We start from the raw sequence: 904630 nt of genomic DNA, 5'->3' as shown, positions 1-904630 counted from the left end.
TGGCTCCGCGAGCAAGCGCGATGTATGCGTCGAAGGCGGCCGCAATCGCTTGTCGTTTAGCGCTCGTGTAGCCGCCTTTGAAGTAGAGCGCCGCGCGTACTGTGAGCGCAGCCCCAATGCCATCGTGCGCGTATCGAGGTTCAAGCAACGCGTAAGGCAACATGCCCACCTTCGAAAGCTCCTGGGCGCGCTGTAAAAGCTCGTTCGTCATCGTCATATCTGGACCGCTGGTTATGGCACTGGAATCGGACTAGGTGGCATCGGAGGGGGAGTCCCATGCATATAACTGCCGAATCCCGAACCGAGTACATCGTCGAGGTCCGAAGTGGTTACGCGACTCGTAGACGGTGTTGGCTTTGTTGCGCCCCTATCTGAACAGCCGCAATCCGAGGGTTCCATCACCGCGACTTTGCTCGAATCTCCGGCGATTCTCGCATAAGCCTCCTGCTGCTTATTGTCGCGGCGATCCGGCGGAAATTTGATTTCGACGACGCTTTTAATGTTGTCTTGGGTTGGCGGTAACGATGGATCGTTGACAATCACAACATCGGGCCGTCGAATGCTTCCGACCCCAGGCGTGTATCCGCCTAGACCCCCAGGCCAGTATTTTTGAATCCAGCCCGGCAGGTAATCGTGTGCCTTTGTGGATATTCCTGAATCCATGATCGGCGCAGGCGGGTCACGGGACATGTCGTAATTAATTTCGGCCTTGTACGGGCTCTGATGGTCGCCGATTGCATCGGCTGCTTTCAGTCGGCCGCTAACACATTGCTGCTTCAACCTTTGTCCATCGACGCCAATCGTCGGCATAGCGTTGCATTTGCAGATAACCGCGCAAAGCGCTTGCCGATCCTGTGCGTCGAGCGCGTTGCGCCGCAAGCGCACCTGATTCGTCCGTCCGTCGCCTTGGCTCGTCGCGCCGGACCCGCCCCCTTGCGCATAGTCGGTCATGCAGAACTCGCGCCGGAACGCCCGAAGGTCAGCGATGCAGCCCGCCCTGTTTCAAGCCAGTTGGTATATCCGTTCTCGTCGGTCGTTCCCGTGATGGTGCTGCCGTCGCTGCCGGTAACGGTATACGGGTGGTTGGCGACAGGCTTCCCAGTGTCGTCGTCTAGAACCTGGAAACGCCCGCGGTGCGGGCCGGATTGGTCAGCGCTTGCCTGTTGGGCTACTACGCTGCGGCCGCCGCCGATCGGGTCTCCCGCACCGGAGGTTGGCGATGCCGTTGCGCTGCTCTGCGATGCGATGAGCGTCGCGCCGCACGCCGTCATGTCGCCGTCAGATGCTACCGGGCGGCCGTTGAACGTCATGTGCAAGTCAGCTTTGATCTTGACGATCGGATAGACGCCGCCGCAGCGTGGACATGAAACCATGTCGCCGAGCAACGCCAACGGTTTCCCGTCGTCGGTATTTGTGGGGTCACACGCGAGCACGCGGCCGCCGTGAGAGGTTGTGTCGCCTTCCCGAATGAACGCGAATCCCATGCAGAACTCCTCAGACGAAATCTGCGGCGACTGTAGCACGCGCTGTCGATGTGTAACTACCCTGTCAGAGTTGGCGGGACGAGGGGGAAAAGTAGTAACAGCGAATGAGAGGCGCGGCGCTGACGCGTTTCACTGCGTCTGAAAGAATTACAGTGAAATTACAGTTTGGATGAGCTTGGATAGCCCTGATTGACCTTGGTTAGCCTTGATTTTGCAGATTGCGAGTTGCGCAAGGCATTGATTTTTAAGGGGGCGCTGATAAAACTCCGAAGGCAGTGCTCGAGGGCGAGGGGCGGGAGGGCCTAAAGCAAGGTACCGGCATACAGCGGCATGCGTGACGCGCTGGGCGGTGGCCCAAAGAGCGTCTCGGCATCTCAACAGATACGCATGTGAGGGGCAGGATATTAGACGCTGTCTAATATCAACGCCGCGGCGGCAAAGAAAAAGGGCTTAGCATCGTTGCTAAGCCCTTGAATTTGTTGGTGGCGAATCAGGGACTCGAACCCCGGACCTGCGGATTATGATTCCGTCGCTCTAACCGACTGAGCTAATTCGCCAACAGAAAATAAATTATGGAGGTTGGCCCAGGGCGTGTCAAGCCCTTTTTGTCGACCTCCTCAAAAAAGTGGAGGGTGTCGCGGCGAGGGCGGGCGCGCTTCGTCATCGTCCGGCCGCGTCCCGCCACTTCACGACGGCACCACCCGCGCCGTGGCCCGCCCTTCCTCAATCCTGCGCGTAAATATTCGAATCCTTGGTTTCCTTCACGAACAGCAGCCCGATCACGAACGTGACGAGCGCGACGCCGATCGGATACCAGAGCCCCGAATAGATGTCGCCATTCGCCGCGACGATCGCGAACGCGGTCGCCGGCAGGAAGCCGCCGAACCAGCCGTTGCCGATGTGATACGGCAGCGACATCGACGTATAGCGGATTCGCGTCGGGAACATCTCGACCAGCATCGCCGCGATCGGCCCGTACACCATCGTCACGTAGATCACGAGAATCGCGAGGATCACCGTCGTCATCGGCCAGTTGAGCTGCGCCGGATCGGCCTTCGCCGGATAGCCCGCCGCCTTCAGCGTCGACGCGAGCGTTTTGTCGAACGCCTTCGCCTTGTCCTTCGCGTCGGCGGCCTTGCCGTCGTACGTGTCGATCGCCGAGTCGCCGATCTTGATCTTCGCGAGCGTGCCAGGCGGCGCGGTGACGTTTTCGTAGTTGAGGCCCGCCTTCGCGAGCGCGCTCTTCGCGATGTCGCACGACGACGTGAACTTCGCGGTGCCCACCGGGTTGAACTGGAACGAGCATTCGCCCGGATTCGCGATCACCGTGATCGGCGCTTTCTGCGTCGCCGCCTCCAGTGCCGGATTCGCGAAGTGCGTAAGCGCCTTGAAGAGCGGGAAGTAGGTGAGCGCGGCGATCAGGCAGCCGGCGAGGATGATCGGCTTGCGACCGATCCTGTCCGACAGCGAGCCGAAGAACACGAAGAACGGCGTGCCGATCAGGAGCGCGAGCGCAATCAGGATGTTCGCGCTCGCGCCGTCGACCTTCAGCGTCTGCGTGAGGAAGAAGAGCGCATAGAACTGACCCGTGTACCAGACGACCGCTTGGCCAGCCGTCAGCCCGACGAGCGCGAGAATCACGATCTTCAGGTTCTTCCACTGGCCGAACGCTTCCTTGATCGGCGCCTTCGACGTCTTGCCTTCGGCCTTGATCCGCAGGAACACCGGCGATTCGTTCAACTGCAGCCGGATCCACACGGACACGGCGAGCAGCAGGATCGACGCGACGAACGGCACGCGCCAACCCCAGGTGCCGAACGCTTCCTCGCCGATCGCGGTGCGCACGCCGAGGATCACGAGGAGCGACAGGAAGAGGCCGAGCGTCGCGGTCGTCTGGATCCACGCCGTGTAGAAGCCGCGGCGATGCCCGGGCGCGTGCTCGGCGACGTAGGTCGCCGCGCCGCCGTACTCGCCGCCGAGCGCGAGGCCTTGCAGCAGCCGCATCGCGATGAAGATCACGGGCGCGGCGATGCCGATCGACGTGTAGCCCGGCAGGAAGCCGACGACGAAGGTCGAGATCCCCATGATCACGATCGTGATGAGGAACGTGTGCTTGCGGCCGACGAGATCGCCGAGGCGGCCGAACACGATCGCGCCGAACGGCCGGACCGCGAAGCCCGCCGCGAAGCCGAGCAGCGTGAAGATGAACGCCGCGGTCGGATTGACGCCGGAAAAGAAGCTCTTGCTGATGTAGGCCGCGAGCGAGCCGGCCAGGTAGAAATCGTACCACTCGAACACGGTGCCGAGCGACGATGCGAAGATCACGCGCTTTTCGTCGCCCGTCATCGGCGCGTGCGCAATTTGTCCGCCAACCGTTGCCATGAATGTCTCCAATTTTGATATGGGGTCGCGCGTCCTCTCGGGAGGGCGGCTCCGAGTCGATTATTGGAGGGCAAACTTACGGCGCACTGACTCGCCGCGTCAAAATCGCGCGCCGGCAATTTGTGCATTACATCTTGGTTTGTCTTTCATCTTCTTTTAACTTGCTGTCAAGTTTCGATACTGTGCCTCTGGTGAGAGGCGGGCGGCGGCTTCGCTTAGGGTTATTCCGGGGCCTCGCGCCGTAAGCCGACGCTCACGCGCACGAGCGTGCCCGCGAGGCGCGGCGACGTCTGATACACGTTGTCGCCGATCGTCAGCGTGCCGCCGTGCTGCGCGACGATCTCGCGGACGATCGCAAGGCCGAGCCCGCTGCCGTCGCCTTCGCGGCCGAGTATCCGGTAGAAGCGCTCGACGACGCGTTCGCGCTCGCTTGCCGGAATGCCGGGGCCCGTATCCTCGACTTCGAGATGCACGACGCGCGCCGCGCGATCGGCGCGCACGCGCACGGTGATGCGGCCGCCCGCCGGCGTGTAGCGGATCGCGTTGTCGATCAGGTTGCCGAGCATCTCGCGCAGCATCACCGGATGCCCGTCGATGCGAAGCGGCTCCGAGTCGGCGTCCGGGCCTTCGTAGCCGAGGTCCATCTGCTTCGCGAGCGCGGCCTGCACCCAGTCGCGCACGGCCTGTCGCGCGAGCGTCGCGATCTCGACGGGCTCGAACGTGAGCCCCGTCGCGCGGTTTTCCGCGCGCGCGAGCGCGAGCAGTTGCGTGACGAGCCGCGCCGCCTGCTCGGAGCTCGTCGCGATCTGCTCGAGCGAGCGCGCGACGTCGTTCGGCACCTCGTGGCGCAGCGCGAATTCGGCCTGCGTGCGCAGGCCCGCGAGCGGCGTCTTCATCTGGTGCGCGGCATCGGCGATGAAGCGCTTTTGCAGCGTGATGTTCTGCTCGAGGCGCGCGAGCAGATCGTTGAACGACGTGACGAGCGGCTCGATCTCGGGCGGCGCGCGCCGCGCCTCGACGGGCGACAGGTCGTCCGGGCGCCGGCCGCGGATGTGCGCCTGCAGCGCGGTGAGCGGCGCGAGCCCGCGCGACAGCCCGAACCAGACGAGCAGGATCGCGAGCGGCAGGATCACGAATTGCGGCAGGATCACGCCCTTGATGATGTCGTTCGCAAGCGCGTTGCGCTTGTCGAGCGTTTCGCCGATCTGCACGAGCACGGGCTGCGAGCCCGTCGCGCCCGGCAGCGCGACGGTCGTGTACGCGACGCGCACGTCGTTGCCGCGCAGCAGATCGTCGCGGAACACGACGACGCCGGGCGGCGGCCGGTCGTCGTCGCGCGGCAGCGGCAGGTCGGCTTCGCCCGCGACGAGCTCGCCGCGCGTGCCGAGCACCTGGAAGTAGAGGCTGTCGACGTTGTCGGCGCGCAGGAAGTCGAGCGTCGCCTGCGGCAGCCTCAGCTCGGCGACGCCGTTGACCGGCGTGATCTGCCGCGCGAGTACGTATGCGTCGGTCTCGAGCGCGCGATCGAACGGGCCGTTCGCGATCGTTTTCGCGACGAGATAGGTGACGGCGATGCTCATCGGCCACAGCAGGAGGAGCGGCGCGAGCATCCAGTCGAGAATCTCGCCGAACAGCGAGCGGGGGCGGGGGCCTTCGGCGGCGTCGGTTTCGTCCGGCGGCGCGAACGGGTTCTCGTAACGCGCGTCGCGCGCGGCGTCCGTATCGGGCGCCGCGGCAGCCGCGCGTCGCGCGGCGTGGACGGAACGGACTGGCGTGGCCATCGGCCGCTCGCTCGTCGACGGCGCTAGCGCAGCGGCTGGCTCGCGGCGGTTTCGGCCGGTTGCGGCGCGGCGGCGTTCGGCGCGTCGCTCGCGGGCGCGGCTTTCTCGAGGCAGTAGCCGAGGCCGCGCACGGTCGTGATCCGCACGCCGCTCGGCTCGATCTTCTTGCGCAGCCGGTGGACGTAGACCTCGATCGCGTTGTTGCTGACTTCCTCGCCCCATTCGCACAGATGGTCGACGAGCTGCTCCTTCGACACGAGCCGGCCGATGCGCTGCAGCAGCACTTCGAGCAGGCCGAGCTCGCGCGCGGACAGGTCGAGCACGCGGCCGTTCGCATATGCGATCCGGCCGACCTGGTCGAACGACAGCGAGCCGTGCCGCACGACGGTCGGCCCGCCGCCCGCGCCGCGCCGCGTCAGCGCGCGCACGCGCGCTTCGAGCTCGTTGAGCGCGAACGGCTTCGCCATGTAGTCATCGGCGCCGAGGTCGAGCCCCTTCACGCGCTCGTCGACGCTGTCGGCGGCCGTCAGGATCAGCACGGGCAGGTTCGAATTGCGCGCGCGCAGGCGGCGCAGCACGTCGAGGCCGGACATCCTGGGCAGGCCGAGATCGAGGATCAGCAGGTCGAAAGTCTGCATCGACAAGGCCGTGTCGGCCTCGACGCCGTTCCTCACGTGGTCGACGGCATAGCCCGATTGGCGGAGCGACCGGGTGAGGCCGTCCGCGAGTATGCTGTCGTCTTCGGCGATGAGAATTCGCATGATGCGCAACCGATTGCCGCTCCGCGGCAATGACGCTGCGCGCGGCTGTCTCCGAAATATGCGGCGATGCCTGCCTGCAACGCGGGCTTGCATAAACCACTGTTTTTTTATACAGTGTCTGCATTCGCGCACCTAACGGCTTGCTGGCCGTGTCGAAGCCGGTGCGTCCGTATCAGACGCTGCTCATCATAGCAAAGGACGATTCATGGAAGAAAGCAAGAAAGGCTCCGGGCTGACTGCAGAGAAGAGCAAGGCGCTTGCTGCCGCGCTCGCGCAGATCGAGAAGCAGTTCGGCAAAGGGTCGATCATGCGGCTCGGCGACGGCGAGGCAGTCGAGGATATCCAGGTGGTGTCCACGGGCTCGCTCGGTCTCGATATCGCGCTCGGCGTCGGCGGCCTGCCGCGCGGCCGTGTGGTCGAAATCTACGGGCCGGAATCGTCCGGCAAGACGACGCTCACGCTGCAGGTGGTCGCCGAGATGCAGAAGCTGGGCGGCACTGCGGCGTTCATCGACGCGGAGCACGCACTCGACGTCCAGTATGCGTCGAAGCTCGGCGTGAACGTGCCGGAGCTGCTGATCTCGCAGCCGGACACGGGCGAGCAGGCGCTCGAAATCGTCGACGCGCTGGTCCGCTCGGGCTCGATCGACATGATCGTCATCGACTCGGTCGCGGCGCTCGTGCCGAAGGCCGAAATCGAAGGCGAGATGGGCGACGCGCTGCCCGGCCTGCAGGCCCGCCTGATGTCCCAGGCGCTGCGCAAGCTGACGGGCTCGATCAAGCGCACGAACTGCCTCGTGATCTTCATCAACCAGATCCGGATGAAGATCGGCGTGATGTTCGGCAACCCGGAAACCACGACGGGCGGCAACGCGCTCAAGTTCTATTCGTCGGTGCGTCTCGATATCCGCCGGATCGGCTCGATCAAGAAGAACGACGAGGTGATCGGCAACGAAACGCGCGTGAAGGTCGTCAAGAACAAGGTGTCGCCGCCGTTCCGCGAAGCGATCTTCGACATCCTGTACGGCGAAGGCATCTCGCGCCAGGGCGAGATCATCGATCTCGGCGTCCAGGCGAAGATCGTCGACAAGGCGGGCGCGTGGTACAGCTATAACGGCGAGAAGATCGGCCAGGGCAAGGACAACGCGCGCGAATTCCTGCGCGAGAATCCGGAAATCGCGCGCGATATCGAGAATCGCATTCGCGAGTCGCTCGGTGTCGCCGCGATGCCGCAGGGCGCCGATTCCGCAGCCGAGATCATGGACGAAGAGGGGTAATGCGCAAGAACCGGCAGGGCGCGGATTCGCAGCAGACAGCGCGCGGTGCGCGGGCGGTGTCCGCCGGCGAGCCTCACGCCGAATGCGAAACGCGCACGACGGTTTCGGGCGAAGGGCGGCCGTCTGGCCGCCCGGCAGCGAGGGCATCCGGCGATGCCCTCGTTTCGTTTCGGCGATCGGTTGCGTCCGAATCGGATGAGCCGTTCGATCCATATGAATCGTTCGATGCGCACGATGACGCGCGGCAGCGTGCGCCGGTGGGTGTTTCGTCCGCCGCGGCGCGGGGGGCGGTTGCCGGCGACGTCTATACGCGCACGAGCCAGGCCGGGCCCCGGTCGCGGCGGCGCGCATCGCCTTTCCATTCCGATGCGTCCACGTCGGATGTGAATGATGCGGAACGCTCGTCGGCATCGCAACGTCCGGCACGCACGCTGAAAGGGCGTGCGGTCGCCTATCTGTCGCGCCGCGAATACAGTCGCGCGGAGCTCGCGCGCAAGCTCGCGCCGTATGCCGACGAAAGCGACGATATCGAATCGCTGCTCGACGCGCTCGAGCGGGAAAACTGGCTGTCCGATTCGCGGTTCGCCGAAAGTCTCGTGCATCGGCGCGCGTCGCGCGTCGGTTCGGCGCGCATCGTCAGCGAACTGAAGCGCCACGCGGTGGGCGACGCGCTCGTCGAGTCCGTTGGCTCGCGGCTGCGCGAGAGCGAGTTCGAGCGCGCGCAGGCGGTCTGGCGCAAGAAGTTCGGCACGGCACCGCAAACGCCGGCGGAACGCGCGAAGCAGGCGCGTTTTCTCGCGATGCGCGGTTTTTCGAGTGCGACGATCGCGAAGCTGCTGAAAGGCGATGTCGACGAATTCGGTGGCGATTGAGCGGGGCGAGTCCACTTCGCTGATTCGTTTTCGCTGATTCGTTTTCGCGGGCTCTCGCGGGCTCTCGTCTCCGGCCTGACATCGAGCCGGTGTGGGAATTTCGCAAGAATGTCCTGCAACGGCCGGGCGAGCGGCCACGATGCCTTGCCGATTGCAGGCCCCGTCCAATCCCCCCAAAACCCTCGAAACCCCGCACGGGGCCAGACCGGGCCGGTGTGGACGATATGCTAGAATCGCCGAGTTTCCTCTTCGGCTTCACTTTCCGCATGCCGCTACCCGAGCCCGTCCCCCGACAGTTGCGCCATCGCCGCGCAATTCGAGCGGAAGCCTACGAGCGCGCCGACGGCTTGTGGGACATCGAAGCCTGCCTGACCGATCACAAGCCTCGCGACGTGACGCTTGCGTCGAGCGTCAGGCCGAACGGCCTGCCGATCCACGAACTCTGGCTGCGCGTGACGATCGATCGGGAGCTGAATATCGTCGACGCCGACACGTCGTCGGACTGGGTGCCCTATCCCGGTCAATGCGAAGCAGCCAAACCCGCCTACCGCGTCCTCATCGGACTCAATCTCTTCCGCCATTTCCGTCGCGACGTGTCCCGGCTGCTGTCCGGCGTCGCCGGCTGCTCGCATCTGACCGAGCTGTGCGCGGTGTTGCCGACGGCCGCGATTCAGGCGTTCGCGGGCGACGTATGGAACGTGCACGAGCTGTCGGGCGACGGCGCGACCGGGCGCGACTGCGCGGCCGACGAGCCGCCGTTCCAGCTCGGCCGCTGCCACGCGTTGCGGTTCGACGGGGAGGCGGTTCGGCAGTTCTATCCGCGCTGGTACGGCGCGAGCGGCTCCGCGCGCGAGGGCTCGGACAGTGCGAAGGAATGAGGGCGAGCGCTTGAATCGTCAGAAGAAGCGATCGTCAATCGACTTTTTTTAGCCAACTCACAGACTGAAGGAATCACGCATGAAGATTCACGAGTACCAGGGTAAGGAAATCCTGCGGAAATTCGGAGTCGCGGTCCCGCGCGGCAAGCCGGCGTTCTCGGTGGACGAGGCCGTCAAGGTGGCGGAAGAGCTGGGCGGCCCGGTCTGGGTCGTCAAGGCCCAGATTCATGCGGGCGGCCGCGGCAAGGGCGGCGGCGTGAAGGTCGCGAAGTCGCTCGAGCAAGTGCGCGAGTACGCGGACCAGATCCTCGGCATGCAACTGAAGACGCACCAGACGGGTCCGGAAGGCCAGAAGGTCAACCGTCTGCTGATCGAGGAAGGCGCGGACATCAGGAAGGAACTGTATGTCGGCATCGTGATCGATCGCGTGTCGCAGAAGGTCGTCGTGATGGCGTCGAGCGAAGGCGGCATGGACATCGAGGAAGTTGCGGAAAAGACGCCGGAAGCGATCCACAAGGTCGCCGTCGAGCCGTCGCTGGGGCTGCAGGACGCCGAAGCCGACGATCTCGCGAAGAAGATCGGCGTGCCGGATGCATCGATCCCGCAAGCGCGCGAAATCCTGAAGGGTCTGTACAAGTCGTTCTGGGAAACGGACGCGTCGCTCGCCGAAATCAACCCGCTCGTGCTGACGGGCGACGGCAAGGTGATCGCGCTCGACGCGAAGTTCAACTTCGATTCGAACGCGCTGTTCCGTCATCCGGAAATCGTCGCGTACCGCGATCTCGACGAAGAAGATCCGGCTGAAATCGAAGCGTCGAAGTTCGACCTCGCGTATATCTCGCTCGACGGCAACATCGGCTGCCTCGTGAACGGCGCGGGCCTCGCGATGGCGACGATGGACACGATCAAGCTGTTCGGCGGCGAGCCGGCGAACTTCCTCGACGTCGGCGGCGGCGCGACGACCGAGAAGGTCACCGAAGCGTTCAAGCTGATGCTGAAGAACCCGGGCCTGAAGGCGATCCTCGTGAACATCTTCGGCGGCATCATGCGCTGCGACGTGATCGCGGAAGGCGTGATCGCGGGCTCGAAGGCCGTGAACCTGAACGTGCCGCTCGTCGTGCGCATGAAGGGCACGAACGAAGACCTCGGCAAGAAGATGCTTGCGGAATCCGGCCTGCCGATCATCTCGGCGGACAGCATGGAAGAAGCCGCGCAGAAGGTCGTCGCGGCTGCTGCGGGCAAGTAACGAGCGCCCGCGACCTGGCGCTGCGCGCCAGGCCCCCGAAGCGGGGCGGGAGGACTCGGGGCAGCCCCGCGTTTTTCCGAGCGCAACATTGAACACGCATGGCGGCGCGGCTTTTCTCGCGACGCCGATCGAACAGAGGTCATTACATGTCGATTCTGATCAACAAAGACACGAAGGTCATCACGCAGGGCATCACCGGCAAGACCGGCCAGTTCCACACGCGCGCCTGCCGTGAGTACGCAAACGGCCGCGAAGCGTTTGTCGCGGGCGTGAACCCGAAGCGCGCCGGCGAAGATTTCGAAGGCATTCCGATCTACGCGAGCGTCAAGGAAGCGAAGGCGGAAACCGGCGCGACCGTGTCGGTCATCTACGTGCCGCCCGCGGGCGCCGCCGCGGCGATCTGGGAAGCGGTCGAGGCCGATCTCGATCTCGCGATCTGCATCACGGAAGGCATTCCCGTGCGCGACATGATCGAAGTGAAGGACCGCATGCGCCGCGAAGGCCGCAAGACGCTGCTGCTCGGGCCGAACTGCCCGGGCACGATCACGCCGGACGAGCTGAAGATCGGCATCATGCCGGGCCACATCCACCGCAAGGGCCGCATCGGCGTCGTGTCGCGCTCGGGCACGCTGACTTACGAAGCGGTCGCGCAACTGACGGCGCTTGGCCTTGGCCAATCGTCGGCGGTCGGCATCGGCGGCGACCCGATCAACGGTCTGAAGCACATCGACGTGATGAAGATGTTCAACGACGATCCGGATACGGACGCAGTCGTGATGATCGGCGAGATCGGCGGTCCGGACGAAGCAACGGCGGCTCAGTGGATCAAGGACAACATGAAGAAGCCTGTCGTCGGCTTCATCGCGGGCGTCACGGCGCCTCCGGGCAAGCGCATGGGCCACGCCGGCGCGCTGATCTCGGGCGGTGCGGACACGGCCGAAGCGAAGCTGGAAATCATGGACGCGTGCGGCATCAAGGTCACGCGCAATCCGTCGGAAATGGGCCGCCTGCTGAAGGCGGCGCTGTAAGCATCGCGCTGCAACGTCGGTTTCATCGCCACGAAAAACGCCGGTTCCGCCGGCGTTTTTTGTTATGCTCGCGCAAGCGTTTCGTCAGGCTCGCGCCGGGCGGTCCGGCGCGGGCGAACGCATGCCGACCCGTCGGTCTCACCCCCTTTGCTTCGCTCTCATGCTCGAATTCTTTGCCTCGCTCCATTGGGGCGCCGTTCTCCAGATCGTCATCATCGATATCCTGCTCGGCGGAGACAACGCGGTCGTGATCGCGCTCGCCTGCCGCAACCTGCCCGCGCAGCAGCGCGTGCGCGGCGTGCTGTGGGGGACGGCCGGCGCGATCGCGCTGCGCGTCGTGCTGATCGCGTTCGCGGTGCTGCTGCTCGACGTGCCGCTCCTCAAGTTTGCGGGCGGCGTGCTGCTGCTGTGGATCGGCGTGCGGCTGATGGCGCCCGCCGAGGACGCGCACGACAACGTCAAGCCCGCCGACAAGCTGTGGGACGCAGTGAAGACGATCGTGATCGCCGACGCGGTGATGAGCCTCGACAACGTGATCGCGATCGCGGGCGCGGCCGAGCAGGCGGACCCCGGCCATCGGATCGCGCTCGTGATCTTCGGCCTGCTCGTCAGCATTCCGATCATCGTCTGGGGCAGCACGCTCGTCCTCAAGCTGCTCGACCGCTTTCCGATCTTCATCACGTTCGGCGCGGCGCTGCTCGGCTGGATCGCAGGCGGGCTGATGGTCAACGATCCGGCGGGCGACCGCTGGCCGCTCCTCGACACGCCCGCCGCGATCTATGGCGCGAGCGCCGCGGGCGCGCTCTTCGTCGTGATCGCCGGCTATGCGCTGAAGAAGCGGCGCGCGGTATCGAGCGCGACGAATTCCCACTAACGGACGCGAACGCGCGGCGTCGGCCGTTCGGCCGACTGCCCGCGTTGCCGTCCGCTGGCTACGATCGACACGCCTGCCTGATCCGGCAGGCGTGTTTCGTTTTCGGAGCCTGTCATGAGCGAAGTTCTTTCCGTTTTACCGCCGGTTGCGTCGCTTTCGCCGCTCGTGTGGCGGCGAAGGGGCGTGACGCGCGGTCTGCGCCGCGCGCGGCGAGCGTCGATGCGCGCGATGCGCGGCCGCGGCTTCACGCTGATCGAATTGATGATCGTGCTCGCGATCGTGGGCGTCGTCGCCGCGTACGCGATCCCCGCGTATCAGGATTACCTCGCGCGCAGCCGGGTCGGCGAGGGGCTCGCGCTCGCCGCATCCGCGCGGCTCGCTGTCGCCGAGAATGCGGCGAGCGGCAATGGATTCTCGGGCGGCTATGTGTCGCCGCCCGCCACGCGCAACGTCGAATCGATCCGGATCGACGACGACTCCGGACAGATCGTCGTCGCCTTCACGACGCGCGTCGCGGCGGCGGGCGCGAATACGCTCGTGCTCGTGCCGTCGTCGCCGGATCAGCCGGACGCGCCGACGGCGCGTGTCGCGTTGTCGAAGGGCGTCGTTCAGGCGGGGGCGATCACGTGGGAGTGCTTTGCGGACGGCAAGGCGTCGTCGTCGCTGCCCGCGCCGGGCGCCGGACCGATGCCGACCGACGCGCCGACGCTGGCCGGCAAGCTCGCGCCGCCCGATTGCCGCGCGTGAAGGGGCGGCGACGCAGTGGCGCGATCGCCGGGCACGGGCCTTGCGCGAACTGGCGGCCGTCCGGCGACGGCCGCGCACCACGATGGTGCGTCGCATGATGTCCGTGCGTGTCGGGCGTCCGCGCCCGCACAGCGGGAGGTTTTTTTTGTATAGTGCGCCGGTTGCTGATACCCGGTTCGCTCATGCCTTCTTCTTTTCTGCGTTCTTTATCGCTGATCGCGCTCGCCGTCGCCCTGATCCTGCCGTATGCGGTCACGAACCACACGTACCCGATTCCGACCTTCTATTCCGAGTTTGCCGCGTTCGCCTTGTATTGGGTGCTCGGCGCGAGCGTCGTGCTGCTCGTGAAAGCCGAGCGCGCCGAGCAGTCGTTCGCCGCGCCGATGGCGCTCGTCGCGCCGCTCGGATTCGGCGCGGTATTGCTTGCGCAGATCGCGCTGCTGCCGCTGCGCCAGCCTTCGATGAACTGGCTCGCGATGGGCTACCTGCTGGGCGCGCTCGGCGCGATGCAGGCCGGTTATGCACTCGCGCGCGCGAACATGGTCGACATGGCCGCGCGGATGATCGCGGGGGCGACGATCGTCGGCGGCATCGTCGCAGTCGCCTGCCAGTTCGTGCAACTGTTCCATCTGGAGACGGCGTTCTCGCCGTTCGTCGTGTCGTACGGCGTGACCGTCGACCGCCGTCCATACGGCAACATGGCGCAGGCCAATCACCTCGCGACCTATATCGCGTTCGCGCTCGCGGGCGCGCTCTATCTCGTGCAGACGCGGCGGATGCCGGCGCTCGCGTGGGCGGCGCTGTCGGCGCTCCTGTCCGCCGGGCTTGCGCTCACCGTGTCGCGCGGGCCGTGGCTGCAGGTCGGCGTGATGGTCGTCGCCGGCTTCTGGATGGCGTTTACGCAGGCGCGGCGCGATCCGGCCGCGGGCCGCGCGCGCGCATGGGCGATTCCCGTCGTGCTGGGCGCGCTGTTCGTCGCGGTCAACGTCGCGGTGCGCTGGGCGAATGTCCACTACCATCTCGGTCTCGCGGAATCCGCCGCCGATCGCATGCGCGACGCCGGCCAGATCGCGCCGCGCCTCGCGCTCTGGAAGTACGGCCTCACGATGTTCCGCGAGCATCCGCTGCTCGGCGTCGGCTGGGGCGAATTCCCGATTCACCAGTTCGAGCTCGTGCGCAGGCTGGGCGGCGTCGAGATCGCGAACAACTCGCACGACATCTTCATCGATCTTCTTGCGAAATCCGGCCTGCTCGGCCTCGGCGTGCTGCTCGTCGCGCTCGTTGCGTGGTTCGTGCGCGCGCTGCGCGTGCCGCATACCGAGAGCCGCGTATTTGGCTTCGCGCTCGTCGGCATTGTGCTGATGCACGCGCTCGTCGAGTATCCGCAGCAGTACACGTTTTTCCTGCTGCCCGTGATGTTCGTGATCGGTCTGCTCGAGACGAAGCCGCTGCGCGTGTTGCGGGGCCGTGCGGCGTTCGCGCTGTTCGCGGTGCTGTCGGTGGCGGGGCTCGCGTCGCTGTACCCGGTGCTGCGCGACTACCAGCGCGCCGAAGTGCTGTATTACGGCACGAATCCGGCCGAGCAGTACCGCGAGCAGCCGTCGTTCCTGTTCGGTGCTTGGGGCGATTACGGTGCGGCGACGCTGCTCGCGATCTCGCGCGACAATTTGCAGGCGAAGCTGGCCGCGCACGAACGCGCGATCGCGCTGCTGCCGGGCGAGACGGTGCTGCGCCGCTATGCGGTGTTGCAGGCGCTCGACGGCCGCGAGGCCGACGCGCTCGATACGGTCGAGCGATTGCGCGTGTTCGCGGAAGAACTGCACGACTGGCCGGTGCAACTCGCCGCGCTGTACAAGCTGCTCGACGACCAGCCGTCGCTGAAACCCTTCAAGGCGGCGCTCGTCGTGAAGTACGGAACGCCTGCCTCGAACCTGTCGGCCGACGACGAGGAGGACGACAGCGACGATTGATCGCCGGCCGGCTCGAAACGCGTCGCTCGATCGAGAAACCGCCGCATGCGTCGGCACGGCCTTGCCGCTACGGACGACCGACGCGAGCAATCGCGGCAAGACCACGGCTGGAAATCGCCGCGAGCATCCCCCCTCGCCGCCGCCTCATGGCAGATGACGTTAACCAGTGTTAAATCTCGCCGCATTCGCGCCTCGCCAGCCGCCGCGAGCGGATGCGCGCGATGTCGTTCGGGTATGCTTGGGCGCGGTATCCATCGACCGGACCGATTTCCTGCCCTGAGAGAAAGCCCATGAAAACGCGTACTCATTGTATTGCCGCAGCAGGCATCCTGGTTGCCAGCATCCTGTCGTTTTCGACCGCGCATGCGCAACTCGGCGATTTTCTCAAGCAAGGCGCCGACGCCGGCAACGGCGCGGGCGGTATCGCCGGCGCGCTCGGCAATCTCGGCGGCGCCGGCGGCGCGGCGTCGGCCGGCGCGCTGCTGACGCCCGGCAGCACCGGTAACGTCGCGGGCCTGCTGCAGTTCTGCATCAAGAACAACTATCTCGGCGACGGCGGCGCATCGTCGGTCAAGGATGCGCTGATGAGCAAGCTGGGCGGCGGCGTCACGTCGGACAGCGCATATGCGAGCGGCGCGAACGGGATTCTCGATGCCGGCAACGGCCGTACGCTCGATCTGGCCGGCGGGCAAAGCTTCAAGCAGCAGTTGACGAAGCAGGTGTGCGACAAGGTGTTGTCGCAAGCGAAGTCGCTGTTGTAAGCGCTGTCGGCAGAACGCGGCGAACGCCTGGGACCGCGCGCGGCGCCCGACACCGGCGCTCCGCGCGGACGAAACATCCACGAGTAACGGGGTGCGGAATCGCACGGCGGCGCGTGACGCGCATGCTGTCGATTCGCGCGACGGACGCTGTAGACGGACCGCAACGAACATGAAGACCTACTCGACGTACCTGGCGCTTCCCCTTGCCGCGTCGCTGCTCGCCGGCTGTGCGGCGTTCGCGCCGCGCGATGCGGCGAAGCTCGAATGCACGATGCCCGTCGCGGCATATCCGGAGAATGCGAAGCCGCTCGAGCGCCGGGCGACCGTACTCGTGCGCGCGATGATCACGGCGTCGGGCAACGCGGAGAACGTCACGGTGACGACGAGCAGCCGGAACGCCGCGGCGGACCGTGCGGCGGTCGACGCGATGTCGAAGATCGCATGCTCGCAGACGCCCGCGCGCGGCGGCGAGCCGTATCCGTTCACGCTGACGCGGCCGTTCGTGTTCGAGCCGCAGGCGAGGGCGTCGCGGTGACGCATGTCGGAGCGCATTGAGCGCGCCGACGCAGGCGGTGACGGGCGAACGACATCCGGCGCTGTCCCGGCTTGGCGCGACCGTCGTTCGAAGCTTCGAGCGCGCTGAGCGCCGCGAGCGACGCGTGCGCCCGGACCAGACCAGGCGCGCGTGATCAGCGGCCGACCGGCCGCATCAAGCGCCGGCTTCGTCCGCCTTCCAGTCCCCCGACTTCCCGCCGCGCTTTTCCCGCACGCTCACGTCGGTGATCGTCATCCCGCGATCCACCGCCTTGCACATGTCGTAGACGGTCAGCAGCCCGACCTGCACCGCGGTCAGCGCTTCCATTTCGACGCCCGTGCGCCCGAGCGTCTCGACCTGCGCGCTGCAACGCACGCCGGGCAGCGCGTCGTCGAATTCGAAATCGACCGCGACGCGCGTGAGCGCGAGCGGATGGCAGAGCGGAATCAGATCGGCAGTGCGCTTTGCGCCCTGGATCGCCGCGATTCGCGCGACGCCGAGCACGTCGCCTTTCTTCGCGCGCCCCTCGCGGATCAGCGCGAGCGTGTCGGGCAGCATCCGGATCGCGCCGCGCGCCACCGCGATGCGCTTCGTTTCCTGCTTGCCGCCGACGTCGACCATGTGCGCATGGCCGGCGGCGTCGAAGTGGGTGAATCCTGATCCAGACATGACGTGCTCCGTTAGAGGGCGTCTATCATAGCAGCGCGGCTCGCCCGCCCGTCCGGCGCGCGTCGGCGTCGCGCGAGCGGAGGCCGGCGCGCCGTTACAATGACGCAGCCCCATCGAGCCATTACGCCACGGCCGCCCAGATCCTTGTCCATGCGCGTCAAATCGTCGTTTGCCGTTTTGTTGTCCGCGGCGCTCGCCCTGCCGCCCGGCGGCCACGCGCAGTCGCGCTGCGATGCGCCGCCGCTCGAGCCCGCGCGCTCCACCGGCGCAGCGGACGCCGCGCTGCTCACGCGAGACGCGCTGTCCACCATGCCGTCCGGCATCGCGGCCGGCGTGTTCGGCACGTATGGCGGCACGGACAGCCGGCTCGCCGATCCGGCGTCGGGCACGCCCAGTTTGCGCGCGCCGCTTCGCTCGCTGCAACTGCCGGATCTCGGCGACGGCTCGGGCGGCTCTCTGACGCCGCAGGCGGAGCGCCGTCTCGGCGAGCGCGTGATGCGCGAGGTGCGCCGCGACCCCGACTACCTCGACGACTGGCTCGTGCGCGACTACCTGAATTCGGTCGCGACGAAGCTTTCGGCGGCGGCCGCCGCGCAGTTCATCGGCGGCTACATGCCCGATTTCGATCTGTTCGCGATGCGCGATCCGCAGATCAACGCGTTCTCGCTGCCGGGCGGCTTCATCGGAATCAACAGCGGGCTCGTCGCGGCGACGCAGACGGAGTCCGAGCTCGCGTCGGTGATCGGCCACGAGATGGGGCACGTTCTGCAGCGGCACATCGCGCGGATGATCAGCGCAAGCGAGAAGAGCGGCTACGCGGCGCTCGCGACGATGCTGTTCGGCGTGCTCGCCGGCATTCTCGCGCGCAGCGGCGATCTTGGCAGCGCGATCGCGATGGGCGGCCAGGCGTTCGCGGTTGACAGCCAGCTTCGGTTCTCGCGCTCGGCCGAGCGCGAGGCGGATCGCGTCGGCTTTCAACTGCTCGCGGGCGCCGGCTACGATCCGTATGGCATGCCGGGCTTCTTCGAGCGGCTCGAGCGCGCGTCGATGGGCGACGCGGGCGTGCCCGCGTATGCGCGCACGCACCCGCTGACAGGCGAGCGGATCGCCGACATGGACGATCGCGCGCGGCGCGCGCCGTACCGGCAGCCGCGACAGTCGTCGGAATACGGCTTCGTGCGCGCGCGCCTGCGGATGCTGCAGAACCGCTCGCCGACCGATTACGCGAACGAGGTGCGGCGGATGCGCGCGGAGCTCGACGACAGGGTCGCGCCGAACGTCGCGGCGAACTGGTACGGGATCGCACTCGGCGAGATGCTGGGCGGCCGCTACGGCGACGCGGACCGCGCGCTCGCCGCGGCGCGCGACGCCCTCATGCGCACGGCCGCGCGCGAGGGCGAGGCGGCGCGCACTTCGCCGAGCCTCGACGTGCTCGCGGCGGAGATCGCGCGTCGCGCCGGCCGCGCGGACGACGCGGTGCGGCTCGCCGCCGCCGCGCAAGCGCGCTGGCCGGGCTCGCACGCGGCAATCGCCGCGCATCTGCAGGCGCTCCTCGCCGCGCGGCGCTACGGGCAGGCGCAGACGCTCGCGCAATCCGAAGCGCGCGCCGATTCCGGCCAGCCCGACTGGTGGAACTATCTCGCGCAGGCGAGCCGCGGCCAGGGCGACGCGGTCACGCAGCGCCGCGCGCTCGCGGAGAAGTTCGCGCTCGAAGGCGCGTGGCCGTCGGCGATCCGGCAGTTGCGCGAGGCGCGCGACCTCAAGTCGGCCAGCTTCTACGAGCAGTCGATCATCAGCGCGCGGCTGCACGAGTTCGAGGCGCGCTACAAGGAAGAGCGGGAAGAGGACAAGGATAACCGGCGCGGGTGACGCGCGGCGCGGAAGAGTCCGAGGAATCGGAAGAAGCCGAAGCGCCAGACGCATCGGCCGAAGCAGACGAAGCAGACGAAGCAGACGAAGCAGACGAAGCAGACGAAGCGCCGACGCAAAGCACGGCGCGCGGTTCACCCGCCATCCGCCACCGCGCGCCGCGTCAGCCCGCCGCCCGCCCTCCCGCGCGCGCGGCCGGGCTTGCGACGAACCCGAACCGCTGCGCAACGTCGTCGCGCCGGATCGGCTCGAGCGGCAGATCGACGCCGCCGCCGAGATGCAGCACGCCGTGCGCGCCGTCGTCATCGAGGTCGGCGCAATCGGCGAAGAGCGCCAGATCGTGATCGTGCAGCGCGGCGACGCGCGGCGGCGTTGCGCGGTCGGCGAACAGCACGCCGCCCGCGTCGTCGAGCCAGGCGCTCGCCGGCTCGAACGCGCGGCCCGTGTGGTCGGTCAGCGCGACGCGCGCCGGATCGTCATGATCGTGACGGCCGTCGCGATCGGCCGCGAGCCGGACGATCCACGGCGTATACGCCAGTTCGACGTACACGCGCTGCGGCCCGTTCTGGAAGAACCACTGGCCATCTTCGTCGCGCTCGTAATTGCGGGCGATGAAGTCGACGAGCGCCGGGTGCCGCACGGGCGAGCCGAGCGCGCCCGCTGCCTGCGCGGCGTCGTCGCGCATCCGCCAGCCGCCGCGCCGGTCGAGCAGCAGCCATCCGGTGCAGTGCGGAACGTTCGGCCACTTGGCGAGCGCCTGTTTGACGATGTCATCCATGATCGGTGAAGCGTGAGCAGAATTCGAAGATGCGCGCGGGCAGCCAGTCGATGCGCCCAGGGAACGGGCCCGTCATGAAGCCCGCGTGGCCGCCGTGCTCGGGCTGGTCGAGCACGACCGCGCGCGACACGTCGCGCGGGCCGGGCAGCGCCGACGCCGGCAGGAACGGATCGTTGCGCGCGTTGAGGATCAGCGTCGGCACGTCGATCGCCGCGAGGAGCGGGCGCGTGGTCGCCTGCGTCCAGTAATCGTTCGCGTCGACGAAGCCGTGCAGCGGCGCGGTGACGATATCGTCGAAGTCGTGCATCGTGCGCGCGGCGAGCATCGCGTGCCTGTCGAAGAGCCCCGGATACTGTTCGAGCTTCACGAGCGCCTTCAGCTTGAGCGTCTTCAGGAAGCTGCGCGTGTAGACCATCGAGAAGCCTTGCGACAGCGCGCGGCCGCCCGCGTGGACGTCGATCGGCGTCGACACCGCCGAGGCCGCCGCGACGATCGACGTATCGCTGCGCCGTTCGCCGAGCCAGCGCAGCAGCACGTTGCCGCCGAGCGACACGCCGACCGCGACGAGCGGCCCGCGATGGCTTTTCGCGAGCCGCCGCAGGATCCAGTCGACTTCGGCGCTGTCGGCGAGGTGATAGAAGCGCGGCATCCGGTTCATCTCGCCGCTGCAACTGCGGAAGTGCGGGACGACGCCGTGCCAGCCGCGCGCGCGGGCGGCCGCCATCAGCACGCGCGCGTAATGCGAATCGGAGCTGCCTTCGAGGCCGTGGAACAGCACGGCGAGCGGCGCGCCCGGCTCGGGCGCCGCGCCCGCCGCCGGCGCGAGCCAGTCGACGTCGATGAAGTCGCCGTCGGGCGTGTCCCAGCGCTCGCGCCGGTATTCGACGTCGGGCCGGCGCGCGAAGAGGGCGGGGACGATCGTCTGCGCGTGGCTCGTCGGCAGCCAGAGCGGCGCGCGGTAGAGGGACGAGGCTGCCGGGGGGGCGGTCTCGTCGGCAGCGGGAAGCGGGGGGAGTGCGGTGCTCATCGCTGCGAACGCCCGTTGCTCAGTGGAGCGGCCCCTGCGCGTGGCGGATCTTCGCGGCGAACTGCGTCGCCGTCTGCTCGGGGATCGGGCTCGCGTGGATGTGGGCGATCCGCCATTCGCCGCGCTCGTGGATCATCACGTAGGTCGTGAACACCATCTGCGGCTCGGCCGTGAGATCGGCCTGCTGGTGCGCTTCCGCGACCGTGTAGACGACGGTGCCGAGGCTGTCGTAGACGCGGATGTCGAGCGGCTCGATCGTGACGGGCTGTGTCGACAGCCGCGCGCCGAACCCGCTTCGGATCTGCTCGAGGCCGTGCAGGTGCGTGCCGTCCGACCAGATGCAACTGGCGAAGTCCTCGTCGATCCAGAGGACCATCAGCGCGTCGAGGTTGGCGTCGGCGATTGCCTGGTAGTACGCGTTCAGCGTATCGGCGGCGGCTTCGAAGAGGCGGGCAAAACGTGGCATCGGGTCTATCTCTCGCGCGCGGCGCGCGCCGTTTCATCGTGGCGGCCTCGTCGTCGACGGGGCCGCCCGCTCAAGCGGTGAGTCGGGTGCGGGTGCGCGGGCGCGCGACGGGCGGCCTCGCGGCCGCGGGCGTCAGCGCTGTCCGACGAGCATCCCGCGCAAATCGCCGAACACCTGCTCCGGGCTCAGCTCGCGCAGGCACTTCAGATGGCCGAGCGGGCATTCGCGTTCGAAGCAGGGACTGCATTCGAGATGCAGCCATTGTACCTTTGCCAGCTCCGACAGCGGCGGGGTATGACGCGGATCGGTCGAGCCGTAGAGCGCGACGAGCGGCCGGCGCAGCGCCGCCGCGACGTGCATCAGCCCGGAATCGTTGGTGACGACCGCGTTCGCGCGCGCGATCAGCGCGCACGCCTCGGTGAGCGAGGTCTGGCCGCAGAGGCTGCGCACGTTCGGCGCGCGCTCGGCGATCGCCTGCGCGGCCGCTGCGTCCTTCGGCGAGCCGAGCGCGACGATCTGCGTATACGGAAAGGACTGGCTCACGCTCTGCGCGAGCGCGGCGAAATGCTCGGGCGGCCAGCGCTTCGCCGGGCCGTACTCGGCGCCCGGGCAGAACACGACGAGCGGCTTGCGCGTGTCGAGGTTGAAGCGCGCGGAAACGCGCGCCGTCTCGTTCAGGTCCGCTTCGAGCCGCGGCGGCGGCAGCGTCTGGAGCGATTCGGGCAGCTTCGCGCCGGGCGCGTATGCAAGCGCCGCGTAATGTTGGGCCATCGGCGCGCGCGTGTCGCGCGCCTTGCCCGGATTCGCGTGCCGCACGTTCAGGAGCATGTAGCGATGCTCGCCCGTGTAGCCGACCCGAAGCGGGATGCCGGCGAGCCACGGGATCAGCGCGGATTTCAGCGAGTTCGGCAGCACGTACGCGGCGTCGTAGCCGAGCTCGCGCAGATCGCTCGCGAGCTGCCAGCGGTGCAGCATCTGCAGCTTGCCGTGCGCGAGCTCGGTCGCGTGGACGTCGTGGATCTCGGGCATCCGCTCCAGCACGGGCGCGACCCACGTGGGCGCCACGGCGTCGATGACGATGCGGGGATGCAGTTTCTTCAGCAGCGCGAAAAGCGGCTGCGCCATCAATGCGTCACCGATCCAGTTCGGTGCGATTACCAACGCGCGACGCATCAGGTCGATTTCCGATGTCGTAATGAAGCGCGACGCTCGTGCGCCGCGCTCGGGTTGCGGGGGAGGGGCGGCGGCGCGCGCCGGACGGCCGGTGCGCGCCGCGTCGGGCGGCGAAGCCGCCGCGCGCTCAATGGTGGCCGCGCAGCACTTCGCCGTCGCGCAGCTTGTAGCGCGTGCCGCAGTACGGGCAGCGCGCCTCGCCGTGCGAGACGTCGATGAACACGCGCGGGTGCGCGCTCCAGCGCGGCATCGCGGGATTCGGGCAGTAAGCGGGCAGATCCTTGGCCGTCAGTTCGATGAGCGGCATTTCCTTGATTTCACTCATGGGGCTTTCTCGTTATGGCGATGGCGAGCGGCGCGCGCCGGCGTTGCGCCGCGCGCCGCATTCTGGCTCAGATCTTCGTGAGCCAGTCCGCGTGCTTCGCGCTCTTGCCGTTGACGACGTCGAAGAACGCGCTTTGCAGCTTTTCGGTGATCGGGCCGCGCGCGCCGCTGCCGATCGTGCGGTTGTCGAGCTCGCGGATCGGCGTGACTTCGGCCGCGGTGCCGGTGAAGAACGCTTCGTCGGCCGTATAGACCTCGTCGCGCGTGATGCGCTTCTCGATCACTTCGATGCCGGCTTCCTTCGCGAGCGTGATGACCGTGTCGCGCGTGATGCCGTCGAGGCACGACGCGAGATCCGGCGTGTAGAGCTTGCCGCGGTTCACGAGGAAGAAGTTCTCGCCGGAGCCTTCGGACACGTAGCCGTCGACGTCGAGCAGGAGCGCCTCGTCGTAGCCGTCGGCCGTCGCTTCCTGGTTCGCGAGGATCGAGTTCACGTACCAGCCGGACGCCTTCGCGCGCACCATCGATACGTTCACGTGATGGCGCGTGAACGACGAGGTCTTCACGCGGATGCCCTTCGCGAGGCCTTCCTCGCCGAGGTACGCGCCCCACGGCCACGCGGCGATCGCGACGTGGATCGTGTTGCCCTTGGCCGACACGCCGAGCTTCTCCGAGCCGATCCAGATGATCGGGCGCAGGTAGCACGACTCGAGCTTGTTCTCGCGCACGACGTCGCGCTGCGCGGCCTCGAGCGTTTCCTGGTCGAACGGCACGTCCATCTGGAAGATCTTCGCCGAGTTCAGCAGGCGCTTCGTGTGCTCCTTCAGGCGGAAGATCGCCGTGCTGCCGTCGGCCGTCTTGTACGCGCGCACGCCCTCGAAGACGCCCATGCCGTAATGCAGCGTGTGGGTCAGCACGTGGATCTTGGCGTCGCGCCATTCGATCAGCTTGCCGTCCATCCAAATCTTGCCGTCGCGATCGGCCATTGACATAGGTCTTCTCCTGGTGGATGCGGGGATGCGCAGAAAGGGCGCGCGGCGGCTCGAAACCGCGCCGCGTCGCAAAGGGGCTCATTTTAGCGTTTTTGTACGCGCAACGGTCGGTACGGCAGAGTCCGGCGCTATAATCGACGCGCAATCTGCGTGAAAAATAACGGGCGGCGGCGCGCGATGCGCGCGAGCGGTCCGGCTTTTCGCCTTCGCGGCGCCTCCTCGATGCTCGCTCGCCTCTCCGCCACCGACCGTTTCGCCCTCGCCCAGGGCTTCCGCGACTTTTCCCCGACGCTGATGGCGATCCTGTCGTGGGGCCTCGTCACCGGCATCGCGATGAGCAAGTCGGTGCTGACGACGGGGCAGGCGCTCGGCATGTCGATCCTCGTCTACGCGGGCTCGTCGCAGCTCGCGGTGCTGCCGCTCTTCGCCGCGAAGCTGCCGGTCTGGACGATTCTCCTGACGGCCGCGATGGTCAACATGCGCTTCGTGATCTTCAGCGCGGGGCTCGCACCCCATTTCTCGTATCTGCCGCTGTGGCGGCGGCTCGCGATCGGCTATTTCAACGGCGACGTGATCTACCTGCTGTTCCAGAAGCAGGGCTTCGCGGCGGGCCACGTGCCCGGCAAGGAGGCGTACTTCTGGGGGATGGCGCTCACGAGCTGGCTTGCATGGCAGGCGTCGTCGCTCGTCGGCATCGCGCTCGCGAGCGCGTTTCCCGACAGTTGGGGGCTCGCGCTCGCCGGCACGCTCGCGCTGATTCCGATCATGGTGTCGGCGATCGCGAACCGCTCGACGCTCACGGCCGTCGCGGTGGCGGGGGGCGTGTCGCTCGTCGCGTTCGAGCTGCCGTACCGGCTCGCGCTGCCGCTCGCGGTGGTCGCGGCGCTTGCGGCGGGCAGCGTCGCCGACTGGTTCGTCGAGCGCGCCGACTGGCGGCGCATCCGGGCGGCGCGCACGGAGGACGCCGAATGAGCGACTGGCAAGTCTGGCTCGCGATCGCCGGGATGACGCTCGTCACCGCGATCACGCGCGCGTTCTTTCTCGCCGGCGGCGAGCGCACGGTGCTGCCCGAGCGCGTGCAGCGCTCGCTGCGCTACGCGCCCGCCGCGGCGCTCGTCGCGGTCGTGCTGCCCGACGTGCTGGAGACGCCCGAAGGCATCTCGTTCGCGCTGTCGAACCACGATTTCTACGCGGCGGCGGCGGGCCTCGCGTGGTTCCTGTGGCGGCGGAGCATGCTCGGCACGATCGTCGTCGGGATGCTCGTGTTCACCGCGCTGCGGGTCCTGTTCTGACCGGTTCCGGCACGGTCGCCCGGCATGCCGGGCGAGCTGCCGCGGCATGCGCGCCGCAACGGCGCGCAATGCTGCGAAATAACAGGAATTCGGCGGGAATTCAGCAGGATTTCGCCGCGCGGCGGGGCAGCGCGCCGGGCGGATCGGCTAGAATGACCCCTTCCGGAATTTTTTCGCGCGCGCCGCGCGGGCCCTGCCGCGCAAAGCCGGCGGGCCGCGCAAGGCCGGCGGGCCGCGCAAGGCGCCCGGCGCGGCGGCGCCGCGCGCGTCGAACCGCCTTCCTTCATCAACCTTCATCAGTCCCATGAGCCAAGTAAAGCGTCTTACCGACCTGATCGCCGAAGGCAAGCTCTCCGGCAAACGTGTGTTCATCCGCGCCGATCTGAACGTGCCGCAGGACGATCACGGCAACATCACCGAAGACACGCGCGTGCGCGCGTCGGTGCCCGCGATCGAGGCGGCGCTCGACGCGGGCGCGGCCGTGATGGTCACGTCGCACCTCGGCCGCCCGACGGAAGGCGAGTTCAAGCCCGAGGATTCGCTCGCGAGCGTCGCGAAGCGGCTGGCCGAGCTGCTCGGCCGCGACGTGCCGCTCGTCGCGAACTGGGTCGAGAACGGCGTCGAAGTCGCGCCGGGCCAGGTCGTGCTGCTCGAGAACTGCCGCGTGAACAAGGGCGAGAAGAAGAATTCGGACGAGCTCGCGCAGAAGATGGCGAAGCTCTGCGACGTCTACGTGAACGACGCGTTCGGCACCGCGCACCGCGCTGAGGCGACCACGCACGGCATCGCGAAGTACGCCCCCGTCGCGTGCGCGGGCCCGCTGCTCGCCGCCGAGCTCGACGCGCTCGGCAAGGCGCTCGGCAACCCGAAGCGTCCGCTGGTGGCGATCGTCGCGGGCTCGAAGGTGTCGACGAAGCTGACGATCCTGAAGTCGCTCGCGGAGAAGGTCGATCAACTGATCGTCGGCGGCGGCATCGCGAACACGTTCATGCTCGCGGCGGGCCTTGCGATCGGCAAGTCGCTCGCGGAAGTCGATCTCGCCGGCGAGGCGAAGGCGATCATCGACGAGGCGAGGAAGCGCGGCGCGTCCGTGCCGATCCCGACCGACGTCGTCGTCGCGAAAGAGTTCTCGCCGACGGCCGCCGCCACCGTGAAGAAGGTCGCCGACATCGAAGCCGACGACATGATCCTCGACATCGGGCCGGACACCGCGAAGGCGCTCGCCGGCCAGCTCGAGAAGGCGGGCACGATCGTCTGGAACGGCCCCGTCGGCGTGTTCGAGTTCGACCAGTTCGGCAACGGCACGAAGACGCTTGCCGACGCGATCGCGAACTCGGCCGCGTTCTCGATCGCGGGCGGCGGCGACACGCTCGCCGCGATCGCGAAGTACGGGATCCACGACAAGGTCAGCTACATCTCGACGGGCGGCGGCGCGTTCCTCGAATTCCTCGAGGGCAAGAAGCTGCCCGCCGTCGAAGTGCTGGAAACGCGCGCGTAAGCGCGCAGCGCGGGCGGCAGCCGCCCGCGTGACGCCGGCGGGCACGCGCGTTGCGCGCTCCGTCGGGCCGGCGGCTCTCGTCAGGCCGCCGGCGGCGCGCCCGGGGCGGGCGCGCCGGACCCGAACCGACGATGCGGCGCCGGCCGTCCACGCCGGCGCCCGCGGACAAAGCGACGCCGGGCGCACGCACCGGCGCGCGTTCCGAAGCGGCGGCGGCTGGGCCGCGCGGCTTCGGCTCTCGCGGCGGTACATCCAGCGCTTTCACTCAGTCAGACGAGGAGATTCATGCACCGCGCCACCAAGATAGTCGCCACGATCGGCCCGGCATCCAGCTCGCCGGAGGTCCTGTTGCAGATGATGCACGCGGGTCTCGACGTCGTGCGGCTCAATTTCTCGCACGGCTCGGCCGACGATCACCGCGAGCGCGCCGAGATGGTCCGCGAGGCCGCGCGCCGGGTCGGCCGGGAAATCGCGATCATGGCGGACCTGCAGGGGCCGAAGATCCGCGTCGGCAAGTTCGAGGCGGGCAAGACGACGCTCGCTCCCGGCCAGCCGTTCGTTCTCGATGCGACGTGCGAGCTCGGCAACGACGAGCGGGTCGGCCTCGACTACAAGGATCTGCCGCGCGACCTGAAGCCGGGCGACGTGCTGCTGCTGAACGATGGCCTGATCGTGCTGAAGGTCGATCGCGTGCTCGGCGACGAGATTCACACGACCGTCAAGGTGGGCGGCGATCTGTCGAACAACAAGGGGATCAACCGGCAGGGTGGCGGGCTGTCGGCGCCCGCGCTGACCGCGAAGGACATGGAGGACATCCGTACCGCGATGTCGCTCGGCGCGGATCTCGTCGCCGTGTCGTTCCCGAAGAACGCGACCGACATGGAGATGGCGCGCCAGCTCGCGAACATCGCGGGCGCGCCTTACGGCATCAAGCCGAAGATGATCGCGAAGATCGAGCGCGCGGAGGCGATTCCGGCGCTGCAGGAGATTCTCGACGCGTCGGACGGGATCATGGTCGCGCGCGGCGACCTGGCCGTCGAGGTCGGCAACGCGGCCGTGCCCGCGCTGCAGAAGCGGATGATCCGGATGGCGCGCGAGTCGAACAAGCTCGTGATCACCGCGACGCAGATGATGGAATCGATGATCCACGCGCCCGTGCCGACGCGCGCGGAGGTGTCGGACGTCGCGAACGCGGTGCTTGACGGCACCGACGCGGTGATGCTGTCCGCCGAGACGGCGACGGGCAAGTACCCGGCCGTGACGATCGAGGCGATGGCGGCCATCTGCGTCGAGGCGGAGAAATCCGAGCACGTCGAGCTCGACAAGGACTTCCTCGACCGCACGTTCACGCGGATCGACCAGTCGATCGCGATGGGCGCGCTCTTCACCGCGTATCACCTGGGCGCGAAGGCGATCGTCGCGCTGACCGAATCAGGCGCGACGGCGCTCTGGATGTCGCGCCACTACACGCACGTGCCGATCTTCGCGCTGACGCCGCGGGTCGGCAGCGAGCGCACGATGGCGCTCTTTCGCAACGTGACGCCGCTGCACGTCGACTTCGACAGCGACCGCGATTCCGCGCTGCAGCAGGCGCTCGAGCTGATCGTGCGGCGCGGCTACGTCGCGCACGGCGACATGGTCGTGCTGACGGTCGGCGAGCCGATGGGGCAGGCGGGCGGCACGAACACGCTGAAGATCGTGCGCGTCGGCGAGCATTACTGAAGCGGAACGGACGCCCGGCGAGCGCGAGCGCCTGCCGGGCATGCCGCTTGCGCGGGAACGAAGAAGCCGCGGGGGTCCGACGCCCCGCGGCTTTTTCGCTTGAAGGCGGCCTGAAAGACGTAACAAATTGCCAGCGAATCCGCCATTTGGCCTGAATCGGGGGCGCTTCGCGATAAAATGCGGCTATTCGACGCTCGGCCGCGCCGGTCCGCCCGCCTGTCATCCGGGGCGGGCCGTCAAGCGCCGCGTAGGGCGCAAGGTTTTCATTCAAGGAGTACCACAATGCCTCTCGTATCAATGCGTCAACTGCTGGATCACGCAGCGGAGAACGGCTACGGCCTGCCCGCGTTCAACGTGAACAACCTGGAGCAGGTGCAGGCGATCATGGCGGCCGCCGACGAAGTCGGCGCGCCCGTGATCATGCAGGCGTCGGCGGGCGCCCGGAAGTACGCGGGCGAGGCGTTCCTGCGCCACCTGATCGAAGCGGCGGTCGAGTCGTACCCGCACATTCCCGTCGTGATGCACCAGGATCACGGCCAGTCGCCCGCCGTGTGCATGACGGCAATTCGCAGCGGCTTCACGAGCGTGATGATGGACGGCTCGCTCGAGGCCGACGGCAAGACGGTCGCATCGTACGAGTACAACGTCGACGTATCCCGCAAGGTCGTCGAGATGGCGCACTCGATCGGCGTGACGGTCGAGGCCGAGCTCGGCGTGCTCGGCTCGCTCGAGACGATGAAGGGCGACAAGGAAGACGGCCACGGCGCCGAAGGCACGATGACGCGCGAGCAACTGCTGACGGACCCCGAGCAGGCCGCCGACTTCGTCAAGCTCACGCAGTGCGACGCGCTCGCGATCGCGATCGGCACGTCGCACGGCGCGTACAAGTTCACGAAGAAGCCGACGGGCGACATCCTGTCGATCCAGCGGATCAAGGAAATCCACGCGCGCATCCCGAACACGCACCTCGTGATGCACGGCTCGTCGTCGGTGCCGCAGGATCTGCTCGCGGAAATCCGCGAGTTCGGCGGCGACATGAAGGAAACCTACGGCGTGCCCGTCGAGGAAATCCAGGAAGGCATCAAGCATGGCGTGCGCAAGGTCAACATCGACACCGACCTGCGTCTCGCGATCACGGGCGCGATCCGCCGCTACATGTTCGAGAATCCGGGCAAGTTCGACCCGCGCGACTACCTGAAGCCCGCACGCGAAGCGGCGAAGAAGATCTGCGTCGCGCGCTATCTGGCGTTCGGCTGCGAAGGCCAGGCGGCGAAGATCAAGCCGGTGCCGCTCGAGAAGATCGCCGAGAAGTACAAGGCCGGCGCTCTCGCGCAAGTGGTGCGTTGAGTCTGTAGTACGATCTGGCCGGCCCGCGGGCGGGGCGGCCGGATACGCCCGGCCCGGCCCCGAAGCCGGCCGGCCCCGCCGGGCCAAGCCGCCCGGCCGGTTCGCCGAAGTATTGCAAGGCCGCCGTTCCCGCCAGCCGCGGGGAACGGCGTTTCCCTTTTTGTTTGGCTCCTTATCTGCGAAAAGACGATGTCTACTCTCTACGAATCCACGCTGCGCTCGCTGCCGCTTCTCGGTCGCGGCAAGGTCCGCGACAACTACGCGGTCGGCAACGACAAGCTCCTGATCGTCACGACCGATCGCCTGTCGGCGTTCGACGTCATCATGGGCGAGCCGATTCCGAACAAGGGCCGCGTGCTGAACCAGATGGCGAACTTCTGGTTCGACAAGCTCGCGCACATCGTCCCGAACCATCTGACGGGCGTCGCGCCCGAGACGGTCGTCGCCGCCGACGAAGTCGGGCAGGTGAAGGGGCGCGCGGTCGTCGTCAAGCGGCTCGAGCCGATCCTCGTCGAGGCGGTCGTGCGCGGCTATCTCGCGGGCAGCGGCTGGAAGGACTACCAGGCGACAGGCAAGGTGTGCGGCGTCGAGCTGCCGGCCGGCCTCTCGAACGCGCAGAAGCTCCCCGAGCCGATCTTCACGCCCGCCGCGAAGGCCGAGATGGGCCATCACGACGAGAACATCTCGTTCGAGGAAACCGAGCGCCGCATCGGCACCGAGCTCGCCGCGACGATCCGCGACATCTCGATCAAGCTGTACAAGGAAGCGGCCGACTACGCGGCGACGCGCGGCATCATCATCGCCGACACGAAGTTCGAGTTCGGCCTCGACGAGCACGGCAAGCTGTTCCTGATGGACGAGGCGCTGACGGCCGATTCGTCGCGCTTCTGGCCGGCGGACGAATACCGGGTCGGCACGAATCCGCCGTCGTTCGACAAGCAGTTCGTCCGCGACTGGCTAGAGGCGCAGAACTGGAGCAAGGAGCCGCCCGCGCCGAAGCTGCCCGACGACGTGGTCGCGAAGACGAGCGCGAAGTATCAGGAAGCGCTCGAGCGCATCACGGGCAAGACGCTCGACTGAGCATCGTCCGATTCACCGAAACGAGGAAGCGCACGATGAGCGAAGTCCAGACCGCCCACACGCACAGCGCGCCGCTCGTCGGCGTGCTGATGGGTTCCAGCTCCGACTGGGACGTGATGAAGCACGCCGTCGCGATCCTGCAGGAATTCGACGTGCCGTACGAGGCGAAGGTCGTGTCCGCGCACCGGATGCCCGACGAGATGTTCGACTACGCTCAGAAGGCGCGCGAGCGCGGCCTGCGCGCGATCATCGCGGGCGCGGGCGGCGCCGCGCACCTGCCCGGCATGCTCGCCGCGAAGACGACGGTGCCCGTGCTCGGCGTGCCCGTGGCGAGCAAGTACCTGAAGGGCGTCGATTCGCTGCATTCGATCGTGCAGATGCCGAAGGGCGTGCCGGTGGCGACGTTCGCGATCGGCGAGGCCGGCGCGGCGAACGCGGCGCTTTTCGCGGTGTCGATCCTGGCCGGCACGTCGGTCGACTACGCGAACCGGCTCGCCGCGTTCCGCGTGCGGCAGAACGAGGCCGCGCACGCGATGGCGCTGCCGCCGCTGTGAGGCCGCCGCGCGAGCCGCTTGCAACATCGATCGTCCTGACCGCGGCGGGCGCCGCCGCCCGCCGACACCGACCCCAGGGTCTGTTTTACATATCATGACTGCACTCCCCACCCCGAATTCCCCGATCCTGCCGGGCGCCTGGCTCGGCATGGTCGGCGGCGGCCAGCTCGGCCGCATGTTCTGCTTCGCCGCGCAGGCGATGGGCTACCGCGTCGCGGTGCTCGATCCCGATCCGACGAGCCCCGCGGGCGCCGTCGCGGACAAGCATCTGCGCGCCGCGTACGACGACGAGGCCGCGCTCGCCGAGCTCGCGCAATGGTGCGACGCCGTGTCGACCGAGTTCGAGAACGTGCCCGCCGCGAGCCTCGACTTTCTCGCGCAATCGACGTTCGTCGCGCCCGCCGGCCGATGCGTCGCGATCGCGCAGGACCGGATCGCCGAGAAGCGGTTCATCGCGGCGTCCGGCGTGTCCGTCGCGCCGCACGTCGTGATCGAGTCGCCCGCGCAGCTCGCGGCGCTCGCCGATGCGGATCTCGCCGCGGTGCTGCCCGGCATCCTGAAGACCGCGCGCCTCGGCTACGACGGCAAGGGGCAGGTGCGCGTCGCGACCGTGCGGGAAGCGAGAGACGGGTACGCGTCGCTCGGCGGCGTGCCGTGCGTGCTCGAGAAGCGCCTGCCGCTCAAATACGAAGTGTCGGCGCTGATCGTGCGTGGCGCGGATGGCGCGTCCGCGGTGTTTCCGCTCGCGCAGAACACGCATCACGGCGGCATCCTGTCGCTGACCGTCGTGCCCGCGCCCGCCGCGAACGACGCGCTCGTGCGCGACGCGCAGCAGGCGGCCGTGCGGATCGCCGATTCGCTCGAATACGTCGGCGTGCTGTGCGTCGAGTTCTTCGTGCTCGAGGACGGCTCGCTCGTCGCGAACGAAATGGCGCCGCGGCCGCACAATTCCGGCCACTACACGGTCGATGCGTGCGAGACGAGCCAGTTCGAGCAGCAGGTGCGCGCGATGACGCGGCTGCCACTCGGCAGCACGCGCCAGCATTCGCCCGCCGCGATGCTCAACGTGCTCGGCGACGTGTGGTTCGCGGACGGCGCGTCGGGCGAGCCCGTCACGCCGCCGTGGGACCAGGTCGCCGCGATGCCGACCGCGCGGCTGCATCTGTACGGCAAGGAAGACGCGCGCGCCGGCCGCAAGATGGGCCACGTGAACTTCACCGCGGCGACGCTCGACGGCGCGGTCGCGGGCGCGACCGCCTGCGCGCGGCTGCTGCGCATTCCGCTCGACTGACGGGGCGCGCGATGTCGAACGATCGACCGATTCCGACCGCCGAGCAGATCGACGAGGCCGCCGGGCTGCTCGATGCGGGCGAACTCGTCGCGTTTCCGACCGAGACCGTCTACGGGCTCGGCGGCGACGCGCAGAACCCGGCCGCCGTCGCGCGCATTTATGCGGCGAAAGGGCGGCCGGCGAACCATCCTGTGATCGTCCACCTCGCGCCGGGCAGCGACCCGGGCTACTGGGTCGATTCGTTGCCCGCCGACGCGCAAAAGTTGATCGACGCGTTCTGGCCCGGCCCGCTCACGCTGATCCTGAAGCGCGCCGCGCATATTCCGGACGCGGTGAGCGGCGGGCAGGACTCGGTCGGCCTGCGTTGCCCGTCGCATCCGGTCGCGCAGGCGCTGTTGCGCGCGTTCGACGCGCGTCGCGGCGGGCACGGCGGCGTCGCCGCGCCGTCGGCGAACCGCTTCGGCCACGTGAGCCCGACCACCGCGCAGCACGTGCGCGACGAGTTCGGCGATGCCGTCCACGTGCTCGACGGCGGCCCGTCCGACGTCGGGATCGAATCGACGATTCTCGATCTGTCGCGCGGCTTTCCGGCGCTGCTGCGCCCGGGCCAGGTGACGCCGCGGCAGATCGCCGACGTGCTCGGCGTCGCGCCGCGCCTGCCCGACGGCAGCGACGCGACCGCGCCGCGCGCGTCCGGCACGCTGAAGGCGCATTACGCGCCGCGCACGCCGCTCGCGCTTGCGCCGTTCGAGCGGATCGAGCCGCTGCTCGCGGCCGCGCGCGATGCCGGCGAGCGGGTCGCGCTCGTCGCGCGCGCATCGCGTGCCGGCGCGTGGGCGCACGCGCAGGGCGTGCATTTCGTTGCGGCGCCCGAGGACCCGCAAGTCTACGCGCGCGAGCTCTACGGGCTGTTGCGCGCGCTCGATCGTGCGCAGGTCGCGCGCATTCTCGTCGAGAAGCTGCCGGATACGGCCGAATGGATCGCGGTGAACGACCGGCTCGGCCGTGCGGCGGCTGCGTTCGACGCGCTGGAGTGAACGCCGGGCGGCGAGGCGGTTGATTCGGCGGGCCGGCGAAGCCGGGCGTGGCTTCGTTATGCTGCTCTTGTCGCCCAAGCGACGAAAAGCCCCGCAGGGCCGGCTCCTCCAATGGCAAACGCCCGGTTCGCATCACGCGAACCGGGCGTTTTCGCTTCACGACGCGGATCCGTCTCCGCGTCGCGACCGGGCGGGGCGTGCGAGACGCGCCGCCCGCCGCGCGCCGGCGCCTTACTTGCCGACGCCCGTCTTCGCGATCTGCTGCTCGACGTACTGCGCGAAGAGCGCGTGCAGGCGCGTCGTCGGGTGGACCGTGTCGGCGAACATATAGGTCTGGTCCGCGTTCGCGACCGTGTACATCTGCGGCGAGCAGAACAGCGACGAGCCGAACGCGGTCGGGTTCGAGACGCCCGCCTTCGTCGCGGCGGCGATCATCGACTGCAGGTTGCACGCAGTGCCCGTGTTCGCCACCGAGAAGCCGTTGCCCTGATAGTTCGCGGCGATGCCGTCCTGCCACGTGAACGCGTCGATCAGCACGGCCTTCGCGGGGTCGACGTTCAGCGCCTTCAGCGCCGCGGCGAGCGTGCTGTTGAAGACCGTCGACAACTGCGTGAGCGCGGCCTGCTGGCCCGTCGACACCGCGAGCGGCGTGCCGCCGATGTCCGGCACGTTCGACACGAACACGTGCGTCGCGCCCGCCGCGACGATCTGCTGGACGATGCCCGCGAGCTGCTGCGCGGCAAGGCCGATCTGCTGCGCGGCGGCGAGCTGCGCGGCGGGCGTATTGCCCTGAGCCTGCGCGACCTGCACCTGATAGAAGATGTCGTTCGCGCCGCCGTTGACGAGCACGATCTGATTCGCGTTGAAGCTGCCGTGCTGCTGCAGGTATTGCTGCACCTGCGTCGCGACGGGCACGGTCGTCGCCTGCGCGTAATCGGCGTTCGCGACGCTCGCGTCCGCGTGGCCGATACCCGGCTGCTGCGTGACACGCGAGCCGCCCTGCGCGTAGCCCAGGCCGCCTGCCGCCTGCAGCGGCACGCCGAAGCCGCCCTCGAACGCCGGCGTGAGCGTGCTGCCGTAGTAGGCGGCGACGTCCTGCGTCCACACCTGGCCCGGATTCGTCGTGAAGCGGCCGCCGCCGAAGCCGATCAGGATCTGCGGCGAGTAGGTGCCGGCGTCCGACAGGCTGTCGCCGAAAGACACGACCTGCATGTTCACGCCGGCGCTCGGCTGCGACGAGCCGTTGTCGTCGCCGCCGCCGCACGCGGCGAGGAGCGCGAACGCGGCGCTCGCGAGCGCGACCTGCGCGCCGCGCCAGAAGCGGCGGCGTGCGGTGCCGGCGGGTTGTTGTTGTCGTTGCTGCTGATTCATGCGGGTCTCTCCTCGTAGATATGCTTGTGCTGCATGGCCTGCGCCGTGCCGCGCCGCAACGTGTGGCGGCGACGCGGCCCGGCGCGATAGTGGTGAAGCCGTGTTTCGTTATCGTTCGCGGGGCGCGGCGGCGAGCGCGGGCGGCTCGTGCGGCTGCGCGCGCGCATGCGCAACCCGAGCATGATAAGCGCTCGCCCATTCGGGCGGGCCGAAAACGGCACGCAGCTTGTTGCGCCAGCCTTCGACGCCGAACGCGTCGGCCGCCATCGACCGCCATTCATGGAACGTCGCGACGAGCGGATTGTTCGACCGGAGCGGCTCGACGATCCCGTATTCGGGCGGATCGCGCGGGTCCTCGTCGACGTAGCTGCCGAACAGGCGATCCCAGATCACGAGCACGCCGGCGTAGTTGCGATCAATGTAGCGCGGGTTGCGCGCATGGTGCGCGCGGTGGATCGACGGCGTGTTCAGCACGTATTCGAGCCAGCCGAGCTTCGGAATCGTCTGCGTATGGACGAAGAACTGGAACGCGAGGTTAATGAGCACGATGCCGACGATCTGCTGCGGCGCGAAGCCGAGAAACGCGAGCGGCAGCCAGAACGCCCACATGCCGGCGATCGGATACATCAGGCTTTGCCGCATCGCGGTCGAGAAATTCAGGCGCTCGGACGAATGGTGGACGACGTGCGCGGCCCACAGCCAGCGCACGCGGTGGCTGCAGCGGTGGAACACGTAGTAGAGCAGGTCCTGCGCGACGAACAGCACGGCGAACGACACCCACGTGCTGTCCCACGTGAAGAGCCGGTAGTGCGTGTAGCAGTACGCATAGATCGGGATCACGAAGATCCACGCGATCTTGTCCGCGCCCTGGTGCATCAGCGCGAGCGCCGCGTTGCAGAGCGTATCGCGCAGGTTGTAGACGCGCTCGCCGGGGCGCGTGCGCGCGAGGTGCCACGCTTCCCAGCCGATGCAGAGCAGGAAGACGGGCGCGAGCGCGAGCAGAAGCAATTCGACGTTGAATTGCATGAGTGTCTCCCTCTTGTTGTGGTTCGCGCGATCCGGCGCATGCGGCTTGCGGCCCACGCGCGCGGTTCGGTGGCGTCAATTGCAGCCAAAAGGGTACGCAATCGGCGTACCGGACGCGAGAGTGTTTCGTAGAGGGAGTCTTCGACGGGCGCGCGGCATGGTGCGGCGCGCCGAGCCGCGGCGGCGGCCATCGGCGAAACCCACGGGGACGGACGTCCGCGTGGAACATGGCCGGAAAACAGCGAGGAAAACGGCGAGGAAAACGGCGGGGGCGGAATCGGTTCCGGTCCGCGCGCGGCCGCGCGAAGGCCGCGCCGCCGCCGTGCGTGCCGGACGCGAATCAGTGCGGCCCTTCGTACACCCATTCGAGCAGCGCGTCGTGCGCCGCGCGCGCGGCCGCCGCGCGGTCGTCGTTGATGAAGCTGACGACGACGTAGCTCGACCCGTCCGCCGACGCGACGTAGCCCGCGATCGCACGCACGTCGCGCAGCGTGCCCGTCTTGATGTGCGCGTTGCCGCCGACGGGCGCGTTCGTCAGCCGGTTCTTCATCGTGCCGTCGACGCCCGCGACCGGCAGCGAATCGACGAACGCCTGCGCGACGGGGCTCGCGTTCGCCGCCTGCAGCATGTCGGCAAGCGACAGCGCGCTCACGCGCTCGTCGCGCGAGAGCCCGGAGCCGTTCTCGAGCGCGAGCCCGTCGATCGGCAGCCCGCTTTTCGCGAGGAACGCGCGGATCGTGTCCGCCGACTGAGCGGGCGTCGCGGGCGGCTGGTGCTCGACCGCGCCGATCGTGAGGAACAGGTTGCGCGCCATCACGTTGTTGCTGAACTTGTTGATGTCGTGCACGACGCTCGACAGCACCGGGCCGTGGTGCGACGCCACCGGCCGCGCGCGGCCCGGCACCTTGCCCTCGGCGATCGTCCCCGAGAACAAGCCGCCCGTCTGGCGCCACAGCGCGAGGAAGCCGCGCGCGAAGAACGCGGAATGGTTCAGCACCGCGAGATTGGTCGTCGTCGGGCCGCAGCTCGGCGGATAGTCGCCCGTGAACGACGCGGTGAGCTCGCCGTTCGCGTCGGTCGCGAGCGTCGGTCGCGCCGAGCCGCACGAGCCTTGTCCTTCGACGAGCTGGTTGTCGACGCTCAGGTTCGCGAGCGGCGGCACGACGTCGACCGCGACCGCGCCGTTGTCGGTCGGCGTCACCGTGAACGACAGCGCCTTGAACGCGTAGAGAAGCGGATCGGGGCCGACGTTGTACGGCGCGCTCGCGTCGTCGTCGAGCGGCGGCAGGTCGCGCGTCTCGGGCGCGAAGAAGGTCTTGTCGAGCACGAGCGCGCCGTCCACGTTGACGATCCCCGCGCGGCGGATCTTGTTGACGAGGTCGATCAGTTCCTCGGGCACGAGCTTCGGATCGCCCGTGCCCTTCACGTACAGCGTGCCGTGCAGCGTGCCGTTCTCGTCGACGTCGCCGTCCGCATACGCGCTCGTGCGCCAGCGATAGTCGGCGCCGAGCAGCGACAGCCCCGCGTAGGTCGTCACGAGCTTCATCGTCGATGCGGGCTGCATTGGCCGGCTCGCGTTCCATGCGACGACGGGCGTGCGATCGCCGATCCGCTCGACGGCGACGCTCAGGCTCGACGCCGGCACGCGCGCGCGCTGCAGCGCGACGAGCACCGACGCGGGCAGCACGTTGCGCGCGGCCGACACCGCCGCCGGATAGCGCGGCGGCTTCGGCTTCCTGCGGGCGTCGGCGGGCGCGGCGAACGCGAGCGCGGCGCACGCCGCGGCGAGCATCGCGCCGCGCAGGAGCGCGCGCGGCGCGCGGGCGGCGGGACCGGTCGGACGTGGCGAGGCGGCGTAGCGGGAGGCGTTGTGATTCATCGACGAATACGGGAGCGGAAGGCGACGTGAGCAATGGGCGTGCGCGGGCGGCGCGCGGTGCCAAGCCGCACATTGTAGAGAAAACGGCGCGCGAGCAGCGCCGAAATCGGCCGAAGGTCCGTTCGCGCGCGCGGCGGCGCTACAATGTCCGCCATCTCGAACGCATGCGACGGACGTTTTTCAGGATGCGGATATTGCTGGTTGAAGACGATCGGATGATCGCCGAAGGGGTGCGCAAGGCGCTGAAGGCCGACGGCTGCGCGGTCGACTGGGTGCAGGACGGCGATGCGGCGCTCACCGCGCTCGGCGGCGAGGCGTACGATCTGCTGCTGCTCGATCTCGGGCTGCCCAAGCGCGACGGCATCGACGTGCTGCGCACGCTGCGCGCGCGCGGGCTCGCGCTGCCGGTGCTGATCCTGACCGCGCGCGACGCGGTGGCCGATCGCGTGAAGGGCCTCGACGCCGGCGCCGACGACTATCTCGTCAAGCCGTTCGATCTCGACGAGCTCGCCGCGCGGATGCGCGCGCTGATCCGCCGCCAGTCGGGGCGCAGCGAATCGCTGATCCGGCACGGCACGCTGACGCTCGATCCGGCGTCGCACCAGGTGACGCTCGGCGGTGCGCCCGTCGCGCTGTCGGCGCGCGAATTCGCGCTGCTGGAAGCGCTGCTCGCGCGACCGGGCGCGGTGCTGTCGAAGAGCCAGCTCGAAGAGAAGATGTACGGCTGGGGCGAGGAGATCGGCAGCAACACCGTCGAAGTCTATATCCACGCGCTGCGCAAGAAGCTCGGCTCGGACCTGATCCGCAACGTCCGCGGCCTCGGCTACATGGTCGTGAAGGAAGCGTAGCGCGTGAGGTCGATTCGCCATCAATTGCTGATCTGGCTGCTCGCGATCGTCGTGGCCGGGGTGGGGCTCGCCGGCTGGATGATCTATCGGCAGGCGCTCGCCGCCGCGAACGAGCTGTTCGACTACCAGTTGCAGCAGATCGCGGCCGCGCTGCCGTCCGAGCCGTTCTCGCAGGTGCTCGGCTCGCAGACGAACGGCGACGAAGGGATCGTGATCCAGATCTGGAACCGCAACGGCGTGCTGATGTATTTCTCGCATCCGCGCGCGCCGATCGCGCCGCGCGCGGAGCTCGGCTTCTCGACCGAGCGCACCGAGCGCGGCGCGTGGCGCGTGTACGGCGCGATCGTCGGCGACAACGTCGTGCAGCTCGCGCAGCCGCTGTCGGTGCGCAACCGGCTCGCCGCGAGCGTCGCGCTGCGCACGCTCTGGCCGCTCATCGTGCTGCTGCCGTTTCTCGGCGCGGCCGTCTGGATGATCGTCGGGCGCGGGCTCGCGCCGCTCTCGCGCATGACGCGCGCGGTCGAGGCGCGCCGGCCCGACGCGCTCGACCCGCTGCCCGATTCGCCGCTGCCGCTCGAAGTGCGCCCGCTCGTGCACGCGCTCAACGGGCTGCTCGCGCGGCTCTCGGCCGCGCTCGACACGCAAAAGGCGTTCGTCGCGGACGCCGCCCACGAGTTGCGCACGCCGCTTGCCGCCGTGCAGATCCAGGCGCAGCTCGTCGCGCGCGCGCAGGACGACGTGTCGCGCCGCGAGGCGATCGTCGATCTGCAAAGCGGCGTCACGCGCGCGACGCGTCTCGCCGAGCAACTGCTCGCGCTCGCGCGCGCGGAGCCCGGCGACGCGACGGTGCGCGAGCGCGTCGATCTGCGCGCGATCGTCGAGGAGTGCGTCGCCGCGCACGCGCCGCTCGCGCAGCGGCGCGACATCGACCTCGGCTTCGAGCAGCTCGAGGACGCGAGCGTGGACGCCGATCCCGCCGCGCTGCGCGTGATGTTCAACAACCTGCTCGACAACGCGGTGAAGTACACGCCGGCGGGCGGGCGCATCGACGTGTCGCTCGCGCGCGGCGGCGCGCGCGCATGCGTGCAGATCGGCGACAGCGGCCCCGGCATTCCGGCCGCCGAGCGCGAGCGCGTGTTCGACCGCTTCTACCGCGACACGTCCGCGCGGGCGCGCACCGACGTCGCGGGCAGCGGCCTCGGCCTCGCGATCGTCAAGCGGGTGGCCGCGCAGCAGCGCGCGACCGTGACGCTCGGCGAGGCGGCGGCGGGCGGGCTCCTCGTCAGCGTCTCGCTGCCGTGCTCGGGCGGCGCTTGACGGCACGCGTACGGCGGCATGCGGCCGCGTGCGCCCTGGCGCGGGCCCCTCGCTTGCTTCATTCGTTCAATGGTTCCCGAAGCCGATTAAGCCTGCTTTAAGTCAGGGTCGTTACGCTTCGAACCGTTAGACGAGGAGAACGATCGATGACTACCCGAATCCTTGCGCGTGGCGCAGTTGCCGTGGCCGTCGCCGCGGCGTTGTCGGCGGGGTATGTGGCGGGCACCCGCCATGCGGAGCCGCAGGTCATCACGCCGGCCGTCGCCGCGCTGATGCCGGCCGAGGCGGCCGCGAAGACTGGCATTCCCGACTTTTCCGGGCTGGTCGAGACCTACGGGCCGGCCGTCGTGAACATCAGCGCGAAGCACGTCGTGCAGCGCGCCGCGCAGCGTCGTGCGGCGCCGCAACAATTGCCGATCGACCCGGACGATCCGTTCTATCAGTTCTTCCGACATTTCTACGGGCAGATCCCCGGGATGGGCGGCGGCCGCCAGCCGCAGCCGGACGACCAGCCGAGCACGAGCCTGGGCTCCGGGTTCATCATCAGCGCGGACGGGTATATCCTGACCAACGCGCACGTGATCGACGGCGCGAACGTCGTCACCGTGAAGCTCACCGACAAGCGCGAGTACAAGGCGAAGGTCATCGGCACCGACAAGCAGTCCGACGTCGCGGTGCTGAAGATCGACGCGTCGGGCCTGCCGACCGTGAAGATCGGCGATCCGGCGCAGAGCAAGGTCGGCCAGTGGGTCGTCGCGATCGGCTCGCCTTACGGGTTCGACAACACGGTCACGTCGGGCATCATCAGCGCGAAGTCGCGCGCGTTGCCCGACGAGAACTACACGCCGTTCATTCAGACCGACGTGCCGGTGAACCCCGGCAACTCGGGCGGTCCGCTCTTCAACCTGAACGGCGAGGTGATCGGCATCAACTCGATGATCTACTCGCAGACGGGCGGCTTCCAGGGCCTGTCGTTCGCGATCCCGATCAACGAGGCGATGAAGGTGAAGGACGAGCTCGTGAAGACGGGCCACGTGAGCCGCGGCCGGCTCGGCGTCGCCGTGCAGGGGCTCAACCAGACGCTCGCGAGCTCGTTCGGCTTGCAGAAGCCCGACGGCGCGCTCGTCAGCTCGGTCGATCCGAAGGGGCCGGCCGCGAAGGCGGGGCTGCAGCCGGGCGACGTGATTCTCGGCGTCGACGGCGTGCCGGTTCAGGATTCGACGATGCTGCCCGCGCAGATCGCGGGCATGAAGCCGGGCACGAAGGCCGATCTGCAGATCTGGCGAGACAGGTCGAAGAAGACGGTGTCGGTGACGCTCGCGTCGCTGACCGACGACCAGGCGAAGGCAGGCGTCGACGGGCCCGTCGAGCAGGGGCGTCTCGGCGTCGCGGTGCGGCCGCTTTCGCCGCGCGAGCGCAACGGCTCGTCGCTCACGCACGGCCTTGTCGTCCAGCAGTCGACGGGCCCCGCCGCGAGCGCGGGCATCCAGCCGGGCGACGTGATCCTCGCGGTGAACGGGCGGCCCGTCACGAGCGCGGAACAATTGCGCGATGCGGTCAAGCGCGCGGGCAACAGCCTTGCGTTGCTGATCCAGCGCGACGACGCCCAGATTTTCGTGCCGGTCGATCTGGGCTGAGCCGGGTCGGGCCCGGCGCGACGGGCCGGCCGGCGCGGCGGCAAGGCGCGCAGGCGGCATGACGGCCGTCGTCTTCGCCGGCGGTCCTGCGGGGCCTCCGGCTTCGGCTGGCGGATTCAAGGAGCGAATCATGCGACAGCAAAGCGTTTCCAGATACCTGATCGCGGCGGCGCTGGCCTTCGGCCTCGCGGGCGTCGCGAGCGCGCAGCCCGGCCTGCCCGACGTGCAGCACCAAGGCGACGTCGGCTTCGTGTCGGGCGGCGTGGGGCTCGACGAGTCCACCGCGTTCCAGCGCAGCGAAGGCAGTTGGCCGCTCGCGCTGCGTTTCACGGGCGCGGGCGGCGAGTATCTGTCCGACGTGCACGTGTCCGTGCTCGACGCGCAAGGCGGCGAAGTGCTGAAGACCGATGCGCGCGGCCCCTACATGCTCGTCAGGCTGAAGCCGGGGCGCTACACCGTGCATGCGAGCTACAACGGCAGCGAGCAGACCCACGCGGTCACGGTGCCGGCGAAGGGCGGCACGAAGGCGGCGTTCTCGTGGAAGGCGCAGTGACCTGCTGCGGCGATGACGCCGCGCAATTTGCGGCGGTTTGGCCGATAATGCGATAACAAGCGGCGTTTCGCCGCGGCCATGCTTATTTTCGGCCGGCGCGTGCGCGCAGCGGCCGTAGGGGAAACCGATGTCCGACGCCGCAGGCCATCGCATCGAAATCGTGCCGAACCGCCATCGCGTTCGCGTGATCCATCGGGGGATCACCTATGCCGATTCGCTTGCCGCCTACACGCTGAAGGAATCGGGCGCGCCCGACGTCCAGTATCTGCCGCGCAACGACGTCAACATGTCGCGGCTCGTGCCGTCCGGCCGTGTCGCGCACTGCGCGCACAAGGGGCCGGCAACCTATTTCCATCTGCATACCGAAGACGGCGTGATCGAGAACGCCGCGTGGAGTTACGAGGAGCCGTCCGGGATCACGGACGCGATCCGGCAGTATGTCGCGTTCGATGCCGCGCGCGTCGACCGCATCGACGTGACGTCCTGACGCGGCGGTTCTTCGGGGGAGGCGATCATGGAACTGAACGACGCGTTGTACATTCCGCTCGCGCCGTCCGTCGTCTGGGATGCGCTGCAGGATCTCGCGCTCGTGCGCGCGAGCCTCGATCACTGCGAGTCGTTTTCGCGGCTCGCGCGCGGTGAATACGCGCTCGCGCTGACGGTGCCGCTCGGTCCGCTGCGTGCGCGCTACGACGTGCGCGCGCACGTCGTCAGCGAGCGCCGCGACGAGCCCGAGCACACGAGGCGCACACTGAACTTCCGGGCCCGAGCGGACGGCATCGGCGCGCTGCGCGGCCAGATCGACGTCGTGCTCGCGCCCGCCGACGACGAGCGGGGCGCAAGCCGCGGCGCACCGGCGACGCGGATCGAATACGCGGTGTGGGCGACGGCCTCCGGCCCGCTCGCCGAGCTGCCGGGGCGTCAGATCCGGAACGCGCTGCATGAGCTTGCCGACGATTTCTTCACCGAATTCTGCGCGGTCGTGCAGGCGAAGCACGGGCTCGCGCCGAACCGCGTGCGCGATGGCGCGCCGCAGCGGCAGCACGTGTTCCTGCGGCCCGCGGCGTTCGCCGCCGGCATCGCGCGCCGCGCGCACGCGCAGCACCTGGGCGGCGCGCTGACGGGGCGCGCGGCGAGCGCGCTGCATCATCGCGAATCGAACCCGGTGCCGCTCTGGGCGTGGGCCGCGATGATCTTTTTCGTCGCGCTGCTGCTGTACGCGGCGCGCTGGTTCAACGGCGGCTGAGCCGCGCGACTCCCGCCGCTGCGCCGCCCCGAACGGCGCGCGTCCGCCTTTTTCCTCGCATCCGTTCCCGCCTGATTGCCGCGAACGCGCGGGCTCTGCGCGCGCGGCCCCTTCGTCGCTCCGCGCTCAATCGTCCTTGCGCATCGCGGGGCTCGTGCGCAGCATGTCGAAGCAGCCGTCGACGAGCTTTTCCGCATGCCGCTCCGCGTCGATCTCGCCCGGCAGCATCAGCATGTCGCGCACGAAGCCGCTGACGAGCGTATGCAGCATCAGCGTCGCGCGCCACGTGTCGAGATCGGCCGGCAACTGGCCGTTCGCTACGCCCTGCGCGAGATCCGCCTCGATGTTGCGCAGCGCGTCGCGCATCCCTTCGCGGTTGCGCTGCAGGAGCGGCCCCATGTCCGCGACGTACTCGCACTTCATGAACAGGATGCTGAACACGCGCCGCAACTGCGGATCGCGCGCGGCGCCGAGCAGGCACCAGATCAGGATCTCGCGAATCCGTCCGAGCGGGTCCGCGTGCGGCTCGCCCGTGCCGGCCTTCAGTTCGTCGATCGGCAGCAGCACGCGGTCGAACATTGCGTCGAAGAGCTCGCTCTTGCTCGCGAAGTGCCAATAGATCGCGCCGCGCGTGACGCCCGCGTGCTGGGCGATGTCGGAGAGCGACGTGTGCGACACGCCTTTCTCGAAGAAGACGTGCTCGGCGGCGTCGAGAATGCGGTCGCGCGTCGCGAGCGCTTCCTCCTTCGTGCGTCTGGCCATTCAACAGCTCATTGTGTGCAAGATCGAGGTCATTGCGTGAATAACAGGGTTGCATCATAAGCGCCGCACCGGGGTCGCACGCTCGGCGTCACCGCTGTAAACCTTGGTAATGTGTAAGAAATTGTGCAGCGCACGAAGGACTTTTACATACATTCGTGAATGTATATACAATGCCAGCTTACGGCCGAATGGCCTTCGAGGCAATCAGTTAATATCCGTCTCTGCTGATTTCCCTCCTCATTGTTGTTCCGCGCGTGCTGCGCGCGGCGGCATCCCGGCACGGCAGTCGCGTGCCGCTGTTGTATTCGCAGTCAAGCAATCCAGTTGTCCGATCCGCGCCGCAAGGCGCGTTCGTGTTGTGTCCCCGAGGCCGGCACTTATTTCATCTAGTTACAAACGAGGTCGCTCCATGCGCGTCGAACGGGTTCCATACCGCTTAATCACTGTCGCGACGGCTGCCGTTTTCCTGGCCGCGTGCGGAAAAAAAGAATCGGCTCCGCCCCCTCAAACGCTCGAAGTCGGCGTGGTCACCGTCCAGCCGCAAGCCGTGCCGGTCGTCTCCGAACTGCCGGGCCGCACGAGCGCGTATCTGGTCGCGCAGGTGCGCGCGCGGGTCGACGGCATCGTGTTGCGGCGTGAGTTCACGGAAGGCAGCGACGTCAAGGCCGGCCAGCGTCTCTACAAGATCGATCCCGCGCCGTACGTCGCGCAACTGAACAGCGCGAAGGCGACGCTCGCGAAGGCGCAGGCGAACCTCGCGACGCAGAACGCGCTCGTCGCGCGCTACAAGGTGCTCGTCGCCGCGAACGCGGTCAGCAAGCAGCAGTACGACGACGCGGTCGCCGCGCAAGGGCAGGCGGCCGCCGACGTCGGCGCCGGCAGGGCCGCGGTCGAGACCGCGCAGATCAACCTCGGCTATACGGACGTGGTCTCGCCGATCACGGGCCGCGTCGGCATCTCGCAGGTCACGCCGGGCGCGTACGTGCAGGCGAGCCAGGCGACGCTGATGTCGACCGTCCAGCAGCTCGATCCGGTCTACGTCGACCTCACGCAGTCGAGCCTCGACGGCCTGAAGCTGCGCCAGGACATCCAGAGCGGGCGCATCAAGACGGAAGGCCCGGGCGCGGCGAAGGTCACGCTGATCCTCGAGGACGGCAAGCCGTACTCGGAGCCGGGCAAGCTGCAGTTCAGCGACGTCACCGTCGACCAGACGACGGGCTCGGTCACGATTCGCGCGATCTTCCCGAACAAGCAGCGCGTGCTGCTGCCGGGCATGTTCGTGCGCGCGCGCATCGAAGAGGGCGTCAACGACAACGCGTTCCTCGTCCCGCAGATCGGCGTCTCGCACGATCCGAAGGGCCAGGCGATCGCGATGATCGTCGACGGCAAGGGCAAGGTCGCGCCGCGCGTGCTCACCACGAGCGGCACGCAGGGCCAGAACTGGGTCGTCGAAGGCGGCCTGCAGGCGGGCGACCGCGTGATCGTGCAGGGCATCGACAAGGTGCGCCCGGGGATGAGCGTGAAGGCCGCCGAGGCGCAACTGCCGGCCGCGGCGGCCGGCGCGCCGGGCGCCGCGCCTGCGGGCACATCGCCTGCCCAGGCCGCGTCGGGCGCCGCGCCGTCGAGCGCCGCCGCCGCGTCGAGCGCGCAATAACAGGGGGCCTGCTTCATGGCAAAGTTTTTTATCGATCGCCCGATCTTCGCGTGGGTGATCGCCATCATCCTGATGCTGGCTGGCGTCGCGGCGATCTTCACGCTGCCGATCGCCCAGTATCCGACGATCGCGCCGCCGTCGATCCAGATCACCGCGAACTATCCGGGCGCTTCGGCGAAAACCGTCGAGGACACCGTCACGCAGGTGATCGAGCAGCAGATGAGCGGTCTCGACAACTTCCTGTACATGTCGTCGACGAGTGACGATTCGGGCAACGCGACGATCACGATCACGTTCGCGCCGGGTACGAACCCGGACATCGCGCAGGTCCAGGTGCAGAACAAGCTGTCGCTCGCGACGCCGATCCTGCCGCAGGTGGTGCAGCAGCTCGGCCTGTCGGTGACGAAGTCGAGCAGCAGCTTCCTGCTCGTGCTCGCCTTCAACTCCGAAGACGGCAGCATGAACAAGTACGACCTCGCGAACTACGTCGCGTCGCACGTGAAGGACCCGATCAGCCGGATCAACGGCGTCGGCACCGTCACGCTGTTCGGCTCGCAGTACGCGATGCGGATCTGGCTCGACCCGACGAAGCTCACGAACTACGGGCTCACGCCGGTCGACGTGACGACCGCGATCTCCGCGCAGAACGTGCAGATCGCGGGCGGCCAACTGGGCGGCACGCCGGCCGTGCCGGGCACCGTGCTGCAGGCGACGATCACCGAGGCGACGCTGCTGCAGACGCCCGAGCAGTTCGGCAACATCCTGCTGAAGGTGAACCAGGACGGCTCGCAGGTGCGGCTGAAGGACGTCGCGCAGATCGGCCTCGGCGGCGAGACGTACAACTTCGACACGAAGTACAACGGCCAGCCGACCGCGGCGCTCGGCATCCAGCTCGCGACCAACGCGAACGCGCTCGCGACCGCGAAGGCGGTGCGCGCGAAGATCGACGAGATGTCGACGTACTTCCCGCACGGCCTCGTCGTCAAGTACCCCTACGACACGACGCCGTTCGTGCGCCTGTCGATCGAGGAAGTGGTGAAGACGCTGCTCGAGGGTATCGTCCTCGTGTTCCTCGTGATGTATCTGTTCCTGCAGAACCTGCGGGCGACGATCATCCCGACGATCGCGGTGCCCGTCGTGCTGCTCGGCACGTTCGCGATCATGTCGATGGTCGGCTTCTCGATCAACGTGCTGTCGATGTTCGGTCTCGTGCTCGCGATCGGTCTGCTCGTCGACGACGCGATCGTCGTGGTCGAGAACGTCGAGCGGGTGATGGCGGAAGAGGGCCTGCCGCCGAAGGAAGCGACGCGCAAGGCGATGGGCCAGATCACGGGCGCGCTCGTCGGCGTCGCGCTCGTGCTGTCGGCGGTGTTCGTGCCGGTGGCGTTCTCCGGCGGCTCGGTCGGCGCGATCTATCGTCAGTTCTCGCTGACGATCGTGTCGGCGATGGTGCTCTCCGTGCTCGTCGCGTTGATTCTGACGCCGGCGCTGTGCGCGACGATCCTCAAGCCGATTCCGCAAGGGCATCACGAGGAGAAGAAGGGCTTCTTCGGCTGGTTCAACCGGACCTTCAACTCGAGCCGCGACAAGTACCACGTCGGCGTCCACCACGTGATCAAGCGCTCGGGCCGCTGGCTCATCATCTATCTCGCGGTGATCGTCGCGGTCGGCCTGCTGTTCGTGCGCCTGCCGAAGTCGTTCCTGCCCGACGAGGACCAGGGCCTGATGTTCGTGATCGTCCAGACGCCGTCGGGCTCGACGCAGGAGACGACCGCGCGCACGCTCGCGAACATTTCCGACTACCTGCTCAAGCAGGAAAAGGACATCGTCGAATCCGCGTTCACGGTGAACGGCTTCAGCTTCGCGGGCCGCGGCCAGAACTCGGGCCTCGTGTTCGTCAAGCTGAAGGACTACTCGCAGCGGCAGAGCGCGAACCAGAAGGTGCAGGCGCTGATCGGCCGGATGTTCGGACGCTACGCGGGCTACAAGGACGCGCTCGTGATTCCGTTCAACCCGCCGTCGATTCCCGAACTCGGCACGGCGGCCGGCTTCGACTTCGAGCTGACCGACAGCGCGGGTCTCGGCCACGACGCGCTGATGGCCGCGCGCAACCAGTTGCTCGGGATGGCCGCGAAGGACCCGACGCTGCAAGGCGTGCGTCCGAACGGGCTGAACGACACGCCGCAGTACAAGGTCGACATCGATCGCGAGAAGGCGAACGCGCTCGGCGTGACCGCGGATGCGATCGACCAGACGTTCTCGATCGCGTGGGCGTCGAAGTACGTGAACAACTTCCTCGACACCGACGGCCGGATCAAGAAGGTGTACGTGCAGTCCGACGCGCCGTTCCGGATGACGCCTGAGGACATGAACATCTGGTACGTGCGCAACGGCTCGGGCGGGATGGTGCCGTTCTCGGCGTTCGCGACCGGCCACTGGACCTACGGCTCGCCGAAGCTCGAGCGCTACAACGGCATCTCGGCGATGGAAATCCAGGGCCAGGCCGCGCCGGGCAAGTCGACCGGCCAGGCGATGACGGCGATGGAAGCGCTCGCGAAGAAGCTGCCGACGGGCATCGGCTATTCGTGGACGGGGCTGTCGTTCCAGGAAATCCAGTCGGGCTCGCAGGCGCCGATCCTGTACGCGATCTCGATCCTCGTCGTGTTCCTGTGTCTCGCCGCGCTGTATGAAAGCTGGTCGATCCCGTTCTCGGTGATCATGGTCGTGCCGCTCGGCGTGATCGGCGCGCTGCTCGCGGCGACGCTGCGCGGGCTCGAGAACGATGTGTTCTTCCAGGTCGGTCTGTTGACGACGGTGGGTCTGTCCGCGAAGAATGCGATTCTGATCGTCGAGTTCGCGCGCGAGCTGCAGCGGACGGAGAAGATGGGGCCGATCGAGGCGGCGCTCGAGGCGGCGCGGCTGCGGCTGCGTCCGATCCTGATGACGTCGCTCGCGTTCATTCTCGGCGTGCTGCCGCTCGCGATCAGCAACGGCGCCGGCTCGGCGAGCCAGCACGCGATCGGCACCGGCGTGATCGGCGGGATGATCACCGCGACGTTCCTCGCGATCTTCATGATCCCGATGTTCTTCGTGAAGGTGCGGGCCGTGTTCAGCGGCGAGAAGGAAGACGTCGACGAAGCGCTGCGCCTCGCGCACGAGCACATGCACCGTGACGAAAAGCCGGAGCACGGCGACGACGCCGGCAAGAAGGATTAACAGATGAAGCGAAAACATGCTTTGACTGCACTCGCAGTCGCCCTGCTCGCCGCGGGCTGCACGCTCGCGCCGCGCTACGAGCGTCCGGCCGCGCCGGTGTCGGGCGCGTTCCCGACCGACGGCGTCTACGCCGCGCAGCCGGGCGCCGCGTCCGGCGCGCGCAGCGCGAACGGCCAGTCGGCCGTCGACATCGGCTGGCGCGAGTTCTTCGTCGATCCGCGCCTGCAGCGGCTGATCGAGACCGCGCTGAAGAACAACCGCGATTTGCGCGTCTCGGTGCTGAACGTCGAGGCGTCCCGCGCGCAGTATCAGATCACGCGCGCGGGCCTGTTCCCGACGCTCGACGGCACCGGCACGGGCACGATCCAGCGCTATCCGGCCGGCGTGTCGACGACGGGCCAGCCGCTCATCACGCGGACCTACAACGTCGGCGTGTCCGCGTCGTGGGAGCTCGACCTGTTCGGCCGCGTGCAGAGCCTGAAGGACCAGGCGCTCGCGCAATACTTCGCGACCGCGCAGGCGCGCAAGGCGGCGGAGATCTCGCTCGTCGCGCAAGTCGCCGATCAGTATCTGACGCTGCTGTCGACCAACGACCTGCTGCAGATCACGCAGAACACGCTGAAGACGGCGCGCGCGTCGTACGACCTGACGAAGCTGCAGTTCGACAACGGCACCGGCTCGGAGCTCGATCTGCGGCAGGCGCAGACGGTCGTCGAGACGGCGCTCGCGAACCAGCAGGCGCAGGCGCGCGCGCGGGCGCAGGCGCTCAACGCGCTCGTGCTGCTGATCGGCGAGCCGCTGCCCGACGATCTGCCGGCCGGCCTGCCGCTGAACGCGCAGAACCTGCTGACGGACATCCCGGCCGGGCTGCCGTCCGATCTGCTGACGCGGCGCCCCGACATCATGCAGGCCGAGCAGACGCTGCGCGCGGCGAACGCGAACATCGGCGCGGCGCGCGCGGCGTTCTTCCCGAAGATCTCGCTCACGGGCGCGTTCGGCACCGCGAGCCCGACGCTCGGCGGCCTGTTCAAGGCGGGCACGGCGGCGTGGTCGTTCGCGCCGAGCATCGCGCTGCCGATCTTCGAAGGCGGGCAGAACATCGCGAACCTCGATCTCGCGCACGTGCAGAAGCGCATCGAGATCGCGAACTACGAGAAGGCGATCCAGAGCGCGTTCCGCGAGGTGTCGGACGGGCTCGCCGCGCGCGGCACGTACGATCAGCAGATCGCGGCGCTCGAGCGCAACGAGCATGCGCAGCAGCGCCGCTACGATCTGTCGGACCTGCGCTACAAGAACGGCGTCGACAGCTATCTGTCGGTGCTGACCGCGCAGACGGATCTGTACTCGGCGCAGCAGCAACTGATCAGCGCGCGGCTCGCGCGCTGGACGAACCTCGTCGATCTGTATCGCGCGCTGGGCGGCGGCTGGATCGAGCGCGCGGGCGAGACGCCGCGCCCGGCCGATGCGCCCGTCGACTACGGCAAGGCGGCCGCGCCGGCGTCGGCGACGCCGGCTGCGGCAGCCAGCGCGCCGGCGGCCGGCTGAGCGTTCGCCGGCGCCGCGCGCCGGACGAAGGCAGCCGATTCGTTCGTCGCGCGGCACGCGATCGGCCGCGGATTCGCCGCATCGCGACGCACCAACAAGAACCCCGCGTTCTTCGGAGCGCGGGGTTTTTGTTGGGGTGTGGCTGTCGGTTCCGGCCGGCGTCGTGTCGGTTCCATGATGCGATGCCGCTTCGGCCGCGCCGCGCGATGGCGGCTCAATGCAGATCGACCGGCCGCCCGTCGAAGTCGTGCCCCGCGCGGCGAATGTCGCAGCGTGCGTCCTTCTCGCCCTTCATGCCGTTGAACACCAGATTGAGCACGACGGCCGATACCGACGCGAGCAGGATCCCGCTATGGAGGATCGGCGCGAGCGCGGCGGGGAGCTTCGAGAAGAAGTTCGGCGACACGACGGGCACGAGCCCGAGGCCGATGCTCACCGCGACGATGAACAGGTTGTGGTGGTTGCGCACGAAGTCGACCTTCGACAGCACCTTCACGCCATTCGCGGCCACCATCCCGAACATCACGATGCCCGCGCCGCCGAGCACGAACGGAGGCACCGACGCGACGAGCTGCGCCATCTTCGGAAAGAGCCCGAGCAGCACGAGGATCATGCCGCCCGTCGCGCAGACGAAGCGGCTCTTCACGCCCGTCACGCCGATCAACCCGACGTTCTGCGAGAACGACGTGTGCGGAAACGAATTGAAGATGCCGCCGATCAGCGTGCCGAGCCCGTCGACGCGCAGCCCGCGCACGAGCGTCTCCTGATCGACCGGGCGCTCGACCATGTCGCCGACCGCGAGGAACATCCCGGTCGATTCGATGAACGTGACGAACATCACGATCACCATCGTCGCGATCGACAGCGGATCGAAATGCGGGAGTCCGAAATGGAAAGGCGCGACGAAGCCGACCCACGGCGCTGCCGCCACGCCGTCGGTGTTCACGCGGCCCGCGGCGAACGCGATCGCGAAGCCCGCGACCATGCCGAGCAGCACCGAGATGTTCGCGACGAAGCCGCGGCCGAACTTGTTGATGACGAGGATCAGCGCGAGCACGATGAACGACAGGCCGAGATAGACGGGGTCGCCGTAGTTCGGATTGCCGACGCCGCCCGCCGCCCAGTTGATGCCGACCTCCATCAGCGACAGCCCGATCACCGAGATCACGGTGCCGACGACGACGGGCGGAAAGAACCGCAACAGCCTGCCGATCATCGGCGCGAGCACGATGCCGATCGCGCCCGCGGCGATCGTCGAGCCGAAGATGTCGAGGATGCCGAGGCCGGGATTCGTGCCGATCGCGATCATCGGGCCGACGGCCGCGAACGTGCAGCCCATGATGACGGGCAGGCGGATGCCGAAGATCCACACGCCGAGCGTCTGGATCAGCGTCGCGATTCCGCACGCGAACAGGTCCGCGCTGATGAGGAATGCAATCTGGTCTTTCGGCAGCTTGAGCGCGCCGCCGACGATGAGCGGCACCGCGACGGCGCCCGCATACATGACGAGAACGTGCTGCAGCCCGAGCGTCAGCAGCTTGCCGGACGGCAATACCTCGTCGCACGGATGGACCGTGTTCGATTGCATTTGTCTCACTCCATGATCTTGTTTTGACGGTGGTTCAACGTTATGCGCATTGACGAATCGCAACAAGAGCGCGGGTTTCTATTCCGTGCTTCGCTGCGTCGATATGCGCGCCGGGCATGCTGGAGCGATGTGTTCATCTCGGGGGCCTGCGCGAGCGGGTGAGTGATGCCGTTTTATCGCCAGCCAAAATTGATCGGTCGACGCCGCCAAATATCGTCTGGTTTATGGTCTGTATCGTCGTATCGGCATAGTGGCCGTGCGCGATGCGCGAAAAGCGCAGCGGGTTTACCCCCTGTGCAGCCGCTTCGGCCAGGAATCAGGGCCATGCGCGCGGCGCGCGCGAGCATCGGCGGCCCGCACGGGTATCATCGGCGTCGGCTCATTCGAATCCATGTTCCGTTATGCGATTTCTCGGCATCGATCTGGGGACCGGGTCCCTCAAGCTCGCGATCGTCGACGGCGACGGCCGCGTGTGCGCGTCATCGGGCGCCGCGTATGCGGTGGCGACGCCGCAGCCCGGCTGGGCGGAGATCGACGTCGACATATGGTGGCGCGCGCTCGTCGACGCCGCGATGCGGCTGTCCGGGCAGGAACGCGCGCAGGTGCGCGCGATCGGCTTTTCGGGGCAGATGCATGGCGTCGTGCTGGCCGACGCGTCGGGACGCGCGCTGCGGCCCGCGATGCTGTGGCCCGATGCGCGCGCGACCGCGCTCGTCGCACGCTGGCCCGCGTCGCCGAATCCGGTGTCGCCCGGCATGGCGGGGCCGTTGCTCGCGTGGCTCGCCGCGCACGAGCCGCACACGCTGCGCGCCGCGCGCTGGGCGCTGCAGCCGAAGGACTGGCTGCGCGCGGCGTTGGGCGGCGACCTCGCGAGCGATCCGTCCGATGCGTGCGCGACCGCGCTCGCCGGCCCGGACGGCGACTGGGACGATGCGCTGATCGCCTCGCTCGGCTTGCCGCGTGCGCTGTTCGCGGCGCCGCGCGCGTCGGACGCGCGGTGCGGCGCGCTGTCGGCCGACGCGGCGCGCGCGCTCGGCCTGCCAGCCGGAATCGCGCTCGCGACGGGCGCGGGCGACACGCCGTGCGCGGCGCTCGGCAGCGGCCTCGCGCATGACGGCGACGCGCTTCTCACGACGGGCACGGGCGGGCAGATCGTCGTGCTGACCGCGCAGGGCGCTGCGCCGCGCGCGGGCCTGCACCGCTATCGCGCGGCGGGCGGCGCGCGCTATTACACGATGGCCGCGATGCAGAACGTCGGGATCGCGCTCGAATCGGCGCGCGGCTGGCTCGTCTATCCGGATTGGCGCGCCGCATACGACGACGCGTTCGGCGCGAGCGCATCGCCGCGGATCAGCTTCCTGCCGTACCTGACGGGCGAGCGCTCACCGTGGATGAATCCCGCCGCGCGCGGCGGCTGGCTCGGCCTGTCGCTCGGCGATTCGCGCGGCGCGCTGATGCGCGCGGCGTTCGAAGGCGTCGCGTTCGCGTTGCGCGCGGGGCTCGACGCGATTCGCGCGGACGGCTCGCCCGTGCGCACGCTGCGGCTCGCGGGCGGCGGCTCGGTCGAGCCGCGCTGGCGGCAACTGCTTGCCGATGCGCTCGATGTCGAGCTGCACGCGGTCGACGGCGCGGACGCCGCCGCGCGCGGCGCGGCGCTGCTCGGCGGCGTCGCGGCGGGGCGCTGGCGCGCGGCGGAGCTCGCCGCGCTCGCGCCGGGCGCGACGCGCGTCGCCGCGCCGACGCACGATGCGGCGCTCGCCGCGCGCCACGCGCGTTTCATCGACCTGTATCGGCGGACCGAAGGGTGGTTCGACGCAGGCGGGTGAGCCGGTCCGCCGCGCCGGCGGGATGCGCTTCGCATGAGTTGCATGGCCGCCGCGCCCAATGCGTCAGTCCGCGTCGCCGCTCACCGGCACGTCGCGCACGCCGGTGCCGGAGAACCGCTCGCGATACGCGCCGGGCGTCACGCCGAGGCGGCGCATGAATACGCGCCGCAACTGGTCGTCGGAATGAAACCCGCTGCGCACGGCGACCGTCTTCAGCGGCAGCGTTTCCTGCTCGAGCAGGCGGCGCGCTTTTTCGAGCCGCGCGATTTCGATGAATTCGGCCGGGCGATAGCCGGTCTCCCGCACGAACACGCGGACGAAGTTGCGCTCGCTCATCGCGGCGCGCTTCGCGAGCTGCGCGATGCCCAGACGCTCGTCGAGCGAGTTCAGGATCCAGTCCTGGACGTCGCGGATCGACGCGTGCGCGGTCATCTGGCTCGCCAGATACACGCTGAACTGCGACTGGCCGCCCGGCCGCCTCAGATAGATCACGAGATCGCGCGCGACGGCGAGCGCGATCTCGCGGCCGAGATCCTCCTCGACCATCGCGAGCGCGAGATCGAGACCGGCCGTGACGCCCGCCGACGTCCACACGTTGCCTTCCCGGACGAAGATCGCATCGGGCTCCACCTTCACCGCCGGATAGCGCGCCTGCAACATGGGGGCAACGCTCCAGTGCGTCGTCGCGCGGCAGCCGTCGAGCATGCCGGACTCGGCGAGAAAGAAGCAGCCCGAGCACAGCCCGACCATCCGGCCGATGCGGCGCGACACGTCGCGGCACCATCCGACGAGCATCGACGTGTCGCGCAGCGCGCGCTCGATGTCGCGCGCGCCGACGACGATCGCCGTGTCCGGCACGGCGAGCGTGTCGAGCGCCTTTGTCGCCTCGAGCACGATGAGGGTGTCGGACTTGACCGGGCCCTTCGCGGGCGCGGCGATCTGAAGATCGTAGACGGGCGCGAGCCCGGCGGCGGCGAGCCGCGCATTCGCGTAGTCGAACACGTTGATGACGCCGACGGCCTCGATTGCCTTGAATCCCGGATAGATCACGACGTCGACGGTCGTCGTCCGATGCCGGGGGGAAATTTCCGCTGCCATGCCGCTTCACCATCGACTTGCCGAGACCGCGCCGATCTTAACCCACTTGGCGCGGCGCGGCGCGAGCGGCCGCCGGCGCGGCCGCCCGAGCCTGACAACTTTCCGCCGAATCCTGCCAATTTCCGCGCCGCAGCCGCCGGGCCGGCCGCGCATGCGGCTACACTGGGCGATATTCCATCCTGTGACTTCTCCGGAGAACACGCATGAAGACGAAAGCCGCGATCGCCTGGAAGGCGGGCGAACCGCTGACGATCGAAGAGGTCGATCTCGAAGGACCGCGCGCGGGCGAGGTACTGATCGAAGTGAAGGCCACCGGCATCTGCCACACCGATTACTACACGCTGTCGGGTGCGGACCCCGAAGGCCTCTTCCCGGCGATCCTCGGGCACGAGGGCGCGGGCGTCGTCGTCGATGTCGGGCCGGGCGTCGGCACGCTGAAGAAGGGCGATCATGCGATTCCGCTCTACACGCCCGAATGCCGCGAGTGCAAGTTCTGCCTGTCTCGCAAGACGAACCTGTGCCAGAAGATCCGCGCGACGCAAGGGCGCGGCCTGATGCCGGACGCGACGTCGCGCTTCTCGATCGGCGGCAAGCCGATCTTCCACTACATGGGCACGTCGACGTTCTCGAACTACATCGTCGTCCCCGAGATCGCGGTGGCGAAGGTGCGCGAGGACGCGCCGTTCGACAAGATCTGCTACATCGGCTGCGGCGTGACGACGGGCGTGGGCGCGGTCGTCTACTCGGCGAAGGTCGAGGCGGGCGCGAACGTCGTCGTGTTCGGCCTGGGCGGCATCGGCCTGAACGTGATCCAGGGCGCGAAGATGGTGGGCGCGGACAAGATCATCGGCGTCGACATCAACCCGAAGCGCGTCGCGCTCGCGAAGAAGTTCGGCATGACGCACTTCATCGACCCGAACGAGGTCGAGAACGTCGTCGATCACATTGTGCAGCTCACCGACGGCGGCGCCGACTACTCGTTCGAATGCATCGGCAACGTGAAGGTGATGCGCCAGGCGCTCGAGTGCACGCACAAGGGCTGGGGCCAGTCGTTCATCATCGGCGTGGCGGCGGCGGGCGAGGAGATCAGCACGCGGCCGTTCCAGCTCGTGACGGGCCGCGAATGGAAGGGCTCCGCGTTCGGCGGCGCGCGCGGGCGCACCGACGTGCCGAAGATCGTCGACTGGTACATGGAAGGCAAGATCAACATCGACGACCTGATCACGCACACGCTGCCGCTCGAGAAGATCAACGACGGCTTCGACCTGATGAAGAAGGGCGAGTCGATCCGCTCGGTCGTGCTGTACTGATCAGGAGTCTTGCATGGGGACGACGATGCTCGAACTCGTTTCGTCGCACGCGTGTCACGGCGGCGAGCAGCGCTTCTATCGGCACGCGTCGAAGACGATCGGATTGCCGATGAAGTTCTCGGCGTACCTGCCGCCGCAGGCCGCGCACGGCCGCGTGCCGGCGCTGTTCTATCTCGCGGGGCTCACGTGCACCGAGGAGACGTTCGCGATCAAGGCGGGCGCGCAGCGCTTCGCCGCGCAGCACGGCATCGCGCTCGTCGCGCCCGATACGAGCCCGCGCGGCGCGCTCGTGCCGGGCGAGGCGGATGCGTGGGATTTCGGCGTCGGCGCGGGCTTCTACCTGAACGCGACCGAGGCGCCGTGGTCGCCGCACTGGCGGATGGAGTCATACGTCGCCGACGAGCTGCGCGGCGTGGCCGCGGCCGAGCTGCCGATCGACGGCGCGCGGCTCGGGATCTTCGGCCACTCGATGGGCGGCCACGGCGCGCTCGTGCTCGCGCTGCGCCATCCGGACCTGTATCGCTCGGTGTCGGCGTTCGCGCCGATCGCCGCGCCGTCGCGCTGCCCGTGGGGCGAGAAGGCGTTTTCGGGCTATCTCGGCGGCGATCGCGAAGCGTGGAAGCAGTACGACGCGAGCGAGCTCGTCGCGCGCGCCGACGCGAAGCGGTTCGCCGAAGGCATCCTGATCGATCAGGGGCTCGCCGACCCGTTCCTGCCGACGCAGCTCAACCCCGACGTGTTCGAGGCCGCGTGCCGCGCGGCGGGCCAGCCGCTCACGCTGCGCCGTCACGCGGGCTACGATCACGGCTACTACTTCATCTCGACGTTCATCGCCGATCACATCGAGCATCACGCGCGCGTGCTCGGCCGATGAGCCGGTGAGCGCGCGTGACGCGGCGCGTTGTGTCGCGTCGCGCCGAACATCGAGCGACTCGCTTCGCGAGCCGCCGCGCGTCATGCTTCACGCGTGATGCCGTTTCCCCATGAGGCTCGCGCCGTAGACGAGCGCCGACAGCGCGGTGATCCAGAAGCTCGTCGGCCAGTCGGTGTAGTACGCGAGCGCGATGCCGAGCCATGCTTCGCCGAGCGCGAACGCGGCCGCGAGCCAGACGCCCGCCGACAGCCGCGTCGCGAGATTCTGCGCGGCGGCGGCCGGCCCGACGAGCAGCGTGAACACGAGCAGCACGCCGACGATCTGCGTGCACGCGGCGACGGCGAGCGCGCAGATCGACAGGAACAGGATCGACACGAGCCGCAGCGACACGCCTTTCGCCTCCGCGAGCTCCGGCTGCAGCGACGCGAACAGGAGCGGCCGCGCGATCGCCGCCAGCGCGGCGAGGCTCACCGCGCCGATCGCGGCGAGCACGACGAGCGTGGCGTGGTTCACGCCGAGCACGTTGCCGAACAGCAGCGCCGTGACCTGCGTCGCGTAGCTCGTGTAGAAATGCAGGAACAGCAGCCCGCAGCCGAGCGCGACCGACAGGATCACGCCGATCGCGACGTCGCGGCCCGCGAGCCGCTCGCCGAGCGCGCCCATCCCGATGCCGGCGGCGAGCGTGAAGCCGAGCATCCCCCAGATCGGCGACAGCCCGAACAGCACCGCGCCCGTCGCGCCGGTGAAGCCAACGTGCGACAGTGCGTGGCCAGCGAACGTCTGCCCGCGCAGCACGAGGAAGTAGCCGACGATGCCCGCGAGCACGGCGACGATCCCCGCAGCCGCGAACGCGTTGATCATGAATTCGTATTCAAACATCGTGTGAGCGCCCGCCGCCGTGTGAATGCGCATGCCCGTGACCGTGCGCGTGGCCATGATCGTGTCCGTGACCGTGGTCGCGCTCGTCCTCGTGCCCGTGATCGTGCTTCTCGATTTCGACGCCGCCGGACATCACGAAGATGCGCCCGTTCACGCGCATCACGTCGATCGGCGAGCCGTACAGGCGCGACAGCACGGGCTTCGTGATCACTTCGTCGACGGTGCCGAGCGCCGCGACGCCGTTGCCGAGATACAGCACGCGGTCGAGCGCGTTCAGGAGCGGATTGAGCTCGTGCGCGGAGAACAGCACGGTGATGCCGAGCTCGCGCTGCACGCGCCGCACGAGCTCGACGACGCCGCGCTGATGGTTCGGATCGAGGCTGATGAGCGGCTCGTCGAGCAGCAGCAGCTTCGGCGTGCCGAGCAGGCACTGCGCGAGCAGGAGGCGCTGGCGCTCGCCGCCGGAGAGTTCGGACAGCGGCCGTTTCGCGAGCGAGCCAGCGTCGACGAGATCGAGCACGCGATCGACGTCGGCCGCGACCGCGGCGCTCGCGTGCGGCAGCCCCCAGCGGTGGCCGTCCGCCGCCATCGCGACGAAGTCGCGGCCGCGCACGCGCCGCCCGGCGAGCGCGCTGCGGATCTGCGGCATGTAGCCGATCGCCGGATTGCCGCGCGCCACGGGCTCGCCCGCGACGCGAATCGCGCCGGACTGCGCGGGCACGAGGCCGAGCACGGCGCGCATCAGCGTCGTCTTGCCCGCGCCGTTCGGCCCGAGCACGCCGACGAATTCGCCGGGCTCGACGGCGAAGCTCACGTCGCGCAGGATCGTGCGGCCGCCGAGCGCGAGCGTCACGCGATCGAGTTCGAGCGCATGCATGGGGTGGGTCATGTCGTTGCCATCGCGAACATCGTTACGGGCGCGCGCCGAGCGCGGCGGCGAGCGCGTCGAGCTGCGCGAGCATCCATTGCTGGAAGCTCTTGCCGGCGGGCTGTGTCTCCGTGACGCTCACGATCGGCACGCGCGCGTCCCGCGCGAGCCCGAGCATGCGCTTCGTCATCGGCTCGACCGCCTGGCTGTTGTAGATCAGCACGCGCACCTGGCGCTTCCTCAGGTCGTTCTCGAACGCGGCGATGTCGGCGGGGCTCGCCTCGGTGCTGTTCATCGTCGCGAGCTGGAAGCGCTGGTTGCGCATGTCGAGCCCGATCGCGTCGGCCATGTAGCCGAACACGGGCTCCGTCGCGGTCACGGGCGCGCCCTTGTAGCGCGCGCGCAGCTCGGCCACCTTCGCATCGATCGGCTTCAGCGACGCGATGAACTTCGAGAGATTCGCATCGTACTCGGCCTTGTGCGCGGGGTCCGCCGAGCCGAGCGCCGCGGCGAGCGCGCGCGCGGCGGCGGGCATCGTCGCCGGGTCGTACCACAGGTGCGGGTTGTCGCCCGCCTTCTTGCCGACGAGCTCGGCGACGACGACGGTCGCGCGCTTCGCGTTCTTCGACGCGGCGAGGAGCTTCGCCATCCACGGATCGTAGTCGGCGCCGTTGTAGATCACGAGATCCGCGCGCTGCAGCTCGCGCGCGACCTTCGGGCTCGCCTCGAACAGATGCGGGTCCTGATCGGGATTGCTGAGGATGTTCGACACGGCGACGCGCGCGCCGCCGATCTGCTTCGCGACGTCGCCGTAGAAGTTCTCGGCGGCGACGACCTTGAGCGTCGCGTTTTGCGCGAACGCGGCGCCCGTGAGCGCGAGCGCGGCGACGCCGGCGGCGAGCGTGCGCGCCGCGCGCAGCAGCGGCGACGCGCGCAGCTCGAGCGCCGGGCGCGCGGAGCGCGACGAGTGCGCCGGGCCCGGCGAAGAGGCAAACTTGCGCAGCGGCGCGCGCAACGTGGCGGCAAGGGACATGTGGTTGATCCTCGATTCGGTTGACGGAATGAAAGGCCGGAAAAAGCAAAAGCCGGGAAAAGCGGCCGGCCGCTCGGTCAGGCGGCCAGCCCGGTGACCAACCGGGCGAGCCGCCCCGCGGCCGGAAAGCGCGGCGGGCGGGTTCAGCCGTGGTGCGCGTGCTTCGTCTTGCACTGTCCGCACAGGCCGGTCAGCTCGACGACTTGCCGATGCACCTCGAAGCCGTGCGCGGGCGCGCTCGACGACAGTTGCTTCGCGAGATCGCCGCCGGGAATCTCGACGGTGTCGCCGCATTCCTCGCAGATCAGGAATTGCCCTTCGTGCGGCTTGCCGATCTCGCAGCACGCGATGAACGCGTTCTTCGATTCGATCCGGTGGATGAAGCCGTGCTCGACGAGAAATTCGAGCGCGCGGTAGACGGTCGTCGGCGGCACGCGGCCGCGCTGCGGCTCGAGTTCGGCGAGCAGATCGTACGCGCCGATCGGCCGGCCGGCGGCGAGCACGCGCTCGTAGACCTGGCGGCGCAGCGGCGTCCACGCGAGGCCGTGCTCGGCGGCGAACGCGTCGGCGCGGGAAAGGCGGGCGGCGAGGGAGTGGGTCGAGGCCATCGTGCGAACCGGTCGGCGGGGAGATGGCGTGATGATATAACGTATCTGGCCGCGCTGCATCCCCGTGCCGCCCGCCTTGCCCGTCGCCCTTGTCCCGCGCGCTCCGCCCGGGATCGCAATGCGGCGGCGCATCATCGAAACACCGATTTCCCGCCTTGACAGTGCCGGTTTCGTGGTCGATCATTCGTTCACGTATAGAGCAAATGATCGGACTGTGAGCGAACGCTCGATTCCACGGCCGGCGGCACAACGTATAACGAATCGGAGACACCAGTGAGACTGCAGCAGAAGGTCGCGATCCTGACGGGCGCGGCAAGCGGTATCGGCGAAGCGGTGGCGCGACGCTATCTGGAGGAGGGCGCGCGCTGCGTCCTCGTCGATCTGAAACCGGCCGACGGCGCGCTCGCGCGGCTCATCGGCGCGCATGCCGAGCGCGCGATCGCCGTGTCGGCGGACGTCACGCGCCGCGACGACATCGCGCGCATCGTCGCCACCGCCGTCGAGCGCTTCGGCGGCGTCGACATCCTGTTCAACAACGCGGCGCTCTTCGATATGCGCCCGCTCCTCGACGAATCGTGGGACGTGTTCGACCGCCTGTTCGCCGTCAACGTGAAGGGCATGTTCTTCCTGATGCAGGCGGTCGCGCAGCGGATGGTCGAGCAGGGGCGCGGCGGCAAGATCATCAACATGTCGTCGCAGGCGGGACGCCGCGGCGAGGCGCTCGTGTCGCACTACTGCGCGACGAAGGCCGCGGTGCTGAGCTATACGCAGTCGGCCGCGCTCGCGCTCGCCAAGCACGGGATCAACGTGAACGGCATCGCGCCGGGCGTCGTCGACACGCCGATGTGGGAGCAGGTCGATGCCCTCTTCGCCCGCTACGAGAACCGGCCGCTCGGCGAGAAGAAGCGGCTCGTCGGCGAAGCGGTGCCGCTCGGCCGGATGGGCGTGCCCGACGATCTGACGGGCGCCGCGCTCTTTCTCGCGTCGGCGGACGCCGACTACATCACCGCCCAGACGCTGAACGTCGACGGCGGCAACTGGATGAGCTGACATCATGGCCGCGATCGTCGCCGCGGGCGAGCTGCTCGCCGAATTCGTCGCCGCGAAGCGCGGCCAGGGCTTCGACGCGCCGGGCGAGTTCGCCGGCCCGTTCCCGAGCGGCGCGCCCGCGATCTTCGCCGATCAGGCGGCGCGCATGGGCGCGTCGGTCGCGTATGCGGGCTGCGTCGGCCGCGACGCGTTCGGCGACGCGATCGTCGCGCGACTCGCGGGCCACGGCGTCGACGTCGCGCGCATCCGCCGCGCCGCGCGGCCCACGGGCATCGCGTGCGTCGCGTATCGCGCGGACGGCGGCCGGCAATTCATGTTCAGCATCGAAGGCAGCGCGAGCGCGCTGCTCGAGCCGGCCGACGTCGATCCGTCGATGTTCGCGGGCTGCCGCTATTTCCACGTGATGGGCTCGTCGCTCACGAGCGAGAACGCGATCGCCGCGGTCAAGCGCGGCGTGATCGAGGCGGCGCGCGTCGGCGCAAAGATCTCGTTCGATCCGAACGTGCGCGCCGAGATGCTCGCGTTCGCGCCGATGCGCGCGGCGCTGCACGACATGCTCGACGCGTGCCACCTGTTCCTGCCGAGCGAGGCCGATCTGCCGTTCTTCTGCGGACCGCAGCCGGCCGAGCGCGCGATCGCGGGGCTGCTCGCGACGCATCCGCTTCTCGAGCGCGTCGTGCTCAAGCGCGGCGCGGCGGGCAGCGCCGCGTTCGACCGCACGGGCAGCGTCGCCGCGCCCGCCTACGAGACCGTCGAAATCGATCCGACGGGCGCGGGCGACTGTTTCGGCGGCACGTTCGTCGCGTGCACGATCGCGGGGCTGCCCGTCGCGACCGCGCTCGCGCGCGCGAATGCGGCGGGCGCGCTTGCGGTGTCGCGCGTCGGGCCGATGGAGGGCAACAGCATGCCGGACGACATCGACCGTTTTCTCGCCGAGCGGGGTGTGCGATGCGCAGCGTGAGCACGGTCGCCGAACGCCCGCGCGCGAGCGACCACGCGCAGTTGCTGCGCGAGATCTTCGACGCGAATCGCGCGGGCCGCGCGAGCGGCATCTATTCGGTATGCAGCGCGCATCGCCTCGTGCTCGAAGCGGCGTTCGAAGCGGCGCGCGCCGACGAATCGCCGCTGCTCGTCGAGGCGACCTGCAATCAGGTCAATCATCGCGGCGGCTATACCGGGATGACGCCCGCGGATTTCCGGCGCGACGTCGACGCGCTCGCGCGCGACGCGGGCTTTCCGGCGCAGGCGCTGATTCTCGGCGGCGATCATCTCGGCCCGAATCCGTGGCGGCATCTCGCCGCGCGCGATGCGATGCGCGAGGCGCGGGCGATGGTCGCCGCGTACGTCGGCGCGGGCTTCACGAAGATCCATCTCGACGCGAGCATGGCGTGCGCGGACGACGCCGCGCCGCTGTCCGACGAGACGATCGCCGAGCGCGCCGCGCAGTTGTGCGCGGCCGCCGAGGAAGCGGCGGCCGTGGCGGGCGTATCGCCCGTCTACGTGATCGGCACCGAGGTGCCGACGCCGGGCGGCGAGGTGAGCGCGGCGGCAACGGGCACGGCCAACGATGCGGACGACGAAGCGAATCGGCCGGCGTGCGATGCGCGCGATGTGCACGGCGAGGCGGCCGATGGCGGCGGCGCGTTTTCGCAGATCGAAGTCACGCGCGCCGACAGCGTGAGCGCGACGCTCGCCGCGCACCGCGACGCCTTCGCGCGGCGCGGCTTGCAGCATGCATGGTCGCGCGTGATCGCGATCGTCGCGCAGCCGGGCGTCGATTTCGACGATCGCCGCGTGCTCGACTACGATCCGGCGCGCGCGGCCGCGCTCGGCGCGAGCATCCTGCGCACGCCGCCGCTCGTGTTCGAAGCGCATTCGACCGACTATCAGACGGAAGGCGCGCTCGCCGCGCTCGTGCGCGATCACTTCGCGATCCTGAAGGTCGGGCCGGCGCTGACGTTCGCGCTGCGCGAGGCGCTGTTCGCGCTGACCTACATCGAGGACGCGCTCTTCGACGACGCGTCCAAGCGCTCGCAACTGCGCGACGTGATCGACGCGGCGATGCGCGAGCGCCCCGAATACTGGGCGCCGTATTACCGCGGCGACGCGCTCGCGCAGCGGATCGCGCGCCAGTTCAGCTACAGTGACCGGATTCGCTATTACTGGCTGCAGCCCGCGGTCGCGGCGGCGCTCGAGCGCCTTTTCGACAACCTCGCGCGCCGCGCGCCGCCCGAGACGCTCGTCGCGCAATGGCTGCCCGACGTGTACGCGGCATGCCGGCGCGGCGCGCTCGCGCGCGAGCCCGTCGCGTGGGTGCGCCACCGGGTCCGGGACGTGATCTCGCGCTACGCGCGCGCGTGCGGGATGCAGCAAAGCGCTTGAAGCAGTCCGCCCGCCGGGCGGCAACACGATATCAAAACAGGAGACATGCCATGCAACGAAAGACGCTCATCGCCGCCGCCGCACGCGTTGCCGCGCTCGTCGCGCTCGCGTCGCCGGCGCTCGCCGCGCAGGCGGCGACGCTGACGATCGCGACGCTCAACAACCCGGACATGATCGAGCTGAAGAAGCTGTCGTCCGCGTTCGAGAGGGCGAACCCGGACATCCGGCTCAACTGGGTGATCCTCGAGGAGAACGTGCTGCGCCAGCGCGCGACGACCGACATCACGACGGGCAGCGGCCAGTTCGACGTGATGGCGATCGGCACGTACGAGGCGCCGCAGTGGGGCAAGCGCGGCTGGCTCGCGCCGATGACGAACCTCTCCGCCGATTACGACCTGAACGACGTGATCAAGACGGCGCGGGATTCGCTGTCGTACAACGGCCAGCTTTACGCGCTGCCGTTCTACGTCGAGAGCTCGATGACGTTTTACCGGAAAGATCTGTTCGCGGCGAAGGGCCTGAAGATGCCCGAGCAGCCGACCTACGACCAGATCGCCGAATTCGCCGACAAGCTGACCGACCGCGCGAACGGCACCTACGGGATCTGCCTGCGCGGCAAGGCGGGCTGGGGCGAGAACATGGCGTACGTGTCGACGGTCGTCAACACGTTCGGCGGCCGCTGGTTCGACGAGAACTGGAACGCGCAGCTCACGTCGCCCGAGTGGAAGAAGGCGATCAACTTCTACGTGAACCTGCTGAAGAAGAACGGGCCGCCGGGCGCGAGCTCGAACGGCTTCAACGAGAACCTGACGCTCACCGCGTCGGGCAAGTGCGCGATGTGGATCGACGCGACGGTCGCCGCCGGCATGCTGTACAACAAGCAGCAGTCGCAGGTCGCGGACAGGATCGGCTTCGCGGCGGCGCCGGTGGCCGTCACGCCGAAGGGCTCGCATTGGCTGTGGGCGTGGGCGCTCGCGATTCCGAAGACATCGAAGCAGCAGGACGCGGCGAAGAAGTTCGTCACGTGGGCGACGTCGAAGCAGTACGTCGAGATGGTCGGCAAGGACGAGGGCTGGGCGTCGGTGCCGCCGGGCACGCGCCAGTCGACCTATCAGCGCGCCGAGTACAAGGCCGCCGCGCCGTTCTCCGATTTCGTGCTGAAGGCGATCCAGACCGCCGATCCGACCGATCCGTCGCTGAAGAAGGTGCCGTACACGGGCGTCCAGTACGTCGGGATTCCTGAATTCCAGTCGTTCGGCACGGTGGTCGGCCAGGCGATCGCGGGGGCGGTCGCGGGCCAGATGAGCGTCGATCAGGCGCTCGCCGCGGGGCAGGCGGCGGCCGACCGCGCGGTGCGCCAGGCCGGCTACCGGAAGTGAAGCGCCGCGCGCGCGGCGCCCGATGCGGGCGCGGCGCGCACGGCATCGCAGCAGCGCGGGCGGCAAGCGGGGTGCGCGCCCGCGCATCGAAAGAGGTGGTCCCGATCATGCGTCACTTACGTCTTCCTCTCGCTCACTCGGCGTCGCTCGGCGACGCGGGGCCCGTTGCCGACGAGCGCGCGCGCGGCAAGCCGGCGCGCTGGCTCGCCGCGCCGTCCGTCGCCGTGCTGTTCCTGTGGATGGCGATTCCGCTTGCGATGACGATCTGGTTCTCGCTCACGCGCTACAACTTGCTGAATCCCGACGTCAAGGGTTTCGCGGGCCTCGACAACTACCGCTTCCTCGCGACCGATCCGTCGTTTTTGCCCGCGATCTGGCATACGCTCGCGCTGATCGGCTCGGTGCTCGCGATCACGGTCGCGGGCGGCGTGCTGATGGCCGTGCTGTTCGACCGCAAGTTCTACGGGCAGGGCGTCGCGCGCCTCATCGCGATCGCGCCGTTCTTCGTGATGCCGACGGTGTCGGCGCTCATCTGGAAGAACATGATCCTGCATCCGGTGTACGGGCTCGTCGCGCGCGCGATGCGCGCGCTCGGCATGCAGCCGATCGACTGGTTCGCGCAGTATCCGCTCACGTCGATCGTGATGATCGTCGCATGGCAGTGGCTGCCGTTCGCGTTCCTGATTCTTTTCACCGCGATCCAGTCGCTCGACCAGGAGCAGAAGGAGGCCGCGCGGATCGACGGCGCGGGCCCCGTCGCGATGTTCTTCTACATCACGCTGCCGCACCTGAAGCGCGCGATCGCGGTCGTCGTGATGATGGAGACGATCTTCCTGCTGTCGATCTTCGCGGAAATCTATACGACCACGGGCGGCGGCCCGGGCGACGCGACGACGAACCTGTCGTACCTGATCTATGCGCTCGGGCTGCAGCAGTTCGACGTCGGGCTCGCGTCGGCGGGCGGCATTCTCGCCGTCGTGCTCGCGAACGTCGTGTCGTTCTTCCTCGTGAGAATGCTCGCGCGGAATCTGAAAGGGGAGTACGAAGCATGAGCGATCTGACCGCATCGACTTCACACGGCGCGCCGCGCGGCGCGGGCGGCGGGCTGCCCGCCGCGCTTGGCGCGGTGAGGCGCGCGCTGCCCGGCGTGCTCGCGTGGCTCGTCGCGCTCGCGCTGTTCTTCCCGATCTTCTGGATGGCGATCACCGCGTTCAAGACCGAGCAGCAGGCGTATTCGTCGGCGCTCTTCTTCGTGCCGACGCTCGACAGCTTCCGCGAGGTGTTCGCGCGCAGCAACTACTTCGCGTTCGCGTGGAACTCGGTGCTGATCTCGGCGGGCGTGACCGTGATCTGCCTGCTCTTCGCCGTGCCCGCCGCGTACGCGATGGCGTTCTTTCCGGGCAGGCGCACGCAGAAAGTGCTGCTGTGGATGCTGTCGACGAAGATGATGCCGTCCGTCGGCGTGCTCGTGCCGATCTATCTGATGTGGAAGAACGCGGGGCTGCTCGATACCGTCTCGGGGCTCGTGATCGTCTACACGCTGATCAACCTGCCGATCGCGGTGTGGATGACGTTCACGTACTTCAACGAGATTCCGAAGGACATCCTCGAGGCGGGGCGCATCGACGGCGCGTCGACGTGGCAGGAGATCGTCTATCTGCTGATGCCGATGGCGCTGCCGGGCCTCGCGTCGACCGCGCTGCTGCTCGTGATCCTGTCGTGGAACGAGGCGTTCTGGAGCATCAATCTGTCGAGCTCGAACGCCGCGCCGCTGACCGTGTTCATCGCGTCGTATTCGAGCCCGGAAGGGCTCTTCTGGGCGAAGCTGTCGGCGGCGTCGCTGCTCGCGGTCGCGCCGATCCTCGTCGTCGGCTGGCTGTCGCAGAAGCAGCTCGTGCGCGGCCTCACGTTCGGGGCGGTCAAATGACGACAGACGCGAACGACGCGCGCGTGCTCGTCTGCGATTGCGACGGCGTGCTGATCGACAGCGAGACGATCGCGGCCGACGTGCTCGTGCGCGAGCTCGAGGCGCGCTGGCCGGGCGTCGCGGCGCGGCCGATCGTGATGCCGCTCCTCGGCCTGCGCACCGAGCGCGTGCTCGGCTGCGCGAGCGAGCGCGCAGGCCGTGCGCTCGCCGATTCGGACGTCGAAGCGATTCGGCGCAGCGTTGAGGCGGCCGCGGTTCAGGCGCCGATCGTCGACGGCATCGATGCTGCGCTCGCGCAGATCGATCTGACGATCGCGTGCGCGAGCAACAGCCGCCGGCCTTACGTCGACGCCGCGCTGCGCCGCACGGGCCTCAAGCGCTTCTTCGGCGAGCGCCTGTTCTGCGCGGACGGCGTCGCGCGCCCGAAGCCCGCGCCCGATGTTTATCTGGCCGCCGCGCAAACGCTCGGTGTCGCGCCGCGGCAATGCCTCGTCGTCGAGGACAGCGCGACCGGCGTGACGGCCGCGTCGGCGGCGGGCATGACGGTGCTCGGCTTCGTCGGCGGCGGCCACGCGTCGCCGCGGCAGGTCGACGCGCTGCGCGGAATCGGCGCGCAGCGCGTGTTCGACGACATGCGCGAGCTGCCCGGCCTCGTCTCGCGATGGGTCGAGACGGGTGGGGTCGAGCCGCACTGAACGATTGCGCCGCGCGCGCCCGATGCGCCGCGCGGCCGCACAACTGAACGGAGACAAATCATGGCAAGCGTGCTCCTGCGCAATATCGGCAAGCGCTACGACGACAACGAAGTGCTGCGCAACGTGAATCTCGACATCGCCGACGGCGAGTTCGTCGTGTTCGTCGGGCCGAGCGGCTGTGGCAAATCCACGCTGATGCGGATGATCGCCGGGCTCGAGGACATCTCGGACGGCGACCTGCTGATCGACGGCGCGAAGGTCAACGACGTGCCGAGCGCGAAGCGCGGCATCGCAATGGTGTTCCAGTCGTATGCGCTCTATCCGCACATGACGCTCTACGACAACATGGCGTTCGGCCTGAAGCTCGCGGGCGCGAAGAAGCAGGAGATCGACGACGCGGTCAGGCAGGCGGCGAGGATCCTGCACATCGATCACCTGCTCGACAGGAAGCCGAAGCAACTGTCGGGCGGACAGCGGCAGCGCGTCGCGATCGGCCGCGCGATCACGAGGAAGCCGAAGGTGTTCCTGTTCGACGAGCCGCTGTCGAACCTCGACGCGGCGCTGCGCGTGAAGATGCGGCTCGAGTTCGCGCGGCTGCACGACGAGCTGAGGACGACGATGATCTACGTGACGCACGACCAGGTGGAGGCGATGACGCTCGCCGACAAGATCGTCGTGCTGTCGGCGGGCAGCGTGCAGCAGGTCGGCGCGCCGAACGAGCTGTATCACGCACCCGCGAACCAGTTCGTCGCGGGCTTCATCGGCTCGCCGAAGATGAATTTTCTCGCGGGCGTCGTCGAATCGGCGTCGGCCGACGGCGTGCTCGTGCGCTTCGAATCGGGCGAGACGCAGCGCGCCGCGGTCGACGCGCCGGCGCTGCGCGCGGGCGAGCGCGTGACGGTCGGTATCCGGCCCGAGCACCTGCACGTCGGCGTGACGGGCGGCGACGGCGTCGTCGCGCGGACGATGGCTGTCGAATCGCTCGGCGACGCCGCGTATCTGTATGCGGAATCGGCCGTCGCGCCGGACGGGCTGATCGCGCGCATTCCGCCGCTCGATACGCATCGGGCGGGCGAGCGGCTGCGCGTCGGCGCGCAGCCCGAGCACTGCCATCTGTTCGACGCCAACGGGCGCGCGTTCAAGCGCAAGCCGAAGCACGCGTTGGCGGCGTGACGCGGCGGCGGGCCGTGCGGTCCGCCCGATACGTATCGCGCGGCCCGCGCGCTGTCGCGATCACGCGAGCAGCTTGGGCTCGCGCTTGCCGTACTTGATCGAGCGCTCGTCGGCGACCATCAGCCCAGTGTTCTCGTCGCGCCCCTGCAGCACGAGACGCGCGTTCGCCGCGCCGATCTGCTCGGCCGCCATGCGGCTGTCGAGACCGATCTCGCCTTTCTTCATCCGGTTGACGATCACGCCGACCGCGGTGTCGGCGAAGTCGCGCAGCATCCACGCGTCGCCGTCGCTGTCGCCGAATACGAAGAGCGGCCCGTAGCCCTTCTTCGACTCCAGTTCGCGGCGGATGCCGACCGTCTTGCCCGGCCCGTAGTTGAAGTGCCAGTTCGGCAGGTATTCGTTGACGTACTTGCCGTCCGCCATGACGAGCCGCATGCCGATCACGTTCTCGGCGGGCACGCCGTAGCCGAACGCCGGATGGCCCGCGAACACGCGCACGACGTCGTCGAGCGACGCGGTGCTGATGTACACGTCGATGCCGTTCGAGCGCAGCGTGTCCATCACCGCGCGGATTTCCTCGTGGATGCGGATGCCATGGAAGTGCGTCGCGGCAATGACGCCCGCCTTGCCCGGCAGCGCGCGCGAGCTTTCGTAGGTGATCTTGCGCAGCGCGTCGCCGAGATTCGCGAGGTTGCTGTCGAACGCCATCGCCTGCAACTCGTCGCGCGTCATTCCCGCATACCAGTACATGATCCACTTGTAGCCTATCTCGACCGGGTACGTGTCGCAGATCGCGTCGTACATGAAGTAGAGCTTCGCGCGGAAATCCAGGAACCGCTCGCTGCGTCGGATCTCGTCGAGCGGCTTGTCGCCGGCGAGGCCCCGGTAGTTCGCGTGCAGCCACCGGTAATCGGCGTCGACGTCGGCCGCGATGTCCTCCATCCGCACGGGCTTGCCGTCGACGGTCGTATAGCCGAGCTTCGCGTCGAACGGGCCGTCGGGCACGCCCTGGCGCAGGATCGCGGCGAACTGCCCGGGCGTCAGCCGGTAGTGCAGCCCGTCGATCTGATGCATCAGCAACGCCTCTTCGCAGTCGTTCATGATGCTCGTGTTGTCCCAGTCGAACACTGCGTACGGGCGGCGCTCGGCGCGGTAGCGCGGGCTCGACGCGCCATGCTCGGCGAGCACCGCGCGCAGCCGCGCGACGTTGTTCGGCGACCAGCGGCCGGGCGTGAGCGACAGCGGGGCCGCGGGCGGGGCGGATGCGTCGGGCGCGCCGGATGCGGCGCGCGCCGGGGACCATGCGGCAGCCGCGAGCGCGGCCGAGGCGCTCGCGACCGAGCGCACGAAGTGTCGACGTCCTGTTTTCATCGAGTTCTCCGAAGGGGGATTCGCACGCCGAAGCCGGGCGGACCGCGCGGCCGCCCGCTGATCCGCCGGAACAGGCGGGTGCCGCCCAGCATCGTCGCCCATAAAACGGCGCGCCCGACGAAATCGGACATCCGGATGTCGAAATGCGACCGACGCGCGCGGCTTGCTCCGCGCGGCGCGGCCGCGAAGCCGCGCGCGTGCCTACGCGAACATGCGTCCGGCGATGAAATCGACGAACGCGCGCAGCTTCGGCGAAGCGTGCCGCCCCGACGGCCACAGCACGTGGAACGACTGCGAGCGCTCGACATATTCGTCGAGCGCCGTGCGCAGCCTGCCGCTCGCGAGCTCGTCGCGCACCGCGAAATCCGGCACGCACGCGAGCCCGCGGCCGCGAATCGCGAAGCACACGCGCGTCTCGACGTTGTTGCAGATCATCGATTTCGGCAGCTCGACGTCGGCGTCGCCCGGCGCGGGCCGCAGCGGCCAGCGCTCGAGCTTGCCGGTGGTCGGGAAGCGGTAGAGCAGGCACGCATGGCGCGCGAGATCGGCGGGCGTGCGCGGCGCGCCGTGGCGCGCGAAATAGTCGGGCGAGCCGACGACGACCTGCGAGAACGTGCCGAGCCGCCGCGCCGACAGCCGCGAATCGTGCGGCTCGCCGCCGCGCACGACCGCGTCGAAGCCTTCGTCGATCACGTCGACGAGCCGGTCGGTGAAATCGAGATCGAGCTGGATGTCCGGGTACGCCGCCATGAAGTCGGCCAGCACGGGCAGCACGGGCGAGCTGAGCGCGGGCAGGCTCACGCGCAGCCGGCCGCTCGGCGCGTGCGCGCTGCGCGACAGCTCCTGCTGCGCCTCCTCGATTTCCGCGAGCACGCGCCGGCATCGCTCGAGAAAGCGCGTGCCCTCCGCGGTCAACGCGATGCTGCGCGTGCTGCGATGGAACAGGCGCACGTTCAGGCGCGCCTCGAGCCGCGCGATCCGCTTGCCGACAGCCGATGCGGACACGCCGAGCGCGCGCGCGGCCGCGACGAAGCTGCGGGTCTCGGCGACCTGCACGAAGACGACGAACCCGCTCAGGCTTTCCATCCGGCCGCTCCCGATTACGGACACCAATGTCCGCAGTGTCAGGAACTCTATCCTAGTTTTTCTTCATTCGCCGGCTGCCTACCATGAGCGCTCCATCCATTTCACGGGGAAGCGCCATGACTCTTTCATCGTCGTCCGCGCTCGGCGAGCGCGTCGACGCGGCCATCGACGCCGCGCTTGCCGAGCGGCGTGTCGTCGGCGCGGTCGTGCTCGTCGCGCGGCGGGGCGAGCTTGCGTATCGGCGCGCGGCGGGGCTGGCCGATCGCGAGGCCGGCGCGCCGATGCGCGAAGACACGCTGTTCCGGTTCGCGTCGGTGTCGAAGCCGATCGTGTCGGCGGCGGCGATGCGCGCCGTCGCGGCGGGCAAGCTCGATCTCGACGCGAGCATCACGCGCTGGCTGCCCGAGTTCGCGCCGCGGCTGCCGGACGGCCGCCCGGCGCGCATCACGGCGCGGCATCTGCTGTCGCACACGGCGGGCCTCGGCTACCGCTTTCTCGAAGCCGACGAGCGCGGCCCGTATGCGCGCGCCGGCGTGTCGGACGGCATGGATCGCGCGGGCATCTCGCTCGCCGAGAACCTGCGCCGCATCGCGAGCGTGCCGCTGCAGTACGCGCCCGGCACATCATGGGCGTATTCGCTCGCGATCGACGTGCTCGGCGCGCTGCTTGAGGCCGTGTGCGACAAGCCGCTAGAAGACGCGGTGGCCGAGCTCGTGACGACGCCGCTCGGCATGGTCGACACGCGCTTTTACGCGCACGACGCGGCGCGGCTCGCGGCGGCGTGTGTGGACGCGGCGGGCGTCGCGGAGGCGGATGTCGGCGCGGCGGGCGTCGCCACGTCGGGCGTCGCCACGTCGGGCGAGCCGCGGCGCATGGCGGCGCTCGAGATCGCGGCGCCATTTCCCGATACGGTCGGCATCCGCTTCGAGCCCGCCCGCGCGCTCGATCCGCATGCGTTCGCATCGGGCGGCGCCGGGATGGCCGGCACGGCGCCTGATGTCCTCGCGCTGATCGAGGCGCTGCGCACCGGGGGCGACGGCTGGCTGCCCGCCGCGCGGATCGACGAGATGGCGCGCATCCAGCCGGGCGCGGCCGATCTGCCGACGGCGCCCGGCTACGGCTTCGGGCTCGGATTCTCGGTGCTGCGCGACCCGGCCGCCGCGCGATCGCCCGAATCCGTCGGCACGTGGCGCTGGGGCGGCGCGTATGGACACGCGTGGTTCGTCGACCGCGCGGCCGGCCTGAGCGTCGTCGCGCTCACCAATACCGCTTACGAGGGGATGTCGGGACGCTTCGTCGCCGACGTGCGCGACGCGGTGTACGGCGCGGTGTCCGCCGCGCGGGAGCGGGCGGCATGAGCGACTGCACGACGCCATCCGCCGGCTTCGCGCTGCCGTCGCGCGCGGCCGCGCGCCTGCCGCTCGCGGGCCTGCTCGCGCTCGCGACGGCGGGCTTCATCACGATCGTGACCGAGGCGCTGCCCGCCGGGCTGCTGCCGCTGATGGGCCGCGATCTGCGCGTGTCCGAGGCGCTCGTCGGCCAGCTCGTCACTGTCTATGCGATCGGCTCGATCGTCGCGGCGATTCCGCTCGTCGCGGTGACGCGCGGCATGCGCCGGCGGCCGCTCCTGCTCGTCGCGCTCGCGGGCTTCGTCGTCGCGAACACGGCGACGGCCGCGTCGGCGCATTACGCGCTCGTCCTCGCCGCGCGCTTCGTCGCGGGCATCGCGGCCGGGCTGCTGTGGGCGCTGCTCGCGGGCTACGCGAGCCGGATGGTCGATGAACGGCTGCGTGGCCGCGCGATCGCGATCGCGATGCTCGGCGCGCCGGTTGCGATGTCGATCGGCATTCCGCTCGGCACGACGCTTGGCGCGGCGCTCGGCTGGCGCGCGACGTTCGCCGGCGTGACGGCGCTCACGCTCGCGCTGATCGGGTGGGTGTGCGCGAGCCTGCCCGATGCGCCGGGGCAGCCGTCCGGCGAGCGGCTGCCGATCGGCCGCGTGCTGATGGTGCCGGGCGTGCGGCCCGTGCTGACGGTGATGTTCGCTTACGTGCTCGCGCACAACATCCTCTACACGTACATCGCGCCGTTTCTCGCGAGCGCGGGAATGGGCGCGCGGATCGACGCGGCGCTGTTCGCGTTCGGCGCGGCGTCGTTCGTCGGAATCGGGCTGACGGGCGCGTGGATCGGCAATGGGCTGCGGCGGCTCGCGCTCGCGAGCATCGCGCTCTTCGCGCTCGCGTCCGCGTTGCTCGGCGTGGCGAGCGCATCGCCCGTCATCGTCTACGCGAGCGTCGCCGCCTGGGGGCTCACGTTCGGCGGCGCGGCGACGATCTTCCAGACCGCGTCGGCGAACGCGGCGGGCGACGCGGCCGACGTCGCGCAATCGATGATCGTCACGGTCTGGAATCTCGCGATCGCGGGCGGGGGCGTCGCGGGCGGCGTGCTGCTCGAGCGGTTCGGCGCGGGCGTGATGCCGTGGGCGCTCGTCGCGCTTCTCGTGCCCGCGTGGTTCGGCGCGTGGCGCGCGCGCCGCCACGGGTTTCCGGCGGCGCGCGCGTCGTGACGGGCGCGATGCGCGCGGTTGGCCCGGCGGAATCGGTTGAATCGGTTGACGCGCCCGGCGCGATTACTCGGCGAGCGCGGCGCGCGCGCAGGTCTCGTCGGTCACGAGCCCCGACAGCCACCGGCCGCGCAGCGCGGCGAGCACCGCGGCGCGCTTGCGCGGCCCGCCCGCGAAGCCGATCGTGGGGCGCAACGGCGGCGCGTCGAGCGCGACGCTCGTCACGCGCGTGCTCGTCGACGCGACGATCGGCCGCCCCTGCGCGTCGATCGGCAGGCCGAGCATCTCGGCCACCGCGCCGAGTTCGACCATCTCGTTGAGCTCGCCCTCGGTGATGAAGCCGTCCTCGAACAGCGGGCAGTGCGCGCCGATGTTGCCGACGCCGACGAACGCGACGTCGGCCTGCGCCGACAGCTTCTCGACGATCCGGTACAGCCGGTGATTGCACCACTGCGCGCGCTCGGCCTCGCTGTCCGCGAAGAGCGGCGCGGGCAGCAGGAAGTGCTTGCCGCCCGTCTTCTCGGAGATGTGCTGCGCGACGTCGTATGGGTTCGACGAGCCGTCCTGCGCGATCGCGCCCACCATCGACACGAGCCGGTGCTGCGGCCGCTCGAGCTGCGCGATCTGCGCGACGGCGGCCTTCAGCGTGCGGCCGCTGCTGACCGCGACCACCATCGGCTTCTCTTCGTTCAGATAGCGCTCCATCACCTGCGCGCCCGCGACCGCGAGCTTGCGGTCGATCGCGTCGGGCGCGTCGCCGTCGATCGGCACGACTTCGCACATCGCGAGGCCGTAGCGCTTCGATAGCTGCGCGGCGAGATCGAGGCAATCGGCGACGCGATGGTCGACGCGCACGCGAATCAGGTTCTTCTCGACCGCGAACGCGACGAGGCGCTGCGCGACGGGGCGCGACACCTGCAGCTTCTCGGCGATTTCGTTCTGCGTGTCGCCCGCGACGTAGTAGAGCCAGGCGGCGCGCGTCGCGAGATCGAGTTTTTCGGAGGACTTGGACACGATGGCGGAATCTCAGGTCGGGCGCGCGCGACGGGCATCAGGCCGGCCCGATGCCCGCCACGCGCGGGGAAAACTCGCACTGTAGCGCACCGCGCTCACGCGAGCCGCGCGCGCGACGGCTCGAAGAGCGGCCGCACGTGCCGGTACAGCGCGCGCAACGTGTCGAGCCGCGCGCGCAGCGCCGCGTGACGGCCCGCGTTCGGCGCGAATTCGTCGCGCAGCGGCGGCTTCGCCAGCACGTCGTGCGCGTCGCCGCCAACCGCGAGCCAGCCGAGCCGCGCCGCGCCGAGCGCCGCGCCCGTCTCGCCGCCGCCGTGGCGGCGCGTGCGCACGCCGAGCGCGTCGGCGATCAGTTGCGCCCAGTACGCGCTTCGCGCGCCGCCGCCGATCAGCGACAGCGCGTCGGTCTGCGTGCCGCCCGCGATCAGCGCGTCGAAGCCGTCGGCGAGCGCGAGCGTCACGCCTTCGAGCACCGCGTAGCCGAGGAGCGCGCGATCGGTGCCGTGCGTCATCCCGAAGAACACGCCTTGCGCGTACGGATCGTTGTGCGGCGTGCGCTCGCCGGACAGATAGGGCAGGAAGATCGGCGCGTTCTCGCACGCGGCGGGATCGAGCGCGGCGATTTCGGCGAGGAGCGCCGGCTCGTCGGTCGACGTGAGCTTGCAGACCCAGCGCAGGCAGCTCGCCGCCGACAGCACGACGCTCATCTGCTGCCAGCGGTCGGGAATCGCATGGCAGAACGCGTGGACGGCCGACGCGGGGTTCGGCCGGAAGCGGTCGCCGACGACGCTCAGCACGCCCGACGTGCCGAGCGACACGAAGCCGTCGCCCGGCTGCGTCGCGCCGATGCCGAGCGCGCTCGTCGCGTTGTCGCCGCCGCCGCCCGCGACGACGACCGCTTCGGCGAGCCCGAGCGCGCGCGCGACGTCCGCGCGCAGCGTGCCGGACGGCGCGTTGCCTTCGACGATCCTCGGCATCTGCGCGCGCGTCATGCCGCCCGCGGCGAGGAGCGCGTCGGACCAGTCGCGCCGCGCGGCGTCGAGCCACAGCGTGCCCGCCGCGTCGGACGGATCGGACACCTTCGCGCCCGTGAGCTTCAGGCGCAGATAATCCTTCGGCATCAGCACGCAGGCGATCGCGCGGAACACGTCGGGCTCGTGCCGCGCGACCCACAGCAGCTTCGGCGCGGTGAAGCCCGGCATCGCGAGATTGCCGGCGATCGCGTGCAGGCCGGGCGCGCGCGCCTCGAATTCCGCGCATTCGTCGGCGCAGCGCATGTCGTTCCAGAGGATCGCGGGGCGCAGCACGCGATCGTCGCGATCGAGCAGCACCGCGCCGTGCATCTGGCCGGACAGTCCGATGCTCCGCACCGCGGCGAACGCCCGCGGATGTTGCGCGCGCAACGCGGCGAGCGCGGCGAGCGTGCCCGTCCACCAGTCGTCCGGATGCTGCTCGGCCCAGCGCGGATGCGCGCGCTCGACGGTAAACGGCGTGCCCGCCGTGCCGACGACGCCGCCGTCGGGCGAAAGCAGCAGCACCTTCACTTCAGAGGTGCCGAGATCGATGCCGAGATACATGGGGCGAAAAACGATGCGTCGACGGGAAGCCGCTACTTTAGCCGCGCGCCCGCCGCCGTGCCAATGGCGATTTGACCCGAGTGACGCGCGCGGCCGTTCAGCGGCGGGCGAGCCATGCGTCGACGCGCGCGGCGCCCGCGCGCAGCGCGCGCTCGAGCGCGGGCGCGCCGGCGAGCGTCCCCCAGAGCGGGCGCTGCCCGGCGAGCGCGGCGACGGGGTCGTCCGCGCGCGCGATCGCGCGAGCGACGTCCGCGTCCATCACGCCGTCCTGATACGCGTAGGGCAGCGCGCCCTGCGCCCAGCGCTGCAGGAAGCGCAGGAAGAGCGCGGGCAGCACCGCGGTCGACACCGGCTCGGCGCCGCGCGCGATCGATTCGGCGAGCGTCGGCGCGATGAAGCCGGGGATTTTCGAGAAGCCGTCTGCCGCGACGCGCTGGTTCGTGTCGCGGATGTGCGGATTGCCGAAGCGGTCGAGCACGACATCGCGGTAGCGCGCGAGATCGAGCGGGCTCGGCATGAGGCACGGAATCACGTCGTCCGTCACGTAAGCGTGCGCGAAGCGGCGAATTTCCGCGTCGTGCGTGCCTTCGTGGATGTACGAATGGCCCGCGAGCGTGCCCGCCCACGCGATGCAGCTATGCGTCGCGTTCAGAACCCGGATCTTCGCTTCCTCGTACGGATGGACGTCGCCGACGAGCTCCGCGCCCGCCTTCTCCCACGCGGGGCGGCCGGCCGCGAAGCGATCCTCGATCACCCACTGGATGAACGACTCGCCCATCACCGGGCACGCGTCGTCGAAGCCCGTGGCCGCGCGCACGCGCTCGCGCACGTCGGGCGTCGGGCGCGGCGTGATGCGGTCGACCATCGAGCTCGGGCACGCGACGTTCGCATCGAACCATGCGAGCAGCTCGACGAGGCCGCGCCGCGACAGGAACTCGCGCATGCCTGCCCGAAAGCGCGCGCCGTTGCTGCGCAGGTTGTCGCAGCTCTGCAGCGTGACCGGGCCCGCGCCGCGCGCGACGCGCTCGGCGAGGAGCGCCGCGAGCGCGCCGTAGATCGTGAGCCGCGCGCCTTGCAGATCGGCCGCGAGATCGGGATTCGCCGCGTCGAGCCGGTCGTGCTCGTCGAGGTAGTAGCCGCCTTCCGTCACCGTGAACGATACGATCCGGCACACCGGATCGGCGCCCGCGTCGATCAGCGCCGCCAGATCGATCGACCACGGCAGCACGCGCGTGATCGAGCGGATCGTCTCGTACGCGCGCTCGCCCTGCGGCGTGACCGTTTCGAGCGTGTAGACGCCGTGCTGCGCGGCGAGCGCGTCGCGGGTCGCGCGCATGTCGTCGCGAATGTCGCCGACGACGAGCGACCACCGTGCGCCGGCGGGCGACGCTTCGTTGACGCGATGCAGATACCACGCCTGATGCGCGCGATGGAACGAGCCGACGCCGATGTGCAAGATCGCCGGCGCGGCGGTGGATGGGCTGCTCATCCCGTGTCTCCTGACGGCCGGCTCGCGCCCGCCGAATTTTTCATAGATCATTTGCTCTTTGTGTGAGCGAATGATCGTATTCGGGGGCGCGAAAGTCAAGGCGATCGAGCGGGCTTTCGATGCTGCGGCGCGCCAATCGCCGCATGGGCGCGGGGTGTCGGGACGCGTCGCCGGTGAGCGTCAGAACGGCTCGCGGGTCAGCAGCGCGAGCTGTTCGAGCAGCCGCGCGGCCGGCCCGGGCAGGATGCCGTGGCGGCGGCGGAACGCGGTCAGCGTGCGGGTGGCGGCCACGCCTTCGACGGCGAGCGTGTCGATTGTGCGCGCGCGGCGTTCCGCGCGGTACATCGGCTCGGCCATCCAGCTCAGGAAGCCCGCGTGCGCGACGAGGCTCTTGAGCGCCGTCACCGAGCGGGTCTCGACCGCGATGTCGGGCGGCGCGAGCCCGTGCGCGTCGAACGCCGCGCGCATCTGCTCGAACGGCGCGGTGCCGCGCGGCGGGATCGCCCACCGCGCGGCGCGCGTGTCGGCGAGCGTGAGCGGCGCGCGCGCGGCGGCGCGCAGCGGATGATCGGGCGCGGCGACGACATGGCTCACGTCGTCCCACCGGCACTCGGCGATCGCGACGACATCGTCGGTGTCCGGCACGCGCGTGCTCAACGCGACGTCGATCTCGTGCGTGAGGAGCGCGTCGACGAGCCGGTCCCACACGCCTTCGACGATCACGACGCGCAGGTTCGGCCAGCGGTCGAGCACGCGCCCGATCGCCACCGGCAGCACGAGGCTCGCGATGCTGCCGACCGCGCCCACCTTGATCGTGCCTTTCGCGAGCCCGCGCAGCGCATCGATTTCCTCGCGCGCATGCTCGGCCTCGTGCTGCAGCAGCGCTGCGTGCGGCAGCAGCGCCTCGCCGATCGCGGTCAGTTGCACGCCCTTCGAATGGCGCTCGAAGAGCGGCGCGCCGACCTGGTCCTCGAGCCGTTTCAGGATGCGGCTCAACGCCGGCTGCGTGACGTGCAGCGCGTCGGCCGCGCGCCCGAGGCTGCCGCTCGCGGCGATCGTCGTGAAGGCGCGCAACTGGCGCAGGTCGAAAGTCATGCCGTTGTGTAATGACTTATTTCAGAAAATACAGTATCGAGGAATATGTGCGCCGCCGATACTGTGGAAACCGATGATGACGATGAGGAGACACGCCCGCATGACGCCCCCCGATCCTCGCGCCGACGCGCCTGCCCGAGCACCGTACACGGTGCGCGACGCCGTAATCGATCTGCTGCGCCGGTTCGGCATCCGCAAGGTGTTCGGCAATCCGGGCTCGACCGAGCTGCCGATGTTCCGCAATTTCCCCGACGATTTCGAATATGTGCTCGGCCTGCACGAGGCGGTGGCGGTCGGGATGGCGGACGGCTACGCGCAGGCGAGCGGCAACGCGGCCGTCGTGAATCTGCATTCGGCGGCGGGCGTCGGTAACGCGATGGGCGTGCTGTTCACCGCCTATCGGAACAAGACGCCGCTCGTCGTCACGGCCGGCCAGCAGGCGCGCTCGATCCTGCCGTTCGAGCCGTTTCTCGCGTCGGTGCAGGCGGCCGAATTGCCGAAGCCTTACGTGAAATGGAGCATCGAGCCCGCGCGCGCCGAGGACGTGCCCGCCGCGATCGCGCGCGCGTATCACGTCGCGATGCAGGAGCCGCGCGGGCCCGTGTTCGTGTCGATCCCGGCCGACGACTGGGATCGCCCCGCCGAGCCGATGCCCGCGCGCACGGTGAGCGGCGAAGTGCGGCCCGCGCCCGAGGCGCTCGCGCGGCTCGGCGACGCGCTCGACGCGAGCGAGCGCCCGGCGGTCGTGGTCGGCGCGGCGGTGGCGCGCGCGGGCGCGTGGGACGATGCGGTGCGGCTCGCCGAGCGGCACCGCGCGCGCGTGTATGCCGCGCCGATGTCGGGCCGCTGCAGCTTTCCCGAGGAACATCCGCTCTTCGCGGGCTTTCTGCCGCCGATTCGCGAGCGGATCGTCGAACAGCTCGCCGGCCACGATTTCATCCTCGCGTTCGGCGCGCCCGTCTTCACGTATCACATCGAAGGCTTCGGCCCGCACGTGCCCGCGGGCGCGACGCTCCATCAGCTCGTCGACGATCCGTCGGTGGCCGCATGGACGCCCGTCGGCGACGCGGTCGTCGGCAATCTGCGGCTTGCCGCGCGCGACCTGCTCGCGCGCGCCGCGCCGCGCGAGCGGCCGATGCCCGCGCCGCGCGCGCCGCGCGAGCGCGTCGGCCCGGGCGCGCCCGGCGAGCGGATGCCGGTTGCGTTCGCGTTGCAGACGCTCGCCGACGTGCGCGGCTCGCACGACGTTGTCGTCGAGGAAGCGCCGAGCGCGCGGCCGGCGATGCACGAGCACCTGCCGTTCTCGCGCGCCGACACGTTCTACACGATGGACAGCGGCGGCCTCGGCTACGGGATGCCGGCCGCGGTCGGCATCGCGCTCGGCTCGCCGGGGCGGCGCGTGATCGCGCTGATCGGCGACGGCTCGAGCCTCTATTCGATTCAGGCGCTCTGGAGCGCCGCGCATCTGAAGCTGCCGGTCACGTTCGTGATCCTGAACAACGCGCGCTACGCGGCGCTGCAGGATTTCGCGCCCGTGTTCGGCTTTCGCGACGACGAGCCGGTGCAGGGCACCGCGCTGCCCGATCTCGATTTCGTGTCGCTCGCGCGTGGGTTCGGTTGCGACGGCGTGCGCGTGAGCGATGCGGCGCGCCTGCGCGACGCGCTCGAACGGGCGCTTGCGTCGCCCGTGCCCGTCGTCGTCGACGTCGAGATCGCGTGATGCGCGGATCGCGTGATGCGCGCGAGGGCCCGGAGGACCGATAAGCCCGAAAAGCCCGCGCAACGGCGATCATGAGCATCACGAAGCATTGGAAGGCATTCAGAAGGAGAACACACGCATGCAGGACATCTCGATGCTGATCGGCGGCGAGCGCCGCCCGGCCACGGGCGGCGCGACGTTCGAGCGCCGCAATCCGCTCGACGGCGAGCTCGCGACGCGCGCGGCCGCCGCGACCGCCGGCGACGCGCGCGCGGCCGTGGACGCCGCGTCCGCCGCGTTTGCGCCGTGGGCCGCGCTCGGCCCGAGCGCGCGCCGCGCGCTGCTGCTGAAGGCGGCCGCCGCGCTCGAGGCGAAGCGCGACGCGTTCGTCGCCGCGATGGCGGCCGAGACGGGCGCATCGGCGATCTGGGCGCGGTTCAACGTCGAGCTCGCCGCGAACGGCCTCGTCGAGGCGGCCGCGCTGACGACGCAGATCGGCGGCGAGCTGATTCCGTCGGACGTGCCGGGCTCGCTCGCGATGGGCGTGCGGCAGCCGGCGGGCGTCGTGCTCGGCATCGCGCCGTGGAACGCGCCCGTGATCCTCGGCGTGCGCGCGCTCGCGCTGCCGCTCGCATGCGGCAACACGGTGGTGTTCAAGGGCTCGGAGCTGTGCCCGGCCACGCACGGCCTCATCGCCGACGCGCTGCACGAAGCGGGGCTGCCGCGCGGCGTCGTGAACTTCGTGACGAACGCGCCCGCCGACGCCGGCGCTGTCGTCGACGCGATGATCGCGCACCCGGCCGTGCGCCGCGTGAACTTCACGGGCTCGACGCGGGTCGGCCGGATCATCGCCGAACGCTGCGCGCGGCATCTGAAGCCCGCCGTGCTCGAGCTCGGCGGCAAGGCGCCGTTCGTCGTGCTCGACGATGCCGATCTCGACGCGGCCGTCGCGGCGGCCGCGTTCGGCGCGTTCGCGAATTCCGGGCAGATCTGCATGTCGACCGAGCGGATCGTCGTCGATGAGCGGATCGCCGACGCGTTCGTCGCGAAGCTCGCCGACAAGGCCGCGTCGCTGCCGTTGGGCGACCCGCGCAACGGGCCCGTCGTGCTCGGCTCGGTGATCGACGCGCAGACGGTCGAGCGCTGCAACGCGCTCATCGACGACGCGCTCGCGAAAGGCGCGGTGCTGCTCTGCGGCGGCAAGGCCGACAGCACGCTGATGCCCGCGACGCTCGTCGACCGCGTGACGCCCGCGATGCGCATCTACGCCGAGGAATCGTTCGGGCCGGTGAAGGGCATCGTGCGCGTCGCGGGCGAGGAGGCGGCGATCGCGTGTGCGAACGACAACGCGTTCGGCCTGTCGTCGGCCGTGTTCAGCCGCGACGTCGCGCGCGCGATGCGCGTTGCCGCGCGGATCGAATCGGGGATCTGCCACGTGAACGGGCCGACCGTTCACGACGAGGCGCAGATGCCGTTCGGCGGCGTGAAGGACAGCGGCTTCGGCCACTTCGGCGGCAAGGCGGGCATCGCCGAATTCACCGATCTGCGCTGGATCACCGTGCAGACGGCCCCGCGCCACTATCCGTTCTGAGCAATGACGACGATGAAGATCGCCATGCTCGGCGCGGGCGCGATGGGTTCGCTGTTCGGCGGATTGCTCGCCGAGGGCGGGCACGACGTGACGCTCGTCGATGCGAACGCCGCGCACGTCGACGCGCCGCCCGAACTGGTGATCGTGTTCACGAAGACGCTGCGCACGCGCGCGGCGCTCGCGGCCGCGCGCGAGCTTGGCGTGGCGGTGCCGCATGTGCGGACGCTGTTGCAGCTCGTCAGGCTGATCGACGCGCCGGGCGGGTGACGGCGGCAGGGCGGCGAAGCGGGCGCGCAGGAGGTCACGCGACGTCGTTCGCGCGGCTTCGGGGGCACTGTGAAGGCGTTGCGGCAACGTGACGACGCGGCGGCTCGACGGCCGACGGCCGCATGCCAGTCGCCGTAGGGGTTTCCAACAATTCAACTAATCGAAATTGGTTTTACCATGCGTAAATTCATAAGCTTGCGCTAGATCAATGCGCGCTCGCGCGGATGCTTGCCGACCCGCGCCGCGCGCGGCTCGTGCGAGGCGGATGAAGCCCTTGCGCCGCAGGGCATGCCCGCGACATCGCAAACGGTTTCGAAGAAGGCCGGGCGGGGCGGGTCAGCGCGACGCGCCGATCCAGAGGACATTCAGGAGAATGAAATGAACGCGTCCCATCCGCGCACGTGAGAGCAAGAGAGGGGTGGATCCTCACGGGCCAACGGCATCGATGTGCCCAGGTGGAAAATGCACGCATTTCCCGGCAACCGGAGGATCCACGATGAACAGTATGGCAGTGGGCGTCGATATCGCCAAGAACGTATTCCAGGTGCATTACGTTGATCAGGCAAGCGGCGAGATTGTGAACAAGGCGATCAAGCGAGCGAAGTTCCTGGAGCACTTCGTGAATCGTGATCGGTGCGTAATTGGGATGGAGGCGTGTGGCGGTGCGCACCACTGGGCCCGAGCGCTAAAGCAGATGGGTCATGAGGTCAGGCTGATGCCGGCGGAGTTCGTGAAGGCGTTCAACATCCGTAACAAGAACGATGCGGCAGACGCGAGAGCGATATGGCTGGCAGTGCAGCAGCCGGGCAAGCCGATAGCGGTGAAGACGGAAATGCAGCAGGCGATGTTGGCGCTGCATCGGATGCGCGAGCAGTTGGTGAAGTTCCGCACGATGCAGATCAACGGGCTGCGTGGATTGCTGACGGAATACGGCGAAGTGATGAGCAAGGGCCGGGCGGCACTGGACAAGGAGATACCGGCGGCGCTTAGCCGGATCGCGGAGCGTCTGCCAGCGGCACTGATCGAAACGCTGCGCGAGCAGTGGAGCGGGTTGGCGAGACTGGACGAGCAGGTTGCCGAGATCGAGCGTCGGATGCGCGAATGGAAGAAGGAAGACCGGGCGGTGCAGGCGATCAGCGAGATTCCTGGCGTGGGGTTGCTGACGGCGACCGCTGCAGTGGCCATGATGGGCGATCCGAAAGCGTTCAGATCGGGGCGGGAATTTGCGGCGTGGGCGGGTTTGGTGCCCAAGCAGACAGGTTCTGGCGGCAAGGTGAATCTGCATGGAATCAGCAAGAGAGGCGACACGTATCTGCGGACGTTGCTGATTCACGGCGCACGAAGCGTACTGACGCACGCGAAGGAGCCTGGGCCGTGGGTTGAGCAGATCAAGAAGCGACGGCCGACGAATGTCGTGATCGTCGCACTGGCCAACAAGACGGCGCGAACGATCTGGGCGGTACTCGCTCATGAGCGAGCGTATCGAAAGGACTACATCAGCGTGAAACCAGTCTAATCGGTTCCTGCGAGGTAGAAGATCAACATTTACACAGGGTGAACGTCGAAAGGTTGCGCAGCAATCGAGTGTGATGACGAGCCAGGTAGGACCTGGGCCCGCCAAGCCTGAATGTCACCAAGAGCTTTGAGCTCGTTAGGAGAGTGAGGCGCGGGCCAGCGGATTTCATAGGGGCCCGCAGCGGCAATATCGACTGCATCAAGGCCGAATATAGAGCTGCAGCCCATCCTGTCTGTCGGAACACACGAGAACTGTTGCAAACGGGACGCGTTCATATAGACGACATGAAGCACACCCCGACCCCGTGTTTCGCCGCGGCGCGCCGCCGCATCGCCGGTTCGAGCGCCGCGCGCCGGAGGCTCGCATGAGCGCCCGCCACGGCGGTGCGCCGCTTGCGGTCGACATCGGCGCGACGCTCGACCACGGCCCGTTCACCGTGATGCAGCGCGTCGCGGTGCTGCTCGCCGCGTTCGCGATCATGCTCGACGGCTTCGACAGCCAGTTGATCGGCTTCGCGATTCCGGTGCTGATCAAGGAGTGGGGGATCGCGCGCGACGCGTTCGCGCCCGCCGTCGCGGCGGGCTTGTTCGGGATGGGCGTCGGCAGCACGTGCGCGGGCCTGTTCGCGGACCGCTTCGGCCGGCGCTGGGCGGTCATCGGCAGCGTATTCGTGTTCGGCGCGGCCACCTGCGCGATCGGCTTCGCGCCGAACGTCGCGACCATCGCCGCGCTGCGCTTCGTCGCGGGCCTCGGGATCGGCGGCGCGCTGCCTACCGCGACGACGATGACGGCCGAGTACACGCCCGCGCGCCGCCGCACGATGATGGTGACGGCGACGATCGTCTGCGTGCCGGCGGGCGGAATGCTCGCGGGCCTGTTCGCGCACGAGGTGCTGCCCGCGTATGGCTGGCGCGGCCTGTTCTGGCTCGGCGGCGCGCTGCCGCTCGCGCTCGGCCTGCTGCTCGTGCGCGCGCTGCCCGAATCGCCGCGCTATCTCGCACGCGATCCCGCGCGCTGGCGCGAGCTCGGCGCGCTGCTCGCGCGCATGGGCCGGCCCGTCGCCGACGGCACCGCCTTCACCGATCTCGCCGAGGCGCGCGCGCACGAAGGGCAGCGGCGCGGCGTGCGCACGCTGTTCTCGGCGGTCTACGCGCGCGACACGATCGCGTTGTGGTGCGCGTTCTGCATGTGCCTGCTCGCCGTCTACAGCGCGTTCAGTTGGCTGCCGACGATGCTGACGTCGCAAGGCCTGAGCGTGTCGGTCGCGGGTTCCGGGCTCACCGCATACAACCTCGGCGGCGTCCTGGGCGCGCTCGGCTGCGCGCTCGCGATCGGGCGTTTCGGCTCGCGCTGGCCGCTCGCGTTCTGCTGCGCGGGCGGCGCGGCGAGCGCCGCGTGGCTGCTCGGCGTCGATGCCGGCGGCCACACCGGCTGGCTGATCGCCGGCCTCGCCGCGCACGGCTTCTTCGTGAACGCGGTGCAATCGACGATGTACGCGCTCTGCACGTTCATCTATCCGACGCCCGTGCGCGCGACGGGCACCGCCGGCGCTGTCGCGTTCGGCCGCGTCGGCGCGATCCTGAGCGCGTTCGCGGGCGCTTACGTGATCTCGGCGGGCGGCGCGAACGCGTACCTGGCGATGCTCGCCGCCGCGATGACGGCCGTGCTCGTCGCGTTGCTCGCGCTGCGCCGGCACATTCCGCGGCTGCGCCGCAGCGGGCTGCCGGCGGGCGACGAGCTCGCGCGCACCGCGCCCTGACGCGTCGCCGCGCGTGCGCGCGGCGCTACAGCGTCGTGCGCACGTGCCAGAGTTCGGGGAACAGCACGACGTCGAGCATCTTGCGCAGATACGGCGCGCCGCTCGTGCCGCCCGTGCCCTGCTTGAGGCCGATGATCCGCTCGACCGTCGTCACGTGGCGGAAGCGCCATTGGCGGAACGCGTCTTCGAGGTCGACGAGCTCTTCGGCCATTTCGTACAGCTCCCAGTGCGCGTTCGGCTCGCGGTACACGGCGAGCCACGCGGCCTCGACGGTCGGATCGTGGCGCGTCGGCTGCGTCCAGTCCGCGTCGAGCCGCTCGGGCGCGATCGGAAAGCCGCGGCGCGCGAGCAGGTGAATCACTTCGTCGTACAGCGACGGCGATTGCAGCGACGCCGCGAGATGCGCGTGGATCGCCGGCCGGTGCGCGTGCGGATGCAGCATCTGCGCGTTCTTGTTGCCGAGGATGAACTCGAGCTCGCGATACTGATACGACTGGAAGCCCGACGACGCGCCGAGATACGGCCGCATCGCCGAGTACTCGGACGGCGTCATCGTCGCGAGCACGCTCCACGCCTGCACGAGCTGCTCGAGCACGCGCGACACGCGCGCGAGCATCTTGAACGCGGGCGGCAGCGCGTCGTTGCGGATCGACGCGAGCGCCGCGCGCAGCTCGTAGAGCGCGAGCTTCATCCACAGCTCGCTCGTCTGATGCTGGATGATGAACAGCATCTCGTTGTGATCGGGCGAGAGCGGATGCTGCGCATCGAGGATCGGATCGAGCGACAGGTAGTCGCCATAGCTCATCGACTGCGAGAAGTCGAGCTGCGCGCGATGCCAGCCGGCCGGCGCGTCGTCGCCCTCGGCGATGGGCACGTGCGGCGCGTCGGGCGCGTGCGCGCCGGCGAACGGGCAGCGGGGGGCGTTGTCGTCGCCGGGCGGCTGCATGTGGCCTGAATTCACGATTGTCTCCATGGAACGGATGTGAGGATGCGGGCGGGCGGCCGACCGGCCGACTGCCGCACGGATCGCGTGGCGCTCGCGCGGGCTCAGGTCACCGCGGCGCGCGTCGCGAATTCGGGGGCGCGCCACGCTTCGGTTTCGAGGATGTCGCGCAGCGTCTCGACCGCGTCCCACACGTCGACGAAGCGCGTGTAGAGGGGCGTGAAGCCGAAGCGCAGGATGTGCGGCTCGCGGTAGTCGCCGATCACGCCGCGCGCGATCAGCGCCTGCATCACTTCGTAGCCGTGCGGATGCTCGAAGCTCGCCTGCGAGCCGCGCTGATGATGCGCGCGCGGCGTGACGAGCTTGAGCGGCTGGCCCGCGCAGCGCGATTCGGCGAGCGCGATGAACGCGTCGGTCAGCGCGAGCGACTTGCGGCGGATCGCGTGCATGTCGGTCTGCGCGAACACGTCGAGCCCGCACTCGATCATCGACATCGACACGATCGGCTGCGTGCCGCACAGAAAGCGCGCGATGCCCGCGTCGGGCTCGAACGCGGGCTGCATCGCGAACGGCGCGCGATGGCCCCACCAGCCGGACAGCGGCTGCTCGAACGCGCGCTGATGGCGCCTGGGCACCCAGACGAACGCGGGCGAGCCGGGGCCGCCGTTCAGATACTTGTACGTGCAGCCGACCGCGCCATCCGCGAGCGCGCCGTTCAGATCGACGGGCACGGCGCCCGCCGAGTGCGCGAGATCCCACAGCATCAGCGCGCCCGCCTGGCGGACCGTCTGCGTGACGGATGGCATGTCGTGCATGTAGCCCGTCCGGTAGTTCACGTGCGTGATCATCGCGACGGCGGTTTCGTCGTCGAGCGCGTCGGGCAGGTCGGCCGGGTCGTCGATGAGGCGCAGCTCGTAATCGCGGTCGAGCTGCGCGATGAGCCCCTGCGCGATGTACAGGTCGGTCGGGAAATTCGAGCGCTCCGACACGATCACGCGGCGCTTCGGCGCGTGCCGCGCCTGGTGCCGCAGCATCGCGGACAGCAGCTTGAACAGGTTGATCGAGATCGTGTCGGTGATCGCGACTTCGCCTTGCGCCGCGCCGATGATCGGCGCGAGCCTGTCGCCGAGCCGGCGCGGCAGCGCGAACCAGCCGGCCGCGTTCCAGCTTCGGATGAGGCCTTCGCCCCATTCGGCGCCGATCACCCGTTGCGCGCGGGCGGCCGCCGCGCGCGGCTGCGCGCCGAGCGAATTGCCGTCGAGATAGATCACGCCGGCGGGCAGCGCGAACTGGTCGCGCAACGACGCGAGCGGGTCGTCGCGGTCGAGCGCGAGCGCTTCTTCACGTGTTTTCATGATGTCGAACCTGGTTGGGGAAGGGGGCAGCGCGTCCGTTTTTCAGCGCGGCGCGTCGGGCAGCGCGCGCAGCACCGCGCGCACGGGGCTCGCGTCGAGCGTCGCGAACTTCAGCGGCGGCGCGATCAGCTCGTAGTCGCCGGCGGCGATTTCGTCGAGCACGAGGCCTTCGAGAATCGCCATCCGGTGCGCGCGGATGCGCCGGTGCGCGTCCATCGTCTTCGATTCCTGCGGGTCGAGCGACGGCGTGTCGATGCCGACGAGGCGCACGCCGTGCGCGGCGAGCAGATCGATCGTCTGCGGCGCGACCGCGCAGAACGCGCTGTCCCACGCGCGCTGCGGCGCCTGGCCGTACGTGCGCAGCAGCACGCGCGGCGGCGCGCCGGCGAGCGCCGCGCGCACGTCGTCGGGCGCGACGACGGGGCGCGCGCCGATGCAATGGATCACGCGGCAGCGGCCGAGATACGCGTCGAGCGGCACCGCGCCGATCGGCGCGCCGTCGGCGTCATAGTGCAGCGGCGCATCCGCGTGCGCGCCCGTGTGCGGCGACAGCGTGATGCGCGCGACGTTGACGGGCGAGCCCGCCTCGATGCGCCACACCTGCTCGATGCCGACGGGCGTGTCGCCCGGCCAGACGGGCGTTGCGGCGGAGATTGACGGGGAGATGTCCCAGATCGTGTCCATGCGTTGTCGAAGAACCTCGGATGATTCGCATGATAGGCAAAGCCGCGAAGCAGGTGCTTGCGAAATAAGCATGGACAATCCACCAATATGGCAGATAATTCGAAATAGCTCTAAAACGGAGACCAAAAATGCATGCGATTACGCTGGATGCAACCGATTGCCGTATTCTCGCGGTCCTTCAGGAAGAAGGCCGGATCAGCAACCTCGATCTGGCCGAGCGCATTTCGCTGTCGCCGTCCGCGTGCCTGCGGCGGATGCGGCTCCTCGAAGAGCAGGGGGTGATCGAACGCTATCGCGCGTGCCTGAGCCGCGAGAAGCTCGGGTTCGAGCTGGAGGCGTTCGTGCAGGTGTCGATGCGCAACGACCAGACGCAGTGGCACGAGCGTTTCGCGCAAGCGGTGCGCGAATGGCCGGAGGTGGTCGGCGCGTTCGTCGTGACGGGCGAGACGCACTATCTGCTGCGCGTGCTCGCGCACAACCTGAAGCACTACTCCGATTTCGTGCTGAATCAGCTATACAAGACGCCCGGCGTGCTCGACATCCGCTCGAACATCGTGCTGCAGACGCTGAAGGACGAAGCGGGGCCGCCCGTCGCGCTCGCGCGCACGGGCCCCGCGATCAAAGCCGTGTGAGGCCGTGGAAGCCGCCGCTCTGGAACACGAGCGGCGCGAGCGCGGCGGCGTTGGGGTGCACGCCGCAGCGCTCGACCTCGCCGACGAAGATCACGTGGTCGCCCTCGTCGTAGCGGCTGCGGTTGTGGCATTCGAACCACGCGAGCGCGCCGTCGAGCACGGGCATGCCGGAGTCGCCCTGCGCATGCGACACGCCTTCGAAGCGGTTGCCCTTCAGCGTCGCGAAGCGCATGCACAGATCATGCTGCGACGCGGACAGCACGTTGACGACATAATGGCTGTTCGTGCGGAACACCGGCATCGACGCCGATTTGTGCGCGAGGCTCCACAGCACGAGCGGCGGATCGAGCGACACCGAGTTGAACGAGCTCGCGGTGATGCCGATCAACTGGCCGGACGGCGCGCGCGTCGTGATCACCGTCACGCCGGTCGCGAACTGGCCGAGCGCTTGGCGGAACGCGGCGGCATCGAAATTCGGCGGGCTGGCCTGTCCATGTTTCATCGCGTGACGGCCTCGGGCGACGGGCGCGCGCGGCGGCGAGCGGAACGGGCGGCGGCGCCGCGGGTGAAATGGCGGGAAGTGAGCAGGACGGTCATCGGAAAATTCGTCTGGTTAGCGACGATTTTAGCGGCAATCGTGCACGGCTGCGACGGGCCGCCGCACCCGGCGACTGGCCGGCGCCACATTTTTCGCGGAACGCGGCGCGCGTCGCGTGCGGCGGCCGGGGCGGGCGCGGGCGTGGCGCGGGGGACGAACGTAACGAACGAAAGGAAACCGATATGAGTCAAGCAACGAACGAAGTCGCGACGCTGGGCGGCGGGTGCTTCTGGTGCCAGGAGGCGGTGTTTCTCGACGTCGACGGCGTGACGGCCGTCGAATCGGGCTACGCGGGCGGCCATACGCGCGATCCCGGCTACCGTGACGTGTGCGGCGGCGACACGGGCCACGCGGAAGTCGTCAACGTGACGTTCGATCCGGACCGGATCGGCTATCGCGAGATCCTCGAGATCTTTTTCGCGACGCACGATCCGACGCAACTGAACCGGCAGGGCAACGACGTCGGCACGCAATACCGGTCGGTGATCTTCACGCACTCGGACGCGCAGCGCGACACGGCGCTCGACGTGATCGGCACGCTCGAGCGCGACAAGCTGTACGACGAGCCGATCGTCACACAGGTCGAGCCGCTGAACGGCAACTACTGGCCCGCGGAGGAATATCACCGGAACTATTACGCGCGCAATCCGGGGCAGGGCTACTGCGCGGTCGTGATCGGGCCGAAGCTCGCGAAGTTTCGGCAGAAGTTCGCGCATCGGCTGAAGTCGCGCGGCGCGTGACGGGCGCATGACGCGATGGGGCGACGCCGGATGCGTCGCGTGTCGCATGACCGACCGCGCGGGGCGAGCGTTGACGGGGTGCGGATCGCCCGCCGGCGCGCGGTGCGCCCCCCGCGCTTTACGCCGCCTCGCCGCGCCAGCGCGCGCACGCGGCCGCGATTTCCTTCGCGAGCGCGATGCACGACAGCGGCGCCGATCCTTCCGCCTTGTTGTTCACCGTGATGAGCACCGGCTGGCCGGCGAGCACGTAGCGCGCCGCGAGCTCCGCGAGCGCCGTGCGGGTATGCGGGTCCTCGTCGACGAGCCGGTCGAACGGCTCGTACTTCGCCTTCGCCTGTTCGTACTTGAAGCCGCTGTGCAGGCTCCAGCGGACGATCAGCGGGCCCGACGGCTCGCCGTCGAGGAGCGCGAGCGCCGCCGCCTGACGCAGCGGGTCCGGCATCTTCGCGTGCAGCCCGACGCAGTAGCGCACCCCCGCCGCCGCGAGCGCGCGGATGAAGCGCGGCGTGAGAAGGCTCGCGTCGCGGATCTCGACCGCGTAGCGCGGGCCGTCCGGGCCGCCTATGCCATCTGAGCCATCCGGCGGCGGCAGCGGCGGCAGCGCGCAGAGGAACGCGCTCAGGCGGTCGACGAGCGCGGCCGGATCGGCGAGCAGCGTATCGGGCATCGGCGGGAACTGGAAGACGAGCGCGCCCGCCTTGTTGCCGAGCCCTTCGAGGCACGGGCGCACGAATTCGTCGGCGGCGAGCCGCGCGTTCAGGAACGCCGGGTTCGGGCCGGTCGGCTCGCCGCGCGCGCCGCGCAGCACCGCATCGGTGACGAGCGCCGGCGCCTTGACGACGAAGCGGAAGTCGTCCGGCACCTGCTGCGCGTAGCGCAGATAATCGGCGACGGTGAGCGGCGCGTAGAACGAGCGGTCGAGGCTCACGCTCTTGAGCAGCGGATGCGCGGCGTACGCTTCGAGGCCTTCGCGCGACAGCTTCGATTGCGCGTAGTCGTCGCCGTAGACGATGCCCTTCCAGCCGGGGAAATACCACGACGACGTGCCGAGCCGCACGTGCGGCGGCAGCGCGCGCGCGGCGGCGGCGATGTCGTCCGTGATCGCGGCGGGCGCGACGCCGCGCCGGCGCGCGCGCTTCCTGGGCGCGGCGGCGGGCGGCGGCGCGTCGAAACCGGGGAGCGTGGGTGTCGCGGCGGAGTCGGGCGGGGCGGCGGGCGCGTCGGCATCGCCTCCGCTTTTGTCGTTCGCGCCGCCGTTCGCACCCGGCGCGCGCTTCGCCGCGGTCGGCGGCGTTCCCGCCATGTCGTCCGACGGCGACGCGTCACCCGACGCCGCGACATCCCGCGACGCGTCGCCTGGCCGGCCGCGCGCCGCGCGCTTGCGCTTGCCGCCCGATCCGGACGACGACGCGGGTGAAGGCGGCTGCGACAGCGGCTGCGCCCCGAACAGGTCGAATTGATCGCTTCGCGCGTCGTCTTCTCGTGGCGGCGCAGGTTTGCGCCGCGTGCTGCCGTCACCCATCCGTCATCGCAAAAAGGCGCCGCCCGTCAGCGCGGCAGCGTGTGTTCGTACATGTAGCGCCGCGACCACGGCAGCGTTTTCGCGCTCTGCCCGGCCTTGCGGCACACGATCTGGAAGATCGACACGTCGTCGTGCTCGAATGCATACGCGCAGCCGGCCAGATACACGCGCCAGATGCGGAATTTTTCGTCGTCGACGAGCTTTCTGGCTTCCTCGGCCTTCGCCTCGAAGTTCTCGGTCCAGATGTCGAGCGTGCGCGCATAGTGCCGTCGCAGGCTCTCGACGTCAACCGCCTCGAGCCCGCCGCGCTGCGCCGCCTCGAGCGCGAGGCTGATGTGCGGCAGCTCGCCGTCCGGGAACACGTAGCGGTCGATGAATTCGCCGCCGCCGAGCGCCGTCTCGCCGCTTTCCGCGTCGGTCGACGTGATGCCGTGGTTCATCGCAATGCCGTCGTCGGCGAGCAGCTCGCGGATTCGCGAGAAGTAGAGCGGCAGGTTCTTGCGGCCGACGTGCTCGAACATCCCGACGCTCGTGATCCGGTCGAACTGGCCGTCGATCTCGCGATAGTCCTGCAGCCTGATCTCGATCCGGTCCTCGAGGCCCGCGCGCTTCACGCGCTCGGTCGCGAGCTCGAACTGGTTTTGCGACAGCGTGACGCCGACGCAGCGCGCGCCGAACTTGCCCGCCGCGCGCAGCACGAGCGCGCCCCAGCCGCAGCCGATGTCGAGCAGGCGCTGGCCGGGCTGCACGCCGATCTTCGTGAGGATGTGGTCGATCTTCTTGATCTGCGCGGTGCCGAGGTCTTCGTCGCCGTTCTCGAAGTACGCGCACGAATAGACCATGTTCTCGTCGAGCCACAGCGCGTAGAACTCGTTCGACACGTCGTAGTGATACTGGATCGCTTTCCGGTCGGAGCTCTTCGAGTGATTGAAGTAGCGCTTCACGCGCGCGAGCTTGCTCGCGCTCGTCACCGTGCTGCGCGCGAGCGAATAGCTGATGTTGATGATGTCGGCGAGCTTGCCTTCGATGTCGATCTTGCCCTTCACGTACGCCTCGCCGAGGTTGTCGAGGCTCGGCTCGAGCAGCAGCGGCAGCGCGGACGCGCTGTTGACCTTCAGCGTCACCTGCGGCGCCGCGAACGTGCCGAAGTCGAGTTGCTGTCCGTTCCAGAGGACGAGGCGCGCCGGTATGTTCGACTTCTCCCGTACTTCGTCCGCCCACTGTGCCAGTTTCTTTTCCCAGAACATTTGGAATCCCCTTTTGTTCGTTGAAACGAAATACCGCCAGGTTGTCGGGCGGGCGGCCGGCGTGCGGGGACGGCGGCCGCCCGCGAGCAAAAACGAAACGCGGGCAGGGCGGGTGCGGGCGCGCGGCGCGTTACGGCGCGAGGCGCGAGATCTTCCAGCCGCTCTCCGACGCGGGATCGCGCACGTACAGCAGGCGGTCGTGGAGCCGCGACGGGCGGCCCTGCCAGAATTCGATCGCGCTCGGCACGAGACGGTAGCCGCCCCAGTGCGGCGGGCGCGGCGGATTTTCGCCGAAGCGCGCGCTGATGTCCTTCTCGCGCGCCTCGAGCAGCGCGCGGCTCTCGATCACCGCGCTCTGCTCGGACGCCCATGCGCCGATCCGCGAGCCGAGCGGCCGCGACGCGAAATACCGGTCGCTTTCCTCTTCGCTCGTCTTTTCGATGCGCCCCTCGATGCGGACCTGCCGCTCGAGCTCGATCCAGTAGAAGAGCAGCGCCGCGTTCGGGTTGTGCGCGAGCTCGCGCCCCTTGCGGCTCTCGTAGTTCGTGAAGAACACGAAGCCGCGCTCGTCGACGCCCTTGATGAGCACGACCCGCGCGGACGGCCGGCCGGATTCGTCGACGGTCGCGAGCGTCATCGTGTTGGGCTCGGGCAACTGCGCGCTGAGCGCTTCCTTGAACCAGACGTCGAACTGGACGAACGGATTCGGGTTCACGTCCGCTGCGTCGAGCGACGCGCGGGAATAGTTGGTGCGGAGATCGGCAAGTGTCGTCATCGGTGTGCGGGCGCTCAATCGGGGCCAGTATAACGAAGGTGGAAAAAACCTGCGTTGCAGCGGTTCGGTGCGTGTTTGCCGTCGGCCGATCAGGCAAAATAGCGGGCTATCCGTTGCCTTTCGTTCAGCTTGTATGTCTCGTACCGACGCCATTGCGACGCATCACGATGTTACTCCGCAGCCATCCGGACAGCTTGACGCGGATCGCGCGCGACGCTTCGGCGGCGTCGCGCGGCTCTACGGCGCCGACGCACTCGCCGCGTTCGAGCGCGCGCGCGTCGCCGTGGTCGGCATCGGCGGCGTCGGCTCGTGGGCGGCCGAGGCGCTTGCGCGCAGCGCCGTCGGCGAACTGACCCTGATCGATCTCGACAACGTCGCCGAAAGCAACACGAACCGGCAGATCCACGCGCTCGACGGCAACTACGGCAAGCCGAAGGTCGACGCGATGGCCGAGCGGATCGCGCTCATCGATCCGGCGTGCCGCGTCGTGAAGATCGAGGATTTCGTCGAGCCGGACAATCTCGATGCACTGCTCGGCGGCGGCTTCGATTACATCGTCGACGCGATCGACAGCGCGCGCACGAAGGTCGCGCTGATCGCGTGGTGCGTCGCGCGCGGGCAGCCGCTCGTGACGGTCGGCGGCGCGGGCGGCCAGCTCGATCCGACCCGCATCCGGATCGACGACCTCGCGCAGACGATCCAGGACCCGCTGCTGTCGAAGGTGCGCGCGCAGTTGCGCAAGCAGCACGGCTTTCCGCGCGGGCCGAAAGCGAAATTCAAGGTGAGTGCCGTCTACTCGGACGAGCCGCTGATCTACCCGGAGGCGGCCGTGTGCGACGTCGACGACGTCGCGCTGCACACGGCAACCGACGCGCAGGCGCCGGGGCCCACCGGGCTCAATTGCGCGGGCTTCGGCTCGAGCGTGTGCGTGACCGCGAGCTTCGGGTTCGCGGCGGCCGCGCATGCTCTGCGCGCGCTCGCCGCGCGGGCGGGGCGGTAACGCCGGCGCGGCCGCCGTGCAATCGCGGCGAAAGAAAAAAGTGGCGCACGCGCCATGCGCGCGCCTGCCGCATGGCCGCTCCGGCCTGAGCCCGTCGTCGTCCGTTCGTCGGGCGTCGGGTCGTCAGTTCAGCGCCGCGCTCAGCTTGCGCCGCCACGCGGACACGAGCTCGGGCTGGTCCGCCGCGAGCTCGAACACCGAAATCATCGTCTTGCGGCCGACGTCGTCGCCGAACGTCCGGTCGCGCCGGACGATCTCCAGCAACTGCTCGAGCGCGCCTTCGTAAGCGCGTCGCGCGATCAGGCTCTGCGCGAGATCGAAGCGCGCGTCGAGATCGGCGGGGTCGCTTGCGATCCGCGCTTCGAGCGCGTCGGTCGGCGGCAGGTCGGCCGTTGCATCGAGTGCGTCGAAGCGCGTCTTGATCGCCTGGTAGCGCGCGTCGGCGCCGCCCGTCGTCTGCGGCGACAGGCGCGCGGCCTCCGCGCGGGCGTCGTCGATCCGGTTCAGCGCGAGCAGCAGCTCGACCAGATCGAGGCGCGCCTCGTCGTAGCCGGGGTTCAGCGCGAGCGCGTTCTCGAGGTGCGACAGCGCGTCGTCGATCCGCTCGTCGGCGAGCGCGGCCTGCGCGGCGTGCCGCTCGGCTTCGTCGGGCGCGGGCACGAGGCGGTCGAGGAACGCGCGCAGTTGTCCTTCGGGCAGCACGCCGACGAACTGGTCGACCGGCCGCCCGCCCGCGAATGCGATCACGTGCGGAATGCTGCGCGTCTGGAAGTGCGCGGCGAGCTCCTGATTCTCGTCGACGTTGACCTTCACGAGCTTCCAGCGGCCCTCGTACTCCTGCTCGAGCTTCTCGAGCAGCGGGCCGAGCGTCTTGCACGGGCCGCACCAGGGCGCCCAGAAGTCGACCAGCACGGGGGCGGCAAGCGATGCGTCGATGACGTCGCGTTCGAAAGTAGCGAGCGTGGTGTCCATGGCGTCCTCGTCGGTGTTGGATGAATGCACAATGAGGGTGCGCGGGCGGTTTTTCAATGCGCGCGGCGCTCCGGAAACGGAATCCAGTCGGTTTCGCCGGGTACCCTCCCCATCTGCTGCGCCGCCCAGGCGCGCTTCGCGCGCTCGATCGCGTCGCGCGCGCTCGCGACGAAATTCCATTCGATGAAGCGTTCGCCGTCGAGCTTGTCGCCGCCGAGCAGCATCGCGCGCGCGCCGCGCGCGCTCGCGAGCGCGACCTGCGCGCCCGGCGCGAGCACCGCCATCCGCGCGGCCTCGAGCGGCGCGCCGTCGATCGTCAGGTCGCCGTCGACGAGATAGACCGCGCGCTCTTCGTGATCGGCGTCGAGCGCGAGCGCGGCGCCCGCCGTGAACACGGCGGCGGCGTACAGCGTGCGCGAGAACGTCGTGACGGGCGAGCGCACGCCGAACGCGTCGCCCGCGATCACCGTCAGCGCGACGCCGTCGCGCTCGAGCTTCGGCAGCGTCGCGGCCGCGTGGTGCTCGAACGACGGCTCGCGCGCCTCGTCCGCGCGCGGCAGCGCGACCCAGGTCTGGATGCCGTGCACGGTCTGCCCGCTCGCGCGCGCGTCGTCCGGCGTGCGCTCCGAATGGACGATCCCGCGTCCGGCCGTCATCCAGTTGACGTCGCCCGGCACGATCTTCTGCACCGAGCCGAGGCTGTCGCGGTGCATGATCGCGCCGTCGAACAGATAGGTGACGGTCGCGAGGCCGATGTGCGGATGCGGACGCACGTCGAGGCCCACGCCCGCCGGCTGCACGGCGGGGCCCATGTGATCGAAGAAGATGAACGGGCCGACGGTGCGCTCGGCGAGCGCGGGCAGCGTGCGGCGCACGGTCAGGTTGCCGATGTCGCGCACGTGCGGCTTCAGGATGGCTTTGATCGAGTCGGTCATGGCTGGAGGCGTCCGGAACGCTCGACGCGTTCGCGTGACGGATGCGGGATATGCGGCCCATTGTAACGGCGTCCCGGCCGATGCGGCGGCGCGCGCTCGCGGCGCGCGGGGCGGGCTGCACGCTTCGCGAAACGCCGGTAGACTCGGCGGTTCGCGCGAAAAAGACCGAGGAGACGACGATGGCCCCGAAAGACCTGTTGCTGGCGCTGGTGGTGATCCTGGCGTGGGGCGTGAACTTCGTCGTGATCAAGGTCGGGCTGCACGGCGTGCCGCCGATGCTGCTCGGCGGGCTGCGCTTCCTGCTCGCGGCGGTGCCCGCGGTGTTCTTCGTGCGCCGCCCGCAGATTCCGTGGCGGCTGCTCGCGCTGTACGGCTCGACGATCCTGCTCGGCCAGTTCGTGTTCCTCTTTTCCGCGATGTATGTCGGCATGCCGGCCGGGCTCGCGTCGCTCGTGCTGCAGGCGCAGGCGTTCTTCACGCTCTTCTTCGCGATGCTCGTGCTCGGCGAGCGACTGCGCGCGCGCAATCTCGCGGGCCTCGCGATCGCCGCGGCCGGCCTTGTCGCGATCGCCGTGCAGGGCGGCCGCGGCATGACGCTCGCGGGCTTTCTGCTGACGATCGGCGCGGCGGCGCTCTGGGCGCTCGGCAACGTCGTGACGAAGAAGGTCGGCAAGGTCGATCTCGTGTCGCTCGTCGTGTGGGCGAGCCTCGTGCCCCCGGTGCCGTTCTTCACGCTGTCGTACTGGTTCGAGGGGCCGCGGCGGATCGAGGCCGCGCTGACGTCGCTCTCGGGCGCGTCGATCTTCGCCATCGTCTATCTCGCGTTCGTCGCGACGCTGCTCGGTTACGGGCTGTGGAGCCGGCTGCTGTCGCGCTATCCGGCCGGGCAGGTCGCGCCGTTCTCGCTGCTCGTGCCGATCGTCGGCCTGGCGTCCTCGGCGCTGCTGCTCGGCGAGCGGCTGACGCCCGCGCAGCTCGCGGGCGCCGCGCTCGTGATGGCGGGGCTCGCGGTCAACGTGTTCGGCGATCGCGTCGCGCGGCGGTTTTTCGCGGCCGCGTCGTGATGGCGGGGCGGGGTTCGGCTACGGCGAGCGCGCGAGCCGGAAGGCGGAAACTCGGGCGCGGCGGCCGCGCCGCGCTCGCGCGGTTACGTCATCCGGCTCTTCGCGAGCGGCGGATTCGCCGCGAAATAGCGCTTGATCCCGCGCAAGATCGCATCGGCCATCTGGTCGCGATACGCGTCGTCGTTCAGCCGGCGCTCTTCGTCCGGATTGCTGATGAACGCGGTCTCGACGAGGATCGACGGAATGTCGGGCGCCTTCAGCACCGCGAACCCCGCCTGCTCGACCGAGCCCTTGTGCAGCTTGTTGATGCCGCCGACTTCGCGCAGCACGTAGTTGCCGTAGCGCAGCGAATCGCGGATCTGCGCGGTCGTCGACATGTCGAAGAGCGCGCGATTCACCGCGACGTCCTGCGTCTTGATGTTGATCCCGCCGATCAGGTCCGACGAGTTCTCCTTGTTCGCGAGCCAGCGCGCGGCCGCGCTCGACGCGCCGTGGTCCGACAGCGCGAACACCGACGAGCCGCGAGCCGACGGCGTCGTGAACGCGTCCGCGTGGATCGACACGAACAGATCCGCGCCGACGCGCCGCGCCTTCTGCACGCGCACGTTCAGCGGCACGAAGAAATCGGCGTCGCGCGTCATCATCGCGCGCATGTTCGGCGCGGCGTCGATCTTCGCGCGCAGCTTCTTCGCGATGTCGAGCGCGATGTGCTTCTCGTACGTGCCGCCGCCGCCGATCGCGCCCGGGTCCTCGCCGCCGTGGCCCGGGTCGATCGCGACCGTCAAGAGGCGCACGGTGCCGCGGCCCGATTTCGGCGCGGTGAACGCGTAGGTGTCGGCGTCGCCCGAATCGTCGTCGTCGTTCCTGCGCGCGATGACGGGCGGCGGCTTGACCGCGGGCCGCGGCGGCGCGGCGGGCGGCGTCGCCTGAGCGACGGGCGGATTGGCGGGTGAGGCGGGCGCTGGCCGCGTCGAGTGCGCGGCCGGCGGGTTGTTCTGCGCGAAGCGCTGGAAGAACGCATCGCTGTTGTCGGCCGCGGCGGGCGGCGCGGCGGTCGGGCCGTTGAGCGCGGCCGTCGGCGGCTGCGCCTGCTGCGCGCGCAGCGTATCGTTCAACTGCTGTTCCTTGCGCTCCGTCTGCGCGATCAGGTCGGACAGCGGATCGGGCGCGACGGCCGGATACAGGTCGAACACGAGCCGGTACTTGTAGGTGCCGACGGGCGGCAGCGTGAACACCTGCGGCTTCACCGAGCCCTTCAGGTCGAATACCATCCGCACGACGTGCGGCTGATACTGGCCGACCCGCACCGACTGGATCTGCGGATCGTTCGGCGCGATCTTCGATACGAGGTCGCGCAGCGCCTGGTCGAGCTCGAGGCCGTTCAGGTCGACGACGAGCCGGTCCGGACCCTGCAGCAACTGCTGGGTGTTCTGCAGCGGCTGGTCCGATTCGATCGTCACGCGCGTGTAGTCGCGCGCGGGCCACACGCGCACGCCGAGCACCGAGCTCGCGTGCGCGAGGCGCGGCAGCGCGAGCCCGAGCACGAGCGTCGACGCGCCGGCGCGCAGGATCTGCCGGCGTCGCCAGTTATGGATCGCGGTGGCCGCCGATTCGATCGAGCGGAACGGTTTGATCAACATCTTTCGAGACATGCCTTTCCTGATGCGCTGTACGCCCGGGCGGTGAGGAGGCGGCCTTCGCCGTCCACGTCGAGCGAGAACACGAGATCCGGCACGCCAAGGAGCGCGCCCGCCCGTTGCGGCCATTCGACGACGCAGATCGCGCCGGAATTGAAATACTCGCGAAAGCCTGCGTCGGCCCATTCGGCCGGATCGCTAAAACGGTACAGATCGAAGTGATAGACCTCGAGTTCCCCATCGGAACGCGCGAGCGCATACGGCTCGACGAGCGTGTAGGTCGGGCTCTTCACGCGGCCCGCGTGGCCGAGGCCGCGCAGCATCGCGCGCACGAGCGTCGTCTTGCCCGCGCCGAGATCGCCGTATAGCTGGATCTGCAGGCCGCCGAACGCATGCGCGGCGGCGCGTTCGCCGCGCACCGCGTCGAGCGCGTGCGCGAAGCGTTCGGCGAACGCGATCGTCGCCGCTTCGTCGGCGAGCGCGAGCGTGTGCTCGGCGAGCGGAGCGGGCAGGGGGGGCGCGGCATGCGCGTGGCTAGGCTGCTCGGGCATTCTCGTAAAATAGAGCAATGGACCAAATTCCGGAACTCGCAGTCGCGGATGCGCGCTCCTCGCAGGACGGGCGCGCCGCGCCGTCTCGCCTCGACGGCGCCGAGCTCGCCGAGCTCGCGTCGCGCATCAAGTCCTGGGGGCGCGAATTGGGTTTCGGGGCGATCGGCATCAGCGATACCGATCTCTCGGATGCCGAAGCAGGGCTCGCCGCCTGGCTGGAAGCCGGATGCCACGGCGAGATGGATTATATGGCCAAACATGGGATGAAACGCGCGCGGCCGGCCGAACTTGTGGCCGGCACGCGACGCGTGATCTCCGCGCGGCTCGCGTATCTGCCCGCGGAAACGCTCGAAGACGCGCCCGATTCGGGGGCCGCGCGGCGCGACTGGCGCGCGCGCGAGGCGGCGCGCGTCGCCGATCCGCAGGCGGCCGTCGTGTCCGTCTACGCGCGCGGCCGCGATTATCACAAGGTATTGCGCAACCGCTTGCAGACGCTCGCCGAGCGGATCGAAGCCGAGATCGGCGCGTTCGGCCACCGCGTGTTCACCGATTCGGCGCCCGTGCTCGAGGTCGAGCTCGCGCAGAAGGCGGGCGCCGGCTGGCGCGGCAAGCACACGCTGCTGCTGCAGCGCGACGCAGGCTCGTTCTTCTTCCTCGGCGAGATTTACGTCGACGTGCCGCTGCCGACCGACGCGCAGACGTCGCCCGACGCCGCGCCCGAGACGCCCGGCGCGCATTGCGGCAGTTGCACGCGCTGCATCGGCGCATGCCCGACGGGCGCGATCGTCGCGCCGTACCGCGTCGACGCGCGGCGCTGCATCTCGTATCTGACGATCGAATTGCACGGCAGCATCCCCGAGCCGCTGCGGCCGCTCATCGGCAATCGCGTGTACGGCTGCGACGACTGCCAGCTCGTCTGCCCGTGGAACAAGTTTGCGCAGGCGGCGCCCGTCGCCGATTTCGACGTGCGGCACGGGCTCGATCGCGCGTCGCTCGTCGAGCTGTTCGAATGGACTGCCGAGCAATTCGGCGAGCGGATGCAAGGCAGCGCGATTCGCCGGATCGGCTACGAGCGCTGGCTGCGCAATCTCGCGGTCGGCCTCGGCAACGCGCTGCGCGCCGCGCCCGGCAGCATCGAGCCCGGCGCGCGCGCGGCGATCGTTGCGGCGCTGCGCGCGCGTTTGGGCGACCCGTCCGTGTCCGCGCTCGTGCGCGAGCACGTCGAATGGGCGCTGCGCGCCGCGTGAAGGCGGCGTAAAGTGACGGCTTGTGACGGTTTGGCGGGCGGCCGGCGCATCGCGTGGGCGCGCCCTTTCAGGAGAGAACGATGTTCAACGCAGTAATCGATGCGCCGTTCGGCAAGGTCGGCATCCGCACCGACGCGTCGGTCGTGCGAGAGATCGTCTATCTGCCTGATTCGATGAAGAGCGTCGCGCCGGACACGGCGCTCGCGAAGCGGGTGGCGCGTCAGATCGAGCGCTATTTCGAGCGCGCATCCGCGCGTTTCGACCTGCCGCTCGCCGAAGTCGGCACGCCGTTCCAGCATCGGGTGTGGAGCGCGATCAGCGCGATTCCGCCCGGCATCGTGCTGACCTACGGGCAGGTCGCCAAGCAGATCGGCAGCGCGCCGCGCGCGGTCGGCCAGGCCTGCGGGGCGAACTATTTTCCGCTCGTGATTCCGTGCCACCGCGTCGTCGCGTCGGGCGGGATCGGCGGATTCGCGAACCACGACGACGAAGGCTACTTCCTGAAGGTCAAGCGCTGGCTGCTTGCGCACGAGGGCGTGCGGTACTGATGGCGCGCGCAGTACGCATTCCCGCAACCGACCCGGCGGGCGGCGACGCCGGCCGCGCGCTCGCGCCGTCGGCCGACCGTCCGGCCGACGAGTCGGCCGCGTCGCCCGCGTGGCTCGACAGCCGCACGTCGATCGATCTGTTCTGCGATGCGATGTGGCTCGAGCACGGGCTGTCGCGCAACACGCTGGACGCGTATCGGCGCGACCTGCAATTGTTCGCGCAGTGGCTCGCCGCGCGGCACGCGGCGAGTCTCGATCGTGCCGAAAGGCCGATGCTCGAGGGCTACATCGCCGCACGCAGCGACGGCAAGGCGACGTCGTCGAATCGCCGGCTGTCGGTGTTTCGCCGCTACTACGGCTGGGCGGTGCGCGAGCACCGCACGGCCGTCGATCCGACGCTCAGGATCGCATCGGCGAAACAGGCGCCGCGGTTTCCGTCGACGCTGTCCGAGGCGCAGGTCGAGGCGCTCCTCGCCGCACCCGACGTCGACACGCCGCTCGGCCTGCGCGACCGCACGATGCTCGAACTGATGTATGCGAGCGGGCTGCGCGTGAGCGAGCTCGTCACGCTGAAGACGGTCGAGGTCGGATTGAACGAAGGCGTGGTGCGCGTGACGGGCAAGGGCTCGAAAGAGCGGCTCGTGCCGTTCGGAGAAGTCGCGCACGGCTGGATCGAGCGCTATCTGCGCGGCGCGCGGCCTGCGCTCCTCGGTGCACGCGCGGCGGACGCGCTGTTCGTCACAGCGCGCGGCGACGGCATGACGCGCCAACAGTTCTGGAACATCATCAAGCGCCATGCGCAGCAGGCGGACGTTCGCGTGCATCTGTCCCCGCACACGCTGCGGCACGCGTTCGCGACGCACCTGCTGAATCACGGCGCGGATTTGCGGGTCGTGCAACTGCTGCTCGGCCATAGCGATATCTCGACGACGCAGATCTACACGCACGTTGCCCGCGAGCGGTTGAAGATGCTGCATGCGGCGAATCATCCGCGCGGGTGACGCTCGCGCGTTGCGATCGGGAGCGCCGTCGCGCGCGCGTGATCGTCGGAGTCGATGCGCGCGGATCTCGGCGTGCGCCGGCATCCTCGTCTCGTTCGCGCGGCTGCGAGCTCGCCGACGAGCGGCGTGATCGCGGGCCGCGCCGAATCATCGCATCTCGCGCAACCGGTGCTTGAGCACCTTGCCCGTCGACGCGGCAGGCAGCGCGTCGAGCGCGCGGATTTGCGCGGGGCGCTTGTACGGCGCGAGCCTGTCCGCGCACCATTCCTTCAGATCGCCTTCGGTTGCGGCCGCGTTCGGCGCGAGCTCGACGAACGCGATCACTTCCTCGTCGCCTTCGACCGCGCGTCCGATCACCGCGGACTGCACGACGTCCGGATGTGCGTTCAGCGCCTGCTCGACTTCGGACGGATAGACGTTGAAGCCCGAACGGATGATGAGTTCCTTGCTGCGGCCGACAATCGTCACCGCGCCGTCGGCGCCGGCGCGTGCGAGGTCGCCCGTCTTCAGCCAGCCGTCCGCCGTGACCGCCGCGCGCGTGCCCTCCGGATTGCGGTAGTAGCCGAGCATCACGTTCGGCCCGCGCACCCACAGCTCGCCGACTTCGCCCGGCGCGACATCGGCTCCGTTCGCCGCGCAGAAGCGCACGGCGACGCCCGGGATCGGCACGCCGACCGAGCAATCGGCGCGCGGCGCGTCGATCGGCGTTTGTGCGATCGTCGGGCTGCTCTCGGTCATTCCGTAGCCGTTGTGCAGTGGCAGGCCGTAGACGCGTTCGATGCGCGCCTTCAGATCGGCGTCGAGCGGCGAGCCGCCCGAGTACGCGAAGCGCAGGTGCGGTGCGTGCCACGCATGCCCGTGCGTGCGCAGATGCTCGAGCAGTTTCGCGTGCATGGCGGGCACGCCCTGGAAGATCGTCACGCGCTCGTCGACGAGCGCGCGGCGCAGCGCCTGCGGCGAGAAGCGGGGCGCGAGCCTGAGCGTCGCACCCGCGTAGAGGCTGCCGAGGCAGACCGACGCGAGCCCGTACACGTGCGACACGGGCAGCACCGCGTAGACGATGTCGGCGGGCGCGACGCGCCGCAGTGCGCTCGACACCGCGGCGACGAACAGCAGATTGCGGTGCGACAGCATCACCCCCTTCGGCGTGCCGGTCGTGCCCGTCGTATAGACGAGCGCCGCGCACTGGCGTGCGCCGTCCGCCTCGACCGGCTCCGCGCGCGGGCGTGCATCGATCGTGTACGACCACGCGCCGATGTCGAGCTCGAACGGCGCGGCCGGCTGCGCGCCGCGTCGCTCGGCGTGGGCGTGCGCATCGGGCGACGTGCCGGTGACGAACGCGATCAGGCGCGGCTGCGCATGCGCGGCGATCGCGTCGAGCTCGGCCGCCGAGAGGCGCGCGTTCGACACGATCGCCCACGCGTCGAGTCGTGTCGCCGCGAACAGCAGCACGATCTGCGCGATGCTGTTCTCCGCGACGATCATCACGCGGTCGCCGCCTTGCACGCCGAGGCCGCGCAGCCGGTCCGCCGCCGCGTCGATTGCGCGCGCGAGCTGCGCATACGTGAGCCGACGGGCGTCCTCGATCAGTGCGACGTGATCGGGCGTGCGCTCGGCGACGCGCGCGGGCAGCGCCGCGATTCGCGACGGCAATGCGCCGATCAGCGCATCGACGTCGATCGCCGCGCCGGTGGAAAACTCGATGGTCATGGTTTCTCCGATGAATCGGCGCGAGCGCGGTGTCGCGCGCGTCGCCGATCGTGTGGCGACGATCGTGCCACGCAGCCGCCGCGCGGACAATCTGCCATTCGGACAATGGTCCCGCGCGCCGCGAGCAATTAAAATGCGCGCATGAGCAAATCCAAACACGTTTCCGAAACGCCCGCGACGCAGTTCCTGCGCCGCCACGGCGTTGCATTCGGCGAGCACGTCTACGAATACGTCGACCACGGCGGCACGTCCGAATCGGCGCGGCAACTGGGCGCCGACGAGCACGCGGTCGTGAAGACGCTCGTGATGGAAGACGAGCACGCGAAGCCGCTCATCATCCTGATGCACGGCGACCGCACGGTGTCGACGAAGAACCTTGCGCGGCAGATCGGCGCGAAGCGCGTCGAGCCGTGCAAGCCGGAGGTTGCGAACCGGCATTCGGGCTACCTCGTCGGCGGCACGTCGCCGTTCGGCACGAAGAAGGCGATGCCCGTCTATGTCGAATCGACGATCCTCGATCTGCCGTCGATCTACCTGAACGGCGGCCGGCGCGGCTATCTGGTGAGCCTCGCGCCGGCGGTGCTGACGGCGCTGCTGAACGCGCGGCCGGTGCAGTGCGCGAGCGTCGACTGAGGGTTTCACCCGCATGGCGCGCCGCGCCGCTTCGGTAGAATGAGCGCCGCCGCGGCTTCGCGATCGAGGCCGCCCATCCAACCCATACGTTGAAACAAGAGTCCTTCGCATGCAGATCCTGCTCGCTACCGTCGCCGCCTATCTGATCGGATCGGTGTCGTTTGCCGTCGTCGTCAGCGCCGCGATGGGGCTCGACGACCCCCGCTCGTACGGCTCGAGGAATCCCGGCGCGACCAACGTGCTGCGCAGCGGCAACAAGAAGGCGGCGATCCTCACGCTCGTCGGCGATGCATTCAAGGGCTGGCTCGCGGTCTGGCTCGTCAGGCGCTTCGGCATCGGCGGCGAGATCGGCGTCGCGCTCGCGGCGATCGCCGTATTCCTCGGCCACCTGTATCCGGTGTTCTTCCGCTTCCAGGGCGGCAAGGGCGTCGCGACCGCGGCGGGCGTGCTGCTAGCCGTGCATCCGGCGCTCGGCCTCGCGACCGCGCTCACGTGGCTCATCATCGCGTTCTTCTTCCGCTATTCGTCGCTTGCGGCACTGGTCGCGGCCGTGTTCGCGCCGGTTTTCGACGTGTTCCTGTTCGGCACGCGCAACAATCCGGTCGCGTGGGCCGTGCTCGCGATGAGCGTGCTGCTGATCTGGCGGCATCGGTCGAACATCTCGAAGCTGCTCGCCGGCGAGGAAAGCCGGATCGGGCGAAAGAAAACGGGCGCGTGATTCGCGCGCTCGCCCGCGGCGCGCGGATGAGCCGCCCACGCGCCGCCCGTCCGGGCGTCAGTCGCGGAAGTTGTTGAAGTCGAGCGGCGTATCGGTCACTTCCTTGCGCAGCAGCGCGATCACGCTTTGCAGATCGTCGCGCTTCGCGCCGGACACGCGCACCGCGTCGCCCTGGATGCTCGCCTGCACCTTGATCTTGCTGTCCTTCACGATGCGCACGACCTTCTTCGCGAGGTCGCCCGACACGCCTTTCTTGATCGTCACGATCTGCTTGACCTTGTCGCCGCCGATCTTCTCGATCTTGCCGTAGTCGAGGAAGCGCACGTCGACGTTGCGCTTCGCCATCTTGCCGATCAGCACGTCCTTGACCTGGCCGAGCTTGAAGTCGTCGTCGGCGTAGAGGGTGAGCTCGCGCTCCTTCTGCTCGACGCGCGCGTCGGAGCCCTTGAAGTCGAAGCGGGTCGAAATTTCCTTGTTCGATTGCTCGACTGCGTTTTTCACTTCAATCATGTTCGCTTCGGAAACGACGTCGAACGATGGCATGGCATTCTCCTGTAGAGCGTGCCGCACGCGGCCAGCGCACGGGCACTCGCTATAATTGCGGACGACCGCCATTTTACCGGCGCCCCTACATTTGCCCAAGGCCGCGGACTTGACCGCGCGCCGGCGCAACCGCGAATGCCGATGTTCCATCCCGATTCCTCCGTCCAGTTGCTTCCCGACTATCCGCTGCGCGCGCACAACACGTTCGGCTTCGATGTGCGCGCGCGCGTTGCGGCGCGGATCGGCTCGCCCGGGCAGTTCGCGTCGCTCGCGCGCGACCCGCGCGTCGCGGGGCTCGACACGCTCGTGCTCGGCGGCGGCAGCAACGTGGTGTTGACGGGCGACTTCGACGGCCTCGTGCTGCTCGACGAGATCCGCGGCCGCGCGCTCGCGCGCGAGGACGACGACGCGTGGTACGTCGAGGCGGGCGGCGGCGAGAACTGGCACGCGTTCGTCGAATGGACGCTTGCCGAAGGCATGCCGGGGCTCGAGAATCTCGCGCTGATTCCGGGCACGGTCGGCGCGGCGCCGATCCAGAACATCGGTGCGTACGGGGTCGAGATGAGGGAGCGTTTCGCGTCGTTGCGCGCGGTCGAGCTCGCGACGGGCGAGATCGCCGAATTCGACGCCACGCGCTGCGCGTTCGGTTATCGAGACAGTTTCTTCAAGCGGGAAGGGCGCGGCCGTTTCGCGATTGTGTCGGTGACGTTCCGGCTGCCGAAGGCATGGACGCCGCGCATCGGCTATGCGGACGTCGCGCGCGAACTCGCCGCGCGCGGCATCGACGCAAACGTCGCGCGCGCGCGCGACGTGTTCGACGCAGTCGTCGCGATCCGGCGCGCGAAGCTGCCCGATCCGCTCGAGCTCGGCAACGCGGGCAGCTTCTTCAAGAATCCGGTGATCGACGCGCAGGCGTTCGCCGCGCTGCGCGCGCGCGAGCCCGACGTCGTGTCGTATCCGCAGCCGGACGGGCGCGTGAAGCTCGCGGCCGGCTGGCTGATCGACCGCTGCGGATGGAAAGGGCGCGCGCTCGGCGCGGCGGCCGTCCACGAGCGGCAGGCGCTCGTGCTCGTCAATCGCGGCGGCGCGTCGGGCGCTGACGTCCTCGCGCTCGCGCGTGCGATTCAGCGCGACGTGCGCGAGCGCTTCGGCGTCGAGCTGGAGCTGGAGCCGGTATGCCTGTAGGCGGGGCGCGGCCGCGCGCATCGGCCGCATCGGCGGTAGACCGATAAAAAAACCTCGCTGTCGATCAGCGAGGTTTTTTGTCGCGCCCGTGCATCAGTGGTTCAGGCGCCCGAGCAGCAGGAACTCCATCAGCGCCTTTTGCACGTGCAGGCGGTTTTCCGCCTCGTCCCACACGACGCTTTGCGGGCCGTCGATCACGCTCGCCGCCACTTCCTCGCCGCGGTGCGCGGGCAGGCAGTGCATGAAGAGCGCGTCGGGATTCGCGTGCGACATCATCTCCCCGTCGACGCACCAGTCGGCGAACGCCTGCTTGCGCGCCTCGTTTTCCGCTTCGAAGCCCATGCTCGTCCACACGTCGGTCGTGACGAGGTCCGCGCCCTTGCACGCTTCGTTCGGATCGTCGAACACCTGATAGAACAGCGCGCTTTCCGCGTCGACGAGCTTCGCGTCGAGCGCGTAGCCGGGCGGCGTCGACAGCCGCAGCTTGAAGTCGAGGATGCGCGCGGCCTGTATCCACGTGTACAGCATGTTGTTCGCGTCGCCGACCCATGCGACCGTCTTGCCGCGAATCGGGCCGCGATGCTCGTAATACGTGAAGATGTCGGCGAGCACCTGGCACGGGTGGTACTCGTTCGTCAGACCATTGATCACGGGCACGCGCGAATTCTCGGCGAAGCGCTGGATGATGTCCTGCTCGAACGTGCGGATCATGATGATGTCGACCATTCGCGAGATCACCTGCGCCGAATCCTCGACGGGCTCGCCGCGGCCGAGCTGCGTGTCGCGCGTGCTCATGAACACGGCGTGGCCGCCTAGCTGGAAGATCCCGGCCTCGAACGACAGGCGCGTGCGCGTCGAGCTCTTCTCGAAGATCATCGCGAGCGTGCGGTCGTGCAGCGGGTGATAGGTCTCGTAGTTCTTGAATTTGCGCTTCAGGATACCCGTGCGTTCGAGCACGTACTCGTAGTCTTCCAGCGAGAAATCCTTGAACTGCAGGTAGTGACGAATGGTCTTGGCGGTCATGAAACGGAATACGGCGGACTCAAACCGGCGGCGAACGCGCCGGACGGCGCCGCCGTCGGATGTGATAACTCGAACCAGCATAAAGGATTTTTTATGCTTTGACGAGCCGCGCGGCGCGGCCGCCGGGCGCTCGCCGCGCCGCCGCGCCGCCGCGCCGATTTCCGGCATGCCTCGACACGACGCGCAATGGCGCGCTGCGGTATAATTTCAAGGTTTTCTCAAGCCCGGCGGGCAAGGTTCATGCCTGGTCTGCCGGACACAATCGGCCGACGTGACGGCTCGCCTGCGCGCGATGCGCCGCAAGCCGGAATGCACGGTCGGGTGCGCTCGTCGAGAGCCGCCGCGAAGCCGCTTCCATTGTGTTCGAAGTGTCCAGGCGCAACGGCGCCGGAGCACTGCTGGGCCGTCACTTGGGTACCCTCATGGCTGAAACTCTCCCGACCGAATATTTCATTCAGGGCATCACGAAAGATGGGAAGAAGTTTCGGCCGAGCGACTGGTCCGAGCGTCTCGCAGGCGTGATGTCGTGCTACGGTCCGGGGGCGAGCGGGCCCAATGCCCGCCTTCAATATTCGCGCTACGTGCGGCCGACGCTGCTCGGCGATCTCAAGTGCGTGATCGTCGATGCCCGGCTGCGCGATGTCGAGCCGATGGCGTTCGATTTCGTGATGAATTTCGCTAAGGACAACAACCTCGTTGTCACCGAGGCGTGCGAGCTGCCCGATTACAGCAAGACGCAAAAGTAGGCGAAACGGCTGCGCTTCGGCAATGAGGCGAGGGCGGGCGACGCAGGCGGGCGTGGATCGGGCCGCGGCGGCCGAGCGTCGTGAGAGCGGCGAAAATCCGAAGCAAAAAAGCCCGCGTGAAGCGGGCTTTTTTGTCGATCGCAGAGGAAACAGGGCGCCCGCCTTGCGGGCGCGCCGGATCTTTACTGCGCGGCTTGTGCCTGCAGGCCCTTGACGGCTGCGGAGAGGCGGCTCTTGTGGCGAGCGGCCTTGTTCTTGTGAACGATCTTCTTGTCGGCGATCGTGTCGATCGTCTTCGTCGCGGCCTTGAAGAGTTCGGCGGCCTTTGCCTGATCGCCGGCGTCGATCGCCTTGCGGACGGCCTTGATCGCGGTGCGGAATTTCGAACGCAGCGCCGAGTTGTGCGAGTTTGCCTTCGCTGCCTGGCGGGCGCGCTTGCGTGCTTGTGCGGAGTTAGCCATGACGGTTCCTTATCCTGTCCTGTTTCCAGAGCTTGGAGCCTGACGGCCAAGCGCTGCTTTTCGATCCGACTCCCGGGAGCGATTGCCCGGGAGCGCAAAAAAACGTCGGTTTTAACCGAGGCCGGCCGACGCGCTTGACCGCGAAACGACGCTTGGGCGACGCACGCAACGCACACGTATCGTATGACAGGCTCAGAAACCGGCAATTATAACAACAAAATCAAGCGAGTGGCAAGCGCAAGACGCATTCGCCGAAACGCCGGCGCGGGCGTCCGTGCCGATATGTCGACGGCGGCGCGCCCATGACCGGATGCCTCTCGCAGGTCCGCCCGCGCCGGTACGCCCGCGCCGGTACGCCCCTTTTGCTCGAACGTATCGGTCGCCGTCGCCCGAGGTCCGTATAATAAGCGCCCCATGAATCTATTCCGAGCCCTGCTGACGGTCAGCGGCTTCACGCTGCTGTCGCGCGTGACCGGACTGGCCCGTGAGACGCTGATCGCCCGCGCGTTCGGCGCCAGTCAATTCACCGACGCGTTCTACGTCGCCTTCCGCATTCCGAACCTGCTGCGCCGGCTGTCCGCCGAAGGCGCGTTCTCGCAGGCGTTCGTGCCGATTCTCGCCGAGTTCAAGAATCAAAAAGGGCATGATGTGACGAAAGCGCTCGTCGACGCGATGTCGACCGTGCTCGCGTGGGCGCTCGCATTCCTGTCGCTCGCCGGGATCGCCGGCGCGTCGTGGGTCGTGTTCGCGGTCGCGTCGGGGCTGCGCGCGGACGGGCAGGCGTTCCCGCTCGCCGTCGCGATGACGCAGATCATGTTCCCGTACATCGTGTTCATTTCGCTCACGACGCTCGCGTCGGGCGTGCTCAACACATACAAGAGCTTTTCGCTGCCGGCGTTCGCGCCCGTGCTGCTGAACGTCGCGTTCATCGTCGCGGCCGTGTTCGTCGCGCCGCATCTGAAGGTGCCCGTCTACGCGCTCGCGTGGGCGGTGATCGCGGGCGGCGTGCTGCAGTTCGCGGTGCAGTTGCCGGGGCTGAAGAAGATCGACATGGTGCCCGCGATCGGCGTCAATCCGATGCGCGCGCTCGCGCATCCGGGCGTGAAGCGCGTGCTCGCGAAGATGGTGCCCGCGACGTTCGCGGTGTCGGTCGCGCAGTTATCGCTGATCATCAATACGAACATTGCGTCGCGGCTCGGGCAGGGCGCCGTGTCGTGGATCAATTACGCCGACCGGCTGATGGAATTCCCGACCGCGCTCCTCGGCGTCGCGCTCGGCACGATCCTGTTGCCGAGCCTGTCGAAGGCGCATGTCGACGCCGATTCGACCGAGTATTCGGCGCTCCTCGACTGGGGACTGCGGGTCACGTTCTTGCTCGCGGCGCCGAGCGCGCTCGCGCTCTTCTTCTTCGCCAAGCCGTTGACGGCGACGCTCTTCAACTACGGCAAGTTCGACGCGCACACGGTCACGATGGTCGCGCGCGCGCTCGCGACATACGGGATCGGCCTCGTCGGCATCATCCTCATCAAGATCCTCGCGCCCGGCTTCTATGCGAAGCAGGACATCAAGACGCCCGTGAAGATCGCGGTCGGCGTGCTCGTCGTCACGCAGCTATCGAACTACGTGTTCGTGCCGATCATCGGTCATGCGGGGCTCACGCTCAGCATCGGCGTCGGCGCGTGCCTGAATTCGCTGCTCCTCTTCATCGGGTTGCGCCGCCGCGGCATCTACCAGCCGTCGCCCGGCTGGCTGCGTTTTTTCGCGCAGCTCGCGGGCGCGTCGCTCGTGCTCGCCGGCGTGATGCACTGGCTCGCGATCAACTTCGACTGGACCGCGATGCGCGCGGCGCCGCTCGAGCGGATCGCGCTGATGGCCGCCTGCCTCGTTCTGTTCGCTGCACTATATTTCGGTATGTTGTGGCTGATGGGTTTCAAATACGCGTACTTCAGACGGCGCGCCAAGTAACGGACCCCAATGACTCGCGTTCTCGACTATTTCAGTTCGCTCGTCGCCGAAGACGATGGCCTGCCGCTCACCGAGGCGGCGCTGTCGCTCGCGCAGGACGCCTATCCCGACGTGGACCTGCAAGGCGTGCTCGCTGAGCTCGACGCGCTCGCCGCGCGGCTCGCGAGGCGGCTGCCGGACGGCGCGGGCGCGAGCGAGAAGCTCGCGCTCCTGAACGACTTCTTCTTCCGCGAGCTCGGCTTCGCGTGCAACCATAACGACTACTACGATCCGGACAACAGCTATCTGAACATGGTGCTCAAGCGCCGCCGCGGGATTCCGATTACGCTCGCGGTGCTGTATCTGGAGCTTGCCGGGCAGGTTGGCGTGCCGGCGCGCGGCGTGTCGTTTCCCGGGCATTTCCTGCTACGCATCGCGCTGCCGGACGGCGATTCGATCCTCGATCCGACGACGGGGCGCTCGCTGTCGGAACCGGAGCTCGTCGAGATGCTCGAGCCGTACGTCGCGCACGCCGAGGGCGGCACGGCGAGCGTGCTGCGCGCGCTGCTGCAGCCGGCGACGGAACGCGAGATCGTCGCGCGGATGCTGAACAACCTGAAAGCCGTCTATTTGCAGACGGAGCGCTGGCAGCGGCTGCTCGGCGTGCAGGAACGGCTCGTGATCCTGCTGCCGGGGCAGCTCGACGAAGTGCGCGACCGCGGCTTCGCGTACGCGCGCCTCGACTACCTGCGTCCCGCGCTCGAGGATCTGCAGACGTATCTCGGCGAGCGGCCCGACGCGGTCGACGCGACGATCGTCGAAGCGCAGGTCAGCGAGTTGCGGCAGCGGATGCAGCGCGACGACGACGATTGAGCGGCGGGGCGGCCGGGCGGGGCGCCCGACGGCCGCGCGCGCCGCTTCGTTACTTCGGCTGCATCCGGATCGCGCCGTCGAGGCGGATCACCTCGCCGTTGAGCATCGGGTTCTCGACGATCTGCTTGACGAGCATCGCGTACTCGGCCGGCTTGCCGAGGCGAGGCGGGAACGGCACCATCGCGCCGAGCGCGTCCTGCACTTCCTTCGGCATGCCGAGCAGCATCGGCGTCTCGAAGATGCCGGGCGCGATCGTCATCACGCGAATCGCGTTGCGCGACAGGTCGCGCGCGATGGGCAGCGTCATGCCGGCGACGCCCGCCTTCGACGCCGCGTACGCGGCCTGGCCGATCTGGCCGTCGAACGCGGCGACCGACGCGGTGCTGACGATCACGCCGCGCTCGCCGGTTTGCGCCGGCTCGTTCGCGGCCATCGCGGCGGCTGCGACGCGAATCATGTTGAACGTGCCGATCAGGTTCACGGTGATCGTCTTCGCGAACAGCTCGAGCGGGTGCGGGCCGTCCTTGCCGACCGTCTTCGCCGCGGGCGCGATGCCCGCGCAGTTGACGAGCCCGCGCAGCGTGCCGAGCTTCGTCGCGGCGGCGACGGCCGCCTGCGCGTCTTCTTCGCGCGCGACGTCGCACTTGACGAACACGCCGCCCAGCTCGCGCGCGAGCGCTTCTCCCGCTTCCTGATTCAGGTCGGCGAGCACGACCTTGCCGCCCGCCTCGGTCAAGAGGCGCGCGGTGCCCGCGCCGAGCCCGGACGCGCCGCCCGTGATCAGGAAGACGTTGTCGCGAATCTCCATGTTTGCTCCTTCTCCTTGGATTGATTGGAATGAATGTCGATCGAATGTCGTGAAGCGACGCGCGCGCTGCGACGATTGTACGAGCGAGCGCCGAAGCCCGGCGCGAAGCGAACGACCGGACGAAAAAAAACCGCCCGGGGAGGGCGGTTCCTTCGTCATCGTCACGCGTGCGGCATGCGCGGCGCACGCCGCGGCGCGATTATTTCAGCACGTCGAACACGCGCGCGCGGATTTCGTCGACAGAGCCGAGGCCGGAGATCTTCCGGTACGCGGGCGCCTTCAGGCCGTTCTCCGCGCCGCGCGCCGCCCAGTCACCGTAGTACGCGATGAGCGGCTTCGTCTGCGCTTCGTACACGTCGAGGCGCTTCTTCACCGTCTCTTCCTTGTCGTCGTCGCGCTGGATCAGGGGCTCGCCCGTCACGTCGTCCTTGTCCTCGACCTTCGGCGGGTTGAACTTCACGTGGTACGTGCGGCCCGACGCCGGGTGCGTGCGGCGGCCGCTCATCCGTTCGATGATTTCCGGGAACGGCACGTCGATTTCGAGCACGTAGTCGATCGCGACGCCCGCTTCCTTCATCGCGTCGGCCTGCGCGATCGTGCGCGGGAAGCCGTCGAACAGGTAGCCGTTCGCGCAGTCCGCCTCCTTCAGGCGCTCCCTGACGAGGCCGATGATCAGCGAATCCGGCACGAGCCTGCCTTCATCCATGTACGTCTTCGCCTCGACGCCGAGCGGCGTGCCGGCCTTCACGGCGGCGCGCAGCATGTCGCCCGTCGAGATTTGCGGGATGCCGAACTTTTCCTTGATGAAGTTTGCCTGGGTGCCCTTTCCCGCGCCGGGCGCGCCCAACAGGATCAAACGCATGGTGATATCTCCGGTATGTGGATGCTTTGGCGCGAGACGCTACGGGAACCGCTGCGCGGCTCGGCGACCCTGCCGCAAGCGCGATCGGCCGGTCTGACTGCGGCGGGTCGAAAGCGACGCGCGGCGGCCGGCGAATGTCGGGCTTGGGGCGGAATCTCGGTGAGCGGCGCGGGCGGATCGCTCGCACAATCGCCCGATTATGCCATGGGTTATTTGGCGCGAGACCGAAAAAGGGCCTGCACGCGTTCGAGATCGGCCGGCGTGTCGATGCCGGCCTCGGGCGCGTGCTCGGTGACGAGCACCGCGATCCGCTCGCCGTGCCACATCGCGCGCAGTTGCTCGAGCTGCTCGGCCGCCTCGATCGGCGCCTGCGCGAGCGTCGGATACGTGCGCAGGAAACGCGCGCGATAGGCGTAGAGGCCGATGTGCCGATAGACGGGGCACGTCGGCGCGGGCATCGCCGCGACGTTTGGCCAGTGCGGCAGGTACGCGTCGCGCGACCACGGAATCGGCGCGCGCGAGAAGTACAGCGCGACGCCGTTCGCGTCGAGCACGACCTTCACGTAGTTCGGATTGAACACCTCGTGCGCTTCGTGAATCGGGTGCGCGGCCGTCGCGATCGCGCACGATGGATGCGCGGCGAGGTGCGACGCTACGTCGCACACGAGCTGCGGATCGATCAGTGGCTCGTCGCCCTGAACATTGACGACGATCGTGTCATCGCCGAAGCCGAGCTTCGCGGCGACCTCGGCGAGGCGGTCGGTGCCGGACGGGTGGTCGGCGCGCGTGAGCACCGCGTCGAAGCCGTGCTCGCGCACCGCGTCGAGCACGCTTTGCGCATCGGACGCGACGAGCACCTGCTGCGCGCCCGCTTCACGCGCGCGCTCGGCGACGCGCACGACCATCGGCTTGCCGCCGAGATCGGCGAGCGGCTTGTTCGGCAGGCGGGTCGACGCGAGACGGGCGGGGACGACGGCGACGAAAGGGAGCGGGGAGGTCATCGGACGGGCGCGAAGCGCAAAGGGTTCGAAAAATGCGCCCGCGTGACATGCGGGCAGCGGCGTTGGATCGGGCGGGCGCCGGCCTGGCGCGAGCGCCCGGACGGCACGACGGCGGCGGGCGCGCCGCGTGTGCGTCAGCGGCCCTGGGCCGGGCCGGCCGGATCGACCGGCGTGCCTTCGACGGTCTGCCGCGCTTCGTCGACGAGCATCACCGGAATGCCGTCGCGGATCGGATACGCGAGCTTGTCGGCGTTGCAGACGAGCTCCTGCGCGCCGCGGTCGTAGTGGAGCGGGCCCTTGCAAATCGGGCAGACGAGGATTTCAAGCAGACGTGCGTCCACGGAGTTTCTCCACAACGAGAGCGATAAGGCGGGGATCGAGCGCGGCTTCGACCGGGACGACCCAGATGCGAGTGTCGCGCCACGAAGTCCCCAATTTTACTGCATCCTTCTCGGTGATCAGGATCGCGTCGAAATGATCGTCGGCGAACGGGTTCGTGGCGAACGCGTAGTGGTCGGGCAGCGGGCGCGTCGCGGGCGTGACGCCCGCCGCGCGCAGCGTCGCGAAGAAGCGCTCCGGCGCGCCGATGCCCGCCGCCGCGAGCACGCGCTCGCCCGCGAACTGCGCGAGCGGCCTGCGGCGCGACGGCCGATCGAGATGCCATGCGTCGCCGGGCGCGAGCGCGAGCGCGAACGTGTCGGGCCACGGCGGCAGCGCGCGGCTGTATGGATCGTTGACGAGCGTTGCGTCGCGGCGGCGCGACAGCGGTTCGCGCAGCGGCCCGGCCGGCAGCAGGAAACCGTTGCCGCCGAGGCGATGATCGAACACGACGATCTCGACTGCGCGCGCGAGCCGGTAGTGCTGCAGGCCGTCGTCGCTCACGACGACGTCGACTTCGGGGTGCGCGGCCTTCAGCGCGCGCACGGCCGCGACGCGGTCCGGGCACACCCACACGGGCGCGAGCGTGCGGCGCGCGATCAGCAGCGGCTCGTCGCCCGCCCGCTGCGGCGGCGACTCGGGCGTGACCGCGGTCGGCGCGACGATCTTCGCGCCGTAGCCGCGCGACACGACGCCGGGCGTGAAGCCCGCGGCGCGCAGCGCGTCGACGAGCGCGATCACCGTCGGCGTCTTGCCGGTGCCGCCGACCGTCACGTTGCCGACGACGACGACGGGCACGCCGCAGTCGACGCGTTTCTTCCAGCCGCGCGCATAGGCGGCGCGGCGCAGCGCGGCGATCGCGCCGAACGCGCATGCGAAGGGCGCGAGCGCCCACGCGAGCGCGCCGCGGCGCTGCCATTCGCGAGTGAGGCGCGCTTCGGCGCGCGCGAGCAATCCCGGCCGAGCGCTCATGACGCGATGCGCGAGACGCCGCGCGGCGCGGCTGAGGACGGATTCGTCAACACGGTTTCTCCGGATGGCGGCGGGCGGCCGCGGGGTCTTCGAAAGGCGGCACTCTAGCGCGCCCGCCGCGCGGCCCGCAAGTCGCGCGGGCGCGGCATGCGGTGCGCGCCGCATGGCCGCGTGCGTGAACGGTCTGTGGATAACTCTGTGAAAAACTCCGCGTCGAAGCGTTCGGCAAGGCCGTGCGGCGGGCTTCCAGTCGGCGCAATGCGCGTTGGGATCGATAAAAAAACCATTGAAATCAAGCGTTTGATCGAAATCATCAGGGGTTTCGGGGCGATTGTTACAACCCCGTCCCCGTTTCGCGCGCCGTGTGGACACCTGGGCGGCCCGCACGCGCGGCTTGCCGCGCGCGCCGAGGCGGTCTATCGTTGGGCGCCTGAAATCTTCCGACCGTCCATGCATTCCGAAACCACCTTTGCCGGCTCCGGCGGCGCGCCCGCGGGCGACGGCGTCATTCCCGTGTCCGCGCTCAACCGCGCGATCGGCACGATGCTCGAGCGCACGTTCCCGCTGCTGTGGGTCGCGGGCGAAGTGTCGAACTTCACGCGCGCGGCGAGCGGCCACTGGTATTTCTCGATCAAGGATCAGCAGGCGCAGATGCGCTGCGTGATGTTCCGCGGCCGCGCGCAACACGCGGAGTTCATGCCGCGCGAAGGCGACAAGATCGAAGTGCGCGCGCTCGTCACGATGTACGAGCCGCGCGGCGAAGTGCAACTGAACGTCGAGGCGATCCGGCGCACCGGGCAGGGGCGGCTCTACGAAGCGTTCCTGCGGCTGAAGGCGCAGCTCGAGGCCGAAGGGCTCTTCGCGCCCGAGCGCAAGCGGCCGCTGCCGACGCATCCGCGCGCGATCGGCATCGTCACGTCGCTGCAGGCGGCCGCGCTGCGCGATGTGCTGACGACGCTCGCGCGCCGCGCGCCGCACGTGCCGGTGATCGTCTATCCGGCGCCCGTGCAGGGCGCGGGCGCGGCGGAGAAGCTCGCCGCGATGGTCGAGACCGCGAACGCGCGGCGCGAGGTCGACGTGCTGATCGTCTGCCGCGGCGGCGGCTCGATCGAGGACTTGTGGTCGTTCAACGACGAGGGGCTCGCGCGCGCGATTGCGGCGAGCGACGTGCCCGTCGTCTGCGGCGTCGGCCACGAGACCGATTTCACGATCGCCGATTTCGCGGCCGACGTGCGCGCGCCGACGCCGACCGGCGCGGCCGAGCTCGTGAGCCCGCAGCGCGCGCTGTTGCTGCGCGAGCTGGGCGACCGGCGCAACGCGCTCGCGCGCGGCTTGCGGCGCGGCCTCGACTCGCGCGCGCAGCAGCTCGACTGGCTCGCGCGCCGCCTGATCAGCCCGGCCGAGCGCCTGCAGCGCCAGTCCATGCACGTGGGGCAACTCGCCGCGCGGCTCGCGGCGGCGGGCGCGCGGCCCGTGCGCGACGCGCGCGCGCGTTTCGCGCTCGTGCAATTGCGCTGGCAGCGCGCGCGGCCCGACGTCACGCAGGCGCGGCAGGTGCTCGCGACGTTCGCGCAAAGGCTCGATGCGACGCTGCAGCGGCGTCTCGAACGCGACACCGCGCGCGTCGCCGCGTGCGCGGCGCGGCTCGAGGTGCTGAGCCCGCAACGCACGCTGGAGCGCGGCTACGCGGCGATCATCGACGCGCAGACGGGCCGCGCGGTGCGCGCGCCCGCGGCGCTCAAGCCGCAGCGCCGGTTGACCGTGCATCTCGCCGAGGGCTCGGCCGACGTGTCGCTCGCCGATGTGCAACCGCGTCTTTCGGATACGTTCTGACCCGTTCTGACCCGGCGACGCACGCGCGGCACGCGGACGTCGCGCGTCTTGCGCGTGCCGGTTCGCGCGTCGAGCATGCCGCGCGAGCGTCGATTTTTCGGATGAGACGGATAAAGGCCCGCGAGTTTGCGGGGTTATTCGGACTCGCCTACAATCGGGCGTTCCGCGGCACCCAACCCAACACTGTCCTCCCTACATACACTTCGAAGGAACCGATCATGGCTCATACGCTCCCGCCGTTGCCGTACGCTGAAGACGCCCTCGCTCCGCACATCTCGCAGGAGACGATCCAGTATCACTACGGCAAGCATCACCAGGCTTATGTGACGAACCTGAACAACCTGATCCCCGGCACGGAATTCGAGAGCCTGCCGCTGGAAGAGATCGTGAAGAAGTCGTCGGGCGGCATCTTCAACAACGCCGCGCAGATCTGGAATCACACGTTCTTCTGGAACAGCCTGTCGCCGAACGGCGGCGGCGCGCCGACGGGCGCGCTCGGCGACGCGATCAGCGCGAAGTGGGGCTCGTTCGACGCGTTCAAGGAAGCGTTCACGAAGGCGGCGGTCGGCACGTTCGGCTCGGGCTGGGCGTGGCTCGTGAAGAAGGCGGACGGTTCGCTCGACATCGTGTCGACGAGCAATGCGGCCACGCCGCTCACGACGGCCGACAAGCCGCTCCTCACGATCGACGTGTGGGAGCACGCTTACTACATCGATTACCGCAACGCGCGTCCGAAGTTCGTCGAAGCGTTCTGGAACATCGTGAACTGGGACTTCGCCGCGAAGAACTTCGCTTAAGGCGCGCCCGTCATCTGACGATTACAGTTCGGAAAAAATCGAGCGATACATAGTGACGAGATCTCGAATCAGTCTCGGCGAAGAAGCCCTCCATCGGAGGGCTTTTTTTTCGTCTTTAACGGGGGCCCACCCTACTTGCATCAGGTTGCCATTCCTTCAGCGGATTGGCCGGTAGCCGTGAATGTCGGCATCGACGAGCGAAGCGCATCCGCTCGTCGGGGGACGAATCGCGGCGGCCGGCGAGTTCGCTCGTTCAGCGCGCGCTTCGCGTGAGCGGGCGCGATCCCATCGTTGTTTTCGGGGCATGGCGTTGTGCTTGCCATGCCCGATTTCGCCGGGCGGCGGTGATCTCGCCGTCGCCCGGCATTCAGTGTGCCGTCGCGTCCGGGGGGGCGCGGTACTTTTCTTTGCTTGTAGAAAAGGTAGACAGACAATATGGCACTCTTACGAGGCACTCGTACCTTGATCGGCGCAACGCTTTGCGCGTCCGTGACGCTGATGACCGCCGCTTGCGGCGGCTCCGACGGCTCGGGCGGCGCACCCGGCGCCAGCGCCTTCAAATCGCCGCACGGCTCGGGCACATCGAGCGGTACCGGCACGTCGAGCACCACGGGCACGACCAGCACCACCAGCAGTACCACGAGCAGCACGAGTACCGGCACGCAGAGCACGATGGCGCTGCAGATCGCGGATTTCATCCTCGCTCAGCAGGACATCAACGGCGCGATTCCGGACGAGGCGGGCACGGACACCGCCAATACGGACTCCGACATGGAGTACGCGCTGATCGGCCTCGCGGCCGCATACGGCGCGACGCATGACGCGAAGTACCTGACCGGCCTCGAGAAGGGCATCGCGTGGCTCGCCGCGCGCGAGGAGATGACCGATCCGGCCTGGCGGGGCAGTTGGCGCTATGCCTACTCGATGACGCCGCCGTACGCTGCGATTGCGACGTCGCCGGGCACCGGGATCGCCGACGTGCGCGGCGTGGACGCGACGTCCGCGCTGTTCGTCTACCTGCTTTATCTCGACCGACAGTTGACGGGCAGCACGGCGCTCGTCACGCAGTACGGCGCCAATGCGCGCGCGGCGCTTGATTTCGTGCTCGCGAAGAACATCAATCCGAGCGGCTACTCGGGCAGCTCGTGGCAACTGCCCGTCGGCAGCACCACGTGGCAGTTCTGGCCGTACGAGTACGCGGCGGATCAGGGCGACGTCTATCTCGGCATGAACGCGGGCGCGCTGCTGTTTCCGGACAATCCGAACTACGCGGCAAAGGCGGCTTTCCTGAGGAACAACGTGCCGTCGCAGTTCTACATGGCGGACGCGCAGCGCTATTCGGTCGGCCGCGACACGGGCGCGCCGCTCGACGCGGATCTCGGCATCGATACGATCTTCCCGCAGGGCTACCTGCCGTGGGTGTTCGGCTCGAATTCGCAGAGCATCGGCTCGATCCAGTGGATGACCAACCAGACGGCCGCCGACGGCAGCATCCGCTCGCCGTCGACCGACCCCGCGTACGCGCTGTCCGACGTGATCCTGCTGCTCGGCGCGCCGACGCAGGGCATGCAGGCGCCGTCGACGACGCTGCCGTGGATCGTGAACAACGTGCTTGATCCGCGGACGCACGGCATCCACGACTACCCCGGCTCGCCGGATCAGGAGACGAACGTCTCCGGGTTCGCGGTCGCGGCGTTGCTCGGGATGAAGGCGTTCCCCTGATCGGCGCGTGAGTCCGGCAGGCGGCGGCGAGCGCCGGCCGGACTGCGTCCTTGCCGCCGGGCGCCCTTGACCGGGGGCCCGGCTTGTCCGCGCGGCCGGCGACGGCGGTGCGGGCGGGCCGCAGCGATTGCGCCTGCTCGTCTCGGATCGGATGCGCATCGCAAGGAACGTCCGCGCGATCCGCGTTCATGGCTTCTATATGAACGCGTCCCGTTTGCAACAGTTTTCGTGTGTTTTAACGGACAGGATGGGCTGCAGCTCTATATCCGGCCTTGTTGCAGCCGGTCCTGCCGCTGCGGGCCCCTATGAAATACGCTGACTCGCACCTCATTCTCCTGGCGAGCTTTCGGAGCTCTTCAAGCCATTCAGGTTTAGCGAGTCCCGGTCCTACCTGATTTGTCATCACACTCGATTGCTGCGCAACCTTTCGACGTTCACCCTGTGTTAAGCGTTGATCTTTCTACTCTTGCGTGAGCCACTCAAGCTGGCTTCACGCTCACGTAGTCCTTCCGGTACGGCCGGTCATGAGCGAGCACCGCCCAGATCGTCCGCGCCATCTTGTTGGCCAGCGCCACGATCACCACATTCGCTGGCCGCCGTTTCTTCATCTGCTCGACCCACGGGCCGGGCTCCTTCGCATGACTCAACACGCTTCGCGCGCCGTGAATCAGCAGTGTTCGCAGATAGGTGTCGCCGCGCCGGCTGATCCCGTGCAGGTTCACCTTGCCGCCCGAGCCGGTCTGCTTCGGTACCAGGCCGGCCCACGCCGCAAACTCGCGCCCCGAACTGAATGCCTTCGGATCGCCCATCATCGCCACCGCCGCTGTTGCCGTCAGCAGCCCCACGCCGGGAATCTCGCTGATCGCCGCAACCGCTCCATCCTCCTTCTTCCATTCACGCATCCGGCGTTCGATCTCGGCGATCTGCCCGTCCAGCCTCGCCAACCCGCTCCACTGCTCCCGCAACGTATCGATCAGCGCCGCCGGCAGGCGCTCCGCGAGCCGGTCAAGTGCCGCCGGGATGGCCTTGTCCAGTTTCGCTCGCCCCCGGCTCATCACCTCGCCGTATTCCGTCAGTAACCCGCGCAGTCCGTTGCTCTGCATCGTGCGGAACTTCACCAACTGCTCGCGCATCCGGTGCAGCGCCAGCATCGCCTGCTGCATTTCCGTCTTCATCGCCACCGGCTTGCACGGCTGCTGCACCGCCAGCCAGATCGCCCGCGCGTCCGCCGCATCATTCTTGTTGCGGATGTTGAATGCCTTCACGAACTCCGCTGGCATCAGCCTGACCTCATGACCCAGCCGCGTCAGTTCCCGCGCCCAGTGGTGTGCGCCGCCGCACGCCTCCATCCCAATCAGGCACCGCGCACGGTTCGCGAAGTGCTCCAGAAACTTCGCCCGCTTGATCGGCTTGTTGACGATCTCTCCGCTGCCCTGAGCGACGTAATGCACCTGGAACACGTTCTTGGCGATATCTACGCCCACTGCCATACTGTTCATCGTGGATCCTCCGGTTGCCGGGAAATGCGTGCATTTTCCACTTGGGCACTTCGATGCCGTTGGCCCGTGAGGATCCACCCACTTCCTCTGCTCTCACGGTTTCGGGTGGCACGCGTTCATTTCAATTCCCCGAATTTCGTTTCTTCGTCTCGTCATCCGCACGGCGACGCACGCGCGGCGACGCTGTGGCCGGATGCGCGGCCGCTGTCGCGCCTGCGATCGTCCGGCAGCGGCGGCGCGCGATCGACGGACCCGTCAAGCGCATCAAGCCGAAAAGACGACCCACCCCGCGACGCACGCGACGATCACCACGATCCACGGCGGCACGCGCCAGAACGTCAGCGCGACGAACGCGACGAGCGCCGCGACGAAGTCGCGCGGCGCGAGGATCGCGTCCGTCCACACCGGCTGATAAAGCGCGGCGAGCAAGAGGCCGACGACGGCCGCGTTGACGCCCGCGAGCGCCGCCTGCATCCGCGCGTTCGTTCGCCAGCGCTCCCAGAACGGGACCGCGCCCGCGACGAGCAGGAATGACGGCGCGAAGATCGCGGCGAGCGCGAGCGCGCCGCCGAGCCAGCCCGACGGCGCGCCTTTCATCGACGCGCCGAGAAACGCCGCGAACGTGAAGAGCGGGCCGGGCACGGCCTGCGCGGCGCCGTAGCCCGCGAGAAACGTCTGGCCGCCGACCCAGCCGGGCGCGACGACCGACGCCTGCAGCAGCGGCAGCACGACGTGTCCGCCGCCGAACACGAGCGCGCCCGCGCGGTAGAACGCGTCGACGATCGCGAGCGCGTGGCTGCCCGACGCGCGCGCGGCGAGCGGCAGGCCGGCCAGCAGCGCGGCGAACAGCACGAGGCAGCATGCGCCGGCGCGGCGGCCGAGCGAGATCGGCAGCGGATCATGCGCGCCGTCGCGCGCGGGGGCGACGTGCAGCAGCCCGATGCAGCCCGCGCTTGCGATGACGGCGAGCTGCGTCCATGTCGACGGCGCGATGAGCGCGACGCCCGTCGCGGCCGTCATGATCGTCACGCGCCGCGCGTCGGGGCACAGATTGCGCGCCATGCCCCAGACGGCCTGCGCGATGACGGCCGCCGACACGATCTTCAGCCCGTGCAGCGCGCCCGGCGCGAGCGCATGGCCCGCCGCGCCGGCGATCCCGTACGCGAACGCGGTCATCGCGAGCGCGGACGGCAGCGTGAAGCCTGCCCACGCGGCGAGCGCGCCCGCGTAGCCCGCGCGCGACAGGCCGATCGCGATGCCGACCTGGCTGCTCGCCGGGCCGGGCAGGAACTGGCAGAGGCCGACGAGGTCCGCGTAGCTGCGCTCGCTCAGCCAGCGCCGGCGGACGACGAATTCGTCGCGGAAATAGCCGAGGTGGGCGATCGGGCCGCCGAACGACGTGACGCCGAGGCGCAGGAACGCGACGAAGACCGGCCAGGCGCGGCCGATGGTGGAGCGGGAGGCGTGCATATGATGGCGGCCGCGCATGAAGGTGCGAGAGGAGCGAAGCGCGATGATAGCGGGCTCGCGTGTGCGTTGTGGGAAAATCGCCGACCGGATTGGCGGGCGCGTGGCGACGCGGCGACGGATAGGTCTGCGGCGCGCGCGCCGTTGCGTGCATCGGCGGACATGCATATTGCGCGACGAAGCGCGTTGGAGACGGCATTCGTTCTTGCCGGTGCTGGTCCCGATCTCGATCGATATCGATTCGGATTCCGAATCCGCCGTTGCCGCGGCCGCTTGCGCGATTACGATCGGCGGCGCGAAGCGCGCGACGCGTCTGTGCGGTTGGCGTCGCCGGCGGCGCTGTTTGCGTTGCCGTCCGCTCGTGCATCGCCCGCGCCGCTCGCCGCGCGCAGCGCATCCAGATCGACGATCTCGATTTCGCCGACGTGCAGCCTCACGACGCCGCGCGCCGCGAGATCCTTCAGCAACTGGTTCGCCGTTTGCCGCGACAGCGACAGCATCGCGCCGAGCCGTTCCTGCGACAGCCGGACCCGCCGATGCCGCGTGCCGATCCCGCCGTAGCCTTCCGCGATCATCAGCAGCCGTGCCGCGAGCCGCTGCGCGGCGGGCATCAGCGTCAGCGCCTCGACGTTCATGAACGACATGCGCAGCTTCTGCGCCATCAAAAGCGCAAAATATCGCCAGTAGCGCGGCGTTTCGTCGAGCAGTTGCTGCAGCGCAGCTTGTGGAATGTGCATCAGCAGCGCGTCTTCGAGCGCGATCGCGTCGTGCGTGCGCGGCAACTCGTCGAAGAGCGCGATTTCGCCGAACCACGTCGTCGGCTCGGCCACCGTGAGGAGCGCTTCCTTGCCGCTCGCGTCGACGGCGCCCACCGACAGCGCGCCGCTCAGCACCGCGTAGAGCCCGCATGGCGCGTCGCCGCGGCGGAACAGCACCTGGCCCGACGCGAGCCGGCGCGGCACCGCGGCCGCGACGAGCGCCTCGCGCAGCGCGGCGGGCAGCGCGCCGAACCACGGGTGCGTGTCGAGCTGGAGGCGATAGGGTTCGAAGAGCGGATGCATCGGCCGTCGCGGTGTCGGGTAGCTGACAGAGAAAACGTCGCGTGACGGGCATGATAGCGCTCACTCGCATCAGAAGCAGGAGGAGACACGATGAGAACCTTGGTCGATCAACTCGCGCAGTACGCGGCCTATCACCGCGACGCGCGCAACATCGCGACGCATCTCGTCGGCATTCCGATGATCGTCGTCGCGGTGACGGTGCTGCTGTCGCGGCCGGCGTTCGGCGCATGGGGCGCGCTCGCGCTCACGCCCGCGGCGCTCGTCGCGCTAGCGGCCGCGCTCTTCTACCTGCGGCTCGATCTGCGCTTCGGCGTCGCGATGGCCGCGCTGCTCGCGCTGAGTCTCTGGGCCGGCCGCGCGCTCGCCGCGCAGACGACCGCGCTCTGGCTCGGCGCGGGTCTCGGGCTCTTTTTCGCCGGCTGGGTGATCCAGTTCGTCGGCCATTACTTCGAGGGCCGCAAGCCCGCGTTCGTCGACGACCTGATCGGGCTCGTCGTCGGCCCGCTGTTCGTCGTCGCCGAAGTCGCGTTCTTCGCCGGGCTGCGCGGCGAAGTGCGCGACGAGGTCGAGCGGCGCGCCGGGCCGGTGCGCGTCGGCGCGCGCAACGCGCGCGTCTGAGCCGCGTCGATGGCGGCGATTTGCGTCTATGGCGCGGGCGCGGTCGGCTGCTATATCGGCGGCCGGCTGCTCGCGGGCGGCGCCGACGTCGCGCTGATCGGCCGCGAGCGGATCGGCCGCGAGTTGCGCGCGCATGGGCTCTCGCTGTCCGATTACCGTGGCCGCGACGCGCGCGTGCCGCCGTCCGCGATCGCGTTCTCGACGGCCGATGCGGCGGCCGCATCGGCCGAGCTCGTGCTCGTCACGGTGAAATCGGCCGCGACGCCCGCCGCCGGCGCCGCGCTCGCGCGCATCGCGCGGCCCGACGCGGTCGTCATCAGCTTTCAGAACGGCGTGCGCAACGCGCACGCGCTGCGCGCTGCGCTGCCCGACGCAACCGTACTCGCCGGCATGGTGCCGTTCAACGTGATCGCGCGCGGCGAGGGCGCGTTCCACCAGGGCACGGCGGGCGAGCTGCGGGTCGAGGCCGCGCCCGCGCTGCGGCGCTTCGCGGATGCGTTCGCGCGCGCGGGGCTGCCGCTCGTGCCGTGCGCGGACATGCGCGCGGTTCAGTGGGCGAAGCTGCTGCTCAATCTCAACAACGCGATCAACGCGCTCGCGAACCGGCCGCTGAAGGAAGAGCTCGCGGCGCGCAGCTATCGGCGCTGCTTCGCGCTGGCGCAAATCGAGGCGCTGCGCCTGCTGGCGGCGGCCGGGGTCCGCCCCGCGCGGCTCACGCCGCTGCCCGCCACATGGGTGCCGCGGGTGCTGGGCGTGCCGGACCCGCTGTTCGCGCGGCTCGGCCGGAAGATGCTCGAGATCGATCCGCTCGCGCGTTCGTCGATGTCGGACGATCTGGCGGCGGGGCGGACGACCGAGGTCGACTGGATCAACGGCGAGATCGTGCGTCTGGCCGGCCAGCTCGGACGCGCGGCGCCCGTCAACGCGCGCCTTTGCGCGCTCGTCCACGACGCGGAGCGCTCGCAGGCGCGGCCCGCGTGGGGCGGCGACGCGCTGCTCGCCGAATTGCGCGCGGCGGCGCGGGCGGGGTAGCGCCGGGAGGCGGTCGGATGCTTGGCGCGCATCGGCCGGCAGGCCCTCACGACGCGCACGCGCGGCCGTGTCGCCGTGCGGTTGTCGGCATGGGCGCGGCGGATCGCTCGTGGCCGCGGGAGACGGTCGTTCGGCGTGCGCGGTCCGCCCGGACGCGTCATTGCCGATCGTCGACGCTCGCCTGCGGATGACGTCGAACGTCGTTCGCGGATGGCAATCGATGCGGGCATCGAGCCGTCGACATCGACGCAATCGGTCGGCGCGACGGCGCGTCGGTCCTCGCCGACATCCCGGACGCGTGGCCGCCGCATCGCTTCGGCCGTCACCGCGACGCCGCGATGTCCGAAGCGTGAAGAGCCCATCCCGATTAATATGACGGCGGCGCGTGCCCGCCCCGGCGAGCCGGCGCGCGACCGCCAACCGAGGAGACGACGATGGATCGCACGACACTCGACGCATACGACCGCCACGCGGCCGATTACGCACGCGAATGGGACGAACAACCGGCGCCTGAGGACATGTATGCGCTGCTCGAACGTTACTTCGAGCCCGGGCCGACCGCGGACGTCGGCTGCGGCGCGGGGCGCGACGTCGCATGGCTCGCGAGCCGCGGCTTCGACGCTTGCGGCTACGACGGCAGCGCGTCGCTTGTCGCCGAAGCGCGGCGCAGCCATCCGGCACTGCGCTTCGAGCAGGCGCTGCTGCCGGCGCTCGCGGGCGTGCCGTCCGGCGCGTTTCGCAACGTGCTGTGCGAGACGGTGATCATGCATCTGCCGGCTTCGGACGTCGATGCGGCGGTTGCGCGGCTCGTCGAGCTGCTCGCGCCGGGCGGCACGCTGTATCTGAGCTGGCGGGTGACGACGGGCGACGCGCAGCGCGACGGGCGCGGGCGGCTCTACGAGGTGGTCGATGCCGAACGCGTGCACGCGGCACTCGGCGATGCGTGCGACGTGCTGTTCGAGCATGAGCGGACGAGCGAATCGTCCGGCAAGCGCGTGCATCGGCTCGTCGTGAGAAGGCGCGCGGCCGCGGCCGGCTAATGCGGCTAACGCGCATGACGCGCGTCAGCCGCGCGAACGCCCGGGCGACGGGCGCCCGGCGCTCGGCCGTGTCCCGCTAGTCGCGGTGCGCCGCGGCTTCCCAGTTGATGTCGACGCACAGCACCTGCATGCCTTGCGCGGCGGGCGTCGCGATCGACGCCGTCACGCACAGGTGCGCTTCGTTGATCGACAGATAGGGCGGCGTGAAATGCACGCGCCCCGGCACGCGCATCGCCTCGATGAAGTACGGCCGGCGCTCCCAGCTCGCGCCTTCCGAATGCAGCAGCGGGCTGAAGCGCTTCGCGCGCTGCGATGCATGCACGCGCGGCAGCACGTTGTCGCCGATCTGCCGGCCCGATGCGTCGAGCAGGAAGCAGCGCGCGGCCTCGGGCAGCTCGAGGAGTTCCTTCGACGCTTCGGTCAGGTCGCGGCCCTCGCGCAACAGCGCGCCCGCCCGCAGCAGCGCGGCGACATACGGCGCGAGGCGGGCTTCCTGCGCGCGCGAGCGCTCGGCGACGCGCAGCCGCAGCGCGGCCGACAGCGTATCCATGATGCCCGCCGCGACCTGCGGCTGCACCGGCTCGACGCTCGGCCCGGCGAAATACTGCCCCTGCACGAAATCGACGTCGCATTCGAGCGCGATCAGCGCTTCGCGCTCGGTCGTGATGCCGCCCATCAGCACGAGCTGCCCCGATTCGTGCAGCAGCGACACGAGGCCGGGCAGCACGCGCTCGAGATGCGAATGCTCGCTCGCCTGCGCGAGGATGCCGCGATCGAGCGTGACGATGTCCGGATGCAGGTGCCAGACGCGATCGATGTTCGAGTGCTTCGCGCCGAAGCCGCCGAGCGCGATCAGGAAGCCCGCCTTGCGCAGGCCGTCGACGATCGCCGCGAAGCGCGGCGTCTCGCCGCCCGCCTGCTCGGGCACCTCGAGCACGACGCGCTGCGGCGGCAGCCCGAGCGCCTTCAGGTTCGCGAGGAGCGCGTCGCCGTAGACCGTGTCCATCAGCGCGGCGGGATGCAGGCTCAGGAAGAGCCATTCGTCATGGCTGTCGAACGTGTGGAAGTTGCCGAGATGCAGCGATTCGGCGAGCCGCCCGAGTTCGAGCAGATCGCCGCGGCGCGCGGCCTGCGTGAACACCTCGTGCGACGGCACCTGGTTGCCGTGCGAATCATGCGCGCGCAGCGATGCGTGGTAGCCGATCGCACGGCGATGCGACACCGAGAAGACCGGCTGGAACACGCTGAATACGGTGTAGTCGCCGTACAGCACGGTGCGCCGGTTGCCGTCGTCGCCCGCGATCGGGCGCGGCGACTGGAAGCTGGGGGGATCGATGTCGATCATGCTCATGATTCGGCTGCTTGAGAACCGTCAGTTTACCTACAGAATAGGTGAGCAAGAACCATGCGCAAAAAGGCGCGCTGGCGCGCCGCCGCTTCGCGCGCAGCGCGGACATGGTGCACTCGCATGGTGCGCCGTGCGTCGCGGCGGCGCGGCGCGCGGCGTTCGGGCAGTTCGCCGGGATGCCGCGAGGCGCGTCCGGACATGCGCCGGACCGGCGCGCTGCGACAATCGGACGCTCGAAGGCGCCGCGCTCGGGTGTCGAAGCGCTCGGATGCCCGAACGGCCGGAGGCGAACAGAGCCGAGGGGCGTAGGGCCGGCCGCAGCGACGTCCGGGCAAGCGCGTGCGTTCGCGCGGGCCGGTCCGTCGCGCGCGCGCCGCAACCGCGCCGAAGCGGCCGCACACGGCCTCCTTCGACGGCGATGCGAAATCCCGCTCGCCCGCCAGCCATCTCGAGCGCGCCGTCGCGGCCATGCCGGCCGCGCGGCAGTCCCGCCCGCGTCACGCGCGCTCGGACGGATCGGTCTTGCGCCGCGCGGCGCCGCGCACGTCTGGCGACAACTGCGCGAAGATCCACGCGGACGCGGCGGTGATGAGGCCGACGCACACGAACGTCGCATGGAACGCGGGCAGCGTGTGCGTCGGCGTGACGCTTCGCATCATGCCAGTGAAGGTCGCGAGGAGCGCGCCCGCGACCGTCACGCCGAGACTCATCGACAGCATCTGCACGAGCGAGAACAGGCTGTTGCCGCCGCTCGCGCCGCCCGTGCCGAGGTCCTTCAGCGTGAGCGTGTTCATCGCGGTGAACTGCATCGAGTTGAAGCCGCCGAAGAGGGCGAGCTGCGCGATCTTGAGCCATGCCGGCATCGCGTCGCTCATCAGCGCGAAGCTCGCCATCATCAGCCCGACCATGATCGTGTTCGCGAGCAGCACTTGGCGGTAGCCGTGGCGCGTGATGAGCACCGTGATGATCCGCTTCGAGAACATCCCCGCGGCCGCGACGGGCAGCATCATCAGGCCCGCCTCGAACGCGTCGTAGCCGAGGCTCACCTGCAGCAGCAGCGGGATCAGATACGGCATCGCGCCGCTGCCGATCCGCGCGAACAGGTTGCCGAGCAGGCCGACGCTGAACGTGTGGATCCTGAAGAGCTCGAGCGAGAAGATCGGCTGCGGCGCGCGCACCGCGTACAGGCCGTACGCGACGAAGCACGCGAGGCTCAGGATCAGTAGCACGAGCACCATCGCGTGCTGCATGCCGAGATCGGCGAGGCCGTCGAGCGACAGCGAGATCGCGATCATCCCGATCGTGAGCAGCAGGTAGCCTTTCAGGTCGAAGCGGCCCGCGGCCGGGTTGCGCGCGTCGGGCATCGAATAGAACGTCGCGATGCAGCCCGCGATGCCGACGGGCACGTTGATCAGGAAGATCCAGTGCCACGATGCGATCTTCACGAGCCAGCCGCCGAGCGTCGGCCCGATCAGCGGGCCGATCAGGCCCGGAATCGCGACGAACGACAGCGCGGGCAGATAGCGCTCGGCGGGGAACGTGCGCAGCACCGCGAGCCGCCCGACGGGCAGCAGCATCGCGCCGCCGATGCCCTGGATCACACGGAACGCGACGAGGAGCGGCAGCGTGTGCGCGTTCGCGCACAGGAGCGAGCCGAGCGTGAAGACTAGGATCGCGCTGAAGAACACGCGGCGCGTGCCGAGCGTATCGGCGAGCCAGCCGGACACGGGGATCATCACGGCCATCGTCAGCGAGTACGCGATCACGACCGACTGCATCCTGAGCGGCGATTCGCCGAGGCTCGCGGCCATCGACGGCAGCGCGGTGTTGACGATCGTCGCATCGAGCGTCTGCATGAAGAAACCGGTGGCGACGAGCCACAGCATGACGGTCAGCGATTTCTCGCTCGGGGCGGCGGGCGGAGCTTGGAGCATGAAAGCGGGGCGCTGCGGGCGCGTTCGGGCGGGCAGCCGACATTGTAGGGAAAGCCGGCGATGCGTGCAGCGAGCGGCGCGCGCAGGCGTGCATGGGGCGAGGCGCGCGCATCGCGATGAATCATCGGGATATCGAAGGACTTTCACGAGCGGAGCAGGCCATGCGCGAAAACCGCACCTGCGTACCCGGCTATCCGGACCCGGCGGCCGTCTGGCGCGCTCAGGCCGCCTGGTCGACGCCGACGTAACGCGCGCGCGGCCGGATCAGCTTGCCGTCGGCGCGCTGCTCGAGCGCATGCGCGATCCAGCCGGCGACGCGCCCGGCGGCGAACAGCGCGAACGCGGCGCCCGGCGGCAGCGCGAGCGTGCGCTCGAGCGCGACGAGCGCGAAATCGATCGTCGGCTTGTCGCCGAGCGCGGCTTGCGCCGCGTCGACGAGCGACAGCGCGCCGTCGAGCGCGGCGTTCGGGTTCGCGCGGGCGGCGAGTGCGTCGACGAGCAGCGTCGCGCGCGGGTCGCCGTCCGGATACAGCGGATGGCCGAAGCCCGGCAGCCGCGTGCGCGCGTCCGGCTCGCGTTCGTACGCGGCGATCCGCGCGGCGACGTAGCGGTCGAGATCGCGCGCGTGCGCGGCGCCGTCGAGGAGCGCCGCGACGCGCCGCGTCTCGCCGCCGTGGCGCGGTCCGGACAGCGCGGCGAGGCCGCCCGCGATCGCGCCGAACAGCGGCGCGCCCGTCGACGCGATGCAGCGCACGGCGAACGTCGACGGATTGAGCTCGTGATCGGCACAGAGCACGAGCGCGATCCGCAGCAGCTCGGCGTCGCGCGGGTCCGTCAGTTGCCATGCGGCGGCGAACTGCCGATGCACGGGCTCGGCGCACGGCGCGCGCGCCGCGAGCGCGGCCGTCGCGACGCGCAGCAGCACGGCGGCTTCGTCGAGCTGGGCGTCGCGGCGTCGGACGTCGGCGTCGGCGGTGGCGTTGGCGTTGGCGGCGGGAGCAGCGGCGGGAGCCGGCATGTCGGGCGATGCGTCACGCGGCGGCGCATCGTCGGCCGACGGCGAAACGCAGGCGGCATCGGACAGCGTCGCGGGCGCGGCGACGGGCAGCAGCGCGAGCGCGCGCTCGAGCGGCGGCCGATCGCGCCACGGATCGAGCGCGCCGAGCCAGCGCGCCGTATCGAACGACGGGCCGACGCCGGGCGCCGCTTGCAAGCGCGCGGGCGGGCACTCCCACAGCAGCGCGGCGGTCTCTTCGAGCGTCGCCGCCGTCGCGAGCGCGATCGCATCGCGGCCGCGATACCGCAGCGTGCCGTTTGCGATCTGCGTGATGCGCGATTCGAGGACGGGCACGCCCCAATCGAGCGTGCGCTCCGCGACGTTCCCCGCGCGCTTCGCGTCCGCGCGGCGGCGCGCGAGCAGGCGAACCTCGTCGGCGTCGTAATAGCGGCGCCTGCTCGCGCCGTCGGCGCGCGAGCGCAGCAGGCCGCGGCTCACATACGCGTAGAGGGTCGGCACGCTGACGCCGAGCAGTTGCGCGGCTTCGTTCGCGCTCAAGCGGGACATGGCGGCGGTTCCTCGGTCGAAGGGCGGACGGACGATCGGGGCGATGCGCGCGCGACGCTCGCGCGGCGGCCGTTCGTCGAGCACGGAGGCTCGCAATCGGGATTGAATGCGTCCGCGCGCCATTCTAGACTCGTTTCAATGTTCACCACGGCGAGGCCGATGCGATGACTCCCCGGCACGCATTGACGCATCTGTGGCATCTCGCGGGCGGCGACCCGGCCGCGCTCGAACGCGTCGATCTCGACGGCGGCGATCCGTGCCTGCCGTCGGTTCATCGAATCGGCACGCTTGCTGCGGCGTCGATCGCGGCGGCGGGGCTCGCCGCCGCCGAATGCGATCGTGTGCGGACGGCTCGCGCGCAGCGGGTTCGCGTATCGGTGCGGCACGCGCTCGCGGCGTTTCGCAGCGAGCGGTATCTGCGCGTCGACGGTCGCGCGCCGCCCGAGCCGAGGCATCCCGTCACCGGCTTCTACGAGACGCGCGACGCGCGGTGGATTCAGTTGCATGCGAATTTCCCGCATCACCTGCGAGGCGCGCTCGACGTGCTCGGTTGCGGCGAAGAGCGCGCGCAGGTGGCGGCGGCGGTGCGCGGCTGGGACGGCGACGCGCTGGAAGCGGCGCTCGCCGATGCGGGCCTGTGTGCGGCACTGATTCGGTCTCCGGAAGAATGGCAGGCGCACGAGCACGCGCGCGCGCTCGCGCGCCGGCCGCTCGTCGAGATCGAGCGAACCGGCGATGCGCCGCCGCGGCCGATCGGGGCGGACGAGGGGGCGGACGAGGGCCCGCATGCGGCCGGGCAGCCGCTTTCCGGCGTGCGCGTGCTCGATCTGACGCGGATCATCGCGGGGCCGGTCGCGGCGCGCACGCTCGCCGCGCATGGTGCGCAGACGCTCGTCGTCACGAGCCCGCATCTGCCGAACATTCCCGCGTTCGCGATCGACAACGGCCGCGGCAAGCGTGCGGCGTTCGTCGATCTGCGCGACGCGCAGGGTAGCGCGACGCTCGATGCGCTTGCCTCGCAAGCCGACGTGTTCGTGCAGTCGTACCGGCCCGGCGCGCTGGACGCACGCGGCTTCGGCGCGCATGATCTCGCGCGGCGGCATCCGGGCATCGTCTGCGTATCGGTGTGCGCATACGGCTATGACGGGCCGTGGGCGTCGCGTCGCGGCTTCGACAGCCTCGTGCAGTCGGCGAGCGGCATCGCGTGGGTCGAGCGGCGGGCAGCGGGCGGGCGCGCGCCGCGGCATCTGCCGTGTCAGGCGCTCGATCACGCAACCGGCTATCTCGCCGCGTTCGGCGCGATGACGGCGCTCGCGCGTCGCGCGCGCGAAGGCGGAAGCTGGCACGTGCGCGTGTCGCTCGCGCAGACGGGGCGCTGGCTGCAATCGTTCGGCATTGTCGAAGGTGGCGAGCGCGTGCCCGACACGACGCTCGACGACGTGCGGGACTGCCTCGACGACGCGCTCGCGTCGCCGTTCGGCGCGGTGCGCGGCGTGCGGCATGCGGAGACGCTGTCGGCGACGCCGCCGCGCTTTTCGTGCGGCCCCGCGCCATTCGGCCGCGATGCGCCGCGCTGGCTGCCGTGACGCGCGCTTGCCGCCTACTTGCGCAGTTCGACGACGAAATCGTAGTAATCGTTTCGACAGTATGTGTCGGTCAGCTCGATCGCGCGCTGATCGTGCGTGAAGCCGATCCGCGTGATCAGAAGGAGCGCGTCGTGCGGCGCGATGCCCATCTGCCGCGCGATCTCGTCGGTCGCGTTGACCGCGCGGAAGTGCTGCAGCGCGCGCACGATCGGCGTGCCGCGCTGCTCGAGATAGCTGTACAGCGAATCGCCGATCGCCTGCGGATCGGGAACGATCGTTGCGGGAAACGTCGAGTTCTCGACGGCCATCACGATGCCGTCCGCGAGCCGCAGGCGCTTCAGGCGCGTGACCGACGCGGCGGGCGACAGCCCGAGCTGGATCACCTCGTCACGATTCGCGGGCTGGATGTCGCGCGACAGCCACGTCGAGCTCGGCGTGAAGCCGCGGCGCTTGAGCATCTCGCTGAAGCTCGACAGTCGCGACAGCGGATCCTCGTAGCGCGGCTGAATGAAGTTGCCCGCGCCTTGCGTGCGCCGGATGAGCCCTTGCTCGACGAGGAGCGCGATCGCCTTGCGCGCGGTGATTCGCGACACGCCGAGCGATTCCGCGAGCAGCCGTTCCGAAGGCAGCGCTTCGCCCGCGGCCCAGCGGTTGTCGTGGATCGCGTCGCCCAGCTTGCGGGCGAGTTGCAGATAGAGCGGCGTGTCGTTGTCGGGGTCGGGGCGCAGGTCGGACCAGCGGTCTTCCGTCGATGGCTTCATGGAGTGGATGTAGAAAACAGTGCGGCCATTCTAAGACATCGCGCGCCGCGGTTATAGCCGGGTTTTGCGCGCCATGCTGTCCGGCGCGCGTCGAATCGTTACACTGACGAAACACCCGCGGGCCGCACGCAGCGCGTGCCGCGCCCGCACACGTGACGAGGAGCGATATGACCAGCAGGCTCGAAACCGTCGCGCTGCCCGGCGGCGAACGCATACCGAAGCTCGGGCAGGGCACCTGGGAAATGGGCGAGTGGCCCGCGAAGCGCGCGGCCGAGATCGCCGCGCTGCGCGAGGGCGTCGATCTCGGCATGACGCTCATCGATACCGCGGAGATGTACGGCGACGGCGCGACCGAGACGCTCGTCGGCGAAGCGCTCGCCGGCGTGCGCGACCGGCTGTTCGTCGTGAGCAAGGTGCTGCCGCAGCATGCGAGCCGCGCTGGCGTCGCCGCCGCGTGCGAGGCGACGCTGAAGCGCTTGCGCACCGATCGCGTCGATCTGTATCTGCTGCACTGGCGCGGCCCGGTTCCGCTCGCGGAGACGGTCGCGGGCTTCGAGGCGCTGCGCGACGCGGGCAAGATTCGCCACTGGGGCGTCAGCAATTTCGACGTCGACGACATGGAGGAACTCGTCGCCGAAGCGGGCGGCGACGCCTGCGCGACGAACCAGATTCTCTACAATCTCGTGCGTCGCGGCCCGGAGTTCGATTTGCTGCCGTGGCTCGCGCAACGCGCGATGCCGGCGATGGCGTACAGCCCGATCGATCACATGCGGTTGCCGAAGCGCACGGCGCTCGATGAGATCGCACGCCAGCGCGGCGTGTCGCCGCCGCGCGTCGCGCTCGCATGGGTGCTCGGGCAGCCGAACGTGCTGGCTATTCCGAAGGCGGGCAGCGTCGAGCACGTGCGCGACAATCGCGCGGCGCTCGATCTCGTGCTCGACGAAGGCGAGCTCGCGCGGCTCGACGCGCAGTTCAAGCCGCCGCGCGGCAAGCGGCCGCTCGACATGCTGTAGCGCCGCGCGCGCTGCGGCAAGGCAAGGCGGCCGGTTCGGGCGAGCGGCTTGCTTGCGCGACCTGCGGGCGGCGCGTCGCGCGAATCGCAATTCGATCCGCTGCCATCGCTCGCCGCGCGCCGGATGCCGGCGATGCGCCATAGCTCTGTCGATCACACGCGCCTGCCGATGCGTTCGCCGCTCGATGAGGTTCCGCGATTGCGCGATGCGGCGTTGATGCGCGGCGCTTGGACAGAGCGTGTCGAGCTTGGCGCGGTTGTGGTGTGTTACGCGGCACGGATCGATCACGTGCACGAAAACCGCGCAGCGTTCGATCTTGTGTCGAGCGATGCGAGCGCGCGCAGCTCGACGCGTGCTTCCGTGCGCCGCGCAGCAGACGCGCTCGACATGCTGTGATTCGGCGATGCCGCTCGGCGCGCTGGGTCACCGACCGTTTCCGTGTCCGCCGCCGTTGCCATGGCCTCCGTTACCGCCGCCATTGCTGCCGCCGTTTCCGTTGCCGTGACCACCGCCATTGCCGCCACTGGTGCCGCCACCATTGCCGTTACCGTGGCCGCCGTTGCTGCCGCCATTGCCATTGCCAACACCGTTGGCGCCACCGTTGCCTCCGCCACCACTGCCGTTTCCGTTTCCGTGTCCGCCGCCGTTGCCATGGCCTCCGTTACCGTCGCCGTTGCTGCCGCCGCTTCCGTTGCCGTGACCACCGCCATTGCCGCCGCCATTACCGCCACTGGTGCCGCCACCATTTCCGCTACCGTTACCGTGGCCGCCGCTATTGCCACCGCCGTTGCCGCCACTGGTGCCGCCACTGGTGCCGCCGCCGGAATGCCCGCCACCGGAAGTACCGCCGCCGGAAGTGCCGCCGCCGGAAGTGCCGCCGCCGGAAGTGCCGCCGCCGGAAGTGCCGCCGCCGGAAGTGCCGCCGCCGGAAGTGCCGCCGCCGGAAGTGCCGCCGCCGGAAGTGCCGCCGCCGGAAGTGCCGCCGCCGGAAGTGCCGCCGCCGGAAGTACCGCCGCCGGAAGTACCGCCGCCGGAAGTGCCGCCACCGGAAGTACCGCCGCCGGAGGAAGTGCCGCCGCCGGAAGTACCGCCACCGGAAGTACCGCCACCGGAAGTACCGCCGCCGGAAGTGCCGCCGCCGGAAGTGCCGCCACCGGAAGTACCGCCGCCGGAAGTACCGCCGCCGGAAGTGCCGCCACCGGAAGTACCGCCGCCGGAAGTGCCGCCGCCCGAAGCACCGCCACCCGAAGCACCACCACCCGAAGCACCACCACCCGAAGCACCACCACCCGAAGCACCACCGCCCGAAGCACCACCGCCCGAAGCACCACCGCCCGAAGTGCCACCGCCCGAAGTGCCACCGCCCGAAGCACCGCCCCCCGAACTGCCGTGGCCCGACGTCCCGCCGCCGGAGCTCGCGCTGCCCGATGCATTGCCGGCGGAGTTGCCGTTGCCGCGACCCGTGCCGTTCGCGCCGCCAGAGGTCGAACCCGTCGTCCCGCCGGCGCCGATCCCCGCAGGCCCGACGGCGGCATTCCCGCCGTCTCCGCTGCCGCCGCTTCCATGGCCGCTGCCCGCGCTGCCGCCGCTTCCGATTCCGCTTTCTCCGTTGCCCCCCACGCCGCCGGCGAGATGGAACTCGGATCCGCACGGGAGCGGATCGGCAGAGCACGGCGACGCAACTTCCGCGAGCGGCATCGTGACGTCCGCATCGGCGGACCCGTCCGGCGTGCCGGCCGGCATCGCGTTCTGCGCGACTGGCAACGGCGCGGACGATGGCGCTTCGTCGCGCGACTGCACGGCGCTCGGCCCCGTGGGCGTGGTTTCTTGCGCGACAGCATACGAGCCGCAGCAGCACGCGAATGCGGCCGCAGCCAGCAAGGTCGCGCGATAGCATCGTCCCGCCGCGTGGAGCGGTTGTTTCATTTTGTGCATCATTGGCCTCCCAAAGCGCGCAGTTCCTATTGCCGTGCGGCTTTATGCGCGTGTTGCCCAGGGGCCAAACGATGCGTTGCCGTTTCAGTCGACGATCGTCTTCGAACTGGCGCGTGACCAGTCGGCAACGTCGATCGGTACGCGGGCCCGCCGTGCGAGCCCTTCTTTGCGATAACCGTGCCATTGGCCGCGCGCGCCCGTCGTGCAAGGCGTGAGTGCGTTGCTAGCGCAGCGCTGAAACATCGGTGAAGCGGTTTCGTTTCTGAAATGAAACGTCAGGAGGAAGGTCGGCACGTCGTCCATCGAGTCGATCAGCGTCAGCCGGCCGTGAACGGCGCGGGGAAACAGCCGGACCCTGATGCGCGGCTGCCCATGACTCGCCTGCTTGGCGAACATCGCAAGCGTGCCGATTTTGGTTTCAGTATTGAAACTCGGCCGGGCAGCCTGCCGACCGCAGACATGCGCCTGCTCGTCCTGACGAGCAGGAACGGCGGACGCAGCCGGCGTGCGACGAAGCCGTGAGGCGCGCATGCGCGCCGGCACGAGCGGCAACGCTGCGGACTCGGTGCGCCAAGCGTGCCGCCGATGTCGTGAAACGTGGCGAAACGCTCGCGCAGCGAGCACGCGGTCCGCGCGATGCCGAGCGTGACGGCGAAGCCGATCGTCATGACGCGGCGGCCGCGAACGCCTCGCCGTGGCTTCGCCGATGTCCGGGCGATGCGCACAGCAAAAAAGCCCGTCCGTTTCCGGACGGGCTCGCTTTCATCGATCGGGCGGCGCCGCGGGCCGCGCGGCATCGGATGCCGCGCCGTTCAGCCGCGCCCGACCTGCTTCGCGTTGATGACCGCTTCCGACACGTTCGACGGCGTTTCCGCGTAGTGCTTGAACTCCATCGTATAGGTCGCGCGGCCTTGCGTCGCTGAGCGCAGCGACGTCGAATAGCCGAACATCTCGGCAAGCGGCACTTCGGCGCGCACGAGCTTGCCGCCGCCGCCCGCGATGTCCTCCATCCCCTGCACGATGCCGCGCCGGCTCGACAGGTCGCCCATCACGTTGCCCATGAAGTCCTCGGGCGTCTCGACCTCGACCGCCATCATCGGCTCGAGCAGCACCGGCTTCGCGCGGCGCATCGCTTCCTTGAACGCCATCGAGCCGGCCATGCGGAACGCGTTTTCGTTCGAGTCGACGTCGTGATACGAGCCGAACGTCAGATGCACCTTCACGTCGACGACGGGGTAGCCCGCGAGCACGCCGCTCTTGAGCGTCTCCTCGATGCCCTTGTTGACCGCCGGGATGAACTCGCGCGGAATCACGCCGCCCTTGATCTCGTCGAGGAACTCGTAGCCCTTGCCGGGGTTCGGCTCGAGCTTGATCACCGCGTGGCCGTACTGGCCGCGGCCGCCCGACTGCTTGACGAACTTGCCCTCGACGTCGTCGGCCACCGTGCGCACCGTCTCGCGATACGCGACCTGCGGCTTGCCGACCGTCGCCTCGACGCCGAATTCGCGCTTCATCCGGTCGACGATGATTTCGAGGTGCAGCTCGCCCATCCCGGAGATGATCGTCTGGCCGGATTCCTCGTCGGTCTGCACGCGGAACGACGGGTCCTCCTGCGCGAGACGGTTCAGCGCGAGCCCCATCTTTTCCTGGTCGGCCTTCGTCTTCGGCTCGACCGCCTGCGAGATCACGGGCTCGGGGAATTCCATCTTCTCGAGGATGATCGGCTTCGCGGGATCGCACAGCGTGTCGCCCGTCGTCGCTTCCTTCAGACCGACCGCGGCCGCGATGTCGCCCGCGCGCACCTCCTTGATTTCCTTGCGCTCGTTCGCGTGCATCTGCAGGATCCGGCCGAGCCGCTCCTTCTTGTCCTTCGTCGCGTTGAGCAGCGTATCGCCCGATTCGACGACGCCCGAGTACACGCGGAAGAAGATCAACTGGCCGACGAACGGGTCGGTCATGATCTTGAACGCGAGCGCGGAGAACGGCTCGTCGTCGCTCGGATGACGTTCCGCCTGCTGGTCGTCGAGCGTGTGGCCGAGGATCGCGGGCACATCGGCGGGCGACGGCAGATAGTCGATCACCGCGTCGAGCATCGCCTGCACGCCCTTGTTCTTGAACGCGCTGCCGCAGAGCATCGGCACGATCTCGTTGGCGATCGTGCGCTTGCGCAGCGCGGCCTTGATCTCGTCCTCGGTGAGCGAGTTGTGATCGGTCAGGTACTTCTCGAGCAGTTCCTCGCTGGCTTCGGCGGCGGCCTCGACCATCTTCTCGCGCCACTCGTGCGCGATGTCGACGAGGTTCGCCGGGATGTCCTCGTACGTGAACTTCACGCCCTGGCTCTCGTCGTCCCAGACGATGGCCTTCATCTTCACGAGGTCGACGACGCCCTGGAAGTGCTCTTCCGCGCCGACCGGGATCTGGATCGGCACGGCAACCCCCTTCAGGCGCTCGCCGATCTGCCGCTGCACGCGGAAGAAATCGGCGCCGACGCGGTCCATCTTGTTGACGAACGCGATGCGCGGCACCTTGTACTTGTTCGCCTGGCGCCACACCGTTTCGGACTGCGGCTGCACGCCGCCCACCGAGTCGTAGACCATGCACGCGCCGTCGAGCACGCGCATCGAGCGTTCTACTTCAATCGTGAAGTCGACGTGGCCAGGGGTATCGATGATGTTGATCCGATGCTCCGGATAATTGCCGGCCATGCCTTTCCAGAACGCGGTCGTCGCCGCGGACGTGATCGTGATGCCGCGCTCCTGCTCCTGTTCCATCCAGTCCATCGTGGCCGCGCCGTCGTGAACCTCGCCGATCTTGTGGCTCACGCCGGTATAAAAGAGGATGCGCTCGGTCGTCGTGGTCTTGCCGGCGTCGATGTGAGCGCTGATCCCGATATTGCGATAGCGCTCGATGGGGGTTTTGCGGGGCACGTGAACCTCCTGATGGTTCTGGACGAAAACGGCCCGGCCGGTGCGGCCGGCGCCGTCGCTCTTTCGAGACTTAAAGGATAGCGCTTGCTCGAGGCTTTTGCAGATGCGGGCGATGGATCGGCAATCAAGTCCTGCACCGTGGCGGGCGTGTTCGGCTCGTTCCGTCGCGCCGGCCGCGCACGAAAACGGCGCGCAAAAAAAGCCGGCGCGCGGCCGGCTTGTCGGACGGAGGCGAGCGGGGCGGGCAGCGTGCATCGATCGCCCGCGCGGTGCGTCACTGCGGCTTCGGCAGCCCGTCGATCCTCATTCCGGGCTTGACGCCCTTCGCGGCGAACCAGCCTTTGCTCATCTCGAGCGCATAGACGCCGTTGTTGCGCGGACAGTGATTGTCGGTCGTCTCGGCCTTCATCTCGTCGATGTCGGTGATCGTGCCGTCCGCGCGGATGAACGCGATCGACAGCGGGATCAGCGTGTTCTTCATCCAGAAGCAATGGACGGCGTTCTCGTTGAACACGAACAGCATCCCTTCGTTCGGCGCGAGCTGCGAACGGTACATGAGACCCTGCTCGCGATCGGCGTCGTTCGCCGCGACGGCCGCATCGATCACGTACATGCCGGCGCGCAGCTTCACGCGCGGGAATTCGCCCGGCTGCTTCGCGCCGGGCGGCAACTGCGCGGTTTGCGCGGACGCGGCATGCATGCCGCCCGCGGCGAGCGCGAGCGCGACCGGAAGGACGGCGGCTCGCACGAGTCGGGCGAGTGAAGGGCGCGGGGAAAATCGCACGGCTAGGGCTCCTATCGGGAATTCGAGACCCGCATGGTACGCGAAGCGCGGCGTCGCGCGCACATCGGGCGCGGCGCGAGGCGGGCAAACGGCGACGCAAAGAAAAAGGCAGATCGCCTCGCGGTGATCTGCCTTGTAACGCCGTAAGAACGGCAACAGCTTGTTCTTGACTGCGTTTTACAAATTGCTTACTTAGTTCGAAGCGGCAGCCGGGGCTTCAGCGGCGCTGGCTTCCTTCGCCTTCTTCGCATGCTTCTTGGCGTGGTGCTTCTTGTGGGCCTTCTTAGCCGGTGCCGAAGCAGCTTCAGCCTTCTCAGCCGGAGCCGAAGCAGCGGCCGGAGCCGAAGCTTGCGCGAAAGCAGCCGTTGCGAAGAGACCAGCGACCAGAGCGGCGATCAGTTTGTTCATGTTGTGTTCCTCAGCTTTAGTTAATTAACCAAATGACCCGGCATAGGAGTCATGTCGTCTAACGTGCCATCCACCTTTCGGTTGACAGACGCATCGAGAAAAATCTCTTCGCGCTGCGGGCGGCCGGTTCGCGGGGTGTCGCTCGAGCGACGGGAGCGCGGTTCGGACGCCAATGCCGGATAGCTGGGAGTGGCATCTGCGTGGTTTAACGCGTCGGGTTCGCAGTCGGTTGACGTGTGATGAAACGCGCCACTGGATTGTCATCCGGGCCGCTTTGCGCGCTCCCACGGCGCGCGCGGCGGCAACTCGCGGGTCTCGCCGGGCGACAGGCCGAGCGCGAACACGTCGAGCGCGCCGATGCCGACGCGGATGAGACGCAGCGTCGGGAAACCGACGGCCGCGGTCATTCGCCGCACCTGGCGGTTCTTGCCCTCGGCGATCTCGAGCTCGATCCAGGTCGTCGGGATCGCCGCGCGGTAGCGGACCGGCGGGTTGCGCGGCCAGAGCGTCTCGGGCGGCGTGACGAAGCGCGCGCGGCACGGGCGGCTCACGTAGTCGCCGAGATCGACGCCGCGCTCGAGCGCCGCGAGCGCGGCCGCGTCCGGCGCGCCCTCGACCTGCGCCCAGTAGCGTTTGACGAGCTTGTGGCGCGGCTCGGCGATCTTCGCCTGCAGCGCGCCGTCGTCGGTGAGCAGAAGCAGCCCCTCGCTGTCGGCGTCGAGGCGGCCCGCCGGGTAGACATCGGGCGTCTTCACCCAGTCGCCGAGCGACGCGCGGGTTTCGTGCGGGGAGAACTGGCAGATCGTGCCGAACGGCTTGTTGAGGGCGATGAGGCGCATGAGGCAAGGCTCGCGAGGGGACGGGCGGCGCGACGCGGGCCGCGTTCTATGGCAAATGGCGGAATCTTAATGCATAATACGGAACGGCAAGTCTTTTGTCTTATATAAGACTTGCGCGAGTCCCGCGCACCGGATTCGCGCCGCCTTGCGCCGCGAGAGCGCTAGAATAGCGGCTCGCCGTCGCGGACGCAGGGCCGGCGCCGCGCGCGCCCGGCCGCGCACAACCAGATACCCACCAGCCCAGCCATATCACTGGAGTCGATCATGCCGTATCAGCACATCAAGGTCCCGGAAGGCGGTGACAAGATCACCGTCAACAAGGATTTCTCGCTCAACGTTTCCGATCAGCCGATCATCCCTTACATCGAGGGCGACGGCACGGGCTTCGACATCACGCCGGTGATGATCAAGGTCGTCGACGCGGCGGTCGAGAAGGCGTATGGCGGCAAGAAGAAGATCCACTGGATGGAGATCTACGCCGGCGAGAAGGCGACGAAGATCTACGGCCCGGACGTGTGGCTGCCGGAAGAGACGCTGCAGGTGCTGAAGGAATACGTCGTGTCGATCAAGGGGCCGCTCACGACCCCGGTCGGCGGCGGCATCCGCTCGCTGAACGTCGCGCTGCGCCAGGATCTCGACCTGTACGTCTGCCTGCGCCCGGTCCAGTACTTCAAGGGCGTGCCGTCGCCGGTGCGCGCGCCGGAAAAGACCGACATGGTGATCTTCCGCGAGAACTCGGAAGACATCTACGCCGGCATCGAATGGGCTGCCGAATCCGAGCAGGCGAAGAAGCTCATCAAGTTCCTGCAGGACGAGATGGGCGTGAAGAAGATCCGCTTCCCGGAAACGTCGGGCATCGGCATCAAGCCCGTGTCGACGGAAGGCACCGAGCGTCTCGTGCGCAAGGCGATCCAGTACGCGATCGACAACAACCGCAAGTCGGTCACGCTCGTGCACAAGGGCAACATCATGAAGTTCACGGAAGGCCTGTTCCGTGACGCCGGCTACGCGCTCGCGCAGAAGGAATTCGGCGCCGAGCTGATCGACGGCGGCCCGTGGATGCGCGTCAAGAACCCGAAGACGGGCGGCGAGATCGTGATCAAGGATTCGATCGCCGACGCGTTCCTGCAGCAGATCCTGCTGCGTCCGGCCGAGTACGACGTGATCGCGACGCTGAACCTGAACGGCGACTACATCTCGGATGCGCTCGCCGCGCAAGTCGGCGGCATCGGCATCGCGCCGGGCGCGAACCTGTCGGATTCGGTCGCGATGTTCGAAGCCACGCACGGCACGGCGCCGAAGTACGCGGGCAAGGATTACGTGAACCCGGGTTCGGAAATCCTGTCGGCCGAAATGATGCTGCGCCACCTCGGCTGGACCGAAGCGGCCGACGTCATCATTGCCGCGATGGAAAAGTCGATCCAGCAGAAGCGCGTCACGTACGACTTCGCGCGCCTGATGGAAGGCGCGACGCAAGTGTCGTGCTCGGGTTTCGGTCAGGTGCTGATCGAAAACATGCAGTAAGCGCGTCGGTGTAGCCGATGTCGAGCGACACCCCGGCGGGCCGCGTGCCCGCCGGGGTGTTTCGTTTTGGTGCGGCGCGTGCGCGTTGTCAGCAAAGCGGCGCGCAGTGCGCGCGCCGACTGGTGTATCGTCGGAATTTCCGTTTCGGCGACACAGGGATGAATCGATCGATGTTGCGCAGACACTTTCTCTCAAGCGCGCTCGCGGCCGCCGCGGCGTCGCTCTTTGCGCGCGGCGCGTTCGCCGCGGGCCACGCGATGGATGGCATGAAAGGCATGGAGGGGATGGACGACATGCCGGACATGTCGCCCGCGCCGGCTCGCGCGCGGCACGGCAAGCCGGCGGCGCCGGCCGCGCTCGCGGCCGCCGACGCGCTGCCCGCGGGCGCGCCGCTCGCCGCGCTGCGCGTGCTCGCGAACGAGAGCCGCGAGCCGGGCGCGTTCCGCGCGACGCTCGTCGCGCAGCCCGTTGCGCGCGCGCTCTTGCCGGGCGTCGCAGCGACGACGTTCTGGCAGTTCGGCGCGGGCGCGCACGGGCCCGCGGTCGGCCCGCTCATCGACGTGCGCGAAGGCGATACGGTCGAGATCCGCTTCGTCAACCGGCTGCCGCAGCCGTCGACGATCCACTGGCACGGTTTGCCCGTGCCGCCCGACCAGGACGGCAATCCGTCCGATCTCGTCGCGCCGGGCGCGACGCGCGTCTATCGCTTCACGCTGCCGAAGGGGAGCGCGGGCACGTACTGGTATCACCCGCATCCGCACATGGCGACAGCCGAGCAGGTATTTCGCGGGCTCGCGGGGCCGTTCGTCGTGCGCGCGGCCGACGACCCGCTCGCCGGCTGGCCCGAGCGGCATCTGTTCGTGTCCGACCTGAAGCTGGCGCGCGACGGCGCGATTGCGCCGAACGACATGATGGACTGGATGAACGGTCGCCAAGGTCAGTTCGTGCTCGTCAACGGTGCGCGGCGGCCGCGCATTTCGCTCACTGGCGACGAGCGCTGGCGCGTATGGAATGCATGCAGCGCGCGCTATCTGCGCATTGCGTTCGACGACGGGCGCGCGTTCGCGCACGTCGGCACCGACGGCGGCCTGTTCGACGCGCCGCGCGACGTGACGTCGCTGTTGCTCGCGCCGGGCGAGCGCGCCGAGCTCGTCGTGCGCGCGGGCGACCGTGCGTCGCGCGCGGCGCTGATGGCGCTCGAGTACGAGCGCGGCAAGATGGCGATGTCGGATGCCGCGCACGGCAGCCTGCCGCCCGATCCCGCGCTGCCGCTTGCCGACGTCGCATTCGAGCCCGCCGCTCCGCGCGCGTTGCCCGATCGGCTGCGCGCGGTGCCCGCGCTCGGCGAGCCGGTTGCGCGCAAGGAAGTCGTGTTCGGCGAGCAGATGGACATGGCCGCGATGATGCGCGCGGACGCGCGGGGCCGACCGGCCGGCATGCGCTTCATGGTGAACGGCACGACGTTCGAGCCGCATCGCGCGACGTTGACGAGCCGGCGCGGCGACGTCGAATCGTGGACGATTCGCAACGAAACCGACATGGACCATCCGTTCCATCTGCACGGCACGCAATTCCAGGTCGTCGAGCGCGAGCTCGACGGAAAGACGATGCCCGAGCCTTATCGCGCGTGGCGCGACACGGTGAACGTTCGGAAGGGCGAGCGTGTGCGGATTGTCACGACACAGACGGAGCGCGGCGAGCGGATGTTCCACTGCCACATCCTCGAGCACGAGGATCTCGGGATGATGGGAACGCTGAAAGTCGTTTGAAATGGGCGGCGGCCAAGGGAGGGCGAGCGCATGCGCGTGCTCGCTGCGACGCTCGGGCGCTGCGCGGGCGGGCGAAAAAAACCCGGCTGGAAGCCGGGTTTTCATTTCTGATCCAGACGGCCCTCAAGCAGCTTGGATGTTCGACGCTTGCTTACCCTTCGGGCCTTGCACTACCTCGAAGCTGACCTTTTGGCCTTCCTTCAGGGTCTTGAAGCCCTGCATGTTGATCGCCGAGAAATGTGCAAACAGATCTTCGCCGCCTTCGTCGGGCGTGATGAAACCGAAGCCCTTCGCGTCATTGAACCATTTGACAATACCAGTTGCCATACCTACTTCCCCTGTCACACAGTCGCTACTTACAACGAGCACGCTCGAAAAGCTAAACGACCTGCATACGCAGCCGTTCCCCCCTCACAAGCTCACCTCGGCCTCTTTCATTTGTCAAAGACAAATTGAAAAAAGTGCCAGCTTGATTGTTGGCGCTCTTTAATTGAGTGTCAAGAAAATTTTTAGACGTATACGGGGACGTTGTAAAGAACCCATTTTCAGGGTTTATCCCGCTTTGCTTTGCAGCATCGGAGCGAGCGAGGGGGCTTGAAAAGTCGCATAATCGTCGCACATACCAGGCTCGAGTGACGCGCGTTCGAGGTCGTGCGCGTTGTGGGATACTCGATCCATGCATGGTGCGCGGGTGGCATGCCGCATGCTTGCACATCGAACGGGAGCCGGCCCCGCAGCCGGCTCCCGTTCGATGTGAGAGGGACGCTGCCGCACGTCGGGAGCCGGGGAGGGCGCCGGCTGGTCAGTCGGTTAATGACAGGATTGCGGGCCTGTCCGAGTTGTTTAGAATGGGTGTATGGCGATTATCCCGGACAAGCAGGACAGCACCGTCCTGGAACGCAAGGAACAGAAGCTCAAGCCGCCTTCGATGTACAAGGTGGTGCTCCTGAACGACGACTTCACGCCAATGGAATTCGTGGTGATGATCGTGCAGGAGTATTTCAGGAAAGATCGCGAGACGGCCACACAGATTATGCTGAAGGTGCATCGCGAAGGGCGGGGGGTTTGTGGGGTCTATACGCGAGACATCGCGTCGACCAAAGTCGAGCAAGTCGTTACCCATGCGCGGCAGGCCGGGCATCCGCTGCAGTGCGTGATGGAGGAAGCATGATTGCCCAGGAATTGGAAGTCAGCCTGCACATGGCGTTCATGGAAGCGCGCCAGGCGCGGCATGAGTTCATTACGGTCGAGCATCTTTTGTTGGCCCTGCTGGATAATCCGACGGCAGCCGAGGTGTTGCGCGCGTGCGCGGCGAACATCGAGGATCTGCGGCAGAACCTGCGCAACTTCATCCACGACAACACGCCGACCGTTCCCGGCACCGACGACGTCGACACGCAGCCGACGCTCGGCTTTCAGCGCGTGATCCAGCGCGCGATCATGCACGTGCAGTCGACCTCGAACGGCAAGAAGGAAGTCACGGGCGCGAACGTGCTCGTCGCGATCTTCGGCGAGAAGGATTCGCACGCCGTCTACTATCTGCAACAGCAGGGCGTGACGCGCCTCGACGTCGTCAACTTCATTTCGCACGGCATCGCGAAGACGAGCAGCAGCGAATCCGCGAAGCCCGCCGACGCGAACGCGGAAGGCGAGGACGCGAGCACGCAGAAGGAAACGCCGCTCGCGCAGTTCACGCAGAACCTGAACCAGATGGCGAAGGACGGCCGCATCGATCCGCTCATCGGGCGCGAGTCCGAGGTCGAGCGCGTCGTGCAGGTGCTCTGCCGCCGCCGCAAGAACAATCCGCTGCTCGTCGGCGAGGCGGGCGTCGGCAAGACGGCGATCGCCGAGGGCCTCGCGTATCGCATCACGCGCGGCGAGGTGCCCGACATCCTCGCGAACGCGCAGGTGTATTCGCTCGACATGGGCGCGCTGCTCGCGGGCACGAAGTACCGTGGCGATTTCGAGCAGCGTCTGAAGACGGTGTTGAAGGAGCTGAAGGAGCGTCCGCACGCGATTCTCTTCATCGACGAGATCCACACGCTGATCGGCGCGGGCGCCGCGTCGGGCGGCACGCTCGACGCGTCGAACCTGCTGAAGCCGGCGCTGTCGTCGGGCACGCTCAAGTGCATTGGAGCGACGACGTTCACCGAATATCGCGGCATCTTCGAAAAGGATGCGGCGCTGTCGCGGCGCTTCCAGAAGATCGACGTGACCGAGCCGAGCGTCGAGCAGACGGTCGCGATCCTGCGCGGCCTGAAATCTCGCTTCGAGGAGCATCACGGCGTCAAGTATTCGTCGGGCGCGCTGTCGGCCGCGGCCGAACTGTCGGCGCGCTTCATCACCGATCGTCATCTGCCCGACAAGGCGATCGACGTGATCGACGAGGCGGGCGCCGCGCAGCGCGTGCTGCCGAAGTCGAAGCAGAAGAAGACGATCGGCAAGAGCGAGATCGAGGAAATCATCTCGAAGATCGCGCGCATCCCGCCGCAGAGCGTGTCGCAGGACGACCGCAGCAAGCTGCAGACGCTCGACCGCGACCTGAAGAGCGTCGTGTTCGGCCAGGACCCGGCGATCGACGCGCTCGCGTCCGCGATCAAGATGGCGCGCGCGGGACTCGGCAAGCTCGACAAGCCGATCGGCGCGTTCCTGTTCTCCGGCCCGACGGGCGTCGGCAAGACCGAAGTGGCGCGCCAGCTCGCGTTTACGCTCGGCATCGAGCTGATTCGCTTCGACATGTCGGAATACATGGAGCGTCACGCGGTGAGCCGCCTGATCGGCGCGCCGCCCGGATACGTCGGGTTCGACCAGGGCGGGTTGCTGACCGAGGCGGTCACGAAGAAGCCGCACTGCGTACTGCTGCTCGACGAGATCGAGAAGGCGCATCCGGACATCTTCAACGTGCTGCTGCAGGTGATGGATCACGGCACGCTGACGGACAACAACGGCCGCAAGGCGGATTTCCGCAACGTCATCATCATCATGACGACGAACGCGGGCGCGGAGTCGATGCAGAAGGCGACGATCGGCTTCACGACGCGGCGCGAAGTGGGCGACGAGATGGCGGACATCAAGCGCCTGTTCACGCCCGAGTTCCGCAACCGGCTCGATGCGACGATCAGCTTCCGTGCGCTCGATGAGGAAATCATCATGCGCGTGGTCGACAAGTTCCTGATCCAGCTCGAGGAGCAACTGCACGAGAAGAAGGTCGACGCGCTCTTCACCGACGCGTTGCGCAAGCATCTCGCGAAGCACGGCTTCGACCCGCTGATGGGCGCGCGGCCGATGCAGCGGCTGATCCAGGACACGATCCGGCGCGCGCTCGCCGACGAGCTGCTGTTCGGCAAGCTCGTGAACGGCGGCCACGTGACGGTCGACGTCGACGAGGACGACAAGGTGCTGCTGTCGTTCGACAAGACGGCGACGCCGCCCAGCAAGCCGAACGAAGAGGCGGTCGAAGTCGAATAATCGCAGGTTCAAAACGTTTCGCATGAACGGCGCGGGAAGTCTTCCGCGCCGTTTCGCTTTATTTGCGGCAGATAATAGGTACGGAAGCAGGAGTCTGGTTTGACACAACAACAACGGACGTTCGACTTGATCGTCGAACGCGAGAAGGGCCTGCGGCGCGGGCTCTCGTCGGCTCAGATGGCGATGATCGCGATCGGAGGCGCGATCGGAACAGGCCTCTTTCTGGGCAGCGGCTTCGCGATCGGGCTAGCGGGGCCGGGCGTGCTGGTGTCATATGCGATCGGCGCGCTGATCGCGCTGCTGCTGATGGGCGCGCTCGCGGAGATGACCGTCGCGCATCCGACGTCCGGGTCGTTCGGCGCGTATGCCGAGCACTACGTCGGCCCGCTCGCGGGATTTCTCGTCCGCTATGCATACTGGTCGGCCGTCGTGTTCGCGGTCGGCACCGAGGTGAGTGCGATCGCCGTCTTCATGAAGTACTGGTATCCGGGCGTGCCCGGCTGGTATTGGGTCGTCGGCTTTTCGGCCGCGCTGATCGTGGTCAACATGACGAGCGTCACGCTCTACGGCGTCGTCGAATACGTGTTCTCGATGCTGAAGATCGCCGCGATCGTCATGTTCATCGCGCTCGGCGCGTACTTTGTCGCAACGGCGCCCGCGTCGTCCGGCATCGGATTCGCGAATTATTCGGCGCACGGCGGCTTCTTCCCGAAAGGCTTCTCGGGCGCGTGGGTCGCGGTGATCGTCGCGATTTTCAGCTATATGAGCATCGAAACGGTCGCGATCGCGGCGGGCGAGGCGCGCGATCCGCAGCGCGCGGTGTCGCGCGCGTTTCGATCGACCGTGTTCCGCCTCGTGCTGTTCTATCTGCTCACGCTCGCGCTGATGCTCGCGATCGTGCCGTGGACGCAGGCCGGCACCGACGAAAGCCCGTTCGTCAAGGTGATGGCCGCGACACACGTGCCGTATGCGGCGGGCGTCATCAATTTCGTCGTGCTCGTCGCCGCGCTGTCCGCGATGAACAGCCAGTTGTACGTGACGACGCGGATGATGTTCAGCCTGTCGCGCGCGCGGCTCGCGCCCGCGATGTTCGGGCGCGTCGGCGCGAACGGCGTGCCGCTGGCGGCGCTCGTCGTGTCGTCGAGCGGCGTCGCGGTAGCGGCCGTGCTGGTCGCGCTGTATCCGGAGACCGCGTTCACGCTGCTGATGGCGATCGCGATGTTCGGCGCGTTGTTCACGTGGTTGATGATCTTCGTCACGCATCTGTGCTTTCGCGCACGCTATCGTGGCCCCGCACCCGCGTTTCGCATGTGGCTGCATCCGGCGGGCAGCCTGGCGGGCGTGGCGCTCGTCGGCGCGGTGCTCGTGACGACTGCGTTCACGCGCGAGTTCAGAATGACGATGATGGTCGGCGTTGCGTTCATCGTGCTGCTGACGCTCGCCTATCGGCTGCATTACCGCGCGCGGCACATCTGGCGAGAGACAGCATGACGACGAGAAAGACGAGCGACGCATCCGATGTCGCCCCCGCGACGGCCGCGCGGGCGAGCAGGCTCGTGCGCATGAAGAAGCGCACGGTGCTGGCTGCGCTGGGCGCGCTCGCCGGCCCGTTTGGCGCGGCGTTCGCGGCGTCGAGCAGCTCCGCTGTTCCGCCCCTCGACACGACACCCTGGCTCGCGAGCGTGCAGGCGCCGAAGACTCCGTTCTTCACGCGCGAGCCAGATGCGCAAGGCGCGTCGTTCCACTTCACGAACAGCGGCCATTACGTCGCGAAGGGGCGCGAGGTCGTCGTCAGCGAAACGGCGGAAGGCGATATGTGGCAGGGCGGGATGGTGCATGCGACGTACATCGACGGCGCGGGCGCCGAGACGTCCGGATGGCTCGTGCGCTCGCATCTGCGGCAGGCGACGAAACCCGCGCCGCCGTCCGCGTGGGACGGCCGCTGGCGCAGCAGCGCGGGCGCGCGTCGGCTCATCGTGCACGGCGATCGCATCAGCTATTCGTTTGCAGGCGGCGGCGCGGGCGGCGCGCAGTCGCGCGTCGAGATGCTGCTGCGGATGCGGCCCGTGTCGGGTGACGAAGCGAAGCTGTCGCGCATGCCGGCGTCGGACGGCGTGTGCGATCTCGACGTGCGGCGTCTCGGCGACTATCTTGTCGTGTCGGCGCGTGATTGTTTCATCCTGGGCGCGAATCCTGAGGGAATCCTGCGCAGGCAGCAATAACGCGCATGCTGGAACCGGCATGTTCGCGCACCGCGCATGCGGGTTAACACTCTCTTAAGCGACCGTTCTCTAGCATTCGGGTCTCGTGCCGCATTGCGGCGAATGAACTGTTCCGAATTCCTTCGAGAGGCTCGCATGAACAAACTCCCTGCGATCACGCTCGCATTCTGGGTAATGAAGATCTGCGCGACGACGCTCGGTGAAACCGGTGGCGATCTGCTGTCGATGACGCTCGACGTCGGCTACGCGTACAGCTCGCTGATCCTGTTCTCGTTCTTCATCGTCACGCTCGCCGCGCAGCTCGCGACGACGCGCTACCGCCCGGCGATCTACTGGGCGGTGATCGTCGCGACGAGCACGGCCGGCACGACGATGTCCGACTTCATGGACCGCTCGCTCGGCCTCGGCTATGCGGCGGGCTCGGGCATCCTCATCGCGATCCTGCTGACGATCTTCGCGGTGTGGCGCCTGCAGGGCGAATCGCTCGCCGTGACCGAGATTCGCACGCGCAAGGTCGAGGTGCTCTACTGGATCGCGATTCTGTTCTCGAACACGCTCGGCACTGCGCTCGGCGATTTTCTCGCCGACAGCTCGGGCCTCGGCTTCGCGGGCGGCGCGTTCCTGATCGGCGGCCTGCTCGCGGTGATCGTGCTTGCCGCGTACTTCACGAACGTGTCGAAGGTGTTCCTGTTCTGGGCGGCGTTCGTGCTCACGCGGCCGTTCGGCGCGACGGTCGGCGATCTGTTGACGAAGCCCGTCGCGAAGGGCGGACTCGGCTTCGGCACCGTCGGCTCGTCGGCGATTCTCGCGGGCGTGCTGATCGCGCTCGTGATTTATGCGAGCGCCGGCGAAGCGAAGCGGCAGAAGCGGGAGCGGGCGGCGAACGTGGCGCGGCAGCCGCGCGTCGGCTGGGAGGAACGCGCCGCGCTCGAGGATTGAGCGGCGGCCCGACGGAAACGGGAATGAGGCGGCGGGCGAGCGTGCGGGGCAGCCGGACCAGGCGAGGCCCCGCACGCGGCCGGTCAGTGGCGGCCGGTGCTGCCGAAGCCGCCCGCGCCGCGCTCGCTTTGCGCGAAGTCGTCGACGACGTTGAACGTCGCCTGCACGACCGGCACGATCACGAGCTGCGCGAGGCGCTCGAACGGGTTCAGCACGAACTCGGTCTGGCCGCGGTTCCACGTCGAGATCATCAGCTCGCCCTGGTAGTCCGAATCGATGAGGCCGACGAGGTTGCCGAGCACGATGCCGTGCTTGTGGCCGAGGCCCGAGCGCGGCAGGATCAGCGCCGCATGGCCGGGATCGGCGAGATGGATCGCGAGGCCCGTCGGCACGAGCGCCGTGTCGCCCGGCTTCAGCGTGACGGGCGCGTCGAGGCACGCGCGCAGGTCGAGGCCCGCGCTGCCCGTCGTCGCGTATTTCGGCAGGTAGTCGCGCATGCGCGCGTCGAGAATCTTCAGATCGAGTTTCATGCGGCGAAAGTCGGTGACGAGGGTTGAGAGTGGAGTGGCGCGGCGCGGCCGCGGCAATGCGTCAGATGAGGCTCGTGTCGGGCAGGCGCTTCGCGATCTCGGCGACGAGCGCGTGCGCGAGCGTCATCTTGTCGGCGCGCGGCAGCCGCGTCGTGCCGCCCGCTTCGAACAGCACGACTTCGTTGTCGTCGAGGCCGAACGTGAGCGGCCCGAGATTGCCGATCAGGAGCGGCACGTTCTTGCGCACGCGCTTTTCTTCGCCGTGCACGTCGAGATCGCCGCTTTCCGCCGCGAAGCCGACGCAGTAGGGCGCATCGGGCAGCGCGGCGACTGTCGCGAGGATGTCGGGGTTCTCGACGAACGTGAGCGCCGGCATCCTGTGGTCGGCGGTCTTCTTGATCTTGTGCTCGGCGGGCTGCGCGGCGCGCCAGTCGGCGACCGCGGCGACCGCGATGAACACGTCCGTGTCCGGCACCGCGTTCAGCACCGCATCGTACATCTGCTGCGCGGTCTGCACGTCCTCGCGGTACACGCCCCACGGCGTCGGCAGATGGACGGGGCCCGAGACGAGATGCACGTCGGCGCCCGCCTGCTGCGCGGCGCGCGCGAGCGCGAAGCCCATCTTGCCGCTCGAGCGGTTCGTCAGGCCGCGAACCGGATCGAGCGGTTCGAACGTCGGGCCGGCCGTGATCAGCACGCGGCGATGCGCGAACACCTTCGGCTGGAAATGCGTGACGATCGCTTCAAAGATCGCCTCCGGCTCGAGCATCCGGCCGTCGCCGACTTCGCCGCACGCCTGCGCGCCCGAATCGGGGCCGAGCACCGCGACGCCGTCGTGGCGCAGTTGCGCGACGTTGCGCTGCGTTGCCGGGTTCTGCCACATCTGGCGGTTCATCGCGGGCACGACGAGCAGCGGGCAGTCGCGCGCGATGCACAGCGTCGACAGCAGATCGTCGGCGAAGCCGTGCGCGAGCTTCGCGAGGACGTCGGTCGACGCGGGCGCGATCACGATCGCGTCGGCTTCGCGCGACAGATCGATGTGCGCCATGTTGTTCGGCATCCGCGCGTCCCACTGGCTCGTGTAGACGGGGCGGCCGGACAGCGCCTGCATCGTGACGGGGGTGATGAACTGCGTCGCGGCTTCCGTCATCACGACCTGCACGGTCGCGCCCGCCTTCGTCAGAAGACGCGTGAGCTCGGCGATCTTGTAGCAGGCGATGCCGCCCGAGAGGCCGAGGACGAGATGTTTTCCTGCGAGTTCTGCGTGTGCCAACTGAGGCCTCCGAAAGCACGTGGGGCCGGCGCGCGCCGGCCCCTGCGCGAAGTGTATGCGCTTAGCGCGCGCCGCGCACGCGACGCAGCTCGTCGTAGATGAGCAGCACCGCGCCCACCGTGATCGCGGAGTCGGCGAGGTTGAACGCGGGCCAGTGCCACGCGCCGACGTGGAAGTCGAGGAAGTCGATCACGTGGCCGTAGATCAGGCGGTCGATCACGTTGCCGAGCGCGCCGCCGAGAATCAGCGCGAGCGACAGGCTGAAGAGCCGCTGGTGGCCGTGGCGCTTGAGCAGATAGCAGATCGCGAGCGTCGCGCCGATGCCGAGCGCGGTGAATGCCCAGCGTTGCCAGCCGCCCGCCGTCGCGAGAAAGCCGAACGCGGCGCCGCGATTGTAGATCAGCGTCAGGTTGAAGAACGGCGTGAGCGCGTGCATCGCGCCGTACGCGAACGTCTTGAGCACGGCGATCTTCGTCAACTGATCGAACAGGATCACGATCAGCGAGATGCCGAGCCACGGCGCGAGCGCGCCGCCCGCGGATTTCGACTGGATCTTCGCCATTTACGCAGCGCTCCGGGTTTCGCCGTTTTCGAACAGGTTGGAGAAGCAGCGGCCGCAGAGCGTCGGATGATCGGCGTGCGAGCCGACGTCCTCGCGGTAGTGCCAGCAGCGCTCGCACTTCTGGTACGTCGACGCCGCGACTTCGACGCTTTCGTCGTCTTGCGCATCGACCTTCACGACCGTCGCCGCCGACGTGATCAGCACGAACTTCAGATCGTCGCCGAGGCTCGCGAGCGCGTCGTAGCGCTCGCCCGACGCGCGCACTTCGACTTGCGCCTGCAGCGACGAGCCGATCCGGTTCGCGGTGCGCGCTTCCTCGAGCGCCTTCGTCACGTTGCCGCGCACGTCGCGCAGCAGCGCCCACTTCGCGACGAGCGCGTCGGCGTCCGCGACTTCCGGATACGCATAATAGGTTTCGGTGAAGACCGTGTCGCTTTGCGGCTGGAACACGCGCCATGCTTCCTCCGCCGTGAACGACAGGAACGGCGCGAGCACGCGCAACAGGCCCTGCGTCACGTGGTAGAGCGCCGTCTGCGCGGAGCGGCGCGCGTTCGACGCGGGCGCGCTCGTGTACAGGCGGTCCTTCAGCACGTCGAGATAGAAGCCGCCCAAGTCTTCCGAGCAGAACGTCTGCAGTTTCGCGACGACCGGGTGGAACTCGTACTTCTCGTAATGCGCGAGAAGCTCGGTCTGCAACTGCGCGGCGAACGCAACCGCGTAGCGGTCGATCTCGAGCCATTGCCCGGCAGGCAGCGCGTCCTTCACGTAATCGAAATCCGACAGGTTCGCGAGCAGGAAGCGCAGCGTATTGCGGATCCGGCGATAGCCTTCCGTCACGCGCTTGAGAATTTCCTCGGAGATCGCGAGCTCGCCCGAATAGTCGGTCGACGCGATCCACAGGCGAATGATCTCCGCGCCGAGGCGGTTCGCGACTTCATGCGGATCGATCCCGTTGCCGAGCGACTTGCTCATCTTGCGGCCCTCGCCGTCGACCGTGAAGCCGTGCGTGAGGAGGCCCTTGTACGGCGCGCGGCCGTCGAGCATCGACGCGGTCAGCAGCGACGAATGGAACCAGCCGCGGTGCTGGTCCGAGCCTTCGAGATACAGATCGGCCGGGAACTGCAACTGATCCTTGTGCGAGCCGCGCAGCACGTGCCAGTGCGTCGTGCCCGAATCGAACCAGACGTCGAGCGTGTCGCGGTTCTTTTCGTACAGGTTCGCGTCGTCGCCGATCAGCTCGCGCGCGTCGAGCGTCTGCCACGCCTCGATGCCCTGCTTCTCGACGCGCTGCGCGACGGCTTCCAGCAGCTCGAGCGTGCGCGGATGCAGCTCGCCCGTTTCCTTGTGGACGAAGAACGCCATCGGCACGCCCCATTGGCGCTGGCGCGACAGCGTCCAGTCGGGGCGGTTCGCGATCATCGCGTGCAGGCGCTGCTTGCCCCACGACGGATAGAACGCGGTCGCGTCGACAGCGTCGAGCGCGGTTTCGCGCAGCGTCCGGCCGCCGGCGGCCGGCTGCGTGTCCATGCCGGCGAACCATTGCGACGTCGCGCGGTAGATGATCGGCGTCTTGTGGCGCCAGCAGTGCATGTAGCTGTGCGAGTAGTGCTCGTTGCGCAGCAGCGAGCCCGCTGCCTTCAGCGCGTCGACGATCTTCGGATTCGCGTCCCAGATCGTGAGCCCGCCGAACAGCGGCAGCGATTCGATGTAGCGGCCGTCGCCCATCACCGGGTTGATGATGTCGGAATCGGTCATCCCGTGCGACTTGCACGACGCGAAGTCCTCGACGCCGTATGCGGGCGACGAGTGGACGACGCCCGTGCCGGTGTCGGTCGTCACGTAGTCGCCGAGATAGACGGGCGACGTGCGCTTGTAGCCCGGGTGCGCGGAGGCGAGCGGGTGGTGGAAGCGCAGGTTCGCGAGCTTGTCGCCGCGCGCCGTCGCGACCACGCTGCCCGTGAGGCCGAAGTCCTTCATGCACGCTTCGACGCGCTCCTCGGCGAGGATGAGCAGGCCGCGCTCGGTGTCGACGAGCGCGTAGACGACGTCCGGATGCAGGTTGAGCGCCTGGTTCGCGGGGATGGTCCACGGCGTCGTGGTCCAGATCACGATCCCGCCTTCGGCGCGCGGCAGCGCGCTCAGCCCGAACGCATGCGCGGTCTTCGCGGGCTCGGCGAACGCGAACAGCACGTCGATCGTCGGATCGGTGCGGTCCTTGTATTCGACTTCCGCCTCGGCAAGCGCGGAGCCGCAGTCGAAGCACCAGTTCACGGGCTTCAGGCCGCGGTACACGTAGCCCTTCTCGATGATCTTGCCGAGCGCGCGGATTTCTTCCGCCTCGTTCTGGAAGTTCATCGTCTTGTACGGGTTGCTCCAGTCGCCGAGCACGCCGAGGCGCTTGAAGCCCGTCTTCTGCTTCTCGATCTGCTCGGTTGCGTACGCGCGCGCCTTTTCCATCACCTCGGCGGCGGGCAGCGACTTGCCGAACTGCTTCTCGATCTGGATCTCGATCGGCATCCCGTGGCAGTCCCAGCCGGGCACGTACGGCGCGTCGAAGCCTGCCATGTTGCGCGACTTCACGACCATGTCCTTCAGGATCTTGTTGACCGCGTGGCCGAGGTGAATGTCGCCGTTCGCGTACGGCGGGCCGTCGTGCAGGATGAACTTCGGGCGGCCCTGGCTCGCCGCGCGGATCTTCTCGTAGACGCCGCGCGCCTCCCAGTCCTTCACCCATTGCGGCTCGCGCTTCGGGAGGTCGCCGCGCATCGGGAACGGCGTGTCGAGCAGGTTGACCGGATACTTGGCCTGCGGTTTCGAATCGGCTTTCTTGTTGCTCATGTCGGGATCGCTGTGAAATCTGGGGGACGCTCGCGCGTCATGAAATCGGTGAGGCGGGCGCGGGTTTCGGCGGCGCGGCGCGGGCGGCGCCCGTGCGGGCGCGGCGCCGGTCAGCTAATTCGGTCGGTGGCCGACGTCGCGAAGCCGGTGGCGCGGCTGCCCGGCGCGCGGCCGTGCTCGGCGAAGTACGCGCGCGTGTCGACGACGTCCTGCGCGATCGCGCGCGCGAGCGTCTCGAGATCGACGAATTTCGCCTCGTCGCGCAGCTTCTTCAGGAATTCGACGCGAACGAGCTTGCCGTAGGCGTCGCCGTGCCAGTCGAGCAGGTGCACCTCGAGCAGCACGCGGCCGGAATCGTCGATGGTCGGCCGCACGCCGAGGCTCGCGACACCCGGCAGCGGCTCGGGCGCGATGCCGTGCACATGCACGACGAAGATGCCGGACAGCGCCGGGCGCTTGTGCGCGATCGGCAGGTTCAGCGTCGGGAAGCCGAGGTCGCGGCCGAGCTTCAGGCCGTGCGTGACGTGGCCGCTGATCGCGTAGCCGTGGCCGAGCGCGCGCGCGGCCGCGCCGAGGTCGCCCGCCGCGAGCGCGGCGCGCACGCCGGAGCTCGAGATCCGCGCGCCGTCGGCGTCGGCGAGCGTTTCCATCTGCTCGACCTCGAAGCCGAAGCGCTCGCCCGCCGCCTTCAGCGACGCGAAATTGCCCGCGCGCTTCGCGCCGTAGCAGAAGTCGTCGCCGACCATGATCCAGCGGGTGTGCAGCCCGTGGACGAGCGTGCGCTCGACGAACGCCTCGGGCGACTGGCTCGCGAACGTATGGTTGAAGTGCTCGACGACCACGCGGTCGACACCGTGCTCGCGCAGCGCCTCGAGCTTGTCGCGCAGCATCGCGATGCGCGGCGGCGCGCTCGCCGGATTGAAGAACTCGCGCGGGTGCGGCTCGAACGTCATCACGCACACGGGCAGCCCGCGCGCGTCCGCCGCCGCGCGCACGCGCGCGAGCAGGGCCTGGTGGCCGCGATGGACACCGTCGAAGTTGCCGATCGTCAGCGCGCACGGGGCGCGGCTCTCGGCGTTGGGCAGGCCGCGGAAGACTTTCACGATAGCGGGTGACAGCGTGGGGGAAAGCGCGGCCGGATGCCGCAAAGCAAAAGATTATAAACGTTCGGGCGGCCGGGCGGCTCAGGATGCCGGAAACGGCAGGGCCGAATGGTAAAATCCCGCGGATGAAAAAACTCGTCATCCTGATTTCCGGCCGCGGCAGCAACATGGAGGCCATCGTACGCGCTTGCGCGCGCGAGGGCTGGCCTGCCGAGGTCGCCGCCGTGATCTCCAACCGGCCGGACGCCGCCGGCCTCGAATTCGCGGCGTCGCACGGCATTGCGACGGCCGTCGTCGACCACCGCGCGTTCGACGGCCGCGACAGCTTCGACGCGGCGCTCGCCGTCGAGGTCGACCGCTTCGCCCCCGATCTCATCGTGCTCGCCGGCTTCATGCGCATCCTCACGCCGGCCTTCGTCGCCAAATATGAGGGACGGATGCTGAACATCCATCCGTCGCTGCTGCCGAGCTTCAAGGGCATCCACACGCACCAGCAGGCGCTCGACGCGGGCGTCGCGCTGCACGGCGCGTCCGTCCACTTCGTGATTCCGGAGCTCGACAGCGGCGCGATCGTCGCGCAGGCGGCGGTGCCCGTCGTCGCGGGCGACGACGCCGGCGCGCTCGCCGCGCGCGTGCTCGCCGCCGAGCACGTGCTGTATCCGCGCGCGGTGCGCTGGTTCGTCGAAGGGAAGCTGCGCCTCGACGCGGGGCGCGCGATCGTCGCGCCCGACGAGGCGCGCTGGCTGTTCGCGGATGCGATCGACACGTCGACGAGCGAGGGCGTATGAAGCTGCACGGTTTCCTGATTGGCCAGACCGAGGCGCTGCTCGCCGAGGTCCTGAAATTCGCCGGCCCGGCCGACGTGACGACGAGCCGCTTTTTCCGCGCGCATCCGAAGCTCGGCCACGCCGAGCGCGGCGTGATCGCCGAGGCGGTGTTCGCGGTGCTGCGGCGGAAGATGGAGTACGCGCACCTCGCCGAAAGCGGCGTCGGCGCGCCGGCGCGGCGCCTGGCGCTGCTCGGCCTGATGCAGACGGTCGGCCGCTCGGCGCTCAGGCCGTTCGTGTCGGACGCCGAATGGGCGTGGCTCGACCACGTCGCGAAGATCGATCCGGCGAGCCTGCCGCTGCGCGTGCGCACGAACCTGCCCGACTGGATTCATCAGGCGCTCGCCGAGCGCATGGGCGCCGACGAGCTCGCGCAGTTCGCCGCGGCCGTCAACTATCCGGCGCCGCTCGATCTGCGCGCGAACGCGCTGAAGGCGACGCGCGACCAGGTCGTCGACGGCCTGCGCGCGGCGGGCATCGACGCGGGCGCGACGCCGTTCGCGCCGTTCGGCGTGCGGGTCGTCGGCAAGCCGGCGCTCACGAAGCTCAAGCTGTTCGAAGAAGGGCAGATCGAGGTGCAGGACGAGGGCAGCCAACTGCTGTGCTCGCTCGTCGCGCCGCGGCGCGGCGAGATGGTCGTCGATTTCTGCGCGGGCGCGGGCGGCAAGACGCTCGCGCTCGGCGCGATGATGCGCTCGACGGGGCGCCTCTATGCGTTCGACGTGTCCGGGAAGCGCCTCGCGAAGCTCAAGCCGCGCCTCGCGAGGAGCGGCCTGTCGAACGTGAACCCGGTGCTGATCGACAGCGAGCACGACGCGAAGATCAAGCGGCTCGCGGGCAAGATCGACCGCGTGCTCGTCGACGCGCCGTGCAGCGGCCTCGGCACGCTGCGCCGCAATCCCGACCTGAAGTGGCGCCAGTCGCGCGAGACGCTCGACGAGCTCGCGCCGAAGCAGGCGTCGATTCTCGCGAGCGCCGCGCGCCTCGTGAAGAAGGGCGGCCGGCTCGTCTACGCGACCTGCAGCGTGCTCGAGGCGGAGAACGAGGCGATCGTGTCCGAATTTCTCGCCGCGCATCCGGAGTTCGCGCTCGTGCCGGCGAGCCGCGTGCTCGCCGAGCAGCGGATCGCGCTCGATACGGGCGACTATCTGTCGCTCTGGCCGCACCGTCACGCGACCGACGGCTTCTTCGCCGCGGTGCTCGAGCGGCGCGCGCAGTAACGGGCGGGCTCGCGCATGGTCACGAATCACCTGACGCGGCAGCTCGCGGCCGTCGCGCGCGACTTCGGCCAGCCGGCGATGATCTGGCAGGCGGTCGCGTTCCTCGGCTCGCTCGCGCTCGCGTGGCTCGTCGCGCGCTACCTGCGCGGGCGGATCGACGCGCGCCGGCGCGCGGCCGGCCGCTCGCCCGGCCCCGGCGCGCTGAGTCTGAACCGCGCGCTGTTCCCGCTCATCGGCGGTGCGTTCATGTGGCTCGCGGAAACCGTGTTCGACGAGCTGATGCCAACGTCGCTGCTGCAGCTCGCGCTCGTGCCGCTCTTCGGCATCGGCCTCATCTACATCCTGTTCTTCGTCGCGCGCCGCGTGTTCGCGCGCGACGGCCACACGCACGCGTGGCTGTCGATCGTCGAGAAGATCGTGTCGACTGTCGTGTGGATCGCGATGGCGCTCACGGTGCTCGGCATCCAGCGCGACGTGCTCGCGTGGCTCGACAGCGTCCAGTTCCGCGTCGCGAATGCGCGCCTCACGCTGCTGTCGATCGTGTCGGGCGCGCTGTGGATCTGCGTGACGCTCGTCGTCGCGATGTGGCTCGGCTCGGTGCTCGAAGAGCGGCTGATGCGCGCGCGCGCGCTCGACGCGAACCTGCGGGTCGTGCTCGCGCGCGTCGGACGCGCGCTTCTCATCTTCGCGGCGGTGCTGATCGGGCTGTCGCTCGTCGGCATCGACGTGACCGTGCTCGGCGTGTTCGGCGGCGCGCTCGGCGTCGGGCTCGGCTTCGGCCTGCAGAAGATCGCGAGCAACTACGTGTCGGGCTTCATCATCCTGCTCGACCGGTCGCTGCGGCTCGGCGACGCGATCAACGTCGGCGGCCTGCAGGGCGTCGTCACGCAGATCCGCACGCGCTACACGGTCGTGCGCGGCCTCGACGGCAACGAAACGCTGATCCCTAACGAGAAGCTCATCACCGACGTCGTGCAGAACCAGTCGTCGTACCTGACGCGCGGCTATGCGAAGGTCGCGGTTCAGGTCGCGTACACGTCGGACGTCGAGCAGGCGATGGCGCTGCTCGCCGACGCGGCGAAGGGCGTCGAGCGCGTGCTCGAGGAGCCGGCGCCGACGCCTTATCTCGTCGGCTTCGGCGCGGACGGCATCGATCTCGAGCTCGGCTTCTGGATCGCCGACGCGGCGAAGGGGACGGCGAGCGTGCGTTCGGCGGTCAATCGGAACATCTGGCGGCTTTTTGTCGCACACGGGATCTCGATCCCGTTCCCGCAGCGGGAAGTGCGCGTGATCGGGCTGCCGGACGGCATCGCGTCCGCGCCGGCCGCGGACGGCCTGGCGGCGGGGCGGCAGCCGCGGGACGCATAGCGCGGCGGGGCGCCGCCGCGCCCCCGCTCAACCCGAAAACCCGTGCGCGCGTATTGCGCCGCCACAAAAAATATTCATTTTTTACAAAGACTTGGAACGGATGAAGTAAAATTCGATCCTATCGTGCTGTATGCTTTCATTTTCTTGACGCGGGTCATTTGAGCCGGCGTCCTTACAACTTCCACAGGTAACTGCCTTGTTGAATTCCCTGCTCGATTTCCTTTCCAACGGGCTTCTGCGTTTCTCGTGGTGGCAGATCGTGCTGTTCACGCTCGCCGTCACGCACGTGACGATCGTCGGCGTGACGGTCTATCTGCATCGCTGCCAGGCGCACCGCGCGCTCGATCTGCATCCGGTCATGAGCCATTTCTTCCGCCTCTGGCTGTGGATGACGACGGGCATGCTGACGGGCCAGTGGGCGGCGATCCATCGCAAGCACCACGCGAAATGCGAGACCGAGGAGGACCCGCACAGCCCGCAGACGCGCGGCATCTGGAAGGTGCTGCTCGAAGGCGCCGAGCTGTATCGCGCGGAGGCGAAGAACGAAGAGACGATGCGCAAGTACGGCCACGGCACGCCGAACGACTGGCTCGAGCGCAATCTCTACTCGAAGTATCCGATTCTCGGCGTGAGCCTGATGATGGTGATCGACGTCGCGCTGTTCGGCGTGGTCGGCCTTACCGTGTGGGCGGTCCAGATGGTGTGGATTCCGTTCTGGGCGGCGGGCGTCGTCAACGGCCTCGGCCACTTCTGGGGCTATCGCAATTTCAACGCGGCCGACGCGAGCACGAACCTGTTTCCGTGGGGCATCGTGATCGGCGGCGAGGAACTGCACAACAACCATCATACGTTTGCGACGTCGGCGAAGCTGTCGAACAAGTGGTACGAGTTCGACATCGGCTGGATGTACATCCGCATCATGTCGGCGTTCGGGCTCGCGAAGGTGAAGAAGATCGCGCCGACGCCGCGTCTCGCCGCGCGCAAGACGGTGCTCGACCAGGAAACGCTGCAGGCCGTGCTGTCGAACCGTTACGAGGTGATGGCGCGCTATGCGAAGACGCTCAAGCGTGCGTACAAGCAGGAACTCGCGCATCTGAAGGAATTGGGCGCGCGCGAGAAGTATCAGTTGATGCGCGGCGCGCGCAAGTGGTTCCACAAGGACGAGGCGGGCCTCGACGAGCCGCAGAAGCGGATGCTGCCGGAGATCTTCGCGAACAGCCAGAAGCTGCACACGTTCTTCCAGTTGCGCGCCGAGCTCGCCGCGATCTGGGAGCGCTCGAACGCATCGCGCGAACAGTTGCTCGCGCAGTTGCAGGACTGGTGCCATCGCGCCGAGCAAAGCGGCATCAAGGCATTGCAGGAGTTCGCGACGCGCCTGCGCCGCTACGCGTGAGTCGTCCGCGCCGAAATCGATTAGAATTTCAGGACGTCACAAACCCCGCGCTGGCGGGGTTTTTTCTTTTGGGCCGGTGGTTTTGCGATGCTGGCCGATCAGCAGGGCTGTGCTTTGCATGGAACCGGAGCAAGCGCCGGTCGATAGGAGATGAGGATGCAATCGGCGATCAAACCCGTCGAGTACGACCGCCCGATCGCGGCAGGGGCGGCCTGCGGCGTTGGCGAGGCATGGGCGAAGGTGCCGGCGGCGCTCGCCCCCGACGAGCGCGACGCGCTGAAGGCGCGAATCAAGGCACTGCTCGAGCGTGAAAGGGCGGTGCTGGTTGCGCACTATTACGTCGATGCGGACCTGCAGGCGCTCGCGGACGAAACGGGCGGCTGCGTCGCCGATTCGCTCGAGATGGCCCGCTTCGGCCGCGATCACGACGCGCAGACGCTCGTGGTGGCCGGCGTGCGCTTCATGGGCGAGACCGCGAAGATCCTGAGCCCGGGCAAGCGCGTGCTGATGCCCGACCTCGACGCGACGTGCTCGCTCGATCTCGGCTGCCCGGTCGACGAGTTCTCGCAGTTCTGCGACGCGCATCCGGATCGCACGGTCGTCGTCTACGCGAATACGAGCGCCGCCGTGAAGGCGCGCGCCGACTGGATGGTCACGTCGTCGATCGGCCTCGAGATCGTCGCCGATCTGCACGCGCGCGGCGAGAAGATCATCTGGGCGCCGGACCGGCATCTCGGCGGCTACATCCGGAAGAAGACGGGCGCGGACATGCTGATGTGGCAGGGTTCGTGTCTTGTGCACGACGAATTCAAGGGCATCGAGCTGGATCTGCTGCGCCGCGAATACCCGGACGCGAAGATCCTCGTGCACCCCGAATCGCCCGAGAGCGTCGTCGCGCTGGCGGACGTCGTCGGCTCGACGACGCAACTGATCGATGCTGCCGTGAAGCTCGATGCGCGGCGTTTCATCGTCGCGACCGATCTCGGCATTCTGCACAAGATGCGGCTCGCGGCCCCCGGCAAGACCTTCATCGAGGCGCCGACGGCCGGCAACAGCGCGACGTGCAAGAGTTGCGCGCATTGCCCGTGGATGGCGATGAACGCACTGTCGAACCTCGCCGACGTGCTCGAGCGCGGTCACAACGAGATCTTCGTCGATACGGCGATCGCCGAGCGCGCGCGCGCGCCGATCGACCGGATGCTCGATTTCGCCGCGCGTCACCGGCAGCGCGTGCAGGCGAGCGGCGATCTGCAGCGCGACCAGTCGCTCTTTGCGAACGTGGGGGCCGCATGACGATCGACGCGGTGTCGCCGCTCTTCGCGGAAATCTCGCGCGAATACGGCGCCGCGTTCGACGCGGCGATCGTGCGCAATGTCGCCGATGCGCTCGCCGAGGACGTCGGCAGCGGCGATCAGACCGGGCGTCTCGTGCCGGACGACGGCGCGCCGCGCCGCGCGCGCGTGATCGTGCGCGAGGACGCGGTGCTGTGTGGCGTGCCGTGGTTCGACGCGGTGGTGCGCGTGGTCGATCCGTCGATCGAAGTCGACTGGCGCTATCGCGAAGGCGACAGGATGACGGCCGATTCGACCGTCTGCGAACTCCGCGGCCCTGCACGCTCGCTGCTGACGGCCGAGCGCAACGCGCTCAATTTCCTCCAACTGCTGTCGGGCGTCGCGACCGCGACGCGCCGCTACGTCGACCGGATTGCCGAGACGCGCACGCGGGTTCTCGATACGCGCAAGACGCTGCCGGGCCTGCGGCTCGCGCAGAAGTACGCGGTGCGCGTGGGCGGCGGCGCGAACCAGCGGCTCGCGCTCTACGCGGGCATCCTGATCAAGGAGAATCACATCGCGGCGGCGGGCGGCGTCGGCGAGGCGCTCGATGCGGCGTTCGCGCTGAACGCCGACGTGCCGGTGCAGATCGAGGTCGAAACGCTCGACCAGTTGCGCACGGCGCTCGCACACGGCGCGCAATCGGTGCTGCTCGACAATTTCACGCTCGACATGATGCGCGACGCGGTGCGCATCACCGAGGGCCGCGCGGTGCTCGAGGTGTCGGGCGGCGTGAACTTCGATACGGTGCGCGCGATCGCCGAGACGGGCGTCGATCGGATCTCGATCGGCGCGCTGACGAAAGACGTGCGCGCGACCGATTATTCGATGCGTATCGTCGAATGACATGATGGCTGCGCGCATCGCGGATGCGCGCAGCCGGGCTGAAGAAAAGGCCGCCGGCGCTCGATGCGCGGGCGGCCTTTTTTATCGCGCGCCGCCTGGCCGATGCGCGTCGTGCCGCGCGGCCGGCCGTCGTTATTTCGGCGCGCGCCGCGGCGGCGTGAGCACGGTCGGCAGCGCCTTCGGCAATGCGTGCGGCCAGTCGCGGCTGTAGTGCAGCCCGCGGCTTTCGTGGCGCGCCCGCGCGCTGTCGACGATCAGCGATGCGACGTCGACGAGATTGCGCAACTCGAGCAGATCGCGGCTCACGCGGAAGTTCGCGTAGTACTCGTGGATCTCGTCGCGCAGCAGCTTGAGCCGATGCTGCGCGCGCTCGAGGCGCTTGTCGGTGCGCACGATGCCGACGTAGTTCCACATCAGGCGGCGCAGTTCGTCCCAGTTGTGCGCGACGACCACTTCCTCGTCGGCGTCCGCGACGCGGCTCTCGTCCCACGCGGGCAGCGGGCCGTGCGTCGCCGAATCGTAACCGGCGGCCTCGATTGCCTCGGCGGCCGCGCGGCCGATCACGAGGCATTCGAGCAGCGAATTGCTCGCGAGACGGTTTGCGCCGTGCAGGCCCGTGTATGACGTCTCGCCGACCGCGTACAGGCCCGCGACGTCGGTGCGCCCGGCCAGATCGGTGACGGCGCCGCCGCATGTGTAGTGCGCGGCCGGCACGACCGGGATCGGCTCCTTCGAGATGTCGATGCCGAACTCGAGGCAGCGCGCGTGGATCGTCGGGAAATGCTCGCGCAGGAACGCTTCGGGCTGGTGGCTGATGTCGAGATACACGCAGTCGATCCCGCGCTTCTTGATCTCGAAGTCGATCGCGCGCGCGACGATGTCGCGCGGGGCGAGCTCCGCGCGCGGATCGTGCGCGGGCATGAAGCGGGTGCCGTCCGGCAGCTTGAGGAGGCCGCCTTCGCCGCGCACCGCCTCGGAAATGAGGAACGACTTCGCGTACGGATGGAAGAGGCACGTCGGATGGAATTGGATGAACTCCATGTTCGCGACGCGCGCGCCCGCGCGCCACGCCATCGCGATGCCGTCGCCCGTCGCCGTGTCCGGGTTCGTCGTGTACAGATAGACCTTGCCCGCGCCCCCCGTCGCGAGCACCGTGTGCGGCGCCTCGATCGTCACCGTGCGGCCCGTCTGCACGTCGAGCGCATAGAGGCCGACGCAGCGCCGGCCCGGCAGGCCGGGCAGCCCGAGGCGATCGGACGTGATCAGGTCGATCGCGTGGTGATCCTCGAAGAACGTGATGTTCGGATGCGTGCGCGCGCGCGCGGACAGCGTCGCGAGCACCGCGTGGCCCGTCGCGTCCGCCGCGTGGATGATGCGGCGATGGCTGTGGCCGCCTTCGCGCGTCAGGTGAAAGCCGAGCTCGGCGGCGTCGTCCTTCGTGAACGGCACGCCTTGCGAGATCAGCCATTCGATCGCCTCGCGGCCGTGCTCGACGATGTAGCGCGTCGCCGCTTCGTCGCACAGGCCGCCGCCCGCGATCAGCGTGTCGCTCACGTGATTCTCGACGCTGTCCGCCGAATCGAGCACCGCGGCGATGCCGCCTTGCGCGTAGCCGCTCGCGCCCTCCATCATCGACCGCTTCGCGATCAGCGCGACGCGTCGCGTTTGCGCGAGATTGAGCGCGACCGACAGACCGGCGAGGCCGCTGCCCACGATCGCCACATCGAAATTCATCTGCATCTCCGTTTCTTGCGCGTTTTGTCTTATCTTTCCCGCCATGCGCAATGCGGCGGAAAGGGCAGAGCATACCGCGTCGGAGAAACGCTTGCGTGCCCGCCAACGCAAAAAGCCCCGCGATTGCGGGGCTTTTCGTCGTCGTCAGGCTCGTTGAAACCGGAGAATTACTTGATCTTGGTTTCCTTGTACGCTACATGCTTGCGGGCGACGGGATCGAACTTCATGATCTCCATCTTTTCCGGCATGTTGCGCTTGTTCTTCGTGGTCGTATAGAAGTGACCCGTGCCCGCGGTGGACTCGAGCTTGATCTTGTCGCGTGCGCCTTTCGCCATGTTCGTGCTCCTTGGACTTAGGCTTCGCCGCGTGCGCGCAGGTCAGCGAGCACGGAATCGATGCCGTTCTTGTCGATCAGGCGCAGGCCGGCGTTCGAGACGCGCAGACGCACCCAACGGTTTTCGCTCTCCACCCAGAACCGGCGGTTTTGCAGATTCGGCAGGAAGCGACGCTTCGTCTTGTTGTTGGCGTGGGAAACATTGTTGCCGCTCATCGGCGCTTTCCCAGTTACTTGGCATACGCGTGCCATGAGAGCACTCCTAATACGCTGAATTCGGGTTCGATCGCCGGTGAAGGTTCTCTTCCTCGCATGGCCGCGTGAGCTTAGGCCTTGCCGGGAAAAGCGCCTCCGATCCGTGGTCGGCCTGACGACCTGCCACGAGACCGCTTCAGCGGCTTCAGAACTGGTTGGAAAAAAGACAGACGGCGATTCTAACAGAAAAACTTCAGGAAAATCAAACCCAATTTCGCATGCGGCTGTTGCGGGGCGCGGGGCCCGCGGCGAGCTAGATCCAGCCCGCCTGCGCGAACGAAAACGTATCGCTCGCGCCGACGACGAAATGATCGATCAACTTGACGTCGACGAGCGCGAGCGCGTCGCGCAGCACGCTCGTCAGGCGCCGGTCCGCGGCGCTCGGCCGCACCGCGCCCGACGGGTGATTATGCGCGACGATGAGCGCCGCCGCATTCAGCGCGAGCGCACGCCGCACGATTTCGCGCGGATAGACGGCCATCCGCGTAAGCGATCCGTGCGCGGTTTCCTCCGTCTGCACCAGCCGGTGCCGCGCGTCGAGAAAGAGGCAGACGAATACTTCGCGCGGCCGCGTGCCGATCAGGAGCCGCAGATAATCCTCGACCGCGCCGGGCGAATCGACGAGCGGCCGCTCGCGGGCCTTCTCGGCGAGCGCGCGGCGCGCGAGCTCGACGACCGCGACGAGGATCGCGGTGCGGGCGGGGCCGATTCCGCGCAGGCCCTTGAAATCGTCGGGCGCCGCGTCGAGCAGTGCGCGCAGCGAGCCGAAGCGCGCGAGCAGCGTGTGCGCGAGCGCAAACACGTCGTGGCCGGGCAGGCCCGAGCCGAGCAGAAGCGCGACGAGCTCCGCGTCGGACAGCGCGGCGGGGCCGCGCGCGAGCAGGCGCTCGCGCGGCAGATCGCGGCCGCGGCGCGCGGCCGCGCGGGCCGGCAGCGCGACGACGGGCGGCAGCGCGGCGGGCGGCAAGGCGGCGGGCGGCAAGGCGGCGGGCGGCAAGGCGGCGGGCGGTGCGGTGGGCCGCTCGCGCGCGGGCTCGTCGTCAACGTTTTCTCCAGCCGAGAGACTCTCGTGCCGCATGCTGCTGACCTCCAATATCCTGCGTGCTCGCAAGGCGAATCGCGCCGGCATTCCGCTTCGATCGCCGAGGTGACTTACAATATGGGCTTTGCGCTGCGCCGCCCGCCGTTTTTCGGGCGCCGATTGAACGAGTACCCCATGAGCCTCATCGACCTTGCAGAAGTGAAGCCCGGTTCGCACGTCACGCTTCATTACCGGCTCGCCCTTGCCGACGGCGCCGACATCGTCAACACGTTCTCCGACAAGCCCGCCACGCTCCTCCTCGGCGCGGGGCAGCTCGCGCCGTCGCTGGAGGAGATTCTGACCGGCCTCAAGGCGGGCGACCATTCGACCTTCCGGCTAGCGCCCGAGCAAGCGTTCGGGCCGCGCAATCCGGACATGATCCAGCGCGTGTCGCTTGCGACGCTGCGCGAAAACGGCATGGTCGGCGACGATTTCGCGCCGGGGGACCTGATCGAATTCAACGCGCCGGACGGCGGCCGCTACGCGGGCGTGCTCAAGGAGATCGGCGAGACCGCCGCGCTCTTCGATTTCAACCATCCGCTCGCGGGCCAGGCGCTCACGTTCGAAGTGAAAATCATCGGGATTCTGTAATCATGAGCTCCACCGATACGCTGTCCGGCCAGGTTGCCGCGGCCGACGCCGAGATTCTGCTCGCCCAGCCGCGCGGTTTCTGCGCGGGCGTCGACCGCGCGATCGAGATCGTCGAGCGTGCGATCGCGATGCACGGCGCGCCGATCTACGTGCGCCACGAGATCGTGCATAACAAGTACGTCGTCGAGGACCTGAAGAAGAAGGGCGCGATTTTCGTCGAGGAACTCGAGGAAGTGCCGTCCGGCAACACGGTGATCTTCAGCGCGCACGGCGTGTCGAAGGCGGTGCGCGACGAGGCGGCCGTGCGCGGGCTGCGCATTTACGACGCGACGTGTCCGCTCGTCACGAAGGTGCACGTCGAGGTCGCGAAGATGCGCCAGGAAGGCGTCGACATCGTGATGATCGGCCACAAGGGCCACCCGGAGGTCGAAGGCACGATGGGCCAGGTGGAGCGCGGCATGCATCTCGTCGAGAGCGTCGAGGACGTGCGCAAGCTCGAACTGCCCGATCCCGGGCGCGTCGCGCTCGTCACGCAGACGACGTTGTCCGTCGACGACGCGGCCGAGATCATCGGCGCGCTCAAGGCGAAATTTCCCGCGATTCGCGAGCCGAAGAAGCAGGACATCTGCTACGCAACGCAGAACCGCCAGGATGCGGTGAAGTTCATGACGCCGCAGTGCGACGTCGTGATCGTCGTCGGCAGCCCGAACAGCTCGAACTCGAGCCGCTTGCGCGAGGTCGCCGAGAAGCGCGGCGTCGCCGCCTACATGGTCGACGCGCCCGAGCAGATCGACCCGGCCTGGGTCGCCGGCAAGCGCCGGATCGGCGTGACCGCCGGCGCGTCAGCGCCCGAGGTGCTCGCGCAGGCCGTGATCGCGCGCTTGCGCGAGCTCGGCGTGACCAACGTGCGGGCGCTCGAAGGCATCGAGGAGAACGTGTCGTTCCCGTTGCCGCGCGGCCTGAATCTGTCTTCCGCCGTCTGATCGCCGGTTTCGTTTCCGTCGGAATGCAAAAAGCGCGCCTCGGGCGCGCTTTTGTTTTGGGCGCGTTTTCCCCGGGAGCAACCATTCGGCACTAAGACAGTGCAACCCGGTTGCAATATCGTCCCGAACTCCGCTCTCAAAAAAGGTTGCAATGCAGGAAAACCCTGTCGAATCAGGAATATTGGTCGTCCTATAAATAGAGTTACAATGCGCCCGTTTTCAGGCCTGATGGCCTCGGAACATGGTTTTGGCAAGGCGCTGGAGACCTTATTCGATGCATCTGGAGTTGGTTTACGCCGGGCCCGTCGACGCGGCGGTTGCGCTCTTCGCAGCGGCCGCCGACGGACGCGACGGCGGGGCGGCGGCGCGGGTCGCGACAGCCTCGGCCGCCTCCCCGGGCGACGTGATCGTCGCCGGGGCCGGGCGTCCTGCGGCGAATTTCGCCGCGAAGCCGACTCGGATCAAGCGCGCACGCATCGACGTCGTCGCATCCGTCGGCATCGGCGCGCCGGGCGAGCCGGTTGCGCGACGGACGGCCGTCCGTCGCGTGGCGGCGCCGTCCCGACGTGCGCCGATTACGAGCGACGCAGTGCGCGCGATCGCCGACACCACGAGGCGCGCCATCCCGAGCGAAGCATTCGACGTGCCGCAGCCGATGTCGGCGTCCGCCCGCGAGGCGGCCGGCGTCACGCGCGGCCGCGTCGGCTCCGCGAGGGCTGGCGCATGGACGCTCTACGACTTCAAGGAGGCCAAGCACACCGTCCTCGAGTCGTGAACTACAGACGGGACTCGCGACGGCACCGAGGCTTCAGTGCGGTGCCGTTTTCGTATCCGTCCCGGCAAGACGCGCGGTCGCACAGTCCGCATCGTCCGCGCCGGGCCGGCATCACCTTACCGGTATTGATCAAGTACCCGCAGTGTCGTTGAGATCGCGCGATTCCATCGCTTATCCGCATGGCTGAGCGCGCATCCGGTGGCACGGGCCAAGGAGCTTTAAATGGATATTTTCGTCCAGCAGATCCTCAACGGACTGGTGCTCGGCAGTGTCTACGCCATCATCGCGTTGGGCTACACGATGGTGTACGGCATTCTCGGCATCATCAACTTCGCGCACGGCGACGTGCTGATGGTGGGCGCGATGGTCGCGCTTTCCGCGATCACGGTGTTGCAGAACCACTTTCCCGGGCTCGGCCACGTCGCCACGCTGACGATCGGGCTCGGGATCGCCGCGGTGGTCTGCGCGTGCGTCGGCTTCACGATCGAGCGCGTCGCGTACCGGCCGCTGCGTCGCGCGCCGCGCCTCGCGCCGCTCATCACCGCGATCGGCGTGTCGATCCTGTTGCAGACGGCCGCGATGATGATCTGGTCGCGCAACCCGCTGCCGTTCCCGCAGTTGCTGCCGACCGATCCGATCAACGTGATCAGGGCGGGCGAGAACAATCCGGGCGCGGTGATTTCGATGACCGAGATCACGATCATCATCGTCGCGTTCCTCGTGATGGCGGGGCTGCTCCTCCTCGTGCACAAGACGAAGCTCGGCCGCGCCATGCGCGCGATCGCCGAGAACCCGAACACGGCGAGCCTGATGGGCGTGAACCCGAACTTCGTGATCTCCGCGACGTTCATGATCGGCTCCGCGCTCGCGGCGCTCGCAGGCGTGATGATTGCGTCCGAATACGGCAACGTCCACTTCTACATGGGTTTCATCCCCGGCATGAAGGCGTTCACGGCCGCGGTGCTGGGCGGGATCGGCAACCTCGGCGGCGCGATGGTGGGCGGCGTGCTGCTCGGCCTCATCGAGCAGTTGGGCGCGGGCTACATCGGCAATCTGACGGGCGGGGTGTTCGGCAGCAATTACCAAGACGTGTTCGCGTTCATCGTGCTCATCATCGTGCTCGTGTTCCGGCCGTCGGGCCTGTTGGGCGAACGTGTCGCCGATCGCGCGTAAGGAGAACAACATGACATCCATTCAACCGATCGAAACGTCGGCTTCGCTCGTCGAGGAGCGCCATCCCGCGAAGACCGCCACCATCGGCATCCTGATCGCGGCGTTCGTGATCGCCGCGCCGCTCGTCATCGGCGCGGCGGGCGGCAACTACTGGGTCCGCGTGCTCGATTTCGCGATGCTGTACGTGATGCTCGCGCTGGGCCTGAACGTGGTGGTCGGCTTCGCCGGCCTGCTCGACCTGGGCTACATCGCGTTCTACGCGGTGGGCGCTTATACCGCGGCGCTCCTGAGCTCGCCTCACCTGACGTCGCACTTCGACTGGATCGCGCAGATGGTGCCGGGCGGCCTGCACGTGCCATTCTTCCTGATCGTGCCGATCGCGATGGCGCTCGCGGCGATCTTCGGCATCCTGCTCGGCGCGCCGACGCTGCGCCTGCGCGGCGACTACCTCGCGATCGTCACGCTCGGCTTCGGCGAGATCGTCCGGATCTTCATGAACAATCTCGACCGTCCGGTCAACGTGACGAACGGGCCGCAGGGGATCACCGGCATCGATCCCGTCCAGGTCGCGGGCTTCAACCTGTCGCAGACGCACGAGATCTTCGGCTTCTCGCTGCCGTCCGTGTACATGTACTACTACCTGTTCGTGCTCTGCGCGCTGCTCGTCATCTGGGTCTGCACGCGCCTGCAGCACTCGCGTATCGGCCGCGCATGGGCCGCGATCCGCGAAGACGAGATCGCCGCGAAGGCGATGGGCATCAACACCCGCAACGTGAAGCTGCTCGCGTTCGCGATGGGCGCGTCGTTCGGCGGCCTGTCGGGCGCGATGTTCGGCGCGTTCCAGGGCTTCGTGTCGCCGGAATCGTTCACGTTCTGGGAATCGGTCGTCGTGCTCGCGTGCGTGGTGCTGGGCGGCATGGGCCACATCCCGGGCGTGATCCTCGGCGCAGTCCTGCTCGCCGTGTTCCCCGAATTCCTGCGCTCGACGATGAGCCCGCTGCAGCACATGCTGTTCGGCCACGACATCGTCGATACCGAAGTGATTCGCCAGGCACTCTATGGCCTTGCGATGGTGGTCATCATGCTGTATCGCTCGGAAGGCCTGTGGCCCGCGCCGAAGCATGAGGAAAGGATCGCGAAACTGGCGAAGCGCGGCGGCAAGAAGCCGGTGCGCGCGTAAAGGACGTGGGACCGGCGCAAGCGCTGAAGCGCCAGCGCCGGTCGACACTGGAGAAAAGGTAATGAGCGAACAAATTCGACTGTCCGTCAAAGGCGTGAACAAGCGCTTCGGCGGCCTGCAGGCGCTGTCCGACGTCGGCCTCGAGATCCGCGAGGGCCAGATCTACGGCCTGATCGGCCCGAACGGCGCGGGCAAGACCACCTTCTTCAACGTGATCACGGGGCTCTATACGCCGGATTCCGGCGAGTTCAAGCTCGACGGCGCGGATTACACGCCGACCGCCGTGCATCAGGTCGCAAAGGCGGGCATCGCGCGCACGTTCCAGAACATTCGCCTGTTCGGCGGAATGACCGCGCTCGAGAACGTGATGGTCGGGCGCCACGTGCGCACGAAGCACGGCCTGCTGGGCGCCGTGTTCCAGACGCCCGCCGAGCGCAAGGAAGAGCGCGAGATCAAGGAGCGCGCGATCGAACTGCTCGATTACGTCGGCGTGCTGCAGTACGCGGATTACACCGCGCGCAACCTGTCGTACGGCCACCAGCGGCGCCTGGAGATCGCGCGCGCGCTCGCGACCGATCCGAAGCTGCTCGCGCTCGACGAGCCGGCGGCCGGGATGAACGCGACCGAGAAGGTCGAGCTCACGCGTCTGCTCGACAAGATCCGGTCGGACGGGCGGACGATTCTCCTGATCGAGCACGACGTGAAGCTCGTCATGCACCTGTGCAACCGGATGACGGTGCTCGATTACGGCAAGGTGATCGCCGAGGGTCTGCCGCAGGACGTGCAGAAGAATCCGAAGGTGATTGAGGCATATCTCGGCGCAGGGGTGCACTGATGGCAGCGGCAATGTTGAAAATCAAGGGCTTGCAGGTCAACTACGGCGGCATCCAGGCCGTCAAGGGCGTTGACATGGAAGTCCGTCAGGGCGAGCTCGTCACGCTGATCGGCGCGAACGGCGCGGGCAAGACCACGACGATGAAGGCGATCACGGGCTTGAAGCCGTATTCGGCGGGCGACATCGAGTACGACGGCCAGTCGATCAAGGGCGTGCCGCCGCACGAACTGCTCAAGCGCGGCCTGGCGATGGTGCCGGAAGGCCGCGGGATCTTCGCGCGGATGTCGATCGTCGAGAACATGCAGATGGGCGCTTATCTGCGCAACGACAACGAGCAGATCAAGAAGGACGTCGACCGGATGTTCGGCTTCTTTCCGCGCCTGAAGGAGCGCGCGACGCAGCTCGCCGGCACGCTGTCGGGCGGCGAGCAGCAGATGCTCGCGATGGCGCGCGCGATTCTGTCCAAGCCGAAGCTGCTGCTGCTCGACGAGCCGTCGATGGGGCTGTCGCCGATCATGGTCGAGAAGATCTTCGAGGTGGTGCGCGAGATCTCGAAGGAGGGCATCACGGTGCTGCTCGTCGAGCAGAACGCGCGCCTCGCGCTGCAGGCGGCGGACCGCGGCTACGTGATGGACTCGGGCACGGTCACGATGGAAGGCGACGCGAAGCAGATGCTCGACGATCCGAAGGTGCGCGCCGCGTATCTGGGCGAGTAAACGCCGATCGATGCCGGCCGCGCGGTTTGCGCGGGGTGGCGTTCATGAGGCCGTCACGGCGCGCCGTGGCGGCTTTTTGTTTTTCGGCGGCCTCCCGTTCGTTTTGCCGGGGCGGCGAATGTGTCAGGGGGCGCGCCGAGCGCGGCAGCGTGCGCGCGGAGCAACTGTCGCCCGCGTTCGCCGATCGGCCTATCGAAAACCGACACGCAGCTCAGGCACAATGTGTACGCTACCCTCGAACGGAGACGCACATGAGCCTCGATTACGGTTTCGTGAAAGCGAAGATCAAAGCGGTTGCGGGTCTGAAAGCGGCGGCGCGCGCGAACGAGACGCAGTATCACGTCCATTTGACGCTCGCGCTGCCCGACGGCGACTGGGACGTTGCGATCAACGTCGGCACCAACGACGCGGACGACTTGCTCAAGTACAAGCTCGTCTATGATTTCCATCATCCGGTCACGCAGACGCTCGCCGCGGCGGCGGAAGGCTATACGGACCTGACGGGCGGCGCTGCGCTGCCGGCGCTCGACTTCGTGCGCAGCGACGTCCTGAGCGAGACAGGCGCGTGGCGCATGAGCGACGTAATGGACGGCACCGAGCATCCGGAGCCGATTCCGTCGATGCTGCGGCTCGTCGACGCCGCGCGTCAGCAGAACCTCGATCTGTATGTGTTCGGGCGCACGTACGTCGAAGGCAACGGCATACACGATACGCACATGAACCAGGGATCGTCCGGGCCGCACTTCCTGCATCGGCCGGGCAACGACGCGAACGATCACAACGACGTGTGGCAGGACGGCGCGCTTTTCGTCGATCTTGGCGGCGAGCAATGGGCCGCGTACTTCGCGGCATTCGAGCAGCAGGCGGTGCCGACCGACGGCCTGGGCAATCCGCTGCCGGTCGCGGGGCCGATTTCGTAGGCGGGCGCGGCGATGCGGGCGGCGGCGCATGCCGCGAAAAACGGCGGCGCGGTGCGCCGCGTTCACTGCAACGTCAATCCGTCGCGAGCCGCTTGCCGAACGAGATGCGCTCTTCCGCGCGGTAGCCGAGCGCTTCGTAGAAACGGCACGCGTCGTCGTTGCCCGGTAGCACCTGCAGGTTCACCTTGGGGCAGCCGCGCGCGGCGAGCGCCGCCTCCGCATGCGCGAGCAGCGCGCGGCCGATGCCGAGCCGCCGCGCGCCGCGTTCGACCGCGAGCGAATACAGCCAGCCGCGATGACCGTCGTAGCCGGCCATCACGGTCCCGACGACACGCCCGTCGGCGGTCGCGACGAAAAACAGCTCGGGCTGCGTCGCGAGCTTGAGCTCGATCGAGCGCCGCGGATCGCGGTGCGGCGCGCTCGCGTCCGAATACGACGGGAACGCGTCGCGCCACACGGCGAGCACGGCGTCGGTGTCGCCGAGCCCGAACGGGCGGATCGCGACGTCGTTCGTGACGATCTCGGTCGACATGCGCGATCAGAGCGAATCGAGCACCGAACGCAGCATCGCCATCATCTGGTCGATCTCGTCGTTCGTCACGTTCAGGGCCGGCATGAAGCGCAGCAGGTTCGGGCGCGCGGCGTTCAGCAGCAGGCCGTCCGGCTGCATGTCGCGCGCCTTCTCGACGATCTGCGGGCCGATGTCCTTGCCGAGCAGGAGCGCGCGCAGCAGGCCTTCGCCGCGCTCGCCCTCGAAGCCGCGCTCCTCCGACAGTTCGAGCAGCTTGCGCTTCAGGTATTCCCCGCGCGCGCGCACGCCTTCGAGGAAGCCCGGCGCGACGAGCTGCGAGATCACCGCGTGGCCCGCCGCGGTCATCAGCGGGTTGCCGTTGTAGGTGCCGCCCTGGTCGCCCGCCTCGAACACCGCGACGTCCGCCTTCGACAGCAGCGCCGCGAGCGGCACGCCGCCGCCGATGCCCTTGCCGAGCGTCATGATGTCCGGCTCGACGCCGGCGAGCTCGTACGCGAACAGCGTGCCGGCGCGGCCGCAGCCGCTTTGCACTTCGTCGACGATGAGCAGCAGGTCGTGCTGCTTCGTCAGCGCGCGCAGTTGCCGCATGAATTCGCGCGACGCCGGGATCACGCCGCCTTCGCCCTGGATCGGCTCGAGCATCACGGCGACGGTCTTGTCGTTGATCAGCCGCTCGACCGAGTTGATATCGTTGATCTCGGCCTTCGGAAAGCCCGGCACCTGCGGCGCGTAGATCGTGTCCCAGCCGGCCTTGCCGCTCGCCGACATCGTCGCGAGCGTGCGGCCGTGGAAGCCGTGGTCGAACGTGATGATCTCGTACGCACCCTTCCTGAACTTGCGGCCCCATTTGCGCGCGAGCTTGATCGCGCCTTCGTTCGCTTCGGCGCCGCTGTTCGCGAAGAACACCTTGTCGAACACGCTGTGCTGCGTGAGGAGGCCCGCGAGCTTCGCCATCGGCTCGTTGTAGAACGCGGGCGACGGGTTCAGCAGCTTCTCGGCCTGCGCCTGCAGCGCCTGGACGAGGCCGTCGTTGCAGTGGCCGAGGCAGTTGACCGCCCAGCCCTGGATGAAATCCAGGTAGCGCTTGCCGGTGTGGTCGTAGAGCCACGAGCCCTTGCCGTGCGTGAACACGATGTCGGGGCGGTTCGTGATGTACATCAGCGAGTCGATCGGGTAGTCGTTCAGCGGCATAGCGGCAGGCTCCAGCGGGCAGTCGGCGAAAAGACAATAAAAAAAGCCACGGGATGCCGTGGCTTGGTGGTTCGAACAGCTTGTGCGTAACGGGGAAGCGGTTACGCGCGAGTCCGTGGCGAGCCGGCGGCATCCGTGCGGAGCGGCGAGCGGCGACGTCGGAGAGCGGACTGGAAGCGGTTCATGTGCGCAAGCATAAGGCATCACGCGGCCTCAAGTAAACCGCTGCGACGCGACAATTCCGTGTCGCGGCGGTTTTCCCGGGCCGCGCGGCGCTCAGACCGGGTGTGCGAGGTCCGCGGCGCTCGTGAACGAGTCCGCGTAGAACTCGTCGGCGGGCAGGCCATGGTGCTGCGTGAAGTCGCGCTGCGCGGATTCGACCATCACGGGCGCGCCGCACGCATACACCTGGTGCCCGGACAGATCCGGCAGATCCTCGATCACCGCGCGGTGCACGAAGCCCGTGCGGCCCGCCCACGCGTCGCTCGCGTCGGGCTCGGAGAGCACCGGCACGAACTTGAAGTTCGGGATCTCCTTCGCCCATTGCTCGGCGGCGTCGAGCAGATACAGGTCCTTCTTGCGGCGCGCGCCCCAGTAGAGCGTCATCGGGCGCTCGAGCTTCGCGTGGTGCGCGTGCTCGATGATCGCCTTGATCGGCGCGAAGCCCGTGCCGGATGCGAGCAGCACGATCGGCTTGTCCGAATCCTCGCGCAGGAAGAACGTGCCGAGCGGGCCTTCGAGGCGCAGGATGTCGCGTTCCTTCATCGCGCCGAACACGTGGTCGGTGAACTTGCCGCCCGGCATGTGGCGGATGTGCAGCTCGATCGGCCCTTCCTCGTGCGGCGCGGTCGCCATCGAATAGCTGCGGCGCGCGCCGTCCTTCAGGATGAACTCGATGTACTGGCCGGCCAGATACTGCAGGCGCTCGTTCGCGGGCAACTGCAGCCTCAGCACGATCACGTCGTCCGCGCGGCGCTCGAGCGCCGCGACGCGGCACGGCAGCTTCTTCACCTGGACGCCGTCGACGCCCGCGATCTCGCGCACGTCGACTTCGAGGTCGCTCTGCGGCTTCGAGCAGCAGAGGAGCGCGAGGCCGCGCGTGCGCTCGTCGTTCGACAGCGCCGATGCGGAATGCGGCCCCTGCTCGAACTGGCCTTGCACGATCGTGCCCTTGCACGAGCCGCACGCGCCGTTCTTGCAGCCGTAGGGCAGATGGACGTTCTGGCGCAGCGCCGCCGCGAGCACGGTTTCGTCGGCCTCGACCTGGAACTGCCGGCCGCTTTGCTTGAGGGTTACGTTAAAAGCCATAAGTCGTTGAGAACAAAAAGTGGGGACCGTGCAAGGCGTGCACGGCAGCTACAATGCATTCCTGCGGATCAACCGATACACCATGATTGCGACACGAATCCTGCGCCGGCCGCGCGTATTGATCGTCGGCTGCGGCGACGTCGGCCTGCGCTGCGCCGCGCAACTGCGCGCGCGGCGCGAGAACCTGCGCGTCGTCGCGCTGACGAGCCGGCGCTCGCGCTGCGCCGAACTTCGGGCGGCGGGCGTCGTGCCCGTCGTCGGCGATCTGGACGCGCGCGCGACGCTCGAGCGGATCGCGCGCGTCGCGCACGTCGTGCTGCATCTCGCGCCGCCGCAGGCCACGGGCGACGTCGATCGCCGAACGCAGGCGCTCATCGCCGCGCTCGCGTCGCCGCGGCGGCCGTCGCGTCAGTTCGCGCCGGCATACGGCAGGCTGCGCGCCGGGCGGGCCACTGCCAGATCGGCTCGGCCACTTTTTCGAGCATCGGCTATTGTACCCGACGCCCCGTCGCGTCCCGTCGTCGTCTACGCGAGCACGAGCGGCGTCTACGGCGATTGCGGCGGCGCGCGGGTTGACGAAACGCGGCCGGTGCGGCCCGCGAATCTGCGCGCGCAGCGGCGCGTGTCGGCCGAGCGTCAGCTTCGCCGCGCGACCGCGCGCGGTGCGCTGTCCGCGCGCATCGTGCGGATCCCCGGCATCTACGCGGCGAACCGGTTGCCGCTCGCGCGGCTCGAGAAGGGGACGCCGGCCCTCGCCGAGGCCGACGACGTCTATACGAACCATATTCATGCCGACGATCTCGCGTCGATTCTGTTGCGCGCCGCCGCGCGCGGCAAGCCCGCGCGGGTCGTCCATGCGAGCGACGATACCGAGCTGAAGATGGGGGACTACTTCGAGCGGATCGCGCGCGCGTTCGGCATGCGCAGCCCGCCGCGCATCGCGCGCGCCGAAGCGGAGCGGCAGCTCGAGCCGATGCTGCTGTCGTTCATGCGCGAGTCGCGGCGGCTCGCGAACGCGAGAATGAAGCGCGAATTGCGCATCGCGCTGCGTTATCCGACTGTCGACGACTTTCTGCGCACCGTGCCCGCGCCGCGCCCGGTCAAGTGATTGCCGGCAACGCCTCGATCAACAGGAAGCACAGCAGCGCGCCGATCAGCGCGCCAATCAGATTCGGATGATATTTGCGCTTCAGATGCATCGCGGTGAGCAGCCCGCCGATGATGATCGCGCCGAGCGCCGCGAACGCCAGTATCACGGACGATATTTCGATCGGATTGTCGATGGTCATGATGTCCCCCCAAACCTGGAACGTATTGTGGTTTGTTTCGAGTATAGCGGGGCTTGATGACACTGCCATGCTGCGATGCGGCATGGCTCGGGCCGCCGGGCGGCGGCCGTTCGGGCTTACCCTGACAGGGTTTTCGCCGTGCCGCGCAATGCGGCGAGATCGTGCTCGTCGAGCCAGCGCCATGCGCCTTCGGCGAGATCCCCGGGCAACGCGAAGCCGCCGATGCGCGAGCGATGCAACGCGTCGACGCGGTTGCTCGCGGCGGCGACCATCCGCTTCACCTGGTGGTATTTCCCTTCGGCGATCGTCATTTCGAGGAGTCGTTCTCCTCGGGCGACGGCGGCGAGCGCCGCGACCGGCTTCGGCTCGCCGTGCAGCAGCACGCCCGCGCGCAGCGCGTCGAGCTGCGCGTCGTCGAGCGGGTGGCGCACCGTCGCGACGTAGGTCTTCGGCGTCTTGCGCTTCGGTGACGTGTACGCATGGACGAACTGGCCGTCGTCGGACAGGAGCAGCAGGCCCGTCGTGTCCTGGTCGAGGCGGCCGACGCACTGGACGCCGCGTTCGGCGAACTGCGGCGGCAGCAGGCTGAACACGCTCGCATGATGCTGCGGCTCGCGCGAGCACTCGTAGCCCGCCGGCTTGTTGAGCACGACGTACGCGCGCGCGCGGTACGGCCAAGCGACGCCGTCGACTTCGAACACGAGCTGCGTGGTGTCGAACGACGCGTGCGCGTCGGTGCACGTCGCGCCGACGGCGGCGACGCGTCCCGCTTCGACGAGCGCGCGGCACTGGCGGCGCGACCCGAAGCCTTGCGTAAACAGAATGCTTTCGAGATCCATGGCGCGCGCATTGTACCAAGCGCATCAAACGCGGATCGGGAGAACGGTCGCGGCGCGCTCGTGCGCAAGCGCGCGTGGCGGCTGTTAAGCTCGGGGCCCCGCGGTCGCGCTTGCGACCGCCATTCCTCGTTCAAACGAAGGTAACGATGACCATGACGATCACTTCCGTCGCGCGGCGCGGCCTTGCCGCCGCGCTCGCACTCGCGCTGTCGGGCGCCGCATTCGCGCACGCGAAACCCGAGAAGACCGATCCGCCCGCGAATGCCGCGGTCGCGGCGCCGCAGGCCGTGTCGATCGACTTCACCGAGACGCTCGAGCCCGCGTTCAGCTCGATCGTCGTCGTCGATGCAGCCGGCGCGCCGGCCCAGGCCGCGAAGGCGGTCGTCGACGCGAACGATCGCAAGCGCATGTCGGTCGCGCTCAAGCCGCTGCAGGCCGGCGCGTATACGGTCAAGTGGGTGGCGGTTGCAACCGACGGCCACCGCACGCAGGGCCGCTATACGTTCACCGTGAAATAGGCGCCGGGCGAGGGGCCGCCGCGGTGTTCCGATGCGCGGCAGCGTTCGACGAATCCACATCTCGTCGATTCGCTATTCGAGATCGTTCGTCGCCGCGCCGGTTGCGCGGAAGCCGCGAATGTGTCCGCCGGCGTTCGGCGCGCGTTTCGCCGTTTTCCCGCTTCCGGACGGAGTCAAACGCGGCTAGCCGCTGAAAGCGCATCGAGCACGCGTGCACGATGCACGCACATATGCATATGCACGCACCCGCTCGTGCGCGCGACGGCACGCCGAAGCGCATCGCCGGCGGCGCGCTCAGCGCAGCCGCGTGACGACGGCGCGCGCGCCGAGCGTCGGCGCCTCGCCGCGATCGCCGGCGGCGCGCGGCCCGATCCGTATCCGCTCTTTCAGGAAATCGAGCAGCGCGTGCACGCGCATCGGCAGATGCTCGCTCGGCCCGACGAACACCGCGTTGATCTCTTCTTCGTCGCCCGGATTGAATGCCTCGAGCACCGGCACGAGGCGTCCCGCGTCGAGGTCCGCGTCGACGTGAAAGCGCGCGAGCCGCGCGAGCCCGAGCCCGGAGACGGCCGCTTCGCGGATGCTTTCGTTGTCGCCGAGCAGCAGGTGGCCGCCCGACGGCAGCAGGCGCTGGCCTTCCGCCGCGACGAACGGCCATGCCTTCGCGTTGCCGCTGAGGCCGATGCAGTTGTGGCGATCGAGATCGTCGGGCGTCGCCGGCACGCCGTTGCGCTCGAAATACGCGGGCGAGCCGACGACGACCATCCGGCTGCCGCCGAGCCTGCGCATCACGAGCCGCGAATCGTCGAGTGCGCCGGAGCGGATCGCGATGTCGCTGCGGTTGTCGAGCGGATCGACGGCCGCGTCCGACAGCACGATGTCGAGCGTGATGTCCGGATAGCGGCGCTGGAACTCGGGCAAGAGCGGCATCAGATGATGCTTGCCGAACGGCACGTGCGAATTGATCCGCACGCGCCCCTGCGGAATCGCGCCGTGCATCGCCTCGCGCTCGGCGTCGGCGATGTCTTCGAGGATGCGCACGCAGCGCTCGTAGAACGCGGCGCCTTCGGGCGTGAGCTGCAGCTTGCGCGTCGTGCGATTCAAAAGGCGCACGCCGAGCCGCGTCTCGAGCCGTTGAACGAACTTGCTGATCGCCGATGGCGTCATGTCGAGCCGTCGTCCCGCCGCAGAGAATCCGCACGACTCGATCACCTGAACGAACACGGCCATCTCGGAGAAACGATTGACCTCGCGCATGGACGTTTTGACGAGATTTTGAATGGATGAATCCTAGTATATCCGCGACTTGTTTTCGAACTCGCGGGATTTTCTTATGCCCGCGTTCATCGATTCTCGTCGATTCATCGTCGACCGTTTATCTCGCTTCGGCTGCCGAGTATTGGCGATTCATTGTGAGACGAACGTCTCGAACGAGCGCGCGTTCGTTTGCGCCGGCGCGTTAATGCGCCGGTGCGAAACGGCGGCGGCGTCCGGTTTCGCGCACCGCGTCGATCAGCGCGTTGCTGGCGGGCGTCGGTCGATGCGAGAACGCGTAGAAGCGCGCGGCGGGCAGCGCGGGCAGTGCGTCGTTCGGCCCGCATTCGCGCAGGCCGTCGCGCAACTGGCTGCGCGCGACGACGGTGACGGCGAATCCCGCGAGCGCGGCCGCCACGCAGCCCGCCATGCTGCCGCTTTCGAACGCGATCCGAAATGGCCGCAGCGCGTCGCTCAGCGCGGCGAGCGCCGCTTCGCGGTACACGCAAGGCTCGGGAAAGAGCGCGAGCGGCAGCGCGTCGTTTGCGTCGAGCGCGGCGCCGGATGCGAACGCCCATACGAGCGGCTCTTCCCACAGCAGTTCGCCGGCGTTGTCGTCGATGCGGCGGCAATGCTTGCCGAGCACGACGTCGATGCGGCCCGACGCCTGGTGCCGCAGCAGATCCGCGGTGATGCCGACCTTCAGCTCGATCGTCGCGCGCGGATGCAGTCGGCCGAACGCGTGCAGCACCTGCGGCAGCCACGCGCCGGCGAAATCCTCCGACGCGCCCACGCGCAGCCGGCCGTGCAGCGGCGAGCCGCGCAGCCGCGCACGCGCTTCGCGCTCCATCTCGACGATGTTGCGTGCATATGCATAGAGCGTCTCGCCCGCGGGCGTGAGCTCAACTCGCCGCGTCGTGCGGGCGAGCAGCACGGCGCCCGTCGCCTGCTCGAGCCGCTTGATGTGCCCGCTGACGGCCGACGGCGTGAGCGCGAGCCGCTCGGCCGCGGGCGCGAAGCCGCGGCTGTCGGCGACTTCGAGAAAGGTGCGCAGCAGCACGATGTCGAGCGACATCGCTGCCGAGTCCGACGGCGCATTCATGCGGATCACCGATTCAACGAGATATTCGAATAATAGATGATGATTCTTTGAGAATCGTGACGAGAGCCCGGGCTACGATCGACGTCACCGACCTGACAACCGGCGGAGACCCCGATGCCCGACTATCTGTTTGCGACGACCCCGCTGCTGGACGTCGCGTATCTCGAATGGAATCCGGACGGCGCGCGCACGGCCGTGCTGCTGCACGGCTGGCCGGACAGCCCGGCGTGCTGGAACGCGGCCGCGCCCGTGCTCGCCGACGCCGGCTATCGCGTGCTTGCGCCCGCGCTGCGCGGTTTTGCGCCAACCCGCTTTCGCGACGCGGCGACGCCGCGCAGCGGGCAACTCGCGGCGCTCGGGCGCGATCTGCTCGATTTCGCCGACGCGCTGGGGCTCGAACGCCCGGTGCTCGTCGGACACGACTGGGGTGCGCGCGCCGCCGCGAACGCGTGCGGGTTGCGTGAGCGGGCGGCGTCGCATCTCGTGATGCTGTCGGTCGGCTACGGCACGAACGACCCGAATCAGCCGCTGTCGCTGCAGCAGGCGCGCCGTTACTGGTATCACTGGTTCATGGCGACGTCGCGCGGCGAGCGAGCGGTGCGCGACGATCGCCGCGCGTTCGCGCGGACGATGTGGGACACGTGGGCGCCGGCGGGCTGGTATGCGCCGGAGGACTTCGACGAAGCGGCCGACGCGTTCGATGGGCCCGACTGGGCAGACGTCGTGCTGCATTCGTACCGGCACCGCTGGGGCTTCGCGAACGGTTGCGCCGCGTATGCGCACGACGAAGCGCGTCTGAATCCCGCGCCCGTTCTGTCCGTGCCGACGCTCGTGCTGCACGGCGGCGCGGACACCTGCAACCATCCGGACAGCTCCGCATCGCGCGAGCGTTTCTTCGCCGGACGCTACGAGCGCGTCGTACTCGATGGCGTCGGTCACTTTCCGCAACGCGAGGCGGCGGCGCGCGTCGCCGATGCGATCGTCGCGTTCTGCGCCGGCGCGTGAGCGCGACAGGGCGGCGGGCGCCGGTCCCCGCCGCCCGTTGCGCGCTCATGTCATCCGTCGAGCCGCTTCGTCCAGTCCTCGACCGCGCCGGCCTTCAGCCGCCGCTCGAACAGTTGGCGCCATGACGGCGGCAGCGCGTCGATGCGCGACAGCGCTTCGAGCGCGCCGGCATCGAGCGTGCGCCGGTACAGCACATCGAGCACGCTCGACAGCGGCCATTCCGGATGCGGCCGCTCGCGCAGCGCGAGTTCGCCGCCGGGCTCGACCCAGCCCTCGTCGAGCACGCGGTATTACCAGCCGGTCCGTCCGCTCTGCTGGACGCGCGCGGACATCTTCCGGAATCCGAAGCGTGCATTGAGCTTCCAGCACGGCTGCCGGGACTGCGAGACCTGCAGCGTCGCGCCGCCGAGCGTGAAGACGTCGCCGATGCACACGTCGCGCTCGGCGATGCCGCGCGTCGACAGGTTCTCGCCGAATGCGCCCGGCCGCGCGAGCACGTCGCGCGGGCCGATCTCGGCCGCCCATAGCGCATAGTGGTCGAACGCATAGTGATGGACCGCCTTGTCCGGGCCGCCGTGATGCTTGCGGTCGGCCTGCTCGTCGCCGGCGAAGCCGGTGCGCGCGAGCCACAGGCGCTCGTGCACCGGTTGCTTGCCGATCGCGCTCGCGTGCGCCGTATCCGCGAGCGGCCGTATCGCGCCGATCAGCAGCGCATCGAGTTTCGCGTTCATCGAATGCATGCGCGCCGTTCCGTTCACGCGTGAGCAGCGTCGCGCAGCGCGTCGAGAATCGCGGCGAGCTCGCGCGTGCGCTCTTCGCCGAGCGGGCGCAGCGGCTTGCGCGGCTCGCCCGCGTCGAAGCCCGCGAGCCGCAGCCCCGCCTTCACCGTGACGGGCAGCCCGCCCGCGACGATGAACTGCAAGAGCGGCAGTTGCCGGTGGAAGACGGCGCGGGCCGTGCCGAGATCGCCCGCGCGCATCGCTTCGTACAGCGCGAGCGGCAGGCGCGCATTCAGGTTCGGCGCGGCGGTGCACCAGCCGGCCGCGCCCGCCGCGAGCGCGGCGAGCGCCATCGGATTGCTGCCGTTGTAGAACGGGATCGCGCCGTCGCCCAGTTGCGCGAGCCGGTGCATGCGCTTGATGTCGCCCGTGCTCTCCTTGACCATCGTCACGTTGTCGACCGTGCGGAAGATGCGTGCGATCAGCTCGGGCGACATGTCGATGCCGCTCGTCGCCGGGTTGTTGTACAGCATGATCGGAATGCCGATCGCGTCGCCGATCGCGCGATAGTGGCCGACGATCGCTTCGTCGTCCAGCTTCCAGTACGACACGGGCAGCACCATGACCGCGTCAGCGCCTGCCTGCTCGGCGAACTTCGCGCGGCGCACCGCGTTCGCGGTGGTGAGATCGGAGATGCCGACGACGGCCGGCACGCGGCGGTCGACGGCGCGAATCGAGGCCGACGCGGCGGCTTCCCATTCGGCGTCGGACAGATAGGCGCTCTCGCCTGTGCTGCCGAGCGGCGCAATGCCGTGCACGCCGCTTGCGATCAGGCGTTCGACGAGCGCGCCGAGGGCGGTCGTGTCGACCTGGCCGTCGGGCGAGAAGGGGGTGACGGGGTAGGCGATGATGCCTTGCAATGGGTTGGACATGAGTCGGGGGCTCCGGAGTGTTCGATGTCGTCGGGTCGTCGTCGGTTCGCTATCGATTCGACGCGCGGGCAATTCGGCGGATCAGCCGAGGCAGTCGGGGTGATGGCGCAGCGCGCGCCGCGCGTAGTACGCGAACGTCACGGCGTCGCGCTTCGGCGTCGAGATCCAGTCGTGTGCGTCGGTCGCGAGCGCGGGCGGGATCGGCTCGATCGCGCCGGCCGCCATCGCCAGCAGTTGCAGCCGCGCTGCGCGCTCGATCAGGATCGCAAGCATGCACGCCTCCTCGATCGTTTTGCCGACGACGAGCTGGCCGTGATGCGACAGCAGGATCGCGCGCTTGTCGCCAAGCGCGTTCGAGATGATCTCGCCTTCCTCGTTGCCGACGGGCACGCCTGGCCAATCCTTCAGGAACGCGCAATCGTCGTAGAGCGGACAGGTGTCCATGTGCGACACGACGAGCGGCGTCTCTAGCATCGACAGCGCGGCGACGTGCGCCGGATGCGTGTGGATGATGCAGTTGACGTCGGGGCGCGCGCGATAGATCCACGTGTGAAAGCGGTTGGCGGGATTCGGAATGCCTTCGCCGCCGATCACTTCGAGATCCTGATCGACCTGCAGCAGATTCGATTCGGTGATCTCGTCGAAACCGAGCCCGAGGCGCTGCGTGTAGTACGTGTGCGGCGTATCCGCGCGGCACGTGATCTGTCCGGCGAGGCTGCAGTCGTGCCCGTCGTCGAACAGGATCCGACACGTGAGCGCAAGCTTCTCGCGCGCGGTCCACCCGCTATCCTTGATTTCGTTGTCGAGCCGCCGCTGCGCGAGCGCGACGAGCTCGGCCTTGCCCATCTTCAATGTGTCGACCATACCGCCTCCAGGATGTGAACGAATATGCCGTGTTCCTGACGCGTCGTCGCGGCGCATCAAGAACACGAAGTAGATTATAGGACACAAAGTGTCATATGATACAATCAGTTTTTCAAAAGACATTTGCCGTCATGACGATTCGTCTGAAGCTGCTGAGAAAGCAGAAAGGATGGACGCTCGACGTGCTGGCCGAAGCGACCGGCCTCACGAAGAGCTATTTGTCGAAGGTCGAGCGCGGCCTCAGCGTGCCGTCGATCGCGGTCGCGCTGAAGCTGTCGAAGGCGCTGCAGGTCGACGTCGAGCAGTTGTTCTCGGAGAGCCGGGATCGCGAGCTGATCACGGTCACGCGGGCGTCGGAGCGCACGTCGATGGGCAGCGTATCGAGCGTGCGCGCACGCACGTACGAGAGCATCGCGGCGGGCGTCGCGCCGAAGAGGCTGTTGCCGTTCATCGTGTATCCGCCGCGCGATTACGTGAGCTCGGCGTTTCGCGAGCACGAAGGGGAGGAGATGCTGTTCGTCCACAAGGGGCGTGTCGAGATCGCGTTCCCGAACGAGACGATCAAGCTGAAGACGGGTGATTCGGTTTATTTCAATGCGCTGATTCCGCACCGGATGCGCAGCGTCGGCGCGACGCAGGCGGAGGTGCTCGTCGTCGTGAGCAACGACGAGGGCGTGCGCGACGACGCGCAGTAGCGGCGGCGGACGACCGGGAGGAGGAGATCGATACGTGACGGGCGGGTGGTGTCCGCCGGCGACGGACGCGCGCGACACGGAGGGCGGATTGGCGAACGTGTCGCGCCGGTCGGCACGAACGCGGATCGCCGGTCAGCAAGGACTCACTCGTCGTTGCCGATTTTCATGAAGAGCCGGATCGATCGGATCGCATACGCGAGGCCGCCGACCACGACAAGCGCACCCAATCCCAGCAGCACGTTCTCGAGCGACAACGCGTTTTGAAGAGATAAAACAATACCTTGCATCTATTGCATTCTTCATATATTTGGATGTGGATTGTAACAATTCCCACTGAATCATTTCCGGAAGTTTGCATGTGGCGAAATTTTTGGCGAGCGGACGGGCGGTTTCTTTAGGCGGGACGCAGGTTGGGGCTGCCGGCGGCCAGGCGAGCGGCGTCCGATGTTCGTCGCCACCTTGATTGGGCAGGAGTGTGCGCCGCACGGCATGGCCGACTGGCGGTCCGCACCGCGCCGCGCCGCGCCGCGCCGTGGCGGGCGCAAATGAAAAAGCTCCGCGTTGATAGTGTCAAGGCGGGGCTCGATTGCCGCGGCCGGCGGTGCGGGGCATGTCCGTCGGACGATGCCGCAGCGAGCGTAGGCGGTAGTGGCGCGATGCTTCGATGTCTGCTGGCGCGCATGGGGCCGCACACGCCAAATTTCGGACAGAGCTTTATGTGGCGGAAAATTAATTTGATTGCCGGAGGGCGTTGTCCTGCCCCAATCGTACCCCGCGCGTTTTCGATGGACGTCGTTCGGCAGTGCGCGCTGCCGAAAGCAAGAACGCTGGCGACATCAGTAACAAGCGCCCGAAATCCGCGTCGGGCTTGAGCTTGCCCGGGGTATGGGACGCTCCCGGACTGGTACAGGCTGCGCGAAAGATCGCCCGCGCTGCCCGCCAATGTGTGCGCGCCGAGCTTTGCTTTGTTTACCCGGTAACTTCGGCAGGGTATCCGCGCAGTCTGCGCGCGACGTTGGCTGAGCAACAGGCGGCACACGGGGCGCGCTTCAAGACTCCGGAGCATCCGCAGGATGGGACAGCCGGATTTTTCGTCATCGAGATTGAGGCACAAGAAGCGAGCGTTGAATATCGCAGCCCGCTCGCGCATCCCAAGCCGAACATGACCATCGAGCATGCGATCGTCGTGACGCAGCAAGGATCGGAAGCGTGGACGAACGAGCGAAATCAAGTCCGCGTGCATTTCGCGTGGGACCGCAAAAATCCGGATGGCACGTTTGCTTCGTCGCCGCTGCTATCGACCATGCAGGCCGATACCGGGAACGGCTACGGAGCGGTTCACGTGCCACGGGCCGGTGAATGGGTTTTAGTCGCCTATTGGGCAAACGATTGCGACAAGCCGTTCATTTTAGGGCGCGTCAACGGCGGAACGACGCCTTCGCAGTGGCATTCGAATGTCCTGCTGTCGGGTTTCCTGCATCAGCACGCAGCATGGATGTTTACGGCCGGTCAGTGGGTCGCCGACAAAGCGCATAGCGCTTGGGTTTGGGTTGACGAGAAAGGACACGAAATATTTCGCTACACGGCCGCGCAACTCAAGGCCGGATGGGAAGCGATCGTACGCATGACCGATTTGACGTGGGATGTGCTCACGCATATCGATTGGGCGCAGGTTGGCGTGACGCTGCTGAAGGGAGCCGCGATAGCGGTAGCTATTGTCGTCGGCGTCGCAATCGTGATCCTGTTGTTGCCTGAGTTGATCGCGATATTTGCTGCTCTGTGTGCGATTATCGCGGCTGGTGCAGAGGCCGCTGCTGCATTGGCTGCGACCCTTGGTGTAGTCGTCGGGGGTGGGAGTGCAGTTGCGGCACTCTCCGCAAGCTGACTGAATTCATGTGCGACTGATCAATTGACGATCCGATTATGACTTTGAGTGATTCGAAACCTGTCTTGACGCCGTTGCAGGCGCTTTCCCGCTATCAGGAAGATTTGAGCGTGCGCCTTGCCGACAACTCGATGGGCGTGTTGCCGGGTGTCATCGGTACGGTGTTCTTTGAGCGCGGCTCGCAGCCTGATGTGCGGCAGGCGATTCTTGACTGCTTTGACCGCTTCGCCGAAATGTTCGGCGAGCATCTGAAGGGCGGCAAGGACTCCGACCTTGGTAAATTCTCGAAGCGGAACGAGAAGGGCGTTGAGAAGATTCGACGGGCGATTATCGATACACCGTCTTATATGCAAGTCAGTGTGTTGCGTTCCAGCGTAACCGATCAAGACACAGCGGCGGAATACAACATTGGGGTGCTAACCGGAATGGCACTTCAAGACGATTATGTTTCACCTACCGGACGATTGAGAGTACCTAAGGGAAGGGAGACGGGTTTATCGCATCTGAAATTCAATGTGCCGATGAACTTGGTCACTACCGACGAGGGCATCGCGAAGTACGAGGAATTTCTGCGTTTTGTGTGTAAAAAACTCGTGGTTCGTGGCGGCTATGGTGGGTTTGCGCCGATTCTTGCGTTTAGTTACCACCGCTATATGCCCCAAGAATGGGCGCTTGCCGAACGTTTCAGTGGGTTAGACATTGACAGCACTGCGCACTTGCAGAAGCAAGAGTACGACCCGGTGTCTTATGAAGGCGAGTCTAGGGACGATCTAGCCGCGTCCTATGACCATCTACATCCGGGTGCCAAGGTTGGGCGATGGGGTTTCATCAAGGGCGTAAACTGGTACACGATCCTAGGCGAACTGTTCATCGAGCGCTTGGGCGGCGAGGCAGCGATTCGGGAAAAGCTTGACCGTCCCGATATTCATATCGAGCGCGCAAATGCATGTCTGATGATCCGCGCGGGCGACTTCCCGCGCCTTGGCGCTCCCGAAGAAGGGTTGCCCGAGCCGTACGTGTTCGTGAACAGTGTCTTGCGTGTGCTGCGCGATCCGAAGCCTGATGCGCTGCATACCTACATTCCCGATCTGCCGAGTGCAGACACGAAAAATGCGCGCAAATGGGTAGCACGTTTTGACTTGCCGGATGCACCGCCCATCGCTGAGCCGCCGACGATCGTTCCGCCGCCCGTGAATCGCGAACCGGCTCGCCAAAGCGTGCGAGGCGGCAACCCGTGTCCCGAAGCTGGTTGGTGGCATACGCCAGCCAAAGCTGGCAGCCGCCGTTATTTCGAAGTGGGTGAAATCATGCCGGTGATCGAAGGAAGTTCTTGGGGTACGACGAACTGGCACTGGTCGCCGAGTGAGAAACAAGACGGGTCACGTTGACCATGACGAGATACTTGATTTTCGACGGCGATCATACGACGGTCGCGGGAACAGTCCAAGCCAAGGCGACACCCTTCGCACTCGACGGCAGGCACGTCGCGCACGAGAACGACGATGTGTTTTGCCCGGTGTGTAAAACGATCGGCAAAATTCAATGCTCCGGTCCGCGAATTCCGATGACGGGGCCGGACGGCCGACGCGTGGCACTGAGCGATGATCTGTGCATTTGCAAGTGCCCGGTTCCGCCGTTGCTCATTGCGTCGCAACAGGTCATGTCGGTCGATGTCTGACTGTTTTCCGGAATGCCTAAACTGTTGGGCGGCTGCATGCGGGCCGCATTGCGAGCATCAACTATCGGACGGTCAAAATTGCGCGCCCGCGAGCCGCCAGTATTTTGGGCCGCTCGGCATGACTTGCAAGAACAGGCCGTTGCCGTCGTAGAGTTTTTGAATCTTCGGCCCGGGCTTGGCAGTCCGGATTGCCGTATCGGTCAAGGGCATCAGGGGTATTTCCGTTGCGGTGGAGCCTCGAAGTGAGGACATACCCCTAAAAGTACCCCGATGTACCCCCGGCTATCAACGAACCGAGCCGGACTCTTTAGGAACGAAATTCCCTTCCGTGCCTTTATTTATCAAGGTTTTTGCGACTTGCCGGGAATTTCGAGGAATAGTTGATGGTGCCCAGGGCCGGAATCGAACCGGCACGCCTTGCGGCGGGGGATTTTGAGTCCCCTGCGTCTACCAATTTCACCACCTGGGCCAACCTGCGCCGCACATGCGATTGTGCGCGGCGAAAACGCAAATTATCACCGAAATCCCTCATACGGGCAAGCATCCGCCGCCGCCGCGGCGCGACAGGGCGGTTCACCGGCTCATTCACTGACTCAGATAGACAAATGCGCCGTGCTTCACGATGCCCATCACGCTCGCCCGCTGGTCGAGCCCGACGTGGTCGGCGGCGCTCGTGTTGACGATGCCGTTCGGCACGATGAGCTCGTGCGCGCGCTCGAGCTCCGCGCGCAGCGCCGTGCGGAACGCCGGCGTGCCCGGCTGCGCGGTCTTCAGCGCGCGGCCGGCCGCGTCCGCGAGGCGCGGGTAGACGCCCGCCGCGTCGCCCGCGAACTGCGTGACCGTATCGAGTCCGTATTTCGCCTCGTATGCGTCGACGAACGCGAGCGCCGCACGCTTCGCAGGATGGCCGGCGGGCAGCGTGCGCGCGACGACGACAGGCTGCGTCGGGAACAGCGTGCCTTCGACATCCTTGCCGCCGAGCCGCAGGAACTCGGGCGTCGCGATCCCGTGCGTCTGGTAGATGGGCCCCCGGTAGCCGCGCTCGATCAGCGTGCGCTGCGGCAGCACGGTCGGCGTACCGGCGCCCGCGATCAGGATCGCGTCCGGCTTCGCCGCGATCAGTTTCAGCGTCTGGCCCGTCACGCTCGCGTCGGTTCGGTTGTAGCGCTCGGTCGCGACGATCCTCACCTTGCGCAGCGCCGCGAAGCGCGTGAACTCGTCGAGCCAGCTATCGCCGTAGCTGTCCGCGAAGCCGATGAAGCCGACCGTCTTCACGCCGTGGTTCGCCATGTAGCGGGTCAGCACGTCGGCCATCGCGCGGTCGCTCTGCGCCATCTTGAACGCCCATACGCGCTTGCCCTGCTGCGGCTCGACAATCGAGCCGGAGCCGATCAGCGTGATCATCGGCGTCTGCGCGGCGGCGACGGGTTCGAGCGCGGCGAGCGCCGCCGGCGTGATGTTCGGCCCGACGACGACGTCGACCTTGTCCTCCGTCACGAGTCTGCGGATGTTGCGCACGGCGAGGCCCGGATCGGACGCGTCGTCGAGCACGATCACGTTCAGCTTCTGTCCCGCGATCGTGTTCGGCCACATCAGGATCGCGTTCTTGCTCGTCAGGCCGATCGTCGCGGCGGGGCCGGTCGTCGACAGGTCGACGCCAACCGTCAGATCGGCGCGCGCCGCGGTGCAGGCGAGCGCGACCGCGGCGCAGGCGGCCGCGCGGCGCAGCAGGCAGGATGGCTTCATCCGGAGGTCTCCATGCCGGTTCGAGGCGGCGCGCGGGAACGGCGCGCCGTGCGTCACAGCTCGTAGGTCTCGGCCTCGCCCTTGAGCGCGGTCTCGACGAGCTTGCGGTTGAGCGTCGGCGACAGCAGCTCGACGAGCGTATAGATATAACCGCGCAGATACGCGCCCTGCTTGAGCGCGACGCGCGTCACGTTGCTGCCGAACAGGTGCCCGACCGGAATCGCGCGCAGATTGCGGTCGCGCTCCGGGTTGAACGCGATGTCGGCCATGATGCCGACGCCGAGCCCGAGCTCAACGTAGGTCTTGATCACGTCCGCGTCGATCGCCTCGAGCACGATGTCGGGCGTGAGGCGATGCAGCGCGAACGCCTGGTTGATCTTCTTGCGGCCGGCGAACGCGTCGTCGTACGTGATGAGCGGGAATTGCGCGAGATCGTCGAGCGACAGCGGCTTGCGCTCGAGGAGCGGGTGATCGGCCGGCACGACGGCCGCGTGGTGCCACTGGAAGCAGGGCAGCGACACGAGCTCCTTATAGTCGGCGATCGCCTCCGTCGCGATCGCGAGGTCAGCCTGATCGTGGATCACCATTTCGGCGACCTGCGTCGGGCTGCCTTGCAGGATCGACAGATGCACCTTCGGGAAGCGCTTCTTGAACTCGGCGATCGCGGCGGGCAGCGAGTAGCGGGCCTGCGTGTGCGTCGCGGCGATCGTCAGGTTGCCCTGGTCCTGCGCCGCGTAATCTTTTCCGACCCTTTTAAGGCTTTCGACCTCCTGGAGAATCCGCTCGACCGACGCGAGAATGATCCTTCCCGGCTCGGTCAGCGAGCGCACGCGCTTGCCGTGGCGCGTGAAGATCTCGACGCCGAGCTCGTCCTCGAGTTCGATGATGGCTTTCGACACCCCGGGCTGCGACGTGTACAGCGCCTTCGCGGCTTCCGTGAGGTTGAAATTCTGCCGGACGGCCTCGCGCACGAAGCGAAATTGGTGCAGGTTCATTTATAACCCTTCCGCATATCAACAGAATTTTTTAGTCGTTTGAAATATAAGGGGAGTTTATTACGATTGCCCCGTGTTTTTCAAATATGGATATCTGTAATCGTCATTTGCAAATGACCGGCCGGGCGGATGGCCGGCTTGGCGCGGACGGTGCAGGATTCGGGCGCGGCGTGGCTAGGACGCCGCGCGGTCATATTGAGCAAACCCTGGGGTCCCCGAATGTACCAGTACGACCAGTACGATCAGACGATCGTCGACGAGCGCGTCGCGCAGTACCGCGACCAGGTCCGCCGCCGCTTGTCCGGCGAATTGAGCGAGGACGAGTTCCGTCCGCTGCGGCTGCAGAACGGCCTGTACATGCAGCGCCACGCGTACATGCACCGCATCGCGATTCCCTACGGCAATCTCCGCAGCAGCCAGTTGCGCATGCTCGCCCGCATCGCGCGCGAGCACGACCGCGGCTACGGCCACTTCTCGACGCGCACGAACATCCAGTTCAACTGGGTGAAGCTCGAGGAAACGCCCGAGATTCTCGCGAAGCTCGCGTCCGTGCAGATGCACGCGATCCAGACGTCGGGCAACTGCATCCGCAACATCACCGCCGACCAGTTCGCGGGCGTGGCTCAGGACGAGGAGATCGATCCGCGCCCGTGGGCCGAGATCCTGCGCCAATGGTCGACGTTCCATCCCGAATTCGCGTGGCTGCCGCGCAAGTTCAAGATCGCCGTGTCCGGCTCGAAGGCCGATCGCGCGGCCGTGCAGATCCACGATCTCGGCGTCTACCTGAAGAAGAACGAGGCGGGCGAAGTGGTCGCGAGCATCCTCGCGGGCGGCGGCCTCGGCCGCACGCCGATCGTCGGCGCGATCATCCGCGAAAACCTGCCGTGGCAGCACCTCATCACGTATTGCGAGGCGGTGCTGCGCGTCTACAACCGTTACGGCCGCCGCGACAACCTGTACAAGGCGCGGATCAAGATCCTCGTGAAGGCGCTGTCGCCCGCGAAGTTCTCGCAGCAGGTCGAAGAGGAATGGCAGCACTTGAAGGACGGCCCGTCGACGCTCACGCAGGCCGAACTCGACCGCGTGTCCCAGTACTTCCTGCCGCCCGTCTACGAAAAGCTCGCCGACACCGACGCGCCGTTCGAACAGCATCTGCTCGAGAACCGCGCATTCGCGCGCTGGGTCGAGCGCAACGTCGCGCCGCACAAGGTGCCGGGGTACGCGGCCGTCACGCTGTCGCTGAAGAATCACCGCGTGGCGCCCGGCGACGCGAGCGCCGAGCAGATGGAGCAGGTCGCCGACTGGGCCGACGCGTACTCGTTCGGCGAGCTGCGCGTGTCGCACGAGCAGAACCTGATTCTCGCGAACGTGAAGAAGCGCGATCTGTTCGCCGTGTGGGAAAAGGCGAAGGCGGCCGGCTTCGCGACGCCGAACGTGGGCCTCCTGACCGACATCATCGCGTGCCCGGGCGGCGACTTCTGCTCGCTCGCGAACGCGAAGTCGATCCCGATCGCGCTCGCGATCCAGCAGCGCTTCGACGATCTCGACTACGTGCACGACCTGGGCGACGTGTCGCTCAACATCTCGGGCTGCATGAACTCGTGCGGACACCACCACGTCGGCAACATCGGCATTCTCGGCGTCGACAAGGACGGCGCCGAGTGGTATCAGGTGTCGCTCGGCGGCGAGCAGGGCACGGGCGCGGGCGGCGCGCGCCTCGGCCGCGTGATCGGCCCGTCGTTCTCCGCGGAGGAGGTGCCCGACGTGATCTCGAAGCTGATCGACACGTTCGTCGATGCGCGCATCGACGGCGAGCGCTTTATCGACACGTACGAGCGCATCGGCATCGCGCCGTTCAAGGCGCGCGTCTACGCGGCGCGCCAGACCGCGCACGCGTAACCCAGCGCAGAGGAATCAGCAGATGGCTTTGATTATCAAGAATCGCGAAGTGGTCGACGACGCATGGCAAGTCGTGCGCGCGGCCGAAGACGGCGCGCTGCCCGCACTCGACGCGCTGCCGGCCGGCAAGGTGCTCGTGCCGCTCGCGCTGTGGCTGGAGGCGCGCGACGCGCTCGTCGCCGCGAAGACGAAGGACGAACTCGGCGTGTGGCTCGCGCCCGACAGCGAACCCGCCGACCTCGTGGCCGATTTCGGCCGCATCGCGGTGATCGGCGTCGAATTCCCGCGCTTCGCGGATGGCCGCGGCTACAGCATCGCGCGCCTGCTGCGCGAGCGCCACGGCTGGACGGGCGAGCTGCGCGCGATCGGCGACGTGCTGCGCGACCAGATCCTTTACCTGTCGCGCTGCGGCTTCGATGCGTTCGCGGTGCGCGCGGACAAGGACATCCGCGACGCGCTGAACGCGTTCGGCGAGTTCTCGCAGCGCTACCAGGGCGCGTTCGACGAGCCGGCGCCGCTGTTCCGCCGCCGCGCGGCGGCGGCCGAAGCGAAGGTGAACGCATGAGCGCCGCCGACGCAACGACGCTGACCCCGGCGCTCGCCGGCAAGATCGGGCGGCTCGACGCGCTGCTCGCGCAAATCGCCGGCCGTCATCCGAAGGTCAAGCTCGCGAGCAGCCTCGCGGCGGAAGATATGCTGATTACGCATGCGATCCTGTCGAAGAGCGTCGCGATCGGCATCTTCTCGCTGAATACCGGCCGCTTGCATACGGAGACGCTCGGCATGATCGAGCGCGTGCGCGAGCGCTACGGCTACGAGATCGAGCAGTTCCACCCCCGGCAGGACGCGGTCGACGCGTACGTCGCCGAGCACGGCCTGAACGCGTTCTACGAGAGCGTCGAGCTGCGCAAGCGCTGCTGCGAGATCCGCAAGGTCGAGCCGCTGAACCGCGCGCTCGCGGGCGTCGACGCATGGGTGACGGGCCAGCGGCGCGAGCAGTCGGTCACGCGCGCGGAGCTCCACGAAGAGGAGCACGACGCCGCGCGCGGGATCGCGAAGTACAACCCGCTCGCCGACTGGACCGAACGCGACGTGTGGGCTTACCTGAAGGCGTTCGACGTGCCCGTCAATCCGCTGCACGCGCGCGGCTATCCGAGCATCGGCTGCGAGCCGTGCACGCGCGCGATCCGTCCCGGCGAGGACAGCCGCGCGGGCCGCTGGTGGTGGGAGTCGCGCGACACGAAGGAGTGCGGGCTGCACATCGCGATCACGCCGGTGCCGTCGGCCGGAGCCGAATCGGCTTCCGCCTGAGGCGGCCGCCGCATAATAAGATAGTCAGATTGCGCCGCCGGCCAGCCCGGCGGCACGAACCCAGACAAGGACCGTAATCATGAGCACGACGCTCGAACAATCCGCTTTTGCCCCGTCCGCCGGCGCGTCGACGAGCCGGATGGGCCATCTCGACTGGCTCGAGGCCGAGTCGATCCACATCCTGCGCGAGCTCGTCGCCGAGTGCAGCAAGCCGGCGCTGCTGTTCTCGGGCGGCAAGGATTCGGTCGTCGTGCTGCATCTCGCGCTCAAGGCGTTCGGGCTCGGCGCGAACCGCAAGACGGCGCTGCCGTTTCCGCTCGTGCACATCGACACGGGCCACAACTACGACGAGGTGATCGACTTCCGCGACCGCCGCGCGAAGGAGATCGGCGCGGAGCTCGTCGTCGGCCACGTCGAGGATTCGATTGCGCGCGGCACCGTGGTGCTGCGCCGCGAGACGGATTCGCGCAACGCCGCGCAGGCCGTCACGCTGCTCGAGACGATCGAGCAGCACGGCTATACCGCGATGATCGGCGGCGCGCGGCGCGACGAAGAGAAGGCGCGCGCGAAGGAGCGGATCTTCTCGTTTCGCGACGAATTCGGCCAGTGGGACCCGAAGGCGCAGCGCCCGGAGCTGTGGAGCCTGTACAACGCGCGGCTGCACCAGGGCGAGCACCTGCGCGTGTTCCCGATCTCGAACTGGACGGAGCTCGACGTGTGGCAGTACGTCGCGCGCGAGCAGCTCGAACTGCCGTCGATCTACTACGCGCACCGCCGCGAGATCGTGCGCCGCAACGGCCTGCTCGTGCCCGTCACGCCGCTCACGCCGATGCGCGAGGGCGAGACAAGCGAAGAGGCGCTCGTGCGGTTCCGCACGGTGGGCGACATCTCGTGCACATGCCCGGTCGAGAGCGACGCTGACGACGTGGAGAAGATCATCGCGGAGACGGCGGTGACGGAGATCACGGAGCGCGGCGCGACGCGGATGGACGACCAGGCGTCGGAGGCCGCGATGGAGCAGCGCAAGAAGCAGGGCTATTTCTGACGCACGCGAGGACACATCCATCATGAGCATCATCGAGAACAACGAAGACCTCGGCGTACTGCGGTTCATCACGGCGGGCAGCGTGGACGACGGCAAGAGCACGCTGATCGGGCGGCTGCTGTACGACAGCAAGGCGGTGCTGTCCGACCAGCTTTCCGCGCTGTCGCGCGCAAAGAACAAGCGCACGGTGGGCGACGAGCTCGACCTCGCGCTGCTCACCGACGGCCTCGAGGCCGAGCGCGAGCAGGGCATCACGATCGACGTCGCGTACCGCTACTTCGCGACCGCGAAGCGCAAGTTCATCATCGCCGACACGCCGGGCCACGAGCAGTACACGCGCAACATGGTGACGGGCGCGTCGACCGCGCACGCGGCGATCATCCTGATCGACGCGACGCGCGTGACGTTCGAAGACGGCGCCGCGCAACTGCTGCCGCAGACGAAGCGCCACAGCGCGATCGTCAAGCTGCTCGATCTGCAGCACGTGATCGTCGCGATCAACAAGATGGATCTCGTCGACTACAGCGAGGCCCGCTTCAACGAGATCCGCGACGCATACGTGAAGCTAGCGCAGCAGCTCGGCCTGGCCGACGTGCGCTTCGTGCCGGTGTCGGCGCTGAAGGGCGACAACATCGTCGCGGCGAGCGAGCGTATGCCGTGGTACGCGGGCGAGCCGCTCCTGAACGTGCTCGAGACGCTGCCCGTCGAGGTGCAGGCGCATGACGCGCTGCGCTTCCCGGTGCAATGGGTCGCGCGCCAGGACGGCAGCTCGGCCGACGATTTCCGCGGCTACATGGGTCGTATCGAGGCGGGCGAGGTGAAGATCGGCGACGAGATCGCCGTGCTGCCGTCGAACCGCGCGGCGACGGTCGCCGAGATCATCGCGCCGGTGCCCGGCGGCACGGCGGCAGTCGATCGCGCGTTCGCGGGGCAGGCGGTGACGATCCGTCTCGCCGAGGACGTCGACGTGTCGCGCGGCGACACGTTCGTGCCGCGCGCGCAGCCCGTCGAGCCGGCGAAGAAGCTCGAGGCGGACCTCTGCTGGTTCGACGAGACGCCGCTTTCGCCGCAGCGCAAGTATTTGCTCAAGCAAACGACGAACACCGTGTTCACGAAGATCGGCGCGCTCAAGCAGGTGCTTGACGTGCACACGCTGTCGCACGCGACCGATCGCCACGAGCTGAAGATGAACGACATCGGCCGCGTCGCGCTGACGCTGCAAAAGCCGATCGTCTGCGACACGTACGACGTGCATCCGGGCACGGGCGCGTTCGTGCTGATCGACGAGGCGACCCATCACACGGTCGCCGCGGGTATGATTCGTGCGTTTTCCGCGTGACGTCGCGCGCCGCATCGGCGGCGCCCGCGGGCACGCGCGCACGAAGGGGATCGATGCCAATGGGTAAGGTGTATCTGATCGGTGCAGGGCCGGGCGCGGCGGACCTCATCACGGTGCGCGGCGCGCGCCTGCTCGCCGATGCCGACGTCGTGCTGCACGACGCGCTCGTCGAGCCCGCGATGCTCGACTACGCGCCGCGCGCGCGCAGGATCGCGGTCGGCAAGCGCTGCGGGCAGCGCTCGACCGCGCAGCACTTCATCAACAAGCAGATCGTCGACGCGGCGCGCGAGCATGCGATCGTCGTGCGGCTGAAGGGCGGCGATCCGATGCTGTTCGGCCGTGCGGACGAGGAGATGCGCGCGCTCGAAGCAGCCGGCATCGATTACGAGGTCGTGCCGGGCATCACGGCGGCGCTCGCGGGCGCCGCGACGCTCAGGCGCTCGCTGACGCTGCGCGGCGTCGCGCGCAGCGTCGCGTTCGCGACGCACAGCCGCGCGCCCGGCAGCGACGAGATCCGCGAGCAGGTAAGGGCGGATTCGCTCGTCTACTACATGGGCCGCGACAGCGCGCCCGGCATCGCGCGGCAACTGATCGACGCGGGGCGGGCGGGCGCGACGCCTGTGGCGATCGTCGAGGCGTGCAGCACGCCGCGCGAGCGCACGCTGACGCTCACGCTCGCCGAGATGGCGGCGGGCGCCGCGCAGGCGTGGCTCGATCCGGCGCAGCCGAGCCTGCTGATGATCGGCGACGCGTTCGCCGAACGTGCGCAGCGGCTCGCGGACGAGCAGTCGGGCGACGAAAGGGACGAAAGGGGCAAGCGCGGGATGCGCAGCGCCGCGTGATGCGGTGCGAAACGAAGGAAAGACACGAACGAAAGACACGAACGAAAGAAGCGAACCGCGCGATAGACGCAAAGCGCGCGAGACACGCAAAACGAACGACACGCCGGCGATGAGCCGGCGTCTTTTATGTCGCCGCGCCGGCCGTCACGAGCGGAGCGGCCCGCGCAAGCGGCGAGCGATCAACGCGCGGGACCCTCGCTCGCCCGCACGCAATATGCGACGATCGCGTCGAGCACCGCATCGTCTTCGCCGACCGCGGTCGCGCAGCGGATGTCGATTCCCGGCTGCGCGGCGCGGCACGCATCGATCAGTTGCGGCAGGTCGCGCCGAACGTGGCCGCCCTCGCCGAAGAACACCGGAATCACGGTGATCGCGTCGCAGCCTCGTGCGGCGAGCGCGGCTGCCGCCGCGACGAGCGACGGCTCCATCAATTCGAGAAACGCGAGCACGACGGGCACATCGGCGCCGCGCGCCGCGCGCAGCTTCGCCGCGAGGCGCTCGAACGGCTCGGCCCAGCGCGCGTCGCGCGCGCCGTGGCCGAAAAGGACGATTCCGTGTCGATTCATCACGCCCTCCGATGACGTGCGCGCGCTCAGTGCCGATCGACCCACTTCAGCGCGAAGAGGCCGAGCGCGAGGTAGATGCAGCCGGGCAGCGCGGCGGTGAGCGGCGCGGGCCACGTGTTCAGCGTGCCGATGTGCGAGAACAGCGTGTTGAAGAGCTGGAAGCTCATGCCGAGCATGATCCCGCCGAACACCTTCACGCCGACGACGCCCGCGCGAGTATGCAGATACGCGAACGGCAGCGACAGCACGAGCATCACGAACACCGCGAACGGATACAGCAGCTTGCGCCACAGCGCGATGTCGTAGCGCTGCGTGTCCTGCTGGTTTTCCTTCAGGTGCTGGATGTAGCGGAACAGGTTGAAGAGCGACATCCGCTCGGGCGACACGAGCAGCACCGACAGGATCTGCGGCGTCAGGTCCGAGCGCAGCGAATACTGCGGCAGCGTGACCTGCTGCGCGCGATACACGGGGCTGAGCGTATCGGCGGGCGACGTCGCGCCGTTGCCCGCGAGGCTCGTGAGCTGCGTGTCGGTGACGTCCGTCAGCAGCCAGTGGCCGGGCGGCTGATAGCGGCCGCTCTTCGCGATCCGCACGTTCTGCAGGTTGAACCTCGAATCGAATTCGTAGATGCGCACGTCGCTGATCGTCGAGTCGGGCGACAGCTTGCCGACGTTGACGAAGCGCGTGACGGGCTCGCCGTTGTCGCGCGCGGTGAGCGTGTCCTTCACCCAGACGCCCGACGCGAAGTTCGTCGACACCGACGAGCCGAGCGCCTCGAGCCGCACGCGCTCGGACAACTGATCCGAGTACGGGCCGATGAATTCGCCGATCAGGTAGGTCGCGATGACGATCGGCACGCCGATCTTCACGAGCGAGCGCAGCGCCTGGTTCGTCGCGAGGCCGGACACGCGGAAGATCGTGAACTCCGAGTTCGCGGCCATCTGCGCGAACACGTAGATCGCGCTGATCAGCGCGGCGACCGGGATGATTTCATAGAAGCGCGACGGCGCCTGCAGCGCGACGCGCAGCACAGCGTAGCCGAACTTGTAGTTGCCGTGGCCGACCGAGTTCAGCTCGCTGATCAGGTCGAAGAAGAAGAACAGCCCTGAAAACGCGAACAGCACGAAGATGAACGTGACGTAGATCTGCCGCGCGAAGTATTTCTCGTAGAGGCGCATCGGTCAGGCCCCCTGCGAGCGGCCGGACGCGGCGCGCGAGAAGAGCGGCCGGTTGCGCACGCGCAGCCAGAACAGCAGCGCGACGACACCGGCGACGACCACGTGCAGCCCGACGAGCCCGAGCCCGAAGGCGATCTTGCCCCGCTCCATTTGCGACTGGACGACGTTCAGCAGATTCGAATAGGTGAGGTAGATCAGCACGGCCATCACGAGGTTCACGGTTCGCCCGCGGCGCGGGTTCTGATACGCGAGCGGGATCGCGAGGATCATCAGGTTGATCGCGATGAGCGGCAGCCCGGCGCGCCACGCGAATTCGGCGAGGTTCTGGTTGGTCGGGTTGCGCAGCAGATCGGGCGTCGACGTGCCCGTCGTCGTCGGCTGGCTCACGATCTGCTTGCTCTGGATCTTCACGCCGTAGCGCTCGAACTCCATGATCTTGAAGTTCGGCTGGCCGGGCACGCCGTCGTAGCGGCGGCCGTTCTCAAGCACGATGAAGCGGTCGCCGTTCTTCATCGTCTCGGTGTGGCCCGTCTGCGACACGACGACGTTCACCTTGCCTTGCTCGGTCGTCGTGACGAACACGTTCTGCACCTTCGCCTGGTCGGGCGACATCTTCTCGATGAAGAACACGCGGTGGTTCGCCGCGGATTCGCGGAACTGGCCGGGCGCGAGGAGCGACACCTCGTCGCGCTGCTGGAAGCGCGCCTTGATGAGCTTGCTCTGCTGGTTCGACCACGGCCAGCCGACGAACGCGAAGAAGGCGATGAGGATCACGATCGGCGTCGCGAACACGCCGATCGGCTTGATGAGCCGCGTGAGGCTCACGCCGGACGCGAGCCAGACGACCATTTCGGAATCCTTGTACCAGCGCGTGAGCACGAACAGGATCGACACGAACAGCGTGCCGACGAGGATCATCGCGAGATAGCCGATCACGGTGAGGCCGATCAGGACCAGCACGTCCTTCGGATTCACCTCGCCGGACGCGGCGTAGCCGACGATGCGAATCATCATCGACGTCAGCATGATCGTGAGCAGCACCATGAAAACGGCGCCGGCGGTGTACGCCAGCTCGCGCTGGAGGGAGCGTTCGAAGATCATTATTGATGCGAAGAGGGCGGGAAACAGCGCACGAGTGGGGGGCGCTCACGCCGCACGGGAAAAATAGCGGATAATTGCGGCTTTCATCCTTAGCCCAGATTTTATCCGAGGACAAGCGCGATGGACTTTAGCATAAAAGGCTGTGATTGGAGCAAAGGCGCGGCGAAGGGCTTCCTGACGGGGAAATCCGACTGCATCGTGCTGGGCGTGTTCGAGGCGCAAACCCTGTCCGGCGCGGCGCTCGACATCGACGAAGCGACGAAGGGCCTCGTCTCGCGCGTGATCAAGGCGGGCGACATCGACGGCAAGCTCGGCAAGACCTTGTTTTTGCACGAAGTTTCGGGTATCGGCGCGTCGCGTGTGCTGCTCGTCGGCCTGGGCAAGCAGGATGCTTTCAGCCAGAAAGCCTACAACGACGCGGCGAAGGCCGCATGGCGCGCGCTCATCGGCACGAAAGTGGTCCAGGTCACGTTCACGCTCGCGCAACTGCCCGTGCCCGAGCGCGCGTCCGACTGGGGCGTGCGCGCGGCGATTCTCGCGCTGCGCAATGAAACGTACAAGTTCACGCAGATGAAGAGCAAGCCGGACGTGGGCGCGCAGGCGCTCAAGCGCGTCGTGTTCAGCGTCGATCCGGCCGACGACAAGGCGGCGAAGGTCGCCGTGAAGCAGGCGGTCGCGCTCGCGAACGGAATGGACCTGACGCGCGACCTCGGCAACCTGCCGGGCAACGTCTGCACGCCGACCTACCTCGCGAACACCGCGAAGAAGCTCGCGAAGGACTGGGGCCTGAAAGCCGACGTGCTGGGGCTCAAGCAGATCCAGGCGCTCAAGATGGGCTCGTTCCTGTCGGTCGCGAAGGGCTCGATCGAGCCGCCGCAGTTCATCGTGCTGCAGTATCAGGGCGCGGCCGCGAAGGCGGCGCCCGTCGTGCTCGTCGGCAAGGGCATCACGTTCGATTCGGGCGGCGTTTCGCTGAAGCCGGGCGAGGGCATGGACGAGATGAAGTACGACATGTGCGGCGCGGGCTCGGTGCTCGGCACGATCCGCGCGATCGCCGAAATGGGCCTGAAGATCAACGTCGTCGCGATCGTGCCGACCTGCGAGAACATGCCGGCCGGCAACGCGAACAAGCCGGGCGACATCGTCACGAGCATGAAGGGCCTGACGATCGAGGTGCTCAACACCGACGCGGAAGGCCGCCTCATCCTGTGCGACGCGCTCACGTACGCGGAGCGCTTCAAGCCGGCCGCGGTGGTCGACGTCGCGACGCTGACGGGCGCGTGCATCATCGCGCTCGGCCATCACAACACCGGCCTCTTCTCGACGGACGACGCGCTCGCGGGCGAACTGCTCGACGCGTCGCGCGAGGCGGGCGACCCGGCATGGCGCCTGCCGCTCGACGACGAGTATCAGGATCAACTGAAGTCGAACTTCGCGGATCTCGCGAACATCGGCGGCCGGCCGGCCGGCAGCGTGACGGCTGCGTGCTTCCTGTCGCGCTTCGCGCAGAGCTATCCGTGGGCGCACCTCGACATCGCGGGCACCGCATGGAAGAGCGGCGCGGCGAAGGGCGCGACGGGCCGTCCCGTGCCGCTTCTCGCGCAATTCCTGATCGACCGCGCCGGCGCGTGATGGCGCAAGGTTCGACGAACCGCACGGCGGGGCGCGGCGAGCGATGACGCGGATCGATTTCCATACGAACGTCGGCGATTCGCTCGCGTACGCGTGCCGGCTGCTGCGCAAGGCGTATCAGGCGGGGCGGCCCGTCGTCGTGTGCGCGGAGCCCGCGCGGCTGCGCGCGCTCGACGAGCGTTTGTGGACGTTCTCGCCGCTCGATTTCATTCCGCATTGCGCGGTCGACAACGCGCACGCGGCGGGCACGCCGATCGTGCTGACCGCAGATCTCGACCGCGCGCCGCATCACGGTATCCTGCTGAACCTGGGCGCTCAGGTGCCGGCGCAATTCGCGCGCTTCGAGCGCCTGCTCGAAGTGGTCGGCAACACGCCCGACGAACTCGCGGCCGGCCGCGACCGGTACCGGTTCTACCGCGATCGCGGCTATGCGCTCAACAATCACAAGCAGGGCGGCTAGCCCGAGCGGATGGAGGATAACGTGGTCGAAGCCAACGAATCGTCGATCCCCGTGCTGACCGACGTGCTCGTGCCCGGCAATCCGGCGCTCGCGCGGCCGCCCGTCGCCGGGCGCGCGGAGGCGGGCGAGACGGCCGCCTCCGCGGCTCGGGCCGGCGACGCGCATGAAGCGCATGAAGCGCATGAAGCGCATGAAGCGCATGAGGCCCAGGAAGCTCATGAGGCCGACAAGTTCGATGCGGCCGCGCCCGTGGCGCGTGACGCGGCGCTCCCACCCGTTGGCGAGACGGGCGTGCCGCCGCGCGCGGAGCCGTCGTTCGTGTCCGCGCCCGATCCGCTTGCCGCCGAACTGCCGACCGCCTATGCGGCGAGCGCGACGTATGCGGACGAGCTGCCCGCCGCGCATCCGGCGCCGGATCTCGAACCGCTCGCTGCGTTGCCTTCGTCGGTGCCCGAGGTCGGGCAGGCCGCGCCGTCGTTCGCCGCGGACCTCGAAGCGCGGCAGATCGCCGAGCGGCTGAAGAGCCGCATGACCCACTATCTGGCGGGGGAAGGGCGCGGCCTCATCGAGGCGCGTTGCCGCGAGGCGCTGCACGACCATGCGGGCTGGCTCGTCGGCCAGATCGCACGCGAAGTCTCGCTTACGCTCGAGACCGAGGTCGCCGGCTGGGTGACGGAGGAAGTCGGCGCGGCGCTCGCGCGCCGCAACGCGCTCACGCAGCGCGATATCGCATAACGGCAAGCCGGCCGGCTTGCCTCATCATCTGTTGCGTCGCCCGTCACGGGCGGGGCGAGCGGCGAGGCGCTCGGGCATCGCGTTGCGCGCGCAATCATCGGCAACCCCGCGCAACAGAATGCCTCGCGCGATCGGCGGCGCGCGTCAATGCGGATGATTTATTTGCGCGACAGGATCCAGTGCGCGAGCGTGCCGGCCTCGGCGCTCGTCAATTGCGTGTTCGCGGGCATCGGCACGTTGCCCCACACGCCGACGCTGCCCTTAACGATCGTCTGCGCGAGATAGGCGGCGGCGTCGCCGCGCGCCGCGTATTTGTCGGCGATCGCGTGGAACGACGGTCCCATCAACGTCTTGTCGATCGCGTGGCAGGCCATGCAGTTCTTGCGTTGCGCGAGCGCGAGGCCGTCGGCCTGCTGCGCGTGCGCATGGGCGGCCGCGGCAACGAGCGCGATTGCCATCAGGCGCAAGGTCGTTTTCTTCATGCTGGTCTCCGCCGGCACAGCGTCCGGCTTGGCGGTGCGCGCATTATAAAAGGAAAGGGGGCGCGAGTACGTCGCGCCCCCTTCTTCGTCTTGTCGCTTTTTGTCGTCCCGCCGTGGCGCCATTGTGGCGCAGCCGTGCGTCAGCCCGTCACCGCGCCCTTGTTCGCCGGGCGGGCGAGCGCCGCGTACTTCGCGAGCACGCCGCGCGTGTAGCGCGGCGCCGGCTGCTTCCACGCGGCGCGGCGGCGCGCGAGCTCGGCGTCGTCGACGTTCAACTGCAGCAGCAGCTTGTGCGCGTCGATCGTGATCGAATCGCCTTCCTGCACGAGCGCGATCGCGCCGCCGACGAACGCTTCCGGCGCAACGTGGCCGACCACCATCCCCCACGTGCCGCCCGAGAAGCGGCCGTCCGTGATGAGGCCGACCGATTCGCCGAGGCCCTTGCCGATGATCGCCGACGTCGGCGCGAGCATCTCCGGCATCCCCGGGCCGCCTTGCGGGCCGAGGTAGCGCAGCACGACGACGTCGCCCGCGTGGATCCTGTCGTCGAGGATCGCGGCGAGCGCGCTCTGCTCGTCGTCGAATACGCGCGCCGGGCCGGTGATGACCGGGTTCTTCAGGCCGGTGATCTTCGCGACCGCGCCGTCCTCGGCGAGGTTGCCCTTCAGGATCGCGAGGTGGCCTTCCTTGTACAGCGCCTGGTCGATCGGGTAGATCACCTTCTGGTCGGCGCGCGGCGCGCTCGGCACGTCCTTCAGCTCCTCGGCGATCGTGCGGCCCGTGATCGTCACGCAGTCGCCGTGCAGCAGGCCCGCGTCGAGCAGGAGCTTCATCACCTGCGGAATGCCGCCCGCCGCGTGCAGATCGGTCGCGACGTACTGGCCCGACGGCTTCAGGTCGCAGATCACCGGCACGCGTTTGCGGATGCGCTCGAAGTCTTCGATCGACCAGTCGATCTCGGCCGCGTGCGCGATCGCCAGATAGTGGAGCACCGCATTCGTCGAGCCGCCCGTGGCCATGATCACCGACACCGCGTTCTCGATCGACTGCTTCGTGATGATGTCGCGCGGCTTCAGGTCCTGCTTCACCGCCTCGACGAGCACGCGCGCCGATTCCGCCGCCGAATCGACCTTCTCCTGATCGGGATTGGCCATCGTCGACGAGTACAGCAGCGACATGCCGAGCGCCTCGAACGACGAGCTCATCGTGTTCGCGGTGTACATGCCGCCGCACGAGCCTGTCGTCGGGCACGCGTTCTTTTCGACCCCTTCGAAATCCTCCTGCGACATGCGCCCCGCGGTGAACTCGCCGACCGCCTCGAACGACGACACGATCGTCAGATCCTTGCCCTTCCAGTGGCCGGGGCGGATCGTGCCGCCGTACACGTAGATGCCCGGCACGTTGCTGCGCGCGAGCGCGATCATGCCGCCCGGCATGTTCTTGTCGCAGCCGCCCACGACGACGACGCCGTCCATCCACTGGCCCTGCGCGCAGGTCTCGATGCAGTCGGCGATCACCTCGCGCGACACGAGCGAGTACTTCATCCCTTCGGTGCCCATCGACATGCCGTCCGAGATCGTCGGCGTGCCGAAGATCTGCGGATTCGCGCCGGCGTCCTTGACGGCCGCGACGGCGGCGTCCGACAGGCGCTGCAGGCCCGCGTTGCACGGCGTGATCGTCGAGTGGCCGTTCGCGATGCCGATCATCGGCTTGTCGAAATCTTCCTTCTGATAGCCGAGCGCGTAATACATCGAGCGGTTCGGCGAACGGGCCACGCCTTGCGTGATGTTCTTCGAGCGGCGGTTGTACGACATGGGGGACTCCATCATCGACTGGTTGACTGTGGGGTGGAGCGGCGCGCTGCATCGGCGCGGTCCGGCTCAGGTGGGCAAGAATGCAGTTTCTGTTGGAGAATGTCCAATATATTATTCATCGTCTATTAGGTCGATACGCATATCAATTGGCGTGTTGACGACGAGGCGGAGCCTGATTTGACCCCTGATCTGCGCCAATGGCGCTATTTCATCGCCGTCGCCGACGAGCGGCACTTCGGCCGCGCCGCCGAGCGGCTCTCGATGACGCAGCCGCCGCTGTCTCAGGCGATCCGCGCGCTCGAGGATGCGCTCGGCGTCGCGCTCTTCGCGCGCACGAAGCGCTCGGTCGAGCTGACCGCGGTCGGCGCGGCGCTGCTGCCCGACGTGCGGCGGCTGATCGCCGCGGCCGACGCGCTGCCGCCGCTCGCGCAGAGCCTTGCGCGCGGCGAGGCGGGCTCGCTCGCGCTCGCGTTCGTGTCGACGGCCGACTACGGGTTGCTGCCGCAACTGTTGCGCGAGTTCGGCGCGAGCCACCCGCACGTGCGGCTGCAACTGACAGAGGCGACGAGCGACGTGCAGATCGAGGAACTCGCTGCGGGCCGAATCGACGCGGGGCTCGTGATCCCGCCCGTGCCGCCGCGGCACGCGGCGTCGCTGTCGTATCTGCCGGTGTTGCGCGAGCCGCTCGTCGTCGCGATGCCGGCCGACGCCGCCGAGGCGGCGGGGGACGCGCCCGTGCGCATCGCCGACATCGCGTCGCTGCCGCTCGTCGTCTTCCCGCGTCGTCTGGCGCCCGGCTTTTATGACATCATTACGGGCTGCTACGGCGCGGCGGGCGTCGCGCCGCGCATCGGCCAGGAGGCGATCCAGATGCAGACGATCGTGAGCCTCGTGTCCGCGGGCATGGGTGTCGCGCTCGTGCCGCAATCGCTGCGTAACCTGCGGCGCACGGGGGTCGTCTACCGCGCGCTCGCCGATCCGGCGCCCGTCGTCGAGACGGGCCTCGTGTGGCGCACGGACGACGTGAGTCCGGTGCTCGTGGGCTTCATCGACGTCGTGCGAGGCGCCGCGCGGCGCGCTTCGCCTTCGCCGCCGGACGCGGCCGCCGGGGCGGACGTGAGCAGGCGCGCGACGCGGCCGTGAACGTTCGCGCGGCGCGGGCGTCGAATCGCGGTCGCGACGCGTTCGCGCGGCGGCGGTCGACGTGCCCGTGCATGCCGCATCGATTCAGAACCTTCAACGCTAACTCATGATCATTCATCCGAATTTCGATCCCGTCGCGATTCACCTCGGCCCGCTCGCCGTGCGCTGGTACGGGCTCATGTATCTCGTCGGCTTCATCCTCGCGATCGTCGTCGGGCGGCTGCGCCTGAAGCTGCCGCACGTCGCCGCGCAAGGCTGGAGCGCGAAGGACATCGACGACATGATGTTCTACGGCGTGCTCGGCGTCGTGCTGGGCGGCCGGCTCGGCTACGTGCTGTTCTACAAGGCGGGCTACTACTTCTCGCATCCGCTCGACATCTTCCGCGTGTGGGAGGGCGGGATGTCGTTCCACGGCGGCTTCCTCGGCGTCACGCTGGCGATGGCGCTGTTCGCGTGGCAGCGCAAGCGCCACTGGCTCGAAGTGACCGACTTCGTCGCGCCGATGGTGCCGACGGGGCTCGCGGCCGGAAGGCTCGGCAACTTCATCAACGGCGAGCTGTGGGGCCGCGTGACGAGCCCCGACGCGCCGTGGGCGATGCTGTTTCCGGGCGCGTCGCGCGACGACGCCGCGTGGCTCGCCGCGCACCAGGACATCGCCGCGAAGTGGAATCTGAACGAGGTGTTCCTGTCGCACCAGATGCTGCCGCGGCATCCGTCGCAACTGTACGAAATCGCGCTCGAAGGCATCGCGCTCTTTTTCGTGCTGTGGTTCTTCTCGCGCAAGCCGCGGCCGATGGGCGCGATCTCGGCGCTCTTCTTGATCGGCTACGGCGCCGCGCGCTTCACGGTGGAGTTCGCGCGCGAGCCGGACGATTTCCTCGGCCTGCTGACGTTCGGCCTGTCGATGGGGCAGTGGCTGTCGCTGCCGATGATCGTCGCGGGCGTGCTGATGATGATCTGGGCGTATCGGCGCGGCGGCGTCGCGAAGCCGGCCTGATCGTTCGGGGCGCGCGATGAAAAACGCCGGCTCGTCGCCGGCGTTTTCGTATCGACCGTCAACGGCGCGCCAACGCGCCGCTTCCAGTACGTCACTTCATCTGCACCGAGCCGTTCACGTTGACGGTCACGGTCGTCTTGCCGCCTTCGACGGCGATCGGCGCGCTCATCTTCGCGCTATCCATCGCGGGCGCGGCCATCGCGAACATCCGCGGATACGGCTGCACGTTGCGGCCGCTGCCGACGTTCACTTCGCGGATCGCGTAGTTGTTGTAGCCGAACGCGCGCGTCGCTTCCTCGGCGCGCGCGCGGAACGCCTTGATCGCTTCCGTCGTGAGCTTCTGCTCGGCCGCGCGCTGCGCTTCGGGCGACAGCGAGAACGCGACGTTGCCTACCTGCATCATCGGGCTCAACTGGCCCGCGAGCTTCGATGCGGCCGCGAAGTCGTGCGACTCGAGCACGACCTCGGTGCGGCCGCGCCACGCGGAGATCCTGCCGTCGCGGTCGACGCTCGGCGACACCGAGAATTCACCCGTGCGGGCCGTGACGCCCGTGACGCCGCGCGCCTGCGCGAGCGCCGCATCCGCGCGCTTGTTCAGCTCGGCGGTCAGCGTGCCGGGGTCCTTTGCCTGTTGCTCGTAGAACAGCGTGATGTCGACGACGTCCTGCGGGACGTCGGTGCTTGCCTGCGCGGACAGCGACAGCACGCCCGCGGGCGGCTGCATCTGGCCCATGCTTTGCGCGCGCGCGGCGGACGGGGCGAGCGCGAGGGCGATCGGCAGCGCCGCCGCAAGCGTGACGGCAATGGCTAGAGCGGATTTTTTCGTCATTGTTGACTCCTTGAGCGTAAGCGCGCACGCGTTCGGGGGCGTGCGATGCGCGGACGGACGCCGCGCTTCTCCAGAAACGCCCGGCGGACGCGGCACTGCATCCGTCGATGCGCCCATTAGGCCGTCGAAGGCGGGCGGAGGTTCCGGCCGGCGCGGATTCTTGCGCCGGCTCTGACAATGTTTGACGTGGCGGCCGCGTCACTTCATCAGGCGCGTCGTGATGAAGCGCCATTCGTCCGGCGTGACGGGCGTGATCGACAGCCGGTTGCCTTTCGCGAGCACGCGCATGTTCGCGAGCGCGTCGTGCCCGCGCAATGCGGCGAGGGGAACGAGCGGCGACTTCCTGACGAAGCGCACGTCAACGAGCACCCAGCGCGGCGATTCTCGCGTCGACTTCGGATCGTGGTACGGACTTTGCGAATCGAACTGCGTCGGATCGGGGTAGGGCGTCGACGAGACTTGCGCGAGCCCCGCGATGCCGGGCTCGGGGCAGCTCGAATGATAGAACAGCACGCCGTCGCCGATCTGCATCATGTCGCGCATGAAGTTGCGCGCCTGATAGTTGCGCACGCCGGTCCACGGCAAGGTCTGGTCGGGGGCGGCGGCGAGGTCGTCGATGCTCGCCTCGTTCGGTTCGGATTTCATCAGCCAGTAGCGCATGGATCGCAATGACTCGACGCAATGAAAAGGCTGCACAAAAGGAAACGGCATCGGGACTTGCCCGATGCCGTCGAATAGGCCCCCGCCTTAGCCGCTAGGCCGGCATCCTGAACCTGAGGTTCAGAATTGGTCGCAGTTAGCAGCACTTCGGGTACATCAGACAGAGTGACGCGCGCGCCCGTGCTACAAATTTCCGCAACCGTGCACATGGCATTGGTTCAAGGAATATATGACCTTGGCGAACCAGGCAGGGAAGCTGACTTGACTGTTCGAATCACCTTTGGATTCAGCGGCTTGAACGCGATAGATCAAGCATTGGCCGAACCCGGTGAAACTTGTTTACTGCACCTCGTGCTGTGCGAGCACCGCACCGAGTTGTTCATTCATTTGGCGCATTGTACGCCGGATTTCTTCCGCAGGGAACGCCTCGCCGTGACGCACGCTCTGTTGCAGCCTGAGCAACTCCGACGCGAGCGACAGCGCGGCCATCACCGCGATGCGATCCGTGCCGCGCACCGAACTGTTCGCGCGGATCTTCGACATTTCCGCGTCGACACGCGCGACCGCCTCGAGAAGCGCCGCCTCGGTTTCGGCCGAGCAGGCGAGACGATACGACTGGCCGAGAATCGATACTTCGATCTGCTTCGTGCTCATGCATGTTCTCCGTGGCCCGTCGCACTTTCGCCTTCGTCGTTCGCCTGCGGTGCGAGCAGGTCGAGCTGGTTTTCCGCATCCGGCACGCTTTTCGTGCGCGGCAGTTTCTCGAGGATCGCGTTGAGCTTCACTTGCGCGTCGTCGATTTTCGCCGACAGCGTGTCGCGCTCGGCCGCGAGTGCGTTGCGCTCGTCGCGCAACTGCTCGAGTTCCGCGTGCAGCGTCTGCGCTTCACTGCGCAATTGCGCGACCTGCTCCTCGAGCGCGAGCCGTTCCGTTTGATGGCGTTGATTCAGCGCGATCAGGCGGCCGATGTTTTGAGATAGGGTTTCGAGTTCGTTGAGCATGTGCTGCGTCCTCTAAAGACCCAGCATTTTAGCGCGGAATAGGCGAGTTTCCGATATCTGTAACGTTTCTAGACGTAACACCCCCGCTTCTCGCCGCGAAATATCTTCGTCGTTCGTTGATGCCGATCGTCTCGCCGATAGACGGCGCGACGTTTCTTGCGCCGCGTCGGCGCGGCGCCTTGACGCTGCGGCGCGCGCACTCCTAAACTGGCGCCGCCTCGGTGCTCGCGCGCTTCGCGCGCGGTTAAACGGGAAGCAGGGCGCGACGTCCGCCGGGACCGAGCCAACCTGCGCTGCCCCCGCAACGGTAAGCGATCGCATCGGTTTCGATGCAAGCCGCACTCTTGATGCGTCGGCACGGCCGCCGGCGACGTGCCACTGCGCATTGCGCGGGAAGGCGAGGCGGTGATGTCGCGAGCCCGGATACCGGCCGAGGCGGGGAGACGGGCGTGCCCGTCTCCGTGATGCGGAGCCTGCGGGGAAGCGGGCGCCGCAGTGACTCAACAGGATCTTCGTTCATGCGAACCCCTCTCGTCCGCGCAGCGCTCGCCGCTCTGTCCGGACTGCCTTGCATCGCGCTCGCGCAAGGCGATGCGTCGGCATCCGCCGCCTCCAGTGCGTCTTCGGCCGCGCCGACGCGCTCGACATCCTCGACATCCGCCGAGCCGCTCGCGCCGATCATCGTCACCGCGCAACGCGGGCCGCAGAAGCTCGCCGATGCGATCCCGCAGACGACGCTCTTCGATGCGCAGGACATCGCCGACAGCGGCGCGACCGATCTGCCCGGCCTGCTCGCGCTCGCGCCCGGCGCGCAGATCGTGCGCAACGGCGGGCCGGGCGCGAGCGCGAGCCTTTTCCTGCGCGGCGCGCAGCCGACGCAATCGCTCGTGCTGATCGACGGCGCGCGCGTCGATTCGGCGAGTCTCGGCCAGTCGCAGATCAGTCAGTTGCCGCTCGATCAGATCGATCGCGTCGAAGTGGTGAACGGCAACGTGTCGTCGCTGTACGGGTCCGGCGCGATCGGCGGCGTCGTGCAGGTGTTCACGAAGAACGGCGGCGATCATCCGCCGCGCTTCGATTTCTCCGCGGGCTACGGCAGCTATCACACGCAGACGCAAAGCGCGGGCGCGTCGGGCCGGCTCGACGAGGACGGCAAGACGACGTTCAGCGTGTCGCTCGCGCGGCTGAAGACCGACGGCTTCTCGGCGCTCGATCCCGCGCGCAAGCCGCAGGCGAATCCGAACGCGAACGGCTATCTGAACGAGAGCGCCTCCGCATCGCTTCGGCACCGGTTCAGCGACAAATGGGACGCGGGCGTCACATACTTCCAGGCGAACGGCCGCAACAGCTACGACGACGCCTACGGCTCGCCGACCGATCTGAACGACCTGTACAGCCGCGTCCAGCAACTGTCCGCGTTCGCGAACGGCAAGCTCGCCGACTGGTGGACGACGCGTGTGAACGTGTCGAGCGGCAAGGATCGCAACCAGTCGGCGCTGAACGGCGCGTACACCGATCACTTCAATACCGACGACCGCCAGTACACGTGGCAGAACGACTTCGCGATCGCGCGCGGCCACAAGATCCAGGCGGGGTACGAGCGGCTCGACCAGTCGTTCGAATCGAACAGGTATTCGGCGCCCGAGCGCCACGTGAATTCCGGCTGGCTCGGCTACACCGGCCGCCTCGGCGGCAGCCAGTTCCAGGCGAACGTGCGCCGCGACCAGTACTCCGATTTCGGCGGCGCGAACAGCTACTATCTCGGCTACGGGCTCGACGTCACCGAGCGCTGGAAGGTGTCGGCGAGCTATTCGAGCGCGTTTCGCGCGCCGAGCTTCAACGATCTGTACTATCCGAACGCGGGCAACCGGTCGATTCGGCCCGAGCGCAGCCATTCGGTCGAGGCGGCCGTGCAGTATGCGTCGGATGCGGTGGGCGTCGTGCGCGTCACCGCGTTCCAGACGCGCTACACGAACCTGATCGACTATCGTCCCGGCGCGAGCGGCCCGTACTATGTCGCGCAGAACGTCGGCCGCGCGAAGGTGCAGGGCGTCGAGGGATCGTGGCAGGGGCACGTCGGCAGGACCGACGTGCGCGTCGCCGCGACGCTGCAGAACCCGATCGACGAAACCGCCGGCCGGGATCTGAACCGGCGCGCGCGGCGCTTCGCGGCGATCTCGGCGAACCGCTCGTTCGGCGGCTGGCGCGTCGGCGGCGAATGGCTCGTGAGCGGCGCGCGCGACGATTTCGGCGATCATCTCGGCGGATACGGCGTCGTCAATCTGTCCGCACGCTACGACATCACGAAGTCGTGGTACGTGAGCGCGCGCCTCGACAATCTGTTCGACAAGGACTACGAGCTTGCCTATGCCTACAACACGCCGCGCCGCGGCGCCTATGTCACGCTCGGCTGGCAGCAGCGCTGACGGCCGGCCGCGCCGTCGGCGCGGTTCGCGCGGCCGCGCGCGGGTGGGCGCATGAGGTCCGATGCGCGCGGCGCCGGCATGCATGCGGCGCGCGCGGCCGCGATCTGGGCCGCGCTCGCGCTCGTCGCGTGCGCGACGTTCGTCGCGTCGCTCACGCTCGGCAGCGTGCCGATGACGCCCGTCGATGCGCTCGCGGCGCTCGTCCATCGCGCCAGCGCCGATCCGCTCGCGGCCGACATCGTCCGCACGCTCAGGCTGCCGCGCGCGCTCGCGGGCTTCGGCTGCGGCGCGCTCCTCGCGCTCGCCGGCGCGCTGCTGCAGGTGCTGCTGCGCAATCCGCTCGCCGAGCCTTACGTGCTCGGCGTGTCGGGCGGCGCGGCCGCGTTCGCGCTCGGCGCGATGATCGCGGGCGGCGCGTGGTGGATCGTCGATTTCGCATCGTTCGCCGGCGCGCTCGCATCGATCGCGTTCGTGCTCGGGCTCGCGCGCCGCGAGCTGTGGCGCGGCGAGCCGCGCGACGCGTCGCCGCGGTTGCTGCTCACGGGCGTCGTGATCTCGGCCGGCTGGTTCGCGCTCATCACGCTGATGCTCGCGATCGCGCCCGACGAGCGCCTGCGCGGCATCCTGTTCTGGCTGTCGGGCGACCTGAGCGGCGCGGCGTCGCCGTGGTTCGCGCTGGCGGCGCTCGCCGCGGCCGCGTGCGTCGCGCTGCCGGTCGCGCCGCAACTGAACGTGCTGCTGCGCGGCGACGCGGCGGCCGCCGCGCTCGGCGTGCCGGCCGCGCGGCTGCGGCTGCGCGTCTATCTGATCGCGTCGCTCGCGGCGGCCGCGGCCGTCACGACGGCGGGCACGATCGGCTTCGTCGGGCTCGTCGTGCCGCACGCGCTGCGGCTCGCGTTCGGCAACGATCAGCGGATGCTGCTGCCCGCCGCGATGCTCGCTGGCGGCGCGGGCGTGATGGCCGCGGACCTGCTCGCGCGCACGGCGATCGCGCCCGCGCAGTTGCCGGTCGGCGTGATGACGGCGCTGATCGGCGTGCCGCTTTTTCTGTGGATGCTGCTGCGGAGGACCGCGCGATGACGACGCACGGCGCGCCGACGCCGCGCTCGGCCCGCTACGGCATGCTGCGTCTCGTGCTGAAGGCGGGCGCGCGCACGCTGCTCGACGAATTCACGCATACGTTCTATCCGGGCGAGCTGTGGTGCGTCGCCGGGCCGAACGGCGCGGGCAAGACGACGTTGATCACGACGCTCGCCGGGCTCGCGAAGCCGGCGGCGGGCCACGTCGAGGCGGACGGCGTGCCGCTCGCCGACTGGCGGCCCGAAGCGCTCGCGCGGCGGCGCGCGTTGATGGCGCAGGCGCTGCACGATGCGTTCAGCGCGAGCGTGTTCGATACCGTGCTGCTCGCCCGCTTCCCGCATCTGACGGGCTGGGGCTGGGAGCGCCCCGATGACCGCGCGGCCGCGCACGCGGCGCTCGCGGCGCTCGGGCTCGAATCGTTCGCCGCGCGCGACGTGCTGTCGCTGTCGGGCGGCGAGCGGCAACGCGTCGCGCTCGCGGCCGCGCTGTGCCAGGACGCGCCGCTGCTGTTGCTCGACGAGCCGCTCGCGCATCTCGATCTGCATCACCAGATCGACTGTCTCGTCGCGCTCGCCGGCTGGCTGCGAGCGGGCGAGCGCACCGCGATCTTCTCGTGCCACGACCTGAATCTCGCGCGCCGCTTCGCGACGCACGCGCTGTTGCTCGACGGCCGCGGCGGCGCGCACGCGGGCCCGGTGCGCGACGTGCTCACGCCCGAGCGCGCGAGCCGCGCGTTCGGCTACCCGCTCGTGCTGATCGAGCGCGACGGCCGCGAGGCGCTCGTGCCCGCGTGGCCCGATGCGCATGATCGTCCCCGCAGCGCCTGATCGACGCGCATCGCGCGACCCATTTCATCCAGGAGACGAACCGATGACCTTCACCTTCTCCCTGCCGACCGTCGAGCCGCTCGACGACGCCGAACTGCGTGCGACGCTTGCGCGTGTCATCGATCACAAGACGAAGCCGCCCGGCAGCCTCGGCCGCATCGAAGCGCTCGCGCTGCAGCTCGGCATGATCCAGCGCACGACCGCGCCGAGCGTCGCGCGTCCCGTGATGATCGTGTTCGCCGGCGATCACGGGATCGCCGCCGAAGGCGTGAGCCCGTATCCGCAGGCGGTGACCGCGCAGATGGTCGCGAACTTCGTCGCGGGCGGCGCGGCGATCAATGCGTTCTCGGGCGTCGCGGGCCTCACGCTCGAGATCGTCGATGCGGGCGTCGCGTCGCCGTTGCCGGAATCGCCGCAGCTCGTCGGCGCCGCGATCGCGCGCGGCACGCGCAACTTCGCGCACGAGCGCGCGATGTCGCGCGACGAAGCGCTCGCCGCGCTCGCCGCGGGCGCCGCGCGCGTGCGGCATCACGCGGCGCTCGGCACCAACGTGATCGGCTTCGGCGAGATGGGGATCGCGAACACGTCGGCGGCCGCGTGCGTGATGAGCCGCCTGCTGAACGTGCCGATCGACGCGTGCGTCGGCCGCGGCACGGGCCTCGACGACGCGGGCCTCGCGCACAAGCGCGCGGTGCTCGGGCGCGCGCTCGAGCGGCACGCGGACGCGGTCGAGCCGCTCGACGTGCTCGCCGCGTTCGGCGGCTTCGAGATCGCGATGATCGCGGGCGCGTTCCTCGAAGCGGCGCGCGCGCGGATGGCGATCCTCGTCGACGGCTTCATCGCGACCTCGGCGCTCGTCGTCGCCGACGCGCTCGCGCCCGCGGTGCGCGAATACTGCGTGTTCTCGCACGTGTCGAACGAAGCGGGGCATCGGCGCATGCTCGAGCACTTCGGCGGCGAGCCGCTCCTCGCGCTCGACCTGCGTCTCGGCGAGGGCACGGGCGCCGCGCTCGCGCTGCCGCTCGTGCGCGCGGCGGCGGCGTTCGTCAACGAGATGGCGAGCTTCGAGTCGGCGGGCGTCGCGAACCGCGATGCGTGACGCGCGATGAATCCGCTCGCCGAACTGCGCTACTTCGTCGTCGCGCTCGGGTACTTCACGCGCGTGCCGGTGCCGCGCGCGATCAGCGGCGCGGCCGTCGATCTCGCGCATGCGGCGCGTTACTTTCCGCTCGTCGGCGTGTGCGTCGGCGCGCTCGCCGCGGCCGTGCATCTCGCCGCCTCGCGCGTGTGGCCGCCGGGCGTCGCGGCGCTCGTGTCGATCGCGGCGACGCTCGCTGCGACGGGCGCGCTGCACGAAGACGGCCTTGCCGACAGTTGCGATGCGTTCGGCGGCGGCTACACGCGCGATGACGTGCTGCGGATCATGCGCGATTCGCGGATCGGCACGTTCGGCGCGGCGGCCCTCGTCGTCGCGCTTGCGCTGAAGTGGCAGGCGCTCGCCGCGATGCCGCCCGCGCGCGCCGCGTGGACGATGATCGCCGCGCACGCGGGAAGCCGCACGCTCGCCGCGAGCCTGCTCGTCACGCTCGACTATGCGCGCGCCGAAGGCAAGGCGCAGCCGGTCGCGCACCGGATGCGCGCGGGCGCGTTCGCGTTCGCGGCCGTGCTCGGCCTGCCGTGGCTGTTCTGGCCGGACTGGCGCGCGGGCGCGCTCGCGCTCGCGGCGATGCTCGTGCTGCGCGCGGGCATCGCGCGTTATCTCGACGCGCGCATCGGCGGCTATACCGGCGATTGCCTCGGCTTCGCACAGCAGGTGTTCGAGCTGTCGATCTATCTGGCGATGCTCGGATGGATGTCGTCCTGATTCGCCATCCGGCCGTCGCCGTCGATGCGGGCCTCTGCTACGGCAGCAGCGACGTGCCGCTCGCGGCGGGTGCGGCGGCGGGCGCGGCCGGCATCCTGCGGCGGCTGCGCGCGCTCGGCGTCGCGCGCGCGTCGCGCGTGTGGGCGAGCCCGCTCGCGCGCTGCGCGGATGTCGCGCGCATGCTGGCCGACGACGTGTGCGCGCCGGTCGAGATCGATCCGCGCTTGCGCGAAATCGACTTCGGCGCGTGGGAGATGAAAAGCTGGGACGCGATCGGCCGCGACGCGCTCGATCGATGGAGCGCCGATCTGATGCATGCGCGCGAGCACGGCGGGGAGAGCGCCGCGCAGTTCGTCGCGCGCGTGCGGCCGGCGCTCGCGACGCTCGCTGCGTCGGCGCGCGCGAGCTGGGTCGTCACGCATGCGGGCGTGATGCGCGCGCTGGCGTCGCAGGCGCTCGATGCGCCGCTCGAGGCGATGCTTGCGCGGCCGATCGCGATGGGCGGCGTCGTGTGGTTGCGGCGCGATGACGATTGTGCCGGCGATCGCGCTGGCGCCTGGCGGCTCGAGCATTGGGACGCGTGACGCCCGCAATCGGCAAGCGAGCCCGCGCGCGAGCGTGATTTTCGTTCGAGTGAGTCAGTGAGCGCGCATCGCGCCGCGCTCACGGCTTCGGCCGCCGCGCGCGCGCGACGTCGAGATCCCGGCACAGTTGCTCGGCGCCTTGCGCGATGCGCGGCGCGGGCCGCGTCAGCAGGTCGCCGTCGATCGCGAACAGATTGTCTCGCGCGACCGCGGTCAGCCTGGGCCACGCGCGCCAGCGCGCGAAGTCGGGCAGCGCGTCGCGCGTCGGGGTCGCGCCGGCCGCCGTCGTCACGATCGCTTCCGGATTCGCCGCGAGCACCGCTTCGTCGGTGACGGACGGCGCGACCGGCTGCAGTTGCGCGAACACGTTGCGGCCGCCGCACAGCGCGATCACGTCGCTGACGATGTGATCGCCGTTCAGCGTGATGAGCGGCTTGTCCCACGCCTGAAAGAACACCGTCACGGGCGGCTTGCCCGCGTAGCGCGCGCGCAGTTGCGCGATCCGCCGCCGGTACGCGTCGGCCGCCGCCGACGCGGTCTCGCGCGTGCCGAGCAGCAGGCCGAGCTTGTCGAGCGACGCGGCGACGTCGTCGAGATGCCGCGGCTCGCTGAAGTAGAGCGGGATGCCGAGCGCGCGCAGCCGCTCGGTCTCGCGTCCGGCGTTGCCGTGACGCCAGACGACGATCAGGTCCGGCTTGAGCGCCGCGATCCGTTCGAGGTCGAGCGCCTGGTTCGAGCCGACGCGCGGGATCGCCTTCGCGGCGGGCGGGTAGTCGCTGTACGACACCGCGCCGACGAGCTTCGCGCCGCCGCCCGCCGCATAGATCAGCTCGGTCACGTGCGGCGCGAGGCTCACGACGCGCTGCGCGGGCGCGGCGAGCGTGATCGCGTGGCCGGCGTCGTCGGTGACGGCGATGTCCGCGTGCGCGGCGGCGGTTGGAAGCGCGCAGGCGCTTGCGGCGACGGTCGCCGCGAGGGCGGTGCGGGAGAGGGCGAGGCGCATGGGCGTCAATCTTGTTTCGTCGATCCGGACGGCTGCGTCGACGCGACGGGCAGCGTCGGCACGCATTCGGCGAGCGCGCATTCGAGCCGCCGCCATTCGTCTTCGCCGGCGGGCAGCCCGATGCGCATGCTCGGTGCGTGCGCGAAGTAGCGCGTCCAGATCCCGCGCGCCGCGAGCGCGTCGTGCAGCGCGTGCGCGCGCGGATCGGCGGTCCAACTGAAAAGCGGCGTCGCGTGCGTGACGAAGCCGTTCGCACGCAGCAGCGCGGCGAGGCGCGCGCTGTCGTGCGCGAGCCGCTCGCGCGTCGCGCGCTGCCACGCGGTGTCCGCGAACGCGGCGAGCACCGCGTGGCGCGCCGGGCCGCTGACGGTCCACGCGCCGAGCGCATCGCGCAGCCGCGCGAGCAGCGCGGGCGCGGCGAGCGCGAAGCCCGCGCGCACGCCCGCGAGCCCGAAGAACTTGCCGACCGAGCGCAGCACGACGAGGCCGTCGCGGTGCGTGTCCGCCGCAAGTGACGCGTTCGGGTGCGCGTGCGTGTCGGCATCCGCGAACGCCTCGTCGACGATGAGCGCGCCGCCGCGCGCGACGAGCTGCGCGTGCCAGCGCAGCAGCCGCGCGCGATCGACGCGCTCGGCGGTAGGGTTGTTCGGATTGGCGACGATCGCATACGTGAGCGCCGCGGGCAGCGTGTCGCTGCCGCAGTCGAGCGGCGCGCCGGGATGGCCGTGGCGCGCGAACGCGGGTGCGTATTCGCTGTATGCGAGCGGCGCGACGCCGACCGTGCCGCGCGCGAACAGCGCCGGCAGCGCGCGGATCGCCGCTTGGCTGCCCGCGACGGGCAGCACGTGCGCGGCGCCCGGCGCGCCGTAGTAGCGCGCCGCGTGCGCGGCGAGCGCGCCGTCGTCCTCGGGCAGCCGGCGCCAGGCGTCGGCGGGCACGGGCGGCACCGGATAGCCGTGCGGATTGATGCCCGTCGACAGATCGAGCCACGCGTCGCGCGGGATGCCGTGGCGAAGGGCGGCTTCGTGCAGATTGCCGCCGTGCGTGATCGGTGAGTCAGCCATGGTGCGTTGCGATCGACAGTGCCGCGCCCGCGATCAGCAGCGCGAGCCAGAGAATCATCGTGCGCGCGACGAGCGACAGCGCGGCCGCGATGTGCACGGGCGCTGCGGGCTCGCCCGCGCCGAGCACGGGACGGTCCTCGATCGCGCCGTGATAGACGGCGGGACCGCCGATCACGACGTTCAGGCTGCCCGCGCCCGCGGCCATCACGGGGCCCGCGTTCGGGCTGTCCCAGTGGCGCGCCTGCGCGCGCCAGCAGCGCCACGCGTTCGCGGTGTCGCCGAGGAGCGCGTAGCTCGCCGCGGTGAGGCGCGCGGGCGCCCAGTTGAGCGCGTCGTCGATGCGCGCGGCCGCCCAGCCGAAGCGCGAGAAGCGCGGCGTCCGATAGCCCCACATCGCGTCGAGCGTGTTCGCGAGCCTGAACAGCAGCGCGCCCGGGCCGCCCGCGAGCGCGAACCAGAAGAGCGCGCCGAAGATCGCGTCGTTGCCGTTCTCGAGCGCAGATTCGACCGCCGCGCGCGCGAGCGCGGCCTCGTCGGCGTCGCTCGTGTCGCGCGACACGATGCGCGAGCTCAGCATGCGCGCGGCCGCGAGGTCGCGGCGCAGCAGCGCTGCGGCGATCGGCGCGACGTGCTCGGCGAGGCTGCGCGCGCCGAGCGCGAACCACAGCAGCGCGACGTGCAGCGCGGCGGCGAGCGGCCACGGCAGCGTCGCGACGGGCCATGCGGCGAGCGCGACGGGCGGCGCGACGACCGCGAGCCACGCGGCGAGGCCCGCGAGCCGGCCGCGGCGTCCGGTATTGAGCGCGCGCTCGACGCGCGCGGCGAGCCGGCCGAACGCAACGAGCGGATGCGCGGTGCGCGGCTCGCCGACGAGCTTGTCGACGACGCAGCCGGCGACCGCGAGGAAGGCGACGGCGGGCAGCGACAGGATCAGCATCGCGGCGCGCCCTCGTGCTTGATCGTGACGGGCAGGCCGGCCACGCACAGCGTCACGCGCGTCGCGAGCGCCGCGATGCGCTGGTTGACGCGGCCGAGCGTATCGACGAAGCGGCGCGTTTCCTCGCCGAGCGGCACGACGCCGAAGCCGATCTCGTTGCTGACGACGATCACCTGCGCGCGGCTCGCGCGCAGCGCCGCTTCGAGCTCGGTGACGTGCGCGCCGCAGCGCGCGTCGTCCACGCCCGGGCCGTCGGCCGGGCAGAGCAGGTTCGTGAGCCAGAGCGTCAGGCAGTCGACGAGCACGCACGCGTTCGCGTCGTCGAGCCGGGCGATCGCGGCCGCGAGTTCGACGGGCGCCTCGACGAGCGCCCAGTCGGCCGGCCGGCGCGCGCGATGATGCGCGATGCGCTCGGCGAATTCGCGGTCGGCGACGCGGGCGGTGGCGATGTAGGTGACGGGCCGCCCGCCGGCGGCGGCGAGCCGTTCGGCGTGCGCGCTCTTGCCCGAGCGCGCGCCGCCGAGAACGAAGGTGAGGTCGCGCGGAGTCATCGCGTGATTGTAACGGGCCGCGCGATAATGCGGCTTTCGCCATTTGCCGCGCGCCGCGCGTCGCGCGATTCGTTCACGATGACTGCCAACGCCAACGCCAACGCCAACGCCAACGCCAACGCCAACGCCAACGCCAACGCCAACGCCAACGCCAACGCCAACGCCAACGCCGCCCGTGCGCGCGGCGCGCTGATGATTCAGGGCACGACGTCCGACGCGGGCAAGAGCACGCTCGTCGCGGGCTTGTGCCGGCTCGCGCGCCGCGCGGGCGTAAGCGTCGCGCCGTTCAAGCCGCAGAACATGGCGCTCAACAGCGCGGTGACGGCGGACGGCGGCGAGATCGGCCGCGCGCAGGCGCTGCAGGCGCTCGCGGCCGGCATCGATGCGCACACCGACCTGAATCCGGTGCTGCTGAAGCCGACGGGCGATCGCGGCGCGCAGGTGATCATCCACGGCAAGGCGCGCGCGAACCTGACCGCGCGCGCCTATCACGACTACAAGCCGACCGCGATGCGGGCGGTGCTCGAATCCTACGGCCGGCTGCGCGGCGCGTACGACGCGGTGATCGTCGAAGGCGCGGGCAGTCCCGCCGAGATCAACTTGCGCGAAGGCGACATCGCGAACATGGGATTCGCGGAAGCGGTCGACTGCCCGGTCGTGCTCGTCGCCGACATCGACCGAGGCGGCGTGTTCGCGCATCTCGTCGGCACGCTCGCGTGCCTGTCGGACAGCGAGCGCGCGCGCGTGCGCGGCTTCGTGATCAACCGCTTTCGCGGCGATCCCGCGCTGCTCGAGCCGGGGCTGCGCTGGCTCGAGGCGCGGACCGGCAAGCCCGTGCTCGGCGTGCTGCCCTATTTGCACGGCCTCACGCTCGATGCGGAGGACATGCTGCCCGCGAGCGCGCGCACGGCGGCGCCGCGGCGCGACGCGAGCGTGCTGCGGGTGGTCGTGCCCGCGCTGCCGCGAATCAGCAACCACACCGATTTCGACGCGCTGCGCGTGCATCCGCGCGTCGACTTCGCGTACTGGAAGAGCGGGCCCGCGCCCGACGCCGATCTGCTGATCCTGCCCGGCTCGAAGAACGTGCTCGCCGATCTCGCGTGGCTGCGCGACGCGGGCTGGGACGCGCTGGTCAAGCGCCATCTGCGCTACGGCGGCAAGGTGATCGGCATCTGCGGCGGCATGCAGATGCTCGGCCGCACGCTCGACGATCCGCACGGCGTCGAGGGCGTGGCGGGCGCGACGAGCGCGGGCCTCGGCCTCCTCGACTATGCGACGACGCTGACGCCGGAGAAGACGCTCGTCAACGCGACGGGGCGGCTCGCGTTCGGTGGCGATGCGCGCGTCTCCGGCTACGAGATCCACATGGGGCGGACGGAAGGGCCGGCGCTTGCGTCGCCAGCGCTCGCGCTCGCGGGGCCGGACGGCGAGCGGCCGGACGGCGCGGTGTCGGCGGACGGGCAGATTCTCGCGACCTATCTTCACGGGCTCTTCGACACGCCGCAGGCGTGCTCGGCGCTGCTCGAATGGGCGGGGCTCGGCGGCGCGGAGCCGGTCGACTATCCGGCGCTGCGCGAGGCGTCGCTCGAGCGGCTGGCCGACACGCTCGCCGAGCACCTCGATCTCGATCGCGTGTTTGCGGCGTTCGCGTGATGGGCGCGCGCGGGCGGGAGGCCAAGGCGCGAGGCGCGGCACGCAACCCGGACAGCCAAAGGGCGCGATCCCGTTGATTTTTCGCTCGCCCCTCGCTTGGCAATTCGTTCTCATTTGGAAATAAATTAGGCCAAACGAGCTATTTTTCATCAAAAGCGACTCGAATAAAGTTCGTTCCATTCAAACTTCGAACGAGGAACCCAACATGGATTCGAACCGCTTGAACGACGCCGGCGCCGCGTTGCTGCGCGTCGCGCTCGGCGTGCTGTACCTCGCGCACGTCGCGCAGAAGGTCTTCGTGTTCACGCTGCCCGGCACCGCGCAGTTTTTCGCATCGGTCGGCCTGCCGGGCTGGCTCGCTTATGTGACGACGCTCGTCGAGCTCGCCGGCGGCCTTGCGCTTCTTGCGGGCGTGCGGGTGCGGCTCGCGTCGCTCGCGCTGCTGCCGTTCATGCTCGGCGCGACGATGACGCACTTCCCGAACGGCTGGAGCTTCGCCGCGCCGCACGGCGGCTGGGAGTATCCGGCGTTCTGGGCGGTCACGCTCGTCGTCCAGGCGCTCGTCGGCGCCGGCGCGTTCGCGCTCGGCGGCGCGCGCGGCGTCGCCGGCCGGGCCGCGTAAGCGGCGTTCGGCCGCCGCCGCCCGTGCGCGGCGAGCCGCGGCGGCCGCAACGCCGGCCCTCGCCACGGCGCGGCGCTTGGCGCGCCGGCTACGCGCGGCGTCGATTTGCCGCCGTCCGTTCGGGCGCCGCCGGACAAACCCGTTTCGGTGCGGACGCATTTGCCGATATCATCGCTCCCTGTATCCGCATTTTTCGCGGCGCGGTGCCGGTGCCAGGCGTCGCGCCGCGTGGCTTCTTCGGGGGAATTCATGACGGTGATCGTGGTGGCGAATCCGAAGGGCGGCGTCGGCAAGAGCACGCTGTCCACCAATCTGGCTGGGTATTTCGCGGCGCAGGGCGCATGGGTTGCGCTCGCCGATCTCGACCGGCAGCAGTCGGCGCACGCATGGCTCGACCTGCGGCCGGCCGGGCTGCCCGCGATCGAGACCTGGGCGCTCGATCCCGATGCGCCGTCGAAGCCGCCGCGCGGCCTCGAATACGCGATCGTCGATACGCCGGCCGGCCTGCACGGCAATCGGATGAGCGTCGCGCTCGAGTTCGCCGACAAGGTGATCGTGCCGTTGCAGCCGTCGATGTTCGATATCCTGGCGACCCAGCAATTCCTCGAGCGCCTCGCGAGCGAGAAGGCGGTGAGGAAGGGCGCGATCAAGGTGGGGATCGTCGGGATGCGGGTCGACGCGCGCACGCGCTCGGCCGAGCAGTTGCACCGCTTCGTCGAGGGGCTCGATATGCCGGTGCTCGGCTATCTGCGCGATACGCAGAACTACGTGCAGCTCGCCGCGCACGGCCTCACCCTGTGGGATGTCGCGAAAAGCCGCGTCGACAAGGATCTCGAGCAGTGGGGACCGATCGTCGAGTGGGCGCAGAAGTAGGCGCTTTACGTCCAGTTCTGCGTCGGCACGTGATCGCGGCTGCCCTTGATCTTGTTGTCTTCGTCGACGAACACGAGATTCGGCTTCCAGCCCGCCTTCAGCTCCGCCTCGTCGATCATCGCGAACGCGGCGATGATCACGAGGTCGCCCAGTTGCGCGCGGCGCGCGGCCGAGCCGTTCAGCGAGATCATCCCGCTGCCGCGCTCGCCCTTGATCGCGTACGTCGAGAAGCGCTCGCCGTTGTTGATGTTCCAGATGTCGATCCGCTCGTTCTCGACGATGTTCGCGGCGTCGAGCAGATCCTCATCGATCGCGCATGAGCCCTCGTAATGCAGCTCGCAGTGCGTGACCGCCGCGCGGTGGATCTTCGATTTCAGCATGTGGCGCTGCATGATGGCTCCCTTGGTGCTACCAGACGAAAGGCGGGCGGCCGCGTGGCCGGCCGTCAGATTTCCAGATTGTCGATGAGGCGCGTCGCGCCGAGCTTCGCCGCCGTGAGCACGACGAGCGGCTCGCCCGCCTCGAGTTGCGCCGCGGTCGGCGCGACGAGGTTCGCGCGCCGGCGGATCGACACGTAGTCGGCCTTCCAGCCGCGCGCGGCGAGGCGGGCGAGCGCGCGCTGCTCGATTGCCGCGAGATCGCGCTCGCCGCCCAGCACCGCGTCGCGCACCTGCGCGAGCGTCTTCGCGAGCTCGGGCGCCTCCGTGCGCTCGGTTTCGCTCAGATAGCGGTTGCGCGACGACAGCGCGAGGCCGTCGGCGTCGCGCACGGTCTCGGCCGCGACGATGTCGACGGGCATCGCGAGCTGCTGGCACATCCGCCGCACGATCATCAACTGCTGGTAATCCTTCTTGCCGAACACGGCGACGCGCGGCTGCACGCACGCCATCAGCTTCGTGACGACCGTGCACACGCCGGTGAAGAAGCCGGGGCGGAACTCGCCTTCGAGGATGTCGCCGAGGTCGTGCGGCGGCTGCACACGATATTCCTGCGGCTCAGGGTACATGTCGCGCTCGGTCGGCGCGAACAGCACGTAGACGTTTTCCTTCTGCAGCTTCTCGATGTCTTCCTGCAGCGTGCGCGGGTATTTGTCGAAGTCCTCGTTCGGGCCGAACTGGAGCCGGTTCACGAAGATGCTCGCGACGACCGGATCGCCGTGCTGGCGCGCGAGCCGCATCAGCGACAGGTGCCCCTCGTGCAGGTTGCCCATCGTCGGCACGAACGCCGTGCGGTTCTGGCCGCGTAGCTGGTCGCGCAGTTCCTGGATCGAGCTGATGACTTTCATGAGTTGGCGGTTCCTCGCGCGGTGCGCGCGTTGGCCGCGCGAGGCGGCGTGGTCGGGATCGTCGTGGCCGGAACGCATGGGGCGTCGAGCGTCGGCGATTGTAGAGGATTTGCCGTTTTGGCGCATCGATAAAAGCACGATCGTTCACTTTGATCGGCGCAGGCGCGGCAACGCGGCGGCGAACAGATGGGGCGGGACCGAAAGGGCGGCCGCGATCGCGGTTTCGCCGAGGCCGACGGCGCGATCGGATTTCGCGCATCCGTGCGCCGACGCACGTAACCGCTTTGTCAGCCTGCACGGCATGGCGGCATCAAACGTGACGTATCGCAATGTGCCGGTGCGTGTCGTCGCGCGGCAAGCCGCCGTCACGCCTCGAATCCTGAATCGTCGGATGAAATGACCGGCGCGTGCGCCGAATCACACAAGCGCCGCGCGAAACGCGCTCAAGCCGGCAGATAGGCGAGCCGCACGTAGATCGGCGCGAACGGCTCGGCCTGCGTGATCTCGACGAGCGATTCGCGCGCGAGCTCGAGCATCGCGATGAAGTTGACGACGACGACGGGCACGCCGCGCGACGTGTCGAACAGATCGGCGAACTCCATGAAGCGCGCGTTCTGCAGCTTGCGCAGGATGAGGCTCATGTGCTCGCGCACCGACAGCTCCTCGCGCGAGATCTTGTGATGCTGGACGAGCTTCGCGCGCTTGAGCACGTCGGCCCACGCGGCGCGCAGGTCGTCGGCGTTCACGTCGGGGAAGCGCGGCGTGATGCTCTGTTCGATGTACACCTCGGCGCGCAGGAAGTCGCGGCCGAGCTGCGGCAGTTGATCGAGGCGCTGCGCGGCGAGCTTCATCTGCTCGTATTCGAGCAGGCGCCGCACGAGCTCGGCGCGCGGGTCCTCCGCTTCCTCGCCCGTGTCCGCCTTCTTCACGGGCAGCAGCATCCGCGACTTGATCTCGATCAGCATCGCCGCCATCAGCAGGTATTCAGCCGCGAGCTCCAGATTCGACTCGCGGATCTGGTCGACGTAGCCGAGATACTGCGCGGTGACCTCGGCCATCGGGATGTCGAGCACGTTGAAGTTCTGCTTGCGGATCAGGTACAGCAGCAGATCGAGCGGGCCTTCGAACGTTTCGAGAAAGACTTCGAGCGCGTCCGGCGGGATGTACAGATCCTGCGGCAGCTTGAAGAGCGGCTCGCCGTACAGGCGAGCGAACGCCGCGACGCCGTCGACCGTGTCGGGCGTCGAATCCGCGCCGGCGGGCGCGGCGATCGCGTCCTCGGGCTGCGCGCTGGCGCTGGCCTCGTCGGCGGCGCTCACGGCGTCAGAAGTTCTGGTAGTAGACGTATGGCGTCTGGCGCACGCGCGCGCGCTGCTGCGCGTCGCGCTCTTCGAGGTCGATCGGCTGCTTGTCCCACAGCAGCGCGCGGCCCTTGCGCTGCTCTTCTTCGAGCGTCGGCTTTTGCTGCTTCAACTGGTTCAGGAATTGCGTGATGTCGGACTGGTACGGCATGGCTTGGCTTTCCGTTCTGAGCCGGGCGCGGCGCGCCCGCGGGTACGATCGCCGGGATTTTACCGCAACGCGGGGAACAGCCGGCGGCAAACGGCGTCGAAAGCGCGAGCGTCATGCGTCAATGTGTCCGAAAGCGCGTTCCGCGTGCACCGCACTGTGTTCAAATGACGGCTTTGATCCGACGAAATTCTTACAGCGGAGGTTTTGTTTGGCAGGGCGGGCACCACGACAGCATGCTTTTTCGCGCGGCGCGCGCGGCGCGCCGAGCCGCTCGCCCGGATGGCACGCATTTGCGCGGCGCGGGCTGCGCGCGCTGCTCGCGGGCTGCGCGGCCACGCTCGCGGCGCCCGCGTTCGCGAAGTACGCGGTCGAGATCGACGCGCCGCGCTCGGTCAGGAGCCTCCTCAAGCAGCACCTCGACATCGCCCGCTTCGCGAAGCGCGAGGACCTGAGCGAAGACCAGTTCGAATTCCTCGTGACCGCGACGCCGCAGCAGGTGCGCGAGCTTGCCGCGACGGCCGGCTACTTCTCGCCCGTCGTGCGCACCGACGTGCGCACGACGGGCGGCGAGCGCCGCGTGACGGTGTCGGTCGAGCCGGGCGCGCAGACGGTGGTGTCCGCGGTCGATCTGAAGTTCGACGGCCCGGTCGCGAGCGAGGACCCGAAGCAGGAGACGGCGACGCGTCTTGCGTTCTCGCTGAAGCCGGGCGACCCGTTTACGCAGTCCGGCTGGGACGATGCGAAGAACGCGGCGCTCAGGCAACTGCAGTCGCGCCGCTATCTCGGCGCGAAGATCACCGCGTCGGAGGCGCGCATCGATCCGCGCACGCGAGAAGCGACGCTCGCGGTGACGCTCGACAGCGGACCGACGTTTACGATCGGCGCGCTTGACGTGTCCGGCGTGCGCCGCTATCCGGAAAAGATCGTGCACAACGTGAATCCGCTGGCGGTGGGCGAGATCTACGACGCGAAACGCATCACCGAACTGCAGCGGCAACTGCAGAACACGCCGTACTACGCGAGCGTCGCGATCGACGTCTCCGACGACGTCGCGCGCCCGCTCGATTCGCCCGTTCACGTGAAGGTGAGCGAATACCCGTACAACAGCGTGCGCGGCGGGATCGGCTACGCGACCGACACGGGGCCGCACATTCAGGGTTCCTATACGTATCTCGACACGTTCGGCGCCGCGTGGCCGCTGTCGGTGTCGGGGCGGGTCGACCAGATCCAGCAGTACGGGCAGGTCCAGCTATCGATGCCGCCGGGGCCGCGCGCGTGGACCAACAGCATCCTCGCGTCGTACACGAACACGAACGTATCGGACACGCGGATCTACAGCGCGCGCATCGGCGCGCAGCGCACGCGCACCGGCCAGTTCATCGACTACTCGTACTCGCTGATGTTCTATCAGGACCGGCTCGACCAGAACGGCGCCGGCCCGACGACGAGCCGCGCGCTCGTCCCGCAATGGGCGTGGACGCGCCGCAACGTCGACGATCCGCTGTTCCCGCGCTCGGGCAACCTGATCCACGCGGAAGCCGGCTTCGCGGTGAAGGGCGTGCTGACCGACCAGACGTTCATCCGCGGCTACGCGCGCGGCCAGCAATACGTGCCGATCGGCAAGCGCGACCTGTTCGTGTTTCGCGCGGAGCTGGGCGGCGTGTTCACGAGCGGCGGCTCGTCGGGCGTGCCGGCGTCGCTGCTGTTTCGCGCGGGCGGCTCGAACTCGGTGCGCGGCTACGGCTACCAGAGCATCGGCCATTCCGTCGACGGCTCGGTGCTGCCGACCAAGTACCTGGTGACGGGCACGGCCGAATACCAGCACTGGTTCAACCGCGACTGGGGCGCGGCGACCTTCTTCGACATCGGCACCGCGACCGACGCATGGGGCGAGAAGGTGTTCTATCCGGGCGCGGGGCTTGGCGTGCGCTGGCGCAGCCCGGTCGGCCCCGTCAATTTCGATCTCGCTTACGGCTTGAAGAACAAGAGCGTGCGTCCGTATCTGACGCTCGGCATCGCATTCTGATTTTTCATTTGGCATGACGAAGGACGTATCCGAACCGATTCCTCCCGACGCGCCGGACGGCGGCGCGCCCGGCGGCCCGCGCGAGCCCGCGCCGAAGCCGCGCCGCTCGCCCGGCGCGCGCGCGCTCGTTTCGCTCGCGTGGGCGGCGCTCGCGCTCGTCGTGCTTGTCTGCGCGACGGCGGGCGCGCTCGTCGCCGCCGCGACGACCGAGCGCGGCACGCAGCTCGCGTGGCAGGCGGCCGTCAAGCTGCTCGGCGGGCGGCTCGCGGGCACGCTCGAAGGCGGCGCGCTCGCAACCGGCGTGCGGATCAGGCAACTCGCGTGGACGAGCCCGGACGGTTCGGGCACCGAAGTCAGGATCGACCGCGTCGCCGGGCGCTGGGCGCTCACGCGCGCGCCGTGGCGCTTCGCGATCGCGTCGCTGCGCGCGGGCACGATCGACGTGCGCGTCGCGCCGTCGCCGCCGCAGCCGACGGTGATGCCGAAGGATCTGCAATTGCCGCTGCAGCTCGCGATCGACGATCTGCGCTTCGACAAGCTGCTGATCCACGAGGCCGGCTCGACGACCGAGCTCGACAACCTGATCTTTCGCGGCGCGAGCGACGGCCGCCGTCACGATGCGACGCTCGAGCGCCTCGACACGCCGTTCGGCGCGCTCACCGCGAACGCGCGGCTCGACGGCGTGCGTCCGTTCGCGATCGACGGCAGCGCGACCTATGCGGGCAAGCTCTCGGGCGAGAGCGTCGATGCGCGCGCGCGGGTGTCGGGCTCGCTCGAGGCGCTCGTCGCGGAGCTCGATGCGTCGGGGATGAAGCTCGCCGGCCGCGCGCACGTCGAGGCCGCGCCGTTTTCGGCCGTGCCGCTCACGCGCGCGTCGCTCGTGTTCGATCACGTGAACCCGCGCGCGCTGTCGCCCGGCGCGCCCGTCGCCGATCTCGCGGTGCGCGCGCAGCTCGAGCCCGCCGCGCCCGATCCGACGTCGCCGAAGGCGTTCGTCGTCACGGGGCCGGTGTCGATCGTCAACGCGAAGCCCGGCCCGCTCGGCGACGCGCTGCTGCCGCTCGTCGAAGCGCACGCGAACGTGCGGCTCGACGCGCACGCGCAGCGCATCGACGCGCTCGCCGTGCGCACGATCCGCGACGGCAGCGTGACGGGCGGCGGCGCGCTCGCGAACGGCCGCGGCAAATTCGACCTGAAGGTCGCGAATCTCGATCCGAACGCGTTCGTCGCCGCGCTGCGGCCGATGCGGCTCGCGGGGCCCGTCGGCGTCGCGCTCGAGCCGGGCGCGCAGACGATCGACTTCGATCTCGCCGACGCGAGGCTCGCGCTCGGCGCGAAGGCGAAGGTCCGGCTCGACGCGAAACGGACGACGATCGCCGATGCGCGCGTGACGGCGGGCAAGGGGCGCATCGAACTCGCGGGCGCGCTCGAGCACGACGCGCGCTCGACTTACGACCTGAAGGCGAAGCTCGTCGACTTCGATCCGCTCGCGCTGGCGGCAGCCGGCGCGCCGTCCGGCGCGAAGGCGGGCGGCGGCAAGGGCGCGAAGGGCGCGAAGGGCGCGCGGACCGCGCAAGGCGCGGCGATTGCCCCACGGGCGGGCACGGCGCGCGTGAACGGCACGCTCGCCGCCACGGGCGCGCTCGCGCCCGGCTTCTCGACGAAGGTGCAGTTCAGGCTCGGCGACAGCGTCTACGACGGCCTGCCGATGACGGGCGAAGGCACCGTGCACATGGCGGGCGCGCGGGTCCTGCCGAGCAACGCGAACCTGTCGATCGCGGGCAACCAGGTCGACTTGCGCGGCAGCTTCGGCGCGCCCGGCGACCGGCTGCGCTTCAATGTCGACGCGCCGCAGCTCGAGCGCCTCGGTTTCGGTCTCGCGGGCCTCGTGCGCGCGAACGGCGAGCTGACGGGATCGTTCGCACACCCGAACGTCGTCGCCGACTACACGGCGGCGGGCGTCGTGTTCGGCTCGAACCGGATCGGCGCGGCGCAAGGCCGCGCGAACATTCGCGATGGCGCGAAGGGCGCGCTCGTGTTCACCGCCGACGCGAGCGACATCGCGCTCGGCGCGGTCAGCCTGAGGACGCTATCCGCGCACCTGAACGGCACGCGCGCGAAGCACACGTTCGAGGCGACCGCGGTCGGCATCGCCGAAGGGCGCGTGATCAATCTCGCGGTCGCGGCGAACGGAGGCGTCGTCGACGCGCGCGACGGAATGCGCTGGGACGGCACCGTCACGCGGCTGTCGAACCGCGGCACGCCGTCGATTTCGCTCGACACGCCGCTCACGATCTCGGCGGGCGCGCAGCGCGTGACGCTGAGCGCGGCGAAGCTGTCCGTCGAAGGCGCGACGCTCGACCTGACGTCGTTCGCGCTCGAGCGCGGCAAGCTGCGCACCGCGGGCGCGATCACGAACCTGTCGGTCGCGCGCGCGCTCGAGATCCGCGCGGAGCTCACGGGCAAGCGCTCGCCGCTGCGCACCGACCTGATTCTCGACGGCGACTGGGACGTCACGCTCGGCGATGCGGCCGCGGGCCACGCGCAGATCAAGCGCCGCAGCGGCGACGTGACGATCGAGACCGGACGCGGCGTCGCCTCGTTCGGCATCACCGATCTGTCGGCGCGCGCGGCGTTCGCGCCCGGCAACCGGCTGAATGCGGCCGCGCACGCGCAGGCGAGCCGCGTCGGCACGTTCGACGCGAACGTCGCGGTGCCGTTCGCGCTGCGCGACGGCGTGTTCGGCGTGGCCGAGGACGGACCGCTCGCGGGCCGCGTCGACGCGGACGTGCCCGCGCTGCAATCGACGGGCGGCCTGTTCGGGCCGAGCTATCTGCTCGACGGGCGCGCGGCGCTGAAGCTGACCGTCGCCGGCACGCCCGCGAAGCCGAAGCTCTCGGGCACGCTGACGGGCGACAACCTGTCGGCGACGCTCGTCGACCAGGGCGTGCAGTTGAAGGAGGGGATCGTGCGCGTGAACCTGACCGAGAACCTCGTCGAGTTCCAGCAGGTCGAGTTCCACGGCGGCGACGGCACGCTGCGCGCGATCGGCCGCGTGCGGCTGGACGGCAGCGAGCCGGATCTGACGGCGAGCATCGTCGCCGACAAGCTCGAGCTCTTCGCGGCGCCGGACCGCAAGCTGTCGCTGTCGGGCAAGGCGGTCGTCGGGAACGACGCGCCGCGCGGCGGCATCGCGATCAACGGCAAGTTCACCGTCGACCGCGCGCTGTTCGACTTGCCCGAAGAGGCGGCGCCGCACCTGTCGGACGACGTCGTGATCGTGCGCCCCGGCAGCCTCGAGCGCGGCGAGACGAAGACGGGCACCGCGATCGCGAAGCCCGCGCCCGCGACCGAGAAGCCCGCGCCGTCGCTCGCGCCGCGCGCGAACATCGACATCGGTCTCGGCCGCGACTTCCGCTTTAAGGGCCACGGCGCGGATCTGCGGCTCGCGGGCACGGTGACCGTGATGAGCGCGCCCGGCGTGCCGCTGCGCGCGGTCGGCAACGTGCGCGTGACGGAAGGCTCGACGTACACGTCGTTCGGCCGCAAGCTCGCGATCGAGAACGGCTTCTTCACGTTCAACGGGCCGGTGTCGAATCCGGGCATCAACATCCTCGCGATGCGCCGCAACCAGGAAGTCGAGGCGGGCGTGCAGGTGACGGGCACTGTGCAGTCGCCGGCCGTGAGGCTCGTGTCCGAGCCGAACGTGAACGACAACGAGAAGCTGTCGTGGCTCCTGTTCGGCCACGGCACCGACCAGGGCAACAACCTCGGCCAGCAGAACGCGATGACGACGGCGCTCGCGCTGCTCGGCAGCGCGACCGGCAAGCGCGTCGCGCAGACGGTCGGGCTGGACGAAGTGTCGGTCGGCCGCAGCGACGTCGGGCTGACCGATCCGCAGGTCGTGCTCGTGTCGAAGGCGATCAACGAGCGCTTCGTGCTCGGCTATGAGCAGGGGCTGCAGTCGGCGAGCAACGCGTTCAAGGCGACGATCAACCTGACGCGGTTCTGGGCGATCTCCGCTTACGGCGGCACGTTCCAGGGCGTCGACCTCAACTACACGCGGCGCTTCGATCGCTGGTGGTGACGGCGCAGCGTGCGTGATCGGTGCGCAGGCAGCCGCCGCGATCGTTCGTCATGCAGACGAAAGATATCGTCGACGAAACGGCGGCGATACGAGGGCGCGTACCTATGACCGTGCTGACCCACATCATGCGCAGAACGCAGCGGTACGCGACGCTGCCGCTTTCGCCTCGCTGCGCGACGACCGCCTGCCGCCGCGCGTCAACGCGCACACGCGCGAAGACGATCGTCATTGGCCGTGGTGGCTTCTCAAGGATCTGGAGAGGCTCGGCTGGAGCCGCGAGACCACGATGACGGATGCGCTGCGCGCGCTGTGGAACGACGACACGCACCGATGCCGTTTGCCGATGTACGAGCTGTGCGCGATCGTCGAGGCGATCGAGGAAACCGGCAACGTGCTGCTCGCGCTGACGACGCGGCTCGCCGACGAGGTACAGGCGCAGACGGGGCGCGAGCTGCGTTACGTGGGCGCGTATCACTTCGCGCGCGAGCATGCGCAATTGAGCGGCATCGAGCTCGACGCTGCGAAGCGGCGGCGCTGCGTCGCGCCCGTCGACCGGGTGTTCGACGCGTTCGCCGCGTGGACGCACGAAGCGGCAGGCGAGATCGCCCGCGTCGGCGCGCCGTCCGTCTCGGTGGAAACGCCATGACGCACGCACTCCCGCGCTACGACGCCGCCGCCGTATTCGACGTCGCGACGAATCTGTTCGTCTATCCGGCGATGCTGATCGCGCATCGGCTGGGCCTGTTCGAGCGGCTGGGCGAGGGCCCGCGCACGCTCGACGAAATCGGCGCCGCGCTCGGCCTTGCGCGGCGGCCCGCCGAGGCGCTCGTCAACGCGTCGGTCGCGCTCGGCATGCGTTTCATGCGCGCGATGGAAAGCCTGAGCGCGTCACACGCGCTGGCGTGGCCGACCAAGCTCGACCTCGCGCGGCATCGCGTGATGCTCGACGTCGGCGGCGGCTCGGGCGCGAACGCGGTCGGCGCGCTGTCGGCGTGGCCGTCGCTGCGCGCTGGCGCGAGCGCGTGGCGCTGCATCCGGGCGACATGTGGCGCGATCCGTTCCCTGCGGCCGATCTGCATTTCTACTCGAACATCTTTCACGGCTGGCCGGCCGACAGGAGCGCGGCGCTCGTGCGCAAGAGCTTCGATGCGCTGCCGTGTGGCGGGCGCATCGTGCTGCACGAGGTGCTGTATCTCGCGACGACAAGGGCGGGCCGCTCGCCGCCGCCGGATGGCGATCGAGACGATTCCGGGTATTTCAGCCTCGTGACGGGCGTGAAGCCGTGACGTTCGCGCGCATCGGCGTCGCGCGCTTACTTCACGCGCATGCCAGGCTTCGCGCCGCCGTGCGGCTCGAGAATGTAGAGGCCCGGCTCGGCCTTCTCGTCAGCCGCCGATGCGGCGAGCACCATCCCTTCGGACAGGCCGAACTTCATCTTGCGCGGCGCGAGGTTCGCGACCATCACCGTCAGCTTGCCGACGAGCTGCTCGGGCTGGTACGCGGACTTGATGCCCGAGAACACGTTGCGGGTCTTCTCCTCGCCGACGTCGAGCGTGAGCTGCAGCAGCTTGTCCGAGCCTTCGACCGCCTGGCACGCGACGATCTTCGCGATGCGCAGATCGATCTTCGCGAAATCGTCGATCGAGATGATCGGCGATGCGCCGTCGCCAGCGCTCGCCGCGCTCGCCGCATTCGCGGCCTTCGCGCTTTTCCCGTTCGTCGCGCCCGCGCCCGCGTCGGCCGCGGCGGCGGCCGCGCGCTGCAGCGAGCCGCGGTTCGCCGCGAGGAGCGCGTCGATCTGCTTCGGATCGACGCGGGTCATCAGGTGCTGATATGCGCGGATCGGCTGCTCGGACGACAGCGGCTTGCCCGCGTCGGCCCATGTAAGCGGCGCGATGCCGAAGAACGCCTCGACGCCTTCCGCGACGCGCGGCAGCACGGGCTTGAGCGCGAGCGACAGCAGGCGGAACGCCTCGAGGCTCACGCTGCAGGTTTCGTGCAGCGCGACCGCGTTCACGGGGTCCTTCGCGAGCTCCCACGGCTTCGCGGTGTCGACGTAACCGTTGACCGCATCCGCGAGCTCCATCGTCTGGCGCAGCGCGCGGCCGTACTCGCGCGCCTCGTAGTGCGCGGCGATCTGCGCAATCGCGTCGCGCAGCGTCGCGACGAGCGGATGATTCATTGCGCTCGCCTGCACGCGGCCGTCGAAGCGCTTGATCAGGAAGCCGGCCGCGCGGCTCGCGATGTTCACGTACTTGCCGACGAGGTCGCTGTTCACGCGCGCCTGGAAGTCCTCGAGGTTCAGGTCGATGTCTTCCATCGTCGCGTTCAGCTTCGCGGCGAAGTAGTAGCGCAGCCATTCGGGGTTCAGGCCCGTGTCGATGTAGCTCTGCGCGGTGATGAACGTGCCGCGCGACTTCGACATCTTCGCGCCGTCCACCGTCAGGAAGCCGTGCGCGAACACGTTGGTCGGCGTGCGGTGGCCCGAGAACTCGAGCATCGCGGGCCAGAACAGCGTGTGGAAGTACAGGATGTCCTTGCCGATGAAGTGATACTGCTCGGTCGTCGAATCCTTGTTGATCCACGCGTCGAAATCGATGCCGCGCTGCTCGCACAGGTTCTTGAAGCTCGCGTAGTAGCCGACGGGCGCGTCGAGCCACACGTAGAAATACTTGCCGGGCGCGCCGGGGATCTCGAAGCCGAAGTACGGCGCGTCGCGCGAGATGTCCCAGTCGGCGAGCTTCGCTTCGCCCGCGTCGCCGAGCCATTCGCGCATCTTGTTGGTCGCTTCGGGCTGCGCGAGGCCGCTCACCCATTCGCGCAGGAACGCCTCGCAGCGCGGATCGGACAGGCGGAAGAAGTAGTGCGTCGACGTCCTGCGCACGGGCGCGGCGCCCGAGACGACCGAATACGGATGGATGAGATCCGTCGGCTGGTAGGTCGTGCCGCACACTTCGCAACTGTCGCCGTACTGGTCCTTCGCGTGGCACTTCGGACACTCGCCCTTGATGAAGCGGTCCGGCAGGAACATCTCCTTGACGGGGTCGTAAGCCTGCTCGATCTCGCGCTCGGCGATGAAGCCCGCTTCCTTCAGCGCGAGATAGATCTTCTCGCTCAGCACGCGGTTCTCGTCCGAGTCGGTCGTGTAGAAGTTGTCGAACGAAACCCCGAAGCTGTCGAAATCGCGCTTGTGCTCGCGCCACACGCGCTCGATCAGTTGCTTCGGGCTCACGCCTTCCTGCTCGGCGCGCAGCATGACGGGCGTGCCGTGCGTGTCGTCCGCGCCGATGTAGTAGATCTCGTGACCGTGCATTCGCATCGTCCGCACCCAGATGTCGGTCTGGATGTACTCGACCAGGTGGCCGATGTGAATCTGCCCGTTCGCATAGGGCAGCGCGGACGTGACGAGGATCTGGCGGCGGCCTTGCGGCGCGCCGGCCTGCACGGAGGTGAGGTCGGATGCGGACATAGGGTCTCTGAAGGGACTGCTTGCGGAAAATCGTAGGGAAACTGCGATTCTAGCAGGGCGGCCGCCTGCCGATGTGCGGGCGGGCCGCGCGCGGTTGCGCCCGTCGCGCGGGGTTGCGATCCCGCGCGCGACGGCGGCGCATCGGCTGCTTCGGCCGCATGTCACGAAGCATGATGACTTGCGGATTGAAAGATTGGGGCGGGACGGCTAGATTGACGCCGGCGATTCGGTGCCGGGCAGCGCTGGCGCGGCAGAAGAAATATTGCGCTGCAGCCAGGCTGCGTGCGGGCAAAAAAAACCGGGGCGGACTTTGCCCCGGAGCAACAACGACAAGAGGAGAATGGTGACGCGCCGGCAGCACCAGTCACGTACCGTAAAGAGAGACTACGCCGCTCGCAAGAAGTTCGAAAATTTTTTCGAGTTGTTACGAATCGCCTCGAAAGCCTTGTGCGGCGGGGCTCGGCGCGCCATTCTCCGAGTCGGTCGGATTTACTGTGCCGCTTGCGGTGCGCGCAGGTAAATCTCGACGCGGCGGTTTTGCGCGCGGCCGGCTTCCGTCGCGTTGTCGGCGATCGGGTTCGATGCGCCCATGCCCTGCGCGGACAGGCGGCTCGCCGCCACGCTGCGTTGCGAGAGCGCGTTCACGACGCTCTGCGCGCGATTCTGCGACAGCGTCTGGTTGTACGCGGCCGAGCCCGTGCTGTCGGTGTAGCCGACGACCGACGCGGTGATCTGCGGGTTCTGGTTCAGCGTCGTCGCGAGGTCGTTCAGGAGCGGCGTGAAGGCCGGCGTGACCGCGTACTGGTTGGTCGCGAACGTGACCGAGCTCGGCACGTTCAGCTTGAGCGAGCCATCCGGCTGCTCGGTGACCTGCGTGCCCGTCTGCTGCGCCGACGGCGCGAGCTTGTTCTTGATCGCTTGCCAGTTGTAACCCGTCACGCCGCCGACGAGCGCGCCGACGCCGGCGCCGATCGCCGCGCCCTTGCCGCCGCCAGCCAGCGCGCCGATGCCCGCGCCGAGCGCGGCGCCCGTGCCGGTGCCGACAGCCGTGTTGGTGCCTTGCTGGGTCGCGCAGCCCGCCAGCAGGGCGCCGGCGAGAGCGAATACGGACAAGCGCGTCGCGATTTTGGTATTCATCTTGGTTTCCTCTCTTGAGTGACTCGACAAGAACAAAAAAAGAACTGCTCTTTCGGCGGGGGCGGCCCGCGCGCCGACGATCATGCGGGCGCGCGAACGCCCCGATCCGTCCGGCGTCCGGTCAAGGGCCCGTCGCCATCGCGACAAGCCCCGTTCGCCAGGATGGCTGTTCGGATCGAGCGCGCCCCAGCCTCTACAATATAGGCGGTGTGGCCACCGATGTGGCCCCGATGCGCGCCGCCCGCGAAGATTGCGCCGCAAGTCGGCTTTGCGCAATGGCGTGCAATAAATTCTTTCACTTTTCTCGCTTTACGCCCGGATATTTGAAGATTATTGACCTTTTGGGCGATTTTGAGCGACGTTCCCACGGAGTTTCGATGAGTATCGACAGGGCGCTCGTCGACGCCGCACTCGCGGCAGTCGTCGACCCGAACACCGGCCGCCCGTATGCGGCGCACCGCGGCATCCGCAACGTGGCGATCGACGGCGACGCCGTGTCCGCCGGCGTCGTGCTCGGCTATCCGGCGAAGAGCCAGTTCGACGACGCGCGCGCGCGCGTCCTGGCCGCGCTTGCCGCAGTGCCGGGCGTGCGGAGCGCGCGCGTCGACGTGTCGCAGGAAATCGTCGCGCATGCGGTGCAGCGCGGCGTGCAACTGTTGCCGAACGTGAAGAACATCGTCGCGGTCGCGTCCGGCAAGGGCGGCGTCGGCAAGAGCACGACGGCCGTGAATCTCGCGCTCGCGCTCGCGGCGGAGGGCGCATCGGTCGGCATCCTCGACGCCGACATCTACGGCCCGTCGCTGCCGACGATGCTCGGCATCCACGAGCGGCCCGAATCGCCCGACAACAAGTCGATGAACCCGCTCGTCGGCCACGGGCTGCAGGCGAACTCGATCGGCTTTCTGGTCGGCGAGGACAACCCGATGGTGTGGCGCGGCCCGATGGCGACGTCGGCGCTCGAGCAGCTCCTGCGCCAGACCAACTGGCGCGATCTCGACTACCTGATCGTCGACATGCCGCCCGGCACGGGTGACATCCAGTTGACGCTCGCGCAGCGCGTGCCGGTGACGGGCGCCGTGATCGTCACGACGCCGCAGGACATCGCGCTCCTCGACGCGAAGAAGGGCCTCAAGATGTTCGAGAAGGTCAATATTCCGATTCTCGGCATCGTCGAAAACATGAGCATCCACGTGTGCTCGAACTGCGGGCACGAGGAGCATGTGTTCGGCGCGGGCGGCGCCGAGCGGATGGCGCAGGAATACGGCGTCGCCGTGCTCGGCAGCCTGCCGCTCGACATCCGGATTCGCGAGCAGGCGGACAGCGGCGCGCCGAGCGTCGTGGCGGACCCGAACGGCGCGCTCGCCGAGCGCTACCGCGCGATCGCGCGCGGCGTTGCGATCGCGATCGCCGAGCGCGCGCGGGACATGTCGTCGAAGTTTCCGACGATCGTTGTTCAAAATACGTAAAATCCCGCGCCGGCCCGCGTCGGGCGGTGTTTGCGGCGCCGCGAGTCACGGTATCATGACGACTTTCCCGAAGGTCCCCTTTACCGGCCCGGCGGGCGCTCGCCCGAGCGTTTCGCCCGGCATGAGGATCGCATGAAACGACGACTCGACGGCGTGCCGGGGTGGCTCGCGCTCAATGCGCCGCTCGTCCTGGCCGCCATCGGCCTTTTGGCCGGCTGCACTACTTTTGCATCGCAACACGAAAAGCGCGCCGACGCGCTGCTCCAGCCGACCGTCGGCAGCCAGGCGCGCGGCACGGTGACGCTCGCCGAACGCCCGGACGGCGTGCAGGTCACGTACAACTTCGCGGGCCTGCCGCCCAACAGCGACCACGCGTTGCAGGTTCACGAGCGCGGCGACTGCAACGCCGCCGACGGCTCGAGCGCGGGCGCGGTGTTCGCGCCCGCGGCCGACCGGCTGCGCGCGGGCGCGCGCGTCGGCGGCGACCTCGGCAACATCCATGCGGACGCGAACGGCGTCGCGGCGGGGTTCATCACCGCGCCGGACCTCGCGCTCGACGGCGTGCGCTCGGTGCTCGGCCGCTCGGTGCTCGTCCATCGCGATCCGGGCGATCCGGCGTTCCCGCAGCACGGCGCGGGCCCCGCGCTCGCGTGCGGCGTCGTGCGGCAATGACGCGAGTCGGTCCGTTCGCGATCGCGTAAAATGTGCGCCTTTCGTGGCCGCCGGACCGTCCGGCGGCTTCCTTCCCGATAGCAGCGTTTTCCGGCGCCTTTTTATGAGCATCAAGTCCGACAAGTGGATTCGGCGCATGGCCGAAGAGCACAAGATGATCGAGCCGTTCGTGCCCGATCAGGTTCGCGCCGCCGCGGACGGCCGCAAGATCGTCAGCTACGGCACGTCGAGCTACGGCTATGACATCCGCTGCGCGGACGAATTCAAGATCTTCACGAACATCAATTCGACGATCGTCGATCCGAAGAACTTCGACGAGGGCTCGTTCGTCGATTTCAAGGGCGACGTGTGCATCATCCCGCCGAACTCGTTCGCGCTCGCGCGCACCGTCGAGTACTTCCGCATTCCGCGCACCGTGCTGACGGTGTGCCTCGGCAAGTCGACTTACGCGCGCTGCGGGATCATCGTCAACGTGACGCCGTTCGAGCCCGAATGGGAAGGCTACGTGACGCTCGAATTCTCGAACACGACGCCGCTGCCCGCGAAGATCTACGCGAACGAGGGCGTCGCGCAGGTGCTCTTCTTCGAGAGCGACGAAGTCTGCGACGTGTCGTACGCCGACCGCGGCGGCAAGTATCAGGGCCAGCGCGGTGTCACGCTGCCGAAAACCTGATCTGCTTGCATATCGATCTGACCTATCGCCAGTCCGGGTGACCGCTGTGCCAGGGCATGAACAGGCCCCTGCGCCGCGGTCGTTCTTTTTGGAGAATCGCCCATGAAGTTTCGTTTTCCCGTCGTCATCATCGACGAAGATTTTCGCTCCGAGAACATCTCGGGCTCCGGCATCCGGGCGTTGGCGGAGGCGATCGAGAAGGAGGGCGTCGAGGTGCTCGGCCTGACGAGCTACGGCGATCTGACGTCGTTCGCGCAGCAGTCGAGCCGCGCGTCGTGCTTCATCCTGTCGATCGACGACGACGAGCTGATGCTCGGCGAAGTCGGCGCGGACGGCGAACTGCCCGAGCTCGCGACCGCGATCATCGAGCTGCGCGCGTTCGTGGCCGAAGTGCGCCGCCGCAACGGGGACATCCCGATCTTCCTGTACGGCGAGACGCGCACGTCGCGCCATCTGCCGAACGACATCCTGCGCGAGCTGCACGGCTTCATCCACATGTTCGAGGACACGCCGGAGTTCGTCGCGCGCCACATCATCCGCGAGGCGAAGGTCTATCTCGATTCGCTCGCGCCGCCGTTCTTCAAGGAGCTCGTCAAGTACGCGGACGAAGGCTCGTACTCGTGGCACTGCCCGGGCCACTCGGGCGGCGTCGCGTTTCTGAAGAACCCGCTCGGCCAGATGTTCCACCAGTTCTTCGGCGAGAACATGCTGCGCGCCGACGTCTGCAACGCGGTGGACGAGCTCGGCCAACTGCTCGACCACACGGGGCCGGTGGCGGCTTCCGAGCGCAACGCCGCGCGGATCTTCAGCGCCGATCACCTGTTCTTCGTGACGAACGGCACGTCGACGTCGAACAAGATCGTCTGGCACGCGACGGTCGCGCCCGGCGACATCGTGCTCGTCGATCGCAACTGCCACAAGTCGATCCTGCACGCGATCACGATGACGCACGCGATTCCCGTGTTCCTCACGCCGACGCGCAACCACTTCGGCATCATCGGGCCGATTCCGCGCGACGAGTTCAAGCCGGAGAACATCCGCAAGAAGATCGAGGCGAATCCGTTCGCGCGCGAGGCGCTCCGGAAGAACCCGAACGCGAAGCCGCGAATCCTGACGATCACGCAGAGCACGTACGACGGCGTCGTCTACAACGTCGAGCAGATCAAGGACCTGCTCGGCGACCTCGTCGACACGCTGCACTTCGACGAAGCGTGGCTGCCGCACGCGGAGTTCCATTCGTTCTACCAGGACATGCACGCGATCGGCGCGGGCCGCCCGCGCACGGGCGCGCTCGTGTTCGCGACGCACTCCACGCACAAGCTGCTCGCGGGCATCTCGCAGGCGTCGCAGATCGTCGTGCAGGATTCGGAGAACCGCACGTTCGACAAGCACCGCTTCAACGAGGCGTACCTGATGCACACGTCGACGAGCCCGCAGTACGCGATCATCGCGTCGTGCGACGTCGCGGCCGCGATGATGGAGCCGCCGGGCGGCACCGCGCTCGTCGAGGAATCGATCGCCGAGGCGATCGATTTCCGCCGCGCGATGCGCAAGGTGGACGCCGAATACGGCGACGACTGGTTCTTCAGCGTGTGGGGGCCGGACAACCTGGCGCAAGAAGGCATCGGCTCGCGCGAAGACTGGATGCTGAAGCCGAACGACCGCTGGCACGGTTTCGGCCCGCTCGCGCAGGGCTTCAACATGCTCGACCCGATCAAGGCGACGATCATCACGCCGGGGCTCGACGTGGACGGCGAATTCGGCGAGACCGGCATTCCGGCCGCGATCGTCACCAAGTATCTGGCGGAGCACGGGATCATCGTCGAGAAGACGGGCCTGTACTCGTTCTTCATCATGTTCACGATCGGCATCACGAAGGGCCGCTGGAACTCGATGGTCACCGAGCTGCAGCAGTTCAAGGACGACTACGACAACAACCAGCCGCTCTGGCGCGTGCTGCCCGAGTTCGTCGCGCAGTATCCGATCTACGAGCGCGTCGGCCTGCGCGATCTCTGCACGCAGATCCACGACGTGTACCGCGCGAACGACATCGCGCGTCTCACGACGGAGATGTACCTGTCGAACATGGAGCCCGCGATGAAGCCGTCCGACGCGTTCGCGAAGCTCGCGCACCGCGAGATCGACCGCGTGCCGCTCGACGAGCTCGAAGGGCGCGTGACGAGCATCCTGCTCACGCCGTATCCGCCGGGCATTCCGCTCCTGATCCCGGGCGAGCGCTTCAACAAGACGATCGTCAACTACCTGCGGTTCGCGCGCGACTTCAACGAGCGCTTCCCGGGCTTCCACACGGACATTCACGGTCTCGTCGCGGAAGAGATGAACGGGCGCATCGAGTACTACGTCGACTGCGTGCGCGACTGACGATGACGCAAGTCCGCAAGACGCTCGTGCGCTTCGCCGCCGCCGCGCTCGCCGGATGGCTCGCGGCGGCGGGCGCGGCGCGCGCCGAGGTCGCGGCGGCCGATCCGATCGACGTCGCGATGCGCCAATGTCTCGCGCGGCGCGACCGCTCGTCGACGGCGGGCCAGATCCAGTGCATGGACGAGGCGCGGCAGCAGTGGCAGGGCGAGGCCGACGCCGCGTACCAGCGGCTCGTGAAGACCGCGCCCGCCGACGCGCGGCGCGGCTGGCAGGAGAGCCAGCGCCGCTGGCTCGCGTGGCGCAAGGACGAGGCGCATCTCGTGCGCGCGGTCTACGAGACGACGCAGGGGACGATGTACGCGATGGCGAGCGCCGACATGCGGCTGCAGCCGGTGCGCGACCGCGCGCTCGCGCTGCGCGGCGCGGCCGAACGCTACGCGCAGCCGGGCGGCGGCAAGGGCGCCGTGCATCGGGTGCGGCCGTGCATGCGCGATGCGGCGTGCGAGCACGCGCTCTTCGACATGAACCGCTATTACGAGAAATTGCGCGCGCGGATGCCCGTCGATTCGCTGCCGACGCTCGTCGCCGCGCAGCGCGAGTGGGCGGCGTTCCGCGACGCGACGACGCCGCTCGTCGGCGAGGGCGAGCGCGTCGATCTGATCGGCGCGCGCGTTGCGACGCTCAAGCGCTTCTCCGAGACCGTCAACAATCGCTGAGCGCCGCGAGGGTTCACGCGAGCCGCGCGGCGCGCGGGCCGAACCACGCCGGCACGAGCGCGACCGCATCGTCGAGCGAATCGAGCACGCGCAGGCTCAGCGCGACGATCTCGGGCGTCGGCGCCTTCAGATCGGGCACGGTGACGACGGACGCGCCCGCGCGCGTCGCGGCGAGCGCGCCGAAATCGCTGTCCTCGAACGCGACGCACGCGTGCGCGGGCACGTTCAGCCGCTCGGCAGCGAGCCGGTAGACGGCCGGATCGGGCTTGCCGCGCGCCACTTCGTCGCCGCCCGCGATCGCGGCGAAATGCCCGAGCACGCCGACCGCGTGAAGCCGCGTGCGGATCACGTCGCGCGCGGACGACGATGCGACCGCGCACGGCACGCCCGCGCCGGCGAGCGCGGCCAGCAACGCGCGCGCGCCCGCCTTCAGCGGAAATTTCGGATGCGGCTGCGGCGCCGCGAGCCGCGCGCGCACCTGCGCGGACACCGCGTGGAACGTGTCGTCGCCGAGCAGGCCGGCGAGAATCGTCTGGCCTTCGCGGAACGAGCGGCCGACGATCTGCAGATAATCGGCGGCCGACAGCGCGGCGCCGTGCGCATACGCGACGTCGATCCACGCGTTCATGATGGTCCGCTCGGAATCGACGAGCAGGCCGTCCATGTCGAAGATTGCCGCTATGAACATGGGGTCGTCCGTGACGCGGGCGCCGCTCCCGCTTACTTGCCGAGCGCCGCGCGCGCGGCCTTCGCCGCCGCGCGCACCTGGTCCGGCGCGGTGCCGCCCGGGTGGTTGCGGCTCGCGACCGAGCCTTCGAGCGTCAGGTAGCCGAACACGTCGTCGCCGATCAGATGCGCGACGTTCGGCAGTTCCTGCTTCATTTCGTCGAGCGTCAGGTCCGCGAGGTCGATGCCGCGCGCATCGCAGATCTTCACCGCGTGCGCGACCGCTTCGTGCGCGTCGCGGAACGGCAGCCCGCGCTTCACCAGATAGTCGGCGAGGTCGGTCGCCGTCGAGAAGCCCTGCTGCGCGGCCGAGCGCATCGCATCCGGCTTCACGGTGATGCCCGCGGCCATCTCCGCGAAGATCCGCAGCGTGTCGGCGACGGTGTCGACCGTGTCGAACAGCGGCTCCTTGTCTTCCTGATTGTCCTTGTTGTACGCGAGCGGCTGGCCCTTCATCAGCGTGAGGAGCGCCATCAGGTGGCCGTTCACGCGGCCCGTCTTGCCGCGCGCGAGCTCGGGCACGTCCGGGTTCTTCTTCTGCGGCATGATCGAGCTGCCGGTGCAGAAGCGGTCGGCGATGTCGATGAAGCCGACGCGCGGGCTCATCCACAGCACGAGCTCTTCCGAGAAGCGCGATACATGCGTCATCACGAGCGCGGCCGCGGCCGTGAATTCGATCGCGAAGTCGCGGTCGGACACCGCGTCGAGCGAGTTCGCGCAGATGCCCTCGAAGCCGAGCGTTTTCGCCACCGCGTGGCGGTCGATCGGATAGCTCGTGCCCGCGAGCGCCGCCGCGCCGAGCGGCAGGCGGTTCACGCGCGCGCGGCAGTCGCGCATGCGCTCGGCGTCGCGCGAGAACATCTCGACATAGGCGAGCAGGTGATGGCCGAACGTGACGGGCTGCGCGACCTGCAGGTGCGTGAAGCCCGGCAGGATCGTGTCCGCGTTCTTTTCGGCGAGATCGATCAGCGCGCCGCGCAGGTCGGTCAAGAGGCCGCCGATGCGGTCGATCTCGCCGCGCAGCCACAGGCGGATGTCGGTCGCGACCTGATCGTTGCGCGAGCGGCCCGTGTGCAGGCGCTTGCCCGCGTCGCCGATGAGCGCGGTCAGGCGCGCCTCGATGTTCAGGTGCACATCTTCGAGATCGAGCTGCCACTCGAATTCGCCGCGCTCGATCTCGCCCCTGATCTGCGCCATCCCGCGCTCGATCGCGGCGAGGTCGTCGGCGCTGATGATCTTCTGCGCGGCGAGCATGCCCGCGTGCGCGAGCGAGCCGGCGATGTCGACGAGCGCGAGCCGCTTGTCGAAGAAGACCGACGACGTATAGCGCTTGACGAGCTCGGACATCGGTTCCGAAAAGCGGGCCGACCAGGCCTCGCCCTTTTTGTGCAGTTGGGACGTCATGGCGATTCTTAGCAGGGGAGTGGAGCGGCGCGCGCCGCGAATGGACAACGCGGATTCTAGCATTCGCGGGCCGGCCGGCCGATGCCGGCGGGGCCGGAGCGGCGAGGCGCGCGTTGTAGAGGCCGGGCGTCGCTTCCGCATGCGCTTTCACCGCGACGATCATGTTCTGACGCGGTCTTGCCCGGCTTCGGCCGGCTTGGCGCGGCACGGCGGAATGACGCGTGCGGCCGAACGCGGGCGCGGTTTCGCGCCGTCAGACGTCCTCCCGAACCAGCAGGACGAGCTTCAGGTCCTCGCGGTGCGCGGGCTTGAGCGTCATTTGCTGATAGACGGCGCGGCCCTCGCGCGGATGGTCGAACGCGCGTTCGCCGCCTTCGCGCTCGCCCACGTCCTGCGACGCCCAGTAATGCGCGAACGCCTCGCTGTCGGCGAGCAGCGAATCGATCAGCGCGCGGGTGGGCGCGTCGTTCAGATGGCGGATCGTGTCCGCGCGGAATTCGGCGACGAGCCGCCGCGCACGCGTTTCCCAATCGACGATCAGCGCGCGCGCCGCGGGCGACGTGAACGTGAAGCGCAGCAGGTTGCGCTCGCCGCGCTCGCCGTCGAGCCAGCCGGTGAAGAGCGCGGCGGCCGCGTCGTTCCACGCGAGCGCGTTCCATTGACGGTCGAGCACGTACGCGGGCGTCGCGATCAGCTTCACGGCGGCGACGAGCGTGTCCGGCACGTCGCTCGCCGCGAATTCGGGCTCGGCCGGGTCGCGCTGCGCGGCGAGCTCGAACAGATATGCACGCTCGGCGCGCGACAGCCGCAGCGCGACCGCGATGCGCGCGAGCGCGTCGGCCGATGCCGACACTTCGCGGCCCTGCTCGATCCACGTGTACCAGGTCGGACTCACGCCGCAGAGCTGCGCGACTTCCTCGCGGCGCAGCCCGGGCGTCCTGCGCCGCGGGCCGGGCGGCAGGCCGAGCGCCTGCGGCGACAGCCGCTCGCGGTGCGCGCGGATGAACTCGCCGAGCGCGCGGGCGGGCGTGGAATCGAGGGACGGCGGCGGGGCGGACGGGCGGCTCATCTGGGGCGGATCGGGCGATGCGTGAGAACGAACGGGACGGCGGCGCTCCGGCAGGCAGGCTGGTGGAGCGGATACCAGGATAATTGCTTGGCTTGTACCAGTACCAATCGGGCTCTATTGTAGCGGCTCATGGCGGCCGATGCAGTTGGCCGGCCGCCTTCGATCCCCACGTGACAAGGAATCCGCCGATGAAGCATCACGATCGAGTCGCCGACGCGTTCGGCACGACCGCCTCCGCCTATTTGACGAGCGCCGTCCATGCGAGCGGCGCGGATCTCGACACGCTTGCCGCCGAGATCGGCGCGACGCCCGGCGCGCGCGTGCTGGATCTCGGCTGCGGCGCGGGCCATGCGAGCTTTGCCGCCGCGCGCGGCGGCGCGCAGGAGGTGATCGCTTACGACCTCGCGCCGCAGATGCTCGCGACGGTCGAGGCGGCGGCGCGCGAGCGCGGCCTCGCGGACGTGCGAATCGAGCAGGGCGCGGCCGAGCGGCTGCCGTTCGCCGATGCGTCGTTCGACTGGATCGTGAGCCGGATGAGCGCGCACCACTGGCACGACGTGCCGCGCGCGCTCGGCGAGGCGCGCCGCGTGCTGAAGCCGGGCGGCCGCGTGCTGTTCGTCGACATCGCGGGCGCCGATCATCCGCTCGTCGACACGCATCTGCAGACGGTCGAGTTGTTGCGCGACGCGTCGCACGTGCGCGATTACCGCGCGGACGAATGGCTCGCATTCTTCGCGCAGGCGGGCTTCGTCGCGCGGGTGCGCGAGCGCTGGCGCCTGCCGATCGGGTTCGACGGCTGGGTCGCGCGGATGAGGACGCCCGACGTGCGCGCGAACGCGATCCGCGCGCTGTGGGCGGACGCGCCCGACGAGGTGCGCGCGTATTTCGACGTGCAGCCGGACGGCTCATTCGAGCTCGACGCGGTGATGATCGACGCGCGTTGATGCGGCAGCGAGGGTGGCGGGGCGCGCGGGCGGGCAGGAAGGCGCGCGTCGCCGCCCGCGCGCGACGCTTCGCGACGCTCAACCCGTATTGCGCAGGCCGGCCGCGATTCCGTTGATCGTCAGGTGGATCCCGCGCCGCAGCCGCGCGTTCGAGTCTCCCGCGCGGTGCCGCTTGATCAGCTCGACTTGCAGGTGGTTCAGCGGATCGAGGTACGGGAAGCGGTTCTTGATCGAGCGCGCGAGGAGCGGATTCGCGGCGAGCCGCGCCTCGGTGCCGGTGATCTCGGCGAGCGCGTCCGCCGTGCGGTGCCATTCGGCGACGATCCGCTCGAACACGTGCTTGCGCAGCTTCTTGTCGGCGACGAGCTGCGCATAGCGCGATGCGACCGCGAGATCGGTCTTCGCGAGCACCATGTCCATGTTCGACAGCAGGTTCGCGAAGAACGGCCAGGTCTTGTTCATCTTCTTGAGCAGCGCGACGCGCTTGCCGCGCTCGGCCGCGTCCGGCGCGCCGTCGAGATACGCGGCGACCGCGCTGCCGAAGCCGTACCAGCCAGTCAGCAGCAGCCGGCACTGGCCCCACGAGAAGCCCCACGGAATCGCGCGCAGATCCTCGATCCTGCGATTCTTCGGGTCCTGCAGCTTGCGCGAAGCGGGCCGGCTGCCGATGTTCAGCTCGGCGATCTCGGTGATCGGCGTCGACGAGAAGAAGTAGTCGGTGAAGCCGGGCGTCTCGTAGACGAGCGCGCGGTACGACGCCATCGCCGCATCCGACAGCGCCTGCATCGCCGCTTCGAACGCAGGCAATTGCTTCGGCGCGTTGCTGTGCGGCGCGAGCGTCGCCTCGAGCGTCGCGGCGACGACCGTCTCCAGATTGCGCCGGCCGATCTCTGGGTTCGAGAACTTGCTCGCGATCACCTCGCCCTGCTCGGTCAGCCGGATCTGGCCGTTCACCGTGCCGGGCGGCTGCGACAGGATCGCCTGATAGGTGGGACCGCCGCCGCGGCCCACCGTGCCGCCGCGGCCGTGGAACAGGCGCAGCTTGATCCCGCGCTCGTGGAACAGGTCGACGAGCGCCAGTTCCCCGCGATAGAGCTCCCAGTTCGACGTGAGGAAGCCGCCGTCCTTGTTGCTGTCCGAATAGCCGAGCATCACTTCCTGCTCGTGGCCTTGGTGCGCGAGCAGCTCGCCCACGCCCGGCAGCGCGAAGAATTCGCGCATGATGTCGGACGCGTTGCGCAGATCGGCGATCGTCTCGAAGAGCGGAATCGCCATCAGGCCGTTGCGCGCGTTGGCGTGCGGCGTGCCGAGCGTGCCTTCGAAGAGGCCCGTCTCCTTCTGCAGCAGCAGCACTTCGACGAGGTCGCTCACCGTCTCGGTGTGCGAGATGATGTAGTTGCGCACCGCGCGCGCGCCGAACTGCGCGCGGATCGCGCGCGCGCGCTCGAGCACGCCGAGCTCGCTCTTCGCGAGGTCCGAATAGTCGAGATACGGCGAGCGCAGCGGCCGCGGGTCCGCGAGCGCCGCGAGCAGCACGCGCAGCTTGTCCGCTTCGGGCAGCGCCGCGTAGTCGGGCTCGACGCCGCCGCGCGCGAGCAGCTCGGCGATCACGGCTTCATGGATGTCCGAGCTCTGCCGCAAGTCGATGCTCGCGAGATGGAAGCCGAACACCTCGGCCGCGCGCGTGAGCGGCGCGAGGCGCGGCGTCGCAAGCGATTCGCCGTGATGCAGCGCGAGCGAATCGGTCAGCACGCGCAGATCGGCGACGAATTCCTCCGCGTCCGCATACGGCGTCGCGCGCACGGGCGCGGCGCCGCGGCCCGCGCTCCGCACGGGCACCGCGCCTTCGCCCAGCCGCACGCGCGCGCTTGCCGCGAGCCGCGTGTAGACGCCGATCAGCGCGCGGCGGTACGGCTCGTCGACGCGGTGCGGCGACTGGTCCGGCGACGCGGCCGCGAGCGCCTTCAGCGCATCGCTCGCGCCGACGAGCAGGTTCGACGCGGAGAGCTCCGCGCCCAGCTTGTGCACCTGCTCCAGGTAATGCTCGAAGATCACCGCCGCCTGGCGGGTGATCGCCTCGTCGAGCGTCGTGGCGGTGACGTTCGGGTTGCCGTCGCGGTCGCCGCCGATCCAGCTACCCATCTGGAAGAACGCCGGCACGCGCGCGGGCAGGCCGTGCTCGGCGAGCGCCTCCTCGATGTCCGCGTAGAGCGCGGGCAGCTCGTCGAGGAACGTCGCGCGGTAGTACGACAGCGCGTTCTCGATCTCGTCGGCGACCGTCAGGCGCGCGTCGCGCAGCATCCGGGTCTGCCAGAGCGTCGTCACGCGCGCGCGCAGCAGCGCCTCGTTGTGCGCGAGCTCGCGAGCGGTCAGCGGCTGGTCGCGCTCGGCGAGCAGGCGCGCGATGTCGTGCTGCGCGTCGAGAATGCTCTTGCGCTGCACTTCGGTCGGGTGCGCGGTCAGCACGGGCACGATCAGCGCGCCTTCGAAGAACTGCTTGATCGTCTTCGGCGACGCGTCGCCCGCCTGCCGGAGCCTGTCGAGCGCGTACGCGACGGTGCCCGCCTGCGGCGCGGAGCCCGCGAGCGCGTGGATCCGGCGGCGGCGGTTGTGATGGCGGTCCTCGGCGATGTTCGCGAGGTGCGAGAAATAGCTGAACGCGCGCACGACGCTCACCGTCTGGTCGGGCGTGAGCTTGCGCAGCATTTTTTCGAGCGTCTGCGCGGCGGCCTTGTCGTCCTCGCGGCGGAACTTGACGGCGGTCTGGCGGATCGTCTCGACGATGTCGAACACGGCGTCGCCTTCCTGCTCGCGAACGACGTCGCCGAGCAGGCGGCCGAGATAGCGGATGTCCTCGAAGAGCGGGCGGTCCTTGTCCTCGCGCGTGCGGCCCTGGGGTTTCGCGGATGCGGCGTTCGTCGGCGCGATCGTGCGCACGGCGGCGCCGTTGCGCTTGCGCGCGGGTTTCGCGGCGCGGCGGGCGGGAAGCTCGGCGTTCGCCGGGGCGGAGGAGGACGAGACAGCATTGCGGCGCGTCGCGCGCGCCGATCCGGAAGACTTCACGATCGATTTCCTTGGGAAAGCACGAGTGAACGGGAACTGCGGTCCAGCAACAGCGAGGGCGATCAAGCGGCGCGGCGGACGACGCGACCGGGCGACGCGGCGAGTGACGCGGCGGACGACGCGACGACGGCGGACCGGACCCGCCTGGCGGATGCCGGACTCCTTCTCGAACCGAACGATCGTTCGGGATCTCGACGCAGACCGGGCGGGCCGCTCGCGCAGCCCGTCCGGCGGGCGGCCGCGCAAGATGCGCGTGCTACCATAGTCTGTTCCTAACCCCGTCCCTCGATGTCCCTGCAATGAACTCCGAGACTCTTCCGGCCGAGCTGCCCGCGACGCTGACGATCGCGTCGCGCGAGAGCCGTCTCGCCATGTGGCAAGCCGAGCACGTGCGTGATGCGCTGCGCAAATTATATCCAGCTTGCGACGTGAAAATCCTCGGGATGACGACGCGCGGCGATCAAATTCTCGATCGCACGCTGTCGAAGGTCGGCGGCAAGGGCCTGTTCGTGAAGGAGCTCGAGAGCGCGCTCGCCGACGGCCGCGCGGATCTCGCCGTGCATTCGCTGAAGGACGTGCCGATGGCGCTGCCCGAAGGCTTCGCGCTCGCGGCCGTGATGAGCCGCGAGGACCCGCGCGACGCGTTCGTGTCGAACGATTACGCGTCGCTCGACGCGCTGCCGGCGGGCGCCGTCGTCGGCACGTCGAGCCTGCGCCGCGAGGCGATGCTGCGCGCGCGCCATCCGCGGCTCGACGTGCGGCCGCTGCGCGGCAATCTCGACACGCGGCTCGCGAAGCTCGACCGCGGCGACTACGCGGCGATCATTCTCGCCGCCGCGGGCTTGAAGCGCCTCGGCCTCGCCGCGCGGGTCCGCGCGCTGCTCGACGTCGACGACAGCCTGCCCGCCGCGGGCCAGGGCGCGCTCGGCATCGAGATCGCCGCGCGCCGCGCGGACGTCGCCGCGTGGCTCGCGCCGCTGCACGATCATGCGACCGCGCTCGCGGTCGAGGCCGAGCGCGCGGTGTCGCGCGCGCTCGGCGGCAGTTGCGAGGTGCCGCTCGCCGCGCATGCGGTGTGGCGCGGCGACGAGCTGCATCTGACGGGCAGCGTGTCGACGACGGACGGCGCGCGCGTGCTCGCCGCGCACGCGCAGTCGCGCGCCGCGACGGCCGCCGATGCGCTCGCGCTCGGCCGCGCGGTGTCCGACGAGCTCGAGCGGCAGGGCGCGCGCGCGATCGTCGACGCGCTCGTCGCGGCGAGCGCGCAGGCGCAACAGGGCGGCGCGTGATGGCGGGCGCGCCGCGCACGACGTTCACCGCGGTGCTCACGCGCCCCGACGGGCAGTCGGCGGCGCTCGCGGCGCAACTCGCCGCAGCGGGCATCGACGTGCTCGACTTCCCGCTCATCGACATCGCGCCGCTTGCGGACGACGCGCCGCTCGCCGAGGCGTTCGCGCGGCTCGACGCGTATGCGCTCGTCGTGTTCGTGTCGCCGAACGCGATCGATCACGCGCTCGCGCGGCTCGGCGCGATCTGGCCGCATTCGCTGCCGATCGGCGTCGTCGGGCCGGGCAGCGTCGCCGCGCTCGCCCGGCACGGGGTCGCGCCGGGCGCGCATCGCGTGATCGCGCCGCGCGCGCCCGACGACGGCGGCGAGCCGCACTACGATTCCGAAAGCCTCTTCGCCGAGATCGTCCGCGCGTTCGACGGCGAGGCGACGCTCGCCGGCAAGCGCGCGCTGATCGTGCGCGGCGACGGCGGCCGCGAATGGCTCGCCGAGCGCCTGCGCGAAGCGGGCGCCGACGTCGAGCTCGTCGCCGCGTACCGGCGCGTGAGCCCGGAACCTTCGATCGGTGCGTGGGAGCGCGTGCACGCGCTGCTGTCGGGCGCGCCGCACGCATGGCTCGTGACGAGCTCGGAAGGCGTGCGCAATCTGCAGGAGCTCGCGCACGAGCATTTGAACGAGGCCGAGATCGATGCGCTCAAGCGCGCGCAGTTCGTCGCGCCGCATCCGAGGATCGTCGAGACCGCGCGCGCACTCGGTTTTGATAGGATTACGCTGTCCGGCGCGGGCGATGAGCGTATCGTCCGCGCATTTCGCACGTTGGCCGACCAGGCCGACCAGGCCGATCAACCGGCGACAGCCGCACCGATGCCTTCTCGCATGACAGACACCAACGATACCAAAGACGTCTCTTCCAAACCGGCCGCGGCTCCTGTTCCGCCGCCGAATCAACCGTTTACGCCGTTTGAAACGAAAGAGCGGCGCAGCGGCTCGAGCGCGGCGCTGTGGTTCGTGGTCGTCGTGATCGCGGCCGCGGCGGGCGCCGGCGGCTACGCGCTGAACCGCAAGGTCGACCGCCTCGACCAGCACGCGCTCGAGCGTCAGAAGGCGCTCGACGCGCAGACGGCCGAGATCCGCACGAAGACCGATCAGGCGCTCGCGAGCGTGCGTCAGGCGGATTCGCAGTTGTCGCAGCTCGAAGGCAAGCTCGCCGACGCGCAGACCGCGCAGACCGCGCTGCAGCAGCAATATCAGGATCTGTCGCGCAACCGCGACGCGTGGATGATCGAGGAAGTCGGCCAGATGCTGTCGAGCGCGAGCCAGCAGCTCCTGCTGACGGGCAACACGCAGCTCGCGCTGATCGCGCTGCAGAACGCCGATTCGCGGCTCGCGGCGTCGCAGAGCGCGCAGGCCGTCGTCGTGCGCAAGGCCGTCGCGCAGGACATCGAACGGCTGAAGGCCGCGCCGACGGCGGACCTCACCGGGCTCGCGATCAAGCTCGACGATGCGATCGCGAAGGTCGACACGCTGCCGCTCGCGGGCGAAGTGCTCGCGCCGCACGCGCAGGCGAAGCCCGAGGTTGCCGCGAGCGCCGAGCACGCGGCCGCGGCGGCGGGCGAGCCGCGCTGGAAGGCGTGGTGGCGCGGCTTCTCGGCGGGCATCGGCGCGCAACTGAAGTCGCTCGTCGAAGTGCGCCGCATCGATCACGCTGACGCGATGCTCGCGTCGCCCGAACAGGGCTACTTCGTGCGCGAGAACGTGAAGCTGCGTCTTCTGAGCGCGCGGCTTTCGCTGCTCGCGCGCGACGACAGCGCGATGAAATCCGATCTGCATGCCGCGCAGGCGGCCGTCGCGCGCTACTTCGACGGTGCGTCGAAGGACACCCGGATCGTTCAGGATCTGCTCAAGCAGGTCGACGCCGCGTCGCTGACGGTTGCGGTGCCGAACCTCAACGCGAGCCTGAACGCGGTTCAACAGTTCAAGAGCCGGGGTTGACGCCATGACGCTGCGTGGAATCATTTGGCTCGCCGTGCTGTTCGCGATCGCCGCGGCGCTCGCGACGGTCGGGCGCTTCGATGCCGGCCAGGTGCTGATCGTCTATCCGCCGTATCGCATCGACGTGTCGCTGAACTTCTTCGTGCTCGCGATCATCGTCGCGTTCATCGTGCTGTACGCGCTGATGCGGATCGTGCGCAACCTGTGGCGGATGCCGCAGCGCGTGGCCGCGTATCGCGCGCGGATGCGCAACGAGCGCGCGCAGGCTTCGCTGCGCGACGCTCTCGCGAACCTCTACGCGGGCCGCTTCTCGCGTGCGGAGAAGGCCGCGCGCGATGCGCTCGCGGTCGGCTCGAACCAGGGCGCGGCGAGCCTCATCGCCGCGGCCGCGACGCACCGGATGCACGAGTATGCGCGGCGCGACGAATGGCTCGCGAAGGTGAGCGGCCAGGAATGGCAGGACGCGCGCCTGCTCGCGACGGCCGACATGCGCGCGGACGGCCGCGACGCCGAGGGCGCGCTCGCCGCGCTCGCCGAGATGCAGGCGTCGGGCGGCAAGCGCATCCACGCGCAGCAGATCGCGCTGCGCGCGCAGCAGCAGAACAAGAACTGGGTCGAGGTGCTGAAGATCGCGAAGGCGCTCGAGAAGCGCGAGGCGCTGCATCCGGCCGCGGCCGTGCGTCTGCGCCAGCAGGCGGCCGAGCATCTGCTGCGCGACCGCCGGCACGACGCCGACGCGCTCCTCGAAGTGTGGCAGACGCTGTCGGCCGCCGAGCGGCAATCGCCGCGCCTCGCGGATCTCGCCGCCGAGTTGCTGATCGCGCTCGAGCGCCGCCAGGAAGCGCGGCGGATCATCGAGGACGCGCTCGCGCACAACTGGAACGCGCGCCTGCTGCGCCGCTATCCGGACACGGCGGGCGCCGACGCGCTGCCGCTGATCCAGAAGGCCGAGGGCTGGCGTCGCGAGCGCCCGGACGACGCGGACCTGCTGTTCGCGCTTGGCCGCCTGTGCCAGCAGCAGCAACTGTGGGGCAAGGCGCAATCGTTCCTCGAAGCGGCGCTGAAGCTTGCCGACGACGAGCCGCTCAGGATTCGCGCGCATCGCGCGCTCGCGCGCCTGTTCGAGCACCTCGGCGAGACCGACAAGGCCGCGCAGCACTATCGCGAAAGCGCGCTTGCAATCACGGTCGTCTGAGTCTGAGCGCTCGGGCGGCGGGCGCTTTCCGGCGCGCCCGACGCCGAACGGCAGAACGGTGGAACCCGAGAACGGCAGCCTCGATGGCTGCCGTTTTCGTTGAGGCGCCGCGATGCGCAACGTGCATCGCGCATCGAATACCGAGGATCGAGCGTCGAATCAGACGTCGACGAGCGATTTAGGCACCGACAGCGTAAGCAGACCGCCCAGCACGAGGAACCCGGCGAGCATGTACATTCCCGCGTCGTTCGACGCGGTCGCCTGCCTGAGCCAGCCGACGAGGTAGGGGCTCAGGAAGCCCGCGAGGTTGCCGACCGAATTGATGATCGCGATGCCCGCGGCGGCGGCCGTGCCGCCGAGGAACGCGGTCGGCAGGCTCCAGAAGAGCGGCAGCGTCGTCAGGATGCCCATCGTCCCGAGCGTCAGGCCGAGCATCGCGAGCGCCGTGTCGTGCGCCCAGGCGACCGACAGCACGAGCCCGAGCGCGCCCGCCGCCGCGGGAATCGCGAGGTGCCAGCGCCGCTCGCGGCGGCGGTCCGCGCTGTGCGCGATCGCGAGCATCGCGACGACGGCCGCCGCGTACGGCACGGCGGACAAAAGGCCGATCGCGAACGCGTCGGTCACGCCCGTCGATTTGATGATCGTCGGCAGCCAGAAGCCGACGCCGTAGAGCCCCATCACGAACGAGAAGTAGATGAGGCCCATCAGCCAGACGCGCGGGCTCGTGAACACGACGGAAAGCGGCAGGTCCTCCTTGCGCGCCTCTTCGGCGGCGATGTTGCGCGACAGCAGCGCCTTTTCGTCGTCGTCGAGCCATTTCGCCTTCGCGATCCGGTCGTCGAGCGCGAACAGCAGCAGGATGCCGACGAGCACCGACGGCACGCCTTCGAGCAGGAACAGCCACTGCCAGCCGTGCCAGCCGTTCGCGCCGTCGAACGTCTTCAGGATGTAGCCGGAGATCGGCCCGCCGACGACGCCCGACAGCGCGACGGCCGTCATGAAGAGCGTCGTCATGCGGCCGCGGCGGTGCGCCGGATACCAGTAGGTCAGGTAGAGGATCACGCCGGGGAAGAAGCCGGCTTCCGCGACGCCGAGCAGAAAGCGCATCGTGTAGAACATCGCAGGCGTCGACACGAACATCGTCAGCGCCGAGATGATGCCCCACGTGACCATGATCCGCGCGATCCATATGCGTGCGCCCACCTTGTGCAGGATCACGTTGCTCGGCACTTCGAACAGAAAATAGCCGACGAAGAAGATCCCGGCGCCGAGGCCGTAGACCGCGTCGGACAGGTGCAGGTCGGCCGCCATCTGCAGCTTCGCAAAGCCGACGTTGACGCGGTCGAGATACGCGACCACATAGCAGAGCAGCAACAGCGGCGCGAGCCGCCACGAAACCTTGCGATAGGTGGCCGCCTCGAAGGCGGGCGGCGCGTTCGGCGTGGTCGCCGGCATGGTGCTGGCCATGATCGTCTCCTCTTGTGTGTCGTCCGGTTGTTTGGCTGTACGGTTGGCCGGCGCGCGGCGTTCAGACGCAGCGGCCGCCGTCGACTTCGACGCACACGCCGGTGACGAACGCGGCTTCGTCGGACGCGAGATAGAGCGCCGCGTTCGCGATGTCCTGCGGCGTCGACAGCCGGCCGAGCGGGATCGTCGCGACGAAGCGCGCGCGGTTCTCCGGCGTGTCGGGCACGCCCATGAATTCGCTCGTGAGGCCGGTCTCGCCGAGCACCGGGTTCACGCAGTTCACGCGGATCCGGTCGGCTCCGAGCTCGACGGCGAGCGTCTTGCTCGCGGTGATCATCGCGCCCTTCGTGCTGTTGTACCAGACGAGGCCGGGGCGCGGCCGCACGCCCGCCGTCGACGCGATGTTGACGAACGCGCCGCCGCCCGCGCCGCGGAAATACGGGACGAACGTCTGCACGCTCCAGAAGAGGCTCTTCATGTTGACCGCGTACACGCGGTCGTATTCGGCTTCGGTGATGTCGAGCACCGGCTTGTTGCGGTGCGTGGTGCCGGCGTTGTTGACGACGACCTGCACGCTGCCGAACGCGTCGAGCGCGGCGCCGCGCAGCGCATGCCAGTCTTCGCCGCGCGACACGTCGCCCGCGACGGCGAGCGCGCGGCCGCCCGAGAGCGCGATTTCGCTCGCGACGCGCTCGGCCGCCGCCGCGTTCAGATCGTTGACGACGACGCACGCGCCTTCGCGCGCGAACGTTCTTGCAATGCCTTCGCCGAAGCCCGAGCCTGCGCCCGTGACGACGGCCGTCTTGCCGCTGAGCCGCATTGGTTGTCTCCTGAGTCTTGTTGTGAATGCGAATGCCGGAACGCCGCTGCGGCACGCATGCGCGCCGCCGCCCGGCTCAGCCGTGTCTGAGCGCGATCGTCTTGAGCACGGTGAAGCCGTACAGCGCCTCGAAACCCTTCTCGCGGCCGTAGCCGGAGCGGCCGGTGCCGCCGAACGGCAGCTCGACGCCGCCGCCCGCGCCGTAGTTGTTGACGAACACCTGCCCCGCACGCAGCTTGCGCGCGAGCCGCATCTGCCGCGCGCCGTCGCGCGTCCATATGCCGGCGACGAGCCCGTAAGGCGTGCCGTTCGCGAGCGCGAGCGCTTCGTCCTCGTCGGCGAACTTCATCGCGGCGAGCACCGGGCCGAACACCTCCTCCTGCGCGAGCCGGTGCGTGTGCGGCACGTCGCGCAGCAGCGCGGGCGCCTGGTAGAAGCCCGTTTCGGGCGCGTCCGGCACGACCTCGCCATGCGCGGCCATCGGGATGCCGTCGTGCTGCGCGTCGGACAGGAAGTCCCACACGCGTTGCTGCTGCTTCGCGTTGATGAGCGGCCCGCAATCGAGATCGGCGTGGCCGGGGCCGACCTTCAGCCCGTTGAACGCGGTTGCGAGCCGCTCGACGAGCGGCTCGTAGACCGCCTTGTCGATCAGCACGCGGCTGCCGGCCGAGCAGGTCTGGCCGGCGTTCTGGACGATCGCCGACACGAGCACGGGCAGCGCGGCGTCGAGGTCCGCGTCGGCGAACACGATCTGCGGCGACTTGCCGCCGAGCTCGAGCGTAGCGCTCGCGTGGTGCTCGGCCGCCATCTGCGCGACGAGGCGGCCCGTGTCGGGCGAGCCGGTGAACGATACGTGGTCGACGCCCGGATGCCGCGCGAGCGCCGCGCCCGCCTCGTGGCCGTAGCCCGTCACGACGTTGAGCGTGCCTGCGGGAAGCCCGGCTTCGGCGGCGAGCGTCGCGACGCGCAGGATCGACAGGCACGCGTCCTCCGATGGCTTGACGACGCACGCGTTGCCCGCGGCGAGCGCCGCGCCGACGCTGCGCCCGAGGATCTGCATCGGGTAGTTCCACGGCACGATGTGGCCTGTCACGCCGTGCGGCTCGCGCAGCGTGAGCACCGTGTAGCCGTCGCGGTACGGCAGCGTTTGCCCGTGCAGCTTGTCCGCCGCGCCCGCGTAGAACTCGAAGTAGCGGGCGAGCGCGTCGGCGTCCGCGCGCGCCTGCGCGAGCGGCTTGCCGGTGTCGCGCGACTCGATGAGCGCGAGCTCCTCGCGGCACGCGGCGACGAGCATCGACAGCCGGTACAGCACGCGCCCGCGCTCGGCCGCGCCGACCGAGCCCCACGGGCCGTCGAACGCCGCGCGGGCCGCGCGCACGGCCGCGTCGACGTCGGGCGCGGTGCCGCGCGCGAGCCGCGCGAACGGCTCGCCGTCGGACGGATCGATCACGGCGATCGTCTCGCCGCCCGCGGGCGCCGCCCATGCGCCCGCGATGAAGTGCTTCGCTTCTTCCATGCCCGCTCCCGGCCGTTCGCGCGTTGTCTGATCGTCGCCCGATTATCGGCCGAACGCGGCGCAAGCGCCATCGGGCGATTGGCTATAATGCGCTTTCCATCGGAGGCGCCCGCAAGGCCGCCATCCGTCCCGATTCCCATCCGAACTTCAGAGAACGCTCATGAGCTTCAGCAATGTTCCGGCCGGCAAGGATCTGCCGCAAGACTTCAACGTGATCATCGAGATCCCGGCGCAAAGCGAGCCGGTCAAGTACGAAGCCGACAAGGAACTCGGCCTCCTCGTCGTCGACCGCTTCATCGGCACCGGCATGCGCTACCCGGTGAACTACGGCTTCATTCCGCAGACGCTGTCGGGCGACGGGGACCCCGTCGACGTGCTCGTCATCACGCCGTTTCCGCTGCTCGCGGGCTCGGTCGTTCGCGCGCGCGCGCTCGGCATGCTGAAGATGACCGACGAATCGGGCGTCGACGCGAAGCTCGTCGCGGTGCCGCACGACAAGGTCTGCCCGATGACGGCGAACATCAAGTCGATCGACGACGTGCCCGCGTACCTGAAGGATCAGATCAAGCACTTCTTCGAGCAGTACAAGGCGCTCGAGAAGGGCAAGTGGGTGAAGGTCGAGGGCTGGGACGGCATCGACGCTGCGCACAAGGAAATCACCGACGGCATCGCGAACTTCAAGAAGTAAGCAGCCGGGTGCGCCCGCTGCGGCGCCCATCGGTTACGCGGAACCGCGCGTGTCTCGTCACGAGGCCGCGCGGTTTTGTTTTGCGCGCGCGCGCCTCGGCGGCGCGGCGGATGCGGTCGCGCGAATGGATTTTGCTCCGTGGGAAGCGCCCGAAGGCTTCGTTGGCTCCGTCGTATCACGCGTGTCGGCCGGCGCGCCTGCATCGGGCGTCTCGGGCGAGGCCCGGGCGGCATCGCGGCGAGACCGCGGCGTCGCCATACCCGGCGTATCCAACATGCCCGCCGCTCGATTCGCGTCGACGAGCGTCATGCGCCCCGCGGCGTCATGCGCCTCCACGTCCGTCGTCGCCGCCGCAGCCGCGCCGCGATCATCGTCGGCGTCGCCCGGCGCGACCGCCGCCACTACCGGCAGCACCGACTCGAGCGTGCGCGCGCCCGCCGCCAGCTCGCGCTTTTGCGCGGCGGTGAGCCGCTTCACCCAATATTCGGCGCGCGACGCGCTCGAGCGATCGGCGAGCTCGAACGACGCGAGCACCGCCCGCGGCTTGCGCGCGCGCGTGTAGCGCGCGCCCACGCCTTGCGCGTGCTTGTCGAAGCGGGCGGCGACGTCGGTCGTGATGCCGGTGTAGACGCTGCCGTCCGCGCATTCGATCAGATACAGATACCAGGACATGTAAGGGCGGCGTGACGCGAAGCCGCCAGTGTCGCAGAAATTGCGCGGCTCAATGCCATTTGTCGCGGCGGTCTTCGCGATAGCGGCTCGGCGCCGCGCCATGCTCGCGCGCGAAGAAGCGGCTGAACGCGCTCGTCGAGCCGAAGCCGACCCGCGCGCCTATTTCGCCGATCGGCAGCCGCGTGTGCAGCAGCAGCCGCTCCGCCTCCCCGATACGCGCGCGCGTGACGAGCGCGTGGAACGTCAGCGCCTCGTGATGCAGGCGCCGGCGCAGCGTCCAGCGCGAGATCGCGAAGCGCTCGCACACGTGCCCGAGCAGCCGCTCAGGCGGCGCGTCGCCGTCGCCCGTCGCGCGCAGCCAGTCGCGCAGGCAGCGCTCGACCGCCGCGCCGAACGACACTCGCGCGCGCAGCCGTTCGCGCGCGTCGTCGGCCGCGTGGCGCTGGATCGCGGCGAGCGCGCCGTTGAAGCGCTCGAACGGCGCGTCGAGCCGCGTCGACGCGATCACGATCCGGTTGCGCGGCGCGTCGAACGCGGGGCGCGCGAGCAGCATGCCGGCGAGCGCGGAAGCGGGCGCGAACGCGCCGCCCGTGAATTCGGGCTCGCGCATCTGCGCGGCGGGATCGTAGAGCCGCGCGAGCGCCGCGAGGATCGCCAGGTTCGCGAACGCGCAGATCGCGCGCCGCCCGTCGCCTTCGATCACGTATTCGAATGCGATCGCGTCACGGGTCTCGGCGGGCAGCAGCCAGTCGACGTCGCCGACGAGCGGGCGATACGCCGCGTATTGCCGCAGCGCGTCGCGCAGCGTTGCGGCATTGCAGACGACGCCCGCGAATTCCGGAAACGGCGTGAGCCACTGGACGATATCGGGCGGCGGCCGCAGCCAGCCGTGCATCCAGCCGCTCGCGAGCCGCATCGCCGCGACGTGCCGGTCGCCCGGCACGCGGCGGTGCGGCTCGTCGAGATCGGCTTCGGCGAGCCCGAGCAGATCGGCGACGCGGGCCGTGTCGAAGCCGTTCGCGCGGGCTGCGTCGAACAGCCCGCGGTGGATGCGGGCGGAAACGGATTTCTGCCGTAACTCCATGTCTCTCTCCATGTCGTCGCGACCATCGGGTTTGTCCCCGCCTCGATGGGTCAAGCGCTGCTCCTTGCGGTCAAACCGCGCTGCCGGCGGCTTCATAGACTGTCGAGCGCTGGTAAGTACAACAGAAACCCCCTTGGAGGAGCAATGGAAAAATCGCTGTTTGGGCTGTCGACGATCGCGCTGTCGGTGCTGCTCGCTTCGTGCGGCGGCGACGACGTGAATCGCCCCGCCGATCCGGAGGCGGCCGCTGACGCGCGGGCGTCCGCGCTCGTCGCGCAACTGACGACCGACGAGAAGATCCGGCTCGTGCACGGCACGGGCATGCCGGCCTTCGACATCGGCGGGCCGTTTCCCGCCGATGCGCTGAACGGCGCGAGCTACATTCCCGGCGTTTCGCGGCTCGGCATCCCGGCCGTCAACAGCGCGGATTCGGCGGGCGGCGTCAACGTGAAGAACGCGCGGATCACCGCGCTGCCCGCGAGCGTCGCGCTCGCGGCGAGCTGGGACCCGGCGCTCGCGCGCGCGTACGGCGTGCGCATCGCGGCCGAGCTGCGCGCGCTCGGCTTCGCGCAAGGGCTCGGCGGCGGGATCAACCTCGCGCGCGAGCCGCGCAACGGCCGCACGTTCGAATACATGGGCGAGGACCCGGTGCTCGCGGGCGTGATGAGCGCCGCGCGCACGGACGGCACGCAATCGCAGAAGGTGATCGCGACGATCAAGCACTTCGCGTTCAACGATCAGGAAACGAACCGCACGACCGACGATTCGGTCGTCGACGAGCGGACGATGCGCGAGACCGAGCTGCTCGCGTTCGAGATCGGCATTCTCGACGGCCGGCCTGGCAATGTGATGTGCTCGTACAACAAGGTCAACGGCATTGCCGCGTGCGAGAACCCGTATCTGCTGACGACCGTGCTGAAGAACGAATGGGGCTTCAAGGGCGTCGTGCAGTCCGACTGGGGCGCTGCGCACTCGACAGTCGCCTCCGTGCTGGCGGGGCTCGACGAAGAGGAGCCCGGCGCGGCCGACGACAACGACGCGCCGCTCGGCTCGTACTTCAATGCGAAGCTGCGTGCGGCGCTCGACGCGGGCACGGTGTCCGTCGCGCGGCTCGACGACATGGTGCGGCGCAAGCTGCGCACGCTGATCCGGATCGGCGTGATGGACGATCCGCCGAAGCCGGGCGGCGCGATCGACGAAGCGGCCGGCAACGCCGACGCGCTCGCGATCGCGCGGCAGTCCGCAGTGCTGCTGAAGAACGCGGCCGCGGCGGGCGATGCGCGGCCGGTGCTGCCGCTCGCGGCCGCATCGCTCGCGTCGGTCGTCGTGATCGGCGGCCACGCGGACGCGGGGGTGCTGTCGGGCGGCGGCTCGGGCGCCGCGCCCGCGATCGACGGCAATGCGGTGACGCGCTGCCGGCAGCCGGCGGACATGCTGTTCGGCGGCTGCGCGACCTGGTACAAATCGGCGCCGCTCGCGGCGATCCGCGCGAAGGCGCCGCACGCGGCGGTCAGCTACCTTGACGGCGCCGATGCGAACGCGGCGGCCAACGCGGCCGCGCAGGCCGACGTCGCGATCGTGTTCGCGACGCAATGGCAGACCGAGGGGCTCGATCTGCCGAGCCTGTCGCTGCCCGACGCCGCGGCCGATCCGTACAACCAGCAATACGACCAGAACGCGCTGATCGCGGCGGTCGCGGCGAAGGCGAAGCGGGTGGTCGTCGTGATCGAGAGCGGCAGCCCGGTACTGATGCCGTGGCTCGCGAACGTGCACGGCGTGCTGGAGGCGTGGTATCCGGGCGTGAAGGGCGGCGAGGCGATCGCGGATCTGCTGTTCGGCGACGCGAACCCGTCCGGCAAGCTGCCGGTCACGTTCCCGCAGAAGGAGGCGGATCTGCCGCAGCCCGCGATCGATCCGGCGAGCCCGCGCACCGTGTACGGCGAAGGGCTGATGATCGGCTATCGCTGGTATGACGCGAAGCACGTTCAGCCGCTCTTTCCGTTCGGCTTCGGGCTGTCGTACACGACGTTCGCCTACTCGGGGATGAGCGCGCAGGCGGACGCGTCCGGCAACGTGACGGTTGGCTTTACGGTGACGAACACCGGCGCGCGCGCGGGTGCCGAGGCCGCGCAAGTCTATGCGGCGCTGCCCGCCGGGCTCGGCGAGCCGCCGCAGCGGCTCGTCGGCTGGGCGAAGGTCGCGCTGCAGCCGGGGCAGGCGCAGCGCGTCGCCGTCACGATTCCGGCGAAACGCTTCGCGACCTGGGATGCGGGCGCGCACGCGTGGCGCTTGAACGCGGGCAGCTATCGGCTGAGCGTCGCCGCGTCGTCGCGCGATCCGAATGCGCTGTCGCAGCCGGTGTCGTTGAGCGGCGCGCGTCTGTAGTCTGGTCCTGCCGCCGCGCCCGATCGCGGGTTCGGCGCCGGGGCGTCAAGGCTTGGTCGGCGGGTTGGGTCAGCGCCCGCCGTCCCTGAACGGATTGTGCTCGTGCAGTTCGTCGACATACGCGTGAATCTGGTTCGTCTCCTGCGCGAGGAAGCGCCCGACCGCATCGGCGAACGCCGGATGCGCGAGCCAGTGCGCGGAGTGCGTGACGGTCGGCATGAAGCCGCGCGCGAGCTTGTGCTCGCCCTGCGCGCCGCCTTCGAATGCGTCGAGCCGCTCGTCGATGCAGAATTCGAGCAACTGGTAGTACGCGGTCTCGAAATGCAGGCAGGGCACGTGTTCGAGCGCGCCCCAGTAGCGGCCGTACAGCACGCCGCCCCCCGACGCGCCGCGCTGGTAGACGGCGAGCGCGCTCGCGATCGGCCGTCCTTCGCGCTCGGCGATCACGAGCAGCAGGTTCTCCGGCATCGTCGCGCCGATCTCGCGGAAGAATTCGAGATTCAGATACGGGCTCGAAAAGTGCTCGCGGTACGTCTGCCGGTAGCAGCGCGCGAAGAAGCGCCAGTCGGCGTCGGTCGCGTCCTCGCCGCGCACGCGGCGCAACGTGACGCCCGCGTCCGCGACCTTGCGGCGCTCCGCGCGGATGTTCTTGCGCTTCTTCTGCTCGAGCGTGCCGAGGAACGCGTCGAAGTCGCGATAGCCGTCGTTCAGCCAGTGGAACTGCACGCCTTCGCGCAGCATCATCCCCATGTCGGCGAGCGTGCGCGCCTCGTCGCCGGTCGGAAACAGCACGTGCAGCGACGACACGTCGCTCTGCTCGGCGAGCGCGACGAGCGTGGCGGCGAGCTGGCGGCGCGCGTCGTCGTCGACGGCGAGCAGGCGGCTGCCCTGCACGGGCGTGAACGGCACCGCGCACAGCAGCTTCGGGTAGTACGGCAGCCCGTTGCGCTGGTACGCGTCGGCCCACGCCCAGTCGAACACGTATTCGCCATACGAATGGCGCTTCGCATAGACGGGCGCGGCCGCGACGAGCGCGCCCGTCGCGCCGTCCGCGAGCGTGACGAAGCGCGGCGCCCAGCCGGTGTCGTCGACCGCGCAGCCCGCGCGGTGCAGCGCGCTCAGGAACGCGTGCTTCAGGAAGGGCGTCGGGCGCGGCGCGCGCGCGACGAGCGCGTCCCACTCGGCGGCGCTTGCGTCGAGGGCAGACGTGAGGATGCCCATGCGATAATCGTAACGTTCGTGTTTCAACGATTCGAATCCGTTTCGTTCGTACCCGTTTGCACGGCGGGCCGGTCGCGCGTGTTGCCGCGCCGCCCCGGCCGTGCGTTTGATCCAAGCCGTTCGCGCCACGGCCCGAGGAGGCCGCGCTGATCCCGTGATGAAGACCCGTATCGCACTCGCCCAACTCAACGTCACCGTCGGCGATTTCGCCGGCAACGCCGCCAAGATCGTCGCCGCCGCGCAAGCCGCGCACGATGCCGGCGCGCAGCTCCTGATCGCGCCGGAGCTCGCGCTGTCAGGCTACCCGCCCGAGGATCTGCTGCTGCGCCCCGCGTTCTACGCGGCGTCCGACGCGGCGCTCGCCGAGCTCGCCGCGCAACTGAAGCCGCTCGCCGGGCTCGCGGTGCTCGTCGGCCATCCGCTGCGCGCGGGCGACGCAGGAGCACCAGGCGCGCCAAGCGCCGATGGTAATGCAAACCGCCCGATCGAGCGCGGCGCCGCGCCCGCCGACACCTACAACGCGGCGTCGCTGATCGTGGGCGGCGAGGTGGCCGGCACGTACCGGAAGCAGGACTTGCCGAACACCGAGGTGTTCGACGAGAAGCGCTATTTCGCGACCGACGCCGCGCCGTACGTGTTCGAATTGAACGGCGTGACGTTCGGCGTCGTGATTTGCGAGGACGTGTGGCACGCGTCGGCCGCGCAACTCGCGAAGGCGGCGGGCGCGCAGGTGCTGATCGTGCCGAACGGCTCGCCGTATCACATGAACAAGGACACGGTGCGCATCGATATCCTGCGCGCGCGGATTCGCGAAACGGGCCTGCCGATGGTCTACGTGAACCTCGTCGGCGGCCAGGACGAGCTCGTGTTCGACGGCGGCTCGTTCGTGCTCGACGGCGCGGGCGAGCTCGTCGCGAAGATGCCGCAGTTCGAGGAAGGCAACGCGATCGTCGAGTTCGACGGCGCGCACCCGCTGCCCGCCGCTATCGCGCCGGCGCTGTCCGTCGAGGCGCAGGTGTATCGCGCGCTCGTGCTCGGCGTGCGCGACTACATCGGCAAGAACGGCTTCCCGGGCGCGATCATCGGGCTGTCGGGCGGCGTCGATTCGGCGCTCGTGCTCGCGGTCGCCGTCGACGCGCTCGGCGCGGAGCGCGTGCGCGCGGTGATGATGCCGTCGCGCTACACGGCCGACATCTCGACGACCGACGCGGCCGACATGGCGGCGCGCGTCGGCGTGCGCTACGACGAGATCGCGATCGCGCCGATGTTCGACGCGTTCCGCGCGTCGCTCGCGGGCGAATTCGCGGGCCGCGCGGAAGACGCGACCGAGGAGAACATCCAGGCGCGCATCCGCGGCACGCTGCTGATGGCGCTGTCGAACAAGTTCGGCTCGATTGTGCTGACGACGGGCAACAAGAGCGAGATGGCGGTCGGCTATTGCACGCTGTACGGCGACATGGCGGGCGGCTTCGCGGTGATCAAGGACATCGCGAAGACGCTCGTCTACCGGCTCTGCCATTACCGCAACGCGGCGGCCGAATATGGCGCGCTCGGCATCATTCCCGAGCGGATCCTCACGCGCGCGCCGTCGGCCGAGCTGCGCGAGAACCAGACCGACCAGGACAGCCTGCCCCCGTACGACGTGCTCGACGCGATCATGCGGATGTACATGGAGGAGGACCGGCCGCTTTCGGAGATCGTCGCGGCGGGCTATTCGGAGGCGGACGTGAAACGCGTCACGCGGCTCATCAAGATCAACGAGTACAAGCGCCGGCAGGCGCCCGTCGGCATTCGCGTCACGCACCGCGCGTTCGGGCGCGACTGGCGCTATCCGATCACGTCGCGCTTCACCGAGAGCATCGACTGACGCGGCGCGCGGCGTAGAATCGGCTGACGATTTTCACTCATTCGAAGCAAGGGGCACATCATGAAACGCATCACCGCCATCATCAAGCCGTTCAAGCTGGACGAAGTGCGCGAAGCGCTCGCCGAAGTCGGCCTGACGGGGCTCACCGTCACGGAAGTGAAGGGCTTCGGCCGCCAGAAGGGGCACACGGAACTCTACCGCGGCGCCGAGTACGTGGTCGATTTCCTGCCGAAGATGAAGATCGAAGTGGTGGTTGCGAACAATCTCGTCGATCAGGTGATCGACGCGGTGATCGGCGCCGCGCGCACCGGCAAGATCGGCGACGGCAAGATCTTCGTGTCGGACGTCGAGCGCGTGATCCGGATTCGCACGGGCGAGGAGAACGAAGCGGCCGTCTGAGGCAGGCCGCGAAGAATAAAAAAACGGTGCGACACCCAGGGGTATCGCACCGGTACGCGCCTCTCGCAGCAGCGTGAAAAGACTATCGGTTCAAATGATCAGGCGTGAGTGATCAGAACAGGTGCTGGATGCCGGCGTACACGCCCGTCTGGCTGCCGCCGAACTTCGGATTGCCGGTCGAGATGTCGGTGCCGGCCGGGTTCGCGTTCAGGCCGAAGTTCGCGGTCTTGCTGTTGCGAACCGTCGCGACCTGCATGTCGAGCAGCGTGCGCTTCGACAGGTTGTACGTGCCGCCGACCGTGAAGATGTTCGCGTTGCCGCCGCCGTGGTTCGCGTTCACGTGATAGGCGGCCGCGATCAGCGCGGCGGCGGGCGTTGCCTGCCACGTCACGCCGCCCCAGACTTGCTGCGTCGACGTGATGCCGCTGTTCACGACGGGCGCGCTGTCGGCGTGCGACGTCTGATATGCCGCCTGAATCTTGAACTGGCCGAGGAACACGTTCACGCCGGCGAAATATTCGCGCGAGTAGTTGAACACGTCGTCGAGCTTGCCGTTCGCCGGATCGCGCGCTTCGTCATAGAGGCCGCGGACCTGGAAGAGCGACGTCGTGTAGGTGAGCTGCAGGCCCGCGCTGCGGCCCTGGCTCGTCGAGCCGTTGCCGTTCCAGTTCGTCGCGTTCGACAGCGCGTACTGGCCGTAGACGTCGAAGCCGTAAAGCTTCGGCGATTGATACGAAATGTTGTTGCTGGTCTTGTTCCAGTTGCGGCCGCGCACGAGCGAGGCCGTCGACCACGACGACTGGCCGAACGGATCGAAGTCCCACACGCCGTTCGCGATCGCGAGCTCGCGGCCGAGCAGCAGGGTACCGTACGTGTCGTTGGAGATGCCGACCGTCGCCCAGCGATTCCAGATGCTGCCGGCGCCCGGGCCGTTGCCGTTCATCGTGTCGAAGCTGCCTTCCAACTGGAACACGATCTTGTTGCCGCCGCCGATGTCCTCGGAGCCCTTCAAGCCCCAGAGACTCGTGCCCCAGTTGCCGCTTTCCGCGCGCCAGCGGCTCGTGCTGCCGCCGTTCGCGCTCGGCAGGCCGTTCATGTATTCGATGCCGGCGTCCAGACGGCCGTACAGCGTCACGCTGCTTTGAGCGTGAGCCGCCACTCCGGCAGTCGCCAGTACCGCCGCGAGCATAACTTTCTTCATCATCTCCTCCATACCCTGTCAAAAAGTCAACCCAGAACTGCGCAAGATGTCCGGCTTCGTGTGCCGGACAAAATTGGGATAACCAGAGAGACCGCGTGCAGCCGGTTCGGCGAAGCACGTGAGCGAGCGGACGGGAGTACCGTTTTGCGGGCCCGTGTGGCCGGTGACGGCTTGCCGGGGTCTCCTGCCGTCATGAAGTAAAACTACATTTCATGACTTTCGTTTTGCTACTTTGGTTACTAATTTAGCAAAAATACACTTTTGTGGCGACGAAAATCGTTGTTTGACTAGCACGTGTCGCCAAATTGCCATAAATATGCGCGAAGCCGTGCCGGACGGCCTTCGCAGAAACGGTCGGATGCCTTGATGGGCAAGGCACGCACGGAATCGGGCGAGGTGGATCAAGGATTGCCACTATTGACGCTGGGAAATCGTGCGGGTAAACGCGTTTGCGTCGGTTGTGTCAGGAATCCGTAATGAAAACGGCGGCAGGGGGGGCGCACGCGCGTGCCGCTTCGCTGCGGGCGCTTCGAATGGAGTGTGCTCGACTGGAACGAGCCCGCGATTCGTTTCCATGAGGCGATCGGCGCGGACGTGGAGCGCAATGGGTACGCTACCGGCTCGCGAGCGAAGCTCGCCCGCGAACGTGGTTCGACGATGCGACGGCGCCCGCACCGGCGCCCGATGGCTTACTTGAGGCTGCCCGACAGGAACTGCTTCAGGCGCTCGCTCTTCGTGCCGCCGAACACCTCGGCAGGCGCGCCTTCCTCCTCGACGCGACCCTGGTGCAGGAACATCACGTGATTCGACACGTTGCGCGCAAAGCCCATCTCGTGCGTGACGACGATCATCGTCCGCCCTTCCTCCGCGAGCTTCTGCATCACCTTCAGCACTTCGCCGACCAGCTCCGGATCGAGCGCCGACGTCGGCTCGTCGAACAGCATCACGTCCGGGTGCATCGCCAGCGCACGCGCAATCGCGACGCGCTGCTGCTGGCCGCCCGACAAATGCGACGGATACTGCTTCTCCACCCGCGGCGCGAGACCGACCTTCTCCAGATATTCGCGCGCGCGCCCCTCCGCCTCGCGCCTCGAAATCCCCAGCACGTGCACGGGCGCTTCCATCACGTTCTCCAGCACGTTCATGTGCGACCACAGATTGAAGTGCTGGAACACCATCGCGAGCTTCGTGCGCACGCGCTGGAGCTGCTTCGAATCGGCGGCCTTGAGCGCGCCCGTCTTGTCCTGCGCGGTGCGCACTTCCTCGCCGTCGACGAAGATGCGGCCCGCGTTGGGCTGCTCGAGGAAGTTGATGCAGCGTAGCATCGTGCTCTTGCCCGAGCCGGACGAGCCGATCACGCTGATCACGTCGCCCGCGTTTGCGCGCAGCGAGACGCCCTTCAAAACTTCGTTGTTGTCGTAGCGCTTGTGGAGATCGTCGACGAAGAGCTTGTGCATCTGGGTGTTCATCTGAGGCATGTCCGGGCGAAACTCATTTGCCTTGCGGGCGCAGATACGCGAGCCAGCGGCGCTCGGCGCGGCGGAACAGCCACACGAGCGTGAACGAGATCGCGAGGTAGAGGAGGGCGGCGATGCCGAATGCATGGAACGACATGTAGGTCGCCGAATTGACGTCGCGCGCGATCTTCAGGATATCGGGCACGGTCGCCGTGAACGCGACCGTCGTCGCGTGCAGCATCAGGATCACTTCGTTGCTGTAGAGCGGCAGCGCGCGGCGCAGCGCCGACGGCAGCACGATCCGGCGATACAGCGTGAAGGTCGACATCCCGTAGGCGCGGGCCGCCTCGATCTCGCCGTACGACGTCGACTTGATCGCGCCCGCGAAGATTTCGGTCGTGTACGCGCAGGTGTTCAGCGTGAACGCGAGCAGCGTGCAGTTCATCCCGTCGCGGAAGAACGCGTCGAGCATCGGCGTGCCGCGCACGGCCTGCAGGCTGTAGAGGCCCGTGTAGCAGAGGAGAAGCTGCACGTAGAGCGGCGTGCCGCGGAACACGTACGTGTAGAGCCAGACGGCGCCCGCGAGCCACTTCCTCTTCGACACGCGCGCGACCGCGAGCGGCACCGACAGGCAGAAGCCGATCCCGATCGACACGACGAGCAGCCACATCGTGATCGCGAGGCCGGTGAAGCGATACCCGTCCGTATACAGGTAGTTGCGCCAGTATTCTTGGATCAGCTCGATCATAGGTCAGCCTTGCGTACGCCCGTCGAATAACGCTTCTCGAGCCACATCAGCACGAAGTTCGAGATCGTCGTGATCGCGAGATAGATCGCGCCCGCGAGCAGCGTGAAGAAGAAGAACCGCAGCGTGCCCTTGCCCGCGTCCTGCGACGCCTTCACGACGTCGGCGAGACCGATGATCGACACGAGCGCCGTCGATTTCACGAGCACCTGCCAGTTGTTGCCGATGCCGGGCAGCGCGAAGCGCATCATCTGCGGGAACATGATCCGCGCGAACACCTGCCAGTTCGTCATCCCGTATGCGCTGCCCGCCTCGAGCTGGCCGCGCGGCACCGACAGGAACGCGCCGCGGAACGTCTCGGTGAAGTACGCGCCGTAGATGAAGCCGAGCACGAGCACGCCGGCCGCGAACGGATCGATGTCGATCTGATCCCAGTTCATCACGTCGGTGAGCTGGTTGAGCCAGATCTGCAGGCTGTAGAAGAGGAGCAGCATCAGCACGAGGTCCGGCACGCCGCGGATGAGCGTCGTGTAGAGCGTGCCGATCCCGTTCGAGACGCGGTTCCTCGACAGCTTCGCCGCCGCGCCGACGAGGCCGAGCAGGAACGACAGCGCGAGCGACAGCACCGAGAGCTTGACGGTCTGCCAGGTGCCGGAGAATATCAGCGGGCCGTAGCCTTGAAGAAACATATGTAGTCCTTGACGGCGCGTCGTGCGCGCCGCGAAAGACGCGCCCCGCGTGTTGCGCGGAACGCCCCGTGCGTATCATCGCCGCTCCGCTTTCGCGGGCCGCGCCGTCGCCTGCGATCGGGCAGGGCGGCGGCGCATTGCGGCGCGTGGTGTCGACCGCTGGTGCTGCGCGGGCCGCGCGCCGGTCGCTCGGCGTGGCCCGCCCGGCGCTTACTTCGCCGAATAGACGCTGTACGGGAAGTACTTGCGCGACAGCCTGTCGTACGTGCCGTCCTTGTGCATCGACGCGAGCGCGCGGTTGATCGCGTCCTTCAGGTCCGCGTCGTCCTTGCGCAGCCCCATCGCGGTGCCGTCGCCGAGCGTCTTCGGGTCCTTCACGGCCGGGCCCGCCCACGCGAAGCCCTTGCCGCGCGGCGTGCGCAGGAAGCCGTAGTCGGCCTGCAGCTCGTCTTGCAGCGTCGCGTCGAGGCGGCCCGAGCCGAGATCGGCGTACACCTGATCCTGGTTCTGGTACGACACGATCGTCACGCCCTTCGGCTCCCAGTGCGCCTTCGCGAAGGTCTCCTGGGTCGAGCCCTGCTCGACGCCGACGCGCTTGCCCTTCAGCGACTCGATGGTCGGCGCGAGCGGCGAGCCCGCCTTCGCGATCATGCGCGCGGGCGCGTCGTACAGCTTGTCGGAGAAATCGATCTGCTCGCGGCGCTTGTCGGTGACGGTCAGCGATGACACGATCACGTCGAACTTTTTCGCCTTCAGCGCGGGGATGATTCCGTCGAGATCCTGTGGCGTCCAGACGCACTTCGCGTTGATCCGCTTGCAGACTTCCTTCGCGAGATCGACGTCGAATCCGACGATCTCGCCGCTCGGCGCGGTCGATTCGAACGGCGGATAGCTGGCGTCGACGCCGATCCGCACGGTCTTCCATTCCTTCGCGAAGGCGCCGCCCGCCGCAAGGGCGAGGGCCGCGCACAAGGCGAGCTTCTTCATGTCGTTCCTCTTCCTGACTTCCCCGGCCGCGCGGCCGGATTCGTCCGGGCATGCGTGCGCCGGGCGTATTCTAGGTGGCCAAAATTCGCGTTCGTCGATGTCGGCGCGGCTTGCCCAACGGGCCAGGCACCGTCGACGGCGGCCAAAAGCGCGGTATTTTACCCGAACGCCGGCCGCGGCCCAGCAGAAACGATGCATGCGAGCGTGCCGCGCGTCGGCATCGCTTCGCTCGTCGGCGCGGCGTCGTGTGCGAATAGTGCGCGAATCGTGTGGACGATTGCGCGGATCGGCGCAACGAACCGGTGCATTCGCGCCGGATTGTTGCAGGCGTGCGCGACCTCTACATTCGAGGCTGTCGATATTTCTCAGGGGGAAGCGCCATGTTCGAGATCCGCCGCGCGGGCGACCGCGGCCATGCAGATCATGGCTGGCTCGATACCTATCACAGCTTTTCGTTTGCCGACTATCGCGATCCCGAGCACGTGCATTTCGGCGCGCTGCGCGTGCTGAACGACGATCGTATCGCGCCGACGCGCGGCTTCGGCATGCATCCGCATCGCGACATGGAGATCGTCACGTACGTGCTCGAAGGCGCGCTCGCGCACCGCGACAGCATGGGCAACGGCTCGATCGTCCGAGCGGGCGACGTGCAGCGGATGAGCGCGGGCACGGGGATCGTGCACAGCGAATACAACGCGTCGCGGGACGCGACGCTGCATCTGCTGCAGATCTGGCTGCTGCCGACCGAGCCGGGCGGCCGGCCCGGCTACCAGGAAGCGCGCTTCGCCGACGCCGACAAGCGCGGCCGGCTGAGGCTCGTCGCGTCGCCCGACGGGCGCGACGGGGCGGTGTCGGTGCGCTCGGACGCGTCGATCTACGCGGGCCTCATCGACGGCGACGAGCGCGCCGAGTTCGCGCTGCCGGCCGGCCGGCGCGCGTACGTGCACGTCGCGCGCGGCAGCGTGGCGGTGAACGGCGAGGCGCTCGCGGCGGGCGACGGCGCGCGGATTGCCGGAATCGAGACCGTCGTGTTCGAGCGCGGCGAGCACGCGGAGGTGTTGCTGTTCGATCTTGCGTGACGCGGCGGGCGGGGCCGCGTCGATGTGAAAACACCGCGACCGGACGAGCGTCGGGTCGCGGCGCTGCCCGGCCGCGCCGCTCGCCCACCGCCCGGCGTCACTGCTGCGGCGCAGGCGCCGACGCGCCCTTCGCCGCGCGCCGCTGCTCCCAGCGCTCGTGCATCTTCGCGCGACGCTCGTCCATCTTCGCGAATTGCTGCTTGAGCGCGGTGCTGACCGTCGTCTTCTGCTGGTCGTTCAGGCCGTTATAGAACGCGAGCCACGCGGAAGCCGTCTGCTCGCGCAACTGCGCGTTCTGCTGCTCGGCCTGCTGGCGCGCCGCGTGCAGCGCGTTCAGATCGAGGATCGGCTGGTTCTGCTGGGTCTGGAACTGCTGGCGCAGCGCGTCGTGGCTCTTGCGCATCGCGTCGCGGTTCTGCTTCATCGTATTGACGGCGGCCTGCCATTGCTGCTCCTGCGCGGCGCTCAGGTTCAGCTTGTCGTGGATTCGCTGCATCATCATGAACGGGCCGCCTTCCCTATGATGATGCTCGCCCGGGCCGCCCGGCGGCGGCATGTCGGGCGGCGCGGCGCGCGAGACGGCGCTGAACGACAGGGCGAGCACGGCGGCGGCGATGGCGAGGCGGGAAGTCTTCTTATACATTGAGCAACTCCTGTATTGAAAAATCCGGTGCTGCGGCCGGCTCGTCGCCTGGGCTTTCGCGCCCCGGCGTGAGGCGGCATCCGGTAATGCGCAGCGTAGCCAAGCGCTCCCGCCCCCGTGTTACGCGCGCCGCCGCCGCGATTACCGCGCATTACACTCTGCTTGCGCGGTAATCCGCAGTAACCCTTTCAGGGATTTGTTTCGCTCAGCCCCGCGAACCCGCACGGTAAACTTCACGCCATGACTACACAGATCCTCATCGTCGACGACGACCAAGAACTGCGCGACCTGCTGCGCGACTACCTCGTGCGGCAGGGCATCGAGGTGTCGGTGCTGCACGACGCCGCCTCGCTCGAAAAGCGCCTCGAACGCGAGCGCCCCGATCTCATCGTGCTCGACCTGATGATGCCGGGCGTCGACGGCCTCACCGCGCTGCGCCAACTGCGCGCGGCGGGCGACGACATCCCGGTGATCATGCTGACCGCGCGCGCGGACGACGTCGACCGGATCGTCGGCCTCGAGCTCGGCGCGGACGATTATCTCGGCAAGCCGTTCAACCCGCGCGAGCTGCTCGCGCGCGCGCAGGCGGTGCTGCGCCGCCGTCGCGCGACGCCGTCGGCGGCGGCGCCCGAGCAGCGCGAGCCGTACGCGTTCGGCCGCTTCGTGCTCGACTTCCAGGCGCGCACGCTGTCGGTCGACAGCAAGCCGGCGACGCTGTCGAGCAGCGAATTCGCGCTCTTGAAGATCTTCGTCAACCATGCGCTGCGCACGCTGACCCGCGAGCGCCTGCTCGAACTGCTGCACGGCCCCGAGTACGACGGCACCGACCGCGGGATCGACGTGCAGGTCTGGCGCCTGCGCCGGATTCTCGAAACCGATCCGTCGACGCCGCGCTTCATCCAGACGGTGCGCGGGCGCGGCTACGTGTTCGTGCCGAACGGCGAGGCTCATGCGCAAGCCCATTGATTCGCTGTTCGGGCGGCTCGCGCTCCTCGTCGTCTGCGTGCTGCTGCTGTCGCACTTCGCCTGGTACTTCGCGATCCGGCTCGAGCGCAACCAGTTCCAGACGCGCTACGCGGTCGAGGAGGCGGCGTTCCTCGTCGACGCGGTGCGCCAGCACGCGGAGCGCTCGCCCGACCAGCCGCTGCCGTCGCGGGTGCGGCTCGTCGCGCCGGGCAGCGGCGACGTGCCGGCTGCGAACCCGGATCTGCCGCCCCCGCTCAAGCGCTTCGCCGACGACCTGCGCGAGCGCCTGCCGGCCGGCACGCAGGTGCGCATCGGCAGGCCGGGCCATCCGCCCGTGCTGTGGGTCAAGCAGCCGACCGACCGCGACTGGATCGTCGTGCCGGTTCAGCCGCTGCGGCCGCCGCGCTCGCTCGACCGGATGGTGCTCTGGCTCGTGATGATCTTTTCGGCCGCAGTGATGGCGGCGCTCTTCGCCGCGTGGCAGTTGCAGCAGCCGCTCAGCTCGCTCGCGCGCGCGGTCGCGCGCTTCGGCCGCGGGATGGCGGTGCCGCCGCTGCCCGAGCGCGGGCCGCGCGAGCTGCGCCAGCTCACGCACGGCTTCAATCAGATGGTCAAGCAGGTGTCGCGCGCGGAGAACGACCGCGCGGTGATGCTCGCGGGCGTCGCGCACGACCTGCGCACGCCGCTCGCGCGGATGCGGCTGCGCGCCGAGATGATGGACGACGCGCGGCTGCGCGACGGCGTCGTGCGCGACGTCGATTCGATGACGCACATCGTCGATCAATTCCTCGTGTTCGCGCACGGCGACGCCGACCGCAGCGAGGCCGTGCCGGTCGACCAGGCGTGCGAGCGGATCGCGCGCACGTACCGCGCGGTGTCGCCGAACGCGCCGACCGTGCGGACCGAGCTCGCGGCGGGGCCGGGCTTTCGCCTGCCGACGGCGACGCTCGACCGGGTGCTGTCGAACCTGCTCGACAATGCGCACGCATACGGCGCGCCGCCCGTCGTGATCGCGACCGCGCGCACCGCAACGGGCTACACGCTCACCGTCAGCGATCACGGCAAGGGCATCGCGCCGCGCGATCTCGCGGACGCGACGCGCCCGTTCGTGCGGCTCGATCCGGCGCGCGGCGGCAACGGCCACAGCGGCCTCGGGCTCGCGATCGTCGAGCGGCTCGTGCAGCGCACGGGCGGCACATGCGAGATCGGCAACCGGGAAGAAGGGGGCCTGCGGGTCGCGATGACGTTTGCGTTCGACGTCGTGCCGAAGACGGAACCGCAGGCTGAGGCGTCCTGACGCGCCGCAGCGCGGGCGGCGCGGGAATCGCGGGAATCGCGGCGCCCGGCGCGAGCGCGCCGGCGTGCCGCGGGCGGCGGGTCACTCGCCGAAGAGCGTGCTGAGCGTCTCGGCGGCGTTGCTGTCGATCGTGTTGTAGGTGACGCTCGTCGCCTCGAAGATGTAAAGCGTCGTGTACTTGCCGAGACGCTCGAGGATGTCCTCCTGCAGCGTCTCGGGCACGATGTTCATGTTCAGATACCAGGCCGTCGACGACAGCCGCGTCTGGAACGAGCCATACTCCTGCATCAGTTGATCGAACGCGTCGGCGTCCTGGTCCCGGCACACGATAACCAGATTTCCTGCCATTCACTCCTCCTGATTGACCATCGGCCCCGCTCGGGGCAAATACCGATCATACCCGCATCGGCGTGTCCATTCGTCGACGAAAGCCTCGCCTGCGGGCGCGCGGCGCTTGCGCGAACGCGGGTTCACGGCGGGGCCGGATCGCGGCATAATTCGGCGTTGCGGCGCAGCAGCGGCCGGCCGGCGCACCGCCGCACCCCGCGGATGCGCCCGCCGCGCGCCCGTTCCAGACACGATGCGCTCGCGGCCAGGCCGGAATTCCATCGTTCGTCGTCCGGAAGGTTGTGCCTGAAATACAGGATGTAGTAGTGTCTTGCCGTCGCGAGGCCGGGCGATCCCCGCTTCGCGAGCGAAATGCCGGCGGCCGGGTGCGCCGCGGCTTTCGCGGCACTTGCAGTCAAAACGATTTACCGCGTAAGCGCGCCTTGCCATGAGTCACATTCGCTTTCTGGCCTCATTTATCGATTCGCACGGCCTTGCCGGGGAGGGCGCCTGATGGATCTCGGATTCTTCGATCCGAACCGGACCGCTAACGCATCCGCGTGGCGCGTCCTGCCGAACCGCTGGGATTTCGTTGCGTTCCCGCTCATCATCTGCGTGATCGCGATGGCGGCGATCGGCTTTCACGAGACGATGGCGCCGATCGCGACGCTCGAGACGCAGAAAATTTCGCTCGATCCGGCGAACCTGCCCGAGTACGCGCTGCGCACGACGCTGCGGATGCTCGCGGCGATGGTCGCGTCGCTCGCGTTCACGCTCGTCTACGGCACGCTTGCCGCGAAGAGCCGCCGCGCGGGGATCGTGCTCGTGCCGATCCTCGACATCCTGCAATCGGTGCCCGTGCTCGGCTACATCTCGTTTACGGTCACGTTCTTCCTCGCGCTCTTCCCGAGCCGCGTGCTGGGCGCCGAGCTCGCCGCGATCTTCGCGATCTTCACGAGCCAGGCGTGGAACATGACGTTCAGCTTCTACCAGTCGCTGCGCACGGTGCCGCGCGATCTCGACGAGGTCTCGCGCGGCTTCCATCTGACGTCCTGGCAGCGGTTCTGGAAGCTCGAAGTGCCGTTCTCGATGCCGGGCCTCATCTGGAACATGATGATGTCGATGTCGGGCGGCTGGTTCTTCGTCGTCGCGTCCGAGGCGATCACGGTCGGCAATCACACGATCACGCTGCCCGGCATCGGCGCTTATCTTGCGCAGGCGATCGCCGAGAAGAATCTCGGCGCGGTCGGCTGGGTGATTCTCGCGATGACGGTCGTGATCCTCGCGTACGACCAACTGCTGTTCCGCCCGCTCGTCGCCTGGGCCGACAAGTTCCGGATGGAAACCACCAGCTCCGGCAACGCGCCCGAGTCGTGGCTGCTCGACCTCGTGCGCCGCACGCGCCTCATCCACCAACTGCTGGTGCCGGCCGGCTGGTTCTTCGCGAAGGCCGCGCGGATTCCGTTGCGCCTGCCGTTGTCCGGAGCGGTGCGCTTCACGTTGCCGCGGGTCGAGAAGAAGGCGTCGTTCGCCGCCGATATCGTGTGGGCGATTCTCGTGCTGGCCGGCACGGCCTATGTCGTGTGGCGCGTGGTCGGCTTCGTGTCGACCGGCGTGACGATGGCCGAGGTGGGCCACGTATTCGTGCTGGGGCTCATCACGCTGCTGCGCGTGGTGCTCCTGATCGCGCTCGCGTCCGTCGTCTGGGTGCCGATCGGCGTGTGGATCGGCCTGCGGCCCGCGATCGCCGAGAAGGTGCAGCCGCTCGCGCAGTTCCTCGCGGCGTTCCCGGCGAACCTGCTGTTCCCGGTGTTCGTGATCGTGATCGCGCGCTATCGCCTGAACGCGGACATCTGGCTGTCGCCCCTCATCGTGCTCGGCACCCAGTGGTATATCCTGTTCAACGTGATCGCGGGCGCGACCGCCTATCCGAACGACTATCGCGAAGCGGCCACCAATTTCCGCATCCGCGGCTGGCAGTGGTGGCGGCAGGCGATCCTGCCCGGCATCTTTCCGTACTACGTGACGGGCGCGATCACCGCGTCGGGCGGCGCGTGGAACGCGAGCATCGTGTCGGAGCTCGTCCAGTGGGGCGACACCAGGATCCAGGCGCACGGCCTCGGCGCGTACATCGCACAGACGACGGCCGCGGGCGACTACCCGAAGATCATCCTGGGCATCGCCGTGATGTCCCTGTTCGTCACCTTGTTCAACCGCCTGTTGTGGCGTCCGCTGTACGCGTACGCCGAAGCGAAGCTGCGTCTCGATTGAGACTGATGTCAGCCGATTGAGACCGACCGAGAGCGAAACGCGATGCAAAACCCGAATGCTGTCAACGCCCCCGTCCACACGCCGCCCGTGCCGCCGCGGGTCGGCGAGGAAATCCTGCGCGTCGAGAACGTGAGCCGCGGCTTCAACAAGACGCAGGGCGAGCTGCTCGTGCTCGACGGCGCGAACCTGTCGCTGCGCGAAGGCGAGATCGTCGGCCTGCTCGGCCGCTCGGGCTCCGGAAAATCGACGCTCCTGCGCATCATCGCCGGGCTGATCGAGCCGACGGGCGGCGAGGTCAGCTATCTCGGCAAGCCGCTCTCCGGCCCGGCCGCGGGCGTCGCGATGGTGTTCCAGACCTTCGCGCTGTTTCCGTGGCTCACCGTGCTGCAGAATGTCGAGGCGGGGCTCGAGGCGCTCGGCGTCGGCGCGCGCGAGCGACGCGAGCGCGCGCTCGCCGCGATCGACCTGATCGGTCTCGACGGCTTCGAGAACGCGTATCCGCGCGAGCTGTCGGGCGGCATGCGCCAGCGCGTCGGCTTTGCGCGCGCGCTCGTCGTCGATCCGACGCTGCTCCTGATGGACGAGCCGTTCTCCGCGCTCGACGTGCTGACGGCCGAGACGCTGCGCACCGACCTGCTCGATCTGTGGACGCAGGGCCGGATGCCGATCAAATCGGTGCTGATCGTCACGCACAACATCGAGGAGGCGGTGTTCATGTGCGACCGGATTCTCGTGCTGTCGTCGAATCCGGGCCGCGTGATCGCCGAGATCAAGGTGCCGTTCAAGCATCCGCGCAACCGGCTCGACCCCGCGTTCCGGCGCCTGGTCGACGACATCTACGCGAAGATGACCGCGCGCCAGGTCGGCGAGGCGACGAAGAAGGGGCTCGAGCTCGGCAGTTGGCTGCCGCAGGTGTCGACGAACCTGATGGCGGGTCTCATCGAGACGCTCGCCGCGCCGCCGTACCACGGCCGCGCGGACATGCCGGAAATCGCGCGCACGCTGCATCTCGAGGTCGACGATCTGTTCCCGATCGCCGAAGTGTTGCAGTACCTGGGCTTCGCCGACGTGCGCGAGGGCGACGTGTTCCTGACGCCGCCGGGGCGCGTGTTCGCCGAATTCGGCACGCAGGAGCGCAAGATGATGTTCGCCGAGCATCTGCTGCGCCACGTGCCGCTTGCCGCGCGAATCAAGAAGGTGCTGAACGAGCGGCCCGGGCACCGCGCGCCGCGCGTGCGCTTCGAGCAGGAGCTCGAGGACTTCCTGTCGGACGGCGCGGCCGAGGAAACGCTCGACGCGGTGATCGACTGGGGCCGTTACGGCGAGATCTTCTCGTACAACGACCAGACCGAGATCTTCAGCCTCGAGGACGTCGAGTCCTGAGCGGCGGGCGGGCCGTTGCGGCCCGTGGTCGCCGATCGGAGGAGGGGGCGAGGGGCGTGCGCGCGGCGGCATTCGGCTCGCGCCCGCCTCACTGCAGATTGCCCCAGCGCTCGACGGCCGGCTCCGCCGACGCCCATTGCCAGCCCTGCGCATCCTGGCACGCGCTCGCGAGATACCAGTCGGCGCGCGCGCCGTCCTTCACCGAAAACGCGAATTCCTTGCAGAGCGCGAGCGGCGTCTGAAACGCGCGCGTCACGCGCACGTCGCCTTCGCCGTTTTCGAGCGGCACCCGGTTCTTCACCTGCCACGCGCGCGTCTCGCCGACGGCGAGTCCGCCCGCCGCCTGTGCGATCGCGTCCTGCTGATTCTTGTGGAGCTGCTTCATCGTCCGGTTGACGGCCTCGTCGGTCGCCGCCTGCACCGCGATGCCGACGCCGACGCCGACGGCCGGATTCGCGGTGACGAGGCCCGTCGCCGCGCCCGCGAGCGCACCGCTCGCCGCGCCGACCGAGCCGCAGCCGGAAAGGCCGAGCGCCGCTGCGGCGAGCGCGAGCGCCGTCGCGAGCGGCAGCGCCGCGCGCGCGTTCACGTTCATTGCAGCGCTCCCCAGCGGCCGGTCGCGGGTTCCGCCGACGCCCACTTCCACGCGGGGCCGTCCCGGCAGATCGTCGCGACGTAGAAGCCCGATTGCGCGGGGGCGTTCCCCTTCGCGTCGGTGTCGACCGAGAACACGATTTCCTTGCAGTCGAGCGGCCCGACGCTGATGAGCCGGCTCACGGTCACGCGGCCGTGCTCGTCATCCTCGATCGGAAACGAGTGATGCGTCGCCCACGGCGCGACGCCGCCGACGTCGAGCGGGCCCGCCGCCGCGGCGATCTGCGCCTGCGAATAGCGGTGCGCGACGCGCTGCGTGTACTGGACGCCCGCCCGCGCGCCCGCGACGGCGCCCAGGCCGATGCCGGTCGCGACAGCGGCGTTGTTGGTGACTTTCGAGGCGACGGCCGCGCCGGCGATGCCGGCACCTGCCGTCGCGCCTTCGCTATAGAGCGAATTGCAGCCGGAGAGCAGCGTCGAGAAGGCGGCGGCGCCGAGCGTGGCCCATGCGGCCCAACGGCGCGTCGGCCGTGCGATGCGTTGATTCATCCCTGAATGCGGTCCTGTCTTCGTGCGCCGCGCGTCGCGCAGCGAGCGTACGTAGAGCGCCATTGTTCTGCAATTGTCCGACGAGCAATGCAAACAATTGACAAAACGTCTGCCGGGCGCGCGCGAGCGGCAACATTGTGGTGCAAAGCGGCGGTCCGGGGTCGAATCGTTACAAATTGAATGTAATTGTTACCGTGAACCTTGCGCGGCGATCCTAAACTAAAGAGCTATGGACTGTTTCACCGACGGCCCCGCGCCGCTCCGATCATGAGACACCCTGCCATGCGCCGTTCCAAGCGCCCCGAGCATCGCGGGCGCGACGCCGGCACCGGCCCGTCTCGGCCGGCCAATGCTCCGACCTCTCCCGCGCCTGCCGGCTCCACGCCCGATACGCCTTCGGACGGCGATCACAACCAGGGCGGCGCCCGCCCGGAAGGGCTCGACTATCAGCGCGATCTCGGCTCGGAGCAGGACGCATGAAGACGTCCTTGTTACAACTTCTTGCATTTTTAACGTTCGAAACGTCGCGAGATGGCATGCGACTTGCCTGATTTGACGGGAGTGCTGCTTTCCCGCTCGCCGGGCGATCTGATACAGGAGGGTAAGCCGTAATGAGCAGATTGATCGTGGTATCGAATCGCGTGGCGGCCGGCCAGGATGCGCGTCCGACGGCGGGCGGGCTGGCGGTCGGCGTGCTCGACGCGCTGAAGGAGACGGGCGGCGTCTGGTTCGGCTGGAACGGCGAGATCGCCGGCGCACCCGAGGAGCCCGTGATCGAGCGGGCCGGCAACGTGACCTACGCGACCGTCGGCCTGACCCGCCGCGACTACGACCAGTACTATCGCGGCTTCTCGAACGCCACGCTCTGGCCCGTGTTCCACTATCGCGGGGATCTCGCGCGCTTCGATCGCCAGGAATATGCGGGCTATCTGCGCGTGAACTGCGCGCTCGCGAAGCAGTTGCGCGAGCTCGTGCAGCCCGACGACATCATCTGGGTGCACGACTATCACCTGCTGCCGTTCGCGCATTGCCTGCGCGAGCTCGGCGTGAAGAACCCGATCGGCTTCTTCCTGCACATTCCTTTCCCGTCGCCCGAGGTCCTGCGGACCGTGCCGCCGCACGAAGAGCTGATGAAGTTCATGTGCGCGTATGACGTCGTCGGCTTGCAGACGGAAAGCGACAAGCAGGCGTTCGTCGATTACATCGAGCGCCGCGGGCTCGGCACCTCGAGCGAGGATGGAATCCTGCACGCGCACGGCCGCGTCGTGAAGGTCGCCGCGTATCCGATCGGCATCTATCCGGATGCGATCGGCAAGGCGGCTGTCGAATACGGCTCGCGCAAGGCGGTGAAGGCGCTGCGCGACACGATGCGCGAGCGCAGGCTCGTGATCAGCGTCGATCGCCTCGATTACTCGAAGGGCCTCGTCGAGCGCTTCCAGGCGTTCGAACGGATGCTCGCGAACGCGCCCGGCTGGCAGGGGCGCGTGTCGCTCGTGCAGATCGCGCCGCCGACCCGCTCCGACGTGCAGACCTATCAGCGAATCCGCCAGACGCTAGAAGGCGAGGCGGGGCGGATCAACGGCCGTTTCGCGCAGCTCGACTGGACGCCGATCCAGTACCTGAACCGCAAGTACGAGCGCAATCTGCTGATGGCGCTGTTCCGGCTGTCGCAGGTGGGCTACGTGACGCCGCTGCGCGACGGGATGAACCTCGTCGCGAAGGAGTACGTCGCGTCACAGGATCCGAACGATCCCGGCGTGCTCGTGCTGTCCGAATTCGCGGGCGCCGCGGCCGAGCTGCCGGGCGCGCTGCTCGTGAATCCGTTCGACCTGTCGCAGATGGCCGAATCGCTCGAGCGCGCGCTCGCGATGCCGCTCGAGGAGCGCCAGGCGCGCCACGCGGAGAACATCGAGCGGCTGCGCAAGAACGATCTGTCGGTGTGGCGCGATTCGTTTCTCGCGGATCTGCGCAGTGTCGCGACGGCCGCGTCCGTCACGCAGCGCGCGGGACGGCGCGTCACGAATGCTTGACGCGGGCGCCGATGCCCGCGCGGGCGACCCCGACGCCGATGCCGACGCGGCGGTCGCGCGCTTCGTCGTGATCACGGGCGGGCCCGGTTCGGGCAAGAGCACGTTGATCGATGCGCTCGAGGCGCGCGGCTACGCGCGCTCGCACGAAGCCGGGCGCGGCGTGATCCAGGATCAGATGGCGATCGGCGGCCATGCGCTGCCGTGGTGCGACCGCGCTGCGTTCGCCGAGTTGATGCTCGGCTGGGAGATGCGCTCGCACCACCTCGCGCGGCGCGCGCACGGGCCGGTGTTCTTCGATCGCGGCGTGCCGGACGTGATCGGCTATCTGAAACTGTCCGCGCTGCCCGTGCCCGCGCATCTCGTCGCGGCCGCCGAGCGGTTCCGCTACCGCCGCGACGTGTTCATCGCGCCGCCGTGGCCGGAGATCTATGCGCAGGACACCGAACGCAAGCAGGACTACGCGGAGGCCGTGCGCACCTGGGACGCGATGGTCGATACGTATGCGGCCTGCGGCTATCGGCTGATCGAATTGCCGCGTGCGAGCGTCGACGAGCGCTGCCGCTTCGTTCTTGATGCCGTGACGGCGGAGGCGTGACCGCCTCCGCATTGCTCCTCGCTTTTTTCTCGGGCATCGCACGTTGAAGGCGCCGGCCGATATCGCATCGGCCCGGCGCTTTGCCCGTTCCGGCTTCGCGTTCCTTCCTGATCGCTGCCGTCATCCCGGTCTTTCGTTCGATGCGGCCGGCGCCGCTCACGCGTGACGGTGCGTCGGCGACTGCGCGCCGTTGAACGGTTCGGGCGGGCGGGTCGGATCGAAGTCCGCCCAGTGGCCCGACTGCCAGCGGCCCGTCGCGCGCTCGATGTCGGCGCCGCCGGCATCGGCGAGCACGCGCGCGGCATCGGCCTGCGAATCGGCCGTCACGTGCACGGCGACGAGCATCCCCGACGCGCGCGTCTCGTGATGGATCGCGTCGTGCGCGAGCTCGCGCACGTGCATGCGCGTGAAGTCTTCCTTGTGCATCATCCCGCCGACCCATCCGCCGAGAAACGCGCCGACGCCGGCCGCACAGATCGCGACGACGAGCGACGGCGTGACGAGCGAAAACAGCGCGACGCCGAAGATCGCGCCGGCGACGGCGCCGATCGTCGTGCCGTGTCGCGCGTGCTGCATCGCGTCGATCGGATGCGCAGCCGCATGTTCGGCGCGTGGCAGGTGTTCGGACCATCGTGGCGCGTGCTGGCCGCGCGGATTGACGAAGAACAGGCTGACGTCCTCGGCGACGAAACCGCTGTCGAGAAGCCGCTGGGCAGCGGCCTCGGCGGCGGGCTGCGTCGTGAAGCGTGCTGCGACGATCAATGACATGGCGCCCTCCTGACGGTGGCGTGAAGGCCATCCGAAGCCCGTCGCCCGAACGGCGGATGCGCTCGGCTTGCGGCGCGGGCATGTATTGGACAGCCGGTGCGGGGCGGAGTGCTGGCGAAGAGGGGGGCGCGTGCGGATCCCGGCGCGGAGCTGAGGACGGCGACGGGCGGGGAATAACGGGGTGGAAGCGCAGAACCGGTGGGTGGACGCGGCGGGCGGTCCAAGTGGATACGGTCCCATTGCGCGCGGCGGGCGGGTCGCCCGAATGGCCGAGTCGACGCGGCCGCGCGATGCTGCGAAAGTGGTGGGGTATTCCGGACGCTGCGTTCCGGCGGATTGCCGGGTGGCAACGCGAGACGCATCACGCGATGCATGCGGGCCGGCGAGACTTCGGCGAACGGTATCTGGGCCGGCATGGCGGCATGACATGCGGCCGCCCGCGATCGGCCGCCGCCGCGAACACGGGGTGGGCGCGCGCGGGCGATTCTGCGGCGCTCAACCCGCCGCGGCGGTGGTGTCGCGCCGCGCCCGGAGTCTCATCAGGCTCACGGCTGCCGCGACGGCGGCGAACGCGGTTGCGGTGTAGAGCGCGATCGTCGGCCCGTGCTGCGGCGCGACGCCGAAGATCAGCGCGACGAGCGCGGCGCCGAGCGTTTGCCCGGTGAGCCGCGCGGTGCCGAGCATCCCGCTCGCGCCGCCCGCGCGCTCGCGCGGCGCGGACGACAGGATCGCGCGGTTGTTCGGCGACTGGAAAAGCCCGAAGCCCGCGCCGCACAGCGCCATCCGCCAGACGATGTCGACGGGCGCCGGGTGCGCGCCGATCGTCGCGAGAGTGAGCAGGCCCGACGCGAAGAGGACGAGGCCGATGCCGCCCAGCGCGCCCGCCGAATAGCGGTCGGACAGCATGCCCGCGAGCGGCGCGGCGACGACGATCACGAGCGGCCACGGCGTCATGTAGAGCCCCGTCTGCACTTGCGAGAAGCCGAGCGTGTTCTGCAGCCAGAACGGCAGTGCGACGAACGCGAGCATCTGCGACGTGAACGACGCGACCGACGTGCCGATCGACAGCGCGAAGATCGGGATGCGCAGCAGATCGACGGGCAAGAGCGGCGCGGGCTGCGTCAGTTGCCGCCTGACGAAGAAGTAGCCGATCACGGCGGCCGCGAGCGCGGTGACCGCGACGTTCGCGCGATTTTCGCCATAGCCGAGCCCGTCGACGGACACGATCAGCAACCCGAACACGCATGCGTTCATCACGGCGCTGACGAAGTCGTACGGCGCGTCGCGGCCCGGATTCACGGGCAGCGCGCGCAGGCTGCCGTATACGGCGGCGATGCCGATCGGCACGTTGATCGCGAAGAGCCACGGCCACGGCGCGACGGCGAGCACGGCGGACGCGACGGTCGGCCCGACGGCCGACGACAGCGCGACGACCATCGCGTTGATCGCGACGCCGCGCCCGAGCTGCGACGACGGATAGATCATCCGCACGAGCGCGGTGTTGACGCTCATGATGCCGGCCGCGCCGAAGCCCTGGATCACGCGCAGCGTCGCGAGCGCGGGCAGCGAGCTCGACAGCGCGCAGCCGAGCGACGCCGCCGTGAAGAGCGCGAGCCCCGCGATGTAGACGCGCCGGTAGCCGATCCGGTCGCCGAGCGACGCGAGCGGCAGCAGCGAGATCGTGACGGCGAGCTGGTACGCGTTGACGATCCAGATCGACGCGGCGTCGGAGGCGCGCAGATCGCGGGCGATCGTCGGCAGCGCGACGTTCGCGATCGCGCCGTCGAGCACGGCGAGCGTGATGCCCAGCGCGACGCAGACGATCGCCCAGTAGCGTTGCGGGAACGGCAGTCCGGAATCGGCGTTCATGACGGAAGCGATGGCGAGGCGAGGGGCGGCGGGTTCGTGGCGGGCGCAAGCGGCGGCGCGCGCGCCGAGTCGCGTGCGCCGGCGGCGAAGGGCCGGGCGGTGCGCCCGGCCGGGACGGCTTACTTCAATTCGTAGAGGCCGGTGTAAGTCGCCGAATCGATCTCGTTCAGATGGATCATGAAGCGGGCGACCGCGTTGGTCGTGTCCTTCGTGACGGGCAGCGAGTCGACCTTCAGCGCGTGCAGCCGGAAGACGTAGCGATGCGGCTTGTCGCCGCGAGGCGGCGCGGCGCCGCCGAAGCCTTCGTCGCCGTAGTCGTTGCGCACCTGCACGGCGCTTGCGGGCAGCGCCGCGCTGCCGGCCGCGCCCGCGTCCTGCGGCAGGCCCGTCGCGTCGGCCGGGATGTTGACGACGGTCCAGTGCCAGAAGCCGCTGCCCGTCGGCGCGTCGGGATCGTAGACCGTGAGCGCGAGGCTCTTCGCATCGGCGGGCACGCCTTCCCAGTGGAGCGCGGGCGAGCGGTTGCCGCCGTCGACGCCGAAGCCTTCGTGCTTGTACTCTTGCGCCTTCGGCATGAAGCCGTTGGCCGGAAACTCGTCAGTCCAAAGCCGGAAATCAGCCATGGGGGCCTCCTTGTGAAGTTCGACAGAGTGGCGCCTGCGCGTCGCGGCGACGAACGCGCGCGAGCATCGGCGTGAACCGGTCGAGTGTATCACCGGCGCTTGAATCGTGAAGTCGGGCATGTGGCGGGGGAACGCGCGGGCCGGCCGTGTCGGGCGTTGCGCGGGCGCATGCGCGAGCGGTGCGAGGCTGCGCGAATCGGGCCATCGCGCAGCCGGACATTCGGGGGACGCCTCGGCAACGCGATCATGCGCCGATGCCGATCGGGTGCGGCGTCCGTCGGCCGGCCAAGCGGCGCATCGTGACGGATCGCGACGGATCGCCTCGCCGCCGCATGCCGGACCGAATCCGGTCGACGCATCGTGCGACGCGGCTTGCCCGCAGCCGCCCGCCGCCACCTTTACGCCTCGAAGTCGAGCCCGCCGAGCAGCACGAGCGCGTCGGTCTGCGTGCGCGAGCCGAAGTCGATGCCGCGCGCGTTTTCCCAGGCCGGCAGCTTGTGCGGCAGTGCCGCCAGATAGCGCTCGAAGCGCGCGGCGCCATCCTCCGCCATCAGGCGCTCGATCTCGTCGGTGTCCCACGTGAGCGCGATGTTGAGCGGGTGCGCGTAGCCGCGCACGTGCTCGGTGTGCGGCGCGACGATCCGCACCTGCGTCGGATGGCCGTGGCCGCCGTAGCCGACGACCTCGGTGTCCGCCCGATGGGTCAGCAAATCGGCGATGGTGCGCGCGATGCGCGGCGCGAACTCGGTATCGAATCGGCGGGCAGTGTCTGGGCTCATCGACGGCGTCTCCTTTGTGCCGAAAATCGTAGCACGGCCCAGGCGTGCGCGAGCGAGGGCGCAACACGCGTAATTCCGCGTTACCACTTGCTGCATCTATTACGGCGGGCGGCACCCACAATGGGCTTCGTCATGCACCACGTTCGGCGGAGTCCATCATGAAGAAGATCGCGGCAGTTCTGTTGACGGCGGGCAGTCTCGTGCTCGCGGGGCCCGCGAGCGCGCACGATCGCGGCGGCGACATCGTCGGCGCGCTGATCGGTGGCGCGGTGCTGGGCGCGATCGTGACGTCCGCGCTGAATCCGGCGCCGGCAGTCGCGTATACGGCGCCCGCCTATCAGGCTCCCGTGTATCAGGCGCCTGCCTATCAGCCGGCACAATATCAGCCGGCCCCCCCATACGGCGGTCAACCCTCGGGCTATTGCTATGACTCGTATCGACGCGCATACGTCGGTTGTGGCGCGCAAGCGTACGACGACGATGGCTATCGCGGATACGGCTACGCGCAGCCGCAGCCGGCCGGATGGTGAGCGTGAGCGGCGCGCTGTCATGACGAGCCGACGAGCCCGTGCGCGGATATGCGTATCGACGCGCTCGGCCGGGTGGTGGGCCGGCGGCGCATCGCCTCGGCGCAACGCGCATGGGATCATGCCGAATCGATCGGGCGCGACCTCTCGGCCTCGATGATCTTGTGGAGATGAGAACCGCAGCGGTTCGACGGGACGGCGCCGAAGACACGACGCGTGACGCATGCGCTATATGCGCGCGCCGCGGCACGAGCGCATCGTGCGATACAACTCGTTGCAAATCCGCGGCCCGCGTCGATCAGTGCCGCCCGCCCCGGCTGCCGCTGTCGCCGCTGCCCGGCCAATCGTTGCCGCCGCGGACGTTGCGGCCGCCGGCCGGGCCCCGGCCGCCTTGCCAGCCATTGCCGCGCCCGCCACCGCCCCACTGGTCGCCGCCGCGCCAGTGGTCGCGGTCGCGCCATCCGCCGCCGCCCCAGATATTCACCGTTCCGTACACGGGCGCGTAGCCCGGCCCATACGCATAGCCGCCCGGATAGTACGAGTACGGCTGCGCGTAGCCATAGCCGTACCCGTCGTCCGGCACCGCGACGCAGCCGGCCAGGAGCGCAGCGGCTCCGAGCGACGCGACGAGTTTCAGCATGGTTTTCTCCTTCTCCCTGATTTCCTGTCGTTTTCATTGTGATGTGTGCGAACCGGCTCCGTGCGAAGCGAATTGTGTCTGCACATTACAATCACGTAAGCGGTCGAAGGACGGAAGCCGGCTGCGCGTCGCGCTTTTCGTTCAATTCATCACTCTTTCAGGAGCACCGTATGAAATCAGCCTCTCGCTTGGCAGCCTGGGCGGCGTGCGTCGCATTCGCCGGCTTCTCCGCCGCCGCGTCGGCGGCGAGCACGTCGACGCCCGCCGCGGGCGCCGACGCCGCATCGTTGCCGAAGCCGTTCGCGGAAGACATCAAGATGTTCCCGGCCGCCCAGGCGGGGCAGAAGCGCGAGGTCATCGTGCTGCCCGCCGAAAAGCTGGAAGAAGACATTCGCGTCGAACTCGTCGTCGGCAAGACGATCAACGTCGATTGCAATCAGCACTGGTTCGGCGGCGACCTCAAGCACGAAACGGTGCAGGGCTGGGGCTATCCGTATTACGTGCTCGCCAATGCGAAGGGGCCGGCCGCCACGCTGATGGCCTGCCCGGGCCAGGAACCGCAGCAGGCGTTCGTGCCGGTGCGCGGCAGCGGCTACCTGTTGCGCTACAACAGCCGTCTGCCGATCGTCGTGTACGTGCCGAAGGAGTTCGAGGTCCGCTACCGGCTGTGGTACGGATCGAACGAAGTGGCGCGCGCGATCGAGAAGTAAGCGGCGCAGCCGCTCGCCGCGATCCGCGGCGGTTGCGGTATGGCCGCCGTGCGCGGATCGCGCGGCGGCGCCCACCAGGCAGCGGGCGCGCCCGGGCGGCGTCACTGCATCGAGCATGTGAGCCAGCGGCGGATCTTCGCCGCGTCGGCGACGTGGTCGTGCGGCCCGGGCGCGCCGAGCAGCACGATGTCGACCGGCCGCCCGCGCACCGCGTAGCGCAGCACCACGCAGTGGCCCGCTTCGTTGATGAAGCCGGTCTTTTGCAGCACGATGCTCGAGTCGCCGGCGCGCACGAGTGCGTTCGAATTCACGTAGCGCAGCTCGCCGCGGTTGGGGAAGACCGTTTTCGACGTATCGGTCGAGAACGTCTTGATGTGCGGATAGCGGTTCGCCGCGGCGACGAGCCGCGACAGATCGCGCGCCGTCGACACGTTGCGCGGCGAGAGCCCCGTCGCGTTGACGAAATGCGTGCGCTTCATGCCGAGCGTGCGCGCCTTGCGGTTCATCGCGGCGACGAACGCGGGCCGCCCGCCCGGATAGTCGCGCGACAGCGCCGCCGCCGCGCGGTTTTCCGACGACATCAGCGCGATGTGCAGCATGTCGCGGCGCGACAGCACAGAGCCGACCTTCAGGCGCGATCCCGTGAACTTCTCGTAGTCGCGGTCTTGCGCGCTGACGCGCAGCGGGCGCGACATCGGCGCGCGCGTGTCGAGCGCGACCATCGACATCATCAGCTTCGTCACCGACGCGATCGGCACGACGCGATTCGCGTTCTTTTCGATCAGCGCGGTGCCCGTGCGCTCGTCGACGACGTAGATCGCGCGCGAGCGCAGCAGGCGGCGCGACGCGGCGGTGTAGCCGCAGCTCGCGAGCAACCGCGGCTTCGCGGCCGCGACGACGGCGTCGCGCGACGTGCGCGGACGCTTGCGTTTCGGATGAGGCTGATGCGCGCTCGCCCGCGCGCGATGCCCGCTCTTTCCCGGAATGGCCCTGCGCTCATGCTTGATGTGCGGCGCATGATGCCGCGCGCGGGCGGCGCGCTTGGCGTGCTTCGCATGAACGTGGCGCGCAACGCGGCAGGCGTGGCCGTGTGCGGCCGACGTGCGCGCGCAGGCCTTGCCCGCCGCGTGGGCGGGCGACGCGAATGCGACACCCGCAACGGACGCGATCCAGACGACACAGGCGGCGAACAGCAGACGGACGGAGAACAAACTGAGGCTTGGGCGATGCGGCTTGGATGGCATGGCGGTCGGGCGGTAAACGGGAGGGAATCGGACGAGCGTGTTGCGCGGTAGGACAGCAGTCCGGCCGGGAAATTCGCGGAGGCGGCGATGTCGGTTGCTTCGACGGCGTCGACGGACGACGCGGGGTGAACAATGGTGAACGGCGGCGAAGGGGGGCGAAGGCCGGTGGGTGCGATGCGCAGCCCGCGCGAGCGAACGCGCGTCACTCCCAGATGCCGCGCACGGCGACCGCGACGATCACCGGTACCGAGAAGACGAGCGGGATGGCGAAGTACGGCGCTTCGCGGTCGACGAGCCACGTGTAGATCACCCAGGCCGCGCCGAGGCCGAACGTGACGACGCCGATCAGCACGGCGAAGAGGTTGAGCACGAGGGGCGACGGGCGTCGGCGTTTTCTGGCGGCAGGATCGGGCGGGGCGGCTTTCATCGCAAGTCGGAAAACTTCATGGTCGGCCGCATGCGGACGATGCGCGGCGGCCGGGCGGCGATCGACGTGTCGGCGGCAAATGCGGCCGCGTATCGCTGTGGACGCTGGCTGGTCGCCATCGGCTTCTCATGTGTATCTGCGTCTGCTGCATCGAAACGCCGGTCAACGGCAATCATCGCAGCAAAGCCCGCGGCGTTGCAAGGCACGCATCGCGCGTGCCAGCGGAAAGAGCGGACGTCGATGGCGGCCCGGACGGCGCGCGATACGGGCGCGTCGGCGGATTCGTTCCGGCGCTGCTTCATCGATGCGATCCCGGCGACCGCGATCGATGCCGCAGCCCGGCGAGCTTTCGATGCGCACGCAGCCGCGACCGATACGTTGCGAAGCGCGAGCCGCCGGGCACGCCGTCCGGCGCGTGCCGCCAAGGGCGTACCGTCGAGCGCGCGCGGCCGAACGTGCACGCGCCAAGCGGGTCCCGAATGCGGATGCCGCGCACGGTAATGCCCATGCGACGGCCGATGCGTCCATGACGCGCGCACCGCAAGCGTCGCCGGCTATTTGCGCCTGTCGCGCAGCCCGTTCTTTCGTATGACGATGCCCGCCGACGTCACGACGTGCGTGGCCATCAGCAGCTTCAGATGCGGGTCCTGCTGGTACGGCGGCAGATCGACATACGAATCGAGATAATGCGAATCCGGCGCGACGACGAACGGCTGCACTTCGTGCCCGAGGTCTTGCAGACGCTCGACGAGAGCCTGCATGTCGCGCTTCCGATAGAAGACGACGGGCCCGTGATCGAGCGTGCCTTCGTTCGACGACAGATTGAATTCGGGCGTGTGGCAGGCGATGCCGCCGTCGTTCAGTGTCCGCTCGGCGCTGTCGATGACGAACTGCAGGCCCGCTTGCAGCGACCCGAGGTGCCCGAAGCAGCATGACGACCGCGTGAAGTCGAAGCCGGTGAGATCCTTGTCGATCGCGGTCATGTCGCAGGTGCGGTACGACACGTGGCGGTCGAACTGTTCGTTGGAGACGATGTCCGGATAGCGCAACTGGTCGCGCGAGCTGCTGTGCTCGAGCGACTTCGTCCAGCCGACCTGCTCGCTGATTTCCGCGGGCGCGTCGGTTGCGACGATCGACACGCCGCGGCTCGCGAAATAGGCCGGCAGCCGCTCGCGTCCGACGCCGAATACGAGGCCGCGCTTGCCCTCCGTCGCACGCCGGCCTGTTCGAGCTTGTGGACGATGAACGCCCACTCCCAGACCTTGCGATGGAAGCGCCGCTCGATGTTGAGGCGCCCGCAGATTCGCCGATATTGGGGGTGCAGAAGATCGGATGCGCTGCAGGTCGAGGCCGACATGAAGCGATGCGAATCGGCTGCGTCGGCGATGTCGAATCGCGGCACGAACATCTGCTTGCGCAGGCTCGTCTCGACTTGCGCGTCGAGCGTTTCCTGCAACTGCCCGACCTGGGATTCGAGCTTCTGGATGCGCGCCAGCAGTGCGGCATGGCTTTCTGTCTGGCTCACGTCGGTGGCGAGATCGTGCTTTTCCGCACAGCCACGCAGACGGGGCCCGGACAGTACACGCTAAGGGGCACTGCGACAACGCTCTGACATCGACGACGGGCGATGACGCGGTGATTCCGGATGGGGAGTAGGGAAGGCGATTTATCACAAACGTATCACGCCGATCCCTGAAACCCTTGTCCCACTGGTCCCCGACAGAATCCATATCTCTATGCTGACAAAGAGCTTCGGGCGTCATCTGTACATAGATACCAACAAAAATACCAACAGGCAGCGATGCATAGGCTGAAGGAGCGCGATACACAACATCGTCCGCCGCCGGAAACAAAAAATTCTGGAGAGTTGGAGATAAGTACGTTTTTTCGTTTGTCAGCCTTGTCCGGTAAGGCTTTGACTATCTCCAAGTCTATCTCCAACACACATATTTCTTGGAGATAACTTTGGAGATACGTGGCTGCGCGGTCGGCGTTTGCTCTGTTGTTCAGCGAAATGCCCGCTGTCTGGAACGTTCCGCGCAAAGGATCTCCCCGCGCCCCCGCTGGCCCGGTCGCGAAGTTGCCCTTTGACGTCTGTTGCTACCTCCTTCAGCGGGGCCGAGCTGCGCTTTGTTAGCCTCGTCACCGAAAGGCTCAGAATCGGTCTTATACTTGTCGTGATCAAAAGAGCAAAGTTTCGTCCTGATAACGCCAATTGACCAACGGGGTGCCATCGTGAAACTTCGACGTGTAGTAATTAAGAATTTCAGAAAGCTGAGTGATATCGATTTTTCAATATCAAAAAATCTTTCGGTGGTTGTTGGGCCAAATGCGTCAGGGAAAAGCTCTATCTTCGAGGCGATTCGTCTCGCTAAAGCGATTTTATTCCCCCGCGTACATGATGAATTGCGTAACGTGATGGTTGCTTTGGGTGCTACCAGCGCGCATTTTGCGCAGGGAAATTTTCAGTACGATATTTCTGCGTTGGCAGGAGACGCGACAAAGCCTATTTCGATTGCGCTAACGATCGAGTTTTTGGATCAAGAGATTTTGGATCTGCAAGACGCCATTCCACAGGTAACGAAAAACTTGATCGCCGCGCAGTTGGGTCGGCAGCCTAACGATCCCACGTTGGATTTGGTGGCTTATATGTCGACGCCGATCGGGCAGGAGGCTGAGAAAACGGCTAAGAGTGCAGTGGATGAGGCGATTAAAGTAATAACCTCCAGTAAGCGCGTGGAGGTGAGGGTTGAAATTGATTCAAATCGAATCAATGGATCGTCGGCTATTTACAATATGATCATCGGGTATATAGAGCAAAGGTTGTCTCCCGAAAAAACAATTTTTAGTTATTTTCCCGCTGATCGTTCGCTCCCTGTGGGGGAGATCGTTATTCAAATAGGGTCGCAAGATTTTAAGGCGCAATTAGATAGCCATTTTTCGACGGCGACTACGAAATATGGAAGGCTAAAGCAAACGGTTGTGAATCGTGCTGTCCTGTCTCGTTTCAATGATATCGATCTTGCGCCGGAATTTAATTCGATCTTTGATGCATTCTTGCCGGGTAAGGAATTCGTCGGGTTGCAGCAAAAACCGACAGGGTTGGTTACGGTTCTGGTGAGGGATAAGCTTTCGGAAAAGGTATTCGACATAGATAGTCTCAGTAGTGGTGAAAAAGGACTGGTTCTCAGTTTTCTTTTGTTCAAAACTTCGCTTGTTCCAGGGTCGATTTCGCTCGTTGATGAGCTGGAGCTTCATTTGAATCCGGCTGTTTGTAGAAAAATTCTTCCGTATCTGGCGGAAAGGGTTGCGAAATCTATGGACTGCCAGTTTATTGTGTCGACACACAGTGCGGAAATAACCCGAGACGCATATGATCGCGATGATGCCGAGCTTTTTCATCTCCGCAATGGGAGCGATATATCACCGATTCTCAGGCAGGACGTGCACGAAGTCGTCGAGGCTATCAGTCTGCTAGGCGTCAGCGCTGAGCAAGCGCTAACGGCTAAGGCATTGATATTTGTTGAGGGCGACAGTGACGTCGATATTCTGCAGGCCGCGTTTCCAGATGCGCTTTTTGGAATTGAACTTCGACCGTTGAAGGGCCGGCAAGAAATCGAGGCGTCAATAATGGCGCTGCAAGCTGCTGAGAAAAAAGGATTGTTGAAGGAGCGGCAAAGTTTCCTTTTTGATAATGACAGAAAGGAAACATCTTTGAAGAGTACTGAGTTGGTGAAGATAGAACAATTGGAGCGATATTGCCTTGAAAACTATCTTGTCAACGAGGAGATTCTGTACGATTTGCTTAGGACACACGCTTCCAATCCGCCGGAGTCGCGTGGAGCGCTATCTAAGCGGATTCGCGAGTTGGCTATCGGTCAACTTGACTCTGTTATAACGGCTGAGATACTCGCTGAATACAGAGGGCTGCGCGTTGGTCTCACCGCGAAAGAGATAAAGGGGAAAAACATTGAGGAGATTGCGAATCTCCAGCTTCAAAAATTGAAGGAGGTTGAGTCGGTGCTGAATTCTCGGACTGCAAATTCGGAATGGGCTCATGAGTTCAAGTGCCGTCACGCTGAAAAGAAATTGGAGCGGGAGCCGATTTGGGAAAACGATTGGAAAAGACTTTGTAGTGGGAAGGTTCTGATGGAGGATATTCAGCGTGAATATACGCTGAACATGGATCTGACGAAGTTCAAATGCTTAGTCGCATCTGGGCTTGCTCGTTTGCAAAAGGACGATATTACAACTCTCAAAGGAATTGTCGATCGACTGCTGCCGGCATAGATTTATCGGGCGATTGAGCGTTGACTTGATGATATCGGAGACGGTGGCAGGGAGCCGCCGTCTGCGATCTATTGGTTTGTGGATGCTCCAAAATATCATGATCCTCCACTATGGATGGGTTCGCGTCGCATTTGCGCTTCGAATGTGAGGGTGTGAGTTACCAGAAAGTCACTTTTGGCAGCCGCTCACACTGCGTCTCGGACGCGCATGATTGTCTGGCGACTGGTGCCATAACGCCTCGCAAGGCTTGCGACGCTCGCGCCCGCGCTGAGTTGCTCGCGAACCTCATGCTGCTGCGGTTTGGTAAGTGCGGATGGGCGGCCCATCGCTTTTCCTTCAGCCTTTGCTCTCGCGATCCCGGCTTGCGTTCGTTCGATCAACAAGTCGCGTTCAAATTCGGCAACGGCGTTCAATACCTGCATCGTCATTCGTCCGGCCGCGCTGGTGAGGTCGACGCCGCCGAGCGCGAGGCAATGAATCCGGATGCCGCGTTCTGCCAAAGCTTCAACAGTTGCGCGGACGTCCATCGCATTCCGGCCAAGTCGGTCGAGCTTCGTCACGATTAACACATCGCCTTCTTCCATCTTGAGAAGCAGCTCGGCAAATCCGGGCCGCTGATCTGCACTAACGCTACCCGAGATACTCTCGGTAACGACTCGGCGCTTGTCGACAGCGAAGCCGGCTGTCTCGATCTCGCGGAGTTGGTTGGCTGGCGTCTGATCGGTCGTGCTGACACGTGCATATGCGAAGGTTCTCGACATATTGTGCTCTTAGGGTGTTCGAAAAGGGCGTCCGAATCATAACCTATGTACGAAACGGGCGAATGCTTATTTTCGGACATGGTCGCATGCCTATGTCCGAAAGGGAACAGTTTCGGACACTATGAATCCCGAGCAGCCGATTTGGATTGCGGAGATTCTGAAGTCGGTGAACGGTGCTTCGTTCGATTCGGGCTGGAAGTAGCTTTGCGCGGGCCACGTCCTGCCTATTTATGCGAAGGGGCGGCAAGTGGAACTGGCGTCGACAGCCCGGTTTCCCGATGCAGTAACGCTATTGAGCAACGATGTGTTCCAGAGTTCGAGTGGTGCTGCGCGTGCGGTAGAGCGCGGAGCGATGTTGCGGACAGGGCGGCTGAAACAGCTCCGGCACGGGACGCGCCGGTATGCAGTTACTGCCTGTCTCAACGCAACGATCCGACCCTCTCCAGCGTTCCATGGTGTTCGTTAATTTATGCTTGTACGTTTTCTGGGGACGTAATGAAAAAAACATACGGCAACACCTCGCGCATCGCAGGCCACAATCACAGAGGCTTTTCGGTCTGTTTGTGCGTTATTTTGAATTTGTATGTTTTTTGCGTACACTGAGAGTTAACGTACAAGGAAATCCTTCGATGGCTCCCCCTGACCGCCTTACTGCTACCGAACAGCAAGCGCTAACGCTAGCTTGCGAAGCATTTTCTGACGCGACGCACCACTACCGCGCTGCGCCCGTGACTGCAAACGAGAAGAAAGATCTCGCGCATGCTCGGGTTTCGGCAAGCTACGGGGCAGATGCGTGGGTCCGATTTACCGTTGCGGGGAAGCGCTTCGACATGCCAGTGGTGATCAACGCGAGTACCCGTTCGCTAGGCGCAAGTATCATCGTCAACCGCATGCTCTCGCGGCGCGCGCCGAACGATGCGCGCCCACTAATGCTTGTCACACAGCACATAACATCAAGGATGGCGGATGATCTTATAGCAAAGGGCATCCCGTTTCTCGATACAGCGGGCAACGCATATCTCCACGAGCCCGAAGCAACCATCATGATCGTCGGGCGTGACAAACCCGCACTGAACCTCAAGAACCCAACGTCGCGTTCGACGACGCCCAAGGGATTGCGCGTGACCTTCGCGCTCCTGACCCAGTCGGGCCTCGTCCACGCCCCCTATCGTACGATTGCGGATCGCTCGGCTGTTGCCTTGAACACAGTCAACTTGGCGATGGACGACTTGATATACAGAGGACTAGTCGTGCACAAAGGCGCGCGTCGGGTCATTGCCGATCGCCGCCGGCTCATCGAGGAGTGGACGAGTCTATTTCCAACGCGTTTGCGTCCGAAGCTCAGCCCATGTCGCTTTACCAGTTGGACCAAGGAAAGTAATTGGTGGAGCCGACCCGAGGTTCTCGACATCGATGCTCGCTTGGGCGGCGAGGCCGGCGCAGACATCCTGACCCACGAGATCAAGCCCGCGTCGTTGACGATTTACTCTCACGGGGGTATTACGCCGCGCTTGATGCTGAATGGGATGCTTCGGCCTGATGATCGCGGTAACGTCGAAGTACTCGAGACATTTTGGCCGGCCAAGGCGGAAGAAGGTTGGAACCTGCCTCACCGGGAAGTGGTCCATCCACTCCTTATCTATAGCGATCTAATCACATCGGGCGATGACCGGAATCGTGCCGTTGCCCAAACTATTTATGATCGATACCTTGCAAAAGAGCGTGCTTGAAGTTCCTGTCGATCGTCCTGTCGAAGCGCTCACAATCGCGTTACTGCGCGACGTGAAACACGCGTGTGCACAACTCGGTGCGAAATTCGTGCTCGCGGGTGCGACCGCGCGTGACATCCTCATGTGGCATCTGCACGATATCAGAGCCCCCGTCGCCACGCGCGACGTGGACGTCGCTGTGTGCGCTGTTAGTTGGGAGTCCCACGACGCGCTAATCGAACTGTTGGTGCAAACGCAGCGCTTCAGGCGTCATTCCAAACAGCAGCAGAAGCTGCTGTTCAAGCGCAGCGCGGAAGACTACGAAGGTGAGCTCGACATTGTGCCCTTCGGTCAGATCGAGGGCCCGCCGGGCGAGATACACTGGCCCCCAGATGGCGACATCGTGATGACGGTTCTTGGGTTCCAAGAAGCGGTCGATACCGCGCAGCCGGTGAGCATCGGTGAAGGTCTTGTCGTGCCGGTCGTAACGCTGCCGGCGTTCGTGCTGCTCAAGCTCATCGCGTGGAAAGACAGGCGGCTAACGAAAAATACGGACTCCGCGGACCTGCTGTTCGTCCTGCGCAACTACATTGATGCCGGAAATATCGAGCGAACCTACGAGCAGGCGACGGACCTGCTCAAGGCCGCGAACTTTGATGTGGGCTTGGCAGCAGCGGGGCTGCTCGGGCGTGATGTACGGGGACTTGCGTATCCAGACACGCGAGCTGCGCTGCGCGCATTACTGCAATCGGCCGACGCCTATGAAGCACTGCGGCTGGACCTCCAAGCGCGTGCCGCGATGCTACTGGGGGGCTTCATCGATGACTCAGACGCCCTCCTCGCGGCATTCGCGAGAGAGCTTTTGACGGAGGAGAACGGGAGTCGGAACGGCACTGGTCCGCAGGTTGGCTCGACAGGTGCCCGCGCCTGATACAAGCGGCGCGATCTACCCTCGATATTTCCTAGGCGAGCTATCGATGCATCCGGCTTCTCGCCTGATTGCTATGCGTTGGGCGGTCTGAAGCTTTGCGCCCCGAATAGTTGGCGTAGCAAGTCGTGAGAAAATGTGGCCCGTCGAGTCTAGGGCGGCCACCCGAAAATCGGACACCTTCTCCGGCTGGCTTGGCGTTCTTCGTGAAGGCCGCACGGAAGGGTGCGCTATTGCCGAGTACAAGTAAACCTCGCCCGTTTTTCACAAACAAAGCACGCTCCGGCTTTCGTCCAAGGCGTCCGAAGCAGCGTGTCAGAAGAAGCATCCTCTCCTTCGCCGCTGCCGATGCAAAACATCGAGCGTCACAGCCCTTTGCTAGTCAGGGAGGTGAAAGTCCATTCGGACAAATGGAAGACATCATTCCTCGTAATGTCCCGGTTGGTGAGGCGATGGCATTGTTGGCGGGCTTGCTGGTCAAATGTATTGACGAGGATGATTTTCGTACCGCGCAAGAGTTGATGAAGCACGAACTGTTCAACAGTCGTACATTGGAAGGCGTCGTGCTCTACGCGAGGCGTAAAACAGAATCAGCGCTGCTGGAACGAATCAACGCGCTGCATGAGCAGATTGCCGAGCGTGCGGAAGAACACGAAATGTCGCGCGCGCATTTGGCGCTGCTCGAAGCGGAACAGCGAGAACGGCAGGAGCAAGCAAAGCTGGAAAGGCAAAAGGCCATCAAACCGGCTCAGGCGGCGCGGCTCTCGAAAGCGAAGAACACGAAGATCATCGAAGAGTTCAATCGTCGTCGGCGTAACGGAGAAGACTTTCAGGGGCGCAACGTCTGTTCGGACATTGCGGCTCGCTTCGGCGTTACGACGGATCACGTGCGAAAGTTGAAAAGGGCGTGGCTCGCAGGGTTGAACCGGTAAAACGCGATTGAGGTAACGACAGTCTTGTTTTACGTGGCCGAAACGCGATTGTCGATACGTCGATCGCGTTTCGTGCTTCAGGCTTCCGGCCTGTGTCGATGGTGGCACAGCTATACTCAGGGAGCACGAATGTCCGCAAAAAACACAGTCGCAACACCTGCCCCGGTTGGACTGCCGCTTGATGGTTTTTCGCGTTGGGGCGATCTCCGTCCTTTCATTCCCTTGTCCCGCGAAACCGTCCGCCAGCGTGAGTTGGAAGGGCGCTTTCCGCGTGCGAGTCGTCTGACGCAGCGTTGCACGGTCTGGTCAAATCGCGAGCCTCATCGCTGGATGGCCGATCCGTTGAACTATCGCGCTGTCGACGCGGCGAACCAGACGACGGAGGGCGCGTAATGACGGTCAACTTGACGCAGGCGCGCGAGTGCATGTCGACGCAGCCGTCCGTTAATGCGCGCCGCGCGTGGCTCGACGCTTGCGCGGCGTTCGAAGACGCGCGCGTGACGTGCGGCAATCCCGATCTGCTTCGCATGGCCGCGTTCCTGGAGCGCGTGGCGACCGCCCTCTGGGCGTCGGATAGCCGCCATCTGGCGGCGATTCACGCGACGCAAATTGCCCGGCTGCTCGTCGCGCCGGACACTCTGTCGCCCGCGTCACGCATTGTGCTCGCGAGCGAGCTGGAAGGTGCGTCGCTCGATTTGGGCGACGCGTTGGACGATGCCAGCCGGCCGCTCGCCGATCCGACGGTTCAGCAGATCGACGCGATCACGGGGGTGCTTTGGTCGAGTGGCAACGACGAACGCGCCCGCGCCGCCGTTCGCCTGCAACGCATTGCAGTCATGCTGGTCGAAAGCGGGCTGAGCGCATGACGATCGCGCGCATCCAAAGTCACTTTGCCATGACGCGGAGCGACCGGCTGCGGCCGGGTCGCTCCGTCGTTGCATCGGAGCCGCCGCTCGACGCATTTGCGCCGCGTGCCTGCGCGCGGTATCCTATGGTCGTCGCTGAGACAGCAGCGACCCGGATTGGCGTCCGGAATCTGAAAACGGCGGACGACCGCCATTTGGCGGTATTTTTTCGTCCGCGCGTCAACGCACGCCTTCAACGGTCGGGCCTTGGCGGGGGTGCCCTCGGGCACGCCGGTTTCCGTTTTCGCCGGTACGCCAACCCTGTCATGTGCCCGGCCACCCCAATTGGCGTTGGGAGCCGGGTTCGTTACCACGAAAACGGAGGTCGCACCCAATGCGCAAGTGCACACACGCCCATACCAGGCGAAACGTTCCCCTTATCCATTCGATCATCCGTGCCGCACTGCGCGAAGCAGCCACTGCCGACACGTACCAAACCGCGCTCGATGCGACCGGCGCGGCACTCGTCGCCATCGCGGCGCTCGTGCGCGCGGAGGTGCGGCATGGCTGACGCGTTGTCGATCCACATGAACGACGGCCGGCGCATCGAATTCGCCGGCACGCTCGCGTTGTCTCACTTCGTCGCGAGCCGCGCGATGCACCTCGAATCGCTGCTGCTGGCGTTCGCCGATGACGGCTTCACGATGTTTCAGGAGATGAACGCAGGCGCGCGCGTCAACCTGCTTTGGCTGGTGCAGGGCATGGCGAGCGAGTTGCGCGAGCTGGCCTTCGCGATGACGGATATCGGAGGCGCGCAATGAGCCAGTACGTCCGAACCGCGGTCATCGAAGGATTCGACAACGCGCCGCTCCTCGACACGGGCGCACCGATCGAACTGCAATTCGCCGTCGACCTCGGCACGGTCTGCGCCGACGCATGGCTTGAGCTGAAAGGCGAAGTGCGTCTGCACGACTACGCCGCCTTTCAGGTCGACGCCTTCGTGCGTGGGCTGAATGCCAGCATGCACGACAACGGCGACGTCGATACGTATCGCGTCACGGCCAGCGGCCACGCATTCGTGGCGGGCCTGATGGGGCGCGTGCAACAGCGCCTGTTCGCGGCGCTCGGCGTTATGCGCTATCCGCGCACGACGCACTAAGGCGACCATGATGTTCGGCCGCTAGGCGGCCGAACATCATTCTATTCTTCGCGCGCCGGGTAAACGGCTTGCCGATATGGACTGCTAATCGGATAGCTGGCTCGCGCGCGTCCAATGGGAATCTATGAGTAACGCACCCATGTCCGAATTCGAGCGGGCAAGTGTCGCGCTCGGCTATGTTCCGGCCGACGACCGAGACACGTGGCGTCAGGCCGGCATGGCGCTCAAGGCCGAGTTCGGCGAAGAGGGTTTCGCCCTCTGGAACGAATGGAGCCAAGGCGCGCAGAACTACAACGCAAAGGACGCCTGCGATGTGTGGAAGTCGTTCAAGGGCGGCAAGATCACCATCAACACGCTGTTCCACCTCGCCAAACAAGGCGGTTTCGATCCGCGCGCGCATCGCGCCAAGTCGATCGACCCAGCACAGCGCGAACGGCAGCACGCCGAACGCGCCGCCCGCGAAGCGGCTGAGCTAGCCGCGCTGACCGAGAAGCAGCAAGCCGCATCGGCGCTCGCCGAATCGATCTGGTCGGCGGCCGAGCCCGCGCCAGTCGATCATCCTTATCTCGTTCGCAAACGCATCCCCGCCGATGCGCTGCGCGTCTATCGTGGCAACCTGAGCATCGGCACGGCCGCGTGCGACAGCGCACTCGTCATTCCTGCACGGGACGCGGACGGCACGTTGTGGACGCTCGAATTCATCCTGACCGACGGGCAGAAACGCTATCTGCCGAATGGCCGCAAGGCGGGCTGTTTCTCGTTGATCGGCGACGCGGTGTCGTCCGTCCTGCTGATCGGCGAGGGGTATGCGACCTGCGCGACGCTCGCGGCGGCGACAGGCTATCCGGTCGCCGTCGCATTCGACACCGGCAACCTGTACGCCGTCGCGACGGCGCTGCGCGGCCAGTATCCGGACGCGCGCATCGTCGTGTGCGCCGACGACGACCACACGACGAACGGCAATCCGGGCGTCACGAAGGCGCGCGCGGCAGCCGACGCGGTAGGCGGCGCGGTGGCCGTTCCCGACTTCGGCCCGAACCGCCCGGCAGCCGGTACGGACTTCAACGACTTGGCCGCCCACCTCGGTCCGGACGCGGTGGCCGCCGCCGTGCGCGCAGTGCTCGCCGTAGACGGCTCGCCGGATATCGCTAAGGGTCCGGCGAGCCCGACGACGTGCAAGCCCGCCAAGCGCCCGAAAACGGCTCGCGCGCAGGATGGTACGTGGCGGTTCGAGGTCGACGACGAAGGCGTTTGGTATCACGGCTTCAACAATCAGGGCGATCCGCTGCCGCCGCATTGGGTCAGCACGCGTATCGACGTGATCGCGGAGACGCGAAACGAGATGAACAGCGAGTGGGGCTACCTGCTCGAATTCACGGACCGCGACGGCATCCTGAAACGGTGGGCGGTGCCGGCCGGCTTGTTTGCCGGCGACGGCACGGAACTGCGCCGCATGCTGCTCGACATGGGCGTGAAGCTCGGTGTCGCGCAAATCGCCCGTACGCAGATCGCGAACTATGTGCAGATGGCGCAGCCGGACGAGCGCGTGCGCTGCGTGCCGCGTGTCGGCTGGCATCACGGCGCATTCGTGCTGCCCGATCGCGTCATCGGCACCGGCAAAGAGGCGTTGATCTATCAGGCCGATACGCCGATCCAGAGCCAGTTCAAGGAGCGCGGCACGCTGGGGGACTGGCGACGCGAGGTCGCGGCCTACTGCGTCGGCAATAGCCGGCTGCTGTTCTGCGTCGCTACCGCCTTCGCTGGTCCGTTGCTGCATTTCTCCGGGCTTCAGTCGGGCGGCTTTCACCTGCTTGGTACAACGTCCAAGGGCAAGTCGACGGGCGGCGTCATCGCTGCGTCCGTGTTCGGCTCGCCGGACTACGTGCGGAGCTGGAAGGCGACCGACAACGCGCTCGAAGCGGTCGCCACGCAGCATAGCGATGCGCTGCTGATCCTTGATGAAATCGGGCAGGTCGAGCCGCGCTTGGTCGGCGATGTGATCTACATGCTCGCGAACGAGTCGGGCAAGGCCCGTGCGTCGCGTAGCGGCTCGGCCAAGCCCGTGCTCACGTGGCGGCTGCTGTTCCTGTCGAACGGCGAAAAGAGCGTGTCCGCGCTGATGGCCGAGGGCAACAAGCCCATGAAAGGCGGTATCGAGGTGCGCTTGCCGGCGATCCCGGCCGAGGTCGGCGAAATGGGTGTCGTGGAAAAACTGCACGGCTTCCCGACGCCGGCCGCGCTGATCGAGCACCTAGAGCGGCACGCAGGCATGCACTACGGCACGGCAGGCCCTGCGTTCATCGAATGGGCGTCGTCGCAGGCCGGCGAGCTGGCCGAGCATCTGCGCATGCGCGTCGACGAGCTGGTCGGGCAATGGGTTCCGGACGGTGCGCATTCGCAGGTCGCGCGCGTCGCCAAGCGCTTCTGCCTCGATGCGGTGGCCGGCGAGCTGGCGACGGCGCACGGGCTGACCGGCTGGCCACAGGGTGAAGCGGTCGAAGCCGCGCGTCGCTGCTTCGAAGGCTGGCTCGAACTGCGCGGCGGCACGGGCAATTCGGACGAGGCCGAAGCCGTGCGGCAGGTACAGCATTTCCTCGCCGCACACGGCGACAACCGTTTCGTGTGGATGAACCGTGCGCAGGACGACCATCGGCCGAACGTGCCGCATCGAGCGGGCTTCAAGCAGCACGTGAAGCGCGACGAGCGGCGCACGCCCATCGCCTCCGATCGTGAGTATTACGCCGAGTTCGGCGGCAAGATGAGCGCCGACGATGCCGAAAGCGTCGAGACGGAATACCTGATCGAAGCGGCCGTGTTTCGCAAGGACGTGTGCGCCGGCTTCGATCACAAGATCGTTGCCAAGGCACTGATGAAGCGCGGCGTGCTGATGCCGCGTAGCGACGGCTATCCGTACCGGCAGGAGTACATCCCCGGTCACGGCAAGTTCATGGTCTATCGCGTGTTGCCGTCCATCTTCACGCTTGAGCTGTGAAATGCGCCGCCGCCGTCCGGGAGGGCGGTGGCGGGCATTCCTTTGCGCGGCATTTTTGGCCCGCGCGTCAAAGTTACTTTGAACGATGCGCACCAGACGGAACCGGGTGGACGCTGGCCGTGAATCTTGCCGCATCCGTAACAATCCGGGCTGGTTTATCTCCAGTATCTCCAGCGTTCTCCAAATCGTTTGGAGACACGCGAAGCCTTACCCCACAAGGCTTTGCGGCCGATTCAGGCGTTTATCTCCAAATCCCCAACTCATTTTGCACTGAGCGGACAGGCGTCGACCAACTGTATAGACCGCGAAGCCAGACGGGGTGCGGCTCTCCGGGATTTGACGGGCATCGGTGGCGTGTTTTGGACGGGGGTGTCCGCGATGCGCCCCGATCGGGCATTGTTGTGCCGGCCGCAAGTGTCGGGGCGGCTGAAAAGCGGGGGACCCTGCGTCCAGGGCAAACACGCGGGGGCTCACACCCGCGTATTTTCTCTACTGACGGCGCTAATAAGGGGGGACATATTCATAGATCAATACCGATCCACAAAAATAAGGAGGAGAGAGTGAATTCCTGCGAGCTTGGCCTACCATTACCTGTGACAAAAATGTCTCTGCAGACGGTGCTGGGGACATTATTAATCGGGGATTCGTGTCGCGACTTCTTTATGTGCGGCGCAACGCGCTGGCCGTTTGCCAGCAAAACAGGAGGCCAACAAGATGACTAGTTTGTTCATAAATGAAAAGCCTACGGGGTTCACTGTCGAGCCAGCACACTCGACCGTTCCACTTGCGACTTTCAGAACGCAGGCGGAAGCGATTGATTGGGCGAAGAAAAATCACCCAGCAAGCGCGCTGCATGTCGCTCGTGTCCGACATCTAAGCGACAAGCGCATCCCGGACCATTGGCGCCGCGTCTAACCATTTGGAATGGTTGAGCCTTCTGTTCGCCATGAGCTTGCCGCACTAACGAGGCTGAGCTAATAGGATTGGCTCAATCCACCCGCCTGTCTGCAACTGGGGGACTCCACCAGTTGCGGACAAACTGAAATGCAGGGGCCGGTAGCTAACTCGCGGCTGCAATCGGGATGATTTCTGCACCGGATTTCAGCCTATCGAGGTGATCGGCCCACGCCTGCATCATTCGTCTGCGCTCCGGCAGGTATTCGGCGTGGACGTAGGCGGCCGTCACTTGATTCCGTTCGGCGTGTGCCATCTGGCGCTCTACAACGTCCCGCCCGAAGCCGAGTTCACGCAGAGCTGTCGCCGCCAGCCCGCGAAACCCGTGCCCCGTCATTCGCGACTTGTAGCCCATGCGATAGAGCGCATAGAGCATGGTGTTGTTCGAAATGTGGCTCCGGCCTTGCACGCTGTAGAACACGAATCGATGCTGGCCGTTGAGCGCGCGGAGCTGGGCGAGCACGTCGAGCGCCTGCCGCGATAGCGGCACGATGTGCGGGTCGCGCATCTTCATGCGTTCAGGTGGAACACGCCATTCTGCGGCGGCCTCATCAAACTCCGACCACTCGGCACGGATCATTTCCGTTGTCCGCACGAAGGTCAGTGCCATCAGGCGGAGCGCGAGCCGGGTAACTAGATCACCTTGGTAGGCGTCGATGTCGCGCATGAGTTGCGGGATCTCCGTCGCCTTCACGCGGGCCATGTGCTGTACGCCCGGACCTTTCTTCAACACTGTCTGCGCGTCGATGTCGGCCGCCGGATTCCTGGAGCATCGCCCGGTCATGATTCCGTACTGGAAGACCGCGCGAGAGCGCTGGAGAATCCGCTTTGCTGTCTCGCGCACCCCGCGCGCCTCAACCTCGCGAACGATGCTGAGCATCTGCGGCGAGTCGATCTCCGCGATCGGGCGAGGGCCGATCTTCGGGAACACGTCGACCTCAAGCGAATTCAGCACCTTCTCCGCGTAGCCGTCGCTCCAGCCCGGACGCTGAGAGTCGAACCACTCGCGGGCTACCGCTTCGAACGAGTTGGCCGCTGCGATCTCGGCCGCCCGTCTGGCTTCCTTCTTTGCTTCGCCCGGATCGACGCCGGCCGCGATCTGCTCGCGTGCCTCGTCGCGCTTCTTCCGTGCCGTCGCGAGCGTGACGGCCGGATACACGCCGAGGGCGAGCGTCTTCTGCTTGCCAAGGAAGCGGTAGGACAAGCGCCAGTACTTCGCGCCGTTCGGTTGGACGAGCAAGAACATCCCGTTGCCGTCCGTGAGTTTGTACGGTGCGGCGCTGGCCTTTGCGTTCCGTACCTGTATGTCAGTGAGAGGCATTGTTGGTATCTGTGTTGTTGGTATCTGCTGATACCAACAAAAATACCAACACTTTCTCCGGCTGTCACTGAGCAACGTTGGGTAACAATGGGCGCGAGAAGGCCGCCAGACGGGCTTGAGCGGGGATTTTCTTGTGAATCTTGGGGGAGGTTTGGGGCTTGGCTGGTCCCCCCGACAGGAATCGAACCTGTATCTAGCGCTTAGGAGGCGCTTGTTCTATCCATTGAACTACGGGGAGCGGATAGCCTGAGCGGGATGGATCGAACCCTTGTGAATCAGGTTCTTAGCCTTGTCCAGCTTGCCTTTCCGGGATTTTCGCCTGTCCGCGTATGACGCGAAATGACAAGCCGTGAAGCATAGTTCAACGCCCGCCTGCTACAACTCTGCTACAAATCGACCCTGTAGCAGCGTATGTGGATGACGCATTGCTACAGTCCACAAACGGGGTGTTTCATGGCTTCGATCCTCAAGATCGGCGACCGCTGGCGGGCTCAAGTCCGCCAGCGGGGACAGAGTATATCAAAGACGTTTCGAACTAAGGGCGCGGCTGAAGCATGGGCGCGTGAGATCGAAGGTGGTATCGACAAGGGGCAGGGTGCCGTCGACGAGAAGTCGAATGAAGACTACATGCTCAAGCGGTTGGAAAGTCACTTTGTGATGAGGTGGCGGCGAAGCTGTCGACCAAGCGGCTGGTCAAGTTTGCGCAGGAGCGCAAGAAAGAGGGGGGCGGAGCAGTACGCGATCGACATGGACATTTCCAAGCTCGGAACTGTCTATAAGCACATGGCTTCGCTGCTCGATCTGAGGCTGCCACACGCGCCGAGCATCGCACGGCCGAGGCTCGATCACCTCCAGCCCATCGGTCCGGGGAAGCACCGCGACCGGCGGCCGACGTGCGAAGAGATCGTGAAGATCTTCGAATGGTTCGCCGAACATTCGGAGCGTGAACAGGCGGTGCCGGACGTAATCCGCATCGCGATGAAAAGCGCATTCCGGCGTTGACCTACCTGATTTTTTCGGGCCATTTCAATCTTGGAGAACGGCCTCGGTTGCTTCAGTTGAACAAGACCGTTGCTTGAACTCGTTGGGCGTCAGATAGGCGAGGCTCGAATGCGGCCGGATGGCATTGTAGTGACGTCGCTACTGCTCGATCACAACCTTTGCTTCCATGCGCGTTCGAAACCATTCCAGGCTCAAGCTCGCTTTTCGCCGCGCACGCGGCGTTTCGTTCTTCTGGATTGCCTTTGCGGGCGTAAGCCCGCGCACACGCTTTGAAACTGCATTGCCGTCGACGCTCGCCAGTGTGATAGCCGGGCGCTTGTCCGCGCGTTTCCGCTTTCGCAGCAGCGGGCGTGGGGTAGAAAGGGCCGGGCGTGGGGTCATTGAGCGGCCTCCCGTGCCATTTCGGGCGTCCAGTCCGGGGCGGGCATCGTGCACAGCTTGTCGAGCCAATGCCGAACGCTTGCCATTTCCTTCGCTTTCGAAGCGCTGTTGCTTTCAAGGGGGGCGGAAAAGAAAGGGCTGCTCGTGAACGTGGCGCAGCTCGAACAGGCGTACGGCCAGATGGTCGGCGCATTTCAAACGGAATTGCTGTCGCTGCCCGACAAACTCGTGCAGGAGATGCGTACGCTGTACGACATCGAGGTCGACGTCGAATGGTTGAACGAGCATATTCATGGATGTCTTGAACAGCTTTCTGAATACGACCCAGAGCGTGAACGCGGTGATTCGCCGGCTCGCGCATTTGCTGCGTCCGCCGGAACGGATTGGGACGACGGAGTGGGCGAGGAAGCTCCGCCGGATGAGCGCGAAGGCGACGGCGAGCCCCGGCCGTTATAACCCGAACATCACGCCGTGGGTGTTCGGCATGCACGCGGCGCTCGACGATCCGGCCGTGCAGAAGGTCGTGTGCATGAAGTCGGCGCAGGTCGCGTGGACGGATGGAGTGTTGTTGAACTACATCGGCCGGCGGATCGACGCTGACCGGTACTGCATGGGCCGATTTACTGCATGCGGAAGGACCAGACGTTACAAATCCTTCCACCGCGAAAGATACGACAAAATCGGTGGCTGCTGCATGTCAATCTTGGTTAAATGGGACGGTTCGGCGCGCCACACATCCGCCATTTTCCAGTTTTCGTCTGCGGATTTGATATCCTTGCAGCGATAACTCGGCGGTTTGCCCGTCCCGACACGCGGCCCGATCGCCTGAATCCAATACGTATTCAATAAGAATTGAGAGGGCGGTTGTGTCATTAAATGGAACACTACGCAGTTTCGCGGCGGGGGCCGTCGACTGGAACAATCGGCCGGTCGCGCTGAATTTCGGCCGACTGCAAAGTACCTTGGGGCCGCTCTTGGCCCTTCAGCACGCGGGCATTCGCGAAGCGCTGATGACCGGCATCCACGGGCACCTGACCTGTGTGTCGACGCGTCACGACCTGTCGCCCCGGCTATTCCTTGGCGTGCCCGTCTCTCTGCGGCTTGTCACCGATCGCGGCCAGCTCCGCTTCATCAACGCGATTGTCAAGGACGTGCAGATCGGCCAGAGCGACGGCGAGCTGTGCATCTACCAGCTTACGGTGTGTGACGCGCTGTCGCTGATGGACAAGCGCACCAATTCGCGCGTGTTCCGCAAGACGAGCGTCGTCGACGTGCTGGCGGTCCTGTTGAACGAATGGCGGCGTCGTAGCCCGGCGCTCGCGGCGGCGTTCGAGTTCGACCTGTCCGGCCTCGACCGGAGCCGTTATCCGGCGCGCGAGCTGACCCGGCAGGTCAACGAGTCGGACGCGAAGTTCGTGCGCCGGCTGCTGCGCCGCGAGGGCATCAACGTGTTCGCGAAAGCCGGTCCCGCGAAGCCGCCGCGCAACATTCACGACGAGACGCCCGTCCATACGCTTGTGTTCTGCGACAACCCGCTGCAATTGCCGGAGGCCCCGGCGGGCACGGTGCGCCTGCACCCGCGCGACGCCGCGACCGAGCAGCGCGACACGATCACGCTGTTTGCGCTGCATCAGCAACTGATTTCCGGGCAGGCGAGCCGGCCGTCGTGGGACTACAAGCAGGGGCGTGTCCACAATTCGGCAGCGACCGCGACTATCGATCAGGGCGAAGCCGGCAACGACCTTGCGAACCTGCTGACGGACGTGGCGATCGACATTCCGCATGTCGGCGATTCGTGGGACGATCACGATCGCATTACGCGCGACCGGATGCTCGCGCATCAATTCGACGCCGAGCGCTACGACGGCGTAAGCAGTGTGCGGGATATGCCGGTCGGCCACTGGTTCACGCTGACCGGCGATGTCGATCTCGACATGCAGCCGGCCGAGAAACGGCAGTTCATGATCACGTCGGTGCATCACGAGGTCTGGAACAATCTGCCGAAGGGCTTAACGGGGCGCGTCCACGCGTTATTCGCCGCGAGCCGCAATCTGACGCAGGCCGCCCCCGCATTGCCGGCCGCATTCGAGGCAGCATCGGACACCCGCTACGAGAACGCGTTCACCTGCGTGCGGCGCGGCGTTCCGCTCACGCCCGCGTACGATCCGAAGATCGACCTGCCGCCCGTCCATCTGCTCACGGGCGTGATTGTGACGCGCAACGGCGAGGAAGTCGTGTGCGACGAACTTGGCCGGGTCTACGTGCAGATACAGGGGCTCGATGCGGGCGATCACGCGCATGCGCAGGGCGCAGGCACCAACGGCAATGCGGGCGACAGCGCCCCGATCCGTGTGGCGTCCAGTTTGGCCGGGGCGGGCTTCGGCGTATCGTTCCTGCCGCGCGTTGGCATGGAGGTTCTGCTGGGCTGTATCGCGGGCGATCCTGACCGTTTGGTGATCCTCTGTGTGCTCGGAAACGGCGTGAACACGCCCGCGACGTTCACTCATACCGGCTCGCTGCCGGGCAACCGTTTCGTGTCGGGAATCAAGACGCAGGAAATCAAGGGCCGGAAATATAACCAGCTCCGTCTCGACGATACGCCGCAGCAGATAAGTGCTCAACTTGCGAGCGAACACGCGCATACGCAATTGAATTTGGGTTATCTGACCCAGCCGCGCAACAACGGCGTCGGACAGGATCGCGGCGAAGGCGCGGAACTGCGCACGGACGCGGCCGCGGCGCTGCGGGCGGCGCAGGGCATTCTGCTGACGACCTATGCGCGCTCGCAGGCGAGCGGTGGCCAGCTCGATCGCGACGAGCTGCTGCAATTGCTCGGCGAGTGCGCCGAACTCTTCAAGTCGCTCGGCGACTACGCGGGGCAGCACGGCGGGCAGGCGGCGGATACGGCAGGGCAGACTGCCGTTGCGCAGGCGTTCAAGGGCTGGACGCCGGGGAGCGGCGCATCGGAATCGAGTAGCGTCGCAGGCGGTTCGCAGGCGTTGATGGCGTTCGGTGCGCAGGCCGGTTCAGTGAACGTGACGCCGAAGACACATGTTACTTACGCGGGCGAGAACATTGATCAGGTCGCGCAGCAGCATCTTCAGTTGATGAGCGGTCAGCGCTTTAATGCGACGGCCGGACAGGGAATGCAGTTGTTCGCGCGCGGCACTGGCGTACAGGCCGTGGCCGGTGAGGGGCCGATGTTGCTGCAGGCGCAGGCCGACACCCTGACGGCGAATGCCCAAAAGGGCGTCAAGATCGCGACGAATGAGAACGAGGTGCTTGTCACCGCACCGACGATCCGGTTCGTTGCCGAAGACGGCAGTTATATCAAGATCGGCGGTGGCGTGACGCTCGGCACGAACGGTGACATCAAGTTGCTGTCGGCGTCGCACCAGTGGGGCGGGCCGTCGACGGAGCAGGCTTCGAAAACATCCTTCACGAACCAGCCGACCGACCAGCAGTTCCGTTTGCACTTCCCTGGGCATACGCCGGAAACGCCGGCGCTGGCGGCTAACCAGCAATATCGCATCGCGCTCAACGACGGTCGGATCATCGAAGGGAAGTCGGATGCCAGTGGGCTGACGGATCTGGTGAAGGACGACGTGATGCGCATCGCCAAGATCGATATCTTGAAGCCGTCGCTCTGAAACGACAGGGGAGAATTCTGTGGCCGAGACCAACAACGACTATCGTGTGCATGCGCAGGGCGCTGGCGTCACGATTTCGGATCGACCGGATGCTCGCAACGTGCAGCTGCCTGGTGATCTGCCGGGCATCGTGATCTTTATTCACGGGGTGAACGATCCGGGTGCCGTGTATTCCGTTGTCGAGCAAGGGCTGTGTCAAGGGCTCAATGAGCGCTTGTCACGGACTGATTTGAAGGAGGGTAGCTACGGCGCCCTTTATCAACGAGCAAAGACTCAAAACAATCCGAGCAAGCGGCAAGCGGAGATTTTGTCCGATCCTGATATGTATCTATATCAGCGTGCCGAACTTCCCAATATCACGAAAAGTTTTTTTATTCCGTTCTATTGGGGGTTGCGTGCCGACAATCGGGATATTGCCAAATTGAATAACCCCGGCATCATCAAGAGTCGGGTGGCAGACGATCGCGGCAACCTTATGACACGTGGCCAGTATCAGGATGTCAACGGAAATCGGCTCGATGCACACTTTGCAAAGGCCGGCGGATTCTTTGCCAACGCAACCAACAACATCCCGCAGATGTACGGTCGAGGTTTCGAGCCGGACTTGAAAACGCGCCTTGTGATGCGCAACGCAGTGGCTGGGAACAGCGTGTTCGCGGGCAAAGCGCCTGATCGGCGCTATTTCGTACTGGCAGCGACGCGACTGGCGAACCTCATCAAGACGATTCGCACAATCCAGCCGAAGGCGTTGGCCTCTGAGCATGGCATAGACCCTCGGCATGAAACCATTACAGTGTTGGGCCACAGTCAGGGGACGATCATTACCCTGCTGGCACAGGCGATTCTTAAGCAACAGGGGCAGCGTTGCGTTGATTGCATCATCATGGTGGACACACCCTACAGCCTCTACGCAACGGAAGACGACGGCAACCAGACCGGCCACGGAAAGCTGAAAACGCTGATCGATATCGTCAATGTGGTTACGAGCGAGCCGCATACCGTTCCCGATCTGGCAGACCTGCTGATCACTGCGGAGCAATCAAGTGGTCGAGCAGGCGCGAACTGGAGCAAGACCTGCGGAAAGCGACTGGACAAGAACGGTAAGAACTGGGTTACGTTCGACGAGCGAGACAATCGCGGCAAGGTGTATCTGTACTTTTGCCCTGAAGATACGGTGGTAGGGCTTAAGAAAGTGCGCGGGATCGGAACGTTTGGTGTGCCTGATGAAGTGCCTGCTGATGGAGCTGCCGCCAAACATGGTAAGACCATGCAGGCCATGACGGCCCTTGCGCCCAAGCGTTTCCACCAGCGCATGTGGACGCGGATGGAGCGCGATGATAACGGCAATGGCAAGTTCAAGAAGGTGCTGGTCGGCACATCACCTGCGCGGGTGCCCGTGCGCGACCGGTTCGAGCGACTTACACCTGGACCTGATACGGATGGAACCATGTTGGGCACGGTGCTTGAATCGAGCAAGAATGCTGCTCTGCAGGCGTCATTTACTCGTAACGATATCCGTTTTATTAACGGTGAGGAACTGAAGCCGCCGTGCGAACCCGACTTGTACGGTGGCGAAATCAAGAAAGGTGGTCCACGTCCCGGCCACGCCGACGCGGCCGGGATGATGACGCCAGACGATGTCACGAAGGATGTTTCGTTGGGCAATCAATACGCGTCATTCAAATGGATTACCGTCGAGACGACGCGTAATCCGCTGGCTAGCATCGAGTCTTACAAGACTGCTTTCAATCAGGGCAAGGCGATCGACGGTCAGTCGCAGAATTGGCGGGTGGTCCCGGACACATCTGCGACCTCAATGATCAAGAACGCATTGCTTCCGATCGTTCCGCCGCAGTATCTCATTCAACGAGAGCAAACCCCGAATGAAGCTCGTCTGGACATGCAGCAGAATCCGGACGCTCGAGAACCCAACAATTACCATTCGGGTGTGCTGCACAGCACGGAGAATCATCGGTGGGTGACCGCGATGGACGTCGCGATTGGTCAGGCCGTCACGCTCGATGATCCGGTTTGGCGCGAATTGCTGATCCTGATGGCGGACTGGAAAATGGTTCCGGCGTCACTCGCCAAGATTAAAAAAAATGCAAATTATGATCGTCTTGATTCCAAGATGCAGGATTTTATTCAAGCCTGTTCCGACTATTATATGTACGGGACTTTTCCTGATGCGCACGTGTCTTCGACTCCGCCGCCATTGGTAACCAGTGAATTGACATCAGCGGCCATCGCTGCACAAGAGAAGGCTCAGGCCGAGTACTACAAACAAGAGGCGCAGAAAGCCCAGATGATGTATGGGAATAAGACGCTCGGGGAAGTATTCCAGGGGATGCCGCGATGATCGCGAGACCGCGAATTTGGCCGTATGCTGCCGCGTTTTTTGTGGTGGCGATAATCTGGACTATCTTTGTGATGGCGCGACACTACAGTTATTGGCAAACGACAGGGCAGGAGATGCCGCAAATGGGAAGTAGCATTCGGAATGGCGTGCTAGTGATCTTGGCTTTGATCGCCTTGGCGTACGCCGCGAGCGTCGCGTGGTTGCATCGATCTCCGATGGCGACTGCTGGCACATCCGACCGTCCGGTTCCGGGCAATCAAGAGAGCAGTGCAGTCGTAGCGCACGGCTGCAACGGCTCTTCCACGATGTTGTCACAGGCCGGACAAAAGTACGTGCTTGAGGTTCGTGGAATGGGGATCGTGGTTGGTGAATATGCCGACGAGGAAATCTGGCGCGAGATCGAAAAAAAGGCTGACAACCACGCATCGTATGTATCGGCAAATCCGGAAGACTATCCGGATAGTGACGATATCCGGATGGCTGATCTTGGTGTGTCAACTACTTTGTCATTCAAGGAAGGCGGTCGTCATGCCGTCGAATACTGGCCGGTGCCAACCATTGTCTGGGGACCACCAAAAGACAAGCGGAATGATTTTCGTGCGGCAAAGAATATTGCTGATGGCAGGCAAAAAGCGAGTCTTGGTGTGACGCTTTTCCTGTGGGAGGCGGACGCTAATACTAGCGATGGCGCGGCAATGATCGAGAAGCTGTTCGCGTTCTTCGACTCGCATCCAGACGTACCGGCTGCCTTGGTGGTCAGTCAGGACGGGTCGATGCTGCGCTCGCTTCTTGTTGCGCCTGGTAGTGGCGGAACATCTCGCGCGGGACACATCATTCCCGAACTGCCGGATAGTATGGGCGCCATCCTCGTGTCCCGTTCGGATCGAGTGGACAAACTTATTCGTCCGTACGCCGTCGAGCAGACTGCGCAGATCGATCGGAACAGTACCGAATACGACATCATCAAGCTGTGGAATTTCTTTTGGGAGCAGAACGACGGCCGCGGCCCTGACAGCTTCACAGCGCATTACATCGAGCAGGAAAAGCAGGCTGGCGTTCTGTATCCGGGAGCGATTGGCGTGATGTCGTCTACGTGGTGGCAGGCGAAATTGCCGGCGTTCTGGAAAACCATCGACAACAAAGGGCCGGGTCAGTTCACGCCAACGCCGTATATTCCAGTGCGCTGGACGACGTGGCAGGTCAAGCAATTCGACGATGCACCTTTGCTCGGATATCTCCATCGTCCGGTTGATGTAAAGCTGACCGACGATCACGGACAACCGCTCAAGACTGTGGCTCAGGCGGCAGCGCTAAAAGCGGGGTGGGAGCAGGCCGTCGCAACGTTGCCAGGCGGGAAGGAGCCGAAACGCGTGTTTTACGATACGACTGGCGATCGCCTATGGGCTGTCCCATTGAATCAGGCGCTCGCGCAAGCAGGCGCGGCTGCCCCGAGCCTGAGCGACGTCAAGGATGGTTACGATATCGGTGCTCGCATTGGCAACACCGGTGTGAGTTCGCCACTTGTACAGATCGGTTTGGGACTGATTGCAGGCTATCAGGATGGCGGAGCGAGTGCGACCGTCAACCGGCGCCCTAATGGTACAGCGAGCATCATCATGGTTAGCCCGCCCGACGCGACGAGTAAAGCAGCGTGGGCTCAAGCGAACAACGGCGCGAATCCGTTCAAATGATGGCTATATCGTGAACTCCATGAAAGAGCGCGACCGTCAGATCCAATCCACAAATGCGAAACCTGACGACGTTCGGGAATGGATGCTGCCTTCGCCAGGCGTTCTGTCTTGTTTATGGCGACCTTCCTCGGCTTTGGGATTTTGGAGTTTGCGCGGGGTTGATTCATGGCATGGCCGGTGCCAACGGTGCAGATTGGTGGTGGGTATGGACCTTTCGAAGCACGGCGTTGTTGCTTGTGCTTCGCATGCGTGCATGCCTTTATCACATCGCCTTGGGAAATGCGCGGTCCTGGATGCCGAGGCTATGTAATCAACAGCGTTGCACTGATGGCGGGCATAGTTTTCCTCGTCTGGACGGGACCGGAAGTAGTCGCGGCGGCGTTCGATTCTCGGCATGGTTTTGAGTAACTTCGGAGAGTAAGTCGATGAGAGGCGTGATTCGAGTGGGCGATTCGACGGATCATGGTTGTCAGGTTGTCAAGACTGGTAGCGAACGATCCGTGGTGATGGGGCGCGCAGTTGCTCGGGTCGGCGATCGCTGTACTTGTCAGTCGGGGCTTGGCGAATGCGAAATTCTTGAAGGTGATGAGCATGTTCAGATTGACGGACGGGCGGTTGCCTTCGACGGTCACAGGACGTCATGTGGGGGCGTTTTGATTTCATCGATGCCGACATCTGGTCGAATTTAGGCTGCTGTATTGAGGAGGTCATCCGACTCGCGGTGAGCAAAGGAGCTTTGTCGGCAGAGTCGATTGATGATGGTGAGTAGAGAAACAGAATCTGGCATGTAAGGATGCGGAGGTTGAGCGCCGAGGTAGGTCTCGCGTGGATCCGTTGGGCGCTTGCAGATGCAGACCTAGCGGTGCTGTTGGTCAACTGCTTTACCTGCAAAAAATGTGAATAGGTCTCCTATGATTAATCCCTCAGATTTGGAGAGTGCTGGTTCTGGACCTTCATATGGTGCAATCAAGCTTGCGATTGCCACCCTCATTGGATTGTGGCTTCCGTGGATTGGGTTCGCGTACTGGTACGTGGAGGTCGGCGGATTTCACAGCGGAATTTTCGTATCGGGCGCCATGGAGTTTCTTGGATTCATGCTCGCCACGTGGGTGGTGACGCCACTCTTTACGTTGATTTACATCGTCTATGCGAGACGCTCGGTGCTTCGCAACGCATATGATCAAGCAATGTTTGTCATTGAGTCGTTGGTTCTGGTTGGGATGTGGGCGTTCATAGGAATGCCATTCATCGGCCATTAGATCGAAACGCGTGCTTCTTCGCCGACGGCCTCGGTCGGATTCTAGTGGGCTCGATCTCCATCGTGTTTGGGGTTGCCGACGTGGCAGTTTTCAAACGAATTTTAATATTCAGGGATCTGTCTCCCGGGGCGATGCGGCTTCGAACGCGCGCAGATTCGTCACGTAGGTGCGTATGAAACTCAGAAATGGTTGGCTCTTCGTTGGCATCCCTTTGGCGCTCTATTTCCTGATGTGGGAACACGCGGGGCCTTGGGTCTTTCCCCGGCACCTGACGTTACGGGTAGTCGCGGGAGAAGGACACCCTTTATCTGGAGCAGATGTCAAGGTCTACCAAACGACATGGCGGATGCCGTGCATCTCGTCATTCGGATTGTCTGGGGCCTCCTGCAATCAATATGATTCGACTGCCTTCGATGGTACGCTCGATCGACATGGAGAAGCGCGCATCTGGGCGACCACGGCTGTGGCGTTCAATGGTGAGCCCTATATCGTGTGTATCGAAGGCAAAGAGTACGAAGCCGATTTCGCGGTTGCGGAGTGGCCAACTGACCCCGCCGTCTCAGTCGTAACGTTGGACTACAAGGACATGCGACTTGTTCGCGAGCAGTGCTCGCCTTTCACCAAGAAACAGCCCACGCCTGAGTGGTGGAACGGCTAGTCTCGGCGCTATAGCGGCCGACCGTTCCAGAAATTGCTGGCGTATGTTTCAAGCGTAGCTTTGAGATCAACGCCCTGTTAGATACGGCGCAGGCACTGCTGCATCATTGGGCGCTGCAAGTTGCTTTGCAACCGAATAGCGGGATCGATCCCCGGAAGCACGAAAGCCCGCATCGAGCAGGCTTTTTTGTGTGCTACAAATTTGCTACAGCAAGGGGCTGGAACCTTGTTGGAAAAGCCTCGCGCTTATCATTCCATCCCCTGAACTACGGGGAGCGGATAGGATTCGCCAAACGGAAACAAGCTTCGAATCGGAATCGCTTTATCGAGCTTGTCCGGCCGCTCGATTCGATCTTACTTCGATGCGATTCGAGCGCGCCGCCCGTCGGTCGACGCATGGCGAGGGCAGAGTATAGCAAAGACGTTTTGCGCAACGTCCGCCTTCGCGTCGCGGCGACCGGATCGCCGGCCTCGGAATCGCCTGCCTCAGAACTCCACGACGACGAAATCTTCCTTGCCGACATCGCACAGCGGGCAGCGCCAGCCGTCCGGAATGTCGGCGAAGCGGGTGCCGGCCGCGATGCCTTCGTCGGGCAAACCTTCTGCTTCGTTATAGACCCAGCCGCAAATCAGGCAGACCCAGCTCTTGTATTCGACCACTTCGCTCATGTTGCGCTCTTGAGGAACCATTGCAATCGGCGTCGCCCGATCGCGCGAACGCGGCACATCGAGCGGCGAAAGGCGCAATGGTACCGGATTTGTCGCGTCCGCCCGCTTTCCCGCGCCCCCGCCGCCCGCTCCAAACCCACAACCCACGACGCGCCGCCCGCTCGCAGTGTATGCTTCGATGGCCTTTCAACCCAAAAGGAGAGAGCGATGTTCTACAACAAATGGCTGGCCGGCGTGTTCGCCGCGGCCGCGCTTTTCGCGTCCGCCTCGGCGCACGCGGAAGCGAGGGTGTACTTCGTCGAGCCGACCGACGGCGCGTCCGTCACGAACCCCGTCCACGTGAAATTCGGTCTCGAAGGCGACATCGTGCTTCGGCCCGCGGGCGACATGACGCCCCACACCGGCCATCACCACCTGCTGATCGACGGCAAGCCGGTGGCGAGGGGCGACGTGATTCCCGTCAACGATCAATCGCTGCATTTCGGCAAGCCCCAGACCGAGACGGATGTGAGGCTGCCGCCCGGTAAGCACACGCTGACGCTGCAGTTCGGCGATGGCGCGCACCGCTCGTACGGCCCGGAGATGAGCCGGACCATTACGGTCAACGTCAAGTAGGTCATTGGGCTGGCGAGGACCGCGCAAGGTTCCCGCCAGCCCGCGCCGCCGGCCGTCTCGCGCGGCCCGGCGTCTCGTGTTTCGCGTCAGGCCATTGTGCCGTATCGGCGTCGTGCGCCGCCCCCGGTACAATGAGCGCTTCCGTTTTTTTCTCCGCCGTCTTCCCCATGTCGCTTTATTCCATCACCGGCGCGCAACTCGCGTTCGGCCACGTCGCGCTGCTCGATCACGCGGATTTCTCGCTCGAAGCCGGCGAGCGCGTCGGGCTCATCGGCCGCAACGGCGCCGGCAAGTCGTCGCTGCTCAAGATCGTCGCCGACCTGGCGAAGCCCGACGACGGGCTCGTCACGCGGCAGCAGAATCTCGTGACGGTCTACGTGCCGCAGGAGCCGGAATTCGTTGCCGGGCAGACGGTGTTCGATGCCGTCGCGTCGGGGCTGACCGGCACGCGCGCGCTGCTCGCCGAATACGACGAGATCGTGCACCGGCTCGCGGATACGTCCGAAGGCGCCGAGCACGACGCGCTGCTCGCGCGGATGAACGCGCTGCAATCGTCGCTCGACGCGGCGGACGCATGGAACTGGCGCACGCGCGTCGCCACGACGCTCGCGCAGATCGGGCTCGACGGCGACTCGAAGATCGATGCGCTGTCGGGCGGGATGCAGAAGCGCGCGGCGCTCGCGCGCGCGCTCGTCGTGCAGCCGGACGTGCTGCTCCTCGACGAGCCGACCAACCATCTCGATTTCGACGGCATCCGGTGGCTCGAGGAACTGCTCGTCTCGCAGCGCGCGGGCCTCTTCTTCATCACGCACGACCGCGCGTTCCTCGATCGCGTCGCAACGCGCATCGTCGAGCTCGACCGCGGCCGCCTGCTGTCGTATCCGGGCAACTTCTCCGCGTATCAGACGCGCAAGGCGCAGCAGCTCGAAGTCGAGCGCGTCGAGAACGAGAAGTTCGACAAGCTGCTCGCGCAGGAGGAGGTGTGGATCCGCAAGGGCGTCGAGGCGCGGCGCACGCGAAGCGTCGGCCGCGTCGCGCGGCTCGAGCAGATGCGCCGCGAGCGCGCGGAGCGCCGCAACGCGCAGGGCAACGTGAGGCTCGACGTCGCGCAGGGCGAGAAGTCGGGCCGGATCGTCGCGGAGCTGGCCGACGTGACGAAGCGCTATGGCGAGCGCACGGTCGTCGACCGTTTCTCGACGACAGTGATGCGCGGCGACAAGATCGGCTTCATCGGCCCGAACGGCGCGGGCAAGACGACGCTGCTCAAGCTGATCCTAGGCGAGCTGAAGCCCGATGCGGGCACGGTGCGCACCGGCACGAACCTGCAGGTCGCGTACTTCGACCAGATGCGCGCGCAGCTCGATCCGGAAAAAAGCCTCGGCGACACGATCAGCCCCGGCAGCGAATGGGTCGAGATCGGCGGCGTGCGCAAGCACGTGATGAGCTACCTCGGCGACTTCCTGTTCGCGCCCGAGCGCGCGCGCTCGCCCGTCAAGTCGCTGTCGGGCGGCGAGCGCAACCGGCTGCTGCTCGCGCGCCTGTTCGCGCGGCCGGCGAACGTGCTCGTGCTCGACGAGCCGACCAACGACCTCGACATCCCGACGCTCGAGCTGCTCGAAGAATTGCTGACCGACTACGACGGCACGGTGCTGCTCGTCAGCCACGACCGCGCGTTTCTCGACAATGTCGTCACGTCGGTGATCGCGTCGGAGGGCAACGGCCGGTGGCGCGAATACGTCGGCGGCTTCACCGACTGGCAGATCCAGCGCGAGCGCGCGCAGCGGATCTCGGACGAGGAGGCGGCCAAGCGCGCGGCGAAGGAGCCCGCGAGCGCGGCGGACGATGCGCCGAAGGGCGCGGCGGGCCGCAACGCGCAGCGCACGGTCAAGCTGTCGTTCAACGAGCAGCGCGAGCTCGACGCGCTGCCTGAGCGGATCGCGGCGCTCGAGGCCGAGCAGAAGGCAATTTCCGCGCAGCTCGAGGACGGCTCGATCTTCTCGAAGGACGCGCAGGAGGGCGCGCGCCTGACCGAGCGCTTCGCGGCGCTCGACGACGAGCTGCTCGCGGCGCTGGAGCGCTGGGAGGCGCTCGAAGCGAAACGCAAGCCTTCATGAGCCCGCCGTTGCGGAACCAGTAAAATACGCCGCGTTCCGGGCGGCGTGCCGCGCAGCCGTCGCGCGCGGCGCGCCGCCCACTTTCGAAGCAGTGCGAGCACGCCATTGTTTCGACTCGGATTTTTATCGAATTCAACGTTTTGTCCACGACGTTATCCACACGAGCTGGGGATAACGTCAAGGTGAATGACGAACCTGAGCTTCTATGTCCACGAAAAAGCCCGCAGCGGCCTATAGCGAAGCATCGATCAAGGTGCTGAAGGGCCTTGAGCCCGTCAAGCAGCGGCCCGGCATGTACACGCGCACCGAGAATCCGCTGCACATCATCCAGGAAGTGATCGACAACGCGTCCGACGAAGCGTTGGGCGGTTTCGGCAGGCAGATCACGGTCACGCTGCACCCCGACCAGTCGGTGTCCGTCGAGGACGACGGGCGCGGCATCCCGTTCGGGCTGCATCCGGAAGAGAAGGTGCCCGTCGTCGAGATCGTGTTCACGCGGCTGCACGCCGGCGGCAAGTTCGACAAGGCGAAGGGCGGCGCGTACACGTTCTCGGGCGGCCTGCACGGCGTCGGCGTGTCGGTGACGAACGCGCTCGCGACGCGCCTCGACGTGACCGTCTGGCGCGACGGCAAGATCGCGCAGCTCGGCTTCGCCGACGGCGACGTCGTCAAGCCGCTCGCGACGCAAGGCGCGGGCCGCGGCGAGAAGAAATCCGGCACGCGCGTGACCGTGTGGCCGAATCCGAAATACTTCGATTCGCCGAACCTGCCGCTCGGAGAACTGCAGCGGCTGCTGCGCTCGAAGGCGGTGCTGCTGCCGGGCGTCGAGGTCGTGCTCGTCAACGAGAAGACGGGCGAGCGGCAGAGCTGGAAATACGACGACGGCCTGCGCGGCTACCTGCTCGACGAGATGAACGGCAGCGAGCTCCTGATCCCGCTCTTCGAGGGCGAGCGCTTTGCCGATTCGCGCACGGGCGACGACACGTTCGCCGAGGGCGAGGGCGCGTCGTGGGTCGTCGCGTGGAGCGAGGAAGGCTCGCTCGCGCGCGAGTCGTACGTGAACCTGATTCCGACGCCCGCGGGCGGCACGCACGAATCCGGCCTGCGCGACGGCCTCTATCAGGCGGTGAAGAGCTTCGTCGAGCTGCACAACCTGCAGCCGAAGGGCGTGAAGCTGCTCGCGGAGGACGTGTTCGCGCGCGTGTCTTTCGTGCTGTCGGCGAAGGTGCTTGATCCGCAGTTCCAGGGGCAGATCAAGGAGCGCCTGAACAGCCGCGACGCTGTGAAGCTCGTGTCGTCGTTCACGCGCCCGGCGCTCGAGCTGTGGCTGAACCAGCACGTCGAGCACGGCAAGAAGCTCGCCGAACTCGTGATCAAGCAGGCGCAGGCGCGCACGCGCGCGGGCCAGAAGATCGAGAAGAAGAAGAGCTCCGGCGTCGCGGTGCTGCCCGGCAAGCTGACCGACTGCGAGACCGAGGACATCGCGCGCAACGAGCTGTTCCTCGTCGAGGGCGATTCGGCGGGCGGCTCCGCGAAGATGGGCCGCGACAAGGAATACCAGGCGATCCTGCCGCTGCGCGGCAAGGTGCTCAACACGTGGGAGACCGAGCGCGACCGCCTGTTCGCGAACAACGAGGTGCACGACATCTCGGTGGCGATCGGCGTCGATCCGCACGGCCCGGACGACAGCGTGGACGTGTCGAACCTGCGCTACGGCAAGATCTGCATCCTGTCGGATGCGGACGTCGACGGCGCGCACATCCAGGTGCTGCTGCTCACGCTGTTCTTCAAGCATTTCCCGCAACTGATCGAGCGCGGCCACGTGTTCGTCGCGCGGCCGCCGCTCTTCCGGGTCGACGCGCCCGCGCGCGGCAAGAAGCCCGCGCAGAAGCTCTACGCGCTCGACGACGGCGAGCTCGAGGCGATCCTCGACAAGCTGCGCAAGGACGGCGTGCGCGAATCGCAATGGACCATCAGCCGCTTCAAGGGCCTGGGCGAAATGAGCGCCGAGCAATTGTGGGACACGACGATGAACCCCGACACGCGCCGCCTGATGCCCGTCGCGCTCGGCGAGCTCGACTTCGAGGCGACGGTCGCGCGGATGACGATGCTGATGGGCAAGGGCGAAGCCGCCGCGCGCCGCAACTGGCTCGAGGAAAAGGGCAACGAAGTCGAAGCGGATATCTGAGCGCGGCCGGGCGCGCGCCCGGCTACGCACGCATCGCATATACGGACACGAAATCTAGATGGACGACAACACTCCCGATCTTTTCGCCGAGCCGGCGGCGCCCGAGGGCGATTTCCTGACGCTCGGCCGCTACGCGGAGCGCCAGTATCTCGACTACGCGGTGAGCGTCGTCAAGGGGCGCGCGCTGCCCGACGTCAGCGACGGCCAGAAGCCCGTGCAGCGCCGGATTCTCTACGCGATGAACGAGATGGGCCTCGGCGACAACGCGAAGCCCGTGAAGTCCGCGCGCGTCGTCGGCGACGTGCTCGGCAAGTACCACCCGCACGGCGACCAGTCCGCGTACGACGCGCTCGTGCGTCTCGCGCAGGACTTTTCGATGCGCTATCCGCTGATCGACGGCCAGGGCAACTTCGGCTCGCGCGACGGCGACGGCGCGGCGGCGATGCGTTACACCGAGGCGCGTCTCACGCCGATCGCGAAGCTGCTCCTCGACGAGATCGACGAGGGCACCGTCGACTTCATGCCGAACTACGACGGCTCGTTCGACGAGCCGAAGCTCTTGCCGGGCCGGCTGCCGTTCGTGCTGCTGAACGGTGCGTCGGGGATCGCGGTCGGTCTCGCGACCGAGATCCCGTCGCACAACCTGCGCGAAGTCGCGGCCGCCGCGGTCGCGCTGATCCGCCATCCTGCGTTGCCGCACGCGGAGCTGATGCAGCTCGTGCCGGGGCCGGACTTCCCGGGCGGCGGCCAGATCATTTCGAGCGACGCGGAGATTTCCGCCGCATACGAAACCGGCCGCGGCAGCCTGAAGGTGCGCGCGCGCTGGAAGATCGAGGATCTCGCACGCGGCCAGTGGCAGCTCGTCGTCACCGAATTGCCGCCGAACACGTCGTGCCAGAAGGTGCTCGAGGAGATCGAGGAGCTGACGAACCCGAAGCTCAAGGCGGGCAAGAAGACGCTCACGCAGGAGCAGATCAACACGAAGAAGGCGATGCTCGACCTGCTCGACGCGGTGCGCGACGAATCGGGCAAGGACGCGCCCGTGCGGCTCGTGTTCGAGCCGAAGACGCGCACGATCGACCAGACCGAATTCGTCAATTCGCTGCTCGCGCACACGAGCCTCGAATCGAACGCGGCGCTCAATCTCGTGATGATCGGCGAGGACGGGCGGCCCGCGCAGAAGGGGCTCGCGTCGATCCTCGGCGAATGGGTGCGGTTCCGCCAGGCCACCGTCACGCGGCGCTGCCGTCACCGGCTCGGCAAGGTCAACGACCGGATCCACATCCTCGAAGGGCGGATGATCGTCTTTTTGAACATCGACGAGGTGATCCGCATCATCCGCGAGTCGGACGAGCCGAAGGCCGCGCTCATCAGCGCGTTCGGCCTCACCGAGCGGCAGGCCGACGACATTCTCGAAATCCGGCTGCGCCAGTTGGCGCGGCTCGAGAAGATCAAGATCGAGAAGGAGCTGGAGGAGCTGCGCGCGGAGAAGGCGAAGCTCGAAGAGCTGCTCGCGAACGAAAGCGCGATGAAGCGGCTGATGATCAAGGAGATCGAGACCGATGCGAAGCAGTACGGCGACGAGCGCCGCACGCTGATCCAGCAGGAAAAGCGCGCGACGTTCGAGGCGAAGGTGGTCGACGAGCCGGTGACGGTCGTGGTGTCGCAGAAGGGCTGGGTGCGCGCGCTGAAGGGCCACGGACTCGATCCGGCGAGCTTCTCGTTCAAGGCGGGCGACGGCCTGTATGCGGCGTTCCAGTGCCGCACGCCCGACACGCTGATCGCGTGGGGCAGCACGGGCCGCGTGTATTCGGTGTCCGTCCAGGTGCTGCCGGGCGGGCGTGGCGACGGCGTGCCCGTCACGTCGCTGATCGAGCTCGAGTCGGGCTCGCATCTGCTGCACTACTTCGCGGCGCCCGCCGAGCAGCCGCTCTTGCTCGCGTCGAGCAACGGCTTCGGCTTCGTCGCGAAGGTGGGCGACATGGTGAGCCGCGTGAAGGCGGGCAAATCGTTCATGACGATCGATGCGGGCGCGGCGCCGCTCGCGCCGATGCCGGTGCTGCCGGATGCTGCGCAGGTCGCGTGCCTGTCGAGCGGCGGGCGCCTGCTCGTGTTCGGCATGGACGAGATGAAGGCGCTTTCGGGCGGCGGGCGCGGCGTGATCCTGATGGCGCTCGACGCGAAGGAGACGCTCGTGCAGGCGCTCGCGATCAATGCGGCGGGCGTCGTGCTGACGGGCACGGGCCGCGGCGGCAAGGCGCAGGAAGAGGCGCTCGCGGGGCGCGCGCTCGAACCGCACGTCGGCAAGCGGGCGCGCAAGGGCCGCGCGCCGGATACCCGGCTGAAGGTGAGCGGGCTGCGTCCGGTGCTCGACTGAGCTTTGCCGGGCTCGCCGGGCCCCGCTGACGGGCGTGAGCGGGCGGCCCGAACGGGCTGCCGGCCGCGCGGACGTCGGGGCGCGCGGCGCGGCGGCGGGGCCTTTTTCGCGATGCGCGCGCGTCGGGAAGCGAGTGCCGGCACAGGCGTTCGGAATTTTCCGGACGCAGGCGATTCGGCGATTCGTCGATCCGCGGTTCGAGCGCCGTTCGTCGGATCGCTGGCATCGGTTGAGTTTGTGGTTCGCAGCAATGACGAGTACGTTGCGGGCGAACGGCGAACCGCCACTGGTCTTCGTTCGTTATCCTTTTCGAACGAGCGGGGCGAGGGCAATGCGTGCTGCGCGCCGACACCTGCTTACACGCGCATCGCCCGGCATGCGAACCATGCGCATCGCCGGCGCGCCAGGCGCTGGCGGGCATCCCCCACAAAACACGACCCGCGGACATTGCGCTGAACCGCTGCGCGCCGCGGCTGTCGAACGCGCTCAACGTCTCGCGCGCCGTGCGTTCCAGCAGCGCATCGATCATTCGAAAACCAAGAAGGAACCCCACCATGTCCCTCGCTATCGCCGTTGCCTTGTTTCTCCATCTGCTGGCGGTTGCCGTGTGGGTTGGCGGCATGGTGTTCGCGAACTTCTGCCTGCGTCCCGCGCTGTCGGACCTGTCGCCGCAACTGCGCCTGCCGCTCGTCGAAGCCGTGTTCGGCCGCTTCTTCAACTGGGTCGCGGGTTCGGTGCTCGTGATCCTGCTCACGGGCGGCTTCCTCCTCACGCAATTCGGCGGCGCGCATGCGACGTGGCCGCTGCACGCGATGGCGGGGCTCGGCGTCGTGATGATGCTGGTCTACGGGCATATTCGCTTCGCGCTGTTTCCGCGCATCCGCCGCGCGGTGCAGGCGCAGAACTGGCCGGACGGCGCGCGCGCGGTCAATGCGGTGCGCCTGCTCGTGATCGTCAACCTCGTGCTCGGCGTCGTGACGATCGGCGCGGCCGTGCTGTCGCGCGGCTTCTGACGTTCGCGCGGACGCACGCGCCGCACGCCGCCGATCTTGCCCCCGGTCGCAACTGCAATCGCTGCCACGCGCGTCACGCGGCAAGCATCGTCTCCAGCAGCCATGAGCCGGCTGGCCCGAGCGGCCGGCCGCGCGACCACACCGCATCCACCGGCACGCGCCGCGGCCAGCCGCGCGCATTGAGCTCGACGAGCCGCTCGCGCGCGAAGTGCTCGACCATCCAGCGCGGCAGCTCCGCCCAGCCGAAGCCCGCCACCGCCATTTCCAGCAACTGCAGATAGCTCGGCGCCAGCCAGCACCGCCGGCCCGCGACGAGCCCCGTTTCGATCCGCTCGCCGCGCGGCGCGACGTAGGTATTGAGGCGCAGCTCGCGCGCGTCGTGCAGCGCGGCGAGCGGCACGTCGGCGCTGCCGTGCGCGGCGAGCGGGTGCTGCGGGCCGACGTAGAGCCCGATTTCCGAGCGCTCGGCGACCGTCGCCGCGCCGATGTCGGGCGGGTAGGTGCTGCGCGCCGCCATCAGCCCGAGCTGCGCGCGGCCTTGCTGGATCAGGTCGAGCACGTCGTCGTGCTCGGCGATCTGGCATTCGAATTCGAGCGTCGGAAAGCGGCGGTCGAGCGCCGCGAGCGTTTCCTCGTACCGGCTCGATTGATAGGTGTCCGATACGACGAGCGTGAGGCGCGCCTCCTCGCCGCCCGCGAGACGCGCGGCGACCTGATCGATCGCCTCGCTCGCCTCAAGCACGCGCTGGACTTCGGGCAACAGCGCGCGGGCGGCGTCGGTCAGCGTCGGCTGGCGCGTCGAGCGGTCGAACAGCGTGACGCCGAGATCGATCTCGAGGTTCGCGATCGCTTCGCTGACCGTTGATTGGCGCTTGCCGAGCTTGCGCGCGGCGGCCGAGAACGAACCGAGGTTCGCGGCCTCGGCGAACGCGAGCAGCGCTTCCGGAGAGTGGCGCATCGCGAGTGCTCCTTCTATATATCGGAAAAACCGATCATATCAAACTGGATGGTTACGGTTAATCCGATGAAAATGGGGCTCTTTTGTCCACTGATGGAGCTGCACATGCAAATGCAAATGGCCAAACTCGTTCCGAGGAAGACGCTGACCGAGCGCCTCGCGCACGCGCTCACGTTCGAAGCGACCGCAATCGCGATCTGCGCGCCGATCGTCAGTTGGGTGCTCGGCCTGTCGCTCGTGCACGTGGGGGCGCTGACGGCGGCGGTGTCGGTGATCGCGATGGTGTGGAACGTCACGTTCAATGCGCTCTTCGAGCGGATCGAGCGCCGCTACCGGCTGACGCGTACGCTCGCGGTGCGCGCGGCGCACGCGATCGCGTTCGAGCTCGGCCTCGTCGCGATGGCGCTGCCGCTTGCCGCGTGGTGGCTGGAGATCAGCCTGCTCGAAGCGCTCTTGCTCGACTTCGGCATCCTGCTGTTCTTCCTGCCGTACACGTTCCTGTTCAATCTCGGCTACGACCGGCTGCGCGCGCGCTGGATCGCGCAAAGGGCGGTGGCCTGTCGATGAGCGGAGTCCTGATCTTCTTCGATGGTCCCTTTCGAAAGCCGGCGCGATGCCGGCTTTTGTTTTTTGTACCGCCGGTCCAGGCACGGCCGGGCGTGGGGCGCGACCGCGCGCCGCCCCGCGTCAAGGATTGACCGACAGCCGCTCGTCGAACGAGTAGCGCTGCATCGCGCGCTCGAAGCCCTCGAGGAACGCGAGCTCGGCCGCGTTCATTTTTCGTTCACGGTGCCACAGCAGGTAGATGTCGACGTCGACGAGCCCTTCGTCGGGCGGCAATCGCCAGAGCCGCTGGCGAGCGAGATCGTCGCGCACGATGTGCTCGGGCAGGCAGCCGATCCCGTAGCCCGCGAAGATGAGGCGCCGCACTTCGTCGAGGCTCGGCGATGCCGCGACGATGCGTCCCGTGAAGCCCTTCTGGTCGCGGAACACGGTGAGCGGCGACAGGCTGTCGCCGATCTGGTCGCTCGTGAACGACACGAAGTTCTCCGCGAGCAGATCGTTCGTCGTCAGTTGCGTCTGGCCGAACAGGCGATGGTGGCGGCCGCAGTAGATCGCGTAGCGCTGGCGCAGGAACGGCGTGCGCGCGAGCTTGTCGACCGGGTTGCGGCAGAGGCCGAGGCCCGCCGTCGCGGTTTTCTGCAACAGCGACGAAATGATGTCGGACGAGCGCATCACCTCGATCTGCAGATCGACGCGCGGATATTGCCGGTGGAAGTCGGCGAGAAAGAGATCGTAGACGCCCGATTCGACGCGGCTCACCGAAAGCAGCCGGATCGTGCCCGTCAGGTCCGCCGCCGCGTCGTCGAGCTCGGTGTCGAGTCGCGAGATCGTGCCGTAGATGTCGCTCGCGATCCGGTACACCTCGGCGCCCGCCTGCGTCGGCTCGAAGTGCGGGCCGCGACGCCGGATCAGCGTGTGCCCGAGCGTTTCCTCGAGCCGCCTGAGCGCCTGGCTCACGGCCGGCTGCGTGACGTGCAGGCGCGCCGCCGCGCGGCTCACGCTGCGTTCCTGCATGATGACGAGGAACGTGCGCAGCAGATTCCAGTCGAGGCGGTCGTTCAGGAAGCGGGCGGCGGCAGCGCGCATGGCGGCGGGTCTCCAGCGAATCGACATTAGCAAAAGTTATGTCGTGAATAATAAGTCGAAATTTGACTAATAGTTAATGGACGGCGATAAAACGTGCAGCGCGAGAGCCGCCTGCGTGCGGCGCAGGCCCCGGAGCAGCGGGCCGCGCGACATCGGGCGCGCGCCCGCCGAACCCGCCGGGCGACGCGCGTGAGAGCAGAGAGGAGATCCCGCGATGACTGTTTCCCAACCGTGTGCGCGCCAGCCGGTGCGCGCCGCCGGCGCCGCGTTCGTCGGCACGATGATCGAGTGGTACGACTTCTACATCTATGCGACCGCCGCCGCGCTCGTGTTCGGCGAGTTGTACTTTCCGTCCGGCGACCCGTTCGTCAGCACGATGGCGTCGTTCGGCACGTTCGCGGCCGGCTTCTTCGCAAGGCCGCTCGGCGGCATCGTGTTCGGCCATCTCGGCGACCGGATCGGCCGCAAGAAGGCGCTGATGACGACGCTCGCGATGATGGGCGCAGCGACCGTCTGCATCGGCCTGTTGCCGAGCCATGCGTCGATCGGCGCGCTCGCGCCCGTGCTGCTCGTGCTGCTGCGGATCGTGCAGGGCGTCGCGGTGGGCGGCGAATGGGGCGGCGCGGTGCTGATGGCGGGCGAACACGCGCCCGAAGGGCGGCGCACGTTCTTCGCGTCGTTCGCGCAACTGGGCAGCCCGGCCGGGCTCATCCTGTCGCTCGTCGCGTTTCGCGCGGTCACGTCGCTCGAGAAGGCCGACTTTCTCGAGTGGGGCTGGCGTCTGCCGTTTCTCGCGAGCGCGGTGCTGCTGATCGTCGGCATCGTGATCCGGCTCGGCGTCAACGAATCGCCGGAATTCGAGGCGGTCAAGCGCACGCGCGCCACCGCGAAGCTGCCGATCGCCGACGTGTTCCGTTCGGCGTCGGGGCTCGTGCTGCTGTGCATCGGCGCGAATACGATCGGCATCGCCGGCGTGTATTTCACGAACACGTTCATGATCGCGTACACGACGCAGCAGCTCGGCATCCCGCGCTCGACGATCCTCGATTGCCTGTTCGCGGTCGCGATCATCCAGTTCCTCGCGCAGCCCGTCGCCGCGTGGCTCGCCGAGAAGCTCGGCGGCGCGCGTTTCCTGAAGCTCGCGGCCGTCGCCGCGATGGCGTCGCCGTATCCGATGTTCGCGCTCGTGACGAGCGGGCGGCCCGGCGCGATCGTCGCAGGCATTGCGCTCGCGGTCGTCTGCATGGCGGGCTTCTATTCGGTGATCGCGGGCTTCGTGTCCGGCGTGTTTCCGGCGCGCATCCGCTACTCGGCGATCTCGCTGTCCTATCAGGTGTGCGGCGCGCTCGCGGGCGGGCTCACGCCGCTCGCCGGCACGTGGCTCGCGCACCGGTACGCGGGCGCGTGGCTGCCGCTCGCGCTGTTCTATACGTGTCTTGCGGGGCTGTCGCTCGCGAGCATCGTCGCGCTCGACGCGCGCCGCGCGGCCCGAGGCGCTTCGGGCAACGAAGCTTTGGAGGCGCGCTGACATGATTGCGTCTGCATTCGACGGGCGGTCGCGCGCCATCGACGGCGCGCGGCTGTGGCGCTCGCTCATGGAGATGGCGCGGATCGGCGGCACCGCGAACGGCGGCGTGCGGCGGCTTGCCGCGACCGCCGACGACAGGCGCGGGCGCGACCTGTTTGCGCAGTGGTGTCGCGATGCGGGCCTCGCGGTCAGCGTCGACGAGATCGGCAATCTGTTCGCGCGCCGCGCGGGCGCGGATGCCGGCGCGCCGCCCGTGCTGATCGGCAGCCATCTCGACACGCAGCCGGAAGGCGGCCGCTTCGACGGCGCCTACGGCGTGCTCGCCGCGCTCGAAGTGGTGCGCAGCCTGAACGATGCGACGATCGTCACGCGCAAGCCGATCGAGATCGTGTCGTGGACGAACGAGGAGGGCGCGCGCTTCGCGCCGGCGATGCTCGGCTCGGCGGTTGCCGCGGGCGCGATGCCGCTCGCCCGCGCGCTCGCGGTGTGCGACGCCGCGCACGTGACGCTTGGCGACGCGCTCGAGCAGATCGGCTATCGCGGCGCGCGGCGCGCGGTGCGTCCGGCGATCGACGCGTACTTCGAAGCGCATATCGAGCAGGGGCCGGTGCTCGAGGCGAACGGCGCCGAGATCGGCGTCGTCACGGGCGGGCAGGCGATCCGCTGGCTCGACGTGACGATCGCGGGCCAGCCCGCGCACGCGGGCACGACGCCGATCGCGCATCGCCGCGACGCGCTGTTCGGCTTCGCGCAGATCGCGGACGCGCTCGAGCGGATGCTCGCCGAGTTCGCGCCGCACGGCCTCGCGACGATCGGCTGCGTCGGGGTTCCGAACGCGTCGCGCAACACGATCGCGGGCGCGGTCGAGTTCACGCTCGACCTGCGCCATCCGGACGATGCGACGCTCGACGCGATGGCGCGCGCGGCGACTGACGCGTGTGCGCGCATCGCCGCGCGGCGCGGCTTGCGCGTCGACGTATCGACGCATTGGGCGAGTCCGTCGACGCCGTTCGACGCGGCTTGCGTCGCGAGCGTCGAGGCGGCGGCGGCCCGCTTCGGCTATCGGCATGAGCGGATCGTGAGCGGCGCCGGGCACGACGCGATCCATCTGGCGAAGCATGCGCCGAGCGCGATGGTGTTCATTCCGTGCGTCGGCGGACTGTCGCACAACGCAGCCGAGGACGTATTGCCCGACGACGCGACGCGCGGCGCGAACGTGCTGCTCGGTGCGGTGCTCGATCGCGCTGGCGTCGCCAGCCGGTGAGGGGCGGTGCGACGAATGCCGGGGCGACGCGTATTCCGGCATCGAACATCGAATGCGGTCGCCGACGTCAAATGCCGAATGCCGAACGCGGCCCACACCCTGCAACCGATAACGGGCGCCTTGCCGTCCGTTCATTCGACCCGAGGAAATCAAGATGCTGACGTACTTCCACCCCGACCAATCGCTGCATCATCCACGCACGTATTTTTCGCGCGGCCGGATGCGCACGCCGCAGGAGGTGCCCGAGCGCGCGACGCGGCTCGTCGCGGCCGCGCTCGCGATGGGTTTTTCCGTGCGCGAGCCGGACGACTTCGGCATCGCGCCGATCGCGGCCGTGCATGACATGAACTACCTGCGCTTTCTCGAGACCGTGCATCGAGAATGGAAGAAGATGCCGGAGGACTGGGGCGACGAGGCGATGTCGAACATTTTCGTGCGCGAGCCGAACGCGCTGCGCGGCGTGCTCGCACAAGCCGCCCGTCATCTCGCGGACGGTAGCTGCCCGGTCGGCGAGCACACGTGGCGCGCCGCGTACTGGTCCGCGCAGAGCGCGCTCGCCGCCGCGGCGGCGGTGCGCGACGGCGCGCCCGAAGCATACGCGCTGTGCCGGCCGCCCGGCCATCATGCGCGCGTCGATGCCGCGGGCGGCTTCTGCTATCTGAACAACGCGGCGATCGCCGCGCAGGCGCTGCGCGCGCGCCATGCGCGCGTCGCGATACTCGACACCGACATGCACCACGGACAGGGCATCCAGGAAATCTTCTATGCGCGACGCGACGTGCTGTATGTGTCGATCCATGGCGATCCGACGAACTTCTATCCGGCCGTCGCGGGCTTCGACGACGAGCGCGGCGCGGGCGACGGCCACGGCTACAACGTGAATCTGCCGATGCCGCACGGATCGGGCGAGGCGGCGTTCTTCGAGCGCGTCGACGACGCGCTGCGCGAGCTGCGGCGCTTCGCGCCGGATGCGCTCGTGCTGTCGCTCGGCTTCGACATCTATCGCGACGATCCGCAATCGCAGGTCGCGGTGACGACGGACGGCTTTGGACGGTTAGGCGGCCTGATCGGCGGGCTGCGGCTGCCGACCGTGATCGTGCAGGAGGGCGGCTATCACATCGAGAGCCTCGAGGCGAACGCGCGGTCGTTCTTCGATGGATTCGGCGCAATGCGCGGCTGAGGCGGCGGGCGAGACGCGCGGGGGCGGGCAGCCAGCGGTGCGCGCCGAACCGGGACGCCGCAATGCGGGCAACGCGCGCTCACCCGTGCGCCGCGAGGATCAGCCAGCCGCCGCACGCCGCCGCAACCGCGCCGTACAGCGCATAGACGGGCACCTTGAATCGCGCGAGACACAGCCACGCGATCACGCCCGTCGCCCAATACACGGGCTCGGCAGGCGTCTTCGCGACGAGGCGCGCGGCCGCGATCACGAGGAATGCGGTGGTGGCCGCGCGCAGCACGCGCATGCCGCTCGCGAAGCGCGGATGCCGCTTCAGCCGCTCGACGTGCTGCCGCGCGAAGATGACGAGACAGCCGGAGGGCACGAACAGCGCGACGGTCGACAGCAGCGCGCCGCGCCAGCCGTCCTCGAGATAGCCGAGAAACGGCACGACATTCAGAAGCGGCCCGGGCGACACGGGCGACAGCGTGAACGCGAGCATGAAGTCCTGCTCGGTGATGCCCGTCGCGCGCGTGACGAACAGTGATTTCAGCACGGGCAGCGCGGAGAAGCCGCCGCCGAAGAGCGTCATGCCGGCGCCCGCGAGCCGAGGCCAGAGCAGCGGCGATTCGTATTCGATCGGCAGCGGCAGGGCGAACAGCGCGATCAGGAGCGCGAGCGATGCGAGCAGCCGCCATTCCCGCGCGGGCAGCGCGAGCCGCGGCGCTTCGCCTTGCCGCCGGCCGCTCGCGAGCCAGCCGACCGCGAACGCGGCGGCGAGGATCACGACGAACGCGGCGGGGCTGTGCGCGAGCGCGAGCAGCCCCGTCGCGAGCGCGGCGACCACGCGCTCGAGCGGCGCATGAACGAGCGCGCGAACCTGCCTGAACCAGGTGAGCCCGATCAGCGCGGCGAGCACCATCGCGAAGTGATGCAGCAGCACGGGCGACGCGAGCGAGCGCACGAGCGGGGTTTGGTAGAAGATCGCGAAGACCGTCATCGCCGCGAAGAACGGCAGCACGCTCGCGACGCCGGCGATCCATGCGCCCGCGCGGCCGCGCAGCGTGTGGCCGACCTGCACCGCGACGTTGCAGCCGACCGGGCCGGGCATCATCCACGCGAGCGCGACGAGATCGGCGAACGACAGCGCATCGATACGCCGCTCATGCTCGACGTAATGCTGCTCGAGCTGAGCCATCATCGCCAGGCCGCCCCACGACACGGCGGATATGCCCGTCACGGTCTTGAACAACGCCCACAGCGATTCCCGTTCGCCGCAGCAGGCGGCATCCACGCTTGCGATTGTCATGGCTTGTGTCCAGTGCGCTTGCGGTCGCACGTGCGGCCACGCGTGCGTCGCACAATTCATTGTGGACTCCGAAAGCCGTTCGTTGTATGAGCAAAAACGAGTATGCGGCGCTAGTCAGGATGCGTCGTTTAGTCGCTGCCGAGCGACTGTTTAGCTGCGTTCGCGCCGTCGCGGCGGGTAGCGGGCGCGTCGTCGCCGCCGCAGACGCCGAAGCGCGCAAGCAGGGCCGGAATGCCGTCGGAGGGCACCGGCCGCGAGAACAGGAAGCCTTGCGCCTCGATGCGCCCGAGCGCGGCGAGCCACGCGATCTGCTCTTCCGTCTCCGTCCCCTCGACGACGACCGTGAGTCCGAGCGAGCGCGCGAGGTGCACGATCGACGACACCATCACGCAAACGCTGCGGTCGGCCGGGATCGCCTGGATGAACGAGCGGTCGACCTTCAGCGTGTCGACCGAGAAGCGGTGCAGGTACGACAGCGACGAATAGCCGGTGCCGAAATCGTCGAGCGCGACGCGGATCCCGAGCCTTTTCAGCGCGACGATCTTCTCCGACACGAGCTCGGGGTATTCCATCATCGCGGTCTCGGTGATCTCGAGCTCGAGGCGGCGCGCCTCGATCCTGGTCTCGACGAGCGCGCGCGAGATCGTGTCGATCAGGTCGCCGCGCCAGAACTGCACGGGCGAGATGTTGACGGCGAGCGTGAGCTTGTCGTGGCCCTCGTCGCGCCAGCGCGCGAGCTGCTCGCACGCGGTGCGGATCACGAAGTCGCCGATCGGCACGATGAGTCCCGTCGATTCGGCGATCGAGATGAATTCGTTCGCGGAGATCACGCCGTGCTCCGGATGGTCCCAGCGCACGAGCGCCTCGAAGCCGGTGATGCAGCGGTACGTGAGATCGATCTTCGGCTGGTACGCGAGGAACAGTTGCCCGTCCGACAGCGCGACGCGCAACTGCTGCTCCCAGCGCATCAGGTGATCGGCGCGATGCGACAGGTGCGGCGCATAGAACTGGTAGCAGTTCTTGCCGGCGTCCTTGGCGCTGTACATCGCGAGATCGGCCTTCTTCAGCAGGTCGATCTCGCTCTCGTTCCCGACCGAATGCAGCGCGATGCCGATGCTCGCGTGCAGCACGAACGAACTGCCGCGCACGTCGAACGGCTCGGCGAACATCCGCACGATCGCCTCCGCGAGATGCTCGGCGCGCCGCTCGACGTTCTCGCCCTTCACGACGACGACGAACTCGTCGCCGCCGATCCGCGCGAGCGCGCCTTCGTTCGTCACCGCGTCGGACAGGCGCGCGGCCGTCATCTGCAGCACGATGTCGCCCGCGTTGTGGCCGAGCGTGTCGTTGACGGTCTTGAAATTGTCGAGGTCGATGAACAGGATCGCGAGGCGCGACAGATTCGACGGCAGCGCGACGTCGTTGCGCAGGCTGCGCAGCGTCGCGTAGCGGTTCGCGAGCCCCGTCAGCAGATCGAACTCGGCGAGCTGCGTCATCTCGCGCTCGCGGCCGAGCAGCTTGCCGATCAGGCCCGTCGCGACGCCGAAGAACGCGAGCATCGCGAGCGTGATGAAGCTCGTCATCAGCAGGTAGACGTTGCGCGTGTGGTGATAGTCGGCGAATTCTTCCGCCTGCGACAGGCCGACCATCACGCCGAGCGGATAGCCGTCGAGATGGCGATACGACACGATGCGTATGATGCCGTCGATCGGGTCGACATAGGTGCCCGACGCGCGCTCCGACACCGGGTAGACGCCCGATGCCGAGAACGTGCCGGGCGCCTTCTGCGTGGAGCCCGTGCTGCGCGCGAGCACGGCGCCCGTATCCGAGATCACGGCGATCACGCCGTCCTTGCCGAGCGTCGCGTTGTTGTAGAAGTCGTTCGTGAAGTAGGTCGGATCCTCGGATACGACGACCACGCCGGCGAACGAGCCGTCCGGATGGTTCAGGCGCCGCGTCATCTGCAGCGTCCAGTGGCGCGACACGCGGCCGAACACCGGCTTGCTGATGTAGAGTTCGTCGTCGTTGCGCTGCGTGTGCACCTTGAAGTGCTCGCGGTCGGACAGGTCGATCGGCTTCGGATGCGAGTCGGCCGTGTTCGCGACGAGCCGGCCGCGCGCGTCGAGGATGGACACCTGGATCAGCGTGTCGCTCGGCACGACGCCTTTCTCGACCGTGCTCGCGAGATTGAAGCGGGCGGGCGACTTCTCGAACTCGTATTTGACGAAGCGGGTGATCTGGTCGACCTGATGGATCGCCTTGACCGTGTGCTGCTCGAGCGCCGTCGACAGGATCGCGGCCGACGCGCCCGCGTCGCGGAACGCGCTGTCCTTCTCGACGGACAGGCGCGCGATGATGGCCACCCACAGCAGCGCGAGCGCCAGCGTGCCGAGGAGCGGGATCGCGAACAGCGCGCGGCGGCGGCGCGACTTGCGTGTCGCGCGCACCGGCCGCGCGGCGCGGGCGGCGTGTGACCGGGACGAACTCATCGGACGAAAGGTGTCCTTGCGCGCATAGGCGATCCGACAGGATAACCGAGTAAACGGGCCGATAAAGAAGACAATAGATGAGGCCCGATATTACTGAATGGTCAGTCTTTGATTTAGCGTGAGCGGGATATCGCTAACCGGGCCGGGAGGGGCGGCACCATGCGCGGCCCGCGCGGCGAGCGCGACCGGGCGCAAACGGGCGCAAACGCCGCTCAGCGCAGCCGGATGGCGCCGTCGACGAGCGTGACGGCCGCGCCGCCGATCCAGATCTTGCCGGCGTCGTCGTCGTAATCGACCGAGATGCGGCCGTCGCGGCCGAGCGCCGTGCCCTGGCGCGCGGTATAGCGGCGGCCTGGGCGGCGTCCCGCTTGCGCGAGGACGCCCGCGATCGCCGCGTTCGCGCTGCCCGTCACCGGGTCTTCGCCGGGGCCGAACGCGTCGCCCGTCATCAGGCAGCGCACTTCGAACGTCGCCGGGCCGTCGGCCGGATGCGGGCCGTATGCGGCGAGGCCGGCCGCGCCGAGCGCGGCGACGATCGGCGCGAGCGCCGCGCGGTCGGGATCGAGCGCGAGGCAGTCGGCAGCCGACGCGAACTGCACGACGAGCCACGGCGCGCCGTTGTCGACCGCCTGCGGCGGCACGCCGAAATCGATCGCGCCGGTGCGCAGCGCGGCCGCGAGCGCGGGCCACTCGCGTTGCGCGAGCGGCGTCACGCGCGCGGGCGGCGCGGCGAACGCCCAGCCGCCGTCGCGCTCGGCGAGCTCGACGAGCCCCGCGCCGCATTGCTGGACGAGCCGCCCAGGCGTTCTCGGCTGCGCGCCCGCGTCGAGAAACGCGTGCGCGGCGCCGAGCGTCGGATGGCCGGCGAACGGCAACTCGCCGCCCGTCGTGAAGATCCGCACGCGGTAGTCGGCGGCGGGATCGGTCGGCGCGACGAGGAACGCGGTCTCGGACAGGTTGGTCCAGCGCGCGATCGCGAGCATGTCGGCGTCGCTAAGCGCGTCCGCGTCGAATACGACGGCGAGCGGATTGCCCTTGAACGGCGCCGACGCGAACACGTCGACCTGCTTGAAGCGCACCGCGCCCGCGGCGCCTGGCGCGACGGTCATCGCGGCTGCCATCGCGGTTGCCATCGCGTTACGCGACTTCGGCGATCAGCTCGATCTCGACGCACGCGCCGAGCGGGATCTGCGCGACGCCGAACGCCGAGCGCGCATGCTTGCCCGCGTCGCCGAACACCTCGGCGATCAGCTCGGACGCGCCGTTCGTCACGAGGTGCTGCTCGGTGAACTCGAGCGTCGAGTTCACGAGGCTCATCACCTTGACGATGCGCTTGACCTTGTTCAGGTCGCCCGTGTGCGCGTGCAGCGTTGCGAGCAGATCGATCGCGACCGCGCGCGCGGCCTCCTTGCCTTGCTCCGTCGTGACGTCCTGGCCGAGCTTGCCCGCCCAGACCTTGCCGTCCTTCTTCGCGATGTGGCCCGACAGGTAGACGGTGTTGCCGCTTTGCGCGCTCATCACGTAGGCGGCGGCGGGCGCACCCGCGACGGGCAGCTCGATGCCGAGTTCCTTCAGTTTGTCGTAGACGTTTGCCATCTGATTCATATCCTCGTGAGTGCGTGAATCAATCGTGAATGCGTGAACGAACGAAAAGCGTCACAGACGCTCGCGCAACAGCTTGCCGAGCCGCGCGACGCCTTCCTCGATCTTCTCCGGCGGCACCGTGACGAACGACAGCCGCAGCGTGTTCTTCTGCGCGTCGTCCGCGAAGAACGGCGCGCCCGGCACGAACGCGACGTTGTTCGCGACCGCCGCCTCGAGGAGCTGCATGCTGTCGATCTGCGCGGGCAGCTTCACCCAGATGAACATCCCGCCTTCCGGGCGGTTCCAGCTCACGCCTTCCGGCATGTGCCGCGCGAGCGACGCGAGCATCGCTTCGCACTGCGCGCTGTAGAGCGCGCGGATCGTCGGGATGTGCGCGTCGAGGAAGCCGTCCTGGATCACCTCGTATGCGATGCGCTGCGTGATCGACGGCGTATGCAGGTCCGTCGCCTGCTTTGCCTGCACGAGCTTGAAGTGCAACTCCTCGGGCGCAATGATATAGCCGATCCGCAGGCCGGGGGCGAGCACCTTCGAGAACGTGCCGAGATGGACGACGTGATCGGGCGCCATCGACAGCATCGTCGGCAGCGGCTCGCCCGCGTAGTTCAGCGCGCCGTATGGATCGTCCTCGAGCACCGGGAACGGGCTCGTCTGCGCGAAGGCGGCGAGCGCGCGGCGGCGCTCGACGGGGAGGCGGCGGCCCGTCGGATTCTGGAAATTCGGTTGCGCGTACAACAGCCGCGCGCCCTTCGTCAGCTCGGGCGTGAGCGCATCGGGCAGGAGGCCCGCGTCGTCGGTCGGCACCTGCGCGTAGGCCGGTTCGTAGAGCGAGAACGACTGCAGCGCGCCGAGGTAGGTCGGCGTCTCGACGAGCACGCGGCTTTGCGGATCGATCAGCACCTTGCCGAGCAGATCGAGCGCCTGCTGCGAGCCCGTCGTGACGAGCACCTGCGTCGCGCGCACGCGATAGCGCTCGGCGATCCACTCGCGCAGCGGCAGGAAGCCTTCCGTCGCGCTGTATTGCAGCGCGGCGGCGGGCGAATCGCGCAGCACGCGGTCGGCGGCCTCGCGCATCCGCTCGGCGGGGAACGTCGCGGGCGATGGCAGGCCGCCTGCGAACGAGATCACCTCGGGGCGCTCGGTCACTTTCAGGATTTCGCGGATCGCCGAGCTCGTGAGCTTGCGTGCGCGTTCGGACAGGGCCCAGTGGGGCGGCTTGAGATCGCTCGGATTCATGGTCTCCTCGGTCGGTGTCATGGGTCGTTCGGATGAAAGCGTCGATTATCGCTCGTCAAATCAGGCGGCGCGAGCCGGTTGCGGCGTGAGGCGCACGGCGGCGCGGCGGCCGAGCACGACGGTCGCGATCACGGCGGCGGCGAACAGCCAGGTCGACGGCGAAACGGTTTCACCGAAGAACAGCGCCGAGAACGCGATCGTGAAAAAGATCTGCAGCAGTTGCACCTGACCGACGCGCGCGATGCCGCCGGTCGCGAGGCCCGCGTACCACGCGAAAAAGCCGATGAACTGCGAGAACAGCGTCACGTAGCCGAACGCGAGCCACACGCGCGGCGACACGGGGCCCGGATGCGCCGCGTGGTGCGCCCACGCGAGCCAGCCGACGGGCAGCACGAGGAACGGCGCGGACACGACGAGCGCCCAGCAGATCACCTGCCAGCCGCCGATCTCGCGCGCGAGGCGCGCGCCTTGCGCATAGCCGAGCGCGCCGATGCCGACCGCGACGAGCATCAGCAGGTCGCCCGGCTGCAGCGCGCCGCCGCCGTCGCGCAGCGCGAACGCGATCACGAGCGCGCTGCCGAGCGCGGCGCTCGCCCAGAACGCCTTCGACGGCCGCTCGCGCGCGAGCCACGCCGCGTACAGCGCGACGAGGAGCGGCTGCAATCCGTTGACGACCGCGCCGTGCGCGGCGGGCACGGTCTTCATCGCCCAGGCGGAGAACACCGGAAACGCGATGATCACGCCCGCCGACACGACGGCGAGGCTCTTCAACTGTGCGCGGGTCGGCACGCGCTCGCGGCGCAGCCCCAGCAGCAGAGCGGCGGGCACCGCAGCGGCGAGCGCGCGCCCGAGGCCGTTCAGGAGCGGATGGAGCTCGGTGACGACGATGCGCGTCATCGGCAGCGTCAGGCTGAAGATCATCACGCCGATCAGGCCGAGCAGCATGCCGCGGGTTTCGCGCGAATCCATGAGTGAAGTGTCTCCGTCGATATCGGGTTTCTGTCGGAAGCGGGGCGGTGCGCCGGGCCGCCGGATCGCCGCGCGCTAACTCAGCGTGCGCGCGCCGTTCGGCGTGTCGAATTCGGCGGCGAGCGCGGGCGCTTCGCCCGCCTCGACCGCCTCGACGTCGAGCAGGTGCGCGGCGTTCAGCCAGGCAAGCTGCTCGCGCACCGTGCCCGCGTGCGGATGCGCCGCCTTCAGCGCCTTCAGCGCGACGCAGCCGTGCGGCAGCGCGTCGGACGGATGGCGCGCGTCGTTCCACTGGATCAGCGACGGCAGCACGCCGTCGCCCGCGCCTCGCCACGCGGGCAGCGAGCCGTCGTCGGGCACCGTCAGCCGCCAGCCGAGATCGCCGCGCGTCATCGGCACGATGCGCGCAATCCGCGCCGGATACTGGCGCTGCCACAGGTCGAGCTGGCGCGGGCGATCGACGCGCGCGACCCAGTGCGCGAGGTACGGGCCCTGCTCGAGCCGCGCGTGCGTCGCCGGATCGTCGAGGCCGAACAGGCGCGGCCGCGGCTGGCCGTCGGCGGGCGGCGGCGCGCCGGGGTCGGCGGCGATCACTTCGAGATACGCGCCGCCCCACAGGCCGAACAGGCGATTGTGGGTGCGCATCGACGGATGCGCGCCGCCGTTCGCGGGTTCGATGCCGAGGGTGTCGGCGACGTACGCGACGCCTTCTTCGAGCGTGCGCGCGGCGACGACGAGATGATCGAGTTTCAGCGAATGGGCTGCCATCGGACGAAATGCGAAGGGGAAATCGGAACCGGTTTTCGGTTTTCGGGCGTGCGTGCGCCGCTGCGCCGCATCGCCGCCGAAAAACTGTAATCGCGGCGACCGGCACAGTAACGGTACAATCGCCGCGATACTCTTCGGTACAGTTGGAGGCCCGCGATGTCCACCGTCCCGCTTGCGCAGATTCCCGCGCCGCACGATACCGCGACGCTCACGCTCGTCGACCAGCTCGTGCAGTGGGCGCGCCGCCGGATCGACGAGCGCGTGTTTCGGCCCGGCATGCGGATGCCGTCGATCCGCAAGCTCGCGATCGACAAGAGCGTGTCGCGCTTCACGGTCGTCGAGGCGTACGAGCGGCTCGTTGCGCAAGGCTATCTCGATTCGCGGCGCGGCTCCGGCTTCTACGTGCGCGAGCGTGCGCCGGGGGCGCAGCCCGCCGGCGCGTCCGGCGGCGGGCGGGCGCAGCCCGTGCACAACACGATCGACGTCGTCTGGCTCTTGCGCAACATGCTGCACACGGTCAGCCCGGAAAAGGGGCCAGGGCTCGGCTACCTGCCGAGCCGCTGGCTCGACGGCGATCTGATCACGAGCGCGTTGCGCGCGCTCGGCCGGCAGTCCGGCGCGCAGATGCTCGGCTTCGGCAGCGCGCAGGGCTTCCTGCCGCTGCGGCAGCAGCTTCAAACGCGCCTCGCCGAAATCGAGATCGGCGCGACGCCCGATCAGCTCGTGCTCGTGTCCGGCATCACGCAGGCGATCGACCTGATCGCGCGCCACTGCGTGCGGCCGGGCGACGCGGTGATCGTCGGCGATCCGGCCTGGTTCCAGATGTTCGGCCGCTTCGCGTCGCAGGGCGCGCAGCTCGTCGGGATGCCGTACACGCCGGACGGCCCCGATCTCGATGCGCTCGAGAACCTCGTGCAGATGTGGCGCCCGAAGATGCTCGTGATCAACTCGGTGCTGCAGAATCCGACGGGCACGTCGCTGTCGGCCGCGCAGGCGTTCCGGATCCTGAAACTCGCGGAGGCGTACGATTTTCTCGTCGTCGAGGACGACGTCTACGGCGACCTGTGCCCGCCGAGCTATCCGGCGACGCGCCTGGCGAGCCTCGATCAACTGAAGCGCGTGATCTTCCTCGGCAGCTTCTCGAAGACGCTCGCCGCGAACCTGCGGGTCGGCTACATTGCGTGCGCGCCGGAACTCGCGAAGGCGCTGACGGACGAGAAGATGCTCGTCGGGATGACGACGCCCGAGCTCAACGAGCGCGTGCTGTACAAGGTGCTGACGGAAGGGCATTACCGGCGCCACGTCGAGCGGCTGCGCGCGCGGCTCGGCGGCGTGCGCGACAAGACCGCGCGGATGCTCGAGCGCACCGGGATGCGGCTCTTCACGATGCCGGCGGCGGGGATGTTCCTGTGGGCCGACACGGGCGTCGATTCGGACGCGCTCGCCGCGGCCGCGCACGAGGAGGGCTTCCTGCTCACGCCGGGGAGCCTCTTCTCGCCGCAGCAGTCGCCTTCGACATGGACGCGCTTTAACGTCGCGAACTGCGGCGATCCCGCGTTGCCCGCGTTCCTCGGCCGCTATCTCGACAGCGTGAACCGCCGCGCCTCTTGAAATTCCGTCGAGCGCCCCAACTTGGGGCGCGGTCGGGCGTCGCGGCAGCAGCATGACGCCGCGCGCCGGCTCCTATGGGGTCGTGAATCGAAACCGTCTGTCGTATTGACGCAATCAACAGGTAAATCAAGATGACTCAGCAAACCATGAGCTTTCAGGCAGAGGTCAAGCAGCTCCTCCACCTGATGATTCATTCGCTTTACAGCAACAAGGAAATCTTCCTGCGCGAACTCGTGTCCAACGCGTCCGACGCCGCTGACAAGCTCCGTTTCGAGGCTCTGGAAAACAACGCGCTCTACGAGAGCGATCCGAACCTGCGCATTCGCCTGTCGTTCGACAAGGCCGCGCGCACGCTCACGATCGACGACAACGGGATCGGCATGAGCCGCGACGAGGCGATCTCGAACCTCGGCACGATCGCGCGCTCGGGCACGAAGGAATTCTTCGCGAAGCTCTCCGGAGACCAGCAGAAGGACGCGGCGCTCATCGGCCAGTTCGGCGTCGGCTTCTACTCGGGCTTCATCGTCGCCGACCGGATCACGGTCGAGACGCGCCGCGCGGGCGTGCCCGCGTCCGAGGGCGTGCGCTGGGAAAGCGCGGGCGAAGGGGATTTCTCGGTCGACACGATCGAGCGTGCCGCGCGCGGCACGACGATCACGCTGCATCTGCGCGACGGCGAGGACGAGCTGCTGTCGTCGTACCGGCTGAAATCGATCGTCCAGAAGTATTCGGACCACGTCGCGCTGCCGATCCTGATGAAGAAGGAAGAGTGGGATCAGGAAAAGGGCGAGATGGTCGAGAAGGACGAGGACGAGACCGTCAACCAGGCGAGCGCGCTGTGGACGCGCGCGAAGAACGACGTCACCGACGAGCAGTACAAGCAGTTCTACCAGCACGTCGCGCACGATCACCAGGAGCCGCTCGCGTGGACGCACAACCGCGTCGAGGGCCGCAGCGAATACACGCAACTGCTGTTCGTGCCGTCGCACGCGCCGTTCGACCTGTGGAACCGCGACTATCGCGGCGGCCTGAAGCTGTACGTGAAGCGCGTGTTCATCATGGACGACGCCGAGCAACTGCTGCCGCAGTACCTGCGCTTCATCAAGGGCGTCGTCGATTCGTCGGATCTGCCGCTGAACGTGTCGCGCGAGATCCTGCAGGAAAGCCGCGACGTGAAGGCGATTCGCGAAGGCGTGACCAAGCGCGCCCTCTCGATGCTCGAAGAACTCGCGAACGCCGAGGACGACGCGGGCAAGGAGAAGTACGCGACGTTCTGGAGCGCGTTCGGCCAGGTGCTGAAGGAAGGCGTCGGCGAGGATCACGCGAACCGCGAGCGCGTCGCGAAGCTGCTGCGCTTCGCGTCGACGCATGGGGACACCGATGCGCAGAATGTGGCGCTCGCCGATTATGTCGCGCGGATGAAGCCCGATCAATCGAAGATCTACTACGTGACGGCCGACACGTGGCAGGCCGCGAAGAACAGCCCGCATCTCGAAGTGTTCCGCAAGAAGGGCGTCGAAGTGCTGCTGCTCACCGATCGCGTCGACGAATGGATGCTGTCGTTCCTGCACGAGTTCGACGGCAAGCCGCTCGCGAGCGTCGCGCGCGGCGATCTCGATCTCGGCGCGCTGAACGACGACGAGAAGAAGGCGCAGGAAGAGACGGGCGAGGCGATGAAGCCCGTCGTCGACAAGATGAAGGAAACGCTCGGCGACAGGGTGAAGGACGTGCGCGTCACGTTCCGGCTGACCGATTCGCCGTCGTGCCTCGTCGCCGACGACAACGACATGAGCGGCTACCTGCAGCGGATGCTGAAGGCGGCGGGTCAGAATGCGCCGTCGTTCCAGCCGATTCTCGAGATCAATCCGGAGCATCCGCTCGTCAAGGCGCTGAAGGCCGACGGCGCGGATTTCGGCGACTGGTGCCACCTGCTGTTCGATCAGGCGCTGCTCGCCGAAGGCGGCGCGCTCGAAGACCCGGCGAGCTTCGTCAAGCGGACCAACGCGCTGTTGCTGTCGCGCGCGGCGTGATGGCGCGGATGCGTTTCGACGCGGCCGATGCGTACTGGCGCGAGACGCCGCGCCCCGGCGCGTCGAGCGCGCAGAAGGACTGGCTCACGCGCGGCGGCTCGCTGACCGCGCACCTCGCCCGGCTCGGCCGCGTGACGGTGCGCGTGACGCGCGAGACGGTCGCGACGCCGTGGGCCGACGAGCACGGCGCGCTTTCATGCGCGTCGCGCGCGCCGGTGTGGGTGCGCGAAGTCGTGCTCGCGGTCGACGGCACGCCGTTCGTCGCCGCGCACAGCATCGCGCCGCTTGCCGCGAGCAAGGGCGTGTGGCAGGCGATGCGGCGGTTGCGCACGCGGCCGCTCGCGGAGCTGCTCTACAGCGATCCGGAGGTGACGCGCTCGCCGCTCGTGAGCCGGCGCGTGATCGCCGGGCATCCGCTGTTCGCGCTCGCGTCGCACGCGCTCGCGCGCGTGCGCGTGCATGCCGCGCCGCATGCGTTCGGCGCGCGCCGCTCGGTGTTCGAGCGGCGCGGCACGCCGCTGATGGTGACCGAATGCATGCTGCCCGCGCTGTGGCGGCATCTCGACGCGCACGGCGAGCGCCGCGCGCGCGACTTCGAGGCGACGTGATGCTGCGCGGCTTTCCTCCCGTCGTGTCGCCCGGCACGCACACGCTGATTCTCGGCAGCTTCCCCGGCGAGGCGTCGCTTGCGGCCGCGCAGTACTACGCGCATCCGCGCAATCAGTTCTGGCGGCTGTTGGGCGCTGTGCTCGGCGAGCCGGAACTGCAGGCGCTGCCGTACGACGCGCGGCTTTCGCGCGTGCTCGCGCACGACTTCGGCATCTGGGACGTGCTCGCCGCGTGCCATCGCGAAGGCAGCCTCGACGCGGCGATTCGCCATGCGCAGCCGAACGACTTCGATTCGTTGCGGGAAGTCGCGCCGAAGCTCAGGAAGGTCTGTTTCAACGGCAAGACGGCGGGGCGCTTCGAGCCGACGATACGCGCGGCGGGGTTCGATACGCTCGTGCTGCCGTCGTCGAGTCCGGCGAATGCGATGCTGTCGTTCGAGCAGAAGCTCTCGTGTTGGCGCGAGGTGCTTTCCTGACGGCATTCGATGGATGGCGGCGCAACGACGCGCCACATGCGGGCCGGCCCGCAGCCTGAGCGACCGGTCGTCGGGGTGGTTCCGGCTCAGTGATAATCGCTTTCCCGCTGATGGCGCGCGGCAAGGATCGTCACCGTTCGATCGTCGTCGATCTCGAACAGCGCAACATATCCCGATGCGCCGAACTGAATGAGCAGCTCCCGCAGAAATGGCATCGACGGATGAGCTTTGCGGCAAGTGAACGGCGACGATTCCAGCGTGGCGATCCCGGCGGTGATGGCGGCAAGCGCGCAGGCGGCGAGTTCGACGTCGGCGTCTTCGCGATCGACGATGAAGCCATAAAGACGGTCCAGAAGTCGCCGGTGCGCCGGGCCGCTTCGCGTGACGCGATGCCGCGGGCAATGAATTCGCTTTGGTTGCGACGGCGCTCGATGCCCTCGCGGATCGATTGCTCGACGAAACCCGACAGCGTTTCTCCTTCGCCGAGGACGCTTTCGGCGGCGTCGCGCAGTTCCGGTTCAACCCGGATGGATGGAAAGGTGGCGGATTTCATGATGTCTCTCGATGCATCGCAATTGCGATGCAATATCCGTTCATCGCTTTGTTGATGCAAGTCGGCCGGTCGGCGGGTCCGACGAGCAAGCGGTTTGCCTGCGCGCGACGCCGCGAGTGCTATCCTCTCGTTCGCTCAAACAGCCACGTCAGCAAGAGACTCATCCATGACCCGACTCATCAAGCGAGCCTCCGCCGAGGCGCGCGCGTCCCGGCGCGCCACGCCGTCTCCGTTCAACGGCTCCGAGAAGCTCAAGCCGTCCCGCGCGAAGCGCAGCCGCGCCGAGTTCGACGACCTCGACGGCGTCGCCGTCCTCGACGAGCCGCGCAAGCCGCGCTTCGCGCCCGTCACGTTTTCCGAAGAGCGCGGCGTGCGCTATCTGCATTTCGGCACCGAGTGGGTGCAGGGCGCGATGCGCCTGTCGAAGCCGTATCACATCGAGCTCGAGTACGCGCAGCAGATGATGGCGTGGCTGCTCTTCCTCGAAACGCCGCAGCGCGTCGTCCAGCTCGGCCTCGGCACGGGCGCGCTGACGAAGTTCGCGCATCGCTTCCTGCCGCGTGCGCACGTCGAGGCGGTCGAGCTGAATCCGGCCGTGATCGTCGCTGCGCGCTCGATGTTCGAGCTGCCGCCCGACGACGGGCGTCTGACCGTCCACGAAACGGACGCGTGGGATTTCGTCAATGATCCGAAGAATCGCGGCACGATCGGCGCGCTGCAGATCGATCTGTACGACGCGACCGCGCGCGGCCCGGTACTCGACAGCGTCGCGTTCTACCGCGCGGTGCGCGGCTGCCTCGCCGACGCGGGCGTCGCGACGATCAACCTGTTCGGCGATCACCCGAGCTTCGTGCGCAACATGAAGCACCTGAACGCCGCATTCGATCAACGCGTGATCGCACTGCCCGAAGTGCATGACGGCAACCGGATCGCGCTCGCGTTCTCGGGGCCGGCGCTGTCGGTATCGTTCGCTCAACTGACCGAGCGCGCGAAGCTGATCGAAGCCGAGCTGCGCCTGCCCGCCCGCTCGTGGGTGAAAGGATTGAAAGCGTCGTTCGGCGAGCGCGCCGGCGTCTTCACGATCTGAGGCCAAAGCGCGCGGGATGGCCGAGCAGGCCGCCCGCGCCGCAGCGCTCGCGGGCTCCGGGTTCGCCCTCGTTTGCCGCCGTTTTTTTCGACTCCTATACTGGCCGACGCCAGGGGAGTCGCAACCTGCCCGTCGTGTCGTTCCTCTTGCACCGCCGTACCCGTTCAGAACATATCAATAACCGGGATGTGAAGAGGAGACGTCATGGCTCACGATGCCGACGCCAACCGGGCCGCGAAACGCTGGCTCTGGTTGCTGGTCCTGCCGCTCGTCGCGATGGTCTGGGTGCCGTCGTACAACCGGACCGAACCGCAATGGTTCGGATTCCCGTTTTTCTACTGGTATCAACTGCTGTGGGTGTTCATTAGCGCCGTGATCACCGCATTCGTCTACCAGAAGACCAAGAACTGCTGGAAGGGCGTTCCGCGGGGAGACGGCAAATGAATCTGACCGCGACCTTCGTCTTCGTGCTGTTCTTCGTCGGCGTGACGATCATGGGCTTTCTCGCCGCGAACTGGCGGCGCGGCAACCTCGCGCATCTCGACGAATGGGGTCTCGGCGGCCGGCGCTTCGGCACGATCGTCACGTGGTTCCTGCTCGGCGGCGACCTCTACACCGCGTACACGTTCGTCGCCGTGCCGGCGCTCGTGTTCGGCGCGGGCGCGATGGGCTTCTTCGCGCTGCCGTACACGATCCTCATCTACCCGTTTGCGTTCGTCGTGTTCCCGAAGCTCTGGAGCATCGCGAAGCGTCACGGCTACGTGACGGCCGCCGACTTCGTCAGCGCGCGCTATGGCAGCCGCTCGCTCGCGCTCGCCGTCGCGGTGACGGGCATCGTCGCGACGATGCCGTACATCGCGCTGCAGCTCGTCGGCATCGAAGTGGTGATCGGCGGGCTCGGCTTCGACACGAAGGGCTTCGTCGGCGACCTGCCGCTCATCATCGCGTTCGCGATCCTCGCCGCGTACACGTACACGTCGGGGCTGCGCGCGCCCGCGATGATCGCGATCGTCAAGGACATCCTGATCTACATCACGATCGCCGCGGCCGTGATCGTGATTCCGGCGAAGCTCGGCGGCTTCGGGCACATCTTCGGCGCGGTGCCGCCCGCGAAGCTGCTCCTGAAGGCGCCCGACGCAGCGGGCCTGAACGGCTTCAGCGCCTATACGACGCTCGCGATCGGCTCGGCGCTCGCGCTGTTCCTGTATCCGCATTCGGTGACGGCAATTTTGTCGTCGTCGTCGGGCAACACGATCCGCCGCAACATGGCGATGCTGCCCGCGTACTCGTTCGTGCTCGGCCTGCTCGCGCTGCTCGGCTACATGGCGCTCGCCTCGGGCGTGAAGGACATGCCGGAATACGCGCCGTACTTCAAGGCGTTCGGGCCGAATTTCGCGGTGCCGGCGTTGTTCCTGCATTTCTTCCCGTCGTGGTTCGTCGGCGTCGCGTTCGCCGCGATCGGCATTGGCGCGCTCGTGCCGGCGGCGATCATGTCGATCGCGGCCGCGAACCTGTACACGCGCAACATCCATCGCGAGTTCGTCAACCGCAACATGACGCACGACCAGGAGACAAACGTCGCGAAGCTCGTGTCGCTGATCGTGAAGGTCGGCGCGGTCGCGTTCATCCTCGGCCTGCCGCTCACGTACGCGATCCAGCTCCAACTGCTCGGCGGAATCTGGATCATCCAGACGCTGCCCGCGATCGTGCTCGGGCTCTACACGCGGGTGCTCGACTATCGCGGGCTGCTGCTCGGCTGGGTGGCGGGGCTCGTGTGCGGCACGTGGATGGCGATCTCGCTGAAGCTCGCGAGCTCGATCTTCGCGGTCCATCTGTTCGGCTATGCGATTCCGGGCTATGCGGCCGTCTGGGCGCTGGCCGTGAACCTCATCGTGTCGATCGCGGTCAGCGTGCTCGTGCGCGTGCTCGGGATCGCGCATGCGGAAGACCGCACGCGGCCGGAGGATTATCTCGACGTCGTCGAGAGCTGACGCGCGGTTTCGCGCCGGCCGGGCGCGCGAATGAAAACGCCCGCGGCGCGCATCGCGCCGCGGGCGTCGTGCATCGGTCGACCGGGAGCAAACCCGAACGCTTCGGCTTCCGAAGCGTTCACTTCTTCATGTTCGGGTCTTCGACGTTGATCATCCAGTGCACGCCGAACTTGTCGCGCAGCATGCCGAAGCCGAGCGCCCAGAACGTCTTCTCGAACGGCATCGTCACCGCGCCGCCGTCGGCGAGCAGCGCGTCGAACATCCGCTTGCCGTCCTCGACGTTCTTCGGATCGAGCGACAGCGAATAGCCGCTGTGCACCTGCTGGTTGCCTGATGAGCAGTCGCCGTCCGAGCACATCAGCACCGAGTCGCCGATCTGGAAATTCGCGTGCATCACCTTGTCGGCCATCTCGGGCGGCGTCGGCCGCTCGGGATTCGGCGGCGCGTCCTTGTAGCGCGCAAGGAAGTTCACCCGTGCGCCGAGCGCGTCGCCGTAGAATTTCAGCGCCTCGTCGCAGCGGCCGCCGAAAAACAGATACGGTTGTACTTGCATCGTCGTCTCCTTGATCCTGGGGAGGGAATAGGGCGCAGCCGCGCCCATGTTGACGATTGTAGTGCGTCCGGGTGACAGCAACGGGAATCGTGAAAAGGGCCGCAACGAGCGGGCCGGGAATGCGCGCGGGGGAAGGGCGCGATTCGGCGGATACCGCCTCGCAAGGCGGCGCCCGCCGAATCGCGCATCGAAAAAAATGCCGATCCCCAAAGATGGCGGCCCCGAAGCGCGGGACGAACGTTTGTCATACCGCCCGTCGCGAATCGGAGCCCGCGCGCGTCAGCGCAGCGCGTCGATCATCTTTTCCAGCTTCACCGCGTCTGCCGAGAAGAGGCGAATGCCTTCGGCGAGCTTCTCGGTCGCCATCGCGTCGTCGTTCAACTGGAAGCGGAACGACGATTCGTCGATCGCGACGCGCTCGAGCCGCGCATCTTTCGCCGCGTCCGGCGACAGCTTGCGCGCAACCGTCTCGGCGCTGTCGTGCAGCTTCTGCAGCAGGTCGGGGCTGATCGTCAGCAGGTCGCAGCCGGCGAGCTCGGTGATCTGGCTCGTCGTGCGGAAGCTCGCGCCCATCACTTCGGTCTGGTAGCCGAATTGCTTGTAGTACGTATAGATGCGGCGCACCGATTGCACGCCCGGATCGTTCGCGCCGCCGTCCTTCGACTCGTCCCACTCGGCGCCCTTTTGCTTCTTGTACCAGTCGTAGATCCGGCCGACGAACGGCGAGATCAACTGCGCGCCCGCTTCCGCGCACGCGGCCGCCTGCACGAGCGAGAACAGCAGCGTCATGTTGCAGCGGATGCCTTCGCGCTGCAGCACTTCGGCCGCGCGGATGCCTTCCCACGTCGACGCGAGCTTGATCAGCACGCGCTCGCGGCCGATGCCCGCTGCTTCGTAGAGCTTGATGATTTCGCGGCCCTTGTCGATCGAGCGCTGCGTGTCGAACGACAGGCGCGCGTCGACTTCGGTCGACACGCGGCCCGGGATCAGCTTCAGGATCTCGGTGCCGAAAGCGATCAGCAGGCGGTCGATGATGAAGCCGACCGATTCGCCCGCATGATCGCGGACCGTTTTCTCGAGGATCGGCCGATACGCGTCCTTCTGGACGGCCTTCAGGATCAGCGACGGGTTCGTCGTCGCATCCCGCGGCTTGTATTGCGCGAGTTGCTGGAAGTCGCCCGTGTCGGCGACGACGGTCGTGTACTGCTTGAGCTGGTCGAGTGCGGTAGTCATGACGAGTCGAAAGCGAGGCGCGGCGCGCCGGTTCGGTGAGGACGACCGCGCGGCAGGGCGCGGGGCGATGCTGGGCGGCGCGCTTGGCGCGCGCCGCCGGACCCTCCATTCTAGGCCGGAAAGCGGAACCGGTGCCGAACGCTCGTGCGCCGGCGGGTGTGACGCGTGCCAGGGGCGAATCGCGCACGAACCATGCCCGATCCGGCCGCGAGCCGGACGGGCGTCAGGCGGCGCGACGCGCGTTGAGAATCGCCTGCGTGAGCACGCCCGCGACGAGCCCCCAGAACGCCGAGCCGATCGACAGCAGCGTGAGGCCGGACGCCGTCACCATGAACGTGACGAGCGCCGCTTCGCGCTGGCGCGCGTCCTGCATCGCGTTGGTGAGGCCGCTCATGATCGAGCCGAACAGCGCGAGCGCGGCGACCGACACGACGAGCGCCTTCGGCAGCGCGCCGAACAGCGCGGAGATCGTCGCGCCGAACACGCCCGCGACGAGATAGAACGTGCCGCACCAGACGGCCGCCGTGTAGCGCTTCGCGCGATCGTCGTGCGCCTCGGGGCCGGTGCAGATCGCGGCCGTGATCGCCGCGAGGTTGATCCCGTGCGAGCCGAACGGCGCGAGCACGAGCGACGCGACGCCCGTCGTCGCGATGAGTGGCGAGGAGGGCGTGCCGTAGCCGTCCGCGCGCAGCACCGCGATGCCGGGCACGTTCTGCGACGCCATCGCGACAACGAACAGCGGAATGCCGATGCTCACGATCGCCGAGATCGAGAACGACGGCGCCGTGAACACGGGCCGCGCGAGCGCGACGTGAAAGCGGCTGAAGTCGAGCAAGCCGAGCGCGCCCGCGGCCGCGATGCCCGCGGCGAGCGTCGCGACGATCGCATAGCGCGGCGCGGCGCGCTTGACGATCAGGTACGTGAAGAACATCGCGAGCACGAGCGCGGTCTGGAACTGCGCGGCGCGGAAGATCTCGATGCCGATCTCGAACAGGATGCCGGCGAGCAGCGCCGCGGCGATGCCGGACGGAATCCGGCGCATCAGCGTGTCGAACAGGCCGCTCGCGCCGACGGCGGCGAGCAGCAGCGCGCAGACGACGAATGCGCCGATCGCGTCCGCATACGCGACGCCCGGCAGCGACGCGACGAGGAGCGCCGCGCCGGGCGTCGACCACGCGACGACGATCGGCGCGCGATACCGCATCGACAGCCCGATCGTCGTCACGGCCATGCCGAGCGACAGCGCCCAGATCCACGACGAGATCTGCGCGTCGCTCAGGTGCGCGGCGCGGCCCGCCTGAAACATCAGCACGAGCGAGCTCGTGTAGCCCGTCATCATCGCGACGAAGCCCGCAACGAGCGCGGACGGCGACGTGTCGGTGAAAAAATTCGGCCGCGCGACGGCGGGCGACAGATTGGAGACGGGTGGCTGACTGCTCATCGGTGAAACGTCGGGTCTGAAGCGTTGAGGTGAAGCGTCGAAAACGACGGAATTCAGGGAGCTCGGCGGGTGCGGCGGGCGCGTCACTTGCTCAGCGTGCGCATCGCGGATTCGAGGCCCGCGAGCGTGAGCGGATACATCCGGTCGCCTAGCACGTCGCGAATGATCGCGATCGACTGCCGGTATTCCCATAGCCGCTCGGGCTCCGGATTGAGCCAAGCGTAGTGCGGGAACTGATCGGTGAGACGGCGCAGCCACACGGCGCCCGCCTCGGGATTGTTGTATTCGACGGAGCCGCCCGGCTGCAGCACTTCGTAAGGGCTCATCGTCGCGTCGCCGACGAAGATCAGCTTGTAGTCGGGCGTGAACTTGTGCAGTACGTCCCAGGTCGGCGTGCGCTCCGCGTGGCGGCGGCGGTTGTTCTTCCACAGGTGGTCGTACACGCAGTTGTGGAAGTAGTAGAACTCGAGGTGCTTGAACTCGGCCTTCGCGGCGGAGAAGAGCTCCTCGGTGCGCTTGATGTGGTCGTCCATCGAGCCGCCGACGTCGAGCAGCATCAGCACCTTCACGTTGTTGTGGCGCTCGGGCACCATCCGCAGATCGAGCCAGCCGGCGTTCGCGGCGGTGCTGCGGATCGTGCCGGGCAGGTCGAGCTCCTCGGCCGCGCCTTCGCGCGCGAAGCGCCGCAGCCGCCGCAGCGCGACCTTGATGTTGCGCGTGCCGATCTCGACCGAATCGTCGTAATCGCGATACGCGCGCGCCTCCCACACCTTGACCGCGGTGCGGTTGCCGTTCGACGGCCCGCCGATCCGGATGCCTTCCGGGTTGTAGCCGCCGTGCCCGAACGGCGACGTGCCGCCCGTGCCGATCCACTTGTTGCCGCCCTCGTGGCGCGCCTTCTGCTCGTCGAGCAATGCTTTGAGGCGCTCCATCAGCTTGTCGAGGCCGCCGAGCGCCTGGATCTGCGCCTTCTCCTCGGGCGTGAGCTCGCGCTGCAGGCGTTTCTCGAGCCAGTCGAGCGGAATGTCGAACGCATCCGAGGGCAGCGCGGACACGCCGTGGAAGTACGCGCCGAATGCCTTGTCGAACTTGTCGAAGTACTGCTCGTCCTTCACGAGCGTCATCCGCGCGAGATAGTAGAACGCGTCGAGCGAAGGCTCGATCACCTGCGCCTTCAGCGCTTCCAGCAGCGTCAGGTATTCCTTGACCGACACCGGCAGCTTCGCCGCGCGCAGCGAGTAGAAGAAATCGATCAACATGGACGGGCCCTCGCATCGCCGCGGCGAGCCGGGCGGCCGTGCGGCGCACGGGCGCGCCGCGCGACGGCGGGCCGGAGCGCGCACGCGCCGCGCGACGAAGCGCGCAGCGGGTTCGGGTTCGCGCGACGCATCGCGCGTGTGCCCGCGGGCGTGGCGGCTGGATTCCGGCGGCTCATCTCGCGTGTCTCCTCGCGGCGCCCGTGCGTCTAGCGGTTGTGGCGGTTCATGTAGACGAGCCGCTCGAACAGGCTCACGTCCTGCTCGTTCTTGAGCAGCGCGCCCGCAAGCGGCGGCACGATCTGCTTCTGGTCCTTCGAGCGCAGCGCGTCGGGCGGGATGTCCTCGGCGAGCAGCAGCTTCAGCCAGTCGAGCAGCTCGGACGTCGACGGCTTCTTCTTCAGCCCCGACACGCCGCGCAGCTCGAAGAAGCTCTCGAGCGCCGCGCGCAGCAGGTCCTGCTTGATGCCGGGGTAGTGGACCTCGACGATCTTCTGCATCGTCGACGGATCGGGGAACTGGATGTAGTGGAAGAAGCAGCGGCGCAGGAATGCGTCGGGCAGCTCCTTCTCGTTGTTCGACGTGATGATGACGAGCGGGCGGTGCCGCGCGCGCACGGTCTCGCGCGTCTCGTACACGTGGAACTCCATCCGGTCGAGCTCGCGCAGCAGATCGTTCGGGAATTCGATGTCGGCCTTGTCGATCTCGTCGATGAGGAGCACGTTCGGGCGCTCGGCCTCGAACGCTTGCCACAGCACGCCCTTCACGATGTAGTTCGCGATGTCCTTCACGCGCTCGTCGCCGAGCTGCGAGTCGCGCAGGCGCGACACCGCATCGTATTCGTAAAGGCCCTGCTGCGCCTTCGTCGTCGACTTGATGTGCCATTGCAGGAGCGGCATGCCAAGCGCCGCCGCGACTTCCTCGGCGAGCATGGTCTTGCCCGTGCCGGGCTCGCCCTTGATGAGGAGCGGGCGCTCGAGCGTGAGCGCGGCGTTGACGGCGAGCTTCAGATCGTCTGTCGCGACGTAGTGCGAGGAACCTTCGAAACGCATGGCGGCGAGCTTCCGGCGAAAAAATCCCAGTATAAGTCAGAAGCGCCGCTGGCTTGGCGCGGCCGGCGTATCGTGCGAAGCGCATTCGGTGGGCGCGCGTGGTGGACGCGTTCCCCGGCGACGCGGTACAATCTGGCCGTTTTTTTTGGCCTGCGTGGCGGCCTCACAAGTAAAACGGCGCCGGCCGTTGCCTTTGCGGGCGCCAGTTTCCCCTCAAGCTAGGTTACAAGAGCTATGAATAAATTCGGCAAACATGTCGTTGTCGCAGCAGCGCTCGCGGCGCTCGCCGCCGGCGCGCAGGCGGCCGGTGTGGTCGGCAACCCGAAGGACGGGGCAAGCAAGGCCGCGATGTGCATCGGCTGTCACGGCATCGACGGCTACCGCGTGGCCTACCCGGAGGTCTACCGGGTGCCGCTCCTCGGCGGCCAGAACCAGGTTTATCTCGAGAATGCGCTGAAGGCCTACCGGAAGAAGGATCGCCATTTCCCGTCGATGAACGCGATCGCCGAATCGCTGACGGATCAGGACATCGCCGATCTCGCGTCCTACTACGCCGCGCAAAAGCCCGATTCGAAGAACAATCCCTACAAGTAAGCTCGCGCTTGCTGACCTCAGCACCGGGATAGGAGCATCATCCATGAAGAAGCCTCAGACGGCACTCAAGACGGCGGCGGCGCTCGCGCTCGCAGCCGGCTTCGCGATCGGCACCGCGCATGCGGCGGACGTCGCGAAGGGCAAGGAACTCGTCGAGTCGCACAACTGCGCGGCCTGCCACGGCGCGAAGCTCGACAATCCGATCAACGCCGAATATCCGCGCCTCGCGGGCCAGCACGCCGACTACCTGGTCTGGGCGATGCGCCAGTACCAGATGGGCCTGACGAACCCGCTCCTCGGCCGCAGCAACGCGATCATGCAGGCGCAGGTGCAGAGCCTGTCCGTTGCCGACATGAAGGACATCGCCGCGTACCTCGAGTCGCTGCAAGGCAGCCTCGTGTTCAAGAAGTAACGTCGGTACGCCGGCGTCGCGCGTGTCCTCTCGCGCGACGCGCGCGCCGAAAAATGCCCCGCTTCGAGCGGGGCATTTTTTTGTCCGTTGCGCACGTGCGCGGCATGCGGTGCGTGATGCCTTCGCGAGGGCCGCGTCAGCCGCGCGATGCGCGTCGCAGTATCCGCTGCAGATAGGCGTCGGAATCAGGCGGCGTGTTCGTGCGTTGCGCTTCCCAGATCGTTTCGCCGAGACATTCCATGATCGCGTGCTGCGCGTCGTGCGCGCAATCGCAGCGGGCGGCGAGTTTCTCGTGCGCGGCCCGGATGCCGGGCGGCTGGTCGATCGACAACTGCTCGCTGATCGCGAGATGCATCGACAGATGCAGGAACGGATTCGTGCGCCCTTCGTCGGGCGTGTAGTCGTGCGCGGCCGAGCGCCCGGCGTCCTCGAGTTCCGCGTGATATTCGGGATGCTCGACGATCCAGTCGGCCGCCATCGCTTCGAGCGGCGTGAGGATCTCGCCCGAGCGCTGCTTGCGCCAGGTGTCGATGAAGAAGCGACGCACGTCGTCGCGGCTCGGATTGAACATGATGTAAAGCAGGGCGTGTGACAGGCCGCTGCGGCCCGCGAGCGCATATTTTACGCTGTCCGCGGCAGGGCTGCCGAAAGCGCGACGGCGCGACGGCGTAACGAAGCGGCGAAGCAACGAAACTGCGAAACAGCATCCGGGCATTCAGGCGCGTGATGCACCGGTTTCGGGGCGCCGACGCAATCGCGCGGCGATGGGTTGCCCGGCATTTCGGGCGCGCGGCACGCTCACCGCTCACCGTTCGACGCGAGATCCGTCACGGCACGCATCGCGGTCCGCAACGGATTCGGCATAAACACCGCTTATGCGGCCATTCGAAGCTCGTTAGAATCGAGCGCTTTCACTACTCGCACGAGCCATGGCCTTGACCGCCGGAACCTCTTGCGCCGCGCGACGCGGCGCGCTGTACGTCGCGTTGTCGGCCGCCGCGTTCGGCGCGATGGCGATCTTCGGTCGCTACGCATACGCGGGCGGCGCCGACGTGCTCGGCCTCTTGATCGTCCGCTTCTCGATCGCGGGCGCGCTGCTCGCCGCCGTCGCGCGGAGGCGGCGCGTGCGCTGGCCGCGCGGCCGTGCGCTTGCCGCGATCGTCTGCATGGGCGCGCTCGGCTACGTCGGACAGTCGCTGTGCTATTTCAGCGCGCTGCAACATGCGCAGGCGAGCCTCGTCGCGCTGCTGCTCTATCTGTATCCGGCGTTCGTCACGCTGCTCGCCGCCTGGTGGCTCGGCGAGCGGCTCACGCGCGCGAAGGCGGTCGCGCTCGCGCTGTGCGTCGCCGGCTCGGCGCTGATGGTGGGCGGCGGTCGCGGCGAGCCGCTCGGCATCGCGCTCGCGCTCGGCGCGGCGGTGGTCTATTCGCTGTACATCGTCGTCGGCGCGAAGGCGGCGCGCGGCGTCGATCCGCTCGCGACCGTCGCGATCATTTGTTGCGCCGCGGCGGCGATGCTCATCGTGCTCGCGCTCGCACGCACGGCGGCGTTCGGCGCGCCGCCGCACTGGCCGCGCGCGGCGTCCGGCTGGGCCGCGCTCGTCGCGATCGCGCTCGTGTCGACCGTCGCCGCGATGCTCGCGTTCTTCGCCGGCCTCGCGCGGCTCGGCGCGGCCCGCACGTCGATGCTGTCGACGCTCGAGCCCGTCGTGACGGTCGCGCTGGCCGCCGCGCTGTTCGGCGAGACGCTGACGCCGCTGCAATGGGCGGGCGGCGTCGCGATCCTCGCGGCGGTGCTGTGGCTCGTGCGCGCGGGCACGCCGGCCGACCACGCGGAGCCGACGACGATCGCGAGCGCGTGAGGCTCGCGGGGCGGGTAGTGGGAGGTGTCGGCCGGGATCGGGTGCGGCCCGCGGCCGGCTTCGCCGATCGGAACGCGAAATGCGGAACGCGGAACGCGAACGTGCGATGAACGTGCCGCTTTGCAGCAATCGCGGGTCCGGTCCGGCGGGCCCGCGGATGCCCGAAGCGATCCGCGCCCGCCGCGCGCCGCAGCGCACGCGACCCGCCCCCGTCACTGCACGGGCGCAGGCGTCTTCGGCTTGTACTCGCAAAGCGGCTCGATCGCGCAGTGCCAGCATTCGGGCTTGCGCGCCTTGCACACGTAGCGTCCGTGCAGGATCAGCCAATGATGGGCATCGTGCAGGAATTCCTTCGGCGTGAACTTCTCGAGCGCCGCTTCGACCGCGCGCACGTCCTTGCCGGGCGCGAGGCCCGTGCGGTTCGCGACGCGGAAGATGTGCGTGTCGACGGCGATCGTCGGCTGGCCGAACGCGGTGTTCAGCACGACGTTCGCGGTCTTGCGGCCGACGCCCGGCAGGCTCTCGAGCGCCTCGCGGTCGGCGGGCACTTCGCCATCGTAGCGCTCGAGCAGGATCCGGCTCGCCGCGACGACGTTCTTCGCCTTCGTCCGGTAGAGACCGATCGTCCTGATGTAGTCGGCGACGCCTTCCTCGCCGAGCGCGACGATCCTCTTCGGTGTGTTCGCCACCGGGAACATCTTGCGCATCGCCTTGTTGACCGACACGTCGGTCGCCTGCGCCGACAGCATCACCGCGATCAGCAACTCGAACGGCGTCGTGTATTCGAGCTCGGTCGTCGGATGTGGGTTGAGGCTTTGCAGCGTTTCGAAGATCGCGCGTCGTTTGTTGGCGTTCATGCGGTCACGGTTTCGGTTTCGAGATCGGCGGCGCGTCGTCTTCGCGATCGGGCTTGCCGGCCGCGTCGCGCTGCCCGGCGAGACGGCGCCGCCGCGCTTCGGCCGCGTCGATCTGCGCCTGCACCGCGGCGCTGACGCCTTCGGTGTTCTTCGGCCCCGCGCCCTGGGCGGCGAGTTCTTCCTTCTTCTTGCGCGCGCGTTCGAGCGCCGCTGCAATGATCGCACGCTTCTTCGCTTGCGGATCGTCGTCGGCCGGCGCCGCGGGCTCGGCGGCAGGGGCGGTGGTGGGGGCGGTGGTGGGGGCGGTGGCCGCCGCGGCGGCGCTTGCCGCGCGGCGGGCCGCCGCCCGCGCCTCGGCTGCTTCGCGCTCGCGCTTCTGACGCGCGAGGCGCGCATCGTGCCGCGCGCGCGCGGCGTCGGCCTGCTGTTGCGACCACGCGTCCCAGCCGGTCTGCTCGCCCGTCACGGGTATCATCGCGATGCAGTCGACGGGGCACGGCGGCACGCACAGGTCGCAGCCGGTGCAGAGTTCGGCGACGATCGTATGCATTTGCTTCGGCGCCCCGACGATCGCGTCGACGGGGCACGCCTGCATGCACAGCGTGCAGCCGATGCAAAGCTGCTCGTCGATGAACGCGACGGGGCGCGCACGCTCGACGCCGTGCTCCGGATTGAGCGGTATCACGGGCTTGCCGAGCAGTTTCGCGAGCCGCGCGACGCCCTCGGCGCCGCCTGGCGGGCATTGATCATAGCCGGCGGTGCCGGCCGCGATTGCCTCCGCGTACGGACGGCAGCCGTCGTAGCCGCACTTCGTGCATTGCGTCTGGGGAAGCAGATCTTCGATGCGATCGGCGAGGGTCTTGGAATCGGTCACAGTGACGACGTGGGCCGGCGCGGCGGCCGGGCGTTCGAACGCGGCCCGGATATTTCTGAAAACAACAATTATCGCCGATTTTTCGCATTGCGCTTAACAACGCATGTGCCATAATCAAAACGCTTTTTTGCGTGACTATAGCAGGGTGTCCCTTAACGATGGCGCGCCCGTTCACGCCGCCGGCGATCGCCGCAGGCCCCGCGTCGATCGCCGGCGGCGCGAGCCGGATTACGCGGCTCACATAGCAAAACGCCACTATGAATCAGCCAAAAATCAAAAGAGACCCAGAGGGAACCCGGCGCCGGATCCTGCTCGCGGCGGCCGAAGAATTCGCGACAGGGGGGCTGTTCGGTGCGCGAGTCGATCAGATCGCGCGCCGCGCCGAAACCAACGAGCGCATGCTCTATTACTACTTCGGCAGCAAGGAGCAATTGTTCACCGCGGTGCTCGAATATGCGTTTTCCGCGCTGATGGAGGCCGAGCGGGCGATCGATCTCGAAGGCGTCGCGCCCGTCGAAGCGATCACGCGGCTCGCGCATTTCGTGTGGGACTACTACCGCGATCATCCCGATCTGCTGCGCCTGCTCAACAACGAGAACCTGCACGAGGCGCGCTATCTGCAGAAATCGACGCGCATTCGCGAGATGATCTCGCCGATCGTCAAGACGCTCGACGGCGTGCTCGATCGCGGCCAGAAGGCGGGGCTCTTCCGCACGGACATCGATTCGCTGCGGTTCTACGTGACGCTGTCGGGGCTCGGCTACTACATGGTGTCGAACCGCTTCACGCTCGCCGCGATCTTCGGCCGCGATTTCAGCGCGCAGCACGAGCGCACCGAGATGATCAAGATGAACACCGAGTTGCTGCTAGCGTTTCTGTTGAGGCGCTGAGCCGGACGGGCGCGCGCGTCAGGCGACCTTGCGCGCGCGCGGCAATGCGGCTTTCGTCGCGGCGCGCTTGGCGGCGGCCGGCTTCGCCGCACGGGTTTTCGCGGCGGGGCGCTTCGCGGCCGTCAGCCTGAGCGCGGCCGCCTTCGCGGGCGCGGCGCTTATCGTTTCGCTGCCCGCCGTCGACCGGCTCGGCGTGGAAGGCGAAGTCGACGTGGAGCCGGCCCGCGGCGTCGGCTTCTTCGGCTGCGACGCATGCTCGCGGATGAAGTCGCGCAGTTGCGGATAGATGATCGTGCGCCAGCGGCGGCCCGAGAAAATGCCGAAGTGGCCGCACTTCTCGGCGGTGAGACTGCGGCGGTGCGCCTGCGGGATGCCCGTGCAAAGCTCGTGCGCGACGTGCGTCTGGCCGCTGCCCGAGATGTCGTCGAGCTCGCCTTCGATCGTCATCAGCGCACTCGAATGGATGTCGGCCGGCTTCACGCGCTCGCCGTGGATGTCCCACGTGCCTTCGGCGAGGCGGAACTCCTGGAACACGATGCGGATCGTGTCCAGATAGTATTCGGCCGCCATGTCGAGCACCGCGTTGTATTCGTCGTAGAAGCGGCGGTGCGCTTCGGCGTCTTCCTCGTCGCCGCGCAACAGGCTCTGGTAGAAGTCCCAGTGCGATTGCGCGTGGCGCTCCGGATTCATCGCGACGAAGCCCGTGTGCTGCAGGAAGCCCGGATAGACCTTGCGGCCTTCGCCCGGATAGTTCGCCGGCACCGTGTGGATCACGTTGTTCTCGAACCATGAATGCGAGCGGTTCGTCGCGAGCGAATTCACCGACGTCGGGCTCTTGCGCGCGTCGATCGGGCCGCCCATCATCGTCATCGTGAGCGGCGTGTCCTCGCCGCGGCTCGCCATCAGCGAGATCGCCGCGAGCACGGGCACGGTCGGCTGGCACACCGAGATCACGTGCAGGTTGCGCGCGCCGATATGTCGGATGAATTCCTGGATGTAGTCGACGTAGTCGTCGAGATGGAACGGGCCGACTTCGGCGGGCACCATCCGCGCGTCGATCCAGTCGGTGATGTAGACCTTGTGATCTTGCAGCAGCGTGCGGACCGTGTCGCGCAAAAGCGTCGCGTGGTGGCCCGACAGCGGCGCGCACACGAGCACGACGGGCTCGTCCTTCAGTTGCCCGACGGCGCCCGAATCGTCCGCGTAGCGCTTGAAGCGCAGCAGCCGGCAGAACGGCTTCTCGATGATCGTCTGCTCGACGATCGGAATGTTGTGCCCGTCCTTGACGATCTGGTGAATCGCGAACTCCGGCTTCTCGTAATCCTTGCCGAGCCGGTACAGCAATTCGTAGCCCGCCGCGAGGCGCGTCGCGCCCGGCACGAGCGAAAGCGGGCTCGACGGATTCGCGAACGATTTGGAGGCGGCTTGCGCCCAGGCGGTCAGCGGGCTCAGCATCGCCCGCTGGAATTCGTGCAATTGGTAAAGCATGCGAGCTCCCGATGGGAGAACGGTGCGCGAAGGCGGCGCGGGGCGCCGCGGCGTGCCGTGTCAGTCAGCAATCGGACCGATTCACTCGTCGGATCGAATCAGTCGCGACTGATCATATCGGACATTCAGGGGTGTCGCAACGCAGCATACCCGCATTTCCGAGCGTTGCTTCGACATCTGACCTTGTCTTACGTTTGTCGCGCAAACGTGGTTCGGCGCTAGCGTCCGGCGACGGCGTCCGCCGCCGTAGGCTGGCCGGCCGCGCGCAGCATTTCCTCTTCATGATGCATCAGGTTGAACGCGGTGTGCACGAGCCCGACGTGCGAGAACGCCTGCGGGAAATTCCCTACCTGGCGACGCGTCACGGGATCGTATTCCTCGGCAAGCAGGCCGAGGTCGTTGGTGAGCGACAGCAGGCGGCGGAACAGCGCGTGCGCATCGTCGATGCGGCCGAGGAGCGCGAGATTGTCGACGAGCCAGAAGCTGCATGCGAGAAACGTGCCTTCGCCGGGCGGCAGGCCGTCGTCGTATTCGCTCGTGTGGTAGCGCAGCACGAGGCCGTCGCGCATCAGGCCACGCTCGATCGCGGCGACGGTGTCCGAGACGCGCGAATCGGTGGGCGGCAGGAAGCCGACGAGCGGCAGCATCAGCACGCTCGCGTCGAGCGCGTCGCTGCCGTAGCTCTGCGTGAACGCGCGCAGCCGCGGATTCCAGCCGTTCGCGCAGACGTCCGCGTGGATCTCGTCGCGCACCGCGCGCCAGCGCTCGAGCGGCGCGGGCAGCCGGAACATCTCGGCCGACTTGATCGCGCGATCGAACGCGACCCACGCCATCACCTTCGAGAACGTGAAGTGCCGGCGGCCGCCGCGCGTCTCCCAGATGCCTTCATCCGGCTCGCGCCAGATCTTCTCGAGGTGCGCGAGCAGCGTCGTCTGGACCGACCAGACCGTGTCGTCCGCCTGCAGGCCGCCCACACGCGCAACGTGCAGCGCGGCCATCACTTCGCCGAACACGTCGAGCTGCAACTGGTTCGCCGCGTTGTTGCCGATGCGCACCGGGCGCGAATCGTGGTAGCCCGGCAGCCAGTGGAGCTCCATCTCGGGCAGGCGCCGCTCGCCCGCAATTCCGTACATGATCTGGATCTGCTCGGGCGAGCCGGCCATCACGCGGCCGAGCCACGTGCGCCACGCGCGCGCCTCGTCGTAGTAGCCGCCGCGCATCAACGCGAGCAGCGTGATCGTCGCGTCGCGCAGCCAGCAGTAGCGGTAGTCCCAGTTGCGGGTGCCGCCCAACTGCTCGGGCAGCGACGTCGTCGGCGCGGCGACGATGCCGCCCGTCGGCTCGTACGCGAGCGCCTTCAGCGTGATCAGCGAGCGGCGCACGGCGGCCGCGTAGCGGCCGCGCAACGGGCACCGCGCCGACCATTCGAGCCAATGGTTCTCGGTGCGCGCGAGCATCGACAGCGGCTCGCGCGCGGGCGGCAGCCGCAGGTGCGACGGCGCGTAGGACAGCGAGAACGGCACGCGCTCGTCCGCCTTCACCGTGAATTCGGCGACCGTATGCAGGTTCTCGCCCGACAGCGGCACGGGCGTGCGCAGCACGACCGTATCCGGGCCGGCGATCGCCTTCACGCCCGCCTCGCGCGGCAGCCGCGTGACCCACGGGACCGAGAAGCCGTAGTCGAAACGCAACACGAGCTGCATCTGCATCTTCATCTCGCCGCGCCGGCCGACGACGATCCGCACGAGTTCCGACCAGCCGCTGCCGGGCGGCATGAAGTCGATCACCGTGACGGCGCCGGCGTCGTTCTCGTAGTCGGTTTCGAGGATCAGCGTGTCGCCGCGGTAGCGGCGCGACGTCGCGCTCACGCGCACGTCGTCGGCGGGCGCGACGAGCCAGCGGCCGTGCTCCGGCGTGCCGACGAGCGCGGCGAAGCACGCGCCGGAATCGAAACGGGGCCAGCACAGCCAGTCGACCGAGCCGTCCCGGGAGATCAGCGCGGCCGTGTGGCCGTCGCCGACGAGGGCGTAGTCTTCGATGAGGGCGGGCATGGGCGGCGATCCTCCAGCAATCCTTGTCGTTCACGATCCGGGCATTTTCGCGCCGCGCTGTACGGCGGCGCGCACGGGCCCGTATACTCGGCGGACTGCGCGGCGCGGGCGTTCGAAGGGCCCGCGCTTCGCAACATCACATCACTTGAGACGGATCGATGCAAGGAGGTTCCGATGACCCGACGCGCTCACGCGCCTTCGTCGTTCGCTTTCCCGCTTAGGCTGAGTCACTGGATGAAAGGTTTCGCGCTCGCGCTGCCGCTTTTCGGCAATCCCTCGTTCGCGCAGGATGCGAGCGGCGGCCCCGCGGGCGGCGTGTACAACCTGCTCGTCGGCACCTATACGGGCGCGGGCAGCGACGGCATCTACGTGTATCGCTTCGATACCGACTCGGGCCGCGCGACGCCCGTGTCGTCGGCGAAGGCCGAGAACCCGTCGTACCTCGTCGCGAGCCGCGACGGCCGCCGCGTGTACGCGGTCAACGAACTGCCGGGCGACGCCGGCCCCGCGAGCGTGCGCGGCGGCGTCAGCGCATTCGCCTTCGACGCGAAGACGGGCGCCCTCCAGTTCGTCAACCGCGTGTCGGCGCAAGGGAACGATCCGTGCTACCTGAGCCTGTCGCCGGACGGGCGCTATCTCGTCGCGGCGAACTATTCGGTCGCGTCCGATCCGGGCGGCAGCTTCTCGGTGTTTCCGGTCGAGGCGACGGGCGCGCTCGGCGCAGCGGTGCTGAACGTGCATCACGAGGGCACGGGCCCGGTGACGGGGCGGCAGGACGGCGCGCATGTCCATTCGACCGTGTTCTCGCCGGACGGCAAGTACCTGTTCGTGCAGAACCTCGGCGCGGACAAGCTCTACTCGTACCGCTACGCGCCGGACGGCGGCCGCGGCCTCATCGGCCCGACCGAGTCGCGCTACACGCTCGTGAAGGCGGGCTCGGGCCCACGCCATCTCGTGTTCGGCGCAAGCGGGCGGTTCGCTTACGTGACCAACGAGCTGAACGCGTCGGTCGGCGTGTACCGCTACGACGACGGCCGGCTCGCGCACGTCGAGACCGTGCCGATGACGGCGCCGGGCTTCGCGGGCAAGGTCGGCGGCGGCGCGCTGCATCTGTCGCCGGACGGGCGCTTCCTGTACGCGACCAATCGCGGCGACGCGAACGACATCGTGATCTACGCGGTGAACGCGGCCGACGGCAAATTGAAGCTCGTCGGCCGGCAGTCGAGCCTCGGCAAGACGCCGCGCGAGTTCGCGATCGATCCGAGCGGCAAGTGGCTCATCGTCGGCAACCAGGACAGCGACAGCGTGTTCGTGTTCAGGCGCGATGTCGCGAGCGGCCGCCTCGAGCCGAATCCGGCGCAGTTCAGGATCGGCAAGCCGGTCGACTTCACGTTCGTGCCGGTGCGGTGACGCCGGGCGGCGCGCCGCCCGGCATCGAAGCCGTGCCGCGCTTCGCGCCGCCGCGTCCCGCCGCGCTTACTCGGCCAGCGGCGGCGCGAGCACTTCGCGGCTGCCGTTGATGCCCATCGGCGATACGAGGCCGGCCGCTTCCATCTGCTCGACGAGCCGCGCCGCGCGGTTGTAGCCGATGCGCAACTGCCGCTGCACCGACGAGATCGACGCGCGCCGCGTGCGCACGACGAACGCGACGGCCTCGTCGTAGAGCGGATCGGCTTCCGCGTCCGGCGCTTCGCCGAACAGATCCTGTGCGCCGCCTTCCGCGCTCGGCCCGTCGAGAATGCCTTCCTCGTACTGCGGCTCGCCGAACTGCTTCAGGTATTCGACGATCCGGTGCACTTCCTCGTCCGCGACGAACGCGCCGTGCACGCGCTGCGGGTAGCCCGTGCCGGGCGGCAGGAACAGCATGTCGCCCTGGCCGAGCAGCGATTCGGCGCCCATCTGGTCGAGGATCGTGCGCGAGTCGATTTTCGACGACACCTGGAACGCGACGCGCGTCGGAATGTTCGCCTTGATGAGGCCCGTGATCACGTCGACGGACGGGCGCTGCGTCGCGAGGATCAGATGGATGCCGGCTGCGCGCGCCTTCTGCGCGAGCCGCGCGATCAGCTCCTCGATCTTCTTGCCGGCGACCATCATCAGATCGGCGAGCTCGTCGATCACGACGACGATGAGGGGCAGCGTCGACAGCGGCTCGGGATCGTCGGGCGTCAGCGAGAACGGGTTGCCGATCTTCTTTTCCTTCGCGACGGCGTCGCGGATCTTCTGGTTGAAGCTCGCGAGGTTGCGCACGCCGAGCGCGGACATCAGCCGGTAGCGCTTCTCCATCTCGCCGACGCACCAGGTGAGCGCGTTCGCGGCGAGCTTCATGTCGGTGACGACGGGCGCGAGCAGATGCGGGATGCCTTCGTAGACCGACAGCTCGAGCATCTTCGGGTCGATCATGATGAGCCGCACGTCCTCGGGCGTCGCCTTGTACAGCAGCGACAGGATCATCGCGTTGATCGCGACCGACTTGCCCGAGCCCGTCGTGCCGGCGACGAGCATGTGCGGCGCCTTCGCGAGATCGGTGACGACCGGGTTGCCGGTGATGCCCTTGCCCATCGCGATCGTGAGTTGTGATGCCGAGTGCTGGTATTGGCGCGACGCGAGAATTTCGGACAGGCGGATTATCTGGCGCTTGGCGTTCGGCAGTTCGAGGCCCATGCAGGTCTTGCCGGGGATCGTCTCGACGACGCGGATCGACGTGAGGCCGAGGCCGCGCGACAGGTCCTTCATCAGGCCGACGATCTGGCTGCCGCGCACGCCGAGCGCGGGCTCGATCTCGAAGCGCGTGATCACCGGGCCCGCCGACGCGCCGACGACCGTCACCGGCACCTTGAACTCCTGCAGGCGCTGCTCGATGATCTGGCCGGTTTGCGCGAGATGCTCGTCGGAGATCGCCTCGATCGTGTCGCAGGCGGGCTCGAGCAGGTCGAGCGTCGGCAGCTCGACGTTCGACGCGGCGGGCGCGTGGAACTCGAACGCGTTCGGCGCGGGCGGGCGGGTCGGGCGGGCGGGCTCGGCGGGGACGGCGTTCGGCTGGGGGGCGGGCGCCGTCGACGTGGCGGAGACGGGCGATGGGGCGGGCGTTTCTGGTGTGCCTGGTGCGCCGGCGACTCGCGTGGCTTGCGCAACGTCCGGCGCGGCGGCCGATGCACCGGCGGGCGACACGATCGCATTCGACGCGGCGGCGAGCGCAGGAGCGACGCTCGGTGAAATGCTGTCCGCCGTGGAGGCGACCGAGGTTGCGACACCTGTCGACGCAATCGCCGGCGTGCTCGCGGTCGACGCGACGGCCGATGCGCCTGTGAGCGACGCGATCGAATTCGATACGGCCGCGCTTGGCTTGGCGCTGCCGGGCAGCGTCGCATTCGGCACGTTCGGCGGCGCGGCAGTGGCACCGGATGCGGCTCGATCGAACGCGGGTGCGCTAACAGCAGGCGTCGTGGCGTTCGCGCTTGCCGTTGCGGCCGGCTCAGTCGCGGCCGCCGCGCGGGCCGCGTCGAGCATGCCGAATGCCGCGCCGACGATGCCGATCGCGCCTGCTGCATGGCCTGTCGACGTCTGCGTCGTGGAAGGCGCCGAAACGACCGGGGCCGCCGCGGCGCCCGGCGTCGCCGGCGCAGCCGGCGACATGGCCGAAGCAGGTGCGCTTTGGACGTTCGAGTCGTTCGATACGGCTGCCGCGGTCTTGTCCGGAGCGGGCGCTGTCATGCTTTGCGTCGCGGCTTGCGCTTCGCTGTGCTGAATGCCCGTCGTGGGACGGGCAGTGGCGTCGCCCGATCGGAGGAGGGCGGCCGCGCCGCTCGATTGCGGCGCGATGGGCGCCGGTTGCGAAGCGGTCGCGCCGATTGCGGTCGCGGCTCGCGGCGATTGTGATTGCGATTGCAAATGCATGCGCGATTCGGTTTGCGTGGTCGCGGAGGCAGCGGCCGCAGCGGCGGTATCGCTCGCGTCCTCCCGTGGCGCGAGCGCGCGTGGCATGTCGTCGACCGTGGGCGACACGCTCGTCGCCGCGCGCGAATCGGCGGCGACGGCCGGCCGCGCAACGGCTTGGGCGGTCTCGTTGCTCGCGGTCGCGATCGACTGGCGATCCATCGCGTCGGCGTTCATCGCCGCGGCTTGTGAGCCGACATCAGCGGCGGTCGCGGCAGCGGACGGCGAAGCAGGCGCGACGCCTGCCGGGACGGCGGCGGGGTGCCGTTCGTTCCCGTTCGAGGCGGCGGCGCTCATCGATTTCACCGTCGACAGCGGCATGTCGGCGGCGTCGGGTGCGAAGGACGCGTTAGCAGGACGCGCCTCTTCGGTCGCCGTCAGCGCCGCCTCGACGGCGATGTCCGTTTCTCGGCCGTGCGCGACACATGTGCCCATGCCGACGCTGGAAGCGGGATCGACGGCCGACGCAGCCGCGCGAGCGTCGGCGTCGGCGTCGGCGATCGCGTCGGAGCCGACGGCTGCGGGCGCCGCGCATACCGTCGTCGATTCGACGGCAGCGATTACGCCGTCCTCGGCAGCGCAGGTGACGCCGTCGGCGACGCACGGCGCAATTTCATCGTCAGCCGGCGCAACCGTTGCGATGCCCGCAGGGGCCGCGACGGCGGCCGTTTCCGCGGTCGTCGGCGCGTGCCTGCCCGACGCGGCCGTCACCGCCGCGCCGTGCGACGGCGCAGCCGATGCAATCATCGATTCACGCGCCGTCCCAGGTGCTGCGGCTGCGCCCGTTGCGCCCGCCAGCGCCGTCCATTGCGCGGCGCTGGCCTCGATCGAACGCAGTGTCTCGTGCACGCTCGCCGCAGGCGCGATGCGTTCCGCAGGCTTCTCGTTCCACGCATAGAGCGGCGCGCGCGCCGGGCCCGCCGGCCGCTTGCGCGCGATCTCGGCGGGTGCCGCCGCCGTCTGCGCGCGGGCTGCGGGTTGCGGGGGCGTCGCGGCGCCGTCGCGCGCCGCGACGGTTGCCTGCCGCGACGGCGTGAACGTCATCGGCCGATTGCGGGCCGCCGACACGGCGGCCTGCGTCACCGGCCGGCGCGGCGCGAAGCGCGGATCGGGCGGGGCCGGGCGCGCTTGCGCGCGTTTGCCGATCGCTGCGACGGCTGCGGTCGATCCGATCGGCTTCGCGACGCCGGTCGCAGCCGGCGCGAACGCGGCGGGCGACGTCGCCGACGAACCGGGTGCAACGGGCATAACGAGCGAGGCGGCTGCCCCGCCCGTCGATGCCGCGTGGCTCGCCGCCTTCGGCAGTCCGCCCGACGCCATCGCCGCACCGGTAGGCTTCGCGGCGGCAGGCTTCGCGGCGGCGGTTGCCGCGGGCGTGGCCGAAACGGGGGGCGGCGTTTTCGCGATGCCGCTTCCCGGCATCGCGAGACCGGCGGTCTTCGGCATGCCGCTCGCCGATGGCGTCGGATCGACCGTCATCGGCGCGTTGTCGGCGGGCATGGCGATGCCGGCCGTTTTCGCCGGCTCGGTGCCGGCAGCCTTTGCGAATGCGGCCGTCGACGTGCCGGCGCCGGCCGTTTTCGCGACGCCGGCCGTCACCGTTCCCGCTGCCGCAGTCGATGCCGCGCCCCGCGACGGCGCGCCCGGCTTGAGCCAGCCGGCCGGCGCGGCCGGCTCGACGGCGGCCCGCGCCGCGGCGCCCGCCGGCGCGTTGCGCCGGTCGCCGCGCTGCGCGTCGTTCGGCTTCCAGAGCGTCGGCCGCGCATAACGGCCGTTCTGCCGTGGCGCCATCGGGTTGACCGTATGCGCGGTCGTCGGCTGCACGTCGGCCGCGCGGCGCACGCGCCGGTCGTCGTCGCGGTGCAATGCGGCGCGCGGCAGGTCCGCGACGCCGCGCGATTCCTCGTCGCCGCGCTCGCGCGCGAAGCGGATGCCGAACGATGCGTCGAGCCACGTGTTCACCTGCCGCCAGCGGACGCCGACGAGCCACGGCAGCCCGACGACGAACAGCGCGACCATCGCGAACGGCGTGCCGACGTGGCCGAACACGCGCTCGAAGCCGCCCGCGAGCGCGTGGCCGAGCGCGTTCGTCGTCGCGTCGCCCGTCAGCGCGGTCGCGAGCGTGCAGCTCGCGATCAGCACGCAGAAGAAGCCGAGCCATAGCCGGATCGAGCCGGGGCCCGCGAGGCCGCCGCCGCCCGGCAGCGACGCCTTGGCGAGCCGCCAGAAAAGAGGAATGAACCAGACGGCCGAAAAGCCGAACCAGCCGAGGACTACCGTTTGCATGCTCAGAAACAGGAGGAGGACGGGGCGCGACGCGCGACGCCGTCGAGTTTAACCGGTCGACGAAGATGTTTTCAGGAACGGCGCGCCGTCGCGCCGCCGTCGTGCGCGCGGCCCGGCGGATGGCGCCCGCCGTCCGGTTCGCCGGCAGGGCCGTCCGCCGCGCGCCGCGCGGCGCTTACTTGCCGTCGCGTCGCGCGAACGTCAGCGTCGCGCCGTCGTCGGTGATGATGATCAGTTGCTGCGGGGCGCGCATCTGCACGCCGGCCTTCGAGATGTGGCCGAGCGCGGCGAGGTAGTCGCGCTCGAGCGCGGCGCGCGCGGGCGCGCCGCACGCCATCCGCGTGCCGGCGAGCGGGCCGAACGCGAGCACGCCGTTCTTCACGTCGTAGGTGCCCATGTAACGGTTGCAGCCCGAGAAGCCGGCCGCGCGCCGCACGCCCGTTTCGGTCGACAGCGCGAGCTTGATCGGCTCGCCGTTGTCGCCGTGCGGGATGTCGCGCGCCGAGCCGTCGGCGTTGCGCCAGCCGACGAGCTCCCAGCTCGTGTCGTCGATCAACTGGATCGTCGCGGGGTTGAACGGATCGGGGGCGGGGGCGCCCGAATCGGGATGAGTCGGCATCGTGCAGGCGGCGAGAAGCGCGGCGACGGTCAGCGCGCCGAGCGGCGCGCGCAGCGAGCGGACGATGCGAAAGCGCACGTGCGCGGCTGCGGATGAATTGAACATGACCTCGTTCCTCTTCGAATCTTCAATGTTGCGGGCGAAGCCGTAAGGGTAACGCACTCGTGTCGTCGGACGCGAGCGGACAGTCGCCGCACGCGTTCGTTCATGCGTTTTGCGGCGACGATGCGATGCGTTTCTTGCGCGATTCGGCGGCAATGCGGGGTGTCGCGACCGATTGGCGGCCGATTGGCGGCTGATTGACGAGGGATGGTTGCGAGACGCGGGCGTGTGGGAGGCAAGGATGACGCGTGCCCGTTGCGTTCCCCGCGCTCGTCCTGCCCACGGCGCCTTATCGTGGGTGTCGCCGACGTGCCGGGTCCGCGCATTGCTCGATGATGCGGATGTCTTCGCGTTCGCGAGGCGAGCGGCGCTGTCGACCGACGGCGGGCCGACGGATCGCGGCGGGCGCGCTTGAAGCCGTCGACGCCGCGATGACCGCCGAGCGGCGCGACAGGCGTGGAGAACGCAAGAGGCGCGCGAGCGCGCGATCCCGGCTCCCAAGCCCCGCGTGTTAGCATCGCAAGTCGTTTTCTCCATCCATCATCCAGCGGGAAATCTCATGCAGATCGGTCAGCGGCTCGGCACGCCGCTTTCGCCGTCCGCCACGCGCGTCATGCTGCTCGGCGCGGGCGAGTTGGGCAAGGAAGTCATCATCGCGTTGCAGCGGCTCGGCGTCGAAGTGATCGCCGTCGATCGCTATCCGAACGCGCCCGGTCATCAGCTCGCGCATCGCGCGCACGTGATCGACATGACCGATCCGGACGCGCTGCGCGCGCTCGTCGACGCCGAGCGTCCGCATCTCGTCGTGCCGGAAATCGAGGCGATCGCGACCGACGCGCTCGCCGCGATCGAAGCGGCCGGCGTCGCCGAGGTGATCCCGACCGCGCGCGCGACGCAGCTCACGATGAATCGCGAGGGCATTCGCCGGCTCGCAGCCGAGGAGCTCGGGCTGCCGACGTCGCCGTACGCGTTCGCGCAGTCGTTCGACGCGTTCAAGGCGGCCGTCGCGCAGATCGGTTTCCCGTGCGTGGTGAAGCCCGTGATGTCGTCGTCCGGCAAGGGGCAGTCGGTCCTCAGGCGCGACGCGGACGTCGAGCCCGCGTGGCAGTACGCGATGGCGGGCGGCCGCGTGAATCACGGCCGAGTGATCGTCGAGGGCTTCGTCGAGTTCGATTACGAGATCACGCAGCTCACGGTGCGCGCGATCGATCCGGCGAGCCTCGACACGCACACCTATTTCTGCGAGCCGATCGGGCACGTGCAGGTTGCGGGCGACTACGTCGAATCGTGGCAGCCGCAGCCGATGAGCGCGAAGGCGCTCGAGCGCTCGCGCGACATCGCGCATCGCGTGACGAGCGCGCTCGGCGGCCGCGGGATCTTCGGCGTCGAGCTGTTCGTGCGCGGCGACGACGTCTGGTTCTCCGAAGTGAGCCCGCGTCCGCACGACACGGGGCTCGTGACGCTCACGTCGCAGCGCCAGTCGGAATTCGAATTGCATGCCCGCGCGATCCTCGGCCTGCCGGTCGAGCCCGCGCTCGCGACGCCCGCCGCGTCGGCCGTGATCTACGGCGGGCTCGACGAGGCGGGCATCGCGTTCGAGGGCGTGCGCGACGCGCTCGCGGTGCCGGGTGCGGACCTGCGCCTGTTCGGCAAACCGGAGAGCTTCGCGAAGCGCCGGATGGGCGTCGCGCTCGCGACGGGCGCGAACGTCGACGAAGCGCGCGAGCGCGCGAAGCGGGCGGCCGCCGCGGTGCGTCCGGTGTCCGCGCGCTGACGAAGGAGGGCGCGCATCGCGCGCGCCGGCGAATGCGCTCGCCGGAACCGGATCGTGCCGGTCGCGCCGCGAGCCGCCGGGCTCTCGGTAGTCGTGGTTTCCGGCCCGATGCCGCGCACCCGCGCGCGGCGAGGCCGGGAGAGGAGGCGGCAATGAAGTGGATGTTGATCGTTGCATTGTGTGCGTCGACGGCGGGCTGCGGGCTCGCCGCCGCGCCGTGCCGGGTCGCGTCGGCGGGGCTGAAGGTCGTGCCCGTCGTGGGCCACGTCGCGGCCGCGCCGACCGACGCGTGCGCGGGCGTGATCGATCCGGATTGACGGAGCGGCGTGCGGCGCTCGCACGGCTCGCCTCCATCGCTCGACGAGGAAGGACATGAACAAGATAACGCGGGCGGCGATCGGCGCCGCCGGTCTGTGCGCCGCCGCCGCGGGCGCCGCGCACGCGGCGCGGCTGACCGTCGAGGAAATCGACGCTGACGCGCGCGAAACCGTCGTCTATCAGTGCGCGAACGAGCCGAAGCCGGTGCGGGTGTCGTACTGGCGCGCGGGCAACGGCCAGAGCTTCGCGCTCGTGCCCGTCAACGGCACGCGGCTATTGTTCGTCGACACCGTGTCGGCGTCGGGGGCGCGCTATCAGGCGGGCCGCTACGTCTGGTGGACGAAGGGGCGCGACGCGGACCTGTACGACGAAATCGCGGGCGAGCACGCGCCGCCCGTGCTCGGCGGCTGCAGCGAGGTCCGCAAGAAGCGCGGGAAGGGCTGAGCGTCGGAGCGTGCGCCGTCGCCGGATCCGCCAATGCGTCATATCGCCGCTGCGCGGCGGCGCGCATCATGTCGCGGGGGCCGTCGCGCAGGGCCGGCTTCGGCGGCCCGGCCGCGCGGATCGCCGATGCTTGCCCGCCGACCGAGCCGTTTCGCGAGGGATGCTACAATACGCCCCTTTCTGCCGGCGCTCCTGCCGGACGAAGCCTCGCGCGCGGCCCGGATGGCCTCAAGCGCCGGCGGCGCCCTGCGGCGCGCCGCGGCTTCGTATTCATTCCGAAGTGGGGTGCGTCGCCTGTCTCGCGAGCGAGCAGGCCGTGCGCAAGATGTCCCGCCGCGCCTTTTGAGCGAAACGCCACCATGTCCGATTCTGTTGCCAAGCCTGTCGACGCGACGTTCGATCAATTCGGCCTTGCCGCCGAGATCCTGAAAGCGATTGCCGAGCAGGGCTATACGACGCCGACGCCGATCCAGGCGAAGGCGATTCCGGTCGTGCTGTCCGGCCGCGACGTGATGGGCGCCGCGCAGACCGGCACCGGCAAGACCGCGAGCTTTTCGCTGCCGATCATCCAGCGGCTGCTGCCGCAGGCGAACACGAGCGCGTCGCCTGCCCGCCATCCGGTGCGTGCGCTGATCCTCACGCCGACCCGCGAGCTTGCCGATCAGGTCGCCGCGAACGTGCACGCGTACGCGAAGCACACGCCGCTGCGCAGCGCCGTCGTGTTCGGCGGCGTCGACATGAACCCGCAGATGGCCGAGTTGCGCCGCGGCGTCGAGATCCTGATCGCGACGCCGGGGCGCCTGCTCGATCACGTCCAGCAGAAGACCGCGAATCTCGGTCAGGTGCAGATCCTCGTGCTCGACGAGGCCGACCGGATGCTCGACATGGGCTTCCTGCCCGATCTGCAGCGCATCCTGAACCTGCTGCCGAAAGAGCGTCAGACGCTGCTTTTCTCGGCGACGTTCTCGCCCGAGATCAAGAAGCTCGCGTCCACCTACCTGCGCGATCCGCAGACGATCGAGGTCGCGCGCAGCAACGCGGCCGCGTCCACCGTCACGCAGATCGTCTACGACGTCGCCGAGGGCGACAAGCAGGCGGCCGTCGTCAAGCTGATCCGCGACCGCTCGCTCAAGCAGGTGATCGTGTTCTGCAACAGCAAGATCGGCGCGAGCCGCCTTGCGCGCCAGATCGAGCGCGACGGCATCGTCGCGGCCGCGATTCACGGCGACCGTTCGCAGAGCGAGCGGATGCAGGCGCTCGACGCGTTCAAGCGCGGCGAGATCGAAGCGCTCGTCGCGACCGACGTGGCGGCGCGCGGCCTCGACATCGTCGAACTGCCGGCCGTCATCAACTTCGATCTGCCGTTCAATGCGGAAGACTACGTGCACCGGATCGGCCGCACGGGGCGCGCGGGCGCGTCGGGCGACGCGCTGTCGCTGTGCAGCCCGAACGAGCGCAAGCAGCTTGCCGACATCGAGAAGCTGATCAAGCGGACGCTGTCGCTCGAAACGCTCGAGCTCGACCTGCCGCGCCATCGCCATGACGAGCGCGGCGGCCGCCGCGAGCGCGACCGCGACGAGCGCCGCGGCGCATCGGCCGGCCGCCGTTCGGCGGGAGGCGAGCGCGCGTATCATCCGCGCCGCGAAGCGCCGATCGACGATTTCTTCCTGAAGCCGTACGTGCCGTCGCCGTCCGCGAGCAAGCCGGAAGAGGCGACGCCCGTGCAGCCGGAGAAGAAGGCGCCCAAGCAGCCGCTCGCCGCGCTGCTGGGCGGGTTCGGGATGCCGCGCAAGACGTCGTCGTCGTGACGCGGAATTGAACATCGGGCGCCGGAAACGGCGCCGGGCCGATGGGAAGAGGGCGGACGCGCGAGCATCCGCCTTTTCTTTTTGCGGGCGAGCGGAGCGGGAACGGCGATCGGGGTGGTGACGCAAAAGGGCTGCGATCGCGGCCGGGAGCCGGCGGAATCGCCCGGCTCGGCGAGGGCGAGGCCCGGGAGGGGCACGGCGACGGAGCGCGCGAGCGCGATATCGGTGAATCGGCGGATTGGTGAATCGGTGAATCGGTGAATCGCGAACGGCGCGGCCGGGTGACTATCGAAGCGACGAGGGCGCGTATTCCGGCCGGCGCCCTCAGCGACGCGCGTTCGGCCCGAAGCGCGTGTCCCACGCGGCGATCGCGGCTGACTGGAACGCGTCGAGCGACGCGCACGCCGCATCGTCGAGCGCGAGTCCCAGATGCCGCGCGGCCGCGGCGAGCGCGGGCAGCGGCGCGGCGGGATCGAGCGCCGTCGCGCCTGTCTGCTTGCTGAGCTTTTCGCCGTTCGCATCGACGACGACGGGCACGTGCAGATAGCGCGGCGTCGGCAGGCCGAGGCAGCGCTGCAGGTAGATCTGGCGAGCGGTCGAGTCGAGCAGGTCGGCGCCGCGCACGACGTGCGTGATGTCCGCATCGCCGTCGTCGACGACGACCGCGAGCTGATACGCCCATTGTCCGTCCGCGCGCTTGAGCACGAAGTCGCCGACTTCGGTCGCGAGATTCTGTGTCTGCGCGCGCTGCCAGCGATCGTCGAACGTGACGACGGCCGCCGCGCCGTCCGGCACGCGCAGCCGCCATGCGCGCGCGGGCTTGCCGTGCAGGCCCGTTCGGCACGTGCCGGGATACGCGAGCGTCGTGTGCCGCTCGTGCGCGGCGCGCAGCGAATCGGCGATCTCCTTGCGCGTGCAGCCGCACGGATAGACGAGCCCTGCGGCGGTGAGCCGCGCGAGCGCCGCTTCGTAGCGTGCGATGCGCGCGCTTTGCCAGACGGACGGCTCGTCGGCGATGAAGCCGAAGCTGCGCAGCGTCGCGAGGATGTCGTCGGCCGCGCCGGGCACCGTGCGCGGCCCGTCGATGTCCTCGATCCGCACGAGCCACGCGCCGCCCCACGCGCGGGCGTCGAGCCAGCTCGCGAGCGCGCCGACGAGCGAGCCGAAGTGCAGCGGGCCGGTGGGCGACGGCGCGAAGCGCCCGCGATAGCGTGTCATCCGATGCGACGCGCGGCGAAGCGGGTCAATGGGCGCGCGCCGGTTCGGCGGGGCGGTCCGCGCGCTCGCCCGGGTTGCCCGAATTGTCCGGGTGATGGCAGGCGGGGCAGGACTTGCCGGGCACGTAGAGAGGCGACTGTTGCGCGTCGGCCGGCACGACCGCGCGGCATGCGAAGCACGTGACGTCGGCCGTCGGCTCGAGCTGCGGGTTGAGCGCGGTGCGGTAGTCGAACACGAAGCAGTCGCCGTGGTAATGCGCGCCGCCGACCTCCTCGAAGTACTTGAGGATCCCGCCTTCGAGCTGGTAGACGTTCTCGATGCCGGCGTCCTTCATGTGGATCGCCGCCTTCTCGCAGCGAATGCCGCCCGTGCAGAACGACACGACGGTCTTGCCTTCGAGGTCCGCGCGGTTCGCCTCGATCACACTGGGGAACTGGCTGAACTTGTCGATCCGGTAGTCGAGCGCGTTGTCGAACGTGCCGACGTCGACTTCGAACGCATTGCGCGTATCGAGCATCACGACGGGGCGGCCCGCGTCGTCGCGGCCCCGGTCGAGCCACGCCTTCAGCGTGCGCGCGTCGACGGACGGCGCGCGGCCGAGCTCCGGCTTGATCGCGGGCATCTTCATCGTGATGATCTCGCGCTTCAGGCGCACGAGCATCCGGCGAAACGGCTGCGAATCGGACAGGCTCTCCTTGAACGCCAGATCGGCGAACTTGCCTTCGAAGAGCGGATCGTGGCGAAGGTAATCGACGAACGCGCCGGTCGCGTCGAGCGGGCCCGCGATGAACAGGTTGATCCCTTCGGGCGCGAGCAGGATCGTGCCGCGCAGCCCGAGCGCGTTGCAGCGCTCGGCGATGAGCGGCCGCCATTGCTCGATCGAGTCGAGCGAGACGAAACGGTAGGCGGCGAGATTGACGGTGGTCATGAGGTTCGGACGGTAAGGCGGCTGCAGCCCGGCGGCGAGGCCGCGCGAAACGGGCGCGGCGGGGCGCGGCGGGGCGGCCGGGCGCCAAGCGGGCGAAAACGGAAAAACCGTATTATCCCGCAAACCGCGCGGCTTTCCGCAGTCGGCCGAATGGACGACATGCGTCGGCGTCGCGCCGCGGCGCCGCTGCGGGCCGCGGCGAATCGCCGTCGCGCGCGGCTTTGCCGCCCGCGGCCTTGTGCCGGCACTCGGCCGAACGGCCGCCGCGGCGATTTTTTGGCCGCCGCGAACGATGCCGGGCCCCTGGGCCGGCTACAATAGCGCCCATGTCAGATCCCCGTTTCGTTCATCTTCGCGTTCACTCCGAATTCTCGATTGCCGACGGCATCGTGCGTCTCGACGATATCGTCAAGTCGGCGGCCGAAGACGGTCAGGGCGCGCTCGCCCTGACCGATCTCGGCAACGCGTTCGGTCTCGTCCGTTTCTACAAGGAAGCCCGCGGCGCGGGCATCAAGCCGATCGCCGGCTGCGACGTCTGGATCACCAACCACGACGATCGCGACAAGCCGTCGCGGCTGCTGCTGCTCGTCAAGGACAAGCGCGGCTACCTGAACCTCTGCGAGCTGCTGTCGAAGGCGTGGCTCACGAACCAATACCGCGGCCGCGCGGAGCTCGACGCGAACTGGCTCGAAGGCGATCTCGCCGCAGGGCTGCTCGCGCTGTCCGGCGCGCAGCAGGGCGACATCGGCCTCGCGCTCGCGGCGGGCAACGAGGCGGCCGCGCGCCGCCACGCGCAGCGCTGGTCGCAGGTGTTCCCGGGCGGCTTCTATATCGAATTGCAGCGCCACGGCCAGCCGGGCGCGGAAGCGTACATCCAGCAGGCGGTGACGATCGCGGCCGAGCTGATGCTGCCCGTCGTCGCGACGCATCCGCTGCAGTACATGACGGCTGACGACTTCACCGCGCACGAGGCGCGCGTGTGCATCTCGGAAGGCGACATTCTCGCGAATCCGCGCCGCCAGAAGCGCTTCACGACCGAGCAGTTCTTCCGCACGCAGGACGACATGGTCGCGTTGTTCGCCGATCTGCCTTCGGCGCTCGCGAACACGGTCGAGATCGCGAAGCGCTGCAACCTGACGCTCGAGCTCGGCAAGCCGAAACTGCCGCTCTTCCCGACGCCCGACGGCATGTCGCTCGACGACTACCTCGTGCAACTGTCGCAGGAAGGGCTCGAGAAGCGCCTCGTGCAACTCTATCCGGACGAGGCCGAGCGCGAAGCGCAGCGCGACAAGTACAGCCAACGTCTCGATTTCGAGTGCGGCACGATCAAGAAGATGGGCTTTCCGGGCTACTTCCTGATCGTTGCGGACTTCATCAACTGGGCGAAGAACAACGGCGTGCCGGTGGGGCCGGGCCGGGGCTCGGGCGCGGGCTCGCTCGTCGCGTATTCGCTCGGCATCACGGACCTCGATCCGCTGCGCTACAACCTGCTGTTCGAGCGCTTCCTGAATCCGGAGCGGGTGTCGATGCCCGACTTCGACATCGACTTCTGCCAGCACGGGCGCGATCGCGTGATCCAGTACGTGAAGGAGAAGTACGGCGCGGACGCGGTGTCGCAGATCGCCACCTTCGGCACGATGGCCGCGAAGGCGGCCGTGCGCGACATCGGCCGCGTGCTCGACTTGGGCTACATGTTCACCGACGGCGTCGCGAAGCTGATCCCGTTCAAGCCGGGCAAGCACGTGACGATCGCCGATGCGATGAAGGAAGAGCCGCTCCTGCAGGAGCGCTACGACAACGAGGACGAAGTCCACCAGTTGCTCGATCTCGCGCAGCGCGTCGAGGGCTTGACGCGCAACGTCGGGATGCACGCGGGCGGCGTGCTGATCGCGCCCGGCAAGCTGACCGACTTCTGCCCGCTCTACACGCAGGGCGACGACGGCGGCGTCGTCAGCCAGTACGACAAGGACGACGTCGAAGCCGTCGGCCTCGTGAAGTTCGACTTTCTGGGGCTGACCACGCTGACGATCCTCGACTGGGCCGAGCGCTACATCCGCCGGCTCGATCCGTCGAAGGCCGACTGGTCGCTCGCGCAGGTGCCGCTCGACGATCCGACGTCGTTCCAGATCCTCAAGAAGGCCAACACGGTCGCCGTGTTCCAGTTGGAAAGCCGCGGCATGCAGGGCATGCTGAAGGATGCGCAGCCCGACCGCTTCGAGGACATCATCGCGCTCGTGTCGTTGTACCGACCGGGCCCGATGGACCTGATTCCGAGCTTCTGCGCGCGCAAGCACGGGCGCGAGAAGGTCGAGTATCCCGACATGCGCGTCGAACCCGTCCTGAAAGAGACCTACGGGATCATGGTCTATCAGGAGCAGGTGATGCAGATGGCGCAGATCATCGGCGGCTACTCGCTCGGCGGCGCGGACTTGCTGCGCCGCGCGATGGGCAAGAAGAAGCCCGAGGAGATGGCCCAGCATCGCGAGATCTTCGCGGAGGGCGCCGCGAAGAACGGCCTCACGCGCGAGAAGTCCGACGAGATCTTCGACCTGATGGAGAAGTTCGCGGGCTACGGCTTCAACAAGTCGCACGCGGCTGCGTACGCGCTGCTCGCGTACTACACCGCGTGGCTGAAGGCGCACCATCCGGCCGAATTCATGGCGGCCAACATGACGCTCGCGATGGACGACACCGACAAGGTGAAGATCCTGTTCGACGATTGCGACGTCAACGGCATCGCCGTGCTGCCGCCCGACATCAATCAATCGCATTACCGCTTCGAGCCGGTCGCGCAAGCCGACGGCAAGCGTTCGTGCACGATCCGCTACGGCCTCGGCGCGATCAAGGGCAGCGGCCAGAACGCGATCGAGGAGATCCTGCGCGCGCGCGAGGAAAAGCCGTTCGCCGATCTGTTCGATTTCTGCGAGCGGATCGACCGGCGCATCGTGAACCGCCGCACGATCGAGGCGCTGATCCGCGCGGGCGCGCTCGATTCGCTGCACGCGAACCGGGCGCAATTGCTCGCGTCGGTGCCGCTCGCGATGGAAGCCGCCGAGCAGGCGGCCGCGAACGCGCTGCAGGCGGGCCTTTTCGACATCGGCGGCGTGCCCGCGCACCAGCACGCGCTCGTCGACGAGCCCGCCTGGGACGACAAGCGCCGCCTGCAGGAGGAGAAGAGCGCGCTCGGCTTCTATCTGTCCGGCCACCTGTTCGACGCGTATCGCGACGAGGTGCGCCGTTTCGTGCGCCAGAAGCTTGGCGAGCTGAAGGAAGGGCGCGACAAGGTGGTGGCCGGCGTGATCGCGTCGCTGCGCACGCAGATGACGCAGCGCGGCAAGATGGTGATCGCACTGCTCGACGACGGCACTGGCCAGTGCGAAGTCACCGTGTTCAACGAGCAGTTCGACGTGAACCGCGCACTCTTCAAGGAAGACGAACTGCTGATCGTCCAGGGGCAGGCGCGCAACGACGCGTTCACGGGCGGGATCCGCTTCACCGCCGATTCCGTGATGGATCTCGAGCGCGCGCGCAGCCGCTACGCGCAGGCGGTGCGGATGACGATGAACGGCAACGCGGACGCGGCGGCGCTGCGCCGCGTGCTCGAAGCGCACGTCGCGAAAGCCGACGACACGCCCCCCGCCGAGGCGCCGGCGCCGCGCGGCGGCCGCGAAGGCGGGCGGCGCGCGCAGGTGGTGATACCGAACGGCCTCGTGGTGCGGATCGCCTACAGCAATGCGCGCGCGCAGGGCGAGATGCGCCTGGGCGACGCGTGGCGCGTGAAGCCGAGCGACGCGCTGCTCGCCGACCTGCGCGCGGCGTTCGGCGGCAGCGTCGTCGAGATCGTCTACTGATCCTCCTGCACGTTTTCCGGATTCTCCCGAGGACATTTTGAGCGTCAAGCCTACCCTAAGCAAACCGATCGGCGGCCAGGACGCGTCGTCGCCCGCCGTTGTGATGCGCCGCCTTTGGCCGTATGTGAAACCGCTCGTATGGGTGCTCGTCGCCGGCGTGCTCGCGATGGCGGCGGTTGCCGCGACGGAAGCCGGGATTCCCGCGCTGCTCAAGCCGCTTCTCGACCACGGCTTCGGCTCGAAGGGCGACATGACGACGAAGCTGTATGTGCCCGTGGCGGTCGTCGGCCTCGCGCTTGCGCGCGCGCTCGCGCAATACGCGTCCGGCTATCTGCTGCAGTACGTGTCGAACCGCATCCTGCTCGATCTGCGGATCCAGATGTTCGAGCGGATGATTCACACGGGCGTATCGTTCTTCCAGCGCGAGACGGCGAGCACGGTGATCAACGCGGTCGTGTTCGAAGTGAACCAGGTGCTGAGCGTGCTGATGGGCGTCACGATCACGCTCGTGCGCGATTCGCTGACGGTTGTCTTCCTGCTTGGCTATCTGTTCTATCTGAACTGGCGCCTGACGCTCATTGTCGCGATCCTGTTGCCGTGCATCGGCTGGCTCGTCGGCAAGATCAACCGGCGGCTGCGCCGCCTGAACCGCGAGCATCAGACGCTCACGAACCAGCTCGCGTACATCGTCGAAGAGACGGTCGGCGGCTACAAGGTCGTCAAGGTCCACAACGGCGAGCCGTACGAGATCGGGCGCTTCAACGAGCTGAGCCGCAAGCTGCGCGGCTATTCGATGCGGATGACCGTGTCGGGCGGGCTTGCGCAGCCGCTCACGCAGTTTCTCGCGTCGATCGCGCTCGCCGTCGTGCTGACGATCGCGGTCGTCCAGTCGGCGAACGATCAGACGACGGTCGGCGGCTTCGTCGCATTCGTGACCGCGATGCTGCTCATCATTTCGCCGCTCAAGCACCTGATGGACGTGAACCAGCCGCTGCAGCGCGGGATGACGGCGGCCGAGCTGATCTTCGGGCTGATCGACGAGCCGTGCGAGCCTGAAGGGGGGGGCAAGCCGCTCGCACGCGCGTCGGGCGCGATCGAGTTCAGCCATGTGTCGTTCTCGTATGGCATGCCGCGCGACGGCCGGCAAACGCTCGACGACGTGTCGTTTACCGTCGCGCCGGGCGAGATGGTCGCGCTCGCGGGACCGTCGGGCAGCGGCAAGACGACGCTCGTCAATCTGCTTCCGCGCTTCTTCGATCCGTCGTCGGGCGCGGTGCGCGTCGACGGCGTCGCGCTGCCCGAGTACAGCTTGCATGACCTGCGCAACCAGATCGCGATGGTGAGCCAGGACGTCGTGCTCTTCAACGACACGATCGCCGCGAACGTCGCTTACGGCCAGACGCCCGAGCGCGACCGCGTCGAGGCGGCGCTGCGCGCGGCGAATCTGTGGGAGACCGTCACCGCGATGCCCGACGGCATCGACACCCTCGTCGGCGACAACGGGATGCGGCTGTCGGGCGGTCAGCGCCAGCGTCTCGCGATCGCCCGCGCGATCTACAAGGATGCGCCGATCCTGATTCTCGACGAGGCGACGTCCGCGCTCGATTCCGAATCCGAGCGACACGTGCAGGCGGCGCTCGAGACGCTGATGAAGGGGCGCACGACGCTCGTGATCGCGCACCGCCTGTCGACGATCGAGCGCGCGGACCGGATCCTCGTGCTCGAAGGCGGCAAGATCGTCGAAAGCGGCAGCCACCGCGAACTGCTCGAGCAGGGCGGACTGTACGCGCACCTGCATCGCATCCAGTTCCAGCAGGACGCAGGGTGAGCGGCGCACATCCGGCCGGGCGGTCGTCCGGCGAGCGCGATGGTCGCGATCCGATGAAAATCGGCCTGTCATGCAACGCGCTCAAGTACGGCGGCGGGCTCGAGCGCTATGCGATCGACCTCGCACGCGGTCTTGCCGCCGTCGGGGTCCGGCCTTCGATCTTTGCGCGATCGTTCGATTCGTCGGTGCCGGAATACCGGTTCGTCGAGCCGCACCGGATCAACGTTTCGTTCCTGCCCGGCAAGTGCCGAGACGCATGGTTCTCATGGCGCCTGCGCGCGGCTCGCCGCGCGTCACCCGTCGACGTGCTGATCGGCTGCAATCGCGTCGATTCGTCTGACATCGCGATTTGCGGCGGCACGCATCTCGGCTTTCTCGATGCGATCGGCCGCACGCCGACGTGCTCCGATCGCCGTCAGATCGCGCTCGAACGCCGTCAATACGAGCGCGCGCGCTTTGTCGTCGCGCATTCGATGCTGATGCGCGACGAACTGCGCCGCTTCTACGGGCTCGGCGACGACAAGATCCGCGTGTTGTTCCCGCCCGTCGACGCCGCGCGCTTCACGCCCGTCGACGCCGTGCGCCGTGCCGAGATGCGCACGCGCTTCGGCTTCGCCGGCGACGAGGTCGTGCTGCTGTTCCCGTCGAGCAGCCACGAGCGCAAGGGGCTGCCGCTCATCGAAGCGGTGCTGCGTGACGCCGGGCCGGGCGTCGTCGTCGCTGTCGCCGGCCGGCCGCCCGAGCGAACGTCGGAGCGGCTGCGCTACGTCGGCTACGTGAAGGACATCGAGGACGGCTACCGTGCCGCCGATTTCACGATCCTCGCGTCGAAGTACGAGCCGTTCGGGCTTGTCGGCATCGAATCGGTGATGTGCGGCACGCCCGTCATTCTGTCGTCGAACGTCGGCTGCTGCGACGCGATCGCGCCGTCGGCGAAGCTCGTGTTCGCGCCCGGCGACGCGGCCGGGCTACGCGGTGTGCTCGATGAAGCCGTGCGGCGGGCGAGGGCGGGCGCCGCGCGCGTCGAATCGGGCGCTGCGGCGCATGCAGCGATCCAGTACGATCCGGGCGTCGCGCGCCACGTCGCGCAATTGCTCGATCTCGCCGCCGAGGCTGCGGGCGACGGGCCGCGGTGACGCGCGTTCGCGCGTCGCCCGGCCCGGCCTTTCATCAGGATATTGGCTCCGGAAGCGTCTGGGCCGAATGGTATACTCAGCAAGTTCCGCTCGGCCCCGCGCGCATGTGCAATGCGTCGTGGGCCGAGCCGCGTACTTGGGCCCGGTGACGAGGAATGCGCGTTGGTTTCGCGGATGTCTCACGAGGGTTCCGGCGCGTTCCGGTTTGTCCCCCGCAATATGAATCGTGGAAATTCTGCATGACGAAACGGCTTTCGGCCGGCCTCCGGCGCATCGCATCACAAGTGACGGAATCGATCGGCCGTTGATCTAATCGAATGAGCAGACTTCACGGCCGGATCCACATCTTCTCGCGAGCGCTGCCGAGGCTCGCTCTCAAGCCGTTGCGGCGCAGGCCCGTTCGTCTGCGGCGCATCCTGATCGCGCATCATCTGCTGCTCGGCGACACGTTGCTGCTGACGCCGCTCGTCGCGAAGCTGCGCGAGCAGCACCCGGATGCGCAGATCGTGCTGGCGTGCCCGAAGGCGATTGCGCCGCTTTACGCGAAGCGGCCGTTCGGCGTCGACGCGCTCGCGTTCGATCCGCGCGACGGCTCGTCGGTCAGGCGTCTCCTCGCGTCGGGACCGTACGATCTCGGCATCGTCGCGGGCGACAACCGCCACAGTTGGCTTGCGCTCGGCGCGGGCTGCCGCTGGATCGTCGCGCATGCGGGCGATGCGCCCGCGTGGAAGAACTGGCCGGTCGACGAGCCGGTTCCGTATCCGGAAGCGCCCGCCGCTTGGGCCGATTTCGCTGCGGCGCTCGTCGACGGGCCCGCGCCGCGCCTCTATCGCCCGTCCGACTGGCCGGCGCCGCAGGCAAGCGCGCCGCTGCCCGCCGCGTTGCGCGAGCGGCCCTACGTGGTGCTCCATCCGGGCGCGAGCACGGCGGTCAAGCGCTGGCCGTCCGCGCGCTGGCTCGATCTCGCGGGCCGCATCGAGGAGCAAGGCTATCTGCCCGTCTGGAGCGGTGGACCGAGCGAAGTCGAGCTCGTCGCCGAGATCGGTCCTGATCCCGCGCAGCCGAATCTCGCGGGGCGGCTCGGCCTTGCCGATCTGTGGCACGTGCTCGCCGGCGCGCAGGCTGTCGTATGCCCCGATACCGGCATCGCGCATCTCGCGCGTCTCGTCGGCGTGCCGACCGTCGCGCTGTTCGGCCCCGGCAACGCCGGTATTCATGGCGCGGGCCGCTATTGGCAGGACGCGCCGTTCGTCGCGCTGACGATCGCGGACATGCCGTGCCGCGACCAGCCGTCGATTTTCCGGCGTCATGTCGCATGGGTGCGGCGCTGCGACCGGAATGCGACGACCTGCGTCGCGTGGCGCGACGACCATGCAGACTGCATGGGACGTCTTTCAGTGGATGCGGTGCATCGTGCGCTGCAAAACGTTTTGGCGCTTGCGCCGTCAAGTTCAAGTCGATGACGATTACGACATCGCGCGTCGAGCGCGTGCTTTGGATCGCGTGTCCCACGCTGATGTTCGGCGTGATGTTCGGCCACATGAACGGGGTCGTCAACACGACGCTCGCGTTGATCGGCGTCGGCACGCTTGCCGGCATCCTGTCCGCGAGCCGGCCGCCGTTCCGGCAATGGCCGCTCGTTTTGCCGATCGTCGCATGGGCTGCGTGGAGCCTCGCGTCGGTCGGCTGGTCGCTGTATCCGCGCATCAGTCTGCGCGCGTGGTTCGACGAGGTGCTGTATCCGCTCGTCACGTTCTGGGGCTTCTGGCTGTTCGGCTCGCGCGTGAAGCGTCCCGAATGGCCGGTGCTTGTCGTATGGGCCGCGTGCGTGCTGCTTGCGCTCCTCAGCGCGTTCTACTGGGGGCGTCTGCAGCCGCCCACGCCGGATATCTTCCCGGTTCGCTTCTACAACCGCGTCGGCCACACGAGCACGCTCGTCGTGTTCGCGATGCCGCTCTTCGCCGCGCTGCTGATGCGCGTTCGCTGGCGCGCGATCGGCGTGGTCGGGCTCTTCGCGTGCGGCTTCGTCGGGCTCGCGAGCCTGAACCGCTTCTTCTGGCCGGCGGCGGGGGCGACGCTCGTGGTCGCGTTCTATCCGCTCTATCGGCGCCGGCTCGGCATGAGCGTCGTTGCGATCATGGTCCTCGGCGCCGCGGCGCTCGGGTTGCTCGAATACAGCGCGCGCGAGCGCGATCCGTCCGCGTCCGCCGCAGCCGCTTCGGCGTCGTCGGCCGCGCGCGACATCACGGTCGCCGGCCAGCGGGTCTACGTGCCGGGCGAGCTGAACGCGCTCGGCGATACGCTGTCGTCCGACACGCGCCCGAAGCTCTGGGCATTCTATGCCGAGCAGGGTAAGCAGCATGCGTGGCTCGGCGTCGGCTTTGGCAAGCCGCTGCCCGGACACGCGTACGCGGCCGACGCGCCGCCGCTCTTGTTGCAGATCGAGCCGCAGGCGCTCACGCATGCGCACAACCTGTTCCTCAACACGTGGTTGCAGACGGGCTATATCGGCGTCGCGCTGGAGGCGATGCTGTTCGTGAGTCTCGCGGCCGCGTTCTGGCGGCTCAGGCGCGGCGTGCCGGCTGTGTCCGCGGCGGGGCTCGCGCTCGTCGTCGGGATGATCGCGAAGAACACCGTCGACGATTTCATGTGGCAGACGACGATGCTCGCGTTCTGGTCGTTCGCGGGTTTCCTGCTCGGCCAAGGCGAACGCGAGGCGCGCGCGCCGCGCGTGTCGCAAGACGGAGACGCACGATGACGACGCCCGTCGCGCCCGACGCGCCGCCCCTTACGCTCCTCGAACAGGCCGCCGCGTCGGCCGGCTTCGCCCGCCCGGGCGCCCGGCACGTGCGCATCCTGTTTCACATCAACGACTTCGGCCGGGGCGGCACGGAGACTGCGCTGCTCGCGTGGCTCAACGCGCTCGATCGCCGCGTGTTCGAGATCGGACTGTCGGTCACGTATCCGACGCCGGATCTGACGACGTGGTGCGCGAAGGCGATTCCGCCCGACGTCGCGCTGCAGGTGCTCGCGCCCGAGCGGTGGATGCATGCGCTCCACCAGCGCGAGCGCGTGCGCAAGCTGCGCGGCGGCGAGAAGCTGTTGCACAAGGCGTCGACGCATGCGTTGATCCGGCCGGCCGTCGCGCGCCGATTCCTGCAACTCGCGCGCGGCTACGACGTGGTCTGTGATTTCGATTTCTCGCTGCGCCGTATTGCGGGGCGCGGCGGCATGCCGTGGATCGGCGTCAGCCATTACAGCTTCGCCGCGCGGTTCGGCGACAAGAGCACGTCGTACATGGCGCGGCGCGTTCGCCAGTACGAGCGCTACGCGGCGCTCGCGGTGCTCACGCCCGGTATGCAGCGCGAGGCCGAGCCGCTCTTCGCGAATACCCGCGTCGTCGTCACCGCACTGCCGAACGTGATCGATCCGGCGGCGCTGCGCGGGCGTGCGGACGAGCCGGCCGAACTGCCAGCCGGGCGTTTCATCGTGTCGGTCGCGCGCCTCGACGAAGGGCAGAAGGACCATCGGACCTTGCTGCGTGCGTATGCGAAAGTGCGTGCGCGCCGTGCCGACGCGCCGCGCCTCGTGCTCTTGGGCGACGGTCCTGACCGCGGCGCGCTCGAGCGGCTCGCGACGGAGCTCGGGCTGTGCGATGCGGTGCAGTTCGCGGGCTTTTGCGCGAATCCGTTTCCATACGTGCGCGCGGCCGACATGCTGATCCTGAGCAGCCGCTACGAGGGTTTGCCGATGGTGCTCGGCGAGGCGATGGCGCTCGGCACGCCGGTAATCTCGTCGGATTGTCCGACGGGGCCGCGCGATCAGCTCGACGGCGGTCGCGGCGGGCTGCTCGTGCCGCTCGGCGACGCCGCGGCGCTCGCGGACGCGATCGAGCGGATGCTCGCCGACGACGCGCTGCGCGCGGCGCTCGTCGCCCATGCGTCGCGCAAGATCGAGGCGTTCGGTCCCCGCGCGGCGAACGCGCGCATGCAGGCGCTCGCCGCGCAACTGCTCGAGTCGGCGTGAGCACGCCCGCGCCGCCAGGGTGCGCGGCGCGAATTCGCTAAAATGTCCAGTCGCCCGTTCTTCAGGCTTTCACCGTGACCGTTCCGTTGACGCTTCCCCGGCCGCCGCGCACCATCCTCGTGTCCTGCACGCGTCGTCTCGGCGACGTGCTGCTGACGACGCCGCTCGTTCGGTCGCTGAAGGCGCGCTGGCCCGACGCGCAGATCGACATGATCGTGTTTCGCGGCACCGAAGGCGTGCTCGAGCACAATCCCGACATCCGGCGTGTGATCACGGTCGCGCCGCGCGCTCGGCCGAAGGAACGCATCGCCGACGCGCTGCGCATCTGGCGCAAGTACGATCTCGCGTGCGCTGCGATCAGTTCCGATCGCGCGCGCTTCTACGCGTTCTTCGCGGGCCGCTGGCGGATCGGACTCGTCGATCCTGAGCGGGTCACGCGGCTCACGCGGCTCATCCTGAACGGCATCGTGCCCGATGAGCACCGCGGCGTCCATACCGTCACGAGCAATCTGTCGCTCGCCGGCGCGCTCGGCGTGACGCCGTGCGCCGACGTCGTCGCGCCCGGCATCGGCGACGATCCCGCCGCGCGCGCGCGCTTCGACGCGAAGCTGTACGGGTCGTCCGCGCTGTCGCGCGACGAGCCGTATGTCGTGCTGCATCCGTATCCGATGTTTCGCTACAAGCAGTGGCACGAGGACGGCTGGGTCGATCTCGTGCGCTGGGCGCGCAGCCGGGGCTTCGCGGTTGCGTTGAGCGGCGGCCCCGCGCAGCCCGAGCGCGACTATGCGGCGCGGATCGCGCAAGCGGCGGGCGAGCCCGTGCTGAACATGGCGGGCGAGCTGTCGTTCGGCGAGAGCGCCGAGATGTTCCGGCGCGCGCGGCTCTTCATCGGCCCGGACACCGGCGCGACCCACGTTGCCGCCGCTTGCGGCGTTCCGACGATCGCCCTCTTCGGGCCGTCGAATCCGACGCGCTGGGGCCCGTGGCCCGCGCACTGGCCGGCCGGCAACGAGCCGTGGCCGCTGCGCGGCTCCGGGCGGCACGGCAACGTCCAACTTCTGCAAGGAGAAGGCGACTGCGTGCCGTGCAAGCTCGAAGGCTGCGACCGGCATCTGGACAGTTGGAGCCGATGCTTGACTGAATTGTCGTCGGCGCGCGTGATCGGCGCCGCGGCCGCGATGCTCGGACTCGATGCGGCGAGCACGCAGGCTGACATCGCGATGCCGGTCGACGTCAGCCGGCTCGGGGCGCGCAAGTAAGGCGGCCCCCCGGATCGGGTCGGTGTATCGCGGCGCGCCTCGACTTCGACGAAGCGATTCGTTCGGCTGCGTGTGATCGATCGGGCGTGGTGCGGATCACGCGTGCAGCGAGCGCATCGTGCGACCGTGCCGGCGCGGATTCTCCGCGCGTCAGTCGCGCCGCTTTTGCGACCGCGAAAATCCGAGCTTCAGGAAGCGGTAGTAGACCGTTTCGGCATTGAACACGGCGATCATGAAGCCCGCCCGTCCATCCAGGAAGCCACGCCGCAGCAGATAGGTGCGCACGAATGCCCACGCACCGCGTCCGAGCGCCTTCGCCAACCCGCCGCGCTTGCCTGCCGCGCGACGCTGTGCGGCGCCCGCGCTCGAATATGCGTCGAGCTTGCGCAGCACGGTTTCGAAATCTTCGTATGAGTGGTGAAGCAGCTTGCCGTCGAGCTTCGCGGACGGTCCGTCGAATACGAGGCGCTCGTGGACGAGATCATCGGAAAAGCGTGCCGCGCCTCGCCTGAAAAGCCGCGGCAGCCAGTCCGGGTACCAGCCGCTGTGACGCACCCAGGTGCCGCAGAAGCTCGATAGCCGGTCGAGCGCATAGACCGGCGCGCGCGGCGCGCGCATCGCCGCGCGAATCGATGCGGCGAGCTCGGGCGTGACGATCTCGTCGGTGTCGATCGACAGGATCCAGTCGGTGTCGAGCGCGGCCACTGCGCGATTCTTCTGCGGCCCGAAGCCCGGCCAGTCGGCGGCGACGATGACGCGCGCGCCGTGCGTCTTCGCGATGCCGACGGTCGTGTCGGTGCTGCCGCCGTCGACGACGACGATGTCGTCGGCGAACGACAGCGCGTCGAGGCATTCGGCCAGTCGGGCCGCGGCATTGTGGGCGATGAGGGCGACGCCGAGAGTGGGTTCTGCCATGAAAGCGGTGTCTGAATGCGAGAGGGGCGTTGAGCGGTGAGCGCGAGTATACCCGCGTGCCGCTGGGCGGCCGGCGCGATTGCGCAAGCGGACGGGGGCCGGCTTGCGGTGCGCGTCCGGCAAGGCAGTTGTGATCAGCGCGCCGGCTCCCGGCGACGAGCGACGATTCGAGCGACTCGGGCGGGGCAACCCTGAGAGATCGGAGGATCGATGGGGCAGACGAGCGGATGGCCGGAGACGGAAGACGGAGCTGGACCAGAAGACTGGTCGGCGAGGTCCGAGCAAGCAGCAGTGTCGCCGAATCGGCGATTTGAGCCGTCTCGGATTTTTTTGATCTCGACCCGCAATTTCCGGCGGATTCGGCGCGATGTGCTACCTTTTTCTATGCGCCCCGGCGCCGACAGCCGGTTGCGCCTTTTCACGGAGAGATTCGATGAAAGCACATCGTACGCTGTGGATTTCGATGCTCGCTGCCGGCGCGCTCGTGTCGTCGCTCGCCGCCGCCCAACCCCACGGCCCGGGCGGACCGGGCGACGAACGCCACGGGCCGCCTCCCGGCAAGCATGTCGGGCGCGATCACGGCGGATACGGCGACGACGGCGGCCCCCGTCCCGGCGAGCACCGCGGGGACGAAAACGCCGCGTGGCGCCGCGGAGATCGCCTGCCGGACGAATACCGGGACCGCCAGTACGTGATCGACGACTGGCGCGGGTACCGCCTGTCGCCGCCGCCGCGCGGCTATCACTGGGTCGGGATCGGCGGCGACTACCTGCTCGTGCGCATCTCGACGGGCGTCATCCTGCAGATCGGACCGTAAGCCGGCCGACGCGCGGTGCGCCGACCGCCGTTTCCCGCGAAATCGGGCGCAGCGGCCGATACGGGGGGGCCGCGCACATCCCGTTTCCCGGCCGGCTCGGATGCGGCTCGCGGCCGCCGCGCCGGCGAGGGCGGCTGTCTGTCGGAGCGTCGCGCGGGGCGGTGTCGTTCGGCACTGTTCAGCACCGTTCGACACCGCGCTTTCTTCGCGCGCCACCGCCGTTTTCACTTTTGCCGCATTCGCCCGTTCGCTGCGGCTTCAGTCTTTCGCGAACCAGCGCCGCTCGATCCGCGACATCGTCCAGCCGACCGCCATCGCGCACGCGGTGCCGAGCGTCACTTCGCCGAGCCGCACGAGCGGAATGTCCCACAGCGGGCCTTCGCCCGGAAACAGCAGCACGATCGTCGCGGTGATCGCGCCGAGCCGCGCTGCGCTGCCGACGTTCAGACACCAGCAGCAGATGATCGCGACCACGATCGTGACCGCGTACGCGACGAAGTGGCCGGCGCCCGTCGCCGCGCCCGCGAAGCCGATCAGTCCGCCCACCATCGCGCCGATGAACTGGTCGCGCGACAGGTTGATCGTGTCCGTGTAGTTGTGCTGCGTGACCGCGATCGCGGTGATCGCCGCCCACACGGCCTGCTCGGTGTGCAGCGCGCGGCCGATCCCATACGCGAGGCACGCGCCGCTCGCGGCCTGCACGGCCATCAGCGCGCCTTGCAGCAGGCGCTCCTTGAGCGACAAGCCCTTGAACAGGTCGAGCACTGATTCCTGGATCTGTCGGCGCGCGTCGTTGAATGCTTTGATCGTTTCCATCTCGGTCAGGCAAGGAGGGGGGAAAGCGCGCCGCACGCCGGTTCAGCGGCCGTCGGCGCGTCACTGCGCCGGCTCGGCGCTCGAGCGCTGCGCGTCTTCGGCGAGCGCCGCGTCGCGCGTCTCGGGCATCGCGAACCAGACGAGCAGCGTCGCGAGCGCGCCCGCGGCGGCGAGCCCGAAGAAGCTTGTCGCGTTGCCGAAGTGGTCGGCCGCGAAGCCGGCGAGCGCCGTGCTGAACGTCGCGCCGACACCCGCCGCGAGTCCGAAGAGCCCGATGCACAGGTTGTAGTGCCCCTTGCCGCCCGCGACATCGGCGGCGATGAGGGGCAGCATCACGCCGAACACGGCGGCGCTGATGCCGTCGAGCATTTGCACGGGCACGAGCAGGTACGGGCTCGACACGCCGGCGAACAGCAGCGCGCGCAGCGGCAGCGCGGCGAAGCCGAGCAGCAGGATCGGCCGGCGGCCCCAGCGCTGCGCGGAGCGTCCGACCCACGGCGAAAGCATCGCGACGATCGCCTGCGGGACGATGATGCACGCGGCGATCACGAGCTGCACGTTCTCGCCCATGCCCGCCGTCACTTCGCCCGCGGCGAGGTTCAGCATCGCCGCGTTCGACAGATGGAACAGCACGACGCACGCGGCGAAGATCAGCATCCGCTTGTCGCGCAGCAGCTCGCGCAGCGTTTCGTGCTCTTCGTCTTCATCGGCGTCGTCGCGCGGCGCGGATGCGCGCGGCGCCGCGTGATGATGGCGGTGCGCCGGCTCGATCATCGCGAGCGCGACGAGCGCGGGCAGCGCGAGCGCCGCCGTCAGCCAGAACACCGCGCGCGCGGAGAAGTACTCGCCCGTGAGTCCCATCAGGCCCGCCGCGATCGCGCTGCCGAGCGACGCCCAGCGCGCGTTGCGGCCGAGCCGGTCGCCGAGGCTCTCGCGGCCGACGAGCGCGAACGAGATCGCCGCCATCGCCGGCACGAGCATGCAGCTCGCGAACCCGTGGAACACCTCGGCCGCGATCACGGGCACGACGGTCGGGCTCGCGGCGAGCAGCACCGCGGACAGGATGATCGCGGCGATCGCCCACGCGGCCGCGCCTTTCTTGTTCTTCAGCGCGTCGACGGCCGCGCCGCCCGGCACCTGGCTCACCATCGCGCTGATGGTTCCGATCGACAGCACCATGCCGATTTCGCCCTGCGTCCACTTGTGCGACGCGAGATACGACGCGATGAACGGACCGAAGCCTGTCTGCACGTTCGCGACAAAGAAGTTGAGCCAGTCGAGGGCGCGCAGGCTACGCGCGCTGACCGCATGCCGGACCGTCATTGTTTCGCACCTGCTCGAGCGGTTGCCGGCGCGGCGGCGGGGGCGGCTGGGGTGGCGGGCGAGACGGCGAGGATCGGCTTGTCGCCGGCGTAGGGCGGCGACGCCCTCAGTTGCGCGTCGTTCAGGTCGAGCAGCGCGCGCAGCGATTTGTCCTTCGGCGCGAAGCGCAGCGCCGACCAGTTCGCGGCGATCGTGTGCCGATCCGGATCGACGAGGCCGCCGACGTCGAGCACGACCGCCTGCGGCTGCGCGTCGTGACCGATCAGCACGTCGACGACGCGGCCGACCTTCGTGCCGTTCGGGCGCTCGATGTCGGCGTCGATGATCCGCATCTGGCCGGGCTCGGCGCCTGCCCGCGTCGAACCCGTGAGCGGCACTGTCTTCGGGCGGTCGGCGGGTTGCAGCCGCGCGGTGGCCGGCATGTCGAGGACGATGGGCTCCTGCTTGCCGCCCGGCGTGAAGCGGAACAGCTTCCACGGGAAGCTGACCTTGCGGTCGCCGACGCCCATGAAGCCCTGCAGGTTCACGAGCATCTCGCGCGGCGCGCCGTTCGCGTCGGCCGTCATGTCGACCGCGCGGCCGATCACCTTGCCGCCGCGTCGCACCTCGCTGTCGAGGAGCGCGTGCACCTGGCCGCGCTCGATCGCGCGCGTCGTCACGAGCGGCGCGGGTGCCGGCGCGGGCGCAGGAGGCGGCGGCACGGCGCGCGCGGGCTTTTTCGGCGGGGCGGCCTCGCGGTGCGGTTTCTTCGGCGGCGTGGTCTCGACGGGCTCGGGCGCGCTCGCCGGCTCGGGCGCGGCGACGGGCTCGCTCGCCGGCTCGACGGGCACGGCCACCGCTTCGACGACGGGCGCGGGCGCCTGCGGCGCGCGGAACAGCGCGCAGCCGGACAGCGCGAGCGTGGCGAGGACGACGGGTGCCGCGGTGGCGACGGGACTGGGGAGACGGAAGGCAGAACGCGGGAATCCGCCGCTCATCAAGAAATACTCCATGGACGGGGGCGGGCCGCATGGGCGCGCCGCTGGCGATGATGGCTGACGCCCGAAGGGCATCGCGGGAGGACAGAGTTTAACCTGTGAAGAATACGGGCCGGAAAACGGCGCCGCGCGACGGGCCGGGGTGGGCGTTCGAATCGAATGGTACGCCCGCGCGGGGCAGTTGGAGTGAATGGCTGAGTTGGCGACGGTCAGCGCCGCGGACGGCGGGTGCCGGGAGAATTTTTTTGTCTCTTGTTCGCTTTGCCGCTCGTCGTTTGGCGTATCCCGCCGGGCGGTTGCGTTGCGGGCGCGGGCGGCGCGGCGGTGGCCGCCGTCGCGACGGCGGCCGGGCCCGGCATCCGGCGGGGTAGAGGCGACGCGTCGCCCGGCGTCCGCTTACGTCGTCTCCGGAATCGGATTCCTGAAGCTGACGTTCAGCAGATTCCACGCGTTGATTGTCGCGATCGCGAAGCCGAGCTCGGCGATCTCGGCATCGGAGAAGTGCGCCTGCAACTGCGCGAACGCCTCGTCGCCCGGGTCCGTGTGCGGAATCCGCGCGACGCTTTCCGCCCATTGCAGCGCGGCGCGCTCGCGTGCGTCGAAGAACGGGGCCTCGCGCCAGCCGGCGACCGCGTTCAGATGCCGCTCGTTCACGCCGAGCTTCACGAGATCGCGCCAGTGCATGTCGATGCAGTACGCGCAGCCGTTGATCTGCGAGACGCGCAGGAACACCAGATCGACGAGTTGCTTGCCGAGCGAGCCGCTCCACACGGTTTCGGACAGATGGAGCAGCGCGTTGAACGGCTTCGATGCGAGCTTCGGGTACGGAAGGCGGGGGGCGTGCGCCATGATCGGTTTCCTCTGAAAGCGGGGCCGCCCGATGCGGCCCTCTCGCCTACAAGACGTGGCGCGTCGCGCGTTTGTGACAGGGTGTCGCGAGCATGCGTTGCCGGTCGGTGTGGCGCGGAGCGAAATCGTTGGCCGTTCGGACGATGGAGCGGTTTCCGATGCACGCCGTACCATGCTGAGTACGAGACGAGACCAAGCGTGGCGTGGAGGGGCGAGACAGGGAGAGCGAGTCGTACCGAGCCGGGCCGTGACGCGCCGGAATGTGATCCGCGCAGCGCGCGCCGCGCCACGCGCGTCACGCATGGCCGGTCGGAATATGCGCGAGCTTGTCCGGATTGCGCACCGCGTAGATCGCGACGATCCGTGCGCCATCGGTGACGAACGCCTGCGCCGATTCGATCTGCCCGTCGATGAAGCGCAGCAGGCCAGGCTCGCCGTTGATCTGCGCGAGCCGGTACTCGACCCGCCCGGCATGGCGCCTGCCGACGACCCAGTACAGATTCGCGATCCGGAACGCGCCGCGCAATACCTTGAAGAACGACGGCACCTTGCCGCCGCCGTCGCCGACGAGCTCGACATCGTCCGCGAGTAGCGCCTGGATCGCGCTGCGCTCGCCGCTTGCCGACGCCTGCGCGAAGCGCTCGACGAGTTGCCGGTGCCGGTCGCGCGACACGTCGAAGCGCCGGTGTTTCTGCTGCACGCGCATCGATGCGCGGTGGACGAGCTGGCGGCAGGCGGCCTCGCTCTTGTCGAGCAACTGCGCGATTTCCGCGTAGTCGCGCTCGAACGCCTGGCGCAGCAGGAACGCCGCGCGTTCCTCGGGTGACAGGCGTTCGAGCACCCACAGCAGCGCGACCGACAGGTTGTCGGCGAATTCGGCCGCGGTCTCGGGCGTGCGCTCGTCGACGTCGACGAGCGGCTCGGGAAGCCACCAGCCGACGTAGGCGTCGCGCTGTGCTTTCGCGGCGCGCAGCCGGTCGATCGACAGCCGGGTGACGACCGTGACGAGCCACGCCTCGGGCGAGTCGAGCGCGTCGCGGGCGGCCTGGTGCCAGCGCAGCCAGGTGTCCTGCAGCACGTCTTCGGCGTCGGCGCGCGTGCCGAGCATCCGGTACGCGATCGAGAAGAGGCGCGGGCGTAGCGCGGTGAACGGTTCGTCGGGCGGCGCCGGGCGGGAGGTTTCGGTCATGTTCCTGGGGTTTGCTGGACGGGCTGCTTGAAAGACTTGCGGTTCGAAGGGTTTGAAGCGTTCGAAGGATCAAGACGAAGCTGGCGGCGTATTTGTGACAGCGGCAGGCGCGGCGATGCCCGAAGGCCGTCGCCCTTGAACTGCTGCGTTCGGCTTCGGCGCGCCGTTTCGCGTATGCAGGGCGCTGGCAGTCATGTCGCGTGCGAGTCGTCGTCCGATGCCGCGGCCGGCCCGGCGGGCGGCTCGTCCTCCGTGCGCCGGCCCGCGACGGCGAACAGCGCGCTGCGCAGCCAGCGATGCGCGGGATCGGCGTGCAGCCGCGGGTGCCACGCGGCGGCGAGCGTGAAGCCGTCGACTTCGACGGGCAGCGGCAGCAGATCGAGCCGGTCGGCGAAGCGCAGCAGGAAGCGCTCGGGCAGCGCGCACACATAGTCGGTCGCTTCGAGCACGAGCGGCGCGAGATGGTACTGCTGCACCGACACGGCGACGGCCCGTGAGCGTCCGAGCGCGCGCAGGCGGTCGTTCATGAAGCCGTGCAGGCCGCCGCCGTCGCCCGATACGATCACGTGGCGAAGCGCGCAGTACGCGTCGAGATCGGGGGGCGCGAGGCCGCGCGGATGTCCGTTGCGCTGCGCCATCACATAGCGCTCGCGCAGCAGCGGGCGCGCGATCGTCGCGCGCGGCACCGCGAAATCGGCCGCGATCAGCAGGTCGGCCTCGCCGCGCTCGAGCAGCGCGCCCGCAGCGTCGGCCGGCGCATTGCGGAACGCGAGGCGCACGCCCGGCGCGTGCGTCGCGACGTGCCGCACGAGATCGAGGCCCGCCATCACGAAGCCGTTGTCGCTCGCGACAATCTGGAACGTGCGCTCGTCGGTCGCCGGATCGAATGCGGCGCCGTGGCGCAGCGCGGCCTGCAATTCGCGCAGCGCGCCGCGCAACGGGCCTTGCAGTGCGAGGGCCCGTGCGGTCGGCACCATTCCGCGGCCGTTCTTCGCGGGCAGCAGCAGCGGATCGCCGATCAGCTCGCGCAGCCGCGCGAGCTGCGCGGACAGCGCCGGTTGGCTCAAATGCAGCCGCGAGGCTGCGCGCGTCACGTTCGCCTCTTCGAGCAGTACGTCGAGCGCGGCGAGCAGCGCGAGGTCGGCGCCGCGCCATTCGGTCGACATATTTTTCATGTAAATGGCTCCAATACGAAGAATCGATTTCAAATATACCAACGGGATGCGCAGACTGTCGCGAGACGCGGCTTGGGTGGCCGCGACCGGACTTTCGAAGGGCATTCGATGAAGACACACGAAACCGAGCGTCATGCGCTACGGGCGCTCGCGAGCGCCAATTTCGCGATGGGCAGCATGTCGTACGGCGTGGTGGGCGCGCTGCCGTCGCTGGCCGCCGACTGGCGGATCGCGCCGGGGCGCGCGGCGCTCCTGATGGCGGCGTTCTCGATCGCGTTCGCGATCGGCGCGCCGGTGCTGCAAATGCTGATCGGGCATCGGCGGCGGCGCGGCGTGCTGATCGCCGGCCTGCTGACGACGTCGCTCGCGACGCTCGCCGGCGCGTTCGCGCCGAGCTTCGGCTGGCTGCTTGCGGCACGGATCGTCGCGGGCGTCGGCGCGGGCGCGGTGAGCCCGGTTGCGACGGCGATCGGCGCCGGGCTCGCGCCGGCCGAGCGGCAGGGCAAGGCGCTCGCGATCGTGTTCGTCGGCGTGACGTTGTCGAGCGTCGTCAGCGCGCCGCTGTCGGCGTGGGTCGCGCAGGCGCTCGGCTGGCGTGCGACGTTCGGCTGGCTCGCCGCCGTCGCGCTCGGCAGCGCCGCGTGGATCGCCGGCACGGTCCGCGACGCGTCGCGCGGCGAACGGATGCGAGCGGGCGGGCTCGTTGCGTTGCTCGCGCGTCCCGCGACGGCGGCGGGCCTCGCCGTCGTCGTGCTGCAGACGGGCGCGTTCTTCTGCACGTACACGCTGATCCTGCCGCTGTTGCATCGGCGCTTCGGCGCGAGTGCGGGCGAGGGCGCGTTCGCGCTCCTCGTGTTCGGCGTGACGGGCATGCTCGGCAATCTCGTCGCGCAGCGCGTCGCGCGGCGCTGGTCCGCCGAGCCGCTGCTTGCCGCGGCGATGGGCGCGATGTTCGCGGTGTTCGCGGGCCTTGCCGCGCTCGCGGCGACAGGTTTCGGGGGCGACGCGCGGTTTGCCGCGGCGCTCGCGCTGCTCACGCTCTGGGCGCTGATGCAGGATCTGTTCTATCCGTCGCAACTGCGGCGCGTCGTCGGCCTCGAGCCGCATTACCGGGGGATGGCGCTCGCGCTCAATTCGTCGGGAATCTTCGCGGGCATCTCGCTCGGCTCGGCGCTCGGCGGGCGGGTCGCCGACACGTGGGGCGTCGGCCTGCTCGCGCCGGCATCGGCGGCGCTGACGGTCGCCGCGCTGATTGCGTTGGGCATTTCGCGGCGGTATGCGGTGGTGTCGCGCGCGAGTACGGCCGCGCGCGCGGCGGGCACGCGGGCTGCCGGATGACGGGCGAATCGGCGGCGGCGCGAGCCGGGATTCATTGACGGTCCCCGCTCGTCGCGCGATGTCATCCGTTCGGCGTCGTGCGCCGCCAGACTAGCCGCGTTACGTGCGTCCCGCCTGCGCGTATTCGGCGGGCGTGCCGCGATACGGATCGCCGCCTGAGAACGGCGCGGGAGACGGCGCGCGCATGCTACTTCGGGGGCAGCGAGCGGACGAACGCGAGCGCCGCGTCGATCAGGCTGCGGCGCAACGCGTCGTTGCCGTACGCGTCGGGCGCGGCGCGCACCCAGCCCAGCATCGGCCTGCCGCGCGAGATCATCCGGACGATGCCCGGATGCTTCAGCGCCCAGCCGTCGTTGCCCTTGCCGAGCCTGACGAGCATGCCGTCGTCGCGCGCGGCGCACAGCAGATGGCCATCGAGCAGCCACGCCCAACCGCCGAACATCGCTTGCGCGACGACGTTGGGTTCGAATTTCAGTTCGTCTTCGACGAGCGCTTCGAGTCCGGGATCGCGGGCCATCTGACGTTTTCGTTCCTGGTGGCGCAGTGTGCGCTGGGGGCGCCGGCGAGCGTCGTGGTTTAACGGCGAAGCCGGGGGCAAGCGATGTCGTCTCGGGCGGTTGACGAAAGAGCGGTGCTTGCCGGCGACGCGCGGCGGGTGATCGATGACCGATAGTGAACGGTGAACCGCAAAGGGCGACCCCATGCCGGCAGCCCGATGCCGAAGGTGAATCCGCAAACGCCGCACGTCAAGCGTCAGCCGTCACCGAACGCCGACGCCAGAAGCCGGCGACGCCGGCATTGCCGCCGCGCCGCGCCGCTTGTCGCGCGGCATCAATAGCCGTGAGTGACGAGCGACAGCACCGACAGATCCGGATGCGTGCCGTCGACGATGCTGCGGCCGATCGACACCGCCTCGTGGAACGCCTCGTCGGCGCTGCGAAAGCTCTCTTCGCCGTCCGCGTGAAACGGCACCGTGTGGCCGGGCAGCGTCGGATCGGCGCCCGGATGGCACACGTAGCCGGCGTACGTGTAGCGGTTCGCGTCGGTTTGCGTTGGGGCCGGCGACACGTGGATCTCGAAGCCTTCGTAATCGACTTGTCGAGACGGAAGCGGCGGCTCGGACATGGCTGTCTCCCAGGCTGCGCTCGGCATGCACTGCGCCCGTCGCGCGGCCGTTTTTTCGTCGTTGTCCTTTGAAGGAAATTCTAGGCGATGCGCAGCGCGGCGGCGTGTGCGGCGCAGCGTGTGCGACGTGTGCTGCGAAGGAGACGAGGAAGGCGAAAGGCAACGAGGTAGCGCAGGCCGCGAGGCCAGCATGGGCCGCGAGCGCCGCCGTCACCGCGAACGCGTCGCTGGCCGCGCGCCGGTTGCCGTCCGGCCACCGCGCGGCCGGCCGGTCGCACGCCCCGGCCGCCGCCGCAGCACGCGGCACGTCGCTTGCTGCGCGACGGATTCGTTCACTGCAGGAGGTGCTATGCGACCCGAATTTCATCGAAGCATGTGGCGAGTGGTCGCCGTCGGGGTGACGACGGCCGGACTGGCGATGACGATGGCTTCGTGTTCGAAGCAGGGCGGCTCGAACACCGATTCGAGCTCGACGGGCGGCGCGACGGGCGGCGTGCAGCCCACACCGATGGCGCCGTCCGGCAGTTCCGGTGCGGCGCCCGGCGGCGCATCCGGCGGAGGTTGATCCACCGAAGCGCGTCGGCCGGGCGCGCGGCGCAGGCAACGCGCACGCAAGGCGCACGGCGCGCCCGGGCCGGCGCACGATTCGCCCGATCGACAGAGGGCGGCGACATGAGCAGCACACCGAATCCGGACGACGAGCCGCACCAACCGGACGAGCGTCCGTCGGCGAGCGACGACAGCCGTTCGCTCGGCCCGAGCGATTAGTCGGACTGCGGTAGCGACGTTGCGGGGGCGAAGCAGTGGCCGTGCGACGTCGACACCGGGCTCAACCATCACGCGCCCGAGACGGGCGACGAAGAACTCGAAAGCGACACGGACCGCGGCGGAATGGGCGAGCGCGCATCGGCGGACGGCGACTTGACGTCCGACGACAGCGCGGACATCGTGCCGGACCGCACGGAGCAGGTGTCGCGGACGAAGCGCGGCGAAGACTGAACGGCGGCGAGCGCTTTTTTACAACGCCATTGCAAAATGCGACGGCGGCGGACGACGCGTGCCGCCGCGCGCGGATTGCGCCGCCGCCCCCCTGCCTGCATTTCGTTGAGCGAGTCGCGCCACGGCGTCGCGCGCGGCGCGCCGATCAGCCGCACATGATGGCCGCCATGTGGGCGCATCCGCCGACGGCGCGGTTCGTCGATTCGAATTCGACGAGCACGGCCATTGCGCTCCGGACGCAATGCGGCGAGCCGATCGCGCATGTCGACTCGCCGTGCATTCGCATCGTCGGAGCAACGAGCGTCAGCCGCATTCGGGCGAACGAGTTCGCGCGGTCGAATCCATGACCGCAGCGCGACCGAAGCCCAACTGAACCGCAACTGAAACACGACCGTCGTCGACGAACGCGGCGTGTCGAAAAATGCAGGCAATGCGTGCGTTCGATTCGTCTTTTGTCGATTAGTAGATCGCTTCTAGTGCGCGCTTTGACCACGGTTGGGTTTCGACATAGAACCTACACGAAAGCAGACAGTGAAGCGTCGCGACGGCCCGATGAGGAGACGCCGTGAAAAAATCGAAAGCGCTTTGGCGAACCGCGTTGCTGTTGGCGATGATCGGCGCAGCGGTTGCGGGATGGCGATACGTGTCGCCGTCACAGACGGCTGTAGCCCATCCCGTGCGATCCGACGCGACGCCCAACGAGCGCGGCGAACCGCCCGTGGATGCGGCGGACGAGACGCGAGCCGACGCCGGCCCCTCCGAGCGCAAGCTGGATCTCGTCGCACTGCGAAAGAGTCTCGCTGGCCGCGACGATGCGCAAGCGCAATTGCAGCGCATCGTCGCATTCGCCCGCTTTCGCGACCGGATCGCGGCATACGGCGAGGGCAGAAGCAGCATGCCGGCTGCGGAGCGGGCGCGGCTGGCCCGTCAGATTCTTGCCGAGCTGCCCGAGCACGTTGCGCGCAACGAAATTGTTCCCGTGCAGGCCGAGGCGCTCGGCGCCGCATTGCTTGCGGACGCGACGGCGGACCCCGAGACGCGCGGCGCGGCCATCCAGTCGATGCGGCAACAGTGGGACGCCTACGCCCGGCAGACGGTGGGGCCGTCGCCCGCACGCGATCCGCGTTATCTGGCCTACGCGCAGCAGAGCCGGGACATCGTCCGGCAGGTTCAGGCGAGCGTTCCCGATCCCGATCAGCAACAGGCCGTCATCGCGCAGCGCCTGCAGGCGCTGCGCGTTCAACTGTTCGACCAGACTTCCCGATCCGATACCCGTTGAGCGAGCCGCGACCGCATCGCCGCGAAAGTGCACGCGCGTCGTGGAAAACCGATCGATAGAGATAGAGATGGAGGAGAGCATGTCCGTACGCGAATGTGTCGAACGCCTGTGCGTCGCCGGCCTGCTGAGCGTAGCCGCCGTCGACGGGCAGGCTGCTGCTGCGATGCAGGACCCGTCGATTCCCTATTATTCGTGGTACGAAGTGACGCTGCCGGAAAGCAGCGGCGCGTCATGCGGCAACGGCACGCCGATGCGCTTCTATATCAACCGCGCGCAATCGGACAATCTGCTCTACATGATGGAGCCGGGCGGCGCATGCTGGGATCACGGCACCTGTACCGAAACCGCGACCGGCGCGCAGGCGGGGCTCGGCGCGTTCAATCCCGACGGCATCCCGCACAACTACGTGAACGGCACCGTGCAGCAGAGCCTGAAGTCGTTGTTTCTGTCGCCGCTGATGACGCGGATGGATCTCACGCATATCCTCGTCGGCGAGCCGAAGGTCGAGACGCAGGAATGGACGCAGGTGTTCGTTCCGTACTGTACGGGCGACATCCATATGGGCAGCGCGGTGCGCAGCTATGTGTCGCCGTCGGGCGACTGGCGGATTCAGCACTACAGTGGCCTGAAAAATGTCCGGGTGGTCGCGCAGTGGCTCGTCGACCACGGATTCGGCAAGCCGGGCCGGCTGCTCGTGTATGGAACGAGTGCGGGCGGCTACGGCACCCTCGGCAACTACGCGACGTTGCGCAGCACGTTGCAGCCGCAAATGCACAGCTCGCTGCTCGACGATGCGGGCACCGTCTTCAATACGCGCTTCGGCGCCGACCCGGCGACGTACCCGTCCGTCGGCCTGTACGACAAGGTGCGCGACGAATGGGGGATGACGGCGCCCGACGGCATGATCACGATCAACAGCCGGCTGACGCGCCACTTCGATCCGGGCAACATGGGCAGCGCGTATGCGGCGCTATCGGCGACCTATCCGCGCGACCGCTTCGGCTATACGACGTACCGGCGCGACAAGATCATCGCGGCCTATCATTACCGTCCTTTCGTGCCCGCGGTGATCGCGGCGCCGGACGACGCGACGAAGGACGAACTGTCGCTCGCGATGTTCGACCGCGAACTGAGCAATCTGAAGCAGGTGCTGAATCCGCTGCCGAACTTCGGCTATTTCATCCCGTGGGCGCGCGACGATTTCATGGGCAACCATCAGGTGACGGCGGTCAGCTTCACGGGATCGGGCATCCACGAGAACGGCATCGACGCGGACGTCGGCACGTTCGTCGCCGATCTGCTCAATCAGCAGGACCCGGCGGACGTGCCCGTCATGAAGGCATACCGTACCGAGCAATGGTCGGACTTCACGTTCTCGACCTTTCTTGCGTGGATCGACAGCATCTTCAACCTGACCGGCGAGGCAGGGCCGATTTCCGGACATCGGTCCTGAACGGACGGGGCGGCGCGAATTCATCCGGATTCGCGAGCGTCGTTCGTTGCCGAAGCCTGACGAAGCCTGACGGCGGTCCGCAGACCGCCGATTCTTTTCAGGAGTCTTGCGGGCGCGTCATGCCTTCCCCGGGCAGGAACCAGTTCATCACGAGCGCGCAGATGCCGCCCGTCGCGACGCCCGATTCGAGCACGTTCCTGAGCGCGTGCGGCAGGTTCGTCAGGATCTCCGGCACCTGGGACACGCCGAGCCCGAGGGCGAGCGAGACGGCGATGATCAGCAGCGCGCGGCGGTCGAGCCGGATGCCGGCGAGGATGTTGATGCCGGACGCGGCCACCGCGCCGAACATCACCATCGCCGCGCCGCCCAGCACGGGCTCGGGCACCGCTTGCAGGACGCCCGCGACGACGGGGAACAGGCCGAGCAGCACGAGCATGCCCGCGATCCAGATGCCGACATGGCGGCTCGCGATGCCGGTGAGCTGGATCACGCCGTTGTTCTGCGCGAAGACGGAGCTCGGGAACGTATTGAAGACGCCGGCGAGCAGCGAGTTCGCGCCGTTGACGAGCACGCCGCCCCTGATGCGGCGCATCCACTGCGGCCCCTCGACGGGCTGCCGGGAGATCTTGCTCGTGGCCGTGACGTCGCCGATCGCTTCCAGCGACGTGACGAGATAGATGATCAGCATCGGCACGAAGAGCGGCCACGAGAACGCGAGGCCGAAGTGCAGCGGCGTGGGGATCTGGAACAGCGCGGCTTCGCGCGCGCCGGTGAAGTCGAGACGGCCCATCGCGGCGGCCGCGAGATAGCCGAGCGCGAGCGCGATGACGAGCGCGGTGCTGCGCACCCAGACGATGGGCACGCGGTTCAGCGCGATGATGGTGCCGAGCACGAGGCCCGACAGCGTCAGGTTTTCGGCGCTGCCGAAGCTGCCCTTGGCGATCGCGCCATAGCCGCCGCCCATGCTGACGAGGCCGACCTTGATGAGTGTGAGGCCGATCAGCAGCACCACGATGCCGGTGACGAGCGGAGTGATGAGGCGCTTGACGAAGGGCAGGATGCGCGACACGGCCATTTCGACGAACGAGCCGGCGATGACGACGCCGAAGATCGCGGCCATCACGGTTTCGACCGGCGTGCCCTGCTTGACCATCAGGCTGCCGCCCGCGATGAGCGGGCCGACGAAGTTGAAGCTCGTGCCCTGGACGATCAGCAGGCCGGCGCCGAGCGGGCCGAAGCGCTTGCACTGGACGAAGGTCGCGAAGCCGGAGATGACGAGCGACATCGACACGATCAGCGTGGTGTCGCGGCTCGCGACGCCGAGCGCCTGGCAGATCAGCAGACCGGGCGTGACGATCGGCACGAGGATGGCGAGCAGGTGCTGCAAGGCGGCGACGAAGGCGACCGTCGGCGCGGGGCGGTCGTCGGGGCCGTAGACGAGATCGTGGGCGGATTCGGCGCCGTCGGTGCCTTGGGAAGCGGGTGGGGCGAGGGGGGCGGGTTGCATCGCGAAAGGGCCGGTCCGGGTGGAAAGGCGGGATTTTAACGGAAGCGACGGCGGCGGCTGGCCGGTTGAGGCTGTCCGGCTGTTCGTTTGCCTGCGAGCGCGGCCGGCGATCGTCAATCGGCTGCCAGTCGCGAATAGAGCGCAAAGTCGCCCGGTGTGCCTCGCACCATGCGATAGGAACGCAGCAGGCCTTCGTATCGATAGCCGCAAGCGACGAGCACGCGCGCCGATCGCGCGTTGCTCGTCAATACCGTTCCTTGCACGCGGACGAAGCCGCAGTGCTCGAACGACCACGCGGTGACGCACGCGCATGCGGCGCGCGCGATGCCTTTTCCCCAATGCGAAGGCGCGAGATCGTAGGCGATCTCGGCGGTACGGTTCGTCGCTGAAATCGTGTGAAAGCCGATCGTGCCGATCAATTCGCGCGTGCCGTCGTCGACGATCGCGAGACGCCGATTCGATTCGGCCGAAGTGGATTCGTCATCGTCGAATAGCGGCAGCAGGTCTTCACGGGCGCGCAGGTTCCAGCTCGTGTGCTCGACGACGTGCGGCAGTTTCAGGTACGCATACCACGCGTGCGTGTCGGCGCGTTCGAGTGGGCGAAGCGAGACGCCCGGATAGTTCAGATGCGGCGCGTGGTCGATTCTCATGCGGAACCCTGGCGGTCGAGCGGGCGTCGCGGCGCGATGGTTTTCGCATCGTTCGACGCTGCGGGAAAGCCGGTCAATGCCGGCGGGCGGCGGGCGGATCGATGCGCGGCCGCCCGGATCGTCGGCCGCTCGAGCGCCGCCGGACGAATCTACATCAAGACGATGTCGTACTGTCTCGGGGTTGATGAAAATTCAGTTTGGAGCGCGAGACGGGATGATACAGGGTAAGTCGGCGTTTGCGATTCTGGTAATCTCGGCCTCATTCAAACAACACCGAGGGCCGTATGGCGGACAATCGCTATTCGTACAACGGGCATACTAATCTTCAACCAGTCGACTTGTTCTTCTGGGTCGCCGTCGACGAGACGCAAAAGCGTCTCGGGTTCTACGATCTCGCCGCCGCCTCGGCTACGCTACTCGGTCAGGCCGATGTGCCAGTGCCGGGGAAATTCGCCAACGCGACCAAAGGCACGTCGGTTATATCGATCGCTGCCCGGAAGCTGCTGCCGTTCGAACTGAAAAGGCGCTTGCCGATGATCATGACGGTAGGTGTGCAGGGTGTGCGCATCGCGTTCACGAAGAACCTTGGCGCTTGGGTCGGCCGGACTATTCCTGTAGTCGGAGAGGTGTTTCTGGCCACGGACGCGGCGATGATCATGTTCAACACCGTGCGCATGTATAACGCCGTCGCCGAACCGGAAGATAGGGTGTTCTGACCATGCCGACCGATACATGGGAAAAGTTGGCCGCGTTTACGCGCGAGGAACTGGGGCGGCCGCTGTTCGGCGGCGAACTGCGACTTGAACCGTCGTCGCGCCTTGAGCAGGACCTAGGCGTGACCGGCACGGATGCGGTCGAGTATATCGACAAGTGGGCAGAGGCGTTTGGTGTCCAGGCCGAAGGATTCCCGTATGACCGTTATTTCGGCCCGGAGGGACAGGAACTGTTGACGTCGTTTCTCGCCCTCTTTTCCAAGCGGTTTCGTAAGCCGTCACGAGTGCCGCTGACGCTCGGCATGTTGGAAGAGGCAATGCGCCTTGGTCGATGGGAGACGGATGCAATCGAGCGCGTGGCTCAGTACCGGGCACCGCACCGCGATTAGATCCACCGGTTCATGGCGTGCCAGCCCGCACCGCCTTGCCGATAGCTTTGCGCTTTACGAGTATCGCCCCTGAGGCAGGCGCTCAAGCTCGGCGAGACCGGGCCTGGCTGGCCAAAACCTTGATTATCGAGGCGTGAAGATAGTAAGGGGGATGATGCGGGGTGATATAGGGTGAACCCTACATCAAAACAATGTCGTACTGCTCCTGGCTCAGGTTCGACTCGACCTGCAACGACACCGGCTTGCCGATGAAGTCGATCAGCATCGCGAGATGCTGCGATTCCTCGTCGAGAAAGAGGTCGATCACCTGCTGCGATCCGATCACGCGAAACTCGCGCGGGTTGAATTGCCGCGACTCGCGCAGGATCTCGCGCAGGATGTCGTAGCACACGGTGCGCGACGTCTTCACCTGGCCTTTGCCCTGGCACGTCGGGCACGGCTCGCATAGCACGTGCGCGAGCGATTCGCGCGTGCGCTTCCTCGTCATCTCGACGAGCCCCAGTTGCGAGAAGCTGTTCACCGTCACGCGCGTGCGGTCGCGCGCGAGCGCCTTCTTCAGCTCGGCGAGCACCGCGTCGCGATGCTCGGCGTTCTCCATGTCGATGAAGTCGATGATGATGATCCCGCCGAGATTGCGCAGCCGCAACTGCCGCGCGATCGTGTGCGCCGCCTCGAGGTTCGTCTTGAAGATCGTGTCGTCGAAGTTGCGCGCGCCGACGTAGCCGCCCGTGTTCACGTCGATCGTCGTCATCGCCTCGGTCTGGTCGATCATCAGGTAGCCACCTGACTTCAGATCGACGCGCCGCGACAGCGCGCGCTGGATTTCGGCCTCGATGTTGTACAGGTCGAAGAGCGGCCGCTCGCCGGTGTAGTGGTGCAGCTTCGGGCTCACAGCCGGCGTGAACTCGGCCGCGAAATCGACGAGCCGCTGGTGCGTCTCGCGCGAATCGACCTGGATGCGCGTCGTGTCGTCGTTCGCGAAGTCGCGCAGCACGCGCTGCGCGAGGTCGAGATCCTGATACAGCAGGCTCGTCGGCGGCAGCCGCTGGCCCTGCCCGACGATCGTCGCCCACGTCTTGCGCAGATACGCGACGTCGCCGGCGAGCTCGTCGGAGCTCGCGTCCTCGGCGATCGTGCGCACGATGTAGCCGCCTTTCTCGTCGGCCGGGATCACCGCGGTCAGCCGCGCGCGCACGGCCTCGCGCTCGGCCTCGCTCTCGATCTTCTGCGAGATGCCGATGTGCGGCTCCTGCGGCAGGTAGACGAGCGTGCGCCCCGCGATGCTGATCTGCGTCGACAGCCGCGCGCCCTTCGTGCCGATCGGGTCCTTGATCACCTGGACCATCAGCGTCTGGCCCTCGAACACGATCTTCTCGATCGGGTGGTGCGCCGCGGCGGCGGGCGCGTCGCCCGCGCGCGGCTGCCAGATGTCGGCGACGTGCAGGAATGCCGCGCGCTCGAGCCCGATGTCGATGAACGCCGACTGCATGCCGGGCAAAACGCGCACGACCTTGCCGAGATAGATGTTGCCGACGCGTCCGCGCGACAGCGTGCGCTCGACGTGAAGCTCCTGCACCGCGCCTTGTTGGACGAGCGCGACCCGCGTTTCCTGCGGCGTGATGTTGATCAGGATCTCTTCGTTCATGGTGCGATTCAGAAGGCGACGTGCGCCGCGCGCAGCAGCGCCGCGGTCTCAAAAAGGGGCAGACCCATGATACCTGAATGGGAGCCATCGATTTGCTCGACGAATTCCGCGGCGCGCCCCTGGATCGCGTACGCGCCCGCCTTGCCGAACGGCTCGCCGGTTTCGACGTAGCGTGCGAGCGCGTCGCGCGTCGCGGGGCCGAAGCGGACTTCCGAGCGCGACAGCGCGGGCGGCATCAGCTCGCCTGTCGCATCGATCACGGCGAGCGCCGTCAGCACGTCATGCGTGCGGCCGGCGAGGCGCGCGAGCATCGCGAGCGCGTCGGCGGCGTCGGCGGGCTTGCCGAGGATCGCGCCGTCGATCGTCACCGTCGTGTCGGCGACGAGCACGGGCGCGGCCGGCTTGCCGCTCGCGATGAGCCTCGCGCGCGCCGCTTCCGCCTTCGCGACGCACACGCGCAGCACGTAATGGTCGGGCGCTTCGCCCGGCAGCACGGCCTCGAGCGCTTCGGCATCCTCATCGGGCGCGGGCGCGAGCAGTTCGTAGCGCACGCCGAGCTGGTCGAGCAGTTCGCGGCGCCGGGGGCTTTGCGAGGCGAGGTAGACGAACGGGTAGGACGGGGCGGCGGCGCGGTCGGGCATCTTCTCGGTAGTCTCGATGAGCGCGTGCGCGGCGCGTCGGGACGACGGCCGCTACGCGCGATGGTAGGGGTGATTCTGCGTGATGCTCCACGCGCGGTAAAGCTGCTCGGCGAGCAGCACGCGGACCATGCCGTGCGGCAGCGTGAGGCTCGACACGCGCAGCAGCAGATCGGCGCGCGATTTCAGCTCCGGATCGAGCCCGTCGGCGCCGCCGATCACGAACGCGACGTCGCGTCCGTCCTGCTGCCACGCGGGCAACGCCTGCGCGAGCTGCATCGTGGTCCAGTCGCGGCCGCGCTCGTCGAGCGCGACGACGCGCGCGTTTTTCGGCAGCGCGGCCTCGATCCGCTGCTTCTCGGCGGCCATCACGCTGTCGGCCGTGCGCGAGCCCGAGCGCAGCTCGGGCTTCACCTCGCGCAGCTCGATCCGCAGCTCGGGCGGCATCCGCTTCGCATATTCGTCGAAGCCGGTTGCGATCCAGCCGGGCATCTTGTGGCCGACCGCGACGATGTGCAGTTTCATGACGGCGAACGCAATGAGAGCGACAACAAGGAAAGCGGCAACAAGGAAAGCGACAAAACGGCGCGCGGCGGCGCGCTCAGCGGCGGCGCGCGGCCGTCGTCTTGCGGGCCGGGCGGGCTGCGGTAGGGGCCGTGTGGGCCTCGTCTTCGTCCGGCTCGTCCTCGTCGGCGCCGTCAGCCGCGCGCGCGCCGCGCGCGTTCGCCGCCGGGCCGCCGAGCTTCATCCGCACCGGCTTGTCGCCCCAGATCTCCTCGAGGTTGTAGTACTGGCGCAGCGCCGGCTGCAGGATGTGGACGACTGCGTCGCCGCAATCGACGAGTACCCATTCGCCCGTGTCCTCGCCCTCGGAGCTGACGACGTCGCCGCCGGCTTCCTTGACCTTGTCGCGCACGTTCGACGCGAGCGCCTTCGTTTGCCGGTTCGACGTGCCGGACGCGACGATCACGCGATCGAACAGCTCGGTCAGGTGGCTCGTGTTGAACACTTTGATGTCTTGCGCCTTGACGTCTTCGAGAGCGTCGACGATCACGCGCTGGAGTTTGCGGATATCCATGGAATCAGGGATGGTAGAGACGATGTTGGAGAATATAGGCCCACACGGCGGCGGGCACGTGCTCGGCCGACGCGTCGGGCGCCTGCGCGCGTCGCGCGATGCAGGCGCGCAGGTGCGCGCGGATGTCGGTCGCGGCGACGTCGAGCGCGAGCGTCGTGTCGATCAGAAGGCGCCCGGCGGGCGTCGCCTGCAGCACGTCCGCGCTCGCCTGCCGGCTCGCGATCTCGGCCGCGACGGCGGGCGACGCCGCCGCGAAATCGAAGCCAGGCCGGGTCGCCGCGCAGACGTGCGCGTAATCGAAGAGGTGTTGCCAGTCGCGCCAGGTGTCGAGGCGCACGAGTTGATCCGCGCCGATCAGGAGCGACAGCGACGCGTCCGCGCCGATCCGCTCGCGCCAGCGCGCGAGCGTCTCGATGGTGTAGGTCGGGCCGGCGTGCTCGATCTCGTCGGTCGCGACGCTGACGGTCACGCCCGGCAGCGCGAGCGCGCCCGCCGCCGCGCGGGTCATCGCGAGCCGGTGCTCGGCCGCCGATACGTCCTGCTTCTGATACGGCTGGCCGGCCGGCATCAGCACGAGCTCGGTCAGGCGCAGCACGTCCGCGAAGCGGCGCGCGAGCGCGAGATGACCGTCGTGGATCGGGTCGAACGTGCCGCCGAGGATGCCGATGCGGCGCGCCAGCGCGGGCGGGCCCGCATGGTCGGAATTCGGCGCGTGTCCTGGCGGGGCGGCGGCTCGGCCGGTGACGGAACGGCTCATGCCCAGTCGCGCGGCACGAGGAAATCGCTGTAGAGGCGCGCTTCCGGCGTGCCCGGGTCCGGGCGCCAGTCGTAGCGCCAGCCCGCCGTCGGCGGCATCGACAGCAGGATCGACTCGGTGCGGCCGCCGCTTTGCAGCCCGAACAGCGTGCCGCGGTCGAACACCAGGTTGAATTCGACGTAGCGGCCGCGCCGGTACGCCTGGAACGCGCGCTCGCGCTCGCCGTACGGCGTGTCGCGGCGGCGCTCGACGATCGGCAGGTACGACGGCAGGAACGCGTCGCCGACGCTCTGCAGCATTTCAAACGAACGTTCGAAGCCGAGCGCCGAGAAGTCGTCGAAGAAGATGCCGCCGACGCCGCGCGCTTCGTTGCGGTGCTTCAGAAAGAAATAGTCGTCGCACCACTGCTTGAAGCGCGGGTACAGCTCGGCGCCGAACGGATCGAGCGCCGCGCGGCACGTGCGATGGAAGTGCCGGGCGTCCTCTTCGAAGCCGTAAATCGGCGTCAGATCCATGCCGCCGCCGAACCAGAACACGGGCGCCTCGCCCGGCTTCGTCGCGATCAGCATCCGCACGTTCATGTGGACGGTCGGGCAGTACGGATTGCGCGGGTGCAGCACGAGCGACACGCCGAGCGCCTCGAAGCCGCGCCCCGCGAGCTGCGGGCGCGACGCGCTCGCCGACGGCGGCAGCGCGTCGCCCGCGACGTCGGAAAAGCCGATGCCCGCGCGCTCGAAGAAGCCGCCTTCCTCGACAATGCGCGTGCAGCCGCCGCCGCGCAGCCGCTCGTCGGGGCCGCGCCGCCACGTGTCGGCCAAAAGCGGCGTGCCGTCGAAGGCGCCGAGCGCGTCGGCGATGCGCGTCTGCAGCCCTTGCAGGTAGGCGCGTACTCGGTTGACGTCGTAAGTCGAATCGGTCATCGATGTGGGGCGGCATCCGGGGGACGGACGCCGTCGAAAAATGCTTCTGCCGGGCATTCTAGCGAACCCCGGCAGAGGAGGGGGCGCGCCGCCCGAAAGCCGGCGCGCGAGGAGCGGCGGCGGGCGCGCGTCAGACCGTCTTGCGGCTGAGCGCGCGGTAGCCGATGTCGCGGCGATACTGCATGCCCTCGAAGTTGATCTGGTTGATCGTCTCGTACGCGGCCTGCTGCGCGCCGCGCACCGAATCCGCGAGGCCGACGACGCACAGCACGCGGCCGCCCGACGTGACGAGCTTGTCGCCGTCGAACGTCGTGCCCGCGTGGAACGTCACCGAGTGCGCGGTTTCGGCCGGGATGCCGTTGATCCGGTCGCCCTTCCTCGGCGCATCCGGGTAGCCGTGCGCGGCGAGCACGACGCCGAGCGCGGTGCGGCGGTCCCAGTCGAGCTCGACCGTGTCGAGCGTGCCCGCGATCGCCTGCTCGACGACCTTCGAGAAATCGCTCTTCAGGCGCGCCATGATCGGCTGCGTCTCGGGGTCGCCCATCCGGCAGTTGAATTCCAGCGTGCGCGGATTGCCTTCCTTGTCGATCATCAGGCCCGCGTACAGGAAGCCCGTGAAGCGGATGCCGTCCTTCTCCATCCCGCGCACGGTCGGCATGATGATCTCGCGCATCACGCGCGCATGCATCTGCGGCGTGACGATCGGCGCGGGCGAGTACGCGCCCATGCCGCCCGTGTTCGGGCCGCGGTCCCCGTCGAGCAGGCGCTTGTGATCCTGGCTCGACGCGAGCGCGAGCGCGTGCTTGCCGTCGACCATCACGATGAAGCTCGCTTCCTCGCCGTCGAGGAATTCCTCGATCACGACGCGCGCACCGGCGTCGCCGAGCTTGTTGCCGGACAGCATCATGTCGACGGCCGCGTGCGCTTCGTCCAGCGTCATCGCGACGACGACGCCCTTGCCCGCGGCGAGGCCGTCGGCCTTCACGACGATCGGCGCGCCCTTCGAATCGAGGTACGCGTGCGCGGCGGCCGCGTCGGTGAACGTTTCGTAGTCGGCGGTCGGAATGCCGTGGCGCTTCATGAACGCCTTCGCGAAATCCTTCGAGCTCTCGAGCTGCGCCGCTTCCCTCGTCGGGCCGAAGATCTTCAGGCCGCGCGCGCGGAAATGATTGACGATGCCCGCCGCGAGCGGCGCTTCCGGGCCGACGAGCGTGAACGCGACGCCTTCGGATTCGGCGAAATCGGCCAGGTCGTCGGGCGAGCTCAGATCGACGTTCTTCAGGCGCTCGTCCTGCGCGGTGCCGCCGTTGCCGGGGGCAACGTAGACGAGCTGGACGCGCGGCGACTGGGCGAGCTTCCAGGCGAGCGCATGTTCGCGGCCGCCGGAGCCGACGACGAGTAGTTTCATGGGATTCCCCGCAGACTAGAAAATAGGGCGGCCGGCGCGCGCGAGGCGGGCCGGCCGCGAGAAACGGCCGCGGCCGCCGTCTTTCGCGCGAAAGGGCGGCTGCGCAACGCTCATTCCTCGATGACGACGGCGTTCGTGTAGACCTCCTGCACGTCGTCGAGATTCTCGAGCGCGTCCAGGAGCTTTTGCATCTTCACCGCCTCTTCGCCGGTGAACTCGATCTCGTTCTGCGGCTTCATCGTGACTTCGGCGAGTTCGGCCTTGAAGCCGGCGGCTTCGAGCGCGTCCTTCACCTTCGAGAATTCCTGCCAGTCGCACAGCACTTCGATCGAGCCGTCGTCGTTCGTGCTCACGTCGTTCGCGCCCGCCTCGAGCGCCGCTTCCATCAGCGCGTCTTCCGACGTGCCCGGCGCGAACAGGAACTGGCCGACGTGATCGAACATGAACGCGACCGAGCCGTCTGTGCCCATGTTGCCGCCGAACTTCGAGAACGCGTGGCGCACTTCGGCGACCGTGCGGGTGCGGTTGTCGGTCAGCGTGTCGACGATGATCGCCGCGCCGCCGATGCCGTAGCCTTCGTAGCGGATCTCTTCGTAGTTCGCGCCGTCCGCGCCGCCGACGCCGCGGTCGATCGCGCGCTTCACGTTGTCCTTCGGCATGTTCGCGTCGGCCGCCTTGTCGACCGCGAGACGCAGGCGCGGGTTCGAGTTCGCGTCGCCGCCGCCGAGACGCGCGGCCACCTGGATTTCCTTGATGAGGCGCGTCCAGATCTTGCCGCGCTTCGCATCGGCTGCCGCTTTCTTATGCTTGATGTTGGCCCATTTCGAATGACCAGCCATACCTTTCTCCGTGCGCCCGCGCGCATCCCGCGCCGGCGTCTAGCAATGTGTCTGTCGTTGAGTCCGGCGGCCGCGTGAGCGGGCGAGTGCCGCTTGGGCCGCGCGTTGTCGAGTGGAACGAGATTTTATCACGCGGCGATGCGCCGAACGGCGGCCGGACGACGCCCGGCGCGCGGCCGCCGACTTGCCCGCGACTCGCCCACGACTCGCCCACGACTCGCCCACGACTCGCCGCGCGCCGGGGCAAGGCCGCGCGCGAGGGCGGCGGGGCGCGGTATGCGAGCGCTTCGGTCGCCGGTTTCGCTCGTCAGTTCTTCGTGCCGAACAGGCGGTCGCCCGCGTCTCCCAGGCCCGGGACGATGTACGCGTGGTCGTCGAGGTGCGAATCGAGCGACGCGACATAGAGCTTCACGTCCGGGTGCGCGTCCTGGAACACCTGCACGCCTTCGGGCGCGGCGACGAGCGCGAGGAACATGATCCGCTCGCCCGGCACGCCGCGGCGCTTGAGCACGTCGATCGCATGCGCGGCCGAGTAGCCCGTGGCGACCATCGGGTCGCACAGGATGAAGATCCGGTCCTCGAGATCGGGCAGCCGCACCAGGTATTCGACCGGGCGGTGGTCGTCGGCGCGGTACACGCCGATGTGGCCGACGCGCGCCGATGGAATCAGCTCGAGCAGGCCGTCCGACATCCCGACGCCCGCGCGCAGCACGGGCACGATCGCGAGCTTCTTGCCCGCGATCACGGGCGCGTCGACCTCGACGAGCGGGGTTTCGACCCGCTTCGTCGTGATCGGCAGGTTGCGGGTGATCTCGTAGCCCATCAGCAGCGTGATCTCGCGCAGCAGCTCGCGGAACGTGCGCGTCGACGTGTCCTTGTCGCGCATGTGCGTGAGTTTGTGCTGGATCAGCGGGTGGTCGAGGATGAAGAGATTCGGGAAACGGCGGTCCTGTTTCATGGAGGCGGCGGCTCAAAGGATTCTGGGACGGCGGGCGTGCCGGGGCGGCAGGCTGCGCGCGCAACAGCCGCAAGTTTACCGAAGATGGGCGCGCGCGATCCGGATATTATCGGCGTTTCGACGCGCGCTTCGGGCGCGCGTTCGGCCGCAGGCGGTTCGGCCGCGCGCGTGTGGCGTCGCGCGCCCCGCCGGCGACGGTTTTCATCACGCAGGCATCGACAAGGGACACGCTTCATGGATCTGGGAATCGCAGGACGGACCGCGCTCGTGTGCGCGGCCAGCAAGGGGCTCGGGCGCGGCTGCGCGCAGGCGCTCGCCGCCGAGGGCGCGCGGCTCGTGATCGTCGCGCGCACGCGCGAAACGCTCGAGGCCGCCGCAGCCGACATTCGCGCGAAGACGGGCGCCGACGTGACGGCCGTCGCCTGCGACATCACGACGCCCGACGGCCGCGCGGCCGCGCTCGCCGCGTGCCCGCAGCCGGACATTCTCGTAACGAACGCGGGCGGCCCGCCGCCGGGCGACTTCCGCGATTTCTCGCACGACGACTGGATTCGCGCGCTCGAGGCGAACATGCTGACGCCGATCGAGCTGATTCGCGCGACTGTCGACGGGATGATCGCGCGCCGCTTCGGGCGCATCGTCAACATCACGAGCTCGGCCGTGAAGGCGCCGATCGACGTGCTCGCGCTGTCGAACGGCGCGCGCTCGGGGCTCACGGGCTTTGTCGCGGGGCTCGCGCGCAAGGTCGCCGAGCACGGCGTGACGATCAACAACCTGCTGCCGGGCCTCTTCGACACCGACCGGATCGCGACGACGCTTGCCGCTGCGGCGAACGCGCAAGGCGCGACCGTCGACGAGCTGCGCGCGCGGCGCGCGAGGGAAATTCCGGCGAAGCGCCTCGGCACGCCCGACGAGTTCGGCGCGGCGTGCGCGTTCCTGTGCAGCGTCCATGCGGGCTACATCACCGGGCAGAACTGGCTGCTCGACGGCGGCGCGTATCCCGGCACGTTTTGAAACCGATTTGAGCCCGTCACCGGGAGCCCGTAAAGTAGCGGGGCGGCGCGCTCGCGTCGATTGATCAGCAGAAAAGGATGCACAGATGAGCACACCCCGCATTGCGCTGATCGCGCACGATGCGAAGAAGGACGAAATCGTCGCGCTCGCGGGCGCGTACCGGGCTGCGCTCGCGCAATGCCGGCTCGTCGCGACGGGCACGACGGGCGGGCGGATCGCGCAGGCGCACGGGCTCGACGTCGAGCGCAAGCTGTCGGGGCCGCTCGGCGGCGACCTGCAGATTGGCGCGGAGCTCGCCGACGGGCGCGTCGACATCGTGATCTTCCTGCGCGACCCGATGACCGCGCAGCCGCACGATCCGGACATCACCGCGCTCGTGCGCGCCTGCGACGTGCACGACGTGCCGGTCGCGACGAACGTCGCCACCGCGCGCGTGCTGCTCGACGATCTGGTGCGCCGGCTTGCCGCGAGCGCGTGAGCGTGGCCCGCCGCTTTCTTCCTGTTTCCTTGCCGCTTCCGCGCACGGTCGAAGCCGCTCCCTGCAAGAGTTCCCCCAACGCGCGACAATCGTGCGTCGCGACGCCCGCGCATCGCCTGGGCGCGCGAGCCGAATCCGAACTCAACGCGCATCGCAACCAGGAGAAGCCAGCATGCCGAAGGCAATTCGTTACGACCAGCCGGGCGGCCCGGAGGTCATGAAATGGGTCGACGTCGATGTCGGCGCGCCGCAGCCGGGCGAAGTCCGCATCAAGCAGCACGCGGTCGGTCTGAACTACATCGACGTCTATTTCCGCACCGGCCTCTACCCGCAGCCGCTGCCGGGCGGTCTCGGCATGGAGGCGGCGGGCGAAGTCGCCGAAGTCGGCGACGGCGTGACGACGCTCAAGCCCGGCGACCGCGTCGCGTACGTCGCGCAGCCGCCGGGCGCGTATGCGCAGGAGCGCGTGCTGGCCGCCGCGAAGCTCGTGAAGATGCCGGACGCCATCGGCTACGAAGACGCGGCGTCGGTGATGCTGCAGGGCCTGACCGCGCAGTATCTGCTGCGCCGCACGTACGAGGTCAAGCCGGGCGACACGATCCTGATCCACGCGGCGGCGGGCGGCGTCGGCCTCCTTGTCTGCCAGTGGGCGAAGGCGCTCGGCGCGACGGTGATCGGCACGGTCGGCTCCGACGAGAAGGCCGCGCTCGCGAAGGCGCACGGCTGCGACCACCCGATCGTCTACACGCGCGAGAACTTCACCGAGCGCGTGAAGGCGATCACGAACGGCGCGGGCGTGCCGGTCGTCTACGACTCGATCGGCAAGGACACGTACATCGGCTCGCTCGACTGCCTCGCGCCGCTCGGCCTGTTCGTCAGCTTCGGCAACGCGTCCGGGCCGCTGCCGCCGATCGACTCGAAGGAATTCTCGTCGCGCGGCTCGCTGTTCTTCACGCGGCCGACGCTGTTCTCGTACATCGCGAAGCGCGAGGATCTCGATCGCAACGCGGCCGAACTGTTCGACGTGCTCACGTCCGGGCGCGTGAAGGCGAGCATCCAGCAGCGCTATGCGCTCGAGAACGTCGCGCAGGCGCATCGCGATCTCGAGGCGCGGCGCACCACGGGCTCGACGATCCTGCTGCCCTGACCACAGGCGGCGCGCGGGCGCGCCCGCGACCCGGGCCCGCGCGCCGCGGCTCTCCCGTATTTACGCGTTTTTTACATCCCTCCACGAACCTTTGACCCGCCCTTTACACGCAATCCTCTAACGTTTCACCGGTCCGATCTGGGACACGGAGAAACAAAAATGGATGCGGTTTACATAGGCGGTCTGGCGCTTTTCACGGGGTTGATACTCGCGCTGATCGCCGGTTGCGAGAAGCTTGCGCAATACGGTCGCGGGGGGCGTTCATGAGCTGGATGTTGTGGTTGGCGGGGGCGTCGACGTTCCTGCTGTTCGCGTATCTCGTCTACGCGCTGTTGCGCGCGGAGGACATCGAATGAACGCGAACAACCTGTTGCAGACGGCGATCTTCATCGTCGTCCTGATCGCGGCGGCGGTGCCGGTTTCGCGCTATCTGACGCGCGTGATGGACGGCTCGTCGGCCGTCGTGCGCGTGTTCGGCCCTCTCGAGCGCGTGCTCTACCGGATCGCGGGCGTCGATCCGCGCACCGAGATGAGCTGGAAGCAGTACGCGCTCGCGACGATCGCGTTCAACGCGCTCGGCGTGCTGTTCCTCTACGCGCTGTTGCGCGTGCAGGGCCTGCTGCCCGGCAATCCGCAAGGCTTCGGCCCGATGACGGTCGACGGCGCGTTCAACACCGCCGTGTCGTTCGTGACGAACACGAACTGGCAGGACTACACGCCCGAGCAGACCGTCAGCTATCTCACGCAGATGCTCGGCCTGACCGTGCAGAACTTCCTGTCGGCGGCGACGGGCATCGTCGTCGTGATCGCGCTGATCCGCGGCTTCGCGCGCCACACCGCGCAAACGATCGGCAACTTCTGGGTCGACGTGACGCGCGTGACGCTGTACGTGCTCGTGCCGATGGCCGCGATCATCGCCGCGCTGCTGATGAGCCAGGGCGTGATCCAGAACATGAAGGCGTACCGGGACGTGCCGACGCTGCAGGCGACGACCTACGCGGCGCCGAAGCTCGACGCGCAGGGCAATCCGCTCAAGGACGCGCAGGGCAACCCGGTGACGGTGACGACGCCCGTGAAGTCGCAGACGCTCGCGATGGGCCCGGTCGCCTCTCAGGAAGCGATCAAGATGCTCGGCACGAACGGCGGCGGCTTCTTCAACGGCAATTCCGCGCATCCGTACGAGAACCCGACGCCGTTCTCGAACTTCCTCGAGATCTTCTCGATCCTGATCATTCCGGCCGCGCTTTGCCTCGTGTTCGGCAACGTGATCGGCGACCGCCGGCAGGGCGTCGCGGTGCTCGCCGCGATGACGGTCGCGCTCGCGGTGGCGATCGGCATCGAGACGAGCGCCGAGCAGGGCGGCACGCCCGTGCTCGCATCGCTGAACGTCGATCAGACGGCGAGCGCGCTGCAGGCGGGCGGCAACATGGAAGGCAAGGAAACGCGCTTCGGCATCGCGCAGACGGGCATCTTCGTCGTCGCGACGACGGCCGCGTCGTGCGGCGCCGTGAACGCGATGCACGATTCGCTCACGCCCATCGGCGGCCTCGTGCCGATGCTGCTGATGCAACTGGGCGAAGTGATCTTCGGCGGCGTCGGCTCCGGTCTCTACGGGATGCTCGTGTTCGCGCTCCTCGCGGTGTTCGTCGCGGGCCTGATGATCGGCCGCACGCCCGAGTACGTCGGCAAGAAGATCGAGTCGTACGAGATGAAGATGGTGTCGATCGTCGTGCTGCTCACGCCGTTGCTCGTGCTCGTCGGCACGTCGATCGCCGTGCTCGCCGACGCAGGCCGCGCGGGCATCGCGAACCCCGGCCCGCACGGCTTCTCGGAGATCCTGTATGCGTTCAGCTCGGCCGCGAACAACAACGGCAGCGCGTTCGCGGGGCTTTCGGTGAACACGCCGTTCTACAACTGGATGACGGCGATCGCGATGTGGTTCGGCCGCTTCGGCACGATCGTGCCGGTGCTCGCGATCGCGGGCTCGCTCGCCGCGAAAAAGCGCATCGCCGCGACGAGCGGCACGCTGCCGACGCACGGCCCGCTCTTCGTCGTGCTGCTGCTCGGCACGGTGCTGCTCGTCGGCGCGCTCACGTACGTGCCGGCGCTCGCGCTCGGCCCGGGCGTCGAACACCTGATGCTGTTCGTCGGCGCGCATTGAACACGCATACGACACGAGAGGACTCGCGCAAAGCCACTGGACTGGCGATGCGCATCTGAGGATTGCAATGACTCAACATTCCGCTACGCGATCGATGTTCGACCCGGTGCTCGTGCGCCCGGCGATCGTCGATTCGTTCAAGAAACTCACGCCGCGCACGCAGTTGCGCAACCCGGTGATGTTCTGCGTGTACGTCGGCAGCATCCTGACGACGATCCTCTGGATCGCCGCGCTGATGGGGCAGGCCGAGGCGCCCGCGGGCTTCATTCTCGCGGTCGCGCTGTGGCTGTGGTTCACGGTGCTGTTCGCGAACTTCGCCGAGGCGCTCGCCGAGGGCCGCTCGAAGGCGCAGGCCGCGTCGCTTCGCAGCGCGAAGAAGGACGTGATGGCCAAGAAGCTCAACGAGCCGCATCCGAAGTCGCCCGTGCGCATCATGACGGCGTCGGACCTGCGCCGCGGCGACGTCGTGCTTATCGAGGCGGGCGACACGATTCCCGCCGACGGCGAGGTGATCGAAGGCGTCGCGTCGGTCGACGAATCGGCGATCACCGGCGAATCGGCGCCCGTGATCCGCGAATCGGGCGGCGACTTCTCGTCGGTGACGGGCGGCACGCGCGTGCTGTCCGACTGGATTGTCGCCAGGGTGACGGCGAACCCCGGCGAGGCGTTCCTCGACCGGATGATCGCGATGGTCGAAGGCGCGAAGCGCAAGAAGACGCCCAACGAGATCGCGCTCACGATCCTGCTCGTCGCGCTGACGATCGTGATGCTGCTCGCCACCGCGACGCTGCTGCCGTTCTCGATGTTCTCGGTCGACGCGATGAAGGCGGGCCACGTCGTGACGATCACCGCGCTCGTCGCGCTGCTCGTGTGCCTGATCCCGACGACGATCGGCGGCCTGCTGTCCGCGATCGGCGTCGCGGGCATGAGCCGGATGATGCAGGCGAACGTGATCGCGACGTCGGGCCGCGCGGTGGAAGCGGCGGGCGACGTCGACGTGCTGCTGCTCGACAAGACGGGCACGATCACGCTCGGCAACCGGCAGGCGTCGGCGTTCCTGCCCGCGCCCGACGTGACGGAGGTGATGCTCGCCGACGCCGCGCAACTGTCGTCGCTCGCCGACGAGACGCCGGAAGGCCGCAGCATCGTCGTGCTCGCGAAGGAGCGCTTCAACATTCGCCAGCGCGACATGGGCGCGCTGCACGCGGTGTTCCTGTCGTTCTCCGCGCAGACGCGCATGAGCGGCGTCGACCTGTCCCCCACGGGGACTTCCGCCGGGGCGCCGGACCGTGAAATCAGGAAGGGCGCGGCCGATGCGGTGAAGAAGTACGTCGAGAGCCACGGCGGACGCTTCCCGGCCGAGGTGTCGAGCGCGGTGACGGACGTCGCGCGCCGCGGCAGCACGCCGCTCGTCGTCGCCGAGAAGCGGGGCGAGGCCGCGCGCGTGCTCGGCGTGATCGAGCTGAAGGACATCGTGAAGGGCGGCATCAAGGAGCGCTTCGCGGAGCTGCGCAAGATGGGCATCAAGACCGTGATGGTGACGGGCGACAACCGGCTCACCGCCGCGGCGATCGCGGCGGAAGCGGGCGTCGACGATTTCCTCGCGGAAGCGACGCCCGAGACGAAGCTCTCGACGATCCGCGAGCACCAGGCGGCGGGCCGGCTCGTCGCGATGACGGGCGACGGCACGAACGACGCGCCGGCGCTCGCGCAGGCCGACGTCGCCGTCGCGATGAACACCGGTACGCAGGCCGCGAAGGAAGCGGGCAACATGGTCGACCTCGACTCGAATCCGACCAAGCTGATCGAGATCGTCGAGATCGGCAAGCAGATGCTGATGACGCGCGGCTCGCTCACGACGTTCTCGATCGCGAACGACATCGCGAAATACTTCGCGATCATCCCGGCAGCGTTCGCGACCACGTATCCGCAACTGAACGCGCTGAACGTGATGCGTCTCGCAACGCCCGCGTCGGCGATCATGTCGGCCGTGATCTTCAACGCGCTGATCATCGTGCTGCTGATTCCGCTTGCGCTGAAGGGCGTGAAGTACCGTCCGCTCGGCGCCGCGGCGCTGCTGCGCCGCAATCTGTTCGTCTACGGGCTGGGCGGGATTCTCGTGCCGTTCGTCGGCATCAAGCTGATCGACGTGGTGCTCGCCGCGCTCGGCTGGGTTTAAAGGAACATCGTCATGAAATCACTGTTTCGTCCGCTCATCGTCGTGTTCGTCGTGCTGGCCGCCGTCACGGGGCTCGCGTATCCGGCCGTGATGACGGTCTTCGGGCAGGCCGTGTTCCCGTCGCAGGCGAACGGCAGCCTCGTCGAGAAGGGCGGCAAGGTCGTCGGCTCCGCGCTGATCGGCCAGCAGTTCGACGCGCCGCAGTACTTCTGGGGCCGCCTGTCGGCGACGAGCCCGATGCCGTACAACGCGACGGGCTCGGGCGGCTCGAATCTCGGGCCGCTGAACCCTTCGCTGAAGGATCAGGTGAAGGGCCGCCTCGACGCGCTGAAGGCGGCGGGCACCGATCTGTCGCAGCCCGTGCCCGTCGATCTGGTGACGGCGTCGGCGAGCGGCATCGATCCGGAGATCAGCCCCGCCGCGGCCGACTATCAGGTCGCGCGCGTCGCGCATGCGCGCAAGCTGCCGGAGGCCGACGTGCGCCGCCTCGTCGCCGACAATACGGCGGGCCGCCAGTTCGGCGTGCTCGGCGAGCCGCGCGTGAACGTGCTGAAGCTCAATCTCGCGCTCGACGCCGCGCAGACCGCGCATTGAAGAAGCGCGGCGCGCCGCTCCGAGTTCCGGACGACGCGTTCGACGCGCCGTCCTTTCCTTTTGGGGCGTTTTGGAACGACAATGAAATTCAGCCGCCAACCGGAGACCTCGGCCTCGCATGAACCGTCCCGATCCTGACCAGCTTCTCGACAAGATCCAGCGGGAAGAGGAAAAACAGCAGCGCGGCAAGCTGAAGATCTTCTTCGGCGCGTCGGCGGGCGTCGGCAAGACCTATGCGATGCTGCTCGCCGCGCGCGCGCGCAAGCAGGAGGGCGTCGACGTCGTCGTCGGCATCGTCGAGACGCACGGCCGCAGCGAGACGGCGACGCTGCTCGACGGGCTCGACGTGCTGCCGCTCATGCAGATCGACTATCGCGGCCGCACGATCGGCGAGTTCGATCTCGACGCGGCGCTCGCGCGCCACCCCCAGCTCGTCCTCGTCGACGAGCTCGCGCACTCGAACGTGCCGGGCGCGCGCCACCTGAAGCGCTGGCAGGACGTGTACGAACTGCTCGACGCGGGCATCGACGTCTACACGACCGTCAATGTCCAGCATCTCGAGAGCCTGAACGACGTGGTCGGCGCGATCACGGGCATCCGCGTGTGGGAGACCGTGCCCGACCGCGTGTTCGACGTCGCCGACGAAGTCACGCTCGTCGACCTGCCCGCCGAGGAGCTGCTGAGCCGGCTGCGCGAAGGCAAGGTCTACATGGCGCAGCAGGCCGAGCGGGCGGTGCGCAACTTCTTCCGCAAGGGCAACCTGATCGCGCTGCGCGAGCTCGCGCTGCGCCGCACGGCCGACCGCGTCGACGCGCAGATGCGCGAGTACCGCGCGGACCGCTCGATCCAGCGGATCTGGCAGGCGCGCGAGCGCCTGCTCGTGTGCGTGGGCGCGGGGCCCGAGGCGCCCACGCTCGTGCGCGCGGCCGCGCGCCTCGCGGCGAGCCTGAAGGCCGACTGGCTCGCGGTGTACGTCGAGACGCCGCGGCTCGCGCGGCTGCCCGACGCGATCCGGCAGCGCACGCTCAACGCGTTGAAGCTCGCGGCCGAGCTCGGCGCCGAGACGGCGACGCTCACGGGCGCGGACGCGGTGGCCGCGCTGATCGGCTATGCGCAGGTGCGCAACGTGTCGAAGATCGTCGCGGGCGGCTCGTCGAAGGCGGGCATCCTGCGCCGTTTCTCGCGCCCGTTCGGCGAGCAGCTCGCGGAGCGCGCGGGCGACGTCGACCTGATGCTGATCCGCGCGTCGGCAGGCGAGGACGCGCGCACGCCGCTCGACCCGGGCGCGCGCGCGTGGCGCGACGCGTTCTCGAGCGTCGTCGTCGGCCGCTCGGCGCCGCGCAACTACGGCTACGCGGCCGCGATCTGCGCGCTGATCACGGGCGTCGCGAACTTGCTGCAGGACCATCTCGACCTGACGAACCTCGTGATGCTGTACCTGCTCGGCGTCGTGTTCTCGGCGGTGCGCCTCGGGCGCGGGCCGGGCGTCGTGCAGTCGTTCCTGTCGGTCGCCGCGTTCGACTACTTCTTCGTGCCGCCGCGGATGTCGTTCTCCGTGACGGACACGCAGTACCTGCTGACCTTCTTCGGGATGCTGCTCACGTCGCTCGTGATCAGCCATCTGACGTCGAGCCTCACGCGCGGCGCGGCGCTCGCGCAGCGGCGCGAGCGCCGCACGGGCGCGATGTACGCGATGGCGCGCGAGCTCGGGGCCGCGCTCACGGCCGAGCAGATCGTCGAGATCGGCAGCCGGCACGTGTCCGAGGTGTTCCGCGCGCGCGTCGCGATCCTGCTGCCGGACAGCGGCGACAAGGTCCAGCAGAAGATCGAGAACCCCGACGAGGCGGTGACGATCACGGGCGCGGCGCTCGACATCGACGTCGGCCAATGGGTGTACGACCAGCAGAAGCCGGCCGGGCACGGCACCGACACGCTGCCCGCGGCCACCGCGCTCTATCTGCCGCTGAAGGCGCCGATGCGCACGCGCGGCGTGCTCGCCGTCGTCACGAAGGACCCGGGCGAGCTCGAGGTGCCCGAGCAGCAGCGGATGCTCGACGCGTTCGCCGCGCAGATCGCGCTGGCGGTCGAGCGCGTTCACTACGTCGAGATCGCGCGCGACGCGCTCGTCAACATGGAATCGGAGCGGCTGCGCAACTCGCTGCTGTCGGCGATCTCGCACGATCTGCGCACGCCGCTCACGGCGATCGTCGGCTTGTCGTCGATGCTCGCGAACGCGCGCGGCGCGGCGCGCGGCGGCGGCGGCGCCTCGTCCGCGCGCGAGGACGAACTCGTCGAATCGATCCACGACGAGGCGCTCAGGATGACGGGGATCGTCACGAACCTGCTCGACATGGCGCGGCTGCAGGCGGGCAGCCTGCAACTGAAGCGCCAGTGGTCACTGCTCGAGGAGACGGTCGGCGCGGCGCTCGCCGCGTGCAAGCGCGTGCTCGCGCGTCATCCGGCGCGCGTGCGGCTGCCCGCCGGTCTGCCGCTCCTGCAGATGGACGCGGTGCTGATGGAGCGGCTCTTCGCGAACCTGTTCGAGAACGCGGCGAAGTACACGCCGCTCGACACGCCGATCGAGATCGGCGCGGAGCGCATCATCGACGACAGCCGGCCGTTCGTGCGCGTGTTCGTCGACGACCACGGCCCGGGGCTGCCGGCCGGCATGGAGGCGCGGATCTTCGAGAAATTCACGCGCGGCGAGAAGGAATCGGCGACGCCCGGCATCGGCCTCGGGCTCGCGATCTGCCGCGCGATCGTCGACGCGCACGGCGGTAAAATCGGCGCGCTCAACCGGCTCGGGCCGGATGGCAAGGTCGAGGGCGCGCGCTTCTGGTTCACGCTGCCTGTCGACACGCCGCCGCCCGAACCCGGCGCCGGCGAAGACGTGCCGGAAGACGAAGCGGGCGAAGCTGCGGACGAGGCAGGCGGTGCGGGCGAGGCGGCCGCCGGCGAGCACACGCCCGGCGATCGCGCCGCCGATGCGCGTGAAACTGGCGATCGCGCGCCCGACGAACCCGCCGACCCGCGCGTCCGCGCTGCGCCCGGCCAGGCCGCGCCGGCGTCCGCGCCGCGATGCGACGGCAGCGCGCCGGCACCCGTAGCCAACGAACATCCGCATGCCCATGAGTGAACCGACCGTTACCGTCGTCCTGATCGAAGACGAAAAACAGATCCGCCGTTTCGTGCGCAGTGCGCTCGAGGAAGAGGGGATCGCGGTATTCGACGCCGAGACGGGCCGCCAGGGCCTGATCGAGGCCGCGACCCGCAAGCCCGACCTCGCGATCGTCGATCTCGGCCTGCCGGACGGCGACGGCCTCGACGTGATCCGCGAGCTGCGCGGCTGGTCCGAGATGCCGGTGATCGTGCTGTCGGCGCGCACGCACGAGGAGGAGAAGGTGGCCGCGCTCGACGCGGGCGCGGACGACTACCTGACGAAGCCGTTCGGCGTCTCCGAACTGCTTGCGCGGATCCGCGCGCACCTGCGGCGGCGCAACCAGAGCGGCGCGGCCGAGTCGCCGGTCGTGAGGTTCGGCGACGTGAGCGTCGATCTCGCGCTGCGGCGGGTGTGGCGCGGCGGCGAGATCGTGCATCTGACGCCGCTCGAGTACCGGCTGCTCGCGACGCTCGTGCGGCACGCGGGCCGCGTGCTCACGCATCGCCAGTTGTTGCGCGACGTCTGGGGGCCGACGCACGTCGAGAGCCACCATTACCTGCGGATCTACATGGCGCATCTGCGGCAGAAGCTCGAGGCGGATCCCGCGCAGCCGCAGCACATCGTGACCGAGACGGGCGTCGGCTACCGGCTCGTCGGCACGGGCTGACGCCGCCGCGCCCGTTCTTCCGGCGCCGCGGCGGGCATTTTTCTCTTATGCTGAATGCTCGACAAACAACATGAGGAGGTCAGCCATGCTCGTCCGTCTACTGTTCGGTTGCGCATTGGGCATCGCCGCCGCGACGGCGCTCGCGCAGCCGTTGCCGCCGAATCAGTCGACCACGCTCGCGAATCCGGCGTCGGTGAATTGCGAAAAGCTGGGCGGCAAGGTGGTGATCCACGACGGCCCGCGCGGCCAGTATGGAATCTGCGCGTTCAGGGACGGGCGCGAGTGCGAGGAATGGGCGCTCTATCGCGACGACCGCTGCGTGCAGCTCGATGCGCACGGCTGGCCGATCGCGCAGCGCGACAGGAAACCCGCGTCGAAGTGACGGAGCGGGCCGGCGCGGGCCCGGCCGGCAGGATTGTAAGCCGCTTGTTATACTTTCGCGGCCCGGGGACGACCCTGGGCCGCCGATGTCCAACGGGGACGACCCCATTTGATTCACGGAGAGTCTCCGCATGCCTTGGTTGTGGCTTCTCATCGCCGGTCTGCTCGAAATCGCGTGGGCGGCCGGTCTCAAATCGTCCGAGGGCTTCACGCGCGTCGGCCCGTCCGTCTTCACGATCGTCACCGCGCTCGGCAGCTTCGGCCTGCTCGCCGTCGCGATGCGCGAGCTGCCGCTCGGCACCGCATACGCGGTCTGGACGGGCATCGGCGCCGTCGGCGCGTTCATTTTCGGGATCGTGATGCTCGGCGAAGCGGCGACGTTCGCGCGGATTGCAAGCGCTTCGCTGATCGTCGTCGGGCTCGTCGGCCTGAAGCTGTCGTCGGCGGGCTGAGCGCAGGGTTTGCCCCGCCGTCGGCGCTGCGGCGGTTGCGCGCGGCGCGCGTCTATAATGAAGCGAAATCCATCTGACAACGTCCCGCCGCCGCGCGCGAACCGGCGGGGCAGGCGGGTCGATGGGCCGCTTCGCCCGGGCTCGGGCGCGGTCCGCCCTCGAACCGCGCGCATTGCGCAAGGAGGCAGCACATGGTCGAAGCCATTTCGCTCGGCGCGGGGCTCGCGTGGGCGAGCGGCCTGCGCCTCTATCTCACCGTGCTGATCGCGGGCGTGTTCGCGCGCGCGGGCCTCATCCACCTGCCCGACGCGCTCGCGGTGCTGACGTCGCCGTGGGTGATCGGCGCGGCCGCCGTGCTCGCGGTCGCCGAATTCCTCGCCGACAAGATTCCCGCGTTCGATTCGCTGTGGGACGCGGTCCACACGTTCATCCGGATTCCCGCGGGCGCCGTGCTCGCGGCGGCCTCGCTCGGCCACGCCGATCCCGCGCTCCTCGTGGCCGCGGGCCTCGCGGGCGGCACGCTCGCCGGCTCCGCGCACATCGCGAAGGCAGGCACGCGCGCGCTCATCAACCTGTCGCCGGAGCCGATCTCGAACTGGATCGCGTCGACGACGGAAGACGGGCTCACGGTCGGCGGCCTCGCGCTCGCGTTCTTCGCGCCGCTCGTGTTCATCGCGCTGATGATCGGCTTTCTCGCGTTCTCCGCGTGGGCGCTGCCGCGCCTCTGGCGCGGCGTGTCGGGCGGCTTTCGCGGGATGGCGAACCACATGGTGTCGCGGCTGAATTCGATCGGGAGCAAGCGCGATTGACGGCGGCGGGCAAAACGATGCCGGCCGGCCGCCGCTTCGGCGTCGCCGATCTGCTGCGCCAGGCGGGGCGGATGACGCTGCGCGACTGGCGCGCGGGCGAGTTGACGCTCGTCGCGCTCGCGCTCGTGCTGGCCGTCGCGGCGCTCACGAGCGTCGGCTTTCTCGCCGACAGGCTGCGCCAGGGGCTCGAGCGCGACGCGCGCCGGATGCTCGGCGCGGATTTCGTCGTGCGGGCCGATCATCCGGTCGATCCGGCGTTCGCGCGCGAGGCGCGATCGCTTAGCCTCGCGACCGCGACGACCGCGATCTTCCCGAGCATGGTCGGCGCAGCCAATCCGCCCGATTCTCCTGCCGCCGCGTCCGGTACGTCCGGCGCAAGCGGCGGCTCGCCGCCCGTGCGGCTCGCGGCCGTGAAGGCGGTGTCCACGGGCTATCCGCTGCGCGGCGCGGTCGAGATCGCGCCCGATGCGAACGGGCCCGGTCGCGCCGCCGGTTCGATTCCGGCCCCCGGCACCGTCTGGGTCGACCCGTCGCTGCTCGACGCGCTGCATCTGAAGGTCGGCGGCGCGCTGCGCGTCGGCGGCCGCACGTTCACGATCGGCGCGGCGATCACCCGCGAGCTCGACCGGGGCTTCTCGTTCGTCAATTTCTCGCCGCGCGTGATGCTGCGCGCGGACGAGCTCGAATCGACGGGGCTCACGGGCTACGGCAGCCGCGTCACGTACCGGCTCCTCGTCGCGGGCGACGATGCGGCCGTCGAGCGGTTCGCGCGCTACGCGCATGCGCGCGTCGACGGCGGCAAGCTGCGCGGCGTCGCGCTCGAATCGCTGCAGGAAGGGCAGCCGCAGGTGCGGCAGACGCTCGACCGCGCGCGCCATTTCCTCACGCTCGTCGCGCTGCTGACGGCGCTGCTCGCGGCCATCGCGATCGCGATGGCCGCGCAGCGCTACATGCGCCGCCATCTCGACAGCTGCGCGGCGATGCGTTGCCTTGGCGCGAGCCGGCGCACGCTGTCCGCGCTGTTCGCGATCGAATTCGCGCTGCTCGGCGTCGCGGGCGGCGCGGCGGGCGCGGCGCTCGGCTACGTCGGCCATCTCGTGCTGCTGCGCGCGCTCGGCAGCCTGATCGACGTCGTGCTGCCGCCGCCTTCGGTGTGGCCCGCGGCGATCGGCGTCGCGACGGGGCTCGTGCTGCTGCTCGGCTTCGCGCTGCCGCCGCTCGCGCCGTTGACGCGCGTGCCGCCCGTGCGCGTGCTGCGCCGCGAATGGGGCGACGCCGGCCGCGTCGCGTGGGCGGGCTACGCGGTGGGCATCGCGCTCTTCGCGGCGCTCCTGATCGCGGCGGCGGGCAACCTGACGCTCGGCCTCATCGTCGCGGGCGGCTTCGCGGGCAGCCTCGTGCTGTTCGCGCTCGTCGCGCGGCTCGCGCTGTTCGCGCTCGCGCGGCTCGTGCGCGACGGCCGCGTCGCGGCGGGGCTCGGCTGGCGCTACGCGCTCGCGTCGCTCGACCGGCGCGGCGCGGCGAGCGCGCTGCAGATCACCGCGCTCGCGCTCGGCCTGATGTGCCTGCTCCTCATCGCGATCACGCGCAACGATCTCGTCGCCGGCTGGCGGCAGTCGACGCCGCCCGACGCGCCGAACCAGTTCCTGATCGACATCCAGCCCGACCAGCGCGACGACGTCGTCCGCTATCTCGCGGCGAACGGCATCGCGAATCCGGCGCCGTCGCCGATGGTGCGCGGGCGGCTCGTGTCGGTGAACGGCAAGCGGGTGAATCCGGACGATTACCGGAGCGACGACGCGCGCCGCCTCGTCGACCGCGAATTCAACCTGTCGTATACGACGCAACTGCCCGAAGACAACCGGCTCGTCGCGGGCGACTGGTTCGGCGCATCGAGCGTGCCGCAGATCTCGATCGAAGCGGGGCTCGCGAAGACGCTCGGCGTGAAGACGGGCGACAAGCTGCGCTTCGACGTGACGGGCCTCACCGTCGACGCGCCCGTGACGAGCGTGCGCAAGCTCGACTGGGGGACGTTCCGCGTGAATTTCTTCGTGCTGATGCCGCCCGTGGCGCTGCGCGATTTTCCGGCGACCTACATCACGAGCTTCCACCTGCCGGCCGCGCGGCAGCGCGTGCTCGACGGCCTGATCGCGCGGTATCCGAACCTGACGGCGATCGACGTCGGGCCGATCCTCGCGCAGCTCGAGCGCGTGCTGCTGCAGGTGATCGGCGCGGTGCAGTTCCTGTTCGGCTTCACGCTCGCGGCGGGCGTGCTCGTGCTGTATACGGCGCTCGCCGGCTCGCGCGACGAGCGCGTGCGTGAAGCCGCGCTGATGCGCGCGCTCGGCGCGTCGCGCAGGCAGATCGCCGCCGTGCAGCGCGCGGAGTTCGTCGTCGTCGGCGTGCTCGCGGGCGCGATGGCGGCGGCGGACGCGCTCGCGGTCGGCGCGGTGCTCGCGTCGCGCGTGTTCGATTTCCAGCTCGCGCCCGACCCGTGGCTCGTGCCGGCCGGCATCGCGGCGGGCGTCGCGTGCGCGGGCGCGGCGGGGTGGCTCGGCCTGCGCGGCGTGCTGCGCAGGCCTGCGCTGCAGTCGCTGCGCGATGCATGAAGCGCGCGCTCGCGGTATCTTCGGGCGATCCGCTCGTTCATTTCCTGATTTGTTTTTCGATTCGACCGATTTCCGTATGACCGATGTCACCGATGACGCGCCGTCGCAACCGACGGCGTTCGAACTCGTGGTCGGCGAGGCGCGCGTGCGCGAGCTCGTCGACCGCTTCTACGACCTGATGGACCTCGAACCCGAATTCGCCGGCATTCGCGCGCTGCATCCGCCGACGCTCGACGGCTCGCGCGACAAGCTGTTCTGGTTCCTGTGCGGCTGGCTCGGCGGGCCCGATCACTACATCGAGCGCTTCGGCCATCCTCGGCTGCGCGCGCGGCATCTGCCGTTTCCGATCGCGTCGGCCGAGCGCGACCAGTGGCTGCGCTGCATCGCGTGGGCGATGCAGGACGTGGGGCTCGGCGAGCCGCTGCGCGAGCGGCTGATGCACTCGTTCCACGACACGGCCGACTGGATGCGAAACCGTCCCGGTTGAAATTCCGGTACGCTTGCCGTGCGCGCCGCGCGCAATTGTGCCTGTCGCGGCGCGCGCGGCGCACCGCATACTGATCGCCCCGATCACCGATAACGACATCCGAGACGCCCCATGGCTACTCAAGCCCTCTTTCGCGAAGACGCTTATTTGGCGCGTTGCGACGCGGTGGTCACCGCCGTCGACGAAGCCGGCATCCACCTCGATCGAACCGTGTTCTATCCGCTCGGCGGCGGCCAGGCGGGCGATACCGGCACGCTGACGCTCGCGGGCGGCGCGACGCTTGCCGTCGCCGACACGCGCAAGGCGAGGTTCGACGGCGCGACGCCCGACGACGCGGTGCACGTGCTCGCGCCGGGGCAGGCGCCGCTCGCTTCGGGCGTGAGGCCGGGCGATGCGGTCGTCGCCGAAATCGACTGGGCGCCGCGGCACCGCCGGATGCGGCTGCACACGGCGAGCCATCTGCTGTGCGCGGTGCTGCCATACCCGGTCGACGGCTGCAGCGTGACCGCCGATTACGTGCGGATCGATTTCGCGACGGTCGAGCCGATCGATCGCGAGCTCGTGGAGGCGCGCCTTGCCGAACTCGTCGGCGGCGCGCATCCGGTGACGACCGAATGGATCACCGACGACGAAATGGCCGCGCGCCCGGAACTCGTGCGCACGATGAGCGTGAAGCCGCCGATGGGGCTCGGGCGCGTGCGCCTGCTGCGGATCGAAGGCGTCGATCTGCAGCCTTGCGGCGGCACGCATGTGCACAACACGGCGGAGATCGGCGCGCTGCGCGTCGCGAAGCTCGAGAAGAAAAGCGCGCGCACGCGCCGTCTCGTGCTGGAGCTCGCATGACGGCCCCGCACGCGGGCGGCGGCGTGTGCGAAGCCGCGGCGCGCGATCGGGCGTCGCTCGATCCCCGCGCGCGCGACGTGCTCGATTTCTGGTTCGGCGCGCCCGACGATCCGGCGTTCGGCACGGCGCGCAAGATGTGGTTCGGCGGCGGCCCGGCGTTCGACGCGCAACTGCGCGAGCGATTCGGCGCGCTCACCGACGCGGCGAAGGCGGGCGAGCTCGACGCATGGGCGCGCACGCCGCTCGGCGCGCTCGCGCTCATCGTCGTGCTCGACCAGTTCTCGCGCAACATCCATCGGGGCACGCCGCTCGCGTTCGCGGCCGACCGCGCGGCGCTCGCGCATGCGAAGGCGCTCGTCGCGTCGGGCGGGGACCGCGCGCTGCCGACGGGGCACCACCGCGCGTTCGCGTATCTGCCGTTCGAGCACGACGAGTCGCCCGACAGCCAGCGCGAGGCGGTGCGGCTCTGCGCGCAGATCAAGGACGAAGCGGGCTGCGCCGGCTATCACGGCTACGCGCTGCGCCATGCGGTCGTGATCGAGCGTTTCGGGCGTTTTCCGCATCGGAACGCGCTGCTCGGCCGGCCGTCGACCGACGCGGAAGTCGCGTTCCTGAAGGAGCCCGGCTCGTCATTCTGAGCGCGCGCCGCCGTGAGCGCGAGCGCGGCGGCGCGTGCCCGATGCGCACTCGATCCGCCCGCTGTCGCTGCGAACGACGCGGTCCGCCGCGAGGCGGGGGGATCGAAGCATGTGCGAGCGATTCGACATCGATCGCGCGATTCATTGCCGTTATTGCGTTGCTATCGTGAGTTCCACCGATGACGGGCGGCCGCGGACGAAGGCCCGACCACCCGCCTCCAACCTTGCGAGGCCGATACCATGTCCGAACTGCTCGACCTGACTGCTTGCTCGCTTTCCGAACGGTTCAAGAACCGCAGCGCGACGCCCGCCGACTACGCGGACGCGCTGCTCGACCACATCGCCCGTTGGGAGCCGCATCTGAACGCGCTGTGCCGCTTCGATCCGGCGCAAGTGCGCGAGCAGGCGCTCGCGGCGACGCGCCGCTGGGCCGCGGGCGCGCCGCTCAGCGAGATCGACGGCGTGCCGGTGACGATCAAGGAGCTGATCGCGACGCAGGGCGATCGGGTGGCGCACGGCTCGGCCGCGGCCGCCGACGCGCCGCCCGCGACTGTCGACGCGCCCGCCGCGGCGCGGCTGCGCGAGGCGGGCGCGATCGTGATCGGCAAGACGACGGTGCCCGATTACGCAATGCTGTCGTCGGGGCTGTCGAGCCTGTACGGCATCACGCGCAACCCGTGGCGGCTCGATCTGAATCCGGGCGGCTCGAGCAGCGGCGCGGCCGCGGCGGCGGCCGCGGGCTACGGGCCGCTGCACGTCGGCACCGACATCGGCGGGTCGATCCGGCTGCCGGCCGGCTGGTGCGGGATCGTCGGCTTCAAGCCGTCGAACGGGCGGATTCCGATCGATCCGTACTACACGGGCCGCTGCGCGGGGCCGATGACGCGCACGATCGACGATGCCGCGCTGCTGATGCGCTTCCTGTCGCGGCCGGACTGGCGCGATGCGACGAGCCTGCCGCCCGAGGCGATCGACTGGTCGATCGCGCCGGCGGACGTCAAGGGCATGCGGATCGGCCTGATGCTCGACGCCGGCTGCGGAATCGCGCCGGAGCCGGAGATCGTCGCCGCGGTGGAAGCGGCGGCCGGGCACTTCGCCGCGCACGGCGCGCGGATCGTCGCGGCGCCGCCCGTGCTGTCGCGCGCGATGCTCGACGGCCTCGACCGTTTCTGGCAGGCGCGGCTATGGGCGGATCTCGAACGGCTGCCGGCCGCGGCGCGCGAGCGCATCCTGCCGTATATCGTCGCGTGGGCGGGGCAGGGCGCGTCGGTGTCCGGCATCGATGCGGTGCGCGGCTTCGGCGCGACGTTCGAGATGCGCGCGGCGGCCGCGCGCCTGTTCCAGGCGGTCGACGCGGTGCTGTCGCCAACCAACGTCGTCGCCGGCTTCCCGGCCGAGTGGGCAGGGCCGACCGACGATCCGGCGCGGCCGTTCGAGCACATCGCGTTCACGGTTCCGTGGAACATGGGCGAGCAGCCGGCGCTGTCGATCAACTGCGGCTTCGCGCGCAACGGGATGCCGATCGGCCTGCAGATCGTCGGGCCGCGCTTCGCCGACCGGCTCGTGCTGCAGCTCGGCCGCGCGTATGAGGCGTGGCGCGGCGAGATGCCGCGCTGGCCGGCGCCGCCGCGACGGTGCGACTGAACGCGCCGTGTGCCGTGTGCCTCCGTGTGCCGCCGCGCGCTTTCAGCCGGCTCCCGCGCCGTCTTTTCGTTTTTTCGCCTGTTCATCGTGATGCCGCCCGCGGTTCTGACGCCCATGCCTTTTGCGCCGCTCGCACCGCTCGCGCCGCACCCGCGGCCGGTATCGTCGTCGCTTCGATCGAGGACGCTTCATGGAAGACCTGCTTGAACCCGCTTGCCCACCGGCACCCGAGCGGCCGGCCGGCATGATCGACGCGGCCGGCGCGGCCGCGACGCGCGCCGGCGCCCGCCGCAACGTCGCGGCGGTTGCGCTCGGCAATGCGGTCGAATTCTTCGACTTCGGCGCTTACGCGACTTTCGCGGTGATGATCGGCCACGCGTTCTTTCCGGCGAAGAGCCCGTTCGTGAGCCTGCTGCTGTCGGTGTCCGTGTTCGGGCTCGGCTTCGTCGTGCGGCCGCTCGGCGCACTCGTGATCGGCGCGTATGCGGACCGGGCGGGCCGCAAGCCCGCGATGATGCTGACGCTCGTGATGATGGCGGTCGGCACGGGCGCGATCGCCGTGCTCCCGGGATACGAGACGATCGGCGTCGCGGCGCCGATCCTGCTCGTCGTCACGCGGCTGGTCCAGGGGCTCGCATGGGGCGGCGAGGCGGGGCCCGCGACGACCTACATTCTCGAAGCCGCGCCGCCTGGGCGGCGCGGCGCGTACGCGTGCTGGCAGGTCGCGACGCAGGGCTTCGCGGCGGTCACGGCGGGGCTCGCGGGCTATGCGCTGACGCTCGCTCTGCCCGAAGCCGACCTGTACGCGTGGGGCTGGCGCGTGCCGTTCGCGCTCGGCCTGCTGGCGCTGCCGATTGGCGTCTACATCCGCCGCCGGCTGTCCGACACGATCGACGCGCACCGCGCGTACGGCTCGACGCGCGACATCCTGCGCGAGCTGAGCGCGCGGCATCGGCGGCCGATCGCGGTCGGCCTGATGATTCTGCTCGGCAGCACGATCACGCAGTATTTCCTCAACTACATGACGACGTTTGCGTTGACCGAACTGCATCTGCCGGGCGGCGTCGCGATGCTCGCGACGTTTGCGACGGGCGCGGCGCTCGCCGTGGGCTCGCTCGCGGGCGGCAGCCTGTCGGATCGCGTCGGCCGCCGTGCGGTCCTGATCTGGCCGCGCGTACTGCTGTTGCTGCTGATCTTTCCGGCATTGCAATTGATCGTCTCGCGTCCGACGCCCGCCGTGTTCCTCGTCACGCTGGCCGTGCTGTCCGGCCTGCACGGCATGAGCGGCGCGGCGCTCATCGTGCTGATCGCCGAGAGCTTCCCGCAGCGCGTGCGCTCGACGGGATTCTCGATCGTCTACGCCGTCGCGGTGTCGTTGTTCGGCGGCACCGCGCAGAGCATCGTCGCCTGGCTCATCGGCACCACCGGCAACCCGATGGCGCCGACCGGTTATCTGCTCGTCGCGAACGCGATCTGCATCGCGGCCGGCTGGCTTGCCGCCGAGACCTGGCCGGGCAGGCGCAAGCCCGTTATGAGCGTGAGCGGGCCCTAGCCGGCGCGGCGTCGGCGCGTGCCGCGCGTGCCTGGGAGGCGATCCTGCGCGACGGCATGGGCTGCCGCGCGCCGCGGGCATCAAGGATGGGCGACGGTTGCCGCGGTCGGCGTGCGCACGTAGACGCGCAGCATTTCCTGATCGTCGCCGGGCCGGGCGCCTGCCCAGAACGGCTTCCATTCGGCGCCGAGCTCGGGCGGGTTCGCGCGCGTGCCCTGCACGATGAGCCACGTGCAGGCGCTCGCATTCGGCTGCGCGACAGGCTGGTGAAGCACGCCGGAGAAGTAATAGAGCATCGGCGCTTCCGATTCGCCGAGATTGACGCTCGCCATGCAGTCGCCGTCGTTCCATTCGAGCGCGAGCCGGCGATTCAAATCTTCGAACACCGAACGATAGCTCTTCGCGACGTCGAGCCACGGCAGCAGCAGCGTGTAGACGAGCCCCCACGCGACGAGCGCGCCCATCGCCCACGACAGCGCGCCGCGCCACTTGCCAGCGAGCCGCAGCGACGGCAGCAGGCCGACCCAGCCGATCGTGATCGCGAGCGCGGACAGCACGAGCGCGGGCTCGATCGGCATCGTCCAGTCGAGCGGCAGCCAGCGGCCGAGCCATTGCAAGCCGACGCGCGGGCCATTGTGATCGGACATCAGCGACCAGACGATCCACACGAGCGCCACGGCGATGCCGAACAGCATCCGGCTCGCATAGTCCCACGCGGTATGCAGCCGCTGCGGCAGGCGCGGGATCGCCTGCGCGGCGACGAGCGCGAGCGGCGCGATGAACGGCAGGATGTACAACTGGCGCGACGTCGCGGAGATGTGCAGCACGACCATTCCGACGCCCGTGAACGCAAGCGGCAGCGCGACGCGCGGCGCGCGCCAGTCGCGCCAGAGGCCGCGCGCGAGTGCGACGAGCGCGAGCGGCGCGGCCGGAAAGCCGAGCGTCAGCAGCGCGCGCCAGATGAAGAGCGGCTTGTCGTTTTCGGCGCCGAGCGTCGGCACCGAGAAGCCGAAGAAGCGCCCGACGTTGTTTTCCCAGAACCAGACGAGGAACAGCGATTCGGAGCGCAGGAACAGCGCGGTCGGCCAGATCAGCGCAAACGGCGCGCACACGAGCGCGGCGATCGCGAGCGAGCGGAAGAACGCGCGGCTGCGGCAGGCCGGGTAGAGAACGAGCGTCGCGGCGAGCGTCGCGCCGAACACGAGCGGCACGAAGAGGCCCTTCGACATCAGCGCGACGCCGACGCCCAGGCCGAAGAGAGCGGCCGCGAAGCGGTTCGCGGGCGGGTGGGCGGCCTCGGCGCCGTTCGCGCCGCCGGCGTGCCGGATCACGAGTTCGAGCAGCCCGCAAAAGCCCATCGCGGTGCCCGCCATCAGCGCGACGTCGGTCATCAGGTCGTGCGAATGCTTGATGACGACGAGCGAGCCCGCGCACAGCGCGACGGCGCTGACCACCGGCAGTTCGAGCCAGCGCGCAGCGCCCGTCGCGATGCGCGCGGCGCGGGCGGTGAAGCCGAACGCGAGTGCGGCGAACAGCGCGCTCGCGAGCCGTGCCGCGTCGTGCAGCGGCAGGTAGCGGGAAAAGAGCCACGCGAGGCCGGTGGCGACCCAGTCGTACAGCGGCGGTTTTTCGAGGAACGGCTGCCCCGCGTTGGTCGGCACGACGAAGTCGCCGCTTTCGAGCATGTGCTGGATGATGCCGAACGTGTAGGTTTCGTCCTGCTTCCAAGGATCGTGGCCGAGGACGCCCGGCAACAAGTACGCGCAAAGCACGGCCGCGGCGACGAGCCACGCGCGCAATCCGGCGAGCGGCGTGCGGTCCGCCGCCGCGCCGCGCGATCCGGCGGCTGTTCCCGCGGCGCCGGGCGCGGCGGCGGCGAGCGCCACGGCGGACGGCGAGCGCGAATGATTTTCGGGCGGGCCGGCGTGATGTGCGGAAGCGGGCGCGCGCCGGCTGCCGGGCGTGGCATTTCCCTGCATGCTGGGTGATCTCTTCGTGTGTGCCGGCCGGACTGCGTGGGTCCGGCCGATTTCGGGCCGCGAGAGGGCGGGAGCGATGTGCGCGGCATACGCCGCAGTCGCCGTTAGTAAACCACGGGACTGTTACGAACGTTTACGGAAATTGTGGAGAAAATCTGTAAAGAGTGCAGAGAATTGTGAAGTTTTGTATGCGGGCGCGAGGAACTTTCGTAGCGCGAAACATTGCGGGCCCGGATGGCGCGGCGGCTTGCCGGAAAGGATAAGACTGGCGGACGTCGGCGGCGGGCGCGGCGCGCCGCCGCCCGCGCGTCAGCGCCCGCCGCCGACGTCGAGCAGCGCGCCCGTCACGTACGACGCCGCGTCGCTCAGCAGCCAGACGATCGACTCGGCGACCTCGTCGGCGTCGCCTGCGCGTCCGAGCGGCGTCTGCACGCCGAGCCGCTCGGCACGGCCGGGCTGGCCGCCGCTCGCATGGATCTCGGTCGCGATGAGGCCCGGGCGCACCGCATTCACGCGCACGCCGTGCGGGCCGAGCTCCTTCGCGAGGCCGAGCGTCAACGTGTCGACCGCGCCCTTCGACCCCGCATAGTCGACGTACTCGTCCGGCGAGCCGAGCCGCGCGGCGATCGACGACACGTTGACGATCGCGCCGCCCGCGCCGCCGCGATCGGTCGACAGCCGCCGCGCGGCCTCGCGCGCGCACAGATACGCGCCGAGCACGTTGGTGTCGAACACGCGTTTCAGGCGCGCGGCGTCCATGTCGGCGAGCGGCAGCGACGGCGCGACGATTCCCGCATTGTTGACGAGCGCGTCGAGCCGGCCGAACGCGGACTGCAATGCGTCGAACATGGCGATCACGTCGGCTTCGTTCGCGACGTCGCCGCGCACGACGCACGCTTGCGCGCCCGTGGCGCGCACCGCGTCGGCGGTCGCGTCGGCGGCTGCCGCGTCACGTGCGTAGTTGATGCCGACTGACCAGCCGCGCGCGGCGGCGAGAAGCGCGGTCGCGCGGCCGATGCCGCGGCTCGCGCCGGTGATGAGAACGACTTTGGCGGACGGATTCGTCATTGCTTGGACCTCGGCCCGGGCGCCTCGCGCGTGCACGAAGCGTCGCGCCGGCTCACGCGTCCTGCTCCGACACGAACGTCCATTTGTCGCGCGCGGGCGGACGATACCGGGCGAGCTGATCGATGAGCGCGTCGGGTGCGGCGTCGATGCACAGCGCGTCGAAGTACGTGCGCTGCATGAAGCCTTCGTCGACGGTGTGCTCGAGGAGCGCGATGAGCGGCTGGTAGAACGCGTCGACGTTATAGAGCGCGACGGGCTTGCGGTGATAGCCGAGCTGCGCCCACGTGTAGACCTCGAAGAACTCCTCGAGCGTACCCGCGCCGCCCGGCATCGCGACGAACGCGTCCGCGAGCTCGGCCATCATCTTCTTGCGATGATGCATGTCGGGCACGACGTGCAGCTCGGTCAAGCCGGTGTGGCCGACTTCCTTGTCGTAGAGCAGCTCCGTGATGACGCCGATCGCGCGCCCGCCCGACACGATCACTTCATCGGCGATCACGCCCATCAGGCCGACGCGCCCGCCGCCGTAGACGAGCGTGAGGCCGGCGTTCGCGAGCGCGCGGCCGAACGCGCGCGCCGCTTCCGTGTAGACGGGCTTCACGCCGTTGGCCGAACCGCAATAGACGCAGACGCTCTTCATTGCTTCGCGTCCTTGCGCGGCGAACCGTCGCGCGGCGGCAGGTAGTCGTGGAACTCGCGCTTCGGCAGCTTGCCCGATACGAGATCGTCGAAGATCTGCCGCGAGCGGCCGCGCAGATACGGCGCGATCACCGAGATCACGTGCATGCTGACCTGATGCAGCTCCTCGCGAATCGCGTCCTGATCGTTGTACTTGCGCGGATGCATCACGTATTGATACGACAGCCAGTAGGTGGCGATCACGGCCATGTTGGTCGCGATCACCTCGATCTCGGCGGGCGTCGCGACGAGCTCGCCGTCGGCCGCGAGCAGCTCGCACATCTCGCGCGCGAAGCGGACCTTGTGGCTGATGATCTGCTTGAAGTGCGTTTCGAGCGTGCGGTTGCGCGCGAGCAGATCGTTCAGATCGCGATAGAGGAACCGATAGGTCCACATGAAGTCGGCCATGTACTGCAGGTACGACCACGTTTCGTCGATCGTCGGCCGATGATCTTCGGGAAAACGCAGGCGCCGTTCGATCTGCTGTTCGAACTGCGCGAAGATGCTGTTGATGATGTCGTCCTTGTTGCGGAAATGGTAGTACAGGTTGCCTGGGCTGATTTCCATTTCCTCGGCGATCGTCGTCGTCGTGACGTTCGGCTCGCCGATCTCGTTGAAGAGTTTCAACGACAACTCAAGTATCCGTTCGCGCGTGCGGCGGGGAGGTTTCGCTTCCATGTCGTCCGGCCCTGTGTTTGCCGGACAGGCGGGCGCTGCCAATACTGCTGCGTGAATCGTAGTCCGGCTCGGGTTGCTGTTTTGAAGGCTGTCGGGCGATTATAAACCGCTACCTTGCGCGTCCGGCGTATTTCGTCATCGGGGCATACCCGGCGGTGCTGCGTCGCACGCAAGCGCAAAACGCCGCGCCCCGTCTAGCCGGCGAGCTTGTGCCAGACGAGCGGGCCGAGTATGAGGCCCCAGGTGGCCACGCACGCGCAGAGCGCGACCGTGACGGCCGCGCTGCCGAGATCCTTCGCGCGCTTCGACAACTCGTGGCGCTCGAGCGAGATCCGGTCGATCGCCGTCTCGACGCTCGAGTTCAGCAGCTCGACGATCAGCACGAGCAGCACGGTGCCGATCAGGAGCGCACGCGACGCCGGCTCGACGGGCACGAACGCGGCGATCGGCAGCATGATCGCCGCGAGCGTGAGCTCCTGCCGGAACGCGCTCTCTTCGCGGATCGCGACGCGAAAGCCGTTGTATGAATTCTTGAGCGCGTACCACGCGCGCATCAGGCCGCGATTGCCCTTGTATGGGTTGTGCGGCAGCGCGAGCGGATCGTCCGGGCCGAGCGGCTCGTGCGGTTCGGGCGGCTCGTGCGTTTCAGACGGCGCGAGGCGGACGTGGGCGGGACGCGTCGCGCCGGCAGATGCGGCCGGCTTTCGCGACGAGCCGGCAGAGGGCGCTTTCGCGCGCATGGCTGGTTTCAAACGGCTGCGCCTTCGGTGTGTGGGCAGGCGGATTTCGGCAGCGGCTTCAGGTGCGATGCGAACTGCTCGGACGCCGCGCGCCACGAGAAGCGCTCGGCCCACGCGCGCGCATGCGGCCGAGCGATCTTCAGCGCCTCGAGGCATGCTTCGCGCAGGTCGTCGTTCATCGCGCCCGCGCCGCTGCTGCCGAGCACGTCGACGGGCCCCGTCACCGGATACGCGGCGACGGGCGTGCCGCACGCGAGCGCCTCGAGCAGCACGAGCCCGAACGTGTCGGTGCGGCTCGGGAACACGAACACGTCGGCCGCCGCGTATACCTTGGCGAGCTCCGCCTGCGTCAGCACGCCGAGGTAATTCGCCTCAGGATAGCGCGATTTGAGCTCGGCGAGCGCGGGCCCTTCGCCCGCGACCCATTTCGAGCCGGGCAGGTCGAGCTTCAGGAACGCCTCGACGTTCTTCTCGATCGCGACGCGGCCGACATACAGGAAGATCGGCCGCGCGGTGTTGAGTACCTTCGATTCCATCGGCTGGAAGACGTCGAGATCGACGCCGCGGGTCCACAGCACGACGTTGTCGAAGCCGAAGCGCTCGAGGTCGTCCTTGACGACGGGCGTCGGCGCCATCACCGCGAGCGACGCGCCGTGGAACCACCGCAGGAAGCGGTAGGTCGCCGACAGCGGCACGCCGAAGCGCGCCTGCACGTACTCCGGAAAGCGCGTGTGGTATGCGGTCGTGAACGGCAGCTTGCGCGCGCGCGCGTAGCGGCGCGCGGCGAGCCCGAGCGGGCCTTCCGTCGCGATGTGCAGCGCGTCCGGCTCGAACGCGCTCAGGCGCTCGCGCAGCCGCCGGTACGGCAGGATCGACAGGCGGATTTCGGGATAGGTCGGGCAGGGCACCGTGCGGAATTCGAGCGGCGTGACGAGCTCGACGCGGTGGCCGAGCGCGGTGAGCTCGCGCGCGGTGCTCTTGAGCGTGCGCACGACGCCGTTGACTTGCGGCTCCCACGCATCGGTGACGATCATGATTTTCATCGCAGGCAGTCCTAGAGGGGATCAGGCGGTGGCGGCTTTGGTCTTGCGCGACAGCGCGGCGGGCGGCGTGCGCATCACGGTCCAGTAGACGACCTTCAGTTCGCCCTCCATCGTCTCGACGAGCGCGGACAGGCTTTCGACCCAGTCGCCGTCGTTGCAGTACAGCACGCCGTCGATGTCGCGGATCTCGGCCTTGTGGATATGGCCGCAAACGACGCCGTCGCAGCCGCGGCGGCGCGCTTCGTCGGTCATCACTGCTTCGAACGACGAAATGAAGTTCACGGCGTTCTTCACCTGGTGCTTCAGGTATTGCGACAGCGACCAGTACTGGAAGCCGAAGCGGCTTCTGATCCGGTTGAACCAGCGGTTCAGCACGAGGATCAGCGTGTACAGCGTGTCGCCGAGATAGGCGAGCCATTTCGCGTGCTGGATCACGCCGTCGAACAGATCGCCGTGCACGATCCACAAACGTTTGCCCGTGAGCGTCGTGTGGAACGCCTCGCCGCGCACGTGGATCTCGCCGAACGCGAGATCGCAGAACTGGCGCGCGGCTTCGTCGTGGTTGCCGGGAATGTAGACGACTTGCGTGCCCTTCCTCGCCTTGCGCAGGACCTTCTGCACCACGTCGTTGTGCGCCTGCGGCCAGTACCAGCCTTTTCTGAGCTGCCAGCCGTCGATGATGTCGCCGACGAGGTACAGGTACTCCGATTCGTTGTGCTTGAGAAAATCGAGCAGGTAGCCGGCCTGGCAGCCGCTCGTGCCGAGGTGGATGTCCGACAGCCAGATCGTCCGGTAGCGGTGCGACGCGGGCTCGTTGTCGTCGTGCCGCGTGGCGCTCGCGGCGGGAGGGCGGGCCGGCGCGAGCGTGTCGCTCGCCGCCGAGCCGGACAGGAAAGCGCTGGCGGCGTGCAGGCCAGCAGGATCACGAAAGAAGGAGGTCGCGGACGTTTTTTTGCCCATGCATGACTCGCGCCGGTTGACGTTATCGGCATTGCGCCATGCGGGCGTGACTGTACCGTGACAGTCACGAGACGTTCTTATTACGGGGAATCAGCCGCGGCGGGGCGCGTCGACGATGCGGGTGCCGGCGAGGCGGTCGTGCGGGAACTGGCGGCTCGGGTGCAGGCGCGCGGCGAGCGCCCACAGCACGAACCAGACGGCCGCCGCGGCGAGCGTGCGAGGCACCGGGAAGCCCGCGAGCGGGTGCAGCGCGAGGGGCGGCAGGAACCACAGCCAGCCGAGCGCGTAGCGCACGAGCGCGCGGCCCGCCGACAGCGGCGCGCCGCGCGCGGTCTCGACGCGCAGCCGCCACGTTTTCATCGGCAGCGTCTGGCCGCCGTGCGTCCAGAACCAGACGAAGTACGCGCCGACGACGAGCGCGATCCATCCGGCGAGCAGGTTGTGATGATCGAGGCCGTTGCGCTGCTGCAGCGTCACGCCGAACGCGAGGCCCGCGAAGAACACGACGCCGAAGAGCAGCAGGCCCTCGTACGCGAGGGCGGCAAGCCGGCGGCGCACGCTCGGCGGCGGAGGCTCGGACGGGAGCGCGGGCGCTGTCACGAAGAGGCTTACGAGCCGTTGAAGAGCGACGGCGCCTCGGACGGCGAGACGGGCGTCGGCGCGGGCGGCGTGGCGGCGCCCGTCGTTGCGGCCGACGCCGGCACGGGCGCCGCGGCCGGCGCGCTCGCTGCGGGCGGCGCGATGCTCGCGGTGGGCGCGCTCGCCGGATGGCGGTCGTGCGCGTTGACGAGCCGGTTGATGTCGCGGTCGGTCTTGCCGGTGGGCGGCGCGCTGACGACGGTCGGCCGGCGCCGGCGCTCGGCCGCGGCGAGCTTTTCCTTCTGCTCGGGCGATAGCTGCTGGTAAGCTTTCCAGGCTTTTTCGCGGGCCTGCGCGGACAGGTCCTTCGACACCAGATAGTTCTCGCGCGCGACGCGGCGCTGCTCGGGCGTCATCCGGACCCACTCGGTCATCCGTTCCTGCAGACGCTTTTGCGCATCAGGCGACATTTTCGGGAAGCGCGCCGCGATCTTCAGCCATTTGCGCTTGCGCTCGTCGCTGAACGAATCCCATTGATTCGCGAACGGCGCGAGCGCGACGCGCTGCTGCGGCGTGAGGCGCGCCCAGGAGAGCGGGCCCGACGGCGGCAGCGGCGGGAAGTCGGTCGACAGCGCGATCGCGGCCGATGCGATAGCGGGCGCACTCGCCGCCGCCACCGCGGCCGGTTGTGGGTGAAAGCGCGGGTAGGTGGCGGCGTACGCGACGACGAGCGCGATCACGCAACCGAAAAAGACAGCCAATCCCCGTTTTTGACTCACCCGTGCGTTCCTCTTCTTGATGCGTTGGCGTTAGTGAGTGTGCGAAAGGTATGCGTTGAACCCGTGGTCGAGGTACGCGGTGAGAGGCAGGTTGTCGCTCAGCATCGCGGCGTCGATGTCCGCGAGCTCCGCCGTGCGCTGCATGTCTTCCCAGTACGCGATGCCGATGAGCCCCGCGAGCAGCAGCGCGAGCGGCCACGCGCGCGCGAGCCGGCGCGCGAGCGACTTGCGCGGCTCGCCGGGCGGGCGCAGCTCGAGCGTGCCGGCGCTGCCGGCGAGCGCCGGCACGAGCACGACCGCGGCGTCGGGCTTCTTGCGCGCGAGCGCGGCGCGGCGCGCGGCGGCGAGCCGATCCGTCGTCGCGGCAGGCAGCGAGGCCGCGCGCTCGTCGAGCGCGCGACGCACCTTGAGGGCGAAATCGAGTTCTTCTTTCGTTGCGGGAGCGGAGCTCATAGCGTGATTCCTTTGGCCTTGAGCGCCAACGCCAATGTGTGAGTGGCCCGGGAGCAGTGCGTCTTGACGCTGCCTTCCGAACACCCCATGGCGGCGGCTGTCTCGGCGACATCCATATCCTCCCAATAACGCATCAGGAAGGCTTCCCGTTGACGCGCCGGAAGTTTCTGGATTTCGTCGTCGATGAGGGCGAGCACCTGCTCGCGCTCGAGCCGCGTCTCGCCGCTCTCGACGCCGTCGCCCTCCGCCGACTCGAGCGTCTCCAGCGGGTCGAACTCGTCGTCGTCGGTGTTGTTCAGCGACGAGAACAGGCTGACCCAGGTGTTGCGCACTTTTTGTCTGCGGAAATGGTCGTGGATCGCGTTCTGAAGTATCCGTTGAAAAAGCAGCGGCAATTCGGCGGCCGGGCGGTCGCCGTATTTCTCCGCGAGCCGAATCATCGCGTCCTGCACGATGTCGAGCGACGCGTCGTCGTCGCGCACCGTGTACGCAGCCTGCTTGAACGCGCGCCTTTCGACGCCCGCCAGAAAGTCCGCGAGTTCCTTGTCTGATGCCATTCCGTAAAGGTCTGCGCTGCGTTCTTGCGGCGTGAAAAGATCGGAAAAAATTCGTAAAACTCGCGGATGCTAACAAATTTTCGCGGCGAACGGCATCCAGTTCGGGCGGTTGGGCCGCCGGAAGGGGCGTGCGCGGCGGTTTGCCGCCGCCGCCGGCCGGGCGTTCGCCGCCGCTACTCGCAGGCGATTGATGCGCCGCGGGATTTTCCGCTTGACCGCCCGCCGGCGAGCCGCTATCGTTGCCAGTTCGCAACATGAGTGATGGTCACATTTGAGGCTGGCCCATGAAGCCCGCCTTTCAACTGGACGCGCCGCTTGAACCCGAGCCACAAGCCCGGCAGAGAGCACCCGATCAATTTTTTGCCGAAAATTCGAAAGGTCCAAGATGAACATGCCCAGCGCGGAATTCTCCACGTCGGAATCCCTTTCCCCTCAGAAAACCGGCTCCATCGGCGCCACCGTGCTCATGAAGGCACTGGCCGACGAGAACGTCGAATTCATCTGGGGCTATCCTGGCGGCTCGGTCCTCTACATCTACGACGAGCTGTACAAGCAAGACAAGATTCAACACGTGCTCGTGCGCCACGAGCAGGCCGCCGTGCACGCCGCGGACGGGTACTCGCGCTCGACGGGCAAGGTCGGCGTGTGCCTCGTCACGTCCGGCCCGGGCGTGACGAACGCGGTGACGGGCATCGCCACCGCCTACATGGATTCGATCCCGCTCGTCGTGATCAGCGGCCAGGTGCCGACCGCGGCGATCGGCCAGGACGCGTTCCAGGAGTGCGACACCGTCGGCATCACGCGGCCGTGCGTGAAGCACAACTTCCTCGTGAAGGACGTGCGCGAGCTCGCGGAAACCGTCAAGAAGGCGTTCTACATCGCGCGCACCGGGCGCCCGGGTCCCGTCCTCATCGACATCCCGAAGGACATCTCGAAGACGCCGTGCGAGTACGAGCCCGTCAAGAGCGTGTCGCTGCGCTCGTACAACCCGGTCACGAAAGGCCACTCGGGGCAGATCCGCAAGGCGGTGTCGTCGCTGCTGTCCGCGAAGCGTCCGTACATCTACACGGGCGGCGGCATCATCCTCGCCGACGCGGCGCGCGAACTGAACCAGTTCGCGGACCTGCTCGGCTATCCGGTCACGAACACGCTGATGGGCCTCGGCGGCTATCGCGCGTCGGACAAGAAATTCCTCGGCATGCTCGGCATGCACGGCACCTACGAAGCCAACATGGCGATGCAGCACTGCGACGTGCTGATCGCGATCGGCGCGCGCTTCGACGACCGCGTGATCGGCGATCCGGGCCACTTCGCGTCGCGTCCGCGCAAGATCATCCATATCGACATCGACCCGTCGTCGATTTCGAAGCGCGTGAAGGTCGACATCCCGATCGTCGGCGACGTGAAGGAAGTGCTGAAGGAGCTGATCGAGCAACTGCAGACGGCCGAGCACGGCCCGGACACCGAGGCGCTCGCGCAATGGTGGAAGGACATCGAGAGCTGGCGCGAGAAGGATTGCCTGAAATACGACCGCAAGAGCGAGATCATCAAGCCGCAATACGTCGTCGAGAAGCTCTGGGAGCTCACCGACGGCAACGCGTTCGTCTGCTCGGACGTCGGCCAGCATCAGATGTGGGCCGCGCAGTTCTACCGTTTCAACAAGCCGCGCCGCTGGATCAATTCGGGCGGCCTCGGCACGATGGGCTTCGGCCTGCCCGCCGCGATGGGCGTCAAGATGGCGCACCCGGACGACGAAGTCGTCTGCATCACGGGCGAAGGCTCGATCCAGATGTGCATCCAGGAGCTGTCGACCTGCAAGCAGTACGACACCCCGGTGAAGATCATTTCGCTGAACAACCGCTATCTCGGCATGGTCCGCCAGTGGCAGCAGATCGAATACAGCAAGCGCTATTCGCATTCGTACATGGATGCGCTGCCGGATTTCGTGAAGCTCGCGCAGGCGTACGGCCACGTCGGGATGCGCATCGAAAAATCCGCGGACGTCGAGCCGGCGCTCAAGGAAGCGCTGCGCCTGAAGGACCGCACCGTGTTTCTCGACTTCCAGACCGACCCGACCGAGAACGTCTGGCCGATGGTCCAGGCCGGCAAGGGCATCACCGAGATGCTGCTCGGATCGGAAGATCTGTAACGGCGCGAGGCGCCCGAGGCCGCGGGTGGCCGCCTTCACGAAGGGCGGCGCGGCACGCGGCGGGCGCTGCGCGATACGCAACGACACGGGATATTTCTGGAAGAAGCGAACATGAGACACATCATTTCCGTCCTGCTGGAAAACGAACCGGGCGCGCTGTCGCGCGTCGTCGGTCTGTTCTCGGCACGCGGCTACAACATCGAAACCTTGACGGTGGCGCCGACCGAAGACCAGTCGCTGTCGCGCCTGACCATCGTCTCCATCGGCTCCGACGACGTGATCGAACAGATCACGAAGCATCTGAACCGCCTGATCGAGGTGGTGAAAGTGGTGGACCTGACCGACGGTGCACACATCGAGCGGGAGCTGATGCTCATCAAGGTGAGGGCAGTGGGCAAGGAGCGCGAAGAAATGAAGCGGATGGCGGATATTTTCCGCGGCCGCATCATCGACGTGACCGAGAAGACCTACACGATCGAATTGACGGGTGCGAGCGACAAGCTCGACGCATTCATTCAGGCGCTGGACGCGGGCTCGATTCTCGAAACCGTGCGCACCGGCAGCTCGGGCATCGGTCGCGGCGAGCGCATTCTGAAGGTCTGACGCCGCCGCGACGAACGCGCCGGGTGCGCCGTCAGAGCCCGGCCTCACTTACGAATTTCACTGAATCAGCGAAGGAACAATCATGAAAGTTTTCTACGACAAGGACGCCGACCTCTCCCTCATCAAGGGCAAACAGGTGACGATCATCGGTTACGGCTCGCAAGGCCATGCGCACGCACTGAACCTGAAGGACAGCGGCGTGAACGTGACGGTCGGTCTGCGTCGCGGCGGCGCGTCGTGGAGCAAGGCCGAGAACGCCGGCCTCGCGGTCAAGGAAGTCGCCGAAGCCGTGAAGGGCGCGGACGTCGTGATGATGCTGCTGCCCGACGAGCAGATCGCCGCCGTCTACGCGCAGGAAGTGCACGCGAACATCAAGGAAGGCGCGACGCTCGCGTTCGCCCACGGCTTCAACGTCCACTACGGCCAGGTGATCCCGCGCGCGGATCTCGACGTGATCATGGTCGCGCCGAAGGCGCCGGGCCACACGGTGCGCGGCACGTACGCACAGGGCGGCGGCGTGCCGCACCTGATTGCGGTCGCGCAGGACAAGTCGGGCGCGGCGCGCGACATCGCGCTGTCGTACGCGGCGGCCAACGGCGGCGGCCGTGCCGGCATCATCGAAACGAACTTCCGCGAGGAGACGGAAACCGACCTGTTCGGCGAGCAGGCCGTGCTGTGCGGCGGCACCGTCGAGCTCATCAAGGCCGGTTTCGAGACGCTCGTCGAAGCGGGCTACGCGCCGGAAATGGCGTACTTCGAGTGCCTGCACGAGCTGAAGCTGATCGTCGACCTGATCTATGAAGGCGGCATCGCGAACATGAACTACTCGATCTCGAACAACGCCGAATACGGCGAGTACGTGACGGGCCCGCGCGTCGTCACCGAAGAGACGAAGAAGGCGATGAAGCAGTGCCTGACCGATATCCAGACGGGCGAATACGCGAAGAGCTTCATCCTCGAGAACAAGGCGGGCGCGCCGACGCTGCAGTCGCGCCGCCGCCTGACGGCCGAGCACCAGATCGAGCAGGTCGGCGCGAAGCTGCGCGCGATGATGCCGTGGATCGCGAAGAACAAGCTCGTCGACCAGTCGAAGAACTAAGCTGCGCATCGATATCCGGCCCTCGAATCGAGGGCCGGCGTCAAAAAGCCGCCCGAAGGCACCGGAGCCGAGGGCGGCTTTTGCTATCCTACGGGCTTTGCAATTCATCGAAGAACGAACCATGAACTATCCTCATCCGATCATCGCGCGCGAAGGCTGGCCGTTCATCGCGATCGCGGCCGTCGTCGCGCTGTTGATCCACGCCGTCGGCGGGTTCGGCCTCGCGTGGCCGTTCTGGCTGCTGCTCGTCTTCGTGGTCCAGTTCTTCCGCGATCCGCCGCGCGCGATTCCGACGCAGGCGAACGCGGTGCTGTGCCCGGCAGACGGGCGCATCGTCGCGGTCGAAATGGCGCACGATCCGTACGCGAATCGCGAAGCGCTGAAGATCAGCGTGTTCATGAACGTGTTCAATGTGCACTCGCAGCGCTCGCCCGTCGACGGCGCGGTGCAGAAGGTCGAATATTTCCCTGGCGCGTTCCTGAACGCCGCGCTCGACAAGGCGTCGGCCGAGAACGAGCGCAACGCGGTCGTGATCCAGACGGGCTCGGGCCACACCGTGACGGCCGTGCAGATCGCGGGCCTCGTCGCGCGCCGGATCCTCTGCTACGTGCGCGCGGGCGAGCCGCTGTCGCGCGGCCAGCGCTATGGTTTCATCCGCTTCGGCTCGCGCGTCGACGTGTATCTGCCGAAGGGCAGCCGGGCGCGCGTGTCGATCGGCGAGAAGGTGTCCGCATCGTCGACGATCCTCGCCGAACTGCCCGAACAACAGTAATCGGGAAGACGTATCGATGGCCGCATTCAAACCGCGCCGGCCGCGCAACGGCAATGCCTCGTGGCCGCGGTCGTTTCGTCACAACAAATCGGTCGCGCAGGACGTCGCGCCGGTCGAGAGCCGGCGCGCCGCGCGCCAGCAGTTTTTGAGGACGCGCGGCATCTATCTGCTGCCGAACGCGTTCACGACGGCCGCGCTCTTCTGCGGCTTCTTCGCCGTCGTGCAGGCGATGAACGTGCGCTTCGAGACCGCCGCGATCGCGATATTCGCCGCGATGGTGCTCGACGGGATGGACGGCCGCGTCGCGCGCATGACGCACACGCAGAGCGCGTTCGGCGAGCAGTTCGACAGCCTGTCGGACATGGTGTCGTTCGGCGTCGCGCCCGCGCTCGTGATGTACGAGTGGGTGCTGAAGGATCTGGGGCGCTGGGGCTGGCTCGCCGCGTTCGTCTACTGCTCGGGCGCCGCGCTGCGGCTCGCGCGCTTCAACACGAACATCGGCGTCGTCGACAAGCGCTTCTTCCAGGGGCTGCCGAGCCCGGCCGCCGCGGCGCTGATCGCGGGCTTCGTGTGGCTCGCGACGGACAACCGCGTGCCGATGAAGCTCGGCTGGCTGCCGTGGGTCGCATTCGTGCTGACGATCTACGCGGGCGTGACGATGGTGTCGAACGCGCCGTTCTACAGCGGCAAGGCGCTTGACGTCAGGCACCGGGTGCCGTTCGCGGCGATCCTGCTCGTCGTCGTCGCGTTCGTGCTCGTGTCGTCCGATCCGCCGTTGATGCTGTTCGGCCTCTTTGTGCTGTACGGGCTGTCCGGCTACGTGTTCTGGGCCTATATGGCGGTGCGCGGCCGCGCGAATCCGGCGCGCTCGTCGCAGCGCGAGCACTGACGGGCGCTCCCGGCCGGAACGGCGCCGGGAGTCGCGTCCGGATCTCGCCGGACGTCCCGAGAACGGCGGCCCGCAAGGCCGCCGTTTTTCTTGCCCGCCCGCCGCGCGGGGCGCCGTTCCGGCCCTCGATAAAAGCGCCGATTGCGCGCGGCCGGGAATGCCGCTATATTCGTCGGCATGACCGCATTTTCCCGCCTCTTCCTTCTTCTAGCCGGTGCGCCGCTACGCGCGCTAGCCTTGGCGCGCCTGCCGCGCTGACCGTTTTCGCCCTCCGTCGAGCTTCGTCTGTTGTCTAGCGTCGCCTGCGGTGGCGCGAGCTTCATCACGTGTGTTTCCCCATTCGACACCTGGAGTCCCCATGACAGACAAGCTGATCATTTTCGACACGACGTTGCGCGACGGCGAGCAATCGCCCGGTGCGTCGATGACGAAGGAAGAGAAAATCCGCATCGCGAAGCACCTCGAGCGCATGAGGGTCGACGTGATCGAAGCCGGCTTCGCGGCCAGCTCGAACGGCGATTTCGACGCGATCCATGCGATCGCGTCGCAAGTGAAGGACAGCACGATCTGCTCGCTCGCGCGCGCGAACGACAAGGACATCCAGCGCGCGGCGGATGCGCTCAAGCCCGCGAACAGCTTCCGGATCCACACGTTCATCGCGACGTCGCCGCTGCACATGGAGAAGAAGCTGCGGATGACGCCGGACCAGGTGTACGAGCAGGCGCGCCTCGCGGTGCGCTTCGCGCGCAAGTTCACCGACAACATCGAATTCTCGCCGGAAGACGGCAGCCGCTCGGACATGGATTTCCTCTGCCGCGTGCTCGAGGCTGTGATCGCCGAGGGCGCGACGACGATCAACATCGCGGACACCGTCGGCTACGGCGTGCCGGAACTGTACGGCAACCTCGTGAAGACGCTGCGCGAGCGCATCCCGAATTCGGACAAGGCGATCTTCTCGGTGCACTGCCACAACGATCTGGGGATGGCGGTCGCGAACTCGCTCGCCGGCGTGAAGATCGGCGGCGCGCGCCAGGTCGAGTGCACGATCAACGGCCTCGGCGAGCGCGCGGGCAACACGTCGCTCGAGGAAATCGTGATGGCCGTGAAGACCCGCAAGGACTACTTCGGCCTCGATCTCGGCATCGACACGACGCAGATCGTGCCGGCGTCGAAGCTCGTGTCGCAGATCACGGGCTTCGTCGTGCAGCCGAACAAGGCGGTGGTCGGCGCGAACGCGTTCGCGCACGCGTCGGGCATCCACCAGGACGGCGTGCTGAAGGCGCGCGACACGTACGAGATCATGCGCGCGGAAGATGTCGGCTGGACCGCGAACAAGATCGTGCTCGGCAAGCTGTCGGGGCGCAACGCGTTCAAGCAGCGCCTGCAGGAGCTCGGCGTGTCGCTCGACAGCGAAGCCGAGCTGAACGCGGCGTTCGCGCGCTTCAAGGATCTCGCCGACCGCAAGGCCGAGATCTTCGACGAGGACATCATCGCGATCGTCACCGAAGAGGAATCGGCGCTCGCGCAGGAGCACGAGCACTACAAGTTCGTGTCGCTCGCGCAGCGCTCGGAGACGGGCGAGCGGCCGCAGGCGAAGGTCGTGTTCGCCGTCGACGGCGATGAGGTGGCGGGCGAGGCGAGCGGCAACGGTCCCGTCGACGCGACGTTCAACGCGATCGAGACCGAGGTCGGCAGCGGCGCCGAGCTGCTGCTGTATTCGGTCAACGCGATCACGACGGGCACGCAGGCGCAGGGCGAGGTGACGGTGCGTCTGTCGAAGAGCGGGCGGATCGTCAACGGCGTCGGCACCGATCCGGACATCGTCGCCGCGTCGGCGAAGGCGTATATCGCCGCGCTCAACAAGCTGCACTCGAACGCAGACAAGCTGAATCCGCAACGCGCGTAGCGCATGTCGCGCCCTCGCGCCGGCTCATGTGCCTGCTGCGCCGCTTACTGCGCGGTCGGGCTGCGGAAGAACCAGCGCAAGCCCGCGCCGCGCACGTGATGAACCTGGCGCCGATAGTCGACCGTGATGTCGCGCCGCGGCGCTTCCGCGACGAACGCGTCGATCAGCTCGCGCACGTCGTGATCGATGTAGTCGGCGCGGGTCGCGTCGATGATGACGACCGCCCGATCCGGGATTTGCGCGAGATAGTGCTTGATCTGGACCTTGCCGAGAAACGATACGTCCTTGCGGAACGACAGCAGATAGTGGTCGTCGTGCTGCGCGAGCGTCGCCGGGCTGCGCAGGTTCGCGCATGCGACCGCGAACACCGAGCACGCGAGGCCGAGCGCGATGCCGGCGAGGAGGTCGATCGCGAGCACGCCCGCGATCGTCGCCGCGAACGGCAGGAACGCGCCCGGACCCTGCTTCGCGACCGACGTGAAGAGTCCCGGCTTCGCGAGCTTGAAGCCCGTGTGGATCAGGATCGCCGCCAGGCTCGCGAGCGGGATCAGGTTCAGGAGCCCGGTGAGCGCGAACACGCTGACGACGAGCATCACGCCGTGCACGATCGCCGACATCCGGCTCTGCGCGCCCGCATTCACGTTGACCGAGCTGCGCACGATCACCGACGTGATCGGCAGGCCGCCGATCACGCCCGAAATGAGATTGCCGACGCCTTGCGCCTTCAGCTCGCGATTCGGCTGCGACGGCCGGCGCTTCGGGTCGATCTGCTCGACCGCTTCGAGGCTCAAGAGCGTTTCGAGGCTTGCGATGACGGCAATCGTGATCGCGATGCGCCACACGTCCGGGCTCAGCAGGTACGCGAAGTTCGGGCCGAGGTCGACGGTCTTCAGCGCGTCGCCGAGCGCGGCGAGCGACGCGAGTTCGGGCAGCGCGACCCGGTGCTCGGCGGGCGGCGCGAAGTTCGGCGACACGAAGCCGAGCAGGACCGTGGCGCCGATGCCGAGAATCACGACGGCGAGCGGTGCGGGCACGACGCGCACGAACGTGAAGCGGCGCATCGCGCGCGTTTCCCAGACGGCGAGGAGCGCGAGCGACGCGAGCGCGATCGCGCCCGACGCGAACATCGCGTGACCCGGCGCATCGCCGTCGCCGGACAGGCCGAGCGCGAACGGCGCTTGCTTGACGATCAGCAGGATGCCGATCGCGGCGAGCATCCCTTTGATCACGGGCGACGGCACGTACGCGGCGAACCGGCCGGCCTTCAGCAGGCCGAAGCCGAACTGGATGACGCCCGACAGCAGCACGGCGAGCAGGAACGCCTGGAAGCTGCCGAGCTGCGCGATGCCGTCGACGACGATCACGACGAGGCCCGCCGCGGGGCCGCTGACGGACAGCGGCGAGCCGCTCAGCACGGCAACGACGAGGCCGCCGACGATGCCGGACACGAGGCCCGCGAACGGTTCGACGCCGGATGCGTTGGCGATTCCGAGGCAGAGCGGCAGCGCGACGAGGAACACGACGGTGCCGGCCACGAAATCGCGCGGAAACGTGGACAAGGAAGCGCGTAGAGTCTTCATAGTGAGCGGAGGAAAAACGGGTTGAGGCCGGGTGGCGGTGCCGCGGCGCCGGCCGGTCAGGCGGCCGCGGCTTCTGCGCGTTCGGCTCGCGGCGGCCGTTCGGGCGCCGCGTAGCCTGACGCCAGTTCCTTGAGGCGGCCGTCGGCGAGCGAGAAGATCCAGCCGTGCACGAGCGGGGCGGGATCGGTGCCGCGGATGATCGGCGAGCTGCGCAGCAGGCGGACCTGCTCGAGCACGTTGAGCTCGGCGAGCCGGTCGGCGGCCTCGTCGGGCGGCACGCCGTCGAGTTCCGCGCGATGGCGTGCGGCGAGCGCGCACAGCGGCGCGATACGGCGGTTCACGTGCGGCAGCTCGGGCGACGGAGGCAAGAGCGACGCGCGCACGCCGCCGCAGCCGTAGTGCCCGCAGACGATCACGTGATCGACCTTCAGCACCTTGACCGCGTACTCGAGCACGCTTGCGCAGTTGTCGTCGTCGGGCTGAAAGATGTTCGCGATGTTTCGGTGAACGAATAGTTCGCCTGGCGCACTCTGCGTGATGGCCTCCGCCGGCACGCGGCTGTCGGCGCAGCCGATCCACAGCACGCGCGGGTTCTGGCCGCGCGACAGCGCGTCGAAGAAGTCGGGCGAGCGCTCGGACGTCTCGCAGGCCCAGGCGATGTTGGCGACGAGCATGCTTTTCGGGCGATTCATTGAGGATTCCTTCCTATGCGTGCGATGGCGGCGACGCAAAGATGCATCGGCGCGGAACTGATTGCTTTCTAGATTGAAAGGTTGTTGCGAGTGATATTAGGGGTAACTCGTAATCGGAAGTTCAACTTGAAATATTTTGTTGCAATTTGTTTTCGGGGCTCGGACGATTGCACCAATCATGAATGTCGAGTTGCCGCAAAGGGTGCATGTCGCACCGAAATGGGCGTGAGATGCCCGTCCAGCAGGGCTGGCGGGGAGGGGTGGATGTTTTGTTCTTGATTTCGTCGACGCGGCGGAATGGATATTGGCGCGTCAGGAAAAATGACAAGAATTTTAAAAAGCTAATGAGAAAATGATAAAAAAGTCATTTGAGAATCCGTGCGCGCCAAATGACTTTCCGTAGACTTTCTGAAAGGATGCGCCGGTCGGGCGGCCGGCGGCGGGAGATCTCAGAACAGCGTGCGGCGATCAGGGTCGTGCAGCGGGTCGGGTGTCTTTTGCGTGAGCCGCAGGATGCCGTCGTCGTCGAAGTAGAAGCTGTAGAGCATGTACCAGACGTTGTCTTCGAGGTAGCGGTACGTCCACACTTCGCGCTTCATCAGCGGAAAGTACGACGTCTCGACAGGGCGGCCGAAGTTCACGAGCACGTCGGTCCTGGTCCACTTGCCGATCTCGGCGCGATAGAACTCGAGCGGCTGCAGCACCTGCCGCACGTTGACGATGCGGTCGTGGGCGTCGATGTCGGCGGCCGTCGTGACTTCGCCCATCGGCTGCGTCGGCCACATCAGGCGCTTGCCGCCGTTCGGCAGATCGTAGACTTCGCGCGGCGGCCCCATTCGGGCGACGATCGCCGACGAGTCATCACCGGCGCGAAATTGCTGCCACGGTTGCGCGCAGCCGGCGAGAAGCGCCGCCGCGCAAGCGAACAGAACCGGGAGACGAGCGAACATGCGTTTCTCCATGAGGCGGGAATGGCGACGTTTTATCACGGCGGGCGTTCGCGTGCGCGTGCCGGCCCGGAAAAGTTTGCGCCGCGGCGCCCGCGGGGCGGGGTGCTCCGGTGCGGTTCGGCGGACCCGGCGCCCGGTGCGGGCCGTGCATCGCAATCGCGAGCGGGCGGGGCGGGAACGGCAGACCCGATCGAATCGGCTGGCCGGCCGTCCGGGCGACCGATATCCGCGCCAGCACCCGTCATGCGACGTGTCCGCCGATGCGACCGCGCGCCGCGCGGCTTGCCCGTCCGGCGTGCGCTCGCCTATGATCCTGCGCTCGACGAACGGACTGCGCAGGAAACCACGCGATGTCTTCCTACTGGATGCGTTTTGCCGCCGCCGCTTCGGCGGCGCTATCCCTGACGATGCTGCCGTCGCTCGCGGCGGCCGGTGAGGCGCTCACTGCGGCGGCCGAGCCGATCCGGATCGCGCTTGTCGAGGGGATGTCGGGGCCGTTCGCGAACGCGGGCGCGGCGGTCGAGCGCAATCTGCGCTTCGGCGTCGAGCGCGTCAATGCGCAAGGCGGCGTGCGGCTGCGCGACGGCGCCCATCCGCTCGAGCTCGTCGTGCTCGACAGCAGGGGCGGCGTCGAGGACGCGCTCGTCCAGTTGCGCGCGGCGACCGACAAGGGGATCGGTTTCATCGCGCAGGGCAACGGCTCGGCCGTCGCGGCGGCGCTCGTGGCCGCGCTCGACAAGCACAACGCGCGCGACCCTGGGCGTCGCGCGCTGTTCCTCAACTATTCGGCCGACGATCCCGCGCTGACGGGCCGGGACTGCAGCTTCTGGCACTTCCGCTTCGACGCGCACGCAGGCATGCGAATGGACGCGCTCGCCGGCGTGCTCGCGCGCGACCGCGCGGTGGGGAAGGTCTACCTGCTCAATCAGGACTACAGCTTCGGGCACGACGTCAGCACGCTCGCGCGCGCCGCGCTGAAGGCGCGCCGGCCGGACATCGAGATCGTCGGCGACGAGTTCCATCCGATCGGGCGCGTGAAGGACTTCGCGCCGTATGTCGCGAAGATTCGCGCGAGCGGCGCGGACGCGGTCGTGACGGGCAACTGGGGCAACGATCTGACGCTGCTCGTGCGGGCGGCGCGCGAGCAGGGGCTCGCGACGAAGTTCTACACGTTCTACGGCAACAGTCTGGACGCGCCCGCCGCGCTCGGCGACGCGGGCGTGAAGCGCGTGCTCGCGGTCGCCGACTGGCATCCAAACGCGGGCGGCGCGCAGTCCGATGCGTTCTACCGGGCGTTCCGCGCGCGCTTTCCGGCGCCGCAGGACGATTATCCGGTGCGGCGGATGAGCGAGATGGTCGAGATGGTCGCGGCGGCGATGACGCGTGCGGGCTCGGCCGATCCGGTCGCGGTTGCGAAGGCGCTCGAAGGAATGCGATACGACGACGGATTCCATCCGGCGCAGATGCGCGCGGCCGATCACCAGTTGATCCAACCCCTTTACGTGATCGAGATGGATCGCGCCGGCGCGCCGGGCGTGCGTTTCGACAACGCGGGGTCGGGCTACGGGTTCCGGACGGTGCTCGAGCTGCCTCCCGCGCGGGACGCGGCGCCCGCCGCATGCCGCATGAAACGCCCGTGAAGGCGGGGTTCGCCGGCCGTGCGACTTGTGCTACAATGCGCGCCGGTTGCAAATCACGGCACGGCCTTTCTTCCGTGTCCGCCTGTTCAGTCGAAAGGAAATCAAATGTCTGTTGCTGATATCAAGAAGTCGGAAGTTGTTGCTCAGTTCGCGCGCGGCGCCAACGATACGGGCTCGCCCGAAGTGCAGGTCGCACTGCTGACGGCGCGCATCACGGAACTGACGGGTCACTTCAAGACCCACGCGAAGGACCACCACAGCCGCCGTGGCCTGCTGCGCATGGTGAGCCGCCGCCGCAAGCTGCTCGACTACCTCAAGGGCAAGGATGCCGACCGCTACCGCGCGCTGATCGAGAAGCTGGGTCTGCGCAAGTAATCGGGGCGTTGCTCGCCTCCAGCAAGATGCCTGTGTCAGTCTGCTGATACAGGCATTTTGTTTTTTCGCGGCATGCACGATGCTTGCCGCCGGGCTGTCGAAGCCCACAACCGGCCAGGCGCACAAGGGTTGAGCTTTGTGTCATTCCAGCGCGCTGTTCGCGTCCCGCACGACGCCGGGCGGCGAGCAAGGCGCTGGAATGGCATAAAAAACACACCTCTTCCCATGTGGCCCGGTCGCGCCATCGCCGCGCCGGCCTCGTCCGCGCACGGCGTTCGATAACGAACGAAAAGGAGCGACCATGTCTCTGTTCAATAAAGTCGTGAAGGAATTCCAATGGGGCCAGCACAAGGTGCGCCTCGAAACCGGCGAAATCGCGCGCCAGGCTAGCGGCGCCGTCGTCGTCGACATCGAGGACACCGTCGTCCTCGCGACCGTCGTCGGCGCGAAGTCGGCGAAGCCGGGCCAGGATTTCTTCCCGCTCACCGTCGACTACATCGAGAAGACCTACTCGGCCGGCAAGATCCCGGGCGGCTTCTTCCGCCGCGAGGGCCGTCCGTCGGAGCACGAGACGCTGACCTCGCGCCTCATCGACCGGCCGCTGCGCCCGCTCTTCCCGGAGGGCTTCTACAACGAAGTGCAGGTCGTGATTCACGTTCTGTCGGTGAACCCGGAAATTCCGGCCGACATCCCGGCGCTCATCGGCGCATCGGCTGCGCTCGCCGTGTCCGGCCTGCCGTTCAACGGCCCGGTCGGCGCCGCGCGCGTCGCGTACGTGAACAATGAATACGTGCTGAACCCGACGCGCGCGCAGATCAAGGCGTCGCGCCTCGACCTCGTCGTCGCGGGAACGGAGCGTGCGGTGCTGATGGTCGAATCCGAAGCGGATCAGTTGCCGGAAGACGTGATGCTCGGCGCGGTCGTGTTCGGCCACGAGCAGATGCAGACCGCGATCGACGCGATCCATGAGCTCGTGCGCGAAGGCGGCAAGCCCGAGTGGGACTGGCAGCCGGCGCCGAAGGACGAGGCGCTGAACGCGCGCGTGACCGAGCTCGCGCAGCCGGAACTGCTCGCCGCCTACCAGATCCGCGACAAGCAGGCGCGCTCGACGAAGCTGAAGGAAGTGTACGCGGCGACGTCGGCGAAGCTGGAAGAAGACGCGCTGGCGGCCGGCACGGTCGCGGCCGACAAGGCAACCGTCGGCAACATCCTGTTCGACCTCGAGGCGAAGATCGTCCGCGGCCAGATCCTGGGCGGCGAGCCGCGCATCGACGGCCGCGACACGCGCACCGTGCGTCCGATCGAGATCCGCACGGGCGTGCTGCCGCGCACCCACGGTTCGGCGCTGTTCACGCGCGGCGAGACGCAGGCGCTGGTGGTCGCGACGCTTGGCACGAAGGGCGACGAGCAGATCATCGACGCGCTCGAAGGCGAGTACCGCGACCGCTTCATGCTCCACTACAACATGCCCCCGTTCGCGACCGGCGAAACGGGCCGCGTCGGCTCGCCGAAGCGCCGCGAAATCGGCCACGGCCGGCTCGCGAAGCGCGCGCTCGTCGCGTGCCTGCCGAGCGCCGACGAATTCGGCTACTCGATCCGCGTCGTGTCGGAAATCACCGAGTCGAACGGTTCGTCGTCGATGGCGTCGGTGTGCGGCGGCTGCCTCGCGCTGATGGATGCCGGCGTGCCGATGAAGGCGCACGTCGCGGGCATCGCGATGGGTCTGATCCTCGAAGGCAACAAGTTCGCGGTGCTGACCGACATCCTTGGCGACGAAGATCACCTCGGCGACATGGACTTCAAGGTGGCGGGCACGGCGGAAGGCGTGACCGCGCTGCAGATGGACATCAAGATCCAGGGCATCACGAAGGAAATCATGCAGGTCGCGCTCGCGCAGGCGAAGGAAGGCCGCATGCATATCCTCGGCAAGATGAAGGAAGCGGTCGCGGGTGCGAACACGCAACTGTCCGAATTCGCGCCGCGCATGATCACGATCAAGATCAACCCGGAAAAGATCCGCGACGTGATCGGCAAGGGCGGTTCGGTGATTCGCGCGCTGACGGAAGAAACCGGCACGACGATCGACATTTCGGACGACGGCGTCGTGACGATCGCGAGCACGAACAGCGAAGGCATGGCCGAGGCGAAGAAGCGCATCGAGAACATCACGGCCGAGATCGAAGTCGGTCAGGTGTACGAAGGCACGGTGCTGAAGCTCCTCGATTTCGGCGCGATCGTGAACCTGCTGCCGGGCAAGGACGGTCTGCTGCACATCTCCGAGATCGTCAACGAGCGCGTGAAGGACATCAACGACTACCTGAAGGAAGGCCAGCAGGTGAAGGTCAAGGTGATCCAGACGGACGAGAAGGGGCGCGTGCGCCTGTCGGCGAAGGCGCTGCTGAACGAAGCGGCCGCCCAGACGGACACGCCGCCGCAGCAGTAAGCGGCAAGGCGACGGCCGGCAGCGCGAACGCGCGCCGGCCGTTTTTCACAGGATGGACCGGTTTGCGGGGTGCGGCATCGCACGCGCAAACCCGTCACGATCTTGGAGCGACGTGCATGAAAGCGATCGAAATCACCGAATTCGGCGCGCCGGACGTGCTGAAGCTGACGGAGCGGCCGCAGCCGGAGCCGAAGCGCGGCGAGGTGCTGATCAAGGTGGCGGCGTCCGGCGTCAACCGCCCGGACGTGTTCCAGCGAAAGGGCGCTTATGCGCCGCCTCCCGGCGCATCGGATCTGCCGGGTCTCGAGGTGGCGGGCGTGATCGTCGGCGGCGATCTGTCCGATCCCGCGGCGAACCCGTTCGGGCTGAAGCTCGGCGACCGCGTCTGCGCGCTGCTCGCGGGCGGCGGCTATGCGCAATACGTCGCGGCGCCGCTCGCGCAGTGTCTGCCGGCGCCGAAGGGGTTGACCGACGTCGAGGCCGCTTCGCTGCCCGAGACGTTCTTCACCGTCTGGAGCAACGTGTTCGATCGCGCGCAACTGGGCGCGGGCGAGGGCGGCGCGCAGGAAACGCTCCTCGTGCAGGGCGGCTCGAGCGGCATCGGCGTGGCGGCGATCCAGATCGCGCATGCACTCGGCTTTCGCGTGTTCGCGACTGCGGGCACGGACGACAAGTGCCGCGCCTGCGAAACGCTTGGCGCGGAGCGCGCGATCAACTACAAGACTGAGGATTTCGTCGAGGTCGTGAAGTCGCTCACGCACGATCGCGGCGTCGACGTGATTCTCGACATGGTCGCGGGCGCGTACGTGCCGCGCGAACTGACGGCGCTCGCGGACGGCGGGCGGCTCGTCGTGATCGCACTCCTCGGCGGCGCGAAGTCGGAAATCAACGTGGCCGAGATCCTGCGGCGGCGCCTCACGATCACGGGCTCGACGCTTCGGCCGCGCCCCGTCGAATTCAAGGCGCGCATCGCCGCGCAACTGAAGGCGCGCGTGTGGCCGCTCATCGAAGGCGGGCGCGTGAAGCCCGTCGTCTATCGCGCGCTGCCGGCCGCGCAGGCCGCTGACGCGCATGCGCTGATGGAAAGCAGCGAGCACGTCGGCAAGATCGTGCTCGATTGGGGTGCGAACGCTTGACATCGGTCGTTTGACCGGTTCTCTAGCGTCGCAGTAAAATCGCAGGTTCGCTTCGCCAGATGAACACGACGCCCGGCTTCGGCGCGTCCACGACGAGACATACGATGTCGAAACAAAGAATCAAGCGGGTGATCGGCAACTGGAAGATGCACGGTCGCCTGAGCGGCAACCAGGCATTGCTGAACGAAGTCGCGCAGGGCGCGCAAGCGGTGCGCGAGCACGTCGGCATCGGCGTGTGCGTGCCGTTCCCGTATCTCGCGCAGGCGCAGGCTCGGCTTCACGGCGGGCGTGTCGCGTGGGGCTCGCAGGACGTGTCCGCGCACGAGCAGGGCGCTTATACCGGCGAAGTCGCGGCCGGCATGGTCGCGGAGTTCGGCGCGGCCTATGCGATCATCGGGCACTCGGAGCGCCGCGCGTATCACGGCGAATCGAACGAGACGGTCGCGGCGAAGACGCAGCGCGCGCTCGCCGCGGGGCTGACGCCCGTCGTGTGCGTCGGCGAGACGCTCGCCGAGCGCGAAGCGGGCGCGACCGAGCAGGTCGTCGGCACGCAGCTCGACGCGGTGCTCGCGGTGCTGTCGTCGGACGAGGCGGCGCGCGTCGTCGTCGCGTACGAGCCCGTGTGGGCGATCGGCACGGGCAGGAGCGCGACGGCCGAACAGGCGCAGCAGGTGCATGCGTTCCTGCGCGGACGGCTCGCGGCGAAGGGCGCGGAGCACGTGTCGCTGTTGTATGGCGGCAGCGTGAAGGCCGACAATGCGGTCGAACTGTTCGGCCAGCCGGACATCGACGGCGGCCTGATCGGCGGTGCGTCGTTGAAGAGCGGGGATTTCCTGGCGATCTGCCGGGCAGCGCAGTAAGCGTTCGCGGGCCGCGCGCGAAGAACGAAGAATATCGGGGTGGCCGGCAGGTGCGCCGGTTGCCTGAAACCAAACAGGTGAATGTATGCCGTATCTGAAAGTCTTGATCATTGTGGTTCAATTATTGTCCGCGCTCGGCGTGATCGGCCTCGTGCTGCTGCAGCATGGCAAGGGCGCCGACATGGGCGCGGCGTTCGGCAGCGGCGCATCGGGCAGCCTCTTCGGCGCGACCGGCTCCGCGAACTTTCTGTCGCGCACGACGGCGGTTCTGGCGACGATCTTCTTCATCGCAACGCTCGCGCTGACCTACCTCGGCTCGTACAAGTCGGCGCCGTCGGTCGGCGTGCTCGGCGCAGCGCCCGTGCCCGCCGCGTCGGCGCCCGCCGCATCGCAGGCGCCTGCCGTATCCGCGCCGGCGGCCGTGTCGGCTGCGTCTGCGCCGGGTCAGGACGTGCCGAAATAAATTTAAAAAAAACGCGTTTGTGCGTTGAACAATTCAGGGAACCGGGTTAGAATTTTGTTCTTGAAGCGATTCGCGGGATACGAAGTTTCCTCCCGGGTTGCATGCAGTGCCGACGTGGTGAAATTGGTAGACACGCTATCTTGAGGGGGTAGTGGCGAAAGCTGTGCGAGTTCGAGTCTCGCCGTCGGCACCAAAGTTACTTAATGCCAGCCGCTTCGTGTGGCTGGCATTTTTCATTTCTGGGCTACCCTTGCGCTCAGCTTGGGTTCTCCGGTAGTCCGAAATGATCCTTTCCCCGGAACGGTGTTATTCTCCGGAACGCTCGGAACCAACCAATAGAGGATAGCCTTGAACCTCGCAGCCTATTACCCCGTCTTGTTGTTCCTCCTGGTGGGCACTGGTTTAGGTATAGCGCTGGTCAGCATCGGCAAGATCCTCGGTCCCAACAAGCCCGACAGCGAGAAGAACGCGCCCTACGAGTGCGGCTTCGAGGCGTTCGAGGACGCGCGCATGAAGTTCGATGTGCGCTACTACCTCGTTGCGATTCTGTTCATCATCTTCGATCTCGAAACCGCATTCCTGTTTCCGTGGGGCGTCGCCCTGCGCGAAATCGGCTGGCCCGGTTTCGTCGCAATGATGATTTTCCTGCTCGAATTCCTGCTCGGCTTTGCCTATATCTGGAAGAAGGGCGGCCTCGACTGGGAGTGACGGGCTAATCGCCGGTTTGCATGGGCGGCCACGCGTCGCCGCCTGTCTGGAGTGGAAAGCAAATGAGTATCGAAGGGGTCTTGAAGGAAGGGTTTGTCACCACCACGGCTGACAAGCTGATCAACTGGACGCGTACCGGCTCGCTATGGCCGATGACGTTCGGGCTCGCGTGCTGCGCAGTGGAAATGATGCATGCGGGCGCCGCCCGCTACGACCTCGACCGGTTCGGTGTCGTGTTCCGTCCGAGCCCGCGCCAGTCCGACGTGATGATCGTCGCGGGTACGCTCTGCAACAAGATGGCGCCCGCGCTGCGCCGCGTCTACGACCAGATGGCCGAGCCGCGCTGGGTGATCTCGATGGGGTCCTGCGCGAACGGCGGCGGCTACTACCACTACTCGTACTCGGTGGTTCGCGGCTGCGACCGGATCGTGCCCGTCGACGTCTACGTTCCCGGCTGCCCGCCGACCGCAGAGGCGCTCGTCTACGGCGTGATCCAGTTGCAGGCGAAGATCCGCCGCACGAGCACCATCGCCCGTCAATAAAGCATCGAGCACCCCACAACATGGCAAGCAAAATCGAGACCCTCAAGGCGAACCTCGAAGCCGCGCTCGGCGCGCGCGCGGTGAGCCTCGTCGAAGCGGTTGGCGAGCTCACGCTCGTCGTGAAGGCGAGTGATTACCTCGAAGTCGCGAAGCAACTGCGCGACGATCGCTCGCTCGGCTTCGAGCAGTTGATCGACCTCTGCGGCATCGACTATCAAACCTACGGCGACGGCGCCTACGACGGCCCGCGCTTTGCCGCCGTCCTGCACCTGCTGTCGGTCGCGAACAACTGGCGCCTGCGCGTGCGCGTGTTCGCGCCGGATGACGATCTGCCGATCGTGCCGTCGGTCGTCGACATCTGGAGCTCGGCGAACTGGTACGAGCGCGAAGCGTTCGACCTCTACGGCATCGTGTTCGAAGGCCACCCCGACCTGCGCCGCATCCTCACCGACTACGGCTTCATCGGTCACCCGTTCCGCAAGGATTTCCCGGTTTCCGGCTACGTCGAAATGCGTTACGACCCGGAAGAGAAGCGCGTCGTGTACCAGCCGGTGACGATCGAGCCGCGCGAAATCACGCCGCGCGTGATCCGCGAGGATCGCTATGGCGGTCTGAAACATTAAGGGGGCGTCATGGCTGAAATCAAGAACTACACGCTCAACTTCGGTCCGCAGCACCCCGCCGCGCACGGCGTGCTGCGCCTCGTGCTCGAGCTCGACGGCGAAGTGATCCAGCGCGCCGATCCGCACATCGGCCTCTTGCACCGCGCGACCGAGAAGCTCGCCGAGAACAAGACGTTCATCCAGTCCGTGCCGTACATGGACCGTCTCGACTACGTGTCGATGATGGTGAACGAGCACGGCTACGTGCTCGCGATCGAGAAACTGCTCGGCATCGACGTTCCGGAGCGCGCGCAGTACATCCGCGTGCTGTTCGACGAAATCACGCGCGTGCTGAACCATCTGATGTGGATCGGCGCGCACGCGCTCGACGTCGGCGCGATGGCGGTGTTCCTTTATGCGTTCCGCGAGCGCGAAGACCTGATGGACGTGTACGAGGCGGTGTCCGGCGCGCGCATGCACGCGGCGTATTACCGTCCGGGCGGCGTCTATCGCGATCTGCCGGAAGCGATGCCGCAATACAAGGCGTCGAAGATCCGCAATGAGCGTGCGCTCGCGAAGATGAACGAGGCGCGCTCGGGCTCGGTGCTCGATTTCATCGACGATTTCTTCACGCGCTTCCCGAAGTGCGTCGACGAATACGAAACGCTGCTGACCGACAACCGGATCTGGAAGCAGCGTCTCGTCGGCATCGGCGTCGTGTCGCCGGAGCGCGCGCTGCAACTCGGTCTGACGGGCCCGATGATCCGCGGCTCCGGCATCGCATGGGATCTGCGCAAGAAGCAGCCGTACGAAGTGTACGACCGCCTCGACTTCGACATCCCCGTCGGCGTGAACGGCGATTGCTACGACCGCTATCTGGTGCGCGTCGAGGAGATGCGCCAGTCGACGCGTATCGCGAAACAGTGTATTGAGTGGCTTCGCAAGAATCCCGGCCCCGTGATCACCGACAATCACAAGGTTGCGCCGCCGTCGCGTGTCGGCATGAAGACGAACATGGAGGATCTGATCCACCATTTCAAGCTCTTCACGGAAGGTTTTCACGTGCCCGAGGGCGAAACGTACGCCGCCGTCGAGCATCCGAAGGGCGAGTTCGGCATCTATCTGGTGTCGGACGGCGCGAACAAGCCGTACCGGCTCAAGATTCGCGCGCCGGGCTACGCCCATTTGTCCGCGCTCGACGAAATGGCGCGCGGGCACATGATCGCCGACGCCGTCACGATCATCGGGACGCAGGACATCGTGTTCGGCGAAATCGACCGCTGACGGTCGCGCCGCTCGCGGCCCGGCCGGGTGGCGAGCGGCGAGTCACACGCGGCGCGCATTCGAGCGCGCCGTCGCAACAAGCTGTCAACAGTGAGCGCCAGGTCTGCCGCATCGGTCATGCGGCAGGTTGTTCGTGCGGTAGGAATTGAAAGAGTCGTGTCTGAAAATGATCTCAGCTGAAGGCCTGAAAGAAATCGATCGAGCGATCGCGAAGTATCCCGCCGATCAGAAACAGTCCGCTGTGATGTCGGCGCTGGCCGTCGCTCAGGAAGAGCATGGCTGGCTGTCGCCCGAACTGATGCAGTTCGTCGCGGACTATCTCGGCATGCCGGCCATCGCGGTCCAGGAAGTCGCGACGTTCTACACAATGTACGAGCTCGCGCCCGTCGGCAAGCACAAGATCACGCTCTGCACGAACCTGCCGTGCCAGCTCGGGCCGCACGGCGGCGCCGAGGCGACGGCCGCCTATCTGAAGCAGAAGCTCGGCATCGATTTCGGCGAAACCACGCCGGACGGCAAGTTCACGCTGAAGGAAGGCGAGTGCTTCGGCGCGTGCGGCGATGCGCCGGTGCTGCTGCTCAACAACCATAAAATGTGCAGCCTCATGAGCCGCGAGAAGATCGACCAGCTGCTTGAGGAGCTCTCGAAATGACGTCCCTCCACGATCGTCACATCAAACCGCTGATCCTCGCCGGCCTCACCGGCGAGAACTGGCGTCTCGAAGATTACGTCGCGCGCGGCGGCTACAAGCAGTTGCGCCGCATCCTCGAAGAAAAGATTCCGCCCGAGCAGGTGATCGCCGACGTGAAGGCGTCGGGCTTGCGCGGCCGCGGCGGCGCGGGCTTTCCGACCGGCCTGAAGTGGAGCTTCATGCCGCGCCAGTTTCCGGGGCAGAAGTACCTCGTCTGCAATTCGGACGAGGGCGAGCCGGGCACGTTCAAGGATCGCGACATCCTGCGCTGGAACCCGCATGCGCTGATCGAAGGCATGGCGATCGGCGCGTACGCGATGGGCATCACCGTCGGCTACAACTACATTCATGGCGAGATCTTTGAAGTGTATCGCCGCTTCGAGGCGGCGCTCGACGAAGCGCGCCGCGCGGGCTTCCTCGGCGACAAGATCATGGGCTCGGACTTCTCGTTCCAGCTCCATGCGCACCACGGTTACGGCGCGTATATCTGCGGCGAGGAAACGGCGCTGCTCGAATCGCTCGAGGGCAAGAAGGGCCAGCCGCGCTTCAAGCCGCCGTTCCCGGCGAGCTTCGGCGTGTACGGCAAGCCGACTACGATCAACAACACCGAGACGTTCGCCGCGGTGCCGTTCCTGCTGGCCGTCGGCCCGCAGAACTACCTCGAGATGGGCAAGCCGAACAACGGCGGCACGAAGATCTTCTCGGTGTCGGGCGACGTCGAGCGCCCGGGCAACTACGAGATTCCGCTCGGCACGCCGTTCGCGACGCTGATGGAGCTCGCGGGCGGGGTGCGCGGCGGCAAGAAGATCAAGGCCGTGATTCCGGGCGGCTCGTCGGCGCCGGTGATCCCGGGCGACATCATGATGCAGACCGACATGGACTACGATTCGATCGCGAAGGCGGGCTCGATGCTCGGCTCCGGCGCGGTGATCGTGATGGACGAGACGCGCTGCATGGTGCGTTCGCTCCTGCGCCTGTCGTACTTCTATTACGAAGAGTCGTGCGGCCAGTGCACGCCGTGCCGCGAAGGCACGGGCTGGCTGTATCGCGTCGTGAACCGCATCGAGCACGGCGAGGGCCGCCAGGAAGACCTGGACCTGCTGAACTCGGTTGCGGAGAACATCATGGGCCGCACGATCTGCGCGCTCGGCGACGCGGCGGCGATGCCGGTGCGCGGGATGCTCAAGCACTACTGGGACGAATTCGCGTACCACGTCGAGCACAAGCACTGCATGGTCGGCGGCCACGCGCATGCGGCCGCGGCCTGACGGCGCAACCCGATTGCAGAATTCGAGCGCCCGGTCGAGCGGACGCGGGCGAGCGGTAATAGGTTAAGGACCATTCACCATCATGGTTGAACTTGAAATAGACGGCAAGAAGGTCGAGGTGCCCGAAGGCAGCATGGTGATCCAGGCTGCGCACAAGGCGGATACGTACATCCCTCACTTCTGCTATCACAAGAAGCTGTCGGTTGCGGCCAACTGCCGGATGTGTCTCGTCGAAGTCGAGAAGATGCCGAAGGCCGTGCCCGCGTGCGCGACGCCCGTGTCGGCCGGCATGATCGTCCACACCAACTCTGACAAGGCCGTGAAGGCGCAGCAGTCGGTGATGGAGTTCCTGCTCATCAACCATCCGCTCGACTGCCCGATCTGCGATCAGGGCGGCGAATGCCAGTTGCAGGATCTCGCGGTCGGCTACGGCAAGTCGGCGTCGCGCTATGCGGAAGAGAAGCGCGTCGTGTTCCACAAGGAAGTCGGCCCGCTCATCTCGATGGAAGAGATGTCGCGCTGCATCCACTGCACGCGCTGCGTGCGCTTCGGCCAGGAAATCGCCGGCGTGATGGAGTTCGGCATGCTGGGCCGCGGCGAGCATTCGGAAATCACGACGTTCGTCGGCAAGACGGTCGACTCCGAGCTGTCGGGCAACATGATCGACCTGTGCCCGGTCGGCGCGCTGACGAGCAAGCCGTTCCGCTACAGCGCCCGCACGTGGGAGCTGTCGCGCCGCAAGTCGGTGAGCCCGCACGATTCCGTCGGCGCGAACCTCGTCGTGCAAGTGAAGAACAACCGCGTGATGCGCGTGCTGCCGTTCGAGAACGAAGCCGTCAACGAGTGCTGGATCTCGGATAAGGACCGCTTCTCGTATGAAGGCCTGAACAGCGAAGAGCGCCTGACGAAGCCGATGATCAAGCAGGGCGGCGAGTGGCGCGAAGTCGACTGGCAGACGGCGCTCGAATACGTCGCGCGCGGCCTGAAGGGCATCGGCGACGAGCACGGCCCGGCTGCGATCGCCGCGCTCGCGAGCGCGCACAGCACGGTCGAGGAACTGTTCCTGCTCAAGCAGCTCGCCCACGAACTGAAGACGCCGAACGTCGACTTCCGTCTGCGCCAGGCCGATTTCTCCGCCGCCGCGCAAGGCGCGCCGTGGCTCGGCATGCCGATCGCCGATTTGTCGGCCGTCGACGCGTCGCTCGTCGTCGGCTCGTTCCTGCGCCGCGATCATCCGCTCTTCGCGGCGCGCCTGCGCCAGGCGGCGAAGGGCGGCGCGAAGCTGCACTTCCTGCACGCGACGGGCGACGACGCGCTGATCCCGACCGCGCAGCGCATCGTCGCCGCGCCGTCGGCATGGCTCGACGCGCTCGCGGGCATCGCGGCTGCCGTCGCGCAGGCGCGCGGCGTGGCGCTGCCGGATGCGCTGGCGGGCGTGGAAGCGTCGGACGCCGCACGGGCGGTTGCGCAATCGCTCGCGAACGGCGAGCGCCGCGCCGTGCTGCTCGGCAACGGCGTCGTCCAGCATCCGCAATTCGCGCAGATCCACGCGATCGCGCAGTGGATCGCCGACAACACGGGCGCGACGCTCGGCTTCCTGACGGAAGCGGCGAACACGGTGGGCGCGCACCTCGTCGGCGCGCTGCCGGGCGCGAACGGCCTCAATGCACGCGACGCGTTCGCGCAGCCGCGCAAGGGCTACGTGCTCCTGAACGTCGAGCCCGAATTCGACACCGCCGATCCGGCGCAGGCGCTCGCTGCGCTGAAGCAGGCGGAGACGGTCGTCGTGCTGTCGCCGTTCAAGTACGGCCTCGACTACGCGGACGTGCTGCTGCCGATCGCGCCGTTCACCGAGACGGCCGGCACGTACGTGAACGCGGAAGGCCGCGCCCAGTCGTTCAACGGCGTCGTGCGTCCGCTCGGCGACACGCGTCCCGCATGGAAGGTGCTGCGCGTGCTCGGCAGTCTGCTCGGCCTGCCGAACTTCGAGTACGAGACGTCGGAAGAAGTGCGTCTCGCCGCGCTCGGCGACGGCGAAATCGCGCCGCGTCTGTCGAACAAGACGGCGGCGGCGCCCGCGCGCGCAGCCGCGCGGGCCGCGAACGGCGCGCTCGAGCGTCTCGCCGACGTGCCGATCTATCATGCCGACGCGCTGTCGCGCCGCGCGGGCGCGCTGCACCTGACGGCCGCATCGAAGGCGGCGCACAAGGCGGGCCTGCCCGCCGCGCTGTTCGACAAGCTCGGCCTGAAGAACGGCGACGCGGTGCGCGTGCGCCAGGGCGATCGCACGGTGCAGTTGCCGGCCGTGCGCGAGGAGAATCTTGCGGAAGCCGTCGTTCGCGTGTCGGCGGCCACGCCTGCCGGCGCAGCGCTCGGCAGCCTGTCCGGTGAACTGGTGGTGGAGAAGGCGTAAATGAGCTTGTTCGATACGATCAACTCGGGCGGAGCCCAGCTTCTCGGCTTCGCGTGGCCGACGGTGTGGGCGCTCGTGCGCATCCTCGTCGTCGCCGTCGTGATCCTGCTGTGCGTCGCGTACCTGATTCTGTGGGAGCGCAAGCTGATCGGCTGGATGCATGTGCGTCTCGGTCCGAACCGCGTCGGCCCCGCGGGTCTTCTGCAGCCGATCGCCGACGTGCTGAAGCTGCTGCTCAAGGAAGTGATTCATCCGACGGCGGCAAACCGCTGGCTGTATCTGATCGCGCCCGTGATGACGGTCGTGCCGGCGTTCGCGGTGTGGGCGGTGATCCCGTTCCAGGCGGGCGCCGTGCTGGCGAACATCAACGCCGGCCTGCTGTACGCGATGGCGATCTCGTCGGTCGGCGTCTACGCGGTGATTCTCGCCGGCTGGGCGTCGAACTCGAAGTACGCGTTCCTCGGCGCGATGCGCGCGGCCGCGCAGATGGTGTCGTACGAAATCTCGATGGGCTTCGCGCTCGTGCTCGTGCTGATGACGGCGGGCAGCCTGAACTTGTCGGAGATCGTCGGCTCGCAGCAGCATGGCTTCTTCGCGGGCCACGGCGTCAATTTCCTGTCGTGGAACTGGCTGCCGCTGCTGCCCGTCTTCGTCATCTACTTCATCTCGGGCATCGCCGAAACGAACCGCCACCCGTTCGACGTGGTGGAAGGGGAGTCGGAGATCGTCGCGGGTCACATGATCGACTACTCGGGGATGGCGTTCGCGCTGTTCTTCCTCGCCGAGTACATCAACATGATCGTGATCTCGGCGCTCGCGGCGACGCTGTTCCTCGGCGGCTGGGACGCGCCGTTCGAATTCCTGTCGTTCATTCCGGGCATCTTCTGGCTGGTGCTGAAAGTCTTCGCGCTGCTGTCGGTGTTCATTTGGGCCCGTGCGACGTTCCCGCGTTACCGCTACGACCAGATCATGCGCCTCGGCTGGAAGGTGTTCCTGCCCGTCTGCGTGATCTGGGTGATCGTGGTTGGTTTCTGGATGATGTCGCCGCTGAATATCTGGAAATAAAGGGCGGACGAAATCATGACGGCAATCCAACACTTCTTTAAGACCTTCTTCCTGACCGAGCTGCTCAAGGGGCTCGCGCTGACCGGACGCTACACGTTCAAGCGCAAGTTCACCGTGCAGTTCCCCGAGGAAAAGACGCCGATCTCGCCGCGCTTTCGCGGGCTGCACGCGCTGCGCCGCTACGAGAACGGCGAAGAGCGGTGCATCGCGTGCAAGCTGTGCGAAGCGGTGTGCCCGGCGATGGCGATCACGATCGAGTCGCAGACGCGCGAGGACAACACCCGTCGCACGACGCGCTACGACATCGACCTGACGAAGTGCATCTTCTGCGGTTTCTGCGAAGAGAGCTGCCCGGTCGATTCGATCGTCGAGACGCAGATCCTCGAATATCACGGCGAGAAGCGCGGCGACCTGTACTTCACGAAGGACATGCTGCTCGCGGTGGGCGATCGCTACGAGAAGGAGATCGCGGCCGCGAAGGCCGCCGATGCTCGGTATCGATAACCCGATGCGCCGGCCCGCTCGCCGGGCCGGCGAGTCGCGGCAGCGCCGCGGCACGCCCGGCGGTGCCAGCCAACCGCGCCTGACAATGGCCTAATGATGAACCGGTAATCATGGACTTCACGACCGTACTCTTCTACATCTTCTCGCTGCTCCTCGTGGTGTCGGGGCTGAAGGTGATCACATCGCGCAACCCGGTGGCGTCTGCGCTTTTCCTCGTGCTCGCGTTCTTCAACGCGGCCGCGATCTGGATGCTGCTCGAGGCCGAGTTCCTCGCGATCCTGCTGGTGCTCGTCTACGTGGGCGCGGTGATGGTGCTGTTCCTCTTCGTCGTGATGATGCTCGACATCAACATCGACGTGCTGCGCCGCGACTTCAGGCGCTTCGTGCCGATGGCCACCGTGGTCGGCGCGATCATCGTCGTCGAGACCGCGCTGATCCTGTGGCGCGGCTACGGCGCGACGGGCTCGCCCGTGCACGACATGGCCGCGGGCGCGGCGGCCGGCATGCCGAACACGAAGCTGATCGGCAAGGTCATCTACACCGATTACATCTTCGCGTTCGAGATCGCGGGCCTCGTGCTGCTCGTTGCGATCATCGCCGCGGTTGCGCTGACCGCGCAGAAGGGCAAGGACAGCAAGCGCCAGCGCGTGTCCGAGCAGGTGAAGGTGCGCCGCGAGGATCGCGTGCGTCTCGTGAAGATGCAAGCCGACAAGCCGCAGCCGGAAACCGCCGCGAGCGACGCCGCGTCGGGCTCGAACAACGGCTAAGCGAGAGGAGAAGAATCTATGTTGACCTTGGCTCATTACCTCGTGCTCGGCGCGATCCTGTTTGCGATCGCGATCGTCGGGATTTTCCTGAACCGCCGGAACATCATCATCATCCTGATGGCGATCGAACTGATGCTGCTCGCGGTGAATACCAATTTCGTCGCGTTCTCGCATTATCTGGGCGACGTCCACGGCCAGATCTTCGTGTTCTTCGTGTTGACGGTCGCGGCGGCGGAAGCCGCAATCGGCCTCGCGATTCTGGTGACTCTGTTCCGTAAGCTCGACACGATCAATGTCGAGGATCTCGATCAGCTCAAAGGTTAATTTCAGGCAACGCTGTTATGTCAACGACACTCAATGAAAACCTGCTGCTGGCGATTGCGCTCGCTCCGCTGGCGGGCTCGCTGATCGCGGGGCTGTTCGGCAACGCGGTGGGGCGCAAGGGCGCGCATCGCGTGACGATTCTCGGCGTCGCGGTCTCGTTCGTTCTTTCCGCGCTGGTGTTCTTCCAGGTGCTGGACGGCGCGAGCTACAACGCGACCGTCTACGAATGGATGAACGTCGGCTCGCTGAAGCTCGAGGTGGGCTTCCTCGTCGACACGCTGACCGCGATGATGATGGTCGTCGTCACGTTCGTGTCGCTGATGGTGCACATCTACACGATCGGCTACATGTCGGAAGAGGACGGCTACCAGCGATTCTTCTCGTACATCTCGCTGTTCACGTTCTCGATGCTGATGCTCGTGATGAGCAACAACTTCCTGCAGTTGTTCTTCGGCTGGGAAGCGGTGGGTCTCGTGTCGTACCTGCTGATCGGCTTCTACTTCACGCGTGAGAGCGCGATCTACGCGAACATGAAGGCGTTCCTCGTGAACCGCGTCGGCGACTTCGGGTTCCTGCTCGGCATCGGCCTCATCCTCGCGTACGCCGGCTCGATGAACTACGGCGAAGTGTTCGCGAAGCGCGCGGAGCTCGCGTCGCTGAATTTCCCGGGCACCCAGTGGGGCCTGCTGACCGTCGCGTGCATCTGCCTGTTCATCGGCGCGATGGGCAAGTCCGCGCAATTCCCGCTGCACGTGTGGCTGCCCGACTCGATGGAAGGCCCGACGCCGATCTCCGCGCTGATTCACGCGGCGACGATGGTGACGGCCGGCATCTTCATGGTCACCCGCATGTCGCCGCTGTTCGAGCTGTCTGACGCCGCGCTGTCGTTCATCACGGTGATCGGCGCAATCACGGCGCTCTTCATGGGCTTCCTCGGCATCGTCCAAAACGACATCAAGCGCGTCGTCGCGTATTCGACGCTGTCGCAGCTCGGCTACATGACGGTCGCGCTCGGCGTGTCCGCGTACCCGGTCGCCGTGTTCCATCTGATGACGCACGCGTTCTTCAAGGCGCTGCTGTTCCTCGGCGCGGGCTCGGTGATCATCGGCATGCACCACGATCAGGACATGCGCAACATGGGCGGCCTGCGCAAGTACATGCCGATCACGTGGATCACGTCGCTCGTCGGCTCGCTCGCGCTGATCGGCACGCCGTTCTTCTCGGGCTTCTACTCGAAGGACTCGATCATCGACGCGGTGAAGCTGTCGCACCTGCCGGGCTCGGGCTTCGCGTACTTCGCGGTCGTCGCGAGCGTGTTCGTCACCGCGCTGTACTCGTTCCGGATGTACTTCCTCGTCTTCCACGGCGAAGAGCGCTTCCGTCATCCGAAGGAATTCGGCAACAACCACGGCGCCGAATCGGCCGCGCATCACGGCCATGACGAAGACCACGGTCACGGCCACGCGCACGAGCCGCACGAAACGCCGTGGGTCGTCTGGGTGCCGCTCGTGCTGCTCGCGATTCCGTCGGTCATCATCGGCGCGATCGCGATCGGCCCGATGCTGTACGGCGATTTCTTCCAGCACGGCGTCGCGTTCGACAAGGTGATCTTCATCGGCCAGAACCACCCGGCGCTCGCCGAGATGGCGGAGGAATTCCACGACTGGGCGGCGCTCGGCCTGCACTCGATCTCGTCGCTGCCGCTCTGGCTCGCGCTCGCGGGCGTCGTCGTCGCGTGGTTCCTGTACCTGAAGCGCCCGGGTCTGCCGGCAGCGATCCGTCGCGCGTTCGGCCCGATCTACACGCTGCTCGACAACAAGTACTACATGGACAAGATCAACGAGGTCGTGTTCGCGAAGGGTTCGATCGCGATCGGCCGCGGTCTGTGGAAGGAAGGCGACGTCGTGGTGATCGACGGCCTCGTCAACGGCAGCGCGCGCTTCATCGGCTGGTTCGCCGGCGTGATCCGCTTCCTCCAATCCGGTTACATCTATCACTACGCGTTCGCCATGATCATCGGCATGCTGGGGCTCCTGACCCTGTTTGTAACGCTCGGCGGCAAATAAGGCGGGGACGACTAATGCACTCTTTTCCGATTCTCAGTACCGCGATCTGGTTGCCGATCGTATTCGGCCTCGTCGTGCTCGCGGTCGGTTCCGATAAAAATCCGGGCGCGGCGCGCTGGATTGCGCTGATCGGCTCGCTCGCGAGCCTGGCCGTCACGATTCCGCTGATCACGGGCTTCGACTCGAGCACCGCCGCGCTGCAGTTCGTCGAGCAATCGACGTGGATCGAACGTTTCAACATCACGTATCACCTCGGCGTCGACGGCATCTCGATGTGGTTCGTCGTGCTGACCGCGCTCATCACGGTGATCGTCGTGATCGCCGGCTGGGAGGTGATCACCGAGCACGTGTCGCAGTATCTCGCCGCGTTCCTGATCCTGTCGGGGATCATGGTCGGCGTGTTCTCGGCGGCTGACGGCCTCTTGTTCTACGTGTTCTTCGAGGCGACGCTGATCCCGATGTACATCATCATCGGCGTGTGGGGCGGCCCGAACCGTGTGTACGCGGCGTTCAAGTTCTTCCTGTACACGCTCGCCGGCTCGCTGCTGATGCTGGTCGCGCTGATCTACCTGTACACGCAGACGCATTCGTTCGATCTCGCGACGTGGCAGAACGCGAAGATCGCGATGACGCCGCAGGTGCTGCTCTTCATCGCGTTCTTCCTCGCGTTCGCGGTGAAGGTGCCGATGTGGCCGGTGCACACCTGGCTGCCGGATGCGCACGTCGAGGCGCCGACGGGCGGCTCGGTCGTGCTGGCCGCGATCATGCTGAAGCTCGGCGCGTACGGCTTCCTGCGCTTCTCGCTGCCGATCACGCCGGACGCGAGCCACTTCTTCGCGCCCGCCGTGATTGCGCTGTCGCTGATCGCGGTGATCTACATCGGCCTCGTCGCGATGGTGCAGGCGGACATGAAGAAGCTCGTCGCGTATTCGTCGATCGCGCACATGGGCTTCGTCACGCTCGGCTTCTTCATCTTCAACCAGCTCGGCGTCGAAGGCGCGATCGTCCAGATGATCTCGCACGGCTTCGTGTCGGGCGCGATGTTCCTTTGCATCGGCGTGCTGTACGACCGCCTGCACTCGCGCCAGATCGCCGACTACGGCGGCGTCGTCAACGTGATGCCGAAGTTCGCCGCGTTCGCGATGCTGTTCTCGATGGCCAACTGCGGCCTGCCGGGCACGTCGGGCTTCGTCGGCGAGTTCATGGTGATCCTCGCGTCGGTCCAGTACAACTTCTGGATCGCGTTCGGCGCGGCGTTCACGCTGATTCTCGGCGCGGCGTACACGCTGTGGATGTACAAGCGCGTGTACTTCGGCGCGGTGACGAGCGACAAGGTCGCGAAGCTGTCGGACATCAGCCGTCGCGAATTCACGATGCTCGCCGTGCTCGCCGCGTTCACGCTGCTGATGGGCCTCTATCCGAAGCCCTTCACCGACGTGATGCACGTTTCCGTGGAAAACCTCCTCTCCCACGTCGCGCAGTCGAAACTGCCGCTGGCCCAGTAAGCCCGAGCGGAGGATACAAAGATCATGCAAAACGCACCTATGAATGTCCTGTTGCCCGATGCGCTGGTGATGGCCGCCATCGTCGTCGCCTGGCTGAACGACACCTTCGTCGGCGCAGCCGGCCGCCGCCTCACGTATCTGATCGCGGTCGTCGCGTCGGCGGCGGCGGGCGTGTGGTTCGCGCTGCAAGCCTTCGATCCGCAGCAGTACTACGTCTTCTCGCGAATGGTCGTGGTCGATTCGTTCGCGAGCGCGATGAAGGCGGTCGTGTCGCTCGGCTTCGCGGTGACGCTCGTCTACTCGCGCAAGTACCTCGAGGATCGCGACCTGTTCCGCGGCGACGTGTTCCTGCTCGGCATGTTCTCGCTGCTCGGCCAGCTCGTGATGATCTCGGGCAACAACTTCCTCACGCTGTACCTCGGCCTCGAGCTGATGTCGCTGTCGCTGTACGCGGTGATCGCGCTGCGTCGCGACGCGACGCAGTCGAGCGAAGCCGCGATGAAGTACTACGTGCTCGGTGCGCTCGCCTCGGGCTTCGTGCTGTACGGGATCTCGATGCTGTACGGCGCGACGGGCTCGCTCGAGCTGAACGAAGTGCTGAAGGCGGTCGCATCGGGCCACATCAACGACGCGGTGCTGCTGTTCGGCGTGATCTTCATCGTTGCGGGCGTCGCGTTCAAGCTCGGCGCCGTGCCGTTCCACATGTGGGTGCCGGACGTCTACCAGGGCGCGCCGACCGCGATGACGCTGTTCGTCGGCGGCGGCCCGAAGGTCGCGGCATTCGCGTGGGGCCTGCGCTTTCTCGTGATGGGCCTGCTGCCGCTCGCGGTCGACTGGCAGGAAATGCTCGTGATCCTCGCGGCGCTGTCGCTGATCGTCGGCAACATCACCGGTATCGTCCAGCGCAACATCAAGCGGATGCTCGCGTACTCGGCGATCTCGAACATGGGCTTCGTGCTGCTCGGCCTGCTCGCGGGCGTGGTGGGCGGCAATCCGTCGTCGGCGGCGAGCGCGTACAGCTCGGCGATGTTCTACACGATCGTCTACCTCGTGACGACGCTCGGCTCGTTCGGCGTCGTGATGCTGCTCGCCCGCCGCGACTTCGAAGCCGAAACGCTCGACGACTTCAAGGGCCTCAACAAACGCAGCCCGGTGTTCGCGTTCGTGATGATGGTGATGATGTTCTCGCTCGCCGGCATTCCGCCGACGGTCGGCTTCTACGCGAAGCTCGCGGTCCTCGAGGCGACGGTCAACGCCGGCCTCACGTGGCTCGCGGTGCTCGCCGTCATCACGTCGCTGTTCGGCGCGTTCTACTATCTGCGCATCGTCAAGCTGATGTACTTCGATGCGCCGCAGGACACGACGCCGATCGCGGGCGATGCGTGCAAGCGCACGATCCTCGTGCTCAACGGCCTCGCGGTCGTCGTGCTCGGCATCGTGCCGGGCCCGCTGATGACGGTCTGCCTGCAGGCGATCAGCCATACGCTGCCGCTGTAATGTCGGCCGCCGGCTGGTTCATCGTGCTGTTGGCGCTCGTCGGCGCCAACCTGCCGTTCCTGAATCAGCGCCTGTTCGCCGTCGTGCCGCTGAAGAGTGGAGCGACGGCGAAAAAGAGCGCGTGGCTCCGGATCGGCGAAATGATCGTGCTGTATTTCGTCGTCGGTGCGCTGGGCTTCTGGCTCGAATCGCGCGCCGGCAATCGCTTCGAACAGGGCTGGCAGTTTTACGCGATCACCTTCAGTCTTTTCGTGGTGTTCGCGTTTCCCGGCTTCACGTTCCAGTATCTCGTCAAACGGCGCTGACGGCGTAGGCCGTCGCGCCCCACTGCGGAGCCGCCGATGGCCGATTTGCCGAATCACGACGCCACCCTCACGGAAACTTGCATCGAAAGCGCGTCCGTCTACGACGGCTCGTTCCTGAAGGTCAAGCGCGACACGGTTCGCCTGCCGGACGGCAAGCATGCGACGCGCGAATACGTGACGCATCCGGGCGCGGTGATGGTCATCCCGCTCTTCGACGACGGCCGCGTGCTGATGGAGAGCCAGTATCGCTATCCGATCGGCAAGGTGATGGCCGAATTCCCGGCAGGCAAGCTCGACCCGGACGAAGGCGCGCTCGCCTGCGCGGTTCGCGAGCTGCGCGAGGAAACCGGCTACACCGCGCGCGAATACGTGTTCCTCACGCGCATTCATCCGATCATTTCGTATTCGACCGAATTCATCGACATCTATCTCGCGCGCGGCCTGACGGCGGGCGAGCGCAAGCTCGACGACGGCGAGTTTCTCGAGACGTTTACGGCGACGCTGCCGGACTTGCTCGAATGGGTGCGCGCCGGCCAGATCAGCGACGTCAAGACGATTATCGGCACGATGTGGCTCGAGAAGGCGATGTCGGGCGCGTGGCCGCTCGGCGACGTGATCCGGCCGTAGCGCCGCGCCGAGCGGGGTGTTTTGCGAAGGGATACAATCGGTGCCGTCGGTCGGCTCGATCGTGTACTTTTTTCGACTGAATTTAGCACGATCGTTCAAAAAATTTCCATTTGCGATACACTGGCAGCACGCCCTGATTTAGCATGAAGGTCCTCGATTTGCAGTGCCCGCATGGCCATCGGTTCGAAGGCTGGTTCGCGTCGGCCGATGAGTTCGAAGCGCAGTTGTCCCGCAAGCTGGTCGAATGTCCGGTGTGCGGGGCGACCGAGGTCAGCCGCATGCCGTCCGCGCCGCGCCTGAATCTGTCGGGCGCGACGCGGGCGCAGCCGGCCGATCCGCGCGCGCTTCAGGCGCAGGCGCTGCGCGCGCTGCGCGAGGTGCTGGCGAAGACCGAGAACGTGGGCGAGCGCTTCGCCGAGGAAGCGCGGCGCATTCACTACAATGAAGCGCCCGCGCGCGGCATTCGCGGCGTGACCACGCCCGAAGACGCGCAAGCCTTGGCCGAAGAGGGCATCGACGTGATGCCGCTGCCGGTTCCCGCCGCGCTGAAAGAGCCTCTGCAGTGATCGACCGCTGATCGCTGCGCGGCCCGCGGGCGGCCGGCGCGGTCAGAGGAGACACTGCGCATGGATCTCGATTATTCCCCCGCCGACGACGCGTTCCGCGCCGAAGTCCGCGCGTGGCTCGAGGCGAATCTGCCTCGCGCGCTGCGCGACAAGGTTCTCAACCACAAGCGTTTGAATCGCGACGACTTCGCGAGCTGGCACCGGCTGCTCGGCACGCGGGGATGGTCCGCGCCCGCGTGGCCCGCCGAGTACGGCGGGCCCGGCTGGAACGCGACGCAGCGCCATGTCTGGGAAGAGGAGTGCGCGCGGATCGGCGCGCCGCCCGTGCTGCCGTTCGGCGTGTCGATGGTCGCGCCGGTGCTGATGAAGTACGGCAGCGACGCGCAAAAGCGCCGCTATCTGCCGCGCATCCTCGACGGCACCGACTGGTGGTGCCAGGGCTACTCGGAGCCCGGCTCGGGCTCGGACCTCGCGTCGCTGCGCACGCGCGCCGAGCGCCGCGGCGATCATTACGTCGTCAACGGCCAGAAGACCTGGACGACGCTCGGCCAGTACGCGGACATGATGTTCTGCCTCGTGCGCACCGATCCCGACGCGAAGAAGCAGGAAGGGATCTCGTTCCTGCTGATCGACATGACGTCGCCCGGCATCACGGTGCGCCCGATCGTCACGCTCGACGAGGATCGTGAAGTCAACGAAGTGTTCTTCGAGGACGTGAAGGTGCCCGTCGAGAATCTCGTCGGCGACGAAAATCGCGGCTGGACCTACGCGAAGTATCTGCTCGGGCACGAGCGCACCGGCATTGCGCGCGTCGGCGCATCGAAGCGCGAGCTCGATTTCCTGAAGCGCATCGCGTCGCGCGAGCGCAAGAATGGCAAGCCGCTCATCGCCGATCCCGTGTTCGCCGCGAAGATCGCCGCGCTCGAGATCGAGCTGATGGCGCTCGAAGTCACGGTGCTGCGCGTCGTCAGCAGCGAGGCGAGCGGGCGCGGGCCGGGGCCGGAGGCGTCGATGCTGAAGATCAAGGGCACCGAGATCCAGCAGGCGCTGACCGAGCTGATGGTCGACGCGATCGGGCCGCTCGCCGCGCCGTTCGACGCCGCGTTCCTCGAAGGCGAGCGCGAGCACAGCGTCGCCGGCGACGACGACGCGGCGCCGCTCGCCGCGTATTACTTCAACTACCGCAAGACGTCGATCTACGGCGGTTCGAACGAAATCCAGAAGAACATCATCGCGCAGATGATTCTCGGACTGTGAGGAGCGGCGCCATGAACTTCACCTTCAGCGAAGAACAACAGCAATTCGCCGACGCGCTGCGCCGCTATCTCGACGGGCGCTACGGCTTCGACGCGCGGCGCGCGATCGTCCATTCGGACGCAGGCGTGTCCGCAGACCAGTGGCGCGCGTTCGCCGAACTGGGCCTGACCGCGCTGCCCGTGCCCGAAGCGCACGGCGGCTTCGGCGGCGGCGCCGTCGACATGCTCGTCGCGACGCAGGAGCTTGGTCGCGCGCTCGTCGTCGAGCCTTATTGGGCGACGGCGGTCGGGATCGAGGCGCTGCGCGTCGCGGGCTCGGGCGGCGGCGAGGATGCGGCGCTCCTCGAGCGCGTGGCGCAGGGCGACGCGAAGCTCGCGGTCGCGTTCCACGAGCCGTACGCGCGCCACGATCTGTTCGCGATCGAGACGCTCGCGCGGCCAGGCGGCGACGGATTCGTGCTGACGGGCGTCAAGTCGGTCGTCCGGCACGGCGCGCAGGCGGACGTGCTGATCGCGCCCGCGCGGCTGCCGAACGGCGCGATCGGCCTCTTCGCGATCGCGCGCGGCGCGGCGGGCGCGGATATTGTCGACTACCGGACGATCGACGGCCAGCGCGCGGCGACGGTCCGCTTCTCGGACACGCCCGCTCGCGCGCTCGCGGGCGGCGAGCGCGACGCCGCCGCGCTCGAGAAGATCGCCGACTACGGCGTCGTGCTGCTGTGCGGCGAGGCGATCGGCGCGCTCGACGCGCTCAACCGCGCGACGCTCGACTACACGAAGACGCGCGAGCAGTTCGGCGTGCCGATCGCGCGCTTCCAGGCGCTGCAGCACCGGATGGTCGACATGCTGATCCACGCCGAGCAGGCGCGCTCGCTTACCTATCTCGCCGCGGTGCGCTATGCGAGCGGCGACGCGAACGCGCGCCGCAAGGCGGTGTCGGCGGCGAAGGCTCGCGTCGGGCAGGCCGCGCGCTTCGTCGGCCAGCAGGCGGTGCAACTGCACGGCGGGATGGGCGTCACCGACGAGGTCGCGGCCGCGCATCTGTTCAAGCGTCTGTCGATCATCGAAACCACGCTCGGCGACGTCGATCACCACCTCGCACGTTTTGCGTCGCTGCCGGATTTCGCGGCGCTGCAGGATGCCTGAGCGGGCGGCGCCCGCCCGCTTCATTTCACGGAGAAGCTCGATGGGTATCAGTTACGAAGACCTGGAAGTCGGCGGTAGAACCGAAGTCGGCAAGCATCGATTCACGGCCGACGAGATCGTCACGTTCGCGCAGGCTTACGATCCGCAACCTTTCCACGTCGACGCGGAAGCGGCGAGGTCGTCGATGTTCGGCGGGCTCGTCGCGAGCGGCTGGCATACGTGCTCGGTGTTCATGGGCATGCTCGTGCGCAACGTGCTCCAGGGCTCGACGAGCATGGGCTCGCCCGGCATCGAGGGAATTCGCTGGATCAAGCCGGTGCGCGCGGGAGACACGATCACGATGTACAACAAGGTCCTCGACAAGCGGCTGTCCGAGAGCAAACCGGATCGCGGGATCGTGACGACCGAATGGGAAGGCGTCAACGAGCAGGGCGAGATCGTCATCACCGTGCGCTCGAAGGTGATCTTCGGGCTGCGTTCGCCGCAGGGGAGCGCATGACGGCGAGCGCGAACGAACTGCCGGTCGTCGCGTCGGCCGACGCGCTGCGCGCGCGGGTCGGAGCGGCGCCGCTCGCGAGCGGCTGGATCGACGTCGACCAGGCGCGCGTCGACCGGTTCGCCGATGCGACGGGCGATCGTCAATGGATTCACGTCGATCCCGAGCGCGCCGCGCGCGAGTCGCCCTTCGGCGGACCGATCGCGCATGGTTTTCTCACGCTGTCGCTGATTCCGGCGCTGATGACCGGCGCGCTGCGCTTCGAACAGCGCATGGGCGTGAACTACGGCCTGAATCGCGTGCGCTTCCTGAAGCCGGTGCCGGTCGGCTCGCGCGTGCGTGCGCTGTTCGCGGTGAAGGAGACGGGGCCAGCGAAGCAGGGCGGCGTGCAGGCGGTCTGGACGGTGTCGGTGGAGGTCGAACTGGGCGGCCAGCCGGTGCCGGCCTGCTCGGCGGAGTTCATCACGCTGCATTATTTCTGAGCGGGGTTCGCGCGGCGGATGCATGTGTGGTCTCGCGCACGGACGCGCGACCTTTCGGAAACTTATCGTGCCCTTACAACGACCGGAAGGGGACGACGATGAACCGATCGCAGCCAGTTTTCGCCGCATTCGCCGCCGCGTGCGCGCTCGCCGCCGGCGGCACGGCGCAGGCATGGGCCGCGCCTGCCGACGTCACCGTCTATCCGGCTGGCAACGGAAGCGATCAGGCCGATGCGCTGCAAGGGGCGCTCGATGCGTTGCAGACCGGCCAGCGCCTCGTGCTCGCGCCGGGGCAGTATGTCGTCGGGCGTTCGCTGCTCGTGAAGAATCCGCAGGTCGTGGTGTCCGGCTATGGCGCGACGCTCGTCGCGACGAACGATGCCGACCAGACCATCGAGATGCGCGGCCAGAATTCGACGCTCGTCGGCGTCGCGCTGGTCGGCGCGGGCACGACGCGGCTCACGACGCCGGAATCGACGAAGGTGGAGGTGACGGGCGCGGGCGTCCAGGTGCTCGACGTCAAGGTGCACGGCGGCGCGAGCGCGGGCATCTTCGTGTTCGGCGGCGCGGACGTCGCCATCGTCGGCAACACGGTTCAGGACACGCTCGCCGACGGCATCCATACGACATACGGCTCGCGCAACGTGCTGGTGCGCGACAACACGGTGCAGCACACCGGTGACGACATGGTCGCGGTCGTCAGCTACAAGGGGGACGGCAAGCTCAGCAGCAACGTGCTGATCCAGAACAACACGCTGCTCGGCAACTACTGGGGGCGCGGTGCGACCGTGGTCGGCGGCGCGGACGTGACGATCACCGGCAACACGGTGCGGAACGTGCAGAAGGCGGCCGGAATCCTCGTGGGGCAGGAGGACGGCGCGAACACTTACGACGCGCGGAACGTCATCGTGTCGAACAACACGGTGTCGGACATCGAATTGCCCGATCCGAACAACACGCGTTCGCCGACCTACATGGCCGCGATCGACGTCAATACCTGGTCGGGCAAGGCGGCCGGCGTGTCCGCGACCGACAACCGGATTGCCCGAGTTCAGTACGCCGGCGTGCGAGCGCTCGGCAACGTCTGCCAGTTGCGCGTGTCGCGCAATGCGCTCGCGTCGGTCGGCGGCACGCCGATCGCGCTGCAACAGGCGCCGAGCTGCGCGGCGGGCCAGATCGTGTGCGCGTCGAATACGCTGGACGGCGCCGCGCTGGCGTCGCCGGCAGGCTGCTCGGCGACGGACGGCTTGACGATCACCGGGGCGAACGTCGCGCGCATGCCGCAGGTGCGGGAGTACTTGCGGCAGACGCCGACGTCGTCCGCGGCGAAGGCGGGCGCCGCCGCATCGGGCTCTTGAGGGGCCGGCGCGTGACGGCCCCCGCGAGTGCGCCGCGCGAAGCGCGCGTCAGGCTGGTCGCGGCGCGTGACGCGCGAGCTCGAGTTTCGCGATCGCGTTGCGGTGGACCTCGTCCGGCCCGTCCGCAAAGCGCAGCGTGCGCGCGCTCGCGTATGCATAGGCGAGCGGGAAGTCGTCGCTGACGCCGCCGCCGCCGTGCGCCTGGATCGCCCAGTCGATCACCTGGCACGCCATGCTCGGCGCGACCACCTTGATCATCGCGATCTCGCCGCGCGCCCCCTTGTTACCGACGGTGTCCATCATGTACGCGGTCTTCAGCGTGAGCAGGCGCGCCTGCTCGATCATGCAGCGCGCCTCGGCGATCCGTTCCTGCGTGACCGTTTGCGCGGCGACCGGCTTGCCGAACGCGATGCGCTCCGACGCGCGCCGGCACATCAGCTCGAGCGCGCGCTCCGCGAGCCCGACGAGCCGCATGCAGTGATGGATGCGGCCCGGCCCGAGCCGGCCCTGCGCGATCTCGAAGCCGCGTCCTTCGCCGAGCAGCAGGTTCGACGCGGGCACGCGCACGTCCTCGAGCGTGATCTCCATGTGGCCGTGCGGCGCGTCGTCGTAGCCGAATACGTTCAGCGGCCGGTGCACGGTGACGCCGTGCGCGTCCGACGGCACGAGAATCATCGACTGTTGCGCGTGGCGGGGCGCGTCCGGGTCCGTCTTGCCCATCACGATGTAGAGCTTGCAGCGCGGGTCGCCCGCGCCCGACGACCACCATTTATGGCCGTTGATCACGTAGTTCTCGCCGTCGCGCTCGATGCGCGTGCGGATGTTCGTCGCATCCGACGACGCGACTTCGGGCTCCGTCATCAGGAACGCCGAGCGGATCGCGCCGTCGAGCAGCGGCTCGAGCCACGTCGCCTTGTGCGCATCGGTGCCGTAGCGCTCGAGCGTCTCCATGTTGCCGGTGTCGGGTGCATTGCAGTTGAAGACCTCCGGCGCCCACGGCACGCGGCCCATGATTTCGCAAAGCGGCGCGTATTCGAGGTTCGTGAGGCCGGCGCCGCGCGCCGAATCGGGCAGGAACAGGTTCCACAAGCCCGCGGCGCGCGCCTTCGCCTTCAGTGTCTCGATCAGCTCGACCGGCCGCCATGCGTTGCCGGCGCGCCGGTTGCGCGCGATTTCTTCGTAGAACGCGCGCTCGTTCGGATAGATGTGCTCGTCGAAGAACGCGTTGAGCCGGGCGCGCAACGCTTCGACTTTCGGGGCGTAATCGAAATGCATGGCTGCCTCGCTGGTCGGACGGTTCGGTAAGAGGAGGGTGCGCGGCTAGCGCGCGTGCCGTGCGTAGCGCCACGCGAGCTCGGCCATCGGCCGCGCGCGCCGGCCGGCATCGAGCGCCTGCGCGCTCGATGCGGTGCCGTCGACGACGCGCTTCATGATGCCCTGCAGGATCGCGGCGATCCGGAACATGTTGTATGCGAGATAGAAATGCCAATTGTCGGGCATCGTGAGGCCCGTGCGCTCGCAGTAGCGCGCGACGTAATGCGCTTCGTCGGGAATCCCGAGCGCGCGCAGATCGAGCCCGGAGATGCCGCGAAAGCTTTCGGGCGCGACGTGCCACGCCATGCAGTGGTACGCGAAATCGGCGAGCGGATCGCCGAGCGTCGACAGTTCCCAGTCGAGCACCGCGAGCACGCGCGGCGCGTGCGGATCGAATATCAGATTGTCGAGCCGATAGTCGCCGTGCACGATCGACACGCGCGCGCCGTTCTCGGACTCGGGCGGCAGATGCCGAGGCAGCCAGTCGATCAGCCGATGCATCGCATCGATCGGCTCGGTTTCCGACGCGAGATACTGCTTGCTCCAGCGCGCGATCTGGCGCGCGAGATAGTTGCCGGACTTGCCGTAACCGGCGAGCCCGACCGCCTGCGGATCGATCGAATGCAGCGCGGCGATCACGCGGTTCATCTCGTCGTAATGGCGGCCGCGCTCGGCGGGCGTCATGCCGGGCAGCGACGGATCCCACAGCACGCGGCCGTCGACGAACGCCATCACGTAGAACGCACGGCCGATCACGCTTTCGTCGTCGCCAAGCGCGAGCATCGGCGCGACGGGCACGTCGGTGCCGGCGAGCGCGGCCATCACGCGATACTCGCGCTCGATCGCGTGCGCGGACGGCAGCAGCTTCGCCGCGGGCGCGGGCTTCGCGCGCAGCACGTAGCTGCGCGCGGGCGTGACGAGCTTGAACGTCGGATTCGACTGGCCGCCCTTGAACTGCTCGACGGCAAGCGGGCCGGCGAAGCCGTCGACATGCTTCGCGAGCCACGCGGCGAGCGCGTCCACGTCGAAGCGCTGCGCGTCGCCGACGGGGCGCGTGCCTTCGAATGCGGCGTAATCGGTCTGCCTGGATTTCGGATCGTGCCCGGCTGCCATCGTCTCCTCCGGATCCGCGCGACGCGCCTACTCTCGCGCGCTTTGCAAGAACTGGTGATACAGCACTTCCATCGTCGTGTTGCGGACGTCGCGGTGCAGCGCTTCGGGCGGCGAATAATTGACGAGCCGCACGACCCAGTCGTCGTCGCGCTCGCCGACGTCGAGCGCGTTGATGCAGCCCGCGGACTGCGACAGCGTGCCGATGAAGAGCCGGTGCCCGGGCACCGTCGCATGCGACAGCAGCGCGCAGTTCACGCCGCCGTGCAGCACGAGCAGCACCGTGTCCCACGACGGATCGGCGCGCAACGCGGCGAGCGGCGGCAGCACGCGGTCGATCAGCTCGCCGATCGTCTCGCCGCCGAGAAAGCGCGTGTGCTCGGCGACGATGCCGTCGAGCACGCGCAGGAACGCGGCTTCCTGCTCCTCGGGCGGAATGTCGGCCAGGAAGCCGCCGCGAATTTCGCGCCACGCGGGCTCGATGTCGATGCCGAGTGGCTGGCCGGTCTCGGCGAGCACGCGCTGCGCGGTTTCGATCGTGCGCGGCAGGCCGCTCGCGATCACGCGGTCGAAGTGCACGTTCTGTTCGGCGAACACGCGGCCGGCCGCGGCCGCCTGCATCCGGCCGCGCTCGTTGAGCGGCACGGCGTCCTGGTCGAACGGGCGGCCGCTCGCGTCGAAGTAGGTGACGTCGCCATGCCGCATCAGATAGATGCGGCGGCGTTTCGGCAATTGATAGGACATGGGTGGGCGTCAGCGTTTGTAGACAGGGGCGCGCTTGTCGAGGAACGCGGTGATGCCTTCGAGCGCGTCCACGTGATGCAGCGACGCGACGAAGTGATCGCGCTCGGCGGCGAGATGCGCGGCGAGCGGCTGCGTCTGCGCGTCGGCGATCAGCGACTTGATTCGCGCAAGCGCGTTCGGCGACATCCTGCCGATCTCGTCGGCCCAGGCGATCGCCTCGTCGCGCGCGGCGCCCGGCTTCGTCAGCCGGTTCACGACGCCGAGCTCGCGCAGCCGCGTCGCGGCGGCCGGCTTGCCTTCGAACAGGATCTCGGCCGCGAGCGCGCGTGGCAGCGCGCGCGCGAGGAACCACGAGCCGCCGCCGTCGGGCGTGAGCGCGACGCGCGCATACGACATCACGAACTTCGCGTCGTCGGCGGCGACGAGCAGGTCGCACGCGAGCGCGAGCGAGAAGCCCGCGCCCGCGGCCGCGCCTTCGACCGCCGCGATCACGGGCTTCGTCACAGTGTTGATCGCGGTGACCCACTCGCCGAGCAGATCGATGCTCGCCGCCTGCACGGACGGGTCCTTCGCGCGATTGTCGAGCAGCCGGTTCAGGTTGCCGCCCGCGCAGAAGAAGCGGTCTGCGCCCGTCAGCACGACCGCTCGGATCGACGGATCGCGTTCCGCCGTGTTCAGCGCTTCGAGGCCGGCGGCATACATGTCGGGATGCAGCGCGTTGCGCGCGCCGGGGTTGGACAGCGTGAGGACGAGCGTCGATTCGCTTTCCGGCGGGCGCGACGCGAGCAGTTCTGCGCTCATGCAGTGAGTCTCCTTGAATTCGACAGGCGTCGGCAGCGGTGCGTCGCGCCCGTGCGTCGCGACGCAAATGTCGCGGCGCGCTGCGAAGTTGCTTTAGACTAGCATGAACGTGCTTTTCGGCGTCACGCCGACCGACGCGCGGGACACATCGCGTGCGGCCTTTTCCCATGAAGAAGGAGACTTTGATGCTGCGGCTCTGTGGCTCACCGTTGTCCAATTATTACAACAAGGTCAAGTTCGTCCTGCTCGAGCACGATATTCCGTTCGACGAAACGCTTGTCAAGCTTCCGATCGACGATCCCGCGCTACTTGCCGACATGCCGCTCGGCAAGGTGCCGTTTCTGCTGACCGAACACGGCTCGCTCTGCGAATCGCAGGCGATCGTCGAATATCTTGCCGCGATCCATTCGGACAAGCGCATTTTCCCGGCCGACCCGTTCGACGCGGCGAAGGCGCGCGAGATCACGACGGTGCTCGAACTGTATCTCGAATGGAACGTGCGCGAACTGTTTCCGGAGGCGTTCTTCGGCGGCAAGGTGAGCGACGGCACGAAGGCGCACGTCGAGAAGCGCATGCCGCGCGCGCTCGACGGTTTCAAGCGGCTCGCGAAGTTCTCGCCCTACGTGCTCGGCGATACGTTCTGCATTGCCGACATCGCCGCGTTCGTCCATCTGCCGATCGTCGCGCTCGCGACGAAGGCGATCTACGGCCGCGATTTCATCGCCGACGCCGGGATCGACTGGAAGGCATACGTGAAGCGCATCGAGGAAGAGCGGCCGGCAGCGAAGCGCGTGAGAGATGAGCGCAAGGCGTTCATCGCGGGGCTCGCGCAGCAGGCTTGATGCGGCGGGCGTGATGCCCCGCGCCTGCGCCGCGTTGCTCGGGACTACAGGCGCGCGAGCCGTTCGAGCGCGGTGGCGAGGGTGTCTTCGCGCTTCGCGAAGCAGAAGCGCACGACGCCCGATTCATGCGGCTCGTGATAGAACGCCGACACCGGAATCGCGGCGACGCCGATTTCGGTCGTCAGCCATTTCGCGAACTCCGCTTCCGGCAGATCGCTGATCGCCGAATAATCGACGCACTGGAAATACGTGCCCGCGCAAGGCAACAACTCGAAGCGCGTGTTCGCGAGCCCCGCGCGGAAGAAGTCGCGCTTCTTCTGATAGAACGCGGGCAGCGTCAGATACGGCTCGGGATCGCGCAGATATTCGGCGAGGCCGAACTGCATCGGCGTGTTGACCGTGAACACGTTGAACTGGTGCACCTTGCGGAACTCGGCCATGAGCGGCGCGGGCGCGGCGACGTAGCCGACCTTCCAGCCCGTCACGTGGAAGGTCTTGCCGAAGCTCGACACGACGATGCTGCGCGCGGCGAGCTCCGGGTAGCGGGCGACGCTCTCGTGCCGCGCGCCGTCGTAGACCATGTGCTCGTAGACCTCGTCGGACACGATCAGCAGATTGGTGCCGCGCACGATGTCCTCGAGCGCGCGCATGTCCGCCTCGCGCCAGACGGTGCCCGTCGGGTTGTGCGGCGTGTTGATCAGGATCGCGCGCGTTTTCGGCGTGATCGCCGCGGCGAGCGTGTCGAACGGAATCGCGTAGTCGGGCGCGTTCAGCGTGACGAACACGGGCGTCGCGCCCGCCAGCTCGATCGACGGCAGATAGCTGTCGTAGGTCGGCTCGATCACGATCACCTCGTCGCCCGGATGCACCGCGCACAGGATCGCCGTCAGGAGCGCCTGCGTCGCGCCCGCCGTCACGGTGATCTCGGTGGCGGCATCGTAGCGGCGGCCGTAAAGCTGCTCGATCTTGTCGGCGATCGCTTCGCGCAGCGGCGCGACGCCCGCCATCGGCGGATACTGGTTGTGGCCGTCGCGCATCGCGTGCGCGACCGCGTCGACGATGCGCGGATCGCAGTCGAAATCGGGAAAGCCCTGGCCGAGATTGACCGCGCCGTTTTCCGCGGCGAGCGCGCTCATGACCGTGAAAATCGTCGTGCCGACGTCGGGCAGGCGCGAGAGGAGAGTGGGCGTCGTAGGCATGTCGTGCGGTGCGTTCATCGTGGCTTGCGCGAAAAGGGGTTGGGCGGGCGCGTCGCTTACGCCGGCTCGGATGCGCCGGCTGCGAGCGCACTGGCGGCGAACGGCGCGGGCTGCGCGATCCGGAAACCGAAGTCGCGCTCGGTGCGGCGCGTGAGCTTCAACAGCGCGCGATCCTTCGATACGAGCCAGTCGGCGCGCGCCGCATACGCGAGTTCGAGGAATTTCTGGTCGTCGCGATCGCGGCACTTCGGCAGCGGGCGCGGCGGCGCGTCGTCGTCGGGCGAAGGCGTGGCCGGGCCGGCAGGCAACGGCGGGCCCGCGCGGCCCGCTTGCGCGGGCGGCGCATGCCGCAGGTCCGCTCCGTTCAGCGCATCGCCGCGATCGGGCTCCGCGACGCGCTCCGACAGGCGCGCGACCGTTGCGAGCGCGGCGGCCTTGTCGACCGCGCGCGCCCTGAACTGCGGGTAGTCGAGCACGCGCTCGAGCTCGACCAGGCAGCGGACGTCGATGAGCGCCGTGATGGCGCCCGTTTCGAGGGCATCGCGGATCGGGCGGGCGTCGGGGTCGTCGAACACGAGGATGTCGATCCAGACGTTCGAATCGAGCACTACGCGGCGACCGGCGCGGGGAGCGTCGGAACTGGGCATTCGTTACAATCGGTGGTTTTCATCTGACTGCACGGCACGGCGTGCTGGCGAGCCTCTATGATAATCGTTCTCTCCCCGGCGAAATCGCTCGACTACGAAACCCCGCCCCACGTTTCCCACCACACGCTGCCTCAGTTCGCCGACGACGCGGCCGCGCTGATCGACGAGCTGCGCCGGCTGTCGCCGCAGCAGATCGGCACGCTGATGAGCATTTCCGATCCGCTCGCGCGCCTGAATTTCCAGCGCTACGCGGACTGGTCGCGCACGTCGACGCCGGTGAACGCGAAGCAGGCGGTGCTCGCATTCAACGGCGACGTCTACGAGGGCCTCGACGCGCGCTCGCTGTCGTCCGACGATCTCGACTACGCGCAGCGGCACGTTCGCGTGCTGTCGGGGCTCTACGGGCTGCTGCGGCCGCTCGACCTGTTGCAGCCTTACCGGCTCGAAATGGGCACGCGCTTCGCGAACACGCGCGGCAAGGATCTGTACGCGTTCTGGGGCGAGCGGATCACGCACGCGCTGAACGCCGAGCTGAAGACGCGCGGCGGCGCCTCGCGCGTGCTCGTCAATTGCGCGTCGGCCGAGTACTTCAAGTCGGTGAAGCCGAAGCTGCTCGACGCGCGCGTCGTCACGCCGGTGTTCGAGGACTGGAAGGACGGCCGCTACAAGATCATCAGCTTCCATGCGAAGCGCGCGCGCGGACTGATGGCGCGCTACGTCGTCGAAGGGCGGATCGGCTCGCCCGACGCGCTGAAGGATTTCGCATCGGAAGGCTATGCGTTCGACGAAGCGGCGTCGAACGACGATACCTACGTGTTTCGCCGCCGTGTCGGCGCTTGAGCGGACGGCGACCGGCATATCCGGCGGCCCGGTGCGGCCGCCGCAACCAGGAGATGCAATGACTCTCTCGATTACGAGCAATTTCGACGCGGGCGCGATCGACGTGGTGTCGTGCGAGCGCGCGGACGCGATCCGGCTGCGCGTGCGCGGCGACAATCGCGCCGAGTTCGCGCAGTGGTTCTACTTCCGGCTGACGGGCGCGCGCGGCGAGCGTTGCGTGATGACGTTCGAGAACGCGAACGACTGCGCGTATCCGGAGGGCTGGCGCGACTACCGCGCGGTCGCGAGCTACGACCGGGTCAACTGGTTCCGCGTGCCGACGTCTTACAACGGCCAGGTGCTGACGATCGACCATACGCCCGATTTCGACAGCATCCATTACGCGTATTTCGAGCCGTACAGCGAAGAGCGCCATTCGGAGTTTCTCGGCGCGGTCCAGCAGATGCCGCAAGCGAGCGTCGTCGAGCTGGGCCGTACGGTCGAAGGGCGGCCGATGTCGCTCGTCGTGCTCGGCACGCCCGACGAAGCGGGCGTCGCGAAGAAGAAGGTGTGGATCATCGCGCGCCAGCATCCGGGCGAGTCGATGGCGGAATGGTTCGTCGAAGGGCTCGTGAAGCGGCTCGCCGGCTGGGGCGACTGGTCGGGCGATCCGGTCGCGCGCAAGCTGTACGATCACGCGACGTTCTACATCGTGTCGAACATGAATCCGGACGGCAGCGTGCACGGCAACCTGCGCACGAACGCGGCAGGCGCGAACCTGAATCGCGAATGGATGGAGCCGGACGCCGGGCGCAGCCCCGAAGTGCTCGTCGTGCGCGACGCGATTCATACGATCGGCTGCGATCTGTTCTTCGACATCCACGGCGACGAGGATCTGCCGTACGTGTTCGCGGCCGGCTCGGAGATGCTGCCGGGCTTCACCGAGCAGCAGCGCGTCGAGCAGCACGCGTTCATCGAGGCGTTCAAGCGCGCGAGCCCTGATTTTCAGGACGAGCGCGGCTATCCGCCCGGCAAGTACAGGGAGGATGCGCTCAAGCTCGCGTCGAAGTACATTGGCCACCGGTTCGGCTGCTTGTCGCTGACGCTCGAGATGCCGTTCAAGGACAACGCGAATCTGCCCGACGAGCACGTCGGCTGGAACGGCGCGCGCAGCGCGTCGCTCGGTGCGGCGATGTTGGACGCGATCCTCGAGCACGTGCGGGCATTCGCCTGAGCGCCGCCTGAGCGCTCGCCCCGCTGCGGCGGATGCGCGGATCGGGCGCGCATGAAAAAGCCGGAGCCGCATCGTTGCGCTCCGGCTTTTTTGCGTCCGGCCGATGGGCCGGTATGCGGATGAGCAGATGGGCCGATGACGGCGCGTTCTACGCGTGGGCCGCCGCCGTCGCGGCCGGCTCGATCCGATGTCCGCCCCGGCGTCCGACCGGACGCGTCACGACTTGCGCGCCGAGCGTTTCTTCACGGCTTTCTTCGTCGTGCTCGATTTCTTCGTCGACGTCGCGCGCTTGCTGCTCTTGCCTGTCGCTTTCGCGCTGACCTTGCTTTTGCCCGAGTGCGCGCGCAGCTTCTTCTTCGACGATGTCGCGCGCTCGACACGCGGCTTCGCGGGCGGCACCGGATCGTTCCAACTGAACGCGAGCATTTGCGTGCCGACGTAGCCGCAGCGGAATTTCAGATGCTCCGGCTCGCCGCCGCTGCCGCGCACGCCGAGGCCCTCGACGGTCACGATGTTGTCGACCTTCACGCGCTGCTTGCCTTCGTCGAACGAATCGTTCCAGGGCGTGATCGATGCGCTGCCGGTGTCGAACGCGTTCGGGGGAAACTCGACGTGATCGAAAGCGCTCGACGTGCTGGCGATGAAGCTGCCGTGCGCGGCGCAATCCGCGACGAGCGGATCGGCATGCATTTCGTTGACGTACTTGTTGACGAGTTCGGTGCGTTGATCGAGCAAGTCGGCGAACGCGGGCGCGGCGAACGTGAGCGACAGGCCCGCGACACAGGCCGTCAGCTTGCCGAGCGCGCCGAGCAGGCGATGCGAGGCGGGAAAGCTGTCCATCTGGAGGTATGAGATAAGCGCGATAGAGACACCAGGCACATGAGATGCCCGATGAAGAGCAGGGTTCCATCTTAGCGTAATTTTTCGGCGTCGCAGTAGAGCGATTGCCCGTATGGCCGGGGCGTGCGCGTGCGTTCGCGCCGGCGATCAGGCGGTCAGACGGCCGCGCTCACGCGCGCGGCCCGCCGAGACGATAGCGGCGCACGTCGGAGGTCGTGACCCACGCGGGCCGGTAGACCGCGATCAGCGCGGTCGCCATGCCGGTGAACCACGCCTCGCCGAGGGCGAGCAGCAATGCGTTCAGCGCATAGCCGGACGGCACGACGACGAGCGTGCCCTCGGCGAGCGCGATCTGCACGCCGGCCGCTGCCGCCGCGACGACGCCCACCGCAATCGCAGGCGACACGAAGCCCTGGCCGACGATGAGCGCGGGCAGGTTGTGCGGCAGCCATGCGAGCGCGGCGCGTTGCAGCAGCGTCGATACGGCGACGGGCAGTGCGCCATAGACGAGATAGGTGAGTCCGACGCCTTGCCACGTCGCATCGAACACGATCGCCGCGACGCCGATCACGGCCGCCATCCCGACGAGCGCGAGGGTCCAGTCGAACAGCGTGACAAGCAGCGTCGCGCCGAGGAGATGCATGACGAGGCCGTCGTCGAGCCAAGCGTTGGATGCCCACAGCACCGTGATCGTGGTCACGAGCGCGAGCCACACGTGTTGCAGCGTCGCGTCCTGCAGGCGGCCGAACGGGTGTTTCCACAGCGCGAGGGCGAGCAGGCCCACGGCGGCGATCCAGCCACCGACAGCAACCCAGAACGGAAGCGGCGTGTAGAGGAAACCCATGTTTTTATATTACTCGTTGAATACAAAAGATGGGAATGGATTCACCCTCTACGCGGGTTTTACCGGCTATTCGTTCGCCTTGAACAGCGCGTCCGGTTCGGCTGCGATGAGTGGCTGGGCAGACGATTCGTTTTCGGCTGCGAGCGGGTACGGGTGGCGGGCTTTCGCCGGGCGCAGCGGCACGGGGCCGGGCGCGCCGTGTACGGGTTTGGGCGAAGTCTCGCGTGCGGACAGCAGCACTTCGAGATGCGGCGGCAGCCAGCCGTTGTAGATCGCGACCGCGGCGGCGCGATTTGTCGCACCCAACTGCTGGAAGATGCTGGCCAGATGGATCTTGACCGTGCCTTCGCTGATGCCGAGCGTGCGCGCGATCATCTTGTTGGTGCTGCCCATGTGGACGAACCGCATGATTTGCGCCTGGCGCGGCGACAGCAAACTGCACGGCGAGCGCTTTCTGCGCGGCAACTGGCTGATGATCGCTTCGACGCGGCCGTCCCTAACGCGCGCGGCCGGCTCGGTGAGATTGAGCGCGCTCGGCGGCACGTAGTACCCGCCGAGCAGCACCATTTCGAGCGCGCGGACGATGAGGTGCGGGCGCGTGGAACGCGGAATGACGCCGAGCACGCCGGCGTCGAAGAGCGCTTGCGCGTGCTCGGGCGAGGCGTCGTCGGTGAGTGCGGCGACGGGCGTGGGCGCGCAAGCCTGGCAAAGCGCACGCAGATCGCCGAGCCGCTTGATGTCCTGCCAGTCGACCGCGATCAAGTCGAAGCTTTGCAACTTGATGAGCCGTTGCGCCTGCCGCCAGTCCTTGGCGTCGTTGTAGCCGGCGTGTCGGTCGATTTGACGCAGCAGGGTTTTCAAGCCGTCGCGACGCTCCGCGTTCGAATTGAGCACCAGAAACCTCATGTTATGCCTCCGCTTATCCGATTGATCGAGAAAACGACGAGTGCCATCTCCGCAATAATGACAAAGACATTACAGGATGTCGGCCTAGCTGAAAGTCATAAGAAAAATTCGGACAAGCGAAAGCGCGAAGGCCGCCCCGAGCGGGAGCTCGGGGCGGCCTTCGACGGAGCGCTTGCGCCCGGCGGCGCGGCGCCGGGCAGGCTTTAGTGGAAGTGCGGCTGCGCGGGCGTCGCGTCCTCCGGCATCTCCGCATGGACGATCTCGCCGAGCGGGTCCGCGTACAACGGGACGCCGCAATCGTCGCAATATTCGGGTTCGAAGCGGCCGGCGTGGCGGCGGATGTCGGTCACGCCCGCTTCCTTCAGCAGCGAGGCGATTTCTTCGAGCGGGCCGTCGGCGGGGGCCTCGGCTTCGAGCGTCGCCTCGTCGATCGATGCCTCGCCGTTCTCGCGGCCGTAGAGCGGCCAGACGACCCCGTAGATGACGTCGTTGTTGCCGCGGCGAGTGAAGGCGACGCGATATTCGTCGATCCGCCGCTCGCCGAAGCCCGCGATCACGGCTCTCAACTCCTGCGGCGCGGCGCCGATCGTGTCGAACAGATAGCGGATCGCGGTGCGCACGGTGTGCGGACGGATTCGCTCGTCGGCGTCGCGGCACGCGGAGTAGTACGCGTCGGGCAGCAGGCACTCGAATTCGCAGCCGGGGAGCGCGGCGGACAAGTTGACGCCGCCCTGTGCGGCCCACTGCTCGAGGCATTGGCCGCGCTCGATGCGCGAGCCGTGCTCTTCTTCCTGCCAGCGGAAGAGCGGGGCGCCGGCGGGCGCGGCGACGACGGCGAGCAGGAAGCGCGGATCAGCCAGGATAGGCGACGTCTCGGGCAGGTCGCCGTAGTTGAGCTTGACCGGATGGTTGCCGAGCGCCGCGTGCGCGAGCTGTTGCGCGAGGCGGTAAGTTTCGACGTGATGGCGCGGCAGTTGATCGATGCTGTAGAGAAAGGGCGCCATCGCGACGAGCGTGCCTTGCGCGAGCACGTGCGCTTGCAAGTGGGTGCGCAACACGTCGGCGATCTCGGTCTTGAGCGCGCCGGACGGAATCATGTACCGGGTCCACGCGAGCACGGGGATCGCGACGAGGAGCGCTTCGTACGGCTTGCCGTCATGCTCGACGGACAGGGACTCGCTGTGCGTCTCGGCCATGTCGGCGAGAGCGCCGTAGGCGTCCGGGTGATTCTGCTGGAGATGATCGAGCGCGGCGTCGAGCGTGGTCTGGTTGCCGTTGCGGACGATCTTTGCGAGCAAGGCGTCGAGCTTGGCTTCCCAGAAGCGATCTTCGACGCGGCTGCCGGACGCAAACAGCGCGAGCGACAGACCGACCAGTTTGTCGGCATCGGGGGGGAGGCGTTTAGCGGTTCGCTGGCGCATAGATTGACATGGTTGGATGCGAGGAACCTGTCATTTTAGTCCGTTCCGCGTTTGTTCAGCGGTTTGCCGACCTTCCGGCAGTCTTCCTTATGGAAGATAGGCGAGCGCGTTCGAAGTGTGAATATATAGGGGAGCAAAAAAATTTTCGAAACCCTCTTGCGGGGTACGAAGCTTATGCCTAAAATCACGCCTCTTTCGCGCTGCGGCGAACGCGGCGCGAAGGGGGGGAGTGGGAAGTCTTGAGCTCGGGCAGTACGGTCGACCGCGAGGACGAACGGGAGCGCGAGACGGCGATGACGAGGTTTCGGTGGCGCGGCGGTAAAAAAGTTGTTGACGCGCTACGAATAAGTGATCATAATCTCATTTCTCTGCTGCTGACAACGCAGCGCTGCTGAGAAGGCGGTGGCAAGTAGTGAAATCTTCTCGCAGATGTGCTCTTTAACAATGAACAGCCGATAAGTGTGGGCGCTTGATGTGGCGGACGATCTTCGGATCGCGAGCAAAAGTATCAAGAGTCTCACACTAAAGTAAGTCAGGTTTGTGAAGCAATTCACGACCTGTCAGCTTTGAGTGAGCGACCGGTTGGAAACAACCGAAAACAGTAACAGGCATTGAACTGAAGAGTTTGATCCTGGCTCAGATTGAACGCTGGCGGCATGCCTTACACATGCAAGTCGAACGGCAGCGCGGACTTCGGTCTGGCGGCGAGTGGCGAACGGGTGAGTAATACATCGGAACATGTCCTGTAGTGGGGGATAGCCCGGCGAAAGCCGGATTAATACCGCATACGATCTGAGGATGAAAGCGGGGGACCTTCGGGCCTCGCGCTATAGGGTTGGCCGATGGCTGATTAGCTAGTTGGTGGGGTAAAGGCCTACCAAGGCGACGATCAGTAGCTGGTCTGAGAGGACGACCAGCCACACTGGGACTGAGACACGGCCCAGACTCCTACGGGAGGCAGCAGTGGGGAATTTTGGACAATGGGCGCAAGCCTGATCCAGCAATGCCGCGTGTGTGAAGAAGGCCTTCGGGTTGTAAAGCACTTTTGTCCGGAAAGAAATCCTCTGCCCTAATATGGCGGGGGGATGACGGTACCGGAAGAATAAGCACCGGCTAACTACGTGCCAGCAGCCGCGGTAATACGTAGGGTGCGAGCGTTAATCGGAATTACTGGGCGTAAAGCGTGCGCAGGCGGTTCGCTAAGACCGATGTGAAATCCCCGGGCTCAACCTGGGAACTGCATTGGTGACTGGCGGGCTAGAGTATGGCAGAGGGGGGTAGAATTCCACGTGTAGCAGTGAAATGCGTAGAGATGTGGAGGAATACCGATGGCGAAGGCAGCCCCCTGGGCCAATACTGACGCTCATGCACGAAAGCGTGGGGAGCAAACAGGATTAGATACCCTGGTAGTCCACGCCCTAAACGATGTCAACTAGTTGTTGGGGATTCATTTCCTTAGTAACGTAGCTAACGCGTGAAGTTGACCGCCTGGGGAGTACGGTCGCAAGATTAAAACTCAAAGGAATTGACGGGGACCCGCACAAGCGGTGGATGATGTGGATTAATTCGATGCAACGCGAAAAACCTTACCTACCCTTGACATGGTCGGAATCCTGCTGAGAGGCGGGAGTGCTCGAAAGAGAACCGGCGCACAGGTGCTGCATGGCTGTCGTCAGCTCGTGTCGTGAGATGTTGGGTTAAGTCCCGCAACGAGCGCAACCCTTGTCCTTAGTTGCTACGCAAGAGCACTCTAAGGAGACTGCCGGTGACAAACCGGAGGAAGGTGGGGATGACGTCAAGTCCTCATGGCCCTTATGGGTAGGGCTTCACACGTCATACAATGGTCGGAACAGAGGGTCGCCAACCCGCGAGGGGGAGCCAATCCCAGAAAACCGATCGTAGTCCGGATTGCACTCTGCAACTCGAGTGCATGAAGCTGGAATCGCTAGTAATCGCGGATCAGCATGCCGCGGTGAATACGTTCCCGGGTCTTGTACACACCGCCCGTCACACCATGGGAGTGGGTTTTACCAGAAGTGGCTAGTCTAACCGCAAGGAGGACGGTCACCACGGTAGGATTCATGACTGGGGTGAAGTCGTAACAAGGTAGCCGTATCGGAAGGTGCGGCTGGATCACCTCCTTTCTCGAGCTTAAATCCGCGAAGTTGAGCGCTCACGCTTATCGGCTGTAAATCAGGACAGACTCAGGGGTCTGTAGCTCAGTCGGTTAGAGCACCGTCTTGATAAGGCGGGGGTCGTTGGTTCGAATCCAACCAGACCCACCAATTGTCTGGCGAGAAGGGAACCTGAGTGTCTCTGTACGGGGGCATAGCTCAGCTGGGAGAGCACCTGCTTTGCAAGCAGGGGGTCGTCGGTTCGATCCCGTCTGCCTCCACCACAATCTTCAATGACAAGCGTTCGACATGAGTCGAATCTTTGTCCTTGGCGATTGAGCCAGTCAGAGTGATGCAGGCAACTGTATCGGCTGTCGTTCTTTAACAATCTGGAAGAAGTAAGTAATTTGGATAGCGGAAGCGTCTTTGAGATGGACGTGGAAGTTATCCGGGTTGTGATTGTATCGATGTATCTCAAGATGATTCGAACTTCATGTTCGGCTCCCTACGGGAGTGGGACCAGAGTAAGCGCTAAAGCGCTAACACTGGTCGACATCAAATTGGAATACGGCACAAGCGAGAACTCAACCTGTAGCGGCTGTCATCCCCATTCGGGGATGGGGCCATCGTAAGCGCTAAAGCGCTAACGATGGCCGACATGAGACAGACTCGTTATAGGGTCAAGCGAACAAGTGCATGTGGTGGATGCCTTGGCGATCACAGGCGATGAAGGACGCGGTAGCCTGCGAAAAGCTACGGGGAGCTGGCAAACGAGCTTTGATCCGTAGATGTCCGAATGGGGAAACCCACTCCTTTTGGAGTATCCATGACTGAATACATAGGTCATGTGAGGCGAACGCGGTGAACTGAAACATCTAAGTAACCGCAGGAAAAGAAATCAACCGAGATTCCCAAAGTAGTGGCGAGCGAAATGGGAAGAGCCTGTACTCTTTATTTGTATTGTTAGCCGAACGCTCTGGAAAGTGCGGCCATAGCAGGTGATAGCCCTGTAGGCGAAAACAGTATGAAAGAACTAGGTGTACGACAAGTAGGGCGGGACACGTGAAATCCTGTCTGAAGATGGGGGGACCATCCTCCAAGGCTAAATACTCGTGATCGACCGATAGTGAACCAGTACCGTGAGGGAAAGGCGAAAAGAACCCCGGGAGGGGAGTGAAATAGATCCTGAAACCGCATGCATACAAACAGTCGGAGCCTCTTCGGGGGTGACGGCGTACCTTTTGTATAATGGGTCAGCGACTTACGTTCAGTAGCAAGCTTAACCGAATAGGGCAGGCGTAGCGAAAGCGAGTCCGAATAGGGCGTTCAGTTGCTGGGCGTAGACCCGAAACCAGGTGATCTATCCATGGCCAGGATGAAGGTGCGGTAACACGTACTGGAGGTCCGAACCCACTAACGTTGAAAAGTTAGGGGATGAGCTGTGGATAGGGGTGAAAGGCTAAACAAACCTGGAAATAGCTGGTTCTCTCCGAAAACTATTTAGGTAGTGCCTCGTGTCTCACCTTCGGGGGTAGAGCACTGTCATGGTTGGGGGGTCTATTGCAGATTACCCCGCCATAGCAAACTCCGAATACCGAAGAGTGCAATCACGGGAGACAGACATCGGGTGCTAACGTCCGGTGTCAAGAGGGAAACAACCCAGACCGCCAGCTAAGGTCCCCAAATATGGCTAAGTGGGAAACGAAGTGGGAAGGCTAAAACAGTCAGGAGGTTGGCTTAGAAGCAGCCACCCTTTAAAGAAAGCGTAATAGCTCACTGATCGAGTCGTCCTGCGCGGAAGATGTAACGGGGCTAAGCCATATACCGAAGCTGCGGATGCGTGCTTGCACGCATGGTAGGAGAGCGTTCCGTAAGCCTGCGAAGGTGCACTGTAAGGTGTGCTGGAGGTATCGGAAGTGCGAATGCTGACATGAGTAGCGATAAAGGGGGTGAAAGGCCCCCTCGCCGTAAGCCCAAGGTTTCCTACGCAACGTTCATCGGCGTAGGGTGAGTCGGCCCCTAAGGCGAGGCAGAAATGCGTAGCTGATGGGAAGCAGGTCAATATTCCTGCACCGTCGTTAGATGCGATGGGGGGACGGATCGCGGAAGGTTGTCCGGGTGTTGGAAGTCCCGGTCGCTGCATTGGAGAAGGCGCTTAGGCAAATCCGGGCGCAGGATTCAAGGGTGTGGCGCGAGCTCCTTCGGGAGCGAAGCAATTGGAAGTGGTTCCAAGAAAAGCCTCTAAGCTTCAGTCTAACGATGACCGTACCGCAAACCGACACAGGTGGGCGAGATGAGTATTCTAAGGCGCTTGAGAGAACTCGGGAGAAGGAACTCGGCAAATTGGTACCGTAACTTCGGGATAAGGTACGCCCTGGTAGCTTGATGCGCCTGCGCGCAGAGGGTGAAGGGGTTGCAATAAACTGGTGGCTGCGACTGTTTAATAAAAACACAGCACTCTGCAAACACGAAAGTGGACGTATAGGGTGTGACGCCTGCCCGGTGCCGGAAGATTAAATGATGGGGTGCAAGCTCTTGATTGAAGTCCCGGTAAACGGCGGCCGTAACTATAACGGTCCTAAGGTAGCGAAATTCCTTGTCGGGTAAGTTCCGACCTGCACGAATGGCGTAACGATGGCCACACTGTCTCCTCCCGAGACTCAGCGAAGTTGAAGTGTTTGTGATGATGCAATCTACCCGCGGCTAGACGGAAAGACCCCATGAACCTTTACTGTAGCTTTGCATTGGACTTTGAACCGATCTGTGTAGGATAGGTGGGAGGCTATGAAACCGGAACGCTAGTTTCGGTGGAGCCGTCCTTGAAATACCACCCTGGTTTGTTTGAGGTTCTAACCTTGGCCCGTGATCCGGGTCGGGGACAGTGCATGGTAGGCAGTTTGACTGGGGCGGTCTCCTCCCAAAGCGTAACGGAGGAGTACGAAGGTACGCTAGGTACGGTCGGAAATCGTGCTGATAGTGCAATGGCATAAGCGTGCTTAACTGCGAGACCGACAAGTCGAGCAGGTGCGAAAGCAGGTCATAGTGATCCGGTGGTTCTGTATGGAAGGGCCATCGCTCAACGGATAAAAGGTACTCTGGGGATAACAGGCTGATACCGCCCAAGAGTTCATATCGACGGCGGTGTTTGGCACCTCGATGTCGGCTCATCTCATCCTGGGGCTGTAGCCGGTCCCAAGGGTATGGCTGTTCGCCATTTAAAGAGGTACGTGAGCTGGGTTTAAAACGTCGTGAGACAGTTTGGTCCCTATCTGCCGTGGGCGTTGGAAGTTTGAAGGGGGCTGCTCCTAGTACGAGAGGACCGGAGTGGACGAACCTCTGGTGTACCGGTTGTGACGCCAGTCGCATCGCCGGGTAGCTATGTTCGGAAGAGATAACCGCTGAAAGCATCTAAGCGGGAAACTCGCCTTAAGATGAGACTTCCCCGGGGACTTGATCCCCTTGAAGGGTCGTTCGAGACCAGGACGTTGATAGGTCGGGTGTGTAAGCGCAGTAATGCGTTCAGCTAACCGATACTAATTGCCCGTAAGGCTTGATCCTATAACAAGTCTGTCTCGATAGCCGTTAGCGCTTCAGCGCTTACGGATATCGAGCGTCGAGTGCAAGGCACTCGACGTACAGCGGTTGAAGTACCGCGTATGTGTGAGATACAACCTCACAACCCAAAATTACTGCTTCTTCCAAGATTGGTTGCGCTGCCAAGCAGCGCAACAACCCTCTTTGCCTGATGACCATAGCGAGTCGGTCCCACCCCTTCCCATCCCGAACAGGACCGTGAAACGACTCCACGCCGATGATAGTGCGGATCCCCGTGTGAAAGTAGGTAATCGTCAGGCTCCTCCTCTTGAAACCCCCGTCCCTCACAGGCGGGGGTTTCGCCTTTTACCCCAGCCTCAACAAAAACAACGCGCGCATTGCGCTCTCTCATCGTAAGCGCACGCGCGCGTGCCGGATCCGCAAATCGGCAGCCGAGCTCGCGCTGATGCAGCGCGCGAACGACATGACGCTGCGCGTTCATCAAGCGGTGGCCGCAATCTTGAGAGAGGGCATCAGTGCCGACGAGGTGCTCGATTTCACCGACACCGCACATCGAGCGGTGGGCGCGCGGCGCGGATCGACATTCTGCATCGTGCTGTTTGGGCCCGATACTGCGTATCCTCATGGCGTCAAGCATCCGAAGCGGCTCGAGCGCAACGACATGGTACTGATCGATACGGGCTGCCAACTGTACGACTACCACTCCGACATCACGCGCACATATGTGTTCGGCGAGGCGAGCGCGCGTCAGCGCGAAGTCTGGGCGCACGAGAAGCAGGCGCAACGCGTCGCCTTCGAACGCGTGAGGGCCGGCATGGCGGCTGAAGAGGGCGATCGCGCGGTCCGCGACTATCTGAAATCCGTCGGCTATGGTCCGGATTATGCGCTGCCGGGTCTACCGCATCGAACGGGCCACGGAATCGGGCTCGACATCCACGAATGGCCCTATCTCGTCGGAGGCGATCGAACAGTACTCGACGAGGGCATGTGCTTCAGTATCGAGCCGATGCTTTGCGTTCCGAACGAATTCGGAATTCGTCACGAGGATCACGCATACATCACGGCCGACGGTTCGCGCTGGTTCACGCAACCGGCAAAAAGCACCGACGATCCGTTCGGGCTCGGTTGAACGTCTGCGCCGCCGCAGGTGAGGTGCCGACGGTATCGATATCGCTCGCGCGATGTCTTTGCCGGGCAGCCACTCGCCGTGACGAGCATGCCGACCCGCTCGCCGCGTCATGCAGCCGACCGGCGGATCGATCGGGGAGCGCGCTTCGTAGAGGCCGTGGCGACGAGAAGCGTCGAACTGCTAACCGTTTGCAGCGGCCCATGCCCACAACGGTAACTGGCTTGTACGGCAGGCATCGCGTTTCCGGGGCGCGACGCGCATCGCATGGCTCCGCGGACGCGTGACGGGCGGATCCGCGCGGCACATGGGCGAAACATCGGCGAAACATGGGCGCATGCCGACGTCGATCGTCCGTTCTGACTGAAGGTTGCATTTGTTTAAGCGCGACGAAAATTTAAGCTTGACGCAATTTGGGGCGAAAGGTAGTTTTTTCTGCAGCCGGCCGCCAACAAACGGCTGCGTGCGCTTATTGACATCAATCTGGACATCCGATGATCGACCAACTGAAATACAGTTTCACCGACCTCGCACGATACAACGCATCGGTTGTCGACACGCACGCGGGCCTCTCGCGCCTGATCGACGCGTTGCAACTCGACGCGCTCGTGATCACGTCGCAGGACGAGTACATCTCGGAATGGTTGCCGCGCTGCAATAATCCGCGCTACGCGTTGTCCGGATTCGACGGGTCGGTCGGCTCCGGTGTGTTTCTGAGCGTGGCGGCCGCGAAGCGGATCGGCACGCCGCAATTCGTGTTGTTCGTCGACGGCCGCTACCATCTGCAGGCGGAGAATCAGTGCGATCCGGCACTCGTGCGCGTCGAGAAACTGGAGCTCAACGTTGCGATGTGGCCGGCGATCGGCGACTGGCTCGCGACCCATGCGGCCGACATCGGCCGCGTCGGCTACGATGCGCCGCGCATGAGCGTCGCTCAGCGCGCGTGCCTGTTTGCGCAAACGGAGCGCGCCGGGTTGCAATGGTCGAGCCTCGCCGGCCGCGAGATCGACAAGGCGATCGCGCTGCCAGGCTGGCGCGTCGAGCGACCGATCTTCGAGTTGCCGCGATCGGTGACGGGCGTCGGCATCGCGGAGAACATCGCGACGCTGAACAAGCGGATTGGCGAGCATCTCGGCGGACCGCGCGCGAAGGTCGCGTTCGTGACCTGCGCAGCGGACGATCTGAGCTATCTGTTGAATAGTCGTGGCTACCATCTGCCGTATGCCTCGTCGCATGTCGGCTTTCTGTTCGTCGTCGGCGAAGCGGTCGCGCTGTTCCTGCCGGAGGGCTTCGATCGCTGTCCGGTACAGATCGACTCGTATCCGGCGCTGCACGTGATCCGCAACGACGCCGCCGCGCTCGAGCGCTTTCTCGCGCAGTTCGACGTCGAGCACATATGCTACGGTTTCCAGGCGGTCAACTGCGCGCTACCCGACACGGTGCGCAGCGTATGGCCCGACGCCCGTCATGTCGACTACAACCCGGTGGAAGCAATGCGCGTGAGCAAGACGCCGGAGGTGCTCGGCCAGTTCCGCGATGCGTTCGCGCGCAGTTCCGAGGCGATTGCCGAGGCGATGCGCTGGGCGAAGACGGGCGAGCCTGGCAAGCGGCACTCCGAATACGATCTCGCGCACGTGATCAGCGACGCATACGCCGCGCGTTCGGCCGTGGCGCTGAGCTTCACGACGGTCGCGGCGAACGGGGCGAACAGCGCGTCCGCGCACTATACGGCGGTGAGCCCCGACGTCGATCTGACTGAAGGCGAACTGGTGCTGCTCGATAGCGGCGCTTACTTCGACGGCGGTTTCGCGACCGACTGCACGCGCGTCGTGTTGCGCCGCACGCGCGCCGATACGCGGCCGCAGCCGTGGCAGCGCGAGATCTACACGGTCGCGCTGAAGGCGTGCATCAAGGGGCTCGTTACGCGCTTTCCGGAAGCGGCAACGGGCGCGGACGTCGACGCCGCCGTGCGCGGCGTCTGCCGCGAGCACGGCTACGACTACAACCACGGCACCGGGCACGGGATCGGTATTCACGTGCACGAAGGCGGCGTGCGGTTCAACCTGGGCGCCCAATATGGCCTCGTGCCGAACGCCGTGATTTCGGTGGAGCCGGGCATCTATTTGCCGGGCAAGGGCGGCGTGCGCATCGAGAACATCGTCGTGATCCACCCGAGCGAACGGGAGCCGGGCATGATGGAGTTCGAGAACCTCGTGACCGTCGGCTACGACTGGGATCTTGTCGATGTCGATCTGCTCACCGACGACGAGCGCGCTTATCTGCGTGACTACGAGCGGTTGTGCGTCGAGCGAGGGACGCACGTGACGGATTGTCCGCTGCTGTAACGACAAACCAGTGCGCGGCCGGGTGCGCGCCGCATGGCGAAAAGGGCGCTGCCGAACAATTGTTCGGCAGCGTTCTTTTTCGAGCGATCGACGAGCAGACCGATGACGGCGCGACGAGGCGCGACGACTCGGCCTCGTGTCGCCGTCCGTGCGCATCACGCGACGCGCGTCTCGTTCCAGCGGTTCGCGCGTCGGAACGTGCCGATGTCGTTGAAGCGCACGCCGACCGCGCGCATTGCCGCGTGCGCCCGCTTCGCGGTCAATTGCCGAATGTAGAACGGATCGCGCACGACGAAGTGGTGAATCGCATGCGTGCTGCCGAAGTTGAAGCAGAACAATTGCACCGGGAGCAGCCACCACGGATTCAGCACTTGCGTCTGCTGAATGACGTTGCGCGAATCGATGTCGCCGTAGTAGTGCATGTTCGAGCTGATGAAGTTGATGCAGAAGCTGCGCACGAAGTTCGGCCCGAGCCATGTCACCGCGAGGAAGTCGACGACATGCATCGCCTGCTGGGCGAGCGCCGGCACGTCCGGCTGGTAGCCGAGCGCGTGCAGTGTGAAGAGTCCGACGTGATAGGCGATGAACGCATGCCACAGCACGTAGTAGACGTGGCCGACCGGCATGTACGACATGAGCTGCTCGATGCGCAGCCGCACCCGATCGGCGCGTTCCTGCGCGGGCTGCGCGGCGACGTACTGCAACACTTTGCGGCGCATGCCGAGCGGGCGCAGCGCGACGGCGAGCATGCCGTCCGCGAGCATCAGCAGACGCTTCAGGCCCCAGCGCTCGCCATTGGTGATTCCGTACTCTTCGAGATCGGATTCGCCGCCCGACACCTTGTGATGGTGCAGATGCATCCGGCGGCGCGTCCACGGATTGATCGTGCCGGGCCGGGTGAGCCAGCAGAGCGTCATCATCAGGTGATAAGCCCACGGCGTCTTCTTGAAGTACATCAAGTGGATCAGATCATGCTCGAGCTCGTGGATCAGCGACGTCGCGAGCGTCGCGATCGGCAGCGCGATGTACCACGCGATCATGCCCGTCGCGTACAGATACGCGCCGCCGAGCAGCGTCGCGACGCACAGCGCCATCACGGCCGCGCCGATCAGATTCTGGTGGTCGAGCAACGGATATTGCGCGCGCAGCGCATCGCTCGCGGCGTTGACCTCGTTGCGGACATACGCGACCTTCTCCGCGTCATTCTTGAAGCGCAAAGTCTTGTTCATTGTTCGAATCCGTTCCCTGAAATCGGCGGTTTGCCGATGAGATCATCTTAGAGCCGTCCGCATCTTCGCCGTGATAGCCGGTTGTGCCAAAGAGCGAGTCATTTGAGGCCAATTTGCGGCATTGCGATGTGTCATCTGAGGCCATCCGTCGCTATAATCGGCCGGTCACTGCACGGAGTCGAAGCATGGCCATGTCTGTTCCGGACCCCACGAGGCAATTGAACAAGGCGACCGTATCGTCCGCCTACGCGCTCTTCATGCTGATGCTCGCGGAAGAGCGCGGCATCGCCGATGCGGACCTTCTCGCGAACACGGGTGTCACGCGCGCGAAGCTCGAGGAGCCGGACACGCGCATCACGCCGTTGCAGCAGGCGGCAATCGTGTTCAATTTGATCGGGATGACGAACGATCCGTCGATCGCGGTCGAGATCGGCTTGCGAAGCAGCCTGACGAAGTCGGGGCTCATCGGCTTCGGCCTGATGAGCTGCGCCACGCTCGGCGAGGCGATCCAGCTCGGCATCCGTTATCTGCCGACGCGCGTGCCGTTCTTTTCGGTGCGGCTGACGGAACTCGAGCATACAGTGCAGATCGACATCCTCGAAGCGTTTCCGCTCGGCAGGCTGCGGCAGTTCGCCGTCGAGAACTTCATGGTCGAGACGGCGATCCTGTTCAACTCGCTGCTGACACCGTCGCATGACAAGACGATGAAGTCGAACGCCGAGCTATGCTTCGAGTGGCCCGAGCCGCCTTATTTCGCGCGCTATCGTGACCGTCTGCCGCGCTGCCATTTCGGTGCGCCCGCCAATCAGATCCGTTGCGAGGCCGCGCTGCTCGACGAGCCGATCAAGACCGCGAATGCGCACACGGCGCAGATGATCGTCCAGCAGTGTGAGGCGGAACTCGCGCGGCTCGGCTATGCGGAGAGCATCGTCGAGCGCGTGCGCAATCTGCTGATACGCGGCAGCGACGGCTATCCGTCGCTCGATGCGCTCGCGCGCGAGTTGCATCTCTCCGAGCGCACGCTCAAGCGCAAGCTGAGCGACTACGGCACGACGTATTCGGCGCTGCTCGACGAGATCCGGCTGCGCGATGCGCTGCGCCTGCTCGAGGGTACGCAACTGACGGTCGAGGAGATCGCGGCGCGCGTCGGCTATACGGATCGAGCCAACTTCAGCCGTGCGTTTCGGCGCTGGACCGGCACGTCGCCGAGCGGCCGGCGCCGGATGTGAAACGCGCCTTCCGGGCGCGCATCGCGCAATGCGGGTACACCTGCTGGCAGCAGGGATGTTCGCATGTGCCGACGCAATTTTGCGACACTACACAGGCATTCCTTCAGCGATATCAAGTCGCAATTCCCCACGCACAGCAGGACGTGCCGGCCGGCTTGTGCTGCGCTCCCGCCAGGCATACGATTTTTGAACGGCAACGCGGCATGCATCGCGCGCCGTGCGATCGGCGCGAACGCCGCATAGCGGCGCTTGCGTACCTTGCCGGGATTTCCGGCTTCCGCTTCGATTCGACCATCACGCTGGACAACATGACTTCCGTTCTCCTCCTCGAAAATATTCACGACAGCGCGTCCCGGCATTTCGCCGACGCGAACGTCGACATCGAGCGGCGCAAGGGCGCGCTCGCCGGCGACGAACTGCGGCGCGCGCTGCAGCAGCATCAATTGGTCGGCATTCGCTCCGCGACGCATCTGATGCGCGACGAGATCGACGCCGCGCGCCATCTGCTCGCGATCGGATGCTTCTGCATCGGCACGTCGCAAGTCGATTTGCCGGCTGCCGCGCATCACGGCATTCCGGTGTTCAACGCGCCGTTCTCGAATACGCGATCGGTCGCGGAACTCGTGATCGCCGAGGCGATCCTGCTGCTGCGGCGCGTACCGGAGAAGAGCGTCCTCGCGCATGCGGGAGAATGGGCGAAAGGCGCGGGCGGATCGTTCGAGGCGCGCGGCAAGACGATCGCGATCATCGGCTACGGCAATATCGGCGCGCAAGTCGGCGTGCTTGCCGAGGCGCTCGGCATGAAGGTCGTCTATTACGACGTGCAAGCGAAGCTGTCGCTCGGTTCCGCTCAGCCGGCGCGCTCGCTCGGCGAAGCGATCGCGATCGCGGACGTCGTCACGCTGCACGTGCCCGCGAACGCCTCGACGCACAACATGATCGACGCGAGCGCCCTCGCGCAGTTCAAATCGAATGCAATCCTGATCAATGCGTCGCGCGGCACCGTCGTCGATATCGATGCGCTGCGCGATGCGCTCGTGCAGAAGCGCCTGAGCGGCGCGGCGATCGACGTGTTCCCGCGCGAGCCGAAGAGCAATGCGGACCGCTTCGAATCCGTGCTGCAAGGGCTGCCGAACGTGATCCTCACGCCGCATATCGGCGGCAGTACGCAGGAAGCGCAGGAGAACATCGGCGCGGAGGTGTCGTCGAAGCTCGTCGCATTCCTGACGCGAGGCGATACCGCGGGCGCCGTCAATTTCCCGCAGGTGAGCCCGGGCGAATGCACGTCGGCTGCGCGGCTCTTGAACGTGCACGGCAATACGCCGGGCGTGCTCGCGGGGCTCAACACGCTGCTCGCGCAAGAGGGCGCGAACGTCGTCGCGCAACATCTGCAAACGCGCGGCGATATCGGCTACGTGGTGACCGATCTCGACCGCGTGCCGTCCGATGCGTTTCTCGACAAGCTGAGCGGCAACCGCGCATTTACGCGCAGCCGGCTGCTTCGCAGCGCATGATGCGACGCGCGGGCCGCCGGCGTGGGGTTCGCGTGCGATGTCTGTCGCGCGGTTGATGCGCCGCCGCACCCTGTCGATTTTGACAGCGTTGGATTTCTCGCGGCCCGCGTGTAATATTGCGCACCAATCGAATCGTCCCGCGCCGGCGGCGCTCGAACGGATCGCCGAATCCGGAGCGCGCGAACGAACGTGTTCGCCCAACTGCGTCCCGCCGCGGAATCGAGTCGGAATCCTGAGATTTACTTAGAACAACAATGTATTTATCCGGGGAAGAGGGTTCGTGTATCGTGCGGCTTTTCGCCAGTACGTTGTGGGCGTTTCATTCGGCGTCGGCATGACGCCGCTTGCCGCGGTCGACACACGTTTCATCGGCGTCGTGCATGCCGCGTGCGTGCGCGTTCGCGCCGATTTCTCGAAGAGGGCCGACGATGCAGTTCGAAGAGTTGAGCGATGACGAATGGGCGCGTATCGAGGAATTGCTCTCCGCCCAGCCGGCGCGCAACACGCGTTGCGGCCGACCGCGGGCGCAGGCGCGCGCGGTCGTGAACGCAGTGCTGTGGGTGCTCGCGACCGGCGAATGCTGGGCCGCATTGCCGCGCCGCTATCCGTCGTCGCCGACTTGCCGCCGTCGTTTCGACGAATGGTCTGCGGACGGCACGCTTGCCGCGATCGTCGAGCGGTTGCGGGGATGCGGGCGACAGGTCGAGTCGCGCGAGCGGATCGGCCCGATTGGTGCGAAGCCGCATGCGCGGGCGCGCCGCCGGTTTCAGCACAACGTGTTCTGGAGCAGCCCTGAATCCTGGGGCGCATCCGTCGTCGGTGGCGTGATCGAGGCAGGCAGGGACGATCGCGCGCCCGAACTTGGCGAGGGCAGTGCGAATTGACGGACGGCACGCGTGTCGCGCGCGCCGGGGAATCCGTCGTTGCGGTAGTGCCGTGATCGGCCGCCCGAGAGCAACCGATTGATCGTCAGCGGCTCGCCCGCGACAGCCGGCCGAGGCTCGGCGCTTTGCCCGCGAGATTGCGATGCGCGAGCGCCTATGCCGCTTGCCAGCGCGCGGCGGCAACGTCGATCTTGCGCGGAATCAGCTTGAGGGCGGCGAACGTATCGGCGATCTGCTGCTGATACGCGAGCGTCGCATCGTCGATCGGTTGAACGCCGTAGCTCGCGCGTTTCAACGCATGCTCGAGCGTGCCCGTGTCGAGGCCGACGAGCGGCGATAGTTGCGCGGCGACCGTGGCGATGTTCGCGCGCGCCCAGCGATCGACCGCACCGACTTCGTCGAGCAGCGCGCGCACGAGTTGCGGCTCGGCTTCGGCGAACTTCCGGCTCGCGAGATAGTACTGCGTGTTGTTCACGAGCCCGTTGCCGTTTGCGATCGCGCGCGTTCGCCTGACGCTCGATCGCCGCAAGATAAGGATCCCAAATCACCCAGGCGTCGACGCCGCGCTGCGCGAAGGCCGCGCGCGCGTCGGCGGGCGCGAGATAGACGGGCGTGACGTCGCGGTAATCGACCTTCGCGCGCTGCAGCGCGTTGACGAGCAGATAATGAACGTTCGAGCCCTTGTTGAGCGCGATCTTCCTGCCGCGCAGATCGGCGACGGCGCGAATCGGCGAATCGTGCGGCACGACGATCGCTTCGCCCTGCGGCGCGGGCGGCTCGCTGCCGACGTAGACGAAATCGACACCGCCGGCGAGCGCGAACACAGGCGGCGTCTCGCCGACCGTGCCGACGTCGATCGCGCCGGCGTTCAGGCCTTCGAGCAGTTGCGGGCCGCCCGGAAACTCGATCCACTGGACCGACACATGCTGATCGGCGAGCCGTTTCTCGAGCGAGCCGCGCGCTTTCAGCACGACGAAGTTGCCGTACTTCTGATAGCCGATACGCAGCGTCTTCGCGCTGCGTTGCGCGTGTGCGGCGCCGCTCGCCGATAGCGCGGCGAGGCTGCCCAACAGTGGCGCGGCAAGTGCGGCAGCGCCTGCGGCTTTCAGCAGCGAGCGTCGCGCGCCGTCGCGCGCGGATGGGGAAGGGGTGGTGCGGCGCGTGTCGTGAGCGGTCATGTGGCTTTGTCGGTCGATGCGGTTCTTGCGCGCGATGCGGCGCGCCGCGGCGTAATCCGCGATTGCGCGGCCACGTCGCGCATCCGCTGCCATCATCGTCGGCGCGCGCGGACGGGGTCAATGGCCGGCTTCAACTTTGTTCTGCTATCGATTTCGCGCAAGGGAATTTGCGCGCGACGCGGGCGCGGGCGAACATGCGGGGCCCATATCGACCGATATCGATCGAACTCGTGGCGGCGTCGAATGTGCGTCTGTCCGCGCATCGAACGTCACGACGCGTTGCCGCACGCGTCAAATGCCGGCTTCGATGCGGAGAACCCGCGCAAGCCGGCGAACAAAAGTCGACAACGCGCGGCGGCGCGTTTCTATAGAATCGTCGATCCTTACATATGGTTTTCATCGAGCGGACGCGCATTGCCCGCGCAGCGCGGCAGGCGGCATCCGAAGCGATCCGTCGCGATCCGTCGCCTCACGCAATCTCCGTCCACCTTCACTTCGCATCACGCATCCGTCATCCATGGTTCGACACGCATTCGCTTCGACGCCGGCGCCGAGTCGCGCCGCCTCCGCCTTCCGCCGCCGCGCGCCGCGCGCGTCGGCGGCCGTCGCGCTCGTCTGCTTCGCCGCGTTGCTCGCGGCGGGTTGCGGCGAGCGCGCCGAGCCGCAGCGCGGCGGCGCCACGCCCGTGCTGAGCGTATCGTTCAAGCCGAAGAGCGGGTTCGTCGTGCCCGTCGCGATCGCGGGCAAGACCTATCACTTTCTCGTCGACACGGGCGCGAGCCACACGGCGATCGACAATCGGCTCGCGCAGTCGATCACGCAGCCGTCGACCGACGATCAGATTCCGATCGCGTACCGGACGATGCTCGAAAAAGGCCTGACGACCGCGGACGGCGTGCTGCCGCAAGCGCGCGTGCGCCTGTGGCAGCCGCTGCCGATCGCGCTCGGCAGCTACGAGGTGCCGAGCTTCTATCCTTGGCTCGGCCTCGATCTGTCGTTGCTGTCGCAGGTGTTCGGCACGCAGATCGACGGCATCGTCGGCATCGAGATCTTTCGCCAGTTGAGCTGGGTCGCCGACAATCGCAGCGGCACGCTGACCGTCTGGCGCCATCCGCCCGCCGGGCAGCGTTTCGCGCATTGCGTCCCGTACCAGGACAGCTTCGGTCAGTCGCCCGCCGTGAGCGTCGACTTCCGCGATCAGTGGGCGATGTTCCGCTTCGATACCGGCGCGCGCTATTCGATCGCGTCCGCGCCGACGCTCGCGTACCTCGCAAGCCGCAAGGCCGCGACGCCGCTCGGCGGCGCGGTGCCGAGCATGTCGGCGAACGGCGTCGGCCAGTCGCGCGACCATTTCGTGAGCGGGCTGTCGTTCGACGGCCGGCCGGTCGGCAGCCTGCGCGTCGCCGAAGGCGGCGGCGACATGCTCGGGATGAACTTTCTCGCGCGGCTCGACCGCTACATGTTCGTGCCGAGCACGATGGAGTTCTGCTACGACGCGAGCGGCTTCACGCAGGACGATTCCCGGCCGCTGCGCACGATCGCGATCCGCTTCGTCGACGGCCGCGTCGAGCTGTTCCACAACCGGCCGGAGGACCTCGGCCGCTACGGTCTCGAGAACGGCGACGTGCTCGTCGAGATCGACGGCAAGCGCGTCGACCCGTCGGCGATCGACGACGTGCGCGACCGATTGAGCACCGCACCCGCGGGCTCGCTCGATATCGTGATCGAGCGCGGTGGTTCGCGCCGCGCCGTGCGAATTTGACGCACGTCACGAACGGGGCCGCGCACGCGGCCGAAAGCGCCGCGTTTCACTTGCCGCGATGCTCCCGGCACGTGCGCGTTTGGCGCGCGTAACGCATTGCCGCATAAGAGAAAAATCGAAATGCCGCGCGGCGCGCCGTGAAACATTGCGCTTTTCCCGCGACCGGCTAAATTCCAGAAGACATGAGATTTGCGATCGCTCGGCCAATCGACTACCAATGTAAAGAAGTATTGGATTGACATGAATCAACGCAAAGCAACGGCGCTCATGAGATTTTCGCGACATTGAAAATTTGAACAACAAGTTCCCATGAGACCAATGAAAGCGATGGTGCCGGGCGTACCCGCTTACCTCACGAGCCGCAGGGGCGGCTCGCGTCGCTGGCGGGAACTGCACGCCTTCCCGGAGAGGATGACAGTGACCTCGAGACCCACCGCTGTACTCGCCGTACTGTGCGGCTTGCTGAGCCAGACGGCGCTATCCCAGGAACCGCAGGCCGAGCGCGCGCCCGACACGATGGAGGCGCGCGTGCTCGCCTGCGCCGCCTGCCACGGCCGGCAGGGCGAGGGGACGTCGAACGACTACTTTCCGCGCCTGTCCGGCAAGCCCGCCGGCTATCTGTACAACCAGCTCGTCGCGTTCCGCGACGGCCGGCGCAAGTATCCGCCGATGAACTACCTGCTCGCGTATCTGCCCGACGCGTACCTGCGCAAGATCGCCGATCACTTCGCGAGCCGGCGGCCGCCGTTCCCAACGATCGCGGCGCCCGCCGTCGCGCCGGCGGTGCTAGAGCGGGGGCGGCAGCTCGTCCAGTCGGGCGATCCGTCGCACAAGGTTCCCGCGTGCGCGTCGTGCCACGGCGCGTCGCTCACGGGCATGGAGCCCGCCGTGCCGGGGCTGCTCGGCCTGCATGCCGAATACCTGAGCGCGCAGCTCGGCGCATGGCGCTACGGCACGCGCACGTCGTATGCGCCCGACTGCATGCAGCAGGTCGCGTCGCGCCTCACCGACACGGACGTGACCGCCATCTCCGCGTGGCTCGCTTCGCAGCCCGCGCCCGCGAACCCGTCGCCCGCCCCCGCGGGCTCGCTCGACATGCCGCTCGCATGCGGTAGCGAACCGCGTTAATGGAGGCCTCGGTGCACAAGCATTGGATCGTCAAACTCCGCAGCGCGTGCGCGAATGCCGCGCTCGGGCTGCTCGCGGCGACGCTCGCCGCATCCGCCGCACACGCGCAACCCGCCGCGGACGCGGCGACCCTCAAGCGCGGCGAGTACCTCGCCCGCGCGGGCGACTGCGTCGCGTGCCACACGGTGCCGGGCGAGAAGCTCTTCGCGGGCGGCCGCGCGATGCCGACGCCGTTCGGCACGCTGTACTCGCCGAACATCACGCCCGACAACGACGCGGGCATCGGCAAATGGACGGCCGACGAGTTCTACGCGATGATGCACACCGGCCGTTCGCGCGACGGCTCGCTGCTGTATCCGGCGATGCCGTTCGCCGCGTACACGAAGGTCACGCGCGCGGATTCGGACGCGATCTTTGCGTACCTGCGCTCGGTGCCGCCCGTGAAGCTCGCGAACCGGCCGCACGACATGCGTTTTCCGTACAACAACCGGCAGTTGCTGATCGGCTGGCGCACGCTGTACTTCAAGGAAGGCGAGTATCAGCCGGACCACGCGAAATCGGCCGAATGGAACCGCGGCGCGTATCTGGTGCAGGGGCTCGGCCACTGCTCGATGTGCCACACCGCGATCAACGCGCTCGGCGGCAGCTCCGAGTCGAACGCGTTCGAAGGCGGGCTGATCCCGATGCAGGCGTGGTATGCGCCGTCGCTCACGTCGAACCGGGAAGCTGGGCTCGGCGACTGGAGCATCGCCGACATCACGGGCCTGCTGCAGGCGGGCGCGTCGCATCGCGGCGCGGTGTACGGGCCGATGGCCGAGGTCGTCTACGACAGCCTGCAGTACCTGTCGGACGACGACGTGCGCGCGATGTCCGTCTATCTGAAGTCGCTGCCGCAGCGCGGCAGCGAGGCCGAGTCCGCGCCGAAGACGACGATGGCCGCATCGGAGCAGGCGCGCCTCTACAAGATCGGCGCGAAGATCTACGACACGCAGTGCGCGAGCTGCCACGGCAAGACGGGGCGCGGCAAGACGCCGGCGTTCCCGCCGCTCGCGGGCAACCAGTCGATCCAGATGACGTCCGCGGTGAATCCGATCCGCATGGTGCTGAACGGCGGCTATGCACCCGGCACCGCGAAGAATCCCGAGCCCTACGGCATGCCGCCTTTCGCCCAGTCGCTGTCGGACGACGAGGTGGCCGCCGTGACGACGTTCATTCGCACCGCCTGGGGCAACCGCGGCACGCCGGTTTCCGCGAAGGAAGCCAACGCGCTGCGCTCCGCTCCGCTCTATTGAGGACATCATGAGCGACACTTCCCAACGACACGGGGGCGACCCCGAACCGCACGACGACGCGGTCGACGAGATCGTCCGGTCGGGGCCGCGCGGCGCGCTCGCGCTCGCCGGCACCGCGACCGCGATCGTGATCGCGCTGTGGTTCGCCTTTTACTTTCTCGTCTTCCTGCCTCGCGGCGTGATCCAATAAAAAGCGGCTCCCATGTCCAAACAACCTATGCCAGACCGTCTCGACGGCGCGCAGCTCGCGGCCCGGATCGAGCGCAGGTGGGCGATCCTGGCCGTCGGCCTGATGATCGTCCTCGTCGCCATGATGGTGTACACCGGCCTGCACTGGGCGATGATGCCGCCGTCGCGCGTCGAGACGATCGATCCGACGACGCTGCACGTCTCCGGCGAATTCGTCGAGAGCAATCTCGGCACCGCGCGCGAGCCGGACGGCTCGGTCACGGTGCGCGTGATCGGCCAGCAGTACTCGTTCACGCCGCAGTGCATCCTCGTGCCGGCGAATACGCCCGTCACGTTCCGCGCGACGAGCGCGGACGTCGTGCACGGCTTTCTCATCACCGATACCAACATCAATTCGATGCTCGAGCCCGGCTACGTCGCAACGTTCAGGACGACCTTCGACACGCCGAGGGATCACCTGATGCCGTGCCACGAGTATTGCGGCACGGGCCACGAGGGGATGTGGGCGCACGTCAAGGTCATTGACCGTGCGGAATTCGACAAACTGGCGTCCAGCGCCCGGAGACTGAGCTGTGTTAAAGAATAATCGACTGGTGCTCGCCCATTTCTGGCTCGCGTTCGCGGTCTTCGGCGTCGCGCTGTTGCTCGGCGCGTGGCAGATGCTCGCGCGCAGCCCGCTGCATCCGTGGCTCGGCAATCCCGAGCTCTACTACCGTTCGGTGACGGCGCACGGCTCCGTGATGGGCTACGTGTTCCCGACGCTGATCGCGATGGGCTTCGGCTACGCGATCAGCGAGCTCGCGCTCAAGATGCCGCTCGTCGGCCGCCGCTGGGCGTGGACGGGCTTCTGGCTGATCGCCGTCGGCTCGATCGTCGCGATGACGCCCGTGTCGCTCGGCCTGTCGTCGGTGCTCTACACGTTCTATCCGCCGATGATCGGCAATCCGTTCTATTACCTCGGCGTCGTGCTCGTCGTCGTCGGCTCGTGGATCTGGGTCGCGCTGATGTCGGTGAACCTCTATGCGTGGAAGAAGGGCAATCCCGGCACGCCGATTCCGCTCGCGATGTTCGCGAACGTCGCGGGCGCGTATCTGTGGGGCTGGACCGCGGTCGGCGCCGCGATCGAGATCCTGTTCCAGATCCTGCCCGTCGCGGTCGGGCTCCGCTCGACGATCGACGCGGGCCTCGCGCGCGTGTTCTTCTCGTGGACGCTGCACGCGATCGTCTACTTCTGGCTGATTCCCGCGTACATCGCGTACTACACGCTCGTGCCGCGCGCGATCGGCGGCAAGCTGTACAGCGACGGGATGGCGCGCATCTCGTTCATCCTGTTCCTCGTCGGCGCGATGCCGATCGGCGTGCACCACCTGTTCGCCGATCCGCAGGTCGGCTCGGGCTTCAAGTTCCTGCAATCGGTGTTCACCGCGCTCGTCGCGGTGCCGACGCTCCTCACGGTGTTCACGGTATGCGCGTCGGTGGAGATCGCCGCGCGCCTGCGCGGCGGCAAGGGCGCGTTCGGCTGGCTGCGCGCGCTGCCGTGGCATGAACCGATGATGCTCGCCGTCGCGTTCTCGTTCGTGATGCTCGGCTTCGGCGGCGCGGGCGGGCTCATCAACATGAGCTATCAGCTCGATTCGACGATCCACAACACGCAGTGGATCACGGGGCACTTCCACCTGATCTTCGGCGGCGCCGTCGTCATCATGTACTTCGCGATCGCGTACGAACTGTGGCCGCACCTGACGGGCCGCGCGCTCGGCAGCCTGCGGCTCGTGAAGACGCAGCTCTGGCTGTGGTTCGTCGGGATGATCGTCACGACGTTCCCGTGGCACTACGTCGGCATCCTCGGCATGCCGCGCCGGATGGCCTATTACGACTACAGCGATCCGGCGCTCGCGCCGCAGGCGGCGTGGGTGACCATGTCGGTCGTCGGCGCGCTGATCCTCGTCGCGTCGGCCGTGCTGTTCTTCGTCGTGCTGATACGCAGCCATCGCGGCGCGAAGGTCAAGCCGGCCGAGTTCACGTTCAGCTCGGCCGTCCACGAGCCGAAGACGCTGCCCGTCGCGCTCAACAGCTTCGGGCTGTGGATCGCGCTGATGATCGGCCTCACGGTCGTCAACTACGGCTATCCGATCGCGCAGTTGATGTCGCTCAAGCAACCGTCGGTGCCGGCGATCTACATGGGGGCGCAGCGATGAGCACGGAACGTCTGTTTTCGATTCGCAACCGCTGGTTGACGGTCAGCGTCGGGCTCACGCTGTTCGCGGTGGCCGCGTCGGTGCTGATCGGCTTCGTCTGGCTGCCGTCGGTGCAGAAGGACGCGCAGTTCCAGGGCATCTGGAACGCGATCTGCAGCGCGGCCGGCGTGCCGCGCGCGTGGCTGCCGTCGCAGCAGGCGCCGGCGCCTTCGGCCGTCAAGACGAGCACGGTCGTCGTCACGCCGCAGATGATGGTGGGCGCGGACAGCCTGTCGATCGGCCGCGGCGCGACGCTCGCGATGCGCTGCACGATGTGCCACGGCGCGCGCGGGATGAGCGACGCGAATTCGCCGAATCTCGCGGGCCAGTACGCGGCCGTCATCTACAAGCAGTTGAAGGACTTCCAGACGGGCGCGCGCACCAACGCGGTGATGGCGCCGATGGTCACGAATCTGACCGACCAGGACATGCGCGATCTCGCCGCGTTCTACTCATATCTGCCGCGCACCGTGACGCCGCTCGCCGCGACGCCGCCGAAGATCGTCGCGAGCGGCGCGCCGATGCGCAACATCGCGCCGTGCGCGTCGTGTCATGGCGGAATGGACAACAAGGTCGGCGGGCCGAGGCTCGAAGGCGAGCCGGAGGTCTACATCAACGCGCAGTTGCAGGCGTTCGCGGTGGGCGCGCGGCACAACGACATCAGCGAGCAGATGCGCAACGTCGCGCGGCAGATGACGCCCGCCGAGATCGCGGCGGCCGCGCGGTATTACGCGGGGCGGCCGTAGCGGGGCGCGGCCTCGGTTGCGCTTCGGCGCGGGCCGTGGAGGCCGCGCAGCGCCGGAGCGCGGCGGAGGGTGCCGTGCGATCGACCGCGCCGGTGCGAACAGGAACGGCAAACGGGAAGGCGTCCGTTTGCCGTTCCTGTTGGGCGTCGATCGGAGAGGGCGGGGCGGCGGCGAGGCATGATCGCCCGTCGGCCGAGCGCGATCGCGCGCGTTACCGGCCGTCGCCCTGCGCGCCGTGAAAGAAGCGTCCGAGCTCGGCCGCGAGCTCGTTGAGCACGCCCATTTCCTGCTGCGAGATCTTGCGCGCCGGCTGGCCGACTGCCCAGTCGCCGTACAGCAACGCGACCGTGGTCTGCTCCGCGGCGACGGGCAGCAGCACGAACGCGCGCGCATCGTCGAACGCGTCCAGATACCACGCGGGCAGCCGCTTGACCATCTTCGGATCGTGTGCGTTCTCGATGAAGATGCCGACCGAGTTCGTGATCGCGAGATGAAACACGTCCGGCTCGAACGTCTCGTGAAAGCGCAACTGCTCGAGCGCCGCGTCGACGTCCGGCCCGAAGCCGAGACGCGCGGCGAACACGCCGTCGTCATGCCGCACGAACATCACGGTGCGCGTGAACGCGAGGCCCGCGAGCACGCTTTCGGACGCAAGCGCGAGCACCGGGCCGAGCACGTGCTCGGACGGCAGCGCACGCAGATCCGCGAGGCCCGCCTCGAGGCACGCCTGCGGGGTCGATGCGCCGCGCGCGATCTCGTCCGCGCTCGCGCGCAGCTCGACGATCTCGCGCATCACCGTGTCGCTCGTCTCCTCGCGCGACAGCGACGCGGCGATCTCGGCGAGCTCGTCGGCGCTGGTGCCGAGCACGCCGTGAAAGCGGTGCGCGAGCGCCGCGATCCGCGCGTCGCGCTGCTGCGCGTGCATCGACGTGAGCGCGGTCGCGACGTCGGTCGAGCAGTGGCTGACCGCGCGCAGCCACTGGACGTCCTGCGTTGCGCTGTCGTTGGCGTCGAAGCGCGTCATGCCCGCGCGGATCAGCTCCGGCAGCCGCCAGCGCGAGGCCGCCTCGAGGCCGATCTCGTCGTAGTCCACGCCGAGCACCGCGCGGCACGCGGCTTCGTCGTCGTCGTCGTCGTGCTCGGCCGCGCGCCGGCGGATCTCTTCCCACTCCGCGTCGAGATAGCAGACGACGAGCAGCTTGCCGACCTGCCGCATCAGCGTGCAGACGACCGCTTCCTCGCCCGCGCGAAGATCGACGTGCTCGGTCAGCTTGCGCGCGACGCAGCCCGAGAGCAGCGCGCGGTTCAGTTCGAGCTTCGCGTCGATGCGGCGCGGCGCGCTGTGATGAAAGTGGTCGACGAGCTTGAGCCCGACGACGAGATGGCCGACGGCGTCCATGCCGAGCACCATCAGCGCGCGCGTGACGGTCGTGATGTTGCCGCCGAACGCCATGTACATCGCCGAATTCGCGAGCCGCAGCACCTTCTGCGTCAGCGCGAAGTCCGACAGCACGACGCGCACGAGCGCGGTGAAGTCGAGATCGTCGCTCTTCATCGCGGCCATCGTCGCGCGCAGCGCGTCCGACAGCAGCGGGAAATCGCCGCGCTCGTTCATCCGGGCCCAGAGCTTGTCGAGCAGCGCCGTTCGCGGCAGTTGTGCGGTGATTGACATACGAATCAGTGATTGAGAAAGCCGGCTGCGTGCGTCATGCGGCTGCGTGCAGATAGAGCTCCTGCGCCTCGAAGCGTTGCGCGAGTTCGTCCGACGGCAGCGCCTGGCAGACGAGCCAGCCTTGAATGTGGTTGCAGCCCATCTCGGTCAGCAGCGTGCGCTGCGCCTCGGTCTCGACGCCCTCCGCGACGAGCTCGAGCTCGAGCGTCTGCGCGAGGCCGACGACCGCCGACACGATCGCGCGGTCGTTTCTCGACGTCAACAGATTTTCGACGAAACTGCGGTCGATCTTCAGCTTCGCGAGCGGGAAGCTCTGCAGGTAAGCGAGGCTCGAATAGCCGGTGCCGAAATCGTCGACCGCGAACCGGATGCCGAGCTCGGTCACTTCCTCGAGCAGCGTCTTCGCATGGTTCGGATCGTGCATCAGCAGGCTCTCGGTGATTTCGAGGACGATGCGGCGCGGATCGATGCCCGTCAGCTTGATCGCGTCGCGCACGCTCTGCGTGAAGCGCGGGTCGCGGAACTGCTGCGGCGACACGTTGACGGCCACGTACTGCAGCGCGATCCCCTGCCGGTCCCACGACACGAGCTGCATGCACGCGGCTTTCAGCACCCAGTTGCCGAGATAGTTGATGAGGCCGATCGATTCGGCGAGCGGAATGAACGTCGCGGGCGCGACGAGCCCGTGCACCGGGTGGTGCCAGCGGATCAGCGCCTCGACGCCGACGACGGCGCCCGTGTGGCTCTTCGTGATCGGCTGGAAATGCAGCGAGAACTCGCCGTTGCGCACGCCGTTGTAGAGATCGGCCTCGAGCTTCAGGCGCTCGGCGTCGGCCGGATCGTCGGTCGGCTGATGGAACGCGAGCGCGTTGCCGCCCGCCGCCTTCGCCTGCGCGAGCGCGCGGTCCGCGCGCCGCAACAACGGACTGTGGTGCTGCGCGTGCTTCGACGCGGTGCGCGCGTCCGGGTCGATCGCGATGCCGACGCTCGCCGACAGGTGCACCGCCTGGCCGTCATACGCGTATGGCTGCTGGACGGCCGTCTGCAACTGGCGCGCGAGCGCTTCGGCCGCGTCGATCGCGGCGATGCGCGTGGGCGCGCTCAGCATCACCGCGAACTTGTCGCTCGCGACGCGCGCGAGCCGCTCGCCGCGCGTCGCGAGCCGCTGCAGCCGCTGCGCGGTGTCGCGCAGCAGCGCGTCGCCCGCGTCGTAGCCGAGCGCGCGGTTGATCCGCTGGTAATCGTCGAGATCGAGCAGCAGGAGCGCCGTGCAGCCGCCGCCTTCGTCGGCCATCTTCTGCGCGCGCATCAGCGCGGGCAAGAGCGCCGACAGGTTGTCGAGCCCCGTCATCGGATCGTGGTGCAGCTCGTACGTGAGCCGTGCCTCGATCGCCCGCCACGACGACACGTCGAACGCGGCGATCGCGAAGCCGTCGACGCCGTGGTGGCGGCTTTTCACCGCGCGCACCTCGACGTCGAGCGGGTAGGTCAGCGATTTCACGAGGCACAGCGTCGCCTTCTCGACGTCGCCCGTCGCCGACGCGCGCGCGAGCAGGCCGTCGAGCGCCGCGGTATCCTGCTCGGGGATCAGGTCGCGCAGCGTCAGCGTGTGCAGATAGTCGCGGTGATAGCCGATGAAGCGCAGGCTTGCGTCCGACACGTACAGGAAGCGCAGATCGCGGTCCACGTGGGCGAGGAAATCGACCGCGCCGACGGTTTGCTCCAGCCAGCTTCGGACCGTATCGTCGGCGCGCGGCGTGCCGGCGCGCGCGGGCATCAGCGCGCCGCCCGACCAAGCGAAGCGGCGGAGCTTGTGAAGTGCGGCGCGCCAGGAGCCCTTGCGGGGCGTTTTGTTCCTGATGGCTTCCATGTATCTCGCTGGCGTGAAGGGGCTGGAACCGGTGTCCGGACGCAATAACGGCGCATTGTGCCGATTCTTTAGTGTCAGGGAAGAAAGGAACTGGCGCATTTCGTCACGTGCGTCAGTTCGGGATGCGAACGCGATCGGACGGCTTGCCGGGCGCTAAACCCTGTTGAACATATGGACATTCGAAGACGAGGACTCAGATGAATCGAAAACTGGCATCAGGCGCGGCCGCCGCGCTCTTCGCGCTGTACGCGGTTGCGGCGCACGCGGTACTGAAGGTGGGCGACGCGGCGCCCGACTTCAGCGCGCAGGCGTCGCTCGGCGGCAAGACTTACACGTATTCGCTCGCCGACGCGCTGAAGAAAGGCCCCGTCGTGCTGTACTTCTATCCGGCCGCGTTCACGACCGGCTGCACGATCGAGGCGCATGCGTTCGCCGATGCGGTCGACGCTTACAAACAGTATGGCGCGACGGTGATCGGCGTGTCGGCGGACAACATCGGCACGCTGACGAAGTTTTCGCTCAGCGAATGCCGCAGCAAGTTCCCGGTCGCCGCCGATCCGGACGCGAAGATCATCCGCGAGTACGACGCGAAGCTGCCGGCGATCTCGAAGGCGAACCGCGTGTCGTACGTGATTTCGCCGGACGGGAAGGTGCTCTACGAGTACACGAGCCTGTCGCCCGACAAGCACGTCGAGAACACGCTGAACGCGGTGAAGGCGTGGGCGGCGTCGCACCGGCAGCCTTGATGCGGCCTTGATGCCGCCTGGGCGGCGAAGGTCCGGCGCGCGGGCGCCGGAAAACCCGCCGCGCGCCCGCTTATGCGCGCAGCGCCTGCTCGATCGGCACGCCGCCGCCGACGAAGCCGACCATCTTCTTCGAGATGCCGAGCTTGATCGCCTCGATCGCCGCCCAAGCGACGTCCTGGCGCGCGACGGGCGGCGCGTTGTCGAGCCGCTCCTCGGTGAGCGCGATCTTGCCGACGCCCGGATCGTCGGTGAGCGGGCCTGGGCGCAGGATCACGTAGTCGATGCCCGACGCGATCACGCGGTCGTCGCCCTCGCGCTTCATCTGCGAGTAGTGGCGCAGGAACTCGGGGCTGCGCTGCGGCCAGTACGCGGTGAGCGAGCTGATCACGACGAGCTTCTGCACGTTGCGCGCCTTCGCATAGTCGGCCGCGCGCGCGACGGCGTCGCGGTCGATCTGTTCCTCTTCGGTCGCGCCTTCCGACTCGGCGGAGCCCGCCGCGTAGATCGCGTGCGTGATGCCGTCGAACGCGGACGAGAAGTCGCCCGTCAGATCGGCAACGACGACTTTCGCGCCCGGCAGCGCAAAATCCGGCCGGCGCACGAGCGCCGTGACCTCGAAATCCTGCTGCTTGAGCAGCAGGTCCGCGAGCGCGCGGCCCGTGCGGCCGGACGCGCCAATCAGCAGTACCTTCATCGACATGAAACCGCTCCTTGCATTGCGCTGCGTCAATGGCGCCCTCCAGGCGAGGGGCTGACGTCGAACGTCCAAGTGTATGCCGAATTCGCGTCCGATCGGTGGTGCCGAAACGAGATTCGGATCAAGGTCCGGCGCGCGAAGGCGGCCTCGCGCACATGGCGGCGCGCGCCCGGACCCGGCCGATCGCGGCTGCGGGCGGCGCTCGCGGGCGGTGCGCCGCCTGTTCGTCAATGGCGGGTGAGGCTTTCGCCGCGCACACGCGCGCATCGTTGCCCGTCATTTATGAATAGGCGATGGGCTTCGTATCAGGCGTAAGCATTTGTGACACGGCGGCATCGCCCGCGTCACTCGCCCGCGACTGCCGCGCCGCCCGACGACCGGCGGTTCCGGCGCTTCTCGGCCCACACGCGCAGCCGGTCCATGTACAGATAGACGACGGGCGTCGTATAGAGCGTCAGCATCTGCGACACGATGAGCCCGCCCGCGATCGCGATCCCGAGCGGCGCGCGCATCTCCGCGCCGTCGCCGTGGCCGAACACGAGCGGCAGCGCGCCGAGCAGCGCCGCCATCGTCGTCATCATGATCGGCCGGAAGCGCAGCAAGCATGCTTCGTGAATCGCGTCGAACGACGACTTGCCTTGCCGCGACGCGTCGATTGCGAAGTCGACCATCATGATCGCGTTCTTCTTCACGATGCCGATGAGCAGGATCACGCCGATCAGCGCGATGATGCTGAACTCGGTCTTGAAGAGCAGCAGGCCGAGCAGCGCGCCGACGCCCGCCGACGGCAGCGTCGACAGGATCGTGACCGGATGGATGTAGCTCTCGTACAGAATCCCGAGCACGATGTAGACGGCCGCGAGCGCGGCGAGGATCAGGATCGGCTGATCCTTCAGCGACTCCTGGAACGCCTGCGCGGTGCCCTGGAAGCTGCCCTGGATCGTCGGCGGCACGCCGACCTCGGCCATCGTCTGGTAGATCACCTGCGTCGCCTTCGACAGCGACACGCCGGGCGGCAGGTTGAACGAGATCGTCGTCGCGACGAACAGGCCCTGATGGTTGACCGCGAGCGGCGTCGTGCTCGGCCCGAAGCTCGCGATCGCGGAGAGCGGCACCATCGTCGATTTCGACGTCGACACCGCCGCGCCCGACGACGCGCTCGACTTGCCGCTCGACGCGATCGAGTTGAGCGCCTGGTTGCGCGCCGAATCGGCGGCGATCGCGGCGGCGCTCTGCGCGGCCGCGCCGGCCGTCGACGCGCGCGTCGAGGTCGCGACGTAGGTGCCCGCCGCCGCGTTCGTCGTCTGCGCGCCGCTCGCGCTGCCGCCCGATGTGCTGACGTAGATCTGCTTGAGCATCTCCGGGCTCTGCCAGTACTGCGGCGCGACCTCCATCACGACGTGGTACTGGTTGAGCGGGTTGTAGATCGTCGACACCTGGCGCTGGCCGAACGCGTCGTACAGCGTGTTGTCGATCTGCGCCGGCTTGATGCCGAGGCGCGCGGCGGTCGCGCGGTCGATCGTCACCATCGCCTCGAGGCCGCCTTGCTGCTGGTCGGAGTTCACGTCGGCGAGCTCGGGGCGCTTTTGCAGCGCCTCCGTGAGGATCGGCCCCCACTTGTACAGCTCGGCCGTCGAGTCGCCGAGCAGCGTGAACTGATACTGCGCGTTGCTCTGCCGGCCGCCCGCGCGGATGTCCTGCGCGGCCTGCAGGAACGTGCGCGCGCCCGCGACGTCGGCGAGCTGCGGCCGCAGTTGCTGGATCACCTGATCGGCCGACAGCTTGCGCTGCGGCTTGTCCTTCAGCGCGACGAACATGAAGCCCGAGTTCGTCTGCGCGCCGCCCGTGAAGCCCGCGACGTCCGCGACGTTCGGATTCGCGCGGACGATGCGCATCATCTCGGTGAACTTGAGCTTCATCGCCTGGAACGAGGTCGTCTGGTCGGCCTGGATGCCGCCGATCATGAGGCCCGTGTCCTGCTGCGGGAAGAAGCCCTTCGGCACGACGATGTACAGCGCGATGTTGAGCGCGATCGTCGCGACGAGCGTCATCAGGATCGTGAGCGGATGGCGCAGCGCCCACGACAGCGTGCGCTCGTAGCCGCGCTGCATCCGCTCGAAGCCGCGCTCGAGCCAGCGCGCGACGCGGCCCTCGTCGCGCGGATCGTGCGCTTCGGGCAGCAGGCGCGCGCACATCATCGGCGTGAGCGTGAGCGACACGACGAGCGACACGGCGATCGCGAGCGACAGCGTGAGCGCGAATTCGCGGAACAGGCGCCCGACGATGCCGCCCATCAGGAGGATCGGCAGAAACACCGCGACGAGCGACAGGCTGATCGACAGCACCGTGAAGCCGACCTCGCGCGCGCCGTCGAATGCGGCCTGCAGCCGCGGCGTGCCGTTCTCGATGTGGCGCGCGATGTTCTCGAGCACGACGATCGCGTCGTCGACGACGAAGCCCGTCGCGACGATGAGCGCCATCAGCGACAGGTTGTTCAGCGAGAAGCCGAGCAGATACATCGCGCCGAACGTGCCGATGATCGAGATCGGCACCGCGACGCTCGGGATCAGCGTCGCGCGCCAGTTGCGCAGGAACAGGAACACGACCATCACGACGAGGCTCACCGCGATGAGCAGCGTGTGCTCGGTGTCGGCGAGCGATGCGCGGATCGTGCGCGAGCGGTCGAGCACCGGCGTGACCTGGATGTCGGCGGGCAGCGCGGCCGTCAGTTGCGGCAGCGCGGCCTTCACGCGCTCGATCGTGTCGATGATGTTCGCGCCGGGCGACCGGTACAGGATCACGAGCACCGCGCGCTCGCCGTTCATGAGGCCGAGATTGCGCAGATCCTCGACCGAGTCGACGACGCTCGACACGTCCGAGAGGCTCACGGCCGCGCCGTTGCGGTACGCGATCACGAGATCCTTGTATTGCGAGGCCTTCGACGCCTGGTCGTTCGTGTATAGCTGATAGTGGTGCGGGCCGGACTCGATCGCGCCCTTCGGGCTGTTCGCGTTCGCGGACGCGAGCGCGGCGCGCACGTCCTCGAGGCCGATCCCGTAGTGGAACAGCGCCTGCGGCTCGAGCTCGACGCGCACGGCCGGGTTCGCCGAGCCGCTCAGGCTGACCTGGCCGATCCCGTCGACCTGCGACAGCGACTGCTGCAGCACCGTCGACGCGGCGTCGTACAGCTTCGCGGGCGACGCCGTCTTCGACGTGAGCGACACGACCATGATCGGCGAATCGGCCGGGTTGACCTTGCGGTACGTCGGGTTGCTCTTCAGGCTCGCGGGCAGATCCGCGCGCGCGGCGTTGATCGCGGCCTGCACGTCGCGCGCGGCGCCGTCGATGTCGCGGTTCAGGTTGAACTGGAGCACGATCCGCGCGTTGCCGACCGAGCTCATCGAGGTCATTTCGGCGACGTCCGCGATCGAGCCCAGATGCCGCTCGAGCGGGCTCGTCACGCTGGTCGCGACGGTCTCCGGGCTCGCGCCGGGCAGCGACGCCTGCACGAGGATCGTCGGGAAATCGACCTGCGGCAGCGGCGAGACGGGCAGCTTGACGAACGCGAACAGGCCGGCGAGCGCGATCCCGAGCGCGAGCAGCGTCGTCGCGACGGGGCGGGTGATGAACGGGCGCGACAGGTTCATTTACGCGTCCGGATGCGCGGCCGGGCGGCCGGAACGCTCGAAGAAGCCGCGGATGCGGCGCGCGAGCGCGTCGAAGCCGAGGTAGATCACGGGCGTCGTGAAGAGCGTGAGCACCTGCGACACGATGAGCCCGCCCGCGATCGCGATGCCGAGCGGCTGGCGCAGCTCGGAGCCCGCGCCCGAGCCGACGATGAGCGGCACGGCGCCGAGCAGCGCGGCGAGCGTCGTCATCAGGATCGGCCGAAAGCGCAGCAGGCACGCCTGGTAGATCGCCTCGCGCGGCGGCTTGCCCTCGACGCGCTCCGCCTCGAGCGCGAAGTCGATCATCATGATCGCGTTCTTCTTCACGATGCCGATCAGCAGCACGATGCCGATGATCCCGATGATGTCGAGGTCGTGCCCGGTGATCATCAGCGCGAGCAGCGCGCCGACGCCCGCCGACGGCAGCGTCGACAGGATCGTGATCGGGTGGATGTAGCTCTCGTACAGCACGCCGAGCACGATGTACATCGTGACGATCGCGGCGAGGATCAGGAACAGTTGGTTCGACAGCGACGCCTGGAACGCGAGCGCCGCGCCCTGGAAGCGCGTCTGGAAAGACGCCGGCAGGCCGATTTCCCGCTCGGCCGCGTCGATCGCCTTCACCGCCTCGCCGAGCGACGCGCCCGGCGCGAGGTTGAACGAGATCGTCGTCGCCGGGAACTGCGACAGGTGCGTCACGAGGAGCGGCGCGGGCCGCTCGTGGAACGTCGCGATCGTGGAGAGCGGCACCTGGCCGCCGCCCGCCGACGGCAGGTAGATGCCGTTCAGCGAATCGGTGTAGTGCTGCATCCGCGGCTCCGCTTCGAGGATCACGCGGTACTGGTTCGACTGCGTGAAGATCGTCGACACGATCCGCTGGCCGTACGCGTCGTAGAGCGCGTTGTCGACGGTCGCGGGCGTGATGCCGAAGCGCGCGGCGCTCGCGCGGTCGATCTCGATGTAGACCGACTTGCCGTTGTTCTGCAGATCGGTCGCGACGTCGGCGAGGGACGGCTCCTTCTTCAGCCGGTCGACGAGCTTCGGCACCCAGGTCGCGAACTCGTCCGGGTTCGGGCTCGTCAGCATGAACTGGTACTGCGTCGGGCTGACCGTCGAGTCGATCGTCAGATCCTGCACCGGCTGCATGTACAGCGAGATGCCCGTGACGTTCGCCACCTGCCGCTGCAGCGAGCGGATCACGTCGCTCGCCGATTCGCTGCGCTCGTCGCGCGGCTTCAGGTTGATCAGCATCCGGCCGCTGTTGAGCGTGATGTTCGAGCCGTCGACGCCGATGAACGACGTGAGGCTCACGACGTCCGGATGCTTCAGGATCTCGGCGGCGAGCGCCTGCTGGCGCTCGGCCATCGCGCCGTACGACACCGACTGCGGCGCCTGCGTGATCGCCTGGATCACGCCCGTGTCCTGCGTCGGGAAAAAGCCCTTCGGAATCACGACGTAGAGGAGGGCGGTGAGCGCGAGCGTGAGCACCGCGACGACGAGCGTCGAGCGCCGCCGGTCGAGCACCCACTGCAGCGCGAGCCCGTAGCGCGCGATCACGCGGTCGATCAGCGCGTGCACCTTCGCCTCGAAGCGGTGGCTTTCGGGCGGCGGCGTGTGGCGCAACAGCTTCGCGCACATCATCGGCACGAGCGTGAGCGACACGATGGCCGAGATCACGATCGTCACCGCGAGCGTGATCGCGAACTCGTGGAACAGCCGCCCGACGACGTCGCCCATGAAGAGGAGCGGAATCAGCACGGCGATCAGCGACACCGTCAGCGAGATGATCGTGAAGCCGATCTGCTTCGAGCCCTTCAGCGCCGCCTCGAGCGCCGAATCGCCTTCCTCGACGTAGCGCGCGATGTTCTCGATCATCACGATCGCGTCGTCGACGACGAAGCCCGTGGCGATCGTGAGCGCCATCAGCGACAGGTTGTTCAGCGAAAAGCCCGACAGGTACATCACGGCGAGCGTGCCGATCAGCGACAGCGGCACCGACAGGCTCGGGATGATCGTCGCGTAGACGTTCGCGAGGAACAGGTACATCACGAGCACGACGAGCGCGACCGCGAGCCCGAGCTCGAACTGCACGTCGCGCACGGCGGCGCGGATCATCGTCGTGCGGTCGGTGACGATCTGCACGTCGAGCGCGGCGGGCAGCGATTCCTGCAGCTTCGGCAGGATCGCCTTGATGTTGTCGACCGTCTGGATCACGTTCGCGCCCGGCTGCCGCTGCACGTTCAGGATGATTGCGGGCTCGGCGTCGACCCACGCGCCGAGCTTCGTGTTCTCCGAGCCGGCGACGATCTTCGCGACGTCGGTGAGCATCACCGGCCGGCCGCTCTTGTACGCGACGACGGCGTCGTGGTACTGGTCGGCGCTCGTCAACTGGTCGTTCGCGTTGATCGTGTACGCGCGCGTCGGGCCGTCGAAGTTGCCCTTCGGCGTGTTGACGTTCAGGTTCGAGATCGTCGTGCGCAGGTCGTCGAGGTTCAGGCCGTAGGACGCGAGCGCGAGCGGGTTCGCCTGGATCCGCACGGCCGGCCGGTTGCCGCCCGACAGGCTGACGAGGCCGACGCCCGACACCTGCGAGATCTTCATCGCGAGCCGCGTGTCCGCGAGATCCTGCACCTGCGTGAGCGGCAGCGTCTTCGACGTGACGGCGAGCGTGATCACGGGCGCGTCGGCCGGATTGACCTTCGCGTAGATGGGCGGCGCGGGAAGGTCCGACGGCAGCAGGTTGCCCGCCGCGTTGATGGCCGCCTGCACTTCCTGCTCGGCGACGTCGAGCGGCAGGTCGAGGCTGAACTGCAGCGTGATCACGGACGCGCCCGCCGAGCTCTGCGACGACATCTGGTTGAGCGACGGCATCTGCCCGAACTGCCGCTCGAGCGGCGCGGTGACGGACGACGTCATCACCTCGGGGCTCGCGCCCGGATAGAAGGTCTGGACCTGGATCGTCGGATAGTCGACCTCGGGCAGCGCGGCGAGCGGCAGAAAGCGCAGCGCGACGAGGCCGGCGAGCATGATCGCCGCCATCAGGAGCGCGGTGCCGACCGGACGAAGAATGAAGACGCGGGACGGATTCATTGGTCAGCCGGCGTCATTGCGACTGGGCCTGCGACGCGCCGCCGTGGCGGCGCCCGCCGTGCGCGCCCGACGCGGCCGATGCGCCTTTCGCGCCCGACGCCTGCTTCGGCTGGTTGGCCGGGATCGTGATCGCCGAGCCTTCGCGCAGCCGGTCGGAGCCGTCCGTCACGACGCGCTCGCCGACGGCGAGCCCCTCGACGATGCTCGTGCGCTCGCCGTCGACGGGGCCGGGCTTCACCTTGCGCACGCTCACCGTGTTGTCCGGCTTCACGACGTAGACGAACTGGCCGATCGAGCCCGTGAGCACGGCCGACGTCGGCACGATCGTCGCGTCGCGGATCGTGTCGACGAGGAGGCGCGCGTTGACGAACTGATTCGGGAACAGCAGGCTGTTCCTGTTCTCGAACGTCGCGCGCAGCTTCACGGTGCCCGTCGTCGTGTCGATCTGGTTGTCGAGCGTGTCGAGCGCGCCCGTCTCGAGCGGCGTCGTGTTGTTGCGGTTGTACGCGGTGACCGACAGCCTGCCGCCGGCGCTCATCTGCTTGAGGATCGCGGGCAGGTTGTCTTCGGACGTCGTGAAGATCACGCTCATCGGCTGCAATTGCGTGATGACGACGATGCCGTTCGTGTCCGACGGCGTCACGTAGTTGCCCGGATCGACCTGACGCAGGCCGACGCGGCCCGTCACGGGCGCCGTGATCCGCGCGTACGTGAGATTGAGCTTCGCGGAATCGATCGCCGCGCGGTCGATCTGCACGGTGCCTTCGTACTGCTTGACGAGCGACGCCTGCGTGTCGGCCGTCTGCTTCGCGATCGAATCCTGCGCGACGAGCGTCTGGTAGCGCTTCAGGTCGAGGCGCGCGGTCGCGAGGAGCGCCTCGTCGCGCGCGAGCGCGCCCTGCGCGTTCGCGAGCGAGATCTGGTACGGGCGCGGATCGACTTGCGCGAGCACGTCGCCCTTCTTCACGATCTGGCCTTCCTGGAACGACACCGATTGCAGATAGCCGGACAACTGGGTCCTGACGGTCACGTTCGCGAGCGGCGTGACGGTGCCGAGCGCGTTGAGGACGACGGGCATCTCGCCGCGCACGGCGGCGGCGACCTGGACGGGCTGCGGCAGGTTCGCGAGCGCGGCGGGGCCGCCGCGCTTGCGCGCGCCGCCTGGCTGGCTCTCGGCGCTCGGGCTGCCGCCGCTCTTCCACGGATGCCACCACAGCACGCCGCCGATCACGACGGCCGCGAGCGCGCCGAGCGCGATCAGCTTGCGGCGGGGGCGGCGCGGGCTGGGACCGGACGGCGGGTGAGCGGAAGAGCGGGGCGTGGGCTTTTCTTGATTGTCCATCGGTTCGATCTGGAGGTCGGCGTGCAGTGCATACGACAGGCGCGCACGGGCCGCGTTCGCGGTCGTCGCGACCGGGCCGGCTTGCGGCCCGGCCGCGACGCAAAAGAGAAAAGAGCGGGGCGCGCCGGTTGTGGCGCGGGGTTGCATGATGCTACGTCCCTACGACGGTTACAGTCCAGCACCCTATCTTTCCGCGAATTACGATCGTTACAGATGAACGGGCGATGACATGCGGCGATGACGCGGGCCCGCGTGCGCGGCGCGGTCCGTCGCGGCACTGCGCCATCCATGTCAACGTGCGAGATTCGGCCACGCGGCGCCGCCGATCTCGCGCGTGATCTTCGCGATGCACTCGCGCAGCGCAGGCACCGCGACCGAGCGCAGGAAGTCGGGCGTGCACTGGTGCGCGGAGCCGCCGCAGTTGACCGCGTAGCATTGGCCCGTCGGCGCGACGAAGCCCGCTGCGATCGCGTTCAGTTCCTCGCGCCATTCGCCGATCGCGATCGCGTAGCCGTGTTGGGTGATGTCGGCGAGCGCGGCATTCAGCCGCGACACGACGAACGGCCAGTCGTCGCCCGCCGCCGCCTGCAGCGCGCCGATCAGCTCGCGGCGCGGGCCGTCCTCGAGCGCGGCGAGGTACGCGCGGCCGACCGCCGTGCGCGCGACGTCCATCCGCGAGCCCGTTTCGAGCCGCGTGACGAGCACGGCCGAGCGGGGGCGGATCACGTCGATCGCGACCATGTCGAGGCGGTCGCGCACCGCGAGGTGGACGGACAGCGATGTCTTTTCGGCGAGTTCGATGAGGAACGGCCGCGAGCGTGCACGGATGTCGAAGTTGCGCAAGAAGCCGTTGCTGAGTTCGAGCACCGACGCCGTCAGCACGAAGCGCTCGCTGTCGGGCAACTGGAACAGGAAGCCCGCGCTGACGAGCGTCGCCGTGATGCGCGACACGGTTGGCTTCGGGATGCCTGTCAATTCTGCCAGTTCGCGGTTGCTGACCGGGGCATCGGAGATCGCGATGCGGCGCAGGACCGCCAAACCGCGCGCGAGGGCCGTTATTTCGTCGGTGGTGGCTTCCCGTTCTCGGGAGAGGGCTTGGGCGTTGGAGCGTGTCGTCACGGGAATCTCTCTTTTTTCGAAACTTGATTTCAGATTCTTATCAATTGTAAGACGAATGTCGAGAAAGTATGCGCGGCTTGCCACTTTCTTTCGCAATGCGCAATATTTACTGGATTACCCCGAGTTTATTAGGGAAATGTCGGATCGTGCAGCGCCGAAAATGAGATGGAGGCATGTATTTTTCGCTTGACTTGTCGTCCGGAAACGGAAAAAATGTCTCCTAATTTCGAAACGTTGTTTCGCTAGTTTAGATGGGAACGACGTTCGATGCAGTCTCTCAGGTTCTAGCACGGCCCTCGGAATGGCTAGAACTTTTTTAGCGCCACGGTCTCCGTGGCGCTTTTTTTTACCTGTTATCGGGGCACAACAAAGTCTGCAGCAACAAGGTAGAGCGGTTTCAGAGACACCAAAGTATGCAGCATCGCGAAAAAGTGTTGTTCGGTGCACCATTTTGAGCGTGTTTGGCTATTATATTTTGCTTGTCGATAGCCTGGTGTCGGATGGAAATGCTTCCGAAATTTCGGGCCTGCGACGTAGGCGCGACTTCTCGGAATAGCGGATATGAACCCAGTCTTCGGCAAACAGGGTGCAACGTCCGGCAATCGGCCACTCCGGCGAGCCGATCAGGCATCCCTTAGATCACTCCATTGCAGCATTGCGATCGGCCTGCGGGTTACCCGCCGATGTGTAGTCCACGTATATCCCAACTGCGGTTGCGAGCAGTTCCCTTGCTTACCTAGTCGTAGCGCGGGAGCGCGCGAAACATAAAACGTAACCCTGCTAACAAATACGAGTCATCACGGTCAAAAGTGCCTGCGAACCGACGAAGATGTCGTGCTGCACGACTGTTCCCTCGAGCAGTTCCGCCGCTGTGGGTGCCCATGGGGGCAGGTGCGGTGGCCACCGGGTACCGATGGTCGTTCCCTCGGTCCGCGCTGGTAGCTGCGCCCGTTGCCACGAGTGGAAGAGTGCAGGTTCCGGCGGGTACTGGCTGCATTGCGCGCCTGCGGTGCGTGTTGACCGTTGGATACGGTAGGGGGCGACTTTGACTTTATGAGCCGGACAAGTCCATGAACAAACAGGAACTCGTCGACGCAGTCGCCGCGGGCGCGGGCGTCAGCAAAAGCGACGCGAGTAAAACCGTCTAGGCGGTGTTGGATGCGATCACGGGCGCGGTGAGCCGCGACGAAGCGGTGCAGCTCGTCGGTTTTGGGGCGTTTTCGCGGGGGCAGCGCTCGGCGCGTACCGGTCGCAATCCGACGACGGGCGAGGAGATCGCTATTGCCGCGGCAAATACTGTGAGATTCGCGGCCGGCAAGGCGTTAAAGGACGCGGTGAACGGATCATGACATCGTGCGAGTTGCGCCTGGCCGCCTATGCGGGGCCTGAGGCTGACTCGTTAGAACGCCGGCGGCGTCGCGTTCGCGCGGGTGCACGCGTGTGACTTGATTTGCCGGTCGACCGAATTGTCCAGACAGTGTTTGTACAATCCACGTCCGGCCGCAAGTTCGCGACAAACGTGGAGCGCGCCTCAGTCCAGCAATAGCGACTCGACCGCTGTTCGTGAGTTCGTGCACGCGGCACGGAGCTTCGCCGACGCGTGACGTCGGCGATATCCGCTGGACCACCGATGCGCGTGTGGCGGCGCCGCGCGCTTGCGACACACCGACAATTGTGGTGCGCCGGGCCCGTAGACCACATTGATTCTGCCGCCCCAGAAAAGGATACCTATCTTTATGACTGTCGCCTGAAATGCGTCAGGTGAGCATGTAGCCCTTCATTGCGCAATTACATGTCGCAAGCTCAAACAGGCCGTGATGAAGGGGGCTGTGCCTGAATCCATTGATAGTACGACACTGCAGCTTTTCGACCGCTCAATCTGGCGATCCGGACCTTACGCGGCCATTTGTGGTTCTACCGATGAGCGAATGTATGGCATCGGTCAAGTGTTATACGCTCCCGCGTGCCAGTCCCTCCTCTTGCGCCAGTCGGCAGGCACATCTCCGAATCTGGACAGGCCCAGTTCGCTGATCGGCAAATCAGTTCGACCGGTCTGTGCGAGGTCAGCAAGTGCGCGACCGATAACGGGGGCCAGGCCGAACCCATGTCCGGAAGCTGTCGCGATGTACATGCCGTCAATCGAGCCGACGCGATCAATGACGGTAGCCTGGTCGGGAGTGACGTCAACGATACCGGCCCAGCAGCGAAGCAATGGAATATTCGATATCGACGGGAGAAGCTCCGCGAGACGGCGGGCGACGTTGCGAACGATGGCAGTATTCGGTTTTGCTGGCTCGGATGTTAGGTCAACGTCGATCCACTCGTGAGGTCCGCCATTGAAGTGAATGTTTCCGCGACGAGTTTGCCGTAACGAAAGTCCGTTTCCAACCATGGCCACACCAAACAGTGGTGGCAGAGGGGCAGTTACCATCGCTTCCAGGCGTACCGCCGCTACGGGCACGTTAGCACCGACCATGCGGGCAATGTGACCCGTACCAACGCCAGCACAGTTGATGACGACCGGCGCGGAAATATAGCCTGCAGCCGTCTGAACCCCCGTAACCTTGCCGGCTTCAGTGGTGATAGCGATCACAGGATTGTTTTCGCGGATGACTCCACCACGGTCCTTAAATGCCCATGCGAACGCCTGTGAGCTCCGCTGCGGGTTCGCGTGACCCGAACGCGTCGTGTGGATTCCACCGATGACCTTTTCAGACAGGCAGGGGACAATTGAACGTGCTTCGTCACCGTCGACTAGCCGGAACGGGAACTGGGTGGTAGAAAAGACTTTATAAGTTTCCTGCAATTCTTCCCACTCTTCCGGTGAGCTCGCCACCCACAGGCGTCCTTCAGGTCGCCACTCGGTCGGATACCCAAGTTCTTCATCGAGGCCATTCCAGTATTTCTCAGCCTCCGCCGCGAGCGGCGCCTCAATTGGCGTTTCACCTCTGAGGCTGAGGAATCCAGTCGCGCGCCCGGATGCTTCCCACGCTACGCGACCCTTATCAACTACCACAACTTTTGCACCAGACTTCGCGAGCCAGTAGCCCGTAGAAAGCCCGATTATTCCTGCTCCAACGACGACGACGTCAGCGGTTTCCATGAATGTCCTCAATTCCTCACCTAACTCGACATGTGGCGCCAAGCGCTTACTTCCACGGTATTTCATCCTTCAACGGATGGAGCCACGTAGGCCACGTGCGGCGGATTTCCTCTGTTTCATCGTCGGCCCACATAACCTTGAGTGGAATCGGGCGCACTGGGCAACGGTACGAGCCTGGCGAAATGTCGGCGAGATTGCTGTTTGTCGCATCCGCGAGCAGTATTAATGTCTGGTCTCTACAACGCTTGCCTTGACAGTGACCCATCCCCGCCCGGGTCAAACGTTTCAGCAAGTCCTGGCTTGTGCGTCCGACATTGCCAAGTCCGTCGAGACCGCCGGAAGGGCAGCGGTTTTTAGCATCGAGGTATCGCGGAGGACCTACCTGGATCAGTTCTCGTCGGGAGACTTCTTCACACTGGCATACAACGACGTCGAGCCCTTGCGCGGCGACAAAGGACGCGAGCCACCGGTCAGGTGGATAGGTACTACCGCCAGGCGATCCCACGCGGCTTGGCGCCGTGTCCTCAGATTGCAATCCCTCCAGCTCAGCGATACGGCGTGCCGCGGTACGTCCCTGTTCGCACGCGACGTCGGCGTCGAGAAGCGATGCTTCCGTCACACCTGCGCCGTCGCCTACGACGAAAACGGAAGAGACGCTTGTTTGCATCTGTGCAGTCGTCTCAGGGATCCAGCCGGCCAACTGCGGCTGGAACTCCATCTTGCAACCAGTGACGGAAGCGAGTTCGATATTCGGAACAACGCCAAACGCCATACAGACCGTGTCGCACGATACGATGTATTCCGTGCCGGGGCGGGGGCGCAGCGCGTCATCAACCTTGACCAGTTGAATCTCTTTGACACCGGTCTGGCCGTCGACTTTGGTTACTGTAGTCGACAGGTGAAACGCCACGCCTGCCGAGCTCAACTCTTTGGCGATCTCCGGGTCGCCCGCAATGGTCGGCCCGACTTCAACGAGGGCCTTGATCGAGAGGCCTTTTTCCAGGGCGAGCTTCGCCGTACGAAGTGCAAGGTTGCCACTGCCGAGGATGACGAGCTCGCTGCCGCCGAGCGTGTCGTACCGCCCGAGTAGTGTCGTCGCCCCGTTCGCGCCCAGAACTCCGGGCAGTTCCCAGCCGGGGAACGAAAGCACCAGATCTCTCGAGCCTGGGGCGAGAACGATGTAGTCGTATTCAATCATCCAGCTGCGTTCGGTGTCCGCGACACCGACCTGATTGACCTGAAGATGAATGTTGTTCGCGCCAGGCTGGAAGTTGGACCAGACGGCCGTACCTGTTAGCACGTCAACACCAGCTTCGAGGCACTCCATCAACGGTTCATTGGAGCCCAACACGCGGTCTGCAACAAGTCCCTGGTCAGAGAGCACCGACGGGAGTCGGGCGCCATAGAAATACGGCGCATCCAGACTCATCGCGGATACGTCCTGCGGGTGTTCGTCGATTAGCGTTACCCGAAAGCCCAGATTGGCGCCTTCGAGGGCGGCTGCACAGCCGGCGGGACCACCGCCGACGACAAGGAGGTGTTTTGATGTCGTGTCCATGTTGCCCTTACCTGGCTGTCAACGTGCGCGGAGTTCTTTGACCCGTTCAACAAATGCTGGCAATACATCCTTGGCATCGCCCACCACACCATACCGGGCGGCCTTGAAGATGTTGGCTTCCGAATCGGTGTTGATGGCAACGATCATCTTGGCCCCAGAAATACCTGCGAGATGGTGCACTGCTCCGGAGATGCCAACGGCGATATAGAGGTCAGGGCTAATCTTCGCGCCGCTGAACCCGACCTGCTTCGACGGCGGAATCCAGCCTAGCTCAACGACAGCCCGGCTACCTCCGACTCCCGCGCCAAGTTCGGCGGCTGCTTCTTCAATGAGCTTCCAGTTTTCGCGGCTACCAACTCCGAGCCCGCCTGACACCACGACGCGCGCCGTCTTGAGTTGCGGGCCTGCGCCGGTGGCGTCAGGAATTGACTCGAGCACGGAAATGCGTGTTTTGACCTCCGGGAGTACAACTGGCGTGACCGTTCCAGGTTGCGCCGCCGACTCGCCGGCTTGGTACGAGCCGGCCGACAAGGTTGCCATGCGCAACGGCCGTGCGAACGAGAATTCTGCCTTCGCGGCGCCCCCGCTGACGGGCTTGATAGCGACCAGATCCCCGTCGTCGAGAGCGAGTCGCGATACGGCTGTCACGAGCGCGGCATCAAGCCTCGCGGCAAGGCGCGGCACCCATTCGTTCGTTTCAGAGTTTTGCGGGAACAGGACAATATCGGGCGCGCAAGCACGGATGATTGCTTCCGCTGCCGCGATATATACGTCGCTGATGTATGGATCGAGGCGCGGGTCATCAACGAAGAAGACTTCCGAGGTAGCCACGCTCGACAACGTTTTTGCAGCCTCTTCACCGTTTCCGATAACTGCGCCGAGGAGGGGGCCTCCCGCCTGTTGCGCAAGTTCCCGGGCACAGCTGGCTGCCTCGAGGGAGCTCTGCTGGACCTTGCCGTCAGAAACGTATCCAAAGAAAAGTACGCCAGCCATCAGATAACCCCTTCCTGGTGCAAACGCTCGGCAAGGGCGCGGCCCGCGTCCGACCCACTGCCAGAGATCAGCTCTGCGCGAACCTCCGATACCGGTTCAAAGAACACGCGACGCAGAACCACGCTCGGTTGGACGTCACCCTGCAACAGGTCAGCCTGCGACCACGTCGTAAGGTCCGCCTTCTTTGATGCCATCACCCCTTTCAGCGAAGGGGAGCGTGGCTTGTTGGCCTCGTTCGAAATACCAAGCAGAACAGGCAACTCCGCCTTAACGCGTTGCATTCCATCATCGGTAAGTCGGTCCACGACGATCGCGCTTTCGGTGACTTCCTGCACCTGTTTGACGGGAGAAACTGCACCAAGGCCTAACTGTTCCGCCAGACGAAAGAGCACCTGTCCCGAGTCCGTGTCGGATGCCTGTCGTCCGCTGAGGACGAGGTCGGCCGGCGGCAGCTTTCGAACCGCATTGGCGAGCAACGCCGCTACCACGGAAGGGTCCGAGTCGAGGCCGTGGGGGCCGCTGATATGAACAGCTTTATCGGCACCCATAGCGATAGCGCGGCGCAGATGCGCTTTAGCTTCGTCGGAGCCCACGCTGATTACGGAGATGGTGCCGCCAATCTTGTCGCGAATGCGAATTGCCTCTTCGACCGCATTGACGTCGTATCCATTTGCGACGTCACCGACACCCGCTGGCGTCTGAATGGACCTGCCATCGGCACTCAGTTTCAGCAATTCAGCCGGCGAGTTCGGGTCGTGGACCTGCTTGAGCGTTACAACGATATGCATTTGATTCTCCTACCATGTCCTCGGTATTTGTGCGAGTGCGCCTAGTCGTCCAGGAGATTCTGCAGGTGCTCCATTGAGTCCACGTATTCACCCAGAATTTCGGCAAAGATCTGCCGAACGGATGTTTCCGATTTCATGTCACCGACAATCTGCCCAACGGCGTACGTCCAATAGTCGAGATTGCGGGAGCGCTCGGCCCGGCGCATCGGTTCACCGGCGAGAATCGACTGCAACGGAAAAGTCAGAGGGTCGGGATGGACGCCTTTATCCCATGCCTCGGTGTACGCGCTTTTGAGAATCCGGCACGACTTGCCGGTGAGCGCCTTGCTGACGATTGCATCCTCCGACTTCGAAGCGAAGAGGCGATCCTTCATGATGTCGCTCAGTTCGCTCTCGCGACTACCCAGCCAGATGGATCCGCACCAGATGCCGGCTGCACCGAGTGCCATTGCCGCGAGCATCTGGCGGCCGCGACCAATACCCCCGGCCGCAAGGACGGGCATCGGGGCAACGGCATCGACAAGTTGTGGCCAGAGCACCATGGACGAGACCTTGCCGACGTGTCCACCAGCTTCGCTACCTTGACCGACGAGAATGTCGACTCCGGCTTCCTGCTGCTTGCGCGCATGGTCCACTGAACCGACAAGCGCACCGACCTTGATGCCGTGAGAATGAATGCGGTCAACAACATGCTTCGGCGGCACACCCATCGCGCCAACGACGAACTTGACCCCCGGATGCTTCAGTGCAATCTCCAGCGATCGCTCGCTGTCGCGCGGCGTCATTTTCATCTTGCCCGCGTGCTCACGCATGAATTCCTTTGCGTCATCTTCCGGCAGGGGGGCAATACCCGCTTCGTCCAGCAGGTTCTTGACGAACTTACGGTGTTCGGCCGGGAGAATCTGGTCAGGGTCGCGTTCATCTTCGAGTGCCGCAAAGGTACCCGGGAAAACGACGTCAACGCCGTAGGGCTTGCCTTCAACGTGTTCATCAATCCACTTCAGTGATACCTCGAGTTCCTCGGGCGTCATCCACGCCGCACCCAGAATGCCCATGCCACCGGCGCGGGAGGCTTCAACGACTACATCTCGACAGTGAGAGAACGCAAAAATAGGAAGGTCAATTCCCAGCGCTTCGGTTACAGCAGTTCGCATCATGACAAATATTCTCCTGAGACTTCATCAAATCCCGCACCGCATCATCGTGCTCAAGCACGGCAGGTGCTCTGGTTCCGCTGCATCCGTTCAAGTCGTTGATGTCACTCGTGAAGGTCGATGGCACACGTTCGCGTGCCTGGAATGGTTTGGCCCCATAAGCCAGCGGTCACCCGTTGTCGCCGGTTCAATGGGGTGCTGGCACGTCAACAACCTGACTCAGCGGCGCATCGCAACCGGGCGACGACCAACCGTTCCTTCCAGAGCCAACTGACCGTCCGAATTTAGGACCGACGGACATAAATTTTTGACTGCTGGGTCAGTATGCACCAAACCCAGCCAATGTCAAAAACATTTATCGACGTTTGCCCGTGAGTGCCGTGTAGCCGGTTTGTGCGTGTCAGTCGTCCGTCCGGACGGGGCTGGTCTCGCCGTATGACGTCCCGGCGCGGGTGGGGAAAGGGAGCAGAACCATCTCCTTGCAAACAGGAATTTTCGTGATATATACTAGGTGGTCAGTTTTTTTATCTAATTGGTCTATTTGATTCGTGGCGTGTCAAGGCTTCATGAGGCGGTGCTTGATATGCAGACGGTTCCAGACAGTCCGTCTGCCAAAAGATTTCGGTTTCCTGGATGAGGAGTTCGCGATGAAGGTATTGGTAGGAGTGAAGCGGGTCGTTGATTACAACGTCAAGGTCCGGGTGAAGGCAGACGGAACGGACGTCGACATCAGCAACGTCAAGATGTCCATGAATCCGTTTGACGAGATCGGTGTAGAGGAAGGTGTGAGGTTGAAGGAGTCCGGCGCCGCTAGCGAAGTCATTGCAGTCTCTTGCGGCCCGACACAGTGTCAGGAAACGCTTCGGACCGCGCTGGCCATTGGTGCTGACCGCGCAATCCACATCAGGACGGACGAGGAGCTTCAGCCATTGGCCGTAGCCAAGTTGCTTGCTGCCATCGTGGAAGAAGAGCGCCCCGGCCTTGTCATCCTCGGCAAGCAGGCCATCGACGACGACTCGAATCAGACGGGACAGATGCTTGCGGCTCTTGCCGGTATGCCTCAGGCCACGTTTGCGTCCAAGGTAACCGTTGACTGCGACATCGCCATAGTAGCCAGGGAAGTAGATGGTGGCGCCGAAACGCTCTCCCTCAAGCTACCCGCAGTTGTCACGACGGACCTGCGCCTCAATGAACCCCGCTACGTGACGTTGCCCAACATCATGAAGGCCAAGAAGAAACCGCTGGCGACCATCGAACCCAGCGAACTGCGAGTGGATGTACGAGCGCGTCTGAAGACCATTAAGGTTTCCGAACCGACTGCTCGCGGGGCCGGTGTGAAGGTTCCGGACGTTCGAACACTGGTCGAAAAGCTCAAGTCTGAAGCCAAAGTGCTGTAAAGGAAACGCAAAATGACGATTCTTGTAATTGCCGAACATGATAACGAGTCGCTGAAGCCAGCGACTTTGCATACCGTCTTCGCTGCACACCAGATTGGCGGCGACATTCATCTTCTGGTTGCCGGCCACAACGCCAGGGGAGTCGCAGACCTCGCGGCGAAGGTCGCTGGCGTCAAGAAGGTTCTGCTGGCGGATGCTCCGCAACTGGCCGACGCTATTGCCGAGAATATCGAGGCAACAGTGTTGCAGCTTGCCAAGGACTATTCCCACATACTCGCTCCCGCGACCGCGTTCGGGAAAAACGTCTGCCCCCGCGTCGCTGCGAAGTTGGACGTGGCTCAAATCAGCGACATCACGGCTGTCGTGTCGGCAGATACCTTTGAGCGACCAATCTACGCTGGCAACGCGATTTCAACGGTTCAATCTTTCGACCCGGTCAAGGTTGTGACCGTTCGGTCGACCGCCTTTGATCCGGTAAGCGCGGAATCTGGCGACGGCTCGGTCGTCGAGACCATTGATGTACCTGAGGACGCTGGCATTTCGCGCTTCGTAAGTCGTGAACTCGCCAAGCTGGAGCGCCCGGAACTGACGTCTGCTGCGGTTGTCGTCGCCGGCGGGCGCGGGCTGGGCAGTGCCGAGAATTTCCAGGCGGTGCTTGCACCGTTGGCCGACGCACTCGACGCAGCACTCGGCGCCTCGCGTGCCGCGGTCGATGCAGGTTACGTGTCGAACGTCTACCAGGTGGGGCAGACGGGGAAGATTGTCGCGCCGCGTCTTTACTTTGCAGTCGGCATCTCGGGTGCGATTCAGCATCTTGCGGGGATGAAGGACTCGAACGTCATTGTTGCCATCAACAAGGACCCTGAGGCGCCGATATTTGGCGTCGCAGATTACGGGCTGGTCGGTGACCTCTTCAGCGTGGTTCCGGACCTGGTGAAAGAACTCGGCGCGTCATGAGCCTCCCGCGCCGAAAATTGGTGCGCTCGAACAAGACCCGACTGAATGATTCATCCATGAATACTGCAACGTCGCGCGTATGGCGCCGGCTCCCCGTCCAGCGACTGGCAAATTGCATGGGGGCATTCAGGCGAGGGCTGCTGATCGCATCTGATGCTCTTCAGCAGAATTGCGGGAAGGCCGCTCAGCAATATGTATGTGTGGAAGTGGTAAACGGCTGCTTTTCTTCGGTGTATTCGCTGAGGGACGACGGTCGCTGGACGCTGATTGAGCCAAAGGCCGAACAGGAAGGTCGATAGACCCGAATGATGCAGCCGGCGCGAGCTTTACGAGCCGCGCTCGCGCTCTGCATTGCCACTGGCCTGTCAAAACTCAGTTCCGCGGACCCAAGCGTCCATTCGCAGTGCAACCCCCTCAGTATGGAGATGTGCTTCAGTGAGTAACTCGATTGTGTTTGACAATCTTCCTGCGACCGAACGAGAGTCGATGGAGTATGACGTCGTTATCGTCGGTGGCGGTCCAGCCGGACTAGCGGCCGCGATTCGTCTGAAGCAGCGCGCTGCCGCGAGCGGTGTCGAGATTGGTGTCTGTGTGCTGGAAAAGGGCTCCGAGGTCGGCGCGCACATCCTTTCAGGCGCGGTGATGGATCCACGCGCGCTCAATGAGCTTTTCCCTGACTGGAAGAAGAATGGGGCACCGTTAGAAGTCCCGGTAACCGAAGACCGCTTTCTGTTTCTGACACAACGTAGCGCAAGAACGGTCCCGAACTGGGCGCTTCCGGACAACTTCAAGAATCACGGCAATTATGTGATCAGTCTGGCGAACCTGACCCGTTGGCTCGGACAGGAGGCAGAGGCCCTGGGCGTTGAGATCTTCCCCGGATTTCCGGCGGCCGAAGTGCTGTACAACGAGGACGGGTCAGTCAAGGGCGTGGCCACAGGCAATCTCGGCATCGGCAAAGATGGGCGACCGACCGAGAATTTCCAGCTCGGGATGGAACTGCACGCGAAATACACGTTGTTCTGCGAGGGTGCGCGAGGTCATCTTGGCCGGCAACTTAAGGACGAGTTCAAGTTGCGGGAAAACGCCGACCCGCAGGTGTACGGTATCGGCATAAAAGAACTGTGGGAAATTGACCCCGCGAAACATAAACCAGGCCTTGTTATCCACACGGCCGGTTGGCCGCTCGAACATGACACGTACGGTGGCTCATTCCTCTACCATACCGATAACAACCAAGTAATGGTGGGTTTCGTCGTCGGCCTCGGATACTCCAACCCATACCTTTCTCCTTTCGAGGAATTCCAGCGCTACAAGACGCATCCCGAGATCCGAAAATTCTTCGAAGGCGGCAAGCGGGTGTCTTATGGCGCGCGGGCAATTACCGCCGGCGGCCTGATGTCGTTGCCCCAGCTCGTGTTCCCGGGTGGCGCCCTGGTTGGCGACGAGGCAGGCTTCCTTAATGCATCCCGTATCAAGGGCTCGCACGCGGCGCTTAAAACGGGGATGCTTGCGGCCGACGCTGCATTCGACGCCATTCACGCGGGTCGACATCATGACCAGCTGCAGGCATATCCAGAGTCGTTCAAGGAATCGTGGCTTTATGCCGAACTACACAAGGCGCGGAACTTCAAGCAGTGGATGAGCAAGGGTCTGTACCTCGGTACGTTGATGGTCGGCGTCGAGCAGAAACTACTGGGGGGCAATGTGCCGTGGACATTGCATCACAAGCATTGGGACCATGAGACGCTCAAGCCGGCTTCGAACTACAAACCAATTGAGTATCCAAAGCCTGACGGCAAGCTGACTTTCGACCGGCTTTCGTCCGTATTCATCTCCAATACCAATCACCAGGAGAACCAGCCTGCGCATCTGACGCTGAAGGACGCTAGCGTTCCTATCGTCGTCAATCTGGGCACCTACGCGGGGCCCGAGTCCCGCTTCTGCCCAGCAGGCGTATATGAGTTTGTAAAGACAGAGCAGGGACAGGACCGTCTCCAGATCAATGCGCAGAACTGCGTGCACTGCAAGACCTGCGACATCAAAGACCCGACGCAAAACATCGTTTGGATCACGCCTGAAGGTGGTGGTGGACCGAATTATCCAAATATGTGAACGTGCTGCGGCGTCGGTCCATAGAGTGACGCTTGGCGCCGTCCGGTCCGTTTCAGCATCGCGAGACTTTCCCAGGAGATGCAGCCGGCATGATTCGCCAATCGAGGCCTGTGCGGGAAGACATCGGTCAAGTTAATTTTGACACCATGCTCATTTCGTGCATACTGACCGAGAGGTCAAATTTTGTGGGTGATTGGTATGTCCGAGGTTTGAGCGAACCGGTGACTTGCTGGTGATTTGGTTTAACCCCGTCGTTTGTTGATCAGAATTCGCCATTCGTATTTCGTAGTACAAATGAACGACCGTTGCATTTTCTAGAGCTCATAGATTGAGCACAAGGAACTCTCATGCGCATACTCTCGATTGGTTTTCTGATAATGATGGCTCTTGGTATTTCGTCGCCTGCTCGGGCAGAGCATGACCTGCCACCAGCCAGAATGGTGCAGATCGACAAGGATACCTGGATCAATGTCAGGCAGAGCGGTCACGGCCCCATTGCAATAGTGTTCGAACCAGGTTGGACGATGTCCAGTGCCGTATTCGAGCGGCAGTTCAGTCATTTCGCAGATTCTGACCGCTACACTTTCATAAGCTTTGATCCTCGAAGCCAAGGCTATTCAACCAAGACCAAGATTGGAAACGAATATCTGCAGCACGGCAAAGATATAAATGCGTTGTTGAACGCGCTGGGTATCCGAAAAGCCATCATTGGAGGGTGGTCGAACGGCGTATTTGGCGCGACTTCCTATCTCAACCAATTTGGCTCGGCCAGGATAGCAGGCATGGTGCTTATAGACGGGACACCACGATGTGCGGGTACTGACGATGTCAATCAATGGGTGTGGTATCGCTACGATGACGCCGACCAGGCAAAAAGGGGCTGGACCTACGGGGTGATGTACGACCGTAAAAATCTTGATACCTCGTTTGCGCAATGGATGCTCGAGAATCCTACGCCCGATGCCGTCAAATGGGTCAGCGACATATCCGATCAAACCCCCGCTGAAGCCGCCGCAATGACGAATGAGACGTGCTCCTACATGAACTTCGAGTCTGACGTCGCGAACTTCGCGAAAACTAGTCCGCTCATGATTACGGTCCGAGAGGAGGTGAGAGGTGTCGCCAGCACATGGGTGCAGACCAATGCGCCTCGCGCGAATCTGCATGTGCTAGGCAAGCATATGATGTTCTGGGAGCACGCTGACCAGTTCAATCAATTCTTGGATCAGTTCCTCGCGCAGTTTCATTGACGAATCGTCAGCTACATCATGTCGTCGGCATACGGCGCGAGCCTGCGCTGTCGCCGGCGGCTATCAATGCGGTCTCGAAATCGACGGGTAGCGACGGCCATGGTTCCATTTTGGCTGGATTCTTCACGGTACCTGATGCAGCCGTCCGTAGGCCAGCACAGTCCGCACCTATATGTTCGCGCTATGGGGCCGTCGCATATCCATGCTTTCTGCGCCGTTCGTCTCCCGTCTCCTCGAATTCGCCTGCAACCGACTAATCCAAGAACAAATAGCTGCGCTCGAGCGACGAGTTGAAATCCTGGATCTATCAGGCGCGCGCGTCGAAGGCTCGTTCGCGTAGGGCATTGATTCGGTGTACGGCCCCAATCACATGACGCCCAATATCTATCATTCCGCGTGCATCTTGGTTTCTCTGCTCGCGGGAGAAACCAGGTGCGCGGCGTCTCATCGTTTCCTATGACCCATCGAAAAATTATTTTGACGCACGCGCATGTTCGTGCATACTGACTGAACGGTCGAATTTTATGGTTAGACGGTCGAATGAATTGCCCGCCTCGTCTGGCAGCGATGGCCGGAGAGATTTGCTAGGTGCCGAGGCGTTCGATAAAGCCCTGTATCCGCCCATATTCAACTGGAGCTGGTGAGCAACATGAGTAACCTTTCGGAAGTGAGCGCTATACCAAAGACTCGAAGCGAGACTTTTATGCCGTTACTGAAACTCGACGCCGTCTCGAAGTCGTATGGCAATCATCAGGTTCTGCTCAACGTCGACCTGCAGATGGCTGCAGGCGAGGTGTTGGCTGTAATTGGACCGAGTGGCTCGGGCAAGAGCACGTTGCTGCGTTGCATCAACCAACTTGAGCCACCGACCTCGGGAACTGTGACCGTCGACGGCGTCCAGATCGTCGCGAGGCAAGCACCGGGTAAGGCGAAGTTGACGCACTTTCGACGTACCCTCGGAATGGTTTTCCAATCGTTCAACCTTTTCCCGCATCTCACCGTGTTGGAGAACGTCAGCCTTGCGCAGTGTCGGGTGTTAAGACGCTCGCGAGAGGAAGCTAATGAACGTTCGCTGGCGCTCCTGAAACGGGTGGGATTGGCGAACAAGGCCGATCAATACCCTGCTCGTTGTTCGGGCGGTCAGCAACAGCGAATCGCTATCTCGCGCGCATTGGCCCTCGATCCAAAAATCATGCTGTTTGATGAGCCTACCTCCGCACTCGACCCAGAGGTCGGACTCGAGGTACTCGCTGTGATGCGGGAACTCGCGGAGGACGGCATGACGATGCTTGTCGTAACGCACGAGATGCGGTTCGCTGAAAGCGTGTCTGACCGGGTAATCGTCATGGCAGACGGCGGAATTCTGGAAGAGGGGCCAAGCAAGGAGGTTATGCAAAACCCGAAGACCGAGCGGGTCCGGCGCTTCCTGTCCGCAGTGAGGGACCGGTGATGGAAGACCTCTTGTCAACGATCGCGATAGCGCTGGTCCACGCGCTGCCATGGACGCTGATACTCACGGTCAGCTCGTTCGCGATCGGTGCAGTTCTCGCGATTCCAGTGTGCGCGATTGCGTCCGCCAAAAACTCGGTGGTTAAGGCCGTGTCGCACTCGATTATCCTCGTCATCCGGTCAGTTCCACCGATTGTATGGTTGTTCATCATATTTTTCGGGATTGGGAATGGGATCTTACCGCTGAGTCCGGTCACTTCTGCCATTGCGGGCCTCGGACTGATCACGGCGGTCAATCTTGGCGAAATCTACCGCGGAGCGATGAAAGCTGTTTCCTCTGGCCAGTTCGAGGCTGCAAAGGTGCTCGGCCTGTCCGGGATTCGCCAGTACACGGATGTTCTGGTTCCCCAGATTTTCAGGGTCGCCCTGCCGTCGGCTGCGACATACGCGATCGGTCTTCTGAAGGACACGGCGGTTGCATCGACCATTGGTGTTCCGGAGATGGCTCAGGCAGCGTACCGGGTGTCGCAGCAGACCTTTAAAGGGTTAGAGGTGTACGTGATCTCGGGCCTGCTTTACTTCGGGATCAGTTTAGTTATGGCGTATATATCGCGAAACCTCGACAAGCGCTTGAGACAACGGATTGCACGATGAACAAGATTTTCGATTTGTGGATTCAGTGGTTCCCGACCTTGTCTGAGGGGCTGTTGACCAGCATCAAGGTAACCATCCTGTGCATGCTGATCGGGGTTCCACTGGGCCTTCTATTCGCGTTGGGCGTGAGTACGTCGAAACGGGCGCTGAGTGCTGTCACGGTGACCTTGGTGGAACTGGGTCGGGGTGCACCGGCCCTGATCCTGCTCCAGTTTTTTTACTTTGGCTTGCCTTCGGCACACGTAACGTTGTCGTCGTTCCTCTCGTCGGTGCTCGCTTTAGCGTGGTGCACTGGTGCCTACACCAGCGAGATTATCCGCGCGGGACTGCAGGCTGTGCCACATGGACAACGTGAAGCGTCCTATGCCATTGGCCTGTCGGAAGTGGACACGCTCCGTCTGATTATCGTGCCTCAAGGCTTGCGCGTCTCTATCCCACCTCTGCTTGGGTTCGGAGTAATCATGCTGCAGACAACCTCACTGTGCTTCACGGTGGCTCTGCCCGAACTTGTGACGAAAGCCCAGCAGATTGGTAACGAGACGTTCCTGTATATGCCGGTGCTCATTCTTGCTGCTCTGCTTTATACCGCTATCTGCGTTCCTTCGACGTTGCTTGTCTCATCGTTGGAGCGACGACTTTCACGCCATGAGGCGAGGGCATAGCAGGGCGCCAGGCGTCGCGCGCGCTGAACTAGATCGATTGATTTTCAAAACCTGGATTCTCAACCACACCTATGGATGGGTTCGTCATGAAGCAATCAAACAACGTTATTGGTATCGTCGCGATGGCCGCTTTCAGTCTTATTGGCATGACAAAGGCATTAGCAGAGTGCAAACCATCCCATCAGTTTAAGACGGTTGTGCCCGGAACGTTGACCATCTCGACCGCAGAGTTTCCCCCCTTTGATGTGCCCGGCGCCGATGGCTCCCTGGGGGGAGTCGAGGGCGACATTCTGAAAAAGATTGCCGACAAGGAATGTCTGAAAATCAACGCGCAACCGGTCGGATTCAGCTCCGCAATTCAGTACGTTACGACTGGTAAAGCTGATTTGTCGGCGGGCCAGTGGTATCGAACCGGCGACCGGGCGAAAGTCGTCGGGCTCACTGACCCTCTCTATCTTGATCAACTTGGAATTTATTCCAAGGAAGGCTTCACGAAGATCTCCGATCTGAAAGGCAAGCAGGTCGGCACTGTGCAGGGATACAACTGGACGGCAGATCTCCAGGCCGTGTTCAAGGATGACCTGAAGCTGTATCCGACTCCGGTTGCGCTTGCTCAGGATTTGCAGGCTGGCCGCGTGGATGCGGGGCTGGACAGTGTCGCGACCGGGCTCTACGCTCAGAAGAAAGGTGGTTATCAGGGGATGAAGATCCGCGTTGGTCTGGCCGACCCCCGCGTCAAGGCCTCGGTGAATCCTGCTCAGGTCGGATTTGTGTTCTCGAAGGATAACGCCGCTCTCGGTGAAGCCATCAACGCCGACATCGCCGAGATGCAGAAGGCAGGTGAAATCGCAGCAATCCTGAAGTCGTATGGTCTTGACCCCAAGGGGGCCGACGTCGGGCCGGCCCGGTTGATTCAATAAGTTCATTTCCGGGCGCGGGGTAACCGATCTTGGTTGCCCCTCACATTGTCAACCCGTATCAGAAATACGTGCCAAAGAGAAAATTCCATGAGCTTACGTATCAACTTCATCAACCCTTTTGGGACGCCGCAGTACAACGGCCTGATCGAAGAGACACTCACGCCCTATCTGCGCAGCGGGACGGAGCTTGTCGTGACCAACACGGTGAATTGCCCCGAGAACATCGACTACTACTACAGTAAGCACTTGGTTGAAGAGGCTGTATTTAACGAGGTGCTGAAGGCAGAAAGGTCTGGATTCGATGCGGTCATCGTCGGCTGCTGCTACGACCCGGGTGTGCGGGTATCGCGAGAGTTGGTTGATATTCCCGTGGTTGGACCGCTCGAAGCGACCATGCTGTTCGCACCGTATTACGGGCATGACTTTGTGGTGGTCACTGACCATCACAAGGCTGTTCCCTACCTGCGAGATATGGTGCGGGTATACGGACAGGACTCGAATTGCCGAGGCGTCACCTGCATTGACTGGTTCGCCACGGACATGATCAAAGACACCCAGGGTGTTGCCATCGACGCGGCAAAAAAGGCGGTTGCTGCCATGGAAGCGAACAACGCTGAAGTCTGCGTCTTCGGCTGCACGCTTATCTCGGCGAGCTACGAAAAGTGGCTTCGCGACACGGGTGCAGAGCGCAATCACGCACTTTTGAACCCGAATACGATGGCCCTGAAGATGGCCGAGTCGCTTGCCGAGCTCAAAAGCCACGGCGCCTATCAGATTAGCCGTCGGGGCTACTACCAGCAGCTCCAGCAGCACAATCCGGAAGAGTTTGAGATTGTGCGCAACCGCTTCGCGCATAAGTAATTGGAAACTTTGGTATCCCTTGGAGGTGAGGAAATGGTCGATCTTTCTGGCCGTGTAGCAGTGGTAACTGGAGGCGAAACGGGCATCGGACTGGCGATTTCGCGAACGCTGGCTTTCGCTGGGGCGAAGACGATTATTGGCGGCATTCTCGTCGAAGCTGGCGAAAAGGCTGCGCGAGACATTACCGAGGAGGGCAGAGTCGCCACCTTCGTGAAGACCGACGTCCGGTTCGAGGAGCAGGTCGAGCACCTGGTTCAGTATGCCGTTGACAAGCACGGCACGGTTGACATCATGGTCAACAATGCGGGCGTCTTTGATGGCTTCGCAGATTGTCTGGAGACGACCCCGGAATTGTGGGACCAGGTGCTGAACATCAATCTGAGGGGGTGTTATCTCGGGATGCGAGCAGCGCTAAAGCGGATGGTGCCAAAAGGGTACGGTCGAATCATCAACACGGCTTCAGTTGGCGGGCTTCGAGGCGCAGCAGATGGCGCCTCGTACACGGCGTCAAAGTTCGGCATGGTTGGCCTGACTCGCCAGGTCGCGTGCTCTCACACGGAACACGGGATCACGATTAACGCAATTTGTCCGGGTGTGATTGCGACGGACATCCGGCAAAACTCCGGATCCATCCTAGGTGACGCGGCGACGACGATGAACCGTGGCGTGGGCAGTGACCCGGACGGCTACAAACGCATGGTTCCGGCACGTCGTAAAGGCCTGCCGCAGGAAGTTGCGGACGTTGCCGTTTTTCTGGCTTCGGATGCGGCGAGCTACGTATCCGGTCAGGCAATTGCAATCGACGGCGGCTGGACGGCTACCTGAGTGTGATCCGAAGTCCCAGATGCTGAGGAACATACGATGTCTGAGAGTTGATCCTCAGCTTCTCGCTCCGAATGAGCGATCGACCAGAGTGCGAAACGTTCCGCGCTCTGGCGCTCCTGAATCACGCGTCTGTACCATTTTTGTTGATTAATAGTCCTTAGTTGATGCGCTTTATGGAATTGCGGACATGACCAAAGTTTGCCTAACCTTCGACTTCGACGCGGTCTCCATCTGGTTGAGCACGTTCAAGCAAACGACGCCGACGCCGTTGTCACGTGGCGAGTACGGCGCTCGCGCTGGCTTGCCTCGCATCCTGACAATGCTCGCGCGGAAGAATGTGAAGGCGACGTTTTTCACGCCGGCTCATACGGCGCGCACCTTCCCCGATGCCGTGGAAGCGATCGTTCAAGGCGGTCACGAGATTGGCGTCCATGGGCTTGTGCACGAATCGCCCGTCGGACTGCCGCTTGAAGAGGAGCGAGCGATGCTGCAAGAGAGTATTGCGACACTTGAAGGCATTACCGGCAAGAGGCCAGTCGGTTACCGGTCGCCAGCGTGGGACCTGAGTGACAACACGATTTCTTTGCTCGAAGAGTTTGGGCTGCAATACGACAGCAGCCTGATGTCACAGGATTTTCATCCCTTTTTCGCGCGTCAGGGTGATGTGATGACGGAGGAGGTCCTGACGTTTGGGCAGGAGAGTTCGATTCTGGAGTTCCCGGTCGCTTGGGAACTTGATGACTATCCGTATTTCCACTTCGCAGCGCGTCCCATTAATCAGGGCCTTCGCCTCACCGAGGACGTTCGCTCCTTATGGCAAGCAGAATTCGACGCGGCTCATGAAGAAGGCGGTGTTTTCACATTGACCTGCCATCCGGAAATTATCGGGCGAGCGCCGCGAGTAAAGATGCTGGAAGCCCTGGTCGAGCATATGCAGTCGCAGGATGGTGTGACGTTCGCAACGATGGCAGACGCTTGCAACGCCCTCAGGTAGGCGAAACGCAGCGTTGGAGTCAAGAAGTTTTTGTTCGATTTAAATTCTGAGGACGAGAAAATGAGCGCTGTACAAGCACAAGCAACCGAGCAGATTGGTCAGAATGCCAAATTCTTCGAAGAACTTGAGGTTGGGACCGAGTGGCTGAGCCCGCGACGTACCATTACCGAAGCAGACATCGTCATGTTTGCGGCCATTACTGGCGACCACAATCCCGTCCACACCGATGAAGAGTTCGCAAAGTGCACCGTGTTCGGCGGCCGGATTCTTCATGGTCCGGCAGCTTTTGCGATCGCCACTGGCCTTGAGAGCCGTCTGGGAATCAAGGAGGGCACCGCAATTGCATTCCTTGGGATGACCTGGGACATGCGTGGCCCAGTCAAGATTGGCGACACCATTTACGTTCGTGAGAAGGTGACCTCGAAGCGTGAGACGAAGAAGCCGACGACTGGTATTGTCAACTTCTACGTCGCCATCGAGAACCAGCGCGGTGAAGTGGTGCAGGAAGGCGAGTGGAAAGTGATGATGAAGCGTGATCCTCGCGTGCCTACGGTCTGATTGCACCGGTCGGTGCAGTCTGAGACTCTGGAGCCTTGAAAATGCATATGGTGAACACGGATATCGGCGCGCATGCATTGCGCGGTGGGCAATCGGTTGCGCTGCGCAGCGGCGAGCAGTCCTTGACTTATGCCGAACTCGTCGCCGAGTCGGCGCGTGTTGCAGGCAGGCTGACGGCACTCGGCGTAACGAGGAACGCTCCAGTAGCCGTTTTGTGTGAGAACTGCGTCGACGTACTGCTGCTCTACTACGCGGTTGGGCAATTGGGCGGTACGTTTATTCCCGTCAACCCGAGCCTCACTGCGCCCGAAGTGGCCTATATCCTGGGGCATGGCGACGTCGTTGTGCTTTTGCATGACGAGAAAATGACACCAGTCGCTCAGGCAGCCCACGCGCTTCACTCGGCGGCCAGACTTGTCACCCTGAACGAATTTCGGGAACTGGAGGTATCCCCACTCGATGGAAATGCTTTATGCCCTCAGGAAAACTTTCTTGTCGTCTATACATCAGGGTCTACTGGGAAGCCGAAAGCGGTCATTTTCGACCAGGAATCTGAGGTTGCTGGCAACCGTTCGCTGATTGAGATGTGGGGCATGAGTACGAGTGATGTGACGGTCGTAGCCCTGCCGCTAGGGTTTCTCTATGGTCTGTCGACCGCAGCAGCTACTGCGCTGCAGGCCGGCGGGGAGGTGGTGATCATGCGTCGCTTCCATCCGCGCGAGGTACTGGAGGCCCTCGTGCAGCATCGCGCCACAGTGTTTCAGGGCGTCCCGACCATGTTTGCCATGATGCTCGAGTATGCCGAGCAGAACGACATCAGCTTCGATCTTTCGTCGATGAGGTTGCTGATTTCAGCCGGTGCTCCGTTGTCAAGGGAATTGCGAGGTCGCTTTGAGCGTAGGTTAAAAAAGCGCATCGACGACTACTACGCCATGACAGAAGTTCGTCCCATATTTGGACGGTACTCGACCGATGCCGCGCCTGTTCCCGAAACGGCGATCGGCAAACTTGCGCCGGGTGCGTCAATTTCAATTGTCGACCCAGCCGGGGATGAAGTCGCGGAAGGACAGGCCGGAGAGATTCTGGTACGGGCTCCGTCGACTACGCGCGGTTACCTTAAAAATGAGGCTTTGAGCAAAGAACTGTTCGTCAACGGAATGCTGCGTACCGGCGATCTGGGATATCGCGATGCAAACGGCTATTACTACCTCACAGGCCGAATCAAGGACATCATTATTCGCGGTGGCGCGAACATCGCGCCTGCCGAGGTCGAAGACGTGCTAGCTGCGCATCCTGCCGTGCAAAGTGTCGCGGTAATTGGGGTCCCGGATGAGAAGTTCGGGCAGCTAGTTGCTGCTTATGTCGTGGGACGCGACGGCACCCTTGACGATGATGAGTTGCGCTCGTACTGCAGCGCGCGACTGGCTGACTTCAAGGTGCCGAGCTACTTTGTCCGGTCTTCCGAGCTTCCGCTCGGCATCACCGGAAAGGTCGATAAAGCATCACTGCTTCGCTACTGGATGGAGGGGCGTCGATGAAGTCAACCCTCAAAGTCTCAATCGCGTCATTTGGTACGCGACGCTATGCCCTACTCCATGACTTCACGACGCATGTCGAAGAGCTTGCCTCGCAAGCCCAAGCCACTGGCAGTGAAGTTCTGCTTCTTCCAGAACTGACGTCGACAGGGTTGCTCTGGACTCATCCGGAAGCGGCCGACGTGACCACCAAGACGGTGTCGGAATTTTATCGTCGGGTTTTGACGCCGCTTGTGGGCGAGTACTGCGAAACGCTCCAAACGCTTGCAAAAAAGCACGGGATCGCGATCGCGGGGGCATCGTTCTGGCACGAAGAAGACGGGGTAGGTCGCAACAGCGGATGGGTTTTCAAACCCGACGGTTCGGTTGAGCGCCAGGACAAGCTTCATATGACGCGAGGCGAACGCGCAATTTCCACGTCTGGCGGCGACAGCCTGACGACGTTCGAAATCGGCGGCGTCAAATGTGGGTTATTCGTCTGCTACGACGTGCAGTTCCCTGAGCTCACGCAATACCTTGTGGGGCAAGGTGTCGAGGTTTTGCTCGTACCGTCACTGACGGAGGAGCGAGGTGCATGGCGCGTCTGGCATAGCGCACACGCTCGAGCCCTTGAGAATCAGCTGTTCGTCTGCGTGTCGACGCTCGTTGGTCCGCTGGATATACCGAACGACTATCAGAGCGTCGCTTCGGGACGCGCGTTTGTCGCCTGTCCGATCGACAATCGTTTCAAGGTTGTTGACGGCACATATGCGCTCGGAGCAGAAGGCGAATACTTGTTGAATACCTCGCTCGACCTCGAAACGCTTCGTATGTCCCGGGAAAAGTCAGAAGTGCGCCAGTTGGCTGATCGCCGTCCGGCGCTGTATGACAAGCTGTTCTCCTGAGCTGGCCGCTGAGAATGTACGTACTGGCCGGAGGCCTGCCTGCCATCAGCCATGCGCCGCTCAATAATGACGGGCTGTGGTTCGCACCACCTCAGCAGTCGAGAGCAATGGTCGCTACTTCGCGGCAGCTGGTTTCCGACGAGGCAAGGCGTAACGGCTTGCGTCGGGACATACTTTGGAAGGAGGGGCGTGTGCGGCGACTGCCGTTTTGAGCCTGCTTTGCAAATGAGTCTGGAACGGTCTGACCTTCCTCGTAGCGAGGCTAACGTTCAAAGAAAGCTGTTCCATTGTTGTAGAAAGACACCCATCGCGCACACGCCGAAGCTCGAACAAGCTGAGCAACTGTTTGTCGTCGTCGTCAAAGAACCGGATCGAGAGCTCGATCTCATCACCCAGAACGAGTTCTGACAAAGATCGAGTATTTAGCGACCTTGAAGATCCTTTGTGCTCTTCACGAGTATATGACTCTCCGACGCCATACCTGGCGAGCACTCGTAGCCGACACGGTCGAACAGGTGTACATCGCGCTGCAGTCACGTGACCATATAAGTCAATCCAATTCGACTGCACAACCATTCGGTGCGAGGGCGGAGCGATGACTTAAGTATCATTGTTCGACACCAGTGCTCTTGCATGAACGGAGCGCGCCGGTCCGGGCGCCGCGGACCGATATCTATCGGCGTTGCGCCATTGCAGTCAAAGGGATGTTGCGAGACAGGGATAATCTGCAGGTTAAATGTGTTGACTAGTTGGTCAAAAAAACTGACAATGAGAAGCGGTGGCCTCATCGAGGTGTGTTGTCCGCGCGGTCTCGCTGTCTAATTTCGCGTTGACAGGAAGATGATGAGCTTCGAAACGTATCACGGGGTGGTATACCCTGCCCAGACAGATGCAATGGGCCATATGACTGTCCAATACTATGTTGCCGCGTTTGACCAGGCGATGTGGCATCTTGTAGCGAGGCTGGGATACAACCCCAAATGGCGCGATGAACGTCATGAGGGCTGGGCGGACGTCCGCTACGAGATCGACTTTCGTTCTGAGCTGAGGACAGGTGACCTGTTTTCGGTCGTCAGCAAAGTTGTCGATGCTGGTCGGAGTTCGCTGAAATCATTGCATCGGCTAGTCGGGCCGGATGGTACCGTGGTGGCGGAGCTGGCAATGACATCAGTGTATTTTCATCTGGTGGATAGAAAGAGCATTCCGATTCCCGACACCATTAGAGAGCGTGTTCTTAAGGCGTCAGGCTCGAATGCAGAGTAAGTCAACATGTGGGAAGCTGACCGGACGATACGGTAAGTACCTGCTATGGAGCTGAGCATGAAGCAAGATAAGCGAGAACAATTGAAGGCAAAAAAACAGGCATACGTCCAGGATGAAATCCTGTCGTCTGCGGTCTCGCTCTTCGCGGAACGTGGTTTCCGGGCGGTCACGATTGATGACATTGCGTCGAACCTTGGGTACACGAAGTCTGTCGTCTATTACTATTTCAAGAGCAAAAACGAGATTCTGTGGCAGATTTTCACGCGAATCTACGACACCTACTTTGAGATGATTTCATCCATCTCAGCTACGGACCTCTCTCCCGAAGACGCTCTTCGGAAAATCATCATCGGCCATGCAATGAACGTGATGGAGCGCCGCGAGTGGACTGCAATCTACTTCCGGGAGGAGAGCGAACTCGATGAAAAGCAGCGCAAGCTGATGCTCAACCGTAAGCGTGAATACGACGCGACGATTGAGAAGGTTTATCGAGCCGGGGTAGAGGCAGGCACATTCCAGGACATTCCTCCACACGTTGCGGTCACGGGGATTCTCGGCATGTGCAATTGGCTGTACACCTGGTACAGCGATAAGGGACCGATGAGTTCAACGGAGATTGCGGAATACTACGTCTCGATGTTGACGAAAGGATACCTTGTCGAAGCCAAGGAGAGATCCGGGACCAGGAAGGGCTCGGCCAAACCGCTGAAGGCGGCAGTTGCGTAACGGAGCCTTTATCAGTCGCTTAACCGAGCATCTTGCACATTCGTAGTCGGTCATGTGCCTTGGCGCGGCACCCGTGTCGTTCGTGATTCATCACATGTTTCGATGGCGCGGACGGCCGACTATCGAGAGGTAGCATCCGACCTTCTCAAATCCAGCGTGCGAAGGATATCGAGCCCACGCATTTCCCTTCTCCTCGTTGGCAGCCTGCGGTAGCAGGCTGCGGCAATCCCTGAAACGTTCAAACAAGGCGCGTTAGTAGACGCGCGTCTTCGACGGAAGCACCGCGAAGCCATCGACTTCGACGCGTACCGCCTTGTCATAAAGCTGGACCACGGCGACGACGGCGCTTGCCGGCGACGTGTGTTCATCAGCGTCAACGAACTCCGACCGAACCTCGCGAAGGATCGGCAGCATGCTCGGCTCGTAGTCCGCCACATAGTATGTAAGGCGTGCCACAGCCTCGAAGCCCACACCAGCGGCGGTTAGCGTGCGCTTTAGGGCGCGAAACACGGCCCTCAACTGTGTTTCGAAGTCACCTTCCACCAGGTTGCCTTCTTCATCCGTCGGAACATGACCACCAAGGATGAAGAGATCACCACCAGAAATCTGTACCGCCTGGGAGACGCCGGGAAACGCTGCGCCGGGCGGATTGATTGCAGTAAGCATGGCCAACTCCTCGAAAAACTGATGAGAATAAAAAAAGACTACTGAGTATAGCCTGGATGCTGCGCGACGTAACACTCATCAGACATAAATTCTGACCAGCTAGACTAAAATTTGTCCGTGTAGTACATTTTAGGGGCTGGATGGTTGAGATGAGGCCTTCGGGGATTCATCCGGTATGAGTTTGTTGGCGTTCAACTTTGGATATCGTAATGGCTACTGAACCGAAGCGTGCGTGGGAAACCTCCGTCAGTGACGTCGAGGAGGCGAGTGTATTTATCCGTGGTTACGACCTCGGGGAACTGATTGGCAATCTTTCTTTTGCGTCGGCGTCATATCTGCTGATTCGTGGTCGCTTGCCGACGCCGGGCGAGTCGAAGATGATGGAAGCCGTTCTCTGTTCGGTTCTCGACTATTCGCTCAAGAAGCCAGGTACGGTCGCTGCCCGTTACTGCGTCTCTGGAAATCCCTCGATGGTTGCGGGGCTCGCGACCGCGGTTCTTTCAGCAGGTGAATACACATTGGCACCGGATTCCGGTGGCGCTTTTATCGTGGCCACGTTCGCCGAATTCGAGAGGAGCGGGGAGTCCATGGCCGCAGCGGCCGACGCTTTGATTACGACCATGCGCAGTTCGGGTCAGCGCGTACCGGGATTTGGGCATCCAAACTTCCGTTTCACGGATCCGCGCGCGCAGAAGCTGAAGCACATCGCGCAAGAAAATGGTGTTTGGGGCGATTTGTGCAACTGGTACGAAGCAGTTCACGCTGCATTCATCAAACAGGCCAACAAGCCGGAGCTTGTTATCAATGAAGTGGGGATGATGGCAGCCATTCTGGCGCAGATGGGCTTCACACCTGCGGAAATGACCGGGCTCGCGCTGATCTCGACAATGCCTGGAGTTGTAGCCCACGTATCCGAAGAGCTCCGGAGCAAGGTTCGGATCCGCACAGTGGCGGACAGCGATGCGGCGTACTTGCGCAACCGTCGCAACCTTGAGTATGACCTCAAAGCCGCTGGTTGGTGATTGTTGACGCCGCGTTTGCCTTTGAAATGTCGGGAAGGAATAACTCGGAAGCGCGAGAGGTTAGTCGGCAAGGTACATCGTAGCGCCGTCACGCAGATTTGTGTCGCGATCAGATGGGGCAGGGCAACTCCGGCTCGCTAACCTCGAAGGTGGGGGTATGTTTGGCGTCGTACGGTTCTCTTGCCGTGCGGCGTATTTTTTTGAGGTTGGAGGTCACATTTCCATTCCGCAACATAGGATATTCCGGCGTGCGTTGGCGCACTCCATTCCTGGCGGAGGCGCTTGCGTACGCAATTCGCGGACGCTGGACACGCGTTTCGCGTGAAGGTGGACAGCTGATTCGCGCAAAGCTGGACAGTCGAGCGCGGCGAAGCGGGGTGTCCGGTTTTTCGATGATCGGAGTTTGTCGGCCAAACTCTTTTTGTGCTTACGCATCGATTCGCCGCTGAGATTGACGCAATGGTGTTGTGCATGAGTTGATCGAGAATGGCGTCGGCAAGCGTCGGTCCCTGAGTGTCACGTGCCAGATTTCAATTGAATCCGACTTGTCATGAGCGTCGAACGGTGGCCGCGACGATCATCAAAAATTTCCAGCAGGTCGCGCACGGTGCCGTCGCTCATGGGTGCCATTGCGACGTTGTCCATCAGCAGGACGTCCGTCTTGCCTACTGTGCCGGCAGGCGTGCAGAGGCTGCTACCGCCCTGCGCTGAGCCGGAAATCTCCATTTCCGACCGGGACTAATTCTGGTTCAGGGTCACGGGCGCCTAGGCTTGTAACGGGTCACTTAGGGCCCCATATGATTTTCTTAGCAAATCAGTCGGTCGCTGACCGCTAATTTCGATTAGTTCTGGAGACGGCTACTACAACTCGACTGCCCCCGTTCAAAGGTCGTGATGAAATGGTGATATCGCAGGTTGGAGTGTTCGTGCCTTCAATCTGAGTTGGTGCTGGACTACTTCCCAGCCCGCGCATTACCTCGAACCAACAGGGATGTATCAGGCGGCATGATGGGTGCAAGGTCACTAAGCACAAGAATCTGAGCCTCCTCGGCTTCAACACCGAGAGCACGCAGAATCGCTGCAACAATCTGTTCGGGTTCCTCGGTCATTGCGCCTTTGTCGGCGAACCGTTGAATCGTTGTCAGCGCGATTCCTGCGATCACATCGAGCGCCAATTCGACCGTAACTCTTCGGAAACGACCTGTAGCAAGTCCTTGCTGAATATGAATCGGCAGGTACACGTATATCAGGCTGCTCGGGCCAGCGGCGTGTAGACCAGCCGCAGAAATGAATCGGGCCAACAGCGGGTAGGCGCGCGCGGCATGAAGAAACATTCGAACGCCACTCGCGATCCTCTTTGCAGGGTCTTCATAACCAGCAACTACCGCTTCGATAAGGCGTAGCAACTCATCGTTGAGTTCCTGTGTCACCGCCTCGAGCAGTTCCTCGTTCGTTCGGAAGTAGTTATAGAAGGTTCCCTGGGACACGGCCGCGGCCGCAATGACGTCCTGGATAACGCTGGCTCCGACCCCCTTTTCCGCAAAAACAAGCATGGCGCTTTCGATGAGCCGAGCGCGCATCCGTTCGCGCCGTTGCGCCGCCACGCGGGTACGGTGATCAATGATGATGGTTTCGCTCATGGGTCGATTATACGGGTCCGGCCGGACATGGTCGCCCGCCCTAGGTAAAAACGATAGTATTGTCATGATGACATATATCTCAATATAATCAACCATACCTCGCGAAATCAGGAGCAGTCGACGCCATGGATATCCCGTCCATCACGCATGCAATGAACCAGCGCACTGTCCGGGTCGGTCCCCGGCGGATCTTTCTGGCGGAAGCGGGCGAAGGACCTGCCGTACTGATGCTCCACGGCGGGGGGCCGGGCGCGTCGGGCCTGTCGAACTACTCGCGCAACATCGACGCGCTCGCACGCCATTACCGGGTGCTGGTGCCGGATATGCCTGGGTACGGCAGATCGAGCAAGGGTGTCGACCGCAACGATCCATTCGGGGATCTGGCTACTGGCATGCTCGGTTTGCTCGATGCGCTTGGGATCCGGCATGCGCACGTGATCGGGAATTCGCTTGGCGGTGCATGTGCGCTGCGCATGGCGCTGGAGCGACCGAACGCGATCGATCGGCTGGTGCTGATGGGGCCCGGCGGCGTCAATACGACGCGGCAAGTCCCGACTCCCGGCCTCAAACGATTGCTGAATTACTACAAGGGAACCGGTCCGAGCCTCGAGAAACTCACGACGTTCATTCGAGGCGATCTGGTCTTCGACGGTCGCCTCGTTCCGGAAGCGGTGATTCAAGAACGCTTTCAGGCCAGCATCGATCCCGAGGTCGTTGCGAGTCCGCCATTGCTTGGTCCCAAGGGCATTCCGAAGTTCAGCAAGATCGACTTCACGCGTGATGCGCGATTGGCGTCAGTCCAAAATCCGACGTTGGTGTTGTGGGGCACCGAAGACAAGGTCAACCGACCTAGCGGCGCAGAAGCGCTTCAAAGACGCATGCCGAACTGCGACGTCTACATGTTCAGCAAGACAGGGCATTGGGTGCAGTGGGAGCGTGCAGATGAATTCAATGCCGCCGTCCTTGCATTCCTGGCGCAGCATAGCGACAAAGCTTGCGCCTCTAAGGCTCAATAACCCGGAGTGTGTCCTTATGCCGACTATCGAAAGCTCGACGCCCGCGGCAAGCAGCCTATTTGGCCGCGTCAGGATGGGCTATCTGCTAGCTGAGTCCTCTCGACTCGATGAATGGGCGAAATTCGCGTCGGAGGGCTTGGGCCTGCATGTCGATCATTCAAACCCGCGTGTGGTCGCATGTCGGATCGATTCGCATCAACGACGCCTGATCATTCGTGACGGCGCGGCAGAGGACGTCATTGCAATCGGTTGGCAACTGGATGACGCAGCGGCGCTCAAGCTTGCACTTGCGCGAATGTCGGCTCGCGGGATCCATGTTGAAGAGGGAAGCAAGGCTGAAGCCACGCTGCGTGGCGTCGAAAAATTCTGGTTCTTTGCGGGCCCCAAGAAGCTGCGTACCGAACTATTCACGGCTCCGGTGCTGAGCGATTTACCGTTGCACATGAAAGCAAGCGGGTTTGTGACCGGTGCTTCTGGTATGGGGCATGTCGCTGTGACAACGCGGCAGCCAGAAGTCATGCTCAAGTTCTGGAGGGAGGTCTTCGACGCACGACTTTCCGACGAAATCGAGGACAAGATCGACGGTCTGAGTCTGGACTTTGCCTTCCTCCGTTTCAACGAACGGCACCACTCGTTCGCAACCGCATCGACGCGAGGCATACGCCTGAACCCGCTGCGTACTCAGATTCACCACATGAATCTCCAGTGCTTGTCGATCGAGGACGTGACTCAGGCTTATTTGCGGTGTCGTGCGATGGGTTATCCGATCGCCAATGCGATCGGCCAACACCCCAACGACCGCGAACTGTCGTTCTACGTCGAAACGCCATCAGGCTTTGAAATCGAGCTCGGCTGGAACCCGATCGTCGTTGACGAGCGGACGTGGCGCCCGTCAGTCTATCAAGGCATCAGTCTGTGGGGGCACCGTCCCGAAAACCTCAGCCTAGGAGCGAGACTTGGTCGCGTTCGTCGCGCGCTCGCCTCCCTGATGCACCCGGAATATTCTGTACAAGGAGAGCAGTCATGAATGGAGCGCATCCAAATGATGCGTGCGATGTCGCGATTGTGGGGCTGGGACCGACTGGCCTCATCCTCGCGCATATGCTCGGACAGGCCGGCCATAAGGTCATCGTGCTCGAACGTGAGCCCGTGTTCTACGGTAATGCTCGAGCCGTGTACACCGACGACGAGTGCATGCGGATCTTCCAGCACCTCGACGTCGTCGATGAAGTGCAGTCTCGGATGATGACGGAGACGCCGGTCCAGCTCGTTCGGCGCGATGGAACGCCGATTACCCAGTACATGCCACGCAAGCGTCCATTTGGCTGGCCGGTGATCAACTTCTTTTATCAGCCTTACCTCGAAACGACGTTGGCCGAGACGCTCGCGCGTTACCCGAGCGTCGAGGTCCGCCGAGGCCGGGAAGTCGTCGACTTCGTACAGGATGTGGACGGCGTGAGCGTTACGCATCAGGCGACGCGTGAAGCGCGGTTCAGCGACAGCAACGATGCCCGCGCGCGTGTCGAGGGCGATCCCGATATCAGGACTCTGCGGGCGCGCTATTTGGTGGGTGCCGACGGCGGCCGAAGCATTGTTCGTACGAAGCTTGGCATCGAGATGTCCGGCAAGAGCTTCCCCGAGCCGTGGCTCGTCGTGGACCTCGAGCGCAAGCCCGGAACCGACGCACTGCGTCATTTGCCGTACTTCAATTTCGTCGTCGACCCGAAACTGCCGGTCGTGAGCTGTGTTCAGCCCGGCAAGTTTCACCGGTTCGAATTCATGCTGATGCCGGGTGAGACGAAGGAAAACATGGAGCGACCCGAAACGGTTCGGAAGTACCTGTCCCGGTTCGTCGATCCTGACCAGTTCGTGGTTAAGCGCAAGCTTGTCTACACATTTAACGCGCTGATCGCATCGAAGTGGCGGGTCGGACGTGTGCTACTCGGCGGCGACGCCGCCCACATGACGCCACAGTTCATGGGCCAAGGGGCAAGCTCGGGTGTTCGTGACGCGTATAACCTCGGCTGGAAGCTTGATCTCGTATTGCGGGACCTCGCGGACGAAGCGCTTCTCGATACGTACCAATCGGAACGGCATGCACACGCGAAGGCCATGATCAATACGTCGGTCCTGCTCAAGAACGTCGTGTCTGCGCGAAGCCCATTTGCGACGCTCCTTCGGGATGCTTCGCTCGGCCTCATTCGAACCGTTCCGCCGCTCAGACGCTGGTTTCAGGAGGGAGGCTTCAAGCCGATGCCGGTCTATCGGAAGAACGCCTATTTGGGCTTGCCTCGCCGTCGCAGAAATGGCCCGGAGGGTGCATTGATTCCACAGCCCGAAGTGCGTCTTTTCAATGGCGACAGGAAAAAACTGGACGATCTTCTCGGCCACGGGTTTTCGCTTATCGGGTTAAACATCGATCCCTTGCGGTACCTCAATGAAGCATCGCTGGCGACCATGGTCGCATTGTCGACAAGCACCGTGACGATGTACCCGTACGGTGGCCGCCCGCAAGGACTCGACGGCGTCGACCGGGACAACTCGACCGGCGTCGTCGAAGTCGAGGACGTCGGAGGCGATATGATTGCCTGGTTTAAAAAAGCGGGCTTTAAAACTGAGGCTGTGGCCGTGCTGAGGCCTGACCGTTTCACCTTTGCGGTTATTGCCCCCAGCGAGCTTGACCGGACCGTCCGGCAATTGCACGACAAGCTCGGCCTCCAATTGGGAGCGCGCAAGAGCATCGCCGGCACTTCAATCACCACGCCTTCTGTCGCTAAAGCGGCCTGACCCTTGCCTTCTGGTATTTCTGCTATGCCTGATCATTTCGACCAAGCAGCCATTCTCGCGGCTGCAAAAGCTCTACGTGACGCGCGAGAGTCACGCACCCCGATCGCTCCGATTGCCGAACGATTCGGCATTGCCGGTCTCGACGCGGCATATGCCGTGGCGGAACTCAACAACGCAGTCCGAATCTCTGACGGCCGGCGCGTCGTCGGCAAGAAGATCGGTCTGACCTCAGTCGCGGTACAGCAGCAACTGCGGGTCGACCAGCCCGATTTCGGCGTGCTGTTCGACGATATGGAATATCTCGATGGTGACGAAGTGCCGTTGAGTCGCCTGATGCAACCGAAGATCGAGGCGGAAGTGGCGTTCGTCGTCGGACGGGACATCGCCGATGAAGCGCCGAGCTATGGGCAGGTGCTGTCGGCACTCGCCTATGCATTGCCGGCCCTCGAGATCGTCGACAGTGCGATTTCGGACTGGCGCATTGCGCTCGAGGACACGGTTGCAGACAACGCCTCCTGCGGTCTCTATGTCCTGGGAACTCAACCCGTCTCGCTCGGCGGAATTTCCTTGCGAGAAGTGGGCATGTTGATGAGTCGCGACGGAACGACCGTTTCGACCGGAAGCGGCGCCGCATGCCTCGGCCATCCGTTAAGAGCGGTGTATTGGCTGGCTCGCATGACGACTCAGCGCGGGCAGATTCTGCGTGAAGGCGACGTGATCCTGTCGGGTGCGCTGGGTCCGATGGTGCCAGTCAGCGCCGGAGACGCGATTCACGCGCAGATTGGTGCACTCGGCAGCGTCAGCTGCCGTATCGGATGAGGGCGAGATCGATGAGAAAGAAGGTGAAAGTTGCCATTATCGGTAGCGGGAATATCGGCACCGATTTGATGATCAAGATTCTGCGCCACGGCGAACATATCGAAATGGGCGCCATGGTGGGTATCGACGCGGCGTCGGACGGACTGCAGCGCGCGGCACGCATGGGCGTCGCGACGACGCATGAGGGTGTCGAAGGACTCACCCGTATGCCCGTGTTCGGTGACATCGATATCGTGTTCGACGCGACGTCGGCCACGGCGCATACGCACAACGACGCATTCCTGCGCACCGTCAAACCCGGCATCCGCATCGTGGACCTGACGCCGGCGGCGATCGGACCGTACTGCATCCCCGTGGTGAACGGGGAACTCCATCTCGGCGCCCCCAACGTCAACATGGTGACCTGCGGCGGTCAAGCAACGATTCCCATGGTCGCGGCGGTATCGCGGGTCGCGAAAGTGCATTACGGCGAAATCGTAGCGTCCATTTCGAGCAAGAGCGCCGGACCGGGTACGCGTGCGAACATCGACGAGTTCACCGAGACTACCTCTCGAGCCATCGAGGTGGTGGGTGGGGCGCGCAAGGGGAAGGCGATCATTGTGCTCAATCCTGCCGAACCGCCGCTCATCATGCGCGATACGGTCTACACGCTAAGCGAGTTCGTCGATGAGCGTGAGATCGAAGAATCGGTGACTCGTATGGCTGAGGCGGTTCAGTCGTATGTGCCTGGCTATCGCCTTAAGCAGCGAGTGCAATTCGACCGCATCGAGGCAGATCGGCCGATCCGGATACCTGGTGTCGGCGACCGTATGTGCGGTATCAAGACCTCGATCTTCCTTGAAGTCGAGGGAGCCGCTCATTACCTGCCTGCCTACGCCGGCAACCTTGACATCATGACCAGCGCGGCAAAAGTCACGGCCGAGAAGGTCGCCGCTCGTCTGCTCACCAACCAGAATTGAGTTCTGTGAATATGGACAAGAAACTCTACATCTCCGACGTGACATTGCGGGACGGAAGTCACGCAATTCGCCACCAATACAGCGTTGAGCAGGCAAAGGTAATCGCGAAAGCGCTCGACGAGGCCAAGGTTGACTCAATCGAAGTTGCACACGGTGATGGTCTGCAAGGAGGAAGTTTCAACTATGGCTTCGGCGCACATACGGACGTTGAGTGGATCGAGGCCGTCGCCAGCGTAGTGACGCACGCGAAGATTGCTACGTTGTTGCTGCCCGGTATCGGTACCGTCCATGATTTGAAGGCGGCATATAACGCCGGCGCACGGATCGTCCGCATAGCCACGCATTGCACGGAGGCCGATATCTCAAGGCAGCATATCGAGTACGCGCGCGAACTCGGCATGGAGGCGGTGGGCTTCTTGATGATGAGCCACATGCTCGCGCCTCGTGCGCTGGCCGAACAAGCAAAGCTGATGGAGAGCTACGGCGCGACCTGCTGCTACGTGGTCGATTCCGGCGGTGCGATGAATATGAACGACATACGTGACAGGATGCGTGCGTTCAAGGATGTGCTCAAATCCGGAACCGAGACGGGGATACATGCGCACCATAACCTGAGCTTGGGCGTGGCCAACTCGATCGTGGCTGTCGAAGAGGGTTGCGATCGTGTCGATGCGAGTCTCGCGGGGATGGGCGCCGGCGCCGGCAATGCACCGCTGGAAGTCTTCGTCGCAGCGGCGTCGCGCCTCGGTTGGAACCATGGCTGCGATCTATACCGTCTGATGGATGCGGCTGACGATATCGTTCGACCTCTCCAGGATCGCCCCGTGCGCGTCGATCGCGAGACGCTTGCATTGGGTTACGCGGGCGTTTATTCGAGTTTCCTGCGCCACTCGGAAATGGCCGCAAAGAAATATGGCATCAAAGCTGTTGATATTCTCGTTGAACTCGGTAGGCGTCGCATGGTTGGGGGCCAGGAGGACATGATCGTCGATGTCGCGCTTGATTTGCTGAAGACGCGATAAATGTACTCTAAATTCTTCGGACTACTATCAAGACACCTGGATTGGTAGGCGGCTTCGCTGAGTATATTCGACGAGTATAGTGAATACCGTGCATCGTATAGACGTGCATCATCACTTTGTACCGCCCGCCTATCGGATAGCGATGGGTAGGCATGGGCTGAACCACGTTGCTGGAGCAGAGCTTCCAAAGTGGAGTCCGGAAATATCGTTGAGTGCGATGGACTCCAACGCGATAAAGACGGCTTTGCTATCGATCTCCGCTCCAGGAGTTTATTTTGGCAACTTAAATGAAGCATGTGGGCTCGCACGTGAATGCAACGAGTACGCCGCAAGCACGCGCGATGCATATCCCGGAAGATTCGGTTCATTCGCCGTGCTTCCAATGCCTTTCACCGAGGAGTCTTGCCGGGAGGCGGTGTATGCATTCGACGTTCTGAATGCGGAAGGTGTGGTATTGCTCGGTAGCACTGAGGGGAAGTTTCTCGGTGCACCGGAGTTCGACGAGTTGATGGCCGAGCTTGATAGGCGACGCGCGGTCGTTTTTGTTCATCCGAATATGCACCGGACGAGCGAAGACTTAGAACTCGGTGCCCCGGGCTTCCTGGTGGAATTCCTTTGTGACACGACACGCGCTGCACTCAATCTGATTTTGACTGGGACCTTGGAACGATATCCGCGCATTCGGTGGGTGCTAGCGCACGCGGGTGGCTTCCTTCCATATGTGGCTTGGCGGCTGTCGCTCGCCAATCTCATGCCGGAATGGGCGTCCAAAACACCTGCGGGTGTCCTGACATATATCCGTCGTTTCTACTTTGATACCGCATTGTCGCCGGCTGCGTACCCGCAAGCCGCGCTGCGCGAACTCGTCGAGCCAACGCAGATCCTGTTCGGCAGCGATTTTCCCTTTGCTCCAGAGCCGGTGACTGCCATGCAATGCGACACCCTTGAGCATTCACCCATTTGGAGTGCGCAAGCGATCGCAAACATTGAGCGCGATAACGCTCTGCGGTTGTTTCCCCGCTTTGCTGTCGGCAATGAAGGATCTGTTGACGCCGCTTCGCGTAAGGATGGTCCGTTCACATCGTTGAAAAACGCTGCGGCCCGAGTCAGCGTTCTACTGATCGACAAACTGAGGAACCGCTAAAACATGTCGAAGTCTCTTTTTTCACCCCTGCGTCTTCCAAACGGAAGCGTGATCCCGAACCGTCTGGCAAAGGCAGCGATGGAAGAAAACCTCGCAGACGCTGATCAAGCCCCGGGCGATAGCCTTTATCGGCTCTATCAACGTTGGGCGAGTGGCGGGGTGGGGCTAATCATCACTGGCAACGTGATGGTGGATGGAACAGCAATGACGGGGCCGGGCGATGTTGTGCTCGAAAATGACAGGCGCTTGTCGTCATTCGAGCGTTGGGCGCGATCCGCTGGTAGTGGTGGTGCACAGGTTTGGATGCAGCTCAATCATCCGGGCCGACAGGTCTATTCAGCGCTCGGCCAGACTGGTGTAGCCCCTTCGCCAGTGCCCGTCGACATCCCGGGCTTTTCCAAGATGTTCGCGCGCGTTCGAGAATTGCGCGACGGCGAGATTCAAGCGATCGTTAATCGATTTGTCAATGCCGCCCAACTGGCCGAGCGAGCCGGGTTTACTGGTGTGCAAGTGCATGCAGCGCATGGATATCTGCTCAGCCAATTCCTTTCCCCGCTGGTCAATCGCCGTACGGATGGTTGGGGCGGCTTACTCGAGAATCGGGCGCGCTTGCTGCTCGATATCGTGCGTGGAATTCGGAGCAAGGTTTCTGCATCCTTTTGCGTCGCCGTAAAGCTGAACTCCGCTGATTTTCAGCGGGGCGGGTTCGATCTCGCCGATGCCTGCGAGGTCGTCAAGATGCTGAACCGTTGTGCGGTCGATCTGATCGAGCTATCGGGCGGAAGTTACGAGGCGCCTGCGATGCAAGGACAAGCTCGCGATGGCCGCACACTGGCGCGTGAGGCGTGGTTTCTCGAGTTCGCCCAAGAAGTTCGGAAAATCGCCCAGATGCCGCTCATGGTCACGGGCGGAATTCGTCGACGCGAAATTGCCGAAGGCGTCCTGGCAGAAGGTATCGAAATGATCGGTATGGCCACTGCTCTCGCAGTGCGGCCCGAGCTACCGGTTGAATGGCAGGCTGGGCGACGTAGCGATGCGGCGTTGCCTGCCGTCACTTGGAAAAATAAGGTCTTCGCTTCGCTCGCCACGCAGGCGATGGTGAAGCGCCAACTGCACAGACTCAGTGTCGCAGGTCCGGTCAAACCAGCAGGGCGCCCTCTGCTGTCGCTCGTCTGCGATCAATGGAAGAACCACCGGCGCGGCAGGCAATATAAGCGGTGGATTCAAACCCGGACTTAAAGATTCAATTCGCGTCGAGAATCGGCGTTTTTTCCTTGAAAATTAGATATCGGAGACAACATGAAACATATCGGTCTGGCCACTGCATTCTCACTTTTCGCGATTTCATCGGCTCATGCTCAATCGGCGGGCAATTGGGTGGTCAACGCAGGCTGGATGCACCTGGCTCCGCAGGATTCGAGTGATCCACTGACCGTAAATGCACTCGGCACGTCGGCCACTATCCCGGGGAGCGGTGCATCGGTTTCAGACGCCGATACGGTCGCACTCTCAGCGCGATACTTTGTGACGGACCATATCGCGGTCGAGACGCTTCTGGGCGTACCGCCTAAGCTGCGACTGAGCGGTACTGGCTCGCTTTCCACGCTCGGGGAGCTAGGCAGCGCCCGAGTATGGGGCCCGTCACTGCTCGCTCAATATCACTTTGGCGAATCGCAGGCGCGCTTGCGCCCGTACGTCGGCGTGGGAATCTCATATGTGTGGTTCAAGAACGTCGAATTGAGCAGCCCGATTGCGACAGGCCAGTTTCTCGCGTCGCCGACAACGGGGACGGCCCTGGAAGGGCCCACGTCAGCGTCGCTAAAAAGTTCCTTTGCGCCGGTCGTCAATGCCGGCCTCACGTACAACATCGACAAGCATTGGTCGGTGGGCGTGTCTGTTTCATATGCTTGGCTGTCGACAACGGCCACGCTGACCACCCACTCAGCGTTGGGTAGCGTATCGACCTCCGCCAAAGTGAAAATTAACCCGCTTGTTTCGTTCGTTTCGGTCGGCTATCGGTTCTGACCTTTAGAACACGGTGCGCTGCCAGAAGCTGTACGCCGGCGGCGCTTAAGATACGCTGGATTGGCGAGTGCAACTACGCTGCAACGACGTGTTCGGTAGTGGTCTTGCGCTGATCTGGATCGGCAAGGACCCGGGGGCCGAGCTTGACGCCGGCGCGCGAGCCACGTTGATCGCCGCCGGCGGTGCCGTTGTCCAGGTCGCGCACCGCGGGCAGCGCCTTCATCGTATCGAGAACGACGGATGGGAGGACCTGGACGGGACGTTCATGCCGGGTGTCGTGTGGTTCGGCTGGGCGGTCGTAGTCCGCCCGGACAAAACGATCCTTCACGAAGGCCCAGTGGCCGACTCGACCGGCCTTGTTCTCGAATCCATGCAGCTGCTGGGTGCGCGTACCGCCGTGTCGACGCTATGCAGTCAGATCGCCTAGCCGTATGCCCGAGGCCCCCATGAAACTCGCCACTGCACAGCCCGCACGCAATTCCGAGCCGACGACGAAAGCACGGGCGCTTTCATATCTGATTTTCGAGCGTCCCGATCTCGAACGAGCCGAACGGTTTCTTAACGACTTCGGACTTCGTACGGTGTCGCGCGAAGGCGATCACCTGTTCCTTCGGGGCACGGCCGGCACGCCTTTCTGCTACGTCGTTCAGCGCGCAGAAAAAGCGCGTTTCGTCAGATTCGGTCTCGCGGTAGATGGCATCTCGGAACTCCGAAAACTCGCCCGCGTGCTTGACGCATCGAACGTCGAGCCGTCGCCATGGCCCGGCGGCGGTCATCGTGTCACGCTCGTCGATCCGTCAGGTTTTCGGGTCGATGCAATCGCAGGGCAAGCGCAGACGGGCGCGCTACCGCATCGGTCGGCATTGCCGTTCAACTCCGGCGATTCCATTGTTCGAGTGAACGATACCCAGCGTCCCGTGCTCGAAACGCCGGAAGTGATTCGCCTCGGGCATGTCGTGCTCGAACTCGCCGATTTCCAGGCGACGTGTGCGTGGTACACGGCCCACTTCGGCTTTATCCCGAGCGACGTCCAGGTATTGCCGGATGGATCGCCGGCCGTCGCATTCATGCGACTAGACCGCGGGAGGACGCCGACGGATCACCACACCCTGGCATTGGCACAGGGGTTCGCAGCACTCTACAGCCATTCGGCATTCGAGCTGGTCGATGCAGATGCGATCGGGGTTGGACAGCGCGTACTGCGCGAAGAGGGATGGACGCATGCGTGGGGCATCGGTCGCCATATCCTCGGTAGCCAGATCTTCGACTACTGGGAGGATCCATGGGGTGACAAGCACGAGCACTATTGCGATGGGGACATGTTCACGGCGGAACTGGCGACCGGCATCCAAGAAGTCAGCCGTGAAGCGATGGCCCAGTGGGGCCCTCGAATGCCGCGCAGCTTCACCAAACCGAAGATCACTCCGGCAAGCATTGCTTCGCTCGGACGAAACCTCCGGACCAGCCCGGACGTCACCTTCGCGAAGCTATGCACGCTCGCGAAGCTGTTTGTATGACCTGCGTCTTCACTCATACCTGTTCGAGGCATTTTCATGGCATTGCACGTCTTGCACTATCGGCATCAGGGGCGCGCCCAATGGGGCGTGGTGAGGAATCGCCGGATCACACCGATACCGGGCGACTACCCGACGACCGGCGAATTCGTGCGAGCACATCAGATCGATGAACTCGCCGCGCTCGGAGGAGAAACGATTCCCGAGTCGGACGTCGAGTGGCTCTCGCCGGTCACGCGCAATCAACGGTTCGTTTGCCAGGGCGCCAACTATCGCCAGCACATGATCGAGTCCGGCATGAATCCGGATGCGAAGTCATTCAACATGATCTTCACGAAGGCGTCCAGTTGCATCGTCGCCGCCGATTCCGACGTCATCCGGCCGCAACATGTGCAGTTCCTGGACTACGAGATCGAACTGGGGCTCGTGCTTCGCCGAGATATCGCGTCCCGGCAAGCCATCACGGACCAGAACCTGCACGAGTACGTGGCTGGCCTCGTGATCGTCAACGACTATTCCGCACGCGATATCCAGATTCCCCAAATGCAGTTTTACAAGGGGAAAAGCTATCGAACGTTCGGGCCGGTGGGGCCGTATCTGTGCCTGCTGGATGCAAGCGATATCCCACGCCTGGGGGCGCTGACACTGACACTGAGCGTGAACGGGGAAGTGCGGCAGAGCGATTCGACCGGGAACCTCGTATACGGTCCGGCCGAAACGATCACCGAGCTTTCGGGTGTTCAGGATTTGAGCGCCGGCGACTTACTTGCAACGGGCACGCCGTCCGGATGCGCGCTCAGCATTCCGTCGCCGGCGAAGCAACGGATTGCCGCGTTGCTGCCCGAGCAGCTGAAGTGGCGGATGTTCGAGAAGGTCCAGGCCGGGCGCCCGCAGTACCTGAAGGCTGGCGATCTGGTCGAATCGCGAATCAGGAACAGCGACGGGACGATTGACCTCGGTGTGCAACGCAACCGAATCGTGGACGAGTGAGCATGAATGCCATCGCAACGGAAGCGGACGTCCTTCGGATCGAAAACCAAGGACCGCCCGCAGACCTCCCGGCCAGCACTTACGAGATGATCGGTCGTGGCGCAGCGATCAACCCGACGGCGCCTGCGTTGTCGTTTTTCCTGCGCGTCGACGACCATCGCAAGCCATTGCGCTGGACTTATGCGGAGTTGCTGCGGGATATCACTCGGACCGCGAACATGCTTTCGCGCCTCGGCGTTGATCGGCATTCGGTCGTTGCCTACGTGTTGCCCAATTTGCCGGAGACGCATTTCGTCATCTGGGGCGGCGAAGCGGCTGGTATCGTTTGTGCGATCAACCCGCTGCTGGAGGGGCCAGCAATCGCGTCGCTGCTCAAGGCCGCAAACGCAAAGGTGCTGGTGACGTTGGCTCCCTTTCCGGGAACGGATATCTGGTCGAAGATCCAGCCCATCCTGAGCCAGGTGCCGTCGCTGCAAAGTCTCGTCCTGATCGACCTGGCCGGGCGCGTGCACGGATGGCGCCGAATTGCGGCAAGCGTGATGCGGCGTCGCGAATGCAAACGGTTGCACGGGCGCGCGGGCCTGCGCGGCGCCGTTCCGCGCCATATCGCGATCCACGATTTCGACGATGCGATGTCGCGTGAATCCGGCGATTCGCTGTTGAACGCGCGACGGTTCGACGCCGATGACATATCGTCCTATTTCTGCACGGGCGGCACGACGGGATTGCCGAAAATCGCGATTCGCCGGCACGGCAACGAGGTGGCCAATGCCTGGAGCGTCGGGCAGGTCATCGGTGCCGGGATGGGCCCGGGGAAGACCGTTTTCTGCGGACTGCCGCTGTTCCATGTCAATGCCGTGCTGGCAACCGGCCTGGTGCCGTTCTCGCGCGGCGCGCATGTGGTGCTGGGGACGCCACAGGGCTATCGCGGCGACGGTGTCGTCAAACGATTCTGGGAAATCGTCGAGCACCACAGGATCAATTTCTTCAGCGCGGTGCCGACCTTGTATTCGGCATTGCTCGATGTGCCCGTCGGCGGGCGGAATATCGGCTCGCTCGAGTATGGTCTCTGCGGTGCCGCGCCGATGCCCGTGGAAGTGTTCCGCACGTTCCAGGATCGCACCGGGGTCCGGATTCTCGAAGGTTACGGGCTCACCGAAGGCGCATGCGTAAGCAGCGTCAATCCACCAGGCGGCGAACGGCGCCTCGGGTCGATCGGGTTGTGCATCCCCGGCCAAATGATGAAGGCGGTGATACTCGACGACGCCGGCCACTACGTGCGCGATTGCGTCGAGAACGAAGTCGGCCTGCTGACGATTTCCGGGCCGAACGTTTTCGAGGGCTATCTTCAGGAAGATCAGAACAAGGGCCTGTGGCTCGATCTCGACGACGGCCGGCAGTGGCTCAACACCGGGGATCTCGCGCGACGCGATGCGCAGGGCTACTTCTGGCTCACGGGCCGCCGCAAGGAACTCATCATCCGGGGCGGTCACAACATCGATCCGGCGACGATCGAAGAACCGCTGCACCGTCACCCGGCAGTGCAGATCGCTGCGGCAATCGGACGTCCCGACGTGCATGCGGGCGAGCTGCCGGTGGCCTACGTGCAGTTGAAAGCCGGTGCGACCGCCACCGAGGCGGAGCTCGACGCATTCATACGCGGCTCGATCGGCGAGCGTGCTGCGATACCGAAGCGAATCCACATTGTCGACGCGGTGATCTCCGCGCTTAGGGATGCCGGCGTCGAAGATGCTCGAGTGAGCGTGGCCGATGATCAGTCGCGCGGGCTGGCCTTGCATGTGGCGCTGCATGACCATACGCAAATTTCGGTGGCCGATACGGTAATGGGTCGTTTCCCGTTTGAATTTTCAATTTCGGTCGAACCCGGGAATCGATGACTACCGATGTTTGTAATGTCTGAACTCGGTTCTGGAAAATAATCCAGTCATCCGAGTTCATTGTGGAAGAATATCAGTCGACGAAGACGAATCCAGGCCTCTGAGCATTGCTCGTCATGGGCGCGGGAGAAGCCCGCTCGACATGGACGTCGAAGTTCACGTTGCGGTAACCTGTATGCGTCATGCGATATGCAGGTTCATGCGACTGGCGCGACCGACGCACCCGTGATGTGATGCCGGCGCAGCGAATCCGCGACGAAGCCCGACGCTTTCATCTCCTCGACGAATTCGCCGAGCAAGGCGGCGGCCGCTTCGCCACGGCTCTTCGGCACGCCCATCGCCTGGCGGATCACCATGAAACGCTCCTCAAGCAGGCGCAGGCCCGACGTTTTCGCCGCGTCGGCTTCGAGCTGCTGCTTCACGCCGGCGGCGACTTCGAGCTGCTGGTCGACGAAGGTTGGCACGACGGCCGGCGACGTCGGCGCGCGCACGATCTGTGCGGCCTTCAGTTCGCGCGTGAGGAACAGGTCGTACGCGCTGCCTTTGCCGACAACCACGCGATTGTGCGACTGATCGACGTCGGCGTTGCAACGAATCGGCGAATCGTCGCGCACGAGGTAGAAGCCTTCGATCAGCACGTACGGCGCGGTGAACGCCACCGTTTCGCCGCGCAACGGATCGACCGCGAAGAAGCCGAAGTCGGCGCGCTCCTCGGTCAGCGCCTGCACCGATTTACCGGCGGCGTCGAACACCACGAGCTCTAGCTCGGCCGACAGGCGCTCTGCGAACGCACGCGCGAGATCGATCGATACGCCGAACGGCTCGCCCGTCGCCGGATCGCGGTTCGCGAGGATGGGGTTGCCGAGATTGATCGACGCGCGCAGTTTGCCGGTCGGGGTGAACGCGGTGAGGACAGAAGGGGCGACGGTCATGTAAGGGCTCGTGGGAATCGAATGCGCCGGTCGAGCGGACGCTCAGGGTTTGAGAATGGCGCTGATGCGCGACAGCGCATCGAGCGTATGGAGCAGGTGCTGACGCAACGCTTCCGATGCTTCCTCGTTGCGCTCGCGCTCGAGCAGTTCGAGCACGTGAAGATGCTGCTTAGCATGTTCGCCGTAACGCGCGCGATCCTGCATCGAGCGATACGACAGCAAGCGACGCACGCGATTCACGCGTCGGATCGTGTCAATGAAGAAGCTGTTGCCCGACGCTTCGACGAGCGATTCGTGGAATCGTACGCCGCGCTCGTGCAACTGATCGGCGGTGTCGGTTTCGATACCACCGGCAAGAAGGTGCTTTTCGACTTCACGGCATCTCTCGAGCACTTTCGGTTCTAGCCGGTAGCCAGGTTCGAGCAGCGCGGCCGGTTCGAGCGCGAGACGCAACCGGTACGATTTCAGCAGGCTGTCCGGCGTCGTCAGCATCGGCGAAAACTGCCAACCGTAGCCGGGCTTGCGCTCTGCCCAGCCTTCTTGGGCGATGCGCCCGAGCACGGCGGTAAGCTGCGCGTTCGTCAGCCCGTAGCGCGTCCGGATCAGCTGTTCGGAAAACTCATCGGGCAGTTCGCCCTTCAGGCGATCGTCGGCGATTTGGAAATACACGCTCGTAATCACGTCAGCCTCGCCGAGCCCGAGTTCGTCGACAACGTCCGACAGCGGCTCGATTACCTGCTTTGCGACGAAGAAGCCGCGATTGCGTTCTCGAGTGAGGATGCCCTTTTCATGCAGGAGCGCGAGTGCCTCGTTGACGGGTGAACGCGACACGCGGAGGCGATCGGCAAGCATCTGTGCGGGCAGGTGCGTACCGACGTCGAGTCCTTCCGTCTTGATAAGTTCGACAATTTGGGTCGCGATGGAGCGGTCGATCATGAGCGTGAGCATTCGGGGCGCCGCGGGCGGCTTCGGTCTCAAGCCTCCTGCGTCGCAAGGTTCTTCTGCAATATCAGCGGGATGACGCCGCCCGAGCGCAACAGCTCACATTCGAGACGGGTCTCGACCGCGGCCGTCGCGCTGACGGGCTCGATGCGTCCGTCTGCGCGCACGATCCGCACGGGCACCGTGCAGCGCGGCGACAGTGCGTCGGCCGGCGCGTCGACCTCGAGCTTATCACCTGGCTGGAGGTCCAGCGTGTCTGGGTGAGTCCCCGCGGCGAAGCGCAGCGGCAGGATGCCCATCCCGATCAAATTCGACCGGTGGATGCGCTCGAAACTCGACGCCAGCACCGCGCGGATGCCGAGCAGCCGCTGGCCCTTCGCGGCCCAGTCGCGCGACGAACCGGTGCCGTAGCGCTCGCCCGCGACGAGCACGACCGGATCGCCGTCCTGTTCGTAGCGCTCGGCCGCCTCGAAGATCGGCAGCACGTCGCCGCTCGGCACGTGCAACGTATGCGCGACGGGCGTGCCCGCGCGCAGCCGGTTCACCAGTGTGCGGTTGTAGAACGCCGCGCGCACCATCACTTCCCAGTTGCCGCGCCGCGACGCGAACACGTTCAGATCGTCGCGATCATCGCCGCGCGACACGAGGAAATCGGCGACGAAGCTGTCCTTCGGAATCGCGCTCGCGGGCGAGATGTGATCGGTCGTCACGTCGTCGCCGAGCACGAGCAGCGGATAGGCACTATATGTGCCGAGCTGACTACGCTGCGACGCCGACGCGAACGGCGGACGGCGCAGCGCGGTCGACGCGGGGTCCCAGGGGAATTGCGCGCTGTCCGGCGCGTCGAGGTCGTGCCACGCCGGGTTCGCGCTCGCTTGCGCGAACGCCCGTGGATAGTCGCGTGGATCGGCGGCCGCGGTCGTGAGCGCGGCAACCGCTTCGCGCGTCGGCCACAGGTCGTTCAGATAGACGGGGCGGCCGTCGGTCGTGTGCTGCAGCGGATCGCGGCTCACGTCGATTTCGGCGTCGCCGGCCAGCGCGAACGCGATTACTAGGGGCGGCGACATGATGAAGCCGAGGTCGAGATCCGGGTGAATGCGCCCCGGGAAATTGCGGTTCCCGGACAGCATCGCGACCGGACGGATCGACCCATCGGCGAGCGCCGCGCGGATCGGCTCGGCCAGCGGCCCCGAGTTGCCGATGCAGGTCGTGCAGCCGTATCCGACGATATCGAAGCCGACGGCCGACAGGTCGTCGACCAATCCGGCACGTTCGAGATAGGCGGCAGCGGCCGGAGAGCCGGGGCCGAGCGACGTCTTGACCCACGCTGGCACCTTCAGCCCGAGCGCGCGCGCGTTCCGTGCGACGAGGCCGGCCGCGATCAGCAGCGCGGGGTCTGACGTGTTCGTGCAGCTCGTGATCGCGGCGATCGCGACCGGATGCTTCGGCATCGTCGGATGCGGATGCGCGGGATGGAACCCGAGCGGCGCGAGCGCGGCGGCCGTCTGTGAATGATCGAGCAGGTCCTGCGGACGGCGTGGCCCGGCGATGTGCATCCCGATGGTCGCTAGATCGATGTCGATCGTGCGCGTGTAGCCCGGCTCGGCATTTGGGTCGAACCACAGGCCCGCTTGCCGCGTGAATGCTTCGACGAGCCGGACCGCCGTTTCGCTGCGATGGGTCTCGCGCAGATAGTCGAGCGTGTTGCTGTCGACCGGGAAGAAGCCGGTCGTCGCGCCGTACTCGGGCGCCATGTTTGCGACGACTGCCCGCTCGCCGGCGCGAAGCGTCGACACGCCCGGCCCGAAGAATTCAACGAATTCTCCGGAGACGCCGATCGCGCGCAGCCGCTGAGTGACGGTCAGCGCGAGATCGGTCGCGAGCACGCCCGCGCGCAACGCGCCGGTGAGCCGCACGCCGATCACGTCGGGAATGCGCTGCATCACCGGCATCCCGAACATCACCGTCTGCGCTTCTAGCCCCCCGACGCCCCAGCCAAGCACGCCGATGCCGTTGATCATCGGCGTGTGGCTGTCGGTGCCGATCAGCGTGTCGGGCACCGCCCAGCGCTCGCCGTCGCGCTCGAGCGTGGTGACCACTGTCGCCAGCTGCTCGAGGTTGATCGTATGCATGATTCCCGTTCCGGGAGGGTGAATGCGCACGCCCGTCAGCGACTTCGACGCCCACCGCAGAAACCGGTAGCGCTCGGCGTTCCGGCGCAGCTCGAGCTTCAGGTTCTCGGGCGCCGCGTCCGGCCGAGCGAAGTATTCGACGGCCAGCGAGTGGTCAACCGACGAATCGACGGGCAGCACCGGGTTTAACGACGCCGGGTCCGCGCCCGCTTCGGCGAGCGCGTCGCGCATGCCGGCGATATCGACGAGTGCCGGCGTGCTGGTCGTGTCGTGCATCAGCACGCGATTCGGCTGGAACGCGATTTCGGCTTCGCTCGTCGAGCGGCGCGTCCAGCCGACTATCGCGTCGACCGCTTGCCGTCGCTCGTCGCCGTCGGTGTTGCGGATCACGTTTTCGAGCAGCAGGCGCAACACCACGGGCAACGCCCGCAGCGTGGCGCCGAACTGGCCGGGGAGATCGATGAAGCGGTACGTCACGCCATCGACCGTCAACCGGGCTTGCGAGGGGGAGTTGGTGTTTTCCATGACTGTATTTTTGCACTTTAACAAGTAAAAATGCAATCTAGTGCTAACCCGAAATACAAAATCAGGAGACACCCGTGACGAAACCAGGCAACGACCCGGACGAAAGAGCGCCGGATCCGATGCGCCGCAGCGTGATAGGGCATACGGCGGCGCTCGGTGTGCTCGCGATGCTCGTCGCGGCCACGGGGCCAGTTTTTGCAGAGGAATCAAGGAAAGCTTTGAAAGGAAAAACACCCATGTTTGCTTACGTCGGATCGCGCACCACGCGCGAACGAAACGCCCGCGGCGACGGGATCAGCGTGTACCGCGTCGACACCGGGACGGGCGCGCTCGAACTCGTGCAGCTCGTGAAGGGCCTGGTGAATCCGTCGTTCCTCGCGCTGAGCGCGAACGGCGAGCACCTGTACACAGTGCATGGCGACCTGAGCGACATCAGTGCATTCAAGGTCGACAAGACTACCGGCACGCTCAGGTTCCTGAATCGCCAGAGCACGCAAGGCAAGAACCCGGTGCATCTCGCGATCGATCCGACCGGCCGCCACGTCGTCGTGTCGAATCACATCGGCGCGAGCGTTGCTGTGCTGCCGATCGCGGCCGACGGCACGCTGCAGGAAGTCACGCAACTCGTTACGCTCGAAGGCCCGATCGGTCCGCATCGCATTGAGCAGAAGCAGGCGAAGCCGCACTTCAATCCGTTCGACCCGACCGGACAATTCGTGATCGTGCCGGACAAGGGGCTCGACCGCGTGTTCTCGTTCCGCTTTCGGGACGGGCGGCTCACGCCGGCTGAGCCGGCGTTCGTCGTCACGCGCGAGACGGCCGGCCCTCGGCACATCGCGTTCCATCCGAACAGCGCGCTCGCGTATGTCGTCAACGAACTCGACTCGACCGTCACGACCTATCGGTACTCGTCGTCGAACGGTGCGCTGACGCCGGTGCAGATCGTGTCGTCGCTGCCCGATACGTACACCGGCAACAGCCGCGCTTCAGAAATCGAGGTCGATCCGGCTGGGCGCTTCGTCTATGCGTCCAACCGCGGCGACGACAGCATCGCCGTGTTCCGCATCGATCCGGCGAGCGGCCACCTCACGTTCGTCGCGGCCGAGCCGACCGGCGGCCGCACGCCGCGCTTCATGACGGGCACGCCGGACGGCCGCTTTATGTACGCGCTGAACGAGGACAGTGACAGCATCGTCGCGTTCGCGATCGATGCCGCGACGGGGCGCCTCAAGCCGACCGGTTTTTCGGTCGCGTCGGGCAGCCCGGTCTGCATGGTGTTCTCGGCACACCGCGCGTAATCCTTCCCGCCCATCAGGAGACAGCCGGCGGCAGGTCCGCCGGCGCACAACCATGAATCAAGCAACCCCTGTCGACGAACGCGCGCTGGTGCGCAAGATCGCGTGGCGCATCATCCCGTTCGTGTTCGTCCTCTACATCATTTCGTATCTCGACCGCGCGAACATCGGCTACGCGGCATTGCAGATGAACAAGGAGCTCGCGCTGTCGAGCGAGGCGTTCGGCTTCGCGTCGGGCATATTCTTCATCGGCTACTTCCTGTTCGAAGTGCCCAGCAACGTGATGCTCAACAAGTTCGGCGCCCGTGTGTGGATCGCGCGGATCCTCGTGACGTGGGGCGTCGTGTCGGTGATCTCCGCGTTCGTGCAGGACGCGACGCAGCTCTACGTGCTGCGATTCCTGCTCGGCGTGGCCGAAGCTGGCTTCTTCCCCGGCATCATCGTGTACTTGACGTACTGGTTCCGCGCGAAGGAGCTCGCGACGACCGTCGCGCTGTTCACGGCCGCGATTCCCGTGTCGTACATCATCGGCGCGCCGCTCTCGACGTGGATCATGGACCACGTTCACTGGCTTCAGTGGAGCGGGTGGCGCTGGATGCTCGTGCTGGAAGGCGCGCCGGCCGTGATTGGCGGGATCGCGTGCTTCCTCTGGCTGACGGACCGTCCCGCAGACGCGAGGTGGTTGACGCCCGGCGAGCGTGACTGGCTGCTGAACGAGCTTGCCAATGACCAGAAAGCACGCCCGAACGCTAAGCATTTCGGCTCGGTCAAGGCGATGACCAACCCAAAGGTGCTGTACCTGTCGTTCATCTACTTCGTCTATCAGTGCGGCAGCCTCGGCGTCGGCTACTGGATGCCGCAAATCATCAAGGGCTTCTCGACGAAACTGAGCCACACCGAGATCGGGCTCATCGCGACGGTGCCTTACGTGTTCGCGACAATCGCGATGGTGATGTGGTCGCGCAGTTCCGACCGGCGTGGCGAACGGCGCCTGCATTCGGCGATCCCGCTGGCCGTAGCGGCGCTGGCGCTGCTTGGGGCCGGGCTCACGACGAACCCCTATGTGTCGATCGCGATGATCAGCCTGAGCCTGGCCGGGCTCTATTCGTTCAAGTCGCCGTTCTGGGCGCTGCCGACGCTTTTCCTCAGTCGCTCGACCGCAGCCGTGTCGATCGCGGTGATCAACTCGATCGGCAATCTCGGCGGTTTCGTCGGACCGTTCATGATCGGCTTCGTCAAGGGCACGGGGCAGAGCGCGACGCCAGGGCTGCTGTTTCTAGCGGCGCTGCTCGTCGTGTCGTTCCTGATGACGTTTTTCATTCGCGTTCACGAAGAAACTTCCGCCGACACACCGTCGGACGTCGTGAACCAGACCCATTGAAACGATGACGCGCAATCCGGTGGCGAGCCGGGACCTATAACCAAAGGAGGAGATCGATTGATGAAGAAGCTTTCATTTTACTTTGTAGTACTTACTTCAATGCCGGCGATCGCGCTGGCGCAAAGCAGCGTGACCCTGTACGGGATCATCGACAGCGGCAGCAATTACACCAGCAATGTGCAAACGGCGCGGACGGCGGCCGGCCTGGTCGGCGGTCGTCAGATCGCGATGATCGAAGGCGGGTCGGCGGGCCTGCAGGGGAGCCGCTGGGGGCTCAAGGGCAGCGAAGATCTCGGCGGCGGTCTCAAGGCGCTGTTCGTGCTGGAGAGCGGCTTCTACAGCAACAACGGCGTGCTGAACCAGGGGGGCGCGATGTTCGGGCGGCAAGCGTATGTCGGCCTGAGCCATCCGATCGGCACGGTCACGCTCGGTCGCCAGTACGATCCCGTCGTCGACTTTTACGGGCCGTTCCTTGCCGCGCCGCAGTGGGGTGGCTACATGACGTCGCACCCGGGCGACCTTGATAATGCACTCAATTCGCGGCGTATCAACAATTCGATCAAGTTCCGCAGCGCAAGCTACCGAGGGTTGACGGTCGAAGCGATGATGAATCTCGGCGGCACCGCCGGATCGTTTTCGACCAACTGGATCTGGGGCGCCGGCGCGTCGTATGTGGCGGGGCCGTTTTCGTTCGGTGCGGGCTACCTGAACGTCCGCAATCCGAACACGTCGTTCTTCGGTGCAAATCCGAATGCCGGCCCGGCGACGAGCAACAACCTCGGCAGTGCCGGCAGTGCAACCTCACCGGAGAGTAATCCCGTGTTCGCCGGCTATGCGTCCGCGAACCGGCTCGAAATCGCCGGTGTCGGGGCGGGCGTGACGCTGGCCGCACTCAGCGTCAACCTCGCGTATTCGAATACGCGCTTCGAGGGGCTGGGCTCGGCGTCGGGGCCGAATGCGCTGCGTTACGCGGGCACCGCGGCGTTCAACAACGTTGAGATCAACGCGAGATATCAGTTTACGCCGTCGCTGCTCGCTGGGGTTGCCTACGACTACACAAGGAACGGCGGTGCCGGTGGCAAGGGCGGCGCAAACTATAACCTGGTCAGCGCGGGTGTCGACTACTTCCTGTCGAAGCGTACCGACGCTTATACGGTCGCCGTGTTCGAGAAGGCGAGCGGGACGGATTCGCTCGGACAACCGGCGGTTGCGCAGATCACCGGGTTAACACCGTCCGCGACCGACAGGCAGGTTTCTTTGCGGGTCGGGATTCGTCACAAGTTTTGATGTAGGCGGGGCGAATCGAGTGGCGCCCGTAGCGCCGAATTCGGCAGGGGGTAATGACACGGGGCGAGCCTCTGATTGCCCCGTTTATATTTTGCCGCGACTTCCGTATGGACGACCTGCGGCGGGTGCTTGAAGAACGGTCCCGCAAGTCGGCGCCACGCCTGGAAGTCTTCCGATTGACGGAAGTGCACCATGTGGTCGTCCACGGTTGTCCATTTTACGATCCCCAGGTAGTCGCCGCTACGCTCGATCACACGGTGCAGCTCTGCTGCCGCCGCATCCTCTCGCACGGGTGAGCAGTGGAAGAGCCCTGGCGACGGGGGGCCTATGTGCCTCGTCAAGCAGTAGGGGCCGAGTTGGGTTGGTAAATGGCGCCGTCGCACAGCATGGCGAACAGGACGTCACAGCGTCGCCGTGCCAGCGCGATGAGCGCTTGGTTGTGGCGCTTGCCCTGCTGGATCTTGCGCGCGTAATAAGCTCGCGAGATCGGGTCTCGCAAGGCTGCGAAGGCGGATAGGAACAAGGCGCGTTTGAGCACCTTGTTGCCACGCCTGGATGGATGTTCACCGCGGATGGATGAGCCAGAGCGCCGGGTGACCGGGGCAAGGCTTGCGTAGGCCGCCAGGTGGGCGGCCGAAGCGAAGGCTTTGTGGGCGACTTCGGTCAGGAGTCTGGCGGCGGTCCTGATGCCGACTCCCGGCATGCTGGTCAGGACCGGCCAAAGAGGGTGAGCAAGCACCAGTCGCTCAACTTCGGTGGCGACCTCGTCGCGCTGCTTGCGCAAGGCCGCAAGCTGCTGGGCCAAACGAGGCATGACGATAGTGGCTGCTTGCGTGCTGTCCACGACCACGGCTTGTTCGTTCAGCGCCTGAACGATTTCGGCCGCCAAGCTCTTGCCCATACGGGTGCATGGTTGGCGCGGACGGCGGTAACAGTTGTGTGCGCCGCACGCTCGACGCGCCGTTAGAAGGCCGCACGAAGCCGAATCAATGGGTGATCGACTTGCGCAACAATCCGATTGGCTCTCCGCATGTCTATCTGCATTGCGACGCGCGGCGGCCCCACGTTTCGGCGGCGCTGCCACACGGCATCCGGCGCTTCGAATTCATGGTGATGCCGGGCGAGACGGAGGCGGAACTGTCGAAGTCGGGGAACAAGGCGGCGTTGGTGTGCGGGGTTGTCGACGATCCTGAGAGGGTAGACTACATTCGTCGGCGGGTCTATACGCACAACGCGCGGCTCGCGAGCACGTTCCGCGTGAAGCGCATTCTGCTCGCGGGGGCGCCGCGCACGTCATGCCGGTGTGCTAGGGTCAGGGTTACAACAGCGGCTTCGCGATGCCAGCAATCTCGGCTGGATGCTCGCTATGGTCGTGCAAGGCACGGCGCACGATGCGTTGCTCGATACCTACACGGCGGAGCGGCGCGCCCATGCGCGCTCAATGATCCACCTCTCGGAAGTCGTGGGCGATGGCTTCGCACCGAGGAGCTTCTTCGGATCGAAAATGCGTGACGCGTTCGTTCGCTGCTTCGATGTGTTGCCCTCCATGAAGCGCTATTTCGTCGAGATGCGCTTTAAGCCAATGCGGCACTATGAAGATGGCGTTGTGCTTCTGGCGCGACGTGAGCGGTCCGAAGGGCGGCTCGCGTGCATGGTCGCGAAGCCCGGGCACGGTGCGTTCTGGTGGCCGGTCGGTCTGATGAGCGAGAAACGCGAATCGCTGATCGGGCAGATGGTGCACGGCCGCGATGCGCAGGCTGGCACTCCCGTGGGCCGCATGTTTATCCAGCCGCGCGTGCGTCTCGAGGATGGCAGCATCGTCCGGCATCGCCGATGCGATTGGCAACCGCTTCGCGATCATGGGGTGGGGCAGGGACCCGACATTCGGCCTGACTCCCGACGCGCGTCGCATATGGACCGCGCTTTGGGGGGGCGTGATCGCGAAGCCCGACCCGCAGCTCGGCTTCCACGATGACGTGCCTGAAGACGTGATCGACATTGGCGATGTCGACTCGCGCCTGCGCGACTGGTTCGCTCGCGTGCCGGAATCTGTCGTGCTGTTGCGGACGGACCGCTTCGTGGCCGGAATGCGCTCGCCGCAAGGCGTGTCGGGTTGCGTGTCGCTGCTCGCGCAAAGGCTGTCGCTTCCCATGACAACGAGGGCGACGACAAACGGCGCGACGTCCGCGTATGCCGCCGACCTGGTAGGGGCCTGAGATGCCGATTCAGCTCGAATGTATGTCGCACACAAACGGCCGTGCGCTGGAAACCCTATTGAGCGTCACAAGGAGTCGGACATGAGCGCAGCCCCGTCGACGGCGCAGGTGCCAGCGGACCCAGCAAGCTGCAACTCGCCACCATCGCCGCAGGGGCAGCAATCGGCTTGGCGATAGGCTATGCTCCGGTATTCAATGCGACTGCTGGCGTATTCGCACCCGGCGTGCTGCTTGAGTTCCATTGGAAGCGGGAGCAGGCGCCCATGTCCTATGCGGCGTCAATGGGTGGGCTCACTGCGGCGAGCCCGTTCGTCGGCATGCTGATGGATCGCTTTGGGGCACGCCGCATGATTCTTGTCTCTGCAATTGCGTTCAGTCTTGCCGTGGCGTGCATGGGGCTCAGAGCGGCGCCATTGGCGCCTGGATTGCGCTATCGGTAATGATTGGTGTGTCGGGTGCCGCAACGTCAGTGTTCGGTAATCTCGCGATCCTTCCAAAGCAGTTTGACCGGCGTCTCGGACTCGCGACGGGTTGCGCAATGGTCGGACTGAGTGTCGGCACGGCGGCCGCACTAACGGGATCCCAGCACCTCATCGCTGCGTTCCACTGGCGCCACGCGTACCAGATCATCGCGTGCGCGTCGGTCGCGGGCTCGCTTCTTACCTGCGCGCTGATCCAGAAGCGAACGGTGGCGCTGCGTCCACAAACGCACGATCGCGCTATTGACATCCCAGCCGCAGAACAGAGATTCTTGGTGGTCAAGTTGGACACAATCGCCTTGGTCGCTTTTCTCGCTTTGAGTGCGACACTCTCGCTCAATCCGCATTTGCCCGTGCTGCTGGCGGATCGCGGCTTGTCACCCGAGTCAGCGGCGAATTGCGCGTCTCTTATCGGCGTCGGAATACTCGTAGGGCTCCTGCTTTCCAGCATACTGATCGATCGACTTCATTCGCCACTTGTCAGCGCGGGTTTCCTTCTCACTGGCGCGTCAGGGTATTTGGTGCTCGTGAACGCTTGGTCCCTGCAATCGATGCTGCTCGCGAGTGCCGGCATCGGCCTCGCGATAGGTGCAGAGGATGACTTGCTTTCCTATCTGTCTGCGTCTATCTGGGGTTGAGGCGTTTCGGCCTCTACTACGGCATTGCGTTTGCTGGCTACGGATTCGGCGCAGTAGTGGGCCCCCTTGTGGCTGGCAGCTTTCTCGACCTGTATCGCGACTACGCATTGCCGCTTCAGATCGCCCCGATCGTGTTGGTCATCGCGAGCGTGCTGCTCATCTCGCTCGGCATATCGTACGTTGTGGTCGAGTCAGCCGGAGGGCAAGTTCGTGAGTGCGGACAACTGAATGCAAGGAGCGACAGCGGAAAATAACCCGTTGTTGACCCAAAGTCGGCAGCGTGGACACCGGATACCGGTGCCCCATCGTTTTCTTACCCCGCGGCCAGTCGAGGGAACAGACGTTCCGCGTTACCGCGATAAATCGCTTGTCGCTGCGCGTCCGTCAGCGGAAACGCTTCGAGCATCCGGGTGAAATCGACCGACCGGTCCTTGTTCGCATACGGCCAGTCGCTCCCGAACGTAATCCGGGACGGATCGGCGAACGCAAGCAACGCCGGCAGCGCGTAGGGGCTGCTCGAGAGAGCCGTGTCGAAGTAGAAGCGTCTGAGTCGCGCCAGGCCGCCCTCGTTGCTGTTGTCAGGCGACACAACGCGCGCAATTCGCTGCGCTGCGTAGGGGACAAACCCGCCCGCGTGCGACAGCACGAATTTCACGTCAGGAAAGCGCTCGAGCCAACCCGCTTTCGCAATGTTGATCGCCGCGCGCGTCGTGTCTAGAAGAAAGTCTGCCACATACGGCGGAATCCCGGCCACCGGGTCACAGGGTAGATCGCCCGGGTGGATGAAGACGACTGCCTGACGGCGGTTCAGTTCGTCGAACAGCGGTGCCCAGGATTCGTCACCCAAGTACGTGCCCCGTACACTACTGATCAGCACCACGCCGTCCGCACGGAGTGTATCCATCGCATAGGTCGCCTCCGCGATGGCGCCTTCGACATCCGGTAGCGTCAGGGTCGCGAAGAACCCGAAGCGGCCGGGGTGTCGCGAGACAACGCCGGCAGTGAATTCATTGACCTCCCGTGCCTTCTCGCGTGCCTCGATGTCATCGCCAAGATGAACCCCAGGTGTCGATACCGAGAAAATGCCTGTAGCCGTACCCTCCGCTTCCATCAGCTCGAGCGCTCCTTCTTCGCTCCAGTGCGGGATCGGAAGACCTCCCGCCGTGATGCCGCGACTTTCCAGCCACGCTGCGAATGACGGCGGCACGATGTGATGATGTGTATCGATTTTCTTAGGCATTTTGCATCTCCTGTTTGTGTTGCGCGACGCTAGATCTTCGCGCGCTCTGCGGACCCTCCACACCGGACTAACGAAGCTAGCAGGACCGTCAAATCGTTCTCCGGCGTGTGCGAGGAATGCACCGACAAACCGCTTTCGGCGTTTATTGAGCATGCCCGGGGAGCCTCAATGTGACCCCGGCTCAGGGATCAGTTCTGCGTGAACAACCTCCTGGTCCCGACGACAACGTCATGCGGGAATTTTCCATTTTTAAATGCGACAGTTTTGTGGGCTAGGGTCACCCGACATCGACGGGTGGGGGCCGCGAGCATGGCATCTCGTTACTCTTGCTGTTGATGCTCGTTCCACGAAAGGCGCGGTGAATTTGCGCATTCAATCTTCGAAGGAAGTTTGTGCTTTGCAATGCGTTAGAATTCTTCGCTCAATTTTGCGCATCAGAAGTGCCGCGCCTCCACCGAACCCCATGACCATGCCGAATTCGATACTTGACGCCCTCGATTACCAGATCGTCCGTGAGCTACAGGACGACGGACGGCGCGCGTTCCGCGAGATCGCGCGCAACGTCAACGTGCCGGAAGCGACGGTACGCACGCGAATCAAGCGACTCCAGGATTCGGGCATCGTGCAGATCCTGGCCTTCACGAATCCTTGGAAGCTCGGTCGAGCTAAGCTCGCAGTGTTATTCGTCGAGGTCGATCCGCGGGATCACGATCGCACTGTCGATCACCTTGGTCGCTGGTCCGAGGTAGTCTATCTCTCGACCATCCTCGGCGACGCAGATCTGTGTGTCCAAGTGCTGTGCCGCGACGACGAAGAACTCTTTGTGCTCCAGCAACGCATTCGCGGGATGCCCGGGGTACGCGAAGTGCGCATGGTGCACGAGGTCAAAGTCCACAAGATTCGCTTTACGCTGCCGCCGCCCGAGCCGGAAACCGAGTAAGTCAGATAGCGCATGCTGCATTGTGTCGCCAAAAAAAACGGCCTTTGCCTCATGTTGCGCAAAAAAGACGACTTGATTTCGCGCGTTGCGTAGCATCAAGCGCCTCGATCTGGTGCATGTCGCCGGAGCTTCGAGAGGCGTCGCCATCCCTTTCCCCCGATTTCTCCCTCTCCGCTTGACGGTGCACGCCTTGTCGCACCGCTCTTCACGTCGTCCTGTTGACCCGTAGGACAGTCCTGCGCAAACACAGTGCGTTACGCACGTATTTTGCGCATAGTTGTGTAAACGTCTTTCATGGATGCGCAATATGAAGTTATAGGGGTTAAAAAGTATACACATGCGCAATTTGAGAGCTTAGGATCCACTCATCGCGTGCTAGCCGCCGTTTAACCCCGACACGAGAGAGATTCCATGCGTACGACGTATTCCGGCCGCGCCTTGGCGAGCGGCTTCTGCCTCGATGGCCCGCGGGCGGGACGACACACACCGGCCACCCGCGCAACCCTTCAAGCCTTCGTTGAAGGCTGTACCGCACGGTTGACTGCGCAACCGGGAGCACCGCGATGAACGCGCATGACGAACTTATGGCGAGCGCGCCGCAAAGTGCCAATGCTTCGGCGGACACGGGGGCGCTTACCCACGAACTGCATCGCAACCTCACCTGGAAAGACGCGTTCTGGGTCACGAGCGGTGTACCCGTGAGCGTGCTCTTCACGATCGGCGGCGTGGCCGCGACGATCGGCCAGCCTGCATGGTTCATCTGGGTCGTGGCGATCCTGATTGGTTTCGTGCAGTGTTTTACCTACGCCGAAATTTCGGGCCTCTATCCACACAAGTCCGGCGGCGCTTCGGTGTATGGCGCGCTGGGCTGGGTGCGTTACAGTAAGTTCGTAGCGCCGGTGTCGGTTTGGTGCAACTGGCTGGCCTGGTCACCGGGGCTCGCGCTTGGTACGAGCCTCGCGGCTGGCTACACGCTCAGTTGTTTGTTTCCGGCCACCGCGGCGATCAACACGTGGCACCTCACGCTGCTCGACCTGAGTTTTATCAGCAAGGGGCTTACGCTGCGTATCAACGCGACCTTCGTGCTCGCGCTGGCTTTTCTGCTGATCACATTCAAACTCCAGCACGCAGGCGCTTCGGCTGCGGCCCGCACGCAACGCATCCTCGGCATCGCCTCGCTCGCGCCATTGGTGCTCGTCTCGCTCGTGCCGATGTTCACGGGCGACATGCCCTCGACCAACTTTCTGCCGATGCTACCGCTTACGCACGACGCGACGGGCGCCGCTGTGATGGGCCACTGGAACGCGGCGGGAATCAGCACGGCGATGGGGGCGATGTTTCTTGCTTGCTGGTCGACCTTCGCGTTCGAGACGGCCGTGTGCTACACGCGGGAATTTCGTGACCCGAAGAAGGACACCTTCAAGGCGATCTTCAGCTCCGGCCTGTTGTGCCTATTCATGTTCGTGCTGGTGCCCATCGCGTTCCAGGGCGAACTCGGCCTGAAGGGAATGCTGGCGACCAGCGTGGTCGATGGCTCGGGCGTGGGCGCGGTGATGGCGGGCTTCGTTCACGGCGGCGCGGTGGTGTTCAACGTCATAGTTGTGATGATGGTGCTGTCGATCCTGCTGCTCGTGATGACCTCGATGATGGGTTCGTCGCGTACGCTCTATCAGGCGTCCGTCGATGGCTGGCTGCCAAAGTACCTCTCGCATGTGAACGAGCACGGTGCACCTACGCGGGCTATGTGGACCGACCTCGCGTTCAACGTGGTGCTGTTATTGATGTCGGACTACATGACGGTGCTCTCGCTCTCGAACGTTTGCTACATGATCTTCGTGTTCTTGAACTTGCAGTCCGGCTGGATTCACCGGCTCGATCGCGCCGACTGGCCGCGTCCGTATCGCTGCAGTAACTGGGTGCTCGGGTTGGGCGCGTTGTGCGGTTTCATCGATTTGGTTTTTGTGGGCGCGGGCGCGAACTTTCAAGGCGAAAATACCTTACGAAACGGCCTGATCGCCATGCTGTTGATCGTGCCGGTGTTCTGCTATCGCCACTACGTACAGGACAAGGGGCGCTTCCCGGAGTCGATGCGATGCGATATCGAACTCAGGCACCCGCGCGCTGGCATCCTACCTTACCTCGCGCTCGCCGCGGCCATCGCTGTAGTCTGGACCAGCGCGAAGCTGACCGTAATCACCTGATGCCCTAAACGAAACTTAAGCGTCTGCCGCACTCCGTTTGTCCGTGATTTCGGTGCGTTTCGGCGAGCGGCAGGGGGCAGCTTGCACCTTAAATTTCGTAACCTTCGAGTTTTGCGATGATCACTCATCCGTTCGCCACGCCCAGGTGGGTTCAATGGCCCGACAGGAAATCGGCCGCTGTGTCGCTGACCTTCGACGTCGACACGGTGACTGGTTTTCCCGGCGAGAACACACGGTATGCACGCCGTCCGACGAGCATTTCGGAACGACGCTTTGGCGCGGTGCGCGGCGTGCCGCGTATTTTTGAACTGCTGCGTCGCCACGATATCGCTGCGACGTTCTTTGTGTCGGGCGATACGGTGGTGCGGTATCCGGAGCTCGTTGCGCAAATGCTAGGCGAGGGCCACGAAGTGGGCCATCACGGCCACATGCTTCTGCTCGGTGACAAAGCCTCGCCCGAACAGCAGGCCGAGGATATGCATGCGGCCCTTGCTGCACTCGCGAAAGCAGACGCGCCGAAACCGGTGGGTTATCGTTCCTCGTCGTGGGAATCCACATTGGAAGCCTTGGATCTATTGATCGAAACTGGTTTTCTCTACGACTCCAGTTGTATGGGCGACGACCGGCATTCCCGTGAGACCTGCGAAGGCCGCTCGATTCGGGAGTTGCCAGTGCACTGGTCGCTCAACGACTACCCGATGTTTGTCTGGACCATTGCCAACGGCGGAAATTTCAGTGTGCTGCGCACGCTCATGGATACCTGGCTGGCCGAATACGAATCGACGCGCCGTGACGGTCGCCACACGACCTTCACGATGCATCCGGAAGTGATCGGCCGTGGCTCGCGGTTCAACCAGCTCGAGCGCTTCATCGAACGCCTCGTCGCCGATGGCGACGTCTGGTTCGCGCGTCTGGACAAAGTCGCTGAATGGGCCGAACCGCATCTCACTCAGGAGACTCCATGAGCGCCGTGTTCCGCTCGACCCCGATCGAGTCGCTCGCTGGCGGCTCGGAATTTGGCAGGGTGCATTTCGCGAAGGCCCGCATCGGCACCGAACGCTGTTCAAACGCGCACCACGAAACCGTGGGGCGCATTGACTCCGAGGAATGCATCGCGGACGAGCAAAGAGAAATTCCGTCCGGACATCTCACGAATCCCGAGGAAATTGCCGGCACGGTGGCCTTCTTCATCTGCGACGAAGCTGCCTTCATCATCGGCCAGTCGATTGCAGTCAATGGTGGCGCGCTCGTCGTAGGCGCCTGATTTATCTCCTACTTCAAGAGGTTTTCATGTCTACGCAACCTTCTCTTCGTATTCAGGCCGAACGCGCGATGCGCCGGCAATGGTTCCCGGTCGCGCGCTCTGTAGATCTGGCGACGCCGCAAAGTGCCACATTGCTCGGTCAGCGCCTTGTAGTCTGGCGTACGGAATCGGGCCACGCGGTCGTACAGGATGCGCGTTGTCCGCATCGTGGTGCCGACTTCTCGCTCGGCAAGGTGCACGGCGAGAATATCGCGTGCCCGTATCACGGCTGGCAGTTCGCCGCTGAGGGAGGCAAGTGCTCGCACATCCCATCGCTCGAAGACCAGTGCAAGATTCCCCCCAATGCCGCGATTCGTACCTATCCTGTGATCGAGCGCTTCGCGCACGTCTGGACCGTTCTCGAGGACCCGGCGACCGAGCTTTATGATCCGGCGCACTGGCGTGAACTCGAACTGGACTGGCTTGCCGCCACGCCGTTACAGGCACCCACGGGCGTGGCAACCGCCATCGAAAACTTCCGCGATGTCGCGCATTTCCCGTTCGTGCATGAGGTGTCGATGGGGCCGTCGAAACACGTGATTGAGCCGCTAAATGTGCGCCGCGAAGGCCTCGATATCTGGATGGATCGCCCGCTCGATGCTGGCGACGGCGACTGGGGTAACGACGGTGACTGCATGATGCAGTATCACTGCACGGCGCCCGGCTTCGAGTCAGTCACCTACGTCTACGAAGAGCTTGGCAAGCGAATCGTCGCGGGTTTTCCGTCGCCGGTCGCCTATGACGAAGTGCGGATTTTCTGGGGCGTAGCAATCGAACCGGGCTTTCGCGGCGCGGATCTCCAGGAATGCTTGCGCATTGAAGAAATGGTCTATCTAGAAGATATCCGCGTGGCCAACTCGATGCAACCACGTGAAATAGACTGGGATGGCCATGTGGTCGAGCATTCGGTACCTGCCGATCTGTTTACGCTCAACTACCGTCGTGCATTCCGGGAATTCATCGAACGTGCGCAGCCGCTCACCCCCGTGTTTCCCATCGAAGTGACGGCGGCGGTATGAACACGCGAGCCGCCTCTATTTTCGAAGCGTGCATTGTCGCCATGCGCCTGGAAGCGGAGAACGTGATGTCGCTCGAGCTGCGCGTGCTCGCGGGCGCAGCGCTGCCGGTTTGGCAACCGGGCGCGCACGTCGATCTTGTGCTGCCTTCCGGTCTCGTGCGCCAGTACTCACTGTGCGGCGATCCGCAGGACAGGACGTGTCTGCGCATCGCGGTGCTGCGCGAGGAAGCGGGGCGAGGCGGCTCGCGCGAAGTGCATGACGCGCTGCGTGTGGGGCAGGCCATCACGCTATGCGGGCCGCGCAATGCGTTCGAGCTCGGGCCTGCGGACGACTATCTGTTCGTCGCGGGCGGAATCGGCATCACACCGCTCATGCCGATGGTGCGCGCGGCGCAGCGTGCGAACGCGCGTTGGCGCTTGCTATACGGCGGCCGTACGCGCGCGTCGATGGCGTTCGTCGGCGAGTTGCAGACTTTCGGCGGTGAGCGCGTGGCTATCCTGCCCGCCGACGAAACGGGCCTGCTCGATCTCGATACGGTCGTGACCGCCGCGCGCGCGGGCGCGCAGGTCTATAGTTGCGGTCCGGGTGCGCTGCTGGATGCACTGGTTGCGCGTTTCGATGCGGCGGGAATCGTGCAGCAACTGCATGTCGAACGCTTCGGGGTGGCACCGTCCGCGGCTTCGGAACAAAGTCGGGGTGAGCTGCGAGTGATCCTCGCGCGCAGCGGCACGCATGTCGATGTGCCGTCCGATTGTTCGGTGATGCACGCGCTGCGCGCAGCGGGTCACGAGGTGTCGTCGTCCTGTGAGCAGGGCATATGCGGGATATGTGAGACGCGTGTACTGGACGGAGTCCCAGACCATCGCGATCAACTGCTGACGGAAAGCGAGCGCCAGCGCGGCGACGTGATGATGGTCTGCGTTTCGCGCGCGCTTACGCCTACGTTGACGCTGGACCTCTAGAGCACCTAGGCGAGGAATCAGTTCACCAATCACTTATATAGAAAATTGTAATAAGGAATGCAAATGGAGTATGTGGTTGACGTGATCGCGCACCGCGCGCAAATCGGCCTGCACTGGGCGAACGCGAAGGACGACATAGATGCGCTCGCTGCGTGGGCGGGGCATCGCCCAGCTGGGCATGGGTCTGTGCGTGGAAGTGCGGGCCCCTGATGGGCGGATCGAAGTCGTGAGCGTAGCGGATACGCAATCGCTCGCGCTCGGTGTGCAGGGGTATCTGGAATGGCAGTACGTGGACAACCCGCTTTCGCGGGCGATTATATGCAGCATTCGGCGTGGAATGCCGCGTAGCGCGTGAGGCGAAGGACGCAACACAATCCTGCGCGACGGCATGGCAGCAATGCTATGCCACGCGCTACTGCGCATGACGACCGAGACCGCGATCACCAGCATGACGAACCTATGGACAATCCCATGGAAACGACACTGAAGGCCAGCCTGAATGACTGGCTCGCGCGGCGCGACACGCTCGAAATCGAGGCACGCCTGTTTATCGACGGTGCGTATCGTGAAGCCGCGACGGGCGAGACCTTCGACTGTATCAGCCCGATCGATGGCCGCGTCCTGGCTCGCATCGCCTATGCGGGCGTCGCCGATGTGGAAGCCGCAGTTGTAGCAGCGCGACGTGCATTCGATGCTGGCGTGTGGTCGGGCCTCAATCCGCGCCAGCGCAAGGCGACTCTGCTGCGCTTCGCGGCGGAGCTACGCGCGCATCAGGATGAACTTGCCCTGCTCGAAACATTAGACGCGGGCAAGCCCATCGCCGACACGACAGCCGCAGATATTCCTGGGGCTGCCTACTGCCTCGATTGGTTCGCGGAAACCATCGATAAAGCCGGCGGCGAAGTTGCGCCTGTAGATCATCACCTGGTCGGCCTCGTCACGCGCGAGCCGATCGGCGTGGTGGCTGCGATTGTGCCGTGGAATTTCCCGCTGCAGATGGCGGCATGGAAGTTCGCGCCGGCCCTGGCGGCAGGCAATAGCGTCGTGCTTAAGCCTTCGGAGAAGTCGCCGCTCACTGCTATTCGCATCGCGCAAATCGCACACGAAGCTGGCATTCCGGCGGGCGTTTTTAACGTTGTTCCGGGTGATGGCGAGACGGGCAAATGTCTTGCGCTGCACGGCGATGTTGATTGCGTAGCCTTCACCGGCTCGACGGCGGTGGGAAAGAAAATCATGCAGTACGCGGCCCAATCGAATCTCAAGCGCGTGTGGCTTGAACTCGGCGGCAAGTCGCCGAATATCGTGTTGCCTGATTGTCCCGATCTCGATCGCGCGGCCCGCACAGCGGCCGCCGCAATCTTCTACAACATGGGGGAAGTGTGCACGGCGGGCTCGCGGCTCTTGGTACATAGCGCGATTCGGGAATGCTTCATGGAGAAGCTGTTCGACGCTGCTCGCACCTGGCAACCCGGCAATCCGCTCGATCCGGCAACTGCAATGGGCGCGATCGTCGATCGCGCGCAAATGGAGCGCGTGCTCGCTTTGATCGAAGCCGGCCGTGCCGACTCAACTTTGCTCGTGGGGGGAAATCGAGTGCGCGAGGAAACCGGTGGTTTCTATATCGAGCCTACTCTGTTCGCCACCACGCCGGACACACGGCTTGCGCGCGAGGAAATCTTCGGGCCAGTGCTCTCGGTGATGACGTTCGATACGCTCGATGAAGCGATCAAGATTGCAAATGATAGCGATTACGGACTCGCCGCCGCAGTCTGGACGGCAGACCTCACCACGGCGCACGACGTCTCGCGACGTCTGCGCGCGGGCACCGTCTGGGTCAATTGCTACGAAGAGGGCGATGACATGAATTTCCCGTTCGGCGGTTACCGGCAATCTGGTAATGGGCGAGACAGATCGCTGCACGCCCTGGAAAAGTACACGGAACTCAAATCGACGCTGCTGCGGCTGCGCTAATACGCAAACACATACGGATATTTACACACGAGTGAGAGAGAAAAGATGAAGGCGAAGATCGGAGTGGTTACGGGATTGTTGTGCGTATCGCTGAGCGCACAGGCGCAGAGTAGCGTGATTCTGTTCGGCGTGTTGGACGAAGGATTGAACTTCACGAACAACGCTGGCGGCCACAGCGCGTGGAAGACGTCGAGCGTCGATCTTGCGACGAGCCGTTGGGGCATCAAGGGCAATGAGGATCTGGGTGGTGGTCTGCACGCAATCTTCGATCTGGAAAGCGGTTTCACGGTGGATGACGGAAAGCTCTATTACGGTGACCGCCTGTTCGGTTACCAGTCCTATGTGGGGTTGCAATCGGATCGCTTCGGCACGCTCACCTTCGGCCGACAGTTCGACTCAATCACCGATGTGATCGGTGCGATGACTGCGAACGGAAACTGGGGCGGCTTCCTGTTCTCGCATCCGCTCGATAACGATAACACCGATGCCACTTATCACGCGAGCAATGCCGTCAAGTTCACGTCCGCGACCTATGGCGGTTTGAGCGCCACTGCGCTTTATGGTTTCGGTAACAAGGCGGGCGCTTTTGCAAGCAACCGTGTGGTCAGTGCGGGTTTGAACTACGCCATCGGCACGCTCACGATCGGCGCGGTGTATGAAGATCTGTCCTCGCCTGGCACGACCACGACGGGCAGTGTCGCGTCGGACGACGCCAATTTTGTCGCGGCGAACCAGAAAACCTATGGCCTGGGCGCGAGCTATGGCATCGGCGCGGCGGTGCTCGGTCTCGTGTACACGCATGTGGCGATCGAGCACCCGGCCACGTCGCTCTATGTCGGCGATTTCGGATCGGACGTGTCGAAGCTTAATTTCGATAACATTGAATTCAACGCACGTTACAACCTTCGCGACGATGTGCTCGTGGGTGCGATGTACACCTACACGCTCGCACATCTGGGGCGCAGCAGCGGCGAAGCTTCGCGGCACTGGAATCAGGTTGGCGTGATGGGCCAGTACCTGCTGTCCAAGCGCACTTCGGTCTATGCGCAGGTGGTCTATCAGAAGCTCAGCGGTGGCGATGGCAGCGCGCCGCTGGATACGGCCTATATTCCCGGGACGGCGGGCGCATCGTCGAACGGGCATCAGTTCGTCGCGCGCATGGGGATGTCGCACTCGTTCTAACGCGTGCTGTACGCGAGCGATTCCCCGTTGCGGCAGTGCGTTTAGCAATTGCCGGCCGCGCTCCTGCGTTGGCTTGCTGTGGCCACGTAACGATAATGGATGAAGCGCGCGGGTGTCCATATGGCGATTAAGCACGCGAGGTGTGCGTCGTCGTTGAGCGACACCAGGATGCTTTCGCCGGTGATCTAGGTGCCGATCTCCGCTCGAACTCGAAAGCGCCAGCGCGCAAAGGCAAACCGTGTCGTCTTGCGGGTTGCCCACCAGCGGGCACCGTCATGGTCGTGAGAGGGGACACGCTGCCCCCGTGGATAACCTGCGACTCAACGCCTGACGGCGGCCAGATCGAATGTCGAATGGCGGACTGCAAATCCGTCCGTTGGACCGGGTCAACGTCACTAAGCGATTCGGTTCACGACGATCGCTTGTTCCTGCCACGCAGAGCCCAATCTTCAGCAGCGATGCCTCCTATCTCATGGACAACTTAACCAAGCAAATCATCGCGGTACTACGGCGAGACGGACGAATCTCTTTCGTAAACATCGCTCGAAATCTGAATGTGAGCCGTGACAACGTTGCTGCAAGAGTGGTTCCGCTCATTGAGTCGGGGCAGATTAGAGTAGTCGCGGCTCTGCACCCTCAGGTGCTTGGATTGACGGTGTCGGCGCATCTTTCCATTAGCGTCAGCGGAGATGTAAGGCCGGTAATCCAACAGCTGGAGAAGCTTAGTTCTGCCGTGTTCATTTCGATTGCTGCTGGCGCGTACCACGTTATCGCTGAAACACGGCACTCGTGCATGAGCGAACTGAGCGCCGAGGTGTCGGTCGTCCGTTCTCTCCGGGGCGTCGTTGAGGTTCAAGTTCTAATTTACGACAGGGTGTTAACTAGCTTTTTACATAGGGAACAGCCGAACGTCTTGTCGTACAAGTTCGACGAGATTGACATTGCGCTTATCTCACTTCTTCAGAATGACGGCCGCGCTAGCTATTCGGACCTCTCCCAGAAGGTCGGACTGTCAATCAGTGGTTGCCGCACGCGAGTCCTTCATCTCTTGAGGTCCGGGGTGATCCAAATTGGGGCAATCAAGCAACGCTCGAACATGATCGATGATTTCATCTTCGGCATAGGGATCAACGTCAACGGCGATATCGACGCTGCTGCTCGGATATTGAGCAGCGGCTGGGGCCTTGAGTTCTTGGCTCGCACGGTAGGGCGATTCGATGTTCTTGCGACAGTGAGCTTCAGCTCGCTGCGTGACTTCAACCAGCTTGTTTCGAGATTGATGGCATTAAAGAGTGTTACTTACTGCGAGCAGTGGCTGCACGTTCAGATTCTTCGGGAGCGGTACGAGTATCCAATCGAGGCAATCGAGCTTGGGACCGCGGCGCGAGCTTAGAGAAAAGAGGGCCGAAGAAAGCGGGCCGCGCGCCTCGGGGCGGGGAGACCCTATGACTGCGCGCGCCACGCAAAAAAAAACGATGCCAAGCTTTCGCAGATTGTTTTTTTATTATGGGCGGCTGCCGAAGATGCGAGAAAAAGCAAGTTGAATATCCGACAATCTTTCCTTTGTCGGGAAAAAATACCGAGAATGCTTGTTTGACAGGGCTGATTTGCTGCCGCAGCATCAACTCCAATGTATCCGGCGCATCTCCCCGCGATGCGCAATTTGGTCAAAGAGGCCGTAGATGAACATGAAGGACAATACTGCTGCCAAGGAAACTGCCCTCAACTGGGTCGCAGAGCATCTTGGCGACCTGTCGAAGTGGAACAAGCAGATTTGGGACTACGCTGAACCGTCATGGCGCGAGTACAAATCCGCGCGCTTCTATGTGGACTTGCTGCGTGAAGAAGGCTTTACGGTAGAGGAAGCAAGCGGCGGCATGCCCACCGCCTTTTGCGCCACTTGGAGCAACGGGCCTGGACCGACCGTGATGACGTACGCAGAGTACGACGGCGTGCCGAACAACAACCAGGCCGCCACTACCTCCAAAACCCTTCGGGATGAGTCGAGCGAGTTCTCTTGCGGACATACGGACCCGCATTCTGCGCTCGGTATCTCCACGTTAGGTGGTCTGCTCGCGGCCAAGCGGGCCATGGAGAAGCACGACATTGGGGGCACACTGCGCTATACCGGTGAGCCGGCAGAGAAGATGCTTGGCTCCAAGGTTGTTCACGGCTTGCGCGGCTACTATGACAACGTCGACGCGCTCGTTAGCTTTCACCCGTTTTTCATGATGCCGCTTTGCAACACTGTCCGCTGGGATACGCACTGCGGCTCATATCAAAGCAAGGTTTACACCTTCGTCTGTGATGAGCCGGAGACTTGGCAGATGGGCAACTGGGACGGCTCACCCATTTCTCATGCGTCCGCTCGGGCCCCGGGTGCCAATGCGGCAATGATGACCATGTACAACACGGTCAAGACGATGCAGGACTCAATGCTGCCGTCATACGGCGGTTGGTTCCTGGGCGAGGCCCTGCTGCCGAACAACCAGGCCACTGCGGATAACCTCGCTCCGTTTCTCGCCCAGATTCAATACTCCTGGCGTTGTCCGGACCTCGAAATGGCTGACAAAATCGAGGCCGTACTTAACCGCAACGCGGAACTGGCCGCGGAAATGGCCCATTGCAAATTGCGCACCCGTTGGGTCACACGAACGCGCCCGGGTCGTCCAAATCACACGCTGGCGAAGCTTTTGTATGAGAATTTCGAGCGAGTTGGCCCCCCGAAATATGACGAGAAGGCGATTGCGGTCGCGCATGAAATTCAGCGAAACCTCGGTATCGAACCGATGGAAAAGCCGTTTCTCGATGAAACCGAGAAACTGACGAGCCCGCAAGAAACGGAGCGTCGGATTCGAGAAATATTGGCACCTTGGCAGCTGAGTTGGACAAGCGACGATTACGTCGAGATGACACACTATACGCCGACGGTGCGCTTCTACGTTGCGCGGCCCACGCTGGCTGCGCCGGTCGGAGCAAAGCCGTATCCCGCATGGGTGATGAATGCCTTGGGCGGAATCCCGGAAACGATTGACCCAACCTTGGACGTCGCGAGCCGGACAGTCGCGTTAACCTTAATCGACATGTTGACTCGGCCGGAAGTGCTTGCAGAGGCGAAGCGTGAATTCGACGAGCGTTCGAAAGATTATCCCGGTCCTTTGTTGCCAAAGGACTTCGAAGCGCCGTTTGACCTTCCTTGGCCCGACTATGAAAGCAAACCAGATGGTACGCGCGTCTGGCATCCAACTCGTCAAGAGACGGAGTAACAGGGCGAATCGGGCAGAAGGCTGCTCGATCTCGCGCACGCGCGCTCAGACATCGATGCAACAGGCGGAGGCCGGCTGCAGCATATTGCTGGGTGCAAGCAGCTCGCTGGAGTTGATCGCGCTACGGTGACGATGAATCTCGCTCGGGCTGCCCGAAGCTAAAGGGCGCTGACAGGATACATGGCGGCGTTTGTCACTACCGCAATTTGGCAACAGAGTTCTGGAGAAACACCTTGATTGATGCGGCAACCACCCAACGTATCTTCGCTGCAGTTGACGTAGCCTTCGATTCGCAACTTCGATTCACTCAGGAACTCGTGCGATTTCCTTCGCTACGTGGCTGCGAACACACCGCACAGGACTTCCTTTTTGACGCGATGAAAGAGCGCGGCCTCACAATGGATCGCTGGCCCCTCGACGTCAACGAAATCAAGGATCATCCTGGCTTCGGGCCGGCAACTGTCTCGTATGAAAATGCATTTAACGTCGTGGGCACCTATCGGCCGGAAAACCACGAAGGCCGCTCACTGATTCTCAACGGACACATCGATGTCGTGCCGACCGGTCCGGTGGAGATGTGGTCGCGTTCGCCGTGGGATGCCGAAATCACGGACGGCTGGATGTATGGCCGAGGAGCAGCGGACATGAAAGCTGGTCTTGCCGCGAATCTCTTTGCATTCGATGCAATTAAAGCAGCGGGCTTTAATCCGACGGCGCCGATTTACTTTCAGTCGGTAGTCGAAGAGGAATGCACGGGAAATGGCGCGCTCGCTGCGTTGCTGCGTGGCTATACGGCCGACGCGGCAATCATTCCCGAACCCGAAGAAAACATGCTCGTGCGGGCGAATGTGGGTGTGCTCTGGCTCAAGGTTCGAGTGGATGGCCGCCCAAGTCATACGCGCGAGATGGCCGCTGGCTTCAATGCAATCGATGCTGCGCAGACGCTCATCGGGGCGCTGCGCGAACTCGAAGCGAAGTGGAATGCGCAGCATCATTGTCACCGACATTTCGAGCATCTCGATCATCCGATCAATTTCAACATTGGTCAGATTGCCGGTGGCGACTGGCCGTCGACCGTGCCGCCATGGTGCGAATTCACCCTTCGCCTGGCCACCTATCCGGGTACACCCGCGGACGAAGCATATGCAGCGGTCACAGAATGCCTCGACAAATGTGCTGGTAGCGACGCCCGATTCGGGGGGAAACGTCCTGTCGTGACCAAGACGGGTTTCTATGCCGAAGGCTACGTGCTTGAAGAGGGCGGCGACGCCGAAAGCGTGCTGCGTCGCTGTCACAAGACGGCGTTCGATTCCGAACTCGAATCGTTCACGACGCCCAGTTATCTCGATGCCCGTGTATTCGTGATTTACGGCGAGATTCCGACGCTGGTTTATGGTCCGAAATCTCGGGATATTCACGGATTCGACGAACGTGTACATATTGAATCGATTAGACGGATCACGAAGAGCATTGCATTGTTCATTGCGGAATGGTGTGGTCTGAAACGTATCGAAAGCTGACCGGAAGTTTCTTTAAGATATGCAATCGATCGGAAGCGTTCAGGCCCTCTGATCGCGGTACAAGCCAGCCGAAGTCGTGTGAAAACTCGCACGAGCGGTCCAGCCGGCGAACTCGTCCTGTTAGATCGTCATGTATTGGCTCGGACGCGGTTTGGGAAGGTGAAGGCGGCATCCAAAAACCGACTGCTTGGGCGCTTTTATATGGCCCGTCCCACTGCGGCGGCTTGTCGCCCTACTCACACGTCCGCGATTCGGGAGCATTGAAAAATCGTGAAATATTTAGAATGTTTCCATTTTTCAAGAATTGACTATTTAGAGTATTCACGTATGAATCCATTGGTGTAGCATAGTCGAGAATTATAGGCCGATGCAGAATATATTAAAACTTTCTCTGGGTGAGTCGCATTTATTGTTTTCGCGCCGTCTAGGGAAACTCTGCGCAATTCATTCATGTTTTTTCTTGCAATGAATCATCGGTCAAGATAGCGTGTGTGACAAGAATTCCGCGATTACGACTTCATGCGGCGCGGATAGAAAGGGAAACGGAAATGCCTCTTCTTCAATCGAGTTACTCGGCGAATGCGATCCTCGATGCCCTTCCGGAGGACAGCATCCGGGTCCTCGCGCCGCATCTTGAACTGGTCAGGATCGAGCCCGGCTTACTCGGTCGAGTCGGCGAGCAGATGCGTTATATACACTTCCCGACGACCGCAATACTGTCGGTGCTGCATCTGATGCAGGACGGCTCGATGAGCGAGATCGTCTTGGTCGGCCGCGAGGGTCTCGTCGGGCTGTCGGAACTGAGCGGCGGCTATGCGGGGTCGAGTCGGTTCGAGGTGCGCATCGGTGGGATGGCCTACCGCGTGCCACGTTGGGTGATGCGCGGGGAGGTCGAACGCTCGCCGGTCACGTTCCGGCTGATGCTCAACTATTCCTAGGCCACGCTGGAGCATATCTCGCGTAGGGCGCTATGCAACCGGCATCACTCTATCAGCGAGCAGTTGAGCAGCTGGCTGCTGCTCGCGCACGACCGGGTCGACGGTGACGAGCTGGCCATCACGCAGCAGACGATCGCGAACATGCTCGGCGTAAGGCGCGAGGGCGTGACCATGGCGGCCGGCTATCTGCAGGATGCCGGCTTGATCCGGCAGCGCCGTGCCTGCATTACGGTGCTCGATCGCGAAGGGCTCGAACGGTACGCATGCGAATGCCACGACCTAATTCGCGCGAAATATCGTAGTCTGCTTGGCGAGCATGGGAACTTGTCCATGGCGCCGATTCGCGCACCGATGCCGGAGCCGGTCAGCGTGTTTTCGGTGCACGCTGCATGACGATGCGCGCGACACCCGATGGAGTGCATTCGATGCGCCATGTGATGGTGGCGGCCGTCGATACCGCGCTGGTGCTGGCGGGCATGCTGGCCGCGCAGGCGTGGCTGGGACTCGCGTGGCATGTCCTGACCGACGCGCAGCACGGCGCGATCGCGATGTTGTGCGTGCTGACGATGCTGTTGCTACAGCAGGGCGGCGGTGCGCCAGCTGCCGGCAAGCGCGGCTGGCGCACGTTATCACGTGCGGCGGTCGCCGTCGCGTGCGCAAGCCTGCTGGCGGTCGCGTGCGCGATGTGGATCATGAACCGCGGCGCGACGATATCGATGCGCTGGATCGTGCACACAGTGCTCGCGGGGGACGCTGCATTGCTGTTCGGCAGGGCAGCGGTTCTGGCAGTCTCGCTGCGGCTCGGCGATGCGAGTTCCCGGCAGCGTCGCGTCGCGGTTGTCGGCACGATGGCATACGGCCGCGTGGCGCTGGAACGGATGCAGCTTGCGTCGGATCGCACGTTCGTTCCCACATGCGTGTTCGACGACGCCGCGCGTGGAGAGCGCGACATCGGCGGCGTGCCCACGATCGGCGACTGGAACGAGCTGCGCCGCAGAATACGCGAAGGCGAGATCGACGAGGTATGGCTGACGCTGTCGATGTCGCACGAGCGGCGCATCCACCGGATCGTGCGCGAGCTGTGCGATGAGTTCGTCGAGCTGCGCCTGCTGCCGGACGTGCGGCATGTCGCCGTCGTCGACCGATCGACGACCAACGTGCTCGGCATGCCGGCGATCAACCTCGCGACGACGCCGCGATCCATGTCGGAGCTGCGGGCAAAGTTCGTATTCGACCGCGCGTTCGCGCTAGCTGTATTGATCCCGCTCCTGCCGATGCTCATAGTGCTGGCGATCGGGGTCAAGCTATCGTCGCCGGGGCCCGTGCTGTTCCGGCAGCGCCGCAAGGGTGCCGACGGCCGTGAGTTCGACATCTTCAAGTTCCGGACTATGCGCGTGCACCGGCAGCAGCCGGGCGTCCTGCAGCAGGCGTCGCGCAACGACGCACGCATCACGCCCCTCGGCGCGTTCCTGCGGCGTACGTCGCTCGACGAGCTGCCGCAGTTCTTCAACGTGTTGTTCGGGCAGATGTCGGTCGTCGGCCCGCGCCCGCACGCGCTCGAACACGACGATTTCTACCGCCAGATCGTCGACTCCTACATGTATAGGTATCGCGTTCGACCCGGCATCACGGGCTGGGCGCAGGTCAACGGCTTTCGCGGCGAAACGCGCAAAGTCGAGACGATGGCCGCGCGCGTGAAATTCGACCTGTTCTACATGCAGAACTGGAGCTTCTGGTTCGACATGAAAATCATCCTGATGACGATCACGCGCGGCTTCGTCGGCCGAAATGCGTTCTAACTGCGGCGCGGCAGCCATCATCAAGTTCTGAGGGCAGCAATATGGATAAACTTCAATCGATGCGCTCGTTCGTACAGGTGGTGGATGACGGAAGCTTCGTTCGAGCGGCCGATCGACTCGGGATTTCTCAATCGGCAATCAACCGTCAAGTGACATTGCTCGAGCAGCAACTAGGGGAAAGATTGCTTATTCGCAAGACTAGGGAGCTGTCAGTAACCGACTTCGGTCGCAGCTATTGCGCGCGCATCCGCGACATCCTCAAAAAACTCGACGCCCTCGAACGTGCCGTACTGGCGCCTACACGGAGACCGGCGGGCACCTTGCGCATCGCGGTTTTGGCTTCCCTTTCGTTAGAGCATCTCGCATCGTGTCTTTACGACTACTGCAAGACGTATTCTGACGTACTGCCCATGCCCGTGCTTGTCGATCGTCCGACCGACCTCGTCAGGGAGGGATATGACGTTGGAATCATCGACCGGTCATCGGTATCATGCACGAGCCTCGTCGTACGAACCATCTACAATACCCCCCGGATTGCTTGCGCGTCGCCTGCGTATCTAACGCGGCACGGCGAACCAACGCGCCCGGAACAACTGACGGACCACGTGTGTGTCACGATGTCCGCAGCACGTGTGTCCGGAACACGTCACACTCATTCCGAGATGCTCGTCACCGGCCCGGACGGCAGCACCATGCTCAAATGCCGACCGGCGCTGGTCGTCAACAACGTCGATTTTCTAGTGCAGATGATCCTGTCTGGAACGGGAATAGGTTTTGTCGAGCCGGCACTGGTTCGATCAGCAATTCAAAAGGGAACGTTGAAGCCGTTGCTGCCGGGGTACTCCTCCCCCGGACCAACCATTTGTGTCGCTTATCCAAGCCGTCATCACCTGCCGCCCAAGGTGAGAACCTTCGTGGACCATCTCCTCGCGACATTCGAAACCTACGCCCCCGCGTGACGCATTGCCTTGCCACCGTCGTATTTCGGGCCTGTCGGCACCGGAGCAGAGCTCACGCACGCCTTACCCGGCTCGCATCTCCGTATCAGGAGACCATGCCGGACACCGTCGGGACGTGATAGCCCGCCCCTAGGCAAACATACCCCCGCTTGAGTCGGTCGCGAACGGGAGGGAACGCCCCGCCGGACGCTTTGCGGAAGACTGAAGATGCCGCACGACACACAAACTTCTCGAAGTTCATCGTTGCTGTCGCGTCCGCCGTCAGCGGACGGACCACTGTAACCCACTGCTGCAGCCGCAGGCGATCGAGCACGGCTACGCGCTGATGACGCTGAACGTGGCGGATTTCGCAGATCTACCGGGGCTCGTCGTATCCGTGCGACGATCACCCCCCGCGCCGAACAGGAACTGCGCGTCTACCTCGCCGTCGCGTGGCAGGCGGCGGGGGACCCGACCCGCGAGGCGGTCGCGCGCAGCGCAGCGTCGGCGTACCGTCGCTGTGGCAGGGGCTCGTCGCCGCGCTCGATGCGCTGTATGCCCCCGCCTTTCTGGCCGACCGAAGACGGTTGACCGCCCTGATTCACCCGGACGACGCGCCGACCACTCCCTGGCAACCCCAGCTCGTGTCGCTGCGCACAATCCGGTACTCCATCGTTTGCTCGCGCGTGCTACGATTCACTGTGCCTAGCTGATGTAATGAAAGCAGGTGTTGACCAACCCGAAGCGAACTGCACAAGCCCCCACTCGAACAATGTACGCAGCTGCCTGGCCTCCCTCGAAATTGCACTAAAGACCTGCGTTGATGCCGTGATTGCATCTGCGTTGGCAGTCGTCCCGGACCTTTTGTGAGTAACAGGCCCGGCGATGTTGCTCGAATCGAATCATCTCATCCAAATTCGTGCGACTGCATTTTCAAGAGACCACAACATGCGTATTCTCAATACGATGGCGGCTCGCGCCATCCCGCTCGTTCCCCGTTCGCTGATCCGTAAGATCTCCCGCCGCTATATCGCTGGCGAAACGCTCCGAGATGCCCTAACACGCATCCAAGCGCTCCACGCACGAGGCTACCGAACAACCGTTGATGTGTTGGGCGAGACTGCTTCGTCGTCTGATCAGGCAGAATCAATGACTCGCGATTACCTCAATCTCGTCCAAGCGCTAGGCGCAGAAAGTGAGCCTGCCGAGCTGTCGATAAAGTTGACCGCCCTGGGGCTGCATCTCGACGAAGACGCGTGCATGGCACGAGTCTCAGCGATTCTGTGAGCGGCAGCGTCGCACGGGATCAGTGCATGCATCGACATGGAAGACATCAACTGCACTCAGAAAGCGCTCGACGCGTTCGCGAAGCTCGAAGCCGACGGATATTCAGTCGGAATCGCACTGCAAGCGTATTTGACGCGCACGTACGATGACATCGTTCCACTTCAGGCGCGCAAGAGCCGCATGCGCATTTGCAAAGGAATCTATGCAGAGGCAAGCGAGCATCTCGTCGACGGTGCATCGAGGGATCGGGCAGCAATCAATGCGCACTTCGTCCGACACGTTTCGAGCACAATACAGGCAGGATCATTCGTAGGCATTGCAACCCACGACGCACAATTGATCGATGCGCTGACCAAGTGGCTGCAACGCGAACGGATCGACAGATCACGATTCGAGTTCCAGATGTTGCTGGGGGTCTGTGAACCGATGCGTAATGCTCTGCTTGCGCAGGGATTCAACGTGGGCGTTTATGTGCCATACGGCCATGACTGGTATGGCTACAGTACCCGGCGAATCAAGGAAAATCCGCGAATTGCTGGATATATCATCGCAGCGATGCTACATAGAAACCGGGCGCGCTAGAAGTAACAGCATGATCGGCGAAGCGGGGGCGACCAGATCGTCGGTCCCCGCTTTATGTTCACCGCCGCGCCCCAAGACGTCCGTCACTCAATGCGTTCCAGCCATCGCTTCGCATAATCCGGTGCTGAGCATAATCGTGAATATGCGAAGCTTCGCATATTCACGAATCCCGGCCGACCCTCATCATGGATCTTTCGGCGAGCGTGGGCCATGCGGGCAGCTTCCTGGTTGTTGCCGCCGCGATACAGATCGGCATAGCCGGCAAACGCATCGGTCTGCAGCACGCCGGCGAAGTCTGCAAGATGCTGCTGGGGATGCTCGCCCCGTCGATCGGGCGAGTAGGTGAACCAGATCGCTGCCGGTTCTTCGGAGGCACTCGGCCGATCATCACGCACGTAGACCTACAGACGTCCTGTCGTCGCGCGACAGTTGCCCGGTGCCAGCACAGGCAGCGGCGTGTCGTCCGAACGAACCTTCTCGCCAGCCAACGCGTAGCGGCGCACGGCGTCGACCAGCGGTGCTAGCAACGCCGCGATACCGCCCATCCAATACCTCATTGCGCCCGGATCGATCTCGACGCCCTCACGAGCGTACATAACTGCCTGGAGGTGCAACGGGAGGTGGTACGCGAACTTCGACACGGCGATGTGTGCGAGCAGCGCCGGACCCGGGATGCCGCGGTCGATCGGCCGACTCGGTGCCGCAGCCTGCACGATGCGATCGAAGCACGCGCAGGCCAGCTTCGGACGGCGGTGACCAATCACGCGGAAGTGCGCCCGAACGTATTCGAGCTGTTCCGCGACGTCTTCGCCCAGTGGTTTGAGTTGCCCGCTGCAATCGGGGCAGTCTCCGTCGGCGGGCAGATCGATGCGCACTTCGCCCTCAAGGTAATCCGGCAACGGCTTGCGGCTCGCACCGTCACGACTCGACCACTTCATTGCAGGAGCTGTGGCCATATCGGCCGAACCTTCGTCGGCCTGCAGGTCCTCCAGCCGCAATTCAAGCTGTTCGATCTGGCGGTCCAGCTTCTCCGATACAGACGGCGCCGCGCTATCGCGGCCAACACCCTAGCTGTAATCACCACCCACCTACCAACCGGAGCTAGGAATAACAGCCCGGATTACGACTGCGACCGAGGGCCGAAATCGTGCCAAGCTCGCCGTCCGAAAGCCGAACAGGCAGGGCTTGCACGGCTTAGCGGAACTCTGCAAACGTCGCCGCAGAGTCATCGTGCCCGGAGCGATGCATTATTCGTCGATCCAGTGATACTTAAGATTTTGAGGCTTTGAAATGGCGGACCGACTACGCGGAGCGCACTAACTCCATTACGTAGTCCGGCATCGTCAGAGCAATCGTCGACGCGTGTTCGAAGCTAACGATGCCTCGTCTCTCGTTGTCAAGGGTGTTGTCACCGATCTGGAACTCAATCCACTGGCCGCCCAATTCTAGGCTGCGTGTCACGGTGTAATGAGGCGCGTCCCCCTCACGCGCTGTGAAGACGGCGATTTCTGCGGTGCTTGCGCCGATTTGCGCGTACCAACGCGTCGCGTCCTCGGCGGCACCGACCCATATGAGGCTACCCGTTTTCCGCGTGAACCACTGGAACCCGGCCGCCCAGTTGATCGCATCCTCCGCACAGCAAAAGCCGCCTTGCAGGACGTATAGGTCATGACCGCGGCGCCGGTAATCGACTTGCGCGTGGTAGATCGGGTTGTCATCGTCATTAATGAGAGTTTCGACAATCGTGACGAGCGATAGTTTCCCATCGTCGCGACCGCGCAATTCTGTCTTGCCACAGAGGCGTGTTATCAACCATCGATAACCACCAAAGTCCACTGACGTAGTGTTTGTCCGCTCGGCCTCTGCGGCTAGTGTGGCAAGTGTCATGGGTGTGCGAGTCATAGGGCCTCCTTATCGCGGGGCACGGGGAACGGGTTCGCATTCATAATGTGTCAAGCATGCGCGAGGACAACGCGCGCAGCGACAATCCCGAAATGCACTGCGTTCCGAAATCGTCTGGCTGATCTGCAACGAGGTTGAGCACGACTGGCTCGGTCGATGCGCGGATATCGCATGGCGCGGTATCGAAACGCAGCGGGTCGACACACACAATTTCGGGTTGAACGTCGACATAAGGGAGCATTGCATATGTCACTCCCTACATGCGATCAACATGACCGAAAATCTCAACGAGATTGATAGAGAACCGATGCCGGATGTTGACTTCTCGAAACGGAGAAGATGGATCCGACGCAGCAGTTTGGCGCGTTCAACAAAGATTTCTTCCTTATGATTTGGCTCGTCAATGGGCATCGTGAGATGCCGGGCGGAATATCGCATGTCGCGCACATGTATTGACCTGAGGCCAAGACTGAGTCTCAGGTGGGCGTTGCGGCAGCGTCAGACGTCGATCGTGATGGGACCCGCCAGCGGCGTGTAGCCGTCGTCGAAGAAAAACCACGCATCGTACCGTCCCGAAGCCAGCTTGCAGTTGGCCGTCGATGAGAACAGCAGCGAGCCGGTGCTTTTTGGCAGGTACGCCCATGACAGGTAGTTGGCTTTGGTCGGCTGGGCGCCAGGTGCGTAGATACCGACCCAGTTCTTCGGGCTATGACTCCACGGCGGTGCGACATAGTCGAACCGCAGCGTGCTGAACGTCGAGCCCTGAGCGGCGAGCGCCGCAACAAACTTTCGACTGGTATTGCCGATAGCCGAGTCCGTTAGCAACGCGCCGGCCAGCGCCTGCACGCACCCGGCGACACGGCGCAGGAAATTCGGATCGTTCGCGTCGCGAATGGACGCGTCGTACCAGCCGCCGTCGCCGTACCATGTGACGGCTTGCGTTGCGCCGGCGGCGACGGTGAACGACTGCGGCCTGTTCATTCCGTATGCGTTGTCGGTCAGCTGGAACGTCGTGGCGCTCAAACCGGCTGAGTTGTCGAGCGTAATCTGCACGTTGCCATTTGCCACGTCGTAGCACAGGCTGATTTCCGCCGTCGAGCCAACGTTGCCAGCCGCGCCGATGTTACCGCGGAAGGTCTGCGCGAACCCATTCGGGCCATAGACCGAATAGTCATAGCCGCCGCTCGAATTCAATGCCAGCGCATCCCAAAGCGTCGTGCACTGGCTTTCGCCAGCCGCTATCGTGTATTGCCGCGGAATCGAACTGGTACCGTCGCCCCATACCTGCAAGTGCACGCCGGCGGTGCCGGTGTTGGCCATCGTGAGCGAAAGCATCTTACCGAACCGGATTACCTTGCCGTGGACAAAGAACTCGTAGGGTAGGCGGCAGGCGATGCTGCGGCCGGTCGCCTGGGCAGGCACCGCAGTACTCGTCGGGTATGGGATGGGCACTGGCAAGCCGGTCGGATTCATGTTACTGGCTGCAGGCTGAATTGCCGGAACTGTCTGGTCCGCGTTCGAAAAATCGAAGGCCGACGTAAGATCTCCGCACACCGTACGCCGCCACGGCGAGATGTTGGTTTCGCGAAACCCGAACCGAGCCTCCAGGAAACGGATCACCGACGTGTGGTCGAAGACCTCCGAATTCACCTTGCCGCCCTTTGACCATGGCGAGATCACGAACATTGGCACACGCGGGCCGAGCCCGATCGGTACATCACCGGTCGCCGAACCGTCCGATGTGTGGCCACCAACGCCGACAAATTCCGCAGCAGTCGACACGGTCGAGTGCCCGTTGGCGGCAGCTGAACTGGCCGGGACTGCGGGGGGAACGTGATCGAACAATCCATCGTTTTCGTCGTACATCACGAGCAGAACCGTGCTGGCCCAGACCTTAGGATTCGACGTCAGCGCATTAAGGACATTGCTTACGTACCATTCTCCGCCGCTCGCAGCCCACGATGGATGCTCGCAATACGCGTAGGGTGCGACAATCCACGACACCTGGGGTAGTGCGTCGTTCGCGACGTCAGCCTGCAGCTGACTGAAAAGATCTTTGTCGTATTCCTTACCATTACCTATTGGATCGATCTGCGTGCCGTTGAGCGCTGGTGCGAGCGGATCATTCTGAGCGAGGAACTGGTACTGCTTGAAGTTCAAAATCGTGTTGTCGCCGTAATTACCGTTCCACCAGAGATTGCTCCGCGAAAGATTGTATTCGCCGTAGCCATGCACGTAGTCGAGTCCGTTGCCCTTGTCTTGGTAGAATTTCCACGTGATGCCGGATGCGTTCAGCCGCTCCGGCAGCGTCGCCCAGCTGGTGCCGGCCATGTTGTTCGTCGTGTACGGCGAAGAGCCAGGCACGTTGCCGCAACATCCTGTAAATAAATACAGGCGGTTCGGATCAGTCGGGCCGAGCATTGAGCAATGGTAGTCATCGCACACGGTGAACGTGCTTGCCAGCGCGTAATAGAACGGGATATCGCTTTGCGTGAAGTAATACATTGTGCCGCTGGTCTTCGCCTGAACCCAGTTGTCGTAGCGGCCGAAGTTCCACGCAATGTGAGTTGTCTCCCAACTGTGGTCGAGATCGTTGTAATAGGTGTCTCCGTTCGCCATGCCGGCCGGTGGCGTCGGATGAAACGGCAACACGGAGGATTGCAGCCAGGGCTGGTGCCATACCGGATAGCCGCTAGAAATCACAACTGGCCGTGGATCGCCGAAGCCCCGCACGCCGCACAAGGTACCGAGGTAGTGGTCAAACGCGCGATTCTCCTGCATAAGGATCACGACGTGCTTGACATCCTGGATTGTGCCGGTCACGGTCGCCGGCGGGATGGATTGTGCGCGGAGGATACTCTCGGGCAGCACGCCCGTGACCGCGGTGGCGCCCGCGAGCTTCAGTGCGTCTGCGAGGAACTGACGTCGTGTCGTGGGTTTCTTCTGCATTATCGATCTCTATAATGGTTAGCTAATCGGACGTGCCGGAAGCCATTGCCCCTCATGGGGCGCGCAGGTCATCCCGCAGTGATACTCGTGTTGGCTCAGTGGCATGCGTTCGCGCAATGCATACTAGGAGTCGAGCCCGGCACGGCCGACACCGTGCGATTGGTAGCCAGGTTGCTTGCAGCGGTACCCGAATCGTCGCCGCCACAGCCCCCCAGCGCACATAGCAGCGCGATCGCAAGGAGTCTTTGTGAGGGTAGCGAATGACGCCTGATGAAGCCTGATGACGTCATAGGCAATTTCCCAGTTGGCTTAGGCTGAATTCTCAATCGACTGTTGTTATCGGCTAAATCTCTGGACTTCATATTCGCTCCTACGATGAAAATCAATGGAAAGAGCCGTTTGAATCAATACAGGCTCATGACCGGCCACCCACGCATGCCTGCAATGTGAGAAAGTTGGCTGTCGGGATTGGTCGCAACTGGATGTGTGACGAAATCCAGCAGGGGAACATCGTTGATCGAATCGCCGTAGAAGTAAATCCGCTCGAAGTCCGACGGGGCATAGCCGAGCGAATCTAGCCACATAGCCATGCGGACAATTTTTCCTTCGCGGAAGCACGGCAAGCCAGTACTGCGCCCGGTGAATTCGCCGTCTGGGGTACCATCTTTGGTTTCGAGTTCAAGGCCGAGTAAATGGTCGATCCCGAATTCAGCCGCAATCGGTCGCGCAACAAACACATTCGTAGCCGTCAAGATGCCGCAGAGATCGCCGTTTTCGCGATGCCAGTCGACTAGGGCACGAGCTCTCGGCCGGATCGCCGGACGGATCACCTCGTCCATGAACCGCGCATGCCAGCGCTGGAGTTGCGTGCGCGGATAGCGTGTAAATGGCGCGAGCGATATGGCGAGATACGCGTAGATGTCGGACTTTTCGGCAACAAAGTGGCGGTAATATTCGTCGATCTGTCCTGTATAAGCGCCGTTGTCCACCCAGCCGAATTCGGCGATGAAGCGACCCCAGGCCTGGTCAGTGTCAAGCGGCAGCAGAGTATGATCAAGGTCGAACATCGCGACATTTTTATGCATCCGTGAATCCTTGTATAACGCGCTTACGCGCCGATTAGACAGCCGATTCGCTTCGATACCTTAGGGCGACTCGTATCGGACGTCGGAAATCCTCTTTGCCTATACCGTCGCGTTCGGGACCGAATCTCGCGATTCGTAACCGGCGCCTTCGGGCGGCCGTCTGCGTCGGTGGCGAACATCAGATTGGTCAGCACCGACCGCAACCCGACATTCAGGCAGCGGTTGAGGAAGCCGGACGTGAAGAACGTATAGACCTTAGTCCGTCGAAATGACTCATCGCGATGCAGGTAGAGATCACTGCATTCGCTCCGGCCGACACGGTCGCGCATCCTCTTTTCGTTCCCACGCCCCTCGACTGCATGAACACAAGTTGTCGCAATCGCAATCAGTAGCGCGAAGGCTATCGCCATTGCACATTTTTTCACATTGGTTTCCTATTCATGTGTAGGTATCTTGTTGCATGACGATTGCGGAGGTCAATCGAGTGATGCTGGCAAAGTAGCTATACATTTTCTTTAGCGTATAGTGAGAAGCGGAATTTATCAAGGAGGCGCATAAATATTCGCGGAACTCCAAAAGAAAATATTCCAAGGTCATCAAACAAATATTCCAAATGGGGTGAGGCGAAAGGTGGTCAATCTCTATCCGGAAGCATTGAGTTCCAAAATGGCATTTTGGTGACCAACTTCATGTTGGGAGATGGGTTTGTTGATAAAAAATAAAGACTGGAGAGAAATTCGCGATACGGAGTAAATATCTTGATGCGCAAATCACTCATGGTCGAACGAGATCATGCCACAGGAACATGGTGGTTGTGATAAGGTAGGAGGCCATCGCGAATTATCGATCGATAAAATAATGGCGAGCTGTCAACAAAATAATCTAATATGAATCTGAAAAATTAGATCATCCTTATGTAATCTAGTCGAATCGGCATAGATTTCTTGCGATTCTGAACTTTAAGCAAAAGACGCTTTCATTAAGCCAAAGTTCCGGGCTTATTGAAGACTGATGGACGATGGCGATCAGAATCGATATTCGGCGGACTGACCTACGGTGTAGGTGTCCCCAACATGTCCAATAGTATTCATGTCTTGAGAATGCAGTTTCAGGTGGCCTGAAAATAGGGCGGATTTGCTCTCCCAATTCTTGGTATGCGGTTAGGATACGCCTGTTGGTGGACAATGCTATTTCTCTGACCAAAGTTCGAGATCGCCGAGACTCGCCGCGAGTTTTAGCCGTGCTGTACGCCATCTTGATATGGCCAGTAGCCGCTGCTTTTGTGCATCGGTCAACGCCGTTTGCGTTGCGAGCAGCTCTGTAAAAGTACCAACCCCTGCCTTGTAACGTCCGCGTGCGATATCGAGCGAACGCTGCGCATCTTTTAGCAGGTATTTCGAATTGTCGAGATTCTCTGTGTCGGTATGCAGGCTCTGGTAGCTCTTCCATACGTTTAACGATACTTCGAGCTCGATATTCCGGACCTCAGCAACCTCTGCGTCGACTTGTGCTTGAGCTTGGGTAGTCCGGTAGCCGGATGCGAAACCTTCAAATAGCGGGATCGTTAATTGGACGCCAATCGTGCTGCCTCGACTGCCGGAAACAGGCGGGGAACCGTATGAAAGCGGCTGATGCTGATACGACGGATTGTTCTGAGTCAGACTGCCGAACAGTGAAATGGTTGGGCGCCCCTGTGCTCGTACGGCGTCGACGTTTGCACGAGCCGCCTCAAGTTTTGCCCGAGCTTCGATCAATATGGGCTGCCGCGCCATTGCCTCATCGATTAGTTCGTCGACTCCCTCCGAGAACTCGACCCCATTAACCGTTGGATCGGATGCAACGATGCGTATCGGGGTGTTTGCGGAGAGTCCCATCGCGGCGGCGAGCGTGCCGATCGCCGTGCGCACGTTACCTTCCGCACTCACGCGATCAAGCACCGCACGGCGGTAGACCGTTTGCGCTTGTAGCTGGTCTCCCAGCGTTCCCGCTCCGGCGTCGTGCTTTGCGCTGGCCTCCGCGAAACTTTCCTTCGCGATATTTTCTGATTGCAACGCCGCATCGACGGATGCCTGTGCATCGCGTACAGCGTAATAGCACTGCGCTGCATTGAAGAAGACGGTCTGCAGTGCATCGTCCTGCGCCGCATTTGCCGCGGCAAGAAGCTGACGCGCCTGACGGAGCGCAGCGCCACGCTTGCCGAAGTCAAACAGAACCAGACTCAACGTTAGCATCCCGTATTTGGTCGATGTACGCTGTGTTGGCGCAGTGTATGCGCCATAGCCCGGAATGTCGTAGGATGTTTGCTGCATATCCGTTTCATAGCCGACCGTCGCGTTTAGCGTGGGCAGATATGCAGCTTCGCCGATTCCTACGGCAGCGGCCCGTACACGAGCGTTTGCCCATGCCCGCCTCGTGTTCGGATTCGCGCAGATTGCTTGCAGGATTACGTCCTCAAGTCCAATCGGACGGTCTACCATTTCCGGAATGCACGACGTGTTTTTGAGCATCGGCGTGGCAGGGTTGTCAGAAACCAGCTTGTGCGTGCGATAAACATCGAGCGCCTGGGCATCGGTCGGTGGCGCTCCAAGTAGCACCGCCGCGCAGGCGACGATCAGACGGATGCAGGTTATTGGCATTTCAGTTTCCCAGCTGCCCCGCAGTCGTCGAGCACAATCTGGCCCCCCCTCAGCATGACAACACGCGACGCAGACGCGATGGTCTCTGGCCGATGAGCGATGATTAGGCGCGTCATTTGCAGCGCACTGACTGCGGCGTTCACTTGCTGCTCGCGCTGCACGTCGAGATGGCTCGTAGCTTCGTCGAGCACCAAAATTTTTGGCCGCTTGTAGAGTGCCCGCGCTAGCAGCACACGCTGCTTCTGACCGCCAGACAGCACCGTGCCCATATCACCGACCAGAGTGTTGTAACCCATTGGCATCGAGACAATATCTAAGTGCACAGCGGCCAACTGCGCGCATTCGACGACCCTCTGCTGGTCGGCCTGTGAATCGAAGAAACTGATGTTGTCGGCGATCGACCCCGCGAAAAGGACATCGTCCTGCAGAACGGTGCCGACCAACGCGCGAAGCCTGTCGAGACCGAGTCGGTTTACGTCGATGCCACCTATTCGGATTGCGCCGCTCGTAGGTACGAGTACTCCAAGCAATATGTTGATAAGGGTGGTCTTGCCGCATCCGGACGGACCGACGATCGCAACAGATTCGCCCGGTTCGACCTTCATAGAAACGCCGTCAAGCAGGAGGGGTTCGCTATCAGCATATCGGAACGAGAGCTGCTCGATCTCGATGCTCGCCTCCAGATTGTCACTTTCTCCCGGCACCTGCCGGAAATCGGTGTCTGCTTCGGGTGGCTCAAACACGATGTCGGCCAAACGCTCGCCTTGTAATTGCAGCATCTTGACCTCGAAGAACTTGTCGACCAGGCTGCCGACCCGACTGTCGAACTGCCCTTTGTACGCATTGAACGCCATTAGCACGCCGACCGTGAATTGGCCATCCATTACAAGCCGAGCGCCGAGCCAGACAATCACTAAGCCTTCGATACCAAATAGCAGTCCGTTTAGCTGCTGATAGAGTAACTGAAGCTTTTGTACATGAAGGCCTGAGTTGATCTGCTCGACCAGCAAGGTGAGCCAGCCCGACCGCCGATCGCTTTGCCGATTGAAGAGCTTGATCGTCTTCACACCGCGCAGTGTTTCGAGGAAGTGGCTCTGCTGCTTAGCTGCGTGAATGATTTGTTCTTCTGTTGCCTGGCGAAACGGTAGATACCAACATGCACGTAGGAGCGCGTAGAGGAGCATCGTACCGAGCGCGATTGCGCACAACTTCCAACTGTAGATGGCCATCATAGCCAGCGTAATGACAGTCATCAATCCATCGATTACCGCGCTTATGAACGACGTGGTGAGCGTCTGCTGAATCGCGTCGATCGCTCCGAAACGCGACACGACGTCACCTAGATGGCGGCGCTCGAAATACCCCACCGGCAATCTCAGAAGATGCGTGAACACGTTAGCACGCCACTGTAAGTTGAGGGTCGTGCTAAAGTACATAATCGCCCATGTGCGAATCCCGCTAGTTGCCCGCTGCATTAGCATAAGTAATCCGAATCCAAGTACAAGAACGTCTAGCAGGTCTCGGTCTGCACTAACGATCACTTCGTCGATCACCCATTGTAGGAAAAACGGTGACGCCAGAGTAAATACCTCCAATGCAATCGCCAGCATCAAAATCTGTCCTAGCGAGCGCGGCAGGCCGGTCACCGGCCCCACCAAGGTACGCAGCTTGATGGCCCGTGTTTCCGCGCGTGGCGTGAAATCGTTCGTGGGCCACAACTCCAGCGCGACACCGGTGAACGACCGAGACACCTGGTCGATCAACAGCTTGCGAACACCCTGTGCTGGGTCATGAATCGTCACAGTATTGCCGCTCACTTCACGTAGCACAACGAAATGATTGAAATTCCAGTGCAAAATGCACGGCGTACGTAGCTGAGAAAGATTATTGAGCTCGAGCGTGAGAGGGCGGGTTCCTAGGTTTAAGCGATGCGCGATATCAATTAAGTGACCTAAGGCCATGCCTTTCAGCGACACGGGAAACCGACCGCGCAATGCCGCAAGATCGATCTGATGTCCATGATATCTCGCAACCATCGCAAGGCATGCGAGACCACATTCAGCAGATTCGGTCTGCAGGATCATTGGTAGCTTTCTACCGACACCAAATGATAAGTTTTCCAAGAGAGACATGAGTGACGTCGTGTCAGAGCGTTCCGGCCATACTGTAAAGAGGTTCGAGTACCCATTCGTAAAGTCGCCGGCGCTCCTGGAGAACATCCGCTTGAATGGCCATACCTGCCTGCAGTGGTTGTAGCTTTCCGTAAGCGGTCACGTACTGCGATTTCAGCGCGACGGTAATTCGGTAGTAAGTGCTCTCGCCGCCGATCTGCGCACCGCTTGTGGTTAGTTCCGCCGACGTCAGTGCGGTCCGCGCAATCGATATGACGCTCGCCGCGTACTGCCCGAATTTCTGATACGGATACGCTTGATAGCGGATAAGCACTGGATCGCCGACGCGAATGAAACCGACAGCGGCACCTGGCACGAATAGGTAAGCCTGCCAGTGCGCATCCGATGGCACCAAACCGGCGAGAGGGTGGACGGTGTCGGTATTCTGTCCCCGTTCGGCAATCACGACCGTTGCAGTGCCGGTTTCTGGCGCGGCGATCACCACCTCTCGCTTCGCTTCACTCTCGATTAGACTCTGGTCGACATCGATTATTCCGCGATCAATCTGGGATAGCTCGTTTTGCTGCTTAAGTGACAGGCTGGCGAGATCGTTGGAGGCTTCTTTCAGCAACTGAGCGGTGCGAGCGCGATCGCGCAGGAGGCTATCAAGTTTCGACTGCTGGTCAAGGAGATCGGCCTCACGCTGCTGCGCCTGATCCTTGGAAATATAATCCTTTGCCAGTAGTCGCGCGTACCGTATTGACGCATCGGTTGCAAGCGACGTACGGATACGCTGTGAGATGATTTGGTCGTCGATGCCGGCGAGTTGACGGCGAAGACTGATGATCTTGGCCTGAAGCGTATCGCGGTCGGCTCTTTGCAACTGACGTGTCTTGACTACTTCCTGCTGCAACGATGCTTTGCGCTGTTGAATCTGATGGATGAGTGCTGCTTGAGTGTCGCCAGTGACCGGGGTTTGTAGATCAGTAGAGATTGTGTAAAGCGCTTGCCCTCGGATCACATGTTGCCCTTCGGTCACAAGTTTTCTGAGTACAACCCCATTCTGCTTCGCATAGACTTTTATAAGTCCCGTGTCAGGCACCACCACGCCGCTAACGGTAGTCCGTCGTGTATAGCTGCCAAACACGAAAAAGAGAATCACAATCACACCCATACAAAAGGCGGTAATAGATAACACCTGAATCGAAACTCGTTGAAGAAGGACGATGTCGCCGATCGACCTAACTCGTTGCGAGTCCTGAGCCTCGTGGCGAAAAATAGGTAAATCGTTCATATGTGGGTAAGTTGGGATTCTATATAGCGAATATAGCCATATGAGCAATCGCCTTTTCGGGAAATGGTTGAGGTCGGCAATGTCGCACGCTTAAACATTGGCCATCTATATCAATTGCAAGCCGGACTACATGCTGACAATATTGTCGATTTGCGCGAAACTCCGGCAATTTGCGATAAAGGCTTTGCATCGTTTAACCCTCGAATATCCACCTGGAATTATTGAAATTTCATAATAATCTCAATTCCGAGTTCACGTTACCGCCCAGATGAATCATCTGGGCGGTAACGAGAGTCAGAGGTTCACATGCAAATTACGACGAGCTGGATGAGCTGTTGTAATATTGGTTGACAGTGTCTACGGTATATTCGTAGGCCTTTTCGGCGTATCCAGCGACCTTGCCCACACCGAAAACGTCCGTGCCACTGATACTGACGCTAACACTGCCATCGCTGGTCGACGACGACAGACCGTTATGAGCACCGTAGGCGGAGCCCGCATTAGAAGCACCGGGAGCAATTTGCTTGGGGGTACTCACGCCGTTGACGTTCGGAGGAGCGACAAGAGGGGCTGCGCCAGACACGGCATCGATTTCGAAAGCAATCAGTTCTCGCATGATAAATTCCAAAATAATGGTATGGTGGAAATGGTTCGTTGAATTCAAAAAAATCAAGGCATTTTGATGTTGTGCGGCACCTCCGGCTGTAAATGGTTTAAAAAAGCACTGGACGGTCTCGATATAAAAATTAACCAATCGGCGATTGCGCAAATCATCAGCTGATGCCGGAAGGCGCAAGGGCGCCCATCGCAAAGTCGAAGCCTTTTAGCGGCGCGAAATTGCGACCCTGGATTTTCCGTGCCAGAAAGGAATCTGATGCCTTCAAAACGGAGACCGCTTAGAAAAATCAGTGGCTCAATATCCGGTCTGAATTAATTCTTTGATACATTCCTCATAAAAATACCTTTGTCACACGATCGTCGAAAATCGGTCTGCTTCGCGCTGGCTGGTGCCAGCACTTGACTGAGTGGCAATTGTCATTAAAAATGAGAAATGTGTCAACATGAAGTCAAGCACAATTAAATATATGTATAGTCCAACTGTTGATAAGGGGGTGCCTCGATTCGCGCCGTCGTGCTATCGTTATATTATGCAACTCGGGCGGATTTGAAAAATGAATTTTTCCGACATATAAAATCACGCATTGGAATCTTTTGGGGTGTTACGAAGAAGATTCGTCGCCTTGAAGGTTTGTCACTCTGAGGATTTTTTAAAATGGCGGGTGCGTAAACGGGTTCTAAGGGGCGGCTTAAAGATCGCCTTCTGGTGCAGTCAGTCCTCTCGGTTAGACGTTCTCGTCTTGGAATAGTTGAGGCTGCTGCCGAATGTTGAATTTGTAATCAACGAACTCCGGAACGAATATAAAGTGACGCGGCAAATTGCGCTGGATCGTTGAGCGAACGCATGCTTGGCTGGGTCACCTCGGTCGCCTCAGTATTTGCCTCGTGCACTGTACTGATGTATCCGGTGCATGCCGCAAGATCATTTGATGTCCGATTTGTTGGGATACTCGTCGATGTATCAGACTGTCTCTATGAAACTATCTCTGGGAAGTAGTTGTGAAATCGTTGCTCATCGAATCGTTGGTACCAAAGCGCGCGCCACCGCATCATCGATACGCAGAGCGCAAACCGACGCGGGGTCGGGTAGCGTTGACGGGCATTGCGTTCGTTCCAAACGTGAGCATTGTTTGGAATCTGCTTCCGCGAGAATCGCGTTGCGGCTCTGGTCCAGCATGCTGGCACCGGCTGGAGGCTTGGTCGGATGCCTTGTTCTGGTAGCGCATCCCGGAAACGCTGTTGACCGAGTTACACCGTCTTGGCCAACTCGACATGGCGTGCGCCATCGTAGACAGTTGTTCTGTTCACGTTATGCGCGTGGGGAAAAAAACGACCGGAGCCCAACGGTTCGCAAACTCCGAAGCACACACCACATCTTCGTTGATGCGCAATGCATCCCGCTCGCTCTCAACTTAAGCGACGCGAAGTACGACGATACCAGGCAACTTGAGTCGCCGGTCGGGGCGATTCCACCCAGTCGTTGTAAGCGCGGCCCCCCTTTGCGCTACCCGAAAACCCGTCCAGGGAATATAGGAATTACGGTTTAACGCCATATCGGCGACGCCTGCGCTTGCGTGGCATCACAGCCGCTCTCGCCGAGGTCGGCCGGCGCGCGGCAGCGGTCTGCGTAAAACGTGCGCGTTGTAGAGGGGCCTTTGCCAGCTTCATGCGATTAGGCGGCCAAGGATTTGTCAGGAACGTTACGCACACGTGCATTATGGATTCTTTTCGCTCGCATGCTCCTTGATTTGCTGGATCCAAATCAACCAATCATTCGATTAATTTCCAAACAGGTTCTTAGGAGAACGTTTATGAACTACACCGGCATTGAAGCCTTCCTCGCAATAGTCCAGTGCGGAGGGATTGGACGAGCTGCCGAGGCACTCAATCTGACTCAGTCCAGTGTGAGTAAGCGACTTCACCTTCTCGAAAGAGAGTTGCGAGCTGCACTGATAGAGAGAGGAAGAGGTCTTAGGGATGTTCGATTGACTGAGGCTGGCGAAGCATTTCTCGATATCGCTGAACGCTGGAGCGCTCTTCATCATGAGTCGATGACCGTTGGTGGGCTGGCGGAGAGAGCTTCTCTACGAATAGGTAGTGTTCCGGCAATCAGCTATGAACTATTGAACGATGTTTATCGGGAATTGTCTGAAACGGCCCCATTCATCGATGTCTCAATCTATTCAGGTCAGTCGATAGAGCTTTGCGAAAAGGTCGGCCAGCTAGAACTCGACGTCGCATTTACTTGGCAATTTCCGAGAACCCAACGTGTTTCCGTCCGGGAACTCTACAGCGACCGCATCGTGGGTATCTGTTTGCCAGATTCTCCGCTTGCAAATCGAATGGACGTGAGCGTGAGTGAACTAAACGCGGAGCATGAGATATTCTTTCGATCAGACGAGGTATTCCAGACGTGGCACGATAGCCGTTGGGGAGCGCGGCGAGAAGGGAGAATTGCTGTCAACACCGTTCATTTGTTATTGGCACTTTTAAGCCGACCTGAGCAATGGGGGCTTGTGCCATACCGAGTTTCGCGGGCTGCTAGTGCGACAAAGATGTTCTCTTCATTTATGATTAAGGATGAGGTTCCACACCGCACTACCTTTATGTTGACGGCTAGGCACCTACGACGTGGAACAGCCGCAGCGCTGAATACCCTAGAGGAAATCGTCAGAACGAAAATCGGAGCACTCGAGCCATGAAATTATCAATAGATTGAAGATCATAAGGTCGTAGACGCGTGTGCTTGAGTTGTGAGGTTGTTATTCGATTCTGCATTTCGGCGAATAGCGGTGGTTATGAAATTATGGCAACATAGATCTAAGAAGATTTTTTAAAATATGGATAAGAAACGTAAGATGTCTCTAGAGGGGTTTGTCGTGTTATGAGCCAATTGGCCGGCAATGGAGCAGTCACTGTGCACTTGGTTTGGTTGGTATTGGTTTAAGTTTCGACGTTGTTGATATGGCTCGGACGAGCTGATTAGTCGGATGGGTTTTTCGAGGCGGGTGGTTTCGCTACGCCACATGTATTCGTCCAGCCTAAGTAGTTGATCAATTGGGATATCGAAATGACTGCAGATTCGAAGTGCGTATGGGAAACCTCCGTTAGTGATTTGGAGGAGACAAGAGTGTTCATTCGGGGTTACGAAGTCGTTGAAGACCGCGTAGGTTTGCCAGTAGCGCAACGACTCGGATAACCGGGGATTGGGCAAGCGACTGTTCTTCGGGCTTTATGCTTGCTCTCCCGGCCATGGTGAGAGAGGCGGGAGATCGAGCCTTGCGTCGATGGCGGTGCTTTGCCGCGATTCGTGCGCGGGCACATGGGCAATGCCCTTGAAGCTGGTTCCTTGACTGAGCATGTTCGTCGCGACGGGGCCGTGAAGCGGATGCGCAGCGCAGGGCACTGGAAATCCGTTGGCTCGCCGTCTCGCCTGAACATCGAGTACCCATCTGGAGAAAGCATCCGTATGCTTTACGGTTTGTCGAGCGACAGCTCTCGCGCCGTGGAGGAGCAGCATTCTCAAATTGCCGTTTCCGCGCTTGGTGATACCGAACAGTCGATCCTTGCCGCCTGACGAATGCTGGCGCGATGGCAAGCCCAGCCAGGCCGCAAACTGTCTGCGGTTGGGGGATTCAGTGGCACTGCCTGCCGCAGCGATGACAGCGGTTGCGATCAACGGCCCGCCTCCGCGAATCTTCTCGAGTCGCTGGCTTGAAGGGGATGCCTTGTGGATCGGATGCGATGCATCGACTGGATATCCTACTGCGGTACGCCCTTGACTGCGACGTAGCGCATAGTGGGACGGGACGCAGCTTCGACGATCGCCTCTGCATCGTTACGATCGTTCTTCTGGAACTTGACGAACGCGTGGCGCGATGATCTGCAAGTAATGTCCCATTGCCGCGAACCGGCGCGCCTAGTAAGGCGTGCCACCACAAGCCTCCATCACGATGCGGCATGATCTGCATCACACTTTTTGCGATGTCCACACCACCTGTCGTAAGCTGCATTTTTGGATCCTCCGGATCGCCAATGAAGATTCTCAATCTTGCACCTTGGGCACTTTGATGCCGTCGGCCCGTGAGGGGCCATCTGGCTTCTTTACTCACACCGCTCACGGGCGGGAGGCGTTCATATCATTTCGCTTCGGGTTGCACACTTGGCGGCCTACACCAGCCTTGTTCCGGTCACCCGGCGCTCAGAGGCGAACATCCATCCAGACGCGGCAACATGGTGCTAAAAGCGCGCCTTTTTCCTATCCGCCTTCGCGGCCTTGCGAGTCCTTGTCTCGCGCGCCTATTACACACGCGAGGTCCAGCGGGGCAAGCGCCACAACCAAGCGCTCGTCGCGCTGGCGCGGTGACGCTGGGACGTCCTGTTCGCCATGCTGCGCGACCGGACAATTTACCAACCCAAGTCAGCCCCTAATGCTTGATGAAAGACATAGAGGAGCACCCCCGGGTTTCACGACGGCGGACGATCGACGGGACGGCTCGTCCCGCAGGAATCGGCCGCGCCCCGCCCCCGCCGCATTCGCATCCTGTCCGTTTGGTCAGTATATGGCACGGCTTGTGCTTTACCCCTCCTGTTTATCCGCGGAACGGCTTGAATGCTGACTGACCGGTCAAGTTCGGCGCACGCACGCACCTGAAGCAGGCGGTGCGCCCGAATTTGGGGCAGTCAGCGGCCGGCCGTGGCGATCCGGGCCCGATGCAAGTCGTCGGGATATCGAAAAGAGCAACGATCGGAAGGCGGGCTCAAGCGCATGTATGTAGAACAACTGAGCAAGTTGTCGAGGGGCGAACGGAACGAACGGTATGCGGCAGCGCGGATGGGCGCCATTCTGCTCGTGCTGTCTGCGGGCGTGCCGGCCGCGTCGGTCGCGCAGGAGGCGGGCACTGTCGCGGCGGCCGCCGGAGCCCATCTCGCCGAGAGCGGCGTGGTCGCGCCGAATGCGCCGCCGGCGCCCGCACCTTCGCCGTATTTGTCGACGTGGTTTCACCAGAGCCTCGGCGTGGTCGGGTCGAAGGACATCCGCTTCGGGCCGCACACGACCAACGACGTGTACCTGGAATACGAATACTTCGGCCGCACGGGGCCGTTCGACCTGTACGGCTACGTCGACCTGCCGCGCGCGTTCGGCGTCGGCAACGGCTACGACTCCGGCTATACGAACAAGGGCTCGCCGCTGTTCAGCGAGCAGGAGCCGCGCGTGTCGATCGACGATCTGCTGCGCCGGCATCTCGGGTTCGGGCCGTTCAAGGAATGGTACGTCGCGTTCGACTGGATCTACGACCAGGGGCACAACACGGCTGGCCGACAGAACACGCTGTATATGGGCTTCGGCACCGACATCGACACGCATACGAAGCTGATGCTATCCGCGAACCTGTACGTGCACCGCCAATGGGAGAACTACGGCGCTGCCAACCAGAATACGTGGGACGGCTACCGCGCGCAGATGAAATACATCTACCCGATCGGTACGTTCCACGGCGGCAACCTGACCTACGTCGGGTTCTTCAACTACGACTTCGGGTCGAAGCTGCGCGAGGAGACGGGCGGCAATACGCGTACCGACACGGCGTTCGTCTCGACCAACGTGCTGATCTATTCGTTCAAGCACTGGCGTTTCTGGACCGCGGCCCGCTATTTCCACAACGGCGGCCAGTGGGGCGGCACCGAACTGAATTTCGGCGACGGGCCGTTCCAGAACCGGTCGACCGGCTGGGGCTACTACGCGAGCGTCGGCTACCAGTTCTGACGGACCCGTGCCCGCGACACGATCATGAATCTCATACGAACGAGGCAAGCGATGTGGAAGGGGAAAGGACTGAAGTGGGCGGCCGCCATGGCACTGGCTGCGACGATGACGGCCGGCGCGCACGCGGCCGGCGAACACGCGCATCGGCCGCGCGCGGTCAAGGTGATGATCGTCACGATGTTCGGGCCGGAGGGCAAGGCATGGCTCGACCGGATCGGGCCGGTGCACAGGATCGCGGTGCCGGGCCTGTCGCCCGATTACCCGGACGTCAGTTGCACGCGCGACGACGTCTGCGTGCTGACGACCGGCATGGGCCACGCGAACGCGGCCGCGTCGATGGCGGCACTGGTCTATTCGCGCCGGTTCGACCTGCGCAAGACCTATTTCGTCGTGACCGGGATCGCCGGCATCGATCCGGCGCAGGGTACGCTCGGTTCGGCTGCATGGGCGCGCTACCTGGTCGACTTCGGGATCCAGTGGGAGCTGGATGCGCGCGAGATCCCGGCCGGCTGGAAGTCGGGTTACCTCGGCATCAACACGAAGCGCGGAGACGAGAAGCCGCCGCTCGACTACCGCACCGAGGTGTTCCGGTTGAACGAGGCGCTGCTCCGCAAGGCCGTCGCGCTGTCGCGTGACGTGACGCTGCACGACAGCAAGGAAGCGGCCGCGTATCGCGCGAAGTATCCGGACGCGCCGGCGAACCGGCCTCCGACGGTGATCCAGTGCGATACGCTCGCGGGCGACACGTGGTTCTCGGGCACGAAGCTCGGCGAGCGTGCGAGCGAATGGACGCGTTTGCTGACCGACGGCAAGGGGGTGTACTGCACGACGCAGCAGGAAGACAATGCGACGTTCGAAGTGATCAAGCGGGCGGCCGCGGCAGGGCTGGCCGATACGCAGCGCGTGGCGGTGCTGCGCTCGGGTTCGGACTTCGACCGACCGCCGCCGGGCGGCTCGGACGTCGACAACTTGCTCGATTACCAGAGCCAGGGCGGGTTCGTGCCAGCCCTCGACAATCTGTATCTCGCCGGGTCGCCGCTCGTGAACGCGATCGTGAAGGACTGGGCTAAGTGGAAGGACGGCGTGCCGGCCGAGTGAAGGTCACCGTCGGCGGGAAGCGGGCACGCTTCAGGTGTGCCCCGGCAGATCAATAACATCGAGATAAAGGAGTACGAAGTGGATATTCTGCGCAGTCTCGTGGGCATGCTGTGCCTGCTGCTGGTGGCCTATCTGCTGTCGAACAATCGGCGCGCGGTGAGCGGCCGGACCCTGATCGCCGCGCTGCTCACGCAGTTCGCGATCGGCGTGCTGGTGCTGTTCGTGCCGTCGGGCCGCGCGGCGCTGGCGGCTGCCGCGAACGGTGTCAACCGCGTGCTCGACATGGGCAATCACGGCATCGCGTTCGTGTTCGGCGGGCTGGTCGACGCCCGGATGTTCCAGTTGTTCGGCGACGGCGGGTTCGTGTTCGGCCTGCGCGTGCTGCCGATGATCATCTTCGTCACCGCGCTGATCTCGGTGCTGTACTACGTCGGCGTGATGAAGTGGATCGTCGCGATCCTCGGCGCGGGGCTCGCGAAAGTGCTCGGCGTGAGCCGCATCGAGGCGTGCTCGGCCGTCGCGACGATCTTTCTCGGGCAGAGCGAAATGCCCGCGCTCGTGAAGCCGTTCGTGCGGCACATGACGGGCGCCGAGATCTTCACGGTGATGGCGAGCGGCATGGCATCGGTCGCGGGCTCGGTGCTGGTCGGCTACGCCGGCCTCGGCGTGAAGATGGAGTTCCTGCTCGCCGCGTCGTTCATGGCAGTGCCGGGCGGGCTGCTGTTCGGCAAGCTGCTGTTCCCGACCGTGGAGCCGAGCCGCGTCGTGGTCGACGGGCTCGATTTCGACGACAAGCGCGCGGCCAACGTGATCGAGGCGGCGGCGTCCGGCGCGTCGGTGGGGCTGCGAATCGCGATCAACGTCGGCGCGATGCTGATCGCGTTCGTCGGACTCATCGCGCTGATGAACCTCATCGTTGGCGGCGTGGCCGCGTTCGCGGGCTTTCCGCAGGTGACACTGCTGGGCATCATCGGTCACCTGTTCGCGCCGCTCGCGTGGATCATCGGCGTGCCGTGGCACGACGCCGCGCTGGCCGGCAACTTCATCGGCGAGAAATTGATCTTCAACGAGTTCGTCGCGTACGGCGACCTGTCGCCGTATCTGAAGGGTGGTGAGCACGTCGCGGCGGCCGGCCTGCAGGTGCTCGACCCAAAGACGCTCGCGATCGTGTCGTTCGCGCTGTGCGGCTTCGCGAACTTCTCGTCGATCGCCATTCTCGCGGGCGGCTTCAGCGCGGTCGCGCCCGAGCGCTGCTCGGAAGTCGCGCGGAACGGCCTGCGTGCGCTGACGGCCGCGACGCTGTCGAACCTGATGAGCGCGGCGATCGCCGGCCTGTTCTTTTCGCTAAACTGAGCGATTGAGGAGACGCAACGATGTTTCTGGGTATGAACAAGGTTCGCAATTATGCGCTGCGGAGCATAAGCGCTTTATATGGACGCCTCCCGTTTGCGAAGGGTTGAGCCTATCCGAATCTTTGTGTGTGAGGCATAAACTGATGGCCAAGGAGAATGAAATGAACGCGTCCCACCCCGTGGTCGAGTGAGAGGAAAAGAAAAGGTGGACCCTCACGGGCCGACGGCATCGAAGTGCCCAGATGGAAAATGCACGCATTGTCCAGGCAACCGGAGGATCCACGATGAACAGTATCGCTGTGGGCGTCGACATCGCCAAGCAAGTGTTTCAAGTGCATTACATCGACCCGGAAACGGGCGAGATCGTGAACAAGCCGATCAAGCGGGCTAAGTTTCTGGAGCATTTTGCCAACCGGGCGAGATGCCTGATCGGAATGGAAGCCTGCGGCGGGGCACATCACTGGGCCCGACAACTGATGCGATTGGGTCACGAAGTCAGATTGATGCCAGCAGCGTTCGTAAAGGCGTTCAATATCCGCAATAAGAACGATGCCGCGGATGCACGGGCGATTTGGCTGGCAGTGCAGCAGCCGGGCAAGCCGGTGGCGGTGAAGACAGAAATGCAGCAGGCGATGCTGGCGCTTCACCGGATGCGTGAGCAGTTGGTGAAATTCCGCACGATGCAGATCAACAGGCTCCGCGGACTGATGGCGGAATATGGCGAGGTAATGAGTCGGGGTCGGGCGAAGCTGGATGCGGAGATTCCGGCGGCGTTGGGGCGACTTGCAGAGCGTCTGCCTGCTGCACTGATCGACACGCTGCGCGAGCAGTGGAACGGGTTGGTCAGAATCGACGAACAAGTCGCCGAGATCGAACGACGTATGAGGGAGTGGCAAAAGGATGATCGCGCAGTGAAGGCGATCAGTAGGATTCCCGGTGTCGGGCTGCTCACGGCAACGGCGGCAGTCGCGATGATGGGCAATGCTAAAGCGTTCCGGTCCGGACGTGAGTTTGCCGCATGGGCCGGACTGGTACCCAAGCAAACCGGATCGGGCGGCAAGGTGAACTTGCACGGGATCAGCAAACGCGGCGATACATACCTGCGCACGCTGCTGATTCACGGGGCACGTAGCGTCTTGTCTCACGCGAACGATCCCGGCCCTTGGGTCGAGCAGATGAAAAAACGTCGGCCACTGAATGTGGTGGTCGTGGCATTGGCCAACAAGATAGCAAGAACAATTTGGGCCGTACTGGCCCATGACCGGCAGTATCAAAAAGTCTATGTGAACGTAAAACCCATCTGAACGTGCACCGCCGGCGTGGATGATTAATGTTTGGCGCAGGGTGAATGTCGAAAGGTTGCGCAGCAATCGAGTGTGATGACAAGCCAGGTAGGACCGGGACTCGCAAAACCTGAATAAAGTGAAGAGCTGCAGAGCTCGCTAGGAGAATGAGGTGCGAGTCAGCGAATTTCATAGGGGCCTGCAGCAGTTGTACCGTCTGCACTAAGGCCGGATATAGAGCCGCAGCCCATCCTGTCTGCCAGACACCCGAAATCTGTTGCAAACGGGACGCGTTCATATAGCCACTTTATGCCACGCAAACGCAAGGAAGACGTGACGATTGAGCCGGGCAAGGGCTTGAACCTGGACCCGGAACTCATCAAGCAACCGGTACCCGGCACGCTGGATCGGGCGACGATCAATGAGCAGCTCGCGGCGCTCAAGAAGGCAATCTTCGAGCGCGCGCTGGGCGGCGAACTGACCCACCACTTGGGCCACGAGAAGGGCGAAGCCAAGCCGGTAGGCCGCACGAACCATCGCAACGGCACCAGCCGTAAGCGCATTGCGACCGACGATGACCTGTTCGACGTCGAGATTCCGCGCGACCGCGAAGGCACCTTCGATCCGGTGCTGATCGCCAAGGGCGAGCGACGCTTCACCGGCTTCGACGACAAGATCATCGCGATGTACGCACGCGGCATGAGCGTGCGGGAGATTCAGGGTTTCCTGCTGGAGATGTCCGGCATCGAGGTATCGCCGGACTTCATCAGCACTGTGACCGATGCCGTGATCGATGAGGTGGCCGACGAGCAACTCGCGGAGCTCACCATGCCGTGCGGCTTCAATGACGACCTCGCCGCTCAGGTCACTCAAACCGGTAACCGCATTCGTGGCCTGCTTACTCAAGTCCATCCGGCGCCTGAGCGCGTGCTCGGACCGCGCCTTGACCATCTGGCGGTGCTCGATCTACTTGAGCGCTACCCGTCGTCCGATGCGCATAAACGGCGAATCGTTCAGGTCGACCGGGCTACAGCTCCGAGCCACATCGATAGGATTGCGAGAGCGTGGTATCACGCTCGTGCTTGCGAAAATCGGCTCGCCCAATGGCAGTGGTCTCGGCAAAACGCGCTGGCCAGTCGAGCGCCCGATTGCCTGGCTTTACTTGTTTCGACGGCTCAAGATTCGTTACGAACGCTATGCGCCTGTTCACGAGGCTTTCATGTCTCTGGCTTGCGCCTTGATTTGCTGGACGCGTCGAAAGTCTCTGTATAACCAATTTCGCAACATCTTCTAAGCTGTTATTCGAGCAATCCATCCAAACTTTGTATTCAGGCATCAAATAACGTTTGACTTCGAAATTTTTCTCGCTGCTATCTTGTGCACCCAAGATGAACAACGCAACCGATATCGCTGTTTAACGAAGATTCTTCTGACAAATATTCAGGATGACAAATCTCCACGATGAAAATCATTTATAATATCGAAAATTCCAATGTGTTATTTTATATATCGGAAAAATTCATTTTTCAAATCCGTCAGAGTTTGGTATTAATAGCAATAACATGACGATGCGAATCGCGACAAGCTCTCGTTATAACTAGATGGACTATACACATATTTAATTGCGCTTGACCTCATGTTAATGCATTTTAATTTTTATGGGGAAGTTGTTGTTCGGTAAATTTTTTTGACCTACGCCAGAGCGAAATAGATCGATTTTCGACAACCGTGCAACAAAAGTATTTCGATGGGCAATTTGTGTCAGAATTCATCTAAATCAGATATTGTGCTATCGCTTTGATTGAGCGACCTCTATTTCGAGGACGCTGGAGTCCTATCTGGTGCGGAAAATCTAGTATCGCGATCTGCCGCCGCGTCGTCTCAACTGACAATTGTCTGAACGTACCGATACGAGATCGGCGCCCGATTGTGGCGCCGAGCCGTGCCGGTCGTAACGATGCGTTGAAATTGTATGAATTGGTATCCGAAAACGATGCTTCCAATTCGGATTGCAAATTGAATTAAAAATGAAATTTCGGGTTGAGGCGGAAACGGGACCGACCGGGTTCAGGGGTCGGCCATCATTGCGAAACTGCGCGATTCGCTTGGGGGATGGATAGTGGGCGTGAAAGTCGACGAGCGTCTGGTTGCTTCGAACAGCGGACTGGCCACGCTGGGGCGTCCGCGGGAATTCGGCAGGCAACAGAACCCGGTGCGCCGCTTCGGCGGCATCGCGGTCGTCCTCCTGTTGCATGCGGTGCTGATCTACGCGCTGCTCAACGGCCTTGCAACGAGAGTCGTGCAGGTGATCCAGCATCCGATCGAAACCCGCATCATCGAGCCGGTGAAGCCGCCGCCTCCGCCGATGCCGGTCGTCAAGCTCCCGCCGCCGAAATTCGCGCCGCCGCCTCTGCCGTTCGTGCCGCCGCCGGAAGTGCCGGTGCAGGCGCCGCCGCAGGCGACGATCACGCACCAGTCGGCCCTGTCGATGGCGATCTAAAAGCGCGGGTAAATGACGACGGAAGGTTGAGCGAATCGATCAACAAACAAGGGGCCTGCAAGGCCCCTTGTTGATCGTGGTGATGGAAGGATCAGAACGGATCGAGTGGATCGTCGGTGACGGGGATCGGCGCCGACGTGCGTTGCTGACGAAGCTGCTCGTGCAACTGGATGCCGTAGAAGTCGCCGATCACGGCGAGCAGGTCGTCGAGCAACTCATAGGCCGCGAGCGCCTGCTCGGGCGTCCAGTCGTCGGGCAGCAGGAACGACAGACCGCGCCGGCGACCCGAAGGCAGTAAGGGTTTCATGGCTCGCTGTCCGGACGGGAGGATTTCTTCGTGCCGCGCCGCTGCGCTCGCGCTTCGCTGTTCTCCTGAGCTTCCTTGAGGCGGTAGGATTCGCCTTCGATCGAGATCACTTCCGATCGATGCACGAGACGGTCGATCAGCGAGACCACGCAGGCCGCGTTCGGGAACACATCCGACCATTCCTTGAACGGCTTGTTGGTCGTCACGATGGTCGAGCGTTTTTCGTAGCGACGGCTCACGATCTCGAACAGCAAGTCGGCATGGCGATTCGAGTAGGACAGGTAGCCGACCTCGTCGATCAACAGAACGTCCGGCGACGTATAGTAGTGCAGTCGGCGGCGCAGCGCGGAATCGCTGTCGAGTGCGGCCAGCTCGCCAAGCATCGCGCCGGCCGAGCAGAACATGACCCGGCTGCCGGCAATCAGCGCCTGATGCGCCACGTTCAGAGCGAGCGTCGATTTGCCCACGCCATTGGGTCCGGTGAACACGATGTTGGTGGCGTTCTCGAGGAAGCCAAGCGACATGAGCTCCTCGACAGCCATCCGATCGATGCGTTTGGGCCACTCCCAATCGAAGTCGGCGATCGCCTTGAACTTGCCGAGTTTGGAGCTGCGGATACGCCGCTGCAGCGAGCGGTTGGTCCGTTCGGCTTCCTCCCAGCGCACCAGGGATTCGACCCATGGGGCGCCGACAGCTTCGTTCCAGTGCTCGGCGAGGCCATTCAGGCGTAGCGCCTTAACGCGCGCGTACAGCAGGTCAGCAGGATTCGGGACGGGGTTCGGTATCGGTGTCGTCATCGCGGTTTCCAGAGCTCAGTTGGTCGTAAGTGTCGAGGCGGTGTGGCTGGACGGGACTGTCCTTGTTCCGCACGTGCTCGGGCAGATTGATTTCGACGGGTGGCGGCGCTCCACGCGCGATCCGCCGCCGTTCGAGCACGAGGCGTACCGTGTTCGAGTGTGGGGAACCCGTGCGCAGGGCTTCTTCGACGGCGTCTCGGACTTCGGCTGCGCCGTACCGGTCGAGCAGGCGCAGCAGCGCGGTGGTGATTGCGCCGATGTTCGCGCCGCGCTCGGCAGCCCGCACGAGCAGCGTTTGGCATATCGGTACGGCCTTGGTCAGCCCGTCAACACCCCGGTGCTGACGGGCGGCACGCTTGAACGACTGCAGTGTTTTAATGTGTGTCGGGTCTTCAATTTGCGCACCGCGATCGTAGCTGCGCCGGTGACTGGCGATCATCTCGGCGCCGTCGAACACGCGAACCTGATCGAGATCGGCGCGGATCGTCAGCGTGCGGCGAACGTACCGATGAGGAATCGAGTAGTCGTTCAGATCGAAGCGCGCGTACGGCGTCTTGCCGACCGTGACGGCGAGTTGTTCTTCGACGGAGTACGGGTTGTCGGGCAATGGCAGCAGGAACGGCTGCTCGCGAGCCAGCGCCTCGCGTACCGTCATCTCGCGATCCTCGGGGCACGGCCGATCGGCGGCCTGGCCGCGGCACCAACGTTCGGCCTGCGCGTTCAGGTCAGCGAGATCGGTGAACGTGCGTGCTGCAAAGAAGGCTTCACGGATATGGCGAATCGCGCGTTCCACGCGCCCCTTCTCGTTTCCTCGGGCCGGCGCCACCGGACGCGGCTCGAACCGATAGTGGCCGGCGAACGCAAGCAGCGTCGGATGGAATCGGATTGCATCGCCCTGACGTTCGAGCACGGCCGACTTCAGATTGTCGTACAGCAAGACCTTCGGAAGGCCGCACCACGTGTTGAACGCGCCGATGTGTCCGCGCAAGAAGTTTTCCATCCGGGCATCAAGGAAGAACCTCAGATAGATGTCGCGCGAGTACGACAGCACCATCACGAACGCCATCAACGGTCGGCGCGCACGGCCGATCTCGATGTAGCCGAAGTGGCCCCAGTCGACCTGTGCCTGTTCACCAGGCAACGTGCGCAGACGCAGGTAAGCCTCCGTTGGTCGTCGCGGTCGATGCAACGATACGAGATGTCGGAAGTGATGCGGCGAGCCGCGATAGCCACGCTCGCGCACCATCTCGTACAGGCGGCTGGCCGTGAGCGAGGGGAATTTCTCCAGCGTCTGCCGCACGAACGGCAGATACGGATCGATCAAGGTGCTGCGGGGCGGTTTTCCATGCAGCGGCAGCCCGACCTGAGCCAGCACGCGCGACACCGTGGTGTGATGCACGTGCAACTGCCGCGCAATGGTGTTGCAGCGCCACTTTTCCACGTGATACAGGCGCAGGATCTGCGCCACCAGATCAGTTGAGATCGTCACGAAGTATCTCCGTAGCCGAGGGAACGAACATCACGTCCTCGGCGCCGGATGAAGTCGCGCCGCACGAACGGTGGCAATAACCGACCGCAGCGCGCACACTGGAAAGCGCAAGATGTCGCCGCAACTTCGACGACGTTTCCCACCACGACGGCGACATCATTCGAGGACGACTGCAGTACATCATTCGCGGACGGAGCGAGTGAACCGTGATGCGTCACTTTTTGTCGACGCTCCCGGTAGCGGGCCTGCCGAAGCGCGTGAGCCAAGCGACCACGCCGACTGTCCTGGTAATGTCGACCGGCCTCGAGCATCTGCTCGCGACGCGTCGCTCGAGCGCACTCGCGCGTGCAAAAGCGCTGCCCGCGATCGCAGGGTTTGCAGATAACAACCTGAGCGCGACAACGCGCACAAAGGTAAAGGCGGCCAGTGGCCTCGGACATCGGCGGTTCCCGGGAAACGCCGAAGAAAGGGAGTCGAACGAAGTCGACGCGACGCGTGGGCGGTGCGATACTTGGGCCACACGAGTCCCCCGACCACGCCGAAGGGCGGGTCTACGGGTCCAGTGGAGGTGCGGCGCCGAGCTAACTTGCCGGTCGGAGCGGCGTCGCACCTGCTGTTTCCTCGGTGTTTCGCCGTTCTATCACATCCCGCCCCAGTATTCGGAGCGCGCGCTGCGCGCGTATCCGCTCGCCCTCCGGGCTCCCGGAAACGCGCGCAGCATCAATTCCGTGCTTTTCGCAGGGCGAATTGTCGTCGCTCGGTCTCGTCGTCAGATTTCCGCGCTTTTAGATCGCCATCGACAGGCCCCGGTGCCGTCGGCGCCGGCCGTGCAGGCGCCGGTCGTGGCGCCGCCCGCACCGGCGAAACCGGTCAGCCATGAAGTGGGCGTCGTCTGCCCGAATTCGGACACGATCCGCGCGTCGATGCAATACCCGAAGGAAGCGCAGGAAAACAACATCACGGGCGACGTAACGATCGAATTCGTCGTGGATGCGGAAGGGAACATCACGAACGAGCGCGTGGCCCAGTCGGCAGACCCCGTACTCGATCGCGCGGCCTACAACACCGTGAAGCGGTTCAAGTGTGTCGCGCAAGGGCAGGCAGTCCGGGTTCAGGTGCCGTTTTCGTTCAATCTGAATTGATGCAGCGGGCGATCCGGCGCGCGCGCCGGATCGGGGAAGACCGTCTCGAACGGTAATCCTAAGTTTAACGAAAGAATCGGAGTGGGGTATGACGAAGCGTTCTCTGGCCGCGCTGGCGGCAAGCATGTTGATGTCCGTCGCGGCAGTCGACGGGTTCGTTGCGCCGCAGCTCGCCCACGCGCAAGCGAGCGCGTCGACGGTGACGGTCGGCGCATCTGCGCAGGCCGCGGCGCCAGAGGTAGCCGAGCCGGCTCCGGCTCCGCCGCCGGCGCCGGCCACGGCCGAAGCGGTCGAGAATCCGTACGGGCTCGGGGCGCTATGGAAGAACGGCGACTTCGTCGCGCGCTTCGTGCTGATCCTGCTGGTGATCATGTCGATGGGGAGCTGGTACATCATGGTCACCAAGTTCCTGGAACAGTTGCGTGCGAACCGCCGCGCGAAGCTGGCGGATGCACAGCTCTGGTCCGCGCCGTCGCTGGCGGAGGGCGCGAAACTGCTCGACGAGGCATCGCCGTTCCGGTTCATCGCCGAAACCGCGATCGAGGCCAGCGAGCATCACGACGAGGCGCTGCTGGAAGCGGTGGACCGCAACACGTGGATCGACGTGTCGGTCGAGCGCTCGATCACGAACGTGTCGAACCGCATGCAGGACGGGCTCGCGTTCCTCGCAACGGTGGGGTCGACGGCGCCGTTCGTGGGGCTCTTCGGCACGGTCTGGGGCATTCATCACGCACTGACGGCGATCGGGATCGCGGGGCAGGCGTCGATCGACAAGGTCGCGGGCCCGGTGGGCGAGGCGCTGATCACGACTGCAATCGGCCTCGCGGTCGCCGTGCCGGCCGTGCTCGGCTACAACTTCCTGGTCCGGCGCAATAAGTCGATGATGGAACGGGTCCGCAACTTCGGTGCACAGCTGCACACGGTGCTGCTAGCCGGCAGCAGGCGTCCGGCGTGTGCGTCGTCGCCCGCGGCGTCGCTGGTGAACTGATCGCCTGACGGAGAAGCGCGATGGCCATGAACGTCGGGCAGGACGATAGCGACGAGGTGATCGCCAACATCAACACGACGCCGCTCGTCGACGTGATGCTGGTGTTGCTGATCATCTTCCTGATCACGATTCCGGTCGTGACGCACACGATCCAGCTTCAGCTTCCGAAGGAGACGATACAACCGCTGCAGACCACGCCGAAGAGCGTCGAGATCGCGGTGAATCGCGACGGCGACTTCTTCTGGGGTGAGCAACTGGTGGACGGACCAACGCTGCTCGCGAAGCTGAAGGACGTGTCACAGCAGCAGCAGCCGAGCGTTCACGTGCGGGGCGATCAGAACACGCGCTACGAGTTCATCGGCCGGGTGGTCACGATGTGCGAGCGGGCGGGGATCGCGAAGCTGTCATTCATTACGGAACCGCCGGCACGCGGCGGCTAGCTTTGCATGGGAGCGGAGTAAGCGCTAAAGCGCTAACGCTGATCGACAGGAGTCGAGAATGGGAATGAACGTGCCTTCGGGCGGAGGCGGCGCAGAACCGGAAGTGATGGTCGACATCAACACCACGCCGCTGATCGACGTGATGCTGGTGCTGCTGATCATGTTGATCATCACGATCCCGATCCAGATGCATTCGGTGAAGATGGATCTGCCGGTGGGCAATCCGCCGCCGGCGACGCCGCCGGATGTCGTGCAGATCGACATCGACTTCGACGGCACGACGACGTGGAACGGCGCGCCGGTGCCGGATCGCGCAGCGCTCGAGTCGAAGCTGACGCAGGTGGCGGCGGAACCCGTGCAGGCGGAGATCCATCTGCGGCCGAACAAGCTGGTGCCGTACAAGGACGTGGCGACCGTATTGGCGTCCGCGCAACGCGTGGGCGCGACGAAGATCGGCCTGATCGGAAACGAGCAGTTCATGCAATGACGGAACAGGCAAGCCGATGAACCAGCGACGATGGAAACGGATGATGGCGCTCACGGCGCTCGGTCGGCCGGCGTCGACGGCCGACGCGCTGCGGCCCGACGTGGCGAAGCCGCTGGCGGCGGCGCAGGACCTGTATCGCGACGCGCTCGGCAAGATCGCGCAGGCGGCCGCCGTGCCCAACCGCACGCCGTACGAAACCTACATGATGAAAGAGATGTGCGGCGCGGCGGCGATGGCGGCCGGCGATACGGGTGTGGCCGCGCAGGCCGACCGCGAAAAACGGCTGCGGGCGCTGGCTGCCAGGCGCGCGCAATCGGGCGCGGACGCCGCCAACCCGGTGGCACCGATCGATGCCGGCATGAATCTCGTATTTGTAGGCCACGCGACGCAAAGACTGTCGATGATGGAGCAGGCGATCGCGAAGGGCGGGCTCGAGCTCCCGACGCCGCGCCGCTGCGACTCGGTGAGGCGTACTACGTGGCGGGCCAGAAGGCGCACGCGCATGAGCGTGCATCGCGCAGCTGCGAAACGGGCTTTCCGACGGACATTCCCATTCCGTTTCGCGCCGGGCCGCAGCCTCGTGGCCATCGCAAGGTGTGCCGATATCAAACCGAATTCGATTGAGGGGTTCCGTTCTACCATGGTTTTGCGTCCCGATGAATCGGTGCTCGTCGCGGTTTCGCTCGGCAACAAGATCCGTGCGCTTTGGCAGCGCCTGAAACTCACGCTCGACGAAACGGCCACCACGGCGGGTATCTCGAAGCCGTTTCTGTCACAGGTCGAGCGCGGGCGTGCGAGACCGTCGATTACGTCGCTGGTTCGGATTGCGAAGGCGCTCGGTGTGACGATGCAGTACTTCATCGACACACCGACCGAGGCGGGTTCGGTGTGCCGCGGCGATGCGTTGCAGTATTTCCAGTTCGCGAATTCGGCCAGCTCGTTTGCGCGACTGACGAATCTCGTGGACGGCCGCAAGCTCGGCGCGATTCTCGTCAGGATACCTGCGGGGCAGCTGCCGTCGGAAGTGACGACGCATGCGGGCGAGGAATTCCTCTACGTGATGCGCGGCAGCGTCGCGCTCACGCTCGAGAATTGCACGTTCACGCTGAATGCTGGCGACACCGCGCATTACGAGTCGACGATGCCGCATGCGTGGCACAACACGTCCGACGAGGAGGCGGTAATCGTCTGGGTCGGCACGCCGCGGCTGTTCTAGGCGGTCGGTCAGAAAGCATTCGAAACGCAAAGCGCGCAGTGCGCTCAATGTAAGTAATCAGTATTACACATTAAGTAAAAGACGGAAGAACCATGTGGCGTTCGCGCTGCACGGTCGATCCGCCCGGATGGAGGCGGTTGGGAGGTCGGCAATGGCGGGCTCCGGCATACGGGTGCCCAGGTCGCGCGACGGAATCCACGAGATTTGGACGCGCAGCGGGTGGGGTCTTACCGACGAGCGAGGGCAAGATGAAGCAAAGAGCACCAGCGTTGGCCATCAAAAGAATAGTCTGGGCGGAACTGGCACTGACCGCGACGCTGGCGGGGCCGGCTTTCGCACAGAGCCAGCCCGCCGTCGCGGTGGCGGACGCGGTCGCGCCGGCAGGCGGTGCCACGAGTACGCCCGCTGCCTCGGCCGACGCCGCGTCGGGCGCGGCCGTGACCGGCGAGACGGCACCCGCCGTGCCGGCCGCGAACGGGCAGGGCAAGGTCGCGCAGATCAAGCGCTTCGAGGTGACGGGTTCGCTGATCCGGCAATCCGACAAGACGGGCTTCCAGCAGGTACAGACGATCACGCCGAAGGAGATCCAGGCCAGCGGCGCAGTGACGGTGACCGACTTCCTGCGCGACGCGACGGCCAACTCGGCCAACAGCTGGGGTGAAGGGCAATCGGGCAACTTCGCGGCCGGCGCGGCCGGTATCGCGCTGCGCGGCCTGTCCGAGAAGTACACGCTCGTGATGATCGACGGCCAGCGCGTGGCGCCGTATGCGTTCTTCTCGAACAGCGTCGATTCGTTCTTCGACCTCAATACGCTGCCGCTCAACGACATCGAGCGCATCGAAATCGTGAAGACAGGCGCGGTGTCGCAATACGGATCGGACGCGATCGGCGGCGTCGTCAACATCATCACGAAGCACAATTTCCGCGGGCTGCAGCTCGACAGCAGCCTCGGCAGCGCGATCAAGGCCGGCAACGGCGACGGCACGACGAAGTTCGGCGTGCTGGGCGGCTTCGGCGACCTGAACGCCGACCGTTTCAACGTGACGGCCGCGCTCAGCTACTACAAGTCGAACGGCTTCACGCTGGCCGATCGCGATTCGACGCGCAACCAGGACTTCACGGGCAAGCCGGGCGGCTTCTCGCTGCTCGCGCCCTCGTACTGGAACATGCCCGGCGGCGTCGCGCAGGCGCTGAGCGGTGGCTGCCCGTTCGGCGGCTCGGTTCACTCGGCGGCGACGAACTCGCTGTCGGCCGGATCGCCGGGCACGGTCTGCGCGTACAACACGGCCGAAAGCACGTCGATCCTGCCGATGACCGAGCGCCTGAACGGGAAGCTCCATGCGGACTTCAAGGTCAACGACACGACGACGGCGTTCGCGGATTTCCTCGAGAGCTACAACACGACCACGACCAATGACGGCCTCAACGTGATCGGCAACCCGCAGAACCCGGCGCTCGTCTGGAATCCGCAGACGCAGCTGCTGTCGCCGTTCAACACGGTCGTGCCGGTGACCAACCCGTACAACACGACGGGCGCGGCGACGCCGCTGACCTACGCGTTCCCAAACACGGTCGCGCAGAAGACCTGGGCCAATTACTGGCGCGCGGCGGTCGGCATCAAGGGCTCGTTCACGCTGCCGTACGGCGACTGGGACTGGTCAACGTCGGTCAGCCATTCGCAGAGCACGGTGTCGAACGTGTTCACGAACCAGTTGAACGTCAACGCGCTGAACAACATCTATCAGAACGGCACGCTGAATTTCGCGAACCCGGCGGCGACGCCGAACGCGTTCAACGGCCTGTACCAGGAAGCGAACAACCTCGGTATCTCGAAGCTCGATACGATCGACGCGACGCTGTCGACGCCGAACCTGTTCCACCTGCCGACCGGTGACGTCGGCATCGGCTTCGGCGCGCAGTTCACGCACCAGAGCGAAACGCTGACGCCGGGCTCGGAATACCTGTCCGGCGCCGTGATCTCGCCGGACCTGGAGAACGTGAACGGCGCGCGCAACGTCGCGGCCGTCTACTACCAGATCAACATCCCGATCCTGCAGAACCTGACGTTCAGCCAGGCAGGCCGCTACGACCACTATACGGACGTGGGCGGTGCGTTCTCGCCGCGCTTCGCGTTGCGCTACCAGCCGATCCAGGCGCTGACGCTGTATACGTCGTACAACCGCGGCTTCCGCGCGCCGACCTTCGTCGAGGACAGCAAGTCGCAAACCCTCGGCATTCAGGTTGATCCGGCCACCGGGCAGAACTACACGTCGATCACGGTCGGCAACCCGAACCTCGCGCCGGAGCGCACGCGCAACTTCAACATCGGCTTCCAGGTGTCGCCGAGCCGTTATACCGACCTCGGTTTCGACTGGTACAAGATCCGTATCGACAACGTGATCGGCCAGGGCGCGCCGTCGCAGGTCGCGATCGATCCGACGACCGGCCAGTTGCTGTACAAGGTGATTCCGTACCAGAACCTTGGCTACCTCGACACGAACGGCTTCGAAGGCACATTCCGCCAGGGGCTGCCGCTCAAGGGCTGGGGCACGATCACGCTGTCGGGCGACTGGGCGTACATCAACGCGTACAAGATCGGCTTCCCGAACACCGCGCCGGTCAACGGCGCGGGCAACAACTTCACGATCACGCAGCCGTTCGGCGGCAGCTTCCCGCGCTGGCGCGGCAACACGACGCTGGACTGGAACTATCGCAAGTTCGATGCGGCGCTGACCTGGGAGTTCACGGGCCCGTACGCACAGAACCTGCTGCCGGCGCCCGCGCCGTCGAAGGTCGGTTCGTACAGCCAGTTCAACCTGATGCTGACGTACACGGGCTTCAAGAACTGGACGATCTACAGCGGCGTCAACAACATCTTCAACCGCACGCCGCCGTACGATCCGATCTTCGCGAACGGCACGCTGGACCAGAGCGGGTACGACACGTCGGTGTATTCGTACATCGGCCGGTTCGCGCAGGTCGGCGCGACGTACAAGTTCTGATGGCGATCGCAATGCGCTGACAGGCTTTGGACAGGCCGCCCCACGTCCACTACCCCCATTTCGGGGCGGCCTTTTTTCGCCTGGCGCCACGACGGCCCGCAACCGGGACGCGCCGGCGCAGTTGATCCGATCGTGTACAGCACGAACCATCCGCGGGACGCGGCCGGCATGCGGCGTCCGGCACAGGCATCGACCGCGCGCAGGCACCGCGCCCGCACGCTTCCGGACAGACTGACCATGAGACTGTTGAATGGGCGAAGGGCACGCGTGCCGCGCCACTCGCACCCGAAGCGCCCGTACGCGCGGATGCGTGCTGCCACGCGCGCCGCGTGGCTCGCGTGCGCCGCTTGGCTCGTGTCGGGCGGCGTCATGCCGCAGGCCGCGCTTGCCGTGCCGGCGATCTCGCAATACGACCACCCGAAGTATCCGCCGGGCTTCACGCATTTCGACTACGCGAATCCGGATGCGCCGGACAGCGGCACGCTCGATTTCGAAAACTACGACGAAGCGCAAAGCTACGACTCGCTGAACCCGTTCCTCGTGCGCGGCTCGCCTGCGCCGGACATCAAGAACCTGATGTTCGACACGCTGATGCAGCGCAGCTGGGACGAGCTCGCATCCGAATACGCGCTGATCGCCGATGACGTCGAGGTCGCGCCCGACGGGCTGTCGGCCACGTTCCACCTCGATCCGGCCGCACGCTTCTCGAACGGCGACCCGATCACCGCGGCCGACGTCAGGTATTCGTTCGATACGCTGACGAGCCCGCAGGCGTCGCCGCTCTTCAACGCGCAGTTCGCGATCATCCGGCGCGCGGTGGTCGTCGACGGCCGCACGGTGCGCTTCGAGTTCAAGCACGCGGAGCGCGACGCCGCGCTGATCGCGGGCGACCTGCCGGTGTTCTCGCCGAAGTGGGGGCAGCGTGCGGACGGCACGCGGCCGCCGTTCGACCAGATCGCGAACGTGCCGCCGATCGCGAGCGGCCCGTACCTGATCGAGCAGCGCAAGAACGACAAGCAGATCGTCTATGTGCGCAACCCGCGTTACTGGGCGGCGAACCTGCCGTCGCGGCGCGGGATGTTCCGCTTCGCGCGCGTGTCGTTCAAGCTGTACCTGGATCAGTACACGGCACTCGAGGCATTCAAGGCCGGCGACATCGACGCGCGCATGGAGTACAGCGCGACGCAGTGGGCGCGCAAGTACGTCGGCAAGAACTTCCGCAACGGCATGCTCGAGCGCGGCGAGTTTCCTGACGGCCCCGCGCAGATGCAGGGCTTCCTGATGAACATGCGCAAGCCGATGTTCCAGGACGTGCGGGTGCGCCATGCGCTTGCGCTGGCATTCGACTTCGACTGGATGAGCCGGATGATGTTTTACGGGCAGTATCGCCGTACCAACAGCTTCTGGGAGGCGAGCCCGTTCGCGGCATCCGGCACGCCGACGGAGAAGGAGCTTGCGCTGCTCGAACCGTTCCGCTCGACGCTGCCTCCGGAGGTGTTCGGCCCGATGGTCCGGCAGCCGTCGACGCTGCCGCCCGGCTCGTTGCGCGCGAACCTGAAGCAGGCGCGCGACCTGCTCGCGCAGGCCGGCTGGTTTTATCGCGACGGCGCGCTGCGCGACGCGAACGGCACGCCGATGACGATCGAGATCATCGACGACCAGCCCGGCATGGACCGCCTGATCCTGCCGTACACGCAGGCGCTCGCGATGCTCGGCATCCACGCATACCTGCGCGAGATCGACAGCGCGGTCTATCTGAAGCGGCTCGACAACTTCGAGTACGACATGACGACGTACATCTACCTGCCCGTGACGATCCCGGGCGCGGAGCTGACGCGCCGCTTCGGCAGTGCGGCCGCGTCCCAGCCGGGCTCCGAGAACTATCCGGGCGTGAAGTCGAAGGCCGTCGACGCGCTGATCCGCGCGGCGCTCGCCGCCGACACGCTCGACGATCTCGAGACGGCCACGCACGCGCTCGACCGCGTGCTGATCAACCTGTACGCGCTGATCCCGCAGTATTACCTGCCGAATGCGCGGATCGCGTACAAGGCGACGCTCGGCCACCCGGCGATCGTGCCGGACTCCTATCAATACGAGGACTGGATCATCGACTACTGGTACGTGAAGCATCCGGCGGCGAAACCCGCGCCGGCCGCCTGACGGGGGAACGACGATGCTGGCATACATACTCAGGCGGTTGCTGCTGATGGTCCCGACGCTGATCGGGGTGGTGACGATCACGTTCGCGGTCACGCAGTTCGTGCCGGGCGGCCCGGTCGAACAGGTGCTCGCGCAGTTGCGCCACGGCAGTGCGCGCGGCGGGGAGGCGGGCGGCGGAGGCGGCGGCTACCACGGCAGCCAGGGCGTCGACCCGCAGCAGATCGAGCAGATCCGCAAGCAGTTCGGCTTCGACAGGCCGCCGCTCGAACGCTACGTGCTGATGCTGAAGAGTTATGCGACGTTCGACCTCGGCCAGTCCTACTTCGCGCACCGCAGCGTGTGGGCGGTCATTCGCTCGAAGCTGCCGGTGTCGGTCACGCTCGGGATGTGGACGGTGATCCTCACGTACCTGGTGTCGGTGCCGCTCGGCATCGCGAAGGCGGTGCGCAACGGGTCGCGGTTCGATACCGTGACGAGCGTGCTCGTGCTGGCCGGCTACGCGGTGCCGGGCTTCGTGCTCGGCGTGCTGCTGCTGATGCTGTTCGGCGGCGGCACGTTCTGGCAGGTGTTCCCGATGCGCGGGCTTACGTCCGACAACTTCGACGACCTGACGCTGATCGGCAAGGCGCTCGACTATCTGTGGCACATCGTGATGCCGGTGACGGCGTCGGTCGTCGGCAACTTCGCGATCGTCACGATCCTCACCAAGAACACGTTCCTCGAGGAGATCGGCCGGCAATACGTGCTGACCGCCCGCGCGAAGGGTGCACCGGAGCGCGACGTGCTGTGGAAGCACGTGCTGCGCAACGCCGCGATCCCGCTGCTGACCGGGTTGCCGGCCGCGTTCGTCGGCGCATTCCTGAACGGCAACCTGCTGATCGAGACGCTGTTCTCGCTCGACGGCATGGGGCAACTGTCGTACGACTCGGTGATCCGCCGCGACTATCCGGTCGTGCTCGGCTCGCTGTTCCTGTTCACGCTGATCGGCCTGCTGACCAAACTCATCGCGGATATCTGCTATGTCCTCGTCGACCCCCGTATCCAGTTCGACCGCGTGGACCACTGACCAGGCATGCGCCGCGTGCGCGGCCTCGCCGTCGCCGTGGCGGCGCACGTGGTTGCGCTTTCGCGCGCAGCCGCTCGGCTACTGGAGCCTCGTGATCTTCACGGTGCTGTTCGCGCTCAGCCTGGGCGCGGACCTGCTGTCGAACGACCGGCCGCTGATCGTGCGCTACGACGGGCACTATTACTTCCCGATCGTGAAGGACTACCCGGAGACCGCGTTCGGCGGCGATTTTCCCGCGATGACCAACTATCTCGACCCGTACATCCGCACGAAACTCGAGTCGCACGGCAATTTCGCGATCTATCCGCCGAACCGCTATCGCTACGACACGATCGACTATTTCGCGTCGCGGCCGTATCCGGCGCCGCCGTCGGCCAGCAACTGGCTCGGCACCGACCAGTTCGGGCGCGACGTGCTCGCGCGGCTGCTCTACGGGTTCCGGCTGTCGGTGCTGATGGCGTTCGCGCTGACGGTATCGGGCGTGCTGGTCGGCGTGCTGACCGGCGCGCTGCAAGGCTTCTACGGCGGTCGTACCGACCTGGTCGGCCAGCGCCTGATCGAGATCTGGAGCGCGCTGCCCGACCTGTACCTGCTGATCATCTTCGCGTCGATCTTCACGCCGTCGCTGTGGCTGCTGTTCGTGCTGCTGTCGATGTTCGGCTGGCTCGTGCTGTCCGACTACGTCCGCGCCGAATTCCTGCGCAACCGCGCGCTCGACTACGTGAAAGCGGCGCGCACGATGGGGCTGACGAACGCACAGATCATCTGGCGCCACGTGCTGCCTAACAGCCTCACGCCGGTGATCACGTTCCTGCCGTTCCGGATGAGCGCGGCGATCCTGTCGCTGACGAGCCTCGATTTCCTGGGCCTCGGCGTGCCGCCGCCGACGCCGAGCCTCGGCGAGCTGCTGCAGGAGGGCAAGAACAACCTGGACGCGTGGTGGATCTCGATTGCGACGTTCGCGGCGCTGGTGGTGACGCTGCTGCTGCTCACCTTCATGGGCGATGCGCTGCGCAACGCGCTCGACACGCGCACGCGCGGCTCGGCGTTCGGCGGAGGGCGATGATGACGAGACCGTTGCTGCAGATCGACGGGTTTTCCGCGCATTTCGGCGCGAATGCGGCCGTCCAGGACCTGAGCCTGTCGATCGGCCGCGGCGAGCGCGTGGCGCTCGTCGGCGAATCGGGGTCGGGCAAGAGCGTGACCGCGCTGTCGATCCTCCGGCTCGCGCAGCAGGCGACGCTGTCGGGGCGGATGCTGTTCGACGGCGAGGATCTGCTCGCGAAGACCGAGCAGCAGATGCGCGGAATCCGCGGCGCCGATATCGCGATGGTGTTCCAGGAACCGATGACGGCGCTCAATCCGCTGTATACGATCGGCAAGCAGATCGCCGAGAGCCTGCGGCTGCACGAGGGGCTGCGCCCGGGCGACGCGCGCGAGCGCGGGATCGCGCTGCTGCGGCGTACCGGGATTCCCGAGCCGGAGCGGCGCATCGACAGTTTCCCGCACCAGCTGTCGGGCGGGCAGCGGCAACGCGCGATGATCGCGATGGCGCTCGCGTGCCGGCCACGGCTGCTGCTGGCCGACGAGCCGACCACCGCGCTCGACGTGACGGTGCGCCAGCAGATCGTCGACCTGCTGATCGAGTTGCAGGAGCGGGAGGCCGCCGCGCGCGGGATGGCCGTGCTGCTGATCACGCACGACCTGAACCTCGTGCGGCGCTTCGCGCAGCGCGTGGCCGTGATGGAGAAGGGCGTGCTGGTGGAGACCGGCACGACCGCCGACCTGTTCGCGGCGCCGCAGCATCCGTACACGCGCCGGCTGCTCGACAGTGCGCCGCAACGGGCGGTCGAGCCGGTCGCCGCCGGCGCGCAGACGATCCTCGACGTGCGGCAGCTCGCCGTCGACTACCGCATCGCGGCAAAGGGCTGGCGCTCGGTGCTCGGCAAGACGACGTTCCGCGCCGTGCACGACGTGCAGTTGAGCCTGAGGCGCGGCGAAACGCTCGGGATCGTCGGCGAGTCGGGTTCGGGGAAATCGACGCTCGCGTCGGCGGTGCTCGGCCTGCAGCGGCCGGCGTCGGGCGGGATCGAGATCGACGGCATGCCGCTCGCGTCGCTGCGCACGACGCAGGGCCGGCGCACGCTGTACGGGCGCATGCAGGTGGTGTTCCAGGATCCGTTCGGCTCGCTGTCGCCGCGCATGACGGTCGAGCAGATCGTCGGCGAAGGGCTGGGCGTGCACCGGCCGCAGGTGACCGGCGACGCGCGGCGGGCGCGGATCGCCGCGCTGCTGCAGGAGGTCGGGCTGCCTGCCGACGCGATGCTGCGCTATCCGCACGAGTTTTCCGGCGGGCAGCGGCAGCGGATCGCGATCGCGCGGGCGCTGGCGGTGGAGCCGGAACTGCTGGTGCTCGACGAGCCGACGAGCGCGCTCGACGTGTCGATCCAGAAGCAGGTGCTGAATCTGCTGACGAATCTGCAAAAGAAGTACAAACTCAGCTACCTGTTCATCACGCACGATCTGGCGGTGATGCGCGCGATGGCCCACCTGGTCATCGTGATGAAGGCGGGGCGCGTGGTCGAGGCGGGCGAGACGCTCGACGTGCTGCATGCGCCATCCCATCCGTATACGCGGGCGCTGCTCGCGTCGTCCATGCTGGCGCCGGCGCGCGTCCCGCAGCAGAGGCAAGAGAGAACCGATGATTGACGAGAACCGGGCGCCGGGCGCCCGAGCCGTGCAGGCGGCGCAGGCGTTGCGCAGCGGCGCCGATTTCTGGTCGCTGCGCATCGTCGACGAGACGATCGACGAACACGCGGTGCGCAACGACGTCGCGCAGCCGTTCTCGCGCACGCGCGAGCGCGGCGCGATGCTGATGGCCCGGGCCGGCACGGGCGCGGGCTACGCGGCGACGCCCGACCTGTCCCCTGCCGGGCTGCAGGCGGCGCTCGACGTCGCGACCGCGCGGGCACGGGCGAGCGCCCCGTGGGCGCTGGTCGATCATCGCGAGGCTGCGCGCCCGCAGGAGAGCGGCACGTATGCGTCGCCCGATGTCGACGCGGCACTGCCGTCGCGCGCGGAATGGATCGAGCGTCTCGCCCACGAATGCGCGGCCGCGAACCTCGGCGCGCGCATCGTCGAGCGCGCGGCGAGCGTGATGATCGTCAACACGGAGCAGCGTTACCTGACGAGCGACGGTGTCCGGATCGACCAGCGGTTCCGCTTCCTGATGCCCGAACTGCACGCCGTCGCCCACGGCGACGGCGACACGCAGACGCGCTCGCTCGGCCAATCGGGCACGCTGGCGCAGGGCGGCATCGACGTGCTGGCGCGCTACGGCTTCGACGGCGCCGGCGCGCGCATCGCCGACGAGGCGCTGCAGCTGCTCGCCGCGCCGAACTGCCCGACCGGCCGGCGCGACCTGCTGCTGATGCCCGACCAGATGATGCTGCAGATCCACGAGTCGATCGGGCATCCGCTCGAACTCGACCGGATCCTCGGCGACGAGCGCAACTTCGCCGGATCGAGCTTCGTCAGGCCGGAGATGGTCGGCCACTATCAGTACGGCTCGCCGCTGCTGAACGTCACGTTCGATCCCGAGCCGGCCGCCGAAGCCGCGTCCTACGCGTTCGACGACGACGGGACGCCGGCGCGCAAGCAGTACCTGATCCGCAACGGCGTGCTCGAACGGCTGCTCGGCGGGGCGCTGTCGCAGCAACGGGCGGGCCTGCCGGGTGTCGCAAACTCGCGTGCGTCGAGCTGGAACCGCGCGCCGATCGACCGGATGGCGAACCTGAACGTCGAACCCGGCGACCAGTCGCTCGATGCGCTGATCGCGGGCACCGAGCACGGAATCCTGATGCGCACCAACACGTCCTGGTCGATCGACGACCATCGCAACAAATTCCAGTTCGGTTGCGAATTCGGGCAACTGATCGAGAACGGCCGGCTCACGCAGGTCGTCAAGCGCCCGAACTACCGCGGCATCTCCGCCCAGTTCTGGCGCAGCCTGCGCGCGGTGGGCGACGCGGGCACGTTCGGCCTCTACGGCACGCCTTATTGCGGGAAGGGCGAGCCCGCGCAGATCATCCGGGTCGGCCACGCCGCGCCCGCCTGCGTGTTCGCCGGCGTCGACGTATTCGGAGGCGCGTGATGACGGGATTCGATCCGATGGCACGCCGCGCCGGAATCGACTGGCATGCGCATTTCACCCGGCTCGCCGACGAGGCCCGACGGCTGACGGCGCCGGCCGAAACCGTCCTGCTCGGTTTCTCCAGCGAAACGTCCGACTTCGTCCGCTTCAATGGCGGCAGGATCCGCCAGACCGGGCGCGTCACGCAGGGGCGATTGTCCGTGCGGCTCGTCGACGGGGCACGGCAAGCGCACTCGGCGCTGACCGTCTGCGGCGATGCGGCGGCCGACCTGCCCGAACTGGCGGCCGCGCTGGCCGTGCTGCGCGGCGGTCTGCGCGATGCACCGGACGATCCGCACCTGCTGTTCGATACCTCGTCGTGGCTGCAGGAAACGCGTCGTACCGGGCGCCTGCCGGATGCGGACGGGCTCGCGCGCGTCGTGGCCGAATGCGCGCGCGGGCTCGACTTCGTCGGCTTTTACGCGGGCGGCACGCTGGCGCGCGGCTTCGCGTCGTCGACCGGCAGCCGCGGCTGGTACGAGGTCGAGAACTTCAACTTCAGCTGGTCGCTGTACGACCCGAGCGGACGGGCAATCAAGACCGTCTATGCGGGCGACGACTGGCGCGATGCGGTGTTCGCCGCCCGCGTCGAGGCGGCCGCCGCGCGGCTGCCGGTGCTCGGCCGCACGCCGAAGGCGCTTGCGCCCGGGCGCTACCGCGCGTATTTCGCGCCGGACGCCGTTCACGAGATGACGAGCCTGCTCGGCTGGAGCGGCTATTCGGCGCGTGCGCTGGCGAGCGCCCGCAGCCCGCTGCATCGCCTGTATGCCGGCGAGGTCGCGCTCGATCCGCGCGTGTCGATCACCGAGGATTTCTCGCTGGGCATCGCGCCCGCGTTCAACGCGGACGGCTACCGGCGCGACAGCGTGCCGCTCGTCGTCGACGGGCGGGGCGCCGGGCAGCTCGTGTGCGCGCGCACCGCGCGCGAGCACGGGCTCGTGCCGAACGGCGCGGGCGACGACGAAACGCCGCAGTCTTTGTCGATCGCGGGCGGTACGCTCGCCGACGCCGATGTGCTCGCTGCGCTCGACACGGGGCTCTACGTCGGCAACCTCTGGTACCTGAACTTCTCGGACCCGATCGCCTGCCGGATGACGGGGATGACGCGCTTCGCGACGTTCTGGGTCGAAGGCGGGCAGATCGTCGCGCCGGTCGATGCAATGCGGTTCGACGACAGCTTCTACCGGCTGTTCGGCCCGGAGCTCGAACAGCTCGGCGCGACGCCGACGCTGCTCGCGAACGACAGCACGTACGGCGAGCGCGCGACCGGTGGCGCGAAGGTGCCGGACTTGCTCGCGCGATCGTTCGAGCTGACGCTTTAGCGCGATGACACCCTTGACCACGACGCGGCGTCACGCCGGTTCGACGTTCGGTTCGACGTTCGGCGCGCACGTCACGGCGGCACTGGCCGCCACGCTGCTTGCGATTCGCTGAGCGCGCGCCGATGCCGTCATTCTTCATCGACCGCCCCGTCTTCGCGTGGATCGTCGCGCTCGCGATCGTCGTCGCGGGCGTGCTGGCCATTCCGCAACTGCCGATCGCGCAGTATCCGCGCCTGGCGCCGCCGCGGGTCGTGATCACCGCGTCCTATCCGGGCGCGTCGACCGAGACGGTCGATGCCGACGTCGGCAGCGTCATCGAGGAAAGCCTCCACGGCGCCGACGGGCTGCTGTACTACGAGACGAGCAGCGACGGTCACGGCGACCTCGAGATCGACGTGACGTTTTCGCCCGGCACCGATCCGGACATCGCGCTCGTCGACGTCAACAACCGGTTGAAGCAGGTCGAGCCGCGGCTGCCGCAGCAGGTCGTCCAGCAGGGGATCGGCGTGTTCAAGGCGGCGAACACGTTCCTGATGCTCGTCACGCTGACGTCGACCGATGGCATGCGCGATTCCGCGCAGCTGGGCGATTACCTGAACCGCTACGTGCTGCGCGAGCTGATGCGCGCGCCGGGTGTCGGCGCGGCCGAGCTGTGGGATGCCGACGAGGCGCTGCGGGTCTGGCTCGACCCCGTCAAGCTGCGCGAATACGATCTCGGGGCCGACGACGTGATCGCGGCGATCAGCGCGCAGAACGCGACGGTCACGGCCGGCGCGATCGGCGACGCGCCGTTCGTGCCTGGCCAGCAGCTGACCGCGACGGTCGTGGTCAAGGGGCAGCTTGCGTCGCCCGAGGAGTTCGGCCGGATCGTGCTGAAGTCGAAGCAGGACGGTTCGGCGGTGCGCGTCGCCGATGTCGCGCGCGTCGAGATCGGCCGCGACGGTCGGCATCCAGCTCGGCCCGCGCGGCAACGCGCTCGAAACGTCGAATGCGATCCGCGCGCGGCTCACCGAGCTGTCGCGGACGCTGCCGCCGGGCGTCGCGGTCGAGATTCCGTTCGACGGCGCGCATTTCGTCAAGATCGCGATCCACGAAGTCTTGCTGACGCTCGTCGAGGCCGTCATGCTGGTGTTCTGCGTGATGTGGCTGTTCCTGCGCGACCTGCGCTACACGCTGGTGCCGACCGTCGTGATTCCGGTCGCGCTGATGGGCGCGTTCGTCGCGATGTGGGCATTCGGGCTGTCGATCAACGTGTTCACGATGTTCGGCCTCGTGCTGGCGATCGGCATCCTCGTCGGCGACGCGATCGTCGTCGTCGAAAGCGTGCATCGCGTGATGGAGGAGGGCGTGGCGCCGCGCGATGCCACGCGCCGGGCCATGAAGCGGATCGGCGGGGCGATCGTCGGCGTGACCGCGGTGCTCACGGCCGTATTCGTGCCGATGGCGTTTTTCCCGGGCAGTGTCGGCGGCATCTACCGGCAGTTCGCGGTGGCGATGATCGCGTCGATGCTGGTGTCGTCGTTCATGGCGCTGTCGCTCACGCCCGCGCTGTGCGCGAACCTGCTGAAGCCGGTCGCACGACACGACGGCGGAACTGGCCGGGCAAGGCGACGCGGCATCGGTGCACGCCTGGCCGACCGGTTCGGTGCGGCCTTCGCGCGCGCCGAATCGGGCTATCGCCGCATCGCGGTGTTTGCCGTGCGCCGCACCGGGATGGTCGTGGCCGTCTATGCGGCGCTCGTGATCGGATGCGGGCTGTTGTACTGGTTGATGCCGGGCGGCTTCCTGCCCACCGAGGACCAGGGGCAATTGCAGGTGATGATCCAGTTGCCGGCGGGCGCCACGCAGGCGCGTACGCTCGCGGTCGTCGAGCGTGTGGAGGCGATCCTGCGCGCGGAGCCGGCGATTGCGAACGTGACGAGCGTGATCGGCTGGAGTTTCGCGGGCAGCGGGCAGAACGTCGGGATGGCGTTCGTGGAGCTGAAGGACTGGGCGCAGCGCGACGTCGACGCGATGGCGCTGCGCGACCGGCTCAACGGGCGTTTCGGCGCAATCCTCGACGGCGACGTCGAGGCGGCGCTGCCGCCTTCGGTGCGCGGCATCGGGCATTCCGACGGATTCACTTTCCGGCTCGAGGATCGCGGCGGGGTCGGGCTCGACGTGCTGAAGGCGGCTCGCGCGCAGCTTGCCGTGCGCGCGAAGGCGGATCCGCGGCTCTCGGCCGTGCACTTCGAAGACCTGCCGGACGCGCCGCGCATCGAGCTCGATGTCGATCGCGCGAAGGCGTATGCGCTCGGTGTGCCGTTCGAGCGGATCGCAGGGCTCCTCGGCGGCACGTTCGGCTCGAACTACATCAACGATTTTCCGGCGTCGGGCCGGATGCGCCGCGTGATCATCGAGGCCGATCCGGCCGCGCGCGCGACTGACACGGCGCTGATGGCGCTGACGGTGCCGAACCGGACGGGCGACATGGTTCCGCTGTCCGCCATCGCCGCGCCGCACTGGACGATCGGCCCCGTGATGCTGAATCGCTACAACGGCTATCCGTCGCTCGACATCAGCGGCCGGGCGGCGACCGGCACGAGTTCGGGCGCGGCGATGGCGGAGATGGAGCGGCTGGCCGGTGCGTTGCCGGCCGGGATCGGCTACGACTGGGTCGACGCGGCGCGCGAGGAGCAGACCGCCGCGCGGCAAACGCCGCTTCTCGTTGCGCTGTCGGTGCTCGCGGTCTTCATGGCGCTTGCCGCGCTGTACGAGAGCTGGACGATCCCGTTGTCCGTGTTGACGATCGTGCCGCTCGGCATGGTTGGAGCGATTGCCGCGGCACTGGTGCGCGACATGCCGAACGACGTGTACTTCAAGGTCGGGATGATCACCGTGATCGGGCTGTCGGCGAAGAACGCGATACTGATCGTTCAGTACGCACAGGATCTCGTCGGGCACGGTTTGCCGGTGCGGCAGGCGGTGGTCGACGCGGCGGCCGCGCGTTTCCGGCCGATCGTGATGACGTCGATGGCGTTTCTGCTCGGCGTCGTGCCGCTGGTGCTCGCGACGGGTGCGGGCGCTGAAAGCCGTCGGTCGATCGGCACCGGCGCGTTCGGGGGCGTGCTGGCTGCGACTGTGTTCGGGCTCGTGTTCGCGCCGGTCGCGTTTCGTGTGGTCGCATCCGTGGGCCGGCGTGGCCGGCGCGTCGCGATGACGAGGCGCGATGCTCGTCAAACGGAGACGGTTGGGGAGTGATCCGGCGAGGCGGAATGAGGGACGATGATCGGGGTTTTCGGGGGTAAATAGCTATACTGAAGCGAAGATTTTTCGAGCGCTTAAGACAAGATCTCCTGAATGTGACAAAATCTCGAGCATCGTGAATAAATTTCGAGCCCATGTCCCAACTGGAGCCGGTCGGCTACGAACACCTCATCAGGACGCTGAGACTGCCGGTCCGGCCGCTCACGCATCCGTGTTTTATCAGTGGCTCGGTAAACCGACGGGTACCCGCGCACAACGGTTTCTGGTTTCCTCGCAGCGTTGCGCTCGAGGAGTCACTGGTTGGGCACCTTGAGTTCGCCCTGCGGCACGAAAGTGTGAACCTCGAGGTCATCGATGCCGTGTTCGAGCATCTGCAAGAGGGCGAACTGGCGCGCAGGCTTTCGGAGTCACCGAACGGCGCCCCTATTCGCCGGGCGTGCTTCCTGTGGGAATGGCTGACCGGAAATCAATTGTCGGTAGAAGTTGCGCCCACCGGCTCGTACGTCGACGCGCTTCCCGACGATGAGTATTTCACGGCCGGGCGCCCGACAAACAATCCGAAGTTTCGCGTGCGGGACAACCTCCCAGGCACGCCAGATTTCTGTCCACTCGTACGTCGCTCGGCCCTGCCGGAAAGCCCGACGCTGGATGGACTGCTCGACGAAGCGGCTGACGCTCTGGACCGTCTGACCGACCCCATGCTATATGCGCGGGCGGTGAATTACCTCTACCTGTCGGAAACACGCAGCAGCTTTGGCATTGAGCGTGAAAAGCCCAGCGCCGACAAAGCCGAGCGGTTTGTTCAATCGCTGGCACACGCCGGTGAAGAAAAACTGGTCACGGAGAACTGGCTGGTCGAGCTGCAAAACGTCATTGTGCGCGACGTCTTCAGCCAAGAGGCATCCTACCGTACGAAGCAGAACTGGCTGGTGGACGGGACGCAGCGGGTGACGTTTTTTCCGCCGCCTCCTGAAGACCTCCGGCGGGTCATGGCAGGCTGGGAACGCTTCGTGAATGAAGTCGGCCTTCGCTGCCCGGAGCCCTTGGTGAGAGCGGCCTGCGCCGCTTTTGGATTTGTCTATCTGCATCCCTTCCTGGATGGCAATGGGCGGATTCATCGGTTCCTGATCCATCATGTCCTCAATGGCTCGCGACGCTTGCGAGGCGGCGCCATTGTTCCAGTCTCGGCGGTCATTCTTCGCCACGAAGAGGACTACGCAAACGTCCTCAAGGGGTTTTCGGTGCCGACCACTCAATTATGGAACTACTTCATCGGCGATCCGGATCCAGTGGTCACACGACACCCGGGTAGCAGGCCGTATCGTTTCTTTGACGCTAGCCACGAAGTGCACTTTTTGCACGCGATGCTGGTGGAGGCCGTCCGGACAGAGCTGCCGAAGGAGCTGAGTTGGCTCGGTGGCTATGACGAGGCTTTCAGGCAACTGGACGCAGAGTTCGACCTGCCCCAATCCGACCTGTCGGCGCTAATTCGCATGGTGAAGTCCAACGGCGGAAAACTTTCTGCAAACAAACGCAAGCAATACTTCCATCTGCCTGACGAAGTCATTGCGCGAATCGAGGAAGTTGTCCGAGAGTCGTTTGGGAATAACAGTTTTCCACCAATGGACAATTCCGCTTCCTGAGCTTCCTGTGCGGGGCGGATAGTGAATGTCTCTCGAAACAAGCCCCCGATGATGAAGAAAAAATGACAAAATTTCGACAGATGTGAGCGTTTTTCGAGCGGAGCGGCAAAGTACAGTGTGAAGAAATAGTTTTTCGAGCGGAAACTCCGCAAGCAGTGCACGCGCTGGATACAGATTGAATTTGACATAATTGTATTGATCTTCAGAATTGGTTGTAGTGGCCAGATTGAAATGTCCGTACATGGACGCCCCCGGCTTGCCAAGCATTCAGTTCATGACGACATGAAGGTAGATTGCAACCGTACATTCGGACTTTGGTTGCGGCGATGCCGCTGTCCCTGATGGGTTCCGCTGGTCGGTTCCCCGTCGCTTTGGCGCACTCGCAAGTGCTTGGACATTTTCGGGTTCTACCGGCCACGGTCTGACCTGTTTGCCATCACGTCATGACTGCCTGAGCAATCGGTGGTTGGTTCTCCTGTTGTCCTTCCTGTACCGAATCGGCCGGACTGGTTACGCAGCCGCACCAGCGGATGGGTAACCGGCCAGGTACTCTCTGTCGTGCGCCCAGAGCGCCCATACAGTCCGGGCGATTTTGTTTGCCAACGCAACGGCGGCTACGTTGTGGTTACGGCGGCGAATCAGTTCGTGAACCCAGCCCTCGCAATTTCCTTTTCGTTTGGACGCGGAAATCACTGACCGCGCGCAGTGAATCAGCAATGTTCGCAAATAGGAATCGCCTCGCTTGCTGATGCCCAGCAGGTTTTGTTTCCCGCCACTCGAGTGCTGTCGCGGCACCAATCCGAGCCACGCCGCTAGCTGCCGCCCGTTCTCGAAGTGTTTGGCGTCACCGATGGTGGCCACCAGGGCGGTGGCCGTAACCGGGCCGATGCCAGGTATCTTTTCCAACTTTTTCGCCAGATCGCTATTGCGGTGCCACGCCTTGATTTGAACGTCGATCTCGGTCACTTGTTGGTGGAGCACCTTCAGATGGTCCATCAGGCGCAGAATCAGTTGACGGAACACGCCGGGCAAGTCGTTCGACGCATCTTCAATGACGTCGAATACCTGGGGCATATGAGCCATGCCCTGCGGGATCGAATATCCGTATTCGCCGAGCAATCCGCGGATTTGGTTTGCCTGCGCCGTACGGGCTCGAACGAACCCCTGCCGTGCGCGATGCAAGGCAAGCACCGCCTGCTGCTCGACGTTTTTCACGGGCACGAAGCGCATGTTCGGTCGTGTCACCGCTTCGGAAATCGCTTCGGCGTCGGCCGCATCATTCTTGTTTGTCTTGACATAGGGTTTGACAAACTGCGGTGCCATCAGTCTGACGACATGTCCCATGCTCTGCAGCTTGCGAGCCCAAAAATGCGCGCTGCTACAGGCTTCCATTCCGATCAGCGCTCGTGGGATGTTCGCGAAGAACGACGCCATCTGATCCCGTTTGATCTGCTTTCGTAGCACCACCCTGCCGTGCTCGTTGACGCCGTGAAGCTGGAAGACATTCTTTGCCAGATCGATGCCAATCACCGTAGCCGCCGTCATGATGGGAGCTCCTGTTCGTGGAAGTAAGTCACGCACAACTCCACTTTGGCACGACCGCGCCGTTTCGAGTGGGGGCGTCCATCCCATTGCTTTGGGGGGCGGAATTCTTGGGCTATCAGGAGATAGTCGATGTACTCGTACGATGACCGCATCCGAGCAGTCAAGCTCTACTTGAAGCTTGGAAAGCGCCTTACCGCAACCGTGCGTCAACTAGGCTATCCCACAACGAAATCACTCGAACGCTGGTCTCAGATGTCCGAGCGATGGCTGGACTTGCCGAGGGAACGTATCTGCCTGAGCCCGCGCTATTCGGCAGAAGAAAAAAAGGCGGCCACATACCACTATATGACCCATGGCCAGTGTCTGGCAGCAACGACAAAGGCTTTGGGGTATCCGAGACGCCGAACGCTCGTCGCCTGGCTCGACGACCTGCGTCCTGAGCGAAACAGGCGTCGCCGGATGTAACCGGAAACTGCACGAAAATCGAAGGAATCTCTGAGAGCGATTTCTGAGGTAGAAGGACCGAACGGTCTGGATCGCCATCCTCATCGAAAACTATAAATAGATTAATGAGGATGGCTAATTTAAATACGAAAATCTAAATCTAGAATATCATATTACTTTACAATTCCTCGATCACGTAAGGGGCGTGGCCAAACTCGAGATGGCGTTCATTCGCGAATTCATACATCCTGATATCACGCCTCCGCTTGAAGCTCGGGATAACGTCACTTAGTACATTCACATTGTAGACGATCGACGAACGTGCGGTCGGTAACGTTAGGTTGAGAACAGCATGGTACGTCGGCTGAATTTCGCCATCGGAAAGCTCGGTTAGAAGAGAACCAGATATCACAATGGCCTGGTCCTTCGCAATGTCAACTAGACATTCTTTGTCGCCCTGGAACAGAACGAGTCCCGGTGCATTCGGCTTGATTACCGTGATCAGGTGCCCGTCTTCGTGCTTACCCTGCAGGTAGCGGCTGTTACCGAGCCGGAGATCTTCACGATAATGGTTGAACTGCAGGTAGGAATCGTCGCGCGTTGGAATCTCATTCGGGTAACTGTAGTGCTTGCGAATTTCGTCGACTAGCTTTTGGCCATAGACAGAAACTTGCGTCTCGTAGCTCGCGATGCGCGAGTAGAACTCACTTCGACTAAACAAGTATTGTTGATGCGAGGTTTTGAACCGGTGCCAGTAGTTGAAGATCTCACACCGATCACGATTTTCTTTCCCAAGATGGGAGTAGCCGACCGGAAAGTAGCCGTCGGTTCGATCGACGAAGCAAAACTCCTGCTTATCGCGAAAGCCAACGCCCCCAGCCAACTGTTGAAGGGCCAAAAAATGGTTCATCGCAGGAAACCGTGGAGGGTTTGATGGCGATTGCGTAACCTGACGCCTGACTTTAAGGAGGTCAGGAGGCAGAATTGCTCGATCGCAAGGCACTTCAAGCACTGGGTTGCTGGACCGGCTATCGGTTAGAGGGGGTGGAATGGCCGGAAGGAGAAGGCCGTACGCTGTCGCTGTATTTGAAGCCGGTCAGCAAGGTCATGTACTGCGAACAGTGCGGTGCACGCTGCCAGCAGATTCATGAGACGACGGTTCGCCGGGTGCGCGATCTGCCACTGTTCGAGTACCGGGTGGTACTGCACGTCCCCCGCCGCCGAGTCTGGTGCGAACGCTGCGGCGGTCCGCGACTGGAGAAACTGGCGTGGCTGGGAGCTAATGTCGAATTTGGTGTACGGCGGGTGGTCGGCGGGAAATGAGAAGGCGGTGGCGGTTAGCTGAAAATGTTGCTTTCCACGGTAACACCCAGCAACCGAACTCCACCACCATGGCGAAACGTACGCAGGAAACAAACGGCAGTCAAGCAGCAACGGAAGTGAAGGGCCTGCCCGGTCTGGACGACCTGATCCAGCAGGGCGCGCGGCAGATTATCCAGCAGGCGATCGAGGCGGAATTGGCGGCATTGCTCGAGCAGTATTCGAACGTGAAAACGCTGGACGGACGGCGCGCGATCGTGCGCAACGGCTATCTGCCCGAACGCGAGGTCGTCACGGCAGTCGGGCCCGTGCCGGTTCAGGTGCCCAAGGTGCGTGACCGTTCGGGCTCGGGCGTGAAGTTCAACTCGAACATCGTGCCGCCCTACGTGCGCAAGTCGCCCCGGGTGAGCGCGGCGCTGCCGTGGCTTTACCTGCGCGGTGTTTCCACCGGCGACATGAGCGAAGCGTTCAGCGTGCTGCTCGGCGAACAAGCCAAAGGCCTCTCGCCCAATGTCGTGGTGCGCCTGAAGGCGCAATGGGCCGACGAGTTCGAGCGATGGAACAAACGCGACCTGTCGGGCTCGCGCTGGGTCTACTGGTGGGCTGATGGCATTCACACCGGCGCGCGCAGCGAAGACTCCGATGGCCAGTGCCTGCTGGTGATCATCGGCGTGAAGCCGGACGGGAGCAAGGAGCGCGTGGCGCTCGCCGACGGCTATCGCGAATCGAAGGATTCGTGGCGTGACCTGTTGCTGGACCTGAAGGCACGCGGGCTGCAGGCCGGCCCGCTGCTGGCTACTGGCGACGGCGCGATGGGCCTGTGGGCGGCGCTTGAAGAAGTGTTCCCGCAGACCAGGCAACAACGCTGCTGGTTCCACAAGATCGGCAACGTGCTCAACGCTCTGCCGAAATCGCAGCACGGCCGCGCCAAGGCTGCCCTGTCTGAAATCTGGAATGCGGCAACGCGAGCCGAGGCCATCGTCGCGTTCAACCAGTTCGTTGCGACGTATTCGGCCAAATATCCCAAGGCCGCTGAGAAGGTCACGAAGGACCGCGACGAGTTGCTCGCGTTCTACGACTTTCCAGCTGAACACTGGCAGCATCTGCGAACGACCAACCCGATCGAATCGACGTTTGCGACGGTACGTCATCGCACAACGCGTACGCGCAACTGTCTGTCGCGCGCGACCTTCCTTGGTCTGGCATTCAAGCTGATCGAATCGGCTGAACAGTCGTGGCGCCGTATCCGCGGCGTGGACAAGATCGAACAGCTCATGAAGGGCATTCCCTTCAAGGATGGTACCCCGGTGATCGAAAGCACACCGGCTCAGCAACCGCTCGCCGCCTGATCATGCCGCCGACTGCTGATACACCAGATTTGACAACTGCTCGATGAAGTATCGGCGATACACCAAAAGATCTGCGCCAGGTTCGGCGTGTATGTCGGTGCGGAAGTGGTGTCAGATGTCAAGCGATCCCCGATGATGCGACTACCGAGTCCCGCACACACTCCATTTCCGGAAGCGCCAAAGCAGGCGTTCCCCGATGATGACGCACCGGACGATCAAGGCCTTCCGCCCGCGGGACAGCATGTGGCGTGCAGCGACTATGAACCGCGAATTGTTCTATTCCTCAGTGGACCCGACTCATCTATACGAAGAGAACGGCTCCAACTTCGCTTGGCCGAACTTGCCACCGGATGTCGTCACGCGCTTGTGATGTTCCGCAGGCCGGACGACCTGGGCGCCCAGCTCCGCGCCGCGATCGGGACCGCAACGCAGCACGCTCAATTTGCAGAGCGGTCGATCTTTATTGGTATTGACGGAATCGACCAGCGACTCACATCGCCAAGTTCCGTCGCGTCTCAGCTGGCAATGTTAGTAAATATTGGAGCGACAATCATCTGCGCCGTCGATGGCAGATATAGCGACGCTCATTTGCTGACGCTTCATCTTCGCACCCTTGGTATCGCGGTGGTTCGGGAGAGTCTGCGCTCACCTTCCGTAACGGAAATTAGCGTAACTCCGGGAAGTTTTCCCGTCGCCCACACTCCGGCGCTGACTGCTTACGTATCTCGAAAGCAGGCTGAATCATTGACGCAAAGCGCCGTCGCCGAATGCACAGTGCCTGACAAGCAGCCGAAATTGAAGCGATGCCGCCTCGGTGAAGGTGCCGTGCGTTTTGCTTTCGCAGAGTTCGAGCGCGCAGAGTATGCGCGTGCATATCGGAATGAGTTTGCCGTGAATCGTCTCCTGCGCGAATGGCTAACTCCGTAGGCAGAAGCGAATCGTCGCGGCACCGAACCGCCAAAGCATCCCGTTGCGGGTTACACGGGTAGGCTTGCACCTCTATGAGGGACGGTGCTCAGACACAAGCGCGGTGCTAGTCCGATCGCTCGCGCAGTTCATCGTGCGTTGAGTGTCGGCTCATTGCAAATTCATATGAATGTGGTTCTGGCCGAGGTGACATCGATATAAGAAATTTGTTACGCAAATAAAATAAGAGTTTTTGTGCTGAGGTCAATTCCATGTAAATCTCATTGGAGGTTGATTATGACTACGCGAACTCTGAGAATGCACAAAACGACGCTTGCACGAAAGCTTGCCGAGCAGGAAAGGGCGAATAAGACTGGTAGTTATGCTCGGTGGTATCACACAAGAGATATGCCGGGATCGGGCATTAAGACCCGGCTGGTATGCGAAAAGGGCGCTGCAGGCGAGTTGCATCTGATGTCTGAGGCTGAGCATGCTGCATTTCTGGAGGCATGGTGGCGCTCTGATGTCGTCACGATATTTGACCAGTACGCTCTCGACAGGAAGAAAACACGACGAGCGGCTGCGGCGCTGAATCTTGACCATCCCGCATACGGCGGTACCAGTGAACCAGCGGTACTCAGTACGGATCTGGTTCTTATCACCCGAAGGGGAAATTTGTATGGTCGCGAAGCATGGTCAGTCAAGTCGACTGCTCTAGGTGGAACCGCTTCGCTGACACGCTCGCAGGAAATCGAGCGCAAGACATGGGAGGACGAGGGAGCCACCTACAAGGCCGTGACGGCACATGGCATGCACGCGAACCGGTCAAAGAATTTGGCTTGGATATTTCGGGCGGCAAATGAGACGGTGGGGCGAGATTTGGATGGCGAAGAGATGAAAGCTAGGCGAGCCATCGAACGCTCCATTCGTCAACGTCGACCAGTGTCCGTGATAGACGCCTGCCGAGATGTCGAGCGATTACTTGGTTTGCCGGCTGGTTCAGGGATTAGAGCGTTTCGGCAACTGGCAGGAGAGAAGCGCATTCGATTCGACCTAAATATTGCGGACCCGCTCCAGCTCCGTCTCGACGACGTTTGGTGTTGCCCAGTGCGTAAGGCGCGCTGAGACAACGTATCAGTGATATTGGAGGTGAGCATGCTAAAGAAAGCGACATGGCCGACGCAATTAGCAGTCGGAGATGTGCTTAAGGAGCTTAACGGAAGCCGCATATATATCGTTCTAAAGACCGGCGCAGGACAACGATGGACCCATCTCATCGACATTGAGCATGAGGCGAAATCGGCGGCGAACCGCCGTGCTCAGCCGTTCAAGCTCAAGACCGACGAGGTGCTGCTCAGACTGTCGCCGAACGTGGAAGCCGAGCTTGCTCTCAAAAAACTCGAAGCGTTACCGATTAACGTCTCCGAACGACGGCGTCTCCCATCGTTTGTCCACTCGCGGCGCGCGGAAATATACCGGAAGATAGCTCGCGACCCCACGACTTCGAAGGGATGGGGAATTATCACTGGGTTGCTAACCTTTGACCAGCCACTCGGAAAAGATGGCTCGCCAGCACCCCCGTCTATCTATGGCGATGCCTTTGAGGAATTGCTCCATCGTGCAACGCGAGCCAAGCGCATCAAACGCTTTTGCCAATTCGCCGGAATTTCAGAATCCACTGTTTACCGCACCTTTCGACGATTCTGTCAACAGGGGATGACACCTGCTGCGGCATCGGATGACTATGACCGCTGTGGCGGACGGGGTAAACCGCGCATTTGGAAGAATCATCCGGGGAGAAAAGCCGCGAGAAGAACCCTCAGTGCGTCTGCCAGAACCGAGGAGGTAACGAATCTGCTCGCGTTCGCTGCCGACTACTACTTTTCAGCAGAATATACAAGAGGCAAGCGATCCCGAAAAACGCTGGATATTGCATTGGGCTGGGTAAGAGCCACGTTCCTCCGCGACAGGGTCGTGTACAACGAAAAGAAGGAAATGGTCGAACTTAAACTGAATGGACGCATCGTTCTCACGCGTCGGCAGCTTCAGTACTATATCTACCAGAATTACACATACGAAGAGCGACGTATTCGCGAAGTTGGACTGAGAACGTATCTACTTCATGAGCGCCCGCTGACCGGACATCTTAGAAATTCGCGTGGCCCCGGCGAGAAGTATCATATCGACGCGACGAAAATGGATATTTATCTTGTCGGTCGAATTTTGCGAACCAGGGTAATCGGAAGGCCCACACTTTATTTAGTCATTGATGACTGGTCTGCAATGGTTGTAGGTTTTTATGTGACCTTTGATCCGCCCAGTTGGAACGGCGCCATGATGGCGCTTGTCAATGCGATAACTCCGAAGGTGGCATTCTGCCACTCGCTTGGGGTGGAAATTACCGAGAGCCAATGGCCATCGCATCGTCTGTGTGCGGTACTTTACGGTGACCAAGGAGAAGTGAGCAGCGTTCACAAGGCGCATCCGCTCATCATGGTGTTTCGGGTTGAACTCCAGAATCCGCCAGCGTATCGGCCGGACTTGCGCGCAGTGATGGAGCGGCGCTTTCGCCTCATTCCCGCGATTTGGAATTCACTGTTGCCGGGTATTGTTGAGAAAGACTCTTTTGAGCGCGGTTCCGAACACCCCGCATATCATGCGGCGCTGAACATCGAGGAGATCCGGCGGGTCGTTCTCTTTGCCGTATTGAGCTACAACCGACGGATTATCCGCGGCTATCCGACGCCGCCTGAGATGGTGGAGGGGGGATACGCGCCGACGCCGTTGAATCTGTGGACCTATGGCACGGAAGTCAATGGTTGCGGAAGGCATGTCGATGTCGCGGATTTCCGCTCGAAGGTGATGTCCACCGCGACGGTGCCGATCGATGCATACGGCATTCTTCACAATGGTCTGCATTACGCGTGCCCCGGGCTGTCGCTTCTTGAACGGCAGGCCATGTATCGCAGCAAGAGGAAGGCGGACACTTCCGTTGAAATCTGTTACGACTCGGCTGATAGCAGCAGCATCGAACTCCTCGGGCTGGGCGCGCCGATCTCGTGTCCGTTGATCGAGGGCGAACGGGATAACTTCACCGGCCTGACCGAGCAGGAACTGGCGATATATAGGGAGCTTAATGTGACGAACGTTGGCATGGCCGTGGAAGAAGAAGAGTCGCACCGTGCCATGACCACATACAACATTGCGAAGGTCGGCCGAGACGCCGTAGCAGAGACCAAAGCGGCGTTGGTTGCCTCGGGAATGACCCGGCTCGATATCTCCCGCATGGATGAAAGTCGCCAGATGGAGCGGCGCGTTGAAGAACGCACGCGAATCGCGCCCGGTGCAACGGGAAAGCGATCCAGAGGGGATCGCAACGCCAGAGTGGCCTTGAGTAGAGGGGCGGCGGGTATGCCGGCAACTCCCGTCGCTGAGCAAGGCGAGATTTACGACGGAGAAGGCGACGTCATCAAGGACCCCGCCTGCAACAGGGGAGCGTCCGCTAGTGAGAATGTTCAGTCCACGAGAGAGCTCCGGGAGCAACGCGCCCGTGAGTTGCTTGAATCGATTGAGGAATAGGAGCACAACGTGAGTGCCACGACCTTACGAAAGAAGACGACAACGGATCGAATACACGCCTGGCAGACGCCGGTGAGGCAATGCGAGCGGGCTGTGGAGGCGCAATACTATCAAGGTGACCTGCCGCAGGAGTACAAGGACCACCCGCTTATTACCGTATTGGGACCGTTGTGGGATAGTAAATCGATTATGCGTGCGCTCGGCGTTCCAGTCGCCTACTCTGCGGCGGAACGCTCGCGATCTGAGGAATATCGCCTGAATATAATTGGTCGTCTGTCTCGTTTGGTAGTTCCGTTGCCTGCTCATCTTGAAATTACCAGTATTGTGCAATTGATCATACGTCAACACTACGTTAATGAGCGAGTGTCCGATGGCAGCGACCTGGAATTTTTCGAAAGATACAAATGTGCGCAGAACGGCACGCTTGTCGCCATGTATCCACACAAGCAGTCTCATGCATATTGTGCTGGAATTTTTGGACTGTCAGGATCCGGAAAAACTACTGCGTTAGAAGCGGCATTGAGGTTGCTGCCGCAAGTGGTCCACCATAGTAGGTATGGCATCAATCAGGTAGTGTGGATCAAGATTGACTGCCCTCCTAGCGCAAGCCTAAAGGACACTATCAAGCTGCTGTTGCTCAAGTATGATGACTTGCTTGGCACGGACTATTTGAGCGAACTTCGTACCGGCGCGACAGTGGCAGATTACGCGAACAAACTGCATCGCGTTTCGCGCCGCCACTACACTGGGCTCATTGTGCTCGATGAGATCCAGAATGCACTGCATGCGGTGGTAAGGAACGATCCGCTTTTCGAATTTTTTGTCAATCTCGCCAACGTTGGAATACCGGTCATCGTGAGTGGGACGCCAAAGGCCGCCGGGCTCTTTCGCAAGACTCTGCGGTCCGTGCGACGCGTCACCAGTTTGGGTGTGATCAACTGGAACGGCATGAAAGATGCGCGGGACTGGAGTCGTTTCTGTGATCAGTTGGAGAAATACCAATGGCTGGCGAACGCGGCCCCACTGTCTGCAAGCGTTCGCCGGTATCTATATACGCTAACGCTAGGACTGCCGGGAATTGCAATCCCCCTCTACCAGCTCGCCCAGTACAACGCGATTTACACCGGTGTCGAGACACTTTCGAGACAGATTCTCCGCGATACATTTGACGAGAAGATGGGATATTTGAGGCCGCTCCTGGCTGCGATCCGTTCTGGAGATAAGGCCCGAATGGTTCAATACGATGATCTACTGGGTGACATGGTCAAGGATGTGAAGGAATCCATGGAGTCGGAAGCGCAGCGCCACAAGTATCAACTGACTGCGATGGAACACGACAAAGCGGAGTTTGCTATCGACGCCACGTCAAGATTACTGTTGCTTGGTGTTCCTGAGGGCATCGCGCTTTCGCTTGTCGACGAGGTGCAGAAGGAGTTCCCTTCCGCATCGAGTGAGGAGTTGAGTGGCGAAGCGGCAAGACGCTACTACGGAAAGAAGTTGCAGCGAACCTCGATAAGGCAGTGTGAAAGGAAGAGGGAAACGGCGCGATAGGACACACGTGATATTTGTGGCGGCCTGGTAGCCGGGACAAGCAAAAACGGCATATGGAAGCGGAGGGGAGGATGGCAATTGCGTTAAGACGGCCATATGCCGACGAATTGCTGGGTACGCTCATCGTCGAATATCTGGCGGACGAAAAGGTTGCTCACCGTAAGCGATTCTTGCGATCATTGCTTGGTTGCCAGGTGACGTCGCTTGTGGCGATGCCGGGGGGACTGCAAAGACTCAGCGACCAGACGTCCGACTATTGGAGCATGACGGCGACGGAAATCGCGCAAAAATTGACGTTAATGCCGTATTACGTCGCTAGCAGTTCGCCTCGCATTTCGCTGAATGTTCTCACGACCATGACTCAGTATTCTGGCCGAATTCGGAACCGGAGTGGGCTTGGATTCGGGCGTTATTCAACCCCGGAAACACTCCGGTACTGTCGACAATGCGTCCGAAGCGATATGGAAAATGGACATAAGCCCTACTTCAGGAGGGTTCATCAACTACCAGGCGTCGCTGTGTGCGCGAAGCATATGACGTTGCTGACTAACTCAGATCTTCGTGTATCTACACTCCATGTTGATGGTGCGAGCAGGCTAGCCAATGCTTTTAATGACGGCGCGACGATTGCGCTCGATTTGATGGAACCATCGAGAATGGAGGCAATTGTCGGGGTGACGAGGAAGTCTGAAGAAGTACTGATGCATGCTGCGCCTTCGGTTTTTTTCAATATGCGCGTTCGATATAGGCATAGCCTTGAAGAGAGGGGCTACACGTATCGCAGCGGGAATTGCCGGCTGGACGAGTTGTCAGCCAACATAGTCGAGCATTTTGGGGAGTCCTATCTTCGTTGGCTTGGCCTGTTCAGAACTGGGCAAGAGGCGCGTGACTGGCTTGTGCCGCTGATCTGTCAGGGGCAAGCCGCCGCGCCGACTATCGCACACGTGCTCTTGCAGCAGTTCTTCAATTCAACGAACGTAAACAAGTGCCGTCTTTCGGGGAAATTTACTATCGAATGCCCCTGTAATGCACTGGAACGTGACGCGGGGGCATTTCGTGGGGACATTGAGTGGCAAGGCGATACTCACGGCAACGCCAAATGTATCTGTGGGACCAGATTTGGCTTCCATCTGCACGGACAGGTGTCGATGGTTGATCGGATTTGGCGATACGGAAAGTGCTATCGGGACTATGCCGTCAGGCAGAAGGAAAAAGGACGGTGTGTTCAAGAGATAGCGGTCGAACTGGGCGTTAGTACGATGACTGTACGGAGATTTTGCAGAAGTGCCTCCTCAGAGTCCAGTCATCAACCACTATCTCGTACCGCCTCTGAAGTCTTGCGGTGCCGCCAGGAATGGCTCAAAGCGGTAGAAAGTTGCGGTTCCTTGACATTGGCCCGCCGGATGGCCAGAAAAACCTATCGAGCGCTTCTCAGGTACGACCGGAAATGGCTCGATGGCCGCTGCACAAATGTTGCAAGTTCGTTTTTGCAAAGAGTCGACTGGCCGTTTCGCGACAGCACGTACGTAACTATATTGCGAGAAAGTGCGGAGGCGATTCGTTCAGAAAATCCACCGAGGTGGGTAAGCGCAATCAGCATATTGATGGTCTCAAATGTGCCAAGGGGCACAAGGAATCAACTGGAGAAACTTCCAAAGTGCCGTGCGCTACTCAAGGAGGTTGTTGAGACGCGGCGGCAATTTCGCGAGCGGACGAAGCGTGCCAACTCCGTAGAAGTGCGACCCAATGATGCGGCTCTTTCGAGTCGAATGATTAACGCCGGGGAGCAATAAGATGGCAATTGCGCTGTTTCCACTTAGCGAAGGCGAAACTATTGGGAGCAACATAGGCCGCTATGCGGAATTCGTTGGGATTGAATTTACAATTGAACTAAGGTGGCGACTCTTCGGCTACCTGTGTGGGTCCACTACGAGGCTGCCAGGTGGAATTGCTCATCTTGCTGAGCAAACACGGGACTATTGGGCCATGAGCGGTGAGGCGATAATAAAAGAGCACACCGAGTATTTGTATGCAACGGCGTTTGCCCCGCAACAGATGCGGGAGATGATATTTCAGGATATGCTCCGCCTGCCGACCGGCAAGGGCTCGCCGCGTTTCACTGGTTACAAGGCAGCCGAGAATATTGAGAATTTCAGATACTGTGAAGAATGTTTGACTGAGTGGAGGGAGAAAGGCCAAACGCCATACTGGCGGATTTGTCATCAGTTGCCGGGGGTGTGTGCGTGTATTATACATTCGACCATTCTGAAAATCGCAAAGAAAAAATACTCAAGAAGGAGTATGGATCCGACTGTTAAAGGTTTAATAGATGACGCGGATGAATTTATTGTGCGGAATGCGTCGTTTTCCGAGATGCGTGCCGTTGAAGATGTTGCCAAAAGAAGCGCCGAGCGAAGATTGGTAACCGATGGTGCCGAGTTGTCACGGAGATATAGTGATTTGCTGAAAAATGCAGGGTTGGTTGGCGATGATGGGAGAACGAAGCGGGCGACCTTGATTTCGGAGTGGAAGGCTTATTTCGGTGCCGAGTATTGCCGCCTGACTGGAATGGACGACCAAAGAATAGAGAACTGGTTATATAGGGGTACAGGATTTCTGCGGTACGGTAAAATTCGTCACCCGTTTATATTCCTTGCTGCTGAGTCGGTTCTCGAGCATCTCGTCGCATCGCGGGGATCATACGTGCCTGGAGGGCGAAGAAACTTGGAGAAAGCCCGGAAATATACGTCCGGTGGTAATTGTGACGTAATTCTCAACGACAGGCAGAAACGTGGGGCGTCGCATTCGGATCGGGCCAATGCAATAGGGTTAGAATGTACCCGTGTCCGCGAGGCATGGTTTTCGCTGATGCAAATCGAACCACCGGTCCGTGCGACACGTAACGCTATTTTTGAAAAATCGGGATTTCCTAGTTCTGCTCGGCGATACAGAAAATCTTTGATCCTTTTGGCATACTTGGTGGAGACGCGGGAGAGCTATCTGGAAAGGGTTGTTTACTGGCTTTCCATTCAGGCGTCGAGGCAACGTATAGGCAGTTTGGACGATGCTTTTCAACTTGTGGGCTTGCATCCACAGAATTTTACGAAAGAGCAGCGGACCCGGATTCGGAATTTCTTATCTGCCAGCCAGTCGTGGCATGATTCTCGCATGGGGTCATGATTTGGAGGACATTGTCACCGGTCTAGTGGACGGCTGGTGCTCGTTGATACGGGTTTGGCCGGATTATTCCGGCGCCCTCCGTAACGCGGATGCAGAGACTTGTCACCGTTGTTGCGCTGGTTACCCGGCGCTTGGCCTCATCGATTGGTCTCGAGTACCTATGCAGACGCGGCGACAAGGTGTTCAAGCGCGCCTTATTCCTCTTAACCTGCGCGGCCTTGCCAGATCCAGTCTTACGCCCCTATTACGTCTTACGCCCCTATTACGTGCGTAGCATCGACGAGGAATCCGGTTGTGCAATGCACACAATTCGCATTGTGCCCTTGTATTTTTATTCCTTTGGCACGCCCGCAGGCTCTTGATGCCGCAGACTTCGTGTATGCCAAACTTGATGTGTAGCTCGATGCGCTCAGGGTTCCTGCAGACTCTGTTATTTCCTGAGGCGTCGACTGCAACGGTGGATATGGCCTTCCAGCCGTTTTTTCCCCGCAAGCTTTGATGTGCGCCAATACCTGTTCGCAGCCCGAAGGGTGTTCCCATATATTGGGATTGAATGGGCGGCGCGCGGCAAGCGCGCATAAAAAAAGCGCGACGCCACGAGGGCATCGCGCCAATCCGGCGCCAGGCGCCGGCGAATCAGCCGTGACGACGAAGAAAATCCGGTATCACGCCTTCTTGAGCTGGATTGCCGTGGGCTCTGCCGTCAGATAGCCGACGCTCGCACCGAAGCGGTCCTTGTAGTTCGCGCGCACGAGCGGATCGAGCGCGCCCTTCACCTTGTCGTGCAGCGGCGATTCCCAGTCGCCGACGTGCTGGAGGTTGCTCATCACGTAGGTCCAGCCGTTGATCTCGTCGACCGCGTGCAGGCCCGTCGATTCCGCGCCCGCCGGGCACGACAGCACGCGCGAGAGCTGCTTCGTGTCGACGTGGTACGCCCACAGGAAGTTGTTCACGTGCATCCCCGAATCCTCGCCGATGAAGAGGGTGCGCAGCTTTTCCGAGAACTTCAGGTTGTCCGGATTCGCGATCTTGTCCGGGTGCGCAATGTTGCCGAGCGCGTCGGCCGCGGCGAGATCCTCGCCGACGAGCGCCGCGGGCGCGCTCATGTCGACAGGCACCCAGTCGCTCGCGATCGCGGCGCCCGACGTGTCGCGCTGGCCGCCGCGCATGTTGAGCGCGTACACCGCGCCCGCGTTGATCGCGCGATCGAGCGCGATGTCCGGCGACGCGGCCGCGTTGCCGCGAACCATCGACTTCTGGATGTACGACATCGCCGAATACAGCACCTTGTCCTTCGCGTTGACCGTCGTGCCTTCGAGCTTCGTGAAGCCCATGCTGCCGCCCGCGTATGCGGCATAACGGTGCGTCTCGAGGAACGCCGCGGCCTTCGTCATGCCGGGCGCGCCGCTGAAGTTGATCTTCGCAAACGACGCGTCGCCCGGGTCCTTCGTCGCGACGTCCATGATGTCGGCCGCCTTCAACTGGTTCGCGAGCGCCTCGATCTCCGCGCTCGTCGCGTGGCCGAGATTGATCCACGTGAGCGTTGCCGCGCCTGCGCCCGCCGACGACGTCTGCGTCCATTTCGCGACGTACAGCGTGCCCGCCGACAGGTCGGCCGCCTTGTCGGCGATGAACATGAAGAGGCCGCCGTTCGTCGCGTCGTCGCCCATCAGCACCGTGCGCTGGTCCGGCATCACCTGCACGAGTTCGTGCGAGATCCGGCCGAGGCAGTAGTGCTTGCGGATCGAGCCCGTGCCGTCCGGGTTCACCGTGACTTCCGGCAGATGGCCGTAGTGATAGGGGTTCGCGGCCGTCTCGCTGCCGAACGTGTTCTTGCTGAACGCCTTGAATTGAGCGTCGCTCGCGGCCTTTGTCGCGTCCGGCTCGTACTCCTCGCTCGACAGGTGCGTGTTCCACGGCGACAGGCTCGCGCCGCACGTGATCCAGAGGCCGTGCGCGGCCGACGTGTCGACGTTGTGGTACTTGACGAGCTTGAGCGCGCCCGTCGCCGGATCCTGGTCGAGCGTCAGCACGGCGATCGGCGACGGCAGCCGGCCGTATTGCGATGCGCTTGCCAGGTCGCGCGTCGTGTATTCGAACTGCACGACGGCGAATACCGTTCTGCCTTTCACGCCCGCTACGCTCGCGTTCCCGAGCGTGAGGAGCGAGCTGCCGTCCGGGCAGTCGGAATAGAACTGGCGCTCCCGGCCCGGAACCGAGCGATCGATGATCGGCTGGTTGTTGGCGTCGTAATAGCCGCCCGCGAGGATCGTGCCACCTTTGCCGTCGGGCACGCGATCGCCCGTCACGAAGAATGGCCGGTACGCGAGCTTGTAGTTGCGCGTCGAGCCGTCGGTAAACGAGACCGACAGCGTCGAGCCGACGGTCGTCGTCGCCATCGCGGCCGGGTCGGCGAGCGTCGGCGCGGCCATCGACGAGAACGCGGCCGCTGCGAAGCCGGCGGCGGGCGGCGCGGCGGCGACGTTGTCGTCGCCGCCGCAGCCGGACAGCAGGGCGGGGAGCGCGACGCCGGAGAGCGGCAGCATCGGCGCGCCGGCGAGGATCTTCAGGGCATGGCGGCGGGAGGGGTTGGGCAGCGCGGGCATGGGAAATCCAGTTGTTGTGGGCGACGGAAATCGACGGCGCGCCGGCGGTGGGCGCGGCGGACGGCGATGAAAACAAGCTGAAAGTGTAATTTTCATAAATGAAAGTTTTTTGAATTGATTTTGTACGGGTTGGCGGACGTCTCGCGCCGTGCGCGCCAGCGTGGATTTCGCGGGAGGATGCCGTCCGGGCGGAGCGCCGCGCGCGCCGCTACCGGTGCGGCAACGACATGTAAAAAAGAACCGGAAGCCGCCGAGGGCGCGCCGGCGCGTCGTATCATGGCCCTTTCGCCACTCGGAGCCGCTTTGCCGCGCCATTCGCCATGACGATCGAGATCGCCCACGCAACCGCCAATCTCTCCCGCGCCGGCCGCCGCCGGCTGCGCGCCGTCGCGCTCGCGGCCGCCGTCGCCGCCGCGCTTGCCGGCTGCAAGAAGCCGGAGGAGGCGAGCGCGCCGCCCGACAACGCGGCAAGCGCCGCCGCCCACGCGGCCCAGCAGACGACTCGGCAGCTCGATCAGGTCGCGAGCTTCGTCAATCAGCAGATCCAGGCGGCGAAGCAGGGCGTCGCATCGGCGGCGTCCGCCGTGCCGCCCGTCACGGCGAGCTCGGTGTCGGCCGCCGCGCAGGGCGCCGCGTCCGCCGTGCTCGGGCAGGCGGCCGCCGCGGCCGGCACGAGCCTCGAGGCGGCCGGCCGCAAGCTGCAGCAGTGGAGCCAGACGGCCGCGCTCGGCGCGTCGGGCGCGTCCGCCGCGAGCGGCGCCGCGGCGAGTCAATAAATCCGCTTGCCCGTCCGCCTAAATGTAATTATGATGGTTACATATTGTCGTCAAGGCGGGGTGCGAATGCATGCCGCCGCAGGTGAATCATGAATACGAGCAGCCGGTTCGCATTTGCCGTCCACGTGCTCGCGCTGTTGTCGTTGCAGGAAGGCGTGCCGCTGTCGTCGGACATGATCGCGGGCAGCGTGAACACGAACCCGGCGCTGATTCGCCGTCTGTTGTCGATGCTGGCGGCGGCGGGGCTCACGACGTCGCAGCTCGGCGCGGGCGGCGGCGCGCTGCTGGCGCGCGAGCCGTCGTGCATCACGCTGCTCGACGTCTGCCGCGCGGTCGACGATGCGCAACTGTTCGCGCTGCACCGCGAGGCGCCGAATCCGGCGTGCCTCGTCGGGCGGCACATCCAGGGCGTGCTGACTGGCTACATCGGCGACGCGCAGCGAGCGATGGAGGCGTCGCTCGCAACGCGCACGCTCGCCGACGTGACGGCCGACGTGCTGCGCTCGGAAGCGTCCGGGCAGCCGGGCCGGGGGCAACAGGCGAGCGGTTGAGCGCATTCGGCCGCCGGCGCGCGGCGTGATCGCGCCGCTGCCGGGTCGAGTTGACTATGATGGGGATCGTGGATCCCTCTTTTTTCGAATGAATATGTAATTATTTGAGTTACATATTCGCCAACCAGGAGAATCGACATGACGCAACGTACTTTGAACATCGCCCTGTTCGGCGCAACCGGCATGATCGGCTCGCGGATCGCGGCCGAAGCGGCGCGCCGCGGCCATCGGGTGACGGCGCTGTCGCGCAATCCGGCGGCGAGCGCCGAGAACGTTGCCGCGAAAGCGGCCGACCTGTTCGATCCGGCGAGCATCGCCGCCGCGCTCGAAGGCCAGGACGTCGTCGCGAGCGCCTACGGGCCGAAGCAGGAGGATGCGTCGAAGGTCGTCGCGGTCGCGAAGGCGCTCGTCGACGGGGCGCGCAAGGCGGGCGTGACGCGCGTCGTCGTCGTGGGCGGCGCGGGCACGCTCGAAGTGGCGCCCGGCAGGCAGCTCGTCGATACCGAGGGCTTTCCGGACGCGTACAGGGCCGTCGCGCTCGCGCACCGCGACGCGTGCGACTACCTGTCGACCGTGCAGGACCTCGACTGGACGTTCTTCTCGCCCGCCGCGCTGATCGCGCCCGGCGAGCGCACCGGCCGGTTCCGCACCGGCGCGGGCAGGCTGATCGTCGATGCGCAAGGCAACAGCAAGATCTCGGCCGAGGACTATGCGATCGCGTTCGTCGACGAGATCGAGCAGAACCGCTTCGTCCGGCAGATCGCGACGGCCGCTTACTGATCGCGGCGCGGGCGCCCGTTGGGGCTACACTGGCGATCGTCGTCACCACTCGCACGATCGCATGCCGATTTCGCCTCGCCTGCTCTTCGCTCGCGGCGCCGCGCTGGCGATCGTTCTCGCCGGCTTCGCCCTCGCCGTTGCGCCGCACGCCGCGCGGGCCGCGGCCAATCCGGGCCTTGCCGCGTTCCAGAAGCTGATCGCGCCCGCCGCCGCGTCGGACGCCGCCGCGCCGGCGTCGGGCGCGGCGGCGGCAGCGCCGTCGCCGGCGAGCGCGGGCGTGATCGGGCTCGCGGTCGGCTTCGGCGCGCAGTCGCTCGTGTCCGATCTGATCACCGGGCTTTTCATCATCGTCGAGGACACGATCTCGGTCGGTGACTGGATCGATGTCGACGGCGGCCACGCGGGCACCGTCGAGCATCTGACGATCCGCACCGTGCGGCTGCGCGACGGGCAGGGCGCGCTCCATTCGATTCCGTTCTCGCAGATCAAGATCGTCAAGAACCTGTCGCGCGACTACGGCTACGCGGTGTTCGAAGTGCGCGCGCCGTTCTCCGCGGATCTCGACCGGGTGCTGCGGATCGTGCGCGACGCGGGCGCGGATCTGTGGAGCGACGCCGCGGTGCGCCGGTCGATGCTCGGCGGAGTCGAGGTCTGGGGGCTCGATCGCTTCGAGCCGAACTGGATGGTCGTCAAGGGGCAGATCCGCACGCGCCCGCAGCAGCAATCGACGGTGATGCGCGCGTTCAATGCGCGGATCAAGCAGCGGATGGACGACGCCGGGATCGAGATTCCGTTGCCGCGAATGCATGTCTATACGACGGCGGCGGGCGGCGTCGCGGCTGTCGGTGACGCGACGCGCGGCGGCGAAGGGCGGGCCGGGCGCGCCGAGACGAGTGCCGAAGCGGGAGACGGCCGCGTCGGACCGCATGCCGATGTCCGCGCGGATGCGGCGGGCAAGCGGGGCGCGCAAGGCGTGTGACGCGCATGCTGTACCCGGTTCGCCGCCCCGCCCCGCCCGCGCGTCCGCGTACGCCGCGCGCGCCGACACGTTGAATACCGCAACCGGCTTGTACACGATCGCTTCGCAGCCGACGCTCCAGTCGAGCGTGTTCTTCATCACGCCCGTCACGCCGTGCCCATACTCGGGACTCGCGATCAGCACGCCGGCGGCCGCGTTCAGCCGGTCGCGAAACGCCTGGACCGGTTCCGGCATCGGATGCTCGACATCCGGATTGAACAGCGGGAATTCGCCGAGCCGCTGGAACAGCGCGGCGGCCGCTGGCAGCAGGGCGGTGTTGGTCGACGCAGCGCGCAGGCTGCCCGAGATGGCCAGGATGTCGATGGTGTGCGCCGTGGGGCTGGGGGGATCGCTTCGTGAAGGACGCGCCGGAGTCTATCAGGCGGCGCGGCGCCGCGTGGGGCGCGCCGCCGCAGTGCTCGCGCGAGCGCCGGCAAGCGCGGGCTCGTCACGCATACGCGCCGGCGTCGACCGCGACGACGTCGTTCACGTGCGTCGCCACCTGCTCGCCGGCGACGCCGTACACGTGCAGCGAGATCGCGGGCGCGTCGGGCTTCGCGCCCGCATGCCCGAGCCGGTGGATCGCCTCGCGCCCCGCGCGCACATACGACACCGCGCCCGTCGGCCGCGCGCGCTTGCGCGCGTCGATCGCGCAGCAGGCCGCGTCGCTCCAGCGGTAGACGATCTCGGTGAGCCCGCCTTCGAGCACCGCGTAGCCGCACCACGCATGATGGCCGTGCACCGGGCTCCATTGGCCCGGCTCCCAGACGAGCGACACGACCGCATAGCGGCCGGCCGGATCGGCGGCGAGCAGGTGGCGGCGATAGCCCTCCGCGCCGCTCTCGCGCTGGGCGGGCGTGAGGAGGTCGGGCGCCGCGGCGGCTTCGGCGAGCGCGGCGCGCAGTTCGCGCGCGAACGCCGGATGCCGCGACGGCGCGGCTTCGTTGGCGAGCGCGTCGAATGCGGCGTCGAGCCGCGCGCAAAAACGCGCGATCGGCGTCGGCGCCGGCGCGGCGCGCTCGCGCGGCTTCGGATGCGTATCCGGTGCATGCGGGGGGGAGGAGGCGGCGTGATTCATCGTTGACTCGGTCGTCCATTGCCCGCGGCGACTTGCGCGGGTCGGTACGTATTTATACCGGTCGACCTGGAGAAACGGATTCCATATTGTTCCCTCATGCGGATAATGAATAGAATAATTTTCTATTCGCTAGGGACTGGGGAAATGGACGCGATCGATCGTAAGTTGCTCGAACTGCTGCAGGAGGACGCGACGCTGCCGATCGCCGAGCTCGCGCAGCGGGTGAATCTGTCGCAGACGCCGTGCTGGAAGCGGATTCAGCGGCTCAAGGAGACGGGCGCGATTCGCGCGCAGGTCGCGCTGTGCGACCCGCGCAAGCTCGGCGTGGGGACGACGGTGTTCGTCGCCGTGCGCACGAACCAGCACACCGAGGAGTGGGCGGCACGCTTCACGCAGGTGGTGCGCGACATGCCGGAAGTCGTCGAGGTCTACCGGATGAGCGGGGAGACGGATTATCTGCTGCGCGTAGTCGTCGCCGACATCGACGACTACGACCGCATCTACAAGAAGCTGATCCGCTCGGTGCCGCTCTTCGACGTGAGCTCGTCGTTCGCGATGGAGCAGATCAAGTATTCGACCGCGCTGCCGGTGCGCGACGGCGGCGCGGGCTGATCGAACCGGGCGGGCGCGCTGCGCCCGGCGCGCGGGGCTCAGCGCCCGCGCTCGAGCGCGCGCCGGCGCTCGTCGGCGAGCGCGTCGCGCCGCACGAAATCCGCGACGAACGCGTTCGCCGGGCGATGATAGAGGTTGTACGGCGTATCCCATTGCGCGAGCCGGCCGTCGTCGATCACGCCGATGCGGTCCGCGAGCGCGAACGCTTCCGCCTGGTTGTGCGTGACGAAGAGCGCCGTGTGGCCCGCCGCCTTCAGGATGTCGCGCACTTCGAACGCGAGCCGCTCGCGGGTGTCGACGTCGAGATTCGAGAACGGCTCGTCGAGCAGCAGCAGCTCCGGCGACGGCGCGAGCGCGCGGGCGAGCGCGATCCGCTGCTGCTGGCCGCCGGACAACTCGTGCGGGTACGCGTTCGCCGCGTCGGCCAGGCCGACGAGCTCGAGCATCTGCGCGGCGCGCGCGCGGCGCAACGTCTTCGGCGTGCGGCGCAGCCCGAATTCGACGTTCTGCTGCGCAGACAAGTGCGGAAACAGCGCGTAGTCCTGAAACATCATCCCGACGCGGCGCTTCTCGGGCGGCACGTCGGCGTCGCGGCTCGCGAGCGCGGCGCCCGCGAGCACGATCTCGCCCGCGCGCACCGGCTCGAAGCCCGCGATCGCGCGCAGCACCGTCGTCTTGCCGCAGCCGGACGCGCCGAGCAGGCAGCCGATCGCGCCGCGCTCGAGCGCGAGGTTCAGTCGATCGACGATCGTGCGCCGGCCGCGCGGCGTGTCGTAGGCGAGCGTGACGGCGTTCAGTTCGAGCAGCATGGCGGGCATGTCAGGATCCGGATTTCAGTTGGGTGCGCGCAAGCACGATCACGGGCACGAGGCCCGCGACGACGATCGCGAGCGCCGCGACCGCGCCTTCCTCGTAGGTGCCGCGCGCGGCTTCCGCGTAGAGCCAGGTCGCGAGCGTGTCGAAGTTGAGCGGGCGCAGCAGCAGCGTCGCGGGCAGCTCCTTCATCGCATCGACGAACACGAGCAGCGCGCTCGCGCCGAGCGCCGGGCGCAACAGCGGCAGGTGCACGCGCCAGAGCGTCATGCCGGCCGATTCGCCGAGCGTGCGCGACGCCTGTTCGAGCGACGCCGGAATGCGCGCGAGACCGGCCTCGACGCTGCCCGCGGGAATCGCGAGGAAGCGGATCGCATACGCGATCACGAGCGCGGCGGCCGAGCCCATCAGCACGAGCGCGTCGCGCTCGAGCGCGGCGGCGATCGCGCGATCGGCGAGCGCGAGCGGTGCGAGCAGGCCGATCGCGAGCACGGTGCCCGGCACCGCGTAGCCGATGCTCGCGAGCCGCGCGCAGACGCGGCTCGGCTGGAACCGCGCGCTGTCGCGCGCGCGGCGCGTTGCCCACGCGACGACGATGCCGCCCCCGAGCGTGACGACGGTCGCGGCGAGCGCGACGGCGAGCGTGTTCGCGAGGCTCGCGAGCAACTGGGCCGATACGCCGCCGACGAGGTGCAGGCGCTTCGCGGTTTCGTGGACGAGATACGCGGCGGGCGCGCCGAAGCCGACGGCGACGGGCAGCCAGCCGAGCGCCGCCGCGCCGGCGGCGGCCGCGCCGCGCAGCCGCCGCGGCTCGATCGCGCGCATCCGGCGGCCGTGCGCATAGCGCTCGCGGCGGCGGCCGTAGCGTTCGAGCGCGAGCGCGCCGAGCACGATCGCGAGCATCGCGAGCGCGATCTGCGCGGCGCTCGCGAGGTCCGAGCGCGTGACCCACGTCGTGTAGACGGACACGGTGAGCGTCTGCACGCCGAGGAATTCGGACGCGCCGACGTCGTTCAGCGTTTCGAGGAGCGCGAGGCTCGCGCCGACCGCGATCGCCGGCCGCGCGAGCGGCAATACGACGCGAAAGAAGGTTTCGATGCGGCCCGCGCCGAGCGTGCGCGCGGCTTCGACGAGGCTCGCCGATTGCGTGACGAACATCGCGCGCGTGCACAGATAAACATACGGATACAGCACGAAGCCGAGCACGACGATCGCGCCCGGCAGCGAGCGCAGATCGGGCAGGCGGAATTCGCGCGGGCTGTCGAAGCCGAGCGTCCAGCGCAGCGCGGACTGCACGGGCCCGATCGGGTGCAGCAGGTCGAGATACGCGAACGCGACGATGTACGACGGCACCGCGAGCGGCAACAGCAGCGCCCACGCGAGCGTGCGGCGTCCGGGGAAGTCGTAGGCGGTGACGAGCCAGGCGGCGCCCGTGCCGACGCACGTGACGATCGCGCCGACGCCCGCGAGCAGCGCGAGCGTATTCGCGGCCGCTTGCGGCAGCACGAATGCGGCCAGATGCCGCCAGTGCGACAGGTCGGCGCCGAGCGCCGCGCACGCGAGCGCGGCGAGCGGCGTGCCGACGACGGCGGCGATCGCCACCGCGCCCGCGAGCCAGCCGCGCGCGGCGACGCGCAAAAGGCGCGGGCGGCGCGCGAGGGGCGCGTCGACGTCAGTTGTCAAAGCCGACCTTGTCGATGAGCTGGCTTGCGCGCTTGCGGTACTTCGCGATCTCGGCGAGTGGCAGCGGATCGACCTTGAGCGGCCCGAAGCCGGCGATCACCGGATCGAGCGTGACGCCCGCGCGCACCGGATATTCGTAGTTCGCCTGCGCGTACAGCGCCTGCGCGGGCGGCGACGCGAGGTATTCGAGCAGCTTCACCGCGTTGTCCCTGTTCGGCGCGTGCTTCGCGACGGTCGCGCCGCTCACGTTCACGTGCGTGCCGCCGCTCTTCGCGTTCGCGAACGTCGGGCGCACGACCTTGATCGCGTCGCCCCACCGGCGCGCATCGGTGCCGGGCGCCGCGTGCTTCATGTGGCCGGCGTAGTACGCGTTCGCGAGCCCGACGTCGCAGATGCCGCCGAGGATGTCGCGCGCGACGTCGCGGTCGCCGCCCGTCGCCTTGCGCGCGAGATTTGCCTTCACGCCGCGCAGCCACCGCTCGGTCGCCGCTTCGCCGTCGTGCGCGATCATCGCGGCGACGAGCGCGGTGTTGTACGGATGCTGGCCGGAGCGGATGCAGACCTTGCCTTTCCATGCCGGATCGGCGAGCGACTCGTACGTGATCGCGTCGAGCTTCAGGTTCTTGTCGACGTACAGCACGCGGTCGCGCAGCGACAGTGCGTACCAGTCGCCGGCCGCGCCGCGCAGGTTCGTGGGGATCGCGCCGTCGAGCGACGCCGAGCGCACGGCTTGCGTGAGCCCGCCGTCGACGAGGTCGAGCAGGTTGCCGATGTCGACCGTCATCAGCACGTCGGCGGGCGAGCGCGCGCCTTCCGCCTTCACGCGCTCCAGCAGGCCGTCCTTGACGAACACCGTGTGGACGGCGATGCCGCTTTGCTTCGTGAACGCGTCGACGAGCGGCTGGATCAGCTTGGGCTCGCGGGTCGTGTACAGGTTGACTTCGTTCGCCGCGTGCGCGGCGGGGGCGGCGACGGCGAGCGCGAACGCGAGCGCGCGCAGCAGCGGGCGGGCTTGCTTGACGAACATGGAGGGCTCCGGCGAAAGACGTGCGGTGGGCGGGCCGCTCCGTCAGGCAGGCCGCGCGGCCATCACGGAGCGAGCATTACAAAACGAAAGATTTGAATTGTAATGCGAAATGAGAACGATTCGGGAATGATTCGCAAATGCGAATCGCTCGCAAAAAGACTGATGAATCGGGCGACGGGCACCGGGCGCAGGCGGCGCGCCGCGCGCCGCGATGGCGATGCGGTTGCGCGTAGAATGCCGGCTTGACGAATTTTTGACGGAGCGCAACAGGCGATGAACGATCCCCGCAGCAAGAAGAATCCGGTATTCGGCGTGGCGATTCTGATCGTCGTGGTCATCGCGCTCGTGATCGGCACGATCCTGTACAACGCGATTTCGCAGAAGCACGAATACGACGAAGCGCATCCGCACGCGTCGTCGTCGGCGAGCGCCGCGTCCGCGCACGGCTGATCGCGCGCGAACGCGGGCGGCGCGGCCGCGCCGGCGCCCGCAAGCGGCGCGCCGGCCTCCCGGGGGCGTGCGCATGCCGCGCCCGTCTGCCGCGTCAGCGCGCGACGGCGGCGAGCCGCGGCCGGATCCGCGTGTAGAACACGAGCGCGAGCATCGCGAGCCACGCGGCGCCGACGAAGAGCGCGACGCGCGTGTCGTCGAAGTAGCCGAGCATCGCGATCACGAACGCCATGAACGCGATCGTGAGCGCCGGCCCGATCGGCCAGAACGGCACCTTGAATTTCAGCGCGGCGGTCTCGGCCGCCGAGAGCCGGCGGCGCATCGCGACCTGCGACAGCAGGATCATCAGCCAGACCCACACGGTCGCGAACGTCGCGATCGCGGCGACCATCAGGAACACGTCCTTCGGCATCAGGTAGTTGAGCACGACGCCGACGAGCAGCGCGCCCGCCATCACGAGCACCGTGACCCACGGCACGCCGCGCGCGGACATCGCCGCGAGCGCGCGCGGCGCCTGGCCCTGCAGCGCCATTCCGTACATCATCCGGCCCGCGCCGAAGATGTCGCTGTTGATCGCGGAGATCGCCGCGCTGATCACGACGAGGTTCAGGATCTCGGCCGCGGAGCGCACGCCGAGCGCCGAGAAGATCTGCACGAACGGGCTGCCGTTCGCGCCGACGCCCGTCCACGGAAAGATCGACATCAGCACGACCATCGTCAGCACGTAGAAGAGCAGGATGCGCATCGGCACCGCGTTGATCGCGCGCGGAATGACGCGCTCGGGCTCCTTCGCCTCGCCCGCGCTCATGCCGATCACCTCGATCCCGCCGTACGCGAAGATCACGACCGACAGCGACGCGACAAGGCCGCCCACGCCGTTCGGCAAGAAGCCGCCGTGCGACCACAGGTTCGCGAGCGACGGCGCGCCGCCGCTGCCGAGCGTCATCCCGGTGAAGAGGATCGCGGCGCCGCCGCCGATCATCGCGACGATCGCGCCCACCTTGACGATCGACAGCCAGAACTCCAGCTCGCCGAACACCTTCACGTGGCACAGGTTGAGCCCGCAGATGATCGTGACGATCGCGAGCACCCAGATCCACTGCGGGACGTCCGGAAACCAGAAGCCCATGTAGATGCCGAACGCGGTGATGTCGGCGATCGCGACGATCACCATCTCGAGCGTGTAGGTCCAGCCGGTGACGAAGCCCGCGAACGGGCCGAGGTTCTCGGTCGCATAGTGGCCGAACGAGCCGGGCACGGGCTCGCGCACCGCCATTTCGCCGAGCGCGCGCATCACCATGTAGACGGCCGCGCCGCCGACGATGTACGCGAGGATGACGGCGGGGCCCGCCAGCCGGATCGCGGACGCCGAGCCGTAGAAGAGGCCCGTGCCGATCGCCGAGCCGAGCGCGAGAAAGCGGATGTGCCGCGCGCTCAGATGGCGCTGCAAGTTCTTCATCGTGTCTCCGAATGATTGGTGTCGTCGGCCGGACAAGCAGGCCCGGCGCTCGCGCCCGAAAAGTTGTATAGACAACTTGGCGCGGAATGGATCATACCAATCGACGCGCGCGGGCAGTAGTCAGGGAATCCCTGAGTACGTGCGCGGCGCGAAACGGTGGAAAGGAAAGGGTGACGCGGGCGACTCACTCGGGCAGCCGGATCACGCTCGCGTCCTTGCGGATCAGCAGCGACGACGCGAGCATCTGCTTGCACTGGTGCGCGAGCACCTTCAGGTCGTGCGTGAGATCGGCGCTCGCGTCCGAGCGTTCGGCGTCGACGACCATCGAATCGAGCTCGCGCGTCAGTTGCCGGGTTGCGTCGGCCTGGTTCGGCGGCGGCGGCGCGCCGGCCTCGGCCCGCTCCAGATGCTCGCGCACGGCGGCCATCCCGCGCTCGAGCGCGGGCGGATTGGCCTGCTCGCACGCGTGGCGCAACAGCGGCGCGGCGGCGGTGATCTGCGCGCCGAGCACGTGGGTCTGCACGAGCAGGTCGTTCAACTCCGGCACGAACTTCTGGTGCGCCTTCGGCTCGAGCATCATCCGCTGGAACGCCTGGCCGAGGTTCGCGAACGCGATGTGCACGTTCTTGCGCGCGAGCCGGTATTGATAGTCGCCGTCGAGGCCGGGGGCCGCCGCGTCGACGACGGCCGCGACCGCCGGCACGGCCGCCGCGCCGTCGGCCACGGGCACGGGCACGGGCACGGGCACGGCGGCCGCCGTCTTGCCACGGCCCGCGCGCCACGTCGCCTCGAAGTACTTGCGCGTCGTCGCGAGCACGTCGGCGACGAGCTTGCCGATCGCGCGGTATTCCCAGTACGGGAAGAGCCGGCTCGCGGCGATCGCGATCATGCAGCCGACGACGGTGTCGATCGCGCGCTCGCCGATGATCCGCATGTTGCCGGGCGCGAGCAGATGGAAGAGCAGCAGCACGTACGACGACGTGAACACGACGCTCGCCGCGTAGTTGAAAAGCAGCAGGCTGTAGCTCATCACCATCGACGCGAACATGAACGCGATCAGCACGTGCGGCTCGCGCACCGTGTAGATCAGCGCGAGACTCGCCGCGCAGCCGATCAGCGTGCCGACGATACGCTGCACGTTGCGCTGCTTCGTCAGCGAATAGCCGGGCTTCAGGATGATGATGCTCGTCATCACGATCCAGTACGCGTTCGTGAGCGGCAGCAGGCGCCCGAGCCAGAAGCCGACCGCGACCGCGATCGTCACGCGCAGCGCGTGCCGGAAGCTCGGCGACCCCATGTTCAGGTTCGAGAAGATGAGCAGCGGCGACATCCGGCGCTTCTGCAGGAAGCGCGTGAGCGCCTTGTCGATCTTCAGTTCGGTCTGCTGCGCGTCGGCGCTGCCCGACAGGTTGCGGCGCATCTTGTCGATGAGGCGCGTCGCGCTCCAGATCCGGCGGAACGTCGCGAGCACGGCCGCGTACGCTTCCGGGTTCGTCGCCGCGAACTGCTTCTTGCGCATCAGCTCGATCTCGTATTCGATCGCGCGCAATTCGGCCTTCACGCTGATCCGCGAATGCGGCAGCCGGTTCTCGAGCACGGCGAAGCCGATCTCCTCCAGATCGGCGGCCGCCTTGCGGATCAGGTCGCGGTAGAAGATCATCAGGTCCGAGCCGCCGAACGTGCTGCGCACGAGCGGGTAATCGGTGTGCGCGCCGACGAACATCTCGTGCAGGTCGACGCTGTTGATGAACAGGTTGAACATCATCGTGCGGCCCGGGTCGAGCTTGCCGCGGCGCAGCTTCGGCAGGTTGCGCAGCACGATGTCGCGCGCGGTTTCCTGCGTCTCCACCGCGGTGATCTGCCTCGCGACGAGATTGCGGTAGCACTCGTCGAGGTCCGCGTCGAGATCGTAGAAGTCCGCGCGCGCGAGCAGGTACGACGCGCACGCGAAGAGGCTTTCGGCGAGCGCCTGCTGCTCGATGCGGCGCGCCTGCCAGCGCGACACGATCGTCGCCCAGTACGTGTACCAGAGCCCGCCCGCGAGAATCCACGATGCGTTGACGAGCGCCTGCAGCGGCGTGAATTTCTCCTCGAGCGTCATCACCATCATGAACAGCGTCGCGAAGCTGATCTGCGGCCAGCGGTTGCCGTAGACGACGATGAGCGACAGCGCGAACGTGAGCGGCACGATCGTGAGCCACAGCGCGAAGATGTGCGGCGTCGCGAGCCCGGTGGCGAGCGCGGAGAAAAAGCCGATCACGCTGCACGCGAGCATTTCGTTGTGCTTGTACTTGAGCGGGCCCGGCATGTCGACGACGCATGCGCCGAGCGCGCCCGTGGCGATCGTGAAGCCGAGCTCGCGGTCGTGCAGCACGATGAGGCTCAGCACGGCGGGCAGCGACACGCCGAGCGCGATCCGTAGGCCGCCGAAGAAATACTGGCTGTAGAAAAACTTCCTGATTTCGACCGAATAGCGCATCGATGGGCGAGTGAGCTGGCGACGGGGCGTCGGGGTGTTCTGGTTGGCGACGAGTCTATCGTATTTCCGCGTCGCGAAAGCCGCGTTTCGGGGCAGGGCGTGCGGCGTTCGGACTCCGACCGCCGCGCGGGCGCAAGACGGGCCGCGCGATCGCGGCGCGCGCCGGATCGGCCGATCGGCCAGGTTCTCGCGCCCGCCGCCCTTTGCTATCCTTGGCTCCTCGACTGGCCGGGCGTCCGCCCGGCGTCCTTCACCTGGTTTCATGCTCCATCTCTTCTACTCGAACCGCCACGAAACGCTGGCCGACGCGCTGCTCGACGATCTTGCGTTCGCGTCGGACGGCGCGGGCCCTTGGGCCGCGCAGCAAGTGATCGTGCCGAGCGCGGCGCTGAGCCGGCGGCTCGAGCTCGACGTCGCGAAGCGGCACGGCGTATGCGCGAACGTGCGCTTCAGCTATCTCGCGCAATGGCTGTGGGCGCAGATCGGCGAAGTGCTGACGGTGCCCGCGCATTCGCCGTTCGCGCCCGATCGTCTCGTGTGGCGCTGCTATCGGCTGCTGTCGGACGCAGGCGCGGCGCCGTGGCGCGGCTCGCCGCGGCTCGCCGCCTATCTGGCCGCGGCCGATGCGCCGATGCGCCACGAGCTCGCGCACCGGATCGCGACGGTGTTCGACCACTACCTGACGTATCGTCCGGAGTGGCTCGCGCAGTGGCGGGACGGCGAATCGATCTTCGCGCTCGAAGGCGCGCCGCGTCACGGCGGCGAGGCCGCGCGCGACGACGAGGCGTGGCAGGCCGCGCTCTGGCGCGCGCTGCTCGCGGAGCTGTCCGACAGCGGGATGCCGCCCGCGCACCGGTTCCTGCGCGAGGCCGGCGCCTTCGATCCCGACGTGATCGCGCGCGCGCAAGCGAAGTGGCCGGATGCGGTCAGCGTGTTCGCGCTGCCGACGATGCCGCCGCTGCACATCGCGCTGTTGCGCGAGCTGTCGCGCTGGATCGACGTGCGCATCTATGCGCTCAATCCGTGCCGCGAATTCTGGTTCGACATCGTCACGGCCGCGCGCGCCGAGTCGCTCGACGCGGCGGACCAGCTCGACTATCAGCAGGTTGGCCATCCGCTCCTCGCCGAATGGGGCAGGCAGACGCAGGCGCAACTGCACATGCTGCACGAGCTGACCGAGAGCGCGGCGGCGAGCGATGCGTCGCGCTACGCGGAGAACGCCGCGCCGACGTGGCTCGCGCGCGTGCAGAACGCGATCCTCGATCTGCAGCCCGAGGATGCGCTCGGCGCGCCGCCCGCCGAGCGCGGCGTCGAAGTGCACGTGTGCCATAGCCTCGCGCGTCAGCTCGAGGTGCTGCATGACCGCCTCCTCGCGTGGTTCGACGCGGACCCGAGCCTCGCGCCGTCGGACGTGCTCGTCGCGATGCCGGATCTCGCGGCGGCGGGGCCGCTCATCGACGCGGTGTTCGGCACGTCTTCGGGCGCCGACGCCGCGCGCATTCCGTACCGGATCACCGGCCTGCCGCCATCGCAGGCGAATCCCGTCGCGCGCGTGCTGCTCGACTGGCTCGCGCTGCCCGAGCGCAACGTCGGCGCGCCGGAGCTCGTCGAGTGGCTGCGCGCCGACGCGATCGCCGCGCGCTACGGAATCGACGCGACGGCGCTCGAAACCGTGCAGACGTGGCTCGCGGCGTCGGGCGCGCGGCGCGGGCTCGCGCCTGACGCGCAGGAGCCGCCGAACGCTGCCGTGCCCGCGCCGCGCCACACGTTCGCCGATGCGCTCACGCGGCTCTTCCTCGGCTACGCGATGCCCGACGGCGCGGCGCCTGTTTCGGCGTGGCTGCCGATCGCGGGCGCGGAAGGCGGCGAGGCCGAGCTGCTCGGCCGGCTTGCGCGCTTCACCGACGACCTCGACGGTTTCGCGCAACGCATCGCCCGCGACTTGACGCCGCAAGGCTGGGGCGACGTGTTCGCCGACGCGCTCGCGCGCTTCTTCGATTCGGGGCCGGCGTTCGCCGACGCGCTGTCCGTCGTGCGCGACGCGCTCGACGCGATGCTCGCCGCGATGGCGGAAGGCGCGGGCGGCGCCGAGTTGCCGGCCGCCGTCGTGCGCGCGGGCCTCGCGGCCGCGCTCGACGATCCGGCGCGCGGCGGCGTGCCGTGGGGCGGCGTCACGTTCTCGTCGCTGACGAGCCTGCGCGGGCTGCCGTATCGCATCGTGTGCCTGATCGGGATGGACGACGGCGTGCTGCCGAGCCTTGCGCGCGCGGACGAGTTCGATCTGATGGCCGTGTTCGCGAAGCTCGGCGACCGCCAGCGGCGCGACGACGAGCGCAATTTGTTCCTCGACCTGCTGCTCGCCGCGCGCGAGCGCCTGCTGATCGCGTACACGGGCCGCAGCATCCGCGACAACGCGCCGTTGCCGCCCGCCGCGCTCGTCGACGAACTGCTCGACCATCTGGCGACGGCGGCGGCCGGGCCGGACGCGTCGCCCGCCGCGGTCGACGCCGCGCGCCGCGCGTTCGTGATCGAGCATCCGCTGCAGCCGTTCTCGGCCGACTACTTCGCGCCGGGCGGCGCGCTCTTCACGTACGACGCGTCGCGCGCGACGCTCGCGCGCCTGCTCGCCGAAGGCGGGCGGGAGGAGGCGTCCGCGTTCTTTTCGGAACCGCTGCCGGCCGAGCCCGCGGAGCCCGTCGCCTTCGCCGATTTCGAGCGCTTCTGGCGCCACCCGGCGCGCTCGCTGCTGCGCGCGCGGCTCGGCATCGCGCTCTCGGACGCGCAGGCGGAGCTCGTCGATACCGAGCCGTTCGAGCTCGATTACGCGGGCAGCGACGCGCTTGCCGAGCGCGTGCTGCCGCTCTTGATCGAGACGGCCGATGCGGCCGCGTTCGAGCATGCGCTGCGCGTCGCCGACGCGAGCCCTGAAGTGCCGGGCGGCGCGACGGGCGCGGTGCGGCGCGACCATGAGCTCGACGCGCTCGCGCAGCTCGCGGGCAACGTGCGGCGTGCGCTCGCCGATGGCGCGGCGCGCATGCCGTTCGCGTTCGACATCGCGCCCGCGTGGCCCGTGGCGGGCGATGCACCGTGGTTCGGCGAACACGACGCCGCGCTCGCCGCGGCGGCGACGCGCGAACCATTGCGCCTGCACGGCGCGCTCGCGCGGCTGACGGCTGCGGGGCAGGTGATCTACCGCTACGCGCGGCCGGGCGCGCGCGATTATCTGTCCGCGTGGCTCGCGCATCTCGTCTATTGCACGATCGATCCCGACGGGCCGCGCCGCACGCTGTGGCTCGGCTCCGGCGACACGTTCGAATTCGCGCCCGTCGCCGCGCCGCTCGAGCAGCTCGCGCCGCTTGCCGCGCTGTTCCGCGCGGGGCGCCGGATGCCGCTCGCGTTTTTCCCGAGGAGCGCGTGGGCGCTCGTATCGGAGAGCGAATCGAAGGCGGCGGGCGTGTGGATCAACGATCGCGTCGCGAGTGAGGCCGACGACGCGGCGCTCGCGCTCGCGTGGCGCGGCGCGAATCCGTCGCTCGACGAACCGTTCGGCGCGCTCGCGCATCTCGTGTTCGATCCGCTCGTCGAGCATCTGCGGAGGGCGTCATGAGCCATGCCGCGCATTCCGGCCCGCCGTCGAGCGAGCTCGACGTCTTCGCATGCCCGCTCGACGGCGTGAACCAGATCGAGGCGTCCGCGGGCACCGGCAAGACGTGGAACATCTGCGCGCTGTACGTGCGCCTGTTGCTCGAAAAGGATCTCGGCGCGGACGAGATTCTCGTCGTCACGTTCACGAAGGCGGCGACGGCCGAGCTGCACGAACGGATTCGCGCTCGCCTCGCGCAACTCGCGCATGCACTCGACACGGGCAACGACGGCGGCGATCCGTTCGTCGCGCGCCTGTTCGAGACGACGCTTGCGCCCGAGCGCGGCCTCGATCCGGAAACGGCTGCGAAGCGCGTGCGCCGCGCGCTGCGCGCATTCGATCAGGCGGCGATCCATACGATCCACGCGTTCTGTCAGCGGGCGCTGCAGGAAGCGCCGTTCGCGGCGGCGATGCCGTTCGCGTTCGAGATGGAGGCGGACGACGGCGCGCTGCGCTTCGAGCTGGCCGCCGACTTCTGGCGAACGCGCGTCGAACCGGTCGCGGCGGCCTATCCCGCGTTCGCCGAGTGGCTCGTCGAATATGGCGCGGGGCCCGCGGCGCTCGACGCACAGCTCGCGCGGCGGCTGAAGAAGCCGCTTGCGCGATTGCGCTGGGACGGACTGCACGCGGCAGACGACGGCGCGGAAAGCACCGCGCGCGCGCACTTCGATACGGCGGCCGCGATCTGGCGCGACGAGCGCGGCGTGCTCGACACGCTGCTTGCCGATGCGCAATCGTCATTGAATCAGCGCTCGCACAAGCCGGACGCGGTGAGCGAGGCGCTCGACGCGTGGGCGCGCCACTTCGAGCAGGCGAGCGCGGTGGCCGCGCTGCCGCGCGCGGCGCTCAAGCTCACGCAGTCCGCGCTCGAGAAAGCGACGAAAAAGGGCGGCGCGACGCCGCGCCACGCGTTCTTCGACGTCGCGCAGGCGCTCGAGGCGGCCGTCGCCGCGGTCGAGGCCGCGCAGCGCGCGCGCTGGCTGTCGCTCGTCGAGCAATGGCTCGACACCGCGCCCGCCGAGCTCGCGCTGCGCAAGCGCACGCGCCGCGTCGTGTCGTTCGACGATCTGCTCGCGAACCTGTATCGCGCGCTCGACGCGCATCCGTGGTTGCGCGAGACGCTGCGCGCGCGCTATCCGGCCGCGCTCATCGACGAATTCCAGGATACGGACCCGCTGCAGTTCGCGATCTTCGACACGATCTTCGCGCCCGCCGGCCCGCTCTTTCTCGTCGGCGATCCGAAGCAGGCGATCTACAGCTTCCGCGCGGCGGATCTGCACACGTATCTCGCCGCGCGCGCGCGGGCGTCCGCGCGCTACACGCTCGCGGTGAACCAGCGCTCGACGCCCGCGATCGTCGATGCGTGCAACCGCGTGTTCAGCGCGAACCCGCGCGCGTTCGTGCTCGACGGGCTCGATTACGAGCCGGTGCGCGCCGGCTCGCGCGTGCGCGCGCCGCTCGTCGACGCAGCCGATCCGCTCGCCGGCGCGGGCGACTTCCGCGTCTGGACGCTGCCCGCCGGCGATGACGTGCTGACGAAGCGCGACGCGCAGCGGCACGCGGCGCATGCGTGCGCGGCGGAGATCGCGCGGCTGATGCGCGGCGCGCGCGAGCATGCGGCGACGCTCGGCGGCGCGCCGCTCGCCGCGTCCGACATCGCGGTGCTCGTGCAGACGCACCGGCAGGGCAGCCTCGTGAAGCGCGTGCTGGCCGCGTGGGGGATCGGCAGCGTCGAGCTCGCGCAGGCGTCGGTGTTCGCGACGCTCGACGCTGAGCAGCTCGAGCGCGTGCTGGCGGCCATCGACGCGCCGGGCGACCTGCGGCGCCTGCGCTCGGCGCTCGCGTCCGACTGGTTCGGGCTCGATGCGGCGGCGCTCTGGCGGCTCGAGCAGGGCGACGCGGATCCGGCTGGCATCGAAGACGCCTCGGGCGATGCGGGCGGAAATGACGGCCGCGTGCGCGCCGCATCGGCGAGCGCGACGGCGCTCCCTGGGGCGGACGCCGACGCGATGGGCTGGGTCGAGCGCTTCTCGCGCTACCGGCTGTTATGGCGCGAGCGCGGCTTCGCGGTGATGTGGCGCACGCTCGTGAACGAACTGCGCATCGCCGAGCGGCTGATGGCGGGGCCGGACGGCGAGCGGCGCGTGACCGATGTCAATCATCTCGCCGAGCTGACGCAGGCGCGCGCGTCCGCGCAGCCGGGCATTGCGCCGACGCTGCGCTGGCTTGCCGCGCAGCGCCTCGAAGGCGGCGGGGACGACGCGCAGTTGCGGCTCGAATCCGACCGCAACCTCGTGCAGATCGTCACCGTTCACAAGTCGAAGGGGCTCGAATACGCGATTGTGTTCTGCCCGTTCCTGAACGATGGCGGGCTGCGCGAGCCGGCCGGCTCCGGCTTGCCCGACGCGCGCGAGTACCACGACGAATCGGGCGGCGCGGTGCTGCATTACGGTTGCGATGAGGAAGCGGCCGAGCGCGCGTCGCGCGAGGCGGTGCGCGAGCAGGCGGCGGAGCGCGCGCGGCTCGTCTACGTCGCGCTCACGCGCGCCGTCTATCGGTGCTATCTGGTTGCGGGCACCTATCAGTCGTCGCGCTCGACGAAGGAGGCGCGGCGCAGCGTGCTGAACTGGCTCGTCGCGGGCGCGGGCCGCGATTTCGATGCGTGGCTGAAGGAGCCGCCCGAAGACGCGGAGCTCGCCGAGCGCTGGCAGGCGCTCGCGGGCGGCCCGGTGACGCTCGGCGCGCTGCCGGCGCCCGCGCATCGCGAGCCGCTCGCGGCCGGGCACGACGCGGGTGCGACGCGAGCCGCGCGGCGCGCGACGCGCGGGCTGCGCGACGCGTGGCGGATCGCGAGCTTCAGCTCGCTCGCGTCGGCGATCGCGCGCGACGAGAGCGGCGTCGCGCGCGCGGCCGACGACGAGATGCGCCCCGATCACGACGCGCTTGCCGCCGCGCTCGGCGCGGACGCGCTCGAGCTGCCGGACGCGGCCGTTGCGATCGCGCCAGCGCCCGCCGCCGCGCCGCGCGAGCCCGCCGAAGACGACATCCTCGCGTTTCCGCGCGGCGCGGCGGCGGGCGAATGCCTGCACCGGCTGCTCGAGCTGAGCAATTTCGCCGATGCGTCGACGTGGCCGCCCGCCGCGCTGCGCGCACTGCACGAGCGCCCGGTCGAGGCGGAGCTCGCGCTGGCCGAGCGGCTTCCCGCGATGATGACGCGGCTCGTCGCCGATCTCGCGGCAACGGAGCTCGTGCCGGGCATGCGCCTCGCGGCACTCGACCCGGCGCGGCGGCTGACGGAAATGGCGTTCCTGTTCCCCGCGCCCGCGCTCGATTTCAACGCATTGCGGCGCTTGCTCGCCGCGCACGGCTATCCGGACGTCGCGCTCGAAGCGGGCACGCTTGCCGGATTCGTCAAAGGATTCATCGACATGATCGTCGAGCACGACGGCCGCTTCTGGATCGTCGACTGGAAATCGAATCATCTCGGCACGACGCCCGAAGCATACGGCGAGCAAGCGCTCGACGCCGCGATGGCGCACCACGCGTATCACCTGCAGGCGCTGCTCTATACGGTTGCGCTGCACCGCTATTTGCGCGTGCGGATGCGCGGCTACGACTACGACGCGCACATCGCGGGCTACCTGTACCTGTTCGTGCGCGGCGTGCGCCCCGATTGGCGAAGCGGCGGCGCGAGCGCGGGCGTGCATGCGCGGCGGCCCGCGCGCGCGCTGATCGAGGCGCTCGACGCGCTGATGCGCGGGGGGGACGCATGAGCGTGGTCGACGAACGTTTCGCATGGACGGGCGGCCTGGCGGACCGTCTGCCCGAGCCGGCCGATTTCGGGCTCGCGCTCGCCGAAGGCTTCGCGCGCCGGATCGGGATGTTGTCGCGCCGCGTCGGCGCGAGCGCCGCGGCCGCGCGCTGGGCGGCGCGCGCGGCGTTCGCCGCGAGCCGCGCAACGGCGGCGGGGCACGTCTGCGTGTCGCTGCGCGCGCTCGCGCAACGCTACGACGAGCCGTTCGCCGACGTGCGCGACGCGCTCGCCGCGAGCGGCGTGACCGCGTTCGACGGCATCGCGCGCGGCGCCGAGTGTCCGCTCGTCGTCGATCGCGACGGCCGGCTGTATCTCGCGCGCTACTTCGACTACGAGACGCGGCTCGCGAACGCGCTCGTCGCGCGCGCCCGGTCCGGCGGCGCGGCGGCGGGCGGCGCCGGCGAACTTGCGCCCGATGCGCTCGGCGAGCGGCTCGTCCGCTATTTCGGGCCGCAGAAGGAGCGGGGCGTCGACTGGCAGCGCGTCGCGGCGCTCGTCGCGCTTACGGGCCGCGTGACGATCGTGAGCGGCGGGCCGGGCACCGGCAAGACGACGACGGTCGTCGGCGTGATTGCGTGCCTGCTCGACGCGCACCGGGACTTGCGGATCGCGCTCGCCGCGCCGACCGGCAAGGCGGCGCAGCGGATGCAGGAGGCGCTGCACGCGCGCGCCGGCAGCCTGCCGGCCGAGCTCGCGACGCGTCTGCCGCGCACGTCCTATACGCTGCACCGGCTGCTGGGCGGCGGCCCGGGCGGGCGCTTCGCGCATCACCGCGACAACCCGCTGCCGTACGATCTCGTCGTCGTCGACGAGGCGTCGATGATCGACGTCGCGCTCGCCGCGCACCTGCTCGACGCGCTCGCGCCGAACGCGCGCCTCGTGCTGCTCGGCGACAAGGATCAGCTCGCGGCCGTCGAGGCGGGCGCGGTGTTTGCCGAGCTGAGCGCGCGTCCCGGATTCAGCTCGGCGACGTGCGCGACGATTGCGCGCGCGCTCGGCATCGGCGAGGCCGAGTTCGTGGCGGCGCTGCCGGACGGATTTGTTCTTGATGCGGCCGATGCGGCGAACGCGGGCGTGAGCCCGGACGCACGCGCGGCTTCGGTCGCTAGCGGTGCGACGGCGCGCGGGGCGGCCGGCGCGGTGGCGCCCGCCGCGCGATCGACGGCTGCCGTTGCCGCGGCGAAGGTTGCGCCGGAAGCCGCCGCTCAGCGCGCGCCGGCGCCGCGCACGGGCCGGCGCGGCGGCGGGCGAGACTCGAAACGGGGCGTCGACGATGCGCAGGGGTCGCTGTTCGCGTTCGACGATGAAGACGCGTTCGGCGTGGATGAATCGGGCGTCGATATGCCGGGCGTCGGGAGGCCGAACCTCGATCACCGGGACGGCCGCGCATCGCCCGACGTCACGCGCAGCCGGCGTGACGCGCTCCCCGTGCGTGCCCGGCCGGATTCGCCGGACGCGCCCGGCATCGAGACTGCCACGCACATGCATGCGCAGACCGGCGAAGCCATCCCCGCCGATTTGCCGTGGGACGCGTCTTCCGCCGAGCCGGCCGCATGGATCGAAGCGGGCGAGCTCGAGTGGCTCGACAATGCGGTCTTTTCGTCGCCCGAACGCGCTTCGACGGATGCCGGATCTGGCGAGCAGCGCCCCGCGACTGCAACGGCAGCCGGCGCGGGCGCACGCACGCCTGCCGGCCGCGCGCCGGCTGCCCGCGCCGAGGCGGATATCGAACCGCAAGCGTCGACGTCGGCGCTCCCGGCCGGGGCCGCGTCACCGGACGTTCCCTCCGCCGCGCCGTTGACCGACTGCGTCGTCTGGCTCGAGCGCAACTATCGCTTCGGCCTCGATTCGCCGATCGGCAGACTGTCGCTCGCGATTCGCCGCGGCGCCGTGCAGGACGCGCTCGATGCGTTGTCGACGGCCGACGACGCGGCCGCGCGCTTCCGCGACGACGGCGGCGCGACGCTGTCGGCCGCGACGGTCGAGCAACTCGCGCAAGGCTTCGCCGGCTACGCGGCCGCGCTGCGCGACGCGCTCGCGGCGCCCGATCCCGATCCGCTGCCGCTCTTCGACGTGCTCAACCGCTTTCGCGTGCTCTGCGCGACGCGCACGGGCGCGCGCGGCGCGGACGAGGTCAATGCGCTCGTCGCGGCCGAGGTGCGCCGCGCGGTGCGCGTGCCGCTCGCGCTCGGCGCGCACTGGTTCGCCGGGCGGCCCGTGATGGTGACGCGCAACGATTACGCGCTCGGACTCTTCAACGGCGACATCGGCATTGCGCTGCCCGACGCGCGCGGGGCGCTGCGCGTCTGGTTCCACGGCGCGGACGGCCGCGCGCGCGCGGTGTCGCCCGCCGCGCTGCCGCCGCACGACACGGCGTTCGCGTTGACCGTCCACAAATCGCAGGGCTCGGAGTTCGACGACGCGGCGCTGATCCTGCCCGCGTCGTTCAACCGCGTGCTGTCGCGCGAACTCGTCTATACCGCGATCACGCGCGCTCGCTCGCGCGTGCAGGTGATCGGCTCGCGCTCGGTGCTCGCGCTTGCGATCGCGACGCGCACGGCGCGCGACTCCGGCCTCGCCGCGCGGATCGCCGATGCGCTGCGCGTCCGGCAGGAGGGCGCGCGATGACGCTGCGCTACGCATTCTCGCCGGACGAGGTCGAGCTGACGGCGGTTCGCGCGCAAGGCGCGGGCGGGCAGAACGTCAACAAGGTGTCGAGCGCGATTCATCTGCGCTTCGACATTCGCACGTCGTCGCTGCCCGACGACGTGAAGGCGCGGCTCCTCGCGCGCGCCGATCAGCGGATCACGCGCGAAGGCGTCGTCGTCATCAAGGCGCAGGAGTACCGCACGCAGGAAAAGAACCGCGCGGCCGCGCTCGCGCGGCTCGACACGCTGATTCGCAGCGCAGGCGTCGCGCCGCGCAAGCGGATCTCGACGCGGCCTACGCGCGCGTCGAAGGAGCGCCGGCTTGCCGAGAAGAGCCGGCGCAGCGAGGTGAAATCCGGGCGCGGCAGGATCGTCGAATGAATGGCCGGCCCGCCGCGTTTGCTCGGGCGTGTGCGGCGCATGCGGCGCGGGGGAGGCGTGCGGTTGGCGCCGCTCGGACGATAACAACTGCGCCTGGCGTGACGGCGGCGCGGAAGCGGAGAAACACGGAAGCGCAGAAACACAGAAACGCGCACGTCGATGCCGCGCGCCTGCTCGCCCGTCCGCTCCGCGTGCGGGAGCCGCTCGCCTGACGAGCAGCCCCCGGGCCGAGGCGTCGGCCAACGCGCCGCCGCTTCCCGTCGCGCTTCCCCCGCCCCTACCGCTCGTCCCCGTATGACGAAAAATCGAAGTCGACGCAGAACACCTTCAGCGTCGTCCCGAGAGGGATCGCGACGGCGGCCGTGTAGCAGTCGCGGCCGTCCGTCAGCGAGAAGCGCGGCCCCATCAGCGCGACGCGTCCGGGCGCCGCGACCGCGCGCTGGAAGTACGCGCGCCGCGACCAGTTGCAATGCAGCTCCGGCAGCAGCGGCGCGAGCCGCCGCGTCGTCGCGCTCGGCGCGTCCGGCGCGTCCGGCGTCTCGGTCGTGACCGACGGCTCCACTTGCTCGCCGTTCGCTTCCGCAACGAACACGCGCCGCACGATCGGGTTCGTCAGCAGCCGCTGCGCGGCGCCGCGCAAATCCCGGGTCTGCGCATAGTCGGCGGCGCCCGCGAGCACGATGCGCTCGATCGTGTCGAAGCCGGGGGGCACGACGTCGCCGTGCCGCGCCTTCACGCGCTCGGCGAAGCGCTGCCATGCGGCCTCGATGCGCGCCGGCGCGGCGCGGCCCGCGCGCTCGAGCGACGGATCGGGCTGGCCGAAGCAGAAACCCTGCACGAAGTCGACGTCGGCATCCATCAGGATCTGCAGCGCGTCTTCGCTTTCGACGCCTTCCGCGAGCACCATCGTGCCCGCGTGATGCAGCATCGTGACGAGATGATGGACGATCCGGTGCGCGTCGCTCGCCGCGAGCGAGCGCTCGAGGATCGAGCGGTCGAGCTTCACGATGTCGGGCTTGATCTGCCAGATGCGGTCGAAGTTCGAGAAGCCGGTGCCGAAATCGTCGACCGCGATCAGGAAGTCGCCGTGCTGGATCATGTCGAGCGTGCGGGCGAGCGCGACCTCGTTGCGCGACGGCTGCTCGATCACCTCGAGCACGACGCGCGTCGGCGGCAGCGCGAAGTGCGCGCAGAGCGCCTCGATGAACGCGCGCGGCGCGATGTCGGCGTCGAACATCTGCGGCAGCACGTTCAGGAACAGCCAGCACGAGCCCGTGTCCTGCGCGGCGAAGTTCGCGGCGTGCAGGCAGCGGGCCAGCCGGTCGAGCCGGAGCGTCTCGCCGCGCGCCTGCGCGCGCGCGAACAGCGTGTCCGGCGAAATCGGCGCGCCGTTCGCGTCGGTCGCGCGCACGAGCGCCTCGTAGCCGACGACGCGCTTGTGCGTGATCGAGATGATCGGCTGAAAGGCGCTCGCCAGCGTGATGTCGTGATATTGCACACGCCAGCCTTCGTCGCAGCGTGCGAACTGCGAAATCAGGCTTTCGGGGGAGAGCCCCTGCGTTTTCGGCATGGTGTCAGCGTCGCTGCGACGAGCGGCAAAGGGCGCGCCTCGCGCGGCGGACGAGCGCGCGAGCGCTGATGAGGACCACACGGCGAAAGACGAAACGCGTCATTTCTGCCTCCGGTGGGGAATTTAATCGAGTGTAACGAATGTCGATGCGTCTTGCGCATCGGGGATACGCTTAAATCCGGTGTCGCAATGTCGCGTGGCGGATGAAAAGCGGATGCCGCGCCGCAACGATCGGTGCGGCGCGGCATCCGAGCCGCGACGCAGCGCAGTGCGCGCGTCGATCGAAGCAATTCCGACTACCAGTCGGTTCGGATTCGCGGGCGAGCCCGCTGCGTATGCGACGGATTGCGCAGTCGTCGGCATTGTGCGCCGCCTGCCTCACCGGGCGGCGCGATCGATGTGCAAATGGCCGGCGAAAAAAGTGACTGTGCGCGAGGCTTGCCGACGATGCGCCGAACCCGTCGCCGCGCCGCCCGCCGCCCGCCGTCAGGCCGCCTCGTTCCGCTGGGGCCGGACGCCGGGAATCCGTCTGATCACGCCGGTTGCGAGCGCGGTGCCGAGCAGCACGATCGCGCAGCCTTCGAGCATCGCGAACGACACATGCTCGCCGAGAAAGAGCGCGCCCCACAGGATGCCGAACACCGGGATCACGAACGTGACGGTGATCGCGCGCGCCGGCCCGATGTGCGCGATCAGGTAAAAGAAGATGAAATAGGCGACGCCCGTGCAGGCGATGCCGAGCGCGAGCACCGAGCCCCATGCGTGCGTCGAGACGGGCGCGGCGGGCCAGGTCGCGAGCGCGAACGGCAGCAGCAGGATCGTCGCGCCGACCATGCTGCCCGTCGCGTTCACGAGCGGATCGACGCCCGTGAGCTTGCGCTTCGTGAAGTTCGCGGCGATGCCGTACAGCAGCGTCGCGCCGAGCGCGGCGGCGGCGGCGAGCGCGGCCGTCGCGGGCGACGCCGGATTCGCGCCGTGCGGCGAGAACACCTGGTCCCAGACGAGCGTGAGCACGCCCGCGAAGCCGATCACGAGGCCGAGCGCGCGCGGCAGCGACAGCGAATCCTTGAGCCACAGATAGGCGACGAGCGCGCCCCAGAGCGGCGTCGTCGCGTTGATGACCGACGTGACGCCCGCCGACAGCGTGAGCTCGGCGAACGCGAACAGGCAGAACGGCGCGGCGGAATTGAGCAGGCCGACGACGAAGAGCGGCCATGCGTGCTTGCGCAGCAGCGCGACGAGCTCGCGCGGCGAGTAGCGCGTGAGCATCAGCGCGACGAGGAAGACGGCGCCGATGCCGACGCGCAGCGCCATCAGCGGCGCGACGCCGAACTCGGTGACGCCGACGCGAATGAAGAGAAACGATGCGCCCCACAGCGCGGCGAGGACGATCAGCAGGAAGGCGTTCTTGATGTTCATCGAGGATCGGACACTGGGTGGTCGAAGGAAGATCGGCCAAGCATCTTACACCGCGTTATCGCGCGACGTTTCAGCCCGCGATGAAACAGCAAGATTCGGGAATGCGCGCGCCGGCCGGGCCGCGCGAGCGCGAGCGGCGACGAATCAGTGATGGCGCCAGTAGCCGCGGCCGCCGCCGCTCCAGTAGCCGAAATTGAGCGACAGGGACGGCGCCGGATAGTAATACGCGGGGTAGGCGGGCGCGACGTACACGGGGGCGGTTTCGACGGGCGCCGGGTAGTAGCCGGTCGCCGGGTAATAGCCGTACGGGTAATAGCAGCCGGCGAGCGCGACGCTCGCGAGCGCGGCGGCGACAAGGGTCTTGTTCATGATGATTCCGCAGTCGTGCGTGCGGGGCAGGATTCGATGCTTGCGAGCTTAGACCGCTCCCGTGTGAAACGCTGTGTGAAACGGTAACGGATCATTTCCGCCGCACGATCGCGGCGCAATCGTTGCATGGATCATGCCGCGCGGGTTGCGCAAGACGGCCGGACGATGCACGCCGCGGCGAACGCGCCGCACATCGTCCGCATCCAAGGGCGGCGCGGCGCAGCATGGCGCGGCGCGCCCGAGTCGCGGGCTTACTTGCCGACCTGGCTGCCTACGAGGCCGCCCGCGGCCGCGCCGCCGATCGTCGACAGGGCGTTGCCGCCGATCGCCGCGCCGGCGACGCCGCCGATGCCCGCGCCGATTGCTGCGTTACGTTGTCGGGTCGTCATCGTGTCGCAAGCCGACAGGCTCGCGACCGTCGCGATGAGCATTGCGCACACCCCAATACGCCGAATCGATTTCATTGTTCAATCCTCAGGTGAAAGAGACGCATGGGCGCGCGCCGGACGCGACGCCCATGCTCAAAATCTACGCGGGCGGTCCGTTTTGCGCTGTAAGGACTTGTTAGAGCCCCATCGCTTTCGTAATCAATTGTTTCGCCCTCCCGGCGGGCGTCGCCGCGCCGTTGCGCGCGCGCAAAAAAGCCCGCGCGAGGCGGGCTTCTCCGGGGCGAGATGCGTGCGCCGATCACTGGCGATGATAGATCTCCGAGCCGCTCTTCACGAACTCGACCGCCTTCACTTCCATCCCTTTCCTCAGCGCGTCGTTTTCCGACATGCCCTGCTGCGCGGCGAACTCGCGCACGTCCTGCGTGATCTTCATCGAGCAGAAGTGCGGGCCGCACATCGAGCAGAAGTGCGCGACCTTCGCCGAATCCTTCGGCAGCGTTTCGTCGTGGAATTCGCGCGCCTTGTCCGGGTCGAGGCCCAAGTTGAACTGGTCTTCCCAGCGGAACTCGAAGCGCGCCTTCGACAGCGCGTTGTCGCGCACCTGCGCGCCCGGATGGCCCTTCGCGAGGTCGGCCGCGTGCGCGGCGAGCTTGTACGTGATGATGCCTTCCTTCACGTCGTCCTTGTTCGGCAGACCGAGGTGCTCCTTCGGCGTCACGTAGCACAGCATCGCGGTGCCGAACCAGCCGATCATCGCGGCGCCGATGCCCGACGTGATGTGGTCGTAGCCCGGCGCGATGTCGGTGGTGAGCGGCCCGAGCGTGTAGAACGGCGCTTCCTTGCACCAGTCGAGCTGCAGATCCATGTTTTCCTTGATCAACTGCATCGGCACGTGGCCGGGCCCCTCGATCATCACCTGCACGTCATGCTTCCACGCGATCTGCGTGAGCTCGCCGAGCGTCTTCAGCTCGCCCAACTGCGCTTCGTCGTTCGCGTCGTAGATCGAGCCGGGGCGCAGGCCATCGCCGAGCGAGAAGCTCACGTCGTACGCCTTCATGATTTCGCAGATCTCTTCGAAGTGCTCGTACAGGAAGCTTTCCTTGTGGTGCGCGAGGCACCACTTCGCCATGATCGAGCCGCCGCGCGACACGATGCCCGTCATCCGGTTCGCGGTGAGCGGCACGTACTGCAGGCGCACGCCCGCGTGGATCGTGAAGTAGTCGACGCCTTGCTCGGCCTGCTCGATCAGCGTGTCGCGGAAGATTTCCCAGGTCAGGTCCTCGGCGCGGCCGTTGACCTTTTCCAGCGCCTGGTAGATCGGCACCGTGCCGATCGGCACCGGGCTGTTGCGGATGATCCACTCGCGCGTTTCGTGGATGTGCTTGCCGGTCGACAGGTCCATCACCGTGTCGCCGCCCCAGCGGATCGCCCACGTCATCTTGTCGACTTCCTCGCCGATCGACGACGTGACGGCCGAGTTGCCGATGTTCGCGTTGATCTTCACGAGGAAGTTGCGGCCGATGATCATCGGCTCGGTTTCCGGGTGGTTGATGTTCGCGGGGATGATCGCGCGGCCGCGCGCGACTTCGTCGCGCACGAACTCCGGCGTGATTCCGGCCAGCATGTCCGTGCCGGGCGCGTTCGCGCCGAACGCGGCGGCGCCGAACGCCTGGCCCGCGTGCTGGCGGCCCATCATCGCGGCGAGCTTCGCGCCGTTCGGGCCGCTCGCCTTCAGGCTTTCCAGATACTCGGCGCGGCGCTGGTTCTCGCGAATCGCGATGAATTCCATCTCGGGCGTGATGATACCCTGACGCGCGTAGTGCATCTGCGTGACGTTCTTGCCGGCCTTCGCGCGGCGCGGATGACGGTGCAGATCGGGGAAGCGCAGCTCGGCCGTCGCCGGGTCCGCCGCGCGTTCGCGGCCGTACTCGCTCGTGAGGCCCGTGAGCGCCTCGGTGTCGCCGCGCGCGTCGATCCAGCGCCGGCGCAGCGCGGGCAGGCCCGCGCGGATGTCGATCTTCGCGTCCGGGTCCGTGTACGGGCCCGACGTGTCGTAGACGTAGATCGGCGGATTCTGTTCGCCGCCGAAGCTCGTCGGCGTATCGGCTTGCGTGATTTCACGCATCGGCACGCGAATGTCGGGTTGCGAGCCCGTCACGTAGACCTTGCGCGAATTCGGCAGCGGGGCGACGGCGGCGGCGTCGACGCGGGCGTCGGCCGACAGGAACTTGGGATTGGCGTTCATGCGATCTCCTGTGTCGACCCAAGCTGGCGCTCTGGCGCTGGCCCGGGTCCCATGCAAAGCGGGTGTGGGGCGCTAAGCAGGAGACGAGATTCGCGACGCGACGGGATTCTGACGTGGAACAACGGCGAAACCCTGACGCTTCCCTGCGCTGGCATTATCCAGATCAGGTTCAAAGGGTATTTCTCACCCGCTTCGCACGATCGCTTGACCGAGCGCAATGCAGGACCCCCGCGTTAGCAAGCGCACACGATACACCGGGTCTGCGACGGTTTCAACAGGGGACAGATCGATTGCGCGTGCATGCGCGGCCGGCCGCCCATGTTGCGCCGCGGCGGCGCGGTGCGAGCCGCACCGGGCGCGCACGCGCTCGCGCCGCGCGGACAGCGCGTTTCGTCGCTCGCCGGCGCAATCGCCGGTGCCGAAAAATTTGGTTCATCGCAGGAAACCGTGGAGGGTTTGATGGCGATTGCGTAACCTGACGCCTGACTTTAAGGAGGTCAGGAGGCAGAATTGCTCGATCGCAAGGCACTTCAAGCACTGGGTTGCTGGACCGGCTATCGGTTAGAGGGGGTGGAATGGCCGGAAGGAGAAGGCCGTACGCTGTCGCTGTATTTGAAGCCGGTCAGCAAGGTCATGTACTGCGAACAGTGCGGTGCACGCTGCCAGCAGATTCATGAGACGACGGTTCGCCGGGTGCGCGATCTGCCACTGTTCGAGTACCGGGTGGTACTGCACGTCCCCCGCCGCCGAGTCTGGTGCGAACGCTGCGGCGGTCCGCGACTGGAGAAACTGGCGTGGCTGGGCCGTTACCAGCGAGTGACGGAGCGATTTGCCAAGGCCTGCGAGAAACTGCTGCAGGCGGCCAGCGTGCAGGCGGTCGCCGCCTTCTACGATTTGGGCTGGCACACGGTCAAATCGATCGACAAGATGCGCTTGCGAGCGCGTGTGGCTGATCCTGACTGGTCGACGATCCGCTATCTGGCGATGGACGAGTTCGCGCTCCATAAAGGTCATCGCTACGCCACGGTGGTGGTCGATCCGATTGGTCGGCAAGTGCTCTGGATTGGAGCGGGACGCTCGCGCGAGACGGCCAGAGCCTTCTTCGAACAGCTTCCACCGGGTGTTGCCGAGCGCATCGAAGCAGTGGCCATCGACATGACCACGGCCTACGAGTTGGAGATCAAAGCGCAGTGTCCGCAGGCTGAGGTCGTCTACGACCTGTTCCACGTCGTGGCCAAGTACGGGCGTGAGGTGATTGATCGGGTGCGGGTCGATCAGGCTAATCAGTTGCGCCATGACCGGCCGGCCCGGAAGGTCCTGAAGTCCAGCCGCTGGTTGCTGCTGCGCAACCGCCACAACCTGAAGCCCGAGCAGTCCGTGCATCTGAAGGAACTGCTGGCCGCCAATCAGCCATTGTTGTGCGTCTACGTGCTACGTGACGAACTCAAGCGGCTCTGGTTCTACCGCAAGCCTGCCTGGGCGGAAAAGGCCTGGGAACAATGGATCGAGCAAGCCCGGCAAAGCGGAATTGCCGCGCTGCAACTGTTTGCGCAGCGCCTGCAGGGTTACTGGCACGGAATCGTGGCCCGCTGCCGACATCCGCTTAATACCAGCATCGTCGAAGGCATCAACAACACCATCAAGGTCATCAAGCGTCGGGCTTACGGGTACCGCGACGAGGAATACTTCTTTCTCAAGATCCGCGCCGCGTTCCCCGGTAATCCGCGATGAACCAAAAATTTTTGCGCGTCGGTGTCATATCTGCCGCCGCCTCCCGACTATTCGGCTCCTCAACCAATAATGATGGAGCTATCCCATGAAAAGGAATCTCATTGCTTTCGCCTGTGTCGCCGGTCTCGCGTTCGCCGCGCCGTTCGCCCATGCGCAGAACGATGCGATGTCGAAGGACGGCATGGCGATGTCGAAGGATGCGATGTCGAAGGACCGGATGGGCAAGAAGCAGGATCACATGGCGAAGGGCGGCATGAAGGCGGATCACATGTCGAAGGACGCGATGAAAAAGCCGATGTCGTCCGGCAAGATGAGCCCGATGTCGAACTGAGCGGCGCCGTTCCCGGCGTCTTTCATGACGCGAACGGCTCGGTCGCCCGCGCGCTGTTCGGGCGGCCTTCGTCCCGCGGCGCGTGGCGCCGCGGGAAGCCGGGGCGCGTCGTGCCCGCCGGCGTGCGGCGCGCATCGCGCCCGCGCGCCGGCTTCGACCGATGAGCTTCGATATGTCGATTTCATTTTCCGTTTCGATGCGCGCCGTCGCGGCGACGCTCGTGCTTGCCGCGGCGAGCATCGCGCAAGCGGCGGCGGGCGGCGCCTGCGTCGCCCGCAGTCCCGACGGCCGGCAGGCGCTCGTCGAGCTCTACACGAGCGAGGGCTGCAGCAGTTGCCCGCCCGCCGACGACTGGCTCGCGCGGCTGGCCGCGCACCATGCCGCGCTGCGCGTCGTGCCGCTCGCGCTGCACGTCGATTACTGGGACGGCCTGGGCTGGACCGACCGCTTCGCGCAGCATCGCTTCACCGAGCGGCAGCACGCGCTCGCCGCGCGCGGCGGCGGCCGCTTCGTCTATACGCCGGAGATCGCGGTCGGCGGCCGCGAGCTGCGTGATTGGCGCGATGCGGACGCGTTCGCGCGGCGCGTCGTCGCGACGGCCGCCGAGCCCGCGCGCGTGGGCATCGCGCTGTCCGCCGCACGGCGCGCGGACGCGCTCGACGTCGCGCTGTCCGTGACGCCGCGCGCCGGCGCGCCGCGCGTGCTCGACGCATATCTCGTGCTGTACGAGAACGGCATCGAATCGCCGGTGCGCGCGGGCGAGAACCGCGGCGCGACGCTGCGTCACGAGCGCGTCGTGCGTCAATGGATCGGGCCGCTCGCCGCGACGGGCGATGCGGGCGCGCCGCTCGACGTGCGGCGCGCGCTGCCGCTGCCCGCGAACCTGCGCGCGGCGGACGCCGCACGGTACGGCGTCGCGGCGTTCGTCGAGGACCCCGCGACGGGCGACGTGCTGCAGGCGCTCGATTTGCCGCTGTGCGGCTGAGCGGTGCGTGCGCCATCGATCAACGAAGGAGGGCACCGCCGATGAACGCGACGACGACGAACGCAACCACCGACGCAACAACCGACGCGCTGCCCCGCGCCACCCCCACGCGACGACCAACGGAGCCCCCGCAATGACCCAGGCGACCACCGAAGCAGCGAGCCGCGCCGGGACGCACGCAACCACGTCCGCCATCCGCCCGCGCAAACCGATCCACCCGCGATGGGTGCGCGCGAGCCACTGGCTCAACGCGGTCGCCGCGGTGACGATGGCGTTGTCGGGCTGGCGGATCTACGACGCGTCGCCGATCTACGCGGGCTTCACGTTCCCGCGCGGCGCGACGCTCGGCGGCTGGCTCGGCGGCGCGCTGCAATGGCACTTCGCCGCGATGTGGCTGCTGTTCTTCAACGGCGTGTTCTATCTGACGATGTCGATCGCGACCGGGCGCTTTGCGCGCAAGTTCCTGCCGCTGAGCGTGAAGAGCATCGCGCGCGACTTGTGCGACGCGCTGCGCGGCCGGCTGTCGCACGACGATCTGTCCGTCTACAACGCGGTCCAGCGCGCCGCGTACGTCGCGGCGATCGCCGATCTCGTGCTGCTCGTGCTGTCCGGGCTCGTGATCTGGAAATCGGTGCAGTTCCCGCTGCTGCGCGCGCTGCTCGGCGGCTACGACAGCGCGCGCGTCGTGCACTTCTGGGCGATGGCGTTTCTCGTCGCGTTCTTCGTCGTGCATGTCGCGATGGCGGCGCTCGTGCCGCGCTCGCTGCTCGCGATGCTGCGCGGACACTAAAAGGAGTCACTCATCATGTCCGAAAACGACAGGAAAAAGCCCAAGAACGACATCGCGCGGATCGACCGCGCATCGCTCCTGATCGACGTGCGCAAGGAACTCGCGCTGCCGTCGCGGCGCCTGTTCGGCAAGCGCGTGCTGACGCTCGGCGGCCTCGCGATGCTCACGGGCTGCACGCTGCGCGACGACGCGTCGGTCGACGACTTCCTCGAGAAGGTGTCGCGCGCGAACGATCGCGTGCAGGCGTGGCTGTTCGGCCCGACGCGGCTCGCGCCGACGTACACGGAAAGCGACATCACGCGCCCGTTCCCGTTCAACGCGTTCTACGGAATCGACGAGGTGCCGCGCGTCGACGCCGGCGACTTTCGGCTCGCCGTGTCAGGCCTCGTCACCGGCAAGCGAAGCTGGACGCTGCCGGAGCTGTACGCGCTGCCGCATGCGGAGCAGATCACGCGGCACATCTGTGTCGAGGGCTGGAGCGCGATCGGCCGCTGGGGCGGCGCGCCGTTTCGCGAATTCCTGCGCCGCGCCGGCGCGGACACGACCGCGAAATACGTCGGCTTCAAATGCGCGGACGACTATTACGAGAGCATCGACATGCCGACCGCGCTGCACCCGCAAACGCTGCTCGCATTCGAATACGACGGCCGGCGGCTGCCGCCCGAATACGGATTTCCGATGAAGCTGCGGATGCCGACCAAGCTCGGCTACAAGAATCCGAAGCACATCATGGAGATATTCGTGACCAACACGTATCCGGGCGGATATTGGGTCGACCAGGGGTACAACTGGTTCGGCGGTTCGTGAAGCGGGCGTGCGGGGTGGCGTGGGCCGCGCGCGAAATGTCGCGCCGAAACGTCACTGGCCGCGCGTTCGATTCGAGCAGGCATTCGTTTTCCATTCCTTAATGCATAATGCTGACGACAAGCAGCCGCTCGGCCGCACGCGTCATCATTCGAGTCCCGCTTCCGAGTCCCGCTTCCGAGTCCCGTTTTCGAGTCCCGTTTTCGAGTCCCGTTTTCGAGCCCGTTCGTCCCCTTCGGTCATGTTCGCCGCCGCACGCTCCGACCTGTCGTTTCGCCCGCCATCGTCTTCCGTCATCCCGGTTTCCTCGGCGCAGCTCGCCAGCAGCCGCATCGCGCGGCGTTCGACCGCGCGGCGCTTCGCGCGGGCGGGCTGACCGATGACGCCGTTCGACCGTTTCCTCGCCTTCGTCGCGCGCCATCCGCCCCGCCTGCCGCAAAGCCGCAGCGGCCGCGTCGTGCTCGCGCTCGCGTTCATCTATTTCGCATGGGGCTCGACATACCTCGCGCTGCACGTCGCGCTCGAATCGTTTCCGCCGCTGCTGCTGTCCGGGCTGCGCAACCTGCTCGCCGGCATCGGGCTGTTCATCTTCGCGATGCGGCGCCGGCCGGTGCGGCCGACGCTCGTCGAAATCGGCAACGCGGCGCTCGTCGGCACGATGCTCGTCACGATGTCCTCCGGCCTCATCGCGCTCGGGATGCGCACCGTCAGCAGCGGCTCGGCCGCAGTGATGGTCGCGACGGTGCCGCTCTTCGCGACGGTGATCGCGTCGGTCGCCGGGCGGCGCGTCACGGGCGGCGAATGGGCGGCCGTCGCGCTCGGGATGATCGGGATCGTCGTGCTGAACTCGGGCGGGCCGTCGTCGCCGGGCTCGACGCTCGGCAGCATCACCGTGCTCGCGGGCGCGCTCTTCTGGGCGGGCGGCGCGCATCTCGCCGCGCGGCTCGCGCTGCCGCACGACCTGTTCCTGTCGACCGCGCTGCAGATCGGCCTGGGCGGCGCGGCGTCGACCTGCATCGCGTGGCTGCTCGGCGAGCGCATCGAGCGCGTCGCGTTCGTGCCCGGCGTCGCGTTCGTCTATCTGATGCTCGCGGGCACGATGGCCGCGTATGTCGCGTACGGCTACCTGATCCGCCATACGAGCCCGATCATCGCGAGCAGTTGCATGTACGTGAATCCGGTCGTTGCGGTCGCGCTCGGCGCGCTGTTGCTCGGCGAGCCCGTCACGCTCGCGACCGTGATCGCGACCGTCGCGATTCTCGGCAGCGTCGGCTTGTCGTTCGTGTTCGATCCGGCGCGCCAGCGGGTGCAATAGCGGCGGCCGCGCTCACCGCGATCGCGCGCCGCCGCGATAGTGAACGAATGCCGCGGCGCACGTGAACAGCAGCGCGACCGCGCACATGCCGAGCCAGCCCGTCGCGCGCCACGCGGCGACGCCCGCGGACGAGCCGATCGCGCCGCCGATGAAGTAGCAGACCATGAATACGGTGTTCACGCGGCTGCGCGCATCGGGCTTCAGCGCATAGATGCGCGACTGGTTCGAGATCTGCGCGGCCTGCACGCCGACGTCGAGCACGATCACGCCGATCACGAGCCCGACGATGCTCGTGCCCGACAGCGCGAAGATCACGAACGAGACGGCGATCAGCGCGATCGCGAGCGAGATGATCGCGCGCGGCCCGCGCTTGTCGGCGAAGCGGCCCGCGTACGGCGCGGCGAGCGCGCCCGCCGCGCCGACGATCCCGAAGAGGCCGGCCGCCTGCGGGCCGAGATGGAATGGCGCGCCCGCGAGCAGCAGCGTGAGCACCGGCCAGAACGCGCTGAACGCGGCGAAGATCGCGGCGCCCGTCATCGACGCCTCGCGCAGCCCGCGCAACTCCCGTGCAAGGTGCCACATCGACGCGAGCAGCTTGCCGTAGGGCAGCGTCGACGTCGGCGAGCTGCGCGGCAGGCGCGCGACGATCACGGCCGCGAGCGCGGCGAGCGCCGCGACCGACGCGCCGAACACCGCGCGCCAGCCGAAATATTCGGCGACGAAGCCCGCCGCCGTGCGCGCGAGCAGGATGCCGAGCAACAGGCCGCTCATCACGGTGCCGACCGCCTGCCCTCGCTCCGCGGGCGGCGCGATCTCGGCGGCGAACGGCACCGCCTGCTGCGCGATCGTCGCGAGGATGCCGATCGCGAGGCTCGCGGCCGCGAGCACGGCGAGCGTCGGCGCGGCCGCGGCCGCGATCAGCGCGGCGGACAGCCCGGCGATCTGCAACAGGATCAGCGTGCGCCGGTCGAAGCGATCGCCGAGCGGCGCGAGCACGAACATGCCCGTCGCGTAGCCGAGCTGCGTCGCGGTGGGCACGACGCCGATCCACGACGCGCTGCCTGGAAACGACGCGCGGAAGCTGTCGAGGAGCGGCTGGTTGTAATAGATGTTCGCGACCGATACGCCGGCGATCGTCGCGAGCAGCAGCAACAGGCTGCGCGAGTAGTGGCCGGTCGCGCCGGCGGAGTGGCGAGGCTGCGAGGACATGGTGCGTGTGGGCGAAGTGCGGCGCGCACGGTGCGCGCGCCGTCCGGTCGTCGATCGAAACAGGGGAGGAGAAATGCCGCGAGCGCCGATCATACCGGACCCCTCGAAATTCTGCTGGCGGGCGGCTCGTTCGCCGCTCGTCGTGCGTCGCCCCCTTACGCCCCCGTTGCGCCCCGTTAATTTCGCCTTAAGCCGCGCGCTTGCATAGTGGCGTCCGAGCGAGTCGTGGGAGCGTTCGTCATGCGCCGCACCGCCGTTGCCGGAATCCGGCTCGCTCCTCGCAACCGGTGCGACAAGGAGAGCCCGATTGAACCAGCCAGCCCGTTCGCCTGCCGCCGCAGGCATGCTCAACAAAGTCCCGGAAGTCACGCTCGCGTTCTGGGTCGTCAAGATCATGTCGACGACGGTCGGGGAGACCGGCGCCGACTATCTCGCCGTCCACGTCGGGCTCGGCGCGGCCGTCACGGGCGCGCTGATGGCCGGCCTGCTGGTGTGCGCGCTCGCGCTGCAATTGCGCGCGCGTGCGTATGTGCCCTGGATCTACTGGCTGAACATCGTCCTCGTCAGCATCGTCGGCACGCAGATCACCGATGCGCTGACCGACGGCCTCGGCGTCAGCCTCTACGTCAGCACGCCGCTCTTTGCCGCCGCGCTCGCGGCGACGTTCGCGCTCTGGTATCGCAGCGAGCGGACGCTGTCGATCCACACGATCGTCACGCCGCGCCGCGAGGCGTTCTACTGGGCCGCGATCCTGTTGACGTTCGCGCTCGGCACGGCGGCGGGCGATCTCGCGACCGAGGCGCTCGGCCTCGGATTCCGGCTCGGGATCGTCGCGTTCGGCGGCGCGATCGCGCTCGTCGCGGCGGCCGCGCTCGGCGGGATGAACCGCGTGCTCGCGTTCTGGCTCGCGTACATCCTCACGCGTCCGCTCGGCGCGTCGCTTGGCGATTTCCTGTCGCAGGCGCAAGCATACGGCGGCCTCGGGCTCGGCACGATCAGGACGAGCGCCGTGTTTCTCGCGGTGATCGTCGGGCTCGTCGCGGGGCTGAGCGTCGTCGCCGCGCGCGCGGGCCGGCCAGGCGCACCGGCGCGCGGACGCTGAGACGGACGCGGACGTGGACGCAAGTCGAAGCCGACGTCGCATTCAACCGTTTTGTTCGCATTCACCACCGGGAGATTTGACATGATCAAGCGCAAGCTCATTGCATTCGCCGTCGCGCCCGCGCTGGCGGCCGCCGCATTCGGCATCGGCGCCGTGTCGCCGGCGGGCGTCGCGCCGAGCGTGGCCGAAGCCGCGACCGTCTCGAAGCTCGGCGATCTGTCGTCGTTCCGCGCGATCGCCGCCGACGTCGCGAAGCTCGTCGACAAGGGCGATCTCGCCGGCGCGAAGGCGCGCATCAAGGATCTGGAAACGTCGTGGGACGATGCGGAGCCGTCGCTCAAGCCGCGCGCGGCGGCCGACTGGCATGCGGTTGATGACGCGATCGATCGCGCGCTCGCCGCGCTGCGCGCCGACAGGCCGCAGGCCGGCGCGTGCAAGCAGGCGCTCGCCGGTTTGCTCGCGGTCATCGACCGGACGAGCGGCGTGCGCTGAATGCGACATGCGGCGTGAAGCGGATGGCTCGCGCCGCACCGGTTCGCCTGGATGATGAACGGGGGCGAGGGGCGCGCGAGCATGTGTCGCGCGACCGGGGCGCTGCGCGGCGTCGCGCGGTCGTGCAGCCTCCCGATCGATCAATCGATCAGCGCCCCCGTCGGCTCGAAGAACGGATGCGGCCCGTCGCTCGCATCGACGTACACGTGATGCGACGCGAGCCCGGCGCCCGGCGCATAGCGATGCACGGCGAACGCGGGCGGCTCCATCGAGAACGACGATGGCCCGCCGTCGCGCAGATCGAACGTGACCTGATGCGCGGGCGCGGGCACGGCCGATGCGATCGTGCCGCCGAAGCGCGCGAACATCGTTCGATGCACGTGCCCGCACAGCACGCGCTCGACGTTCGGAAAGCGGCGCAGCAGCGCATCGAGCCGGCTCGACGCGTCCGGGGCGAGCCGCATCGCATCCATGTGGCCGATGCCGCACGCGAACGGAGGATGATGGAGCGCGACGATCACGGGGCGATCGCGCGCGGCGTCGAGCTGGCCGGCGAGCCACGCGAGCCGCGCGTCGCACAGCGTGCCGCCGCTCGCGCCCGGAATCTGCGAATCGAGCGCGATCACGCGCAGCGGCCCGAGATCGAGCGCGTACTGGACGAACGCGCCCGACTGCAGCTCCGCGCGCCAGGGGAACGCGCGCCGCAGCGCCGCGCGATCGTCGTGGTTGCCGACGATGAGGTAGTACGGCATCGCGAGCGGCGCGAGCAGCGATTTCAGATGCGCGTATTCGTCGTCGTCGCCGAAGTCGGTCAGGTCGCCCGTGACGAGCACCGCGTCCGGGCGCGGCTCGAGCGCGTTCAGCCGCGCGACGCAGCGCGCGAGATGCGCGGCCGTGTCGACGCGCCGATACGCGAGCGCGCCCGGCCGCTTGATGTGCAGATCGCTGATGTGGGCAAGCAGCATCGTCGTTCCTCGTTGTGATCGTATGGGGTTCGTGTCGTGTATTCGCGCCGTCGCACGTCGCACGTCGCACGTCGCACGGTGCGCGGTGCGCATCGCGCGCGACGCGTCACGCGAGCGCGAGGAGCCCCTCGGCCGCGATCGCGACGCCGACCGCGGTGCCGCGCGCGAGATCGACGCGGCCCGGCACGTCGATGACGAGCGCGTCGGGCGCCGCGTGCTCGATCGTCACGCGCGTGCGCTCGCCGAGGAACGCGCAGTTCGCGACCGCCCCGCGCAGCGGCGCATCCGACGGATCGACGAGGCGCGCGTCCTCCGGTCGAAAGAATAGCTCGTTTGCCGGCGACGCGACGGCGAGCGCGCCGCCCGTCGTCACGAGCGCGCCGTCGCGCCACACGCCTTCGAGCCGGTTCAGCGTGCCGATGAAGCGCGCGACCGTGCGGGACGCCGGCCGATAGTAGACGTCGCGCGGCGTGCCGATCTGCTCGATCTTCCCCGCGCTCATCACGACGATCCGGTCGCCGAGCTCCATCGCCTCGGCCTGGTCGTGCGTCACGTAGACCGTCGTCACGCCGAGCGCGCGCAAGAGCGCGTTCATCTCGCGGCGCAGCGCGTCGCGCAACTGCGCGTCGAGCGCGGTCAGCGGCTCGTCGAGCAGCAGCACGCGCGGGCGCGCCGCGAGCGCGCGCGCAAGCGCCACGCGTTGGCGCTGGCCGCCCGACAGTGCGTCGACCGGCTTGTCCGCGTGCGCGGCGAGCCGCATCATCGCGAGCAACTCGTCGACGCGCTCGCGCAGCACGCGCGGCTCGGTGCGGCGGATCCGCAGCCCATAGCCGACATTGCCGCGCACCGACAGGTTCGGAAACAGCGCGTAGTTCTGGAACACCATGCCGACGCCGCGCTTTTCGATCGGCAGCGCGGTCACGTCGTCGGCGCCGAACGCGATCGCGCCGCCCGCATCGGGCACGTCGAGCCCGGCGATCAGGCGCAGCGTCGTCGTCTTGCCGCAGCCGGACGGGCCGAGCAGCACGAGCGTCTCGCCCGCGCGGATCGCGAGATCGAGCGGCTCCAGCACTCGCGCGCCGTGGAAGGTCTTCGCGCAACGGGTCAGGGTGATCGGTACGGAGTCGAGTTTCATCGGCGAGGCGGCGGAAAAGGTAACGATAAAGGTAACGACAATGGCGGCGATGGAACGAATGCGCGGCGAAAGACGGCGAAAGCGCGACGTCGCCGGAAAATCAGCGGCGCTTGCGCGCGTCGCCGCGCGCGCCGGCCGGCTCGACGCCGAGCCGCTGCATCGCGACGAGCAGCGGCAGCGTCATCAGCAGGAACAGGATCGTGTACGCGCTGCCGATTTCGAGGCGCAGCGACGCGTACGTGTCGGCGAGGCCGACGGGCAGCGTCTTTGTGTCGGGCGTGTGCAGCATCCACGTGAGGTTGAATTCGCCGATCGACAGCGTGAGCACCGCAAGCGCGCCCGCGACGATGCCGGGGCGCAGGTTCGGCAGCACGATCGTTGCAAAGCGCGTGGCGAACGATGCGCCGAGGCTCGCCGCGCCTTCTTCGAGCGTGCGCAGATCGGCGCGCGCGGCGACGGCCGCGACCGCGCGGACCATGAACGGCAGCGTGAACACCACGTGGCCGACGACGATGAACCACATGCTCGTGCGCAATGCGGCGAAGCTGCCGTAGACGGAGAGCAGCGCGAGCGCGGATGCGAGGCCCGGCAGCGCGACGGGCAGCACGAGCGCCTCTTCGATGACGCGCGAGGCGCGGCTGCGGCTGCGCGCGAGCGCGTAGCCGGCGGGCACGCCCGCGACGAGCGTGACGGCGAGCGTCGCGAGCGCGACTTCGAGCGACAGGAACACCGAGCCGTGATATTGCGCCCACACTTCGCCGAGCCAGCGCAGCGTGAGCCCGCTCGACGGCCCGCGGAAATAGTTGACCGTGAGCCCGGCGAGCACCGACATCGCGACGGGCACGATCAGGAACGCGCACAGCGCGAGCGTGACCGCCCATTGCGCGGCGGCGAGCCAGTCGAACGGCGCGCGGCGCGGGCGGCGGACCGCGGGCGGCTCGTCGGAGCCGCCCGAGACGGCGGGGCGGGCGAGCGGGGCTGCGTCCTTCAGGGGGGGCGTCATGGGCGTGCGCAAGCGATGTAAACGTTTTCGTCGACGGGATTATCGGCGGTGTCGATGAAGAACTGATGACGGCGCAGCGGCACGCAGGCGGGGGCGCGAAGCATGGCGATGCGCGGAATCGTTCCGGCGGGCGCGCTTCCCGTCGTTCGCATCGCGCTCGCCGAGCGCCGAGCAATCCGTCTAATCGCCGGTTCTCCCGATGTCGCCGCGCATGCCGTTACGCTATATTGAGTCGCCGAATGGTGTTCAGGAGTCCGGGCAAACGGGCTGAACGCCACGCGCGTCGTACGACGGCACGCTCGAACACGGCGCGTCATGCGGCACGTTGCGGGGGCGATTGTCGATGGCCAGGGTCTGGTTGCATACGGAACGAGAGTGGCAGCCCCGTTCTTTTTTGTTGTCTACGAGGAGGGAGTGATCGATGCAAACGATAACGATGGAGCAGTGCAAGCGCATTCACGGCGGCGACAACCTGATCGACGGCACGTTCAACCTGTTGGGCGGCACGTTCACGATCAACAGCAGCGCGCTCGGCACGCTGCTCACCAACGCCAATACGCTCGTCGTCAACGCGAACAACTGGCTGACCAACCCGAAGGGGCAGTTGTCGTCGACGAAGAAGTAATCGCCGCGCCGGCGAGGGCGGTCGAGGCGCGCGGTTCCGGCGTCTCGCCCGGGCGCCGGATGACCTTTTCTTTGCAACGGCGGCGATTCGTCCGTCGTTGCGTCCTGCTCACGCGGATGCGGCCGTCGCCTGGCCCGTCAGATTCCGGGCGAGCGCCAGCACCGCCCACGTGACGATCCCGAGCACGATCGACAAGCCGGCCGCCGTCGCGATGTTCGCGTTCAGCGTGAACTCGGTGTAGATCGTCATCGGCAGCACGTCGAGATCGGTCGCGAGCGTAAACGCGGTGCCGAACGCGCCCATCGCGGTCGCGAAGCAGATCGCGCCCGCGGCGACGAGGCCCGGCGCGAGCGCGGGCAGCACGATGTCGCGCAGCACGTGCCAGCGCGACGCGCCGAGCGAGCGCGCCGCCTCCTCGAGCGACGGATCGAGCTTCGACGCCGCCGCGATGACGGTGACGATTACGCGCGGAATCGAGAAATACAGATAGCCGACGAACAGGCCCGCGACCGAATACGCGAACACCCAGCGATCGCCGGCGAGCTTTTGCGACAGCATGCCGATCAAGCCCTGCCGCCCGGCGAGCATGATCACCATGAAGCCGACGACGACGCCCGGAAACGCGAGCGGAAACGTGAGCAGCGCGATCAGCGTGCGCTTGCCCGCGAACGTGCGGCGCGCGAGCAAGAGGCCCGCGATCGTCGACAGCGCGAGCGTCGCGAGCGTGACGGCCGCGGACAGCGCGACCGTCGACGCGAGGCTCTTCATGTAGCGCGGGTTCGACAGCAGCGCGAGATAGGTGTCGACGAACGCGCCGTTCGCCGACACCCGCACGAGCGAGACCATCGGCAGCAGCCAGAACGCGACGAACACGGCGAGCGCGGGCGCGACGAGCGCGATGCGCCAGCGCGACGGGAACGTGAGATCGGACATCGTGGGATCGACTCGTGCGGATGAGGATGACGGGCGGCGAACGGCGAAGCGCGCGCCGCCTGGCGCATGGCTTATTGCATCACTTGCAGATACTGCTTGCCGAACGCCTGCTGGCTGGCCGCGAGCTTGCCGAAGTCGACGCTCTTCGCCCGCGCGTATTCGCCCGCCGGCAGGAACTTCGCGGCGACGTCGGCGCTAAGCGCCTGCGCGCGCACCGGCCGCAGATACGCGTTCGCCCACAGCTTCTGGCCTTCGTCGGACAGCACGAAGTCGAGCACCTTCTTGCCGTTCGCGTCGTGCGGCGCGCCCTTCACGAGGCTCATCACGTACGGCACCGCGATCGTGCCTTCCTTCGGAATCACGAATTCGACGTTCGCATGGTCCTTGTACTTCGCGCGATACGCGTCGAAGTCGTAGTCGAGCAGGATCGGAATTTCTCCGGACAGCACACGCGCGTACGCGGTCTGCTTCGGCACGATCGGCTGGTTCGCCTTCAGCTTGCGGAACCAGTCGAGCGCCGGCTGGAAATTGTCGAAGCTTCCGCCGAGCGCCTGGTTCACCGCGATGGCGCCCGCGTAGCCGACGAACGCGCTGGACGGATCGAGATAGCCGACCATCCCCTTGTACTCGGGTTTCAGCAGATCGGCCCACGAGCGCGGCACAGGCTTGCCGTCGAGCGCGTCCTTGTTGACGAAGAAGCCGAGCGTGCCCGAGTGGATCGCGAACCAGTAGCCCTGCGCATCCTTCAGGTTCGCCGGGATGTCGTTCCAGTGCGCGGGCTTGTACGGCGCGACGACGCCCTTGTCCTTCGCCTGGAACGCCGACGACACGCCGAGATAGACGACGTCCGCGACGGGGCTCTTCTGCTCGGCGATCAACTGCGCGATCGCCTGGCCGGAGTTCTTGTTGTCGAACGGCACGCGAATGCCGGTCTTCTGCTTGATCGCCGCGATCTGCGCGGCCCAGTCGGCCCATTCGGGCGGGCAGTTGTAGCAGATCGCGGTGTCTTCCGCGTGCGCGGCGGATGCGCCGAGCGACAGCGCGAGCGACGCGACGGGGAGCAGCACGGCGGCGCACGCGCGGCGCGCGGCGGCGAACGGCGAGCGCGGGAGAGGTGAACGGCGGACGGTCACGACAGGTCTCCTTGGATGGGCGAAGCGAAAGGGGCGAAGAGGGCAAAAGCGGGCGAAAGCGGGTTTCACGCGATGCGCGACGCGCGCGCACTGTGCGCATCGCGCGGCGGCGCGACGGTCGCGCCATCGCGCACCGCGTGCGGCAAGGTCAGCGCGGGTTGCGCATGGCGCTTGCCGGCGATGCGCTCGGCAAGACGCCGCCATGCGGCGCGGCCGATCTCGCGATTCGGCGTCGCGACGCTCGCGAGCGGCGGCGCGAGCAGCTCGCCGACCGCGAGGCCGTCGAAGCCGAGCACCGACATGTCGTCGGGCACCGCGAGGCGCGCGTCGCGCAGCCCGCGGATCACGACCATCGCGAGCCAGTCGTTGCTGCAGAAGAGCGCGGTCGGCCGCGATGCGCGCGCGGTCAGATGCGCGAGCATCGCGTGCGGCAGCGCCGGCGCGTTGAAATCGAGCTCGAGCGCGGGCAGCGGTTCGAGCCCGTGCTCGCCGAGCGCCTGCGCATAGCCGCGCACGCGCAGGCGCGCGCGGTCCGACGCGTCGAGCGAGCCCGCGAGCATCAGCACGCGCCGATGGCCGCGCTCGATCAGCATCCGCACGCCGTCGTACGCGGCGCGGCGGTTGTCGACCGCGACCGACGGACGATGCGGCGTGTCGTTGTGCATCAGCACGTAGAGCGGGCCGTCGCGGTCGAGCTCGTCGAGGAGCGGGTGCGCGTCGGCGTCGGCGACGGTCAGCATCAGCCCTTCGACGCGCTGCGCGCGCAGCGTCTCGATCGCATGACGCTCTCGCATCGCGTCGTATTCGGTCGACATCACGATCAGCTTGAAGCCGGCTTGCGTCGCGAGCTCATCGACGCCTTGCAGGCATTCGGCGAACACCGGATTCGCGAGCGTCGGCAGCACGACGCCGATCAATTGCGTGCGGTCGCTGCGCAGTTGCCGGCCGAGCGGATTCGGGCGGAAGCGCAGCGCGCCGATTGCCGCGTGAATCTTTTCGAGCGTCGCGGGATGGACCGTGTGCGGCGCGTTGATCGCACGCGACACGGTTGCGATCGAAAAGCCGGCGAGCGCGGCGACGTCTTTGATGGTCGGCGTCATGAGGCGGGAGGCGGATGCGTGTAAACGTTTTCGTCGACGGGATTATCGGGGGCGTCGATGAAGAACTGATGACGGCGGCGATGGCGGTCGACGGCGGCGATGTCTGGAGAATGAGCGGCGGCTTCGGGCGACGCCGGATCGAGCGTGCTCGGGCTGCATTTTCAGGGGCAAATCGGAAGGGCGCGCGCGAGCAGTGGTAGAATCGCGTCCGCCCTTGCCGGGGTGATGAAATTGGTAAACATAGCGGACTTAAACGATTGAGTGCCCGGCCGGAAACGGCCGGTGCAGAACCCTTCAAATTCGGCGAAACCCCTGGCGCGCGATGCGCCGAGGCAACGCCGAGCCAAGCCCCGAAGCGGCCGAGAGCGCGGCGGCGGGGAAGGTGTAGAGACTAGACGGGGGGCGCCTAACGCGCATGAGCGGCAGCAAGGCTCGCGCGCAATGGCGAAGGCATAGTCCAGCGCACGAACGGCGCCGCGCGGCGCCGGCTTCGAAAGAAGCAGTGTGACGAAAATCCGCCGCCTTAACTGGCTTGCCGGTTCGAGTCCGGTCCCCGGCACCATCAACTATTCCTCGAAATTCCCGACCGGTCGCAAAAACCTTGATAAATCAAGGTCGCATCGCTGAAGCCGCATTACACGAAAGCGCCGCCAGTGGAAAAGCAAGCGGGGTTTGGGAGATTTCCGATGACGGCTGCGCAGCGATAGAGCGCGTGCTGCTCATGCGCTCTTGCCCGACTGGTTGTTCGTGTATGCGATGCTCGCGTCGAGCAGGCCGCAGAGCGCGACTTCGTTTGTAACGTGACGGGCATTCTAGGAATGCGGCGCGACGATTCGGCGTATAGAGTGCTTCGTTCGATGAAAAAATCGCGCAAACCGCGTGGCGTGCGCAACGTGGGCGGCGCGCGATGCCGCTCGGAAGTTGGGCCGGAATCGGCTGTCGCGCCGCTCAAACGAACTCGAACGTGCGCACGCGGCGTTGCCGGGTGCGCGCGAGCGATGCGTCGGCATGCACGCTGCCGATCGAATCGTCGACGATGCGTACTTCGCGTCCGTCCTGCCGCCTACGACGAGACCACGCGATTGCGACCCTCGTTTTTCGCGCGATAGAGCAGCTTGTCGGCGGCGCTCAGGATTTCGTCGACGGTGTCGCCGTCGCGCCCGTATTGCGACACGCCGATGCTCACGGTCACGGGCGTATGCTTGCCGTCGATGCCGAACGGCGCGTTCGCGATCGTGGTCCGCACGCGCTCCGCGATGCCGCTCGCCGTGTCGGCGAGCATGCGCGGCAGCAGCACCATGAACTCCTCGCCGCCGACGCGCGCGATGTGGTCGTAGGGGCGGATCGCCGCGAGGCATTGGCGCACGAAATTGCGCAGCACGACGTCGCCGACCTGATGGCCGTAGTTGTCGTTGATCGTCTTGAAGTTGTCGAGATCGAGCGCGAGCAGCGAGAACGCGGTGCCGTCGCGCTTCGCGCGCGCGATTTCCGCCTGCATCTGCTCGATGAACTTGCGCCGGTTCGACGCGCCCGTCAGCGGATCGGTGGTCGCGAGGTGCTCGAGTTTCTGATTGGTGCGCTTGAGCTCCTGCAGCGCGCCTTCGGTGCGCGCCATCGATTCGGCGAGCCGCGCCATCAGATCCTGCTGGCTGTAGACGGTCGCGAACGAGCGAGTCGTCATCAGCGCCTGGACGACGCCGAAACTCAGCATGAAGAAGCCGCCCGCGAAGATCGCATGCGCGAGCCACCACATATGATTCCACGGCTTGCCGAGAATGAATGCGATCGACGACAGCGCGAACGACGTCACCGAGATGGCGTAGACGAGCATCAGCGGCGAGCGGATGCGCCGCGCGAGCAGCAGCGCGACGTTGATGAGCGACACGATCATCGCGCCGCCTTCCATCGAGGTGCGCGTCCACGGATGGCCGGCGATCGGCGAGTACGAGATGGCGGCGACCGCGAAGCAGACGAGCACGAAGCCGACGATCCACGGCAGCCACGTCGAGAACCGCGTGCGCTGCTCGGGCGGATCGGCGTCCCGGAAGTACGACAGTTGCCCGACGAGCAGCAGGAGCGACATCACGAGGCGCGACGCGGGCCCGTACAGCAGGAACAGCCAGATGTTCCGGTGCGCCATGCCGGTGAACGCGCCGTGCAGCGAGTAGATCAACGCGAAGCCGAGGAAGCCGAGCGTGAGCCAGCGCAGCAGCGGCTCGCCCGACGACAGATAGCAGCGCCACGTCACGTAGGTGACGAACAGGCCCTCGAGCGTCGCGGCGGCGATCGCCAGTTCGTGGAACTGATGATTTTCGAAGATCAGCCGCGGATCGACGAAGAATCGCACGTAGGCGATCAGGAACGCGGGCACGAGCGCGAAGCCGATCAGCAGGCACGCGGTGTAGATCCGGGCGATTATGCCGATCGCACGCGGCGATTCATGGGCTGTGTAGACGGTGCTCACGGTGGCCTCCGCAACGCTGTCTGGATCGAAGTGGGAAATCGGCGGCGCGCCGGGCGGTGAACCGTCTGGCGCGTTGGGTCTCGCGCCGCCTCGTTTCGCTATGCGTCGTGTGTTGTCTGACGTGAGTATAGGCGTCGCCTTTCGTTTGACAATACGGTCGGATCGGTTTCATGCACTCGGACGGGTAGCCGACGTGGCCGATTGTGCAGCGGCGAGCAGCACAGGCGGGCCGCGAAATTGGTGATGAAACATTCGCGAGCAGCCGGCCGCATCGTTTCGGCGCGCCATTCGATCGCGCAACCATTCGACGCACGTCGACGGAAACGCGGCGAACCGCGTTTCGTATGTAAAAGACCCTAGGGTTTTCATGGGTCGCGAAGGGGCCGCCACGCCGGGGCGGCGTGAATATAGTTAACCGATGGACCGGCTCGAATCCGGTATGTTCGTCGCGGTGGAGGTCATCATGAGCTACAGCCTGGAGGGACGCATACTCGAAGTATGCGATTGCAAGGTGCTTTGCCCGTGCTGGATCGGCGAGGACCCCGACAACGGCACGTGCCGGGCGACGGTCGCCTACCACTACGACAAGGGCAGGATCGACGACGTCGACGTGTCGGGGCTGACGGTCGCGTTTGCCGCGTTCGTGCCGGGCAACATCCTGCAGGGCAACTGGCGGGTGATCATCTTCATCGACGAACGCGCGACCGATGCGCAATTCGATGCGCTCGCCAGCGTCTATCGCGGCGAACGCGGCGGGCCGCTCGCCGATTTCTCGAAGCTCTTCGGCGACATCATCGCGATCGAGCGCGCGCAGATCGATTTCGACGTGCGCGACGGTCGGGGCACGCTGAAGGTGGGCAACACCACCTACGCCGAGCTCGAACCGTACCTGGGGCCGACCGGCGAACCGACGAAGCTCGTCGAGAGCATCTTCTCGACGATCCCCGGATCGCCCGCGTTCGTCGGCAAGGCCGGCACGTTCCGCATGCAGGAACAGAAGCTCGGCATCGATCTCGACCTGAGCGGACAGAACGCGATCCAGGGTTTCTTCACGTTCAATTCGTAATGCGTATCGGCGCGAAGCGCCGTTGCGCATCCACGAAGCGCGCATCGTCATGAACGCGACTTCGTCGCGCCGCGTGTTCGTGCCGCTCGCGATCGCGTCGATCGTCGCGGCATGGGGCGCGTTGTGGATGTGGGGCAGCAGCCCGTATGCGCGTTTTCTTCATCCTGTCGACTGGTCCGCGACGAATCTCGCCGGGTTGTGCCGGCTGATTCCGGCAGGGGGTGCGATCGTGCCGGCAGTGCTGCACGTCGCCGCGTGGCTGCTGATGATCGTCGCGATGATGCTGCCGACCGTGCTGCCGCTGCTGCGAACGTTCGAGCGCCTGACGGCCGCGCGGCCGGACCGCAGCCGGCTGATGCTGCTCGTCGTGCTCGGCTATCTCGCGGCATGGAGTGCGTTCGGGCTCGTCGTCCACGCCGGCGACGCCGGCCTGCACGCGCTCGCGCGGCGCACGCCGTGGCTCGCGTGGCATGGATGGCTCGTCGGCGCGATCGTGCTGACGCTCGCGGGCGGCTATCAGTTCAGCCCGCTCAAGTATCGCTGCCTCGACAAGTGCCGCTCGCCGCTGATGTTCGTGAGCGAGCAGTGGCGGGGCAGGCATCCGCGGCGGGACAGCTTCGCGCTCGGCATGCGCCACGGGCTCTTTTGCGTCGGGTGCTGCTGGATGCTGATGTGTCTGATGTTTGTGGTGGGCGCGGGCAGCGTCGGCTGGATGCTCGCGATCGGCGCGGCGATGTCGGCCGAGAAGAACCTGCCGCACGGCCGGCGGCTGAGCGCGCCGCTCGGCGTCGCGCTGCTCGGGTGGGCGGCGTCGATCGCCGCGGCGGGATTGGGCGCAATGTGAGACACGGCGCCCCGGCTCGTCCGGTCAAGAAAGCCGGCAGCCGGGTGACGCGGCGGACAATGAAATCGGAAAGACCTGACGTATCAATCTTTCCAGCGTGAAAAGTAGAGGAATATTCGCAAAATATCTGTCCATTTTGGTTAGCCAGACTTGGCCGGCGCGCCGGGGGCTGGCTGCTTTCAAGTTTTCCCCAGCAGATTTGGTATCCTTATTCGCCAAAGAAGGCGGTTCGCCGGTACCGATACCGCGCTCGATCGCCTGACAACAAGGGGCGCGACGCGCCCCATTCCGGCGAACCTGAGAAAAAAAAGGATTTGAACCATGACGTTGGGGCCACGCGGGCCGCAGGAGGCGGCGTTTGCGCCGATCTTCGAGGCGATTCATCGTGGGCTGTTGCAGCGCGAGCGGCTGCTGAAGCTCGACACGCCGCTCGGCGCGAACACGCTGATTCCGTTGCGCGCGGTCGGCGACGCCAGGCTCGGCCGCGATTACACGTGGACAATCGACGCCGCGACCACGCGCGACGACCTGAATCCCGACGCGCTGATCGCGCAGCCCGTGACGCTGTGGCTCCAGCAGCCGCGCGGCGTGCTCGACCTGAATGCCGACTACCGGCCGATCCACGGCTACGTGCATACCGTGCGCCGGCTCGGGGCCGACGGCGGCCTGACGTCGTGGCAAATCGGCTTTTCGTCGGCGCTGCACTTTCTCCGGCATCGCCGCGACGAGCATTTCTGGCTCGACCGCGATGCGCAGGACATCCTGTCCGACGTATTCAATCGCTATCCGCAGCTTCAGGGCGCATTCCGGTTCGCGCTGAGCGGGGCGCTCGCGAAGCGTTCGTATTGCCGGCAGAGCGAAACCGACTGGCACTTCGTCAACCGGATCATGGAAGACGAAGGGCTCTATGGCTACTGGACCCACGACGGTCGCGAGCAGAAGACGATGCTCAGGATCGTCGATCGCGTCGAGGCGCTGCCGGACGCCAAGCCGATCGACTTCTATCGAGGCCATGCCGGCGACGAGTTCGACGGCTTGACGCAATGGGCAACGCTGCGCCAGTTGAACAGCGTGCACGTCGCCTCGCGTTCCGGCGACTACCAGCGCCCGGCGACGCCGTTCGAGGTCCGGCAGTCGGTGCAAACGACCCGCTACGTCGAGCAGACGAACTGGCGCACGCAGGAGCAGAAGGCGATTCCGTATCCGCCGCTCGAAGACTATAGCGCGGGGGCGTACCGGTATCCGGACTCGGATCGAGGCGTTGCGTGGGCGCGCATTCGAGCGGAGGAATACGAGTCGCGGTCGAGGCGATACGCCGGCGTCGGCGGCTCGCGCTGGGTCGATGTCGGCGGCCGGTTCGTGCTGAACGATCATCCGGCGCACGCCGAAGCCGATCCGAAGGAGCGGGAATTCGTCGCCGTCGCGGCCCGCTGGACGATCGAGAACAACGTGCCGATCGCCCGCTCGGGCCTGCATTTCCCGTACAGCCTGCAATCGGACATCGAGCGGGCGCGTTCGGGCTATGGCCCGGCGTTCGCGGTTGCGCCGCATCCGCAGGACGGCGCGACGGGCCTCTACGTCATCGAAGTGGACGCGCAGCGAACCGACATCGAATACCGCAGCCCGTTCGAGCATCGCAAGCCGGCCATGTCGGTCGAGATGGCGACGGTGGTCACACCGAACGGCGAGGAGGTCTGGACCGATCCGCTGAACCGCGTGCGCGCGCGATTCCATTGGGACAGGCAGAGTCCGCCCGACGTGTTTGAGACGTCGCCGCCGTTGCTGGTCGCGCAGTCGGATACCGGGCAGCAGTACGGCGGCGTACACGTGCCGCGTCGCGGCGAGACCGTCTATGTCGATTTCGTCGGCGGCGACTGCGACCGCCCGTATATCGTATCGCGCGCGCCGGGCGGGGCGACGCCGCCGATGTGGCATTCGGACGGGCTGCTGTCGGGCTTCCAGTCGCGCGAATACGGAGGCGGCGGCGGTTACAGCGAGATGCAGCTCGACGATGCGACCGGACAGGTGCGCGCGCGTCTGCTGAGCAAGACGCGGGGCGACTACAGCCATCTGACGCTCGGCTACGGGATCGTTCAGCAGGGCAACACGCGCGGCCGCTATCTCGGCTCGGGCTTCACGTTGCATGCCGACCAATACGGCGCGGTCCGCGCGAATCGCGGCCTGTACATCGGCACGCACTCGACCCGCCATGACGCCGAGCAACTGGACGTGGACGCGGCGCGCGATCAACTGAAGGACGCGGCCGAGGTGCTCGCGCAGCAATCGTCGCTGAGCGAGCAGCATCGCGCGGAGAGTCTGAAAGCGGGTCACGACGCGCTCACGGAACTGACCGACGCGACGCGGCAGCCGGTCGAGCCGGGCTTGAGCGGCGGGCGCACGTCGGGCGGCGGGACGGGCAGCGCGAACGGCTTCAAGGTGCCGGCGATGCTGCTCGGCAGCGCGGGCGGCATGGGCCTGACGACGTTTCAGTCGCTGCACGCGTCGGCGGATCGGCACGTGAACGTCGTCGCGGGCCAAAGCGCGTTCGTCGCGACGGGGAAGTCGTTCGTGGCAAGCGCGGGCGAGAAGGTGAGCGTGTTCGCGCAGGACGGGATCAAGCTGTTCGCGAAAGGGGACGTGCGTGTCGAGTCGCATCGCGAGACGATCGATCTGATCGGCCAGAAGACGGTGCGAATCGTGTCGGCGACGGAGCGTATCGAGATCGCGGCGGACAAGGAGATACTGATCACGTCGGGGCAGGCGTACATCCGCCTGAAGGACGGGGACATCCAGATCCATGCGCCGGGCAAGATAGACATCAAGGGCAGCATGCACAGCTTCTCGGGCCCGGCCGGCATGCCGTATCCGATGCCGACGCAGCCGGATGCGGTGTGCGTGCCGTGCATGATGAAACGCGCGGCGGGGCGATCGGCGTTCGTGTCGACGGGGGGCTGATGGATACGCAAACCGTGTTCGGCGAGGCCGATTCGTTAGGGGCGCACCTATATGTGCTCGTCGACCCGTTGCAGAACGGCAGTTTGCCCGGTGCATTGTCGGTCCGATCGGATCATGTCGCGTGCCTGATGGACGGCGGAGCGGACGTGCGGGCCGTTTCGCCGCACCTCGTCTATATCCCCCCAAGTCACTTTGAATCGGCGCGCGCATGGCTGGAACGACATGGACCGTCATCGCCGTGCGCGACGCTGCTCGCATCGCCATTGCCGCTTGCAGCGCTCGCGGCGCATCTGAAGTCGTTTCTGCGCGTGCGCTTGCCGGATGGCGAACCGATCGTGCTCGCGTATTGGGACCCGGCGATTCTCGCGACGCTCGCCGGTTCGGCGGAAGACGAGACGCTGTTCGTGAAAGGACCGGTGCTGTCCGACGCGCAGCGTCAGGCATGGCTCGCGCCGATTCTGAGGTGGACGTATTGGGATCGCGAAGGCGCGCTGCGTCAGATCGACTGGCGTCAGGCTCGGATGCCGGCCTCCGCCGCGACGCTCAGGCCGCCGTTCAAGCTCGATCAGGGGCAGGTGGATGCATTGATCGATGCGAGTGTGCCGGACGGCGTGTTGCTGCATTTTGCAGAACGTGCGCCGAGTGTACTTGCCGACATGCCGGAGCGTGAACGATATGGGTTTATCTGTCGGCAGATCAATCGCGCTCGACAGCGCGGCATTGAGGGAACGGGCGCATGGATGGAATACTGCGCACTGGCTGCACGGCATGGAGAAGCGTTTGACGCAACGTCTGAAGGTGCTGTGTTGTTGACGCAGTTGCTGCCGGCCGCGAACGATAGGCTGCAAGCATAATCACGGCATTCGTTGATAGGGGCGTACAAGATGATCTTTGCCAAATTTCGGCACACAGCTTTGGCGGCATGTTTCGCCGTGTTTGCGCTGACCGCCTGTGCGGGCTCAAGCGCTCTGCCCAATGATCCTCTAGCGGAAGAAAGGCGGGCGCTGTCGATTACGCCGGTCAATCATACGGATCGATATGCGGTCGACATCTATGTCGGCAGGTATTGGGCAGGGGCGGTAGATAGCCAAGGGGGAGGGGGAGTGCTACTTGCTGTTTTCCGGGGATGAAGGATTGGAGCAAGCCCGTCACCGTAACATGGATTTGGGGGACGGAAGAAGACCCGAAGACCAAGGCAATCACGATGCCGCGCGAGAAACGTAGTGTCCAAGTGCATTTCCCACCGGGCGGTCCACGCCAAGACCCAGATCCATACAAGACCGATGCGTACCTGTGTGTGATCTTTCGGAATCTCGACACGGTCGAATTGGCGTTTGCGCCCGGTTCGAGCAAGTGCTGGGACAAATGATTCTACCGAGACGCGAGATCAGTCATGACGGTCCGACAAAGCGGGAAGCCAATTAGCAACGAGGAGCTTAAACAAGTGGCGATCGATGGGGGCCTTAAACGCGCCCTTCGAGAGTGTCCGCCTGCCAAGGGGGATATGATTGCATGCCGACTCTATCCAAGTCTCTCGTTCTTCTTCGATGGCACGAACAACAACATGGATCGGGACTTACCGCTCCGTAAACATTCAAATGTGGCAAAGCTGTTTCTTGCCGCAATAGACTCGAGGCAATCCGGATGCTTTCGGCGATACTTGCCAGGAGTCGGCACGCCATTTCAATTCCCCAAGATCGTCGGCTATACCGACCAATTGAAAGACGACGAAGGGGGAACGCTCGGACTGGGGCTGGGTGTCGGGGGAGATCTGCGCATCAAGTTTGCGTTGGCTGAATTTTCTCGAATCCTCGATGTCGACTGGGGGCCGGGCTCGTGGAAGCACATGCGCGAAATCACCGTGGCGATCTTTGGATTTTCTCGGGGAGCAACGGAAGCACGCGCATTTGCCCGTCGATTTGTCGAACAAAAATGCTCAAAGGATGGTGGGAAGCTGTATTGGAACGCTCCGAGCGGCGTGCGTGTGCCGTTGCGCATCAACTTTATCGGGCTATTCGATACAGTCGCTTCGGTGGGTGGTCCGGCCTTGCATCTCGACTGGGCGTCGGAGTTGGCGATTCCGGCAGAGGTCGAGCGTTGTGTGCATTATGTTGCCGCGCACGAGGTGCGGCAGGCGTTTCCGCTCGATTCGGTGCGCGTCGACAAGACTTACCCCGATAATTGCGAGGAGGTCGTGTACCCCGGCGTGCATTCCGATGTCGGAGGCGGATATGGACCAGATGAGCAGGGGCGGCACCAAGATCTGTCGTTGATTCCACTGCGCCATATGTTCGCCGAAGCCTTGCGCGCGGGAGTGCCTTTGACGCCTCTTGATCAGATGAAGGTAGATTTCAGGGCGGACTTCGATTTGCGTGACGACGCGCGAGTCGTGAAGCTGTACAGTGACTATATGGCTGCCCTGCCGTCCGCATCCGGCGACACGCTCGAAGCGCTGATCCAGCCGCATCGTTACCTTAATTTTTGGTGGCGTGGCGTCTTGGCTCATAACAATGCGGATGCTCGCGTGCTGGGGAATAGGTACGCGAAATTCAGCGATTCATTTTGTAAGGCAGTGCCAGCGGGAACCGACGCGGATCATCCCGCCTGCCAGTCGAACGAGTGGGTCTACGACGTGCCGAAAGACCCGGAAGAGCAAGCAAAGCAGCTTTTACGCGAGCAGAAGCGACTCATACGGCACATCGAATTCCTGCGTCATCCGGTTGAACGTCGCGCCGGTCCCCAGAGCTATCCGCCGATGCCGCGCTCCTTGACGCCCTACGAGCAAATGATCCTGTCGGCATGGGATGCGCCGGGCGCGCCGGTGGCGGCTGTCGATCAACTGTTGGCCGAATATGTGCATGATTCGGTCGCGGCTTTCACGTCGTGGCCGTGCGCGCTCTACGAGCAGCGCGGGATTTACTGCGACCAGACGCGGTATCTGGCAGAGAACGATCCTATTGGACCAAGCGATGTGGCCGTCGCGTGAACGCGATGCGTACACGCCTCTATCCGATCCTCGTCGTGCAATCGAGTGGATATCAGGTTGAGCGACCGTTACTTGGTCACGCGATCACAAGCATATCCAGCCTTTTGAAGCACGATGGGACAGACCACGATGCTTACCATCGAGGACACTAATTTCCAACGAAATGTAAGTCTGGCCGACTGGACGAATGAGACGGACATGGACTACCGAAATCTTGATCTCCCGCCGGAAGCCGAAAACGTTGAGCTAAGTCACTTCGAGCCAGGCGATGAGTGGTTTGCCTCCGCGTCCCCGGAACTGCAGTAGGCGGCGATGCTGCGTCGGTTTTTCGATCGCTACGAAGATCCTGCAAATCAAGCTCCTTGGGATGGCAAAGACAAGGAATATGTATTTGTCTGGGGTGGTCCCTACGATTCAAACGATGAAATACAGGATCGCACCGGGAGTATTGTTCCGTACGAGGTTATGGAACCAGTCATTAGCGACTTGCATCGCGATGTGGGTGATGAGTGGGCGCCGATCGAGCATGAGGGCGTCGATTACGATGCCCGTTCGAACCTGTTCCTTCGTTGTTTCGACTTCGGGAAGCCGCTGCCGACGATCGACGCGGCGCGCCGCCGGATCGCCGGCGCGCGGTTCGTCTGCCGGAAACGACGATCCCGGCATCGCGCGCGACGCCAGAGTTCCGGATTCCGAACGAAACGAATCCGGTGTCGCCGCCGTCGTCGCGCCTATTCCGGATTCTCGTCGGCCTTCGCGAGCATCAGGTCGCCGATCGTATCGTTGCCGCACGCCTTCAGCGCTTCGCCCGCGCCGCGGATGTCGCGCGCCTCCTTGTTCTGCCCGATCTTCCATTTGCCGACGAGCCGCGTGATGTCGATCTGCAGGCCGACAATCGACTGCAGCATCGTGTCGATGTAGTCCTTCGGCGCGTCGCCGATTTGCCACGGCACGGGCTGCGTCGCCTCATGGGTGCGCGTGAGGCGCGCGACCACGCCGCGCACGAACGGCTCGTCGTCGCGAACGGCGATCCGTCCGTGCGCATGGACGACAACGTAGTTCCACGTCGGCACCTGCCGGTGGAATTCGTGCTTGCTCGGATACCAGTTCGGCGAGATGTAGGCGTCGCCCGCGCGGAACACGACGAGAACCTCGTCGCCGCTCGACACGTGCTGCCAGACGGGGTTCGCGCGCGCGACGTGCGCGCGCAGCGCGCCGAGCGGTCCGTCGCCCGGCGCGAGCTCGAACGGAATGTGATTCGCGTCGAGTCCGCCGGCGCCGTGCGTGATCAGGATGCCGAGCGGGTGTCGCGCGATCAGCGCGTGCAGGACGTCGGTGCGGCGTTCGTCGAAATGGGCGGGGACGTACATGGCGGCTCCACGGTCGGGCTGCGTTCGCGCAGCGTATCGGGGTTGAAGTCGGGGGTTTGAAATCGGGGTTGAACGATGCAGCCATTGTCGTCTCGAACTGGTTTATTCTGTAGAGCCAGTTTGAACAGTTTCTGGTGAACCGGAATTATGGCGAGACGCGCCCGCATCATCGAGATTCCGTCGCTCGGCGCGCTCGACCGAGCGGCCGGCAACCTGAGCAGGCAGTTGGCGCAAGCGCTGCGGGACGCCGTTCGCGACGGCGAAGTCGAGCCGGGCGACGCGCTGCCGTCCACGCGGTTTCTCGCCGCGTCGCTGCGGATCGCGCGCGGCACGGTGGTCGACGCCTACGAGCAGTTGATCGCGGAAGGGTTTCTGGAGTCGCAAGGCGGCGTCGGGACCCGCGTCGCGCATGCGCTCGCCGAGCCGCCGCATTCGCGAATCGCTCGCGAAGCGCCGCGCGCCGCGCGCCGCCGCGAGACGTCGGCGGCGCGTTCGGCCCTGCCGCAGCCGGCTGCCGCGTATGCGCGCGTCGCGAGGGAGTTCGAGCCCTTGCCGCCGGTGCCGTTCGCGATTTCGGTGCCGGTCGGCGCGACGGCGCCCGACGACGTGTGGCGCCGCCTCGGCAACCGCCTGCGGGCGAAGGGAGCCGCCGCGCCGATGGGCTATGCGGAGCCGCAGGGCGTGCTGCCGCTGCGCGAAGCGATCGCCGACTATGTGCGCAAGTCCCGCTCCGTGCATTGCGAGCCCGATCAGATCATCGTCACGAGCGGCACGCAGCAGGGGCTCTTTCTCGCGTGCCAGGTGCTGCTGGGCGCGCACGATCGCGCGTGGGTCGAAAATCCCGCGTATCGCGGCATTACCGCGATTCTCGAATGCGCGGGGCGGCGCGATGCGATGGTGCGCGTGCCGGTCGACGCGGAGGGCATCGACGTCGACGCGGGCATCCGGCTCGCGCGCGATGCGCGCGCCGCGTTCGTCACGCCGTCGCATCAGTATCCGCTCGGCATGCCGATGAGCATGGCGCGGCGCAGCGCGCTGCTCGCGTGGGCGCGCACGGACGGCGCATGGGTGATCGAGGACGATTACGATAGCGAACTGCGCTTCGGGGGCTATCCGTTTCCGTCGCTCCAGGGGCTCGATCCGGACCGCGTCGTCTATCTCGGCACGTTCAGCAAGATCCTGTTTCCGTCGTTGCGGCTCGGTTATCTGGTCGCGCCGGACGAACTGGTCGACGCGTTTCGCGGCGCGCGCGTGCTGATGGATCGCCACGCGCCGACCGCGGACCAGCACGTGCTCGCGGCCTTCATCGCCGACGGGCATTTCGATCGCCACATCCGCCGCGTGCGAGGCGTGTATGCGGAGCATCGCGCGCAACTGATCGATACGGTCGGCAGGCTGCTGCCCGACGATCTCGCGTGGCTGCAGCCGGGCGATCAGGGCATGCATGCGGTGCTCTGGCTCGCGGCGGGCGTCGACGACCTGCGCGTCGTGGCGATGGCCGCGCAGGCGGGCGTCGCGGTTCGCGCGGTGTCGCCGATGTTCGCGCCGGGCACGGCGCGCCCCGGCCTCGTCCTCGGCTTCGGCGGATTCAGCCGCGAGCAGATGGATGCGGCGGCGCGGCGGCTTGCCGAGGTGATCGCCGCGGCGGGCGGCGAGGCGTCGCGCGCGCGGGCGGGGCGGCGCCGTTAGCGTGACGTCGATGCGTTCGGGGCGCGTGGGGCCGGCCGTTTTTGATGCGATCGTGATTGAAGGCGAAGGCGGGGATGACGCCAGAACCGCATCGTCGATGAGCGACGGCCCGCCGGCGCGAGCGACCCCGTCCGATCGACGCCGTCAGCCGCCCGCCCGCTTGCCGAGCGTGACGCTCACCGGCGCGTTCGCCTCGAATTTCGCGCGATGCGTCGAGAAGAACGTTCTCACGTTGCGGACGTTCGACGCGTGCGTGAACAGCCGGCGCGCGAATTCGTCGTACGCGGGCATGTCGGCGAGGTCCGCGACGACGACGAAGTCGGGTCCGGGCGACACGCGATAGCACTGCGTCACTTCGGGCTGCGCGCAGACGTACGTCTCGAACGCGTCGTAGTCCTCGGCCGTCTGCCGATCGAGGCCGACCTCGATGATCGCGGTGACGGTCGCGCCGATCTTGCCGCGATCGAGGACGGCGATCCGGCGCTCGATGATCCCGGCCTCCGTCAGCTTGCGCACGCGCCGCATGCAGGTGGGCGGCGACGACAACGCGCGTTCGGCGAGCTCCACGTTCGAGATCGAGGCGTCGGCCTGCAGCGCGGCGAGGATGCGAAGGTCCAGTTCGTCGAGATGGGCGTCGGCCAAGCGGTTCTCCTGCGATGTCGGTCTGAAATTTAATTTCATATCGATGGTAAATGTCATATAAATTTCAAAACACTAAAATTTTTGAAATTAAATTCCATTCAGGCGATTCTACCATCGCGTTCATCGATCCCCGAGCGGATCGTTTTACGGAGAGCGATATGTGTGGAATTGTCGGCGCGGTGGCGCGGCGCGACGTCGTGCCCAACCTGGTGGACGGTTTGAAGCGGCTCGAATATCGCGGCTACGATTCGTGCGGCGTGGTCGTCTATCAGGACCGGCGGCTCGTCCGGGCGCGCAGCGTCGAACGCGTCGCGACGCTGCAGCGCGAGATCTCGGCCCGCGCGCTGTCGGGCTATGCGGGCATCGCGCACACGCGCTGGGCGACGCACGGCGCGCCCGTGACCGCCAACGCGCATCCGCATTTTTCGCCGGGCGTCGCTGCGCCGGGCGTCGCTTCGCCGGACGAAACCCGTGCGCGGATCGCGCTGTCGCACAACGGCATCATCGAGAACTACGAAGCGCTGCGCGCGGATCTCGAGCAACACGGCTACGCGTTCGCAAGCCAGACCGACAGCGAGGCGATCGCGCATCTCGTCGATCATCTGTACGACGGCGACCTGTTCGACGCTGTGCGGCGCGCGGTTGCGCGGCTGCGCGGCAGCTATGCGATCGCGGTGATGTGCCGCGACGAGCCGCACCGGATCGTCGGCGCGCGCGACGGGATGCCGCTTGTCGTCGGCATCGGCGACGGCGAGCACTTTCTCGCGTCCGACGCGATCGCGCTGTCGAACGTCACCGACCGGATCGCGTATCTCGAGAACGGCGACGTCGCCGACATCCAGTTGCATCGCCACTGGATCGTCGACGCGAGCGGGCAGCGCGTCGAGCGGGCGGTGCACACGATCGCCGCGCACGGCGGGGCGGCGGATCTCGGCGGCTATCGCTGCTACATGCAAAAGGAGATTTTCGAGCAGCCGCGCGCGGTTGCCGACACGCTGCTCGACGTCACGTCGATCATGCCCGAGCTGTTCGGCGACCGCGCGTGGCGCGCGCTGAACGCGGCGGATTCGGTGCTGCTGCTCGCGTGCGGCGGCAGCTACCACGCGGCGCTCACCGCGAAATACTGGATCGAGAGCATCGCCGGCTTGCCGGCGAACGTCGAGATCGCGAGCGAGTTCCGCTATCGCGACTGCGTGCCGAATCCGCAGACGCTCGTCGTCGCGGTGTCGCAAAGCGGCGAGACGGCCGACGTGCTCGGCGCGGTGCACGCGGCGAAGCGGCTCGACATGCTGAACACGCTCGCGATCTGCAACGTGCCGACGAGCGCGCTCGTGCGCGAATGCGCGTCGAGCTTCATCACGCGGGCGGGCATCGAGGTCGGCGTCGCGTCGACGAAGGCGTTCACGACGCAGTTGGTCGCGCTGTTCCTGCTGACGCTCGCGCTCGCGCAGGTGCGCGCACGGTTGCCCGACGAGGACGAGAAGCGGCACCTGCATGCGCTGCGCCATCTGCCCGATGCGATGAGCAAGGTGCTCGCGCTCGAGCCGCAGATCATCGCGTGGTCCGAGCGGCTCGCGCGGCGCGAGAACATGCTGTTCCTCGGCCGCGGGATGCACTATCCGATCGCGCTCGAAGGCGCGCTGAAGATGAAGGAGATTTCGTACATCCACGCGGAGGCGTATGCGGCGGGCGAGTTGAAGCACGGCCCGCTCGCGCTCGTGAGCGACGAGATGCCCGTCATCGCGGTTGCGCCGAACGACCGGCTGCTCGAGAAGCTGCGCTCGAACATGCACGAGGTGAGCGCGCGCAACGGCAGGCTCTTCGTGTTCGCCGACGTCGACTGCGGGCTCGCGAGCGCGCCGGGCATCGACGTGATTCGCCTCACCGAGTACTACGGTCCGCTGTCGCCGATCCTGCATGCGATCCCGATGCAACTGCTGGCGTTTCATGCGGCGCTCGCGCGCGGGACCGACATCGACAAGCCCCGCAATCTCGCGAAGTCGGTGACGGTCGAGTGACGATGCCGGCGGCGCGGCCGTCTTCAGGCCTTGCGAAACACGCAATGGAGAAACTGCTGGGCGGCGTCGGCCGGCGTGCGGTGCGTCTCGTACGAGGCTTCGACCAACGCGAAGCCGGCGCCCAATTCCCGCGACAGTTCGTCCGGGCCGTATCGGACGACGTCGAGGCCGCTGCAGCGCGCGGGACCCGCCGGCCCGAACGTGGCGATGACGACGCAGCCGCCGGATTTCAGCGACGCCGACAGCCGCTCGACGTATGCGCGTCGCGCCGCGCGCTCGGTGAGGAAGTGGAACACGGCGCGGTCGTGCCATACGTCGTATTCGTTCGCGGGCAGATCCGCCTGCGTGATGTCGGCGTCCATCCACCGGACGCGCGACGCGGCGTCGCCGAGCCGGCGTCGCGCGACGTCGAGCGCGATGCTCGACACGTCGGCCACCGTCACGTGCTCGTAGCCGCGCGCGAGCAGGTCGTCGACCAGGGTCGACTCGCCGCCGCCCGCATCGATGATGTTCGCGCCGAGGCCGGGGGCGAATCGGTCGATCAAGCGGAGCGAGGTGTCCAGGTGCGGGCGATACCAACTGAGCGCGTCGGCCGCCTTCGTGCGATACACCGCTTCCCAATGCTGTTTGCTGTCCATGTCTGTTATCACGATGGCCGAGCGATCCGGGCTCGGTGATGACGGTTTTCGTCGTTGCGCGAGGCTCAGAACACCAGTGCCTTGTCGGCCCACACGGACCATTCGGCCAGTTCGTCCATCGAGCTTCGGTGCGCTCCAGCGACGAGGTCGTCGACCGCCAGGCCCCTTGCATTCATGCACGTCCCGCAAACGCCGACGGCTCCGCCGCTTCGAATGACGGCTCCCAGCATCACTTCGAGGTTGTAGAACCCCGCCGGCACCTTTTGCCCTTTGTGCGCGGCGGCGACGGCGTCGCCGACGAGGAAGATCCTGACTTCGTGGCCGCCTCTCGACAGCGCGCCCGCCAGCCGGACGCCGTTGTAAGCGCGCTCGGTGCCGTAAGGGGCATCGTTGAGAATCAGCAGGGTCTTCATCGCATCCTCGTCATTCTTCGAGGGGAAGGCCTCGGGCGCGCCACTCCGCGACGCCGTCGGTCAAGTGGAACGCCTGGTATCCGCGCCGGCGCAGCAGTTCGACCGCGTCCTTGGCCATCAGGCAGAACGGCCCCCGGCAGTACGCGACGACGGGCACGTCCTTCGGCAATTCGCCGAGCCGCTTCCTGAGCTCCGCGAGCGGAAGCGAGCGCGCGTGAGGCAGGCGGCGCACGCTGTACTCGCTCGAAGGGCGCACGTCGAGAACGACGATCTCGCCCGCCGCCGCCATTTTCAGGATGTCGCGCCGGTTCATTCCGTGCAGTGGGTCGCGATGCTCGACGATCGCGCCGAGCGCCATTTGCAGCTCGACGAGACGTTCTTCCGCCTCGGCGCGCAACGCGACCCACAGGTTCGCGACGCTGTCGCCGGCGAGGCGGTAGAGCACATATTTGCCTTCCTTGCGGCTGTCCACCATGCGCGCCTGACGCAGCTCCTTCAAATGGGCGCTGGCGAGCTTCACGCTGATGTCGGCCTGCGACGCGAGCATCTCGACGGTCTTTTCGCCCTGGCACAGCAGTTCGATCAGTTCGAGCCGCTTCGGGCTCGACATCGCCTTGCCGATGCGCGAAACCTGGAGGTACAGATGGTCTTTGGCGTCTCTCATGCCAACATTCTAGTAATTGTTGGAATGAATGTGAAGCGAAGATTGCATGCGGCGAACGGCGCGGATTCGCCGCATCGATCCCGCTCAGCCGTTGCCCGGCAGCCAAGCGCCGTGAAAACCCGCCGGGATGCGTCGCGGCAGGTGCACGGTCGCGATCGGCCCGTCGTCGATCGACCGGCCGTCGAGGATCACGACGTCGCTCGTATCCGTTGCATGGCGATACACGCAGGCGAGGAGCCACCCGTCGTCCTCATCGATCGCGCCCGGGCGCGGGACGAACACCGGCTCGCTGTTCTGGTCGCCGGGCGGCACCCGGTAGCGCTGCGTCGAGCCGACGTCGACGTCATAGCGGACGACGCCGCGCAATTCGACGTGGGTCGGCTGTTCTGCCGCATACAGGAACCGGTGGCGGCGGCCGGTGCGGCTCTCGTTGATCCGGGGCAGCTCGATGCCGGCGTCGTCGAGCGGTTGCTCGGCGACGGTTCCCGCGACGAGATCGATCGTATAGCGCCACAGCGCGCCGACCGGATTGGCGTCGAACCCGCGGCCGTCGCGCGCGACGCGCAGGAACCACGGATAGCGGACGACGTCGAGCACAATCGCCGGGCAATCGATGTCGTACGCGTTGACGACGTGCTGGATGAAGCACGGCGCGACGTCGAACCAGCGCACATCGCCGCCGCGGCGCGGCACGACGCCGAGGCGCGCGCGACGCTCGTCGTGCCAGCGCAGCGGCATCCGGTGGCCGTGCGACAGCATCGAGAAGTCATACGCGACGTTCAGGTCGAACACGATGCTGTGCGTCGCGGTGATCGCGATGTCGTGCATCATCGACGGCGCGGGCAACGCGATCTCCGCGTCGACGGTCTGCACGCCGGCCGCGTTCGCGACGCCGTAGCGCAGCCACGGCTGGTTCCAGTCGGCGCGAAAGGCGATCAGCTCGCCCGTTTGCGGATCACTTTCGGATGCGCGGCCATCCCGCGCGCGAGGCCCGGATGGCGCCGCGCCGCGCCGATGCTGTCGAGCCCGGCCGTGATCGCGAGCGGCGCGCCGCCTTCGGCGAGCGCGAGGATCTCGCCCGCGTGGGCGAGCACGCTGACGTTCGGATTCGTGTCGACGAGCAACGGCGCGCGCGCCGGATCGTACACGCGCGCCCAGCGCTGCGTGCGCGCCCAGCGGTTGCGGTAGCGCGTCGCGCGGCCGTCGCTGAACGTTATCGCATGCAGCATCGCGTCTTCCGGCCACCATGACAGCACGCCGCCGCCGTCGAAGCGGCCGCGCAGCGGATTGGGCCCGTTGCGCACGAGTACGCCGTTCAGGTCGCGCGGAATCGCGCCGGTCATGCGCAGGTCGACGGCGTCGACCTCGTCGGTCACGGGCGCCAAGGCGCCCGCATTCAAGTCGATGGTCATCGTCGTCTGGTGTGCCAGGGTGGGTCAGCGCGCGTCGGGCGATGGCGCGTCATCGCCCGGCGACGCGAGCGCGAGCGCGTGATCGCGCACGTCGGCGGGCCATCCGGCGATCAGCTCGCGCAGCCGCGCGCCGTCGTTCGCGAAGAGCGCGCGCGACGCTTCCTCGAAGCCGGGCATGTCGCCCGCGATCGCCGACATGAAGTGGTACGCGCGCTCCTGCGCGCGGCGGCTTCGGTCCTTGTGCGCGTGCGAGCGGCGTGCTTCGTCGACGAGGCGGCGCAGCGCGACCGATGCGCCGCCCCGCTGCGTCGCGAGCCATTCCCAGTGGCGCGGCAGCAGCGTGACTTCGCGCGCGACGACGCCGAGCTTCGGGCGGCCGCGGCCGCGCGGTCCGTTCGCGAGCGGGGCGACGCCGGCGGTGCTGGCGGCGTCGGATGCGGTTTCGTGGTTCGCATCGGCCGGCTCGCCGGGCGTCGCGGCTTGCGCGTAGCGGGCGGCGACTTCGTCGTCCGAGCCGCGCGTGTCGATGTCGATCGAGCGGCCGGTCGCGTTGTCGAAGATCAGGATCGCGCCGCCGATCGCGTCGCTGGCGACAGCCCGCTTGATCGCGAGCGCGACCGCCGGCAACGGGCCGGCCGCGAGGCGCCGGTAGCCGTCGAACGCGGTATGGGAGGGAAGAGGAGGGTTCGTCATCGCATCGGTCTCATTGATCGGAACAATGCGATATTTATATCCGGGCATAAATTGGATGTCAATAATATCCGGGTAATATTTGTTGTCCGGCCGCCGCGCCTGTCGGGCGGTGCGCCGTGCGGCGCGAGGTGCGAGGCGGCGCTCGATGCGGAGGCGCGTTTCGACGCCTACAGCACCTTCGTCCGTAGCAGCGCCTCCAGCCATTCGGCGAATACCTGGAAGCGTCGCGACAGATGCTGCCGGTGCGGATACAGCAGCGTCATCGGCATCGGCGCCGCGCGATGGTTCGGCAGCACTTCGACGAGCTCGCCCGCGCGCAGGTGCGCGGCGACGTCGTACGCGGGAATCTGGATGAGGCCGAGCCCCGACAGGCAGCACGCGATGTACGCCTCCGCGCTGTTGACGGTCACGCGCCCGCGCAGCGCGACGCGCCTCACCGCATCGCCTTCGGTCCATTCCCACGGCGCGATGCGCCCGTTCGACGGCGACGCGTAGTTGACGGGCTGATGGCGCTCGAGATCGGCGGGCGTGTGCGGCACGCCGTGGCGCGCGAGATAGGCGGGGCTCGCGACGTTGATGAGCGGCAGGTCGCCGATCGCGCGCGCGACGAGGCCCGAATCGCTCAGCGTGCCGACGCGCAGCACGCAGTCGACGCGTTCCTCGATCAGGTTCACCGCGCGATCGGTGACGCCGAGGTCGACGCTGATCTGCGGATATCGGTCGAGAAACCCGGGCAGCGCGGGCGCGACGATCAGGCGTCCGATGCGGCCTGGCATGTCGACGCGCAGCGTGCCGCTCGGCCCGACGATCGAATGGCGGAACAGGTTTTCGGTTTCCTCGACGTCAGCGATCAGGCGCAGGCAGCGCTCGTAGAGCGCGGCGCCGTCCTGGGTCGGCGTCACCTTGCGGGTGGTGCGGTGCAAGAGCCGCGCGCCGACGCGGCCTTCCAGCTCCTGGATCGCCGCCGATACCGACGAGCGCGGCATCCCGAGCGTATCGGCCGCGCGCGTGAAGTTCGCGCATTCGACGACGCGCGCGAACACGCGGAAGAGGTCAATGCGGTCCATCGGCGGCTCCGTGGCGACGCGGGAGGGACGGCATGTCCGCCGTACCGGATGCGGCGGGCGGCGCGGGCGCGAGTGCGGGGGCGAGCGGGGTCATCGTTGCGGGGTGGAACGTGGGCTAACCGACAATTGGTCGAATTTTCTGACGGGTGATGTCAGAAGTGACGGCTTTATAAGGATTTTTTGGACTATATCATCCGAAGGCATGCGAGGCCGTATCGGACGGCACCGCGCGTCAAAACGGAGAGCAAACATGGCAGACCACGGCATCAAGGGCAAAACCGTCATCATCGCGGGCGGCGCGAAGAACCTCGGCGGGCTGATCGCGCGCGATCTCGCCACGCAAGGCGCGAAGGCGGTCGCGATTCACTACAACAGCGCGGCATCCCAGGGCGCCGCGGACGAGACCGTGGCGGCGGTCAAGGCGGCCGGCGCGCAAGCGGTCGCGTTGCAGGCGGATCTGACGACGGCGGGCGCCGTCGAGAAGCTGTTCGCCGACGCGGCGGCTGCGGTCGGCCGTCCGGACATCGCGATCAACACCGTCGGCAAGGTGCTGAAGAAGCCGTTCGTCGAGATCACCGAGGCCGAATACGACGAGATGGCGGCCGTCAATTCGAAGACGGCGTTCTTCTTCCTGAAGGAAGCGGGCAAGCACGTGAACGACAACGGCAAGATCGTCACGCTCGTCACGTCGCTGCTCGGCGCATTCACGCCGTTCTACGCGGCCTACGCGGGGACGAAGGCGAGCGTCGAGCACTTCACGCGCGCGGCGGCGAAGGAGTACGGCGCGCGCGGCATCTCGGTGACGGCGGTGGGCCCCGGCCCGATGGATACGCCGTTCTTCTATCCGGCCGAAGGCGCGGACGCGGTCGCGTATCACAAGACGGCTGCGGCGCTGTCGGCATTCTCGAGGACGGGCCTGACCGACATCGAGGACGTCGTGCCGTTCATTCGCCACCTCGTCAGCGACGGCTGGTGGATCACCGGCCAGACGATCCTGATCAACGGCGGATATACGACGAAGTAAGCGGAGTCGGCGGTGGCTGGGCGCGGCGAAGTCTTGCGGCGAGCAGCGGGCCTTGCCCCACGCCCCACGCCCGTCGCGCGCTCCGCTGCGCCGATCGATGGCGATGGCGATGGCGCGCCCGAGGCAGTGCGGGCGCCGGGACGGCGGGCTCAGTTCGCGTTGATTTCGCGCGGGGCGGATTGCGTCGCGTCGGGCGACATCGGGGGCAGCGCGGCGGCCGATGCCGGTACCGATGCTGGCGTCGATGTCGCAGCGGATGTCGAAGCGGACGTCGAAGAGGGCATCGTCGCCGTTGCCGTTGTCGAGATCGATTTCTCCACCCGCTCCGGTTGATCTGCCGATGCGAGCGGCGCGGCCGCCGGCGCGATCGACGACGCCGGGCTCGCCGCTGGCGCCGGGGCGGGCGCGGAAGCCGGCGTCGGGGCGGAAGCCGGTGCGGGTGCCGATGCGGGTGCCGATGCGGGCGTAGGTGTCGGCGTCGACGCGGCCGTGGGCGCCGACGCAGCGGCCGGAGCCGAAGCGGGCGCTGGCGCGGCGTTCGTCTCGGGCGCGGACGGATGCACGGGCTCCGCAGGCGGCGTCGGCGCGACAGGCGTCTTCAGTTTCATCGGCGCGCCTTCGGCAGTCTCCGCCGGTTCGGGCAGCGGCGCGACGCGTTCCTTCTCGGCCGCCTTGACGGCCGCCTTGTCGCGCCGCGCCGGGTCGATCTTCAGGAAATGGTCGACGAGATTGAAGAAGCGCTCGTAGAACACGCCGGCGGGAATGGTTTCGCTCGCGATCTTGACCATCGCGTCGTCGCTCGATCCGATCGGCAGCGACAGCGAGCCGAACACGCTCAGGCCGACGCTTGCCGACGTGTTGCTCTTCTTCAGCGAGTAGCGGTCCTGCACGGCGTTCACATACGCGATGCTCGACGCGCCGTCGACGTCCGCGTCCGCGCAGACGACGTGAAATTCGATGACGACGTGCGAATCGTTGCTCGGCTGGAAGTTCTTGCTGCCTTCGACCGCATCCGCGCGCGTCGCGCTCGCCATGTAGCCCTGGCTCAGCAGCGCGCGGCGCGCGGCTTCGCACGTCGCAGCCGATTTTTCGTGGAACGTGCGCGCGTACGGGCTCGCGGTCGCGTCGAACTGTTCCTGCTGGTAAAGAGGCTTGGGCGCCGACGAGCAGGCGGACAGCACGGTCGCGATCGCCACGGCGGACGCAACGAGAAACGGTCGGAATCGGTTGTGCATGGCGTAATTCGAAGTGGCCGGCCACGTGCAGCGCAATCCGGCCCTGGCAGATGCGCGGGCTCGGCGCTGCCGATCGGCGCGGTGGCGCGGGCGAACCGGCGCGGGGTGATCGGTGCGGCCTGCCGCATGCGGCGTCGGCCGACGCGATGTGGCATGGCAAGCCCGTTATTATAGATTTTCCTGGTGCGCGGCAGCATGAATGCGCCCCGCAAGCTTGATTCGGCGAAATATCGCGAGCGTTCAGGAGGCGGCTCAGCGCTTCGACGTCAGCGAGCGATAGAGATCGCGGATGCCGTGAAGCGCCTGAAAGCCCTTGCCGGCATCCGGCTTGTACGCTTCGAAAATCGTATTGCAATTGCCGACGATGCCGTGTTCCGGTTCGTAGAGATTCCACGCTCGCGCGACATAGCCGATTTGCTCGAGCTTGTGCAGCATGTCGACGCCGAAGATGGTCCAGACCAGAATGCCCTCGCCGGGACGAACCGGGTCGCCGTGGAACTGCTTTTCGGCCAGATATTCGATCTCGCCGTCGACGAGCCGGGCGCGCACGTCGTCTTCGTACCTCGACGGATTGAAGGGAACGGTGAAGATGTGGCGGCCGCCTGGCTTCAGCACGCGGAAGATGTCGCGGTGCGCGTCGTAGGGCGCGGGCATATGCTCGAGCACGTCGCTCGACAGGACGACGTCCACCGACGCGTCACGAAAGGAGAGCTTCTGGAGGTCTTCGTGCCGGACGCCCTTGACGATCTCGCCGCTGCGATAGCGATCCCCGAAATACTCGGAGCAGACGTACCCCGGCAATTTCGACAGCCGCTTGTGCAACGGGCCGTTCGATTCCGCGTTGTACACGCAAAATCCGCGCGGGAATTCGATGGGACCGATCGGCCCGACATGAAAGCGCCGCCGGAGCATCAGCGCCATCTGCCGTTGACGGCTCGACGAGCCGCAATGCGAGCACGTCCCCGACTCGCGCAGGTTTTCCGTGAATTTCGTGAAGCTGGCCTCGGAGCCGCAGACGGGACAGATGCCGCGCAGTCCCTCCTTCGGCGGCATGTTTTGCTGATCGATGTATTCCTGAACGGGATAAAGCTGACGGGATTCCGTCTGGTTCGACATCCGATAGAAACCATCGATCATCGACGCTCCCCCTCGCGGCTCATGGCCGCTGGATTTTCGATATCCGGAGCGAACGCAGCATGCGAGCTTCCGGAATTTCAGAATATTACAACTTGAATTGTCTGATGGACAGCGGATGTCGAAGGCGTTTTGTCATGCTCGAGCCCGGTGAGCGCGAAGCCGCGAACCCGTCTGCTGCGCGAGAACAGCCCGGAACTGCTGCTTTCATCGCTCGTCGCGCGACGCTAACGTGGTGCGCACGAGATGCGGTCCGATCCTTCCGCGGGCCGCGATGGCGGAGAATGGCGATGGGGCTGACGAGAATGATGCGCATGGTGTTGTGAAGTTTCTTCGGCGTGCGCAAGGGGGCCGAGCATCAGGCCGATCTCGCGTCGGTGAAGCTGCCGTGGGTGCCGGTGATGGCGATCCTGCTCGCCCGTGCTTCGGCGGGTTCCTGTTCGCGATCGCGAAGATCTCGGCCACCGTGACGCGCTGAGCGACCCGCGGCCCGTCAGCGCCGCTTGCGCACGGACGGCTGCGCGACGAGCTCGCCGACGGTGCGGATCGCGTCGTTCGCGCGGGCGCTCGCCTGCGCGCCGTGCACGACGTAGTAGCCCGAGCGTTCGCGCGCGCGAAGCTTGGCCGCACATTGTCCAATGCGAGGTGGCAAAAGAAAAGTCGCGGCGGTGCGCGCGCAAGCGGCGCGGTTACAACCCGTGCTTCATCGCGACGCGCAGACGGCGCTCCTCGCACGCGTGGAGCTTCTTGGCGAAATCGCGCCGCGAGTAAGTGCCGCCGTCGAGCGCGGCGAGATCGATTTCGAGGAAGAACGCTTCGGGCTCGCGAAACAGGATCTCGCGATACGCGATATCGACGAACGCGCGATTGGATTCTCCGGCCGCGGCGGCGGCCAGCTTCGTCCAGTCCGTCTGCTTGATCGCGCGCACCGCGAAGCGCCAATGGTCGACGAGCTCGAAGCTCGCGATCTCGAAGCCGGCCGCGATCAGTTGGGTCTTCAGCGTCGCTTCGGTAAACGCCGTGCAATGGAATTCGCCGGCATGAGTCTGATTGCCGAACAGTCCGGCGGCGTAGTTCGCCTGGTCGGCGTAATTCGGATGCTGCTCCATCAGCCGGGCGATACCGAGGAGGCTGGATGTGCGCAGCTCGAGCGTGCCGCCCGGCGACAGCAGGTCCGCCCATTCGAGCACCACGTTCGCCGTATCTCCGCGCGGGATGTGCTCGAGCACGTCTTTCGCGAGCGCCGCGGCGAAATGCCGCCGCGGCAGTCCGCCGTAGTCATTGTCGGAAATCAGGATGTCGGGCTGGCAGGCGGGGTCCGTATCGACATTCAGAAAGTCCGGCCGCTTGTCATGCCCGCAACCAATATTGATTTTGTTGAACGACGCAATATCCCGATTGCAGATGTCCATTTTTCTCCCGGGTAGGACCGAAATTGGTTGCGGCATTCTACGCTGAAGCAGCGGATATTTTGCATTCTTGCGAAATGCATTCGCATGGTTGCATCGGCAAGCCGGATTGACGTCGCGCATGGAAACCGACGGGCCGGCACGAGCATATTCGTCTGGTTTTTATCGGGATGGTTGCTGCCGGCATTGCATGCCTGCCCAAAAAAACATCGAATTCACCAGCGAATTGACGGATGGGAATGATTCGAAATCCGAATCGGTATATTTTTAATTGGATCTCGGCTGCACGATCGCGCAGAGCATCTGCCGCCTCACCAGTTCTGGCGCAAGGCGGTCGCCAATGTCGACATGCAAGCGTTCGATCCGGTCGTCGAGCCGAAATTCAGGATCAGCGCGCAGCAAAGGGTGAGCACCGCGGGCAGTTGCTTCGCGCAGCGCATCTCGCGGCGGCTGTCCGGCATCGGCTTCAATTACTTCGTGCCGGAAGCCGGCGCGCATCTGCCGGCCGACGAGCGCAAGCGATTCGGCTACGGCATGTTTTCCGCGCGCTTCGGCAATCTGTATACGGTGCGCCCGATGCGGCAGCCGCTTCACGTCGCATCACATCACTTCGATGCGCCGCGGGCGCGCTTCGTCGCGCCGCGGAATCGTCAGCTTCAATACGCCATCCTGAAGATTCGCCTCGATCTTCGACGTGTCGAAGTCCGGGCTCAACTGGAACGTGCGCGTGAAATGCGGTTCGCGCACCTCGACGTGCTGCGCGCGCAGGCCCGCCGGCATCGGCAGCGCCGCGTGCGCGTCGATCGACAGATGGCCGTCGTGGACCTTCACTTCGAGGCGCTCCTTCGGCACGCCGGGAAGATCGGCCCATAGCGTCACGCCGTGCTTGTCTTCGTACACGTCGACGGCCGGCGTGACCGTGAGCGCGCGCGGCGCATCGCTCGCGTCGCGGCGGGCCGGCGCGGCGGATTGACGTGGTGCGGCTGGATGGCTGGTGTTCACGATCGACTCCTTGATTCGGGACTGACGGGGCTCATTGCACGGTGATCGCACGCGGCTTCGACGCTTCGCGCTTGCCGACGCTGATCAGCAGGCAGCCGTTCTCGTAGCGCGCGCGGATCTTGTCGGGATCGGCGTTCTGCGGCAGTTCGACGACGCGCCGAAATGCGCCGCTGTAGCGCTCCTGCGCATAGGCGCGCACGTCGCCTTCCGCGCGTTGCGCGGCCTTGCGCTCGCCGCTGATCGCGAGCAGCCCCTTGTCGATCGACACGTCGAAATCGGCCGCGCGCATGCCGGGCGCGAACACGACGATCTCGATCGAATCCTCGGTCGTGCCGATGTTCAGTGGCGGGAATTCGCCGAGACGGCTCGCTCGAATGCTGGAAGGGAAGCCGCCGAGCAGGTTCGTCATCTGCCGATGCAGACGATCGAATTCGCTGAAGAGATCGGCGCCGAAATAGAGATCGCTCATGGTCGTGTCCTCCTGGAACGAGGCCCTGCGAACGCATCGGCGGTATGCGCATACGTACCGGTTCGTTTGTCGGACCGCGACAAATCGGTCGAAGCGAGCAGCGCGCGGGGGCGGCTGCGTCGGCGTTTCGAAGATAGGCGCGGCGAAGGCGATTTCAAGAGGCGTTCGACAATCGGGCGTCGGACAGCGCGCGCAGCAGGCGCTCGCCGACCGCGCGCGGCCGTCGGTGAAAACCCGCGTCGGCGCCTGTCGTCCGCATGCTGGATTGCTCCAATTGCGTTCGGCGGACGGCCCGGCGCGCGTTCGTCGCGACGCAGCCGCGCCGCGCGTGCGCGGGCCGCGCCTTGTTGCGGCGCAACGCCGCCGGGCGCGCCGCGATGGTATGCTGGCTTTCACCTTGATCGTATGGCAGGTGCATGAGCAAGCTCGGCGATTCAGTCGTTCCCAACCCTAAAAAAACGAACGCTCCGCCATTGTCGGAGTCGGAACGTGGAATGCGACGATCACGATGCGCGACACGCGCATGCGTCGCCCCCAGCCATCGCATAGCGCCGCTGCGCGCGTCGCCGCGCGCGCCGTCGCGCCGCGCACGCACGGAATTCTGGTTCTACAACACGGAGACACTCTCATGACCCGAAGCAACGTGGTCGCGGCGACGCGCACCGTTCCGATCGACGTTCCCGAATACGTGAAGCACCGCGGCCTGATCGACTGGGTCGCGCGTATCGCGGAGCTGACCGAGCCGGATCGCGTCGTCTGGTGCGACGGTTCGCAAGAGGAGTACGACCGCCTCTGCGACGAGATGGTCGAACGGCGCACGATGGTGCGCCTCAATCCGGCGAAGCGGCCGAACTCGTTTCTCGCGCTGTCCGATCCGTCGGACGTCGCGCGCGTGGAAGACCGCACGTTCATCTGCAGCGAGCATCGCGACGACGCGGGCCCGACCAATCACTGGATCGCGCCCGCCGAAATGCGCGCGACGCTGAACGGCCTCTTTCGCGGCGCGATGCGCGGCCGCACGCTGTACGTCGTGCCGTTCTCGATGGGGCCGCTCGGCTCGCCGATCGCGCACATCGGCGTCGAGCTGTCGGATAGCCCGTACGTCGTCGCCAACATGCGGATCATGACGCGCATGGGGCGCGCCGTGCTCGACGCGCTCGGCGAGCACGGCGAGTACGTGCCGTGCGTGCACAGCGTCGGGCGGCCGCTCGCGGCGGGCGAGCAGGACGTTCCGTGGCCGTGCAGTCCGACCAAGTACATCGTGCATTTCCCCGAGTCGCGCGAGATCTGGAGCTTCGGCTCGGGCTACGGCGGCAACGCGCTCCTCGGCAAGAAGTGCTTCGCGCTGCGGATCGCGTCGACGATGGGGCGCGACGAGGGCTGGCTCGCCGAGCACATGCTGATTCTCGGCGTGACGTCGCCGCAAGGGCGCAAGTACCACATCGCCGCGGCGTTCCCGTCCGCGTGCGGCAAGACCAACTTCGCAATGCTGATTCCGCCGAAGGGCTTCGAAGGCTGGCGCGTGACGACGATCGGCGACGACATCGCGTGGCTCAAGCCCGGCAAGGATGGGCGCCTGTACGCGATCAACCCGGAGGCGGGCTACTTCGGCGTTGCGCCGGGCACGGGCGAGAAGACGAATCCGAACGCGCTCGCGACGCTGAAGGAGAACGTGATCTTCACGAACGTCGCGCTGACGGATGACGGCGACGTCTGGTGGGAAGGGCTCACCGATACGCCGCCCGCGCGGCTCACCGACTGGCAGGGCAATGCATGGACGCCCGAGATCGGCCGCGAGACGGGCCGCAAGGCCGCGCATCCGAACTCGCGCTTCACTGCGCCCGCGTCGCAGTGCCCGTCGATCGACGACGACTGGGAGGACCCGGCCGGCGTGCCGATCGACGCGTTCATCTTCGGCGGCCGCCGCTCGACGACGGTGCCGCTCGTCACCGAGGCGCGCGACTGGCGCGAAGGCGTGTACATGGCGGCGACGATGGGCTCGGAGACGACGGCGGCGGCGGCGGGGCAGCAGGGCGTCGTGCGGCGCGATCCGTTCGCGATGCTGCCGTTCTGCGGCTACAACATGAGCGACTACTTCGCGCACTGGCTCGCGCTCGGCGAGAAGCTCGCGGCATCGGGCGCGACGCTGCCGAAGATTTACTGCGTGAACTGGTTCCGCAAGGACGCGGACGGCCGCTTCGCGTGGCCGGGCTTCGGCGAGAACATGCGCGTGCTGAAGTGGATGCTCGACCGGATCGACGGCCGCGGCGAGGGCGTCGAGCATGCGTTCGGCGTGACGCCGCGCTACGAGGATCTGCATTGGACGGGGCTCGCGTTCTCGCCCGCGCAGTACGCGCAGGTCACGTCGATGAATCCTGACGAATGGCGCGCCGAGCTCGCGCTGCACGCGGAGCTGTTCGACAAGCTGGGCGCGCGGCTGCCGGGCGCGCTTGCCGAAACGAAGGCGAAGATCGAAGCAAGGCTCGGCGGCTGAGCGACGACGCGCGCGCGTCGATCGAGTGCTGATCGGGCGCACCGCCGAACCGCGCGAATCGAAACAACCGCATGACGCTTCGGCGCTCATGCGGTTTTTTTGCGCCCGACGAATGTGCTGGAGCGGCCGAATGCGCGCGAGCGGCCTCGCGCATTCGGCGGCATCCGAGCCGGCGCGGCGCGTCGCGCAGCCGTCGTCGTTCGATGCGACAATCGTCCGCACATTCGCCCATCCAGGAGACCCGCCCATGAAGATTCAACGGATCGCCGTCGTCGGCGCCGGCGTGATCGGCGCGAGCTGGACCGCGTTCTATCTGTCGAAGGGCTTCGACGTCGCCGTGACTGATCCGGCGCCCGACGCGCGCGAGCGGCTCGACGCCGCGCTCGCGAATTTTCTCGGCGAGCGCGCCGGAACGCTCGCGCCGCGCGTCGCGTTCGAGCCGACGCTCGACGCGGCGCTCGACGGCGCCGATTTCGTGCAGGAGAACGGCCCCGAGCGCCTCGACTTCAAGCGCGACCTGTATCGCCGGATCGACGCGCGGCTGCCCGCGCACGTGCTCGTCGCATCGAGCTCGTCCGGGCTCAGGATGTCGGACATCCAGAGCGCATGCGGCGCGCATCCCGAGCGTTGCCTGATCGCGCATCCGTTCAATCCGCCGCATCTGATTCCGCTCGTCGAGCTGGTCGGCGGCGCGGCGACGTCCGCCGGCGCGATCGCGCAGGCGAAGCGCTTCTACGACGGTCTCGGCAAGGTGACGATCGTGCTCAACAAGGAGATGGCGGGCCACGTCGCGAACCGGCTCGCGGCCGCGCTCTTTCGCGAGGTGTATCACCTGGTCGGCGAAGGCGTCGTGAGCGTCGAGGACGCGGACAAGGCGGTGTCGTGGGGGCCGGGCCTGCGCTGGGGGCTGATGGGGCAGAGCCTCATCTACCATCTCGGCGGCGGCGAGGGCGGCATCGCGCATTTTCTCGAGCACCTGTCGGGCCCGATGGCGAGCTGGTGGAGCGATCTTGGCGCGCCGTCATTCTCGCCCGACGTCGATCGCCAGTTGATCGACGCGCTGCGCGAGATCCAGGGCGCGCATTCGATGCACGCACTCGGCGCGGAGCGCGACCGTCTGCTCGTCGAGCTGATCGACGCGAGGCGCAGCAGCTTCCTGCCGTAAGCGTCGCCCGCCCCGCCGGCAGCCGCGCGCCGCCGGCGCGGCTACTGTTGCTGCTCGCGCGCCCACGCGGGATGGGTCGCCGCGAGGCGCGCGCGGTTCGCATCGATCGTCGCCTGGCTCGGCGGATAGTCGCCGTCCGACGTCGGGATCACGCCGTCGCGGTACGCCTGGATCAGCTCGGCGCGCACCTGCGCGCGGGTCTTGCCTTGCGGCGCGTCGGGCGTCGACGCGAGCGCCGCCGTGGCGGTCAGCGCGGCTGCCGCGACGGCTGCTGCCGCGGCGAGAAAGCGAAGCGTATTCATCGAGAGCTCCAGAAAGGTGACGGGATCGGCACGCGAAGCGCGGCGACTTCGCATGCCGGTGAGTCGCATTCTGGACAGGCGCGCCTGAGCGGACGATGACCGCTTCATGGCGATTTGGTCAGGCTTGACCGGCCGGCGGGCGTGACGTGGCCTTCGCGGCTTGCTCGCGGCCTTTCTTTCGCGTTCCGTCAGAACTCGTGCGCTGCGGCGACGAGCGTCGCTTCGAGCGCGAGCGCCGGGCGCGACGCGTTCGCGGGCCGGTCGATCACGTATTCGAGATCGCCGAGCGGCGGCAGATCGGCTTCGAGCTTCGCGAGCCCGTGCGGGATCACGTAGCCGGCGAACGCGCTGATGCCGAGCCCCGCGCTCGCCGCCGCGCGCAGTACCGCGATGCTGGTGCTCGCGACCGCGATCCGGTAGGGCCGGCCGATCGCGTCGAGCGTCTCGAGCACGCGCTTGCGCGACACGCTCGGCTGCGGATGCAGCGCGAGCGGCAGCACGGGCTCGCGCCCCGTGAGCGGCGAATCGGGGCCCGTGCACCAGTAGAGCGGCTCGGTGCGGATCACGCGGCCGCGCCGGCTGCCCGCGATCCGCTTCGCGAACACGAGATCGTGCCGGCTGGCGTCGAGCGCGTCGAACAGGTCGCCGGACAGGCCGGTCGCGATCTCGAGCTCGACTTCCGGGTTGCGCTGCAGGAAGCTCGCGAGCGCGGCCGTCAGGTGCGTGAGCGCGAAATCCTCCGACAGGCCGAGCCGCACCTTGCCCGACAGCGGCGGCCCGCAGACCGACGCGACCGCCTCGTCCATCAGATCGAGGATGCGCACCGCGTAGCGAAAGAGGGCCTCGCCGTTGGGCGCGAGGCGCACGTTGCGGGTGTCTCGCTCGAACAGCGGCCGGTCGAGCAGCTCTTCGAGGCGGCGGATGTGCTGGCTGACCGTCGATTGCGACAGGTTCACGCGCTCGGACGCGGCGGTGAAGCTGCCCGTCTGCGCGACGGCGACGAAACTGCGCAGCAGTTCAGGCGGTAACGGACGCATTGCTAAACCCACTGAATCGAATTCGACAACTTCATAAATGGCCGAGGGCGGCGGGACTAGGATGTGCGTGGCGCGCGCCGGCGACGCCCCCGCCGCCGCCAGTCTACGGCAAGCCGGCGCGGCGGGCCGTCGGGTTTTCACGCTATTGCCGATGCATTGCCGATGTATTGCCGTTACCGCCCGAGAACGCGCTTCGCACGACGAGCCGCCGGGCCGCGGCGCTCGCGCCGCGACGATCCGTCATCAGGAATCAGGACTCAGGAGACAAGCATGATCATCTACGGAACCGCGCTGCTCGCGTTCTGCCATCTGGCCGGGCTTTTCCTCGGCGATCTGCTGGGCGCCGCGATCGGCGCGAAGACCAACGTCGGCGGCGTCGGCATCGCGATGCTGCTGCTCATCGGCCTGCGGCTTGCGCTGCATCGCCGCGGCTGGCTGCCGAAGGAGACCGAGTCCGGCATCGCGTTCTGGGGCGCGATGTACATCCCGGTCGTCGTCGCGATGGCGGCCAATCAGAACGTGGTCGCCGCGCTGAAGGGCGGGCCCGTCGCGCTCCTGTCGGCGCTGGGCGCGGTCGCCGTGTGCGCGGTCTGCATCGCGGTGCTCGCGCGCGTCGGCCGCGACGCCACGGCGCTCGCGGCGCTGCCGCAGCCGGAAGAGAACTGAGCGGGAGGCGGCCATGATCGACATGCTCGGAAAGGTCGTCGCGCACAACGGACTCGTCGCGTCGTTCGCGCTCGTCGGCTGCATCATGTTCGCGTCGGCGGCGCTGTCGAGGAAGCTCACGCTCGGCCGCGTGCACGGCTCGGCGATCGCGATCGTGATCGGCCTCGCGCTCGCTTACGTCGGCGGCGCGTGCACGGGCGGCGAGAAAGGCATCGCCGACGTGCCGCTCTTCGCGGGCGTCGGCCTGATGGGCGGTGCGATGCTGCGCGACTTCGCGATCGTCGCGACCGCGTTCGAGGTGCAGCCCGCGGAGGCGCGCAAGGCGGGGCTCATCGGCGTCGTGTCGCTGCTGCTCGGCACGGTGCTGCCGTTCGTCGTCGGCGCGAGCGTCGCGCGCGCGTTCGGCTATTCGGACGCGGTCAGCATGACGACGATCGGCGCGGGCGCCGTCACGTACATCGTCGGGCCCGTGACGGGCGCGGCGATCGGCGCGAGCTCCGACGTGATCGCGCTCAGCATCGCGACGGGCCTCGTGAAGGCGATCATCGTGATGGTCGGCACGCCGTTCGCGGCGAACTTCATGGGGCTGCGCACGCCGCGCGCGGCGATGATCTTCGGCGGGCTCGCGGGCACCGTGAGCGGCGTGAGCGCCGGGCTCGCCGCGACCGACCGGCGGCTCGTGCCGTACGGCGCGCTGATCGCGACGTTCCATACGGGCGTCGGGTGCCTGCTCGGGCCGTCGCTGCTGTTTTTCGCGACGAAGGCGGCGATCGGGGCGTGACGTCTCGGCCGCGAAGTCGACTGCGAAGTCGCCCGTGAAGTCGCCCGTGAAATCGCGCGCGGCGAGGTCGGCCATCGGCGTGCGCGCCGCGGCCCCGCCGATCCATCGCGCACGCCACTGAGTCGCATCGCCCAACTTCATCAATCGCCGCGGCGGCGCGGCTTACAATGCCGCGGAACCTACCGGACGGATTTCGCAGGAGACGACTCTATGACGGGATGGAACGACGCCCGCGACGCGCGCGCGGCGCGCCTCGCCGCCGCCGCGCCGCTCGCGCAGCGCAAGCGGGTGGCCGCGCGCGACGCGACCGCGCTGCTCGAAGCGGTGCTGCGGCCGGGCGAGCGCGTCTGCATCGAAGGCGACAACCAGAAGCAGGCGGACCTGCTCGCCGCGGCGCTCGCCGCCGTCGACGGCGCGAAGGTGCACGGCCTGCACATGGTGCAATCGGGCGTCGTGCTGCCCGAGCATCTCGACGTGTTCGAGCGCGGGATCGCGAAGCGGCTCGATTATGCGTACTCGGGCCCGCAATCGCAACGGATCGCGAAGCTCCTGTTCGGCGGCAAGATCGAGCTCGGCGCAGTGCATACGTATCTCGAGCTCTTCGCGCGCTACTTCATCGATCTGACGCCGCACGTCGCGCTCGTCGCCGCGGTGAGCGCCGACGCCGACGGCAACCTGTACACCGGCCCGAACACCGAGGACACGCCGACCGTCGTCGAGGCGACCGCGTTCAAGGACGGCATCGTGATCGCGCAGGTCGAGAAGATCGTCGATCGCGTGCCGCGCGTGGACATTCCAGGCGACCGCGTGCACTTCGTCGTCGAGGCGGGACGGCCGTTCTACGTCGAGCCGCTCTTCACGCGCGATCCGGCCGGCATCACCGAGACGCAGATCCTCACCGCGATGCTCGCGATCAAGGGCATCTACGCGCGCTACGGCGTGAAGCGGCTCAATCACGGGATCGGCTTCAACACGGCGGCAATCGAGCTGCTGCTGCCGACCTACGGCGAGCGGCTCGGCCTGAAAGGGCAGGTCTGCACGCACTGGGCGCTGAACCCGCATCCGACGCTCATCCCCGCGATCGAATCCGGCTGGGTCGAGCAGATCCATTGCTTCGGCTCCGAAGTCGGCATGGACGATTACATCCGCGCGCGCTCGGACGTCTTCTTCACGGGCAGCGACGGGTCGCTGCGCTCGAACCGCGCGTTCTGCCAGACGGCGGGCCTCTACGCGTGCGACATGTTCATCGGCTCGACGCTGCAGATCGATCTCGCGGGCCACTCGTCGACGGTGACGGCCGAGCGGATCGCGGGCTTCGGCGGCGCGCCGAACATGGGCAGCGACGCGCGCGGCCGGCGCCATCCGAGCGAGCCGTGGATCAAGGCGGGCGAGGAGGCCGATCCGGCGACGCCCGCGGCGCTGCGGCGCGGGCGCAAGCTCGTCGTGCAGATCGGCGAGACGTTCGGCGAGAAGAACGCGCCGATGTTCGTCGAGAAGCTCGACGCGCTGCGCCTCGCCGACAAGCTCGCGCTCGATCTCGCGCCCGTGATGGTGTACGGCGACGACGTCACGCACATCGTCACCGAGGAAGGGATCGCGAACCTGCTGCTATGCCGCGACGCGGACGAGCGCGAGCATGCGATTCGCGGCGTGGCCGGCTACACGGAGATCGGCCGCGGCCGCGACCGCCGGCTCGTCGAGCGTCTGCGCGAGCGCGGCGCGATCCGGCGCCCGGAGGATCTCGGCATCGATCCGCTCGACGCCGACCGGCGGCTCCTCGCCGCGCGGTCGATCAAGGATCTCGTGCATTGGTCGGGGGGCCTCTACGCGCCGCCCGCCCGATTCCGCAATTGGTGAGGAGCGTTTCGCAATGGAACAGTTGAACTATCGCCACACCGCGCGCGAGCGCGCGAAGGGCGACGCCGAGTGGGCGCTCGTCGGCGTCGTCGCGTCGGGCAATCTCGAAGTGCTCGTCGAGCGCGTGCTGCCCGGCAACGCATGCGAAGTCGACATCCGCACGGCCGCCGTCGGCTTCGGCGACGTGTGGCAGGCGGTCGTCGCCGATTTCGTCGAGCGCCGCTCGCCGGGCGGGCTGCGGCTGTCCGTCAACGACGGCGGCGCGCGGCCCGACATGGTGTCGCTGCGGCTCGCGCAGGCGGTGCGCGCGATCGAGGCAGACGCGCGATGAACGCGGCCGCCACGACCCTGCATCCGAAGGTCGCGCCGGCGGGCGCGAGCTGGTTCGAGGCGTCGGCGCGGCAGCGGCTCGCGGGGCTCGTCGACGCCGGTTCGTTCGACGAGTTCGCCGGCCCGCAAGCGCGGCTCGTGAGCCCGCATCTGCCGCTCTTCGATTTGCCGCAGCAGTTCGACGACGGGATGATCGTCGGCCGCGCGACGCTCGCCGGCGCGCCCGTCTTCGTCGCCGCGCAGGAAGGGCGCTTCATGGGCGGCGCGTTCGGCGAGGTGCACGGCGCGAAGCTCGTGGGCCTGCTGCGCGCGGCGCGCGAGCTGTGCGCCGCGCCCGTGCTGATCCTGTTCGACACGGGCGGCGTGCGGCTGCAGGAGGCGAACGCGGGCGAGATCGCGGTGTCCGAGATCGTGCGCGCGGTGATCGATGCGCGCGCGGCGGGCGTGCCCGTCGTCGGGCTCGTCGGCGGGCGCGCCGGCTGCTACGGCGGCGGCGGGATCATCGCCGCGTGCTGCTCGGCGCTCGCGGTGTCGGAGGCCGGGCGCATCGGCGTGTCCGGGCCGGAGGTGATCGAGAGCCGGCGCGGTGTCGACGAGTTCGATTCGCGCGATCGCGCGCTCGTCTGGCGCACGATGGGCGGCAAGCATCGGCGGCTCGTCGGCGGCGCGGAGCGCTTCGTCGACGACACGATCGACGCGTTTCGCGATGCGGCGATCGCGCTGCTCGCGCGCGTGCGCGCGGGCGAGGGGTTCGGCACGGCGACGCTCGAAGCGGAGCATGCGCGGCTCGCCGGGCGCCTTGCGCGTTTCGGCGACTGTGACGACGCGCTCGACGTGTGGCGCGCGCTCGGCGCGCCCGACGCGAACGCGATTCCCGCGCTCGACGCCGCCGCGTTCGCGGCGCTGGCGGACCGGCTGACGGAGGTGCGCAATGACGCTCGATGACGTGCTGGCTTCGCTGTTTCCGTCGGGGCACGACATCGCGGCCGATGCCGGCGGCCTGCTCGCCGGGCGCGGCGCGCTCGCGGGGCGCGCGGTCGACGTGATCGGCGTCGCGCATGGCGCGGCGCTCGGCGTGGACGGCGCGCTTGCGCTCGCCGGGCGCGTGCTCGCGACGATCCGGCGCGGCGGCGATACGCCGATTCTCGTGCTCGTCGACGGCGACAGCCAGCGGATGAGCAAGCGAGACGAACTGCTCGGCCTGAACGAGTGCCTCGCGCATCTCGCGAAGTGCCTGCTGCACGCGGACGCGCTCGGTCATCCGACGATCGGCGTGCTGTACGGGCATGCGGCGGCGGGCGCGTTCATCGCGACGGCGCTCGCGACCCGCACGCTCGTCGCGCTGCCCGGCGCGGAGCCGGAGGTGATGGATCTGCAGGCGATGTCGCGCGTGACGAAGCTGTCCGTCGACGTGCTGCGCGAGAAGGCGCGGTCGACCGCGGTGTTCGCGCCGGGGCTCGAGAACTTCGCGAAGACGGGCGCGGTCGATGCGGTGCTCGATCCGGCGCGCTCGCTCGCCGAACAACTGGCCGCGATCGTCGCGCGGCCGACCGACCGCACCGACCGGCGCGACCGGCTCGGCGCCGAGCGCGGCGGCCGGCCCGTCGCGGCCGACGTCGCGCAACGCGTGTATGAGCTCGCGCGCGCCGGCCGCTGACGCGCCGCTCGTGCGGCACGCGCTCGTGCGCGTGCGCGCGGATGCGTGGCCCGCGCTGCTCGCCGCGCACGAGGATGCCCGCGCGCAGCCGTTCGTGCGCGACTGGGCGGTGCGCGGCTGGCCGCTCGTCGTGAGGCGGCGCTCGCCGTGCGAAGCGGGTGTGCCGCTCGGCTTGCCGCTGCCGCCGTCGGCGGGGAAGCGGCGCATCGCGCTCGCGGCCGCGCGCGAGCAGATCGGCGAGGTGTGCGCGCTGCCGACGCTCGCCGACGTCGAACGGGACGCGCCGCCCGCATGGCGGCCGACGCTTGCGCGGCTGCGCGCGCTCGCCGACGCGCATCGCGTCGATTGTCGCGTGTTCGGCAGCCTGGCGTGGCAGACGCTGACGGGGCTGCGCTATCTGGGCGACGGATCGGATCTCGACGTTTTGCTGATGTCCTCGAGGCCGGCTTCGTCTTCGTCTTCGTGTTCGTCGCCGTCGTCGCCTTTGTCTTCGACGCTGTCGCGGCGCGGCGCGATCGCGTCGTTCCTCGCGGCGCTCGCCGAGATCGACGCACATGCGCCGATGCGCATCGACGGCGAGCTGCTTTGCGCGGACGGCACGGGCGTGAACTGGCGAGAGCTGCACGCAGGCGAGCGCGAGGTCGCGATGAAGACGGCGACGGGCGTCGAGCTGGCCGCGCCGCAGACGTTTCTGGAGGCGTGGCGATGAAGCGGGCCGCATGCGCGGCGGCGAAGGCGGCCCGGCGCGATGCGATGCGTCGGGATTCGGCGCGCGCGCTTGACGGCGCGAGCGTGGAGGGTACGCTGCTGGGCGCGTCGAATGCGTCGAGCGCCGTTGCTGTATCGAACGTGTACGTTTCCCGGCACTTTCCGGCCATGCAGGACGCTTCAGGCGGATCTGATGCGTGGACTGGCTCAGGACGTCGCGGCTATCCGGCGCTCGGCCCGCATCGGCCGGCAACGCCGGCGCCGACAGCAACTTCAATCGCCGCCGAAGCGACGCGCTGCCTGCGCCTCGAGATCGACACGTGGCCGAAGCCCGGTCTCGTGAGCCACGTCGACGCGGGCAGCCACGACGACATGACGGCCGACACCTTCTACCGCAGCGCGGCGGCGCTTGCGCCGTTCTTCGCCGAGCTTGCCGACGCCGGCGCGCACGACGCCGACATGCCGACGCTGCGCAAGATCGGCCTGCGCGCGGAGCGCGCGATGCTGGCGGCAACCGGCGGCGTGAACACGCATCGCGGCGCGATATTCGGGCTTGGCCTGCTGTGCGCGGGCGCGGGCCTGCGCGCATCGCCGGAACGCGAGCGATACGCACCGGCACCACACGCTGGCGCGACGCTCGGCGCGCTCGTCGCCGCGCGCTGGGGCGGCGAGATCGTCGGCGGTCCGCGCCTCGCCGACAGTCACGGCGAACGCGCCGGCCGCCGCTACGGCGCGGGCGGCGCGCGCGCGGAAGCGGCGGCCGGCTTCGCGCGCGTCTACGCGGTCGGCGTGCCGGCGCTGCGCGACGGCGCGCGGCTCGCGCCCGACGATGCCGAGGCGGCGCGCGTGCACGCGTGCTTTGCGCTGATCGCCGCGCTCGACGACACGAATCTGCTGCATCGGGGCGGTCGCGACGGCCTCGACTTCGCGCAACGAACCGCGCGCGAATTTCTCGCAACGGGCGGCGTGGGCGCGCTCGACTGGCGCGCGCGCGCGGCCGCCGCGCATCGCGCGTTCGTCGCGCGCCGGCTGAGCCCGGGCGGCGCGGCGGACCTGCTCGCGATGAGCCTGTTCGTCGCCGCACTGGACGCAGAGGGCTTGCAATGACGATTGCGATTCTTTGTTCGGGGCAGGGCGGCCAGCGCGCCGGCATGTTCGAGCTGACGGCCGACGTGCCGGAAGCCGAGCCGCTTTTCGCGCATGCGGCGACGCTGCTCGGCGCCGACCCGCGCGCCTGGGCGCGCGACGCTGGCGACGACGCGCTGCGCGAGAACTTTGCCGCGCAGCTCGTCTGCACATTGCAGGCGGTGGCCGCGATGGCGCGGCTCGACGCGCTGCTGCCGCGCCGGCGCTGCGTCGCGGGCTACAGCGTCGGCGAGGTCGCCGCGTGGAGCGTCGCGGGGCTCGTCGACGCGCGCGACGCGCTCGATCTCGTCGCGGCGCGCGCACGCGCGATGGACGCGGCGAGCGACGGCGACGCGCGGATGCTGTTCGTGCGCGGGCTCGCGCGCGACGTCGTCGACGCATCGTGCGCCGCGCACGGCGCCGCGGTCGCGATCGTCAACCCGGGCGACGCGTACGTGCTCGCCGGCCCGCACGCGGCGCTCGACGCGCTCGCGGCGGCCGCGCGCGCGCGCGGCGCCGTGCGCGTCGCGCCCGTCTGCGTGCGTGTCGCGTCGCATACGCGCTGGCTCGATGCCGCCGTGCCCCGGTTTCGCGCGACGCTCGCCGGCGCGCGCATCGCGCGCGCGCCGACGCCCGGCACGCGGCTCGTGTCCGGCATCGACGGCGCGCCGGTGCTCGACGTCGCGGCGGGCGTCGACAAGCTCGCGCGCCAGATCGCCGAGCCGCTCGACTGGGCCGCGTGCGTCGCGGGCTGCGTCGAGGCGGGCGCGCGCGCGTTCGTCGAACTCGGTCCGGGCCGCGCGCTCGCGGAGATGGCGGCCGCCGCGTATCCCGCGCTGCCGGCGCGCAGCCTGGCCGATTTCCGCTCGTGGGACGGCGTGCGCGCGTGGCTTTCCCGTGTCGATCTCGACGCATAGCGCGCGTCGCGCGCCGCTTCTCGGCAAAACGGTTTGCAAGGAAACGGGAGGTGGCTACAATTGCCGCCCCATGACCTACCGCGTTCGTCTCGCTCCCGTTTTCTCCTCTTTCTGCGCATTGCTATGCGCAGCTTCGGCGTTTGGCCGACGCCGGCTCGACCGAGGTCGAAGTCGATCTGATCCACCGCGCACGCGCGCGCGTGCTGGTCGTGGGCGGCGCGTCGATGCGGTCGTGCTCGGCAGCGCGAGCTTCGCGCAGACCCGCGACGAGCGCGCGGCGGGCAACTTCAACGTGTTCTATCGCGCGCCGCAGCTCGCGCGGTCGTATGCGACGGAATTCTGGCGGCTCTACGGCCTGGCGCGCCGATAACGGGCGACGGTCACGGCGCGCGGGCGCAGATTGCTGGCTGCGCGCTGGCCGTGGGCGGCGTGAGCGCGGGACGTGTCGCGCCGTCGCGTGCGTCGCGATGCCCGCGTTGGGCAGCGTCGCCGACTTCGCCGCGCCGGTCGGACCGGCGCGGCCGCCGCAACCGGTTCCGGTTCGCCGCCGCGCCGTCGAATCGGAGGGCGGCTGGCGGCCGATCGCGTTCGCTTGCACAATAGCCGCTCGATAGCGAGGATGTCGATGCACGAACGACCGCCGATCACGGCCGAGACGACACGGTTTGCCGCACTGGACGGCCGGCTGCTGACGGGGACTTTCTATGCGCCGGGCGCGCCGTCGGCGAGCAACGGCCGCAGCGTGCTGATGAACGGCGCGCTCGGCGTGCCGCGCGGCTTCTACGAGCGCTACGCGCGCTTCCTGGCGAGCGACGGCTTCACCGTGCTGACCTACGACTATCGCGGCGTCGGCGATTCGCGCAAGCCGCCCGCCGAGGCCGACGCCGCGACGCTGCGCGACTGGGGCGAGGCCGATCTGCCGGCTGCGCTCGATCACCTGGCCGCGCGCGCGCCGTCGCATCGGCTGCTCGCGGTCGCGCACAGCGTCGGCGGCCAGATGTTCGGCCTCGCCTATAACAACGGCCGCGCGGCGGCGCTGCTGTCGATCTGCTGTCCGAGCGGCTATTGGCGGCTCTGGCCGTGGCCGCGCCGGCTGATGCTCGCGCCGCTGTGGTTCGGCATCGCGCCGGTGCTGGGCGACGTGCTGTCGCATCTGCCGGCGCGGCGCGCCGGCCTCGCGCACGGCGCCGATCTGCCATCCGGCGTGATGCGCGAGTGGGCGCGCTGGTGCCGCCACCCGGACTATCTGGTCGACGGCGCAGGCCGCCCGCTGCGCGAGCACTTTCGCGGCTTCCGCGGCCGGATTCTCGCGTACACGGTCAGCGACGACTGGATGGCGCCGCCCGCCGCGGTGCAGGCGCTGCATCACTTCTATTCGAGCGCGCAGGTCGAGCATCGCGAGATCTCGCCGGATCGCCGACAGCACGCGATCGGCCACTTCGGCTATTTCCGCGACGACAATCGCGCGCTGTGGCCGCTCGGCGCGGCGTGGCTGCGCGAGCAGTGACGGGCTCGCGCGGCCGCGCGCATCGAGCCGAGCCCGGCCCGGTCCGGCCAAACCGGATCATGTCGTATCGCGTCACGTGGCCTCGGCGGGCGGCCGGCGCAAGCCCGTCATGAACGTGAACAGGCGCTAGGCGAAGCGCGCGCGACGCGCTAAAGTCGTCGGTCCCCCCACGTCACGCGGAGCGTTACCGATGAAGCTGATTGGCATGTTGGATTCCCCGTTCGTCCGCCGCGTCGCGATTTCGGCGAAGCTGCTCGGTCTGCCGTTCGAGCATCACTCGATATCGGTGTTTCGCCAGTTCGACGCGTTCAAGTCGCTCAATCCGGTCGTGAAGGCGCCGACGCTCTTTACCGACGACGGCACGATGCTCGTCGATTCGTCGCTGATCGTCGATTACCTCGACCGGCTCGTCGCGCCGCAGCGGCGGCTGATGCCCGACGATCCGCCGGCCCGCGTGCGCGTGCTGGAACTGACGGGCCTCGCGCTCGCGGCGGCCGAAAAGACGGTGCAGGTCGTCTACGAGCATGGCCTGCGGCCGGGCGAAAAACAGCACCAGCCTTGGCTCGACCGCGTGCTCGGCCAGCTCGACGCCGCGTACGGCGCGCTCGATGCGCGCATCGCGGGCGCGGGCGGCTGGCTCGTCGGCGAACGGATCACGCAGGCGGACGTGACGGTCGCGGTCGCGTGGCGCTTCACGCAGTTCATGAAGGGCGACTACCCGGATCTCGCGCGCATCGATCCGGCGCGCTATCCGGCGCTCGCTGCGCTGTCCGCGCGTGCGGAGGCGCTGCCGGAGTTCGAGAGCACGCCGCTCGATTGAGCGGGGCGGTTCGGGCGCGCGGCGTGCTTCCCCGCCTGCTGCACGCCGCGCGCAAAAACGCGGAGGCGGCCCCGCCATGCCCATTGGGCATCGCGGGGGCCGCCTCCGCGGTCCGTCATCGAACGACGCGCCTGCACGGCCGCGTCGCGGCGCTCGAATCTCACGCGCGCAGCGCCGCCGCGCTCGCGTAGCCGCCGTCGTCGCGCTCGGCCGCCTCGCGGCGCTTGATCTCGCGCGCGAGCGCGTGCGCCTCGCGGTGCGACGCGACGGCGGGCGGCGAGCCCTTGAGCGGCTGGCGCGCGCTCTCCGGCAGCGCGAGCACCGAGATCGCGCCGATCACGGCCGCGCCCATCAGATAGTACGCGGGCATCATCAGGTTGCCCGTCGCGTCGACGAGCCACGCGGCGGCGAGCGGCGTCGTGCCGCCGAACAGCGACACCGACACGTTGAAGCCGATCGCGAGCGCGCCGTAGCGGATCTCGGTCGGGAAGAGCGCGGGCAGCGCCGACGGCATCACACCCGTGAAGCACGACAGCAGCGCGCCGAGGATCAGCAGGCCGCCGAACACGAGCGACGTCTCGCCCGTGCGGATCAGGAGCAGCGCGGGAATCGCGAGCGCGAAGAGCCCGATGCAGCCGGCGAGCATCACCGGCTTGCGGCCGACGGCGTCCGACAGGCGGCCCGTGGCGAGCGTCACCGGCATCATCAGCACCATCACGATCAGGATCAGCACGAGGCCGTGCGCCTCGTCGAAATGCAGCGTCGACGACAGATAGCTTGGCAGGTACGACAGCGCCATGTAATCGGTGACGTTGAAGATCAGCACGAGGCCGACGCACAGCAGCAGCGCGCGCCAGTGCAGCGCGAGCTGCCGGCGGAAACGCGCTTTCGGCACCGCCTTGTCCTGCGCTTCGCGTGCCTCGGCCTGCCGCTTGAACGCGGGCGTTTCCTCGAGCCTCATCCGGATGTACAGGCCGATCAGGCCGAGCGGGCCGGCGATCAGGAACGGCACGCGCCAGCCCCACGACAGCAGCGCGTCGTGCGACAGCGAGGCCGTCAACAGCGCGACGACGCCCGCGCCCATCACGTAGCCGATCAGCGTGCCGAACTCGAGGAAGCTGCCCATGAAGCCGCGGCGCTTGTCGGTCGAGAACTCGGCGATGAAGGTCGCCGCGCCGCCGTATTCGCCGCCCGTCGAGAAGCCTTGCACGAGGCGCGCGACGAGGAGCAGCGCGGGCGCGAGGAGGCCGATCGAGTCGTAGCTCGGAATGAGGCCGATCGCGAAGGTGCCGACCGCCATCATGATCATCGTCATCGCGAGCACGCGCTGGCGGCCGATGCGGTCGCCGAGCGGCCCGAATACCATCCCGCCGAGCGGGCGCACGAGGAACGCGGCGGCGAACGTGCCGAACGTCGCGAGCAACTGCGCGGACGGGCTGCTCGACGGGAAGAACACCTGGCCGAGCGTGACGGCGATGTAGCTGTAGACGCCGAAATCGAACCATTCCATCGCGTTGCCGAGCGCCATCGCGCCGACGGCGCGCTTCAGGAGGCCCTGGTCGACGACGGTGATTTCGTGCGGAGCGGCGGATGCGCCTTCGGCGGACGCAATGGACGAAGTAGAGGGAGCGGGTGTTGCAGTCAAGGTCGAAAACTCCTGTGACGGCGGCCGAATCGCGCGGCGGGGCGCACGGTTCGCCGGGGAGTGCGGCTCGCGATCGGACAAGGGTCGCGAGCGTGACCGGGCGCATGAAGCGCTTAATCCATAACGGGAGCCGATCGGCGCGGACCCGGTGGTTGTCGCGCACGTGCACTCGTGAGAAAAGACCGCCGCTTGGGGACGGTCGGCGAACCGGCGCATCGCGTGGCGCGCGCGGCCGGTTGAATGCCCTTCAAGGGCGTCGAAACGAAAAAAGCTGCCCGAAGGCGTGCTTTCTTGTGAGCGAAATTCCGGTCAACCCGTTGCGGCGTAAAGCCGGACGGCCTGATGACCGAAATAAATGACAGACGTAGACTGTTGAAAGAAGCGACATGATAGCACGATAGCGGAGGATCGCGCAAATTGCCGATCGGGCGCCGATTTCGCGGGCGCTGCGTGGGGTATGATCGCGCCCGTTGCCGCGGCGTCGCGCGGCGTTTTCGACGCGCGTCTCGCGCGCTCTCCGGTATGCTCTCACTCGCGAAGATCGCCGCGCTGTTCGTCTTGACCGCCGTCGCCGAGATCGTCGGCTGCTATCTGCCGTGGCTCGTGCTGAAGGCCGGCAAGCCGGCGTGGCTGCTCGCGCCCGCGGCGCTGTCGCTCGCGCTCTTCGCGTGGCTCCTGACGGTGCATCCCGCCGCCGCCGCGCGCACCTACGCGGCGTACGGCGGCGTCTACATCGCCGTCGCGCTCGCGTGGCTGAGGATCGTCGACGGCGTGCCGCTGTCGCGCTGGGATGCGGCGGGCGCGGCGCTCGCGCTCGCCGGGATGTCGGTGATCGCGCTCCAGCCGCGCGGGTGAGACCGGTTCGGCGCGGCGGCGCGCCGTGCCGCCCACCGCCCCGTCAGGCCTCGCCGGCCGCTGCTTCCTTGCGCCACACGCACGAGCCCTTGACCGACTTGTCGAGCGCGTCGAGCTGCGCCTCGTGCGCGGCGAGCTCCTCGCCGGTCGCGGCGAGCACCGGCAGGTCGAGCCCGCTGAACGCCATCCGCGGCTCGTTGCTGTTGCGGTGCGCGTCGCCGGCTTCGTCGAGCATGTCGATGACGAGGCTTTCCTGCCCGCGCGTCATCGCGAGATATACCTCGGCGAGCAGTTCCGAGTCGAGCAGCGCGCCGTGCAGCGTCCGGTGCGCGTTGCTGATGCCGAACCGGTCGCACAGCGCGTCGAGCGAATTGCGCTTGCCGGGGAACATCTGCTTGGCCTGCACGAGCGTGTCGATCACGCCCGCGCAGTGGTCGGTGAAGGATGGCAGGCCGAGCAGCGCGAACTCGGCGTCGAGAAAGCCGAGGTCGAACGGCGCGTTGTGGATGATCAGTTCCGCGTCGCGGACGAAGTCGCGCAACTGATCGACGATTTCGGCGAACTTCGGCTTGTCGCTCAGGAATTCGGTCGTGAGGCCGTGCACCGCGAGCGCGCCCGGATCGCTGTCGCGCTCGGGATTCACATAGAAGTGCAGGTTGCTGCCGGTGAGCCGCCGGTTCAGCAGCTCGACGCAGCCGACTTCGATGATGCGGTCGCCCGCGCGGGCGTTCAGGCCGGTGGTTTCGGTATCGAGAATGATCTGGCGCATGTCGGGAATACGGAATTCGAGTCAGTCGTGAAGCGGAAAGAGGGGCGCGAGCGGGCTCATGCCTGCGCGAGCGATTCGACGCCGCGGTTCGCGAGCGCGTCCGCGCGCTCGTTCTCCGGATGGCCGGCGTGCCCCTTTACCCAGCGCCATTCGACGTCATGCTGCGCGACGAGCGCGTCGAGCCGCTGCCAGAGGTCCGCGTTCTTCACGGGCGTCTTCGCGGCCGTCACCCAGCCTTTCTTTTTCCAGCCGTGGATCCATTCGCTGATGCCTTTTTGCACGTACTGCGAATCGGTGTGGACGACCACCTTGCACGGGCGCTTGAGCGCCGCGAGCGCGGCGATCACCGCAGTGAGCTCCATCCGGTTGTTGGTCGTGCCGGCTTCGCCGCCGAAGAGTTCCTTCTCCTGCGTGCCGTAGCGCAGCAGCGCGCCCCAGCCGCCGGGGCCGGGGTTGCCCTTGCAGGCGCCGTCGGTATAGATGTCGATGGTTTGCAACGTCATGAATGTTCTTGGTGGGTGGTCGGGGTGGCGGCGGGCGTGAGGCCCGGCGCGCGCACCGGCTTCTTCATCTTGATCGGGCCGACGAGCCGCATTCCGCGCACGCGCTTGATCGCCGTCACCATGTAGACGGCGCCGAAGATCGGCCACCAGCGGTCGCCCGCGGCCTCCATGAACGCGTAGCGGGACAGCCACTTGTCGGTGGCGAGCGGCGGCCGGTAGCAGCCGAAGCGGCCGCGCTCGAGATCGAAACCGAGCAGCTTGATCCAGTCCTTCAGCCGGATGAAGGTGATCTGGTCGCGCGTCGCGGGGACGAACGGCCGCCTTGCCATCTTGCCGACCGAATGCCGCGCGCCCCAGAGGCTCAGCGAATTGAAGCCCGTGATCACGAGCTGGCCTTCAGGCATCAGCACGCGCTCGGCTTCGCGCAACAGCCGATGCGGATCGGACGTGAACTCGAGCGTGTGCGGCATCACGATCAGATCGACGCTTTGCGACTCGAACGGCAGATCGAGCAGGTCGCACCACACGGTGCTGCGCCCGGCGGGCGCGTGCTCGGCGCTGCGCGCCTCGCGCGCCCACGGATAATGATAGGGCGCGCTCGCGCCGCTCGCCGGATCGAGCACGAGGCCGCGGCACGGCATGCGGTTCTCGCGCAGCGCGTCGAGCTGTGGCAGCCCGAGCTGCAGCGCGTGGAAGCCGAACACGTCGGACACGGTGCGGTCGAGCTGCGCCTGCTCCCAGCCGAGCACGTAGCGCCCGGGCGGGGAGTCGGTCCAGGCGGGCCAGTCTATAATCGAACGGTCAGACATATCTCGGTGATTGCGCGCCCATGAACGAGCTGGAATACGTGCCGGTGCCGGCATTCGACGACAACTACATCTGGCTCGTGTCGGATGGCCGCCAAGCGGTCGCCGTCGATCCGGGCGAAGCCGCGCCGGTGCGCCGCCATCTCGACGCGCGAGGCTGGCGGCTGACCGCTATTTTACTCACGCACCACCATCGCGACCACGTCGGCGGAGTGGCCGAGTTGCTCGCGACCGCGCGCGAAGGCGAGCCGCTCGCGGTGTTCGGCCCCGCGCACGAGGCGATCGAGCACATCACGCGCCGCGTGACGGGCGGCGAGCGCGTGCGCATCGGTTCGCCCGCGCTCGAGTTCGACGTGATCGACGTGCCGGGCCACACGCGCGGCCATATCGCGTACTTCCAGCCGGCCGGGCCGGGCAACGCCGCGCCACACCTCTTTTGCGGCGATACGCTGTTCTCGTGCGGCTGCGGGCGCCTCTTCGAGGGCACGCCTGCGCAGATGCTCGCGTCGCTCGACGCGCTCGCGGCGCTGCCGGGCGACACGCGCGTGCATTGCGCGCACGAGTACACGCTGTCGAACATCCAGTTCGCGCTCGCGTGCGAGCCGGAGAACGCGGCGCTCGCCGCGTGGCGCGACGAAGCGCTCGCGCGCCGCGCGCGCCACGAGCCGACGCTGCCGACGACGATCGCGCACGAGCGCGCGGTGAACCCGTTCCTGCGCGCGGACAGCCCGTCAATCCGCGCGACGCTCGAAACGCAATTGCACGAGGCGGCGCCCGACCGGCTCGCGGCATTCACGCTGATGCGGGAGTGGAAAAACCGTTTTCGTTGAGCTCGCGGACAGTCGGGTCAAGCTCAACCGGAATCTGGAGAATCGGCCCCAAATATCCGATTTAGCGGGTTTTTTCGGCCTTTTTATTGACGCGAAGCACGCACTTTCGTACTATCGCCTGCAATTTCCAGCCGTTGGAAGCCGAGATTTTCATGCGATTCCTCCTCAGTGCGCTATTGGTCCTGACGCTCGCCGCGTGCGCGGGCACCGGGCCGACTGCCCAAAATCCCGCAGCCTCCGACCCGCAAGCCGCTTCGGACTACTTGCGCAAGTCTGCTTCCGCAAAAGAAACCGTCGACGTCGACAAGCAATCGGTCGGCGACCTCACCACCGCCGACAGCGATCTCTGGGCGCGCATCCGCCGCGGCTTCCAGATGCCCGATCTGCAGAGCGACCTCGTCGACATGCAGGCGTCCTGGTACGCGCAGCGTCCCGACTACGTGCAGCGGATGACCGAGCGCTCGCAGAAGTACCTGTATCACATCGTCGAGGAGCTCGAGTCGCGCCACATGCCCACCGAGCTCGCGCTGCTGCCGTTCATCGAATCGGCGTACAACCCGCAGGCGCTGTCCGTCGCGAAGGCGGCGGGGATGTGGCAGTTCATGCCGGCCACGGGGCGCACGTTCAACCTGAAGCGCAACATGTGGCAGGACGAGCGGCGCGACGTGCTCGCGTCGACGAGCGCCGCGCTCGATTACCTGTCGCGCCTGCACGACATGTTCGGCGACTGGTATCTCGCGCTCGCCGCGTACAACTGGGGCGAGGGCAACCTGCAGCGCGCGATCGCGCGCAACCAGGCGGCCGGCCTGCCGACCGATTACCAGAGCCTGCGGATGCCGAACGAGACGCGCAACTACGTGCCGAAGCTGCAGGCGGTCAAGAACATCGTGATGAACCCGCAGCAGTACGGCCTCGCGCTGCCGGAGATTCCGAACCACCCGTATTTCGTGACGGTCACGACGTCGCGCGACATCGACGTGACGGTCGCCGCGAAGCTCGCGAATCTGCCGCTCGACGAATTCAAGTCGCTCAACCCGTCGTTCTCGAAGCCCGTGATCCTCGGCGCGACGCAGCCGCAGATCCTGCTGCCGTTCGACAACGCGTCGGCGTTCGAGAAGAGCCTGAAGTCGTACGACGGCCAACTGTCGTCGTGGACCGCGTACACCGTCACCGAGCGCGCGCGGCCCGCCGCGATCGCGGAGAAGATCGGCGTCGACGCGGACACGCTGATGCAGGTGAACAAGATTCCGGCCGGCATGCGGTTGAAGCCCGGCTCGACGATCGTCGTGCCGCGCACCGATGACGACGACGAGGACATCAGCGCCGACGTCGCCGAGAACGGCGTGCTCGCGATGGAGCCGGACGTGCCGGATACGCGCAAGATGCTGATCCGCGTGCGCCGCAAGCAGTCGATGGAGGCGCTCGCGAGCCGCTACGGCGTGTCGGTCGCGCAGCTTCGCGGATGGAACCGCACGCGCCGCGCGGTCGTGATGCCGGGCCAGACGATGGTGCTGCACGTGCCCGTCGGCCGCGCGGTGCCGGCCGAGCCCGGGCCCGAGCGGATCGCGACGTCGGTCGCGGGCGGCCACATCGAGCGCGCGAGCCTGCATACGGGCGGCAAGGCGTCGAGCCGCGGCCGCAAGGTGGCGCCCGTCGCCGCGAAGCCGTCGGCGAAGGCCGCGGCGAAGAGCGGCGCGAAGGCCGCGCCCGCCAAGACCTCGAGCCGCAAGACGGCGAAGAAGAAGTAAGACGAAAGGGCGCGCGCGCCGCGGGGGCTTTCCGGCCGCCGGCGCGCAATCGACTATCATCGCCGGACGCCGTCACCCAGGTGACGGCGTTTTCGTTTGTGCGCGTCGCCGTCGGTTCGTCGGCCGGCGCTTTACCGGTGACCGTTGATGTCCCTCGTGCAATTTCGCGTGTTCGCGCTGTTCGCGATCGGCTACTTCGTTTCGTATGTCTTTCGTGGCGTGAATCTCGGCTTCGCGCCGCTCATCACGCGCGACCTCGGTCTGTCCGCCGCCGATCTCGGGCTGCTGACGAGTCTCTATTTCCTCGGCTTCGCCTGCGCGCAGATTCCGGCCGGCGTGCTGCTCGACCGCTACGGCCCGCGCCGCGTGAGCGCCGCGTTGCTGCTCGTCGCGGCGGCGGGCGCATGGGTGTTCGGCGCCGCGCACGACATCGGCGCGATGATGGTGGGGCGGCTGTTGATCGGCGTCGGCGTGTCGGTGTGCCTCGGCGGTGCGTTCAAGGCGCTCGCGCAGCATTTCCCGGTCGCCAGGCTGCCGCTTCTGAACGGCTTCGTGATGGCGGTGGGCGGCCTGGGCGGCGTCGCGGTCGGCTCGCCGCTCGAATGGCTGCTCGGCTTCGCCGGCTGGCGCGCGGTGTGCGCGGGGCTCGGCGCGTTCACGGCGGCGGTCGCGGCCGCGTTGTGGGCGTTCGCCCCTGACGCGCAGGCAGGCCGCCACGACGCGAGCGTCGCCGAGCAATTCGCGGGCACCTGGCGGATCGTCACGAACCGGACCTTCTGGAAGATCGCTTCGTTCTCGGTCGCCACGCAGGGCGTGTTCTACGCGATGCAGTCGCTGTGGGTCGGCGCGTACCTGCGCGATGTGAGCGGCTTCGCGCCGCGCGACGCGGCTGCGCTCGTGTCGGTGCTCGGCTTCGCGATGATGGCGGGCTGCGTCGGCTTCGGCGCGGCGGCGCGCGGGCTCGAGCGGCGCGGCGTATCGCTGTACGCGTTCTGCGGGCTCGGGATGGCGCTTTTCGTCGCGACCCAGCTCGCGATCATGCTGCGCGCGCCGCTGCCCGCCACGGTGCTGTGGGCGGCGTACGGCGTATTCGGAGGCGTCGGCATTCTGAGCTACGCCGCGCTGGCCGAATACTTTCCCGTGCACCTGATCGGTCGCGCGAACACGACGCTCACCCTCGTCATCTTCGCGCTGATCTTCGGCTTTCAGGTCGGCGTGGGCGCGGTGCTGTCGCATTGGCCGACGCAGGCCGGGCATTATCCGGCCGCGGCGCACCTGAGCGCCTGGGGCGCGCTCGTCGCGCTGCAGATCGCGAGCGCGGTCTGGTACGTGCTGCCCGATCGCGCGCTCGACAGGCCGGCAGCGCGAATCGGCTGAGGAATGAATATCGGCTTGACGAATCGATCGTCGCCGCATACAACCAAGCGACACTGAAAGAGGGGAGGCGAGCCGCGCCGGCTCGGCGCTTCGCGCAGCCGAGTTCCGCCCGGCTGGCGCGAAGCGCGCGGGAAGTGCGCTGATCGATTGAAGATGAGGCCAATTTCACGCTATAATTTGAAAGTTTGTGCTAATCAACCTCGCACCCTAGCGCCTACCTCCTTCATCCCGTTCGTCCGCCGCACGCCGCTTGACGCAGGCGATGCCGCGAAACCCGCGCCTGCGCGCGCCGTTTCGCGCTCGACCGCAAGCCCGCGCGCGAAAGCGCCCACGCGCGCGTGATGCGTCACGCGGCCCGCGAGCGCGCGGCAGGATAGACAGGTCGGCGGCAAGGGTGTCCCCCAAGGAGCCCCCCGTGTTGCCGTCTTTTTCTCCCGCTTTGCTCGCACTCGCCGACGGCACGGTCTTTCGTGGTTATTCGATCGGCGCGGCCGGCCATACGATCGGCGAAGTCGTGTTCAACACCGCGATCACCGGCTATCAGGAAATCCTCACGGATCCGAGCTATGCGCGCCAGATCGTCACGCTGACCTATCCGCACATCGGCAACGTCGGCGTGAACGCCGAGGACGTCGAAGCGACGAAAGTCCATGCCGCCGGCCTCATCGTGCGCGATCTGCCCGCGCTCGCGTCGAACTTCCGGATGGCGAGCACGCTCGGCGATTATCTGCGCGACGAAGGCGTCGTCGCGATCGCGGGCATCGACACCCGCAAGCTGACCCGCATCCTGCGCGACAAGGGCGCGCAGAACGGCTGCATCCTGACGGGCTCCGACGACGAATCGAAGGCGCTCGCGCTCGCGCGCTCGTTCCCGGGGCTCGCGGGGATGGACCTCGCGAAGGTCGTGTCGACGGCGAAGCCGTTCGAGTGGAAGCAGAGCGAGTGGCGCCTCGGCAGCGGCTACGGGATGCAGGAGACGCCGCGCTACCGTGTCGTCGCGTTCGACTTCGGCGTGAAATACAACATCCTGCGCATGCTCGCCGAGCGCGGCTGCCACGTGACCGTGCTGCCGGCGCAATCGAGCGCGGCCGAAGCGCTCGCGCTCAATCCGGACGGCATCTTCCTGTCGAACGGCCCGGGCGATCCGGAACCGTGCGACTACGCGATCGCCGCGACGAAGGAATTCATCGAGCGCGGCGTGCCGACCTTCGGCATCTGCCTCGGCCACCAGATCATGGGCCTCGCGGTCGGCGCGAAGACGCTCAAGATGAAGACGGGCCACCATGGCGCGAACCATCCGGTGAAGGATCTCGCGAACGGCCGCGTCGTGATCACGTCGCAGAACCACGGCTTCGCGGTCGACGCCGATTCGCTGCCCGCGAACGCGCGCGCGACGCACGTCTCGCTGTTCGACGGCACGCTGCAGGGCTTCGAGCTGACCGACAAGCCCGCGTTCTGCTTCCAGGGCCACCCGGAAGCATCGCCCGGCCCGCACGACATCGGCTATCTGTTCGACCGCTTCACCGCGCTGATGGACGCGGCGAAGACACGCAGCGCCTGAGCCCATCGCATCGGTTACGGAGTCTCGCATCATGTTCGGTCACGCACTCGGCATCACGGATCTCTGGACCTACGTGTTCGGCGTGGTGTTCATCATTCTGCTGCCGGGGCCGAACTCGATGTATGTGCTGTCGCTCGCCGCGCAGCGCGGCGTGAGAGCCGGCTACCGCGCCGCGTGCGGCGTGTTCCTTGGCGACACCGTGCTGATGGTGCTGTCCGCCGCGGGCGTCGCGTCGCTCCTGAAGGCGAACCCGCTGCTGTTCTCGGTCGTCAAGTACGGCGGCGCCGCGTACCTGCTGTACATCGGGCTCGGCATGCTGCGCGGCGCGTGGCGCAAGCTCGCGCGGCCCGCTGACGCGGGCGCCGATGCGCCGCGCGCGGTCGACGGCGAGCGGCCGTTTCGCAAGGCGCTCGTCGTGAGCCTCCTGAATCCGAAGGCGATCCTGTTCTTCATCTCGTTCTTCATCCAGTTCGTCGATCCGGCCTACGCGCATCCGGCGCTGACGTTCGTCGTGCTGGGCGCGATCGCGCAACTCGCGAGCTTCGTGTATCTGAGCACGCTGATCTTCACGGGCGCGCGCCTCGCCGATCACTTCCGCCGCCGCCGCAAGCTCGCGGCGGGCGCGTCGGGCGGCGTGGGCGGCCTGTTCGTCGGCTTTTCCGTGAAGCTCGCGCTCGCGACAATGAGCTGAGCGCCGTTCGCGGATCGCGCATCAACGATTATTTTTTTGAATCCCAAGAGCCATGCCAAAACGCACAGACATCAACAGCATCCTCATCATCGGCGCCGGCCCGATCATCATCGGCCAGGCGTGCGAGTTCGACTACTCGGGCGCGCAGGCATGCAAGGCGTTGCGTGAGGAGGGCTACAAGGTCATCCTCGTCAACAGCAATCCGGCGACGATCATGACCGATCCGAACACGGCGGACGTCACGTATATCGAGCCGATCACGTGGGAAGTCGTCGAGCGCATCATCGCGAAGGAGCGCCCCGACGCGATCCTGCCGACGATGGGCGGCCAGACCGCGCTCAACTGCGCGCTTGACCTGTTCCACCACGGCGTGCTCGACAAGTACGGCGTCGAGCTGATCGGCGCGTCGCCGGAAGCGATCGACAAGGCCGAGGACCGCCAGAAGTTCAAGGACGCGATGACGAAGATCGGCCTCGGTTCCGCGAAGTCCGGCATCGCGCACTCGATGGAAGAGGCGAACAAGGTGCACGGCGAGATCATGGCGGCCACGGGCGGCAGCGGCTACCCGGTCGTGATCCGGCCGTCGTTCACGCTCGGCGGCTCGGGCGGCGGCATCGCGTACAACCGCGAGGAATTCGAGGAGATCTGCAAGCGCGGCCTCGACCTGTCGCCGACGCGCGAACTGCTGATCGAGGAGTCGCTCCTCGGCTGGAAGGAATACGAGATGGAAGTCGTGCGCGACCGCGCCGACAACTGCATCATCATCTGCTCGATCGAGAACCTCGACCCGATGGGCGTGCACACCGGCGACTCGATCACCGTCGCGCCCGCGCAGACGCTCACCGACAAGGAATACCAGATCCTGCGCAACGCATCGCTCGCGGTGCTGCGCGAGATCGGCGTCGACACGGGCGGCTCGAACGTGCAGTTCTCGATCAACCCGAAGGACGGCCGCATGGTCGTCATCGAGATGAATCCGCGCGTGTCGCGTTCGTCGGCGCTCGCGTCGAAGGCGACGGGCTTTCCGATCGCGAAGGTCGCGGCGAAGCTCGCCGTCGGCTACACGCTCGACGAGCTGAAGAACGAGATCACGGGCGGCGCGACGCCGGCGTCGTTCGAGCCGACGATCGACTACGTCGTCACGAAGATTCCGCGCTTCGCGTTCGAGAAGTTCCGCGAGGCCGATTCGCGTCTCACGACGCAGATGAAATCGGTCGGCGAAGTGATGGCGATCGGCCGCACGTTCCAGGAATCGTTCCAGAAGGCGCTGCGCGGCCTCGAAGTCGGCGTCGACGGCCTCGACGAGAAGACGACGAGCCGCGACGAGATCATCCGCGAGATCGGCGAGCCGGGCCCGGACCGGATCTGGTACGTGGGCGACGCGTTCCGCGTCGGCATGTCGCGCGAGCAGATCTTCGAGGAGACCGCGATCGATCCGTGGTTCCTCGCGCAGATCGAGCAGATCGTGCTGAAGGAGAAGGCGCTCGCCGGCCGCACGCTCGCGAGCCTGACGAAGGACGAGCTGCACTATCTGAAGCAAAGCGGCTTTTCCGACCGGCGCCTGGCGAAGCTGCTCGGCGCGACGCCCGCCGACGTGCGCGCGCGCCGCCTCGAGCTGAACGTGCGCCCGGTCTACAAGCGCGTCGACACCTGCGCGGCCGAGTTCGCGACGAAGACCGCCTACATGTACTCGACCTACGAGGAAGAGTGCGAGGCGCAGCCGACCGACAACAAGAAGATCATGGTGCTGGGCGGCGGCCCGAACCGGATCGGCCAGGGCATCGAGTTCGACTACTGCTGCGTGCACGCGGCGCTCGCGATGCGCGAGGACGGCTACGAAACGATCATGGTCAACTGCAACCCGGAAACGGTGTCGACCGACTATGACACGTCCGATCGCCTGTACTTCGAGCCGCTCACGCTCGAGGACGTGCTCGAGATCGTCGACAAGGAAAAGCCGGTTGGCGTGATCGTCCAGTACGGCGGCCAGACGCCGCTGAAGCTCGCGCTCGACCTCGAGGCGCATGGCGTGCCGATCATCGGCACGTCGCCGGACATGATCGACGCGGCCGAAGACCGCGAGCGCTTCCAGAAACTTTTGCAGGACCTCGGCCTGCGCCAGCCGCCGAACCGCACCGCGCGCGCCGAGGACGAAGCGCTCGCGCTCGCCGACGAGATCGGCTACCCGCTCGTCGTGCGTCCGTCATACGTGCTCGGCGGCCGCGCGATGGAGATCGTCCACGAGCCGCGCGACCTCGAGCGCTACATGCGCGAGGCGGTGAAGGTGTCGAACGATTCGCCGGTGCTGCTCGACCGCTTCCTGAACGACGCGATCGAATGCGACGTCGATTGCATCTGCGACGGCGACGCCGTGTTCATCGGCGGCGTGATGGAGCACATCGAGCAGGCGGGCGTCCACTCGGGCGATTCGGCGTGCTCGCTGCCGCCGTACTCGCTGTCGAAGGAAACCGTCGCCGAGCTGAAGCGCCAGACGGCCGCGATGGCGAAGGCGCTGAACGTGGTCGGCCTGATGAACGTGCAGTTCGCGATCCAGCAGGTGCCGCAGTCCGACGGCTCGAAGGAAGACGTCATCTACGTGCTCGAAGTGAACCCGCGCGCGTCGCGCACGGTGCCGTACGTGTCGAAGGCGACGAGCCTGCCGCTCGCGAAGATCGCCGCGCGCGCGATGGTCGGCCAGACGCTCGCGCAGCAGGGCGTGACGAAGGAAGTCGTGCCGCCGTACTTCAGCGTGAAGGAGGCGGTGTTCCCGTTCATCAAGTTCCCGACCGTCGACCCGGTGCTCGGGCCCGAGATGCGCTCGACGGGCGAAGTGATGGGCGTTGGCGCGACGTTCGGCGAAGCGCTCTTCAAGTCGCAGCTCGCGGCGGGCTCGCGTCTGCCGGAGTCGGGCACGGTGCTGCTCACGGTGATGGACGCGGACAAGCCGAAGGCGGTCGAGGTCGCGAAGATGCTGCACGATCTCGGCTATCCGCTCGTCGCGACGCGCGGCACCGCAGCCGCGATCGAGGCGGCGGGCGTGCCGGTGAAGGTCGTCAACAAGGTGAAGGACGGCCGTCCGCACATCGTCGACATGATCAAGAACGGCGAGATCGCGCTCGTGTTCACGACGGTCGATGAAACGCGCGCGGCGATCGCCGATTCGCGTTCGATCCGGATGAGCGCGCAGGCGCACAAGGTCACGTATTACACGACGATGTCGGGCGCGCGCGCGGCGGTGGAGGGGCTTCGGTACCTGAAGGACTTGGAAGTCTATGATTTACAAGGTCTGCATGCTCGCCTAAACTAAGCCTCCAGTTACCTGTCGAAGCAATTCGTGCCGCGATTAAGCGGCGTTTCCGATGTTTCGGAAATGCGCTTAATCGCGGTGATTTTTTATATGGCCGTTTTTAGCTATTGAGTCGTTTATGAGCACCATTCCGTTGACGAAGCGTGGCGCAGATCAACTGCGCGATGAACTGCAGCGCCTGAAGTCTGTCGAGCGGCCGGCCGTCATCAACGCGATCGCCGAGGCGCGCGCGCAGGGTGACTTGTCCGAGAACGCCGAATACGATGCCGCGAAGGAAAAGCAAGGTTTCATCGAGGGTCGCATCGCAGAAATCGAATCGAAGCTGTCGGCTGCGCAGATCATCGATCCGACGGTCGTCGATGCCGACGGCCGTGTGGTGTTCGCCGCGACGGTCGAGCTCGAGGATCTCGAGACGGGCGACACGGTCAAGTATCAGATCGTCGGCGACGACGAAGCCGATCTCGATCACGGCCTGATTTCGGTCAGCTCGCCGATCGCGCGCGCGCTGATCGGCAAGTCCGAAGGCGACGTCGCGGCGGTGCAGGCGCCGAGCGGCGTGCGCGAGTACGAAATCATCTCGGTGCTGTACATCTGATGGCCGGTTCCGCGGCGCCGCATCGCCTCTTTCGCCTGTTGGCGACGGTCTGGGTCGGCAGCCTGCTGACGATCGGCTACGCGGTCGCGCCGGTGCTGTTCGCGACGCTCGACCGGGCGACGGCGGGTTCCGTCGCCGCGCGCCTGTTCAGCATCGAGGCGACGATCGGCGTGGTGTGCGGCGTGTTGCTGATCGGCTTGTCGAATCTGCTCGTGCGGCGCGGCCACGACGCGTACCGGCGGCTGCGCTGGCTGCTCGCGGCGATGCTCGGCTGCGTGCTCGTCGGCTATTTCGCGCTGCAGCCGTTCATGAACGCGCTGCGCGTCGCCGCGCTCGAGGCGGGCACGGATGTCGGCCATACCGCGTATGCAGGGCGCTTCGCGCTGCTGCACGGCATATCGAGCTTCTTCTATCTCGTCGAGAGCCTCGTCGGCGTGTGGCTGATCTGGCGGCTGCCGGGGCAGGGCGGCACGAGCCCGCTCGGCGGCGAGCGGCGCGCCTGAGCCTGCGGAGCGCGGCCTGCGCGCGTCGGTGCGCGGGCCCGCCGACGGGCCGATCCGGCCGCGCGACGCGCCCGGCGGCGATCACTTCTCGTTCTGATGCTGGCGCTTCGCGCTCGACTGGCGCTTTTTCGCGCGCTTCACGTTGCCGCCTGCCGTCACGCGCTCGTTGCCGAGCACGCGAACGGCCTGCGGCTTCGGCCGGCGCACGGCGGGCGCGTTGGGCGATTGCTTGATCACCTTGACGACGCGCGGCGCGCGGCCCTTCGCGGCCTCGGGCTGCGCGGCGCCCGCGCGGGCCGCCTCGCGCGCGCTCGGCATGCCGCGGCGGCCGCGCTGCGGCGCCGCTTCGGCCTGCTCGGGCTTCCAGATCACGAGCAGCTTGCCGATGTGCTGGATCGGCGCGGCGTTCAGGCGATCGCAGATTTCGTCGTAGATCGCGACGCGCTCGTCGCGTTCGTCGCCGAACACGCGGATCTTGATCAACTGGTGCGCGGCGAGGTGGACCTCGATCTCGGCGAGCACGGCGTCGGTCAGCCCTTCGGCGCCGATCAGCACGACGGGCTTGAGCGCATGGGCTTCGGAACGCAGCGCGGAGCGCTCGGCGGGGGAAAGCGAAAGGGCGGGCATCGGAATGAGGAATTCGAATCAAATTGACGGCGGCGGGCCGGGACGAGCGACGAAGCTTTTCCGCGGCGGCGTGCCGAAACCACGTAAAATCGCGGCTTGGGCCCCTCGGGGCCGAAAGCCGCGCCAATAAGACCCGTATTATCCGCCAAAAGCGCGGCTTCACGAAGCAATTGGCAGCAATCTCTCCATCGCATGGCAAAGAACCGCTTTAACCAATCCTGGTTGCACGACCACATCAACGACCCGTACGTCAAAATGGCGCAGCGGGAAGGGTACCGCGCGCGCGCCGCGTACAAGCTGAAGGAGATCGACGAGCAGGACAAGCTGATCCGTCCGGGCCAGGTGATCGTCGATCTGGGCGCGGCGCCGGGGAGCTGGAGCCAGTACGCGCGCAACAAGCTCGCGCAGGGCTCGCGGCGAGACGCGGTGCGCGAAGGCGGCATCGACGGCACGATCGTCGCGCTCGACATGCTGCCGATGGAGCCCATCGCCGACGTCCATTTCATCCAAGGCGACTTCCGCGAGGAGAGCGTGCTGCACCAATTGGAGGAAGTCCTCGCAGGGCGCTCGGTCGACCTTGTAATTTCCGACATGGCCCCCAACCTGTCCGGCGTGGCGGTCGCGGACGCGGCGCGGATCGAGCATGTCTGCGATCTGGCGCTCGAATTCGCGCAAAACCATCTGAAACCGGATGGCGCCCTTTTGGTGAAGTGCTTCCACGGCAGCGGCTACAGCCAGATTGTCGAGAAATTCAAGCACCAATTTAAAACGGTGGCGCCGCGCAAGCCAAAAGCTTCCCGCGACAAATCGTCCGAAACGTTTATTTTGGGTCGGCATCTGAAGCAGCCGCGCTGAACGTGGCATCGCGCGGCAGGATGAGCCGGAGCCCTTGCCAGCCGTGCCGCGCGCCTGTCGGCGCGGTAGCGAATCCTTATGGCGAGGGGCTGCGGACTGGATTAGAATGCCTGATGAGCGCCGCAAGGCAAATGTAGGCGCTCGTCTATGAGTGAAGGAGTGGTGCTTTGAACAACAATATGTTTTCGAAGGCAGCAGTGTGGCTGGTGATCGCACTGGTGCTGTTTACGGTGTTCAAGCAGTTCGACAAGCCCCGCGTCCAGGAAGGCGTCTCCTATTCGCAGTTCATGGATGACGCGAAGAACGGCAAGATCAAGAACGTGGTCGTGCAGGGGCGCAACCTCACCGTCACTCCCGCGGATGGTCAGAAGTACCAGATCGTGTCGCCGGGCGACATCTGGATGGTCGGCGATCTGATGAAGTACGGCGTGCAGGTCAGCGGCAAGGCCGATGACGAACCGAACGCGCTCGTCTCCGCGCTCTACTATCTCGGTCCCACGCTGCTCATCATCGTGTTCTGGTTCTACATGATGAGACAGATGCAGGGAGGCGGCAAAGGCGGTGCGTTCTCGTTCGGCAAATCCCGCGCGCGGTTGATCGACGAGAACAACAACGCGGTCAACTTCTCCGACGTCGCCGGCTGCGACGAAGCGAAGGAGGAAGTGTCCGAGCTCGTCGATTTCCTGCGCGATCCCCAGAAATTCCAGAAGCTCGGCGGCCGCATCCCGCGCGGCGTGCTGCTCGTCGGGCCCCCAGGCACCGGTAAGACGCTCCTCGCGCGCGCGATCGCGGGCGAGGCGAAGGTGCCGTTCTTCAGCATCTCGGGCTCGGACTTCGTCGAAATGTTCGTCGGCGTCGGCGCGGCCCGCGTGCGCGACATGTTCGAGCAGGCGAAGAAGCATGCGCCGTGCATCGTGTTCATCGATGAAATCGACGCGGTCGGCCGTCATCGCGGCGCCGGCATGGGCGGCGGCAACGACGAGCGCGAGCAGACGCTGAACCAGATGCTCGTCGAGATGGACGGCTTCGAGGCGAATTCGGGCGTGATCGTGATCGCCGCGACGAACCGCTCCGACGTGCTCGACAAGGCGCTGCTGCGTCCGGGCCGTTTCGACCGCCAGGTCTACGTCGGCCTGCCGGACATCCGCGGCCGCGAGCAGATCATGCGTGTGCACCTGCGCAAGGTGCCGATCGCGAACGACGTCGATGCGGCGGTCATCGCGCGCGGCACGCCGGGCTTCTCGGGCGCCGATCTCGCGAACCTCGTCAACGAGGCCGCGCTCTTCGCGGCGCGCCGCGGCAAGCGGATCGTCGAGATGCAGGATTTCGAGGACGCGAAGGACAAGATCTTCATGGGGCCGGAGCGCAAGTCGGCCGTGATCCGCGAGGAGGCGAAGCGCGCGACCGCTTACCACGAATCAGGCCATGCGGTGATCGCAAAGCTGCTGCCGAAGGCCGATCCGGTCCACAAGGTCACGATCATCCCGCGCGGGCGCGCGCTCGGCGTCACGTGGCAGTTGCCCGAGCACGACAACGAGACGTATTCGAAGGACTACCTGCTCGACCGCCTTGCGATCCTGTTCGGCGGCCGGGTGGCGGAAGAGCTGTTCCTGAATCTCGTCAGCACCGGCGCGTCGGACGACTTCAACAAGGCGACGCAGACCGCGCGCGCGATGGTGGCCCGCTTCGGGATGACGGACGCGCTCGGGCCGATGGTCTACGTCGACGACGAGAACGACGGCGGTCCGTTCGGGCGCGGCTTCACGCGCACGATCTCGGAGGCGACGCAGCAGAAGGTCGATTCGGAAATCCGCCGCGTGCTCGACGAGCAATACGGCCTTGCTCGCCGTCTGCTCGAAGAGAACCGCGACAAGGTCGAGGCGATGACGGCCGCGCTGATGGAATGGGAAACGATCGACGCCGATCAGATCAACGACATCATGGAAGGGCGTCCGCCGCGCTCGCCGAAGAGCGTGCCGCCGGCCGGCGATCCTTCGTCGGGCGGTTCGTCCGGCGCCGAAGTCAAGCCGGGCAACGCCACCGCGCCGGCATAAACGATCGCGGTTTTCGTTCACGGGCTGGTGTGGCTGTCACACCGGCCCGTTTTGCTTTCTTGTCAGACGCTTTTCGCCGCTTCCCATCGCGTTCGATCCGACGCTTCAGCCCGTGTCCAGTTCCGATCCCGTTTTTCCCGTTCCCGAGCCGCTGCTGTGCGGCCGTTTCACGCTGACCTTCGAGCGGCCCCTCGTGATGGGGATCCTCAACGTCACCCCCGATTCGTTCTCCGACGGCGGCCGTTACGTCGCCCGCGACGCCGCGCTCGCGCAGGCGGAGCGGATGCTGGCCGAAGGCGCCGACATCATCGACATCGGCGGCGAATCGACGCGCCCCGGCGCGCCGCCCGTGCCGCTCGACGAGGAGCTCGAGCGCGTGATTCCGCTCGTCGAAGCGCTGCGCGGCATGAACGTGCCGCTATCGATCGACACGTACAAGCCCGCCGTGATGCGCGCGTCGCTCGCCGCGGGCGCCGATCTGATCAACGACATCTGGGGCATGCGGCAGCCGGGCGCGATTGACGCGGTGCGCGACAGCGCGTGCGGCCTCTGCGTGATGCACATGCTCGGCGAGCCGCAGACGATGCAGGTGCGCGAGCCCGACTATCGCGACGTGGTCGCCGACGTGCGCGCGTTTCTCGCCGATCGCGCCGACGCGCTCGTGCAGGCCGGCATCGATTCGCGGCGTATCAGCGTCGATCCGGGGTTCGGTTTCGGCAAGTCGGTGATAGAACACAACTATGCGCTGCTTGCTCATTTGCCGCGGACGGCGCCCGCGCGGCCCGACGGGCGCGCGTATCCGATTCTCGCCGGCATGTCGCGCAAATCGATGCTGGGCGCGTTGATCGGCAAGCCCGCGCCCGAACGCGTCGCGGCGAGCGTCGCCGCAGCGGTCTGCGCGGCCGAGCGGGGCGCGGCGATCGTGCGCGTGCACGATGTCGCGGCGACCGTCGACGCACTGAAAGTATGGAGCGCCGTGCGCGATGCCGCGCGGCGCGAATAAGTCGAAACAAGGAGGAAGGTTCTACATGGGACGTCGTTATTTCGGCACGGACGGTATTCGCGGCAAGGTCGGCGATGCGCCGATCACGCCCGATTTCGTGTTGCGGCTCGGCTACGCGGCGGGCAAGGTGCTCGCGAGCGCGCCCGGACGCGCGGCGTCGGGCGCTCGCCCGACGGTGCTGATCGGCAAGGACACGCGCGTGTCGGGCTACATGCTCGAAGCCGCGCTCGAGGCAGGCTTTTCCGCAGCGGGCGTCGACGTGATGCTCGCGGGCCCGATGCCGACGCCGGGTGTCGCGTATCTGACGCGCGCGCTGCGGCTGTCGGCGGGCGTCGTGATCAGCGCGTCGCACAATCCGTATCACGACAACGGCATCAAGTTCTTCTCGGCCGACGGCAACAAGCTGCCGGACGAGATCGAGGCCGAGATCGAGGCGCGGCTCGACAAGCCGCTCGAATGCGCGCCGTCGGACGGGCTCGGCAAGGCGCGGCGTCTCGACGACGCGGCCGGCCGCTACATCGAATTCTGCAAGAGCACGTTCCCGGCGGCGTTCGATCTGCGCGGGATGAAGCTCGTTGTCGATTGCGCTCACGGCGCCGCGTATCAGGTCGCGCCGCACGTGTTTCACGAGCTCGGCGCGGACGTGATCCCGATCGGCGTCGCGCCGAACGGCTTCAACATCAACGACGGCGTCGGCGCGACGGCGCCCGACGCGCTGATGCGCGCGGTGCGCGCGAATCACGCCGATCTCGGCATCGCGCTCGACGGCGATGCGGATCGCCTGCTCGTCGTCGACCACACCGGGCGGCTGTATAACGGCGACGAACTGCTGTACGTGCTCGTCAAGGATCGCATTGCAACTAACGGTCAAGTCGAAGGGGCGGTGGGCACACTGATGACGAATTTCGCCGTCGAGGTCGCGCTGAAAGATGCGGGCGTGCAGTTCGTGCGGGCGGCGGTCGGCGATCGCTACGTGCTCGAGCAGTTGCGCGAGCGCGGCTGGCAGCTCGGCGCCGAGGGCTCGGGCCATATTCTGTCGCTCGATCGGCATTCGACGGGCGACGGGATCGTCTCGGCGCTGCTCGTGCTCGCGGCGCTCAAGCGCAGCGGCAAGACGCTCGCTCAGATGCTGGAAGGCGTCACGCTGTTTCCGCAGAAGCTGATCAATGTGCGGATGAAGCCGGGCGCCGACTGGAAGGGCAGCGACACGATCCGCCGCGCGATCGATTCGGCCGAGCAGGCGCTTGCCGGCAGCGGCCGCGTGCTGATCCGCGCGTCGGGGACGGAACCCGTGCTGCGGGTGATGGTCGAGGCGCGGCAGGCGGCGGACGCGAACCATCATGCGGAGGCGATCGCCGACGCGGTCAGGCAGGCGACAGCGTAAGCGCGGCGCGCTCGCGCCGGCGCCGGTGCGGTCGGGCGGGGCCCGACCGGAGTCGAAGCCGAAGCTGGACCTCATATCGCGGGGCCGCCGATCCGGGACGAATCGGCGGCCCCGCGGCGTTACCGCGCATCCCCTCGAAAATTCGTCCGGCTAATAGAAAAACAAAAGGCAGGCGCGCATCGATCGCGGCGATGCGGTCCGCCCGCGATCCTCCGCCAACGTCGACTTTTCCTTTGCGTGAATTTTTTCCTACGCTCTACAGGCGGTCCGCTCGCGCTCGCAGGCGCCCCTGACAGACGGCGCTGCCGCCTTTCAATTAAGTCATGTTACTGTCATACGAGGTTCATCGATTGTCACATTACTGTCATGAGCAGCCCCTAATCTTCGCGGTGCCGTAGTCATCCGCTCACACACTGGAGGTCTCATGAAATTGATGCAAACCGCGTTCGCCGGTCTCGCCAGCGCGCTTTTCGCGGTCGCCGCACATGCCGACATCACGGGCGCAGGCAGCACCTTCGCCATGCCGATTTATACGAAATGGGCAGCCGACTATCAGCAGTCGGGCGGCGTGAAGGTCAACTATCAGGGCATCGGCTCGTCGGGCGGCTTGAAGCAGATCATCGCGAAGACGGTTGATTTCGCCGGCTCGGACGCGCCGCTGAAGGATGACGAACTCGCGAAGGAAGGCCTCTTCCAGTTCCCGACGGTGGTGGGCGGCGTCGTGCCCGTCATCAACGTGCCGGGCGTGAAGGCGGGCGAACTGGCGCTGTCGGGCGAGGTCCTTGGCGAGATCTATCTCGGCAAGATCAAGAAGTGGAACGATCCGGCCATCGCGGCGCTGAACCCGAAGGTCAAGCTGCCGGATACGGACATCGCGGTCGTGCGCCGCGCGGACGGCTCGGGCACGAGCTTCATCTGGACGAACTACCTGTCGAAGGTCAACGACGAGTGGAAGTCGAAGGTCGGCGAGGGCACGACCGTCAACTGGCCGACGGGTACGGGCGGCAAGGGCAACGACGGCGTCGCGGCATTCGTGCAGCGTCTGCCGGGCGCGATCGGCTACGTCGAGTGGGCGTACGCGAAGAAGAACAACATGGTCTACACCGCGCTGAAGAACTCGACGGGCACCGTGGTCGAGCCGAAGACCGAGACGTTCAAGGCCGCTGCCGCCGGCGCGAACTGGTCGAAGTCGTTCTACCAGATCCTGACGAACCAGCCGGGCAAGGAAGCGTGGCCGGTCGTCGGCGCGACGTTCGTGCTGCTGCACGCGAAGCAGGACAAGCCGGCGCAAGGCGCGGCGACGCTGAAGTTCTTCGACTGGGCGTTCAAGAACGGCGCGAAGGCGGCGGACGATCTGGATTACATCTCGCTGCCGGCGTCGGTCGAGACGGAAATCCGCAAGCAGTGGAAGGCGAAGGTGACGGACGCGGCCGGCAAGACGGTCGCCGAGTAAGCTTGACGGCAGCGTCATAGCGGTTCGCCGCCCGGCTGCAGGGCCGGGCGGCGTGTGCGGTACAGGCGGGCGACGCAAGCCGCCCGTCATTGAGAAACAGGCTCCCATGTCTGATATTCCTTTCGCGTCGACACGATCCGGCGACCAGGCGCCCATGCGCGCGCCGAGCCGTTACGGCGACATCGTGTTCGGCGGCCTCACGCGCCTCGCGGCCATCGTGACGCTACTCCTCCTCGGTGGCATCATCGTGTCGCTCATCATCGCGTCGATGCCGACCATCGGAAAATTCGGCCTCCCGTTCCTGTGGCACTCGGAATGGGACCCCAATTCGGATACATACGGCGCGCTCGTGCCGATCTACGGGACCGTCGTCACGTCGATCATCGCGCTCGTCATCGCGGTGCCCGTGAGCTTCGGCATCGCGCTCTTTCTCACCGAGCTCGCGCCCGTCTGGCTGCGCCGGCCGCTCGGCGTCGCGATCGAGCTGCTCGCCGCGATCCCGTCGATCGTCTACGGGATGTGGGGCCTCCTCGTGTTCGCGCCGATCTTCGCGACGTATTTCCAGAAGCCCATCGGCGCGCTGCTGAGCCCGATTCCGGTCATCGGCGCGCTGTTCCAGGGGCCGCCGATCGGCATCGGCATCCTGTCCGCCGGCGTGATTCTCGCGATCATGATCATTCCGTACATCGCATCGGTGATGCGCGACGTGTTCGAGGTGACGCCCGTGCTGCTGAAGGAGTCCGCATACGGCATCGGCTGCACGACCTGGGAAGTGATGTGGAAGATCGTGCTGCCCTACACGAAGACGGGCGTGATCGGCGGCGTGATGCTCGGCCTCGGCCGCGCGCTCGGCGAGACGATGGCCGTCACGTTCGTGATCGGCAATACGAACCTGCTCGACAACGTGTCGCTGTACTCGCCCGGCAACAGCATCACGTCGGCGCTCGCGAACGAATTCGCCGAAGCGGCGCCGGGGCTGCACACGTCCGCGCTGATGGAGCTCGGCCTGATCCTGTTCGTGATCACGTTCATCGTGCTCGCGATCTCGAAGCTGATGCTGCTGCGCCTCGAACGCGGGGAGGGCCGCAAATGAGCGCGCCGATCGTCAACATGCCGGGTCCGGACGGCGCCGTGCTCGACGCGATGCGCGCGCGATTGCAGCGCCGCCGCAAGGCGACCAACGTGATCGCGCTGACCGCGTCGCTCGCCGCGATGGCGTTCGGCCTGCTCTGGCTCGTCTGGATTCTCTACACGACGCTGCATCTGGGGATCGACGGGCTGTCGCTCACGCTCTTCAGCGAATCGACGCCGCCGCCCAACACGGCGGGCGGCGGGCTCGCGAACGCGATCGTCGGCAGCCTGCTGCTCGTCGCGCTTGCGACGTTCGTCGGCACGCCGATCGGCATTCTCGCGGGCGTCTATCTCGCCGAGTACGGCCAGAAGAGCTGGCTCGCGAGCGTGATGCGCTTCATCAACGACATCCTGCTGTCGGCGCCGTCGATCGTCGTCGGTCTGTTCGTGTACGCGCTCGTCGTCGCGAAATCCGGCCACTTCAGCGGCTGGGCGGGCGTGATCGCGCTCGCGCTGCTGCAGATCCCGATCGTGATCCGCACGACCGAGAACATGCTGAAGCTCGTGCCGAATGCGCTGCGCGAGGCTGCCTTCGCGCTTGGCACGCCGAAGTGGCGGATGATCCTGAAGATCACGCTGCGCGCGTCGGTGGGCGGGATCATCACGGGCGTGCTGCTCGCGGTCGCGCGGATTGCCGGCGAAACCGCGCCGCTCCTCTTCACCGCGCTGTCGAACCAGTTCTTCTCGGTCGACATGAACCAGCCGATGGCGAACCTGCCCGTCACGATCTTCAAGTTCGCGATGAGCCCGTTTGCGGAATGGCAGTCGCTCGCATGGGCGGGCGTGTTCCTGATTACGCTCGGGGTGCTGGGACTCAATATCCTCGCGCGCTCGGTCTTCTCGAAAAAGTAACGGCGGAGCAATCCGATGAACATGGCAGAAAGCCACCTCGATCCCTCGAAATTCGCCACGGGGCCGGCCGGCGTCGGCGCGGCGGCGGGGCAGCGTCCGCTCGCGCCGCTCAACGCGAAGATCGAAGTCAAGAACCTGAACTTCTTCTACAACAATTTCCACGCGCTGAAGAACATCAACCTGAGCATTCCCGAGGGGAAGGTGACGGCGTTCATCGGCCCGTCGGGCTGCGGCAAGTCGACGCTCCTGCGCACGTTCAACAAGATGTACGCGCTCTACCCGGAGCAGCGCGCGGAAGGCGAGATCGTGATGGACGGCGAGAACCTGCTGCAGTCGAAGCTCGACATCTCGCTCTTGCGCGCGCGCATCGGCATGGTGTTCCAGAAGCCGACGCCGTTCCCGATGTCGATCTACGACAACATCGCGTTCGGCGTGAAGATGTTCGAGCGGCTTACGCGCTCGGAGATGGACGACCGCGTCGAATGGGCGCTCACGAAGGCGGCGCTCTGGAATGAAGTGAAGGACAAGCTGGGCCAGAGCGGCTACGGCCTGTCGGGAGGCCAGCAGCAGCGTCTTTGCATCGCGCGCGGCATCGCGATCCGGCCCGAGGTGCTGCTCCTCGACGAGCCGTGCTCGGCGCTCGATCCGATCTCGACGGGCCGCATCGAAGAGCTGATCGCGGAGCTCAAGAGCGACTACACGGTCGTCATCGTCACGCACAACATGCAGCAGGCGGCGCGCTGCTCGGACTACACCGCGTACATGTATCTCGGTGAGCTGATCGAGTTCGGCGAAACGGAGAAGATCTTCATCAAGCCGGTGCGCAAGGAAACGGAAGACTACATCACGGGCCGCTTCGGCTGACCGGGTGACGGAGGGCAACAATGTCGGATAAACATCTGTCGAGCCAGTTCGACGCCGATCTCAACGCGGTGTCGTCGAAGGTGCTCGAAATGGGCGGCCTCGTCGAGGCGCAGATCACCGAAGCGATGCATGCGCTGAACGAGTTCGACCGCAACGCGGCCGAGCGCGTGATCGAGACGGAGGAGCGCCTCAATCACATGGAAGTCGAGATCGACGAGGAGTGCGGCAACATCATCGCGCGCCGGCAGCCGGCCGCACGCGACCTGCGTCTCCTGATGTCGATCTCGAAGACGATCACGAACCTCGAGCGCGCGGGCGACGAGGCCGAGAAGATCGCGAAGCGCGTGCGCCGTCTCGTCGACGAGCCCGCCGCGCGCGGCGTGAACATCGCCGAGATCAAGGTATCGGGCGACATGGCGGTCACGATCCTGCGCCGCGCGCTCGATGCGTTCGCGCGCCTCGATACCGTCGCCGCCGCGCAGATCGTCAAGGACGACAAGGAGATCGACCAGGAATTCCGTGCGTTCGTGCGCAAGCTCGTATCGTACATGCAGGAAGATCCGCGGACGATCTCGGTCGGCCTCGATTATCTGTTCATCGCGAAGGCGATCGAGCGGATCGGCGATCACGCGAAGAACATCGCCGAATTCATCATCTACATCGTGAAGGGCACTGACGTGCGGCACCAGCCGCGCGACCTGCTCGATCGCGAAGCCAATAGCTAACTGCCGACAAGGACGGACCGAGGTGCCGATGCCCAGCAACATTCTCGTCATCGAAGATGAGCCCGCGATTTCCGAATTGATTTCGGTGAACCTGCAACACGCGGGACATTGCCCGATTCGCGCTTACAACGCGGAGCAGGCGCAGAGCCTGATCAGCGACGTGCTGCCCGATCTGGTGCTGCTCGACTGGATGCTGCCGGGCAAGTCGGGCATCGCATTCGCGCGCGACCTGCGCAACAACGAGCGCACGAAGCACATCCCGATCATCATGCTGACCGCGCGCGGCGACGAGCAGGACAAGGTGCTCGGCCTCGAGATCGGCGCGGACGACTACGTGACGAAGCCGTTCTCGCCGAAGGAGCTGATGGCGCGGATCAAGGCGGTGCTGCGGCGTCGCGCGCCGCAACTGACCGAGGACGTCGTGTCGATCAACGGGCTGCGGCTCGACCCGGCGACGCATCGCGTCGCCGCGCAGGGGGACGGCAGCGAGATCAAGCTCGATCTCGGCCCGACAGAGTTCCGCCTGCTGCATTTCTTCATGACCCATCCGGAGCGCGTCCACAGCCGCACGCAGTTGCTCGACCAGGTCTGGGGCGACCACGTGTTCGTCGAGGAGCGCACGGTCGACGTGCACATCAAGCGGCTGCGCGCCGCGCTCAAGCCGGCCGGCTGCGATGCTATGATCGAAACCGTGCGCGGCAGTGGCTACCGGCTCGCGAAACACGCGTAACGGGCGCGCGGCGCGAGAGGCTGCGCCGCAGCGTGCCATCGTTTTCCTCTTTCGTCGGGCGCCGTATCATGAACATCATCTGGGCGCGCTTTCTGGTGTCGCTCGTCTTGCTCGCGCTCGTCAGCGCGATCATCGGCGCAATCGCGGGCCCCGTGCCGGGCCTCGTTTTCGCGCTCGCGATGCTCGTCGTGCAGGGCTTCGTCAGCACGTTTCACACGCAGCGCCTCTGGCGCCTGCTCGATGCGCCCGTCTACGGAGAAGTGCCGAGCGCGCCGGGCATCTGGGGCGAGATCTATTACCGGCTGCACAAGCTCGCGAAGCAATGGCACGCGCAGGTGCGCCAGGTCGAGCAGCAGCATTCGCGCTTCATCCAGGCGATCCAGGCGTCGCCGAACGGCGTCGCGATGCTCGACGACCGCGATCAGATCGAGTGGTGCAACGCGATCGCCGAAGTGCACTTCGGACTCGACACGAAGCGCGACCTGCGCCAGCACATCACGCATCTCGTCCGCCATCCGGATTTCGTCCGCTACCTGAACGGCCAGCATTACGACGAGACGCTCGTGATGCGCGGCATGGGCGGCAACCGGCAGAACGTGCTCGCCGTGCAGGTGTTTCCATACGGCGAGAATCGCAAGCTGCTGCTCACGCAGGACATCACCGAGCTCGAGCGCACCGACGCGATGCGGCGCGACTTCGTCGCGAACGTGTCGCACGAGCTGAAGACGCCGCTCACCGTGCTGTCGGGCTTTCTCGAGACGATGCGCGAGCTGCCGCTGTCCGACGACGAGCGCGCGCGCTATCTGGAGCTGATGGAGCAGCAGGCGTCGCGGATGCGGCACATCGTCACCGATCTGCTCGTGCTCGCGAAGCTCGAGGGCGAAGGCAAGCCGCCTGCCGATCGCGCGGTCGACATGCGCACGGTGCTCGATCACCTGAAGGACGATGCGCAGACGCTGTCGAACGGGCATCACGAGATCACGTTCAAGGTCGACGAGACGCTCGCGGTGACGGGCGCGCAGACCGAGATCTTCAGCGCGCTCGGCAATCTCGTGACGAATGCGATCCGCTATACGCCGGAGGGCGGGACGATCCGCGTCGAATGGCGGCGTGACGGCGCGCAGGCGGTGTTCTCGGTCACGGACAGCGGGCTCGGCATCCCGGCCGCCGATCTGCCGCGGCTCACCGAGCGGTTCTACCGCGTCGATCGCAGCCGCTCGCGCGACACGGGCGGCACGGGGCTCGGGCTCGCGATCGTCAAGCACGTGCTGCAACGGCACGATGCGCAACTGGCGATCCAGAGCGAGGAAGGGCGCGGCAGCACGTTTGCCGCGCGCTTTCCCGCGCATCGGACGATCAGCCGGCGGCATGCGGCGTGACGTGACGCGCGTGCGGCGCGGTGCGCCCGGCGCCTGCGCCGCGCCGGAGGGTGTCGTGCTTCTCCGTCAACGGTTTTCGACTCGGCGGAAAACGCGCCGCGCCGCCGCCCGTCAGCAGAATTTCGCGAGGAGCCCGAGCTGTGCGTTGCGCGGCGCCTTGCCCGCGCGGCGGCGGCGATAGTGGCCGTCGCTCTGCATGAGCCACGCGGACTGGTTGTCGCCGAGGAACACCGACAGCCCTTCTGCGATCACGCGGCGCTTCAGCTTGCGCTCGCGCACCGGGAACGCGACTTCGACACGACGGAACAGATTCCGATCCATCCAGTCGGCGCTCGACAGATAGACGAGCTCTTCACCGTCCGCGTGGAAGTAATAGATCCGATGGTGCTCGAGAAAGCGCCCGACGATCGAGCGCACCGTGATGTTCTCCGACAGCCCCGGCACGCCGGGCTGCAGCGCGCAGACGCCGCGCACGATCAGGTCGACCTTCACGCCGGCTTGCGACGCCTCGTAGAGCTCGGCGATCACGGTCGGCTCGAGCAGCGCGTTCATCTTCGCCACGATCCGTGCCCGCTTGCCGGCGCGCGCGTTCCCGGCTTCCGCGCGGATGTGCTCGATCAGCCGCGGGTGCAGCGTGAACGGCGATTGCCACATCTCGTGCAGCTTCAGCTCGCCGCCGATGCCCGTCAATTGCTGGAACACGTGATGCACGTCCTCGCAGATCGTGGGCTCCGACGTCATCAATCCGAAGTCGGTGTAGACGCGCGCGGTGCGTGGATGATAGTTGCCGGTGCCGAGGTGCGCGTAGCGGCGCAGCATTGATTTGCCGCCTTGCGTCACGCGGCGCACGATCAGCATCATCTTCGCGTGGCACTTGTGGCCGACGACGCCGTACACGACGTGCGCGCCCACCGATTCGAGCTGCGCGGCCCAGTTGATGTTCGTCTCCTCGTCGAAGCGCGCGAGCAGCTCGACCACGACCGTCACTTCCTTGCCGTTGCGCGCGGCTTCCATCAGCGCGTCCATCAGCGGCGAATCGGTGCCCGTGCGGTAGATCGTCTGCTTGATCGCGACGACGCTCGGGTCCCGCGCCGCCTGCTGCAGCAGTTCGAGCACCGGCTGGAAGCTCTCGTATGGGTGGTGCAGCAGGATGTCGCCGCGATCGATCGCGTCGAACATCGACGGCGCGTTCGCGACCGCGGGCGGGATCGCCGGCAGGAATGGCGTGAACTTGAGCTCGGGCAGGTCGACGAGATCCGGCAACTGCATCAGCCGCACGAGATTGACGGGGCCGTCGACGCGATAGCAATCCTTCTCGGTCAGGCCGCTTTCGTCGAGCAGGCGCCGCACGAGATGCGGTGGCGTGTCGGCCGACACCTCGAGCCGCACCGCATTGCCGAGATGGCGCGCGGGCAGCTCGCCCTGCAGCGCGACGCGCAGGTTCGTGATTTCGTCCTCGTCGACGAAGAGTTCGCTGTTGCGCGTGATCCGAAACTGGTTGCAGCTCTTGACGACGAGCTTCGGAAACAGCTCGCCGACGAAGCGCTGCATCAGCGAGCTCAGCAGCACGAAGCCGTGCTGAAAGCCCGACAGTTCCTGCGGCACGCGCACGAGGCGCGGCAGCGCGCGCGGCGCCTGCACGATGCCCATCACCGCCTGACGGCCGAACGCGTCGCGGCCTTCGAGCTCGATCACGAAGTTCAGGCTCTTGTTCAGCACGCGCGGGAACGGATGCGCGGGATCGAGGCCGATCGGCGTGAGAACGGGCAGCAGCTCGTCGAAGAAATAGCGGCGCGCCCATTCGATCTGCGCGTCGCTCCATGTCTCGGTGCCGTGAAAATAGATGCCTTCCTGTTCGAGCGCGGGCAGGATCGTTTCGTGCAGCATCGTGTACTGCCGGTGCACGAGCCGCTGCGCGCGCTCGACGACGAGGTCGTACACATGCTGCAGCGACATGCCGTCCGGCGCGAGCGCGCCCGGATTGTCGCGCATCTGCTCCTGAAGGCCGGCCATCCGGACTTCGAAGAATTCGTCGAGGTTGCTGCTCGTGATGCAGATGAAGCGCAGGCGTTCGAGGAGCGGGACGTGCGGATCGGCGGCTTGGGCGAGCACGCGCTCGTTGAAGCCGAGGATGCCGAGCTCGCGATTCAGAAGCGGATAACGAAGGGACATCGGCAGAGAATACGGAAGGTCAGGCGCAGACTCGAAAGGTCGCTCGGAAATTCTCACGGTGCGATGACGTGCTGATGACAGTTTGATGTTTATCGGCAAATCATACGCTCGAAAACCTGGGATTTCATAAAAGCGTCCTCTGGATACAATGAAAGCATGTGTCGGCCGGCTCGCGGCCGACACCGGAAGGCGCGCAGCGCTTAAAATGGCGCCTTTGATCTTTTCGGTACGCACAGCATCGCCTGCGCGCACCAGGCGAGAACGGAGCCCCCTCGATGGTTACATCCCCGCATCTACTGGCTGCCGTCGATCTCGGCTCGAACAGCTTCCGGCTCATTGTCGGGCGCGTCGAGGAGACGCCCGCCGGCAGCCAGATCTATCCCGTCGACGCGCTGCGCGAGCCCGTGCGGCTCGCGGCGGGCCTGTCCCGCGACAAGATGCTCGATCGCGCGTCGCAGGAGCGCGGGTGGGAGGCGCTCAAGCGCTTCGGCGAGCGGCTGCGCGATTTTCATCCCGATCACGTGCGCGCGGTCGCGACCAATACGCTGCGGGTCGCGAAGAACGCCGGCGAGTTTCTCGCCGAGGCGGAGGCGGCGCTCGGCTTTCCGATCGAGGTGATCGCGGGCCGCGAGGAAGCGCGCCTCATCTATGCGGGCGCCGCGCACTCGGTGCCGGCGAACACCGGCAAGCGGCTCGTCGTCGACATCGGCGGCGGCTCGACCGAGTTCATCATCGGCCAGCACTACATGCCGCTCGTGATGGAGAGCCTCTACATTGGCTGCGTGAGTCACAGCCGCGCGTTCTTTCCGGCCGGCAACGTGGACGAATACACGATGCGCCAGGCCGAGCTCGCCGCGAAGCGCGAAATCCAGATCATTTCCGGCGAATACAAGAAGGCGGGGTGGGATCAGGCGATCGGCTCGTCCGGCACCGCGCGCGCGCTCGCGGAGCTCGTCGAGGCGAACGGCTTCAACGACGCGGGCGTGTCGCACGGCATCTCGCGCGGCGGGCTCGAGCGCCTGAAGCGCGCGCTCATCAAGGCCGAGAACGTGAACCGGCTGAAGCTCGTCGCGCTGAAGCCCGATCGCGTGCCGGTGCTCGCGGGCGGCCTGTCGATCATGCTCGCGGTGTTCGAGGAGCTCGGCATCGACTACGTCGACACGACGGACGGCGCGCTGCGCCTGGGCGTGCTGTACGACCTGCTCGGCCGCACGCAGCACGAGGACATGCGCGCGGTGACGGTCGACGGCTTCACGCGCCGCTACGGCGTCGATCGCGCGCAGGCGGCGCGCATCGGCGCGCTCGCCGCGCGTTTCTACGACCAGCTCGACGAGCCCGAAGGCGAGGCTCGCGACGAAAGCCGCACGTTCCTCGGCTGGGCGGCCGCGTTGCACGAGATCGGGCTGTCGATTTCGCACAGCGCGTACCACAAGCATTCGGCGTACATCGCGAGCAACGCCGACATGCCGGGTTTCTCGCGCACCGACCAGGCGCGGCTCGCCGCGCTCGTGCTCGGGCACGCGGGCAAGCTCGGCAAGCTGTCGCAGTCGCGCGAAGTCGAATGGCCGCTGCTGTTCTGCCTGCGCCTCGCGTCGCTGCTGTGCCGGCGCCGGAACGACGCCGGCCTGCCCGACATCAGCGTCGCGCAGATGAAAAAGGGCGGCTACGAGGTGCACCTGCCGAGCGCGTGGGTCCAGCAGAATCCGCTCACCGACTACAGCCTCAGTCAGGAGGCTGCCGAGTGGGAGAAGGTCGGCATTCCGTATCGCGTCGTCTATACGGGCGCGTGATCCGGTTGTGCCGCCCGCGCATTGGGCTGTCGGCCGTCGTATGCCGGCGCGCTCACGGCGACGTGCAGACGATCGCCGTCAGAAACGGAAACGCATCCTTGACGACCGCCCGGCTGCCCGCCTCGCGCACCTTCGCCTCCACCGCTTGCATCGAGCCCCGGACGACGACGCCATATGCCCAGTCGCCGATCGGCTCGCCGTCGCCATGCGTGAAGAGCGGGTCGTTCTCCTGATAGCCGAGCACGACGTAGATCGGGAAACCGTAGGCGGTCAGCGAACGGTTCGTGCGGAACGCATTCATCGAGTTCGCTTCGACGTGCATCGGCTGCGAGCGGATCGCGCCGCTGGCGACGAGCGGCGCGACGAACGCGTGGCCTGTCGATGAGCAGTCGAGTGCGGCGTCGAGCGCTTGTGAATCGGCGTACGCGGACGACGCGGTCGCAAGCGTCGCGATCGGGATCAGCAATCGAACAATCGGGCGGAGTGAGTGGTTCATGCGATGGCGCTCGCCGGGCAGGCGGCGGGTTGTCGACGGCCCGAGGCGGGCCGTTCGGTCGGAGTCGGGCGGGAAAGGCGCGGCATTGCAGGCGCGGTCCTTTCGAACGGCTTTTCTTTCGAACCTTGCGGTTCGGGCGCGGCTTGCCGGCGCCGTTTGCCCGATGATAGCGAAAACGCCCGGCATGCGCAGGCGGCGTGGCGCGGACGCGTCCGATGCACGTGCGCTGGGCGGGCGCACCATTATGCGGGCGCGGCGGCTCGCGACGAGGCGGGGGCTGCGCTTGGGTGACGTGTGCGCGTAGGCGACATGCGCGTAGGCGATGATCGACCCACGCGCGACCGACGATCTATGATGGGCGACGCGCCCGCCCGAGCGGCCGTTTTTCGCCGGCATCGGACCCGCTTCGGGCACGCCGTGCGCGGCGAACCGCCGGAGCCATGCCGGGAGCCGCCGGGCGCGGCCAGCCGCCCGACGAGAGTGAATTCATGACGCATCGCGCAGACACCGCCCCCGTCGACAACTCGCGCCACCGCACGCTCGCGATGGGCCGCTATGGCGTCGGCGCAGCGTTGTGCGCGGCGGTGGGGCTCGTCGACGCTGTGTGGCTGCGCGCGGGCGGCTACGCGTTGCAAGGGGCCGGCGCCGCCGTGGCCGCACGGGCGATTGCCGTCTGCGCGGCGTTCTCGCTCGTATTGGGCGGCGTCGCACGCGTGCCGCGCTACGCGGACGTCGCAGCGCGTTTTCGCTATCGCGAGGCCGCCCGAACGTTCGCGTGGCTCGCACTCCTTGCCGCGTTCGTCGCGGCGGCGGGCATCCTGTCCTACCTGTGCGTGACCTTGCGGCCACCGCTGATCGACGGCACGCTGATCCGCCTCGACGCCCGTCTCGGCTTCGACTGGCCCGCCGTCTATGAGCGGATTCGCGCGCATCCGGCGCTGCGGCGCGCGCTCGCGTTCGCATACGACAGCGCGCAGTGGCAATTGATCGGGATACCGATCTGGCTGGGCTTGACGAGACGCGACGCCGAGCTGTCGGAGTTCGTCACGCTCTTCATGCTGACGAGCATGGTGGTGCTGCTGATTTCGATGCCGTTTCCGGCGGCGAGCGCGTTCCTGCATTTCCGGGTGACCGATCCGGTCGCGCTGTCGGGCGTGAGCGATTTCGGGCGATTGCGCGACGGAACGCTGCGCGTCATCGATCTGGCCGCACTGCAGGGCATGGTGTCGCTGCCGTCGTTTCACACGGTGCTCGGCGTGCTGTTCGCATATGCGCTGCGGCGCGTGCGCGTGGTCGCGCCGTTCGCGCTGCTTTTCAACGGCGGGATGATCGCGTCGACGCCGACGCAAGGAGGTCATTATCTCGTCGACGTGCTGGCCGGATTGCTCGTTGCGCTCGCGGCGATCGCCGCGCTCCGCTACGCGGCCGACGCACGCGCGAGCGCCGCTGCCGCTGCCATGTTCCGCGGCTTGCGGCGGCGGCCGATGGCCGGACTGGCGGCGGATGGCGATCCGGCGCTCGCACGACGCGCCGCGCGCGCCTCCCGGTCGCGCGGCGACGCGTGAGCCGTGAGCAGCCCGCGAGCGGCGGGATTCCATTGCGTTTGCCGGATTCGCTTGCTATCACAGATGACGGCGGACGTTCTCATCGCGCGACGTTCGCCCGCCGTCCACGAACAACGACCAGGAGGACACGCAATGGCCAGCCCGATTGCCCACAAGATCATGATCATCCGGCATGCGGAGAAACCGACCGGCGACGGCGCGCCATACGGCGTGAACGCAAAGGGCGAGCAGGACGTCGAGGCGCTCACCGTGCCCGGTTGGCAACGCGCGGGCGCGCTCGCGGTGTTGTTTGCGCCGAGCCGCGGCCCGCTGCAGCACGCCGATCTCGCGACGCCCGACTGGCTGTTCGCGGCGGCGGTCGCGAAGCATGCGAAGAGCAAGCGTCCGATCGACACGATCACGCCGCTCGCGCACAAGCTCGGGCTCGCGATCAGCGATGCCTATACGAAAGGTCAGGAAAAGGACTTGGCGCAGGCGGCCGTCGCGAGCAGCGGATGCGTGCTGATCGCGTGGCAGCACGAGGACATTCCGGCGATCGCTGACGCGCTTCCACTCGGCAAGCAGACGGTGCCGCAGACATGGCCCGACGATCGCTTCGATCTCGTCTGGGTGTTCGATCTCGACGCCGCGAGCGGCACGTATCGGTTCGGCCAGGTGCCGCAGATGCTGTTGAAGGGGGATCGCAACAGCGTGATCGAGTGACCGACGAGGACATTCGATGTGCCGTTTCATGTCTGATAAGCTGCACGAGACGCTTTCGCTATTCGCCCGCGAGCCGCATCCGGCGTTTCATGCCAGCGCGTCGTCGCTTTCTCGATGCGGGTTCCTCGCTTCGAGTCGATCGACGCGAGCCAGGAGCTCGCTCATCCGGCGTTCTAGCGTGCGGTCTTCGTCAAGGCGTCCCCGGATCGTATTGAGCCTGAGCCGCCAGTATGCGGGATCGCACACCACCGTGTTGTTGGCGAATTCCTTTCTCGTTTTCTCGAGGAGCCCGATCGCTGCCTCGATATGCGCCAATTCACGCGCTACATGGCAATGCCAGCTCATTCCTGTGTTCTCCCTTCGTGCTCGCCTTAATGTTGGCGTATTGCATTGCGGGGGAAATTGACTTGACTCAGAAACTGGCGATGGAGGCGTCGCGCCGGGCCGAGGCGCGACAAAGCCCGCAGGGCGCGGGCTTTGTCGTGGCCGACGAGGCGTCTTGATTGGACGCTGGCCGGGCTTTTTTCGTGAAGAAGCTCCGCAGCGGAACCCCGCAGTGGAACCCTTTTCGTATAGTGGTCGGAGCGATAGGATTCGAACCTACGACCCTCTGATCCCAAATCAGATGCGCTACCAGGCTGCGCTACGCTCCGAGGAATCGGCGATTGTATCGCTCTTGCCTAAATCGGGTCAATCTCCGCGTGCAATCGTTCGCGCATGCGTGCAGATTGCGCAACAATGGCGAATGTCGCGGCATCTCGACCGCCGTGTCGCGAAGCCGCAGCGTGCGGCTCCGCTCATTCTGGAGGCGTCTCGTGATGAACCTGATTCTCTGGCGACATGCCGAAGCCGAAGACTACGCAAGCACCGACCTCGCGCGCCAATTGACCGCGCGCGGCCGCAAGGACGCGCAGGCCGTCGCGAAGTGGCTGCGCGCGCGCATCGAGCGCCATGCGACGGTGCTCGCGAGCCCCGCCGCGCGCACCGTGCAGACGGCCGAGGCGCTGACCGACCACTATCGGACCGCGAACGAGCTCGCGCCCGGCTGCGATGCCGACGACGTGCTCGCTGCGGCCGGCTGGCCGGACGGGATCGCATCGACGGTCGTCGTCGTCGGGCATCAGCCGACGCTCGGCAGCGTGGCCGCGCACCTGCTCGCCGGCTCGGACGAGAGCTGGAGCGTCAAGAAGGGCGGGCTGCTGTGGCTTTCGAGCCGCGCGCGGGAAGGCAATGGGCAGACCGTGCTGCGCGCGGCCATTTCGCCCGATCTAGTCTGATTGGGTCGCAATCAAACGCCGTTTCCTGCTTTCTGCTAAAGTCAAATCGGCGACACGTCACCGAATGGACACCGTTTTGCCACGTAAGCGTCACGGCCGGTTACTACATTGGCGGGCATGTCGTCTTCTTCCTTACGACCAGGAAAGCCTAATGCGAGAACTGCCGACGCCTACGCTCCCATTTGCCTCGCTACCCCTTGACTTGCCGCGCCGCCGGTTGCCGCGCGCGGCCGAGACGGTCACCGCCGAGTTCCGCTTGCGCGCCGCGTGGGCGCGCACCGAAGACGAGCTGCGCGAAGCGCAGCGGCTGCGCCACAGCGTGTTCGCCGAGGAAATGGGCGCGCACGTGAGCGGCCCGGCGGGCCTCGACGTCGATCCGTTCGACCCGTACTGCGATCACCTGCTCGTGCGCGATCTCGACACGCTGAAGGTCGTCGGCACCTACCGCGTGCTGCCGCCGCATCAGGCGGCGCGTGTCGGCCGCCTGTACGCGGAGGGCGAGTTCGACCTATCGCGTCTCACGCATCTGCGCTCGAAGATGGTCGAGGTCGGCCGCTCGTGCGTGCATCGCGACTATCGCAGCGGCGCCGTGATCATGGCGCTCTGGGGGGGCTCGGCACCTACATGCTGCAAAACGGCTACGAGACGATGCTCGGTTGCGCGAGCGTGTCGATGGCCGACGGCGGCCACTATGCGGCGAATCTCTATCAATCGCTTGGCGATGCGCTGACGGCGCCCGAGTATCGCGCGTTTCCGCACACGCCGCTGCCCGTCGACGAGTTGCAGACCGGTGTGAGGGTCGCGCCGCCGCCGCTCATCAAGGGCTACCTGCGGCTCGGCGCGAAGATCTGCGGCGCGCCCGCGTGGGATCCCGACTTCAATTGCGCGGACTTCCTCACGCTGTTCCGCCTGTCGGACATCAACGCCCGTTACGCGCGCCACTTCCTGAACGATCCGCTGCCGCGCTGACGCTGCCCGGCGCGAGCGGAAATCGGTCCGCACGTCAGACGGCACGGCGATTGTATCGCCGTGCCGTTTTTTATCGGCAACCGTTCATCGAATCGAAACGGCAGCGCGCGCTGCGGTTGCGCGCATTCCGGTGCGCAAACAGCATCTTTCCCGCCGGTTGCGGGTGAGGATCGGCGGCGATTTCGAACGGGCGCATCCGCACCCAACGCAAGCGGACCGCGCGTTCTCACGCGCGGCGTCGCGTTTGCGTTCGTCTTCCGTGAGACGGCGGAAGTGAGGCGGTCGGTCAGTGCTTGCGCCGCCAGTCGAGCAGGTGATGTTCGGCCATCCAGTGATGGATCATGCCTTCGCCGTTGTGCGCGCGCTTGTATTCGCGCGATTCGTACACCGACAAGCTGACGAGCACCAGCAGCCCGATACCCAGGCCGATCAGGCCCGCAATCGATTCGGCATCCATGGCAGCCCTCCTTTCAAACGGACATAGCGCCACGTCTACATAGTAGGACATGCCGACGCGGACACGAAGGCGCGCGTCGGCATCATCGCGCGCCGATTTCCGGTAGACTCGCCGGGCGCTATCCGGTGAGAACCGGGGCGCGATCGACCGATCATTCCGAGGAAATCCATGACTCGCATTGTCATCGCCGCGCTCGTGGCGGCCGTGCTTGCCGGTTGCGCGAGCGATCCCAGACAGGGCCGCCGCGGCACGCCGCCGCAAGATCCGCCCGACTATCAGGGCGTGCCGACCGACATGACGCCGCCGCCGATGCTCGGCGAGCCCGGCGTGGGCGGAGCCGCTGCGACGCCAGCGAAATAACCGCGATCGCGGCGGCGTACGTGGAGGCAAGCGGAAGGCGCATTGTGAGCGCGTTTGCCTTCAGCCGGACGGATGGCATGTGTCCGCCCTTGGCCGTATTCGAGCGTGCCGCGGTGGCGGCGCGATTCGGCTAATGGCGCGTGCCCGCCGCGCGGACCGTCGTCGTCGGCCGATGCGTGACGCGGATTGGCGCCTTTGGGCCGGGCGGGAGCGAGATGCGCGTCAGCCGGCGGTGCGCGCTGCCGGCGTCGCGTCTTGCGCGATGGCTCGCTCGAGCCCCGGCAGATGGCGCGCAAGGGTCGCGCCGCGCGCGGCCATGAACACGAGCAATGCGATCCAGAGCCCGTGATTGCCGAACGGGCCGACCAGCGCGAGCGTTGCAGCGACGAACAGCGCGAACGATGTCGCCATCGCCCGCATCAGCGCGCGCGTGTGCGTCGCGCCGATGAACACGCCGTCCAGCATGAAGCCCCAGACGGAAATCACCGGAGAGAGCGCGGCCCACGGGAGATAGCGCTCGGCGACGCTGCGGACGGATGGTTGATCGGTGAGCTGCGCGACGATCCAGTTGCCTGCGCCCCAATAGGCGAGCGCGAACGCGAGCGCGCCGATTCCCGCCCAGAAGAACGTCGTGCGCAGCGCTTGCCGGAAGGCATCGCGATTGCGCGCGCCGGCCGCTGCGCCGACGAGTGCCTCCGCCGCGTGCGCAAAGCCGTCGAGCGCATACGCCATGAAGGTCTGGAAATTGAGGAGCAGCGCGTTGGCCGCGAGCGTTGCGTCGCCTTGCCGCGCGCCGAGATGCGCGAACCAGCCGAACGCCGACAGCAGGCACAGCGTGCGGATGAAAATGTCGCGATTGAGGGCGACGAGACGCGCGAGCGCCGCGCGATCGAGGAGCTCGGCGCGACCGACCTTCGCGAGGCCGCGCGGGCTCAGCCAGCGCAGCAGCAGCGCGCTCGCCGCGAAGCCCGCGATGTCGGCCGTCGCGGTCGCGGCGCCGATGCCCGCGACACCCCAATTGAAGCGGTACACATAGAGCAGCACGGCGCCGATGTTGACGACGTTGACGAATATCTGGATCACGAGCGCGAGCCGCACGCGCTGCACGCCGAGCAGATAGCCGAGCACGACGTAGTTCGCGAGCGCGAACGGTGCAGCCCAGATCCGCGCGTGCGCGTATTCGAGCGCGGTCGCGCGCACCGCATCGCTGCCGCCGAGCGCGGCGAATGCGATGCCGAGAAGCGGGGCTTGCAGCGCGAGCGCCGCCGCGCCGAGCGCGAACGCAAGCAGAAGCGCGCGCAGCACGTTGATGCGGATTCCGGCGAGGTCGTTCGCGCCGAACGCCTGCGCGACGAGCCCGGTCGTCCCCATTCGCAGGAAGCCGAAGCCCCAGTACACGAAGTTGAAGAAGAGGCCGCCGAGCGCGACGCCGCCGAGATATTGCGGGCCGTTCAGGTGACCGGCGACGGCGGTGTCGACCGCGCCGAGAATCGGCTGCGTGAGGTTCGCGGCGATGATCGGCAACGCGAGGCCGAGAACGCGCCGATGCCGGTTCGCGGCTGGGCGCGGCTCGGGGTCTTCGCCCGCTTGCGCGGAAGTGGAGGAGGCGTGCATCGCTGCGTTACGCGCGTTCCTGCACGCACACCCACGGCGATACGACGACCGCCCACAGCTCGGGATTGCGCGTCGAGTAATCCTGCGCGGTGCCGGCCTGCATCCGCTCGACATGCCCCGCGGACAGCCAGCGCGTGACCTGCTCCTTGTCGTCACTTGCGATCGCTTCGGCGACGCTCACGAGATCGAGATCGCGCGCGACCGACAGCAGCTTGCCTTGCGCAAAAAAACGCTCGAGATCGCACCAGTCGATCTTCGCGGTTTCGCCGAGCAGGTTCAGATAGAGCGGGCTGGGCGAGTCGGGGGATGGGGTGTTCGAAGACATGGTGTGATGTGACGGAACCGGCAGTGAGCGCCACTATAAACCATTCGAACGGCCGGCGAGACTCGGCCGTTCGGACGAGTTTCGCGGCGGGCGGCGGCGTGCGACGATCAGGGCGTGCGTGTGCCGATGGGGCGTTCGAGCGGCATGCGCGGAGCGCGGCCCGGCCGCTCCGCGCATGTCACGTATCGCACGCGTCACGCGTCGCGCAGTGCGCGGCGGATGATCTTGCCCGTCGCGGTCATCGGCAGGCTGTCGACGAATGCGACCGCGCGCGGATATTCATGCGCGGCGAGCCGTGTCTTCACGTGCGCCTGCAGCTCGCGTGCGAGTGCGTCGTTCGCTTCGTAGCCGGCGTTCAGCACGACGAACGCCTTGACGATTTCGGTGCGGGTCGGGTCCGGCACGCCGACAACGGCCGCCATCCGCACGGCCGGGTGCTTGAGCAGGCAGTCTTCGATCGGCCCCGGGCCGATCCGGTAACCGGCGCTCGTGATCACGTCGTCGTTGCGGCCGACGAAGCGGAAAAAGCCGTCGGCATCGGCAACGCCGACGTCGCCCGTCAGCAGGAAGTCGCCGGCGAATTTCTCGCGCGTCGCATCGGGCTTGTGCCAGTAGCCGATGAACATCACGGGGTCAGGCGCGCGCACGCCGATGTTGCCCGCGACGCCGGGCGGCAGCACGTTGCCGGCATCGTCGACGATCGCGACGCGATGCCCGGGCGCCGCCTTGCCGATCGTGCCCGCGCGCGGCTCGAACAGCGCGCCGCACGACGACAGCACGACGTTGCATTCGGTCTGACCGTAGAACTCGTTGATCGTCACGCCGAACGCGTCGCGGCCCCATGCGACGAGCTCGGCGCCGAGCGACTCGCCGCCGCTCGCCACCGATTCGAGCGCGAGCGCATAGCGCTCGCGAGGCTGCGCGACGGCCGCACGCATCAGCTTCAGCGCGGTCGGCGGCAGGAACGCGTGCGTGACGCCGTGCCGCGCGAGCAGCTCGAACGCGGCCGCGCCATCGAATTTCTCGAAGCGTCGCGCGAGTACCGGCACGCCGTGATGCAGCGAGGGCAGCAGTACGTCGAGGAGCCCGCCGATCCACGCCCAGTCGGCGGGCGTCCAGAACAGGCGCGCACGCGCCGGAAACAGGTTCTGCGACATCTCGACGCCCGGCAGATGGCCGAGCAGCACCCGGTGCGCGTGCAGCGCGCCCTTCGGCTTGCCCGTCGTGCCGGACGTATAGATGATGAGCGCCGGGTCGTCGGCCGACGTGTCCGCTGGCTGGAACTTGTCCGATTCGGCCGCGAGCGCCGCTTCGAATGCGAGCACGCCGGGCTCGGCGAGATCGGGCGCGCCGCCGGTGCAGTAGACCGTCGCGAGCGACGGCAGCGACGCGATCTTTTCGTAGCCGGCGCGATCGGTGACGACCGCGACGGCGCCGCTGTCGCCGAGGCGGAATTCGAGCGCGTCCGCGCCGAACAGCGTGAAGAGCGGCACCGCGACCGCGCCGAGCTTGTAGGCGGCCAGATGGGCGATCGCCGTTTCCGGGCCTTGCGCGAGCAGGATGCCGATCCGGTCGCCGCGTTTCACGCCTGCGCGCGCGAAGCTGTTCGCGAGCCGATTAGAGCTGCTCCTCAGCTCGTCGAACGTGTAGCGCGCAATGACGCCGTCCGCATGTTCGTGAATCAGCGCGACGCGGCCGCTGCCGTCCGCCCATTTGTCGCATGCGTCGGCGCCGATGTTGTAGCGCGCGGGAATGCGCCATGCGAAGCGGTCGACGAGCTCGGCGTAATGGGCGGCATGGGGCAGCATCGTGCGTCTCCGATCGTTTTTTCGTGCGCCGTTTCGATGCACAGTACACCGAATCGCCGGGCGCACGCTTGCCCGTTAGGGTCGATCCTAGAAGGCACGTTCATGCGTAAACCACAAATGCTGCGTATGATCGTTTCACCGACGATAGATACGACCATGGACCTGCTTCTGATAGCTACGGGGCTCAGCGTGATAGGGATCGGCGCGCTGGTGGCGTTCGCGCGCCACGTCGATCCGCTGTCCGGCCGTTTGCACGGCCGGCTGCGCAAACGCTGATCGTTCTCTTGATCCGATTGCCCGGCTCGCGCCGGAACGCGCACGTCGCGTCGTGCGCGGCGCGTCGCGCTGCGTCAGCGCGACGGCAGGTAGCGCGCGGGGTCGATCGAGCGGCCGCCGTAGCGCAGCTCGAAGTGCAGCGCGACGCGATCGTTGTCGGTATCGCCCATCTCCGCGATTTTCTGTCCCTGCGCGACCGTCTGGCCTTCCTTCACGAGCAGCGTGCGGTTGTGCGCGTACGTCGTCAGGAAGTCGGCGTTGTGCTTGACGATCAGCAGGTTGCCGTAGCCGCGCAGGCCGTTGCCCGCGTAGACGACCGTGCCGGCCGCCGCCGCGATGACGGGCGTGCCGGCGGTGTTCGCGATGTCGATGCCCTTCGATTTCGCCCCGTCGAACGAGCGGATCACGTTGCCGGCGGCGGGCCAGACGAGCGAGATGCTCGACGCGGGTTTCACGGAAGGCGCGGGCGACGAGGGCGATGAGGGCGCCGGGCGGCTCGGGCTGCGCGACGCGCCCGTCGTGCCCGACGTCGACGCGGAGCCGGCCGGCGGCGCGACACGCAGCACCTGACCGACTTCGATCGCGTCGGGATTCGTGATCTGGTTCCAGCGGACGATGTTCGTGACCGACTGGCGGTTCGATCGCGCGATCTGGGAGAGCGTGTCGCCGCGCTCGACCCGGTAGAAGCCGGGGCCGACGGGCGCCGAGCCGCACGCGGCGAGCAGCGCGGCTAGCGATGCGACGACGAGCCGTCTCGTTGTTTTCAGCAACATTGAACCTCGCAAGGCGCCGCCGCGGCAGTGCGCGGCGGCGGGTACAAAAACGTCTGATTTTAACGGGTTCGGCGGCGGGCTCGCCGTTTCGGGGCGGCAAGGGCGCCGAACGCGCTTGCCCGGAAGGATGCGTGCGGGTGGAGCGGGGCGGCGCGGCAGCCGCTCGCGCGGGCCGCTGCGCCGCGTCTTGCGGGCAAGCCGACGTCGGGGGCGCGTCAGGCGAGCGGCGTCACGCGGATACGCAGCGCAGCGGTTTCCGTCGCGCCCGGCGCGACGCGCCGCAAGCCGAGGCCGTTGTGAATCGCGTCGGGCAGGCCGAGCCATGGCTCCACGCAATAGAAGTCCGACCCGGGCGCCTCCGTCCAGGTCGTCACCGCGTACCACGGCGCCGAGCCAGGGCGGTTCAGGTCGATGTCGATCGCGTGCCGGCGGCCGGGCATCAGTACGCGCACCGGCTCGGCGGGGATGCCGTCGAGGCAGTGGAAGCGGTCGAGGATGGCCGGATCGTCTAGCGTGTAGCGCGACGAGCCGGGCTCGGGCGCGCTGATCGAGCCGTCGTCGAGTTGGCGGCGCCGCTGCGTCGGCGGCAGCTCGAGCACGGTCGACGCACGCTCGGCGTGCGGCAGCGCGAAATAGAAATGGTGTCCCGCGTAGTGCGGCAGTGGCGTGTCGCCGAGATTGGTCGTGGTCAGCGCGACGTCGAGCGTGCGCTCGTCGACGAGCCGGTAGCGCGCGGCGAAGCGGAAATCGAACGGGTAGCCGGCGCGCGTGCGATCGCTGCTGCCGAGCGTCAGCGTGACGCCGCGACCGTCGGCATCCGCTTGCGCATCGAACGGCAGATCGCGCGCGAAGCCGTGCATCGGCAGCTCGCGGACGATGCCCGCGCCGTCGCGCCAGAAGCCGATTCGCCCGTCGGCCCGATGCCGGCCGAGAAACGGGAACAGCAGCGGATTGCCGCCGCGGATCTTCGCGGGATTGGACCAGTCTGCGGCATCGGGCCAGAAGACGATGCTCGCGTCGCCGATACTCCACGACAGCAGCCGGCCGCCCGCTTCGGGTGCGATGCGCGCGAGTGACGCGCCGTCGATGAGCTCGAGGATGTCCTGATTCTGGAAAGAGGGCATGGTGGCAGGCGTCGATGTTCTCCAAGATAGGTCGTCAAGGATAGCGGAATCGCCGTGGCGCGGGGCGTGCGCATCGGTGCGGCAGAGGTGACCCGCGCGCGGCGAATGGAAAGTGCGCATGCGGGAAATCGAGAATGTCAAAAATGGCAAACCGTAAGGACAATGACGCGAACCGGTCATGTTGATAGCGCCGGATCTGTCCCAACAAGGAGCGAACATGGATCTGGCAACTGCGATGGCCCTTACGCTGTTCGGCATGTTTACGGGCAGCACCGTGTTGTTCTTTTACAAAGTCGGCCGCTGATTCGCCGCCTTTCGTCCTGAAAGCACTGTCGCGATGCGCAGCAGTTTGCTTTCGTTTTTCTTTCATTTACATTAAAAGTGTATCTGGCTGTTAGCCAGGTGCCCGATTCGCGCCAAACGCCTTGGCGCGGTCATTCTCGCTCGGCATAATCGGGGCGCGGTTTTTTCGGGCGGCGCGGCCATCTGCGCGACGCCGTTTCCGTCGATTCTCCTCGCTTAACCCTCTCCGATAAAAGGACCGACGCGTGAGCCTCTGGTTTCTGGTATTTCTGAGCGTCCTGCAGGGCGTCACCGAACTCTTTCCCGTCAGCAGCCTGGGGCATACGCTCCTCGTGCCCGCGCTGTTCGGCATGCACATCGACAAGCACGCGCCGCAACTGCTGCCGTTCCTCGTCGCGCTGCACCTCGGCACCGCGTTCGCGCTGCTATGGTACTTCCGCGAGCGCTGGATCGCGTTGATCGCCGGTTTCTTCGCATCGCTGAACGGGCGCAAGAACGACGAGGGCCATCTGATGTGGGCGCTCATCATCGGCACGATTCCGGCGGGGCTCGTCGGGCTGCTGCTCGAAAAGCGCATCGAGCGCGTGTTTCACGATTTGCGGATCGTCGCGTTCGCGTTGATCGTCAACGGTATCCTGCTGTGGCTCGGCGACCGCATCCAGCGCGCACGCGCGCACCAGCCGCCCGAAAAGCTGACGTTCAAGCAGGCGTTTTTCGTCGGCCTCGCGCAGGTGGGTGCGCTGATTCCGGGGTTTTCGCGCAGCGGCCTGACGATGATCGCCGGCAACGCGGCCGGACTCACTGCGGAAAAGGCGGCGGAATTCTCGTTCCTGCTCGGCACGCCGATCATCTTCGCGGCGGGGCTGCTTGAATTGCCGAAGCTTTTCCATGCGCCCGACCAGCTCGCCGACGCGTTGCTGGGCGGCGTGCTGACGGCGATTGCCGCATATCTGAGCGTGCGTTTCCTGATGCGTTATTTCGAAGGGCGCGGGCGGCTTGCGTCGTTCGGCCTGTACTGCGTGCTCGCGGGGCTGTTCTGTCTCGGCTGGTTCATGTTCCACGCGCAGCCGGTTTGATCTGCAATTAGCGTTTCCGATCGCTTCCGCGAAGCGATCGGGTATAATTACTGGCTTGGTTTTTTGCCGAGTTCGTGGCGGGACGTTTTTCATGGCTGTCTGCGGTCTCCGGCAGCCTCCCGCAGTGTAAAGCGCGGCGCTTGCCGTAATTTTCATCCTTGGCGACCGCCCTTAGCTCAGTCGGATAGAGCAACGGCCTTCTAAGCCGTAGGTCACACGTTCGAATCGTGTAGGGCGGGCCAGAATCTTCGCTTATTCAAGCACTTACGCTCTGCACACGTTCGCCCACATCCGACGGGTTGCAGGGGCCAATCACAATTCACTGTGACTGGAGTGTGACCGGATTCTAGCTCCGACTGCTCGCCATCTGCCACCTCCCGACCCAAATTTGCTTTGCTTATCTGCGGGCAGTCACGCCGCCCGCTCGCGCCTGCGCTCCCCCGTGCGGGCCTGCGCGTGTGCGCGTTCAGAAGGACGCGTGCGCGGGCGAGCGATAGCTCCATTGCAGCGCTGCGGACTGCCTCGCTGGGGCAGTTGACAAAGCACATGCTGAAAGGATAACGACAGCCCTTGAGACAGTTTGGAGACGGTCATGCATTCCACGGTTAGCCGGAAGGGCCGGGAAGGGCGCAGCGGGGGGGCTGTGATCGCGTCCTGAGCGTATCAGGTGCGGATAGTTCAGCACAAGCTGGACGCTGGCGCTTAGGCTCGCGGCGCTGCGCGTGTGGGCGAGCATCTGTCCTTCTTTGATTTCATGTCCCTCTGACAGACAAGGCCGCGCATCTATTGCCAGCAGCCCAGCAGCAGCCCGCTGAGCGAGCAGCAGCCGGACTCTGCCCAGCCTGCCGAGCAGCCCGGACAGAAAGCTGTCTGCCCTGAGCCTAGGAATAGGCACGGGAAAGCCTTGTGAAGCGAGCGCATGACAAATGCCGAACAAACAGCCTGACAGAGCTTACAGGTAGGCGACGGATACCATGCAAAATACTGTACATCCATACAGTGCCCGCCATAGAATAGCCTTCCAGCGCACGCTACAGGCTGAGACACTCGGGCAGTGACCTAGAGAACCCGCCCAGCGCTGATATGCGACGGAGACAGCAAAGAGCAGTTGACATATGGCTGAATGATAGGTAAAGTTCGATCCATGCTGAACGCAGCGCTGAACAGACGAACGCCTAGCCCTACCGGCAGCAAGTAGACAATGAGGCGATGCAGGCAGCAGCCGGAGAAATTCGGAGACAGTAAAAGGCGGTTGACAAACGGTGATGCAGTCTGTAAGATGCGAACCATGCTGAAACGAAGCGAAAGCAACGAATCAGCGAGCAGTAAGGTAGGACGAGTGGGCTACGTAGCGTAGCTGGCTCGGTGGATGGCTGGTTGCAGGTTCCGGATGCGAGTGTGTGCGTCATAGCACTACGAGCGGATGGTTCTGAATGCCTTCCTGATGCGAAGCGCTCATTAACAATGTGCTTGATGGCCCGCGTCCAGCTACGGCTGACTTAACTGTCGGCAGAGAAGCGGCGGCGAACCATCAGATTCCTAGAGAATGACCTAGACACCGGCCTAGTTGTATTTGGCTGCTGATTCTAGGCTTTGACAGGGATTCATTAAGCGGCCTAGCGGCAGTCTAGCTAGGGACTACAGGCTCCTGATTGCACCTCGTAGCGTGGCGAACCGACTCTCTAGCTCGGGTAGCGCATGTGAAGGGCACTCACGGCGTGCGGTACGTGACGTGATGACGGCTCGGCCGCTTAATGAATCTTTGTCTGACATTGCCTGAGCGTCGGCCACTGAGCGGGCGCTGAGGCAATTTTTGACGCCTGCGTACCGTAGAATGCAGGTATTGACCACTGAGGCCACCATGAAACTACGGAAGATCACCAACAACGCTCGCGAGCTTTTGCTTCCGGGTGGCGTTCGTGTCCTGTTCAGCTACGAAGACGCCGTTGCGGCTTACCATCCCGACATGGGCTGGATCAAGTCTTCGTCCGAAATGACGAAGGCGACCGCATTCGTCGTCAAGGAGTGGCTGTACGAGCAAGATGCCGAGAACGTGCGCCCTGTCGATCAGGCCGTTCTCGATACCTTACTCGTGAAGTGAGGTACAGGCGACTCCGGAAGGATCGCTAGGACCGCCGAGAGGCGGGTGAACAGTTGAGTGACTAGTCCGACGAGCGGCCACCTATCGAGGTGGCTTTTCTTTGGGTGCGCCCGGCAGGGCGCACTCACTGGGAGGTGAAAGTCCTCTACTCGCCCGGCAAGGGGAAGAGTTAGCCGAAGGCAAGGGTTTCCCGGGTGACTGGGAGTCTGAAGGAAGCTGGGAGGCAAAGCGCTGGCCTGACGAACAGGAAGCGGATATGAGGCGTAGCGACTGGGTAAGGTGTCCCAATTCACCGAAGCCCGAAACTTGCACCGACGTTGTTACGTAGATCCGACAGGCATAAGCGTGAAGGTGAGTGCGCAATACCCGGGGAGATCTGTTTCTGTGCTGGCGCGGTAAGGCCAGCTACCGAGGTCGAGAGGCGGCGGGACGCGGAAGCAGAAGTCAGCAGAAGGCATAGTAGGTCAAGGCGAAGGCGGAGAGCCGAAGAGGACCGGGACCGAAGGCCGGAACAGTGAATGCCGAGAGTAGGACGGATGATCTCGAAGCCTGTTATGGATGCAGAAGCGCTGGAGACAGTGGCCGAGCACGCGAGGGGTGGCCGGAAGCCACCGGGCTGCGTGCGGGGTGCGGAGACGGGCACGGCGACATCTGGGCAAACGAAATCGGAGGGCGACGCGCTGATGGAGCGCGTCGTGGAACGCGGCAACATGAGGCGAGCATACCGCCGGGTGCTGAGGAACCAGGGTTCAGCCGGGGTAGATGGGCTGAGCGTGGAAGGCCTTGGTGACTGGCTCAAGATGCACTGGCCGAGTGTGAAGCAGGCGCTGCTGGAAGGGCGGTACGTACCGCAGGCGGTACGCCGGGCGGACATACCGAAGCCGCAAGGCGGGGTGAGGACGCTGGGCGTGCCAAGCGTGGTGGACCGACTGATCCAGCAAGCGCTGCACCAAGTATTGCAACCGATCTTGGAGCCGACGTTCTCGGCGAGTAGTTACGGATTCCGACCGGGCAAGAGTGCGTTGGACGCGGTGCGTCAGGCGCAAGCCTATGTTCAGGGTGGTCGGCATTGGGTGGTCGATATCGATTTGGAGAAGTTCTTCGATCGAGTCAACCATGATGTGCTGATGGGCCGGGTTGCGAGGCATGTAAAAGACAAAGTGACGCTGAAGCTGATTCGCCGCTTCCTCGAAGCGGGGATGATGGCGCACGGCGTGACGCGTGCGAGGACGGAGGGCACGCCGCAAGGCGGCCCGCTGTCCCCGCTACTGTCGAATATATTGCTGAGTGATCTGGATCGGAGGCTGGAGAGCCGAGGGCTGGCGTTCTGCCGGTACGCTGACGACTGCAACATTTACGTTGGCAGCCAACAAGCAGGACAGCGCGTCATGGCGAGAATCAGGGCCTATCTCGAGAAGGTCTTGAAGCTGCGCGTGAACGAGGCCAAGAGTGCGGTGGCGCGGCCGAGCACGCGGAAGTTCCTGGGATACCGGGTGGCGGTGAGGTTGGGTCAAGCACAGATCCGGATTGCACCGGAAAGCATCAAGCGATTGATGACGCGGGTGCGGGATCTGACGTTGAAGGGAAGAAGCGGGTCCCTTGAGCAGACGATCCGGAAGCTCAACCCGGTCCTACGGGGGTGGGCAAATTACTTCCGGCTCAGCCAGCAGCACAAGCGGCTGGAGGGGCTGGACGGATGGTTGCGAAGGCGTTTGCGCTGCCTGATCTGGCGGCAGTGGAAGCGCCCCCGAACCCGAGAGCGCAACATGATCGCACTGGGCCTACGCCCGGAGCGGGCATGGAAATCGAGCGTGAACGGGCGAGGACCTTGGTGGAACGCCGGTTCTCACCATTTGAAGCAGGCGTTACCCAATGCCTACTTCGATGCACGGGGACTGGTCTCGATCCGTCGGACGGTGGATCGCCTCCAGAGCATTAACTGAACCGCCGTATGCGGAACCGCACGTACGGTGGTGTGAGAGGGCTGAGGGGGTAACCCCTCACCCTACTCGATCCTCTTATGCTCAGTAGTCCTTATCTGGAGTCGCCATGACTATCAGCAACCAAGAGGATGTCCTTGACATCCGTGACGTGATCGCTCGCGTTGAAGAACTGCGCGAATCGCGGGATGAGTACGACGAGCAGCACGGCGCTGGCTCGTGGGCCAAGATCGATGACGGCGAGCCCGATGAACTGGCTACCCTTGAAGTATTGCTTGACGACCTCGCCGGTTACGGCGGTGACGAGCAATGGGAAGGGCGGTGGTATCCAGTCACGCTCGTCCGCGACAGCTACTTCGAGGACTACGCTCGTGAGCTGGTCGAAGACATCGGCGACCTCCCGAAAGGGCTCCCGGCCTACATCGAAGTCGATTGGGCAGCGACAGCCCGGAATATCCGTGCGGACTACAGCTCCGTCGAGTTCGATGACGTGACGTTCTGGTATCGATGAGGCGCGGCCATGATTACGATCAAGGTTCTGCCTGACCGAGAAAGCGACCGTCGGACGTGCTGGTACTACGGCCCGGAGTTCATGAAGCGCATCTCTCGTGCCACGGCCCGCAAGCTCTGCGGCATGTATCCGCTTCCGGACATGGGGAGTGAGATGTGCGTAGCTCGGAGCCTCGGCCAAGCACGCCTGTTCGTTCAGAACGTGAGCGGCGATTTCTACTTGGCATCGCCGAGTGACCGCTCGGAGCGCTGGCCGGAAATCTTCGGCGTGGAGGTGCGCTATGCGTGATCCTCAACGCTGGTTCACCTCATCATCTGGCCGCGTCGAATTCTGGTTGTACGAAGCCGATGCTCGCTTCGGCTACCATCCCGGCCGGTGCGATGCGTCCATCGCGGGGCTGCGTCAGCAGCCGTACATAGTTAAGCAACTCGACAAGGTCGATCCGGCCGCGCTGCGCGACGAACTGCGCAGGTACTGCGCATGGGACGAGCCGGAACTCGCCAATCACGACGAGAACCTGTCACGGATCCTTTGGCTGGCGTGCGCCGACATCGTGGACAACCCACAGGCGGATTGAGCTTTCTGGCTGTAAGGTAGAATCGCGGGCTCCTTCTCACGGGAGCCTGTATGAAACAGCTCATCTGTTGGGTCGTCCTCCTCGGATGGCTCTACTTCTGGATCGTCGGCCTTCCCACTTTCGGGAACTGGCTGACGAAATGAAATACCTCTGCATTCTCTCTATGGTGGCCCTGCTATCGGCCTGCTCGCATACTCCCGTGTGCGGCTCGGTGGGCGCGGCCATGCTTACCGGTGGCGCATCGTGCCTGTTCCATCACGGGCAGGACGAAGCCAAGGCGGATAAGCAACCTAATCGCGACGAAAGCGCGAACTGAATCATCCAGCTACAGGCTCGCTCAGCGGGCTTGTGTCGGGCTGATTCGCCCGGTTGTATCTTCGACCCTTCAATTCACTGGACGGCGCATGACGCCCGATAGGAGCCAATATGACGTACCTCTCGAATGCCGCAATGGACAAGGCAATCAAGTCCATCACCGCTCGCGGCGTGAAACTCCAGAATGACATCCAGCAAGTCGGCCTGTCGGCCATCAACGCGGTTGCTGAACATGGCAACACGTTCTATGTGAACAAGCTGTTTATCGCCGTCCGTGAATTGAAGGGTTCTCGCTCAGCCGCGCTGGCCGAGTGGTTTCTGCTGTACGGCAAGGTCAAGGCGAACACTGACCCGAAGACCAAGCAAGACGCACCGTTCCTGTTCGACCGTGAAGGCGTGGCCGATCTCGAAGGCGCAGCACTCGAACCGTGGTTCGCGCTCGGCAAGAAAGAGCCCGATCCGGACGCGCTGTTCGACGTGAACGGTGCGGTATCTGCCCTGCTCAAGAAGATCAAGAAGGCAGGCGCGAAGACAAACAACCCGGAATTGACCACGGCGCTGCTCGCTGTCGGCGATCTCGTCAAGTCCGAAGACGCAAAGGCAGTTCAGTCGTAACCTCCGGCCACTCGGCCATCCACGTAACCATCTCTGAGGCAATCGAGCATGACTCAAAAGCCCCGCCACGTACAACCGTACACCCCAACTCCCCCGAAGAACCTTCGAAAGTTCGTCCACGGCAAGCTTCATCGCGTTATCGATGCCGAAGGCAAGCCGCTTGACTATCCGGGCCAGAAACGCATCGTGCTTAATTCGGCCATGACCCTCGCCTTCGCTCAGGCACTCGTCGGGAGGATCGCATGAGCCGCATCCGCACACCTGAAGCGCTGCCGTACGCCGACCTGCGACTTAATCACTGGGACGCTGAGGAACTCCTGAAAGCGATTGACGGGTTCATGGCGGCTCAGAGCATTCGCGAGTACAGCCACAGCCTTTGCCTCATTCGTGCGGAAGTGGCTTTGATAGCCCAATTCACGGACGGTGGCGGACACGGTAATGCGATTCAGCTCATGTTCGAGCAGCGCAAGAACATCCTCCCGGAGCCAGCTCCGGCGTCGTCCGCCCCATCCGTGAAACGGGCACCTGTCCGCAGGAAGCTCACGAACGAGCAGCGCGTCGCTGTCATTGCCCGCCTCGCAGCAGGAGAAGGTCCGACCGCCATCGCCAAGAGCTACGGCGTCACTGTTGGGTCGATCCGCGAATACCGTCACAAGGACATCACGAAGTTCCAAGCGCGCACGGGAGTCGGGGCATGAAGCGCTTCTACGACGTTGGCCTCAATGGCGCTCTCGTGCCGATGAACAAGCGCGCCGCTCGTGTCACTGCTGAGGGAGCGCGGGGCGCTGCTCGCCATTCCGCCGACCTCATGCCGCAGCGTGATCGCTCGCGCTCCAAGGATCACGTCACGAACGTGCGGCGTCAGCAGCGCGAAGCCAAGCGCGGCCTCGAAGCGCTGTTCGCATGATCGCCGAGTACATCGCGACGCTCGGCGGCCTCGCTGCCGGACTGCTGTTCGGCTACGTGTGGGGCCACGACACCGGCTATCACGACCGCATCCATGACGAGAACTCGGCCATCCTCCGCGACCGCATCGACCGTGCGGAAGCAGAAGCCCGTTCCTAAGCCTCGCGACCCTCGCGAAGTGCTTGACGCAATCCGCTACTTCTTTCTGACAAGGAGCCTCAGCAAATGATCGTAGTCCGTACCTTTTCGACTGTCGGCGGCGGCCGACCGACCCGCCGATATGTCCGCCGTCTCGACCGCGAAGCGCGTGCTCGCGGCTACCGTAACGCTAGGGCGTGGTCGCTGGCGGTTATCGAGCGGCAGCTCAGGCTCCAGAGCGAGGCAGCGCAGCGCGGTCGTGACGTGGACTATGGCGACGCTGAGCTGCGCGTCGCAGCACTGGAGGCCGCGTGAAGGATTTCCTCGGTCGCGAGGTGAAGGTGGGCGACACTGTAGCCTTCGCACAGACGGGATACAGGAACCTCCTCACGGGCAACGTCACCAAGCTGTCGCCGAAGACCGCGCTCATCAACGTCACGGGCCGCAAGGATTGGGCCGGACGCCCGGAGCAGACTCGTCGCGAGTCGTCCCACATGGTGCTCATCGAGAGCAAGGCGTAAGCATCAAACTGCCTGACCGCCGCGTGCTTATGTCAGGTGCGCGGCCATCCAATATTCCATCAATCCGATTTCAAGGAGCATGACTCTTATGAAGCTGTCCGCAATCATTACCGCAACCACCCGCAAGCTGCACGGCCTTGCTGTTCGTGCTCACGTCGCATCGCTGCGCCTGACGGTCGCTACTGCCGACGCCGAGAAGCGCATCGCACTCAAGGTCGAGGAGACGACCCGCGACTACGTGAAGAAGGCCGAGGCCGTCGCCCGCGAAGCCGAGGGGGCCGCTGATCGTGCCATTCTCCACGCCCAGAACGTTCGCGCCGCTGCGGCTCAGGAAGCGACGAACCTCGGAGGCGTACTGTAATGACGGCCAAGGTATCGGTCGAGTCGTACATGCGTGCTCACTTCCCGGCGTCGGCGATGAAGCTCACCGGCTTCGAGCTGGGCCGTGCGGCAGCGGCGCGATGGCGCGAGCAGCACGGCGGCGAGCAGCCCGAGCGTAAGCAGTCCGGCAAGAACTTCCGGGCGCAGTACGACGATACGTGGCTGCGCATGAACGCTCAGCAGATCATCCAGCTCGCGAGGGAGCGGCGCAAGCCGAAGCACTGATGGCGGAAGCGTGGCTGCGTGCCGCGCAACGCCTCAAGCTCGGGCATAAAGGCCGAGCATTCCACGGCTGTTCCGGGTCCAGCTCCGGACCCACGCTGCTTATCAGCAACGACCGCGAGAAGTGGTCAGGCTGGTGCTTCCGCTGTCGCGAGACAGTGATCGAGTGGAAGCCGATGGAGAGTTTCGCTGAGCGGGTCAAGCGTATGCGAGAGGAGCAGGCGGCTGATGAGGAAGCGGCAACGACCGCATCCCCGCCTCAGCCTGCGAACTTCGACATTGAGACTTGGCCTATTGAGGCTCGCCTCTGGCTGCTCAAAGCGTCCATAGGGCGCTCGGAAGTCGGCAAGCTAGGTGCGTACCACCATGCCCGTACGAACCGCGTGGTGCTGCCTGTAGTTGACGCTGGGCGCATCGTGTACTGGCAGGCTCGCTCGGTTGACGGGCGGGAGCCGAAGTACATCGGCGCAGCCATCGACAAGCGGCACATCGTTGCGGCGTTCGGGCAGGGCGACCCCGTGCTCGTTGAGGACATCCTCTCTGCGTTTCGTGTCGGCGAATCCGGCGAAGCGCAGGGCATGGCGATCCTCGGCACGGCGTTGAACGACAAGGTACTCGCTCGGCTCATCCAACAGCAGCGTCCGGTCACGGTATGGCTGGACCCGGATAGCGCGGGCCGCGAGGCAGCGCGCGGCATCGTAAAGAAATTGTCCCTCGTCGGACTTCAACATCGACAGATCACGACCCATCGTGATCCGAAGCTACTCAGCAAAGGAGAGATTCAATCGCTATTGACAGCAGCCTTTTGAGGCTACTGCGAACGCGGGAACAGTACGAACGCTTGATTAACTTCGTGCCGCTGGACTCTCTGGAGCTGGCGACACGAACGATTCTCAAAGATTACGGGAAGTTCTTCCGTGTCAATCCTGAGACGCAGGGCATTGACCCGTCAGCGTTCCTGTCCTACTTCGCATTACTCCATCCGAAACTCCAACCCGAGAACATGACGGTCTTCCGTGCCGCCATTCTCGATTCAGTGAACCCGCCGCCGCCCGGAACTGAGGACGGTATCCGCGAGCGCTTGGTATCGCTCGCCACGGCAACGAAGCTACAGACCGCGCTCGAAGGATTCAACGACGGCGAGGTGGACCTTACCGCCGCGCTGCGGTCCCTCGCTGAGCAGCATGAGACGTGGATCGCAAGGGAGAAAAAGTTCCCGAAGGTTAAGGCCCGCATCGAGGACATGCTTGAGGAGACGGCGAACGATACCGGCCTTCACTGGCGGTTGAACTGTTTGAACGAAAGCATGACGCCCGCGCAAGCTGGCGACTTCATCGTCGTTGCGGCCCGCGTGGACAGCGGCAAGTCCACGTTCTTTGCGAGCGAGCTTACGTACATGGCCCCGCAGGTTGACGTGGTGTGGCCCGGACGTGACCGCCCGATCATCGTGTTGAACAACGAGGGGCCGGGCAAGAGGCTGCGTCATCGCCTGTTCAACGCAGCGCTGGGCGTAGACAACGCGGAACTTGTGGAGAAGTCCCGCGCGGGAACCGTCTATCAGGAATACCTGAAGGCCATTGGCGGCACCGACCGCATCATCGTGTTCGACGTACACGACTACACCATGTCGCGCCTTGAGGAAATCATCAAGGAGCTTGATCCGGCAGTAGTCGTGTACGACATGTTGGACAACGTGCAGGCGGACATCGGCACGGCGACAAACGGCGGGACGCGTACCGACCAGCTTCTCGAATGGCTGTATCAGCGGGCGCGTGTGCTCGCCGTGAAGTACGAACACGTAGCTATCGCAACGTCGCAGCTCAACGGCGAGGCGGACGGCGAGGTGTTCCCGAAGCTCTCCATGCTGGCGAACAGCAAGACAGGTAAGGCGGGTGCGGCGGATGCCGTCATCATGCTCGGCCGCAGCAACAACGTGGACTTGCAGAACACCCGATTCATAAGTACACCAAAGAACAAGAAGCGCCGCGATGGGGCACCTCAAGACCCGCGCCGCGAAGTCTCGTTCAAGGGATCGATAGGGAGGTTCGAGGATTGAATCTGGTCAAGGTATGGGACTTGGAAACCTCCACGAAGGAGGAGTACAAGCGAGTCGCTAACGCTTTCAGCCCCGACAACTACATCGTGGCGAACGCGCATCGAGCGTTCAAACTGGTCGGCTCGAAAATGGAGAAGCGAGACGCGGGCGTATTCGCGGCTTACTACCCTGACGCGGCCGGTGTGGACGCGAGCCGAGAGGACCGCATCGCAGCGAGCAAGAAGGCGCAGGGCACGGGCTGGTTCGTCGACCTGCTGGAAGGCACGAAGATTCTCGCCGGGCACAACATCAAGTTCGACGTGCTGTACGCGCTCGGCAATCCGAACAGCAACCGGGAGGCGAACCGCAAGGCGTGGATGAAGTGGGTCGCCGAAGGTGGCCTCGTATGGGACACACAGCTCGCCGAGTATCTGCTGAAGGGGCAGGCGCAGGAAGCGCACATGCTCGACCTCGGCACAACGGCAATCGAGCACGGTGGTAACGCCAAGCTGGACGAGGTGAAACTGATGTGGGCGCAGGGCGTCGATACTATCGACATCCCGCGCGACAAGCTGATGGACTACCTCGTGGGCTTTGAGGTGAACGGCGAGTGGGAGCACGGTGACATCGGCAACACCGAGCTGATCTTCCGCAGCCAGTACCTCATCGCGAACAAACGAGGCCAGCTCCGCTCGATCTTCATGAACATGGGCGCGCTCATTTACACCATCGAGTGTGAGCTGAACGGCATGTTCGTGAACCAGACGCTTGCGAAGGAGCTGGCGAAGGAGGTCGAGGAGGAGCTGGCTGCGAAGCTGGTTGAGGTGAACAGCTACATCCCGGCGGACTTGCCGTTCGAGTTCAACTGGAACAGTCGCTTCCACAAGTCGGCGCTCATCTTCGGCGGCAACGTCAAGTACAAGGCACCGGCCCCGGTGCTCGATGCCGAGGGGAACCTCCAGTATTACGCTAAGAAGGAGACGCATTACCTGCTTGCTGACGGCAGCACGATGGAGTGTGCCGAGTACGAGAAGCGCACCGATGATGGTATGCCCGTCGAGCCACTGGTGAAGTTCGCAGGCGGCAAGAACAAGGGCGAGCCGAAGACCAAGCAAGTGACCGTGCCCGACAAGGAGCGCGGCCCGAAGACTCGCATCGAAGACCACTTCTACACGTTCGAGGGATACACCACGGGCGACAAGAAGTGGGAGAGCAGCGAGCCGGGCGTGTACAGCACCGCAGGCGACGTGATCGAGGCGCTCGGCAATCGCGGCATCCCGTTCCTCGACGCGATGGCCCGTGTGCAGGCACTGACGAAAGACCTCGGCACGTACTTTATCCGCTACGACGAGAAGAAGAAGGCGCACGTCGGGATGCTGACGCTTGTGCAGCTCGACAGCATCGTGCATCACATGCTGAACCACACGAACACGGTGACGGGGCGGCTGTCGTCGAGCAATCCGAACTTGCAGAACTTGAGCAAGGGGCAGAAGTCCCGTGTGAAGGAGGTGTTCGAGTCGCGGTGGGGCGAGGATGGCGTCATCATCCAGTCCGACTTCAGCTCGCTGGAGGTGTACGTCCAAGCGATTCTGACGAAGGCCGAGAAGCTGATCGAGGACTTGAAGTCCGGCAAGGACATGCACTGCGTCCGACTCGCCGCGAAAGAAGGCAAGACGTACGAGGAAGTCTTCGAGCTGTGCAAGATCATCGCCGACCCTGAGTGGGACTACAAGCGGACTGGTGCGAAGGTGTTCTCGTTCCAGCGTGCGTATGGTGCAGGGAACAAGACCATCGCGGAGTCCACGGGTATGCCGCTGGAGGAAGTCGAGGCGTTGGCGCAGGCCGAGGACGAGCGCTATCACGAAGTCCCCGCGTACTTCGAAAAGAAGACCGAAGAGATCAAGGCGAGCCGCGAGCCCGCTGGTATCTGGCTGATCCATCCGGCGAACGGTGCGGACGTGCAGCTCGGCGTCGGGCATAGCCGGACACCGGGCGGCAAGCTCTACACGTACAAGGAGACGCTGGCACCGGACTTCCTCGTGAAGCGCGGTATCCTCCGCAACTTCATGCCGACCGAGATCAAGAACTACGAGGTGCAGGGCGAGGGCGGGGAGATCGCCAAGGCTGGCATGTGGCTCACGGTGCGTGCGTTCTACACGTACGAGAACTTCAAGATGCTGGCGCTGCTGGTCAATCAGGTGCATGACGCCGAGTATGCCGACGCCCACAAGAAGGTAGCGACGAAGGCCGCAGCGCTGCTCCACGCCTGCATGTCCGAAGCGAGCAACTTCTTCTCGTGGTTCCTGCAATGGCCGATCCCGCTGCATGTCCCGACCGACACGGTATGGGGGCCAAACATGGGGACCGAGAACAAGATCGACGATCCCGAGTTCGAGGCGATAGTTGCCAAGGCGCGACCGTGGCTTCGCAAGCAATTCATGAACGGCTACGAGCCGACCTTTACTCACTGATAGGAGAACGCATGACGTTTGATTACCAAGCAGCAATCGCAGCAGCAGCGGCAACCTCGAAGGACATGAACGTCGCATCGAGCGGTGGCGACTACACCCCGCCCGCCGAAGGGGCGTGCCTGCTGCGCCTCGTGGGCTACCTCGAACTCGGTAAGCGAGAAGTCACGTTCCAGAACCAGCCGAAGATCGAAGATTGGGTTCGCCTCGTGTTCGAACTGCACGGCAAGAACTACCCGCTGAACGAACATGGCGACGCTCAGCGCATCAGCATCGATCTGTCGAAGTCGTTGAACGAGAAGGCGCGGTTCTTCAAACTGTTCCGCACGATGAACTACGAGGGCAAGGCGAAGATTTTCGCGGAGCTGCTCGGCGGTGCGTACCGTGGCCGTGTTGTCCACCGTACATACAAGGATCGGCAGGGCAAGGAGCGCGTTGCTGTCGATCTGTACGACCGCACGGCAGGCGCGTTCACCATCGCCCCGCCGATTGTTGAAGACGCTGAGACAGGCGAGCGCCGCCGCGTGAATGTCCCGCCCGCCGTTACCCCGGTGAAACTGTTCTTGTGGGACAGCCCGAGCAAGGGTATGTGGGACAGCATCTACATCGACGGCGAGTACCCGGAGCGCAAGAACGACAAGGGCGAGGTCACGGCACCGGCCCGTTCGAAGAATGTGTTCCAGCTCGCCATCAAGGCCGCGAAGAACTTTAAGGGCTCGCCCATCGAAGCCATCCTCGACGGCATCGACGACGAGGCGCTGAACAGCGTGGGGAAGTCGCCGGAGCAGGCGATTGCGGAGAAGAAGGAAGCTGCGAAGACGAAGGACGCACCGAAGACCGATGACGCTAAACTGCCCGATCCGAAAACGGACTCGGCATCCACGCTCGAATCCGAGCTGGAGGAGGACGGGCTGGACGACGAGCTGCCGTTCTGATGTCCTTCGCGGCTGAGATCGAAGCAGCCGCAGCCAAGGTCGAAGTGGAGGCGATGTCTGACTCGGCGCAAGAGGTTGTGCCGGGCCGGACGCTTCACCTCGATGGCGACTACGCCGCGTACTTCTGCGCTGGTGGCAGCGAGACGCAGGCGGCGACGGCACGCTTCATCACCGATCAGCGCATCGAGACAGCGACCCGCATGGCGGGAGCTACCCGGTGCGTTATCCACCTGACGCATGCAGCGTCGAACAAGGGCAAGCGGTTCCACGCGGCAACCGTGAAACCGTACCAAGGGCAACGCCAAGGGCACAAGCCCGTGAACTGGCGCTTCGTCCGCGAATATCTGGAGCTTGCCCCGTACAAGCCGTGGGACAGGCGGCTATGGCGCGACCGCGAAGCGGACGACGGCATGGGCCTAGCCTCGAACTGCATGAATCCGGTGCGCGACGTGGTGATCCACACCCGCGACAAGGACATGCGGATGCTTCCCGGCACACATCTGACGTGGACTGACTACCTGCTCGTGCATGTGCCGCTCGGCGCTTACGAGGTGATCGGCGCGGATGGTTTGGTGTACGGGACGAAGTGGTTCTGGCTCCAGATGCTCCAAGGCGACTCGGCTGACCATATCCCCGGACTGGAGAAGCATGAAGGCAAGAACTGCGGCGAAGCGACAGCAGCGGAGCTGCTGTCTGGCACGCGCTCGAACCAAGACGCGTATGGCGTCGTATCTGAAGCGTATCGCGGCCATTACGGCAGCGAGTGGGACGAACGCTTTGTTGAGCAAGCTGCCCTTCTCTGGATCAGAAGGACGGCGCTTGCGCCAGTTCATGAGTTCCTCTGCTGCGTACCGCAAGGCCATGATCTACGCGGTGCTGTACGGCGGCTACATGATCGAATTCAAGTGAAGGAGGAAATCGCCCATGAGGCGACTCAGCAAGACTGAGCTGACTGGCTACCGTAAGCGGTGGCAAAGAGAGAAACCGCATTGCCCGCTGTGTGAGCGTCTGATGGACGACGATACCGTGGTTGACCATGATCACCGCACCGGTGAGTGCCGAGCCGTGGTGTGTCGCTGGTGCAACGCGGTGCTGGGCAAGATCGAGAACTGGGCGTTCCGCATCGGACAAGGCGTTGACCCTCTGATGTTCCTCCGCAACGTGTCGGTGTACCTCGGCCCGGACGCTGAGACTGGCTCTGTGCTGCACGGAGTCGGCAAGGGCGTCATCTATCCATCCCACAAGTCCGAGGATGAAAAGCGCCTCATCAAGAACAAGCGGGCGCGCATCGCCCGTGCCAAAGCCAAGCTCGCCAAGGAGGATTAATGCAGGTTTCCCGCAAGGACTTCAGTGACAAAGAAATTCAGGATGCCTATGCAGATGCCGAAGGACGCATGGCGAAGGCCGCATCACTTCTCACCGAGCTGGGACGGGGCGCAGTCAGCCCTCAGCTCGCACGGTATTGGGTCAGCAAGCTGGACTCGACGGAACTCCCGCAGGAACAGGATCGGGTCAAGGAACTGGCTGCGCTCCGCAACACCCGCACGGAGAACAATCGGCTGCGTCGTGCATTGGATGAGGCGCTGGGCCGCGTCGGGACTCGCGAGGCTCTCCTCGACGGTATCGCGGATGCAGTCCGCACGCTGAGTACGAAGCGGGTTGCGCTATTGCGGCAGCGTATGCCGGTCAGCCTGAAGGGTACGCCGCTCACGGTGGAGGTGCTGCTCAGTGACTTGCAGATCGGCAAGCTCAGCGGCACGTACAACACGGACATCGCTTTCAACCGGCTGCGTGAGTTGGGCAGCGCTCTGGTGTTTCAGATCAAGCAGAAGATCGATGCTGGCTACAACGTCGAGCGCGTCATCCTCGCCATCATTGGCGACATCATCGAGTCGGACAAGAAGCACGACAACAGCGCGCGGGCTACCGACACCGGAACGGCGCAACAGATTCACGATGCGACAGTCGGTATTTTCGAGTTCATCCTCAAGCCGCTCGCGCAGCTCGGCATTCAGCTTGACGTTCCGTGCGTTACGGGAAACCACGATTGGGACGGACACGGCATCACGCAGTTCCGCCCCGGCCGCGAGCAGCTCAGCTATCCGCTGTACAAGGCGCTGGAGATGCTGTGCCGGACGGCACGCATGGACCACGTTACGTTCGACATCCCGGACGGCGTGTTCACCACAGCGCACATCTACGGTCAGACGGTGCTGTACGAGCACGGTGTTGGTGTGGCAGTGACCGAGGCAGCGATGAAGGCGCACAAGATCAAGCGCAGCGAGCAGCTCGGCAAGTACATCACCTTCTTCCGCATGGGCGACAAGCACAACGTCTGCTCGTTCAACTCCGGGCAGTACGTCGTGAACGGTGCGTTCTTCGGCAGCGACAACGAAGGAGTCGAGTACAGCTCCATCGCCGGGTTCTCGTCCGTGCCCGCGCAGTGGATGGGCTTCCATACGCCGCGCGACGACTCGCGCTTCACGCTGTACGACAGCTTCGTCATTCAACTGGCCCACGTCAACTGATGAATACGGTCGGGGCGCTGCAACACCTATCGAGCGAAGGCGGCGAGTTGGCGCAGGCCGCGATCAAGCTCATTCAAGGGAAGGGCAGCAGGAAGCTGCTCGAACAAGAACTCGGCGACGTATTCGCGCTGGCCGAGCTGCTCATGGAGCACAACGTCATTCGCAGCGAGAAGGTCCACGACCGAAAGCTCGCCAAGCTCAAAAGTTACGGGAGGATGTATGGCTAAGGTAATCGGCATCATGGGGCTGGCTGGCGCTGGCAAGGACACGGTTGCGCAGATGATCCAGCGCGGCATGGTCAGCGTCGGACTCCAACATGTCGCAATCGGCGGCTTCGCGGACTACCTGCGCGATATCGCGGACCACATCGGGTTGAACCCGTTCCGCCGAGAGACGAAGGAAACGCCGCACGTTATCGGACGCGATGACTTCGAGAACCGACTGTTCGACGCAATCGAGCACAAGTTCTGCCGACTGCTTCCGATGAACACACGAGCCGAGCTGTTTGCCTACACCTACGACGACTGCGAGAAGTTCCTTGCGGACAAGTCGTCCACGTTCCCGTACTACTCGATCAGCCCGCGCCAGTTCATGCAGACCATCGGCAACGCAGGCCGCAAGGTCAACGAGGACTTCTGGATCAAACTGGCTCGCGCGAAGTGGGACGCGCTGCCCGGCATCGTGCTAGTCACGGATTGCCGCTTCGAGAACGAGGCTGCGGTCGCCGACAAGATCATTCTCGTCCGCCGCCCGGACGTATCGCCTGTTGCTGAGCATGTTAGCGAACAGCTCGCTGCTGCGCTCACGGAAGGCGCGGTGACGATCCCCGGCATGGAGATCATCGACAACGACGGCTCGCTAGATGACCTCGGGGCTGAGGTGTCGATCATGGCCGCGTCGTACGCCGACTTCTTTGCAACCGCTTATTAAGGAATCCTATTAGATGGCGCGCTACCTCGTTCACAAGGCAGTCGAGTTCAGCTCCCTCTCCGCAGCACGCAAGAAGGCCATCGGCGCGGCCGCGATCAGCGATCTCGCCGACAAGTACGACCTCCAGTACAAGTACGACGGCTGCAACGTCATCGTGAAGCTGCTGAACATGCAGCACTTCGAGATCATCAGCCGCACGGGTGAGAAGGTCCGCAGCATGGATCACGTCGGGCGTCGGCTGTTGAACCTGTTCCGTGACCTCCTCCAGCGCGGGCAGCAGTTCGCGGTGCTTGGTGAGGCATGGGCGAGAGGCTATCCGCAGAAGCGCATCTCGGGATGGTTCCGCCGACACGAGAATGCGCCGCATCTTCAGATGGCCGCGTTCGACGTGATGCCGCTGGAGGACTTCGAAGCAGGACACTGCCCGCATCCGTTCTCGCGCCGCTACGAGACGCTGACCGTGTGGACGCGGGGCTTCACGGAGAGCGACACGGTGTTCCTCTGTCCACTGCTCCTCGCCGGTTCGTACGGCGATCCGATGGGGAACGCGGACGCGCTTTGCGCACACGGCGACAAGCGTGCATTCGACGGCGCGGTGCTGCGTGACCCGAATGCGGGCTGGAAGGCTGGCTCCGGCAGTGACGGCGCGATCATCAAGGTCAAGCCGCGAGTTACGTTCGACCTGCGCATCGTCGGCGTGGAAGAAGGCGAGGGCAAGTATGAAGGCACGGCCGGGAAGATTGTCCTCCAGTTCGCTGACGGCACGCCGGTGAAGGCGGCGGGCGGGACGAACGCCGAGCGCGAGCAATGGTTCTTTAACCCGACAGCAATTATCGGCAAGATCGGCGAGGTTGCTTGCCTCGAACGTCTGCCGAGCGGCGAGCTGCGCGAACCTGTGTTCAAGGGCGTCCGCTTCGACAAGGTGGACATCGACTGATGACCCTGCCGCGTACGCAGGTTGAACTGGAGCGCGAGACTCGGGAAGCCGGAAGGGCTCGCGCCGTGGACATGATGGACAGGCGGGAGCGGGAAGGCCACGCAGATACCAACCCGTACGCGGCAGCCGTGTACCGGCGTTGGCTTCTCCCGCTGGCAGATGTAATCGAGGCTGAGGTGCAGAGCACCGGAAAGGCAGGACGCCGTGCGGCGCACGTCGCGCTGCTGAAGCCGCTGGACCCGCGCGCTGTGGCGCACATTGCAGTGCGCTCGGTGCTGGTATCCGTGATGCAGGCTGACAACGACGTTCGTACGACCGCGCGCCTGCTTGGTCGGCACGTCTACGGGGAACTGGTGCTCTCCACGTTCGCGCACGGTAAGCCGGAAATCTATTGGGCGCTGATGCGGAACCTCTTGGAGAACCGCTCAACGGCAGCAGCCCATCGAGTTAACGTGATCCGCAACGCAGCGAACAGCCATGAGGTCGAGTTGCCGCAGTGGCTTCCGAGTGACCGCGAGCAGGTAGCCCTTTGGCTTATCGAGCAGCTTCGCCTACTTGGCATGGTGGACGTAACGAAGACTCTTAGGAAGGGGCTGGGGCAGAGGCTCAGCACCGAGATGGACATCATGCTCACCGCGCAGGCGCAGGATGTCGTGTCGTCTATCCGAGGCACGGTGGAGCATACGATGCCGTACAGTCTCCCGTTCATCGAGCAGCCGAAGGATTGGATATCCATGTTCGATGGGGGCTACCACACCGGAATGATGCGACGGCAGACTCCGAGCTACGTGAACTTGACGAAGAATCGCAGGACGCTGGACGCCATGCGCGATCTGGATATGCCGGATGTGCGCTCAGCTATCAACCATCTCCAAGCTGTGAAGTGGCGTGTGAACCAGCGGGTGCTGGATGCAGTGAAGGACTGCGCACGACATGGTATCGATATGGACGAGATCATCTCGCAAGCCGAGCAGCCGAAGCCGCCACGCCCGGAGTGGCTCACGGACGACATGAGGAAGGAGGACATGACCGGGGATGAACTGGTCGAGTTCTCCGGGTGGAAGCGCCGCATGGCCGAGTGGCACACCGATCGCAAGCTACGCGGGACTAGGTGGGGCCGCTTCTACATGGCGACCCGCATGGCTGATAAGTTCAAGGAATATCCGGCTATCTACTTCCTGTATCAAGCAGATTTCCGGGGGCGCTTGTACGCACAAACAACCGGCATCTCGCCGCAAGGCAGTGACCTACAGAAGTCGCTGCTGCAATTCGCAGAGGGCAAGCGGCTCGATACTCCTGAAGCCGTGCGCTGGTTCAAGATCGCAGGAGCAAACCGTTTCGGAGTGGACAAGGTTCCATTCGAAGATCGCATCGCATGGGTCAATCAACGTGAGCAATTCATCCTACAATTCGCAGCCGATCCAGTCAGCCACCGAGAGTGGCAAGACGCAGATTCGCCCCTTCAATTTCTTGCGTGGTGTTTCGAGTACGCCGACTGGCGACAAAGCCCGGATACTTTCGAATCTCGAATCGCGGTGGGGCTCGACGGTTCATGCAATGGCCTTCAGCACTTCTCGGCAATGCTGCGAGATTCTGTTGGAGGACGGGCGGTTAATCTCGTACCGGGCGACCGGCCAAACGACATCTACCAGCAAGTAGCCGATGTTGTAGCGCTCAAACTGGCCGACCCGAATCTGCCATTGCGACACGAGCGCGATTCTGTTTTCAAGGGGAAGTGGAAGGCGCATGGCATGAACCGCTCTATTGTAAAGCGGTCTGTCATGACGCTGCCGTACGGCTCTACTCGGTTCTCTTGCGCCGAGTTCATCGTTGAGGACTATCTCAAGAAGGGCGCGGCCACTGAGTTCGAGACTACGGAGTACCGCTTCGCCGCCGAGTTCCTGTCACATCTCGTATGGGATGCTATTGGCGAGGTAGTTATTGCGGCTTCTGCTGCGATGGCTTGGCTACAGCGCGCTGCTGGGCTGATCCTCAAGCGAGGCGGGCAACAGATCGGCTGGACAACCCCATCCGGCTTCTTGGTCGAGCAAGCGTACAACGAGATCGACATCGTACGGGTGAACACGAAGCTCCTCGGACACACGGTAATCAAAGTGTTCGGATCGATGGCGGATACACCTAGCATCAGCAAGCACAAGAACGGGATCGCGCCGAATTTCGTGCATAGCATGGATGCCGCTCACTTGGCTCTGACCGTTAAGGAATGCAAACGGTTAGGTATCGATTCGCTTGCGATGATTCACGACGATTACGGGACACACGCGGCGGACACGGAGAAGCTCTACCGAGCGATCCGAAAGACCTTTGTGGAGATGTATGAAACGAATGATCCGCTCGCTCATTTCCGCGATCAATTTGAAGACCTCCCGGCTTTGCCGAGCCGGGGTGATCTCGATCTGTCTCAGGTTGAGCAGAGCCAATTCTTCTTCGCATGAATCTTATCTGTCAGAGGGACACGAATTGGATCAGCAATTTCATGATCCTCTGACAGACGCACTACAGGAGCCTGCATTGAATCAAGTGGTAGTCCGCCTCGACGCGGAGATGTTACGGCGGCTGGAGGAGCAGCTCCCGAAGCCGCTGGTGAACTCGACGACGACGGATCTGATGGCCGGGTATGCGCTCGGCGTGCAGGCCGTGCTCCAGAAATTGAGGGAGGGCTATGCCATTAGCCGGGGCTAAGTGGAATGTGCAATTTCTCGACGACGACCGCGCTGCGATCAAAGCCGCGCTGTACCGGCAGTACGGCATCATGCACGCACCGGGTGCGAAGAAGTGGTTCGGCACAGTTGAGCCAGATCACGTCTATCAGGTTGTCTGCGGGGAGAACAGCCCGTTCGAATCGATCCTCCTGAATGGATACCTGCTCTGCATGGTGTTGGATACACCGTGGTGGTCGTCGGGCAAGAAGCTCCTCCACGAACAGATGATTCTCAAGATCGACCCGAACGCGTGGAACTTTCGGTCCGTGCTTCGAGCCCTCGTTCATCTCGGCAAGGCAACGGGCGCAGCGGGCATCACGAGCGGGACATCGCTCAGTGCGAACGACCGCAAGCTGGCTCGCGTCTACGAGCGGTTCGGATTCGGGACCGCAGCACACTCACTCTATCTGGAGCTTTGAATGGGGAACCTATTCAGCAAGACCTTTGCGTCGCAGGACGGTGGGAGCACGGTGAAATCGTCCGCAGGCGCGTTCGACATGATGTTCTCGAAGATTAATGGCGAGAAAGCCCAGCGTTATGCGAGCTACCTCGGAGAGTCAGCTCCGACCGGGGAGGGGCCGAACGGAGTAATTACCTTCGGTCAGCTCGCCCCGCTGCAACAACGCTACGAGGCTAAGTACGCAGCCGATCAAGAGGCCGCAGCCGCGAAGGCACGGCAGGACGCGCTCGACAACGATCCCGCAGTGAAGTCAGCGCGGGAGGCGGCGGGCCAAGCGCAGGCGAACGCAGAGGCGCAGGCCGCAGCCGCCAAGCAGGCGGGCATCGACGCTGCCGACGCATCGGTGAACGCCGCGAACATGGCTGCAAACGGCGTCGCGCAGCGAGCCGCTGTAGCGGAGCAGACCTCTGCGCAGGCAACGGATGCGGCGGCATCCGTGGACACGAACGCGAACTCGCAGGGCGAGGGCTCGAACGATCCTCGTCGCCGTTACATCGGCGCCGCGATGTCCTCCTCGAACGCAGCCGTGTCTCGCGGTGGCGCTGGAATCTCAATCTCGTAAGGAGGAATCATGGGTGGAATTGTTAAGAGCGTCGTAGGCGCGATCTTCGGTGGGGCATCGAACGCCACAGCCGACATGAGTGGTGTCGAAGCGCAGTCGCGGGCGATCAAGGAAGCGTCGGAGCGGCAAGCGCAGGCGACTCTCGCAGCGGCGCAGTCGCAGAAGCAGGCCGCAGATGCAGCAGCTCAGGCACAGGCCCAGCAGGCGCAACAGTCGGCACAGGCGGCAGCGCAGTCGCAGATGCAGTCGATTAACCAGCAGCAGCTCAACGCCAAGGCAGCAGCCGATGCGCAGGACGCGGCCGCGAAGACAGCCGCCGAGAACACGGTGAAGGTGGATACGACGGTGAACTCCGAGGACGAGCCCGACAACGCCTCGCTACGACGCCGGTACTTCCAGCAAGCTCAGGCATCGCAGGCCACGAAGGGCGGCTCGGGGATCACGCTTAGCTGATGCAGTTCACGGCTGAGCAGGCGTGGGAGTCCCTCGCGGGGCTCCGACGCCCACTCTTGACGCGGTGTGAGAAATACAGCGCGTTCACCCTGCCGACGATCATCACGCCGCAGGGCTACAACGAGGAGCTTGAGGAGCTTCAGACCGACTTCCAATCAGTTGGTGCGCAGGGCGTGAACAACCTCGCGAACAAGCTGATGCTAGCGCTGTTTGCGCCGAGTCGTCCGTTCTTCCGGTATCAGGTTGCGGCGGCGCTGATGAATCAGCTCAAGCAGACGCTCGACGTGCAGGAGCAGGACTTACAGGAGATGCTGGCCGAGGGCGAGCGGAACTGCATCCGTACGCTCGACGCGATGGGCGTACGGCCGAAACTGTACGAGGCCATGAAGCACCTCATCATCACGGGGAACTGTCTGCTCATCCTCGGCGATGATCCCAAGGACACACCGATGCGCGTGTTGTCGCTGAAGCGGTACGCCGTGAAGCGCAGCATGAGCGGCAAGCTCCTACAGCTTATTATCCACGAGACGGTGCGATTCGACGAACTGGACGACGAGGTGCAGAAGATCGCGGTGGAGTCGAGCAGCAGGTACGCAAACGTGGACCCGAACGATCCGAATTCGTGCCCTGAGGTGAAGTATTTCACATGGGTACGGTGGGACGGTACGGCGAACTACATCGTCACGCATCACGTAGATAACGTGGAATTGCCCGCAAAGTTCAGCGGCAAGTACACGGACCAAGACCTACCGTACATCCCGCTGACGTGGGAACTGCACGACGACAACGACTACGGCACCGGGCTCGTGGAGCAGATGGCAGGCGACCTCGCCGCGCTGTCGGCGCTCTCGGAGGCCGAAGTGAAGGGCGCGATCCTTGCTTCGGAGTTCCGCTGGCTGGTGAACCCGGCAGGGCAGACCCGCCCCGCGGACATCGCAGACAGCGACAACGGCGCGGCGCTGCCCGGCACGAAGGACGATGTGGTCCCGCTGAACAGCGGCACGGGGCAGGCGATGCAGTACATCGACACGGTTGCCACGAAGTATGTGAACCGCATCGGGCGGAACTTCCTACTCAGCTCCTCCATTGTCCGCGACGCAGAGCGCGTAACGGCCGAGGAGATTCGAATGCAGGCTAACGAGCTGGAGACGAGCCTCGGCGGTGTCTACTCGCGCCTCGCCGTGGACTTCCAGAAGCCGATGGCGTACTGGCTCACGAAGCGCGCGGGTGTTCAGCTTGCGGGCAAGGACATCGAGCCAATGGTCATCACGGGGCTGGACGCCCTGAGCCGCAACGGCGACCTCGACAACCTCAAGCTCGCGCTGCAAGACCTCGCAGCCGTATCCGGCATGCCTCCGCAGGCACTCGCCGTGCTGAACCTGACAGCCATCGCCAAGGCTATCTTCATGGGCCGAGGCGTGACGATGGCCGACTACGTGAAGTCGCAGGAGCAGCAAGCAGCAGACCTCCAGAACGCGAACGCAGCGGCGCTGGCGCAGCAAGTCGCGCGCCCCGTCGCGCAAGCCGTCATGAGCGGCCAACCCAACCAACAAGGATAAGGACAGATGATTCGATTCGGTAAGCGAATGGTTCTCATGGATGAGGCAGTCGGCGACGGCACGGCGGTATCGGCGGGCGGTGCGGGCGGCTTCGACATGAACGCCGACCAAGGCCCGGCAGCAGGTCAGCCGGTACAGATCAGCCTCGGTGCCACCTCGACACAACACTCGCACGACGAGCAAAAGTCGCTCGAACTCGGCACGCAGCTCGTGAACGAGGGCAATGGCTGGGTGGACCCGAGCAAGGGTGTCGTCTCGTATGAGAAGACCGGCGACGCGGCACTCGACATGGCCCTCGACTTCATCGGCAAGGCGGGCTACAGCCACTCGCATCCGGCCGTGCAGGCGGCGCTCTCGGGCAACTTCGACCTGCTCAGCGCGGAACTGGCGGCGAAGGGAGTCACTGGCTGGGAGCAACACCTGGCCCTCGGTAAGAGCGCCTACGAGAAGCACTCTCAGGCGGAGGCGGCGAAGACGGAGGAGATCAAGAAGCTCTGCATCGGCGCTGCGGGTGACGAGAAGACGTGGGCCGACACGCTCGCGTGGGCCTCGGAGAACGCGGATGCACACGAGAAGGAGCCCATCAACGCGGCGCTGGCTCAGGGCGGCATCGTTGCGGAGGCAGTCGCGCAGTTCCTCGTGGGTGCGTACCGCAACGCCAGCGGCGTGACTATTGCCCCGCAGAAGTCCGCAGTGAATCCGAACGCAGCTTCGGCCCGCGCTGGTGGTCAGGGCGCAGGCCCACTGTCTCCGACGCAGTACGCAGCAGAGGTTGCGAAGCTCCGCGCCTCCGGCCGACAGATCGAAGGCACCCGTGAGTACGCAGCGCTCCAGCAGCGTCGCTCGATGTATCGCGGCTAACCACTAGCAGCATTCCCTGAGAGGCCCGTCCAGCAAGCGCTGGACGGGCCTTTGCCATTGTGCGCCCATGCTGGGCGTACTCCTGCGGGTCGATTTCATGTCCCTCTGACAGACACACAACTCTACAACTTAGGAGAACTATGGGTCTTTCCATCGTCAACGTCTCGCGCCCGATGGCGCAGCTCCAGACCGGCAACAACAACCAAGTCGGTCAGGCACCCGCAGCAACCAATCCGCTCGCAATGGTCATCGAGGAGTACGGCGGCGTCGTCGAGCACACCATCGCCCGTCGCTCCATCGTTCGCAACTTCGTCCCGATCCGCAACGTGAAGGGCACATCGACGGTTTCGAACTACCAAGTCGGCAAGTCCACGCTGGCGAAGGTCACGCCGGGTACGGAACCGGACGCAACCGTGAACGGTACGCAGAAGGTCAAGCTGACCATCGACACGCTGGTGAACGCCCGTGCCGTCGTGCCGCTGCTGGACGACTTCCAGTCGAGCTACGACGCTCGGGCCGCAATCGGCATGGAACACGGTATCGAGATCGCGAAGTTCTTCGACCAGTCGTTCTTCATCCAAGCCGTCAAGGCCGCTGGCATCACCGACATGAGCCAGTACCCGGCAGGCTGGCAACCGGGTTCGTCGCAGACCTTTACGGCTGCTGGCGATGAGTTGGACCCGGTGAAGCTGGAGAGCAAGTTCCTCGACCTGTTCGCGCAGATGGCGGACAAGGACGTAGACCCGCACGACGACGGCCTCGTCATCGTGACACGCCCGAAGTTCTTCTACACGCTGCTGAAGAACGACCGCCTCGTGGACCGCGAAATGATTACGTCGGATGGCACGACGATCAAGACGAAGGCGCTCTCGGTCGCTGGCGTGCCGATCTACTTCTCGAACAATCTGCCGAACACGAACGTTACCGGGCACTTCCTCTCGAATGCCGGTAACGGCAACGCGTACGACGGTGACTTCTCGAAGACGGTCGCCGCAGTGTTCAGCCCGCGCGCGCTGCTCGCAGGCGAGACGATCCCGCTGACGCCGGATGTCTTCTACGATCCGCGCACGAAGATGTGGTTCATCGACGCGCACCTCTCGTTCGGCGTGACCCCGAACAACCCGGCCTTCGCTGGCCTTCTCAAGTCGGCATAACCGACACCTCAGCCCCGGCTCTCACAAGGAGTCGGGGCTTTTTTCGTTAGGAGCTACGATGCGACTTTCTCAACTTGATGTCGTCAACGCATGTCTCGCAACGATGGGCGAGAGTCCCCTCGTAGCCATTGACGACGATCATCCGTACGTGCAGGCTGCTCTAACGGCGCTGCGTAATTCCTCTGCCGTCGTGCAGAGCGAAGGATGGTGGTTCAACACGGACTACCAGAACATCACCATCGATCCGGGCACGGGCTTCGCGTACTCGCCCGCCGACGCCCTCTCCGTTGAAACTGCACGGGCGGCTGTCATCGCACGGGGCACGCGGCTGTACGACCAGATGCACTCCTCGTATGACATGCGCCCTGTGTTCGGCGCAGGCCCGATTCAGGCGGCGGTCATCCGCGAGGTTCCCTTCGAGGACATTCCAACTATGGCCCAGCACGCCATCTCGGCGCGTGCCCGGCTGGACTTCCAAGCGTCGTTCGATGGCGACGATAACAAGTACAGCAAGATCGGTGGCGAATACACGTTGGCCCATCGGCTGCTCAAGGCCGAGCACACGCGGCAGTCGCGGGTGAACTTCTTCGACTCGGTGTCGATGCAGGAGAAGCTCCGGCTCATGCGCCCGATGTCTCGCGGCATGCGGATCGGACGGAGGGGCTGGTAATGGCTAAGGTTGTCGGCTCATACGCGAGCGTCACGCGAGGCGTCAGCGAGCAGGTTCCGCAGGATCGACATCCGGGCCAGATGTGGGAGCAGGTGAACATGATTTCGGACCCGGTGGTGGGCTGCGCCCGCCGTCCCGGTTCGCTCCTAACGGACTACAAGGTGCTCACGGCGGCTTCGTCGCTGGATAGCCTCAAGGCCGACATCAGGATGTACCGCACATTCACGTTCTTCCACAACAGCAAGGAGTATGCGCTGCTGTACCGGAGCGACGTTGCGGCGTGCCCTGCTGCGCTCCCGGCGTTCCTCTGCTACTGCAAGACAGACTCGCGCTTCCTGAGCGTGGTACTAGCGGACCCCGACGGCATGGCCCCGTGGGTGACGGGCGGCGTTTCAGCGCTTTGTACTGTGGGCGACTACATCGCCATCGCGGCGAACAAGCTCGGCCCCGGCTACAGCCTCGACGACCGCTTTGCAGGTCATAACATGCGCGGCGTCGCTTGGGTGCGCGGTGGCGCGTACAGCCGAACGTACACGCTGAAGATCACGCGCCGGTCGGACGGCGTGCAGTTCACGGCTGCATACACGACGATGGCATCAAGCTATCCGTACTTGCTGAACACGTCGGACATTCCGTCGTCCGCCCCGGACTACCAGAAGCAGATCAATGACCGCGTGAACGACTACAACTCGAAGGTGAACCAGTGGATCGGCGACGCGCAAGCCAGCATCCAACCGCAGAACATCGCGGAGAAACTCCGCGCGGCGCTGCAATCGCAAGGCTTCACGAACTGCGACCGACGCGGTGGCACCGTCATCCTCGACAACATCAGCTTCATGTCGTGCGACGACGGGGGTGATGGAACTACGTTCCGCGCAGTGTTCAACACGCTCGATGACGTTGGCAAGCTGAGCAGCATCCACTGGAACGACAAGCCTATCCAGATCAAGTCGAACACGCAGGTCGATCCATATTACATGGTGTTCAAGACGGACACCGGCGAGGGGTATGGCACTGGCAAGTGGGTCGAAGGTCCGGCGCAGGTAGTACAGCCGGGGCAGGTGTTCGCTGTCGGGGGCATCACGAAGGACGGCGATACGTTCGCCATCGGTTCTGGACCGGCGCAACTCAACGCGTATTCGACGGACTTCCAAGTGCCGAAGTTCGCGGGCTCAGTGTGCGGGGACAAGGACCAGACGGGTGCGATCCCGTACTTCTTCGGCAAGCGCATTAGTCTGCTGGCGATGTTTCAGGACCGGCTCGTGATCGTCTCGGACGGTACGGTGTTCATGTCGCGTACGGGCGACTACTTCAACTTCTTCCGTAAGACGATGCTGTCTGTGCATGACGACGACCCGATCCAAGCATACGCGCTCGGCGCGGCGGACGACGTGATTACGCGATGCGTGACGTACAACAAGAACCTGTTTCTGTTCGGCCTGCGCAACCAGTACACGATCCCCGGCAACGTAGCGGCGTCGCCTGCGAACATTACCATCTCGCCGGTAGCGGCCGAGCGAGACGCGATCCTCTGTCAGCCAGTGGTGCATGGGAACATTGTCTTCTACGGCTCACAGGTTGCGTCGAACGGGGATGTGCCGTACAGCGGCATCATCAACCAGTTCCAGCTCGGGCTGTTTCAGGATATCCCGGAGACATTCCAGATCAGCAAGCAGCTCTCGCGTTACATCAAGGGCCGTCCGACTGAGATGGCTACGGTGAGCGCACCGCCTGCGCTACTGGTGCGGGCGGACGGCTATGACAACGGGTTCTACGTGTACACGTACCTCGATGCTCCGGGTACGCAGCAGCGCGAGTTCGACTCGTGGAGCCGCTGGGAGTTCAGCGATGCGCTCGGCATAGTGGCGGGCGTCAGCTCGTACCAGCAGAAGCTCCTGTCGTTTACCATTGCGCTCGACGCGAGGGCCGGGCAGGCATCGAATGCCATCGTCATGTGCAACGAGTTCAGTCTTGACACAGCGGATCGAACGCGCCCGTATCTCGACAGCATGCGCCCGATGAATCAGGGCGGGCCGATCCTCTCTAAGCTGAACACGCCGGGTATGTGGAACGACGCGTACGCCGCCATCGGAGCGACCCATGATGAGTTCCTGCTGAACGGAAAGCTGACGAGCTGGACGAGCTTTACGTCGCAGTATCCGGCGATTCCGGCTGCGGACTATTGGGGAGGCTTCGACTACCCGAGCTACGTTGTACCGACTCCGCCGTACGTGCGTGACTCAAACGACAAGGCAATCGTGAACGGGCGGCTCGTCATCAATAAGTACACGGCCAGCTTCACGAACAGCTCTGGTTGCATCGTGAACATGATCGACAAGACCGGGGCCGAGCGGCACCTCGTCAGCTACGCGGGGCGTCAGGTTGGTCATTCGAATAACCTCGTCGGGCGCGTGCCAATCAGCACTACGAACTTCCCGGTTCCGGTGGGGCGATCGAACATCGAGCACAAGATCAAGTTTATCGCAAAGGTGGGCCTACCCATGACTATCTCCGCGATTGAATGGGTGGGTCAATTCTTCACTTCAGGTAGGAGAGTCTAATGTGTTCCTTCCTTAACATGATCGTGGGCGCAGGTGTCGGCATGATGCAGGCCCGCCTTCAGAACGCACAAAACGACGCGCAGTACAGGTTGGACTCCGCGAAGACTGAGGCAGCGAATATGCTGTCGAAGGACTCAGCGGACAACAACAACATGATCCGCGACGCGGGGAACGCATTTCTCGCGGCGCAAGCGGCGCTGTCGAACACCCAGCGCTCGATTGGCAACCAGAACCGTGCCATCGCCATAGGCTCGCAGACGAACGCGCAGGCCGTGAACATGGCACGGGCTCAGGAGGCGATGACACGCGGCAGCGTGGAGCAGCAGATCGCGGCCGCTGGGGCGCTCGGCGCAATGCGCGTCGAGGCTGCATCGCGGGGTACGGGTGGCACGTCCGCAGACATCATGCGCGCGACTATGCAGACCACAACCTCACGTCTCACGACGATGCAAGCCACGAAGGGCGCGCAGATGTCCTTCGATCAGGTGATGGTGGCGGCGGGGCTGCGCTCGAACCTCATCACCTCGCAGGACTACGGGCAGACCGTCGCGGGCATGAATTACCAGAAGGACATTCCGCAAACATTCATCGCGCCCGAGAAGATGCCCGACATCACGGCAGGGATGGGTGCAGCGATGGGGGCAGTCGGTGGTGGCGCTTTCTCGATGTTCCGCAACATGGGCGGTGGCTCTGTCGGCGGCAACGGTGGGGTGGGGCAGACTCCGGGTTTCTCGTCGCAGTCGATCCTACAAGGCGTGAGCAGCTTCGCTGACTCGTGGGGCGTGGGGAATGGCGGGTCGGCATTCGGCAGCAGCAGCTCGTACAGCGGCCGGAACGACTTCGGCTTCACGCTCGGCGGCGGCGGATCAAGCAGCAACAATTCCTTCAACTTCGCACTCGACTAAGGAGAGCAGATGGCTAATGTGAACTTCGGCCTGTCCGGCGACGGCGGCGTAGTCACGCAACAGAACACGTTCGGCGGTGGAGGTTCCACTAGCTTCTCTGGTGGCCCGTCCGGCGCGGGACAATCCAGCGGTAGCGTTGTATCTGGCGGTAACGCGATTCAGTTCGCCGACACTGTCGCGCGGCGCGGCATGCAGAACATCGACACTCTGAACAAGCTGGCGGGAGGGATGCTCCAGCCATACATCGAAAGGCAGAAGAAGCTCCAATACGCGGAGGGCATGGCCCAAGCAGCTCAGGGCAAGAGCCTCATCGAGATCGAGAACGATCAGCCGTGGTACACGAAGCTGTTCGGCCCGGACGCCACGACTCAGGGTGCGCAGGCGTTCAACATGGCAGCGGCCATGCAGGACGCGCAGTCGCAGTTCATGCAGGCGATGCCCCAGCTCCGTGAGAAATCGCCGGATCAGGTGCGGCAGTACATCGTCAGCAAGATGGGCGAGGTGCAGCCCTCGGGCGATCCGTACTTCGATGCGATGGTGCAGCAGGGGCTGGCCGAGCAGCTCCCGAAGATGCTCAGCGTGCACATGGGCCAGTACATGCAATTCACGCAAGAGCAAGCGTACAACGGCTTCACGAACCTCGGCGCATCGGGCGGGCAGGCGCTTCAGGAAACCCTGAAGGCGAACAACAACCTGACGCCGGATGCAGTGGCTCAGGCACACGCGGACTACACGAACCTGCTCGCGAAGCCTGACAACATGACGACCGAGGCATATCAGCGCGGTCTGCGGGACACCGTGTTGAGCAATGCGCAGAACGGGAATTGGCAGGCGGTGCGGGCCATCAAGGACATGCCTGCATGGCAGGAGATGCCGACGCAGATGAAGGACAACCTCGAAGTACAGATTCCGCGACTGGAGCAGGAGTGGGCCCTGAAAAACCCGGCAGCACGAAACCTGTTCACCTCACGGGCCGACCTCCAGTGGAGCCTGATGTCGGGCGCGACGGGTTTCGATTCCTCGCCGGAAGGGCACGCCAAGCTCGACGCGGTGATGGACACGATGGAGGACTCGAACCGCCAGCTCAATGGCGACGCCACGGCGGTGTACAACAACGCGCAGCGGGCGCAGATGCACAAGCTACTCGATCAGGGCAATGCGAAGAAGCTCGCACAGGTGCAGAAGCTCCAGCTTCAACAGCTCAACTACGATCAGGCAGTGGGGCTTGCAGCGGACGCGATGAACAATAACTCGTTCGCCAAATACGAGAATCTTCCGTTCCCATCCGGCTCGCGCGAGCAGGCAGCGGACACGCTGTTTTCGAAGGCGACTAGTCCGCAGTACGCGCAGCAGGCGGACGCTCAGAAGAATATGTGGGACAAGCTGAGCGCGGCGGCGCACTACTCCAGCTACCAGTCCCCGGCACTGAAGCAGGCGATGGCCCAGCAACTTCCGGCGCTCGTGTCGGGCAACGGTCCTGCAACCGGAGACATGCAGACGGCGCTCCTGTACGCGTCGAATCTCCTGCAAGGTCCGGGCGGCGCTGAGGCTGTCCACTCGTACGTCGGATCGGATGCCCCCAAGGTGATCCAGCTCCTCAACAGCGGGGCGAACATCATGGACCCGGAACAGCTCAAGCAGCAGCGCGAACTGATTGCGCGGGCGCAGGGTGTGACGGCCTCCCCACAGGACGTGAAGCTGGCACAGGACACGGTGAGCAAGGCCGATCCCGGCTGGTTCAAGAAGCTCATGCCGTGGGGCGGCAACGAGGCGCTGACACCGTACAACCTGACGGACGGCAACAAGCAGCAGCTCGCCGTTCATGTTGCGCCGATCATCGCGCAATACAAGGCCGCGTACCACATGACGGACGACCAAGCCTCGCAGATGGCGCTCGGGCAGGTGATGAAGAATTCGGACTTCGTGCCGGGTGCATTCATCCTGCACAACGCCGCGCTCGGGCAGACATCGTTCGCGGGCTCGGTGAACGCGAAGTATCCGGGCATGGGCGAACAGACGACCGCGGTGTACCAGAACGCCGTCCAGTACGCCATCGATCAGGAGATCGAGAAGGCAGGCGGTGTGGCGAAGGACTGGAAGGTCACATCAGGCGAGAACCTCGGCAACGGCTACATGACTCTGTTCATGACCGGTCTGAACGGCGCACTCAAGCACATCAACATCACGGCGGACACCGTGGGTCGCCGCATCCTCGACACCTACGGGAACAAGCCGGAACACCACGACCCCGACCTCGGGCTCTCAAGCAAAAACGCTTGGGGCTGGGGCTACTAAGCGCGTAGCGGCAGCGGCTTCCAACGAGGCTGCTGCCTCATACGCGTTCCACCTTTTAGGAGAACATATGAACTTCACGCAGGACCAGTTGGATAAACTCGCAGCGAACGACCGCGCAATCGGAGCACCGCAAGGCGCGAGTGCAGCGCAGATTTGGCAGGAATCGCGCAACGATCCGAACGCCGTGTCTCCGAAGGGGGCGCTCGGCTACGCACAGGTCATGCCGAAGACGCTGACGAAGGTTGAGGAAGCGCTGGGTCGTCGTCTGGACCCGTCGAACTTCGATGACTCGCTGCAAATCCAGCGCTTTGTTATGACGCAGAACATGCAGCGCTTCGGCAACTACGGCGACGCGCTGCGGGCGTACAACTCGGGTTGGAACCCGGCGAAGTGGAACAACGACGAGACGAACGCGTACGTGTCGGCGATCACCGGCGAGGACGGTGTTGCGACCTCGGGCGTTCCATTCGTTGCTCCGGGCATGGGTAAGGGGCAGGGCATCGACCCTACGCAGACGCCGATGATGAAGGCGCTGGCGGTGCGCCAGAATGCGCAGCCGGTGGCAGACGCACTCATTGACGACGCCGCGTTCGATAGCACACCGCTGCGCAGCTCGTTAGACAGCATGGGCCTCGAAGACGCAGCGTATGCGGAGTCGGCGGCGGGTATCCGGGCGTTGAGCGAGAAGACGGACTTCGCGGAGTCGTTCGTCCGGGCGGCGCATTGGGATACACTTGCGGGCCGTCTGCAAGATGCTTTTCAAGCAGGCGCGCCCGATCCGAACTGGAGAATGAGCGATGCTCAGAAACACTACGTGGCGACGGAAGCGCCCGAAATTTGGGCTGACAACCACCTCCGCGATTACGTGGGCGGTGCGTTCTCGCAGGCCGACTACGAGCGCCGTCTCGGCATGGCGCAGCAACAGGCAGACTTCCAGCGCCGAGCCGCGCAGAGCGGCTGGACTTCCACGGCCGGTCAGCTTCTCGCAGGTGCAGGCGATCCGGTCATGCTGGTCGCTACGCTTGGCGCAGGATCAATTGCGAACGCGGCGCGTGCGGCATTCGCGGTTCGCGCGGCAGAGGGCGTAACCGGCGTCGTTAGTTCGATGGCAGAGGGCGCGGCGGGCAACATGCTCGCTGCGCACGCCATCACGCGGATGGACAACGGCAGTGATAACTGGCCCGAGCTGTTCAGGCAGGGCGCGCTGGGTGCAATGCTCGGCGGGGTCGGGCATGCTGCTGGGCTCATGGGCGAGGTCCGAGCGAAGGTCGAGCCGGAGGTCGGGGCAAAGCTGGATGGTCACGCACTCGACGCCCACATCGCAGGTCAGAACGAGCGCATCGACGACATCATAGGCCGGGCGGCTGGTGAGACTCGCTCAGAAGACTCGAACGCAGGCATTCATGCTAGCGATCCACTGGCAGGCAACAAGATCGTAACCGAGACGGAGACTCGCGCAGGCGATCACGGGTCAGGCGATTCGAAGATCGCAGACGCGGTGGAGGAGTTCAAGGCTGAGCAGGCTGAAAAGGCAGAGGCGGAAGCCCGCGCCAAGGATGCTGAAAAGCTGGAGCCGGAGGAGCGCCAGTCGCGTGAAGACGCAGCCACCAACGACGCTACGGAGCGCGATGTGGTGAGTGGTGCCGAAGACCGGATCAATGACGAATGGGCGAACGCCGAAGCCGTCCGAATGGGTAATGTGAGGGACGAGATGCTCAGCAATTCCGAGCGGGCTCGCGGCGCAAGCACAGACTCTCACACCGAACTGATGCGACTGGCGACGGACGCACAAGACCCGATGGTTCGGGCGCTGGCCCGTCGCCTCATGGAGACGCAGGAAGGCCGCAGCGCGGCAGCGATCTTTGAGCATCCCGGTAGCGCACAGAAGGGCGGCAATGCCCGGAGCCATTACAACCCGGCGACCCACGAGATTCATACGTGGGCGCACGACGCGATCGATCATCCGGTACACGCTGCGAAGCGTGCTGTAGGCCAGTCGCCGCGAGGCGGGTTGAACCGTGACGAGATGATGCTGCATGAGATCGCCCATAGCGTCACGGCGCAGAAGGTCGCATACGGCAAGCGCATGCCGCAGTCCGCACACGGCCAGCTCGTAAGCCAGCTCGACAAGCTGCGCCAGCGCGCTCTGCGCGAGTACAAGGGCACGGACGCCAACACGCGCTACTACCTGAAGAACGTGGACGAGTTCGTTGCCGGTCTGTACAGCGGCCAGTCCGCATTCATCGACCACCTGAAGTCGCTAAAGGTCAAGAACGGGAACATCCTGTCGAAGACCGTAGACGCAGTGCGCGCGCTGCTGGGCCTGAAGCCGGGTGAGGTGAACATGCTGACGAAAGCGCTCGGCTTGTCCGATCACCTCGTGAGCACGCCGCTCCGCGCGGACCTTCCATACGCCCGCCCCACCGGTCGCTCGGTTCTCACGGCTCCGGGCGTTGCCCGCGAAGATGTTCCGCTCGGCGTGCTCGCGCAGAAGATGGCAGACCAACTGGAGAACTGGAAGGAGGTGCTGCCGAAGGAGACGGAGAAGCTCCGCCGTAATGCCTCGACGTGGTACGACTCGATCCGGGGCAAGAAGATGGGCGCGGTCGGCAAGGCCGTCGCCATGCTGGACTCGGTTGGCATGACGCTGGGCCGCTCGGCGAACAAAGACGTACGCCACATCGCGTCCATGCTGGCCGAAGACCCGACCGGTGTGAACCGCCAGCACTCCACGTCCGCAGCCATTGACAAGGTGATCCTCGCGTCGAACTGGCGCAAGCCGGTTGCCGAGGTATGGCACCGAATCTTGCCCGAGCTGATGACGAACGAGGAGCGTGTGCGGTGGTCGCAGGGCATCTTCGCGGGCGACGCCGAGAAGCGCATCTCGCGACTGGTGCAGGAGGAGCGACTGGCAAACCGCAACGCGCGCCTGTCCGGCGAGGAGTACGTCTCGCAGGCTCATCCGCTCGTGAAGCAGATGGCGGCTGTCGTCGATGGCATGTGGAAGGACATGACGGAGATGGGGGCGAAGTACGGTGAGGCGAAGTCCACGGCTATCGGCAAGCGAGGCTGGCAGGGCTATTTGCCGTACGCGTGGGACTGGCGTGAGCTTCAGTCGATGTACAACGACCCGGCGCGCGCGGGCGAGTGGAACTCGTTCAAGGGCATGCTGCGGCAGCAGTACATGGCGAAGGTGATCGAACCTGCGCTCGACAAGTTGAACAAGGCAGGCCCGGCTACGCAGGACGCCACGATGGAACTGCACCGGAAGGTCAGCGAGCAGGCCGCGAATCTCACGGATCGTTACCTGACGCAGATCATCCGCGACCCGGAGGCTCGGATTGCGGGCTCGGACGACCACTTCGGAGCGGTTGCAGCGGACATGCTCAAGGCGGACTACACGGGCAAGAAGGTCACGGGTGTGATGGCGGATGACTTCAAGAAAGCACTTGTCGATGTCATCTCGGATCGTACCCGTACAGAGTTCGACCTGCTGGCCCGCCAGCCGGACGGCACGCGTCTGCTGGACTACATCGACACGGACATCGGCCGCATGGTGGAGGGGCAGTCCAGTGAGTTCGCTGGGCGCATCGCACTGGCTAAGCGTGGCCTGAAAGACGACGCGCACTGGACTGCGATGAAGGACGCGCTCGTATCCCGTGGCGCAAACCATGAGGAGATGAACGCGCTGGACTTCCTGCATAAGAGCCTCACGGATCGCCTTGGTAACAAGGACAACGTGGTGGCGCAGTTCCTCGCGCAGACGGCCCACATGAGCATGATGGGTAAGCTGGGCTTCAACGCTCTGGCGGACGCTGCATCGATCATCGCGTCGTCGGGCGTGAACGGCATGTTCAAATCCATCTTCAACGGGATGGGTAAGGACACCGCGCTGATGAAGCAACTGAACCGCATGGCGTCGTCAGCGATGGGGCTGGATCACCGTCTGCACTTCGGGGAGACGCGCGCGGGCGCTACGCTCAACCACACGGGCTCGGCACTTCAGGACTCGGCGATGTGGCGACGGATCGGGTATCAGGGTATGGATATCGTAGGCAAGCTCTCGGGTGCGCACTACGTTGCCAAGGTGCTGCATCGCGGCTTCGTTCCGCTGCTGGCCGAAGACCTCGCGAAAGCGATCAGCGGCTCAACTATCGAGAACGGTGTCATCACGGGTACGGGGCATTCGCACCTGAACCCGGCCCGTCTCGTGGACTCGGGCCTGACGGCTGACCGTGTGGCCCGGATCAAGGAAGCTATCGCGACTCACGATTCCAACCGCAAGGACGGCGAGCTGTTCTCGTGGGATGCATGGGATCGTACGCATCCGGGTGCAGCCGAGGACATGATCGGGGCTATCCACCGCGTTACCGGGCAGGCGCTTCAGCGTGCCTACATCGGCGAGACGCCACGCTGGCTCAGCGAGGGCATCGTCGGGAAGTACGCGGGCCAGTTCAAGAAGTACGGCATCACGGCGCAGGAGAAGCAGCTCATGCGGAACGCGTTCATCGCCGACCGCAACTCCGCGACGGGCTTCGTCATGGGTACGGCATGGGGCGCTGCCCTGTACTACGCTAAGACGATGGCCTCGACGGCAGGCATGACGGACGCCCAGCGGGAGAAGTACGTGCGGGAGCATATGCACGGTATCCATCTCGCGAGCGGTATCGCAGTCATGACGAACGTGTCCGGGATGTTGGGAGACGGCCTCGATGCGGCGAACGTCCTCATGGGCGGACAGACGAACGCGGGGGGTGGGTCGCCCATCGTGGCGCTCGGGCAGCTTCAGGCCATGTCCAAGGCGGTAGGTGCAGTCGGCGGCGCTGCCCTCGGCGCGCTGAACGGCGGCACGAATCCGCTGACGGATAAACCCGTCAACTACGTCAAGAATGCTCGCACGGCAATGCGCGTCCTTCCGGGCGCGAACACCCTCATCGGCTCCGCGCTTGCGAACGAGCTGAATCAGTAAGTCGGAACCCGCCCAGCGCCGCTGGGCGGGCCTCCGCAATTTCATGTCCCTCTGACAGACACTAACAACAGGAGGCCAACATGGCAGCGGACTATCTCGTCCCGTGGCTGGACGCGTCGGGTCAGGGTGGCCTGCGCAACTCGATGCTTGTCGCTCCGGGCGACGGCTCGACCAAAACATTCAGCTTCAACTTCGCTGGTGGGTACATCAGCAAGGATCACGTGAAGGCGTACACGTTCGACCCGATCACGGGCCGGACTACGCCGCTCGTCATCACGTCGGGCATGTGGACCGGCCCTAGCCAGATCACGCTGGGAGCGCCCGTAGCATTGGGCCAGTACATCGTCATCTACCGGGACACGCCACGCGGCACGCCGCTGGTGAGCTTCAAGAACGGCTCCGTCCTGAACGAGCCGAACCTCGACGAAATGGCCGAGCAGGGTGTGTTCGTCGCGGCGGAAATGGCCGACCGATTCGACTTGCTGAATGATGGCTCGTCCAAGGCGATCATCGATTCGGCAACTGCACTCAACACGGCAAACGCAGCGACCGCTACCGCAAAGCATGCAGATGGAAACGCGGCATTCGCAGTCGATCAATCGAATGCCGCCCGAGGAGATGCCACGTTCGCTGTCAATACTGCGGGTGCGGCGAAAGCAGTCGCAGACGGCATCGACGGGAAGGCTCAGCAGGCGCTTGATAATTCCAAGTCGGCCGTGAATACGGCCAACATCGCGCAGTCAGTTGCAAACGGCATCGACGCCAAGGCGCAAAGTGCTCTCGACAACTCCAAGTCGGCCGTGAACAGCGCGAGCAGCGCTGATACGGCTGCGGCAAATGCAGTTAGCACGGCGAACGGCATCGACGCGAAGGCTACGCAGGCTCAGTCTGATGCTGCGGCGGCTGTCGCCACGGCGAATGCTGCGGTACAGAAGTCCGGCGACAAGATGAGCGGGGCGCTTTATGTGCCGCAAGTTATTCTGAATTTCGGGCTGGAGGGAGACGGCTCTGCGCCGGGCATCTACAACGATCCCCGTAAGAGAAACATCGTGTTCCGCTCTGGACCGCCCGGCGCATACAAATACTCGTATTTCGGCGAAGACGGCGCGCTGGTTTTGAGCGCGCGGCCTGGCTGGGGCGCAACGCCTTGGGATACCGGTAACTTCGATCCAAATGGAAAGCTGACGAAGGGTGAGGATGTTGGTTGGAGGCTTCGCCTCACTGCCTCGAACTGGCAGGCAGACTTGGGGCTGCGATCCGGGTACAACGACAACACATGGGCGTACATCCGAGCACGTCAAGGCGGTGGCGTCGAGATCATCAACAACGCCTACAGCGGAGTAACGTGGGCCGTTGATGATTGGGGCAACATGTTCTCGCGAGGCTCGCATCGCATGACGCCGGACGGAAACTGGTGGTTCGAAAACCGAGGCTGGTCGAACGATGTGCTGAATGATCTCTACAACCGATCAGCTCCGCGTGAATGTCAGTTCAACTCTGGAGCGGTTGAATTCGGACCGCTCACGGCAGGTGCAACCCTTCAGGCACCTAATCCGTACGTGATGATTGGCTTGCGGACAGCAAGTTCCGATTACATGCGGATGGGCGAGCAGTTTATTCGATGCGTCACTATCAGGACGTACTGATGATTACCAACGAACAACTCACATTCTGCGTGCAGCAGCTCTATCCGGGCACGGCGAACGGCCAAGATTACTGGATCGGTCATGCAGTCGATGCAAATGGGAATCAGCGTGCTCCCGCAGCGATCTTCAGATGGGGACGAACTGACCTGCGTCCCCCGGCCCCCTCTGAAATTGGACCGCTGTGGGCTCAGTACGAACGAGCTTTCAATTCTATGAAGGCCGATCGAGCAGCGCGCAATAGACGCGAGGCTTTGCTCAAAGCAGCGGACGCCGCCGTGGGGCGGGCAGCGGATGCCGGAATGGACCCAACACCATTCCGGAAGTACCGCCAAGCATTGCGAGATATCACCGCGCAGTCTGGCTATCCGATGAGCATCGACTGGCCGGAGGAACCAACTATCTAAGGAGAACAAATGAACAGCCGCGAAGTAGCATCGGCAGTAGTTCAGGCTGCACCTCCGGTCTACACGAGCGGCTCCCTTATCCTAGGGCACCCGCTCTCGGACTGGATCATGTACGGCACGGGCGTCTACCTCGTGCTGCAATTCATCGTAATCGCACCGAAGGTGTACCGAACCCTGACCGGGAAGGAGAAGAAGTGAGCAAGACCGCCAGCAGCGAATCGCTGGCGGAACTGCATGCGCTCGTAGCCGAGACGTTCAAGACGCTCGTTCAAGACGCCGACCTCTGCAACGCCGCCATCCTCGGCGCGGCAACGAAGTTCCTGAAGGACAACAACATCACGGCAGTTGTGGAAGACAACACGGCCCTGTCCGAGATGCAGAAGAAGATTCAGGAGATGCAGGCGCGGCGAAAGCAGCGCAATGTGGTTCCGCTGGTTCCGCAGACCGAAGTAACCGACGACGAGGCAGCCGCCGCCGTCGAGCAAGCCATCGCGATGAATGGCTCGTGAGTCAGTAGAACTCGCGATCCAGCGCATCGAGCAGCTCACCCTCCTACAAGAAGCCTACCCTCACTTCGTCCCGTTCTGTGAAGACGGGATGATTGAACTCGGCTTCTCGCTCTCGGAGGTGCAGGCTGACATCGCTGAGTTCCTTGAGTACGGCCCGCACTACCTCATGGTGCAGGCTCAACGCGGTCAAGCGAAGACCACCATCTGCGCACTGTTCGCAGTCTGGTGCCTCATCCACGACCCGAAGTTCCGCGTGCTGATTATCTCGGCTGGCGGCACTCAGGCGAACGAAATCTCAACCCTCATCGTCCGCGTCATCATGACGATGGACATCCTTGGATGTCTCCGCCCCGACCGCAACGCGGGCGACCGAACCTCGGTCGAGGCATTCGACGTGCATCACACCCTCAAGGGTCTGGACAAGTCGCCATCGGTGGCGTGCGTCGGCGTCACCGGCAACCTGCAAGGTAAGCGTGCCGACCTGCTTATCGCGGACGACATTGAGAGTGCGAAGAACTCCCTGACGGAGCACCAACGTCAGGCGTTGCTTCAACTGACACGGGACTTCCCATCCATCTGCTCGACGGGGCGAATCGTCTACCTCGGTACACCGCAGTCGATCAACTCCATCTACAACACGCTGCCGGGCCGGGGCTACACCGTCCGCATCTGGCCGGGGCGTTACCCGACTGCGACTCAGATGGAGCACTACGGCGACATGCTCGCGCCGTTCATCATGCGCCGCATCCTTGCGGACCCGTCACTCCAGACCGGAGGCGGGATGCTCGGCGACCAAGGCCAGCCCGTAGACCCGGAGCTGCCAGCAGGCGTCGAGAGCTTCCTCGCGAAGAAGGAGCATGACCAAGGCCCGGCGTACTTCCAGCTCCAGCACATGCTGAACACGAAGCTGGCGGACTCGGAGCGCTTCCCGCTGCGCCTCGCCAAGATCATGACGATGCGCTTCGCGGAGCTGTTTCCTCTCGGCATCACGCCGGGACTGCTTGCGCACGAGACGATCAAGTACCAAGTCAACGGCACGACGTACACGATGGGTATCCCGTCCAGCGTCGAGCGCGACCGTGCGCCACTGCAAGGCATCGTCATGTACGTGGACCCGGCAGGCGGTGGCAAGAACGGCGACGAGACGGGCTACGCCGTCGTCGGCTTCCTGAACGGCACGTTGTTCGTGGCGGAAGTCGGCGGCATCAAGGGCGGCTTCGACCCGGAGGGCTTCAAGTTCCTCGCGGGCATTGCCCGGAAGTGGAAGGTGAACCGAATCCTCGTCGAGAAGAACTTCGGCAACGGTGCGTACTTGCACTCATGGCTCCCGATCCTCCGCGCCGAATACCCGCAGACGGTGGGCGACGGCTGCGCCATTGAGGAGACGTGGGAATCCGGGCAGAAGGAGCTGCGGATCATCGACGTGCTCGAACCGATCATCGCGCGCGGCTCGCTCGTTTTCAACGATGACATCCCGCGTGACGAGGAGAAGTCCCTCCAGCGCTACCCGGTGGAGAAGCGTCCGAGCTACTCCCTGCTTCACCAGATCGCGCACATCACGCGCGACAAGAACGCTCTCCAGCACGACGACCGACTGGACGCCCTCGCGGGCGCTTGCCGGTATTGGGTCGAGCAGATGGGCGTCAATCAGGAACGCGCAATCGAGCGCCTGCGTGAGCAGGAGTTCAACGACTGGATCAAGAACCCACTGTCGCGCGTGGACTACCGAACCAATCCCACTGGACGCCGAAGCGGCGGCTCAGCTTTCAACAAATACCGGAGGTAACTCATGCTTGTAACCGATCTGCCGAACATCCGCGAGGCGTACGCCCAAGGCGACGACTTGCGCTGGGACACGTCGCAGGCTGTCACCCGCATCGAAGAAGCTGCTGCGCGCGGCGCGGGGGGCGTGGCATCCGCAGCGACGCTGCGCGACTTCTTCATCGTTGCTGCGAACGCCGCACATGCTGCTACCGGCGACAAGCTCAAGACGGTGAAGCTCGCCTAATGGCACGCGTTAGCGCTGCCGTGATCGCGGCAGCGCTTGCAATTAGCGTCCCGCTCACACTCACCTACGAGGGCACTCGCACCACCGTCTACCTCGACCCGGTTGGCATCCCCACGGCGTGTACCGGTCACACCGGAGCTGACGTGCGGGTAGGGCGGGTGTACTCGCCAGCCCAATGCACCCAACTCCTGAACGCGGATTCCGCCGAGGCGATGGGTGCTGTGCTGGACCTGACCACAGGCCCGATCAACGCGAACGAGCTGGCCGCGTACACCGACTTCGTGTTCAACGTCGGGCGCGGCAATTTCGCCAGATCGACCCTCCGCAAGAAGTTCAACGCGGGCGACCATCGCGGTGCCTGCGAGGAGCTGAAGAAGTGGGTCTACGCCAAAGGCGTGAAGCTGCGCGGACTGGTGCTGCGCCGTCAGGCCGAATACGAGGTGTGCACTCAATGACCGACCGAATCATCGCCGTACTGCTGGGCCTGCTCCTCGTGGGCGGGCTCGGCGTCACGGCCTACACCGAACACCAGCGGGCGAACGCTGCCCAGCAGCAGGTTGCCTCACTGACGGCCAGCCTCGCGGCGAACAAGGCTGCCATAGACGCGTACACACACGCCGCTCAACAGACTGTCGCGAGAGCTTCCACCAACCAGACGAAGGTATCCAATGCACTCCAAGCGAACCCTGACTGGAGCAGCACTGCTGTTCCTGACGCTGTGTGGGACAGCCTGTACGGCAACCGTCCCGCTGCGTCCACCGGCGACACTGCTTCAGCCGTGCGCTGAGCCTACGCCGCCGACCGACCATACCCTCGGTGGGCTCGTCCAGTCCGTCCATGACTACCAGACGGCGCTGGACTTCTGCAACGCGCAGCTCGATGCGCTGCGCGCCTTCTTCAAGTAGTCATCCCAGCTTCTTCGCCAAGTCCTTTGCACGCAGGTGCGTGTACTTGCGCATCATGGATTGAGTCTTGTGGCCCGTGATCGACATCACCTCGGTGTCGGTCAGACCCAGCTCCACAAAACGGGTAGTAGCGTCGTGCCGCGAGTCATGGAACGTCAAGTCTTTGATTCCAGCCCGGTCGCGAGCACGGATGAACGCACGCTTCACGGCATCACTCGTCAGGCCAACCCATACGCGGCCCGTTGTGCGGTCGCCTATCACGGACTTCAATATCTCCGCAGCGCGAGTGCTTAGCGGGACGGTGCGGGCCTCCTCGGTCTTTGTGCCGCCAGCGCGCAGGCCGACGAATCGATCATCTAGACGTACTTGTTCGATCTCCAGCTTGATGATTTCGCCCTGTCTCATACCTGTCTCCAGAGCCAGCTCAACAACATCGGCGAGGTAGCTCTGCCGACCAGAACGCGAGTGCGTCTGCCGACAGGCAGCGAGCAAGGCGACTTTCTCGTCGCTGGTGAGGCGGCGCTCCCGCGCTGGGCTGTTCTTGGGACGGCGGACTTCAGATACGGGATTGACCGGAGCGCCAAGTCCCCACTCTTTACGGGCTGTCTCCAGTACGTGATGCAGAAGGTTCATCTCCCGGTTGACCGTAGACCCCGACACGGGCCTGCCGTCAGTACCGGCCAGCCTGCGGTCGCGCCAGTTCGCCACGACGGCGGGTGTGAGCTTGCCGACCGAGTACGAGCCGATCTCGTCCCGCTGGATGGCCTTGAGCCGCCACGTCTCTGAGGATTCCCCCTTCTTGCTTGGCGTAACGTCCCGAAGGTAGCGATCAATAACATCGCGGAGGAGGGCTGAGCCGTCTAGATTTTGGAAGCGTCCAGCGTTGATTGCTGCCTCAGTATCGATGATCCACTTCTCGGCCTCTTTGCGAGTCGGGAATGTGGCGGACTGTGCGGGGTATCCGGCTTTGCGAACCTTGCCCGTCCAATGCCCGTTCGGGCGTTCCTGTAGCGTACCCATGTTACTCTCGTTGATTGTCGTGCTGCCTTTTAGTGTCTCCGAAGTGGTGTCGGCTGTCAACCTAGTTTCTTCGCGAGGTCTTCTGCTTTCAGGTGCGTGTACCGTTTCAGCATTGCGAGCGTCTTGTGCCCGGTGATGCTGGCGACCTCGACCGTCTGCAATCCCAGCTCGAAGAAGCGGCTCGTCGCTTCGTGGCGCAGGTCGTGCAGTCGGATGCCGACGAGCCATTGAGGATCGACGGGGCGCTCCAGCACGCGGCATGTGGACTCGTACAGACCCCGCGCTCGCTGCACGGCACGGCAGAAAGCCCGCGTGAGGGCGTTCGCAGTGAGGGCGAAGGGGACGGTGTATCTGGCGTCCTTGCGAGCCTGTAGAACGGCTGTGGCGACGCTGGACAGCGGCACGGTACGAGGCGTGTCAGTCTTCGTCAGCGGCAGGTGCGCGGTGCGGCGGTCCAGATCGATGTTCTCCCAGCGGAGGGACGCAAGTTCGCCGCGACGCATGCCGGTTGCTACGGCGAGCCTGATGAAGTCCCGCAGGTCAGGCGATTCCGTCGCGTCAATGATCGCCTGAATCTCGTCCGGGTGAAGCCGCCGATCTCGACCTTGCGGTTTCCTTGGCTTGATGACCTTCGGGATTCCGGAAGGCAGGACGATGCCCCATTCGCGGGTCGCCAACGTGAGCGCCCGGTTCAGTAGGTTCAGTTCGTGGATGACTGTCTGTGGCGACACCTCCTTGAGCCGGGCGTCCCGGTAGCCGACGAGATGGGATGAGGTAAGGGCAGTCAACTTGTACGCGCCGAGTTGCTTCTTGAGCTTCTCCGCACGCCCCTTGTCGCTGCCGCCGCTGCGCTTGGTCGGAGACACGTCTCGGGTGTAGCGGTCGAGCAGGTCGGCGACGGTGGTGCGGTCGGCTTCGTCCGTGCTGACGAACAGCCCGCGGTCCATTTCGGCTTCGACAATGCGGCCCCATTCGAGGGCTTCTGTTTTCGTGTCGAACTTCTTTGAGCGTGCGGGGAAGCCCTTCTTTCGGACTTGGCACATCCATCCATTGTCGCGCTTGCTTACGGTCGCCATACGGCCTCGGGAGAGGTCGTCGGTGTGACTGGAGTGTGACTGAAAGCTGCTCAGTTGGATACAAGCCGCGCCCAGCAAGGCGCGGCGACCCAAGAGCAACGGCCTTCTAAGCCGTAGGTCACACGTTCGAATCGTGTAGGGCGGGCCAGTCAAATCAGGCATTTGCGAGAACGCTCCTCGCGCTCCGATTCTCTCCTCGTTGGCTCATGTTAGCCAAGATGTAACCAAATCGGTCAACGTGCTGTCATTTTCCCGGTGTCGCTAGTTGTGATCGAGCACGGCGCAATCTGGACTTGTCGAGCGTAGTAGCCAGAGCAATCAGTTCTTTCTCCGAAAGCGTATCCGCTACGCCGCACCTTGCCGAACATTTTCGCGTCACCCAACGTTTCGAACCAATATAGGCAATATAGGTTCAAGCGCTCGTTGCGGAATGATTCGTTAAACGATCTCAATGTGGCAAGTGTTTGTCGGCTGTCCCGGTCGGCTGAAGTCCATTTTTTCCTGATCGCGATGCATCTGCATGTTTCTTGGTTTCTCGGTAAGTCCGGTGTTCATTCCGCGAAGCAGAGCCTGGATTTTCTAGAGAGCAGTTTTCAGGATGCATTCGGAGAATTTTCCAGTGTGGGAAATGGCGCCACAGCAGGCGCCACAGCACCATTCTTTATGGCATCACGATAATTCAACATTATGGAACTATGGAGATAAATATTCAGCCTTCTTGGCGTTCTTCCGTATCTCTAGCCCATTGACTGCGGTCGTCAATGCACTGCGTCAGTACTTTGAGATCCCGGCGTAGAGTGCTCCTTCGGAAGATTCGCACCGGGATGCACGAATGGCTCTTGATTTTTCGGGCCTGTGTCGATAGCGTGCCGTGCATCGTCCGGGAACGCATAATTCGGCTGTTTCGTTCGCCGCGACATACCAAGTTCGAAGGATGGCATGTCATCCGTTGACGGTGGCAGGAAGCTCTTTCAAGGGAAGTTTCGTTTGGATCATCTCTTCGATCACCGAAAGATGTGTCATCAAGTGTTTGTATGCGTTCGTGATCCCGCGCCGGTGGGTCAGAGCCATATGGAGCGAGCATGAAAATTCACCCGATTCCGCCCCTGCAATGCCTTGTTTTCTTTGATGCTGCTGCTCGGCACGGCAACTTCACGCGTGCAGCCGAGGAACTGAACGTTACGCAAGGTGCGGTCAGCAAGCAGGTTGTAAAGTTGGAGAGTTTTCTTGGCATGCAGTTGTTTGTGCGAGACGCAAAAGCACTTCATTTGACGCGCGCCGGACAGGCCTATGCCGACCGGATTCACGACATGCTCACAAGCTGCGCTGAAGCCACCGCGTTTGTCATGAAGGAGCCCTCGCCACATAGCATTACGATCGCGTGTGCGTCTGGCACGGCCGGCATGTTTTTGACACCCATCATCGCCGATTTCAGCCGAGAGTATCCCAATGTGGCAATTCGAATCTTGGTTCGAGAGGGTGTTTTCAATCTGAACACCGCGGAATTCGACATCGGCGTTTATTACATTCGCGATGTCCCGCCTCCCGGCATGAGCGGGGTCCGTATTATCGAAGAAGAGGTACACGCTTATTGTGCGCCCGGCTACCTGGGGCGCCGGCGCGTATCGCCGCAAGAATTGACGAGTGCGACGTTGCTCGTCGCAGAGGAGCAGCAGCGTCAATGGATGAGCTGGCGCGACTGGTTCCATCTATGCGATAGCGAGATCGCGTACAAGCCATCGCGCACAATAACGGCCAATAGCTATCCCGTATTGCTACAGCTTGCGCTGCGAGGTCATGGTGTCCTCCTCGGATGGAACCAAATGATCACGCCCTTGGTTGAAAGCTCCGATTTGGTGCTTGCATCGGACGCAAGCGCGAGCTTCGGCGGAGCGTACCAGTTGGTGTGGCCCGACGACCGCCGCGATACGGCGGCCGTGGCGCATTTCCGGGAGTGGTTGCTGAAGCGGGTGCCATTGAAGAGATGACCGGGCATTCCAGAAACTCAGCCTCGCCAGAAAAAAATTCAGAGTAAGGAGGCGAGAAAAACTCGTACCATTGGCTGCGCCGTTGATCGTTGCCAAAGGCGCCAGAACATCAAAATCCGAGGGCACAAGAATATGGAAACCGTTGTTGGCTTGCGCGGGGGAAAGCGAGACATCGCCGTACAGGAGAGGACCAAGGCAGTCGTCGCCGTGATCATAGGAAATGGGTTCGAGTGGTTCGATTTTATTTCCTATGGTTTCTTTTCTGTCATCATTGCAAAAATATTCTTTCCGACATCGGACGACAATCTGTCCCTGTTGCTGTCTGTTTCCACGATTGGCGTCGGATTTTTTATGCGGCCAGTGGGCGGTATTGTCTTGGGGGGGATGGCGGATAAAATCGGGCGCCGCGCAACCCTGGTTATGACGATAACGTTGATGACCATCGGTACGGCCTTGATTGCTTTTGCGCCAACTTACAAGGATGCCGGTATTTTGGCGCCATTGATGATCGTATGCGCACGCCTATTGCAAGGGTTTTCCGCTGGAGGGGAAATGGGCGGTGCTACCGGATTTCTAAGAGATCATGTGCCCGTCGAACGGCTGGGCTATTACACCAGTTGGATTCAGGCGAGCATCGGATTTGCGATTATCCTTGCATCGGTTCTTGCGGTTGTGCTTGTCAAGTATCTGAGCGCTGAGCAAGTCGAGTCATGGGGGTGGCGCATACCATTCTTGATTGGCTTGTGTCTTGGTCCGCTCGGGATCTATATTCGCAACCAGGTGCATGAATCTACGGAGGAGGCTTCTCGTATCCGAGAGCGCACGCCGGTGTTCGAGATCGTGCGTCGGTGGAAGAGTGAAACCTTGATAGGATTTGGTCTTGTGATATTTTGGACCGTTTGCTCATATGTACTGCTCTTCTATATCCCCACGTATGCGACAAAGGTTTTGCATTTGCCGGCATCGACAGGGTTTATCGCCGTTCTCGTCGGGGCGTCGATTGTTCTCTTTGTAACGCCCATTTTTGGTCATCTGTCTGATCGATACGGACGGCGCCGATTTCTCATGGGGGCGCTCGTCATTGCCGTCGTGGCTGCGTACCCCATGTTCAGACTCCTGAATGTGAGCCCCGGTTTGCATTCGCTGCTGCTATTCCAGATCATCTTCGGGCTCGTCATTGCGAGCTATGAAGGGCCAATCCTGGCGGCATTGAGCGATACGTTTCCACGTCAAATTGTTTCCACGGGAATTTCAATTTCGTACAATCTCGCTGTCATTACGTTTGGTGGATTTTCGGCGGCGATTCTTACCTGGGCAATTGCGGCGACACAGAACAACCTTGCTCCTGCATTTTACGTGATGGGAACCGCGGCCCTCAGCTTTATCGCGGCGGCCTGTTGGTCTCCGCAAAAAACGTAAGTCGTGCCGGTGTAGTTATTGTCTTGGCGAATCGATTTGATTGCAATTAATTGAAAGCTGATGTGAGCTCCATTTTTAGGGAGCTCACATTTTTCCTTGTTTTCCATCTGCGAAAAGTTGAGTTGGCCCTCGGTGCAGATGGCTTTGCTGTGTGCTGCCTTGTTAAGCTGAAATGCGGTGCCCAGCCTTTTTATTCTGCGTAAGTAAATGTGAAGGTCGATTGTGTTCGAGGACATGGTGTCTTGTTTGAATCTGATGATTTGAGGTGTAAATCTATATAGATGGTATAAAAATGAGCGAACTGAATTCTGAATCCTTTCAAGAGCTCCGGGCCAGATTGAAGTCGATTGCGGAGGAGGCCGAGATTGCGCGAAAAAGGGAAGCAGCGGACGCGATCAAGGCGATACGACAAACCATCCTTCAGTATGGAATTTCCGCAGAGGACATCTTCGGTCGAGCAAAGCCGAATCGAGGACGCGGGAAACTCCTTCGTGGTCCGATCGCCCCAAAGTACCGCGACCCGGAAACGGGCGCGACGTGGAGCGGTCGAGGGAGGCCGCCTCAGTGGATCGCGGGCAGGAATCGAGATTCGTTTCAGATCATCGGACAGCGTGAAAGCGGCACGAGATAACCGGGTGCTCGCAAAGGTTCCGACCGGATTCATCCGGATGGCTAGCTGTAACGACTTGCATTTGAAAACGACCATGCTTGAAATCAGCGGCGTTTTCTGCTCGAAATGGCTGCAACTGACGAATCACGCGTGCTTGGATTAACTGCAACTGTGCTTGCATTCCATTTCCGCCTGCTCACATTATCTGCCACTGATGCTTGTCGAGGAGACGGCACTGACTACTTGGATATCCCCTCGAATGCCAGGTCAAACTGGCGGGCCCGTTTGACCTCGTCACCATGCAGATACGTCGATGTCGTCGAGATCGACGCGTGCCGCAGGTTGTCGCGCACCATGATCAGCTCAGCCCCGCGCGCGAGCGCGTGCGCGGCGTGCGCGTATGCCGCATCCAGTGTGGGCTTGTGCGACGTAGCTTGTTCGCCATTGCGAGGATGATTGCCTTGCCGCTGTCGTTCTCCGCGATGATCTCCTTGACCCCATTAGCCGCATCGACTTGCCGGACTTCTTGTCCTTGAAATCCATGCCCTCGATCACGTCCTGAGCCGACTTCTCATTCGATTGCAGCCAGTTGTAACCGATCGCATACACCCGGTATCGGTATTTCAGGAAGTGTTTGAAAGCCTCTGAATCTTTCGTGATCTTCTGCCCCGGCCTTGCGCACCGGCATCGGTCGCCCCATAGTCGGCCGGCTCGGTGCCGAGCACGGGCTTGAGCGTCCACTTCTTGCCGTCGGGGTCGGTGTCGATCCATTGCCCCTGCATCTCGTTCAGGTGCATCGCTTCGTTCAACTGCTCCTCCAGCCATGCCAGCACCGGTTGATAGCTTGAGCGGTACACCGAGCCCCAGCCACGTCGACGCGCCTCTGCCTCATCGACATACTGGTCTTCCTTGTCACCCTTTTGGAGCTTGCCGGCACGGATCGGGCCGAACGGGGTCACCGCGGCTACGGTCGATCAGGCGGCCGGGTTGCCGATCTGAGTTCCGTCAGTTGCAGCTATTTCGAGCAGAAAACGCCGCTGATTTCAAGCATGGTCGTTTTCGAATGCAAGTCGTTACTCGTACGATGCGCCGGCCGCCTGATCGACCGAAGTACGCGGGCAGCCAGGCATCGTCGCATCACCGCGACTTTCGTTTGACCGTCAGCGTTTTCCAGCTCTCGTCATCGAGCAGGCGAGTGAACAGCCGATTCCGCATGGCGCCCGTCAGCGGCGTCAAGCCGAGCAATACGCTGAACGCAATGCCGCTCGCCGCGAAGTAACGCAGCAACGTGAGTTCGAAATCGGTGGATTCTTTATCCAGTGCCTTCAGCCTGGCGGCATCGGTTCCCTTTCGGTCTTCCAGCAGTTCCGGACTTTCAATGATCGCCGCCAGCACTGCACGCGCGACCGAGTTCGGTTGATTGATGGCCTCACGGAAGATGGCAATCTGCGCAGAAAGGTTCGGTTCAGCCTTCGACGCCCCCTCGTTCACGAGGTAATCGTGTGCAAACTGTTCGAATTGCTGCTGCTGGAATTCCAGCAACGCTTTGAGCACGCCTTGCTTGGTACGAAACTGATGCAGCAAGCCGCCCTTACTGATGCCGCTTTCGCGCGACAGCGAGTCAAACGTCAATCCACCAACGCCGTCGCGCGTCAGGATGCTGAGTGCGGCGTCGATGGCCTTCTTGCGGGAAATTTCCGAGCGGGTCTGGTTGTCCATTTACGGGGCGTGATGGCGTCGCGCGCTCGCGCGCGGTGACGGGGCAGTAGGGCGGAGCGAGCCCGCAGGCAACGCCCCGGACCGCAAACGACTTATTGTACCTTGTCGATCATTCGTCAAAAAACAAACCGGGTAGACGGTTTACATCTGAGCGAGGCGATGTTACGCTTCGGCCACGTCAAGCCTTTCGACATTTCATCGCTGGCGGCGCCAAGCGTCTTCTCAAGGAATCCGATATGAACAGGACCCGATTCATTTCTTTTCTCGTCTCGAGCGCCGCGGCGCTCACGCTGACGGCGTGCGCCGGCGTGCAGCCCGTTGCGTATTCCGGTCTGTCATCCTCGTCGCAACTGACGCAGAACCGGACCGGCGACGCCGCAAAGGTGCCGTATCGGTACGCAGCACAGGTGGACTGGTCGAAATATCGGCAGGTCATTGTCGACCCGGTCGTTATCTACGCTGGCCAGGACAATCAGTTCGGCGACTTGAATGCCCAGGACAGGGCGACGCTCGCGGACTACATGGGCAAGACGTTCACCGAAAAACTCGCGAAACGCTTCCAGATTGCACCACAGCCGTCGCCTGCGGCGCTGCGCGTCCGGCTCACGCTCACGGGTGCAGAAAAGACGACGGCGGTGGTCGGGCAAGCCATGCATTTCGACATCGCCGGCAACCTTTATAACGGCGTGCAGGCAATCCGGGGTGGCAAGGGGGCGTTCAGCGGCTCGGTCTCCTATGCGGTCGAGGTCTACGACAGCACGAGCGGTCGGCTGCTGATCGCCTATGTGACGAAGCAATATCCAAACGCGATGAATCTGCCCGCTGCATTCGGCTCGCTCAGCGCGGCCCGGACCGGAATCGACAAGGGCGCGGACGCGCTCGTCAGTCAATTGCAATAGGGATGCGCCGCACGCCACGAGGCGACGAGCCGGCGCTCACGCGCCTCGCTGAGCCGACCACTACTGATGTGGAGTATGAACATGCGCGCAATCGCCCATCTCGTTCTTGTCACGCCACCTCCGCTCATGGTTTCAATCGTGTTCCTGGCGGCCTATCTGATCATCGGGATTCCTGCTCATCTGATGCGCGGTGCGATTGCGCGGGACATATTCGGCACGATGGCCGGCGTGTTTGCCGCGCTCTTTTATCTGACGCTGGTGTTGGGCTTTCCGGCGGACATCCAGGACCTGTCCCGATGATCGCGCGCGGCGCTTCGACAGCGGCGTGCGAGCGATGGAAACGGCTCATTCAGAACCGCGACGACAACGTCGTTGCCGCCTTGCAACGAGCGGTTGTGGGGCCACGCATCGCCAGCGGGGCAGCATGACGAATGGCATCCTGCGGTGTCTGAGGCCGTACCTGATTCGTGTTCGTCGGATTGCCAAGAGCGTACGCAACGTCGTCACCGGGACGCTATAGCGGTGGGCGCGCGCTGGCTTCTGGTTGCGTGTTGTGTTCCGCTCGCAGCGCTGCTCGTCGTCCTGCTGACCGAAATGTGGCCCCAGTCGGAGGCTGCGGTCACGGTCCGCTTCGTCAATGCGGAAGGTTTCGAGCCGGGCAAGACAATTGTGCGCTACCGCGGCGTCGAAATTGGCCGACTGACCGCGCTGAACATATCCGCGGACCGGACGAGGGTGCTTGCCGTGCTCCGTCTCGACGGCAACGCAACTCGCTTTACCACGTGTGACGCGAGGTTCTGGATCGTTCGCCCGAGCGTCGACCTGACGGGCGTATCTCGTCTCGATACGGCATTCTCGGGTCCGTACATTGGAGTCGACATAGGGAGCGCGCCCCGGCAATGTCGCGACTTCGACGGACGCGAGGCTCCACCTCCCGCCCTGCATGACTCCAACGGTACGCGATTCGCTCTTCATGCCGCGTCAATGGGCTCGTTGAGGGTTGGGTCGCCTGTTTATTTCAAGCAGATGCGAGCTGGGAGCGTGCTCGCCACGTCACTGCCCGCGCAGGGTGACGGTGTCGACATCAGCGCTTGGATTGCCGAGCCGTTCGACCGCTACGTCACGGCGAACACACGTTGGTGGCATGCGAGCGGCATTGATGCACGGCTCGGTTCCGAAGGCTTCAAGCTGGACGTGTCGTCGCTGCAGGCGCTTTGGTCGGGCGGGATCGGATTCGATAACCCGGACTCATCGGATGAGGGCGGCCGTCGCGTGTCGGATGGCGAGCCGTTCACTTTGTTTGCCAGCCGAGCCGACGCGCTCCGCCGAGCGGGTGACGGACCTGCCGCATCTGTTCTAATGCGGTTCGCAGCGTCATCTCGAGGATTGTTCGTGGGCGCTCCAGTCGACTTCCACGGTGTCGAAATTGGCGAGATCACGGGGATTGCGGTTGCTTTCGATATCGCTCGTCAGCGCTCGGAGACAGTCGTCACGACGAACATATATCCGGCGCGACTCGGCAAAGGCTACAGGCGTGCGTTGGGTAACGGCGATAACGCAGCCGGCAGGGGGCTGCTGCGCGACCTGGTCGAGCAGGGGCTGCGCGGTCAGTTGCGTGTCGGAAATCAGTTGACCGAAAAGCGCTACATCGCGCTCGACTTTTTTCCGCACGCCACACCGGTCAATATCGACACCCATCATGCGATGGTCGAGCTGCCGACCGTACCGAACATGTTCGATTCATTGCGCAATCAACTCGCTGGTATCGGCGATCGGCTAGGCCATTTTCCGGTTGACGAGGTCGGACATCATTTCGACGCGGCGACGAAATCCGCCGGTTCACTGGGCCGGACGTTCGATACCGAGTTGGCGCCGAGCGCACGCTCAGCTCGGATCGCTGCAGAGCGATTGTTTGATGCCGCGGCGGCGGTGCGTTGGACCGGCAAGCAGGAACATGCATCAAGTCTCGACACTGATGCCGCTCAACGCGAACGGGACGAAGGAGCGAGCATGTCCGGTGACCGGGGATTCCGGAAGACGCCGCCACCGTTGAAGCCGGGAGGCGGTGGACTGGACTAAATCCGGCCGTGGCGGGTTTCTCATGCCGGCACGCATTGGCGCTGAGGGCGTGGCCCGTAGGGGCAATGCGTGCCGAGCTCGCATGAACGCCAGACTCACGGACAATCTCCGATGATGTAATAGCCGGCCTTCGTCTCCGCCAGCGTATTCGTATAAAACACGTTGTCGAGCCCCATGTTCTGGTTCGATCCGGCCGCATAGGCGATGCCAAACGAATCGTACGCGCGGCCGGCCTGCACGTGCGCATAATTCGTGGCCGTCGTCTCGGTGCAGGCGAAGCTCGATTGCGTCGTCGCCGACACCGGGGACGATTGCGCGCTCTCGCCCGCGCTCGGATCGACCTCGGTGACCGTATAGGAGTAGGTCGTGCCGGCGATCAGGCCGGAATCGGTGTAGGCCGTCGACGTCGACGAGCCCACCTTGTTGCCGTTGCGATAGACGTTGTAGCTGCTCGCGTTGGCGACCGGGTTCCAGGACAGCGACACGCTCGTCTGCGTCGCGCCCGTGACGGTCAGCCCCGCCGGCGGCGTGCCGGGCTGCGCCGATCCGGTGCTCGCGCGCAGGTTGTATCTGACCCAGTAGTCCATCACGAAGGCCGGATAGTTGATGTGCGTCGCGTCCACGTAATTGGTGTTGTCGCCGCCCGCGCCGGCGGGCCACGCGTGGGCCATGCCGGAGACCACGATCTCGTGCGTGCGCACTTTGCCGTTGCTGTCCGTGTAGGGCGTGTTCGTGCCTCCGCCGGAAATGGATACTTTGGACTCCTGTGTAAACGCGCCGCCGTAGACGAGCCGGAAGGCGGCGGTGTCGAGCGGGCCATACGCCTGGGCCACGGTGTAATCCGACGTGCCCCATACGGCGCCTGCGATCTGGGTGGAGAACTTGCCCGCGTTCGAGCCTGCCCACGCCTTGCACTGATTGGCCGCCGTTTGCGCCGTGTAGCCGGCCGGAACGTAGCCGATTTGCAGCGTGGTCGTGCCGGGCGGCGGACCGGCGTTGATGCCGATGCCGGCGAAGACGTCCGGCGCGATGCAGCCGAGCACCATCGTCATGCCGCCGCCGGAAGACAGGCCCGCCACGTACACCTGGTTCGGATCGATCGCATATTGCGCGTCGCCGACGAAGCGGCTGACGAGATCGAGCAGTACGCCGACGTGGCCGCTCGTGCGATTCGGCGACGTGTTCGCATAGTCCCAGCAATGGTTGCTGTAGACGTTTCCGGTTGCGTTGGGCGCCAGGATGATCGCGCCGTATCGATCGGCGATGCTTTTCCAGTTGAAGCCCGCGCCTTGCGAATTGTCGATGACGTCGCCCGATGCGCTCTGTAGGCAACCGTGCAGAACGAGCACGAGCGCGCGCTCACCGTTGGGCGTCGTCGGCTGGGTCGCGGGCCAATAGAAGTAGCCGGTCAGATTGCCGCCATTGACCGTATCCGCGCCCCACGTTTGCTGGCTGCTCCATGCGCCCGGTCCCGCGGTAACGTCGGCGCGCGCGGGATGAGCCGCGAGCGCGGCCGCGCATAGTGCGATCAGAGCGGTGATTCGTTGCCATGTGCGTCTTGCGTTCCTGGTCATGCTGGCTCTCCTTGAATGGGGAATGTTGTCGATACCCACGGCCGTTTTGCTTCCCAGTCCTGCCTTTTTATGCGGCGGCGTCGTTCATCCGCCGCGTTTCGATTTTTGTCGATGAGGGCAATTGCGCGTTGAGAAATACAGCATGTCGCGCGGTGTCGGTCAATTTAAGGTTTACCTTAGAGACCTATTAAAAAGTCCTGGCGCGTTTGACGCCATTGAGCCGGATGCGCGGCGGCCCCGATCGGAAAATGCGTGACGGATGTCGACGCATCGGACTGCATCAATATTTTCGCCGGTCTTTTGCCGCGCACGAGAGGCCCGATGTCAGGGCGCGCTCCACCGGAGCCGCCTGTCGCTCCGTTCCTCGCCGATCTCCTTGGCCACCGGATAGATTCGCCGCCGAGTTCATTTTGAGAAATGAATTCGCCAATCATTCAATTCAATCGAATCTTTTGGAATTCGATTGGTTCTAGAGATTGTCAAATGAATTGATCTCGTGAAAATGGCGATGAATGAAACGCTGTGGGTCGACCATGTGGCGCTTTTCGTTTCGGATGCCTGGAAGTGCGCGTCTGAATGGATCGTGCGTTACGGATTGGCTGCGGCGGGCGAAGAGGGCGCGGGGCGCTTGATTCGGATCGCACGCGACGAGAGTCCGACAGTAAGGGCTGAGGGTTTACGATAGATTCGAAAACGAAACGAGCGAACAACAATTAATATCATATCGAATATTCGTGTTCGAATGCGAACGTATCCCGCCAAAGCCCCATCGAAGCGGATTCCCCGAAATTCGATCCGAGCCACTTCACCCGCACGAGAATACTCATGGATTCCTCTCCCGTCCTCGAGGGCGCCGAGCCGTTCCTGTTCGACGGCAACGCCACCGGCATCCTGATTTCCCACGGCTATACCGGCTCGACGCAGAGCGTCCGGTACGTCGGCGAGCAGCTTCATCGCCGCGCCGGCTACACGGTGCTCGGCCCGCGGCTCGCGGGGCACGGAATCAGCCCGGAAGCGATGGACCGGACGTCGGCGATAGACTGGGTGGAAAGCACCGACCAGGCGCTCGACGCGTTGCGACAGAAATGCGAGCGCATCGTGATGATGGGCTTGTCGATGAGTGCAACGTACGATTCGGGCAGCCGCGCATCGGGCTCGCGAGTCGCGAGATCGACGGCGACGAGTATCGCGGTGCTCGACGCGGCGGCCTGCGCGAGCGTCCCGCAATCGGCGCGCGACGACGAGCCTTCGGGCTTCGACCGCTTGAGCCACGTATCGATCGGGTGATTGCCTTCGCGCAGCGCGGCGTCGAGCGCGGCGCGATCCGCGCCCGCGGCCGCGGCCGATAACTGCCGCGCGGCGAGCCGCTTGCACGCGAGCGTGCGCGGCGACGGCGCGATCAGCAGGTGAACGACCACCGCGATGCCGATCGGAATCGCGACCATCAGCCACGCGTAGAGCAGCCCGCGCGTCCCCGCTTCGCCGAGCGGAATCAGGCCAAGCTGGTCGAGCATCGATTCGTCCTCCATTCGCGCAGTGGGATCGGGTCAAAACCGGGACCCAATCCCAACGACCGGGCACGACCCGGTTCCAAGAGGCATCCGAGAAACTGAAGAAGTTGGCCGAGTTTTACACGCAGATGGACGAAATGAGCAAGCAGGCCAAGCCTTGCGGACGCCGCACCGTGCATGAACTCATTCGAGCGCGCGCGTTCAACGGGCATTTGCGCCAGCCGATAAACGACTAGCTTCGAATTCCACTCGCGCAACACCGAAGCCAACCCCGTTCGCCGCGCCTCAAACGGCCCGGAAGCGCCGCCGCCGTGAATGCGTAAAATGACCGCCACGCACACAGGCCCCCAAGCATCTCCCATGCCGCTTCCCACCGTCCCCACAGCGCCGTTTTGCCCGGCAGAAGTCAAAGGCAGCATCACGATCGACGCCAACGTCTCCCGTTTCACCAGACTGCGCCGCTTCGCCGGCCCGGGCCTGCTCGTCGCGATCGGTTACATGGACCCCGGCAACTGGGCGACCGACATTCAGGCCGGCTCGCAGTTCGGCTACGCGCTGCTGTGGGTCGTCGCGTTCTCGAGCCTCGCGGCGATCTTCCTGCAGATGCTCGCCGCGCGGCTCGGGCTCGCCGCCGGCCGCGATCTCGCGCAGGCGAGCTACGAGCGCTACGGGCCATTCGGCCGGGTCGTTCAGTGGATCACGGCCGAAGTGTCGATCATTGCGTGCGACATCGCCGAGGTGCTCGGCTGCGCGCTCGCGTTCAAGCTGCTGCTCGGCGTGCCGCTCGCGTGGGGCATCGTTTTCACCGCGCTCGACACGATGATCGTCCTCGGCCTGCAAGGCAAGGGATTCCGGCAGGTCGAGGCGATCGTGCTCGGGCTGATCGGCACGATCGTGTTCTGCTTCGTCGCGCAGGTCGCGATGGCGCCGCCCGATTGGCGCGCCGTGCTGCATGGCCTCGCGCCCGGCGTGCCGGGTCACGATCGCAAGGATGCGATCGTGCTCGCGCTCGGCATCGTCGGCGCGACCATCATGCCGCACAACCTGTATCTGCACTCGTCGGTCGTGCAGACGCGGCGCGTCGTCGGCGGCACGAAAGACGCAATCGAGGAAACGCTCGCGATGGTTCGCATCGACACGTGGATCTCGCTCGTCGTTGCGATGCTCGTCAACGCGGCGATCCTCGTGCTCGCCGGCGCGGCATTCCATGCGACCGGCCGGACGGGCGTCGTCGACATCGAGCAGGCCTACACGCTGATCACGCCGGTCGTCGGCGGCGCGGCCGCGTGGCTGTTCGGCATCGCGCTGCTCGCGTCGGGCCAGAGCTCGACGCTGACGGGCACGATCGCCGGCCAGGTCATCATGGACGGCTTCCTGCACATGAAGATCCCGTGTTATCAGCGTCGGCTGATCACGCGCGGGCTCGCGCTCGTGCCCGCGCTCGTCGGCGTGTTGTGGCTCGGCGACGGCGCAGTCGGGCAGTTGCTCGTCTGGAGCCAGGTGCTGTTGAGCCTGCAATTGCCGTTCGCGATGTGGCCGCTGATCCGTTCGGTCGGCGACCGATCGGTCATGCGCGATTACGCGATCGGGCGCGGCGCGAAAATCATCGCATGGACGCTCTTCGTCCTGATCGGCGGAACGAATCTGTTGCTCGTGACGGGTTTCGTCGGTTGACGCGAATCGCATTGTCGTGAGCCGATGAGCCTCGGTGTTTTGAACGAACGAGCGCGGACGTTTCGCAGGCCCGCCATCCATTGAGCGTGTCGCATCGAGCCGGTCTTCCGGCCGCGGGCTGAATTCTTGCGCGTCCGGCGCATGCCGTGAGGTGATAGGCGTGGGCTATGACAGGCAGAGTCAATCGATAGTTGCCGTGCGCGCCGTATCCGCGTGTAATGAGCGACGTGATTGTGCGACGCGCATTCCGATGAAGTCGCCGTTGAAGAAGCGGTGCGCCCGCAGGAAGCGGGCGCGGCGACTGAGGTGATCGCGGTGTCGATGGGCGTCGTGCAGGCTCGGGAAACGCTTCGCACGGCGCTCGCGATCCAGCATCTGACGGGGATGAAGAACTCGAAGGCGATTGTCGCGATCAAAAGAATCCGGACGCGCCGATCTTCGGCGTGGCCGATTCCGGCCTCGTCGGCGATCGGTTCACGCTCGCGCCGGAACTCGTGAACGAACTCGGCTGACTCATTGCATGAGCCGGCCGGATTTCGCCGATATTGTCGACACCCCAAGCAGGAGACCCACATGCCGATCGACACCGCGATTTCCCCGCAGTCCTATCTGTTCGTTCCGGGCAGCCGGCCCGAGCGGTTCGAGCGCGCGCTGTCGAGCGGCGCCGACGCGGTGATCGTCGATCTCGAGGACGCGGTCGAGCCGGCGGCGAAGGACGCCGCGCGCGAAACCGTCGCCGCATGGGTGTCCCGCAGCCGGCCGGTGCTCGTGCGGATCAACGGCCGCGATACACCGTGGTTCGAGCGCGATGCGAAGCTCGCCGCGCTCGACGGCGTCGCGGGCATCGTGATCCCCAAAGCCGAAGGCCCGGACGATGTCGCGGCCGTGGTCGCGCACGCGCGGCGCGAACTGCCGGTCTATCCGCTCGTCGAGACCGCGCGCGGCATGTGGGCGGCGCTGGATATCGCGAAAGCGCCGTGCGTGCAGCGGTTGATGTTCGGCACGCTCGATTTCATCGCCGAAATGGGGATGGACGACGATCGCGATCCGCTGAATCCGCATCGCGCGCAACTGGCGCTCGTTTCGCGCGTTGCCGGGCTCGATGCGCCCGTCGACGGCGTGACGCCCGATGTTCACGACGCCGATCGGTTGACGGCCGATGCGCTGAACGGCAAGCGGCACGGCTTCGGCGCGAAGCTTTGCATTCATCCGGCGCAGGTCGGAATCGTGCATGCGTGCTACGGTCCAAGCGAGCGCGAACTCGATTGGGCGGCGCGCGTCGTCGACGCGGCGTCGCGTGCCGAAGCGGGGGCGATCGCGGTCGACGGGAAGATGGTCGATCGCCCGGTCGTGCTGCGTGCGCAGCGGCTGCTCGCGCGGGCCGCGCGCCGCCGCGGCGGGGCGCAGGCGTGACGGCGGGCACGCTGCGCGGATGCGGCGCAACGAACACAACCATCGCGCGGTTCGGGGCGGGTGTCGTTCGCGTTCCCGCAAGATTCGAACACGCCGATAATCGACGCGAACAAGACAGATCAACGAAGGCGATGCCAGAGAATATCGTCGCCCGCGTTATCGCGTTGGCCTGACGACGATCATCGCGTCGAGAAAACGAATCGCTTGCGCCGGGGTATCGTCCGTGCGCCTTGCCGGCGCGGACAGCTTCGGCGCGCAGATGCCCGACAAGCTGCCGCGCATATGAAATGCCGCCACGTGTCTTGCGCTCACGACCGCGCCGCGCGTCAAGGCGCGGCCGTTCGCACGGCATCCCGATCGCCGTCCCCGGCCGTCGGCGAGATGTCCTCGAGCGCATGCCGGCTCGTCTCGATTCGCAGTATCCCGATGCCGATGCACAGCGCGGCGAAGACCGCGCTGACCATCGCGATCACGCCGCCCACGCCGACATGCCGATAGAGCGCGAGCGCGAGATACGGCGTCGCGATCGACGCCGCGCGTCCCGTCATGCCCGCGAAGCCCGTGCCGCGCAACCGCACTTCGGTCGGAAACAGCTCGGGAATGAAGCCGAACAGGCCGAGTGTCGTGATCGTATAGATGCTCGTCACGAGGCAGAAGCCGACGACGATGATCGCCGCGGCGTCGCGCAGCGAAACATAGATCCAGCCGAGCACGATGCTGACGACGGCCGCGTATGCGATGCCCTTCGCGCGGCCGATCCTGTCGGCGATCAGATAGCCGCACGCGCCGCCGACGGGCGAGCCGATCGACATCAGCAGCACGAAGCCGAGCGATTTCACGACCGACAGCCCCTCCGACACGAAGAACGTCGGCAGCCACGCGATGAACCCGTACAGGCCGATGTTGACGGCGATCGCGGTCATCGCGGCGACGATCGTGCGGCCGCGCATGTCGGCCTTGAAGAGCGCGCCGAGCCCCGCGAGTCGGGCGCGAAGCACGCGGCGAGCGACGCGAGTCCGAACACCGCGAGATTGAGCTGATACGAATAGCGACGGCCGAGCCTGTCGCCGACGTAGCCCGCGAGCGCCGCGCCGATCATCATGCCGACGAAGGTCGCCGACACGAACGTCGCGCCGCTGCGCAGATCGGCGAAGCCCGTCTTCACCATCGCGGCGACGGCGCCGTTCGCGAGATAGAGGTCGAATGCATCGAGGAACGCGCCGGCCGCAATGAGTCCGAGGATCTTCCAGTGGAAACGTGAAACGGGCAGGCGGTCGAGTCGACCGGCCGCGTTGACGATCGGGGTCATGCGTGTCTCCTGATATGAACGATGCGTGCCGGCCTTGCTTCGAGGGGAAGGTCCGGTCATGTCTCGCGCCGCTAGACGGCGCCTTCGTCGCGCAAGCGTGCGATGCGGGCATCGTCGTAGCCGAGCTCGCGCAGGATCGCGTCCGTGTGCTGGCCGAGCGCCGGCACGGGCGCCATCGCGGGTTCGTCCCGCGCGGCGACGCCGGGCGGGTAGAGCGCGGGCACGGGGCCCGCCGGCGTATCGACGTGCGTCCAGCGATGCCGGGCCTTCAACTGGCCGTGTTGCCACACGTGATGCATGTCGTTGACCCGCGCATTCGCGATGCCGGCTTCGTCGAGGCGCGCGATCACTTCGTCGGCGCTCAGCGTCGAAAACGCCGTGCGGATGATGTGCGCGAGCGCATCGCGATGGCTCGAGCGCAGGCTGTTCGTGCGGAAGCGATCGTCGGCGGCGAGCTCGGGCAGCCGCACGACGGTGTCGCAAAAGCGCTGCCACTCGCGTTCGTTCTGCAGGCCGAGCATCACAGTCTTGCCGTCGCCCGCCGGAAACGGGCCGTACGGATAGATCGTCGCGTGCGACGCGCCGGTGCGCGGCGGCGGCGTCTGGCCGTCGATCGCGTAGTAGAGCGGATAGCCCATCCATTCGATCATGCTCTCGAGCATCGACAGATCGATGTGTCGTCCGCGTCCCGTGCGTTCACGCTCGAACAGCGCGGCGAGGATGTTCGAGTACGCATACATGCCGGCCGCGATGTCCGCGATCGAGCAGCCGGCTTTCGCGGGCGCGTCGTTCGAGCCGGTGATGCTCAGGAAGCCCGATTCGCTCTGGATCAAGAGGTCGTATGCCTTCTTGTCGCGATACGGGCCGTCGAGTCCGTATCCGGAGATGTCACAAACGATCAGCGCGGGATAGCGTTCGCGCAGCGCGTCGTAGCCAAAGCCCAGTCGCTGCATCGCGCCCGGCGCGAGGTTCTGCACGAGCACGTCCGCGTTCGCGAGCAAGCCGTGGACGATGCCGACCGCCTCCGGCCGCTTGACGTCGAGCGTCATGCTTTCCTTCGAGCGGTTCGCCCACACGAAATGCGACGCGAGGCCGCAGACGCGTTCGTCATACTGCCGCGCGAAATCGCCCACGCCGGGGCGTTCGATCTTGATCACGCGCGCGCCGAGATCGGCGAGCTGGCGCGTGCAGAAAGGCGCGGCGATCGCGTGCTCGAACGCGACGACAGTGATGCCGGTGAGCGGGCGCATGGCGGTCCTTCGTCAGAACGAGCGCGGCAGGCCGAGGATGTGCTCGGCCACGTACGACAGGATCAGGTTCGTCGAGATCGGCGCGACCTGGTACAGGCGCGTCTCGCGGAACTTGCGCTCGACGTCGTATTCGCACGCGAAGCCGAAGCCGCCGTGAAATTGCAGGCACGCGTTCGCCGCTTCCCACGATGCGTCCGCGGCGAGCAGCTTCGCCATGTTCGCCTGCGCGCCGCACGGCTCTTGCGCATCGAAGAGCGCGCACGCCCGGTAGCGCATCAGGCTCGCTGCCTCGACGTTCACGTAGGCGCGTGCGATCGGGAACTGCACGCCCTGGTTCTGGCCGATCGGGCGGCCGAACACGACGCGCTCCTGCACGTACCGCGACACCTTGTCGATGAACCAGTAGCCGTCGCCGATGCACTCGGCGGCGATCAGCGCGCGCTCGGCGTTCAGCCCGTCGAGGATGTACTTGAAACCCTGGCCTTCTTCGCCGATCAGATTCTCGGCGGGGATCTCGAGATTGTCGAAGAACAGCTCGTTCGTTTCGTGGTTCACCATGTTCGGAATCGGGCGCACCGTCATCCCGTGGCCGATCGCGTCGTGCAGATCGACGAGGAAGATCGACATGCCCTCGCTTTTCTTCGTCACGTCCGACAGCGGTGTCGTGCGCGCGAGCAGAATCATCAGATCGGAGTGCTGAACGCGCGAGATCCAGACCTTCTGGCCGTTCACGACATAGCGGTCGCCGCGCCGCACGGCCGTCGTCTTGATCTTCGTCGTGTCGGTGCCCGCCGTCGGCTCGGTGACGCCCATCGACTGCAGGCGCAGCGCGCCGGACGCAATGCGCGGCAGGTAGCGCGCTTTCTGCTCGTCCGAGCCGTGGCGCAGCAGCGTGCCCATGTTGTACATCTGGCCGTGACACGCGCCGGAATTGCCGCCGGCACGGTTGATCTCCTCCATGATGATCGACGCTTCGGTGAGGCCGAGGCCCGAGCCGCCGTATTCGTGCGGAATCAATGCGGCGAGCCAGCCGGCTTTCGTCAGCGCGTCGACGAACGCTTCCGGATAGCCGCGTTCCTCGTCGATCTTGCGGAAATAGTCGGCGGAAAACTGGCTGCAAAGATCGCGGACCGCTTCGCGGATGTCCTGATGGGGATCGATGGCTGGGTTCATGAGTGGTTCGTTCGATCTTCGAAATGCGTTATCGCACGAGGGACGCGCGCGCGGACATCGTCAGCGATCCTTCGTGATCCTTCGCCCACAGCTCGGCCGACCGGCCGTCGGGCGCAAGCCGGCCGCACAGCGTGAGCGCGCGGCCGACGAAGGCGGGGCGCACGGCCTTGTACGCGTAGTCCGTGACGACCGCATCCGGCATCGATCGCGACACGAGATCGAGCAGCAGCGTCGCGATCAGCGGGCCGTGAACGACGAGGTCCGGATAGCCTTCCGCATGCTGCGCGTATGCGCGGTCGTAGTGGATGCGGTGGCCGTTGAAGGTCAGCGCCGAATAGCGGAAGAGAAGCGTTTCGGCGGGCGCGATCTCGCGTTGCCAGTGCGCGCCGTCGGGCGCGGCCTGACGCGGCGGCGACGGTGCGCCCGGCTCGGCGGGCTCGCGATAGACGATGTCCTGCTCCTCGTGAATCGCAAGCGCGCCGCTCGACTCGATCCGGTGCTCGACCGTGACGAACGCGAGCCGGCCGCTGCGGCCGGCCTTGCGCTCGAGTGATGCGACGCGCGACGTGCGCGTTGCGCTCGAGCCGATCGCGAGCGGCGCGATAAAGCGCACGCGTCCGCCCGCCGCCATCCGGCGCGGCAAGCCTGGATCCGGCAGGAAGCCTCCCGTGCGCGGATGGCCGTCGCCGCCGAGCGACGATTGCCGCGCGGCCGTCCAGAAGTACAGCCAGTGCCATAGCGGCGGCAGCGGGTCGCCGGCGCGCGGATGCGCGTCGCGATCGAGCGTGGCGGCGAGCGCGGCGGCGGGAGCGGGGGAAACGAGGTCGGTGACGATCCGGAGCGCGTCGTCGCGGCGCTCGGCTGGGGTGGCGCGCATGGCCGTCTCCGTCGCCCGGCGGGCCGGGCGGATTGGCTTGGAATGGAGACGACTTTAGGTGAACCGGCGGCGCACGGGAAATACCGATTGAATGTGCCGGACATAGGCGTATCCTATGCCTTTTCGACCGACAGGCAGCGCGATGGACGTCCGTCAGCTTCGTTATTTCGTCAGTATCGTCGAGTACGGCAGCCTCGGCAAAGCGGCGGAGAAGCTGTACGTCGCGCAGCCTTCGCTGAGCCAGCAGGTCGCGAAGCTCGAGGACGATCTCGGCGTCGCGCTGCTCGTGCGCAGCCCGCAGGGCGTGAAGCCGACGGCGGCGGGGCAGGCGCTCTATCGTCACGCGCGGCTCGTGCTGCGGCAGATGGATCAATTGCGGCAGGAAGTGCGCGAAGGCGCGGGCGCGGAATCGGGGACCGTCGCCGTGGGCTTTCCGACGACGATGGCGTCCGTGCTCGCGATGCCGGTGTTCGAACGGGTGCGCGTGCGCTATCCGGGCATTCGCCTGCAACTCTTCGAAAGCATGAGCGGCTACATCAACGAACTGCTCGCGAACGGCCGGCTCGATCTGGCGATCCTGTTTCGCGAATCGAACACGACGGGCATCACCGCGATGCCCGTGCTCGACGAGGCGCTGTATCTGCTCGGCGAGCCGGGCGGCGCCGTGGCGCCGCGCGCCCGCACGTGCGCACTCGCTGCGCTCGCGGGCGTGCCGCTCGTCGCACCGAGCGTGTCGAACGGGCTGCGCCTGCTGCTCGAGCGGATCTTCGCGCGCGAGGAGGTGCCGCTCAACATCGTCGCCGACATCGATTCGCTGCCGACGCTGCTGTCGATCGCGCAATCGGGCGCCGCGTGCACGATCCTGCCCGCATCGGCGCTGGCGCTGCGCGACGCGGCGAACCGGCCGAAGATGCGCCGCCTGGTCGATCCCGAGGTCCGGCGTCCGGCGAGCCTGTGCTGGTCGAACACGTCGCCCGTGAGCTCGGCCGCGCTCGCGGTGCGCGAGACGATCGTCGAACTGATCGCGGAACTCGCGGACAGCGGCGTGTGGGCCGGCATCGCGTTGCGTGCGCGCACCGATTCGGCCGCGTGACGGCCGGCCGCGGGCCGCGAATCGCTATCGCAACGACGCGACGTGCCGCTCGACGACCGACACGAACATGCCGAGGCAGCCGGTGAAGAAATGGTTCGCGCCCGGCACGACGACGACCGGCAGCCGCTGCGGACGCGCCCACGCCATCACGCTCGCAAGCGGGACGACCGCGTCCGATTCGCCGTGAACGACGAGCGTGCCGTCCGGCGCAGCGGGCGTGTCGTATTGGCGCTCGCCCTGCACGGTGCCGAACGGAACGCCCGCGAGCACCGTGCACGCGGGCGGTGCGCCGGCGTCGATCAGCGCCCGCGCGACCCGCGCCTGCACGAACGCGCCGAACGAGAAGCCCGCGAGCGCGACGGGCTTGCCGGGATGCGCGCGGCGCACGGCCTCGACGATCGCGAGCGTATCGCCGGTTTCGCCGTTGCCGGCGTCGTGCGTGCCTTCGCTGCCGCCGACGCCGCGGAAATTCGGCCGGATCGAGAGCCAGCCATATAGCTGAAAGACGCGGGCGAGCGCGCGAGGAATCTTGTGTCCGGCATCGCCGCCCTGTAGCGGGTGAGGATGCGTGACGACGGCGATGCCGCGCACGTCGCCGGGCGGCGCGTCGACGAATGCGTCGATGCGGCCGGCATCGCCATGAAGCATCGTGCCAGTCGTATTCGGACTGAAGAAGTCCATCGTGTGCGATAAAAGTGGGTTGAGTGCGTTTGGCGTTCGGGCGAGCGGAATCCGAAGCGCGAGCGTCGGGTGCGCTCGAGGCGTGGAGCATGGCCGATGTCGCTATTTTCGCTGTCCTGCGAACGAAGCGATAGAACGGGCTTCCTCTGCCCGGCATAGGCCATGCCTATGGAGTGCCGCGCATGTATTGCGTCGCGAGGCGGGCGATTCGTCCCACATCGTGAGCAGCCCGGCCGCTGCGCTCCGTTGCGTGGTCAATGTCCGGCGCGCACGCAAGCAGGAAAAAAACCGGCGAGGCTGACGAAGCGCCACGCAGGCGCCGCGCATTGTTTGCATCAGCGAAACGGACTGTTAAGCGTAACGGGAATGATCTATCGGGCGGAGCGCGGCATACTTTCACGTGTCTCATTGTTCCCGGTCTGCTCGAAGAGCACGCTTGCAAAATTGAAACCACGCGTTCTCAAATCGTCGTCCTTATCAATCGCGCTCTGCGCGCTGCTGCTTGCCGCATGCTCGAGCGCATCCGACATCAGCGCGACTGAAACCCCGAACGTCTACACCGTCGATTCGAACTCGCGCGGCATTCTACTGTCGTGGGCGGGCGCGCACGAGCGAGCCGTCAACGAAGCGACGAACTACTGCGCGCAGCGCGGCATGCAGGCGAGCGTGAAGCGGGAATCCGTCGATCGCGGCAGCGGCTCGCAGGGGCGCGCGCAACTCGCGTTCGAGTGCCATCCGGCGTTCTGACGGCCGGACGCCGTTGCGGCTGCGCGTCGCACGCGGCGGGATCGTCGATTGTGCGTCTGTCTGTCGGGCCGCGCCGAATGCAACGAAAAAGCCCACACGGTTCGGGCGAGCGGTGTGGGCTTTCTTGCTGCGGCCTGCGCAGCGCACGCGGTGCGAGCAAACGTTGCCGCTTGACGTCGCGCCCCGTTGCGCCACGCCTCGCCGGCGTCACGCGACGAACGCGGCGCGATCCTTCCCGGCGATCCATGAGGGCGGGCGGCCGCGGCCGTTCCATGTCGCGCCGGTCTTCGGATCGCGGTACTTCGGCTTGAGCTTGCCGCGGCGGCGCAACACGCCCGCACGGCCGAACACTTCCTGCGTCGTGAGTTCGAATTCCTCGACGATCCGCTTCACTTCGGATAGCGCGGCGCTGCGCGCCTGCGTGCGCGCCGCATCCAGCTTGATCATCAGGGCTTCTCGTTCCACCAGAAGGTCGAGGTAGGTTTCCATCGAAAAAAAGCTCCCTTGCCTGTCGGGATTCGATCGCGTCCCGTATCGGCCGGCAAATGTAGAGTTGTGTGTTGGACGAATGACGGCAAGTCGACCGCCGATCGAAAGAAGCGAAGCCCGATGCGGCGGCCGGCGGGTGAAGCGAACAATCACGATCCCGTTTCGGCGTCGATCGCGATGCCATCCGCCGTCAAGCGATGGCGTTGCGCAAACGGGCGCAGCGCGAGCGAGGCCTGCGTGCGGGGATGAAAAATCGAAATCCGCGGTGACGTCCGGTGTCCGCGCGATCGCGCGATCGCGCGCCGGTTCGGCACGCATTCGAGCACAGAGCCCGTCGAACAAGGGCCCGGGTCATCGTCATCGAGATGAAAATTCTAGCGGCCGGCGTCGACGCGAACCAGCGGATCGGACCGAGTTATTCATAAATTTTTGGCATACATCGGGGGGCGGGCGGCGTACGAGACGGCGCGTCGGCACATCGCGCGCGGTCGTTTAGCGATCGAAGCGAAACAGCGCGCGCGCCGAATCGCAGAGGATGATGCGCCGCAGAAGCGGATCGGGCACCCAGTCGTCGAGCGCCGAGCGCGTTGTCCGGTAGTCGGTCCGGTCGCGGTGCTGCGTATGCGGCCAGTCGCTGCCCCAGACGAGCCGGTTCGGCGCAAACGCGCCGAGCAGCGCGCGCGCCGCGTGCGTGCCGAACGCAGTGCCGTCGCCCGAAACGATGTTGCGATACGCGGCGGAGAGCTTGACCCAGACCTGCCCGGTGCCGGCGATCGACAGCAAAAACCGGAAGCCGGGATCGCGCGTGCCGAGATGCGGCGCCGGCCGCCCGAAATGATCGACCACGACGCAGCACGATTGATCGAGCAGCGCGGGAATGATCGCAGGCAGATCGGCTGCGCGCCGGTGCACCTCGACATGCCAGCCGAGCGCGTTCGCGCGCGCGAGCAGCGCGCGCCAGCGCGGCGCGGCGAAATCCGGAATCGGCAGGCCGACGAGATTCAGGCGGATGCCGACCACGTCCGTCGCTTCGAGCCGAGCGAATTCGTCCTCGGCCGTGCACGGATTCACGCTCGCGACGCCGCGAAAGCGCTGCGGATAGCGCGCGAGCACGTCGACGAAGAAGTGATTGTCGGTGCCGAGAAAGCTCGGCTGAACGAGCACGGCGTGCGTGACGCCGCACGCGCTCAGATGCGCGATGTAAGATTCGAGCGTCGCGTCGTATTCCGGCGAATGCCGCGCGGTCGGGATGCGCGGCAGGCTGCGCAGAAACACGTGCGCGTGCGAATCGACGGCCTCGATCGGCGCAAGCCCGTTCCCGTACCAGGCGTCGACGAGCGGATCGCGTGCGTCGCGCGCGCACGTTGCGAAGGGGCGGCCCATCGTTTCGACTGCCGGATCGTTCGATGCCTGATCCATGAAAATCCACGAAATGACGGGCGCCCGATAGGCCGCTTCGCGCCGCCTCGCGTCTACAGTGCCGCTTCGCGGCCCCGGACGTCGGGTTGCGCCGTCTGGAAATCGCGCGCGCGCGTTTCGGGCAGGAACCACACGGCGATGAACACGAGCCCGTACGCGATGCCCGCGTCGATGCCGAGCGCGACGCCGAGCGGCATCGATGTGCCCATGTGTCCGACGAGCACCGGGAAGATCGCCGACGCGACGCGGCCGAAGTTGTAGCAGAAACCGACGCCGCGGCCGCGCACGTTTCTCGGATAGAGCTCGTTGAAGAGCGCGCCTAGCGTGGCCGGGATGCCGGCCGCGAAGAAGCCGAGCGGGAAGCCGAGCAGCAGCATCGCGACGTTGTCGAGCGGCAGCAGCACGTACAGGTTGACCGTCACGACGCAGCACGCGGCGAACAGCATCAGGTTCCTGCGGCGGCCGATGCGGTCCTGCAGGTACGCGCTCGTCATGCATCCGACGATGAACGCGACGATGATCACGGCGAGATATGCACCCGTGCCGAGCACCGACAGATGGCGCTCGATCTTCAGGTAGGTCGGCAGCCAGGTCGTGATCGCGTGGTAGCCGCCGTGCGCGCCGACGCCGATCAAGCCGCCGACGATCGTCATCCGGAGCACCGCCGGATCGAAGATGCTCTTCGCCGACGAGCGCGCCGACGCGGCCGCGGCCGCCGCCGCCGCGCGCGCGTCGTCGCGCGGCGGCTCGGGGATGGCGCGCCGGATGTACAGCACGAGCAGCGCGGGCAGCACGCCGATCGCGAACAGCACGCGCCACGCCCATTCGGGCGGCAGCCACGAGAAGACCAGCGTGTAGAGCAGCACCGCGCCGCCCCAGCCGAAGCCCCACGCGCTTTGCACGATGCCCATCGCCTTGCCGCGATGCTGCGCGCGAACCGTTTCGCTCAGGAGCACGGCGCCCGCCGTCCATTCGCCGCCGAAGCCGAGCCCTTGCAGCGTCTTCAGCGCGAGCAACTGCTCGAAGTTCTGCGCGAATGCGCTGAGGAACGTGAACAGCGAGAACCAGCACACGGTGATCTGCAGCGCGCGCACGCGGCCGAAGCGATCGGCGATCATGCCGGCGAGCAGGCCGCCGATCGCACCCGCGGCGAGCGTCGCGCCGCCGATCAGGCCCGCCTGTCCCTTGCCGATGCTCCACGACGCGAGCAGCGCGGGAATCACGAGGCTGAACATCTGCGTATCGACGCCGTCGAGCGCCCAGCCGGAAAAGCATCCCTTGAACGTGCGTCTTTCCACGGGCGATATTTCTTTGTACCAGCTCACTCGCACTCTCCAGAATGATTTCGCAATAAGCGATTGAGAAAAATTCCGCATCATATCGCCATATTTTATCGAGCGGCAAACGACAAATGCATCACGAAACCGGGCATTATCGATAAAAGAAAATTATGATGACGGGCTTCGTGTCGAACCCGCTTGTGCAGGGCGGAAAGACTCGGCAACGTTTGCGTTGCGCGGGGTGCGGCAATTTTCGTTCGACGCGATGCGTGGCGGCGAATATTCGAAATGATTGATCGGATAATTCTATTTGATTGAATGGTCGATAAATTGAAAATTCACGAGTCAAATTCGTCTATCCGGAGCGAGTGCGGAATGAAAGCGTGGATTCGCGAATCAGCCCGTCTATTCGGTGGCGAAGCGGCTAGCCGACGATCGTCGAAAAAGCAGTCTCATTGCGCAGAGTGAAGATGGAATCCAAGCATCTACGTTATTTCCTGGCCATCGCCGATACCGGCAGCCTCACGCATGCGGCGATTCGCCTCGGCGTCGCGCAGCCCGCGCTCAGTCATGCGCTGACGAAAATGGAGCGGGAACTCGGCGTGAAGCTGTTCGACCGTTCGAGGCGCGGCGCAACGCTGACGACGGCGGGCGAAGCGATCGTCGACGACATTCGCCTGAGCCTCGCGCGGATGGACGCCGCCGCGCGGCGCGCGAGCGAGATCGGCGCGCAGCGGGCAGGGCGGCTCAGCATCGGCTTCGTGTCGGCCGCGCTGTTCGATACGTTGCCTGCCGCGGTGTGCGCGTTGCGCGCGGCGACGCCGCGCGTCGATCTCGTGATGCGGGAGATGAGCAATGCGGAGCAGGTCGTCGCGCTCGAGCGAGGCGAGATCGACATCGGCATTCTGCATACGCCCGTCGCGATCGGCGGCCCCGTCCACGAGAAGCTGATCCGGCGCGATCCGCTGATCGCCGTGACTCCGAAGTCGTTTCCGCGGCAGCCGGACGGCTCGATCACGCTGCGGGAACTGTCGCGCGCGGGGCTCATCTGGTTTCCGCACGAGCAGTTGCCGTCGATTCGCGCGGCGATCCTCAGCGCGTTCCGGCTCGCGGGCCATCCGATCGAGGTCGTTCAGGACGCGAATCGCACGCTGACCGTGATCGCCTGTGTCGCGGCGGGCTGCGGCGTGTCGCTGCTGCCGTCGTCGATCCGGACGCTGACGTTCGAAGGCGTCGATTTCAGCCCGGTGGCCGACGGGCAAGCGCTGCCGGAATTTCCGTTGACGGCGATCTGGCCGAAGCGGTCGCGCCGGACGCTCGCCGATCGGTTCGCGGAGCTATTGCCCCGGTTTCAGCCGAACTGAGCGGGCAAGGGCGGGCGACGGGCGGCACGCACGCGCGTCTTCGCTTGGTCCGCATGCGCCGGATGCCGCACCGTCGATCGTCCGGATGCCGAATGATTGGAATCGCACAGCCAAGCGCCGCGAGATAATTCGTCATTCGCACAATGCGTGCAGGAGAGTAAGTGACGATAAATGGAATATCGCTCTCGCAATGAGAGTCGAGCGAGCGGCCGCGCGAATCGCATCGAAATTGAGCCGCTTCGCCCGGCCGCCATTCCCGGGCGATGTGCGGTCAGAATGGCGGGATTCCGCTATTCCTGTCGATAATTTCCGCTTTTGATTTGCCTGGCCGAATCCCTGCGACGATGCACGGATGACGATCATATGACGGATTTTGCCATGTCGATCATGTTCGAATGGCTGTGCTCGAGCGTTCGAAAGAATCTTTAAACATTGTCAAATTTTTCAAAACTCGGATTATTCTGATAGTAACAATTACGTCGGGCATTCATCATCTATTCAATTATATTTTCGATGAAACCGGGGCGTGATTCAGAAATAACCGCAATCGAGTAGACCAATCGGGTCGACCCCAACCAATTAAAAACCGGGTCGACCGAATTCGAATTCCGACTTTGCCTGCCGCGACGGCGGCGCGCGACGCGCTGCCGTTCGTCCGCGCTCGTCCGCTGCAATCACGGCGCGGATTGGCGAGTGTCGGTGCATGCATGGTGCGCGCGAAGCGACGGGGCCGCCGTGCGCGGCGATTGGGCCATCGAAAAACAACAACGAGATCAACGGGCGATCGTGTGGAGAGCGAAATGCGCAAGCGTGTGGTGCGGATGATGAGCGGGGCGGCATTCATGCTGTTTTTCGCGACTGTCTCGGCCGGGCAGTTGACCGGCACGATGCAGGTGAATTTGCAGGTCAGCCGCGGATGCGAGGTCGCGGGCGTCGCCGGAAGCGTGGATCTGGGCCGGCTGGATTTCGGCGCGCAAGGACCGCTCTGGTCCGACTACCTGATGGCCGACGGCCGCGCGACGTCGAACGGTGCGATGCGCGTCGTTTGCAGTCCGGACGTCAACGGCTTTCTGGTCTCGATCGACAGCGGTCGCAACGGGGACCAGTCGACCCGCTATTTGGTCAAGCGTGGCGCGGACGGGCGCGTCGTCGGCCGGATTCCGTACAACGTGTACCGCGACGCGGCGCGCAGCGTGCCGTACGTGCCGCTCATGCCGCAATCGTTTCTCGTCGACGGGCGACAGAACGACGTGACGCTGCCGCTCTACGGCATCGTCAACGGCATGACGCGCGCGGTGCCGTCCGGGACCTACGAGGATTTGCTCGGGATCACGCTCGACTGGTGATCCGGGCAGGTAAGCAGCAACAGTTCTTTTTCACCACACAGAAGGAAACAAAATGAAGGCTCACTGGAAAGTCTGGGCGGCTCTCGCCTGCGTATCCGCCTGCGCGGGCGTGCAGGCGCAAACCAGCCCGCTCACGGGGACGGTCAACTCGCAGCTCGTGCTGACGACGGGTTGCGCGGTCGATACGGGCGGCGGCTCGGTCGGCTCGGCGAACTTCGGCACGCTCGACTTCGGCACGCAGCCGAGCGGCTTCACGGGCCAGCTCACGAGCGCGGCGAAGGGCGGCGGCTCGACGTCGACGCAAGTGACGTGCTCGCCGGATGTCACGTCGATCCAGGTGACGATCGACGGCGGCCAGAACGTATCGAAGGGCTCGGCCGTCGGCACGGGCACGCGCGCGCTCGCGAACGGCAGCAGCTTCGTACCATACGAGGTTTACTCGGATGCGGGGCATTCGCAGCAATATGTGTCGGGCACGCCGCAATCGGTCGCGGTGCCGACGCCGGGCGCCGCATTCGCGTTGCCGCTGTACGGCGTCATCAACAAGACGAGTTCGTCGGCGCTCGCCGCCGGCACGTATACCGACGTGCTGAACGTCACGCTCGGCTGGTAAGCGCACGCGTCGGTTCCGTTCAGTCCGGCCTCGCGGCTCGCGCGCAAGCGGGCCGCGAGGCGATCCCAGATTTCCGATCGTCATGTCGACCTTACATCGAGTGGTTTTTCTGCTGGGCGTCGCGGCGTTTCCGGCTGCCGGCCGGGCCGACACGCTGTTGCCCAGAACCCAGGCCTTCACGGTCAGCGCGCAGATCGTCGCGGGTTGCGGTGTCGCGGGCGGCGGGCCGACGAGCGGCCTGAACTTCGGCACGCTCGACTTCGGCGCGCATCCGGCCGTCGCGACCGGGCAGGCGACGGCGGCGGTCGGCGGCGGCGCGTTGCAGATCGAATGCTCGCCGGGCTCGACGCTGAAGATGACGATCGACGGCGGCGCGAACGCGAGCGCGGGCAACACGCAGCGCAATCTGGCGAGCGGCGGCGCGCGCGTGGCGTACCAACTGTATTCGGACCCCGGGCGCACGCAGGCGATCGCGATCGGGCAGGCGGTGTCGCTGCCCGTGTCCGGGACGATCACGCTGCCGGTCTACGGCGCGTTGACGCTGCCGGGCGGCGGCGTGCCCGCGGGCACGTACACCGACACCGCGCAGGTCACGCTCAGTTATTAATCAATCAGGAATCCGTGATGAAAGTTTCGAGATCGCCTGGCGCGCCGGCGCGCGCGGCGCGGATGCGTCGCGCGTTGCTCGGCGCGGCGGCCGCGGCGTCGTTCGCGGCGCAGCATGCGCATGCGGCGGCGTCCGTGATGATCTGGCCGATCGATCCCGTGATCGAGAGCGACCAGCGGGCAGCGGCGCTTTGGCTCGAGAACCGCGATCGCCGGCCGGTGACGTTGCAGGTGCGCGTGCTCGGCTGGCGCGAGGCGAACGGCGAGGACCTCTACGACGAGAACCAGCAGCGCATCGCGGGCAGCCCGCCGATGGCGACGGTGCCGCCCGGCAAGCGCCAGTTGATCCGGCTCACGCGGCTCGCGGAGGCGGCGCCAGGCGCCGAGCAGGCGTATCGCGTGCTGATCGACGAGATCCCGCAGCCGGACGACGGCGCGCAGCAATCCGCGAGCGAGGCGTCGCTCGGCGTGAAGTTTCAGATGCACTACTCGGTGCCGCTTTTCGTCTACGGCGACGGCCTGTGGACGAAAGAGAACCCGGACAAGCGCCGCGACCCGGCGACGGCGGGGCGGCCCGTGCTTCACTGGCACGTCGCGCACGACGGCGGCACGCGCTGGCTCGTCGTGTCGAACCGCGGCCCCGTGCATGCGCGAATCACGCATGCGGGGTTCGAAGCGAACGGCGCGCGCGCCGATTTCGCGCGGGGCCTGCTCGGCTACGTGCTGCCCGGCGCGCAGATGCGCTGGGCGCTGCCCGAGACCATCAAGCTCAATTCCAATTCCAAGCTGATCGCCACCGTCAACGGCGTGGCCGATCTCGCAATCGACGTGGACGGCGCCGCTTCGAACCGGTAATCCGCATCACGACACAAGCGACGATGTCGCGACGGGGAAATGCCTTGAAGCGGTACAACGAATACAGAACGAGAGGGCTGCCGCGACGGCGCGCGGCGGCGTGGGCGGTGGGCATCGCATTCGCGGCGGCGGGGGGCGCGCGCGCGAACGAGCCGATGACGCTCGCGGACAGCTTTGGCCGCGCGCTGCCGCCCGCGGGAGGCGCGGCGGCGCAGGGTACGCTGTATCTCGAGCTCGTCGTCAATGAGCTGTCGACGGGGCGCATCGTGCCGATCCGCTATCGGGACGGCGTCTACTACGCGCGGGCGAGCGACCTCGCGCAGGCGTCGGTGCGCACCGGCGCGGAGTCCGACGCGCTCGTCGATCTGTCGAAGCTCGACGGCGTGCAGGTCGAATACGAGAGCACCGAGCAGCGCCTGAAGCTGACCGTGCCGCCCGACTGGCTGCCGCAGCAGACGGTCGGCTCGCGGCGGCTGTACGATCGCACGCCCGCGGCCGTCAGCTTCGGGCTCCTGTTCAATTACGACGTGTACACGAACTCGCCGACGCTCGGCACGAGCTACACGTCCGCGTGGACCGAACAGCGTCTGTTCGACAAGTGGGGCACCGTGACGAACACGGGCGTCTATCGGCGCGATTACGGCGGCAGCATCGGCGGCGCCGGGAGCAACCGCTACCTGCGCTACGACACGTTCTGGCGCTACTCGGACCAGGACCGGATGCTCACGTACACCGCAGGCGACGTGATCACGGGCGCGCTGTCGTGGTCGAGCGCCGTGCGCCTGGGGGGCGTGTCGTTCGAGCGCGACTTCAAGGTGCGGCCGGACATCGTCACGTATCCGCTGCCGCAGTTTTCGGGTCAGGCCGCGGTGCCGACCGCCGTCGATCTGTTCATCAACGGCAGCAAGACGACGACGGGGCAGGTGAATCCCGGCCCGTTCACGATGAACAACGTGCCGTTCATCAACGGCGCGGGCGAGGCGACCGTCGTCACGACCGACGCGCTCGGCCGCCAGGTCGCGACGACGATTCCGTTCTACGTCGCGAACACGCTGCTGCAAAAGGGGCTCTCCGACTATTCGCTGTCGGCGGGCGCGATGCGGCGCGACTACGGAATCCGCTCGTTCTCGTACGGCAAGTTCGCGGCGTCGGGCACCGCGCGCTACGGCCTTGCCGATTACCTGACGATCGAGGGGCACGCGGAGGGCGGCGAGCGCTTCGCGCTCGGCGGACTCGGGTTCGACCTGGGTGTCGGCATGTTCGGCGTGCTCAACGTCGCGGCGACGCAGAGCAGTCTCGCCGGCACGTCGGGCCGGCAATACGCGTTCGGCTACAGCTATTCGTCGCAGCGGTTCAGCGTGTCGCTGCAGCGAATCCAGCGCACGGACGGGTTTCGCGATCTGTCGGTCTATGATCTGCCCGCGGACGTCACGTACCGGCTCGTGCGCAGCAGCACGCAGGCGACAGGCGCGCTCAATCTCGGCGCGATCGGCGGCACGCTCGGCGCCGGCTACTTCGACGTGCGCGGCGCAGACGGCACGCGCACGCGGATCGCGAACCTGTCGTATACGCGGCCATTGTTCCGGCGCGCGACGCTTTACGCGTCGGTCAACAAGACGATCGGCGACCACGGTGTCGCCGCGCAACTGCAACTGATCGTGCCGCTCGGCGACAAGGGCGTCGTGACGGGCTCGGTCGCGCGCGACGAGCGCAACAGTTTCAGCGAGCGCGTGCAGTACAGCCGCAGCGTGCCGAGCGACGGCGGCTTCGGCTGGAATCTCGCGTATGCGGGCGGCGGCTCGCACTACCAGCAGGCGGATGCGACGTGGCGCAACCGCTACGTCCAGGTGCAGGGCGGCGCCTACGGCTACGGCGCGGGGCGCGGCTACGCACGCTGGGGCGAGGCGCAGGGCTCGGTCGTCGTGATGGACGGCGCGGTGCTGCCTGCGAATCGCGTCGACGATGCGTTCGCGCTGATCGACACGCAAGGCCACAAGGGCGTGCCGGTGCGCTACGAGAACCAGCTCGTCGGCAGGACCGACGGCGGCGGCCATCTGCTCGTGCCGTGGGCGCCGTCCTACTACGCGGGCAAGTACGAGATCGATCCGCTCGATTTGCCGAGCAACGTGCGCGTGCCGATCGTCGAGCGTCGCGTCGCGGTGCGCGACCACGGCGGCGCGCTCGTCACGTTCCCGATCCAGAAGATCGTCTCCGCGCAGATCGCGCTAGTCGACGCGGCGGGTCGGCCGATCGGCGTCGGCTCGCGCGTGCTGCACGAGGAGAGCGGCCAGACCGCGCTCGTCGGCTGGCAGGGCGAGACGTATCTCGAAGGCTTGTCCGCGGTCAATCACCTGCGCGTCAGGACGCCCGATGGCCGAACCTGCCGCGCGACGTTCGCAGCCGACGTCGACGCGGCGCAGATGAGCCGCATCGGTCCGCTCGCGTGCGGCGAATAACGACAGGATTCCTCGATGAAGCCATTCCGACAATTCCTCGTGCGCGTCGCGGCGACGCTCGCGCTCGGTTTCTTTCCGGCGCTGCACGCGCATGCGACGTGTTCGGTCGTGAGCGCCGCTCCCGCGTCGTTCGGCACGGTCACGTCGTTCGTCGTCGCGAGCCAGCCGCAATCGACGTCGACGACGAGCAGCGGCCTGTCATGCTCGGGCGCGCTGCTCGGCCTCTTCGTGATCGGCGACCAGATCAACGCGACGATCACGTCGGCGAACGGCGGCAAGCTCGTCGGCCCGACGGGCGACGCGGTGCCGTATTCGGTGTTCGCCGACCAGAACTACTCGATCAAGCTCAACCTCGGCATGACCTACAACTGGGCGAGCGGCCAACTGCTGAACCTGCTCGGGATCTTCGGCGGCCCCGCGCAGACGCTGCCGATGTATTTCCGCACGATCCAGGGCAGCAACGTCGCGGCGGGCACGTACACGGACACGCTGACGATCGCCTGGAACTGGGACTACTGCAGCGGGATCGGCGTGCTCGGCATCTGCCTCGGCCGCGACCGGGGCTCGGGCACGGCGGTCGTGCCGGTGACGATCACCGTGACGAACGACTGCGTGATCGCCGCGCCCGACGTGAACTTCGGCGCGGCGCCGACGGTTGCGAGCTTCGCGCCGGTGACGGGCAGCGTGTCGCTCACCTGCACGAAGGGGATGGTCTACACGGTGGGCCTCTCCAGCGGCGCGAATCCGCACGCGAGCGGGCGCCGGCAGATGGCGAACGGCGCGAGCCGGCTGCAGTACGACATCTTCGGCCCGGGCGGCGGCGCGGTGTGGGGGCAGTCGGCGAACCGCGCGGGCAGCGGCGCGGCGGCCGACGGCCAGTCGGCGCAGCAGTTTCCGTATACCGCGCGGCTCTATCCGGATCAGCAGACGCCCGCCGTCGGAACGTACACGGACAGCGTGGTCGTGGACGTGCGCTATTAGCCGAAAATCGGCGCTTTTCTGAAATCGTATCGGGCGTGCGAATCGAATCGGATGGGAGAGAGGGAGGTGAACGAGAAAGCCGGATCAGTTTTTTCATTTTCGAACGAAGCGTGGATTTGACGAGGTGCGAAGCCCGACATGGCCAAATCGGGCGCGAGAATATCGCGATGCGCATGCGTTGATCGTCGACTTTCGCTTGCCGGCCGTCCCGCACCCGTGCGGGACGGCCGAAGCGCGGACGCCGCCGTTCGCGACTGCGCGCCATCGAATCGAAGAATCGGAGAAAGCGCACGTGCGATGGGATAAACGACCGTACCCATAAATGGAACGTCGCGAGAAAAGGAGGTGCGAGTTTTTTCCGGCAACGGAAGAGATGCGTATTCTGGCGAGGTTCCATATGGGATGAAGGTATGAAAAGCGACGGCTTTTGCGGAGGCAAATTCTGTCGACGCATACTGGTGTGCATCTCCGCTGCGGCGCTCGCGTTCCTGACGCTGCCGCAGGTCGCCAATCGAATGCAGGAGAGCATGCTGATCGCGACCGAGCCCTGCAAGTGGACGCATGTGTACCCGTTGCTGTGGGGCAGCCACGTGCTCGTCGCGCTGTTGAGCTACGGATGGGCGCATCGCGATCTGAAGCGGCTGCAGGCGGCGCTCAGAGCGAGCCGGGGCTCGCTCGCGACCGCGAGCCATGAGTTGCGCGCGCCCGTGAACGGCATGCTCGCGCTCGTCGAGCTGGTGAAAGAGGGGCTGCTCGCGCCGGAGCAGCAGCGGCTGCTGAGTCTCGTGCAGGACTCGGGGCAGTCGCTCGCGCGCGTGCTGAACGACATTCTCGATCACGCGAGCATCGAGGCGGGGCAATTCGCGATCGAGAAGACGCGCGTCGACGTGCGCGAGCTCGTCGACAGCGTGAGCGCGATGCTCGCGGTGCACGCGCATCGCAAGGGTTTGCGGATCCGGCTGCACGTCGATGCCAACGTGCCGGCCGCGGTGCTGACGGACGGCAATCGGCTGCGGCAGATTCTCGTCAACCTGATCGGCAACGGCATCAAGTACACGGAGCACGGCAGCGTGTCGGTGCGCGTGCGCGCGGCGGACGACGTCGACGGTTCGGTCGAGATCGTCGCGACGGTCGTCGACACGGGGATCGGCATTGCCGCCGACGAGTTGACGCGACTCTTCACGCCGTTCGTGCGCGCGGCGCGCGGCGCGCGGCGCACGGAATCGGGAACGGGGCTCGGGCTTGCGATCGCGCGCAAGCTCGCGCGATTGCTGGGAGGGGACGTGACGTTGACGAGTGACGAAGGCAGGGGAACGACGGCGACCGCGCGCATCCGCTGCGCGGTCGCGGCGCGCGGCTACGCGCCCGATGCGCTTGCGGGGCGGGTCGTGTCGATCGACGTCGGCGACGCCGCGCTCGCGGCGACGCTTGCCGCCTACGCGCGCACGGCGGGCGTGCGGGTGGCCGCGCGCGGCGCGGCCCACGTCGATGCGGTGCTGTGCGACGACGCGCGCGTCGATGCGTCGCGGCCGCAGGTCGGCTGGGTCGGCGTGACCGATGTGCCGGAGCCCGCCGGCTGGACCGACGACGGCTCGCACGTGCGCCTGAGCGGCAATCCGCTCGGCTGGCGCGCGTTCGTCGACAGCCTGCGCGCCGCGCTCGATGCGCGCGACGCGACGTGCGCGCGCGCGGCGGCGGAGGGCGAGTCGCGCGCGTATCGCGTGCTCGTCGTCGACGATCAGGAGATGAACCGCATCGTGCTGCGCTATCAGCTCGATGCGCTCGGCCACCGCGCGCGCTTCAGCGCGAGCGGCGACGAAGCGTTGCGCGCGCTCGAGACGGGCGCGTTCGACGTCGTGCTCACCGACTGTCGGATGCCGGGCATGGACGGCGTCGCGCTGACGGCGGCGATCCGCGCGCATCCGGATGCGCGCGTGCGCGCGACGCCCGTCGTCGGCGTGACGGCGCTCGTGTCGGATGCCGAATACGCGCGCTGCGTCGCGGCCGGCATGACGTTCTGCATCGGCAAGCCGACGACGCTCGATGCGCTCGAGCGCGTGCTTGTCGATGCGATCGAGCCCGCGCCCGCGCTACGCTTCGATCCGTCGCGCGTCGACGCGGCGCGCCTGCTCGCGGGCTTCGGCGGGTCGTCCGAGCACGGCGGGGCGCGCGACGCGATCCTGGGCGCGTGCCGCCGCGCGCTCGAGCGCGACCGGGACACGCTGATGCGCGATCTGCGCGACGGCCTCTCCGCTCGCGAGCTGCGCACGTGGTGCCACACGGCGCGCGGCACGTACAGCCTGTTCGGGCAGGCGCACGTCGATGCGTTGCTCGACGAATTCCACCATCTGCTGACGGCGGGCGACGCGCGCGCGATTCGCGGCGCAGTCCGGGAAGTCCTCGCGATGGTGAATCATTTGCTGCGTTGCGTTGCGCATCCGGCGCAATCGCGCGATCGCGGCGATCCAAAAGGAGGAAGGTAAATGAGCGTTCAAGTGTTGATCGCGGACGACCATCCGCTCGTGCTGTTGGGCGTGCGTCACATGCTGGCTGGCATGGGCGACGTGTCGATCGTCGGCGAGGCGCATGATCCGGCGGGGCTGCTCGCGTTGCTCGCGACCACGCCGTGCGACATCGTCATCACCGATTTCGCGATGCCCGACCAGCGGGCCGCCGACGGCCTCGCGATGCTGACTGCGATCCGCGACGGCCATCCTTCGGTGCGCGTGATCGTGCTGACGATGCTCGACAATCCGGTGTTGATGCACACGATGCGCCAGGCGGGCGCGCTCGCAGTGCTGAGCAAGCGCGGCGACCTCGACGAACTGCCGCGCGCGGTCGGCGCGGTGTGCCAGGGCCGGCCGTTCGTCGGCACGCACGCGGGCGCGGCGAGCGGGCTTGCGATGCGCGCGACGGATGCGCCGCCGCAACTGAGCCCGCGCGAGATCGAGGTCGTGCGGCTGTGCGCGACCGGGATGACGATGACCGACATCGCGAACCGCTATGGCCGCAGCATCAAGACGGTCAGCACGCACAAGCACAACGCGATGGGCAAGCTCGGGCTGAAATCCGACGTCGATCTGTTCATGTACGCGACGGAGAACGGGCTCGTGTGACGCGCATCGGCGGGGCGCGTGCGGCGGCCGCACGATTCGCGAATCAGTCGATCAGATTCGGAATCCGTACGTTCGGATCGACGTGCTCATCGTAATCGACGCCGTCGATCTCGAAGCCGAACAGGCGCAGGAATTCGGTCTTGTAGCCCGCGAAATCGGTCAGCGCATACAAGTTGTCGTCCGTCACCTGGTCCCACAGCTCGAGCACGCGCGCCTGCACGGCCGGATCGAGCTCGAACCGGTCCGCGCGCAGCCGGCCTTGGGCGTCGACGTGCGGCCGCGCGCCGTACAGGCTGTCGCGCAACAGGCCGTCGACCTGCTCGATGCAGCCTTCGTGCGTGCCGCGCGCCTTCATCACCTTGAAGAGCAGCGACAGATAGAGCGGCATCATCGGAATCGCGGAGCTCGCCTGCGTGACGACCGCCTTCAGCACCGATACGCGCGCGTCGCCGCCGCGCGCGGCGAGCTTCTCGCGCAGCGCGAGCACGGTGCGGTCGAGGTCCTTCTTCGCTTCGCCGATCGAGCCGTTCCAGTAGATGTCGTGCGTGACCTTCTCGCCGAGGTACGTGAACGCGGTCGTCTTCGCGCCGTCGGCGAGCACGCCCGCCGCGTCGAGCGCGTCGATCCACATTTGCCAGTCCTCGCCGCCCATCACGGCGACCGTGCCCGCGATCTCGTCGGGCGTCGCCGGCTGCAGCAGCGTTTCCTTGATCGCCTCGTTGTCCGTGTCGACGCCGCGCAGCCGCACTGCGTGGCCGATCGGCTTCAACGTGGACTGAAACGTGACGCCTGTCTTCGGATGCGTTCTGCGCGGCGCGGCGACGCTGTAGACGACGAGATCGACCTGCCCGAGATCGCGCTTGATCGCGTCGATCGTCTTCTGCTTGATCGCGTCGGAGAACGCGTCGCCGTTGATGCTCGCCGCGTAGAGGCCGCGCGCGGCGGCTTCGTCGTGGAATGCCGCGCTGTTGTACCAGCCCGCCGTGCCGGGCTTCGCGTCAAGCGGCGCGCGCTCGAAGAACACGCCGAGCGTCGCCGCGCCTGCGCCGAACGCGGCCGCGATGCGCGCGGCGAGCCCATAGCCCGTCGACGCGCCGATCACGAGCACCTTCCTCGGGCCGTGCTCGAGCGGCCCGCGGCGGGCGACGTACGCGATCTGCTCGCGGACGCTCGCCGCGCAGCCGGCGGGGTGGGTGGTCACGCAGATGAAGCCGCGTACGCGCGGTTTGATGATCATGGCGGTCTCGCTCTGAGTGCGGGGCGGTCAAAAAAGGCAGCGTGCATTCTAAACGAGGCGCGCGCGGGCCGTCCGTTCGCAGGGGCGGCCGGCCGGATGCTCGCGATCGATAAAAAAAGGGCGGCCGAAGCCGCCCGAAGAAGCGATGTTGCGTTCGTGAATCGGCCCGGCGCTCAGTTGCCCGTCGACAGCGTGAGCGCGTTCGTCAGGTCGCCCATCGGCTTGAAGCCGTTCGCGACGAGCGCGTCGTCGCGCTGCTTGAGGCCCGCGAGCTTCGGCAGCGAGAAGCGGCGCGTGATGAAGCGCAGGATCGACGCGGTGTCGTACTGCGTGTGATCGACGAAGCCCTGCTTCGCGAACGGCGAGATGACGAACGCCGGAATGCGCGTGCCCGGGCCCCAGCGGTCGCCCTTCGGCGGCGCGACGTGATCCCAGAAGCCGCCGTTCTCGTCATACGTGACGATCACGACCATGTTGTTCCACTGCGGGCTCTTCTGCAGGTGCGCGATCACGTCGGCGATGTGCTGGTCGCCCGAGGCGACGTCCGTGTAGCCGGGGTGCTCGTTCAGGTTGCCCTGCGGCTTGTAGAACGTGACCTGCGGCAGCTTGCCCGCGTCGATCGCCTGGATGAGGGCGGCGCCGTTCGTGCCGGCGTCGAGCAGGTGCTGCGCGCGGTTTGCGCTGCCGGGCGCCTGGTTCGCGTAGTAGTTGAACGGCTGGTGGTGCGGCTGGAAGTTCGGCGATGTCATGTTCGGGCCGTAGATCACGCCCGACGTGCCGCTTTGCGCGGCCTGCAGCGCCGCGCCCCACGCGCCGCCGTACCATGCCCACGTGACGCCCGCGCTCGTCAGCAGATCGCCGACGTTCTGCTGCGTCTGCGGCGGCAGCGTCGACGGGTTCGACGGATCGGCGAGGTTCGGATCGCCACCCGCCGCCGCCGCGTTGCCGCTCGGCTGGTACGGCGGCTGCATCGTGTTGACCGCGTAGAAATCCGGCGTGAGGCCGCCCGACTTCACGAACTTCGGCGGGCCCGACAGCGCGGATGCAGGCGAGTTCGACGCGGTCGTGAGCGTCACGCCGTCCGGATTGACGACCGAGATCTGGCTCGCCGCCGGGCTCTTGTCGGCGTTCGGATAGATCGGCGCGCACGCGCAGATCAGGTACTGGTGGTTCAGGAACGAGCCGCCGAACGCGCCCATGAAGAAGTTGTCGGCGAGCGTGTATTGCTGTGCGAGCTTCCAGAGCGGCAGCTTCGACGGATCGGCGGTGTAGTGGCCCATCACGAGGCCGCCCGCATCCGACCAGGCGGCGTACCGGTCGTTCTTGCCGCCGTCGATCTGCATCTGGTTTTCGTAGAAACGGTGAACGAGGTCGCGCGTCGTCACGCTCATCGGCGTGTTGAAGCCGTTCGGATCGTCGATCGCGAAGGGCGCGTTCGGCAGGTTCGCCGTCATCGCCTCTGTCACCGCGGGCGTCACGCCAGCCGCGGTCAGGCCGGACCAGATCTTCGGCAGCGTCGCGAGCGGCGTGCCGTCGCGGTCGACCTGCTTCGCGCTCGCGGCCGTCACGTTCTGCAGGCCGTTCGCGCCCGGGAAGTTGCCATACAGGTTGTCGAAGCTGCGGTTTTCCGCGTAGATCACGACGACGTTCTTGATTGCCGACAGGCCGGGCGACGTGACGTCGTCCCCGCCGCACGCGGTGAGGCCGATCGCGGCCGCGAGCGCGATCGGCGTCACGCGAATCCAATGCTTGTTCATCCGTTATCTCTCTTGTCGCACGAGGTATGTGGGTATCGAGGGGGCCGGCCGATTGCGTCGCGCGAAGTGACGCGTCGTGTGAATGTCCATTGACAGCCGGTTGCGCGGATTGTGTAAGGAACGTTTGACAGCAACATGTTGTAACGCTTTCGTTAAGCTGTCGGTCATCCGTCATCGAACTGTCATGCGTGTGACATACGCTCGCGCCTTTCTCACTCGACACCGCCGGATTGATGATGCGCCGCCCGCTGCGACACGCTTTCCCGAATCGTTCGACTTTCTTCATGCCGCGCGCGTTTGGCGCAACTGCTGCCGCGATCGCGCTCGCGGCGGGCGTCGCCGCCTGCGACGCGAACGGGCCGGCTGTGACGTCCGCGCCCGCCGCCGCGCCTGCCGCCGCGCCTGCCGCGCAGTCGAGCGCGCCCGCCGTCGTCGACAATCAGCCGCAGACGCGCGCGCAGGTATACGAGGCGGTGAAGCAGATGACGGCGCTCGGCCGGCAACTGTTCTTCGATCCGTCGCTGTCGGGCAGCGGCAAGCTCGCGTGCGCGTCGTGCCACAGTCCGCAGCACGCGTTCGGGCCGCCGAACGCGCTGCCCGCGCAATTCGGCGGCGACGATCTGCGCCAGCAGGGCTTTCGCGCGGTGCCGACGCTCAAGTACCTGCAGAAGGTGCCTGCGTTCAGCGAGCACTATCACGAATCGGACGACGAGGGCGACGAGAGCGTCGACGCCGGCCCGACGGGCGGCCTCACGTGGGACGGCCGCGTCGACGGCGGCGCGGAGCAGGCGCGCACGCCGCTCACGTCGCCGTTCGAGATGAACGGCACGCCCGCGAAGGTTGCGCGCGCGGTGCGGGCCGCGCCATACGCCGGCGCGTTTCGCGCGGCGTTCGGCGCGCGCGTGCTCGACGACGATCGCGCGACGTTCGAGGCGGTGTTGCAGGCGCTCGGCACGTTCGAGCAGACGCCCGACGTGTTCTATCCGTACACGAGCAAGTACGACGCGTATCTGGCGGGCCGCGCGCAACTGACGAGCGCCGAGCTGCACGGGCTGCAGGTCTTCAACGACGAGAGGAAGGGCAACTGCGCGAGCTGTCACGTGAGCCGGCGCGGGCTCGACGGCACGCCGCCGCAGTTCAGCGATTTCGGCCTCATCGCGATCGGCGTGCCGCGCAACCGCGAGCTCGCGGTGAACCGGAATCCGAATTTCCACGACCTCGGCGCATGCGGGCCCGAGCGTCAGGACCTGAAGGGGCGCGACGAGTTCTGCGGGCTGTTCCGCACGCCGACGCTGCGCAACGTCACGCTGAAGAAGACGTTCTTCCACAACGGCATCTATCACTCGCTCGACGACGTGCTGCGCTTCTACGCCGAGCGCGATACGCATCCGGAGAAGTTCTATCCGGTGACGCACGGCGTCGTCCAGAAGTTCGACGACTTGCCGAAGCGCTACTGGAAGAACCTGAACGACGAGCCGCCGTTCGACCGCAAGCGCGGCGATCCGCCCGCGATGACCGATGCGGAGATCAAGGACGTGATCGCGTTCCTCGGCACGCTCACCGACGGCTACGATCCGCGCGCGAAACCGGCGAGCGGCAATCGCTGAAGACGCCCGCGCGCACGGACGGCCCGGCGCGGCCGCCGCGCGTCATTCGCGCAGCGCGTCGGCAACGCACGCGGCGCGCGCCGCCGTGTGGCTCGCACGCCGCGTGCGCGCGACGCAGTCCGCATACGACGCGACATATCGCTCGAACATCCGGCGCGCATCGTCGGGCGACGCGTCGACCATTCGCGCGACGAGCGCGCGCGAGCCCACTTCGAAGTGCTGATAGTCGATCGGATCGTCCCAATAGCCGCCCCAGCGCAGGAAGCCGTTGTCCGCGAACACGTCGACGACGCGCTCCGCCATGCCTGGGCGCGCCGGCTTGTCCGGCCGCTCGTCGAGCCGGTTCATCGACGCCTTCGCGGCCGTCGCGGGCAGCACGCGCGCGGTGCCGTCGCTGTCGAACGATACGTACGGGTTCTGCACGGGATTGATGTCGATCGCGACGCCGTACGCATGCATCGACCATTCGCCGCGACCCGTCTTGCGCCGCGAATTGAACGCCGACGTGTTGTCGTCGCGCATCGACGCATCGTCGTCGCCGCGATAGCGCTCGATCGGCACCGCCTTGCTCAACGGAAAACGCATTCGGCATAGCGTGCCGAAAATCGTCTGCACGCGCTCGGCGAGCGCATCGAGCACGACGATTTCACCTTTTTGAATCCGGCCGTCGAAATTCACGTAATCGAACGACACGTTTCTCAATCGCTCGCATTGAACCGGCGAATCGTCGCGGATGACGGATTCGGCATGCATATTCGCGCATTGCCCGGCCGTGATTCGATTGATTTCCGCCTGCGCATTCGATGCGCCGAAAATCGAGAGCAGCATGAAAAGCCCCGTGCTATGCTGCGCGCACTGCCGAATCGGCGCGAGTGTTCGCGGCAGAAGTCGCATATCGGTCACTCGTTTGGCGAATTCGATGAATTGGCATTCTGAGTGAATGAATGCGCATGAAGTTCCGGAGTGCCGATGAACCGAAAGCCGATCGGGACGCCGGATGACGAATGAAACGACGTGAATGCCGCGGGAATGCGCGCGGCAAGGATTCGGTGAAGATGCGCAAGAGAAGCTTGGTTCATTTCCCCGTCGCGCTGGCGGTGACGGCGGTGCTCGGCGCGTGCTCGGGCGACGACGACGCGACGATCGAGTCACGCGCGGACGCGATCGTCGAGCGGATGACGACCCGGCAGAAGGTCGGCCAGAAGCTGATGATGGCGTTCCGCTACTGGTGCCCGGACGGACAGCCGGCCTGCACGTCCGGCATGACCGAATTCCCTGACGCCGCGCGCGACGCGCTGCGCGAGAACGGCATCGGCGGCGTGATCCTGTTCTCGAACAACCTGACGGGCATCGAGCAGACGCGCCGGCTGATCGACGGCATCCGGGCCGCGCCCGCGGCCGATAGTCCGCTCGGCCTCCTGATCGGCATCGATGAGGAGGGCGGCAACGTGTTCCGCCTGCCGCGCGCCGAGGCGACCGCGTTCGCCGGCAACATGGCGCTCGGCGCGGCGTACGAGGCGACGAAGGACGACCGGCTCGCATACGACATGGGCCGCGTGCTCGCGGCGGAGATCGCGGCGGTCGGCTTCAACGTGAATTTCGCGCCGGACGTCGACGTCAACAGCAATCCGCTCAATCCGGTCATCAACGTGCGCGCGTTCGGCGACGACCCGGCGACGATCGGCCTGCTCGGCCGGCGCATGGCGCAGGGGATGAAGAGCGAGCGCGTGATCGGCACGTTCAAGCATTTTCCGGGGCACGGCGATACGGACACCGATTCGCACTACGGATTGCCCGTCGTGATCAAGTCGCGCGCCGACGCCTACGCGATCGATCTCGCGCCGTACCGGCAGGCGATCGAATCGGGCGAGGCGCCGGACATGATCATGACCGCGCACATCCAGTATCCGTCGCTCGACGACACGCGCGTCGCGACGCGCACGGGCGAGCAGATGATCGCGCCCGCGACGATGTCGCGGCGCATCCAGCACGACATCCTGCGCGGCGAGTTCGGCTACCGGGGCGTGACGATCACCGACGCGCTAGACATGAAGGGCATCGCCGATTTCTTCGACGAGGACGACGCGGTCGTCAAGGTGTTCCAGGCGGACGTGGACATCGCGCTGATGCCCGTCGAATTCCGCACGGCGGCCGACGCCGGCCGGCTGACGGCGCTCGTCGATCGCGTCGCGGCGGCCGTCGATTCGGGCCGCATCGACCGCGCCGAATTCGACCGCTCGGTGCGCCGGATCGTGCTGACGAAGCTGCGCCACGGCATCGTTGCGGCCGACCACGGCCGGCCGGCCGACGAACTGGCGTCGATCGGCGGGCCCGCGCACCGCGCGGTCGAGCGCGACATCGCGCGCAAGTCGATCACGGTGCTGCGCAACGAGCGCGGCACGCTGCCGCTCAAGGCGGCCGGCCGGCGGATCTTCATCCTGACGCCGTGGGGCGAGCAGGCGGAGGCGATGCGGCGGCGCTTCGTCGAGCTCGGCCATTCGCTCGTCACGGGCGCGAAGCTGGGCGAGATCGCATGGCCCGAGCAGCAGCAGGCGATCGATGCGGCCGACATCGTGATCGTCGGCACGCTGTCGACGGGCGTCACGCCCGTCGAGCACAACGGAGACCCGAACGCGCGCGTGAGCCCGCCCGCGCCGTCGGCCGCGCTGATGCGGCAGGCCGCGCCCGCGAACGGCGAGGAGGAAGGCTCGGTGATCTTCGACCACGTCGAGCGTGCGGACGCGGCGATGGACGTCCGCGCGCGCCGAAGCGCGCTCGCCGCGGCTGCGGCGCCGAGCGAGGCGCAGCAGATGCGCGACGCGATGGACTACGCGAAGGCGCGGCGCAAGACCGTGATCCACGTGACGATGCGCGCGCCGTATGATGCGATCAGCTACGACGACGTGGCGGACGCGACGCTCGCGACGTATGCGTACTACGGCTACGAAGGCGGATGGCGGGGCCCGTCGCTGCCCGCGGCCGTCGACGCGATGCTGGGCGTCGAGCGGCCGGTCGGCAGGCTGCCGGTCGCGATCCATGCGCTGAACGCGGACGGATCGACGGGGCCGCTGCGCTATCCGCGCGGCTTCGGGCTGCCATACTGACGCCGAGCGCCGCCGGCGCGACCGATCGCCGCGCCTCGTCTGCCGGCGCGTCGCGATTTCGTCGCCGAAGTCCGCGAGACACGTCGTACCGTTGCACGATCGGTTTCAAATACCGTTCGTTGCAGTTATCCTTGAGCGCTCTCCCGGCGCGTGATCGAAGCCGTGCGCCGGGACATTCGATCGCTTCCAAAGGAGGACAACATGACGATGCGAGCTCGTGTCTCGATCCTGTCGCGCGCGCTGGCGGGCGCCGCATGTGCGGCCGCGGCGCTTGCCGCGCATGCGCAGAACAACCTGAACTTCCTGAACGACACGCCGATCAGCTATTTCAGCAAGGCGGACACCGCGTCGCTCGCGAAGGCCGTGCAGAAGGTTCGCGACGAGGGCAAGGATGGCGAGACCGTCGACTGGGTCAACAACGGCCGCGGCACGAAGCTCGCGGCGAAGCTCACGCCGACCACGACCGAGCAGGAAGGCCGCACGTGCCGCGAGGTCAGGACCGAGGTCGAGGCGAAGGGGCAGTCGATGACGCTGCGGCCGCTCTATTGCAAGACCGCGGCCGGCAAATGGCAACTGCAGAAGCGCTGACGCGGGCGTGACGCGCGGATGAGCGCGATGAAGCCGCACGGCCGCACTCGCGCGCGCACGGTGTCGTGCGGCGTCGTGCTGCTCGATTCCGCTGGCCGCGTGCTGCTCGCGCACGCGACCGACACGACGCACTGGGACATCCCGAAAGGGCAGGGCGAGCCGGGCGAGACCGCGCGGCAGGCGGCGCTGCGCGAACTCGTCGAGGAGACGGGCATCGTGCTCGATCCCGGCCGGCTCGTCGATCTGGGCCTCTTCGCCTATCGGCACGACAAGGACCTGCACCTGTTCGCCGCGCGCGCCGCCGTCGGCGAGACAGATCTGTCGCGCTGCACGTGCACGTCGATGTTCCCGAGCCGGCGGGACGGCACGATGATTCCCGAAATGGACGCGTTCCGCTGGACGGAGCCCGCCGACGTCGACGCGTATGCGAGCCGCAGCCTCGCGCGGCTCTTCGGCACGACGCTGTCGCTCGCGGAACTGCATCGGACGCTGCCGGGCTGAATGCGGCGATGCGCGATGGCGCGCCCGCGGCGGTCAGGCCGGCTTGCCCCAGCTATCGCGCAGGCCGACGATCCGGTTGAACACCGGCTGGCCGGGCTTCGAGTCGACGCGATCGGCGACGAAGTAGCCGTGCCGCTCGAACTGATAGCGCGCTTCCGGCAGCGCGTCGCGCGCGCCCGGCTCGAGATAGGCGTGGACGATCTTCTTCGAATCCGGATTCAGCGCGTCGAGGAAGTCGCGGCCGCCCGCGTCCGGATGCGGCTCCTTGAACAGGCGATCGTAGATCCGCACTTCGGCCGGGCACGCGTGGGCCGCGCTCACCCAGTGGATGTTGCCCTTCACCTTGTAGTTGTTCGCGCCGTCGGTGCCCGACTTGCTGTCCGGGTAGTAGTTGCAGTGGACGGCGATCACGTTGCCGTGCTCGTCCTTGTCGGCGCCCGTGCATTCGATCACGTAGCCGTAGCGCAGCCGCACCTTGTTGCCCGGGAACAGCCGGAAATAGCCCTTCGGCGGGTTCTCGTTGAAATCCTCGCGCTCGATCCACAGCTCGCGCGAGATCGGGAACGTGCGCTGGCCGCGCTCCGGATGGTGCGGGTGCACGGGCGCCGTGCATTCCTCGGTCTGGCCTTCCGGATAGTTGTCGATGACGAGCTTGAGCGGATCGAGCACGGCGACCGTGCGCGGCGCCTTGTCGTCGAGGTCGTCGCGCAGCGCGCCTTCGAACACGCTCATGTCGATCCACGAATCGACCTTCGTCACGCCGATCCGCTCGCAGAAGAGCTGGATGCTCTCCGGCGTGAAGCCGCGGCGGCGCACGCCGACGATCGTCGGCATCCGCGGATCGTCCCAGCCGTCGACGTGGCCTTCCGACACGAGCTGCAGCAATTTGCGCTTGCTCGTGATCGCATAGGTGAGGTTCAGGCGCGAGAATTCGATTTGCTGCGGCAGCGGCCGCGCGAACACGCCGGCGTCGGCGAGCTCGTTGAGCACCCAGTCGTAGAGCGGGCGGTGATCCTCGAATTCGAGCGTGCACAGCGAATGCGTGATGCCCTCGAGCGCGTCCGAGATGCAGTGCGTGTAGTCGTACATCGGGTACACGCACCACTTGTCGCCCGTCCGGTAGTGATGCGCGTAGCGGATCCGGTAGATCACCGGGTCGCGCATGTTCATGTTCGGCGAGCTCATGTCGATCTTCGCGCGCAGCACGTGCTCGCCTTCGCCGAACTCGCCCGCCTTCATCCGGCGGAACAGGTCGAGGCTTTCGTCGGGCGAGCGGTCGCGGAACGGCGACGGCGTGCCCGGCTCGGTCAGCGAGCCGCGGTTCGTGCGCATTTCGTCGGCGCTCTGGCTGTCGACGTATGCGTTGCCGCGCTCGATCAGCAGCTCGGCGAATTCATAGAGCTTGTCGTAGTAGTCGCTCGCGAAATACTGATGGGCGACGCCGTCCTTCTGCCAGTCGAAGCCGAGCCAGCGCACCGCGTCGACGATCGAGTCCGCGTACTCGATGCTTTCCTTTTCCGGGTTCGTGTCGTCGAAGCGCAGGTGGCACACGCCGCCGTAGGCGCGCGCGACGCCGAAGTTCAGGCAGATGCTCTTCGCATGGCCGATGTGCAGATAGCCGTTCGGCTCGGGCGGAAAACGCGTTTCGACACGGCCGCTCCATTTGCCCGTGCGGTTGTCGTCGTCGATGATGTTGCGGATGAAATTGGATGGCGCGGTGGCGTCGTTGCGATCGGTGCTCATGCGGAACAGGAAAGAAAAGGGGAGGGGGCGCGTGCCGCGCCG

786 protein-coding genes, 8 tRNA genes, 3 rRNA genes, 1 other RNA gene, 50 pseudogenes and 2 riboswitches (1 of these 850 only partly in view) are annotated in these 904630 nt (G+C 66.2%); of the genes and pseudogenes, 517 read left to right on the top strand and 331 right to left on the bottom strand.

The window, feature by feature from the left end; genetic code table 11:
- From AQ610_RS15280 to AQ610_RS15255, 7 genes are all read right to left on the bottom strand, one after another.
- On the bottom strand, nt 1-217 hold the 5' end (the start) of the coding sequence (locus AQ610_RS15280; protein WP_006024678.1) for a type VI immunity family protein. The gene continues 878 nt to the left of window position 1, outside the view; only the first 217 of its 1095 coding nucleotides appear in the window; the start codon lies at nt 215-217; its stop codon lies beyond the left edge, outside the window.
- Between the two features lie 14 nt (nt 218-231).
- The gene (locus tag AQ610_RS33750) at nt 232-951 is read right to left on the bottom strand and encodes a VRR-NUC domain-containing protein (RefSeq protein WP_009911340.1); all 720 of its coding nucleotides are present in this window, start codon (nt 949-951) and stop codon (nt 232-234) included.
- Nucleotides 948-1484: a PAAR domain-containing protein gene (locus tag AQ610_RS15275; protein WP_009911341.1), complete on the bottom strand. Its 537-nt coding sequence runs from the start codon at nt 1482-1484 to the stop codon at nt 948-950. The genes AQ610_RS33750 and AQ610_RS15275 overlap by 4 nt, the downstream gene beginning before the upstream one ends.
- 480 nt (nt 1485-1964) lie before the next feature.
- A tRNA-Met gene (locus tag AQ610_RS15270) sits at nt 1965-2041 on the bottom strand.
- Between the two features lie 166 nt (nt 2042-2207).
- Nucleotides 2208-3866 carry an MFS transporter gene (locus AQ610_RS15265; protein WP_015600611.1) on the bottom strand — a complete coding sequence of 553 codons (1659 nt, stop codon included), beginning with the start codon at nt 3864-3866 and terminating at the stop codon, nt 2208-2210.
- Nucleotides 3867-4087: 221 nt separating this feature from the next.
- The gene (locus tag AQ610_RS15260; protein ID WP_006024680.1) at nt 4088-5647 is read right to left on the bottom strand and encodes a sensor histidine kinase N-terminal domain-containing protein; all 1560 of its coding nucleotides are present in this window, start codon (nt 5645-5647) and stop codon (nt 4088-4090) included.
- A gap of 23 nt (nt 5648-5670) precedes the next feature.
- Nucleotides 5671-6408 (bottom strand): response regulator transcription factor, encoded by a 738-nt coding sequence (locus AQ610_RS15255; RefSeq protein WP_015601581.1) that lies wholly within the window; start codon nt 6406-6408, stop codon nt 5671-5673.
- 205 nt (nt 6409-6613) lie between these two features.
- Between AQ610_RS15255 and recA the strand changes: the two genes are divergently transcribed.
- The 10 genes from recA (at nt 6614) to AQ610_RS15205 (ending at nt 16595) form a co-directional block, all read left to right on the top strand.
- Nucleotides 6614-7684, top strand: a complete 1071-nt coding sequence (gene recA, locus AQ610_RS15250) for a recombinase RecA (RefSeq protein ID WP_006024682.1) — start codon at nt 6614-6616, stop codon at nt 7682-7684.
- Nucleotides 7684-8556 carry a recombination regulator RecX gene (gene recX, locus AQ610_RS15245; RefSeq protein ID WP_006024683.1) on the top strand — a complete coding sequence of 291 codons (873 nt, stop codon included), beginning with the start codon at nt 7684-7686 and terminating at the stop codon, nt 8554-8556. The genes recA and recX overlap by 1 nt, the downstream gene beginning before the upstream one ends.
- Before the next feature lie 266 nt (nt 8557-8822).
- Entirely contained in the window at nt 8823-9434 is a 612-nt protein-coding gene (locus AQ610_RS15240; RefSeq protein ID WP_009911349.1) for a DUF2889 domain-containing protein, read from the top strand.
- Between the two features lie 79 nt (nt 9435-9513).
- Nucleotides 9514-10680: an ADP-forming succinate--CoA ligase subunit beta gene (gene sucC / locus AQ610_RS15235; protein WP_006024685.1), complete on the top strand. Its 1167-nt coding sequence runs from the start codon at nt 9514-9516 to the stop codon at nt 10678-10680.
- A gap of 146 nt (nt 10681-10826) precedes the next feature.
- Nucleotides 10827-11708 (top strand): succinate--CoA ligase subunit alpha, encoded by an 882-nt coding sequence (sucD, locus tag AQ610_RS15230; protein ID WP_009911351.1) that lies wholly within the window; start codon nt 10827-10829, stop codon nt 11706-11708.
- A 160-nt stretch (nt 11709-11868) separates the two neighbouring features.
- On the top strand, nt 11869-12582 hold the full coding sequence (locus AQ610_RS15225) for a TerC family protein (RefSeq protein WP_006024687.1): 714 nt from the start codon (nt 11869-11871) through the stop codon (nt 12580-12582).
- A gap of 228 nt (nt 12583-12810) precedes the next feature.
- Nucleotides 12811-13329 carry a type IV pilus assembly protein PilA gene (gene pilA / locus AQ610_RS15220; protein WP_045554914.1) on the top strand — a complete coding sequence of 173 codons (519 nt, stop codon included), beginning with the start codon at nt 12811-12813 and terminating at the stop codon, nt 13327-13329.
- A 182-nt stretch (nt 13330-13511) separates the two neighbouring features.
- Nucleotides 13512-15299, top strand: coding sequence for a PglL family O-oligosaccharyltransferase (locus AQ610_RS15215; RefSeq protein WP_006024689.1), 1788 nt, complete (start codon nt 13512-13514; stop codon nt 15297-15299).
- Nucleotides 15300-15589: 290 nt separating this feature from the next.
- The gene (locus AQ610_RS15210; RefSeq protein WP_006024691.1) at nt 15590-16060 is read left to right on the top strand and encodes a YjjA family protein; all 471 of its coding nucleotides are present in this window, start codon (nt 15590-15592) and stop codon (nt 16058-16060) included.
- Between the two features lie 169 nt (nt 16061-16229).
- Nucleotides 16230-16595, top strand: coding sequence for a TonB family protein (locus AQ610_RS15205; protein WP_006024692.1), 366 nt, complete (start codon nt 16230-16232; stop codon nt 16593-16595).
- A 174-nt stretch (nt 16596-16769) separates the two neighbouring features.
- Here AQ610_RS15205 and moaC read toward each other — a convergent pair whose 3' ends face one another.
- Nucleotides 16770-17264 (bottom strand): cyclic pyranopterin monophosphate synthase MoaC, encoded by a 495-nt coding sequence (moaC, locus tag AQ610_RS15200; protein WP_009911355.1) that lies wholly within the window; start codon nt 17262-17264, stop codon nt 16770-16772.
- A 150-nt stretch (nt 17265-17414) separates the two neighbouring features.
- On the opposite strand from moaC, the gene AQ610_RS15195 reads away from it, so the two are divergent.
- Entirely contained in the window at nt 17415-19133 is a 1719-nt protein-coding gene (locus AQ610_RS15195; protein ID WP_006024695.1) for a M48 family metalloprotease, read from the top strand.
- 163 nt (nt 19134-19296) lie between these two features.
- On the opposite strand, the gene AQ610_RS15190 is transcribed toward AQ610_RS15195, so the two are convergent.
- The 6 genes from AQ610_RS15190 to AQ610_RS15165 form a co-directional block, all read right to left on the bottom strand.
- A complete protein-coding gene (locus AQ610_RS15190; RefSeq protein WP_006024696.1) occupies nt 19297-19911 on the bottom strand; it encodes a DUF2946 family protein in 615 nt (204 codons plus the stop codon).
- Nucleotides 19904-20938, bottom strand: a complete 1035-nt coding sequence (locus AQ610_RS15185) for a hydrolase (RefSeq protein ID WP_006024697.1) — start codon at nt 20936-20938, stop codon at nt 19904-19906. Before AQ610_RS15185 ends, AQ610_RS15190 begins: the two co-directional genes overlap by 8 nt.
- Before the next feature lie 19 nt (nt 20939-20957).
- Complete coding sequence (locus tag AQ610_RS15180; RefSeq protein WP_006024698.1) at nt 20958-21404, bottom strand: nuclear transport factor 2 family protein; 447 nt, start codon at nt 21402-21404, stop codon at nt 20958-20960.
- A 132-nt stretch (nt 21405-21536) separates the two neighbouring features.
- Entirely contained in the window at nt 21537-22577 is a 1041-nt protein-coding gene (gene waaF / locus AQ610_RS15175) for a lipopolysaccharide heptosyltransferase II (protein ID WP_006024699.1), read from the bottom strand.
- A 127-nt stretch (nt 22578-22704) separates the two neighbouring features.
- Nucleotides 22705-22902 (bottom strand): zinc-finger domain-containing protein, encoded by a 198-nt coding sequence (locus tag AQ610_RS15170; RefSeq protein ID WP_004197553.1) that lies wholly within the window; start codon nt 22900-22902, stop codon nt 22705-22707.
- A gap of 67 nt (nt 22903-22969) precedes the next feature.
- Entirely contained in the window at nt 22970-23893 is a 924-nt protein-coding gene (locus AQ610_RS15165) for a branched-chain amino acid transaminase (RefSeq protein ID WP_009911362.1), read from the bottom strand.
- A 222-nt stretch (nt 23894-24115) separates the two neighbouring features.
- Here AQ610_RS15165 and AQ610_RS15160 point away from each other — a divergent pair, with 222 nt between their 5' ends.
- The 10 genes from AQ610_RS15160 to AQ610_RS15120 all read left to right on the top strand — a co-directional run bounded on the left by AQ610_RS15160 (nt 24116) and on the right by AQ610_RS15120 (nt 33714).
- A complete protein-coding gene (locus AQ610_RS15160; protein WP_006024701.1) occupies nt 24116-24865 on the top strand; it encodes an AzlC family ABC transporter permease in 750 nt (249 codons plus the stop codon).
- The gene (locus AQ610_RS15155) at nt 24862-25185 is read left to right on the top strand and encodes a branched-chain amino acid transport AzlD family protein (RefSeq protein ID WP_006024703.1); all 324 of its coding nucleotides are present in this window, start codon (nt 24862-24864) and stop codon (nt 25183-25185) included. The genes AQ610_RS15160 and AQ610_RS15155 overlap by 4 nt, the downstream gene beginning before the upstream one ends.
- 304 nt (nt 25186-25489) lie before the next feature.
- Nucleotides 25490-26683 (top strand): phosphoglycerate kinase, encoded by a 1194-nt coding sequence (locus tag AQ610_RS15150; RefSeq protein WP_006024705.1) that lies wholly within the window; start codon nt 25490-25492, stop codon nt 26681-26683.
- A 28-nt stretch (nt 26684-26711) separates the two neighbouring features.
- Nucleotides 26712-26990 carry a hypothetical protein gene (locus tag AQ610_RS38155; protein ID WP_080594890.1) on the top strand — a complete coding sequence of 93 codons (279 nt, stop codon included), beginning with the start codon at nt 26712-26714 and terminating at the stop codon, nt 26988-26990.
- Complete coding sequence (gene pyk, locus AQ610_RS15145) at nt 26969-28405, top strand: pyruvate kinase (protein WP_009911366.1); 1437 nt, start codon at nt 26969-26971, stop codon at nt 28403-28405. The genes AQ610_RS38155 and pyk overlap by 22 nt, the downstream gene beginning before the upstream one ends.
- 282 nt (nt 28406-28687) lie before the next feature.
- A complete protein-coding gene (gene fba, locus AQ610_RS15140; RefSeq protein WP_009911367.1) occupies nt 28688-29752 on the top strand; it encodes a class II fructose-bisphosphate aldolase in 1065 nt (354 codons plus the stop codon).
- 189 nt (nt 29753-29941) lie between these two features.
- Nucleotides 29942-30832 (top strand): phosphoribosylaminoimidazolesuccinocarboxamide synthase, encoded by an 891-nt coding sequence (locus AQ610_RS15135; RefSeq protein ID WP_006024708.1) that lies wholly within the window; start codon nt 29942-29944, stop codon nt 30830-30832.
- 35 nt (nt 30833-30867) lie between these two features.
- Entirely contained in the window at nt 30868-31386 is a 519-nt protein-coding gene (purE, locus tag AQ610_RS15130) for a 5-(carboxyamino)imidazole ribonucleotide mutase (RefSeq protein WP_006024709.1), read from the top strand.
- A gap of 94 nt (nt 31387-31480) precedes the next feature.
- A complete protein-coding gene (locus AQ610_RS15125; protein ID WP_009911369.1) occupies nt 31481-32677 on the top strand; it encodes a 5-(carboxyamino)imidazole ribonucleotide synthase in 1197 nt (398 codons plus the stop codon).
- Between the two features lie 11 nt (nt 32678-32688).
- Nucleotides 32689-33714, top strand: coding sequence for an L-threonylcarbamoyladenylate synthase (locus AQ610_RS15120; RefSeq protein WP_006024711.1), 1026 nt, complete (start codon nt 32689-32691; stop codon nt 33712-33714).
- Between the two features lie 231 nt (nt 33715-33945).
- Here the strand turns inward: AQ610_RS15120 and AQ610_RS15115 are convergent, their stop codons facing one another.
- The 3 genes from AQ610_RS15115 to dacB all read right to left on the bottom strand — a co-directional run bounded on the left by AQ610_RS15115 (nt 33946) and on the right by dacB (nt 37990).
- Complete coding sequence (locus AQ610_RS15115) at nt 33946-35085, bottom strand: SGNH/GDSL hydrolase family protein (RefSeq protein ID WP_006024712.1); 1140 nt, start codon at nt 35083-35085, stop codon at nt 33946-33948.
- Between the two features lie 108 nt (nt 35086-35193).
- The gene (locus AQ610_RS15110; RefSeq protein ID WP_006024713.1) at nt 35194-36111 is read right to left on the bottom strand and encodes a sterol desaturase family protein; all 918 of its coding nucleotides are present in this window, start codon (nt 36109-36111) and stop codon (nt 35194-35196) included.
- 340 nt (nt 36112-36451) lie between these two features.
- The gene (gene dacB, locus AQ610_RS15105) at nt 36452-37990 is read right to left on the bottom strand and encodes a D-alanyl-D-alanine carboxypeptidase/D-alanyl-D-alanine endopeptidase (RefSeq protein WP_006024714.1); all 1539 of its coding nucleotides are present in this window, start codon (nt 37988-37990) and stop codon (nt 36452-36454) included.
- A 185-nt stretch (nt 37991-38175) separates the two neighbouring features.
- On the opposite strand from dacB, the gene AQ610_RS15100 reads away from it, so the two are divergent.
- From AQ610_RS15100 to AQ610_RS15075, 6 genes are all read left to right on the top strand, one after another.
- Nucleotides 38176-38838 carry a response regulator gene (locus AQ610_RS15100; protein ID WP_006024715.1) on the top strand — a complete coding sequence of 221 codons (663 nt, stop codon included), beginning with the start codon at nt 38176-38178 and terminating at the stop codon, nt 38836-38838.
- Between the two features lie 3 nt (nt 38839-38841).
- Nucleotides 38842-40155 carry an ATP-binding protein gene (locus tag AQ610_RS15095; protein WP_043282031.1) on the top strand — a complete coding sequence of 438 codons (1314 nt, stop codon included), beginning with the start codon at nt 38842-38844 and terminating at the stop codon, nt 40153-40155.
- Between the two features lie 146 nt (nt 40156-40301).
- Entirely contained in the window at nt 40302-41792 is a 1491-nt protein-coding gene (locus AQ610_RS15090) for a DegQ family serine endoprotease (RefSeq protein ID WP_043282032.1), read from the top strand.
- A gap of 130 nt (nt 41793-41922) precedes the next feature.
- On the top strand, nt 41923-42345 hold the full coding sequence (locus AQ610_RS15085; RefSeq protein WP_006024718.1) for a carboxypeptidase-like regulatory domain-containing protein: 423 nt from the start codon (nt 41923-41925) through the stop codon (nt 42343-42345).
- 127 nt (nt 42346-42472) lie between these two features.
- Nucleotides 42473-42832, top strand: a complete 360-nt coding sequence (locus AQ610_RS15080) for a DUF427 domain-containing protein (protein ID WP_006024719.1) — start codon at nt 42473-42475, stop codon at nt 42830-42832.
- A 27-nt stretch (nt 42833-42859) separates the two neighbouring features.
- On the top strand, nt 42860-43591 hold the full coding sequence (locus AQ610_RS15075; protein WP_006024720.1) for an SRPBCC family protein: 732 nt from the start codon (nt 42860-42862) through the stop codon (nt 43589-43591).
- Nucleotides 43592-43717: 126 nt separating this feature from the next.
- Here AQ610_RS15075 and bpeR read toward each other — a convergent pair whose 3' ends face one another.
- On the bottom strand, nt 43718-44353 hold the full coding sequence (gene bpeR / locus AQ610_RS15070) for a TetR family transcriptional regulator BpeR (protein ID WP_006024721.1): 636 nt from the start codon (nt 44351-44353) through the stop codon (nt 43718-43720).
- A 243-nt stretch (nt 44354-44596) separates the two neighbouring features.
- Here bpeR and AQ610_RS33725 point away from each other — a divergent pair, with 243 nt between their 5' ends.
- From AQ610_RS33725 to oprB, 4 genes are read left to right on the top strand one after another with little or no spacing between them, the layout of a single operon-like run.
- On the top strand, nt 44597-44743 hold the full coding sequence (locus tag AQ610_RS33725) for a hypothetical protein (protein WP_009911389.1): 147 nt from the start codon (nt 44597-44599) through the stop codon (nt 44741-44743).
- A 19-nt stretch (nt 44744-44762) separates the two neighbouring features.
- Nucleotides 44763-46007, top strand: a complete 1245-nt coding sequence (gene bpeA / locus AQ610_RS15065; protein WP_043282033.1) for an efflux RND transporter periplasmic adaptor BpeA — start codon at nt 44763-44765, stop codon at nt 46005-46007.
- Between the two features lie 15 nt (nt 46008-46022).
- Entirely contained in the window at nt 46023-49223 is a 3201-nt protein-coding gene (gene bpeB, locus AQ610_RS15060; protein WP_006024723.1) for an efflux RND transporter permease BpeB, read from the top strand.
- A 3-nt stretch (nt 49224-49226) separates the two neighbouring features.
- Nucleotides 49227-50768, top strand: coding sequence for an efflux RND transporter outer membrane subunit OprB (oprB, locus tag AQ610_RS15055; RefSeq protein ID WP_045554869.1), 1542 nt, complete (start codon nt 49227-49229; stop codon nt 50766-50768).
- Nucleotides 50769-50982: 214 nt separating this feature from the next.
- On the opposite strand, the gene AQ610_RS15050 is transcribed toward oprB, so the two are convergent.
- Nucleotides 50983-52356: a nucleobase:cation symporter-2 family protein gene (locus AQ610_RS15050; RefSeq protein WP_006024725.1), complete on the bottom strand. Its 1374-nt coding sequence runs from the start codon at nt 52354-52356 to the stop codon at nt 50983-50985.
- A gap of 401 nt (nt 52357-52757) precedes the next feature.
- On the opposite strand from AQ610_RS15050, the gene AQ610_RS15045 reads away from it, so the two are divergent.
- Nucleotides 52758-54182 carry a xylulokinase gene (locus tag AQ610_RS15045; protein ID WP_006024726.1) on the top strand — a complete coding sequence of 475 codons (1425 nt, stop codon included), beginning with the start codon at nt 52758-52760 and terminating at the stop codon, nt 54180-54182.
- Nucleotides 54183-54245: 63 nt separating this feature from the next.
- On the opposite strand, the gene AQ610_RS15040 is transcribed toward AQ610_RS15045, so the two are convergent.
- Entirely contained in the window at nt 54246-55280 is a 1035-nt protein-coding gene (locus tag AQ610_RS15040; protein WP_006024727.1) for a GlxA family transcriptional regulator, read from the bottom strand.
- A 203-nt stretch (nt 55281-55483) separates the two neighbouring features.
- Here AQ610_RS15040 and AQ610_RS15035 point away from each other — a divergent pair, with 203 nt between their 5' ends.
- Both AQ610_RS15035 and fghA read left to right on the top strand, forming a co-directional pair.
- Nucleotides 55484-56590 (top strand): S-(hydroxymethyl)glutathione dehydrogenase/class III alcohol dehydrogenase, encoded by a 1107-nt coding sequence (locus AQ610_RS15035; protein ID WP_006024728.1) that lies wholly within the window; start codon nt 55484-55486, stop codon nt 56588-56590.
- A 13-nt stretch (nt 56591-56603) separates the two neighbouring features.
- The gene (gene fghA, locus AQ610_RS15030; RefSeq protein ID WP_006024729.1) at nt 56604-57464 is read left to right on the top strand and encodes an S-formylglutathione hydrolase; all 861 of its coding nucleotides are present in this window, start codon (nt 56604-56606) and stop codon (nt 57462-57464) included.
- 87 nt (nt 57465-57551) lie between these two features.
- Here fghA and AQ610_RS15025 read toward each other — a convergent pair whose 3' ends face one another.
- From AQ610_RS15025 to AQ610_RS15010, 4 genes are all read right to left on the bottom strand, one after another.
- Nucleotides 57552-58343, bottom strand: a complete 792-nt coding sequence (locus tag AQ610_RS15025; protein WP_006024730.1) for a metal ABC transporter permease — start codon at nt 58341-58343, stop codon at nt 57552-57554.
- Nucleotides 58336-59220 (bottom strand): ABC transporter ATP-binding protein, encoded by an 885-nt coding sequence (locus AQ610_RS15020; RefSeq protein ID WP_006024731.1) that lies wholly within the window; start codon nt 59218-59220, stop codon nt 58336-58338. Before AQ610_RS15020 ends, AQ610_RS15025 begins: the two co-directional genes overlap by 8 nt.
- 34 nt (nt 59221-59254) lie before the next feature.
- On the bottom strand, nt 59255-60244 hold the full coding sequence (locus AQ610_RS15015; protein WP_006024732.1) for a metal ABC transporter solute-binding protein, Zn/Mn family: 990 nt from the start codon (nt 60242-60244) through the stop codon (nt 59255-59257).
- Between the two features lie 143 nt (nt 60245-60387).
- Entirely contained in the window at nt 60388-60852 is a 465-nt protein-coding gene (locus AQ610_RS15010) for a Fur family transcriptional regulator (RefSeq protein ID WP_006024733.1), read from the bottom strand.
- Between the two features lie 273 nt (nt 60853-61125).
- On the opposite strand from AQ610_RS15010, the gene AQ610_RS15005 reads away from it, so the two are divergent.
- From AQ610_RS15005 to AQ610_RS14970, 8 genes are all read left to right on the top strand, one after another.
- Nucleotides 61126-61902: an L-iditol 2-dehydrogenase gene (locus AQ610_RS15005; protein ID WP_006024734.1), complete on the top strand. Its 777-nt coding sequence runs from the start codon at nt 61126-61128 to the stop codon at nt 61900-61902.
- Nucleotides 61903-61906: 4 nt separating this feature from the next.
- Complete coding sequence (locus AQ610_RS15000; protein ID WP_006024735.1) at nt 61907-62863, top strand: sugar kinase; 957 nt, start codon at nt 61907-61909, stop codon at nt 62861-62863.
- Entirely contained in the window at nt 62851-64284 is a 1434-nt protein-coding gene (locus tag AQ610_RS14995) for a D-tagatose-bisphosphate aldolase, class II, non-catalytic subunit (RefSeq protein ID WP_009911410.1), read from the top strand. Before AQ610_RS15000 ends, AQ610_RS14995 begins: the two co-directional genes overlap by 13 nt.
- Nucleotides 64285-64334: 50 nt before the next feature.
- Entirely contained in the window at nt 64335-65663 is a 1329-nt protein-coding gene (locus AQ610_RS14990; RefSeq protein ID WP_006024737.1) for an ABC transporter substrate-binding protein, read from the top strand.
- 107 nt (nt 65664-65770) lie between these two features.
- Nucleotides 65771-66715, top strand: coding sequence for a carbohydrate ABC transporter permease (locus AQ610_RS14985; protein WP_043282038.1), 945 nt, complete (start codon nt 65771-65773; stop codon nt 66713-66715).
- The gene (locus tag AQ610_RS14980; protein ID WP_006024739.1) at nt 66712-67590 is read left to right on the top strand and encodes a carbohydrate ABC transporter permease; all 879 of its coding nucleotides are present in this window, start codon (nt 66712-66714) and stop codon (nt 67588-67590) included. The genes AQ610_RS14985 and AQ610_RS14980 overlap by 4 nt, the downstream gene beginning before the upstream one ends.
- Nucleotides 67587-68285, top strand: coding sequence for an HAD family hydrolase (locus AQ610_RS14975; RefSeq protein WP_006024740.1), 699 nt, complete (start codon nt 67587-67589; stop codon nt 68283-68285). The genes AQ610_RS14980 and AQ610_RS14975 overlap by 4 nt, the downstream gene beginning before the upstream one ends.
- 60 nt (nt 68286-68345) lie before the next feature.
- Nucleotides 68346-69458, top strand: a complete 1113-nt coding sequence (locus AQ610_RS14970) for an ABC transporter ATP-binding protein (RefSeq protein WP_006024741.1) — start codon at nt 68346-68348, stop codon at nt 69456-69458.
- A gap of 60 nt (nt 69459-69518) precedes the next feature.
- Here AQ610_RS14970 and AQ610_RS14965 read toward each other — a convergent pair whose 3' ends face one another.
- Entirely contained in the window at nt 69519-70829 is a 1311-nt protein-coding gene (locus tag AQ610_RS14965) for a haloacid dehalogenase-like hydrolase (protein WP_006024742.1), read from the bottom strand.
- 201 nt (nt 70830-71030) lie between these two features.
- Complete coding sequence (locus tag AQ610_RS14960; RefSeq protein WP_009911417.1) at nt 71031-71915, bottom strand: LysR family transcriptional regulator; 885 nt, start codon at nt 71913-71915, stop codon at nt 71031-71033.
- A gap of 116 nt (nt 71916-72031) precedes the next feature.
- Here AQ610_RS14960 and AQ610_RS14955 point away from each other — a divergent pair, with 116 nt between their 5' ends.
- Together AQ610_RS14955 and AQ610_RS14950 are read left to right on the top strand one after the other, a co-directional pair.
- Nucleotides 72032-73273, top strand: a complete 1242-nt coding sequence (locus AQ610_RS14955; protein ID WP_006024743.1) for a serine hydrolase domain-containing protein — start codon at nt 72032-72034, stop codon at nt 73271-73273.
- Nucleotides 73270-74481, top strand: coding sequence for an MFS transporter (locus tag AQ610_RS14950; protein WP_006024744.1), 1212 nt, complete (start codon nt 73270-73272; stop codon nt 74479-74481). The genes AQ610_RS14955 and AQ610_RS14950 overlap by 4 nt, the downstream gene beginning before the upstream one ends.
- A 63-nt stretch (nt 74482-74544) precedes the next feature.
- Here AQ610_RS14950 and AQ610_RS14945 read toward each other — a convergent pair whose 3' ends face one another.
- From AQ610_RS14945 to AQ610_RS14930, 4 genes are all read right to left on the bottom strand, one after another.
- The gene (locus AQ610_RS14945) at nt 74545-75492 is read right to left on the bottom strand and encodes a sugar-binding transcriptional regulator (RefSeq protein WP_006024745.1); all 948 of its coding nucleotides are present in this window, start codon (nt 75490-75492) and stop codon (nt 74545-74547) included.
- Between the two features lie 95 nt (nt 75493-75587).
- The gene (xylB, locus tag AQ610_RS14940) at nt 75588-77069 is read right to left on the bottom strand and encodes a xylulokinase (RefSeq protein ID WP_006024746.1); all 1482 of its coding nucleotides are present in this window, start codon (nt 77067-77069) and stop codon (nt 75588-75590) included.
- Nucleotides 77070-77166: 97 nt separating this feature from the next.
- Nucleotides 77167-78558: a D-arabinitol 4-dehydrogenase gene (gene dalD / locus AQ610_RS14935; protein ID WP_043282165.1), complete on the bottom strand. Its 1392-nt coding sequence runs from the start codon at nt 78556-78558 to the stop codon at nt 77167-77169.
- Nucleotides 78559-78738: 180 nt separating this feature from the next.
- Nucleotides 78739-79653 (bottom strand): LysR family transcriptional regulator, encoded by a 915-nt coding sequence (locus tag AQ610_RS14930; RefSeq protein WP_006024748.1) that lies wholly within the window; start codon nt 79651-79653, stop codon nt 78739-78741.
- Nucleotides 79654-79753: 100 nt separating this feature from the next.
- On the opposite strand from AQ610_RS14930, the gene mdlC reads away from it, so the two are divergent.
- The 3 genes and pseudogenes from mdlC to AQ610_RS14915 all read left to right on the top strand — a co-directional run.
- On the top strand, nt 79754-81373 hold the full coding sequence (gene mdlC, locus AQ610_RS14925) for a benzoylformate decarboxylase (protein WP_043282166.1): 1620 nt from the start codon (nt 79754-79756) through the stop codon (nt 81371-81373).
- A 118-nt stretch (nt 81374-81491) separates the two neighbouring features.
- Nucleotides 81492-82943: an aldehyde dehydrogenase gene (locus tag AQ610_RS14920; RefSeq protein WP_015601129.1), complete on the top strand. Its 1452-nt coding sequence runs from the start codon at nt 81492-81494 to the stop codon at nt 82941-82943.
- 12 nt (nt 82944-82955) lie between these two features.
- Nucleotides 82956-83171 (top strand): annotated as a pseudogene (locus AQ610_RS14915) (2-dehydropantoate 2-reductase N-terminal domain-containing protein); the annotation flags it as partial.
- Between the two features lie 239 nt (nt 83172-83410).
- On the opposite strand, the pseudogene AQ610_RS37395 reads toward AQ610_RS14915, so the two are convergent.
- Nucleotides 83411-83634, bottom strand: a pseudogene (locus AQ610_RS37395) (hypothetical protein).
- Between the two features lie 72 nt (nt 83635-83706).
- Here AQ610_RS37395 and AQ610_RS14910 point away from each other — a divergent pair.
- Both AQ610_RS14910 and AQ610_RS14905 read left to right on the top strand, forming a co-directional pair.
- On the top strand, nt 83707-84726 hold the full coding sequence (locus tag AQ610_RS14910) for an IS110 family RNA-guided transposase (RefSeq protein WP_043283430.1): 1020 nt from the start codon (nt 83707-83709) through the stop codon (nt 84724-84726).
- A 304-nt stretch (nt 84727-85030) separates the two neighbouring features.
- The gene (locus tag AQ610_RS14905) at nt 85031-86485 is read left to right on the top strand and encodes an MFS transporter (protein WP_006024753.1); all 1455 of its coding nucleotides are present in this window, start codon (nt 85031-85033) and stop codon (nt 86483-86485) included.
- Between the two features lie 25 nt (nt 86486-86510).
- On the opposite strand, the gene kynA is transcribed toward AQ610_RS14905, so the two are convergent.
- From kynA to kynB, 3 genes are all read right to left on the bottom strand, one after another.
- Entirely contained in the window at nt 86511-87431 is a 921-nt protein-coding gene (kynA, locus tag AQ610_RS14900; RefSeq protein WP_009911437.1) for a tryptophan 2,3-dioxygenase, read from the bottom strand.
- Nucleotides 87432-87532: 101 nt separating this feature from the next.
- On the bottom strand, nt 87533-88783 hold the full coding sequence (gene kynU / locus AQ610_RS14895) for a kynureninase (RefSeq protein ID WP_006024755.1): 1251 nt from the start codon (nt 88781-88783) through the stop codon (nt 87533-87535).
- A 42-nt stretch (nt 88784-88825) separates the two neighbouring features.
- Nucleotides 88826-89467 carry an arylformamidase gene (gene kynB, locus AQ610_RS14890; RefSeq protein WP_006024756.1) on the bottom strand — a complete coding sequence of 214 codons (642 nt, stop codon included), beginning with the start codon at nt 89465-89467 and terminating at the stop codon, nt 88826-88828.
- 128 nt (nt 89468-89595) lie between these two features.
- Between kynB and AQ610_RS14885 the strand changes: the two genes are divergently transcribed.
- Nucleotides 89596-90099 carry an Lrp/AsnC family transcriptional regulator gene (locus tag AQ610_RS14885; RefSeq protein WP_004189016.1) on the top strand — a complete coding sequence of 168 codons (504 nt, stop codon included), beginning with the start codon at nt 89596-89598 and terminating at the stop codon, nt 90097-90099.
- Here the strand turns inward: AQ610_RS14885 and AQ610_RS14880 are convergent.
- Nucleotides 90086-90601, bottom strand: coding sequence for a flavin reductase family protein (locus AQ610_RS14880; protein ID WP_006024757.1), 516 nt, complete (start codon nt 90599-90601; stop codon nt 90086-90088). The two genes, AQ610_RS14885 and AQ610_RS14880, sit on opposite strands and share 14 nt — an antisense overlap.
- Before the next feature lie 278 nt (nt 90602-90879).
- Between AQ610_RS14880 and msrA the strand changes: the two genes are divergently transcribed.
- Nucleotides 90880-91437 carry a peptide-methionine (S)-S-oxide reductase MsrA gene (gene msrA, locus AQ610_RS14875; RefSeq protein ID WP_006024758.1) on the top strand — a complete coding sequence of 186 codons (558 nt, stop codon included), beginning with the start codon at nt 90880-90882 and terminating at the stop codon, nt 91435-91437.
- A 118-nt stretch (nt 91438-91555) separates the two neighbouring features.
- Here msrA and AQ610_RS14870 read toward each other — a convergent pair whose 3' ends face one another.
- The 3 genes from AQ610_RS14870 to pdxH all read right to left on the bottom strand — a co-directional run bounded on the left by AQ610_RS14870 (nt 91556) and on the right by pdxH (nt 94981).
- Nucleotides 91556-92959, bottom strand: a complete 1404-nt coding sequence (locus tag AQ610_RS14870) for a DUF72 domain-containing protein (RefSeq protein ID WP_006024759.1) — start codon at nt 92957-92959, stop codon at nt 91556-91558.
- A 26-nt stretch (nt 92960-92985) separates the two neighbouring features.
- Nucleotides 92986-94206, bottom strand: coding sequence for a class I SAM-dependent methyltransferase (locus AQ610_RS14865; RefSeq protein ID WP_006024760.1), 1221 nt, complete (start codon nt 94204-94206; stop codon nt 92986-92988).
- Nucleotides 94207-94336: 130 nt separating this feature from the next.
- Nucleotides 94337-94981 carry a pyridoxamine 5'-phosphate oxidase gene (pdxH, locus tag AQ610_RS14860; protein WP_006024761.1) on the bottom strand — a complete coding sequence of 215 codons (645 nt, stop codon included), beginning with the start codon at nt 94979-94981 and terminating at the stop codon, nt 94337-94339.
- 133 nt (nt 94982-95114) lie between these two features.
- Between pdxH and tcdA the strand changes: the two genes are divergently transcribed.
- Nucleotides 95115-95981, top strand: coding sequence for a tRNA cyclic N6-threonylcarbamoyladenosine(37) synthase TcdA (tcdA, locus tag AQ610_RS14855; protein WP_006024762.1), 867 nt, complete (start codon nt 95115-95117; stop codon nt 95979-95981).
- Between the two features lie 123 nt (nt 95982-96104).
- Here the strand turns inward: tcdA and trxA are convergent, their stop codons facing one another.
- Nucleotides 96105-96953 carry a thioredoxin gene (gene trxA / locus AQ610_RS14850; protein ID WP_006024763.1) on the bottom strand — a complete coding sequence of 283 codons (849 nt, stop codon included), beginning with the start codon at nt 96951-96953 and terminating at the stop codon, nt 96105-96107.
- Nucleotides 96954-97006: 53 nt separating this feature from the next.
- Nucleotides 97007-97888, bottom strand: coding sequence for a pirin family protein (locus AQ610_RS14845; RefSeq protein ID WP_006024764.1), 882 nt, complete (start codon nt 97886-97888; stop codon nt 97007-97009).
- Between the two features lie 179 nt (nt 97889-98067).
- Here AQ610_RS14845 and AQ610_RS14840 point away from each other — a divergent pair, with 179 nt between their 5' ends.
- Entirely contained in the window at nt 98068-98952 is an 885-nt protein-coding gene (locus AQ610_RS14840) for an O-acetylserine/cysteine exporter (protein ID WP_009911448.1), read from the top strand.
- A gap of 83 nt (nt 98953-99035) precedes the next feature.
- Here the strand turns inward: AQ610_RS14840 and AQ610_RS14835 are convergent, their stop codons facing one another.
- Both AQ610_RS14835 and AQ610_RS14830 read right to left on the bottom strand, forming a co-directional pair.
- On the bottom strand, nt 99036-100604 hold the full coding sequence (locus tag AQ610_RS14835) for an N-acetylmuramoyl-L-alanine amidase (protein ID WP_043282040.1): 1569 nt from the start codon (nt 100602-100604) through the stop codon (nt 99036-99038).
- Entirely contained in the window at nt 100586-101140 is a 555-nt protein-coding gene (locus tag AQ610_RS14830; protein ID WP_006024767.1) for a bifunctional tRNA (adenosine(37)-N6)-threonylcarbamoyltransferase complex ATPase subunit type 1 TsaE/phosphotransferase, read from the bottom strand. The genes AQ610_RS14835 and AQ610_RS14830 overlap by 19 nt, the downstream gene beginning before the upstream one ends.
- Before the next feature lie 17 nt (nt 101141-101157).
- Between AQ610_RS14830 and queG the strand changes: the two genes are divergently transcribed.
- The 3 genes from queG (at nt 101158) to xerD (ending at nt 103936) form a co-directional block, all read left to right on the top strand.
- Complete coding sequence (gene queG / locus AQ610_RS14825) at nt 101158-102387, top strand: tRNA epoxyqueuosine(34) reductase QueG (RefSeq protein ID WP_006024768.1); 1230 nt, start codon at nt 101158-101160, stop codon at nt 102385-102387.
- Nucleotides 102388-102467: 80 nt separating this feature from the next.
- Nucleotides 102468-102935 carry a methylated-DNA--[protein]-cysteine S-methyltransferase gene (locus tag AQ610_RS14820; RefSeq protein ID WP_006024769.1) on the top strand — a complete coding sequence of 156 codons (468 nt, stop codon included), beginning with the start codon at nt 102468-102470 and terminating at the stop codon, nt 102933-102935.
- Complete coding sequence (gene xerD / locus AQ610_RS14815) at nt 102935-103936, top strand: site-specific tyrosine recombinase XerD (RefSeq protein WP_006024770.1); 1002 nt, start codon at nt 102935-102937, stop codon at nt 103934-103936. Before AQ610_RS14820 ends, xerD begins: the two co-directional genes overlap by 1 nt.
- A 147-nt stretch (nt 103937-104083) precedes the next feature.
- Here xerD and AQ610_RS14810 read toward each other — a convergent pair whose 3' ends face one another.
- Nucleotides 104084-105646, bottom strand: a complete 1563-nt coding sequence (locus tag AQ610_RS14810) for a class I adenylate-forming enzyme family protein (protein WP_006024771.1) — start codon at nt 105644-105646, stop codon at nt 104084-104086.
- Between the two features lie 141 nt (nt 105647-105787).
- On the opposite strand from AQ610_RS14810, the gene ybaK reads away from it, so the two are divergent.
- Nucleotides 105788-106279 (top strand): Cys-tRNA(Pro) deacylase, encoded by a 492-nt coding sequence (gene ybaK / locus AQ610_RS14805; RefSeq protein ID WP_006024772.1) that lies wholly within the window; start codon nt 105788-105790, stop codon nt 106277-106279.
- Between the two features lie 109 nt (nt 106280-106388).
- A complete protein-coding gene (gene plsY / locus AQ610_RS14800) occupies nt 106389-106997 on the top strand; it encodes a glycerol-3-phosphate 1-O-acyltransferase PlsY (RefSeq protein WP_006024773.1) in 609 nt (202 codons plus the stop codon).
- 57 nt (nt 106998-107054) lie between these two features.
- Here the strand turns inward: plsY and AQ610_RS14795 are convergent, their stop codons facing one another.
- Nucleotides 107055-107540: a YajQ family cyclic di-GMP-binding protein gene (locus tag AQ610_RS14795; RefSeq protein ID WP_006024774.1), complete on the bottom strand. Its 486-nt coding sequence runs from the start codon at nt 107538-107540 to the stop codon at nt 107055-107057.
- 135 nt (nt 107541-107675) lie between these two features.
- On the opposite strand from AQ610_RS14795, the gene murB reads away from it, so the two are divergent.
- A complete protein-coding gene (murB, locus tag AQ610_RS14790) occupies nt 107676-108725 on the top strand; it encodes a UDP-N-acetylmuramate dehydrogenase (RefSeq protein WP_009911458.1) in 1050 nt (349 codons plus the stop codon).
- A 93-nt stretch (nt 108726-108818) separates the two neighbouring features.
- Here the strand turns inward: murB and argF are convergent, their stop codons facing one another.
- Nucleotides 108819-109748 (bottom strand): ornithine carbamoyltransferase, encoded by a 930-nt coding sequence (argF, locus tag AQ610_RS14785; RefSeq protein ID WP_009911459.1) that lies wholly within the window; start codon nt 109746-109748, stop codon nt 108819-108821.
- 422 nt (nt 109749-110170) lie between these two features.
- Between argF and AQ610_RS14780 the strand changes: the two genes are divergently transcribed.
- Nucleotides 110171-110494 carry a DUF3579 domain-containing protein gene (locus tag AQ610_RS14780; protein ID WP_006024777.1) on the top strand — a complete coding sequence of 108 codons (324 nt, stop codon included), beginning with the start codon at nt 110171-110173 and terminating at the stop codon, nt 110492-110494.
- Nucleotides 110495-110676: 182 nt separating this feature from the next.
- Here the strand turns inward: AQ610_RS14780 and rpsT are convergent, their stop codons facing one another.
- A complete protein-coding gene (gene rpsT / locus AQ610_RS14775; protein WP_004189743.1) occupies nt 110677-110955 on the bottom strand; it encodes a 30S ribosomal protein S20 in 279 nt (92 codons plus the stop codon).
- Between the two features lie 414 nt (nt 110956-111369).
- On the opposite strand from rpsT, the gene murJ reads away from it, so the two are divergent.
- Nucleotides 111370-112920, top strand: coding sequence for a murein biosynthesis integral membrane protein MurJ (murJ, locus tag AQ610_RS14770; RefSeq protein ID WP_006024778.1), 1551 nt, complete (start codon nt 111370-111372; stop codon nt 112918-112920).
- Between the two features lie 9 nt (nt 112921-112929).
- Nucleotides 112930-113772, top strand: coding sequence for a SirB1 family protein (locus tag AQ610_RS14765; RefSeq protein WP_006024779.1), 843 nt, complete (start codon nt 112930-112932; stop codon nt 113770-113772).
- A 49-nt stretch (nt 113773-113821) separates the two neighbouring features.
- Here AQ610_RS14765 and AQ610_RS14760 read toward each other — a convergent pair whose 3' ends face one another.
- The 5 genes from AQ610_RS14760 to lpxK all read right to left on the bottom strand — a co-directional run bounded on the left by AQ610_RS14760 (nt 113822) and on the right by lpxK (nt 117793).
- On the bottom strand, nt 113822-114580 hold the full coding sequence (locus tag AQ610_RS14760) for a 3-hydroxyacyl-CoA dehydrogenase (RefSeq protein WP_009911462.1): 759 nt from the start codon (nt 114578-114580) through the stop codon (nt 113822-113824).
- 199 nt (nt 114581-114779) lie between these two features.
- Nucleotides 114780-115442, bottom strand: a complete 663-nt coding sequence (adk, locus tag AQ610_RS14755) for an adenylate kinase (RefSeq protein WP_009911463.1) — start codon at nt 115440-115442, stop codon at nt 114780-114782.
- Nucleotides 115443-115651: 209 nt separating this feature from the next.
- Nucleotides 115652-116443, bottom strand: coding sequence for a 3-deoxy-manno-octulosonate cytidylyltransferase (gene kdsB / locus AQ610_RS14750; RefSeq protein WP_006024782.1), 792 nt, complete (start codon nt 116441-116443; stop codon nt 115652-115654).
- A gap of 134 nt (nt 116444-116577) precedes the next feature.
- Nucleotides 116578-116784, bottom strand: coding sequence for a Trm112 family protein (locus AQ610_RS14745; RefSeq protein ID WP_006024783.1), 207 nt, complete (start codon nt 116782-116784; stop codon nt 116578-116580).
- The gene (lpxK, locus tag AQ610_RS14740; protein ID WP_043282042.1) at nt 116765-117793 is read right to left on the bottom strand and encodes a tetraacyldisaccharide 4'-kinase; all 1029 of its coding nucleotides are present in this window, start codon (nt 117791-117793) and stop codon (nt 116765-116767) included. The genes AQ610_RS14745 and lpxK overlap by 20 nt, the downstream gene beginning before the upstream one ends.
- 450 nt (nt 117794-118243) lie before the next feature.
- On the opposite strand from lpxK, the gene xseA reads away from it, so the two are divergent.
- Complete coding sequence (gene xseA, locus AQ610_RS14735) at nt 118244-119626, top strand: exodeoxyribonuclease VII large subunit (RefSeq protein WP_006024785.1); 1383 nt, start codon at nt 118244-118246, stop codon at nt 119624-119626.
- Nucleotides 119627-119844: 218 nt separating this feature from the next.
- Nucleotides 119845-120423: a superoxide dismutase [Fe] gene (gene sodB / locus AQ610_RS14730; protein WP_006024786.1), complete on the top strand. Its 579-nt coding sequence runs from the start codon at nt 119845-119847 to the stop codon at nt 120421-120423.
- Nucleotides 120424-120563: 140 nt separating this feature from the next.
- Here the strand turns inward: sodB and AQ610_RS38390 are convergent, their stop codons facing one another.
- Nucleotides 120564-121121, bottom strand: a complete 558-nt coding sequence (locus tag AQ610_RS38390) for a hypothetical protein (protein WP_374189310.1) — start codon at nt 121119-121121, stop codon at nt 120564-120566.
- On the opposite strand from AQ610_RS38390, the gene AQ610_RS14725 reads away from it, so the two are divergent.
- A complete protein-coding gene (locus AQ610_RS14725; protein WP_006024787.1) occupies nt 121096-122145 on the top strand; it encodes a hypothetical protein in 1050 nt (349 codons plus the stop codon). The two genes, AQ610_RS38390 and AQ610_RS14725, sit on opposite strands and share 26 nt — an antisense overlap.
- Nucleotides 122146-122624: 479 nt before the next feature.
- Here AQ610_RS14725 and AQ610_RS14720 read toward each other — a convergent pair whose 3' ends face one another.
- The 3 genes from AQ610_RS14720 to AQ610_RS14710 all read right to left on the bottom strand — a co-directional run bounded on the left by AQ610_RS14720 (nt 122625) and on the right by AQ610_RS14710 (nt 126172).
- Nucleotides 122625-123644, bottom strand: coding sequence for an IS110 family RNA-guided transposase (locus tag AQ610_RS14720; RefSeq protein WP_045554718.1), 1020 nt, complete (start codon nt 123642-123644; stop codon nt 122625-122627).
- 264 nt (nt 123645-123908) lie between these two features.
- Nucleotides 123909-125114, bottom strand: coding sequence for a chromate efflux transporter (chrA, locus tag AQ610_RS14715; protein ID WP_043282168.1), 1206 nt, complete (start codon nt 125112-125114; stop codon nt 123909-123911).
- Between the two features lie 278 nt (nt 125115-125392).
- Nucleotides 125393-126172, bottom strand: coding sequence for a Crp/Fnr family transcriptional regulator (locus tag AQ610_RS14710; RefSeq protein ID WP_006024789.1), 780 nt, complete (start codon nt 126170-126172; stop codon nt 125393-125395).
- 90 nt (nt 126173-126262) lie between these two features.
- Here AQ610_RS14710 and AQ610_RS14705 point away from each other — a divergent pair, with 90 nt between their 5' ends.
- The 3 genes from AQ610_RS14705 (at nt 126263) to AQ610_RS14695 (ending at nt 128862) form a co-directional block, all read left to right on the top strand.
- On the top strand, nt 126263-126790 hold the full coding sequence (locus tag AQ610_RS14705; RefSeq protein WP_043282048.1) for an Mpo1 family 2-hydroxy fatty acid dioxygenase: 528 nt from the start codon (nt 126263-126265) through the stop codon (nt 126788-126790).
- Nucleotides 126791-126799: 9 nt separating this feature from the next.
- Nucleotides 126800-127822, top strand: coding sequence for a 2-dehydropantoate 2-reductase (locus tag AQ610_RS14700; RefSeq protein ID WP_006024791.1), 1023 nt, complete (start codon nt 126800-126802; stop codon nt 127820-127822).
- 434 nt (nt 127823-128256) lie between these two features.
- Nucleotides 128257-128862 carry a class I SAM-dependent methyltransferase gene (locus tag AQ610_RS14695; protein WP_006024792.1) on the top strand — a complete coding sequence of 202 codons (606 nt, stop codon included), beginning with the start codon at nt 128257-128259 and terminating at the stop codon, nt 128860-128862.
- A 76-nt stretch (nt 128863-128938) separates the two neighbouring features.
- Here the strand turns inward: AQ610_RS14695 and AQ610_RS14690 are convergent, their stop codons facing one another.
- From AQ610_RS14690 to AQ610_RS14680, 3 genes are all read right to left on the bottom strand, one after another.
- Nucleotides 128939-130213: an EAL domain-containing protein gene (locus tag AQ610_RS14690; RefSeq protein ID WP_006024793.1), complete on the bottom strand. Its 1275-nt coding sequence runs from the start codon at nt 130211-130213 to the stop codon at nt 128939-128941.
- 494 nt (nt 130214-130707) lie between these two features.
- Nucleotides 130708-132144 (bottom strand): multidrug transporter subunit MdtD, encoded by a 1437-nt coding sequence (gene mdtD / locus AQ610_RS14685; RefSeq protein WP_009911484.1) that lies wholly within the window; start codon nt 132142-132144, stop codon nt 130708-130710.
- A 220-nt stretch (nt 132145-132364) separates the two neighbouring features.
- On the bottom strand, nt 132365-133708 hold the full coding sequence (locus tag AQ610_RS14680) for a citrate/2-methylcitrate synthase (RefSeq protein WP_043282170.1): 1344 nt from the start codon (nt 133706-133708) through the stop codon (nt 132365-132367).
- Between the two features lie 164 nt (nt 133709-133872).
- Here AQ610_RS14680 and AQ610_RS14675 point away from each other — a divergent pair, with 164 nt between their 5' ends.
- Nucleotides 133873-135294, top strand: a complete 1422-nt coding sequence (locus tag AQ610_RS14675) for a CoA transferase (RefSeq protein WP_006024797.1) — start codon at nt 133873-133875, stop codon at nt 135292-135294.
- 14 nt (nt 135295-135308) lie between these two features.
- Here AQ610_RS14675 and AQ610_RS14670 read toward each other — a convergent pair whose 3' ends face one another.
- Entirely contained in the window at nt 135309-136055 is a 747-nt protein-coding gene (locus tag AQ610_RS14670) for a GntR family transcriptional regulator (protein ID WP_004185897.1), read from the bottom strand.
- Between the two features lie 167 nt (nt 136056-136222).
- Here AQ610_RS14670 and AQ610_RS14665 point away from each other — a divergent pair, with 167 nt between their 5' ends.
- Nucleotides 136223-137068, top strand: a complete 846-nt coding sequence (locus tag AQ610_RS14665) for an aldo/keto reductase (protein WP_006024798.1) — start codon at nt 136223-136225, stop codon at nt 137066-137068.
- 168 nt (nt 137069-137236) lie between these two features.
- The gene (locus AQ610_RS14660; RefSeq protein ID WP_156521402.1) at nt 137237-137464 is read left to right on the top strand and encodes a hypothetical protein; all 228 of its coding nucleotides are present in this window, start codon (nt 137237-137239) and stop codon (nt 137462-137464) included.
- Nucleotides 137465-137491: 27 nt separating this feature from the next.
- Here AQ610_RS14660 and AQ610_RS31860 read toward each other — a convergent pair whose 3' ends face one another.
- The 6 genes from AQ610_RS31860 to AQ610_RS14635 all read right to left on the bottom strand — a co-directional run bounded on the left by AQ610_RS31860 (nt 137492) and on the right by AQ610_RS14635 (nt 143961).
- Entirely contained in the window at nt 137492-139003 is a 1512-nt protein-coding gene (locus AQ610_RS31860) for a hypothetical protein (protein ID WP_063893528.1), read from the bottom strand.
- A gap of 84 nt (nt 139004-139087) precedes the next feature.
- Nucleotides 139088-139555: a hypothetical protein gene (locus tag AQ610_RS14650; RefSeq protein ID WP_156436727.1), complete on the bottom strand. Its 468-nt coding sequence runs from the start codon at nt 139553-139555 to the stop codon at nt 139088-139090.
- 260 nt (nt 139556-139815) lie between these two features.
- Complete coding sequence (fusA, locus tag AQ610_RS14645; RefSeq protein WP_006024803.1) at nt 139816-141930, bottom strand: elongation factor G; 2115 nt, start codon at nt 141928-141930, stop codon at nt 139816-139818.
- Between the two features lie 274 nt (nt 141931-142204).
- Entirely contained in the window at nt 142205-142714 is a 510-nt protein-coding gene (locus AQ610_RS14640) for a DUF192 domain-containing protein (protein ID WP_043282056.1), read from the bottom strand.
- 192 nt (nt 142715-142906) lie between these two features.
- Nucleotides 142907-143122, bottom strand: coding sequence for a hypothetical protein (locus AQ610_RS33680; protein WP_080594897.1), 216 nt, complete (start codon nt 143120-143122; stop codon nt 142907-142909).
- A gap of 260 nt (nt 143123-143382) precedes the next feature.
- Nucleotides 143383-143961, bottom strand: coding sequence for a pseudouridine synthase (locus AQ610_RS14635; protein WP_006024805.1), 579 nt, complete (start codon nt 143959-143961; stop codon nt 143383-143385).
- Nucleotides 143962-144225: 264 nt separating this feature from the next.
- Between AQ610_RS14635 and icd the strand changes: the two genes are divergently transcribed.
- The gene (gene icd / locus AQ610_RS14630; RefSeq protein ID WP_006024806.1) at nt 144226-145485 is read left to right on the top strand and encodes an NADP-dependent isocitrate dehydrogenase; all 1260 of its coding nucleotides are present in this window, start codon (nt 144226-144228) and stop codon (nt 145483-145485) included.
- 170 nt (nt 145486-145655) lie between these two features.
- On the top strand, nt 145656-147254 hold the full coding sequence (locus AQ610_RS14625; protein ID WP_043282172.1) for a multicopper oxidase family protein: 1599 nt from the start codon (nt 145656-145658) through the stop codon (nt 147252-147254).
- 123 nt (nt 147255-147377) lie between these two features.
- Here the strand turns inward: AQ610_RS14625 and AQ610_RS14620 are convergent, their stop codons facing one another.
- The gene (locus AQ610_RS14620) at nt 147378-147581 is read right to left on the bottom strand and encodes a cold-shock protein (protein ID WP_004196460.1); all 204 of its coding nucleotides are present in this window, start codon (nt 147579-147581) and stop codon (nt 147378-147380) included.
- A gap of 529 nt (nt 147582-148110) precedes the next feature.
- Here AQ610_RS14620 and clpS point away from each other — a divergent pair.
- The 5 genes from clpS (at nt 148111) to AQ610_RS14595 (ending at nt 153883) form a co-directional block, all read left to right on the top strand.
- Nucleotides 148111-148425: an ATP-dependent Clp protease adapter ClpS gene (gene clpS, locus AQ610_RS14615; protein ID WP_006024808.1), complete on the top strand. Its 315-nt coding sequence runs from the start codon at nt 148111-148113 to the stop codon at nt 148423-148425.
- Nucleotides 148422-150722 carry an ATP-dependent Clp protease ATP-binding subunit ClpA gene (gene clpA, locus AQ610_RS14610; protein WP_006024809.1) on the top strand — a complete coding sequence of 767 codons (2301 nt, stop codon included), beginning with the start codon at nt 148422-148424 and terminating at the stop codon, nt 150720-150722. Before clpS ends, clpA begins: the two co-directional genes overlap by 4 nt.
- A 99-nt stretch (nt 150723-150821) precedes the next feature.
- On the top strand, nt 150822-152213 hold the full coding sequence (locus tag AQ610_RS14605; protein WP_015601623.1) for an amino acid permease: 1392 nt from the start codon (nt 150822-150824) through the stop codon (nt 152211-152213).
- Nucleotides 152210-152944, top strand: coding sequence for a hypothetical protein (locus AQ610_RS14600; protein ID WP_006024811.1), 735 nt, complete (start codon nt 152210-152212; stop codon nt 152942-152944). Before AQ610_RS14605 ends, AQ610_RS14600 begins: the two co-directional genes overlap by 4 nt.
- A gap of 135 nt (nt 152945-153079) precedes the next feature.
- Entirely contained in the window at nt 153080-153883 is an 804-nt protein-coding gene (locus tag AQ610_RS14595; protein WP_006024812.1) for a COG4705 family protein, read from the top strand.
- Nucleotides 153884-153966: 83 nt separating this feature from the next.
- Here the strand turns inward: AQ610_RS14595 and dut are convergent, their stop codons facing one another.
- From dut to AQ610_RS14570, 5 genes are all read right to left on the bottom strand, one after another.
- Nucleotides 153967-154413: a dUTP diphosphatase gene (gene dut, locus AQ610_RS14590; RefSeq protein ID WP_006024813.1), complete on the bottom strand. Its 447-nt coding sequence runs from the start codon at nt 154411-154413 to the stop codon at nt 153967-153969.
- A 61-nt stretch (nt 154414-154474) separates the two neighbouring features.
- Nucleotides 154475-155686, bottom strand: coding sequence for a bifunctional phosphopantothenoylcysteine decarboxylase/phosphopantothenate--cysteine ligase CoaBC (coaBC, locus tag AQ610_RS14585; protein WP_006024814.1), 1212 nt, complete (start codon nt 155684-155686; stop codon nt 154475-154477).
- Between the two features lie 61 nt (nt 155687-155747).
- Nucleotides 155748-156248 carry a signal peptidase II gene (lspA, locus tag AQ610_RS14580; RefSeq protein ID WP_006024815.1) on the bottom strand — a complete coding sequence of 167 codons (501 nt, stop codon included), beginning with the start codon at nt 156246-156248 and terminating at the stop codon, nt 155748-155750.
- Nucleotides 156249-159086, bottom strand: a complete 2838-nt coding sequence (gene ileS / locus AQ610_RS14575) for an isoleucine--tRNA ligase (protein WP_006024816.1) — start codon at nt 159084-159086, stop codon at nt 156249-156251.
- Nucleotides 159087-159196: 110 nt separating this feature from the next.
- Nucleotides 159197-160189 (bottom strand): bifunctional riboflavin kinase/FAD synthetase, encoded by a 993-nt coding sequence (locus tag AQ610_RS14570; protein ID WP_006024817.1) that lies wholly within the window; start codon nt 160187-160189, stop codon nt 159197-159199.
- Nucleotides 160190-160314: 125 nt separating this feature from the next.
- On the opposite strand from AQ610_RS14570, the gene purN reads away from it, so the two are divergent.
- The 6 genes from purN (at nt 160315) to nadC (ending at nt 167174) form a co-directional block, all read left to right on the top strand.
- Nucleotides 160315-160977: a phosphoribosylglycinamide formyltransferase gene (purN, locus tag AQ610_RS14565; protein ID WP_006024818.1), complete on the top strand. Its 663-nt coding sequence runs from the start codon at nt 160315-160317 to the stop codon at nt 160975-160977.
- Nucleotides 160974-162236 (top strand): RsmB/NOP family class I SAM-dependent RNA methyltransferase, encoded by a 1263-nt coding sequence (locus AQ610_RS14560; protein ID WP_006024819.1) that lies wholly within the window; start codon nt 160974-160976, stop codon nt 162234-162236. Before purN ends, AQ610_RS14560 begins: the two co-directional genes overlap by 4 nt.
- 15 nt (nt 162237-162251) lie before the next feature.
- Nucleotides 162252-163604, top strand: a complete 1353-nt coding sequence (locus AQ610_RS14555) for a mechanosensitive ion channel family protein (RefSeq protein ID WP_006024820.1) — start codon at nt 162252-162254, stop codon at nt 163602-163604.
- Between the two features lie 196 nt (nt 163605-163800).
- Nucleotides 163801-164997 (top strand): DesA family fatty acid desaturase, encoded by a 1197-nt coding sequence (locus AQ610_RS14550; protein WP_006024821.1) that lies wholly within the window; start codon nt 163801-163803, stop codon nt 164995-164997.
- A gap of 156 nt (nt 164998-165153) precedes the next feature.
- Nucleotides 165154-166290, top strand: a complete 1137-nt coding sequence (gene nadA / locus AQ610_RS14545) for a quinolinate synthase NadA (protein ID WP_009911505.1) — start codon at nt 165154-165156, stop codon at nt 166288-166290.
- Nucleotides 166287-167174: a carboxylating nicotinate-nucleotide diphosphorylase gene (gene nadC / locus AQ610_RS14540; protein ID WP_006024823.1), complete on the top strand. Its 888-nt coding sequence runs from the start codon at nt 166287-166289 to the stop codon at nt 167172-167174. Before nadA ends, nadC begins: the two co-directional genes overlap by 4 nt.
- Nucleotides 167175-167306: 132 nt before the next feature.
- Here nadC and nadB read toward each other — a convergent pair whose 3' ends face one another.
- From nadB to radC, 4 genes are all read right to left on the bottom strand, one after another.
- Nucleotides 167307-169019: an L-aspartate oxidase gene (gene nadB / locus AQ610_RS14535; RefSeq protein WP_006024824.1), complete on the bottom strand. Its 1713-nt coding sequence runs from the start codon at nt 169017-169019 to the stop codon at nt 167307-167309.
- A 56-nt stretch (nt 169020-169075) separates the two neighbouring features.
- Nucleotides 169076-169243, bottom strand: a complete 168-nt coding sequence (rpmG, locus tag AQ610_RS14530) for a 50S ribosomal protein L33 (RefSeq protein WP_004185395.1) — start codon at nt 169241-169243, stop codon at nt 169076-169078.
- Between the two features lie 17 nt (nt 169244-169260).
- Nucleotides 169261-169494, bottom strand: coding sequence for a 50S ribosomal protein L28 (gene rpmB, locus AQ610_RS14525; RefSeq protein WP_004186391.1), 234 nt, complete (start codon nt 169492-169494; stop codon nt 169261-169263).
- A gap of 256 nt (nt 169495-169750) precedes the next feature.
- A complete protein-coding gene (radC, locus tag AQ610_RS14520; protein WP_043282060.1) occupies nt 169751-170575 on the bottom strand; it encodes a RadC family protein in 825 nt (274 codons plus the stop codon).
- 138 nt (nt 170576-170713) lie between these two features.
- Between radC and AQ610_RS14515 the strand changes: the two genes are divergently transcribed.
- The 8 genes from AQ610_RS14515 to AQ610_RS14480 all read left to right on the top strand — a co-directional run bounded on the left by AQ610_RS14515 (nt 170714) and on the right by AQ610_RS14480 (nt 177751).
- Nucleotides 170714-171169 (top strand): FKBP-type peptidyl-prolyl cis-trans isomerase, encoded by a 456-nt coding sequence (locus AQ610_RS14515; protein ID WP_009911510.1) that lies wholly within the window; start codon nt 170714-170716, stop codon nt 171167-171169.
- A gap of 2 nt (nt 171170-171171) precedes the next feature.
- A complete protein-coding gene (ispH, locus tag AQ610_RS14510) occupies nt 171172-172152 on the top strand; it encodes a 4-hydroxy-3-methylbut-2-enyl diphosphate reductase (RefSeq protein ID WP_006024828.1) in 981 nt (326 codons plus the stop codon).
- Nucleotides 172153-172426: 274 nt separating this feature from the next.
- A complete protein-coding gene (locus tag AQ610_RS14505) occupies nt 172427-172927 on the top strand; it encodes a hypothetical protein (protein WP_043282062.1) in 501 nt (166 codons plus the stop codon).
- Between the two features lie 222 nt (nt 172928-173149).
- Nucleotides 173150-174100: a branched-chain amino acid ABC transporter permease gene (locus AQ610_RS14500; protein ID WP_006024830.1), complete on the top strand. Its 951-nt coding sequence runs from the start codon at nt 173150-173152 to the stop codon at nt 174098-174100.
- A gap of 10 nt (nt 174101-174110) precedes the next feature.
- Nucleotides 174111-175280: an ABC transporter permease subunit gene (locus AQ610_RS14495; RefSeq protein ID WP_009911512.1), complete on the top strand. Its 1170-nt coding sequence runs from the start codon at nt 174111-174113 to the stop codon at nt 175278-175280.
- A 61-nt stretch (nt 175281-175341) separates the two neighbouring features.
- Complete coding sequence (locus tag AQ610_RS14490; protein WP_009911514.1) at nt 175342-176115, top strand: ABC transporter ATP-binding protein; 774 nt, start codon at nt 175342-175344, stop codon at nt 176113-176115.
- On the top strand, nt 176115-176831 hold the full coding sequence (locus tag AQ610_RS14485) for an ABC transporter ATP-binding protein (protein WP_015600719.1): 717 nt from the start codon (nt 176115-176117) through the stop codon (nt 176829-176831). The genes AQ610_RS14490 and AQ610_RS14485 overlap by 1 nt, the downstream gene beginning before the upstream one ends.
- 251 nt (nt 176832-177082) lie before the next feature.
- Nucleotides 177083-177751, top strand: coding sequence for a DUF2278 family protein (locus AQ610_RS14480; RefSeq protein WP_009911518.1), 669 nt, complete (start codon nt 177083-177085; stop codon nt 177749-177751).
- Nucleotides 177752-177824: 73 nt separating this feature from the next.
- On the opposite strand, the gene AQ610_RS14475 is transcribed toward AQ610_RS14480, so the two are convergent.
- From AQ610_RS14475 to AQ610_RS14465, 3 genes are all read right to left on the bottom strand, one after another.
- Nucleotides 177825-178283, bottom strand: coding sequence for a GNAT family acetyltransferase (locus tag AQ610_RS14475; protein ID WP_006024834.1), 459 nt, complete (start codon nt 178281-178283; stop codon nt 177825-177827).
- Nucleotides 178284-178289: 6 nt separating this feature from the next.
- A complete protein-coding gene (locus tag AQ610_RS14470; protein ID WP_006024835.1) occupies nt 178290-179474 on the bottom strand; it encodes an acetylornithine transaminase in 1185 nt (394 codons plus the stop codon).
- A 276-nt stretch (nt 179475-179750) separates the two neighbouring features.
- Entirely contained in the window at nt 179751-180782 is a 1032-nt protein-coding gene (locus tag AQ610_RS14465; protein WP_006024836.1) for a CDP-6-deoxy-delta-3,4-glucoseen reductase, read from the bottom strand.
- A gap of 28 nt (nt 180783-180810) precedes the next feature.
- Here AQ610_RS14465 and AQ610_RS14460 point away from each other — a divergent pair, with 28 nt between their 5' ends.
- Complete coding sequence (locus tag AQ610_RS14460) at nt 180811-181890, top strand: NAD-dependent epimerase/dehydratase family protein (protein ID WP_006024838.1); 1080 nt, start codon at nt 180811-180813, stop codon at nt 181888-181890.
- On the opposite strand, the gene AQ610_RS14455 is transcribed toward AQ610_RS14460, so the two are convergent.
- Both AQ610_RS14455 and AQ610_RS14450 read right to left on the bottom strand, forming a co-directional pair.
- Nucleotides 181883-182071 carry a hypothetical protein gene (locus AQ610_RS14455; protein WP_006024840.1) on the bottom strand — a complete coding sequence of 63 codons (189 nt, stop codon included), beginning with the start codon at nt 182069-182071 and terminating at the stop codon, nt 181883-181885. The two genes, AQ610_RS14460 and AQ610_RS14455, sit on opposite strands and share 8 nt — an antisense overlap.
- Nucleotides 182072-182187: 116 nt before the next feature.
- Nucleotides 182188-182910: a 16S rRNA pseudouridine(516) synthase gene (locus tag AQ610_RS14450; protein WP_006024841.1), complete on the bottom strand. Its 723-nt coding sequence runs from the start codon at nt 182908-182910 to the stop codon at nt 182188-182190.
- Between the two features lie 146 nt (nt 182911-183056).
- Here AQ610_RS14450 and copC point away from each other — a divergent pair, with 146 nt between their 5' ends.
- Entirely contained in the window at nt 183057-183428 is a 372-nt protein-coding gene (copC, locus tag AQ610_RS14445) for a copper homeostasis periplasmic binding protein CopC (RefSeq protein ID WP_006024842.1), read from the top strand.
- A gap of 294 nt (nt 183429-183722) precedes the next feature.
- Here the strand turns inward: copC and AQ610_RS14440 are convergent, their stop codons facing one another.
- A complete protein-coding gene (locus tag AQ610_RS14440) occupies nt 183723-184685 on the bottom strand; it encodes a LysR family transcriptional regulator (RefSeq protein WP_006024844.1) in 963 nt (320 codons plus the stop codon).
- A gap of 202 nt (nt 184686-184887) precedes the next feature.
- A complete protein-coding gene (locus tag AQ610_RS14435) occupies nt 184888-185784 on the bottom strand; it encodes a LysR substrate-binding domain-containing protein (RefSeq protein ID WP_009911526.1) in 897 nt (298 codons plus the stop codon).
- 114 nt (nt 185785-185898) lie between these two features.
- Between AQ610_RS14435 and AQ610_RS14430 the strand changes: the two genes are divergently transcribed.
- Nucleotides 185899-186789: an alpha/beta fold hydrolase gene (locus tag AQ610_RS14430; RefSeq protein ID WP_006024846.1), complete on the top strand. Its 891-nt coding sequence runs from the start codon at nt 185899-185901 to the stop codon at nt 186787-186789.
- A gap of 50 nt (nt 186790-186839) precedes the next feature.
- Here the strand turns inward: AQ610_RS14430 and AQ610_RS14425 are convergent.
- The 3 genes and pseudogenes from AQ610_RS14425 to AQ610_RS14415 all read right to left on the bottom strand — a co-directional run bounded on the left by AQ610_RS14425 (nt 186840) and on the right by AQ610_RS14415 (nt 189304).
- Nucleotides 186840-187529: pseudogene (locus tag AQ610_RS14425) on the bottom strand (MOSC domain-containing protein).
- 14 nt (nt 187530-187543) lie between these two features.
- Complete coding sequence (locus AQ610_RS14420) at nt 187544-188440, bottom strand: dihydrodipicolinate synthase family protein (protein WP_009911529.1); 897 nt, start codon at nt 188438-188440, stop codon at nt 187544-187546.
- 81 nt (nt 188441-188521) lie between these two features.
- Nucleotides 188522-189304, bottom strand: coding sequence for an aldolase (locus AQ610_RS14415; protein ID WP_009911530.1), 783 nt, complete (start codon nt 189302-189304; stop codon nt 188522-188524).
- 131 nt (nt 189305-189435) lie between these two features.
- Here AQ610_RS14415 and AQ610_RS14410 point away from each other — a divergent pair, with 131 nt between their 5' ends.
- Nucleotides 189436-189999: a helix-turn-helix domain-containing protein gene (locus AQ610_RS14410; protein WP_009911531.1), complete on the top strand. Its 564-nt coding sequence runs from the start codon at nt 189436-189438 to the stop codon at nt 189997-189999.
- Between the two features lie 143 nt (nt 190000-190142).
- On the opposite strand, the gene AQ610_RS36850 is transcribed toward AQ610_RS14410, so the two are convergent.
- Complete coding sequence (locus AQ610_RS36850; RefSeq protein ID WP_015601877.1) at nt 190143-190286, bottom strand: stress-induced YchH family protein; 144 nt, start codon at nt 190284-190286, stop codon at nt 190143-190145.
- Between the two features lie 704 nt (nt 190287-190990).
- On the opposite strand from AQ610_RS36850, the pseudogene AQ610_RS36110 reads away from it, so the two are divergent.
- The 3 genes and pseudogenes from AQ610_RS36110 to AQ610_RS14395 form a co-directional block, all read left to right on the top strand.
- A pseudogene (locus tag AQ610_RS36110) lies at nt 190991-191482 on the top strand (phage baseplate assembly protein V); the annotation flags it as partial.
- A gap of 440 nt (nt 191483-191922) precedes the next feature.
- The gene (locus tag AQ610_RS14400; protein ID WP_043282066.1) at nt 191923-193272 is read left to right on the top strand and encodes a type VI immunity family protein; all 1350 of its coding nucleotides are present in this window, start codon (nt 191923-191925) and stop codon (nt 193270-193272) included.
- A gap of 2 nt (nt 193273-193274) precedes the next feature.
- A complete protein-coding gene (locus AQ610_RS14395) occupies nt 193275-193562 on the top strand; it encodes a PAAR domain-containing protein (protein WP_009911534.1) in 288 nt (95 codons plus the stop codon).
- A gap of 72 nt (nt 193563-193634) precedes the next feature.
- Here AQ610_RS14395 and AQ610_RS33665 read toward each other — a convergent pair whose 3' ends face one another.
- From AQ610_RS33665 to AQ610_RS14380, 4 genes are all read right to left on the bottom strand, one after another.
- On the bottom strand, nt 193635-193772 hold the full coding sequence (locus AQ610_RS33665; protein WP_009911536.1) for an Arm DNA-binding domain-containing protein: 138 nt from the start codon (nt 193770-193772) through the stop codon (nt 193635-193637).
- A gap of 174 nt (nt 193773-193946) precedes the next feature.
- Nucleotides 193947-194031 (bottom strand) — tRNA-Leu (locus AQ610_RS14390).
- A gap of 116 nt (nt 194032-194147) precedes the next feature.
- Nucleotides 194148-195308, bottom strand: a complete 1161-nt coding sequence (locus AQ610_RS14385; protein ID WP_009911538.1) for an ABC transporter substrate-binding protein — start codon at nt 195306-195308, stop codon at nt 194148-194150.
- 53 nt (nt 195309-195361) lie between these two features.
- Nucleotides 195362-196303, bottom strand: coding sequence for a CysB family HTH-type transcriptional regulator (locus AQ610_RS14380; RefSeq protein ID WP_006024855.1), 942 nt, complete (start codon nt 196301-196303; stop codon nt 195362-195364).
- A 219-nt stretch (nt 196304-196522) separates the two neighbouring features.
- Here AQ610_RS14380 and AQ610_RS14375 point away from each other — a divergent pair, with 219 nt between their 5' ends.
- The 6 genes from AQ610_RS14375 to cobA all read left to right on the top strand — a co-directional run bounded on the left by AQ610_RS14375 (nt 196523) and on the right by cobA (nt 202739).
- Nucleotides 196523-198202, top strand: coding sequence for a nitrite/sulfite reductase (locus AQ610_RS14375; protein ID WP_006024856.1), 1680 nt, complete (start codon nt 196523-196525; stop codon nt 198200-198202).
- Between the two features lie 22 nt (nt 198203-198224).
- On the top strand, nt 198225-198767 hold the full coding sequence (locus AQ610_RS14370) for a DUF934 domain-containing protein (protein ID WP_006024857.1): 543 nt from the start codon (nt 198225-198227) through the stop codon (nt 198765-198767).
- Nucleotides 198764-199513 carry a phosphoadenylyl-sulfate reductase gene (locus tag AQ610_RS14365; RefSeq protein ID WP_006024858.1) on the top strand — a complete coding sequence of 250 codons (750 nt, stop codon included), beginning with the start codon at nt 198764-198766 and terminating at the stop codon, nt 199511-199513. Before AQ610_RS14370 ends, AQ610_RS14365 begins: the two co-directional genes overlap by 4 nt.
- Nucleotides 199514-199592: 79 nt before the next feature.
- Nucleotides 199593-200558 (top strand): sulfate adenylyltransferase subunit CysD, encoded by a 966-nt coding sequence (cysD, locus tag AQ610_RS14360; RefSeq protein ID WP_009911539.1) that lies wholly within the window; start codon nt 199593-199595, stop codon nt 200556-200558.
- 22 nt (nt 200559-200580) lie between these two features.
- A complete protein-coding gene (locus AQ610_RS14355; RefSeq protein WP_006024860.1) occupies nt 200581-201897 on the top strand; it encodes a sulfate adenylyltransferase subunit 1 in 1317 nt (438 codons plus the stop codon).
- A gap of 59 nt (nt 201898-201956) precedes the next feature.
- Entirely contained in the window at nt 201957-202739 is a 783-nt protein-coding gene (gene cobA, locus AQ610_RS14350; RefSeq protein WP_006024861.1) for a uroporphyrinogen-III C-methyltransferase, read from the top strand.
- A 179-nt stretch (nt 202740-202918) separates the two neighbouring features.
- Here cobA and AQ610_RS14345 read toward each other — a convergent pair whose 3' ends face one another.
- From AQ610_RS14345 to lptF, 3 genes are read right to left on the bottom strand one after another with little or no spacing between them, the layout of a single operon-like run.
- Nucleotides 202919-203305: a sirohydrochlorin chelatase gene (locus AQ610_RS14345; RefSeq protein ID WP_006024862.1), complete on the bottom strand. Its 387-nt coding sequence runs from the start codon at nt 203303-203305 to the stop codon at nt 202919-202921.
- Between the two features lie 26 nt (nt 203306-203331).
- Nucleotides 203332-204483 carry an LPS export ABC transporter permease LptG gene (gene lptG / locus AQ610_RS14340; RefSeq protein ID WP_006024863.1) on the bottom strand — a complete coding sequence of 384 codons (1152 nt, stop codon included), beginning with the start codon at nt 204481-204483 and terminating at the stop codon, nt 203332-203334.
- Between the two features lie 3 nt (nt 204484-204486).
- The gene (gene lptF / locus AQ610_RS14335) at nt 204487-205584 is read right to left on the bottom strand and encodes an LPS export ABC transporter permease LptF (protein ID WP_006024864.1); all 1098 of its coding nucleotides are present in this window, start codon (nt 205582-205584) and stop codon (nt 204487-204489) included.
- 120 nt (nt 205585-205704) lie between these two features.
- Between lptF and AQ610_RS14330 the strand changes: the two genes are divergently transcribed.
- The 3 genes from AQ610_RS14330 to AQ610_RS14320 are packed head-to-tail and all read left to right on the top strand — an operon-like array spanning nt 205705 to nt 208411.
- Nucleotides 205705-207216, top strand: coding sequence for a leucyl aminopeptidase (locus AQ610_RS14330; protein ID WP_006024865.1), 1512 nt, complete (start codon nt 205705-205707; stop codon nt 207214-207216).
- A 43-nt stretch (nt 207217-207259) separates the two neighbouring features.
- The gene (locus AQ610_RS14325; RefSeq protein WP_006024866.1) at nt 207260-207676 is read left to right on the top strand and encodes a DNA polymerase III subunit chi; all 417 of its coding nucleotides are present in this window, start codon (nt 207260-207262) and stop codon (nt 207674-207676) included.
- Between the two features lie 21 nt (nt 207677-207697).
- Complete coding sequence (locus AQ610_RS14320; protein ID WP_043282173.1) at nt 207698-208411, top strand: DUF2486 family protein; 714 nt, start codon at nt 207698-207700, stop codon at nt 208409-208411.
- A 158-nt stretch (nt 208412-208569) separates the two neighbouring features.
- On the opposite strand, the gene AQ610_RS14315 is transcribed toward AQ610_RS14320, so the two are convergent.
- Both AQ610_RS14315 and ilvD read right to left on the bottom strand, forming a co-directional pair.
- The gene (locus AQ610_RS14315) at nt 208570-208893 is read right to left on the bottom strand and encodes a c-type cytochrome (RefSeq protein WP_006024868.1); all 324 of its coding nucleotides are present in this window, start codon (nt 208891-208893) and stop codon (nt 208570-208572) included.
- A gap of 140 nt (nt 208894-209033) precedes the next feature.
- Nucleotides 209034-210707 (bottom strand): dihydroxy-acid dehydratase, encoded by a 1674-nt coding sequence (ilvD, locus tag AQ610_RS14310; protein WP_006024869.1) that lies wholly within the window; start codon nt 210705-210707, stop codon nt 209034-209036.
- 177 nt (nt 210708-210884) lie between these two features.
- Between ilvD and AQ610_RS14305 the strand changes: the two genes are divergently transcribed.
- Nucleotides 210885-211850: a LysR substrate-binding domain-containing protein gene (locus tag AQ610_RS14305; RefSeq protein WP_006024870.1), complete on the top strand. Its 966-nt coding sequence runs from the start codon at nt 210885-210887 to the stop codon at nt 211848-211850.
- A 106-nt stretch (nt 211851-211956) separates the two neighbouring features.
- Complete coding sequence (lgt, locus tag AQ610_RS14300; RefSeq protein ID WP_006024871.1) at nt 211957-212847, top strand: prolipoprotein diacylglyceryl transferase; 891 nt, start codon at nt 211957-211959, stop codon at nt 212845-212847.
- Nucleotides 212848-212938: 91 nt separating this feature from the next.
- On the opposite strand, the gene AQ610_RS14295 is transcribed toward lgt, so the two are convergent.
- From AQ610_RS14295 to AQ610_RS14275, 5 genes are all read right to left on the bottom strand, one after another.
- Complete coding sequence (locus AQ610_RS14295; protein ID WP_009911550.1) at nt 212939-213676, bottom strand: SIMPL domain-containing protein; 738 nt, start codon at nt 213674-213676, stop codon at nt 212939-212941.
- 198 nt (nt 213677-213874) lie between these two features.
- Nucleotides 213875-214336: an EVE domain-containing protein gene (locus tag AQ610_RS14290; RefSeq protein ID WP_006024873.1), complete on the bottom strand. Its 462-nt coding sequence runs from the start codon at nt 214334-214336 to the stop codon at nt 213875-213877.
- Between the two features lie 75 nt (nt 214337-214411).
- Nucleotides 214412-214593: non-coding RNA, 6S RNA (gene ssrS, locus AQ610_RS14285), on the bottom strand.
- 82 nt (nt 214594-214675) lie between these two features.
- The gene (locus tag AQ610_RS14280) at nt 214676-214990 is read right to left on the bottom strand and encodes a cell division protein ZapA (RefSeq protein ID WP_006024874.1); all 315 of its coding nucleotides are present in this window, start codon (nt 214988-214990) and stop codon (nt 214676-214678) included.
- Complete coding sequence (locus AQ610_RS14275; RefSeq protein ID WP_006024875.1) at nt 214987-215337, bottom strand: hypothetical protein; 351 nt, start codon at nt 215335-215337, stop codon at nt 214987-214989. Before AQ610_RS14275 ends, AQ610_RS14280 begins: the two co-directional genes overlap by 4 nt.
- Nucleotides 215338-215539: 202 nt before the next feature.
- Nucleotides 215540-215786, top strand: a riboswitch (cobalamin riboswitch).
- 69 nt (nt 215787-215855) lie between these two features.
- Between AQ610_RS14275 and AQ610_RS14270 the strand changes: the two genes are divergently transcribed.
- From AQ610_RS14270 to cobC, 6 genes are all read left to right on the top strand, one after another.
- Nucleotides 215856-217763 carry a TonB-dependent receptor plug domain-containing protein gene (locus tag AQ610_RS14270; protein WP_006024876.1) on the top strand — a complete coding sequence of 636 codons (1908 nt, stop codon included), beginning with the start codon at nt 215856-215858 and terminating at the stop codon, nt 217761-217763.
- A gap of 78 nt (nt 217764-217841) precedes the next feature.
- Nucleotides 217842-218843 carry a FecCD family ABC transporter permease gene (locus tag AQ610_RS14265; RefSeq protein ID WP_015601725.1) on the top strand — a complete coding sequence of 334 codons (1002 nt, stop codon included), beginning with the start codon at nt 217842-217844 and terminating at the stop codon, nt 218841-218843.
- Nucleotides 218840-219670: an ABC transporter ATP-binding protein gene (locus AQ610_RS14260; RefSeq protein WP_043282068.1), complete on the top strand. Its 831-nt coding sequence runs from the start codon at nt 218840-218842 to the stop codon at nt 219668-219670. Before AQ610_RS14265 ends, AQ610_RS14260 begins: the two co-directional genes overlap by 4 nt.
- Nucleotides 219671-219713: 43 nt before the next feature.
- A complete protein-coding gene (gene cobT / locus AQ610_RS14255) occupies nt 219714-220769 on the top strand; it encodes a nicotinate-nucleotide--dimethylbenzimidazole phosphoribosyltransferase (protein WP_006024879.1) in 1056 nt (351 codons plus the stop codon).
- A gap of 6 nt (nt 220770-220775) precedes the next feature.
- On the top strand, nt 220776-221534 hold the full coding sequence (locus AQ610_RS14250; RefSeq protein ID WP_006024880.1) for an adenosylcobinamide-GDP ribazoletransferase: 759 nt from the start codon (nt 220776-220778) through the stop codon (nt 221532-221534).
- A complete protein-coding gene (cobC, locus tag AQ610_RS14245; RefSeq protein ID WP_006024881.1) occupies nt 221519-222118 on the top strand; it encodes an alpha-ribazole phosphatase in 600 nt (199 codons plus the stop codon). Before AQ610_RS14250 ends, cobC begins: the two co-directional genes overlap by 16 nt.
- A 79-nt stretch (nt 222119-222197) precedes the next feature.
- On the opposite strand, the gene AQ610_RS14240 is transcribed toward cobC, so the two are convergent.
- Genes AQ610_RS14240 through cobU form a run of 4 tightly spaced genes read right to left on the bottom strand, consistent with a single transcriptional unit; the run spans nt 222198 to nt 225673 of the window.
- Nucleotides 222198-223121 (bottom strand): cobalamin-binding protein, encoded by a 924-nt coding sequence (locus tag AQ610_RS14240; protein ID WP_009911564.1) that lies wholly within the window; start codon nt 223119-223121, stop codon nt 222198-222200.
- 5 nt (nt 223122-223126) lie between these two features.
- Nucleotides 223127-224185, bottom strand: a complete 1059-nt coding sequence (gene cobD, locus AQ610_RS14235; protein ID WP_006024883.1) for a threonine-phosphate decarboxylase CobD — start codon at nt 224183-224185, stop codon at nt 223127-223129.
- Nucleotides 224178-225122, bottom strand: coding sequence for an adenosylcobinamide-phosphate synthase CbiB (cbiB, locus tag AQ610_RS14230; protein WP_006024884.1), 945 nt, complete (start codon nt 225120-225122; stop codon nt 224178-224180). The genes cobD and cbiB overlap by 8 nt, the downstream gene beginning before the upstream one ends.
- Entirely contained in the window at nt 225116-225673 is a 558-nt protein-coding gene (gene cobU, locus AQ610_RS14225) for a bifunctional adenosylcobinamide kinase/adenosylcobinamide-phosphate guanylyltransferase (RefSeq protein WP_006024885.1), read from the bottom strand. Before cobU ends, cbiB begins: the two co-directional genes overlap by 7 nt.
- A 27-nt stretch (nt 225674-225700) precedes the next feature.
- On the opposite strand from cobU, the gene AQ610_RS14220 reads away from it, so the two are divergent.
- The 3 genes from AQ610_RS14220 to AQ610_RS14210 all read left to right on the top strand — a co-directional run bounded on the left by AQ610_RS14220 (nt 225701) and on the right by AQ610_RS14210 (nt 228821).
- On the top strand, nt 225701-227326 hold the full coding sequence (locus tag AQ610_RS14220; protein ID WP_009911573.1) for a cobyric acid synthase: 1626 nt from the start codon (nt 225701-225703) through the stop codon (nt 227324-227326).
- A 205-nt stretch (nt 227327-227531) separates the two neighbouring features.
- Nucleotides 227532-227948, top strand: a complete 417-nt coding sequence (locus AQ610_RS14215) for a DoxX family protein (protein WP_006024887.1) — start codon at nt 227532-227534, stop codon at nt 227946-227948.
- Between the two features lie 249 nt (nt 227949-228197).
- Nucleotides 228198-228821: a ParA family protein gene (locus AQ610_RS14210; protein WP_006024888.1), complete on the top strand. Its 624-nt coding sequence runs from the start codon at nt 228198-228200 to the stop codon at nt 228819-228821.
- 5 nt (nt 228822-228826) lie between these two features.
- On the opposite strand, the gene panD is transcribed toward AQ610_RS14210, so the two are convergent.
- Nucleotides 228827-229213, bottom strand: a complete 387-nt coding sequence (gene panD, locus AQ610_RS14205) for an aspartate 1-decarboxylase (RefSeq protein ID WP_009911576.1) — start codon at nt 229211-229213, stop codon at nt 228827-228829.
- A gap of 53 nt (nt 229214-229266) precedes the next feature.
- Nucleotides 229267-230106 carry a pantoate--beta-alanine ligase gene (gene panC, locus AQ610_RS14200; RefSeq protein WP_009911577.1) on the bottom strand — a complete coding sequence of 280 codons (840 nt, stop codon included), beginning with the start codon at nt 230104-230106 and terminating at the stop codon, nt 229267-229269.
- Here panC and AQ610_RS14195 point away from each other — a divergent pair.
- Nucleotides 230096-230506, top strand: a complete 411-nt coding sequence (locus tag AQ610_RS14195; protein WP_230479241.1) for a hypothetical protein — start codon at nt 230096-230098, stop codon at nt 230504-230506. The two genes, panC and AQ610_RS14195, sit on opposite strands and share 11 nt — an antisense overlap.
- Nucleotides 230507-230549: 43 nt before the next feature.
- Here the strand turns inward: AQ610_RS14195 and AQ610_RS14190 are convergent, their stop codons facing one another.
- Together AQ610_RS14190 and AQ610_RS14185 are read right to left on the bottom strand one after the other, a co-directional pair.
- Complete coding sequence (locus AQ610_RS14190) at nt 230550-231425, bottom strand: segregation and condensation protein A (protein ID WP_006024892.1); 876 nt, start codon at nt 231423-231425, stop codon at nt 230550-230552.
- Nucleotides 231426-231429: 4 nt separating this feature from the next.
- Entirely contained in the window at nt 231430-231618 is a 189-nt protein-coding gene (locus tag AQ610_RS14185) for a DUF3460 family protein (RefSeq protein ID WP_004193782.1), read from the bottom strand.
- 208 nt (nt 231619-231826) lie between these two features.
- Here AQ610_RS14185 and AQ610_RS14180 point away from each other — a divergent pair, with 208 nt between their 5' ends.
- From AQ610_RS14180 to AQ610_RS14165, 4 genes and pseudogenes are all read left to right on the top strand, one after another.
- The gene (locus AQ610_RS14180) at nt 231827-233644 is read left to right on the top strand and encodes an autotransporter assembly complex protein TamA (protein ID WP_006024893.1); all 1818 of its coding nucleotides are present in this window, start codon (nt 231827-231829) and stop codon (nt 233642-233644) included.
- 13 nt (nt 233645-233657) lie between these two features.
- On the top strand, nt 233658-237731 hold the full coding sequence (locus AQ610_RS14175; RefSeq protein WP_006024894.1) for a translocation/assembly module TamB domain-containing protein: 4074 nt from the start codon (nt 233658-233660) through the stop codon (nt 237729-237731).
- Between the two features lie 50 nt (nt 237732-237781).
- Nucleotides 237782-238377, top strand: a pseudogene (locus AQ610_RS37390) (hypothetical protein).
- Nucleotides 238374-238965: pseudogene (locus tag AQ610_RS14165) on the top strand (methyltransferase); the annotation flags it as partial. The pseudogenes AQ610_RS37390 and AQ610_RS14165, both read left to right, overlap by 4 nt.
- A 78-nt stretch (nt 238966-239043) precedes the next feature.
- Here the strand turns inward: AQ610_RS14165 and metG are convergent.
- Together metG and AQ610_RS14155 are read right to left on the bottom strand one after the other, a co-directional pair.
- Nucleotides 239044-241200, bottom strand: a complete 2157-nt coding sequence (metG, locus tag AQ610_RS14160; protein ID WP_006024897.1) for a methionine--tRNA ligase — start codon at nt 241198-241200, stop codon at nt 239044-239046.
- Between the two features lie 489 nt (nt 241201-241689).
- A complete protein-coding gene (locus tag AQ610_RS14155; RefSeq protein WP_009911587.1) occupies nt 241690-242337 on the bottom strand; it encodes a YiaD family glycine zipper/OmpA-like lipoprotein in 648 nt (215 codons plus the stop codon).
- Between the two features lie 377 nt (nt 242338-242714).
- On the opposite strand from AQ610_RS14155, the gene apbC reads away from it, so the two are divergent.
- From apbC to AQ610_RS14130, 5 genes are all read left to right on the top strand, one after another.
- Nucleotides 242715-243803, top strand: a complete 1089-nt coding sequence (apbC, locus tag AQ610_RS14150; protein ID WP_006024899.1) for an iron-sulfur cluster carrier protein ApbC — start codon at nt 242715-242717, stop codon at nt 243801-243803.
- Nucleotides 243804-243935: 132 nt separating this feature from the next.
- Nucleotides 243936-244475, top strand: coding sequence for a superoxide dismutase [Cu-Zn] (gene sodC, locus AQ610_RS14145; protein ID WP_006024900.1), 540 nt, complete (start codon nt 243936-243938; stop codon nt 244473-244475).
- A 103-nt stretch (nt 244476-244578) separates the two neighbouring features.
- Nucleotides 244579-245148, top strand: coding sequence for a dCTP deaminase (gene dcd, locus AQ610_RS14140; RefSeq protein WP_006024901.1), 570 nt, complete (start codon nt 244579-244581; stop codon nt 245146-245148).
- A 102-nt stretch (nt 245149-245250) separates the two neighbouring features.
- A complete protein-coding gene (locus tag AQ610_RS14135) occupies nt 245251-247530 on the top strand; it encodes an arginine/lysine/ornithine decarboxylase (RefSeq protein WP_006024902.1) in 2280 nt (759 codons plus the stop codon).
- A gap of 2 nt (nt 247531-247532) precedes the next feature.
- A complete protein-coding gene (locus AQ610_RS14130) occupies nt 247533-248246 on the top strand; it encodes a lysozyme inhibitor LprI family protein (RefSeq protein ID WP_006024903.1) in 714 nt (237 codons plus the stop codon).
- A gap of 13 nt (nt 248247-248259) precedes the next feature.
- Here the strand turns inward: AQ610_RS14130 and AQ610_RS14125 are convergent, their stop codons facing one another.
- The 3 genes from AQ610_RS14125 to AQ610_RS14115 form a co-directional block, all read right to left on the bottom strand.
- A complete protein-coding gene (locus AQ610_RS14125; RefSeq protein ID WP_006024904.1) occupies nt 248260-248934 on the bottom strand; it encodes an HAD family hydrolase in 675 nt (224 codons plus the stop codon).
- Nucleotides 248935-248966: 32 nt separating this feature from the next.
- Complete coding sequence (gene argH / locus AQ610_RS14120) at nt 248967-250376, bottom strand: argininosuccinate lyase (protein ID WP_009911595.1); 1410 nt, start codon at nt 250374-250376, stop codon at nt 248967-248969.
- Between the two features lie 253 nt (nt 250377-250629).
- Nucleotides 250630-251445, bottom strand: coding sequence for a helix-turn-helix transcriptional regulator (locus AQ610_RS14115; RefSeq protein WP_006024906.1), 816 nt, complete (start codon nt 251443-251445; stop codon nt 250630-250632).
- A 188-nt stretch (nt 251446-251633) separates the two neighbouring features.
- Here AQ610_RS14115 and AQ610_RS14110 point away from each other — a divergent pair, with 188 nt between their 5' ends.
- Entirely contained in the window at nt 251634-252389 is a 756-nt protein-coding gene (locus tag AQ610_RS14110) for a class I SAM-dependent methyltransferase (protein ID WP_009911605.1), read from the top strand.
- A gap of 78 nt (nt 252390-252467) precedes the next feature.
- Here the strand turns inward: AQ610_RS14110 and ppc are convergent, their stop codons facing one another.
- Nucleotides 252468-255326 carry a phosphoenolpyruvate carboxylase gene (gene ppc / locus AQ610_RS14105; protein WP_006024908.1) on the bottom strand — a complete coding sequence of 953 codons (2859 nt, stop codon included), beginning with the start codon at nt 255324-255326 and terminating at the stop codon, nt 252468-252470.
- A 425-nt stretch (nt 255327-255751) separates the two neighbouring features.
- On the opposite strand from ppc, the gene hemC reads away from it, so the two are divergent.
- Genes hemC through AQ610_RS14090 form a run of 3 tightly spaced genes read left to right on the top strand, consistent with a single transcriptional unit; the run spans nt 255752 to nt 259927 of the window.
- Complete coding sequence (gene hemC / locus AQ610_RS14100) at nt 255752-256741, top strand: hydroxymethylbilane synthase (protein ID WP_045554867.1); 990 nt, start codon at nt 255752-255754, stop codon at nt 256739-256741.
- Nucleotides 256741-258732: a fused uroporphyrinogen-III synthase HemD/membrane protein HemX gene (hemDX, locus tag AQ610_RS14095; RefSeq protein WP_006024910.1), complete on the top strand. Its 1992-nt coding sequence runs from the start codon at nt 256741-256743 to the stop codon at nt 258730-258732. Before hemC ends, hemDX begins: the two co-directional genes overlap by 1 nt.
- 4 nt (nt 258733-258736) lie before the next feature.
- Complete coding sequence (locus tag AQ610_RS14090) at nt 258737-259927, top strand: heme biosynthesis protein HemY (protein ID WP_006024911.1); 1191 nt, start codon at nt 258737-258739, stop codon at nt 259925-259927.
- A 159-nt stretch (nt 259928-260086) separates the two neighbouring features.
- Here the strand turns inward: AQ610_RS14090 and AQ610_RS14085 are convergent, their stop codons facing one another.
- From AQ610_RS14085 to AQ610_RS14075, 3 genes are all read right to left on the bottom strand, one after another.
- Nucleotides 260087-261394 carry an MFS transporter gene (locus tag AQ610_RS14085; protein WP_009911618.1) on the bottom strand — a complete coding sequence of 436 codons (1308 nt, stop codon included), beginning with the start codon at nt 261392-261394 and terminating at the stop codon, nt 260087-260089.
- Between the two features lie 61 nt (nt 261395-261455).
- Nucleotides 261456-262214 carry an SDR family oxidoreductase gene (locus tag AQ610_RS14080; protein ID WP_006024913.1) on the bottom strand — a complete coding sequence of 253 codons (759 nt, stop codon included), beginning with the start codon at nt 262212-262214 and terminating at the stop codon, nt 261456-261458.
- A 76-nt stretch (nt 262215-262290) separates the two neighbouring features.
- The gene (locus AQ610_RS14075; protein WP_006024914.1) at nt 262291-263730 is read right to left on the bottom strand and encodes an aldehyde dehydrogenase family protein; all 1440 of its coding nucleotides are present in this window, start codon (nt 263728-263730) and stop codon (nt 262291-262293) included.
- A gap of 160 nt (nt 263731-263890) precedes the next feature.
- Between AQ610_RS14075 and ppa the strand changes: the two genes are divergently transcribed.
- Nucleotides 263891-264418 (top strand): inorganic diphosphatase, encoded by a 528-nt coding sequence (gene ppa / locus AQ610_RS14070; RefSeq protein WP_006024915.1) that lies wholly within the window; start codon nt 263891-263893, stop codon nt 264416-264418.
- 84 nt (nt 264419-264502) lie between these two features.
- On the opposite strand, the pseudogene AQ610_RS14065 reads toward ppa, so the two are convergent.
- Together AQ610_RS14065 and AQ610_RS36840 are read right to left on the bottom strand one after the other, a co-directional pair.
- A pseudogene (locus tag AQ610_RS14065) lies at nt 264503-265090 on the bottom strand (GIY-YIG nuclease family protein); the annotation flags it as partial.
- A 49-nt stretch (nt 265091-265139) separates the two neighbouring features.
- Nucleotides 265140-266174 carry a helix-turn-helix transcriptional regulator gene (locus tag AQ610_RS36840; protein WP_045554912.1) on the bottom strand — a complete coding sequence of 345 codons (1035 nt, stop codon included), beginning with the start codon at nt 266172-266174 and terminating at the stop codon, nt 265140-265142.
- Between the two features lie 144 nt (nt 266175-266318).
- On the opposite strand from AQ610_RS36840, the gene AQ610_RS14055 reads away from it, so the two are divergent.
- Nucleotides 266319-268559, top strand: coding sequence for a glycoside hydrolase family 3 C-terminal domain-containing protein (locus AQ610_RS14055; protein ID WP_006024918.1), 2241 nt, complete (start codon nt 266319-266321; stop codon nt 268557-268559).
- 69 nt (nt 268560-268628) lie between these two features.
- On the opposite strand, the gene AQ610_RS14050 is transcribed toward AQ610_RS14055, so the two are convergent.
- Nucleotides 268629-269807 (bottom strand): GNAT family N-acetyltransferase, encoded by a 1179-nt coding sequence (locus AQ610_RS14050; RefSeq protein ID WP_006024919.1) that lies wholly within the window; start codon nt 269805-269807, stop codon nt 268629-268631.
- A 130-nt stretch (nt 269808-269937) separates the two neighbouring features.
- On the opposite strand from AQ610_RS14050, the gene AQ610_RS14045 reads away from it, so the two are divergent.
- Nucleotides 269938-271647 (top strand): NAD+ synthase, encoded by a 1710-nt coding sequence (locus tag AQ610_RS14045; RefSeq protein WP_009911628.1) that lies wholly within the window; start codon nt 269938-269940, stop codon nt 271645-271647.
- 60 nt (nt 271648-271707) lie between these two features.
- On the top strand, nt 271708-272046 hold the full coding sequence (locus AQ610_RS14040) for a P-II family nitrogen regulator (RefSeq protein ID WP_004193987.1): 339 nt from the start codon (nt 271708-271710) through the stop codon (nt 272044-272046).
- 112 nt (nt 272047-272158) lie between these two features.
- Here the strand turns inward: AQ610_RS14040 and AQ610_RS14035 are convergent, their stop codons facing one another.
- Nucleotides 272159-273247 carry a porin gene (locus tag AQ610_RS14035; RefSeq protein ID WP_009911629.1) on the bottom strand — a complete coding sequence of 363 codons (1089 nt, stop codon included), beginning with the start codon at nt 273245-273247 and terminating at the stop codon, nt 272159-272161.
- A gap of 513 nt (nt 273248-273760) precedes the next feature.
- Between AQ610_RS14035 and AQ610_RS37385 the strand changes: the two are divergent.
- Nucleotides 273761-273882, top strand: a pseudogene (locus tag AQ610_RS37385) (GNAT family N-acetyltransferase); the annotation flags it as partial.
- A gap of 54 nt (nt 273883-273936) precedes the next feature.
- Here the strand turns inward: AQ610_RS37385 and AQ610_RS14030 are convergent.
- The 4 genes from AQ610_RS14030 to AQ610_RS14015 form a co-directional block, all read right to left on the bottom strand.
- Complete coding sequence (locus tag AQ610_RS14030) at nt 273937-274716, bottom strand: ABC transporter ATP-binding protein (protein WP_041861743.1); 780 nt, start codon at nt 274714-274716, stop codon at nt 273937-273939.
- Between the two features lie 22 nt (nt 274717-274738).
- Nucleotides 274739-275452 (bottom strand): ABC transporter permease, encoded by a 714-nt coding sequence (locus AQ610_RS14025; protein ID WP_006024923.1) that lies wholly within the window; start codon nt 275450-275452, stop codon nt 274739-274741.
- Nucleotides 275449-276138, bottom strand: a complete 690-nt coding sequence (locus AQ610_RS14020) for an ABC transporter permease (protein WP_006024924.1) — start codon at nt 276136-276138, stop codon at nt 275449-275451. Before AQ610_RS14020 ends, AQ610_RS14025 begins: the two co-directional genes overlap by 4 nt.
- A 210-nt stretch (nt 276139-276348) precedes the next feature.
- On the bottom strand, nt 276349-277125 hold the full coding sequence (locus AQ610_RS14015) for an ABC transporter substrate-binding protein (protein ID WP_006024925.1): 777 nt from the start codon (nt 277123-277125) through the stop codon (nt 276349-276351).
- A 380-nt stretch (nt 277126-277505) separates the two neighbouring features.
- On the opposite strand from AQ610_RS14015, the gene AQ610_RS14005 reads away from it, so the two are divergent.
- Nucleotides 277506-278204, top strand: coding sequence for a pirin family protein (locus tag AQ610_RS14005; protein WP_009916748.1), 699 nt, complete (start codon nt 277506-277508; stop codon nt 278202-278204).
- Nucleotides 278205-278301: 97 nt separating this feature from the next.
- On the opposite strand, the gene AQ610_RS14000 is transcribed toward AQ610_RS14005, so the two are convergent.
- Nucleotides 278302-278847: a Spy/CpxP family protein refolding chaperone gene (locus AQ610_RS14000; protein ID WP_009916750.1), complete on the bottom strand. Its 546-nt coding sequence runs from the start codon at nt 278845-278847 to the stop codon at nt 278302-278304.
- Nucleotides 278848-279087: 240 nt separating this feature from the next.
- Here AQ610_RS14000 and AQ610_RS13995 point away from each other — a divergent pair, with 240 nt between their 5' ends.
- Nucleotides 279088-279813: a response regulator gene (locus tag AQ610_RS13995; protein ID WP_006024928.1), complete on the top strand. Its 726-nt coding sequence runs from the start codon at nt 279088-279090 to the stop codon at nt 279811-279813.
- Nucleotides 279797-281110, top strand: coding sequence for an ATP-binding protein (locus tag AQ610_RS13990; protein WP_006024929.1), 1314 nt, complete (start codon nt 279797-279799; stop codon nt 281108-281110). Before AQ610_RS13995 ends, AQ610_RS13990 begins: the two co-directional genes overlap by 17 nt.
- Nucleotides 281111-281191: 81 nt before the next feature.
- Here the strand turns inward: AQ610_RS13990 and AQ610_RS13985 are convergent, their stop codons facing one another.
- Entirely contained in the window at nt 281192-281458 is a 267-nt protein-coding gene (locus AQ610_RS13985) for a double-stranded DNA-specific endonuclease (protein WP_006024930.1), read from the bottom strand.
- A 492-nt stretch (nt 281459-281950) separates the two neighbouring features.
- Here AQ610_RS13985 and AQ610_RS13975 point away from each other — a divergent pair, with 492 nt between their 5' ends.
- On the top strand, nt 281951-283708 hold the full coding sequence (locus AQ610_RS13975) for an ABC transporter permease (protein WP_006024932.1): 1758 nt from the start codon (nt 281951-281953) through the stop codon (nt 283706-283708).
- Between the two features lie 42 nt (nt 283709-283750).
- A complete protein-coding gene (locus AQ610_RS13970) occupies nt 283751-285091 on the top strand; it encodes an ABC transporter ATP-binding protein (RefSeq protein WP_006024933.1) in 1341 nt (446 codons plus the stop codon).
- 88 nt (nt 285092-285179) lie between these two features.
- Here the strand turns inward: AQ610_RS13970 and AQ610_RS13965 are convergent, their stop codons facing one another.
- On the bottom strand, nt 285180-285686 hold the full coding sequence (locus AQ610_RS13965) for a hypothetical protein (protein WP_006024934.1): 507 nt from the start codon (nt 285684-285686) through the stop codon (nt 285180-285182).
- Nucleotides 285683-286234, bottom strand: coding sequence for a hypothetical protein (locus tag AQ610_RS13960; RefSeq protein ID WP_043282176.1), 552 nt, complete (start codon nt 286232-286234; stop codon nt 285683-285685). Before AQ610_RS13960 ends, AQ610_RS13965 begins: the two co-directional genes overlap by 4 nt.
- A gap of 282 nt (nt 286235-286516) precedes the next feature.
- Between AQ610_RS13960 and AQ610_RS33625 the strand changes: the two genes are divergently transcribed.
- The 3 genes from AQ610_RS33625 to AQ610_RS13950 all read left to right on the top strand — a co-directional run bounded on the left by AQ610_RS33625 (nt 286517) and on the right by AQ610_RS13950 (nt 288859).
- A complete protein-coding gene (locus AQ610_RS33625; RefSeq protein ID WP_006024936.1) occupies nt 286517-286714 on the top strand; it encodes a hypothetical protein in 198 nt (65 codons plus the stop codon).
- A 131-nt stretch (nt 286715-286845) separates the two neighbouring features.
- The gene (otsA, locus tag AQ610_RS13955) at nt 286846-288264 is read left to right on the top strand and encodes an alpha,alpha-trehalose-phosphate synthase (UDP-forming) (RefSeq protein WP_009911633.1); all 1419 of its coding nucleotides are present in this window, start codon (nt 286846-286848) and stop codon (nt 288262-288264) included.
- Nucleotides 288257-288859 (top strand): AAA family ATPase, encoded by a 603-nt coding sequence (locus AQ610_RS13950; RefSeq protein ID WP_006024938.1) that lies wholly within the window; start codon nt 288257-288259, stop codon nt 288857-288859. The genes otsA and AQ610_RS13950 overlap by 8 nt, the downstream gene beginning before the upstream one ends.
- A gap of 156 nt (nt 288860-289015) precedes the next feature.
- Here AQ610_RS13950 and AQ610_RS13945 read toward each other — a convergent pair whose 3' ends face one another.
- The 4 genes from AQ610_RS13945 to AQ610_RS13930 form a co-directional block, all read right to left on the bottom strand.
- The gene (locus AQ610_RS13945; protein ID WP_009911634.1) at nt 289016-289627 is read right to left on the bottom strand and encodes a glycine zipper domain-containing protein; all 612 of its coding nucleotides are present in this window, start codon (nt 289625-289627) and stop codon (nt 289016-289018) included.
- 495 nt (nt 289628-290122) lie between these two features.
- The gene (locus tag AQ610_RS13940; protein ID WP_006024940.1) at nt 290123-291496 is read right to left on the bottom strand and encodes an MFS transporter; all 1374 of its coding nucleotides are present in this window, start codon (nt 291494-291496) and stop codon (nt 290123-290125) included.
- 119 nt (nt 291497-291615) lie between these two features.
- Nucleotides 291616-292119, bottom strand: a complete 504-nt coding sequence (locus AQ610_RS13935; RefSeq protein ID WP_009911637.1) for a YbhB/YbcL family Raf kinase inhibitor-like protein — start codon at nt 292117-292119, stop codon at nt 291616-291618.
- A 398-nt stretch (nt 292120-292517) separates the two neighbouring features.
- Nucleotides 292518-292898, bottom strand: a complete 381-nt coding sequence (locus AQ610_RS13930; RefSeq protein ID WP_006024943.1) for a DUF5594 family protein — start codon at nt 292896-292898, stop codon at nt 292518-292520.
- Nucleotides 292899-293056: 158 nt separating this feature from the next.
- On the opposite strand from AQ610_RS13930, the gene AQ610_RS36095 reads away from it, so the two are divergent.
- Nucleotides 293057-293428 carry a hypothetical protein gene (locus AQ610_RS36095; protein ID WP_006024944.1) on the top strand — a complete coding sequence of 124 codons (372 nt, stop codon included), beginning with the start codon at nt 293057-293059 and terminating at the stop codon, nt 293426-293428.
- Between the two features lie 295 nt (nt 293429-293723).
- Here AQ610_RS36095 and AQ610_RS13920 read toward each other — a convergent pair whose 3' ends face one another.
- Complete coding sequence (locus tag AQ610_RS13920) at nt 293724-294065, bottom strand: hypothetical protein (RefSeq protein WP_006024945.1); 342 nt, start codon at nt 294063-294065, stop codon at nt 293724-293726.
- A gap of 170 nt (nt 294066-294235) precedes the next feature.
- Here AQ610_RS13920 and eco point away from each other — a divergent pair, with 170 nt between their 5' ends.
- Nucleotides 294236-294775 (top strand): serine protease inhibitor ecotin, encoded by a 540-nt coding sequence (gene eco, locus AQ610_RS13915; RefSeq protein ID WP_043282076.1) that lies wholly within the window; start codon nt 294236-294238, stop codon nt 294773-294775.
- Nucleotides 294776-294876: 101 nt separating this feature from the next.
- Here the strand turns inward: eco and AQ610_RS13910 are convergent, their stop codons facing one another.
- The 4 genes from AQ610_RS13910 to AQ610_RS13890 all read right to left on the bottom strand — a co-directional run bounded on the left by AQ610_RS13910 (nt 294877) and on the right by AQ610_RS13890 (nt 297585).
- A complete protein-coding gene (locus AQ610_RS13910; protein ID WP_043282077.1) occupies nt 294877-296019 on the bottom strand; it encodes a serine hydrolase in 1143 nt (380 codons plus the stop codon).
- 202 nt (nt 296020-296221) lie between these two features.
- Complete coding sequence (locus AQ610_RS13905) at nt 296222-296446, bottom strand: hypothetical protein (RefSeq protein ID WP_043282178.1); 225 nt, start codon at nt 296444-296446, stop codon at nt 296222-296224.
- Nucleotides 296443-296748 (bottom strand): hypothetical protein, encoded by a 306-nt coding sequence (locus AQ610_RS13900; protein WP_009911641.1) that lies wholly within the window; start codon nt 296746-296748, stop codon nt 296443-296445. Before AQ610_RS13900 ends, AQ610_RS13905 begins: the two co-directional genes overlap by 4 nt.
- 252 nt (nt 296749-297000) lie before the next feature.
- On the bottom strand, nt 297001-297585 hold the full coding sequence (locus AQ610_RS13890) for a class I SAM-dependent methyltransferase (protein WP_231748927.1): 585 nt from the start codon (nt 297583-297585) through the stop codon (nt 297001-297003).
- 128 nt (nt 297586-297713) lie between these two features.
- On the opposite strand from AQ610_RS13890, the gene AQ610_RS13885 reads away from it, so the two are divergent.
- Nucleotides 297714-298058 (top strand): hypothetical protein, encoded by a 345-nt coding sequence (locus AQ610_RS13885; protein ID WP_144411952.1) that lies wholly within the window; start codon nt 297714-297716, stop codon nt 298056-298058.
- A 623-nt stretch (nt 298059-298681) separates the two neighbouring features.
- Nucleotides 298682-300736, top strand: coding sequence for an ATP-dependent nuclease (locus AQ610_RS33610; protein ID WP_006024952.1), 2055 nt, complete (start codon nt 298682-298684; stop codon nt 300734-300736).
- Nucleotides 300737-300921: 185 nt separating this feature from the next.
- Here the strand turns inward: AQ610_RS33610 and AQ610_RS31850 are convergent, their stop codons facing one another.
- The gene (locus tag AQ610_RS31850; RefSeq protein WP_009911645.1) at nt 300922-301497 is read right to left on the bottom strand and encodes a recombinase family protein; all 576 of its coding nucleotides are present in this window, start codon (nt 301495-301497) and stop codon (nt 300922-300924) included.
- 629 nt (nt 301498-302126) lie between these two features.
- Here AQ610_RS31850 and AQ610_RS13865 point away from each other — a divergent pair.
- The 9 genes from AQ610_RS13865 (at nt 302127) to AQ610_RS13835 (ending at nt 310062) form a co-directional block, all read left to right on the top strand.
- The gene (locus AQ610_RS13865) at nt 302127-303227 is read left to right on the top strand and encodes a type IV toxin-antitoxin system AbiEi family antitoxin (RefSeq protein WP_043282079.1); all 1101 of its coding nucleotides are present in this window, start codon (nt 302127-302129) and stop codon (nt 303225-303227) included.
- Nucleotides 303196-304137 carry a nucleotidyl transferase AbiEii/AbiGii toxin family protein gene (locus AQ610_RS13860; RefSeq protein WP_043282081.1) on the top strand — a complete coding sequence of 314 codons (942 nt, stop codon included), beginning with the start codon at nt 303196-303198 and terminating at the stop codon, nt 304135-304137. The genes AQ610_RS13865 and AQ610_RS13860 overlap by 32 nt, the downstream gene beginning before the upstream one ends.
- 407 nt (nt 304138-304544) lie before the next feature.
- A complete protein-coding gene (locus AQ610_RS31845; RefSeq protein WP_009911650.1) occupies nt 304545-305066 on the top strand; it encodes a DNA-binding protein in 522 nt (173 codons plus the stop codon).
- Between the two features lie 129 nt (nt 305067-305195).
- Nucleotides 305196-305459 carry a helix-turn-helix transcriptional regulator gene (locus AQ610_RS37380; RefSeq protein WP_231748925.1) on the top strand — a complete coding sequence of 88 codons (264 nt, stop codon included), beginning with the start codon at nt 305196-305198 and terminating at the stop codon, nt 305457-305459.
- Nucleotides 305459-305932, top strand: coding sequence for a hypothetical protein (locus tag AQ610_RS13850; protein WP_006024956.1), 474 nt, complete (start codon nt 305459-305461; stop codon nt 305930-305932). The genes AQ610_RS37380 and AQ610_RS13850 overlap by 1 nt, the downstream gene beginning before the upstream one ends.
- A gap of 373 nt (nt 305933-306305) precedes the next feature.
- The gene (locus AQ610_RS36835; RefSeq protein ID WP_006024957.1) at nt 306306-306482 is read left to right on the top strand and encodes a hypothetical protein; all 177 of its coding nucleotides are present in this window, start codon (nt 306306-306308) and stop codon (nt 306480-306482) included.
- Nucleotides 306475-306732: a hypothetical protein gene (locus AQ610_RS13845; protein WP_009911651.1), complete on the top strand. Its 258-nt coding sequence runs from the start codon at nt 306475-306477 to the stop codon at nt 306730-306732. Before AQ610_RS36835 ends, AQ610_RS13845 begins: the two co-directional genes overlap by 8 nt.
- Nucleotides 306729-307070, top strand: coding sequence for a hypothetical protein (locus tag AQ610_RS13840; protein WP_006024959.1), 342 nt, complete (start codon nt 306729-306731; stop codon nt 307068-307070). Before AQ610_RS13845 ends, AQ610_RS13840 begins: the two co-directional genes overlap by 4 nt.
- Nucleotides 307071-307209: 139 nt before the next feature.
- The gene (locus tag AQ610_RS13835) at nt 307210-310062 is read left to right on the top strand and encodes a DUF927 domain-containing protein (RefSeq protein ID WP_006024960.1); all 2853 of its coding nucleotides are present in this window, start codon (nt 307210-307212) and stop codon (nt 310060-310062) included.
- A 1060-nt stretch (nt 310063-311122) separates the two neighbouring features.
- On the opposite strand, the gene AQ610_RS13830 is transcribed toward AQ610_RS13835, so the two are convergent.
- Complete coding sequence (locus tag AQ610_RS13830; RefSeq protein WP_009911653.1) at nt 311123-312337, bottom strand: tyrosine-type recombinase/integrase; 1215 nt, start codon at nt 312335-312337, stop codon at nt 311123-311125.
- A gap of 163 nt (nt 312338-312500) precedes the next feature.
- A tRNA-Arg gene (locus AQ610_RS13825) sits at nt 312501-312575 on the bottom strand.
- Nucleotides 312576-312748: 173 nt separating this feature from the next.
- Between AQ610_RS13825 and AQ610_RS13820 the strand changes: the two are divergent.
- Nucleotides 312749-313336: pseudogene (locus tag AQ610_RS13820) on the top strand (site-specific integrase); the annotation flags it as partial.
- Nucleotides 313337-313363: 27 nt separating this feature from the next.
- Here AQ610_RS13820 and AQ610_RS36085 read toward each other — a convergent pair.
- Together AQ610_RS36085 and AQ610_RS37375 are read right to left on the bottom strand one after the other, a co-directional pair.
- Nucleotides 313364-313546: pseudogene (locus tag AQ610_RS36085) on the bottom strand (integrase core domain-containing protein); the annotation flags it as partial.
- Nucleotides 313538-313720 (bottom strand): annotated as a pseudogene (locus AQ610_RS37375) (hypothetical protein); the annotation flags it as partial. The pseudogenes AQ610_RS37375 and AQ610_RS36085, both read right to left, overlap by 9 nt.
- 123 nt (nt 313721-313843) lie before the next feature.
- Between AQ610_RS37375 and AQ610_RS37370 the strand changes: the two are divergent.
- The 8 genes and pseudogenes from AQ610_RS37370 to AQ610_RS36080 form a co-directional block, all read left to right on the top strand.
- Nucleotides 313844-314176: pseudogene (locus tag AQ610_RS37370) on the top strand (MarR family transcriptional regulator); the annotation flags it as partial.
- Nucleotides 314139-314507, top strand: coding sequence for a phage terminase large subunit family protein (locus AQ610_RS38300; RefSeq protein WP_006024965.1), 369 nt, complete (start codon nt 314139-314141; stop codon nt 314505-314507). The pseudogene AQ610_RS37370 and the gene AQ610_RS38300, both read left to right, overlap by 38 nt.
- Nucleotides 314508-314730: 223 nt before the next feature.
- On the top strand, nt 314731-317370 hold the full coding sequence (locus tag AQ610_RS13805; protein WP_374189316.1) for a type VI secretion system Vgr family protein: 2640 nt from the start codon (nt 314731-314733) through the stop codon (nt 317368-317370).
- Between the two features lie 19 nt (nt 317371-317389).
- Nucleotides 317390-319729 (top strand): Tle3 family T6SS lipase effector, encoded by a 2340-nt coding sequence (locus AQ610_RS13800; RefSeq protein ID WP_009911660.1) that lies wholly within the window; start codon nt 317390-317392, stop codon nt 319727-319729.
- Entirely contained in the window at nt 319726-321420 is a 1695-nt protein-coding gene (locus AQ610_RS13795) for a type VI lipase adapter Tla3 domain-containing protein (RefSeq protein ID WP_080594904.1), read from the top strand. The genes AQ610_RS13800 and AQ610_RS13795 overlap by 4 nt, the downstream gene beginning before the upstream one ends.
- A gap of 425 nt (nt 321421-321845) precedes the next feature.
- On the top strand, nt 321846-322109 hold the full coding sequence (locus AQ610_RS31835; protein ID WP_009911669.1) for a PAAR domain-containing protein: 264 nt from the start codon (nt 321846-321848) through the stop codon (nt 322107-322109).
- 222 nt (nt 322110-322331) lie between these two features.
- Nucleotides 322332-322679 carry a hypothetical protein gene (locus AQ610_RS13790; RefSeq protein ID WP_144411951.1) on the top strand — a complete coding sequence of 116 codons (348 nt, stop codon included), beginning with the start codon at nt 322332-322334 and terminating at the stop codon, nt 322677-322679.
- A 172-nt stretch (nt 322680-322851) separates the two neighbouring features.
- Nucleotides 322852-323337, top strand: a complete 486-nt coding sequence (locus AQ610_RS36080; protein ID WP_066571992.1) for a hypothetical protein — start codon at nt 322852-322854, stop codon at nt 323335-323337.
- Between the two features lie 485 nt (nt 323338-323822).
- Here the strand turns inward: AQ610_RS36080 and AQ610_RS13780 are convergent, their stop codons facing one another.
- Nucleotides 323823-324005: a rubredoxin gene (locus tag AQ610_RS13780; RefSeq protein WP_006024969.1), complete on the bottom strand. Its 183-nt coding sequence runs from the start codon at nt 324003-324005 to the stop codon at nt 323823-323825.
- Nucleotides 324006-324212: 207 nt separating this feature from the next.
- On the opposite strand from AQ610_RS13780, the gene AQ610_RS13775 reads away from it, so the two are divergent.
- The 5 genes from AQ610_RS13775 (at nt 324213) to AQ610_RS13755 (ending at nt 332312) form a co-directional block, all read left to right on the top strand.
- Nucleotides 324213-324620, top strand: coding sequence for a DUF4399 domain-containing protein (locus tag AQ610_RS13775; RefSeq protein WP_006024970.1), 408 nt, complete (start codon nt 324213-324215; stop codon nt 324618-324620).
- A gap of 167 nt (nt 324621-324787) precedes the next feature.
- A complete protein-coding gene (locus AQ610_RS13770; RefSeq protein ID WP_009911672.1) occupies nt 324788-326734 on the top strand; it encodes an ATP-binding cassette domain-containing protein in 1947 nt (648 codons plus the stop codon).
- Between the two features lie 205 nt (nt 326735-326939).
- A complete protein-coding gene (parE, locus tag AQ610_RS13765) occupies nt 326940-328922 on the top strand; it encodes a DNA topoisomerase IV subunit B (RefSeq protein WP_006024972.1) in 1983 nt (660 codons plus the stop codon).
- A 58-nt stretch (nt 328923-328980) separates the two neighbouring features.
- The gene (parC, locus tag AQ610_RS13760; RefSeq protein ID WP_006024973.1) at nt 328981-331299 is read left to right on the top strand and encodes a DNA topoisomerase IV subunit A; all 2319 of its coding nucleotides are present in this window, start codon (nt 328981-328983) and stop codon (nt 331297-331299) included.
- A 554-nt stretch (nt 331300-331853) separates the two neighbouring features.
- Nucleotides 331854-332312 carry a CopD family protein gene (locus AQ610_RS13755; RefSeq protein WP_015602171.1) on the top strand — a complete coding sequence of 153 codons (459 nt, stop codon included), beginning with the start codon at nt 331854-331856 and terminating at the stop codon, nt 332310-332312.
- Between the two features lie 73 nt (nt 332313-332385).
- Here the strand turns inward: AQ610_RS13755 and AQ610_RS13750 are convergent, their stop codons facing one another.
- The gene (locus AQ610_RS13750) at nt 332386-333270 is read right to left on the bottom strand and encodes a LysR family transcriptional regulator (RefSeq protein ID WP_006024975.1); all 885 of its coding nucleotides are present in this window, start codon (nt 333268-333270) and stop codon (nt 332386-332388) included.
- Between the two features lie 105 nt (nt 333271-333375).
- Between AQ610_RS13750 and AQ610_RS13745 the strand changes: the two genes are divergently transcribed.
- Complete coding sequence (locus AQ610_RS13745) at nt 333376-333837, top strand: multidrug/biocide efflux PACE transporter (RefSeq protein ID WP_009911674.1); 462 nt, start codon at nt 333376-333378, stop codon at nt 333835-333837.
- Nucleotides 333838-333957: 120 nt separating this feature from the next.
- On the opposite strand, the gene AQ610_RS13740 is transcribed toward AQ610_RS13745, so the two are convergent.
- Entirely contained in the window at nt 333958-334920 is a 963-nt protein-coding gene (locus AQ610_RS13740; protein ID WP_006024977.1) for a LysR family transcriptional regulator, read from the bottom strand.
- 214 nt (nt 334921-335134) lie between these two features.
- On the opposite strand from AQ610_RS13740, the gene AQ610_RS13735 reads away from it, so the two are divergent.
- The 3 genes from AQ610_RS13735 (at nt 335135) to AQ610_RS13725 (ending at nt 338892) form a co-directional block, all read left to right on the top strand.
- Nucleotides 335135-336448 (top strand): MFS transporter, encoded by a 1314-nt coding sequence (locus AQ610_RS13735; RefSeq protein ID WP_043282084.1) that lies wholly within the window; start codon nt 335135-335137, stop codon nt 336446-336448.
- A gap of 1 nt (nt 336449) precedes the next feature.
- The gene (locus AQ610_RS13730; protein WP_006024980.1) at nt 336450-337712 is read left to right on the top strand and encodes a Zn-dependent hydrolase; all 1263 of its coding nucleotides are present in this window, start codon (nt 336450-336452) and stop codon (nt 337710-337712) included.
- Nucleotides 337713-337866: 154 nt separating this feature from the next.
- The gene (locus AQ610_RS13725) at nt 337867-338892 is read left to right on the top strand and encodes a histone deacetylase family protein (RefSeq protein WP_006024981.1); all 1026 of its coding nucleotides are present in this window, start codon (nt 337867-337869) and stop codon (nt 338890-338892) included.
- A gap of 79 nt (nt 338893-338971) precedes the next feature.
- Here the strand turns inward: AQ610_RS13725 and AQ610_RS13720 are convergent, their stop codons facing one another.
- The 7 genes from AQ610_RS13720 to AQ610_RS13690 form a co-directional block, all read right to left on the bottom strand.
- A complete protein-coding gene (locus AQ610_RS13720) occupies nt 338972-340180 on the bottom strand; it encodes a chromate transporter (RefSeq protein WP_045554865.1) in 1209 nt (402 codons plus the stop codon).
- Nucleotides 340181-340308: 128 nt separating this feature from the next.
- A complete protein-coding gene (locus AQ610_RS13715; RefSeq protein WP_043282086.1) occupies nt 340309-342669 on the bottom strand; it encodes a bifunctional diguanylate cyclase/phosphodiesterase in 2361 nt (786 codons plus the stop codon).
- A 212-nt stretch (nt 342670-342881) separates the two neighbouring features.
- Nucleotides 342882-343778 carry a PhzF family protein gene (locus AQ610_RS13710; protein ID WP_041861892.1) on the bottom strand — a complete coding sequence of 299 codons (897 nt, stop codon included), beginning with the start codon at nt 343776-343778 and terminating at the stop codon, nt 342882-342884.
- Between the two features lie 28 nt (nt 343779-343806).
- Entirely contained in the window at nt 343807-344265 is a 459-nt protein-coding gene (locus tag AQ610_RS13705; RefSeq protein WP_015601002.1) for a RidA family protein, read from the bottom strand.
- A gap of 60 nt (nt 344266-344325) precedes the next feature.
- Entirely contained in the window at nt 344326-345507 is a 1182-nt protein-coding gene (locus tag AQ610_RS13700; RefSeq protein ID WP_009911682.1) for an aminotransferase-like domain-containing protein, read from the bottom strand.
- Nucleotides 345508-345567: 60 nt separating this feature from the next.
- The gene (locus tag AQ610_RS13695) at nt 345568-346476 is read right to left on the bottom strand and encodes a DMT family transporter (protein WP_006024987.1); all 909 of its coding nucleotides are present in this window, start codon (nt 346474-346476) and stop codon (nt 345568-345570) included.
- Nucleotides 346477-346551: 75 nt separating this feature from the next.
- The gene (locus AQ610_RS13690) at nt 346552-347244 is read right to left on the bottom strand and encodes a VOC family protein (RefSeq protein ID WP_006024988.1); all 693 of its coding nucleotides are present in this window, start codon (nt 347242-347244) and stop codon (nt 346552-346554) included.
- A gap of 156 nt (nt 347245-347400) precedes the next feature.
- Here AQ610_RS13690 and AQ610_RS13685 point away from each other — a divergent pair, with 156 nt between their 5' ends.
- The 4 genes from AQ610_RS13685 (at nt 347401) to AQ610_RS13670 (ending at nt 351969) form a co-directional block, all read left to right on the top strand.
- Nucleotides 347401-348855, top strand: a complete 1455-nt coding sequence (locus AQ610_RS13685; protein WP_006024989.1) for an aminotransferase-like domain-containing protein — start codon at nt 347401-347403, stop codon at nt 348853-348855.
- Between the two features lie 131 nt (nt 348856-348986).
- The gene (htpG, locus tag AQ610_RS13680; RefSeq protein WP_009911687.1) at nt 348987-350885 is read left to right on the top strand and encodes a molecular chaperone HtpG; all 1899 of its coding nucleotides are present in this window, start codon (nt 348987-348989) and stop codon (nt 350883-350885) included.
- Entirely contained in the window at nt 350885-351493 is a 609-nt protein-coding gene (locus AQ610_RS13675; protein WP_006024992.1) for a chorismate--pyruvate lyase family protein, read from the top strand. Before htpG ends, AQ610_RS13675 begins: the two co-directional genes overlap by 1 nt.
- Nucleotides 351493-351969 carry a DNA-deoxyinosine glycosylase gene (locus AQ610_RS13670; protein ID WP_006024993.1) on the top strand — a complete coding sequence of 159 codons (477 nt, stop codon included), beginning with the start codon at nt 351493-351495 and terminating at the stop codon, nt 351967-351969. Before AQ610_RS13675 ends, AQ610_RS13670 begins: the two co-directional genes overlap by 1 nt.
- An 86-nt stretch (nt 351970-352055) precedes the next feature.
- Here the strand turns inward: AQ610_RS13670 and AQ610_RS13665 are convergent, their stop codons facing one another.
- On the bottom strand, nt 352056-352322 hold the full coding sequence (locus AQ610_RS13665) for a type II toxin-antitoxin system RelE/ParE family toxin (RefSeq protein ID WP_085954738.1): 267 nt from the start codon (nt 352320-352322) through the stop codon (nt 352056-352058).
- A gap of 125 nt (nt 352323-352447) precedes the next feature.
- A pseudogene (locus AQ610_RS38145) lies at nt 352448-352522 on the bottom strand (YlcI/YnfO family protein); the annotation flags it as partial.
- Between the two features lie 166 nt (nt 352523-352688).
- Between AQ610_RS38145 and AQ610_RS13660 the strand changes: the two are divergent.
- The 3 genes from AQ610_RS13660 to mctP all read left to right on the top strand — a co-directional run bounded on the left by AQ610_RS13660 (nt 352689) and on the right by mctP (nt 355600).
- The gene (locus tag AQ610_RS13660) at nt 352689-353609 is read left to right on the top strand and encodes a class I SAM-dependent methyltransferase (RefSeq protein ID WP_006024995.1); all 921 of its coding nucleotides are present in this window, start codon (nt 352689-352691) and stop codon (nt 353607-353609) included.
- Between the two features lie 204 nt (nt 353610-353813).
- Nucleotides 353814-354053, top strand: coding sequence for a DUF3311 domain-containing protein (locus tag AQ610_RS13655; RefSeq protein ID WP_009911690.1), 240 nt, complete (start codon nt 353814-353816; stop codon nt 354051-354053).
- A complete protein-coding gene (gene mctP, locus AQ610_RS13650) occupies nt 354050-355600 on the top strand; it encodes a monocarboxylate uptake permease MctP (RefSeq protein ID WP_006024997.1) in 1551 nt (516 codons plus the stop codon). The genes AQ610_RS13655 and mctP overlap by 4 nt, the downstream gene beginning before the upstream one ends.
- Nucleotides 355601-355718: 118 nt before the next feature.
- Here the strand turns inward: mctP and AQ610_RS13645 are convergent, their stop codons facing one another.
- The 5 genes from AQ610_RS13645 to AQ610_RS13625 all read right to left on the bottom strand — a co-directional run bounded on the left by AQ610_RS13645 (nt 355719) and on the right by AQ610_RS13625 (nt 361135).
- Entirely contained in the window at nt 355719-356153 is a 435-nt protein-coding gene (locus AQ610_RS13645) for a VOC family protein (RefSeq protein WP_006024998.1), read from the bottom strand.
- A 279-nt stretch (nt 356154-356432) separates the two neighbouring features.
- Nucleotides 356433-357386, bottom strand: a complete 954-nt coding sequence (tal, locus tag AQ610_RS13640; RefSeq protein ID WP_006024999.1) for a transaldolase — start codon at nt 357384-357386, stop codon at nt 356433-356435.
- Between the two features lie 223 nt (nt 357387-357609).
- Complete coding sequence (locus AQ610_RS13635) at nt 357610-358827, bottom strand: benzoate/H(+) symporter BenE family transporter (RefSeq protein WP_006025000.1); 1218 nt, start codon at nt 358825-358827, stop codon at nt 357610-357612.
- Between the two features lie 83 nt (nt 358828-358910).
- The gene (locus AQ610_RS13630) at nt 358911-360086 is read right to left on the bottom strand and encodes a vWA domain-containing protein (RefSeq protein WP_006025001.1); all 1176 of its coding nucleotides are present in this window, start codon (nt 360084-360086) and stop codon (nt 358911-358913) included.
- Nucleotides 360087-360292: 206 nt separating this feature from the next.
- Entirely contained in the window at nt 360293-361135 is an 843-nt protein-coding gene (locus AQ610_RS13625; protein ID WP_006025002.1) for an AAA family ATPase, read from the bottom strand.
- Between the two features lie 234 nt (nt 361136-361369).
- On the opposite strand from AQ610_RS13625, the gene AQ610_RS13620 reads away from it, so the two are divergent.
- A complete protein-coding gene (locus AQ610_RS13620) occupies nt 361370-361729 on the top strand; it encodes a c-type cytochrome (protein WP_004185759.1) in 360 nt (119 codons plus the stop codon).
- Between the two features lie 43 nt (nt 361730-361772).
- Nucleotides 361773-362141, top strand: coding sequence for a c-type cytochrome (locus AQ610_RS13615; RefSeq protein WP_006025003.1), 369 nt, complete (start codon nt 361773-361775; stop codon nt 362139-362141).
- 136 nt (nt 362142-362277) lie between these two features.
- On the opposite strand, the gene AQ610_RS13610 is transcribed toward AQ610_RS13615, so the two are convergent.
- A complete protein-coding gene (locus tag AQ610_RS13610; protein ID WP_006025004.1) occupies nt 362278-362829 on the bottom strand; it encodes a DUF1841 family protein in 552 nt (183 codons plus the stop codon).
- A gap of 241 nt (nt 362830-363070) precedes the next feature.
- On the opposite strand from AQ610_RS13610, the gene AQ610_RS13605 reads away from it, so the two are divergent.
- Entirely contained in the window at nt 363071-364003 is a 933-nt protein-coding gene (locus tag AQ610_RS13605; RefSeq protein WP_043282090.1) for a DMT family transporter, read from the top strand.
- Nucleotides 364004-364215: 212 nt separating this feature from the next.
- Here the strand turns inward: AQ610_RS13605 and nth are convergent, their stop codons facing one another.
- On the bottom strand, nt 364216-364860 hold the full coding sequence (gene nth, locus AQ610_RS13600) for an endonuclease III (RefSeq protein WP_006025007.1): 645 nt from the start codon (nt 364858-364860) through the stop codon (nt 364216-364218).
- A 4-nt stretch (nt 364861-364864) separates the two neighbouring features.
- On the bottom strand, nt 364865-365734 hold the full coding sequence (gene rsxB, locus AQ610_RS13595; RefSeq protein ID WP_059213570.1) for an electron transport complex subunit RsxB: 870 nt from the start codon (nt 365732-365734) through the stop codon (nt 364865-364867).
- Nucleotides 365735-365991: 257 nt separating this feature from the next.
- Between rsxB and bspR the strand changes: the two genes are divergently transcribed.
- A complete protein-coding gene (bspR, locus tag AQ610_RS13590) occupies nt 365992-366624 on the top strand; it encodes a T3SS transcriptional regulator BspR (RefSeq protein ID WP_006025009.1) in 633 nt (210 codons plus the stop codon).
- A gap of 18 nt (nt 366625-366642) precedes the next feature.
- Here the strand turns inward: bspR and AQ610_RS13585 are convergent, their stop codons facing one another.
- Together AQ610_RS13585 and AQ610_RS13580 are read right to left on the bottom strand one after the other, a co-directional pair.
- The gene (locus AQ610_RS13585; protein WP_009911705.1) at nt 366643-368112 is read right to left on the bottom strand and encodes a polyhydroxyalkanoate depolymerase; all 1470 of its coding nucleotides are present in this window, start codon (nt 368110-368112) and stop codon (nt 366643-366645) included.
- Nucleotides 368113-368330: 218 nt separating this feature from the next.
- The gene (locus tag AQ610_RS13580; protein ID WP_006025012.1) at nt 368331-370163 is read right to left on the bottom strand and encodes a glycoside hydrolase family 15 protein; all 1833 of its coding nucleotides are present in this window, start codon (nt 370161-370163) and stop codon (nt 368331-368333) included.
- A 234-nt stretch (nt 370164-370397) separates the two neighbouring features.
- Here AQ610_RS13580 and AQ610_RS13575 point away from each other — a divergent pair, with 234 nt between their 5' ends.
- Nucleotides 370398-371573, top strand: a complete 1176-nt coding sequence (locus AQ610_RS13575) for a lactonase family protein (RefSeq protein ID WP_006025013.1) — start codon at nt 370398-370400, stop codon at nt 371571-371573.
- Between the two features lie 66 nt (nt 371574-371639).
- On the opposite strand, the gene AQ610_RS37360 is transcribed toward AQ610_RS13575, so the two are convergent.
- Entirely contained in the window at nt 371640-376385 is a 4746-nt protein-coding gene (locus tag AQ610_RS37360; RefSeq protein WP_006025014.1) for a DNA translocase FtsK, read from the bottom strand.
- Nucleotides 376386-376560: 175 nt separating this feature from the next.
- Complete coding sequence (locus AQ610_RS13565; protein ID WP_006025015.1) at nt 376561-377109, bottom strand: META domain-containing protein; 549 nt, start codon at nt 377107-377109, stop codon at nt 376561-376563.
- 556 nt (nt 377110-377665) lie between these two features.
- On the opposite strand from AQ610_RS13565, the gene purT reads away from it, so the two are divergent.
- From purT to AQ610_RS13545, 4 genes are all read left to right on the top strand, one after another.
- On the top strand, nt 377666-378880 hold the full coding sequence (gene purT / locus AQ610_RS13555; RefSeq protein ID WP_006025017.1) for a formate-dependent phosphoribosylglycinamide formyltransferase: 1215 nt from the start codon (nt 377666-377668) through the stop codon (nt 378878-378880).
- Between the two features lie 152 nt (nt 378881-379032).
- The gene (locus AQ610_RS36050; RefSeq protein WP_015602246.1) at nt 379033-379197 is read left to right on the top strand and encodes a DUF6726 family protein; all 165 of its coding nucleotides are present in this window, start codon (nt 379033-379035) and stop codon (nt 379195-379197) included.
- A gap of 55 nt (nt 379198-379252) precedes the next feature.
- Nucleotides 379253-379642, top strand: coding sequence for an MliC family protein (locus AQ610_RS13550; protein WP_006025019.1), 390 nt, complete (start codon nt 379253-379255; stop codon nt 379640-379642).
- A gap of 359 nt (nt 379643-380001) precedes the next feature.
- The gene (locus AQ610_RS13545) at nt 380002-381450 is read left to right on the top strand and encodes a DEAD/DEAH box helicase (RefSeq protein ID WP_006025021.1); all 1449 of its coding nucleotides are present in this window, start codon (nt 380002-380004) and stop codon (nt 381448-381450) included.
- Between the two features lie 324 nt (nt 381451-381774).
- On the opposite strand, the gene gluQRS is transcribed toward AQ610_RS13545, so the two are convergent.
- Nucleotides 381775-382668, bottom strand: coding sequence for a tRNA glutamyl-Q(34) synthetase GluQRS (gene gluQRS / locus AQ610_RS13540; protein ID WP_006025022.1), 894 nt, complete (start codon nt 382666-382668; stop codon nt 381775-381777).
- A 25-nt stretch (nt 382669-382693) separates the two neighbouring features.
- Entirely contained in the window at nt 382694-383596 is a 903-nt protein-coding gene (locus tag AQ610_RS13535; RefSeq protein ID WP_009911717.1) for a sulfurtransferase, read from the bottom strand.
- Between the two features lie 326 nt (nt 383597-383922).
- Here AQ610_RS13535 and dnaE point away from each other — a divergent pair, with 326 nt between their 5' ends.
- The 7 genes from dnaE to AQ610_RS13500 all read left to right on the top strand — a co-directional run bounded on the left by dnaE (nt 383923) and on the right by AQ610_RS13500 (nt 395696).
- The gene (gene dnaE / locus AQ610_RS13530) at nt 383923-387447 is read left to right on the top strand and encodes a DNA polymerase III subunit alpha (RefSeq protein ID WP_006025024.1); all 3525 of its coding nucleotides are present in this window, start codon (nt 383923-383925) and stop codon (nt 387445-387447) included.
- A 37-nt stretch (nt 387448-387484) separates the two neighbouring features.
- Nucleotides 387485-389275 (top strand): lipid A export permease/ATP-binding protein MsbA, encoded by a 1791-nt coding sequence (msbA, locus tag AQ610_RS13525; protein ID WP_043282092.1) that lies wholly within the window; start codon nt 387485-387487, stop codon nt 389273-389275.
- Between the two features lie 53 nt (nt 389276-389328).
- Complete coding sequence (locus AQ610_RS13520; RefSeq protein WP_006025026.1) at nt 389329-390411, top strand: glycosyltransferase family 4 protein; 1083 nt, start codon at nt 389329-389331, stop codon at nt 390409-390411.
- A 317-nt stretch (nt 390412-390728) separates the two neighbouring features.
- Complete coding sequence (locus AQ610_RS13515) at nt 390729-391874, top strand: glycosyltransferase family 9 protein (RefSeq protein ID WP_009911721.1); 1146 nt, start codon at nt 390729-390731, stop codon at nt 391872-391874.
- Nucleotides 391871-393169, top strand: a complete 1299-nt coding sequence (locus AQ610_RS13510) for an O-antigen ligase family protein (protein WP_006025028.1) — start codon at nt 391871-391873, stop codon at nt 393167-393169. The genes AQ610_RS13515 and AQ610_RS13510 overlap by 4 nt, the downstream gene beginning before the upstream one ends.
- Nucleotides 393166-394437, top strand: coding sequence for a glycosyltransferase (locus tag AQ610_RS13505; protein WP_006025029.1), 1272 nt, complete (start codon nt 393166-393168; stop codon nt 394435-394437). The genes AQ610_RS13510 and AQ610_RS13505 overlap by 4 nt, the downstream gene beginning before the upstream one ends.
- An 86-nt stretch (nt 394438-394523) precedes the next feature.
- Entirely contained in the window at nt 394524-395696 is a 1173-nt protein-coding gene (locus AQ610_RS13500) for a glycosyltransferase family 9 protein (RefSeq protein WP_009911727.1), read from the top strand.
- A gap of 150 nt (nt 395697-395846) precedes the next feature.
- Here the strand turns inward: AQ610_RS13500 and AQ610_RS13495 are convergent, their stop codons facing one another.
- Complete coding sequence (locus tag AQ610_RS13495; RefSeq protein WP_006025031.1) at nt 395847-396611, bottom strand: glycosyltransferase family 2 protein; 765 nt, start codon at nt 396609-396611, stop codon at nt 395847-395849.
- 433 nt (nt 396612-397044) lie between these two features.
- On the opposite strand from AQ610_RS13495, the gene AQ610_RS13490 reads away from it, so the two are divergent.
- Complete coding sequence (locus tag AQ610_RS13490; protein ID WP_006025032.1) at nt 397045-397428, top strand: RcnB family protein; 384 nt, start codon at nt 397045-397047, stop codon at nt 397426-397428.
- Nucleotides 397429-397686: 258 nt separating this feature from the next.
- Here AQ610_RS13490 and AQ610_RS13485 read toward each other — a convergent pair whose 3' ends face one another.
- The 6 genes from AQ610_RS13485 to AQ610_RS13460 form a co-directional block, all read right to left on the bottom strand.
- The gene (locus AQ610_RS13485) at nt 397687-398280 is read right to left on the bottom strand and encodes an FUSC family protein (protein ID WP_009911728.1); all 594 of its coding nucleotides are present in this window, start codon (nt 398278-398280) and stop codon (nt 397687-397689) included.
- A 24-nt stretch (nt 398281-398304) separates the two neighbouring features.
- Nucleotides 398305-399567 carry an MFS transporter gene (locus tag AQ610_RS13480; protein ID WP_006025034.1) on the bottom strand — a complete coding sequence of 421 codons (1263 nt, stop codon included), beginning with the start codon at nt 399565-399567 and terminating at the stop codon, nt 398305-398307.
- Nucleotides 399564-400544, bottom strand: a complete 981-nt coding sequence (locus AQ610_RS13475) for a hypothetical protein (RefSeq protein ID WP_043282187.1) — start codon at nt 400542-400544, stop codon at nt 399564-399566. The genes AQ610_RS13480 and AQ610_RS13475 overlap by 4 nt, the downstream gene beginning before the upstream one ends.
- A gap of 396 nt (nt 400545-400940) precedes the next feature.
- Entirely contained in the window at nt 400941-401393 is a 453-nt protein-coding gene (locus AQ610_RS13470) for a carboxymuconolactone decarboxylase family protein (RefSeq protein ID WP_006025036.1), read from the bottom strand.
- A 295-nt stretch (nt 401394-401688) separates the two neighbouring features.
- Nucleotides 401689-402582 carry an RNA polymerase sigma-70 factor gene (locus AQ610_RS13465; RefSeq protein WP_006025037.1) on the bottom strand — a complete coding sequence of 298 codons (894 nt, stop codon included), beginning with the start codon at nt 402580-402582 and terminating at the stop codon, nt 401689-401691.
- Between the two features lie 191 nt (nt 402583-402773).
- Nucleotides 402774-403757, bottom strand: a complete 984-nt coding sequence (locus tag AQ610_RS13460) for a LysR family transcriptional regulator (RefSeq protein ID WP_009917508.1) — start codon at nt 403755-403757, stop codon at nt 402774-402776.
- Between the two features lie 108 nt (nt 403758-403865).
- On the opposite strand from AQ610_RS13460, the gene AQ610_RS13455 reads away from it, so the two are divergent.
- Nucleotides 403866-405095 carry an MFS transporter gene (locus AQ610_RS13455; protein WP_006025039.1) on the top strand — a complete coding sequence of 410 codons (1230 nt, stop codon included), beginning with the start codon at nt 403866-403868 and terminating at the stop codon, nt 405093-405095.
- A 102-nt stretch (nt 405096-405197) separates the two neighbouring features.
- Here the strand turns inward: AQ610_RS13455 and AQ610_RS38505 are convergent.
- From AQ610_RS38505 to AQ610_RS36045, 4 genes and pseudogenes are all read right to left on the bottom strand, one after another.
- A pseudogene (locus AQ610_RS38505) lies at nt 405198-405269 on the bottom strand (lipocalin-like domain-containing protein); the annotation flags it as partial.
- Nucleotides 405270-405282: 13 nt separating this feature from the next.
- Nucleotides 405283-405612, bottom strand: coding sequence for a TfoX/Sxy family protein (locus tag AQ610_RS13450; protein WP_006025040.1), 330 nt, complete (start codon nt 405610-405612; stop codon nt 405283-405285).
- A gap of 314 nt (nt 405613-405926) precedes the next feature.
- Nucleotides 405927-406220 (bottom strand): hypothetical protein, encoded by a 294-nt coding sequence (locus AQ610_RS13445; protein ID WP_006025041.1) that lies wholly within the window; start codon nt 406218-406220, stop codon nt 405927-405929.
- Nucleotides 406221-406583: 363 nt separating this feature from the next.
- A complete protein-coding gene (locus AQ610_RS36045; RefSeq protein WP_156436725.1) occupies nt 406584-406790 on the bottom strand; it encodes a hypothetical protein in 207 nt (68 codons plus the stop codon).
- A gap of 102 nt (nt 406791-406892) precedes the next feature.
- Between AQ610_RS36045 and AQ610_RS36830 the strand changes: the two are divergent.
- The 3 genes and pseudogenes from AQ610_RS36830 to AQ610_RS13420 all read left to right on the top strand — a co-directional run bounded on the left by AQ610_RS36830 (nt 406893) and on the right by AQ610_RS13420 (nt 409951).
- Nucleotides 406893-407219 (top strand): annotated as a pseudogene (locus AQ610_RS36830) (chemotaxis protein).
- A gap of 565 nt (nt 407220-407784) precedes the next feature.
- On the top strand, nt 407785-408498 hold the full coding sequence (plcR, locus tag AQ610_RS13425; protein WP_043282099.1) for a phospholipase C accessory protein PlcR: 714 nt from the start codon (nt 407785-407787) through the stop codon (nt 408496-408498).
- Between the two features lie 79 nt (nt 408499-408577).
- Nucleotides 408578-409951, top strand: a complete 1374-nt coding sequence (locus AQ610_RS13420) for a pectin acetylesterase-family hydrolase (protein ID WP_043282189.1) — start codon at nt 408578-408580, stop codon at nt 409949-409951.
- Nucleotides 409952-410048: 97 nt separating this feature from the next.
- Here the strand turns inward: AQ610_RS13420 and AQ610_RS13415 are convergent, their stop codons facing one another.
- Both AQ610_RS13415 and AQ610_RS13410 read right to left on the bottom strand, forming a co-directional pair.
- Nucleotides 410049-411458, bottom strand: a complete 1410-nt coding sequence (locus AQ610_RS13415; protein WP_009911738.1) for a nucleobase:cation symporter-2 family protein — start codon at nt 411456-411458, stop codon at nt 410049-410051.
- A gap of 113 nt (nt 411459-411571) precedes the next feature.
- Entirely contained in the window at nt 411572-412108 is a 537-nt protein-coding gene (locus AQ610_RS13410; protein WP_006025048.1) for a GNAT family N-acetyltransferase, read from the bottom strand.
- Between the two features lie 284 nt (nt 412109-412392).
- Here AQ610_RS13410 and AQ610_RS13405 point away from each other — a divergent pair, with 284 nt between their 5' ends.
- Both AQ610_RS13405 and AQ610_RS13400 read left to right on the top strand, forming a co-directional pair.
- Nucleotides 412393-412824 (top strand): STM2901 family protein, encoded by a 432-nt coding sequence (locus AQ610_RS13405; protein ID WP_006025049.1) that lies wholly within the window; start codon nt 412393-412395, stop codon nt 412822-412824.
- Nucleotides 412825-412826: 2 nt separating this feature from the next.
- Entirely contained in the window at nt 412827-413210 is a 384-nt protein-coding gene (locus tag AQ610_RS13400) for a DUF1493 family protein (RefSeq protein WP_006025050.1), read from the top strand.
- Between the two features lie 178 nt (nt 413211-413388).
- On the opposite strand, the gene rng is transcribed toward AQ610_RS13400, so the two are convergent.
- The 9 genes from rng to upp form a co-directional block, all read right to left on the bottom strand.
- Nucleotides 413389-414855 (bottom strand): ribonuclease G, encoded by a 1467-nt coding sequence (gene rng, locus AQ610_RS13395; protein ID WP_006025051.1) that lies wholly within the window; start codon nt 414853-414855, stop codon nt 413389-413391.
- 8 nt (nt 414856-414863) lie between these two features.
- Nucleotides 414864-415496 carry a Maf family protein gene (locus AQ610_RS13390; protein ID WP_006025052.1) on the bottom strand — a complete coding sequence of 211 codons (633 nt, stop codon included), beginning with the start codon at nt 415494-415496 and terminating at the stop codon, nt 414864-414866.
- A gap of 51 nt (nt 415497-415547) precedes the next feature.
- Nucleotides 415548-416018 carry a 23S rRNA (pseudouridine(1915)-N(3))-methyltransferase RlmH gene (gene rlmH, locus AQ610_RS13385; RefSeq protein ID WP_006025053.1) on the bottom strand — a complete coding sequence of 157 codons (471 nt, stop codon included), beginning with the start codon at nt 416016-416018 and terminating at the stop codon, nt 415548-415550.
- 76 nt (nt 416019-416094) lie between these two features.
- Nucleotides 416095-416571 carry a ribosome silencing factor gene (gene rsfS / locus AQ610_RS13380; RefSeq protein WP_006025054.1) on the bottom strand — a complete coding sequence of 159 codons (477 nt, stop codon included), beginning with the start codon at nt 416569-416571 and terminating at the stop codon, nt 416095-416097.
- Between the two features lie 4 nt (nt 416572-416575).
- A complete protein-coding gene (locus AQ610_RS13375) occupies nt 416576-417328 on the bottom strand; it encodes a nicotinate-nucleotide adenylyltransferase (RefSeq protein WP_006025055.1) in 753 nt (250 codons plus the stop codon).
- Nucleotides 417325-418248: an oxygen-dependent coproporphyrinogen oxidase gene (gene hemF, locus AQ610_RS13370; RefSeq protein ID WP_006025056.1), complete on the bottom strand. Its 924-nt coding sequence runs from the start codon at nt 418246-418248 to the stop codon at nt 417325-417327. The genes AQ610_RS13375 and hemF overlap by 4 nt, the downstream gene beginning before the upstream one ends.
- A 130-nt stretch (nt 418249-418378) precedes the next feature.
- Nucleotides 418379-419656: a phosphoribosylamine--glycine ligase gene (gene purD / locus AQ610_RS13365; RefSeq protein WP_006025057.1), complete on the bottom strand. Its 1278-nt coding sequence runs from the start codon at nt 419654-419656 to the stop codon at nt 418379-418381.
- A 110-nt stretch (nt 419657-419766) separates the two neighbouring features.
- The gene (locus AQ610_RS13360) at nt 419767-420495 is read right to left on the bottom strand and encodes a YebC/PmpR family DNA-binding transcriptional regulator (protein ID WP_006025058.1); all 729 of its coding nucleotides are present in this window, start codon (nt 420493-420495) and stop codon (nt 419767-419769) included.
- Between the two features lie 307 nt (nt 420496-420802).
- A complete protein-coding gene (gene upp, locus AQ610_RS13355; protein WP_006025059.1) occupies nt 420803-421453 on the bottom strand; it encodes a uracil phosphoribosyltransferase in 651 nt (216 codons plus the stop codon).
- 234 nt (nt 421454-421687) lie between these two features.
- Between upp and AQ610_RS13350 the strand changes: the two genes are divergently transcribed.
- The 18 genes from AQ610_RS13350 to AQ610_RS13260 all read left to right on the top strand — a co-directional run bounded on the left by AQ610_RS13350 (nt 421688) and on the right by AQ610_RS13260 (nt 442268).
- Nucleotides 421688-422467, top strand: a complete 780-nt coding sequence (locus tag AQ610_RS13350) for an SDR family oxidoreductase (protein ID WP_009911741.1) — start codon at nt 421688-421690, stop codon at nt 422465-422467.
- 85 nt (nt 422468-422552) lie between these two features.
- Nucleotides 422553-422945 carry a methylglyoxal synthase gene (locus tag AQ610_RS13345; RefSeq protein ID WP_006025061.1) on the top strand — a complete coding sequence of 131 codons (393 nt, stop codon included), beginning with the start codon at nt 422553-422555 and terminating at the stop codon, nt 422943-422945.
- Between the two features lie 172 nt (nt 422946-423117).
- The gene (locus tag AQ610_RS13340) at nt 423118-424092 is read left to right on the top strand and encodes a quinone oxidoreductase family protein (RefSeq protein WP_006025062.1); all 975 of its coding nucleotides are present in this window, start codon (nt 423118-423120) and stop codon (nt 424090-424092) included.
- Nucleotides 424093-424355: 263 nt separating this feature from the next.
- Nucleotides 424356-424448, top strand: coding sequence for a K(+)-transporting ATPase subunit F (kdpF, locus tag AQ610_RS13330; RefSeq protein WP_004550719.1), 93 nt, complete (start codon nt 424356-424358; stop codon nt 424446-424448).
- Nucleotides 424445-426253 (top strand): potassium-transporting ATPase subunit KdpA, encoded by a 1809-nt coding sequence (gene kdpA, locus AQ610_RS13325; RefSeq protein WP_006025063.1) that lies wholly within the window; start codon nt 424445-424447, stop codon nt 426251-426253. Before kdpF ends, kdpA begins: the two co-directional genes overlap by 4 nt.
- A gap of 67 nt (nt 426254-426320) precedes the next feature.
- Nucleotides 426321-428432, top strand: a complete 2112-nt coding sequence (gene kdpB, locus AQ610_RS13320; protein WP_043282102.1) for a potassium-transporting ATPase subunit KdpB — start codon at nt 426321-426323, stop codon at nt 428430-428432.
- Nucleotides 428433-428444: 12 nt separating this feature from the next.
- Nucleotides 428445-429026, top strand: coding sequence for a potassium-transporting ATPase subunit KdpC (gene kdpC / locus AQ610_RS13315; protein ID WP_006025065.1), 582 nt, complete (start codon nt 428445-428447; stop codon nt 429024-429026).
- 118 nt (nt 429027-429144) lie between these two features.
- The gene (locus AQ610_RS13310) at nt 429145-432162 is read left to right on the top strand and encodes a DUF4118 domain-containing protein (protein ID WP_006025067.1); all 3018 of its coding nucleotides are present in this window, start codon (nt 429145-429147) and stop codon (nt 432160-432162) included.
- The gene (gene kdpE, locus AQ610_RS13305; protein WP_009911757.1) at nt 432155-432853 is read left to right on the top strand and encodes a two-component system response regulator KdpE; all 699 of its coding nucleotides are present in this window, start codon (nt 432155-432157) and stop codon (nt 432851-432853) included. Before AQ610_RS13310 ends, kdpE begins: the two co-directional genes overlap by 8 nt.
- Before the next feature lie 85 nt (nt 432854-432938).
- Nucleotides 432939-433235: a putative hemolysin gene (locus tag AQ610_RS13300; RefSeq protein WP_009911758.1), complete on the top strand. Its 297-nt coding sequence runs from the start codon at nt 432939-432941 to the stop codon at nt 433233-433235.
- A gap of 130 nt (nt 433236-433365) precedes the next feature.
- Nucleotides 433366-433686, top strand: coding sequence for a quaternary ammonium compound efflux SMR transporter SugE (sugE, locus tag AQ610_RS13295; RefSeq protein ID WP_009911759.1), 321 nt, complete (start codon nt 433366-433368; stop codon nt 433684-433686).
- A 191-nt stretch (nt 433687-433877) separates the two neighbouring features.
- Nucleotides 433878-434495, top strand: coding sequence for a DUF4126 domain-containing protein (locus AQ610_RS13290; RefSeq protein ID WP_006025071.1), 618 nt, complete (start codon nt 433878-433880; stop codon nt 434493-434495).
- Nucleotides 434492-437104, top strand: a complete 2613-nt coding sequence (locus tag AQ610_RS13285) for an ABC transporter permease (RefSeq protein WP_006025072.1) — start codon at nt 434492-434494, stop codon at nt 437102-437104. The genes AQ610_RS13290 and AQ610_RS13285 overlap by 4 nt, the downstream gene beginning before the upstream one ends.
- Before the next feature lie 76 nt (nt 437105-437180).
- The gene (locus AQ610_RS13280; protein WP_043282105.1) at nt 437181-437591 is read left to right on the top strand and encodes a group II truncated hemoglobin; all 411 of its coding nucleotides are present in this window, start codon (nt 437181-437183) and stop codon (nt 437589-437591) included.
- A gap of 111 nt (nt 437592-437702) precedes the next feature.
- On the top strand, nt 437703-438434 hold the full coding sequence (locus AQ610_RS13275; protein WP_009911767.1) for an alanyl-tRNA editing protein: 732 nt from the start codon (nt 437703-437705) through the stop codon (nt 438432-438434).
- Nucleotides 438431-439072, top strand: a complete 642-nt coding sequence (locus tag AQ610_RS13270; protein WP_009911768.1) for a DUF924 family protein — start codon at nt 438431-438433, stop codon at nt 439070-439072. The genes AQ610_RS13275 and AQ610_RS13270 overlap by 4 nt, the downstream gene beginning before the upstream one ends.
- A gap of 240 nt (nt 439073-439312) precedes the next feature.
- On the top strand, nt 439313-440716 hold the full coding sequence (locus AQ610_RS13265) for an amidase (RefSeq protein WP_006025076.1): 1404 nt from the start codon (nt 439313-439315) through the stop codon (nt 440714-440716).
- A gap of 244 nt (nt 440717-440960) precedes the next feature.
- On the top strand, nt 440961-442268 hold the full coding sequence (locus AQ610_RS13260; protein WP_043282108.1) for an MFS transporter: 1308 nt from the start codon (nt 440961-440963) through the stop codon (nt 442266-442268).
- Between the two features lie 80 nt (nt 442269-442348).
- Here the strand turns inward: AQ610_RS13260 and AQ610_RS13255 are convergent, their stop codons facing one another.
- The 11 genes from AQ610_RS13255 to AQ610_RS13205 form a co-directional block, all read right to left on the bottom strand.
- On the bottom strand, nt 442349-444247 hold the full coding sequence (locus AQ610_RS13255; RefSeq protein ID WP_006025078.1) for an ArnT family glycosyltransferase: 1899 nt from the start codon (nt 444245-444247) through the stop codon (nt 442349-442351).
- Nucleotides 444248-444556: 309 nt separating this feature from the next.
- Nucleotides 444557-445315 carry an SDR family oxidoreductase gene (locus AQ610_RS13250; protein ID WP_006025079.1) on the bottom strand — a complete coding sequence of 253 codons (759 nt, stop codon included), beginning with the start codon at nt 445313-445315 and terminating at the stop codon, nt 444557-444559.
- A gap of 52 nt (nt 445316-445367) precedes the next feature.
- A complete protein-coding gene (locus AQ610_RS13245; RefSeq protein ID WP_006025080.1) occupies nt 445368-445955 on the bottom strand; it encodes an LOG family protein in 588 nt (195 codons plus the stop codon).
- Nucleotides 445952-446671: a TetR/AcrR family transcriptional regulator gene (locus AQ610_RS13240; RefSeq protein ID WP_006025081.1), complete on the bottom strand. Its 720-nt coding sequence runs from the start codon at nt 446669-446671 to the stop codon at nt 445952-445954. The genes AQ610_RS13245 and AQ610_RS13240 overlap by 4 nt, the downstream gene beginning before the upstream one ends.
- Nucleotides 446672-446865: 194 nt before the next feature.
- Nucleotides 446866-447411: a diacylglycerol kinase gene (locus AQ610_RS13235; protein ID WP_006025082.1), complete on the bottom strand. Its 546-nt coding sequence runs from the start codon at nt 447409-447411 to the stop codon at nt 446866-446868.
- Between the two features lie 8 nt (nt 447412-447419).
- Nucleotides 447420-448454 (bottom strand): glycosyltransferase family 4 protein, encoded by a 1035-nt coding sequence (locus tag AQ610_RS13230; RefSeq protein ID WP_009911780.1) that lies wholly within the window; start codon nt 448452-448454, stop codon nt 447420-447422.
- Between the two features lie 21 nt (nt 448455-448475).
- On the bottom strand, nt 448476-449414 hold the full coding sequence (locus AQ610_RS13225; protein WP_006025084.1) for a UDP-2,3-diacylglucosamine diphosphatase: 939 nt from the start codon (nt 449412-449414) through the stop codon (nt 448476-448478).
- Between the two features lie 90 nt (nt 449415-449504).
- Nucleotides 449505-450014 carry an RDD family protein gene (locus AQ610_RS13220; protein ID WP_043282110.1) on the bottom strand — a complete coding sequence of 170 codons (510 nt, stop codon included), beginning with the start codon at nt 450012-450014 and terminating at the stop codon, nt 449505-449507.
- An 8-nt stretch (nt 450015-450022) separates the two neighbouring features.
- Nucleotides 450023-450772, bottom strand: a complete 750-nt coding sequence (locus AQ610_RS13215) for a DUF3106 domain-containing protein (protein WP_015601828.1) — start codon at nt 450770-450772, stop codon at nt 450023-450025.
- 30 nt (nt 450773-450802) lie between these two features.
- Complete coding sequence (locus tag AQ610_RS13210; protein ID WP_006025087.1) at nt 450803-451225, bottom strand: DUF3619 family protein; 423 nt, start codon at nt 451223-451225, stop codon at nt 450803-450805.
- Entirely contained in the window at nt 451222-451782 is a 561-nt protein-coding gene (locus tag AQ610_RS13205; protein WP_006025088.1) for an RNA polymerase sigma factor, read from the bottom strand. The genes AQ610_RS13210 and AQ610_RS13205 overlap by 4 nt, the downstream gene beginning before the upstream one ends.
- A 385-nt stretch (nt 451783-452167) precedes the next feature.
- On the opposite strand from AQ610_RS13205, the gene AQ610_RS13200 reads away from it, so the two are divergent.
- The 6 genes from AQ610_RS13200 to AQ610_RS13175 all read left to right on the top strand — a co-directional run bounded on the left by AQ610_RS13200 (nt 452168) and on the right by AQ610_RS13175 (nt 459200).
- The gene (locus AQ610_RS13200; RefSeq protein ID WP_006025089.1) at nt 452168-453931 is read left to right on the top strand and encodes an acetolactate synthase 3 catalytic subunit; all 1764 of its coding nucleotides are present in this window, start codon (nt 452168-452170) and stop codon (nt 453929-453931) included.
- A gap of 111 nt (nt 453932-454042) precedes the next feature.
- On the top strand, nt 454043-454534 hold the full coding sequence (gene ilvN, locus AQ610_RS13195; RefSeq protein ID WP_004186134.1) for an acetolactate synthase small subunit: 492 nt from the start codon (nt 454043-454045) through the stop codon (nt 454532-454534).
- Between the two features lie 82 nt (nt 454535-454616).
- The gene (ilvC, locus tag AQ610_RS13190) at nt 454617-455633 is read left to right on the top strand and encodes a ketol-acid reductoisomerase (RefSeq protein ID WP_006025090.1); all 1017 of its coding nucleotides are present in this window, start codon (nt 454617-454619) and stop codon (nt 455631-455633) included.
- Between the two features lie 121 nt (nt 455634-455754).
- The gene (locus tag AQ610_RS13185; protein WP_006025091.1) at nt 455755-456405 is read left to right on the top strand and encodes a phosphatidylserine decarboxylase; all 651 of its coding nucleotides are present in this window, start codon (nt 455755-455757) and stop codon (nt 456403-456405) included.
- 16 nt (nt 456406-456421) lie between these two features.
- The gene (gene pssA, locus AQ610_RS13180; protein WP_006025092.1) at nt 456422-457294 is read left to right on the top strand and encodes a CDP-diacylglycerol--serine O-phosphatidyltransferase; all 873 of its coding nucleotides are present in this window, start codon (nt 456422-456424) and stop codon (nt 457292-457294) included.
- Nucleotides 457295-457652: 358 nt separating this feature from the next.
- Nucleotides 457653-459200: a 2-isopropylmalate synthase gene (locus tag AQ610_RS13175; protein ID WP_006025093.1), complete on the top strand. Its 1548-nt coding sequence runs from the start codon at nt 457653-457655 to the stop codon at nt 459198-459200.
- Nucleotides 459201-459244: 44 nt separating this feature from the next.
- Here AQ610_RS13175 and AQ610_RS13170 read toward each other — a convergent pair whose 3' ends face one another.
- The 3 genes from AQ610_RS13170 to AQ610_RS13160 all read right to left on the bottom strand — a co-directional run bounded on the left by AQ610_RS13170 (nt 459245) and on the right by AQ610_RS13160 (nt 462422).
- A complete protein-coding gene (locus AQ610_RS13170) occupies nt 459245-460780 on the bottom strand; it encodes a SulP family inorganic anion transporter (RefSeq protein WP_009911783.1) in 1536 nt (511 codons plus the stop codon).
- Between the two features lie 56 nt (nt 460781-460836).
- Entirely contained in the window at nt 460837-461472 is a 636-nt protein-coding gene (locus AQ610_RS13165; RefSeq protein ID WP_009911784.1) for a carbonic anhydrase, read from the bottom strand.
- A gap of 449 nt (nt 461473-461921) precedes the next feature.
- Nucleotides 461922-462422, bottom strand: a complete 501-nt coding sequence (locus tag AQ610_RS13160; protein ID WP_009911785.1) for a hypothetical protein — start codon at nt 462420-462422, stop codon at nt 461922-461924.
- Between the two features lie 350 nt (nt 462423-462772).
- On the opposite strand from AQ610_RS13160, the gene AQ610_RS13155 reads away from it, so the two are divergent.
- From AQ610_RS13155 to AQ610_RS13015, 29 genes are all read left to right on the top strand, one after another.
- Nucleotides 462773-464062, top strand: a complete 1290-nt coding sequence (locus tag AQ610_RS13155) for a branched-chain amino acid ABC transporter substrate-binding protein (RefSeq protein ID WP_009911788.1) — start codon at nt 462773-462775, stop codon at nt 464060-464062.
- A gap of 105 nt (nt 464063-464167) precedes the next feature.
- Nucleotides 464168-464437, top strand: a complete 270-nt coding sequence (rpsO, locus tag AQ610_RS13150; RefSeq protein ID WP_004185828.1) for a 30S ribosomal protein S15 — start codon at nt 464168-464170, stop codon at nt 464435-464437.
- Between the two features lie 301 nt (nt 464438-464738).
- A complete protein-coding gene (gene pnp / locus AQ610_RS13145) occupies nt 464739-466880 on the top strand; it encodes a polyribonucleotide nucleotidyltransferase (RefSeq protein WP_006025098.1) in 2142 nt (713 codons plus the stop codon).
- 116 nt (nt 466881-466996) lie between these two features.
- Nucleotides 466997-468016 carry an NAD(P)H-quinone oxidoreductase gene (locus AQ610_RS13140; RefSeq protein WP_006025099.1) on the top strand — a complete coding sequence of 340 codons (1020 nt, stop codon included), beginning with the start codon at nt 466997-466999 and terminating at the stop codon, nt 468014-468016.
- A gap of 59 nt (nt 468017-468075) precedes the next feature.
- The gene (gene tpiA, locus AQ610_RS13135; RefSeq protein WP_006025100.1) at nt 468076-468876 is read left to right on the top strand and encodes a triose-phosphate isomerase; all 801 of its coding nucleotides are present in this window, start codon (nt 468076-468078) and stop codon (nt 468874-468876) included.
- An 85-nt stretch (nt 468877-468961) separates the two neighbouring features.
- Nucleotides 468962-469339: a preprotein translocase subunit SecG gene (gene secG, locus AQ610_RS13130; protein ID WP_009911790.1), complete on the top strand. Its 378-nt coding sequence runs from the start codon at nt 468962-468964 to the stop codon at nt 469337-469339.
- Nucleotides 469340-469447: 108 nt separating this feature from the next.
- Nucleotides 469448-469532: transfer RNA gene (locus AQ610_RS13125), tRNA-Leu, on the top strand.
- A 155-nt stretch (nt 469533-469687) separates the two neighbouring features.
- Nucleotides 469688-470047, top strand: coding sequence for an NADH-quinone oxidoreductase subunit A (locus AQ610_RS13120; protein WP_009911791.1), 360 nt, complete (start codon nt 469688-469690; stop codon nt 470045-470047).
- Between the two features lie 62 nt (nt 470048-470109).
- Nucleotides 470110-470589: a NuoB/complex I 20 kDa subunit family protein gene (locus AQ610_RS13115; RefSeq protein ID WP_004186402.1), complete on the top strand. Its 480-nt coding sequence runs from the start codon at nt 470110-470112 to the stop codon at nt 470587-470589.
- 20 nt (nt 470590-470609) lie between these two features.
- Nucleotides 470610-471212, top strand: coding sequence for an NADH-quinone oxidoreductase subunit C (locus AQ610_RS13110; protein WP_006025104.1), 603 nt, complete (start codon nt 470610-470612; stop codon nt 471210-471212).
- 9 nt (nt 471213-471221) lie between these two features.
- Nucleotides 471222-472475 (top strand): NADH-quinone oxidoreductase subunit D, encoded by a 1254-nt coding sequence (locus AQ610_RS13105; protein ID WP_006025105.1) that lies wholly within the window; start codon nt 471222-471224, stop codon nt 472473-472475.
- A 166-nt stretch (nt 472476-472641) separates the two neighbouring features.
- Nucleotides 472642-473127 (top strand): NADH-quinone oxidoreductase subunit NuoE, encoded by a 486-nt coding sequence (gene nuoE / locus AQ610_RS13100; protein ID WP_006025106.1) that lies wholly within the window; start codon nt 472642-472644, stop codon nt 473125-473127.
- Nucleotides 473124-474434, top strand: a complete 1311-nt coding sequence (gene nuoF / locus AQ610_RS13095; protein WP_006025107.1) for an NADH-quinone oxidoreductase subunit NuoF — start codon at nt 473124-473126, stop codon at nt 474432-474434. Before nuoE ends, nuoF begins: the two co-directional genes overlap by 4 nt.
- An 82-nt stretch (nt 474435-474516) precedes the next feature.
- Nucleotides 474517-476847, top strand: a complete 2331-nt coding sequence (gene nuoG / locus AQ610_RS13090; RefSeq protein WP_006025108.1) for an NADH-quinone oxidoreductase subunit NuoG — start codon at nt 474517-474519, stop codon at nt 476845-476847.
- Nucleotides 476848-477912: an NADH-quinone oxidoreductase subunit NuoH gene (gene nuoH / locus AQ610_RS13085; RefSeq protein WP_009911792.1), complete on the top strand. Its 1065-nt coding sequence runs from the start codon at nt 476848-476850 to the stop codon at nt 477910-477912. It begins immediately after the preceding gene.
- Nucleotides 477913-477927: 15 nt separating this feature from the next.
- Complete coding sequence (gene nuoI / locus AQ610_RS13080) at nt 477928-478416, top strand: NADH-quinone oxidoreductase subunit NuoI (RefSeq protein WP_006025110.1); 489 nt, start codon at nt 477928-477930, stop codon at nt 478414-478416.
- 110 nt (nt 478417-478526) lie between these two features.
- Nucleotides 478527-479183 carry an NADH-quinone oxidoreductase subunit J gene (locus AQ610_RS13075; RefSeq protein WP_006025111.1) on the top strand — a complete coding sequence of 219 codons (657 nt, stop codon included), beginning with the start codon at nt 478527-478529 and terminating at the stop codon, nt 479181-479183.
- An 18-nt stretch (nt 479184-479201) separates the two neighbouring features.
- The gene (gene nuoK / locus AQ610_RS13070; RefSeq protein ID WP_004185739.1) at nt 479202-479507 is read left to right on the top strand and encodes an NADH-quinone oxidoreductase subunit NuoK; all 306 of its coding nucleotides are present in this window, start codon (nt 479202-479204) and stop codon (nt 479505-479507) included.
- 17 nt (nt 479508-479524) lie between these two features.
- Entirely contained in the window at nt 479525-481573 is a 2049-nt protein-coding gene (nuoL, locus tag AQ610_RS13065) for an NADH-quinone oxidoreductase subunit L (protein WP_006025112.1), read from the top strand.
- Between the two features lie 14 nt (nt 481574-481587).
- Nucleotides 481588-483078 (top strand): NADH-quinone oxidoreductase subunit M, encoded by a 1491-nt coding sequence (locus tag AQ610_RS13060; RefSeq protein WP_006025113.1) that lies wholly within the window; start codon nt 481588-481590, stop codon nt 483076-483078.
- Nucleotides 483079-483117: 39 nt separating this feature from the next.
- Entirely contained in the window at nt 483118-484575 is a 1458-nt protein-coding gene (gene nuoN, locus AQ610_RS13055) for an NADH-quinone oxidoreductase subunit NuoN (RefSeq protein ID WP_006025114.1), read from the top strand.
- Nucleotides 484575-484880 carry a DUF2818 family protein gene (locus tag AQ610_RS13050; RefSeq protein ID WP_006025115.1) on the top strand — a complete coding sequence of 102 codons (306 nt, stop codon included), beginning with the start codon at nt 484575-484577 and terminating at the stop codon, nt 484878-484880. Before nuoN ends, AQ610_RS13050 begins: the two co-directional genes overlap by 1 nt.
- Before the next feature lie 36 nt (nt 484881-484916).
- Complete coding sequence (locus AQ610_RS13045) at nt 484917-485507, top strand: NUDIX domain-containing protein (RefSeq protein WP_006025116.1); 591 nt, start codon at nt 484917-484919, stop codon at nt 485505-485507.
- Between the two features lie 143 nt (nt 485508-485650).
- The gene (locus AQ610_RS13040; RefSeq protein ID WP_006025118.1) at nt 485651-486073 is read left to right on the top strand and encodes a DUF1178 family protein; all 423 of its coding nucleotides are present in this window, start codon (nt 485651-485653) and stop codon (nt 486071-486073) included.
- 60 nt (nt 486074-486133) lie between these two features.
- Nucleotides 486134-487330, top strand: a complete 1197-nt coding sequence (locus tag AQ610_RS13035) for an acyl-CoA dehydrogenase family protein (protein WP_006025119.1) — start codon at nt 486134-486136, stop codon at nt 487328-487330.
- A gap of 11 nt (nt 487331-487341) precedes the next feature.
- On the top strand, nt 487342-488475 hold the full coding sequence (locus AQ610_RS13030) for an acyl-CoA dehydrogenase family protein (RefSeq protein ID WP_006025120.1): 1134 nt from the start codon (nt 487342-487344) through the stop codon (nt 488473-488475).
- A 40-nt stretch (nt 488476-488515) separates the two neighbouring features.
- The gene (locus AQ610_RS13025; protein ID WP_006025121.1) at nt 488516-488974 is read left to right on the top strand and encodes a MaoC family dehydratase; all 459 of its coding nucleotides are present in this window, start codon (nt 488516-488518) and stop codon (nt 488972-488974) included.
- Nucleotides 488971-489453, top strand: a complete 483-nt coding sequence (locus AQ610_RS13020) for a MaoC family dehydratase (RefSeq protein WP_006025122.1) — start codon at nt 488971-488973, stop codon at nt 489451-489453. The genes AQ610_RS13025 and AQ610_RS13020 overlap by 4 nt, the downstream gene beginning before the upstream one ends.
- Nucleotides 489454-489551: 98 nt before the next feature.
- Nucleotides 489552-490811, top strand: a complete 1260-nt coding sequence (locus AQ610_RS13015; RefSeq protein WP_006025123.1) for a right-handed parallel beta-helix repeat-containing protein — start codon at nt 489552-489554, stop codon at nt 490809-490811.
- Between the two features lie 48 nt (nt 490812-490859).
- Here AQ610_RS13015 and AQ610_RS13010 read toward each other — a convergent pair whose 3' ends face one another.
- Genes AQ610_RS13010 through AQ610_RS12995 form a run of 4 tightly spaced genes read right to left on the bottom strand, consistent with a single transcriptional unit; the run spans nt 490860 to nt 494780 of the window.
- On the bottom strand, nt 490860-492086 hold the full coding sequence (locus AQ610_RS13010) for an acyl-CoA dehydrogenase family protein (RefSeq protein ID WP_006025124.1): 1227 nt from the start codon (nt 492084-492086) through the stop codon (nt 490860-490862).
- A 45-nt stretch (nt 492087-492131) separates the two neighbouring features.
- On the bottom strand, nt 492132-493238 hold the full coding sequence (locus tag AQ610_RS13005; RefSeq protein WP_006025125.1) for a phosphotransferase: 1107 nt from the start codon (nt 493236-493238) through the stop codon (nt 492132-492134).
- A 27-nt stretch (nt 493239-493265) separates the two neighbouring features.
- On the bottom strand, nt 493266-493979 hold the full coding sequence (locus AQ610_RS13000; protein WP_006025126.1) for a histidine phosphatase family protein: 714 nt from the start codon (nt 493977-493979) through the stop codon (nt 493266-493268).
- Between the two features lie 9 nt (nt 493980-493988).
- A complete protein-coding gene (locus AQ610_RS12995) occupies nt 493989-494780 on the bottom strand; it encodes an oxepin-CoA hydrolase, alternative type (RefSeq protein ID WP_006025127.1) in 792 nt (263 codons plus the stop codon).
- Nucleotides 494781-494965: 185 nt separating this feature from the next.
- On the opposite strand from AQ610_RS12995, the gene AQ610_RS12990 reads away from it, so the two are divergent.
- Nucleotides 494966-495622 (top strand): glutathione S-transferase, encoded by a 657-nt coding sequence (locus tag AQ610_RS12990; protein WP_009911798.1) that lies wholly within the window; start codon nt 494966-494968, stop codon nt 495620-495622.
- Nucleotides 495623-495666: 44 nt separating this feature from the next.
- On the opposite strand, the gene AQ610_RS12985 is transcribed toward AQ610_RS12990, so the two are convergent.
- Together AQ610_RS12985 and AQ610_RS12980 are read right to left on the bottom strand one after the other, a co-directional pair.
- Nucleotides 495667-496839: a pyridoxal phosphate-dependent aminotransferase gene (locus AQ610_RS12985; RefSeq protein WP_006025129.1), complete on the bottom strand. Its 1173-nt coding sequence runs from the start codon at nt 496837-496839 to the stop codon at nt 495667-495669.
- A 38-nt stretch (nt 496840-496877) separates the two neighbouring features.
- Entirely contained in the window at nt 496878-497468 is a 591-nt protein-coding gene (locus tag AQ610_RS12980) for a PIN domain-containing protein (protein ID WP_043282118.1), read from the bottom strand.
- 57 nt (nt 497469-497525) lie between these two features.
- On the opposite strand from AQ610_RS12980, the gene yaaA reads away from it, so the two are divergent.
- Nucleotides 497526-498308 carry a peroxide stress protein YaaA gene (gene yaaA, locus AQ610_RS12975; protein WP_006025131.1) on the top strand — a complete coding sequence of 261 codons (783 nt, stop codon included), beginning with the start codon at nt 497526-497528 and terminating at the stop codon, nt 498306-498308.
- 58 nt (nt 498309-498366) lie between these two features.
- Nucleotides 498367-499521, top strand: coding sequence for a M14 family metallopeptidase (locus AQ610_RS12970; protein WP_006025132.1), 1155 nt, complete (start codon nt 498367-498369; stop codon nt 499519-499521).
- Between the two features lie 216 nt (nt 499522-499737).
- Here the strand turns inward: AQ610_RS12970 and AQ610_RS12965 are convergent, their stop codons facing one another.
- The 4 genes from AQ610_RS12965 to AQ610_RS12950 form a co-directional block, all read right to left on the bottom strand.
- Entirely contained in the window at nt 499738-500361 is a 624-nt protein-coding gene (locus AQ610_RS12965; RefSeq protein ID WP_006025133.1) for a BspC domain-containing protein, read from the bottom strand.
- A gap of 169 nt (nt 500362-500530) precedes the next feature.
- Nucleotides 500531-501205, bottom strand: a complete 675-nt coding sequence (locus AQ610_RS12960; RefSeq protein ID WP_009911799.1) for an energy-coupling factor ABC transporter permease — start codon at nt 501203-501205, stop codon at nt 500531-500533.
- A 66-nt stretch (nt 501206-501271) separates the two neighbouring features.
- Complete coding sequence (locus tag AQ610_RS12955) at nt 501272-502111, bottom strand: response regulator transcription factor (protein ID WP_009911800.1); 840 nt, start codon at nt 502109-502111, stop codon at nt 501272-501274.
- Nucleotides 502112-502314: 203 nt separating this feature from the next.
- A complete protein-coding gene (locus AQ610_RS12950) occupies nt 502315-503532 on the bottom strand; it encodes a DUF2863 family protein (protein WP_006025136.1) in 1218 nt (405 codons plus the stop codon).
- A 613-nt stretch (nt 503533-504145) separates the two neighbouring features.
- On the opposite strand from AQ610_RS12950, the gene AQ610_RS12945 reads away from it, so the two are divergent.
- The 7 genes from AQ610_RS12945 to AQ610_RS12905 all read left to right on the top strand — a co-directional run bounded on the left by AQ610_RS12945 (nt 504146) and on the right by AQ610_RS12905 (nt 512672).
- A 16S ribosomal RNA gene (locus AQ610_RS12945) occupies nt 504146-505676 on the top strand.
- Nucleotides 505677-505740: 64 nt separating this feature from the next.
- Nucleotides 505741-505817: transfer RNA gene (locus tag AQ610_RS12940), tRNA-Ile, on the top strand.
- Nucleotides 505818-505854: 37 nt separating this feature from the next.
- Nucleotides 505855-505930: transfer RNA gene (locus AQ610_RS12935), tRNA-Ala, on the top strand.
- Between the two features lie 394 nt (nt 505931-506324).
- Nucleotides 506325-509204: ribosomal RNA gene (locus tag AQ610_RS12925) — 23S ribosomal RNA — on the top strand.
- Nucleotides 509205-509387: 183 nt separating this feature from the next.
- Nucleotides 509388-509500: ribosomal RNA gene (rrf, locus tag AQ610_RS12915) — 5S ribosomal RNA — on the top strand.
- The 16S, 23S and 5S rRNA genes sit together here with 2 tRNA genes alongside, the layout of an rRNA operon.
- Nucleotides 509501-509508: 8 nt before the next feature.
- Entirely contained in the window at nt 509509-510330 is an 822-nt protein-coding gene (locus AQ610_RS12910) for a M24 family metallopeptidase (protein WP_269465452.1), read from the top strand.
- Nucleotides 510331-510821: 491 nt separating this feature from the next.
- A complete protein-coding gene (locus tag AQ610_RS12905) occupies nt 510822-512672 on the top strand; it encodes a M24 family metallopeptidase (RefSeq protein WP_006029439.1) in 1851 nt (616 codons plus the stop codon).
- Between the two features lie 155 nt (nt 512673-512827).
- Here the strand turns inward: AQ610_RS12905 and AQ610_RS12900 are convergent, their stop codons facing one another.
- On the bottom strand, nt 512828-513901 hold the full coding sequence (locus tag AQ610_RS12900) for a fatty acid desaturase (RefSeq protein WP_006029440.1): 1074 nt from the start codon (nt 513899-513901) through the stop codon (nt 512828-512830).
- 185 nt (nt 513902-514086) lie between these two features.
- Here AQ610_RS12900 and AQ610_RS12895 point away from each other — a divergent pair, with 185 nt between their 5' ends.
- From AQ610_RS12895 to AQ610_RS12885, 3 genes and pseudogenes are all read left to right on the top strand, one after another.
- Complete coding sequence (locus AQ610_RS12895; protein ID WP_009911803.1) at nt 514087-515130, top strand: AraC family transcriptional regulator; 1044 nt, start codon at nt 514087-514089, stop codon at nt 515128-515130.
- 239 nt (nt 515131-515369) lie between these two features.
- Nucleotides 515370-516644 carry a phosphoglycerate dehydrogenase gene (serA, locus tag AQ610_RS12890; RefSeq protein WP_041861891.1) on the top strand — a complete coding sequence of 425 codons (1275 nt, stop codon included), beginning with the start codon at nt 515370-515372 and terminating at the stop codon, nt 516642-516644.
- Nucleotides 516645-516978: 334 nt separating this feature from the next.
- Nucleotides 516979-517528, top strand: a pseudogene (locus tag AQ610_RS12885) (transposase).
- A 154-nt stretch (nt 517529-517682) separates the two neighbouring features.
- On the opposite strand, the pseudogene AQ610_RS12880 reads toward AQ610_RS12885, so the two are convergent.
- Nucleotides 517683-518706: pseudogene (locus AQ610_RS12880) on the bottom strand (sulfonate ABC transporter substrate-binding protein).
- 517 nt (nt 518707-519223) lie between these two features.
- Here AQ610_RS12880 and AQ610_RS12875 point away from each other — a divergent pair.
- From AQ610_RS12875 to AQ610_RS12845, 7 genes are all read left to right on the top strand, one after another.
- Nucleotides 519224-520468 (top strand): aspartyl protease family protein, encoded by a 1245-nt coding sequence (locus AQ610_RS12875; protein ID WP_006029445.1) that lies wholly within the window; start codon nt 519224-519226, stop codon nt 520466-520468.
- 411 nt (nt 520469-520879) lie between these two features.
- Nucleotides 520880-521596 carry a c-type cytochrome gene (locus AQ610_RS12870; protein WP_045554862.1) on the top strand — a complete coding sequence of 239 codons (717 nt, stop codon included), beginning with the start codon at nt 520880-520882 and terminating at the stop codon, nt 521594-521596.
- Nucleotides 521596-522888, top strand: a complete 1293-nt coding sequence (locus AQ610_RS12865; protein ID WP_006029447.1) for a c-type cytochrome — start codon at nt 521596-521598, stop codon at nt 522886-522888. Before AQ610_RS12870 ends, AQ610_RS12865 begins: the two co-directional genes overlap by 1 nt.
- 7 nt (nt 522889-522895) lie before the next feature.
- On the top strand, nt 522896-523078 hold the full coding sequence (locus AQ610_RS12860) for a hypothetical protein (protein ID WP_004526488.1): 183 nt from the start codon (nt 522896-522898) through the stop codon (nt 523076-523078).
- Nucleotides 523079-523105: 27 nt separating this feature from the next.
- A complete protein-coding gene (locus tag AQ610_RS12855; protein ID WP_006029448.1) occupies nt 523106-523663 on the top strand; it encodes a cupredoxin domain-containing protein in 558 nt (185 codons plus the stop codon).
- Entirely contained in the window at nt 523650-525275 is a 1626-nt protein-coding gene (locus AQ610_RS12850; protein WP_009911809.1) for a b(o/a)3-type cytochrome-c oxidase subunit 1, read from the top strand. Before AQ610_RS12855 ends, AQ610_RS12850 begins: the two co-directional genes overlap by 14 nt.
- The gene (locus AQ610_RS12845; protein WP_006029450.1) at nt 525272-526060 is read left to right on the top strand and encodes a c-type cytochrome; all 789 of its coding nucleotides are present in this window, start codon (nt 525272-525274) and stop codon (nt 526058-526060) included. Before AQ610_RS12850 ends, AQ610_RS12845 begins: the two co-directional genes overlap by 4 nt.
- Nucleotides 526061-526271: 211 nt before the next feature.
- Here AQ610_RS12845 and AQ610_RS12840 read toward each other — a convergent pair whose 3' ends face one another.
- Together AQ610_RS12840 and cdpA are read right to left on the bottom strand one after the other, a co-directional pair.
- On the bottom strand, nt 526272-527732 hold the full coding sequence (locus AQ610_RS12840) for an HDOD domain-containing protein (protein ID WP_006029451.1): 1461 nt from the start codon (nt 527730-527732) through the stop codon (nt 526272-526274).
- A 34-nt stretch (nt 527733-527766) separates the two neighbouring features.
- Nucleotides 527767-529509, bottom strand: a complete 1743-nt coding sequence (gene cdpA / locus AQ610_RS12835; RefSeq protein WP_080595268.1) for a cyclic di-GMP phosphodiesterase CdpA — start codon at nt 529507-529509, stop codon at nt 527767-527769.
- Nucleotides 529510-529799: 290 nt separating this feature from the next.
- On the opposite strand from cdpA, the gene AQ610_RS12830 reads away from it, so the two are divergent.
- Nucleotides 529800-530348 (top strand): peroxiredoxin, encoded by a 549-nt coding sequence (locus tag AQ610_RS12830; protein ID WP_006029453.1) that lies wholly within the window; start codon nt 529800-529802, stop codon nt 530346-530348.
- 70 nt (nt 530349-530418) lie between these two features.
- Here the strand turns inward: AQ610_RS12830 and AQ610_RS12825 are convergent, their stop codons facing one another.
- The 5 genes from AQ610_RS12825 to AQ610_RS12805 form a co-directional block, all read right to left on the bottom strand.
- Nucleotides 530419-531048, bottom strand: coding sequence for an SDR family oxidoreductase (locus AQ610_RS12825; RefSeq protein WP_009911813.1), 630 nt, complete (start codon nt 531046-531048; stop codon nt 530419-530421).
- A 341-nt stretch (nt 531049-531389) separates the two neighbouring features.
- On the bottom strand, nt 531390-534692 hold the full coding sequence (locus AQ610_RS12820) for an efflux RND transporter permease subunit (protein WP_006029456.1): 3303 nt from the start codon (nt 534690-534692) through the stop codon (nt 531390-531392).
- Complete coding sequence (locus tag AQ610_RS12815) at nt 534693-537803, bottom strand: MdtB/MuxB family multidrug efflux RND transporter permease subunit (protein ID WP_006029457.1); 3111 nt, start codon at nt 537801-537803, stop codon at nt 534693-534695.
- Between the two features lie 13 nt (nt 537804-537816).
- Nucleotides 537817-539145: an MdtA/MuxA family multidrug efflux RND transporter periplasmic adaptor subunit gene (locus tag AQ610_RS12810; RefSeq protein WP_006029458.1), complete on the bottom strand. Its 1329-nt coding sequence runs from the start codon at nt 539143-539145 to the stop codon at nt 537817-537819.
- Nucleotides 539146-539436: 291 nt separating this feature from the next.
- A complete protein-coding gene (locus AQ610_RS12805) occupies nt 539437-540264 on the bottom strand; it encodes an IclR family transcriptional regulator (RefSeq protein ID WP_043283307.1) in 828 nt (275 codons plus the stop codon).
- Between the two features lie 1070 nt (nt 540265-541334).
- Here AQ610_RS12805 and AQ610_RS33520 point away from each other — a divergent pair.
- A pseudogene (locus tag AQ610_RS33520) lies at nt 541335-541613 on the top strand (HU family DNA-binding protein).
- A gap of 593 nt (nt 541614-542206) precedes the next feature.
- On the opposite strand, the gene AQ610_RS12800 reads toward AQ610_RS33520, so the two are convergent.
- From AQ610_RS12800 to AQ610_RS12780, 5 genes are read right to left on the bottom strand one after another with little or no spacing between them, the layout of a single operon-like run.
- Nucleotides 542207-543367, bottom strand: coding sequence for an NAD(P)/FAD-dependent oxidoreductase (locus AQ610_RS12800; protein ID WP_045554861.1), 1161 nt, complete (start codon nt 543365-543367; stop codon nt 542207-542209).
- 46 nt (nt 543368-543413) lie between these two features.
- Nucleotides 543414-544925 carry an FAD-dependent oxidoreductase gene (locus tag AQ610_RS12795; protein WP_006029461.1) on the bottom strand — a complete coding sequence of 504 codons (1512 nt, stop codon included), beginning with the start codon at nt 544923-544925 and terminating at the stop codon, nt 543414-543416.
- An 18-nt stretch (nt 544926-544943) separates the two neighbouring features.
- Nucleotides 544944-545918, bottom strand: a complete 975-nt coding sequence (locus AQ610_RS12790; RefSeq protein WP_009912259.1) for an electron transfer flavoprotein subunit alpha/FixB family protein — start codon at nt 545916-545918, stop codon at nt 544944-544946.
- Nucleotides 545918-546706, bottom strand: coding sequence for an electron transfer flavoprotein subunit beta/FixA family protein (locus AQ610_RS12785; RefSeq protein WP_009912260.1), 789 nt, complete (start codon nt 546704-546706; stop codon nt 545918-545920). The genes AQ610_RS12790 and AQ610_RS12785 overlap by 1 nt, the downstream gene beginning before the upstream one ends.
- 41 nt (nt 546707-546747) lie before the next feature.
- Nucleotides 546748-547863 carry an NAD(P)H-dependent flavin oxidoreductase gene (locus tag AQ610_RS12780; protein ID WP_006029462.1) on the bottom strand — a complete coding sequence of 372 codons (1116 nt, stop codon included), beginning with the start codon at nt 547861-547863 and terminating at the stop codon, nt 546748-546750.
- Nucleotides 547864-548507: 644 nt separating this feature from the next.
- Here AQ610_RS12780 and AQ610_RS12775 point away from each other — a divergent pair.
- The 14 genes from AQ610_RS12775 to AQ610_RS12710 all read left to right on the top strand — a co-directional run bounded on the left by AQ610_RS12775 (nt 548508) and on the right by AQ610_RS12710 (nt 562921).
- Nucleotides 548508-549257: an electron transfer flavoprotein subunit beta/FixA family protein gene (locus AQ610_RS12775; RefSeq protein ID WP_006029463.1), complete on the top strand. Its 750-nt coding sequence runs from the start codon at nt 548508-548510 to the stop codon at nt 549255-549257.
- A gap of 12 nt (nt 549258-549269) precedes the next feature.
- Nucleotides 549270-550214: an electron transfer flavoprotein subunit alpha/FixB family protein gene (locus AQ610_RS12770; RefSeq protein WP_006029464.1), complete on the top strand. Its 945-nt coding sequence runs from the start codon at nt 549270-549272 to the stop codon at nt 550212-550214.
- A 486-nt stretch (nt 550215-550700) separates the two neighbouring features.
- Nucleotides 550701-552329, top strand: a complete 1629-nt coding sequence (locus tag AQ610_RS12765) for an electron transfer flavoprotein-ubiquinone oxidoreductase (protein ID WP_009912263.1) — start codon at nt 550701-550703, stop codon at nt 552327-552329.
- A gap of 347 nt (nt 552330-552676) precedes the next feature.
- Entirely contained in the window at nt 552677-553579 is a 903-nt protein-coding gene (locus tag AQ610_RS31825) for an alpha/beta fold hydrolase (RefSeq protein ID WP_009912264.1), read from the top strand.
- A 649-nt stretch (nt 553580-554228) separates the two neighbouring features.
- The gene (locus AQ610_RS12755) at nt 554229-555029 is read left to right on the top strand and encodes an amino acid ABC transporter ATP-binding protein (protein WP_045554860.1); all 801 of its coding nucleotides are present in this window, start codon (nt 554229-554231) and stop codon (nt 555027-555029) included.
- Entirely contained in the window at nt 555029-555682 is a 654-nt protein-coding gene (locus AQ610_RS12750; protein ID WP_009912267.1) for an amino acid ABC transporter permease, read from the top strand. Before AQ610_RS12755 ends, AQ610_RS12750 begins: the two co-directional genes overlap by 1 nt.
- Nucleotides 555679-556344 carry an amino acid ABC transporter permease gene (locus tag AQ610_RS12745; RefSeq protein ID WP_043283309.1) on the top strand — a complete coding sequence of 222 codons (666 nt, stop codon included), beginning with the start codon at nt 555679-555681 and terminating at the stop codon, nt 556342-556344. Before AQ610_RS12750 ends, AQ610_RS12745 begins: the two co-directional genes overlap by 4 nt.
- A gap of 86 nt (nt 556345-556430) precedes the next feature.
- On the top strand, nt 556431-557264 hold the full coding sequence (locus AQ610_RS12740; RefSeq protein WP_043283325.1) for a substrate-binding periplasmic protein: 834 nt from the start codon (nt 556431-556433) through the stop codon (nt 557262-557264).
- A gap of 87 nt (nt 557265-557351) precedes the next feature.
- Nucleotides 557352-558125, top strand: coding sequence for an aspartate/glutamate racemase family protein (locus tag AQ610_RS12735; RefSeq protein ID WP_006029468.1), 774 nt, complete (start codon nt 557352-557354; stop codon nt 558123-558125).
- A gap of 33 nt (nt 558126-558158) precedes the next feature.
- Complete coding sequence (locus tag AQ610_RS12730) at nt 558159-558950, top strand: SDR family NAD(P)-dependent oxidoreductase (RefSeq protein WP_006029469.1); 792 nt, start codon at nt 558159-558161, stop codon at nt 558948-558950.
- A 187-nt stretch (nt 558951-559137) separates the two neighbouring features.
- Nucleotides 559138-559944, top strand: a complete 807-nt coding sequence (locus AQ610_RS12725) for a polysaccharide deacetylase family protein (RefSeq protein WP_009912273.1) — start codon at nt 559138-559140, stop codon at nt 559942-559944.
- Between the two features lie 60 nt (nt 559945-560004).
- The gene (locus tag AQ610_RS12720) at nt 560005-560502 is read left to right on the top strand and encodes a MaoC/PaaZ C-terminal domain-containing protein (RefSeq protein WP_009912274.1); all 498 of its coding nucleotides are present in this window, start codon (nt 560005-560007) and stop codon (nt 560500-560502) included.
- A 41-nt stretch (nt 560503-560543) separates the two neighbouring features.
- The gene (locus AQ610_RS12715; protein WP_006029472.1) at nt 560544-562040 is read left to right on the top strand and encodes a class I adenylate-forming enzyme family protein; all 1497 of its coding nucleotides are present in this window, start codon (nt 560544-560546) and stop codon (nt 562038-562040) included.
- Nucleotides 562037-562921: a carbon-nitrogen hydrolase family protein gene (locus AQ610_RS12710; protein WP_009912275.1), complete on the top strand. Its 885-nt coding sequence runs from the start codon at nt 562037-562039 to the stop codon at nt 562919-562921. Before AQ610_RS12715 ends, AQ610_RS12710 begins: the two co-directional genes overlap by 4 nt.
- 114 nt (nt 562922-563035) lie before the next feature.
- Here the strand turns inward: AQ610_RS12710 and AQ610_RS38385 are convergent, their stop codons facing one another.
- On the bottom strand, nt 563036-563497 hold the full coding sequence (locus AQ610_RS38385; protein ID WP_374189337.1) for a thioesterase family protein: 462 nt from the start codon (nt 563495-563497) through the stop codon (nt 563036-563038).
- A 264-nt stretch (nt 563498-563761) separates the two neighbouring features.
- Between AQ610_RS38385 and AQ610_RS12705 the strand changes: the two genes are divergently transcribed.
- Together AQ610_RS12705 and AQ610_RS12700 are read left to right on the top strand one after the other, a co-directional pair.
- Complete coding sequence (locus tag AQ610_RS12705; protein ID WP_009912276.1) at nt 563762-564184, top strand: acyl-CoA thioesterase; 423 nt, start codon at nt 563762-563764, stop codon at nt 564182-564184.
- A 57-nt stretch (nt 564185-564241) separates the two neighbouring features.
- The gene (locus AQ610_RS12700; protein ID WP_144411949.1) at nt 564242-564910 is read left to right on the top strand and encodes a TetR/AcrR family transcriptional regulator; all 669 of its coding nucleotides are present in this window, start codon (nt 564242-564244) and stop codon (nt 564908-564910) included.
- 252 nt (nt 564911-565162) lie between these two features.
- Here AQ610_RS12700 and AQ610_RS12695 read toward each other — a convergent pair whose 3' ends face one another.
- Complete coding sequence (locus AQ610_RS12695) at nt 565163-565576, bottom strand: RidA family protein (protein WP_009912279.1); 414 nt, start codon at nt 565574-565576, stop codon at nt 565163-565165.
- A 209-nt stretch (nt 565577-565785) separates the two neighbouring features.
- Between AQ610_RS12695 and AQ610_RS12690 the strand changes: the two genes are divergently transcribed.
- On the top strand, nt 565786-566598 hold the full coding sequence (locus tag AQ610_RS12690; protein WP_009912280.1) for a citryl-CoA lyase: 813 nt from the start codon (nt 565786-565788) through the stop codon (nt 566596-566598).
- A gap of 516 nt (nt 566599-567114) precedes the next feature.
- Here AQ610_RS12690 and AQ610_RS37355 read toward each other — a convergent pair.
- Nucleotides 567115-567324 carry an ATP-binding protein gene (locus AQ610_RS37355; RefSeq protein WP_009912282.1) on the bottom strand — a complete coding sequence of 70 codons (210 nt, stop codon included), beginning with the start codon at nt 567322-567324 and terminating at the stop codon, nt 567115-567117.
- A gap of 227 nt (nt 567325-567551) precedes the next feature.
- Complete coding sequence (locus tag AQ610_RS12680) at nt 567552-568238, bottom strand: TetR/AcrR family transcriptional regulator (RefSeq protein ID WP_009912285.1); 687 nt, start codon at nt 568236-568238, stop codon at nt 567552-567554.
- Nucleotides 568239-568363: 125 nt separating this feature from the next.
- Between AQ610_RS12680 and AQ610_RS12675 the strand changes: the two genes are divergently transcribed.
- The 13 genes from AQ610_RS12675 to AQ610_RS12615 all read left to right on the top strand — a co-directional run bounded on the left by AQ610_RS12675 (nt 568364) and on the right by AQ610_RS12615 (nt 582412).
- On the top strand, nt 568364-569254 hold the full coding sequence (locus AQ610_RS12675) for an alpha/beta fold hydrolase (RefSeq protein WP_009912286.1): 891 nt from the start codon (nt 568364-568366) through the stop codon (nt 569252-569254).
- A gap of 16 nt (nt 569255-569270) precedes the next feature.
- Nucleotides 569271-570281 (top strand): VOC family protein, encoded by a 1011-nt coding sequence (locus tag AQ610_RS12670; RefSeq protein WP_006029478.1) that lies wholly within the window; start codon nt 569271-569273, stop codon nt 570279-570281.
- Nucleotides 570278-572041: a bifunctional 3-(3-hydroxy-phenyl)propionate/3-hydroxycinnamic acid hydroxylase MhpA gene (gene mhpA / locus AQ610_RS12665; protein WP_006029479.1), complete on the top strand. Its 1764-nt coding sequence runs from the start codon at nt 570278-570280 to the stop codon at nt 572039-572041. The genes AQ610_RS12670 and mhpA overlap by 4 nt, the downstream gene beginning before the upstream one ends.
- Before the next feature lie 24 nt (nt 572042-572065).
- Nucleotides 572066-572860 carry a 2-keto-4-pentenoate hydratase gene (locus AQ610_RS12660; RefSeq protein ID WP_006029480.1) on the top strand — a complete coding sequence of 265 codons (795 nt, stop codon included), beginning with the start codon at nt 572066-572068 and terminating at the stop codon, nt 572858-572860.
- An 11-nt stretch (nt 572861-572871) separates the two neighbouring features.
- Nucleotides 572872-573819, top strand: a complete 948-nt coding sequence (locus AQ610_RS12655) for an acetaldehyde dehydrogenase (acetylating) (protein WP_006029481.1) — start codon at nt 572872-572874, stop codon at nt 573817-573819.
- Between the two features lie 11 nt (nt 573820-573830).
- A complete protein-coding gene (gene dmpG, locus AQ610_RS12650) occupies nt 573831-574841 on the top strand; it encodes a 4-hydroxy-2-oxovalerate aldolase (RefSeq protein WP_006029482.1) in 1011 nt (336 codons plus the stop codon).
- Nucleotides 574842-574983: 142 nt separating this feature from the next.
- Nucleotides 574984-575985, top strand: coding sequence for an amidohydrolase family protein (locus AQ610_RS12645; RefSeq protein ID WP_231748968.1), 1002 nt, complete (start codon nt 574984-574986; stop codon nt 575983-575985).
- A gap of 3 nt (nt 575986-575988) precedes the next feature.
- Nucleotides 575989-577224: an NADH:flavin oxidoreductase/NADH oxidase family protein gene (locus AQ610_RS12640; RefSeq protein ID WP_006029483.1), complete on the top strand. Its 1236-nt coding sequence runs from the start codon at nt 575989-575991 to the stop codon at nt 577222-577224.
- A 60-nt stretch (nt 577225-577284) separates the two neighbouring features.
- A complete protein-coding gene (locus tag AQ610_RS33515) occupies nt 577285-578010 on the top strand; it encodes an OmpW/AlkL family protein (protein ID WP_009912293.1) in 726 nt (241 codons plus the stop codon).
- Between the two features lie 67 nt (nt 578011-578077).
- Entirely contained in the window at nt 578078-578437 is a 360-nt protein-coding gene (locus tag AQ610_RS12630; RefSeq protein WP_009912294.1) for a hypothetical protein, read from the top strand.
- A gap of 19 nt (nt 578438-578456) precedes the next feature.
- Entirely contained in the window at nt 578457-579527 is a 1071-nt protein-coding gene (locus tag AQ610_RS12625; RefSeq protein WP_006029484.1) for a VOC family protein, read from the top strand.
- A 36-nt stretch (nt 579528-579563) separates the two neighbouring features.
- Nucleotides 579564-580514 (top strand): fumarylacetoacetate hydrolase family protein, encoded by a 951-nt coding sequence (locus tag AQ610_RS12620; RefSeq protein WP_006029485.1) that lies wholly within the window; start codon nt 579564-579566, stop codon nt 580512-580514.
- A 2-nt stretch (nt 580515-580516) separates the two neighbouring features.
- On the top strand, nt 580517-582412 hold the full coding sequence (locus AQ610_RS12615; protein ID WP_006029486.1) for an acyl-CoA synthetase: 1896 nt from the start codon (nt 580517-580519) through the stop codon (nt 582410-582412).
- Nucleotides 582413-582609: 197 nt separating this feature from the next.
- Here the strand turns inward: AQ610_RS12615 and AQ610_RS12610 are convergent, their stop codons facing one another.
- Genes AQ610_RS12610 through acnA form a run of 3 tightly spaced genes read right to left on the bottom strand, consistent with a single transcriptional unit; the run spans nt 582610 to nt 586943 of the window.
- Nucleotides 582610-583344 (bottom strand): ABC transporter substrate-binding protein, encoded by a 735-nt coding sequence (locus AQ610_RS12610; protein ID WP_006029487.1) that lies wholly within the window; start codon nt 583342-583344, stop codon nt 582610-582612.
- A 42-nt stretch (nt 583345-583386) separates the two neighbouring features.
- A complete protein-coding gene (locus AQ610_RS12605; protein ID WP_043283327.1) occupies nt 583387-584280 on the bottom strand; it encodes a GntR family transcriptional regulator in 894 nt (297 codons plus the stop codon).
- Nucleotides 584281-584318: 38 nt separating this feature from the next.
- Nucleotides 584319-586943, bottom strand: coding sequence for an aconitate hydratase AcnA (acnA, locus tag AQ610_RS12600; protein WP_043283314.1), 2625 nt, complete (start codon nt 586941-586943; stop codon nt 584319-584321).
- 236 nt (nt 586944-587179) lie between these two features.
- On the opposite strand from acnA, the gene AQ610_RS12595 reads away from it, so the two are divergent.
- The 3 genes from AQ610_RS12595 to AQ610_RS12585 are packed head-to-tail and all read left to right on the top strand — an operon-like array spanning nt 587180 to nt 590906.
- On the top strand, nt 587180-588241 hold the full coding sequence (locus AQ610_RS12595) for a lactonase family protein (RefSeq protein ID WP_009912298.1): 1062 nt from the start codon (nt 587180-587182) through the stop codon (nt 588239-588241).
- Nucleotides 588242-588293: 52 nt separating this feature from the next.
- Nucleotides 588294-589619, top strand: a complete 1326-nt coding sequence (locus AQ610_RS12590; RefSeq protein ID WP_006029491.1) for an MFS transporter — start codon at nt 588294-588296, stop codon at nt 589617-589619.
- 60 nt (nt 589620-589679) lie between these two features.
- Nucleotides 589680-590906 carry a porin gene (locus AQ610_RS12585; protein ID WP_006029492.1) on the top strand — a complete coding sequence of 409 codons (1227 nt, stop codon included), beginning with the start codon at nt 589680-589682 and terminating at the stop codon, nt 590904-590906.
- 337 nt (nt 590907-591243) lie between these two features.
- Here the strand turns inward: AQ610_RS12585 and AQ610_RS12575 are convergent.
- Nucleotides 591244-591810, bottom strand: a pseudogene (locus AQ610_RS12575) (IS110 family transposase); the annotation flags it as partial.
- 5 nt (nt 591811-591815) lie between these two features.
- Between AQ610_RS12575 and AQ610_RS12570 the strand changes: the two are divergent.
- The 3 genes and pseudogenes from AQ610_RS12570 to AQ610_RS33500 all read left to right on the top strand — a co-directional run.
- A pseudogene (locus tag AQ610_RS12570) lies at nt 591816-593122 on the top strand (FAD-dependent monooxygenase); the annotation flags it as partial.
- A gap of 224 nt (nt 593123-593346) precedes the next feature.
- Complete coding sequence (locus AQ610_RS38380; RefSeq protein WP_050802904.1) at nt 593347-593562, top strand: MFS transporter; 216 nt, start codon at nt 593347-593349, stop codon at nt 593560-593562.
- Nucleotides 593562-594239 carry an MFS transporter gene (locus AQ610_RS33500; RefSeq protein ID WP_052687565.1) on the top strand — a complete coding sequence of 226 codons (678 nt, stop codon included), beginning with the start codon at nt 593562-593564 and terminating at the stop codon, nt 594237-594239. Before AQ610_RS38380 ends, AQ610_RS33500 begins: the two co-directional genes overlap by 1 nt.
- A gap of 313 nt (nt 594240-594552) precedes the next feature.
- Here AQ610_RS33500 and AQ610_RS12550 read toward each other — a convergent pair whose 3' ends face one another.
- Nucleotides 594553-595479: an amidohydrolase family protein gene (locus AQ610_RS12550; RefSeq protein WP_043283316.1), complete on the bottom strand. Its 927-nt coding sequence runs from the start codon at nt 595477-595479 to the stop codon at nt 594553-594555.
- 463 nt (nt 595480-595942) lie between these two features.
- On the opposite strand from AQ610_RS12550, the gene AQ610_RS12545 reads away from it, so the two are divergent.
- The 17 genes and pseudogenes from AQ610_RS12545 (at nt 595943) to AQ610_RS38130 (ending at nt 615387) form a co-directional block, all read left to right on the top strand.
- Nucleotides 595943-596419 (top strand): Lrp/AsnC family transcriptional regulator, encoded by a 477-nt coding sequence (locus AQ610_RS12545; protein ID WP_009914492.1) that lies wholly within the window; start codon nt 595943-595945, stop codon nt 596417-596419.
- A gap of 584 nt (nt 596420-597003) precedes the next feature.
- On the top strand, nt 597004-598620 hold the full coding sequence (locus tag AQ610_RS12540) for a trimethylamine N-oxide permease (RefSeq protein WP_045554910.1): 1617 nt from the start codon (nt 597004-597006) through the stop codon (nt 598618-598620).
- Nucleotides 598621-598736: 116 nt separating this feature from the next.
- Nucleotides 598737-599585: a polysaccharide deacetylase family protein gene (locus AQ610_RS12535; RefSeq protein WP_009914494.1), complete on the top strand. Its 849-nt coding sequence runs from the start codon at nt 598737-598739 to the stop codon at nt 599583-599585.
- The gene (locus AQ610_RS12530; RefSeq protein ID WP_006029499.1) at nt 599582-599884 is read left to right on the top strand and encodes an SDR family oxidoreductase; all 303 of its coding nucleotides are present in this window, start codon (nt 599582-599584) and stop codon (nt 599882-599884) included. Before AQ610_RS12535 ends, AQ610_RS12530 begins: the two co-directional genes overlap by 4 nt.
- A 26-nt stretch (nt 599885-599910) precedes the next feature.
- Entirely contained in the window at nt 599911-600942 is a 1032-nt protein-coding gene (locus AQ610_RS12525) for a Rieske 2Fe-2S domain-containing protein (protein WP_043283317.1), read from the top strand.
- A gap of 65 nt (nt 600943-601007) precedes the next feature.
- Nucleotides 601008-601904, top strand: a complete 897-nt coding sequence (locus AQ610_RS12520; RefSeq protein WP_231748923.1) for a PDR/VanB family oxidoreductase — start codon at nt 601008-601010, stop codon at nt 601902-601904.
- A gap of 139 nt (nt 601905-602043) precedes the next feature.
- On the top strand, nt 602044-602259 hold the full coding sequence (locus tag AQ610_RS12515) for a gamma-glutamyl-gamma-aminobutyrate hydrolase family protein (RefSeq protein ID WP_009914497.1): 216 nt from the start codon (nt 602044-602046) through the stop codon (nt 602257-602259).
- Nucleotides 602260-602375: 116 nt separating this feature from the next.
- A complete protein-coding gene (locus AQ610_RS12510; protein ID WP_006029503.1) occupies nt 602376-603875 on the top strand; it encodes an aldehyde dehydrogenase in 1500 nt (499 codons plus the stop codon).
- Nucleotides 603876-603920: 45 nt separating this feature from the next.
- On the top strand, nt 603921-605057 hold the full coding sequence (locus tag AQ610_RS12505; protein WP_009914500.1) for a porin: 1137 nt from the start codon (nt 603921-603923) through the stop codon (nt 605055-605057).
- Between the two features lie 472 nt (nt 605058-605529).
- Complete coding sequence (locus tag AQ610_RS12500; RefSeq protein ID WP_045554859.1) at nt 605530-606450, top strand: Lrp/AsnC family transcriptional regulator; 921 nt, start codon at nt 605530-605532, stop codon at nt 606448-606450.
- Between the two features lie 289 nt (nt 606451-606739).
- Nucleotides 606740-608323, top strand: coding sequence for a zinc-binding metallopeptidase family protein (locus tag AQ610_RS12495; RefSeq protein WP_006029505.1), 1584 nt, complete (start codon nt 606740-606742; stop codon nt 608321-608323).
- A 233-nt stretch (nt 608324-608556) separates the two neighbouring features.
- Nucleotides 608557-609843 carry an ArgE/DapE family deacylase gene (locus AQ610_RS12490; protein ID WP_043283319.1) on the top strand — a complete coding sequence of 429 codons (1287 nt, stop codon included), beginning with the start codon at nt 608557-608559 and terminating at the stop codon, nt 609841-609843.
- Between the two features lie 548 nt (nt 609844-610391).
- Nucleotides 610392-611174 (top strand): annotated as a pseudogene (locus AQ610_RS12485) (Crp/Fnr family transcriptional regulator).
- Nucleotides 611175-611206: 32 nt separating this feature from the next.
- On the top strand, nt 611207-612580 hold the full coding sequence (locus tag AQ610_RS12480) for an undecaprenyl-phosphate glucose phosphotransferase (RefSeq protein WP_043283330.1): 1374 nt from the start codon (nt 611207-611209) through the stop codon (nt 612578-612580).
- Nucleotides 612581-612621: 41 nt separating this feature from the next.
- Entirely contained in the window at nt 612622-613539 is a 918-nt protein-coding gene (locus AQ610_RS33490) for a LysR family transcriptional regulator (RefSeq protein ID WP_006029510.1), read from the top strand.
- Nucleotides 613540-614403: 864 nt separating this feature from the next.
- On the top strand, nt 614404-614805 hold the full coding sequence (locus AQ610_RS38135; protein WP_309294829.1) for a hypothetical protein: 402 nt from the start codon (nt 614404-614406) through the stop codon (nt 614803-614805).
- A 36-nt stretch (nt 614806-614841) separates the two neighbouring features.
- Entirely contained in the window at nt 614842-615387 is a 546-nt protein-coding gene (locus tag AQ610_RS38130) for a proline dehydrogenase family protein (RefSeq protein WP_006029512.1), read from the top strand.
- A gap of 182 nt (nt 615388-615569) precedes the next feature.
- Here AQ610_RS38130 and tnpC read toward each other — a convergent pair.
- The 9 genes and pseudogenes from tnpC to AQ610_RS36020 form a co-directional block, all read right to left on the bottom strand.
- Nucleotides 615570-616421 (bottom strand): annotated as a pseudogene (gene tnpC / locus AQ610_RS12470) (IS66 family transposase); the annotation flags it as partial.
- A 268-nt stretch (nt 616422-616689) separates the two neighbouring features.
- Entirely contained in the window at nt 616690-617289 is a 600-nt protein-coding gene (locus tag AQ610_RS12465) for a hypothetical protein (RefSeq protein WP_080595267.1), read from the bottom strand.
- 40 nt (nt 617290-617329) lie between these two features.
- A complete protein-coding gene (locus AQ610_RS36025; protein WP_144411948.1) occupies nt 617330-617530 on the bottom strand; it encodes a hypothetical protein in 201 nt (66 codons plus the stop codon).
- 257 nt (nt 617531-617787) lie between these two features.
- On the bottom strand, nt 617788-620238 hold the full coding sequence (locus AQ610_RS12460; protein WP_006029515.1) for a phosphocholine-specific phospholipase C: 2451 nt from the start codon (nt 620236-620238) through the stop codon (nt 617788-617790).
- 404 nt (nt 620239-620642) lie between these two features.
- A complete protein-coding gene (locus AQ610_RS12455; RefSeq protein ID WP_006029516.1) occupies nt 620643-621323 on the bottom strand; it encodes an HAD family hydrolase in 681 nt (226 codons plus the stop codon).
- A gap of 1187 nt (nt 621324-622510) precedes the next feature.
- Entirely contained in the window at nt 622511-623959 is a 1449-nt protein-coding gene (locus tag AQ610_RS12450) for a TolC family protein (RefSeq protein WP_006029518.1), read from the bottom strand.
- Entirely contained in the window at nt 623950-626091 is a 2142-nt protein-coding gene (locus AQ610_RS12445; RefSeq protein WP_043283331.1) for a peptidase domain-containing ABC transporter, read from the bottom strand. Before AQ610_RS12445 ends, AQ610_RS12450 begins: the two co-directional genes overlap by 10 nt.
- A 13-nt stretch (nt 626092-626104) precedes the next feature.
- A complete protein-coding gene (locus AQ610_RS12440; RefSeq protein WP_009914513.1) occupies nt 626105-627364 on the bottom strand; it encodes an HlyD family secretion protein in 1260 nt (419 codons plus the stop codon).
- Nucleotides 627365-627677: 313 nt separating this feature from the next.
- On the bottom strand, nt 627678-628160 hold the full coding sequence (locus AQ610_RS36020) for a hypothetical protein (protein WP_144411947.1): 483 nt from the start codon (nt 628158-628160) through the stop codon (nt 627678-627680).
- An 821-nt stretch (nt 628161-628981) separates the two neighbouring features.
- On the opposite strand from AQ610_RS36020, the pseudogene AQ610_RS33485 reads away from it, so the two are divergent.
- Together AQ610_RS33485 and AQ610_RS33480 are read left to right on the top strand one after the other, a co-directional pair.
- Nucleotides 628982-629764: pseudogene (locus tag AQ610_RS33485) on the top strand (transposase family protein).
- 29 nt (nt 629765-629793) lie between these two features.
- Complete coding sequence (locus tag AQ610_RS33480; RefSeq protein WP_158354532.1) at nt 629794-630684, top strand: LysR family transcriptional regulator; 891 nt, start codon at nt 629794-629796, stop codon at nt 630682-630684.
- Nucleotides 630685-631217: 533 nt separating this feature from the next.
- On the opposite strand, the pseudogene AQ610_RS37350 reads toward AQ610_RS33480, so the two are convergent.
- Nucleotides 631218-631846: pseudogene (locus AQ610_RS37350) on the bottom strand (hypothetical protein); the annotation flags it as partial.
- A gap of 292 nt (nt 631847-632138) precedes the next feature.
- On the opposite strand from AQ610_RS37350, the pseudogene AQ610_RS33470 reads away from it, so the two are divergent.
- The 8 genes and pseudogenes from AQ610_RS33470 to AQ610_RS12405 form a co-directional block, all read left to right on the top strand.
- Nucleotides 632139-632420, top strand: a pseudogene (locus AQ610_RS33470) (IS110 family transposase); the annotation flags it as partial.
- Between the two features lie 396 nt (nt 632421-632816).
- Nucleotides 632817-633749 carry a nucleoside-specific channel-forming protein Tsx gene (locus tag AQ610_RS12430; RefSeq protein ID WP_009914514.1) on the top strand — a complete coding sequence of 311 codons (933 nt, stop codon included), beginning with the start codon at nt 632817-632819 and terminating at the stop codon, nt 633747-633749.
- Nucleotides 633750-633854: 105 nt separating this feature from the next.
- On the top strand, nt 633855-634847 hold the full coding sequence (locus tag AQ610_RS12425) for a purine-nucleoside phosphorylase (RefSeq protein ID WP_006029521.1): 993 nt from the start codon (nt 633855-633857) through the stop codon (nt 634845-634847).
- A gap of 78 nt (nt 634848-634925) precedes the next feature.
- Complete coding sequence (locus AQ610_RS12420) at nt 634926-636200, top strand: NupC/NupG family nucleoside CNT transporter (RefSeq protein WP_009914517.1); 1275 nt, start codon at nt 634926-634928, stop codon at nt 636198-636200.
- Between the two features lie 283 nt (nt 636201-636483).
- A complete protein-coding gene (locus AQ610_RS12415) occupies nt 636484-637503 on the top strand; it encodes an IS110 family RNA-guided transposase (protein ID WP_043283320.1) in 1020 nt (339 codons plus the stop codon).
- A gap of 312 nt (nt 637504-637815) precedes the next feature.
- Nucleotides 637816-638475 (top strand): annotated as a pseudogene (locus AQ610_RS36015) (transposase); the annotation flags it as partial.
- 18 nt (nt 638476-638493) lie between these two features.
- A pseudogene (locus AQ610_RS38375) lies at nt 638494-638776 on the top strand (transposase); the annotation flags it as partial.
- 831 nt (nt 638777-639607) lie between these two features.
- Nucleotides 639608-639964, top strand: a pseudogene (locus AQ610_RS12405) (energy transducer TonB); the annotation flags it as partial.
- 109 nt (nt 639965-640073) lie between these two features.
- On the opposite strand, the gene AQ610_RS12400 reads toward AQ610_RS12405, so the two are convergent.
- Genes AQ610_RS12400 through istA form a run of 3 tightly spaced genes read right to left on the bottom strand, consistent with a single transcriptional unit; the run spans nt 640074 to nt 642575 of the window.
- Nucleotides 640074-640289 (bottom strand): hypothetical protein, encoded by a 216-nt coding sequence (locus AQ610_RS12400; RefSeq protein ID WP_006029858.1) that lies wholly within the window; start codon nt 640287-640289, stop codon nt 640074-640076.
- On the bottom strand, nt 640286-641086 hold the full coding sequence (gene istB / locus AQ610_RS12395) for an IS21-like element helper ATPase IstB (protein ID WP_043283419.1): 801 nt from the start codon (nt 641084-641086) through the stop codon (nt 640286-640288). The genes AQ610_RS12400 and istB overlap by 4 nt, the downstream gene beginning before the upstream one ends.
- The gene (gene istA / locus AQ610_RS12390) at nt 641046-642575 is read right to left on the bottom strand and encodes an IS21 family transposase (protein ID WP_043283420.1); all 1530 of its coding nucleotides are present in this window, start codon (nt 642573-642575) and stop codon (nt 641046-641048) included. The genes istB and istA overlap by 41 nt, the downstream gene beginning before the upstream one ends.
- A 209-nt stretch (nt 642576-642784) precedes the next feature.
- On the opposite strand from istA, the gene AQ610_RS37340 reads away from it, so the two are divergent.
- The 15 genes and pseudogenes from AQ610_RS37340 (at nt 642785) to AQ610_RS12320 (ending at nt 663479) form a co-directional block, all read left to right on the top strand.
- The gene (locus AQ610_RS37340; RefSeq protein ID WP_231748921.1) at nt 642785-643717 is read left to right on the top strand and encodes an energy transducer TonB; all 933 of its coding nucleotides are present in this window, start codon (nt 642785-642787) and stop codon (nt 643715-643717) included.
- 88 nt (nt 643718-643805) lie between these two features.
- Nucleotides 643806-644705, top strand: a complete 900-nt coding sequence (locus tag AQ610_RS12380) for a MotA/TolQ/ExbB proton channel family protein (RefSeq protein ID WP_009916965.1) — start codon at nt 643806-643808, stop codon at nt 644703-644705.
- Nucleotides 644706-644725: 20 nt separating this feature from the next.
- Nucleotides 644726-645145 (top strand): ExbD/TolR family protein, encoded by a 420-nt coding sequence (locus tag AQ610_RS12375; RefSeq protein ID WP_009916966.1) that lies wholly within the window; start codon nt 644726-644728, stop codon nt 645143-645145.
- A gap of 58 nt (nt 645146-645203) precedes the next feature.
- Nucleotides 645204-645632 (top strand): ExbD/TolR family protein, encoded by a 429-nt coding sequence (locus AQ610_RS12370; protein WP_009916968.1) that lies wholly within the window; start codon nt 645204-645206, stop codon nt 645630-645632.
- Nucleotides 645633-645882: 250 nt separating this feature from the next.
- Nucleotides 645883-646133: pseudogene (locus AQ610_RS38500) on the top strand (tetratricopeptide repeat protein); the annotation flags it as partial.
- 139 nt (nt 646134-646272) lie between these two features.
- Entirely contained in the window at nt 646273-646848 is a 576-nt protein-coding gene (locus AQ610_RS12365) for a helix-turn-helix domain-containing protein (protein ID WP_009916969.1), read from the top strand.
- Between the two features lie 248 nt (nt 646849-647096).
- Nucleotides 647097-649850 carry a TonB-dependent receptor plug domain-containing protein gene (locus AQ610_RS12360; RefSeq protein ID WP_006026232.1) on the top strand — a complete coding sequence of 918 codons (2754 nt, stop codon included), beginning with the start codon at nt 647097-647099 and terminating at the stop codon, nt 649848-649850.
- Nucleotides 649851-650087: 237 nt separating this feature from the next.
- The gene (locus AQ610_RS12355) at nt 650088-652010 is read left to right on the top strand and encodes an extracellular solute-binding protein (RefSeq protein WP_080595021.1); all 1923 of its coding nucleotides are present in this window, start codon (nt 650088-650090) and stop codon (nt 652008-652010) included.
- Nucleotides 652011-652023: 13 nt separating this feature from the next.
- The gene (locus AQ610_RS12350; protein WP_009916971.1) at nt 652024-653076 is read left to right on the top strand and encodes a microcin C ABC transporter permease YejB; all 1053 of its coding nucleotides are present in this window, start codon (nt 652024-652026) and stop codon (nt 653074-653076) included.
- The gene (locus tag AQ610_RS12345) at nt 653030-654142 is read left to right on the top strand and encodes an ABC transporter permease (RefSeq protein ID WP_006026235.1); all 1113 of its coding nucleotides are present in this window, start codon (nt 653030-653032) and stop codon (nt 654140-654142) included. The genes AQ610_RS12350 and AQ610_RS12345 overlap by 47 nt, the downstream gene beginning before the upstream one ends.
- Complete coding sequence (locus tag AQ610_RS12340) at nt 654142-655785, top strand: ABC transporter ATP-binding protein (protein WP_043282525.1); 1644 nt, start codon at nt 654142-654144, stop codon at nt 655783-655785. Before AQ610_RS12345 ends, AQ610_RS12340 begins: the two co-directional genes overlap by 1 nt.
- The gene (locus AQ610_RS12335) at nt 655778-657229 is read left to right on the top strand and encodes a TldD/PmbA family protein (protein ID WP_043282526.1); all 1452 of its coding nucleotides are present in this window, start codon (nt 655778-655780) and stop codon (nt 657227-657229) included. Before AQ610_RS12340 ends, AQ610_RS12335 begins: the two co-directional genes overlap by 8 nt.
- Nucleotides 657229-658590 (top strand): metallopeptidase TldD-related protein, encoded by a 1362-nt coding sequence (locus AQ610_RS12330; RefSeq protein WP_009916973.1) that lies wholly within the window; start codon nt 657229-657231, stop codon nt 658588-658590. The genes AQ610_RS12335 and AQ610_RS12330 overlap by 1 nt, the downstream gene beginning before the upstream one ends.
- A gap of 122 nt (nt 658591-658712) precedes the next feature.
- A pseudogene (locus tag AQ610_RS12325) lies at nt 658713-661830 on the top strand (efflux RND transporter permease subunit).
- 140 nt (nt 661831-661970) lie between these two features.
- Nucleotides 661971-663479 carry a Fic family protein gene (locus AQ610_RS12320; RefSeq protein ID WP_006026240.1) on the top strand — a complete coding sequence of 503 codons (1509 nt, stop codon included), beginning with the start codon at nt 661971-661973 and terminating at the stop codon, nt 663477-663479.
- A 510-nt stretch (nt 663480-663989) separates the two neighbouring features.
- Here the strand turns inward: AQ610_RS12320 and AQ610_RS12315 are convergent.
- Entirely contained in the window at nt 663990-665024 is a 1035-nt protein-coding gene (locus tag AQ610_RS12315; protein WP_009916975.1) for an IS110 family RNA-guided transposase, read from the bottom strand.
- A 129-nt stretch (nt 665025-665153) separates the two neighbouring features.
- On the opposite strand from AQ610_RS12315, the pseudogene AQ610_RS33460 reads away from it, so the two are divergent.
- Nucleotides 665154-665477 (top strand): annotated as a pseudogene (locus AQ610_RS33460) (IS3 family transposase); the annotation flags it as partial.
- 169 nt (nt 665478-665646) lie between these two features.
- Here the strand turns inward: AQ610_RS33460 and AQ610_RS12310 are convergent.
- Nucleotides 665647-666378, bottom strand: a complete 732-nt coding sequence (locus AQ610_RS12310; RefSeq protein WP_231748920.1) for a hypothetical protein — start codon at nt 666376-666378, stop codon at nt 665647-665649.
- Between the two features lie 74 nt (nt 666379-666452).
- On the opposite strand from AQ610_RS12310, the pseudogene AQ610_RS33455 reads away from it, so the two are divergent.
- From AQ610_RS33455 to AQ610_RS37335, 9 genes and pseudogenes are all read left to right on the top strand, one after another.
- Nucleotides 666453-666746 (top strand): annotated as a pseudogene (locus AQ610_RS33455) (transposase family protein); the annotation flags it as partial.
- A gap of 113 nt (nt 666747-666859) precedes the next feature.
- On the top strand, nt 666860-668137 hold the full coding sequence (locus tag AQ610_RS12305; RefSeq protein WP_006026243.1) for an IS256 family transposase: 1278 nt from the start codon (nt 666860-666862) through the stop codon (nt 668135-668137).
- Nucleotides 668138-668467: 330 nt separating this feature from the next.
- Nucleotides 668468-669064, top strand: coding sequence for a hypothetical protein (locus AQ610_RS36005; protein WP_144411946.1), 597 nt, complete (start codon nt 668468-668470; stop codon nt 669062-669064).
- Between the two features lie 297 nt (nt 669065-669361).
- Nucleotides 669362-670168 (top strand): TnsA endonuclease C-terminal domain-containing protein, encoded by an 807-nt coding sequence (locus AQ610_RS33450; protein ID WP_231748919.1) that lies wholly within the window; start codon nt 669362-669364, stop codon nt 670166-670168.
- Nucleotides 670169-670198: 30 nt separating this feature from the next.
- Nucleotides 670199-672622 carry a helix-turn-helix transcriptional regulator gene (locus tag AQ610_RS12300; protein WP_043282527.1) on the top strand — a complete coding sequence of 808 codons (2424 nt, stop codon included), beginning with the start codon at nt 670199-670201 and terminating at the stop codon, nt 672620-672622.
- A gap of 9 nt (nt 672623-672631) precedes the next feature.
- Nucleotides 672632-674173 carry an ATP-binding protein gene (locus tag AQ610_RS12295; RefSeq protein WP_006026245.1) on the top strand — a complete coding sequence of 514 codons (1542 nt, stop codon included), beginning with the start codon at nt 672632-672634 and terminating at the stop codon, nt 674171-674173.
- A 71-nt stretch (nt 674174-674244) separates the two neighbouring features.
- Nucleotides 674245-675966, top strand: coding sequence for a TnsD family Tn7-like transposition protein (locus tag AQ610_RS33445; RefSeq protein WP_158354529.1), 1722 nt, complete (start codon nt 674245-674247; stop codon nt 675964-675966).
- A gap of 1 nt (nt 675967) precedes the next feature.
- Nucleotides 675968-677353 carry a TniQ family protein gene (locus tag AQ610_RS33440; RefSeq protein ID WP_080595023.1) on the top strand — a complete coding sequence of 462 codons (1386 nt, stop codon included), beginning with the start codon at nt 675968-675970 and terminating at the stop codon, nt 677351-677353.
- 110 nt (nt 677354-677463) lie between these two features.
- Nucleotides 677464-677601 (top strand): annotated as a pseudogene (locus tag AQ610_RS37335) (IS110 family transposase); the annotation flags it as partial.
- Between the two features lie 417 nt (nt 677602-678018).
- Here AQ610_RS37335 and AQ610_RS12290 read toward each other — a convergent pair.
- Nucleotides 678019-679959: a PhoX family protein gene (locus AQ610_RS12290; protein WP_009916732.1), complete on the bottom strand. Its 1941-nt coding sequence runs from the start codon at nt 679957-679959 to the stop codon at nt 678019-678021.
- A gap of 320 nt (nt 679960-680279) precedes the next feature.
- Here AQ610_RS12290 and AQ610_RS12285 point away from each other — a divergent pair, with 320 nt between their 5' ends.
- The 4 genes and pseudogenes from AQ610_RS12285 to AQ610_RS12270 form a co-directional block, all read left to right on the top strand.
- The gene (locus tag AQ610_RS12285) at nt 680280-680735 is read left to right on the top strand and encodes a BCAL1086 family glycoprotein (protein ID WP_006026248.1); all 456 of its coding nucleotides are present in this window, start codon (nt 680280-680282) and stop codon (nt 680733-680735) included.
- Between the two features lie 89 nt (nt 680736-680824).
- Complete coding sequence (locus tag AQ610_RS12280; RefSeq protein WP_009911820.1) at nt 680825-681286, top strand: Rrf2 family transcriptional regulator; 462 nt, start codon at nt 680825-680827, stop codon at nt 681284-681286.
- Between the two features lie 138 nt (nt 681287-681424).
- Nucleotides 681425-682066 carry an NAD(P)-dependent oxidoreductase gene (locus AQ610_RS12275; protein ID WP_009911821.1) on the top strand — a complete coding sequence of 214 codons (642 nt, stop codon included), beginning with the start codon at nt 681425-681427 and terminating at the stop codon, nt 682064-682066.
- 256 nt (nt 682067-682322) lie between these two features.
- Nucleotides 682323-682886: pseudogene (locus tag AQ610_RS12270) on the top strand (mechanosensitive ion channel family protein); the annotation flags it as partial.
- Nucleotides 682887-682922: 36 nt separating this feature from the next.
- Here the strand turns inward: AQ610_RS12270 and AQ610_RS33430 are convergent.
- A pseudogene (locus tag AQ610_RS33430) lies at nt 682923-683408 on the bottom strand (NADPH-dependent FMN reductase); the annotation flags it as partial.
- A 124-nt stretch (nt 683409-683532) separates the two neighbouring features.
- Nucleotides 683533-684162, bottom strand: a complete 630-nt coding sequence (locus tag AQ610_RS12260; RefSeq protein ID WP_006026252.1) for a cysteine dioxygenase family protein — start codon at nt 684160-684162, stop codon at nt 683533-683535.
- Between the two features lie 144 nt (nt 684163-684306).
- On the opposite strand from AQ610_RS12260, the gene AQ610_RS12255 reads away from it, so the two are divergent.
- Nucleotides 684307-684774 (top strand): Lrp/AsnC family transcriptional regulator, encoded by a 468-nt coding sequence (locus tag AQ610_RS12255; RefSeq protein WP_009892050.1) that lies wholly within the window; start codon nt 684307-684309, stop codon nt 684772-684774.
- A 38-nt stretch (nt 684775-684812) separates the two neighbouring features.
- On the opposite strand, the gene AQ610_RS12250 is transcribed toward AQ610_RS12255, so the two are convergent.
- From AQ610_RS12250 to AQ610_RS12240, 3 genes are read right to left on the bottom strand one after another with little or no spacing between them, the layout of a single operon-like run.
- Nucleotides 684813-685583: an ABC transporter ATP-binding protein gene (locus AQ610_RS12250; protein WP_006026254.1), complete on the bottom strand. Its 771-nt coding sequence runs from the start codon at nt 685581-685583 to the stop codon at nt 684813-684815.
- Between the two features lie 10 nt (nt 685584-685593).
- The gene (locus AQ610_RS12245; RefSeq protein WP_006026255.1) at nt 685594-687270 is read right to left on the bottom strand and encodes an ABC transporter permease; all 1677 of its coding nucleotides are present in this window, start codon (nt 687268-687270) and stop codon (nt 685594-685596) included.
- On the bottom strand, nt 687260-688297 hold the full coding sequence (locus tag AQ610_RS12240; protein WP_006026256.1) for a Fe(3+) ABC transporter substrate-binding protein: 1038 nt from the start codon (nt 688295-688297) through the stop codon (nt 687260-687262). Before AQ610_RS12240 ends, AQ610_RS12245 begins: the two co-directional genes overlap by 11 nt.
- A 137-nt stretch (nt 688298-688434) precedes the next feature.
- Here AQ610_RS12240 and AQ610_RS38120 point away from each other — a divergent pair.
- Both AQ610_RS38120 and AQ610_RS31815 read left to right on the top strand, forming a co-directional pair.
- Nucleotides 688435-688574 (top strand): annotated as a pseudogene (locus AQ610_RS38120) (penicillin-binding protein).
- Nucleotides 688571-688747, top strand: a complete 177-nt coding sequence (locus AQ610_RS31815) for a hypothetical protein (RefSeq protein ID WP_006026257.1) — start codon at nt 688571-688573, stop codon at nt 688745-688747. Before AQ610_RS38120 ends, AQ610_RS31815 begins: the two are co-directional and overlap by 4 nt.
- Before the next feature lie 94 nt (nt 688748-688841).
- On the opposite strand, the gene AQ610_RS12235 is transcribed toward AQ610_RS31815, so the two are convergent.
- The 3 genes from AQ610_RS12235 to AQ610_RS12230 are packed head-to-tail and all read right to left on the bottom strand — an operon-like array spanning nt 688842 to nt 692685.
- Nucleotides 688842-690206 carry an amino acid permease gene (locus AQ610_RS12235; RefSeq protein WP_006026258.1) on the bottom strand — a complete coding sequence of 455 codons (1365 nt, stop codon included), beginning with the start codon at nt 690204-690206 and terminating at the stop codon, nt 688842-688844.
- Nucleotides 690203-690394, bottom strand: a complete 192-nt coding sequence (locus AQ610_RS33425; RefSeq protein ID WP_009911841.1) for a hypothetical protein — start codon at nt 690392-690394, stop codon at nt 690203-690205. The genes AQ610_RS12235 and AQ610_RS33425 overlap by 4 nt, the downstream gene beginning before the upstream one ends.
- Nucleotides 690391-692685, bottom strand: a complete 2295-nt coding sequence (locus tag AQ610_RS12230) for an FUSC family protein (RefSeq protein ID WP_006026259.1) — start codon at nt 692683-692685, stop codon at nt 690391-690393. Before AQ610_RS12230 ends, AQ610_RS33425 begins: the two co-directional genes overlap by 4 nt.
- A 262-nt stretch (nt 692686-692947) precedes the next feature.
- Between AQ610_RS12230 and recC the strand changes: the two genes are divergently transcribed.
- Genes recC through arfB form a run of 4 tightly spaced genes read left to right on the top strand, consistent with a single transcriptional unit; the run spans nt 692948 to nt 703171 of the window.
- Entirely contained in the window at nt 692948-696292 is a 3345-nt protein-coding gene (recC, locus tag AQ610_RS12225) for an exodeoxyribonuclease V subunit gamma (protein WP_006026260.1), read from the top strand.
- A complete protein-coding gene (gene recB / locus AQ610_RS12220) occupies nt 696289-700101 on the top strand; it encodes an exodeoxyribonuclease V subunit beta (RefSeq protein ID WP_006026261.1) in 3813 nt (1270 codons plus the stop codon). The genes recC and recB overlap by 4 nt, the downstream gene beginning before the upstream one ends.
- Entirely contained in the window at nt 700098-702770 is a 2673-nt protein-coding gene (locus tag AQ610_RS12215; RefSeq protein ID WP_043282531.1) for an AAA family ATPase, read from the top strand. The genes recB and AQ610_RS12215 overlap by 4 nt, the downstream gene beginning before the upstream one ends.
- Nucleotides 702767-703171 carry an alternative ribosome rescue aminoacyl-tRNA hydrolase ArfB gene (arfB, locus tag AQ610_RS12210; protein ID WP_006026263.1) on the top strand — a complete coding sequence of 135 codons (405 nt, stop codon included), beginning with the start codon at nt 702767-702769 and terminating at the stop codon, nt 703169-703171. The genes AQ610_RS12215 and arfB overlap by 4 nt, the downstream gene beginning before the upstream one ends.
- A gap of 277 nt (nt 703172-703448) precedes the next feature.
- Here arfB and AQ610_RS12205 read toward each other — a convergent pair whose 3' ends face one another.
- From AQ610_RS12205 to thiC, 5 genes are all read right to left on the bottom strand, one after another.
- Nucleotides 703449-704741, bottom strand: coding sequence for a sensor domain-containing phosphodiesterase (locus AQ610_RS12205; RefSeq protein WP_006026264.1), 1293 nt, complete (start codon nt 704739-704741; stop codon nt 703449-703451).
- Nucleotides 704742-705227: 486 nt separating this feature from the next.
- A complete protein-coding gene (locus tag AQ610_RS12200) occupies nt 705228-706160 on the bottom strand; it encodes a DMT family transporter (RefSeq protein WP_006026266.1) in 933 nt (310 codons plus the stop codon).
- Between the two features lie 144 nt (nt 706161-706304).
- On the bottom strand, nt 706305-706529 hold the full coding sequence (locus AQ610_RS12195) for a hypothetical protein (RefSeq protein WP_006026267.1): 225 nt from the start codon (nt 706527-706529) through the stop codon (nt 706305-706307).
- Between the two features lie 251 nt (nt 706530-706780).
- Nucleotides 706781-706993, bottom strand: coding sequence for a YMGG-like glycine zipper-containing protein (locus tag AQ610_RS12190; RefSeq protein ID WP_006026268.1), 213 nt, complete (start codon nt 706991-706993; stop codon nt 706781-706783).
- Nucleotides 706994-707216: 223 nt separating this feature from the next.
- Nucleotides 707217-709163, bottom strand: a complete 1947-nt coding sequence (thiC, locus tag AQ610_RS12185) for a phosphomethylpyrimidine synthase ThiC (protein ID WP_006026269.1) — start codon at nt 709161-709163, stop codon at nt 707217-707219.
- Nucleotides 709164-709285: 122 nt separating this feature from the next.
- Nucleotides 709286-709403, bottom strand: a riboswitch (TPP riboswitch).
- 270 nt (nt 709404-709673) lie between these two features.
- Between thiC and AQ610_RS12180 the strand changes: the two genes are divergently transcribed.
- From AQ610_RS12180 to AQ610_RS12150, 6 genes and pseudogenes are all read left to right on the top strand, one after another.
- Nucleotides 709674-710894, top strand: coding sequence for an ISL3 family transposase (locus AQ610_RS12180; protein WP_045554815.1), 1221 nt, complete (start codon nt 709674-709676; stop codon nt 710892-710894).
- Between the two features lie 85 nt (nt 710895-710979).
- Entirely contained in the window at nt 710980-711225 is a 246-nt protein-coding gene (locus AQ610_RS12175; RefSeq protein ID WP_006026272.1) for a pentapeptide MXKDX repeat protein, read from the top strand.
- A gap of 160 nt (nt 711226-711385) precedes the next feature.
- On the top strand, nt 711386-712210 hold the full coding sequence (locus AQ610_RS12170) for a DUF1223 domain-containing protein (RefSeq protein WP_006026273.1): 825 nt from the start codon (nt 711386-711388) through the stop codon (nt 712208-712210).
- 124 nt (nt 712211-712334) lie between these two features.
- A pseudogene (locus AQ610_RS12165) lies at nt 712335-713000 on the top strand (cytochrome b/b6 domain-containing protein); the annotation flags it as partial.
- Between the two features lie 15 nt (nt 713001-713015).
- On the top strand, nt 713016-713807 hold the full coding sequence (locus tag AQ610_RS12160; RefSeq protein WP_006026275.1) for a molybdopterin-dependent oxidoreductase: 792 nt from the start codon (nt 713016-713018) through the stop codon (nt 713805-713807).
- Between the two features lie 376 nt (nt 713808-714183).
- On the top strand, nt 714184-715119 hold the full coding sequence (locus AQ610_RS12150; RefSeq protein ID WP_006026277.1) for an EamA family transporter: 936 nt from the start codon (nt 714184-714186) through the stop codon (nt 715117-715119).
- 12 nt (nt 715120-715131) lie between these two features.
- Here the strand turns inward: AQ610_RS12150 and AQ610_RS12145 are convergent, their stop codons facing one another.
- Entirely contained in the window at nt 715132-716328 is a 1197-nt protein-coding gene (locus tag AQ610_RS12145; RefSeq protein WP_009911866.1) for an MFS transporter, read from the bottom strand.
- 343 nt (nt 716329-716671) lie between these two features.
- Here AQ610_RS12145 and AQ610_RS12140 point away from each other — a divergent pair, with 343 nt between their 5' ends.
- Complete coding sequence (locus tag AQ610_RS12140) at nt 716672-717430, top strand: COG4705 family protein (RefSeq protein WP_009911867.1); 759 nt, start codon at nt 716672-716674, stop codon at nt 717428-717430.
- A gap of 81 nt (nt 717431-717511) precedes the next feature.
- Nucleotides 717512-717922, top strand: coding sequence for a hypothetical protein (locus AQ610_RS12135; protein ID WP_006026280.1), 411 nt, complete (start codon nt 717512-717514; stop codon nt 717920-717922).
- A gap of 140 nt (nt 717923-718062) precedes the next feature.
- On the opposite strand, the gene AQ610_RS12130 is transcribed toward AQ610_RS12135, so the two are convergent.
- The 4 genes from AQ610_RS12130 to AQ610_RS36000 form a co-directional block, all read right to left on the bottom strand.
- Nucleotides 718063-718887, bottom strand: coding sequence for a phosphodiesterase (locus AQ610_RS12130; protein WP_006026281.1), 825 nt, complete (start codon nt 718885-718887; stop codon nt 718063-718065).
- Between the two features lie 106 nt (nt 718888-718993).
- Complete coding sequence (locus AQ610_RS12125) at nt 718994-720022, bottom strand: ABC transporter ATP-binding protein (RefSeq protein WP_043282535.1); 1029 nt, start codon at nt 720020-720022, stop codon at nt 718994-718996.
- 100 nt (nt 720023-720122) lie between these two features.
- The gene (locus AQ610_RS12120; RefSeq protein ID WP_006026283.1) at nt 720123-721025 is read right to left on the bottom strand and encodes an ABC transporter permease; all 903 of its coding nucleotides are present in this window, start codon (nt 721023-721025) and stop codon (nt 720123-720125) included.
- A complete protein-coding gene (locus tag AQ610_RS36000; RefSeq protein WP_009911874.1) occupies nt 721022-721177 on the bottom strand; it encodes a hypothetical protein in 156 nt (51 codons plus the stop codon). The genes AQ610_RS12120 and AQ610_RS36000 overlap by 4 nt, the downstream gene beginning before the upstream one ends.
- A 269-nt stretch (nt 721178-721446) precedes the next feature.
- On the opposite strand from AQ610_RS36000, the gene AQ610_RS36820 reads away from it, so the two are divergent.
- Nucleotides 721447-721650, top strand: coding sequence for a hypothetical protein (locus tag AQ610_RS36820; protein WP_043282537.1), 204 nt, complete (start codon nt 721447-721449; stop codon nt 721648-721650).
- 108 nt (nt 721651-721758) lie between these two features.
- On the opposite strand, the gene AQ610_RS12110 is transcribed toward AQ610_RS36820, so the two are convergent.
- The 3 genes from AQ610_RS12110 to AQ610_RS12100 all read right to left on the bottom strand — a co-directional run bounded on the left by AQ610_RS12110 (nt 721759) and on the right by AQ610_RS12100 (nt 724816).
- On the bottom strand, nt 721759-722583 hold the full coding sequence (locus AQ610_RS12110; RefSeq protein WP_006026284.1) for an ABC transporter permease: 825 nt from the start codon (nt 722581-722583) through the stop codon (nt 721759-721761).
- Between the two features lie 71 nt (nt 722584-722654).
- The gene (locus AQ610_RS12105; protein ID WP_009911876.1) at nt 722655-723716 is read right to left on the bottom strand and encodes an ABC transporter substrate-binding protein; all 1062 of its coding nucleotides are present in this window, start codon (nt 723714-723716) and stop codon (nt 722655-722657) included.
- A 65-nt stretch (nt 723717-723781) separates the two neighbouring features.
- Entirely contained in the window at nt 723782-724816 is a 1035-nt protein-coding gene (locus tag AQ610_RS12100) for a LacI family DNA-binding transcriptional regulator (protein ID WP_006026286.1), read from the bottom strand.
- Nucleotides 724817-724830: 14 nt separating this feature from the next.
- On the opposite strand from AQ610_RS12100, the gene AQ610_RS12095 reads away from it, so the two are divergent.
- The gene (locus tag AQ610_RS12095) at nt 724831-725016 is read left to right on the top strand and encodes a hypothetical protein (protein WP_009911877.1); all 186 of its coding nucleotides are present in this window, start codon (nt 724831-724833) and stop codon (nt 725014-725016) included.
- An 863-nt stretch (nt 725017-725879) separates the two neighbouring features.
- Here the strand turns inward: AQ610_RS12095 and AQ610_RS12090 are convergent.
- Nucleotides 725880-727280 carry a sensor domain-containing diguanylate cyclase gene (locus AQ610_RS12090; RefSeq protein WP_006026287.1) on the bottom strand — a complete coding sequence of 467 codons (1401 nt, stop codon included), beginning with the start codon at nt 727278-727280 and terminating at the stop codon, nt 725880-725882.
- A gap of 463 nt (nt 727281-727743) precedes the next feature.
- Here AQ610_RS12090 and AQ610_RS12085 point away from each other — a divergent pair, with 463 nt between their 5' ends.
- From AQ610_RS12085 to AQ610_RS31810, 5 genes are all read left to right on the top strand, one after another.
- Complete coding sequence (locus AQ610_RS12085; RefSeq protein ID WP_009911879.1) at nt 727744-728346, top strand: DUF1326 domain-containing protein; 603 nt, start codon at nt 727744-727746, stop codon at nt 728344-728346.
- Between the two features lie 49 nt (nt 728347-728395).
- Nucleotides 728396-729190, top strand: coding sequence for a DUF2182 domain-containing protein (locus AQ610_RS12080; RefSeq protein ID WP_043282651.1), 795 nt, complete (start codon nt 728396-728398; stop codon nt 729188-729190).
- Nucleotides 729191-729511: 321 nt separating this feature from the next.
- The gene (locus AQ610_RS12075) at nt 729512-732145 is read left to right on the top strand and encodes a type VI secretion system Vgr family protein (protein ID WP_045554858.1); all 2634 of its coding nucleotides are present in this window, start codon (nt 729512-729514) and stop codon (nt 732143-732145) included.
- Entirely contained in the window at nt 732145-732999 is an 855-nt protein-coding gene (locus AQ610_RS12070; protein WP_043282544.1) for a DUF4123 domain-containing protein, read from the top strand. The genes AQ610_RS12075 and AQ610_RS12070 overlap by 1 nt, the downstream gene beginning before the upstream one ends.
- Nucleotides 733000-733538: 539 nt before the next feature.
- A complete protein-coding gene (locus AQ610_RS31810; protein ID WP_006026294.1) occupies nt 733539-735131 on the top strand; it encodes a T6SS phospholipase effector Tle1-like catalytic domain-containing protein in 1593 nt (530 codons plus the stop codon).
- A gap of 414 nt (nt 735132-735545) precedes the next feature.
- Here the strand turns inward: AQ610_RS31810 and AQ610_RS12055 are convergent, their stop codons facing one another.
- Complete coding sequence (locus AQ610_RS12055) at nt 735546-735797, bottom strand: hypothetical protein (protein ID WP_006026295.1); 252 nt, start codon at nt 735795-735797, stop codon at nt 735546-735548.
- A 65-nt stretch (nt 735798-735862) separates the two neighbouring features.
- Complete coding sequence (locus AQ610_RS12050; protein ID WP_006026296.1) at nt 735863-736501, bottom strand: FMN-binding negative transcriptional regulator; 639 nt, start codon at nt 736499-736501, stop codon at nt 735863-735865.
- Nucleotides 736502-736648: 147 nt separating this feature from the next.
- Here AQ610_RS12050 and pdxR point away from each other — a divergent pair, with 147 nt between their 5' ends.
- Nucleotides 736649-738190, top strand: coding sequence for a MocR-like pyridoxine biosynthesis transcription factor PdxR (gene pdxR, locus AQ610_RS12045; protein ID WP_006026297.1), 1542 nt, complete (start codon nt 736649-736651; stop codon nt 738188-738190).
- A gap of 144 nt (nt 738191-738334) precedes the next feature.
- Here the strand turns inward: pdxR and AQ610_RS12040 are convergent, their stop codons facing one another.
- The gene (locus AQ610_RS12040) at nt 738335-738871 is read right to left on the bottom strand and encodes an Lrp/AsnC family transcriptional regulator (protein ID WP_063840038.1); all 537 of its coding nucleotides are present in this window, start codon (nt 738869-738871) and stop codon (nt 738335-738337) included.
- Between the two features lie 119 nt (nt 738872-738990).
- Between AQ610_RS12040 and glmS the strand changes: the two genes are divergently transcribed.
- On the top strand, nt 738991-740850 hold the full coding sequence (gene glmS / locus AQ610_RS12035) for a glutamine--fructose-6-phosphate transaminase (isomerizing) (protein WP_009911881.1): 1860 nt from the start codon (nt 738991-738993) through the stop codon (nt 740848-740850).
- Nucleotides 740851-740873: 23 nt separating this feature from the next.
- Here glmS and AQ610_RS12030 read toward each other — a convergent pair whose 3' ends face one another.
- The 6 genes and pseudogenes from AQ610_RS12030 to AQ610_RS12005 all read right to left on the bottom strand — a co-directional run bounded on the left by AQ610_RS12030 (nt 740874) and on the right by AQ610_RS12005 (nt 745737).
- Nucleotides 740874-741488 (bottom strand): class I SAM-dependent methyltransferase, encoded by a 615-nt coding sequence (locus AQ610_RS12030; protein WP_006026300.1) that lies wholly within the window; start codon nt 741486-741488, stop codon nt 740874-740876.
- A 65-nt stretch (nt 741489-741553) separates the two neighbouring features.
- The gene (locus tag AQ610_RS12025; protein WP_006026301.1) at nt 741554-741901 is read right to left on the bottom strand and encodes a DsrE/DsrF/TusD sulfur relay family protein; all 348 of its coding nucleotides are present in this window, start codon (nt 741899-741901) and stop codon (nt 741554-741556) included.
- 10 nt (nt 741902-741911) lie between these two features.
- Nucleotides 741912-742565, bottom strand: coding sequence for an ArsR/SmtB family transcription factor (locus AQ610_RS12020; protein WP_006026302.1), 654 nt, complete (start codon nt 742563-742565; stop codon nt 741912-741914).
- Nucleotides 742566-742649: 84 nt separating this feature from the next.
- Nucleotides 742650-743977 (bottom strand): annotated as a pseudogene (locus AQ610_RS12015) (carotenoid oxygenase family protein).
- Nucleotides 743978-744001: 24 nt separating this feature from the next.
- Nucleotides 744002-744670 (bottom strand): DUF2239 family protein, encoded by a 669-nt coding sequence (locus AQ610_RS12010; protein WP_009911884.1) that lies wholly within the window; start codon nt 744668-744670, stop codon nt 744002-744004.
- Nucleotides 744671-744837: 167 nt separating this feature from the next.
- Nucleotides 744838-745737 (bottom strand): LysR family transcriptional regulator, encoded by a 900-nt coding sequence (locus AQ610_RS12005; protein ID WP_006026306.1) that lies wholly within the window; start codon nt 745735-745737, stop codon nt 744838-744840.
- 250 nt (nt 745738-745987) lie between these two features.
- Between AQ610_RS12005 and AQ610_RS12000 the strand changes: the two genes are divergently transcribed.
- On the top strand, nt 745988-746761 hold the full coding sequence (locus tag AQ610_RS12000) for an SDR family oxidoreductase (protein WP_006026307.1): 774 nt from the start codon (nt 745988-745990) through the stop codon (nt 746759-746761).
- A gap of 149 nt (nt 746762-746910) precedes the next feature.
- Here the strand turns inward: AQ610_RS12000 and AQ610_RS11995 are convergent, their stop codons facing one another.
- A complete protein-coding gene (locus AQ610_RS11995; protein ID WP_006026308.1) occupies nt 746911-747996 on the bottom strand; it encodes a DUF2242 domain-containing protein in 1086 nt (361 codons plus the stop codon).
- Nucleotides 747997-748248: 252 nt separating this feature from the next.
- Nucleotides 748249-749133: a class I SAM-dependent methyltransferase gene (locus AQ610_RS11990; protein WP_006026309.1), complete on the bottom strand. Its 885-nt coding sequence runs from the start codon at nt 749131-749133 to the stop codon at nt 748249-748251.
- 335 nt (nt 749134-749468) lie between these two features.
- Between AQ610_RS11990 and AQ610_RS31805 the strand changes: the two are divergent.
- Nucleotides 749469-749608: pseudogene (locus AQ610_RS31805) on the top strand (DUF2970 domain-containing protein).
- Between the two features lie 15 nt (nt 749609-749623).
- Here AQ610_RS31805 and AQ610_RS38370 read toward each other — a convergent pair.
- Nucleotides 749624-749698, bottom strand: a pseudogene (locus tag AQ610_RS38370) (GntR family transcriptional regulator); the annotation flags it as partial.
- A 121-nt stretch (nt 749699-749819) separates the two neighbouring features.
- Nucleotides 749820-750542 (bottom strand): class I SAM-dependent methyltransferase, encoded by a 723-nt coding sequence (locus AQ610_RS11980; protein WP_006026311.1) that lies wholly within the window; start codon nt 750540-750542, stop codon nt 749820-749822.
- Nucleotides 750543-750887: 345 nt separating this feature from the next.
- Between AQ610_RS11980 and AQ610_RS33380 the strand changes: the two are divergent.
- Nucleotides 750888-751145, top strand: a pseudogene (locus AQ610_RS33380) (GSCFA domain-containing protein); the annotation flags it as partial.
- On the opposite strand, the gene AQ610_RS11975 reads toward AQ610_RS33380, so the two are convergent.
- The 3 genes from AQ610_RS11975 to AQ610_RS37325 all read right to left on the bottom strand — a co-directional run bounded on the left by AQ610_RS11975 (nt 751140) and on the right by AQ610_RS37325 (nt 752605).
- Nucleotides 751140-751541, bottom strand: a complete 402-nt coding sequence (locus tag AQ610_RS11975) for an Hsp20/alpha crystallin family protein (RefSeq protein WP_006026313.1) — start codon at nt 751539-751541, stop codon at nt 751140-751142. The pseudogene AQ610_RS33380 and the gene AQ610_RS11975 sit on opposite strands and share 6 nt — an antisense overlap.
- A 31-nt stretch (nt 751542-751572) precedes the next feature.
- The gene (locus AQ610_RS11970) at nt 751573-752010 is read right to left on the bottom strand and encodes an Hsp20/alpha crystallin family protein (RefSeq protein WP_006026314.1); all 438 of its coding nucleotides are present in this window, start codon (nt 752008-752010) and stop codon (nt 751573-751575) included.
- 154 nt (nt 752011-752164) lie between these two features.
- The gene (locus AQ610_RS37325; protein ID WP_231748918.1) at nt 752165-752605 is read right to left on the bottom strand and encodes a hypothetical protein; all 441 of its coding nucleotides are present in this window, start codon (nt 752603-752605) and stop codon (nt 752165-752167) included.
- Nucleotides 752606-752638: 33 nt separating this feature from the next.
- Between AQ610_RS37325 and AQ610_RS11960 the strand changes: the two genes are divergently transcribed.
- Complete coding sequence (locus tag AQ610_RS11960) at nt 752639-754504, top strand: phosphoenolpyruvate carboxykinase (GTP) (RefSeq protein WP_009911895.1); 1866 nt, start codon at nt 752639-752641, stop codon at nt 754502-754504.
- A gap of 247 nt (nt 754505-754751) precedes the next feature.
- Entirely contained in the window at nt 754752-755669 is a 918-nt protein-coding gene (locus AQ610_RS11955) for a 3-hydroxyacyl-CoA dehydrogenase NAD-binding domain-containing protein (RefSeq protein WP_009911896.1), read from the top strand.
- Between the two features lie 41 nt (nt 755670-755710).
- Here AQ610_RS11955 and AQ610_RS11950 read toward each other — a convergent pair whose 3' ends face one another.
- The gene (locus tag AQ610_RS11950; protein WP_009911898.1) at nt 755711-755971 is read right to left on the bottom strand and encodes a DUF4148 domain-containing protein; all 261 of its coding nucleotides are present in this window, start codon (nt 755969-755971) and stop codon (nt 755711-755713) included.
- A 188-nt stretch (nt 755972-756159) separates the two neighbouring features.
- Nucleotides 756160-757020, bottom strand: coding sequence for a LysR family transcriptional regulator (locus AQ610_RS11945; protein ID WP_006026320.1), 861 nt, complete (start codon nt 757018-757020; stop codon nt 756160-756162).
- Between the two features lie 258 nt (nt 757021-757278).
- On the opposite strand from AQ610_RS11945, the gene madL reads away from it, so the two are divergent.
- From madL to AQ610_RS11890, 13 genes and pseudogenes are all read left to right on the top strand, one after another.
- Complete coding sequence (madL, locus tag AQ610_RS11940) at nt 757279-757674, top strand: malonate transporter subunit MadL (protein ID WP_006026321.1); 396 nt, start codon at nt 757279-757281, stop codon at nt 757672-757674.
- A 13-nt stretch (nt 757675-757687) separates the two neighbouring features.
- Entirely contained in the window at nt 757688-758455 is a 768-nt protein-coding gene (gene madM / locus AQ610_RS11935) for a malonate transporter subunit MadM (RefSeq protein WP_006026322.1), read from the top strand.
- 210 nt (nt 758456-758665) lie between these two features.
- A complete protein-coding gene (gene mdcA / locus AQ610_RS11930) occupies nt 758666-760312 on the top strand; it encodes a malonate decarboxylase subunit alpha (protein ID WP_006026323.1) in 1647 nt (548 codons plus the stop codon).
- Nucleotides 760313-760325: 13 nt separating this feature from the next.
- Nucleotides 760326-760643: a malonate decarboxylase acyl carrier protein gene (mdcC, locus tag AQ610_RS11925; protein ID WP_006026324.1), complete on the top strand. Its 318-nt coding sequence runs from the start codon at nt 760326-760328 to the stop codon at nt 760641-760643.
- Nucleotides 760640-761587 (top strand): biotin-independent malonate decarboxylase subunit beta, encoded by a 948-nt coding sequence (locus AQ610_RS11920; RefSeq protein ID WP_006026325.1) that lies wholly within the window; start codon nt 760640-760642, stop codon nt 761585-761587. The genes mdcC and AQ610_RS11920 overlap by 4 nt, the downstream gene beginning before the upstream one ends.
- A complete protein-coding gene (mdcE, locus tag AQ610_RS11915) occupies nt 761574-762299 on the top strand; it encodes a biotin-independent malonate decarboxylase subunit gamma (protein WP_015600737.1) in 726 nt (241 codons plus the stop codon). The genes AQ610_RS11920 and mdcE overlap by 14 nt, the downstream gene beginning before the upstream one ends.
- Nucleotides 762274-763008: a malonate decarboxylase holo-[acyl-carrier-protein] synthase gene (gene mdcG / locus AQ610_RS11910; protein ID WP_006026327.1), complete on the top strand. Its 735-nt coding sequence runs from the start codon at nt 762274-762276 to the stop codon at nt 763006-763008. The genes mdcE and mdcG overlap by 26 nt, the downstream gene beginning before the upstream one ends.
- Complete coding sequence (mdcB, locus tag AQ610_RS11905; RefSeq protein WP_162486748.1) at nt 763005-764114, top strand: triphosphoribosyl-dephospho-CoA synthase MdcB; 1110 nt, start codon at nt 763005-763007, stop codon at nt 764112-764114. Before mdcG ends, mdcB begins: the two co-directional genes overlap by 4 nt.
- The gene (gene mdcH / locus AQ610_RS11900) at nt 764111-765049 is read left to right on the top strand and encodes a malonate decarboxylase subunit epsilon (protein WP_006026329.1); all 939 of its coding nucleotides are present in this window, start codon (nt 764111-764113) and stop codon (nt 765047-765049) included. Before mdcB ends, mdcH begins: the two co-directional genes overlap by 4 nt.
- Nucleotides 765050-765119: 70 nt before the next feature.
- Nucleotides 765120-765419 (top strand): annotated as a pseudogene (locus AQ610_RS31800) (hypothetical protein).
- A complete protein-coding gene (locus AQ610_RS37320; protein ID WP_080595027.1) occupies nt 765376-765663 on the top strand; it encodes a hypothetical protein in 288 nt (95 codons plus the stop codon). The pseudogene AQ610_RS31800 and the gene AQ610_RS37320 overlap by 44 nt, the downstream one beginning before the upstream one ends.
- Nucleotides 765664-765674: 11 nt before the next feature.
- Nucleotides 765675-766556: an alpha/beta hydrolase family protein gene (locus AQ610_RS11895; RefSeq protein WP_009911913.1), complete on the top strand. Its 882-nt coding sequence runs from the start codon at nt 765675-765677 to the stop codon at nt 766554-766556.
- A gap of 190 nt (nt 766557-766746) precedes the next feature.
- Entirely contained in the window at nt 766747-767376 is a 630-nt protein-coding gene (locus AQ610_RS11890; protein ID WP_006026332.1) for a glutathione S-transferase family protein, read from the top strand.
- 160 nt (nt 767377-767536) lie between these two features.
- Here the strand turns inward: AQ610_RS11890 and proP are convergent, their stop codons facing one another.
- Complete coding sequence (gene proP / locus AQ610_RS11880) at nt 767537-769021, bottom strand: glycine betaine/L-proline transporter ProP (RefSeq protein ID WP_006026333.1); 1485 nt, start codon at nt 769019-769021, stop codon at nt 767537-767539.
- 522 nt (nt 769022-769543) lie between these two features.
- Here proP and AQ610_RS11875 point away from each other — a divergent pair.
- Nucleotides 769544-769876 (top strand): YnfA family protein, encoded by a 333-nt coding sequence (locus AQ610_RS11875; protein WP_006026334.1) that lies wholly within the window; start codon nt 769544-769546, stop codon nt 769874-769876.
- 43 nt (nt 769877-769919) lie between these two features.
- Here AQ610_RS11875 and dnaQ read toward each other — a convergent pair whose 3' ends face one another.
- The 3 genes from dnaQ to AQ610_RS11860 are packed head-to-tail and all read right to left on the bottom strand — an operon-like array spanning nt 769920 to nt 771957.
- Complete coding sequence (gene dnaQ, locus AQ610_RS11870) at nt 769920-770645, bottom strand: DNA polymerase III subunit epsilon (RefSeq protein WP_006026335.1); 726 nt, start codon at nt 770643-770645, stop codon at nt 769920-769922.
- Between the two features lie 56 nt (nt 770646-770701).
- A complete protein-coding gene (rnhA, locus tag AQ610_RS11865) occupies nt 770702-771148 on the bottom strand; it encodes a ribonuclease HI (RefSeq protein ID WP_006026336.1) in 447 nt (148 codons plus the stop codon).
- The gene (locus AQ610_RS11860; RefSeq protein WP_009911917.1) at nt 771145-771957 is read right to left on the bottom strand and encodes a class I SAM-dependent methyltransferase; all 813 of its coding nucleotides are present in this window, start codon (nt 771955-771957) and stop codon (nt 771145-771147) included. The genes rnhA and AQ610_RS11860 overlap by 4 nt, the downstream gene beginning before the upstream one ends.
- Before the next feature lie 20 nt (nt 771958-771977).
- Between AQ610_RS11860 and gloB the strand changes: the two genes are divergently transcribed.
- The 8 genes from gloB to AQ610_RS11820 all read left to right on the top strand — a co-directional run bounded on the left by gloB (nt 771978) and on the right by AQ610_RS11820 (nt 782566).
- Entirely contained in the window at nt 771978-772784 is an 807-nt protein-coding gene (gene gloB / locus AQ610_RS11855; RefSeq protein ID WP_006026338.1) for a hydroxyacylglutathione hydrolase, read from the top strand.
- 152 nt (nt 772785-772936) lie between these two features.
- Nucleotides 772937-774532, top strand: coding sequence for a transglycosylase SLT domain-containing protein (locus AQ610_RS11850; RefSeq protein WP_043282653.1), 1596 nt, complete (start codon nt 772937-772939; stop codon nt 774530-774532).
- 147 nt (nt 774533-774679) lie between these two features.
- A complete protein-coding gene (locus AQ610_RS11845) occupies nt 774680-775909 on the top strand; it encodes an MFS transporter (protein ID WP_009911921.1) in 1230 nt (409 codons plus the stop codon).
- Nucleotides 775910-776324: 415 nt separating this feature from the next.
- Complete coding sequence (carA, locus tag AQ610_RS11840) at nt 776325-777470, top strand: glutamine-hydrolyzing carbamoyl-phosphate synthase small subunit (RefSeq protein WP_009911923.1); 1146 nt, start codon at nt 776325-776327, stop codon at nt 777468-777470.
- Between the two features lie 31 nt (nt 777471-777501).
- Nucleotides 777502-778161: a leucine efflux protein LeuE gene (gene leuE, locus AQ610_RS11835; RefSeq protein WP_006026342.1), complete on the top strand. Its 660-nt coding sequence runs from the start codon at nt 777502-777504 to the stop codon at nt 778159-778161.
- A gap of 52 nt (nt 778162-778213) precedes the next feature.
- Complete coding sequence (gene carB, locus AQ610_RS11830) at nt 778214-781468, top strand: carbamoyl-phosphate synthase large subunit (RefSeq protein WP_006026343.1); 3255 nt, start codon at nt 778214-778216, stop codon at nt 781466-781468.
- Nucleotides 781469-781586: 118 nt separating this feature from the next.
- Nucleotides 781587-782063 (top strand): transcription elongation factor GreA, encoded by a 477-nt coding sequence (gene greA, locus AQ610_RS11825; RefSeq protein ID WP_006026344.1) that lies wholly within the window; start codon nt 781587-781589, stop codon nt 782061-782063.
- On the top strand, nt 782063-782566 hold the full coding sequence (locus tag AQ610_RS11820; RefSeq protein WP_009911925.1) for a DUF4149 domain-containing protein: 504 nt from the start codon (nt 782063-782065) through the stop codon (nt 782564-782566). Before greA ends, AQ610_RS11820 begins: the two co-directional genes overlap by 1 nt.
- A gap of 81 nt (nt 782567-782647) precedes the next feature.
- Here AQ610_RS11820 and AQ610_RS11815 read toward each other — a convergent pair whose 3' ends face one another.
- Nucleotides 782648-783193 carry a YhbY family RNA-binding protein gene (locus AQ610_RS11815; RefSeq protein ID WP_006026346.1) on the bottom strand — a complete coding sequence of 182 codons (546 nt, stop codon included), beginning with the start codon at nt 783191-783193 and terminating at the stop codon, nt 782648-782650.
- A gap of 192 nt (nt 783194-783385) precedes the next feature.
- On the opposite strand from AQ610_RS11815, the gene AQ610_RS11810 reads away from it, so the two are divergent.
- The 11 genes from AQ610_RS11810 to phoR all read left to right on the top strand — a co-directional run bounded on the left by AQ610_RS11810 (nt 783386) and on the right by phoR (nt 795623).
- Nucleotides 783386-784048 (top strand): RlmE family RNA methyltransferase, encoded by a 663-nt coding sequence (locus AQ610_RS11810; RefSeq protein ID WP_009911930.1) that lies wholly within the window; start codon nt 783386-783388, stop codon nt 784046-784048.
- A 167-nt stretch (nt 784049-784215) separates the two neighbouring features.
- Nucleotides 784216-786102, top strand: a complete 1887-nt coding sequence (ftsH, locus tag AQ610_RS11805) for an ATP-dependent zinc metalloprotease FtsH (protein ID WP_009911931.1) — start codon at nt 784216-784218, stop codon at nt 786100-786102.
- Between the two features lie 112 nt (nt 786103-786214).
- Nucleotides 786215-787105 (top strand): dihydropteroate synthase, encoded by an 891-nt coding sequence (gene folP / locus AQ610_RS11800; protein ID WP_006026349.1) that lies wholly within the window; start codon nt 786215-786217, stop codon nt 787103-787105.
- A 25-nt stretch (nt 787106-787130) separates the two neighbouring features.
- Nucleotides 787131-788489, top strand: a complete 1359-nt coding sequence (gene glmM, locus AQ610_RS11795) for a phosphoglucosamine mutase (protein WP_006026350.1) — start codon at nt 787131-787133, stop codon at nt 788487-788489.
- 424 nt (nt 788490-788913) lie between these two features.
- Nucleotides 788914-789942: a phosphate ABC transporter substrate-binding protein PstS gene (pstS, locus tag AQ610_RS11790; RefSeq protein WP_006026351.1), complete on the top strand. Its 1029-nt coding sequence runs from the start codon at nt 788914-788916 to the stop codon at nt 789940-789942.
- A 106-nt stretch (nt 789943-790048) separates the two neighbouring features.
- Nucleotides 790049-791035, top strand: coding sequence for a phosphate ABC transporter permease PstC (gene pstC, locus AQ610_RS11785; RefSeq protein ID WP_041861723.1), 987 nt, complete (start codon nt 790049-790051; stop codon nt 791033-791035).
- Nucleotides 791032-791925 (top strand): phosphate ABC transporter permease PstA, encoded by an 894-nt coding sequence (gene pstA, locus AQ610_RS11780; protein WP_009911933.1) that lies wholly within the window; start codon nt 791032-791034, stop codon nt 791923-791925. The genes pstC and pstA overlap by 4 nt, the downstream gene beginning before the upstream one ends.
- Before the next feature lie 15 nt (nt 791926-791940).
- Complete coding sequence (pstB, locus tag AQ610_RS11775; protein WP_006026353.1) at nt 791941-792789, top strand: phosphate ABC transporter ATP-binding protein PstB; 849 nt, start codon at nt 791941-791943, stop codon at nt 792787-792789.
- 20 nt (nt 792790-792809) lie between these two features.
- Nucleotides 792810-793514 (top strand): phosphate signaling complex protein PhoU, encoded by a 705-nt coding sequence (phoU, locus tag AQ610_RS11770; RefSeq protein WP_006026354.1) that lies wholly within the window; start codon nt 792810-792812, stop codon nt 793512-793514.
- Between the two features lie 28 nt (nt 793515-793542).
- Nucleotides 793543-794244, top strand: coding sequence for a phosphate regulon transcriptional regulator PhoB (gene phoB, locus AQ610_RS11765; RefSeq protein WP_009911934.1), 702 nt, complete (start codon nt 793543-793545; stop codon nt 794242-794244).
- Nucleotides 794245-794312: 68 nt separating this feature from the next.
- On the top strand, nt 794313-795623 hold the full coding sequence (gene phoR / locus AQ610_RS11760; protein ID WP_006026356.1) for a phosphate regulon sensor histidine kinase PhoR: 1311 nt from the start codon (nt 794313-794315) through the stop codon (nt 795621-795623).
- A 111-nt stretch (nt 795624-795734) separates the two neighbouring features.
- Here the strand turns inward: phoR and ppk1 are convergent, their stop codons facing one another.
- The gene (ppk1, locus tag AQ610_RS11755; protein WP_006026357.1) at nt 795735-797795 is read right to left on the bottom strand and encodes a polyphosphate kinase 1; all 2061 of its coding nucleotides are present in this window, start codon (nt 797793-797795) and stop codon (nt 795735-795737) included.
- Nucleotides 797796-798070: 275 nt separating this feature from the next.
- On the opposite strand from ppk1, the gene ppx reads away from it, so the two are divergent.
- Nucleotides 798071-799585 (top strand): exopolyphosphatase, encoded by a 1515-nt coding sequence (ppx, locus tag AQ610_RS11750; protein WP_006026358.1) that lies wholly within the window; start codon nt 798071-798073, stop codon nt 799583-799585.
- A gap of 52 nt (nt 799586-799637) precedes the next feature.
- Here the strand turns inward: ppx and AQ610_RS36815 are convergent, their stop codons facing one another.
- Entirely contained in the window at nt 799638-800081 is a 444-nt protein-coding gene (locus AQ610_RS36815) for a hypothetical protein (protein WP_009911936.1), read from the bottom strand.
- 488 nt (nt 800082-800569) lie between these two features.
- Between AQ610_RS36815 and AQ610_RS11740 the strand changes: the two genes are divergently transcribed.
- Nucleotides 800570-801646 carry a phosphatase PAP2 family protein gene (locus tag AQ610_RS11740; protein WP_009911938.1) on the top strand — a complete coding sequence of 359 codons (1077 nt, stop codon included), beginning with the start codon at nt 800570-800572 and terminating at the stop codon, nt 801644-801646.
- A gap of 132 nt (nt 801647-801778) precedes the next feature.
- Nucleotides 801779-802348, top strand: a complete 570-nt coding sequence (locus AQ610_RS11735; protein ID WP_009911939.1) for a hypothetical protein — start codon at nt 801779-801781, stop codon at nt 802346-802348.
- A gap of 87 nt (nt 802349-802435) precedes the next feature.
- Here AQ610_RS11735 and AQ610_RS11730 read toward each other — a convergent pair whose 3' ends face one another.
- A complete protein-coding gene (locus tag AQ610_RS11730; protein ID WP_009911940.1) occupies nt 802436-802693 on the bottom strand; it encodes a hypothetical protein in 258 nt (85 codons plus the stop codon).
- A 231-nt stretch (nt 802694-802924) separates the two neighbouring features.
- Nucleotides 802925-803001: transfer RNA gene (locus AQ610_RS11725), tRNA-Pro, on the bottom strand.
- Between the two features lie 165 nt (nt 803002-803166).
- On the opposite strand from AQ610_RS11725, the gene sixA reads away from it, so the two are divergent.
- Together sixA and AQ610_RS11715 are read left to right on the top strand one after the other, a co-directional pair.
- Nucleotides 803167-803625 carry a phosphohistidine phosphatase SixA gene (gene sixA, locus AQ610_RS11720; RefSeq protein WP_009911942.1) on the top strand — a complete coding sequence of 153 codons (459 nt, stop codon included), beginning with the start codon at nt 803167-803169 and terminating at the stop codon, nt 803623-803625.
- Nucleotides 803626-803776: 151 nt separating this feature from the next.
- A pseudogene (locus tag AQ610_RS11715) lies at nt 803777-804594 on the top strand (GNAT family N-acetyltransferase).
- Between the two features lie 286 nt (nt 804595-804880).
- On the opposite strand, the gene AQ610_RS31795 reads toward AQ610_RS11715, so the two are convergent.
- Complete coding sequence (locus AQ610_RS31795; protein ID WP_004191316.1) at nt 804881-805051, bottom strand: hypothetical protein; 171 nt, start codon at nt 805049-805051, stop codon at nt 804881-804883.
- A 168-nt stretch (nt 805052-805219) separates the two neighbouring features.
- On the opposite strand from AQ610_RS31795, the gene AQ610_RS11710 reads away from it, so the two are divergent.
- Nucleotides 805220-805411, top strand: a complete 192-nt coding sequence (locus AQ610_RS11710; RefSeq protein ID WP_009911946.1) for a hypothetical protein — start codon at nt 805220-805222, stop codon at nt 805409-805411.
- A gap of 222 nt (nt 805412-805633) precedes the next feature.
- On the opposite strand, the gene AQ610_RS11705 is transcribed toward AQ610_RS11710, so the two are convergent.
- The 5 genes from AQ610_RS11705 to AQ610_RS11685 form a co-directional block, all read right to left on the bottom strand.
- Nucleotides 805634-807025 (bottom strand): MATE family efflux transporter, encoded by a 1392-nt coding sequence (locus AQ610_RS11705; RefSeq protein ID WP_006026365.1) that lies wholly within the window; start codon nt 807023-807025, stop codon nt 805634-805636.
- A 7-nt stretch (nt 807026-807032) separates the two neighbouring features.
- A complete protein-coding gene (locus AQ610_RS11700) occupies nt 807033-807350 on the bottom strand; it encodes a DUF2288 domain-containing protein (protein ID WP_006026366.1) in 318 nt (105 codons plus the stop codon).
- Nucleotides 807351-807544: 194 nt separating this feature from the next.
- Entirely contained in the window at nt 807545-809158 is a 1614-nt protein-coding gene (locus AQ610_RS11695; protein ID WP_009911947.1) for an acyl-CoA synthetase, read from the bottom strand.
- 350 nt (nt 809159-809508) lie between these two features.
- Nucleotides 809509-810207 (bottom strand): peptidoglycan DD-metalloendopeptidase family protein, encoded by a 699-nt coding sequence (locus AQ610_RS11690; RefSeq protein WP_006026369.1) that lies wholly within the window; start codon nt 810205-810207, stop codon nt 809509-809511.
- Nucleotides 810208-810422: 215 nt separating this feature from the next.
- The gene (locus AQ610_RS11685; RefSeq protein WP_006026370.1) at nt 810423-811331 is read right to left on the bottom strand and encodes an aldose epimerase family protein; all 909 of its coding nucleotides are present in this window, start codon (nt 811329-811331) and stop codon (nt 810423-810425) included.
- Between the two features lie 548 nt (nt 811332-811879).
- Here AQ610_RS11685 and AQ610_RS11675 point away from each other — a divergent pair.
- The 48 genes from AQ610_RS11675 to lysC all read left to right on the top strand — a co-directional run bounded on the left by AQ610_RS11675 (nt 811880) and on the right by lysC (nt 855414).
- Entirely contained in the window at nt 811880-812710 is an 831-nt protein-coding gene (locus tag AQ610_RS11675) for an undecaprenyl-diphosphate phosphatase (protein WP_006026372.1), read from the top strand.
- A 165-nt stretch (nt 812711-812875) separates the two neighbouring features.
- Nucleotides 812876-812952, top strand: a tRNA-Arg gene (locus tag AQ610_RS11670).
- 1619 nt (nt 812953-814571) lie between these two features.
- Complete coding sequence (locus AQ610_RS11665; RefSeq protein WP_144411944.1) at nt 814572-814811, top strand: DUF8033 domain-containing protein; 240 nt, start codon at nt 814572-814574, stop codon at nt 814809-814811.
- A 536-nt stretch (nt 814812-815347) separates the two neighbouring features.
- Nucleotides 815348-816754, top strand: coding sequence for a group II intron reverse transcriptase/maturase (gene ltrA / locus AQ610_RS11660; RefSeq protein WP_082262312.1), 1407 nt, complete (start codon nt 815348-815350; stop codon nt 816752-816754).
- Between the two features lie 106 nt (nt 816755-816860).
- A complete protein-coding gene (locus AQ610_RS11655) occupies nt 816861-817262 on the top strand; it encodes a hypothetical protein (protein WP_009916631.1) in 402 nt (133 codons plus the stop codon).
- Nucleotides 817263-817271: 9 nt separating this feature from the next.
- On the top strand, nt 817272-817550 hold the full coding sequence (locus AQ610_RS11650) for a hypothetical protein (RefSeq protein WP_006026375.1): 279 nt from the start codon (nt 817272-817274) through the stop codon (nt 817548-817550).
- A complete protein-coding gene (locus AQ610_RS11645; RefSeq protein WP_231748917.1) occupies nt 817543-817839 on the top strand; it encodes a hypothetical protein in 297 nt (98 codons plus the stop codon). The genes AQ610_RS11650 and AQ610_RS11645 overlap by 8 nt, the downstream gene beginning before the upstream one ends.
- 139 nt (nt 817840-817978) lie before the next feature.
- Nucleotides 817979-818155, top strand: coding sequence for a hypothetical protein (locus tag AQ610_RS35990; protein WP_156436724.1), 177 nt, complete (start codon nt 817979-817981; stop codon nt 818153-818155).
- A 110-nt stretch (nt 818156-818265) separates the two neighbouring features.
- On the top strand, nt 818266-818769 hold the full coding sequence (locus tag AQ610_RS11640) for a hypothetical protein (RefSeq protein WP_231748916.1): 504 nt from the start codon (nt 818266-818268) through the stop codon (nt 818767-818769).
- Between the two features lie 48 nt (nt 818770-818817).
- Complete coding sequence (locus tag AQ610_RS11635; protein WP_009916628.1) at nt 818818-819015, top strand: hypothetical protein; 198 nt, start codon at nt 818818-818820, stop codon at nt 819013-819015.
- Nucleotides 819012-819467, top strand: coding sequence for a helix-turn-helix domain-containing protein (locus tag AQ610_RS11630; RefSeq protein WP_009916627.1), 456 nt, complete (start codon nt 819012-819014; stop codon nt 819465-819467). Before AQ610_RS11635 ends, AQ610_RS11630 begins: the two co-directional genes overlap by 4 nt.
- Nucleotides 819464-819676, top strand: coding sequence for a hypothetical protein (locus AQ610_RS11625; protein ID WP_006026378.1), 213 nt, complete (start codon nt 819464-819466; stop codon nt 819674-819676). Before AQ610_RS11630 ends, AQ610_RS11625 begins: the two co-directional genes overlap by 4 nt.
- Nucleotides 819673-819834: a hypothetical protein gene (locus tag AQ610_RS36810; RefSeq protein ID WP_006026379.1), complete on the top strand. Its 162-nt coding sequence runs from the start codon at nt 819673-819675 to the stop codon at nt 819832-819834. Before AQ610_RS11625 ends, AQ610_RS36810 begins: the two co-directional genes overlap by 4 nt.
- A gap of 290 nt (nt 819835-820124) precedes the next feature.
- Nucleotides 820125-820334, top strand: a complete 210-nt coding sequence (locus tag AQ610_RS11615; RefSeq protein WP_006026380.1) for a hypothetical protein — start codon at nt 820125-820127, stop codon at nt 820332-820334.
- A gap of 88 nt (nt 820335-820422) precedes the next feature.
- A complete protein-coding gene (locus AQ610_RS11610; protein WP_006026381.1) occupies nt 820423-820695 on the top strand; it encodes a hypothetical protein in 273 nt (90 codons plus the stop codon).
- Nucleotides 820695-820940 (top strand): hypothetical protein, encoded by a 246-nt coding sequence (locus tag AQ610_RS11605; RefSeq protein ID WP_009916624.1) that lies wholly within the window; start codon nt 820695-820697, stop codon nt 820938-820940. Before AQ610_RS11610 ends, AQ610_RS11605 begins: the two co-directional genes overlap by 1 nt.
- Complete coding sequence (locus AQ610_RS11600; RefSeq protein WP_009916623.1) at nt 820940-821746, top strand: toprim domain-containing protein; 807 nt, start codon at nt 820940-820942, stop codon at nt 821744-821746. The genes AQ610_RS11605 and AQ610_RS11600 overlap by 1 nt, the downstream gene beginning before the upstream one ends.
- A gap of 32 nt (nt 821747-821778) precedes the next feature.
- Nucleotides 821779-822993 (top strand): DnaB-like helicase C-terminal domain-containing protein, encoded by a 1215-nt coding sequence (locus AQ610_RS11595; RefSeq protein ID WP_006026384.1) that lies wholly within the window; start codon nt 821779-821781, stop codon nt 822991-822993.
- Nucleotides 822990-825443, top strand: a complete 2454-nt coding sequence (locus tag AQ610_RS11590) for a DNA polymerase (RefSeq protein WP_231748915.1) — start codon at nt 822990-822992, stop codon at nt 825441-825443. The genes AQ610_RS11595 and AQ610_RS11590 overlap by 4 nt, the downstream gene beginning before the upstream one ends.
- A gap of 11 nt (nt 825444-825454) precedes the next feature.
- Nucleotides 825455-826375, top strand: coding sequence for a hypothetical protein (locus AQ610_RS11585; protein WP_144411943.1), 921 nt, complete (start codon nt 825455-825457; stop codon nt 826373-826375).
- Nucleotides 826375-827322: a hypothetical protein gene (locus tag AQ610_RS11580; protein ID WP_009916619.1), complete on the top strand. Its 948-nt coding sequence runs from the start codon at nt 826375-826377 to the stop codon at nt 827320-827322. The genes AQ610_RS11585 and AQ610_RS11580 overlap by 1 nt, the downstream gene beginning before the upstream one ends.
- 64 nt (nt 827323-827386) lie before the next feature.
- A complete protein-coding gene (locus tag AQ610_RS11575; protein WP_045554857.1) occupies nt 827387-827701 on the top strand; it encodes an endonuclease domain-containing protein in 315 nt (104 codons plus the stop codon).
- Nucleotides 827701-828903 carry a hypothetical protein gene (locus AQ610_RS11570; protein WP_009916617.1) on the top strand — a complete coding sequence of 401 codons (1203 nt, stop codon included), beginning with the start codon at nt 827701-827703 and terminating at the stop codon, nt 828901-828903. The genes AQ610_RS11575 and AQ610_RS11570 overlap by 1 nt, the downstream gene beginning before the upstream one ends.
- Entirely contained in the window at nt 828903-829130 is a 228-nt protein-coding gene (locus AQ610_RS11565; RefSeq protein WP_006026387.1) for a MazG nucleotide pyrophosphohydrolase domain-containing protein, read from the top strand. Before AQ610_RS11570 ends, AQ610_RS11565 begins: the two co-directional genes overlap by 1 nt.
- Nucleotides 829123-829833: a deoxynucleotide monophosphate kinase family protein gene (locus tag AQ610_RS11560; RefSeq protein ID WP_009916616.1), complete on the top strand. Its 711-nt coding sequence runs from the start codon at nt 829123-829125 to the stop codon at nt 829831-829833. Before AQ610_RS11565 ends, AQ610_RS11560 begins: the two co-directional genes overlap by 8 nt.
- Nucleotides 829834-829846: 13 nt before the next feature.
- Nucleotides 829847-830770 carry a hypothetical protein gene (locus AQ610_RS11555; protein ID WP_006026389.1) on the top strand — a complete coding sequence of 308 codons (924 nt, stop codon included), beginning with the start codon at nt 829847-829849 and terminating at the stop codon, nt 830768-830770.
- A complete protein-coding gene (locus AQ610_RS11550; protein WP_006026390.1) occupies nt 830770-833226 on the top strand; it encodes a DNA-directed RNA polymerase in 2457 nt (818 codons plus the stop codon). Before AQ610_RS11555 ends, AQ610_RS11550 begins: the two co-directional genes overlap by 1 nt.
- 76 nt (nt 833227-833302) lie before the next feature.
- Nucleotides 833303-833473: a hypothetical protein gene (locus AQ610_RS35985; RefSeq protein ID WP_009916614.1), complete on the top strand. Its 171-nt coding sequence runs from the start codon at nt 833303-833305 to the stop codon at nt 833471-833473.
- On the top strand, nt 833454-833912 hold the full coding sequence (locus tag AQ610_RS11545; RefSeq protein WP_231748914.1) for a hypothetical protein: 459 nt from the start codon (nt 833454-833456) through the stop codon (nt 833910-833912). The genes AQ610_RS35985 and AQ610_RS11545 overlap by 20 nt, the downstream gene beginning before the upstream one ends.
- Entirely contained in the window at nt 833913-834515 is a 603-nt protein-coding gene (locus AQ610_RS11540; protein ID WP_009916612.1) for a hypothetical protein, read from the top strand. It abuts the gene before it with no gap.
- A gap of 9 nt (nt 834516-834524) precedes the next feature.
- Entirely contained in the window at nt 834525-834968 is a 444-nt protein-coding gene (locus AQ610_RS11535; RefSeq protein WP_009916611.1) for a hypothetical protein, read from the top strand.
- Nucleotides 834968-836527 (top strand): portal protein, encoded by a 1560-nt coding sequence (locus AQ610_RS11530; RefSeq protein ID WP_009916610.1) that lies wholly within the window; start codon nt 834968-834970, stop codon nt 836525-836527. The genes AQ610_RS11535 and AQ610_RS11530 overlap by 1 nt, the downstream gene beginning before the upstream one ends.
- A gap of 6 nt (nt 836528-836533) precedes the next feature.
- Complete coding sequence (locus tag AQ610_RS11525; RefSeq protein ID WP_009916609.1) at nt 836534-837388, top strand: hypothetical protein; 855 nt, start codon at nt 836534-836536, stop codon at nt 837386-837388.
- 140 nt (nt 837389-837528) lie between these two features.
- Nucleotides 837529-838542 carry a hypothetical protein gene (locus AQ610_RS11520; protein ID WP_006026396.1) on the top strand — a complete coding sequence of 338 codons (1014 nt, stop codon included), beginning with the start codon at nt 837529-837531 and terminating at the stop codon, nt 838540-838542.
- Between the two features lie 58 nt (nt 838543-838600).
- Nucleotides 838601-839212: a phage tail tubular protein A gene (locus tag AQ610_RS11515; RefSeq protein WP_080595030.1), complete on the top strand. Its 612-nt coding sequence runs from the start codon at nt 838601-838603 to the stop codon at nt 839210-839212.
- A complete protein-coding gene (locus tag AQ610_RS11510) occupies nt 839212-841773 on the top strand; it encodes a phage nozzle protein (protein ID WP_009916606.1) in 2562 nt (853 codons plus the stop codon). Before AQ610_RS11515 ends, AQ610_RS11510 begins: the two co-directional genes overlap by 1 nt.
- Nucleotides 841773-842678 (top strand): hypothetical protein, encoded by a 906-nt coding sequence (locus tag AQ610_RS11505; protein WP_009916605.1) that lies wholly within the window; start codon nt 841773-841775, stop codon nt 842676-842678. The genes AQ610_RS11510 and AQ610_RS11505 overlap by 1 nt, the downstream gene beginning before the upstream one ends.
- Before the next feature lie 9 nt (nt 842679-842687).
- Nucleotides 842688-844973 (top strand): hypothetical protein, encoded by a 2286-nt coding sequence (locus tag AQ610_RS11500; RefSeq protein ID WP_043282550.1) that lies wholly within the window; start codon nt 842688-842690, stop codon nt 844971-844973.
- A gap of 67 nt (nt 844974-845040) precedes the next feature.
- Nucleotides 845041-849942: a transglycosylase SLT domain-containing protein gene (locus AQ610_RS11495; RefSeq protein ID WP_006026401.1), complete on the top strand. Its 4902-nt coding sequence runs from the start codon at nt 845041-845043 to the stop codon at nt 849940-849942.
- A gap of 80 nt (nt 849943-850022) precedes the next feature.
- On the top strand, nt 850023-851588 hold the full coding sequence (locus AQ610_RS11490; protein WP_006026402.1) for a phage tail fiber domain-containing protein: 1566 nt from the start codon (nt 850023-850025) through the stop codon (nt 851586-851588).
- Nucleotides 851588-851992, top strand: coding sequence for an XkdW family protein (locus AQ610_RS33340; RefSeq protein WP_080595031.1), 405 nt, complete (start codon nt 851588-851590; stop codon nt 851990-851992). The genes AQ610_RS11490 and AQ610_RS33340 overlap by 1 nt, the downstream gene beginning before the upstream one ends.
- A gap of 9 nt (nt 851993-852001) precedes the next feature.
- On the top strand, nt 852002-852190 hold the full coding sequence (locus AQ610_RS11485) for a hypothetical protein (RefSeq protein ID WP_043282551.1): 189 nt from the start codon (nt 852002-852004) through the stop codon (nt 852188-852190).
- Nucleotides 852187-852501 carry a DNA packaging protein gene (locus AQ610_RS11480; RefSeq protein ID WP_006026403.1) on the top strand — a complete coding sequence of 105 codons (315 nt, stop codon included), beginning with the start codon at nt 852187-852189 and terminating at the stop codon, nt 852499-852501. Before AQ610_RS11485 ends, AQ610_RS11480 begins: the two co-directional genes overlap by 4 nt.
- Nucleotides 852502-852589: 88 nt before the next feature.
- Nucleotides 852590-854287: a phage terminase large subunit gene (gene terL / locus AQ610_RS11475; RefSeq protein ID WP_231748913.1), complete on the top strand. Its 1698-nt coding sequence runs from the start codon at nt 852590-852592 to the stop codon at nt 854285-854287.
- A gap of 3 nt (nt 854288-854290) precedes the next feature.
- Nucleotides 854291-854509, top strand: coding sequence for a hypothetical protein (locus AQ610_RS11470; protein ID WP_006026405.1), 219 nt, complete (start codon nt 854291-854293; stop codon nt 854507-854509).
- Nucleotides 854509-854964, top strand: a complete 456-nt coding sequence (locus tag AQ610_RS11465; RefSeq protein WP_009916603.1) for a lysozyme — start codon at nt 854509-854511, stop codon at nt 854962-854964. The genes AQ610_RS11470 and AQ610_RS11465 overlap by 1 nt, the downstream gene beginning before the upstream one ends.
- Nucleotides 854961-855296, top strand: a complete 336-nt coding sequence (locus AQ610_RS11460; protein WP_009916602.1) for a hypothetical protein — start codon at nt 854961-854963, stop codon at nt 855294-855296. Before AQ610_RS11465 ends, AQ610_RS11460 begins: the two co-directional genes overlap by 4 nt.
- Entirely contained in the window at nt 855196-855414 is a 219-nt protein-coding gene (lysC, locus tag AQ610_RS38495) for an Rz1-like lysis system protein LysC (RefSeq protein ID WP_422647614.1), read from the top strand. The genes AQ610_RS11460 and lysC overlap by 101 nt, the downstream gene beginning before the upstream one ends.
- Here the strand turns inward: lysC and AQ610_RS11455 are convergent, their stop codons facing one another.
- Both AQ610_RS11455 and AQ610_RS11450 read right to left on the bottom strand, forming a co-directional pair.
- Entirely contained in the window at nt 855415-856434 is a 1020-nt protein-coding gene (locus AQ610_RS11455) for a tyrosine-type recombinase/integrase (protein WP_006026407.1), read from the bottom strand.
- 56 nt (nt 856435-856490) lie between these two features.
- Nucleotides 856491-857510, bottom strand: a complete 1020-nt coding sequence (locus tag AQ610_RS11450) for a site-specific integrase (RefSeq protein WP_006026408.1) — start codon at nt 857508-857510, stop codon at nt 856491-856493.
- 1082 nt (nt 857511-858592) lie between these two features.
- On the opposite strand from AQ610_RS11450, the gene AQ610_RS11440 reads away from it, so the two are divergent.
- The 3 genes from AQ610_RS11440 to AQ610_RS33335 all read left to right on the top strand — a co-directional run bounded on the left by AQ610_RS11440 (nt 858593) and on the right by AQ610_RS33335 (nt 861548).
- Nucleotides 858593-859498 carry a LysR substrate-binding domain-containing protein gene (locus AQ610_RS11440; protein WP_006026409.1) on the top strand — a complete coding sequence of 302 codons (906 nt, stop codon included), beginning with the start codon at nt 858593-858595 and terminating at the stop codon, nt 859496-859498.
- Between the two features lie 132 nt (nt 859499-859630).
- Nucleotides 859631-860917: an MFS transporter gene (locus tag AQ610_RS11435; RefSeq protein ID WP_009916600.1), complete on the top strand. Its 1287-nt coding sequence runs from the start codon at nt 859631-859633 to the stop codon at nt 860915-860917.
- Nucleotides 860918-861209: 292 nt separating this feature from the next.
- The gene (locus tag AQ610_RS33335) at nt 861210-861548 is read left to right on the top strand and encodes an H-NS histone family protein (RefSeq protein WP_009916599.1); all 339 of its coding nucleotides are present in this window, start codon (nt 861210-861212) and stop codon (nt 861546-861548) included.
- Nucleotides 861549-861766: 218 nt separating this feature from the next.
- Here AQ610_RS33335 and AQ610_RS33330 read toward each other — a convergent pair.
- The 3 genes and pseudogenes from AQ610_RS33330 to AQ610_RS11425 form a co-directional block, all read right to left on the bottom strand.
- A pseudogene (locus AQ610_RS33330) lies at nt 861767-861969 on the bottom strand (tyrosine-type recombinase/integrase); the annotation flags it as partial.
- Nucleotides 861970-861975: 6 nt separating this feature from the next.
- Nucleotides 861976-862498: pseudogene (locus AQ610_RS38115) on the bottom strand (alpha/beta hydrolase); the annotation flags it as partial.
- Nucleotides 862499-862664: 166 nt separating this feature from the next.
- Nucleotides 862665-863246: a TetR/AcrR family transcriptional regulator gene (locus tag AQ610_RS11425; RefSeq protein ID WP_006026411.1), complete on the bottom strand. Its 582-nt coding sequence runs from the start codon at nt 863244-863246 to the stop codon at nt 862665-862667.
- 236 nt (nt 863247-863482) lie between these two features.
- On the opposite strand from AQ610_RS11425, the gene AQ610_RS11420 reads away from it, so the two are divergent.
- The 3 genes from AQ610_RS11420 (at nt 863483) to AQ610_RS11410 (ending at nt 866224) form a co-directional block, all read left to right on the top strand.
- Nucleotides 863483-864145: a DUF3313 domain-containing protein gene (locus tag AQ610_RS11420; RefSeq protein WP_006026412.1), complete on the top strand. Its 663-nt coding sequence runs from the start codon at nt 863483-863485 to the stop codon at nt 864143-864145.
- Nucleotides 864146-864226: 81 nt separating this feature from the next.
- On the top strand, nt 864227-864445 hold the full coding sequence (locus tag AQ610_RS11415) for a hypothetical protein (protein WP_015600098.1): 219 nt from the start codon (nt 864227-864229) through the stop codon (nt 864443-864445).
- Between the two features lie 222 nt (nt 864446-864667).
- Nucleotides 864668-866224 carry a PqiB family protein gene (locus tag AQ610_RS11410; protein ID WP_009916596.1) on the top strand — a complete coding sequence of 519 codons (1557 nt, stop codon included), beginning with the start codon at nt 864668-864670 and terminating at the stop codon, nt 866222-866224.
- Nucleotides 866225-866319: 95 nt separating this feature from the next.
- Here AQ610_RS11410 and AQ610_RS11405 read toward each other — a convergent pair whose 3' ends face one another.
- From AQ610_RS11405 to AQ610_RS35970, 3 genes and pseudogenes are all read right to left on the bottom strand, one after another.
- Nucleotides 866320-867798: an extracellular catalytic domain type 1 short-chain-length polyhydroxyalkanoate depolymerase gene (locus tag AQ610_RS11405; protein ID WP_006026414.1), complete on the bottom strand. Its 1479-nt coding sequence runs from the start codon at nt 867796-867798 to the stop codon at nt 866320-866322.
- Nucleotides 867799-868386: 588 nt separating this feature from the next.
- Nucleotides 868387-868752 (bottom strand): hypothetical protein, encoded by a 366-nt coding sequence (locus AQ610_RS35975; protein WP_156436723.1) that lies wholly within the window; start codon nt 868750-868752, stop codon nt 868387-868389.
- A 161-nt stretch (nt 868753-868913) separates the two neighbouring features.
- A pseudogene (locus AQ610_RS35970) lies at nt 868914-869309 on the bottom strand (FUSC family protein); the annotation flags it as partial.
- On the opposite strand from AQ610_RS35970, the pseudogene AQ610_RS38365 reads away from it, so the two are divergent.
- The 5 genes and pseudogenes from AQ610_RS38365 to AQ610_RS11385 all read left to right on the top strand — a co-directional run.
- Nucleotides 869302-869399: pseudogene (locus AQ610_RS38365) on the top strand (IS5/IS1182 family transposase); the annotation flags it as partial. The pseudogenes AQ610_RS35970 and AQ610_RS38365 sit on opposite strands and share 8 nt — an antisense overlap.
- 270 nt (nt 869400-869669) lie before the next feature.
- Complete coding sequence (locus tag AQ610_RS11395; RefSeq protein WP_006026416.1) at nt 869670-870983, top strand: Nramp family divalent metal transporter; 1314 nt, start codon at nt 869670-869672, stop codon at nt 870981-870983.
- A 249-nt stretch (nt 870984-871232) separates the two neighbouring features.
- Nucleotides 871233-871352, top strand: a pseudogene (locus AQ610_RS37315) (electron transfer flavoprotein subunit beta); the annotation flags it as partial.
- Nucleotides 871347-871495: pseudogene (locus AQ610_RS37310) on the top strand (electron transfer flavoprotein subunit alpha/FixB family protein); the annotation flags it as partial. The pseudogenes AQ610_RS37315 and AQ610_RS37310, both read left to right, overlap by 6 nt.
- Nucleotides 871496-871556: 61 nt before the next feature.
- The gene (locus tag AQ610_RS11385; RefSeq protein ID WP_006026418.1) at nt 871557-872396 is read left to right on the top strand and encodes an HpcH/HpaI aldolase/citrate lyase family protein; all 840 of its coding nucleotides are present in this window, start codon (nt 871557-871559) and stop codon (nt 872394-872396) included.
- A gap of 326 nt (nt 872397-872722) precedes the next feature.
- On the opposite strand, the pseudogene AQ610_RS11380 reads toward AQ610_RS11385, so the two are convergent.
- The 4 genes and pseudogenes from AQ610_RS11380 to AQ610_RS11365 all read right to left on the bottom strand — a co-directional run bounded on the left by AQ610_RS11380 (nt 872723) and on the right by AQ610_RS11365 (nt 877005).
- A pseudogene (locus tag AQ610_RS11380) lies at nt 872723-873705 on the bottom strand (MFS transporter).
- Nucleotides 873706-873776: 71 nt separating this feature from the next.
- Nucleotides 873777-874955, bottom strand: coding sequence for a CaiB/BaiF CoA transferase family protein (locus AQ610_RS11375; RefSeq protein ID WP_006026420.1), 1179 nt, complete (start codon nt 874953-874955; stop codon nt 873777-873779).
- 12 nt (nt 874956-874967) lie between these two features.
- Nucleotides 874968-876128, bottom strand: coding sequence for an acyl-CoA dehydrogenase family protein (locus tag AQ610_RS11370; RefSeq protein ID WP_006026421.1), 1161 nt, complete (start codon nt 876126-876128; stop codon nt 874968-874970).
- Between the two features lie 28 nt (nt 876129-876156).
- Nucleotides 876157-877005 carry an HTD2 family dehydratase gene (locus AQ610_RS11365; protein WP_006026422.1) on the bottom strand — a complete coding sequence of 283 codons (849 nt, stop codon included), beginning with the start codon at nt 877003-877005 and terminating at the stop codon, nt 876157-876159.
- A gap of 142 nt (nt 877006-877147) precedes the next feature.
- On the opposite strand from AQ610_RS11365, the gene AQ610_RS11360 reads away from it, so the two are divergent.
- Nucleotides 877148-878098: a LysR substrate-binding domain-containing protein gene (locus AQ610_RS11360; RefSeq protein WP_006026423.1), complete on the top strand. Its 951-nt coding sequence runs from the start codon at nt 877148-877150 to the stop codon at nt 878096-878098.
- A 24-nt stretch (nt 878099-878122) separates the two neighbouring features.
- Here the strand turns inward: AQ610_RS11360 and AQ610_RS11355 are convergent, their stop codons facing one another.
- Nucleotides 878123-878779 carry an alpha/beta hydrolase gene (locus AQ610_RS11355; protein WP_006026424.1) on the bottom strand — a complete coding sequence of 219 codons (657 nt, stop codon included), beginning with the start codon at nt 878777-878779 and terminating at the stop codon, nt 878123-878125.
- Nucleotides 878780-879223: 444 nt separating this feature from the next.
- Between AQ610_RS11355 and AQ610_RS11350 the strand changes: the two genes are divergently transcribed.
- Nucleotides 879224-879526 (top strand): hypothetical protein, encoded by a 303-nt coding sequence (locus AQ610_RS11350; protein ID WP_009917353.1) that lies wholly within the window; start codon nt 879224-879226, stop codon nt 879524-879526.
- A 207-nt stretch (nt 879527-879733) separates the two neighbouring features.
- Here AQ610_RS11350 and AQ610_RS11345 read toward each other — a convergent pair whose 3' ends face one another.
- From AQ610_RS11345 to AQ610_RS11335, 3 genes are all read right to left on the bottom strand, one after another.
- Nucleotides 879734-880015 (bottom strand): H-NS histone family protein, encoded by a 282-nt coding sequence (locus AQ610_RS11345; RefSeq protein ID WP_009917351.1) that lies wholly within the window; start codon nt 880013-880015, stop codon nt 879734-879736.
- A 492-nt stretch (nt 880016-880507) separates the two neighbouring features.
- Nucleotides 880508-881434, bottom strand: coding sequence for an amidohydrolase family protein (locus AQ610_RS11340; RefSeq protein ID WP_006026428.1), 927 nt, complete (start codon nt 881432-881434; stop codon nt 880508-880510).
- A 53-nt stretch (nt 881435-881487) separates the two neighbouring features.
- Nucleotides 881488-882732 (bottom strand): MFS transporter, encoded by a 1245-nt coding sequence (locus AQ610_RS11335; RefSeq protein ID WP_043282553.1) that lies wholly within the window; start codon nt 882730-882732, stop codon nt 881488-881490.
- 452 nt (nt 882733-883184) lie between these two features.
- On the opposite strand from AQ610_RS11335, the gene AQ610_RS11330 reads away from it, so the two are divergent.
- The 7 genes from AQ610_RS11330 to AQ610_RS11300 all read left to right on the top strand — a co-directional run bounded on the left by AQ610_RS11330 (nt 883185) and on the right by AQ610_RS11300 (nt 890935).
- Nucleotides 883185-884078 carry a LysR family transcriptional regulator gene (locus AQ610_RS11330; protein ID WP_009912775.1) on the top strand — a complete coding sequence of 298 codons (894 nt, stop codon included), beginning with the start codon at nt 883185-883187 and terminating at the stop codon, nt 884076-884078.
- Between the two features lie 800 nt (nt 884079-884878).
- On the top strand, nt 884879-885424 hold the full coding sequence (locus tag AQ610_RS11325; protein ID WP_043282658.1) for a Csu type fimbrial protein: 546 nt from the start codon (nt 884879-884881) through the stop codon (nt 885422-885424).
- 52 nt (nt 885425-885476) lie between these two features.
- Complete coding sequence (locus tag AQ610_RS11320) at nt 885477-886037, top strand: Csu type fimbrial protein (protein ID WP_006026432.1); 561 nt, start codon at nt 885477-885479, stop codon at nt 886035-886037.
- An 82-nt stretch (nt 886038-886119) separates the two neighbouring features.
- The gene (locus tag AQ610_RS11315; RefSeq protein ID WP_006026433.1) at nt 886120-886644 is read left to right on the top strand and encodes a Csu type fimbrial protein; all 525 of its coding nucleotides are present in this window, start codon (nt 886120-886122) and stop codon (nt 886642-886644) included.
- 17 nt (nt 886645-886661) lie between these two features.
- On the top strand, nt 886662-887498 hold the full coding sequence (locus AQ610_RS11310; RefSeq protein WP_043282554.1) for a fimbrial biogenesis chaperone: 837 nt from the start codon (nt 886662-886664) through the stop codon (nt 887496-887498).
- 44 nt (nt 887499-887542) lie between these two features.
- Complete coding sequence (locus AQ610_RS11305) at nt 887543-889954, top strand: fimbria/pilus outer membrane usher protein (protein WP_006026435.1); 2412 nt, start codon at nt 887543-887545, stop codon at nt 889952-889954.
- Between the two features lie 15 nt (nt 889955-889969).
- The gene (locus AQ610_RS11300; protein ID WP_006026436.1) at nt 889970-890935 is read left to right on the top strand and encodes a Csu type fimbrial protein; all 966 of its coding nucleotides are present in this window, start codon (nt 889970-889972) and stop codon (nt 890933-890935) included.
- On the opposite strand, the gene AQ610_RS37305 is transcribed toward AQ610_RS11300, so the two are convergent.
- Complete coding sequence (locus AQ610_RS37305) at nt 890932-891438, bottom strand: hypothetical protein (RefSeq protein ID WP_231748967.1); 507 nt, start codon at nt 891436-891438, stop codon at nt 890932-890934. The genes AQ610_RS11300 and AQ610_RS37305 overlap by 4 nt on opposite strands.
- Here AQ610_RS37305 and AQ610_RS11295 point away from each other — a divergent pair.
- Complete coding sequence (locus AQ610_RS11295; RefSeq protein ID WP_043282555.1) at nt 891346-893418, top strand: ATP-binding protein; 2073 nt, start codon at nt 891346-891348, stop codon at nt 893416-893418. The two genes, AQ610_RS37305 and AQ610_RS11295, sit on opposite strands and share 93 nt — an antisense overlap.
- The gene (locus AQ610_RS11290; protein ID WP_009912761.1) at nt 893419-894051 is read left to right on the top strand and encodes a response regulator; all 633 of its coding nucleotides are present in this window, start codon (nt 893419-893421) and stop codon (nt 894049-894051) included. It abuts the gene before it with no gap.
- Nucleotides 894052-894094: 43 nt separating this feature from the next.
- Here AQ610_RS11290 and fabV read toward each other — a convergent pair whose 3' ends face one another.
- Nucleotides 894095-895288, bottom strand: coding sequence for an enoyl-ACP reductase FabV (fabV, locus tag AQ610_RS11285; RefSeq protein WP_006026440.1), 1194 nt, complete (start codon nt 895286-895288; stop codon nt 894095-894097).
- A 173-nt stretch (nt 895289-895461) separates the two neighbouring features.
- On the bottom strand, nt 895462-897045 hold the full coding sequence (locus AQ610_RS11280) for an acid phosphatase (protein ID WP_006026441.1): 1584 nt from the start codon (nt 897043-897045) through the stop codon (nt 895462-895464).
- A 233-nt stretch (nt 897046-897278) separates the two neighbouring features.
- Between AQ610_RS11280 and AQ610_RS11275 the strand changes: the two genes are divergently transcribed.
- On the top strand, nt 897279-898652 hold the full coding sequence (locus tag AQ610_RS11275) for a cytochrome-c peroxidase (protein ID WP_043282556.1): 1374 nt from the start codon (nt 897279-897281) through the stop codon (nt 898650-898652).
- 42 nt (nt 898653-898694) lie between these two features.
- Here AQ610_RS11275 and AQ610_RS11270 read toward each other — a convergent pair whose 3' ends face one another.
- Entirely contained in the window at nt 898695-899480 is a 786-nt protein-coding gene (locus AQ610_RS11270) for a M15 family metallopeptidase (protein WP_231748912.1), read from the bottom strand.
- On the opposite strand from AQ610_RS11270, the gene AQ610_RS37300 reads away from it, so the two are divergent.
- On the top strand, nt 899400-899588 hold the full coding sequence (locus AQ610_RS37300; RefSeq protein WP_231748971.1) for a hypothetical protein: 189 nt from the start codon (nt 899400-899402) through the stop codon (nt 899586-899588). The genes AQ610_RS11270 and AQ610_RS37300 overlap by 81 nt on opposite strands.
- Here the strand turns inward: AQ610_RS37300 and AQ610_RS38105 are convergent.
- The gene (locus AQ610_RS38105; protein ID WP_009912748.1) at nt 899552-899731 is read right to left on the bottom strand and encodes a hypothetical protein; all 180 of its coding nucleotides are present in this window, start codon (nt 899729-899731) and stop codon (nt 899552-899554) included. The genes AQ610_RS37300 and AQ610_RS38105 overlap by 37 nt on opposite strands.
- Here AQ610_RS38105 and AQ610_RS11265 point away from each other — a divergent pair.
- The 3 genes from AQ610_RS11265 (at nt 899657) to AQ610_RS11255 (ending at nt 902845) form a co-directional block, all read left to right on the top strand.
- Nucleotides 899657-901756, top strand: a complete 2100-nt coding sequence (locus tag AQ610_RS11265) for a glycoside hydrolase family 3 protein (RefSeq protein WP_006026444.1) — start codon at nt 899657-899659, stop codon at nt 901754-901756. The two genes, AQ610_RS38105 and AQ610_RS11265, sit on opposite strands and share 75 nt — an antisense overlap.
- Before the next feature lie 201 nt (nt 901757-901957).
- Nucleotides 901958-902344, top strand: coding sequence for an RT0821/Lpp0805 family surface protein (locus AQ610_RS11260; RefSeq protein ID WP_009912747.1), 387 nt, complete (start codon nt 901958-901960; stop codon nt 902342-902344).
- 18 nt (nt 902345-902362) lie between these two features.
- Complete coding sequence (locus AQ610_RS11255) at nt 902363-902845, top strand: NUDIX hydrolase (protein WP_006026446.1); 483 nt, start codon at nt 902363-902365, stop codon at nt 902843-902845.
- 33 nt (nt 902846-902878) lie between these two features.
- On the opposite strand, the gene AQ610_RS11250 is transcribed toward AQ610_RS11255, so the two are convergent.
- Complete coding sequence (locus AQ610_RS11250; protein ID WP_006026447.1) at nt 902879-904588, bottom strand: glutamine--tRNA ligase/YqeY domain fusion protein; 1710 nt, start codon at nt 904586-904588, stop codon at nt 902879-902881.
- Between the last annotated feature and the right edge of the window lie 42 nt (nt 904589-904630).

Source organism: Burkholderia humptydooensis (assembly GCF_001513745.1).
Taxonomy (GTDB): Bacteria; Pseudomonadota; Gammaproteobacteria; order Burkholderiales; family Burkholderiaceae; genus Burkholderia; species Burkholderia humptydooensis.
The sequence above is the reverse complement of the archived record's forward strand: the minus strand, read 5'-3'. Positions and strand labels throughout refer to the sequence as shown.

What these genes read in the sequence shown, in the direction of transcription:
- AQ610_RS33750 (WP_009911340.1), bottom strand. Translation starts at nt 951, where the DNA reads ATGACCGACTATGCGCAAGGGGGCGGGTCCGGCGCGACGAGCCAAGGC.
- AQ610_RS15275 (WP_009911341.1), bottom strand. Translation starts at nt 1,484, where the DNA reads ATGGGATTCGCGTTCATTCGGGAAGGCGACACAACCTCTCACGGCGGC.
- AQ610_RS15265 (WP_015600611.1), bottom strand. Translation starts at nt 3,866, where the DNA reads ATGGCAACGGTTGGCGGACAAATTGCGCACGCGCCGATGACGGGCGAC.
- AQ610_RS15260 (WP_006024680.1), bottom strand. Translation starts at nt 5,647, where the DNA reads ATGGCCACGCCAGTCCGTTCCGTCCACGCCGCGCGACGCGCGGCTGCC.
- AQ610_RS15255 (WP_015601581.1), bottom strand. Translation starts at nt 6,408, where the DNA reads ATGCGAATTCTCATCGCCGAAGACGACAGCATACTCGCGGACGGCCTC.
- recA (WP_006024682.1), top strand. Translation starts at nt 6,614, where the DNA reads ATGGAAGAAAGCAAGAAAGGCTCCGGGCTGACTGCAGAGAAGAGCAAG.
- recX (WP_006024683.1), top strand. Translation starts at nt 7,684, where the DNA reads ATGCGCAAGAACCGGCAGGGCGCGGATTCGCAGCAGACAGCGCGCGGT.
- AQ610_RS15240 (WP_009911349.1), top strand. Translation starts at nt 8,823, where the DNA reads ATGCCGCTACCCGAGCCCGTCCCCCGACAGTTGCGCCATCGCCGCGCA.
- sucC (WP_006024685.1), top strand. Translation starts at nt 9,514, where the DNA reads ATGAAGATTCACGAGTACCAGGGTAAGGAAATCCTGCGGAAATTCGGA.
- sucD (WP_009911351.1), top strand. Translation starts at nt 10,827, where the DNA reads ATGTCGATTCTGATCAACAAAGACACGAAGGTCATCACGCAGGGCATC.
- AQ610_RS15225 (WP_006024687.1), top strand. Translation starts at nt 11,869, where the DNA reads ATGCTCGAATTCTTTGCCTCGCTCCATTGGGGCGCCGTTCTCCAGATC.
- pilA (WP_045554914.1), top strand. Translation starts at nt 12,811, where the DNA reads ATGCGCGGCCGCGGCTTCACGCTGATCGAATTGATGATCGTGCTCGCG.
- AQ610_RS15215 (WP_006024689.1), top strand. Translation starts at nt 13,512, where the DNA reads ATGCCTTCTTCTTTTCTGCGTTCTTTATCGCTGATCGCGCTCGCCGTC.
- AQ610_RS15210 (WP_006024691.1), top strand. Translation starts at nt 15,590, where the DNA reads ATGAAAACGCGTACTCATTGTATTGCCGCAGCAGGCATCCTGGTTGCC.
- AQ610_RS15205 (WP_006024692.1), top strand. Translation starts at nt 16,230, where the DNA reads ATGAAGACCTACTCGACGTACCTGGCGCTTCCCCTTGCCGCGTCGCTG.
- moaC (WP_009911355.1), bottom strand. Translation starts at nt 17,264, where the DNA reads ATGTCTGGATCAGGATTCACCCACTTCGACGCCGCCGGCCATGCGCAC.
- AQ610_RS15195 (WP_006024695.1), top strand. Translation starts at nt 17,415, where the DNA reads ATGCGCGTCAAATCGTCGTTTGCCGTTTTGTTGTCCGCGGCGCTCGCC.
- AQ610_RS15190 (WP_006024696.1), bottom strand. Translation starts at nt 19,911, where the DNA reads ATGGATGACATCGTCAAACAGGCGCTCGCCAAGTGGCCGAACGTTCCG.
- AQ610_RS15185 (WP_006024697.1), bottom strand. Translation starts at nt 20,938, where the DNA reads ATGAGCACCGCACTCCCCCCGCTTCCCGCTGCCGACGAGACCGCCCCC.
- AQ610_RS15180 (WP_006024698.1), bottom strand. Translation starts at nt 21,404, where the DNA reads ATGCCACGTTTTGCCCGCCTCTTCGAAGCCGCCGCCGATACGCTGAAC.
- waaF (WP_006024699.1), bottom strand. Translation starts at nt 22,577, where the DNA reads ATGCGTCGCGCGTTGGTAATCGCACCGAACTGGATCGGTGACGCATTG.
- AQ610_RS15170 (WP_004197553.1), bottom strand. Translation starts at nt 22,902, where the DNA reads ATGAGTGAAATCAAGGAAATGCCGCTCATCGAACTGACGGCCAAGGAT.
- AQ610_RS15165 (WP_009911362.1), bottom strand. Translation starts at nt 23,893, where the DNA reads ATGTCAATGGCCGATCGCGACGGCAAGATTTGGATGGACGGCAAGCTG.
- AQ610_RS15160 (WP_006024701.1), top strand. Translation starts at nt 24,116, where the DNA reads ATGCTCGCTCGCCTCTCCGCCACCGACCGTTTCGCCCTCGCCCAGGGC.
- AQ610_RS15155 (WP_006024703.1), top strand. Translation starts at nt 24,862, where the DNA reads ATGAGCGACTGGCAAGTCTGGCTCGCGATCGCCGGGATGACGCTCGTC.
- AQ610_RS15150 (WP_006024705.1), top strand. Translation starts at nt 25,490, where the DNA reads ATGAGCCAAGTAAAGCGTCTTACCGACCTGATCGCCGAAGGCAAGCTC.
- pyk (WP_009911366.1), top strand. Translation starts at nt 26,969, where the DNA reads ATGCACCGCGCCACCAAGATAGTCGCCACGATCGGCCCGGCATCCAGC.
- fba (WP_009911367.1), top strand. Translation starts at nt 28,688, where the DNA reads ATGCCTCTCGTATCAATGCGTCAACTGCTGGATCACGCAGCGGAGAAC.
- AQ610_RS15135 (WP_006024708.1), top strand. Translation starts at nt 29,942, where the DNA reads ATGTCTACTCTCTACGAATCCACGCTGCGCTCGCTGCCGCTTCTCGGT.
- purE (WP_006024709.1), top strand. Translation starts at nt 30,868, where the DNA reads ATGAGCGAAGTCCAGACCGCCCACACGCACAGCGCGCCGCTCGTCGGC.
- AQ610_RS15125 (WP_009911369.1), top strand. Translation starts at nt 31,481, where the DNA reads ATGACTGCACTCCCCACCCCGAATTCCCCGATCCTGCCGGGCGCCTGG.
- AQ610_RS15120 (WP_006024711.1), top strand. Translation starts at nt 32,689, where the DNA reads ATGTCGAACGATCGACCGATTCCGACCGCCGAGCAGATCGACGAGGCC.
- AQ610_RS15115 (WP_006024712.1), bottom strand. Translation starts at nt 35,085, where the DNA reads ATGAATCAGCAGCAACGACAACAACAACCCGCCGGCACCGCACGCCGC.
- AQ610_RS15110 (WP_006024713.1), bottom strand. Translation starts at nt 36,111, where the DNA reads ATGCAATTCAACGTCGAATTGCTTCTGCTCGCGCTCGCGCCCGTCTTC.
- dacB (WP_006024714.1), bottom strand. Translation starts at nt 37,990, where the DNA reads ATGAATCACAACGCCTCCCGCTACGCCGCCTCGCCACGTCCGACCGGT.
- AQ610_RS15100 (WP_006024715.1), top strand. Translation starts at nt 38,176, where the DNA reads ATGCGGATATTGCTGGTTGAAGACGATCGGATGATCGCCGAAGGGGTG.
- AQ610_RS15090 (WP_043282032.1), top strand. Translation starts at nt 40,302, where the DNA reads ATGACTACCCGAATCCTTGCGCGTGGCGCAGTTGCCGTGGCCGTCGCC.
- AQ610_RS15085 (WP_006024718.1), top strand. Translation starts at nt 41,923, where the DNA reads ATGCGACAGCAAAGCGTTTCCAGATACCTGATCGCGGCGGCGCTGGCC.
- AQ610_RS15080 (WP_006024719.1), top strand. Translation starts at nt 42,473, where the DNA reads ATGTCCGACGCCGCAGGCCATCGCATCGAAATCGTGCCGAACCGCCAT.
- AQ610_RS15075 (WP_006024720.1), top strand. Translation starts at nt 42,860, where the DNA reads ATGGAACTGAACGACGCGTTGTACATTCCGCTCGCGCCGTCCGTCGTC.
- bpeR (WP_006024721.1), bottom strand. Translation starts at nt 44,353, where the DNA reads ATGGCCAGACGCACGAAGGAGGAAGCGCTCGCGACGCGCGACCGCATT.
- bpeA (WP_043282033.1), top strand. Translation starts at nt 44,763, where the DNA reads ATGCGCGTCGAACGGGTTCCATACCGCTTAATCACTGTCGCGACGGCT.
- bpeB (WP_006024723.1), top strand. Translation starts at nt 46,023, where the DNA reads ATGGCAAAGTTTTTTATCGATCGCCCGATCTTCGCGTGGGTGATCGCC.
- oprB (WP_045554869.1), top strand. Translation starts at nt 49,227, where the DNA reads ATGAAGCGAAAACATGCTTTGACTGCACTCGCAGTCGCCCTGCTCGCC.
- AQ610_RS15050 (WP_006024725.1), bottom strand. Translation starts at nt 52,356, where the DNA reads ATGCAATCGAACACGGTCCATCCGTGCGACGAGGTATTGCCGTCCGGC.
- AQ610_RS15045 (WP_006024726.1), top strand. Translation starts at nt 52,758, where the DNA reads ATGCGATTTCTCGGCATCGATCTGGGGACCGGGTCCCTCAAGCTCGCG.
- AQ610_RS15040 (WP_006024727.1), bottom strand. Translation starts at nt 55,280, where the DNA reads ATGGCAGCGGAAATTTCCCCCCGGCATCGGACGACGACCGTCGACGTC.
- AQ610_RS15035 (WP_006024728.1), top strand. Translation starts at nt 55,484, where the DNA reads ATGAAGACGAAAGCCGCGATCGCCTGGAAGGCGGGCGAACCGCTGACG.
- fghA (WP_006024729.1), top strand. Translation starts at nt 56,604, where the DNA reads ATGGGGACGACGATGCTCGAACTCGTTTCGTCGCACGCGTGTCACGGC.
- AQ610_RS15025 (WP_006024730.1), bottom strand. Translation starts at nt 58,343, where the DNA reads ATGTTTGAATACGAATTCATGATCAACGCGTTCGCGGCTGCGGGGATC.
- AQ610_RS15020 (WP_006024731.1), bottom strand. Translation starts at nt 59,220, where the DNA reads ATGCATGCGCTCGAACTCGATCGCGTGACGCTCGCGCTCGGCGGCCGC.
- AQ610_RS15015 (WP_006024732.1), bottom strand. Translation starts at nt 60,244, where the DNA reads ATGTCCCTTGCCGCCACGTTGCGCGCGCCGCTGCGCAAGTTTGCCTCT.
- AQ610_RS15010 (WP_006024733.1), bottom strand. Translation starts at nt 60,852, where the DNA reads ATGGCCTCGACCCACTCCCTCGCCGCCCGCCTTTCCCGCGCCGACGCG.
- AQ610_RS15000 (WP_006024735.1), top strand. Translation starts at nt 61,907, where the DNA reads ATGGCCGCGATCGTCGCCGCGGGCGAGCTGCTCGCCGAATTCGTCGCC.
- AQ610_RS14995 (WP_009911410.1), top strand. Translation starts at nt 62,851, where the DNA reads ATGCGCAGCGTGAGCACGGTCGCCGAACGCCCGCGCGCGAGCGACCAC.
- AQ610_RS14990 (WP_006024737.1), top strand. Translation starts at nt 64,335, where the DNA reads ATGCAACGAAAGACGCTCATCGCCGCCGCCGCACGCGTTGCCGCGCTC.
- AQ610_RS14985 (WP_043282038.1), top strand. Translation starts at nt 65,771, where the DNA reads ATGCGTCACTTACGTCTTCCTCTCGCTCACTCGGCGTCGCTCGGCGAC.
- AQ610_RS14980 (WP_006024739.1), top strand. Translation starts at nt 66,712, where the DNA reads ATGAGCGATCTGACCGCATCGACTTCACACGGCGCGCCGCGCGGCGCG.
- AQ610_RS14975 (WP_006024740.1), top strand. Translation starts at nt 67,587, where the DNA reads ATGACGACAGACGCGAACGACGCGCGCGTGCTCGTCTGCGATTGCGAC.
- AQ610_RS14970 (WP_006024741.1), top strand. Translation starts at nt 68,346, where the DNA reads ATGGCAAGCGTGCTCCTGCGCAATATCGGCAAGCGCTACGACGACAAC.
- AQ610_RS14965 (WP_006024742.1), bottom strand. Translation starts at nt 70,829, where the DNA reads ATGAAAACAGGACGTCGACACTTCGTGCGCTCGGTCGCGAGCGCCTCG.
- AQ610_RS14960 (WP_009911417.1), bottom strand. Translation starts at nt 71,915, where the DNA reads ATGGAAAGCCTGAGCGGGTTCGTCGTCTTCGTGCAGGTCGCCGAGACC.
- AQ610_RS14955 (WP_006024743.1), top strand. Translation starts at nt 72,032, where the DNA reads ATGACTCTTTCATCGTCGTCCGCGCTCGGCGAGCGCGTCGACGCGGCC.
- AQ610_RS14950 (WP_006024744.1), top strand. Translation starts at nt 73,270, where the DNA reads ATGAGCGACTGCACGACGCCATCCGCCGGCTTCGCGCTGCCGTCGCGC.
- xylB (WP_006024746.1), bottom strand. Translation starts at nt 77,069, where the DNA reads ATGTATCTCGGCATCGATCTCGGCACCTCTGAAGTGAAGGTGCTGCTG.
- dalD (WP_043282165.1), bottom strand. Translation starts at nt 78,558, where the DNA reads ATGAGCAGCCCATCCACCGCCGCGCCGGCGATCTTGCACATCGGCGTC.
- AQ610_RS14930 (WP_006024748.1), bottom strand. Translation starts at nt 79,653, where the DNA reads ATGACTTTCGACCTGCGCCAGTTGCGCGCCTTCACGACGATCGCCGCG.
- mdlC (WP_043282166.1), top strand. Translation starts at nt 79,754, where the DNA reads ATGACGCCCCCCGATCCTCGCGCCGACGCGCCTGCCCGAGCACCGTAC.
- AQ610_RS14920 (WP_015601129.1), top strand. Translation starts at nt 81,492, where the DNA reads ATGCAGGACATCTCGATGCTGATCGGCGGCGAGCGCCGCCCGGCCACG.
- AQ610_RS14910 (WP_043283430.1), top strand. Translation starts at nt 83,707, where the DNA reads ATGAACAGTATGGCAGTGGGCGTCGATATCGCCAAGAACGTATTCCAG.
- kynA (WP_009911437.1), bottom strand. Translation starts at nt 87,431, where the DNA reads ATGCAGCCGCCCGGCGACGACAACGCCCCCCGCTGCCCGTTCGCCGGC.
- kynU (WP_006024755.1), bottom strand. Translation starts at nt 88,783, where the DNA reads ATGAAAACACGTGAAGAAGCGCTCGCGCTCGACCGCGACGACCCGCTC.
- kynB (WP_006024756.1), bottom strand. Translation starts at nt 89,467, where the DNA reads ATGGACACGATCTGGGACATCTCCCCGTCAATCTCCGCCGCAACGCCC.
- AQ610_RS14885 (WP_004189016.1), top strand. Translation starts at nt 89,596, where the DNA reads ATGCATGCGATTACGCTGGATGCAACCGATTGCCGTATTCTCGCGGTC.
- AQ610_RS14880 (WP_006024757.1), bottom strand. Translation starts at nt 90,601, where the DNA reads ATGAAACATGGACAGGCCAGCCCGCCGAATTTCGATGCCGCCGCGTTC.
- msrA (WP_006024758.1), top strand. Translation starts at nt 90,880, where the DNA reads ATGAGTCAAGCAACGAACGAAGTCGCGACGCTGGGCGGCGGGTGCTTC.
- AQ610_RS14870 (WP_006024759.1), bottom strand. Translation starts at nt 92,959, where the DNA reads ATGGGTGACGGCAGCACGCGGCGCAAACCTGCGCCGCCACGAGAAGAC.
- AQ610_RS14865 (WP_006024760.1), bottom strand. Translation starts at nt 94,206, where the DNA reads ATGTTCTGGGAAAAGAAACTGGCACAGTGGGCGGACGAAGTACGGGAG.
- pdxH (WP_006024761.1), bottom strand. Translation starts at nt 94,981, where the DNA reads ATGACGACACTTGCCGATCTCCGCACCAACTATTCCCGCGCGTCGCTC.
- tcdA (WP_006024762.1), top strand. Translation starts at nt 95,115, where the DNA reads ATGTCTCGTACCGACGCCATTGCGACGCATCACGATGTTACTCCGCAG.
- trxA (WP_006024763.1), bottom strand. Translation starts at nt 96,953, where the DNA reads ATGGACACCACGCTCGCTACTTTCGAACGCGACGTCATCGACGCATCG.
- AQ610_RS14845 (WP_006024764.1), bottom strand. Translation starts at nt 97,888, where the DNA reads ATGACCGACTCGATCAAAGCCATCCTGAAGCCGCACGTGCGCGACATC.
- AQ610_RS14840 (WP_009911448.1), top strand. Translation starts at nt 98,068, where the DNA reads ATGGCCCCGAAAGACCTGTTGCTGGCGCTGGTGGTGATCCTGGCGTGG.
- AQ610_RS14835 (WP_043282040.1), bottom strand. Translation starts at nt 100,604, where the DNA reads ATGTCTCGAAAGATGTTGATCAAACCGTTCCGCTCGATCGAATCGGCG.
- AQ610_RS14830 (WP_006024767.1), bottom strand. Translation starts at nt 101,140, where the DNA reads ATGCCCGAGCAGCCTAGCCACGCGCATGCCGCGCCCCCCCTGCCCGCT.
- queG (WP_006024768.1), top strand. Translation starts at nt 101,158, where the DNA reads ATGGACCAAATTCCGGAACTCGCAGTCGCGGATGCGCGCTCCTCGCAG.
- AQ610_RS14820 (WP_006024769.1), top strand. Translation starts at nt 102,468, where the DNA reads ATGTTCAACGCAGTAATCGATGCGCCGTTCGGCAAGGTCGGCATCCGC.
- xerD (WP_006024770.1), top strand. Translation starts at nt 102,935, where the DNA reads ATGGCGCGCGCAGTACGCATTCCCGCAACCGACCCGGCGGGCGGCGAC.
- AQ610_RS14810 (WP_006024771.1), bottom strand. Translation starts at nt 105,646, where the DNA reads ATGACCATCGAGTTTTCCACCGGCGCGGCGATCGACGTCGATGCGCTG.
- ybaK (WP_006024772.1), top strand. Translation starts at nt 105,788, where the DNA reads ATGAGCAAATCCAAACACGTTTCCGAAACGCCCGCGACGCAGTTCCTG.
- plsY (WP_006024773.1), top strand. Translation starts at nt 106,389, where the DNA reads ATGCAGATCCTGCTCGCTACCGTCGCCGCCTATCTGATCGGATCGGTG.
- AQ610_RS14795 (WP_006024774.1), bottom strand. Translation starts at nt 107,540, where the DNA reads ATGCCATCGTTCGACGTCGTTTCCGAAGCGAACATGATTGAAGTGAAA.
- murB (WP_009911458.1), top strand. Translation starts at nt 107,676, where the DNA reads ATGCCGATGTTCCATCCCGATTCCTCCGTCCAGTTGCTTCCCGACTAT.
- argF (WP_009911459.1), bottom strand. Translation starts at nt 109,748, where the DNA reads ATGACCGCCAAGACCATTCGTCACTACCTGCAGTTCAAGGATTTCTCG.
- AQ610_RS14780 (WP_006024777.1), top strand. Translation starts at nt 110,171, where the DNA reads ATGGCTGAAACTCTCCCGACCGAATATTTCATTCAGGGCATCACGAAA.
- rpsT (WP_004189743.1), bottom strand. Translation starts at nt 110,955, where the DNA reads ATGGCTAACTCCGCACAAGCACGCAAGCGCGCCCGCCAGGCAGCGAAG.
- murJ (WP_006024778.1), top strand. Translation starts at nt 111,370, where the DNA reads ATGAATCTATTCCGAGCCCTGCTGACGGTCAGCGGCTTCACGCTGCTG.
- AQ610_RS14765 (WP_006024779.1), top strand. Translation starts at nt 112,930, where the DNA reads ATGACTCGCGTTCTCGACTATTTCAGTTCGCTCGTCGCCGAAGACGAT.
- AQ610_RS14760 (WP_009911462.1), bottom strand. Translation starts at nt 114,580, where the DNA reads ATGGAGATTCGCGACAACGTCTTCCTGATCACGGGCGGCGCGTCCGGG.
- adk (WP_009911463.1), bottom strand. Translation starts at nt 115,442, where the DNA reads ATGCGTTTGATCCTGTTGGGCGCGCCCGGCGCGGGAAAGGGCACCCAG.
- kdsB (WP_006024782.1), bottom strand. Translation starts at nt 116,443, where the DNA reads ATGACCTCCCCGCTCCCTTTCGTCGCCGTCGTCCCCGCCCGTCTCGCG.
- lpxK (WP_043282042.1), bottom strand. Translation starts at nt 117,793, where the DNA reads ATGAGCGCTCGGCCGGGATTGCTCGCGCGCGCCGAAGCGCGCCTCACT.
- xseA (WP_006024785.1), top strand. Translation starts at nt 118,244, where the DNA reads ATGCATTCCGAAACCACCTTTGCCGGCTCCGGCGGCGCGCCCGCGGGC.
- sodB (WP_006024786.1), top strand. Translation starts at nt 119,845, where the DNA reads ATGGCTCATACGCTCCCGCCGTTGCCGTACGCTGAAGACGCCCTCGCT.
- AQ610_RS14725 (WP_006024787.1), top strand. Translation starts at nt 121,096, where the DNA reads ATGGCGCTGCAGATCGCGGATTTCATCCTCGCTCAGCAGGACATCAAC.
- AQ610_RS38390 (WP_374189310.1), bottom strand. Translation starts at nt 121,121, where the DNA reads ATGAAATCCGCGATCTGCAGCGCCATCGTGCTCTGCGTGCCGGTACTC.
- AQ610_RS14720 (WP_045554718.1), bottom strand. Translation starts at nt 123,644, where the DNA reads ATGAACAGTATGGCAGTGGGCGTAGATATCGCCAAGAACGTGTTCCAG.
- chrA (WP_043282168.1), bottom strand. Translation starts at nt 125,114, where the DNA reads ATGCACGCCTCCCGCTCCACCATCGGCCGCGCCTGGCCGGTCTTCGTC.
- AQ610_RS14710 (WP_006024789.1), bottom strand. Translation starts at nt 126,172, where the DNA reads ATGCATCCGCTCTTCGAACCCTATCGCCTCCAGCTCGACACGCACCCG.
- AQ610_RS14705 (WP_043282048.1), top strand. Translation starts at nt 126,263, where the DNA reads ATGAGAACCTTGGTCGATCAACTCGCGCAGTACGCGGCCTATCACCGC.
- AQ610_RS14700 (WP_006024791.1), top strand. Translation starts at nt 126,800, where the DNA reads ATGGCGGCGATTTGCGTCTATGGCGCGGGCGCGGTCGGCTGCTATATC.
- AQ610_RS14695 (WP_006024792.1), top strand. Translation starts at nt 128,257, where the DNA reads ATGGATCGCACGACACTCGACGCATACGACCGCCACGCGGCCGATTAC.
- AQ610_RS14690 (WP_006024793.1), bottom strand. Translation starts at nt 130,213, where the DNA reads ATGAGCATGATCGACATCGATCCCCCCAGCTTCCAGTCGCCGCGCCCG.
- mdtD (WP_009911484.1), bottom strand. Translation starts at nt 132,144, where the DNA reads ATGCTCCAAGCTCCGCCCGCCGCCCCGAGCGAGAAATCGCTGACCGTC.
- AQ610_RS14680 (WP_043282170.1), bottom strand. Translation starts at nt 133,708, where the DNA reads ATGTCCCGCTTGAGCGCGAACGAAGCCGCGCAACTGCTCGGCGTCAGC.
- AQ610_RS14675 (WP_006024797.1), top strand. Translation starts at nt 133,873, where the DNA reads ATGACTCCCCGGCACGCATTGACGCATCTGTGGCATCTCGCGGGCGGC.
- AQ610_RS14670 (WP_004185897.1), bottom strand. Translation starts at nt 136,055, where the DNA reads ATGAAGCCATCGACGGAAGACCGCTGGTCCGACCTGCGCCCCGACCCC.
- AQ610_RS14665 (WP_006024798.1), top strand. Translation starts at nt 136,223, where the DNA reads ATGACCAGCAGGCTCGAAACCGTCGCGCTGCCCGGCGGCGAACGCATA.
- AQ610_RS14660 (WP_156521402.1), top strand. Translation starts at nt 137,237, where the DNA reads ATGCGTTCGCCGCTCGATGAGGTTCCGCGATTGCGCGATGCGGCGTTG.
- AQ610_RS31860 (WP_063893528.1), bottom strand. Translation starts at nt 139,003, where the DNA reads ATGCACAAAATGAAACAACCGCTCCACGCGGCGGGACGATGCTATCGC.
- AQ610_RS33680 (WP_080594897.1), bottom strand. Translation starts at nt 143,122, where the DNA reads ATGAACAAACTGATCGCCGCTCTGGTCGCTGGTCTCTTCGCAACGGCT.
- AQ610_RS14635 (WP_006024805.1), bottom strand. Translation starts at nt 143,961, where the DNA reads ATGCGCCTCATCGCCCTCAACAAGCCGTTCGGCACGATCTGCCAGTTC.
- icd (WP_006024806.1), top strand. Translation starts at nt 144,226, where the DNA reads ATGCCGTATCAGCACATCAAGGTCCCGGAAGGCGGTGACAAGATCACC.
- AQ610_RS14625 (WP_043282172.1), top strand. Translation starts at nt 145,656, where the DNA reads ATGTTGCGCAGACACTTTCTCTCAAGCGCGCTCGCGGCCGCCGCGGCG.
- AQ610_RS14620 (WP_004196460.1), bottom strand. Translation starts at nt 147,581, where the DNA reads ATGGCAACTGGTATTGTCAAATGGTTCAATGACGCGAAGGGCTTCGGT.
- clpS (WP_006024808.1), top strand. Translation starts at nt 148,111, where the DNA reads ATGGCGATTATCCCGGACAAGCAGGACAGCACCGTCCTGGAACGCAAG.
- clpA (WP_006024809.1), top strand. Translation starts at nt 148,422, where the DNA reads ATGATTGCCCAGGAATTGGAAGTCAGCCTGCACATGGCGTTCATGGAA.
- AQ610_RS14600 (WP_006024811.1), top strand. Translation starts at nt 152,210, where the DNA reads ATGACGACGAGAAAGACGAGCGACGCATCCGATGTCGCCCCCGCGACG.
- AQ610_RS14595 (WP_006024812.1), top strand. Translation starts at nt 153,080, where the DNA reads ATGAACAAACTCCCTGCGATCACGCTCGCATTCTGGGTAATGAAGATC.
- dut (WP_006024813.1), bottom strand. Translation starts at nt 154,413, where the DNA reads ATGAAACTCGATCTGAAGATTCTCGACGCGCGCATGCGCGACTACCTG.
- lspA (WP_006024815.1), bottom strand. Translation starts at nt 156,248, where the DNA reads ATGGCGAAGATCCAGTCGAAATCCGCGGGCGGCGCGCTCGCGCCGTGG.
- ileS (WP_006024816.1), bottom strand. Translation starts at nt 159,086, where the DNA reads ATGAGCAACAAGAAAGCCGATTCGAAACCGCAGGCCAAGTATCCGGTC.
- purN (WP_006024818.1), top strand. Translation starts at nt 160,315, where the DNA reads ATGAAAAAACTCGTCATCCTGATTTCCGGCCGCGGCAGCAACATGGAG.
- AQ610_RS14560 (WP_006024819.1), top strand. Translation starts at nt 160,974, where the DNA reads ATGAAGCTGCACGGTTTCCTGATTGGCCAGACCGAGGCGCTGCTCGCC.
- AQ610_RS14555 (WP_006024820.1), top strand. Translation starts at nt 162,252, where the DNA reads ATGGTCACGAATCACCTGACGCGGCAGCTCGCGGCCGTCGCGCGCGAC.
- nadA (WP_009911505.1), top strand. Translation starts at nt 165,154, where the DNA reads ATGCAATCGGCGATCAAACCCGTCGAGTACGACCGCCCGATCGCGGCA.
- nadC (WP_006024823.1), top strand. Translation starts at nt 166,287, where the DNA reads ATGACGATCGACGCGGTGTCGCCGCTCTTCGCGGAAATCTCGCGCGAA.
- rpmG (WP_004185395.1), bottom strand. Translation starts at nt 169,243, where the DNA reads ATGGCGAAAGGCGCACGCGACAAGATCAAGCTCGAGTCCACCGCGGGC.
- rpmB (WP_004186391.1), bottom strand. Translation starts at nt 169,494, where the DNA reads ATGGCACGCGTATGCCAAGTAACTGGGAAAGCGCCGATGAGCGGCAAC.
- radC (WP_043282060.1), bottom strand. Translation starts at nt 170,575, where the DNA reads ATGCGGCACGAGAGTCTCTCGGCTGGAGAAAACGTTGACGACGAGCCC.
- AQ610_RS14515 (WP_009911510.1), top strand. Translation starts at nt 170,714, where the DNA reads ATGAGCCTCATCGACCTTGCAGAAGTGAAGCCCGGTTCGCACGTCACG.
- ispH (WP_006024828.1), top strand. Translation starts at nt 171,172, where the DNA reads ATGAGCTCCACCGATACGCTGTCCGGCCAGGTTGCCGCGGCCGACGCC.
- AQ610_RS14505 (WP_043282062.1), top strand. Translation starts at nt 172,427, where the DNA reads ATGCATCTGGAGTTGGTTTACGCCGGGCCCGTCGACGCGGCGGTTGCG.
- AQ610_RS14500 (WP_006024830.1), top strand. Translation starts at nt 173,150, where the DNA reads ATGGATATTTTCGTCCAGCAGATCCTCAACGGACTGGTGCTCGGCAGT.
- AQ610_RS14495 (WP_009911512.1), top strand. Translation starts at nt 174,111, where the DNA reads ATGACATCCATTCAACCGATCGAAACGTCGGCTTCGCTCGTCGAGGAG.
- AQ610_RS14490 (WP_009911514.1), top strand. Translation starts at nt 175,342, where the DNA reads ATGAGCGAACAAATTCGACTGTCCGTCAAAGGCGTGAACAAGCGCTTC.
- AQ610_RS14485 (WP_015600719.1), top strand. Translation starts at nt 176,115, where the DNA reads ATGGCAGCGGCAATGTTGAAAATCAAGGGCTTGCAGGTCAACTACGGC.
- AQ610_RS14480 (WP_009911518.1), top strand. Translation starts at nt 177,083, where the DNA reads ATGAGCCTCGATTACGGTTTCGTGAAAGCGAAGATCAAAGCGGTTGCG.
- AQ610_RS14475 (WP_006024834.1), bottom strand. Translation starts at nt 178,283, where the DNA reads ATGTCGACCGAGATCGTCACGAACGACGTCGCGATCCGCCCGTTCGGG.
- AQ610_RS14470 (WP_006024835.1), bottom strand. Translation starts at nt 179,474, where the DNA reads ATGCCGCTGAACGACTACCCGATCGACTCGCTGATGTACATCACGAAC.
- AQ610_RS14465 (WP_006024836.1), bottom strand. Translation starts at nt 180,782, where the DNA reads ATGGCTTTTAACGTAACCCTCAAGCAAAGCGGCCGGCAGTTCCAGGTC.
- AQ610_RS14455 (WP_006024840.1), bottom strand. Translation starts at nt 182,071, where the DNA reads ATGACCATCGACAATCCGATCGAAATATCGTCCGTGATACTGGCGTTC.
- AQ610_RS14450 (WP_006024841.1), bottom strand. Translation starts at nt 182,910, where the DNA reads ATGGATCTCGAAAGCATTCTGTTTACGCAAGGCTTCGGGTCGCGCCGC.
- copC (WP_006024842.1), top strand. Translation starts at nt 183,057, where the DNA reads ATGACCATGACGATCACTTCCGTCGCGCGGCGCGGCCTTGCCGCCGCG.
- AQ610_RS14440 (WP_006024844.1), bottom strand. Translation starts at nt 184,685, where the DNA reads ATGCGCGAGGTCAATCGTTTCTCCGAGATGGCCGTGTTCGTTCAGGTG.
- AQ610_RS14435 (WP_009911526.1), bottom strand. Translation starts at nt 185,784, where the DNA reads ATGAATGCGCCGTCGGACTCGGCAGCGATGTCGCTCGACATCGTGCTG.
- AQ610_RS14430 (WP_006024846.1), top strand. Translation starts at nt 185,899, where the DNA reads ATGCCCGACTATCTGTTTGCGACGACCCCGCTGCTGGACGTCGCGTAT.
- AQ610_RS14420 (WP_009911529.1), bottom strand. Translation starts at nt 188,440, where the DNA reads ATGTCCAACCCATTGCAAGGCATCATCGCCTACCCCGTCACCCCCTTC.
- AQ610_RS14415 (WP_009911530.1), bottom strand. Translation starts at nt 189,304, where the DNA reads ATGGTCGACACATTGAAGATGGGCAAGGCCGAGCTCGTCGCGCTCGCG.
- AQ610_RS14410 (WP_009911531.1), top strand. Translation starts at nt 189,436, where the DNA reads ATGACGATTCGTCTGAAGCTGCTGAGAAAGCAGAAAGGATGGACGCTC.
- AQ610_RS36850 (WP_015601877.1), bottom strand. Translation starts at nt 190,286, where the DNA reads ATGCAAGGTATTGTTTTATCTCTTCAAAACGCGTTGTCGCTCGAGAAC.
- AQ610_RS14400 (WP_043282066.1), top strand. Translation starts at nt 191,923, where the DNA reads ATGACTTTGAGTGATTCGAAACCTGTCTTGACGCCGTTGCAGGCGCTT.
- AQ610_RS14395 (WP_009911534.1), top strand. Translation starts at nt 193,275, where the DNA reads ATGACGAGATACTTGATTTTCGACGGCGATCATACGACGGTCGCGGGA.
- AQ610_RS33665 (WP_009911536.1), bottom strand. Translation starts at nt 193,772, where the DNA reads ATGCCCTTGACCGATACGGCAATCCGGACTGCCAAGCCCGGGCCGAAG.
- AQ610_RS14385 (WP_009911538.1), bottom strand. Translation starts at nt 195,308, where the DNA reads ATGAAGCCATCCTGCCTGCTGCGCCGCGCGGCCGCCTGCGCCGCGGTC.
- AQ610_RS14380 (WP_006024855.1), bottom strand. Translation starts at nt 196,303, where the DNA reads ATGAACCTGCACCAATTTCGCTTCGTGCGCGAGGCCGTCCGGCAGAAT.
- AQ610_RS14375 (WP_006024856.1), top strand. Translation starts at nt 196,523, where the DNA reads ATGTACCAGTACGACCAGTACGATCAGACGATCGTCGACGAGCGCGTC.
- AQ610_RS14370 (WP_006024857.1), top strand. Translation starts at nt 198,225, where the DNA reads ATGGCTTTGATTATCAAGAATCGCGAAGTGGTCGACGACGCATGGCAA.
- AQ610_RS14365 (WP_006024858.1), top strand. Translation starts at nt 198,764, where the DNA reads ATGAGCGCCGCCGACGCAACGACGCTGACCCCGGCGCTCGCCGGCAAG.
- cysD (WP_009911539.1), top strand. Translation starts at nt 199,593, where the DNA reads ATGAGCACGACGCTCGAACAATCCGCTTTTGCCCCGTCCGCCGGCGCG.
- AQ610_RS14355 (WP_006024860.1), top strand. Translation starts at nt 200,581, where the DNA reads ATGAGCATCATCGAGAACAACGAAGACCTCGGCGTACTGCGGTTCATC.
- cobA (WP_006024861.1), top strand. Translation starts at nt 201,957, where the DNA reads ATGGGTAAGGTGTATCTGATCGGTGCAGGGCCGGGCGCGGCGGACCTC.
- AQ610_RS14345 (WP_006024862.1), bottom strand. Translation starts at nt 203,305, where the DNA reads ATGAATCGACACGGAATCGTCCTTTTCGGCCACGGCGCGCGCGACGCG.
- lptG (WP_006024863.1), bottom strand. Translation starts at nt 204,483, where the DNA reads ATGCGCCTCTACGAGAAATACTTCGCGCGGCAGATCTACGTCACGTTC.
- lptF (WP_006024864.1), bottom strand. Translation starts at nt 205,584, where the DNA reads ATGATCTTCGAACGCTCCCTCCAGCGCGAGCTGGCGTACACCGCCGGC.
- AQ610_RS14330 (WP_006024865.1), top strand. Translation starts at nt 205,705, where the DNA reads ATGGACTTTAGCATAAAAGGCTGTGATTGGAGCAAAGGCGCGGCGAAG.
- AQ610_RS14325 (WP_006024866.1), top strand. Translation starts at nt 207,260, where the DNA reads ATGACGCGGATCGATTTCCATACGAACGTCGGCGATTCGCTCGCGTAC.
- AQ610_RS14315 (WP_006024868.1), bottom strand. Translation starts at nt 208,893, where the DNA reads ATGAAGAAAACGACCTTGCGCCTGATGGCAATCGCGCTCGTTGCCGCG.
- ilvD (WP_006024869.1), bottom strand. Translation starts at nt 210,707, where the DNA reads ATGTCGTACAACCGCCGCTCGAAGAACATCACGCAAGGCGTGGCCCGT.
- lgt (WP_006024871.1), top strand. Translation starts at nt 211,957, where the DNA reads ATGATCATTCATCCGAATTTCGATCCCGTCGCGATTCACCTCGGCCCG.
- AQ610_RS14295 (WP_009911550.1), bottom strand. Translation starts at nt 213,676, where the DNA reads ATGACGAAAAAATCCGCTCTAGCCATTGCCGTCACGCTTGCGGCGGCG.
- AQ610_RS14290 (WP_006024873.1), bottom strand. Translation starts at nt 214,336, where the DNA reads ATGCGCTACTGGCTGATGAAATCCGAACCGAACGAGGCGAGCATCGAC.
- AQ610_RS14280 (WP_006024874.1), bottom strand. Translation starts at nt 214,990, where the DNA reads ATGAGCACGAAGCAGATCGAAGTATCGATTCTCGGCCAGTCGTATCGT.
- AQ610_RS14275 (WP_006024875.1), bottom strand. Translation starts at nt 215,337, where the DNA reads ATGCTCAACGAACTCGAAACCCTATCTCAAAACATCGGCCGCCTGATC.
- AQ610_RS14270 (WP_006024876.1), top strand. Translation starts at nt 215,856, where the DNA reads ATGCGAACCCCTCTCGTCCGCGCAGCGCTCGCCGCTCTGTCCGGACTG.
- AQ610_RS14265 (WP_015601725.1), top strand. Translation starts at nt 217,842, where the DNA reads ATGCATGCGGCGCGCGCGGCCGCGATCTGGGCCGCGCTCGCGCTCGTC.
- AQ610_RS14260 (WP_043282068.1), top strand. Translation starts at nt 218,840, where the DNA reads ATGACGACGCACGGCGCGCCGACGCCGCGCTCGGCCCGCTACGGCATG.
- cobT (WP_006024879.1), top strand. Translation starts at nt 219,714, where the DNA reads ATGACCTTCACCTTCTCCCTGCCGACCGTCGAGCCGCTCGACGACGCC.
- AQ610_RS14250 (WP_006024880.1), top strand. Translation starts at nt 220,776, where the DNA reads ATGAATCCGCTCGCCGAACTGCGCTACTTCGTCGTCGCGCTCGGGTAC.
- cobC (WP_006024881.1), top strand. Translation starts at nt 221,519, where the DNA reads ATGGATGTCGTCCTGATTCGCCATCCGGCCGTCGCCGTCGATGCGGGC.
- AQ610_RS14240 (WP_009911564.1), bottom strand. Translation starts at nt 223,121, where the DNA reads ATGCGCCTCGCCCTCTCCCGCACCGCCCTCGCGGCGACCGTCGCCGCA.
- cobD (WP_006024883.1), bottom strand. Translation starts at nt 224,185, where the DNA reads ATGGCTGACTCACCGATCACGCACGGCGGCAATCTGCACGAAGCCGCC.
- cbiB (WP_006024884.1), bottom strand. Translation starts at nt 225,122, where the DNA reads ATGCTGATCCTGTCGCTGCCCGCCGTCGCCTTCCTCGCGGTCGCCGGC.
- cobU (WP_006024885.1), bottom strand. Translation starts at nt 225,673, where the DNA reads ATGACTCCGCGCGACCTCACCTTCGTTCTCGGCGGCGCGCGCTCGGGC.
- AQ610_RS14220 (WP_009911573.1), top strand. Translation starts at nt 225,701, where the DNA reads ATGCGGCTTTCGCCATTTGCCGCGCGCCGCGCGTCGCGCGATTCGTTC.
- AQ610_RS14215 (WP_006024887.1), top strand. Translation starts at nt 227,532, where the DNA reads ATGGATTCGAACCGCTTGAACGACGCCGGCGCCGCGTTGCTGCGCGTC.
- AQ610_RS14210 (WP_006024888.1), top strand. Translation starts at nt 228,198, where the DNA reads ATGACGGTGATCGTGGTGGCGAATCCGAAGGGCGGCGTCGGCAAGAGC.
- panD (WP_009911576.1), bottom strand. Translation starts at nt 229,213, where the DNA reads ATGCAGCGCCACATGCTGAAATCGAAGATCCACCGCGCGGCGGTCACG.
- AQ610_RS14195 (WP_230479241.1), top strand. Translation starts at nt 230,096, where the DNA reads ATGACTTTCATGAGTTGGCGGTTCCTCGCGCGGTGCGCGCGTTGGCCG.
- panC (WP_009911577.1), bottom strand. Translation starts at nt 230,106, where the DNA reads ATGAAAGTCATCAGCTCGATCCAGGAACTGCGCGACCAGCTACGCGGC.
- AQ610_RS14185 (WP_004193782.1), bottom strand. Translation starts at nt 231,618, where the DNA reads ATGCCGTACCAGTCCGACATCACGCAATTCCTGAACCAGTTGAAGCAG.
- AQ610_RS14175 (WP_006024894.1), top strand. Translation starts at nt 233,658, where the DNA reads ATGACGAAGGACGTATCCGAACCGATTCCTCCCGACGCGCCGGACGGC.
- metG (WP_006024897.1), bottom strand. Translation starts at nt 241,200, where the DNA reads ATGTCCGCATCCGACCTCACCTCCGTGCAGGCCGGCGCGCCGCAAGGC.
- AQ610_RS14155 (WP_009911587.1), bottom strand. Translation starts at nt 242,337, where the DNA reads ATGAATACCAAAATCGCGACGCGCTTGTCCGTATTCGCTCTCGCCGGC.
- apbC (WP_006024899.1), top strand. Translation starts at nt 242,715, where the DNA reads ATGAGTATCGACAGGGCGCTCGTCGACGCCGCACTCGCGGCAGTCGTC.
- sodC (WP_006024900.1), top strand. Translation starts at nt 243,936, where the DNA reads ATGAAACGACGACTCGACGGCGTGCCGGGGTGGCTCGCGCTCAATGCG.
- dcd (WP_006024901.1), top strand. Translation starts at nt 244,579, where the DNA reads ATGAGCATCAAGTCCGACAAGTGGATTCGGCGCATGGCCGAAGAGCAC.
- AQ610_RS14135 (WP_006024902.1), top strand. Translation starts at nt 245,251, where the DNA reads ATGAAGTTTCGTTTTCCCGTCGTCATCATCGACGAAGATTTTCGCTCC.
- AQ610_RS14130 (WP_006024903.1), top strand. Translation starts at nt 247,533, where the DNA reads ATGACGCAAGTCCGCAAGACGCTCGTGCGCTTCGCCGCCGCCGCGCTC.
- AQ610_RS14125 (WP_006024904.1), bottom strand. Translation starts at nt 248,934, where the DNA reads ATGTTCATAGCGGCAATCTTCGACATGGACGGCCTGCTCGTCGATTCC.
- argH (WP_009911595.1), bottom strand. Translation starts at nt 250,376, where the DNA reads ATGACGTCCCAACTGCACAAAAAGGGCGAGGCCTGGTCGGCCCGCTTT.
- AQ610_RS14115 (WP_006024906.1), bottom strand. Translation starts at nt 251,445, where the DNA reads ATGAGCCGCCCGTCCGCCCCGCCGCCGTCCCTCGATTCCACGCCCGCC.
- AQ610_RS14110 (WP_009911605.1), top strand. Translation starts at nt 251,634, where the DNA reads ATGAAGCATCACGATCGAGTCGCCGACGCGTTCGGCACGACCGCCTCC.
- hemC (WP_045554867.1), top strand. Translation starts at nt 255,752, where the DNA reads ATGAACTCCGAGACTCTTCCGGCCGAGCTGCCCGCGACGCTGACGATC.
- hemDX (WP_006024910.1), top strand. Translation starts at nt 256,741, where the DNA reads ATGGCGGGCGCGCCGCGCACGACGTTCACCGCGGTGCTCACGCGCCCC.
- AQ610_RS14090 (WP_006024911.1), top strand. Translation starts at nt 258,737, where the DNA reads ATGACGCTGCGTGGAATCATTTGGCTCGCCGTGCTGTTCGCGATCGCC.
- AQ610_RS14085 (WP_009911618.1), bottom strand. Translation starts at nt 261,394, where the DNA reads ATGGCCAGCACCATGCCGGCGACCACGCCGAACGCGCCGCCCGCCTTC.
- AQ610_RS14080 (WP_006024913.1), bottom strand. Translation starts at nt 262,214, where the DNA reads ATGCGGCTCAGCGGCAAGACGGCCGTCGTCACGGGCGCAGGCTCGGGC.
- AQ610_RS14075 (WP_006024914.1), bottom strand. Translation starts at nt 263,730, where the DNA reads ATGGAAGAAGCGAAGCACTTCATCGCGGGCGCATGGGCGGCGCCCGCG.
- ppa (WP_006024915.1), top strand. Translation starts at nt 263,891, where the DNA reads ATGAGCTTCAGCAATGTTCCGGCCGGCAAGGATCTGCCGCAAGACTTC.
- AQ610_RS36840 (WP_045554912.1), bottom strand. Translation starts at nt 266,174, where the DNA reads ATGGAGTTACGGCAGAAATCCGTTTCCGCCCGCATCCACCGCGGGCTG.
- AQ610_RS14055 (WP_006024918.1), top strand. Translation starts at nt 266,319, where the DNA reads ATGGAAAAATCGCTGTTTGGGCTGTCGACGATCGCGCTGTCGGTGCTG.
- AQ610_RS14045 (WP_009911628.1), top strand. Translation starts at nt 269,938, where the DNA reads ATGAAGACCCGTATCGCACTCGCCCAACTCAACGTCACCGTCGGCGAT.
- AQ610_RS14040 (WP_004193987.1), top strand. Translation starts at nt 271,708, where the DNA reads ATGAAACGCATCACCGCCATCATCAAGCCGTTCAAGCTGGACGAAGTG.
- AQ610_RS14035 (WP_009911629.1), bottom strand. Translation starts at nt 273,247, where the DNA reads ATGAAGAAAGTTATGCTCGCGGCGGTACTGGCGACTGCCGGAGTGGCG.
- AQ610_RS14030 (WP_041861743.1), bottom strand. Translation starts at nt 274,716, where the DNA reads ATGAACACCCAGATGCACAAGCTCTTCGTCGACGATCTCCACAAGCGC.
- AQ610_RS14025 (WP_006024923.1), bottom strand. Translation starts at nt 275,452, where the DNA reads ATGATCGAGCTGATCCAAGAATACTGGCGCAACTACCTGTATACGGAC.
- AQ610_RS14020 (WP_006024924.1), bottom strand. Translation starts at nt 276,138, where the DNA reads ATGTTTCTTCAAGGCTACGGCCCGCTGATATTCTCCGGCACCTGGCAG.
- AQ610_RS14015 (WP_006024925.1), bottom strand. Translation starts at nt 277,125, where the DNA reads ATGAAGAAGCTCGCCTTGTGCGCGGCCCTCGCCCTTGCGGCGGGCGGC.
- AQ610_RS14005 (WP_009916748.1), top strand. Translation starts at nt 277,506, where the DNA reads ATGTTCGAGATCCGCCGCGCGGGCGACCGCGGCCATGCAGATCATGGC.
- AQ610_RS14000 (WP_009916750.1), bottom strand. Translation starts at nt 278,847, where the DNA reads ATGTATAAGAAGACTTCCCGCCTCGCCATCGCCGCCGCCGTGCTCGCC.
- AQ610_RS13995 (WP_006024928.1), top strand. Translation starts at nt 279,088, where the DNA reads ATGACTACACAGATCCTCATCGTCGACGACGACCAAGAACTGCGCGAC.
- AQ610_RS13990 (WP_006024929.1), top strand. Translation starts at nt 279,797, where the DNA reads ATGCGCAAGCCCATTGATTCGCTGTTCGGGCGGCTCGCGCTCCTCGTC.
- AQ610_RS13985 (WP_006024930.1), bottom strand. Translation starts at nt 281,458, where the DNA reads ATGGCAGGAAATCTGGTTATCGTGTGCCGGGACCAGGACGCCGACGCG.
- AQ610_RS13975 (WP_006024932.1), top strand. Translation starts at nt 281,951, where the DNA reads ATGGATCTCGGATTCTTCGATCCGAACCGGACCGCTAACGCATCCGCG.
- AQ610_RS13970 (WP_006024933.1), top strand. Translation starts at nt 283,751, where the DNA reads ATGCAAAACCCGAATGCTGTCAACGCCCCCGTCCACACGCCGCCCGTG.
- AQ610_RS13965 (WP_006024934.1), bottom strand. Translation starts at nt 285,686, where the DNA reads ATGAACGTGAACGCGCGCGCGGCGCTGCCGCTCGCGACGGCGCTCGCG.
- AQ610_RS13960 (WP_043282176.1), bottom strand. Translation starts at nt 286,234, where the DNA reads ATGAATCAACGCATCGCACGGCCGACGCGCCGTTGGGCCGCATGGGCC.
- AQ610_RS33625 (WP_006024936.1), top strand. Translation starts at nt 286,517, where the DNA reads ATGCGCCGTTCCAAGCGCCCCGAGCATCGCGGGCGCGACGCCGGCACC.
- otsA (WP_009911633.1), top strand. Translation starts at nt 286,846, where the DNA reads ATGAGCAGATTGATCGTGGTATCGAATCGCGTGGCGGCCGGCCAGGAT.
- AQ610_RS13950 (WP_006024938.1), top strand. Translation starts at nt 288,257, where the DNA reads ATGCTTGACGCGGGCGCCGATGCCCGCGCGGGCGACCCCGACGCCGAT.
- AQ610_RS13945 (WP_009911634.1), bottom strand. Translation starts at nt 289,627, where the DNA reads ATGTCATTGATCGTCGCAGCACGCTTCACGACGCAGCCCGCCGCCGAG.
- AQ610_RS13940 (WP_006024940.1), bottom strand. Translation starts at nt 291,496, where the DNA reads ATGAACGCCGATTCCGGACTGCCGTTCCCGCAACGCTACTGGGCGATC.
- AQ610_RS13935 (WP_009911637.1), bottom strand. Translation starts at nt 292,119, where the DNA reads ATGGCTGATTTCCGGCTTTGGACTGACGAGTTTCCGGCCAACGGCTTC.
- AQ610_RS13930 (WP_006024943.1), bottom strand. Translation starts at nt 292,898, where the DNA reads ATGAGCCCAGACACTGCCCGCCGATTCGATACCGAGTTCGCGCCGCGC.
- AQ610_RS36095 (WP_006024944.1), top strand. Translation starts at nt 293,057, where the DNA reads ATGAAGAAGATCGCGGCAGTTCTGTTGACGGCGGGCAGTCTCGTGCTC.
- AQ610_RS13920 (WP_006024945.1), bottom strand. Translation starts at nt 294,065, where the DNA reads ATGCTGAAACTCGTCGCGTCGCTCGGAGCCGCTGCGCTCCTGGCCGGC.
- eco (WP_043282076.1), top strand. Translation starts at nt 294,236, where the DNA reads ATGAAATCAGCCTCTCGCTTGGCAGCCTGGGCGGCGTGCGTCGCATTC.
- AQ610_RS13910 (WP_043282077.1), bottom strand. Translation starts at nt 296,019, where the DNA reads ATGCCATCCAAGCCGCATCGCCCAAGCCTCAGTTTGTTCTCCGTCCGT.
- AQ610_RS13905 (WP_043282178.1), bottom strand. Translation starts at nt 296,446, where the DNA reads ATGAAAGCCGCCCCGCCCGATCCTGCCGCCAGAAAACGCCGACGCCCG.
- AQ610_RS13900 (WP_009911641.1), bottom strand. Translation starts at nt 296,748, where the DNA reads ATGAAGCAGCGCCGGAACGAATCCGCCGACGCGCCCGTATCGCGCGCC.
- AQ610_RS13885 (WP_144411952.1), top strand. Translation starts at nt 297,714, where the DNA reads ATGGAAGCGCCGCTCGATGTTGAGGCGCCCGCAGATTCGCCGATATTG.
- AQ610_RS31850 (WP_009911645.1), bottom strand. Translation starts at nt 301,497, where the DNA reads ATGTCGAGAACCTTCGCATATGCACGTGTCAGCACGACCGATCAGACG.
- AQ610_RS13865 (WP_043282079.1), top strand. Translation starts at nt 302,127, where the DNA reads ATGGCTCCCCCTGACCGCCTTACTGCTACCGAACAGCAAGCGCTAACG.
- AQ610_RS13860 (WP_043282081.1), top strand. Translation starts at nt 303,196, where the DNA reads ATGATCGATACCTTGCAAAAGAGCGTGCTTGAAGTTCCTGTCGATCGT.
- AQ610_RS31845 (WP_009911650.1), top strand. Translation starts at nt 304,545, where the DNA reads ATGGAAGACATCATTCCTCGTAATGTCCCGGTTGGTGAGGCGATGGCA.
- AQ610_RS37380 (WP_231748925.1), top strand. Translation starts at nt 305,196, where the DNA reads ATGTCCGCAAAAAACACAGTCGCAACACCTGCCCCGGTTGGACTGCCG.
- AQ610_RS13850 (WP_006024956.1), top strand. Translation starts at nt 305,459, where the DNA reads ATGACGGTCAACTTGACGCAGGCGCGCGAGTGCATGTCGACGCAGCCG.
- AQ610_RS36835 (WP_006024957.1), top strand. Translation starts at nt 306,306, where the DNA reads ATGCGCAAGTGCACACACGCCCATACCAGGCGAAACGTTCCCCTTATC.
- AQ610_RS13845 (WP_009911651.1), top strand. Translation starts at nt 306,475, where the DNA reads ATGGCTGACGCGTTGTCGATCCACATGAACGACGGCCGGCGCATCGAA.
- AQ610_RS13840 (WP_006024959.1), top strand. Translation starts at nt 306,729, where the DNA reads ATGAGCCAGTACGTCCGAACCGCGGTCATCGAAGGATTCGACAACGCG.
- AQ610_RS13835 (WP_006024960.1), top strand. Translation starts at nt 307,210, where the DNA reads ATGTCCGAATTCGAGCGGGCAAGTGTCGCGCTCGGCTATGTTCCGGCC.
- AQ610_RS13830 (WP_009911653.1), bottom strand. Translation starts at nt 312,337, where the DNA reads ATGCCTCTCACTGACATACAGGTACGGAACGCAAAGGCCAGCGCCGCA.
- AQ610_RS38300 (WP_006024965.1), top strand. Translation starts at nt 314,139, where the DNA reads ATGAGCGCGAAGGCGACGGCGAGCCCCGGCCGTTATAACCCGAACATC.
- AQ610_RS13805 (WP_374189316.1), top strand. Translation starts at nt 314,731, where the DNA reads ATGACCGGCATCCACGGGCACCTGACCTGTGTGTCGACGCGTCACGAC.
- AQ610_RS13795 (WP_080594904.1), top strand. Translation starts at nt 319,726, where the DNA reads ATGATCGCGAGACCGCGAATTTGGCCGTATGCTGCCGCGTTTTTTGTG.
- AQ610_RS31835 (WP_009911669.1), top strand. Translation starts at nt 321,846, where the DNA reads ATGAGAGGCGTGATTCGAGTGGGCGATTCGACGGATCATGGTTGTCAG.
- AQ610_RS13790 (WP_144411951.1), top strand. Translation starts at nt 322,332, where the DNA reads ATGATTAATCCCTCAGATTTGGAGAGTGCTGGTTCTGGACCTTCATAT.
- AQ610_RS36080 (WP_066571992.1), top strand. Translation starts at nt 322,852, where the DNA reads ATGAAACTCAGAAATGGTTGGCTCTTCGTTGGCATCCCTTTGGCGCTC.
- AQ610_RS13780 (WP_006024969.1), bottom strand. Translation starts at nt 324,005, where the DNA reads ATGAGCGAAGTGGTCGAATACAAGAGCTGGGTCTGCCTGATTTGCGGC.
- AQ610_RS13775 (WP_006024970.1), top strand. Translation starts at nt 324,213, where the DNA reads ATGTTCTACAACAAATGGCTGGCCGGCGTGTTCGCCGCGGCCGCGCTT.
- AQ610_RS13770 (WP_009911672.1), top strand. Translation starts at nt 324,788, where the DNA reads ATGTCGCTTTATTCCATCACCGGCGCGCAACTCGCGTTCGGCCACGTC.
- parE (WP_006024972.1), top strand. Translation starts at nt 326,940, where the DNA reads ATGTCCACGAAAAAGCCCGCAGCGGCCTATAGCGAAGCATCGATCAAG.
- parC (WP_006024973.1), top strand. Translation starts at nt 328,981, where the DNA reads ATGGACGACAACACTCCCGATCTTTTCGCCGAGCCGGCGGCGCCCGAG.
- AQ610_RS13755 (WP_015602171.1), top strand. Translation starts at nt 331,854, where the DNA reads ATGTCCCTCGCTATCGCCGTTGCCTTGTTTCTCCATCTGCTGGCGGTT.
- AQ610_RS13750 (WP_006024975.1), bottom strand. Translation starts at nt 333,270, where the DNA reads ATGCGCCACTCTCCGGAAGCGCTGCTCGCGTTCGCCGAGGCCGCGAAC.
- AQ610_RS13745 (WP_009911674.1), top strand. Translation starts at nt 333,376, where the DNA reads ATGCAAATGCAAATGGCCAAACTCGTTCCGAGGAAGACGCTGACCGAG.
- AQ610_RS13740 (WP_006024977.1), bottom strand. Translation starts at nt 334,920, where the DNA reads ATGCGCGCTGCCGCCGCCCGCTTCCTGAACGACCGCCTCGACTGGAAT.
- AQ610_RS13735 (WP_043282084.1), top strand. Translation starts at nt 335,135, where the DNA reads ATGACTGTTTCCCAACCGTGTGCGCGCCAGCCGGTGCGCGCCGCCGGC.
- AQ610_RS13730 (WP_006024980.1), top strand. Translation starts at nt 336,450, where the DNA reads ATGATTGCGTCTGCATTCGACGGGCGGTCGCGCGCCATCGACGGCGCG.
- AQ610_RS13725 (WP_006024981.1), top strand. Translation starts at nt 337,867, where the DNA reads ATGCTGACGTACTTCCACCCCGACCAATCGCTGCATCATCCACGCACG.
- AQ610_RS13720 (WP_045554865.1), bottom strand. Translation starts at nt 340,180, where the DNA reads ATGACAATCGCAAGCGTGGATGCCGCCTGCTGCGGCGAACGGGAATCG.
- AQ610_RS13715 (WP_043282086.1), bottom strand. Translation starts at nt 342,669, where the DNA reads ATGAGTTCGTCCCGGTCACACGCCGCCCGCGCCGCGCGGCCGGTGCGC.
- AQ610_RS13710 (WP_041861892.1), bottom strand. Translation starts at nt 343,778, where the DNA reads ATGACCGTCGCGCCAGGCGCCGCGGGCGCGGTGCGCTTCAAGCAGGTC.
- AQ610_RS13705 (WP_015601002.1), bottom strand. Translation starts at nt 344,265, where the DNA reads ATGGCAAACGTCTACGACAAACTGAAGGAACTCGGCATCGAGCTGCCC.
- AQ610_RS13700 (WP_009911682.1), bottom strand. Translation starts at nt 345,507, where the DNA reads ATGAATCCGAGCGATCTCAAGCCGCCCCACTGGGCCCTGTCCGAACGC.
- AQ610_RS13695 (WP_006024987.1), bottom strand. Translation starts at nt 346,476, where the DNA reads ATGGATTCGCGCGAAACCCGCGGCATGCTGCTCGGCCTGATCGGCGTG.
- AQ610_RS13690 (WP_006024988.1), bottom strand. Translation starts at nt 347,244, where the DNA reads ATGGCAGCCCATTCGCTGAAACTCGATCATCTCGTCGTCGCCGCGCGC.
- AQ610_RS13685 (WP_006024989.1), top strand. Translation starts at nt 347,401, where the DNA reads ATGTCCACCGTCCCGCTTGCGCAGATTCCCGCGCCGCACGATACCGCG.
- htpG (WP_009911687.1), top strand. Translation starts at nt 348,987, where the DNA reads ATGACTCAGCAAACCATGAGCTTTCAGGCAGAGGTCAAGCAGCTCCTC.
- AQ610_RS13675 (WP_006024992.1), top strand. Translation starts at nt 350,885, where the DNA reads ATGGCGCGGATGCGTTTCGACGCGGCCGATGCGTACTGGCGCGAGACG.
- AQ610_RS13670 (WP_006024993.1), top strand. Translation starts at nt 351,493, where the DNA reads ATGCTGCGCGGCTTTCCTCCCGTCGTGTCGCCCGGCACGCACACGCTG.
- AQ610_RS13660 (WP_006024995.1), top strand. Translation starts at nt 352,689, where the DNA reads ATGACCCGACTCATCAAGCGAGCCTCCGCCGAGGCGCGCGCGTCCCGG.
- AQ610_RS13655 (WP_009911690.1), top strand. Translation starts at nt 353,814, where the DNA reads ATGGCTCACGATGCCGACGCCAACCGGGCCGCGAAACGCTGGCTCTGG.
- mctP (WP_006024997.1), top strand. Translation starts at nt 354,050, where the DNA reads ATGAATCTGACCGCGACCTTCGTCTTCGTGCTGTTCTTCGTCGGCGTG.
- AQ610_RS13645 (WP_006024998.1), bottom strand. Translation starts at nt 356,153, where the DNA reads ATGCAAGTACAACCGTATCTGTTTTTCGGCGGCCGCTGCGACGAGGCG.
- tal (WP_006024999.1), bottom strand. Translation starts at nt 357,386, where the DNA reads ATGACTACCGCACTCGACCAGCTCAAGCAGTACACGACCGTCGTCGCC.
- AQ610_RS13635 (WP_006025000.1), bottom strand. Translation starts at nt 358,827, where the DNA reads ATGAGCAGTCAGCCACCCGTCTCCAATCTGTCGCCCGCCGTCGCGCGG.
- AQ610_RS13630 (WP_006025001.1), bottom strand. Translation starts at nt 360,086, where the DNA reads ATGTTGATCGATTTCTTCTACTCGCTGCGCGCGGCGAAGCTGCCGGTG.
- AQ610_RS13625 (WP_006025002.1), bottom strand. Translation starts at nt 361,135, where the DNA reads ATGCGTTTCGAAGGTTCCTCGCACTACGTCGCGACAGACGATCTGAAG.
- AQ610_RS13620 (WP_004185759.1), top strand. Translation starts at nt 361,370, where the DNA reads ATGAATAAATTCGGCAAACATGTCGTTGTCGCAGCAGCGCTCGCGGCG.
- AQ610_RS13615 (WP_006025003.1), top strand. Translation starts at nt 361,773, where the DNA reads ATGAAGAAGCCTCAGACGGCACTCAAGACGGCGGCGGCGCTCGCGCTC.
- AQ610_RS13605 (WP_043282090.1), top strand. Translation starts at nt 363,071, where the DNA reads ATGGCCTTGACCGCCGGAACCTCTTGCGCCGCGCGACGCGGCGCGCTG.
- nth (WP_006025007.1), bottom strand. Translation starts at nt 364,860, where the DNA reads ATGAACGCCAACAAACGACGCGCGATCTTCGAAACGCTGCAAAGCCTC.
- bspR (WP_006025009.1), top strand. Translation starts at nt 365,992, where the DNA reads ATGAATCAGCCAAAAATCAAAAGAGACCCAGAGGGAACCCGGCGCCGG.
- AQ610_RS13585 (WP_009911705.1), bottom strand. Translation starts at nt 368,112, where the DNA reads ATGCTTTACCAATTGCACGAATTCCAGCGGGCGATGCTGAGCCCGCTG.
- AQ610_RS13580 (WP_006025012.1), bottom strand. Translation starts at nt 370,163, where the DNA reads ATGCCCGCCCTCATCGAAGACTACGCCCTCGTCGGCGACGGCCACACG.
- AQ610_RS13575 (WP_006025013.1), top strand. Translation starts at nt 370,398, where the DNA reads ATGAAAGGTTTCGCGCTCGCGCTGCCGCTTTTCGGCAATCCCTCGTTC.
- AQ610_RS37360 (WP_006025014.1), bottom strand. Translation starts at nt 376,385, where the DNA reads ATGCAAACGGTAGTCCTCGGCTGGTTCGGCTTTTCGGCCGTCTGGTTC.
- AQ610_RS13565 (WP_006025015.1), bottom strand. Translation starts at nt 377,109, where the DNA reads ATGTTCAATTCATCCGCAGCCGCGCACGTGCGCTTTCGCATCGTCCGC.
- purT (WP_006025017.1), top strand. Translation starts at nt 377,666, where the DNA reads ATGCAGATCGGTCAGCGGCTCGGCACGCCGCTTTCGCCGTCCGCCACG.
- AQ610_RS36050 (WP_015602246.1), top strand. Translation starts at nt 379,033, where the DNA reads ATGAAGTGGATGTTGATCGTTGCATTGTGTGCGTCGACGGCGGGCTGC.
- AQ610_RS13550 (WP_006025019.1), top strand. Translation starts at nt 379,253, where the DNA reads ATGAACAAGATAACGCGGGCGGCGATCGGCGCCGCCGGTCTGTGCGCC.
- AQ610_RS13545 (WP_006025021.1), top strand. Translation starts at nt 380,002, where the DNA reads ATGTCCGATTCTGTTGCCAAGCCTGTCGACGCGACGTTCGATCAATTC.
- gluQRS (WP_006025022.1), bottom strand. Translation starts at nt 382,668, where the DNA reads ATGACACGCTATCGCGGGCGCTTCGCGCCGTCGCCCACCGGCCCGCTG.
- AQ610_RS13535 (WP_009911717.1), bottom strand. Translation starts at nt 383,596, where the DNA reads ATGACCACCGTCAATCTCGCCGCCTACCGTTTCGTCTCGCTCGACTCG.
- dnaE (WP_006025024.1), top strand. Translation starts at nt 383,923, where the DNA reads ATGTCAGATCCCCGTTTCGTTCATCTTCGCGTTCACTCCGAATTCTCG.
- AQ610_RS13520 (WP_006025026.1), top strand. Translation starts at nt 389,329, where the DNA reads ATGAAAATCGGCCTGTCATGCAACGCGCTCAAGTACGGCGGCGGGCTC.
- AQ610_RS13515 (WP_009911721.1), top strand. Translation starts at nt 390,729, where the DNA reads ATGAGCAGACTTCACGGCCGGATCCACATCTTCTCGCGAGCGCTGCCG.
- AQ610_RS13510 (WP_006025028.1), top strand. Translation starts at nt 391,871, where the DNA reads ATGACGATTACGACATCGCGCGTCGAGCGCGTGCTTTGGATCGCGTGT.
- AQ610_RS13505 (WP_006025029.1), top strand. Translation starts at nt 393,166, where the DNA reads ATGACGACGCCCGTCGCGCCCGACGCGCCGCCCCTTACGCTCCTCGAA.
- AQ610_RS13495 (WP_006025031.1), bottom strand. Translation starts at nt 396,611, where the DNA reads ATGGCAGAACCCACTCTCGGCGTCGCCCTCATCGCCCACAATGCCGCG.
- AQ610_RS13490 (WP_006025032.1), top strand. Translation starts at nt 397,045, where the DNA reads ATGAAAGCACATCGTACGCTGTGGATTTCGATGCTCGCTGCCGGCGCG.
- AQ610_RS13480 (WP_006025034.1), bottom strand. Translation starts at nt 399,567, where the DNA reads ATGACGGTCCGGCATGCGGTCAGCGCGCGTAGCCTGCGCGCCCTCGAC.
- AQ610_RS13475 (WP_043282187.1), bottom strand. Translation starts at nt 400,544, where the DNA reads ATGAGCGGCGGATTCCCGCGTTCTGCCTTCCGTCTCCCCAGTCCCGTC.
- AQ610_RS13470 (WP_006025036.1), bottom strand. Translation starts at nt 401,393, where the DNA reads ATGGCGCACGCCCCCCGCCTTCCGTACCCGAAGCTCGCATCGAAGCCG.
- AQ610_RS13465 (WP_006025037.1), bottom strand. Translation starts at nt 402,582, where the DNA reads ATGACCGAAACCTCCCGCCCGGCGCCGCCCGACGAACCGTTCACCGCG.
- AQ610_RS13460 (WP_009917508.1), bottom strand. Translation starts at nt 403,757, where the DNA reads ATGAAAAATATGTCGACCGAATGGCGCGGCGCCGACCTCGCGCTGCTC.
- AQ610_RS13455 (WP_006025039.1), top strand. Translation starts at nt 403,866, where the DNA reads ATGAAGACACACGAAACCGAGCGTCATGCGCTACGGGCGCTCGCGAGC.
- AQ610_RS13450 (WP_006025040.1), bottom strand. Translation starts at nt 405,612, where the DNA reads ATGGCCCGCGATCCCGGACTCGAAGCGCTCGTCGAAGACGAACTGAAA.
- AQ610_RS13445 (WP_006025041.1), bottom strand. Translation starts at nt 406,220, where the DNA reads ATGTCCGAGCCGCCGCTTCCGTCTCGACAAGTCGATTACGAAGGCTTC.
- AQ610_RS13420 (WP_043282189.1), top strand. Translation starts at nt 408,578, where the DNA reads ATGTCCGTACGCGAATGTGTCGAACGCCTGTGCGTCGCCGGCCTGCTG.
- AQ610_RS13415 (WP_009911738.1), bottom strand. Translation starts at nt 411,458, where the DNA reads ATGCAACCCGCCCCCCTCGCCCCACCCGCTTCCCAAGGCACCGACGGC.
- AQ610_RS13410 (WP_006025048.1), bottom strand. Translation starts at nt 412,108, where the DNA reads ATGAGAATCGACCACGCGCCGCATCTGAACTATCCGGGCGTCTCGCTT.
- AQ610_RS13405 (WP_006025049.1), top strand. Translation starts at nt 412,393, where the DNA reads ATGGCGGACAATCGCTATTCGTACAACGGGCATACTAATCTTCAACCA.
- AQ610_RS13400 (WP_006025050.1), top strand. Translation starts at nt 412,827, where the DNA reads ATGCCGACCGATACATGGGAAAAGTTGGCCGCGTTTACGCGCGAGGAA.
- rng (WP_006025051.1), bottom strand. Translation starts at nt 414,855, where the DNA reads ATGAACGAAGAGATCCTGATCAACATCACGCCGCAGGAAACGCGGGTC.
- AQ610_RS13390 (WP_006025052.1), bottom strand. Translation starts at nt 415,496, where the DNA reads ATGCCCGACCGCGCCGCCGCCCCGTCCTACCCGTTCGTCTACCTCGCC.
- rlmH (WP_006025053.1), bottom strand. Translation starts at nt 416,018, where the DNA reads ATGAAACTGCACATCGTCGCGGTCGGCCACAAGATGCCCGGCTGGATC.
- rsfS (WP_006025054.1), bottom strand. Translation starts at nt 416,571, where the DNA reads ATGGATATCCGCAAACTCCAGCGCGTGATCGTCGACGCTCTCGAAGAC.
- AQ610_RS13375 (WP_006025055.1), bottom strand. Translation starts at nt 417,328, where the DNA reads ATGAGCCGTTCCGTCACCGGCCGAGCCGCCGCCCCGCCAGGACACGCG.
- hemF (WP_006025056.1), bottom strand. Translation starts at nt 418,248, where the DNA reads ATGACCGATTCGACTTACGACGTCAACCGAGTACGCGCCTACCTGCAA.
- purD (WP_006025057.1), bottom strand. Translation starts at nt 419,656, where the DNA reads ATGAAACTACTCGTCGTCGGCTCCGGCGGCCGCGAACATGCGCTCGCC.
- AQ610_RS13360 (WP_006025058.1), bottom strand. Translation starts at nt 420,495, where the DNA reads ATGGCTGGTCATTCGAAATGGGCCAACATCAAGCATAAGAAAGCGGCA.
- upp (WP_006025059.1), bottom strand. Translation starts at nt 421,453, where the DNA reads ATGAAACAGGACCGCCGTTTCCCGAATCTCTTCATCCTCGACCACCCG.
- AQ610_RS13350 (WP_009911741.1), top strand. Translation starts at nt 421,688, where the DNA reads ATGGATCTGGGAATCGCAGGACGGACCGCGCTCGTGTGCGCGGCCAGC.
- AQ610_RS13345 (WP_006025061.1), top strand. Translation starts at nt 422,553, where the DNA reads ATGAGCACACCCCGCATTGCGCTGATCGCGCACGATGCGAAGAAGGAC.
- AQ610_RS13340 (WP_006025062.1), top strand. Translation starts at nt 423,118, where the DNA reads ATGCCGAAGGCAATTCGTTACGACCAGCCGGGCGGCCCGGAGGTCATG.
- kdpF (WP_004550719.1), top strand. Translation starts at nt 424,356, where the DNA reads ATGAGCTGGATGTTGTGGTTGGCGGGGGCGTCGACGTTCCTGCTGTTC.
- kdpA (WP_006025063.1), top strand. Translation starts at nt 424,445, where the DNA reads ATGAACGCGAACAACCTGTTGCAGACGGCGATCTTCATCGTCGTCCTG.
- kdpB (WP_043282102.1), top strand. Translation starts at nt 426,321, where the DNA reads ATGACTCAACATTCCGCTACGCGATCGATGTTCGACCCGGTGCTCGTG.
- kdpC (WP_006025065.1), top strand. Translation starts at nt 428,445, where the DNA reads ATGAAATCACTGTTTCGTCCGCTCATCGTCGTGTTCGTCGTGCTGGCC.
- AQ610_RS13310 (WP_006025067.1), top strand. Translation starts at nt 429,145, where the DNA reads ATGAACCGTCCCGATCCTGACCAGCTTCTCGACAAGATCCAGCGGGAA.
- kdpE (WP_009911757.1), top strand. Translation starts at nt 432,155, where the DNA reads ATGAGTGAACCGACCGTTACCGTCGTCCTGATCGAAGACGAAAAACAG.
- AQ610_RS13300 (WP_009911758.1), top strand. Translation starts at nt 432,939, where the DNA reads ATGCTCGTCCGTCTACTGTTCGGTTGCGCATTGGGCATCGCCGCCGCG.
- sugE (WP_009911759.1), top strand. Translation starts at nt 433,366, where the DNA reads ATGCCTTGGTTGTGGCTTCTCATCGCCGGTCTGCTCGAAATCGCGTGG.
- AQ610_RS13290 (WP_006025071.1), top strand. Translation starts at nt 433,878, where the DNA reads ATGGTCGAAGCCATTTCGCTCGGCGCGGGGCTCGCGTGGGCGAGCGGC.
- AQ610_RS13280 (WP_043282105.1), top strand. Translation starts at nt 437,181, where the DNA reads ATGACCGATGTCACCGATGACGCGCCGTCGCAACCGACGGCGTTCGAA.
- AQ610_RS13275 (WP_009911767.1), top strand. Translation starts at nt 437,703, where the DNA reads ATGGCTACTCAAGCCCTCTTTCGCGAAGACGCTTATTTGGCGCGTTGC.
- AQ610_RS13270 (WP_009911768.1), top strand. Translation starts at nt 438,431, where the DNA reads ATGACGGCCCCGCACGCGGGCGGCGGCGTGTGCGAAGCCGCGGCGCGC.
- AQ610_RS13265 (WP_006025076.1), top strand. Translation starts at nt 439,313, where the DNA reads ATGTCCGAACTGCTCGACCTGACTGCTTGCTCGCTTTCCGAACGGTTC.
- AQ610_RS13260 (WP_043282108.1), top strand. Translation starts at nt 440,961, where the DNA reads ATGATCGACGCGGCCGGCGCGGCCGCGACGCGCGCCGGCGCCCGCCGC.
- AQ610_RS13255 (WP_006025078.1), bottom strand. Translation starts at nt 444,247, where the DNA reads ATGCAGGGAAATGCCACGCCCGGCAGCCGGCGCGCGCCCGCTTCCGCA.
- AQ610_RS13250 (WP_006025079.1), bottom strand. Translation starts at nt 445,315, where the DNA reads ATGACGAATCCGTCCGCCAAAGTCGTTCTCATCACCGGCGCGAGCCGC.
- AQ610_RS13245 (WP_006025080.1), bottom strand. Translation starts at nt 445,955, where the DNA reads ATGAAGAGCGTCTGCGTCTATTGCGGTTCGGCCAACGGCGTGAAGCCC.
- AQ610_RS13240 (WP_006025081.1), bottom strand. Translation starts at nt 446,671, where the DNA reads ATGGAAGCGAAACCTCCCCGCCGCACGCGCGAACGGATACTTGAGTTG.
- AQ610_RS13235 (WP_006025082.1), bottom strand. Translation starts at nt 447,411, where the DNA reads ATGCGCGCGAAAGCGCCCTCTGCCGGCTCGTCGCGAAAGCCGGCCGCA.
- AQ610_RS13230 (WP_009911780.1), bottom strand. Translation starts at nt 448,454, where the DNA reads ATGAAAATCATGATCGTCACCGATGCGTGGGAGCCGCAAGTCAACGGC.
- AQ610_RS13225 (WP_006025084.1), bottom strand. Translation starts at nt 449,414, where the DNA reads ATGGGCAAAAAAACGTCCGCGACCTCCTTCTTTCGTGATCCTGCTGGC.
- AQ610_RS13210 (WP_006025087.1), bottom strand. Translation starts at nt 451,225, where the DNA reads ATGAGCTCCGCTCCCGCAACGAAAGAAGAACTCGATTTCGCCCTCAAG.
- AQ610_RS13205 (WP_006025088.1), bottom strand. Translation starts at nt 451,782, where the DNA reads ATGGCATCAGACAAGGAACTCGCGGACTTTCTGGCGGGCGTCGAAAGG.
- AQ610_RS13200 (WP_006025089.1), top strand. Translation starts at nt 452,168, where the DNA reads ATGAACATGCCCAGCGCGGAATTCTCCACGTCGGAATCCCTTTCCCCT.
- ilvN (WP_004186134.1), top strand. Translation starts at nt 454,043, where the DNA reads ATGAGACACATCATTTCCGTCCTGCTGGAAAACGAACCGGGCGCGCTG.
- ilvC (WP_006025090.1), top strand. Translation starts at nt 454,617, where the DNA reads ATGAAAGTTTTCTACGACAAGGACGCCGACCTCTCCCTCATCAAGGGC.
- AQ610_RS13185 (WP_006025091.1), top strand. Translation starts at nt 455,755, where the DNA reads ATGAACTATCCTCATCCGATCATCGCGCGCGAAGGCTGGCCGTTCATC.
- pssA (WP_006025092.1), top strand. Translation starts at nt 456,422, where the DNA reads ATGGCCGCATTCAAACCGCGCCGGCCGCGCAACGGCAATGCCTCGTGG.
- AQ610_RS13175 (WP_006025093.1), top strand. Translation starts at nt 457,653, where the DNA reads ATGACAGACAAGCTGATCATTTTCGACACGACGTTGCGCGACGGCGAG.
- AQ610_RS13170 (WP_009911783.1), bottom strand. Translation starts at nt 460,780, where the DNA reads ATGAAGACTCTACGCGCTTCCTTGTCCACGTTTCCGCGCGATTTCGTG.
- AQ610_RS13165 (WP_009911784.1), bottom strand. Translation starts at nt 461,472, where the DNA reads ATGAATCGCCCGAAAAGCATGCTCGTCGCCAACATCGCCTGGGCCTGC.
- AQ610_RS13160 (WP_009911785.1), bottom strand. Translation starts at nt 462,422, where the DNA reads ATGTTCGCTCGTCTCCCGGTTCTGTTCGCTTGCGCGGCGGCGCTTCTC.
- AQ610_RS13155 (WP_009911788.1), top strand. Translation starts at nt 462,773, where the DNA reads ATGTCTTCCTACTGGATGCGTTTTGCCGCCGCCGCTTCGGCGGCGCTA.
- rpsO (WP_004185828.1), top strand. Translation starts at nt 464,168, where the DNA reads ATGTCTGTTGCTGATATCAAGAAGTCGGAAGTTGTTGCTCAGTTCGCG.
- pnp (WP_006025098.1), top strand. Translation starts at nt 464,739, where the DNA reads ATGTCTCTGTTCAATAAAGTCGTGAAGGAATTCCAATGGGGCCAGCAC.
- AQ610_RS13140 (WP_006025099.1), top strand. Translation starts at nt 466,997, where the DNA reads ATGAAAGCGATCGAAATCACCGAATTCGGCGCGCCGGACGTGCTGAAG.
- tpiA (WP_006025100.1), top strand. Translation starts at nt 468,076, where the DNA reads ATGAACACGACGCCCGGCTTCGGCGCGTCCACGACGAGACATACGATG.
- secG (WP_009911790.1), top strand. Translation starts at nt 468,962, where the DNA reads ATGCCGTATCTGAAAGTCTTGATCATTGTGGTTCAATTATTGTCCGCG.
- AQ610_RS13115 (WP_004186402.1), top strand. Translation starts at nt 470,110, where the DNA reads ATGAGTATCGAAGGGGTCTTGAAGGAAGGGTTTGTCACCACCACGGCT.
- AQ610_RS13110 (WP_006025104.1), top strand. Translation starts at nt 470,610, where the DNA reads ATGGCAAGCAAAATCGAGACCCTCAAGGCGAACCTCGAAGCCGCGCTC.
- AQ610_RS13105 (WP_006025105.1), top strand. Translation starts at nt 471,222, where the DNA reads ATGGCTGAAATCAAGAACTACACGCTCAACTTCGGTCCGCAGCACCCC.
- nuoE (WP_006025106.1), top strand. Translation starts at nt 472,642, where the DNA reads ATGATCTCAGCTGAAGGCCTGAAAGAAATCGATCGAGCGATCGCGAAG.
- nuoF (WP_006025107.1), top strand. Translation starts at nt 473,124, where the DNA reads ATGACGTCCCTCCACGATCGTCACATCAAACCGCTGATCCTCGCCGGC.
- nuoG (WP_006025108.1), top strand. Translation starts at nt 474,517, where the DNA reads ATGGTTGAACTTGAAATAGACGGCAAGAAGGTCGAGGTGCCCGAAGGC.
- nuoH (WP_009911792.1), top strand. Translation starts at nt 476,848, where the DNA reads ATGAGCTTGTTCGATACGATCAACTCGGGCGGAGCCCAGCTTCTCGGC.
- nuoI (WP_006025110.1), top strand. Translation starts at nt 477,928, where the DNA reads ATGACGGCAATCCAACACTTCTTTAAGACCTTCTTCCTGACCGAGCTG.
- AQ610_RS13075 (WP_006025111.1), top strand. Translation starts at nt 478,527, where the DNA reads ATGGACTTCACGACCGTACTCTTCTACATCTTCTCGCTGCTCCTCGTG.
- nuoK (WP_004185739.1), top strand. Translation starts at nt 479,202, where the DNA reads ATGTTGACCTTGGCTCATTACCTCGTGCTCGGCGCGATCCTGTTTGCG.
- nuoL (WP_006025112.1), top strand. Translation starts at nt 479,525, where the DNA reads ATGTCAACGACACTCAATGAAAACCTGCTGCTGGCGATTGCGCTCGCT.
- AQ610_RS13060 (WP_006025113.1), top strand. Translation starts at nt 481,588, where the DNA reads ATGCACTCTTTTCCGATTCTCAGTACCGCGATCTGGTTGCCGATCGTA.
- nuoN (WP_006025114.1), top strand. Translation starts at nt 483,118, where the DNA reads ATGAATGTCCTGTTGCCCGATGCGCTGGTGATGGCCGCCATCGTCGTC.
- AQ610_RS13050 (WP_006025115.1), top strand. Translation starts at nt 484,575, where the DNA reads ATGTCGGCCGCCGGCTGGTTCATCGTGCTGTTGGCGCTCGTCGGCGCC.
- AQ610_RS13045 (WP_006025116.1), top strand. Translation starts at nt 484,917, where the DNA reads ATGGCCGATTTGCCGAATCACGACGCCACCCTCACGGAAACTTGCATC.
- AQ610_RS13040 (WP_006025118.1), top strand. Translation starts at nt 485,651, where the DNA reads ATGAAGGTCCTCGATTTGCAGTGCCCGCATGGCCATCGGTTCGAAGGC.
- AQ610_RS13035 (WP_006025119.1), top strand. Translation starts at nt 486,134, where the DNA reads ATGGATCTCGATTATTCCCCCGCCGACGACGCGTTCCGCGCCGAAGTC.
- AQ610_RS13030 (WP_006025120.1), top strand. Translation starts at nt 487,342, where the DNA reads ATGAACTTCACCTTCAGCGAAGAACAACAGCAATTCGCCGACGCGCTG.
- AQ610_RS13025 (WP_006025121.1), top strand. Translation starts at nt 488,516, where the DNA reads ATGGGTATCAGTTACGAAGACCTGGAAGTCGGCGGTAGAACCGAAGTC.
- AQ610_RS13020 (WP_006025122.1), top strand. Translation starts at nt 488,971, where the DNA reads ATGACGGCGAGCGCGAACGAACTGCCGGTCGTCGCGTCGGCCGACGCG.
- AQ610_RS13015 (WP_006025123.1), top strand. Translation starts at nt 489,552, where the DNA reads ATGAACCGATCGCAGCCAGTTTTCGCCGCATTCGCCGCCGCGTGCGCG.
- AQ610_RS13010 (WP_006025124.1), bottom strand. Translation starts at nt 492,086, where the DNA reads ATGCATTTCGATTACGCCCCGAAAGTCGAAGCGTTGCGCGCCCGGCTC.
- AQ610_RS13005 (WP_006025125.1), bottom strand. Translation starts at nt 493,238, where the DNA reads ATGGCAGCCGGGCACGATCCGAAATCCAGGCAGACCGATTACGCCGCA.
- AQ610_RS13000 (WP_006025126.1), bottom strand. Translation starts at nt 493,979, where the DNA reads ATGTCCTATCAATTGCCGAAACGCCGCCGCATCTATCTGATGCGGCAT.
- AQ610_RS12995 (WP_006025127.1), bottom strand. Translation starts at nt 494,780, where the DNA reads ATGAGCGCAGAACTGCTCGCGTCGCGCCCGCCGGAAAGCGAATCGACG.
- AQ610_RS12990 (WP_009911798.1), top strand. Translation starts at nt 494,966, where the DNA reads ATGCTGCGGCTCTGTGGCTCACCGTTGTCCAATTATTACAACAAGGTC.
- AQ610_RS12985 (WP_006025129.1), bottom strand. Translation starts at nt 496,839, where the DNA reads ATGAACGCACCGCACGACATGCCTACGACGCCCACTCTCCTCTCGCGC.
- AQ610_RS12980 (WP_043282118.1), bottom strand. Translation starts at nt 497,468, where the DNA reads ATGCCCAGTTCCGACGCTCCCCGCGCCGGTCGCCGCGTAGTGCTCGAT.
- yaaA (WP_006025131.1), top strand. Translation starts at nt 497,526, where the DNA reads ATGATAATCGTTCTCTCCCCGGCGAAATCGCTCGACTACGAAACCCCG.
- AQ610_RS12970 (WP_006025132.1), top strand. Translation starts at nt 498,367, where the DNA reads ATGACTCTCTCGATTACGAGCAATTTCGACGCGGGCGCGATCGACGTG.
- AQ610_RS12965 (WP_006025133.1), bottom strand. Translation starts at nt 500,361, where the DNA reads ATGGACAGCTTTCCCGCCTCGCATCGCCTGCTCGGCGCGCTCGGCAAG.
- AQ610_RS12960 (WP_009911799.1), bottom strand. Translation starts at nt 501,205, where the DNA reads ATGGGTTTCCTCTACACGCCGCTTCCGTTCTGGGTTGCTGTCGGTGGC.
- AQ610_RS12955 (WP_009911800.1), bottom strand. Translation starts at nt 502,111, where the DNA reads ATGAGGTTTCTGGTGCTCAATTCGAACGCGGAGCGTCGCGACGGCTTG.
- AQ610_RS12950 (WP_006025136.1), bottom strand. Translation starts at nt 503,532, where the DNA reads ATGCGCCAGCGAACCGCTAAACGCCTCCCCCCCGATGCCGACAAACTG.
- AQ610_RS12905 (WP_006029439.1), top strand. Translation starts at nt 510,822, where the DNA reads ATGATCGACCAACTGAAATACAGTTTCACCGACCTCGCACGATACAAC.
- AQ610_RS12900 (WP_006029440.1), bottom strand. Translation starts at nt 513,901, where the DNA reads ATGAACAAGACTTTGCGCTTCAAGAATGACGCGGAGAAGGTCGCGTAT.
- AQ610_RS12895 (WP_009911803.1), top strand. Translation starts at nt 514,087, where the DNA reads ATGGCCATGTCTGTTCCGGACCCCACGAGGCAATTGAACAAGGCGACC.
- AQ610_RS12875 (WP_006029445.1), top strand. Translation starts at nt 519,224, where the DNA reads ATGGTTCGACACGCATTCGCTTCGACGCCGGCGCCGAGTCGCGCCGCC.
- AQ610_RS12870 (WP_045554862.1), top strand. Translation starts at nt 520,880, where the DNA reads ATGACAGTGACCTCGAGACCCACCGCTGTACTCGCCGTACTGTGCGGC.
- AQ610_RS12865 (WP_006029447.1), top strand. Translation starts at nt 521,596, where the DNA reads ATGGAGGCCTCGGTGCACAAGCATTGGATCGTCAAACTCCGCAGCGCG.
- AQ610_RS12860 (WP_004526488.1), top strand. Translation starts at nt 522,896, where the DNA reads ATGAGCGACACTTCCCAACGACACGGGGGCGACCCCGAACCGCACGAC.
- AQ610_RS12855 (WP_006029448.1), top strand. Translation starts at nt 523,106, where the DNA reads ATGCCAGACCGTCTCGACGGCGCGCAGCTCGCGGCCCGGATCGAGCGC.
- AQ610_RS12845 (WP_006029450.1), top strand. Translation starts at nt 525,272, where the DNA reads ATGAGCACGGAACGTCTGTTTTCGATTCGCAACCGCTGGTTGACGGTC.
- AQ610_RS12840 (WP_006029451.1), bottom strand. Translation starts at nt 527,732, where the DNA reads ATGTCAATCACCGCACAACTGCCGCGAACGGCGCTGCTCGACAAGCTC.
- cdpA (WP_080595268.1), bottom strand. Translation starts at nt 529,509, where the DNA reads ATGCCCGCGCGCGCCGGCACGCCGCGCGCCGACGATACGGTCCGAAGC.
- AQ610_RS12830 (WP_006029453.1), top strand. Translation starts at nt 529,800, where the DNA reads ATGAATCGAAAACTGGCATCAGGCGCGGCCGCCGCGCTCTTCGCGCTG.
- AQ610_RS12825 (WP_009911813.1), bottom strand. Translation starts at nt 531,048, where the DNA reads ATGTCGATGAAGGTACTGCTGATTGGCGCGTCCGGCCGCACGGGCCGC.
- AQ610_RS12820 (WP_006029456.1), bottom strand. Translation starts at nt 534,692, where the DNA reads ATGAACCTGTCGCGCCCGTTCATCACCCGCCCCGTCGCGACGACGCTG.
- AQ610_RS12815 (WP_006029457.1), bottom strand. Translation starts at nt 537,803, where the DNA reads ATGAATCCGTCCCGCGTCTTCATTCTTCGTCCGGTCGGCACCGCGCTC.
- AQ610_RS12810 (WP_006029458.1), bottom strand. Translation starts at nt 539,145, where the DNA reads ATGGACAATCAAGAAAAGCCCACGCCCCGCTCTTCCGCTCACCCGCCG.
- AQ610_RS12800 (WP_045554861.1), bottom strand. Translation starts at nt 543,367, where the DNA reads ATGGAAACCGCTGACGTCGTCGTCGTTGGAGCAGGAATAATCGGGCTT.
- AQ610_RS12795 (WP_006029461.1), bottom strand. Translation starts at nt 544,925, where the DNA reads ATGGACACGACATCAAAACACCTCCTTGTCGTCGGCGGTGGTCCCGCC.
- AQ610_RS12790 (WP_009912259.1), bottom strand. Translation starts at nt 545,918, where the DNA reads ATGGCTGGCGTACTTTTCTTTGGATACGTTTCTGACGGCAAGGTCCAG.
- AQ610_RS12785 (WP_009912260.1), bottom strand. Translation starts at nt 546,706, where the DNA reads ATGCATATCGTTGTAACGCTCAAGCAGGTCCACGACCCGAACTCGCCG.
- AQ610_RS12780 (WP_006029462.1), bottom strand. Translation starts at nt 547,863, where the DNA reads ATGATGCGAACTGCTGTAACCGAAGCGCTGGGAATTGACCTTCCTATT.
- AQ610_RS12775 (WP_006029463.1), top strand. Translation starts at nt 548,508, where the DNA reads ATGAAGGTATTGGTAGGAGTGAAGCGGGTCGTTGATTACAACGTCAAG.
- AQ610_RS12770 (WP_006029464.1), top strand. Translation starts at nt 549,270, where the DNA reads ATGACGATTCTTGTAATTGCCGAACATGATAACGAGTCGCTGAAGCCA.
- AQ610_RS12765 (WP_009912263.1), top strand. Translation starts at nt 550,701, where the DNA reads ATGGAGTATGACGTCGTTATCGTCGGTGGCGGTCCAGCCGGACTAGCG.
- AQ610_RS31825 (WP_009912264.1), top strand. Translation starts at nt 552,677, where the DNA reads ATGCGCATACTCTCGATTGGTTTTCTGATAATGATGGCTCTTGGTATT.
- AQ610_RS12755 (WP_045554860.1), top strand. Translation starts at nt 554,229, where the DNA reads ATGAGTAACCTTTCGGAAGTGAGCGCTATACCAAAGACTCGAAGCGAG.
- AQ610_RS12750 (WP_009912267.1), top strand. Translation starts at nt 555,029, where the DNA reads ATGGAAGACCTCTTGTCAACGATCGCGATAGCGCTGGTCCACGCGCTG.
- AQ610_RS12745 (WP_043283309.1), top strand. Translation starts at nt 555,679, where the DNA reads ATGAACAAGATTTTCGATTTGTGGATTCAGTGGTTCCCGACCTTGTCT.
- AQ610_RS12740 (WP_043283325.1), top strand. Translation starts at nt 556,431, where the DNA reads ATGAAGCAATCAAACAACGTTATTGGTATCGTCGCGATGGCCGCTTTC.
- AQ610_RS12735 (WP_006029468.1), top strand. Translation starts at nt 557,352, where the DNA reads ATGAGCTTACGTATCAACTTCATCAACCCTTTTGGGACGCCGCAGTAC.
- AQ610_RS12730 (WP_006029469.1), top strand. Translation starts at nt 558,159, where the DNA reads ATGGTCGATCTTTCTGGCCGTGTAGCAGTGGTAACTGGAGGCGAAACG.
- AQ610_RS12725 (WP_009912273.1), top strand. Translation starts at nt 559,138, where the DNA reads ATGACCAAAGTTTGCCTAACCTTCGACTTCGACGCGGTCTCCATCTGG.
- AQ610_RS12720 (WP_009912274.1), top strand. Translation starts at nt 560,005, where the DNA reads ATGAGCGCTGTACAAGCACAAGCAACCGAGCAGATTGGTCAGAATGCC.
- AQ610_RS12715 (WP_006029472.1), top strand. Translation starts at nt 560,544, where the DNA reads ATGCATATGGTGAACACGGATATCGGCGCGCATGCATTGCGCGGTGGG.
- AQ610_RS12710 (WP_009912275.1), top strand. Translation starts at nt 562,037, where the DNA reads ATGAAGTCAACCCTCAAAGTCTCAATCGCGTCATTTGGTACGCGACGC.
- AQ610_RS38385 (WP_374189337.1), bottom strand. Translation starts at nt 563,497, where the DNA reads ATGGTTGTGCAGTCGAATTGGATTGACTTATATGGTCACGTGACTGCA.
- AQ610_RS12705 (WP_009912276.1), top strand. Translation starts at nt 563,762, where the DNA reads ATGATGAGCTTCGAAACGTATCACGGGGTGGTATACCCTGCCCAGACA.
- AQ610_RS12700 (WP_144411949.1), top strand. Translation starts at nt 564,242, where the DNA reads ATGAAGCAAGATAAGCGAGAACAATTGAAGGCAAAAAAACAGGCATAC.
- AQ610_RS12695 (WP_009912279.1), bottom strand. Translation starts at nt 565,576, where the DNA reads ATGCTTACTGCAATCAATCCGCCCGGCGCAGCGTTTCCCGGCGTCTCC.
- AQ610_RS12690 (WP_009912280.1), top strand. Translation starts at nt 565,786, where the DNA reads ATGGCTACTGAACCGAAGCGTGCGTGGGAAACCTCCGTCAGTGACGTC.
- AQ610_RS37355 (WP_009912282.1), bottom strand. Translation starts at nt 567,324, where the DNA reads ATGGAGATTTCCGGCTCAGCGCAGGGCGGTAGCAGCCTCTGCACGCCT.
- AQ610_RS12680 (WP_009912285.1), bottom strand. Translation starts at nt 568,238, where the DNA reads ATGAGCGAAACCATCATCATTGATCACCGTACCCGCGTGGCGGCGCAA.
- AQ610_RS12675 (WP_009912286.1), top strand. Translation starts at nt 568,364, where the DNA reads ATGGATATCCCGTCCATCACGCATGCAATGAACCAGCGCACTGTCCGG.
- AQ610_RS12670 (WP_006029478.1), top strand. Translation starts at nt 569,271, where the DNA reads ATGCCGACTATCGAAAGCTCGACGCCCGCGGCAAGCAGCCTATTTGGC.
- mhpA (WP_006029479.1), top strand. Translation starts at nt 570,278, where the DNA reads ATGAATGGAGCGCATCCAAATGATGCGTGCGATGTCGCGATTGTGGGG.
- AQ610_RS12660 (WP_006029480.1), top strand. Translation starts at nt 572,066, where the DNA reads ATGCCTGATCATTTCGACCAAGCAGCCATTCTCGCGGCTGCAAAAGCT.
- AQ610_RS12655 (WP_006029481.1), top strand. Translation starts at nt 572,872, where the DNA reads ATGAGAAAGAAGGTGAAAGTTGCCATTATCGGTAGCGGGAATATCGGC.
- dmpG (WP_006029482.1), top strand. Translation starts at nt 573,831, where the DNA reads ATGGACAAGAAACTCTACATCTCCGACGTGACATTGCGGGACGGAAGT.
- AQ610_RS12645 (WP_231748968.1), top strand. Translation starts at nt 574,984, where the DNA reads ATGGGTAGGCATGGGCTGAACCACGTTGCTGGAGCAGAGCTTCCAAAG.
- AQ610_RS12640 (WP_006029483.1), top strand. Translation starts at nt 575,989, where the DNA reads ATGTCGAAGTCTCTTTTTTCACCCCTGCGTCTTCCAAACGGAAGCGTG.
- AQ610_RS33515 (WP_009912293.1), top strand. Translation starts at nt 577,285, where the DNA reads ATGAAACATATCGGTCTGGCCACTGCATTCTCACTTTTCGCGATTTCA.
- AQ610_RS12625 (WP_006029484.1), top strand. Translation starts at nt 578,457, where the DNA reads ATGAAACTCGCCACTGCACAGCCCGCACGCAATTCCGAGCCGACGACG.
- AQ610_RS12620 (WP_006029485.1), top strand. Translation starts at nt 579,564, where the DNA reads ATGGCATTGCACGTCTTGCACTATCGGCATCAGGGGCGCGCCCAATGG.
- AQ610_RS12615 (WP_006029486.1), top strand. Translation starts at nt 580,517, where the DNA reads ATGAATGCCATCGCAACGGAAGCGGACGTCCTTCGGATCGAAAACCAA.
- AQ610_RS12610 (WP_006029487.1), bottom strand. Translation starts at nt 583,344, where the DNA reads ATGACCGTCGCCCCTTCTGTCCTCACCGCGTTCACCCCGACCGGCAAA.
- AQ610_RS12605 (WP_043283327.1), bottom strand. Translation starts at nt 584,280, where the DNA reads ATGATCGACCGCTCCATCGCGACCCAAATTGTCGAACTTATCAAGACG.
- acnA (WP_043283314.1), bottom strand. Translation starts at nt 586,943, where the DNA reads ATGGAAAACACCAACTCCCCCTCGCAAGCCCGGTTGACGGTCGATGGC.
- AQ610_RS12595 (WP_009912298.1), top strand. Translation starts at nt 587,180, where the DNA reads ATGTTTGCTTACGTCGGATCGCGCACCACGCGCGAACGAAACGCCCGC.
- AQ610_RS12590 (WP_006029491.1), top strand. Translation starts at nt 588,294, where the DNA reads ATGAATCAAGCAACCCCTGTCGACGAACGCGCGCTGGTGCGCAAGATC.
- AQ610_RS12585 (WP_006029492.1), top strand. Translation starts at nt 589,680, where the DNA reads ATGAAGAAGCTTTCATTTTACTTTGTAGTACTTACTTCAATGCCGGCG.
- AQ610_RS33500 (WP_052687565.1), top strand. Translation starts at nt 593,562, where the DNA reads ATGATTGGTGTGTCGGGTGCCGCAACGTCAGTGTTCGGTAATCTCGCG.
- AQ610_RS12550 (WP_043283316.1), bottom strand. Translation starts at nt 595,479, where the DNA reads ATGCCTAAGAAAATCGATACACATCATCACATCGTGCCGCCGTCATTC.
- AQ610_RS12545 (WP_009914492.1), top strand. Translation starts at nt 595,943, where the DNA reads ATGACCATGCCGAATTCGATACTTGACGCCCTCGATTACCAGATCGTC.
- AQ610_RS12540 (WP_045554910.1), top strand. Translation starts at nt 597,004, where the DNA reads ATGGCGAGCGCGCCGCAAAGTGCCAATGCTTCGGCGGACACGGGGGCG.
- AQ610_RS12535 (WP_009914494.1), top strand. Translation starts at nt 598,737, where the DNA reads ATGATCACTCATCCGTTCGCCACGCCCAGGTGGGTTCAATGGCCCGAC.
- AQ610_RS12530 (WP_006029499.1), top strand. Translation starts at nt 599,582, where the DNA reads ATGAGCGCCGTGTTCCGCTCGACCCCGATCGAGTCGCTCGCTGGCGGC.
- AQ610_RS12525 (WP_043283317.1), top strand. Translation starts at nt 599,911, where the DNA reads ATGTCTACGCAACCTTCTCTTCGTATTCAGGCCGAACGCGCGATGCGC.
- AQ610_RS12520 (WP_231748923.1), top strand. Translation starts at nt 601,008, where the DNA reads ATGTCGCTCGAGCTGCGCGTGCTCGCGGGCGCAGCGCTGCCGGTTTGG.
- AQ610_RS12515 (WP_009914497.1), top strand. Translation starts at nt 602,044, where the DNA reads ATGCGCTCGCTGCGTGGGCGGGGCATCGCCCAGCTGGGCATGGGTCTG.
- AQ610_RS12510 (WP_006029503.1), top strand. Translation starts at nt 602,376, where the DNA reads ATGGAAACGACACTGAAGGCCAGCCTGAATGACTGGCTCGCGCGGCGC.
- AQ610_RS12505 (WP_009914500.1), top strand. Translation starts at nt 603,921, where the DNA reads ATGAAGGCGAAGATCGGAGTGGTTACGGGATTGTTGTGCGTATCGCTG.
- AQ610_RS12500 (WP_045554859.1), top strand. Translation starts at nt 605,530, where the DNA reads ATGGACAACTTAACCAAGCAAATCATCGCGGTACTACGGCGAGACGGA.
- AQ610_RS12495 (WP_006029505.1), top strand. Translation starts at nt 606,740, where the DNA reads ATGAACATGAAGGACAATACTGCTGCCAAGGAAACTGCCCTCAACTGG.
- AQ610_RS12480 (WP_043283330.1), top strand. Translation starts at nt 611,207, where the DNA reads ATGCGCCATGTGATGGTGGCGGCCGTCGATACCGCGCTGGTGCTGGCG.
- AQ610_RS33490 (WP_006029510.1), top strand. Translation starts at nt 612,622, where the DNA reads ATGGATAAACTTCAATCGATGCGCTCGTTCGTACAGGTGGTGGATGAC.
- AQ610_RS38135 (WP_309294829.1), top strand. Translation starts at nt 614,404, where the DNA reads ATGTTGCTCGAATCGAATCATCTCATCCAAATTCGTGCGACTGCATTT.
- AQ610_RS38130 (WP_006029512.1), top strand. Translation starts at nt 614,842, where the DNA reads ATGGAAGACATCAACTGCACTCAGAAAGCGCTCGACGCGTTCGCGAAG.
- AQ610_RS12465 (WP_080595267.1), bottom strand. Translation starts at nt 617,289, where the DNA reads ATGACTCGCACACCCATGACACTTGCCACACTAGCCGCAGAGGCCGAG.
- AQ610_RS36025 (WP_144411948.1), bottom strand. Translation starts at nt 617,530, where the DNA reads ATGCTCCCTTATGTCGACGTTCAACCCGAAATTGTGTGTGTCGACCCG.
- AQ610_RS12460 (WP_006029515.1), bottom strand. Translation starts at nt 620,238, where the DNA reads ATGCAGAAGAAACCCACGACACGACGTCAGTTCCTCGCAGACGCACTG.
- AQ610_RS12455 (WP_006029516.1), bottom strand. Translation starts at nt 621,323, where the DNA reads ATGCATAAAAATGTCGCGATGTTCGACCTTGATCATACTCTGCTGCCG.
- AQ610_RS12450 (WP_006029518.1), bottom strand. Translation starts at nt 623,959, where the DNA reads ATGCCAATAACCTGCATCCGTCTGATCGTCGCCTGCGCGGCGGTGCTA.
- AQ610_RS12445 (WP_043283331.1), bottom strand. Translation starts at nt 626,091, where the DNA reads ATGTCTCTCTTGGAAAACTTATCATTTGGTGTCGGTAGAAAGCTACCA.
- AQ610_RS12440 (WP_009914513.1), bottom strand. Translation starts at nt 627,364, where the DNA reads ATGAACGATTTACCTATTTTTCGCCACGAGGCTCAGGACTCGCAACGA.
- AQ610_RS33480 (WP_158354532.1), top strand. Translation starts at nt 629,794, where the DNA reads ATGAACTACACCGGCATTGAAGCCTTCCTCGCAATAGTCCAGTGCGGA.
- AQ610_RS12430 (WP_009914514.1), top strand. Translation starts at nt 632,817, where the DNA reads ATGGGCGCCATTCTGCTCGTGCTGTCTGCGGGCGTGCCGGCCGCGTCG.
- AQ610_RS12425 (WP_006029521.1), top strand. Translation starts at nt 633,855, where the DNA reads ATGACGGCCGGCGCGCACGCGGCCGGCGAACACGCGCATCGGCCGCGC.
- AQ610_RS12415 (WP_043283320.1), top strand. Translation starts at nt 636,484, where the DNA reads ATGAACAGTATCGCTGTGGGCGTCGACATCGCCAAGCAAGTGTTTCAA.
- AQ610_RS12400 (WP_006029858.1), bottom strand. Translation starts at nt 640,289, where the DNA reads ATGAAACCCTTACTGCCTTCGGGTCGCCGGCGCGGTCTGTCGTTCCTG.
- istB (WP_043283419.1), bottom strand. Translation starts at nt 641,086, where the DNA reads ATGACGACACCGATACCGAACCCCGTCCCGAATCCTGCTGACCTGCTG.
- AQ610_RS37340 (WP_231748921.1), top strand. Translation starts at nt 642,785, where the DNA reads ATGCGTCACTTTTTGTCGACGCTCCCGGTAGCGGGCCTGCCGAAGCGC.
- AQ610_RS12380 (WP_009916965.1), top strand. Translation starts at nt 643,806, where the DNA reads ATGACGAAGCGTTCTCTGGCCGCGCTGGCGGCAAGCATGTTGATGTCC.
- AQ610_RS12375 (WP_009916966.1), top strand. Translation starts at nt 644,726, where the DNA reads ATGGCCATGAACGTCGGGCAGGACGATAGCGACGAGGTGATCGCCAAC.
- AQ610_RS12370 (WP_009916968.1), top strand. Translation starts at nt 645,204, where the DNA reads ATGGGAATGAACGTGCCTTCGGGCGGAGGCGGCGCAGAACCGGAAGTG.
- AQ610_RS12365 (WP_009916969.1), top strand. Translation starts at nt 646,273, where the DNA reads ATGGTTTTGCGTCCCGATGAATCGGTGCTCGTCGCGGTTTCGCTCGGC.
- AQ610_RS12360 (WP_006026232.1), top strand. Translation starts at nt 647,097, where the DNA reads ATGAAGCAAAGAGCACCAGCGTTGGCCATCAAAAGAATAGTCTGGGCG.
- AQ610_RS12355 (WP_080595021.1), top strand. Translation starts at nt 650,088, where the DNA reads ATGAGACTGTTGAATGGGCGAAGGGCACGCGTGCCGCGCCACTCGCAC.
- AQ610_RS12350 (WP_009916971.1), top strand. Translation starts at nt 652,024, where the DNA reads ATGCTGGCATACATACTCAGGCGGTTGCTGCTGATGGTCCCGACGCTG.
- AQ610_RS12345 (WP_006026235.1), top strand. Translation starts at nt 653,030, where the DNA reads ATGTCCTCGTCGACCCCCGTATCCAGTTCGACCGCGTGGACCACTGAC.
- AQ610_RS12340 (WP_043282525.1), top strand. Translation starts at nt 654,142, where the DNA reads ATGACGAGACCGTTGCTGCAGATCGACGGGTTTTCCGCGCATTTCGGC.
- AQ610_RS12335 (WP_043282526.1), top strand. Translation starts at nt 655,778, where the DNA reads ATGATTGACGAGAACCGGGCGCCGGGCGCCCGAGCCGTGCAGGCGGCG.
- AQ610_RS12330 (WP_009916973.1), top strand. Translation starts at nt 657,229, where the DNA reads ATGACGGGATTCGATCCGATGGCACGCCGCGCCGGAATCGACTGGCAT.
- AQ610_RS12320 (WP_006026240.1), top strand. Translation starts at nt 661,971, where the DNA reads ATGTCCCAACTGGAGCCGGTCGGCTACGAACACCTCATCAGGACGCTG.
- AQ610_RS12315 (WP_009916975.1), bottom strand. Translation starts at nt 665,024, where the DNA reads ATGACGGCGGCTACGGTGATTGGCATCGATCTGGCAAAGAATGTCTTC.
- AQ610_RS12310 (WP_231748920.1), bottom strand. Translation starts at nt 666,378, where the DNA reads ATGAACCATTTTTTGGCCCTTCAACAGTTGGCTGGGGGCGTTGGCTTT.
- AQ610_RS12305 (WP_006026243.1), top strand. Translation starts at nt 666,860, where the DNA reads ATGGCGAAACGTACGCAGGAAACAAACGGCAGTCAAGCAGCAACGGAA.
- AQ610_RS33450 (WP_231748919.1), top strand. Translation starts at nt 669,362, where the DNA reads ATGCACAAAACGACGCTTGCACGAAAGCTTGCCGAGCAGGAAAGGGCG.
- AQ610_RS12300 (WP_043282527.1), top strand. Translation starts at nt 670,199, where the DNA reads ATGCTAAAGAAAGCGACATGGCCGACGCAATTAGCAGTCGGAGATGTG.
- AQ610_RS33445 (WP_158354529.1), top strand. Translation starts at nt 674,245, where the DNA reads ATGGCAATTGCGTTAAGACGGCCATATGCCGACGAATTGCTGGGTACG.
- AQ610_RS33440 (WP_080595023.1), top strand. Translation starts at nt 675,968, where the DNA reads ATGGCAATTGCGCTGTTTCCACTTAGCGAAGGCGAAACTATTGGGAGC.
- AQ610_RS12290 (WP_009916732.1), bottom strand. Translation starts at nt 679,959, where the DNA reads ATGCCCGCGCTGCCCAACCCCTCCCGCCGCCATGCCCTGAAGATCCTC.
- AQ610_RS12285 (WP_006026248.1), top strand. Translation starts at nt 680,280, where the DNA reads ATGACGATCGAGATCGCCCACGCAACCGCCAATCTCTCCCGCGCCGGC.
- AQ610_RS12280 (WP_009911820.1), top strand. Translation starts at nt 680,825, where the DNA reads ATGAATACGAGCAGCCGGTTCGCATTTGCCGTCCACGTGCTCGCGCTG.
- AQ610_RS12275 (WP_009911821.1), top strand. Translation starts at nt 681,425, where the DNA reads ATGACGCAACGTACTTTGAACATCGCCCTGTTCGGCGCAACCGGCATG.
- AQ610_RS12260 (WP_006026252.1), bottom strand. Translation starts at nt 684,162, where the DNA reads ATGAATCACGCCGCCTCCTCCCCCCCGCATGCACCGGATACGCATCCG.
- AQ610_RS12255 (WP_009892050.1), top strand. Translation starts at nt 684,307, where the DNA reads ATGGACGCGATCGATCGTAAGTTGCTCGAACTGCTGCAGGAGGACGCG.
- AQ610_RS12250 (WP_006026254.1), bottom strand. Translation starts at nt 685,583, where the DNA reads ATGCTGCTCGAACTGAACGCCGTCACGCTCGCCTACGACACGCCGCGC.
- AQ610_RS12240 (WP_006026256.1), bottom strand. Translation starts at nt 688,297, where the DNA reads ATGTTCGTCAAGCAAGCCCGCCCGCTGCTGCGCGCGCTCGCGTTCGCG.
- AQ610_RS31815 (WP_006026257.1), top strand. Translation starts at nt 688,571, where the DNA reads ATGAACGATCCCCGCAGCAAGAAGAATCCGGTATTCGGCGTGGCGATT.
- AQ610_RS12235 (WP_006026258.1), bottom strand. Translation starts at nt 690,206, where the DNA reads ATGAAGAACTTGCAGCGCCATCTGAGCGCGCGGCACATCCGCTTTCTC.
- AQ610_RS12230 (WP_006026259.1), bottom strand. Translation starts at nt 692,685, where the DNA reads ATGCGCTATTCGGTCGAAATCAGGAAGTTTTTCTACAGCCAGTATTTC.
- recC (WP_006026260.1), top strand. Translation starts at nt 692,948, where the DNA reads ATGCTCCATCTCTTCTACTCGAACCGCCACGAAACGCTGGCCGACGCG.
- recB (WP_006026261.1), top strand. Translation starts at nt 696,289, where the DNA reads ATGAGCCATGCCGCGCATTCCGGCCCGCCGTCGAGCGAGCTCGACGTC.
- AQ610_RS12215 (WP_043282531.1), top strand. Translation starts at nt 700,098, where the DNA reads ATGAGCGTGGTCGACGAACGTTTCGCATGGACGGGCGGCCTGGCGGAC.
- arfB (WP_006026263.1), top strand. Translation starts at nt 702,767, where the DNA reads ATGACGCTGCGCTACGCATTCTCGCCGGACGAGGTCGAGCTGACGGCG.
- AQ610_RS12205 (WP_006026264.1), bottom strand. Translation starts at nt 704,741, where the DNA reads ATGCCGAAAACGCAGGGGCTCTCCCCCGAAAGCCTGATTTCGCAGTTC.
- AQ610_RS12200 (WP_006026266.1), bottom strand. Translation starts at nt 706,160, where the DNA reads ATGAACATCAAGAACGCCTTCCTGCTGATCGTCCTCGCCGCGCTGTGG.
- AQ610_RS12195 (WP_006026267.1), bottom strand. Translation starts at nt 706,529, where the DNA reads ATGAACAAGACCCTTGTCGCCGCCGCGCTCGCGAGCGTCGCGCTCGCC.
- AQ610_RS12190 (WP_006026268.1), bottom strand. Translation starts at nt 706,993, where the DNA reads ATGAAATCGATTCGGCGTATTGGGGTGTGCGCAATGCTCATCGCGACG.
- thiC (WP_006026269.1), bottom strand. Translation starts at nt 709,163, where the DNA reads ATGAACGCCAATCCCAAGTTCCTGTCGGCCGACGCCCGCGTCGACGCC.
- AQ610_RS12175 (WP_006026272.1), top strand. Translation starts at nt 710,980, where the DNA reads ATGAAAAGGAATCTCATTGCTTTCGCCTGTGTCGCCGGTCTCGCGTTC.
- AQ610_RS12170 (WP_006026273.1), top strand. Translation starts at nt 711,386, where the DNA reads ATGAGCTTCGATATGTCGATTTCATTTTCCGTTTCGATGCGCGCCGTC.
- AQ610_RS12160 (WP_006026275.1), top strand. Translation starts at nt 713,016, where the DNA reads ATGTCCGAAAACGACAGGAAAAAGCCCAAGAACGACATCGCGCGGATC.
- AQ610_RS12150 (WP_006026277.1), top strand. Translation starts at nt 714,184, where the DNA reads ATGACGCCGTTCGACCGTTTCCTCGCCTTCGTCGCGCGCCATCCGCCC.
- AQ610_RS12145 (WP_009911866.1), bottom strand. Translation starts at nt 716,328, where the DNA reads ATGTCCTCGCAGCCTCGCCACTCCGCCGGCGCGACCGGCCACTACTCG.
- AQ610_RS12140 (WP_009911867.1), top strand. Translation starts at nt 716,672, where the DNA reads ATGCTCAACAAAGTCCCGGAAGTCACGCTCGCGTTCTGGGTCGTCAAG.
- AQ610_RS12135 (WP_006026280.1), top strand. Translation starts at nt 717,512, where the DNA reads ATGATCAAGCGCAAGCTCATTGCATTCGCCGTCGCGCCCGCGCTGGCG.
- AQ610_RS12130 (WP_006026281.1), bottom strand. Translation starts at nt 718,887, where the DNA reads ATGCTGCTTGCCCACATCAGCGATCTGCACATCAAGCGGCCGGGCGCG.
- AQ610_RS12125 (WP_043282535.1), bottom strand. Translation starts at nt 720,022, where the DNA reads ATGAAACTCGACTCCGTACCGATCACCCTGACCCGTTGCGCGAAGACC.
- AQ610_RS12120 (WP_006026283.1), bottom strand. Translation starts at nt 721,025, where the DNA reads ATGACGCCCCCCCTGAAGGACGCAGCCCCGCTCGCCCGCCCCGCCGTC.
- AQ610_RS36000 (WP_009911874.1), bottom strand. Translation starts at nt 721,177, where the DNA reads ATGCGAACGACGGGAAGCGCGCCCGCCGGAACGATTCCGCGCATCGCC.
- AQ610_RS36820 (WP_043282537.1), top strand. Translation starts at nt 721,447, where the DNA reads ATGCAAACGATAACGATGGAGCAGTGCAAGCGCATTCACGGCGGCGAC.
- AQ610_RS12110 (WP_006026284.1), bottom strand. Translation starts at nt 722,583, where the DNA reads ATGTCCGATCTCACGTTCCCGTCGCGCTGGCGCATCGCGCTCGTCGCG.
- AQ610_RS12100 (WP_006026286.1), bottom strand. Translation starts at nt 724,816, where the DNA reads ATGACGCCGACCATCAAAGACGTCGCCGCGCTCGCCGGCTTTTCGATC.
- AQ610_RS12095 (WP_009911877.1), top strand. Translation starts at nt 724,831, where the DNA reads ATGCGTGTAAACGTTTTCGTCGACGGGATTATCGGGGGCGTCGATGAA.
- AQ610_RS12085 (WP_009911879.1), top strand. Translation starts at nt 727,744, where the DNA reads ATGAGCTACAGCCTGGAGGGACGCATACTCGAAGTATGCGATTGCAAG.
- AQ610_RS12080 (WP_043282651.1), top strand. Translation starts at nt 728,396, where the DNA reads ATGAACGCGACTTCGTCGCGCCGCGTGTTCGTGCCGCTCGCGATCGCG.
- AQ610_RS12075 (WP_045554858.1), top strand. Translation starts at nt 729,512, where the DNA reads ATGACGTTGGGGCCACGCGGGCCGCAGGAGGCGGCGTTTGCGCCGATC.
- AQ610_RS12070 (WP_043282544.1), top strand. Translation starts at nt 732,145, where the DNA reads ATGGATACGCAAACCGTGTTCGGCGAGGCCGATTCGTTAGGGGCGCAC.
- AQ610_RS31810 (WP_006026294.1), top strand. Translation starts at nt 733,539, where the DNA reads ATGACGGTCCGACAAAGCGGGAAGCCAATTAGCAACGAGGAGCTTAAA.
- AQ610_RS12055 (WP_006026295.1), bottom strand. Translation starts at nt 735,797, where the DNA reads ATGCCGGGATCGTCGTTTCCGGCAGACGAACCGCGCGCCGGCGATCCG.
- AQ610_RS12050 (WP_006026296.1), bottom strand. Translation starts at nt 736,501, where the DNA reads ATGTACGTCCCCGCCCATTTCGACGAACGCCGCACCGACGTCCTGCAC.
- pdxR (WP_006026297.1), top strand. Translation starts at nt 736,649, where the DNA reads ATGGCGAGACGCGCCCGCATCATCGAGATTCCGTCGCTCGGCGCGCTC.
- AQ610_RS12040 (WP_063840038.1), bottom strand. Translation starts at nt 738,871, where the DNA reads ATGAAATTAAATTTCAGACCGACATCGCAGGAGAACCGCTTGGCCGAC.
- glmS (WP_009911881.1), top strand. Translation starts at nt 738,991, where the DNA reads ATGTGTGGAATTGTCGGCGCGGTGGCGCGGCGCGACGTCGTGCCCAAC.
- AQ610_RS12030 (WP_006026300.1), bottom strand. Translation starts at nt 741,488, where the DNA reads ATGGACAGCAAACAGCATTGGGAAGCGGTGTATCGCACGAAGGCGGCC.
- AQ610_RS12025 (WP_006026301.1), bottom strand. Translation starts at nt 741,901, where the DNA reads ATGAAGACCCTGCTGATTCTCAACGATGCCCCTTACGGCACCGAGCGC.
- AQ610_RS12020 (WP_006026302.1), bottom strand. Translation starts at nt 742,565, where the DNA reads ATGAGAGACGCCAAAGACCATCTGTACCTCCAGGTTTCGCGCATCGGC.
- AQ610_RS12010 (WP_009911884.1), bottom strand. Translation starts at nt 744,670, where the DNA reads ATGACGAACCCTCCTCTTCCCTCCCATACCGCGTTCGACGGCTACCGG.
- AQ610_RS12005 (WP_006026306.1), bottom strand. Translation starts at nt 745,737, where the DNA reads ATGGACCGCATTGACCTCTTCCGCGTGTTCGCGCGCGTCGTCGAATGC.
- AQ610_RS12000 (WP_006026307.1), top strand. Translation starts at nt 745,988, where the DNA reads ATGGCAGACCACGGCATCAAGGGCAAAACCGTCATCATCGCGGGCGGC.
- AQ610_RS11995 (WP_006026308.1), bottom strand. Translation starts at nt 747,996, where the DNA reads ATGCACAACCGATTCCGACCGTTTCTCGTTGCGTCCGCCGTGGCGATC.
- AQ610_RS11990 (WP_006026309.1), bottom strand. Translation starts at nt 749,133, where the DNA reads ATGATCGATGGTTTCTATCGGATGTCGAACCAGACGGAATCCCGTCAG.
- AQ610_RS11980 (WP_006026311.1), bottom strand. Translation starts at nt 750,542, where the DNA reads ATGGACATCTGCAATCGGGATATTGCGTCGTTCAACAAAATCAATATT.
- AQ610_RS11970 (WP_006026314.1), bottom strand. Translation starts at nt 752,010, where the DNA reads ATGAGCGATCTCTATTTCGGCGCCGATCTCTTCAGCGAATTCGATCGT.
- AQ610_RS11960 (WP_009911895.1), top strand. Translation starts at nt 752,639, where the DNA reads ATGACCCGAAGCAACGTGGTCGCGGCGACGCGCACCGTTCCGATCGAC.
- AQ610_RS11955 (WP_009911896.1), top strand. Translation starts at nt 754,752, where the DNA reads ATGAAGATTCAACGGATCGCCGTCGTCGGCGCCGGCGTGATCGGCGCG.
- AQ610_RS11950 (WP_009911898.1), bottom strand. Translation starts at nt 755,971, where the DNA reads ATGAATACGCTTCGCTTTCTCGCCGCGGCAGCAGCCGTCGCGGCAGCC.
- madL (WP_006026321.1), top strand. Translation starts at nt 757,279, where the DNA reads ATGATCATCTACGGAACCGCGCTGCTCGCGTTCTGCCATCTGGCCGGG.
- madM (WP_006026322.1), top strand. Translation starts at nt 757,688, where the DNA reads ATGATCGACATGCTCGGAAAGGTCGTCGCGCACAACGGACTCGTCGCG.
- mdcA (WP_006026323.1), top strand. Translation starts at nt 758,666, where the DNA reads ATGACGGGATGGAACGACGCCCGCGACGCGCGCGCGGCGCGCCTCGCC.
- mdcC (WP_006026324.1), top strand. Translation starts at nt 760,326, where the DNA reads ATGGAACAGTTGAACTATCGCCACACCGCGCGCGAGCGCGCGAAGGGC.
- AQ610_RS11920 (WP_006026325.1), top strand. Translation starts at nt 760,640, where the DNA reads ATGAACGCGGCCGCCACGACCCTGCATCCGAAGGTCGCGCCGGCGGGC.
- mdcE (WP_015600737.1), top strand. Translation starts at nt 761,574, where the DNA reads ATGACGCTCGATGACGTGCTGGCTTCGCTGTTTCCGTCGGGGCACGAC.
- mdcG (WP_006026327.1), top strand. Translation starts at nt 762,274, where the DNA reads ATGAGCTCGCGCGCGCCGGCCGCTGACGCGCCGCTCGTGCGGCACGCG.
- mdcB (WP_162486748.1), top strand. Translation starts at nt 763,005, where the DNA reads ATGAAGCGGGCCGCATGCGCGGCGGCGAAGGCGGCCCGGCGCGATGCG.
- mdcH (WP_006026329.1), top strand. Translation starts at nt 764,111, where the DNA reads ATGACGATTGCGATTCTTTGTTCGGGGCAGGGCGGCCAGCGCGCCGGC.
- AQ610_RS37320 (WP_080595027.1), top strand. Translation starts at nt 765,376, where the DNA reads ATGCGACGGAATTCTGGCGGCTCTACGGCCTGGCGCGCCGATAACGGG.
- AQ610_RS11895 (WP_009911913.1), top strand. Translation starts at nt 765,675, where the DNA reads ATGCACGAACGACCGCCGATCACGGCCGAGACGACACGGTTTGCCGCA.
- AQ610_RS11890 (WP_006026332.1), top strand. Translation starts at nt 766,747, where the DNA reads ATGAAGCTGATTGGCATGTTGGATTCCCCGTTCGTCCGCCGCGTCGCG.
- AQ610_RS11875 (WP_006026334.1), top strand. Translation starts at nt 769,544, where the DNA reads ATGCTCTCACTCGCGAAGATCGCCGCGCTGTTCGTCTTGACCGCCGTC.
- dnaQ (WP_006026335.1), bottom strand. Translation starts at nt 770,645, where the DNA reads ATGCGCCAGATCATTCTCGATACCGAAACCACCGGCCTGAACGCCCGC.
- rnhA (WP_006026336.1), bottom strand. Translation starts at nt 771,148, where the DNA reads ATGACGTTGCAAACCATCGACATCTATACCGACGGCGCCTGCAAGGGC.
- AQ610_RS11860 (WP_009911917.1), bottom strand. Translation starts at nt 771,957, where the DNA reads ATGTCTGACCGTTCGATTATAGACTGGCCCGCCTGGACCGACTCCCCG.
- gloB (WP_006026338.1), top strand. Translation starts at nt 771,978, where the DNA reads ATGAACGAGCTGGAATACGTGCCGGTGCCGGCATTCGACGACAACTAC.
- AQ610_RS11850 (WP_043282653.1), top strand. Translation starts at nt 772,937, where the DNA reads ATGCGATTCCTCCTCAGTGCGCTATTGGTCCTGACGCTCGCCGCGTGC.
- AQ610_RS11845 (WP_009911921.1), top strand. Translation starts at nt 774,680, where the DNA reads ATGTCCCTCGTGCAATTTCGCGTGTTCGCGCTGTTCGCGATCGGCTAC.
- leuE (WP_006026342.1), top strand. Translation starts at nt 777,502, where the DNA reads ATGTTCGGTCACGCACTCGGCATCACGGATCTCTGGACCTACGTGTTC.
- carB (WP_006026343.1), top strand. Translation starts at nt 778,214, where the DNA reads ATGCCAAAACGCACAGACATCAACAGCATCCTCATCATCGGCGCCGGC.
- greA (WP_006026344.1), top strand. Translation starts at nt 781,587, where the DNA reads ATGAGCACCATTCCGTTGACGAAGCGTGGCGCAGATCAACTGCGCGAT.
- AQ610_RS11820 (WP_009911925.1), top strand. Translation starts at nt 782,063, where the DNA reads ATGGCCGGTTCCGCGGCGCCGCATCGCCTCTTTCGCCTGTTGGCGACG.
- AQ610_RS11815 (WP_006026346.1), bottom strand. Translation starts at nt 783,193, where the DNA reads ATGCCCGCCCTTTCGCTTTCCCCCGCCGAGCGCTCCGCGCTGCGTTCC.
- AQ610_RS11810 (WP_009911930.1), top strand. Translation starts at nt 783,386, where the DNA reads ATGGCAAAGAACCGCTTTAACCAATCCTGGTTGCACGACCACATCAAC.
- glmM (WP_006026350.1), top strand. Translation starts at nt 787,131, where the DNA reads ATGGGACGTCGTTATTTCGGCACGGACGGTATTCGCGGCAAGGTCGGC.
- pstS (WP_006026351.1), top strand. Translation starts at nt 788,914, where the DNA reads ATGAAATTGATGCAAACCGCGTTCGCCGGTCTCGCCAGCGCGCTTTTC.
- pstC (WP_041861723.1), top strand. Translation starts at nt 790,049, where the DNA reads ATGTCTGATATTCCTTTCGCGTCGACACGATCCGGCGACCAGGCGCCC.
- pstA (WP_009911933.1), top strand. Translation starts at nt 791,032, where the DNA reads ATGAGCGCGCCGATCGTCAACATGCCGGGTCCGGACGGCGCCGTGCTC.
- pstB (WP_006026353.1), top strand. Translation starts at nt 791,941, where the DNA reads ATGAACATGGCAGAAAGCCACCTCGATCCCTCGAAATTCGCCACGGGG.
- phoU (WP_006026354.1), top strand. Translation starts at nt 792,810, where the DNA reads ATGTCGGATAAACATCTGTCGAGCCAGTTCGACGCCGATCTCAACGCG.
- phoB (WP_009911934.1), top strand. Translation starts at nt 793,543, where the DNA reads ATGCCCAGCAACATTCTCGTCATCGAAGATGAGCCCGCGATTTCCGAA.
- phoR (WP_006026356.1), top strand. Translation starts at nt 794,313, where the DNA reads ATGAACATCATCTGGGCGCGCTTTCTGGTGTCGCTCGTCTTGCTCGCG.
- ppk1 (WP_006026357.1), bottom strand. Translation starts at nt 797,795, where the DNA reads ATGTCCCTTCGTTATCCGCTTCTGAATCGCGAGCTCGGCATCCTCGGC.
- ppx (WP_006026358.1), top strand. Translation starts at nt 798,071, where the DNA reads ATGGTTACATCCCCGCATCTACTGGCTGCCGTCGATCTCGGCTCGAAC.
- AQ610_RS36815 (WP_009911936.1), bottom strand. Translation starts at nt 800,081, where the DNA reads ATGAACCACTCACTCCGCCCGATTGTTCGATTGCTGATCCCGATCGCG.
- AQ610_RS11740 (WP_009911938.1), top strand. Translation starts at nt 800,570, where the DNA reads ATGACGCATCGCGCAGACACCGCCCCCGTCGACAACTCGCGCCACCGC.
- AQ610_RS11735 (WP_009911939.1), top strand. Translation starts at nt 801,779, where the DNA reads ATGGCCAGCCCGATTGCCCACAAGATCATGATCATCCGGCATGCGGAG.
- AQ610_RS11730 (WP_009911940.1), bottom strand. Translation starts at nt 802,693, where the DNA reads ATGAGCTGGCATTGCCATGTAGCGCGTGAATTGGCGCATATCGAGGCA.
- sixA (WP_009911942.1), top strand. Translation starts at nt 803,167, where the DNA reads ATGAACCTGATTCTCTGGCGACATGCCGAAGCCGAAGACTACGCAAGC.
- AQ610_RS31795 (WP_004191316.1), bottom strand. Translation starts at nt 805,051, where the DNA reads ATGGATGCCGAATCGATTGCGGGCCTGATCGGCCTGGGTATCGGGCTG.
- AQ610_RS11710 (WP_009911946.1), top strand. Translation starts at nt 805,220, where the DNA reads ATGACTCGCATTGTCATCGCCGCGCTCGTGGCGGCCGTGCTTGCCGGT.
- AQ610_RS11705 (WP_006026365.1), bottom strand. Translation starts at nt 807,025, where the DNA reads ATGCACGCCTCCTCCACTTCCGCGCAAGCGGGCGAAGACCCCGAGCCG.
- AQ610_RS11700 (WP_006026366.1), bottom strand. Translation starts at nt 807,350, where the DNA reads ATGTCTTCGAACACCCCATCCCCCGACTCGCCCAGCCCGCTCTATCTG.
- AQ610_RS11695 (WP_009911947.1), bottom strand. Translation starts at nt 809,158, where the DNA reads ATGCTGCCCCATGCCGCCCATTACGCCGAGCTCGTCGACCGCTTCGCA.
- AQ610_RS11690 (WP_006026369.1), bottom strand. Translation starts at nt 810,207, where the DNA reads ATGTTGCTGAAAACAACGAGACGGCTCGTCGTCGCATCGCTAGCCGCG.
- AQ610_RS11685 (WP_006026370.1), bottom strand. Translation starts at nt 811,331, where the DNA reads ATGCCCTCTTTCCAGAATCAGGACATCCTCGAGCTCATCGACGGCGCG.
- AQ610_RS11665 (WP_144411944.1), top strand. Translation starts at nt 814,572, where the DNA reads ATGAAACTACGGAAGATCACCAACAACGCTCGCGAGCTTTTGCTTCCG.
- ltrA (WP_082262312.1), top strand. Translation starts at nt 815,348, where the DNA reads ATGATCTCGAAGCCTGTTATGGATGCAGAAGCGCTGGAGACAGTGGCC.
- AQ610_RS11655 (WP_009916631.1), top strand. Translation starts at nt 816,861, where the DNA reads ATGACTATCAGCAACCAAGAGGATGTCCTTGACATCCGTGACGTGATC.
- AQ610_RS11650 (WP_006026375.1), top strand. Translation starts at nt 817,272, where the DNA reads ATGATTACGATCAAGGTTCTGCCTGACCGAGAAAGCGACCGTCGGACG.
- AQ610_RS11645 (WP_231748917.1), top strand. Translation starts at nt 817,543, where the DNA reads ATGCGTGATCCTCAACGCTGGTTCACCTCATCATCTGGCCGCGTCGAA.
- AQ610_RS35990 (WP_156436724.1), top strand. Translation starts at nt 817,979, where the DNA reads ATGAAATACCTCTGCATTCTCTCTATGGTGGCCCTGCTATCGGCCTGC.
- AQ610_RS11640 (WP_231748916.1), top strand. Translation starts at nt 818,266, where the DNA reads ATGACGTACCTCTCGAATGCCGCAATGGACAAGGCAATCAAGTCCATC.
- AQ610_RS11635 (WP_009916628.1), top strand. Translation starts at nt 818,818, where the DNA reads ATGACTCAAAAGCCCCGCCACGTACAACCGTACACCCCAACTCCCCCG.
- AQ610_RS11630 (WP_009916627.1), top strand. Translation starts at nt 819,012, where the DNA reads ATGAGCCGCATCCGCACACCTGAAGCGCTGCCGTACGCCGACCTGCGA.
- AQ610_RS11625 (WP_006026378.1), top strand. Translation starts at nt 819,464, where the DNA reads ATGAAGCGCTTCTACGACGTTGGCCTCAATGGCGCTCTCGTGCCGATG.
- AQ610_RS36810 (WP_006026379.1), top strand. Translation starts at nt 819,673, where the DNA reads ATGATCGCCGAGTACATCGCGACGCTCGGCGGCCTCGCTGCCGGACTG.
- AQ610_RS11610 (WP_006026381.1), top strand. Translation starts at nt 820,423, where the DNA reads ATGAAGCTGTCCGCAATCATTACCGCAACCACCCGCAAGCTGCACGGC.
- AQ610_RS11605 (WP_009916624.1), top strand. Translation starts at nt 820,695, where the DNA reads ATGACGGCCAAGGTATCGGTCGAGTCGTACATGCGTGCTCACTTCCCG.
- AQ610_RS11600 (WP_009916623.1), top strand. Translation starts at nt 820,940, where the DNA reads ATGGCGGAAGCGTGGCTGCGTGCCGCGCAACGCCTCAAGCTCGGGCAT.
- AQ610_RS11585 (WP_144411943.1), top strand. Translation starts at nt 825,455, where the DNA reads ATGACGTTTGATTACCAAGCAGCAATCGCAGCAGCAGCGGCAACCTCG.
- AQ610_RS11580 (WP_009916619.1), top strand. Translation starts at nt 826,375, where the DNA reads ATGTCCTTCGCGGCTGAGATCGAAGCAGCCGCAGCCAAGGTCGAAGTG.
- AQ610_RS11575 (WP_045554857.1), top strand. Translation starts at nt 827,387, where the DNA reads ATGGACGACGATACCGTGGTTGACCATGATCACCGCACCGGTGAGTGC.
- AQ610_RS11570 (WP_009916617.1), top strand. Translation starts at nt 827,701, where the DNA reads ATGCAGGTTTCCCGCAAGGACTTCAGTGACAAAGAAATTCAGGATGCC.
- AQ610_RS11565 (WP_006026387.1), top strand. Translation starts at nt 828,903, where the DNA reads ATGAATACGGTCGGGGCGCTGCAACACCTATCGAGCGAAGGCGGCGAG.
- AQ610_RS11560 (WP_009916616.1), top strand. Translation starts at nt 829,123, where the DNA reads ATGGCTAAGGTAATCGGCATCATGGGGCTGGCTGGCGCTGGCAAGGAC.
- AQ610_RS11555 (WP_006026389.1), top strand. Translation starts at nt 829,847, where the DNA reads ATGGCGCGCTACCTCGTTCACAAGGCAGTCGAGTTCAGCTCCCTCTCC.
- AQ610_RS11550 (WP_006026390.1), top strand. Translation starts at nt 830,770, where the DNA reads ATGACCCTGCCGCGTACGCAGGTTGAACTGGAGCGCGAGACTCGGGAA.
- AQ610_RS11545 (WP_231748914.1), top strand. Translation starts at nt 833,454, where the DNA reads ATGCCATTAGCCGGGGCTAAGTGGAATGTGCAATTTCTCGACGACGAC.
- AQ610_RS11540 (WP_009916612.1), top strand. Translation starts at nt 833,913, where the DNA reads ATGGGGAACCTATTCAGCAAGACCTTTGCGTCGCAGGACGGTGGGAGC.
- AQ610_RS11535 (WP_009916611.1), top strand. Translation starts at nt 834,525, where the DNA reads ATGGGTGGAATTGTTAAGAGCGTCGTAGGCGCGATCTTCGGTGGGGCA.
- AQ610_RS11530 (WP_009916610.1), top strand. Translation starts at nt 834,968, where the DNA reads ATGCAGTTCACGGCTGAGCAGGCGTGGGAGTCCCTCGCGGGGCTCCGA.
- AQ610_RS11525 (WP_009916609.1), top strand. Translation starts at nt 836,534, where the DNA reads ATGATTCGATTCGGTAAGCGAATGGTTCTCATGGATGAGGCAGTCGGC.
- AQ610_RS11520 (WP_006026396.1), top strand. Translation starts at nt 837,529, where the DNA reads ATGGGTCTTTCCATCGTCAACGTCTCGCGCCCGATGGCGCAGCTCCAG.
- AQ610_RS11515 (WP_080595030.1), top strand. Translation starts at nt 838,601, where the DNA reads ATGCGACTTTCTCAACTTGATGTCGTCAACGCATGTCTCGCAACGATG.
- AQ610_RS11510 (WP_009916606.1), top strand. Translation starts at nt 839,212, where the DNA reads ATGGCTAAGGTTGTCGGCTCATACGCGAGCGTCACGCGAGGCGTCAGC.
- AQ610_RS11505 (WP_009916605.1), top strand. Translation starts at nt 841,773, where the DNA reads ATGTGTTCCTTCCTTAACATGATCGTGGGCGCAGGTGTCGGCATGATG.
- AQ610_RS11500 (WP_043282550.1), top strand. Translation starts at nt 842,688, where the DNA reads ATGGCTAATGTGAACTTCGGCCTGTCCGGCGACGGCGGCGTAGTCACG.
- AQ610_RS11495 (WP_006026401.1), top strand. Translation starts at nt 845,041, where the DNA reads ATGAACTTCACGCAGGACCAGTTGGATAAACTCGCAGCGAACGACCGC.
- AQ610_RS11490 (WP_006026402.1), top strand. Translation starts at nt 850,023, where the DNA reads ATGGCAGCGGACTATCTCGTCCCGTGGCTGGACGCGTCGGGTCAGGGT.
- AQ610_RS33340 (WP_080595031.1), top strand. Translation starts at nt 851,588, where the DNA reads ATGATTACCAACGAACAACTCACATTCTGCGTGCAGCAGCTCTATCCG.
- AQ610_RS11485 (WP_043282551.1), top strand. Translation starts at nt 852,002, where the DNA reads ATGAACAGCCGCGAAGTAGCATCGGCAGTAGTTCAGGCTGCACCTCCG.
- terL (WP_231748913.1), top strand. Translation starts at nt 852,590, where the DNA reads ATGATTGAACTCGGCTTCTCGCTCTCGGAGGTGCAGGCTGACATCGCT.
- AQ610_RS11470 (WP_006026405.1), top strand. Translation starts at nt 854,291, where the DNA reads ATGCTTGTAACCGATCTGCCGAACATCCGCGAGGCGTACGCCCAAGGC.
- AQ610_RS11465 (WP_009916603.1), top strand. Translation starts at nt 854,509, where the DNA reads ATGGCACGCGTTAGCGCTGCCGTGATCGCGGCAGCGCTTGCAATTAGC.
- AQ610_RS11460 (WP_009916602.1), top strand. Translation starts at nt 854,961, where the DNA reads ATGACCGACCGAATCATCGCCGTACTGCTGGGCCTGCTCCTCGTGGGC.
- AQ610_RS11455 (WP_006026407.1), bottom strand. Translation starts at nt 856,434, where the DNA reads ATGGGTACGCTACAGGAACGCCCGAACGGGCATTGGACGGGCAAGGTT.
- AQ610_RS11450 (WP_006026408.1), bottom strand. Translation starts at nt 857,510, where the DNA reads ATGGCGACCGTAAGCAAGCGCGACAATGGATGGATGTGCCAAGTCCGA.
- AQ610_RS11440 (WP_006026409.1), top strand. Translation starts at nt 858,593, where the DNA reads ATGAAAATTCACCCGATTCCGCCCCTGCAATGCCTTGTTTTCTTTGAT.
- AQ610_RS11435 (WP_009916600.1), top strand. Translation starts at nt 859,631, where the DNA reads ATGGAAACCGTTGTTGGCTTGCGCGGGGGAAAGCGAGACATCGCCGTA.
- AQ610_RS33335 (WP_009916599.1), top strand. Translation starts at nt 861,210, where the DNA reads ATGAGCGAACTGAATTCTGAATCCTTTCAAGAGCTCCGGGCCAGATTG.
- AQ610_RS11425 (WP_006026411.1), bottom strand. Translation starts at nt 863,246, where the DNA reads ATGGACAACCAGACCCGCTCGGAAATTTCCCGCAAGAAGGCCATCGAC.
- AQ610_RS11420 (WP_006026412.1), top strand. Translation starts at nt 863,483, where the DNA reads ATGAACAGGACCCGATTCATTTCTTTTCTCGTCTCGAGCGCCGCGGCG.
- AQ610_RS11415 (WP_015600098.1), top strand. Translation starts at nt 864,227, where the DNA reads ATGCGCGCAATCGCCCATCTCGTTCTTGTCACGCCACCTCCGCTCATG.
- AQ610_RS11405 (WP_006026414.1), bottom strand. Translation starts at nt 867,798, where the DNA reads ATGACCAGGAACGCAAGACGCACATGGCAACGAATCACCGCTCTGATC.
- AQ610_RS35975 (WP_156436723.1), bottom strand. Translation starts at nt 868,752, where the DNA reads ATGAAGCTGCTCGCCGACGTACCGGACGCTCTGCGTCGAGCCGGTATA.
- AQ610_RS11395 (WP_006026416.1), top strand. Translation starts at nt 869,670, where the DNA reads ATGCCGCTTCCCACCGTCCCCACAGCGCCGTTTTGCCCGGCAGAAGTC.
- AQ610_RS11385 (WP_006026418.1), top strand. Translation starts at nt 871,557, where the DNA reads ATGCCGATCGACACCGCGATTTCCCCGCAGTCCTATCTGTTCGTTCCG.
- AQ610_RS11375 (WP_006026420.1), bottom strand. Translation starts at nt 874,955, where the DNA reads ATGCGCCCGCTCACCGGCATCACTGTCGTCGCGTTCGAGCACGCGATC.
- AQ610_RS11370 (WP_006026421.1), bottom strand. Translation starts at nt 876,128, where the DNA reads ATGAACCCAGCCATCGATCCCCATCAGGACATCCGCGAAGCGGTCCGC.
- AQ610_RS11365 (WP_006026422.1), bottom strand. Translation starts at nt 877,005, where the DNA reads ATGCGCGCCACCCCAGCCGAGCGCCGCGACGACGCGCTCCGGATCGTC.
- AQ610_RS11360 (WP_006026423.1), top strand. Translation starts at nt 877,148, where the DNA reads ATGGACGTCCGTCAGCTTCGTTATTTCGTCAGTATCGTCGAGTACGGC.
- AQ610_RS11355 (WP_006026424.1), bottom strand. Translation starts at nt 878,779, where the DNA reads ATGGACTTCTTCAGTCCGAATACGACTGGCACGATGCTTCATGGCGAT.
- AQ610_RS11345 (WP_009917351.1), bottom strand. Translation starts at nt 880,015, where the DNA reads ATGGAAACCTACCTCGACCTTCTGGTGGAACGAGAAGCCCTGATGATC.
- AQ610_RS11340 (WP_006026428.1), bottom strand. Translation starts at nt 881,434, where the DNA reads ATGGATCAGGCATCGAACGATCCGGCAGTCGAAACGATGGGCCGCCCC.
- AQ610_RS11330 (WP_009912775.1), top strand. Translation starts at nt 883,185, where the DNA reads ATGGAATCCAAGCATCTACGTTATTTCCTGGCCATCGCCGATACCGGC.
- AQ610_RS11325 (WP_043282658.1), top strand. Translation starts at nt 884,879, where the DNA reads ATGCGCAAGCGTGTGGTGCGGATGATGAGCGGGGCGGCATTCATGCTG.
- AQ610_RS11320 (WP_006026432.1), top strand. Translation starts at nt 885,477, where the DNA reads ATGAAGGCTCACTGGAAAGTCTGGGCGGCTCTCGCCTGCGTATCCGCC.
- AQ610_RS11315 (WP_006026433.1), top strand. Translation starts at nt 886,120, where the DNA reads ATGTCGACCTTACATCGAGTGGTTTTTCTGCTGGGCGTCGCGGCGTTT.
- AQ610_RS11310 (WP_043282554.1), top strand. Translation starts at nt 886,662, where the DNA reads ATGAAAGTTTCGAGATCGCCTGGCGCGCCGGCGCGCGCGGCGCGGATG.
- AQ610_RS11300 (WP_006026436.1), top strand. Translation starts at nt 889,970, where the DNA reads ATGAAGCCATTCCGACAATTCCTCGTGCGCGTCGCGGCGACGCTCGCG.
- AQ610_RS11295 (WP_043282555.1), top strand. Translation starts at nt 891,346, where the DNA reads ATGAAAAGCGACGGCTTTTGCGGAGGCAAATTCTGTCGACGCATACTG.
- AQ610_RS11290 (WP_009912761.1), top strand. Translation starts at nt 893,419, where the DNA reads ATGAGCGTTCAAGTGTTGATCGCGGACGACCATCCGCTCGTGCTGTTG.
- fabV (WP_006026440.1), bottom strand. Translation starts at nt 895,288, where the DNA reads ATGATCATCAAACCGCGCGTACGCGGCTTCATCTGCGTGACCACCCAC.
- AQ610_RS11280 (WP_006026441.1), bottom strand. Translation starts at nt 897,045, where the DNA reads ATGAACAAGCATTGGATTCGCGTGACGCCGATCGCGCTCGCGGCCGCG.
- AQ610_RS11275 (WP_043282556.1), top strand. Translation starts at nt 897,279, where the DNA reads ATGATGCGCCGCCCGCTGCGACACGCTTTCCCGAATCGTTCGACTTTC.
- AQ610_RS37300 (WP_231748971.1), top strand. Translation starts at nt 899,400, where the DNA reads ATGCATATTCGCGCATTGCCCGGCCGTGATTCGATTGATTTCCGCCTG.
- AQ610_RS11270 (WP_231748912.1), bottom strand. Translation starts at nt 899,480, where the DNA reads ATGCTGCTCTCGATTTTCGGCGCATCGAATGCGCAGGCGGAAATCAAT.
- AQ610_RS11265 (WP_006026444.1), top strand. Translation starts at nt 899,657, where the DNA reads ATGAAACGACGTGAATGCCGCGGGAATGCGCGCGGCAAGGATTCGGTG.
- AQ610_RS38105 (WP_009912748.1), bottom strand. Translation starts at nt 899,731, where the DNA reads ATGAACCAAGCTTCTCTTGCGCATCTTCACCGAATCCTTGCCGCGCGC.
- AQ610_RS11260 (WP_009912747.1), top strand. Translation starts at nt 901,958, where the DNA reads ATGACGATGCGAGCTCGTGTCTCGATCCTGTCGCGCGCGCTGGCGGGC.
- AQ610_RS11255 (WP_006026446.1), top strand. Translation starts at nt 902,363, where the DNA reads ATGAGCGCGATGAAGCCGCACGGCCGCACTCGCGCGCGCACGGTGTCG.
- AQ610_RS11250 (WP_006026447.1), bottom strand. Translation starts at nt 904,588, where the DNA reads ATGAGCACCGATCGCAACGACGCCACCGCGCCATCCAATTTCATCCGC.